Genomic DNA, 901,332 nt, shown 5'->3' with positions numbered 1-901,332 from the left:
GCAGGAGCGCCTCGAGGGCCTCTTGCAGGCGCACTTCAAGCCGCACGAGCGCGAGCAGGCGCGGCAGCTCGCCGGGCTCTGACCGAGGCTCGCCTGCTTCAGCGGCCGCCGGTCACGTCGAGGATGGCGCCGGTGGTGTAGCTGGCCTCGTCGCCGAGCAGCCAGACGATGGCCTGCGCGATCTCCTCGGCCGTGCCGGGGCGCTGCATCGGGATCAGCGCCGCCGACTGGCGCGCCCGGTCGGGCAGCCCGCCCGACGCGTGGATCTCGGTGTCGATGATGCCGGGGCGCACGCCGTTCACGCGCACGCCTTCGGCGGCCACTTCCTTCGCAAGGCCCATCGTGAGCGTGTCGACCGCGCCCTTCGAGGCGGCGTAGTCGACGTACATGTTGGGCGAGCCGATGCGTGCCGCCGCCGACGAGAGGTTGACGATCGCCCCGCCGCTGCCGCCGTGTCTCGTCGACAGGCGGCGCACCGCTTCGCGCGCGCAGAGGAAGCTGCCGAGGATGTTGATGTCGAACATGCGGCGCAGGCGCGCCACGCTCATCTCGTCGACGCGGGCCGCGACGTCGATCACGCCCGCGTTGTTGACGAGGCCGTGCAGCGGCGGCAGCTCGGCGTCGACGCGGGAATACATCGCCAGCACCTGGGCCTCGTCGGCCACGTCGGCCTGCACGGCGAGGGCGCGGCCGCCGGCCTGCTGGATCGATTCGCACACCGCTTCGGCGGCCGCGGCGTCGCGGGTGTAGTTGACGGCCACCGCCCAGCCACGCGCGGCGCACAGGCGCGCGGTGGCCGCGCCGATGCCGCGGCTGCCGCCGGTCACGAGCACGGTCTGCTGCGGTTCACTCTTCAGCATCGGGTTTCCTCGCTTTGGCGTCGAGCCGCGACTGCAGGTCGGCCACGCCCTGCATGAACTCCGGCACCTCCACCGGCTTGGCCACACGCAGCGCCGGCGGGAAGAGGTGGTTCATGTAGAGCTCGCTGCCGGCCCGGTCGGTCGCCTGCAGGTTGAACCACACGCTGAGCAGCACGCCGATGGTGGCGCTGCCGAGTGCAAAGCCGAGCGTGCGGCGCGGGTGCTGCGGCTCCACCGCCTGCAGGTGGAAATAGAGCATGGCGCCGAGGATGGCGTAGGCCGGCACGAAGTTGAAGTCGGTGAGCCACGGCCACGAGAAGGCAAAGGCGAGCAGCGCGGTGCCCGCCATCAGCGCCTGCCAGGCCAGCACCGCCATCAGCATCACCCGCAGGTGCCACCCGAAGTGCCCCTGGCGGGTGAAGACCTTGGAGAGCAGCGTCCAGACGCCGCTCCAGGCGAGGCCGATGCCGAGCGCCGAGATCGCAAACGAGGCCAGCGCCTTGGTGAGCAGGTCGGGCTCGCTCTCGAGCCAGGTGTTGAAGCCGAGCACCGCGGCCGTCAGGAGCACGAGCACGGCGAGCGACAGCGCGCCCTGCGTGAGTTCGCGCGCGCCGACGAGGGCCTGCTCGGGCGCCAGCACCTGCGAGGCCAGGCGCAGGCGCAGGTGCGTACGGCCCAGCCACAGCTGCGCCGGCCGGTCCTGCGGCGCCGCCGGCAGCGGAACGGCTTCGCCGGCAGCGAGGGCGCGGCCGGTGGGGCCTTCGATCTGCACGCCGTTGACGCTGTCGCCCGCGGTCACCGCCAGCTGCCCGTTCGCATCGCGACCGATCACCAGGTGGTGGGGCGCGGTGTAGGGGTCGTCGAGTACCAGGTCGTTGTCGAGCGCACGGCCCACGCGCAGCGGCCAGGCCATCACCTTCACGCTCTGGCGCACGAAGCCGTCGCGGTCGAGCACCTCCAGCACGGCCAGTGGCGTGCCCACGCGCAGCGGCCCGGCCACGGTCATTTCACCCATGCGTAGGCCTCGATGTAGTGCTGCGCGAGCTTCATCGCGCTGGCGTAGCTCACACCCTGCGCGTCGAAGCGGCCCTGCACGCCGGCCTGCGGCTGGTCGAGCGTGGCGACGAGCACGGCCACGTCGTAGAGCTTGGGCAGCTTCTTGTAGGCCCGCACGCAGACCACGGCGCGCAGCGTGAGGCCCTTGCGGTCGACGAAGTTCTCGTGGCACTGCGGCTTGGTCTGGTGCTGCGCACGCAGGCGCTCGAAGCCTTCGTTGCGGAAGCTCGCCGCGTACTGCGAGGCAAAGCGCATCGTGCCCAGGCGCGTGCCGTCGTAGGCCTCGTGGCGCGTGGAGATGGTGCCGGTGTTGAACTCGCCGACGAAGATGCGCGTGTCCATCACGCAGTCGGAGCGCTCGAAGTCGAGGCCGCCGGTGCGCGAGGGTTCGCTGCTGCCCCAGCAGCGCATGAACCGATCGGGTGGCACCGGCACGGTGTAGCGCGGGTGCGTGGCCGGCTTCCAGCCCTGGGCGATGAAGCGCTCGGTGAGCACGTCCTGGTGGGCGGCGAGCTGCGCCGCGACGATGGGCCAGGCGTTGCCCGCCAGCGGCGGTGCGTCGCGGCCACGGGCGAGCAGCGCGCTCGCAAACGAGGCCGGCACGAGAAAGCTCACCTGCTCGCCATCGACACGCCGCGCCACGTTGATGCCGATCACGCGCCCGGCCTGGTCGAGCGCGGGGCCGCCGCTCATGCCGCCGCTCAGCGAGCCGGCAAAGAAGATCTGCGGGTAGAAGCTGCGCTCCACCAGGCCGTTGTAGTTGCCCTCGATGACCGCAAAGCCCACGTCGAGCGGGTTGCCGAGCGAGTACATGCGCTCGCCCTGCGCGAGCTTGTCGGTGTCGGGGCGGAAGCTGAGCGCGTCGTAGCCCGTGGTCTTCTTCGGGTCGCGCACCTTGAGCAGCGCCAGGTCGTGCAGCACGTCGAGCATGAGGATCTGCACCGGTGCATCGCGCCCGTCGGCGGTGACGAGCACGAGATCGTGCCGCTCGGGCTTGAGCGCGGCCTCGCTGACGACGTGGAAATTGGTGATCAGGTGGCCATCGCGGCTGACGACGAAGCCGGAGCCGACGGAGGTCTGGCTCGCCTGGCCCTTGAGCACGGTGCGGATCTGCACGAGCTGCGAACGCGCCTGCTCATACACCTTGCGCGCCGAGAGCGACACGGGGGCCGAGGCGGCGGGGTCGGCGGCAGGGGCCACCACGGGCACCGGCGGCGGCGGTGCGGCGAGCGCTGCGGCACCGGCACAGGCCAGCACCAGCAGCGCGGCCAGGCGCTGGAGTTCGACTCGCATTGCGGTGGATTCTACGGATGCACGTCTTTCCGCGCGCTTGGTACAAGTGACTCAAACGAGGAGACAGCCATGCAACGACGTACCTTCACGCTGGCCGCGCTGGCGCTGCCGGGCCTCGCCCACGCCCAGGCGGCGCAGGCGCCCGAGAAAGCCCAGCTCAGCATCGCGGTGGGCGGCAAGAACCTGCTGTACTACCTGCCGCTCACCATCGCCGAGAGCCTGGGCTACTTCAAGGCCGAAGGGCTCGACGTCACCATCGTCGACTTCGCCGGCGGCTCGCGCGCGCTGCAGGCCGTGATCGGCGGCAGCGCCGACGTGGTGTCGGGCGCCTTCGAGCACACGATCAACATGCAGGCCAAGGGCCAGAAGCTGCGCGCCTTCGTGCTGCAGGGCCGCGCACCGCAGATCGTGCTGGGCGTGAACCCGAAGACCATGCCCGGCTTCAAGGGCATCGCCGACCTGAAGGGCAAGAAGATCGGCGTCACCGCGCCGGGTTCGAGCACCAACGTGATGGTGAATTTCGTGCTGGCCAAAGCCGGCTTGAAGCCGACGGACGTGTCCATCATCGGCGTGGGGGCGGGCAACGGTGCGGTGGCGGCCATGCGCGCCGGCCAGGTCGACGCGATGTCCAACCTCGACCCGGTGATCACGCTCCTGCAACGCAGCGGCGACCTGAAGATCGTCTCCGACACCCGCGTGGTCGCCGAGGCCGAGCGGGTGTTCGGCGGGCCGATGCCGGCCGGTTGCCTGTATGCGCCGCAGGCCTTCATCGACAAGCACCCGCGCACCGTGCAGGCGCTGACGAACGCGATCGTGCGCGCCAACAAATGGATCCAGGCCGCCGGCCCGAGCGAGATCGTGAAGGCCGTGCCCGAGGGCTACCTGCTCGGCGACCGTGCCGTCTACATCGATGCCTTCCTCGCCAGCAAGAGCGCCCTCTCGCCCGACGGCACCGTGCCCGATGCGGGCGCCACCACGGCGCTGCGCGCGCTGCTCAGCGTCGACGAGAGCCTGAAGAGCGTCACCTTCGACCTCGGCGCGGTCTACACCAACGACTTCGTGAAGAAGGCCAACGCGAAATACCCCAAAGGATGAGCGCGCCGGCCCTTTCGCTCGAAGGTGTGGCCTGCACCTTCGTCTCGCGCGACGACGCCTCGCAGCGCTACACCGCAGTGAAGGACGTGTCGCTGACCGTCGGCGCCGGCGAGTTCGTCTCGGTGGTCGGGCCGACCGGCTGCGGCAAGAGCACCCTGCTCAACGTGGCCGCCGGACTGCTCGCGCCGAGCACGGGCACGGTGCGGGTGTTCGGCGAGCCGCTCGGCGGGCTCAACCGTCGCGCCGGCTACATGTTCCAGACCGAATCGCTGATGCCCTGGCGCACCGCGCGGGCCAACGTGATGGCGGGGCTCGAATTCCGCGGCGTGGCCGATGCGCAGGCGCAGGCCGACGAGTGGCTGAAGCGCGTCGGGCTCGGCGGCTTCGGCGACCGTTACCCGCACCAGCTCTCGGGCGGCATGCGCAAGCGCGTGAGCCTGGCACAGACCCTGGTGCTCGACCCCGACATCATCCTGATGGACGAGCCCTTCTCCGCGCTCGACATCCAGACGCGCCAGCTGATGGAGAACGAGGTGCTCGCGCTGTGGGCGGCCAAGAGGAAGGCGGTGCTGTTCATCACGCACGACCTCGACGAGGCGATTGCGATGAGCGACCGCGTCGTCGTGCTGAGCGCCGGCCCGGCCTCGCACCCGATCGGCGAATTCCACATCGACCTGCCGCGCCCACGCGACGTGGCCGAGGTGCGCGTGACGCCGCGCTTCGTGGAGCTGCACCAGGCCATCTGGTCGGTGCTGCGCGACGAGGTGTTGAAGGGCTACCAGCAGCAGCTCGCCGCATGAAGAGCACCCTGACCTTGCGTGCCGCGCAGCTCGCGCTGCTGGTGGCAGTGTTCGTGCTGTGGCATGTGCTCACCACGCCCGGCCTCGTGCCGCCCTTCCTCTTTGCCGACGACCGACAGGCCGCTTTCTTCTTCGGCGAGCCGCTCAAGATCTTCGGCCGCATCTGGGCCTGGTTCGTCACCAATGCCGACATCTACCAGCACCTCGGCGTGACGCTGCTGGAGACGGTGCTCGCCTTTGGCATCGGCACCGTGCTCGGCCTCGCCTGCGGCATGTGGCTCGCGCTGAGCCCGCTCGCCGCCGCCATCTGCGACCCGTACATCAAGGCGCTGAACTCGATGCCGCGGGTGATCCTCGCGCCGATCTTCGCGGTGTGGTTCGGGCTCGGCGTGGCGAGCAAGGTGGCGTTGGGTGTCACGCTCGTCTTCTTCATCGTGTTCTTCAATGTCTACCAGGGCGTGAAGGAGGTGAGCCCCATCGTGCTCGCCAACGCGCGCATGCTGGGGGCAAGCCAGCGGCAGCTGCTGCGGCATGTGTACCTGCCGAGCGCCATGAGCTGGGTCTTCAGCTCGCTGCACACGAGCGTGGGCCTGGCCTTCGTCGGCGCGGTGGTCGGCGAATACCTCGGCTCGGCGCGCGGCGTGGGCTACCTGATCCTGCAGGCCGAGGGCGCCTTCGACATCAACACGGTGATGGCGGGCATCCTGGTGCTGACCGCGTTTGCGCTGCTGCTCGACATGCTGGTCGGCCAGGTGGAGCGGCGACTGATGAAGTGGCAGCCGAAAAGCGGCGAGACCGAGAAACTCTGATCAGGTGATGCGGAAGTAGTCGAGCACCACGAGGCGCGCCTCGCGGCGACCGGAGGCAATCGCCATCGTCTTGTTGAGGTGCCACCACGCCGCCGCGCCCGTCTGGAAGCGGATCAGCGTGCGGAAGAAATACTCCTTCGGGTCGACCAATTCGCCACGCGCGAGGCGCTCCATCACCGGCGGCTCGGCGTGGCGCATGCCCACGCTCGTGACCTCGATCAGCGCACCGTCGTCGGCCCGGATCACGTAGTGGGCCGAGATGTCGAGCACGCCATCGCCGCGGTGGATCTGCCAGTCGGCCCCGCCGTCGACCAGCGTGCCGTTGAGCTCGGGGCCTCGCACCGTGCCGCCCTTGAGCGGGATGTAGCGGCGCTCGCCGTACGGGCCGCCGCCGAGCGTGACGAGCTGGTCGACCTCGCAGCGGACCTGGCACATGGGGACGAGGGCGGGCGGCGGGGCGATGTCGGTCATGCAGCGGCGTCGAGGCGGGAGGATGGCCTGACGATACGCGCGCGCCGGGGTTCGCCCGGTCATCCCAGAAGATGACGCCGCGTTGTCGTCTTCACGGATGACACACGGTCGCAACAGGCCGGCCCACACTCCGCCACCAAGGAGACCCATGACCATGCGCCACACCCGCCGTGCCCTCATCGCCGCCGCCAGCCTTGCTGCCGTGGCCCTGCCCACCCTGAGCCTGGCCCAGGCCTACCCCAGCCAGCCCGTGAAGCTGATCGTCGGCTTCCCCCCGGGCACCGCACCCGACACCGTCACCCGCCTGGTGGGCCAGAAGCTGGAAGCCGGGCTCAAGCAGTCGGTGGTGGTCGACAACCGCGCCGGTGCCGGCGGCCAGATCGCCACGCAGGCGGTCGCCAAGAGCGCGGCCGACGGCTACACGCTCCTGATCGGCGAAGTCGGCTCGATCAGCATCGCGCCGGCCGCGTTCAGCAAGCTGCCGTACGACCCGGCGAAGGAGCTGGCGGTCGTCTCGGAGATCGTGCGTTCCGACTTCGTGCTGGTCATCCCGGCCTCGTCGCCCCACAAGACGCTGGCCGATCTTCTCAAGGCCGCCAAGGCCAGCAAGGACCGCGTGAACTTCGCGACCTTCGGCGCCGGCACGCCGGGCCACTTCGGTGCCGACATCCTGGGCGACCAGGCCGGCTTCAAGGTCGAGCCCATCCACTACCGTGCCACCGGCGACGCTGTGACCGCCATTGCGAACGGCGACGTGACAGCGGCGTTCGTGTCCACGAGCTTTGCCTCGGCGCAGCTCAAGGGCGGCAAGATGCGTGCGCTGGCCACGACCGCGCCCACGCGCTCGCCCCTGCTGCCCGACGTGCCCACCTTCGCCGAGAGCGGCCTGCCCAAGATCGATTTCTCCGCCTGGTTTGCCATCTTCGCGCCCGCCGGCACGCCGGCCGCCGTGCTGGACACGCTGAACAAGCAGGCCGTGGCCGCGGTGCAGTCCTCCGACGTGAAGCAGAAGCTCAGCGAGGCCGGCTTCACCGTCACCGGCACCTCGCGAGCCGACGCCGAGAAGATGGTCAAGTCCGAAGGCCCGCGCTGGGCGGCGATCGTCAAGGCCTCCGGTTTCAAGGGCGATTGACCCTGCTCGCGTCGCACGGTTGAAACACCGTGCAACCGGTGGGCGGTGGTGTGCATACGCCACAGACTGGCAACATCGGGGCGGCGCGGCTGGACTATGCTGCGCTGTCCCTGACCCCGTTTCTGGAGCGCATGATGAAGCCCACCCGCCTTGCCACCGCCCTTGCCCTTTGCCTCGGCAGCGCCGCTCTCCCGGCGTTTGCCAGCTCGACCGCCGCGTCGTCCGCCTCCGAAGGCGTGTCGGCCTCGGTCGGCAGCGTCTCCACCTCGTTCGAGAAGTCGAGTGACGCCTCGTCGAAGAAAGACAAGACCGCCGCCGGCGACTACAAGGTGACCGACGTCGCCGCCGTGGCCGAACGCCCCGGCACCGTGCGCCTGACGCTGGCCCCTGTGGCCGCCGACGCGAAGGCCGACGACAGCTTCTACCTCTACGTGCCGGAGCAGGTCGTCGCACGCGACCCGGTGGCCGCCGGCCAGGTCATCACCGCCAAGCCGCGCGCCTATGGCGTGGAATTCGCCAAGGCCGACACCGGCCGCGCCTTCTTCCTCGTGATGCACGACGCCTGGCACCGCGAGCTGCAGTCGAACGCCGTCACGCTTTGATTTCACGCTGGGTCGCCCGCTGGCTTTTCAAGTCGGCGGTGTTGCTCGGGCTGTGCGGTGCTGCCCTTAGCGCCCACGCGGGCAGCTACCGTTTCTGCGACAAGCCGCTCGACCTCGACGCCGCACAGAAGGACCGCCTCTTCCGCCTGGGCGGCGTCATCAAGGACGCCCTGGAGCAACACGCCACCGCCGGGGTGGCGCTGATGTCGCGCTCGGGGCTGGACCTCGACCGCTTCGGGCACCGCTACTCGCACGCCGGTGTCAGCCTCAAGGCCAACACCGACACGCCCTGGGCGGTGCGCCAGCTCTACTACGCCTGCGACGAAGGGCGGCCGCGCATCTTCGACCAGGGCATCGCGGGTTTCCTGCTCGGCACCGAAGACCCGAAGGAGGGCTACGTCTCGGTGGTGTTCCTGCCCGAAGCCGCCGCGCAGCGGCTGGAGGCGGCCGCGCTCGACAAGCGCGGTGCGCTGTCGCTGCTGGCGGGCACGTACAGCGCGAATGCGTTTGCGTTCAGCGATCGCTACCAGAACTGCAACCAGTGGGTCGCCGAGCTGCTGGCGAGCGCGTGGTCCGACGCGACGATCACTTCGCGTACCGAGGCGCAGGAGTGGCTGGTGCAACGCGACTACCAGCCGAGCCACTTCGACATCCACCACCGCTGGCTGCTGTCGATTGCGATGGCCTTCGTGCCCTGGCTGCACCGCGACGATCACCCGCCGGAAGACCTCGACGCGGCAACGCTGCGCATCAGCATGCCAGTGGCGATCGAAGCCTTCGTGCGCCAGCAGGTGCCGGGCGCCACGCGCATGGAGTTCTGCCACAACGAGCGGCACATGGTGGTGCGCCGTGGGTGGGAGCCGATCGCTGAGGGTTGCATGCCCGGCGAGGGCGACACCGTGATTCTCTACGACTGAATCACTTGGAGGTGGGCATCACGAACTCGGCCCCCTTGCCGATGCTCGCCGGCCAGCGCTGCATTACGCTCTTCTGCTTGGTGTAGAAGCGCACGCCCTCTTCACCGTAGGCGTGCATGTCGCCGAAGAGGCTCTTCTTCCAGCCGCCGAAGCCGTGCCACGCCATCGGCACCGGGATGGGCACGTTGATGCCCACCATGCCGACCTGGATGCGGCGTGCGAACTCGCGCGCCACGTTGCCGTCGCTGGTGAAGCATGCGACGCCGTTGCCGAACTCGTGCTCATTGATGAGCTGCACCGCCGCCGCAAAGTCGGGCACGCGCACCACGCCGAGCACCGGGCCGAAGATCTCTTCCTTGTAGATCTTCATCTCGGGCGTCACATGGTCGAAGAGCGTGCCGCCGAGCCAGAAGCCGCCTTCATGGCCGGGCACCTTGAAGCCTCTGCCGTCGACGACGAGCTGCGCACCTTCCTTCACGCCGTGGTCGATGTAGCCGGTGATGCGGTCCAGCGCCTGCGCGGTGACGATCGGGCCCATCTCGGCGTCGAGCTCCATGCCGTTCTTGATCTTGAGCGTCTTCGCACGTGCGGCGAGCGCCGGCACCAGCTTGTCGGCCACGTCGCCCACGGCCACCGCGATGCTGATCGCCATGCAACGCTCGCCGGCCGAGCCGTAGCCGGCGCCGATCAGCGCATCGACGGCCTGGTCGAGGTCGGCATCGGGCATCACCACCATGTGGTTCTTCGCGCCGCCGAGGGCCTGCACCCGCTTGCCGTGGTGGGCGCCGGTTTCGTAGATGTATTGCGCGATCGGCGTCGAGCCGACGAAGCTCACCGCCTTCACGTCGGGGTGGGTCAGCAGGGTGTCGACGGCGAGCTTGTCACCCTGCACGACGTTGAACACCCCATCGGGCAGGCCGGCTTCCTTCAGCAGCTGCGCCATGAAGATCGAGGGCGACGGGTCACGCTCGCTCGGTTTCAGCACGAAGCAGTTGCCGGCGGCGATGGCGACCGGGAACATCCAGCACGGCACCATGCACGGGAAGTTGAACGGCGTGATGCCGGCCACCACACCGAGCGGCTGGCGCAGCGTCCAGTTGTCGATGCCGGTCGAAACTTGCTCGGTGTAGTCGCCCTTCAGCAGCTGGGGGATGCCGCAGGCGAACTCGATGATGTCGATGCCACGGCTCACCTCGCCTTGCGCATCGGTGAACACCTTGCCGTGCTCGGCGGTGATCATCGCGGCGAGCGTGTCGCGCTGCTGGTTCATCAGCTCGAGGAACTTGAACATCACCCGCGCACGCCGCAGCGGCGGGGTGTCAGCCCAGGCGGGGAAGGAGGCCTGCGCTGACGCCACGGCGGCCTTCACCTCGTCGACGCTCGCGAGGGACAGCTGCCGCGCCACCTGGCCGGTGGCCGGGTTGTAGACCGCCTGCCGCCGCCCGCTGGTGCCCGCCACGGCGACCCCGCCGATGAAATGGCCCACGTCTGTGGCGGTGGTGAAGGCTTCGGGTGCGCCCATGGCGATCTCCATTCGTGTGTTGCTGATATCAGTCTAGGCCTCGTGTCCCCGCTTGCCAATGCGACCAGCCTGACTTCATTGTTCGATAAACTGAACAACCATGGCGACCCTCGATCCCCGCGTCGACCTGCTCTGGCCGCAGGTGCACACCCTCGTGCTGCTGGCGCAGACCGCGAGCTACACGCAGGTAGCACAGCGCCTGGGCCTGTCGAAGGCGGCGGTGAGCCAGCGCATCAGCGACCTCGAGCGTGCGGTGGGCCAGACGCTCGTGCAGCGCACCACCCGCTCGGTGCGGCTGACCGAGGCCGGCCAGCGCCTGGCCGAGCAGACGACCGAGAGCTTCGCGCTCATCGCGCGCAGCATCGGCGAAGCACGCGACCTCGCCGCGCAACCGCGCGGGCTGGTGCGCATGACGGCGCCCGTCGCGCTCGGCCGCCAGCACCTCGCGCCATTGATCGACAGCTTCATCCGCGCGCAACCCGAAGTGCGGGTCGACCTCGACCTGTCGGACCGCATCGCGACACTGGCCCACGAAGGCTACGACCTGGCCGTGCGCCACACCAGCGCACCGCCCGACAACCATGTGGCGTGGAAGCTCTGCAGCTCACGCGCGTTGCTGGTGGCAAGCAGCGCCTACCTCAAGCGGCATGGCACGCCCGAGCACCCGAGCGACCTGGCCCAGCACGCCTGCCTCGCCTACCTGCGCCCGGGCCCCACGGTGTGGCAGTTCGAGCGTGCCGCTCGCAGCGGGCCGGAGCGATTGAGCGTCACGGTGCAGGGCCCGCTGCGCGCGGGCAACAGCGAGGTGCTGCGCGATGCCGCGCTCTCGGGCCAGGGCATCGCGCTCCTGCCTGACTTCAGCGCTGCAGCCGCGCTGCGCGCCAGGCGTCTGCGTGTGGTGCTGCCGGCATGGCGGCCGGTGGGCGCGTTCGGTGACGCCATCTACGCACTGCACCCGTGGAGTCCCACCACACCGAAGGCGGTGCAGGCCCTGGTGAGCCACTTGAAGCATGGCTTCAGCGATGGCTTTCCCATGGATTGATCAAGGCGAGGCCAAAAAAAAGCCCACCCGGTGAAGGGTGGGCCGTTCAAGTCCTCTAGAGGACGTCGTTGGGACCGTTGCGGGCTCTCTCGCTTCTGCGTCGCGTTGTTTTTCTTCGGCGCTCTGTCGAGTGGAGCCGTGTACGTTGGTGGTCAAAAGACCCCGTGTGACAGCACCGGCGCACTGTAGTCGTGGCTCACAAACACCATCCATCCCCAATACGAGGGACGCATCGAAACGCTTTGTAGCAAGCGCTCTTTCGCATGGTCATACGACATGCGGCAACGCCTGTGTTTCCGCCATTTCGCACGGTGACGCATCGTTCGACGACATGTTGCCGACATGTCACCCTCCTTTGGGGGGAGCGCGACAATGCGCCATGCCCACACCACTCCCTCCCCATCGCGTGAACGTCACATCACCCCTCGGCGAACACGAGATTGACGAGTTGCAGACGCTGCTCGACCGCGTGCCCGCGCCGCTGGAGCCGCTGGACGTGAGCATGCTCGATGGTTATCTCTGCGGCGTGCTCGTGCAGCCGGTGCGCGTGCCCGCGAGCCGCTGGCTGCCGCACATCACCGATGCCGACGCGCGCGCGTTGCCGGCGGGCTTCGACGCCTCTCGCCTGCATGCACTGGCGCAGCGCCGGCATGCAGAGCTCAACGACGCCATCGCGCGCCGGCAATGGTTCGACCCCTGGGTGTTCGAGCTCGAGTCGGACGACGAGGACGAGCCCGCTGCCCCCGACGCGGTGTACCCATGGGTCGCCGGCTTCGCCCTCGCGATGGAGTGTTTCCCCGAGCTGATGCAGCGCGATGCGCACGCGCTGACCGAGCCGCTCGCGCTGCTGTACCGCCACCTCGACCCCGACGACCTGGAAGACGCCGACGAATTGCTCGCCGAGATCGACACGCTGGAGCCACCCGAAGATCTCAGCGCCGCAGTGGAAGAACTCGTGCGCGCGACGCTGCTGCTGGCCGACGTCGGCCGCCCGGTGCCCGCGGCACCCAAACCTGCAGCGAAGACCAGGCGCCCTGGCCCGCCGCCGCACCGCCGCCGCCGCTGAACGCTATTGCACGCGCTCGAACCAGCGCTGCGCGTACAGCGCAAGCCCCGTCGCCACGCTGGCGAAGCGATCGCCACGCACCGCGCGCGCCTGCGGGAAGGCCGCCGCGATCTGCTGCGCCAGCAGGCGCAGGCCGGTAGAGCCCCCGGTGAAGTAGAGCGCATCCACCTCAGACGCCTGCAGCCCTGCCTGCGCCACGGTCACGCGCGCCGCCTCGACGATGCGATCGAGGTCGACCTCGATCGCTTCCACCGCCTGCGGCTCGCTCAAGCTCGAGGCCAGCTTGTGTTCGACATGGCTCAGGTCGATGCGCACCTCGCCGCCGTCGGCCACCGCGATCTTGGCGTCTTCGGCGCGCGAGGCGAGCTCATGGCCCAGCCGCTCGGTCACCACCGTCATCAGGCGCTGGTGGTGCTTCGGCTCGGCGTAGAAGCTGCGCATCTGCCGCAGCTCGGCCACACGTGCCGGGTTGTAGACGGTGTTGATCAGGTGCCAGGTGGCGAGGTCGAAGTACACGCCGCTCGGCACTTCGCGCGCCGGCGCGCCGTTCACGCTCGGGCCGAGCGCGCCGTAGCCGAACTCGCCGAGGATGCTCGCGAGCTCGATGCGGCGGTCGAAGTCGGTGCCAGCGATGTGCACGCCGTGGTTGGCCAGGATGTCGTGCTTGCGCTCCAGGTGCGCCGCACGCTCGGGGCCCACGCGCACCAGCGAGAAGTCGGAGGTGCCGCCGCCGATGTCGGCCACGAGCACGATTTCCTGACGCGAGGCCGTGCGCTCGTAGTCGAAGGCGGCTGCAATCGGCTCATATTGGAAGTGCACCTCGCGAAAGCCCACGGCCCGGGCCGCCGTCTCGAGCGAGGCCTGCGCCTGCGCATCACGCTCGGGTTCGCCATCGACGAAATACACCGGCCGGCCCATCACCACCTGCTCGATGCGCGTGCCCGCCGCCCGTTCGGCGGCCGTCTTCAGGTGCAGCAGGTAGCCGCTGATGATGTCGAGGTACTTGGCACCGCGGCCGCCGCCCACGTCGGTCGTCTGGTCGACCAGGCTGCTGCCGAGGATGCTCTTCATCGAGCGCATCAAGCGGCCATCGACCCCTTCCACGTAGGCCGCCAGTGCCGCACGGCCGAAGGCACGCGGCGGGCCGTTCGTCTCCGGCCCTTCGGCGTAGTAGAAGACGGCCGTCGGCATGGTCGGGTGCCCCGGCTCCAGCTCGACCAGCCGCATCGCACCGTCGACCGGAATCGCGATCGCCGAGTTGGACGTGCCGAAGTCGATGGCGCAGTACATGGAAGGGGGCCCGCAAAAAGGGGCGCGATTGTAGGCGCGTCGTCATGGCGCACAGCGCCGTTGCACCCAGCGCCGGGGGGCGCGAAAATTTTTTGCCGCCCCTGCATCCATTTCCCGGATCGACTCGTCATGTCTGTAGGTCGCCGATCTCCGGCGGCTCCCCACCCCAGACCACCCAGAAGGACTCGACCATGAACCTGCTCCCCCGCCTCGTCGGCTTCGGCCTCTTCGCCCTTGCCCTGTCGGCCACCACCCAGGCCGCCGACACGGGCCCTGCGCCTGCCCCCGCCCCCGCCGCCAAAAGCCAGGACAAGCTTGCCGCCGCCCGCGCGCAGATCGCCGCCCGCAACTGGAGCGGCGCCATCGACGAGCTCAAGCGTGTCAACGACACCGGCAGCGCCGACTGGAACAACCTGATGGGCTACAGCCTGCGCAAGGCAAAGACGCCCGACCTCGCCGGCTCGGAGCGCTTCTACGACCAGGCCCTGCGCATCGACCCGAAGCACCTCGGCACGCTCGAATATTCCGGCGAGCTTTACCTGATGAAGGGCGAGTTGCCCAAGGCGGAGCAGCGCCTCGCGGCGCTCGACGCCGCCTGCAACAAGAGCTGCACCGAGTACGCCGACCTCAAGCGGGCGATCGAGCGCTACAAGGCGTCGGGCCAGAAGTACGTGTCCAGCGACAGCTACTGATCACGCAGCGGCTTCGCGCCACGGCGCATGTGCGTCGTCGCCGCAGAAGCCGAACGCCAGCGCCGGCCGCTTGCCGCTCATCAGCTCGGCGAGCGCGCGGCCCGAGCCGGCGCCGTGCGTCCAGCCGAGCGTGCCGTGGCCGGCATTGACCCACAGCCGCCCGATGCGCGTGCGGCCGATGTAGGGGATGTTGTCGGGCGTGCTCGGCCGCAGGCCCGACCAGAAGTGCGGCTCGCGGGTGTCGGCCACGCCGGGAAAGATCTCCTCATAGCGCTTCACGAGCGCCGCACAGCGCACCTGCGCGGTGGGGGAGTCGAGCCCGGTGTCGTAGCCGGCCATCTCGGCCGTGCCGGCCACACGCACCGTGTCGCCCAGGCGGCTGATGGCGATCTTGCGCGTGTCGTCGATCATGCTCACCACGCTGGCCCGTTCGGGATGGCGCAGCTTGAAAGTCGCCGAGTAGCCCTTCGCGGGATAGATGTTGAGGTAGACGCCGAGCGGGCGCAGCAAAGGCGCGGTATGACTGCCGAGCGCGGCGACGAAGGCATCGGCCTTCAGCGTGCGCGACTCGTGGCGCTGCTGCACCCGCACCGCCTGCAGCTCGCCGCTGGCCACCTCGAAGCCCGCGACGTCGTGCCCGTACAGGAACTGTGCGCCACGCGCCTCGCAGCGCCGCGCGAGCTGTTGGGTGAAGCTGCGTGCGTCGCCCGACTCGTCGCTGGCGGTGTAGGTGCCGCCGACGATCTGCTCGGCAAAGCCGCGCAGCGCCGGCTCGACCTGCAGCACCTCGTCGCGCGAGAGGATGCGCCGGTCCACGCCGTGGCGCCGCATGATCTCGGCGCCGGCCGCCACGCCGTCGAAATCCTTCTCGTTGCAGAAGAAGTGCAGGATGCCGCGCTCCAGCCGGTCGTACTCGATGCCGGTCTGCGCGACCAGGCTTTTCAGCGATTCGTGGCTGTAACGTCCCAGTGCCACCAGCTGCGCCACGTTGCGCTCGAACGCCGCGTGCGTGCAGTTGGCGAGGAAGCTCAAGCCCCAGCGCCACTGGTGCACGTCGAGCTTCGGGCGGAACAGCAAGGGCGAGTCATCGTGCGCGAGCCACTTGATGACCTTGAGCGGGGCACTCGGGTGCGCCCAGGGCTCGCAGTAGCTGACGGAGATCTGCGCGCCGTTGGCAAAGCTCGTCTCCAGCGCCGCATCGGGCTGCCGGTCGACCACGGTCACCTCATGGCCATGCTCCAGCAGGTACCACGCGGTGCTGATGCCAACGATCCCCGCCCCGAGCACGACCACCTTCATTACAAGCCTCCCACGAGCAACTGGCCCGCCACCGTGAACATCACCAACGCCACCGTCGCATCGATCCCACGCCAGACAAAGGGCCGCTGCAACCAGCGCGAGGCCGCGGCGGCGCCATAACCGAGCGTCACGAACCACATCAGCGAAGCAAGGCCCGCACCCAGCGCGAAGGCCACACGGCCGGTCTCGCCGTGCTGCGCCCCGACGCTGCCGAGCAGCACCACGGTGTCGAGATAGACGTGCGGGTTGAGGTAGGTCAGCGCGAGCGTGCTGGCGAGCGTGGTGGCCAGGCTGCTCGCGCGCGGCCCGGCCTGCACCAGCTGGCCCTGGCCGCGCCAGGCCTGCAGGGCCGAGCGCAGGCCGTAGGCGAACAGGAAGGCCGCGCCCCCGAAGCGGAAGAACTGCAGGAGCGCCGGCGACGACTGGATCGCCGTGCCCAGGCCGAAGACGCCGAGCGCGATCAGCAACCAGTCGGACACCGTGCACAGCAGCACCACCGGCCCCACGTGCGCCCGCTGCAGGCCCTGGCGCAGCACCAGCGCGTTCTGCGCGCCGATCGCGACGATGAGCCCGGCCGTCATCAGCCAGCCCTGGAGGAATGCGGTGCCCGTCATGCCGCGGATTGTCGGAAGGCGTTGCGCCGAAGTGAAGGTTCATTCATATTTCTCGTGATTCATCAGAGACGCTTATGAAAGACCTCGACCCCGCCGCCCTCGACTGCCTGGCCGCGCTGGCCGACGACGGCCATTTCGAGCGCGCGGCGCGGCGCCTGTCGATCACGCAATCGGCGGTGTCGCAGCGCCTGCGCACGCTGGAGGCCCAGGTGGGGCAGCTGCTCGTGGTGCGCTCGCGGCCGCTTCGCCTCACCGAGGCGGGCAAGGTGCTGCTGCGCTTTGCCCGCCAGCTGCAGGCGATGCGGGCCGACGTGGCCCTCGAGCTCGGCGTCGGGCCGGACAGCGGCCAGCGCCTGCCGATCGCCGTCAACGCCGACAGCCTGGCCACCTGGGTGATGCCGGCGCTCGACACGGTGGTGCAGGCCGGGGTGTCGCTGGAGCTCGTGGTCGACGACCAGAACTTCACCCACGACTGGCTGCGCCAGGGGGCGGTGCTCGGCTGCGTGAGCACGGTGAGCGAGGCGCTGCGCGGTTGCCGCGTGGTGCTGCTGGGCACCATGCGCTACACGGCGGTGGCAAGCCCGGCGTTCATCGCGCGCTGGCTGCCGCAGGGGCTGGACCGGGGCAACTTCGCGCAGGTGCCCTTCCTCGTCTTCAACCGCAAGGACGACATGCAGACGCAGTGGGTGTCACGCGCGTTCGGGGTGCGGCAGCCGCGCCTGCAGGAGAGCTTCGTGCCCTCGTCCGAGGCCTATGTGCGCGCGGCGCTGATGGGCTGGGGCGTGGGCGTGGTGCCCCTGGTGCAGGTCAGCGGCCTGATGGCAAACGGTGACCTGGTCGCGCTGCGCCCCGACGTGGAGCTGAGCGTGCGGCTCTACTGGCACCAGTGGCGCCTGGGGCCCCACGGCGCCCCGCCGTCGGAGCGCGTGGCGCTGCTCGACCGCATCGGCGATGCGCTCGTGGCCGGTGCGCGCGCCGCGCTCGGCCCGCCTGGGCGTGCTCAGCGCAGCTGAATCGCCTGCCCGCCGGTGCGTGCCATCTCGGGCAGGTCGGTGTCTTCCGAGGCGAGCAACAGCGCGCTGGCCAACGCGGCCACCACGGTCAGCCAGGTGAGCACTCGAATCGACAGCCGGTTCATGACAACCTCCACACGCGGAACTGCATGCCGGTCATGTTGAGGCTTCTTCTTGCATTGCAACAAAGCGGCCCGAAAACGCCCTCTCGTGCATGGGGGCAAGAAGCGTGGTTTGCTGCCTGCATATCGGCACATCGGCACGGCGTCGACGGGCCACACTGGCATCCAAGGCACCGATGTCAAGCACAGAAGCGCGAGGGCACCATGAACCTGATTCCGCGTTGGATGAGATCCGGCACCACGCTGCACCCGCAGCGCACCGCTGACCCCGACCCGGGGGACATGGGCACCGCTTTCGGACTTGACGCAAGCCTCGGCCCGCTGGAGGGCGAGCCGGCGGCCCAGGCACCGGCACAGCCCGACGACAGCTTCTGGCAACAGCGACTGGACCGGCGGCCTCAACGCTGACGTTTTCCAGCAACCGTGCGGTAACTTGCTGCACAGGCAAGTCCTTCCGTGACTGCGCTGTACAAGCGCTGACTAGAATCGGCCGATGGCCAAGGTGTCGTTCAAGGAGCAGGTGCTGCGCGCGCGTGAGGATGCGATCGTCGCGTCGGTCAACCGTCTGCTGGCCGAGAAGGGCTACGACATCATGACGGTCGATGAGGTGGCCGCCGACGTCGGCATCGCCAAGGCCAGCCTCTACAAACATTTCAGTTCCAAGGAAGAGCTGGCCGGCGCGGCGATGGTGCGCGTGCTGCAGCGGGCCCAGGCCTTCATGGAGACGCTGCCGCCCGGCGCCCCGGCGATCGACCAGCTGAAGGCCGTGGCCCGCTGGACGATGCAGGTGCAGCTCGCCGGCGAGATGCCGTCGCTGCCGGCGCAGAACTCCGCGCTGCGCGCCGCGCTGATGGGCAACAAGCCCTACCTCGACCGGCTCATGGACGTGAGCGACCGGCTCGGCGAATGGATCGTCGCCGCACAGGAAGCCGGCCACCTCGACCGCGCGCTGCCGCCGGAGGTGGTGCTCTACACGCTCTTCGCCCGCGCCTGCGACCCGGTGCTGGGGCTGCTGAAGGCGGGGGGCCAGTACAGCGACGAACGCATCATCGAGATGCTGATGTCCACCTGCTTCAACGGCCTGGCCGGGGCTCAGACCTCGAGCAGGAACAACGGGTCGTAGCCTTCGGCCTCGCCGCGGCGGGCATGGCCGCGGGCATTGCAGACCACCCGCGTCGAGCGCCCATCAGGGTGCACCACGGTGTAGTCGTGACGGCAGTGCAGGTGCCCGTGGATCCACACATCGGCCAGCGGCAGCAACTCGTCGTCGGCGTTGCAGAAGCTGGCCGTGCCGGACTGGTGGCCGTAGCGCGGGTCGGCGCTGCGCAGGCTGGGGGCGAAATGGGTGAGCGCCACGGTTGCGTCCCACGCGACGGGCGCTTGGGCCAGCTCGGCAGCAAGCCAGGCCTTGCAGGCCAGGCCTTCTTCGCGCACCAGGTCCGCGTCGAACGGTCGCCCGCCCTGGGTCGAGCGCTGCACGTGCATGAAATAGCTGCCGGCGCGCATCGCCTTCTCGCGCCGGGACTCGCCGAAGGCGTCGAAGTCGCACCAGCGCACGGTGGAGACGAAGCGGATGCGGCGGCCCCGCGCGTCCGCCAGGACCAGGCTTTCGCGTTCGAGCAGGCGGATGCCGAGCGATTCGCAATGGGCGCGCAACACGGGCCAGGTCGCGCCGACGTCGCGGTCGTCGAACTCGTGGTTGCCGGCGACCATGAGCACCGGCACCGGCCAGTCGCGGAAGTGCGACAGGCCTTGCCAGGTGCTGTCGATGTCGCCCCCGAGGACCAGCATCTCCGCACCGGGCGCGGGCTGCGGCGTGAAGTCCTCGGTTTCGAGGTGAAGGTCGGAAAGGAGCTGGAAACGCAAGGCTTCAGGTGGCCCCGTGGCACTGCTTGAACTTCTTGCCACTGCCGCAGGGGCAGGGATCGTTGCGGCCCACCTTGGGCTCCTCGCGGCGCACCGTCTCGACCTTGTAGCGCCGGTCGGTGGTGAGGTCGTAGAGGTCGGCAACGGCCGACACCATGTCACCGATCGCGTCGTCGAGCGTGGGCAGCGGGTGCTCGCGGTCGAGGGTGGCGACGACTTCCTTCTCTTGTTCGGTCTCGGTCGGCAGGTGGCGGTACAGGCGCGCCAGAGCCGACATCACCGCGTCGTCGGGGATCTCCGAGAGGTCCGGGAAACACAGCGCCGCATGCTGGAAGCCCGCCACCCACGGCATCAGCGCCTGCGAGACCTCGCTCAAGCCGGCCAGCGGGTCGGGCTCGCCCTCCGGCGGCAGCTCACGCGGGTGCTCCTCGTCGAACTCGAGCACGAAGGGGTCGAACCAGCCTTCTTCGGCCAGCGCACGGTTGAGCGCATCGTGCCGTCGTTTGATCAGCGTGCGGGTGCGCTCGAGCCAGGCGGCGTCGACGTCGTCGGGCAGGGGCTGGCCATCGAAGTCGAACACGTGCGGCAACCAGGCGTCGGCCTCCAGCAGCACCGGCTGCACGATCACGCCGCAGAGGAAGCCGTCGAGCATCACCCCGTCGAGCGGCTGCAGGGGCTCGGGCGTGGCGAGCAGCAGGTCGTCAAGCTCGGCAAATTCGGCGTCGGTGAGGTCGGCGTGGGTGGCCATGTCAGGAAAGAGGGGCAGAAGAGGGAGCGGAGATTGTCGCGCCGGCCCGCGGGCGTGCCGCGTCCACCAGGCGGTCTCGCAACCATTGGTGGGCGGTCACGCCGTCATGGCGCATGTGCCACATGGTTTCGACGTGAATGCGGGCCATCGGCATCGGCAAGGGGCGCTCCACCAGCTGCGACTGGTAGCCGGTGGCAACGACGAAGGACGCCGGCAGCACCGTCAGCAGGTCGCTGCGCGCCACGACCCGGCCGGCGGTGAAGAACTGGTTGACCGTCAGCACGATGCGGCGCGTGCGGTTCAGCGCGGCCAGGGCTTGGTCGACAAAGCCGTGCGGGCGGCCGGAGAAGCTCACCAGCAGGTGATGCGCCTCGCAGAAGCGGTCGAGCGTCAACTCGCCCTCGGCGAGCGGGTGGCCACGGCGCATCACGCAGACATATTCGCTTTCGTTCAGGCGTTGGTGGCGCAGCGCGCTTTGTGCGCCCTGGGAGACCAGCTCGGCGATCGCCTCGGGGAAGTAGCCCACGGCGACGTCGATCTCGCCCCGCTCGAGCAGCGCACGCGGGTCCCGGGTGGTGAGCGGGACGACGCGCAGGTTGACCAGCGCCTGCTGCGCCTCGATGTGGTCGATGAGCGGCGGCAACAGCACGGCGGCGGTGGCATCGGCCATCGCTAGGCGGAAGCTCACGGCATCGCGCCGGGGGTCGAAGTCACCGGGGTCGAGCGCGGCGCGCAACTGGTCGAGTGCGGCGCGCACCTGCGGCCACAGTCTTTCCGCAAAGGGCGTCGGAACGACACCATGCGTGACGCGAGTGAGCAATTCCTCACCTACCGATTCTCGAAACCGCCGAAGCGCGTTGCTCACGGCCGGCTGGGTCAGCGACAGCCGCGTCGCGGCACGGGTCAGGTTGCGCTCGGCCATGACGGCGTCGAAGACGCGCAGCAGGTTCAGGTCGAGCGTCTTGAAGTTCATGGTTCGTGATTTTGTCCCGACATGCGCTTTGTGAATATCACGGATTCACATTCTTGATTGGACTGACATTAGTAGTTTCCCTATAGTCCACCTCAATGCGAACTCTTTGTGAGTTGCAGAAGTTGCCCCGAAGGAGCACACCATGACCACGACGACCATCAGCCTCCAGATCCCGCAAACCCGCACGGCGCCTCGCTTGGCCGCTGTGATCGGCGAATGGGTTGCCGCCCTGCTGAACGCGCTGCCCTCTGGCACGCCGGCACCGCGCTACCCCTCGCGTGAAGCGGCTCGGGTGCGCGCCATGGCTCACCGCTTCGAAGCCAGCGACCCCCGCTTCGCTTCCGAGCTGTATGCCGCGGCCGATCGCCACGAGATGCTGTACCGCTGATCCCTGCCGCAAGGCACCCCAGAGAAAGCCCGCGTCAGCGGGCTTTTTTGTTGGCGGGTCCGGGCGTGAAAAAGGCGCCTCGAGGGCGCCTTCTCGCGGGGAGCCTGAGCGATCAGGCTTCGAGGCGGGCTTCGAGCTTGGCCTTGGTGGCGGTCAACTCGGCCGGCAGGTGGTAGGCCAGCTGCTTGAACAACTCGGCGTGCAGGCCGAATTCGGTCTGCCAGTCGGCCTTGTTGATGTTGGTGACCTGCTCGTACTGGGCCTTGGTGAAATCGAGGCCGGTCCAGTTGATGTCTTCGTAACGCGGGGTGGTGCCGAACAGGTTCTCGACGCCCTGGCCCGTGCCTTCGACACGGTCCAGCACCCACTTGAGCACGCGCATGTTCTCGCCGTAGCCCGGCCAGATGAACTTGCCGTCGGCGCCCTTGCGGAACCAGTTGACGCAGAAGATCTTGGGCAGCTTGGCGCCTTGCGCTTCGAGCTTGGCGCCGAGGTCGAGCCAGTGCTGGAAGTAGTCGCTCATGTTGTAGCCCATGAAGGGCAGCATGGCGAACGGGTCGCGGCGCACCACGCCTTGCTGGCCGAAGGCCGCGGCGGTGGTCTCGGAGCCCATCGTGGCGGCCATGTAGACGCCTTCGGTCCAGTCGCGCGCCTCGGTGACGAGCGGCACGGTGGTCGACCGGCGGCCACCGAAGATGAAGGCGTCGATCTTCACGCCCGCGGGGTTGTCCCACTCGCTGTCGAGCGCGGGGTTGTTGGTGGCGGCGACGGTGAAGCGGGCGTTCGGGTGCGCGGCCTTGGCGCCGGTTTCCTTGGCGATCTGCGGCGTCCAGTCCTTGCCTTGCCAGTCGATGCAGTGGGCCGGGGCGTCGCCCATGCCTTCCCACCAGACGTCGCCGTCGTCGGTCAGTGCCACATTGGTGAAGATCACGTCGCGGTTCAGCGACTTCATGCAGTTCGGGTTGGTCTGCATGTTGGTGCCGGGGGCCACGCCGAAGTAGCCGGCCTCCGGGTTGATGGCGCGCAGCGTGCCGTCGGCTTGCGGCTTGACCCAGGCGATGTCGTCACCGATGGTGGTGACCTTCCAGCCGTTGAACGCGGCCGGCGGAATCAGCATCGCGAAATTGGTCTTGCCGCAGGCGCTGGGGAAGGCGGCCGCGACGTGGTACTTCTTGCCCTGCGGCGAGGTGACGCCGAGGATGAGCATGTGCTCGGCCAGCCAGCCCTGGGCGCGGCCCATGGTCGAGGCGATGCGCAGCGCGAAGCACTTCTTGCCCAGCAGCGCATTGCCGCCGTAGCCCGAGCCGTAGGACCAAATTTCCTGCGTGGCGGGGTAGTGGACGATGTACTTGGTGTCGCTGTTGGGCCAGGCCACATCCTTCTGGCCAGGCTCGAGCGGCGCCCCCACGGTGTGCACGCAAGGCACGAAGTGGCCGTCTTCGCCGAGCACGTCGAGCACGGCGCGGCCCATGCGGGTCATGATCTTCATGTTGACGGCCACGTAGGGGCTGTCGGACAGCTCGACGCCGATGTGCGCGATCGGCGAGCCCAGCGGGCCCATGCTGAACGGCACGACGTAGAGCGTGCGGCCCTTCATGGCGCCCTTGAACAAGGCCTTCTCGCCGGTCTGCAGCAGTTCGCGCATCTCGGCCGGGGCCATCCAGTTGTTGGTGGGGCCGGCGTCTTCCTTCTTGTCGGTGCAGATGAAGGTGCGGTCTTCGACGCGCGCCACGTCGCTCGGGCTCGTTACCGCGAGGTAACTATTGGGGCGAAGCTCGGGGTTGAGTTTCTTGAAGGTACCAGCCGCCACGAGCTGGGCGCACAGACGGTCGTACTCTTCCTTGCTGCCGTCGCACCAGTAGACATCCTTCGCCTGCGTCAGCGCAGCGATCTCGGCCACCCACGCCACGAGACGGGCGTGCTTCACATAGGCCGGAACGTTCAGGCGCAAGCCTTCCATGACGGGTCGGTTCATCGTGGGTCCAATCTTCAAAGTTGAAAAAGCGGGATCGGGCGAATCTCATGCACCGGAAAAGTACGGTGCCGGGGGCTCGCCCCATGCCGCTTGGGCATCCGCTGTTGGCGGAGCAATCGACGTGCGACCCCAGGGTGGAGAGGGTCGCGAAATGATTGTCATGTGAATGTAATCCTGCGGTAACCACCGGGTCGCAGGGGGCCATGCAAACTTTGCATAGCGCCATGCAGCCGGCATGTGAATTTGTTCCGCAGCATCGAACATGCGTGCAGTTACTTCGCAGGCGACTGGCTTTTAAGATGCCAGCCATGACAACGTCTCGCCGACTGGTTCTGGCCGCGCTCGCGTCTGCGGGCGTGCCCGCCGTGCACGCGGTGCAACGCAAGTCGCTCAGCGACCCGATGCGCCTGGGGGCGGAACAGGCCCTCATCGAATCAGGGCTGGCACCCCAGTTTCAGAAGGCCTTCGGGCGCGACACCGGCGTGGCCGTGCAGCTGGTGCCCGGCCGGAGCGCCGAGCTGCTCGAGTCGCTGGAACGCGGCGAGCTCGATGCCTCGATGACCAACGCGCCGGAACTGGAAGCCGCCCTCGAAAAGAAAGGCCTCGCCCACGACCGGCGCCGGCTGGCGGCGGGTGATTTCGTGCTCGTCGGCCCGATGGAGGGCACCGGCAAGAAAGCCAAGGACCCTGTCGGCATTGCCGGCGAACGTGACGTGGCCGCCGCGCTGGCCCGCATCGCCGAGGCGAAGGCCCGGTTCATCGGCGCCCCGGCCGGTTGCGGCGCGCAGCTCGCCAGCCTGGCACTGTGGCGTGCGGCCAAGGTGGCGCCTGCCGCGCCCTGGTTCGTCGAAGCCAAGGGCAGCCCGCTGGACCAGGCCCTGGCCGAAAACGCCTACACCCTCGTCGAGCGCGGTGTGTGGCTGGCCAAGGCGCGCAAGCCGTTTGCGCTGATGGTGGAGGGCGACGCCCGCCTCGCGACCGAGGTGCACGTGATGCGCTCCTTCCGCGTCAACCACCCGGCGGCCAAGCTCTTCGGCCAATGGGTCGGCGGCCCGCAGGGTGCGCGCGTGGCGGCCAGCGTGCGCGGCTGGAAAGCGGCGTCGCGCTGACGTGGGCGCCCTGCTCAGCGTCAACGTGAGCCTGGCTCGCGAGGTTGAGATCGCCGGCCGCCGGGTCATGACCGGCATCGGCAAACGGCCCGTGGCGCATGCCGTGACCGCCAAGCCGCTCGGCCTCGAGGGCGACGAACAGGCCGACCTGAGCGTGCACGGCGGGCTGTCGAAGGCGGTCTACGCCTACCCCGTCGAGCACTACCTCTTCTGGCAGACCGTGCGGGCCCAGGCCAAGGTGGCGCTGTGGGACGAGGCCCTGCCGCATGGGTCGATCGGGGAGAACCTCACCATCAGCGGCCTGCTGGAAAACCAGGCCTGCGTGGGTGACGTGCTGCGTTTTCCCGACTGCGAACTGGCCATCAGCGAGCCGCGCTTCCCCTGCTTCAAGTTCAACCACGCGATGGGCTTCAACCAGGCGACGAAGCTGATGGGACAGAACGGCTGGTGCGGCTTCTACCTCGCGGTGCGCGTGCCGGGCACGCTGCAGGCGGGCCAGAGCTTCGAGCTCATCCCCGGCCCGCGGGAAGTGGGCATCCGGGAGCTGTTTCTCTCCCGGCTGCACCGCAACAAGCTCTGAGGTCCGGGGCTTCAGAACCCTTCGAGCACCACCTTGCCGCGCGCCGTGCCGCTTTCGATGAAGGCGTGGGCGCGCTTGAGGTTGGCCGCGTTGATGGAACCGAAGTGCTCGGCGAGCGTGGTGCGCACCTGACCGTCGTCGACCAATTGCGCCACACGCTCCAGCAGGTCGTGCTGGGCTTGCATGTCGGGTGTCTGGAACATCGAGCGGGTGAACATCGACTCCCAGCGCAGCGAGAGGCTCTTGCCCTTGAGCAGCATCACGTCCAGCGGCTGGGCGGGGTCGTCGATCAGGCTGAGTCGCCCCTGCGGAGCCAGCGCCTTCACGATCTCGGCGTAGTGCAGGTGCGTCTGTGTGAGGCTGGCCACGTGCGTCACGGCCGGCACGCCGATGCGCGCGAGCTCTTCGGTGAGCGGCTTGGTGTGGTCGATCACCTGGTGGGCGCCCAGCTCCTTCACCCACGACTGCGTCTCGGGCCGCGAGGCGGTGCCGATCACCGTGAGCCCGGTGAGCTGCCGTGCGAGCTGGGTCATGATGGACCCGACCCCGCCGGCCGCGCCAATGATCAACAGCGCGCCTCGCGTGTCGAGATCGATCTCGAGCCGGTCGAACAGCACCTCCCAGGCGGTGATCGCCGTCAGCGGCAAGGCCGCCCCTTGCGCGAACGACAGGCTCTTGGGCAGGTGGCCGACGATGCGCTCGTCCACGCACTGCAGCTCGGCGTTGCTGCCCGGGCGGGTGATGTCGCCGGCGTACCAGACCTTGTCGCCCGGCTTGAAGAGCGTGACCTGCGGGCCGACGGCCTTCACCACGCCGGCCGCGTCCCAGCCCAGCACCTTCACCTCGCCCGCCGTGGGCGCGGCGCGCTTGCGCACCTTGGTGTCGACCGGGTTGACCGAGATGGCCTTCACCTCGACCAGCAAGTCGCGCGGGCCGGGCGTCGGCTCGGGGAGGGTCACGTCGAGCAGCGACTCGGCATGGTCGATGGGCAGGGACTGGCGGTAGGCAACGGCTTTCATGGCGACTCCGACAAAAAGGGATATGAGCTGGCGGCACTGTAGGACCGTGGGTCGGGTTTGATAATCCATCTCGAATCACAATCAGCTTCAACTCGTTTTTGAAGATGAACCTACCGCCCGACCTCCAGCTGTCGCAACTGCAGCTCTTCGTGCGCCTGGCCAACGCCGGCACCTTGAGCGCGGCGGCGCGCCAGTTGCAGCTGACGCCCGCCGCGGCCAGCGCCGCCCTCAAGCGGCTGGAAGCGGCGCTTGCGGTGCGCCTGGTCGAGCGCTCCACCCGCTCGATGCGCCTCACGCCCGAAGGGGAGCTGCTGCGCGAACACGCCGAGCGTGCCCTGGGCGTGCTCGACGACGCCCGCTCCCTGCTTGGCGCCCAGCGCGAGACGCTCGAAGGCGAGGTCCACCTCGCCGCGCCCGCCGACCTCGGCCGCCAGGTGCTGAGCCCCATGCTCGACGACATCCTCGCGCGCCACCCCGGCCTGCGCATCGCCCTGCAGGTGAGCGACGTGCGCCAGGACCTCCTGCGCGACCGTGTCGACATCGCCGTGCGCTACGGCGAGCTGCACGACTCCAGCCTCGTCGCACGCCGCCTGCACGTGACGCGCTCGACGCTCGTCGCATCACCGGCCTACCTGGCCCGCCACGGCATGCCGCAGCACCCGCGCGACCTGGCCCAGCACAACTGCCTCGCGCTGCACCGCGCCGAGCGGCCGCACACGCAGTGGGTGTTCCAGCGCGAAGGGGCCGAATTCACGGTGAAGGTGAACGGCAATCGCCGCGCCGACGACGGCGGCCTGGTGCGCGAATGGGCGGTGCAGGGCCTGGGCATCACGCAGAAGGCCCGCCTCGACGTGCTGGCCGACCTGCGCGCGGGCCGCCTGGTCGAAGTGCTGCCGCAGTGGCAGGGCCTGCGCTACCCGCTGCATGCCATCGTGCCTGCGCAGCGCCACCTGCCGCTGCGCGTGCGGCGCCTGCTCGACGAGCTGGTCGCGCAGTTCGCCGCCCTCGATGAGGCCGACCAACAAGCCGACAATGCGGCGTCCACCCCAGCCTGAACCACCATGCTCGCCTACCGACACGCCTTCCATGCGGGCAACCACGCCGACGTGCTCAAGCACATCGTCTTCACGCGCGTGCTGCGCTACCTCAACCAGAAGGAGAAGCCGTACCGCCTGGTGGACACCCACGCCGGCGCGGGCGGCTACTCGCTCGAAGGCCAGTACGCGCAAAAGAAGAACGAATATGTCGAGGGCATCGCCCGCCTGTGGGACCGGGATGATCTGCCCGAGCTGGTCGCCGACTACGTCGACGGCGTGCGCCAGTTCAACCCCGACGGCAAGCTCACGCAGTACCCCGGCTCGCCGGCCTTCGCGCAGATGCTGCTGCGCCCGCAGGACCAGCTTCGCCTCTTCGAGCTGCACAACACCGACCACCGCATCCTCGCGTCCTACCTCGGCGACACCAAGGGCGTGCAGATCCACAACGCCGATGGTTTCGACGGCCTCAAGGGCACGCTGCCGCCGCCTTCGCGCCGCGGCGCGGTGCTGATGGACCCGAGCTACGAAGGCCACCACGACTATGGCCGTGTCATCGCCTCGTTGCGCGACGCACTCACGCGTTTCGCCGAGGGCGTGTACATGGTCTGGTACCCGCAGGTGACCAAGCTCGAAGCCGCGCAGCTGCCGCGCCGGCTCGAAGCGCTGGCGCCGAAGGGCTTCCTCCACGTGCGGCTCACGGTGCAGCAGCTCGACCAGCAGGGCTTCGGCCTGGCCGGCAGCGGCATGTTCATCCTCAACCCGCCGTACACGCTGCACGACGAGATGCAGGCGCTGATGCCGTGGCTGGTGGAGGTGCTGGGCCAGTACGACGGGGCGAACTATTTGATAGAACAGCGGGCCGCCTGAGCTTCCGATCACCGTGACCATGCCTTCCGACGCGACATCCACCGGCCCCCTCGCCGGCCTCAAGGTGCTCGAGATGGGCCAGCTCATCGCCGGCCCCTTTGCCGCCAAGACGCTCGCCGACTTCGGCGCCGAGGTCATCAAGATCGAGCCACCCGGCAGCGGTGACCCGCTGCGCCAGTGGCGCCTGCTGCACAACGGCACCAGCGTCTGGTGGCAGGTGCAGTCGCGCAACAAGAAGAGCCTGGTGCTCGACCTGAAGCAGCCCGAGGCGCGCGCGATCGTGAAGACCCTCGCCGCCGAGTGCGACGTGCTGATCGAGAACTTCAAGCCCGGCGTGATGGAGGCCTGGGGACTGTCGTACGAAGAGCTGAGTGCCCTGAATCCCAAGCTCATCATGCTGCGCATCAGCGGCTACGGGCAGACCGGCCCTTACAAGGACCGGCCGGGCTTCGGCGTCGTGGCCGAGGCGATGGGCGGCCTGCGCTACCTCACCGGCGAGCCGGGCCGCGTGCCGGTGCGCGTGGGCGTGAGCATCGGCGACACGCTGGCCTCGCTGCACGGGGTGATCGGCATCCTGATGGCGCTGCACCACCGCCAGGCGTCGGGCAAGGGGCAGGTGGTCGATGTGGCGCTCTATGAAGCCGTCTTCAACTGCATGGAAAGCCTGTTGCCCGAGTACAGCGCCTTCGGCACCGTGCGTGAGGCGGCCGGCTCCGCCTTGCCCGGCATCGCGCCGAGCAACGCCTACCCCTGCACCGACGGTTGGGTGCTGGTGGCCGGCAACGGCGACAGCATCTTCACCCGCCTCATGCGCACCATCGGCCGCCACGACTGGGCCGAGGACCCCTCGCTCGTCGGCAATGCGGCGCGGGTGAAACGCGTCGACGAGATCGACGCCACCATCGGCGCGTGGACGCAGACGCGCACGGTCACCGACGTGCTCAGCGCCCTCAACGCCGCGCAAGTGCCCGCCGGCCGCCTCTACACCGCGCGCGACATCGCCGAAGACCCGCACTACCGCGCCCGCGGCATGGTCGAGAAGGTGACCTCGGCCGACGGCCTCACCGTCGAGGTGCCGGGCATCGTGCCCAAGCTCTCGGCCACGCCGGGGCGCATCACACGGCGCGCCCCGACGCTCGGCGAAGACACAAGCGCCATCCTGCGCGAGATCGGCATCACGCCCGAGCAGGAAGCCCGCCTGCGCGAACGCGGCGTGCTGTGAGCGCCGACGCCCCGCTCTACGCCCTGGCCGGTGCGACGCTGGCCGTGCTGGCGGCCCTGGTGTGGCGGCGCCGGCCCTCGCCCGCGGCGGCCGACAGCGACAGCACGCTGCGCCCCGCAGGCACCGACTACGAGCAGCTCTTCACCCTGAGCCCGCACCCCATGTTCGTCTACGACGTGGAGACGCTCGGCTTCCTGGTCGCCAACGAAGCAATGCTGCGCCGCTACGGCTACACGCAGCACGAGCTGCTGCAGATGACGCTGGCCGACATCCGCCCTCCCGAGGACGTGCCGGCCATGCACGAGATGACGCGTGAGGTGCGCCTGAAGCCCAGCGTCGCGATCCCCGGCGTGTGGCGGCATCGCAGCAAGGACGGCACCGTCTTCCACGTGCGGGTGAGCGGCCACAGCCTCACCTACCGGGGCCGCCCCGCGCGCCTGGTGCACGTGATGGACGTCAGCGCCGAAGTGGCCCTGCAGGCCGAGCGCGAGCAGATGATCGGCAAGCTGCAGCACTCGCGCGAGTGGCTCGCCACCGCCATCAACGCCGGCCGCGTGGCGCTGTGGGAGCGCGATCTCGTGACCGGCAGCCTGGTGCTCGGCGGCCGCTGGGCCGAAGTGCTGGGCACCACGCGCCAGGCTTTCGGTCCGGTGACGGTGCAGGCCTTCGAGGAGCGCTGCCACCCCGACGACCTGGCCGCCGCCGCCGCGCGTTTCGCCCGCTACCTGAAAGACCCCACCGCGGCCCCCTACAGCGACGAGTTCCGCATCCGCCGCGGCGAAGACGACAGCGCCGGCGACTGGATCTGGCTGCTCGCCCAAGGCCGCATCGCCGAGCGCGGCTCCGACGGCCTGGTGCGCCGCATCGTCGGCACCTTCGTCGACATCTCCCCGCTCAAGGCCGCGCAGCACGCGCTCGCGCAGGCGCAGGCAGCCGAGCAGGCGAGCGCGATGAAGTCGCAGTTCCTCGGCCGCGTGAGCCACGAGCTGCGCACGCCGCTCAACGCGGTGATCGGCTTTTCGCAGCTGCTGCAGCTCGACGAGCAGACGCCGCTCACGCCGCAGCAGAAAGAGCGCGTCGTGCACATCGAGCGCGCCGGCCAACACCTGCTAGGCCTCATCACCGACCTGATGGACCTGAGCCGCATCGAGCTCGGCGCGGTCGAGCTGCAGCAGGAAGCGGTCGACTTGGCCCACCTCGTCGACGACAGCCTGGCGATGGTGCGCGCGCAGATCGATGCGCGCTCGATCAGCGCCGAATGCGACCTCCCGCCCGGGCTGCCACGCGTGCAGGCCGACCCGCTGCGGCTGCGCCAGTGCGTGCTCAACCTGCTCTCCAACGCCGTCAAGTACGGGCACGACCAGGGCCGCGTGCGCGTGAGTGCGCGCGAGACGGCCGACGGCCACGTCACGCTCTCGGTCTGGAACATCGGCATCGGCATGACGCCGCAGCAGCTCGAGCGGCTGTACGAACCCTTCAACCGCCTCGGCCGCAACGCGAGCCACGGCGAAGGCACGGGCATCGGCCTGGCCATCAGCCGCCAGTTGATCGAGCGCATGGGCGGCCGCATCGAGGCCACCAGCGAGCCCGGCGCGTGGGCGCAGTTCAACGTCACCCTGCGCGCCTGTCCCCGCTGACCACGTCGCCCTGAGGGGCTTGGCCCGAGCCGGGGAAAACCCCGGCCTGCCCAGCACGAAGTGAACAACTCGGTACAAGGTTGCGCCTCCTGCCAGGCGGAACAATCTCTTCTGCACGGTCGTGCATTTCAAACAAAGACCGACAGAACGGAGACCCCTTTGAAGAAGCTTTCCTCTCGCAGCCTGATCCGCGCGGGCCTCGCGCTCGTGCTCACCGCCGCCTCGACCTGGGCCGCCGCCCAGACCACCACCTTCACCGCCACCTACCGCGGCGGCAGCAGCTCGCTGTGCGGGAGCTCCTACCGCATCAGTGGCGCCGAGCCCTCGGCCTCGGGCCGGTTCCCCGTCTACGTTCACATCGGCGGCACGGGCGAGAGCTACACCAGCAACTGGGCCAACGCCGCCGTGCAGGCCGCCGCCGCCAAGGGCTTCGTGGCCGCCTCGATCGAATACGACAACGGCAGCTTCGGCACCTGCTCGACCATCGGCTCGCGCGCGCGCTGCATCTTCAACCCGAACAACAGCAACAGCGCCATTGCCAAGCTGTGCGCCCGCGCCAAGGCCGACTGCTCCAAGGGCATCGTGACCGGCGGCCTGAGCCAGGGGTCGATCATCTCGGTGCTGTCGAAGAACTACGACAGCCGCATCCGCGCCTCGATGGGCCAGGGCACCGGCACCGCCTACAGCGTCTACAGCCTCAGCAGCTGCATGTCCGACGGCCGGCACACGCAGCCCGGCAACCGCCTGCGCATCATCAACGGCCAGCAAGACCTCTTTGTCGGCGGCACGGTCGCCAGTGCCGGCGCCTCCGGCCAGCGAGTCACCGGTGCGGTGTGCGCGAGCGGCACGCAGAACTGCCTGCAGGCCAACGGCTCCGGCTGGTACGTGGTGCGCGACAGCCAGGTGCGTGACGGCTACGCCGACCACTGCTTCATGGGCTACGGCAGCAGCGACCCGACCAACCAGTGCGGTGGCGCCCAGGTCGACGCCAACTACCAGTACGGCACCGAGCCCTGGGCGCTGGGCCCGACGATCGACTGGCTGAAGAGCTTCGTCACGCCCTGACGCGCCCAGCACCCCGCCGCCACCCATCCTCTGCATTCAGGAGGCCACCGTGGAACACCGCCTGACCGGCTCGCGCCCCTCCGCCCCGGCACCCGTGGGGCGCACCCGTCTCTTCAAGGACGGGTTTCTCTACACCAGCAGCGGCACCGAATCGAAGAGCTCGCGCCACAGCGCGAGCCTGCTGCTGTCCCTCACCGACGCGGGCTTCGAGATCGAAGCCGCGGGCCAGGTGCAGCGTGCGCGCGCGGTGGCGGTGCGGCCCTTCGCCGCCAAGCGGCTGCGGGCGTGCGGAGTGCCGTTTGCGTGTGTCGACGCGTCGACCAACCACCCGCTCTACCGTGCCTTCGCCTTCCTGCCCGAGCCCGGCTTCCTGGTGCTGCCGCCCGAGGCCTTTTCTGCGACGGCGAGCTCGCTCGACGTGTTCAACCAGGGGATGATGAGTGCGCGCGCCTGCCGGCTGCTGTTCCAGCGGCTCTTCGACATCGCGCAGGAGCTGCTGCCCCGCCCGCCGCTGCTCGACGCCCGCATCCAGCGCGTGATCGACCTGCTCGAAGACGACCACAGCCTGGGCGTCGCCGAGTTGGCGACGGCGGTGCACCTGTCGCGCGACCGCCTGTCGCACCTCTTCACGCAGGAGATGGGGCTGCCGTTGCGCAAGTATTCGCAGTCGCTCAAGATCCGCGCCGCCGCACGCCTGCTCGGCTCGGGCCTGAACTTCACGCAGATCGCCGCCGCCGCCGGCTTCACCGACTCGGCGCACTTCTCGAAGATCTGGTCGCAGGCCTACGGCGCCTCGCCGACGTTCTTCTACACGAGCGGCAGGGTCAGCTTCTACCCGCCTTCGGCCGTGCGCATCGAAGGCAGCAGCGGCGTGTCGTCGCGCTTCAGGTCGCGGAACGCGGCAAACAGCCACGACCTCATGCCGACCACCAAGGTGTAGGGCCGCTTCTGGTCGGGCGGCAGGCGCTGGTCGGCCAGGTGCTGCTGCGCGAAGTCCTGTCCCACCCGCTGCAGGCGTTCGATGAAGGTGGCCGCGAGGCTGCGGCCCACCTGGCCGTGCACCAGCATCAGCATCTCGCCTTCGCCATCGAAGCCGCCGCTGAAGTAGTCGTCGACGACGTGCTCGCGGAAGAAGGCCATCACCGGCCCGTGCGGCCGCCAGCGGAAGGTCTTGGCCAGCTGCAGGCGGTAGCGGTTGAGCGGCCGCAGCTCGATGATGCCGATCCGGTCGAGCTGGGTCAGGTACTTCACGCACTCGGCTTCGGTGAAGGTGTAGGTGGCGATCACCTGCTCGTAGGTCCACTGGCTCATGCAGCAGATGGCCATCAGCAGCAGGCGCCGATCGGCGACGACCGCCTTTTCCTGCTCGAGCGTGAGCTCGCGGCGCAGCGGCTGGGCATCGGCGACCTTGCGGGCGAGCTCGGCGAAATCCATCTTCAGCACGCGCAGCACGTCGTCGATGCGTGAGAGCGGCATGTCGGCCTTCGCAAAGATGCGCTTGATGCTCGACTCCGACATCTCCAGGTGCTCGGCCAGCTCGGCGTAGGTGATGCCGGCGGCCTTGAGCTCGGCCTTGAGCGCGGTGACGAGGTCCTGTGTTGTGCTCATCGGGGACCCCCTGAAAGTATCGGCAAACGATACCAGCCAGCCGGCCAATCGCAACCTCTCCTGGAACGCTTGAGCTCGACCGGCCGCGTGCAGATCATCCGCCCCGTGTTCAACCACCCGAGGATTTCATGCACACCCCCACCGTCCCCCGCCAAGACACCAAGGCCTGGAAGCTCCAGGTGTGGGTCTCGTTCGGCGTCGCCGCCACGCTGTGCGGCACCGGCCTGGCCTACCTGCCCGGCGCCGACCTCGACCGCGCGTTCATGGTGATGGGCTACGTGTTCTGCCTGTCCACCGCCTTCGCACTCGCCAAGTACGTGCGCGACAACGAAGGCCGGCGCATCGACACGCCGATGTGGGGCCTGGTGGTCTGGGGCGGCTTCGCGCTCGCAATGGCGCTCACCGGCTGGGGCCTGTACCGCATGGAGATCAACCCGACCTACAAGGCCTACCTCGGCGTGTGCTGGCTGTTCCTGATCTCGAGCGTGTTCACGCTCGCCAAGACGCTGCGCGACGCGCACGACGTGCTGATCGCCCAGGCCCGCCGCGACGGCATGGCGATGCGCGGCCAGGCGGAATGAGGAGGGCGGCCATGAAACGACTCGTCCTGCCCCTGATGCTCTCGGCCGCGCTGGCTGTCAGCGCCCCGGCGCGCGCCCACGGTCCCAACGCATCGGACGCGAGCGCCTTGTCGATGCTGCCCATCGCGGTGTCGGTCGCCGCGCCGGCGATGTTCCTCTCGGCGGGCGCGATGCTCACCGTCGTCGCCGTCGAAGCCTCGGCCACCGGCGTCGTGTGCATCCTGGAACGCGCGTCCGACGGCGCGCGCGCCAGCATCACGCTCAGCACGCAGGGTGCGGCGGCGCTGTCGATCGGCGTCGGCACGGTGGTGACGGTCAGCGCCTTCAGCGCCGGCTGGGTGCTCTCGGCCGCGGGCCGTGCGATCGCCTACATCCCCAACGAGATCGGCGCCGCGCTGCTCTACAACGAACGGGTGACACGATGAAGCGCACCTGGGCGGCCGCCCTGCTGCTGGCCGTCGCACCGCTGGCCCACGCGGGCCGCGCCTGCGAGCCCAAGCCGCCCGAGGCGCGCAACATCGAGCGCGCCATGGTCCTCGCCGAGCGCACCGCCCGCACGCTCGACGCGACCGGCGCGCAGGTGGTGGTGCTGGCCCGCGCGGGGCAGGACCTCAGCGAGTACGGCCTGCGCTACTCGCACCTGGGACTGGCCTACCGCGACGGGGCCAGATGGCGCGTGGCCCACAAGCTCAACCAGTGCGGCACGGCCCACGCCGCCGTCTACCGCCAGGGCCTCGGCGAGTTCTTCCTGGACGACCTGCACGACTACCAGGCCGGCGTGGTGGTGCTGCGCCCCGACGTGCAGGCCCGCCTGCTGCCGGCGCTGAAGGACAACCAGCAGCTCGCGCACCTGCACACCCCGCGCTACAACATGGTCGCGTACCCGTGGGCGCAGCGTTACCAGCAGTCGAACCAGTGGGCGGTGGAAACGCTCGCCATGGCGATGGACCCGGGCGCCACCACGCGCGAGCGCTCCCAGATCTGGCTGCAGCGCGAGGGCTACCAGCCGACGACGCTGCGCCTGTCGGCCTTCAAGCGACTCGGCGCGCGCGTGACGGCTGCCAACGTGGCCTTCGACGACCACCCGGATGAGAAGCGCTTCCGTGACCGCATCGAGACGGTCACCGTCGACTCGGTCTTCACGTGGCTCACGAGAACTGGCATGGGAAACCCCGTGCAAGTCATACGCTGAGCCGCGGGACACGCCTGCACAATCGCCCCCCATGTCTGTTGTCCGCTCCCCTCTCTTCATCGCCGTCACCACGTCGGCGCTCGTTCTCGGCGCCGCCGCGCTGATGGCCCGCCCGGCACGCACCGACGCCCCGCTCGCCCGCGTGAAAGACGTCTGCGCATCGAAGGACGTCAGGCTGCGCGGCGAGCCGCACCGTCTGCTGGCGATGTGCACCCGCAGCGCCCGCGAGTCGGCCTCCAACGACCCGGGCCGCATCGATCTCTACCTGCTCAAGCGCGACGCCGAGGGCTGGCAGCCCGTCGCGCAGAAGCTCGGCCTGGAAAGCGGCCGGATGGGCCAGCCGGGCGAGGTGAGCGTGCTGCAGCTGGGGCCGAGCCTCTATGGCTTCGAGATCAGCGAGACCTCGGTGAGCCAGGGCTACCTGCTCGGCGGCACGCGCCTGTACGTGCCGCGCGAGACGGGCTTCCAGGTGGCGCTCGACGTCACCTCGACCGTGCGCAACACCGGCACGCACGAGTGCGCCCACGCCACGCCGGCGGTGTGCAGCGACTTCTCGCGCCGACTGAAGGTCGAGGTGCGCGAAGGCGTGGCAGCCTACCCGCTGCGCATCACGAGCCTCGGCCACTTCCGCGGTGAGCCGGTGTCGGCCACGCACGTGCTGAGCTTCGATGCCAAACGCGCGCAATACCGCCTGCCGGCGGGCTTCGAAGCGCAAGTCGAATAAGACAACGGAGGGAGTTTTCTTGAGCAGCCACCACGACCACCCCAACCAGTTCGCGCTGCTCCAGCAGCGCCGCTTCGCGCCCTTCTTCTGGACGCAGTTCCTCGGCGCGGGCAACGACAACCTGTTCAAGTTCGCGCTCACCGTGATGGTGACCTACCAGATCCAGGTGAGCTGGCTGCCGGCATCGCTGGCGGGCCTGGTGATCGGGGCGCTGTTCATCCTGCCCTTCCTCTTGTTTTCAGCGACCAGCGGCCAGCTGACGGACAAGCACGACAAGACGGCCATGATCCGCTTCGTGAAGTGGTTCGAGATCGTCGTGATGGCAATAGCGGCCTGGGGCTTCATGACGGTCAACATCCCGGTGCTGCTTGCGTGCGTGTTCCTGATGGGGCTGCACTCCACGCTCTTCGGTCCGGTGAAGTTCGCCTACATGCCGCAGCACCTCAACGAGCGCGAGTTGACCGGCGGCAACGGCATGGTGGAGATGGGCACCTTCGTCGCCATCCTGATCGGCAACGTGGTGGGCGGGCTGCTTGTCGCCGTGCCGCAGGTCGGGCCGACCTACATCGCCTGGACCTGCGTCGGCCTCGCCGTGCTCGGCCGTGTGCTGGCCCAGGCCGTGCCGCCCACGCCCGCCACCGACCCGGGCCTCAAGATCAACTGGAACCCGTTCACCGAGACCTGGCGCAACCTCAGGCTCGCGCACGAGAACGTGGCCGTCTTCCGCTCGCTGCTGGGCATCTCGTGGATGTGGTTCTTCGGCGCGGTGTTCCTCGCGCAATTCCCGTCGTTCGCGAAGGAGGTGCTGCACGGCGACGAGCACGTGGCCTCGATGCTGCTCGTCGTGTTCTCGGTGGGCATCGGCATCGGCTCGCTGATGTGCGAGATGCTGTCGCGCCGCCATGTGGAGATCGGCCTGGTGCCGCTGGGGGCGATCGGCATGAGCGTGTTCGCGATCGACCTCTACTTCGCCTCGCGTGGCCTGCCGCCGAGCGCGCCGCAGACCGTGGCCGCGTTCGTCGCTCAGCCGGCCCACTGGCGGGTGATGGCCGACCTGCTGCTGCTGTCGCTCTTCGCCGGCATCTACAGCGTGCCCATGTACGCGCTGATCCAGCTGCGCTCCAAGCCGACGCACCGCGCCCGCATCATCGCGGCCAACAACATCCTGAACGCACTGTTCATGATCGTCAGTTCGGTGATGGTGGGCGCGCTGCTGGCGCTCAAGTTCACCATCCCGCAGGTCTTCCTCATCGTCGGCCTGCTCAACGCGGTGGTCGCGTTCTACATCTTCATGCTGGTGCCGGAGTACCTGCTGCGCTTCGTGGCCTTTCTCGCCACGCGCCTGGCCTACCGCTTCCGCGTGAAGGGCGACGAGCACATCCCGACCGAAGGCCCGGCCATCCTCGTCTGCAACCACGTGAGCTTCGTCGACGCGGTGCTTTTGATGGCGGCAAGCCCACGCCCCATCGCCTTCATCATGGACCACCGCATCTTCCAGATCCCGGTGCTCGGCTGGATGTTCAGGCTGGCGAAGGCGATCCCGATCGCGTCGCAGAAGGAAGACCCCGCCACCTACGAGCAGGCCTTCGTGCGCGCCCGCCAGGTGCTCGACAACGGCGACCTGCTCTGCATCTTCCCCGAGGGGGCGATCACCCGCGACGGCCAGTTGGGTGAGTTCAAGGGCGGCATCATGAAGATCCTCGAGACCCACCCGGTGCCCGTGGTGCCGATGGCGCTGCAGAACCTGTGGGGTTCCTTCTTCTCGCGCATCGGCGGCCATGCGATGACCCAGCCCTTCCGCCGCGGCTTCTGCAGCCGCGTGGGCCTGCTGGCCGGCCCGCCGGTGCCGGCGGCCGAGGTGTCGCCCGCGCTGCTGAAGGCGCGTGTCGCGGCGCTGCTGGCCGAGCCGCTTCCGGGTGTGCCGGCCGGCGTACCCCGCCCGGCCTAAAATCGCCGGCTCCCCCAAGCCCACCAGCGAGTACCCCGTGGCCGCCACCATCCTCCAGAAACTCCCCGCCGGCGAACGTGTCGGCATCGCCTTCTCGGGCGGCCTCGACACCAGCGCCGCCGTGCACTGGATGCGCAAGAAGGGCGCCACGCCCTGCGCCTACACCGCCAACCTCGGCCAGCCCGACGAGACCGACTACGAGGACATCCCGCGCAAGGCCAAGGCGTATGGCGCCGACATCGCCCGCCTGGTCGACTGCCGCTCGCAACTCGTCGCCGAAGGCATCGCCGCCATCCAGGCCGGCGCCTTCCACATCAGCACCGGTGGCGCGACCTACTTCAACACCACCCCGCTCGGCCGCGCCGTCACCGGCACCGCGCTCGTGGTGGCGATGAAGGAAGACAACGTCCACATCTGGGGCGACGGCAGCACCTACAAGGGCAACGACATCGAGCGCTTCTACCGCTACGGCCTGCTCGCCAACCCGGCCCTGCGCATCTACAAGCCCTGGCTCGACCAGACCTTCATCGACGAACTCGGCGGCCGCAAGGAGATGAGCGAGTTCCTCATCGCCAACGGCTTCGACTACAAGATGAGCGTGGAGAAGGCCTACTCCACCGACTCCAACATGCTGGGTGCCACGCACGAAGCGAAGGACCTGGAGTTCCTCGACAAGGGCATGCACATCGTCAACCCGATCATGGGCGTGGCCTTCTGGAAAGACGATGTCGTGGTCAAGGCCGAGCGCGTGTCGGTCGCCTTCGAGGAAGGCCGCCCGGTGTCGATCAACGGCGTGCGCTTCGGCAGCGCCGTCGCGCTGTTCGAAGAAGCCAACAAGATCGGCGGCCGCCATGGCTTGGGCATGAGCGACCAAATCGAGAACCGCATCATCGAAGCCAAGAGCCGCGGCGTGTACGAAGGCCCGGGCATGGCGCTTCTGCACATCGCCTACGAACGCCTGGTGACCGGCATCCACAACGAAGACACCATCGAGCAGTACCGCACCAACGGCCGCAAGCTCGGCCGCCTGCTGTACCAGGGCCGCTGGTTCGACTCGCAGGCCATGATGCTGCGCGAGAGCGCCCAGCGCTGGATCGCCAAGGCCATCACCGGCGAGGTCACGCTGGAGCTGCGGCGCGGCAACGACTACTCCATCATGAACACCGTGAGCCCCAACCTCACCTACGCGCCCGAGCGGCTCTCGATGGAGAAGGTGGAAGGCGCCTTCCAGCCGGTCGACCGCATCGGCCAGCTCACGATGCGCAACCTCGACATCGCCGACACGCGCCAGAAGCTGGGCATCTACAGCGCCGCCGGCCTGCTGGGCGACCAGAGCGAAGGCAGCCTGCCGCTGCTGACGGGCGACAAGCCGAAAACTTGAGCCCTCAGCGCTGACACCCTGGCGACGGCCCCTCTGGGGCCGTTTGCACAAGAATCGTCACCTCACCATGAGGAGACGACCGTGAGCAACAACGCAGGCAGCAACGAAGAACGGGTTCGCATCAGCATAGACGAGCGCGGCGTGGCCGAAGTGGCCCTGACCCGCGCCGACAAGATGAACGCCATCGACGCGGCCATGTTCCGCGCGATCAACGATGCGATCGAGCAGCTGAAGACCGATGCGCGCGTGCGTGTCGTCGTGGTCCACGGCGAAGGGCGCGCCTTTTGCGCCGGCCTCGACATGGGCCGCTTCGCGCAGATGGGCCAGGGCCAGACCAGCGGCACCATGGGCACCGACCTGCTCACCCGCACGCGTGGCCTCGCCAACGATGCGCAGCACGTCGCCTGGGGCTGGCGAACGCTGCCGGTGCCGGTGATCGCCGCGGTGCACGGCGTGGCCTTCGGTGGCGGCCTGCAGATCGCCCTCGGCGCCGACATCCGTCTCGTGCACCCCGAGGCCAAGCTTGCGGTGATGGAAGTGAAGTGGGGCCTGGTGCCCGACATGGCCGGCATCGTGCTGATGACCGAGCTGATGCGACCCGACGTCGTGCGCGAGCTGACCTACACCGGCCGCATCGTCTCGGGCGTGGAAGCGCAAGCGATCGGCCTCGCCACGCGCGTGAGCGACGACCCGCTGGCCGATGCCCGGGCGCTGGCCGCGCAGATCGCGGCGCAGAGCCCCGACTCGATTCGCGCCAGCAAGCGCCTGCTCAACGGCGCGTCGCCAGTCGCGGCCGGGCCGGTGCTGATGGCTGAATCGGTGGAGCAGAGAGCGCTGATCGGCAGCCCCAACCAGCGCGAGGCGGCGCTGGCCGGTCTGGAGAAACGGGCGCCGGTGTTCCGCTAGGAAACGCCTCTCAGCCGATCCGCCTTGAACGCCGCGCGGAAGCTCTCGAAGCGCCCTTCATCCAGCGCCAAGCGAACTTCGCGCATCAGGTTCACGTAGTAGTGCAGGTTGTGGATGCTGGTGAGCATGGGCCCCAGCATCTCGCCGCAGCGGTCGAGGTGGTGCAGGTAGGCGCGGCTGAAGTTCTTGCAGCAGTGGCAACTGCAGGTCTCGTCGACCGGGCGTTCGTCGGTCTTGTAGCGGGCGTTGCGCAGGCGCAGGTCGCCGAAGCGGGTGAAGAGGTGGCCGTTGCGTGCGTTGCGGGTGGGCATCACGCAGTCGAACATGTCGACGCCGCAGGCCACGCCATCCACCAGGTCTTCCGGCGTGCCCACGCCCATCAGGTAGCGCGGCTTGTGCGACGGCAGGCGGTGCGGCGTGTGCGCCATGATGCGCAGCATGTCCTCCTTCGGCTCGCCGACGCTCACGCCGCCGATCGCATAACCCGGCAGGTCGAGCTCGACGAGCGAGTTCAGCGACTCCTCGCGCAGGTGCTCGAACATCCCGCCCTGCACTATGCCGAACAAGGCGTTCGGGTTCTGCAGCTTCTGGAACTCGGTGAGGCAGCGCCGCGCCCAGCGCAGGCTCAGCTCCATCGAGATGCGCGCTTCCTTCTCGGTCGTGATGTGGCCCTTGGTTTCGTAGGGCGTGCACTCGTCGAACTGCATGACGACGTCGCTGTTGAGCACCGTCTGCACCTGCATGCTCACCTCGGGCGTGAGGAAGAGCTTGTCGCCGTTGACCGGTGACGCGAACTTCACGCCCTCCTCGCTGATCTTGCGCATCTCGCCCAGGCTCCACACCTGGAAGCCGCCGCTGTCGGTGAGGATGGGCTTCGTCCACGCCTCGAAGCGATGCAGCCCGCCGAACTGCTTCAGGATGTCGAGCCCCGGCCGCAGCCACAGGTGGAAGGTGTTGCCGAGGATGATCTGCGCGCCCATCTCTTCCAGCGACGAGGGCATCACGCCCTTCACCGTGCCGTAGGTGCCCACGGGCATGAAGACCGGCGTCTCGACGACGCCGTGGTTGAGGGTGAGGCGGCCGCGACGGGCATGGCCTTCGGTCTTGAGGAGGTCGAACTGCAGCATAGGCCGCAATTGTCGCTGCCCATGACAAAGGCCCGCCGGGGCGGGCGGGCCTTGTCGTCGTGTCGCGTGACTTACTGGCGCATCGTCACTGGCGAATCGACAGGGCCAGGCGTGCGTTGTTGGATGGGGCGACGACAGTGCTCGGCATGTAGATCGCCGTCAGGCCGAAGCCGGGCATCGCGAGGCCGGCGAACGGGCGCACGCCGGTGCCTTCAGCACGCGCGAGGTAACCCGCACGGGCCGAGTTGTAGGTCAGCGTCTGCTGGACCGTCGAGCCGTTCTCGGTGGTGTTGCGCACCACGGTGTTGCCGTTGACGCTCGAGATTTCGTGGCTCGTGCTCGAGACCGTCGACAGGGCCACCAGGTTGCCATCGGCCATGACGCTCCAGTTGGCGCTCGTCTGGCCCACCGTCGGCAGGGTAAGCGTGCGGCGCTTGACGCCGAAGGTCGGTTCGCCCGAGTGGGTCAGCGCCACCAGCAGCGTGTCGCCATTGCCCGCGCGGTAGGCGAACAGGGTGTCGGTCCACTGGTCGTCGTCGTTCGGGCTGGACGACCAGCTGAAGCTCCCGTCGTTGTTGCGGCTCAGCACCTCGGCGTAGCTGCTGTCGAGCGGCGTGCAGCTCGCCTCGGCCACGCTCAGGTCGTCGTCCCAGCAGCTGAAGCCGTTCACCGCGCCGTTGGCCGTGATGGTGGCGTAGCCGCCATAGGGCTGCAGCGGGTTGCGATCGAGGCCGAGGAAGGCATATTCGCCGGCCAGGTCGGCCAGCGCGAGGTCCTGCACCGGCAGGCCGATCATGACGCGCGCCACGCCGCGGTCGCCGCTGCCCACCGTGTCGTCGTCGTTGCCGACCAGGTGGCGCAGCACGATCACGCCGGCGGGCGACACGAAGGCCTCGCCCTCGGGCAGCGTGTAGCGGCAGGTGCCGTTGGGCGTGAAGGCCAGCGTGTCGTTTGCGCCGAAGGTGGCGGTGAGCGTCTGGGCGTTGAAGCTGAAAGTCTCGACCGCAGTGGTCGGCACGTTGCTGGCGCCGTTCGACGCCGCGACCTTGATGAGCCGGTAGCTGGTGCTGCGCAGCGCATCGCAGTTCGAGGCCTTGGCGCGCAGCAGCAGGTCGGCCGGCAGCGCAGAGCTCGGCGCGCTGGTCTCGGTGCCCGGGGTGCTGCCGGTTGCGGTGTTGACGACGGTCGTCGTGAGTTGGGCCAGCGTGGTGCCGCTGTCGGTGAGGGCCACGCCCAGCGCATCCAGCACACCGTCGTAGCCCGCGCCGGTGCCGGCGGCCAGCGTGCCGCTGACCATGTCGGCGCTCGCGAGCGCGGTGGTGTCGAGGCCGGCGGCGGCGAGCGTGGCGATCACTTCCGTCTTGGCGGCGTTGAGGTTGGTGGTGGTGACGGTGCTGTTGAGCGACGTGGCATCGGCCGCCGTCATGAAGGCCGCCGGGTCCTGGCCGGTGAGTTGCGCGACGAGCAGCTCGGTCACCGGCGTGATGTTCGACGTGGCGCTGCTGCCGCTGCCGGTGGCCACCGAGTGCAGCACGAGGCCGGCATCGGCACCGGTGCCGGTGGCTTCGAGCACGCAGGGCAAAGCGCCGCCGCTGATGGTGAGGGTATAGGCGCCGGTGCCGTCGGCGGTGACCGGCGTTGCCGTGCCGGCCGCGCACTTGGCAGTGACGCTGGCGCCGGCCAGCGCGGCGCCCTTGGCGACCACGCCGCTCAAGGACAGCGAGCTGCTGCCGCCGGTGACCGGGGTCGATTCGCTGGGCGAGCCGCCGCAGGCGACGAGCAGGCCGGCCGTGGCAAGGGCGGTGACAAGACTGAGGTGCCGCATGTGCATGTGCTCCGTTGGATGAAGGGCTGAGACGAGTGGCGGCAGCTTGCCGGCCGAGGCCCTGGCGAGACTTCAACCAAACGGCCGATGGGCGCTGCCATCGTGCGCAACAGATCACGCTCGCACTTCATTTGTGGGCGATGAGGCCGCGCAGGCGCGGGGCAGAATCGTCCGGCTCCCTGCAGTACCCCATGAAGACGCTTCTCATCGACGACCACCCCCTCTTCCGCGAAGGCCTCGCGCTCCTGATGGCCAACGCATTCCCCCATCTGGACATCCGGCAGGTCGACAGCATCGGCCAGGCGATCGAGCGGCTGCGCAGCGAGGCCGACATCCGCCTCGCGCTGCTCGACCTGGGCCTGCCCGACAGCAGCGGCACGCTGAGCCTGCGCCGCCTGCGCGATGCGGCGCCCGAGGTGACGGTGGTGGTGCTCTCGGCCGACGAGACGCCCGAGACCGTGCTCGGCGCCATCGACGAAGGTGCGGCCGGCTTCATCCCCAAGACCTCACAGCCGGGTGCGATGCGCTCGGCGCTGGAGACGGTGTTCGCAGGCGGCGTCTACCTGCCGCCAGGCGTGCTCGGGCTGCGCGCCGATGCACCGCCCGCAGAGACGGTGCTCGGCCTCTCGCCCCGCCAGCTCGACGTGCTCAAGCTGCTCATCCACGGCAAGTCGAACAAGGTGATCTGTCGCGAACTGGAGCTGTCGGAGTCGACCGTGAAGACGCACCTCGGCGCCATCTTCCGCAAGCTCGACGCGAACTCGCGCACGCAGGCCGTGGTGGCCGCCGCGCGCCTGGGGCTGCGGCTCAGCTGAGCTGGCCCAGCGCTTGTTCGACGGCCGCCAGCAGGGCTTCGGCCCGGAAGGGCTTGTGCAGCACCTGCACGCCGCTCGCTTCCAGCAAGGACAGGTCGGCCGGCGAGGTGTCGCCCGTCGCCACCAGCACGGGCAGCGGGCCGCAGCGCTGGCGCACGAGCTCGATCACCAGCAGGCCGCTGCCGCCCGGCAGGCGCTGGTCGGTGATCAGCAGGTCGGCGTAGCAGTCCCCCTCGTCGGGTGATGGCGGCAGGCTCGCACGCAGCGCGGGCAGGCCATCGAGAGCCCGCACCTCGGCACCCCAGGCGCGCAGGCGCTCGGCCATCGACTCGAGCACCGCGGGCTCGTCGTCCACCACGGTGATACGGCGGCCCGCCAGTGGCTGTGCGGGCCCGGTGGCCACGGGCGGCAAGGGCTGCACATCGTCGGCTCGCGGCACGAGCAGGGAGAAGCAGCTGCCATGGCCCACGCGCGAGCGCAGCTGCAGCGGGTGCCCGAGCACCGCGGCGCTGCGTTTCACGATCGACAGGCCGAGCCCCAGGCCTTTCGCGCTTTCGCGCGCGGGGTTGCCGACCTGCACGAACTCGTCGAAGACGATGGCCTGGTCGGCCTCGCTGATGCCGATGCCGGTGTCCCACACCTGCAGCAGCACCTGGCCGCCACGCGGGCGCGCCGCGACGAGCACCGTGCCCTGCTCGCTGTAGCGCACGGCATTGGTGACGAGGTTGCGCAGGATCTGCTCGAGCAGCACCGGATCGGACCGCACCGCGAGCGCCGTCGGGCGGAAACGCAGGCGCAGCCCCTTGCGCGCCGCGGCCTCGGTCTCGTGCACCGCGATCGCATCGAAGAGCGCCTGCAGCGGCACCCGCTCCAATCGCACCCGCGCCGCGCCCGACTCCAGGCGCGACAGGTCGAGCAGGCCCTTGAGCAGCGTCTCCATCGAGGCCAGGGCTTCGTCGACGCGGTCGATCATCCTGCGCAGCGCCGGCGCCACCACCTGCTCGCGCATCAGGCTCACCATCAGGCCGATGGCGGCCACCGGCTGGCGCAGGTCGTGGCTGGCCGCGGCGAGAAAACGTGTCTTCGCCGCGTTGGCCGACTGCAGTGCGCGCGTGCGTTGTGCCACGCGCTGCTCCAGCTCGAGGTTGAGCGCCTCCACCTCGTTGACGGCACGCACGAAGCGGTTGAGCTGCATCAGCGCATAGACACCGAAGGCGAGCGGCATGGTGATCGGGATGAGGAACTGGCCCGTCACCGGCAGCACGCCCTGCTGGAACAGGTAGTCGTGCACGCCCGAGAGCATCAGCACCGCAAAGCCGATGACGAGCGAGACGTTCATCGCCGAGCGGTCGTGCCGCATCGCCCGCCACAGCATCGCCAGCGAGGCGATGCCGCCCAGCAGCAGGAAGGGATAGACCACCATGCGCATCGGCGTGAGCCCGCCGAAGGGCGAGGTGATCGCGGCGAGCACCGGTAGCACCAACGCGGCCACGAGGATCGCGCGTTCGACCCGCGGCCGACGCCCATCGGGCTGCAGGCTGAGCGCGAAGGCAGCGAAGAGCGAGAGCGTCCACACCTGGGCGCTGAAGTAGATCCAGTCGCCCACCGCCACCGGCAACAGCTTCACCTCCATGAAATAGCTGTAGTTGCGCACCGAGCCGAGCAGCGCGAGGCCGCCGAAGAGCCCCATCGCCTGCTCGCTCGGGCGGCGCCAGCGCACCAGCAGCATCAAGAGGGCCAGCAGCCCGGTGGCCAGGTTGAGCCCGCGCGGCAGCTCGTCGGTGCGGAAGGCAAGGTGCGCTTCTTCGGTGGTGATCGCCGACATGGGCCCGAGCCTGGCCGCCGACAAGCCGCCCTGGATGCGGTGCTCCACGTCGAAGGCGATTTCGTTGTCGCCCTCGCGAAGCAGCAGCGGCGGCAAGGGGATCACCGCGCGCACCGGGTGGCCGTAGCCGAGCGCGTGGGTGTCTTCGATCAGCCGGCCGTTGAGAAAGACGCGGCGGGTGGAGCTGATGCGCGTGAGCGACAGGCCGTAGGGTCGCTGCGGCAAGGCGTCGAGTTTGAACTCCACGCGGTAGTGCGCCTTGCCCGTGGTGCCCAGGCCGCGCTGGCGCCAGGTGTCGGGCAGGCTCACCACCACCTCGGGCGTGGGCGCACCGTCGGGCGAGGTGTCGTCGAGGGTGGAGAAATGGGCCTGCCGCAACTCGACGACAGCGTCCGCCGCCGCGGCGGGCCCGGCGGCCAGCGACAGCCACAGGCCCACGAGGGCCAACAGGAACTTCATGCGACGAGCCTACCGTGCAGCCCGGGCCGCCAGGCGGCGCAGGGCCTCGTCCATTCGGCCGAAGTCGTGCGAAATATCAAGCAGTTGGGTCAAGCGCGTGCGCGGGCGAGCAGCATCGCATCGCCGTAGCTGAAGAAGCGGTAGCGAGCGGCGACCGCATGGCGGTAGAGCGCCATCACGGGTTCGTACCCTGCGAAGGCGCTGACCAGCATCAGCAGCGTGCTCTTGGGCAGGTGGAAGTTGGTGACGAGCACGTCGACCACGCGGAAGTCGAAACCCGGCGTGATGAAGATGTCGGTGTCGCGGCTGCCAGCCTGCAGCGTGCCGCCGAGGGCCGCAGATTCGAGCGCGCGCAAGGTGGTGGTGCCGACCGAGACGACGCGGCCGCCCGCGGCCTTCGTTGCGGCGATCGCCTCCACCGTGGCCTGCGGCGCCTCGAACCACTCGCTGTGCATCTTGTGCTCGGCGATGTTGTCCACGCGTACCGGCTGGAAGGTGCCGGCGCCGACGTGCAACGTGACGCTGGCGCTGCCGACACCCCGCGCCCGCAGCGCGGCCAGCACGCCTTCGTCGAAGTGGAGCGCGGCGGTCGGGGCGGCCGCAGCGCCCGGCTTGGCGGCAAACACGGTCTGGTAGCGGCGCTCGTCTTCCGCGTCGTCGGCGTGCGTGATGTACGGGGGCAGCGGCACGTGGCCGTGGCGCTCGATCAACGCGAAGGGCTCGCTCGGGAAGCGCAGGTGGAACAGCGAATCCTCCGGCCCGCCGCGGCCCAGCATCTCGGCCTCGAAGTGGCTGGCGCCATCGCCACTCGTGAAGCGCACGAGCGCGCCGGCCTTGGGCGACTTGCTCGCGCGCAGGTGCACGAGCACCTCGTGGTTCGGCAACACCCGCTCGACCAGCGCCTCGACCGCCCCGCCGGTGGCCTTGGCGCCGAGCAGGCGGGCCTTGATGACCCGGGTGTCGTTGAAGACCAGCAGGTCGCCCGCCTGCAGCAGCGTGGGCAGCTCGCGAAAGATGCGGTCGACGGGCGGCGTGTGCGTGCCGTCCAGCAGGCGCGACGCACTGCGCTCGGGCGCAGGGTGCTGCGCGATCAGCTCGGGTGGCAGGTCGAAGTCGAAATCGGCGAGGGTGAAGGCAGCGCGGGCAGACATGATCGGAGGCTTGACCGGCCTCGATGGCGAGCGGGGCGACATTGTTCCACGCGCCCCCCGCGCAGTCAGCGCGCAGCGTCCGGCAGCAGCACGAGCACGGTGCGGTTGCGGTCCTCGACGACCCAGAGGTGGCCTTGCGCGTCGAGCGCGACACCCGCCGGCGTGGCCACCGGCGCCTGGCCCGGCACCGCCTCGCGCCCCGCCAGCCACTCGGTCGGCCTGGCGGCCACGCGGCCTTGGCCGTCCACCGCAAAGCCCACCACCCGCCGGCCGGTCGGGCGATGGCCGTGCCACGCCACGATGAGCTGTCCCTTCAAGGGCCCATGCGTGGCGAAGAGCATCGACAAGGGCGCTGCATGGGCCGGCCACAGCTGCAGGGGCGCGCTCGTGCGCTTGCAGTCGACTCTGCCTTCGTAGCCCTTCGCCGGCAGGCGGGCACCCACGCAGTACGGCCAGCCGTGGTCGCTGCCTTCGCGCAGCAGGTTCAGCTCTTCGGCCGGCGTTTGTGCCTCCGGGTAGTCGATCGAGTTCTCGCCCTGCAGCAACCCGAGGCCCGGCACATGGGCCAGCGCGATCGAATTGCGCAGGCCGGTGGCGAAGGGCCGCAGGCGCTGCAGCGTGCGCCCCGGCCCCCCGAGCACCGCCTCGTACACCGCACCGCGCGGGCGCTCGCCGTCGCGCTCGGGGCAGGGCATGGGCTGCTGCTGCGCATCGTTGCGGCAGGCGTCGCTCGGGGCGCCCACGTTGAGGTAGAGGCGTCCCTCCGGCGAGAAAGCCAGCTCGATCAGCGGATGCGCGCCATCGGCCGGCAGGCCGGTGATCACGTCTTCGCGTGCGGGCATGCCGCCGGGTGCCGGCACCCGCGTGCGCCACACCGTGCCGACCTCGCCGATGTAGACGAGGCCATCGGGGCCGCGCACGAGCGCGAGCGGTCGGTCGAGCTTGTCGGCCAAGGTGCGCACCTGCGGTCGCTCGCCCGGGCGGCCGAGCGTCAGCTCCAGCAGGCGCCCGCGGCGTGGGTCCCAGCTGCCCATGTCGATGACCCAGAAGCGGCCGGGGGCCACTTCGAGCAGGCGGCGCGGCAGGCGCAGGCCTTCGCGCTCGTCGGCCACCAGGCCCGCGCACCAGCCCTTGGGCGTGGCGAGCGCCACGCGGGGCCATCCGCCGCATTCGCCCTGGGGCGTGTAGCCGCGGGCGTGGCTCACGCCCACCAGGCACAGCAGGGAACAGGCAAGCAGGAGGCGGCGCAGGCGCATCGTCGGGGCAGCAGAAGCGAGCAGGCAGAAGGGAGCGGGCAGAATCATTGCATGCCCTCACCCGCCTCCAAGCCGGTCGCCGCTGCCGCGCCAGGCGCCAAGTCAGCGCCGAAGAAGGCCATGGAGAAGCTGGGCCTGGTGCGCGACATCGACCTCGCGCTGCACCTGCCGCTGCGCTACGAAGACGAGACCAGGCTCACGCCGATCAGCGAGCTTCGCGACGGCCTCACGGCGCAGGTGGAAGGCGTGGTCACCGATTGCCAGATCCAGTTCCGCCCGCGGCGGCAGCTGGTCGTGAAGCTGAGCGACGGGACGGACGAGCTCTTCCTGCGCTTCCTGCACTTCTATCCCAACCACCAGAAGACGCTGGCCGCCGGCAACCGGGTGCGCGTGCGCGGCGAGGCGCGCGGGGGCTTCTTCGGGCTGGAGATGGTGCACCCCGGCTTCAAGGGCGTGGACGAGGACACGCCGCTCGCCACCGCGCTGACACCGGTCTACCCGACCAGCGCCACGCTGCCGCAGGCCTACCTGCGCAAGGCGGTCGCCTCAGGCCTGAAACGGGCCGACCTCTCGGAGCTGGTGCCGCCGGCGATGCTGCCGCGCGGCAGCTGGGCGCTGAAGGAGGCGCTGAACTTCCTGCACCACCCCGCCCCCGACGTGAGCCTGGCCACGCTCGAAGACAAGACACACCCGGCCTGGCAGCGGCTCAAGTTCGAGGAGCTGCTGGCGCAGCAGATCTCGCAGCTCGAAGCGAAGAACGAGCGCGCCCTGCAACGTGCACCGCGCTTCGCCGTCACCCGCGGCGGCCTGCAGGAAAAGCTGCTCGCCGCCCTGCCCTTCGCGCTGACGGGCGCGCAGCACCGCGTGGTTGAGGAGATCGCGCAGGACCTGCAGCGCGAGATCCCGATGCACCGGCTGCTGCAGGGCGACGTGGGCGCCGGCAAGACGGTGGTGGCCGCACTCGCCGCCGCGATCGCGATGCACAACGGCTGGCAGTGCGCGCTGATGGCGCCGACCGAGATCCTCGCCGAGCAGCACTTCCGCAAGCTGGTGCAGTGGCTGGAGCCATTGGGCATCCAGACCGCGTGGCTCACCGGCAGCCGAAAAGGCAAGGCACGCAAGGAGATGCTGGCGCGCGTGGCCTCGGGCGAGGCGCAGCTGGTGGTGGGCACGCACGCCGTCATCCAGGACGAGGTGCAGTTCGCAAAGCTCGGCCTGGCCATCATCGACGAGCAGCACCGCTTCGGCGTGGCACAGCGGCTGGCGCTGCGGGACAAGCTGCAGGCGCAAACGCTCGAGCCGCACCTCCTGATGATGAGCGCCACGCCCATCCCGCGCACGCTGGCGATGACGCTCTTCGCCGACCTCGACATCAGCACCATCGACGAGCTGCCGCCCGGCCGCACGCCCATCGTCACCAAGGTGTTCAGCGACGCGAAGCGCGACAACGTGATCGCCACCATCGCCGAGGAAGCGGCCCGCGGCAAGCAGGTCTACTGGGTCTGCCCGCTGATCGAAGAAAGCGAGAAGCTTGACCTGCAGAACGCCACCGCCACGCACGAGCAGCTGAGCGCGGCGCTGGCCGGCCTCCGCGTGGGCTTGCTGCACGGTCGCATGCCCGCCGCCGACAAGGCCGCGGTGATGGACCAGTTCAAGGCGGGCACGATGCAGGTGCTGGTGAGCACCACCGTGATCGAAGTGGGTGTCGATGTGCCCAACGCCAGCCTGATGGTGATCGAGCATGCCGAACGTTTCGGCCTCTCGCAGCTGCACCAGCTGCGCGGGCGGGTGGGCCGCGGCTCGATCGCGAGCGTGTGCGTGCTGCTCTACACCTCGCCCCTGTCGGACACCGGCAAGTCGCGGCTGAAGGCGATGGCCGAGACGCAGGACGGCTTCGAGATCGCCCGCCGCGACCTCGAGATCCGCGGGCCGGGCGAGTTCCTCGGCGCGCGCCAGTCGGGCGCGCCGCTGCTGCGCTTTGCCGACCTCAACGAAGACGCGCACCTCGTGCCCGCGGCCCGCGCCGCCGCCGAGCGCTGGCTCGCCTCGCAGCCCGAGCGGGCGCGCCAGCACGTCGTGCGCTGGCTGGGCAGCAAGGCTGAATACCTCAAGGCCTAGAGGGGCTTGTCCACGTCGATGTGACGTTGGTCCTTAGGCAAGCGGGCGCACGACGACTAGATTCCCGCTCGCGCCGCGATGCGCCTTGCATCGCGCCTTCTGGAGTACCGCATGAACCTCATCCAACGTGTGCAGGACATCCTGCTGCGCCCCGCCGCCACCTGGCCCGCCATCGAGCAGGAGACGGGCGACGTCGCATCGATCTACAAGAACTACGTGCTGATCCTCGCCGCGATCCCGGCGGTCGCCGGCTTCATCGGCATGACGCTCATCGGCGTCGGCGGCTTCGGCATGCACATCCGCATGCCCTTTGTCTGGGGCTTCACCAACATGGTGGTGAGCTATGCGCTCTCGCTCGTGATGGTGTTCGTGCTGGCGCTGATCGTCGATGCGCTCGCGCCCACGTTCAAGGGCCACAAGAACCAGTTCAACGCGTTGAAGCTCGTGGCCTATGCCATGACCGCTGCGTTCGTCGGCGGGATCTTCGCCTTGATCCCGTCGCTGTCGGTGCTCGGCCTGTTGGCTTCGCTCTATTCGATCTACCTCGTCTACACCGGGCTGCCGGTGCTGATGAAGTGCCCGCCCGACAAGGCGGCGGGGTACACCGCCGTGGTGGTGGTGTGCGGCATCGTCGCGGCCATCGTGATCGGAACGCTCTCGAGGGCGGTCACGCCCACGCCCCGACTCACCGGCCTGGGCACCCCGCACATCGAAGCCGCCCAGGGGCCGACCCGGTCGTGAGCGACCGGGTGGCGTCAGCCGCCGAAGTGCATCTGGTACTTCGCGCCGTCGGAGAAGAGGCAGGCACCGGTGCCCATGGTCGGGCCGGTGATCAGGTACTCGCACTGCACGTTGACCCCCTTGACGCCATAGGCGTTGGCGATGCCGCGGCGGCCGCTGAAGCTGCGCTGGGGGTTGGCGCCCAGCACCTCGGTGTGGATCCTGCCGAAGGCGGCATAACCGGCCTCGACGCGGGAGGCCTCTCCCTGCAGCGCATCGCCCTGGTAGCTGAGGGTGAAGGTGCCGCGGCCGGTGTGGTTGTCCATCACCACGGCGGTCAGCATGCCGCCCTTGTTGGCCTGAGGGTTGAGGGGGTACAGCCGTGCGCTCAGCACGGTGGGCTGGGGTGGCGCCGGTGAGGCCGGCGGGGTGATGATGGCGACGCTCGACGGCTGCGACCCCTCCCTCGCAGGCGGGTAGGGCTGGCCGGTGCGCGGGTCGATCGGCACCACGTAGCAGGCCGACAGGGTGGCAGCGGCCAGGGCGGCCACGGTGGCGGACACGAGAAAGCGCGGTTGACTCATACGGTTTTTCGAGGCGCGGCACATGCCGCGGCGGGAGAATCGGCGAAGCGCTTCCGTGCCTCAAGCGCGAAGTCATCCGGTATCGCATGGCGATGCCAAGGGGCGCATGACGCGGGACACCCGCTCCGTTATCCTGCGCAACATGACCCTCACCGAGCTTCGCTACATCGTGGCCGTCGCCAGAGAAAAGCACTTCGGCCGCGCCGCCGAAGCCTGCTTCGTGTCGCAGCCCACGCTCAGCGTGGCGATCAAGAAGCTGGAAGAAGAGCTCGACGTGAAGCTCTTCGAGCGCGGGGCCAACGAGGTGAGCGTGACGCCGCTGGGCGAAGAGATCGTGCGGCAGGCGCAGTCGGTCATCGAGCAGGCCGCGAGCATCAAGGAGATCGCCAAGCGCGGCAAGGACCCGGTCTCCGGCCCGCTGCGGCTGGGCGTCATCTACACCATCGGCCCCTATCTGTTGCCCGACCTGGTGAAGGCGGCGATCGAGCGTGTGCCGCAGATGCCCCTCGTGCTGCAGGAGAACTTCACCGTCAAGCTGCTCGACATGCTGCGCACCGGCGAGCTCGACTGCGCCATCATCGCCGAGCCCTTCCCGGATGCCGGGCTCGCCGTGGCGCCGCTCTACGACGAGCCGTTCATGGTGGCCGTGCCGGTGAACCACCCGCTCGCCAAGCGCCAGCAGATCGCCGCCGAAGAGCTGAAGAAGGAGACGATGCTGCTGCTCGGCACCGGCCACTGCTTCCGCGACCATGTGCTCGAGGTCTGCCCCGAGTACGCGCGCTTCTCGAGCAATGCAGAGGGCATCCGCAAGAGCTTCGAGGGCTCGTCGCTGGAGACCATCAAGTACATGGTGGCCTCGGGCATGGGCGTGACGGTGGTGCCGCAGCTCAGCGTGCCGAAAGACCCGCAGCCGCATGTGCACTACGTGCCCTTCAGCGAACCGGTGCCCACCCGCCGTGTGGTGCTCGCCTGGCGGCGCACCTTCACGCGCTACGAGGCCATCGCCGCACTGCGCAACGCCATCTACGCCTGCCCGCTGGAAGGCGTGCAGCGCGTGTCCTGAAACCTCTCCCCCCACCACCCTCACACCATGGCCAAGAAGAGCAAGACCCCCGCCCCCGCTGCCGCATCCGCCCCGCAGATCAACATCGGCATCAGCGAGAAAGACCGCAAGGCCATCGCCGACGGCCTCTCGAAGCTGCTCGCCGACACCTACACGCTCTACCTCACCACGCACAACTTCCACTGGAACGTGACGGGGCCGATGTTCAACACGCTGCACCAGATGTTCATGCTGCAGTACACCGAGCTGTGGAACGCGGTCGACCCGATCGCCGAGCGCATCCGCTCGCTGGGCCATGCGGCGCCGGGCTCGTATGGCCAGTTCGGCGCGCTCGCCTCGATCCAGGACGCCCCGGCCACGCCGCCCAAGGCGCTCGACATGGTGCGCATCCTCGTCACCGGCCATGAGGCCGTGGCGCGCACCGCGCGCGGCATCTTCCCGCTGGCCGACAAGGCGGGCGACGAGCCCACGGCCGACCTGCTGACGCAGCGCCTGACGGTGCACGAGCAGACGGCGTGGATGCTGCGCAGCCTGCTGGAGGAATGAGCGGCATGGCTGCCGCGGTGCCCGAAACGACGAGGGTGGCCATCGTCACCTTCGATGGGTTCAACGAGCTCGACTCGTTCATTGCGCTCGGCCTGCTCAACCGCCTACGGCCGCACGGCTTCACCGCCGAGATCACCGGCCCCGGGCTCAAGCTCACCTCGATGAACGGCGTGAGCGTCGACGTGCAGCAGCCGCTGGAGTTCGCCAACGAGGCCGAGGTGGTGCTCTTCGGCAGCGGCATCTACACCCGCGCCATCGCCGAGAACGCCGCGCTGATGGACCGCCTCACGCTCGACCCGCTGCGCCAGCTGATCGGCGCGCAGTGTTCGGGCACGCTGTTGCTCGCGCGCCTGGGCCTCATCGGCAACATGCCGGCCTGCACCGACCTCACCACCAAGCCCTGGGTGGTGCAGGCGGGCGTGCGCGTGGTCGACGAGCCCTTCCACGCGCGCGGGCCCGTCGCCACGGCCGGCGGCTGCATGGCCTCGCAATACCTCGCGACCTGGGTCATGCTGCTGCGCGCGGGCCGGCAGGCCACCGAACAGGCGCTGCACTACGTCGCGCCCGTCGGTGAGAAAGAGGCCTACGTGCAGAAGCTGATCGGCGTGGTGCAGCCCTTCGTCGCCGAGCCGCTGCGGCCCGATGCGCCCTAGCCCCCTAGAACACGCGTTCCCCCTAGAACCGCGTGATCCCCCTAAGACACACGAGTCTTGGCGGTTAGGAACTTCCTAGACTGACTTCACCGTGCCCTGCCGCGAAGGTGGTGCCGGTGAACCAGCCCCAGGGAGACTCCATGACCACCTTCACCCCTTCATTGGCCGGCCTGCTGTCGGTCGTCGCCATCACTGCGGCCCAGGCCCAGGTGGTGATCAAGCAACCGCCCAGCTTCACGCCCCTACCCGCCGAGCTCGTCGGCGTGAGCCCGAGCGACCCGAGGCTCACGCCGGTCCAGCGCGACAACGTGCTGCGCTTCCAGATCGTCGACAAGCTCGACCTGCTCGACCGCGACTTCACGCAGCGGGTGTGCCTGCCCTCGCCGCCCACCTCGCCGGCCGACATCGACCCGCACCGCTCGCTGATGGTCCACGACGTGTCGACGCTGACGTCGCGCGACTTCTCGCTCAGGCGCACGATGGACCAGCTCGCTTCGCAGGTGGTGGCGCAGGTGCCGGGCACCACGGCCGCGTCGATCTTCCGCCAGTTCTGGGACACGCAGAACCCTGCGGCCCAGGCCCTCGCCACCGGCCCGCGCTGCAGCGACGCCGGCGGCACGCTCAACGGGCTGCCGCACGCCTGCCGGCCGCGCAATTCGTCGGAAGAAGGCCGAGAAGCCGTCGGCACCGACGCGCAGATCAACGCCCGCATGAGCGGCTCCTTCGACAGCTTCAGCGGCTATGTGCCGCTTGCGCTCGTCAACCGCCTCGACCTCGCGCACGAAGGCTGGCGCAACTGCGGCGAGTACCGCATCGTCTACGGCGAGCTGCAGGCCTTGCCCAACGCGCGCAACCTCATCATCTTCGAAGGCGTGCTGCCCAACCCCACGCCAGGCTGCCGCAGCGGCTGCAAGCCGGTGATGCAGATGTGGAAGTCGCTGTCGGCCATGAACTCGGCCACCGACCGCGCCGCCAAGCTCGAGGAGTTCTTCTACACCGGCCTGCCCGGCTTCCGGCCGGTGGTGCATGTGGACCACTACAGCAGCAAGGGCGTGACCGGCACCTACGGCGGCTCGGGCAGCGGGCAGATCCGCACCAACCAGTTCGTGCAGACGACGCGCTGGATGCTCAAGGAATTCAAGACCGTGCTCAACTGCAGCAGCACGCCGTGCAAGTTCGAGATCGTGCCGATCCCGGTCAAGGTCAACCCGTGGGGCACGCTGTGGAACGAGGACGTCGCCAACACGGCCAACCCCTTGAGCCTGACGGCACAGGCCTTCCAGACGAGCGTGCTCGGGCAGACCGCCCTGCTCGGCGACCCGACGCTCATGCGCATCGGCTATTCCGTCTCGCCGACGCACAACGCGCCGCAGAGCTTCTCGCAGGCGCCCATCGCACCACCCTTCAACACCATGCCCTCCTCGCAGGCGCCGTTCGACGTGTGGCATGACCAGTACCTGGCGCAGTTCAACGCCGCGGGAGGGTCGACCAACACCTTCCGCACCGGGCTCCAGTCGGAAGCTGCGCTGCAAGGCCTGACGGCCACGCAGATCCTCAAGCGCGCCACCACGCAGACCTGTGCCGGCTGCCACCAGCCCGACAACTTCGGCCTGCGCCTCGCCAACGCGATCGGCCCGGCCGTCACACCGACTGGCACCACCGTCACCAGCTGGCCGAATTCGCTGGGCAATTTCGTGCACGTGGAGACCCAGCCCGCGGCCCTGGTCGAGCTGTCGAACCCTGCCTTCGCGAGCAACCTGGGTCACGCGCTCTCGCCGGCCCTGCACGACGTCTTCCTGCCCGATCGACGCAATTTCCTGGTCGACCAGCTGAACGCGATCACCTGCCCGTGCACCCACCGATTCACGACCCTCACGGCCGAGATGCGCGAGCCCGCCTTCAAGCGGCAGGACGGGGTGCTGGCGCAGCTCGTGCCGCAGGCGAGCGCATGGCAGCGCCTCCTCGCGGAGCGCCTGGCGAGCACACGCCCGCTGACGCTCGCGGAGTCGCTGAAGCTTGATGCGCAGCGGGCATCGATCAGCGCGCAGCAGGAGAAATCATTGGCCGAGATGCGGCGGGCGCTGGGCATGCCCCCGATCGCCATCGGGCCCAGCCCGCAGCCAGTGACACGCGACGTGACGCAAGAGCCGGCGCGGCGCACGACCTCGGGGTCGTTCCGCACCCACTGAGGGTCCCGCCGGTGATGCCGTCGTTACTGCGGCGGCGTGACCGACCAGCGGCGCTGCACTTCGCCGGCGCCGTTGACGCTCTCCAGGTGGACGCCAAAGCCCCACAGGCGCGCCACATGCTTGAGCACTTCGTTCGCGCCTTCGTGCAGGGGCCGGTCGTTGTGCTGCGCGTGGCGCAGCGTGAGCGAACGGTCGCCGCGCAGGTTCACGTTCCACACCTGGATGTTGGGCTCACGCGCGCCCAGGTCGTACTGGTGCGACAGCGCCTCACGCACGCGGCGGTAGCCGCTCTCGTCGTGGATGGCCGAGACCTCGAGCTCTTCTTCCTTCTCGTCGTCGTTGATGGCGAAGAAGCGGAACTCGCGCATCAGGTTGGGCGACAGGTACTGGCCGACGAAGCTCTCGTCCTTGAAGTTGCGCATCGCGTGGTCGAGCGTTTCCAGCCAGTCCTTGCCCGCGATGTCGGGGAACCAGTGGCGGTCTTCGTCGGTCGGGTTCTCGCAGATGCGCTTGATGTCGGTGTACATCGCGAAGCCCAGCGCATAGGGGTTGATGCCGCTGTAGTGCCGGTCGGTCACCTTGGGCTGGTACACGACGTTGGTGTGCGACTTCAGCCACTCGATCATCATGCCGTCGGACAGGTGGCCGTCGTCGTACATGGTGTTGAGCAGCTTGTGGTGCCAGAAGGTGGCCCAGCCCTCGTTCATCACCTGCGTCTGGCGCTGCGGGTAGAAGTACTGCGCGATTTTGCGCACGATGCGCACGATCTCGCGCTGCCAGGGCTCGAGCAGCGGGGCGTTCTTCTCGATGAAGTACAGCAAGTTCTCCTGCGGCTCTTCGGGGAAGCGCTTGGCCTGCGCCTCTTCGGCCGTCTTCTCGGCCTTCCTGGGCAGCGTGCGCCACATCTCGTTGACCTGCTGCTGCGCATAGGCCTCGCGGTCCTTGCGGTCGGCCAGCTCCTGCGCGAGCGACTTGCGGCTCGGGCGGCGATAGCGGTCGACGCCGTGGTTCATCAGCGCGTGGCAGCTGTCGAGCAGCTCTTCCACCGCATCGAGTCCGTGGCGCTCCTCGCATTCGGCGACGTAGTTCTTCGCGTAGACCAGGTAGTCGATGATCGACGCCGCATCGGTCCACATGCGGAAGAGGTAGTTGCCCTTGAAGAAGCTGTTGTGGCCGTAGGCGGCGTGTGCGATCACGAGGGCCTGCATGGCCATCGTGTTCTCTTCCATCAGGTAGCTGATGCAAGGGTTGCTGTTGATGACGATCTCGTAGGCGAGGCCCATGTGGCCGCGCTTGTAGTTCTTCTCGGTGGAGATGAACTCCTTGCCGTAGCTCCAGTGGCGGTAGTTGACCGGCATGCCCACCGACGCATACGCATCCATCATCTGCTCGGCGGTGATGATCTCGAGCTGGTTGGGGTAGGTGTCGAGGCCGTAGCGCGCGGCGGTGGCCTTGATGACCTCGTGGTACTGCTCGATCAGCTCGAACGACCAGTCGCTCGGCGAAGGCAGCGGCTCGTGGGTGCGCTTGGGCGCGACGAGATCGCTCGCCCGGCGGCGCGGCGACACCGACCACTGCTCCTTGCGACGTTCCTCACCCCACGGGGCATCGATCGGACTGCTCATGTGGCGGCCCCCTCCTTCTTGAACAACTGACGGAAGACGGGATAGATCTGCGAGGCCTCGGTCACCTTGCGGATGGCGAAGTCCTTCGCATCGGCCGCGAGCGTCGCGTACTCGTCCCACAGGTTCTGTTCTTCCTCGGCCACCTGCACGTAGGCGAAGTACCGGCACAGCGGCAGGATGTTGTTGGCGAGCAGCTCGCGGCAGCGGCCGCTGTCGTGGTGCCAGTTGTCGCCGTCGCTCGCCTGCGCGCCGTAGATGTTCCACTCGCTGGTGGGGTAGCGGGCCTTGGCGATCTCTTCCATCAGCACCAGCGCGCTCGACACCACGGTGCCGCCGGTCTCGGTGGAGTGGAAGAAGTTGTGCTCGTCGACTTCCTGCGCCTGCGTGTGGTGGCGGATGAAGACGATGTCGATCTTCTCGTAGTGCCGGGTCAGGAAGAGGTACAGCAGGATGAAGAAGCGTTTCGCCAGGTCCTTGCGCGCTTCGTCCATCGAGCCCGAGACGTCCATCAAGCAGAACATCACCGCCTTGCTGGTCGGCACCGGCACGCGCACGCGGCTGCGGTAGCGCAGGTCGATCGGGTCGAGGTAGGGGATGCGCGCGAGGCGTGCCCTGAGCGCTTCGATCCTTTCCTTCAGCTCGGCCACCTTGGCATCGAAGCCGGGCTTGGCCTTCAGCTCCTCGAGCTCGGCTTCGAGCTCCTTCAGCTCGCGGCGCGACTCGTTGCCGAGCGCAATGCGCCGGCCGATGGCGCCGCGCATGGAGCGCACCACATGCAGGTTGTTGGGCGTGCCGTCGCTGCTGTAGCCCGCGCGGTGCGTCTTGTACTCGGGCGTCTCGGCGAGCACGGTGCGCGTGAGGTTGGGCAGGGCCAGGTCGTCGAAGAAGACCTGCATGAACTCTTCCTTGCTGAGGTGGAAGACGAAGTCGTCGTCCCCCTCGCCGGAGTCGCTCGCCTGCCCGCCGCCGCCTCCACCGCCGCCGCCTTTCGGCCGCTCGATGCGGTCGCCGCGCACGTAGTCCTTGTTGCCGGGGTGGACCATCTCGCGCTTGCCGCCCTGGCCATGGCCGAACACCGGCTCGGCGATGTCGCGCTTGGGGATGTGGATGTCTTCCCCTTGCGCGAGATCGCGGATGCCCCGTCCATCGACCGCGCGCTTGACCGCCTCGCGGATCTGCTCCTTGTGACGGCGCAGGAAGCGCTCACGGTTGCCGATGGACTTGTTCTTCCCAGCGAGCCGTCTGTCGATGATCTGCTGGAGCATGCTGGCCTTTCCGGAGCTAGCCAATCAGGGACCTCGCTGTCAGGAGCTCTTGCGAACCCGGAGATACCACTCGCACAGCAGGCGCACCTGCTTCGGCGTGTAGCCCTTCGCGACCATGCGGGTGACGAAGTCCTCGTGCTTCTTGGCTTCGTCGGCACTCGCCTTGGCGTTGAAGCTGATGACCGGCAGCAGCTCCTCGGTGTTCGAGAACATCTTCTTCTCGATCACCGTGCGCAGCTTCTCGTAGCTCGTCCACAGCGGGTTGTTGCCCGAGTTGTTGGCCCGCGCCCGCAGCACGAAGTTGACGATCTCGTTGCGGAAGTCCTTCGGGTTGCTGATGCCGGCCGGCTTCTCGATCTTCTCGAGCTCGGCGTTCAGCGACGCGCGGTCGAAGACTTCGCCGGTGTCGGTGTCGCGGTACTCGTGGTCCTGGATCCAGTAGTCGGCGTAGGTGACGTAGCGGTCGAAGATGTTCTGGCCGTACTCGCTGTAGCTCTCGAGGTACGCAGTCTGGATCTCCTTGCCGATGAACTCGGCGTACTTGACCGCCAGGTGTTCCTTGATGAACGCCAGGTACTTCTGCTCCGTCTCGGCCGGGAACTGCTCGCGCTCGATCTGCTGCTCGAGCACATACATCAGGTGCACCGGGTTCGCGGCGACTTCAGTCGAATCGAAGTTGAAGACCTTGGAGAGGATCTTGAACGCGAAGCGCGTCGAGATGCCGCTCATGCCTTCGTCGACACCGGCGTAGTCGCGGTACTCCTGGAAGCTCTTCGCGCGCGGGTCGGTGTCCTTCAGGTTCTCACCGTCGTACACCAGCATCTTGGAATAGAGGCTGGAGTTCTCAGGCTCCTTCAGGCGCGTGAGCACGGCGAACTGGCTCATCATCTTGAGCGTGCCCGGCGCGCAGGTCGCCTGCGAGAGCGACGAGCCGCGCAGCAGCTTCTCGTAGATGCGCACTTCCTCGCTCACGCGCAGGCAGTACGGCACCTTCACGATGTAGATGCGGTCGAGGAAGGCCTCGTTGTTCTTGTTGTTGCGGAAGGTCTTCCATTCGCTCTCGTTCGAGTGCGCCAGCACCACGCCATCGAACGGGATCGCGCCGAAACCTTCAGTGCCCTTGTAGTTGCCTTCCTGAGTGGCAGTGAGCAAGGGGTGCAGCACCTTGATCGGTGCCTTGAACATTTCGACGAATTCCAGCAGGCCCTGGTTGGCGAGGCACAGGCCGCCGGAGTAGCTGTAGGCATCGGGGTCGTCTTGCGCGTAGGTCTCGAGCTTGCGGATGTCGACCTTGCCCACCAGCGATGAGATGTCCTGGTTGTTCTCGTCACCCGGCTCGGTCTTGGCGATGCCGACCTGCTTGAGCACCGAGGGGTAGCGCTTCACGACCTTGAACTTGCGGATGTCGCCGCCGTATTCCTCGAGCCGCTTCACGGCCCAGGGCGACAGGATGCGGTTCAGGTAGCGACGCGGAATGCCGTATTCCTTCTCGAGGATCGGCCCGTCTTCAGTCAAATCGAAGAGGCCGAGCGGCGACTCGTTCACCGGCGACCCCTTGATCGCGTAGAAGGGCACCTCCTGCATCAGCGCCTTCAGGCGCTCGGCGATCGACGACTTGCCGCCGCCCACCGGGCCCAGCAGATAGAGGATCTGCTTCTTTTCTTCCAGGCCCTGCGCGGCATGCCGGAAGTACGACACGACCTGCTCGATCGCGTCTTCCATGCCGTAAAACTCGGCAAAGGCCGGGTAGATCTTGATGACCTTGTTGGCAAAGAGACGCGACAGCCGCGGGTCGTTTCGCGTGTCGATGGTCTGGGGCTCACCGATGGCCTTGAGCATGCGCTCGGCAGCGGTGGCATACGCAATCGGGTTGCGCTTGCACTCGTTGAGGTACTCCTCGAGTGAGAGTTCCTCTTCACGCGTGCGCTCGTATCGCGCGGCGAAATGGCTGATCACATCCATGCTGACCTCCTGGTTCAGGAAGACACCACCGAGGGGCCACCTCGGTGACGTCTGGGGAAGTTCTGATGAAACCCGCTTCAAGGCTCCATCAGAGCTTTCCTGTTCGTCAGCCTCGAACTGTCTCGAGCCTTGCGATCAAGCTTGATTCATTGTGTGCACAACCATGTGTCGAGAAGAAGCGAAATATCACCGCAGTTCAAGCTTTGCAAGGAGTGTGCCGTTGCCGCCCCTCGCACTTCATCAATGAAAACACTTCCTTCTCACACAGAGCGTCCTGCGACATTCAGAGTTCCTCATGGATTCCGACGTCAACCGGCCTCGCCGCCCCCAAGATACGCCTAAGCGTCGGAAAGCCCAAGCTTTTGAAGCAGGCCGTTGAGTTCGTCCAACGAACCGAACTGGATGGCCACTTCGCCTTGCTCGCCGCGCTTGGTGCGCTTCTTCACACGGATCTCGACCTGCGCCGTCAGGGCATCCGACAGCTCTTCCTCGATGCGTGAAATATCGCGTGATTTCTCTTTCGCGATGCGCAGCAGGGGCTTTTGGCGCGTCGATGCGGTCTTGGCCACGAGCTTCTCCGCCTCGCGCACACTGAGTTTCTTGCCGACGACTTCGGCGGCCACCAGTATTTGTTGCGCGCCGTCGAGCGGCAGCAATGCGCGCGCATGGCCCATGTCGATGTCACCGGCCATCAGCATCTGCTGCACCGGCTCGGCCAGGTTCAGCAAACGCAGAAGGTTGCTCGCGGCGCTTCTGGAGCGACCGACCGCCTGCGCAGCCTGCTCGTGCGTGAGCTGGAATTCGTTGACAAGGCGGGCGATGCCTTGTGCTTCTTCGAGCGGGTTGAGGTCTTCGCGCTGGATGTTCTCGATCAGCGCCATCGCGGCGGCGGCCTCGTCGGGCACGTCCTTCACGAGCACCGGCACGTCGTCGAGACCGGCGAGCTTGGCAGCGCGCGTGCGGCGTTCGCCCGCGATGATTTCGTAACGGCCCTCGCCCACCGGCCGCACCAGGATGGGCTGCATGATGCCCTGCGCCTTGATGCTCTCGGCCAGCTCGTAGAGCGAGCCTTCGTCCATGCGCGTGCGCGGCTGGTACTTGCCGGGCTGCAGCAGCGACAGCTTCAGGTTGCGCGGGGCGCCTTCGTTGGCGGGCGCAGGGGTGTCGCTGACTTTCGGGCCGAGCAGCGCTTCGAGGCCCAGGCCTAAGCCCTTGGGTTTCTTGGTGACCATGGGCGCATTCTGTCCGATCGACAGGGGTGGCCCGTCGTGGCCACGCTCAGGTGCGCGCCAGCAGGGCGTTCAGGATCTCGCGCCCCTGCGGCCAGTCGGCCAGGCCCGATTCGCCGTTGATGTGGCCACGCTCGCCCACCGAGACCAGCTCGCTGCCCCACTGCGCGGCCATCTCGGCGGCGCGCACGGGTGCGCAATACGGGTCGTCGCTGCTGACGACGGCCGTGCTCGGAAATGGAAGACGCGCCCGCACGATGGGCCGCCACGGCGCGAGTTGCGGCGGCATGTCATCGCGCTCCACGTCGGGCGGCGCTACGAGCAGGGCCGCGACCACACGGCCGGTGTGCCGCGAATGCGCTGCCCAGGCCGCCACCAGCTGGCAGCCCAGGCTGTGGGCCACCAGCACCGCGGGCCTGTCGTCCTGCAGCAGCACCTCCTCCAGCCGCGCCATCCAGTCACCGCGCTTGGGCCATTGCCAGTCGTCCTGCGTGACACGGCGGTCACCGTGCTGCTGCTCCCACCGCGATTGCCAATGCGCCGCGTCGGAGTCGAGCCAGCCGGGCAGCAACAGCACGCGCAATGCCGACGTGGGCGAAGCGGGCAAGGGGTTGGGTTGGCGTGTCGTCATGCGGGTGCCGTATCCTGCGGTTTTCGCGAATCAGAGGTGATGAAGATGAAGTACAAGGTGTTCGTCGACGGCCAGGAAGGAACCACCGGCCTGCGCATCAACGAGTATCTGGCGAACCGCAGCGACATCGACGTGCTGCGCATCGCGCCCGAGCGCCGCAAGGACACCGACGAACGCGCTCGCCTGCTCAACGCGGCCGACATCGCCTTCCTCTGCCTGCCCGACGCGGCCGCGAAGGAAGCGGTGGCGCTGGTCAACAACCCCCGCACCTGCATCATCGATGCGAGCACCGCGCACCGCGTGGCGCCGGACTGGGTGTTCGGCCTGCCGGAGCTGGCACCCGACCAGCGCGATCGCATCCGCGCCGCCAAGCGCATCTCCAATCCCGGCTGCCACTCCACCGCTTTCATCCTCTTGCTGCGCCCGCTGGTCGATGCGGGCTTGGTGGCGCCAACGCTCCCGGTCAGTGCAACCTCGATCACCGGCTACTCCGGCGGCGGCAAGAAGATGATCGAGCAGTACGAAGCCGGCGGCGACCCGAAGCTCGACGCGCCCCGCCCTTATGGCCTCACGCTGCAGCACAAGCACGTGCCCGAGATGTCGGCCCACACCGGCCTCAAGACGCCGCCGATCTTCCAGCCGATCGTCGGAAGCTTCCTCAAGGGTTTGGCGGTGAGTGTGCCCTTGCATCTGTCGCAACTCAAGCCGGGCACCACGCCGGAGGCGCTGCACAAGGGCTTGGCCGATCGCTACGCCGGTGAGCGCTTCGTGCGTGTGAAACCGCTGCGCGACGCCGCCACGCTCGAGTCGGGCTTCTTCGACGTGCAGGCCAACAACGACACCAACAACGTCGACATCTTCGTGTTCGCCAACGACAGCCAGGCGATCCTGATGTGCCGCATCGACAACCTGGGCAAGGGGGCGAGCGGCGCGGCGGTGCAGTCGATGAACGTGCACCTGGGTGTCGACGAGACGCTCGGCCTGGTCTGACGGTTCAGATGCGGCGCGTCCGGTAGTGGTAGGCGTAGCCGTCGGCGAAACCCAGGCGGTGGTAGATGGCCCGCGCCGCGTGGTTGTCATGCTCGACCTGCAGGTAGGCGTGCCGCGCCCCGCGTGAGCGGGCGTGCGCGAGCATGTGCAGGCACAAGCGGCTGGCGCAGCCGCGGCCACGGGCCTCGGGCGCGGTGAAGACGTCGTAGAGCCCGACCAGGTCGCTTTCTATCGCGTACTGGCCGCACGCCAGCACCTCGCCCTGCTCTCGCAATTCGAAGGCGGTGAACGGGACGGGCGAGTGCAGCAGCCGCTCGGCATGCGCCTGGCGCTGCGAAAGCGGCGAGCCCCGCAAGGCGCCGACCCGCTGTGCAAAGGGGTCGAGGCCGATGTTGTGGGCCGACCAGCCCGCCGGCCAGTCGACCGCCGGCAGGGCGTCGAGTGAATCCAGCACCATCACCCGCGTGTCGTCGATCGTGTGCAACCCCATCTCGGCCAGGGTGTCGTCGAGGTGGGCCGGACGGGTGAACGGGGTGATGCGCACCACCAGCGGCAAGCCGGCCTGGGCGTACACCTCCTCGCACTGGGCCAGGCGCGTCGCCACGCTCAGGCGGCCGTCGGCCACCGCGTTGATGCAGCGCGCCCGCTTCGCCTTGCCGGCGGAGAAACGCACCAGCCAGCCGTCGACCCAGCGCTGCTGCGGCGGCGCACTCGCGTTCAGGCCCGCGTCTTCCACCCGCGACAGCAACTGGCTGTCGAAGCGCGGGTTGAGGTCGGGGACCGGCAGTTGCATCGGCGGGGTCAGAGCGACTTGATGCGCTTGACCATTTCCTCGGCGAACTCGATGAAGGACTGGGCGCCCTTGGAGACCGGGTCGAACACGACGCCGGGCAAGCCGTAGCTGGGCGCCTCGGCCAGGCGCACGTTGCGCGGGATCACGGTGTTGAAGACCTTGTCGCCGAAGTGCGCCTTGAGCTGCTCGCTCACTTGCTGCTGCAGCGTGATGCGCGGGTCGAACATCACCCGCAGCAGGCCGATGATCTGCAGGTCGGGGTTGAGGTTGGCGTGCACCTGCTTGATGGTGTTGACCAGGTCGCTCAGGCCTTCGAGCGCGAAGTACTCGCATTGCATCGGCACGATCACGCCGTGGGCGCTGCACAGGCCGTTGAGCGTCAGCAGGCTCAGGGAGGGTGGGCAGTCGATCAGCACGAAGTCGTAGTCGGCACGGGCAGCTTCGATCGCTGCCTTCAGGCGCTTGTCACGCCGTTCCAGCTCGACGAGCTCGACCTCGGCGCCGGCCAGCTCGCGGTTGGCACCCAGCACGTCGTAGCCCACCTTCTCGCTGCGCTGGCGGGCTTCGGCGATGGAGGCCGATTCGAGCAGCACGTCGTAGACGCTGAGCTTGAGCGCCCGCTTGTCCACGCCCGAGCCCATGGTGGCATTGCCCTGCGGATCGAGGTCGACCACCAGCACACGCTGGCCGATCCTGGCGAGGCCGGCGGCGAGGTTGACGGTGGTGGTCGTCTTGCCGACGCCGCCTTTCTGGTTGGCAACACAAAAGATTCGGGTCATGACCGATCCGGTGGGTGGGAGAAGAATGCGGCTCACGGCGCCGCAAGACGGATGCCGAAGCCGACCAGGAACAGGCCGGCGATGCGCTCGAGCCCCCTTGCCAACCGCTTGTGCGCCTTGACCTGCTGCGTCACCAGCCCGGCAAACGCACACAGGGCCAGGCAGTAGACCAGGGTGATGAGCGCGATCGTCACCGCCATCGCGGCAAAGGTGACGGCACCCTGGTGCGTGGCCGGGTTGATGAAGAGCGGGAAGAAGGCCATGTAGAACACGATGGCCTTGGGGTTCAACAAGGTGATGAAGAACGCCTGGCGCAGGTAGTGGCGCGGCGCGATGTGGATGGGCAACGCCCCAGCCTCCTTCGCGAAGATCAGGCGCAGGCCGATCCAGGCCAGGTACAGCGCGCCGCCGTACTGAATCGCCTTGAACGCCAGCGGGTGGGCCGCGAGCAAGGCGGCCACGCCGGCCACCGCCGCCCACAGCAGCACCTGGTCGCCCACGATCAGGCCGAACGTGGCGGCCGCGCCGGCCCGGAAGCCGCCCTTCGCCGTCGAGGTGAGCAACGCGAAGGTGCCCGGTCCTGGCAGGGCGAGAAACACCAAGATGGAGACGCAGTAGGTGCCGAAATCGGAAATGCCAAAGACTGTCATGCCCACCTCACGCCGCGGTGGCCCGACGCAGCCAGACCAGGCAGCGCTCGGCATCGAGGCCGGGCACCGTCAGTTGTTCCACGTGAAACACTGCCCACTCTGGCGGCAATGCGGCGATCTCGTCGTCAGGCGTTTTGCCTTTGAGCGCCATCCACACGCCCTGCTCACCCACCAGGTGCCGCGTCAGCCGTGTGAAGTCCACCAGTGAAGCAAAGGCTCGTGAGGTGACCACATCAAACGGCGGCAGGCGCAGGTCTTCCACTCGGGCATGCACCGCACCCAGGTTCGGCAGTTTCAGCTCGACGCCCACCTGCCGGATGAAGATCGCCTTCTTGCCCACCGAATCGACACAGGTCACTTCCAGCTGCGGCTCCAGGATGGCCAGCACGACGCCGGGCAAGCCACCGCCACTGCCGACGTCGAGGATGCGGGCGGCACGCCCGCCCAGGTGGCGGCGCAAGGGTGGCAGCACGGCCAGGCTGTCGAGCAGGTGGTGGGTCAGCATTTCGGCCGGCTGGCGCACGGCGGTCAGGTTGTAGACCCCGTTCCACTTCTGCATCAGCGCCAGGTAGCCGAGCAAGGCCTGGCCTTGGGCGTCGTTCAGCGCCACACCTAGGGTGTCGGCGCCTTTCAGGAGCGCATCGCGCAACGACCCTTGGGCTGCTTCAGGCGGCATTGCGACCCGACGCTTCGTTGGCCGCAAAGCCCTTGAATCGGCCCTTCTTCAGGTGGATCAGCAGCAGCGAAATGGTGGCGGGGGTGATGCCCGAGATGCGGGAGGCCTGACCGAGCGTCTCCGGCCGGTGGAGCGCGAGCTTCTGGCGCGCCTCGAAACTGATGGCGGTGACCTGGGCGTAGTCCAGTTCCGCCGGCAGCCGCAGGCCTTCGTAGTGCGCAGTGCGCTCCACTTCTTCGACCTGCTTGTCGATGTAGCCCGCGTACTTGATGCTGATCTCGGCCTGCTCGATCACCGCGTCGGCCAGTTCGGCACCTAACTCCTGGCGCAGTGTTTCACGTGAAACACCGGCTTCAGGTTTGGCAACGGCCGCCACTTCCGTGACCGCGTTGAAGTCGACGCCTGGACGTCGCAAGAGGTCGGCCAGGTTGTACTCGCGCTCAATCGACTTGCCGAGCCAACGCTCGGCCACCTCGGTGGGCAGTGATCCTGGATGCACCCAGGTCGAGCGCAGGCGCTCGGTCTCACGGGCGATGGCGTCACGCTTGCGGTTGAACGCCGCCCAGCGCTCGTCGTCGACCAGACCCAGCTCACGCCCGACCTCGGTCAGCCGAAGGTCGGCGTTGTCTTCACGCAGCTGCAGGCGGAACTCGGCCCGGCTGGTGAACATCCGGTACGGCTCGGTCACGCCCTTGGTGATGAGGTCATCGACGAGAACGCCGAGGTAGGCCTGGTCGCGACGCGGCGTCCAGGCCTCGCGGCCTTGCACTTGGCGGGCGGCGTTGATGCCGGCGAACAGGCCCTGGGCCGCCGCCTCCTCATAGCCGGTCGTCCCGTTGATCTGGCCGGCGAAGAACAGGCCCTGGATCACCTTGGTCTCGAAGCTCGCCTTCAGCCCGCGAGGATCGAAGTAGTCGTACTCGATGGCATAGCCGGGGCGCAGGATGTGCGCCTTTTCCAGCCCGCGCATGGAGCGCACGGCCGCCAGCTGCACGTCGAACGGCAGGCTGGTGCTGATGCCGTTCGGGTAGAACTCATGCGTGGTCAGGCCTTCGGGCTCCAGGAAGATCTGGTGCGAGTCCTTGTCGGCGAAGCGGTTGACCTTGTCCTCGATGCTCGGGCAGTAGCGCGGCCCCACCCCTTCGATCACGCCGGTGAACATCGGGCTGCGGTCGAAACCCGACTTGATGATCTCGTGCGTGCGCTCGTTGGTGTGGGTGATCCAGCACGGCACCTGACGCGGGTGCTGCGACACATGGCCCATGAAGCTGAACACGGGCACCGGGTCGAGGTCGCCGGGCTGCTCGGTCAACACCGAAAAGTCGATGGTGCGGCCATCGAGCCGGGGAGGCGTGCCGGTCTTCAGCCGGCCCTGCGGCAGCTTCAGCTCCTTGAGTCGCGCCGACAGCGACACCGCCGGCGGGTCCCCCGCCCGGCCACCCGCGTGGTTCTGCAAGCCGACGTGGATCTTGCCGTCGAGGAAGGTGCCGGCCGTCAGCACCACCGCCCTAGCCCGAAAGCGAATGCCAACTTGTGTCACAGCCCCCACCACCCGGTCGCCCTCGACCATCAGGTCGTCGACCGCTTGCTGGAAGAGGGTCAGGTTCGGCTGGTTCTCCAGCCGGCGTCGGATGGCCGCCTTGTAGAGGATGCGGTCCGCCTGCGCGCGGGTCGCCCGCACCGCCGGCCCCTTGGATCCGTTGAGGATGCGGAACTGGACGCCCGATTCGTCGGTGGCCGCGGCCATCGCGCCGCCCAGCGCGTCGACTTCCTTCACCAGGTGGCCCTTGCCGATGCCGCCGATCGACGGGTTGCAGCTCATCTGCCCAAGCGTCTCGATGTTGTGCGTGAGCAGCAGCGTGCTCACGCCCATGCGCGCGGCCGCCAGCGCGGCTTCGGTGCCGGCATGGCCGCCGCCGACGACGATCACGTCGAATTCATGGGGATACAACATGGGGGCTCCGGGAGAGGGGCACGGGGTTCATGACGGAACACGCCCGCGCAGGCAGGGCGTGAATTTTAGGTGGGCGAGCCTTGTGCGTCACGGCTCGGCCCGCAAGCCCCGCCCCTGCCGTGGCGCCCCTGCCAAATAATCGGCGCATGAACTGCCGACCCGGCTGCGGCGCCTGCTGCATCGCGCCCTCGATCTCCTCGCCGATCCCTGGCATGCCGCTCGTCAACGGCATCAGCAAGCCGGCCGGCGTGCGCTGCCTGCACCTCACGGCCGACAACGCCTGCGCCATCTTCGGCCAAGCGGACCGGCCGGCCGTCTGCAGCTCGCTGCAGCCCTCCTCCGAAATGTGCGGCGACACCCGCGAGCAGGCCCTGCGCTGGCTCGGCCACATCGAGCAGCTCACCTCACCCTGAGCGGCCAGCGCCTCACATCGGCTCCAGCAGCCCCTGCCACAAGGGTGAGAGCCTGAACTTCTCGGCCTCCGTCAGGCCCTCGCTCAGCAGCAGGCATTCGCGGTGAAACGCCCGCAGCCGCTGGCGCAGTTCGCTCTCGGCCAGCATGAGCTCCAGCCGCTCGCCCGGCGGCAGGTGGGCGGTGAGCGCTTCTTCGCCCCACAGCCCGAGCGCATTCCACGCCACGCGCAGGCGCTCCAGGCGGTGCAGCGCGTCGGCCACCACCTCGGTGATCTGTGAGGTGCGGCGCTGTTCGTTCAGCTCCTTGGCCAGCTGGTGGGCCGACGCCATGTGCTCGTCGATCTCCGCCAGCTGCACGGCCAGCGTGGCTGCGGCGGGCTGGTCGTCGAGCGCAAAGTCTTCGCGGGCATCGTTCGCCGCTTCGCAGACAAACGCCGACCACGTGGGGTCGAACTCGCCGGGCACCACACGTAACGCGAAACTTGCACGGGTCAGCGGCGCATGCGGGTCGCTCGCGCTGCCGAGCGTCACCTCCACCACCGAGAGCACCCGCCCGAGCGTCGACAAGGCGTCGGGCCCGAGCCGCGCGGGGTAGCCCGAGCGGTCGAGTCGCTCGTGGTGCTCGGCGATGCCCCGTCCCAGGGCCTTGGGGTAGTCCGTCAAGCCGTCCAGCAGCATCTGCGCCACCCGCGGGTGCACCACCAGGTGCTTGTGCCCGACGAGGTCGAGCGCGTGCGTGTAGTCGAGGAACGCGGGGTTGATGTAGATCTCGCCGATGTCGTGCAGCAAGCCCCCGAGCATCGCGAGCCGCACTTCGAGCGACGAGGCCTGCCGGCTCGCCATCATCGCGCCCGCCAGTGCCATGCCGGTGACGGCATGGACCAGCGCCTGCGGCCGCGCCGCCGCGGCGGTGGTGAGCAGCAGCTGCGCCACCGCGTGCAGCGGGATCTGCTTCAGCTGCGCCACCAGCACCTGACCGTGCGCCCGCAGCGCCGGTGCGAGCGGGTGCTGCGACTCGAGCAGCGCCTGCAGGTCGTGCATCAAGCGGAACGGGGTGATGCCGTCTTCCGCCAGCAGGCAAGCCTCGACCGGCTTCTTGAGCCGCCGCTCGAGCAACCGCTGCTGCAGGGCCGCCGACACCGGCTGGCCCTGCGCCCACAGCTTCACGCCGCGGCTGTCGACGATGTCCTGCGACGCGACGATCGCGTACATCTCCGCCGCCTGCGTCATGGCCGCCAGCGCATGCGGGTTGGGCTCACTCCCCGGTGAGAGAGACAGGTGCATGAGCGATGACGAAGAAGTTAGCGCCCCGCACCGACGGTGCGGAGCTCTTGAGCCACGTGCCCATCCTTCAGCACGATCACGCGCGACGCCGAGGCGATGGTCTCGGGCCGGTGCGCCACGATCACGCGCGTGAGGTCGAGCTGGCGCACCGCCTGGTTGACCAGGCGTTCGCGGTCCACGTCGAGCGCGCTGGTCGCTTCGTCGAGGAACAGGATCTGGGGTCGCTTGTAGAGCGCGCGGGCGAGCAGGATGCGCTGCTTCTGCCCGCCGGAGATGCTGGCCCCCATGTCGCCGATGAGCGTGTGAAAGCCCATGGGCATGGCTTCAATCTCGTCGTGCACGGCGGCCAACCGCGCGCACTGCGCGACCCACGCCGGGTCGGCATGGGCGTCGAAGAAGCTGATGTTGTCGGTGATGCTGCCGGCGAAGAGCTGGTCTTCCTGCATCACGGTGCCGACCTTGTCGCGGAAGTTGCGCAGGCCCAGCTGGCGCAGCGGCACGCCGCCCACCAGCACCTCGCCCACCTGCGGCTCGTGGATGCCGAGCAACACCTTCAGAAGCGTCGTCTTGCCGCAGCCCGAGGGACCCGAGATCGCCACCGACTCGCCCGGCTCGATGGTGAAGCTCACGTCCTTCAGCACCTCGGGCTCGTTGTCGGAGTAGCGGAAGCTGACGTTGCGCAGCTCCAGCCGCGCCGGCGTTTCGTCGCGTTCGCGTGCCGGCACATCCGGCTCGGCCTCGGGCGCGGTGAGCACGATGTCGGCCAGGCGCTCGCCTTCGAGCTTGAGCATCTTGAGCTCGACCACCTTGTCGATCAGGCCGCTCACCCGCGTCGAAAACGTCTCGCGGTAGGCGAAGAACGCGAACAGCATGCCGACCGAGAAGCGCTGGTCCATCACCAGCAGCGCGCCGACCCAGATCACCGCGATGCGCTCCAGCCCGAACACCAGCTTGTGCAGCACGCCGAACAGCAGGTCGAGCTTGCGCGTGGCGATGTTGGCGTTCATCGCGTCGACCACCTTGTTCATGAACTCGGCGTGGCGGTCTTCCTGTCGATTGAAGAGCTTGATGCTCTGCACGCCGCGCAGCGACTCCAGGAAGTGCGTCGAGCGCTTGGCCGTGTGCACGATCTCCTCTTCGGTCGCTTCGCGCAGCGGGCGGAAGAAGGCCCAGCGCAGGAGCGCGTAGATCGCCACGCTGCCGGCCGCGATGGCGGCGAGCGTCACGCTGTAGACGCACATCACCACAAACGTCAGCACCACCAGCAGGCCGTCGAGCACGGCTTCGATGAAGCTCGTGGTCAGCGTCTCCTGCATCTTCTGGATGGCCCCGAAGCGCGACATGATGTCGCCGGTGTGGCGCTTTTCGAACCAGCTCACCGGCAGCCGCATCAGGTGCGCGAACACGTTGCCCAGCCACTGCAGGTTGAGCGTGGACGAGAGGTACAGCACCGCCCACGAGCGGATCGCCCCCGTCGCCACCTGGATCAACACCAGCAGGCCGAAGCCCAGGCCCAGCGTGAGCAGCAGGTCGCGGTCGGCACTGACCAGCACGCCGTCGACCACCCACTGCATGAAGAACGGCGACAGCAGCATGAAGGCTTCGAGCGCCAGCGCCAGCACGAAGATCTGGCCCAGCGAGCGGCGCAGGCCCGACACGTGGCCCATCATCTGCCGCATGCTGATCGACTGCCGGTCTTCCTTCGGCTTGAAATCAGGCGCGGGCGACAGCTCCAGCACGATGCCGGTGAAATGCTGGCCGACTTCGGACAGCCGCAGGCGGCGCACACCCTGCCCCGGGTCGTGGATCACGGCCACGTCACCGCGGAGCTCGGTCAGCACCACGAAGTGGTTCAGGTCCCAATGCAGCACGCAGGGCAGCGCCAGTTGTGGCAGGTGCTCCATCTCGGCGCGCAGCGGCCTCGGGCTCAGCTGCATGCGCCCGGCCATGCGCACCAGGTCGGCCATCGTGGCCCCCTTGAGCGACAACGAGAAGCGCTTGCGCAAGGTCGGCAGGTCGGTGCGCAACCCATGCTGCGCCGCGACCATCACCAAGCAAGCGAGGCCGCATTCAGCGGCCTCGGTTTGCAGGATCATCGGGACGCGACGAGCGCCCCAACCGAGGTGGAGTGCGTCCAGCATCAATACAAGCCTTCGATGGGGCGGCTCATACGCGACCCGTCACGCTCAACAAGGGTTCGAAGATCCATTCGATCAAGCGCCGGCGATCGAGGAGCACGTCGGCGTCGAGCTGCATGCCCGGCGCCAGCGGCTGTGCCTGGCCATAGGCCTGCACCGCCTGGCGATCGAGCGCGACGGTGATGCGGTACAGCGGCTCGTGGCCATCACCCCCGCGCGCCGGCAGCGACAGCCCGGCCAGCTCACTGGCCTGCAGCGGCGTGCGCGACACCTGCAGCACCTGCCCCGCCTGGTGGCCGAACTTCTGGTACGGATAGGCCTGGTAGCGCAGCTGCACGGACTGGCGCGAATGCAGGAAGCCCACCGCGCTCGACGGCGCGAAGAGGTGGGCCTGCAGCTTGGCATCGGCCGGCAGCAGGCTCGCGAGTGCGACACCCGGCGTCGCCGGCTGGCCCCGCTCGGCGACCACCGCAGTCACCATGCCGTCTTCCGGTGCACGCACCACGAGGCGGGATTGCGCTTCGCTTTCGGCTGAGCGCTGCGCCACGACGGCGAGGTCGCGCTCCAGCTCGCCTTGCTGCGCCTGCATGCGCAGCGGCAGTTCGCGCGCCTGCGCTTCCAGGTTGCCGATCTCGCGCTGCTGTGCGGCGCGCTGGCGCTCCAGGCCCTGCAGCTGCGCGCGCAGGCCCAGCACCTCTTCGGCCTTGGCCTGCACCTGCGCCGACGACACGAAGTTGTCGTTGCGCAACGATTCGAGCCGCGCCTGCGCCTGCTGTGCAAGCGCGAGCCGCTGCGACTGCAGGGCCGCTTCGGCCTCCATCTGCGCCAGCTCGCCGCGCATGGCGGCGATCTGCCGCTGCAAGGCAGACGCCTGCGATTGCTGCAGGCGCTGCTGTTGTTCGGTCGATTGCTTGAGGCTCTTCTCGCGCGCGGCGAGAGAGGCCTGCACGGCGGCCTGCGTGTCGCCGCGGAGCGTGGCCCGCTCCATCGACAACACGAAGAGCACGTCGCCGCGCTTGACCACCTGCCCTTCCGTCACGTGCCGCTCGACCACGGTCGCAGCCTGCGGCGGCACGAGCCGGATCACGCCGCGATCCGGCACCAGGTATCCACTCACACGTGCCTTGCGCGTGTACTCCCCGAGCGATAGGTATGTGACCGTCGCCGCCGCCGTGACGGCGACGAAGACGGTGAGCACGGCGAGCGATACCGGCCGGATCAGCTGGATGCTGCCCAGCCACTGCTGTCGTCGGCCTTCGACGACTTCAGGGCGGAAGAGCGAGGGCATGACCCGCTACCGAGCCATCACCAGATGGGCCGCGGCGCACCACCCGACACTTGCCGCAGCACTTCTGGGGGCAGCGGTTGAGGGGCGGGAACCCCTTGGCCGGGCTGCTGCTTGGAAGGAACGGAAGAAGCGGGAACGCTCGGGGTCGTGGTCGGCTGCATGGTGTGCTCCTGTGGAACTGTGCACAAGGCGATGTGCACTGGACACATTGCAGCAGCCGTCGCGAGGCGAGGTAACTGTCAGCTCTTACAGGGATGCGCTCCGTGAAATCCCAGGGTGCAAGGGGATCAGCGGATCAAGCCGAGCCGCAGCGCCTTCAAGACCGCCTGATGCTTGTTCACGCACCCAAGCTTGTGCATGGCGTTGTTGGCATGCAGAACGGCCGTTCGTTCGCTGATGCCAAGAACGTTCGCCACTTCCCACGCTGTCTTGCCTTCCATCGTCCAACGCAGCGTTTCCAGCTCGCGCGGTGTCAGCGACGGCCCTTCCGGCGTGGCGACTGCTGGCCGCAACAAGCGAACGGAGGCCTCCTGTGCATGCACCGCATAGAGCTGCAAGGCCGCCACCATGCGGGTGATTTCCATCGGATCCTTCGGCAGGGGTTGATCGCGGTCCACGCCGAACAGGAAGTGCCGCCCCTCCGGCATGTGCAGAGCGAGGCAGATGCCATGCCGGTAGCCAAAGCGCGCCTGCTCTTCCCACACCTCCGCCTGGCCGGCGTCAACGTAGGTGGTCTGACTCCAGATGATGGGCACGCTCTTGTTCTTGCAGTGCTGCATCACAGGATCGCGCTTCGCCGTGTTGCGGTCCTCCCCGATCTCGCGATAGCCGGCCGGCGCGTTATCGATCCAAACGAATTCCGAATCGCCGATGAAATGATCGATGACGGTTGACGCGGTAACCGTCTGAAACCCGAGCTCCCGAGCGAATCGCACGACGTGTGCCAACAACTCGTCCTTCGTCTTGGCTTCAAGAACGGACAAGTAGCCACTTTGAAGCAGGCTTGACATGAGCTAGACCCTCAACTTGTTCACGGCCGCCGCCGACAGCGTTGGACGGCCATGATACGAAAGGACGGCGTCAGACGCGGCATCCGTAACGCCCTGGCAGCAGCGTGATGCTGGTTCGCGCAGCTTCACTGAATCAACCCCAGCCGCAACGCCTTCACCACCGCATGGTGCTTGCTCGAGCACCCGAGCTTGCGCGACGCGCTGTGGGCATGCCGGATCGCGGTGTTCTCCGCGATGCCGAGGATGCGCCCGATCTCCCAGGCGGTCTTGCCTTCCATCGTCCAGCGCAGCACCTCGAGCTCGCGCGGTGACAGCGCCACGCCCTTGTGCCGCTCCAGCTCGGGCGGGGCGAGCAGGCGCATCGCCGGCTCCAGGGCATAAGTTGCAAAGAGTTGCGCCGCGGCCAGGGCGCGCGTGACCTCGGGCGAATGCGGCGCGAGCGGGGTCTCGCGGTCCAGGCCGAACATCATGTGGCGGCCGTTCGGCAGGTGGTGCACCACCGCAATGCCGGTGCGGTAGCCGTGCTGCGCCTGGTGCTCCCAGGCTTCGCCCTGCCCGGCATGCACGTAGGTGGACTGGTCCCACACCAGCGGGCGGTGGCTGTGCTTGCAGTGCTGGCTGACCGGGTCGACCTTGGCATCGTCGAGGTTCGAGAAGCTGTCGCAGTAGGCCGCTGGCGTGTTGTGCACCGAGCGGAACTCCGGCTCGAGGCCGGGGCGCTCGAGCACCGTCGTGAGCGACACCGTCCTGAACTGCAGCTGCTGCGCGAAACGCACCACGCAGGCCTGCAGCTCGTCCTGCGTCGACACCTCGAGCAATGCGAGGTAGTCGCCATGCTGGAAATCCTGATCCATCCCTGTTCGGCCCCTTGGAGGCACTTGTTGAGTAGGCGTCGCCGTGCGACTGGCGACCTGCCACAGATTACACCTGTCATGTTTGACAGCTGGCAGGGTTGACAGCTGCGAAGGGCGCGGCCTGTGCGCACCATGCCGCCACTCCAACAACCATCGGGACTCTCATGCTGCGCCCATTGTCCAAACCCCCAGCCAACGCTGCGCCCGCATGGATCGTGTGTGCGTGGCCCCCCGTCACCTGCCCCGTCACGCAGGCGCCCAGCCTCAACTTCGTGCACCTCGGGACCCGCGTGCTCAAACCGGGAGACGCCGACAGCCCTACCACCGGCCAGACCCTGTGGGGCGGCCCCTCGGGCGAAGGCGCGGCCGGCGTGGCCTGGGACTGGGTCGAGATCCAGGAGGGCGTGGTCGCGATGGCCGACCCCTTCGGGCTCGTCACCAACCTGCAGCTCGTCGGCGCCCGAGGCAAGAAGCTCAGCGACTTCGAGGTCACGCTGTGCCTCAACGAGCTGGTGCACGCCCTGCCCTGGCAGAGCGAAGTCCAGCGTGCGCTGGAGCGCGTCGAGCACTGAGGGGCAACGAGAAAAGAAGACAGGCCACCGCACGGGCACGGGTGGCCTGGAAAACACCCCGGTAGGTGCAGGTTGCTCGCGCAACCCCTTTGGAGACCCGATGCAGTTCGGGCAGCCCGACAGGCGTGCGGTCGGGTGATGGATGCCAACGTGGCCAGGCCCTCGGGCAGCGGCATGCCGGTCGCCGGTGGTCCGGCTGGCCCTCACGCCTCCCTTGTGTCCTCCCCGTCCGGGAGCCTGCCCACGTCAGCCCCCTCTCTCGTGGAGCAGGGGTCCATGCGATTGCCCTGTCGGCAACAGCGGGAGACTACGGGCGCGCCCCGCCGTGGCCAATGACAAGACCTTGTCATTGACGTGCGGGCAACAGCATCTCGATGTGCGGGATGCCGTCTTCCATATAGTCCTCGCCGACCGCCTCGAAGCCGAAGCTGCCGTAGAAGCGCCGCAGGTGCGACTGCGCCGAGATGCGGTTGCCCTGCCCCGGGAACTTCTCGGCCGACACCTGCAGCACCCGCGCCACGAGCTCGCGGCCGAGGCCCGTGCCGCGGCCCGCGGCGGTGGTGACCACGCGCCCCATCGAGGGCTCGGCGTACTTCACGCCCGGGTCCACCAGCCGCGCACAGGCCAGCGGCAGCTCATGCCCCGGAGCCCATGCGGCGATGTGGAAGGAGCGCTCGTCAGCCGCGTCGGCGTCAAGGTAGAGGCTGTTCTGCTCGATGGCGAACACCGTCTGCCGGGCGCGGTAGAGGCGGGCCAGTTCGAGCGGCGAGAGCGCCTCGAGACGGGCCACACGCCAGGTGAGGCTCAGGGAAGCAACGGGCTGGTTCATGCGCCCATCATGCGCATACTCGGGCCCCATTCAAAGGAGGAGGTTTCCGATGCGCCGCATCCTGCTAGGCCTGTTCGTGATCATTGCCGCACTGGTCGCCTACCTGCTCGTGTGGCCGGTGCCCGTGAAGCCGGTGGCGTGGACGGTGGCGCCCTCGCCCGGCTACACCGGCGCGCATGCGGTCAACACCCGCCTGGCCGGGCTCGAGACGGTCGACCTCGGCAGCCACCAGGGCCCGGAGCACATCGTGCTGCGCAACGGCTGGCTCTACATCGCGGTGGAGAGCGGCGCGATCCTGCGCATGCGCCCCGACGGCTCTGACCGCGGGGTCGTGCTGCAGACCGGCGGCCGCCCGCTCGGCTTCGACTTCGATGCCAATGGCGCGATGGTCATCGCCGACCCGATGGCCGGCCCGCACGGCGGGCTCTTCCGCGCCACCGGCAGCGGCGCGAGCGCGAAGCTCGAGCTACTCACCGACAGCGTCAACAACACGCCCATCGCCTATGCCGACGGCGTGGTGGTCGCCAAGAGCGGCAAGGTCTATTTCACCGACGCCAGCCAGCGCTTCGGCGCCAAGGCCTGGGGCGGCACCTTCAACGCGAGCGTGCTCGACATCATCGAGCATCAGTCCACAGGCCGCCTGCTCGAGTACGACCCGGCCACCAAGGCCACCCGCGTGCTGCTCGCCGACCTGTGCTTCCCCAACGGCGTGGCGCTCTCCGCCGACGAGCAGCACCTCTTCGTCGCCGAGACCGGCGAGTACCGCATCTGGAAGGTCGCCACCCGCGCCGCCGACCTGAGCGCCAAGGCACCCCAGGCCGGCGCCAGCGTGCTGATGCAGAACCTGCCCGGCTACCCCGACAACCTCATGCGCGGCGAGAACGGGCGCGTGTGGATGGGCCTCGTCAAGCCACGCGGTGCCTTCATCGACAACAGCGCCGGCAAGCCCTGGCTGCGTGCGCTCTCGATGAGGCTGCCGAAGGCGCTGTGGCCGGTGCCGCCCGCCTACGGCCACGTGGTCGCGTTCGACGAATCGGGCCAGGTGCTGCTCGACCTGCAGGACCCGACGGGCACCTACCCCGAGACCACCGCCGTCACCGAGAGCGGCGACCGGCTCTACATCCAGAGCCTGCACGCCAAGTCGCTCGGCTGGCTCGACAAGAAGAAAGCAGGCCTCTGAGCCCCGTCTAACGCACCGCGGCGGCGCGCAGACGCCGCGCGACGTAGCCGACACCGATCGCCGTCAGCAGCACGCAGGCGACGATCGGCACCAGCAGCTGCTCGGGGCCCACGCCCTCACCCTTCAGCACCTTGGTCATCAGCGTGTGCTGCGCGAGCGCCGGCACCCACAGGTGCCACGGCGCCTCGCCGCTCTGGTTGAAGGTCGTCATCAGCGGCAAGAGCGACACCACCAGCACCACCAGCGTGCTCGCCGCCTGGGCTTCCTTGAAGGTCTTGCAGCGGATCGCCACCGCCATCAGCACCGCCGACAGCGCGGCGGCAAACGGCAGCAGCACCGCCAGGAACCACAGCGCCTCGACCCAGCCGAACTGGAACATCGCCTGCAGCGTGTCGCTGCGCAAGAGCCACTGCGCCGGCAGGAAGCCGAGGCAGCTCAGCACCGCGATCAGCATCGCGAGCAAGGCCACCGCCGCCCACTTGCCGAGCACGAGCGCTGCACGCGGCGCGGGTGTCATCAGCAGCGGCTCCAGCGATGAGCGCTCGCGCTCGCCGGCCGTGGTGTCGAGCGCCGCGTTGAGCGCGCCGTAGAGCACCGCCATCATGATGAAGAAGGGCAGCATCGCGGTGAGCTGCGCCGCCCGCGCCTGCGTGCTCGCGAGGTCGCGGTCCTGCACCGAGAGTGGCGACAGCAGCTCGGGCGATACCCCGCGCAGCATCAGGCTGACAGCCCCGCGCTCGCGCGCATAGGCCTGCAGCAGCCGCGCCACGCGCCCGGCGCTCGCCTGCGAGGGTCGGTTGCCGCTGTCCTGCACCACTTCCACCTGTGGCTGCTCGCCACGCAGCAGCGCCGCCTCAAAGCCCGGCGGCACCACCAGCACCGCTTCGTGCAGCTTCGAGCGGCGCAGCAGGTCCTCGTAGTCCTTCGGCGCCGGCAGCACCGTGATGCTCTGCCGCGCGAGGAAGTTGGCGAGCCCCGGCGCGTGTTCCATGCCCACCGCCACCAGCTCGCGCCGCTCGGCGCGCTCCTCGAACGAGGCCAGCAGGCTCGACAGGGCCACCAGCACCAGCGGCCCGAGCAGCACGGCGGAGATGAGCACCATCAGCAAGGTGCGCCGGTCGCGCAGGGCGTCGAGCAGCTCCTTGCGCATCACCGTCCCGGTGAGTCTGGCGAACCTCATGCCACCGCCTCCGGCAATGTCTCGGGAAACGCGAGCTTCACGAACGCCTGCTCGAAGTCACGCTCGCCCGTCTGCGCGAGCAGCTCGTCGACCGTGCCGTGCGCCACGGTGAGCCCGTGCGACACCACCACCACCTCGTCGCACAGCCGCTCCACCTCCTGCATGATGTGCGTGGAAAAGACGATGCACTTCGCGCCGCCCTCGGGCGAGCGCAGCCAGCGCAGCGTCTCGCGCAGCGCGCGGGTGGCCACCACGTCGAGGCCGTTGGTCGGCTCGTCGAGCACGATGTGGCGCGGGTCGTGCACCAGCGCGCGGGCCAGCGCCGTCTTCATGCGCTCGCCCTGGCTGAAGCCTTCGGTGCGGCGGTCGAGCAGCGGCGTCATCTCCAGCATCTGCGCCAGCGACTCGGCGCGCGCGTTCGCCGCCTCGCGCGACATGCCGTGCAGCCCGCCGTGGTAGACGATGTTCTCGCGTGCGCTCAGGCGCGGGTACAGGCCGCGCGCATCGCTCAACACGCCCATGCAGCTCTGCGCCGCCTGCGGGTCGCGTGCGACGTCGACGCCTTCCACCCTCAGCGTGCCGGCATCGGGGGTGATGAGCCCGGCCAGCATGCGCAGCGTCGTCGTCTTGCCGGCGCCGTTGGGGCCGAGCAGGCCAGTGATGCGGCCGTCGGGGGCGACGAAGCTCACGTCGCGCACCGCCTGCACCGGTGCGCCGCGCTTGAAGCGCCAGCCGCTGTGCACCGCGGCGAACTGCTTGGCCACGCTACGCACCTCGATCACCGCAGGCTCCCCACGGGTTGAAAGGCCGGCGGTCGCGGCACACGTTCGACGCAGCGGGTGTCGAGCGCGAGCGCCGCGCCATCGTCCTCGGTGTGGATGAAGCGGGTGAGCAACTCGGGGCCGCAGCCCACGCCGAGCACGCCGTGGCCGGCGTTCGGCACCACCACGTGGCGGGCCTTGGCGCCCAGGGCCTGGGCGGCGCGCGCGCCATGCCGCGGCGGTGTCACCGGATCGAGGCCGCCGCTCAGCAGCAGCACCGGCGCCGGGCTCACACCGATCTGGTCGTACGCCACGGGCAGCTCGCCCCGCGGCCAGCCCGCGCAGGCCTGGTCGTAGACCTGCAGGCCCTCACCGGCGCCGCTCGCCCGCGCCGCGGGCGCGCTCGCCAGGCGCGGCACGTCCTCGCTGCACAGCACCGAGAAGTGCATGCCCATCGCCAGCGCCGAGCCCTTGCGCGTGGTGAGGCTGCTGCCGAGCGTCAGCAGCGCCTGCGGCCGGCCTTGCGTGGCCTCGTGCATCGCCACCGGCAGCGCCTGCGCCAGCGTGGGCGTGTAGAGCGCACCGCGCAGCGCCGAGGCCACCATCGCCCGCGTCAGCGTGAACGACTCGGGCTGGCCGGTCAGCGGGTGCTGCACCGTCACCGGCTGCGGCAGCCGGGCGAGCCAGGCCGACCAGGTGCTGCGCAGGTTGGGGTGGTCGCGCCGGCACGCCGCTTCGGCCTCGCAGGCGCTGAGCAGCGATTCGAACGCCGCCTGCGCATCGATCGCGAAGCTCGCCGGCAGCACCATGTCGGGCGGCGCCACGCCATCGAGCACCAGGCGCCGCACGTGGGTGGGGAACTGGCGCAGGTAGTCGAGGCCCGCACGGGTGCCGTACGACACGCCCACGAGGTTGATGCGCTCGGCGCCGATCTCGCGCCGCACGGCCTCGAGGTCCTGCATCGCGACCGGCGTGGTGTAGTGGCGCAGGTCGCCGTGCGGCAGCGCCTGCAACTTCTGGCGGCACTCGCGCAGCTGCGCGAGCTGGCGCTCGGGGTCGGACTGTTCGGCCACCGATTGCTGGCGCGGGTCGTCGCACACGAGCGGCGCCGAGCGGCCGGTGCCACGCTGGTCGACGAGCACGATGTCGCGCCGGTTGTTGAGCCGCGCAAAGAGCGGCATCACCTGGCCCGCAAGCGAGATTGCGCTCTGCCCCGGGCCACCGGCGAGCAGGAACACCGGGTCGGCGAGCTTGTTGCGCGCGAGCGCCGGCACCACGACGTAGTGCACCGTGATCTGCCGGCCCGTGGGCGCGGCCGGGTCGAGCGGGCGTTGCACCTGGCCGCACTGCACGAGGTGTGACAGGCCGTCGACGCGGCACGGCGTGGTGGCCGCCTGCGCCTGAACAGCAAGCGTGGCCAAGGCCAGGCCGCAGAACCAGGATCGCTTCATTGCCCGAGCAGGCGCTTCAGTTCGCCGCTCGCGATGAGCCGCTGCAGCTGGCTCGCGCCGCCCACGAGCTGGCCTTTCACGAACACCATCGGAAAGGTCGGCCAGCCAGTCCACATCTTCAGCGCATTGCGACGCCGCCATTGGCTGAAGTAGCCGCCGAACTGGAGGTACTGGTAGGGCACGCCGGCGGCGTCGAGCGCACGCCGGGCGCGGCGTGCCGGGATGTTGAGCGCCATGCCCACCACCAGCACTGGGTTCGACGCCGCCGCCGAGCGCACGTTGTGCACGATGTCGGCGTTGAGGTTGGCCACCTTGTCGCGGATGGCCGGGTGCATGAGGGACTCGTCGAGGATCGGGCGCGGCATCGAGGCTCTCGTGAAACAGCGAAGCCGCGAGCTTAGATCACCCGGTCAACACATCCCACCGGTCGTGCCGCTCGCGCCGCTCGGCACGGTAGTTGGTGATCTCCAGCCGCACGCCGTCGGGGTCGGTGAAGAACGTGGCCCAGTAGTCGGGCGCGTAGCCGGGGTGCAGGTGCGCTTCGCTCGCCTCGATGCCGGCGGCGCGCAGCGCCTTCGCGGCCGCCACCACGTCGTCGACCGAGTCGACCCGCAGGCAGAAGTGGTGCAGGCCCGGCGAATACGGGTCGTGCGTGCCGCCGCCACGCCGCGGCCGGAGCACGTAGCCGAAGTGGCGGTTGTAGTACTGCACGTGCCGGTCGCCGCCGATCTCGAAGCTGTTGCTGCGAAAGCCGAGCACCTCGCGCATCACCGTGTCGTAGAAGGCCTGCGAACGGGCCAGGTCGGAGACGGTGATGTAGATGTGGTCGATGCCGGTGACCTCGATCATGGGCGCGCTCCTGGCGGCGATGGACGGGGCGGCCAGTATCGGCCGCCCCGGGCGCCGTGTCGTTCAGGTCGCGAGCACCCCACGCTGGAAGTCGGCCATCGCCTGGTGGATCTCGGCCGGCGTGTTCATCACGAAGGGCCCGTACTGCACGATGGGCTCGTTGAGGGGCTGGCCGGCGATGACGAGCAGCTTCGCGTCACCGTCGACCGCCTGCACCGTCACGCCATCGGCCGCCGGGTCGTTGACCAGGATGGCCATGCGCTCACGGTCGACCCGCGTGCCCTCGATCTCGACCGCACCGCCGTACACGTAGACGAAGGCGTTGTGCCCGGCCGGGATCGGCTGCGCGAACGAGGTGCCCGCGGGCAGCGCCACATCCAGGTACAGCGGCTCGGTCGTCGGACGTGTCACCGCGCCGGTCACGCCGTGGCTCTCGCCGGCGATCACGCGCACGGTCACGCCGTCTGCCAGCGTGAACACGGGCACGCCCTGCGGCGGCACGTCGCGGTACATCGGTGCGGTCATCTTGTCCTTCGCGGCCAGGTTCACCCACAGCTGGAAGCCGGCCATGCGGCCCTCTTCCTGCTCGGGCATCTCGGAGTGGATGATCCCGCGCCCGGCGGTCATCCACTGCACGCTGCCGGGTTCGAGCAGGCCGACGTTGCCCACGCTGTCCTGGTGGCGCATGCGGCCTTCGAGCATCACCGTCACCGTCTCGAAACCGCGGTGCGGGTGGCTCGGGAAGCCGCCGATGTAGTCGGACGCGCTGTCGCTGCCGAAGGCATCGAGCATCAGGAAGGGGTCGAGCCGGCGCTGCAGCGGCTGCGTGAGCACACGCGTGAGCTTCACGCCATCGCCATCGGACGTGGGCTGGCCACGCACCAGCCGCTCGACGCGGCGCGACGTGGCAACGGACAGGACGGAAGGGGTGGAGGTGATCGTGTTCATGCTGAGCACTCTATGCCTCGCCAAAACCCCTGCGCTCAAGACTTTTTGCACACAGCGCTCAAACCGTCTGCTGGTTTTTCCGCTCCCGGGCGGCGCCGACAGGCGTAGGCTCCGCCCCCAGATTGCTTATGAAAAGCAACCAATCCGGTGAACACACCGACCCCCTGCGAAAGAGAGACGACATGCAGCGCAGACACTTCCTGGCCGGCGGCACGCTGGCCACCCTGGGCCTTCCCACCTTCGCGCAGAGCACCCCGGAGATCGTGCTCGGCAACAGCGGCATCCTCGGCGGCCCCCTCGGGGCACCGGTCAAGACCATGCTGGCGGGGGCGGACCTCGCCTTCGGTGCGGCCAACGCCCAGGGCGGTGTCAACGGCCGCAAGCTGCGGGTGGTGTCGCTCGACGACGAGCTCAAGCCCGACAAGGCCGTCGCCAACTACCGAAAACTTCTGAGCGATCACAAAGCCTTCGCCTTTTTCGCCTGCGTGGGCTCGGGCACCACCGCGGCGGCGAGCCAGGTGCTGAAGGAGAGCGGCGCTCCGCTGGTCGGCGGCTATGCGGTGGCCGATTCGGCGCGCGAGAAGGCGCAAGGCTCGGCCTATTTCGTGCGCGCCACCACGGGCCGCGAGGCCGAGGTGCTGATCCAGCAGCTGCAGACCATCGGCATCACCCGCATCGCGGTGGCCCACCTCGACAACCCGGGCGGCGTGGAGGCGCTGCGCCTGGTCGAGAAGGCGCTGGCCACCCACCAGCTGAAGCCCGTCGCCTCGTCGACCATGAAGGGCGACGCCACCGATGCCGCCGCCGTCGCCAGCACGCTGATGGCGGGTGAGCCGCAGGCCATCGTCATGTACCTGGGCGGTGCGCTCGGCGGCGAGCTGATGAAGGCGGTGTGGGCCCGCGGCCAGCAGCCTTCGTTCTACGGCATGTCGCTGGTGCCGGGCGACCTCATCGCCAAGGTGGCCGGCGAAAAGACGCGCGGCCTCGCGATCTCGCAGGTCATGCCCTACCCGTGGAACGAGGTCGACCCGACGGTCAAGGAATACCGCCGCCTGGCCACCGCGGCCAAGGTGCCGGTCAACTACTACAGCTTCGAGGGCTACGTGAACGCCCTCGTCATGCTCGACGCGCTCAAGCGCCTGGGCCGCGACCTGAACCGCCAGAAGCTGCACGCGATGCTGGCCGCCACCAAGTTGCGCATCTCCGGCATGGACGTCAACTTCACCGGCGGCGGGCACACCGGCTCGCGCTTCGTCGAGCTGGTGCAGGTGACGCGGGACGGCCGCTTCGTGCGCTGAGCGCCATCCTTCATTCCCGCGAAAGCGGGAATGACCGCCACGCGCGACACCCTGGCCGCAACACGGTGTAATCCGCGTCGTCTCCACACGACCTAGGCGCACCATGTCGATGCTCCTGCCCTTGCTCGCCGTGGCCACCGGCGCCGCGGCGCCCGCGGTCGCACCCGGCCCCGGCCCCTACGACGCCCAGATGTGCGTCACCCTGAACACGAACCCGCCCACCTGCGGGCCGATGGAGGCGCGCATCGCCCGCGACGGCACGCTCACCCTGCGGCACGACGACATCCGTTACGTGCTGAGCTTCGAGCAGGGCCTGATGGTCGGCATCACGATGCACGGCGGCATGCAGATCGCCGAGTTCCTCTCCAGCTACCGCTGGGCGGGCGGCACGCTGCTGTTCAGCGACCGCAGCCGCAGCGCGCAGTACGAGGTGCAGCTCACGCCGGTGGGCAGCCGCAAGCCGGCGTCGGCCGCCTCGCGCTGACGCCTCCGGGCGCGCCGGTCGAGAACGCGGCCTGCGCCCACCTCCGGCCTTGTCCTACAGGCCGGGCCCGCGCCCGACGGTAAAAAAACGGGCATGTCCCGCAACCCGCCCGACCGCCCCATGCCCGAGCTCGCCTTCAAGGTGATGACGGTCAACACCCACAAGGGCTTCACCTTCTTCAACCGCAAGTTCATCCTGCATGAGTTGCGCGAAGCGGTGCGCTCGGTGGGCGCCGACGTGGTCTTCCTGCAGGAGGTGCAGGGTGCCCATGAGAAGCACCCGTCGAAGTTCCTGAACTTCCCCGCCGACCCGCATTACGAATTTCTCGCCGACGAGATCTGGCCCGAGTTCGCCTATGGCCGCAACGCGGTCTATCCGCATGGCCACCATGGCAACGCCGTCTTGTCGAAATTCCCGATCGAGCACTACCGCAACCATGACGTCTCCATCGCCGGCCCCGAGCGCCGCGGCCTGCTTCACTGCGCGCTGAAGGTGCCCGGGCTCGACCAGCGCATCCATGCCATCTGCGTGCACCTGGGGCTGAAGGAGTCGCACCGCAAGCGCCAGCTCGACCTCCTGTGCAAGCTCGTGCACACCGAAGTACCGCCCGACGCGCCGCTGGTGGTGGCGGGCGACTTCAACGACTGGCGCCACCGCGCCAACCCCATCCTCGAACGCAACTGCGGCCTGCGCGAAGTCTTCGTGCACGCCCACGGCGAGCACGTGCGCACCTTCCCGGCCCGCTGGCCCATGCTCGCGCTCGACCGCATCTACGTGCGCCACGCCCGCATCCACTCGCCGGTGGTGCTGCCGCGCCGCCCCTGGTCGCACCTGTCGGACCACGCACCGCTCGTCGCGGAGATCTCGTTGTGATGTCCCGCCACACCGAACGCGCCCGGTGGCAGCCGGGCAACCACTTCACGCTGCTGGAAAACGGCGAAGCCTTCTTCCCGGCCGTCTTCGAGGCCATCGCCCAGGCGAAGCGGGAGGTCATCCTCGAGACCTTCATCCTTTTCGAGGACAAGGTCGGCACCGCCTTGCACCAGGTGCTGGTCGAGGCCGCGCGGCGCGGCGTGCAGGTCGACGTGCTGATCGACGGCTTCGGCTCGCCCGACCTGTCGCCGCAGTTCATCGGCGAGCTCACGGCGGCCGGCGTGCGCATCCGCGTGTTCGACCCGCAGAAGCCGCTGCTGGGCATCCGCGCCAACGTGCTGCGCCGCATGCACCGCAAGATCGTCGTGATCGACGGCGAGCTGGCCTTCATCGGCGGCATCAACTACTCGGCCGACCACCTGCTCGACTTCGGCCCCGAGGCCAAGCAGGACTACTCGGTGAAGGTGCGCGGCCCGGTGGTGGGCGACATCCACCGCTTCGTGCGCGCCGCCATCAAGGAGCCGCACGGGCCGCGGCGCTGGTGGTTCCAGCGCAAGCCGGTGCAGTCGCCCCGCCAGCAGCCGCATGCCGGCACCGCGCACGCCCTCTTCGTCACCCGCGACAACAACCACCACCGCGACGACATCGAGCGCCTCTACCGCGTGGCGATCCGCTCGGCGAAGAAGCGCGTGTGGATCGCCAACGCGTATTTCTTCCCCGGCTACCGCCTGCTGCGCGAGCTGCGCCGCGCGGCGCGCCGTGGCGTCGACGTGCGCCTGATCCTGCAGGGCACGCCCGACATGCCGATCGTGAAGTTCGGCGCCGAGCTGCTGCACGACCACCTGCTGCGCGCCGGCGTGCGGATCTACGAGTACTGCCAGCGCCCCTTCCACGGCAAGGTGGCGCTGGCCGACGACGAATGGGCCACGGTCGGCTCGAGCAACCTCGACCCCTTGAGCCTCGCGCTCAACCTCGAGGCCAACGTCGTCATCCGCGATGCCGACTTCAACCGGCAGCTCTCCGAACGGCTGGAGAAGCTGGTCTGCGAAAGCTGCCGCGAGGTCCAGCCCGAAGGCAGCGGCAAGCCGAAGCTGTGGCACGTGGTGCGCAGCTTCGTCGTCTTCCACGTGCTGCGCCGTTTCCCGTACTGGGCGACCTGGCTGCCGCGGCACACGCCGGCCCTCGTGAACGCCCACGGCGAGCACGGCCGCGAGCACCGGACCCATGGCGTCTGACGTCGCCCCGCGCGGCGCGCCCGGTGCGCGCCGCGTGCCGCTCACGCAGCGGCCGTGGTGGCCGGCGGTCAAGCGCACCGGCTCGGCGCTCTTCTTCGCACTGGTGCTGTGGCTCATCGTGCGCCATGCCCGCACGGTGAAATGGAGCGAGGTCGGCGCCTCGATCGCCGATTACCCGCTCACCACGCTCGCCGGCGCGGCGCTGCTCGCGATCACGAGCCACGCGCTCTACGCCACCTTCGACCTGCTGAGCCGCCGCTACGCGGGGCACGACCTGCCCACCCGGCGCGTGCTGGCCACCACCTTCATCAGCTACGCCTTCAACCTCAACTTCGGCGCGCTGGTGGGCGGGCTCGCCTTCCGCATCCGGCTCTACACCCGCCAGGGGCTGGACGCCGCCACCATCTCGCGCGTCTACGGCTTCAGCATGCTGACCAACTGGCTCGGCTACGTCGTGCTCGCGGGCGTGGTGGGCCTGCTGCAGCCTATCCCGGTGCCGGAGGAATGGTCGATCGGCGTCGACGCGATGCGCCTCGTCGGCGGGGCGCTGCTGGCGGCAGCGCTCGGCTACCTCGCGCTGTGTGCCTTCTCGCCGAAACGCACCCTCACGCTGCGCGGACACGACGTGCACCTGCCCTCGGGCCGCATGGCGCTGCTGCAGCTCGTGCTGTCGACGGCCAACTGGGCGCTGATCGGCGCCACGGTCTACGTGCTGCTGCAGCCGCACGTGGCCTACCCGGCGGCGCTCGCCGCGCTGCTGGCGGCGGCGGTGGCCGGCGTGCTCACGCACGTGCCGGCCGGCCTGGGCGTGCTGGAGGCGGTGTTCATCACGCTGCTCTCGCCGCCGGTGGCGCAGAGCCCGTTGCTGGCCGCGCTGCTCGTCTACCGCGCGGTGTACTACCTGGTGCCGCTGGCGATCGCCGCCCTGCTCTACCTGGGCTTCGAGCTCAGGCTGAAGGCTTCTGCGAGCTGACCGGCTTGGGCGACAGGAGGCCGAGGCAGGTGTCGCGCTGCGCATCGGCCTCGGGCACCGCGGCGCACAGCCCCTCCAGTTCGGCCTGCAGGCGCTTCATCGCGTCGGCATGGCCGGGGGCCTTCTGCCATCGGGCCAGCGTGTCGCCCACCCGCTGCAGCGAGCGGGCGCTGCGCTCGTAGAAGGCATTGGGCTGCCCCGCCGCTTCACGCAGCACCTGCAGCGCCGCGGCCTCGATGCGCTGCTCGTCCTGCGGCGCCAGCTCCACCAGCAGGGCGACGTGGCTCGCGCCCCACTGCAGCCGCGTCGCCGGCCCCACGCTGCGCCGGTAGGCCTCTTCGCTCCAGCGCAGCGCCTCGGCGGTGTCGCCCCGCTTCTTCGCGTTGCTCGCGAGGCTCGACATCAGGTAATACGGCGAATGGCTGCGCGCGAGGTTGGCCTTGAGCAGCGCGTCCGATTCGGCTGGGGCACCCGCCTCGCGCAGCAGGTAGGCCAGCGTGGGGATGACCGCCTGGCGCTCGTAGCCGTCGGTCGTCTCGCGGTCGAGGCGGGCCACCTGCTCGCGGATGTCGCTCATCAGCGCCGGCGGCACGCTCACCGGCGCGCCGCTCTTGGGTGTCCCTTTGGGTGGACCCTTGGGCGCGTCCAGGCGCGCCAGCTGCACGCGGGCGATCGAGGCACTCGCCCGGTCGGCGCGCGACAGCGTCATGTCGTTCGCCAAGCCGGCCAGGCTGGCGTCGAAGGCTTCGAGCAGCGGCCCGCGGGCCTTGTCGCCGGCGGGGGCGAAGGCCTTGGCCAGGGCCTGGGCGTTGTTGGCCAGCACGTCCATCTGCACCCGCGAGGCTTCGGCGCTGCGCAGCACCGCGAGGAATCGCTCGCGCGCCTGCGCGTCCGGCCGTGGGGCCTCGGCCGCCGCCCAGGCCTTGAGGAAGAGCCGCGTGCCGGCATCGGCCTGCTCCGGCGGGCAGGCGGCGGCCAGTGCGCGCAGCGTGGCCGGCAGCTCCTTGGGTGGCAGCACCTGGGCCTGCTCGTCCGTGTCCCACGAGTAGAAGGCGAGCAGCTGCCATTCGTTCGCACCCAGGCTGCGGCCGGCGCGTGCATCGGCCAGCACGGCCTTCACCGGGCGCTGCATCGCGAGCCCGAGCGTGAGCATCTGCGTGACCTGCTGCGCGTCGACCTCGCCCGGCAGGCGCGTCATCTCCTGGCCGGCCGGGCTCAGCAGCACCATCGTCGGATAGCCGCGCACCTTGAAGCGTGCGCCGAGCTTCTGCGCACCGGGCTGGTCGCCGTCGACATAGACCGGCACGAAGGCGCGTGTGCGCTCGATGAAGTCCTGCCGGTTGAAGAGCGTCGCCTTCAGCTGGTTGCACGGCGGGCACCACTCGGCACCCCAGTACAGCAGCACCGGCTTCTGTGCCGCGCGCGCCTGGGCAAAGGCGGCGTCGACCTCGGCATCGGTGCTCGCGGGTTGCCAGGCGATGCCCTTGGCCGCCGCCGTGCCCAGCGGGGCCGGCACCACCAGCGCCGGCGGGCTGGCCGCCGGGGCCGCGGGCGCCGCAGCCACCGGCTCGGCCGGCCGCTGGCAAGCGGCGAGGGCGGCGGAGGCGACGAGCACGAGGGCGTATCGCAAAGGAGCAAGGCGCAGCGACATGGCCGCGAGCGTAACGCGGCACCAGCGTCCTACACGCAAACGCGGAGTTGGCCGGGCGCCGGCACGACGGGCGCTCCCTAGCATCGCCTGCGATGAACCCGCCGCCGCGCCACCGTGTTGCACTGCTGGGCGCCTCGGGCGTCCTGCTGTTGCTCGCCCTGCTGCTGGCCGACTGGAACTGGGCGCGGCCGGCGGTCGTGCGCTACCTCGAGCACACCTCCAAGCGCGAGATCCAGGCCGACGACCTGCAGATCCGGCTCGACGCCGACTGGCAGCCCGTGGTGCGCCTGCGCAACCTGCGCGTGGCCAACGCCCCCTGGGCCAGCGGCGACCGGCCGTTCATCACGGCGCGCGAAGCCAGCTTCACCTTCGACTGGGCCAGCCTCTTCTCCGACGTGCGGGTGATGCGCAAGATGCACCTCGTCGAGGCCGACATCGACCTGCAGCGCCGACCCGACGGCGTGCGCAACTGGCGCCTCACCCGGCCCGACGACCGCGGCCGCGGCCGGTTGCGCATCCATCGCCTGCAGGCCGAGCGCAGCCGGCTCACGCTCATCCACGGCGGCATCGGGCTCACGCTGGAGGCGCGGTCCACGCCACTCTCGCAGCCGCGCGAGGGCTACGCCCAACAGGTCGACTTCCGCGGCCGCTATGGCGGGGCCGACTGGGCCGGCCAGGCCGAGACCGGGGCGGTGCTGAGCATGGTCGACACCGCCGAGCGTTTCGCGCTGCGCGGCCAGGCCCGCAGTGGCGGCACCACGCTCGCGCTGCAGGGCCAGGTGGCCAACCTGCTGCAGCTCACGGTCGTCGAGGCCCAGGTGCAGGTGCGCGGCGAGACGCTCTCGCAGCTGCAGCCCTTCCTCCAGCGCGTGCCGTGGCCGGACTCGCGGCCCTATCGATTCGAGGGCCGGCTGGTGCGCGAGGGCAGCACCTGGGCCGCGCACGATGCCCGGCTGAGCCTCGGCCGCTCCGACCTGCGCGGCGAGGCGCGCTACACGCCGGCCCGCACGCAGCGCGACCGGCGCGCCGTGCTGCACGCCCAAGTGAAAAGCGAGCGCCTGCGGCTGGAAGACCTGCCCTCGCGCAACGGCATCGGCGCCGCGGCCGCCGCCAGCGCGCCCTCGGCGACGCACGTGCTGCCGCAGCGCGAGTTGCCGCTCGATGCCTTGCGCGCCCTCGATGGCCGCATCACGCTGCAGGCCGAGCAGCTCGAGGCGCCCAGCTGGCCGGCCGCGCGCGACCTGCATGCGGTGGCCACGCTCGAGGGTGGCACGGTGCGCGTGCAACTGCAACGCGGCGAACTCGGCGGCGGCCGCTGGCAGGGCCGCTTCTCGATCGACACCCATGCGCGCGAGCCCGAAGCCACGTTGCAGCTCCAGGCCCGCGGCGTGAAGCTGCCGCAGCTGTGGCCCGCGCTCACGCGCCAGCCCGGCGTGCGATGGCCGGCGGTCGACGGCGAGCTGAAGCTGAGCGCCCTGGGGCCGACGCTCGCCAGCTGGTGGCGCGGTGTCGACGGCCAGCTCGACCTGCGTTTCACCGGCGGCAGCCTGCCGAAGAAGCTCGACGCCCGCCTGGGCCTGCACGCCGGTCGCATGCTGGGCTCGCTGATCGGCGGCGACCAGCCGGTGCCCATCCGCTGCGGCGCGGTGTCGCTCGCGTTCAAGGGCGGCGTGGGCCGCACCCAGTTGCTGGTGCTGGAGACCGAGCGCACCCAGGTGCAGGGCAGCGGCAGCGTGCGGCTTGCCGACGAACGCTGGGACCTGGTGCTGACACCCGAGGCGCACGGCGGAGTGCTGCCGGCCTCGATCGTCGCGGAAGGCAGCTTCCGCGGGCTGAAGGTGGAGCTCGCGCAGCGCGAGCAGGTGCCCGCGTCGCACGCACGCTGCGCCTAGAGCAGCCCTTGCGCGTCGTCGTGCTGCCAGCCGTCGAGCGGCGTGGCCCGCGCGAGTGCCATCCACAGCGGCAGCGACATCGCCATCGCACGCTTGGGCGCCGGGCGCAGCACCTCCAGCGCCGCGCCTTCGGCGGCCATCACGCCGAACTCGGGCGGGATCTCCTCGGCTGTGGCGATGCCACGCGCGATCACGTACCAGCACTCGCTGCTGAGCTGCAGGTAGGCACTGCGCTTGGCCTCGCGGCGCAGATCCGACAGCAGGTCGGCGCGGCTCACCTTGATCTCGTGCACGATCGGCTCGAGGTAGGCCTCGACGGTCGTGTGGCGGATGGAGAACACGTCGGGCATCGCCATCACCCACTGCGCCTCGTCGTCCACACCGACCTTGGCGCGCAGCGCGAGGCCGCGCCAGGCCAGGCGGCCGGCGCGGGTCATCTCGCGGGCCACACGCTCGACCAGGTCTTCATGCGCATCGCGCCGTGCGCGGTTGCGCTGCAGCGTGTCGGCCAGCAGCGCGATGCCGGCGTCGGTCACGCGCAGGGTCTCGTGGCCGCTCGGCTGGCGCACGCGCTCGATGAAGCCGGCCGCGAGCAGCTCCACTTCCACCAGGTCCTGGCAGGGCCAGCCGGCAGAGCGCCAGATCTCGCGCAGACGGCGGCTGTGCAACGCGGTAAGCCCCGCCATCAGCTCTCTCGCAAGGCCTTCACGATGAAACGCCCCTTGGCCTCGGTCTCGGCGTGTTCCTTCGCCGGGTCGGAGTCGGCCACCACCGCACCGCCGAGCTGCACCATCACCCGCGCGCCGTGCACGACGGCCGTGCGGATCACCACCGACAGGTCCATCGCCCCGCTCGCATCGAGATAGCCGATCGCACCCGCATACGGCCCGCGCCGCACCGGCTCCAGCTCCTCGATGATCTCCATCGCGCGCACCTTGGGCGCACCGGTCATCGAGCCCGGCGGCCAGCAGGCGCGCAGCAGGTCGGCCACGCGCCTGTCGTCACGCAACGTCGCGCGGATCGTCGACACCAGCTGCCACACGCTCGGGTGCGGCTCGGCCTCGAACAGGCGGTCGACCTTCACGCTGCCGACCTGCGCCACTCGGCCGAGGTCGTTGCGCATCAGGTCCACGATCATCAGGTTCTCGGCGCGGTCCTTCACGCTGTGGGTGAGGGCGAGGCGCTGGGCCTCGTCGCGCGCCGGGTCGGCCTCGCGCGGCAGCGTGCCCTTGATGGGCCGCGCGGTGATGACACGGCCTTCGGGTGCCACGTCGAGCTTCAGGAAACGCTCGGGCGACACGCTCGCGATCGCGAACCCCTCGCCCGGCAGGTAGGCGGAAAACGGCGCCGGGTTGCGCGCCGTCAGCGCGCGGTAGAGCGCATACGGGTCGCCCTCGAACGGCGCTTCGAGCCGGTGCGACAGGTTGGCCTGGAAGATGTCGCCGGCCGCGATGTAGTCGAGCACCTGCTGCACCTGCTGCAGATAGCGCGCAGGCGGTGTGCGCGACTGCAGCGCGCCCGCGTGAAAGCGGCCGGTCGCCGGCGTGCGCGCGGTGGCGCAGGCGCGCGTGGTGGCCCACACCCGCTCACGCGAGGCCGCATCGCTCCAGGGCATGGGGCGTTCGCACCAGTACCAGGTGCCGGTGGCATGGTCGTGGGCATAGAGGTGGTCGCACAGGTGCAGGCGCATCGCCGGCAGCGCGGGCTCGTCGGCCGCGATCACTGGCAGGCGCTCGACGAAGCGTGCGAGGTCGTAGCCCAGGTAGCCGACCAGCCCTCCGGCGAAGCCCAGGCCCGCGGGGCGCGGCGAGGCATCGGCCTTCAGCGCCGACAACACGGCATCGATGGCCTCGAACGGGTCGGCCCATTCGTCGAGGACCCGTTGGCTGGCCGCCTCGATGAGCGTGGTCGTGCCGCCACGCGTCTCCAGCGTCGCGCAGGCCGGCCCCGTCACCCACGACCAGCCCCCGAGGCCGGGCATCTGCTTGCTGCTCTCGAGCAGCACCGTGCCCTCGGCCGCGCCCAAGCGTGCGTAGAGGTCTTGCGGCGTCGCGGCGAGCGTGACCGGTACGATGGCGGGTTTCATGTGGGACGAACAACTAGAACCAAATGAGTGTAGATCGACAGCCCTTTCCACCCGACCCATCGCACGCGCCCTTGCTGCGCGCGCTGATGGCACTCGACGGCTCGACCACGCGCGTGTGCGAAGCGATCGCGCAGGCGCCGATGCAGGTCGAGCTGCTCTTGCAGCAGCAGACCGATGGCGTGCCCCCGGCCGTGCGTGAGCAGCTCGGCGGCACGCGATGGCTGCACCGCGTGACGAGCCTTCACGCCCACGGCCAGGTGCTGATGGACAACCTCTCGTACACGCGGCTCGATGCGGTGCCCGACTGGTTCCTCGCGCAGCTCCACGAAGGCAAGGCGCCCATCGGCCACCTGCTGCAACGCCTCTTCGTGCAGCGCGAGCCGCTCGAGAGCACCGCCGAGATCGAAGAGGCCTTGTGGCAGCACGTCGGGCACCCCGACCCGCGCGCGAGCCGCTGCTACCGCATCGTCACCGAGACCGGGCCGCTGATGTACATCTTCGAGAGCTTCCGCAAGGGCATGGTGGGGAACACATGAGCGATCTGTCGCAACGCAGCCTGCGCGCTGTCTGGCACCCCTGCAGCCAGATGAAGCAGCACGAGACCCTGCCGCCGCTGCCGGTGGCCCGCGCGCAAGGCCTGTGGCTCTACGACCCCGACGGCAAGCGCTACCTCGACGCCATCAGCTCCTGGTGGGTCAACCTCTTCGGCCACGGCCACCCGCACATCACCGCCGCGCTGCACCAGCAGCTCGACACGCTCGCGCACGTGATGCTCGCCGGCTGCACGCACGAGCCGGTGGTGGCGCTGTCCGAAAAACTCGGCCAGCTCACCGGCCTTGGCCATGCCTTCTACGCCAGCGACGGCGCCTCGGCCACCGAGATCGCGCTCAAGATGAGCGCGCATTGCTGGCGCAACCACGGCAGGTTCCGCAAGACGCGCTTCATCGGCCTGCGCAACGGCTACCACGGCGAGACCGCGGGCGCCTTGTCGGTGACCGACATCCCGTTGTTCCGCGACGCCTACGGCCCGCTGCTGCGCATCAGTGCCACCGTGCCCTCGCCGGACGCGCGCAAGGCCGTCAACGGCATGTCGGCAAAGGAGCATGCACGGCACTGCGCGCAGGCGCTGCAGCAGTACCTGGAAGTGCACCACGCCGAGACGGCCGCGCTGATCGTCGAGCCGCTGGTGCAGTGCGCCGCCGGCATCGCGACCTACGACGCCGACTACCTGCGCGAAGCACGCGCCCTGTGCGACCGCTACGAGGTGCACCTCGTCGCCGACGAGATCGCGGTCGGCTTCGGCCGCACCGGCACGCTCTTCGCGTGCGAACAGGCCGGTGTGCGCCCGGACTTCATGTGCCTGTCGAAAGGCATCACCAGCGGCACGCTGCCGCTGTCGCTCGTGCTCACCACCGACGAGGTGTACGGGGCCTTCTACGACGACCGCGTGGCAAGGGGCTTCCTGCACTCGCACTCGTACACGGGCAACCCGCTCGCCTGCCGCGCCGCACTCGCGGTGCTCGAGCTCTTCGAGCAGCGGGACTGGATGGTGGCCAACCGCGAGACCGCCGCGCGCCTCACCGCGCTGTGCGCGCCGCTGGCGCAGAACGAGAGGGTCTTGCGCACCCGCCAGATCGGCATGATGTGGGCCTTCGACGTCGACATCGACGACCCCGGCTTCGCGCGGCGTTATCACATGGCCGCGCTGCAACGCGGCCTGCTGCTGCGGCCGATCGCCAACACGCTGTACTTCATGCCGCCCTACGTCATCGATGAAGAAGAGTCGGCATGGCTGGCCACGGGCGCCCTCGCGGCCCTGAACGAAGCGCTCGCATGACGGTCGGCTATTTCGTGACGGGCACCGACACCGAAGTCGGCAAGACCCTCATCACCTCGGCGCTGCTGCTGCACCTGCGCACGCGGCATGCCCGCGTCGTCGGCATGAAGCCGGTGGCCGCGGGCACCGTGCCGATGGCGCACGGCGACGACAACGAAGACGCGGTGGCCATGCGCGCCTGCGGCTCGATCCAGGTGCCGCGCGAGCTCGACAACCCGTACTGCCTGCCGCTGCCCATGTCGCCGCACCTCGCGGCACGCGCAGCCGGCGTGCGCATCGAGCTGCCGGTGCTCATCGAGCGCTACCGCCAGCTCGCCGCGCTGGCCGACGCGGTGGTGGTCGAAGGCGCCGGTGGCTTCTTCGTGCCGCTCAACGAGCGCGAGACCGGCGCCGACCTCGCGCAGGCCCTGCAGTTGCCGGTGCTGCTCGTCGTCGGCCTGCGCCTGGGCTGCCTCAACCATGCCTTGCTCACGGCCGAAGCCATCCGCGCGCGTGGCCTCGTGCTCGCCGGCTGGGTGGCCAACCGCATCGACCCGCAGATGGCCTCACCCGACGACAACATCGCCTACCTGCAGGCGCGGCTCGGTGCGCCGATGTGGGCCGACGTGCCGCATATGGCCACCCCGCAGGCCGAGGCGGTGCAGTGGCTGCGCTGAGCCACCACCGCACCGTTTCGCTCAGTAGTGGACTGCCGTCCAGGTGCCCGAGTCGGGCCCTTGACTCCAGTTCCCATTGCCGCTGTAGGGCGTGCCAAGCGTGCCAGACAGCGCACCGCCGCCGGCCCAGGTGAGGCTGACGCCGCCGTTGGCATTCACCGTGCCGGTGACGGCAAACACGCCCCCTGTGCTCGGGATGCAATTGCCGCTGACGACTCCCGTCGCGGAGACATTCAGCGGCGCGCAGACGCCGCTCGCCGTGCCGGTGTATTGCACATGCCAGGCTCCCTGGAAGCGGGGCAACACCGCGCCCTCCGACGCACGCCCGGGTCCGCCGATGCCCGTGGCCACCTGCGCGACGGACCACACCTGGTCGGGCGTCGATGCGCCGTTCTGCGTGCGGGTGTGGATCGAGTCGCAACGCAACAGGTTGCCGCGTGCCACCGAGTACCAGCAGGTGAACTGGTCCACGACCACGTAGGTGGCGAACGTGGTGGTGACGGTGCGCTGGCTGCGCCAGCTGTCGTAGGTCCCCATACCCAACACCAGGTTCTCACGCGCCGTCACCGAACCGGTGGTCACGATCGTGGCTGCCGCTCCGTTGCAGGTTCTCACCACCGTGTTGCCGAAGGTCTGGCCGACCGAGCGCGGATAGGGCGGTGCCACAGGCTGCGGCGCGCTGTAGGTGCACATGGGCACGGTGCTGCCGATGTTGCCGTCGACCGTCACCAAGGCGACGTTGACGTTGTAGGTCGACTGCTGGGCCACGGGGCCCAGGACGCTCGCGGTGGTGACCCGCTGATTGGTGCCGTCCGCGGCCACCGAGCGGTAGGTGACGATCGAGTTGTACGCACCGACCGGCGTGCCCGAGGGCACCGTGGTGGTCGTGGTGTTCGAAAAGATAAAGTAGTCGCCTGCGTTGGCCTCGGTCCGCGTGAGCGGGCCGCTGGGGCCGCCCCCGTCTCCGCCACCCCCACCGCAGGCCGCCAGCAGCATCAACACGGCGCCGCCGACAGCAGCCTTGCCCACACCCGATCCTGCGCGCCACATGCACGCCTTTTCCCTCTCGGTGCCCATGCACCCTCCCTTTTCAACTGTTGGTTTGGATTCCCGGCGCAAGCCGGTACAAAACTCTAGCAATGAAAGTGCACGGGCGTGCAGCCGCATTTACCCGTTCTCCCCCATTTGGAGGTGGTGCCCGTGAGCCACGATCACACGGCACGGCTGGCGGCCCTCGACGCCGCCAGCCTGCGCCGCACCCGCCGCGTCGTCGATGCCAAGGACGGCCCGCACCTGCAGGTCGACGGCCGCGCGCTGCTGTCCTTCGCCAGCAACGACTACCTCGGCCTCTCGCAACACCCGGCGCTGATCGCCGCGGCACAGGAGGCGGCCGGGCGCTACGGCGTGGGTGCGACCTCGTCGCCGCTGGTGTGCGGCCATGAAGCGCCGCACGACGCGCTGGAGGCCGAGCTCGCCGCTTTCGTCGGCCGCCCTCGTGCGCTCTATTTCGGCTCGGGGTACCTCGCCAACGTCGGCCTGGTGCCGGCGCTCGTGGGCCGGGGCGATGCGGTGTTCAGCGATGCGCTCAATCACGCCTGCCTGATCGACGGTGTGCGGCTCTCCCGAGCCGAAGCGCACGTCTATCCTCACGTGGACCTGGCCGCGCTGGGCGAGCGGCTCGCCGCGTCGACCGCGCAGCGCAAGCTGGTGGTCACCGATGCGGTGTTCAGCATGGACGGCAACATCGCCCCGCTGCGCGAGCTGCTGTCACTGTGCGAACAGCACGACGCGCTGCTGATGGTCGACGACGCGCACGGCTTCGGCGTGCTTGGGCCGCAGGGCCGCGGCACGGCCGCCCACCTGGGCGTGGCCGACGCGCCGCGCCTCGTCTACATGGCCACGCTCGGCAAGGCCGCGGGCTGCGCGGGGGCCTTCGTGGCCGGTGAGGCCGACACCGTCGAGTGGGTGATGCAGCGCGCCCGCACCTACATCTTCGCCACCGCCACGCCGGCGATGGTGGCCGCGGCGGTGCGTGCCAGCCTGAAGGTGATCGCGCACGACGAGGGGCGCCGAGACCACGTCGCGGCCCTCACGAGGCGCCTGCACACCGGCATGGCCGGGCTGCCCTGGCGGCTGCTGCCATCCGACACCTGCATCCAGCCGCTCATCGTCGGCGAGAACCAGCCCACGCTCGAGCTCGCGGCCGCCCTGCGCGAGCGGGGCCTGTGGGTGCCGGCCATCCGCCCGCCGACGGTGCCCGAAGGCACGGCGCGGCTGCGCGTCTCGCTCTCGGCGGCGCACAGCCACGCCGACGTCGACCGTCTGCTCCAGGCCCTGGCCGACGTTTCGACCTAGCCCGAAGCATCCCCCGCGGCGCCCGCGCCACACTGCGGGCATGAACCCGCTGCTCACCGCCCCCCACCAGCCCGACCCGTATGCGCTCTATGCGCAGCTGCGCGCCGCCCACCCCACCGGCCTGCACCACGATGCCGAGCTGAAGCTGTGGGTGGCCAGCAGTGCCGCGGCCGTCGAGGCCGTGCTTCGACACCCCGCGCTGCGCGTGCGTCCACCGGCCGAGCCGGTGCCGGCGTCGGTGGCGGACACGCCCTCGGGCGCCTTGTTCGGCGGATTGATGCGCCAGAACGACGGCCCGGTGCACCAGCGCGGCAAGGCCTGGGCGACCGCCTTCCTGCAACGCGACTGGCCGATCGGCGACGCGGTGCGCACCGTGGTGCGCGAAGGCGCGAGGCCCGCGGTGGCCCCGCTCAACGCGCTGCTCTTCGAGGCGCCGGTGCGGGTGCTGTGGGCGCTGGTGCACGGCGGCGAGGCCGGCGAGCTGCCGGGCGACGTACGTGCCGTGATCGCCAGCTGGTCGCCCACGGCCGACGCCGCCACCCGCAGCGCCGGCAGCGACGCCGCCACACGCCTGCTCGCCCGCTGCGAGGGCGACGCCAACCGCGTGGGCCTCTTCACCCAGACCTGCGAAGCCACCGCCGGCCTGATGGGCGCCGTGCTGGTCGCACTGCAACGCGAGCCGGGCCTGCTTGCGCGGTGGCTCGCCGACCCCGCACTCGACGAGGCGCTCGCCCTCGAAGTGGCCCGCCACGACCCGCCGGTGCAGAACACCCGCCGCTTCGCCGCCGACGACGGCGAAGTGCACGGCCGGCGCGTGCAGGCCGGCGACGCGATCCTCGTGCTGCTCGCCAGCGCCAACCGCGACCCGGCCGCCAACCCCGAGCCGGAGCGCTTCGACCTGCACCGCACCCACCCACGCTGCTTCACCTGGGGCCTGGGCGGCCACGCCTGCCCGGGGGCAGCGCTGTCGAGGGGCATCGCGATGGCGCTGCTGCGTGCCTGGCACGACGACGACGCGGTCCGGCTCGACACCATCACCCGCCGCTGGCACCACCGCCCGTCGCCCAACGGCCGCCTCGCCCAGTTCGACGCTGCCGCCTGAGGGTGAACCTCTAACCCGAACCGAAGCGGCGCGCCTAGCATCGCGCCCATGACCGCTTACCCCCACCTGCTCGCGCCGCTCGACCTCGGCTTCACCACCCTCAAGAACCGCGTGCTGATGGGCAGCATGCACACCGGCCTGGAAGACGGCCGCAAGCACTTCCCCGCGATGGCCGCCTTCTTCGCCGAGCGCGCGCGCGGCGGCGTGGGCCTCGTGGTGACCGGTGGCTTCGCGCCCAACATCGAAGGCTGGGCCAAGCCCTTCGCCGGCACGCTCTCCACGCACGCGGCCGCCAGGCGCCACAAGATCGTGACGGATGCGGTGCACGCCGAGGGCGGCAAGATCGCGCTGCAGATCCTGCACACCGGCCGCTATGGCTACCAGCCCTTCTGCGTGGCGCCCTCGCGCATCCAGTCGCCCATCTCCCCCTTCACGCCACGCGCCTTGAGCGCCCGCGGCATCGAGCGCCAGATCAAGGCCTTCATCCGCTGCTCGGTGCTGGCACGCGAAGCCGGCTACGACGGCGTCGAGATCATGGGCAGCGAGGGCTACTTCATCAATCAGTTCCTCGTCACCCACACCAACCAGCGCGACGACGAATGGGGCGGCTCGTACGAGAACCGCATGCGCCTGGCCGTGGAGATCGTGCGGCGCGTGCGCGAGGCGGTGGGTCCCGACTTCATCCTGATCTACCGCCTGTCGATGCTCGACCTGATCCCCAACGGCAGCTCGTGGGCCGAGGCGGTGCAGCTCGGCAAGGCGGTGGCACAAGCCGGTGCCACGATCCTGAACACCGGCATCGGCTGGCACGAGGCCCGCATTCCGACGATCGCGACGAGCGTGCCGCGCGGCGCCTTCACCTGGGTCACGAAGAAGATGCGCAACGAGCTGCGCGCCGCCGGCCTCAACATCCCGCTCGTCACCAGCAACCGCATCAACATGCCCGAGGTGGGCGAACAGGTGCTGGCCGACGGTTGCGCCGACATGGTGAGCCTCGCGCGTCCGCTGCTGGCCGACCCGGAGTTCGTCAACAAGGCCGCGGCGGCCAAGCCCGAGACCATCAACACCTGCATCGCCTGCAACCAGGCTTGCCTCGACCACACCTTCAAGGCGCAGCTCGCGAGCTGCCTCGTCAACCCGCGCGCGGGCCACGAGACGACGCTGCTCATCCGCGGCACGCCGCAGAAGAAGCGCATCGCCGTCGTCGGCGCCGGGCCGGCAGGGCTCGCCGCGTCGACCACCCTCGCGGAGCGCGGCCACACGGTCACGCTCTTCGACGCCGCAGCCGAGATCGGCGGCCAGTTCAACATGGCCAAGCGCATCCCCGGGAAGGAAGAGTTCAACGAAACCCTGCGCTACTTCAACGGCCGCATCCAGGCCACCGGCGTCGAGCTGAAGCTCAACACCCGCGTGCGCGCCGACGCGCTGCGCGGCTTCGACGAAGTGATCCTCGCCACCGGCGTCACCCCCCGCGACCCGAAGATCCCCGGCAGCGACGGCCCCAACGTGCTGAGCTACATCGACGTGCTGCTGCACCAGAAGCCGGTCGGCGAACGGGTGGCCATCATCGGCGCCGGCGGCATCGGCTTCGACGTGGCCGAGTACCTGGTCACCGCCCCTGGCCACTCCCCCACCCTCAACCTGCAGGAGTGGCTCGCCGAATGGGGCGTGGCCGACCCCGAGCAGGTGCGGGGTGGTGTGACGCGCGCACAGCCCACGCCGCCCGCACGCCAGGTCACGCTGCTCCAGCGCAAGAGCGGCAAGCTCGGCAAGACGCTTGGCAAGACCACGGGCTGGATCCACCGGGCCGCGCTGCAAATGAAGCGCGTCGAGATGATCGGCGGCGTGAATTACGAGCAGATCACACCGAAGGGCCTTTTCATCACCTACGGCGAGTCGCGCAAGGACGGGCAGCTCATCGAATGCGACACCGTGGTGCTGTGTGCGGGGCAGGAGCCCCTGCGGGAGTTGCTGGAACCTTTGAAGGCCTCTGGCGTATCGGTGCATTTGATCGGTGGGGCCGATGAGGCGGCCGAGCTCGACGCAAAACGGGCGATTGATCAGGGGACGCGGTTGGCCGCACTTCTGTAGATTGGGCAACGTGTCCGACGTGGGGTGAGGGGCTCCGTTCATGTCCCTCCTTCATGAACGCTTCCGCGTTCATGAATTCCTTCCTTTACTTCACTGCGCCCCTCACCCCACCTCGGACACGCGAGACGCACTGCCACTTCAGAAGACGGGGCACGCCTGGGCGGTGCCGCGCGCGGGAGTGGGGTGTCGCATGGAGCGAAGTAAAGGGGGAGCAAAGGATCGCGGGAGCGAGCCTTTGCGGAGGACATGAGCGGAATGCGACACCCCGCTCCCGCGCGCTGCTCAGAACAAGACCCCAGCTTTACAAAGCCTTGACGCAAGCGAAGCGCGCGCAAAACACGCCCGCGCGACATTGGCGTCATGCAATACGGTTCCTTCAATCCGTCCCGGCACCTGACGCTCACCGCGCTGGCGCTCGCACTGGCCTTGTCGGGTTGCGCTTCGCTCACATCAAGATCCGAGCCGCTGCCGCAAGTGGCCACGCCATCGCAGTGGTCAAACACGGCCGTGCCGACCGCGTTTCCCACCAACCTGGCCAACTGGTGGCAGCGCTATGACGACCCGCTGCTGACGGCGCTCGTCACGCAAGCGCTGCAGGCCAACACCAGCGTGCGCAGCGCGCAAGCGGCGCTGGCACAGGCCCGCGCCTTGCGCGATGTGCAAAACGCCAACCTCGGCCCGAACATCGGCGCCTCCGCGTCGGCTCAGCGCAGCAAGACCGGTGACGCCCCCGCCGGCAACCGCTACCAGACCGGTTTCGATGCCAGCTGGGAGCCCGATGTGTTCGGCGGCAAACGCGCCGGCGTGTCGGCCGCCGAGGCCGAGGCGCAGGCCAGCCAGGCGAGCCTGGCCGACACGCAGGTCTCGGTCGCGGCCGAAGTGGCCGTGACCTATGTGCAACTGCGTGGCCTGCAGACGCGGCTCGACATCGCCCGCCGCAACCTTGCCACCCAACAGGAGACCCTGCAGATCACCGACTGGCGTGTGCAGGCCGGGCTCGACACCTCGCTCGCCCTGTCGCAGGCCCGCACCGCCACCGAGCAGACCCGCGCGCAGATCCCGTCGCTCGAAACCAGCGTCGCGCAGACCGAGCACGCGCTCGCCGTGCTGACCGGCCAGCCACCCACCGCCTTGCACGACCAGCTCGTCACCGCCGCGGCCGTGCCCACGCCGCCCGACGACCTCGCCGTGAGCATCCCGGCGCAGACGCTGCGCCAGCGGCCCGACATCCGCATCGCCGAGCAGCAGATCTCCGCCGCCCTCGCGCGTGTGTCGCAGGCCGATGCGGCACGCTACCCGAGCTTCAACCTCAGCGGCTCGGTGGGCCTCTCGGCGCTCGCCTTGAGCGGCCTCACCGGCGGCGGCTCGGTCGTGAGCGCGCTGCTCGGCAGTGTGTCGGTGCCGCTCTTCGACGGCGGCGCCGCCAAGGCGCAGGTGCGCTCCCAGGAAGCGGCGCTCGAGAACGCCCGCGTGAACTACCAGGCCGTGGTGCTCAACGCGCTGCAGGAAGTGGAAGACAGCCTCGTCGCGCTGCGCGGCAACCGCGAGCGCCTGCAGCGCCTGCAAAGCGCCAGCGAATCGGCCGAGCAGGCCGCGCTGCTGGCCACCCAGCGCTACAGCAGCGGCCTGGTCGACTTCCAGGTCGTGCTGGAGACGCAGCGCTCGCTGCTCAGCACGCAAGACAGCCTGGCCAGCACCCGCGCCGAACTCAGCGCCGACCACGTGCGCCTCTACAAGGCCTTGGGCGGGGGCTGGAACCCGAACGACAGCACGCAGAACAGCAGCACGCAGACCAGCCGCACGCAGAACGAAAGCACCACGCCATGAGTCGCAGTCCACACGCCAACCCGCAGGAACTCCAGGCCTTGCTCGACCAACCCCCGCCGCGCCCCTGGTACGGCCAGCCACGCACCTGGCTCATCGTCGCAGCGCTCGCGCTGGCGGCCGGTGGCCTCGCGTGGTGGCAGTCCAGCCGCGAGGCCAACGCCACCCCCACCTACGCCACCCAGCCGGTGACGCGCGGCAACCTGCGCCTGCAGGTCACCGCCAACGGCACGCTGCAGCCCACGCGCTCGGTCAACATCGGCAGCGAACTCTCGGGCACCGTGGCGCGGGTGCTGGTCGACGTGAACGACCGGGTGAAGAAAGGCCAGGTGCTGGTCGAGCTCGACACCGCCAAGCTATCCGACCAGATCCTGCGCTCGCGCGCCACGCTGGCCTCGGCCCGCGCCCGGGTCGCGCAGGCCGGCGCCACGCTGAAGGAAGCGCAGGGCAACCTCGCACGCCTGGAAGAAGTGGCCCGCCTCTCCGGCGGCAAGGTGCCATCGAAGGCCGAGCTCGACACCGGCCGCGCCACCGTCGAGCGCGCCCAGGCCGACGAGGCCAGCGCCCGTGCCACGGTCGCCGATGCACAGGCCGCGCTCTCCACCGACGAGACCAACCTGCGCAAGGCCTCGATCCGCGCCCCGACCGATGGCGTGGTGCTCACCCGCAACGTCGACCCCGGCAACGCGGTGGCCGCCTCGCTCCAGGCCGTCACGCTCTTCACCATCGCCGAAGACCTGGCCAAGCTGCGACTGCAGGTTAACGTGGACGAAGCCGACGTCGGCTCGGTGCAGGTGGGGCAGAAGGCCAGCTTCAGCGTCAGTGCCTACCCCGGACGCCGCTACCCGGCGACCATCACCCGCGTGGCCTACGGCTCGACCATCACCGAAAACGTCGTCACCTACGTCACCTACCTGGATGTCGACAACGCCGACCTCACGCTGCGCCCCGGCATGACGGCCACCGCCACCATCACCGCCACCGAGCGGCAGAACGTGCTGCTGGTGCCCAACACCGCGCTGCGCTTCACGCCGGCCGAGCCCGGCCAGAAGCCGCAGGCGCAAGGCGGTGGCGGGCCCAACATTGTCGGCAGCCTGATGCCGCGCATGCCGCGCGGCACCGGCCAGCGGCGCGGCGGCAACGCAACCGAAGGCGCCGGCCCCGGCGGGGCACAGAAGCAGGTCTGGGTGCTGCGGGAGGGCAAACCCACGCCGCTGCGCGTGACCACCGGCATCACCGATGGCCGCATGACCGAGGTGAGCGGCGAGGGCCTCACCGAAGGCCTGCAGGTCATCACCGAACAACGGGCCGCCGCGACATGAGCGAGCCGACCCTGATCCAGCTGCGGGGCGTCAAGCGCCTCTACGGCGAAGGCGAGGCCGCGCTGTGGGCGCTCAAGGGCGTGGACCTCGACATCCACGCCGGCGAGTTCGTCGCGGTGATGGGCCCGAGCGGCTCCGGCAAGTCGACCGCGATGAACACCCTCGGCCTGCTCGACCGCCCGACCGAGGGCCAGTACCTCTTCAAGGGCGCCCACGTCGAGCACCTCACGCGCGACCAGCGCGCGCTCCTGCGCCGCAAGTACCTCGGCTTCGTGTTCCAGGGCTTTCACCTGCTGCCGCGCACCACCGCACTCGAGAACGTGGAGCTGCCCCTGCTCTACCGCGGCGTGCCCACGAAGGAGCGGCATGCGCTGGCCGCGCAGGCGCTCGCCTCCGTCGGCCTCACCGGCCGCGAGGGCCACACGCCGGCGCAGCTGTCGGGCGGCCAGCAGCAGCGGGTGGCCATCGCACGCGCCATCGTCACCAACCCGACCGTGCTGCTCGCCGACGAGCCCACCGGCAACCTCGACACCCAGCGCAGCCAGGAGATCATGGAGCTGCTGTGCCGGCTCAACACCGAGCGCGGCATCACCGTCCTGATGGTGACGCACGAGCCCGACATGGCGGCGTATGCCAGGCGAACCGTGCGTTTCGTCGACGGGCGGGTGGCGAGCGACACGCTCAATGCTTCGCCCGTCGCCGTGACGCGCATCGCCGAGGAGGCGCACTGATGCTGCTCAGCTCCCTGCTGCTCGCGCTGCGCTCGATCCGGCGCAACCTGCTGCGCTCCTTCCTCACCATCCTCGGCATCGTGATCGGCGTGAGCGCCGTCATCACCATGGTCACGCTCGGCAACGGCGCCACGCTGGCGGTGCAGAACCAGATCTCGAGCCTGGGCACCAACCTCCTGATGGTGCGACCCGGCCAGCGCCTTGGCCCCGGCGGCGGCGGCGGGGCGCCGTCGTTCAAGGAAGCCGATGCGCAGATCGTCGCCACGCAGATCGGCGGCATCCGTGCGGTGGCGCCCGAGGCGCGCACCACCACCACGGTGGTCGCCAACGGCCGCAACTGGACGACCGGCATCACCGGCACCACCAACGACTGGTTCGACGTCGGCAACTGGGCGCTCGCCGGCGGCCGCCGCTTCGCCGACGAGGAGCTGCAGGCCGGCGCCGCCGTCTGCCTCATCGGCCAGACGGTCAAGCGCGAGCTCTTCGGCGGGCGCGAGGCGATCGGCCAGATGGTGCGGGTCAAGCAGTTCTCGTGCACCGTGATCGGCGAGCTGGCGTCCAAAGGCCAGGCCGCGATGGGCAACGACCAGGACGACGTGGTCGTGGTGCCCCTGCGCACGCTGCAGCGCCGCGTGACGGGCAACCAGCGCGTCAACACCCTGCTGGTCTCGATGCAGGACGGCGCCGATGCCGACAGCGTGAAGGCCAGCCTCCACACCCTGCTGCGCGAGCGCCGCAAGCTCGATGCATCGGAAGACGACAACTTCAACGTGCTCGACACCAAGCAGCTCGCCGACACGCTCTCCGGCACCACGCAGGTGATGACGACGCTGCTCGGCGCGGTGGCCGCGGTCAGCCTGCTGGTAGGCGGCATCGGCATCATGAACATCATGCTCGTCAGCGTGACCGAGCGCACCCGCGAGATCGGCCTGCGCCTGGCCATCGGCGCGCTGGAGCGCGAGGTGCTGCTGCAGTTCCTGATCGAAGCGGTGGCGCTGGCCGCGCTCGGCGGCCTGGTGGGCATCGCGCTCGCGACCGTGGCCTCGGCCGTGCTCGCGCAGGTGATGCAGGTGCCTTACGTCTTCGACCCGGGCATCAACCTGCTCGCCTTCGTGTTCTCGGCGGCGATCGGCGTGGTGTTCGGCTACGTGCCGGCACGGCGTGCGGCGCAGCTCGACCCGATCGACGCGTTGCGGCACGAGTGACGATGGCAGACGACACGGCGACAAGCCATCGTCCGACAGGCTGCACGCCGGGGGCCTCCTAGAGTGCCCGCCATGGATGATTCCGCTCACGCTGAGCTACCGAAGCCCCGCACCGGCCAGGCACCGCCCCCGCTCGACCGGGCCACGTTCGGAGAGCGCTTCCGCGCGCGCTTCGTCGACCCGGCCTACCGCCGCGAAGACGAAGCGCTGGCCCGCCTGGAGCAGATCGCATGGGAGGCCTACCTGGAAGGCCGGAAGGCGCCGCACACGCACAAGGCCGGGCCGGGTTATGCGGACCCGCACTATGACCTCTCCGACGACTGGCGTGCCGCCAAGGAGCAGCTCGAGGCTGCGCAGCAGCGTTGGGCGCAACCGGCCACGCCCTCACGCGTGCTCGTCATCTGCGGCGCGCCGCGCAACGATGGCACCTGCCCCGGCGAGATGTCGAAGACCTGGCGCATCACCAAGTGGCTGCGCGACGAGCTCACCGCGCAGCAGACCGCGGTCGACCTGCTCGACCTGAGCCTCATCACCTCCGACTACGACCGCCACATCCACCCCTGCAAGGGCTGCGTGTCGACCGCGATGCCGCTGTGCCATTGGCCGTGCAGCTGCTACCCCAACCACGCCACCGGCCAGACCAACGACTGGATGGCCGAGATCTACGAGCGCTGGGTGTCGGCGCACGCGGTGATCATCGCAGCGCCGGTGCACTGGTACCAGAGCCCGAGTGTGCTCAAGCTGATGATCGACCGCCTGGTGTGCGCCGACGGCGGCAACCCCGACCCGACGAGCACCCAGGGCAAGAAGGCGGCGCTCGCGAAAGAGATCGAGGCCAAGGGGTGGCACTACCCGCAGCACCTCGCGGGCCGCGCCTACGGTCTGGTGGTGCACGGCGATGTGGCCGGCATCGAAGGCACCCGCCGCGCGCTGAGCGACTGGCTCGACTGGATGGGCTTCATCGACGCCGGCGCGCTGGCGCGGCTCGACCGCTACGTCGGTTACTACGAGCCCTACTTCAACAGCCACGAAGCGCTCGACCGAGAGCACGGCTTCGAGCAGGAGGTGCGCAACGTCGCCCGCGCCGTGGCGCATGCGGTGGGCGAGCTGCGCGCCGGGCGGCTCACGCCGCCGAAGCTCGAGCGCCCGCGGGCGAAGTGAAGGTCACTCGACCTTCACACCTTTCCAGAACGCCACCCGCCCCTTGATCTGCGACGCGGCTTCGCTCGGCTCGGGGTAGTACCAGACTGCGTCGGGGTTCATCTCGCCGTTGACGAACAGGCTGTAGTAGTACGCCTGCCCCTTCCACGGGCAGCTCGTGCGGTGGTTGCTGAACGTCACGTACTCGCGCTTCAGGCTGCTCTCGGGGAAGTAGTGGTTGCCTTCGACGACCACGGTGTCGTCGCTCTCGGCGAGGGTCACGCCGTTCCAGGTGGCTTTCATGCGGTCTCCTGTGGGTCGGGGCGTCAAGCGTACTGCGCGGCGGCACTGCGCAAGCGCTGGGCGATGAGGGTGGCAAGGGCTTTGTCGCCGGTCACGGTGACCGAGTCGCCATGGCGCAGCACGTCCATCACCAGCTCGGTCGGGTCGCTGTAGGGCACGCGCAGCTCGTAGCGGCCGTCGGCGAGCCAGCGGCCTTGCTGCCCGGGGTGCCACTCCTCGGCGGCGACCCACTGGGCCGCGTCGGCATGGAACACCAGCGTGGCCCACTTCACCTTGGCGCCGGCGCCGCTGTAGATGCCGTAGCCGGCGTCGAGCTCGGCTTCCAGCTCCTTCAGCGGCACCTGGCGCGCCCTGGTGTCCTGAACCTTCGCCTCGCGGATGGCGTCGAGCGCGAAACGGCGCAGGCCCTCGCTCGCGTGGCACCAGGCATCGAGGTACCAGGTGTTGCGGTAGTTGACCAGGCGCTGCGGCGAGACCTCGCGCTCGCTCTCCTTGCGGTCGCTGCGCTTGAAGTAGCGCATCCACACGCGCTTCTTCTGCACCAGCGCACCGCCCAGCAGCTCGAAGTGGCGGCTCGGCGCGCGACGGCGGGCGGTGGAGATGAGCTTCACGCGCCGCATCAGCTCGCGCGACTCGCCTTCGTCGCCGCCGAGCATGCCCTGCAGCTTGTCGATCAGCGGCTGCAGGTGGCGCGAGAGCACGCCGTCGTCGTCCAGCCCCGACATCAACTGGTGCATGGTCAAGAGCGCGGTGATCTCCTTCTCGTTGAACCACATGCCGGGCAGCTCGTGCCGCGCATCCTGCTCGAAGCGGTAGCCGTTGTCGAAGCGGTCGTAGACGATGGGCGCGTCAAGCCGGTCACGCAGGTACTGCAGGTCGCGCTTGAGCGTGGCGGGCGACACGTCGAGTTCCTCCTGCAGCGCGGCGAAGCTCACGCAGCCGCGGGCACGCAGCAGGCGCTCGATCTTGTAGAAGCGTTCGGTCCGGTCCATGCACTTTCATCTCAAGGCACAGGCTCACCACATGAGCCACCGGCCGCGAGCATACCGGGTGATGCGGATCCGCGACAGCTCGCACTGGCTCATTTGATGAGCCACCCGGTCGCCACACTGGCTTTACCGCAACGGAGAACCCCATGACGACCGAACTCAAGTCCCCCGCCAAGATCGAGCAGCACCCGGCCCTCGAGCTGCACAACGCCACCACCACCCTCACCACGCACGAGCAGATCGGCTTCGAGCTCGGCTGGGACTACGCGCACCATGCCGTCACGCCGCCCGCGCCGTATGCGCAGGAGCCTTCGGCACTGCGCAACGGCTGGCTCGCCGGCCAGGCCACCTTCGGGCGCCGCACCCTGGAGCCGACGCGCCACGTGCGCAAGTGGCTGCAGCTGCGCCTGAACGCCTGGCTGCGCGGCCGCAGCGTCGAGCTGGTGCAGGTGACGCCGCACTACCTGCAGCAGATCGACGTGACGCACTGCCCGATCACGCGCGTGGCCCTCAGCAGCGCCACGATGGAAGGCAGCGATGCGTCCATCGACCGGGTGCGCAGCGACGCCGGTTATGCCGCGGGCAACCTGGCCATCATCAGCACCAAGGCCAACCACGGCAAGGCCGCACACGGGTTCCGCGACGCGCAGCGCTTCGCGAAGCTGATCGAGGAGGGCCAGCTCGGCGGCATCGGCGGGCTGAACGCCGCCCAGTGGTCGCGCGTGGCCACGCTGTGCAGCTTCGTCGAGCCGCTGTCGCACGCCGAGGCCTGCACGCTGCCGCTGCTGGTGCTGCCGCCCAACCGCCTGCGCCTCTTCAACCCCGCCCAGGCACTGCAGGCCTTCATCAGCCAGCAGCTGCTGGTGGCCGGCTGGAGCCACCGCATCGCCCGCATCGAAGACCTGCTGCCGGGCAAGGCCGCACGCCGTGCCTTCCAGACCTTCTTCCATGCACTGCTGCCGCGCGTGCTCGAAGCCAAGGGCGCCGAAGGCGTGGCCGCCCGCTGGGCGATCGAAGATGCGTGGCGCAACCCGCTCACCCTGCAGCGCTGGACGGCCTTCGCCAGCCTGCTCACGGCCGAGCAGTGCGAAAGCGTGGTCGCCCGCGCCAGTGCCCGCAAGCTCGGCACCACACACGTGCAGCAGGTCAGCAACGATGCCGCCACCGACGGCTGGAACCTCGAGAGCCGCGGCTACGTGCCGCACGCCGTGCTGCGCCAGCGCGCCGTACAACCCGCCCGGCAGCTGTCTCTTCTGCACTGATCGCATTAAGAAGATGTGAAGGTGCCCGACCCCGCGCGCGGGAGCGCGCAGGGGTGATCCCCCGCCCGGGTTTACCATCGCCAGTTCACGCCGCGCAGCGTCGGCAGCGCCACCCGCACCGACGCGCGTCCCTGTTCGAAACGCAGTACCCACACAGCCTGCATGTGCGCAGGCGCGGCATTGACTTGGTCTCCTTCCTGACACGATGGTGTCAGCAGGGCCGTGTCAGCATCGCGCCCCGCCTCGTGCCGGCGTTGCCTTGCCTCGACACCACCATGACCCTGCGCCCCAAGACCATCCTGCTGCCCGCCCTGGCCCTCGTGCTCGCTGCCCTCTACGGACTGGGGGTGCACGCCGCCGACGAACCGAAGAAAGAGGCCAAGGACGGGAAAGCCGCGGCCCCCGTCAAGGCCGCCCTCACCGTCACGGTGACGCAGGCGCAGACGGCAAAGCTGCCGATGAAGATCAGCGCCAACGGCAACATTGCTCCCTGGCAGGAAGCGAGCGTGGGCACCGAAGCCAACGGCCTGCGCCTGGCCGAGGTGCGGGCCAACGTGGGCGACGTGGTGAAGAAGGGCCAGGTGCTGGCCGTCTTCGCGAGCGACACGGTGCAGGCCGACCTGCTGCAGGCCAAGGCGGCGGTGGCCGAGGCCGAAGCCATGCTGGGCGAGGCCGCCGCCAATGCGCAGCGCGCCCGCGAGCTGGGCCCGGCCGGCGCCCTGAGCGGCCAGCAGATCAACAACTACCTGACCGGTGAGCGCACCGCGCAGGCGCGCCTGGAAGCGGCCAAGGCCTCGTACAGGGTCGCGCAGCTCCGCGTGGCGCAGGCCCAGGTGGTCGCGCCCGACAACGGCATCATCTCGGCGCGCAGCGCGACCGTCGGCGCGGTGCTGCCCGCCGGGCAGGAGCTGTTCCGCCTGATCCGGCAGGGCCGCCTGGAGTGGCGTGCCGAAGTCGCCTCCGCCGACCTGGCCCGCCTGAAGCCCGGCATGGTGGCCAGCGTGGTCGCCACCAACACCGCGGCACCGGTCACCGGCAAGGTGCGCATGGTCGCCCCGACCGTCGATGCGCAGACGCGCAACGGCATCGTCTACGTCGACCTCGGTGCCAGCCCTGACGTGAAGGCCGGCATGTACGCCCGCGGGGAATTCGACATCGGCCAGAGCGAGGCGCTCACGCTGCCGCAAGGCGCGGTGGTGCTGCGCGACGGTTTCAACTACGTGCTCAAGGTCGGCCCGGACAGCAAGGTCACCCAGTCCAAGGTGGGCGTGGGCCGGCGTGTGGGTGACCGCATCGAGATCACGAGCGGGCTCGATGCGCAGACCAAGGTCGTGGCCGCCGGCGGCGGATTCCTGGCCGAAGGCGACGTGGTGCGCGTGGTCGAGGCCACGCCCGCGGTGCCCGCCCCCGGCGGCTCGGTGAAGCCGGTCGCCGCGCCGAAGAAATAAACGAGGGACGCCCCATGATCAACGTCTCGTCCTGGTCGATCCGCAACCCGACGCCGGCCATCCTCCTCTTCATCATGCTGACCCTGGCAGGCCTGCTCGGGTTCAAGGCGATGAAGGTCCAGAATTTCCCCGACATCGACCTGCCGATGGTCACCATCACGGCCTCGCTGCCGGGCGCCTCGCCGGCGCAGATGGAGACCGAGGTCGCGCGCAAGATCGAGAACTCGCTGGCCACCGTCCAGGGGCTCAAGCACATCTACACCACGCTGCAGGACGGCACGGCCATCCTCACCGCCGAGTTCCGGCTGGAGAAGCCCACGCAAGAGGCCGTCGACGAGGTGCGCGACGCCGTCTCGCGCGTGCGCTCCGACCTGCCCGCCGACCTGCGCGACCCGGTGATCCAGAAGGTCAACCTCGCGGGCACGCCGATCCTCACCTACACGGTGGCCAGCACGCGCATGGACGACGAGGCGCTGTCGTGGTTCATCGACAACCAAGTCAGCAAGACCATGCTCGCGGTGAACGGCGTCGGCGCCGTCACCCGCGTGGGCGGCGTGTCGCGCGAGGTGCGCGTCGAGCTCGACCCGTCGCGCATGCTCGCGCTCAACATCACCGCGGCCGACGTCTCGCGCCAGCTGCGCCAGATCCAGCAGGAAGCCTCCGGCGGCCGGGCCGACCTGGGCGGCGCCGAGCAGTCGGTGCGCACGCTCGCCACCGTGCAGACGGCGCAGGAGCTTGCCGCGATGGAGGTCACGCTCAGCGACGGCCGCCACGTGCGGCTCGACGCCATCGCCAAGGTCAGCGACACGGTCGCCGAGCGGCGCCAGGCGGCGCTGCTCAACGGCAAGCCGGTGGTCAGCTTCGAGATCGTGCGCTCGCGGGGCGCCAGCGAGATCGACGTCACCAACGGCGTGCGCGCGGCGCTCGAGAAGCTCAAGACCGAGCACCCCGACATCACCATCACCGAGGCCTTCAACTTCGTCGACCCGGTGATCGAGAACTACGACGGCTCGATGAAGCTGCTGTACGAAGGCGCGGCACTCGCCGTGCTGGTGGTGTTCCTCTTCCTGCGCGACCTGCGCGCCACCATCGTCTCCGCGGTGGCGTTGCCGCTGTCGGCCATCCCCACCTTCGCCGTGATGCACGCGATGGGCTTCACCATCAACGTGGTCACGCTGCTCAGCCTCTCGCTGGTGGTAGGGGTGCTGGTCGACGATGCGATCGTCGAGATCGAGAACATCATGCGCCACCTGCGCGAGGGCAAGACGCCCTTCCAGGCGGCGATGGAAGCGGCCGACGAGATCGGCCTCGCGGTGATCGCCACCACCTTCACGCTGATCGCGGTGTTCCTGCCGACCGCCTTCATGGGCGGCATCCCGGGCAAGTTCTTCGTGCAGTTCGGCTGGACGGCGGCCATCGCGGTCTTCTTCTCGCTGGTGGTCGCGCGGATGCTCACGCCGATGATGGCGGCCTACATCCTGCGCAAGCCCAAGCGCGAGCACACCGACGCCAAGTGGCTCACCATCTACATGGGCTGGGTCAGCTGGTGCCTGAAGCACCGCCTGCTCACGCTCTTGGGTGCGGCGGTGTTCTTCATCGGCTCGTTTGCACTGGTGCCCTTGCTGCCGACCGGCTTCATCCCGCCCGACGACCTCTCGCAGACGCAGGTGACCGTGACGCTGCCGCCCGGCAGCACCTTCAAGGACACCTACGCGCTCGCCGAGCAGGCGCGCGAGATCGTGCAGCAGAACCCGCAGATCAAGATGGTCTACACCGCCATCGGCGGTGGCAGCGCGGGCGCCGACCCCTTCGCCCCGCAAGGCGCGGCCGAGGTACGCAAGGCGGTGCTGACGATCAACATGACCCACCGCAACGACCGCAAGGGCATCAGCAAGCAGGACATCGAGGCCCAGCTGCGCACTGCGCTCGAGGTGCTGCCGGGTGCGCGTGTCAAGGTGGGCCTGGGCGCGTCCAGCGAGAAGTACGTGCTGGTGCTGGCCGGTGAAGACGGCCGGGTGCTGGCCCAGCACGCGGCGGTGGTCGAGCGCGAGCTGCGCACCATCCCCGGCATCGGCGCGGTCACGTCCACCGCGAGCCTGGTGCGGCCCGAGCTCGTGGTGCGGCCCGACTTCGCGCGCGCGGCCGACCTCGGCGTCACCTCGGCGGCAATCGCCGACACCCTGCGCATCGCCACCGCCGGCGACTACGACCAGGGCCTCGCGAAGATGAACCTCTCCGAGCGCCAGGTGCCCGTCGTCGTGAAGCTCTCCGACGCCGGCCGCCAGGACATCGAGGTGCTCTCGCGCCTGCCGGTGCCCGGCGCGCGCGGCCCGGTGCCGCTGTCGAACGTGGCCACCATCGAGCTGGCCAGCGGCCCGGCCGAGATCGCGCGCTTCGACCGCCGCCGCAACGTCAACTTCGAGATCGAGCTCAACCAGCAGCCGCTCGGCCAGGTGCAGGAGCAGGCGCTCAACCTGCCGAGCATCAAGAACCTGCCTGCCGGCGTGACGCAGACCGAAGTGGGCGATGCCGAAGCGATGGGCGAGCTGGTGTCGGGCTTCCTGCTCGCCATGGCGACCGGCGTGCTGTGCATCTACATCGTGCTGGTGCTGCTCTTCAAGGACTTCGTGCAGCCGGCCACCATCCTGGTGGCGCTGGTGCTGTCAATCCCGGGGGCCTTCCTCGCGCTCTTCATCACGCACACGGCGTTCTCGATGCCGTCGATGATCGGCCTGATCATGCTGATGGGCATCGCGACGAAGAACTCGATCCTGCTGATCGACTACGTGATCCTCGCGCGGCGCGAGCACGGCCTGAACCGCTGGGACGCCCTGCTCGACGCCTGCCACAAGCGCGCGCGGCCGATCGTGATGACCACCATCGCGATGGGCGCCGGCATGATGCCGATCGCCATCGGCCTGGGCGTGGACCCGAGCTTCCGCTCACCGATGGCCATCGTGGTGATCGGCGGGCTGATCACCTCCACCTTCCTGAGCCTGCTCGTGATCCCGGTCGTCTTCACCTTCGTCGACGACATCGAGCAGTGGGTGGCGAAGCACACCAAGCGGCACCACCACCAACACCCGCACGAGCACCCGCCGGCCGGCACGCCGCCGCTGGTGGCCGACGAGGGCAAGTAAGGCGACTCAGCGGCGCAGCGGCGGAATGCCGTCGCCACGGGACAGGATCTCGGGCGGCGGCCGGTCGCCGCGCTCCAGGCGGTCTTCGAACTCGCCGAGGCTCGCCGCCACCGAGTTGGCGTTGTGCTCCAGCGCCAGGCGCATCGCGCCTTCCAGGTGGGTGAGGCGAGACAGCAGCTCTTCGTGCCCGCGGTGGGCCTCGGCGATCGAACGCTGCAGCTCCGCACCCACGTAGCTGCGCAGCTCGACGAAGCGCGAGGCCTCGGCGGTGTCGGCCAGCTCGCGCTGGGCCTGCAGCTCGCGGTTCAGGCGGCGCGCCTCCATCAGCGTCGAGGCCTGCATCGAGATCGCCCACAGGGTGAAGAGCAGCGTGAGGAACACCGCCAGGCCGAGCATGATCAGGCCGAGAGGCGCCTGCACGTCGGTGAAGAGCAGCGAGAGGGTGGTGGGCGTGGTGAACGCGGTCCAGTTGACCAGCGCAAACAGGCCGATCAGGACCACGACGACAAACAGGGCAATGGCGCGAAGCATGGGCGTCTCCTTCAGGCAAGGCTGCGCACAGACTAGGCGAGCGCCGCGGCCGCCGCTGTAGGACGGGCACCGGTCCCGCTGCGGGACGCGGGCTATGCCGCCACCGCACCCGCCCGACGGTCCTGGCGGATCCCTTCGTGCCGGGCGTGCGCCGCCTGGCAGGCCGGGCCGGTGAACTCGGCCTGCAGCGCATCGAGGAACACCCGCGTGCGGGCCGGCATCAGGCGCCGCCCCGGGAACACCGCCCAGGCCGGCGCACTCGGCGGGTACCAGTCGACGAGCAGCGGCATGAGCTGGCCACTGCGCACATAGGGCTCGGCGAAGTGGTCCGACGCCATGGCGATGCCCGCACCGCCCAGCGCCATGCGGATCAGCAGCTCGGGGGAATTGGCCCGCGCCCGCGCCGGCGGGATGCCTTCCCAGCGCTGGCCCTCGCGTTCCAGCACCCAGGGCTTGGGCTCGCCGTGGCGCGACAGGATCTGCAGCGTGTCGTGCTCCATCAGCGCTTCCGGCTCGGACGGGGTGCCACGCCGCTGCAGGTAGGCCGGCGACGCGTACAGGCCTTGCGACAGATCGGCCAGCAGGCGCGCGGCCAGGGTGGCGTCGTCGGCCAGCTCGCCCATGCGGATGGCGAGGTCGAAGTTCTCCCCGATCAGGTCGACCCGGCGCGGCGACAGATCGATCTCCAGCGAGATCGCCGGGTAGCGTGCCGCAAAGGCCGGCAGCACCTCGCTCAGCACGCCGGTGGCGAAGTCGCCCGGCATCGAGACGCGCAGCCGCCCGCTCGGCTCCACCTGGCGGTGCTGGGCCAGGGCGGCGGCCGCTTCGGCCTCGTCGGCCACTTGGCGGGCATGCGCGAGCAAGCCGTGGCCGAGGTCGGTGAGGCTGAGTTTGCGGGTCGTGCGCAGAAGCAGGCGCTCACCCAGCTGCGCCTCGAGCGCGGCCACGCGGCGTGAGACGGTCGACTTTGGCAGGCCCAGGCGCTCGCCCGCGCGGCTGAAACTGCCCTCTTCCACCACCCGCGCAAACAGCAGCAGGTCGTTGGGCTCGATCGTGTTCATGGTCACCTCATCGTTGCAGTGGCGGAACAATGTTATCCATTTCAGCGTCTTCTGGTTTCGATTCGGGATAACTACATTGGCTCCATCGACAACGTTTCCCACAAGGAGCCCACGATGAACGTCCTGCAGATCAACTCCAGCGCCCGCACCACCGGGTCGCATTCCACCCGCCTGGCCGGTGACATCGTCCAGCGCCTGGGCCACGCCACCCTGACCGTGCGTGACCTCGGCAAGGCGCCCGTGCCGGCGCTCGACGAAGCCGCCCTCGGCGCCCTCTTCACCCCCGCCGACCAGCGCACCCCGGCCCAGGCCGCCCGCGTGGCGCAGGACGACGCGCTGATCGCCGAGGTGCAGGCCGCCGACGTGGTGGTGCTGGGCGTGCCCATGTACAACTTCGGCGTACCCGCCGCGCTCAAGAACTGGATCGACGCCATCGCCCGCGCCGGTGTCACCTTCAAGTACACCGACAAGGGCCCGGTGGGCCTGCTCACCGGCAAGAAGGTCTACATCGCGCTGGCCCGCGGCGGCATCTACCGCGACACGCCGGCCGACAGCCAGGTGCCCTACCTGAAGGCGGTGCTGGGCTTCCTCGGCATGACCGACGTGACGTTCTTCTACGCCGAAGGCCTGGCGATGGGCCCGGAAGCCGAGAAGAAGGCCCTGGCCTCGGCTGCGGCGCAGATCGACGCGGCCTTCGGCGAGACCGTCGCCGCCTGAGCGTTCAGGCCGGCCCGTACCAATGGGTGCGGGCCTCGGCGCGCAAGCGGTCGCGCTCCGCGTCGTCCAGCGGCACCCAGCGCCGGTAGCTCGCCACCGCACGGGCCATGAAGTCGAGCCAGTTCACGTGCGTGCGCAGCACGCGCTGCTGGCGGTGCTCGATCAGCGGGTTGAAGAGCCCGTGGCGCGAGAACAGCTGGCGCGGGTTCTTCTTGACCCACAGCCATGAGCCCATCTCCAGCGTGAGCGGCAGGAACACGTGTCCTGATCGCTCGAGCGAGCGCAGGTAGAGGTGGTCCCACAGGTCGCCATGCGCGAGGTACTGGCGGCTCTGCGGCTCCAGCACGTAGCGGTGGTGGGTGAGTGCCCGGTCGAGGATGTGCTGCAGGGCGAAGAGCTCCGGCAGGTGCTCGATCGGCGCCGGCGTGTGCGCATGCGGGAACCAGATGCGGTCGCGCAGGCCGAAGCCCGAATGGCAATCGATCGCCAGGCTGAAGGGGCGACCGAGCAGCTCGTCTTCGACGACGCGGCACAGCGCGTCGCTCTCGGCTTCCATTGGCGCGCCCGCTTCGCCGCGGTACCAGGGCAGCGAGGCACTGCGCCGCTGCCCGCCGATGAGAAACGGCACCCGGCCCACCGCATCGACGGGCGCGTTGCGCATCAGGTCCACCCCACGCGCATTGGCCCGTGTGCCGAGCGCCATGCCGGCCGGGTTGACCAGCGGCATGAACACCATGCGCAGCGATTCGAGCTGGCGGTGCAGCACGCCGTCCCACGGCAGGCGCATCACCAGGCTGCGCAGGAAGGCGAGCGCCACCTCGGCACCGATGCGCTCCAGGCCGTGCACGCCGCCAAAAATGCCGATCGCCGGCACGTCGGGCCCGGGGTTGCCGAGCGTGATCACGTGCACCGGCAGCGACGTGTCGCCGCATGGCACCTCGCAGACGACCCGCTGCTGCAGGTGCGAGCCGCCCTCGTCCACGAGGCCTTGCAGTTCGGCCAGGGCGGGCAAGTCGACGCGGTTCACCCGCCCAGACTAGCGGCGCGATGTGACAGTTGATGCAGACCCTTGCGGCAATACCACCGGCCCGCCGCTGACACGCCGCTGTCACACAGCGCCGATACGGTGGCTGGCATGGCCCGACCCCGCCCTCTCTTCCTCGGCTCGGCCCCTGCGCTGGGCTGCGCCCTGCTGTGGGGTCTGGTCGAGTGGGTGGCGCTGTGGCGCTCGCGGTTCAGCCACGCGCGCCGCTCGCCTCTCACGCCTCGCTAGACCTCGCGCAGGCCCTCGCACAGCGGGTGGTGCACGCAGGCCAGCACACGCCGGCCCTGTCGCTCGGCTTCTTCCATCGCACCGCCGCACAGCGGGCAGGGCTGCGCCCGCAGGCGCCAGGCTGACGGCGGCAGCGTGGTGTCGGGAAACGGCCCCTCGCGGCGCACCACCACCGGCTGTGTCTTCTCCTCGCGGGTGTTGAGCAGCTCGCGCAGCACCTTGCCGTCGATCAGCTGCACCTTGTGGCCCTCGGCCAGCTGGCGCGCCTCGGCGGTGAACTCGCCCGAGCTGACGACGAAGCCGCCCGCCGCCCCCAGGCTTCGCACCAGCGCGAGCAGCTCGCGCACCGGTGCCGGCCCGACGGCGAGCGTGCGCCAGGGTTTGCAGTCGACGAGAAAGCGGTCCTGCCCGCGAGTGAGCACCATGTCGATGGGGCGGCCCCCGCCGCCGCCGGTGTCGCTCACGGCGTAGCCTCGATGGCGGAAGCCCTCGGCCACCTGGCGCTCGAACTCGCTCCAGCCGATGCCGTCGAGCAGCCCGGCCCCCGGCGGCAACGCGGCGGCCGACGTGTCGGGCACACGCTCGATGAGCCGTTTCATGCCATCGGCCAGCCGACCGAGGATGCCCCGCTGTTGCGCCGATGCCATCGCTGCGTGGTGGAAGTTGCAGCCGGCAGGCTACCCGAGCAGACGGGTGTCCACAATGCGGGCACCCCCAGGACCCGTGCGGCTCCCGCACATGCTGAAATGCCCCGATGCGCCGCGCATTGCCCATCCGTGCACGCCTGAGCCTCCTGGTGCTGGCCACGGCGTTGCCGCTGTTGGCATTGATCGCCTACAACGGCATCACCCAGGCCAGACAAGACGCCGAGCGGGCCGCCGTCGAGGCCCTGCGCGCCGCCCGCGGCGCGGCGCTCGAGACCGAAGCCATCATCTCCAACGCCGAGCGCCTGCTGGGCCTGTTCGCCAAGCGCCCTGGCGTGCACTCGCTCGATGCCGAGCAGTGCGACCCGCTCTTCAAGAGCTTCCGCGGCCTCTTCCCCACCTACACCAACCTCATCTCCGTCAACCGCCACGGCGACCGCGTGTGCAGCGCGATCGAGCCGCCGCCGGGCACGCCCATGCGCGTGAGCGGCGGCCTCCCGCTGGAAGAGACGCTGCAGACCAAGCGCTTCACCGTCGGCCCCTTGAGCCGCGGCGTCTTCACCAACCGCTGGATCCTGCTCGTGGCCTACCCGCTGCCCGATCGCGAGGTCGACGGCCGCCTGCAGAGCCCCGGCGTCATCGCCATGTCGCTCGACCTGACGACGCTGCGCCTCGCGCCCGGCCCGGGTGAGCTGCCCTCGCGTGCGCTGGCCCGCATCGTCGACGGCAAGGGCGCGGTGATCGGCAGCAGCCTGAAGCCCGAGGAATGGATCGGCAAGAGCCTCGCGCACATCCGCTGGTTCAAGGAGCTGGCGCCGGGCGAGGCGCGCACCGGCGAGTCGCCCGACTTCGAAGGCGTGAACCGCATCTTCGGCGTGGTGCCGGTGCGCGGCACCGACTGGCACGCGGCCGTCGGCATCCCGGTGGAGACCGTCTACGGCCCGGTGCGCGAGCGCACGCTGTTCAGCATCACCCTTGCGCTGCTCGCGGTCGGCCTGGCGGCCGGGCTCGCCTTCCTGATCGCCCGCCGCACCAGCGGGCCGGTGGAGGCGATGGCCGCGGCCGCGCGCCGCGCGACCGTCTCGCCCGACCCCGAGGCCCTTGCCCACCTGACCCTCGACGGCGCCCCGCGCGAAGTGGGCGCGCTGGCCGACGACTTCTCCACCATGCTGCGCGCCCGCGCCGAGGCCGAGCGTGCGCTGCGCGACAGCGAGGAGAACCTTGCCACCACGCTGCATTCGATCGGCGACGCGGTGATCGTCACCGACACCCGCGGCCACATCACCCGCATGAACGCCACCGCCCAGCGGCTGACCGGCTGGCCGGCGGCCGAGGCCATCGGCCGGCCGCTGCTCGACGTCTTCCGCATCATCAACGCCGACTCGCGCACACCGGCCGAAGACCCGGTGAAGCCGGTGCTCGCCAGCGGCGAAGTGGTGGGCCTGGCCAACCACACCGCGCTCCTCTCGCGCGACGGCCGCGAGTACCAGATCGCCGACAGCGCTGCGCCGATCCGCGATGCGCAGGGCCGTGTCACCGGCGTGGTGCTCGTCTTCAGCGACGTGACCGAGGCCTACCGCGTGCAGCAGGCGCTGCGCTCGCGCGAGGAGCAGCTCTCGAGCACCGGCGAGCTGGCGCGCGTGGCCGGCTGGGAGCTCGACATCCAGAGCGGCGTGACCACCACGTCCAACGAGATGTGCCTGCTGCTGGAGGTGCCGCAAGGCTCGTCGTTCTCGATGGCCGAGGGCTGGCAGTTCTGCCGCGGCGACGCGCGCGAGCGGGTGGAGCCGCTCATCGCCGCCGCGGTCGCCGACGGCACGCCATGGGACGTCGAGATCCCGATGGTCACCGCCGCCGGGCGCGAGATCTGGGTGCGCTCGCGCGGCCGTGTCGTCATGAACGACGGCAAGCCGGCGCGTGTGCTTGGCGTGGTGCAGGACATCACCGACCTACACGAATCGCAGGAGAAGCTGCGCCAGAGCGAGAGCCTGCTCAAGATGGCGAGCCGGCTCGTGCGCATGGGCGCGTGGATCGTCACGCTGCGCGACAACCGGCTGGTGTGGTCCGACGAGGCGGCCATCATCCACGAGATGCCGCCGGGCTACTCGCCCACGCTGGACGACGCCGGGCAGTTCTACGCGCCCGAGTACCGCGACCTGGTGCACCAGGCCTTCAGCGCGTGCGCGCGGCGCGGCATCGCCTACGACCTGGAGATGCAGATCCTCACCAAGAGCGGCCGCCGCATCTGGGTGCGCACGCTCGGCAACGCGGTGCGCAACCACGAGGGCGTGATCACGCGCGTGCACGGTGCCTTCATCGACATCACGGAGGAGCGCGCCGCGCGCGAGGAGCTGCAGGCCCACCGCCATCACCTGGAGCAGCTCGTCAACGAGCGCACCACCGACCTCGTGACCGCGCGCAACGCGGCCGAGACCGCGAGCCGCGCCAAGAGCGCCTTCCTCGCCAACATGAGCCACGAGATCCGCACGCCGATGAACGCGATCATCGGCCTCACGCACCTGCTGCAGGAGAACCTGCAGCACGAGCCGCATGCGCTGGAGCAGCTCAGCAAGGTGAGTGCCGCAGCGCACCACCTGCTGGGCGTGATCAACGACATCCTCGACCTCTCGAAGATCGAAGCCGACCGGCTCGAGCTGGAGGAGCGCGAGTTCGTGCTCACCGAGATCATCGACAACGCCCAGGGCATGCTGCGCGACCGCGCCATGGCCAAGGGCCTGCGCCTCACCACGGAGATTGCGCCCGGCATGCCGCCGCTGCTCATCGGCGACCCGCTGCGGCTCGAGCAGATCCTGCTCAACTTCCTCAGCAACGCGATCAAGTTCAGCGAGCACGGCCACATCCTGCTGCGCGCGCGCGTGGCGCAGTCGGCCGAGAACGTGGTGATGCTGCACATCGAAGTGCAGGACCACGGCATCGGCATCAGCCCCGAACAGCAGGCACGGCTCTTCCAGTCGTTCTCGCAGGCCGACGACTCCACCTCGCGCAAGTACGGCGGCACCGGCCTCGGCCTCGTGATCGCCAAGCGCCTGGCCTCGCTGATGGGCGGCAACGTGGGCGTGCGCAGCTCGCCCGGCATCGGCAGCACCTTCTGGATGACCGCCCGCCTGCGCGTGGCCGTCACGCCGCCCGGCGAGGCCGCCGGCACGCGGCCGCAGCCGCAGGATGAGATCGTGGCCCGCCACGCCGGTGCGCGCGTGCTGCTGGTCGACGACGAGCCGGTGAACCAGGAGGTGACGCTCGCCCTCCTCTCCCGCCTCAAGCTCGCCGTCGACGTGGTGAGCAACGGCGCCGAAGCGGTGGAGCACGTGCGCGCGCACGACTACGCGCTGGTGCTGATGGATGTGCAGATGCCGGTGATGGACGGCCTCGACGCCTCGCGCGCCATCCGCCAGCTGGCCGGCCGGCAGCGCCTGCCCATCCTCGCGATGACGGCCAACGCCTATGCGGAAGACCGCGAGGTCTGCCTGGCCGCCGGCATGAACGACCACATCACCAAGCCGGTCGCCCCCAGCCGGCTCTATGCCTGCGTGCTGCGCTGGCTCGACGGCCGGGCGGTCACCACCTGAGCGGCGCGCATTCGGCCAACAAAATCACGCGAATGCCAGGCGGGTGATGAAGTGGCGGCCGGAGGGCTTGCTTTTCGGTTCATCCCGAGGTTGGCGCAGCCGATAGCCTTCACATCCAGACACAGATTGAGGGACGGCTCCATGAACACCGCCAACGCCTACGAGATGATCGCGCGCCGCAACGCGGCCCAGGAATTCAACACCGCCTGGGGTGTGACCATGCCGGCCGACCTGGTGACGGCGCATCAGCCTGCGCCTTACCACGAACCGATCCGCGGGCTCGTGACGCGCGAAGTCGACGAGCCCGAGCTCTTCAAGCTCTTCTTCGGCTAGCCTGACTCGGCTCTGCTGGCGCGGTCAGCCCGGCGCCCGGCCGCCCGAAGCCGGGCTGCGACCCCTCGGGGGGCAGGAGCGCAGCGACGTGGGGGCTGTCATCACTTCTCGACGAACGCCCGCTCGATCACGAAGTGACCCGGGTGGCTCATGTTGCCCTCGGTCATGCCGGCCTTGTCGAACAAGGCGCGTGTGTCGCGCAGCATCTCGGGGCTGCCGCACAGCATGAAGCGGTCGTTTTCCTTGCTCATCGGCGGCAGGCCGATGTCGTGGAACAGCTTGCCGGTTTCCATCAGCACCGGGATGCGGCCCTGGTTGCGGAAGGCTTCGCGCGTGACGGTCGGGTAGTAGATGAGCTTTTCCTTCACCTGGTCACCGAAGTACTCGTTGGCCGGCAGCTCCTTGGTGATGACCTCGTCGTAGGCCAGCTCGCCGACCTGGCGGCAGCCGTGCACGAGGATCACCTTCTCGTAGAGCTCGTACACCTCGGGGTCGCGGATCATCGCCATGAAGGGTGCGAGGCCCGTGCCGGTGGACAGCAGGTACAGGTTCTTGCCGGGCAAGAGGTTCTGCGTGAGCAGCGTGCCCGAGGCCTTGCGGCCGATCTTCACCGTGTCGCCGACCTGGATGTGCTGCAGGCGCGAGGTGAGCGGGCCGTCGGGCACCTTGATGCTGAGGAATTCGAGCGTCTCTTCCCAGTGCGGGCTCACCACGCTGTAGGCGCGCAAGAGCGGCTTGCCGTCGACCTCGAGGCCGATCATCGTGAACTGGCCGCTCTGGAAGCGAAAGCCGGGGTCGCGGGTGCAGGTGAACGAGAACTGCCGGTCGGTCCAGTGACGAACGCTCAACACCTTGGCGTCGAAGAGGTTGCTCATGCGGAAAATCCAAAACCCGGAAAAACCCGCATTGTCGCAGGTCACGCCCAGCGCGGCGTCCCTCAAGCCCGGGGCCGCGGCCCTGGCTGCACCTCGGGTGGCCAGGCCGTTATATTTCGTTCGTCATATCATCCACCCCATGCGCTACGACGCCGACCACAAACAACGCACCCGCGCCCGCGTGCTGAAGGAGGCCGCGGCCGCCATCCGCCTGGAAGGCCCCGACCGCATCGGCGTGGCCGCCATCATGGGCCGCGCCGGGCTCACGCACGGCGGTTTCTACGCCCACTTCGCGAGCAAGGACGAGCTGCTGGTCGCCGCCATCGGCGAGATGTTCGACACCGCCTGCGCCTACTTCGAGGAGCTCTCGGCCGGCAAGCCCGCCGGCGAGGGCCTGGCCGCCTACGTGGCCTTCTACCTCTCGCGCTACCACCGCGACCACCGCGAAGAAGGCTGCCCCATCGCGACGATGGCCGCCGACCTGCCGCGGCTCGTGCCCGAAGCGCGGGTGGCCTTCGAGCAGGGCGCTGCCCGCCTCACGACGCTGATCGCCGGCCAGCTGGAAGGCCTGGGCCACGACGAGCCCGGCATCGGCGCCGTCTCGCTGCTGTCGGAGATGGTCGGCGCCGTGGTGCTGGCCCGCTCGATCGCCGACCCCGAGCACTCCAGCGCCATCCTGCGTGCCTCGCGCCAGGCCATCCGCGCGCGGCTCCAGCTGCCGCTGCCCGTGAAGGACGCCTGAGCGTCCGGCCGGAAAAGCCCCAGGGGGCCATCCCGGGGTGGTGCTTGTCATGAAGCGGCGCTCCAATGGGCGTTTTCCCAACCCGCCCGCACGCCATGGCCAAGGACTTCTCCACCATGGAGGACAGCAACCGCTCCTCCAACCCCAGCATCCACGACATCAGCGACCCGGCCCGCCGCACGCTGCTCAAAGGTGGCGCAGGGGTGGCCGTGACGGGCCTGCTCGCGCCGCTGGGCCTGGCCGGCTGCGCCACCGGCCCCGGCTCCGCCACGAGCACCGGCCCGCTGCTCGGCTTCAAGAGCGTGCCCGCCACCACCGCCGACACCATCACCGTGCCCGAGGGTTACGTCGCCCAGCCGCTTGCGCCCTGGGGTGATCCGGTGGGCATTGCCGGGCGCAGCCCCGCGTTCAGGTTCGACGCCAGCAACTCCGCCGCAGACCAGGAGGTGCAGATGGGCATGCACCACGACGGCATGCACTACTACCCCCTGACCGCCACGACCGGCTTGCTCGCGATCAACCACGAGTACAGCGACGACGGCCTGCTGCACACCGACGGCCTGGCCCACTGGTCGGCCGAGAAGGTGCGCAAGTCGCAGGCGGCACACGGTGTGGCGGTGATCGAGGTGAAGCGCGGCGACGACGGCACGGTCGAGGTGGTGCGGCCCTCGCGCTACGCCCGCCGCATCACCGCCTACACCCCCGTCGAGCTGCGCGGCCCGGCCGCCGGCCACCCGATGCTGCGGACGGCCGCCGACCCGACGGGGCGGCGCGTGCTGGGCATCCTCAACCAGTGCGCGAGCGGCATCACGCCCTGGGGCAGCTACCTCACCTCGGAAGAGAACTTCGCCTTCTACTTCCAGGGCCCCGACCAGCCCGACGCCCACCAGCGCCGCTGGGGCCAGCGCAAGGAGATGGGCCAGTACTACCGCTGGCACGAGCACGACGAACGCTTCGACACCACCAAGCACCCCAACGAGCACAACCGCTTCGGCTGGGTCGTCGAGATCGACCCCTTCGACCCGACGATGACACCCGTCAAGCGCACCGCCTTGGGCCGCGCCGCGCGCGAAGGCGCCACCGTCGCGGTGACGAAGGACGGCCGCGCCGTCGTCTACTCCGGCGAAGACGCGCGCTTCGAATACATCTACAAGTTCGTGAGCCGCGACGCCATCCGCCCGGGCGGCTACGCCGCCAACGCCGAGCTGCTCGACCACGGCACGCTCTACGTGGCCCGCTTCGACGCCGACGGCCGCGGCCGCTGGCTGCCGCTCACCCACGGACAAGGCCCGCTCACCCCCGCCAACGGCTTCGCCGACCCCGGCGAGGTGCTGATCAAGGCACGGCAGGCGAGCGATGCACTCGGCGCCACCAAGATGGACCGGCCCGAGTGGATCGCCATCGACCGCGAGCGCTGGGTCTACTGCACGCTCACCAACAACAGCAATCGCGGCCAGCCCGGCCAGGCGGGGGTCGACGCGGCCAACCCCCGCGCCAACAACGTCATGGGCCAGATCATCCGCTGGCGCGAAGACGGCGACCACGATGGCACGAGCTTCGCGTGGAACCACTTCGTGCTCGCCGGCGACCCCGCCAACGAGCGGCCCGAAGCCAAGGGCAACATCAAAGGCGACGCCTTCGCCTGCTGCGATGGCCTGTGGGTCGACGGCCGCGGCGTGCTGTGGATCCAGACCGACATGAGCAGCACCGTCATGGGCAAGGGCGAGTTCGCCCGCCTCGGCAACAACATGATGCTCGCCGCCGACACGAAGACCGGCGAGATCCGCCGCTTCCTCGTCGGCCCGCCCGGCTGCGAGATCACCGGTGCCACCGCCACGCCCGACGGGCGCACGATGTTCATCAACGTCCAGCACCCGGGCGAGACGCCCAGCGAGCGCAGCGACCCGGCCAACCCGCGGCGCTACTCCAACTGGCCCGACCAGCGGCCGGATGGCCGGCCACGTTCGTCGACGGTGGTGATCCGCAAGCGCGACGGGGGCCTGATCGGGACCTAAGGGTCAGACCGACGCCAGGACGGTGGCAATGCCCTGCCCACCGCCGATGCATTGCGTGGCGAGCGCATAACGCTTGCCTTCGCGCTGCAGCAGCGTCGCGGCCTTGCCGACCAGGCGTGCCCCGGTCGCCCCGAGGGGGTGCCCGATCGAGAGGCCGCCGCCATCGAGGTTGATCACGTCGCGCGCGATGCCCAGCTCACGCAGGCAGGCTACCGCCTGGCTGCTGAAGGCCTCGTTGATCTCGACGACGTCGATGTCGTTCACCGTCAGCCCCGCGCGAGCCAGGGCCTTCTTCACCGCCGGCACCGGGCCCATGCCCATCTCCTCTGGCGCGCAGCCGGCGACCGCGGTCGAGACGATGCGCGCAAGGATCGGCAGGCCGTTCTGGCGCGCGTAGTCCTCCGAGCACACCAGCACCGCGGTGGCGCCGTCGGTGAGCGGCGACGAGGTGCCCGCCGTCACCGTGCCGTGGCCCGGCTCGCGGAACGCGAGCTTCAGGCCGGCCAGGCCTTCCATGGAGGTGGCCGGGCGGATGCAGCCGTCGCTGTCGACGACCTCGCCCTCGGGCGTGGTCACCGGCACGATCTCGTCGCGCAGCAGGCCCAGCTCCTGCGCCCGCGCGGCCTTGCGGTGCGACTCCACCGAGAGCTCCTCCTGCGCCACGCGTGACACCGCATAGCGCTCGGCCACCACCTCCGCCGTCTCGCCCATCTTGAAATAGGCCTCGGGGTAACGCGCGCGCAGCGCCGGGTTGGGCGACGGCGTGAAGCCACCATCGGGCACGCGCGTCATCGACTCCACGCCACCGCAGACGAACACCTCGCCGGCGCCGATGGCGATCTGCCCGGCGGCGATGTGGATGGCCGTCATCGCCGAGCCGCAGAAGCGGTTGACCGTGGTGCCGGCCACCGTGTTGGGCAGGCCGGCGAGGAACACCACGATGCGCGCCATGTTGTGGCCCTGCTCGCCCTCGGGGTAGGAGCAGCCGAGGATCAGGTCCTCGATGTCGGCCGGGTTCACCTTCGTGCGCTCGAGGAGGCCTTTCACCGCGGTGGCGGCCAGGTCATCGGGCCTCACGCCGACGAGTCGGCCCTTCTTGGCGAAGTGGAACGGGGTGCGGGCATATCCGGCAATCACGGCAGAGGTCACGGTGAGCTCCTGGGTGGCATTACATGATGCTCATCATATCAACGCGCCAGAGACTCTGCATGCCGCCTTGGCGACACGCTTCACACCGTCAGAAACTCAGAACTGCAGCCGCGCTTCGCCGATGCCGGCGAACTGCACGCTCACCGCATCACCGCCCTGCGCCTCGAGCGCGCCGCACCAGGTGCCGGTGGTCACCACCGTGCCGGCCGTGACCGTGCCGCCGTCGGCGGTGGCGTGGCGCAGCCAGTCGGGCAGCACGTAGGCGGGGTCCTGCAGCGAATGGGTGCCGCGGAACTCGTGCACCGCGGCGCCGATCTGCACGCGGCAGGCCTGGGCCGACCAGTCGCGCGCCGCGTAGGGCAGCCAGTCGCCGAGCACCAGGCCGCCGTGCGAGAGCAGGTCGGCGAGGCGCAGCTGCACCGGCGCGCCGAGCCCCTGTTGCCAGCGCGAGTCGACCACCTCGATGCTCACCGTCATCGCATCCACCAGCGTGGCGGCCGCCCCGTGGTCGAGCGAGGCGGCCAACGCCGCGTCCACATCGCGGCCGATCCGCAGGGCGATCTCCGCTTCGATGTAGCGCAGGCGGAACGGCCAGTCGCCGAGCTGCGCCGGGCTGGCCCAGACGCCTTCGTCCGGCAGTGCGCCGTGCATCAGCGTTGCAGTGCGCGAGGCGCCGCCCGACTTCCAGTGCTGGGGCACGCCCGCGTCGAGCCAGCCCATCTCATGGGCCACGGCCTGCTGCACGAGGTACGCGTCGTCAGGCGACACCAGCGCATTCGCCAGCGGCGCGGCGTCGGCGGGCACGCGGGTACGGCGAGCCTTCAACAAGGCGTCGATCACGGCATCGGTCGCGGACATCGCTCACTCCTTCCAGGGCTTGATCGCTTGCAGCTGTTCGTCGGCCATGCCCACCAGCAGCGCACGGCCGTCGAGCATCACACGAAACTCGCCGTAACGGGCGTTCTCCCAGCGGGCAGCATCGCCTTCGCGGAAGAACCACGCGTCGCTCACCAGCACCCAGCCGCCGCCCTTGGGCGTCAGCTCGAACAGCAGCTCGCCCGCGGCCAGCGCCTCGCCGGGTTGGGCCACGCGCGTGAGCGTGGCCACGCCGCGGACGTCGCGGGTCGCCACCACCTTGGGCCGCTCGGCGGTGGCCGAGGGTGGCTGGTCGAGCAGCTCCGCCGGCACGTTGAAGTTGAGCCGCATGTAGTCGCCCTGCATCAGCGACCGCGGGTCGACCGGTGCCAGCCGCACGAAGACCGGCTGACCGTTGGTGATCAAGTCCTGCTTCTGCCAGATGGCGCTGGCCGCGACGAGCAGCGTCGCCGCCGTCGCGCCGCCCACGTACCAGGCCCGGCGATCGAGCGGCGCGCGCGGGGCGCCGGCCGCGCCCTCGGTGCGGGGTGAGCGCCGCCACCAGGCTGCCCCGCCGAGCACCGCGCCCACGCCGACCAGCACGAGCGCCTTGGTCGCCAGGTCCCACGCGAGGGCGTAGTAGAAGGCCCCGACGATCCACGCCAGCGCCACGCCGGCCGCCGCAGCCAGCCGCCAGCGCCCGGCGACGGCCAGGCAGGCCAGCGCGAGCAGCGTGCCGCCCAGCGTGCTCATGAAGAACGACAGCAGCACCGCACACAGCACCGCGGCCCCGAGCGCCCCACCGCGCGCCCCGGGCCAAGCGCGCCACACCAACCCTCCCGCGCCCAGCGCCAGCAGCGCGCTCACGCCGCGCAACAGGTCCGCCACCTGCACGCCGCGGCCTGCCGCACCCGCCACTTCGCGCCCCACCTCGGCAGCCAGGCCGCCGCCGAACACACCGCCCACGAGGAAGGTCATGCCGGCGAGCACCGCGAGGCTCGCCAGCACCGCCAGCCACCAGCCCGACAGCAGCGACTCGAGCGCGGCGCCATGCCCACGCCAGCGCCCCTGCCACCACGGCGAGAGCGCCGCGACGGCCAGCAGCAGGTGCGCGGCGAGCCACGCGGTCTCCCACCCATGCGAACGGAACACGCTGCGCTCCATCAGCGCCAGGCCCACCAGAGCGGCCGCCGCCACGCCGAGCAGGGTGCGCAGCCACGCCTGCCGGACGGCGAGCGCCAGCCCCACCGCCACCGCAGCGAGCAACAGCGAGGCCATCGCATGCGGCAGGTGCTGGAAGAAGCCGAACCCGAGCGCACCACCACCTACCGGCACCCCGGGCACCGCCAGCTGTTCGACGAAGAGCGGCACCTGCGACGAGCGCAGCACGACCACCGAGCCGGCGAGCAACAGGCCGCCCGCGAGATACGGCCCGACGGGGTTGTTGACCAGCGGCCCGAGCAGCAGGCCCACCACGCCCAGCAGCGGGACGGCGGCGAGCCAGGCGCCGAGCGCCGTGAGCAACACCACCGGCCAGGGCCGCTGCTCGCCGCCGGGCCGCACCGCGTCGTCGGGCAGCAGGCCCTCGGCGCGCGCACGCGCCATCACCTCGTCGAGGCGGTCATGCATGGCCGGCCTCCTGTCCATGGTGGCGAGACAGCTTCAGGATGCCGCTCACCGTGCCCGCCAGCAGCCCGGCGGCGACCAGGCCCAGCAGGAAGAGCGCACCGATCGCGTCGCCGTCGAGGTCCTTGAACAGCAGGCGCGCGAGGCCACACACCAGCAGGGTGTTGAGCGCGAGGGCCGTCGCACTCAGCACGAAGACGTCGAAGCTGCGCCGCTGTGCCGCGAGCAGCGCCCCGGCCGCCAGCACCAGCAGGCCGAGCGCGTAGTGCGGCGCCACGTCACGGTGGAAGAGCCCGCCGAGCGCGGTCGCGGTGACCATCACCACCGCGAGCGTCGCCGCGCAGCGCAGGCCCCACAGGCCCGCGCCGGTCACGCGCCGCATCGGCGCGCTCAAGGCGGCCACCACGCACAGCGCCGCGATCCACGCGAGGCCGTGCACGGTCACGTCGCCCGGCTCCACGCGCCAGCGGTGCCCGAGGTGGGCCAGGGCCCACAGCGAGATGCCCACCATCGCCACCAGCGACCACGGTGCCCACAGCACGTCGCTGCGTGCACCCAGGCACAGCGGGATGCCGAGCGCCGCCCACAGCGCAAAGAGCTGCCACGGGTCGGCACCGGTCTGGTAGGTCTGCCCGAAGTAGGCGAACAAGGCGCCGATGCCGAGGAAGGCCAGCAGCCCGAGCGCCGGCCGCGCCGCCGGCCGCAGCGCCGCACCCAGTCCTGTCGCGCCGACAAGCGCCATCAGCAGCGCGAAGCGGCCCATGCGGCCAATCGTCTCCCAGTTGGCGGCGATCCACACCACCACGCCCAAGCCGACGAGCGCCGCGGCCACCACCGCCAGGCCGCGCGGCAACCCGCGGGTGAGGTGCGAGGGCTCTTCGCCCACGCCCCCCAGCGACAGCAGGCGGCGCCGCGCCGCGTCGTCGAGTCGGTGGGTGTCGGCCAGCGCGTGCAGCGCCCATCGAAGGTTCATGTTCCCGTTCCTCCTGACCTTGGTGGCGCGCATCTTCGCAGAGCTGTCAGAAGGCTCCCACAGCACCCGGCGGCCCGCGCCGACTGACCCGCTGCGAAGCGCTTTCCATACTGGCCCGACATTCCACGAGGAGACCTCCATGCCCACCATCGCCTCCGTCATCACCCGCAACGTCGTGGTGGTGCGCCCTGACGAAACCCTGCAGCGCGCCGCCGAGCTGATGAGCCGGCTCGACGTGGGCGCCCTGCCCGTGTATGACGGCCAGGGCCTCGTCGGCATCGTCACCGACCGCGACATCACCGTGCGGGCCACCGCCTACAACAAGCGGCCCGATGAGACGCTGGTCAACGAAGTGATGAGCGAGCAGACCCTGTCGTGCACCGAGCACGATGAGATCGACGACGTGGCGCAGCGCATGGGCGAAGCGCAGGTGCGGCGCCTGCCGGTGCTCAGCCGCGAAGGGGAGATCGTCGGCATCGTGTCGCTGGGTGACCTGGCCACCCGCCAGGAATCGGAAGACCTGGACCACACGCTGCGCGACATCTCGCAGCCGAGCGACCAGGCCATCCAGCTCGCGTAGAGCCGAGGGTCCGCGGCCATGATGAACTGGAAGTCGATCTGGCGGCTGGCCAAGGCCGCGGCGGTGTCATGGCAGAACGATTACGCGCCCAGCATGGGCGCGGCCTTGGCCTACTACACCACCTTCTCCGCAGCGCCGCTGCTCTTGATCGTGGTGTCGGTTGCCGGCCTGGTGTTTGGTGCCGAGGCGGCACGCGGGGAGATCTTTGCGCAACTGCGCGGCATGCTCGGCGAAGAAGGGGCGGTCGCGATCCAGGGGCTGCTGGAGAGTGTGTCCAAGCCGAAGGAAGGTGTGTTCGCGACCGTGGTCGGCGTGGTGGTGCTGCTCGTCGGCGCAACCACCGTGTTCGCCGAGCTGCAGGATTCGCTCGACCGCATCTGGCGCGCGCCGGTCCGTGAGCGCAGCAGCGGGCTGTGGTCCTTGCTGCGGGCGCGCGTGCTGTCGTTCGGCATGATCATGGGCATCGGCTTCGTGCTCATGGTGTCGCTCGTCGTGAGCGCCGCGCTGTCGGCCCTCGGCAACTGGTGGGCCCCGCTCTTCGGCGCCTGGGAAGTGACGCTGCAGGTGGTCAACCTCTTGGTGAGCTTCGGCCTCGTCACGCTCATCTTCGCGATGATCTACAAGATCATGCCGCGCGTGAAAGTGGAGTGGCGTGACGTGTGGATCGGCGCCGCCGTCACCTCGCTGCTGTTCAGCATCGGCAAGCTGCTGATCGGCCTCTACATCGGCAAGAGCGGCATCACCTCGGGCTTCGGCGCCGCCGGCTCACTCGCCGTGGTGCTGGTGTGGGTGTACTACTCGGCGCAGATCTTCCTGCTGGGCGCGGAGTTCACCTGGGTCTATGCGCACAGCCACGGCTCACGCCGCGGCGAACAGCCGGCCGAGTGCGAGATCAGCCGATCCGCCAACCAGCCTGGCGTCACCCAAAAGAACGAGCCGCCCCGAGCCCACCCAGCCGCGACGTGATCTCGAAGAACTGCGCGACGGTCTCGTCGATGATCTCCTTCGCCGTCTTCACGCTGGTGATCAGCGCAGCGCTCTGGCCGGCGAGCGCCGGCGCCGCCTCCATGTCGCCATCGAAGTAGACACCGCGGATGCCGCGCAAGGCATCGGGCGCCATCACGCCTTCTTCGTAGATCGCCTGGGTGCGCTGCGACTTGAGGGCGCGGATGCAGGGCGTCGATTTCTTGTTCAGCACCAGCGTGCCCGTGTCCTTCGCGTCGACGATCGCCTGCTTGTAGTTCGCATGCACCGGGCTCTCGGCGCAGCTCACGAAGCGCGTGCCCATCTGCACCGCCTCGGCGCCGAGGGCGAAGGCGGCCGCCATGCCGCGACCATCGCAGATGCCGCCGGCTGCGATCAGCGGAACGTCGGTGCGCGCGCGGATGGCCTGCAGCAGCACGAGCGTCGACACCTCCTCCGGGTTCTTGAAGCCGCCGCCTTCGGCACCTTCGACGACCAGGCCGTCGATGCCGGCGTCCACGCACTTCATGGCCGCGTCGACCGTCGGCACCGCGTGGTAGACGGTGATGCCCGCGTCCTTCAGCGGCGCGATGAACTTGGCCGGGCTGCCGGCCGAGGTCGTCACGAACTTGACGCCACTCGCGCAGACGAACTTCAGCATCGCGTCGTCTTTGAGGAAGCGGATCGGCAGGTTCACGCCGAAGGGCAGGCCCGTCGCGCTCATCTTGGTGATCTCGGCCTGGCAGTTCTCGGTCTCGCCTGAAGACGTCTCGATGATGCCGAGCCCGCCGGCGCGAGAGACGGCCGAGGCGAGCGGGGTGCGGGCGATCCAGCCCATCGGGGCCTGCAGGATCGGGTAGGTGGCGCCAGTGTGCGCGAGGACTCGGTTTGTCATGCGGCGATTCTGGCGAGGCGCCGGCGCCGCGGGTGTCGCAAGGGTTACGACACCATCATCAGCCGGTGCGCCAGCGGTGAGGGAGAACCCTGGTGCACGCAGTGGATCTGGACACTCAGCGTGAAGGTGGCCGGCAGCTCGCGCAGCACGACCGGCATCGCGCCGGCCACCGTCACCAGGCTCTTCTGCACGAACGCGCAGCCGAGCCCGGCGGCCACCAGGCCGAGCGCCGCCGCCGGGTCGGCGGCTTCATAGCGCACGTCGGGCGCCCAGCCCAGCGTCGCGCAGGCCCGGAGCAGCTCCTCGCGCGCCGGCCACGAGAGCGGTGCCACCAGCGGCTGGCCGTTGAGGTCGAGCGACTCGGCGGTGGCAAGCGCATGGTCCGCCGGCACCGCCAGCACGAACGGCTCTTCCAGCAGCAGCACGCTCGCGAGGCCCGACTCGACCGGCGGCGCCGCATAGGTGTAGCCCAGGTCCAGCTCGCCACGCTGCAGCGCCGCAAACTGCTCGGCCGATGGCAGGCTGCGCAGCTGGAGGCGCGCGCCGGGCACCTGCTGCTGCAGCGCCTGCAAAGCCTTGCCGATCACGCCGGCGTGCACCGCCCCGGCCACGTAGCCCACGACCAGCGTGCCCAGCTTGCCGCGGCCCACGTCGGCCGCACGCTGCTTCACCCGCTCGGCGTGCGCCAGCAGCGCCTTCGCCTCGACCAGGAAATCACGCCCGGCCGGCGTGAGCTTGAGCCGCTTCTTCTCGCGGGTGAAGAGCGTGAGCCCGAGCCGGCTCTCCAGCTGCTGCAGCTGGCGCGACAGCGGCGATTGCGAGATGTGCAGCAGCTCGGCCGCCTGCCCGACGTTCTCGGTCTCGGCCACGGCGATGAAGTAACGCAGCTGCTGCAGGTCCAACATGGATGAGACACCCCCGGTCTGAACTCAGTCGACAACGGTCTTGGACGCGAGTATCAGCGTTTCGAAGAATGCGGCCTTCCCAACCACAGGCAGGATTTCACATGGCCCTTCGCAAGTTCGGCTTCATCGTCACCGGCCCGGGCTTCGACCCGGCCCGACACCGCCAGTTGATGCAGTCGACCGGATTCGAGATGGTGTCGGTGGGTGTGTCCTCACCCGCGCAAGCCCTCGACGTCGCGCAGGCCATGGTGCGCGACGGCGTCCAGCTCATTGAACTCTGCGGTGGCTTCGGTCCGCAGTGGACGGCGCGGGTGCAGGAGGCGATCGCACACAAGATCCCGGTGGGGTCGGTGTCGTATGGGGCGGAAAGCATTGCCTCGCTGCATGAACTGTTCGCGGGTTGACGCGTCGCCCTGGGCGTGGGGTGAGGGGCTCCGTTCATGTCCCTCCTCGATGAACGCTCCCGCGTTCATCGATTCCTTCCTTTACTTCACTGCGCCCCTCACCCCACGCCCAGGGCTCAGCACCACCGCGGCATGCCACGATTCGCCAGGGCCGTGCAAGAGCGTCGGTGTGGGCGCCGTGCGCAGTGAAGTAAAGGAGGAGCCTCAGGCCGCGGAAGCGGGCTGAGGCGGGGGACATGAACGGAGCACGGCGCCCATGCCGACGCTCTCGCGCCACACTCAAGCCGGCAGCAGCCCGTCTGCCTTGAGCAGCGTCTCCAGGCACTGCTGCTGCACGCGGTAGAAGTCCTTCACCTCGCGCACCTGCTGCAGCACCTCGTCGTTCGACTTCGGCTGCGCACGCTTCACCGCGAGGATCATCTTGTTCTTCTGCGTGTGCTCCAGCGACACGAACTCGAACACCTGCGTGTCGTAGCCACACGCGTCGAGCAGCATCGCGCGCAGGCCGTCAGTGAGCATCTCGGCCTGCTGGCCCAGGTGCACGCCGTGCTGCAGGATGGGCGCCAGCGGGTGCGGGCTCAGGAGCTGCGGGCGCAGTTCCTTGTGGCAGCAGGGTGAGCACAGGATGATGTCGGCACCCGCGCGCAGGCCGAGGTGGATCGCATGGTCGGTCGCGGTGTCGCAGGCGTGCAGCGCGATCATCACGTTGAGCGCGGCGGGCTGGTAGTGGCGCACGTCGCCTTCCTCGATGCGCAGGCCGTCGAGCTTCAGGCGCGCGATCGCGTCGTTGCAGAGCTTCACCATGTCGGGCCGCAACTCCACACCCGTCACCTGCGCGTCGATCTGCTTCGTGTTCCGCAGCCAGTCGTGCAGGGCAAAGGTGAGGTAGCCCTTGCCGGAGCCGAAGTCGATCACGTGCAGCGTCTTCGCCTCGGCCAGCCGCGAACGCTCCAGCGCATGCGCGAAGACCTCGACGAACTTGTTGATCTGCTTCCACTTGCGCGCCATCGCCGGCACCACCTGGTGGTCGCGCGTCGTCACGCCGAGCTCGACGAGGAAGGGCCGGTTCACATCCACCCAGCGCTGCTTCTCGCGGTCATGCCCTGACGAAGCGGCCTGCGGCGCGGTGGCGCGGTGCGTGGCCAGCGTGGCCTTCCCCTTCCGGCTCACCGCGAGCTGCACTTCCTCGTCCGCATGGAAGAGGTGCGCATTGCCGAACTGCGTGCCGACCAGGCCCAGCAACAGCGCCTGCCCTTCGTCGAGCGGATGGTTCTTGGTGATGTCGCGCGTGGCGTGCGTGTAGACCAGCGACAGCACCGGCTCGCCACGCAGCATCACGCGCCGCGCGGTCACACGCTGCAGGTCGCCCGCCGCCGCCAGCGGCTTGGCCAGCACGAGCTTGGCGAAGTCCTCGCCCGCCAGCAGCTCGCCCAGCCGCTCGGCAAAGCGCTGGTAGGCCGGCTGCGCCTGCAGCGTGGCGATCCAGGATTCCTCGGGTGCGTTCATGCGCCGATTGTGTCCCGCACCGGACAGCCCTTGCTGGGGCTTGCCCGGGATGAAACGTTTCACATCTGGGCTAGCATCGCGGCAAAACGACCACTTCAGGAGGAGCCGACCGTGGCCCGCATTCCCTATTTCGACATGAGCGAGGCCAGCGAGCAGTACCAGGCGCTGCTCAAGTCGCGCCACCCGCTCAACCTCTACCGCATGCTGCCGCACGCCGGCGAAGCGGCATCGTCCGGCTTTCTCGCGCTCGGCAGCGCGCTGCTGCGCGAGAACGAGCTCGACTCGCAGCTGCGCGAGATCGCCATCCTGCGCGTGGGCATCCTCAGCAAGGCGAGCTACGAAGTGCACCAGCACAAGCGTGTCGCCAGGCAGGTCGGCATGGGCGAGGCGACCATCGCCGCGCTCGAGGTCGGCGCCGACACCTCGGTGCTCACGCCTGACGAGAAGCTGGTGCTCGAGTTCACCGACGTGGTGTTCCGCGACGTGAAGGCGCCCGATCCGCTCTTCAAGCGCGTGGCCGAGCGCTTCGGCACGCGCCAGACGGCCGAGCTGGTGCTGACCATCGGCTTCTACATGATGGTGAGCCGCTTCCTCGAGAACTTCGAGGTCGACATCGAACCGGCCGGCACCATCAAGTGACAGGAGCAGCACCATGAACCTCGCCCCCACCGAGCTCGACGCGAGCCGTGCGATGCACCCCGAGACGCTGGGCCACGCGCCCGGCCGCGGCCGCCTGCAGGGCCGCCGTGTGCTGGTCGTCGGCGCCGGCCAGCGTGTGATCCCCGAGGAAGACCCGCCCATCGGCAACGGCCGCGCGATCTCGGTGCTCTTCGCGCGTGAAGGGGCCCAGGTCGCATGTGTCGACGTGAACGCCGACGCGGCGAAGTCCACCGTCGACCAGATCACGGCCGAAGGCGGCAAGGCCTTCGCCGAAGTGGCCGATGTGCTGGACGTCGTCAACATCGCGCCGCTCGTCGCCCGTGTGGCCGAGAAGATGGGCGGTCTCGACGGCCTGGTGCTCAACGTCGGCATCTCGCACGGCCTGCCGCTGGACCGCATCACGCCCGAGACCTGGGACAAGGAGTACGGCGTCAACGTCAAGAGCCACATGTTCTTCAGCCAGGCCGCGCTGCCGCTGATGACGCCGGGCGGCAGCATCGTGCTGATGTCGTCGCTCGCGAGCCTGCGCAATGCGAGCCGCAACCCGGCGTATGAATCGGCGAAGGCGGCGCAGGTGTCGCTCGCGCGGGCCATCGCCGTCGCCGGTGAATCGAAGGGCATCCGCTGCAACGCCGTGCTGCCCGGCCTGATGGACACGCCGATGGGCCGCGATGCTTCGCGCCGCCGCCCCAACCGCGCACTCGCCGTGCCCTTCGGCCGGCAGGGCACCGGCTGGGAGGTGGCGTACGCGACGCTCTTCCTCGTCTCGCACGAGTCGAGCTACGTCAACGGCCATGCCTTGCTCGCCGATGGCGGTCTCTCCATCGGAGTCGTACGCTCACCGGGTTGAAACCAGGAGCCCCTCCATGAGCACGACCATGAAAGCCGCGGTGCAGGCCGGCGCACAAGGCCTGCAGATCCAGACCGTCGACATCCCCGAGCCCGGCCCCGACGAGGTGCTGGTCAAGGTGCGCGCCTGCGGCCTCAACCGCGCCGACCTCGGCATGGCCGCCGGCCACGCCCACGGTGCGCAAGGCGGCCCCGGCACGCGGCTGGGCATGGAGTGGGCGGGCGAGGTGGTGCGCACCGGCACGAATGTGACGGAGTACCAGCCCGGCGACCGGGTGATGGGTTCGGGCCGCGGCGCCTTCGCCGAATACGCGGTGTCGGACTTCGGCCGTGTGATTCCCATCCCCTCGGCCTCGATGAGCTACGAGCAGGCCGCCACGCTGCCCGTCGCCTTGCAGACCATGCACGACGCCGTCGCCACCAACGGCCGCCTGCAGAAAGGCGAGGCGGTACTGATCCAGGGCGCCTCGTCGGGCGTCGGCCTGATGGGCCTGCAGATCGCCCGGCTCATGGGTGCCGGCCTCGTCGCCGGCAGCTCCACCACGCCGGCCCGCCGCGAGCGCCTGAAAGATTTCGGCGCGCAGCTCGCCATCGACACCACGCAAGCCGATTGGCCCAAGCAGCTGCTCGATGCCACCGAGGGGCAGGGCGTGCACCTGGTCGTCGACCAGCTCTCGGGCGCGCAGGCCAACCAGAACCTCAAGGCGACGCGCGTGCTCGGCCGCATCGTCAACGTGGGCCGCCTCGCTGGCACCCGCGCCGAGTTCGACTTCGACCTGCACGCACTGAAACGCATCCACTACATCGGCGTCACCTTCCGCACGCGCAGCGTCGACGAGGTGCGCGAGATCAACCGCCGCATGCGCGCCGACTTGGGCGAGGCGCTGGCCGCCGGCCGGCTCGCGCTGCCCATCGACAGAACCTTCCCCTTCGACGCCGCCGCGCAGGCCCTCGCCCACATGGCGAGCAACGCGCACTTCGGCAAGATCGTGCTCACGCTCGGCTGAGCGCGGCGCCTCAGGTCTTCTTCGGCGCCGGCCCGCACGAGCCGCGCGGGATGAAATCGCTCACCAGCGTCACGCTCTTGGGCGGCCCTTCTTCGCCGCGCATGCGCGCGAGCAGCAGCGCGGTCGCCTCGTCGGCGGCCCTCTCCAGGTCGACGCGCAGCGACGAGATCGCCGGCACGTGGCCGGCCGCGAAGTCGGGGTCGCCGAAGGACACCACCGACACGTCGTCCGGGATGCGCAGGCGCTGCGCACCAATCGCGTTGAGCGTGTCGTTGAGGATGCTTGTGCCCATCACCAGCAGCGCGGTCGGCCGGTCGGTGCGGCGCAACAGCATGCTCACCGCCTCGAAGGCCGAGCTGGTGGCCGAGGGCATGTGCACGATGAACTCTTCGTTCACCTCCAGCTTCGCCAGCTTGTGGCCCGCGCGGTAGCCCTCGGTGCGCCGGCGGATCGGCCGGTTGGGCGATTGCGACAGCACCATCGCGATGCGCTTGTGGCCGAGGCCGGCCAGGTACTGCACGAGGTTCTTGACGCCCGGCACGTGCTCGAACAGCACGCTGTCGGTGGGCGAGTCCATGTCGCGGTCGAGGATGACGGTGGGCACGGGCAGCGAGCGCACGGCTGCGAGCACCTCGCGGTCGCGCTCGTTGCCGGGCGCGATGAGCAGGCCATCCATGCCGCGGCTCACGAAAGTGGAGAGGATCTCGATCTCGCGCTCGGCCTGGTTGAGGCTGTTGGCCAGCAGCATCATGTAGCCGTGCGGGTGCAGGCGTTCCTCGAGTGCGCGGTAAAGCTTGGCATAGAGCGGGTTGGCCACGTCGGTCAGCAGGCAGCCCACCGTGCGCGAGCTGCGCAGGCGCAGCGACTGCGCCGCGTGGTTGGGCCGGTAGCCGAGCTGGGCGATGGCTCGCTCCACCTTCTCGCGCGTGGCCTCGCTCACGTTGGCCACCTTGTTGATGACCCGCGAGGCACTGCCGAGCGACACGCCCGCCAGTTCGGCCACGTCGCGAATGCTGAGGGTCTTGGGTTTGGAGGCGCGTGGCATCGGAGGGCCCGTGGAAGTGAAGCGCGAGAATTGTAGGGACGCCCATGCCGCGCAAACCCCGCACCTCCACGCCGCGCTCGCACCACTACCACGTGTACGTCGTCGAGCTCGACGACCGCGTGTGGAACCACGCCCGCTTCCGCGCCGCCAACCCCGACTACCAGCTCGGCAAGCCCTTCGTCTACGTCGGCATGACGGGCCTCGACCCCGACGTCCGCTTCGACAAGCACAAGGCCGGCATCCAGGCCAACCGCTACGTGCAGGAGCACGGAGTGCGGCTGCTGCCGCAGGTGTACGAGGTCTACAACCCGATGCCCTATGAGGGGGCGAAGGAGATGGAGGTGGAGCTGGCGATCGGGTTGCGGGAGAAGGGCTGGGGGGTCTGGCAGGCCTAGCCGCCGCGCGGGCTGAAGGTGCGCGGGAAGAAGACGGCCTTCTCGCGGTCCTTCAGGCGATAGCCCATCGGCGGCCGGTTGGAGTCACTCTCCACCACGCCCACTTCTTCCAGAAAGTCGGCCGACAGCATGCGGGTGCGGAAGCCGCTCTTGTCCACAGGCCGACCGAGCACGATCTCGTACATGCGCTGCAGCTGCGGCAGCGTGAAGGGCTCGGGCAGAAGGAAGGCGGGGAGCGAGGTGTATTCGACCTTGCTGCGCAGGCGATCGACGGCAGCGCGCAGCAGATCGCTGTGGTCAAAGGCCAGCCTGGACTTGCGGCTCAGCGTCTCGACGTCGAACCAGGCCACGTCGGCCGCGTTGGCACCCTTGCTGAGCGCGACCCCCTGCGAGGGAATCAGCGCAAAGTACACATGCGTCGCTGACCACCCGCGGGGGTCCCGCGTCGCGCTGCCCCAGCTGCCCAGTTGCTCCAGGTACGGGCTTGCGACACCGGTCTTCTCGGTCAGCTTGCGCCTTGCGCAGGCTTCCAGGTCCTCGTCGCGCGCAATGTCGACAAAGCCGCCGGGCAAGGCCCATGCCCCCGGGCACGGCTCGCGGCTGTCATCGGGTCGTTTGACCAGCAACACCTTGAGGCGTTCGTCCAGCACCGTGAAGATGACCACGTCCACCGTGGTAAACGGCAGGGGGAAATCGAGCGACGCGTGTTTCTTGGAGGCCACGGGGCAAGGACCGGCTTGACAGGACGGCGCAGTGTAGGTTGTACTGTGCACCTTAAGCAAGGTGTCTTGAACAACTTATGAATTCCTCATTCGCCTCTTCCCTCACGGCGTGGCAGAAAAACCTGCCTTCGATCGATGGACGAAGTGCGGCGGCAACTGAACTCTCTTCACCATGACAACCGACCGCAGTCTCACGTCGCTCAGCAAATATCTCAGCCTCGTGCTTCGCCACGAGCCCGAACGCATCGGCATCACGCTCGACGACGCGGGCTGGACCGATGTCGACGCATTGCTGGCCCAGTGCACCGCAGCCGGCCGGCCGCTGGACCGCAGCACACTGCAGCGCATCGTCGACAGCTCCGACAAGCAGCGTTTCGCCTTCAACGCCAACGCCACACGCATCCGCGCCAACCAGGGTCATTCGGTCACGGTGGACCTGGGGCTCGTGCCGGTCGAGCCACCCGCGATGCTGTACCACGGCACGGCCGAACACGCGCTGCCGTCGATCCTCGTGTCAGGGTTGAATCGGGGTGTGCGTCACCACGTTCACCTCAGCGAAAGCTTCGGCACGGCCACCGCAGTGGGCCGCCGCAACGGTGCGCCGGTGTTGCTGCAGGTGGCGGCAGGGCGCATGCACGCGCAAGGCCACCAGTTCTATCGGTCCGACAACGGGGTGTGGTTGTGTGATGCGGTCCCACCAAGCTTCATCGAGGTGCTGCGATGAACCGTGAAATCCGTGCCGCACTCGGTCAGCAGACCGTCCGCATCCTCGAAGAGGGTGGCTATCGGCTCGCCGGCGGCAGGACCGTGGAGCTGCGTGCCACCATCGACGCTTGCGTCGCGGCGACACGCTTCTGGTCACCGGACACGCTGTCCGCGCTTGAACCACAGGTCCTCGCGCAGCCCGCCGGCGCACCGGCCCGCTTGGAGGTCGTCTCAGAGACCACACTTGAAGGGGCGCGCCGCCTGCTTGCGACGCACGGCGGTCGTGTGGCGGTGCTCAACTTCGCGTCGGCACGCAACCCAGGCGGCGGCTTTCTCGGCGGCAGCCAAGCTCAGGAGGAGTCGTTGGCGCGCAGCTCTGCCCTCTATGCCTCGCTGACCTCCACGACCGCGCAGCCGTACTACGCGCACCATCGAGGCGAGCGCTCAGCGCTGTACTCCGATCGCATGATCCTGTCGCCTGAATGCCCGGTGTTCCGGTGCGACGATGGCGAGTTGCTCGACGAACCTTATTGCGTGGACGTGATCACCGCCGCCGCGCCCAACGCCGGCGCACTCAAGGCGCATCTGAGTCCAGACATCGAGCGGGTGCCCGAGGTCCTGGCCGCGCGCGCGTCCAAGGTGCTGGCATTGGCCACACACACCGGTTGCAAGCATCTCGTGCTCGGCGCATGGGGTTGCGGCGTCTTCGCGAACGACCCGGGGATGGTGGCGCAGGTCTTCGCCACCTTGCTGGCCGACGGCCAAGCCTATCGAGGCCGTTTCACCACCATCAGCTTCTCGGTGCGAGACGGCGCGGCGGGGCAGCCAGTACTGAGAGCGTTTCGCGACGCGCTCGCGGCTGGGTAACACCGCATTTCACACGTCCTCGGTCAGGTCGAGAAAGTGGTCCAGCATGTGGAAGTGATCGTCATGAAAGCGATCCTCCATCGTGACCAGCCGCGCGATCGGCGTCCACTCGACCGACTGCGCGTCGTCGTCGGCCTGCACCTCGGGCAGCTCGCGCTCGCCGAGGTCGAAGTAGTGGGCGTGCGTGATGACCCGGCCGCGCTGGCTGCGGTCGGGGTGGTCGAAGACGGCGACGTCGACGAGGCTTGAGCGCATCGTGAGGTCGAGCAGCGTGAGGTGGGTTTCCTCCTTCAACTCGCGCAGGCAGGACTGGTAGACGGTCTCGCGTTGCTCGATGAATCCGCCCGGCACGGCGTACAGGCCCTTGCCCGGCGCCTTGCCGCGCTGGATGAGCAGCACGTGGCCGGCGCAGCGCACCACCGCGTCGACCGTCACGAAGACGGGCGGGTACGGCGAGCCGGCCCACTTGGCCTTCTCCTCGCGCAGCAGGCGCCACTCCTCACGCAAGGCTTCGAAGTGCGGCAGGCGCACCCACGCGCGCAGGAAGTCGAGCGTGCTGGGCGGCGCCTGGCCGACGAGCGCGGCCAGGGTCGCGTCGATGTTGTGGGCGCCCGCCGCATAGAGCGCATCGCGCAGGCCGGTGCCATCGGCGCCGGGCACGCGCTCGACCGAGATCACGGTCCAGCCCTGGAAGCTGCGCAGGTACTCGCTGGTCGCGTCCTTGTAGTGGCCGACAAGGGCGACGCTCGTGCCCTCCCCGCACAGGTCGGCCACACCCCGCTGCACCGCCTGCACCCAGCGCGCTTCGTCGTAGTGGTCGCGCATGGGCAGGAACTTCACGCGCTCGCGCTCCTCGGGCGTGAGCGCGAGCCGCACGACCTCGGCACGCTCCTGCCAGGTCAACGGGTTCTTGGGGGTGCGCGCCTGCCAGGCCGAGCCGATCACGAGCACCACCGTGGGCGCGATCTCGAGCGCATGCTTGAGCAATGCGAGGTGTCCGAGGTGGAAGGGCTGGAAGCGGCCGACGTAGACCGCGACATCGGGTGTCATGACAGCCCCTCGTCCGATGGGTACTTCGGCCGATCCCCCAAGGGGATGCGGGCCGGCTTGGGAGCGGCCCAGCGCTCGGCCCGCGGCTTCGACGACAGTCTCTTCATTGAAATCCCCTCACACGTGTTTGGCCGCGATCGGCATCTGCCGCCCGGTGCCGAAGGCGCGTGCGCGCACGCGGATGATGGGCGGCGACTGGCGGCGCTTGTACTCGTTGCGCGCGATCATCGTGCGCACCTTCTGCACCAGCGCCGCACCGTCGGGCTTCGCCGTGAGCTTGTCGACGAAGCCCGTGGCCTGCGCGAACTCCCAGGCCGCGAGGCGCGGGCCTTCGATCAGCACCTTGAGCACTTCGTCGAGCACCTCGTAGGGCGGCAGGCTGTCGGTGTCTTTCTGGCCCGGGGCCAGCTCGGCCGAGGGCGGCTTGTCGATGATGGCGTTGGGGATGAGCTCCCGGCCGGCCGCTTCGTTGACGTGGCGCGAGAGCGCGAACACCTCCGTCTTGTAGAGGTCGCCCAGGAGGCCCAGGCCTCCGTTGGTGTCGCCGTACAGCGTGCAGTAGCCGACCGAGATCTCCGACTTGTTGCCCGTGGTCAGCAGCAGGTGGCCGAAACGGTTGCTGTACTCCATCAGGATGGTGCCGCGGATGCGCGCCTGCAGGTTCTCCAGCGGCAGGCCGACCAGCGGTGTGCCGAAGCTGGCCTCGAACTGCTTCGCGTAGCCATCGACCAGCTCCTTGATCGGGTGCGTGTGCAGCGCAATGCCGAGGTTGCGGCACAACGCCACCGAGTCGTCGACCGAACCGGAAGACGAGAACTTCGATGGCATCGTCACCCCGACCACGTTGTCCGGCCCGAGCGCTTCTGCCGCCAGCGCCAGCGTCAGCGCACTGTCGATGCCGCCCGACGAGCCCACCACCACCTGGCTGAAGCCGCAGCGCCGCGCGTAGTCGCGCAGGCCGAGCACGATCTGCGCGCGGTAGAAGGCCATGGTCGAGAGACCTTTCGGGTCGACCGGCGGCAGCGCCTCGCCGGCCCGGTTGAGGAAGTGCCCGTTGTCGAAGCGCAGCACGCGCACGTCTTCCACGAAACGCTGCGCCTCGTAGACCACGCCGCGCTCCGGCTCCACCGCGAAGGAGGCGCCGTCGAACACCACCTGGTCCTGCCCGCCGACCTGGTTGACGTAGAGGATGGGCAGGCCGTGGCGCTGGCTCGCGTCGCCGAACACCTGGTGCCGCTGCTCGCGCTTGCCGATGTTGGAGGGGCTCGCGTTGATGCTCACCACGAGATCGGGCGCCGCATCGCGCATGCGCTGGAAGGGGTTGACGGTGTAGTCGAGGCCTTCGTCGTTCCAGCCGTCCTCGCAGATCATCACGCCGACCTGCGTGTGGCCGATGCGCAGCACGCGCGCCACGTCGGGGCCGGGCTCGAAGTGACGGTGCTCGTCGAAGATGTTGTAGGTGGGCAGCAGCTGCTTGGCGTATTGCAGCACCACCTCGCCGGCGTGGATGACGAGCAGCATGTTGTGCAGCCGCTTGCCGGGGCCGGCGCGCGGCACTGGCGCGCCCAGCACCCAGTGCAGGTTGCGCAGCTGGCGCGAGGCGCTCTTCATGCTCTCGATGCCGGCGGCCACACGGTCCATGAAGTGCAGCTCGTCGAGCAGGTCACCGGGGTAGTAGCCGGTGAGCGAGAGTTCGGAGAACACGATCAGCTCGGCGCCCTCGAGCGCGGCCTGCTGGGCGGCCGCGATCATCTTCTGCGCGTTGCCTTCGATGTCACCGACGAAGTAGTTGAGCTGGGCGACGGTGATGTTGAGCATCAGGCCCTCTCTTTCATGGGTTGTCCTTCACGTTGAACACCTGGCGCAGATACGCCAGGAAGGTGTGGTCCTCGCACAGGGTCTTGCCCGGCGAGTCGGACAGTTTCGCCACCGGCTGGCCGTTGCAGTGGGTCAGCTTCATCACGATGTTGAGCGGGGTGAGGCCCACGTCGTTGCTGAGCGAGGTGCCGATGCCGAAGCCGGTCTGCGTGCGGTCGGCGAAATGGCGGTAGAGCTGGAAGGCGGTGGGCAAGTCCAGCCCGTCGCTGAAGACGAGGCGCTTGGTGCGCGCGTCGATGCGCAGCTTCGCGTAGTGCGCCAGCGCCTTTTCGCCCCACACCACAGGGTCGCCCGAGTCGTGGCGCAAACCGTCGAAGAGCTTGGCGAAGTAGAGGTCGAAGTCCGCGAGGAAGGCGTCCATGCCGACCACGTCGGTGAGCGCCACGCCGAGGTCGCCACGGTATTCCTGCACCCAGTCTTCGAGCGCGGCCTTTTGGAAGTCGCGCAGGCGCACGCCGAAGGCCTGGTAGGCCTGCAGGTACTCGTGCGCCATGGTCCCGATGGGCACGAGGCCGAGCGTGCGGGCGAGGTGCACGTTGGAGCTGCCCTTGAAGAACTGGGGCACGTTTTCCTTCAAGGTCGAGACGACTTCTTCCTGCCAGGCCCCGCTGAAACGCCGCCGCACGCCGAAGTCGAAGAACTCGAAGGGGTGGGCCCGCGCGGGCTCGGCCTCGAAGGCGCGCAGCTGCGCGAGTTTGGCCTGCAAGCGGCGACGGCCCTCCGCGAGCGCCGGTTCCTGCTCGAAGCGGCGGAAGTAGAGCTCGTTGACGATGGCGAGCACGTAGATCTCGAAGCCCATCACGTGCACCTGCGGCCCCCGGGCCACGATCTCCAGCACCGGCCCGTTGGCACGCGCCTCGATGAAACGGCGCTGGAAGCGGAAGATGCGCAGGAAGTCGACGAAGTCGCTCTTGATGAAGCGCAGGCCGCCCAGGTAGGCGAGCTCCTCCTCGCGGAACGACAGGCTGCACAGGTGGTCGAGCTGCGCGTTCACCTCGGGCAGCAGCTCGGCCAGCGGGTACGCCGGGGTGTTGCGGCACACGAAGCGGTACTCGGCCTGGGCCTGCGGATGACCATGCAGCAAGGTTTGCCACATCGTGAACTTGTAGAGGTCGGTCTCGAGCAGGTGCTGGATGACGGGGGTCATGTTGAAACCTTCTTCAGCGTGAGGTCGCAAGCAGCTCGGGCAGCAGGTCGGCGGTGGTGGCCAGCTGGACGCCACGCCCGCTCATGTCGGCGAGGAAGGCCTCGTGCTGCGCCTGGAAGCCGCCCACCGGGCTCATGCAATCGGTGAGGAGCACGATGCGTTCCGGCCTTCCCCCGGGCAGGTGGTCGACGATGTCTTCGGTCGTCGCCTTCACGCAGTGGCTGCTGGCCTCGCCGGCGATGACGAGCAGGTCGGCGGTGTCGAGGGCGGCGAGCAGCGTGCGGTTGAGCAGCGTCTCGGGGTCGTCGGCATCGGGCACTTCCGCCTGCAGCGCGCTGTAGTGCTCGGTGAAGGTGTTGCCGCCCTTCATCACCTTGCGCACCACCTTGAGCTGCTGGGTCTCCCAGACGTTGTAGGCGTTGCGCACGTCGGGGTGCACGTTGTGGCCCCAGCTGCCCACCTCGCAGTGCACCGGCCACACCATCAGCGTGTAGCGGCCGCGGGCGTCGAGCGCGTCGAGGTAGGCCAGCGCGCGGGGCAGCATGGCCGGGTCGCGCGGCACGAACTCGCCGGCGCGCACCTGCTCGGCCTTGATGGCGGTGAACGGCGCCACCGCGCTGCCATCGCCCTTCTGCCAGAAGGTGGGGTGCGCGATGTGCAGGCGGTTGTGCGAGTCGAGCGTGATGGCGACGTCGCTCCACACCGCGCTCGTCTGGCGGATGAACGCCGCGAGGCGCTGCATGTCGGCGTGCGCGCCGGCCACCGGCAGGGTGGGCGCCACGCGGTGGCCGGTCAGGGCGTCGGCAGGGCGGTAGGACTCGGGCAGGTCGCAGAAGTCGTTCTGCGGATCGATGACGAGGAGCTGGACTCGGCGGCTCATGGTGTTTCTCCTTTGACGTGAGTTCAGCATATCGCAATAAGTTGGTCTGTGCAACTTGTTGCGTTCGTTTCATGCGTTTCCATGGGCGGACCCTCCTTCGGCCGCCTGCCAGCAATGTCATGGACGAGGCCGTATATTCCTGCCCCACCCCGAATCCACCCCGGAGAAAGCCCATGAGCACACGCGGCAGCATGATCCAGATGACCATGAGCGACGGCGCCACCATCGGCGTGTACCACGTGGAGCCCAAGGGCCAGCGCCGCGGCGGGCTGGTGCTGATCCAGGAGATCTTCGGCGTCACCGAGCACATCAAGGAACAGGCCGACCGCTTTGCCGACCAGGGCTTCGAGGTGCTCGCCCCCGCCATCTACGACCGCGAGGCGCCGGGCTTCCAGGCGAGCTATTCCGATGAAGACCGCGCCAAGGCCATCAAGGTGGCACGCGAGCTGCACCCGTTCAGGCTGAGCGTGGACGACACGCAGACCTGCATCGATGCGCTCGGTCAGCGCGGCAAGGTCTTCATCACCGGCTACTGCTACGGCGGCTCGGTGACCTGGGCCGCAGCCTGCCGCTGCACCGGCCTCGCCGCCGCCTCGGGCTACTACGGCAGCCTGGTGCCGCAGTTCGCCAACGAACAACCCAAGTGCCCGACCATCCTGCATTTCGGCAAGCACGATGCGAGCATTCCGCTCGACAGCGTGCAGAAGGTGATCGACGCACACGCCGAGGTGCCGGTCTACCTCTACGACGCCGGCCACGGCTTCCAGTCCGACCGCCGCAAGGACTATGAGCCGGAAAGCGCCCGCCTTGCCTTCGAGCGCACGCTGGCCCTCTTCCAGTCGGTGACCTGAGGACGATGACGATGGCTTTCGCTGACAACCTGAAGAACCTGCCCCCCGTCACCCACCTCGCCGGGCTGCAACTGCTCGATGACAGCGGCACGGTCAGCGCCACGCTCGAAAACAAGCCCGGCTCCGCCGGCTCGGTCGCCGTGTACCACGCACTGGCGCAGCGCTTCGGCGCGATCACCGTCGAAGCGGCGCACGAGGGCCTGTCGCTCTATGCCGAGCACACCGCCGACGCGCGGGCCCACCCCGGCAAGCACCCCAACATCGACCGATTGCTGCAGCTGGTCGAGCGCGGCGGGCGCCTTTCGGTCAAGCTGCTGCCAGCGGCCTGACCTAACACAGCTTCGATCAACCCGCTGGACGGCGCCCAACGCCAAGCTCTGATACCTTCCGCTCCCCAAGAGGATCGAGGAGACGCGCATGAGCGACTTGCAAGACCGCCTGCGTGCACTGCCCCACGGTGTGCTGATGGGCATTCGCCGCGGCATCGAAAAAGAAAGCCTGCGCGCCGGCCCAGACGCGTCGCTCGCGCTCACGCCGCACCCCGCAGCCCTTGGCTCGGCCCTCACCCACCCGCACATCACCACCGACTTCAGCGAGTCGCAGCTCGAGCTCGTGACCGGCGCACACGCCAGCATCGAGGCCTGCCTGGGCGAGCTCACGCAGATCCACCAGGCCGTCTACCGCGTGATGCAGGCCGCGGGTGACGAGCTGATGTGGGTGTCGAGCATGCCTTGCGAGCTGCCGGCCGACGAGACCATCCCGATCGGGCGCTATGGCAACTCCAACGTGGGCCGCGCCAAGAGCGTCTACCGCATGGGCCTGGGCCACCGCTACGGCCGGCGCATGCAGACCATCTCCGGCATCCACTACAACTGGTCGCTGCCGGGCGTGTCGGACGAGGGTTACTTCTCGCTGATCCGCAACTTCCGCCGGCACTCGTTCCTGCTGCTCTACCTCTTCGGTGCCTCGCCGGCGGTCGGTGCCAGCTTCGTCGAAGGCCGAGCGCACGAGCTGCAGCCGCTCGCCGAACGCACGCTCTACATGCCGCACGGCACTTCGCTGCGCATGGGCCGGCTGGGCTACCAGAGCGATGCGCAGGCCAGCCTCAAGGTCAGCTACAACAGCCTCGCGAGCTACGGCGCCTCGTTGCAGGAGGCGCTCACCCGCCCCTACCCCGCCTACGCCGCCATCGGCGTGCAGAACCCCGGCGGCGAGTACAACCAGCTCGCCACCAGCCTGCTGCAGATCGAGAACGAGTTCTACGGGACCATCCGCCCCAAGCGCGTGATCTTCCCCGGCGAGCGCCCACTGCACGCGCTGCGCGAGCGCGGTGTCGAATACGTCGAAGTGCGGCTGATGGACCTCAACCCCTTCGTGCCCATCGGCATCACCGCCGAGACGGTGCGCTTCCTCGACATCTTCCTGCTGCACTGCCTGCTGAGCGCGAGCCCGCCCGACACGCCCGACGAGATCGCGGCGCTCGGCCGCAACCAGCACCGCACCGCCGCGCGCGGCCGCGAGCCCGGCCTCAAGCTGGAGCGTGGCACCCAGGAGGTGACGCTGGTCGACTGGGGCCTGCAGATCGTCGACGAATGCAGGCCCATCGCCGCCGCGCTCGACGCCGCCCACGGTGGCGAGCTGCACCAGGCCGCGCTCATCGCCGCGCGCGAGCTGCTGGCCGATGCCAGCCTCACGCCCTCGGCGCGGGTGCTCAACGCGATGGCCCAGGACTTCCAGCACAGCTTCTCCGCCTTCACGCTGGCGCAGAGCCGCCAGACGCAGGCCGCCCTGCTCGCCCTGCCCCACACGGCGGAGCAGGACGCGCATCACGCGCAACTGGCCCAGGCTTCCGTGGAAGACCAGAAGAAGGTCGAGGCCGGCGACAGCCTGCCCTTCGAGGTCTACCGCCAGCAGTACCTCTCGCCGCAGCGGCTGGGCCTCTGAATGCCGCCCGGCGTCAGTCCTCGGGCGGCAGCACGCTGAGCTTCGGCTGGACCTGCGACTGCAGCAGGCGCTGCGCAAGCGAGGCCGCCTCGGCCTCACGCCGGTGGCGTCGTGCACGCCGCAGCGAGATCGCGTCGGCACACGCCTTGAGCGTGCGGATCTCCACCGCCGACCAGCGGCGCTTGGCGCCCCGCTCGGCACAGGCCAGCAGCGCGGTCGTGTTGCCGTTGGCACCGATGGTGGCGTAGAGCACCGAGCGCAGGTCGAGCGGCGCGAGGAAGCTCTCGCGCAGGCCGCCGAGGCGCTCGTCGGCCAGTGCGTCGTCGCTCGCGAACACGCCCTGCCGCGTGAGCTCTTCCACGTAGGGCCAGATGTCGGGGTGGCTCGCCAGCTCCGAGCCGAGCAGCACCCGCCCGGCCGGCCCGTCGTAGCCGATCTGGTGGCGCAGGAAGGGGCCGCTCTCGCGCGCCTCCAGCAGCCACACGCTCACCTGCGAACACCCGAGTTCGGCCTGGATGTGGCGGCACACCATCTCGGCGCTCTGCTCCAGGGTGTAAGCCTGGGTGTCGAGGCCGAGGGTCAGCTGGTCGAGCAGGGCTTGGAATCTTTTCATGGCCAAGGCAGCAGGTCGCGGCCTTAGGGTAGCCGGTGCGTGCAACAGATCAAGCCGGCATCCCCCTGAAAAGTCGTGCTTAGTCCGCACTCTTCGAGCCTTGACCGCACGTGCAGCCCGGTCCAATGGGAGGCATGTGGAAGCCCGCCCTCTTCGCCTGCGCCCTGGCCGCGTCGATCCCCGCCCGTGCCGACGGGGGCCTGACCGACCTCGAGCAGCGCTGGCTGCGCCTGGCCTCGCCGGTCATCGCCTACGCGCGCCAGCAGCGCCTCCCGCTCGACATCGTGGTGCAGCCGCAGCCCACACCGGGCCAAGCGCCGCTCGCCATGGCCTACGTCGACGAGCGCTGCAAGCTCGTGCTCTCGATGCGCGGCAACCCCGAGGCCGGGAGCACGCTCGCCGCCATTCCCGAGCCCTTGCTGACACCGGTGGTCGAGGCCATGGCCGCGCATGAACTCGGGCACTGCTGGCGCTACGTGCGCGGCGCGTGGCACACCGTGCCGGCCGGCTTCAGCGCCGGCCGCGAGGCCGAAGATGCCGCCTCGCGTGAATCCTCCGTGCGCGACGCCTGGCAGGCCATGCAGCAGACCCGCCGCGAAGAGGCCTATGCCGACCTCGTCGGCCTCGCCTGGACGCTGCGCAAGCACCCGCAGCACTACGCCGCGGTGCACGCCTGGCTCGTGGCCTTCCGCGACGACGGCGCGCCCCCGGGCAACCACCACGACACGCTGGCCTGGGTGCGCCTGGTGGCGAACCCGCTCGCCTTTGCGCCCGCCGCCACGCCGTTCGAGGCCGCCTGGCCGCCCTGGCAGGCCGGGCTGGCACAGGGCGGCGCAGCGCACACGCACCTGCACAAGTAGGCAATCGCCGACAGCCCCTCGCGCCGCCGTCCGGGTGACGCGCCATGCCCGCATGGGGACGATGCGACGGAAGCGGCCCGCCGGGCCGCACAGGAGCCTTCCATGGACAAGCAGTCGCACCCCCAGACGCTGGGCGTCTTTGCCCCCGTCGGCCACGTGATCGTCTCGTTCCCGACCCAGCAGGACATGGGCGCCGCCGCCGACGCGCTCCGCGAGGCCGGTTTCGCCGACGAGAACATCTCCCGCTACACCTCCGACCAGATGCGCGAGCAGGTCGACATCGACCTCGCCAAGGCCAGCCCGCTCGCCAACCTGGGCCAGGAGATCAACCTCGCCCGCGCCCACGGCGAGCTGGCCGACGAGGGCTACAGCTTCCTCGTCGTCAAGGCCAAGGAAGAAGCGCAATGGACGCAGGTGGCCGAGATCGCCCGCCGCTTCCACGCCGAGCGGGCACAGCGCTATGGCAACTTCATCATCGAGGAGCTGATCGAGCCGAGCGGCGAGGAGCAGCAGACCTTCGAGTCGCCCGCGCGCGGCCTCGATGCGCAGACCGTGTCGGGCAAAGAGGAAGACCGCCGGCGCTGAGCCCCTCTTGAGGCCCCTTTGGAGGGCCGACCCCTGACGCCATTCGACGCCGCCTGACGGCCTCCGATCCGCGCGGTGTGCGGAGCTGCACCGGCAAGGAACTTGCTAATTCCTTGCCGCGCAGTTCCCCATCGCCGTCTTCTGATTGGAGCCCTCATGCAAACAGGTCACCTCAAACCGACGTTGAACGCTTGGCATCTGTGGGGGCTGGCCGTTGGGCTGGTGATCTCGGGCGAGTACTTCGGCTGGAGCTACGGCTGGGCCAGCGCCGGCACGCTTGGCTTCATGATCACGGCCCTCGTCGTCGCGGCGATGTACACCACCTTCATCTTCAGCTTCACCGAGCTGACGACGGCGATCCCCAATGCCGGTGGGCCCTTCGCCTACGCGTCGCGTGCCTTCGGGCCGGTCGGGGGCTTCATCGCCGGCTTCGCCACCCTGATCGAATTCGTGTTCGCACCGCCGGCCATCGCAATGGCCATCGGCTCCTACCTGGGCGTGCAATTTCCCGGGGTCGACCAGAAGCTCATGGCCACCGGCGCCTATGTGATCTTCATGGCGCTCAACATCGTCGGCGTCAGGACGGCCGCGACCTTCGAGCTGATCATCACCGCGCTCGCCATCTTCGAGTTGCTGGTGTTCATGGGGGGGGTGGCGCCCGCGTTTTCGGTGGCCAACTTCGTGGCCCACGGCTGGGCGGGGCAAGACACCTTCAGCGTCGTGGCCATCTCGGGCATGTTTGCGGCCATCCCGTTTGCGATCTGGTTCTTCCTGGCGATCGAAGGCGTGGCCATGGCCGCCGAAGAAGCCAAGGACCCGAAGCGCACCATTCCAGTGGCCTACATCGCCGGCATCATCACCCTGGTGGTGCTGGCCATCGGCGTGATGGTGTTCGCGGGCGGCGTGGGCGATTGGCGCAAGCTGTCCAACATCAACGACCCCTTGCCGCAGGCCATGAAGACCGTGGTGGGCGAGAACAGCAACTGGCTGCACATGCTGGTGTGGATCGGCCTCTTCGGGCTGGTGGCCTCGTTCCACGGGATCATCCTCGGCTACTCGCGGCAGATCTTCGCGCTCGGACGCGCCGGTTACCTGCCGAGCTATTTCGCAGCCATCCACCCGCGCTTCGGCACGCCGCACCGCGCGGTGCTGGCCGGCGGCGTGATCGGCATCGCCGCGATCTTCAGCGACCAGCTCTTCTCCTTCGGCGGGCAGACCTTGACGGCCAACATCGTCACGATGTCGGTGTTCGGTGCGATCGTGATGTACATCATGTCGATGCTCAGCCTCTTCGCGCTGCGCAAGAAGGAGCCCGATCTGGCGCGGCCCTTCCCGGCCATCGGCTACCCGGTGTTCCCGGCCATTGCGCTCTCGCTGGCGGTGCTGTGCCTGGCCGCGATGGTCTACTACAACACCCTGCTGGCGGGCGTGTTTGCCGGGACCATGCTCCTCGCGTATGTTGTGTTCATGCTGGGGGGCCACAAGCGCCGCGAAGCGGCCGCCCCGGTCATGCCGAACGCGGGCTGAGCCCGCGTCGCGGCCCAGCCGCCGCGCATCCGACGCCACCCACACATGCCCTACCAGCACCGCATCGGCACCCAGACCTGGCAGTTCGCCGACCTGAAGGCGGTGATGGCCAAGGCCACGCCGCTGCGCTCGGGTGACCAGCTCGCCGGCGTGGCGGCCACCAGCTACGCCGAACGCATGGGCGCGCGCATGTGCCTGGCCGAGCTGCCGCTGCAGCGCTTTCTCGATGAGGCGCTCGTGCCCTACGAGAGCGACGAGGTCACGCGCCTCATCATCGACACGCACGACAAGGCGGCCTTCGCCGAGATCGCACACCTCACCGTCGGGGGCTTCCGCGACTGGCTGCTGTCGGACGCGGCCGACAGCGCGGCACTCGCCCGTGTGCACACCGGGATCACGCCCGAGATGGCCGCGGCGGTCAGCAAGCTGATGCGCCATCAGGATTTGATCCTCGTCGCGCGCAAGTGCCGTGTCGTCACCCGCTTTCGCAACACCATCGGCCTGCCCGGCCACCTGGCGGTGCGCCTGCAGCCCAACCACCCGACCGATGACCCCCGCGGCATCGCGGTGTCCACGCTCGACGGCCTGCTCTATGGCGCGGGCGACGCGGTGATCGGCATCAACCCGGCGAGCGACAACGTGCCGGCGATCGTCTCGCTGCTGCAGCGGCTCGACGAACTGATCACGCGCTTTCAGATCCCCACCCAGTCCTGCGTGCTGACGCACGTGACCAACACCGTGCAGGCGATCGAGCACGGCGCGCCCGTGGACCTGGTGTTCCAGTCTATTGCCGGCACGCAGCAGGCCAATGCCTCGTTCGGCATCGACCTGGCGCTCCTGAAGGAAGCCCGCGAGGCTGCGCTGTCGCTCAAGCGCGCCACGGTCGGCGACCCGGCGAGCGCCAACGTCATGTACTTCGAGACGGGCCAGGGCTCGGCGCTCAGCGCCAACGCGCACCACGGTGTGGACCAGCAGACCTGCGAGGCCCGCGCCTATGCGGTGGCGCGCGCGTATTCGCCGCTGCTCGTCAACACCGTCGTCGGCTTCATCGGGCCGGAGTACCTCTACGACGGCAAGCAGATCATCCGCGCCGGCCTGGAAGACCACTTCTGCGGCAAGCTGCTCGGCCTGCCGATCGGCTGCGACGTCTGCTACACCAACCATGCCGAAGCCGATGGCGACGACATGGATGCGCTGATGACCCTGCTCGCCAATGCGGGCCTGAGCTTCCTGATGGGCGTGCCGGGCGCCGACGACGTGATGCTCAACTACCAGAGCACCTCCTTCCACGACGCCCTCTACCTGCGCGAGCTGCTGGGCCTGAAGCGTGCGCCGGAGTTCGAGACTTGGCTGCAGCGCATGGGCATCACCGATGCGGCCGGGCATGTGCTGCCGGTGCCGGCGAAACATCCGCTGATCGAGGCGGCAGCATGAGCCATGACGGCGCGGTGACGCCAGACCCGTGGCAGGCCCTGAAGGCCCACACCCCGGCGCGCGTGGCCCTCGGCCGCACGGGGGTGAGCGTGCCCACGCAGGAGCTGCTGCGCTTCGGCGCGGCGCATGCGATGGCGCGCGATGCGGTGCACCTGCCGCTCAATGCGGCCGGCTTGTGCAAGCGACTTCAAACCGATGGCTGGCCGACACTGCGCGTGCACAGCGCGGCCCCCGACCGTGCCACCTACCTGCTGCGCCCCGACCTCGGCCGCCGCCTGGACGACGCCTCGCAGCACACCTTGCAACAGCAGACCGACGCGACCGGCTGCGACCTGCTGCTGGTGGCGGGTGACGGCCTCTCGTCGCTCGCCCTCGAGCGGCACGCGCTGCCACTGCTCACCGAAGTGCGCCGACGAGCCCCTGCCGGTTGGCGCCTGGGGCCCGTGGTCGTCGCCGAGCAGGCGCGTGTCGCGCTCGGCGACCCGATCGGTGAAGCCCTTTGCACCCAGCTTGTGGCGGTGCTGATCGGCGAACGCCCTGGCCTCAGCTCGCCCGACAGCCTGGGCGTCTACCTCACCTGGGCGCCGCGCACCGGCCGGCACGACGCCGAACGCAACTGCATCTCCAACATCCGGCCCGAGGGCCTGCCGTATGCGCAGGCGGCGCACACGCTGTGGTGGCTGGCGCAGGAAGCGCGCCGCCGACAGCTCACCGGCGTGCAGCTGAAAGACGAGAGCGGCGCACCGGCGCTGAGCGCCGAGCCCACGGCACCGCGCCTGTAGGCGAGGTCCGACCACGAACCGCGCCTCTCTCTCGCAGCCGACTCGAGACGATCGGCGTAGCCTTGTCTCACGGTGAAGCATGTGCATCACATGCTTCGTATGGCAACCACCGACTGAAGGAGTTCATATGAACCGAGACCAAGTGAAGGGCGCCATGAAGGACGCCGCCGGCAAGGTGCAACGCAAGACCGGCGAAGTGATCGGCAGCCCCAAGCACGAAGAGCGTGGCGCGGCCAAGCAGGTCGAAGGCAAGGCGCAGAAGAGCGTGGGCAACGCGCGTGAAGCGCTGAAGGGCTCGCGGCATCGTGTCTGATGTCTCGACAGCACCATGACAAAGGCCCCTCGCGGGGCCTTTGCTTTTTTGAGCCGCTGCGCTCGACGCTCTAGACGTCGATGTTGGCGGCCCGCAGCGCGTTCTGCTCGATGAAGTCGCGCCGCGGCTCGACCTCGTCGCCCATCAGCATGGTGAACACACGGTCGGCCTCGATCGCGTCGTCGATCTGCACCCTGAGCAGGCGGCGCACGTTCGGGTCCATGGTCGTTTCCCAGAGCTGCTCGGGGTTCATTTCGCCCAGGCCCTTGTAGCGCTGGCGGCCGACGGCCGACTCGGCCTGCTGGATCAGCCAGGCCATGGCCTGGCGGAAGTCGCTGACCTTGGCTTCCTTCTGCTTCTCGCCTTCGCCACGCTTGACGACGGCTTCGGCGCTCACCAGGCCCTTGAAGGTGCGGCCGGCGGTGCTCAGCGCTTCGTAGTCGGCACCGTGCACGAAGTCGGCGGTGATCACGCTGCTCTTCACGTTGCCGTGGTGCATGCGGCTGATGCGCAGGATGTGCTTGTCCATGCGGGTGTCGAACTCGGCGGTGACCTCGGCATTGTGCAGCGCGGCCTTCAAGGCCGCCGCCGACTGTTCAGCGCTTTCCAGCGTGTCGAGGTTGATCTCCAGCCCGTTCGCCATGGCGCGCAGGGCCTCCACGTCCATCCACTTGGCCAGGCGGTCGACCACGTTGTTGGCGAGCACGTATTGGCGCGCCAGCGTGTCGAGCGTCTCGCCGGCCAGCACCGCGCCGCCCATGCCGGTCTCGAGCTTGGCGTCTTTGAGCGCCACCTTGAGCAGGTAGGCATCGAGCTCGTGGCCGTCCTTCAGGTACTGCTCTTCCTTGCCGAGCTTGACCTTGTAGAGCGGCGGCTGCGCGATGTAGACATGGCCACGTTCGACGATCTCGGGCATCTGCCGATAGAAGAAGGTGAGCAGCAGCGTGCGGATGTGCGCACCGTCCACGTCCGCGTCGGTCATGATGATGATGCGGTGGTAGCGCAGCTTGTCAGGGTTGAACTCTTCCTTGCCGATGCTGGTGCCGAGCGCGGTGATCAGCGTGAGGATTTCATTGCTGGTGAGCAGGCGCTCGAAGCGGGCACGCTCCACGTTGAGGATCTTGCCGCGCAGGGGCAGGATCGCCTGGAACTTGCGGTCGCGGCCCTGCTTGGCGGAGCCCCCGGCGGAGTCACCCTCGACGATGTAGATCTCGCACAGCGCCGGGTCTTTTTCCTGGCAGTCGGCGAGCTTGCCGGGCAGGCCCATGCCGTCGAGCACGCCCTTGCGGCGCGTCATCTCGCGCGCCTTGCGGGCGGCCTCGCGGGCCTTGGCGGCTTCGACGATCTTGCCGCAGATGATCTTGGCGTCGTTGGGGTTCTCGAGCAGGTAGTCGGTCAGCGCCTTGCTCACCACGTCTTCCACCGGGCCGCGCACTTCGCTCGACACCAGCTTGTCCTTGGTCTGGCTGGAGAACTTGGGCTCGGGCACCTTCACGCTGAGCACGCAGCACAGGCCTTCGCGCATGTCGTCGCCGGTCACCTCGACCTTGGCTTTCTTGGCGAGCTCGTTGTCTTCGATGTACTTGTTGATGACACGCGTCATCGCGGCGCGCATGCCGGTGAGGTGGGTGCCACCGTCACGCTGGGGGATGTTGTTGGTGAAGCACAGCACCGACTCGCTGTAGCCGTCGTTCCACTGCATCGCCACCTCGGTGGTGATGGTGGTGCCCTGTTCGCTGTTCTTCTCGCCCGTGGCGTGGAAGACGGTCGGGTTCAGCACCTTCTTGCCGGTGTTGATGAAGTCGACGAAGCCCTTCACACCGCCGGCGAAGGCGAAGTTGTCTTCCTTGTTGTTCCGCTCGTCGACGAGGCGGATCTTCACGCCGTTGTTGAGGAACGAAAGCTCGCGCAGGCGCTTGGCGAGGATGTCGTAGTGGAAGTCGTTGTTCTGCTGGAAGATCTCGTCGTCGGGCAGGAAGTGGACCTCGGTACCGCGCTTCTCGGTCTCGCCGGTGATGCGCATCGGGCTCACCTCGAAGCCATCGCGCATCTCGATCAGGCGGTCTTGCGGCACGCCTTTCTTGAACTCGATGTAGTGCTGCTTGCCGTCGCGGCGCACGGTCAGGCGCAGCCACTTCGAGAGCGCGTTCACGCACGACACGCCCACGCCGTGCAGGCCGCCCGAAACCTTGTAGCTGTTCTGGTTGAACTTGCCGCCGGCGTGCAGCTCGGTCAGGGCGATCTCGGCCGCCGAACGCTTGGGCTCGTGTTTGTCGTCCATCTTCACGCCCGTGGGGATGCCGCGGCCGTTGTCGATGACGGAGATGGAGTTGTCGCTGTGGATGGTGACGACGATGTCGTCGCAATGGCCGGCGAGGGCTTCGTCAATCGAGTTGTCGACCACCTCGAACACCAGGTGGTGCAGGCCGGTGCCGTCGGAGGTGTCGCCGATGTACATGCCGGGGCGTTTGCGCACCGCTTCCAGGCCCTCGAGGATCTGGATACTGCCCTCGCCATAACCGGCGCTGATCTCGGCGGCGGTCTTCTTGGCGGGTTCTTCGGGGAGGTTTTGGACGTCGGTCATGGCCGCTTGGAACTCTCTCAACGGGGTAGGCACCCCTCTTTAGAAACGGTGAAGCGGGCCGAAGCCCGCTTGGCATGTCACGGTCGGCACGAGGGCCGCGCAGGGGTCAGATCCTCATCGGCATCACCACGTACTTGAAGCCGGCCTGCTCGGGCACGGTGATCAAGACGCTGGAGTTGGTGTCCTGGAGCTCGAGCTTGACCATGTCGACGCTCATGTTGGCCAGCACGTCCATCAGGTAGGTCACGTTGAAGCCGATCTCGATGGTGTCGCCGCCGTAGTCGACCTCGAGTTCTTCCTTGGCCTCTTCCTGTTCGGCGTTGCTCGAGGCGATGCGCAGGCTGCCGGGCTCGAGGTTGACGCGCACACCCTTGAACTTCTCGCTCGTCAGGATGGCGGCACGTTGCAGGCTCGCCAGCAGCGGCGCGCGGCCGAGCGTGAGGCTGTTCTTGTGGTTCTTCGGGATCACGCGGTTGTAGTCGGGGAACTTGCCCTCGACCAGCTTGGTGACGAACTCCATGCCCGAGAAGCTGAACTTCGCCTGGTTGCCGGCAAAGCGCATCTCGATCGCGGTGTCTTCGTCCTTCAGGAGGCGCTGCAGCTCGAGCACCGTCTTGCGCGGGAGGATCACTTCCTGCTTCGGGATCTCGACATCGAGCGTGGCCTGCGCGAGCGCGAGGCGGTGGCCATCGGTGGCGACCAAGGTCAGGCTCTTGCCTTCGGCGACGAAGAGGATGCCGTTCAGGTAGTAGCGGATGTCGTGCACCGCCATCGCGAAGTGCACCTGGTTGATCAAGGTCTTCAGCGTCTTCTGCGGCACGCTGAACATCGGCCCGAAGTCGGCGGCTTCCTGCACCAGCGGGAAGTCGTCGGCCGGCAGGGTCTGCAGCGTGAAGCGGCTCTTGCCGCCTTGCAGCGTGAGCTTGTTCTGGTTGGCCGACAGGCTCACCGTCTGGTCGGCCGGCAGCGAACGCAGGATGTCGATCAGCTTGCGGGCCCCAACGGTGGTGCTGAAGTTGCCCGCGTCGCCGTCGAACTCGGCCGTGGTGCGCACCTGGATCTCGAGGTCGGAAGTCGTGAACTCGATCTGGCCGCCGGTCTTCTTGATCAGCACGTTGGCCAGGATGGGCAAGGTGTGACGACGCTCGACGATGCCCGAGACGGCCTGCAAGGCGCTCAAGACTTTTTCTTGTGCTGTCTTCAAGACAATCATGTCAACCTCTTAAATTGGTCGTCGTAGTAGAGCACGACATTTTCTGTGGAGAACGCCATTTTCTCCTGTTCCATCAAGCGTTTATCTTCAAGCGAACCCTGTGTGCGACGACCTCGCAAAACCCGGGACGAACCGACAACAACTTTGGGGAAGGGCGCGGGGCTGTGGACATCCTGGAACTTGTTCTGAAGTTGTCCCCAGGCTTGTGATTTGACACGGCGCCGGCGCGTGTGCTGAAGCTTCTTCCTTGTCTCGTCCTCAGCCCTTGAGCGTCTGTTCCAGCACGTGCAGCTGCTGGTTGAGCTCGGTGTTCTTCTGGCGTTCGGCGGCGATCTTGCGCACCGCGTGAAGCACCGTCGTGTGGTCGCGGCCGCCGAAGAGTTCGCCGATCTCGGGCAGGCTCTTCTGCGTCATCTCCTTGGCGATGTACATGGCGATCTGGCGCGGCCGCGCGATGCTGGCCGGGCGCTTCTTGCTGTACATGTCGGCGACCTTGATCTTGTAGAAATCCGCCACCGTCTTCTGGATGTTCTCGACGCCGATCTGGCGGTTCTGGATCGACAACAGGTCCTTCAGCGCCTCGCGGGCGAGCTGGATGTTGATGTCCTTCTGCGAGAAACGTGAATAGGCCAGGATCTTGCGCAGCGCGCCTTCGAGTTCGCGCACGTTGGCGCGCACGTTCTTGGCGACGAAGAAGGCCACGTCCTCCGGCATCGAGGTGCCTTCGCTGTCGGCCTTGCGCATCAGGATGGCCACGCGCATCTCGAGCTCGGGCGGCTCGATCGCGACGGTCAGGCCGGCGTCGAAGCGGGAGGTGAGGCGCTCGTCGATGTCCACCAGTCCCTTGGGGTAGGTGTCGCTGGTCATGATGATGTGGGCGCGCTTGGCCAGCAGCGCTTCGAAGGCGTTGAAGAACTCCTCCTGGGTGCGCTCCTTGCCGGCAAAGAACTGCACGTCGTCGATCAGCAGCAGGTCGAGCTGGTGGTACTTGGCCTTGAGCTCGTCGAAGGTCTTGCGCTGGTAGTTCTTCACCACGTCGGTGATGAACTGCTCGGCGTGCAGGTAGAGCACCCGGGCATCAGGGCGATCGGCCAGCAAGGCATTGCCGACGGCGTGCACCAGGTGGGTCTTGCCGAGGCCGACCCCGCCATAAATGAAGAGCGGGTTGTACATCTGCCCCGGGGCACCGGCCACGTGCAACGCGGCAGTGCGCGCCATCTGATTGGCGCGTCCGGGCACCAGCGTGTCGAAGGTGAGGGCCGGGTTCAGGCGGTGGCGTGGCAGGTGGGCGCTCTGGCCGCTGTCGGCGGGCCGAACGGGCGCGGGTGCGTCATTGGCAGCCGGGGCCTGGCGCAGGGCCTGGGTGAAGGACCGCGGACCGTTCGGGCGCAGGGCAGTCGCGCCCGTCGCCTGCGACTCGCGTGCGGCCAGTGTCAGGTCCAGACGCACCGGTTTGCCCGCCAATTCGCTCAGCACGGCCTCGATGCGGCCGGCGTACTGGTTTCGGATCCAGTCGAGCTTGAAGCGGTTGGGCACCTGCACGCTGGCCACGGCCACATCACCGCCCTCGTCGGTGACATCGGCGGCCGGCAGCGGCCGGATCCAGGTGTTGAATTGTTGTTCGGGCAACTCTGCCGCGAGTCGTTCGCAGCCACGTTGCCAGAGGTCAGCGCTCATTGTGGAAAAGTCTTTTTCGGAGCGGCGGGATTCTACGTGCGCCGGGTTGCCGGAGACGCGGTTATCCACAGTTTCGAGACGATGGTCAATCCCTTCACGAAAGCTCTCGCGGCCGCATGCTGCCGTGCAAGTCTTTGACTTCAAAGGGCCTTTTTGGTGTAATAGTGGGTTTCCCGAAGGCTTGGTCGATCGGTCGGCGCGGTGCTCGATGCCCGTGTTGGCGAGTGTCTCAGCGCAGGTCTTCATCTTCACTTTCAGACCTTCATCCAGACCAGCAGGACTGCACCATGAAACGCACGTACCAAGCCTCCAAGACCCGCCGCGCCCGTACCCACGGCTTCCTCGTGCGCATGAAGACCCGCGGTGGCCGTGCCGTCATCAACGCTCGCCGCGCCAAGGGCCGCAAGCGCCTGGCCGTCTGAGCGGCAGCGCTGCTGCACACGGCCTCGCCTTGACCCTTGACACGGCTGTGCCGTGATCGGTCGCATCGTGCGATCCGCCGACTTCGAACGCGTGCTGGGCACTCCTGCCCATGCGCGCAGTCCGCATTTCGCCGTCCACTACCTGCGGTCAGGGCCCAGCTCGGCACGAAAGCCCGGTCGGGCGATGGTTGACCCCAAGTTGTCAACAGGCCAGGCACCGGAAGTGGGCAAGCCTGTGGATGAATCCCCCGCCGGTTGTTGGCTCGGCGCCGTGGTCCCGAAGCGCCACGCGCGGCGTTCGGTGACCCGCAACCTGCTCAAGCGCCAGATCCGCGAAGCCGCGGGAGCCGAACCCCGGTTGCAGGCCGGCCTGTGGGTCGTGCGCCTGCGCTCGCCCTTCGACCGCGAACGTTTCACCAGCGCAGCCTCCGAGGCCTTGCGCGACGAAGCCGGCCGCGAGCTCTCGCGCCTGATGGCCGACGCCGTGCGCCAGGCCGCGGCAGCCTGATCCCGATCGCGCGCCATGCTCAATGTCTTCCTGGCCTTGCCTCGGCGCCTGTTGATGGGGCTGGTGCGTGGCTATCGATTCTTCCTGAGCCCCTGGCTTGGCAGCGCCTGCCGCTTTGAGCCGACCTGTTCCGCATATGCCTTGCAAGCCCTGGATCGGCATGGCGCATGGGCCGGCAGTAGCTTGACCCTGCGCCGCCTGGCCCGCTGCCACCCCTGGTGTGCGGGCGGCCACGACCCCGTGCCCGATCAGGCCCGGGGTCTCTTCACCCAGCTCTTCACTCCTTCCCGCGAAAAGACGTCCCCATGACCGACATGCGTCGCACCCTGCTGTGGGTGGTGTTCCTGATGTCCCTGACGTTCCTCTGGAACAACTGGAACGTGCACAACGGCCAGCCGTCGATGTTTGCGCCTGCGCCGGCCAAACCCGCGACCACCGCCACGGCCGCTTCCGGTGTGCCGGCCCCGGGCCAGGCCGGGGCCGCCGCGTCGCCAGTCGGTGCAGCCAGTGGCGTGCAGGTGGCGAGCGAGCTGCGCACCGTCAAGACCGACCTCTTCGAAGCCACCTTCGACACCAAAGGCGCAGACCTGGTGAAGCTCGTGCTGCTCAAGCACCCGAGCGATGCCGATCCCAAGCAGCCGCTGGTGCTGTTCGACCGCAGCAGCGACCGCCAGTACCTGGCGCAGACCGGCCTCATCACCCGCCAGGCCGGCGTTACCCTGCCCAACCACCACACGCTGCTGAAGCCGGTGGCGGGCGACACGGTGCTGAAGGAGGGCCAGGACACGCTGACCGTGAGCTTCGAGACGCCCGAGCCTGTGGGCGTGACGCTGCGCAAGAGCTACGTGTTCAAACGCGGCCAGTACACGATCGGGGTTCGCCACGAGGTGGTCAACCGCAGCGCGGCCCCGGTGCAGCCCGAGCTCTACCTGCAACTGGTGCGCGATGGCACCGTGCCGCCGAGCAGCATGTTCATGGCGCCGACCGCGTTCACCGGCCCGGCGATCTACACCGAGGAAAAGCACTTCCAGAAGGTCGAGTTCACCGACATCGAGAAGCGCAAGGCCGAATACGTGAAGACGGCCGACAACGGCTGGATCGCGATGGTCCAGCACTACTTCAACTCGGCCTGGCTCGTGCAAGGCAAGTCGCAACGCGAGTTCCGCACCGAGAGCCTGGGCAACAACCTGTACTCGGTGGCGATGGTGCTGCCGCTCGGCAGCGTCGCGCCCGGCGCCACCGTCACGCATGAAGCCCAGCTCTACGCCGGCCCCCAGGAAGAGACCAAGCTCGAAACCCTGGCCCCCGGCTTGGAACTGGTGAAGGACTACGGCTGGTTCGCTGTGCTCGCCAAGCCGCTCTTCTGGCTGCTCGACAAGCTGCATGGGCTGATCGGCAACTGGGGCTGGGCGATCGTCGCGCTGGTGGTGCTCCTGAAGATCGCGTTCTACTGGCTCAACGCCAGCGCCTATCGCTCGATGGCCAAGATGAAGGCGATCAACCCCCGCATCATGGAAATGCGCGAGCGCCTGAAAGACAAGCCGCAGCAGATGCAGCAGGAGATGATGCGCATCTACCGCGAGGAGAAGGTCAACCCGCTCGGCGGCTGCCTGCCCATCCTCGTGCAGATGCCCTTCTTCATCGCTTTGTACTGGGTGCTGCTCTCCAGCGTCGAGATGCGCAATGCGCCGTGGCTGGGCTGGATCACCGACCTGTCGGCGAAAGACCCGTACTACATCCTGCCGCTGCTGATGACCGCCTCGACGCTTCTGCAGACCTGGCTCAACCCGACGCCGCCGGATCCGGTCCAGGCCCGCATGATGTGGATCATGCCGCTCATCTTCAGCGTGTTCTTCTTCTTCTTCCCCGCGGGCCTGGTGCTGTACTGGCTGACCAACAACATCCTCGGCATCGCCCAGCAGTACGTCATCAACAAGCGCCTGGGCGTCACCTGACCTCCTGCGCACGGGGACAATGCGGCCATGCTGCCGCGCCACCACCAGCCCATCGTCGCCATCGCCACCGCTGCCGGGCGTGGCGCGGTGGGCATCGTGCGGGCCTCGGGCCGTGATCTGCGGCCTCTGATCGACGGCATCTGCGGTCGCACGCTGGCGCCGCGCTTCGCCACCTACGGTCCCTTTCTCGACGCCGACGGCCAACCCATCGACCGGGGCCTGGCCATCCACTTCCCCGCACCGAATTCCTACACTGGCGAAGAGGTGCTCGAACTGCAGGCCCACGGCGGGCCGGTGGTGCTGCAACTGCTGCTCGCGCGTTGCCTCGAGCTCGGCCGCGGCATCGGCCTGCGCCTGGCCGAGCCGGGCGAGTTCACCGAGCGCGCCTACCTCAACGACAAGCTCGACCTCGCGCAAGCCGAAGCGGTCAGCGACCTCATCGACGCCAGCACCGAGGCAGCGGCGCGCTCGGCGAGCCGATCGCTGTCCGGCGCGTTCTCCAGCGAGGTGGAGGCCCTGCGCGAACAGATCGTCCGCCTGCGCATGCTGGTCGAAGCGACGCTCGACTTCCCCGAGGAAGAGATCGATTTCCTGAAGCAGGCCGATGCGCAGGGCCAGCTCGATGCCATCCGCGGCCAGCTCGCGAACGTGCTCGGCCATGCGCGGCAAGGGGCCCTGCTGCGCGAGGGCATCCGCGTCGTGCTGGCCGGCCAACCCAACGTCGGCAAGAGCTCGCTGCTCAACGCGCTGGCCGGGGCCGAGCTCGCGATCGTCACGCCCATCCCCGGCACGACGCGCGACAAGGTCAGCCAGACCATCCAGATCGAAGGCGTGCCGCTGCACGTGATCGACACCGCTGGCTTGCGGGAGGCGGGCGATGCGGGCGACGAGGTCGAGCGCATCGGCATCGCCCGCAGCTGGGACGCCATCGGCCAGGCCGACGCAGTGCTCTTCCTCCACGACCTCACCCGTGTCGGCGAGCCCGCCTACGACGCCGACGACCAGGTGATCGCACAACGCCTGGCGCCACTGGCCGACCGCGTGGTGCAGGTCTTCAACAAGAGCGACTTGCGTCCAGCGCCCGAAGGCGCTGGCATCGCCATCTCGGCACAAACCGGCAGCGGCCTCGATGCACTGCGCCAGCGCCTGCTGGCCCTCGCCGGCTGGCACGCCCAGCCGGAAGGCGTCTACATCGCTCGCGCCCGGCATGTCGACGCCTTGCAGCGCACCCGCGAGCACCTGGAGAGCGCCCACACCCAGCTCCAGTCGCCCGAGCCTGCCCTCGACCTGCTGGCCGAGGAACTCCGCCTCGGCCACAACGCGCTCGCCGAGATCACCGGCGTCTTCACGCCCGACGACCTGCTGGGCGAGATCTTCAGCCGCTTCTGTATCGGCAAGTAAGGGCCTGCCGTCCGCGGGTTGCCCTTCGTTGTTGGGGCGTCGGGGCAGGCTGATAATCGCCCCACCCGGGCCCCGCGCCCGCCGTCACGGGTTCTGTGCACATGATGGACTTCAACGAACTGGTCAACGCGATCCAGACGCTCAACACCGAAGACGCATTCCGGGCCCGGCTGAACGCCGAGCACTGGCGCACCATCGGCCCCTACTTCACGCAGCACGACATCCGCGCTGGCGACCTGCTGATCAAGCAGGGCGACACCGACCGCAGCATGTACTTCCTTGGCCGCGGTTCGCTGCAGGTCTTCGTGACCGGGGCGCCTCCGGGCACCAGCCGCATCGCGATCCTGCGCCCCGGCTCGGTGGTGGGCGAGCCCGGCATCTTCGGTGACGGCCCGCGCATGGCTAGCGTCGAAGCGGTCACGCCGTCGGTGGTGTGGGCCCTGCGTGGGCCTCGCCTCGAAGAGCTGGCCCAGCGTTCCCCGGCGCTGGCCCTCGAGCTCGTGCGCGCGGCGGGTGCGGTCATGGCGCAGCGCATGCGCGCCAACATGGCCAGCAAGATGCCCTTCGCCTGAGGGCAACGCTGAGGGGTCGCTTCGACCGGGTTCGGGTCGATTGCCGTTTCGTGCCACGGGAGTGGCAGCTTCGGCCGTGGTCGCACGGCTATTCCGGTCTGCGGAACCGTTTGTCCCCCACGTGACGAGCGGTGACGGGAAAGTCCGCTGATCGCATAAAAGCACGCCCGGATACCGTCGGGCAGACCGCACTTGATGCGTTCCAAAAGCACGATCACAGGAGACCCCATGCAGCAACATTTCTCCCCCTTCCGGCTGGCCGCGGTCGCCGCGGCCGTCATCCTGGCGTCTTGCGGTGGAGGCGATGACGCTCCACCGGCGCCCGAGGAAACTCGGGCCCAGGACACGCGCGTCTTCACCCCCGTGCCGCTCGACAACACGACGGTCTACCCCGACTACGTCGCAGGCACGAACGGCCCGAGCTTCACCGCCATGGCCGGTGTGGCCGTGACGACCGACCGCTGGGCCGGCGTGCTGAACGGTGCCTCGTATCGCGTCGAGGTGCCGGCCAACTGGAACGGCAAGCTGGTGATGTACGCCCATGGCTACCGTGGCACGACGCTGACCCCGACCACCGGCAACCCGTCGATCCGTCGCTACCTGATCGAGAACGGCTATGCCTGGGCCGCGTCCAGCTACGCCAAGAACTGGTACGACGTCCGGGCCGGCGTCGAAGACACCAACGCGCTGGCGCTCGAGTTCACGCGCATCGCCGCAGCCAACGGCCGCACGCTGGCCGCGCCGACCCGCACTTACATCATCGGCCACTCGATGGGCGGCCACATCGCGGCCGCCGCGGTCGAAGCCGAGACGCTCGCCACCGCGAGAAACCGTGTGCGCTACGACGGCTCCGTGCCGATGTGCGGCGTGACCGGCGACACCGAGCTCTTCAACACCTTCGCCGCGATGCAGGTGGCCGCACAGGCCGTGGCCGGCGTGCCGCGCTACCCGACGCAGAACTGGGCCGACATCTCGGCCGCCGTCACCGGCAACCTGTTCAGCACCTTCAGCGCCAGCAGCGTCGTTCCCACGGCGAATGGCGCGCGCTACGCCTCCATCGTCGAGAACCTGACCGGCGGCGACCGCCCGCTGTTCGACTTGGCGCTGGCCGCGGGCCGCAGCTTCCAGTCGGCCTATGGCACGTTCGGCTCCGACGGCACGGTCAACGGCATCCTGAACCGCAACGTGCTCGACACCAACGCCTTCACCTACACCATCACCGGTGACGCGGCCGGCAGCACCGCCATCAACAACGTGGCGCTGAAGCTCACCGCCGATCCCGAGGCCAACCGCCTGCGCCGCGACGGCCTGCGCTGGGTCCCGAAGGTCAATGGCGAGTTCAGCGTGCCGGTGGTGACGATCCACACGCTGGGTGACCTCTTCGTGCCCTTCAACATGGAGCAGATCTACCGCCAGCGCGCCGTGGCCAAGGGCAACGGCGACCGGCTCGTGCAACGGGCGATCCGCGGCATCAGCCACTGCGACTTCACGGTGGGCGAACAGGTCGAGGCGTTCCGCGACATGGTCATCTGGGCCGAAGGCGGCGCAAAGCCGGCGGGCGACGACGTGCTGACGCCGGCGACGGTGGCGGCGCCGACCTACGGCTGCACCTTCACCCGGGCGCCGACGGCCGAGGACGCGGGTTCCGCTGCGAGCCTGTTCCGCCCTGTGATCAACGCCAACGGTGGCGCCTGCCCCTGAGCCTCGGCGCACGCGACAGGAGAACGCAAAGGGGCCTGCGGGCCCCTTTGTCATGTGGAGGTCAGGCCCGGCCGAGCAGCTTGCCTTCGGCCAGGGCGAGCGCCTCCGGCAAACCGGAGAGCACCAAGGTGTCGCCCGCGGCCAGCGTGAGCTGGTCGTCGGGCGAAGTCACTTTCCCTGACGCCCGCCGCACCGACACCACGCTCACGCCCACTGCGTGCAGCGCCAGGTCGCTCAACGGCTGGCCCAGGCTTGCGGCCGCCGGCGGCAGGCTTACGCTCAAGAGCCGCGCCTGCTGCAGGTCGTCGACGGTGTCGTCGTCGGCGCCGTGGAAGTAGCCGCGCAGCAGGCTGTAGCGCGCATCGCGCTGGTCCTGCACTACACGGATCACGCGGCGCATCGGCACGCCGACGAGCGCGAGCGCATGGCTTGCGAGCATCAGCGAGCCCTCCACCGCTTCCGGCACCACCTCGGTGGCCCCCGCGGCGCGCAGGCGCTCGATGTCGACATCGTCAATGGTGCGCACCACCACCGGCACCGTCGGCGCATGTTCCTGCACGAGGTGCAGGATCTTCAGCGCCGAGGGCGTGTCGTGGTAGCTCACCACCACCGCGCTTGCCCGCGCCAGGCCCGCAGCCATCAGGCTCTGCAGGCGCGCCGCGTCGCCGAACACCACGCTCTGCCCGGCCGCCGCGGCCTGGCGCACGCGGTCAGGGTCGAGGTCGAGCGCCATGTAGGGGATGCGCTCCAGGTCGAGCAGCCGCGCGAGGTTCTGGCCGCTGCGGCCGTAGCCGCAGATGATGATGTGGGCCTCGGTGTTGATGGCGCGCTTGGCGATGGTGGTCATCGCCACCGACTGCATCAGCCAGTCGCTCGCCGAGAGCCGCATCACGATGCGGTTGCTGTACATCACGATGAAGGGCGTGGCCAGCATCGAGAGCACCATGCTCGCCAGCACCGCGCTCTGCAGGGTGGGCGACAGGAGTTTCTCGTCATGCGCGAGGTTCACGAGCACGAAGCCGAACTCGCCGGCTTGCGCGAGGTAGAGGCCGGTGCGCAGCGCCACGCCGGTGGCGGCGCCGTAGAGCTTGGCGAGCGCCGCCACCAGTCCAAACTTGAACGCCACCGGCACCGCGCTCAGCAGCAACACCAGCGGCCACTGCGAGAGCACGATCTCCATGTCGAGCTTCATGCCGATGGTGATGAAGAAGAGCCCGAGCAGCACGTCGTGGAACGGCCGGATGTCGGTCTCCACCTGATGCTTGTATTCGGTTTCGGCGATCAGCATGCCGGCGACGAAGGCCCCCAGCGCAAGCGACAGGCCGGCGTGCTCGGTCAGCCACGACAGGCCCAGTGTCACCAGCAGCAGGTTGAGGATGAAGAGCTCCTCGCTCTTGCGCCGCGCCACCAGCGTGAGCCACCAGCGCATCACGCGCTGGCCGCCGACCAGCAGCACGGTGAGCAGTGCGGCCGCCTTGAGTGTCGCGAAGGCGAGCTCGCGCATCAGGACCTCGGGTGACGAGCCGAGCGCCGGGATCAGCACGATCAGCGGCACCACCGCCAAGTCCTGGAACAGCAGCACGCCCATCACGCGCCGGCCGTGCTCGCTTTCCAGCTCGAGCCGCTCGGCCATGAGCTTCACGACGATGGCAGTGCTGCTCATCGCGAGCGCGCCGCCGAGCGCAAACGCGCTGCGCCAGTTCAGCCCCCACTCGCGCCCGAGCGCGGCAAAGCCCCATGCGAGCAGCGCATTGCCAGCCATCGCCACCAGCACGGTGAGCACCACCTGGCTCAGGCCGAGGCCGAACACCAGCTTGCGCATGCTCTTGAGCTTGGGCAGGTTGAACTCCAGCCCGATCACGAACATCAGGAACACCACGCCGAATTCGGCGAGGTAGGTGACGCTGGGGGAGTCCTTCGCGAGGGCCAGCGCGTTCGGGCCGATCAGCACCCCGACCGACAGGTAACCCAGCATCGGGGGCAGGCGCAGCATGCGGCAGGCGACCACGCCTCCCACGGCGGCGATCAGATAGAGCAGGACCAGTTCGAGGGTGCTGACCATGAGGGCGCGTTGGACGACGCAGGAGCGCTAGCGTGGACAGGAGGGGCACAGGCCGCGTGCCTACAATCGCCCGATCCTACTGGACAGCACTGCCGCAGAGCCTCTTCCGTGTCCTCCGCCACCCCTCTTTCTGCCAGCGTTGACGTGCACCTCGACGTGGACCGAGCGCTGCAACTCGCACGCAAGACCATCGACATCGAGGCCGAAGCGCTGCTCGGGCTGAAGGCGCGCCTGGGCGACGACTTCAGCCGCGCCATGGCGGCCATCCTGCGTTGCACCGGGCGCGTGGTGGTGATGGGCATGGGCAAGAGCGGCCACGTGGGCCGCAAGATCGCCGCCACGCTCGCCTCCACCGGCACGCCGGCGTTCTTCGTGCACCCGGCCGAAGCGAGCCATGGCGACCTCGGCATGGTGGCGCCGGGCGACGTGGTGCTCGCCATCTCGAACTCTGGTGAAGCCAACGAGCTCACCGCCATCCTGCCCGCCATCCGCCGCATCGGGGTCACCCTGGTCGCGATGACCGGCCGTCGCGATTCCACCCTCGCCCAGCATGCCGACATCGTGCTCGACAGCGCCGTCGATGCCGAAGCCTGCCCGCTCAACCTCGCGCCCACCGCCAGCACCACGGCGCAGATGGCCCTCGGCGATGCACTCGCGGTTGCATTGCTCGACGCACGCGGCTTCCGCGAAGAAGACTTCGCCCGCTCGCACCCCGGCGGCAGCCTGGGTCGCAAGCTGCTCACGCACGTGCGCGACGTCATGCGCAGCGGCGACGACGTGCCGCGCGTGGCGCCCGAGACCTCCTTCGTCGACATGATGCGAGAGATGACGCAGAAGGGCCTGGGTGCCACCGCCATCACCGACCCGCAAGGCAAGGTGCTGGGCATCTTCACCGACGGCGACCTGCGCCGCTGCGTCGAGCGGGGCCGTGACCTGCGCGCGCTCGTCGCGCGCGACGTCATGCACACCCAGCCGCGCACCATCCGCGCGGACGTGCTCGCCGTCGAAGCCGCCGACCTGATGGAAGCGCAGCGCATCACGAGCGTGCTCGTCGTCGACGCACAAGGCGTGCTGGTGGGCGCACTCAACTCCAACGACCTGATGCGCGCCAAGGTCATCTGATGCGCGAACTGACCCCGGTCCTGACATTCCCGCCCGAGCTGCTGCTGAAGGCACAGCCGGTGCGTGCGGCGATCTTCGACGTCGACGGCGTGCTCACCGATGGGCGCATCTACATCAGCGAGCGAGGCGAGGAGTTCAAGGCCTTCAGCACGCTCGACGGCCATGGCCTGAAGCTGCTCGCGCAGGGCGGCATCACGCCCATCGTGATCACCGGCCGCGATTCGCCCGCGGTGCGGCGCCGTGTGGCCGACCTCGGCATCGCGCATGCCGTCTATGGCGCGCACGACAAGCTCGCGGCCGCCCAGGGCGTGCTCCAACAGCTTTCGCTCGATTGGCCGGCGCTCGCGGCGATGGGCGACGACTGGCCCGACCTGCCGCTGATCACGCGCGCCGGCTTTGCCTGTGCACCTGTCAATGGCCACGCCGAGGTGCGTGCGATCGCGCACCACGTGACCAGCGCCCCCGGTGGACATGGCGCGGCACGCGAGTTCTGCGATTTGCTGCTGATGGCCGCCAACCGCTATGCGGCCCTGCTGCACGGCCACCTCGTGACGCTCGATGCGACGGGATGACACCTTGGTCGCGTCGCCGGCCGGCGTGAGCCCCGCGGCCGCGCCCAAGTCTGCCGGCGCCGAGCAGCCCTGGCACTGGCGGGTGCTGGAGTTCTTCTCGGCCTACCTGCCCCTCCTGCTGATGGCGCTGCTGGCGCTGGGCACCTGGTGGCTGGTGAAGAACACACCGGTCGTCGAACGCGACCGCGCCACCGCCCCTTTGCGCCATGAGCCCGACTACGAGATGCGCAACTTCTCCGTCCAGCGCTTCGGTGCGCTCGGGCCGCTCAAGGCGCAGATCGACGGCGACGCGCTGCGCCACTACCCCGACACCGACACGGTGGAGATCGACAACGTGCGCGTGCGCGCGGTCGGGGCCGATGGGCGCATCACCTATGCGAGCGCGCGCCGCGGCATTGCCAACGGCGCCGGCACCGAGGTGCAGTTGCTCGGCGGCGCGCAGGTCGTCAGCGAGGCCACGCCCACTTCGCCGGCGCTCGATTTCCGCGGCGAGTTCCTGCATGCCTTCCTCGACACCGAACGGGTGAAGTCGCACCTGCCGGTCACCGTCCTCCACGGCGACACGCAGGTGTTCGCCGAAGGCATGGAATACAGCCACCTCGACCGCCTGATCCAGTTCAGCGGGCGCATGCGCGCGAGCTTCCTGCCGAAAACCGCCAAGGGTCCCGCACGATGAGCACTGCTCCGCTGGTCTACATCACCGGGGCCTCCAGCGGCATCGGTCAGGCGCTCGCGCTGCGCTACTACGAGGCGGGGTATCGGCTCGCCGTGGTGGCACGGCGCGAGGCCGAGCTGCGTCAATGGGCCGAGCGCGAGGGCCTCGAGCCCGCGCGCTTCGCCGTCTACGGCGCCGACGTGCGCGACATCGCGAGCATCACCGGGGCCGGCCGCGCCTGCATCGAGGCGCAAGGCCTGCCCGATGTGGTGATCGCCAACGCCGGCATCAGCATCGGCATCGACACCGCCATCTTCGAAGACCTCGAGATGATGCGCACCGTCTACGAGACCAACAACATCGGCATGGCCGCGACCTTCCAGCCCTTTGTTGCGCCCATGCGCGCGCGGCGCTCGGGCACGCTGGTGGGCATCGCCAGCGTGGCCGGCATCCGCGGCCTGCCGGGCCACGCGGCTTATTGCTCCAGCAAGGCCGCGACCATCAGCTACTGCGAAAGCCTGCGCGGCGAGTTGCGCGATGCGAAGGTGAAGGTCGTCACCATCGCCCCGGGCTATGTGGAGACGCCCCTCACGCGCCGCAACCGCTACCCGATGCCTTTCCTGATGAAGGCCGACGCCTTTGCCGACCGCGCCTTCCGCACCATCGAGGCCGGCGTGAGCTACCGCGTGATCCCCTGGCAGATGGCCGCCGTCGCCAAGCTGCTGCGCCTGCTGCCGAACTGGGTGTTCGACCTCGCGCTGGCCGGCCGGCCACGCAAGCAGCGCCAGGGCGAATGAAAAAGCGGTGGATGCTTTCGCATCCACCGCCTTGTCTTTGAATCGGCTTGTCGGCCGGTATCGATCAGTAGCCGCCGCGGCCACCGCCGCCGCCGCCATAGCCGCCACCACCACCGCCGTAGCCGCCGCCACCGCCGGAGCGGCCACCGCCACCACCGCCGTAGCCGCCGCGACCACCGCCGCCGCCGCCACCGTAGCCGCCACCACCACCGCCGCCATAGCCACCGCCACCACCAGAGCGGCCACCGCCGCCGCCGTAGCCACCGCCACCACCGGAGCGGAAGCCACCCGGGCGCTCTTCACGCGGGCGGGCTTCGTTCACCACCAGGGCGCGGCCTTCGAGGGCCTGGCCGTTCATGCCGTTGATCGCGGATTGCGCTTCGGCGTCAGAGCCCATCTCCACGAAGCCGAAGCCCTTGGAGCGGCCGGTGTCGCGGTCCATCATGACCTTGGCCGAGGACACGGTGCCGAACTGCGAGAACGCTTGCTGAAGATCGTCGTCCCTTATGCTGTACGCAAGGTTGCCGACGTAGAGTTTGTTGCCCATGGAGAGCGCCTTTCTTTCCTGATGACAGAGAACAATCTGGAGCGGTTACCTATCCTCGAAACATTCGAGTCGAAACATTCAAGCGAAGGCGCTGCATCCAATACCGGGGAATTTCCATTATCAAGTCATTGTGCAAACCCGCGCAAATAGTGGAAAGCCCTGCAATTCGCTCAACTTGAAACTGTTGTTTTGAGACCTGCGTGACGCCGAACCTGCAGGACATTCGTATTGCAAGCCTGGTGCCCAGCCTCACCGAATTGGTGGTGGCGCTGGGTTTGGGCAGCCGCCTCGTGGCCCGCACCGGGTTTTGCATTCACCCTGCACCGCAGTTGCGCGAGGTGCCCAAGGTCGGTGGCACCAAGGACGTGAATCTCGCCAAACTGCGGCAATTGGCGCCCACGCATGTGCTGGTGAATGTCGACGAAAACCGGCTCGACATCGTCCCGGCAGTGCAGGCGATGGGCGCGAAACTGCTGGTCACCCACCCGCGGGCACCCGACGACAATCTCGCGCTGGTGGCGCAGCTGGTCGAGGCCTTCGGCCATTTGCCGGGCGTGGCCGAGCGTGGCGAGCAGCTTCAGCGGGCCTTGCGCGACGAGCTTGCCCGCAACCGCGAGTTCGAGGCGTCGCCTGAAACCGTGCTGTACCTGATCTGGCACGACCCCTGGATGACCGTCGCCCGCGACACCTACATCTCCCGCATGCTGGCCACGGTGCACTGGCACACCGTGCCGGAGCTGATGGGCGGTGACCATGGCGCCGCGCGCTACCCGGTGGTGCGTGGCGACGAGGCCTGGCTCGCCTCGGTGCGGCGCGTGCTGCTCAGCTCGGAGCCCTTCCGTTTCGAGGATGCGCATGCGCACGCGGCGCAAGCGCTGTGCCCGCAGGCCGTGGTGCAGCGAGTCGACGGCGAGCTCGTGAGCTGGTACGGTCCACGCGCCGTGCCCGGGCTGCGCTACCTGCGCGAGCTCGCCGCGGCCTGACGGAGCCCGCCACCCGATGGACCTGCTCAAGCCGCTGATCGCGCTCCTCGCCATCGTGAACCCGATCGGCGTCATTCCCTTCTACATTCACTTCACCGAAGGCTTCTCGCCCGAGCAGCGCCGCCGCACGGTGCGCGTGGCCGCCTTCAGCGCCTTCGTCGTGATCGCGGTCAGCGCGCTGGCGGGCCTCAAGATCATCGAGTTCTTTGGCATCTCGCTCGCCTCGTTCCAGGTCGGCGGCGGCACCTTGCTGCTGATCTCAGCCCTGCAGATGCTGAATGCACGACCGGCCGAAACGCGTGACGAAGACGTGAGCGAAGGCGACGACAAGGTCGACGCCGGCGACAGCATCGCAGTGGTGCCGCTCACCATCCCGCTGCTCACCGGCCCCGCCACCATCTCGACGATGGTGATCTACGCCGACAAGACCCGCCACTGGTGGGAGCTCGCCTACCTCGTGGGCTACGGCGTGGTGATCGGTGTCTCGGTGTGGCTCGCCTTCAGCGCAGCCGGCCCCATCGCGCGTGTGCTCGGCAAGACCGGCATCAACGTGATGACGCGGCTGATGGGCCTGATCCTCGCGGCGCTCGCGGTCGAGGTGATGTCCGACGGGCTGATCAAGCTCTTCCCGGTGCTCGCGTCCAACCTGCGCTGACGCGAACAATTGAAACCATCAGCTTTGCCACACCCCGGGTCAAGACGGGGGTGGAAGGCACAAGGCGGCAGCTAGACTTTGCGGCGAACCTTCTTGGTTGAACTTTTGTCGTGCTCGCCGGGCCGCAGTCCTTGAACCCTTCCACACCTCCCGTCTACGACTACATCGTCTGTGGCGCCGGCACTGCCGGCTGCCTGCTCGCCAACCGGCTGAGCGCCGACCCGACAAAGCGCGTGCTGCTGATCGAAGCCGGCGGCAAGGACGACTACCTCTGGATCCACATCCCGGTCGGCTACCTCTATTGCATCGGCAACCCGCGCACCGACTGGCTCTACCAGACCGAGGCCGACCCCGGCCTCAACGGCCGCCGGCTGCGCTACCCGCGCGGCAAGGTGCTCGGCGGCTGCTCCAGCATCAACGGGATGATCTACATGCGCGGCCAGGCCCGCGACTACGACCACTGGGGTGCGCTCGGCAACGAGGGCTGGAGCTGGCGCGAGTGCCTGCCGGCCTTCATGAAGCACGAAGACTTCCACAAGGGCGCCGACGAGTTCCACGCCGCCCCCGGCTTCGACATGACGGGCAAGCGCCCCGGCGGCGAGTGGCGTGTGGAGAAGCAGCGCCTGCGCTGGGACGTGCTCGACGCCTTCGCCGAAGCGGCACAACAGGCCGGCATCCCGCACAGCAACGACTTCAACCGCGGCGACAACGAAGGCGTGGGCTATTTCGACGTCAACCAGCGCCGCGGGATCCGCTGGAACGCGGCCAAGGCCTTTCTGCGCCCTGCCCTCGACCGCGACAACCTTCAGGTGTGGACCGGTGCGCACGTCTCGCGCGTGCTGTTCGACGACAGCGAAGGCGGCGACGCCCGTCGCGCCATCGGCGTCGAGGTGCTGCCGCATGGGGGCGGCGAGCCGCACATCGCGCACGCCCGCGGCGAGGTCATCCTCGCGAGCGGCGCGGTCAACACGCCGCAGATCCTGCAGCTCTCGGGCATCGGCGCCGGCAGCCAGCTGCAGCACCACGGCATCGCGGTGCGGCACCACCTGCCGGGCGTGGGCGGCAATCTGCAGGACCACCTGCAGATCCGCGCCGTGTTCGGCGTGACCGGTGTGCGCACCTTGAACACACAAGCACGCCGCTGGTGGGGCAAGGCGCTGATCGGCCTGGAATATGCATTCAGGCAGACCGGCGCGATGAGCATGGCGCCATCGCAGCTCGGAGCCTTCACCCGCAGCGACCCCTCGCAACCGCACCCCAATCTCGAATACCACGTGCAGCCGCTTTCTCTCGACGCCTTCGGCGAACCGCTGCACCCCTTCAACGCCTTCACCGCCAGCGTGTGCAACCTCAACCCGACGAGCCACGGCCATGTGCAGCTGCGCAGTGCCTCGCCGCTCGATGCGCCGCGGATCCAGGCCAACTACCTCAGCACCGAGGTCGACCGCCACATCGCCGCCCAGTCGCTGCGCCTCACGCGCCGCATCGTGGCGCAGCCGGCGCTCGCGAAATACGCACCGAAAGAGATCAAGCCCGGCCCGCAGTTCGAGAGCGATGAAGAGCTGGCGCGCCTGGCCGGCGACATCGGCACCACCATCTTTCACCCAGTGGGCACGGCCAAGATGGGCCCCGAGGCCGACCCGCTCGCTGTCGTCGACGCACGCCTGAAGGTGCATGGCGTGCGCGGCCTGCGCGTGGTCGATGCGAGCGTCATGCCCACCATCACGAGTGGCAACACCAACTCACCCACGCTGATGATTGCCGAGCGTGCCGCCGGCTGGATCCTGGCGGGCACATAAAAAGAAGCCGCACGGCGCGCCCCTTGGACTACACCCTCTCCTTCGGCTTCACCACAGCCATCAACCTGATCGTCGGCGTGTCGCTGCTGCTCACCTGGTGGCGCGACCCGCGGCAGGTGTTCACCCGGGACCTCGGCTGGGCCTACCTCGCGCAGACGCTGGTGCCGGTGGCCTACATGCTGAGCACGCGCGCGCCGACGGGCGCGCTGCGGGTGGCGGGCACGCTGCTGGTGGTCACGGTGTCGGCGCTCTACGTCGCCTTCCTCGTGCTCGGCAGCGCGCGGCTGGCGGGCTACGTGCCCACGCGCCGGCAATCCCTCTGGGTGTTTGTCGCCCTGTTCGTGCTCGGCCTCGGGCTGATCCAGATCGATGCCCGCTGGGCGCAGGCCACCAGCGCCACGCTGCACATGGCGGCCGGCATGGTGGCACTCGGCTGGCTGTGGCACCGCGGCTTTGCCGAGCGGCTGGTGGGCATGCTGCTGGTGCTGGTCGGGGCCAACCAATACATCTTCGTGGTCGTCGGCGAGAGCGGGCTCGGCGTGCAGCTGGCCATCGCGGGGGTGCTCAGGCTCATCCTCGGCCTGGCGCTGCTGCACACCGCCGTCACCCGCTCGGCCGAAGAATCGCGCCGGCTGCGCCTGCGCTTCCAGCAGCTCGTCGAGCACTCGCACCAGGGCGTGGCCGTGGTGCAGGGCGAGCGCGTGCTCTACGCCAACCCGGCGCTGCTGCGCATCTACGGCCTGAGCTCGCTGGCCGACCTCAACACCTTCTGGCGCGGCCCCGCCGCGCTCACCGAAAGCGAGCGCATGGCCGCGCGCGAGCGCCACCGCCAGGTCGTCGAGGGCGAGATCCCGCAGGCCAACTGGGACGGCGTGCGCGTGCGCGCCGACGGCACGCCGATCCGGCTGCGTTTCACCGCCTGGCGCATCGACTGGGACGGCCAGCCCGCCGAGCAGGTGGTGGTGACCGACGAGACCGTGCAGCACAACGCCGCCCGCGCCCTGCAGCACCAGGCCACGCACGACGGCCTGACCGGCCTGCCCAACCGCAACGCGCTGCACGAGCGCCTGCGCCAGCTGTGCGCGCGGCCCGGCAAGCGCTTCGCCCTGCTGCTGCTGGATGTCGATCGCTTCAAGCTCTTCAACGAGGCGCATGGCCACTCGCTGGGCGACGAGGTGCTGCGCATGCTGGCGAGTGCCCTGCAGCAGGCGGTGAACGGCGACGCGCAGGTGCTGCGCCTGGGCGAAGACGAGTTCGCGTTGATCGCACCCACCGCCGACGACGAGCCGAGCGTGCGCGGCCTCGGCGAGCTGGTGCGCGAGCGCCTGGCGCAGGCGCTCACGGTGCAGTCTCTCAGCCAGGAGACGCACGAGTTCTTCCTCGACGTCTCGATGGGCGCCGCGCTGCACCCGGTCGGCCCCGGCACGCCCGAAGCGCTGCTGCGCGCGGCGACGGCCGCGATGCACCGCGCCAAGGCCGTGCCCGGCACCTCGCTGCAGTTCCCGCCCGAAGGCTTCGAGCGCGGCTCGGGCCAGGTGCTCGATGCCGAGCAGGGCCTGCGCGCCGGCGTGAGCAAGGACGAGTTCGTGCTCTTCTACCAACCCAAGGTCGATGCGGAGACCGGTGCTCTGGTCGGCTTCGAGGCGCTGGTGCGCTGGGACCGCCCCGGCCTGGGCCGCGTGGCCCCGAGCGACTTCATCCCCGCCGCCGAACGCACCGGCCTCATCGGCCCGCTCGGCCGGCTCGTGCTCGCCCAGGCCTGCCAGCAGATCGCCCGCTGGCGCGCCGAGCACGACACCGCCTTCCCGGTGGCGGTCAACGTGTCGCCGCTGCAGCTGATCGACGCGCAGTTCCCGCAGCTGGTGGCCGACACGCTGGCGCGCCACCGCGTGCCGCCCGCCTTGCTCACGCTCGAGATCACCGAGAGCGCGGCCGTCACCCACTTGGAGCAGGCGCGCGACCAGATCCGCCAGATGCGCGAGCTCGGGGTGCGAGTCGCGCTCGACGACTTCGGCACTGGCTTCTCGTCGCTCAACCTGCTGCGCAGCCTGCCGGTGAGCACGGTCAAGATCGACCGCTCGCTGATCGAGCCACTGCCGGCGCCCGATGCCGGCGCGGTGGTGAAGGCGATCTGCCAGCTCGCCGCGGTGCTGCAGCTCGACGTGGTGGCCGAGGGCATCGAGAACGAGGCGCAGGCCTTTGCCGCTCGCCTCGCCGGCTGCCAGGTGCTGCAGGGTTCGCTCTATTCCAACCCGCTCACCGTCGACGAAGCGGCGGCCTGGCTCGCCCGCGCCTGACCTGCAAGGGGTGCGGAGGCGATCCGCACGAGTGGTGTCGAAAACGCCCGCTTTTGCCGGCGGCATCACTCAAGGTGAGTGCTCCCTCGGCAGCGCTCCACTAGAGTGGCGGCCTCGCTCGCACCCCCTCGCATGGCCTCGTTGCTCGCCCTCACCTCCGGCACTGCGCTGCCGGCCGCCATCGACAACTTCATGAAGCGCGGCGCGTCCTACGGGCCGCCGCTGCCGCTGAAGGAATTGAACGTGCACGTGCCGGCCGCACCGATGACACTCGACAACGGCGGCGCCTACACGATCACGCTGTACGGCGGGCCTGCGTTGAGTTTTTCGGTCAACGCCAAACCCGGCCGCCTTCTGGCAACGGCCTGAAGGCCCAAGGTCCCGGTTGGGCGACGGGTCGTCATCCCAAGCGCTTCACCAGCGCCTGGGCATACGCCGCGGTGCCGGCCTTGCCGCCGAGATCACCCGTCCGCACGTTGTCGATGTTGAGCGTCTCGTTCACCGCGCGGCGCACACGCTCGGCCTTGTCGTGCAGCTTCACGTGGTCGAGCATCATCGCGGCCGCGAGGATCAGTGCCGTCGGGTTGGCGATGCCCTTGCCCGCGATGTCGGGTGCCGAGCCGTGCACCGCTTCGAAGATCGCGGCGTCGGTGCCGATGTTGGCGCCCGGCGCCATGCCCAGCCCGCCCACGAGGCCGGCCACCAGGTCGGAGAGGATGTCGCCGAAGAGATTGGTCGTGACGACCACGTCGAACTGGTAGGGGTTGAGCACGAGCTTCATCGCGCAGGCGTCGACGATGATGGTCTCGAACTGGATCCGGCCCTTGTACTTGGCGTCGTACACCTGCTGCGCCGTCTCGAGGAAGATGCCGGTGAGTGCCTTCATGATGTTGGCCTTGTGCACCACGGTGATCTTCTTGCGGCCGGTGGCGATGGCGTGCTCGAAGGCGAATTCCAGCAGGCGCCGGCTGCCGGCGCGGGTGTTGATGCCGGTGGCCATGGCCACGGCGTGCGGGTCACCGTCGATCGCCACGTAGTGTTCGTGGCCGATGTACAGGCCTTCGAGGTTCTCGCGCACGATCACGAGGTCGATGTTGTCGTAGCGGCCGCCGGGGATCACCGTGTGCGCTGGGCGCAGGTTGGCGTAGAGCTGGAATTCCTCGCGCAGGCGCACGTTGGAGGAGCGATAGCCGCTGCCCGAGGGCGTCTCCAGCGGGCCCTTGAGGGCAAGGCGGGTGGTGCGGATGCTGTCGAGCGTGGCCTTCGGCAGCGGGTCGCCTGCAGCGGCGATGCCGCCCAGCCCGGCGACCTGGCGGTCCCATTGGAAGGGCGCGCCCACGGCGTCGAGCACGGCGAGCGTCGCGTCCACGATCTCGGGCCCGATCCCGTCGCCGGGGATCAGGGTGGCGGGGATGGTCTGGGGCATGGCGCGGGCCTTTCGCAAACAGGGGATGGGTCAGAGAGCGGCAGGATACCCGTCGCAATCCGCATGCCTGTGCGAGGCCGGGCGCGGTTCGCCCGGTCGATGAACTCAGTTCATCAGCTGCTTGCGGGCCCGGTGCAGGCGCACGAACAGGTTGTCTTCGCTGATCGAGAGCGCCTCGCAGACCGCCTCGGTCGGCTGGTCCTGCAGCACGCGCAGCTCCACCACGTCGCGCAGGCCGGGCGGCAGGGCCTCGATGCGCGCGAGCGTCTGGCGCAGCGCCTCGCGCTGGGTGGCCACTTCGTCGGGCTGGGGCTGTGGGCAGGCGATGGCGAGCGCGGCGCTGTCGTCGGTCTCGTCGTCCAGGCTTTCCAGTCCCACGCGGCTGCGCACCAGGTCGACGATCTTGTGCTTGAGGATGGCGGTCAGCCACGAGCGCAGTGCGGCGCGCCCGGCAAACGCGGCGCGGCCGGAGATCACGGCCTCGAACACGTCGTGCACCACGTCCTCGGCCAGCATCGGGTCGTGCAGCTTGCGCTGGGCGAAGCGCACCAGGTAGCTGCGGTGCGACACCATTTCCGTCCACGAGACGGGCAGGAAGCTGGAGGGGGCGGCGAACGTGGCGGCGGCGGTCATGGTGCGCTCCTGGGCGGCGTTGTGCGATGGAAGGCACTGTCGCCATCGCAGCTCGCGCCCACCTCGCCGAAGATCACAGGAAGATCACATTTGCGTCAGAAGCTCGAGCCCGCCACGACAATCCCGGCATGCCTGCCACCATCCTCGTCGCCGAAGACCAGACCGACATCCGCGAGCTGCTCGCGATGAACCTGCGCAGCGCCGGCTACGAGGTGCAGACGGTGGCCGACGGTCCCTCGGCGCTCGCAAGCCAGGCCGAGGTGGCGAGCGACCTCCTGATCCTTGATCTGATGATGCCGGGCCTCGACGGGCTGGAGGTCTGCAAGGCGCTGCGTGCCCGCGGCCGCACCACGCCCATCCTGATGCTCACCGCCAAGGCCACCGAGCTCGACCGCGTGCTTGGCCTGGAGCTCGGTGCCGACGACTACCTGACCAAGCCCTTCTCGCTGGCGGAGTTGCTCGCCCGCGTGAAGGCCCTGCTGCGCCGGGCCGACCTGCAGCGCGCGGCGCAACAGGGCCAGGCCGCGCAGACCGGCTGGGTGCGCAATGGCGAGCTGGAGATCCTGCCGGCGAAACGCCAGGTGAAGCTGCGCGGCGCGCTCATCGACTGCACCGCCCTCGAGTTCGACCTGTTGCTGTACTTCGCCAGCCACCCGGGCCATGTGTACTCGCGCTCGCAGCTCTTGAACGCCGTGTGGGGCTACACCCATGACGGCTACGAGCACACGGTGACCACGCACATCAACCGGCTGCGCGCGAAGCTGGAACGCGACCCGATGCGGCCGGAGTTCATCCTCACCGTCAGAGGCGCCGGCTACAAGATGCGAGAAGCCCCCCTGTGAGCGTGCGTCTCAAGATCGCCCTCACGATCTTTGCCACCGGCCTGGTCACGGCGCTGGCCGTGCTGGCCACGGTGGTGGTTGCTTTCCAGCGCTTCGAGCATGAGACGGCCTTCCAGCGCTCGTCGGCCTTCCTGAGCCGCGTGGTTGCGACCTACGACAACCTCTTCGAGCTGCACGAGCGCCACCCCGAGGACTTCCAGGTGTTCTTGAAGAACCTGGTGCTGTTCGAGCCCGACACGCAGCTCTACCTGCTCGACACCGAAGGCCGCGTGCTCGCCAGCACCGGCTCGGTGGTGTTGCCGCCCGACTTCCGTGTGGCGATGGGCCCGGTGCGCCAGGCCGCGTCGGCCATGCCCAGCCCCTACGTGATGGGCGACGATCCCGAGCGCATGGACGCCGATGCCGTGATCGCCGCGCGCGCCCTGGGCCGGCGCGCGATCCGCGGCGACCAGCCCCTCGCCGGCTACCTCTACCTCGTGTGCCACAAGGAAGGCCTGCCGGCCAGCCGCTGGCAGGCGCTGCGCAGTGCGTTCGCGCGTCCGGCGATGGGGCTGATCGTGGCCATCATGACGCTGACCACCCTGCTCGCCGCGCTGGTCATCGCCTCGGTGACGCGGCCGCTCGAGCGGCTCACGAGCGCCGTCGCCGCGTTGTCCATGCGCGGCCTCGACAAGGACGGCCTGCAGGAAGGCGCCGCCGAAGCGCAGCCGCTCCTGCCTCCCGCCACGCGCGATGAATTCGGCCAGCTCACGCTCGCCTTCGGCGCCATGCTCACCACCTTGCGGCAACAGTGGGATGCGCTGCGACGGCTCGACCACTTCCGCCGCGAGGCGGTGAGCAACCTCTCGCACGACCTGCGCTCCCCGCTCACCGCCACCACCGCTTGCATCGAGACGCTGCAGGCCCGCTGGGCCGGCGACCCCTCGCGCGACGAGGACTTGCGCATGGCCGAGATGGCCTTGCGCAACACACGCAACGCCGCCCGCATGGTGCAGGCGCTCGGCGACCTGGCCACGCTCGACGAGCCGAGCTTCCAGCTGCGCGCCGAGACGGTCGACCTCACCGAGCTGATCGACGACGTGGCTGCGCGCTTCGCCGAGCGTGCCACGCAGCGCGGGGTAACGGTCGAGGCTGTGCACCACCGCGACCAGCCGGTGGCGGCCTCTGTCGACATCGAACTCTTCGAGCGCGCGCTGGCCAACCTGGTCGACAACGCGCTCAAGTTCTGCGGCCCGGGCTGCCGCATCACGCTGTGTGCCGACGTGGAAGGCAGCGAGGTCGCGGTGACCGTGGCCGACACCGGCCCCGGCATCCCCGCCGCCGACCTGCCCCACCTCTTCGACCGCTTCTACCAGTCGCGGCAGACCGTCGCGCCGGCCACGGGCGAGGGGGGCAAAGGGCTGGGCCTGGCCATCGTCAAGCGCATCGCCGAGTTGCACGGCGGCCGGGTCGAGGTCACGAGTGCACCGCAAGAAGGCACGCGCGTGCACTTGTATCTGCCACGGGAGCTGCCAAGCGCTGCACGATGACCCTGCTGGCGCCCCAGGATGGCGCAGGAAAACCCCTAGTGTGTGCGTCGGGGCACCGGCCTAAAGTCCGCCCACTCGCGGCCGGCAGGCCTGATCTGCCGGGCACTGGCGGGGGTCTGAGGAGACATTCAACGCGTCGAAGGCAAGTGCCTGCAGGCGCACAAAAGCTGGCGCCCAGAAGGCGACACGGCCGATGACAAAATCCAAAGGCGCCAGGGTCACCCCTGGCGCCTTTGTTATTTCCGGCCCCTCGAAAGCGCTCTCTGGAACTCCTCACCGTCACCCTGGCCTCGCTGTTCGCGGGCTTCGTCGATGCCATCGTCGGCGGCGGCGGCCTGATCCTGGTGCCTGCCCTCTTCAGCGTCTTTCCCACGGCCGCACCGGCCACCCTCTTCGGCACCAACAAGGGCGCGTCGGTCTGGGGCACGGCGTGGGCGACCTGGCAGTTCTCGCGCAAGGTCGAGCTGCGCTGGGCCGCGCTGCTGCCGGCGGCCGCCGCCGCGCTGGCGGGCAGTTTCGTCGGCGCGTGGACGGTCACGCTCGTCAGCGCAAACGGCCTGCGCAAGGCCCTGCCATTCGTGTTGCTCGCCGTGCTGCTGTACACCCTGGCCCGCAAGGACCTCGGCCGCCACCATGCGCCGCGCTTCAGCGGCCGCGCCGAGGCGGCCGTGGCCGGCGCCTTGGGCGCGCTCGTCGGCTTCTACGACGGCTTCTTCGGCCCGGGCACCGGCAGCTTCTTCGTCTTCGCCTTCGTGCGCCTGCTGGGCTACGACTTCCTCAACGCGAGCGCCAGCGCGAAGCTGCTCAACACCGCGACGAACGCGGCGGCGCTCGTGCTGTTTGCCTTCAAAGGGCACGTGTGGTGGCACATCGCCGCCGCGATGGCGGTGGCCAACGTGATCGGCAGCCTGCTCGGCACGCGCCTCGCGCTGAAGCACGGCGCGGGCTTCGTGCGGGGCGTGTTCATCCTGGTCGTCTCGGCCCTGATCGCCAAGACCGGCTGGGACGCGCTGAAGCTCTAGCGCCCTGCGTGCGCGCGCAGGCCTCGTCAGTCCGCGTAGGAGAAGCTGCGGTAGGTGGAGATCAGCCGCTGGTAGGCCGAGGTGGCGCGCTCGTGCGCGGCCGGGTCGCGCACGAAGCGCGACTCGTGCAGGAAGCCCACCATCAGGCTGTTGATCTCGAAGGTGAGCTGGGCCGGGTCGGTCTCGGGCCGCAGGTGACCTTCTTCGATGCAGCGCACGATGGCGCCCTTGAGCAGCACGCGCCAGGCGAGCACGGCTTCGAGCAGCTCGTCGCGCAACTGGCTTTCCACGTGGTCGAGGTCGAAGGCGGCGGTGGCGTGCAGGCCGCCGGCGAAGGCGTTCTCGCCGGTGCCGCGGCCGATCCACAGCCGCATGATCGCGTTCAGGCGCGGCAGGCCGCGCGGTGCACTCAGTGCCGGGGTGAACACATTGGCCACGAAGATGCGGCTGTACTCCTTGATCACCATGCTCTGCAGCGCCTCGACAGAGCCGACACGGGCGAACACCCCGCTCTTGCTGATGTCCATGCGCTTGGCGACCTCGCCCAGCGTAACGGCCTGCAGGCCCTCCACCACGGCAATCTGCAGGGCGGTCTTGATGATGGCTTGGAGCGTTTGTTCGCTTTTGGCGAGCTTGATGGTCATGTGGCGACCCTCTTTGCGGGGATGGCCCGGAGTATATGAAGGCAGGCACCAAATGGCACGGCCGTTCGTCAAAGCGATTGAAGCCATGTTTTGGGTGGTCTGTTCGGTTGATCGACCCCGCCCCGCCTGCGTAGCATGGGTCGTGAAGTCCTGACTTTGATGGAGGCCCCATGCCCGTGGACCCCAAACTGCGCTCACTCAACATCGACGTGCCGGCCCAGCCGGAGGTGCTGGTCAAGCTCTCGCTGCTGCTGGCCGACGACGACGTCGACCTGCCCACGCTCGGCCGGCTGGTCGAGTCCGACATGGCGCTGGCCGCGGCGGTGATGAAGGCGGTCAACTCGTCGCTCTACGGCCTGAAGGGCCGGGTGCAGAGCGTGCAGCAGGCGGTGATGTACCTGGGCACGCGCGAAGTGGCGGCGGTGACCTTCGAATTCGGCCTGCGCGCGGTGTTCCCGGCGGTGCCCGAGCTCGAGCCGGTGTGGCAACGCGCCAGCGTGCGTGGCCTCTTGATGGGCCGCATCGGCCAGGCGCTGAGCGTCGATCCCTGGGGCGCGCACTCGGCCGGCCTGTTCGAGGAATGCGGCAAGGCCGTGCTCTTCAAGCACGCGCCCGAGGCCTACCAGCCGATGCTGGCCTCGTCGACCAATGACATGGAACTGGTCGAGCGCGAATACGAAGCCTTCGGCGTGAGCCACGATGCGCTGGGCGCCTCGCTGTGCGAAAGCTGGGGCCTGGGCCCTGCGGCGGTGGCCAGCGTGCGCCACCACGTGCGCGTCAACGCGCTGCGGCAACTGCCGGCGCAGGCCCCGCGTCGCGCCATCTGTGCGCTGTCGGCACTGGCCAATGCGCTGATGACCGACCCGGATTCGCTCGACGAAGTGGCGCAGGCGGTGGCACCGCAGGCGATGCTGGACCAGACCCTGGTCTTGCGCGGTGCTCGCAAGGTGCAGCAGGCGATCGAAGACGCCGCGGCTCGCGGCTGAAGTTCAGAGGCGGCGGGTCGTCTCTCGGACGATCAGCTCCAGCGCCGGCAGGTCGATCTCCGGCACGCGATTGCCCAGCATGTTGAGCAGCGCGTGCGCAGCGAAGAGCCCCATCTCGTAGATCGGCTGGCGCACCGTCGTGATCGGCGGCGTGAGGTAGGCCGCGGCGGGCAGGTCGTCCACCCCCACCAGTGACAGGTCGTCGGGCACGCGGATGCCCCGGCGGTACATCGCCACGCGCGCGCCGAAGGCCGTCTGGTCATTGGCGGCGAAGACGGCGGTGAACGGGTGGCCGCTGTCGAGCAGCCGGTTCATCGACAGCAGGCCGCCGCTTTCCAGGAAGTCGCCCTGCACGATCAGCTCGGGCGCGACCTCGAGCCCCGCTTCGGCGTGCGCCCGGCGGTAGCCGGCCAGGCGCTCGGTGGCGTCGAAATGGTCGCGCGGGCCGGCGATGTGCGCGATGCGCTTGTGGCCGAGGCTGATCAGGTGGCGCGTCGCGATGTAGCCACCGTGCTCCTGGTCGAGCAGGCGGCTGCGCACGTTCGGCGCGTTGAGCTGGCGGCCGGTCACGACGATGGGCTGGTGCCGCGCGAAGTCGACGATCTGGCTGTCGTCGAGGTGGCCGGTCAGGATCACCAGGCCGTCGATGCGGCGCGCCAGCAGCAGGCGGATGCGCTCGGCCTCCTCCTTCGCATTCCAGTGGCCGCTCACGATGATGGGCGCGTAGCCGCTGCCCGACAGGCCCTCTTCGATGCCGCGCATGGCGCGGTTGAAGAACGGGCTCTCGATGTCTTGCGTGAGCACGCCCACCGTCATCGTGGTGCCCGTCTTCAGGCTGCGCGCAAAGAGGTTGGGTTTGAAGTCGAGCTTGCGGATGGCGTTCTCGACCGCGGTGCGCTTGTCGGAGGCCACGCGTGCCGTGCCGTTGAGGATGCGCGAGACCGTGCTCGCCGAGACGCCGGCTTCACGGGCCACGTCGAGCACCGTGACGGCTTCAGGGGTCGCGCTGACGCTCTGGGGTGAGGCCGGGCTCTGGCGGTCGTCGGAATCGGTCACGGCGTCGGGGCGCAAGAGGGTGGAGGTCGGTGAAAGGTGGGTACAAGGGTGGTACGGCGCGCGGGATGATAACGTTTTCAAGCTGCGCGTGCCCGTCGCCCGCAGCCCTTCCCCATCCCAAGAAACACGGAGACAACCATGCCTTGCCACCCCTTCCGATCATTGTTGGCCAGCCTGGCCTGCCTGGCTTTGCCTGCCGCGGCCTGCGACTTCCAGCAGCCGCCCCAGGCCCGGGCCGAGAGCTGCAACCGCCTGCTCGCCAAGAGCATCAACTTCGGCAACATGCTCGACCACGCCCGCGAAGGCATGGCCGGCCCGGCACTGCGTGACGAGTTCATCGCGCTCACCGCGAAGGCCGGCTTCACCGCCATCCGCCTGCCCATCCGCTGGGATGCGCAGGCGGCCGACAAGGCCCCGTACACCATCGACCCCGAGTTCTTCGCGCGCATCGACGGCGTGGTGAAACTCGCGCTCGAGCACAAGCTCGCCATCGTGCTCGACATGCACCACTACACCGGGATGATGAGCGACCCCGAGGCCGAGCGCGCGCGCTTCCTCGGCCTGTGGGAGCAGGTGGCCGAGCACTACCGCGACGCGCCGCCGCAGGTGATCTTCGAGGTGCTCAACGAGCCGCACAACAAGCTCACGCAGTCGAAGTGGAACGACGCGCTCGCCGCGGTGCTGCCGGTCATCCGCGCGAGCAACCCGCACCGCACGCTCATCATCGGCGGCGCCGACTGGAACAGCCGCCGCATGCTGTGGTCGCTCGACCTGCCGAAGGACGACCGCAACATCATCGCCACCTTCCACTACTACGAGCCGATGGCCGTCACGCACCAGGGCGCCGAATGGGTGAGCGGTGCGGCGGCCTGGATGGGCACCACCTGGCGCGGCCGCGAGCCCGAGCTGAAGCAGCTGCGCGAAGACTTCGACGGTGTGGCCGACTGGGCCAGGCGCGAGCAGCGGCCCATCTACCTCGGCGAGTTCGGGGCCTACTCCAAGGCCGACAACGCGAGCCGCCTCGCGTGGACACGCGCCGTGCGCGAGCACGCCGAGGCACGTGGTTTCTCGTGGGCCTACTGGGAACTGGCGGCCGGCTTCGGCGTGCTGGAGCCGCGCTCGCTGGAGTGGCGCAAGCCGCTGCTGCAGACCCTGTTGCCCCGCCGCTGAGGCCGGCCCCGACCGTGTCGCCGGCAAGACAAGGGCTTTCCCTAGGTTTGGGCCTTTCTGGGGTTTCCCGTGTTGACACCCCCGACCCCCGGCGATGAAATACGCGCCGTTGTGAAATCGATTTCACATGAAATCGAGTCACATCTCCGCCGACGGTGCCGCCCTGTTTGCCTCCTCTTACAGAGAGGAAATGCACGCAGGTCCCCCGAGGTGACCGAGTGCGCGGTGCATGTGATCGGGTTACATGCCTCGCTTTTCGTGAAAACGATGCCAGACGCTTGAAGCAGCGGCTGGCACGCTGTCCCAGCCGAGGAGACACAGATGAAAAACATGATCAAGCCGCTGCTGTTCGCCGTGGCCGGCCTGCTGGCCGCAGGCGCCCAGGCCCAGACCAAGGTGACCATCACGGTCGCGTCCTTCCCCGACCTCGACCGTGGCGTGAAGGCCGCGATCCCGCTGTACCAGAAGCTCAACCCCAACGTCGAGATCAAGCTCGCGTCGCTCGCCTATCCCGACCACCACACCGCCATGACGACGGCGCTGGCCACCGGCGCCAACCTGCCCGACGTGATGGCCGTCGACAACGACTTCATCGGCAAGTTCGCCGAGTCGGGCGGCCTGGAAGACCTGTCGAAGGCGCCCTACAACGCGATGCAGTACCGGGCGAAGGTCTCCAAGTTCAGCTACCCGCAGGCGATGAGCGGCACCGGCGCACTCAACGCGATGCCGGTCGACATCGGCCCCGGCGCGCTCTTCTACCGCAAGGACCTGCTCGACAAGGCCGGCGTCAGCGAAGCCGACCTCACCAAGAGCTGGGAGTCGTTCATCGAATCCGGCAAGAAGGTGAAGGCCGCGACCGGCGCCTACATGCTCGGCAACGCCGTCGACATCAAGGACATCTACATCCGCTCCGGCCTGAAGGACGGCGAAGGCGTGTACTTCGACAAGAAGGGCCAGCCGCTCGTCACCAGCGCCCGCTTCGTCAAGGCCTTCGAGCTGGCCAAGGCCGCTCGCACCGCCGGCATCGACGGCAAGATCGGCGCCTGGTCCAACGAGTGGACCGAAGGCTTCAAGCGCGACCGCATCGCCTCGCAGATGATGGGTGCCTGGCTCGCCGGCCACCTCAACAACTGGCTCGCCAAGGAATCGGCCGGCAAGTGGCGCTCGGCCCAGCTGCCCAACAACTCGTTCGGCTACTGGGGCGGCTCGTTCTACGCCATCCCGAAGAAGGCCGCCAACAAGGCCGCCGCGTGGGACTTCATCAAGTTCCTCACGCTCAACAAGGACATGCAGCTCGAGGCCTTCCGCAAGCTCGACGCCTTCCCCTCGTTGATCGAAGCGCAGAACGACGCCTTCCTCGACCAGCCGATCGAGTACCTCGGTGGCCAGAAGGCCCGCCAGCAGTGGAAGGTCGCGGCCGACAAGATCCAGGCCATCGCCGTCGACAAGTACGACCCGGTCGCCCGTGAAGTCGTCAACGCCGAGCTGGAGAAGGTCCTCGAGCAGAACAAGGACATCAAGGCTGCGCTGGCCGATGCCCAGGCCGCTCTCAAGAAGCGCGTGCGCCGCTGACCGCAGCGCAGTCGATGAAAGAAGAAGAGACCGGGCGCGTCACCATGCAAGCCATGTCAAAACCCCTGACTCCGGAGGCGTCCAGCGTGACGCCGACCGTGCAGCGCCGCAAGCGCTGGAACCTTCGCACGCTGGCGCCCTACCTCTTCATCAGCCCGTTCTTCGTCATCTTCCTGGTGTTCGGGCTGTTCCCGCTGCTGTTCTCGGTGTACCTGTCGTTCCACCGCTGGGAGCCGGCTGCCGGCCTCGCCGCGATGAACTTCGTGGGCATCGAGAACTACACGTACATCCTGTTCGACGACGACTGGTTCCACAAGTCGCTCTACAACACCGGCTGGATGGCCATCGTCTCCGGCGTGCCGCAGCACCTGGTGGCGCTGCCGCTCGCGTTCTTCCTGCACATGGCGTTCAGGCGCTGGCGCAACGCGGTGGTCGGCATCTACTTCCTGCCCTTCATCACCTCGAGCGTGGCGATCTCGCTCGTGTTCTCCACGCTCTTCTCGCGCGATTTCGGCGTCGTCAACGCCAGCATCGCCGCGCTGCAGCAGCTGCCGGTGTTCAACTGGTTTCTGCCCGAGCAGAACATCGACTGGGGCCAGCCGCAGTACACGAAGTGGATGATCTCCTTCGTCGTCTTCTGGCGCTACGTCGGCTGGAACACGGTGCTCTACCTCTCGGCGATGCAGACCATCCCGAAGGACCTGTTCGAGGCCGCCACGATGGACGGCGCCAGCCGGTGGCAGCAGTTCCGCCACGTCGTGCTGCCGCTCTTGCGCCCGATGATCTTCTTCGCGGTCACGCTGACCATCATCGGCAACCTGCAGCTGTTCGAAGAGCCCTTCATCCTGACCGGTGGCACCGGCGGCATCGACCAGGCCGGCAAGACCGCGGCCATGCACATGTACGTCACGGCCTTCGTCGACGGTGACTTCGGCACCGCCTCGGCCGTCGCCTGGGCCCTCTTCATGCTGATCGCCGCCATGACCTGGCTCAACAACAAGCTGCTCGGGCAGAAGGAAGAGAAATGAGCGCGACCCTCGCCCTGCAGGCGCCGCGTCGCGGCAACGGCACGAGCTTCAACGCCAGCCAGTTCATCGCCTACGCCATCGTGCTGAGCGGTGCGGTGCTGATGCTCGCGCCCTTCTATTTCATGTTCATCTTCGCGACGCACAGCGACCGCGAGATCCTGTCGCTGCCGCCGCCCATCTGGTTCGGCAACCACTTCGACGACAACCTCAAGCTGCTGCTCGAGCGCCTGCCCCACTGGTGGAACAACCTCGGCTGGAGCCTCTACATCGCGCTCGCCGTCACCGCCGCCAACCTGCTGCTGTGCTCGCTGGCCGGCTATGCCTTCGCGATGTACGAGTTCCGCTACAAGAAGCAGCTCTTCGTCTTCGTGATGGGCACGATGCTGCTGCCGAGCTTCGTGGGCATGATCCCCACCGCGCTCATCATGAGCTGGCTCGGCTGGATGAACGAGCCCAAGGCGCTGATCGTGCCCGCTGCCTGCGGCGCACTCGGCATCTTCATGATGCGGCAGTACATCGCCTCGGCGATCCCGCGCGACCTGCTCGACGCCGCGCGCATCGATGGCTGCAGCGAGTTCGGCATCTACTTCCGCATCATCCTGCCGCTCATCGGCCCGGCCCTCGGCACGCTCGGCCTCGTGACCTTCATCGCCTCGTGGAACAACTTCATGGGCCCGCTGATCGTCATGCGCGACATGGACATGTACACCGTGCCGCTCGCGCTGCGCTCGCTGCAGGGCACAGGCCAGACACCGTGGGGCGCCATCTGCGCCGGCTCGTCGATCGCGGTGCTGCCGCTGCTCGTGATGTTCGTCATGGCGTCGCGCCGACTCATCGAAGGTCTCACCGCCGGTGCGGTGAAGGCTTGATCCCCTCATACCTCCAAGATTTCCAAGGATCCGACGCGTGACTGTCTCGAAATTTCCTTCCGGCTTCTCGTGGGGCGTCGCCACGGCTGCTTACCAGATCGAAGGAGCGGCCCGCGAAGATGGCCGCGGCCCCTCGATCTGGGACACCTTCTCGCACTTCCCCGGCAACGTGCACAAGGGCCACACCGGTGACGTCGCCTGCGACCACTACCACCGCTACCGCGAAGACATCGACCTGATCGGCTCGCTGGGCGTCGACGCCTACCGCTTCTCGATCGCCTGGCCGCGCGTGCAGCCGCTGGGCCGTGGCGCGTGGAACGACAAGGGCCTCGACTTCTACGACCGCCTCGTCGACCGCCTGCTCGAAAAAGGCCTCAGGCCGCACGCCACGCTCTACCACTGGGACCTGCCGCAAGGCCTGCAGGACATCGGCGGCTGGGCCACGCGCGAGACCGCGCAGCGCTTCGCCGACTACGCCGAGGTGATGGGCAAGCGCCTGGGCGACCGCGTGACCGCCATCGCCACCCACAACGAGCCCTGGTGCACCGCGGTGCTCGGCCACGGCATCGGCCAGTTCGCCCCCGGCGCGCGCGACTTCCAGCTCGCGGCCCAGGTGTCGCACCACCTGCTGCTCTCGCACGGGCTGGCGATGCAGGCCATGCGCGCGGCCGGCGTGAAGGCGCAGCTCGGCATCGTGCTCAACCAGTCGTCCACCACGCCGGCCACCGATTCGCAGGCCGACCGCGACATGGCCGAGCGCGAGTACGCGACCTTCGTGCGCTGGTTCATGGACCCGATCTTCCTGAAGCGCTATCCCAAGGCCCCCGGCCTCGACATTTACCCGGTCGTTCGCGAAAACGATTTCGAGGTGATCGCGCAGCCACTCGATTTCCTCGGCATCAACTACTACACCCGCATCTGGGCCAGCTCGGCCAAGCCGCCGGTGCCGGCACCGAAGCTCATGGGCGAGAACGACATGGGCTGGGAGATCTATCCGCAGGGCCTGACCGAGCTGCTGCTCAAGGTCAACGCCGACTACAAGCTGCCGCCGGTCTACATCACCGAGAACGGCATGGCCAACGCCGACGTGCTGGAGGGCAACCAGGTCAACGACCAGCCGCGCATCGAGTACGTGCGCACGCACCTCGAAGCCCTGCGTGCCGCGATCGCAGCCGGTGTCGACGTGCGCGGCTATTTCTACTGGAGCCTGCTCGACAACTACGAGTGGAACTCCGGCTACGACAAGCGTTTCGGCCTGGTCCACGTCGACTACGAGACGCAGAAGCGCACGCCCAAGGCGAGTGCGCACTGGTACCGCGACTTCATCGCGGCCAACCGCTGAGACCCGAGAGGAAGGAAAGCAGCATGTCCACCCTCACCCTGCGCAGCGTGCGCAAGAGTTATGACGACGGCGCCGAGGTCATCAAGGGCGTCGACCTCGACATCGCCGATGGCGAATTCACCGTCTTCGTCGGCCCCTCCGGCTGCGGCAAGTCGACCCTGCTGCGCATGATCGCGGGCCTGGAAGACATCACCGCCGGCGACATCTCCATCGGCGGCGAGCGCATCAACGACGTGCCGCCCGCCGAGCGTGGCGTGGCGATGGTGTTCCAGAGCTACGCGCTCTACCCGCACATGACGGTGGCCGAGAACATGGGCTTCGCGCTCAAGCTCGCCGGCACGCCCAAGCGCGAGGTGCAGCAGATGGTCGGCCGCGCCGCCGAGATCCTGCAGATCACGCACCTGCTCGAGCGCAAGCCCAAGGCACTCTCGGGCGGCCAGCGCCAGCGCGTGGCCATCGGCCGCGCCATCGTGCGCAAGCCCAAGGTCTTCCTCTTCGACGAGCCCTTGTCGAACCTCGACGCCGGCCTGCGCGTGCAGATGCGCATCGAGCTCTCGCGCCTGCACCAGGAGCTGGGCACGACCATGATCTACGTGACGCACGACCAGGTCGAGGCGATGACGCTCGGCGACCGCATCGCCGTCTTCAACGCCGGCCGCATCGAGCAGGTCGGCACGCCGCTCGCGCTGTACGAGAAGCCCGCCAACCAGTTCGTGGCCGGCTTCCTCGGCTCGCCGCGCATGAACTTCATCCCCTGCACCGCCGAGCGCAGCGAGCGCGACGCCGTGCAGCTGCGCATGGGCGAAGCGGGTGCGGTGCGCCTGCCAGCCACCACGACCTCCTTGCGCCTCACCGCTGGCGACCTGGTGCTGGGCATCCGCCCCGAGCACCTGCAGATCACCTCGGTGGGCGATGGCCTGGCCGCCAAGGTCGCCCTGCTCGAGCACCTGGGCGACTCGACCATCGTGCACGCCACCCTGCGCGGCAGCGAGCACACCGTCGCGCTGCGCGTGCCGGCCGACCACGCACCCCTGGCCACCGGCGATGCCGTGGGCCTCGCACCGCAGCCTGGCCGTTCGCTGCTGTTCCAACCCGATGGCCAGGCACTGGCCCTGCACTGAAGGAGCCCGCCATCCACCGATCCCCCGCCAGGGCCGCAAGGCCCACCACCACCACTGCCGCCACAAACGGCGAATGACAACCACCTAGGAGACGAGGAGAAACCATGAAAACCAATCGACTGATCACCGCCCTGGCCATGGCCGGAGCATCCAGCGCCGCACTGGCCGCACCGCCCATCGAGTTCTCGGGCTACTTCCGCGCCGGCGTCGGCGTCAACACCGCCGGCGGCAACCAGGTCTGCTTCGGCCTGGCCAATGCCGACACCAAGTACCGCCTCGGCAACGAGTGCGACTACGTGATCGAGCCGACCTTCGACGCCAAGCTGGCCGAATACGAAGGCTCCGCCTGGCACGTGCGTGTGATGCCGAGCGTCTACAAGGCCTGGGACGCCGGCAGCGCCCAGAACGCGAGCAACGGCCCTGACGCCTTGACCACCCGCTTCGGCCAGATCTACGCCTACGGACAGAACATCAGCCAGCTGGCCAACGGCCGCGTGTGGGCGGGCCGCCGCTTCTACAACCGTCTGCAGACGGGCATCAACGACCAGTTCCTCGAGAACAACGACGGCAACGGCGCCGGCGTTGAAGACATGGACCTGGGCATCGGCAAGCTGAGCATCGCGTTCATGATGGACCCGAACAACGACGCGTACAACAACCGCGCGTCGCTGCCGATCCGCATGACCGGCATCAAGACCGTGCCCAACGGCGAACTGTCGATCTACGTCACGCCGTCGAAGCAGCTGAAGACCGAAGACCAGACTGGTGTCAACCCGCCACCGGCTGACCAGCCGAAGGGTATCGCCGTGGGCGTGTACCAGAAGCTGAGCGGCACCATCCTCGGCGGCGACACCCTCTTCGGCGTGAAGGGCGACAAGTTCGGCGACCTGAAGAACACCCGCGTGGTGTTCCAGCAGGGCGCGAACTTCGGTGCCACCGCGGTCGACTTCATCACCGAGTACCGCATCCGCAAGAACACCGGCAACACCGGCAACAAGTGGTTCACGATCGGTGCGCGCGCCGACACCCACCTGTCGGGCCCCTTCCGCTTCCTCGCCGAATTGGGCCATGACCAGGTCAAGCCCGACGGCGGCGGTGCCAAGCAGAACCTGACCAAGGGCACGCTGGCCGTGGCCGCCTCGGCTGGCAAGGAAGCCGGTTCGCGCCCGACCGTTCGTCTCTTCGTCACGCATGCCATCTGGAACGATGCGGTGCGCACGGCAGGCGCCGGCGGCTTGAGCTCCACCAACGCCCGCCAGGTGTTCGGCGACAAGAAGTCTGGCACTTCGGTGGGCGTGCAGGCCGAATCCTGGTGGTGATTCGTTCCTGCTAAGGGAAAAGAGAGCGTTGGCCCGGTTGGCGGAACCGGGCCTTTTTTTGTTTCCGCTTCAGAAGAAGCGCATGTCCAGGTCGCCGTGCGCGTAGATCACGACGCCGGTGTCGGTGTGCGTGAGCTGGTGGCCGCTGCCCGCGGGCGCGAGCTGGTAATCGCCGGCCTGCAGCAACACGTCGTCGAGGAAGAGCTCGCCGTCGATCAACAGGCACTCCTCGTCATGCCCGTGTGAGTGCCGCGGCACCGCAGCGCCCGCCTCGGCACGGTAGAGCAAGGCCGCCTGCCCGTCGTGCGCCCACAGCACTCGCCGCCGGATGCCCGGTGCGAACTCGGGCCAGCCCGCCTCGGCATCGCGCACCGTGAGCGTCGATCCCCTCGCATGCGAGGGCACCGCCGATTCGCGCAGGAAGAGCAACGCCGCGGTATCGGCCTGCCAGCCCGGCGTGGCCACGCCGGCGGGCGTGACGTGGTAGTCGCGCGGGCCGAAGCAGCCAGCGTCCGACTGCACCTGCCCCGCCAGCACCAGCCACTCGCGGTGGCGCGTCAGCAGCACCGCTTCGTTGGCGAGCGCCTTGGCGTCGAGCCGTGCCCCCGCGGCCAGCTCGATCAGGCGCACGCGCAGCGGTTCGCCGGGCCGATGCCCGGCACCCCGGTACAGGGTCTGCGCCATGATGCCGGGCGCGAGCACGGCGTGGGGGGCACGCGCACGGCGCGTGGTCACCAGGCCAGCCTCGGCGGCGTGTGAAGCTGCCACACGGGCCATCAGGCGCGTGCGCAGGTCGGGTGTCGAGGCGTTCATCGAGAAGTCCATCATGGGTTGAGCGAACGCAGGCCCTGCGGGCCCAGGGCGTCGCGCAAGGTGGCCAGCGCGCGGCGGATCTGCGACTTCACCGTGCCCAGTGGCAGCTCGGTGTGGGTGGCGATCTCCTCGTGGCTCAGGCCGCGGAAAAACGCGAGCGCCACCAGCTGCCGCGGCTGTGCGTTGAGCAGCATCAGCGCCCGTTGCAGCTCGGCATGGCCACGTGCCACGTCGAGCAGGTCGTCGTGGCCGAGCTCGTCGGCCAGCATCTCGCAGGCGGCTTCGGCGTCGAGGCTGTCGTGCTGGAAGCGCGACTCGTGCCGCACCGCATCGATCGCCCGCGAGCGCGCCATGTTGAGGAGCCAGGTCAGCGCCTTGCCGCGCGCCGGGTCGAAGCGCGGCGCCTGGCGCCACACCTGGAAAAAGGTGTCTTCGACTACCTCTTCGGCCAGCGAGGCACGCCGCACCACCCGCATCACCACCGCGTAGACGCGCGAGACCGTCGCGTCGTAGAGCGTCGCCAGCGCGGCCTCGTCGTGCAGGACGATGCGGCCGATCCAGCCGGCGATGTCGGCATCGCTCGCCGCCGGCGCGCAGCCGAGTCCGGCCGCCGGCGCGGGGGCTTCTTCCCCCTCGGGCGGTGGCTCCGCGTCGTCGAAGAACAGCAGGGCCGGGTCGTCGGGGGGCATGACGGGGGTGGGGTGGGCGTTCATGCCCGGGTGGTACGCAGCGCTTGCGATTTCGGATGCACCCGCCGGATGCGCCTCGATGCATCCACCCACCCGGCCCGGCCGTATGGGCTGGCAGACCCCGAAGGAGCCGCATGCCGAGCCGTCATTTCGACCTGGTGAGCCACTGGCGCATCGATGCGCCGGTCGACCGTGTGTGGGCCGTGCTCACCGACCCCGAAGGCTGGCCACGCTGGTGGCCGTACGTGCGCTCGGTGTGCCTGCTCAAGGTCGGCCGGGCCGACGGTGTCGGCAGCGTGCGCCGCATCGAGTGGGCCACCCGCCTGCCCTATGGCCTGGTCGTCGAGGTGGAGGCGGTGGAGTCGTTGCGCCACGAGCGCCTGCGCGGCCGATCGCGCGGGGCGCTGCGGGGAGAAGGCCTGTGGCTGCTGCGCAGCGACGGCGGCAGCACTCACGTCACCTACGTTTGGCGCGTGGAGCTCGCGCAGCCCTGGATGCGCTGGCTCGCGCCGCTGCTTGCGCCGCTCTTCCGCTGGAACCACCGCGGCGTGATGCGCGCCGGCGGGCTGGGCCTCGCGCGGCACCTGGGCGTGCCGTCGCGCGTGCTGTGCTGATCCGGAGGCCGCGTGTCTTTTTTGCGAACGCGCTGTAAGCCTCGCGCAGCCCGCACGACCACGTCGAACCCTTCACCCCAGGAGCCACGTCCATGAACCCGCTGATGCTTTCCGCCGTGGCGCTTGCCGCCGCCACCTTGGCCTCGAACGCCGTCGCGCAGCCGGCGACGCCGGACCCCAACGCCTTCCTCGACCAGTTCGAATTGACCTTCGGCAAGTTCGACGGCTTTCGACGCTCGGGCGCCAAGGGCATCTGCGCCACGGGGGAGTTCGTCGGCACGGCCGAGGCACGCGCACTCTCCACGGCCTCGGCCTTCAGCGGCAAGCCGGTGCCGGTGATCGTGCGTTTCTCGGTGGGCGGCGCCAACCCGAAGGCGCCCGACAACGCGAAGTCCCAGCGCAACCTCGCGCTGCAGTTCAACCTGCCCGACGGTGAGCAATGGCAGATGGGCAACATCTCGGCGCCGGTGTTCGGCGCGGCCTCGCCGCAGGTGTTCTTCGGGCGGCTCGCGTCGCTGCAACCCGATCCCGCCACCAAGATGCCCGACCCGGCCAAGGTCAAGGCTTTCGCCGATGCCCATCCCGAGGTGCTGCTGCAAGGCAAGTACTTCGCGTCGCAGCCGGTGCCGGCGAGCTTCGGCAGCGTCAACTACTGGGGCGTGCACGCCTTCGCCTTCGTCAACGCGAGCGGCGCCCGGCAGTTCGGCAAGTGGATCTTCGAGCCCGTGGGTGGCGTGCAGGGCCTGAGCGACGACGAGGCCAAGGCCCGTGGCCCGAGCTTCCTCTTCGACGACCTGCGCCAGCGCGTGAAGGACGGCAAGGTCGCCTTCGACTTCAACCTCGAGCTGGCCCAGGCCGGCGACCGGATCGACAGCGCCACCGTGCCGCTGCCCGAGGGCCGCAAGAAGGTCAAGCTCGGCCTGCTCAAGGTGACCTCGGTGGCCGAGGACGGCGGTGGCCCGTGCCTCACCATCACCTACAACCCGATGGTGCTGCCCAAGGGTGTGGAGCCCTCGGCCGACCCGATGCTGGCCGCGCGCGCCGCGCCTTACGCCGTGGGCCTCGGGCGCCGGCTGACGGAAGGCGCGAAGCAGCAGTAGCCGCTGAAGCGTCGCAGTGTCAGCCGAGGCGGCTGAACTCGACGCTGTCGGTGCGCGAGCTGTCGCCACCCGCGATGCGCCGCGTGTGGCTCACCCGGGTGGGCCACGCCGTCGCGGTGTCGACGTCGAAGTCGCCACGGTCGTCGAAGTCCATGCCGGCCAAGGCCGCGGTTGCGTCGACGGCGGCCGCGCCTGCGAGGCGATCGACGGAGGGCTGCAGCTCGCCCCCCACCACCCGCGCGGTCGTGTGCCGATCGACCACCATCAACCAGCCGAGCCGCGCGAGCTGGCCACGGCCATTCACGCCGCGGAGGTCGAAGCGGCCGAGGATAGGGATCTCGCCGGTGCCGAGCGGTGACGCCACCGTGGTGCGCACCTCCAGCGGCTCCCCCACGCGGTACTCGCGCCCCATCGCGCCGAGCAGGATGCCCGGCTCCTTCAGCACGGCCTGCGCGATGTAGGCCTCGTTGGCGAGCATCGGCTGCAGGGCCGCGCGCAGGTGGGCGTCGAGCGGCGCCATCGCCGGGTCTTTCGCCACCACGGCGAGCAGCCGGTCCATCGACTCGCGCATGCGTTCGCGCAGGCCCGGCATGTCCGCCACGCCGGCCACACGCCCGGCCTCGTCGAGCACCACGTCGATCGGCACGCCGTCCCAGAGGTGCTGCAAGGCTTCGAGCAGCGGCCGCATGCGCGGGTCGGCATCGAGGAGCTGGGTGTCCTGCACGGTCCACCGCGCGAGCCAGCCAGCGTCGAGCGCCTCGACGACGGCGATCGACACACGCGAGGCGGCGCGCTGCACCAGCGCGCCGTTGCGTTCCGTGCGCTGATCGAGCCGGTAGCGGAGCGTCTGCCCGACGGCGAGCTGGGGGACCAGCGTGAACGTGTCGGGCACGGCCACCGCCGGCGCGGAGCGAAAGATGGCGAGGCCGCCGATCAGACCGAGGATGCCGCGGCGGGTGGTGGTGAAGGTGGGCATGTGGGTGTGCAGTGTGCGGTGTGCGTGCGGCAAGCCTAGTGCAACCGGTGGGCTCGGTGCATGCTTGCGCACGCCGCGTCGCGACCGCAAGACGACGCCCCCACCTTCGCCGCCGGCGATCGACGAAGCCCCGACATGATGAAAGTGACCCGACGCTCGGCCGGACTCGCGACCCTCTCCGCGTTGTTCACCGCTTGCGGGGGTGGTGGTGGGGGTGACACGCCGCCCGCCCCCGCCCCGGCGCCGGGGGGCGGGACGCCGCCGCCTCCTCCGCCACCCCCTGCGGCGCCTCCTCCCTCACCGCCTCCGCCAGCAGCGCCTCCACCTCCAGCGCCCAACGCCTATCGCTGGAGCAACGTCGCGATGGGTGGCGGCGGCTATGTCACCGCGGTCGTCGCGAGCCGCACGCAGCAGAACCTGTTCTACGCGCGCACCGACGTCGGTGGCGCGTACCGCTGGAACGCCAGCACCGGCCGCTGGGTGCCGCTGCTCGACTTCGTGTCCGAAGACGACGTCGGCCTGATGGGCACCGAGTCGCTCGCGCTCGACCCGCGGGACTCGGCGGTGCTGTACGTGCTGGCCGGCACGCCCTACTTCAGCAACGGCAAGACCGTCGTGATGCGCTCGACCGACTACGGCGCGACCTTCTCGCGCATCACCGACGTCAGCGCGCAGTTCCGCGTCAACGGCAACGGCATGGGCCGCAGCAACGGCGAGAAGCTGCAGGTGGACCCGGGCAACAGCAACGTGCTGTACGCCGGCTCGCGCAACAACGGCGTGTTCCGGAGCACCGATGCGGGCGCGAGCTTCACCCGCCTCGCCTCGCTGCCGGTGACCACCACGCCGAACGAGAACGGCATCAGCTTCGTGCTGCTCGATGCGACCAGCGTCGCGAACGGCGCGGCACGGCGCATCTTCGTCGGCGTCTCGCGCTTCGGCTCGGTCGGCCCCAACCTCTACCGCAGCGACGACGGCGGCGCGACCTTCACGCCGGTGGCCAACGCGCCGGCGAGCGTCATGCCGCAGCGCGCCGTGCTCGCCGGCGACGGCAACCTCTTCATCACCTACGCCAACGGCGCCGGCCCGCACCCCGGCCCCGACAGCCTGACCCCGCGCGAGCCGATGAACGATGGCGCGGTGTGGAAGTACAACGTGGCCGCGGGCACCTGGACGAACGTGACGCCCACGGGCCTCACGACCGGCTTCTCCGGCGTGACGGTCGATCCCGGCAACCCCCAGCGGGTTCTCGTCAGCACGATCAACACCTGGGCCGCGCAGGGCAACAACTGGGGCGACCACTTCTTCCTCAGCACCAACGGCGGCGGCAGCTGGGTCGACGTGGTGCAGCGCGGCTTCGCGCTCGACACCGACGGTGTCTCCTGGATCGGTGAGAACTCGATCCACTGGGCGAGCAGCATCGAGTTCGACCCGTTCGACACACGGTCGGCGTGGGTGACCTCGGGCAACGGTGTCTACCGCACCCGCAACATCGATGCGACGCCGGCCACCTGGACCTTCGCGGTGCGCGGCCTGGAGGAGACGGTGCCGCTCGGGCTGGTGAGCGTGCCGGGCGGGCCGCTGCTGACCACCATCGGCGACTACGGCGGCTTCCGCCACACCGACATCGACGCCTACGCGCCGGTCCACACGCCGCGCCTGAGCTCGACCCCCGGCCTGGCGGTGGCGCCGGCGCGGACCTCGGTGGTCGTGCGCGCGGGCGCCAACCAGATCTACCGCTCGGCCGACACCGGCCTCACCTGGACGCAGGTGCCGGCGCAGGCGACGACGAACCTGGTCGCACTGTCGGCCGACGGGAGCACGCTGCTGCTCACCGATGGTTCCAGCGTCACCTATCGCTCCACCGACTTCACCAGCGCCACGCCCACGTGGACGACCGTCACGGGCCTGGGCAACAACGGCGCGCGCCCGGAGGCCGACCCGGTCAACGCGGCCAAGTTCTACGCCTACGACCCGGCGGCCGGCCGGATGCTCGTGAGCACCGACGGCGGCGCGAGCTTCACCGCGGCCGGCGCGCTGGACAGCTGGGGCGCGCCGCTGATCCGCGCGGCGCCCGGCCGCGAGGGCGACGTGTGGGTGGCCTTGCGCGGCGGCGGGCTGGCGCGTTCGACGAACTCCGGCACCTCGTTCAGCAAGCTGGCCCGGGTGAACTCGTGCAGCGCGGTCGGCTTCGGCAGGACCATGAGCGGTGCCAGTTACCCGACCGTGTTCATCTGGGGCTCGGTCGACGGCGGACGGCGCGGCATCTACCGCTCGACTGACGCCGGTGCGAATTGGCTCCGCATCAACGACGACGCCCACCAGTTCGGCGGGCCGGGCAACGCGCAGTTCATCGCCGGCGACATGAACACCGAAGGCGTGGTCTACATGAGCACCGTCGGGCGCGGCGTCGTCTACGGTGCGCCGGTGGCGACGCCGTGACGGCCGCGCGCCCGTTCAAAGCAGCAGGAAGGCCGCGGCCGCCACGGCCGTCGGCCCGAGCGCGCCCAGCAGCAGGCCGCCGGCCCCGATCGACTCGTCGGTGAAGCCGCGCTTCAGCAGGGCCACGCCGGCCGGGTTGGGCGCGTTGGCGATGACGGTCAGCCCGCCGCCGGCCACGGCGCCGGCCACCAGCATGTACTTCGACTCGTCGGAGATGCCCGAGATCAGCGAGCCCAGGTAGGTCAGCGCCGCGTTGTCGGTGACGGCGGTCAGCCCAAGCGCGCCGAAGAACAGGGCCAGCGGCTCCAGGCCCGCGACGATCGGCTGCAGCCACCAGCGCTGCAGCCCGCCGAGCACCACCAGGCCCGCGAGGAAGAAGCCCACCAGCAGGGCTTCCTTGAGGATGAGGGGGCTCTGGTAGCGCTCGTAGGCCTGCGTGAAGCCCAGGAACAGCAGGAAGAGCGCCAGGAAGGCCACCGGGTGGTGGGCCATCAGCACCACGCCGGCCAGCAGCGCGAGGTGGACCGCGACCACCAGCATCGGCACCGGTGGGCCCTGCGCTTCCTCGGCGCCCGCGGGCGCGGCAAGCAGGTGCGGGCGCAGCAGGACGGTGGCCACCGAGGCGTTGATCGCCACGGCCAGCGCCGCCTTCCAGCCGAAGGTCGCGAGCATGAAGGTGCTGTCCCACTGCCAGGTGCTGGCCACCATCAGCACCGGTGGCGCGGCATACGACGTCAGCGTGCCGCCGATGGAGACGTTGACGAACAGCACGCCCAGCGCCAGGTACTTGATGCGCTCGGGCACCCCGGGCTTGAACACCAGCGGGGCGAGCAGCAGGGCCGCCAGCGTCATGGCCGCGGGCTCGGTGACCAGCGACCCCATCAGCGGCACGACCGCCAGCCCCAGCCAGGCCGAGGCCAGCGGCGTGGGCAGGGGCGAGAGCCGGGCCAGGCCCGCGACGGCGCGCAAGACGGTCTGCAGCACGGGGCGCGACGCCGCCACCACCATCACGACGAAGACGAAGAGCGGCTCGGTGTAGTTGCGCGACTCGGCATAGCCCAGCGCCGCGCCGCCGCCAGCGATCAGCGCCATCACGAGCACCAGCACGATGGCCCAGAAGCCGAACACCACCTCGACTTCGCCCAGCAGGTGGAAGAGGCCGGCGTGCCGGGGGTAGCGGTGGGCCAGGCGCTCGAACAGCTTGGCGACAAAGGTGTGGAGGACGGCCACGCCGAAGACGGCGGCGGCGATCAGGTCGATCGTGGGGTCGGTCATGAGGGTCTGGTCGTGAAGCGGCCGCGAGGCGGCCCGACCGTCGCATGAACCTGCTGCACCGTGTCTGCGGCCCAGCACCCGGCGCGCAGTTTACGGGCAGGCGGGCACCGCCCAGCCGGCATTACGCCGCCAGCACCAGCGGCCCGTCGGGATGATGCCGGGCGCACATGAAGTCCACGAACGCGTTGACCTTCGGGCTCGCCAGCCGCCGCGAGGTGTGCAGCACCCACAGGTCGACTTGCTGGCCGGCCGCGGCGCCCCAGTTCACGAGTTCGCCGCGCGCCAGGTGGCCCGACACGATTGACTGCGGCAGCAGGGCCGCGCCGGCGCCCACCAGGGCGGCGTCGCGCAGCATCAGCATCGACGACAGGCGCAGGACGGGCAGCGGCTGCAGCACGAGACGGCTGTCTTCGAGGGCCCAGGTGTCGCCCTCGCGTGTCGACATCACGACGGCCTGCACCGGCACCGGTTGGCGCGCCGGCCGCGGCTTGGGCACCGAGGGCGCTGCCACCACCAGCAGCCGGTCGCGCGCGAAACGGCGGCCGACGAGTGCGGTGTCGGGGCGCGGGTTGGGCCGGATGGCCACGTCGAAGCGTTCCTCCACCAGGTCGACGAGCCGGTCTTCCGAGACCACCTCGACCGTCACCTCGGGGTGGAGCTGGCGGAACTCCGCACACAGGCGGCCGAGGGCCAGCTGTGCAAACAGCACCGGCGCCGCGATCCGCAGGAGACCGCGCGGTTTGCCCGTGCCCTCGCGCACCGCGGTCAGGGCCTCCACCACTTCGTGCATCGGGCCTTCGGTGCGGCTCAGGAGCAGGTAGCCCGCCTCCGTGAGCTCAAGCCCCTTGGCGCCGCGCTCGATGAGGCGCACGCCGAGCTGGCTTTCCAAGTCGGCGATGCGCCGGGACAGCGTGGCCTTGGAACGCCGCCCCGTGCGGCTGGCGCGTCCGAAGCCGCCATGCGCCGCGACGAGGGTGAAGTCCGACAGGGCGTTCAGGTCCATGGGCAGGTGTTCCAGATTCGAGACAGACTGTTTTCATTCTGGCGTCTGTGTTTATTCCGTGCAACGGCCTATCGTTCACCCCGTCGCAACCACTCACCCCGGAGAAATGTCATGAGCATCCTCGTCACCGGTGCCACCGGCACCATCGGCTCGCTGGTCGTCCAAGGGCTGGCCCGTGCAGGCGCCCCCGTCAAGGCCCTGGTCCGCACGGCCGGCAAGGCGGCCCTGCCCCCCGGCGCCAGCGAGGTCGTCGCCGACCTGACCGACGTCGCCTCGATGCGGCGCGCCCTGGCCTCGACCCGAACCCTCTTCCTGCTGAACGCGGTGACGCCTGACGAAGTGACGCAGGCCTTGATCACCCTCAACCTCGCCCGTGAGGCGGGGGTCGAGCGCATCGTCTACCTGTCGGTGATCCACGCCGACGCCTACACCGACGTGCCGCACTTCACGGGCAAGCACACGGTCGAACGCATGATCGAGACCCTGGACCTCCCGGCCACGGTCCTGCGCCCGGCCTACTTCATGCAGAACGACCGACAGGTCCAGGCGGTCGTCGAGGGCCACGGCGTCTACCCGATGCCCATCGGATCGGCCGGCGTGGCCATGGTGGACACCCGCGACATCGCCGACGTGGCGGTCGCCGAGCTGCTGCGGCGCGACCGCGCCGAGGGCCCGCTGCCGCGCATCACCCTCGACGTGGTCGGCCCGGAGCTCCTGACCGGTACGTCCGCCGCGGCCGTCTGGAGCGAGGCCCTGGGCCGCGAGGTCGTCTACGGCGGCAATGACCTCGCTGCCTTCGAAGCGCAACTGGCCGGCTTCGCGCCCGGCTGGATGGCCTACGACATGCGCCTGATGATGGCCCGCATCCAGCAGCAGGGCATGGTGCCCGGGGCGGCGGCGGTGAAGCGCCTCGAAGCCCTGCTCGGGCGCCCGCTGCGGCGTTACGCGGGGCTGGTGGCCGAACTGACGGCTGCCACCGCGCCGCAAGCCGCCTGACCCCGCTCCTGCCTCGCGTTATCCCGGGGCACACCCGCCCCGGGGGCTGGCAATACTCCGGATGTGCGCCTTGCACCGCTCGATCAGGGCGTTGGCGCACGAGGGGGCGTCATGAACAGGCGGTTCCGTCAGGTTGTTGCGCTGTCCTCCGCTCTGGTGGCGCTGGCGACAGGCGGGGCCTGTCGGGCGCAAGACATTGCCGTCGTCGACGTGCCCCTGGTCGCGGGGGCGCCGCTGCAGTTCCACCCGCTGTCAGCGTCGTCCACGCCGCTCGCGTTGCAGCGGATGGCCCAGGACCGCTACGGCTTCCTCTGGCTGAGCGCCTCCGATGGCTTGCGGCGCTACGACGGCCACGGGTTCATGAAGGTCCCGGAGCGCGAGAGCGCCCACAGCGTCGGCCACATGATCGGCCACTCGTTCGCGACCGACCGCGCAGGGCGGCTGTGGATCGGGGCCGACGATTCGCTCAACCGCTACGACCCCGCGACCGGCAGCTTCAAGCAGTACCGGTCGCCGAACAACGACTGCGGCACCGTGGCGATCGCCCACGACATCGTCGATGACCCGGACGGCATCATCTGGCTCGCGACCGACGACGGCGTGACGGCGCTCGACCCGGCCACCACGAAGACGACCTGCCATCGCCCGCGCTACACACCCTCGGTCGGCGAGACCCGCGTGATCGCGATGGCGGCCGCAAACGACGGCAACCTGTGGATCACCAGCAGCGAGGGGCTGTACGCGCTCGATCGCCGCTCAGGCAAGGTCACGCGTCACCTCAAGCTCGAAACCGCCGAGGGGCGCAAGTTCGTCAGCACGGGCTTTCCGGCCCGGCCATTCGTGGACAGCAGCGGCATGCTCTGGTTCGGCCTGTCGGCCGGTGGCGACCTGGCCTCGGTCGACGTCGCGAGCGGCGCGGTCACGGTCTATGCGTTCCGCAATGGCGGGCTGCTGCCGAATGCGTCGTCCGGCGTGGTCTCGATCCAGGAGGACCGCGACCGTGCACTCTGGCTCGGCAGCCACAAGCTCGGGCTGGTGAAGCTCACGCCCGACCGCCGGCAGGCCATCTGGTACCAGAGCAACCCCGACGATCCGGACGGCTTGCGCGAGGACCTCGTCGTCGGCCTCTTCCGCGACCGCGACGAGCAGTTCTGGACCCTGACCAAGTCCGGCGCGGTCTACCGCTTCAATTCCGAGCGCCCGCGCTTCCGGGCGTACCGCCATCAGCGGGCCAACCCCGCGAGCCTGGGCAAAGGCGCGGTGACGGCGGCCTACGCGGATGACGCCGACACGCTGTGGGTCGGCACCGACCGGGGCCTGAACCGGGTCGACCGCAGGACGGACCAGGCCACGCAGGTCGATCAGCCCGTCTTCGCGCGCGGGGTCAGCGCGATCGCGAAGGACGGCGCGAGCCAGCTCTGGTTCGGCACGAACGGCAACGGCCTCGTGCGCTTCGACCCGGGGTCCGGCCGCTTCACGACGTATGCCCACCGCCCCTCGGACCCGCGTTCGCTCAACCACGACCGGGTCACGGCGCTACGCGTCGACCGCGGCGGCCAGCTGTGGGTGGCAACCGACTTCGGCCTCAGCCGCTGGGACGCGGCGACACAGGACTTCAGCACGTTCCGACCGAGCCCGGGCGGGCTGGTGCAGTACCGCTCGATCGCCGAGGACGCGACCGGCGCGCTGTGGCTCGCGACCTCGTCACGCGGCCTGCAACGCTTCGATCCCCGCACCGGCCGCTTCGAGCTCTTCGACGCGCCGCTGCGCACTGCACAACCGCCCGGCCACAACCGCGTCAGCTCGGTCCACGTCGACCGCGCGGGCATGGTGTGGGCCGCGACCTTCCGCGGGCTCGGCAAGCTCGACCCGCGCACCGCGACCTTCACCTCCTACGCCTCGCGCTCCGGGCTGCCCGCGGACATGGCCATCGGCATCCTGGAAGAAGACGACGGGCGGCTGTGGATCAGCACGCCGAACGGCGTGTCGCGCTTCGACCCGCATGCCGAGACCTTCACCAACTACCACGCGTCGGACGGCCTGCTGACCGACCGCTTCGCCAACCCCGCGGTGGCCACCCGCAGCGCGAACGGCGAGATGTTCTTCGGCTCGCAGAAGGGCGTGGTGGCGTTCTTTCCCTCGCACTTCAACGGGCGCGAGCGTGCGTTGCCGGTGTACCTGACCGATGTGCGCCTCTTCGGCGAGCCAGTCGTGCCGGGCAGCGGGCCGCTCACGCAGCCGATCTGGTCCACCGATTCGCTGGCACTGGCCTCGGGCAGCATCGTCTCGTTCGAGTTCGCCGCGCTCAACTATGTCGACCCGGTGCGCACGCGCTACCGGTACCGGCTGGAAGGGCTCGAAGCGAAATGGAACGAGACCGACAGCAGCCGCCGCAGCGCGACCTACACGACGCTGCCGCCGGGCGACTACACCTTCCGCGTGCAGGCGCGCGGGCCGCGCGGCGACTGGAACGAGAGCGCGCCGTCGCTGCGCCTGAACATTCCGCCGCCGTGGTACACGCGGTGGCCGTTCATCCTGCTGGCCGGCGCGGGACTGCTCGCCACGCTGTGGCTCGCGTACCGCTGGCGCGTGCACCACCTGCACCGCCGCTTCGACGAGCGTGAACGTGCCGCGCGCGAAGTGGCCGAAGACCTGGAGCGGCGGGTGATCGAGCGCACCGAGGAGCTGGCCCGTGCGCAGCATGCGGCCGAAGCCTCGACGCGGGCCAAGAGCGAGTTCCTCGCCAACATGAGCCACGAGATCCGCACGCCGATGAACGCCATCCTCGGCATGTCGTACCTCGCGCTGCAGACCGGGCTGGACGCGTGCCAGCGCAACTACATCGACAAGGTGCACCGTGCCGCCGAGTCGCTGCTGGGCATCATCAACGACATCCTCGACTTCTCGAAGATCGAAGCCGGCCGGCTGGAGATCGAGGAGATCCCCTTCGCGCTCGGCGACGTGCTGGACCAGCTCGCCACGCTCGTGGGCATGCGGGCCGAGGAAAAGGGCCTCGAGCTGCTGTTCGAGCTGCCGCCCGGGCTGCCGACCGCCCTCGTGGGCGATCCCTCGCGGCTCGGCCAGGTGCTGCTGAACCTGAGCAACAACGCGGTCAAGTTCACCGAGCGCGGCGAGGTCACGGTCGCGGTGACCGAGTGCGCGCGCGAAGGTCAGCGCGTGACGCTGCGCTTCGAGGTGCGCGACACCGGCATCGGCCTCACGCCCGAGGCCCGCACGCGCCTGTTCCAGCCGTTCACCCAGGCCGATGCCTCGACCAGCCGGCGCTATGGCGGCACCGGGCTGGGCCTGGCGATCTGCCGCCACCTCGTCGAGCGCATGGGCGGCGAGATCGGGGTCGACAGCGAACCGGGCCGCGGCAGCTGCTTCCATTTCAGCGTGCCCCTCGGCCTGCAGCCCAATGCCGCACCCGCGCCGCAGGACGGCGACCTGCAGGGCCTGCGTGTGCTCGTGGTCGACGACCACCCGGCCGCGCGCGAGCTCCTGCGCACGCTGGCGACGGCCTTCGGCCTGCAGGCCGAGACGGCGGCCGATGGCATCAAGGCGCTGCAGGCGGTCGCCGAGGCCGATGCGCAGGACCGGCCCTTCAAGCTGCTGCTGCTCGACTGGCACATGCCGGGCCTCGATGGCATCGGCTGCGTGGAGCGGCTGGAGCGCGCCGCCGACCGGCATGGCCCGCCCACGGTGCTGATGGTCACCGCCTTCAGCCGCGCCGAGGCCGAACGCCAGCTCGCGGCGCGCGGAGTGCAGGTGGCCGGCCTGCTGTCGAAACCGGTCACGCCCTCGGGCCTGCTCGATGCGTGCGCCACCGCGCTCGGCCGGCCGCGTGGCGTGCCGAGCCGCAGCGAGCAGCGCCAGGAGCTGCTGCAGGCACGCCAGGCCGGGCTCGCCGGCGCACGTGTGCTGCTGGTCGAAGACAACCCCATCAACCAGCAGCTCGCGCGCGACCTGCTCAACCGCGTTGGCATCGTCGTCAACATCGCCGGCGACGGCCGTGAGGCGCTGGCCATCCTCGAGCGCGACCGCTTCGATGCCGTGCTGATGGACTGCCAGATGCCGGTGATGGACGGCTACGCGGCCACACGCGCGCTGCGCCGCCGCCCCGAGCTGAAGGACCTGCCGGTGATCGCGATGACCGCCAACGCCATGGCGGGCGACCGCCAGAAGGTCCTCGAAGCGGGCATGAACGACCACGTCGCCAAGCCGATCCGCGTCGACGACCTGTTCGCCACGCTGGCGCGATGGGTCCGCCCGCCGGCGCCTGCGTCGTCGCAGGAGTCGGCGCCACCCGCGGTGGACATGCGCGCCGGCCTCGCCGCCGTGATGGGTGACGAGACGCTGTACCGGCGGCTGCTGGGGATGTTCCGCAAGCGCGAGCTCGACTTCGTGACGCGCTTCCGTGCCGCCTGCGACCGCGGCGATGCGGACGCCGCGACCCGGTTCGCGCACGACCTCAAGAGCGTCGCCGGCAGCCTCGGCATGCCGGCCCTGCAACGCGTCGCTGCGGCGCTGGAGGAAGCGTGCCGCCTGCACCGCGACCCGGCGGCGCTGGAGCCGCTGCTGCAGGCCGTGCAGCGCCAGCTGGAGCCGGCGCTGGCCAGCGTGCAGGAGATGGGCGTGTCGTGAGATGTGTCGTGAGATGCGTCGTGAGACGCGGCGCCACCGCCGCGCCGATCACGCCTGCGTGGCCGACGCGGCGGGTGCTCCAGCGAAGGCGATGCCGGCACCGGACTGCTTGGCTTGGTACATCGCCGCGTCTGCCGCCTGGATCAGCTCGGTGGGCGTGAGCCCATCGCGCGGAAAGAGGGCGATGCCGATGCTCGACCCCAGCTCGCAGCGGTGGCCTTCCACCACCAGCGGGTCGTGCAGGGCCTGCCGGACCTTGCGCGCCACGGTGTCGGCCGAATGGGCGTCGACCATGTGGGCCAGGCCCACCACGAACTCGTCGCCTCCCACGCGCGCGATGGTGTCGCTCGCGCGGATGGCCGAGCGCAGGCGCCCCGCCACGTCGCACAGCACCTTGTCGCCCACACGGTGGCCGAACGAATCGTTGATCGGCTTGAACTTGTCCAGGTCGATGAAGAGCACGGCATAGGCCTGCCCGGCCTGGCGCGCCGCATGGATGCCCTGCGACAGCCGGTCTTCCAGCGTCGACCGGTTGGGCAGGCCGGTCAGGCGGTCGTGCTCGGCCTCGAAGCGCGACCGTTTTTCCCCTTCGACCGCGGCCGCGTGCGCCACCTGCAGGGCCTCCAGCGCCGACTGCAGACGCTCCTGCGCCTGCTGCAGTTCCGCGGTGCGCTCGGCGACGAGCGCCTCCAGGCTCTGGCGGTAGCGGGCGAGCTCCTGGTCCTTGGCGACGCGTTCCGACACATCGCGAACCACCACGATCAGCACTTCCTCGCCATCGATCACCGTGATGCTGCCGGCGGCCTCCACCGGAACGCGGCGGCCCGACTTGGTGACCAGCCGGCAGAAGAACGGCCGGTTCGACCCCGACTTCACCGCGTGCAGGAAGGCCTTGCGCAGCTCGGGCTCTTCCCAGATGCCGAGTTCGAGCGAGGTGCGCCCGAGGATGTCCTTCAGCGAATAGCCCATGAGCCGCTCGAAGCCCGGGTTGACGTCGATGGTGCGCCCATCGGACAGGCGGCTGATGGTGATGTATTCGGGGGACGCCTCGAACACCGTTCGGTAGGCCGCGTCGGACGCCCGCCGCTCGTTGTGGTCCTTGGACAAGTTGGAAACTCCCAGATCGTCTTCGGTCTTCGGAGCGAAGGCGTGCCGGCTCAAGTGCAAAAGTCACGCGGTCGCGAACTGCCGCCGGAAGCTGGTGGGCGGCGGCAGGCCCTGCAACCTGAAATGCCGCCGCAGCGACTCGGGCGAGCCGAAGCCGGCGAGCTCGGCCACCTGCTCCATGTCGAGCCCGGCGTGCGACTCCAGCAGCTCCTTGGCGACCGAGATGCGCTCGCGCACCAGCCACTCGAGCGGGGTGAGGCCGGTGGCGTCCTTGAACTGGCGCTGCAGGGTGCGCACGCTCATGCCGGCGTGCTCGGCGAGCGCGGGCAGTGTGTGCCCGGCGCGCGGGTTCTCGCGCATCAGGTCGATCAGCCGCGCGATCGGGCTTTCTTCTTCGCGCGGCATCGGCCGGGGCACGAACTGGGCCTGCCCGCCCTCGCGGTGCGGCGGCATCACGAGCCGCTGCGCCACCAGGTTGGCGACCTTCGCGCCGTGGTCGCGGCGCACCAGGTGCAGGAGCATGTCGAGCCCCGCGGCCGAGCCGGCCGAGGTGATGACCTGGCCTTCGTCGATGTAGAGCGCGCTTGCGTCGACCTGCACGTTGGGAAAGGCGTTCGCGAGCTTCTCGGCATAACGCCAATGCGTGGTGGCACGTTTGCCGGCCAGCAGGCCGGCGTGGGCGAGCACGAAGACGCCCGAGCAGATCGAGGTGACCCGGGCACCGCGGGCATGGGCCGCACGCAAGGCCTTCAGCAGCGCAGGCGGCGGCGTCTCGTCGGCATCGCGCCAGCCGGGCACGACGATCGTGTCGGCGCGGCGCAGCGTGGCCAGGCCGTGCGGTGCTTCGACGGTGAGGCCGCCCATCGCGCGCAGCGGGCCGGGCTCGATGGCGCACACCGCATGCCGGTACCACTCGACGCCGAGCTCCGGGCGCTGCAGCGCGAAGAGCTCGACCGCGCAGCCGAACTCGAAGGTGCAGAGCTGGTCGTAGGCGAGGATCGCGACGAGGTGCTGCGGGGTTTTCGACATGGCGCAATCTTACCGGCCGTCGTCATTCCAGCCACTGTTGAGTTCGCGGCGACGGACGCACACTGAGGCCCATCGCAACGTTCAACCCGGAGAGGAGAGCACCATGCCGTCCGTCGTCAGCCAGACCCCCGCCGCCGCCCCGCACCGCGCCGTCGAGCACTTCCAGTCGGCGCTCGAGTTCGAGACCGACTGCTGGGACGTGCACCACGCCATGACCAGCGGCCAGCCGGACTTCGTGCTGCTCGACGTGCGCGGCCCCGACCTCTACGCGAAAGGCCACGTGCCCGGCGCGCTGAACCTGCCGCACGGGAAGATCGTCGAGTCGAAGATGGCCGAGTGGCCGATGGACACGCTCTTCGTCACCTACTGCGCCGGACCGCACTGCAACGGCGGCCACAAGGGCGCGCTGCGCCTGGCCAAGCTGGGCCGCAAGGTGAAGCTGATGATCGGCGGCGCCACCGGCTGGCTCGACGAAGGCTTCAGCCTGAAGGAGGGCTCGGCGCCGTGAGGGTGCGACGTGCCACGGCGCATGACGTGGTGCCGCTGCTCGCGCTGATGCGCGCGCTGGCCGTGTTCGAAGGCTATGACGCCGACTTCCGCGTCACGGCCTCCGACCTGCTGGCGCGCGGCCTCGGTGGCCAGGCGGCGCCGGAGTTCATCGCGCTCGTTGCCGAAGACGGGCACGGTTCGCTGTGCGGCCATGCCGTGCTGCTCGTGACGCCCTTCACCTACGACCTGCGTCCCACCGTGGTGCTCAAGGAGTTGTATGTCGACGTGCAGCATCGTCGTCGTGGCGTTGCCGAAGGGCTGCTGGCAGCCGTGCAGGCCGAGGCGCAGGCCATCGGCGCTGGCCGCATCCGCTGGCTGGTGCTGCCCGGCAACGGGCCGGCCAAGCGGCTGTACCGCCGCTTCGGTGGAGCGCCCGACACGGCCTGGGAGTCGTGGGAGCGTCGGCTCGAGAGGCCGTTACAGTCGTCCGCATGACCACGCTCTTCATCTCCGCCTTCCTGCTGGGCCTGATCTTCAATGCCACGCCCGGTGCGGTGTTCGCCGAGACCGTGCGCCAGGGCGTGCATGGCGGCTACCGCCCCGCCCTGGCGGTGCAGATCGGCTCGCTGGTCGGTGATGCGCTGTGGGCGGTGCTCGGGCTCGTGGGCATCGGCCTCCTGCTGCAGCTCGAGGCGTTGCGCCTGCCGATCGGCATCGCGGGCGTGGCCTACCTGCTGTGGCTGGCGCGCGATGCGTGGCAGGCGGCCCACCGCGAGTTCAGCCTCGAGATGGGCGCGGCGCAGCGGCAGCGTGCGCTGAAGGCGGGGGTGATGCTCTCGGTCACCAACCCGCAGAACGTGGCCTACTGGGCCGCGCTCGGCAGCGCGATGGGCGCCGTGGGCGTGGCGGCGCCGACGGCGGCCGACTACGGCGTGTTCTTCGCGGGCTTCATGGCCTCGTCGGTGCTGTGGTGCTTTGTCTGCGCTGCGATCGTCGACCGCGTGTTCAAGCGCGCCGGTGTGCGCTGGGCACGGGTCACCTACAAGCTGTGTGCCCTGGCCTTCGTGGCCCTCGCGCTCGGGTCGGTGCGCGACCTCGCGAACGAGGCGCTGCGCACGCCGGCGCGCGAGAAGCCGGGGGTCATCTCGCGGCCGTAGAGGGGATCACGGGGCCATGCCCTGCTCGTCACGCACCGCCTGGTGGTGGCTGAGGTAGATGCGCCCGGCGAACCAGCTCGACCACTGAGCCGCACGCAGGCCGTCGAGCACCGGGCCCTTCACCTCGGACAGGTCGAGGCGGATGCCGCGCTCGCGCAGCACCGTCTGCAGCGTGCTCAGCGCTTCGAGGCCGCTCAGGTCGATGCGGTTGACCGGGGTCATCTGCAGCACGACGCGGCGGGTGTCGGGGTAGGCGTCGAGGTGCTTGGCCACCACGCCGGGCAGCTGGCGGGCGTTGACGAAGAGCAGGCTCTCGTCCACGCGCAGGCTCAGCACGCCGGGCGTGAGCTCGGTGGCGTAGCGCGTCACGTTGCGGTAGTGCTCGGTGCCGGGCACGCGCCCGATCAGCGCAGCGTGCGGCCGCGCCGCGTGCTGCAGCATCAGCGCGATCGAGATCAGCACGCCGACGCCCAGCGCCCACTGCGCCGTGTGCAGCACGGTGATCGCGGCGACGAGGCCCATCAGCGCCGCCTCGCCGCGCGTGTAGCGCCAAGCGAGGCCGAAAGCCTTCCATTCGGCGGCGGCGAGGACCGGCACCACGATGGTCGCGGCCAGCACGGTGCGGGGCAGCCAGGCCAGCGGTGCGGCGAGCAGCAGCGCGGCCAGGGCGAGAAAGAGCGCCGTCCACGCGCCGGCCCAGCGGGTGCGCGCACCGGCCTCGGCATTGAGCGCGCTGCGCGAGAAGCTGCCGCCCACCGGCATACCGCCCGACACGCCGGCGGCCAAATTGGCGGCGGCCAGGCCGGCGAGTTCGCGCCGGCCATCCACATGCTCGCCGCGCTGCAGCCCCAGGCGCTCGGCCACCGCGAAGCTGCTCACGAAGGTGACGAGGGCGAGCAGCGCCGCCGACGGCAGCAGCAGGAGCCACAGCTCCGCATCGAAGAGCGGCAGCGCCAGCGGCAGGTGCAGCGTGGGCAGTGGGCCGACGACCGTGACGCCGTGCGAGGGTGCGGCGAAGGCCCACGCCAGGCCGGTCGCGATGGCGATGACCACCAGCGGTGCAGCACGCGCCACCAGCTTCGCCAGATCGGTGCTGAGCCAGCGGGCCGCGAGCGGCTGCAGGTGGCGGCGCGCCACGAGCAGCACGACGAGCGAGCTCACGCCGAATGCGGCGGTGGTGGGGTGCAGCCACGCGCCGGCGCGCGACGACTCGACCCAGCTGTCGACCAGCGCGCGCAGGTGCACGCCGTGCGCCGGGCTGCCCAGCAGCGCGGGCAGTTGCGAGAGCGCGATCGAGATCGCAGCGCCCACCGAGAAGCCCTGCAGCACCGGCGCGCTGAGCAGGGCGGCGAGGGCATCGAGCTTGAGCACGGCCGCGGCGGCCAGCAGCAGCCCCACCTCGGCCGCGAGCACGACCGCGGCCGCGCTCAGGTCCACCTGCCCGGCCAGCGGGGCGATGGCCTGCAGCGTCATCAGGGCGAGCACGGCGGCGGGGCCGACGGCGTTGAGGCTGCTCGCCCCCACCAGCGCATAGGCCACCAGCGGCAGCACGCTGGCATAGAGGCCCACCTGGGGCGGCAGGCCGGCGAGCAGCGCGTAGGCGATGCTCTGCGGGATCAGCAGCACGGCCACGATGGCGGCGGCGAGCAGGTCGTCGCGCAGGCTGTCGCGCCGGTAGGACGGGGGTGTGGGTGTCATGGAGGTCGAGGTCGGGCCATTCTGCGCCAGCTTGACGCGCTGCATGCTGCGCCGCACCATGCGGCAGTCCACTCAGGGAGCCCGCCATGTCCACGTCGAACTGGAACTTCACCCCCACCGTGCACTGGCCGCTCAGCGGCTCGGTCACGCAAGACATCAGCCCGAGCCTGCTCTTTCGCGCCAAGGACACCGAGGTCGAGACGCGCGTGCTGCGCGAGGTGGCGTCCTACGGCCGGCAGATCGGCAAGCTGAGCGAGGTGCTGCTCGCGGTGGTGGAGACACTGCCCAAGGGCAAGCTCGACGAGGCCACGCGCGAGACCGTGCACCAGCTGCAGGTCATGGGCGAGAACATCAAGCGCATCAAACAGGGCGAGAAGGTGCTGCCGAGCACCGTGGAGGAGGCGCGGGCGATGGTGGCCGAGTTGCGCCGGCTCTACCCGGAGCTCTGAGCCGGGTCTCAATCCACCTTGGCCCCCGACGCCTTCACCACCTTCTCCCACTTCCGGGTCTCGGCGGCGATGTAGGCCGCGAACTCCGCCGGCTTCATGCCGCTCGGGATGGCGCCTTGTGCCAGCAGCCGCTCCTTCAGCTCGGGCGCGCCGAGCGACTTGGCGGTCTCCTGCTGGATGCGGTTGACGATGTCGGCCGGCGTGCCGGCCGGTGCGAGCAGGCCGAACCACGAGCTCGCTTCGAAGCCCTTCACGCCGGCCTCGGCGATGGTCGGCACGTCGGGCAGCGCCGCGCTGCGCTCGGCGGTGGTCACGCCAAGTGCCTTCAACTTGCCGGCCTTGATGTGCGGCATGGCCGAGGGCAGGTTGTCGAACATCAGGTCCATCGTGCCGCCGATCAGGTCGAGCAGCGCCGGGCCCGAGCCGCGGTAGGGAAAGTGCACGAGGAAGGTCCCGGTCATGCTCTTGAAGAGCTCGCCCGAGAGGTGGATCGAGGTGCCGTTGCCGCTCGAGGCCATGTTGAGCCTGCCGGGGTTCGCCTTTGCGTATTTGATGAGGTCGGCCACCGAGTTGATCTTGGCGGCCTCGGCGCGCGCCGGGTTCATCACCAGCACGTTGGGCACGCCGGCCACGAGCGTGATGGGGGCGAAGTCCTTGATCGGATCGAATGGCATCTTCGGGTAGAGCGACTGGTTGATGCCGTGCGTGCCCACCGTGCCCATCAGCAGTGTGAAGCCGTCGGCTGGCGACTTGGCCACCAGGTCGCCACCCACGTTGCCGCCTGCGCCGGGCTTGTTGTCGACGATGAACTGCGCATTGAAGGCGCGGCTCAGCTCGGGCGCCATCGCGCGGGCGAGGATGTCGGTGGTGCCGCCGGGCGCGAAGGGCACGACGATGCGGACCGGCTTGCCCGTGGGCCATGCGCCCTGGGCCCAGGCGCCGGGTGCGGCCGCGAAGGCCGCGCCGGCGGCCAGCAGGTGGCGGCGGTTGATCACGTTTGGAACAGCTTTGATGCAGGGCATGCGCAAGACTCCGGGAGGCTGTGAACCGCCGCAGTGTGCAACAGCGACGCGCCGCGACAAAAGTGGGTATTTCGAGAAGGAGCAGGCTTCCCAAGCCCTGGGGGCTGTGCCAAAGTGGCCCGACCTCAGCACCGCGGCGTGACGATCTTGAGTGAACCGCCCGTGAGCCCGCACGACCTCGCCGCGATCATCGGGCGAGTGCAGTCTCGCTATATCCGCGCAGCGCCGCCGCGCGAAGTGTTCGACCCCCTGCTTGTCGACCTGCTCGAGTGCACCGGCAGTGAATACGGTTTCATCGCCGATGTCCGACTCGACGACCGAGGCCAGCCCTTCCTGCGCATGGAGGTGCTGACCGACATCTCCTGGAACGACGCCACGCGCGCGATGGTCGAGCGCCACCTGCGCGGTGGCGAAGGCGACGCACTCGAGTTCCACAACCTGCAGACCCTCTTCGGCCATGCGGTGCGCACCGGCGAGGTCGTCATCGCCAACGACCCGGGGCAGGATTCGCGGCGCGGCGGCGGCCTGCCCGCCGGGCACCCGCCGATGCGCTCCTTCCTCGGCGTGCCGCTCTTCCATGGCGGCGAGATGGTGGGCCAGCTCGGCTTGGCCAACCGGGCGGGCGGCTACGACCAGGCGGTGGTCGAGCGCCTGCAGCCGCTTTTCACCAGCGTGGCCGCCATCATGGGGGCGGTGCGGGCCGAGCGCGCACGCCGTGCCGCCGAGCAGGCGCTGCGCGAGCAGCAGGCGCAGCTGCAGGCGACCGTCGACCTGGCCGGCGTCGGCATCGTCGAGCTTGCGCTCGACGGCACGCCGCGCATGGTCAACCAGCGCATGTGCGACATGCTCGGCCGCACGCGCGAGGCGCAGATGCAGCTGTGCACCGACCACGTCACGCACCCCGACGACCTGCCGGCCGAGCTCACGCTGCGCGAGCGGCTGCTGGCGGGCGAGTTCGCGCGCTACCACTGCGCCAAGCGCTACCTGCACGCCGAAGGCCATGCCGTCTGGGTCAACGCCAACACCACGCTCGTGCGCAAGCCCGATGGCACGCCCGACTACATGATCGTCGTGGCCGAAGACATCACCGAGCGCATGCAGGCCGAAGCGGCGCTGCGCAGCAGCCAGCAGCGCTTCATCGACCTCGTGAACTCGGTCGACGGCGTGTTCTGGGAAGCCGATTTCGAAGAGCGCTGTTTCACCTACGTGAGCGACAAGGCCGAGGCGATCACCGGTTTCCCGCCCGCACGCTGGATGGAGCGCCACTTCTGGTCGTCGCGCGTGCACCCCGACGACCGCGATCGCACCGTGAAGGAGGTGATCGCGGTGCAGCTCGACGGCACGCCGCATTCGATCGACTACCGCTTCATCGCGGCCGACGGACGCGTGCTGTGGATGAGCAGCCTCGTCACCCTGCTGCAGAGCGACGACGGCCGGCGGCTGCTGCGCGGCCTGATCATCGACACCACCGCGCGCAAGCGCGCCGAAGAGACCGAGCTCGCCGCGCAGGCCGCGATGCGCGCCAACGCGGCCAAGACGCAGTTCCTCTCGCGCATGAGCCACGAGCTGCGCACGCCGCTCAATGCGGTGCTCGGCTTCGCGCAGCTGCTCACGCTCGACACCAATCACCCGCTCACGCCCGCGCAGCGCGCACGGGTCGACCACATCTCGCAGGCCGGCGCCCACCTGCTCGCGATGATCAACGACGTGCTCGACCTCTCGCGCATCGAGAGCGGTGGGGTGTCGCTGATGCCGGCGGTGGTGCCGGTCTACGTGGTGGTCAACGAGGCGATGACGCTCGTGGCCAACGTCGCGGCCGAGGCCGGCGTCACGCTGCAGGTCGACCGCAGCCGGCGCGACGTGGCGTCGGTGACCACCTGCGTGCGTGCCGACCACCTGCGCCTGCGGCAGGTGCTGGTCAACCTGCTCAGCAACGCCGTCAAGTACAACCGGCCCGGCGGCAGCGTGGTCGTGCGCTGGCCGGTGAGCCCCCAGGGCGAGGTGAACCTGCAGGTGCACGACACCGGCATCGGCCTCACCGCCGAGCAGCAGGAACATCTCTTCGAGCCCTTCAACCGGCTGGGCATCGAGCGCAGCGGCATCGAAGGCACCGGCATCGGCCTCGTGATCACGCAGCGGCTGGTGCAGGTGATGGGCGGGCGGCTCAGCGTGGAGAGCGTGGTCGGCGAGGGCAGCTGTTTCACCGCCAGCCTGCCGGAAGCGCACCCGGTGGGCGCGCAGCCGGTGCAGGCCTGAGTCAGGACGCGCTGGGCGCGGCGCGCTGGCGGCCGAGCAGTGCCCACAGGGCGATGGCCCCGAAGGTCGCGGTGCCGATGCCGCCGAGCGACCAACTGCCGAACTTGAGCGTGAAGTCGCCCGTGCCGAGGATCAGCGTGACGGCCGCGACGATGAGGTTGCGGTTGTCGCTGAAGTCGACCTTGTTGTCGACCCAGATCTTGGCGCCGGCCACTGCGATGAGGCCGAAGACGACGATGCTCACGCCGCCCATCACCGCCAGCGGAATCGTCTGGATCAGCGCACCGAACTTCGGGCTGAAGCCGAGCACGATCGCGATCAGGGCGGCCACCACGAACATCGCGGTCGAGTAGATCTTGGTCGCGGCCATCACGCCGATGTTTTCGGCGTAGGTGGTGACGCCGGTGCCGCCCGCGGCACCGCTCACGACGGTCGCCACGCCGTCGCCGATGAAGGCACGGCCGAGCATCGGGTTGAGGTCGCGGCCGGTCATCGCACTCACCGCCTTGATGTGGCCGAGGTTCTCGGCCACGAGGATCAGCGCCACCGGGGCGATCAGCAGCATCGCCTCGCCGGTGAAGACGGGCGTGGCGAACTTCGGCAGGCCGAAGAGGGGTGCGGCGGCGATGCCCGAGAAGTCGATCGGCTTGCCAAGGCCGAAGCCGATGGTGAGCACCGCGTAGACCACGCTCGCGGCGATCAGGCCGACGAGGATCAGGAGCCGCTGCACCATGCCGCGCGTGTACACCGCGACCAGGCCCACGCTCACGAAGGTGATGGCCTGCATCCACGCATCGAACGCGGTCGGCGCCATGTTCTTGATCGGCACGCCGGCGAGGTTGAGCCCGATCACCGCGACCACCGAGCCGGTCACGACCGGCGGCATCAGCCGCTCGATCCAGTGCACCGCCTGGCCCTGCTCCACCTCGTCGACTTCCAGGCCGGCGATGGTGCTGGAGCGGAAGTGCCGCACGTTGGTGAAGTGCACCAGCACGCCGATCAGCGTGTAGATCACCCCGCAGGCGATGATGCCGCCGAGCGCCACGCCGAGGTTGCCATTGGCCCCCTTGCCGGCGTAGCCGCTGGCGGCGATGACGACGCCGATGAAGGCGAAGCTCGAGCCGAGGTAGCTCGGCACCTGGCCCTGCACGATGAAGAAGAAGATCAGCGTGCCCACGCCGCTCATCAGGATGGCGACGTTGGGGTCGAAGCCCATCAGGAGCGGCGCCAGCACCGTGGCGCCGAACATCGCGATCACGTGCTGCACGCCCATCGCAAACGTCTGCGGCCAGGGCAGGCGTTCGTCGGGGGCGACCACGACACCAGGAACGGGGCGCTTGACGCGCCATTCGGGGAAGAGTGCCATCTCCTGTCTCCTTGCTCGCGCTGTTGTGCGCGGCAGTGTAGGAGTGGCGGTGTCAGTGCGTCATGAGGGATGACGCTCTTTCGACGGGACAAAAAAATGAGGGAAGCGGGACAGGTTCTGGGAGCTCGCTCTCATCCACCCCAGGTTGCCCGCTTCCCTTGGACGTCACACGTCGAAAAACCCTCTCTCACTAAACCAGAAATCAGCGGCCGTTGCGGGGGGTGAGCCCCGGCGGCGGGAACAGCGACAGCTGCGCCGGCGTGCGGCTGGGCTGCAGGACCTTGAACGAACGATCCGCGGGCAGCGTGGCCCAGTTGGAATCGGGTGCCGTGCGGCGCTGCACGGGCGGGCGTGCGGTGCTCGGCAGCGTCACGCGGGAAACGGTCTGCTCGCTCATGGCCGCCTCGCTCGTCAGTGGCCGACCAGCCAGCGGCTGGGGGCGAATTCGCTCGGGCGCACCGCCAGCGACTGCGCGGCGGGCGGGGCCAGCACGCTGGCCGCACGGCTGAGCCAGGTGCTCAGGCTGGCTTGGCGCGGCGCGGCCGGCTGGGCCAGTCGCAGCATCGACGAGGCGCCACCGCGGCAGCTCGGGGCGGCCGGGCGCACGCGGCGCGATGCTTGCGAAGCAGAGGAGGTGGAGCGATGAAACAGCGGCATGGCACGACGTCCTGTGTGATCTCTCTCGCTTGCCGCGGCCGATGCCGCAGTGGCGGGGATGAGCACTCAAGCGCAGCTTCCGTGCCAGTGCTGACTTGCGCTTTTTCGTGTGGCTTTCGACGAACCGGGCCGCGTTTTGATAGCCCGGTTCGCCGTTTTTCGGTGAAAGCGTAAGACGCGCGTTACATCTCTGACCCGTTTGGTCGCTCGGCCCCGTCCCGGCCGGCCCGCAGGTGGGCAGTGACGGCCTGAGCGACCGCCGCATCGGCCAGCACCCGCCGGTGGCCGAGGGTGCGGGTGGTCACGAGCGTGGAGCCGGGCACGGCCTGGGCCAGCCGCTGCCCCACCGCCAGCGGCGAGACGCGGTCGTCCTCGTCGTGCACGAAGAGCGTGGGCTGTTGCAGCCGCGGGCCCAGCCAGCCGGGGTCGAAGCGCACCAGCGGCACGCCTTCCACCCGCTCGATCACCGCGCCCATGCGCTGCGGCAGGCTGTCGCCCAGCGAGAGGCTGCGGGCGAACCACTGGAGAAAGAGCGACGGCGGCGGCGAGGCCGCGAGCAGGGCAAGGCGCTGCACCGGCAGGCCGTTGGCCGCGGCATGGGCGGTGGCCAGGGCGCCCAACGAATGTGCCACCACGCCATGCAGCGGCCCGAGCCGCGCCGAGGCAGCCCACAGCGCCCGGACGAACTGCGGCAGCGTGGCCCGCCAGCCGGCGCTGCGGCCGTGGGCCGGGAAGTCGAGCATGACCGGAGCAAAGCCGTCGGCGTGCAGCACGTCGGCGAGCGTCAGCATCTGCTGGGCGCTGCCGGCCCAGCCGTGCACGAGCAGCACCGTGGGCCGCTCGCCCTCGCCTTCCTTCGGCACGCGCCGGTAGACCGCCATCGCGCCCTGCTCGAAGGGCCAGTGCTCGACCTGCCAGCCTGCGGGCAGCGGCCGGCGCCGTGCCGCGAGCTTGAGCGGCATCGGAGTGAAGAAGAGCCGCAGCGCAAGTCGCGTCGCCGCGGCCGGGGCGACCGACTGCGAGAGCCGCAGCGCGAAGCCCAGGCTGCGGGCGCCCAGGCTCGCGTAGAAGCTGGCGGCGGGGTTGGAAGCGGCCACGGTCGGGGTGCTCATATCACAGCCCCGCGAGGTCGAAATCGGCGTTGCGGTCGGGCACCGAGGCCCACACCGTTTGCACCCAGGCGCCGGCCCAGGCCAGCGCGCCCACGAGGCCGAGCAGTACAACGATCAACATGGTTCAACTCCTTGTGTCGCACGATCGTGCGAAGTCTGGCCAGCGAAAACGTCGACGGGGTTCATCACGATTCCGGCGTCAACGCGGGGAAGAAGGGGTCTGCAGCGAGCGGATCAGGCGCTCGTAGGCCGTCCAGGCGCGGTCGGCCGCACGCGGGTCGCGCAGGAAACGCGCCTCGCGCATCAGCGCGACGAAGAGGCCGTCGATCTCGAACACGAGCTGGTCGGGGTCGAGGTCGGGGTCGAGGTGGCCGGCCTCCACGGCTTGCAGCACCGTGCGGCGCAGCGCCGTGCGCCAGCGCTGCACGTGCGTGAGCAGCAGCTCGCGCAGCGGGCCTTCGCGGTCGTCGAACTCGAAGGCGCCGGCACTGTAGAGGCAGCCCATCTTGATCTCGACGTCGCGCGCGCGCTGCATCCACAGGCGCATGATGGCGTTGAGCCGCGGCAGGCCGCGCGGCTCGCGCATCGCGGGGGTGAACACGTCGGCCAGGAAACGTCGGCCATACTCATCGATCACGGCGGCCTGCAGCGCCTCGCGCGAGCCGATGCGCGAGAACACCCCGCTCTTCGAGAGGCCCAGGCGCTTGGCCACCTCGCCGATGGTGAGGCTGTCGAGCCCGTCGGCGGCGGCCATCGCGAGCGAGGTGTCGAGGATCGCGGCGAGGGTGAGCTCGCTGCGTTCGGTCTTGGTTTCCATGGCTGCTATCTTCGCACGATCGTGCGAAGTGTCAAGCCCCTGAGCCGCCTGGGGCCTTCGCCTTGCGTGACCTGCTGCACGAACGCCTCGGCTCGCATCGACAGCGCCGGGCGGCACGTGTAAAACGCAGGCAGGTCAGGTGGATAGCCGTGGAGGACCTGTGAAACCCGACGCTTCGGTGCTGGGGCGCAAGCGCTGGCTGGTGGTGGTGGGCCCCTTGCTGGCCGTGGTGCTGCTGCTGGCCGCGCTCACCGTGGCCAGCATCGACCTGCTCTCCTCGGCGCGTGCCTACGTCGGCGGCGAGAGCTTCTGGTCCAAGGGCCAGAAAGACGCGGTCTACCACCTCGAGCGCTACATCGCCACGCGCGACCCGGCCGAGTACCGCCTGTTCGAAGAAGCGCTGAAGGTGCCGCTCGGCGACCGCCGCGCCCGCCTGGCGCTCGAGCAGCGCCCGCCCGACCGCGAGGCCGCGCGCCTGGGCTTCCTGGCCGGCGGCAACCACCCCGACGACGTGGAGGGGATGATCAACCTCTTCGTGCGCTTCCGGCGCGTGAGCTTCATGGCCGCGGCGATCGACACCTGGGCCGAGGGCGACCAGCAGATCGCGCAGCTGGCCACCCTGGGCCGGCAGGTGCAGGAGCACATCGCCAGCGGCGACACCCGCTCGCCCGAGCTGGCGGCGCTGACGGCCGAGCTGCCGCGCCTCAACCAGCGCCTGACCGATCTCGAAGGGCGCTTCTCCACCACGCTCGGCGAGGCCTCGCGCACCGTGAGCCGCCTGATGCTGGGCCTGACGCTCGTACTCGCCATCGTGCTGTCGGCCGGCGCACTGCTGCTCACCCGCAGCCTGATGCGCGCCCAGGCGCGTGCCGAGGAGGAGCTGCGCCTGGCCAACGAGCGCTGGACGCTCGCGGCCGACGCCGCCGGCATCGGCCTCTTCGACTGGGACCTGCAGACCCGGCAGGCCCGCATCGATGCCCGCGGCGCCGCGGTCTACGGGCTGCCGCCCGAGCCGGTCGAGCTCGAAGGCAGCAAGCTCACGCTGCCGCGCATCCACCCCGACGATGCGCAGCAATTTCGCGCCACCCTCGCGCAGATCATGAACAGCCACACGCCGACGACCACCCGCTACCGCGTGCGGCTGGACGACGGCAGCGAGCGCCACGTCGAGGCCGTGGCCATGGTGCGGCATGGCCACGGGCGCGCCAGCGGGGCGCGCATGATCGGCACGCTGCGCGACGTGACGCGCGAGGTGCTGGCGGCGCAGGCCCTGCTCGACAAGGAGGCGGCCGAACGCGGCAACCGCTCCAAGAGCGAATTCCTCTCGCGCGTGAGCCACGAGCTGCGCACCCCGCTCAACGCGGTGCTCGGCTTCTCGGAGCTGCTGCAGACCGACCCCCGCGAGCCGCTCAGCCCGACGCAGGCCGCGCGGGTGCAGCACGTGATCGACGCGGGGCGCCACCTGCTGGCCTTGATCGACGACGTGCTCGACCTGAGCGAGTCCGACGAGGCCGCCGTCGCGCGGCTGCCGCTGCAGCCGGTGCTGCTGGGGGCGGCGGTGCAGGTGAGCGTGGACCGCCTGCGGCCGATGGCCGAGCGCCAGCAGGTGCAGGTGCAGGCCGAGCTGCCCGAGCATCCCGTCTACGTGCTCGCCGACCCGCGACGCCTCTCGCAGGTGCTCGCGCACCTGCTGTCGAACGCGATCAAGTTCAACCGGCGCGGCGGCGACGTGAAGGTCTCGTGCGAGCCGCTGGGCGAGGAGGTGCGCATCCGCGTGCACGACACCGGCCACGGCCTGCGGGCCGACCAGCTCGCCCAGCTCTTCCAGCCCTTCAACCGGCTCGGTGCCGAATCGACGCGCGCACCCGGCAGCGGCCTCGGCCTGGTGGTGGTGCAGCAGCTGTTGCGGCGCCAGCGCGGGCGCATCGCGCTGACCAGCACCGCCGGCATCGGCACCTGCGTGGAGGTGCACCTCCAGGCGGCGCAGGCGCCTGCCGCCTGATCAGGCGGCGGCAGCGCCCGGGACCAGCCCGCGCGGCACGGCGGCCAGCAGCCGGCGCGTGTACTCCTGCTGAGGCGCGTCGAGGATCTGCGCCACGCTCGCCTGCTCGACCACCTCGCCGTCCTTCATCACCAGCACCTCGTCGGCCATGAAGCGCACCACGGCGAGGTCGTGGCTGATGAAGACATAGGCGAGGCCCAGTTCGTCCTGCAGGTCCTTGAGCAGGTTGAGCACCTGGGCCTGCACCGAGACGTCGAGCGCGCTCACCGCTTCGTCGAGCACCAGCACCTCGGGGTCGAGGGTGAGGCAGCGTGCGATGGCCACACGCTGGCGCTGGCCGCCCGAGAACTCGTGCGGGTACTTGTAGAGCGCCGCGTCATCGAGGCCGACCTTGGCGAGCAGGTGGCGCGCCTTGTCCTGGCGCTCCTCTTCGCTGGCCCCGATGCCGTGGATGCGCATCGGCTCCACCAGCGTCTGCCCGATGGTGAAGCGCGGGTTGAGCGAGGCATACGGGTTCTGGAAAACGACCTGGATGCGGCGGCGCATCGGCAGCAGCTCGTCACGCGGAAGGCTCAGGAGCTCGCGCCCGTCGAACATCACCTGCCCGCCGGTCGGGCCGCCATTGGGGTCGTGCAGGCGCAGCAGCGCCAGGCCCATGGTCGTCTTGCCCGAGCCCGACTCGCCCACCACGCCCAGCGTGTGGCCGCGCCGCAATGTGAAGCTCGCGCCCTTCACCGCCTTGAACTCAGTGCGGCCAAACACGCCGCGGCGCAGCCAGTAACTCTTGCGCAGCGCCGTGGCCTCGATGACGACCGGCGCATTCGGGTCCTTGGCCTTGCCCGCGCTCGCCGTGGATTGCCCGGCCATGTGGTCGTCGATGGTGGCGAGCCGCGCGCCGCGGTTGGCGAGCGTCGGCCGGCAGGCGAGCAAGGCCTTGGTGTAGGCGTCCTGCGGCGCGGCAAACACCTGCGCCACCGGCCCCTGCTCGCGCACCGTGCCGCCGCGCATCACCACCACGTGGTCGGCGATCTCGCCCACCACGCCGAGGTCGTGGCTGATGAAGAGCATGCTCATGCGGTGCTGCTGCTTGAGTTTGCCCAGCACGTCGAGGATCTGGCGCTGGATGGTCACGTCGAGCGCGGTCGTCGGCTCGTCGGCGATCAGCAGCTTGGGCTCGCAGGCGATCGCCATCGCGATCATCACGCGCTGCTGCTGCCCGCCCGACAGCTCGTGCGGGTAAGCCGACAGCCGGCGCTTCGGATCGGGCAGGCCCACTTCGTTCAACAGCGCCTCGGCGCGCGTGAGCGCCTGGCGGGTCGAAAGGCCCAGGTGCTTGACGAGCGGCTCGGTGAGCTGGTGGCCGACGGTGAAGACCGGGTTGAGCGAGCTCATCGGGTCCTGGAACACGCAGGCGATCTCGCGGCCGCGCAGGGCCTGCAGCTCGGGCAGGCTCGCCTTCAGCAGGTCGCGGCCCTGGAAGCTGATCGCCCCCTGGCGCTCGGCGTTGTCGGGCAACAGGTTGAGCACCGACATCGCGGTCACGCTCTTGCCGGAGCCCGACTCGCCGACGAGCGCGACGGTGGTGATCTCGGGGATGTCGAAGCTCACGCCCTCGTCGCCCCGGCCGACCGCCTGGAAGCGCTGCACGAGGCCCTCGACCTTGCCGGTGCGGAACGACACCCGCAGGTTCTGCAATGACAACAGCGTGCTCATTCGAGGCCCCTCAGCTTCGGGTCGAGCGCATCGCGCAAGGCGTCGGTGAAGAGGGAGAACGCGGTGACGAAGACGGCCATGAACGCCGTGGCCGCGACCAGCTGCCACCACTGCCCGAGGATCAGCTCGTTCTGCGCTTCCTGCAGCATCGTGCCCCAGGAGACATCGTCGACGCCCACGCCGAGCCCGAGGTACGACAGGATCACCTCGAACTTGATGAAGCCCACCACCAGCAGCGACATGCGCACCAGCACCACGTGGCTCACGTTGGGCAGGATGTGGCGGAACATGCGCGAGGTCGTCGAGGCGCCGATCGCTTCGGCCGCGCGCACGTAGTCGCGCGCAGAGTGCTTGAGGAACTCGGCCCGCACCTGGCGATAGACCCCCGTCCAGCCGACGAGCGCGAGGATGATCGCCACGCTGCCGATGCCCCGCCCGAAGACCACCGCGAAGACGAGCAGCAGCAGGATGTCGGGCATCGCGGTGAACACGCTGTAGAGCCACTCGAGGAAGTCGCCCACGCGCCGCCCGAAGAAGCCGGCGAGCGCACCGAGCACCGTGCCGATGAGGGCCGCGATCACCGCGGCCACCAGGCCCACGATCACCGAGGTCTGCGTGCCCTTGGCGGCTTTGGCCAGCACGTCGCGGCCGAGCCGGTCGCCGCCGAAGGGCAGGGTCTCGGCCTTCACCGTGTCGGTCGAGCGCAGCTGCGCGGCACGCTCGGCCCATTCCTTGTAGCGCGGGGCCAGCGGGTCGACGTCGGAGAGGTCGACGTTGGGGCCGGTGGGCACCGGGATGGTGGTCGACTCGACCTTGGGGGCCGGGCCCATGAAGGTGGGCCGTGCATTGGCCACGCCCACCTCGGCCTGCCAGTGGCGGGCCACCACGCCGCTCGCCGTGAGCGCGATCAGCAGCAGGAAGGCCAGCACGACGACCATCGAGGCGAGGCCCACCCGGTCGGCCCGCAGGCGTTTCCATGCCGCCACCCACACGCCATCGGACGCCACCACCGCCGTGGCCACGGTGCCGTTTGCCATCACCGCGCTCATTTGAGGACCACCCGGGGATCGACCAGCTTGTAGAGGATGTCGGCCAGCAGGTTGATCAGCATCGTGAGCACGCCGAGGTAGATGGCCACCGACTGGATGACGGGATAGTCGCCGCGGTTCACCGCCAGGATGATCTCGCGCCCGAGGCCAGGGATGGAGAAGAAGACCTCGATCAGGAACGAGCCGACGAAGACCCCCGGCAGCATCAGGGCCACGTTGGTGAGGATGGGGATCATCGCGTTACGCAGCACGTGGCGGAAGAGCACCGCCTTCTCGGTCATGCCCTTGGCACGCGCGGTGCGCACGTAGTCGTGGCCGAGCTCGTCGAGGAAGAAGCTGCGGTACAGGCGCAGCTGCGGTGCCACGCCCACCATCACCGCCAGCAGCGCCGGCAGCGGCACGTAGGTCGTGAGGTTGGTCCACACGCTGTCGCTCCAGCCCTGCACCGGGAACCAGCCGAGCTGGAAGCCGAACACGTACTGGCCGATGATGATGTAGACCAGGAAGGAAATCGACAGCGCAACCGTCGTGATCACCATCGCCGCGCGGTCGGCCAGCGAGCCGCGGCGGTAGGCCACCCACATCGCGATCGGGATGGCCAGCAGCACGTCGAGCACCAGGATGGGCAGCATCACCGTCAGCGTGGCCGGCAGGCGCGTGGCGAAGATGTTGCTCACCGCTTCGTTGGTCGCCCAGCTGTTGCCCCAGTCGAAGGTGACCACGCCCTTGAGGTAGATCCACAGCTGCACGTACCAGGGCTTGTCGAGCCCGAGCTGGGCGCGGATGGCTTCGATCTGCGCGTTGCTCGCGTTCAGCCCACCGAGGATGACGGCCGGGTCGTCGCCCACCGCCTTGAAGAGGAAGAAGACCAGCAGCAGGACCCCCAGCAGCGTGGGGATCATCTGCAGCAAGCGGCGGATGACGTAGGCGGCCATGTCGTGTGGGTCGTGGTGCTTCGTGTGGTGCGTTGGACCGGTGCGAGCGCGAGTCTAAGCAGGTCTTCGGTGGAATCGCCCCGCGTTTGCCCGGGTCTTGGCGACGCAACTTGCATGCCGGTCTGCGGTCCATCCACCTTAGACTTTGGCGAACCCTTGCAAGGAGACCGATCGATGACGCGTGGCCTCGGTGCCGCCCTGATGGCGCTGCTCATGGTGGGTGCGCCTGCCGTGTGGGCGCAGGATGCCAATGCCCCCAAGGTGCTGCGCTATTCGTTCCGCGTGGCCGAGACCGGTTTCGACCCGGCGCAGATCTCCGACCTCTACTCGCGCACCATCGCGGCCAACATCTTCGACGCGCCGCTGCAGTACGAATTCCTCGCGCGGCCCTTCCGCTATCGCCCCAACACGGTGGCCTCGATGCCGGAGGTGAGCGCCGATTTCAAGACCTTCACCTTCCGCCTGAAGCCCGGCATCTACTTCGCCGACGATCCGGCGTTCAAGGGAAAGAAGCGCGAGCTGGTGGCGGCCGACTACGTCTACGCCTGGAAGCGCCATGCCGACCCCCGCTGGAAGAGCCCCAATTTCTACCTGCTCGACAACGCCAAGATCGTCGGCCTGACCGAGCTGCGCAACGAGGTGCTCAAGGACAAGAAGCCCTTCGACTACGAGCGCGAGGTCGAAGGCCTGAAGGTGATCGACAAGTACACCTTCCAGGTGAAGACGGCCGAGCCCCGGCCACGACTGCTGCTCGAGTTCACCGATGGTTCGGCCTGGGGCGCGGTGGCGCGCGAGGTGGTCGAGGCCTATGGCGACAAGATCATGGAGCACCCGGTGGGCACCGGGCCGTACAAGCTCGCGAGCTGGCGGCGCGCGTCGAAGATCGTGCTGGAAAAGAACCCCGCCTACCGCGAGGAGTTCTACGACGAAGAGGCGCCCGCCGACGATCCCATCGCGCAGGCCGCGGTCGCGAAGCTCAAGGGCAATCGCCTGCCGATGATCGACCGCATCGAGATCGCGATCGTGGCCGAGAGCCAGCCGCGCTGGCTCGCCTTCCTCAACCGCGAGCACGACATCCTGTGGGAAGTGCCGAGCGAGTTTTCCGAGCTCGCGATGCCGCGCGACCAGCTCGCGCCCAACCTGAAGAAGCGCGACATCACCCTGGTGCGCTACCCGCGCGCCGACGTGGCGCTGTCGTACTTCAACATGGAAGACCCGGTGGTCGGCGGCTACACGCCGGACAAGGTGGCGCTGCGGCGCGCGATCTCGCTCGCGACCGACGTGGAGAAGGAGATCCGCGTGGTGCGCAAGAAGCAGGCGGTGCCGTCGCAAGGCCCCATCGCGCCGAGCACCTGGGGCCACAACCCGGCGCTCAAGACCGAGATGAGCGACTACGACCCGGCGCGCGCCAAGGCCCTGCTCGACCTCTACGGCTACGTCGACCGGGACGGCGACGGCTGGCGCGACCAGCCCGACGGCAAGCCCCTGGTGCTGGAGTACGCCACGCAGCCCGACCAGGCCTCGCGCCAGCTCGCCGAGCTGTGGCAGAAGAACATGGAGGCGATCCGGGTGCGCATCGCCTTCAAGGTCGCCAACTGGCCCGACAACCTCAAGGCCTCGACCGGCGGCAAGCTGATGATGTGGGGCGTGGGCTGGTCGGCCGGCGCGCCCGATGGCGAGACCTTTCTCGCGCTCGGTGACGGCAACAGCAAGGGCCAGTCCAACAAGTCGCGCTTCGACCTGCCTGCCTACAACCGCGCCTTCCAGCATCAGAAGGGCCTGCCCAACGGGCCCGAGCGGCAGGCGGCGATGGACGAGGCGCAGCGCCTGATCGTGGCCTACGCGCCGTACAAGTTCCATGTGCACCGCATCTTCAGCGACCTGTCGCACCCGTGGGTGATCGGCTATCACCGCAACAACTTCGTCCGCGAGTTCTGGAAATGGATCGACATCGACGTGGCACGCCAGCAGAAAGAGGCCCAGCGGTGATCGCGCGCCGCGCGTTGTGGGGCGTGGTGCTGGCCGCTTCGCTGCTCGGCCCGGCGTTTGCGCAAAAGGCCGCCAACGCGCCGGCGCCCAAGGTGCTGCGCTACGCCTTCCCCGCCGCCGAGACCGGCTTCGACCCCGCGCAGGTGAGCGACATCTACTCGCGCATCGTCACCGCGCACATCTTCGACGCGCCGCTTTCCTACGACCCGCTGGCGCGGCCCTACAAGCTGCGGCCCTCGACGGCTGCCGCCATGCCGGAGGTGAGCGACGACCACAAGACCTTCGTCTTCCGCATCAAGCCCGGCATCTACTTCGCCGACGACCCGGCCTTCAAGGGCAGGAAGCGCGAGCTCGTCGCCGCGGACTACGTCTATGCGCTCAAGCGCGTCTACGACCCGAAGACCAAGTCGCCCGGCCACCAATCGCTGGAAGACGAAGGCATCATCGGCCTGCAGGCGCTGCGCGACGAGGCCCTGAAGGGCAACAAGCCCTTCGACTACGACCGCGAGGTCGAGGGCCTGAAGGTGCTCGACCGCTATACCTTCCGCGTGAAGCTGCGCGAGTCGCGGCCGCGGCACCTCTACCTGTGGGCCGGCCGCGACGTGGCCGCCGGCGCGGTGGCGCGCGAGGTGGTCGAGGCCTATGGCGACAAGATCATGGAGCACCCGGTGGGCACCGGCCCGTTCCGCCTGGTCGACTGGCGGCGCAGCTCGAGGATCGTGCTCGAGCGCAACCCGAACTACCGCGAAGACCTCTACGACGGCGAGCCTGCGGCCGACGATGCCGAGGGCCAGGCCCTGCTCAAGCGCTTCAAGGGCCAGCGCCTGCCGATGATCGACCGTGTCGAGGTGTCGATCATCGAGCAGTCGCAGCCGCGCTGGCTGTCCTTCCTCAACGGCGAGCAGAACTTCATCGAGCGCCTGCCCAACGAGTTCGCCGACCAGGCCCTGCCCGGCGGCAAGCTCGCGCCCCACCTCGCCAAGCGTGGCATGCAGGCGATCCGGGTGCCGGGTGCCGACGTCACCCTGCTCGTCTTCAACATGGAGAGCCCGGTCGTGGGCGGCTACACGCCGCAGCAGGTGGCGCTGCGGCGGGCCATCTCGCTCGGCAACAACGTCGAGCGCGAGATCCAGCTGCTGCGGCGCAGCCAGGCCATCCGCGCGCAATCGATCATGCCGCCCTTCACCACCGGCTACTCGGCCGACCGGCGCACCGAGATGAGCGAGTACAACCTGGCCCGCGCCAAGGCCCTGCTCGACCTCTACGGCTGGGTCGACAAGAACGGCGACGGCTGGCGCGAGCGGCCCGACGGGTCGCCGCTGGTGATCGAGATGTCGACCCAGTCCGACGGCACCAGCCGCCAGCTCGACGAGCTTTTCAAGAAAGACATGGACGCGCTGGGCCTGCGCCTGTCGCTCAAGGTGGCGCAGTGGCCCGAGAACCTGAAGTCGGCGCGGGCGGGGCAGTTCATGACCTGGCGCGTCGGCTCGTCGGCCGCGTCGCCCGACGGGCAGGGCGCGCTCGAGCGCGCCTATGGCCCGTCGACCGGCAAGGGCAACCTCGCGCGCTTCAAGCTGCCCGCCTTCGACACGCTCTACGACCGCATGAAGATGCTGCCCGACGGGCCCGAGCGCCTGGCGGGCTTCGACGACGCCACCAAGCTGCTCGTCGCGTACATGCCCTACCGCATCGGCGTGCACCGCATCCTCACCGACATGGGCGACGCTTCGCTGCTGGGCTACCGCCGCCCGGTCTTCTGGCTCGACTGGTGGCAGTACGTCGACATCGACACCACCCGCCTGCCCAAGCGCTGAACGATTCTTCTCATGAGCACCGTCCCCGAACCCCAGATCAACCGCTACACCCGCTGGCTGGCCAAGACACGCGGCCTGCACTTCGACGCGACCACGACCGAGGGCTACGACGCGATGTGGCGCTGGTCCGTTGGCGACCTCGATGCTTTCTGGTCCTCGGTGTGGGACTACTTCGACCTGCAGTCGCCCACCCCGCGCAGCACCGTGCTGGTGGAAGAGAAGCTGCCCGGCGCGCAGTGGTTCCCCGGCGCGCAGCTCAACTACGTGCAGCAGGTGTTCCGCCATGCCGACGCGGCGCATGCGGCGGGCCACCCGGCGATCGTGTTCCAGAACGAGCGCCTGCGCGAGCGCGGCGAGTTGCAGGAGGTGAGCTGGCCTGAATTGCGCAGGCAGGTCGCGTCGCTCGCCGCGCACCTGCAGCGCCTGGGTGTCGAGGCGGGCGACCGGGTGGTGGCCTTCCTGCCCAACACGCCGCAGACGGCCATCGCCTTCCTCGCGGTGGCGAGCCTCGGCGCGGTGTGGTCGGTGTGCTCGCCCGACATGGGCCCGGTGGCGGTGCTCGACCGCTTCCGCCAGATCGCGCCCAAGGTGCTGATCGCCTGCGACGGGTACGTCTACGGCGGCAACGCCCACGACCGGCTGCCGGTGCTCGAGGGCCTGCTCGCCGAGCTGCCGAGCGTGCAGCACGTGGTGCTGTGGCGCTACCTCGACGAGGGCGCCTCGCCGGCCCGGCTGGCCAGCGCCACGCGGCAGGTGCACGACTTCCACACGCTGACCGCCGACGACGCGGCGCTCGCCCCGCGCTGGGTGGCCTTCGACCACCCGCTGTGGGTCGTCTACTCCAGCGGCACCACCGGGCTGCCCAAGCCCATCGTGCACGGCCATGGTGGCGTGGTGCTCGAAGCGATCAAGATGCTGGGGCTGCACAACAACCTCGGCGCCACCGTCGACACCGGCGACCGCTACCACTGGTACAGCGCGACCGGCTGGATCATGTGGAACTCGCAGGTGGCCGGCTTGCTGCTCGGCACCACGATCTGCATCTACGACGGCAGCCCCTCGGGCAAGAGCGGGCAGCCCGACTGGTCGACGCTCTGGCGCTTCGCCGACGACACCAAGGCCACCTTCTTCGGCGCCGGCAGCGCCTTCTACGCGAGCTGCCTCAAGGCCGACGTGCGGCCGAAGGAGATCGTCAAGCTCGCGCACCTGCGCGCGCTCGGCGCCACCGGCTCGCCGCTCGCCACCGAGTGCTACCGCTGGGCCTACGACCACGTGCCGAAGGTCGGGGGCCGCGACATCTGGTTCTCGGTGATCTCGGGCGGCACCGACTTCGCCGGCGCCTTCATCGCCGGCCTGCCGACGCTGCCCGTCGTGGAAGGCCAGATGCAGTGCCGCTGCCTCGGCGCGGCGGTCGAAGCGTGGAACGAGAAAGGCGAGCCGCTCATCGATGAAGTCGGCGAGCTGGTCTGCGCCAAACCCATGCCGTCGATGCCCTTGTACTTCTGGAACGACGAAGGCCATCGCCGCTACCACGACAGCTACTTCGACATGTACCCCGGCGTCTGGCGCCACGGCGACTGGATCCGCATCCTGCCCAACGGCGGCTCCATCATCTACGGCCGCAGCGACGCCACCATCAACCGCCACGGCATCCGCATGGGCACCTCCGAGCTCTACCGGGCGGTGGAAGCGCAGCCCGAGGTGCTCGACAGCCTGGTGGTCGACCTCGAGTACCTGGGCCGCGACAGCTACATGCCGCTCTTCGTGGTGCTGCGCGAGGGCGTGACGCTCGACGCCGCGCTCGACAAGCGCCTGCGCGAGGCGATCAGGACGGCGCTCTCGGCACGCCACGTGCCCAACGAGATCTTCCAGGTGAGTGCGATCCCGCGCACGCTGTCTGGCAAGAAGATGGAGTTGCCGGTGAAGAAGCTGTTGCTGGGCACGCCGCCCGAGCAGGTGTTCAAGCTCGATGCGATGGCGAATGCCGACTGTGTGCCCTGGTTCGTGGCGTTTGCGAAGCGTCGTGCCGGCCCACCCTGACCCGAAGGGCGCCGCGACCGGCATGCTGCGCCGCCGGCCGTTCGTGGGCGCCTCGCTCGCGCTGCTGGCCGGTGCCGCCACCGGGCCTGTGCGCGCCGTCGTGCGCCAACGGCCGCGCATCGTGCTGCTGTCGCCCAACAGCCCCGGCAACACCTACTGGCCGCAGGTCTTTCGCATCATCGAGCGGGTGGCGCAGACGCTCGATTTCGAGTTCGTGCCGCACAGCCTAGGCGTGGAGGACCGTTTCGCCCGCCAGCAGGACACCCTGCGCATCCTCTCGGCCGAGCCGCGGCCGCAGGCGGTGATCGTCTCGCCGGTCATCGGCCACAGCGCCAAGCTGCTGCAGGCCGCCGACACGCTGCGCATCCCGGTGTTCATCCTCGGCCCGCTGTTCCCGTCGGAGCTGCCCGCGCTGGGCCAGGGGCCTCGGCGCAAGCATGCGAGCTGGGCCGCCCTCTTCAACTGGGCCGAAGAGGAAAAAGGCCACGCCCTGGGCAAGGCCCTGCTGGACGAAGCCACCCGGCACGGCGCCTTCGCCGACGACGGCACGCTGCACGTGGTCGGCGTCGGCGGCAACCCGGGCTGGTTTGGCTCGGGGCTGCGGCAGGCGGGGCTGATGCGGGCCGTGGCGGCGCATCCGAAGGCGGTGTTCAAGCAGGTGGTGCCCACCTTGTGGCGGCAGGAGGAAGGCCAGCGCCTGACCGCCAAGCTGCTCGCGCGCTACCCGCAGGCGAGCGTGGTCTGGGCCGCGAGCGACCAGCTGGGCGCCGGCGCGGCCCAGGCGCTGGCCGCACATGGGCGCACGCTCGGCAAGACGGCGTTCACCGGCGGGCTCGACCTCTCGGCGCTCGGCCTGCAGCTCGTGAAGGAGGGCCGGTTCGTCGCCACCGCGGCCAGCACGCTGTTGTCGTATGCCGAGGTGGCGGTGCGGGTCTACGACTATCTGCACGGCTTCGACTTCGCCGAACGCCTGGGCAGCACGCTGGAATTCCCCACCCTCGTGGCCACCCGCGACAACGTCGATGCGCACCTGCGCCTGTCGGGCTGCGTGCAGAGCATCGACTTCCGCAATTTCTCCCGGGTGTACCGGCCGGTGCTCGGCCGCTACGACTTCACCCTCGACGCCTACCGCGAGGCCGCCCGGCCTTGCGCCGGGGGCTGACACGCATGGCCGGCAGCGCCCGCCACCGCACCCTGTCGCGCCAGCTGCTCGCGCTGGTGGTGGGCTACACGCTGCTGCTGGCCCTCCCGCTCGGGCTCGTCAACGCGTGGTTCGCCCACCGGCAGGAGGCGGCGCGCCAGCAGGAGCAGGTCGATGCGATCGTGGCGCTGTTCGGGCGCCAACTCGGCAAGGCGGTGTGGGATTTCGACGAAGACGCGGTGCACCACGTGCTGTCGGGCCTGCACCACTTCCCGGCCCTGCAGGTGGTGGAGGTGGTGGCACCGGACCTGACCGTCGTCTACAACAAGGCCGGCACGCGGCCCGAGCGCGCCGGGCCGGTGCAGCGCCACGAGCTGCGTGCGCCCGATGGCGGCCTGCTGATCGGCGAGCTGCGCATGCGCCTCGATCCGGCGGCCCTGCGCGCGCAGGTGTGGAAGGACGCCGGCCGCCACATCGGCGTGCTGGGGCTGGAGCTGCTGGCGGTGGCGGTGCTGGTCTTCACGCTGCTGCGCCGCCACGTGACGACGCCGGTGCTCGCCCTGTCGGACCACGTGGACCGCATGACGCCCGATCGCCTCGACGAGCCCGCACCCGAGCCGCCGACCCGGCGCCCCAACGAACTGCACGCGCTGGCCCGCGGCGTGACCCGGCTGCAGCACGAGCTGCGCGAGCAGCTGGCCGCCCGCGACGCCGCCGCCCGCACCCTGCAGGAGAGCGAGGCGCGGCTGCAGTCCATCACCGACGGAATTCCCAACCAGCTGTGGACCGCACGCCCCGATGGCCAGCTCGATTTCGTGAGCCGCAGTGCGCTGCAGTATTTCGGCCGCAGCCACGACGAACTCATCGGCTCGGGCTGGCAGGCCGTGGTGCACCCGGACGACCTGCCCGCCAGCGCCGAGCGCTGGTCGGCGGCCGTGGCGACGGGCACGCCCTACCAGACCGACTTCCGCCTGCGCCGCTTCGACGGGGTGTACCGGTGGCATTCGGCAATGGGCGTGGCGCAACGCGACGCGCAGGGCCGCATCCTCAAGTGGTTCGGCTCCAGCACCGACATCACCGACCGCAAGGACGCCGAAGCCGCGCTCGAGCGACACCGCATCCAGCTCGAGAAACTGGTGGAGGAGCGCACCGCGGCGCTCTCGATCGCGAAGAACACCGCCGAGGCCGCCAGCCGCGCCAAGAGCAGCTTCCTCGCCAACATGAGCCACGAGATCCGCACGCCGATGAACGCCATCATCGGCCTCAACCAGCTGCTGCGGCGCGACACCGCTTCGCCCGAGCAGGTGGAGCGCATGGACCGCATCGACAGCGCCGGCCGGCACCTGCTCTCGCTCATCGACAACGTGCTCGACCTCTCGAAGATCGAAGCCGGCCGCATGCAGCTCGAGCAGACCGACTTCCACCTCGGCCAGCTGCTGGCGAGCGTGGCCGACATGCTCGGCGAGTCGGTGCGCAACCGGGGCCTGGCGCTGAGCGTCGAGTGCGACGACGTGCCGATGTGGCTGCGCGGCGACCCCACGCGCCTGCGCCAGGCGATGCTCAACTACGCCGGCAACGCGGTGAAGTTCACCCACGAGGGCCGCATCGTGCTGCGCGCGCTGCGGCTCGGCGAAGCGGATGGCGTGCTGACCGTGCGCTTCGAGGTCGAAGACACCGGCGTGGGCATTGCGCCCGACAAGACGCCGCTGCTCTTCCAGGCCTTCGAGCAGGCCGACGCGTCGACCACGCGCGAGTACGGCGGCACTGGCCTTGGGCTCACGATCACGAGCCGCATCGCCGAGCTGATGGGCGGCGAGGCCGGCGCCGAGAGCTCACCGGGCCAGGGCAGCACCTTCTGGTTCACCGCGCGGCTGCAGCGTGGGCAGCCAGGCGTGATGACGACCGTGCCCGGCGCGGCCGAGGGCGAGGCGCGGCTGAAGCGCGAGCACCCGGGCGCGCGCATCCTGCTGGCCGAAGACAACGCGGTGAACCGCGACGTGGCGCAGGCCATGCTGCACGCCGCGGGCCTGCGGGTCGACGTGGCCGTCAACGGGCGCGAGGCGCTGCAGGCCGCGCAGGCCGGGCATTACGACCTGGTGCTGATGGACATGCAGATGCCGCTCATGGACGGCGTGGAGGCCACGCGCGCCATCCGCGCCCTGCCCGGCTGGGGCCGCACCCCCATCCTCGCGATGACGGGCAACGCCTTCGACGAAGACCGGCAGGCCTGCCTCGCGGCGGGCATGAACGACTTCATCACCAAGCCGGTGAACCTGGCGACGCTCTACGTCGCGCTGCTGAAGTGGCTGTCGGAGCCGGCGTGAGCGTGCGTCATCCGTGCGCGGGGATGCGGGCCGGGCCACCTGCCCGAAAGGGCAGGGACGCCGGCGCGGCGCGGCGGCGAGAATCCGCCGATGAAGCTGCTGCTGGTCGATGACCACCCGTTGTTCGGCGTGGGGTTTGCACATGCCCTGACGCATGCGCAGGCCGGCATCGAGGTGCAGACCGCGCTCACGCTTGACCAGGGCCTGGCCCTGGCGGCCAACGGGGCCGGGCTCGACGTGGTGCTGATCGACTACCGCCTGGGCGGTGACAGCGGCCTCGACGGCCTGCGCCGCTTCGGCACGCAGCACCCGCTGGTGGCGCGGGTGCTGATCTCGGGTGAGGAAGACGTGGCGCTGGCGGCGCGAGCACGGGCGGCCGGCGCCGCGGCCTTCCTGGGCAAGTCGCTGCCCATCGGCGCGGTGCTGCAGGCCTTGCAGGCGGTGTGCAACGGCGACGAGCACTTCAGCCCCGCCGCATCGGCCCTCTCGCAACGGGGCGCCGGCGACGGCGGGCCCACGGCACGCCAGCTCGAAGTGCTGTCCTTGATCGCCCGCGGCCGGCAGAACAAGCACATCGCCGACGAGCTGGGCATCGCCGAGCGCACGGTGAAGCTGCACGTCACCGCGCTGCTCGATTCGCTGGGCGCGCGCAACCGCACCCACCTGCTGGTGCGTGCGCGCGAGGCGGGGTTGCTGTAGATGGCGCGCACCAGCGGCGGATGGCGGTTGATCCCCGCCGAGGTGGAACCGGAGCGGCTGGCCCGCCTGCTGCTGGTCAGCCCGATGGTGGCGGTGCTGAGTGCCGTGGGCGCGGTGGTGTCGTGCGCGCCGTATGTCAACGGGCCGGTCGATCGCGAGCTGATGGTCTGGCTGGTGCTCTTTGGCGCGGTGAGTCTCGCGCGGGTGCTGGCGGCCCTGCATGCGCCGCGTGCCCGCAGCCTGCAGACCCATCCGCGGCGCTGGGCCCTCTGGGGCCTGGGCAGCACGCTGGTGCACGGCCTGCAGTGGGGCGGGCTCAGCGTGGTGCTGTGGGTGCCGGGCAACCCGCAGGCCGAATCGATCCTGCACATCACCCTGGCGGCCGTGGCCATGGGGTCGGCGGTGCACCTGTCGGGCTTCTACCGCGTGCTGGCGGTCTTCGTGGTGTGCGTGCTGGGGCCGCTGGTGCTGCGCGACCTCTTCGTGGGCAGCCCGTACCACGCCCTGATGGCGATGATGATCTTCCTGATCGGCGTGTACACGCTGCTCAACGGGCGCAACCAGGCCCAGCTCATCGAAGCCTTGCACCGCGAGAACCAGCGCAGCGAAGCCGCGCGCCGCGCCGCCGAAGCGGCCAATGCCGCACGCACCCGCTTCTTTGCCGCGGCCAACCACGACCTGCGCCAGCCCCTTCATGCCATGGGCCTGCTGGCCCAGACGCTGCACGCGCGAGGCCCGAAGGCCACGCCGGTCGACGTGGCCGAGACGGCCGAGATCGCCGGCCACCTGGTCGAGTGCGTGGAGGGCATGACCCACGTGGTCGACGACCTGCTCGAGATCACCCGCCTCGACGTCGGCCACCTGGCACCGCAGCGCTCGGTGTTCGCGCTCGACGAGCTGCTGCGCGAAACCTGCCAGCCCTACCAGGCGCTGGCGCGCGACAAGGGCCTGCAGCTCACCGTGGACGCCGGGCCGCTGGCGGTGTGCAGCGACCGCGCGCTGGTGGCGCGCGTGCTGGCCAACCTGGTGTCCAACGCCATTCGCTACACCCGCGCGGGCGCGGTGCGCCTCTATGCCCGTGCCGAGGGCGACCAGGTGGTGCTGCGGGTCGAGGACACCGGCATCGGCATCGCCCCCGAGCACCTGCCGCGCATCTTCGAAGAGTTCTACCAGGTGGGCAACCCGGCGCGCGACCGCCGCCTCGGCCTGGGCCTGGGCCTGGCCACCGTCAAGCGCCTGAGCGAGCTGCTGTCGCTGTCGGTCTCGGTGCAGTCGGCGCCGGGGCAAGGCAGCGTGTTCACGCTGATGCTGCCGCTGGCCGCGGGCCACGAACGGGCTCCCCTGCCCTTGGGCGGCATCCATGCGGCCGAGCCGCTGATCGCATCCCAGCGAGTGCTGGTGATCGAGGACGATGCCGACTCACGCCATGCACTGCTCGGCCTGCTGCGCCAGTGGGGCTGCGACGCACGGGCGGCCCCCGGCGCGCGCGAGGCGCTCGCATCGCTGGACCAGGGCTTCACGCCCGACGTGCTGGTGGTCGACCTGCGCCTGGCCGATGGGGCCAGCGGGCTGGACGCGATCACCGCGCTGCGCGCCGCCGTCGGCCACGACCTGCCAGCGCTGGTGGTCACGGGCGATGCGGGCAGCGAGCCCATGCGCGAGGCCCAGGCCCGCGGCTTTGCGGTGCTCATCAAGCCGGCCCGGCCGGTGCAGCTGCGCGCGTTTCTGAGCCAGGCCTCCGTCGCGCATTGAGGTCGCGCGCGACTTTCCGACTGCCCTTTGGTGCTATGGGTGCCGTGGCCGGCGCTGCCTAGCATCCGTCTCACAAAGCTGCGCGCCTGGTCGCGGCTCGTCAAGGAGACACCGGGCATGAACACCCTGATCAGCGGTTGGGCCGCCGTGCTGGCCATCGCGACGGCCGGCCTGGCCGCCTGTGGTGGCGGCGGCGGCGGAGGGGGTAGCAGCGCCCCGCCACCACCACCCCCGCCGCCCCCGCCACCGCCCACCGCGGGCTGGTCGACCCTCCTGCCGCCGCTGTCGGCCACCGGCTCGGGCAGTGCCAAGGTGGTGATGGACAACGCGGGCCGTGCGCTGGCCGTGTGGCTCACGCTGCGCCCCGGCAGTTCGATCAACAACGACCTGGTGGCCAGCCGCTACGAGCCCGCCAGCGGCTGGAGTGCGCCGCAGATCCTCGAATCGCGTGACGGCGACGTGACACGTTTCGAGCTGGCGATGGACGCCAGCTCGGGCCGCGCAGCCGTGCTCTGGTCACAGGCCAGCGACACCAGCACCAGCGCCGCCTGGTCACGGCACTTCGACCCGTCCGTCGGCTGGACGCCGGTGCAGGCGCTCAGCACACCCGCCGGCATGGTCGCGATGATGAGCGTCGGCCTCGACGTGCAGGGCAACGCCGTGGCCGCCTGGTCGCAGCTCGACGGCTCGCGCTTCAACATCTGGGGCAGCCGCGGCAACGCGGCGGGCACCTGGGGCACCGCGCAGCTGATCGAGAACATCGACGAACTCAGCCGCATCGACGGCAACCCGCGCATCGCCGTGGCCCCCCAGGGCGATGCGGTCGTGGTGTGGCAGGCGAGCGGCGGCACGACCGCCAACCGCGGCACCTGGACCAACCGCTACACGTCTGGTGGCGGCTGGGGCACGGCGAGCCAGCTGGTGTCGGTCTCGGGCGGCTCGGCCCCCGACATCGCGATGGACGCCAACGGCAACGCGGTGATGGTGTGGTCGCAGATCGAGCCCGTGTCGGCCACCGAGATGTATGTGCTCGTCCAGGCCAAGCGCTACCAGTCCGGGGCCTGGGGCGCGCCGCTGCGGGTGGCACGCGAGCTGGGGGCCAACAGCGTGCTGAGCACCGTGCACGTGAAGGTGAACGCTGCGGGTGCCGCACTCGTGGCCTGGGGCCAGGGCGATGAATCGATCCGCGCCACGATCGCGCCGGCGGGCGGGAGCTGGCCTGCGCCGAGCGTCGTCAAACCGGCGGGCTCGCGCGCGGCGGCGAGCGGCGTGCGCGCGGCCATCGACCCCCTGGGCAACGCGTTCCTCGCCTGGTCGCAACAGAACGGCGCGGGCACCGTCGACACGCTGTTGAGCACCTTCACCGTGGCCGGCGGCTGGGTGGCCGGCGTGCCCCATGACAGCAGCGTCGAGATCGCCACCGACCCGGCCATCGCGGTGGATGAGCGCGGCAACGCCTGGTACCTGTGGACGCAGAGCATGGGGGCCTCGGTGGGCACGCAGATCGTGGCGCGGCGCTACAACTCGGGGCGCTAGGGCGCGGCCCGCCTCCCCTTGGGGGATCGGCCGGTGTCCTCACCGGCCGGGGCCGGCATTCAGAGCGGCAACTCGGTGAAGTAACGCCCGCCGTGGTAGATGAGCGGCAGGGCGCCCTCGCGCCGCTCGCAGCGCTCGACTTCGCCCACGAAGATGACGTGGTCACCCTCTTCGTACTGGCTGCGGTTGAAGCACTCGAACACCGCCGCGCTGCCTTCGAGCACCGGCGCGCCGCCCGCGCCCTGGCGGAAGGGGACGCCGGCGAAGCGGTCGACGTCCTTGCTGGCGAAACGCTCGGCCAGCACCTTCTGGTCGGCGGCGAGGATGTTGATCGCGTAGTGCGAGCCGCCGCTGAAGGCCGGCAGTGAACCTGCGCGCCTCGAGAGGCTCCACAACACGAGTGGCGGCGACAGCGAGACCGAATTGAACGAATTGGCGGTGAGGCCCACGGGGCGGCCGGTGGCATCGAGGGCGGTGACGACCGTCACGCCGGTGGCGAAGGCGCCCAGGGCCGTGCGGAATTCCTGCGAGGAAAAGCTCGGGGTCAGCGGGCGCAGCAAAGCGGTCATTCGGACATTGTGGAGGAGGCTTTCCTTGAAGGCCAACTCCCATCTCGGGGGGCGCAGTGGCCGAGGAGCGAGCCCCTACACTGCCGCCGCCATGAAAACTTCACGCTTGGCGCGGGTTTGGCTCGCCGCCCCGCTTCTGGCCGCCAGCAGCCTGGCGGCGGCCGTGCCGCAGTGCGCCGACTGGTCGCGGCGCCTGCCCGGCGTCAGCCGCCATCTCTGCGAGCAGGCGCAGCTGCAACCTTCCGGCGCCCGATCGGTGCGCGGCGTGCCGCTGTACCTGCGTGACGTGAGCGTGCGTGGCGACGAGGCCACGCCCTGGGTCGGGCCTGCGCCGCGGCCGCCCCGGCGGGTGCTGGTGGTGGGCGGCATCCATGGCGACGAGTTGTCGTCGGCCTCGCTCGTCTTCCACTGGATCGGGCATGCGGCCGCCGCACCGGCCGGCCTCGACTGGCGCTTCGTGCCGGCCCTCAACCCCGATGGCCTGATGCTGCCCAAGCCGACCCGCGTCAACGCCAACAAGGTCGACCTGAACCGCAACTTCCCCACCCCCCGCTGGGCCCAGGAAGCGCCGGTGTACTGGGAAAAGCGCACCCGCCGCGACCCGCGCCGCTACCCCGGGCGGGCGGCGATCTCCGAGCCGGAGAGCCGCTTCCTCGTCGAGACCATCACCGAATGGAAGCCCGACCTCATCGTCAGCGTGCACGCGCCCTACGGCGTGCTCGACTACGACGGCCCGCGCGAGCCGCCGCAGCGCCTGGGCCGGCTCGAGCTCGAGCGCGTGGGCATCTTCCCCGGCTCGCTCGGGCACTACGGCGGCGTGCACAAGGGCGTGCCGGTGGTGACCATCGAACTGCCGAACGCGCTGCGTGCGCCCACCGAGGCCGAGATGCGCCAGATGTGGCGCGACCTGCTGCGCTGGGTGGACCAGCGCTTCCCGCAGCCCGGCGAGCGCTAGGGTCGTCGCAACCGATGCGTTCCTAGAATCGCCGCCACATGTCCGCTGCCCCGCCCCACCCTCTGCACGCCCGGCTCGACGCCTGGCGCCGCCTCGTCGTCGTGGGGCTGCTCGGCTTCGCCTCGGGTCTGCCGCTTGCGCTGACGGGCCAGGCCATGCAGGCCTGGCTGAGTGTCGAGGGGCTCGACATCGCCACCATCGGCTTCCTGAGCGTGGTGGGCCTGCCCTACACCTTCAAGTTCCTCTGGGCGCCGCTGATGGACCGCTTCGAGCTGCCCTGGCTCGGCCGGCGCCGCGGTTGGCTGGTGCTGACGCAGCTCTTGCTCGCCGTCGCCCTGTTGCTGATGGCCGACACCTCGCCCAGCAATGCCATCCGCACCTTCGCGCTGCTGGCGGTGCTGGTCGCCTTCATCAGCGCCTCGCAGGACGTGGTGATCGACGCCTACCGCACCGACGTGCTGGCGGCGCACGAGCGGGGCCTCGGCTCCTCGCTCAGCGTGCTCGGCTATCGCCTCGCGATGATCCTCTCGGGCGGCGTGGCGCTGATCTGGGTCGACCCCACGCAGGGCGGCGGCTGGACCTGGCCCGAGGTCTACCGCTTCATGGCCGGGCTGATGGTGGTGGCCGCGGTGGTCTCGGCGATCGTGCTGCCGCGCCTGCCCGACACGGAGCGGCCCACCAGCGTGGCGCGGCACGACGTGCTGGGCTTCATGGCGGTGCTGGCGGCCGTGGCGCTGGGCGTGTTCCTCAGCGACCGCTTCGGCCCGCCGATCGCCCGGGCGCTGCTCGCCCCGCTGTGGGCCGGCAGCACCCTGCCCGTGCCGCTGCAGGGCAAGTGGACCGACCTGCTCGCGCTGCTGCTGGGCGTGGCCTTCACGCTGCCGCTCGCCGCCTGGGCCGCGCGCGCTGCGCATTTCGAGACGCTGCTCGGCGGCCTGCGCAGCTACTTCAGCCAGACGGGCGCCGGCGCCTTCCTCGCGTTCATCGTGCTCTACAAGCTGGGCGATGCCTTCGCCGGCTCGCTGATGACGCCCTTCCTGCTGAAGACCATGATGTTCAGCTCGGCCGAAGTGGGCGTGGTCAACAAGTTGATCGGCCTGTGGCTCACCATCGGCGGCGCGCTGCTGGGCGGCGCGTTGATGCTCAAGCTCGGGCTGTGGCGTTCGCTGATGCTCTTCGGCGTGTTGCAGATGGCCAGCAACCTCGGCTTCTGGTGGCTGGCGATGGAAGGCAAGGGCCTGATGCCCGGCCTCGTGATCCCGGCGTTTGACTGGGGCTTCGTCAAGCTGGCGCACGCCACCCCGGTCGACGGCGGCCTGCTGATGGTGATCGCCTTCGAGAACCTCTCGGGCGGCATGGGCACGGCGGCCTTCGTCGCCTTCCTGATGGGCCTGTGCAACCAGCGTTTCACGGCCACCCAGTACGCTTTGCTGTCGGCTTTCGCATCGGTCGGTCGGGTTTGGGTGGGGCCGCTCGCGGGGGTGATGGCCGAGACCATCGGCTGGCCCACCTTCTTCATCGTCTCCACCGTGCTGGCCGCGCCGGCGCTCGTGATGCTGTGGTGGCTGCGCCGCCCGGTGCAGGCGCTCGAAGTCGACCCCCGTGCCGCCGCGCTCGACGATTGAAAAACTGCCGCCTGGAACAACATTTGCCCTTCAGGACTCCGAGACGCCATGAGACAAGACTTCTTCCAGCCTGACGCCGACCTCTCCCCTGCGCCCGAGTGGCACCGCCCCGGGTGTGCCTGCGCCATGCACGGCCGCCGCCTCTTCACCGGCGCGCTGGTCGGCGGCGCCGGCCTCTTGGCCGTGCCGGCCTGGGCGCGCGAGGGCGTGGAGGTGGGCAAGGAGTCGACCTTCACCAAGTTCATCTCGGCCGAGCAGGTGGAGGGCGCGGCACAGGGCCAGTACGCCCAGATGAAGCAGCAGGCCGCCGAGAAGAAGGCGCTGGCCCCCGACAGCCACCCCCAGGTGGTGCGCCTGCGCGCCATCGCGCAGCGGCTGATCCCCTTCACCAACGACTGGAACCCGCGCGCCAAGGACTGGAAGTGGGAGGTCAACCTGCTCGGCTCGCAGCAGATCAACGCCTTCTGCATGCCGGGCGGCAAGATCGCCTTCTACTACGGCATCCTCGAGAAGCTGCAGCTCAACGACGACGAGGTCGCGATGATCATGGGCCACGAGATGGCCCATGCGCTGCGCGAGCATGCGCGTGAGCGCATGGGCAAGACGCTGGCGACCCGGGGCGCCATCGAGATCGGCGCCGCCATCTTCGGCCTGGGCAACGCCGGCCGCATGGCCGCCGACATGGGCGGCCAGCTGCTCACGCTCAAGTTCGGCCGCGAAGACGAGTCGGAAGCCGACCTGGTCGGCATGGAGCTCGCCGCCCGCGCCGGCTACGACCCGCGTGCCGGCGTGAGCCTGTGGAACAAGATGGGCCAGGCCAGCAAGGGTGCGCCGCCGCAGTTCCTCTCGACCCACCCGTCGGGGCCGACCCGCATCCGTGACATCGAGACGGCCCTGCCCAAGGTGGAAGGGCTGTATGCGCGGGCGCCCAAGCCGGCGCAGCGCTTCGAGCCGCCCAAGCCGGCAGCGGCGCCGGCCAAGGGCTGATCGTTCACTGGAAGGTGGCGCTGGTGGCGTATTGCTGCCAGTCGACGATGCAGTAACGGTCGGCGCTGGTGCAGTTCACGCTGTCGTATTGCTCCAGGGTGACCACCATGCAGTAGGCGCCGCGCGGCGGCGTGGTGGCATTCAGCGTGTGCGCGGCCAGGTTGGCCGACGTGAAGTTGTAGAGCTGGTTGCCGCCACCGGTGAAGGTGATGGCGTAGGTGGCGACCACGTAGCCGGTGATGCCGCCCCCCGCATAGGAATACGGCACGGCCCATAGCGCCGCCCGCAGCGAGCCGGTGCGCGCCGTCGAGGCGAGGTTGGGGTTGTTGTAGCCGATCTCGCCCGGGTCGAAGACCACGGTGCCCGAGGTCGAGCTCGCGCCCGACAGGCCGCTGTACGAGGTGGCGCCGTAGAGCGACAGGCCGGCGGTGCCGCTGCCGCCCTGGGGCGTGCAGCTGATGGGCTGCACCGGTGTGGCCGGCGCGAGCGGGTGGTCGTCGTCACCGCCACCGCAACCGGCCAGTGCGAAGGCCGCGAGGGCGAGCAGAAGGAGAGACGGGTGCCGTGTGGGCGATGAGGCGTTCATGGGCGGTGTTCCGGAGTGGTGAGCGTCACTCTAGAAGCCGCCTGCGGCGCGTGCATCCGCCATCTGACGGACAAGCCGCACCGATGTTCGGTTAGCGACGCCCTACCAGCGCGCCGGCATCGGCCGCTGGATCAGCCAGGTCTTGCCCTGCGGCAGCACGTAGCCGCCCTGCTCCAGGTCCTTCATCAGCCGGCTCACCATCTCGCGCGAGCAGCCCACGCGGTGCGCCATCTCGGCGTGCGTCGGCCGTGGCGAAATCAGGCGCCGGCCGTCGGGCAGCGGCTGGGCCAGCTCTTCGAGCAGCTTGACCACGCGGCCGTAGACATCGAGCAGCGCCATGTTGCGCGCGCTCAGCGTGGCCATGCGCGCACGGCGGATCACGCGGGCCAGCAGCTCGAAGGCGAAGTCGGGATGGTTGGCGATGTGCTCGCGCAGCGGGGTGCGGCCCACGACCACGCAGCGCGTGGGCTCGAGCGTCACGACCGAGGCCGAGCGCGGGCCGCCATCGAGGCTCATCTCGCCGATGTATTCACCGGGGCCGTAGACGCCGTAGACGATCTCGCGCTCGCCGTCTTCGGTGGAATAGGCCTTCACGCGGCCGCTGAGCACGATGAAGAGCATCTCGCCCACGTCGCCCTCGTGGATGAGCAACGTGCCCTTGGGGTAGCTCTTCTCCACGCCTCGCGCGGCCAGCGCCTGCACCGAATCGGAAAGCAGCGACGCGACAGAGTGCTGTGCCGTTCGAACGGAGTCCATGAAAGGCGGCCACGCCTGCAGGGCGTGCGGTGGAGGACCGAGAGGCGAAAACTCTAGCACGCCAAGCCAATGGCGATGGGTCGGCTCCACCACGGTGCGACGCTTCAGCACACAAGCGCTGAGCGCATGCGGGACGCGATGGGCGGCAGCGTGCTCACCCGCTCCACCAGGTCGCGGATGCTCGCCGTCTGGGTCTTGTGGCGGATGCTGCTGATCTGCGTGCGCACGGTCGACACCGCCACGTCGAACTGGCGCGCGACTTCCTTCGGCCGCAAGCCGCCGCACAGGGCCTGCAGCACACGCGCCTCGGCGACGGTGAGGCCGTGGGTGTGGGCATAGAAGTCGACCGTCAGGCCGGCGCAGTTCTGCCGCTTGCCGAGCAGCAGCAACACCATCACGTCGCTCTCGCGGCTGCCCTCGTTCAGCGGCACGGCGGCCACGGGCAGCATCGCGCCTTGCCCGAGCATCAGCAGGCGGCGCCGGCCGTGGCCGGCGTCGGCCAAGGCGCCGAGCAGGCTACCTTGCTGTTCGCGCCGAGCGGCCTGCACGCGCGAGCCGAAGAGCTGCAGCGTGTCGTGGCGGGCCAGCTCCAGCCGGGCGGGTTGGTTGGCGTGGTGCAGGGTGCCGTCGGGCGCGAGCAGCAGCATGCCGTGGTCCATCTCGTCGAGCATGCGGGCCAGCCACCGGGCGGTGGGCGGGGCGCTTCGTCGCTCAGGGCCGGTGTATGGGGCAACGACAGGGCGGGCGAGGCAGGCGTCTTCGAGCATGGCAGCTTCCCTTGTGATGGCGGCGGGAGCCCTCCTCCCGACGCATGCCCATCAATTTAGGGATGCGCTGCGCTTCTCTGGTGTGAATGTGAACTGGCCGACCTGTGACTTATTCACCTGCCGGCCTCACGAGCCTGCCAGGTCGCGGACATAGGGGTTGCGTCGTCGTTCCTCCCCGAAGCTGCTCTCCGGCCCATGCCCGGGAATGAACACCACCTCGTTGCCCATCGGCCAGAGGCGTGTGCGGATCGAATCGACCAGCGTGTCGAAGTCACCCATCGGGAAGTCGGTGCGGCCGATGCCGCCGGCGAACAGCACGTCGCCCACGAAGGCCCGTCTGGAGGTGGGCTCGAAAAACACCACGTGCCCCGGCGTGTGGCCCGGGCAGTGGCGCACCTGCAGCGTGCAGCGCCCCACCTGCACCGTGTCGCCGTCGTGCAGCCAGCGTGTGGGCGTGAACATCTCGGCCGGCGGGAAGCCGAACATCGCGCTCTGCTGCGGCAGGCCGTCGATCCAGAACTGGTCGGCCTCGTGCGGGCCGACGATGGGCAGGCCGAGCTCGCGGGCGAGCGTGCCGGTGCCGCCGGCGTGGTCGATGTGGGCGTGGGTGAGCAGGATCTGCTTCAGCGTGACGCCGAGCTTCTGCGCGGCGGCGAGCAGCCGCGGCAGCTCGCCACCCGGGTCGACGACGGCGCCTTCCATCGTCTCGTCGCACCAGACGATGGAGCAGTTCTGCTGGAAGGGGGTGACCGGGACGGTTTGGTAGTGAAAACTCATGATGCTTTATCGTATGCGGATGTTTTCATACATCGATCCCACGATACGTGCGCGGCTCGTCGCGCAGGGCCGGCTGATCCGCGTCGACTCGAGCGGCGCGGTGCTCGCGCCCGATGCGGTGAGCGAGCGCCCCGGCGCCATCCTGAACGTGCTGGGCCCGATCCCGCTGCCGATGGATGTCGCCGGCAAGCAGGAGACGTTCAAGTGGTACGCCTTCGTGCGCCACACCGAGCTGGCCGAGGCCAACCGCATCGCCGACGCGCTGCGCGGCCGCGGCGAGCAGCATCTCTTCTCGGTGCTGTCCAACAACATGTCGGTCAACAGCGTGCTGGTGATGGGCGATTTGCGCGAAGCCGAGAACCCGCTCGTGCGCGTGCACTCCTGCTGCCTCACGGGCGACGTCTTCGGCTCGATGCGTTGTGAATGCGGGCCGCAGCTGCAGCGCGCGTTCAAGCGCATCGAGGCCGAGCGCTGCGGCGCGGTCGTCTACATGAGCGGCCACGAAGGCCGCGGCATCGGCCTGTGGGCCAAGGCCATCACCTACGTGCTGCAGGATGCCGGCGAAGACACCTACCAGGCCAACCGGTCACTCGGCTTGCCCGACGACAGCCGCGACTTCAGCGACGCCGCGACCATGCTGCTGCACCTGCGCGGCGACAAGCCGATGCGCCTGATGAGCAACAACCCGAAGAAGCACCAGGACCTGCGTGCCGGCGGGTTGAACCACATCCAGGCCGAGCCGCACGTCACCGGCGTCAACGCGGCGAACCTGCGCTACCTCAACGCCAAGCGCGGCTGGGGCCACCTCCTCGATCTCGACGAGATCAATCCGGTGGACGACGGCAAGAAGGAGTAGCTCCCGGGCCCGGGCCTTGCACAACCTCAATTTTCAGTAGATGGAAGTCGTGAACATCGGCGAACATCGAATGAACAGGGAGGTACGCCATGCGCCGCGAGATCAAGCCCAAGACCGGCCAGATGCTGGACACGTCGGACCTGACGGTTGCAGCGCCCATTCGGCAAGGTCTCGTCCCGTCGCTTGACGCCGTGAGCTACAAGACGCGCGCCGAGCGCGTCCTGCAATTGCTTCAACTCGGGCGCGCCGGCCAGCAGGAATTCGAGCTGACGCGGGTGCTGGCCGATTCGGTCGATCGCATCGGCCTGATCCACTCGGTGCGCGTGGGCATCATCGAGCCGCAGAACCTGCTGATGTTGTCCGTCACCTTCGACGGCGCCTGGGAGCCCTACATGCGGGTGATCTGGCAGAAGGTGGCCCGCCTGCTCGACCTCATCTTCAGCAACACCGAGGGCTACGTGTACGGCTGGGAGTCGAGCTACGAGCAATGGATGACCTGGCTTCGTCGTCACCAGGTTCATTCGCCGTTCTTCTATTCGCAGTCGCAGATGACCGCGGGCGACGTCGACCTGCTGCGCAGGCAGGAGTGGCTGCAGCGGCAGAAGACCGGGCAAGAGGCGCCGGCCCGGCTGATGAGCACGCTGAATGCGGACGAGGTGGAGCACGCGCTGAGCGATGGTGGCCAGGCCGACCCCCGCTTTCCGGGCAGCCAACCCTACGCCACGCCCTTCGGGGGCAACTATCTCCTGGTGCGCCAGAGTGTTCGCGCGCTTGCCGCACTGCACCGGCTCACCGATGTCTACCTGCCTGGAACGCACGATGGCTGGGTGCTGCACCGAGCGGGGTGCGAGGCCCTGTCCAGGCTGGCCTACCTCCATCGCAGTGGCAGTGTGGACCTCGACGACGCGCTCGAGCGTTTTGCCGACGCGCTGGACTGGCTGAAGCGGGTCGAATCCGATCCGCCACCGGCACGCAAGGCTCCGCCGTTGCAGGCTGCGCTGACCGACGTGCTGCCGCCAGCCGAGCGGAAGCACGTCCAGGCGGGCATCCTCACCCCGCTGGAGGCGGACCACGGTGGCGTCCTCCTGATGCGCTTCGCAAGTTCCGCGGAGCTGGGTGCATTCCTGCAGAAGCTTCCGCTGACACACCACGACCAGCCCTTCAACGGCGATGGGATCAGTGTCAATGTCGCCTTCTCGGTCGAGGGGCTGCGGCTCGCAGGCTTCTCCGACGAAGAGCTGCGTGCCTGGCCCGATGCATTCTTCGAGGGCATGCCGCGCCGCGCAGGCCTGCTGGGCGACGTGCGGCTCAACCACCCGCGCAACTGGCGCCTGCCACCACGCCTCACGGGAGGCACATTCGGCGCCACCGAGCAGGATGACTACGCCGGCACCACGCACATCGAGTTGGCCGAGGTCCATCTGCTGCTGCAGGTGCGCCTGAAGACTGGTGCCGTTGCGGTCACGCCCAACGATGCGAGGACCCAGCTGTGTGCGTTTCTCTCGAAGTGGACCCAGCCGAGTCAACGGCTGGCGGTGCAATGGCTGCACCGGCAGAAGAGCAAGGCCGGCCACACGACCGATCACTTCGGCTGGCGTGATGCCCAGACCGGGCCGGTCTTCGATGCTACCAAGGCCAGCCCCAGGGCGCGCGACCACAGCCACGTGGGCGAAGCGCTGTGCGGATACGCCAACGCCGTGGACCATCGTTCGCCGGCAGCGAGCCAACCCTTCGCGAGGTGGCTGCAGAACGGCAGTTTCCTCGTCGTGCGCAAGCTGCGCCAGGACGTTGCGGCCCTCGACGCCGCGGTCGGGTCGGTGACACCGCAGCTGGATGCCGACATCGTCCGTGCCAAGCTGATGGGCCGCTGGCCGGAAGGGGCCACGCACGGCACGCCGGGCGAACCGCTGGTGCGCAGGCCCCCGCCCGTGGGGTCGAACAACTTCAGCTTTGGTGGAGACCCCGGTGGTGCGATCTGCCCCCTGCACGCGCACATCCGGCGTTCCAACCAGCGCATGGCGCCGGGTGACCTGAGCAATGAGGAGCCTGTGAAAGGGCCGCAGGGCCCGGTTCGCCCGCCCAAGCTCTTGCGGCGTGGCATGAGCTACGGCCCCAGCCTTGTCGACGATCCGGCAGCCGAAAGGGGACTCTTCTTCCTGGCCTACAACGCCAGCCTGTCCGAGCAGTTCGAGGTCATCCAGCGCTGGCTCAGCGGCAGCAATGCCAGCGGCGGCGATTCTGCCCAATCCGACCCGCTGCTCGGCGTGGCCATGCCGGGCCAGGCCAGGACCTGCCTCTTCCACGAGGCCGGCCAGCTGCACCGTGTGACGCTGGAAGCTGCGGTGCCGCTGAACGAAGAGCCGCGGCCGCTGGTGCGACTGGAATGGGGAAGCTATTTCTTCGCCCCGGCCTTGCCCATCGTGGCCGAGATGGCAGTCCGTGCCGCGGGCGCGGGCGAGATGCCGCTGTGGCGTGCTCACCGTGGCGAGGAAGAGATCGAACGTCTGCTGTCACTCGAGCGGTCTGCGGGGCCGGCGGTGGCGCTGCAAGCCTGGAAGGAGGCGCTCGAAGACCCCGAGTCTCTGCTCGACTACCGGGCGCAGTCGATCTGGGCGGCGATCCGCGAATTTCACGGTGGCCAGCTCAAGTGTGCGTTCGGCGTGCTGGTCGCGACACAGGCCGGCGTCGACCACGTGCTGCGCCAGGAGTCGCTCTACACGGCGGTCGGTTACCTCGGCCGCATGCAGTACTCCTTCGGCCCCATCTTCCTCGGCTCCGATGCCGGCGCGGCGGACGGACGCTATGAGCGCGAGTCGGCCTTCATCGTCGAGGCGATCCGCAAGCTGCCCGTGGACGCGACCTACCAGCGCGCTCGCGATCTCACGGCCGCCCGCTTGCAGCACCTGCGCGACATCACCGTCTCTGCCGCGCAGGATGCCGGCGACTCGAAATGGCGCCTGACCTTCGACGTGCGCGAGCTGCTGGACGATCTGCTCGGGCACTTCTGCAAGGATTGGTTCGGCATCCTCGACGGGCCCGCGCAGCCCTTCGCCTGGGGTGGGCTCGATGTCGCACTGGGCCCGCATGACAAGCCACGCAACCCGGGTCACTTTGCATCGCCCTCGCGCTATTTCTTCCAGCCCCACCCGAATGCCGATGTGGCGCGTGTGGGCGAGGCACATGGCCAGGCGCTGCGCCGGGCCATGCAGGCCTTGCTCGACGCCAACCCGCCTGGAACGGCCAACGCCCCTCTGGTGAAGGCGGTGCGCGCCAACCCGCTCCATGCGAGCGATCCGACCTACGCGGCGCGAACGCTGGTGGGCGTGGTGATGGGTTTCGTGCCGACCGTGGACGGCACGCTGCGCCGCATCCTCGCCGAATGGTTGCGCGAAGGCAGCTTCTGGCGCCTGCGCGGGCAGTGTCCGGCCCTGCCCGACTTCAAGGCAGCTTCCGCCTTCTTGATGGCGGACTTCATCCGCGGCATCCAGATGCGTGCGGCGCCCGAGTTGCTCTGGCGCACTGCCGCGGCAGACCACACCTTGGGCAGCGGTGCGCATGCCATTTCGGTGAAGAGCGGTGATCGTGTCGTCGCGGGCCTTCTGTCGGCGACACAAGCCAACTGGGAACGCGGCTCGCGGGACTTCCATGCCGTCTTTGGTGGCGACCGCAAGGCGGCCGGAGCTCCGACGCACGCCTGCCCGGGCACCGATGCGGCGATCGCGCTGATGCTGGGCTTCTTTGCGGCACTGCTGGAAACCAAGCTGGCCCTCCGCCCGGGCCCGGCGGGCCTGAGCTTCGAGGCCAGCGACGCGCTGGAGCGCCCGCCGGCGGTCGTGGACGACAGCTGCACTGTCGAAGATGGGGACGGAGGAGCCAAGAAGAAATTCGCACAGAAGGTGTTGGTGATGACCTTGGGCGACTCCTGGTTGGTGAAAGGCGTCCCCCTCGTCTTCCCCACGCTGAGCCGCGCGCTGGGCAGCAGGGGCTACGAGATCGAAAAGGATCTCGCGTCCGCTCAGGCGACGTCGACTGCCATCGCCCAAAGCGCGACCGCTGCCGTGGATGAGCTGGCCGATGTCGATCTCGTCCTTCTGGATGGTGGTGGCAACGACGTGCACCAGAAGCCGTCGTTCTTCAGGAAACCGCAAAACCCCGACTGGGACAAGCTGACGGACAAGAAAGACCGGAGCACGCTAGACGATTTGCTGGAGGGCAAGGACGGTGCGGTCAAGCTCAACGACGATGCGGTCAAGGCGTTCATCGACGTTCATCTGAAAGGCGTGATGCGGGGCGCGCTGGCAACGCTCACCTCGGCAACTAGCGCCAAGCCCGTCATCATCGTGGGCTACGACTTTCCCATTCCCAACGGAAAAGTCAGGGTTGGCAAGCCGTGGCTCAAACCGGCCTTCACCCGCGTGGGCCTTGATGCCACGGACGCAGCCGATCTGGCCAAGAGCACCGACCTGATGAAGCAGCTGATCGAGCGGCTCAACGACATGTTTGCGGACTTGGTGAAAGAGGCCGCGTTCGCAGGAAAGGCGTTTGCGGTCAACCTGACTGGCACCCTGACCCAAGCGAACGAGTGGATCGACGAGTTGCATCCCACCGCGGCGGGCTTCGAGAAGCTGGCCACGGTGCTCGACACGGCAATCCGAGCGCTGCCCGCGCCCGTCCCCAAGCCAAGCCCGTGAGGACTGCGTCGCCGCATCCTTACGACGCGCCTGCCACCCGCTCCGCGTGCCAGTGCATCCCCATGGCGATGAGTTCGCCATGCGCTTCGCGTTCGAGGGCAAGGGCTGGCGAGTCCTTGCCTTGCCGCCGCAGCATCTCGGCCCGCGCGGAGAGGTTCAGCGCAGCTTCGCGCCGGCTGCCGCGAAGCGTGGCCGATCGTGCCGCCCGGTCGAGCCACGTGCTCGCTCGCTGGAATTGCCCGTCTCGAACGGCCAGCCGCGCCAACGCCCGGTAGCAGCACGCTTCGCCCAGGCGCTCCCCCTCGCGGGTGCGCCACAGGGTATGGGCCGCGTACTGCCGCGTGCGCACGACGTCGCCCAAGGTGGCATACGCGTCGGCCAGCCAGCCGTAGTGCAATGAGTTGTAGAAGCGGCCGCCGCGGGCGCTCATCCAGTTGACGGCATCCACGGTCTGCACCAGGCCTTCGGGGTCGCCTGCGCCAGCCCAGCGTGCATACCCCGCCGCCGCCCGGCACACCACCAGCAACAGCAGGCCGCGTGTGTTCTCGGCGATGCGCGCGCTTTCGGCCGCCACCTCTTCGGCTTCGCGCCAGCGCCCTTGCCAGACCAATGCCACGGCGACCCAGTTGCGCACGGAGTTGGCGACGGGATGCGTCGTGCCGCCCAGCAGCGCGAGGGCTTCGTCGAAACAACGGTGCGCTTCATCGAACTCGCCACGGTCCGCCAGGATGCTGCCTTTGCAGGACAGCGAGTAGGCCGACCCGATGGCCATGCTGCTGCCCGGTTTGCTCTGCCGCCGCTTGGCCGCCAGTGCCTCGTCGAAAACCGGCAGCGCCTCGTCGTAGCGCGACGCTGCGGCGAGCACCTGGGCCAAGGTGGCATCGACCTGGGCAACCAGGCGCACATCGCGGGCCTGCTCCGCCACGCTGCGCGAATCACGCAACTGCCTCTCGCTCTCCCGGAAGCGCCCAAAGCCGTAGTACATGTAGCCCAGCCAGTACTGGGCCCGGGCCAGCGTGTCCGCATCGCCGAGGGTTCTGGCCAGCGCCACGGCGTGCTCGAAGGGCGTGGGATCGTTGCCTTGTGCAAGCGGATCGAAGATGCAGGTCATGCCGAGCTTGTTGCTCACCAGGCACCACTTCAACGACAGGGAGCGGTCGCGATCCGGCACACGGTCGAGCGCGTCCATCGCCGACGCGTACCACTGCCGCGCACTGTCCAGCGCGAAGGCCGCCGACGCCCGGTCGCCGGCAGACTCGGCCTGCGAGGCGGCTTGCTCCCACTGGCTTGCGCCGCGGCAGTGGTAGGCCAGGATCTCGGGCTGGCCGTCGCCGGTGCCGTCTTGTGCGAGCAGTTCGAAGTAGGCGGCGTGGAGGCGCTCCCGCTCGCGCAAGCCGATGGACTTGTAGACCGCATCGCGCGCCAGGCCGTGCTTGAAAAGCAGCTTGCCGGCCGAGGCTGCGGGGTAGAGAAAGTCGGCGTGCGCCAGTGCCTGGATCACCGCGGCATCACATGTGTGCCCGGTGACGGCCTGCAGCAGGTGAACCGGCACCGTGTTGCCGGCCACTGCCGCGGCGCGAACCAGGTCGGCCAGGTCTTGCGGCAGTCGTTTGAGGCGGCCGACCACCCACGCCGCCAACCATGACGGGGTGCCCCCCTCTTCTCCGTCCAGCCACTGCGCCAGCATCAAGGGCGATGCCGAGCGGCACAGTTCCTCCACGTACAGCGGCACGCCGCCCGTGTGCGCATGAATGCGCCGTGCGAGGAACGGGTCCACCTGGGGTTGCCACTGGTGCACGGCTCGGGTGGTGCCTGCCAGCGACAGTGGCATGAGTTCCAGGCGTGGTGCGTCGACGATCCAGCGGGCGCCGTCGTCACGAGGCCGGCACGCGAGCAGGATCGCGACGCGCGGTGCCCGCTGCAACAAGCCTTGCACCAGTTGGCGGCTCGCATCGTCGGCCCATTGCCAGTCGTCCACCACCAGCGACAAAGGTTCGCGGGCCGCCCACTCGCAGAACAACTCCATCAGGCGCTCGGTGGACACCGGCACGCTGGCGTCGAGTGCCAGGCCGTCGGGCATTGTTCTGCCGCGCAGCATCTGCATGAAGGGCTGCAGCACTTCCGCCCGCAGGTAGCTCTCGCAGGTGCCGTACAGCACGGTGCCGCTCACGCGCGGGATCACCTCGTCCAGCATGCGGGTCTTGCCCATGCCGGCCTCGGCCTCGAGCAGCATGCACGGGGTGTCCGTCGCGGACTCGTGGCTCAGGAACGCGCGAAGCTGATCGAGCGGTCCGTCGCGATCCACCAGGGTGGTCAGCCCGCGCGCAGCGGTGGCATCGATGCGGCGCTGGATGTTGCTGCGCCCGAGGATGCTCAAGGTGAGCGGGAGCTGCCCCGGTACGTGGGTGAAGAAGTTCGCGTGTGGCCCCAGGGCCGCCTCGAATGCCACGATCGACCCGGCGGGCGCCGACTTCAGCAACCCCGCCGCGGAGTTCGCCACGTCACCCACCAGATCCAGCCTTCCCCGCTCGATGTCGCCCGGGGACAGCACCACCACGCCGGCGGCAATGCCACTGCGCATGCGGGGTGGAGGGGAGTGCGGGAACCCCGTCAGCGCGTTGGCCCGTTGGTGGATGTCCAGGGCGGCCTCGGCCGCCCGTCGCCCCCCGTCTTCACAAGGGTGGGGGTAGCCGAAGATCAACAGGCCCCCGTCGCCCTGCGTGCGCAACAGCATTCCGCCGTGGTCTTCGGCGGCCTGGCGCCAGATGTGGCGAAGCTCGTCGATGAGGTCCGCCAGCAGCTCCGCATCGACCTTGCGCCCCAGCAGTGTCGAGCCGACAAGGTCCGAGAACAGCACCGTCAGGACGTGCCGTTGTCGCGATGCGGGCGCCTCACGCTGGAGATCTTGTGGGGGCATGGGCCGCATGTTGCCAGCATGCGGGTGACCATGAGCATCGGCTGCGCGCTCCTCGGAGATGTTCTGTTATCCGTGCCTGTTGCTGTCGACACCACGCAACAACGCAGCTGATCAGCTCCAGGCTGTCCACTTGCCCGCGCTCGCGGCCGACTCGATCACCTTCTCGACGAAGTGGATGCCGCGCGCCCCTTCCGCGAGCGTGGGGTAGTCGGCGTGCACCGGATTGGCCTGGCGGCCCTCCAGCCGCGCCCGGATGTCGGCCGCGACACCCAGGTAGACGTTCGCAAACGCCTCGAGGAAGGCCTCGGGGTGGCCCGAGGGGATGCGCGTCGCGTTTTGCGCGGCGGCGCTCAGGCCGGGTGAGCCGCGCGTGAGGATGCGGCGCGGGCCGTCGATTGGCGAATGGACGAGGTGGTTGGGGTCTTCCTGCCGCCAGTCGAGGGAGCCCTGGCTGCCGAAGACCCGTAGGCGGATGTCGTTCTCGCAGCCGGTCTCCACTTGAGATGCCATCAGCACGCCGCGGGCGCCGTTGGTGAAGCGCAGCAGCACGCTCACGTCGTCGTCGAGGCGGCGGCCGGGGACGAAGGTGTTCACGTCGGCGCACAGGCTTTCGATGGTGAGGCCGGTGACGGTGGCCATCAGGTGCTCGGCATGCGTGCCCACGTCCGACAGCGTGCCGCCGGGCCCGCTGCGCGCGGGATCGGCGCGCCAGGCGCCGGTGTCGCCGCTCTGCAGCTGCGGAGCCAGCCAGCCCTGGCGGTATTCGACGATCACCTTGTGGATGTGGCCGATCGCGCCGGCGCGCACCATCTCGCGTGCCTGCCGCACCATCGGGTAGCCGGTGTAGTTGTAGGTGACGCCGAACACGGTGCGCGCACGCTCGGCGGCCTTGATGAGGTCGTCGGCCTGCGCGCTGGTGTGCACCAGGGGCTTGTCGCACACCACGTGGAAGCCCGCCTCCGTGAACGCCTTGGCCACCGGGTGATGCAGGTCGTTGGGCGTGACGATGGCGACGAAGTGGATGCGCTCGTGTGCCGGGCGCTTGAGTTCGTCGGCCAGCAGGGCCTGCCAGCTGGCGTGGATGCGGTCCTCGGGCAGGCCGAGGTCGCGGCCCGACGCGAGCGCCTTGTCGGGCTGCGACGAGAGCGCAGCCGACACGAGGCGCATCTGACCGTCGAGCGCCATGGCCTGGCGATGCACCGAGCCGATGAAGGCGCCACGACCGCCACCGACCATGGCGTAGCGAAGGGGAGCGCTCATGTCAGAAGGGTGAATCCGGGAAATAGAACTGCTTGGCATTCTCCTTGGTGATCAGCACCGAAGGAATGATGGTCGTGGCCGGAAGCTTGTCACCCTTCAGCCGCGCTTCGGCGGTGAGCTTGATCGCGTCGTAGATGAACTTCGGCGAGTACGACACGTTGGCCTGGATGCGCGGATCCTGGCCGTCGATCAGCGTCTTCACCATGCCTTTCGCGCCCGCGCCACCGAAGACGATTCGGATGTCGCTGCGCTTGGCCTGGTCGATGGCCTTGAGCACGCCCACCGCCATGTCGTCGTCTGCCGCCCACACCGCGTCGATCTGCTTGAAGCGGGTCAGGAAGTCCTGCATCACCTTGAACGCGTCGTCGCGGTTCCAGTTGCCGTACTTGGCGTCGAGCAGCTTGATGTCGGGGTGGTTCTTCATCACGCTGTTGAAGGCGTCCATGCGCTCGTTGTCGAGCGTGGTGGCGATGCCGCGCAGCGCGACGATGTTGCCCTTGCCGCCCAGGGCCTTGGCGAGGTACTCGGCGGGGATCTTGCCGAAGGCGGTGTTGTCACCGGCCACGTAGGCGTCCTGTGCGCTGGTGTCGGTGAGGCCGCGGTCGACCACCGTCACGTACACGCCCTTGGCCTTGACCTGCGCCACCGGCTTGGTGAGTGCGGCCGATTCGAAGGGGAACACGACCAGCGCGTTGATCTTGTTGGCCGTCACCAGGTCCTGCAGCTGGTTGGCCTGCTCGCCGGCGTTGGCGGCGGTCTTGATGGTCACCTTGAGGTCGGGGTACTTCTTCTCCAGCTCCTTCTTCGCCTCGCCGGCCCACCAGACGATGCCGCCGGTGAAGCCGTGGGTCGCGGCCGGGATGGCGACGCCGAGGTTGACCTTGTTCTGCGCCGAAGCGGTGGCCGTGAAGCCGAGGGTGCCGGCCGCGAACGCGGCGATGGCAAGCAGTCGAACAGCGAATGTCATGGTTGTCTCCGTTGTGTGCTGATGGACAGGTGCGGCTCGCGGCCGCGGGTGGGGAAAGGGTTCTCTACTTGCGCCGCCTCTGCATGAAGGCGACGGCGATGATCACGAAGCCCTGCACCGCCGCGTTGAGGTACACGCTGATGATGCTGGTGAGGTTCAGGATGTTGCTGATGACCGAGAGCAGCACGGCGCCGACCACCGTGCCGGTGATGCTGCCCGCGCCACCCTTCAACGCGGTGCCGCCGACGATCACCGCGGCGATCGCTTCGAGCTCCCACAGGAGGCCGGTGGTCGGTGAGGCCGAGCCGAGGCGCGGCACGTAGAGCAGCGTCGCGATGCCCACGCACACGCCGAGCAGCATGTAGGTCAGAAGCTTGATGCGGTCGACGTCGACAGCCGCGTAGCGCGCCACCTGTTCATTCGAGCCGATCGCCTGCACGTAGCGGCCGTAGGCCGTGCGGTTGAGGATGAGGCCGCCGGCGATGGCGACGAGCAGGAAGATCCACACTGGGATCGGCACACCCAGCAGGCTCGCGTAATAGACCGGGCTGTAGGCATCGGCCAGCGTGTTGTCGAGCGTGATCGCGCCGCCGTTGGAGAAGTAGGTCAGGTAGGCCCGGAAGATGCCGAGCGTGCCCAGCGTCACGATGAAGGGCTCGATCTGCCCTTTGGTGATGAGCAGGCCGTGTGCGAGGCCGAACACCGCGCCGAGCAGCACGGCGAAGCCCATGCCGAGCGCGACCACCAGCGTCGTCGAGCCGACCGAAGCCGCGATCGCGTTCATGAAGAGGATCACGCAGCCCGCGATCAAGGCGGCCATCGAGCCGACCGAGAGGTCGATGCCGCCGGAGATGATGACGAAGCACATGCCCACCGCGATGATCCCGATGAAGGCGGTGCGGGTGAGCAGGTTCATCGCGTTGTCGAGCGTCGCGAAGTCGCTGTTGAGCCAGGTGCCGGCGATGCACAGCAGCACCAGGCCCAGCACCGGGCCAAAGCCATGCAGGCGGGTGTGCCAGGCCGCGCGAGGCGTCGTACCCGCGGCGGCGGAGTCAATGCGTTCCGGTGGCATGGGCGATGAGTTCCTCTTCGGTCAGGTGGGTCGCGTCGAGCGTGGCCTGCTGGCGGCCCGTGCGCATGACGACCACGCGGTGGCACAGGCCGATCAGCTCCATCAGCTCCGACGAGACGACGATCACGGCGCGGCCCTCACGGGCGAGGCGCTGCACCAGGAAATAGATGTCGCGCTTGGCGCCGACGTCGACGCCGCGGGTCGGCTCGTCGAGCACCACCACGCGCGGCTCGGGGTGCAGCACCTTGGCGAGGGCCAGCTTCTGCTGGTTGCCGCCCGAGAGCGACGAGGCCGGCACGTCGAGCGAGCCGGTGCGGATGCCGAAGTCCTGCACGGCCTTCTTCAACGCCGCTTCTTCGTCGGCCGGCTTGAGCCAGGGCTTCGCATACCGCGCGAGCGTCATCAGCGTCAGGTTTTCGCGCAGGCCGAAGTGCACGTGCAGGCCCTTGCCCTTGCGGTCTTCGCTGAGATACGTGATGCCGTGGTTGGCCGCATCGCGCGGGCTCTTGATCTTCACGGGCCGGCCGTCGATGCGCAGCTCGCCGCGGCAGGCACGCAGGCCGAGCATGCCCTCGAAAAGCTCGGTGCGGCCGGCGCCCACCAGGCCGGCGAAGCCCAGGATCTCGCCAGGGCGAACCTCGAAAGCGATGTCGTCGGCCCAACCCGGCACGCAGAAGCCTTTGACGTCGAGCAAGGGCTGCGTGCCGGCGGGCGGCGGGTCCTTGGGCGGGAACAGATCCGACAGCTCGCGCCCCACCATCAGCTGCGCCATCTGGTGGCGGGTGAGGCCTTGCGTCGGCTGCTGCGCGACGAAACGCCCGTCGCGCATCACCACCACCTCGTCGGTCACGCGCTCCACCTCGTCGAGCTTGTGCGAGATGTAGAGCAGCGTCACGCCTTCGCGCTTCAGTTGCGCCATCAGCGCGAAGAGCCGCTCGGTCTCGCCGGGGGTGAGCGTGGCGGTGGGCTCGTCCATGATCAACAGCTTCGCCTTGCGCGACAGCGCCCGCGCGATCTCGACGAGCTGCTTCTCGGCCACGATGAGCTGGCGCACCGGCGTGTCGGGGTGTGCGTTGAGGCCCACCTGCTGCAGCACGCGCGCGGTCTCGTCGCGCATCGAGGCATCGTCGAGCCACAAGCCTTTGCGGCGCTCGTGGCCGAGGAAGATGTTCTGCGCGATCGTCAGGTCTTCGGCGAGGTTGAACTCCTGGTGGATCAGCACGATGCCCTGCGCTTCGGCTTCGCGCGGGCCGCTGAATCGCATCGGCTGGCCGTTGATGCGCAGCTCGCCACCGCTCAAGCCTTCGTAGCCGGAGAGGATCTTCATCAGCGTCGACTTGCCGGCGCCGTTTTCGCCGAGCAGGCCGACGACCCGCCCAGGGGTCAGCGAGAAGCTCACGCCGTGCAAGACCTCCACCGGCCCGAAGGCCTTGCGCACTTCGTTGAACTCGACGGCCACGCTCATGACGGGATCACCCCACGCGACTTCAGCGTCTCGTGCATGGCCAGCACACCGGCGCCGACCACACCCGCCTGGTCGCCGAGCGGCGAGTAGGCGATCTCGAGGTGGCGTGTCGAGAGTGCGAGCGAGCGGTGGTACACGCTCTGCCGCAGCGAGGCGAGGAACAGCGGCCCGATGCGCGTCACCCCGCCGCCGATGAACACATGCGACGGGTTGAAGAAGTTGACGATGGACGCGAGCATCTGCCCGATGTGCGTGCCGGCGCGCTGCACGATCGCGTTGGCCGCCGCATCGCCGGCGCGGCTCGCCTGCGCCACGTCGACCGGCGTGAGCGTGCCGCGTTCGTCGAGCAGCGACGCGAGCATGGGGCTCTCACCCGACTGCGCCGCCTCCGTCGCCTGCTGCGCGATGGCCGGGCCGGCGGCCAGCGCTTCCACACAGCCCAGGTTGCCGCAGGTGCAGCGCGGGCCGTGCGGGTCGACGCAGATGTGGCCCACGTCGCCGGCCGAACCGTCGGCGCCGCGGTACACCTCGCCGTGGCAGACGATGCCGCAGCCGATGCCGGTGCCGACCTTGATGACGAGGAAGTTGGCGAGGCTGCGCTGCAGCCGCCACAGCTCGCCGAGCGCCATCAGGTTGACGTCGTTGTCGACAAAGACCGGCGCCTTGTAGTCGGCACGCAGGTCGTCTCGGATCGAGAAGCTGTCCCACTCGGGCATGAGCGGCGGATTGACGAGCTGTCCGCTCGCAAAATCGACCGGCCCCGGCACGCCGATGCCGATGGCGATCACGTCGCGCGGCTGGCGGCCGCACTGCTGGAGCAGCTGCGACATCAGCGCCCGCACGCGCGAGAGCACGAGGCCGGGGCCGCGGCGCACGTCGGCCGCTTCGCCGTGGCTGGCCAGCACCTGCAGGTCGGGTGTGAGCACCGCCACTTCGAGGCCGGTCGCGCCCAGGTCGGCGGCCAGCAGCACGCCCAGGCCGCGGTGCAGGCGCAGCGTCTCGGGCCGGCGACCGCCCGACGAGGCCTGCAGGCCCACTTCTTCCAGCAGGCCCTGCGCCAGCAGGCCGGCGACGGTCGCGTTGGAGCGGGTCTTGGAGAAGGTGGCGCGCTGCGCGAGCGCGTCGCGCGACAGCCCGCCGCTCCAGAACACGTGGTCCAGCAGGGTCTGCTCGGTTTCGGACAGTTCGGCCCAAGGGCTCACCGTTTGTCTCCTGGCGGCCCTCTGATGGGGCTCGATCAGGGGATGCTAGGGAGGCGACTTCCGCCAGGCAAGACCAATCTTTGACCTGATGTGGGTCAATCGACGCCTGAAAAGGCGGGGCGCGGATCGAAACCCGCGCCCCGCCCGGTGTGCCTCACCGGCGGGCGATCTCGGCGACCACGCTTGCCGGCGCCACCTCGTGGTGGTCGAACTGCATCGTGTACTGCGCGCGCCCGGACGAAAGCGCCCGCAGGTGGCCGATGTAGCCGAACATCTCCGACAGCGGCACCTGGGCGTCGACCACCGACGCGTTGCCACGCTGGTCCTGCCCGCGCACGAGGCCGCGCCGGCGGGCCAGGTCGCCGATCACGTCGCCGAGGTGCTCGACCGGCGTGACGACTTCCACCGCCATCACCGGCTCCAGCAGCACCGGCTCCGCTTTCGCGAACGCCTCACGCGCCGCGGCCACCGCCGCCAGCTCGAAGGCCAGCGTCGACGAGTCGCGCTCGTGGAAGCCGCCGTCGACCAGCGTGGCCTCGAAGTCCACCACCGGCGCGCCGGCGATCACGCCGGTCTGCGCCGCGCGGCGGAGGCCCTGCTCCACCGCGGGGATGAACTCGCGCGGCACCGCTCCGCCGACGACCTCGCACGCGAAGCGAAAACCCTCGCCACGCGCCAGCGGCGCGAAGCGCAGCGTCACCTCGGCGAACTGGCCGGGGCCGCCGGACTGCTTCTTGTGCACGTGGTGCACCTCCACCGCCCGGGTGATCGTCTCGCGGTAGGCCACCTGCGGCCGGCCGACTGCGACCTCCACGCCGAAGCGCGCCCGCAGCTTCTCGATCGAGACCTCGAGCTGCAGCTCGCCCATGCCGGAGAGGATCGTCTGCCCCGATTCGGCGTCCTGCCGCATCTTGAGGCTCGGGTCTTCTCGCAGCAGCGCGTGCAAGGCCTTCGACAGACCGGTCAGGTCGTCGCGCGTCTTCGGCTCGATCGCCACGTCGATCACCGGCTCGGGCACGCGGATCTCCTCGAGATGCAGCGGGTGCGTCGGGTCGCACAGGGTGTGGCCCGTCAGCGTGTCCTTCAGGCCCACGATCGCGGCGATGTCACCGGCGACAAGCTCCTCGCGTTCGACCTGGTCGTCGGCGTGGACCTCGTACAGCCGTGCCACACGCTCCTGCTTGCCCGTGCTCGCATTGAGCACGCTGTCGCCGCGCTTGAGCTTGCCACGGTAGACACGCACGAACACCTTCGCGCCGTGGTCGTCGGACACCAGCTTGAAGGCGAGCGCGGCGAACGGCCCGTCGGGGTCGGACGCAGGTTCGCCTTCCGCGCGCTGGATGTCTTCCGGCGACGGCAGGTAGTCGACGACCGCATCGAGCAGCGGCTCGACGCCGCGGTTCCGGAACGCAGAGCCTGCGAGCGCGGGCACGAACGCGCCCGACAGCACGCCACGGCGGATGCCGGTGCGAAGCGTTGCGTCGTCGATCGGCTCGCCGTTGAGGTACGCGTTCAGTGCCGCGTCGTCCTGCTCGACCGCAGCTTCGACGAGCCGCGCACGATGCGCCTGAGCAACCGCCACCAGCGATGCCGGAATCTCCGTCACCACATAGGGCTCACGTGCATCGTCACGCTCCCACACGAGGGCGCGCATGCCGACGAGGTCGACCACGCCGCGGAAGTCGCCTTCCGCGCCGATCGGCAGCTGCAGCGGCAGCACCTTGGCGCCGAGCCGCTCTTCCATCATCGCCACCACGCGCAGGAAATCGGCGCCCACGCGGTCGAGCTTGTTGATGAAGGCGATGCGCGGCACGCGGTACTGGTCCGCGAGGCGCCAGTTGGTCTCGGTCTGCGGCTCCACGCCGGCCACGCCGTCGAACACGACCACGGCACCGTCGAGCACGCGCAGCGAGCGGTTCACCTCGATGTTGAAGTCGATGTGGCCCGGCGTGTCGATCAGGTTGATCTGCACGCCGTTCCAGTGAACGGTCGTTGCTGCACTGTTGATGGTGATGCCGCGCTTGCGCTCCTGCGGGTCGAAGTCGAGCTGCGTCGTGCCGGCATTCACGTCGCCGATGCGATGGCTCTCGCCCGTGTAGAAGAGGATGCGCTCGCTGGTCGTCGTCTTGCCCGCGTCGACGTGGGCGATGACACCGATGTTGCGCAGTTGTCTTGGCTTGTTGTTCATGGCGAATCTTTCTTTCGAAGAAGTCTGGGGCAGGCCAGCCCCAGGCGTGTTCGCCAATGAGGGCTAGCGTCGAATGAGAGGGGTGCGGCCGGAGCGCGCACGCAGGACCACCACGCTCCGGCGGGCGTGAATCGTGGCGATCAGCTTGTCGTAGGTGCGCGTGTGCATGGCAAGACCTGAAAACAAAGAACCCCGGAGGGCGGGTGCCTGCCGGGGTTCTGAGGTGTCTGCAGTTCAGGAGACCAGAGCCGGAAGGCGCAGCACGCCTTCCGATGCGAAATCGAAAGGCGCTAGGCGTCGAACAAATCGTGATTGATCTTCATGAGGCCGCCATTTTGCGCTCGACCCGCAGCCTGCGCAACGCATGCGGCATGCATGGCGGCGATATGTGTTTTCAATTGGCCAGCACTTTCAGCAGCCAGCGGTTGAGGTCGTCGATCTCTTCCGCGCACACCGAGTGCGGCATCGGGTACTCGTGCCACTCGATCGTGTGGCCGAGCGCGGCCAGCGCGTCGCGCGAGGCGGCGCCGCGGCTGTGCATGACCACCGGGTCCTCGGTGCCGTGGGCAAGGAAGAGCGGCGTGTCGCGGTTGGCTTCGCTGCGCTCGGCGGCAGTCGTGGCCGCGAGCGGCAGGTAGCCCGAGAGGCCGGCGATGCCGGCGAGCCGCTCGCCGTGGCGCAGGCCGGTGAGCAGCGCCATCGCGCAGCCCTGGGAGAAGCCGACGAGCGCGATGCGCGAGGCCGGGATGCCGCGGGCCTTTTCGCGGGCGATCAAGGCTTCGAGTTTCGTCAGCGACTCGCGCAGGCCCTTTTCGTCTTCACGCCGCGCGAGGTCGGTGCCGAGGATGTCGTACCAGGCGCGCATCACGTAGCCGTTGTTGATGGTCACCGGCTGCATGGGCGCATGCGGCAGCACGAAGCGCACCGCGCCGAGCGGGCTCAGGTCGAGCTCCTGCGCAATGGGCGCCCAGCCGTGGCCGTCGTCGCCCAAGCCGTGCAGCACGATCACGCTGCGGGTCGGGTTCGGGGCGGTTTCGAATTCGAGGGTTTCGAGGGACATGCGAGCTCCAACTGCTTCTGAGTGGAGCCCATCCTACGGGCCCTCAGCGCGGCGGCGTGCCCGCGGCGCGGAAAGCCCCCGGCGTCTCCCCGGTCCAGCCGCGGAAGGCGCGGTGGAACGAGGCCGTGCTGTCGAAGCCCAGTTGCTCGCTGATGAGGTTGATCGGCGCCTGGCTCTTGAGGAGCAGCTGCAGTGCGCGGTCGCGGCGGAACTCGTCCTTGACCCGCTGGAAGCTCGTGCCCTCGTCAGCCAGGCGGCGGTGCAGCGTGCGGATGGAGATGTGCAGCGTTTCGGCGGCGTTCTCCGCCGTGGCCGGGCGCGGGAGGCGCTCGGCCAGGTAATCGCGCAGGCGCAGCGCCAGCCTTGGCTCGCGGGGGGTGGCGAAGAACCAGTCTTCGGGTGCACGGTGCAGGAAGTCGTCGAGCTCGGGCTTGGTGCGCCGGATGGGCAGCGCGAGCAGCGCCGCGTCCATCGTCAGCACCGCCTGCGGCTGGCCGAAGAAGACCGGGCCCGGATAGAGCAGCTCGTAGTCGGCGGCGAACTCCGGGCGCGGGAAGGGGAAATCGGCGCGCAGCAGCGCCAGCCGCCGGCCGACCAGCCACGAGGCCACGCCGTGGATCACCTTGAGCATCAGATCCGACGCGACGGCCCGTCTCGTCGGCGCGCCTGGCGCCTGGACGATGGCGACGCGGGCGGTGTCCTCGAGCTGGGTCAGTTCGACATAGAAGTCGTCCTGCATCAGCCGCGAGAGGTACGACCAGCGGTGCAGCGCCACCATCAGGTTCTTGGCGTCGAGCAGTGCGAGGCAGGTGAACTTGAGCGTGCCTGGCCGCAGCGGGCGCGAGAAGCAGCGCAGCATCTCGTCGTCGAGCGCGATGGCGAGAGATCGGTAGAGGGTGGCGAACTGGCGCTCGCTGAGGCGGGCGCTGGTGTCGTCCGGGTCCAGCCCCTGCTGGCGCAGCAGCTGCGAGGCATGGGCAGGCGGCAGCTCGGCCGCCTCCAGCAAGGCGGAGACGTACGCCAGCGAGACGGTGAGCGGCGCCTGTTCCATCCAACAGACCGTAGCACGCAGCCCGGCCGCGTGGGACTGGTGGATGCCTGGGGCGGGCCGGCCCCAGGTCGACGGTCAGAACCGGTAGTTGAAGCCGATGGCGATCAGCGGGATCGCCTTGACCTTGCCGGCCCCCTCGCGGATCTCGGCCAGCTCGCGGTCGATGTCGGCCTGCGAGGCGAGGCTCAGGTTGGGGCCGGAGTGCGTCTCGGTGACCTTGGCCTTGCCGATGGACGCGCCGAGGTCGAACACGAAGCCCCAGCCGGTGCTGAGTTGGTGGCCGTAGCCGATCCCCACGTACGGTGTGGTCTTGGGGAACTCGATCTTCACGTTGAAGCGGTCGTTGGCGGTCATCGTGTAGTCGGTGCCACCGATGTTGATGGTGCCGCCGTTGCCCCGGCCTTCCATGTCGATCTTCATGTTGTTGAAGGTCACGCCGCCGGTGAAGCGGAAGCCGCCCGGCGCGAAGGGGAAGGCGTCGGCAAAGAGGCCGATGCGGTTGTAGGTGAACTTGGCCTCGTAGTCGATGCCTTCTTCGCGCTCCTGGCGGGTGCGCTTGCCGGCGCTGGCGTAGTCGGCGCGCAGCGTGAAGTGCGGCGCCACCGGCTGGGCAAAGCCGAGCATCAGGCCGTGCGTGCCGACGCCGGTGTAGACCTCGCCGGCATGGGCGCCGCAGCTCAGGCACAGGGCCGCCAGCGCGGCGAGCGAATGGGTCTTGCGCATCTCGTTCCTCCTCTGGAATGGCCTGCCCGGCGCAGGCGAATTTCATTCTAGGAATGGGGCCTGCGCGCCGGATCGGCCAAACAGATGACGCCAGCAAGCCTTATTCGCCCGATCACGCGGCATCACAGCGTGAAGTCGTAGTCGATGATCAGCGGCGCGTGGTCGGAGAAGCGCTGGTCGAGGAAGATGCGTTCCGTGCGGGCGAGCGCCGCGATGCCGGGCGTGGCCAGGTGGTAGTCGAGGCGCCAGCCCACGTTCTTCGCATAGGCCTGGCCGCGGTTGCTCCACCAGGTGTACTGCTCGGCCTTCTGGTTCAGGGCCCGGAAGACGTCGACCAGGCCGATCTCGTCCAGGCAGTGCGTCATCCAGGCGCGCTCTTCGGGCAGGAAGCCGCTGTTCTTCTGGTTGCCCTTCCAGTTCTTGAGGTCGATCTCCTTGTGGGCGATGTTGATGTCGCCGACCAGGATGAACTCACGCTCGTCCTTGAGGCGCGAAAGCCACGGCGTCATCAGCGCGAGGAAGCGGAACTTGGCCTGCTGCCGCTCCTCGCCCGACGAGCCGCTCGGGAAGTAGCAGCTGATGATCGACAGCTTGCGCGAAGGTGTGTCGAAACGGCATTCGATGTAACGGCCTTCGGCGTCGAATTCGGGGGCGCCGATGCCCACGACCACGTCGCTCGGCTCCTTGCGCGAATACAGGCCCACGCCCGAGTAGCCCTTCTTCTCGGCGAAGTGGAAATAGCCCGTCATGTCGTGCACGGTGTCGAAGCGCTGGGCGATATCGGCGGCCTGTGCCTTGATCTCCTGCACCCCCATACAATCGGCGCCCAGGGCTTCGGCCCAGGGCAACAGGCCCTTGGTGGCGGCAGAACGGATGCCGTTCAGGTTCAAGGACACCAGACGAAACACGACGAGACTCCCCCACGATGACCCCCAGCGCGCAACCCGGCACATCGGCCGACACCCTGGCCCAGGACTTCGTGAAGTTCGCAGTCGAGGCGGGTGTGTTGCGGTTCGGGGAGTTCAAGACCAAGGCCGGGCGGCTGTCGCCCTACTTCTTCAATGCCGGCCTGTTCGACGACGGCGCCAAGCTTGGGCGCCTCGCAGAATTCTATGCAGCGCGGCTGATCGCCTCGGGCCTCCAGTTCGACATGATCTTCGGCCCGGCCTACAAAGGCATCACCCTCGCCGCCGCGGTGGCGATGGAGCTTGCCCGCCGCGGCCGCAACGTGCCCTACGCCTACAACCGGAAAGAGGCCAAAGATCACGGTGAAGGCGGCACGCTTGTCGGCGCCCCGGTGCGCGGCCGCGTTCTCATCATCGACGACGTGATTTCTGCGGGAACCTCGGTGCGCGAATCCATCTCCATGATTCAGTCGGCCGGCGCCACCCCGTGTGCGGTGTCGATTGCCCTCGATCGCCAGGAGAAGGCCACCGACAACGGCGCCGATGCGCCCTGGTCGGCGGTGCAATTCGTAGAGCGGCAGCTCCAACTGCCGGTTTCTGCCGTGGCGACCTTGGGCGACTTGCTGCAGTATCTGAAGACGAACCAGGACCCGGCCCTGGGCGAGCATTTCGCCCGCGTGGCCGCCTACCGAGAACGCTATGGGGTGTGACGTGACCCGTTCGAGCGCTGCGACCAAGCTGATCCTGGCAGGGGCCTGCTGGGGCTTGCTCGCGGCGAGCGCGCAGGCGGCACAGATCTACAGCTGCGTCGACGGCAATGGCCGCCGGCTCACGTCCGATCGGCCGATCCGCGAATGCCTGGCGCGCGAGCAGCGCCTGCTCAACGCCGACGGGTCGGTGAAGCAGGTGGTGCCGCCGACGATGACCGTTGACGAGCTGGCCGAGGCCGAAGCGAAGAAGCGCCAAGCCGAGCTCGAGCGGGCCGCGAGGCAAGACGCGGTGCGGCGCGACCGCAACCTGCTCGGCCGCTTCCCTGACGAGGCGGCGCACAACAAGGCGCGCGAGGCCGCGCTCGACGACGTGCGCAAGGGCGTGAAGTTCTCCGAAGACCGCCTGGTCGAGCTGCAGAAAGAGCGCAAGCCCCTGGTGGACGAAATGGAGTTCTACAAGGGCAAGAAGCTGCCGCTGAAGCTGCGCCAGCAGCTCGATGCCAACGATGCGGCGACCGCTGCCCAGCGCTCGCTGGTGCAGAACCAGAAGGAAGAGATCAAGCGCATCGACTCGCTGTACGACATCGAGCTGGCACGCCTGCGCAAGCTCTGGGCGGGCGCCCCGGCCGGCAGCCTGCCGGTGACCGCGCCGCCGGCACCGGCCGCTTCGGCCGGCGCCAAGTCGGCGGGCAAGTAGGCCGCACCGGCTGGGGCGGCGGTCAGCCGCCGAGTTTCTTCTTCAGGAGCTCGTTCACCACGGCCGGATTGGCCTTGCCCTTGGTGGCCTTCATGGCCTGGCCGACCAGGGCGTTGAAGGCCTTCTCCTTGCCGGCGCGGAATTCCTCCACCGACTTGGCGTTGGCGGCCAGCACCTCGTCGAGGATGCGCTCTAGCTCGCCCGTGTCTTTCATCAAACGAACACCCTTGGCATCGATGACAGCGTCAATGTCTGCGTCCGGGTTCACCCACAACTCGGCCAAGACGGTTTTTGCGCCGGCGGTCGATACGGCCTGATCGTCCGCGACGCGCTTGATGAGGGTCGCCAAAGCCATGGGCTTCAGTGCGACTTCTTCGATGTCGCGGTCTTCGGCATTGAGCAGCTTGCTCACCTCGCCCATGAGCCAGTTGGCAGCCAATTTGGGGTGTCCGCTAGCCTTCGCGGTTTCCTCAAAGTACGCGCCGAAAGCCTTGGTCTGCGTGACCATCGAGGCGTCATAGGCCGGCAGGCCATAGGCCGACTGGAAGCGCTCGGCCATCACACGCGGCAGCTCGGGCATCTCGGCCTTCACGCGCTCCACCCATTCGGGCGCGATCACGAGCGGCGGCAGGTCGGGGTCGGGGAAATAGCGGTAGTCGTGCGCGTCTTCTTTCGTGCGCATCGCCCGCGTCTCGCCGGTGTCGGGGTTGAACAGCACCGTGGCCTGCTGCACCTCGCCGCCGTCTTCGATCAGGTCGATCTGCCACTGGATCTCGAAGTCGATCGCCTGCTGCATGAACTTGAACGAGTTCAGGTTCTTGATCTCGCGACGGGTGCCGAAGTCGGCGCCGGGCTTGCGCACCGAGACGTTGGCGTCGCAGCGGAAGCTGCCTTCCTGCATGTTGCCGTCGCAGATGTCGAGCCAGACCACGAGCGCGTGCAGGGCCTTCGCGTATTCGACCGCCTCCACGCTCGAGCGGATGTCGGGCTCGGTCACGATCTCGAGCAGCGGCGTGCCGGCGCGGTTGAGGTCGATGCCGGTCTGGCCGGCGTAGTCCTCGTGCAGCGACTTGCCGGCGTCTTCTTCCAGGTGGGCGCGGGTCAGGTTGACCTTGTGCTTCGTGTCGCCGACGTAGAACTCGACCGCGCCGCCCTGCACCACCGGGATCTCGTACTGGCTGATCTGGTAGCCCTTGGGCAGGTCGGGGTAGAAGTAGTTCTTTCGGGCGAAGATGGACTGCGGCGCCACCTTGGCGCCGACCGCGAGGCCGAAGCGGATGGCGCGCTCGACCGCACCCTTGTTCATGACCGGCAGCGTGCCGGGCAGGGCCAGGTCCACCGGCGAGGCCTGGGTGTTGGGCGCGGCGCCGAACTGGGTCGACGAGCCGCTGAAGGCCTTGCTCTTCGTCGAGAGCTGCACATGCGTCTCGATGCCGATCACGACCTCGTAGCCGCGGATGAGTTTCGAAGTGGTCGCCATGGTCAGAAGCCGCTGGGCACGCGGGTATGCCAGTCGGTCGCTTGCTGGAAGGTGTGGGCCGCCTGCAGCAGCTGCGCTTCCTGGAAGTAGTTGCCGATGAGCTGCAGGCCGACCGGCAGGCCACCTTCGCCGAAACCGGCGGGCAGGCTCATGCCGGGCAGGCCGGCGAGGCTGGCGGGCAGGGTGAAGATGTCGGCCAGGTAGGCGGCAACGGGGTCGTCGCCCTGTGCGCCGATCTGCCAGGCGACCGTGGGCGCCACCGGGCCGGCGATCAGGTCACACTGGCCGAAGCACTGCTGGAAGTCGTCGGCGATCATGCGGCGAAGCTTCTGCGCCTGCAGGTAGTAGGCGTCGTAGTAGCCATGGCTCAGCACGTAGGTGCCGATCATGATGCGGCGCTTCACCTCCGGGCCGAAGCCCTGGGCCCGGGTCTTCTTGTACATGTCGAGCAGGTCGGTGTACTTCTCGGCACGGTGGCCGTAGCGGACGCCGTCAAAGCGCGACAGGTTCGACGAGGCCTCGGCCGGCGCGATGATGTAGTACACCGGGATCGAGAGCTCGGTGCGGGGCAGGCTCACGTCGACCAGCGTCGCGCCGAGCTGCTCGAAGACGCCGAGCGCCGTGCGCAGTGCGCCGTTCACGTCGGCGGCCAGGGCGGCCGGGAAGAACTCGGCGGGCAGGCCGATGCGCAATCCCTTCAGCGGCTGGGCCGTCGTCGCGCCCTCGCGCGGCTTGGCGAGCGCGGCAGCAAAGCCCGGCAAGGGCTCGTTGGCGCTCGTCGCGTCGCGCTCGTCGAAGCCGGCCATCGTGTCCAGCAGCAGTGCGCAGTCTTCTGCGCTCCGCGCCATCGGCCCGGCCTGGTCGAGGCTGGAGGCGAAGGCGATCATCCCGTAGCGCGAGCAGCGGCCATAGGTCGGCTTGATGCCGGTCACCCCGCAGAAGCCGGCGGGCTGGCGGATCGAGCCGCCGGTGTCGGTGCCGGTCGCGGCGGGCACGAGGCGTGCTGCCACCGCGGCGGCCGAGCCGCCGGACGAGCCACCCGGCACGCGGGTGGTGTCCCAGGGGTTGTGCACCGTGCCGTAGGCGGAGTTCTCGTTCGCCGAGCCCATCGCGAACTCGTCACAGTTGAGCTTGCCGAGCGTCACCGTGCCGGCCTGCGCGAGCTTGGCGACGACGGTCGCGTCGAAGGGGCTCAGGTAGCCCTTGAGCATCTTCGAGCCGGCGGTGGTGGGCAGCGCCTGCGTGACGAAGATGTCCTTGTGCGCCATCGGCACACCCAGCAGCGGCCCGCGCTCGCCGGCGGCGCGTCGCGCATCGGCGGCACTGGCCTGCTCCAGGGCAAGGTCTTCGTCGACCGCGAGGAAGACCCCCAGTTGTTGATGCGTCGCAACGCGTGCGAGCAGATGTTTCGTGAGTTCGGTGCTCGAGACCTCGCGTGCGTCGAGCGCGCGGCCCATCTCGGCCACGCTCAAGGAGTGCAGCTCCTTCATTCGATGACCTTGGGCACAAGGAAGAGGCCGTCTTCGCTGGCCGGGGCGTTGCGCAGGTTGCGCTCGCGGTCGTTGGTCTCGGTGACCACGTCGTCGCGCAGGCGCAGGCCCACGTCGCGCACGGCGGACAGCGGGGTGTACAGCGGCTCGACGCCGCTCGTGTCGACGGCGCTCATGCGCTCGACGATGGAGAAGAACTCGTTGAGTTGAAGCCTCATCGCCTCTTGCTCATCGGCCTGCAATTCGAGGCGGGCCAGGTGGGCGATGCGGCCGACATCCTGCGGGGTCAAGGCCATTGGAAATCCACTTTTGGATGGGTCTTCGCGGGATCGAAAACCAGGGGTGTTGAAGTATTATCCCCGGTTATCCACACGCCCCTCGACGCGTCGAAAACCCAGAGTTTGCAAGGGTTTGCGAGCTTGTTTCAAAAGGCCCCGGAACCCAATTGCGCTCATGTGGTCGGTACTGATCGAATGCGTGAGCACCCCACCCGCCACCAACACGGACCCACATCGCCCAGCATGACCCGCGCGCCATCGACCGCGGCTGCGTGCTCGCCGATCTGACACACAAGAACATGTTCGCTTCCCTGCGCCGCTACTTTTCCACCGACCTGGCCATCGACCTCGGCACCGCCAACACGCTGATCTACGTGCGTGGCAAGGGCATCGTGCTCGACGAGCCCTCGGTCGTCGCCATCCGCCACGAAGGCGGCCCCAACGGCAAGAAGACCATCCAGGCCGTCGGCGCCGAGGCCAAGGCGATGCTGGGCAAGGTGCCCGGCAACATCGAAGCCATTCGCCCGATGAAAGACGGCGTGATCGCGGACTTCACGGTGACCGAGCAGATGCTCAAGCAGTTCATCAAGATGGTCCACGACTCGAAGATGCTGAAGCCGAGCCCGCGCATCATCATCTGCGTGCCCTGCGGCTCGACCCAGGTGGAGCGCCGGGCCATCCGCGAATCGGCGCTGGGCGCCGGTGCGAGCGAGGTCTACCTGATCGAGGAGCCGATGGCCGCGGCGATCGGCGCCGGCCTGCCGGTCAGCGAGGCCAGCGGTTCGATGGTGGTCGACATCGGCGGCGGCACCACCGAGGTCGGTGTCATTTCGCTGGGCGGCATGGTCTACAAGGGCTCGGTCCGCGTCGGCGGCGACAAGTTCGACGAAGCCATCATCAACTACATCCGCCGCAACTACGGCATGTTGATCGGCGAGCCCACCGCCGAAGCAATCAAGAAGCAGATCGGCTCGGCCTTCCCCGGCTCCGAGGTCAAGGAGATGGAAGTCAAGGGCCGCAACCTCAGCGAAGGCGTGCCGCGCAGCTTCACCATCAGCAGCAACGAGATCCTGGAAGCGCTGACCGACCCGCTGAACCAGATCGTCTCCAGCGTGAAGAACGCGCTCGAGCAGACCCCGCCCGAACTCGGCGCCGACATCGCCGAGCGCGGCATGATGCTCACCGGCGGCGGTGCCCTGCTGCGCGACCTCGACCGCCTGCTCGCCGAAGAAACCGGCCTGCCGGTGCTGGTTGCCGAAGACCCGCTGACCTGCGTGGTGCGCGGTTGCGGCATGGCGCTGGAGCGCATGGAACGCCTGGGATCGATCTTCACCTCCGAGTGAACGTGAACAGCACCACGAAGCCGGCGCGTTCAACACGTGGCCGGCTTTTTCACTTCAAACGTTTGAGCTTTTCCTGAATCACAGCGGTCACCATGCCTCTCGGCACACTCGATCGAACACCACCGCCCTTCTTCCGCCAAGGGCCGTCGGCGTTCACGCGCATGGTGTTCTTCTCGGCGCTGGCGCTCTTCCTGATGGTGGCCGACACCCGCTTCAAGGTCACGCAGCCGCTGCGCGCGGTGGTGGCGACCGTGCTGAACCCGGTCGAGCGCGTGCTGCGCACGCCGGTCGACCTGTGGAATGGCGCGGCCGACTACCTGACGGGCCTGCAGGACGCCCGTGAGCAGGAAACCCGCGCCAAGGTGCAACTCGTGCAGCAGGCCGAGCGGGCCGCCAAGGTCGAGCAGCTGCAGCAGGAAAACGCCCGCCTGCGGGCCCTGCTGGAGCTGCGTGGCGCGATCAAGGTGCGCTCGCTGACGGCCGAGGTCCTGTACGACGCGCCTGACCCTTATTCGCGCAAGGTCATCATCGACCGCGGCAACCGCGATGGGCTGGTGATCTCGTCGCCGGTGATCAACGAGGCGGGCGTGCTGGGCCAGGTCACGCGCGTCTACCCCTACAGCGCCGAGGTCACGCTGCTCACCGACAAGGAAGCCGCGATCCCGGTGCTCAACAGCCGCACCCAGGCGCGCAGCGCGGCCTTCGGCAACTCGGCCGGCGCAGGCCTCGAGCTGCGCTTCATGGCCGGCAATGCCGACGTGCAGGTGGGCGACCTGCTCTCCACCTCGGGCGTCGACGGCGTCTACCCGGCTGGCCTGCCGGTGGCCAAGGTGGTGAGCGTGGACCGCAAGGTCGAGACCGGCTTCGCCCGCATTGCGCTGGCGCCCATCGCCGAACCCGACAGCGTGCGCCACGTGCTGGTGCTGGAGCCGGTGGGCATCCAGATGCCGCCGCGGCCTGAGCCCGCGCCGAGTGACGATCCGGCCAAGCCCGTGAAGAAGGGGAACAAGAAATGATGCCCCGCGGCGCCGACCAGCTCCTGCTGCCGGTCAACCCGTTCTTCATGTGGACCACGATGTTGCTGGCCTTCGCCTTCAACCTCGTGCCCTTCGGGCGCGTGGGCTACCTGCCCGACATGATGGCCCTGGTGCTCGTGTTCTGGAACGTGCACCAGCCGCGCCGCGTGGGCCTGGGCGCCGCCTTCGTGTTCGGCGTGCTGATGGACGTGCACGACAGCGCCGTGCTCGGCCAGCACGCTCTCGCCTACACGCTCTTGAGCTTCTTCGCGATCACCATCCACCGGCGGCTCCTGTGGTTCGGCGTGCTGTCGCAGGCACTGCAGATCCTGCCGCTCTTCGTGGCCGCGCACGCCGTGTCGATGGTGGTGCGCATGATGGTCGGCGGCATGCTGCCCGGGTGGGAGGTGATGCTCGCGCCGGTCTTCGAAAGCCTCTTGTGGCCCGTGGTGACCTTGGTGCTGCTGGCGCCGCAACGCCGTCCCCCTGATACTGACAAGAACCGTCCGCTGTAATCGGCTGCTGTCATGACCGAACTCAGAAACGTCGAGCAGGAAGTCGGGCGCTTCCGCACCCGCCTGTTTGCGGCCGCGGCCTTCGTGCTGGTGGCTTTCGGCCTGCTCGCCGCGCGCCTGGTGGTGCTGCAGGTGACCCGACACGACGAACTGGCCACGCAGGCGGAGAACAACCGCATCGCGGTCGTGCCCATCGTGCCCAACCGTGGCCTGATCGTCGACCGCAACGGCGTCGTGCTGGCCAACAATTACTCGGCCTACACGCTGGAGATCAGCCCCACCAAGGTGGCCGACCTCGAGGCCACGATCACCGGGCTCGAGTCGATCATCGAGATCCAGCCGCGCGACCGCAAGCGCTTCAAGCGCCTGCTCGAGGAAAGCAAGAGCTTCGAGTCGCTGCCCATCCGCACCAAGCTCACCGACGAGGAAGTCGCCCGCTTCACCGCGCAGCGCTTCCGTTTCCCGGGCGTCGACATCAAGGCCCGGCTCTTCCGCAACTACCCGCTGGGCGAGGTCGGCAGCCACGTGATCGGCTACATCGGCCGCATCAACCAGGCCGAGAAGGCCGCGATGGAAGACTGGGAAGAGGAGAAGCTCGACAACTACCGCGGCACCGAATACATCGGCAAGCTGGGCGTGGAGCAGAGCTACGAGTCGGAGCTGCACGGCCTGACCGGTGTGGAAGAGGTCGAGACCAGCGCCGGCGGCCGCGCCGTGCGGCGCCTGAAGAGCAGCCCGCCGACGCCGGGCAACAAGATCATCCTGTCGGTCGACATCCGCCTGCAGGCGATGATCGAGCAGCTCTTCGGCGAGCGCCGCGGCGCGCTGGTGGCGCTCGACCCGCGCAACGGCGAGGTGCTCGCCTTCGTCAGCAAGCCCACCTTCGACCCCAACCTCTTCGTCGACGGCATCGACTCCGAGTCGTGGAAGGAGCTCAACGAGTCGATCGACAAGCCGCTGCTGAACCGGGCCCTGCGCGGCACCTACCCGCCTGGCTCCACCTTCAAGCCCTTCATGGCGATGGCCGCGCTCAACACCGGCAAGCGCAGCGCCACGCAGGTCATCCATGACGGCGGCAGCTTCGTCTTCGGCAACCACACCTTCCGCAGCCATGGCGACCACGGGCTGGGCGCGGTCGACATGGTGCGGTCGATCGCGCTCTCGAGCAACGTCTACTACTACTCGCTCGCCAACGAGATGGGCGTGGACCTGATGCACGAGCAGCTCGAGCCCTTCGGCTTCGGCCGCAAGACCGGCATCGACATCGAAGGCGAGGTCACGGGCCTGCTGCCCTCCACCGAGTGGAAGCGACGTGCCTACAAGAAGCCCGAGCAGCAGAAGTGGTACGCCGGCGAGACCATCTCGCTCGGCATCGGCCAGGGCTACAACAACTTCACCATGCTGCAGCTCGCGAGCGCCGTGTCCACCCTGGTGAGCGGTGGGGAGCGCTACAAGCCGCGCCTGGTGCGCGAAGTGGAAGACGTGGTCACGCGCGAGCGCCGCCAGATCGCGCATGCGGCCCTCGATTCGCTGCCGCTCAAGCCCGAGCACGTGGCGGTCATCAACCAGGGCATGCAGCAGGTGGTGACCGCGGGCACCGGCACGCGCGTGTTCGCCGGCGCCGGCTACCAGAGCGGTGGCAAGACCGGCACGGCGCAGGCGGTGGGTGTGCGGGCCAACGAGAAGTACAACGCCAGCAAGCTCGAGGAGCACAAGCGCGACCACGCGCTCTACATCGCCTATGCGCCGGTGGACAAGCCGACGATCGCGCTGGCCGTCATCGTCGAGAACGCCGGCTTCGGCGCCGCCAGTGCCGCGCCGATCGCCCGCCGCGTGATGGACTACGTGCTGCTCGGCCAGTACCCGAGCGAGGAAGACATCGCCCTCACGCGTGAAGGCAAGTCGGCCGCGCCGGTGGGCACGCCGCGGCCCGTGTCGACCGTGCCCCTGCCGGGGGCCGCCGGCTTTGCGGCTGCACCGGCCAGCGGCGCGCAGGCGTCGACGGCGCCGGTGGCCGGCGTGGCGGCCTCCGCCGTCCCCACCCCGCTGGTCAAGCCGGTCAAGGCCACCACGCCATGAGCGTTGTCTTCGAAAAACCTTCGCTGTGGAACCGCATCAAGCCGGTCTTCACCGGCTTCGACGGCCCGCTCGCTATCGCCATCCTGCTGCTGGCCGGGCTCGGGCTCGTCACCATGTACTCGGCTGGCTTCGACCACGGCACACGGTTCGTCGACCACGGCCGCAACATGCTGATCGCGCTCGGCATCCTCTTCGTCGTGGCGCAGGTGCCGCCGCAGAAGCTGATGCGCCTGGCCGTGCCGCTGTACACGGTGGGCGTGCTGCTGCTGGTGGCGGTGGCGCTCTTCGGCATCTCGAAGAAAGGCGCGACGCGCTGGCTCAACGTGGGCGTGGTGATCCAGCCGAGCGAGATGCTCAAGATCGCCGTGCCGCTGATGCTGGCCTGGTGGTTCCAGCGGCGTGAGGGCGCGCTGCGGGTGAGCGACTTCATCGTCGCGCTGCTGATCCTTGCCGTGCCGGTGGGCCTCATCGCCAAGCAGCCCGACCTCGGCACCGCCATCCTCGTGTTCTCGGCGGGTCTCTACGTCATCTTCTTCGCCGGCCTGTCGTGGAAGCTCATCGTGCCGGTGCTGTTGGTGGGGGCCTTGGGCATCGCGGCGCTGATCCTGTCGGAAGACCACATCTGCCAGCCCGGCGTGGAGTGGCACGTGCTGCGCGAGTACCAGAAGAACCGCGTCTGCACCCTCCTCGACCCGACCGCCGATCCGCTCGGCAAGGGTTTCCACATCATCCAGGGCATGATCGCCATCGGCTCGGGCGGCCTGTCGGGCAAGGGCTTCATGAAGGGCACGCAGACCCACCTCGAGTTCATCCCCGAGCGCACCACCGACTTCATCTTCGCGGCCTATGCCGAAGAGTTCGGCCTGCTCGGGTTCACCGTGCTGCTGCTGAGCTTCATCTTCCTCATCTTCCGCGGGCTGATGATCGCGGCCGATGCCCCGACCGTGTTCTCGCGCCTGCTGGCCGGTGCCATCACCTTGAGCTTCTTCACCTACGCCTTCGTCAACATGGGCATGGTGAGCGGCATCCTGCCGGTGGTGGGCGTGCCGCTGCCCTTCATCAGCTACGGTGGCACCGCGATGGTGACGTTGGGGCTCGGCCTGGGCATCCTGATGTCGATCGCGAAGAGCCGGCGCTTCATGCGGCGGTGACGTGAGCGCCTGAGCCGGCGCGCGCTGCTACGCTGCGCGCATGAACACCGAGCACAGCCCCATTCCGGTCGCCTGGCCCATCCCCCGCGTCGGCATCATCGGGGTGGGCAACATGGGAGGTGCGATGGCCGCGCGCCTCCTGTCGCAGGACTACCTGGTGGCGGTGCACGACATCGACGCCCAGCGCGAAGCACAGGCGGTGGCGCTCGGCGCGATGGCCTGCCCCACGCCCGCGGGCCTGGCGGCGTCGAGCGACGTGGTGATCGTGGCCGTGGTCGATGCGGCGCAGACCGAGGCCGTGCTCTTCGGGCCGCATGGCGCGGCGCATGCGCTGCCGCCGGGCTCGGCGGTGATGCTGTGCCCGACCATCGCGCCGGCCGACACCGAACGCTTCGTGCGCGAGCTCGCGTCGCGCGGCATCGGCTGGTTCGATGCGCCGATGTCGGGCGGCCCCGAGCGGGCGCGCGACGGCAGCATGAGCCTCATGCTCGCCTGCGAACACGCGACGCTCGACCGCCACCGGGCGCTCGTCGAGACGCTCTCGTCCAAGGTCTTCCACCTCGGCGAGCGCCCGGGCGATGGCGCCCGCACCAAGCTCGTCAACAACCTGCTGGCGGGCATCAACCTCGCCGGTGCAGCTGAGGCGCTGGCCCTCGCCTCACGCATGGGGCTCAACCTGCCCCGCACGCTCGCTGTCATCGAGCAGAGCAGCGGCCAGAGCTGGATCGGCAGCGACCGCCTGCGGCGCGCGCTGCAAGGCGACTACCTGCCGCGTGCCCACGCGAGCCTCTTGAACAAGGACACGCACCTCGCGCTCGGCATGGCGCACGCGGCCGGGGCTGACACGCCGATCGGCGAGCAGGCGGCGGCCGTCTTCGCGCAGGCCTGCGAGCGCGGGCTCGCGGGCATGGACGATGCGATCGTCTTCGAGCTGCTGCGACGCCGCGAACGCGGCTGACCTCAGCTCGCCGCCTCGGCCCGTTGCCGCGTCAGCCGCCGGTGCGTGGCGCGGGCTGCCGGCACCCAGCCGCGGCGCCACCAGCGGGCGCACATCGTGAGGCCGCGCACCCACTCGTCGGCGGCATAGGCGATCCACACCCCCACCAGCCCGAGCCCCATCACGCTGCCCAGCAGCCAGGCGCCGCCGGCCATCACGAACACCATCGAGGCGATGCCCGCGACCACCGGGAAACGCGCGTCGCCGGTCGCGCGCAGCGCGTTGATGACGACGAGGTTGAAGGTGCGTCCCGGCTCCAGCAGCACCGTGATCCACAGGAGCGTGCTGGCCTGGGAGATGATGGCCTCGTCCTGCGTGAAGCGGCGCATCAGCCACGGCCCGCTCAGGGCCGCCAGCAACGCGATGCCGGTCGACACCACGAGCCCGTAGCGCAGGCTCTTGCGCACGAGCGCATGCGCCGCGTGCAGCTGGCGTGCGCCGACCAGGTAGCCGACGAGGATCTCGCTCGCAAAGCCGATCGCGAGGCCGAACACGAGGATGAAGTACATCAGCTGCATGGTGTAGCTGTGCGTCGCGAGCGCATGCGTGCCCATGCTGGCCGCCAGCGCGATCGTGACCATCAGCGCCAGCCGGTAGGCGATGTTCTCGGCCGCGCCCGGCAGGCCGATGTGCAGCACCGGCGCGAGCAGCCGCCACTGCACTCGCCACCAGTCGGCCGCATGTGGCACCAGCGCCAGCCGCCAGCGCCACAGGAAGAGGTGGAAACCCACGCCGAAGGCGCGGCTCACCGCGGCGGCCACCGCATAACCCGCGAGCCCCATCGACGGCATCAGCAGCATCGACAGCGCGAGGTGCAGGCCGTGCATGGCGAGCATGTTGTAGAGCGTGTCGCGCGCGTGCATGTGGGCGCGCATCACGGCGGCCATGCTGGCGTTGAACGCATCGAGCGCCAATGCGAGGGCGAGGATGCGCACGTAGGGCGTGGCCAGCGGCAGCACCTCGGCGGGCGCGTTCACGAGCTTCAGCAAGGGCGTGGCAAAGAGCGCGAGCACCACCGCCGCGCCCAGGCCCAGCCAGGTGCTGGCGCCCAGGGCGGCGCGCGCGGTGAGGTCGGCGCTGTGGCGGTCGCCAGCGCCGAGGTTCTGGCTGATGACCACGCTCACGCCCATGCTAATGATGCGGAACAGCAGGAAGAACGAGACCTGCACGTGGTTGGAGAGCGCGAACGCGCCCGAGGCGGTGTCGGACACGCGCGAGGCGAGCCACAGGCCGGCCACGCCGACGGCCATGCCGAGCACGAGTTCGGCGAGCAGCGGCCAGGTCAGCGCGACCAGGCTCGGGCGAGGCGGAGAAGAGATCGAGGCAGAAGCAGACATCCCGCCATCATCGGCGTTTGTGGACGCCTCGCGGTTACGGCGCGGTTTCGTCGTGTGGCAGGGGCCTGTCAGGGGCGGCGAGGCCGCGCCTTCCCGAGCTTGAGGAATTCGCGCTCCACGTCGAGCGTGCCGCGCACGCCGATGTCTCCCTTGTGCTTCTGGAGCCAGCGCGATGCGGCGTCGCGGCCCATCTCGCACAGGCGCTCGAGGAAGGCCCGGTCGGTGTTGAACTTGGTGTTGGGCCCGAGCGGGCCGATGCCGTCGTCGTCGGCCACCATGTGCAGGCGCAGGTCCTTGTAGCGTGCCGAATCGAGCTTGCCTTCACGCATCAGCCGCGAGACGAAGGCGATGGCGCGCATCTCGCCCATCAGGCTCGCGTTGAAGGTGATCTCGCTCAGGCGGTCGAGGATCTCCTCGCTGCGCGTCGGCGTGCCTTCGCGCACCAGCGGGTTGATGCGCACCATCAGGATGTCGAGCGACTCGGTGCTGTAGATCAGCGGGTAGATGGCGGGGTTGCCGGTGTAGCCGCCGTCCCAGAAGGGTTCGCCGTCGATCTCCACGGCCTGGAAGAGAAACGGCAGGCAGGCCGAGGCCATCAGCGCGTCGAGACTCAGCTCGGGGCGTGTGAAGACGCGCGCCTGGCCGGTGGTCACGCTGGTGGCGGTGACGAAGAGCTTGAACTTGCACGCGTGCAGCGCGTCTTCGTCGACGTGCCGCCGCACCACGTCGCGCAGCGGGTTGAGGTTGAGCGGGTTGAATTCGTAGGGGCTGAACGAACGGAAGAAGGCGCTCACCCACTGGTAGCCGGGCAGGCGGTCGAACTGCAGGCCGTCGTGCAATCCGTTGGACTGGCCGGCGGAAAAGGGCGAAAAGATCGAGCCCGAGCGGCTCACGTCGTACCAGAACTCGGCGAGCGCCTCGCGTGCGCCGGGGCGCCGGCCCCTGTGAAAACCGGAGGCCATGACGGCGGCGTTGAGCGCGCCGGCGCTCGTGCCCGAGATGCCGCTGAAGCGGATGTCTTCTTCCTCGAGCAGGCGGTCGAGCACGCCCCAGGTGAAGGCGCCGTGCGAACCGCCGCCTTGCAAGGCGAGGTCGAGGTATCGAGGGGAGGTGGCGGGAGGCGACGGCATGCGCAACGGAAGACAGGTGGAGGGCGAGGACCAGTCTAGCGATGCTCGTCGGCCGAACTGGTTGTGGGGCTGTCGGCCGTGGTGTAGGCGGCGGGGAAGCGCACGGTGAAGCGCGCCCCGGGGCCGAAGGCCGCACCGGCGTGTTCGGTGAGCGTGCCGCTGCGCAGGCGGAGGTTGGCGTCTTCAAGGGCGATCTCGGCGCGGTGCTGCTGGGCGATCTCTTTCACGATGGCCAGGCCCAGGCCCGAGCCGTCGACGTTGGTGCCGAGCGCGCGGTAAAAGGGCTGGAACACCTTGTCGCGCTCGGCCGGTGCGATGCCCGGGCCCGAGTCTTCGACCTGCAGCACCACGACCTGGCCGAAGGGGTCGTCGACCACGCGCACGGTGACGGTGCCGCCTTCGGGCGTGTACTGCAGGGCGTTGTCGACGAGGTTGCGCAACAGCTCGCGCAGCAGCACCGGCTGGCCTTGCACGATGGGGCGGGCTTCGGAGCGTGTGTTGGCGCCCGGGCCTTCGTAGCCGAGGTCGATGCGCTTTTCCAGCGCGCGGGGCACGAAGTCGTGCACGACCTCGGTGGCCACACGGGCGAGGTTGACCGGCTGGTGCGTCTGCGCCTGCGAAGCGTCTTCGGCGCGCGCCATCGCGAGCAGCTGGTTGACCATGCGCGCGGCGCGCTGGCTGCTGCGGGCGATCTGCTGCAGCGATTTCTTGAGCGACTGCGGGTCGGACTGGCCGGCGTCGATCTCGCGCTGGGCGAGCTCCGCCTGCGTGCGCAGGCCTGCGAGCGGGGTCTTGAGCTGGTGCGCCGCGTCGGCGAGGAAGTGCTTCTGCGTGCTGATGCTGCGGTCGAGGCGCGTCAGCAGGTCGTTGATCGCGCGCACCAGCGGCGACACTTCTTCCGGCACCTCGCGCTCGTCGATCGGGCTCAGGTCGTGGCTCTCGCGGTGGCGGATGCGCTGCTGCAGCTCGTTGAGCGGCGCGATGCCGCGCACGAGGGCGAGCCACACCAGCAGCACCGCCAGCGGCAGGATCACGAACTGCGGCAGCATCACGCCCTTGATGATCTCGGTGGCCAGGCGCGAGCGTTTGCCGAGCGTTTCCGCGGCCTGCACCAGGGCCGGGGTGCCACCGGCCGCCCCGGGCACGGCGATCCACTGGTAGGCGATGCGCACCGGCTCACCGCCGATGGTGTCGTCACGGAAGCGCAGCTGGCCGAGGTTGCTGCGGTCTTCGTCGGGCGGCACCGGCAGGTTGCGGTCGCCGCTCAGGAATTCGCCACGCAGGCCCAGCACCTGGTAGTAGAGCGTGTCGGTCTCGTCCGTCTGCAGCAGATCGGCCGTGCCGCGTGTGAGCGAGAAAGTCGCGCGCTGCGTGCCGTCGCCCTGCACCTGCAGCGTGATCTGCTGCGACAGCAGGCGGGTCAGCTCGCCGAGCTGCCGGTCGAAGGGCTTGTTGGCGATGCCCTGTGCCACGAGCCAGGTGAGCACGACGCTCATCGGCCACAGCAGCAGCAGCGGGGCGAGCATCCAATCGAGGATCTCGCCGAAGAGGGAACGTTGCTCTCTGCGCAGGGCCACTTAGGTCCGGCGCCGGGCCGCCCCAAGCCGGACGGCGCCCCTTGGGGGCAGGAGTGAAAGCGACTGGCGGGCTGTCATCAGCTCGGAATCTTTTCCAGGCAATAGCCGAGGCCGCGTACCGTCGCGATGCGGATCGGGCCCTGCTCGATCTTCTTGCGCAGGCGGTGGATGTAGACCTCGATGGCGTTGTTGCTCACCTCTTCACCCCATTCGCACAAGCGCTCGACGAGGTGGTCCTTGCTGACGAGGCGGCCGGCGCGCTGCAGCAGCGCTTCGAGCAGGCTCAGTTCTCTTGCCGACAGCTCGATCATCTGGTCGTTGATGTAGGCCACGCGGCCGGTGGCATCGAAGGTGAGCGGGCCGTGCTTGATGAGGCTCGACGCGGTGCCGAGGCCGCGGCGCGTCAAGGCCCGCACGCGCGCTTCGAGTTCCTGCAGCGAGAAGGGCTTGGCCATGTAGTCGTCGGCGCCGAGGTCCAGGCCTTTCACGCGCTGCTCGACGCTGTCGGCCGCGGTGAGGATCAGCACCGGCACCGCCGAGCCGCGTGCTCGCAGCTTGCGCAGCACTTCCAGGCCATGCAGCTTGGGCAGGCCGAGGTCGAGGATCAGCAGGTCGAATTCATGCGAGACGAGCGCCGCATCGGCCTCGGTGCCGCTGGCCACCGCGTCGACCGCATAGCCCGAGTTGCGCAGCGTGCGCAACAGGCCATCGGCCAGGACCTGATCGTCTTCGGCAATCAGTATCCGCATCGTCGTCTCCTTGTGGTCGTCTCCTTGCCAGTGTGAATGAAATTGCTGACGTGAACCATGCGGGAGATCAGCCTGGCGACCACGCGCCCGCATACGCCTCGAGGCCCAGCGCGACGACGGTGGCGACGTCGGGCCCGACTTCGGCGCGGAATTCGCGGTCGGCCTGCGCGACGGCCTGCTCGAAGGCCTTGAGCCAGGCGAGGCCGGTCTCGGTGAAGCGCACGACACGGGCGCGTTTGTCGCGGCTGTCGGCCTCGCGGGTCACCAGGCCCCAGGCGGCGCACTGGTCGACAAGGTCGCCCATGGCCTGCTTGCTCATGCCGGCACGGGCGGCGAGGTCGGTGAGGCGCGAGCCTTCGAGCGCCAGGTGCCGGGTGATGTGGATGTGGGCGGCGCTCACCTGCGCCCGTGCCGCGAGGTTCGACAGCGCGAGCGGCACGTCGAGGTTGCGCGCCATCAGCGCCAGCACGCGCTCGTCGAAGCGGCGCAGCGCGTGGCCCAGCAGGCGCCCCAGGTGGGTCTGCCGCCAGGCGTCTTGGGGGACCGAAACCGTCATCGCCAGATCGTAAGGCAAACTGACCAAATAATGGGTTTACTTCGACCTACTCGGCTTGCAGAATGCTGTTCATTCATCCAGCCTGTCGTTATTTGCAGCTGGTAACCCATTGATCCACAAGGAGAAATTCATGGACGCACCCGTCAAGGCCCTGAACACCGAAAAGGCCAAGGCCTTGCAAGCCGCACTCGCCCAGATCGAAAAGCAGTTCGGCAAGGGCTCGATCATGAAGCTCGGCGAGGGCGAGAAGATCGAGGACATCGAGGTCGTCTCGACCGGCTCGCTGGGCCTGGACATCGCGCTGGGCGTCGGCGGCCTGCCGCGCGGCCGGGTGGTCGAGATCTATGGCCCGGAATCGTCGGGCAAGACCACGCTCACGCTGCAGGTTATCGCCCAGATGCAGAAGCAGGGCGGCACCTGCGCCTTCATCGACGCGGAGCACGCGCTCGACACCTCCTACGCCCAGAAGCTCGGCGTCAACCTGCAGGAAATGCTCATCAGCCAGCCCGACACCGGCGAGCAGGCGCTCGAGATCGTCGACGCCCTGGTGCGCTCGGGCTCGGTCGACCTCGTGGTCGTCGACTCGGTGGCCGCGCTCACGCCCAAGGCCGAAATCGAAGGCGAGATGGGCGATTCGCTGCCCGGCCTGCAGGCGCGCCTGATGAGCCAGGCGCTGCGCAAGCTCACCGCCACCATCAAGAAGACCAACACCATGGTCATCTTCATCAACCAGATCCGCATGAAGATCGGCGTGATGTTCGGCTCGCCCGAGACGACCACCGGCGGCAACGCGCTCAAGTTCTACGCCTCGGTGCGCCTGGACATCCGCCGCATCGGCAGCATCAAGAAGGGCGAAGAGGTCATCGGCAACGAGACCAAGGTGAAGGTCGTGAAGAACAAGGTCTCGCCCCCGTTCAAGGCGGCGGAGTTCGACATCCTCTACGGCCAGGGCATCAGCCGCGAGGGCGAGGTGATCGACATGGGCGTCGAGGCCAAGATCCTCGAGAAGAGCGGCTCCTGGTTCGCCTACAACGGCGAAAAGATCGGCCAGGGCAAGGACAACGCCCGCGAGTTCCTGCGCGAGAACCCGGTGCTGGCGGTCGAGATCGAGAACAAGGTGCGCGAGGCGATGGGCATTCCGCTGCTGCCGGGTGCCGCGGGTGACGCGGAAGCGGCTGCGCCGGCGCCGAAGCGCGGCCGTGCGGCCAAGGAAGCGGCGGCCGCCGAGGAATAAACGCCTCGCATGAAGCCCCGTTTGTCACTGAAAGGCCGGGGCCTTCAGATCCTTGCCCAGCGCGAGCACAGCCGCAGCGAACTGCGGCGCAAGCTGATGGTCCACGCCCGCAAGCCCGCGGGCGAGGGCGAAGCGCCGGTCGATGAGGACACGGCGGCCGAGCAGGTCGACACCGTGCTCGACTGGCTGCAGGCCAACCGCTACCTGAGCGAGGAGCGTTTCGTCGAGAGCCGCATCCACGTGCGGGCGGCGCGCTACGGCAACCTGCGCATCAAGCAGGAGCTGGCACAGCACGGCGTGGCCCTCAGCGCCGAGGTGGCTGATCAGCTCAAGGGCAGCGAGGCGGCGAGGGCGCGCGAGGTCTGGGCGCGCAAGTTCGGCGAACCCCCGCAGGACGCCGCCGAACGGGCACGCCAGATGCGTTTCCTCGCAGCCCGGGGCTTTTCGGGCGAGGCGATTCGCCGAGCGTTGCAAGGCGCAGCGGACGAAGACACCTGATGTGCAACAGGCCTTGAGCGCGCGCGGGTTCCGCACGCTCGCGCTAATTTGGTGCGGTGCGCAATGCTAAAGTGCCGGGCTTTCGCGGCTCCGTCACATTGCATGGGGCCAGCCCCTCCGCCAGACCCACCCGCCACGATGGCCTTGCCTGCCGCCGCGCCCGAGCGCCAGCTCAAGCACACACGCTGCATCGACGTGCAGGTGTTTGCCCGTGGCAATGGATTGTGGGAAGTCGATGCGGTCATCACCGACGTGAAGACCCGCGACACCGAATTCCGACGTGCCGGCGAGCCCATCCACGACATGCTGCTGCGTCTGGTGATCGACGAGCAGTTCAACGTGCTCGAGGCCGGCTCCGAAACCCGCGGCATGCCCTACCCCGGCGCCTGCAACGATCACGGCGATGCGTATGCCAAGCTCGCTGGCCTGAACCTGATGCGCGGCTTTCGCTATGCCGTCCATGAGCGCCTCGGCGGTGTCGCCGGCTGCACCCACCTCACCGAGCTTGCGCAGGTGCTGCCCACCGCCGTGGTGCAGGCCTTTGCCGGCGATGTGATCGACACCCGCGGCGAACAGGGCGTCGACGCCAAACAGCCCTTCCAGCTCGACCGCTGCCACGCCCTGCGTACCGACGGCGCGACCGTCAAGCTGCACTACCCGCGCTGGTACCGGCCGGGCAAGTCCGAAGTTCCTCCCCCCGTTCCTGCAAACCGAGTGAAGAGAGTCCGCGATGAAAATCCATGAGTACCAAGGCAAGGAAATCTTGCGTCAGGCCGGTGTCCCGGTCCCCCGCGGCTATCCCGCATTCAGCGTGCAGGAAGCCTTCGAAGCCGCGCAGAAGCTGGGCGGCCCGGTATGGGTGGTGAAAGCCCAGATCCATGCGGGTGGCCGCGGCAAGGGTGGTGGCGTGAAGCTCGCCAAGTCGCTCGATGACGTGAAGACGATCTCGGGCCAGATCCTCGGCATGCAGCTCAAGACGCACCAGACCGGGCCCGAAGGCCAGAAGGTGCGCCGCCTGTACATCGAGGAAGGCGCCGACATCAAGAAGGAGTACTACGTGTCGCTGGTCACCGACCGCGCCACGCAGAAGGTCGCGCTGATCGCCTCCAGCGAAGGCGGCATGGACATCGAAGAGGTGGCCCACTCCTCACCGGAGAAGATCATCACCGAGTACATCGACCCGCTGACCGGCCTCGGTGCCGAGCAGGCAAAGAAGGTGGCGAAGGCGATCGGCCTGCCCGAGGGCTCGCACGCCCAGGCGGTCGACCTGTTCCAGAAGCTCTACAACTGCTACATGACCACCGACGCGTCGCTGGTCGAGATCAACCCGCTGAACTGCGACAGCAAGGGCAACCTGATCGCCCTCGACGCCAAGTTCAACTTCGACAGCAACGCCCTCTTCCGCCACCCCGAGATCGTGGCCTACCGCGACCTCGACGAAGAGGACCCGGCGGAGATCGAAGCCTCGAAGTTCGACCTGGCCTACATCCAGCTCGACGGCAACATCGGCTGCCTGGTGAACGGCGCCGGCCTTGCGATGGCCACGATGGACACCATCAAGCTCTTCGGCGGCGAGCCCGCCAACTTCCTCGACGTGGGCGGTGGCGCCACCGCCGAGAAGGTGACCGAAGCCTTCAAGATCATGTTGAAGAGCCCCAAGGTGAAGGCGATCCTCGTCAACATCTTCGGCGGCATCATGCGTTGCGACACCATCGCCGAGGGCGTGATCGCCGCGTGCAAGGCGGTCAACCTGCAGGTGCCGCTGGTCGTGCGCATGAAGGGCACGAACGAACAGCTGGGCAAGAAGATGCTCGCCGACTCCGGCTTGCCCATCATCAGCGCCGACTCGATGGCCGAGGCCGCGCAAAAAGTGATGGCCGCCCTGAAGTAATCACGCTAGGACACGAACATGAGCATCCTCATCAACAAAGACACCAAGGTCATCACCCAGGGCATCACGGGCAAGACCGGTCAGTTCCACACCCTCGGCTGCCAGGCCTATGCCAACGGCAAGAACGCATTCGTCGCCGGCGTGAACCCCAAGAAGGCCGGCGAGAAGTTCTCCGACATCCCCATCTACGCGAGCGTCAAGGAAGCCAAGTCGCAGACCGGCGCCACCGTCTCGGTGATCTACGTGCCGCCCGCGGGCGCCGCGGCCGCGATCTGGGAAGCCGTGGAGGCCGACCTGGACCTCGCCATCTGCATCACCGAAGGCATTCCCATCCGCGACATGCTGGAAGTGCGCAACAAGATGAAGGAGAAGGAAGCCAAGGGCGGCAAGAAGACGCTGCTGCTCGGCCCCAACTGCCCTGGCCTGATCACGCCCGATGAAATCAAGATCGGCATCATGCCGGGCCACATCCACAAGAAGGGTCGCGTCGGCGTGGTCAGCCGTTCCGGCACGCTGACCTATGAAGCGGTGGCGCAGCTCTCCGACCTGGGCATCGGCCAGTCGAGCGCGGTGGGCATCGGCGGCGACCCCATCAACGGGCTCAAGCACATCGACGTGATGAAGCTCTTCAACGACGACCCCGACACCGACGCCGTCATCATGATCGGCGAGATCGGTGGCCCCGACGAGGCGGACGCGGCCCGCTGGTGCAAGGCCAACATGAAGAAGCCGATCGTCGGCTTCATTGCCGGCGTGACCGCCCCTCCGGGCAAGCGCATGGGCCATGCCGGCGCGCTGATCTCGGGCGGTGCCGACACGGCCGATGCCAAGCTCGCCATCATGGAAGAGTGCGGCTTCACCGTGACGAAGAACCCGTCGGAGATGGGCAAGCTGCTCAAGGGCCTGCTCTGACCGCCCTCGTCGCCCGGCGACAAAAGGCCGCGCGCTGTGCGCGGCCTTTTCGTTCCCGGGCCACGTAATTCCACGCACGCCGAAAGCCTCTTCCACTTCCTACACTTCCCGGCTGCACGCCACGAGGACCGCAGATGGAACAGTTCATGACTCCCGAATTCTGGATCGCCGTCGGTCAGATCATCATGATCGACATCCTGCTCGGGGGCGACAACGCCGTGGTGATCGCCCTGGCGTGCCGCTCGCTGCCGCCCGCTCAGCGCGCCAAGGGCATTATCTGGGGCACCGCCGGCGCGATCATCCTGCGCGTGGTGCTGATCTTCTTTGCGCTCACGCTGCTGGCGATCCCGTACCTCAAGGTCGTCGGTGCCCTGCTGCTGCTGTGGATCGGCGTGAAGCTGCTCGTGCCTGAAGAGGAAGAAGGACACGCCAACATCCAGGCGAGCGACAAGCTCTGGTCGGCGGTGAAGACGGTCATCGTGGCCGACTTCGTGATGAGCCTCGACAACGTGATCGCCATCGCGGGCGCGGCCGAATCGGCCGGCGGCGACCACCAGATGCCGCTGGTGATCTTCGGTCTGCTGGTCAGCATCCCCATCATCGTCTGGGGCAGCCAGTTCGTGATCAAGCTGATGGACCGCTTCCCGCTCGTGATCGTGCTGGGCGGCATGCTGCTCGGCTGGATCGCCGGCACGATGGCCGTCACTGACCCGGCCGTGCTGCCCTACCTGCCCGTGGGCGAGGCCAAGGGCGAGCCGGCGGCATGGCTGCGCTATGCCGCGGGCGTGGGCGGTGCCGTGCTCGTGTGGTTGTTGGGCCAGGCAGTGCGCTGGAAGCGCGGCAGCGGCGCCTCGGCGGCCGAATCCTGAAACCCTGAGGCCCGCGCGGCCGTCTGCACAGGCCGCCTGCAAGGAGCGGCCTGTGATACCGTCCCGGCTCCACTACTGCGAGGCGAGGCACAGGTCTTGGGCATGGCGGAGCATCCCCTGCACACGTCGATCGCGGGCGTCGGGCCGATGGCCCTGGCCCTGCTGGTGGTGTTGGCAGAGATCGCGTGGCTGCTGCCCCGAGTGCGCCGTGAAGCAGGCATCGCCGTCTCGGTGACGCTGGCGACGAGCGTCTGGGCGGTGGGGGCCTTGCTGTGGTGGCAATTGCGCATGCCGATGGGCTGGGCCGTGCCCGTCACGCTCGCGATCGTCTTTGGCCACCTCGGCTGGCTGTGGGGCCGGCGCCCACAAGCGCCGCGTGCCGATGCCCAGACGACCTCCCTCCCATCCACTGCCGCACGCCCGACACGCCCGGGCCTCGAGCGCAGCACCCTCGGCCGCTACCAGATCGAGCGCGAGCTCGGCCGTGGGGCGATGGGCGCCGTCTACCTGGGTCGCGACCCCAAGATCGGCCGCCAGGTGGCGATCAAGACCATGGCCCTCAGCCGTGAGTTCGCCGGCGACGAGCTGGTCGAGGCGCGCGAGCGCTTCTTCCGTGAAGCCGAAACCGCCGGGCGCCTGCAGCACCCCGACATCGTCACCATCTTCGATGCGGGCGAGGAGCGCGAGCTTGCCTACATCGCGATGGAGTACCTGAAGGGCGACAACCTGCAGGCGTACACGCAGCCGCCCAAGCTGCTGCCCGTGACCAGCGTCCTGCAGATCGTCGCGCGTGTGGCAGATGCGTTGCACTACGCGCACAGCCAGGGTGTCGTGCACCGCGACATCAAGCCTGCCAATGTCGTGGTCGACCCATCGGCCGATGTGGTGAAGGTCACCGATTTCGGCATCGCGCGCATAGCCGACTCAGCCCGCACGCGCACCGGCATGGTGTTGGGCACCCCGTCGTTCATGTCGCCCGAGCAGCTGGCCGGGCGCCGTGTGGATGGCCGCAGCGATCTCTACTCGCTGGGCGTCATGCTGTTCCAGTTGCTCACCGGCAAGCTGCCGCACCGCTCGGAGTCGATGGCCACGCTGATGCAGCAGATCGCCAACGAGCCCGCGCCCGACGTGCGCAGCCTCCGCGCCGACCTGCCCGAGGCGCTGGCGCGTGTTGTCGCCTTGACGCTTGAAAAGCGCCCTGAAGCGCGCTACACAGGTGGGCAGCAGCTCGCCGCCGACCTGCGCGCTGTTGTCGCGCGCATGAAGGCCGAAGGCCAGCAACCGGTGCCCGTTGACCCTTCGGCCGCCCCCCCCGATTCCAGCGGATTCGCCGCTACCGTGAAAATGGAGCGTGTCGATACAGGGCACAATCCCAGCCGCTGAACCACCCTCGTGACGAACCTGCCCGCGCCCGCCACCCCGCCATGACGCTCGAGTTCTTCAGTGCCACGGACACCGGACGCGCCCGCAACAACAACGAAGACTCCATCGCCGTCCAGGAAGCCGCCGGATTGGTGGTGCTGGCCGATGGCATGGGGGGCTACAACGCCGGTGAAGTGGCCAGCGGCATGGCCACCTCGTTCATCAAGGCGGAGCTCGGTCGCTGGCTGCAGGAAGCTTCCAGCAACGCCACTGACACCGACGTGCGCCGCGCGATGGACATCTGCGTGGACAACGCCAACCGGGCGATCTTCAACGCTGCCAATTCCAACCCGCAGTACGCTGGCATGGGCACCACGCTCGTCGTCGGCGCCTTCCGCGAAGGCCGCTTGCTGATGGGCCACGTGGGCGATTCGCGCGGCTACCGTTTCCGCGGCGGCCGCCTGGTGCAGATCACCCACGACCACTCGCTGCTGCAGGAGCAGATCGACTCCGGGCTCATCACGCCCGAACAGGCCGCGTTCTCGACCAACAAGAACCTCGTCACCCGCGCCGTGGGCGTGGAAGACACCGTCCTGCTCGAAACCCACCTGCACGACATCATGCCGGGGGACATCTACCTGTTGTGCTCCGACGGCCTGTCCGACATGCTGGACGACGACGGCATCGCCCAGGTACTGCAGTCGCACGATGCGCTCCCCGAGATGGGCAATGCGCTCATCGATGCGGCGAACGATGCGGGGGGAAAGGATAATATTGCCGTGGTGTTGGTGCGCGTGAAAGGCCAGAGCAATGCGCCCCGGTCATGGTGGCCCTTCAGGCGCTGATCAGACGCTGTTGCGGTGATCAACATCATCAACCTGGCCCCAAGGGCCTGAGACACACAAAACACAGAGGTCAAGCATGGGCAAGCTGGTCGTATCGCTCGACGGGGTGGTGATCAAGGAAGTACAGATCACCAAGGACAAGACCACCCTCGGCCGCCGTCCCTACAACGACATCGTGATCGACAACCTGGCGGTGAGCGGCGAGCACGCCGTGCTGCAGATGGTTGGCACCGACGTCTTCATCGAAGACCTCAACAGCACCAACGGCACCTACATCAATGGCAAGGCCGTCAAGAAGCAGCTGCTGACCCACAACGACACCGTCGAGATCGGCAAGTACAAGATCAAGTACCTCGTCGACGACGGCACCGACTACGAGAAGACCATGATCATGAAGCAGGGTGCCCCGGCCCCTGCGGCGTACAGCCATGGCTTCGCCCACACCTCGGCACAGGGCACGAACTCCGGTTTCGGTGGCCTGGGCCAGAGCGTGGTGCCCGGCACGATCAAGGTGCTCAACGGCGCGGCGGCCGGCCGCGAAGTGGCCCTGACCAAGGTTGTCACGACGGTCGGCAAGCCCGGCGTGCAAGTGGCGTCCATCACCAAGCGCCCGGGCGGTTATGTGTTCGCCCATGTGGAAGGCGCCACCCGCCCGACCATCAACGGCAACCCGCTGGTCGGCGACACCCTGCACCTGAAGAACGGCGACGTGATCGAACTCGCCGGCACCCAGATGCAGTTCATCCAGACCTGAGCGCGAAACCGCTGCGTGACGCTTTTCACGCGGCCCGCCAGGGCGTGGTGTGAGCGCATGCCATTGGTTGCGAATTGCCGCATTGCGACCTTGCGGCAGGTGTTTCGTGCCGGCAGCATCCAGGTAGCGCGCGTGTTGCGCGCGGCCCCGTGCCATTGCCTGTCGCCTTGCCCATGAAAATCCGCGTCCTCGGTTGCTCCGGTGCCATCGCCGAAGGCAGCCGAACCACTTCCTTCCTTGTCGACCACGACGTGCTGGTCGATGCCGGCACGGGGGTGGGGGACCTGCCGCTCGACGCGCTCGCGAAGATTGACCACATCCTGGTCAGCCACTCCCACCTGGACCACGTGCTGTCCATCGGCTTGCTGGCCGACGCGGTGATGCGCCTGCGCGCGTCGCAGGGGCGTGGGCCGATCCAGGTGCATGCGCTACCCGAGACGCTGCAGGCGCTGCGCGCTCACATCTTCAATGGCGTGATCTGGCCCGATTTCACGCGACTCCCGGTGGCCGATCGGCCGGTGCTGGCCATGGTCCCATTCCAGACGGGCGATCAACTCACACTGGGCGGCAAGACCTTCGAGGTGCTGAGTGCCGCTCACACCGTGCCTGCCGTCGGCTTTGCCTTGCAGGGCCGTGACGCATGGTGGGTATTCACCGGTGACACCGGTCCCAACCCGGCGCTGTGGCGGCGTTTGTCTTCGATGAAGGTGGCGCACCTCGTGATCGAGACGGCCTTCAGCGACGAGGAACGCGATCTCGCGTGCCTGAGCCAGCATCTGCACCCGCAGAAACTCGGCCTGGAGCTGGCGCAGCTGCAAGGCAGCGTGAACGTGCACATCACCCACATCAAGCCGGGTGAGGTCGAGGCGGTCATGGCCGAAGTTGGCCGCTTGAGTACCCGTCACCGCCTGAGCGCGCTTCAGGCTGGCCAGGTGCTGGACCTGGCCTGAAGGCACAGTGACGATTTCCGTCAATCTGTGTCTGCCTGCAACGTGAACTGCATCACCCAGTGACCCTTTGTGTCAGAACTGAGGTCGGATTCCACGCTTTTTCCCCCGATTCAGGGTGGCATGCAGGGTGCAACAGAAGAACCGTGTCTCACCCCCTCCCCAATTCCTTTCAGGAGCTCTCCATGAAGCGTTCTATTCAAAAGGGTTTCACCCTTATCGAACTGATGATCGTTGTGGCGATCATCGGCATTTTGGCCGCTGTTGCACTGCCGGCTTATCAGGACTACACGATCCGCGCTCGCGTGACGGAAGGTCTTGGGCTGGCCGATGGCGCCAAGAAGGCGGCGACGGTTGGCGTTTCCAACGCCGTTGACCTCACGGCTGCGGCTACTACCTGGAACAACCAGGTCGTCGGCGGTCTGGGTGCCGTGTCGAAGTATGTGACGAGCATCATCATGTCCGCTGCTGACGCACGGATCACGATTACCTTCACCCCCGAAGTTGGTGCTGGCGCGGCGCCGACGCTGGTCCTGACCCCGTGGATGCGCGACACCCCCGCCGGCCAACCCTACGCCGCCGCGCTTGGTGCTGCAGTGCCTGCCACCGGCTCCGTGGACTGGGGTTGCGCTTCGACCACCGCAACCACGATGAACAACGGCGGTGTGAATCCCATCACCCCGCTGGCTCTCGGTACGCTGCTGGCGAAGTACGCTCCGTCGCAGTGCCGCTAAACGGCGCCCGCCCCACCTAAAAAGGCGCTCCGGCGCCTTTTTTTCCGCCAAAGCTTCTCACCGACGAACAGGAGTCTGTCGTGAACGCACATAGCTTCCCAAGTAGACAGCCGCGCGCGGCGGCGCCTACCAGGCTGCGCAAAGGATATGCAGCGATCCAGACAGGCTTCACGCTCATCGAACTGATGATCGTCGTGGCAATCATCGGCATCCTGGCAGCTGTCGCGTTGCCGGCTTATCAGGACTACACCATCCGCACTCGTGTTACCGAAGGCATGGCGTTGGCCGCCGACGCGAAGGCTCGATTGGCCATCAACTCGGCCACAACCATGGATCTCGCAAATGCCGCAACGACCTGGAACAACCAAGTGCCAGGCGGCTTGGGTGCGGTGAGCAAATACGTCGCCAGCGTGATTGCGGGGGCGAACGGACTGATCACCATCACGTTCACACCGGAGCTTGGTGCGGGTGCGGCACCGACCTTGACTCTCACACCTTGGATGCGAGATACCCCTGCTGGACAGCCCTATGCTGTCGCCTTGGCGGCTGCCGTGCCCGCCACGGGCTCGATCGACTGGGGCTGCGCGTCGCAGACCGCCACCACGATGGCGAATGGCGGGGTGAATCCAATCACGCCTCTTGCGCTGGGTACCTTGCTTCCCAAGTACGCGCCCTCTCAGTGCCGCTGAACGACATCCACGAGTGCTAGCGGTAGCGAAGCTGCCGTCTACACTCGCTGGCCATGTTCCAAGTTGACCTGAAGCGCCGTGCCCGCGCGGCGGGAATCCACCTGCTCATCTCTGCGCTGATCGCAGCTTTCGCGGCCGCGCTCGTCTTTGGGTTGTGGTTTCCTGGCATTTACCGACGGGTCGCTGGCGGGCAGGACCTCTTTGTCCTGGTCACCGTCGTCGATCTCATCCTTGGTCCGCTGCTCACCTTCGCGGTGTTCAACATCAAGAAGGGCTGGCCTCATCTCAGGCGCGACCTTGCCGTCATCGGCGTGATTCAGGTCGCTGCCTTGGCGTATGGACTGCACACCGTCTACATCGCCCGGCCCGTGGCGATGATTTTTGAAGTTGACCGTTTTCGCGTGATCAGCGCGTTGGACGTTTACACGCCGGAGCTGCCGCTCGCGCCGACCGGCTATCAGCGGATCCCTTTGTCCGGCCCGTGGTTGCTGGGGGCGCGTCCACCTCAGCTGGAAGAAAAAACCGATGCCCTTATGAAGGGGCTGGAGGGCGTCGATGTGGGCCAGCGACCACGCTTCTGGCAGCCTTACGAGCAGTCTCGTTCCGCCGCCTTGAGCAGGTCCCGGCCTGTTGCGGCTTTGGTCAAAAAGTATCCGGCCCAGGCATCGACCATTGAACACGCCGTCGCCACTGCTGGGGTCAACATTGCCGACGCGCGCTTTCTCCCGTTGGCTGCGCGCGGTGACTGGGTGGTGCTGCTCGACTCGAACGGTGACGTCCGCGGCTACGCACCGCTCGATGGGTTCTTCTGATCCGCGCTGAGTCCCGTGGGCGGTCGCGTGAGTGCGACGAGAATCAGAAGATGCATCCGAATCACCCTCAGCCTTCGGCAACTGCGTTGTGGCCGTATGTCGCCGTCGCCGTCGTGGCAGTTTGCGGCCCGGCCTGGCTGGCGCACAACGTCTCTCCGTCGGCCACGTTCTTCAATCAGGCGCTGTCACTTGCCGGCTGGGGCAGTTTTCTGGGCTTGTCGGTGGTTGCCGTCAATCGACCTGTAGGCGGCTTTAGCCGCAACGTGATGCCCCTCGTGCTGGTGGTAATTGCGCTGGTGTTGGGCGTTGTGATGTCCCTTGTGCTGCAGAGGCTTCCCGCTGCATTGGCTTTGTCCGCCCTTGGGCTTCTGTTCGGCGGGCTGCTGGCGATATCGGTCGGGGCGATGGCAGGCCGCAATGTGTTCCATGCGTTCTGCTTGGCGTTGCTGGTGGCTGGGCTGGTGAGCTTCTTGTTTGCAATCGTTCAGGTCTTCAAGCCTGGATGGATCGAGGGCGACTGGATCGCACGTCCGGGAGCCCAAGGTCGAGCGGGGGGCAATCTCCGGCAGCCCAATCACCTGAGCAGCCTGCTGCTGTGGTCGATGGCGTCGTTGATCTGGCTGCACGATTCGCTTGTTGAGAAGTCGAATGGCAAGCCGCAACTGCTGCTGTGGCGAGCGGTTACTGTCGTGGCCCTTGTCTGCCTCATCTTTGGCGACGTGCTGACGGTGTCGCGCACCGGTGCGGTGTGCATCATCCTGCTGGCCGTGTGGGGCGTGCTGGACCGGCAACTTTCACGGTTCACGCGCGTGCTCCTATTTGTCGCGCCCTTGATCTACGGCCTGTGCTGGCTCGGGATGTCGGAGTGGAGTCGCGCAGCAGGCGCAGGCTTCATCGGTGACACGCAACTCAGCAAATCCGACCTCTCCAGCTCCCGCTTTGCCATCTGGTCCAACACCTTCGAGCTGATCAAGCAGAACCCGTGGCTGGGTGTGGGCTGGGGCGAGTTCAACTTCGCGTGGTCGCTCACCCCCTTCCCCAACCGCCCGGTGGCCTTCTTCGACCACACGCACAACCTGCCGCTGAATCTGCTGGTCGAGCTTGGCATTCCGCTCGGCACGCTGGTGCTGGCCCTGCTCACATGGGCATTGTGGAAGGCGTTCGTCGCCTGTCGCATCACCCCGCAGCCGCACGGCACGATGGTCCGCACGGCCTTCGTGATGGTGCTGATGATGGTCGTGCACAGCATGCTGGAGTACCCGTTGTGGTACGCCTACTTCCTGTTGCCCACCGCCTTCGCGCTCGGCATCTGCCTCGGGCATTCGACGCCCTCCGATGACGCCGCCAGCGAGGCGGCGCCGCAAGGCTCATCGCGGCTTCGCACGGCGCTCATCGCCGGCTCTCTGGTGCTGATCGCCGGCACCGCGTTCGCTGTCGTCGACTACACGCGCGTGACCAAGATCTTCGCTGTCGATGATGACGACCCCACGCCGCTCTCCCACCGCATCGCCCAGGGCCAGAAGAGCGTCTTCTTTGCCCACCACGCCGACTACGCCGCCGCGACCGTGGCCACGCATCCGTCGACGGCGTGGAAAGCCTTCCGCCGTGCGCCGCACTTGTTGCTCGACACCCGACTGATGATGGCCTGGGCCAAGGCGTACGCGGAGAAGGGCGACGTGGAGCGTGCGCGCTACATCGCCGACCGTTTGCGCGAATTCCGCAACTCCGACTCAGCAGAGTTCTTCGCGGAGTGCGAGGCGAAGCGGCCCGAGGGTGTGCCGGCGCCCTTCCAGTGCACGCCGGCCACGCGGAAGTTCACCTACCAGGACTTCAAGCTGCGCTGAACGCGATCAAGCGGGCGCCACCCAGTCGCCCGACTTGCCACCGTGCTTCTCCAGCACCCGAATCTCGCCCATCACCATCCCACGATCGGCCGCCTTGCACATGTCGTAGATGGTCAGCAGGCCGACCTGCACCGCGGTCAGTGCCTCCATCTCGACACCCGTGCGCCCGAGCGTCTCGACCTGCACCGTGCAGCGCACGAGCGACGCGCCCGCATCGACCTCGAACTCCACCGCCACCTTGGTGATCGGCAGCGGGTGGCACAGCGGAATCAGCTCGGCCGTGCGCTTGCTCGCCTGGATGGCGGCCACTCGGGCAATGCCCAGCACGTCGCCCTTCTTCGCGCTGCCCGACTGGATGAGCGCCAGCGTCGCCGGCAGCATGCGGATCACGCCGCTCGCCCGCGCGATGCGGTGCGTCTCGGCCTTGCCCGACACGTCGACCATGTGCGCCTGGCCCTGCGCATCGAAGTGGGTCAGGGGTGAAGCGGGGGAAGGCACAGGTGCGGACATGGTCGAGAAACAAGCGGGCAATGTGGCGCTGGCATGATAGTCGGGCAGGGGTCGAACCTTCCCGTTCTGCCCGGCTCCAACACCATCCGTGCCGGCCTCGCCTGATTTGCTGAACATCTCTTCTTCCCATCGCCCGAAGCGGCGCGTACAGCGCCTGCTGGCCCTGCTGTGTGCCGCGAGCCTGCTCGTGCCCGCGGCGCCCACCGTGGTGGTGGCGCAGAGCCGCCTGCCCGCGCTGGGAGAGTCGGCATCCGACGACCTGAGCATCGGCAGCGAGCGCCGGCTGGGCGACCAGATCATGCGCAACATCCGTCGAGACCCGGACTACCTCGACGACCCGGTGCTGCTCGAGTACCTGCAGTCGCTGTGGGACCCGCTCGTCGCCGCCGCACGCCAGCGCGGCGACATCGGCCCCGACCTGGAACAGCGCTTCGCCTGGGAAGCCTTTCTCGTGCGCGACCGCAGCGTCAACGCCTTCGCACTGCCGGGCGGCTACGTCGGCGTGCACCTGGGCCTGATCGCGATGACCTCGACGCGCGACGAACTCGCCTCCGTGCTCGCGCACGAGCTCACCCACGTGAGCCAGCGCCACATCGCGCGCAGCATGGCCAACAGCGCGCGCCAGTCGATGATCGGCATGGTGACCATGATCCTCGGCATGGTCGCGGCCAGCCGCAGCACGCGCATGGATGGCGCCAACGCGCTCATCACCGGCGGCCAGGCCGTGGCCGCGCAAGGCCAGCTCAATTTCTCGCGCGACGCCGAGCGCGAAGCCGACCGCATCGGCTTCTCCGTGCTCACGCAGGCCGGTTACGCGCCCGGCGGCATGGCCGCGATGTTCGAGAAGCTCGAAAACAACTCGCGGCTCAACGACAGCGGCGGCTTCCCCTACCTGCGCACCCACCCCTTGAACGCCGAGCGCATCGGCGAAGCGCGTGCGCGCCAGGGCGCCTCGAGCGCCGCGGCACCGGTCGGCGTGCTGGCCCACGCGGCGGCGCAGGCCCGCGCCAAGGTGATGATGGACACGCGCATCGACGCGCTCCGCCGTTGGCAGGCACTCGAAGCGCCCGCCGGTGCGCCGCCCGCCGAGCGCCTGCTGGCCGCGTATGCCAGCGCGCTCGCCTCCACGCTGTTGCGCGACTGGTCGCGTGCCGACACGGCGCTGCCGATCGCCGTGGCCGCAGCACGCGGCGATGCCCGGGCGCAGCGCGACGTGGCCCTGCTGCAGGCCCAATCGCTGCTCGCGCGTGGCGACACCGAACGTGCCGGCGAGGTGCTGCAGCCCTTTGCCAAGTCCGACGGCCAGCCGTCATCGCGCGCCGTGATGCTGCTCGCCGCGCAGGTGGCCACGCCGCGCGACAAGGCCGCGCTCCAGCGCAGCGCCGAGGAGCTGCAGACCTGGGCCTCGCTGCATCCGCATGACGCCACCGTCTGGTCGCAGCTCGGCCGCACCTGGGAAAAGCTCGACCAGCCGCTGCGGGCCCTGCGCGCCGAAGCCGAGTCGCGCATCGCGCTCGGCGATTTGATGGGCGGTGTCGACCGCCTGCGCGCGGGCCAGCGCCTCGCCCGCAGCAGCCGCAGCACCGACTTCATCGAAGCCTCGGTGATCGACGCGCGCCTGAAGGAGATCGAGGCGCAGGCGCGCCGCCGCGAAGCCGAAGACCGCCAGCGCGAAGGCTGATCCCCACGCCGAGCCCTTATCCTTGCCGCCTTCCAAGGAGGCCTGGAGAAAAAGGCATGCATCGCTTCAAGACTGCCATCCGTCGCGCCGGCGTGGCGCTGTTCGTTGTCGCAGGTGCCGGCATGGCCCACGCGGCCACCGTCGCGAGCGTCACCCCGCAAGGCGAAGTGGCGCAGGTGCGCCAGGTCGTCATCAAGTTCTCCGAAGCCGTGGTGCCCTTCGGCGACCTGCGGCAGCCCGACCCCTTCAGCCTCGCGTGCGAGGGCCCGGTGCCCAAGGGTGCCAGCCGCTGGTCCGATGACCGGGTGTGGCTGTACGACTTCCAGGATCAGGTGCCGCCCGGCACACGCTGCACGCTGAAGCCACGCGCCGAATGGAAGCCGCTCAGCGGCAGCTTCGCGTCGGGAAACTTCAGCTTCAGCACCGGCGGCCCCGCCATCAGCGCGACGCAGCCGTACGCCGGCAACGAGATCGAGGAAGACCAGCACTTCCTGCTGCGCCTCACCGGCCCGGCGGTCGAGTCGACCGTCGTCGCCAACGCGCGCTGCGAGATCGAAGGCATCGGCGAGCGGGTGCCGGTGCGCATCATCACCGGCAGCGTGCGCGACGAGGTGCTGAAGGCGCGCCGCCTGACGAAAGACGCCGCGCGCTGGCTGCTCGTCGCCTGCCAGCGCCCGCTGCCAGTCGACACGCCGGTGCGGCTGGTGTGGGGCGTCGGCATCGCCTCGCAGGCCAACCCGCAGGTCGTGACGCGCACCGAGCAGCGCTACAGCTTCCGCGTGCGCAAGCCCTTCACGGCCGAGTTCAGCTGCGAGCGTGAGCGCGCCGAGGCGCCGTGCCTGCCGATCCGGCCGATGACGCTTCGCTTCTCGTCGCCCGTGCCGCGTGCCACCGCCGAGGCGGTGCGCCTGAAGCCGGCCTCGGGCTCGGCGATGAAGCCGCAGTTCGACAAGGACGACACCGCGGCCGAGGTGAGCGAGCTGCGCTTCCCGTCGCCCTTGCCCGAGTCCGCGAGCCTCGTGGTGGAGTTGCCGCGCGAGGTGAAAGACGTCGCCGGCCGCACGCTCGCCAATGCCGCGAGCTTCCCGCTGAAAGTGGCCACCGGCGAAGCGCCGCCCATCGCCAAGTTCGCCGCGGCGCCCTTCGGCGTGATCGAGCGCGACGCCGAGGCCATGCTGCCCGTCACGCTGCGCCACGTGCAAGGCGACCTGCGCTCGAAGGACGCCGGTGCCGTGCGGGTGAAAACCTTGCGCAGCGACGCCGACATCCTTGCCTGGTACCGCAAGCTCATGCGCTTCCATGAAAGCTCGGTCACGGCCGAAGAGGCTGCGTTGCCGAAGGCGCAGTGGTACGAGGTCGAGCGTGTGAACGACGGCAAGGGCCGCACGCGCGAGGTGAAGCACATGCGCTCGGTGCAGACGCGCGAGGTCTCGCTGCTCGCCCAGGCCGCCGACGTGAAGCGCCTCGACCTGCCGCAGTTGCAGGGCAGCGGGCCGCGCCCGTTCGAGGTGGTGGGCATCCCCTTGCCCGAGCCCGGCTACCACGTGGTCGAGATCGAATCGCAGCGCCTGGGCGAGTCGCTGCTCGACAAGAAGGCGCCGATGTACGTGCGCACCGGCGTGCTCGTCACCAACCTTGGCGTGCACTTCAAGCTCGGCCGCGAGAACAGCCTCGTCTTCGTGACCACGCTCGACCGCGGCAAGCCGGTGGCCGACGCCGACGTGGCCGTGTACGCGTGCCATGGCGACCCGGTGTGGAAGGGTCGCACCGATGCGCAGGGCATCGCCAAGGTCGACAAGGCGCTCGACCTGCGGGGCCTCGACTGCGAAGGCGAACCGGGCTTCTTCGTGAGCGCGCGCAAGGCCGTCGGCCAGGGCACGACCGACCTCGCCTTCGTCTTCAGCAACTGGCAGAAGGGCGTGGAGTCGTGGCGCTTCAGCCACCCCACCAGCCTGGACCCACAGCCCGACCTGCGCGCCCACACCGTGTTCGACCGCACGCTGCTGCGCGCGGGCGAGACGGTGTCGATGAAGCACTTCATCCGCCGCGAGACCTCGGCGGGCCTCGCCATGCTGGCGGCAGCCGAGCTGCCCACGCGCATGAAGATCATCCACCAGGGCAGCGGCCAGGAATACGTGCAGCCGCTCAGCTGGAACGGAGCGCGCAGCGCAAGCGCCACCTGGAACATTCCGGCTGCCGCCAAGCTCGGGGTCTACGACGTGGTGCTCGAGCGTGACAGCGGAAAGGACGACGGCCTGCGACGCCGCTGGGCGAGCGGCAGCTTCCGCGTCGAGGAGTTCCGTCTGCCCCTCGTCGATGCGCGCGTGAGCGGGCCCAAGGCGGTGGCCATCGCGCCGAAGGAGCTGGCCGTGAGCGCGCAACTCAACTACTTCTCCGGCGGCGGCATGGGCAACGCGCCGGCGCGGCTCACCGCCCTGCTGCGCGAGCGCAGCGCCGGCATGCCGGGCTACGACGAATTCAACTTCGGGCCGCCACGCGAGACGAACCGCGACGACGACGAGCCGCGCAACGAACAGGGCCGGCTCGTCGCCGACAAGCTGCCGCTCACGACCGACCGCAACGGTGCGGCCACCGTCACGCTGAAGGACCTGCCGCAGCTCACGCGCCCGAGCGAGCTGGTCACCGAGCTCACCTTCAACGACCCCAACGGCGAGGTGCAGACGGCCTCCACCCGCATCCCGCTCTGGCCGAGTGCGGTGGTGCTGGGCGTGAAGACCGGCTCGTGGGCCAGCAACCGCGGGCGGGTGTTGTTCCAGGCGATCGCACTCGACAGTGCCGGCAAGCCGATCAAGGGCCAGAAGCTCGAGGTGCGTGGCCGGCTGGCGCAGGTGATCAGCACGCGCAAGCGCATGGTGGGGGGCTTCTACGCGTATGACAACCGCACCGAGACGCGGGACCTCGGGGTGCTCTGCAGCGGCAGCACCGACGACCGCGGCCTCGTGCTCTGCGACGCCGCGCTCGACAGCGCCGGCCAGGTCGAGCTCATCGCGCAGGCGAAGGACGGCAACGGCAACCTCGCGCAGGCCGCAAGCTCCGTGTGGGTCACCAGGCAGGGTGAGCTCTGGTTCGCGCAGGACAACGACGACCGCATCGACGTGCTGCCCGAGAAGAAGAGCTACCAGCCCGGCGAGACCGCCAGGCTGCAGGTGCGCATGCCCTTCCGTGAAGCGACAGCACTCGTGAGCGTGGAGCGCGAAGGCATCCTCGCGACGCAGGTCGTCACCCTGCGCGGCGACGACCCGACGGTGGAGCTCAAGATCGACAAGACCTGGGGCCCCAACGTCTACGTGAGCGTGCTCACGCTGCGCGGGCGCATCCGCCACGTGCCGTGGTACTCGTTCTTCACCTGGGGCTGGAAGGAGCCGCTCCACTGGGCGCGTTCGTTCTGGTACGAAGGGCGCGAGTACCAGGCGCCGACCGCGATGGTCGATCTGTCGAAGCCGGCGTTCAAGCTCGGGGTGGCGGCGCTCGACGTGGGCATCGCCGAGCACAAGCTGCAGGTGACGGTCACGACCGACAAGCCGCAGTACAGCATCCGCCAGAAAGCGGTGGCGAAGGTGAAGGTGGTGAAGGACGGCAAGCCGCTGGCCGGCACCGAGGTCGCGTTTGCCGCCGTCGACGAAGGCCTGCTGGCGCTGAAGCCCAACGACTCGTGGGACCTGCTGCACGCCCTGATCCAGCAGCGCGCCTGGGGCGTGGAGACGGCCACCGGCCAGAGCGAGATCATCGGCCGGCGCCATTACGGCCGCAAAGCCGTGGCCGCCGGTGGCGGGGGCGGCAAGAACCCGACGCGCGAGCTCTTCGACACGCTGCTCTTGTGGAAGGACCGCGTGGTGCTCGACGGCAACGGCGAGGCGGTGATCGAGGTGCCGATCAACGATTCGCTCACCAGCTTCTCGCTGGTGGCCATCGCCGACGCGGGTGTGCAGCAGTTCGGCACCGGCAGCGCGAGCATCCGCGTCACGCAGGACCTGCAGGTGCTGCCCGGCCTGCCGCCGCTGGTGCGCGAGGGCGACCAGTTCAGCGCGATGCTGACGCTGCGCAACACCACCGCGCGCGAGATGAAGGTGCGCGTGACGCTGCAGGGCACGGCGCGTGTCGGCGACGACATCGCGCGCACGCCGATCGCGCTCGCGCCGCAGGAGGTCGCCATTCCCGCCGGCTCTGCCAAGGAGCTGACCTGGGGTGTGGCCGTGCCGCCCGAAGCGCTGAGCATCGCGTGGGAGGCCGCGGCCGATGAAGTCGGCGGCGCGGCGGGCCAGGAGCGCGCGAAGGACCGGGTGAAGGTCACCCAGCTCGTGAGCCCGGCGGTGCCGGTGCGTGTGTTGCAGGCAACGCTGCAGCAGCTCGACGGGCCGGTCACGCTGCCGGTGACTGCGCCGGCCGATGCCCTGCCCGAGAGCGGCATCAAGCGCGGTGGCCTCAACGTCGCGGTCCAGCCCAGGCTCACCGGTGCCCTGCCCGGCATCCGTCGCTACTTCGAGACCTACCCCTTCATCTGCCTGGAGCAGAAGACCTCGAAGGCCGTGGGCCTGAAGGACGCGAAGCTGTGGGCCACCGTCGCCAACACGCTGCCGACCTACCTCGACAGCGACGGCCTCGCGAGCTACTTCCCGCCGCGGGCCGACGAGGGCGCGCGTGGCAGCGACCGCCTCACCGCCTACGTGATCGCAGCGACGCACGAAGCGGGCTTCGAGCTGCCCTCGTCGGCGCAGGCCTCGATGCTGGACGGGCTGACCGCGTTCGTCGAAGGACGCATCGAGCGCAAGTTCTGGTCGCCGCGCGCCGACCTCGACGTGCGCAAGCTCGCCGCCATCGAAGCGCTGTCGCGCCACGGCCGCGCGCAGCCGAAGATGCTGGGCTCGATCAACCTCACGCCCAACCAGTGGCCCACTGCCGCGGTGATCGACTGGCTGCAGATCCTGCGGCGCGTGAAAGGCATCCCCGATCAGGCCAAGCGCCTGGAAGAGGCGCAACAGATCCTGCGCGGCCGCCTCACCTACGCCGGCACCACGCTGCGCTTCAGCAATGAAGAGGGCGACTTCTGGTGGTGGCTGATGGACAGCGCCGATGCCAACGCGGCACGGCTCATCCTCGCGGTGCTCGACGAGCCGGGGTGGAAAGACGACCTGCCGCGCATGGTGGTCGGCAGCCTGGGCCGCCAGCGCGGTGGCGCGTGGCTCACGACCACGGCCAACCTCTGGGGGTCGCTCGCGCTCGACAAGTTCTCGGCCCGGTTCGAGTCGGTGAAGATCGTTGGCAGCACGGTGGCCAGCGTCGAAGGCAGCAAGCCCGCCAGCATCGACTGGGCACGCCAGCCGGAGGGCGGCGCCGCGCTGCTCGCCTGGCCCGACAAGGGCGGCACGCTCAACGTCGCCCAGCAGGGCAGCGGCAAGCCCTGGCTCACGGTGCAAAGCCTGGCTGCCATTCCGCTGAAGACGCCGCTGCGTGCGGGCTACAGCCTCACGCGCAGCGTGAGCGCGGTCGAGCAGAAGGACAAGGCCAAGTGGTCGCGCGGCGACGTGATGCGCGTGCGGCTGGAGGTCGAGGCGCAAAGCGACATGACCTGGGTGGTGGTGAGCGACCCGGTGCCGGGTGGCGCCACGCTGCTCGGCTCGGGCCTGGGCCGCGACTCGACCATCGCCACCTCGGGCGAGAAGCAGAGCGGCACGGCCTGGCCGGCGTTCGAGGAGCGCAGCTTCGAGGCCTTTCGCAGCTACTTCGACTACCTGCCCAAGGGCAAGCACGTGATCGAGTACACCGTGCGGCTCAACAACGGCGGCAAGTTCTCGCTGCCGCCGTCGCGCGTGGAGGCGATGTACGCGCCCGAGAGTTTCGGCGAGCTGCCCAACGCGGCGCTGGAGGTGGCGCCGTGAGCGTGCAGGGCAAGGCGGCAGCACTGCTGCTGGCCCTCGGCCTCAGTGCCGGGGCCGCGCAGGCCGTGCCGAGCTTTGCCGAGGTGAAGGCGGCGCACAAGCCGTCGGACGTGACGCTCGTCGACCGCAGCGGCACGCCGATCCAGACGGTGCGCGTCGACAAGACCGTGCGCCGCTTGCCCTGGGTGCCGCTCACCGACATCTCGCCGGCGCTGCTGCACGCCATCGTGCTCAGCGAAGACCAGCGCTTCTACCAGCACAGCGGTGTGGACTGGAGCGCGGTGGCGCAGAGTGCCTGGGGCAACCTGTGGAACACGCGCACGCGTGGCGCGTCCACGCTGACCATGCAGCTCGCCGGCCTGCTCGACGACGAACTGGCGCGCCCGACCGGCGGACGCAGCGTCTCGCAGAAGATGGGTCAGGCCGTCACCGCGTCGCGGCTCGAAGCGCGCTGGAAGAAGAGCGAGATCCTCGAGGCCTACCTCAACCGCGTGGCCTTCCGCGGCGAGCTGGTCGGCGTGGCCGCCTTGTCGCAGACGCTTTTCGGCAAGCACCCAAGCGGCCTCGATGCGCAAGAAGCCGCGCTCGCTGCCGCACTGCTGCGCAGCCCGAACGCCGATGCCGACACCGCCGCGCGGCGCGCCTGTGGCGTGCTGCAGCAGCAGAAGCTCGAGTGCACCGGCGTGGTGGCCCTGGCACACGGTGCGTTCCGCAAGCGCGGTGGCATGGTGCTGGGCGAGCAACTGGCGCCGCACGTCGCGCGCCAGCTCACGCTGAACCAGCCTGTGGTGCGCACCACGCTCGACGCCCGCCTGCAGCGCTTCGTCGTCGCCACCCTGCGCCGGCACCTCGCCGAGCTGGGTGGCCGCAATGTGGAAGACGGCGCCGTGCTGGTGCTCGACAACAAGAGCGGCGAGGTGCTGGCCTGGGTGGGCAGCAGCGGCGGGCTGTCGGAGGCGGCGCAGGTCGATGGCGTCGTCGCGCGACGGCAGGCCGGCTCCACGCTCAAGCCCTTCCTCTACGGCCTTGCCTTCGAGCGCCGCCTCATCACGCCCGCGAGCCTGCTCGACGATTCGCCGGCGCAGATCGCCACGAGCAGCGGCCTCTACCTGCCGCAGAACTACGACAAGAGCTTCAAGGGCTGGGTCAGCGCGCGCACCGCGCTTGGCGGCAGCCTCAACGTGCCGGCGGTGCGCGTGGGCGCAATGCTCGGGCCCGAGGCGGTGCTGGCGCGCTTGAATGCGCTCGGCTTCGCCCTGCCGGAGTCCGCAGGTTTCTATGGCCACGCGCTGGCACTCGGTGGTGCCGACGTGACGCTGCAGGCGCTGACCAACGCGTACCGCAGCCTCGCGAATGGCGGTGTCCATGCCCCCGTCGTCTTGCAGGCCGCGCCGACCGCAACACGCGCCGTGGCCGACCCGGCGGCCACCTACCTCGTCACCGACATCCTGGCCGACAACGCCGCGCGTGCGCAGACCTTCGGCCTCGACAGCGCGCTCGTCACCCCCGGCTTTGCCGCGGTGAAGACCGGCACCAGCAAGGACATGCGCGACAACTGGTGCATCGGCTACACCGACCGCTACACCGTCGGCGTGTGGGTGGGCAACGCGAGCGGCGAGGCCATGCACCAGGTGAGCGGCGTGAGCGGTGCCGCGCCGATCTGGCAGGCGCTGGTGCGCCACCTGCACGACGGGCGTGTGTCGAAGCGGCCGCCGTTGCCCCAGGGCATCGTGCAGGAGCGGGTGCTGCTCGCCGGCAACGCGGAGCCGGCGCGTGACGAGCTTTTCCTGGCCGGCACCACACAGGCGCACTGGCAACCCAGCGCCCAGATGCAGGCACGCCAGCGATACGGCATCACGAGCCCGCGCGATGGCAGCCTCTTTGCGATCGACCCCGACATGCCGCCGCGTGCGCAGCGCATCCACTTCGAAGGCGAGCGTGGCACCTGGGTGCTCGATGGCAAGCGGATCGGCGAGGGCGCGCGCGTCAGCTGGGCGCCGTGGCCGGGCCGCCACGAGCTGCAGCTCATCGGCCGCGACGGCCGTGAAATCCAGCGCGTGCGCTTCGAAGTGCGTGGCGCCGGCGTGAAAACGGCGCAGCTCGCGCGTTAGCTTCAGGCTAATATCCGCGGGCCTCGCCACACGGCGGGGCACGTCGCTCGGACGGTTCCGGGCGCTCACGTGAAAGTCACACCATGTCTGCATCAGGCAAGCGCCGCTTCGCGCGCATCGATCGCCTTCCCCCCTACGTCTTCAACATCACGGCCGAGCTCAAGCTCGCGGCACGCCGGCGCGGCGAAGACATCATCGACATGAGCATGGGCAACCCCGACGGGGCCACGCCGCCGCACATCGTCGCCAAGCTCGCCGAGGTCGCGCAGCGGCCCGACACCCACGGCTACTCGGCCAGCAAGGGCATCCCGCGCCTGCGCCGTGCGATCTCGCACTGGTACCGCGACCGCTACGGCGTGGAGATCGATGCCGACCACGAGGCCATCGTCACCATCGGCTCGAAGGAAGGCCTGGCCCACCTGATGCTCGCCACGCTCGACCGCGGCGACACCGTGCTCGTGCCCGACCCGAGCTACCCGATCCACATCTACGGCGCGGTGATCGCCGGCGCCGACATCCGCTCGGTGCCGCTGGTGCCCGGCGTCGATTTCTTCGCCGAGCTGGAGCGCGCCATCCGCGGCAGCTACCCCAAGCCCAAGATGATGGTGCTGGGCTTCCCGTCCAACCCGACGGCCCAGTGCGTCGAGCTCGACTTCTTCGAGCGCGTGATCGCGCTCGCGAAGAAGCACGACATCTTCGTCGTGCACGACCTCGCGTACGCCGACATCGTGTTCGACGGCTGGAAGGCGCCGTCGATCATGCAGGTGTCGGGTGCGAAGGACATCGCGGTCGAGTTCTTCACCTTGAGCAAGAGCTACAACATGGCCGGCTGGCGGGTCGGCTTCATGGTGGGCAACCGCGAGCTGGTGGCCGCGCTCGCGCGCATCAAGAGCTACCACGACTACGGAACCTTCACGCCCTTGCAGGTGGCCGCCATCGCAGCGCTCGAAGGCGACCAGCAATGCGTGAAGGACATCGCGCTGCAGTACCAGAAGCGGCGCGACGTGCTGGTAAAAGGCCTGCGCGAAGCCGGGTGGGACGTGGAATGCCCCAAGGCCTCGATGTACATCTGGGCGATGATCCCCGAGCGCTACCGCGCACTCGGCTCGCTCGAGTTCGCCAAGCTGCTGCTCGAGAAGGCCAAGGTCAGCGTGTCGCCCGGCATCGGCTTCGGCGACCACGGCGACGACCACGTGCGCTTCGCCTTGATTGAAAACGAGTCGCGCATCCGCCAGGCCATCCGCGGCATCAAGGCCATGCTGAAAGACGGCACTGCCGATGTGCCTTCTGTACGCATCAACAGGGTATGAATGCTTAGGAGCCTGCCCCCTGTTTTCGGCGGTGGGCGCCGCTTACGCTGAGTCTCCACACCGGTGCGCCCCATGCAGGCGCACTGTCCATCAAGGAGACAACGCAATGAGTTTTCGACTGACCCTGCCCTGGCGCTGGCTGTGCGCCCTGCTTCTCTCGCTGCTGAGCCTGTCGGTCTTTGCCGGCACGACCAGCGCCTTCACCTTCAAGGCCAAGAGCTACAGCGGCTCGCGCGACCGCCAGTACAAGGTCTACGTGCCCAGCGGGCTCAGCGGCCCCGCCCCGATGGTCATGGCGCTGCATGGTTGCCAGCAGACGAACGACGACGTGCTCAACGACTGGGGGCTCAAGGCCGCGGCCGACCAGTACCGGTTCATCCTGGTCGCGCCCTTCATCACGAGCTACACCGGCCTGCGCAACACCAACTGCTGGGGCTTCTGGTTCAGCGCGGAGATCCGCGAAGGCGCGGGTGAGGTCGAAGACCTGCGCAGCCTTGCGATCGAGGTCGAGGGCCGCTACGCGATCGACCCCAACCGCCGCTACATCACCGGCCTGTCGTCGGGCGGTGCCATGGTGGTGGCTGCCCTCGTGGCGCACAACGAATACTGGTCCGCAGGCGCGAGCGTCGAGGGCCTGCCGTATGCCGAAGGGGCGGCGGCGGTCAACTTCGCCGGCTGCGGCAACGGCTTCCCGACCTACCACTCGGTGAGCCAGATCGTGTCGGACGTGAACGCGGCCAAGAACAACCCCTACCGCGTGCCGCTGATGGTGGTGCAGAACAACAACGACTGCACGGTGCTCAGGCAGAACGCGATCAACCTGCGCGATGCGCACCTCAAGGCGTTCGGCCCGGCCGGCTACGACACCCCCGCCACCGCACGTGCGCGCAGCAGCGGTTGCAGCCCGGTGAACGGCAATGCCTACGGATGCGAGCAGGTCTACTACACGGTCGATGCCAGCGCCGCCAGCCGCTCGGTCGTGGAGACGGTCTTCTACAGCGGGCCGACGGCCACCGCCAACACCGCCGACACCGACCATGCGCACTACTGGATCGGCGGCGTCAACGGCAACGAAGGCAAGTGGGCGGTCAAGACCGGCCCGAGCCTGCCCGACATCACCTGGAACTTCTTCTCGCGCCACCCGCGCGGCGACAACCCGCCGCCGCCCACCGGCGCGCCGGTCATCACGCTGAACGGTGCCAACCCCATGACGCTCACCGTGGGCCAGGTCTTCACCGACCCCGGCGCCACCGCCACCGACCCTGAAGACGGCAACGTGGCCGTGACCGCCAGCTGCAGCGTCAACACGGCGCAGGCTGGCACCTACGGCTGCACCTACCGCGCGACCGACCGCGCCGGCAACACCACGACCGCCACGCGCACCGTGGTCGTCAACCCGACGACGCCCCCGCCGACCACCTGCCCCACGAGCACCGCCTCGCCGGTCGCGCACGTGAACGCAGGGCGCGCCACGCGCGGCGGGGTGTCGTTGCTGCGGGCCATCACCACCGGTGACAAGGTCGACATCGGCGGCACCTTCGACACCTGGACGCAGGTCAAGCTCTATCAAGCGAGCGGCGGCTGGTACAAGAACCGGCCAGCGGGTTGCACCAACTGACGAGTGCAGCGGTGTTCAGGCCGGCCGCCCTGCGTGGCCGGCCTGATGTGAGTCAGCCTCGCGGCGCGAAGATGCGCTCGAGCGCGGCGTCGATCACCATGCCGCACAGGCTGTAGATCAGCGACCCGATGAGCGCCGCGCCGAAGCTCGCCACCGACATGCCCGAGAGCAGCTCGGCCGCGAAATAGAACATCAGCGCATTGATCACGAAGAGGAAGAGCCCGAGCGTGATCACCGTCACCGGCAGCGTCAGCAGCACCAGCAGCGGACGCAGCAGCGCGTTGAGCAGGCCGAGCACGAGGGCCGCGACCATGGCCGAGGTGAAGTTGGTGACGGTCACGCCCGTGTAGACGTGGGCGACCAGCAGCAAGGCGGCGGCGAGCAGGAGCCAGCGGACGACGATCTTGATCATGGTGGCGCAGCATAGCCGCTGCCCCCCGCTTCAGGCGGAGTCGGGACAACCCCACTCTGATCAATCACAAATACGAATCGTTCTCATTAGTGATACAGTTGCGCGCTCCGCTGCCCCGGCAGCCGTTTTTCGCTGTCGCGCTCCATGTCGTCGCTCTCCATCGCCCAAGAAGCCGTGCCCGATCCGCTTGCGATGGCGGCCTTGCGCCTGCCGCTGCAGCGTCGAGATGGGCTGAGCCCGATGCAGTACCGCGCGGTGGTCGCCGCCATCGCGGTCGCCCACGTGGGCGGCATCTGGGGCTTCCTGCAGGTGCCGGCCGTGCGTGCCACGGTGGTCGACGCGGCGCCGATCTTCGTGAACCTGCTCGCGCCGCCTGCGCCTCCGGCGCCGCCACCCCCGCCGCCGCCCGACGTGAAGCCGGTCGTCAAGGCGCCCGAGCCCCGCGTGATCGCGGCCGCGCCGTCGCCCACCCCGGCCACCTTCGAAGCCCCGCCCGCACCTGAGGTGCCGGCCCCACCCGCGCCCGTGGTGGTCGAAGCGCCCCCGGCCCCGCCTGCGCCTCCAGCGCCGCCTGCGCCACCGCCCCCGCCGCCGGAGATGGCGGCTTCCGAGATCCGCTACATCGTGCAGCCCAAGCCGGTGTATCCGCGCCTGTCCGAGCGCAACGGCGAAACCGGCGTGGTGCAGATGCGGGTCGAGGTCGACACCCGGGGTCGGCCAATGCAGGTCACCGTGACGAGGTCTTCCGGTTTCCCGCTCCTGGACGAGGCGGCCGTCGCCGCCCTGCGCCGGGCTCAATTCAAGCCCCACACCGTCAATGGCGTGCCCGTCATCGCCTCGGCGCCCGTCTCCATCGCATTCGACCCACCTGATCGTTGACCATGAACCCAGCAGACACCTCCTTGGGCTTCGCCCACTTCATCTCCCAGAGCGACGTCGTCGGCAAGACACTGCTGGCGATCCTGGTGCTCATGTCGGTGGTCTCGTGGGCCATCATCGCCATCAAGGGCGTCACGCTGCTCGCGCGCAAGAGGCGCAGCGAGGCCTTCCTGTCCTTCTTCTGGAATGCGACCTCGCTCGACGCAGTGGCCTCCGAGATCGTGACCCACGGCGCCAACGATCCCTTCTCGCACCTGACCAGCCACGCGATGAGCGCCCGCGCCCACCACGCCAAGTACGGCGCGGCCAAGCTGGAAGAAGCGGGCAGCGCCGGTGATTTCGTCACCCGCACCATCAAGAAGGTGCTCGACGAAGAGACCACGCGCCTGGAGAACGGCCTGGCCATGCTCGCCACCGTCGGCGCGACCGCTCCCTTCGTCGGCCTCTTCGGCACCGTGTGGGGCGTGTACCACGCGCTCGTCGCCATCGGCATGAGCGGCGCCGGCACGCTCGACAAGGTGGCCGGCCCGGTGGGCGAGGCGCTGATCATGACGGGCCTCGGCCTCGCGGTCGCGATCCCGGCGGTGATGGGCTACAACTGGCTCACGCGTTCCAACCGCGTGATCCTCTCCAAGCTCGATGCCTTCGCCTACGAGCTGCACACCTTCGTGTCGATGGGCCAGCCGCTGTCCGGCGAAGTCGTGCCGCTGCGCCACGGCGTCCCGCAGACGCGCGCCGCCTGAGGAGCACACGATGGCTTTCGCAAGCTTCGACAACCGCAGCGCGGGCGCCCCCATGGCCGAGATCAACATGGTGCCGTTGATCGACGTCATGCTGGTGCTGCTCGTCATCTTCATCGTCACCGCGCCGCTGCTCACGCAGGCCGTCAAGCTCGAGCTGCCCAAGGCCAGCTCGCAGCCCAACATCACGCAGGTCGAGAAGATCGAGTTCGCCATCGATGCCAACGGCGGCCTCTTCTGGAACGGCGAGCCGGTGGAGCGCGGCGAGGCCGCCCGCCGCTTCGGCGTCGAGAGCCAGAAGAACCCGCAGCCCGAGGTGCACCTCAAGGCGGACCAGAACGTGCCCTATCGCTCCGTCGCCCAGACCCTGGCCGACGCATCCAAGGCCGGCCTGACCAAGGTCGGTTTCATCAGCGAGCCCGAATCGCCATGAACGTCATGCCGCCGCCCAACCCGGTCGACAGGGCGCCCGTCCGCGCGCCGCAGCCTGCGGTAACCGAGCAGCGCATTTCGAGCCGGCAACTGCTGGGCGACGCCAAGGAGGTGCTGATCGAGCACCACGGCGCCGTCTACCGCTTGCGCGAGACCTCACTCGGCAAGCTCATCCTCACGAAGTAGACCTTTCCAAGAATCGAACAACCGCACCAGCCAGCCGGGGTCGTACGCCAGCCAGTGCCTCACAGACCACCTGGAGAACACTGTGCCCCTCAAGACGCCTCCGCGCCGCCACGCTGCTGCTGCGGTCCCTTCCCGTCCCGCCGCCTTGCTGCCGCTGGGAGCGCTCGCCGCCGGCTTCGGCCTCGTCTTGTCGCCTGCAATGGCGCAACAGGCGGCCAGCCCCGCGGCCCCTGCCGCTTCGGCTGCAGCACCTGCGGTGATCGACAGCGGCGGCTCGCTGCCCCAGATCCGGGTGAAGGCGACAGCGGCCGAACCCACGGGCAAGCAGACCTACCAGGCCACCACCACGCGCATCGGCAAGGGCAAGCAGGACCTGCGTGACGTGCCGCAGTCGGTGACGGTGGTGACGGAAAAACTGATCGATGACCGGAACATCGACACGATGAAGGAAGCGCTGAAGCAGACCGCAGGCATTACCTTCCAGGCGGCCGAGGGTGGCGAAGAGGACATCCGCCTGCGCGGCTTCTCGCTTCAGTCCACCGGCGACATCTTCATCGACGGCATGCGCGACCCCGCCTTCTACGAGCGCGACTCCTTCAACTGGGACCGCCTCGAGCTGCTGCGCGGCTCGGCCTCGATGCTCTTCGGCCGCGGCTCCACCGGCGGCGCGGTCAACCAGGTGACCAAGCAGCCACAGCTGTCCAACGACTACCAGGTCAGCACCACCTTCGGCACCGGCAACTACCTGCGCTCCACGCTCGACCTGAACCAGCGCACCGGCGAGACCACCGCCGTGCGCATCAACACGATGCTCACGCAGGCCGACAACTACGGCAACAAGATCGACAACAAGGGCATCGCGCCGACCATCAGGTACGGCATCGGCACGCCCGACGAGGTGTCGGTGGGCCTGTACCACCTGGAGAACAACACCGGCATTCACTACGGCTTGCCGTGGGTGCCGCAGAGCGCGAGTGGCGGTGGCGACTTCATGTGGAAGAACGACCCCAGCAACTACTACGGCCTTGCGAGCGATTACCTGCGCGGCGGCACGACGCAAGGCAACTTGGTGCACACGCACAAGTTCAGCGAGACCAGCGAGTGGCGCACGGCGCTTCGCCTGGCTCGCTACGAGCGTGACCAGCGGGCCAGCACGGTTCGATTCCGTTGCGTGCCGAACAACCTGGGCGTCTTGCCGGCGGGCTGTGCGCAGGCCGTCACCACCGACACCATCAGCGACAGCACCGTGCTCAACCGTGGCTTCCAGGCCAAGATCATGAACATGGACACCGAGTACTTGCAGAGCGACTACTCGGGCAAGTTCAAGTGGGGCGGGCTCGACCACAGCGTGCAGGCAGGTGGGGATTTCGCCCACGAGCAGTTCGAGTCCTTCAGCGCCACCAATCCTGCCGCCCTCGCGAAGCCGACGACCACCGTGGGCACCCCGAACGACGGCGCGTTCGTCAACGAGGACGCAAGAACCGTGAGCCTCAATCGCGAGTTCGACATGAAGGCAGCGGGCGTCTACGTGCAGGACATGATCCAGGTGGCATCGAAATGGAAGGTGCTCGCGGGCCTGCGCCTCGATAAGCTCGACGGCCGATTCCACGCCATCGCGGCGCAAGGGCAGCCCACCACGGGCAACCCTCCGGTGCCGAACCCTTGCTACACCCCGCCGAACAGCTACAGCCAGCGCAGCGACACCCTGTGGAGCAAGCGTTTTGGCGTGATGTACCAGCCGACCGCAACGCAGTCCTATCACTTCTCATACGGTACCTCGTTCAACACCTCGGGCGACACCTACCAGTTCGATCCGGGTACGGTGAACACACCGCCGGAATCGAGCCGCAACATCGAGCTCGGCGCCAAGATCGACAACGCCCGGGGTGACCTGAGCACCCGGTTCGCGATCTTCCATGCCACGAAATACAACGAGCGGAACCGCGACGCCGAGTCGGTCAATGCCTGCAACTACGTGCTGTCGGGCGAACGCCACGCGGTCGGTGCGGAGTTCGACATCATCGGCCGCATCACGCCCGAGTGGGAAGTCTTCGGTTCGTACGCCTTCATCCCGAACGCCAAAGTGGACAGTTCCTCCGGCGCCGCAGGCACTGAACTCGTGGGCTCCCGCCCCGGCCTGACGCCACGCCACAGCGGCACCATCTGGAGCACGTACAAGGTGCTGCCCAAGTGGCGCATCGGCGGCGGCTTGAACGCTCGCAGCGGCGTGATTCCGGTCGGCCGTGCCGCCACCTCGAGCGTTGTCGCCCCGCGCTACATCACCGGCGACTTGATGGCCGAGTTCGAGGCTACTGACGTCGCAACCTTCAAGCTCAACATCACCAACGTGACCGACGAGCACTATGCGGACATGGTCTACCGCGGCCACTACATCCCAGGCAAGCCGCGTACCGTGCAAGTCAACATGACGCTGAAGTTCTGACCCTCCCACCGGCCCTTCGGGGCCGGTGCTCCTCCCACACCAGCAAAGCCATCGCCATGCTCCACCACATCCAGCAGGTCCTGAATCCCGACGAAGTCCGCACTGCCCGTGAGATCCTCGCGCGCGCACCCTGGGGTGATGGCCGGGTGACCGCTGGGGTGCAATCGGCCCTCGCCAAGAACAACGAGCAGCTGCCGCAGGACTGCGCCGAAGCCCGCGCGCTGCAGGAGATCGTGCTGCGCGGCCTCAACCGCCACGCGATCTTCTTCTCGGCGGCGCTGCCGAAGAAGGTCTTCCCGCCGCTCTTCAACCGCTATGGCGGCGCGGCCAACGCCTTCGGCAACCACGTCGACAACGCCATCCGCTACGTGCCGGGCTCGCCGTCGGGCGAACGCGTGCGCACCGACATCAGCTGCACCCTCTTCTTCGCCGACCCCGACGGGTACGACGGCGGCGAGCTGGTGATCGAAGACACCTACGGCAGCAAGCGCGTGAAGCTGCCGGCCGGCGACATGGTGCTCTACCCCGGCACCAGCGTGCACCGCGTCGAGCCGGTGACCCGCGGCCACCGCATCGGCAGCTTCTTCTGGATCGAGAGCATGGTGCGCAGTGACGAGCAGCGCCGCCTGCTGTTCGACATGGACCAGCACCTGATGAGCCTGCGCTCGCGCCACGGCGAAGACGACCCCGCCGTGATCGGCCTCACCGGCACGTACCACAACCTCCTGCGCGCCTGGGCCGACGCCTGAGCCGTAGCTCTCTCCCTCATCGACCCGAAAGGACCGCCATGAAGCGCCACCTCCTCATCGCCACCCTCGCCCTCATCGCCACCGGCGCCGCCCGGGCCCACGGCGACGTGAAGTGCACCACCCCCAAGGCCGAATGGCGCGGCCAGATGGAGCTGCAGTCCAAGCTCGTCAACGAGGGCTGGAAGGTGCGCAAGGTCAAGGTCGAGAACGGCTGCTACGAGGTCTACGGCTTCGACCCGAAGGGCCAGAAGGCCGAGGCCTTCTTCGACCCCAAGACCTTCGAGCCGGTGCTGCCGGCCGGCCAGGCCGCCGCCAAGTGACGCGCTGAGCCGCTCGCCGAACGTTCCTCGATGAAGGTCTGGGACCTCCCCGTCCGTGCCCTGCACCTGGCGCTGATCGCCGGTGTGGCGGGGGCCTGGCTCACCAGCGAGCGGTGGACGCATTGGCACGACGGCGTCGGCTACGCCCCGCTCACGGTGGTGCTGCTGCGGCTCGTGTGGGGTGCGGTGGGCGGTGCCTACGCGCGCTTCGGGGAGTTCGTGCACGGCCCGCGCGAGACCGGCGGCTACCTCGCGGCGCTGCTGCGCGGCCGCGCCGCGCGGCACGTCGGGCACAACCCGCTCGGCGGCTGGATGGTGCTGCTGCTGCTCGGCTGCGTGGCGCTCACCGGCCTCACCGGCTGGCTCTGCACGACCGACCGCTACTGGGGCGACGAGACCATGTTCGCGCTGCACACCACGCTGGCATGGACGCTCGTCGGCCTCGTCGCGCTGCACGTCGGCGGCGTGCTCACGATGAGCTTGCAGCACCGCGAAAACCTCGTCGCATCGATGCTCCACGGGCGAAAACGCGAGCCGCGCGAGGGCGACGTGAGCTGATCGCAGGAGCGCTCTTCGACTCTCCTCGAGGCGCACTCGAGGCACACAAGTGACGCGCAGCGACGACAAAAGCACGCTGCGAAGCGCGTTTGCGCGCGTTTTACCTATGAAAACTGCTTCTCAATGCAGCACTCTCGCAGTAGTATTCGCTCCGCACGTGGACCATGGAGAACCGAGTAGCTCATGCGGCACTCACCCAACACGGGCACATCAACAACTCATTTGATGGAGAAATTCGAAATGGCAACTGCGAAGAAGGCTGCGAAACCCGCAGCAAAAAAGGCCGCTCCGGCCAAGAAGGCGGCAGCGAAGAAGGCCGCCCCGGCGAAGAAGGCGGCACCGGCCAAGAAGGCCGCTCCGGCGAAGAAGGCAGCCGCTAAGAAGGCTGCTCCCGCCAAGAAGGCCGCCAAGGCTCCGGCGAAGAAGCGCACCCCCAACGCCGCCTTCATGAAGGCGATGACCCCGAGCGCAGCACTGGCCGCCATCATTGGCGACAAGCCGGTTCCGCGCACCGAGGTCACGAAGAAGGTGTGGGACTACATCAAGGCGAACAAGCTGCAAGACGCAGCCAAGCGCACGATGATCAACGCTGACGCCAAGCTGAAGGAAATCTTCAAGAAGGGCCAAGTGTCGATGTTCGAGATGACCAAGCTGATCAACGGTCACCTCAAGTAAATCGGCCTCGCGCTGAGAACAAGCCGGTGCAGTGCACCGGCTTTTTTCATTCTGGCGCCTACTTTTCGAGGGCTTGGCCCAGGCCTTCCAGCATGGACGCCACGTTGATCGGCTTCGTCCAGTAGCCGTCGAAGCCGGCGGCGAGTGCCGCGTCGATCTGCGCCTGCATCGCGTCGGCCGAGAGCGCGATGCACTGCAGGCCCGAGGTGCGCGGGTCGGCGCGCAGCGCGCGGATCAGCTCCAGCCCGTTCATGTCGGGCAGGTTCATGTCGATCAGCAGCAGATCGTGGTGCTGAGCGCGGGCCGCCGCGAGGCCGCCCTGGCCGTCTGTGGCGATGTGCAGGTCCCACTGGGGCCGTGACTTGAACACCTCCTGCATCAGCAGCACGTTGAGCGGCTCGTCTTCCACATAGAGCACCTGGCGGTGCGCCGAGGTGGGCTCGGGCGGCAGCGGGTCGCGCGGATCGTTGCGGTGGCGGGTGCCGGTGGGCGCGGTGCCGGCGGGCAGGCTCAGCGTGAAGGTCGAGCCCTTGCCGGGGCGGCTCGCCACCTTCAATTCGCCCCCCATCGATGCCGCCAGCTGCCGCGCGATCACGAGGCCGAGGCCGGTGCCTTCGACTCGCCTCTGCTCCGCGCCCAGGCGGTTGAAGGGCTGGAAGAGGCGCGCCTGCTGCTGCTCGGAGAGGCCCTCGCCTTCGTCGGTGACGGCGACGAACATGTGCTCGTCGCCGCGCGAGAGCGTGACCTTCACCGTGCCGGCGGGCCGGTTGTACTTGATGGCGTTGGACAGCAGGTTGAGCAGCACCTGTTCCACCGCGCGTGCATCGGCCAGTGCCCAGTGGGCGCGGCGCGGGGGCGCCGCGAGGCGCACGCCGGCGCTGTCGGCCACCGGCTGGATGAGCGTGAAGCAGGTCTGCAGCGTGGCGGCCAGGTTGACCGGCGTTCGCTCGAGCGAGAAGTCTTCCTGCTCGATGCGCGCGAGATTGAGCATGTCGTTGATGAGTTCGAGCAGGTGCCGGCCGGCGCGCATCACACTGTCGAGCCGGCGGGCCTGGTCGGGTTCGAGGGGGTGCACACGGTCGATGGCCATCAGCTGGGCGAAACCCAGGATGCCGTTGAGCGGTGTGCGCAATTCGTGGCTCACGCGCGAGAGGAATTCGCTCTTGGCGCGGCTGGCGCGCTCGGCGGCTTCCTTGTCGTGGCGCAGCTGTTCGTGGGCGGCCTGCTGCGTCACGTCGCGGCAGGTGCCGACCATGCCGATCGGTCGCTGCGCCTCGCCGAGCGTGCAGCGGGCGAAGATCTCGAGCATCGCCTCGCTGCCGTCGGGCCGTTGCTGGCGGTAGCGCGCTTCCAGCATGCCGCCGGTCGCGAGCGCATGCTCCAGCCGCGCCTGCACCGCGTAGCGGTCGCTCGGGTGGATGGCGGCCAGCCAGTCGTTGAGCCGGTAGTCGGCCTGCGGGAACCTGAGGCCGTGGTTGGCGCAGGCGCGTGCGTCGAAGCTCATGCGGCCACTGTCGAGGTCGAACTCGGCGATGCCGATGCCGGCCGCCTCGGCCGCCAGGCCCCACCGCTCCTCGCTGCTGCGCAGGGCGAGCTCGGTCTCCTTGCGCGCGGTCACGTCGGAACAGAAGCCGTGCCACAGCGTGCCGCCCTCGGCATGGCGCTCGGGCACCGCCCGCACCTCGATCCATCGCACCGTGCCGCCTCGGATGATGCGGAACTCGCGGTGCCAGGGCCGCAGCGCACGCGATGCGGCGAGCAGGCTCGGCACGAACTCGAGCGCATCGTCCGGGTGCAGCATGCGGCACACCACGTCGAAGTCTCCGCCGTCGCCGTTGCGGGGCGGCTCGGCGCCGAAGAGCTCGCGCGTGGCGTCGCTCGCGTAGGTGTAGAAGGGCGTGCCGTCGCGCTGCATCCACAGCTGGAAGATCACGCCCGGCACCTGGGACGACAGCTTGCGCAGCAGCTCGCCTTGCGCGTGTGTGCGCCGCTCGGCCGCGATGTGCGCCGACACGTCGCGTGCCGTGCCGCGGTAGCCGGCGAACTCGCCGTTCGCGTCGAACACCGGCACCGCACTGCGCGACACCTGCAGCACGCCGCGCGGCGTGGGCTTGTCGGTGATGACGCGCGTGATGGGCTGGCGCCGCTGAAGCAGCGTGTGCAGGCGGCGGTCGCTCCCGAGCGGGTGGCCCAGGCCATCGAGCAAGGGCGTGTCCTCGAGCAGCTGGCCGCGCACCGATGCCGGGGAGAGGCCGGTCACGGCCTCGAAGGTCGACGACACCCAGGTGTAGCGCAGCGAGGCATCGGTTTCCCACATCCAGTCGCCCGAGGCCCGGGCGAAGTCGAGGAGGCGCAGCCGCTCGTCGTCGGCCGGGGGGGTGTTGCGCGGTGCGGCGAGCAGCGCGCTCGCGGCACGGGCCAGTTGCACCAGGCTTGCGCGCTGCGCATCGCTCAAGGTGCGGGGGCGCGAATCGATCACGCACAGCGCGCCCAGCACCTCGCCATCGAGCACCAGCGGCGCGCCCGCATAACCGCGGATGTGCGGCACGCCGGTGACGAAGGGGTTGTGTGCAAACCGGACATCGTGCGCCGCGTCGTGCACCTCGAACACGCCCTCGCTCACCAGCGTGTGGTTGCAGAAGGAGATGGCGCGCGGAATCTCGCGCACCGGCAGGTCGTCCCAGCCGTGCACGGCCTTGATCCATTCGCGTTGTGCGTCGAGCAGGGTGATCGCGGCGATCGGCGTGCCGCAGAGCTCGGCGGCGCACTGCGCGAGAGCGTTGAAGCTTTCTTCGGGCGCAGTGTCGAGGATGCCCGTCGCGTGGAGCCTGGCCAGCCGGTGTGATTCGTCAGCGGGCAGGGGCGCAGGCGGCATGGGGGTGTCGTCGTGGCGCTTTGCGCGACAGGGGGTGGGGCGGGGCTGCGGCAATGTAGTGCAAGCGTCTGCCGCTTGCCAAGGGTGGAACTCCCGCATGCAAGCCCGATGCCGCATTGCTGCGGTGCACCGTGTCGTGTGTCGACGTCGTGAGAAAAGTCGCGCCCACGCGCGCTCAGATCAGCGCAACAGCGGCTTCAGGTAGTGCCCGGTGTGGCTCGCCGGGTTGGCCGCCACGTCTTCCGGCGTGCCGGCCGCGACCACCGTGCCGCCTCCGGCACCGCCCTCGGGGCCCATGTCGATCAACCAGTCAGCTGTCTTGATCACGTCCAGGTTGTGCTCGATCACCACGATGGTGTTGCCCGCGTCGCGCAGCTGGTGCAGCACCTTGAGCAGCAGGTCGATGTCGGCGAAGTGCAGGCCGGTGGTGGGTTCGTCGAGGATGTAGAGCGTGCGGCCGGTGTCGCGCTTGCTGAGCTCGAGCGCGAGCTTCACGCGCTGCGCTTCGCCACCCGAGAGCGTGGTCGCGCTCTGGCCGAGGCGGATGTAGCCCAGGCCCACGTCGAGCAGCGTCTGCAGCTTGCGTGCGATGTTCGGCACGGCGTTGAAGTACGCGTGCGCGTCTTCGACGGTGAGGTTGAGCACCTCGGTGATGTTCTTGCCCTTGTAGAGGACTTCGAGCGTCTCGCGGTTGTAGCGCGCGCCCTGGCACACGTCGCACGGCACGTAGACGTCGGGCAGGAAGTGCATCTCCACCTTCAGCACGCCGTCGCCCTGGCAGGCCTCGCAGCGGCCGCCGGCCACGTTGAAGCTGAAGCGCCCCGGACCATAGCCACGCTCGCGGGCGGTGGGCACTTCGGCAAAGAGCTCGCGGATGGGCGTGAAGAGCCCGGTGTAGGTGGCCGGGTTGCTGCGCGGTGTTCGCCCGATCGGGCTCTGGTCGACGCTGATTACCTTGTCGAAGAGGTCCAGCCCTTCGATGGCGTCATGCGGCTCCGGCTCGGCGTGGCTGTTGTACAGGTTGCGCGCCACAGCGGCGTACAAGGTGTCGTTGACGAGCGTCGACTTGCCCGAGCCCGACACGCCCGTCACGCAGGTCAGCAGGCCGACCGGGATCTCGGCGGTGACGCCCTTCAGGTTGTTGCCGCGCGCGTTGACGATGCGCAGCACCTGGGGTTCCGCCATGTCCTCGATGCGGCGGCGTTTCTTCGGCACCGGAATCTTCAGCACGCCGGCGAGGTAGCGGCCGGTGAGCGACTCGGCGCTCGCGGCCACGTCGGCCGGCGTGCCCTGCGCAATGACCTGGCCGCCGTGCACGCCGGCGCCGGGGCCCATGTCGACCACGTAGTCGGCGGCGCGGATCGCGTCTTCGTCATGCTCGACGACGAGCACCGAGTTGCCGATGTCGCGCAGGTGGCGCAGGGTGCCGATGAGGCGGTCGTTGTCGCGCTGGTGCAGGCCGATGCTCGGTTCGTCGAGCACGTACATCACGCCGGTCAGGCCCGAGCCGATCTGCGAGGCGAGGCGGATGCGCTGCGCTTCGCCGCCCGAGAGCGTGTCGGCGCTGCGGTCCAGGCTCAGGTAGTTGAGGCCGACGTCGTTGAGGAACTTGAGGCGCGAGCGGATCTCGCGGATCACCTTGTCGGCGATCTCGGCTTTCGCGCCCTTCAGCTTCAGCTGCTCGAAGTAGGCGAGGCATTCGCGCAGCGTCTGGTGCTCGATGCGGTAGATCGGCTCCCCCTGGGCATCGCCTTCACCTTGCAGGAACACATGGCGCGCCTCGGTGCGCAGGCGCGTGCCTTCGCAGGCGGGGCAGGGCTTGGCCGCCTGGTAGCGCGCGAGGTCCTCGCGCACCGCGGCGGAGTCGGTCTCCTTGTAGCGCCGCTCCAGCGTCGGGATGATCCCTTCGAAGGGGTGCTTGCGCTTGACGCTGCGCGTCTTGCCCTTGGGGCCGTCGGCCTCGTAGGTGAAGCTGATCTCTTCCTCGCCCGAGCCGTACAGCAGCACCTCGCGTGCCTTCTTCGGCAGCTCTTCGAAGGGCGTGTCGATGTCGAACTTGTAGTGCTTGGCCACGCTCTCAAGCAGCGAGAAGGTGTAGCCGTTGCGGCGGTCCCAGCCTTTCACCGCGCCGCTGGCGAGGCTGAGCGACGGGAAGGCGACCACACGTTCCGCGTCGAACGCCGTCACCTGGCCCAGGCCGTCGCAGCTCGGGCAGGCGCCCACCGGCGAATTGAACGAGAAGAGGCGCGGCTCCAGTTCGCTCAGGCTGTAGCTGCAGACGGGGCAGGCGAAGCGGTTGGAGAAGAGGTGCTCCTTGCCGCTGTCCATCTCGAGCGCGATCGCGCGGCCTTCGGCGTTGCGCAGCGCGGCTTCGAAGCTTTCGGCCAGGCGCTGTTGCAGGCCGTCCTGCACCTTCACGCGGTCGACCACGATGTCGATGTCGTGCTTCTCGGCCTTCTTGAGCTTGGGCACGTCGGTCGCGTCGTAGGTCGTGCCGTCGATGCGGAAGCGCACGTAGCCCTGGGCCTGCCAGTCGGCAAACGCGTCGGCGAACTCGCCCTTGCGGTCGCGCACCACCGGGGCCAGCACCATCAGCTTGGTGCCCTCGGGCAACGCAAGTGCGGTGTCGACCATCTGGCTCACGCTCTGCGCCTGCAGCGGCAGGTTGTGGTTGGGGCAGAAGGGCGTGCCGGCGCGTGCGTAGAGCAGGCGCAGGTAGTCGTGGATCTCGGTGACGGTGCCGACCGTCGAGCGCGGGTTGTGGCTCGTCGCCTTCTGCTCGATGCTGATCGCCGGCGACAGGCCTTCGATCACGTCGACGTCGGGCTTGTCCATCAGCTGCAGGAACTGCCGCGCATACGCGGAGAGGCTCTCGACGTAGCGCCGCTGGCCTTCGGCATAAAGCGTGTCGAACGCGAGGCTCGACTTGCCCGAGCCCGACAGCCCGGTGATCACCACCAGCTGGTTGCGCGGGATGTCGAGGTCGATGTTCTTGAGGTTGTGGGTGCGGGCGCCACGCACCCGCAGCATCGGGGCCTCGATCGAGGCTTCAGGCGAAGTGGGGGGGCGGCGGGCGGGCATCGGGCGGCGGGGAAACGGAAGATGATAGCGAGGCACGATGCCCTCGCCGCTGACACCTGTCGCCATGGGACCGAGGCCGTCGGCCAAAAAAAAGGGGCGCACCCGCGAGGGCCGCCCCTTCGGGCCGGCGACGCGCCGGCCTTCTAGCGTCGTGGTATGTCAGATGTTCGGGCAGTAGGTGATAGGTCCGCTGAGGGTCTGGGTCGGGGCACCCGGAGGCGTGGCAACCCAGATGTTGGGCGCACTGGTGGCGTTGACCGAGATGTTGCAGTCGGAATCGACCGCGATGTCGAACGCATGCCAGTAGTCGTTGAAGCCCTCACCTGCGGGCGGCGTGAAGATGCGCGTATGGCCTCCTGCCGTGATTTCGATCCGCACCGGGGAGCCTGTCATGGCAGGCGTGTAGGTGCGAGAGTAGTTGGCGACGTAGTAGCGGTAGATCCCCCCGCGCACGACCTGGCGCACGCTGACGATCTCAGGCCCGTTCGAGTCGGTGTCGTCGTGGTCGAGGGCCGCGTACGGCAGGCTTGGCAGCGAGCCCAGGTTGAGGTACGAAACGTGCGTGCCGTGGGGTGTGATCAGGTGCGAGTCCACATCCAGCGGGTGGGTCCCCCAGGTCAGCCGGATGCTGATGGCGTCGGCGAGAACCAGGCACCCTGCGCTAATGGTTTGGGGCAACTTTTCCGTCTCGATTTCCAGGTAGTTCGAGATGCGTCGGCCCCAGCGAGCGGACAGGATGGACTCGGCATCGGCTCGCATGGCAATGGAGAAGTTGCCGTTGCTGTCGGTGAGGGTGCTGGTCATGCCGGAGTAGTTCACGCCTTCGGATTCGACGCGAGCACGGCTCACACGCTCGCCCAGGGTGTTCACCACGCAACCGGTTACCTGCACGGTGTCCGGCAGGGTGCCGGCCACCCAGGTGCCGCTCCGTGTGACAGTGCCGGCGTAGTACTGGTTCGGCCCGACACCGGTCAGGGTGGCCGTGCCCTCGTTGACCCAGAAGCCGGTCGTTGGCTCGAACCGGAACAACCCGGCGACCGGAGGACGGTTCGCCGAGCGTGTCGAAACGGGAATGCGCAGGGTGGCGTTCTGACCGGGGGCGATGTCATACGAGCCGCCGGTCCCGTCGGTGATCACCACCGACATTGCGCCATGCACCTGGAGCCAAGTGTTGGCCGACACGCGATAGTCGCCGGTCAGCAGGGTGGGGTCCTGGGCCACGTTGATCGGCGTGACTTGCACGCTAACCGCCGTGGACGGAGCCGCTCCGCCGCTGGTGACGATCGCGTTGGCAGGGAAGTTCACCTGGGCGGTGGCGCTCGATATGACGGTGCCTCCGACGGCAGCGTCGACGCTCTGCGTGGTGGCGACCGGCGTGAGCTGCACGGGCACGACGGTGTCGATGTTGTTGACCGATGCGGTGTAGCGCACGTTGGGGATGTAGCCGGGCGCCGAGAGCGTGACCGCGAGGCGATCGGTCTGCGTCACGTTCAGGAACGAGAACGCACCATCCGTTCCGGTGCTCTGCGTGTTGCCTCCCACTGTCACGGTGGCGCCGACCACGGGCTGGCCGCTGGCGGACGACAGGGTTCGGCTGCTCACGCTGCCCGGGTCCTGCGGGGGAGGCGGCGGCGGGGGCGGCGGGGGCGGGGGCGGGGGCGGGGGAGGTGGTTGGACGTACGGCGTGCCGCCACCGCCTCCGCCGTCGCCTCCCCCGCCGCCGCAGGCGGCCAGCACGGCCGAGAAGGCCACGGCGACGAGGAGCGCGCGACTGACGGCGTGGCCCGTCGCGGCGTGGGGAGTACGGTTGTGATTCAAGAGGCCTCCGGTGGCGATGCGTTCGAACACGGCCATGACCTGCAGCGCGATGCTGCGGGGTCACGGAACACGATGTCTTGGCGCACCCCCCGGCTGCGACGGCCACGGCGGGGCGAACATGGATCGCCAGGGTGGGTGCCTTGCACCTCACTCGGCATAGGTCCGGAAGTTGTTCCCCCCTTGCTTCCTTTCGGAAGCATTCGCTGATGCCCTCTTATTTGAGCGGGTGCACGGCGACAGGCGGCAATATAACCAAGACCCTGCCGATCGGCCGCGGGCGACGGAGAGAAAGTCACCCTCGACCGAGGGGCGAGGGGGGATTCCCCCCAGCGTTTGCGGGGGGCGTACAACACGAGGCCTCTCCACGGCCTTGTCGCGTGTTTGCCGCTTCGTTGTCGTTTTGCGCAATGAATCTGTTCGCGCCGGCAATGGCCGCGTGCGGGCGAAGGCGGTGCAATGGCGGCTCCTCTTTACCCTGGAGCCGCCATGACAGGCACCCCCGAGACGCATGGAGACAACACGCACGCAGACGACCCGCTTGACGACTTCGACCGCCGCCCCATCACGCTCGACGGTGCGACGAAGGTGGTGCATGTGAGCGGCTGTGGGCCGTCGGTGATCGTGATGACCGAGATGCCCGGCATCAGCCCGCACGTGGCGCGCTTCGCGCGCTGGGTGCGCGACGCCGGCTTCACCGTCTACATGCCCTCGCTCTTTGGCCGCGATGGCGCGGTCCCGCTGGCCGAGGAGGGCAAGGCGGTGTTCCAGCGGGCCTGCGTCAGTGCCGAGTTCCGTGCGCTGGCGGCCAACGTGTCGAGCCCCGTGACGCAGTGGCTGAGGTCCCTGGCGCGCCTTGCGCATCAGGAATGTGGTGGCCCGGGTGTGGGCGCGATCGGCATGTGCTTCACCGGCAACTTCGCGCTCACGATGATGCTGGAGCCGGCGGTGCTTGCGCCGGTGCTGTGCCAGCCTTCGCTCCCCTTGAACGACCCCGCCGGGCTGGAGATCTCGCCCGACGACCTGCGCGCTGTGAACGAGCGCCTGGTGCGCGACGACCTGACGGTGATGGCCTATCGCTTCGCCGGCGACAAGGTGTGCACGGCGCAGCGGTTCGCCGCCTACGAGCAGGCGCTCGGCCAGCGCTTCGTCGCGCGTGTGCTGCCCGACAGCGCGGCCCACCCGGAGCCGCCGCCCTTCTTCAAGCGCTACGTGCCGACGCCGCACAGCGTGGTCACGGCACACCTGATCGACGAAGCGGGGCAGCCGACGATCGCGGCACGCGACGAGATCCTCGCGTTCTTCGCGTCGCGCCTCGCGGCATGACGCGGCTCAGGGCGCAGCGCTGTCGAGGGCGCTGCGCAACGCAGCGAGCGCGTCGGCCTGCAGTTCGACCTGCCAGGCGCTCTGGCCGCGGTCCCACAGCACGCCCTGCTCGGTGAGCTGGAAGCGGTGCTGCACCTGGCCATCGCGCAACAGCACCAGCTCGCGGCCGAGCGGTGCGGCCTCGTCGCGTGCCTGGCGCGCTTGCCAGCGGTTGCCGGCGGTGGCGTCGAGTTGCGCAAGCCAGGCGGTGAGCGCCTCGGTGAGCGGCTGGGCCGTGCCGCCGCGCTGCCACGCCCAGCGCGCAGGTTCCGCGGCGACGGCGGCGCGCACGCTGGCCACGCGCGTGTAGGCCTCCGACTCGCGCTGCAGCCGTGATTCATTGAGCTGCAGCCTGGCCGCGGCGCGGCGTTCCTGGGCCTCGGCCGGAGCCGGGCCGCTGAGCTCGCGCTTTTGTTCTTCGGAGCGGGCCTTGGCCAACGCCTCGGCTTTCTCGGCGAATGCGGGCGGAGGCGCTGCGGCGGTCGCAGGGGCGGGGGCTGGCGGAGGCACGGGCGCTGGCGCCGCGGTGTCCTGCTGGGGCGAAGCGGGCGCCGCATCGCTGCGCGCAGGAGCAGCCGTGCCCGGTGTCGCCGTGCGCGGCGCTTCGGCGGCCTTCTTGCGCGCGGGCTCGGGCTTGGGCGCGGCGGTCGTGGTGTCGGCCGGCGGGCGAGCCGGGACGACGGCCGGGGCGGCAGGTGCCTGCGGTGCCGCGGCACCTTCCGCCTGCGGCGCGGCCGCGGGCACGGGGCTGCGCGGCATGGCGTCCTCCATCGGTTCGTCCCACCACATCAGGCCGACCAGCACGGCGGCCATCACGCCCGCGAAGCCGGTGGCGACGGCGGGGCGGGCGAGCCAGTCCCACACGCGCTGTGGCCAACCGGGGGCGGACGTAGCCGTGGCGGGCTGCGGGTCGCGGGCCTTGGCACGCGCTTCCTTCAGGATCAGCTCGCTGAGCGCGGGCGGCGCCTGCAGCTGTGCGTCGGGCGCATGGCGCAGCGCTTCGCGCAGATGCGGGTCGCGTGGTGTGTCGTGCATGTCGTCGTGCCCGCTCATCGCGCTTCCCCTTGCTGCAATGGCGCGAGGTAGGCGCCCATGCAGACCCGCAGCTTGCTCATCGCGTAACGCAAGCGCGTCTTCGCCGTTTCGAAGCCGACCTCGAGCGCGCGGGCGACCTCGGCCAGCGGGAGTTCGTCGTCGTGGTGCAGCAGGAAGGCACTGCGCTGAGCCAGCGGCAGTTCATCGAGGCAACGCAAGAGCCGCTCGCCGGCGCGGCGCCAGAACGCCAGCTCCTCGCTGTGCGGTGCCGGGCTCCTGGCCTGTGGCCACTGCGACCAGGCGGCATCGCCCTCGGGCTCCCAGGGGGTGTCGTCGTCGGTCGTCACCGACACCTCGCGGCCGCTGCGTCGCCAGATGTCGATCACCCGGTGGTGCGCCAGCGTGAAGAGCCAGGTGCGGAAGGTGGCGCCTTGCGGCGCCCACTGCATGCGCGCGTTGACCACCTTGAGCCAGGTGTCCTGGAACACCTCGTCGGCCTGCGCCGCGAGCGCGGGGCCGAGCAGGCGCCGCACGAAACGGTACAGCCCGGCCTGGTGGCGTGCGTACAGGCGCTCGAAGGCCGCGGCGTCGCCGCGCGCATAGGCGTTCATCAGCTCGTCGTCGGTCGGTTCGAGCGCACTCATCGGCGTGGGAGTCTGCCTCATCTGACGGTGATACGGGCGAGGGGTGCCGGTGGGGTGGTGCGTGGCGCCAAAACTTTTTTCACCCCATCGGACGGGCTGGTGCGTGTCAGCCGAGGTGACCTCTTCACCTTTCAAGGAGACTTCGATGCGCACGACCCCTTTTCCCCGCCGCGCACTGTGGCCGGCGGCGCTGATGAGCCTGTTGCTGATGGCCTGCGGCGCCACCTCGGCCGAGCGCGAGGCCTGGCCGCCGGTCTGGCAGGACACCCCCGTGTGGCAGCCCGACGATGCGCCGCCGACGTTCAGCCCGCCCTCGGCCACCCATTGCCGGCGCCTGCCGGTGATGCGCGAGGTGCCGGGTGGCGGTGGCGTGCAACAAGGCCGGGATGCGCGGCGGCATGAACGCGACGCGTATGCCTCGCGCGCCGACGGCGCACTCGCCAAGCGGCGTGAGTCGGCGGATGCCTCGATGGCGGAAGAGAAGGCCGCCGCCCCGGCCGCACCGGCCGTGTCGTCGCGCAACGCCGATGCCAGCGCAGGACCGTCGGCCCCCGCCTTCGCGCCCCCACCGTGGCCACAACCGCAGTCCCGGCCCCCGCTGCCGCGCCCCCACCCCCCGGTGGTGACCGCCGGCATGGTCGACGACAACGCCGACTTCGGCGAGTACCTCGCCTACCGCCAGCGCCATGCGGGCCTGCCGGTGCGCGACCGCGACATCAGCGAGCGCTACCTGCTTGAAGTCGTCGACACCAATGGCCAGCCGGTGCACGACGCCGAGGTCGCCGTGCAGCGCCCCGGCGTGGCGCAGCCGGTGATGTGGGCTCGCACCGACACCGCCGGCCGCGTGTGGCTGCACCCGCGCGCGTTCATGCCGTACAGCGGTGGTGACGAGCGCACGCTTGGCGTCGCCGTGCGCAAGGGCCCGATGCAAAGTCGCGCGCTGCTGATGCGAGGTCAGTCGAACGCGGTGCAGGTGCGCCTGGGTGCGGTGGCCGCACAGCCGGTGCGCCTCGACCTCGTCTTCCTCATCGACGCCACCGGCTCGATGGGCGACGAGATCGCCAAGCTCAAGGCCTCGATGCGTGCGATGGCGCAGCAGATCGCGCAGCTGCCCGGGCAGCCCGACATCTGCTGGGGCCTGGTGAGCTACCGCGACCGTGGCGACGCGTACCTCACGCGCACGCACGACTTCACCGACGACCTCGGCACCTTCCAGCAGCAACTCGCGAGCGTGCAGGCGCATGGTGGCGGCGACACGCCCGAGGCGCTGAACGAGGCGCTGCACGAAGCCGTGCACCGCATGAGCTGGCGCCAGCAGGCGGCGCGCATGGTGGTGCTGGTGGCCGATGCGCCGCCGCATCTCGACTACGGCGGCCCGCAGTACGACCGCGACATGCAGGCCGCGCTCGCCAAGGGCATCAAGCTCTTCGCGGTGGGCGCGAGCGGGCTCGACCCGGTCGGCGAATACATCTACCGCCAGATGGCGCAGTACACCGCGGGCCGTTTCGTCTTCCTCACCTACCGCGATGCGCACAACCCGGGCAGCGGCCCCGGCACGCAGACGCCTCACGACGTGAAGCAGTACTCGGTGCAGACGCTCGACCGCCTGGTCGTGCGCCTGGTGAGCGAGGAGCTCGCGCGGCTGAAGCGCAGCTGATCAGTTCAGGAAGGGCTGCAGCACCTGCATCTGCGGCTTGTCGACCCCGTTCACCGGCTGCAGGCTGAACGGGTCGTTGCTGGCCCAGGCGCCGGCGAGCCAGTAGCTCCAGCCCACCCACACGTCGCTGTTCGCCTGCATGAAGGCCAGCATGCCGTTGAGGGCCAGCTTGCAGGTGTCGGTGTTGGCGGCGGCGAATTCGCCGAGCAGGCCGCGCTTGCCATTGGCACGCAGCCAGTCGGTGAACACCTGCAGGCGTTGCGCACCGATGGTCGCGCTCACGCAGTGGGTGGTGGTGCCCGAGCTGTCGGTGTCGAGGTACTGGTGCACCTCGAAGACCAGGTTGTTGCGGCTGTCGGTGATCTGCAGCATGGCCTGCGCGTTGGGCGTGCCGTAGAAGTTGGACGTCCAGCTGTAGGCGCCCGACCAGGCGTTGCCCGGCACGGCGATGGTGTTGGTGGCCCCGGCGGCGCGGATGCGGCGGATGGCATCGTTCGCCGCGCCCACCCAGTTCTCCGTGGTCATGCCGTAGGGCTCGTTCATCAGGCCGAAGATCACCTTGGGGTTGTTCTTGAACGTGCCGGCCAGGCGGTACCAGAAGTCGCCGAAGGCGTTGTGCGGCACGCCGGTCGAGCCGATCACCTGCTGGCGGTAGCGGCCGTAGTTGTGCGGGTCGATCAGCACCGTGATGCCCTTGGCGGTCGTGCTGTTGACGAAGCTCACGAGGCGCTGCAGCTCGGTCTGGTTGAGCGGCTGGTACAGCGTGGGCTGCACGCGTTCCCACAGGAAGGGCAGGCGGATCAGGTTCATGCCCTTGGACTGAAAGTAGTCCACGGCCGCGGTGCTTGGGTAGAAGTATTCGTAGCCATAGCGGCCCGGCACCTGGGTGCTGTTGTATTCCGCACCCGAGAGGTTGACGCCGCGCCAGCGCAGGCCCGGTGTGGTGAGCTCGGCCGTTTCGGTGGGCGCGGACGCCGAGGCAGCGGGGGCTGCGGTGGTGTCGGAGGGAGTGGCCTCTTGTCCACCTCCGCCGCCGCCGCAGGCGCCGAGCGTGAGGGAGGCGCACAGCGCCAGGGTGGACAGAAGGGACGAGGGGATGAAGGCGCCGGAGCGGGCGCCGGTGTGGGGTACTGCTTGAGACATGGAGAAATTGTCGGAAGCCGCGGCCTCGGCTGTAGTGAGGCCTGGTAAGGCTTTGTGCGTGACGCAGTTGGCACGCCGATGTGCACACCGCGCAGTGGCGCGGGGTCGTCATGCACGCGCTGTTGCGCGCGGTGACAGCTTGGCCTTTTGGCCCGCGGCTCAGAACTCGAGCATCAGGTGCAGCACGTGCGAGCCGATCTTCTTTTCGACGCGCGGGATGTAGGCGATGCGCGGCGTCACGCCGTACCAGGTGCCGAGCGACACCGACGGCACCAGCAGCGGCTGGACCTTGTCGAAGTAGCCGCTCACGCCAGCGGTGGTGATGTCGAAGATGCCGTACTTCCAGGTGTAGCCGATGTAGATGCTGTCGCGCCGCACCGAGTTGCGATAGAACCCGGCGGTCCAGCCATCGGGGTGGCGGTAGTACATGCCGGGGTTGGTGTTGTTGTAGGTCTTGTCGGGCTCGTGATAGCTCACGAGGTGCAGACCGAAGGTGTGCTGCGCCTGGGCCTGCGCTTGCGCACAGGGCGCCACGGCCAGGGCGGTGAACAGCAATGCAAGGCGGGCAGGGCAGAACATGGACAGTCTCGCAGGGGTGGTGTATCTCCCCTGTTTTTTCGAACCCCGGCCGCCCGGCCTGTAGCGCCTGTTGCAACGCTCCCCCTTCAGAGGGGCATAAATCACGGCACTAGTTGGCGCGATCCTCCTTAGTTACGAGGGTGTCAAAAGAGACCCGATCCGTATACTTCCGCACACTTCGCAAGCAGTAGAAAGCATCAGGTTTCAGGGATGGCCCGCAGACGCGACAAGAGTGAACAGACCCTCGCGGCGATCGTCGCGGCGGGCATGGACATCGCAGTCCACAAGGGCCTCCAGAGCGTGACGCTCAACGCGATCGCCCAGAAGCTCGACATCAGCAAGAGCGGTGTCTTCGTGCGGGTGGGCTCGCTCGAGGCGCTGCAGATCCTGATCCTCGACGAGTACGAGCGCATCTTCGCGCTCACCGTCTTCATGCCCACCTTGTCCGAGCCGGCGGGCCTGCCGCGGCTCAATGCGATCGTGCACCGCTGGGTGCACCACGGCAACGAGCTCACCGCGCTCATCGCCTCGCACTACGCCGTCAACACCTTCGATGACGACCCCGATGCGCACCCCGATGCGCTGCGCACGCGCCTCGTCAACGGCATGATGGCCTGGCGCCAGACGCTCGAGCGCACCGTGCAGCAGGCCATCGAGCGCGGCCACCTGCGCGCCGACTCCGACCCGGAGCAGATGGTGTTCGAGGTCTTCTCGTTGCTCTCGGGCTTCCTGTACGACGCCCACGTGAAGCGCGACCCCAAGTGCTTCGAGCGCGTGATGGCCGCCTACGGGCGCTTGCTCTCGACCTACCGCGCCTTCGACCTCAACACCAAGGGCTGAGCGCCCTTCGCGGGCGGCCTCAGTCGGCCTCGATGACGAGGATCGGCACCAGCCAGATCAGGTGGCGCGGCAGGGTGATCAACCACAGGCCGCTGAGCCGCACGCCGTTTGCGTTGAGGCTCACGATCCCTTGCGTGCCGATCGTGGCCGACCAATCGCCCAGCCAGCCGCTGTAGCCCATCGTCAGCGTGCCCTGGCTCGTGCTTCCGGTGACGACACCGTTGGTGGTGGTGACCGTTTGGGTGAGGTCGACGTTGGTGAGGGTGAGGCGCGTCGTGCGGCCGTTGTGCGTGCTCGTGATGCTGGCCGACGGCGTTTGCCAGCGGTCGGTCGTCACCTGGGTCGCCCCGCTGGTCTGCACCGTGTGGCTGAGCGTCGAGCGGCCTTCGAGCCGGAGCGTGCGGTCCTGCTGGACCACGGTGAGGTTCGACTCGGTGCCCACCGACAGGTTGTCGCCGTTCGCGCTGATGACGGTCAACGTGAGTGCGCCATTCACCACCGACGTGTCGGTCGAGCTGCGGCAGCTGGCGAACTGGATCGTGTAGGTCTCGCCGGCGTCGGCCACGCCGTTGGTGAGGCTGCCGGTCGTGCCGGCGGTGGCGATGAAGCTCACCGAGCCGCCGCCTGCGCAGCTGCTGGTCCCGCTCGCGCCGCTGATGGTGAACACCAGGCGTGAGGCCGACAGCACGGTGGCCTGGGCGCGGGCGCTTTCATCGATCACCGTGACACCGCTAGTCGACTGCACCGTCTCGTGGGTGGCGCTGCTTGCGCCCGAAGACCCGTCATCGCCCCCACCGCCGCAGGCGGACAGAAATGCGCAGAACAGGGCGGCCGCGAACCCGCGATTCGGGCGTGTGGTGATGGTCATGGTCAGGCTCCTGGTGGCCAGGGCCTCAGTGTGCCGCGCGTGCCGGCCGCCCGCCATCAGGGAGATGTCTCAGGCGGTGTCGAGCACCCGCAGGATCTCGCGCCCATAGGCTTCGAGCTTCTTCGCACCCACGCCGCTGATCTGCGACAGGTCGTCGAGCGACGAGGGCTGCGAGCGCGCCATCTCGGCGAGCGTGGCGTCGTGGAAGATGACGTAGGCGGGCAGGCCGTGCTCCTTGGCCACCTCGGCGCGCCAGGCCTTGAGCGCCGAGAAGCGCTCGGTGCCGGGTGCGTCGAGCGGCACTGGCGGCGGCTTGTCCTTGGTGGCGCGCGTGGCCTTCGCGCCCTTGCCTCGCTTCGGCGTGTCGCTCGGCTGGCGCAGCAGCAGCGTCACCTCGCCGCGCAGCACGGCGCGTGCGCTTGGCGTGAGCTCGAGCGTGTTGTATTCGCCCTCGGTTCGCAGGTGGCCGAGCGCGATCAGCTGGCGCAGCACGGCGCGCCATTGCGCTTCGCTCACATCGGCGCCGATGCCGAAGGTGGAAAGCTCCTGGTGCCGGTGCTGCTGCACCTTGTCGGTCAGCTTGCCGCGCAGCACGTCCATCAGGTGCACGGCACCGAAGCGCTGGCCGCCTTGCTGGTGGAAGCGGTAGATGCACGAGAGCGCCTTGCGCGCGGCTTCGGTGGCGTCCCAGGTGGCCGGGGGGAGCAGGCAGTTGTCGCAGTTGCCGCACGGTGAGCTGTCTTCGCCGAAGTAGTGCAAGAGGCGCACGCGGCGGCAGTCGTGCGCTTCGGCCAGCGCCAGCAGCGCGTCGAGCTTGCCGATCTGGTTGCGCTTGAACTCCTCGCCGGCCGGGCTGTCGTCGATCATGCGGCGCTGGTTCACCACGTCGGCGAGGCCGTAGGTCATCCACGCATCGGCCGGCAGCCCGTCGCGGCCGGCGCGGCCGGTCTCCTGGTAGTAGCTCTCGATGTTCTTCGGCAGGTCGAGGTGGGCGACGAAACGTACGTCGGGCTTGTCGATGCCCATGCCGAAGGCGATGGTCGCGACCATCACCACGCCCTCCTCGCGCAGGAACTTGTCCTGGTGGCGGCTGCGCACGTCGGCGTCGAGCCCGGCGTGGTAGGGCAGTGCGTGGATGCCTTCGGCCTTCAGCCAGTCGGCGGTCTCCTCGACCTTCTTGCGCGACTGGCAGTAGACGACCCCGGCCTCGCCCTCGTGTTCGTCTTGAATGAAGCGCAGCAGCTGGGCGCGTGCGTTGTCCTTCTCGACGATCTGGTAGCGGATGTTGGGCCGGTCGAAGCTGCTGATGAAGACACGCGCGTCGTTCAGTGCGAGGCGCTCGATGATGTCGGCGCGTGTCAGGTCGTCGGCGGTCGCGGTGAGCGCGATGCGCGGCACCTCGGTGTAGCGCTCGTGCAGCAGGCTCAGCTGCAGGTAGTCTTCGCGGAAGTCGTGGCCCCACTGGCTCACGCAATGCGCTTCGTCGATCGCGAAGAGGCTCAGGAGCCCGCGCTCGTACAAGGAATCGAGCTGCGCCTGGAAGCGCGGCGTGGTCACGCGCTCGGGCGCGGCGTAGAGCAGCACCAGGCGGCCGCTCATCATCTCGCGTTCGATCTTCTGCGTGTCTTCGAGCGTGAGCGTGGAGTTGAGAAACGCGGCGTGCACGCCGGCCTCTTCGAGCGCCCCCACCTGGTCGTGCATCAGCGCGATCAGGGGACTCACGACGATGGTCACGCCGCGTCCCGCACGGTGCCGCGCGATCGCCGGTACCTGGTAGCACAGGCTCTTGCCGCCGCCGGTGGGCATGAGCACCAGCGCGTCGCCATCGGCGACCACCTGCTCGATGATGGCGTGCTGCTGGCCGCGGAAGGCGGGGTAGCCGAACACCTCTTGCAGGATGCGCAGAGGCTGGGTCGGGGGAGCGGAGGAGGGGGCGTTCGGCGACATGGCGGGAGAGAGCCGTCATGGTACGCGAGGGTCCGATCGGCGCCGCGTCTTTCCCCCATCGGAAGGGAACGGGGCGCCCGCAGGCAAACGCATAATCCGCCCAAGACGATAAAACGCGGGTGAGCACGGGCGCAGGCGCCTGGTCCAACCCGCTCATCAGAGGGAGGAGACCATGCCACATCGGCATCTGTACGTGCTCGTCGCGCTGGCCCTGCTCGGGGCCGGGTGTGCGATGGAGGTCAAGCGGCATCCCGTCGAACTGCTGGCCGCCACGCCAGAGCGTGGCCAGCGCTTCGCGACTTCGCAGGCCGTCGAGCTGGTGCTCGAGAGCGGCTATCCGCGCAGCATCGCCGCGGGCACCGAGTTCATCGTGGTCGGCCGCGTGGCCCAAGGCCTCGTGCTCAAGCCCACCCAGACCGTGCTGACGGTCGAGGGCGCTCACATGCACGAAGCCTATGCCGTGCTCCACGCCGGCCAGCTCGTCGGCTTCTACCCGCCCGTCGAACACGCTTTTGCCCCGCTGCCGCTGGCAGTTTCTCTCCCACTCCTTGAAAGGAAATCACCGTGACGCGAATCCTGCGCAGCGATCGGCTTCGGCATCGCCGTCGGGCGCGTGTATCCCGAGCTGGTGGACCCGGCCCAGGGCGCGAAGGAAGTGGCCGACACGAGCTACATCGGCACGGCCCTCAAGTGACCCCGGGCCGGAACTTGGGATGGCCCTGCGCGCGCGCCGCGTGCTAACTTAGCCGCCGGCGATACGCCGCCGCATCACCGGCCGCGCAGTCATGCTGCGCGGCCGGTTTTCATTTGAGGAAGCCTCTCCAGCATGACGTCACGCATGAAGCTCAACGCGTCTTCGCTCCTGCGCCAGGTCACCGTCGCGTTTGTCGCCGCAGGGTGTGGCGCAGCGGCCCTTGCGCAAGCCGCCGCCCTGCCCGTCGCCCCGGTTCGCACCGTCACCGACACGTACCACGGCGTGCGCATCGACGACCCCTACCGCTACTTCGAGAACAAGAACGACCCGGCCGTCGCGCGCTGGATGAAGGCGCACAGCGAGCATGCGCACGCGGTGCTCGCGCGCATCCCGGGCCGGCAGGCGCTGCTGGAGAAGATCCAGCGCTACGACGCGGCCACCTCGGAGCGGGTGGCGCAGATCACCCGCGTGCCGGGCGAGCTCTATTTCATCGAGCGCCGCGGTGCCGCCGACAACCAGTACAAGCTCGCGCTGCGCCGTGGCCTGACGGGCGTCGACCGGCTGCTGGTGGACCCGGAGGCGGTGGAAAAGAAGACCGGCCAGCCGCATGCGATCAACTGGTACATGCCGTCGGCCGACGGGGCGCGGCTCGCCTACGGGCTGTCGGCGCAGGGCTCCGAGGCCGCGGTGCTGCACCTGCTCGACACCCGCACCGGCCGGCCGATCGGGCGGCCGATCACACGCGCCGAGTTCGGCGGTGTCGACTGGTCGCCGGATGGCACGCACGTGGTCGTCAACCGCCTGCGTGCGCCGCGTGCGAAGGACAAGGCCACCGACAAGTACCAGCACAGCCAGGTCTGGCTGCTGCGCGCGGGGCGGCCCATCGCCGAGGCGAAGCCGGTGTTCGGCACGGCCACGCGCGGCGTCGACATCAAGCCCGCCGAGATCCCCATCGTCAGCTTCACGCACGACGGCAGATGGGCGCTAGGCATGGTGATCAACGGCACGCAGCGCGAGCTCGGGCTCTATGTCGCGCCGCAGGCCGGCGTGCTGGCCGGCAAGCCGGTGTGGAAGCGGGTGTTGAAGCCGTCTAATGCGGTGACGGGGGTGGCCTACTTCGACGACACGCTGTACATGGTGTCGCACCTGGGCGCGCCACGCTCGAAGGTGCTCGCGATGCGCCTCGACGAGCCCGACGTGCAGAAGGCCGAGCCCGTGATGCCGGCCTCCGAGCGGGTGGTGGTCAACGTGGCGGCCGCGTCAGACGCGCTCTACATCGAAGCGCGCGACGGCAACATCAAGCGCCTCTACAAGCGCCCGCATGGCACCACCGGCGCACCGGTGGAAGTGAAGCTGCCGCTCGAAGGCTCGTTCGAGCTGGTGAATTCCGAAGGCGGTGCCAGCGCCGCCAACCCCCGCCTGCCCGGCGTGCTGATCGACCTGCAGAGCTGGAATGCGGCGCGCCAGGTCTACGAGGTGGCGGCCGATGGCAGCGTGCGCAACACCGGCCTGCAGCCGGCCGGGCCCTACGACCAGCCGCCGGGAATCGTCGCCACCGAGGTGAAGGTGAAGAGCCACGATGGCGCGCTGGTGCCGATGTCCATCATCCACCGCGCCGACGTGAAGCTCGACGGCAGCAACCCCACCATCCTCTACGGCTACGCGAGCTACGGCTCGACCGAGGAGCCCTTCTACAGCCTGAGCCGCCTGGCGTGGCTCGACCAGGGCGGCGTGTACGCCATCGCCAACCCGCGTGGCAGCAGCGTCTACGGCGAGGAGTGGTACCGCGCCGGCTTCCAGGCGACCAAGCCCAACACCTGGAAGGACTTCATCGCCTGCGCCGAGTACCTCGTCGCGCAGAAATACACCTCGCCCTCGAAGCTGGGCATCCTCGGCGGCAGCGCGGGCGGCATCCTGGTGGGCATGGCCATGGTCGAGCGGCCCGACCTGTTTGCGGCCGTGATCCCGGCCGTCGGTGCGCTCGACATGCTGCGCATGGAAACCACGGCCAACGGCGTGCCCAACATCCCGGAGTTCGGTAGCGTCAAGACCGAGGCCGGCTTCAAGTCGCTGCTGGCGATGAGCCCCTATGCCCACATCAAGCCTGGCACCGCCTACCCTGCCGTGCTGCTGACACACGGCGTGAACGATCCGCGGGTGGAAGTGTGGACCAGCACCAAGACCGCGGCCCGCCTGATGGCCGCCACCACCAGCGGCAAGCCGGTGCTGCTGCGCCTGGAATACGACGCCGGCCACGGCATCGGCAGCACCAAGAAGCAGCAGCTCGAGGAACGGGCCGACATGCTGTCGTTCTTCCTCTGGCAGATGGGGGTGGCCGGGTTCCAGCCCTGAGGAGGAACCCTGACGAGGGAGCCCGGCCGAGGGAATGCCCCCAGCGGCGTCGCGCCTCATAATTCAGGCATTCCCGATCTACCTCTTTCTGGAGCGCCCATGGCCTCAATCAACAAAGTCATCCTCATCGGCAACCTGGGCCGCGACCCCGAAGTGCGCTACACGGCCAACGGCGCCGCCATCTGCAACATCACCATTGCGACCACGCGCAACTGGAAAGACAAGAACAGCGGCGACAAGGTCGAAGAGACCGAGTGGCACCGTGTCGTCTTCTACGACCGCCTGGCCGAGATCGCCGGCGAATACCTGAAGAAGGGCCGCCCGGTCTACGTCGAAGGGCGCCTGAAGACCCGCAAGTGGACCGACAAGGACGGCGTCGAGAAGTACACGACCGAAGTCATTGCCGAGAACATGCAGCTGCTCGGCGGCCGTGAAGGCGGCGGCGGTGGTGGTGGTGGCGACGAAGTCGGCGGTGGCTACAGCCGCGGCGCGCAAGGTGGTGGTGGCGGTGGCGAGCGCAGCGCCCCGGCGGCGCGTCCGGCGGCGAGCAAGCCCGCCGCGAAGTCGTCGACCGGCTTCGACGACATGGATGACGACATCCCGTTCTGAGCCCCGCGCGCTCCTTCTCCTGAACCACGCCGTGCCTTGCGCACGGCGTTGTCATTTCGAAGCTCGGAAAAGGGTCTTGTAGCAGTCATCTCGAGGTGAGACATTTGCTGCATGACCCTGTGGCTGATCCTCACCGCGACGCTGCCCACCACGCCGAGCGGCCTGCGCGTGCGCGTGTGGCGCGCGCTCAAGGCCACGGGTGCCGGCACGCTGCGCGAGGGGGTGTACGTGCTCCCCGAGCACGCCCCCACTGCCCGCGCCCTGTGCGAACTTGCAGCCACCATCCGTGAGGCCGGTGCCGAGGCGCACCTGCTGCACGTGCCCGCGCACGACGAGGCGCAGGAGCTGGCGTTTCGCGCCCTCTTCGACCGGCGTGAGGCCTGTGCCGAGCTGCTGCAATCGATCAGGCAGACGCGCGCCGCGCTGAAGAAGGCGAGCGAAGCCCAGCTGCGCAAGACCCTGCGCACGCTGGAGCAGCAGGGCCAGGCGATCCAGGCCAGCGACTTCTTCCCCGGCCCCGCCAGTGAGAAGGCGGCCGAGGCGCTGGCCGCGCTTCGGGTCGACATCGAGCGCCACCTCTCGCCCGGGGAGCCTTGCGCGGCCGATCTCGCCATCGAGCCGCGCGACATCGCCGACCACCAGGGTCGCACCTGGGCCACCCGCAAGCGCCCCTGGGTCGACCGCCTGGCCACTGCGTGGCTGGTGCAGCGATTCATCGACCGCTCGCCCCGTTTCATCTGGCTGGCCGATCCGGCGAAATGCCCGAAAGCGGCGCTCGGCTACGACTTCGACGGTGCCACCTTCACCCACGTGGGCGACCGCGTCACCTTCGAGGTGGTGGCCGAAAGTTTTGCGCTGCTGGGCGACCCCGCCCTGCGCCGCCTGGCCGCGCTCGTGCACTGCATCGACGTCGGCGGTGCGCCGGTCGATGAGGCGCCCGGCGTCGAGGCCGTGGTGCGTGGCCTGCAGGCGCTGCATGCGCGTGACGATGCCCTTCTCGCGGCCGCCGTGCCGCTGTTCGACGCTCTCTACGCTGCCCTGCAGCTGACCCGCGATGACCATTGATCCCACGATCGCCGCCCCGCCGGCGCCCCCGCAGCCCATCTCCCGCGCCGAGGCCTTCCGTTTCTGGCTCAAGCTCGGTTTCATCAGCTTCGGTGGCCCGGCGGGGCAGATCGCCGTGATGCACGAAGAGCTGGTCGAGCGCCGCCGCTGGATCTCCGAAGGCCGCTTCCTGCACGCGCTCAACTACTGCATGCTGCTGCCCGGCCCCGAGGCGCAGCAGCTCGCCACCTACATCGGCTGGCTGCTGCACCGCACCTGGGGTGGCATCGTGGCGGGTGGTCTCTTCGTGCTGCCCTCGCTCTTCATCCTGGTCGCGCTGTCGTGGGTGTACATGGCCTTCGGCCACGTGCCGGTGATCGCCGGGCTTTTCTACGGCATCAAGCCCGCGGTGACCGCGCTGGTGGTGCACGCCGCCTGGCGCGTGGGTTCGCGCACGCTGAAGAACGGCTGGCTGTGGGGCATCGCGGTGGCGGCGTTCGTGGCGATCTTTGCGCTGCAGCTGCCGTTCCCGTTGATCGTGCTGGCGGCCGGGGTGATCGGCTACCTTGGCGGCCGTGTCGTGCCGGGCAAGTTCAGCGCCGGCGGCGGCCACGGCAAGGCGGTGGCGGGCCACGGGCCGGCCGTCATCGACGACGACACACCCACGCCGGAGCACGCCCGCTTCAGCTGGTCGCGCTTTCGCGCCGTGCTCGTCGTCTTCCTCGGCCTGTGGGCGCTGGCCATCGGCGGCCTCACCGCGGCCTATGGGTGGGACGCCGTGCTCACGCAGATGGCCTGGTTCTTCACCAAGGCGGCGCTGCTCACCTTCGGCGGTGCGTATGCGGTGCTGCCCTACGTCTACCAGGGCGCGGTCGACCACCACCAGTGGCTCACCGGCCCGCAGATGATCGACGGCCTCGCGCTCGGCGAGACCACGCCGGGCCCGCTGATCATGGTGGTGTCGTTCGTCGGCTTCGTGGGCGGCTGGACCAAGGCCATCTTCGGCCCCGATGCGCTCGTGCTCGCCGGTGCGGTGGCCGCCACGGTCGTCACCTTCTTCACCTTCCTGCCCTCGTTCTTCTTCATCCTGCTGGGCGCGCCCTTCATCGAGACGACGCACGGCAAGCTGCAGTTCACCGCGCCGCTCACCGGCATCACCGCCGCCGTGGTGGGCGTGATCGTCAACCTGGCGGTGTTCTTCGCGTACCACGTGCTGTGGCCCAAAGGACTCGGCGGTCCCTTCGAGTGGGCTCCGGCCGTGATCGGCCTGGTGGCGGGCGTGGCGCTGTTCCGCTTCAAGGTGGGCGTCATCCCGGTGATCGCCGCCAGCGCAGTGGCCGGGCTCGCCTTCCAGATGCTGCTGCGCTAGCGATACTCACAGCCTGCACACTGCTTGCGCACCGCTTGCCCACAGGGTGTGCAGCACTTGTCCACAGCGTTGACCCCAGCGTCTGTCCCTTTCGATCGTGATGGAACGCAGAGGGGCACAATTTGCGCATCTCACACAGGAGGCATCCATGACCCCGCAACGTTCCCACGACGACGACGCCAAGCCCGTCGTCAGCATCGACAAGACCGACCGCCTCGAAGACCAGCTCGCGTTCAAGTCGCGCTACGTGCTCGTCTTCGGCGGCATCGACGACAAGAGCGCCTACGCCACCTGCCGCCGCCTGCTGGCGCTGTCGGAGGAGTCGGACGCCCCGATCACCATGCTGATCTCCTCGCCCGGCGGCCACGTCGAATCGGGCGACGCCATTCACGACATGATCCGCTTCGTGCGCGCCCCGGTCACGGTGGTCGGCACCGGCTGGGTGGCCAGTGCCGGTGCGCACATCTTCCTGGCCGCGCCGAAAGAGCGCCGCCTGTGCCTGCCCAACACGCGCTTCATGATCCACCAGCCGGCCGGCGGCGCCGGCGGCCAGGCGACCGACATCGCCATCCAGGCAAAGGAGATCATCCGCACCCGCGAGCGCATCGCCCGCGTGATCTCCAAGCAGACGGGCAAGCCGTACGACACCGTCAAGGTCGACATGGAGCGCGACTTCTGGCTGAGCGCCCAGGAAGCGATCGACTACGGCATCGTCTCGCGCATCGTCGAGACGCAGAACGACCTGGGTTGATCGAGGTCAGGCCGGGGCAAGACATAAAAGCCCTGGCCTTCCACAGCGGCGCAGGGCACGCTACGCTGCAGGCGTCCCGTCTTCCGATGCAAGGAGCGACCCGATGCCGCACTACGTCGATGGCTTCCTCTTGGCCGTCCCGAAGGACAAGATCGAGGCCTACCGCCAGCTTGCACAAGACGCGGCCGTCGTCTGGAAGGAGCACGGCGCGGTCGCCTACTTCGAAGGCCTGGCCGACGACGTGCAGGCCGGCCGGCTCACCTCCTTCCCGCAGGCGGTGCAGCTGAAGGACGACGAAGTCGTCATCTTTTCCTGGATCGTCTACAACTCCCGCGAGCAGCGCGACGAGGTCAACGCCAAGGTGATGGCCGACCCGCGCATTGCCAACCTCGACCCGAAGAGCATGCCCTTCGACAGCGAACGCATGATCTGGGGCGGCTTCAGCAGCCTCGTCGAGGCGTAACCAGTGGTTGCCGCTGTAGGACGGAACCTACAGCCGCGAAAGACTTTGCCCGGTTGTGGTCATGCCCGGCCGGTTTCGAGAATGGGTGTCCATCGACCCCGGCACACAGGAGCAAACGCCATGTCCCAAAGCGCACGCATCACCGGCCCCGTGGTCTACCGCGAGGGTGACGGTCCCAACATCACGATCCCCGAAGGCCCGATCGAATTCCAGGAGTCGGAATTCGACGTCACCCTGAGCTGGTCCGAGGGCGACACCCGCGGGGTGACGGCCATTCCGCTGAGCGACTTCCATCGCTACCTCGCAGCCCGCGCGATCCAGGTGGAAGGGCAGCCCAGCTGAGCTTGCTTCTTCAGCGGGTTCTTCAGCGGGTCAGCACCCGCCTGGTCAGGAACGACAGCGCATCGACGGCCAGCACCAGCGCCATCATGGCCAGCAGCACGGTGCAGCTCTCGTGCATCTGAAAGAGGCTCAAGTGGTAGCTGAGCATCTGGCCCAGCCCGCCTGCGCCCACCACGCCCAGCACGGCGGCGGCACGGATGTTGTTCTCCCAGCGGTAGAGCGCATACGAGAGCAGCTGCGGCAGCACCTGCGGCAGCGTGGCCCAGAGGAACACCTGCGCGCCTGACACGCCGCGCACGCGCAGCGCGAGCGCCGGCTCGGGCGCGGTGTTCTCGATCGCCTCGGCGAAGAGCCGCCCCAGCACGCCGGTCGTGTGCAGCGCAAGCGCCAGCGTGCCCGGCAAGGGCCCGAGCCCGGCGGCCACGAGCAGCAGTGAGGCCCACACCAGCTCGGGCACCGAGCGCAGCACGTTCAGCACGAGGCGTGCGGCGCCGCGCGCGGCCCGGTGGTGGCGCGCGCTCGCCGGCAGCGCGATCACGAGCCCGGCCGCCACGGCGAGCAGCGTGCCGAGGAGCGACATGGCGAGCGTCTCGCCGGCGGCCTGCAGCGTCTTGCGCAGGAAACCGGTCGAGCTCTCCGGCGGGAAGAAGCTCGCACCGAACGCCCCCATCTTCTGCAGCGCCCCCAGCGAGAGGAATTCGGCCCAGCGCAGGTCCAGCGTCGCGAAGCTCGCGAGCACGAGCGCGGCGATGCCCAACACGACCAGGAGCGCACGTCGACGGCTCGTCATGCGATCTCCCTGCGCAGCCATGCGCTGAGCCGGTCGCTCAACGCCACGAGCGCGACGAACACCAGCAGGATCGCGCCCACCTCCGCACCGGCGAACATCTTGGTCGCCGTGTCGAGTTGCTGCCCCAGACCCCCGGCGCCGACGAAACCCAGCACCACCGACGAGCGGATCGCGCACTCCCAGCGGTACAGCGTGTAGCTCGTGAGCTCGGGCGCGCACTGCGGCAGCGCGCCGAAGAAGAGCGCCTGCAGCCGGCCGCTGCCGTTGCGCAGCAGCGTGAGCGTGGGCGTGGCATCGCTGCTGTCGAGGATCTCGGCGTAGACCTTGCCGAGCATGCCGCCGTAGGCGATGGCGATCGCCAGCACGCCGGCGGTGGGCCCGAGGCCGACGACGCGCACGAAGACCAGCGCCCACACCAGCTCGGGGATGGAGCGCAGCAGCACCAGCAGCCAGCGCGCCGCCTGCCGCAGGGCTTGTGGCCCCCAGGCCATGCGCGTGCCGAGGGCGCTGACCGACAGCCGCGTGCTCGCCAGCAAGGCGAGCGGCACGGCGATGAGCCAGGCGAGCGTGAGCCCGGCCGTCGCAATGGCCACGGTGCGCCAGGTCTCGCGCGCCAGCATCGCGAGGAACTCCGCGTCATGGCGCGGCGGTGCGAAGTCGCGCACGAAGTTCCAGGTCGACGCGAGGCTGCGGGCGTCGGCGAGCACCAGGGGGTTGAACTCGGTCCACACCACCAGCGGCCACAGCAGCACCGCGCCCACGAGCAGCGCCGACCAGCGGCGCAGCCAGGCCGGGTCGCGCAGGGGCAGGGCGGCGTTCAACGGCACATCGCCTCGGGCAGGCCAGGCGCACGGGGCGGTGCAGGGTGTGAGCCCTCGTCGGTGTCGCGCCCGGCATAGAGCGCTTGCAGCGCGTCGTCGCTCAGGCCGCTTGCGGGTCCGTCGTAGACACACTCGCCATCGCGCAACGCCACGATGCGCGGAAATCGCTCACGCGCCACCGCCACCTGGTGCAGGCTGCACACCAGCGTGCGCTGCTCGCGGCGCGCGCGCTCGGTCAGCGTGGTGATGACCTGCTGCGCGCGGGTCGGGTCGAGCGCCGACAACGGCTCGTCGATCAGCCACAGCTCGGCTTGCGAAACGAGCGCACGCGCGAGGCCCACACGCTGGCGTTCGCCGCCGGAGAGCCAGTCGACGCGCTCCCAGAGTTTGTCGGCCAGGTCCAGCGTGGTCAGCGCCTCGTGCGCCACCGAAGCCTCGCGCGGGTGCCACAGCGTGCGCAGGCTGGCCCACAGGCCCATCGTCGGCAGGCGGCCGGCGAGCACCGAGGCCACCACCCGCTGGCGCGGCGGCAGCGGCGGCACCTGGGGCGCGAGGAAGAGCCGGGCCCGCAGCCGCTGGCGCTGAGCGGTGCTCAAGCGCCACGGTGCCACGTCGAAGAGCTTCAATTCGCCCGACAAGGGCTGCAGCGCGCAGGCGAGCGCCATCAAGAGCGTGGTCTTGCCGGCGCCCGAGGCACCGATCACCGCTACCTGCTCGCCCGGCGCGATGCGCAGGCTCACGCCTTTGAGCGCGGCACCGCGCGCGCCTTCGGCGGCCGCGACCGACAGCTGCTGCAGCTCGACCACTTACTTCAGCAGCCCGGCGTTTTCGGCCGCCGCGCGGATGCCGGTGTAGTTCTCGGCCTTGGTCGGCACGAAGCGCGTCGCGCGTTGCAGCGCGAGGATCTCCTTGCCCTGCGGCGTGTTGGGGTCGAGTGCGAGGAAGGCCTGCTTGATCTTTTCGCGCAGCTCGGCCGGCATGTCGGCATGCACCGTCCAGTTGTAGTCGTAGTACGTCGGCGTGGTGTAGAAGACCTTCACCTGCGCGGTGTCGACCTTTTTCTCGGCGACGAATTTCTCCCACACCGAGATGTTGAGCGCGCCGGCGTCGACCTTGCCGCTGGCCACCGCGGCAATCGTCGCGTCGTGTGCGCCGGAGAAGCTCACGCGCTTCAGGTCCACGTCGGGGTTGATCTTCGAGGCCAGCAGGAAGCTGCGCGGCATCAGGTGGCCGGAGGTGCTGGAGGCCGAGCCGAAGCTCAGGGTCTTGCCCTTCAGGTCGTCGAGCTTGGCGATGCCGCTTTTCGCGTCGGTGATGAAGACCGAACGGAAGCGCTCGTCCTCCTCACGCTGCACCAGCGGCACCGCTTTGCCACCCGAGCGCACATGCGCCTGCACGAAGGTGAAGCCGCCGAACCAGGCGAGGTCGATCTTACGGTGGACCAGGGTCTCGACCGCCGCCGGGTAGTCGGTGACCGGCGTCCACTCGACCTTCATGCCGAGCTTCGATTCCAGGTACGCGCCCAGCGGCGCGAACTTGCGTGCGAGCTCGGTGGGCGACTCGTCGGGGATCGCCGTCACGCGCAGCACCGTCTGGGCGTGTGCCCACGGGGCGGCAGTGAGGAGGGCGAGGCAGAGCAGGTGTCGGCGAAGGATGTTCATGTCGTGCGTCAGAGTGAAGTGATCTGTCGGGCCAGGGCGGTGATGCCGTCGGGCGTGAGGTCGTCGGTCTCGACGCGCCGCGCCTGCGTGAGCCGCTGCAGGTGGCGGCCCTGCGAGCGGGCGTATTGCGGGTCGTAGTGCTCGGCCATCAGCGCGGCAAAGAGCGGCGGCAGCTCACGCGCCAGCGCCCAGGCTTGCCACTGTTCGAGCGTCTCGTTGGGCAGCAGGCCTTTCAGGCCGCCGAGCTTGTCGGCCAGGCCCTTCGGGTCGTCGCCAAGCCAGGCGTAGTCGCGCAGCAGGTAGGCGAGCCGCGCCTCGGGCGTGGCCACGATCTCCACGACCGGGCTTTCGCGCAGGCGCAGCAGCAGCGCATCGGGCACGGTGATGCGGCCGATGCGCCGGCTCTCGGCCTCGACCCACACGCGGCGGGTCGGGTCGAGCGGCTCCAGCGCACTCATCAGCTGGGTCTCGAATCCTTTCTGCGACGGCTGCTCGCGGCCGGGCACCGCGCCCAGCACCGAGCCGCGGTGCGCGGCCAGCGCTTCGAGGTCGAGCACCTGTTCACCCTGCTCACGCAGGGCTTGCAGCACGCGCGTCTTGGCACTGCCGGTCGGGCCGCACAGCACGTGCAGCTGCAGCGCCGGACACAGTGCATTGAGCCGCTCCATCACGTGGTGGCGAAAGGCCTTGTAGCCACCCTTCAACTGCTGCGCGTCCCAGCCCACCAGGCGCAACCAGTTGACGAAGCTGCCGCTGCGCATGCCGCCGCGCCAGCAGTAGATGAGCGGGCGCCAGTCGCGCGGCTTGTCGGCAAAACTTTCGTCGAGGTGGCGGGCGATGTTGCGCGCCACCATCGCACCGCCGATCTTGCGCGCCTCGAAGGCCGAGACCTGCACGTAGGTCGTGCCGGTGATGCGGCGCTCTTCGTCGTCGAGCACCGGGCAGTTGATGGCGCCGGGGATGTGGTCGAGCGCGTATTCCGACGGCGAGCGGGCGTCGATGATGACGCTGAACTCCTTCAGATTTTCAACGGTGTAGAGCTTGTGACTCATCGCTGTTTTTGTTCGACACTCGCGGGCATGGACCCGATCAAACTCACTTCGTTTTCCCACGGTGGCGGCTGCGGCTGCAAGATCGCGCCGGGCGTGCTGGCCGAGATCCTCTCGCGTGCCCCGCTGGGCCTGATCCCGCCGGAGCTGATGGTGGGCACCGAGACCGCCGACGATGCCGCGGTGTACCGCCTCAACGACCAGCAGGCGCTCGTGGCCACCACCGACTTCTTCACGCCGATTGTCGATGACCCGCGCGACTTCGGGCGCATCGCCGCCACCAACGCGATTTCCGACATCTACGCGATGGGCGGCACGCCCATCATGGCGCTGGCGCTGGTGGGCATGCCGCTCGACAAGCTGCCGCTCGAGGTGATCGGCGCCATCCTCGAAGGCGGGGCGAGTGTCTGCCGTGAGGCCGGCATTCCGATCGCGGGAGGCCACTCGATCGACGTGCTCGAGCCGATCTACGGCCTGGTGGCCCTGGGCCTCGTGCACCCGCAGCGCGTGCGCCGCAACGCCGATGCGCAGGCGGGCGACCTGCTGGTGCTGGGCAAGCCGCTGGGCGTGGGCATCCTCTCGGCCGCGCTGAAGAAAGGCCGGCTCGATGCGAAAGGGTATGCCGAGATGGTCCGCCACACGACGCAGCTCAACCGCGTGGGCAGCGTGCTGGCCGAGATCGACGGTGTGCATGCGATGACCGACGTGACCGGCTTCGGCCTGCTGGGCCATCTGCTGGAGGTGTGCCGCGGCTCCAGGCTCGCCGCCGAGGTGGAGATGGCCAAGGTGCCGCTGATCGGCACGGCCACGGCGTTTGCCCGCGAGGGCGTGGCCACGGGCGCTTCGGCGCGCAACTGGTCGGGCTACGGTGCTGCGGTGTCGCTCGATGCGGCCCTCTTGCCCTGGCAACAAGCCCTGCTCACCGACCCGCAGACGAGCGGTGGCCTGCTCGTGTCATGCGCGCCCGAGGCAGCCGACACGGTGCTGGCGCGTTTCACGGCCGCAGGTTTCGACGATGCCGCCGTGATCGGGCGCCTCACGGACGGCGAGCCACGCGTGCGGGTGGCCTGAACGTTCAGCCCGCGGGCGCGACCCGCACCATGCGCGCGATCAGCTTCTCGAGCGCGAGGTCGAGGTCATCGCAGCGGCCGGTATGCACCGGCGAGGTCTGGATCACCGTGCTGCGCGGCGCCACCAGCCAGTCGAAACGCTCGCGCGCCGACAGGTGGCGCAGTGCACCCGCTGCCTCGCCACCGGCGCAGATGTCGGGAATGGCGCGCAGCGTGGCGCGCACGGGCACGAGGTCGAGGTCCGGCGCGAGCGCCAGCACGCGGGCTTCGTCGAGCTCGATGCGCGCCTTCAGGAAGCTGGCGCGCTTGCACGACACGATCGCGCCCACGTTGACGAACTCGCCCCGCTCCACGCGCGGCACCACGCGCACGATGGCGTAGTCATACGTGTGCAGCGTGGGCACGGGCGGCCTCCTCCAGGAAGGCGCGCGGTGCCTGCAGCCGGCGCTTGAAATAGTCGACATAGGCCCGGCGCTGGGCGTCGGGGCCCGAGAAGAACGGGTCGGGCAGCAGCCACGACTCGGGCACGAGCGCCACGATCTCGCTGATGCGCTCGGGCGTGAGCATCGCGACCATGGCGGCATCGACCTCCTGCAATCGGTTGGCGAAGGGCAGCAGCACGTGGTCCCGGATCGGCACGAAGGGCTTCATCGCGCGCTGCAGGAAGTCGTCCCAGCTGTGGTGGAAGTAGAGCGCCGCGCCATGGTCGATGAGCCACAGGCCCCGGTGCCACAGCAGCAGGTTGGCATTGCGCGGCGTGCGGTCGATGTTGGTCACGAAGGCATCGAACCACACGATGCGCGAGGCCAGCTCGCCGTCGGGCCGCTCGGCCAGCGGGTCGAAGGTCATCGAGCCGGGCAGGTAATCGAGCGCGAGGTTGAGGCCGCCGCTCGCGCGGAGCAGGTCCTGGATCTCGGGGTCGGGCTCGGTGCGGGCGAGTTCGGCGTCGAGTTCCATCAGCACGATCTCTGGCACCGGCAGGCCGAGCGTGCGGGCCATCTCGCCCGCGACGAGCTCGGCGATCAGCGCCTTCGGCCCCTGGCCGGCGCCACGGAACTTGAGCACGTAGAGCCCATCGTCGTCGGCCTCCACGATGGCCGGCAGCGAGCCACCTTCGCGCAGCGGCGTGAGGTAGCGGGTGGCGTGGACGGTGCGCAGGGCGGCCATGCGCGGCATTGTCCCCTGAAGGGCCGGGGCTTCGCAGCCGGCGGCGACTCGTGGCAACCTTGCGGCATGCCCGACGCTTTTGAACTCGATTCCCTTTTCGTGAAGGTCTCCGAACTGCTGGTCGCGACCGCCGACACGGCCGATGCCGACATCGACCGTGCCGTGCCCGAGGTGCTGCACTCGCTGCGCGAGAAGCTGGGCATGGACGTGGTTTTTGTCTCCGAGTTCGTCGACGGCGAACGGGTGATGCGCTTCGTCGACAAGGCCGAGGTCGCACCGCCCGTGCAGGTGGGCGATAGCGGCGAGCTGGAGTCGAGCTACTGCCTGCGCGTCGTCGACGGCCGCCTGCCGGAACTCGTGCACGACGCGGCCCGGCTGCCCGACCTGCCGGCCACGCCCTTCCGCGTGGGCGCGCACCTGAGCACGCCCATCGTGCTGCCCGACGGCCAGACCTACGGCACGCTGTGCTGCTTCAGCACCGCGCCCAACGAGCACCTGCGTCGCAAGGATGTCGACACGCTGCGCATGTGCGCACAGCTCGTCGCACGCAAGATCGACAGTGCCGACCGCCGCCGTGTGCCCGAGTGGACGCTGGCCCCGGTGGAGCCGCCGACGCGCCGCTAACGGCCGCTAAGGGCCGAGCGCCAGCAGCGCTTCTTCGCGCCAGTACTCGACCGCGGCGTACCAGCCCTCCCACACGCAGCCATTGCAGCCGCGCCCGCAGCAGGTGGTGGGCTCGGGCGGCGGCACGCGCAGCGACAGGCCCGCGGCCTGTGCACGCTGCTGCAGTTCGCCGAACATGGCCTGCGCCTCGGCCACGCTGGTGATGGGGGTCGACATGAAGGCGGCGAGGATAGCCGCCCCGTGACAAGATCGCAGCCCCGGAGGTGATCACCATGGCATGGTTCGACGGTTTCGAGGCGACCCGGTACGAGGTCAACGGCCAGCAGATCTTCGCCCGCACCGGCGGCCAGGCCGGCGCGCCGCCGCTGCTGCTCTTGCATGGCTTCCCGCAGACGCATGTCATCTGGCACCGCGTGGCGATTCGCTTGCGCGAGCGCTTCTTCCTCGTGATGCCCGACCTGCGCGGCTATGGCGATTCCTCCAAACCGCCGGGCGACCCTCAGCACGCCACCTACAGCAAGCGGGTGATGGCCGCCGACATGGTGGCGCTGATGCGCACGCTCGGCCACCCGCGCTTCGGTCTCGTCGGCCATGACCGCGGCGGCCGCGTCGCGCACCGCCTCGCGCTCGACCACCCCGACGCGGTCACCAAGCTCAGCGTGCTCGACATCGCGCCCACGCTCGACATGTACGAGGCGACCGACATGCGCTTCGCCGCCGCCTACTACCACTGGTTCCACCTGATCCAGCCCGCGCCGCTGCCCGAACGCATGATCGGCGGCGACCCGCTCTTCTACCTGCGCTGGAAGCTCGGCGGCTGGGGCAGCGCTGGCATGGCCTACCTGGAGCCCGAGGCGATCGCCGAATACGAACGCTGCTTCGTCGTGCCCGAGAGCATCCACGCCATCTGCGAGGACTACCGTGCCTCCGCGGGCATCGACCTCGAACACGACCGCGCCTCGCGCGCCGCCGGCGAACGCATCGCCTGCGATACGCAGGTGCTGTGGGGCACGCGCGGCGTGGTGCATCGCATGTTCAAGCCGCTGGAGCTGTGGCAGGCCCAGTGCAGCGGCCGCGTGAGCGGCGAGGCGCTGCCCAGCGGCCACTTCGTGCCGGAAGAAGCGCCGGCCGAGACGGCCCAGGCGCTGCTCGCGTTTTTCTAGATCAGGACCGAAGGATCCCGTCGGGCCCGAAGATGCCGAGCTTCACCGCCGTCGTGCCCACGTAGGGCGCGGCGTTGGAGAAGTTCACCGCGACTTCGCCGACCTCGAAATTGCGCAGGCCCGCGAGCGCGCTGCGCAGCTTCTCGCGCGTGACGTCGCGGCCCGCGCGGCGCAGCGCCTCGGCGATCACCTGCGCGTTGATCCAGCTCTCCAGGCCGAGGCCGGTGGTGGTGAGGCCGGCCGCGTCCATCGATGCGTGGAAGTTGCGCACGACCGCGAACTTCATCACCTGCGCACTCGGGAACACCGAGGCCATGGCCAGCCCCGTCAGGTGCTTGCCCAGGCGCTTGGTGTCGGTGAAGGTGACCGACAGGCCGATCACCGGCAGGCCCGCGGCCTTGTCGCGCAGCGAGAGGATGAGGTCGGTGGTGCCGGTGCCGGTGGTGCCGAGGAACACGGCGCCGCACTTGCTGTCGACGATCTGCTGCGCCACTTCGGCGTGGTTCTTGCCGTCGACGGCGAGTGCGATCGAGGCCACGGCCTTCAGCTTCTGCTCGGCCAGCACGCGCTGCGCATTGCCCAGCACTTCCTTGCCGAAGGGGTTGTCGAGGTAGACGACCGCGATGTCCTGCAGGCCCATCTGCACCAGCTGCTGCACCATGCGCGTGACTTCGTCGGTGTAGCTCGGGCGGATGTGGAAGGTGTTCTTGAACTCGGGCTTGCGTAGCGAGGCGGCACCGGTGATGGGGCCCAGCACCGGGATGCCGGCCTTCTCGGTCATGGGCAGGATGGCGCCGTTGTTGGGCGTGCCGATCAGCGACATGAACGCGAGCGCGCTGCCGTCGTCGATCATCTTCTTGATGTTCTCGACCGTGCGCGGAGCCTGGTAGCCGTCGTCCTGGGTGACGATCTTGAGCTCGCGGCCGTGCACACCGCCCGCCTTGTTGATCTGGGCGAAGGCGGCCTGGATGGCCTTGATGTGGTCCTGCCCGGCGTTGCCGAGCGGGCCGCTGAGGGCCGTCGAGTTGCCGATGGTGATCGTCTTGGCGGTCACGCCATCTTCAGCGGCCCAGGTGGGCAGGACCCAGCTGGCGGTGCCTAACGCGGCAGCGCCCTGGGTGGCCCGGCGGAGGAAAAGGCGGCGGTTCAGGGTCATGGAAGCTGTCTCCTGTATGTCGTTGTGGATCGATGTTCACAGACGTGCCAAAACCGACGGTATCCGTTCAAACGTGATCAGTTCAAACGCGGAGTGTGAGGTCGGGGCCCATCACGCCGAGCTTCACCGGCAGCGTGCCCACATAGGGCGCGGCGCTGCTGAAGTTGATGACGAGTTCGCCGAGCTCGAAGCCGCGGATGCTGGCGAGCGAGGCACGCAGCTTGTCGCGGTGGAGGTCGCGGCCGGCGCGCCGCACGCCTTCGATCAGCACGCGGGCGTTGATCCAGCTCTCGACGGCGGAGCCGGTGGGCGCGTCGAAGCCCATCGCGTCCATGTCGGCCTGGTGCTCGCGGATCAGCGCGAACTTCTTGCTCTTGAAGCTCGGGAAGACCGAGGCCATCGCGAGGCCCAGCGCGCGGTCCTTGCCGAGGCGCGGCAGGTCGGAGTAGGTGACCGACAGGCCCACGATCGGGATGGAGCCCATGCTGCCGCGCAGGGCGATCACGAAGTCGGTCACGCCCGAGCCGGTGGTGGCGAGGAACACGGCGCCGGCGCGCGAGTCCTCGACACGCTGGGCCACCTCGGCGGCGTTCTTGCCGTCGAAGGCGAGCGCGAATTCACCGCTGGCGGTGAGCCTGGCGGCGGCGAGCGCGGCCTTGCCCTGCGCCAGCACTTCCTTGCCGAAGGGATTGTCGAGGTAGACGAAGGCGATGTTCGACAGGCCCATCTTCACCAGCTGCTCGACCATGCGCGTCACTTCCTCGCCATAGCTCGGGCGGATGTGGAAGACGTTGCGCAGCTGCGGGTTGCGCAGGGCGCCCGAGCCGGTGATCGGGCCCACCAGCGGCAGGCCGGCCTTCTCGATGATGGGCAGCAGCGCCGCGGTGTTGGGCGTGCCCACCTGCGAGACGAGCGCCATCACCGAGTTGTCGGCCACCATCTGCTTCACGTTCTCGGCCGACCGGGCGGCGGCGTAGCCGTCGTCCATGGTGATCAGGCGCAGCTCGCGGCCATGGAGGCCGCCGGCGCGGTTGACCGCGGCGAACGCGGCCTGGATGCCCATCACGTGGTCCTTGCCCGAGGCGCCCAGCGGGCCGGTCAGCGGCAGCGAGCTGCCGAAGGTGACGTGCCGGGACGAGATGGCTTCCGCAGCGGCTTGTGAACTGGGCAACCAGCTGGCGATGCCGAGCGCGGCGGCGGTCTGGGCGGAGCGGCTGAGGAACAGGCGGCGATTCATCGTCATGGGGTACTTCTAGGTATGGGAGGTTTTTACTTGTCGGCAGGCTAGTGACCGGCCCCACCCTTGTCGAGACGCCTAGGTGACACGGCCGGAATTCAGCGCCGGAGTGCGACGCCGTTCACGCTTGTTTGGCGCGACTTGCTACGCACGCCCGTGCACAAACAACGCTTCAGCGTGCCGAAGCGGGCGAGGATGAGGTGGGAGGGCTCGCCTTCAGCGCGCTGGCGTGGCCTGGAACGTGAGCTTCACCACGTCGGCCTGCATCAGGCTCAGTTGCCGGCCTTCGATGCGGTAGCTGTCGATGGAGGCCAGGGCCTGCAGGAGGCGCGCTTCCTGTTCCATCACCTCGGGCGCGCAGGCCATGCGGGTGGTGGCGAGCGGCTTGAGCGCGATCGAGGTGCCGCGCTGCGTGTAGCGGCCCCGCAGCGTGTTGCAGCCGGCAAAGCCGGTGAGGTGCTGGGAGGTGCTGCGCAAGGTGAGCTGCACCGGGCCGCGTGCGCCCGCCGCGGCGACCGGCGCGCCGTCGAGGGTCTGCAGCGCCCAGCGGGTGTCGCGCAGGGCGACGTTGCCGAACGCCGTGGCGCCAGCGGCCGAGGCCGAGGCCGGTGCGGCCCAGGGGGCGGACGTGACGCTGGCCAGCAGGCCGCACAACAGCAGCGCCAGGCGCGAAGAAGACGAAGGGGGCATGCAGGCTCGCAGAGCAGAAGACCGCGGGAGCATACGAAGCGAGAAGGGCGGTGTCCATGTCGCATTTCGCACCCATGAACGGGAAGCCGCGCGTCTACCATCGCGCGAGACCGACGCCCACGTCGACGAGGGAACCCGATGCACGCCTGGCTGGACAAGCTCAACCAGTACTTCCCGGTCCGCTATGCCGCGTGGCTGCTGTGCGCGGTGGGGCTGCTGCTGAGCGCCTTCACCTGGGTCGCGTTTGGCACCGGCGGGGGCCTGGTGCTGCTGTGTGCGCTGCTGCTGGGCCTGGGCCTGCACGACGTGACGCAGACGCGCCACTCGGTGTTGCGCAACTACCCGGTGATCGGGCACCTGCGCTTCCTGCTCGAGTTCATCCGGCCCGAAATGCGGCAGTACTTCATCGAGAGCGACAACGAGGCCGCGCCGTTTTCCCGCCAGCAGCGCTCGCTCGTCTACCAGCGCTCCAAGGGCGAGCCCGACAAGCGACCCTTCGGCACGCAGATGGACGTGGGCGCCACCGGCTACGAATGGATCAACCACTCGCTCGTGCCCACCGTACTCGCCACGCACGACTTTCGCGTGACCATCGGCGCCACGCGTGCGCAGCCCTATTCGGCCAGCGTCTTCAACATTTCGGCGATGAGCTTCGGCGCGTTGTCCGCGAACGCCATCCTCGCGCTCAACGCGGGCGCGAAGCGCGGCAACTTCGCGCACGACACCGGCGAGGGCTCGATCAGCGTGCACCACCAGCAGCACGGGGGCGATCTCATCTGGGAGATCGGCTCTGGCTACTTCGGCTGCCGCGATGCGCAGGGCCGCTTCGACCCCGAGCGCTTCGCCGGGAATGCGACCTTGCCGCAGGTGAAGATGATCGAGCTCAAGCTCAGCCAGGGCGCCAAGCCCGGCCACGGCGGCATGCTGCCGGGCCCGAAGGTCACGCTGGAGATCGCGGCAGCGCGCGGCGTGCCGCCGTGGGTCGACTGCATCTCGCCCGCCAAGCACAGCGCCTTCGACACGCCGATCGGCATGATGAGGTTCATCGACCAGTTGCGTGAGCTGTCTGGCGGCAAGCCGACCGGCTTCAAGCTGTGCATCGGCCACCCGTGGGAATGGTTCGGCCTCGCCAAGGCCATGCTCGAGACCGGCATCACGCCCGACTTCATCGTGATCGACGGCGCCGAAGGCGGCACCGGTGCCGCGCCGCTCGAGTTCACCGACCACGTGGGCGCGCCGCTGCAGGAAGGCCTGCTCCTCGTGCACAACACGCTCGTCGGCCTGAACCTGCGCGACAAGATTAAGCTCGGTTGCGCCGGCAAGGTCATCAGCGCCTTCGACATCGCGCGCATGATGGCGCTGGGAGCCGACTGGTGCAATTCGGCACGCGGCTTCATGTTCTCGCTGGGTTGCATACAAGCACAGGCCTGCCACACCGGCCAGTGCCCGACCGGCGTGAGCACGCAGGACCCGCAGCGACAGCGGGCGCTCGTGGTGCCGACCAAGGCCGAGCGTGTGTACCAGTACCACCGGAGCACGCTGCATGCGCTGAAGGAGCTGGTGCAGGCCGCCGGTCTCGATCACCCTGCGGGCATCACGGCTTCGCACATCGTGCGCCGCTGCAGCGACCACCAGGTGAAGCTGCTCGCGAACCTGCTCTCCTTCGTGCAGCCGGGTGCGCTCCTGCACGGCGAGATGCCGCACAACGTGTTCAAGCTGTACTGGCCGATGGCCAGTGCGCACAGCTTCCAGGCCACACCTTCCTGAGGCGCGCGAGCGCGCTTTTCGCCTCGTAGCGCTTGGCTACAAAGCCCCCCCCGATCACGGGGATGAACGCGGGTTTGAGGGGATGCACCATGAGGTGGCAGTCCCAACAATGCCCGCCATTCACTGCCCGCCAGCGCACCACTTCATGCCGTCCGTCGTCCTGCTCCAGCGCGATCACGAAGCCAGCCCGAGGCTGCGTGCGCTGATCGATGCGACCGAGACGTTCTGGGTCTGCGATGAGGTGCACACCGTTGAGCACGCCCGGCGCGTGATGCGCCACAGCACCCCCGACATCCTCGTCACCGACCTGCGTGTGCAGGACGGCGAAGTCGAGCCGCTGCTCGGCGAGCTGCGCCAGGCCGTGCGTGCGCAGGGGCCGCATGTGCTCGTCACCATGGTCTCGCACGACGACGCGCTGCTGCTCGAAGCACTGCGCGCCGGTGCCGACGGCTACTGGGTGCACACCAAGACCCACGACGCGTTGATCGACGCACTCGAGCAGCTGTGGCGCGGCGAGTCGCCCATCTCGCCGACCATCGCGCGCCAGCTGCTGTCGCACTTCCGCAAGCCGGGCACGCCCCGCTACGACACCATGACCGAAGCGCTCGACCCGCTGGTGCTCACCGGTGTGGAGCAGGAGATCCTGCAGTGGGTGGCCCAGGGCTACCTGGTCGACGAGATCGCGCAGCAGTGGCACGCCAGCGTGCACAGCGTGGCCTGCGGCATCCGCCGCGTGTACCACAAGCTGCAGTTCGACCAGCGCGCGAGCACACTGTCTCTGCGCGCGGCGTGAAAAGACAAACGGGCCTTTCGGCCCGTTTTCGTTGAGTGATGCGCTTCAGCCTTGCGGCGGCTTCGTGTCGATGAAGCTCTGCCGCTGCGCGAGCTTGGCGTCCAGCTTCTCCAGGTTGGGATATTGGCTGCGCCAGTCGATGTGCGCAAAGCGGAAGTCCAGATAACCCAGCGCACAGCCGACCGCGATGTCGGCCAGCGAGAAATGGATGCCGCTGCAGAAGGGCTTGTCGCCCAGGCCCTGGCTCATGGCCGCGAGCGAGGCGTGCACCTTGTCCATCTGGCGGCTGATCCACGCGGCACTGCGCTGGGCTTCGCTGCGGCCGGCCCACGTTTGCTCCAGGCGGGCGAGGATGGCCGCATCGCACACGCCATCGGCCAGCGCTTCCCAGGTGCGCACCTCGGTGCGCTCGCGGCCGCGGTCGGGGATCAGCTTGCCCACCGGCGACAGCGTGTCGACGTATTCGACGATCACGCGCGAATCGAACACCGCTTCGCCGCCTTCCATCACCAGGCACGGCACCTTGCCGAGCGGGTTGGACTTCATGATGGTGTCGCGATTCCACACGTCTTCGAGTTCGAGCTGGTATTCCAGCCGCTTCTCGGCCATCACGATGCGCACTTTTCGAACGTACGGGCTGGTGAGCGCGCCTATGAGTTTCATTGGTGGTACTTCCCTGTTGTCGAACGATTCTAGGTGGAGTTCTATCGACGAAGGGTCCAGTCCAGGCTCGCCGGTCGGCCGGGCAGCGTGAGCGTGGCGGTGGCCGCCGGGGTCTGCGCGATCAGTTGACCACGCCGCACCACGGCGAGCCGCGTTGCGCGCACGCGGATCGCCTCGACCGGCGAGCGCGCCTGCAGGAGCACGAAGTCCGCGTGGCAGCCGGGCTCGAGCCCGTAGCCCTCGAGGCCCAGCATGCGCGCGGGGTTGACCGTCACGGCGTCGAAGCACTGCTTCATCTGCGCCTGCGAGGTCATCTGCGCGACGTGCAGGCCCATGGCGGCCACTTCGAGCATGTCGCCGCTGCCGAGCATGTACCACGGGTCCATCACGCTGTCGTGACCGAAGGCCACGTTGACACCCGCGGCCAGCAGTTCGGGCACGCGCATCATCCCGCGGCGCTTGGGGTAGGTGTCATGGCGGCCCTGCAGCACGATGTTGGCGAGCGGGTTGGCGATCGCCTGGATCTGCGCCTCGGCCATCAGCGGGATGAGCTTGCTGGCGTAGTAGTTGTCCATCGAGTGCATGGACGTGAGGTGCGAGCCTGCCACCCGCCCGTGCAGGCCCAGGCGCTGCGTGTGGAAGGCAAGTGTCTCGATGTGGCGCGACAGCGGGTCGTCGGTCTCGTCGCAGTGCATGTCGACGCGCAGGCCGCGCTCGGCGGCGATCTCGCACAGGAGACGCACGCTCTCGGCGCCATCGGCCATGGTGCGCTCGAAATGGGGAATGCCGCCCACCACCTCCACGCCCTTGTCGAGCGCACGCTTCAGGTTGTCGACGGCGTTCTTTGCGCGCAGCACGCCGTCCTGCGGGAAGGCGACGAGCTGCAGGTCGAGATAGGGCTTCACGCGCTCCTTCACGTGCAGCAGGGCGTCGACCGCGAGCAGCCGGTCATCGCACACGTCCACATGCGAGCGCACCGCAAGCAGGCCTTTCGCCACCGCCCAGTCGCAGTACTGCAGGGCGCGCTCGACCAGCGCTTCCTGCGTGAGCAGCGGCTTCAGCTCGCCCCACAGCGCGATGCCTTCGAGCAGCGTGCCGCTCTGGTTGACGCGCGGCAGGCCGTGGCTGAGCGTCGCGTCCATGTGGAAGTGCGCATCGACGAAGGGCGGGCTCAGCAGGAAGCCCTGTGCGTCGAGCACCGGCGTGCCGGCCGGCGCGACGAGCTGAGGGCCGACGGCGTCGATGCGGCCGCCCTGCACTAGCAGGTCGATCCCGGTGCGCCCGTCGGGCAGCGTGGCGTTGCGAACGAGCAGGTCCATGGGGCGGCTCCTGAGAGAGGCGGGGTTGATTCTGGCTTACGCTTGCCCTTCCCTCATGCAAGACACATACCCCATGATCTCGAAGAGACATCTGCTCGCGGCCACCGCCGCGGCTGCGCTGCTCCCGCTCACGCCCGCCCTCGCCCAGACCGCCGCCTGGCCCAGCAAGCCCATCCGCCTGGTGGTGGGTTTTCCCGGCGGCTCGTCGCCCGACGCCATGGCACGTGCGCTCTCCGACGGCCTGTCGAAGGCGCTCGGCCAGCCCGTGGTGGTCGACAACAAGCCCGGCGCCTCGGGCAACATCGCCGCCGACCAGGTCGCCAAGGCCACCGACGAGCACACGCTGGGCATCGTGATCAACGGCAACCTGACCGTCGCCAAGCTGATCAACCCGGCGACGCCCTTCGACCCCGCGCGCGACTTCGCGCCCATCTCGCTGCTCGGCACCGCACCGCTGGTGCTCACCGCCTCGGGCGATGCGACGGGCAGCACGCCGGCCGAGCTGATCGCCTGGGCCAAGTCGCTCGGTGACAAGGGCAACTACGGCACGCCGGGCAACGGCACGGTGGCGCACCTCGGCATGGAGCTCCTGAAGAGCAAGACCGGCATCGCGGCGCTGCACGTGCCCTTCCCCGGCAACCCGCAAGTCGTCACCGCGCTGATCGCCGGGCAGGTGCAGCTCTCGCTGCTGCCGCCGGGCATCGCGATGCCGCAGGTGAAGGCCGGCAAGCTGAAGGCGGTGGCTGTCACCTCGCCGGCGCGCAGCGCGCTGGTGCCCGACGTGCCCACGCTTCGCGACGCCGGCGTGACCGGCACCGACCTCGAGGTGTGGACGGCGCTCGTCGGCCCGGCCTCCCTGCCCAAGCCGGTGGTGGCACGTGTGGCCGCGGCGGTGGCCGAGGTGATGAAACAGCCCGAGACGCAGGCGCGTGTGCTCACCGCCGGCTGGCAGGCCGTGGGCAGCCCGCCCGAGGGCCTGGCCCAGCGCATGAAGGCCGACACGGCCCAGCTGTCCGACATCATCACGAGCCGGAACATCAAGTCTGACTGAAGCTCGCGCCCGCCGCCATGACGTCGCAGGTCATGGACGTCATGCACCCGTGGCGAGAGGATCTCCTTGAACTCAACGACGCAAGGAGAAACGACATGGAAGGCATCAACCTCCTCCCCCTCGCCGTGGGCCACATGATCGGCCTCGGTGCCATCGGCTCGTGCCTGGGCGTGGGCGTGATGGCGAGCAAGTACCTCGAAGCCTCGGCACGCCAGCCCGAAATGATGGAGCCCTTGCAGGGCAAGGTGTTCCTGCTGGTGGGGGTACTGGATGGAGCCTTCATCATCGCCACCGGCATCGGCCTCTGGTTCGCGACGGCCAACCCGTTCAAGTAACGCGCCATCGTCCTACGGCGTGGCGCGTGCAGCGCTGACGCGCAAGCGGAGCGGGCCCCCCTAGGCTCGCCCGCATGGGACTGCACCGCCTCATCGGGCGCCTCGCCATGGCGCCGTTTTCAAGGGCCTTGCCTGCGATGGGCGAGACCGAACGCGCCGCCCTCGATGCCGGGACCGTCGGTTTCGAGGGCGATCTCTTTTCAGGCCGCCCCGACTTCGACGCGCTGATGCGCCGCGCGCCCCCGCGCCTGACCGACGCCGAGCGCCGCTTCATCGACCACGAGGTGCGCACACTCGCCTCGATGCTCGACGACCATGCCATCGACGAGGCGCGCGACCTGCCGCCCGAGGTGTGGCATTTCCTGCGCAAGCACCGCTTCTTCGGGATGATCATCCCGCGCGAGCACGGCGGCCTCGGCTTCAGCCACGCCGCCCATGCCGAAGTGGTGACGAAGATCGCCACCGTCAACGTCGCCTGCGCGGTGACGGTGATGGTGCCCAACTCGCTGGGCCCGGCCGAGCTGCTGCTGCGCTATGGGACCGACACGCAGAAGCAGCACTACCTGCCGCGCCTGGCCGATGGCCGCGAGCTCCCGTGCTTTGCGCTCACTTCGCCCTATGCGGGCTCTGATGCAGCCTCCATTCCCGACCGTGGCGTGCTGACCGAGCGCGTGGTCGATGGCCGCACGGTGCGCGGCTTCCTCGTGCGCTTCGACAAACGCTACATCACGCTCGCCCCGGTCGCGACGGTCGTCGGCCTCGCCTTCCAGGCGGTCGACGAGCGCCGCCCCGAAGGCCGGCAGGACCTCGGCATCACCTGCGCGCTGCTGCCGGTGCCCACGCCCGGCCTGCAGGTCGGCCGCCGCCACCGCCCGATGGACTCGGCCTTCATGAACGGCCCGGTGCGCGGTGAAGACGTGTTCGTGCCGATGGACTGGGTCATCGGCGGCGAGCCGCAGGTGGGCCAGGGCTGGCGCATGCTGATGGAGTGCCTGGCCGCGGGCCGCGCCATCTCGCTGCCTGCGCTTGGCGCGGCGATGCAGCAGACCGCGCTCTTCGTCGTCAACGGCTACGGCCAGGTGCGCGAGCAGTTCGGCCTGCCGATCGGGAAGTTCCACGCCATCGCGGGCATCACCGCCGGCATGGCCGCGCGCCTCTACGCCACCGACGCCGCGCGCCGCTACACCGCTGCCGCGCTCGATGCCGGCGAGCGCCCGAGCGTGGCCAGCGCCATCCTCAAGGTGCAGCTCACCGAAGCCGGCCGCCGCGCCGTCACCGACGGCATGGACGTGTTGGGCGGCAAGGGCATCGTCGCCGGCCCGAAGAACCTGCTCGGCGTGTCGTACCGCCACGCGCCGATCGCGATCACGGTCGAAGGCGCCAACCTGCTGTCGCGTGCGCTCATCATCTTCGGCCAGGGCGCGACCCGTTGCCACCCGCAGGTGCTTCGCGAGATGGCGGCGGTGGAACGACACGACGAAGCCGCGCTCGGCCGCGCACTGCTGGGCCATGCCGGCCACGTGCTGCGCAACCTCTGGCGCAGCGTGGTGCACGCGCCGCTGCGCGGGCGTGTGCCCGAGGCGCTGAAGCCCGAGGCGCGCCGCATCGCCAGGCTGTCGGCGCAATACGCGCTGAGCGCCGACCTCGCGATGGGCCTGCTCGGCGGCCAGCTCAAGCGCATGGAGCTGCTGTCGGCGCGGCTCGGCGATGCGCTGTCGCACCTCTACCTGGCGGCGGCCTGCGTGTGGCGTTTCGAGACGGAGGACGACCCGGCGATGCTGCCGTTCGCACGCGCTGCCATCCGCGAGCAGCTGCACCACGCCGCGAGCCTGCTGCGCGAGCTGCACGCCAACCTGCCCACCGGGGCGCTGCGCTCGCTGTCGCCGCTGTGGCTGCGCGGCACCGGGAGCTTCGCGCCCTTGCGCGACCAGGACACGCTCGCCCTGGCCGAGGCCTTGCGCACGCAGCCGGCGCTGGTGGGCCGCCTCTGCCCCGATGTCTCGCGCCCCAGGAGCGGCGGCCTGCTCGACCTCATGGACGCGCTCGACGCGGCCCGGGCAGTCGGCGACGAGGTCGACGAGCTCAACCGCGCCCTGCGCCGCAGCGCATCGCTCGAAGCGGTGGCGAGCCGCTCCAGTCGCCCGGCGGCCGCGCTCGCCTACCTGCGCGCCGCCGAGCGGGTGATCGCGGTCGACGACGTGGAAGGCAGCACCAGCGCGGCCCGCCCGCGGCTCCTGCGCTGGATCCTCGGGCGCGGCGGCTGAGCCTCAGGGCGCCGCGGCGCGCCAGGGGTCCACGTGCGTCATCACGTTGAGCACGCGGTGGTGCTGCTGCAGCACCTGCTCGCGTGCCGCCACCGCGATCGCGTGGCCGGCCTCCACGCTGAGCGTGGCGTCGACCTCGAGGTGCGCATCGACCAGCACCATGTCGCCCATCTTGCGCGTGCGCACGTCGTGCACGCCGGCCACACCCGCCGTGGCGGCCAGCGTGGCGCGGATCGCGTCGACCTCTTCCTGGTCGACCGCGTGGTCCATCAGGTCGTTGAGCGAGCCCCAGCCGTAGCGCCAGCCCATGCGCAGGACCATCAGGCCGACGACCAGCGCCGCCACCGCATCGAGGAAGGGATAGCCGGCGAGGCTGCCGCCGATGCCCACCGCCACCACCAGCGAGCTTGCGGCGTCGGAGCGGGCGTGCCAGGCGTTGGCGACCAGCATGCTCGACTTGAGCCGCTTGGCCACGCGCAGCAGGTAGCGAAAGAGCAGCTCCTTGGCGACGAGCGTGCCGAGTGCCATCCACAGCGCGGGCATCTGCACGCTCGCCCCCGAGGGCGATGAGAGCTGCTCCACCGCCGACCACAGCATGCCCGCGCCCACGCTCATCAGCAGCGCGCCCAGCAGCAGCGTGGCCGCGTTCTCGAATCGCTGGTGGCCATACGGGTGCTCGGCATCGGCGCCCTTGTGGCTGTGCCGGTTGACGAAGATGACCACGAAGTCGGAGACCAGGTCCGACAGCGAATGCAGCCCGTCGGCCACCAGCGCCTGCGAACGGGCGCTCAGGCCGATGGCGATCTGGGCGGTGGTGAGCACCAGGTTGACGACGACGCTGACCCAGGTGCTGCGCGACGCTGCACGGGCGCGGTCGGCGGGGGTCACGCCGGGGTGGTCGTTGGCGTGGTCGTCAGGAGGCGTGCGCAGGATCACGGCCCCAAGCCTAACGAAAAACAGGGCCCCTAGATCAAGTGATCGCCCTGCGCGCCGTTGCTTCCTACGATGTCGTGCCTTGCCGAAGGAGGCTGCCATGAAGACCCTCGCCACCACCTTGGCCCTGCTGCTCGCCGCCTGCGCAGCGCCCACGCCCCCCGGCCCGGCCGTCGGGCCGCTGCGCGAGCAGGCCCGTGCGCTCTTTGGCGTGGTGAAGCCGGTCGAGGCGGCTGAGGTGCAGGCGCCCGCCGCCACGCTCGGGCGCGCCCTCTTCTGGGACAGCCGCCTCTCGCTCGACGGCAAGACCGCCTGCGCCAGCTGCCACTCGCGCGACGACCACAGCGCCGACCGCCGCAAGGTCTCGATCAACGCCCGCGGCGAACCGACGACGCTGCACTCGCAGCCGATGTTCATGGCGCAGGACCAGAGCGTGCTGCGCTGGTACGGCGACCGCCGCGATGGCGCGCACCAGGCCGAGCGATCGATCAGCGGCTCGATGGGATTTGCGGCGGCCGATGCGATCGGCAGCACGCTGAAGCAGCACGGCTACGAGCCGGCCTTCCGCGCGGCCTTTCCCGAGGCGCCCGACCCGGTGAGCGCGCTGAGCTATGCGCGTGCGCTGCAGGCCTACCAGCGCACGCTGCGCACACCGTCCCGCTTCGATGCCTTCCTGCAAGGCGACGACGCAGCGCTGAGCGCACGCGAGCGCTCCGGCCTGCAGACCTTCATCCACACCGGCTGCGCGGGCTGCCACAGCGGTGCGCTGCTCGGTGGCAACACGATGCAGAAGTTCGGTGTGGTGAAGGACTACTGGCTCGCCACCGGCTCACCCAAGCCCGACCTCGGCCGCTTCAACGCCACCAAGCAGGAGAGCGACAAGTACGTCTTCCGCGTGGCGATGCTGCGCAACATCGCGAAGACGGCGCCCTACTTCCACGACGGCTCGGTCGACAGGCTCGACGACGCGGTGCGCATCATGGGCGAGGTGCAGCTGGGCCGCACGTTGAGCGCGCAGGAGGTCGGCGACATCGTCGCCTTCCTCCAGTCGCTCACGGGGGAATTGCCGGCGCACTATGCACCGCCGGCAACGTTCAACTGACCGGCCTCGGTCGAAGAGCCGTCAGTCGAACAGGATCACGCCGCGCGCGTTGCGCCCTTCGGCCAGGTCGGCGAAGGCCTGCGGTGCCTCGGCCACCGAGTAGGTCTTGGTGATCAGCTCGTCGAGCTTGAGCTGGCCGCTGCGGTACATCTTGATCAGGCGCGGGAAGTCTTCGCGCGGGCGCGCCGAGCCGAAGTAGCTGCCCTTGAGCGTGCGCTCCATCGCGGTCAGCAGCAGCGGGCTCACCGGTGCGCTGTCGGCCAGCGCCGCCACGCCCACGGCGACCGCCATGCCGCCCTTGGCCAGCACGTTCACCGCCTGCGCCACCACCGCACCGGCGCCCACGCATTCGATGGCGTAGTCGGCGCCGCCGCCGGTGAGCTTCTTGATCGCCTTCACCACGTCGTCCACGCTCTTGGCGTTGACGGTGTGGGTCGCGCCCATGTCCTTGGCCATCTGCAGCTTGAGGTCGGAGGTGTCGACCGCAACGATCATCGCGGCACCCGCGATCCGGCAACCTTGAACGGCCGAGAGGCCCACGCCGCCGCAACCGAACACCACGCAGATCGAGCCGGCCTGCACCTGCGCGGTGTTGAGCGCCGCGCCCACGCCGGTCATCACGCCGCAGCTCACCAGGCAGGCCTTGTCGAGCGGCATCTCCTGGTCGATCTTGACCACGCTGTCGACCGCGAGCGTGGCGTACTCGGCCATCACGCCGCAGGCGGCGAACACGTTGAAGCCTTCGCCCTTGTCGGACTGGAAGCGGGGCGTGGCCCCCGGTGCGGCGAGCGCGTTGCGCGCCGGCTGGTCGCACAGCTGCGGGCGGCCGGTGGCGCAATAGCGGCAACGGCCGCACATGCTGACGAAGCTGCTCAGCACGTGGTCGCCCACCTTGAACTCGGTGACCGCCGACCCCACGGCGGTGATGGTGCCGGCGCCCTCATGGCCCAGCACCAAAGGCAGCGCCATCTGGATGGTGCCGTTGGCGGCCGAGAGGTCGCTGTGGCACACGCCGCAGGCGCTCATCTTCACGAGCACCTCGTTCGGGCCCGGGTCCTTGACCTGCAGCGTCTCGACGGTGATGGGGCCGTTGACTTCGCGGACGACGACGGCGCGTGCGGTGGTGGGCATGGGGAGTCCTTCTCTCGATGTGGGAACAGCAGAAGCGACGAGGGTACGCACACCCTCTGCCGGCTTCAATAGCGCCAGCCCGAACGCTCGTGTCGCATGAGCGACGTCACCTGGGTGACGTGATGCCCACAACGTTCCATCAGGCAGGGACGAAGCTCGAATTCAGTCGGCAAAGCGGGTGCAAAACCTAAGGCGGATACCTTACATTTGAAACCTTTCACCGTTTTGTACTGCTGATATATGAGCACTGACACGCTTGCCTCTCCGTCGCCTGCGCCGGCTTCGGGCTTCTCCGACGAACAGATGGCCGAGCTGAAGGCGCTGCGAGAGCGCTATCGCCTCGAGCGCGACAAGCGTCTGCGTGAAGAAGGCAACGCGCAATACGTCGAAATCAAGGGCAAGCATGCGCACTACGCGGCCGACCCGTACGTGCCGCCCGGCTTCACCCGCGCACCGCTGGCCGACCAGGTCGAGATCCTCATCATCGGCGGGGGCTTCGGCGGCCTGCAGGCCGGCGCGCACCTGCGCATGGCGGGTGAGGAAAACATCCGCTTCATCGAGGCCGGCGGTGATTTCGGCGGCACCTGGTACTGGAACCGCTACCCCGGTGCCGCCTGCGACATGGAGGCCTCGGTCTACCTGCCCATGCTCGAAGAGCTGGGCGTGAAACCGAAGATGCGCTTCGCGATGGGCGCCGACATCCTGGCCCATGCGCAGCACATCGCGCGCCACTTCGACCTCTACCGCGATGCGCTCTTCCAGACCCGGGTGACCGGTCTCGAGTGGAACGAAGCCGAGGCCGTGTGGGTGGTGCGCACCGACCGCGACGACCGCATCCGCGCGCGCTTCGTCGTGATGAGCAACGGCCCGCTCAACCGGCCCAAGCTGCCCGGCATCCCCGGCATCGAGGGCTACCAAGGCCACACCTTCCACACCAGCCGCTGGGACTACGCCTACACCGGCGGCGGCCCGCTCGGCGGGCTCGACAGGATCGCCGACAAGCGCATCGCCATCATCGGCACCGGTGCCACCGCGGTGCAGTGCGTGCCGCACCTGGCCGAGGGCGCTAAGCACCTCTACGTCTTCCAGCGCACGCCCTCGTCGATCGACGTCCGCGACGACCGCCCGGTGCCGCCCGAGTGGTACGACGAGCAGCCGCCCGGCTGGCAGCGCGAGCGCATCGAAAATTTCACGACGCTGGTCGCCGGCGGCTACGCCGACAAGGATCTCGTGCGTGACGGCTGGACGGAAGCCGCCCGCAACTTCCGCCAGCTCGCGATGGCCGACCGCTCGGTGCTGTCGTCGATGGAGAAGATCATGTTGACGATGGAGCTCGCCGACATGAAGAAGATGAACAGCGTGCGTGCCCGCGTTGACGCGGTGGTGAAAGACCCGGCCGTCGCCGAGGCGCTCAAGCCCTGGTACCGACAGTTTTGCAAGCGCCCGTGTTTCCACGACGAGTACCTGCAGGCCTTCAACCGCGACAACGTGACGTTGGTCGACACGCAGGGTGCCGGCGTGGAGCGCATCACCGAGAACGGCATCGTGGCCAATGGCCAGCACTTCGAGGTGGATGCGATCGTGTTCGCCACCGGCTTCGAGGTCGGCACCGGCTACACCCGCCGCGCGGGCTATGACCTGGTCGGCCGCAGCGGCCAGACGCTGTCGCAGAAGTGGGCCGACGGCATGCGCACGCTGCACGGGATGATGACGAACGGGTTTCCCAACCTCTTCATCTTCGGCCCGCCGCAATCAGGCCAGACCGCGAACTACACCCACTCGCTGGGCGAGCAGGCGCGGCACACCACCTTCCTGATCAGCCAGGCGCATTCACGCAAGGTGCGCACGCTCGAGCCGACGGTGGCCGAGGAAGACGCCTGGGTGCAGACCATCCTCGACGGCCAGCGCCGCAACCAGGAATTCCTCGCCTCGTGCACGCCCGGCTACTACAACAACGAGGGCAAGCCCGAAGCGCGCGGCGTGCAGAACTCGCCCTACGGGCAGGGGCCGATTCCCTACTTCAAAATGCTGGCGCAGTGGCGCGAGAGCGACCAGTTCAGCGGGCTGCAGTTGACTAGCCTTTGAACTCGCGCGAGTGCAGGAAGTCCGCGTGCTTGGGCGCGCGCTTCGTGCGGCTCCACTCTTCGAGCATGTCCCACTTCACCGCGTCGAGGCGCCTGATCGTGGCCTCTTCCTCCGGGTCGGGGCAGGCGAGCTCCACGCGGTGGCCGTTGGGGTCGAAGAAGTAGATCGAGTGGAAGGCACCGTGGTCGGTGACGCCCAGCACGCTGACCCCCTGCGCTTCCAGGTGAGCCTTGTAGGCGAGCAGCGTCTCCCGGTCCTTCACGCGGAAGGCGATGTGCTGCACCCACTCGGGCGTGTTGGGGTCGCGACCCATCGGTGCCTTGGTCGGCAGCTCGAAGAAGGCCAGCACGTTGCCGCCGCCCGCGTCGAGGAAGACGTGCATGTACGGGTCGGGCTCCTTCGTCGACGGCACGCGGTCTTCGGCGATGGCGAGCTGGAACTTGAAGTTGAGCATCTTCTCGTACCACAGCACCGTCTCCTTCGCGTCCTTGCAGCGGTAGGCGACGTGGTGGATGCGTTCGGTTTTCAGTTCCATCGTCAGACCTCGACTTTCAATGCGCCGCGGCGGATCTGGTCGCGCTCCAGCGATTCGAACAGTGCCTTGAAATTGCCTTCGCCGAAGCCCTCGTCGGCCTTGCGCTGGATGAACTCGAAGAACACGGGGCCCAGCAGGTTCTGCGAAAAGATCTGCAGCAGCAGGCGCTTCTCGCCGTTGGCCGTGCTGCCGTCGAGCAGGATGCCGCGTGTCTGCAGTTCCTTCACCGGCTCGCCGTGGCCGGGCAGTCGCTCGGCCAGCATCTCGTAATAGATGTCGTTCGGCGCGGTCTGCAGCTTCACGCCCGCGAGCTGCAGCGCGTCGACGCTTGCGATCAGGTCGTCGGTCAGCAGCGCGATGTGCTGGATGCCCTCGCCGTTGAACTTCATCAGGAACTCTTCGATCTGGCCCGAGCCCTTGCCCGCCTCTTCGTTAAGCGGGATGCGGATCAGCCCGTCGGGCGCCGTCATCGCGCGGCTGGTGAGGCCCGTGTACTCGCCCTTGATGTCGAAGTAGCGGATCTCGCGGAAGTTGAAGAGCTTCTCGTAGAAACCACCCCAGAAGGCCATGCGCCCGCGGTACACGTTGTGCGTGAGGTGGTCGATGATCTTGAAGCCGTGGCCTCTGGGGTGGCGCGCCACTGGGTCCTCGTAGGCGGGCAGGAACTCGAAGTCGATGTCGTAGATGCTCTTGCCATCTTCATAGCGGTCGATGAGGTACAGCGGCGCACCGCCGATGCCCTTGATCGCCGGCAGCTTCAGCTCCATCGGCCCGGTGGGCACGTCGACCGGCTGCGCGCCGAGCTCGATCGCGCGGTAGTAGGCCTTGTGCGAGTCCTTCACGCGGAAGGCCATCGCACACGCGCTCGGCCCGTGCTCGGCGGCGAAGTAGCCGGCCAGGCTCTTAGGCTCGCGGTTGACGATGAAGTTGATGTCGCCCTGGCGGTAGAGCAGCACGTCCTTGCTGCGGTGGCGGGCGACGAGGCTGAAGCCCATCTGCTCGAAGAGCGGCTCCAGGGTGTTGGGCGTGGGCGAGGCGAATTCGACGAACTCGAACCCCATCAGTCCCATGGGGTTGTCGAAGAGATCGGGCATGGTGTGCTCCTGTGCGTGAGGTGTTGAGGACGCAGTTCACGGAGAACTGCCGGGCGCTCAACGACCGGGCGGCGCGCAGGGCAGGCCGCGCACGGAGGCGGCCAAGTGCTCCCCGAAGGTCATGGCCAGCGGGGCCAGACGGGCATGGGAGGCGATGGCGGTGGTGTCCACGCGCCGAGCATAGCGCTCGGGCCCATTCCCGGCGAGCGGTGTCGGCTTTGGCGGTGTGGCGGCGCTCAGCGCGGTGGCGGCAGCGGTTCCCCCAGCGCCCGTCGCCACAGCCATGGCAGGGCCCGCTGCGGATCGGGCCTGCGGCCCTGGGCAACGGGCGGCTGCAGCGGTGCGGCCTGGCTGTGCCGCTCGGCGACCGCGAAGCTGAAGGTGTAGGTCGGCTCCTGCCCCATGCGCAGGTCGGTGATGACGAGCCGGGCGCCCTCCTCGTGCAGCTTGAAGTAGCCGCGGCTGAAGTCGGCGACCCGTTGCACGCCCTCGATCGGCTGCAGCGCGGGCATGAGCGACAGGCCGCGCAGGAAGGCGTCGAACTGCATCGGCCGCGCCCCGTCGAGCAGCGAGCGGAAGCCCTCGTGGTAGCGGTCGCCTTCGATCGCCACCACGCGCCAGAGCACGGTGTTGAAGGCGGTGGGCGTGACCAGCACCTGCGTCGCCTTCACGCCCTGCGCTTGCAGCGACTCACGGGCGATGCGCTCGACGTGAGCCTGGGCCAGGGCGCTCCACGCGAGGTAGGCGGTGCTGAGCACCAGCCCCGCGGCATTCGCCTTCAAGCCGGCCGCGCTGCCGCGCGCGAACAGCGCCCACAGCCCGCCCACCAGCAGCGGCACGGTGTACAGCGGGTCGATGATGAAGATGCTGCCCACCCCATACGGCTGGTCGGTGAAGGGCAGCAGCAGTCGCGTGCCGTAGACCGTCATCGCATCGAGCAGCGGGTGGGTCACGAGCATCAGCCACACCGCCAGCCACCAGCGGCGCCAGGACGCCCACTCGCCGTGCAGCCTCGCGATGAGCGCCGCCAGCGGCAGCGAGAGCACGCTGAGCCAGAAGAGCGCGTGCGACTCCGAGCGGTGCAGCACCATGTTGCGGATGGCGTCGCCGTGGTCGACGAAGACATCGAGGTCGGGCAGGGTGCCGCACACGGCACCCCACAACGCCGGTTTCCAAACCGCGGTGCGGCGGCTGCCGGCGGCCCGCGAGCCGCACATGACCGCGATGCCGACCGAGGCGCCGAGGGCGATCTGGGAGAGAGAGTCCATGCAATGGTGTCGTGAAGATGACGCAGCGGCCGCCAGCATGCCCGGTCTGGCGTAATCTTGCAGGCCACCATGCTGCAGCAGACCCGCACCACGCTCCACATTGCCACCCGCGGCCGCGGTCTCGTCGAGATCACCCATCCGGTGGCCGAGTGGGTGGCCGCCAGCGGCCTGCGCGAGGGGCTGCTGACCGTCTTCGTGCGCCACACCTCCGCCAGCCTCGTGATCCAGGAAAACGCCGACCCCGACGTGCGCGCCGACCTCGACCGCTTCTTCGCCCGCCTGGTGCCGGATGGCGACCCGCTTTTCCGCCACCAGGACGAAGGGCCCGACGACATGCCGGCGCACGTGCGCGCGGCGCTCACCGCGGTGCAGCTGTCGATTCCGCTGGCCGAGGGGCGCCCGGTGCTCGGCACCTGGCAGGGCATCTACCTGTGGGAGCACCGCACGCGGCCGCACCGGCGCGAGGTGGTGCTGCATCTGGTGGGTGCGTGATGAACAAGCCGCTCGACTGGAAAGTCCTCCTCTTCGTCCTCGTCGTCGCCTACCTGGTGCCGGGCATCGTGCTCGCCGCGGCGCTGGCGCTCGTCAACCGCACGCTGAGCGCCGATGCGCTGACGCTCATGACGGCGCTGCTCGCGATCCTGAGCTTCGCGTTGCCGCCGGTGGCCGGCGGCTACCTGGCGGCGCGCCACGCCCGCAGCCACGCCTGGCGCCACGTGCTCGTCGTCGGCGTGCTGGGCGCGCTGATGTCGCTGCTGGCCTTCCGTGTCTCGCCGCGCGCGATGGTGCTGTACGTGCTGGCCTCGATCGCGCTGGCGGCCTTCGGCGGCTACGTGCGGCTGCAGGGCCGGCCACGGGTCTGAGGGCGGGCGCTCTGGCACCGGCATCGACCCGCCGTGTCTGCGCCCTCGTCGTCGTGGCGATGACCCTCTGGTGGTCGCCGGTGGCGCAGGCCGTCGAGCCGGTGACCAACGACCTGGAACAACGCTTCAGGCAGCACGGCGCCGAGGCGGTGAACGAGCACCTGAGCACCAACGCCTTCGAGCTCGCCCTGCTGCACCGCGACACCGAGGGCTGCGTGGCCCGCGCCGTGGGCCTCACCGTCGAGCTGAGCCGCGGTCGCCGCTCGGACACGACCGACGCCCACACCGAGTCGCTGCGCACCGCGCTCGGCCGCTGCACCGGCCTCGTGCTATCGCGCGTGACATTGGCCGAGGTGCCGAAGGTGTGTGCCTCCGTTCCGTCATGGACGGTGATGCAGACCGTGCGCGAGCTGCGCCGCCGCATGCGCATCATCGAGGCCGACGAGGCCTTGCGCACCAGCGCCAAGGGCAAGGCGTGCAGCGCTGCCTGCCTGCACGAGCTCAGGACCACGCGGGCCGGGCTGCAGGCATCGCCTCGCGGCAAACGCCAGCCCTAGCGCGTCACTTCGTCCCGAAGATCCGGTCCCCCGCGTCGCCGAGGCCCGGCACGATGTAGCCGTGCTCGTTGAGTTCGCGGTCGATGGCCGCCACGTAGACCGGCACGTCGGGGTGCGATTCGGTGAAATGCTTCAGCCCCTCGGGTGCGGCCAGCAGGCACACGAAGCGGATCGACTTCGGATTCGTCTCCTTCAGCCGATCGACTGCCGCCACCGCCGAGTTGCCGGTGGCGAGCATCGGGTCGAGCACGATCGCGTCGCGCTCGTGCATGTCGGCCGGCATCTTGAAGTAGTACTCCACCGCCACCAGCGTCTTCGGGTCGCGGTACAGCCCGACGTGGCCGATGCGCGCGCCCGGGATCACGTTGAGCATGCCGTCGAGGAAACCCGCGCCGGCCCGCATGATCGACACGAACACCGTCTTCTTGCCGTCGATCACCGGGCTCTGCATCTTCTCGAGCGGCGTCTCGATGTCGATCAGCTGCGTGGGCATGTCGCGCGTCACTTCATACGCCATCAGCATGCTGATCTCGCCGAGCAGGCGGCGGAAGCTGTTGGTGCTGCGGTCTTTCTCGCGCATGAGCGTGAGCTTGTGCTGGATGAGCGGGTGGGTGATGTGGTGGATCTGTGCGGTCATGGTCGCTTGTCGGGTGAGGTGGCCTCAGAACACGGTCCCGTCGCTCTCGATCTTGAGCGGCGGGTTGCCTTCGCGCAGCGTCTTGGCGATCTCGCGGCCGGCGGCCCAGGTGCCGCCTTCGAGGATGCACGCGAGCGGCATCTCCTCGGCCTTCTTGTGCAGCCGCTCGCGCACCAGCGGCGCGAGTTCGTCGATCAGCGCGACGGTGAGCGCGCGCCATTCGACGATGGCCTCGTCGGCCGCGGTGTGGGTGCGGGCGGCGAAGCTCGGGTCGCGCGGCACGATCACGCGCGAGTCGAGCAGCAGGCCGCCGTTGCGGTACTCGGGCAGGCCGGTCAGGCCATCGAGCTCGGTGAGCGTCACGCCGGCCCATTCGAAGGGCTCGAGCAGCGAGTAGGTCAGCCACTGGCTGAGCTTGTGGAAGGGCACCCAGCCCGCGGTGAGCCCGCTGCCGCCGGCGGCCGGGTGCGGCCAGCAGTCGCCGAGCGGTGTGCCTTGCAGGCTGCTGCCGGTGAGCCAGATCGGGCCCAGGTGGTCGAGCAGGGCCTGCAGCACCGCGGGGGCGGGCAGGCGGTCGAGCTGGCCGCGCTGCGTGAGCGTGTCGTAGAGCCCGCCGGGCCGGCCGTCGTCGCCGAAGACCTCGGGCTGCGCGGCCAGCGTCTCGCCCAGGCGGCGCATCAGCGTGGCGCGGCCGGAGAGGCCGACGAGCGGGTTGTCGTCGCGCACCTGGAACACCCGCGCGAGCAGTGCTTCGTCCACCCCTTGCAGCGCTTCGGCGTCGACGCGCAAGGGGTCCAGCGGGTCGCTCGAGAAAGCGCCGGCGATGAAGGCGCGGAAGGTCGCCACGCCCAGGCCTTCGGAGCGGGTGAACGACGTGCCGTTCTCGTCGTAGCGCCAGTCGGGCCCAGCGCCGGCGTCGAGCAGCACGCTCATCACGGTGAGGTCGATGTGCGCCTGCGCCTGCTCGGCCGCGTCGCGCCCCTCCAGCAGCAGCTCGAGTTCGCCGCGGCGGTTCACACCGCCGGCTTCGAAGTGCCGCCAGCGCGAGTGGTAGGGAATGCGCAGCTCGGGGTATTGCCGGCGTGTCACCTGCTCCACGCGCCGTGCCACTTCGTCGAGCTGGCTGCGGTGCAGGGTGAAGTGCCTGGACTGGCCAGCCTCCACCGCCGCAAGAATGTTGCGGCAGCGCTCGCGGATGGTGGCAGGAGAGCGGAGCAGGGCGGCGGGGTCAGACAAGATCCCGCCCTTTCGTGGCGGCGAGCTTCGCGTCGTCAGGCACCGCCCCGTCGGTGAAGTAACCCGCCGCGATCTTGGCTTCGATCTCCACCTTTGCATCGGCCGGCACCAGCTCGTCGGGGATCTTGACGCGCTCGCCCACCTCGATGCCGCTGCCCGTGATGGCGTCGTACTTGTCGTTGCTCATGCTCACCAGGCGGTGGATCTTCCTCACGCCCAGCCAGTGCAGCACGTCGGGCATCAGCTCCTGGAAGCGCATGTCCTGCACGCCGGCCACGCACTCGGTGCGCAGGAAATACTTGTCGGCGCTGTCGCCGCCCACCTGGCGCTTGCGCGCGTTGTAGACGAGGAATTTCGTCACCTCGCCGAGCGCACGCCCTTCCTTGCGGCTGTAGGCGATCAGGCCCACGCCGCCTTGCTGGGCGCCCTTGATGCACTCTTCGATGGCATGCGTGAGGTAGGGCCGGCAGGTGCAGATGTCGGAGCCGAACACGTCCGACCCGTTGCACTCGTCGTGCACCCGCGCGGTGAGCGTCACCTCGGGGTTCGCCAGGTCGCGCGGGTCGCCGAAGATGTAGAGCGTCTGCCCGCCGATCGGCGGCAGGAAGATGCCGATGTCGCTGCGCGTCACGAGCTCGGGGTACATGCCACCGGTCTCTTCGAACATCACGCGCCGCAGGTCGGCCTCGCTCACGTTGAAGCGTTTGGCCACGCCCTCGATCCACCACACCGGCTCGACGGCCACCTTGGTCACCACCGCCGAGGCGTCGTCGAGCAGGATCTTCCCGTCGGTCTTCAGCCGCTGGAAGGCGATGGCCTGCTTGATCTCGGGCAGGTGCACATGCGCCTGTGTCACCGCGATGGTCGGGCGGATGTCATAGCCGGCGGCGATCTGCTCGGCGAACACCTCGCCGACCGCCGCTCCCCAGGGGTCGAGCGACACGATCTTGTGCGGGTCGCCCCACTGCGGGTAGGGGCCGATGGGTGTGGTGGGCGCGGTGTTGGTGAGGTCGGCGCGGTGGCCTTTCACCAGGTTGCCGGCGGCGACCGCCAGCGCACGGTAGACGCCGTAGCTGCCGCTGTGCGTGCCGACCACGTTGCGGTGCTGGCGGTTCGTCGTGGTGCCGATCACCGGCCCGCGCTCTTCGGGCGTGGGGGCGCCCCAGACGATGCCGGGTGTTGCGTTGGGCCCGGGGTGCGAAGTGAGGCGGATGTGCTTGGAAGCCCGTGCCTCGCCGACCTTGTCGCTGCTCATGAATGCGTCGCTCCTCTGTGGTGACGACGCGAGTGAGCATACGCCGTCAACCGTCGCGCTGTCGCGCCTTTGAAGGGTGGAGCAAGGCGCGGGCCACCGTCGCGGCCGAGCAGTGGTTCACGGTTGCGCCGGCTGGCGCGTGCGAGGAGCCAATGGAGCCAGGGCGCTCGCCGACCACCAGGCGTGCAGCCCGGCCACGGTGTCGTCGAGCGGGCCGCTGTTGTCGATGACGAGGTCGGCGCCGCTGTCGGGTGCGGTGCGCGAGAGCCGGCTGCCCAGTTCGGCGGGTGTCTCGCGGCCGCGGCCGTGCAGGCGGGCGGCGCGCAGCGCGTCGGGCAGCACGATCTCGACCACGCGCGCCTGCGGGGCCACTTCGCGCAGCTGCGGCAGGTGCTGGCGCGAGCCGTTGAGCACCACGCAGCGGCCTTCGCGCAGCGGTGCCAGCTCGGACCAGCGCACGCCGTAATGCAGCCCGTGGGCCTGCCATCGGAAGCCGAAGTAGCCCCCGGCCGCCATGCCCAGGAAGTCGGCGACCGTGACCGGCTCGTGGTCTTCGCTGCTGTGGCGCTCGCGGGTGATGACGCGCTGCGCCAGGTGCGGCCGCGCACCGGCCGGGAAGCGGCGCAGCCAGGCGCCGATCACCGCGTCCTTGCCCACACCCGATCGGCCGACCACCACCAGCAGGTGCTGGCTGTGGGTGTGCAGGTGCTGGGCGAGGTCGTGGTGCCGCATGAGGGGCGTCAGTCTGGTGGCGCTGTGTGGCGGGTCGATGACAAGGGGCCCGATGTTGCGGCAATTCGCTGTCGCCCAACGGTGCCCGCACTGGCAACGGGGCCAATGGGGCTACGGCGGGGGAGCGAGGGCGAAGCGCTGCACCAGCCGGAAGGGCACGCCCGGCGCCGGCTCGACGAAGAGGCAGATCGCATCGCACACCAGCGGCTGCGCCAGCGCTGTCTTGAAGTGGCGCTCCGTCTCGCGCTGCAGGGCTGCCCGCAGGCCCATGTCGTGCGGGAGCGAATCGGTGAGCGTCATGTGGAAGCGCCAGCGCGCCATCACGTGCGGGTAGCCGTAGCGTTGCAGCAAATCCTGCTGCTCGTCGTCGAGCCGGAGCTTCAGTCGGCGCTGCGTTTCCTCGGGCGTGGGCGGCGCGCGCCAGGCGTCGAGCTGGGCCACCGCATCGTCGGCCAGGCGGTGCAGCGGGTGCCGGCGTGACAGCGGCTCGGCGGCCGGGCGGATCGCCAGGAAGCCGCTCAACCATTGCACCGACAAGGCCGGCATCGCAAACGCCGGCGTGCGCTGCGCGAGCCGGTCGATCGCGTCGTGCAGGCTCGCCTCGTCGCGCCCTTCGGCCAGGCGCATCGGCGGCTTCAGCGTGGCGTGGAAGCCATAGCGCCAGGGCTCGCGCACATGGGCACGCTGCGGCGGCGGCGCCTCGGGGCTGGAAGGGTCTCGTTGCAGCCACTCGCAGCCGGCGCGCCAGAGCGGGTGCGTGGGGGGCGGGGCGTAATAGAGCGCGTAGCGGTGGTTCATGTCTCCTGCGGCTCGGGCTCGACCGTGAGCTGCACGGCATCTGCAGCAAACAGCGTGCGACCCGCCTCCACCGGCTGGCCTTCGCCGTCGACGTTGAGATAGCGCACCACCAGCACCGGCTGGGTGACCGGGCGGGCCAGCGCATCGGCCTCGGCCACCGTCGGCAGGCGGCACGAGACCACGCTGCGCGCACGGGTGTAGTCGGCCACGCCGAGCGACTGCAGCGCCTTCGTGATGCTGCCGTGACGGGCCATTGCCTCGGCCATGCCGGCCAGCCGCGGCAGCGGGTAGGCCGAGGTGGCGAGGTTGATCGGCCGGCCGCGCACGCTGGCGCGGGTGTAGAGCAGCTGCACCTTGGCCGTGGCGGAGAGCCCCAGGTCGCGCGCCCACTCGCCGGCGCGGGCGAGCTCGTGGCCGAGCAGCTCGCGGTCGGCCGTCTCGCCGGCGGCGGCGAGGTTTTGCGAGAGGCGCGTGCGGCGCTGCAGCGCGTAGTCGAGCACCAGCTCGCGCACGTAGGTGCCGCTGCCTTGCACCACTCGCACGAAGCCTTCCTGCGCGAGCGACTGCACCGCCTGGCGCAGGGTGTGGCGGTTGACCTCGAAGCGTTCGGCCAGCGTGGCCTCGTTCGGCAGCTTCTGGCCGGGGGTGAGGCGGCCTTGCACGATGTCCTGCCGCAGCTCGGCGGCGATGGCCTCCCAGCGGCGCACGCTGCTCGGTGTCTCGGGACTGTCGGCGGGAACGGACGATGCGTTGAGGGTCATGTCAAAAAGCTGTCATGGCAGAAGCGCTAAAGTCGGGTCATTCTAAAGTCATCTAGATGACATGGACATGACCTCAACGCCTGATTCCTCTCGCCAAGCCTGGCTCGCCGTGCTGGCGCTGGCACCGCGTGACGCGCTGGCCCAGCGCGCGGTGGCGCGGGTGGCCGAGCACCGTTTCGAGTGGCTGCGCGAGCCCGAGACCGGGCTTGCAATGGTGCGCGGGCGGATCGCCAACCGTGGAGACCGCTTCAACCTCGGCGAGGCCACGCTCACGCGCTGCATTGCCCGCGTGACCATCGACGGCCACACCACGGCGGGCGTCGGGCATGTGCTCGGGCGTGACGACGAGCGGGCGCGCTGGATCGCGCAGCTCGATGCGCTCCTGCAGCAGCCGACGCTGCGCGACGCGCTGCAGCGCGAGGTGATCGGGCCGCTGAAAGCGGCGCGCGACGAGGTGATCGCGGCCGAGCGTGCGCGCCATGCAGCGAGCCGGGTGTCGTTCTACACGCTGAAGCCGGAGGTGAGCGCATGAACGCGAATGCCGAACTGCTGGCCAACATGCCGCGCGGCTTTGCCGATGCGACCCACGACGCGCAGGCCGTCTTCCGCGCCGTGCTCGACGCCCTCTCGCGCCCCGGCCGGCTGCAGACGCTCGATGCGAGCGATGGCCTGCAGGCGCCGGCGCCGCTCTCTCGGGGCCTGACCGCCTTGCTGCTCACGCTGCTCGACGCCGAAACCTCGCTGCACCTCGAAGGCCCGCTCGCGAGCGATGCGGCGTGGATGTACGCGCGTTTCCACACCGGCGTGCAGCCCACCGCGCGCGAAGCGGCCGACTTCGTCGCCGTGCGGGCGGCCGACGCACGCCTCGACAACCTGCGCCTCGGCACCGACGAATCGCCACAACACGGTGCCACGCTGATCGTCGACACCACCACGCTCGCCGGCCAGTCGCTCGTGCTCAGCGGCCCCGGCATCGAGCACACCCAGCGCATCGGCCTGTGCGGTCTGTCGACGGCGTTCTGGCAACAGCGCATCGCGCAGGAACAGCATTTCCCGCGCGGTGTCGACCTTTTGATCGTCTGCGGCTCGCAGCTCATCGCCGTGCCGCGCTCCACGCGTATCACGATGGAGGCCACCTGACATGTACATCGCCGTCAAGGGCGGAGAAGCCGCCATCGAAGCTTCACGTGCGCTGCTCGCCGCCGCGCGCCGCGGCGACCCCGCGGTGCGTGAGCTCGAAGTCGCGCAGATCCGCGAACAGCTCGGCCTGCTGGTCGACCGCGTGATGGCCGAGGCCTCGCTCTACGACCCCGAGCTCGCCGCGCTCGCGCTCAAGCAGGCGCGCGGCGATGCGGTCGAGGCCGTCTTCCTGCTGCGGGCCTACCGCACCACGCTGCCGCTGCTGGCCACCACCGAGCCGATCGACACCGCGCGCATGCAGGTGCGCCGGCGTGTCTCGGCCATCTTCAAGGACTTGCCAGGCGGCCAGTTGCTCGGCCCGACCTACGACTACACGCAGCGGCTGCTCGACTTCTCCTTGCTCGACACAGGCCCCGCACCCCGGGCCACCGACGCAACGGACGACTCGCACGACACCACGGTGCCCCATGCGCTGGAGGCGCTCATCGCCGAAGGCCTGGTCGAAGCCAGCGCGCCGAGCGACGGCGACCCCGCGCCCCCTGACATCACCCGCAACCCGCCCGTCTTCCCGCTGCCGCGCAGCGCACGCCTGCAGATGCTCGCGCGCGCCGACGAAGGCTGGGTGCTCGGCATGGCCTACGCCACGCAGCGCGGCTATGCCCACACCCACCCCTTCGGTGGCGACATCCGCTACGGCGCGGTGGCCGTCGAGCTGGTGCCCGATGAGCTGGGCTTCCCCATCGTCGTCGGCGAGATCGAGGTGACCGAGTGCCAGATGGTCAACCAGTTCGCCGGCTCGGCGAGCGTGCCGCCGCAGTTCACCTGCGGCTACGGCCTCGTCTACGGCCACGGCGAGCGCAAGGCGATGGCCATGTCGCTGGTCGACCGGGCGCTGCGCGCCGACGAGTTCGGCGAAGACGTGACCGCGCCGGTGCAACAGCAGGAGTTCGTGCTGCCGCAGGGCGACAGCATCGAGGCCTCGGGCTTCGTGCAGCACCTGAAGCTGCCGCACTACGTGACATTCGAGTCGGAGCTTCAATTGATCCGCAAGCTGCGCGAGGAGTTCGACCAATGATGCAGGGCTACAACTTCGCTTATCTCGATGAGCGGTCGAAACGCATGATCCGCAGAGCGATCCTGAAAGCGGTCGCCATCCCCGGCCACCAAGTGCCGTTCGGCTCCAGAGAGATGCCGCTTGCCTACGGCTGGGGCACCGGCGGCATCCAGGTCACCGCCGCCATCCTCGGCCAGCACGACGTGCTCAAGGTCATCGACCAGGGCAGCGACGACACCACCAACGCCGTCAACATCCGCCAGTTCTTCGCCCGCACCGCCGGTGTGCAGACGACCGAGCGCACGCGCGAGGCCACCGTGATCCAGACGCGCCACCGCATCCCCGAAGCGCCGCTCACGGAGAACCAGGTGCTCGTCTACCAGGTGCCGCAGCCCGAGCCGCTCTACCGCCTGGAAGCGCGCCGCAGCGAGACGCTCAAGCTGCACGCCTGCGAGGAATACGGCCTCGTCAACGTGAAGCTCTACGAAGACCTCGCGCACTGGGGCCGTGTGGAGACCACCTACGACTACCCGGTGCTCGTGAACCAGCGCTACGTGATGTCGCCCTCGCCCATCCCGAGCTTCGACAACCCGAAGATGCACCGCATGCCCGCGCTGCAGCTCTTCGGCGCCGGCCGCGAGAAACGCATCTACGCGGTGCCGCCGTACACCGAGGTGAAGTGCCTCGACTTCGAAGACCACCCCTTCACCATCGAGCCGCACGGCCACGCGTGTGCGCTGTGCGGCTGCACCACCAGCTACCTCGACGAAGTGCTGCAGGCCGAAGGCCAACGCCTGTGGACCTGCTCCGACACCGACTGGTGCCGTGAGCAACAGGAAGGAACGACGCCCCATGCCCGCTGAACTCGACGTGCGCGAAGCCCGGCGCACCGACATCCGCACGCTGATCGACCTCTACACCGCCGCGGGCCTCGACACCCGCGGCGCGCACGACGAGACCGAGATGCGCATGAACTGGGACCGCATGCGCACCGCCGCGCCCGGCGTGCGTGTCTTCATCTTCTCGCTCGCCGGCCTGCCGGTCGGCACCTACACGCTCTTCATCCTGCCCTTGCTCGCGCACAGCGGCGCGCCCGAGGCCGTCGTGGAAGACGTGGCCGTGCACCCCGAGGCGCAGGGCCAGGGCATCGGGCGCCGCATGATGGAACACGCCCGCGAACTGGCGCGCGAGGCCGGCTGCTACAAGCTCGCCCTGTCGTCCAACCAGAAGCGGGTGGAGGCCCATGCCTTCTATGAACGGCTCGGCTTCGAGCGGCACGGCTACAGCTTCGTGGTGACGCCATGACAGAACCCCTCCTCCAGGTGCAAGGCCTGCACCACCAGTTTCCCCTTGCCCGCCGCTTCGCGGTGGAAGACGCGAGCCTGGCGCTGCACCCGGGCGAGGTGATCGCCCTCGTCGGCGAATCGGGCTCGGGCAAGAGCACGCTGCTCAATTGCATCGCCGGCCGGCTGCAGCCGACGCAGGGCCGGGTGCTCTACACGGCCGCCAGCGGCGAGGTGCTCGACGTGCACCACCTCACCGAGCGCGAGCGCCGGCGGCTCGAGCGCACCGAGTGGGGCCACGTGCAGCAGGACGCGAGCCTCGGCCTGCGCATGAACGTCAGCGCCGGCGCCAACATCGGCGAGCGCCTGATGGGCCAGGGCGACCGCCACTACGGCCGCTTGCGCAGCACCGCCACCGAATGGATGCAGCGTGTGGAGCTGCAGCCCGAGCGCATCGACGATTCGCCGCGGGCCTTCTCCGGCGGCATGCGCCAGCGCCTGCAGATCGCGCGCAACCTCGTCACCCGTCCGCGCCTCGTGCTGATGGACGAGCCCACCTCAGGCCTCGACGTGTCGGTGCAGGCGCGACTGCTCGACCTCATCCGCCTGCTGGTGGCGCGGCTGCGCCTCTCGGCCATCATCGTCACGCACGACCTCGGCGTGGCGCGCCTGCTCGCACACCGCACGCTCGTGATGCGCGAGGGCCGCATCGTCGAGCAAGGCTTGACCGACCGGGTGCTCGACGATCCGCAGCACGCGTACACGCAGCTGCTCGTTTCTTCCGTGGTGGCGCCGTGAGCTCCGCCCGGCCGCCCGAAGGGGCTCAATCCCGCTTGGCGGGACCGCACGCAGTGCGAAGGGTGCTCACATGACCATGTTGCAGATCGAATCCTTGTCCAAACACTTCACGCTGCACCTGCGCGGCGGGCTCGAGCTGCCGGTGCTGAAGGACGTGTCGCTCAGCGTGAACCCCGGCGAGTGCGTGGCCCTGCTCGGCGCCTCGGGCCAGGGCAAGAGCACGCTGATGAAATGCCTCTACGGCAGCTACGGCGCCGACAGCGGCGCGATCTGGTTCGACGCGAGTCACGGCCGCATCGACATCGCGCAGGCCACACCGCAGCAGATGCTGGCCCTGCGCCGCAAGGATATCGCCTACGTCAGCCAGTTCCTGCGCGCCGTGCCGCGTGTGCCCGCGCTCGACGTGGTCGCCGAGCGCTGGCTGCAGGCCCGCCCCGGGCTCGATGCGGATGAAGCGCAGGAAGCGGCGCGACAGGAAGTGCGACGCCTCTTCACCCGCCTCAACCTGCCGCCCGGCCTGTGGGAGCTGCCCCCCGCCACCTTCTCCGGCGGCGAGCAGCAGCGGGTCAACATCGCCCGCGGCTTCATCGAGCCCGCGCGCCTGCTGCTGCTCGACGAGCCCACCGCATCGCTCGACGCGGCCAACCGCCGCGTCGTCATCGAGCTGATCCACCAGGCCCGCGCCGCCGGCACCGCGATCGTCGGCATCTTCCACGACGAGGAAGTGCGCGACGCGGTGGCCAGCCGCTGTGTCTCCCTGCACTGAGGACCGATCCCATGACCACTGACCATCTCATCCTCAGCAACGCCCGCATCGTGCTGGCCGACGCGGTGGTGCACGGCCACGTGCGCGTGCAGGGTGGCCGCATCACCGAGATCGCCGCCGGCCACACCGCGGTGCCGAATGCACACGACCTCGACGGCGACTACCTGCTGCCCGGCCTGGTGGAGGTGCACACCGACAACCTCGAGCGCCACGTCACGCCGCGGCCCAAGGTCAACTTCCCCATGCTGGGCGCGGTGCTGGCACACGACGCCGAAGTGGCCTCGGCCGGCATCACGACGGTGCTCGACGCCATCGGCGTGGGCGACCCGTACGACGAAGGTTTCCGCTCCAAGGACCAGAGCGAGCTGCTGCAGGTGCTCGACCGGCTGGACGAGGCGGGCCTGCTGCGCGCCGACCACCTGATCCACGTGCGCTGCGAGCTGCCGGCCCACAACGCACGCGCGCTCTTCGAGCCCTTCGCGAAGCACCCGCGCCTGCGCCTCATCTCGCTGATGGACCACACCCCCGGCCAGCGCCAGTGGAGCGAGATCGAGCACGCCCGCGTCTACTACACCGGCAAGAAGGGTTGGAGCAACGAGCAGTTCGAGGCCGAGGTGCGCATCGCCCCGGAGCGCCAGTTGCAGTACGCGAGGCCGAACCGTGCCTGGTTCACCGACTTTGCGCACACGCACGGCGTCGCGCTGGCCACGCACGACGACACCACCGTCGAGCATGTCGACGAGGCGCATGCGCTGGGCGCGAGCATGAGCGAGTTCCCCACCACGCTCGCCGCCGCCAGGCGCGCCAAGGCCCTGGGTCTCAGCACCGTGATGGGCGCCCCCAATGTGATCCGCGGCGGCTCGCACTCGGGCAACGTGGCCGCGATGACGCTCGCCCGCGAAGGGGTGCTGGATGCGCTGTCGTCCGACTACGTGCCGAGCAGCCTGCTGCGCGCCGCCTGGCAGCTGTCAGGCGAAGCCGGCTTCAGCCTCCCCGACGCGGTGAAGGTCGTCACCCGCAACGCTGCGCATGCGGTGGGCCTGCAAGACCGCGGCGAGATCGCCCCCGGCCTGCGCGGCGACCTGCTGCGCGTGCGCGAGATCGGTGGCCACCCGCTGGTGCGCGAGACCTGGGTGCAGGGCCGCCGCGTGGCGTAGCGGCCTGGGCCGTCACTCCAGCGGCTGCCGGGTCGCCGAGGTCTGCGGGACCTGCGCCGCGGCCTGCGCAGCGCGCTGCGCCTCGCGCTGCAATGCCGCCATCTGCCGCCGCCGTTCGTAGCGCAGCAGCGCCGAGCGGGCCCAGGCGGTGAGGTCGCGGTTCGAGAAGGCCACCACCTTCAGTCGCAAGGCGATCGACAGCGTCACCAGGGCCGGCAGCACGAGCGGCCCGGTCAACACGCCGAACCACTGCCGCATGTTGTGGAAGAGCGCGCCGGCCCGCGGCGTGTAGAACTGCCAGTAGAGCCACGCCGCACCGGCGGCCCATCCGAGCACCAGCAAGGCATTGCTCGACATCGCGCGCCACGCGTGCGGGAAGTGGCCGATGGTGAAGCCCCAGGCCAGGCGGGCCAGCACGAAGAGGATCACCACCGTCAGGCTCAGCATGAACAGCGAGCCGAGCGTCACCATCACCGAGGCCGCCGAGCGCTTCTGCATGCCGGCGAAGAGCACGTGCCGGCCACGCTCCAGGTCGTCCAGGCAGGCGTCGCGTGCGTCGGCCAGGTGCTGGGCCTGCTCCTTCGGCAACTCGGTCGCGGCGGCTTCGCTCATGGTGCGCCACAGCGCCGTCATGTCGGGCGGGCAACCGGTGGGGATGTCGGGCCGGCCGATCGCGCTCTGGTAGCCGGCCAGGAACAGGAGGTGGGCTTCGGTGGCCGCGAAATCATCCAGGTCGGTGCGCAGGGCGCGCAGGTGCGTCCACCAGTCGAGCCCGCTCGGCTGCGCCACCGGGTCGCGCAGCGAGATCAGCGTGCAGTTGCGGGCGCGCAGCACGTCGCCGCGGGTCTGCTCCATCATCAGGTCCATCGCGCGCATCGGCGTGGCCCAGCCGTCGATCGGGTCCATGGGCAGCACGGGGGCCGAGGCGTCGATGCAGGTGGCGTGGCCGAGCGACGGGTCGAACTCGCGCAGGCCGTGGTTGTCGAGCACGCCACCGTCGCCCAGGTGGTGCTTGCCGCAGCGGATGGGCTCGAAGACCCCCGGCACCGCGCTCGACGAGGCCATCGCGCGCGCGATCGGCAGGTCCTTCATGGTGAGGTAGCTCGCGTCGGTCTGGCGCGGCAGCGCCTTGTCGCCGAGCACCACCACGCAGCGGTTGCCGTGCGCGTAGTCGGAGCACGCAATGCGCCACTCGGGCAGCGGCGCCGGCCACAGGCCGGTGGAGGCCACCTTGTGCAGCCCGCCCAGCCAGCGCCGGTTGATGCGCGCCATGGCCTGCGAGAAGCCGAACTCATTGCGCACCAGGCCGCTGCTCAGCGCGCGCACCGAGGCCAGCGCCCGCAGGCGCGGGTTGTGCCGGCTCTTGCGAAAGAGCGCCTGCTGCGCGCGCAGGGCGCATTGCGCCAGCTCGTCGTCGCTCACCGCGCCTTTTCGCGCCGCCGCGAGCCACTCCTGGAAGAAGAAGCCCGCCGCGATCGAGCCGCCCGAGATCGTAACGAGCATCTTCAGCTCGCGCAGCCGCCCCTGTGCGGCCAGCGCGTGCAGGGCCCCCAGGTGGAAGAAGGCGGCGCGAAAGCCGCCTCCGGAGAGCGAGAGCTGGTGGATGGGCCCGGGGTCGGTCGGGACGGTGATGGGGATCATGAGCGCGGAAGAAAGGCCGAAGCCGACCCCGCTCACTGTACCGAGATCAGGGTGTACCGCGGCACGGGCGTGCCACGGTCACCGGGCCCCGAGGGGCCCTAGCGGCGGTGCCGCTGCGCGGGCGCGCTCACACCACGTCGCGCTGGGCGATGCCGGCGATCGCCCACTCGCGGCTGCCGTCGGTGGGCTTCACCAGGTGCCAGACCTCGTCGAAGAGGGCCGCCGGGCTCTGCTCGTCTTCGCGGATCAGGCCGTGGAAGCGCACGCTCACGATGTACTGGCCGCTGTCTTCGGCGTAGTCGAGCACTTCGGCATCGAGCTGCACCACGTCGGTCCGCTGCGTGGCGCCCTTGCGGTCCTGCAGCTCGAGGCGGAACACCGCGAACATCTCGGGCGTGGAGAACTGGCGCAGGTCGTCGAGGTTGTTCGCGTCGTTGGCGGCCTGCATGCGGATGAAGATCAGCTTGGCCACGCGCACGAAGGCCTCGGTGTCGAAGCCCGCGGGCAGCGGGTTGGCGCTGCGCGGCGGCTGGAGTGCGGTGCCGCCTGCAGCGGCCGACGCCGCGCCGAATGCCGGGGCGCCCGTCGCGGCGCCGCTCGGTGCGCCGTGGCCGGCGAACTGCATGCCCTGCGGCGTGGCCAGCGACGGCGAACGTGCCGGGCCGAAGCGGCGCATCAGGAAGCGGATCACGAAGAAGGCCGCGACCAGCATCAGCAGGATGGTCACGAAATTGGCCAGGCCGGCGCCCAGGCCGAAGTGGCTCAGCAGCGCGGCGATGCCGAGGCCGGCGGCCAGGCCGGCGACCGGGCCCATCCACGAGCGCTTGGGCGTGGCGGCCGCCGCAGCAGCGCCTGGCGTGGCGGCTGCCGCACCCGGCGTGGTGGCGCCGGGGGTCGGCGCAGGGCTTGCCGGCACGGGCTGGGCCGGCTGGGGCGGCGGCGTCTGCCGCTTGAGGCCGGAGTTCGCACCCCCGCCCAGGCGCTTGGCCTCCACGCCTTCGGCAACGAAGCCGAGGCTCAGCAGGCCGATCAGGGCACTCAGCAGGACATGTTTCATGGGGGTTCTCGACGCAGGTTGAAGAAAGGACGATGTTGACATGGGGCCGGGGGGCGCCGATGCAAGGCTCATCGCTTCGCAGGAATTCCTTCAGATGGAAAACCCGCGGGCGAGTTCCCCCGGGGCCGGCTCGGTGCGACCACCCGGTGCGGCTACCCGGCGATGGCCTCGCGCACCGCAGCCACCAGGTCCTCCACCGTGCGCTCCTTCTGCACGAGCACGGTCACGCCGAGCAGGCTGGCCTGTTCGCAGAGCTTGTCGCTCAGGAAGCCCGAGGCCATGACGACGGGCAGGTCGGGGTTGAGCCGCTTGGCGGCTTTCACCAGGGCCATGCCGTCCATCGCGGGCATGTTGAAGTCGGTCACCAGCAGCCCGGTGTCGCCGCGCTTCGCGCGCAGCCGCTCCAGCGCCACCTGCGGGTCGAACTGCGCATCGACCACGCAGCCCTCGCGCTCGAGCAGGGCCTGCATGGTGGTGAGCATCACCGGGTCGTCGTCGACGCAGAGCACCTTCAGGCCTTTCAGCGACGGTGGGCGTGGCGAGATGCTGCGCCGGTCGCGCGCCGTGGGGTCGGCCGGTGCGGACACGGGCAGGTGCACGTGGAAGGTGCTGCCGCGCCCGGGCGTGCTATCGACCTCGATGCGCCCGCCGTGCGCCTCAACGATGCCGTGTACCGCCGAGAGGCCGAGCCCGGTGCCCTGGCCCACCGGCTTGGTGGTGAAGAAGGGCTCGAAGATGCGGCTCTGCACCTCCGGTGGCATGCCGCAGCCGTCGTCCTTCACCCACAGGTGCGCGTGGGTGCCGCTGTCGGCATCGAGGCCGATCTCGATGCGCCCGCCGTGCTCGCGCATGGCATGCCAGGCGTTGGTGCACAGGTTGATCAGCACCTGCTGCAGCTGGTTGGCGTCGACCTCGGCGAACACGTCGTCGTGCGCGCCGGTGGTGTCGAGCGCCACGCTGGCGGGCAGCGTCGCGTGCAGCAGGCGCACCGCCTCGTCGACCAGCGGGCGCAGCGGCTGGCGCAGGCGCTGCGTGGCCTGCTGGCGGCCGAAAGCGAGGATCTGCTGGACGAGCGAGCGGGCGCGCTCTGCCGAGCTCGCGATGGTGGTGAGCGCTGCGTGGCCCGCGCCCTCGGGCGGCAGCGCATCGCGCGCCAGCGCCACGTTGCCGAGGATGGCGCCGAGGATGTTGTTGAAGTCGTGCGCGATGCCGCCCGCCAGCGTGCCGATCGATTCCATCTTCTGCGCCTGGCGCAGCTGCCGCTCCAGCGCTTCGCGGTGGGCCTCGGCGAGCTTGCGCTCGGTGATGTCGCGCTCCACCGCCACGAAATGGGTGCAGCGACCGTCGTCGTCCTGGATCGGGCTCAGCTTCAGCTCGACCCAGTAGGTCTCGCCGGTCTGCCGGTAGTTGATGAGCTCGGTCTCGATCGGCCTGCCGTGGCGGATGGCATGGCGCAGCGCATCGAGGCGGTCGCGCTGCGTCATCGGCCCCTGCAGGCGGCGCGGGCTGCCGCCCACCAGCTGATCGGGCTGCCAGCCGCTGAGCCGCTCGACGGCCTGGTTGGCGAAGAGGATGGTGGGACCGGGCGCCTGCACCTGGGCGTCGGTGATCATCACCGCGTCGTTGAGGTAGCGCACGCAGGTGTCGAGCAGGCGCAGCTGCGCGAGCATGCTCTCGCGCTGGGTGATGTCGCGGGCATGGAGCGTCAGCCCGTTGTCCATGGGGAAGAGCCGCAGCTCGAAGCGGTGGCCCGAGCGCAGCTCGGTCGCTTCGAACTCGAGCGGCTGCTGGCGTCGCATGGCCTCTTCGCAGCGCTCGAGGAAGGGCGCTTCAACGACCGTCGGCGGCAGCACCTGCGCCAGGCTGCGCCCGAGGATGTCGTCGCGCGTCAGCTGCACCAGCCGCTCGAAGGCGGCGTTGACGAGCTGCACCCGCCCATCGGACCCCACGGCAAGAAAGGGGTCGGGGATGCTCTCGAAGGTGGCCGAGAGCCGTTCTGCCAGGCGCTGGATCTGCAGCAGGTGCGACTTGCGCTCGGTGATGTCCTGGCAGGCGCCGCGCAGGTGGGTGATGCGGCCTTCAGCATTGCGCATCGCCTCGCCGATGGCGCGCACCCAGCGTGTCGGCCCGCTGCCGGCCGGTTGCAGCACCAGCTCGTGGTCGAAGGGGATGCCGTCTTCCAGGCACGCCGCCACCGCCTGCGCCAGGAAGCTGCGGTCGGGCTCGACGTAGAACGCGAGCGCGTCCGCCAGGTTGGGCGAGAAGCCGCGCGGCATGCCGTGGATGTCGGCGACCACGTTTGACCACACCACGTTCTGCTGCGCGATGTCGAGCTCCCAGGCGCCCAGGCGCGCCACCCGGCCGGCGATGGCGAGCAGCGAATCGGACTGGCGCTTCGCCTCGGTCGACGCCGCCTCGGCCAGCACACGCAGGCGCTGCTCTTCCAGCACGACGACGACCTGGAGCGCCAGGCTCTCCAGGTCGGCCTGCTGCTCCGGCGTGAGCCGCCGTGGCTGCCGGTCGAGCACCGCGAGCGCGCCGAGGCGGTGGCCGCCCTCCACCTGCAGCGGCACGCCGGCATAGAAGCGCAGGCGCGGCTCGCCGGTCACGAGCGGGTTGTCGGCGAAGCGCGGGTCGTCACGGGCGTCGGGCACCTGGAAGAGACCGGGGCCCTCGATGGTGTTGGCACAAAAGGCGATGGCGCGCGCCGTCTCGCGCACCCCGAGGCCGATCTCAGCCTTGAACCACTGGCGGTGGTCGTCGACCAGCGTGACCACGGCCATGGGCGTGCCGCAGAGCCGGGTGGCGAGGCGGGCGAGCTCGTCGAAACGTGCGTCGCGTGGGGTGTCGAGCACGCCGTAGGTGGCGAGCACGCGCAGGCGCTCCGCCTCGGCACCGTGGGCTTCGTCTGCGGAAAGATCGGTGCTGGCCATCACGCGACCCTCTGCGTTGAGCGGAACGGGAACCGACGTCAGGAGCCTAGACCTGATTCAGTCCGCGCGCCAGCCGTTTTTCCTCGGGCTCAGCCCGGCTTCTTCTGGATGCTGAAGTTGCCATCGGACTCGAGAAACGCGTACTTCAGGTCGGCAAGCTCGCAGTCGTTCTCGCGCAGCGCCTTTTCCAGCTCGCCGATGCCCACGCGCTCGCGCTTGAGCACGTCCTCGAAAAGCTTGCCGTCGCGCCCGACGAGCACGGGCGTGCCCTCGGTGATCTGCTCGACCTTGCGGCTGCGGGCGCTGGCGACCGCGAAGACGACGTTCAGGAAGACGAGCGTTCCCGCGACGATCAGCCCCCCGGTCACCGAGTGGTCGTCTGCCGAGAGCGCATTGCTCACGCTTTCGCTCAGCAGCATCACCACGATCAGATCGAAGGGCGTGAATTGACCGATGGTGCGCTTGCCGGCGATGCGCACCATCACCATCAGAACGAGGTAGACGATCGCGGCGCGGGCGACGAACTCCCACCACGGCACGCTGAGGTCGAACATGGACTCTCCTGGCAGTTGATCCGTCCGGATCGCCGGCAAGGGGTGTACCCGGCCCCTTTTGGAGGGGCCGGTGCCATGGCGCGTCCGCCAGGAGATTGCGTCAGTAGAAGTAGCGGTACACCCCGCCCTGGAAGTAGCTCGTCGCGATGAAGGCGCCCGGCGTGCCGAAGGTGCCCGGGTCGACGACCACGCCGCTCAGTTGCGTGAGGCCGGTCCACAGCTTGAAGGTGGGGCCGAGGCCGGTCTTGTGCACGAAGGTCAGCGAGTTGAGCCCAAGGCCGTTGACGATGCCGATCTCGGCGGCCACCACCCAGTCGCCCTTGACCGTGAGGTCGTCGAGCGTCTGGTTGATCGTGGTCTGGTAGAGCAGGATGGGCAGGCCGGCCGAGCCGTCGCTCTTGACCGCGATGCGCCACAGGTTCTGCCCGCCGACGAAGTAGACGTGGCCGTTGTTCACCGTCACGCCGTTGTTCAGCAGGTAGAGCGGCGAGCCGGGCAGCCACTCGGTGATCGTGTGGTCGAGCGTCAGGGTGTTGGTGATCCTGAGCTTGACGATGGCCGACTTGGTGCCGAGTGGCGCCGAGGGCGTCATCAGCAGGGTGTTGTTGTCGAGCACCGTCATCCCGTTGTACCAGACGGGGGTGGCGAAAGGCTTGCTGACGACCTCGGCGGCGGTGCTGCTGGTGGCCGCCGGTTTCACGCGGAAGAGCGCGGCGCGCTTGGGCGGCGCGAGCAGCGGGATGGCGGCGGTCTTGTCGGCCACCGTGCAGGCTGCGTACAAGTAGGTGTTGTCCGCAGTCATTCCCGAGTAGTCGCACTGGTCGGCTCCGTATACGGTGCTCACCAGCAGGCAGACGGTGAAGCCCGAGCCCGTGTCGATCTTGCAGTGTGGGCTGCTGTCGGCCGTGCGCTTGACTTCATGGATGCCGTGCTGGCCCCCCACGTAGTAGCGGCCGTTGAGGAAGACGCCGCGCTCGGTCGACTTGATGAGCGAGGGCGACACGAGCTGGTCGGCGTGCGCGGTGGCAGGCGCGGTGGCGTTGAGGCCGAGTGCGACGGCGCACAACAGCAGCGACTTCGACAGGAGTGTGTGCATGAAAAGTCCTTGGTTTGTCTCCGGGATGGGTGCCCCTGCAGCCGCAGGGCCCGGCGTTTGTAGGCACGCGGCGATGCCGGTTGAATACCGAAATCGGGTTAAGCCTTGACGCGTCTTGACATGCCGATCGACGCAGACCTGCAGTGGCTGCACCTGCTCGACCAGCTGTATGCGCTGGTCGAGACCGAAGGCAGCGATGCGGCGCTCGCCGGCGTGGTCGACCAGTGGCCCGAAGCGTGGCGGCCGCTGGTGCAGTGCTGGGCCGCGCGCATCGGCGCCGGCTCGATACAAATCGCCGCACCCTGGGCGCTGCCATCGACGCGTCAATCGCCAGGACGCGAGGCGGGTCTTCTGTCTCACAGACGCATCACCGGCCACCTCATTTGGGCGCGGAGCCTCGCGCCCGAGGGCTTCACGGCCGACCAGGCGCGCGAATTCCAGCTGCTGTGCTCGCACCTGCACACCGCGTGGGCGCTCCGCTCGTCGCTCGATGCGGCGCAGGCGAGCCTCGCGGCGCTGCACGAGGTGGTCGACGCGATGCCGCTCTCCATCGTCGTGCTCGACGAGCACGGCGAGGTGGTGCTGCTCAACCGCCACGGCCAGGCCTGGCTCGCCCGCACCGCGCGCGCCTGCCTGCAGGGGCGGCGGCTGCACCTTCTGGCACAGCACGCCGTGTTCGAGCGAGCATTGCAAGGCTTCATGGCCAACCCGGCACGGCCCCAGCGGCTGCAGCTCGAGGGCCTGGACCTCCACCTGAAGCAGCTCGCCTGCCCCACGTTGAGCGTGCTGCTGCTGGTCCACGAGCGATGCGACCCGGCGCGCCTGCGCGAGATCTCGTCGCCGCCGGCGGCCCTCGTGCAGCAGATGCAGGGCCGCTTTGCGCTCACCGACAAGGAGCTGCCGCTGGCGTGGAACCTCGCGCAAGGCATGCCGCTCAAGCAGTACGCCGCGCTCTCGGGCCGTTCGATCGAGACGCTGCGGTCGCAGCTCAAGTCGGTCTTCCGCAAGCTCGGTGCGGCCGACCAGAAAGGCCTGGGCCGCGTCGTGTTCGAGGCCCTGCACGCGGTGATGCTGCAGGCCCTGGGCGACGGCCTGGCCACGCTCGTGGCCGCCCGGCCGCCGGCCTCGTTCCAGCACCACCGCGTGGAGCACCTGACATGGCCCTAGCCACGCAGAGCGGCCCGGTCGAGGCCCTGCTTGAAGCCATCTACCAGTCGGCCCTGCACCCCGACCAGACCGGGCGCCTGCACCAGCAGCTGCTGTTCCACTTCCGCGAAGACCGCAGCCGCGACGACACGCCGCTCACGCGCGTGATCCTCGGCCACATCCAGCGGGCGCTGCGCCTGGGCGCGGCGCATTCGGCGATGCAGCGCGAGCGGCAGCGGGTGATGGCCGTCATCCACGCGGTGGCGCCGCCCATCGTGGTAATCGACGGGCACCGGCGCATCCTCGGGATGAACGTCGATGCCGAAACACTGCTCGGCCGCGGCGGCCTGTTCGGCGCCGAGGGCGGCGTGCTCTGCTGCCGCGAACCCGACCTCCTGGCCGGGCTGATGGCGCAGGCGGATCGCGAGGCCTATGCCTGCGCGCGCCTGGGCCTCGAGGGGCAGCCCGGCCTGCTCGCCTACCTCTACAGGAACCAGGTGCATCCCAACCGCCCGGGCGCGGCGTCGTATTCGCTGCTGCTGATCGACCGCCAGCGCTGCGTCACGCAATCGATCGTCGGGCTGGGCCAGCGCGCGGGGCTCACCGCGCGCGAGATGGAGCTCATCGACCTGTCGCTGCAGGGCCTGGAGCTCGACGCGATCTGCGAGCGCACCGGCATCACGTTGCACACCCTGCGCCAGCACATCAAGAACATCTACACCAAGACCGGCGTGCACAACCAGAACGCGCTCTTCGCGCTGGTGCTGCGCAACATCGTGCTCGAGCAGGCCGGCAGCAGCCACAACGCGCAGCTCCTGCCGCACATCACCGGCCTCGCGCACACGCGGCTGCTGCGCCTGGGCGACGGCCGGCAGCTCAGCTACGCCGAGGTCGGCGCGCCCGATGGGGTGCCGGTGCTGTATTTCCACGCGCTCAACGCGTCGCGCCTGGAGCTGCTGATCCATGCGGAGCGCCTGCGCGAGCGCGGGGTGCGCCTGATCGCCATCGACCGGCCGGGCTACGGCCGCAGCTCCTTCGTGGAGCGGCGCGACTACCGCGAGTTCGTCGCCGACGTGCGGGCGCTGCTCGACGAGCTGCAGCTCGAGCGCGTGCACCTGCTCAGCGCCTCGGCCGGCAGCGCGCATGCGGTGCACACCGCGTGGGCCCTGCCCGAGCGCATCGGCAGCGTGCAGTGCACGGCGGTCGTGCCGCCGATCGACCACATCCTCGCCTCCGGTTCGCCCTCGACGCTCAACGGCATGATGAACCAGTTCTTCCGCGTGGTGCCGAGCCTCCTGCGGCCGGCGATGGAGCTTGCGCTCTTCGGGCAGACCGTCGAGTCGCTGCTGAAGTCGATGACCTCTGCACGCGGCCACAAGGCCTTCAGTCTCGCCGAGCCCGACATCGCCTACATCACGCAGCCGGAGCACCTGCCGTATTTCGTGGCGCTGACGATGGAATCGCTGCACCAGGGCCCGCGTGCGTGGGCGCTGGAGAGCGTGCTGCTCAACCAGCCGTGGTCCATCGACCTGCGCGAGCTGCGCGTGCCGGTGCACCTGTGGCACGGCACGCACGACGGCCTGGTGCCGATGGACATGGTGGAAAGCTTCCGCCAGGCTTTGCCCCAGGCCGAGCTCACCGTGCTGGAAGGCGACACGCACATGCTGGCCTTCCGTAACATCGATCGGCTGGTGGACGCGATCCAGCACGCCGAAAGGACACCATGCGACGACGCCGTGCGCTGACGGCCCTGCCGCTCCTGCTCACCCCGGGCCTTGCGCGCGCCGAGGTGGCCGAGCCTGCACCCTTCGCCGGCTTTGAGCGCCGGATCGACGAGCAGCTCGCCGACGTGCGCAGCGTGGTGGTGCTGCAGCGGGGGCGCACCGTCTTCGAGTACCACCGCAGTGGCTTCGGCGCGGAGTCGCTGCACAGCGTCGAGTCGGTCACCAAGGGCGTGCTGTCGCTGCTGGTCGGCATCGCCCTCGCCCAAGGGAGGCTCGCCGATCTCGACCGGACCGTGGTCGAGCTGCTGCCCGAGCTGGCCGGCGTCAACGCCGACCCGCGGGCCCGCACGCTCACCGTGCGGCACCTGCTGACCATGACGGCCGGCTTCGAGGGCCGCAACCGTCGCTTCTTCGACCCCAAGGGGCTGGCCGCGTTTGCGATGAGCCGCAGGTTCACCGCGAACCCTGGCGAGGTCTTCCGTTATGACAACCCCGGCGCCAACCTGCTGGCGGCGGTGCTGGCCAAGGCGGTGGGTGCGGAGCCCGCGGCCTATGCGCAGCAGCACCTCTTCACGCCGCTCGCCATCGAGCGCACGGAATGGGAGGCCGACTTCGAAGGCCACAGCCTGGGCTTTCGCGGGCTGCGGCTGCGCACGCGCGACATGGCGAAGCTGGGCCAGCTGATGTTGCAGCGTGGCGCATGGCACGGCCGGCCGCTGGTGCCCGACGCCTACCTGGCCGCTGCCACCGAGCCGCGTGGCCGCGGCGGCCCGCCCCTCAACCTGCCGTATGGCTACCTCTGGTGGCTGGCGCCGGCCGCCACCGGCCGGTCCGCGACCTTCTTCGCGAGCGGCTTCGGGGGTCAGCTGATCTGGGTGCACGAGCCGCTCGAACTGGTGGTCGCGGTCACCTCCGAGGTGTCGGAGGCCAGCAATGCACGTGGCCAGGCGGTCGATCTCGCACGCGGTGATGTCGTCCGGGCTGCCGCGATGCCGCCCCGGGCGGACGCTGCATCGGCCGCCTCACGCTGACGGCACGTGCCTTGCCGGACCTGGGGGCCAAGAGGAGACGCCCATGCCCGAACTCGACCCCACGACCCTGCAGGACCTGAGCCGCCAGCTCGACGCCCGAGAAGCCGAGCTTGGCCGCGAGGTGCAGATGGTGTCTGCGGAACAGGAGGAGACACCCTCCCGCAGCCCGCGCAACCAGGTCGAAGACGACGGCGAGCGCAGCGAGCAGAACGCCCGCGAGACCGTGCGCCATGCCGAGCGCCAGCGCGACATGCTGGAGCTGCGCGAGATCGCCGCCGCGCGCGAGCGCCTGCAGGCCGGGCGCTACGGCGTCTGCATCGATTGCGGCACCGAGATCCCGCTCGCCCGGCTGCAGGCGCAGCCCTGGGCCGCACGCTGCATCGCCTGCCAGGAGAAGCACGAGCAGCGCGTGACGCCCGAGCCGCTCGTCCGGCGCACGATCTAGGACGGGCGGCCCTTGCGGCGCACCGGCAGGTAGATCTCGACGAGCGAGTTCGGGTCGCCCGGGTCGAAGGCTTCGTTGTAGCGCTCGAAGTAGGGGCCGGGCACCTGCTCATAGTCGGACCCCGGCAGCAGCGTGTGGAAGATCTCGCCGAAACCTGCGCCCAGGCCCGAGAGCGGGTAGCGGAAGACCGCGTAGTGGCCGCCGGGGATGGTGAGCGTCTCCATGCCGGCCGGCGTGCGGCTGGACGGGGCCACGGCCAGCGCGGCCCAGTAGTCCAGGCGCGACATGTCGGGCGAGTCGCTGTGCATCACGCCGTAGCTCACGCCCTGCTCGGTCGGGCGTTCGATCTCGGCTTCTCGGCTCATGAAGCGCGGCCACAAGGCCGGGATGTCGGGCGACATGGGCCGGGTCTGGATGTGCAGGCCCATCACGGTGAAGGCAGGGCGTTCGAGGATGTGCAGGGGCATGGCGAAAGGTCCTTCCAGTTGACGCGGAACGGCAGCTCGATGGCTGCTCTGTACCACGACGAACGGGAAGGGCGCGTTTCGACACCCGGCCGATCAGGGGAAACCCGAGACGGTTATCCGGCGACCGCCTTCGGCGGCGCGTGGGTGTAGTGAAACACCTTGGCGACGATCTGCCATCGGCCCTCGAGCTTCACCAGCGTGAGGAAGTCGATGAAGTGCTTGGGCGGGATCGAGCACGCCACTTTCGCGAACGCCGTCACCGGCCCGGCGAACTCGATGCCGAGGATGCGGTCGGTGCGTGCATGGCCCTGGCTCGCCGGCGACGGCCGCGCCTCGACGATGGGAAAGTACTGCGCCATGTCGAGCGTGAGCAGCGTGCCGTCGGTCGCGCAGTGGTAGCGGGCCTCGGGATGGAAGACACGCCGCAGGCGCGTGGTGTCGCTGTGGTGCAGGCCGTCGAAGTAGTCGGCCAGCACGGCGCTCACCTCGGCAAAGGCTTCGGCGCCGTTCATGAGCGTGGCCTCGCACGCCAGGCCGGCACGCTGAGGCCGGCGACGCCCCAGTTGTCGAGCTCCACTTCGTCGATCACCACATAGGTGGTCGCCGGGTCCTTCTGCAGCACCTGCTGCAGCAGTGCAGTGACGCCGGCGATGAGCTCGGCCTTCTGCTCGCGTGTCACGCCTTCGCGCGTGACCTTGATGTTGACGTAGGGCATCGCTTGCTCCTTCAGTTGTAGCGGCGCACGAGGTCGGCCACACGCTGGCCGAAGGCGCGCGCGGTGGCCAGGTCGCCGGCCGCGAGTTCGTCCACGCCCGCGTCGGCCGGGGTCGTGGCCATCAGCCCGGCGAACGACGCGAGGTAGTTGAGGTCGTCACGCGTCGAGGCCTTCACGTTCGCCGGCGGCATGCCGGTGCTGGCCCACACCATGCCGTGCTGCTGCGACAGCGTGAACATCGCGTGCAGCGCTGCGAGCTTGTCGCCGTTGATCCCGGCGCTGTTGGTGAAGCCGGCGGCGAGCTTGTCCTTCCAGCCCTGCCTGGCCCAGACGCTGGAGCTGGCATCGGCGAACTTCTTGAACTGCCAGCTCACGTTGCCCATGTAGGTGGGCGAGCCGAACACGATGGCGCGCGACGCGGCCAGGCGCTCCCAGGCCTCGGGCGGCAGTTCGCCCTGCGCGTCGATGGCCAGCAGCGTGCCGCCGCTGCCCTGGGCCACGGCCTGGGCCAGCTTCTCGGTGTGGCCGTAGCCGCTGTGGAAGACGATGCTGATGGGGGATGACATGGGGTCCTCGGAAGGCAGTGGATGAAGGCTTGTCAGCGTATTGATGCGATGGCCATCGATAAACTGGCTGTCATGCACTTCATTCATTACACGAGGTAAGCCGATGGCGCGAGAAACCTCCGGCGTGATGCTGGGCAGCATCGAGCTCTTCTGTGCGGCGGCCGAGCTGGAAAGCTTCACCGCCGCGGCCACGCAGGCGGGCATCACACCGGCCGCCGTGAGCCGGGCGATCGGCCGGCTGGAGGAGCGGCTCGCGGTGCCGCTCTTCGTGCGCAGCACGCGCCGCATGCGCCTCACCGATGCGGGGCGCGCGTACCACGCGCAGTGCCGGCAGGCGCTCGCGCAGATCGTCGAGGCCGAGCGTGAGCTCACGGGGCGGCAGGCCGAGGCGGCGGGGCTGATCCGCGTCAGCGCGCCCACCACCTTCGGCCATTCGGTGCTGTTGCCGCTGCTGCCGGCCTTTCGCAGGCGCTATCCCAAGGTGAGCATCGAGGTGCAGGTGAGCAACCGCAACGTCGACTTCACCGAAGACAGCTTCGACCTCGCGATCCGCGCCCGCACGCCCCCGGATTCGGGGCTCGTCGCGCGCCAGCTGCTCGACGCCGAGCTGGTGGTGGCGGGTGCGCCGTCCTACCTGCGCAAGGCCGGCAAGCCGAAGACGCTGCAGGACCTGGCGGCGCACGAGTGCATCCAGTTCCTGCTGCCGCGCACCGGGCAGAAGGTGCCGTGGGAGTTCCGCGACGACGGGCGCGACGTGCAGGTCGAGACCGATGGCCACTACACCGTGACCGATGACGTGCTGGCCACGCTCACCCTCGCGCGCGCCGGCGCGGGGCTGGTGCAGACGCACCGCTACCTGATGGAACAGGACCTGGCCGACGGCACGCTGGTGGAGGTGCTGCAGCGCTTTGGCGGGCGCTCGCGGCCTTTCTCGCTGCTCTACACGGGCACGCGCCACATGCCGCTGCGGGTGCGGCTCTTCATCGATTTCCTGGTGGAGCAGTCGCAGCGCCTGCAGCTCGAGGGGCTGGGCGCGCTCACTCGCCGTCGGCGGTGAACTCGATCAGTCGCCAGCGGCCCTGCACCGGGCCGAGGTAGAAGCCATAGGGCTTGCACCACAGCACGAGGCGGCCGTCTTCGGCCTGCGGTTCGGCGCGCTGCAGGCACTGGCGCACGCGCGGCGTGAAGAGCGCCGGGGCGGCCTTGGCGAGGAAGGCTTCGCGCTGCAGCGGCTGGCTGTCGAAGAGGAAGGGAAACTGCGTGAGATCGGCGATGGCCTGGCCGCCCGGCGTGGCCGCAGCGTCGCGCAGCTGCTTCACGAAGGCGCGGCCCTCGGCGGGCGCCGCATTCGTTTCAGCCGCGAACGACCCGCATGCCAGCACGACGGTGGCAAGGTAGAGCGCGGTCGGTGGCTTGAGCTTCATGTGCAGGCGGCTTCAGCGGTGGCGGCCTTCGACGAGGCGGTCGGGCACGATGTTGGCGACGACGAGCCGGCCCTGCTCCCGCACCACGTAGACGGTGAAAGGCCGCGCGGTGGGCGCCTCGGCGTATTCCATCCACATGTAGAACGCAAAGCCCTGCTGGCCCGAGGCATCGGTGGTGCGCGTGATGGTCACGCTCTTGCCCGGCTCGCGGCCGCGCTGGAAGAAGGGCACGATCTGCGTCTGCAAGGCGCGCTTCACGGCCTCGTCGCCGGTGCGCTCGACGAGGCTGCGGCTCAGCATCGATTGCGTGGCGGCCACGTCGCCGGCCATCGAGCGCGCGACAAACTCGTCGGCCGCGGCGCGGAAGGGCTGGCTGTCCTGTGCCATCTTGAGGTCCTGCACCACGCTCGGCGTGGCGGCGCGGGCCTCGCTCAGGCCCGAGACGAGAGAGACGGCCAGCAACAGCGGCAGGAGGATGCGTCGACGGTTCATGCGGGGCTCCTTGCGAAAGCGTGCACTGTCGCGAGAAGCCGTTTCGCCGTCGTTTCAACGCCCGGCGGCTTTTGTTTCGTTTGTTGGGCTTGCCGAGCCCGCCGCGAACTGCCGCAAATTTCTCCGCCGCTTCGGCGTGCTCGATCGGGCCGTGCCGTGGTGCGGCTCCGCAGGCGCCTGGATTGCCAAACCGGCCTACCTTCCACGACACAGGAGACCGCCATGGCCCGCGACGACGACACCCCCGCCGACTCACCCCCTCAGGCCACCACGCGCCGCCACGCCATCGGCTGGCTCGGTGCCGGCGTGGCCGCGCCGGGCCTCGTGGCCGCGGGCAGCGCTGCAGCCGCACCGGCCGTGCCACCGCGCCCGCTGATCGACCCGCGCACCGCCTACCCGCGTCCGCCCTTCCCTGAGCAGCGCCAGCCCTGGCCGGGCCTGGCGAGCCAGATGACGCCGCGGCCCGACCATGGCGAGCGCAGCTACGTCGGCGCGGGCCGGCTCGCCGGCCGCAAAGCGCTGATCACCGGCGGCGACTCGGGCCTCGGGCGCGCGGCCGCCATCGCGTATGCGCGAGAGGGGGCCGACGTGGCAATCGGCTACCTGCCCGCCGAAGAGCCCGATGCGCGCGAGGTGATCCAGCTCATCCGCGCCGAGGGGCGGAAGGCGCTCGCGCTGCCGGGCGACATCCGCCTCGAAGGCACCTGCTCGCGGCTGGTGGCCGAGACGGTGACAGCCTTCGGCGGGCTCGACATCCTGGTGAACAACGCCGCGCGCCAGCATGCGGCGAAGTCGATCATGGACATCAGCACCGACTTCTTCGACTGGACGATGAAGACCAACCTGTACGCGATGTTCTGGCTGACCAAGTACGCGCTGCCGCACCTGCCACCGGGCGCGGCCATCATCAACACCGCCTCGGTGGTGGCCTTCGATCCGCCCGAGGACCTGCTCGACTACTCGACCACCAAGGCCGGGATCATTGCGTTCACGCAGTCGCTCGCGAAGCAGCTGGCGAAGAAGGGCGTGCGGGTGAACGCCATTGCGCCGGGGCCGTACTGGACGCCGCTGCAGCCGAGCGGCGGGCAGCTGCCGGGCGAGATCGCCAACTTCGGGGCCGACACGCCGTATGGGCGCCCAGGGCAGCCGGTGGAGATCGCACCGCTCTTCGTGCAGCTGGCCGATTCGTTCGCGAGCTACACAAGCGGCAACGTCTTCCCGAGCACCGGCGGCACGGCCGCGCCTTAGGCCTTCGCGAGCCCGTCGAGGAACCGGGCGGCCTGGGCGCGCATGCCGCTTGCGATCGCCTGCCAGGTGTGGGGCGGGTAGTCGGCTGGCAGGTGACGCTCCGCGGCGTCGAGCGCCGGGCCGACACGCTCGACCTGCTGCAGCATGCGCGCCCACACCGCCGGGCCTCCCGCCTGCAGGGCCAGTGCATGCCAATGCCGCGGCTGCTGGCTGTGCAGCTGGTAGTGCACGTTCTTGGCACGCAGCGCAAACGCCAGCTCGGCCTTGCGCCAGCGGAACTGGTTTGCCGCATCGCCCACGTACGGGAAGATCGACAGCACGTCGTACAGCGGCGTCATCACGTAGGCGTCGCCCGCGTGCAGGAAGAGCGAGTAGTTCTTCGCGTGGCCGTCGGTCGCGGCCATCAGCCAGAACGCGAGCTGGGTGAGCGCGAAGGTGGCGCGGTCGCCGGGCTCGGCGCTGCCGCCCAGCAGGCGCAGACAGTCGGCGATGCCGGGGCCGCCATCCTTCTCGTACTTGCGGGTGGGCGGGTGGCCGAGCGCTTGGCAGAAGTCTTCCTGCGGCAGGCGGGCGATCCAGTCGCGGCCGTCGGCGTGTTGTTGCCAGGCGCGGTCGAAGCGGGTCACGGCGAGCGCCTTCTGGTCGTCGAAACGCCAGATCTCGGCCGGTGCCACCGGCAAGCCGAGGTGGTGCAGGATCAGCGCGCACAGCCACTCGTTTTCCACCGAGTCGCCGAGGTCCACCCGGCGCGAGCCGCCCACCAGGCCGAGCGGCAGCTTGAGGATGTGCGTGGTGGGCGTGGCGCCCCGCGGGCGGTGCCAGTGGCCACCGTGGCGCAGCAGCGCGGTCTTCTCCTGCGCGCCGGCGAGCGAGATGCGGAAGCTCTCGTCGTCATCCCCGGCCTGGCCCAGCACGGCCTCGGAGGGCACGCCTCGCAGCAGGGCCGCCACCTGCGCTTCGCTCAGGCGCTCGCTGTCGATGCGGTCCCAGCCGGTGGGGGCGTGGCCTTCGGGCAGCAGCTGCACCGCGCCCACGCAGTCGCGGCCGATCGCCTCGAGCAGCGAGAAGGTGTCGGCCGAGCGGGTCTTGAAGCGGCGGTGCAGCCGGTCGCGGATGCGCTCGTTGTCGGGCAGCAGGTTGTCGAAGTAGTGGGCCACCGCCGGGCCGCGCACTTCACGCCCGGGCGTGATGGGCAGCGAGAGCGACAGCGCCCGGCGCTTGGGCGAGCGCAGCCAGGCTTCGTCGTAAGTGAAGCGGTGGGTGCCGCGGTCGACCGTCCAGGTGCCGACGGGCTCGCCGTTCATCCAGGCGGCGAGGTGCGAGCTCACCAGCTGCCTTTCGAAGGCCCGGGGGCGGGCTCGGCGGCCACCGGGCCGTGGTCGTGGATCACGAGCGTGGCCCCCAGCACCGCCAGCACCTGCATGATCTGCTGCAGGCTCACGGCACCGGGGTTGGCCTCGATCTCCACCACGCGTGCCTGCGTGACGCCGATGGCCGCGCCGAGCTGGGCCTGCGTCATGCCGCGCTGCTTGCGCAGCGCCTGCAGCTGCGGGCGCAGCTGATCGGGCATCTTGAGGGGGTAGTCCATGCGTGCAATTTACAAGACAAGGCTTGTATTGTCAAGAAACAAGCCAAAGCTTGTAATCACCAAATACAAGCCTGGGCTTGTTCAATGCTTGCCGGTGCGCGGGATCCAGTGGCCCAGCACGCCTGCGGCCGCCAGCGCGAGCAGGCCGGTCGACGCCACGGCGATGCCGAGCGACATCGCCGCCGCCAGGAAGGACAGCAGCGCCGGCCCGCTGGTCGAGCCCAGGTCGGCCATCAGGCGCCACACCCCGAGGAAGCGGGCTCGCTCGCCCGGCGGCGAGTGGTCGGCGCCCAGCGTCATGATCAGGCCCGAGCCGATGCCATTGCCGAAGCCGATGGCCATGGCGGCGATGAGCAGCGTCCATGGGCCGTGCGTGAACGGCATCAGCAGCAGGGCCGTGCCCATGACCACCATCGACGGCACGGCCACCCAGCGGCGGCCCTTCAGGTCCATCACCCGCCCGGCCGGGTAGAAAAGCAGCATGTCGATGCCCCCGGCCAGGCCGTAGATCAGCGAGGCGACCGAGGCCGAGAGGCCCAGGTGGTCGGCCCACAGCGGGATCACCGCCTGCCGGCTCGCCCGCACCGAGGCGACCAGCATCACGCCGATGCCGAGCGTGAGGAACACATGCCGGTGGTCGCGCAGCGTCGACGCGAACGACAGCTTCGCGGTCGCCACGGTGCGCGGTGCGAGATCGGGGATGCGCACCGCCACGCCGGCCGCCACCAGCAGCGCGCCGATGCCCAGGCCATAGGCGCCGGCCAGGCCCCACTGGTGCACCACCGCCGCCGAGACGAAGGGCCCGATGAACATGCCGATGCGCGACACACCCCCGAGCGTGGAGAGCGCCCGTGCCCGCCATTCCACCGGCACTGCCTCGCTGAGGTAGGCCTGCCGCGCGAGGTTGAACACCGCCTGCGACATGCCCGCCATGAAGCACCCGACCGCAAACACGCCGAGGTGGCGGGTCGAGGCACACAGGGCCATGCCGAGCGCCGTCCAGAGCGCTGCCGCCACGATGGACCATCGCTCGCCGAAGCGCATGGTCAGCAGCGAGGCCGGCAGGTTCGACAGCAGCGAGCCGATGCCCATCAGCGCCACCATCAGCGCCGCCGCCGAGACCGAGCTGCCGAGCTCGCGCGCCGCCAGCGGCAGGATGGGCAGGATGGCGCCTTCGCCGATGCCGAAGAGCAGCGACGGGCCGAAGGCCGGCACGGCGATGCGGCGCAGGGGATGGGAGCTGGAAGACATGGAAGAGCGGCCATTCTCCGGCACCTAGAATCCCCACCCCGCCCTCATCGACGCCGACCACCGTGGACCTCAAGCTGCCCATCACCATCACCGACGAGCTGACCGACGACGTCATCCACTCGACCGGCATGCTCGACCTGGCCAGCGGCGAGATCCGCAGCGTCGAATACAAGGACTACGACGCCGACCGCCTGGGCCTGCCGGCCGAGCGCGAGGACTACGAGTTCACCTCGGGCGCGCTGTCCAACGGCAAGAAGGAAGTGGAGTTCGGCATCCAGGTCAACCTCGCCACCGGCCAGTATTCGGTGACGCCCAACGAGCTGCTCGAGCTCAAGGGCCGTGCGGCCAAGCTCTTCACGCTGGCCCCCGGCGAGACCACCCGGCCCGAGGCGGCGGGCAAGAAGGCGGCGCCGGCCGCCAAGCGCAAACCGCGCGCCTGATCAGCGCTCGGCCAGGCCGCTCAGCAGCGCGAGGTAGTAGCCGAGCGGCGGCGTCGCCTGGCCCGGCGTCTTGGCGAGGTCGTCCCAGCGGCGCAGCTGCACGGCGTCCATCGCGAATGGCGTGTCGTTGAACTTCACCACCTCGACCGGCGTCATCGGCCCGCCCTGCAGTTGCAGCGAGTGCACCGAGGCCGGCGACAGCCCCGCGAAGTAGCCATCGTCAGTGGCCACGAGGTAGCGCTTGGCCGCCACGTGCAGCCGGATGGGCTCCAGCACTGCGGCGCCGAAGCGGCCCTTCAGGTAGGGCAGCGCCACCCTCTCGTGGCAGTCGTCCTGGGCGTCGCCGGCCACCGGGGTGAGGAAGTGCCCGAGGTCGTGCAGCAGCGCCGCGGCCACCAGCGTGTCGTCGGCATGCGCCCATTCGGCGAGCTGCGCGCATTGCAGCGCATGCTCGAGGGCGGTGACCGACTCGCGCCGGCTGCCGTCATACGACGCGCTGCCATGGCGCTCGAACAGCGTGGCGATGTCGTCGAGGCTCAGCGGCGGCATGGGCTCAGGTCGCCAGCTTGCGAAGGCGCGAGGAGGCCATGTCGATCAGCGACACCGCCACCACCAGCATGATCAGCACCGCCGCGGTCTGCGCATACTGGAAGCCGCGGATCACGTCCCACAGCACCATGCCGATGCCACCGGCACCCACCATGCCCACCACCGAGGCGGAGCGCACGTTCGACTCGAAGCGGTACAGCGCATACGAGATCCACAGCGGCATCACCTGCGGGATCACGCCGTAGACGATCTCGGCCAGCGGGTGCGCACCGGTCGCGCGGATGCCCTCCACCGGCTGCGGGTCGATCGCCTCCACCGCCTCGGAGAAGAGCTTGGCCAGCACGCCGGTGGTGTGCACCCACAGGGCCAGCACGCCGGCAAACGGCCCCAGGCCCACCGCGACGACGAAGAGCAGCGCGAACAGCATCTCGTTGATGGCGCGGCAGCCGTCGAGCACGCGCCGCACCGGCTGGTGCACCCACCAGGGCGTGATGTTGGCCGAGGCGAGGAGTGCGAGCGGCACCGAGCAGGCGATGGCGAGTGCCGTGCCCCACACCGCGATCTGCAGCGTGATCAGCAGCTCGGTGACGTAGTGGCGCCAGTCGCTGAAGTCGGGCGGGAAGAAGCCGCGGGCGTACTCGCCCATGTTGCTGCCATCACGCAGCAGGTCGAGCGGGCGCATGTCGGCGCCCTTCCAGCTGGCGGCGAGCACGGCAAGCAGCACGCCCCACACGAGGAGCGTGAGCCACGAGGTGCGTGGCGGCGTGATGGGCTCGGCCACCGGGGCAAGGCTCAGCGACGACACGGCTTACTTCGCGAGCGCGACCTGCTGCGCCAGCTCGGCGAGGCGCTGGTCGATGTCCTTCAGCTTCTTCGCCTTGTCGTCGGCCGACAGGGCGGTGTCGGCGTCGACCTTGGCGCGCTCGCGGGCGAGCTCGAGCTGGCGGATGGGCGTGAGCTGCTGGTTGTCGGACTTCACGAAGGCCGACCACGTCAGCGTCTTCAGCACCTCCTTCTCGCGCGCATCCTTGCCGTAGGCGAGGAAGAAGTCGCGCAGCTTCTTCTTGGTGGCCTCGTCGAGATCCTTGCGCCACACCAGCGGGTCGCTCGGGATCAGCGGCGAGCGCCAGATCTCGCGCAGCTCGGCGGCCTTCTCGGGCATCTTGATCTTCATGCGGTCGACGCCGTCGCTCGCCACCGTGGCCACGTCGAGCTGCTTGCTGGCCACCGCGAGGATGTTGCTCTCATGGTTGGAGCGGGCGGCGCGCTCGAACTCCTTGGCCGGGTCGACCTTGTGGGCGGCCCAGGCATAGAAGCCGGGGACCAGGGTGCCGCTGGTCGAGTTGATCTCGCCCATGCCGAGCGTGAGGTTGGCGCGGGCCTTGATCACGTCGTCGAGCGACTTCAGCGGGCTGTCCTTGTGCACGATCATCAGGCTCCAGTAGCCCTGGGTGCCGTCGACCGACACCACCTTGCCGAACACTTCGCCGTTGGCCCGGTCCACTGCTTCCATGCCTGACTTATTGCCCATCCACGCGACCTGCACCTTGTTGAAGCGCATCGCCTCGATCACGCCGGCGTAGTCGGGCGCGAAGAAGGCGTTGACCTTGAGGCCGGTCTGCTTCTGCAGGTCGTCGATCAGCGGCTGCCACGCCGTCTTGAGGTTGGCCGACGACTCGGTGGCGATGATGCCCATCTGCAGCTCGCGCGGCTGCGCATGCGTGCTCTGGTTGAACCACACCGAGGCGGTGGTGGCGAGGACGAGGAGGGTGGCTCTGCGGTTCATGGGGGGCTCCGGGGTCAGGCGGCCAGCGGCACGGGTTGGAGGGGCGTCGCGGCGTCGTGCGGCCGCGGCATCAGTTCATCGGTCTGCGTGCCGTACAGGTCGCGCAGGCGTTGCGGGGTGAGCTCGCGCGTGGGGCCGTCGTGCACCACTTCGCCGGCGCGCAGCGCGACGGTGCGCGGGCAGTACGCGAAGGCGTAGTCGACCTGGTGCAGCGAGACGATGACCGTCACGCCCAGCTCGCGGTTCACTTCGGCCAGCAGGTCCATCACCCGGCGGCTCGACTCGGGGTCGAGCGAGGCGATGGGCTCGTCGGCGAGGATGATCTGCGCGCCCTGCACCAGCGCGCGCGAGATGGCGGCCCGCTGCTGCTGGCCGCCCGAAAGCGTGGAGGCGCGTTGCCAGGCACAGCGCTCGATGCCCACGCGCTTGAGCGCCTCGTGGGCCCGTTGCAGCTCGGCCTGCGGGAATTGCGCGAAGAGGCCGCGCCACAGCGGCTGGCGGTGCAACGCACCGGCCAGCACGTTCTTCATCACGGAGAGGCGGTCGACCAGGTTGAACTGCTGGAAGATCGCGGCCACCTGCGCACGCGTGTCGCGGGCGTCGCGCGCCAGCTTGCCGCCTTGCTGCAGCGTGCGGCCGAGCACCTCCACGTGCGAGGTGCTGCCCGCATCGGCGCGGTGCAGCGCGTTCAGGTGGCGCAGCAGCGTCGACTTGCCGGAGCCCGAGGCGCCGAGCAGGGCGACCATCTCGCCGCGCTGCACCGAGAGCGACACGTCGCGCAAGGCGGTGTGGGCACCGAAACTCTTGCGCAGCTTCGTCACCTGGATCACGTTGTTCGTCATGCTCGTCACCTCGTTTCGCCACAGACTTCAAACCTCGAAGATTGTGGAAAGCGAGCGTGACGGTTGCGTGACGACTCCTGGGCAGGGAGATGAAACGTCTAGACGACTACGGGATGGCGTAGGCCGCCAGCGGCTGGCTGAAGCGGATCAGCCACAGGCGCGTGGGCCGTTCGTTGTCGACGCCGCGCGTGAGGCGAGCGCCCACCACGCCGGCCGGGCAGCCGGAGACGATGGCCCCGTTGGCGTCGACCGTGCAGTCCTCGATGCTGCCGGCCACCGTGGCGCCGGCGGCGTCGAGCAGGATGGTGCGCAGGCCGAAGTCGTTGTCGTTGATGAGCGCGAGGGTGTTTGCGTCGACCAGCGTCAGGCCCTCGGCCTTCTCGGCCACCCAGCCGGCGGCGTTGAGGTCGAGCAGCTCGGTCTTGCGCAGCGTGACCACCGTCGAGTAGTCGGCGCCGTTCGAGGCCGCCTGCGTGATGCTGCTCACCTCGAGGTCGTGGCCCTGCGCGGTGATGTCGGTTGCGTTGGCCGGGATCTCCACCAGGTAGAGCTTGTTCATCACCCGCGCATCGCTGGCGCGGGCGCCCTGCTCGATGACGATGAACTTGCCGTTGCCGAGGCTCACCACGTCGCCCAGCTTGGCGTTGCCGGTGCGGTTGCGGTCGTACTGCGTGCCGTCGATCGGGTAGGCGTAGAGCCTGGAGGTCTCGGTCGTCGGGTCGAACTCGAGCCAGCGCACGAACCTCGCGATGTGGCGCACGTCGGTGTTGCTGCCGCCGGGCGGGCGCGCGCGGATGGAGGCCCCGTTCGCATCCTTCGGGTCGATCGGGCTTTGCAGGAAGCCGTGCAGCTTGCCGCTCGCCACGTCGAGCGTCAGGCCTTCCATGCCGCGGTTGACCCGCCGCTTGACCAGCACCGCCGGCAGGTCGGTGGCGCCGGCCCCGGGGCCGTACTTGCGCTCGATCACGCCGGTCGTGCGGTTGATTCGCACGATGAAGGGGCCGTATTCGTCGCTCGCCCACAGCACGCTGCGCGCGGTGTCGACGACGATCGATTCGGGGTCGAGGCCCTGGGCGTCGTAGTTGGCCTTCGTGGCGTCGAAGCGGTAGGCGTCGTTGAGCGGCGTCTCGCCCGTCGAGCCCAGACCGGCTTGCGGCGGCAGGCCGGTGATGCGGGTGGTGGCATCGCGCCGGAGCGGCGTGCTGCTCTGGAGCACCGCGTTGGCGCCGACACGGATCACGCCGAAGCTGGGCGCGAAGGACGGGGCAGGGAACACCTTGCTGATGTTGTTGCCGGTGCCGCCGGGCACGGGCGCGCTGGGGCCGTCGCCATTGGGGCCGCGGTCGGTGATGGCGTAGAACTCGAGCGTGCCGTCGGCCAGTCGTTCCTTGAAGGCGAGGCCCGAGCCGTAGGCGGGCAGGAAGCCGCTCGCGAAGTCGGCCGCGATGGCGGTGTGGCTGCCCTCGTAGGGGATGTTGAAGCTGGTGGCCGCCTGCAGCTCGTGCTTGGTGATGCTCACCGAGACGTTGCCGACCGCGTGGGTCTGCGCATAGGTCTGCGGGGCGGGCGCGGTGGGCCCTGAAGGTTCGTCGTCGCCGCCGCCGCAGGCGGTGACGAGCAAGGCGGCCGCGGCGAGGGCAGCCCAGGAGCGAGTGTGTGGTGTCATGGTCTTGGGGGTCTGCAAAGTGGCAGCCCGCCATTGCATGACGTGGTCATGAAACCCGTGTGACACTCCCGCCCATAAAACCGGGCACGTTGATGACCCGAAGGGAGTGTCGTGATGTGGCGTGGATGTGCCTTGGCCTTGGTGCTGGCATGGTGGTTCTGTCTCTTGGGCCTGCACTGGCTGCTGGCGTGGAAGCTCGATGGGCAGGTGTGGCTGTGGCTGGCAGTGGCTGCGCCGGCGGTGGTGGGCGGCACCGTGTGGCTCGCGCTGCGCGTGGCGCCGATCAAGGGCCGGCCGCGTGGGTCGCCCGTCGCGGCAGCGGCTTTGCACGACCCCGTGGCCCGCACCCGCATCCGGCGATTGCTGGAGAAACGCCGGTCGGCCGACGCCCTCGCCGCCTACATCGCGGCGCTGGCGGCGCAACCCCGCTTCGACCCCGGCACGGTGGCCGTCGTGCCGCTGACCAAGCAGGCGCTCAAGCAGCAGCGCCCCGACCTGGCCTTGCAACTGCTCGAAGCCTTCGGCCAGCGCCGCCCGGGGGACACGCGCACCGCCCTCTACCGCTGGCTGCATGGCCAGGCGTTGCTGGCCGCCGGGCGTGAGGACGAAGGCGTGGCGCAGCTGCAGGCGCTGATGCTCCACCACGCCGGAGACCGGCACGCACGGGAGGCCCGCACCCTGCTGGCCCACCATCATCACGCCAGCGGCACCCCGTCATCGGCCGGCGACCGCGGCGATGGTGCGCCCGCCTAAAATCGCGGTCCGCTCTTCTCCCCCAGCTTTTCCGGCGCCCTGACGCCCGGCCTGTGTCATGAACCTCAGCTCCCTCACCGCCCTGTCGCCGCTCGATGGCCGTTATGCCTCCCGCATGGGGCCGCTGCGTGGCCTGCTCTCCGAGTTCGGGCTGATGCACCGCCGCGTGCAGGTGGAGGTGGAGTGGTTCATCGCCCTGTCGGATGCCGGCTTCGCCGAGTTCAAGCCGCTCACCGGCGCCGGCCGCGGCCTGCTGCGCGGCCTCGTCACCCGCTTCTCCGAGGCCGATGCGCAGGCCATCAAGGAGATCGAGAAGACCACCAACCACGACGTGAAGGCGGTCGAGTACTGGCTCAAGAGCCGCTTCGAGAACAGCGCCGAGCTCAAGGCGGCCTCGGAGTTCGTGCACTTCGCCTGCACCAGCGAAGACATCAACAACACCAGCCACGGCCTCATGCTCAAGGCCGCACGGCAAGACGTGCTGCTGCCCACGCTCGACAAGATCATCGGCGCGCTCACCACCCTCGCGAAAGACCTCGCCGACGTGCCCATGCTCGCGCGCACCCACGGCCAGACCGCCAGCCCCACGACGGTGGGCAAGGAAGTTGCCAACGTGGTGGCCCGCCTGCAGCACGCGCGCGAGCGCATCGCCGGCGTGAAGCTGCTCGCCAAGATGAACGGCGCGGTCGGCAACTACAACGCCCACCTCTCGGCCTACCCGGACTTCGACTGGGAGTCCTTCGCTCGCCGTGTGATCGAGAAGCAGCTCGGGCTGGAGTTCAACCCGTACACGATCCAGATCGAGCCGCACGACTACATGGCCGAGCTGTTCGATGCGGTCACCCGCACCAACACCATCCTCATCGACTGGTCGCGCGACGTCTGGGGCTACATCAGCCTCGGCTACTTCAAGCAGGCGACCCGGGCGGGCGAGATCGGCTCGTCGACGATGCCGCACAAGGTCAACCCGATCGACTTCGAGAACGCCGAAGGCAACTTCGGCCTCGCCAACGCCCTGCTCAGCCACCTGAGCCAGAAGCTGCCGATCAGCCGCTGGCAGCGCGACCTGACCGACAGCACGGTGCTGCGCAACATGGGCGTGGCAATCGGCTACGCGGTGCTCGGCTACGACAGCCTGCTGAAGGGCCTGGCCAAGCTGGAGGTCAACCGCGAAGCACTTGCCGCCGACCTCGACGCGGCCTGGGAAGTGCTCGCCGAGCCCATCCAGACCGTGATGCGCCGCTACAAGCTGCCCAACCCGTACGAGCGCCTGAAGGAGCTCACCCGCGGCAAGGCCATCACGCGCGAGGACATCCAGGCCTTCATCGGCACGCTGGAGATCCCCGAGAACGAGAAGGCCCGCCTGCTCGCGATGACGCCCGGCAGCTACACCGGGCAGGCGGCGGCGCTGGCCGGGCGCATCGACGCTGCGGGCAACCGCTGATCAGCCCGCCAGGCCTTCGGCCTTCAGCGCCGCCTGCACCTGCGGGCGCGCGGCCACACGTGCCAGGTAGGCCTTGAGGTTCGGCACGTCCGACAGCGGCAGGCCGAGGAAGTTGGACCAGTTCACGATGGTGAAGGCATAGGCATCGGCCACGCTGAACTCGCCGGCCAGGTATTCGCGCGAGGCGAGGTGGCGGTCGAGCTCGGCGAAGCGCGTCGCGAGCTTCTCGCGCACGGCCTGCTTCGTGGAATCGGCCGTTTCCTTGTGCCACAGCCAGGGGCTGAAGGCCTTGTGCAGCTCGCTCGCCACGAAGGCCAGCCACTGCGTCACCTGCAGGCGGCGCTCGCTGCGCGGGGCGCCGATCAATGCGAAGCCGGCGTCCTGGTCGGCGATGTGTGCCAGCAGCGCGGCCGCTTCGGTGTGGCGGCTGCCGTCGTCGAACTCCAGCATCGGCACGTAGCCGCGCGGTGCGATGTCGTAGTAGCTGCGGCCGTCTTCCAACGTGTGCTTCGCGAGGTCGACCTTGACGAGATCGAAGCCGATGCCGGCTTCGCGCAGGGCGATGTGGACGGCGAGCGAGCAGGCGCCGGGGGCGTGGTAGAGCTTCATGGAGAGGTCCTTTCAGGGATGGAAGACTCAGGCGCGCGAGGCGCCGGGGGTGAGGAAGGGGCTGCGCTTGACGCTGTAGTCGCCGTCGCCGAGCAGCCAGTGCACGAGTGACGCGACGGCGAGGAACACCGGGTACTCCCAGCCGCCGCCGGTGCTGGTGTGCACCCAGCCGTTGGGCAGGTGCACCCAGGCCGCGGCCAGCAGCACCGGCACCAGCAGCAGCGAGACCTGCCGTGCGTACACACCGGCCAGCAAGGCGAGGCCGCCCAGCAGCTCGGCCGCGAACACCGGATAGGCCAGCACGCCGGGCAGGCCGACCGAGTCGAAGAACTGCGCCGTGCCGGGCAGCGTGAAGACGACGAGCTTGAGCAGCGCATGCGCAATCCACATCGCGCCGAGGGCGATGCGCAGCAACAGCAGGCCGAGTGAGGTGTTGGTCATGGAAAGGCTCCGTTGAGTGATGACGGGGTGAAATCTATGATTGCGGCGGTGCAGTTGAAATAGGCGGTCAGGCAAACGATGAATGCATCCATGCAATCGACGCTCGGGGCGGCCGAGCTGGCCCTGCTGCTCGCGCTGGTGCGCGGTGGCAACCTCGCAGCGGCGGCGCAACTCGCGGGTGTTGACGGGTCCACCGTCTTTCGCACCGTGCAACGCGCCGAGAAGGCGCTGGGCCAGCGGCTCTTCGAGCGCTCGCGCAGCGGCTACCAGCCGACCGAGCTCGGCCAGCGCCTCGCGCACCACGCCGAGCGCATCGAGGCCGAGCTGGAAGCCGCGCGCGCCGAGGCGCGGCTCGACGCCGGCGCGGTGAGCGGCGTGGTGCGCATCGCCACCGCCGACACGCTGCTCAAGGGCCTGCTGATGCCGGCGCTGAAGTCGCTGCACGAGGCCCACCCTGGCCTGCGGCTCGACGTCACGGCACGCAACGAACTGGCCAACCTCACCCAGCGCGAGGCCGACATCGCGCTGCGCGCCACCGCCAAGCCGCCGCCGCACGTGGTTGGCCGCGAGCTGGGCACGGTGCGCAATGCGGTGTTCGCGCCGAAGCCGTCGGGGCGGCGTGCGAAGACCGTCGACCTGAGCGCGGCGGCCTGGATCAGCGTCGATGACGCCATGCCCGACCACCCCTCGGTGCGCTGGCGCCGCAAGCACTTCCCGCGCTCGGAGCCGGTGCTGTGCGTCAACAGCGTGCAGGCGGTGTTCGACGCGGTGGTGGCCGGCCTCGGCGTGGGCCTGGTGCCGGTCTTCCTGGCGCGCGGCCGCAGCGACGTGCAACAGGTCAGCGAGACCGTGCCCGAGTGCGACGTGCAGCTGTGGCTGCTCACGCACCCCGAGTCGCGCCACCTGCGGCGCATCGCCACCGTGGCCGCGCACCTCGCCGCACACATCGCCCTTTGATGCCGACTGTCTGCTGCGCTCCCTAAAATCCAGCCCTCATGAAATTCACCGACCAGCTCGCCGCCGCTCAGCGTGGCAACGACTCCCTGCTGTGCGTGGGCCTCGACCCCGAGCCGGGCAAGTTCCCCGGCAAATGGAAGGGCGATGCCGGTCGCATCTACGACTTCTGCGCCGCGATCGTCGATGCGACGAAAGACGTGGCCTGTGCCTTCAAGCCGCAGATCGCCTACTTCGCCGGCAACCGCGCCGAAGACCAGCTCGAGCGCCTGATGGCGCACATCAAGCGCGTGGCGCCCAGCGTGCCGGTGATCCTCGACGCCAAGCGCGGCGACATCGGCTCCACCGCCGAGCAGTACGCCCGTGAAGCCTTCGAGCGCTACCAGGCCGATGCGGTCACGCTGTCGCCCTTCATGGGCTTCGACTCCGTCGAGCCCTGGCTGCGCTACAGCGGCAAGGGGTTGATCCTCTTGTGCCGCACTTCCAACCCGGGCGGCTCGGACCTGCAGGCCCAGAAGCTCGCCTCGGGCGATCTCTTGTACGAACATGTCGCGCGGCTCGCGCAGGGCCCGTGGAACACGACCGGCCAGCTCGGCCTCGTGGTCGGCGCGACCTTCCCCGGCGAGATCGCCCGCGTGCGGGAACTCGCGCCGACGCTGCCGCTGCTGATCCCCGGCGTGGGCGCGCAAGGCGGCGATGCCGATGCCACGGTCAAGGCGGGTTTCCGGCAGGGCGGCACCATCGTCGTCAACTCCTCGCGTGCGGTGCTCTACGCATCGTCGGGAGACGACTTCGCCAGTGCCGCGCGGGCCGTGGCGGTGCAGACACGGGCGGCGTTAAATGCCGCACGGTCATCCTCCGCGGCCGGGTAAAACACGACCGCACGCCCGTGCAGAGCGCGGGACACTTGCGGCTCGGCTGCGGCGTGTCGAGCGCCTCGTGGCCGCTGCATGAAGAAAGAAGTACACGACACGTCCGAGGGAAGCGCCAACGCTGCCACGCGTGATGGCCTGAATGCCACGATTGCCCGCCTGTTCTTCGGGCTGGGCTGCGGCATGTCCTTGATCGGCGCGCTGGCCTACGCCGCGCTCGACCTGACCCTGGAGCCCGGCATGCAGACGATGCTGGTCGGGGTGTGCGCCGCGCTGGCCGCGGTGTTTGCGCTGTCCATCGTGCTGCTGAACCGCGCGCCCTTGTCGACGGTGATGCTGGTGGTGGGCTGGAGCGGCGTGACCGTGGTCGCGCTCACCGCGGTGGGTGTGGGCGAAGGTGTGCGAAGCCTGAGCCTCGGGTTCTTCGGATTGATGGTGTGCCTGGTGACGGTGCTCACGAGCCTGCGCGCGGGGCTGGTGCTCGCGCTCGGCTGCGTGGTGGCCGTGATCGGGCTCACCTGGGCGGAATCGGCCGGCCTGTTGCCCGGCGTGCTGGCCTTGCAGCGCAACCCGACCACGCTGCATGTGATCGCGCACCTGATGCTGCTCGCCACCGCGGTGGTGGCCGGCACGCAGATGTCGCGCATGATCGATCGCGCGATGCGCGAGGCCGAGGAGCGCCAGCAGCGCTTCCGCAACCTGCTCTCGATCGCGGCCGACTGGTACTGGGAGCTCGACGCCGACCTGCGCTTCCGGCGCATCGACACCCACGTGCACGCGAGCGCCGGCCCCGCGGCCAAGTCCCGCATCGGCCAGCGCCCGTGGGAGAGCACCCAGCTCGACATGGACCCGATCGCGCTCGACCAGCACCGCCAGGACCTGGAAGCGCACCGCCCCTTCAGCGACCTGCCGGTGCGCTACCGCACGCCTTCGGGGCGGCTGCTGCATTTCAGCGTGAGCGGCCGGCCCCGCTTCGACGACGAAGGCCGGTTCAACGGCTACTGGGGCGTGGGCCGCGACATCACGCCCGAGGTGCAGGCGCGCGAAGCGCATCGCGCCAGCGAGACACGCTACCGCGAGCTCTTCGCGATGTCGCCCACGCCGCTGGTGCTGCACCGCGACGGCATCACCATGCTGGCCAACGAGGCCGCCGCGCGGCTCTTCGGCTTTGCGAGTGCGCAGGCGATGAGCGGCTTCGACCTCGCGCAGCTCTACCCGGTGGCGCAGCGCGGGCTGCTGCACGACCGCATCCGCACGCTGCAGATCTTCCCGATCGGCAAGAGCCTCGACCTCACCGAATTCCAGCTGCATGCCATCGATGGCCGCCGTCTCACGGTGCAGGCCAACGGCGCGCGCGTGAGCACCAGCGACGGCACGGCCATCCTGTCGATGTACTACGACGTGACCGAGCGCGTGAGCACCGAGGCGCAGCTGCGCCGTTCGCAGGCGATGCTGTCGCACCTCTTCGCCACCAGCCCCGACTTCATCACGCTCAGCGACATGGAGACGGGCGTCTACGTGATGGTCAACGAGAGCTTTACGCGCATGTTCGGCTACAGCGCGGGTGAGGTGGTCGGCAGGAGCGCGCTCGACCTCGGCATCTGGTACCAGCCGGCCGACCGCCAGAAGATGGTGGCCGAGTTGAAGGCCCACGGCGGCGTCAACGAGGTCGAGACGCTCTTCGTGCACAAGACGGGCGCGCCGGTCACGCTGCTGATGTCGGCCGGGCGCTTCACGATGGACGGCCGCGACTACCTCGTGGTCAACGGCCGCGACGTCACCGAGATGCAGCGCACGCGGCTGGAGCACGAGGCGATCCTCAAGAACGCGTCGATCGGCATCGCGCTCACCCGCCACCAGCGCTTCATGCAGGCCAATCCGAGCTTCGAGCGCATGTTCGGCTGGACGAGCGGCGGGCTGCTCGGCAAGCCGGGTGCGGTGGTGTGGCCGAGCGAAGACGACTACGCCGAAGTGGGCCGCATTGCGGGCCCCTTGCTGGCCGAAGGCAAGCCGGTGGAGCTGGAGCGCCAGATGCTGCGCCACGACGGCAGTTTCTTCTGGTGCCGCCTGCTCGCGCAGGTGGTCGACCCCGACCACCCCCGCATGGGCGGCACGATCTGGATCGCCGAAGACGTGACCGAGCGGCGCCAGATCGAGCAGGCGCTCGCCGCCGCGCGCGACGTGGCCGAGGCCGCCAGCCGCGCCAAGAGCGCCTTCCTCGCCAACACCAGCCACGAGATCCGCACCCCGCTCAACGGCCTGCTGGGCCTCGCGAGCCTGGCGATGCAGAAGGGCATCGACGAGCCGCGCCGCCTGCAGTACCTGGAGCAGATCCAGGACAGCGCGCAAAGCCTCTCCGGGATCATCAGCGACATCCTCGACCTTTCGAAGATCGAGGCCGGCAAGTTCAGCATCGAGGCGGTGCCCTTCAACGTGCGACAGCTGCTCAAGGCGGTGCACCACGCCTACCAGTCGCTGGCCACCGCGCGTTCGCTGCAACTGCAGCTCGAGGTGGCACCCGACGTGCCCAGCACCGTGCTCGGCGACCCGGTGCGGCTGCGCCAGATCCTGAGCAACTACATCACCAACGGCCTGAAGTTCACCGAGCGCGGCCACGTGCGCCTGGAGGTCGCGATGTCGAGCCACCCGTCGCGCGAGGGGCAGGTGCGCTTCACCGTCAGCGACACCGGGCCTGGCATCGACACGGCCACGCAGCGGCGTCTCTTCCAGCCTTTCACGCAGGCCGACGATTCGACGACACGTCGCTTCGGCGGCACCGGGCTTGGCCTGTCGATCTGCAAGGAGCTCGCGCAGCTGATGGAAGGCACGGTGGGTGTCGACAGCACGCCCGGCATCGGCAGCCGCTTCTGGGCCGAGCTGCCGCTGCCCGAGACCGACCTGCCGGTGGTCGACCCGCAGGTCGAGGCCGAAGACACCCAGCGTCTCGAAGGCCTGCGCGTGCTGCTGGTGGAAGACAACCCGGTCAACATGATGATCAGCGTCGCCATGCTCGAGCAGTGGGGCGTGGAGGTGACGCAGGCTGTCGATGGCGCCGAGGGCGTGGCGGCGGTGGAGCGCGCGCAGGCGTCGCAGCGGCCCTTCCACGTGGTGCTGATGGACGTGCAGATGCCGCGCTTGAGCGGGCATGAGGCGGCGCGTCAGCTGCGGTGCGTGTACGGGGCGGAGGAGCTACCGATCATTGCGCTCACCGCCGCGGCGCTGGTGTCGGAGCGGGAGGAGGCGCTGGCCTCCGGCATGAACGACTTCCTCACGAAGCCGATCGATGTTCACAAGCTGCGGCAGGCGTTGATCCGGGTGGTGGGATAGGAGGCCGGGCCGAGTCCCGGCACCGCCTCACGCAGTACGCTGAACTCACATCTTCGGCGGCACCACCGGCAACGACGACGACAAGCCGCCGTCAACCGGGATCGCGTGCCCGTTCACATACGACGCCTCGTCGCTCGCAAGGAACAGCGCCGCATACGCAATCTCATGCGGCAGCCCACCGCGGCGCAGCGGGTTCAACTGCCCGATCTTGTTCTCGGTCCCCCGCTCACGCGCCCGGTCGAACACCGGCTTGGTCATGCCCGTCTCGATCAGCCCGGGGCAGATGGCATTGATCCGCACGCCGGTGCCTCCGAACTGGTTGGCGCTCGTCTGCACCAGGCTGATGACGCCGGCCTTGCTCGCGCTGTAGGGCGGCCCGCCCGCGCCCGAGCGCAGGCCCGCGACCGACGCGGTGCAGATGATCGAGCCGTGCCCCGCCGGCACCATCACGCGCGTTGCGTACTTGATCGCGAGGAAGGTGCCCACCAGGTTGATCGAGAGAATGCGCATCCACTCCTCGACAGTCCAGTCGTCGAAGGCGCACAGGCCGCCACTCACCCCCGCGTTGGCAAAACACACGTCGAGCCCGCCATGGGTGCGTACTGCCGTTTCGATGTAGTCGGCCACGTCCTGCTCCTGGGACGTGTCGCGCTGCAGCGCGATGGCGGTGCCGCCGGCGGCGCGGATGTCGGCCACCGTGGCCTCGACTTCGGGGGCACGGTCGACGGCGACCACCTTGGCGCCCTGCTCGGCGAAGAGCTTGGCGGTGGCGCGGCCGATGCCGCTCGCGGCGCCGGTGACGACGGCGGACTTGCCTTCAAGACGTTTCATGGGTGCTCCGTACCGATGCTTCCAAAGCGCCGAGCATAGGCGGACGACGGACCGCGCGGCCCCGGTGTGATCCCGAGGCGGCGTGTCGTGCAGGCGACTCAACGCTGGTTTTAGCTGGTTTAGTATGATGATCATCATTCAAAGGAGAAGCCGATGAACGACACCACCCTGACCGTCGATCCTGCCGTCGAGCGCGCCGCGCTGGCCTTCCTCACGCCATCCCCGCAGGCGAAGGCGCCGTCGCTCGACTTCATGCCCGGCGCGCGCCGCCGACTCATCGACAGCCCGAGCGGCCCGCTGGCGGCCGCCGAGTGGGGCGAGGGGCCCGCGGTGCTGTTGATGCATGGCTGGGATGGCAAGGCGAGCGACCTCGCCGCGTTTGCGCCGGCGCTGCTCGCGGCGGGGCACAAGGTGATCGCCGTCAACCTGCCGGCGCACGGTGAATCGGCCGGCGAGCGCACCTCCATCCCGGGCTCGGCGCGGGCGTTCGTCGCGGCACAGGAGGCTCTGGGGCCGCTGCGTGCGGTGGTGGCGCACTCCATCGCGACGGCGGTCACGGTGGAGGCGGTCGCGCTCGGCCTGCCGGCGCAGCGCCTGGCGCTGATTTCGGCGCCGGCGCGTTATGCGATGTACGCCAAGGGGTTTGCCGCTCAGGCCGGCCTGTCGCCCGAGCAGGCGGAGCAGATGCTCGAAGCGCTGCGGGCGATGGGCGTCGACGTGCATTCGATCTCGACGCCGCGCCGTGCGGCCGCCCTGAAGCAGCCGGTGCTGTTCGTGCATTCGGCCGACGACCGGGTGGTGCCGATCGCCGACGCGGAAGCGAGCCACGCGAAGTGGGCCGGGCCGGCGCAGTTCCTGCGCCTCGACGGTCTCGGCCACCGGCGCCTGCTGCAGTCGCCCGAGGTGGTGGCGGCGGTGACGGCCTTCGTCACCGCGCCCTGATCAACCCGCCAGGCGCTGCCCGCTCGTCACCGGCCATTGCCCGCCCAGCGCTCGGGTGGCCGTCTCGGCAGCGGTGAAGAGCAGCGAGTTCATGCGCTGCACGGCCAGGTCGGAAAAGCGCTCGAGCGGCCCTGACAGCGACAGCGCACCGAGCAGGATGCCGGCCGGGCCGAAGACCGGCGCCGCGACCGCGCCGCACAGCGGGTCGCGCTCGCCGAAGGAGTTGTGCAGCAGCGGGGTGTCGCCGGCCACGTTGAGCCCGCCGGCGAATGCATGCAGCACCTTGCCGGCCGCGCCGCGGTTGAGCGGCAGCACGTCGCCCGCGCGCACGCGGTCGAGCGTGGAGTGCGCCGAGTCGATGCGGAACAGGCACAGCCGCGAGTCCTTGCCGTGTCGCACGTGGAATGAGGGGCTCTCGGTGCCCTTGTTCACCAGCCACTCGAGGACCGGCTGCACACCTTCCTTCAGCCCATAGGTCTGCTCGAACGAGCGGCCGAAGAGAAAGGCCAGCGGGCCGAGTGCATAGCGCTTGTCGCTGCGGTGCACGACCAGGCCGGCGCGTGCCAGCGAGGCGAGCAGCCGCAGCAGCGTGCTCTTGTACATGCCGGTGCGGCGCGCGAGCTCGGCCAGCGTGAGCGGGGCGCTCGCGCGTGCCAGCGTGGTGGCGATGGACAGCGCGCGGTCCACCGCGGCCACGCCATCGGCGGGGGCCGAAGGCGGCGGCGCGACGGTGGGCGGCATGGGGGCCGCGGCGGCGGCGTTGTCATGGGCCACGGCCGCGGGCACGGCGGTGGGCGTCGAGGGGGACAGGACCTGGGACATGGCGAGGAGACCTCCGAATACACCGCCGTGGTGAGGCACGCGGTGTTCTGCTAAGTGGAATCGATGTTCTTTTTATTCCACCAGTGTGCGGCACCTGCGGCCCAAACCGGTCCATGGGTGACCCCTATTGACCTGCCGATGAAAGGTTTCAGACACTCTGAAAAAGGGACCCCAAAAGTCCGTCGAACAGAACTTGCGATGCCGCGCATTCCCTACATCACCGATGAACAGGCCGGCCCGCCGGAACTGGTCGACGCCATCCGCAAACGCCGCGGCGGCCGCCTCGCCGAGCTCGACCGCCTGCTGCTCTACAGCACCCCGTTCGCGACCGGCTGGGGCTTGATGATGGGCCGCGTGCGCACCGAGCTCTCGCTGTCGCCGCTGCTGCGTGAGATCGGCATGCTCGGAGTCGCGGTCCTCAACGGGGCGGAGTACGAGTTCCACCACCACAGCCAGCCCTTCCTCGACGCGGGTGGCACGCCCGCGCAGCTCGAGGCGCTGCGCTCGTTGCCCGCCATCGACGCCATGCTCTTCAACCCGACCGAGCGGGCGGCGTTGCAACTCACCGTCGAGATGACACGCGACGTGAAGGTGGCCGACAGCACCTTCGCCGCGGCCCGCGCCGCGCTCGGCAACGACACGCACCTCGTCGAGCTGATCGCCGTGATCTCGTCTTACAACATGGTGTCGCGCTTCCTCGTGGCCCTCGAGCTCACGCCCGACTGATCTCCAACGGGCATCGTCTCAACTTCTTTGCCGGGGCTTTACACAGGCGACGCATCCGGTGGCCAGCGGATCGGCGAGCATCGTGCCTCGCACGACTGGAGCCCCGCATGAAACCGACCCGCGCCCTTGCCACCCTCTGCATCACCACCGCCGTGCTCGCGCCCTGGTCGGCGCAGGCCCAGTCGATGCGCTGCAAGAACGACCTGGCCAACGTCGGCGAGGGCAAGGCGTCGGTGCTGCAGAAATGTGGTGAGCCGGTGCACCGCGAGTCGTTCTGCAAGCCGGTCGCGCCCACGCAGGAAACGACCGGCGGTGCCGGTGGCAGGACCATCGTCAACGTCACGCCCTGCGAGACCGTCGACGAGTGGACCTACAACCCCGGCCGTGGCCAGTTCATGACCATGCTGCGCTTCGAGTCGGGCCGCCTCACGGCCATCACCTACGGCGACCGGGTGAAGTGAACTGGCCTACTTCGCCGCCGCCGGGAAGGCCGGCAGCTTGCCCACGTCGCGTGCGTCGTGCTGCAGCACCACCGTCGCCTTCAACTGGGCCGCGATCTTCTTGAAGCGGTCAAGCGAGGCGAGCGTCTCGGCGCGGTTGGTGTTGAAGCTGGGCACGCCGTTGGTCTCGTAGTTCTCGTGGAAATGCGCCAGGTCGCCGGTCAGCAGCACCGGGCCGGTGTCCTTCAGCTTCACCAGCAGGCTGTGGTGGCCGGGTGTGTGGCCGGGCGTGGTCAGCATGATGACGCGGCCGTCGCCGAAGACGTCCTTGTCGAGCGGCACGGTCTCGAGCTTGCTGCCGCCGGTGAGCCAGGGCGCGAGGAAGGCCGGGTTGGTGCCCACCGGCTTGGGCGACGAGACCACGTCCCAGTCGCCCTTGCCGATCAGCAGCGTGGCCTGCGGGAACGACGCGGCCTGGCCGATGTGGTCGTTGTGGTAGTGGCTGATGCCGAGGAACTTGATCTGCTCGGGCCTGATGCCACGCTGCGCCAGCTGGTCGACGAGGCTCACCTTGGGGGCCGGCGCGCCGGCCGTCATGGCGTGGCCGCTGTCCCACAGCAGGTACTCGTCGCCACGCTGGATGAGGTAGCAGCTGAACACGAACGGCACCTTCTTGCCGTCCATCGCGTAGGTGTCGGAGAACCGGCCCACGTCGTTGGTGATGCCCGTGCCGCACTCCAGGCGCGACAGCGACAGTTCGGGGCCGGCGGGGGCCGTTGCAGGCGGCGTGGGCGCGGAGGGCGTCTGGACACAGGCCGAGATCGCCAGGGTGGCGGCCACGAGGGCCGACAGGTTCACGATTCGCTTCATGCAGGTCTCCTGAGGATAGGAAAGAAGAAGCCACCGGGGGCCGGGCGCACTGTAGTCGCAAGCCTTGAAACCTGCGCGTCCGGACCCAGCTCAGGGGTCTCTCCGTCTGCAGGAAGGGCAGCACGTGACCTTGTTCATCGCCGCCGGCGTGATGCTGCTGCTCGTGGGCTGGTTCGCCGGTGAGCCGGTGTGGACGGCGCTGCGCCGCGCGCGCATCCGCCGCCAGCCCTTCCCGCCCGAGTGGCGCGAGATCCTGCGCCGGCGCGTGCCCTATGTGCGCCACCTGCCGGCCGATCTGCAGCTGCAGCTGAAGAAGCACATCCAGGTGTTCCTCGCCGAAAAGCCCTTCATCGGGTGCGCGGGCCTGGCCATCACCGACGAGATGCGCGTCACCGTCGCCGCGCAGGCCTGCCTGCTGCTCTTGAACCGGCGGCGCCCGGGCTACTACCCGCAGCTGCGCCAGGTGCTGGTCTACCCGGGGGCGTTTGCCGTCGACCGGGTACATGCCGACGGCAGCGGCGTGCTGCAGGAACAGCGGCTGGCGCTCTCGGGCGAGTCGTGGTCGCAGGGGCAGGTGATCCTGTCGTGGCAAGACACGCTGGACGGCGCGGCCGAGCCCGCCGACGGGCAGAACGTGGTCATCCATGAATTCGCCCACCAGCTCGACCAGGAAAACGGTGCCGCCAACGGCGCACCGTGGCTGCCGCGCCGCGCCCGCGAGCGCTGGGCGCAGGTGTTGGCGGCCGAGTTCACACGGCTGCAGTCGGCGGTCGACGCTGGTGCGCCGACGTTGCTCAACCCCTACGGCGCCACCAACCCGGCCGAGTTTTTCGCGGTGGCGAGCGAGGTGTTCTTCGAGCAGCCGCAAGCGCTGGCCGGGGAGCACCCGGCGCTCTACGAGGAGCTGTCGCGCTGCTACCGCCTCAACCCGCTCTCCTGGTGAGGCGGGGGAGCGCTTTCCTGCGACTTTCGCCCGCTCCCACCGGGCAATCCCGCAAATGTGCAAAACGCACATTCGTGTTAAGGTGCCCTTTCCCGTGGCCCTTTTGCGCACGCCTTGTTCGTTGACGACCGATCCCTGCCGCCTGCACCGTCTGCCGCCCCCGACACCTCGGCCGTGCTGGCGGCTTGCCGTGCGCTGCTGACGCCGCTGGCGCAGCTCGCGATCGCGCGGGGCCTGCACCATGCCGATCTCGACGAGCTGTTGCGCGCCGCCTTCGTCGACGCGGCGCTGGCCGCCCACCCCGACGCCTCGCCCCACCGCGCGGCGAGCCGCGTCAGCACCGCCACCGGCCTCAACCGGCGCGAGGTCACCCGGCTGCTTCAGCGCGAGCCGGTGGCCGAAGCCAGGCGCACGCCGGCCACGCAGGTGTTCACCCGCTGGCTCAGCGATCCGGCCTGGCACGCGCACACCGCGTTGCCGCGCCAGGGGGCCGGCGCGAGCTTCGAGGCGCTGGCGCAGTCGGTGACGAAAGACGTGCACCCGCGCAGCCTGCTCGAAGAGCTGTGCCGCCTGGGGCTTGCGCGTGTGGACGAGGCGAAGGACCTGGTGGAGTTGCTGCGCGAACGCTTTGCCCCGGCGGGCGACGAGCCGCGCATGCTGGGCTTTTTGGCCAGCAATGTGGGCGACCACTTGCACGCGGCAGTCACCAACGTGGTGTCGCCCGAGCCGCAGCACCTGGAGCAGGCGGTGTTTGCCGACGAGCTCTCGACGGAATCGGTGCAGCGCCTGCAGCCGCTGGTCCGCGAGCAGTGGCAGCAGTTGCTGCGCACGCTCGCGCCGGCCGTGCAGAAGGCGATCGACGAAGACGCGCGCCTCGGCCGCCCGCAGGACCAGCGGCTTCGCGTCGGCCTGTACGGCTACCACGCGCCGATGCACGACGCGGCACCGGCCGCATCGGCCACCCCAGGCGACACCCCGACGAGCGCCGAAGACAGCGCGACGCGCGCCACGCGCCGGGCCGCCCGCAAGGCGACCCGAAGGAGCAGTACATGAAGCGCCCGCCGTTCTGGAAGCCCACCTCGACCACCGTGCTTTCGCTCGCCGCGCTGATGGCCTTGCTGCTGCTGGCAGCGGTGTTGCCCGGCTGCGGCGGCGTCGACAGCGGCGGCACCGGCCAGACGGTCGAGAACCCGACCACCTCCAGCGGCCGCGTCACCGGCTTCGGCTCGGTGATCGTCAACGGCATCCGCTTCGACGACAGCGCCGCAGTGGTCGTCGACGACGACGGCGTGGTGCACCCGCGCACCGACCTGCGGCTCGGCATGGTGGTCGAGGTGCAGGGCCGGCTGCGCGGCAACTCCGGCCAGGGCACGGCGAGCCAGATCCAGTTCGGCCATGAGATCGCCGGGCCGGTGGAATCGGTCGACGTGCCGGCCTCACGCCTCGTCGTGCTCGGGCAGACCGTGCACGTCGACGCGGACACCTTCTTCGACGGCTTCACCGCCGGGCTGGCCGACGTGCAGGCGGCGCAACTCGTGGCCGTGCATGGCTTCTACGACAGCAGCGTTGGGGCCTACACCGCCACCCGCATCGAGCGCCGCGCCTCGCTGGCGCAGTACACGCTGCGCGGGCGCATCGCCAACCTCGCGGCATTGCCGACGCGCACCTTCACCATCGGCGCTGCGCTCATCGACTACGGCAGCGTCTCGCCGGCCGCGCTGCCGACACTCGCCGACGGGTTGTCGGTGCGGGTGAGCCTCAACACCACCCTGGTCTCGGGCCGCTGGGTGGCGAGCGCGGTGCATACCTCGCAGCGCAATTTCCCCGAGCGCAACGAGGCCGAGGTCGAAGGCCACGTGCATGGTTTCGTGAGCAGCGCCAGTTTCCTCGTCGCCGGTGTGCCGGTGAACGCCAGCGGGCCCGGCGTGACGGTGCGCCGCGGCACGCTTGCCGACCTGGCCAATGGCGTGCGGGTCGAGGTTGAAGGTGTCATGCAGGGCGGTGTGCTGGTGGCGAGCGTGGTCGACTTCAAGCGCGGTGGCCAGCAGGAATTCGAGCTGCACGGGCCGATCGAGTCGGTCGACGTGGCCACGCAGACGCTGGTGCTGCGCGGCGTCACCGTCGCATGGGACGGCGACACCCGCTTTGCCGCCGGCACCGCAGGCGACCTCGTCGCCGGCGCGCAGCTCGAGGTGCGCGGTGCGCCGGCGGGCGGTGTGCGACTGCTGGCCGACGCCATCCGTTTCGAGCGTTGAGAAGTCAATGAAGACCGAGCCCCATTCCCTGCCGCGCCACGCACCGCTCTGGACGGAGCGCCACGATGCGCCCACCTTTGCCGCCATCTCCCGCCGGCCGCGCGTGCTCGTGGTCGAAGACGACCCGGTGCAGGCCCTGCTGCTGACGCTGATGCTCGACCACCATGGCGTCGACACCACGCTCGTCACCGATGGCGCACAGGCGCTCGAGGCGGTCAAGGCCGGCGGTTACACCTTGGTGCTGATGGACTACCTGATGCCGGTGTTCAATGGCATCGAGGCCACACGTGCCATCCGCCGCTGGGAACGCGAGCACGGCCTCGCGGCCACACCGATCATCGCGGTGACGGCGAGCGCCATGGCCTGCCAGTGCGAGGCCTACCGCGCCGCCGGCATGGACGACGTCGTCCTCAAACCTTTCTCGGCCCGAGACCTGGCCGATGTGCTCGCCCGCCACGGTGCGGGGCGCCAACAGGTCGCATTTGTTCACGGAGCAGTCTCATGAAAACGATCCTCAAAACCTTGTCCCTGGCCGCGGTGGCCTTCTCGTGCACCGGAGTTGCGGTCGCGCAGACCAGCGTGGGCGTGTCGGTGCAGGTGGCGCAACCCGGCGTCTATGGCCGCATCGACATCGGCAACCTGCCGCCGCCGCCGGTGGTCTATGCCAAGCCGGTGGTGATCGCCCAGCCCGCGGTGGTGGTGCCGGCGCAGCCGGTGTACCTCTACGTGCCGCCCGGGCACCAGAAGAAGTGGTCCAAGCACTGCCACCGCTACAACGCCTGCGGCCAGCCGGTCTACTTCGTCAAGGAGAGCTGGGTGCACGAGCGCTATGAGCGTGAGCACGGCAAGCATGGCCACAAGCACAAGCACCACAAGCACGACAAGCATGACCACCCCGGCAAGGGGCACGGCAAGCACGACTGATCGAGACGGTGGTCGGCGGGGGCGGGCCGAGCGCCGGGCCGCTCACAAGCCGGCCCGCCATCCCCTCGAGGGATCGGCCGATGTACGCATCGGCCGAGGGGCTCACACCACTACCCGACGAGGCGGCCGTAGCGGTCGATCGCGATGAGGTCGACGTATTGCGAGCCCTGCGACACGCCGGGGCCGAATTCCACGCGGTAGCCTCCGAGGTCGGTGCGCAGGCCGGCGATCGATTCCTTCAGGCGGGCGCGGCTCACACGCTCGCCGCCGCTCACCTTGAGCGCCGCACGCGCCGCTTCGACCGCGGTGCGGCCGGCGATGTAGCCCTCCATCGTGGTGATGCCGAGCTTCACGTCGCCGCCGAGTGCGGCGAAGTCGGCCTTGGCCTTGTTCACCACGTTGGCCACTCCGGAGTTCGGGCGCGGCACCACCATGCTCATGATGCAGCTCTGCTTCTTGGCGGTCAGCGTGTCCATCAGGCCTTGGCCGGCGTACGACGAAGCGTAGAAGAGACCGGGGTACTTGGCGTTCGACATGTGGTCGATGATGGTGGCCACCGGGCCGGCATTGGCCGAGATCAGCACGATGTCGACCTTGGCGGCCATCAGCGAGGCGGCCACGTCCTCGAAGTTGGTGCCGGCGCGCTCGATCGCGATCGACACCGTGGGCGTGATCTGCACCGCGTTGAGCGATTGCGTCATCACCGCCAGGTTCGCGGGCGAGGTGTCCTTCAAGTAGACGTAGCCGATGCGCCGCATGCCGAACTCCTTGATGTAGTTCGCCATGCGCTTGTATTCGAGGTCGTAGCCCGCACGCGTGTGGAAGACGCCGGCGGCAGCGCCGGTGCGAAGGCCCATGTTGCCGCTGGCCGTGCCCAGCAGTGCGAGCTGTTCCTTGTTGGCCATTGCCACGCAGGCCTCGGCGGCGATGCCGCTCGTGAGGCCGACGATGCCCGTCACACCGCCTTCGATCAGCGTGCCGACGTTCTGGATGCAGCGGTCTTTCGTGCCGCCGTCGTCAAGCGTCACGAGTTCGAAGCGCGGGCTGCCCGGCACGGCCGAGGCGGCGGCGAAGGCGGCGTTGATGCCGTCGCGGATGTCGCGGCCGTAGCTGGCCTGGCTGCCCGTCAGCGAGGCCGACTGGCCGAACCGGATCACCGGTCCCTGCGCGGCCTGGCTTGCCGGCCACGCGCCCAACATGCCCGCTGCAAGGATCGCCGGGCTGCCCATCACCACTTGTCTGCGCTTCATGTGAATTTCTCCCGTTAGGAACTCCGCATTTCGGATGAAGCGCCCACGGGTTGAGGGCTGCGTACACATTGATACCTTCGTGTGAACTGGTTGCGCAAAGCGACGCTTTTCGTCATGCGACCCTGACGAACCGCGACTTGCTGCGCACTCCATTGGCGCTCCCTAAGGGTTTACGAATTGACACATCCGAGGGCCGAACGACAAACTTTTCCTACCGCTTCACCGAAGGAAACGCCATGTCCCGAGCCTCTCGTTTCGCCGCCGTCGCGACCCTGGCGCTGGGCTCGTGGGTGGCGCTCGGCGCCCAGGCGTTCGAGCTGCGCGGCTTCCGCGGCATGCACTGGGGCGAGGGGGCCGAGGCGCTGCGCGATGCCGGCCCGGCGCAGGTGGATGGCGACGTCGCCTGCTACCAGCGCGAGCGCGAGAACCTGATCTTCGGCGACACCGAACTCAGCGGTGTGCACTACTGCTTCCACAACGATCGGCTGGTGATGGTGATGCTCGAGGCGCCGGTGGCGCGCGAGGCCTTCTCGGCCGAATTCCAGCGCACCTACGGCCGCCCGGCGAAGCACAACGCGCATGCCGACGTGTGGGGCGGCGTGCCGTCCACCACGCACGCCGAGCTGGTGTCCCAGGGCCCGCAAGGCGCACGCCTCACGATCACCGTGAGCCGCATCGAAGCCGATGCCGCGCGCCGCATGGTGCAGCTGGCCTCGCGCCCGGCCGCGCCGGATGCGGCCCCGGCGACCGCCGCCGTGGCGCGCATGCCCTTGGCCTACTGACCCTTCGCGGGCGACGGCGCTGCGCGCTCCACCCAGCCGGCCACCGTCGCTGTTGCTTCCGTGCCCCGCGCACGCAGCCCGCGTGCCACGCCCTCGCGGTTGGCCGCCGGGTGGTTCTGACTCATCTTCCACTTGCCGCGCAATGAGCTGAGCGGGATCTCGAGGCCCACGATACCGCGCAGCATGGCGTCGAGGTAGTCGGGCGGCGCATCGCCCACCTGCCAGGGCACGGCCTGCGTCGACTCATGGCGCTGCGTGAGCCGGGTGACGAAGCCGCGCAGCCACTCCACCTCGTCGCGCACGACGAGCGTGCCGCGCGCCTGCACCACGATGTAGTTCCAGGTGGGCACGGCCTTGCCGTTGTCGAACTTGCTCGGGTACCAATTGGGCGAGACATACGCCTGCGGGCCCTGGAAGACGACGAGCACCTCCTCGCCGGCCGCTTCCTTCCACACCGGGTTGGCGCGGGCAACGTGGCAGCTCAGCACGCCCGGCGTGCCCTCGCGCGGCTCATGGAGAAAGGGCACCGGGTTCGCGTCCAGCCCGTTCTGGCCGTTGGTGATGAGCAGGCCCAGCGGGTGGTCGTGCAGCAGTTGCTGCAGCGGCTCGGGGCGCTGCTCGTCGAAGTGGCTCGGGGTGTACATGGCTCAGCTCGCCAACACGGGCTCGCAGCGCACCTCGCTCTTGACCGAGTTCGCGATGAAACACTCCTCGTGCGCGCGGTGGTGCAGGTGGTCGAACTCCTCTCGTGTCGGCTGCTTGCCATGGAAACGCACGGCGGGCCGCAGCGTGACGAGCGTGACGGCAAGCTGGCCCTGCGCGTTGCGGTCCATCACGCCCACCGCCTCGTCGCGGTAGTCGTCGACGATCCAGCCGGCACGGCAGGCGATGTCGAGGAACCACAGCATGTGGCAGCTCGAGATCGAGGCAACGAAGGCTTCTTCCGGGTCGACGCCTGAGGGGTCGGAATACGGCACACGCACCGACAGCGGCGACGAGGAGGCCGGCATCACGTGGCCGCCGTCGAAATGGATGTCGTGGCGGCGGCTGTATTTCTTGTCGCTGAAGGGCTGGTCGCCGCGCGCCCAGACGGTGGTGGCGGTGTAGACGTGGTCGGACATGAAAGGCTCCGGTGGGTCAGCGTTGCTGGGTGTAGGTGAAGGTACCGCGCTCGAGCACTTCCTTGGCGGCATCGCGTGCTGCGCGCATCGCGGCGCGGTAGAACGAGGTGGCGAAGCTGATGCGCTTGACGCCGGCCTCTTCGAGCTCGGCGACGCTGAACGACTTGCCGGGAATGCCGACCATGAAGCTCACCGGTTTGCTCAGCGCGGCGCACACCGTGCGCACGGCGGCGAGGTCGGGCAGGCCGGGGGCGAAGAGCACGTCGGCGCCCGCCTGTTCGTAGGCCTGCAGGCGGCGGATGGTGTCGTCGAGGTCGGGCCGCTCGCGCAGGTAGTTCTCGGCACGGGCCGTCAGCACGAAGGGCTGCTTCGAGGCGCGGATTGCTTCCACGGCAGCGGCCACACGCTCCACCGCGTGGTCGAGCGCGTAGGGCGGCGAGCCGGAGGCGGGTGCGTCTTCGATGGAACCGCCTGCAAGCCCGGTGGCGATGGCCAGGCGCAACGTCTCGGTGACGGCCGAGGGCTCGGGCCCGAAGCCGTTCTCCAGGTCGGCCGACACCGGCAGCGCCACCGCCTGCACCACCGCCTGCGCATGCGCCAGGGCTTCGTCGCGCGTCAACTCGCCATCGCGCTTGCCCGCCGCCATGGCCGAGGCGCCACTCGAGGTGGCGATGGCCTGGAAGCCCAGGCCGGCGAGCAGCTTGGCCGAGCCGGCGTCCCAGGCGTTGGCCATCAGCAGGGCACGGGGCTGGCGGTGCAGGTCGAGGAAGGTCGTCATGGCATGCGCTCCGGTCAGAGGGCGTAGTCGTAGCGGATGAAGCCCTGGAATTGGGCCACCTTGTCGTACAGCGTGCGGGCGGTGTGGTTGTGGTCCTGCGTGAGCCAGTAGTAGCGCTGCGCGCCGGTCTCGCGTGCCGCGGCGGCCACGGCGTGGATCAGCGCCCGCGCCACGCCGCGCCCGCGCAGCGCAGGGTCGACGAAGAGGTCTTGCAGGTAGCAATAGCGCGGCGCCCACACGCCGGTGTGGAAGAGGTAGTGCGCGATGCCGACCAGCTGGCCGTCGAGCCGTGCGCCGAGGCCGTAGACGTCGTCGCGTTTCAGCAGGCGCTGCCACGAGGCCTCGTATTGCGCCGGCGTGGCCTCGGTCTTGTAGAAGGCCTTGTAGCCGCGGGCGAGCGTCTCCCAGGAGAGGCGGTCTTCCGGGGCCAGCGGGGTGATCTGGAGAGCGGTCATGGCAGCGACGCAGGGCGGGCGTGATTGGCACCTGATCGTAGAAACGAAATTGGCTCCGGAAGGAGCCAATTCGAGCGGCATGCCGGGGCCAATCGCGCCGCTGCGGCGCAGGCCCACGCTCAGAACGAGGGCACGACGACCGGCCGCGTCGGCGGCTTGGGGGCGGTGGTGCGGGAGACCGGCTCCGGCGGCGGTGCCGGGGCAGGCGCCGGCGCGGCTCGCTTGAGTTCGGCCTCGCGCAAGGCCAGTTCGGCCTGCGCCTTCTCGAGCGCCTCGCGCTCCTTGCGCAGGCGGGCGGTCTCGGCCTGTTCGGTCGGGCTGGCGCAGCCGGCGAAGCAGAACTCGCCGGTGAACGAGCCATAGCTGAACGGCACCTGGCGCTTGCCGCCGGGGATCTGGGTGTCGGCCTGCACACCGGCCGAGACCTTCTTGATCATTGACTCGACCGTCAGCCCCGGCTGCTTCATGTTGGCGAGCAGGTGCTTGGTGAAGGGGCTGTTGCGCTGGCCGCTCGGCCCGTCGGAGGCGGTGTCGTTGGCGGCGGTGGAGTAGAGCACCAGCGAGCCGGTGGGCGTGTCGCTCACGGCGGCCAGGCCGCGGTTGACGGCGCGCGTGAAGCCGCGGGTGAAGGGGCTGTTGCGGCAGGCGTCGAGGATGATGAAGCTGAAATCGGCGCGCGCCTCGTCGAGCGAAGCCATCACGTAGCGCAGGCTCACCGTCTCGTCCTCGACGTCTTCCTTCTTGTCGATGCGGGCGTCGGTGGGCACGAGGTAGTTTTCGCCGTCGATCTGCAGGCCGTGGCCGGCGTAGTAGAAAAGGCCGGCCGCGCCGCTGCCGAGCTTGGCGGTGAAGTCCTGCACCGCGCGCTTGAAGTCGCGGCGGGTCTTGAGGTCCTTGACGCACAGCACGTCGAACCTGAGCTCGCGCAGGGCCTTGCACATGTCTTCGGCGTCGTTGAGCGTGTTCACCAGCACCGGCACGCCGGTGTAGCGGGCGTTGCCCACCACCAGCGCCACCCGGCGCGGCTCGGCCTGTGCCGCGTTGCGCGCCTGGGCGGTGGCCGCCGTGGCCGGCACAAGGCAGGCGGCCACCAGCCCGGTGGCAACGGCGATGCCAGCGATGAAGGTGGTCCTGCTCTTGTTCATGTGGTGCATCCCGTCGCACGGATCACTCGCGTGCGGTGATGGCCGTTCCGGCTCTATCACGTCCCTTTCTCAAAAGATATCCCAGGTCCACCGGTGTCGCATCCGCTTTTTTGAGGGGGAAGCTGACTTTCGTCACGCCTAACATCCGGTCGGCTTGGACACATGGCCGTCGGACGCGCCAAGCCATCGCCCGGAGCCGGTGCCGCGCCGGCTTCGACTTCTTCTGTCCTTCCCGTCTGTCGTTGGAGCCAACATGCAAACAACCGATCGCTCTGGCCGGCGTGTGCCGCCGCGCCTTCACACCCTGTGTGCGCTGACCCTCGCCTTGGCCGCGGGCGCCGCGCAGGCCCAGGACTCGAATTTCGGTGTCACCTTCGGAACGAAAGTGTGGTTCGCCGAGTGGTCGACGTGGGTCGGCGACGTGAACACGGTGCAGGACGACGTGATCAACCAGCTCTCGTCGGAGGCCAAGCCCATCATCATTCCTCAGGTGAGCTTCCGCTACCGCGACTTCATCGGCTCGCTGAGCTTCGCCGTTCCGAAGACCTACGAGTTCAAGGAGCCAAGCGGCCGATGGGAATTCGAGCGGCGGGAAATCGACGCCAACTTCGGCTACTCGATCACGCCCGGGTTGACCGCCTCCGTCGGCTTCAAGAAGTTTGACCAGATCAACGCGCCGACGGGAACCAAGGCGTACCAGGTGTCCGGCCCGACCCTGGGCGTGAGCGCTGCGTCTCCCCTTGCCGGCGGCTTCTCGGTCTACGGCGCGCTGGGCATCGGCGTGCTCAAGATCAAGTCGGACACCAACGCCGACTTCAAGGCGGACTATTCGCTCAGCGAGGTGGGGTTGGGCTACACCGTGCCGTTCAGCCGTTTCATCCGGTCGATGAACTTCAGCGTCGGCTACCGCTCGCAGGTGATCAAGGCGCGCGACGTGGTGCTGACTGACCGCACGGGCACCTTCCCCCCGGTCAAGACGGACGCGCGCGATGTGACCCAGGGGTTCACCTTGGGTGCGGTGTTCGCGTTCTGAAGCAGCCGCCACGGTCCCGGGCCGGCGCCTCTCTGCGCCAGCAGGTCTACCTGCAGCTGCGCACGGCGATCGAGCAGGGCACGTTCGCGCCGGGCAGCCGGCTGCCGCCCTCGCGCGAGCACGCCCAGGCGCTCGGCGTGTCACGCAACACCGTGCTGTGGGCGCTCGACCGGCTGCGCGCCGAGGGCTACGTGGTGGCGCGGGTGGGCGACGGCAGCTACGTCGCCCCCGACCTGGCCGACTTGCGCCCCGCCGCCCCCGCGGCAGCGCCTCGCAAGCGCGGCGCCGCCCTGCTGCCCGAGGGCGGCCTGTCGGACCGCGGCCGCCAGATTGCCGACACCGCGCTGCGCTGGCGCCCGCCGGTGTCGGCGGTGGTGCCCTACCGCATCGGCGTGCCCTCGGTGCCGGACTTTCCCTTCGCGCTGTGGTCGCGCCTCGCGCGCCAGGTGCCGCCGAGCGTGCAGCAGGCGACCGCGCAGTACGGTTCTCCAGCCGGCCACAAGCCCTTGCGCGAGGCGATCGCACAGTGGCTGCTGGTGTCGCGCGGCATCCACTGCGAGCCGCAGCAGGTGGTGGTGACCTCGGGCTCGCAGCAGGCCATCGACCTGGTGGCCCGGCTGCTGCTCGACGTGGGCGACGAGGTGATGGTCGAGGACCCGGGCTACCTGGGCATCCGCGCCTGCCTGGTGAGCCACGGCATCGTGGCGCGGCCGGTGGAGGTGGATGCGCAGGGCCTGGCCATCGCCGAGGGCGCGGCGCGCTGGCCGAAGGCGCGCATGGCGGTGGTCACGCCGACGCACCAGTTCCCGCTCGGCGTGCACATGGGGCTGCCGCGCCGGCTGGAGCTGCTCGAGTGGGCGCGCCAGCAGCAGGCCTGGATCGTGGAGGACGACTACGACGGCGAGTTCCAGTACGGCGCGCACCGCATCCCGGCGCTGTGCAGCCTGCCGCACAGCGAGCGGGTGCTCTACGTGGGCACCTTCTCGAAGACGCTGCACCCGGGCTTGCGCCTGGGCTTCATCGTGCTGCCGCACGTGCTCGTGGATGCCTTCGCGAGCGCCCGCTCGCTGACCGACCGCCACAGCCCGGGCGCGGCGCAGGAGGTGCTGGCGCGCTTCATCACCGAAGGCCACCTGCTGCGCCACCTGCGGCGCATGCGCGAGCTCTACCAGGAGCGGCAGGCGGTGCTGGTCGAGTCGGTGCGCAAGGCGACCGAGGGGCGGCTGCAGCTCGTGCCGGCGGCACAGGGCATGCACCTCGCGTTCGAGATCGGCACGGGGCGTGACGACACGGCGCTGAGCCGCGCGGCGGCGGACGTCGGCGTCTACCTCGCGCCCTTGTCGCTCTATGCCATCGAGACGCGGCGGCGGGGCTGGGTGTTCGGCTACGCCGGGTTCACCGACCAGCGACTGCGCCAGGCCGCGCGCCTGCTCGGCCCGCTGCTGCGGGCCTGAGCTTCACTTCACCGCGGAAGGCGCAGGGGCCGGGCTCGACGCCGCGGCCGCCGGCCGGGGCACGCGCGCCAGCACCGTGTCGACGCAGAGCTTGCAGGCGAAGCTTTGCGACTGGAAACCCGGGTAGGCCTTGAGGAAGCCCGTGCGCGCATCGGCCGAGGTCACCACCTTCGGGCTGATGCGGAAGTGCATCGAGGTGCCGGCCCGCGTGGTGGTCACGCTGTAGTTGCCGAGGTAGGTCACCGAGCCGGGGGCCACGGTGAAGGGCTCGCTCAGCACGGCGTTGGTGATGTTCGACTTGGTGATGCGTTCCTTGGTCAGCGTCGCATAGGTGATCCACTGCGTGATCGCATACCGGCCGGGCGGCACCTTGATGGCCACGACCTGGTTTTCCACGTCGGTGGGAAACGGCGTGTCGGCGCCCAGCGGCAGGGCGTACTCCTCGCCGGTGTCGGCGTTTCGCGCGATGAAGGCGAAGCCGCCGCTGCTCACGCGGGTGAAGGCGCCTGCGATGTAGGCCGAGGCCGCATCGGGCGCGGCGGCGGCGGGCACGACGGGCTGGATGACGGCGCAGCCGCTGGCCAGCAGCACGGCGAGTGCGAGCGCCGGCAGGCGCAGTTGGCGAATCATGAAGTCCTCCTCTGGATGTGTTGTGGTGCGCCGCGGATGGTACCGAGGGGCCCTGCCCGCGCGCCCGCTCAGTGCAGCGTGACGTTGCTGCTGCTGGGGCTGGAGAGCTTCATCGCCGACAGGCGGGTCGTCCAGCCCAGCGACCAGGAGGCGAACTCGGCGCTGGGCATCGGGCGGCTCATGTGGAAGCCCTGCGCCTCGTCGCAGGACTGCTCGCGCAGCAGCTGCCAGACCTGCGCGTTTTCCACGCCTTCAGCGACGACCGTGAGGCCGAGGCCGTGCGCGAGGTCGATGGTCGAGCGCACGATGCGCGCGTCGTTCGCGTCCTTCTCCATGCCCATCACGAAGGAGCGGTCGATCTTGATCTCGTCGACCGGCAGGCGCTTGAGGTAGGCGAGCGAGGAGTAGCCGGTGCCGAAGTCGTCGATGGAGAGGCGGAAGCCCAGGTTCGACAGGCGCTCCAGCGTGCCCATGGCGCGCTGCGGGTCGTCCATGATCGCGCTCTCGGTGATCTCGAGGCAGAAGGCCTCGGCCGGCACGATGTGCTTGACCAGCAGCGCCTCGAACTTTTGCGGCAGCTCCAGGTCGAGCAGGTCGCGCGTGGAGAGGTTGACCGAGATCGCGATGCGCAGGCCCGACTCGTTGAGCACGCGCCACATGCGCGCGGCTTCCTCGAAGACCCACAGCGTGAGCGTGCGGATGAAGCCGGTCTGCTCGGCAAAGGGGATGAACTGCATCGGCGGCACGAGGCCGCGCTGCGGGTGCTGCCAGCGGATCAGCGCCTCGGCGCCGACGACGTGGCCGGTGTCGAGCGCGAGCTTGGGCTGCAGGTACAGGCGCAGCTCGCGGTGGTCGACGGCGTGGCGCAGCTCGCCGAGCAGGGTGAGCGTCTGGCTGCTCGCCGCGTCGAGCGCCGGGTCGTAGAGCATCGGGCCGTCGCTGCGGCGCTTGGCCTGGTACATCGCCACCTCGGCGCGGTTGAGCAGGCCGTCGGCGTCGCTCGCGTGGTGGGGCCACACCGCCATGCCGAAGCTCGCGCTCATGTCGACCGAGTGGTCTTCGAGCGTCATCACGTCGCCGAATGCCGCGTGCAGGCGCTGCGCCACCGAGCGGGTGTGCGCGAGGTCGTCGCTGGGCTCCAGGTCGGCCAGCAGCACGGCGAACTCGTCGCCGCCCAGGCGGGCCACCAGGTCGCCGTTGCGCACCGCCTGCTGCGACAGCCGCTCGGCCACGCCCTTGAGCATGAGGTCGCCGAAGCGGTAGCCCAGCACGTCGTTGACGTGCTTGAAGCGGTCGAGGTCGAGCATCACCACCGCGATGGAGCGGCCGTCGGCTTGGCCGAGCGCCAGCGCCTCGATCACCGCGTTGCGGAACTGCACGCGGTTGGGCAGGCCGGTGAGGCTGTCCCAGTAGGCGAGCTTGAGGATCTCTTCCTGCTGGCTGGCCACGTTGACGCGCATGCGCTCGAAGGCCTGGGCCAGGTCGCCCACCTCGTCGTGGCGGCGTTGCCCGCCGAGGGGCGTCGCGTAGTCGCCGGCGCCGAGCCGCTCGGCCGCGGCCACCAGGCGGCGCAGCGGCGTGGTCACGCGGCGGGCCGTCAGCACGCTGCCGAGGGCGAACACGACCACGCCCAGCAGCGTGAGCGCCGCCAGGCCGAGCTGCAGCTGGCGGTAGGGCGCCACCGCGTCGTCGACCGAGAGCATCAGCAGCGCCGACACCGCGGGGCCCTGCGCATCGCTGCCGGTCAGCATGACGGCGCGCGTCTGGTATTCGCCGCCGGGCAGCGCCACCGTGCCCGAGGCGTCGCGGTCGATGCGCGTGCCCAGGCGCTCGAAGGCGTCGCGCGACTCCTTCGGCAAGGTCGACAGCAGCAGGCGCCAGGGGGCTTGCGGCGTGCTGCGCATTTCCAGGTTCACGTGCAGCGACGAGTAGTCCAGCATTTCATCGACCAGGCGCTGGTCGACCGGGAAGCCCATCAGCACCCAGCCCACCGTGACCGGCGCGCGCAGCGGCACCAGCACGAACTGGAAGGGCCGGTCGTCGACCAGCACCACGTCGCCTGCGGGCATGCGGCCCTGTTGCTGCGCGACGCGCTGCAGCACCGGCTGCAGCGTGAGCGCGTCGGCATGGGCCGAGGCGCGGATCCTGTAGTCGGTGTCGAGCAGCGCCGCCACGCTCGCGCCGATGCGCTCGCCGTGGTTGGCGAGCACCGAGCCGATCGTGGCCTCGTCGCCGCTCGTCACCGCGGAGCGGAAGCCGTAGTCGGCGGTCAGCAGCGTGGCGCCTTCGGTGAGCTTGTGGGCGTTCTGCTGCAGCAGGCGCCGGAGCAGGCGTTCGCCGACGGCCAGGTCGGTGTCGATCACGGCGCGGGCGTTGTGGTCGATGCTCGCGCGGATGGCGAGCGAGCTCAGGCCCTGCACCACCAGCAGCAGGCCCAGGAACACGAAGACGATGCGCGCGCTGAGCGACTTGCGCATCCACAGCCGCACGCGGGTCAGCGGGCCGGGGCGCGCCGGCGCCGAGGGGCTGGGCAGAGCGGGCGTGCTCACAGCGGGGCGGCCGGCAGGGTGAGCCGGCTTTGCGCGTCGCCGGCGGCGACGTTGAGGGTGATGGGCGCCGGCTCCTTGCCGGGCGCCACGCCTGCGTGCCAGGCGCGTAGGCGGTAGGGGCCGGCCGGCACGCCTTCGAGCCGGGCGTGGCCCTGGGCATCGGTGCGTGCGTGGTAGGGCGTGTCGACCACCACCACCCACGCGGCCATGCGGTCGTGGATGTTGCAGCCGAGCACGGCGACGCCGGGCTTGTCGAACACGATCGGGCTCGCGGGCACGCCGGCGTAGAGCTTCAGCTCGAAGGTCTTGATCGGGGAGAACGAATACACGTGGTGGCGCACGGTGTCGAAGTTCGGGAAGCTGACCGCCGTGCCGACCGTGACCACGGTGACGCGCGGGTTGAACTGGCGTTTGGCCTGCGACACCTCGACGGTGGGCATGGGCTTGACCGGCGGCTTGGCGCCCGCCGCTTCCAGCATCACCACCGCGTCGGCGAGGGGCTGGCCGGCTTCATTCGTCACGGTCACCCCGACCGCGGCGGCCTGCGCGAGCGCGGGCACCAGCAGGCTGAGCGCCAGGACGGAGGCAAGGGGGAAACGGGGCATGGTGGGCGCGTCGACAGCAGGGCCCGGCCGGTCGGTCGGGCTCCTCGGTGTATCGGCGTGCAACCGGGCGACTTGAAGCCTGGCGCGAACGGGCGTGCAGCAGTTCACGGGGCCGCTCTGGCGGCCGTTACCCGTGGTTGATGAGCGCTGGCTTACTTCGCCGTGGCAGCGACCGGCGCGCTCACGGCGGCGGCGATCACGCCACCGCCCAGGCAGACCTCGCCGTCGTAGATGACGGCCGACTGCCCCGGCGTCACGGCCCATTGCGGGCTGTCGAAGTGCAGACTGAAGCCACCGGCCGTGGGGGCGATGGCGCAGGGCGCGTCGCTCTGCCGGTAGCGTGTCTTGGCGGCCACCGGCCCCGCGGACGGCGCCTGGCCGGCCACCCAGCTGATGTCGTCGGCGACCAGGCCGTCGGACAGCAGCCACGGGTGGTCGTGCCCCTGCACCACCGAGAGCGTGTTGCGGGCCATGTCCTTGCGCGCCACGAACCAGGGTTCGTGCTCGCTGCCGCCCTTGGCCGCACCGCGTTCCTTCCGCCCGCCGATGCCGATGCCCTTGCGCTGGCCCAGCGTGTAGAAGGAAAGGCCCACGTGCTCGCCGACCTGCCGACCGCGGTCGTCGAGGATCGGGCCGGGCTTGTTGGCCAGGTAGCGATTGAGGAACTCGCGGAACGGCCGCTCGCCGATGAAGCAGATGCCGGTGGAGTCTTTCTTCGAAGCAACGGGCAGGCCGATCTCGGCAGCGATGCGGCGCACCTCGGTCTTGGGCAGCTCGCCGACAGGGAACATGGTCTTGGAGAGCTGCGCCTGCGTGAGGCGGTGCAGGAAGTAGCTCTGGTCCTTCAGCGGGTCCAGGCCCTTGAGCAGCTGATGCTGCCCGGCCACCTCGCGCACGCGGGCGTAGTGGCCGGTGGCGATCTTCTCGGCGCCCAGGCGCATGGCGTGGTCGAGGAAGGCCTTGAACTTGATCTCGGCGTTGCACAGCACGTCGGGGTTGGGCGTGCGCCCGGCCTGGTACTCGCGCAGGAACTCGGCGAAGACACGGTCCTTGTACTCGGCGGCGAAGTTCACATGCTCGATCTCGATGCCGAGCACGTCGGCCACCGAGGCGGCGTCGAGGAAGTCCTGGCGCGACGAGCAGTACTCGCTGTCGTCGTCGTCCTCCCAGTTCTTCATGAAGATGCCGATGACCTCGTGGCCCTGCTGTTTGAGCAGGTAGGCGCTCACCGCGGAGTCGACACCCCCGCTCAAGCCCACGACCACACGCACTTTCGCCATGGGCGCGATTGTAGGAAGCGCGCCCCGGCGGCGCTGGCGCAGGGGGACTGCGCCGCGTCGCGTTCATCGCCGGCCTTCAGCGTGCGGCGTAGAAGGGCACGAACACCTCGTTGGCCTCGCGCCCCACGCTTTGCAGCCACTCGAGCGAGAAGCGCTCGCCCAGCCGGCGGATGACCGGCTGCAGCAGCGGCGGTGCCGGCTCGGTGCGCAGGCCGTGGCGGCGCAGCTCCTGCGCCGACTCGATGGCGGCCACGCGGCTGGCGGCCCAGCCGGCGACCTCGGCGGCGCTGGCCGCCTGCAGCACGGCCAGGCGCTGCGCTTCGGTCAGCGCCGCGTAGGCCGCGGCGTTGGCAAAGGTCAGGTTCTTCGGGAACCAGGCGTTGATCTCGTAGAAGAACTTGAAGGCGCTCCAGACCTTGTTCTCCACGCCGGTCACGGCGGAGGTGATCATGGTGTCGATGCGGCCGTCGGCGAGCGCCTGGCCGACCTGCGACATCGGCACGTCGACCGGCTCGGCGCCGAGCAGCTGTGCAATGCGCACGGTGGTCGCGTTGTAGGTGCGCATGCGGGTGCCGCGCAGGTCGTCGGCGCTGCGCACCGGGCGGATGGTGTAGAGGCCCTGCGGCGGCCACGGCACGGCGAAAAGCGGCTTCAGCCCGCGCGCCTCGAAGTGGCGCTCGACCAGCGGGCGCTGGTGCTGCCACAGACGCTGCGCGTCCTCGTAGCTCGACACCACGAAGGGCACGGCGTCGGCGCCGGCGATCGGGATGTCCTGTGCGAGCCCCGTCATGATGACCTCGCCGGCCTGCACGCGGCCTGCGCGCACCGCGGCGGCGATCTGCGCCAAGGGCACGCCCTGGTTGTCGGGCTGCACCTGGATGCGCAGGCTGCCGCCGGTGGCGGCCTCCACCGACCGCGCGAAACGCGCGACGTTCTGGCCCTGGAAGGAGTCGGCCTTGTAGCCGGTTGGCATGGTCCACACCGTGGTGGCGCGGGCGGCCGCGGGCGCGAGGGCTGCGGCGGCGGTGAGCAGCAGGTGTCGGCGTTGCATGGGGCCTCCTGTCGTCGGGTGCGTGCATGGTGAGCCGAGCCGTCCGCGTCGTGGATGGAAAGTTTTTCGGTCGCGGCATCGAAAAAATCGATGCCCTGCGATGCGTCACGCACACGACAGCCGCCACCGCATCGCAGGCGCAAGATGGCCGCGCCGGCGTTGGTGCCGGCACACGTCTTCAGGGCGGGGCGGAATTCCCCACCGGCGGTAGGCAGCCTCCTGTTCCAACAGCGGCTGCGAGCCCGCGAGCGTCTCGCTCTTCTCAGGGCGAGGGTCAGCAGACCTGGTGCGAGGCCAGGGCCGACGGTCACAGTCCGGATGAAAGAAGATGTGCTGATGCATGGCAGCCCACCGCCCGCCGCTGTGGGCCGCCGTGTGTCTGCGCGCCCTGGAACGTCTTTTCGTCCACTCAACGAGGAGCGTTTCATGTCTCAACCGACCTTCAACACCTTCCCCCATCGCCTGCGAACCGCGCTGCGCGCGTTGCATGCCGGCCGGCCGATTCTTTTGTTCGACGACGACGAGCGCGAGAACGAGGCCGACCTCATCGTCGCCGCCGAGCACATCACGCCCGAGGTGATGGCGATGTTCATCCGCGAGGGCAGCGGCATCGTCTGCCTGTGCCTGCCGCCCGACACGCTGGCGCGGCTGGCACTGCAGCCCATGGTGCCCTGCAACGAGAGCCGCTACGGCACGGCCTTCACCGTGTCGATCGAGGCGCGCCACGGCGTGGCCACCGGCGTGAGCGCGGCCGATCGGGTGACGACCATCCGCGCGGCGATTGCCGACGATGCCCAGCCCGGTGACCTGGTGCGGCCGGGCCATGTGTTCCCGCTCTGCGCGCGGCCTGGCGGCGTGCTGCAGCGCGACGGCCACACCGAAGGCTCGGTGGACCTGATGCGCATGGCCGGCCTCAAGCCCGCCGCCGTGCTGTGCGAGCTGATGAACCCCGATGGCACCATGGCGCGCGGCGACGAGGTCGACCGGTTCGCGCTCGCGCACGGCCTGCCGACGCTCACCATCGCCGAGATCGTGCACTGGCGGCGCCAGTCGGCGCTCGTCGGCGCCTGAGGCGCGCACGACACGCTTCAGACCATCCTGAAGCTCGCGTTGCCGCGTGCGACGAGGCGATCGCCACACACCACGCGGCACTCCGCAAACGCGAGCGTGCGGCCGAGCTTCAACACGCTCGGTTGCACCTCCAGCCAGTCGCCGATGCGGGCGGTGTCGAGGAAGTCGAGAGCGAGCGTCACCGTCACGGCGCTGGCCTGCGCCTGGCCCGGCTGCTGGCGTGCGAGGCGCACGGCCGACAGGCCCATCGCGTTGTCCGCCAGGGCGCTCACGAGCCCGCCGTGGGCGAAGCCGCGCGCGTTGCAATGCGCTTCACGGATCTCGACCGCCAGCTGGACGGCGTCGCCCGCCTCGCGGGCGAAGAGCGGCTCCCACGGGTCGGTGAGCGGGCTGCGTCGGGTGTGGCGCGCGTACCCGTCGGGGATCACGACCGATCCTTCCGAGGCCGGATCCAGCCTCCCTTGGGGGCCAGGCGGAGCTTCTCGATCTCGCGCTGGCGCTGCTGCAGCCAGTCGATGTGCGCCACCAGCTTCTTGCGCAACGCGCGCTGCTCGGCGATGACCGCATCGACCTCGGCGATGCGCGCCTGCATGGCCTCGACCATCTGGTCGAAGGTCAGCGTGCCGGCGCGGTAGCGGGGCACGGTGTCGGCGAGGTCCTGCAGCGAGAAGCCGAGGTCGCGCCCCATCGAGATGAACACCACCTCGCGCACCGTGCGCTCGCTGAACTCGCGGTAGCCCGAGGGCTGCCGCTCGGCGTGGATCAACCCGGTGTCTTCGTAACGCCGCAGGCGGTGCACCGAGACGCCGGTGCGGCGGGCCAGTTCCGAGATCTTCATGCAGACGACCTTAGCAAGCCTCGCACTGTGCGAGGGTCACTTGGGCGACCGGTGGACAGCGGATACTCGCGCCTTCGCTCTACCCGACCACCGCGACATGAAACACGCCTTCGCCCTGGCCCTGTGCCTCGCCCTGCCGGCTTTCGCCGCCGACCCCGCGCCCAAGCTCAACACCGATGCGCAGAAGGCCGCCTATTCCATCGGCTTCAACTTCGGCTCGTCGGTGAGCAAGGAAGTGCCCGACATCGACACCGAGGCGCTGCAGCGCGGCGTGCAGGACGCGCTGAAGAAGAAGCAGCCGGCGCTCACGCAGGAGCAGCAGGTCGAGGTGATGAACAAGTTCCAGCAGCAGCTGATGGCCCAGCGCACCGCCCGCCAGGAGGCGGCCGAGAAGAAGAACAGCGAAGCCGCCGCCAAGTTCATGGCCGACAACGCCAAGAAGCCCGGCGTGACCGCCCTGCCAAGCGGCCTGCAGTACCAGATCATCAAGAGCGGCAAGGGCGCCAGCCCGAAGGCCAACGACCGTGTGAAGGTCCACTACACCGGCACCTTGCTCAACGGTGAGGTGTTCGACAGCTCGGTCAAGCGCGGCGAGCCCGCCACCTTCCAGGTCGACCAGGTGATCCCCGGCTGGACGCAGGCGCTGCAGAAGATGAAGGTCGGCGACAAGTGGAAGCTCTTCATTCCGCCCGAGATGGGCTACGGCAAGCGCGGCGCGCCCGGCGGCAAGATCGAGCCGAGCATGGCGCTCGTCTTCGAGGTGGAGCTGCTGGAGGTGATGGCGGCGAAGTGATTCCCGAGGGCGTCAGCGTGCCAGGCGTGTGAACGCCATGGTCCAGTTGGTTTCCCAGCTGCTGCCAGCATCGGCCGAAAACGCCTGTTCCCACATCGGGTGGCCGGTGGCGGCGTGGCGGCGCCAGGTGAACCGCACGCGGATGGGCCGCCCCTCGAAGCTGTCGTCGGCGTAGAAGACGCCCGTCCCCTCGGAGAAACGGCCCACCACCGGCACGTCGAGCCGGTGCGGGTGGCGGCCGTCGAGCCACCAGATTGCCCAGGTCATCGTGGCCGGGTCGTACGAACGCATCGCGATGGCGCGCACGTCGCCGTCGGGGAAGTGCAGCAGGTTGTCTTCGACGTTGCCGAAGCCGCCCAGGGTCTGGCGGGTCGACGACAGGCCCTCGAACGAGGTCCAGTCCTGGCAGCCCGCCAGGCGGGTGTTGAGCCGCCGGTGCTGCACGCGCCAGTCGCCCAGGATGAAATCGAAGTCGTCGGGCGCGTGGTGCGCGGTGGGGCATGGCATGTCAGCTCCTTGTGCGGGTGCGGCGAAAGGGGCCGATCGTGCGCGCCGCCTGCTGCCAGCGGCATGTCAGCAGAGGTGGTGCCTAGCGCTTGATCTCGGGCGCGTAGACCGTGGCATCGGCCTGCACCAGCGAGAGCGGGTGGCGCCGGCCGGCCAGGTAGTCCTCGATGCAGGTGAGCACGAGGGCACTGCGGTGCCGCTCCCGGCTCGCGCGCAGCTCGGGCAGCGTCATCCACACGGTGCGCACGATGCCGTCGTCCAGCCGGCGGCCGGCGTTGGGCTCACCGACGGTGCCGGCGTAGGCGAGCCGCACGTAGGTCACGTCTTCGCCGGTCGCGGGCCGCTGGAAGCGCGACAGGTACACGCCCACCACGCACTGCGGCGCGAAGGTACAGGCGGTTTCTTCCAGCACCTCGCGACACACGCCCTGCTCCGGAGACTCGCCTTCCTCGAGGTGGCCGGCCGGGTTGTTGAGCTTCAAACCTTCGGCAGTGTCTTCTTCCACCAACAGGAAGCGGCTCTCGCCGTCGACGACCCGCTCGATGACGGCGGCCACGGTGACACTGGGTTTCCAACGTTCAGTCATGGGGCGGCATGGTAGTCGCGTGCCTCTCCTGTGACGCCAAGGAGACGACGGCGTGCGCGTGATGCGTTACGCTCGCGTGTTTTTGTAAGTTCGGCGCAAGTTCCACAAACGCGCCCGTGACGGAGGAGTCAGTTCCATGTTGATTGGGGTACCGCTCGAGACGGTGGCCGGCGAGACGCGCGTGGCCGTCACGCCTGAAACCGCGAAGAAACTCAAGGCGCAGGGCCACACCCTGCGCATCCAGTCGGGCGCCGGCGTGGCCGCCAGCGCCACCGACGAGGCCTACCTCGCCGCAGGTGCCGAGATCACGGACCAAGCCGGCGCCTTCGGGGCCGACCTGGTGCTCAAGGTGCGGGCGCCGGTCGACTCGGAGCTGTCGCTGATGAAGAGCGGCGCCAACCTCGTCGGCATGCTCAACCCCTTCGACGCCGCCGGCCTGCAGCGCATCGCCCGTGCCGGCCTCACGAGCTTCGCGCTCGAAGCAGCACCCCGCACCACCCGCGCGCAGAGCATGGACGTGCTGTCCTCGCAGGCCAACATCGCCGGCTACAAGGCCGTGATGATCGCGGCTGACAAATACCAGCGCTTCTTCCCGATGCTGATGACCGCCGCCGGCACCGTGAAGGCCGCACGCGTCGTCATCCTCGGGGTCGGCGTCGCCGGCCTGCAGGCCATCGCCACCGCCAAGCGCCTGGGCGCCGTGATCGAGGCGTCCGACGTGCGGCCTTCGGTGAAGGAGCAGGTCGAGTCGCTGGGTGCCAAGTTCATCGACGTGTCGTACGACACGCCGGAAGAGAAGGAAGCCGCCGAAGGCGTGGGCGGCTACGCCAAGCCCATGCCGCAGAGCTGGCTCGACCGCCAGAAGGTCGAGGTCGCCAAGCGCGTGGCCGCCGCCGACATCGTCATCACCACCGCCCTCATCCCCGGCCGTGCCGCGCCGGTGCTCGTGACCGAGGAGATGGTCAAGGCGATGAAGCCGGGCTCCGTGATCGTCGACCTGGCCGCCGCGCAGGGCGGCAACTGCCCGCTGACCGAGGCCAACAAGACGGTCATGAAGCACGGCGTCACGCTGGTCGGCGAGACCAACCTGCCGGCGCTCGTGGCCGCCGACGCCAGCGCGCTCTACGCCCGCAACGTGCTCGACTTCCTCAAGCTCGTCATCACCAAGGAAGGCGGCTTCAACGTGCCGATGGACGACGACATCGTGGCCGCCTGCCTGATGACGCAGGGCGGCGAAGTGAAGCGGAAGTAAGAGGCCAGCATGAACAACCGAGTGATGCTGCGGGCGAAGTTGCACCGCGCCACCGTCACCGAAGCCGACCTTCACTATGAAGGTTCATGCGGCATTGACGAAGACCTCATGGTCGCCGCCAACATGGTGGAGTACGAGCGCATCGAGCTCTACAACATCAACAACGGCGAGCGCTTCTCCACCTACATCATCAAGGCGCCCAAGGGTTCGGGGACGATCTCCCTGAACGGTGCCGCGGCCCGCAAGGCGCATGTGGGCGACCTGCTCATCATCTGCACCTACGCGACGATGAGCGAGGTCAACTCCGCCACCTACAAGCCCACCGTGGTGCTGCTCGACGAGCGCAACAAGGTCAAAGAAATCCGCAAGCTGTAAGTCTCAAGAATTCATTCCAAGGAGAACGTCGGATGGACATCATCTCGCCGACCATCACCAACCTCATCATCTTCGTGCTCGCCATCTACGTGGGCTACCACGTGGTGTGGACCGTGACCCCGGCCCTGCACACTCCGCTGATGGCCGTGACCAACGCCATCTCCGCCATCGTGATCGTGGGTGCCATGCTGGCGGCCGCGCTCACCGAGACGGGCCTGGGCAAGACCATGGGCGTGCTCGCCGTGGCGCTGGCCGCGGTCAACGTCTTCGGCGGCTTCCTCGTGACGCGCCGCATGCTCGAGATGTTCAAGAAGAAAGAGAAGAAGGCTCCCGCGAAGGAGGGTGCGTGACATGAGCATGAACGTCGTCACCCTGCTCTACCTCGTTGCGAGCATCTGCTTCATCCAGGCCCTGAAGGGCCTGAGCCACCCCACCACCTCGATCCGCGGCAACATCTTCGGCATGGTCGGCATGGCCATCGCCGTGGTGACCACCGGGGCGCTGATCGTCAAGCTGGCCGGCGGCAACGCGCTCGGCCTCGGCTGGGTGCTGCTGGGCCTGCTGGTCGGCGGCACCGCCGGCACCATCATGGCCAAGCGGGTCGAGATGACCAAGATGCCCGAGCTCGTGGCCTTCATGCACAGCATGATCGGCCTGGCGGCGGTGTTCATCGCGGTCGCGGCGGCCGTGGAGCCCTGGGCTTTCGGCATCTCCACGAAGAGCGCGCCCGCCATCCCGCACGGCAACCGCCTCGAGCTGGCGCTGGGCGCGGCCATCGGCGCCATCACCTTCAGCGGCTCGGTGATCGCCTTCGGCAAGCTGTCGGGCAAGTACAAGTTCCGCCTGTTCCAGGGCGCGCCGGTCGTCTTCAAGGGTCAGCACATCCTGAACCTGGTGCTGGGCCTGGCGGCGCTCTTCTTCATCGTGGGCTACACGATCAGCGAAGCGCGCATCGACTTCTGGCTGCTGCTGGCCATCGCCTTCGTGCTGGGCGTGCTGATCATCATCCCGATCGGTGGCGCCGACATGCCGGTGGTGGTGTCCATGCTCAACAGCTACTCGGGCTGGGCGGCCGCCGGCATCGGCTTCTCGCTCAACAACAGCATGCTGATCATTGCCGGTTCGCTGGTGGGTTCCTCGGGCGCGATCCTGAGCTACATCATGTGCAAGGCGATGAACCGCTCGTTCTTCAACGTGATCCTGGGCGGCTTCGGCGGTGACGCCACGGCCGCGGCCGGTGGCGCGCAGCAGCAGCGCAACGTGAAGAGCGGCAGCGCCGACGACGCCGCCTTCGTACTCGGCAACGCCGAGACGGTGGTGATCGTGCCGGGCTACGGCCTGGCCGTCGCCCGCGCCCAGCACGCCGTGAAGGAACTGGCCGCCAAGCTGACCGAGAAGGGCGTGACGGTGAAGTACGCCATCCACCCGGTGGCCGGCCGCATGCCCGGCCACATGAACGTGCTGCTGGCCGAGGCCGAGGTGCCCTACGACCAGGTCTTCGAGATGGAAGACATCAACGGCGAGTTCGGCCAGGCCGACGTGGCCATCATCCTGGGCGCCAACGACGTGGTGAACCCGGCGGCGCATGTGAAGGGCAGCCCGATCTACGGCATGCCCATCCTCGAGGCCTACAAGGCCAAGACCATCATCGTGAACAAGCGCTCGATGGCCGCCGGCTATGCCGGCCTGGACAACGAGCTCTTCTACATGGACAAGACCATGATGGTCTTCGGCGATGCCAAGAAGGTCGTGGAAGACATGGTGAAGGCCGTGGAATAACGGCCCCTCCCGTCCGTGACGTAGTTCTCGGCCCGGTCCCCACCAACGGGGGGCTGGGCCGAATCGTTTTGGGGCCTTCTCTAGAGGCGTTGCACCAGAAAAGAACGACCGTTCGCTCGAAACCCCTGATGGAGCCAGCGTCAGTTCGGCGTCAGAATGCCCCGCTTCATGCAGATCGCCTACTCGGACTCTCTCTCGGAGAAATCAAAAATGGAAAAGACTTGGCTCAAGCAGTACCCGGCCAGCGTGCCTGAGCAGATCAACTTCGGCCAGTACAACTCCCTGCTGGAACTGATCGAAGAGGCCTTCAAGAAACACGCGAGCGCCACGGCGTACAAGTTCCTGGGCAAGGGCTTCACCTTCGCCCAGATCGACGAGCAGTCGCGCGCGCTGGCGGCCTATCTGCAGTCGCAGGGGCTGGAGAAGGGCGACCGCGTGGCCATCATGATGCCCAACGTGCCGCAGTACCCGATCGCCGTGGCCGCGATCATCCGCGCCGGGCTGGTGGTGGTGAACGTGAACCCGCTGTACACCCCGCGCGAGCTCGAGCACCAGCTGAAGGACTCGGGCGCCAAGGCGATCGTGATCATCGAGAACTTCGCCGCCACGCTGCAGGCCTGCTACGCCGCCGTGCCCACCAAGAAGGTCATCCTCGCCTCGATGGGCGACCTGCTCGGCGTGAAGGGCCTGATCGTCAACTACGTCGTGCGCAACGTGAAGAAGATGGTGCCGGCGTTCTCGCTGCCGAGCGCCGTGCGCTTCAAGGACGCCGTGGCCGCCGGCCGCAAGGCTGCCTACCGCGCGCCCGACACCAAGCCCACCGACATCGCCGTGCTGCAGTACACCGGCGGCACCACCGGCGTGAGCAAGGGCGCGGTGCTGCTGCATCGCAACCTCGTGGCCAACACGCTGCAGTGCGAAGCCTGGTACCAGCCCGCCCTGAAGAAGATGCCCGCGGGCGAACAGATCACCACCGTGGCCGCGCTGCCGCTGTACCACATCTTCGGCTTCACCTCGAACATGATGCTGGGCATGCGCATGGGCGGCTGCAACATCCTGATCCCCAACCCGCGCGACATCCCCGCCGTGTTCAAGGACCTGTCGCGCGAGAAGGTGCACAGCCTGCCGGCGGTCAACACGCTGTTCATGGCAATGGCCAACCACCCCGACTTCAACACGGTCGACTGGAGCCACCTGAAGATCTCTGTCGGCGGCGGCATGGCCGTGCAGCAGGCGACCGCCAAGCTGTGGCTCGAGAAGACCGGCTGCCCGATCGTCGAGGGCTACGGCCTGTCGGAAACCTCGCCCACCGCCACCTGCAACCCGACCGACAGCGACAAGTTCACCGGCACCATCGGCCTGCCGCTGCCCGGCACCGAGCTCAAGCTGCTCGACGACGACGGCAACGAGGTGCCGCCCGGCACTCCGGGCGAGATCGCCATCCGCGGCCCGCAGGTGATGGCCGGCTACTGGCAGCGCCCCGACGAGACCGCCAAGGTGATGACCGCCGACGGCTTCTTCCGCACCGGCGACATCGGCACCGTGGACGACCGCGGCTACTTCCGCATCGTCGACCGCAAGAAGGACATGATCCTGGTGAGCGGCTTCAACGTCTACCCGAACGAGGTGGAAGACGTCGTGACGCAGATGCCGGGCATCCTCGAATGCGCCGCGGTGGGCGTGCCCGACGCGAAGGCGGGTGAAGCCGTCAAGCTCGTCATCGTGCGCAGCAACCCGGCCGTCACCGAGGCCGACGTGCGTTCCTACTGCGAAGCCAACATGACGGGCTACAAGCGGCCCAAGGTGGTGGAGTTCCGCAACGAACTGCCCAAGACGCCGGTCGGCAAGATCCTGCGCCGCGAGCTGCGCGACAAGGCGGCCTGACCTCCGCCTCCCGCCGCCGCGAAGAATTCCTTCGCAGGCGGCGGGAAATCGTGAAAATTTCGTGGTGTGGCGGTTCTAATGCGGAACGTCGCCTCGCCATGGGTGACCATAGAGGGAGTTTGGTGACGGGCCGATCGGGCCCGGAAACCGAAACCAGGTGGTTCACGGGAGGTAGCAGTGATCTGGAGCAAGACCGAAGCAGGACGAGCCGAAGTGCAGGCGCGTGCCCTTGTGAAGGAGCGCCTGCAGCGCAACCTGCTGCTGCTGATCGACGGGGTCAAGACCGAAGAGATGCTGCTGGCCAACGTGGTGGGCCTGAAGCATGAGGATTTCAAGTTCCTCGAGTCGCTGAACCTCATCGCCCCCGCCCCCTCGTCGTCGAGCGGCCGTTCGTCCTCGGCCGATCGGGGCGGCGCGGCGACCCAGCCGATGTCGCTTCCGCCCGACCTCGACGAGCCGCTGGGTGAAATGGACTACGGCCAGTTCACCGCCAAGCTGACCCAGTTGATCTCGAGCGAGCTCGGTCTGCGTGGCTTCACGCTCACGCTCGCCGTCGAGAAGGCCTCGACCATCGAGGAGCTGCGCGCAGTGGGCGACCGGGTGCTGGAGCAGATCCGCGAGCGCAAGGGAGTGGCCGTCGCCGACAAGGCGCGCCGGTCGCTCTTCGGCGGCTGACACCGGCCAGCGCCTCGGCGCGCTGAAAGCGCGCGCCGTTCGCAACAGCCCTGACGGCTTGCGGCACACTCGCCGGATGCCCGCTCGTGTGTTCGTCGACCAAGCCCTGGTTCCCGATGCCCTGATCGACTTGCCGCCAGGCCCCGCCCGGCATGTGCAGGTGTTGCGCCTGCAGCCCGGCGATCCGCTGACGCTCTTCAACGGCCACGGCGGTGAATGGTCGGCCCGGGTGGAGCAGATGGGGCGCAGCCAGGTGAGCGTGCAGCTGCTGGCGCACGACCCCGTCGATCGCGAGCTTGCGCAGCACGTCACGCTGGCCATCGGCATGCCGGCCAACGAGCGCATGGACGCGCTGGTCGAGAAAGCCACCGAGCTCGGCGTGGCGGCGCTGCAGCCGCTGGTGTGCGAGCGCTCGGTGCTGCGCCTGTCCGGCGAGCGTGCCGAGAAGCGCCAGGCCCATTGGCAGGCCGTGGCCGTTGCGGCGTGCGAGCAGAGCGGTCGCACCCGCGTGCCCCAGGTGGCGCCGGTGCTCACGCTGCCGGCGTGGCTCGCCGGCCAGCCGGCGCGCGAGGGCGTCGAAGCCTGTGTGCTCGACCCCCGCGCCGACACCGGCGCCCTGCCCCTCAGCCGTGCGGCGCTGTTCCTGAGCGGGCCCGAAGGCGGCTTGAGCGACGCCGAAGTGCAGCTCGCCGAAGCCCGGGGCTTTCGCCGCGTGGGCCTCGGCCCGCGCGTGCTGCGCGCCGACACGGCCCCGCTGGCCGTGCTCGCCCACCTGTCGCTGCGTTCACTCTGAGACTGCCCATGAATGCGTCCCTCCTGTGGCTCACGCTCTGCCAGGGTTTCCTGCTGATCAACAACGTCACCTTCATCGCGATCAACGGCCTCGTCGGCCTGCAGCTCGCGCCCAACGTGTGGCTGGCCACGCTGCCGGTGATGGGCTACGTGGCCGGCGGTGCGCTCTTCACCGGGCTCGTGGCACGCCACCACCGCGCCTGGGGCCGGCGGCGCGCCTTCCAGCTGAGCCTGCTGGTGGCCATGGCCTCGACCGCGCTGTGCGCCTGGGCGGCGGTGGAGCGCCAGTTCTGGTGGCTGGTGGCCGGCACGGTGATCGCGGGCTACTACAACGCGAGTGCGGGCCTCTACCGCTTCGCGGCCACCGAGCTCGTCACCCCGGCGTTCAAGGAGCGCGCGATCTCCTGGGTGCTGGCGGGCGGCATCCTCGGCGGCGTGGTGGGGCCGCAGCTCGCGAACCTCACGCGCGACGTGCTGCCCGTGCCCTTTGCCGGCGCCTATGCCGCACTGGTCGTGGTGGCGGTGATGGCGCTCGTGGTGATCTCCTTCATCCCGTTCCCTCCCTTGCCGGTGCCCAGCGCCGCGCACCCCGGACGGCCCCTGCGCGAGATCGCACGCCAGCCGGTGTTCATCGTCGCGGTGATGGCGTGCGCGCTCGGCTACGGCGTGATGAGCCTCCTGATGACGGCCACGCCGATCGCGATGGCGCAGTGCAAGCATCCCTTCTCCAGCGCCGCGCTGGTGCTCGAGTGGCACGTGCTCGGCATGTTCGTGCCGAGCTTCTTCACCGGCAGCCTGATCAAGCGCTACGGCGTGATGCCCATCCTGGTGGCAGGCCTCGTGCTCAACCTCGTGTGCGTGGCCATCGCGCTCTCGGGCGTGGACCTGATGCACTTCATCAGCGCCCTGCTGCTGCTCGGCGTGGGCTGGAACTTCCTCTACGTCGGCGGCACCACGCTTTTCACCGAGGCCTACCGGCCTGAGGAGCGCACCACCGCGCAGGCCGCGATGGACTTCTGGGTCTACATCACCATGGCGCTCACCGCCTTCGGCTCCGGCGCACTCGTCACCACCGGTGGCTGGACGTGGATGAACATCGGCACGCTGCTGCCGCTGGCGGTGCTCGCCGGCACGCTCGTGTGGCTGGCTCGGCAGCGGCGGGGCGCGGCCCCTGCCGCTGCTGGTTAGCCCTAAGCACCGGCTGTCGGTTTCCGGCGTTCACTGAAGCGATGCAGACGAACGAGGTCTACGCCCTGGCGGGTGCGCTCACGACCGGCATGCTGGCCGTGCTGCACTTCGTGGTGTGGCGCCGCCAGCGTGAGCCCTGGTCGGCCTGCTTCGCCATCAGCTACCTGCTGATCTGCGTGATCTATGCGTTCGACCGGCACCTGCAACCCGCGGGCGACCAAGCCCACTCGCAGGCGCGCGTCGGCGCCTTGCTCGCCGTGCTGCTCTTCACCGTGGGCTTCGTGCGCTACGTCAACGTGCCGGAGCTGGCGGCAAGGCGCATCACGCTGCTGGCGTCGGCAGTGACGCTGGCGCTGCTGGCCGTGGCCTGGCTGGGCTGGGTGGGGCGGCTCGGCATGTTCACCGGCTTTGCGGGCTTTCTCGCGTTCCAGGGGCTGCTGGCGCTGTGGGCGGCGCGGCGAGAGCCGGGCCATGGCCACGGGCTGGTGTTCCTCGCGATGATGCTGTACCCGGGCGTGCTGGTGGCCGCGTGGATGGGCCTGATCGAGGTCTCGTCCTTGCGCTATGCGGTGATCGTGCCGGTGGTGGTGAGCGGCACCACGGTGCTCACCACCGGCCTGCTGCGCGCCCAGCGGCGCGCCGCGCAGGAGCTGCTGCGCCGCCAGCAGGCCGAAGCGGCGCTGCAGTCGCTCAACGAGACGCTGGAGCAGCGCGTGGCGCAGCGCACCGCCGAACTGCGCGAGATGGTGGCGGGGCTCGAGAGCTTCAACCGCAGCGTCTCGCACGACCTGCGCGGGCCGCTCGGCGGGATCGCCGGCGTGTCTCGCCTGGCGAGCGAGGCCCTCGGCCGCCACGACCTCGCGACCGTCGAGCGCCTGCTGTCGGTCATCACCAGCCAGGCCGATTCGTCGGGCCAGCTGGTGAACGACCTGCTGGCGCTGGCGCGCGTCAACGATGCCCAGCTTGCCCTCCAGCCCATCGACCTGCACACCTTCGTGCAGGACACGCTGGAGCAGATCCGCCTCGCCCAGCCCGATGGCAGGCCGCTGCCGGTGAACGTGGGCCCGCTGCCCACCGTGGAGGCCGACCCCGGCCTGCTGCGGCAGGTGTACGTGAACCTGCTCGGCAACGCCCTCAAGTTCAGCCGCGAGGCGCAGCCGCCGCAGGTGGAGGTGGGCGCCTTCGTGCAGGAAGGCGAGCAGGTCTGCTTCGTGCGCGACAACGGCGTGGGCTTCGACGCGGCCGAGGCCGAGCGGCTCTTCCAACCCTTCCATCGATTGCACGGCCAGCGCTTCCCGGGGCACGGCGTGGGCCTGAGCATCGTCAAGCGCATCGTCGAGCGGCATGGCGGGCGCCTGTGGGCGCAGGCCGGGCGCCAGCAGGGCGCGACCTTCTTCTTCAGCCTGCCGTCACATCACTGAGCGCGTGCCGAGCCGGCCACGAGCTCGAAGCGGAACAGGCGGCATTCGATCGGGCCGTTCCACATCGGCACGCGGCGCGACTCCTTCAGGCGCATCGCGCTCGGCAGCTTCATGTCGGGGCTGAGCACCCAGGCGGTCCAGCCAGCAGGGTGCTGCGTGTAGGCGCGCTTCCAGTGGGCCGACAGGCGCGGGAAGAAATCGTCGGGCGCGGCGCGGTTGTCGTCGGGGCGCTCCTGCATCGAGGGGCGGGCGGCCTTGCCCGACACATCGATGCGCTCGCCGTAGGGCGGGTTGACCATCAGCGTGCCGGCGAGGTCTTCGGGCAGTTGCGGCGCCGGCCGCTCCAGCGCATCACCGCCGTTGAACTGGATGGCGTGCTCCACCCCCGCGCGCTGTGCGTTGCGCCGCGCGAAGTCGACCATGCGGAAGGACACGTCGCTCGCAAAGATGGGCACAGCGCTCGCATGGATGCGCGACTGCGCGTAGCTCTTGAGCCGCTGCCACTGCGCGCGGCTGTCGGGGTCGGCAAAGGGCAGCAGGCGCTCGAAGGCGAAGCGGCGCTTCAGGCCGGGCGCCACGCCACAGGCGATCTGCGCGGCTTCGATGGCGATCGTGCCCGAGCCGCAGCAGGGGTCGTGCAGCGCGCCGCCCGCTTCGGGCGTGCCCTGCCAGCCGGCGGCCGCGAGCATGGCGGCGGCGAGTGTTTCCTTGAGCGGGGCCTCGCCCTTGTCTTCGCGCCAGCCGCGCTTGAAGAGCGCCTCGCCGGAGGTGTCGACGTAGACCGAGGCGTGTGTCTCGCCGAGGTGCAGCGAGAGCGGCAGGTCGGGGTGGCGGGTGTCGACGCTCGGGCGCTCGCCGGTCGCGTCGCGCAGCACGTCGCACACCGCGTCTTTCACGCGCAGGGCGACGAAGTTGAGGCTGCGCAGCGGGCTGCGGTGCGCGGTGGTGTCGACACGCAGCGTGTGCTGCGGCGTGATCCACTGCGTCCAGTCGACGCTGCGTGCCAGCGCATAGATGTCGTCTTCGTGGAAGTAGGGGCCGGAGGCCACCTCGGCGAGCACACGCTGCGCGAGGCGGCTCTCCAGGTTGAGCGCCATCACGTCGGCGGGGTCGCCGTCGACGCCCACGCCACCCCGGCCCACGTGAACCGTGCGGCCCGGCAGGATGCGCGTCACCTCGTCGGCCAGCAGCGGCTCGACCCCGGCCGCACACGGCAGGAACAGGGGCAGTGCCACTACATCGCCTTGCGCAGGTTGGCCGGCGCGATGCGCAGCGCTTCGCGGTACTTGGCCACCGTGCGGCGGGCCACCTGGATGCCCTGCTCTTCGAGCATCTTGGAGAGCTGGCTGTCCGACAGCGGCTTGGCCGGGTCTTCGGCGGCGACGAGCTGCTTGATGAGCGCGCGCACCGCCGTGCTCGACGCATTGCCGCCGGCTTCGGTGTTGAGCGAGGAGCCGAAGAAGTACTTGAGCTCGAAGGTGCCGAACATGGTTGCCATGTACTTGGCGGTGGTCACGCGCGAGATGGTCGACTCGTGCAGGCCGAGTTCGTCGGCGATCTCGCGCAGCACCAGCGGCTTCATCGCGATCTCGCCGTGCGTGAAGAAGCTCTTCTGGCGCTCGACGATCGCCTGCGAGACGCGCTGGATGGTGTCGAAGCGCTGCTGGATGTTCTTCATGAACCAGCGCGCCTCCTGCAGGCGCGAGCTCAAGGCGCCGTTCGCGCCGCCCGCGCCGCGGTTGCCGCGGATCGCCTGCGCGTAGAGGTCGTTGATGCGCAGCTTGGGCATCACCTCGGGGTTGAGCACCACCTTCCAGTTGCGGCCCGCCTTCTGCACGATCACGTCGGGCACGATGATGTTGGCCTCGGCGCGTGCGAACTGGCGGCCCGGCTTGGGCTCGCACATCACGATCAGGGCCTGCGCCTCCTTGATGAGCTCGTCGTCGGCGCCGGTGGCGGCCATGAGCTTTTTCATGTCGCGCCGGGCGAGCAGCTCCAGGTGCTGCTTGCAGATGAGGATGGCGATCATCTGCGCCTCGCAGCGCTCCATCGCACGCAGCTGCAGCGTGAGGCATTCGGAGAGGTCGCGCGCGCCCACGCCGAGCGGCTCCATGTTCTGCAGCCACTTGAGCGCGCAGCGCAGGCGCTCGAGCAGCTCCTCGCGCGCTTCCTCGTCATCGCCGGCCAGGCTCGCGGCGATGTCTTCCAGCGGGTCGTCGAGGTAGCCGTCGTCGTTGAGCGACTCGATCAGCACCTTCACCGCCGCCGTGTCTTCGCCCGAGAGGCGCATGCCCAGCAGCTGGCGGTGCAGGTGGTCCTGCAGGCTCTCGCCGACGCTGTTGCGCTCGTGCGGGTCGAAGTCGTCGTTGTCGTTGTGGCTCGACGAACTGGCGCTCGGCTGCTCGCGGATGCCGTCGAAGTCGTCGGCCTCGGTGCCGTTTTCCCAGTCCTCGCGCTCGGTCGCGCCGAGCTCGACGCTGTCGACCCCGGGGGCCTCGTCGCTGCCGGCGCTGTCGACCTCGGTGGCGCGTTCGGTCTCCCGCTCGCCCGCCTGCTCAGAGGCCGTCAGGCGCTCGGTCATCGGTTCGAAGATCGGGCCGGCGTCCTCTTCCATTTCGAGGAAGGGGTTGGCTTCGAGCATCTGCTCGACTTCCTGGTGCAACTCGAGCGTCGACAGCTGCAGCAGCCGGATGGACTGCTGAAGCTGCGGCGTCAGCGCGAGATGCTGGGAGAGGCGAACCTGCAGGGACGGCTTCATGCTCATGCCCTACATCCGGAAGTGTTCTCCGAGGTAGACCTTGCGGACGTCGGCGTTCTCGACGATCTCCGTTGGTGTTCCCTCGGCCAACACCCGGCCCTCGCTGATGATGTAGGCGCGGTCGCAGATGCCCAGCGTCTCGCGCACGTTGTGGTCGGTGATCAGCACGCCGATGCCACGTGCCTTGAGGAAGCCGATGATGCGCTGGATCTCCAGCACCGCGATCGGGTCGACGCCCGCGAAGGGCTCGTCGAGCAGGATGAAGCGCGGCTGCGTGGCGAGTGCGCGGGCGATCTCGACACGCCGCCGCTCGCCGCCCGAGAGCGCGGGTGCCGGGCTCTCGCGCAGTTTTTCGATGCTCAGGTCGTTGAGCAGGCTCGTGAGCAGCTGGTCGATGGTGGCCTTCGGCAAGGACTTGCCGTCCGGCCCGTGCTGCAGCTCGAGCACCGCGCGGATGTTTTCCTCGACGGTGAGCTTGCGGAAGATCGACGCTTCCTGCGGCAGGTAGCTCAGCCCCATGCGCGAGCGCTGGTGGATGGGCAGGCGCTCGATGCGCTCGCCGTCGATGGTGATCTGGCCGGCATCGGCCCGCACCAGGCCGACGATCATGTAGAAGCTCGTGGTCTTGCCGGCGCCATTGGGGCCCAGCAGGCCCACCACCTCGCCGCTGCGCACGCCCAGGCGCACGTCCTTCACGACCTTGCGGGCGCCGTAGGTCTTCTGCAGCCCGGTCGCTTCCAGCTGGCTCGGGTGGTGCTCGGGTGTCGCGGCGGCCGCGTTCAACGCCGCGCTCCTGGGGGCACAGCCGGGGGCACGGCCGATGCGGCTTCGGCCGCTGCGGGGCTGTCCTGGCGTGGCGACAGCACGGCGCGCACGCGGCCGGTCGGGTTGGCCGGCGTGGCGGCCGAGGTGCCGCCGGCCACGGTGAAGAGCTCGGCGGTGTTGTCGTAGGTGATCAGCGCGCCGGTCACCTCGTCGGCGACGGTCTTGCCGCGCAGGCGCTTGACCGAGGCCTTGCCGCTGAAGCGGATGGTGTCGGCCTTGCTGTCGTATTCGAGCTTCTCGGCTTCGCCCTCGATGTACTCGTCGACGCCCTCCCGCTTCTGGCGGAAGGTGGCTAGCGTGCCCGGGGTGCCGATGGCAGTGGCCTGGTGGTAGCCGTCGGGCGTCTCGCGCACCTCGATGCGGCCGGCGCGGATGGCCATCGTGCCCTTGCTCACGACCACGTTGCCGTTGAAGACGACGATCTGGTTCTGCAGGTCGACCTTGCCCGGCTGGTCGGACTCGACCTCCATCTTCTTGTAGCGGTCGGCCTTCTCGGCCTGCACGGGCAAGACGATGCTGCACAGCAGCAAGACCCCGATCCACCAGCGGCGGAGCGAGGAGATGACCAATAAGGGGGATGAAAAATGGCTCATGGCGGCATGAAACTTGCAGACCATTCTAGCCACAGATCGGGCGTGAAGACCCCGATCCCAAGGGAAAGTCAGAGGAAAAAAGGCCGCTTCCCAGCGGCCTTTCAGTGGGCCTTGGTCAGCCCTTGCGCAGGGTCTGCAGCAGGTGGTCGGTCACCAGGAGCGCCTTTTCCGGGGTGCCGGCGATGGTGCCCGAGGTGAAGAACTTGCCGTGGATGCCCATCGCGGGCACGCCGTCGATCTTGTAGGCGTCGGCCAGGCGGGTGGCCTGCTTGGCCTTGGTCTGCACTGCGAAGGAGTTGAAGACTTCCAGGAACTGCGCCTTGGGCACGCCGTTCTTTTCCATGAAGGCGACCATCTGCTCGGGCTTCTCCAGCGGCTGGCGCTCGTTGTGGATGGAGTAGAAGACCTTGCGGTGCAGCGCCTCGACCTTGCCCAGCGCCTCGATCGCGTAGAAGAGCTGCTGCTGCGGCGCGTACATCTCGCGGAAGGCCACCGGCACCCGGCGGAACGCCACGTCGGCCGGCAGCTTCTTCTGCCAGGCGTCGAGGTTGGGCTCGAAGGCCGCGCAGTGCGGGCAGTTGTACCAAAAGAACTCGATGACCTCGAGCTTGCCCGCGGGCGCGCTCACCGGTGCCGCATTGCCCAGGCGGATGTAATGCTTGCCTTCGATCGGCTTGTCCTGGGCGAGCGCCGGCAGGCTGGCCGACAGGGCGGTGGCACCGAGCCCCAGGCCCATCAGGTGGGCAGAGAAGTCGCGACGGTTCATGTGGTGTGTGGGTGGGGTTGGGAGGGACGGGGTGTGACGTGCGGGGTTGTGAGTGCGCTGGGCCTCGATTGGTTCAAACCTTCATGTCTGCTTCGTTGCTGCAGGTCATTTCTGGACCTGGACCAGCGCCGACTCCACACCGGTGCTTTCGAGCTTTTCCTTCACTTGCGCGGCCTCTTCCTTCTTGTCGAACGGCCCGAGCCGCACGCGGTAGACCGTGCGGCCGGATTGCTCGCGCTCGGTGACCTTGGCCTGGTAGCCCGACATCGCGAGCTTCGCGCGCTGGGCCTCGGCATCTTCGACACGGCCGAAAGCGCCGGCCTGCACGAAGTAGCTCAACGCATCGCTGCCTGGTTTGGTGGACGCTTCGGGCGGCGTCTTGCCCGACAGGATGGCGGCCGGGTCGGGCTTCGTTGCGCCATCGGTGCTCGGCAAGCCACCGGGTGGCAGCACGCCCGAGCCGGCCGGCGGCGGGCTCACCACGCCGCTGGAGCTGCCGCCCTGGCGAGGGGGCACCTTGCTGTAGAGCGAACTGTTCGGGTCCCAGTTCTTGTTCTTCTCGGCCTCGGCGGCGTCTTGCTCGGCCGTGCGCTGCGGAACCTTGTTGACGAAGGGCACCGGCACCTTGGCGATGTAGAGCGCCACGCCGAGCGCAAGCGCGAGGCCGACCAGGAGGCCGACGATCAGGCCGAGCACGAAGCTGCCGCGCTGGCGGCCGGGCGTGCCGGGAGAAAGCTTCTTCTTCATTCGGTCTCCATCACATCTTGTCGGGCGCGCTCACGCCGAGCAGGGCGAGGCCGTTGCGCAGCACCTGGCGCGTGGCCGCCAGCAGCGCGAGGCGTGCGCGGGTCAGGTCGGCGTTGTCGTCGAGCAGGAAACGCTCGGCGGCATAGTAGCTGTGGAAGCTTCCCGCCACGTCCCGCAGGTAGAAGGCGACGTCGTGCGGGGCCAGGTCGTTGGCGGCACGCTCGAGCATCTCGGGGTATTCGGCGAGCTTCTGCATCAGCGCGACTTCGGTCGGTGCAGTGAGCAGCGCGACGTCGGCCTGCGCCAGGTTCTCGTTCGCACGCTGTGCGAGCACCGAGCAGATGCGCGCATGCGCGTACTGCACGTAGAACACCGGATTCTCGTCGTTCTGCTTGAGCGCCAGGTCCACGTCGAAGGTGAACTCGGTGTCGGCCTTGCGGCTGATGAGGAAGAAGCGCACCGCATCGCGGCTCGTCCACTCGATCAGGTCGCGCAGCGTCACGTAGCTGCCGGCGCGCTTGCTGATCTTCACTTCCGCGCCGTCGCGCACCACGCGCACCATGGTGTTGAGCACGTAGTCGGGGTAGCCCTTGGGGATGCCCACGCCCATGCCCTGCAGGCCTGCGCGCACGCGGGCGATGGTGCCGTAGTGGTCGGTGCCCTGGCAGTTGATCACCTTGGTGAAGCCGCGCTCCCACTTGCTCACGTGGTAGGCCACGTCGGGAACGAAGTAGGTGTACGAGCCGTCCGACTTGCGCATCACGCGGTCCTTGTCGTCGCCGTCGTCGGTGGTCTTGAGCCACAGCGCGCCTTCGTGTTCGTAGGTCTTGCCGGCATCGATCAGCTTCTTCACCGTCGCCTCGACCTTGCCCGAGCTATACAGGCTCGACTCGAGGAAGTAGTGGTCGAACTTCACGCCGAAGGCCTGCAGGTCCAGGTCCTGCTCGTGGCGCAGGTAGGCCACGGCGAACTGGCGGATGTTGTCGAGGTCGTCCGGGTCGCCCGAGGCGGTGAATTCGCGGTCGTCGGCCTTGATGGTCTTCTTGGCGAGGTAGTCGGCCGCGACGTCGGCGATGTAGTCGCCGTTGTAGGCGTTCTCGGGCCACTCGGCGTCACCGGGCTTGAGGCCCTTGATGCGCGCCTGCGTCGAGGTCGCGAGTGTCGCGATCTGCACACCCGCGTCGTTGTAATAGAACTCGCGCTGCACCTTCCAGCCCTGCGTCTCGAAGAGGTGGCTGATCGAATCGCCGAGGGCGCCCTGGCGCGCATGGCCCACGTGCAGCGGGCCGGTCGGGTTGGCCGAGACGAACTCGACCATCAGCTTCTGCCCGTTGGCCGCCTTGCGGCCGAAGGCCTCGGCCTCACGCAGCACCTGCGGCACGATGGCCTGCTTGGCAGAGGCCTTCAGGCGCAGGTTGATGAAGCCGGGGCCGGCGATCTCCATTGCGTCGACCCATCGTTGCACCGCGGGTCGCTGCTGCAGTGCAGCGATCAGCGCTTGCGCGAACTCGCGCGGGTTCTTCTTCAGCGGCTTGGCCAGCTGCATCGCGGCGGTGCAGGCGAGGTCGCCGTGGGCGGCTTGCTTGGGCGACTCGAAAGCCGCGGGCACGGCCGTGCCGGGCGCAAGTTCGGCGAGCGCTTCGGCCAGGGCGGCCAGCAGCTCCTGTTTGGCTTGGATCATCGGCGGATTCTAAGTGGCGCCTCCCCTCGTCTTGCACTGCACAAGAGCCCGCTCGATGCGTCTGGGGCTGCGGCGAAATGGACGACGTTTTGTGCTCAATTTGGCAAGCAGGGCCTTGGCGCCGGTGCCAAGATGTCAGTTCGCATGTCCTCGTTCTCGCCCTCGTTCACGCCGGTCTCCGTCACCCCCAGCGGGTTTGCCGGCCTGCCCTTGCCAACGCAGATCGGCAAGTACCCGGTCTTGCGCCGGCTCGGCGAAGGCGCCACCAGCGAAGTCTTCCTCGCGCGTGACGACTTCCACCAGCGCGACGTCGCCATCAAGCGCGTGCGCGCCGGTGCGACCAACGACCCGACTGACGGCCGCTACTTCGAGCGCTTCTTTGCCGCCGAGGCCGCCCTCGTCGGCCGCCTCAAGCACCCGAACGTCGTGCAGATCTACGACGCGGTCGTCGACCCGGCCGACTCGTACCTCGTGATGGAGTACGTCAACGGCACGACGCTGCGCCCCTACTGCCGCGCCGACCAGCTGCTGCCGCTCGAGCTCATCGTCGAAATCGGCTTCAAGTGCGCGATGGCGCTCGGCTACGTGTACCGCCAGGGCCTGATCCACCGCGACGTGAAGCCGGCCAACCTCTTGGCCGTCATCAACAACGGCCACATCACCGACGTGAAGATCAGTGACTTCGGCAGCGCGCTCAACATGGCGAGCGAGACGACGCAGGTCTACCGCGTGGGGTCGCTGGCGTACATGTCGCCCGAGCAGCTCGACGGCAACCAGCTCGACTGCCGCGCCGACATGTATTCGCTCGGCGCGGTGCTCTACCACCTGATCGCCGGCCGGCCGCTCTTCGACTCGACCTCGCAGTCGGCCATGATGAACCAGATCTACAGCGCCGAGCCCACGCTGCTGAGCAGCCTGCGCTCGGGCGTGGGGGCTGGCGTCGACAGCGTGATCCTGTCGGCCGTGGCCAAGCGCCCCGAGGACCGCTATGCGAGCTGGGACGATTTCGCCCAGGCTCTGTCCAGCCTGATCACCACGCAGCAGGTGCCGCGCGGCCACCTGCAGGGCGTGCTCGACTCCGAGCGATTCAACCTCTTGCGCAGCCTCGACTTCTTCTCCAACTTCGGCGACGTCGAACTCTGGGAAGTGGTGCACCGCGCGAAGTGGCAGCGCTTCCCCTTCGGCCACGCGCTCTACAGCAAGGGCGAAGAAGGCAACACCTTCCACATCATTGCCCAGGGCGAGGTGGAGGTGTACCGCGATGGCGAGAAGGTCGCGCAACTCGGCTCGGGCACCTCGGTGGGCGAGATGGCCTACCTCGCGCCCAGCCCGGAGCTGCGCAAGCACAGCACCAACGTGATCGTCACCGACCCGGCGACCACCATCTCGTTCACACCGGAGACATTGGCGCAGGTCAGCCCGAACTGCCGGCACCTGTTCGACGAAGCCTTCATCCGCGTGTTGGTGCGCCGCCTGCATGTCGCGCACGAAGCGCTCGCGCACCCGCGGCGCATTCTCTGATCTGCGTCAGCCCCACGACGCGTTGTTGCGTTGTAGCCATTGCTGGGCGCAAGGGGCAGTGCTTCAATCCGACCCGGCGAACCCCTCGTCAAACACCCCTCCGGGAAGGACCACACCATGAAGACACTTCTCAGCGCGATCGCCCTGGCCCTGGCCGGCCTCGCCACCTCTGCTCACGCAGCCGATGACGCCAAGAAGCCCACGGCGCAGCAGAGCAAGATGACGACGTGCAACAAGGAAGCCGGCGACAAGAAGGGCGACGAGCGCAAGGCCTTCATGTCCGAGTGCCTCAAGAAAGACAGCGACGGCAAGACCGCGCAGCAGAACAAGATGAAGACCTGCAGCGCCGACTTCAAGAAGACGGGCAAGCCCACTGGCGAGCGCCAGGCCTTCATGAAAGAGTGCCTCTCGAAGTAAGTCGACAGCCTCTGGTCAAACGCCCGGTTCCACCGGGCGTTTTTCATGGCGCCGTCGCCGCCTTCCAGTAGGCCGCGTCGCCATACGTCTGCTTGAGGTGGTCGACCCAGAGGCGCACGCGCAGCGGCAGGTGCTTGCGTTGCGCGAAGACGGCGTAGATGCCGTTGGGCGGCGCGGCGTAGTCGTCGAGCACGCTGACGAGATCGCCGCTCGCGAGGTGGCTTTCCACTTCCCAGGTCGAGCGCCACGCGAGGCCCAGGCCGGCGAGGCACCAGTCGTGCAGCACCTGGCCGTCGTTGCACGAGAGGCTGCCGGTCAGGCGCAGGTGGTCGACCTCGCCGTCGAGCGTGAAGGCCCAGCCGCGGGTCTGGCTGGCCTCGGTGCTCAGGGTCAGGCAGTCGTGGTGAGCCAGGTCGTTCGGGTGCTGGGGCGTGCCGGCGCGGGCCAGGTACTTCGGTGACGCGACGCAGAGCCTCCGGTTGTCGGCCAGCCGCACGCTGACGAGGCTGCTTTCCGGCAGGTCGCCCACGCGCACGGCGCAGTCGTAGCCCTCGTTGACGATGTCGACCACGCGGTCCGACAGGTTCAGGGAGACGTTCACATCCGGGTGCTGGGCCACGAAGCCGGGCACCAGCGGGGCCACGTGGCGGCGGCCGAAACCGGCCGGCGCAGTGATGCGTAAGTAGCCACTGGCTTTCACGCCACCCGCGCTGACGCTTGCCTCGGCCGTGGCCAGATCGGCCAGCAGGCGCTGGCAGTCTTCGAGGAAGGCGCTGCCTTCGTGGGTCAGCGTGATGCGCCGGGTGGTGCGCACCAGAAGCTTCACGCCGAGCCGTTCCTCCAGTGCATCGATGCGCCGGCCCACCACCGCCGGGGCGATGCCTTCGGCCGCGGCCGCCGCGGTGAGGCTGCCCTTGGCGGCCACGGCGACGAAGGATTCGAGTTGCTTGAGCTTGTCCATGGGAGGCCGGAGATTACCTCCTTCCAAGTCATGAATCCCGAACTTGTGCGCTACTTACTCTCTCTGGCGAGATCGAATAGATTGCGCTCTTTCGTCTTTTTTGCACTGCACATAAAAGGAGAGGGCACATGTCCGCACGCACCACCGTCCACGGCCTGCAGGTCGATTCCGCACTGCACCGCTTCATCGAAACCCAGGTGCTGCCCGGCACGGGCGTCGCCGCGGCCGACTTCTGGAAGGGCTTCGATGCCATCGTGCGCGACCTTGCGCCGAAGAACATCGCGCTGCTCGCCGAGCGCGACCGCCTGCAGTCGGAAATGGACAAGTGGCACACCGCCAACCCCGGCCCGATCACCGACATGAAGGCCTACCGCGCCCACCTCGAGAAGATCGGCTACCTCGTGCCCCCGCCCAAGAAGGCCAAGGCCACGACGAAGAACGTCGACGCCGAGCTCGCCGTCCAGGCCGGCCCGCAGCTGGTGGTGCCCATCCTGAATGCGCGTTATGCCCTCAACGCTGCCAACGCCCGCTGGGGCTCGCTGTACGACGCGCTGTACGGCACCGATGCCATCAGCGAGAAGGGCGGCGCCGAGCGCGCTGGCGCCTACAACCCGGTGCGTGGCGCCAAGGTCATCGAGTACGCGCGCCATGTGCTCGACCGCACCGCGCCGCTGAAGAAGGGCTCGCACATCGACTCCGTGGGCTACGCCGTGGAAGACGGCAAGCTCGTCGTCACGCTCAAGAACGGCAAGACCACCGGCCTCGAAGAGAAGGACCAGTTCGTCGGCTATCAAGGTGACGCGAAGTCGCCCTCATCGGTGCTGCTGCAGCACAACGGCCTGCACATCGACATCCGCATCGACCGCAACACCCCGATCGGCAAGACCGATCCGGCCGGCGTGAGCGACCTGGTGCTCGAAGCCGCGCTCTCGACCATCCTCGACCTCGAAGACTCGGTCGCCGCCGTCGACGCCGAAGACAAGCTGCTCGCCTACACCAACTGGCTCGGCATCCTGAAGGGCACGCTGACCGAAGAGGTGAGCAAGGGTGGCAAGACCTTCACCCGCGGCCTCAACGAAGACCGCGTGTACACCGCGCCCAAGGGCAAGGGCGAGGTCGTGCTGCATGGCCGCTCGCTGCTCTTCGTGCGCAACGTGGGCCACCTGATGACCAACCCGGCGATCCTCTACGGTGACGGGAAGGAAATCCCAGAAGGCATCATGGACGCCGTCATCACGACCACGATCGCGCTGCACGACCTCAAGCGCACCGGCAACAAGAAGATCCGCAACTCGCGCACCGGCAGCGTCTACATCGTGAAGCCGAAGATGCACGGCCCGGCCGAAGTGGGCTTCGCCGCCGAGCTCTTCTCGCGCGTGGAAGAACTGCTCGGTCTGCCCGACAGCACCGTGAAGCTCGGCATCATGGACGAGGAGCGCCGCACCAGCGTCAACCTCAAGGCCTGCATCGCCGCCGCTGCGTCGCGCGTCGCCTTCATCAACACCGGCTTCCTCGACCGCACCGGCGACGAGATGCACACCGCCATGCTGGCCGGCCCGATGATGCGCAAGGGCGACATGAAGACCAGCGCCTGGATCCAGGCCTACGAGAAGAGCAACGTGCTCGTCGGCCTCGGCATGGGCCTGCGTGGCCGCGCGCAGATCGGCAAGGGCATGTGGGCCATGCCCGACCTGATGGCCGCCATGCTCGAGCAGAAGATCGTTCACCCCAAGGCTGGCGCCAACACCGCCTGGGTGCCGAGCCCGACCGCCGCCACGCTGCACGCGCTGCACTATCACCAAGTGAAGGTGAGCGACGTGCAGAAGCAACTGGAGAAGACCGACGCCGACGAGATGCGCGACGAGCTGCTCAAGGGCCTGCTGCAGGTGCCGGTGGTGAAGGAGGCCAACTGGTCTGCCGCCGAGCGCCAGCAGGAACTCGACAACAACGTGCAGGGCATCCTCGGCTACGTGGTGCGCTGGATCGACCAGGGCGTGGGCTGCTCCAAGGTGCCCGACATCCACAACGTCGGCCTGATGGAAGACCGCGCCACGCTGCGCATCAGCAGCCAGCACATCGCCAACTGGCTGGAGCACAAGGTCGTGACCGAGAAGCAGGTGCGCGAGACCTTCGAGCGCATGGCGGCAGTGGTCGACAAGCAGAACGCCGGCGACCCGCTCTACAAGAAGCTCGCAGGCAACGCGAAGACCTCGATGGCGTACCAGGCCGCGCTCGACCTCGTCTTCAAGGGCAAGGAACAGCCGAGTGGCTACACGGAGCCGCTGCTGCATGCATGGCGCTTGAAGTTGAAAGCAGCTACTCGCTGAGCGTTCTTTCTCTTCGATTGAAAGCGGCGTCCCTTGGGGCGCCGTTTTTCTTTTTGTCATTCGGAGCGGCGAGGAGGGCTTGGGGATGCGGATTCCTCCGTGTCCCTCCTTGATGAACGCTCCCGCGTTCATCAATTCCTTCCTTTACCTACGGAATCCGCATCCCCAAGCCCTCCTCGCGAGACGCACTGCTCTGCCACGTTTTCTAGCGGGGCACGGCCTCTCGCGCCAAGGGGCTGGGGTGAGCAAATCCCGGAGGTAAAGGAGGAGCCCGTTCACCACGGGAGTGGTGAACGGGCGGGGGACACGTAGGGATTTGTTCACCCCAGCCCCTTGGCGTCGCTCCGACCAAACCAAGCAAGGGAAACTCCCTCCCCCCCTGGCACGACACGCCAGCGAATGGCGCGGATTGCCACTTACGCCAACCGCGCGTCGGTTCAAGAATTTCCTGCATCAACGTATCGGCCCGTCAGTGGCCGAGCGGTGATCGTCATTCGCCTGGAGGGCGTCGGCGCATCTCACCCACAAGCAGGAGACAACATGACCCTTCGCCATCGCCTGATGCGCGGCCTGTGCAGTGCCGCGCTCGCTGCAGGCCTTTCCTTCGGTGCCACGACGCATGCCGTCGCCGACACCTACACCCAGACCCGCTACCCCGTCGTGCTCGTGCACGGTGCCTTCGGCTTCGATGCCATCGGGCCGGTGAGCTACTGGTACGGCATCGTCAACGCGCTGCGCAGCGGTGGTGCGACCGTCTACACGCCGAGCGTGTCGGGCGCGGAAACGTCTGAAGCCCGTGGCGAACAGCTGCTGCGTCACCTGCGCTCGCTCAAGGCCGCGTACGGCCACCAGAAGTTCAACCTCATCGGCCACAGCCATGGCGGCCCGACCGCGCGTTACGTCGCCGCCGTCGCGCCCGACCTGGTGGCCTCGGTGACGACGGTCGGCTCGCCGCACGCCGGCAGCAAGGTCGCCGATGCGATCGAGACCGTGACCTCGTGGACCGGCACCACCGGCTTCGCCGCCACGATCGCCAACGGCCTCGCCGCCACCATCGCCTTCCTCTCCGGCTCGCCCAACCTGCCGCAGGATTCGCTGGGCTCACTCAAGTCGCTCAGCACGCGCGGTGCCGCCAACTTCAACAACCGCTTCCCCCAAGGCAAGCCCACCACGTCGTGCGGCCAGGGCCCGGCCTCGGTGAACGGCATCCGCTACTGGTCGGTGGGCGGCACGAGCGTCGCGACCAACGTGCTCGACGTGAGCGATGCCCTGCTGGTGGCCAGCAGCGTGGTCTTCGGCTTCGAGCAGAACGACGGTCTCGTGAGCCAGTGCTCCAGCCACTGGGGCACCGTGCTGAAAGACAACTACGCGTGGAACCACCTCGATGAAGTGAACCAGGCCTTCGGCCTGCGGGGCCTGTTCTCGCAGGACCCGGTCGCGTTCTACCGCGCGCAGGCCAATCGCATCAAGTCGGCAGGCCTGTGATGCTCGCGCGGCACCGCTGGCGGTATGGCGCGGTGCCGCTCGCACTCGCACTGGTGTGGGGCGCCTACGGGTGGCTCACATCCGAAGACGGCCGGGGGCCACAAGCCACTGCGCCGGTCTTCACCGATTGGAACTTCAGCCCCTACGCACGCGGCGAGCCGCTGCCGTCCGTGCAGCACAACGCCGATGCGGCACGTGCCGCCGATGCCGCGCGCGCGCATGTGCAGACCGTGCTCGAGCGCGGCTCGCTGCGCGAGTCGGAGCTCGACGGTGACTGGGGTCGCTGGGTCGAGGGGCAACTGCAGCCGAGCCGAACGCTGCGCCAACGTTTCGACTACCTGCTCACCTCGCTCGGCGAAGCCGACCCTGCGCAACTGCGCCACTGGATCGAGCAGGAGGTGACCGCACAAAAAAGTGCTGCCGCCGCACGGCAGGTGCTCGCCGTGTGGGACCGCTACATCGCCTTGCAGCAGCACCGCTTCCGCCACGCGCCCAACGTGGCCGACCCCAGCACCTGGGCCGCCGCACTCGCCGAGCGCAGCCAGGTGCGCCAGCAGCTGCTGGGCCGCGACTGGGCGCAGGCCTTCTACGCCGACGAAGAAGCCGCGTTCGCACAACACATCGAGCAACGCCAGCAAGGCCGCATCGAGGCCGATCCCAGCGCGCTGCTCGTCGCCAGCCCCCATGCCAACACCGACCAGCTGCACGCCCAGCGTGTGCAACAACTCGGGGCCGACGCCGCCGAGCGCCTGCGCGCCGAAGACCAGGCCTGGGCCGATTGGGAGCGCCGCCTCGAGGCGGCCCGTGCAAGCCTGCAGAAGATCGCCGCCGCGCCGGAGCTGTCGGCCGAGCAGAAGCGCGAGGCCCAGAGCCGCGAACTCGCCAGCACCTTCACCGGCGGCGAACTGGTGCGCGCCCGCGCGCTGCTGGGCCTGTGAGCCACTGCCGGCGCTGACCGGCCCGGATATTGCACCAGGCCTCACACCGGAGGCCTCATGCACGACCACGACCACGACCACGACCACGACACCGCACCCACCCTGCTGATCCGCCACGCCCGCCTGCTCGTCACGATGGACGATGCGCGGCGCGAGATCGAAGACGGCGCCGTCTTCGTGCGCGGGAACGCCATCGAAGCGGTCGGCACCACCGCCGAGCTGCCGCAGCAGGCCGACGAGGTGATCGACGCCCACGACCAGTTGGTGATCCCTGGCCTCGTGAACACCCACCACCACATGTACCAGTCGCTCACGCGCGCGCTGCCCGCTGCGCAGGACCGCGAGCTCTTCGGCTGGCTGCGTGCGCTCTATCCGGTGTGGGCCGGGCTCACGCCCGAGATGGCCCACGTGTCCACGCAGACGGCGATGGCCGAGCTGCTGCTGTCGGGTGCCACCACCAGCAGCGACCACCTGTACCTCTACCCCAACGGCACCCGGCTCGACGACTGCCTGGAGGCCGCGCGCGAGATCGGCATGCGTTTCCACGCGGCGCGCGGGTCGATGAGCGTCGGCGAATCGCAAGGCGGCCTGCCGCCCGACCGGGTGGTCGAGCCCGAAGACGCCATCCTCGCCGACACGCAGCGCGTGATCGAACGCTGGCACGACGCCTCGCGCTTCGCGATGCAGCGCATCGTGGTCGCGCCCTGCTCGCCGTTCTCGGTCAGCCGCGGGCTGATGCGCGATGCGGCCGTGCTCGCGCGGCAGCACGGCGTCTCGCTGCACACCCACCTGGCCGAGAACGACAACGACATCGCCTACACGCGCGAGAAGTTCGGCTGTACGCCGGCCGAATACGCCGAAGAGCTCGGCTGGCTCGGCCGCGACGTGTGGTGTGCCCACTGCGTGAAGCTCGACGAGGCCGGCATCCGCCTCTTCGCGCGCACCGGCACCGGCGTGGCGCACTGCCCCTGCTCCAACATGCGCCTGGCCTCAGGCATCGCGCCCATTCGCGCGATGCGCGACGCCGGTGTGCCGGTCGCCATCGGTGTGGACGGCAGCGCCTCCAACGACAGCGGCCACATGCTGGCCGAAGTGCGCCAGGCCATGCTGCTGCAGCGTGTGGCCTACGGCGCCGACAAAGGCCCGTCGGCGATGGGCGCACGCGAGGTGCTGGAGATCGCCACCCGCGGCGGTGCGCAGGTGCTCAACCGCGACGACATCGGCCAGCTCGCGCCTGGCATGGCGGCCGACATCGTGACCCTGCCGCTCACCGGCATCGGCGTCGCCGGTGCCTTGCACGACCCGCTGGCGGCGCTCGTCTTCGGCCATGTGCCGAGCGTGCGGCACAGCATCGTCAACGGCCGCGTCGTCGTGCGGGATGGCGAGCTCACGACCGTCGACCTGCCGCGCCTCGTCGAGCGGCACAACCGGCTCGCGCGGCAGCTGGCCGAAGCCGCTTGACCTGCCCGAGCTGACACACACGCCGCTTCACAATGCGGGCATGCGCCACGCCGGCTTCCGCATCGTCCCCTGGCTCGTCGCCCTCCTGCTCGTCCTGCCGGGGTTCGGCGTGCGCGCCGCCGACACCGGCATCGACAGGTACACGCAGACCCGGCACCCCATCGTGCTGGTGCACGGCCTCTTCGGCTTTCACACCATCGGCCCGCTCGACTACTTCCACGGCGTGGCCGATGCGCTGCGCGCGGGCGGCGCCACCGTCTATGCGCCGGCGGTGTCGGCCGCCAACCTCTCCGAGGTGCGCGGCGAGCAGTTGCTGCAGGAGTTGCTCGCACTGAAGGCCGCGTATGGCCACGAGAAATTCCACCTCATCGGGCACAGCCATGGCGGGCCGACGGCGCGCTATGTCGCCGCCGTCGCGCCCGAGATCGTGGCCTCGGTCACCACCGTCGGCTCGCCGCACACCGGCAGCAAGACCGCCGATGCGATGAAGGACGTGTCGCGCCGCAGCAGCCTGCCCGCATGGCTGGCCAACACCGTGTCGGGCGCGCTCTCGTGGCTGGCCGGCGAGCCCGGCCTGCCGCAAGACGCACTTGGCGCGCTGACCTCGCTCGACAGCGCCGGCGCCGCCGTCTTCAACCGCCGCTTCCCGCAGGGCATGCCGCTCACGCCGTGCGGCGAAGGCGCGGCCGTCGTCAACGGCGTCCACTACTTCTCGATGGGCGGCACGCGCATCAACACCAACGCGCTCGACGCGAGCGATGCGGTGCTGGCGATCACCAGCCGCGACTTCGGCCACGAGCCCAACGACGGGCTGGTGGGCCGCTGCTCCAGCCACTGGGGCACGGTGCTGCGCGACGACTACGAGTGGAACCACCTCGACCAGGTCAACCAGGCGCTCGGCCTGCGCGCGCCGCTGTCGCCCGACCCGCTGGCGGTGTATCGCCTGCATGCCAATCGGCTGCGCAGGCTGGGGCTGTGACGATGGTGAAGCGCGCGCTGCTGCTCCTGATGCTCACGACCGCGCTCGCCGCCTGTGCGGCCCCGCCGCCCACGCCGCGCAGCGTCGACGAGGTGCGCGCCACCGGCTCGTTGCGCGGCACCGAGCTCGACGGGGCCTGGGCCGCGCCCGGCAAACGGCGCGAGGCCGAGGCCTTGCTGCTGCGCCGCTTCGACCATTTGCTCACCGCGCTCGGCGAGACCAGCCTGCCCGAGCTGCGCCGCTTCATCGAGCGCGAGGTCACGCGCGAGCATGGCCCCCAGGCGGCCCACGAGGCGCTGGCCGCGTGGGACGACCACCTTGCCGTGCTGCAGGGCCGCCCGCCAACGCAGATGCCCGACGGCCCCGCGCCCGAGCCGACGCCGCGCGTGCCGAAGCGCCCCGCGGTGGTCCCGCGTTCGCTGCTCGCACCCGACAAGCCCGTCAACGAGGCCGACGCGCAGGCCCTGCACGCGCAGCGTGTCGCCCAGCTCGGCGCCGCCGCGGCCGAGCGCCTGCGTGCGCAGGACCTGTCGCGCTGGGACTGGCAGCGCCGTATCGACGATGCACGTTCTGCCCTGCAGAGCCTGGCGCCGGCCGCGAAGGACGCCGAGCTCGCGCGCCGCTTCACCGGCCGCGAGTTGCCGCGCGCCCGTGCCCTGCTCGGCCTGCCACCTGCATGACAGGCAAGGCGACACCCAGCGCTTAGGATGCCCGGGTGTCCGGCGCCCCCCACCCTCACAGCCTCGCCCTCCTGCAAGAGCGCCACGGCCGCAGCTACCGCTGGCGGGTGCTGATCACGGTGATGCTCGGCACCATGGCCTCGATCATGGCGTCGACCATCGTCAACGTGGCCCTGCCCGACATGAGCCATGTGTTCACCCTCGGCCAGGAGCGTGCGCAGTGGCTGTCGGCCGGCTTCATGGCGGCGGTGACGGTGGCGATGCTCACCACGCCCTGGCTGCTCGGCCGCTTCGGCTACCGGCAGACCTACTTCGCGGCGGTGTGGGTGCTGCTCGCAGGCGGCATCGCCGGCGGCCTGAGCTCGAGCTTCGAGATGGTGCTCGCGATGCGCGTCGTCGAAGGCCTCGCCGCCGGCGTGATGCAGCCCATCCCGCCGGTGATCGTGCTGCATGTGTTCGGCCGCCAGGAGCAGGGGCGCGCCATGGGCCTCTTCGGCTTCGGCGTGGTGCTCGCGCCGGCGCTCGGGCCGTCGATCGGCGGCGTGCTCGTCGAGCTGTGGGGCTGGCGATCGATCTTCTTCGTGGTGGTGCCGTTCTGCCTGGCGGCGTTTGCGATGGGGCGCATCTACCTGCCGCACAGCTCGCCCGGGGCCGACACGGTCAACGCCGCCGAACGCCGCCTCGACCTGCCGGGCCTGGTGCTGCTCGCCATCGCGGTGGTCACCGGCATGAACGGCCTCGTGGAGCTGCACAGCCCCACGCTGCATGCCTATGGCCTGCTCGCCATCTCGGCCGTGGCGGCCGGTGTCTTCATCTGGCGGCAGCGCCGCACCGAGCACCCGCTGATGGAGTTCAAGCTCTTCGGCATCCGCTCCTTCCGCATGGGCGCCTGCGTGGCCTTCATCTACGGCATGGCGCTCTTCGGCTCGACCTACCTCGTGCCGGTCTTTATGCAGATCGGGCTCAAGCTGCCACCCTCGCAGGCCGGCGCCGTGCTGCTGCCGGCCGGCATCGTGCTCGCGTTCATGCTGCCGCTGGGCGGGCGCCTGGCCGACCATTACCCCTTCAACAAGCTGGTGGCCATCGGGCTCGTGCTGCTCACGCTGTCGTTCTGGTTGATGGCGCTGGTGGGGCTCGAGACCTCGCTGTGGGTGATCACGGCCTTTGCCATCGTGGGCCGCATCGGCCTCGGCACGGTGCTGCCGTCGCTCAACCTCGGCGCCATCCGCCGGCTGCCGATGGAGAACATCTCGCACGGCTCGAGCGCCATCAACTTCCTGCGCCAGCTCGGTGGTGCGGTGGGCGTGGCGGTGGCCGGCATCTTCCTGGAGTGGCGGCTGCAAGTGCATGCCTCCGACCCGATGCGGGCCTTTCATCAGACGTTCATGCTGCTCGGTGCGATCTGCGCACTCGCGATCGTGGCAGGCTGGCGCATGCAGCCGCCCGGCGCGGGCGTCGTGCGGCGCGATGACCCTCCTGCCAGCAGCCACCAGCCCACCGACATCACCTAGTTGTCTTGGGGTTTGCCCAGGTTGGACTTCGCTCGTTTCCTGTCCGATGCTTGATCGCAGCAGTGCGCGCTCACGGAAGTGCGCACGCCACCACAGGAGACACCACCGTGAGCACTCGCCTGAAGATCAACGGCAAGACGATGACCGTCAAGGCCGAACCCGACACCCCGCTGCTGTGGGTGATCCGTGACGAGGTCGGCCTGACCGGCACCAAGTTCGGTTGCGGCATGGCCTTGTGCGGCGCCTGCACCGTGCACCTCGACGGCCAGCCCATCCGCTCGTGCCAGACCCCGCTGTCGGCCGCGGCCGGCAAGTCGGTCACCACCATCGAGAGCCTGTCGCGCAACAACTCGCACCCGCTGCAGAAGGCGTGGATCGCCCACGACGTGCCGCAGTGCGGCTATTGCCAGAGCGGCCAGCTGATGAGCGCAGCCGCCCTGCTGAAGGACAACAAGAACCCGAGCGATGCCGACATCGACGCCGCGATGAGCGGCAACATCTGCCGCTGTGGCACCTATCCCCGCATCAAGGCCGCGATCAAGACCGCTGCGGCCGAGATGCGCAAGGCCTGAAGGAGGTGATGCCATGACCACGATCACCACCTCCCGCCGCGGCTTCCTGCAAGCCTCGACCCTTGCCGCCTCCGGCGGCCTCCTGCTCGGCGTCGACGTCGGCGGCCTGGGCAAGGCGCTCGCCGCCGGCACCGTGCACACGCCCAATGCCTGGGTGCACATCGGCGACGACAACACCATCACGCTGATCTCGGCGCGTTCCGAGATGGGCCAGGGCGTCTACACCTCGATGCCCATGCTCATCGCCGAGGAGCTCAACGTCGACATCAAGACCATCAAGGTCGCGATGGCGCCGCCCAACGGCAAGATCTACGGCAACGCGCTGCTCGGCGGCCCGCAGCTCACCGGCGGCTCCACCTCCGTGCGCGACGGCTGGGACAAGCTGCGCGTGGCCGGCGCCCAGGTGCGCATGATGCTCGTGAGCGCCGCTGCGCTGAAATGGAACATCCCGGAAGACCAGCTGCGCGCCGAGAACGGCATGGTGCTCGGGCCGAAAGGCAAGAAGGCCACCTACGGCCAGCTCGCCGCCGACGCCGCCCGCCTGCCGGTGCCGCAGAGCCCCAAGCTGAAGGACCCGAAGGACTTCCGCATCGTCGGCAAGCCCACGAAACGGCTCGACACGCCCGCCAAGACCAACGGCACCGCCGAGTTCGGCATCGACGTCAAGCTGCCCGGCATGGTCTATGCCGCACTTGAGCAGTGTCCGGTGATCGGCGGCAAGGTCAAGAGCTTCGACGCGAGTGCGGCGAAGAAGATGCCCGGCGTGATCGACGTGGTGCAGATCCCCGATGGCGTGGCCGTCGTGGCCGACACCTGGTGGCATGCCAACAAGGCCCGCTCGGGCGTCAAGATCGAATGGGACGAAGGCGCGGGCGCGGCGCTCAGCGACAAGAGCATGCTCGCAGCTATCCGCGCCGCCGCGGTGGCCGAAGGCGCCAAGCCGCTGCCGCTGCCCAAGACCGGCGATGCCGATGCGGTGATCAAGGCCGCGGCCAAGGTGCACAAGGCCGAGTACGTGATGCCGCTCTTGTCGCACGCGCCGCTGGAGCCGATGAACTTCACCGCCCACGTGCACAACAACCGCGTCGACCTCATCGGCCCCACGCAGTGGCAGGACGCCGCCGCGGGCACGGTCGCGAAGGTCGTGGGCGTGCCGGTCGAGAACGTGACGCTCAAGACCACCTTCCTCGGCGGTGGCTTCGGGCGGCGCATCGACATCGACTTCATCATCCAGGCCGCGCAGATCAGCAAGGCCGTGGGCAAGCCGGTCAAGCTCGTGTGGACGCGCGAAGACGACATGACGCACGACTTCTACCGGCCGCAGTCGGTGCACCACCTGGCGGCCGCCATCGGCGACGACGGCAAGCCGACGGCCATGACCTTCCGCATGACCTCGCAGTCGGTCACCGGCCGTGTCTTCGGCCTGCCCGCCCCGGTGCAGGACCCGCTGATGACCGAGGCCGCGATGGCGGCCTACGAGATCCCGGCGACCAAGCACGAGATCCTGAAGCACGACGCCGGCCTGCGCGTGGGCTACTGGCGCAGCGTGAGCCACGCGCTCAATGCCTTCGCCAACGAGACCTTCATCGACGAGCTGGCGGTGAACGCGAAGCAGGACCCGTATCAGTACCGCATGTCGCTGCTCGCGAACAAGCCCCGCTTCGCCAACGTGCTCAAGCAGTGCGCCGAGAAGGCGGGCTGGGGCACACCGGCGCCGGCCGGCCGCTCACGCGGCATCGCGCTGATGGAAGGCTACGACACCTACATGGCCATGGTGGCCGAGATCTCGCTGAAGAACAACGAGATCACGGTGCACAAGGTGACGACGGTGGCCGACCTCGGCCGCATGGTCAACCCCGACACGGTGGAAGCGCAGATCCAGTCGAGCATCGTCTTCGGCCTCACGGCCGCGCTCTACGGCGAGATCACGGTGGACAAGGGCCGCGTGCAGCAGACCAACTTCCACAACTACCGGCTGCTGCGCATGAACGAGTCGCCCGAGATGGTGACGGTGCTCGTGCCCAGCACCGAGAAGCCCGGCGGCGTGGGCGAGCCCGGCACCGCGCTCATCGGGCCGGCGGTCGGCAACGCGGTGTTCGCCGCGACCGGCAAGCGCCTGCGCTCGATGCCGTTCACGCCGGAGAGGATTCAAACCGCTTAGGTGAAACGAACAGACAGGGTTGTTGATGGCGGGATCCAAGGCCACCTTCGGGTGGCCTTTTTTGCGATGGCCATCTCGTTGTGTCGACCCGAGGGGTCACAAGCTTGGGCCGCGGCGCATCGGCCCGCGAGGCGCCAGCGTCCTATTCGCCGCGACCCGCCGTTGAAAGCGCGACGCTGGTGTGCAGTGGCTGGGTGAAGCCGGGCGTCGAGGTAGCGACGGCACGCACGGCCGGCCGCGTCAGCGGTTCGACGCTGCCGAAGATGGTTGCGAACGCGACATCGGCCGCGTCGCGCCCGGTGCCGATGCGCACGAACCCCATCGGGATGCCGGTGTTCGACGGGTCGAAGATGTACCAACGGTCGCCGATGAAGGCCTCGACGTAGGCATGGAAGTCAGGGGGCCCTGACGCCGGATCAGCGCCGTAGTCCGTGCCGGTTGTGAAGCGGGCGGGGATGTTCACCGCCCGGCACAGCGCAATCATGAGGTGGGCAAAGTCACGGCACACACCCACCTGCTCGACGATCGTCTCGACGGCCGAGGTACTGGAACTCGACGTGTTCGACACATAGCTCACCTGGCTGCGAACCCAGTCCATGATGGACTCGACCCGCCGGTAGCCCGGCGCGACGGCCGCGAACTGCTTCATCGCAATGCGCATCAGCTTGTCCGATTCGCAGTAGCGGCTCGGGTAGATGTAGCCCAGCACGTCAAGCGGCAGCTGATGAACCGGGACTTCCTGGATCCGTGCAGGGTCTGCCCGATGGTGTTGCAGATCGATGGTGCCGCGGTACGACACCTTCAGCTCGCCCGGCAGTGCCCGCAGTCGCAGGTAACGATTGCCCGTCAGCGCATCGACCTCGACCTTCGACGAGACCGCCTGGTTGGTGATCAAGCGCTCGGCAGACACGGTCTGGCACGGGGTGTTGGCCGGGTGGATGTTGAAGATGAAATCAGCGCCGGGTGCTTCGACCTCGTAGCTCAGGTCGATCTCGAGCTCGATCTGCACCTTGGCGGCGCCCGTCACACCGTCCCCTGCTCGAGGCGCGTCTCGGAGATGACGCAGTGGATGAAGTGCAGCTTCGCCACGGCCGACCTGGGCAGGACAAACGGGTAGAAGTCCTGCTGGCCCATGGCGCGTGACATCTCGTTCATCACGCCGGTGATCACGATCCACCGATGCAGCATGTCGAGAAACTCGGGCGCATGGGAAGCGGCCGGTTCCCACAGGTCTTGCGGACCGAAGGGCGCGGCCAGCACGTCCGCATGCTCGACGTCGATGCCGAAGCTTGCCGCGGTGTCGAGCGTGTCCCGCAGGTGCAGGTAGTGGGCCCAGCTCTCGGCCCAGTCCTCCGACGGATGGATGCTCGCATACGCACTGATGTACCGCTGCTGCCAGTAGGCCGGGGCGCCGTGCGCATAGTTGTCCTTCAGCGCCGCCTCATAGTTGCGCCGCTCATCGCCGAACAGTTGCCGGCACGCGGGGAGCCATCGGCTGCCCGCAACGAGCCGAGCCCAGTAGTAGTGCCCGACTTCGTGGCGAAAGTGCCCGAGCAGGGTGCGGTAGGGCTCGCCCATGTCGACCCGCGTTCGTTCACGCACCGCGTCGTCGGCCTCTTCGAGGTTGATGGTGATCACACCGCGCGCGTAGCCGGTCAACACCCGCGGCTGGCCGGGCGCGCTGCTGAGGAAGTCGTAGGCGAGCCCGTGCTGGGGGTCCTCGGACACTTTGGACGCCACGGGCAGCCTCAACCCGATTAATTGCGAAACCAGTCTGCGCTTCGCCCGTTCCATGCTCAGCCACAGCGGGCGATTGCGAACGACCGAGAGGTTCGGGATGGTGCGGTTCAGCCGACAGGCCTTGCAGAAGCCAGACGCTCCCGGTTCGTCCGGCTCGATCAACCAGTTGCAGGCAGCGGGCGTCGCGAAGTTGGCGCATCGCCGGTACGGTGCGTCGGCCGTCGAGCCATCGTCGAGCAGCCGCCATGTAGAAGGTGCATCACCCGGCGAGATGCAATAGACGCGATGCCTGGACGGTACATAGCCCAGCGCCGCCTCGCAGCCCAGGCAGCGGCTGTTCCGAAAGAACAGTTGGCGGCCGCAATTGCAACGGTACGCGCGAGGCGTCACCGCCCCGGGCACGGGAGATGACAAAGGGGTGGTGATGCGTGAGGCTTCCATTGCGCGTGTGCAGACACGGCAATTGGGGCACCGCGATTCAAGTACAGATCGGATCGAATGTAAGGCGCATCCGCCAGCACGACGACGACGCCCGGGGCATCACCCTCCTTCCAACATGTCACGTGCAGTGCGCAGCTTCGCGACTACTATCAAGCGCACCCGCCCACTTCGAAAGCCACCATGCCGAAGAACAGCATCACCACCGAGCGACGCGCCACCCTGCGCGAGGGCCTGCAATCGACAGCCGATGCGCTCCATCGTCGCCGGGCGAGCGACATTGCTCTCGACGCCATCGACGACTACGTCGCCTTGAACTGGCTCGAATGGTGGGGAGGTGCGTTGAGGCTCACGATCACCGGAGAGAACGTCTGCCGCCAGACCCGGCTGGCCATCGAAACGCCGTAGCGCCTTCGAAACTCCGTCACAAAGAAAAAGCCCACAAGCGCTGCGCAGCGCTTACCCTTGGGCTTCCATCAACTGCGAAAGGAGGTGATCGTGTCTACATCCTCTTGGTCCGGGGCGTCTCCCCGAACATAGTCTTCGGCTTCGCAGCCGGACCCGCAGGCGCTCCTTGGAGCGCCTGCGTCATTTCCGGGGTCGGTGGTGGCTCAGCAGGGCGAGTTGGTCTGCGTCAGCAGGCCCAGCCGGTAGGGCAGCCGGTCGTAGCTGCCGCTCGCGCCCGGCGTGAGGCCCTGGTAGAGGAAGCGCATGTTGCAGGCGCTGATCTCCAGGTTCTGGTCGAAGCCGGTGCGCAGGATCTCGCCGTGGCTGATGCCCTGGCTCCACTTGCCGGTGGGGAAGCTGACATTGGCATCGCCGGCGAAGGGGTTGCTCTCGGTGGCGGTGGCCATCGCCGTCCACGGGCCGCTCAGGCTGCTGGAGGTGAACGAGCGGAAATAGCGCCCGCTGCTGCCGATGGCCTCGACGATCATCAGGTACTGCCCCGTCTCGCGCACCTTGTAGACCTGCGGGGCCTCGAAGAGGTTGTTGCGGTTGGCGTCCTGCAGCGTGACCACGGTGGCACCGAAGCCGTTGGGGAAGTTGGCAAGCGTGGTCTGCGATCGGTAAATCTTGCCGTTGTCGCCGGCCGAGAAGAGGTGGCAGTTGACCGTGTCGCAGGCCACCGCGAAGTCGAGCCAGTTGGCGCCGGCGCGGATGTCCGCCTGGATGTTGCTCGGCACGCTGCTGTAGAAGGTGCGCACCGCGCTCCAGCCGCCCGGGTTGTTGATGTCAGGGTTGGTGGAGTAGGCGGCATTGCCGTTCTGGAACACCAGGTACCAGAGCTGCGACGGCGTGTGGAAGAAGATGAACGGCGCCGCGCGGTAGCCCGCGCCGATGCGGGTCGAGTCCAGGAAGTAGGGGTTGGCCGAGCCGGCGTTGGCCCAGTCGGTGAACGAGCGGTATTCGAGCCCCCAGCCGTTGCCCTTGGCCTGCGTCGAGAACACATGCCAGCGGCCACCGTGGTAGACGACGGTCGGGTCCTTGATGGCCACCTCGGGAAACTGCGCCGACGGCTTGGCCACCATCAGCGGCGCGCTCGAGGTCCAGCGGAAGCTGGTGGGCAGCCGCACCGTGCCACCGGGCGGCGGCGTGGTGGTGGTCACGGGCACGAGCGCCCAGGTCTGGTTGCTGCCGGCCCAGTCGGTGTATTGCTGGATGTCGCCCCCATCGGCCGTGGAACCTCCGACGACATCGAGCGCCTTGCCCGAGTTGGCGTTGATGAAGCGCACCGCGCCGTTGTCGCTGCCGGCCAGGCGGAACTGCTGGCTGGGGGCGTTCTGGTCGGTGTACTGGTTGATCGCGCCGCCGTTGGCGGTCGACGCGTTCGCCACGCCGACCACCTTGCCGGAGTGGCGGTTGCGCAGCCGGTAGTAGCCGTTGCCGGAACTCACGAACTGGAACTGCTGGTTGTTGCCATCGGCGCGCGTCCACTGGCGGAATTCGGCGCCGTCGGCGGTCACCCAGTTGTAGAGGTCGAGGGCCTTGCCGCTGTTGGCGTTGACGAGCACGTACCACGCGTTGGTGTCGATGCTGATGGCGGCATCGGCCGTGCGTGGGCCCAGCAGCAGCGCCGCGCCGGCAGCGAAGACCAGTGCCGAGATCAGGCGGCGCGTGCGCAGGGTGAGGGTGTTGTTCATGAGGCGTCCTTCTCAGCGAGCGGGGTCACAGCGCGCCGAAGCCGATGGCGCCGTTGCAGTGCAGCCATTCGCTGCGCCCGCTGCCGCCGCCACATGCGCCGTTCTGGTAGACGCCGGTGTTGTAGGTCTGTGCCTCGGCCTGGCGCACGCTGCCGTTGACGCTCAGGTAGTCGACCTGCACGTCCCGGCCGGTCGCGTCGTTGGTGAACTCGAGGGTCGAGCCGCCCGACAGCGTGGTGTTGATGGTGTAGCTGGTCATGGTCGTGCTCAGCGTCCAGGTGCGCACCGCGGTGCCGCCGATGCGCAGGGTCACGCTTTCCTGGCCGGTCGTGCCGCGGGCGCGCACGACGATGGCCTTGCTCGTGCCGCCGTCGCCACCGCCGCCGATCTGCGTGGTGCGCACGTAGTTCTTCAGCCAGGCCATCGCAGGGCGCTCGCTGCCGTCGCGGCGCACGAGGTGCGAGTTGGCGACCCAGGTCTGGCCTTCGATGTAGCCCCACAGCGTCACGTGCGCCACGCCGGGGTGCGTCCACAGGCCGGGGAAGAGACGCTGGTAGCGCGCGAGTTGCGTCGAGTCGTCGCCGGTCATGTCGAGCTCCGACACGAAGATGGGCACGCCCGCCTGCGCCAGCGAGTCGAGGTTGGCCTTCATCGTGGCGGCGCTGAGGTTGTCCATGCTGAAGTAGTGCGCCTGGATGCCCACGCCGTCGATCAGCCCACGCGCCTTCAGGATGTTGACGATGCCCTTGTAGCGGTTGAGCTTGGTGGCGTCGTTGATGATCCCGTATTCGTTGAGCAGCAGCTTGGCGGTGGGGCAGTGCTGGCGCGCCTTCTGGAACGACCAGACGATCCAGTCCCATCCGGTCGAACCGGCGCCGCCCAGGGCGTTGCGGTAGCTCGCGGGTTGGCTGATGGGCTCGTTGACCACGTCGATGTACTGCGTCTGCGGGTAGCGCTGGCAGTACAGGCGCATGAACTCCTCGACCTCGTAGGCCTGCTGCGAGGCGCCGAGCGAGCCGATCCAGCCGGGCTCCTGCGCGCCCCACACGAAGGTGTGCTGCTTGAACGGGAAGCCGTTGGCGCGCGCGTAGTTGTAGGCGGTGTCGAGCGGGCCCCAGTTCATCTGGTTGCGCTGGGCCTCGACCGAGCCCCACTTGCCCGAGTTCTCGGGCGTGACCTGGTTCCAGTAGGTGTTGAAGCTCTGCGGCACGCTGCCCGCGATGATGTTGCCGAGGAACTTGGGCTTGCCTGTGGCGAGCTGCGCGTGCGCACTGCCGGCGGCGCACAGCAGGCCCAGCGCGACGCCGGTGCAGGCGATGGCGCGCTTCAGGGCCGGGAAGAACTGGGATGTGCTCACGGCGGGCTCCTTCGACATGCTGGCGGGCGCAGCGGGGAGGCGATGCTCGTGCAAGCCCCTGGCTCGTGCGATTGGTGCTTGTGAGCCCCCTTTTCGTACAAGCCGGCGGGCGGCTGCTGTGCTAGCGCCGCCGCGCGGGCGCCAAAAGAAAACGGCCGGCAGAGCCGGCCGTGTGAGGTGTGCGCGGTGCGGCTACTTCTTGGGGCGGATCGAATCCGGCACGCCCTGGATGAAGGCCTTCAGCTTGGGGATGTCTTCCGGCTTCAGCTTGCCGGTGAAGTCGGGCATGCCCTTGTCCTTGGCGGCGCCGCCGAACACCCAGGCCTCGAGGTTGTTGATCACGTCGGGGTGCGAGTAGCCGAGGTTGGGGATGTTGCCGCCGCGGTCGACCCCCGGCACGCCGTGGCACAGCACGCAGCTCGCGACGTACAGGCCCTGGCCTTCGGGCACGTGCTTGGGCTCGTAGGCCACACCCTGCAGCAGCGCGTTGAGCTTGACCTGCGCCACTTCGGGCAGCGGCGCCTTGCCGCCCACCGCGAAGGTGTAGACGGTGCCCGGGCCGATCTTGTCGCTTGCGCGTTGCGCGAGGCCGTACGAGCCGCCCCAGCCCACCGCGATCGACACGTACTGCTTGCCGTCGACCATGTAGGTGTTGGGTGCGGCGATCACGCCGGTGCCGGTGGGCGTTTCCCACAGCTTCTCGCCGGTCTTGGCGTTGAAGGCGATGAAGCGGCCTTCGGCCGTGCCCTGGAAGACGAGGTTGCCGGCGGTCACCAGCGTGCCGCCGTTCCACGGCGACACATGCTCGTGGCGCCAGGCTTCCTTCTGCTTGACCGGGTCCCACGCGAGCAGGCGGCCGAAGGGCTTGCTGGTGGCGGGCACCGCGCCGATGAACATCGCGGTGTTCCAGCCCTGGTTGGAGCCGGGCACGCCGAGCGTCATCTCGTTGAACTTGTAGTTCTTGTTGTCCATCAGCGTCAGCGGGATGTTCTGCGCCGGCAGGTAGACGAGGCCCGTCTTCGGGCTGTACGACATCGGGTGCCAGTTGTGGGCGCCCAGCGGCCCGGGGATGCTGTCGTAGCCCTTGTCGGGGCTGCGGGCGATCGCGGTCTCGATGGGGAAGCCCTTGTCGTCGTAGCCGGTGGCCCAGTTCACGTCGACGAAGTTCTTCGCGCTGATGAACTTGCCGTTGGTGCGGTCGATGACGAAGAAGAAGCCGTTCTTCGGTGCGTGCAGGATCACCTTGCGCGGCTTGCCGGCGACCTTGATGTCGGCCAGGATCATCGGCTGCGTGGAGGTGTAGTCCCAGTTGTCGCCCGGGGTCTCCTGGTAGTGCCAGACGTACTGGCCGGTGTCGGGGTTGATCGCGACGATGGAGGCGAGGAAGAGGTTGTCGCCGCCGCCCGGGCTGCGCTTGGCGCGCGACCATGGCGAGCCGTTGCCGGTGCCGATGTAGAGCAGGTTGAGCTGCGGGTCGAAGGTGATGCTGTCCCACACCGTGCCGCCGCCGCCGGCTTCCCAGTACTTGTTGCTCGGGTCCCAGGTCTTGGCGGCGCGCGCGAGCGCTTCGCTCTCGTACGGCTTGGCCGGGTCGCCCGGCACGGTGAAGAAGCGCCACTTCTCGGCGCCGGTTTCGGCGTCGTAGGCGGTGATGTAGCCGCGCACGCCGTACTCGGCGCCGCCGTTGCCGATGATCACCATGCCCTTGAACACGCGTGGCGCGCCGGTGATGGTGTACGGGCGCTTGCGGTCGATGGAGGTGTCTTTCTCCCACACGACCTTGCCGGTGGCGGCGTCCAGTGCGATCAGTCGCGCGTCGAACGAGCCGACGTAGACACGGCCCTTGTAGAGCGCCACGCCGCGGTTGACCACGTCGCAGCAGCCCTTCACGCCCACGTCGCGCGGCACCTTCGGGTCGTACGTCCAGATGCGCTTGCCGGTGCGCACGTCGACGGCGTGCACCACGCTCCACGAGGCGGTGACGTACATGATGCCGTCGACCACCAGTGGCGTCGCTTCCACGCCGCGCGTCGATTCGAGGTTGTAGCTCCAGACGAGGCCGAGCTCCTTGACGTTCTTCTCGTTGATCTGCTCGAGCCTGGAGAAGCGTGTCTCGGCGTAGTCGAGGCCGTAGCTCGGCCAGTCGCGGGTGGTGGTGTTCTGGGCGATGGCGCGGCCGTCGATGCGCGAGGTGACGGCGCGGATGTGCTCTTCCGAGCCCTTGGCCTGCGCGTGCGCGGCGAGCGGCACGCCCGCGCCCAGCACCATGGCGAACATGGCGATCCAGTGCTTCTTCATGCGGGAGGTCTCCTGTGTCTGCGGTGGTCGGTGCTGCGCCACCATCGTCTCCTGCGTCGAGGCCGCAGGTTGCCGAAGGATCATCAGGAGATCGCCAACCCGTCACAACAAGGTGTTTTCCCGCAACATGAAGCCACTTGCGGCATCGCCTTGCGGGCCGGCTGCGCCAGCCTGCCACAAGGCCGGTGCGCAGCGCGCAACGGGCGGGCCGCTATGCTTACCGGATGAACCTGACCCTGGCCCAACTTCCATCGCGCTGCGACGTGCTGGTGGTGGGCGCCGGCCCCGCCGGCAGTGCGGCCGCGACAGCCCTCGCGCGCGCCGGCAACGACGTGGTGCTGGTCGACCAGCGCAGCTTCCCGCGCGAGAAGGTGTGCGGCGACGGGCTGATCCCCGATGCCCACGCCGCACTCGCGCGCCTGGGCGTGCTGGAGGAAGTGATGGCGCGTGCGCAACGCGCCACCCACGTGGGCTGCATCGCGCCGCGCGGCGGCCGTGTCGACGTGCCGGGCCGCCTGGCGGTGCTGCCGCGGCGAGAGCTCGACGACATCGTCTGCCGCAACGCCGTGCGGGCCGGCGCGCGCATGTTTGCGCCGGTGCATTTCGACGCGCCGCTCACCGACACCGCCGGGCGTGTCTGCGGCGCGTCGCTCTCGCAGGGCGACGAGACGCGCGAGGTCTACGCCGAGTGGGTGGTGCTCGCCACCGGCGCGGTGCCGCAGGCGCTGCTGGCCGCCGGCCTGTGCGAGCGCCAGGGGCCATCTGCCGTGGCGCTGCGGGGTTATGTGAAGAACGAGGCGCAGGCCGGCCGCATCAAGGCGCTCGAAGTGGTGTGGCACCGCAAGTTGCGCCCGGGCTACGGCTGGATCTTCCCGTGTGGCGAGGGCGTGTTCAACATCGGCGTGGGCGTCTTCGGCCATGCGAAGGAAGACGTGAACCTGAAGCGCCTGTTCGAGGGCTTCTGCGAGTTCTACGCACCGGCCCGCGAGCTGACGGCCGGCGGCGAGCTGCTGGGCCCGCTGAAAGGCGCGCCGCTGCGCTGCACGCTCGACGGTGCGCGCCACAGCCGCCCGGGCCTTCTGGTGACGGGCGAGGCCGCGGGCAGCACCTATGCCTTCACCGGTGAAGGCATCGGCAAGGCGCTCGAGACCGGCCTGCTCGCAGCGGAAGCGCTCCTCTCGAAGCGCTCCGACGCCGAGGTGCGCCTCAGCTACGAGCAGAGCCTGCACACGCTCAAGCCGCGCTTCCAGCTCTACGAGCGCGCCAACCGCGTCAACGCCCACCCGTGGCTCGTCGACCTGCTGATCTGGCGCGCCCGCAAGAGCGAGCGCCTGGTGCGGCGCATGGCCGGCGTGCTCGAAGAGACCAGCAACCCGGCGCAGCTCTTGAGCGCCAAGGGTGTGTTCCGACTGTTCACGGAGTAACCGACGATGTGCCAGCTGTTGGGCATGAACGCGAACACCCCGACCGACCTGATGTTCAGCTTCACCGGCTTCTCGAAGCGGGCCGAGGAGCACAAGGACGGCTTCGGCATCGCCTTCTTCGAAGACGCCGGCGTGCGCCTCTTCGTCGACGCGCAGAGCGCCGAGTCGTCGCCGGTGGCCGAGATGGTGCGGCGCTACCCGATCCACAGTGCCAACGTCATCGCGCACATCCGCAAGGCCACGCAGGGCCGGGTGACGCTGCAGAACACCCACCCCTTCCAGCGCGAGCTGTGGGGCCGCTACTGGGCCTTCGCGCACAACGGCGACCTGAAGGCCTATGCGCCCACGCTGCATGGTGCCTTCCGCCCGGTGGGCGACACCGACAGCGAGCGCGCCTTCTGTTGGCTGATGCAGGAGCTTGCAAAAGCACACGCCGGCGTGCCGACCATCACCGAGCTCACGCACACGCTCTCCGAGCTGGTGCCGCGCATCGCCGCGCACGGCACCTTCAACTTCATGCTGAGCAACGGCCAGGCGCTGTGGGCGCACTGCTCGACGCACCTGCACTACATCGTGCGCCAGCACCCGTTTCGCGCCGCGCGCCTGCAGGACGAGGACATGAGCGTCGACTTCGCCGCCGTCACCACGCCGCACGACCGCGTGGCCGTCGTCGTGACGGAGCCGCTCACCGCGGACGAGACCTGGCAGCCGTTCGCGCCGGGCGAGCTGCGAGTGTTCGTGGACGGCGCGCCGGTGGCGTGACTTCGTAGGGGCCGACCGTCGGCCGTCGGCCGGTCGACAGCCACTCGCCGTAGTAGTCGAGCTTGCGGTCGAGCAGGGCGAGGCCGATCTTCCAGTCTTCGATGGTCGCGAGCACACGCTCGCGGTGCGCCGCGAAGAGCGCATGCCGGTCGGCGATGGTGGCCTTGCCCTGCTTCACGAGCGTGGCGTAGCGCCGCATCTCGCTGATCGTCATGCCGGTCAGGCGCAGGCGCTCCATCAGGTCGAGCCAGGCCACGTGTTCTTCCTGGTAGAGCCGCCGGCCGGCGCTGTCGCGCTGCACGCCCGGCATCAAGCCCTGCGCCTCGTACCACCGGATGGTGTGCACGCTGCGCAGAGTGCGGCGAGACAGCTCGCCGATCTTCAGGGTGCCGGGCTTGCGGGGCATCAGCTGCTCGTCTCGGGAGTGGGCTCGTCGCGGCGGAACCAGGTGTCCCACACGTGGAAGGAGTCGTAGTACTCCTTCAGGTCGACGATCTTGCCGTCGCGCAGCGTGACGAGCATGTGGTACTCGTTGTTGTAGATGCGGCCGTTCTTCAGCTCGCCGCGCGACTCCACTTCCATCGCCACCTGGTCACGTTCGGCGATGGTGTTCTTGACCCACATGCGCAGGCCGCCGTTCAGCCGCGAGTTCATGCGCTCGAAGACTTCGGCGATCTGCGCCTTGTCCTTCGGGCCTGAGCTCGGCAGGCGGTCGGGCTTGCCCATCAGCCGGTAGCAGATGTCGGGCGCGAAGAGGTCGAGTGCGCCTGCGATGTCGTTCGCGTTGAAGCACTCAATGAAGCGGCGGGCGACGCGGGTGTTCTCGGCAGTGAGGGTGGTGGTGCTCATGGTCAGCTCCTGGTGAGGTGAGGGGGAGCTCCGCATTGGGCGATCTAGAGTGCACTCTATGTCAAGGCCCTGCGGCAAGATGGGGGTCTCGTCGCCGCTACCCTCGCGCCATGCCCCAGCCGCCCGCCCAACGCTTCGACACCTTCTACCCCTACGACGCGCTGACGCAGCTGCTGTTTGACTACGCCACCGCCTACCCGGCGCTCGTGCGCATCGACTCCATCGGCAAGAGCCACGAGGGCCGAGACATCTGGGTGGCGACCGTCACCAACCAGCACACCGGCGACGCGGCCGACAAGCCCGGCTTCTGGGTCGACGGCAACATCCACGCGGCCGAGCTCACCGCCAGCACCGCGGTGCTGTACTACCTGCAGCAGCTGGTGCAGGGCTTCGACACCGACCGCGACATCGCGCACCTGCTCGACACGCGCGTGGTCTACCTCTGCCCGCGCCTCAACCCCGACGGCGCGGAGCTCGCGCTGGCCGAGCGGCCGCGACACATCCGCTCGTCCACCCGCCGCTACCCCTTCGAGGAGGAGCCCGTCGACGGCCTGACGATGGAAGACGTCGACGGCGACGGCCGCATCCTCTTCATGCGCCAGCGCGACCCGCACGGCCCCTACAAGAAATGCGCGCAGGACCCGCGGCTGATGGTGCCGCGCGAGCCCGGCGAGTTCGGCGGCGAGTACTACCGGCTGATGCCCGAAGGCTTCGTGAAGAACTACGACGGCCTCACGATCAGGGTCAACAAGGACCTCGAGGGTCTCGACCTCAACCGCAACTTCCCCGCCGGCTGGCGGCAGGAGCACGAGCAGGTGGGCGCCGGCCCCTACCCGACGAGTGAGCCCGAGGTGCGGGCGATGGTGGACTTCATCCTGAAGCACCCCAACATCGGTGCCGGCATCAGCTACCACACGCACAGCGGCGTGATCCTGCGCCCGCCGGGCACGCACGGCGACGACGACATGACGCCGGAAGACCTGTGGTCGTACAAGCGCTTCAGCGCCCTGGGCGAGAAGCTCACCGGCTACCCCGCGGTCAGCATCTGGCACGACTTCAAGTACCACCCGAAGGAAGTCATCACCGGCACGCAGGACTGGGTCTACGAGCACCTGGGCGCGCTCTTCTGGGTGGTGGAGCTGTGGGCGCCGAATCGCGAGGCCGGCATCACCGAGTACAAGTGGATCGACTGGTACCGCGAGCACCCGGTGGAAGACGACTTGAAGCTGCTGAAGTGGAGCGACGAGCAGTGCGGTGGGCTCGCGCACGTCGACTGGAAACCCTTCCTGCACCCGCAGCTCGGCGCGGTCGAGATCGGCGGCTGGGACAAGATGAACTACTGGCGCAACCCGCCGCCGCACCTGCGCGAGCGCGAGGTGGCGCGCTTCCCGAAGTGGATGACGCAGGTCGCGCTCTCGCTGCCCCGGCTCGAAGTGCTGCGCACCGAAGTGCGCGCGCTCGGGCCGGATACCTGGCGCGTGCGCTTTGCCGTTGGCAACAGCGGCTGGCTGCCGGCCTACGTGACCAAGCGCGCGCTCGAGCGCAAGGTGGTGCGCGGCGTGGTGTTCGAGATCCACCTGCCGGCCGGCGACCCGACGGTGTCGCTCGTCAGCGGGCAGGAGCGCATCGACGGCCCGCAGCTCGAAGGCCATGCGCCGCCGAACTCGCTGCAGGCCTTCCTGCCGCACCGCGAGGTGACCGGGGATCGGGCCGTGGGCGAATGGGTGGTGCGGGCACCGAAAGGCACGCGCCTCGCGCTGAGTGCGCAGGCCGACCGCGCGGGCGCGGTGCGCGCCGAGGTGTCGCTGGACTAGTGCCCGAGGTCCCGGCTCGACGCGCTGCCTGAAATCACCGGCGCATCGCTCATCGCCTCGCGCCACACCTTCTTCGGCAGGAAGGTGCGCAGCTGCTCGATGGCCTTGTCCATCAGCGCCGGGTGCAGCTCGTGGCCGATGTGCGGCAGCACGTCGGCGGTCACATCGCCCCCGAGCGCGACCAGTCGCTCGGCCGAGTCGATGGCCGGGCCGGGCGGGATCACACGGTCGGTCATGCCGTGGAAGAGGTGCACCGTGGTGTCGACCGGCGCGTGGGCGGGCGGCGTGGCATGGCGGCCGGCGAAGGCGAGCACGCGGCCGGCGAGTTGCGGCTCGGCCTGCACCGCTTCGAGCGACATCACCGCGCCCTGCGAGAAACCGGCGAGTGCGGTGCGCTCCCAGCCCATGTGGAACTGCTGCTGCACCGCACGCACGACGGCGATGAAACGCGGCAAGGCCGCCGCCACCCGCTCGACGCGCGAGGCTTCGGTCAGCCCCGCCGGCGAGAACCACTGCCAGCCCTGGCCGCCCTCGCCTTCGAAGGGGTCGGGTGCGTTGAGGCAGATCACCGCCGCCTGCGGGTACTCGGCGGCAAGCCGCTGGGCGAGCGGCGTCATCTTCGAGGCGTCCTCCCCCACGCCGTGGAACAGCAGGAACAGCAATTCGGTCGGGCCGCTGGGCGGCAGATGGGCAAGTGCGGACGCGGTCATGCCCCGAGTGTGTATCAAGGCGAAGGCCAGGGTTACCCAGGGGCCGGACCCCCTTCCGGCCGTGAAATGCCCCACGTAGACTACAAACCGTTACAGGCACGCCTCGTGCCCGCTTTCATCCCCCAGAGGAGGCCTCATGAGCGACGCGACCCCAGCCCGCGAGTACCAGGAGTCCCGGATTGAAGACGAACCCATCCTCGGCCCCGTGCTGGCGATGCCCGATGGGCGCATCCAGCCGCTGACCTGGATGGAGCGCCTGATGGTGCGGCTGCACCTCACCAACGCCAAGACGCTGGAAGCCCGCTACTTCAAGCCGGTGGGCGCCTGACCGGTGCCCCGGCCGGGGTGGCTTCGGCCACCCTGCTCGCGCAGACCCTGCGCCCCCTCACCGTCCGGCCGCGGCAGCACCCGCGCGGGCTCGACCATGTGTCGGCCGCGAGCGGGCTCGTCTGCGCGCACGGCCGCGCCTATGTGGTGTGCGACGACGAGCATCACCTCGCCGTGTTCGACGACGCCCAGCGCCCCGGCACCCTGCACCGCCTGCTGCACGGCGACCTGCCGCCCGACGCGGTGGAGCGAAAGCGCCGCAAGGCCGACTTCGAAGCGCTGCTGCTGCTCGAGGGCTACCCCACGCACGGCGCGCAGGCACTGGTCGCGCTCGGCTCGGGCTCCACGCCGCAGCGCGACACCGGCGTGGCCCTCGTGCTCGATGGCCAGGGCCGGCCGACGAAGGACCTGTGCCGCTTCTCGTTGACCGCGCTCTACCAGCCGCTGCGCAGCGCGCTCGGCGAGATCAACATCGAAGGCGCCTTCCTGCAAGGCGACGAGCTGGTGCTGCTGCACCGCGGCGGGCAAGGCGGGGCCGACAACGCGGTGCTGCGCCTGCAGCGGGCGCAACTCGTGGCGGCGATCGGCGGGCGTGGCGGCATCGGGCCGGCGCCGGAGATCACGCACCTTGCGCTGGGGGCGCTCGACGGCGTGCCGCTCGGCTTCACCGACGGTGCGGCCTTGTCGGGCGGCGGCTGGGTCTTCTGCGCCGCGGCCGAAGACACGCAGGACAGCTACGCCGACGGTGCGTGCGCCGGCGGTGCCGTCGGCGTGGTGAACGCGGCCGGCGAGCTCACGGCGCTGCACCGGCTGGCCAGCTTGCACAACACGCACCAGAAGCCCGAAGGCATCGCGGTGCGCGAGCGCCGCGATGGGCTGGACCTGTGCCTCGTCACCGACGCCGACGACCCGGCCCGCGCCGCCGAGCTGCTGCTCGCGCGGCTCTGAAGTGAACTCCGCCGGTCAGAACCGGTGCCGCAGGCCGACGACGAAGGTGTTGCCGTTGGCCGCGCCGGTCAGCTTGTCGTGCATGAAGACGGCGTACACGTCGGTGCGCTTGGACAGCAGGTAGTCGTAGCCGAGCGTGAGCGTCTTGTTCTCGACATCGGCCGTCGGGTACTCGGCCGTGGCCTGACCGTACTGCGCCAGCACCTTGCCGGGCCCGACGGGCGCCGAGGCGCCCAGGCCGAAGTAGTGGGTTTCGGTGTCGGTCGCCGCCTCGGTCTTCACCAGGTTGTACTGCGCGAAGAACTTCACCACCGTCAGGTCGTAGGACGCGCCGACCGTCGCCGATTCCTGGTACTTGAAGCCGGTGGTGATGAGGGCCGGCAGCGTGCCGAAGACGCCGTGCTTCACCCGCTGGTACGCCACGGTCGCGGCGAACGGGCCTCCGAAGTAGATGGCGTTGCCGCCGAAGCTGTGGCCCGTGGTGGTGCTGCTGCCTTCGCCGAGCGCGCCTTGCAGGTTGAGCGACAGGCCACCGAGCTTCGGGCTCGAATAGAGCAGCGAGTTGCTCCAGCCGGTGTCGCCCAGGAAGGGCAGCATGGCCGCCTTGGGCGTGAGCACCTGGCGGATCGACGGCGAATAGCCGAAAGAATCGCCGAAGGCATTGAAGATCAGCGTGGAGACGAAGTACTGGTTGGTGGTGCGGCCGAGCACGGTGGAGCCGAAGTCACCCTCCAGGCCCACGTAGGCCGAGCGGGCCCAGAACACATCACCGCCAAAGCGCCCCGAGGCGCCGGTGTCGGCGCCGAAGAAGCCTTCGATCGCGAACTTGGCCTTGAGCGTGCTGCTCAGCTCTTCCTTGCCTGAGAAGCCGAAGTAGCTCGTGGTCATCTTGCCGCTTTCCACACGCTTGAGCTTGGGCGCACCGGCATCCTGGAACTGGCCCGCCGACACGTCGATCAACCCGTAGAGGTTGACGGACTGGGCACGGGCCGGTGCGTAGGACAGGCACAGTGCGGCGGCAGCAAGCGCGATGGGTTTGGCGAAACTGGACGAGAGCGGGCGTGGCATGGCGAAAGAGCTCCAACGGTTCGGGTTTTGAGGAATTCGGGGTGTCGGAAGACGACAGACAACTTGTATGCAAGCGCCGTACCTGCAACATTTGGTGCCGGCGCATTGTGTGCGGTGATCGGCCCCGCTCGATTCGCTGAGAATGCGCCACCTCGTCGATGAGAAGACTGCGATGGACTTGAGCGTCAACGGCCAGAGCCGCACTTTGCCCGAGGCCGAGGTGCCCGCCGACATGCCCCTGCTGTGGGTGCTGCGCGACGTGCTGCACCTCACCGGCACCAAGTTTGGGTGCGGCGTGGCGGCCTGCGGTGCGTGCACGGTCCATGTGGACGGCCAGGCCGTGCGCTCCTGCGTGACGCCGGTCGGCACCGTGCAGGGCAAGCCGGTGCGCACCATCGAAGCCCTGGGCACCGCGGCACAACCGCACCCCTTGCAGAAGGCCTGGCTCGACCACCAGGTGCCGCAGTGCGGCTATTGCCAGAGCGGCATGCTGATGGCCGCGGCCGACCTGCTGGCGAAGAACCGCAACCCGTCCGACGCCGACATCGACGCGGCCATCACCAACATCTGCCGCTGCGGCACCTACCCGCGCATCCGCGAGGCCATCAAGTCGGCCGCGAAGTCACTGCGCGGCGGAGCGTCGGCATGAAGCGCCGCAGCCTCTTGCTGCTGGGCGCAGGCGCCACTGGCGCGCTGGTCGTCGGCTGGGGGCTGATGCCGCCGCGCAGCCGCCTGGGCAGCGCGCCGCGGCCGCCGGCCGAGAGCGGCCCGGTGCAGCTCAACGGCTGGCTCAAGATCGCGCCCGACGGCCACGTGATCCTCGCGATGAACCGCAGCGAGATGGGCCAGGGGGTGCACACCGCGCTCGCGATGCTGGTGGCCGAGGAGCTCGACATTTCGCTCGGCAAGGTCGAGCTTCAGCAGGCCGGCCCCCACAAGATCTACGGCAACGTGGCGATGTTCGTCGGCAGCCTGCCGCTGCACCCCAGCGACAGCGAGCCCGGGCGCGAGACCGGCGGCGTGAAGACCGGCCGCTGGATCGTCAGCAAGGTCGCGCGCGAGCTGGGCATCAGCGTCACCGGCGGCTCCTCCAGCGTGGCCGACGCCTGGGACGTGCTGCGCCTGGCCGCGGCCACCGCCCGTGCCCAGCTGCTGGGAGCGGCCTCGCTGTACTGGAAGCTGCCGCGCGAGGAGCTGCAGATCGCCGATGGCGTGATCAGCCACGCCGCCGCCAAGCAGAGCGCGCATTTCGGCCAGTTCGCGAAAGAAGCGGCCGCCACCCCGGTGAGCACGGTGCTGCCGAAGGACCCGAAGGCCTGGCGCCTCATCGGCACGCGCGCACCGCGCACCGACCTCGCCGACAAGGTCAACGGCAGCGCACGCTTCGGCATCGACGTGCGCGAGCCCGGCCAGCTCTTCGCCTCGGTGCGGCATTGCCCCATCCTCGGCGGCAGCCCGGGCCGCGTCGACGTCGAGGCGGCGATGAAGCTGCCGGGCGTCGAGCGGGTGGTGCGCCTCAATTCCTTTGCCGGCTCCACCGCCGCGGTGGCGGTGGTGGGCCGCAGCACCTGGCATGCGAAGCAGGGGGCGCAGGCGCTCGACATCGAATGGCGCGCCCCGCCCGCTGGCACCGCCGACACGGCCCGCATCGCCGCGTCGCTCGAAGCCGCAGCCCGCGAAGCCGCCGCGCAGCAGGGCGGGTTTGCCTTCCACCAGCGGGGCGACGTGAAAGCGGCGAGCGAAGCCGCCACGCGCCGCCTCGAGGCGGTGTACCACGCGCCCTACCTCGCGCATGCTGCGCTGGAGCCCATGAACTGCACCGCGCGCGTGAAGGACGGCCGCGTCGACATCTGGGCGCCCACGCAGGTGCCCGACATGGCGCGTGCGGTGGCCGCGCGGGTGGCCGGTGTCGACGTGCGCCAGGTCGTGCTGCACCTCACCTACCTCGGCGGCGGCTTCGGCCGCCGGCTGGAGGTCGACGTGGTGGGCCAGGCGGTGCGCATCGCGATGGAAACCAACGGCCGCCCGGTGCAGCTCACCTGGACGCGCGAGGAAGACACCACGCACGACTTCTATCGCCCCGCCGGGGCCGCGGTGATGCAGGCGAGCCTCGACGACAAGGGCGGGGTGAGCGGCCTGGCCATCACGAGCGCCGGTGACCTGATCACGCCGCGCTGGATCGAGCGGGGCCTGCCGGCGCTCGCCGGCCCCATCGACGCGCCCGACAAGACCGCGAGCGAAGGCCTCTTCGACCTGCCCTATGCGATCGCCAACCAGCGCATCGCGCACGTGGCCACAAAGAGCGGCGTGCCGATCGGCTTCTGGCGCTCGGTGGGCCACTCCCACAACGCCTTCTTCTCCGAGAGCTTCATCGACGAGCTCGCGCACGAGCTGAAGCGGGACCCGGTAGCCTTCCGCCTCTCGCTGCTCGGCGACATGCCGCGCCATGCGGCGGTGCTCAAGCTCGCGGCCGACAAGGCCGGCTGGGGCAAGCCGCTGCCGGCGGGGCGTGCGCGCGGCGTGGCGCTGCACGAAAGCTTCGGCAGCATCGTGGCCGAAGTGGCCGAGGTGTCGCTCGTCGAGGGCAAGCCGCGCGTGCACCGCGTGGTGTGCGCCGCCGACGTCGGCACCGTGGTCAACCCGGGCATCGTGGCGCAGCAGATGGAAAGCTCGGTGATCTACGGCCTGAGCGCGGCGCTCCACGGCCGCATCGACATCAAGGGCGGCGTGGTCCAGCAGACCAACTTCCCCAACCTGCCGGTGCTCAAGATGGCCGATGCGCCGCCGGTGATCGAGACGCACCTGGTGCAGAGCGCCAACCCGCCCGGCGGCGTGGGCGAGCCCGGCACACCGCCGATCGCGCCGGCGGTGGCCAACGCGCTCTTCGTGCTCACGGGCCAGCGCGCCCGTTCGCTTCCCCTGGTGGGCTGACGCACACCGGCGGGTGTCGAATCAGGCCTTGGTGATCCGCAGGCCGGCATCCACCAGCAGCAGCTCGCCCGTCGTCTTCGCCGCACTCGCCCCGAGGTACCACGCGGTCTCGGCCACGTCGTCCGGCGAGATCACCTGCTCCAGCGCCGCGCGGCCCTTGTACCAGGCGACACCGGCCTCGTACTTCTCGGCGCCCAGGCCCTCCTGCAGCCAGGGTGTCTCCACCAGCCCCGGCGCGATCGCGTTGACGCGGATGTGCGGCGCGAGCGCGCGCGCCAGGCCCACCGTCATCGCGTTGAGCGCACCCTTCGAGGCCATGTAGGCGAGCGAGGAGCCGCGGCCCATGATCGAGGCCACCGACGACAGGTTCACGATGCCGGCCACCGGGTGCCGGCGCATCAGCGGCGCGAAGGCACGCACCATCTGGTAGGCCCCGATCACGTTCACGCTGTAGATCTTGTGGAAGTCGTCGGCCTCCAGGCCGTCGAGGTCCTTCAGGTCGACGAACTTGGTGGTGCCGGCGTTGTTGACCAGCACGTCGGCGCGGCCGAAGCGCGCCTCGGTCTCGGCGGCGAGGCGGCGGCAGTCGGCGTCCTGCGAGACGTCGGCCTTGACCACCAGCACCTCGGCGCCCAGGGCCTGGCACGCGTCGGCCACGGCCTGCGCCGGCGCGGGGTCGCGCGAATAGTTGACCACCACGTTCCAGCCCCGGCTCGCATACAGGCGGGCGGTGGCGGCCCCGATGCCCGACGACGACCCGGTGACGACGGCAACTTTTTTCTGGCTCATGGCAGGGCTTGTGCAAGTGTGGCGAAGCGGTCATCGTAGCGATGGGCTGATCCCCCAGCTGTCCCCTGCAGCACATCGGCAGGCTGGCTCGAAACCTGCTGGAACGAGGCACCTCATGAAGTCTTCCGTGCCGCACATGAACACCTTGATCAAGGCCGTCGAAACCTGGTTGCCCACGCCCGACGGCAGCCTGCTCGAATTTGGCGGTGGCCTGTACGGCCGGGCGACCGCTTTTGGTGCGATCAGCCGCAGCCTGTGCTTCGGGCGCGGCGAGGGCCTGCCGGGCCGCGCGTGGTTCGACGGGCAGCCCATCGTGCTGAAGGAGCTGGACGGCTCCTACTTCCGCCGTGCCGAGGTGGCGCGCGAGGCGGGCTTCACCTGCGCGATCGGCCTGCCGCTGTTCCATGGCGATGCGCTGTCCGGCGTGGTGGTGCTCTTCTGCGGCCCCAACCGTGACGAGGATGGCCACGGCACCCACGTGGGCGGAGACGGCTCGGTCGAGCTGTGGCGCCACAACGCGCGCGTCTCGTCCGACATGACGCTGGTCGACGGCTACTTCGGCGGCCGCATCTCCGACAACTTCGCCGCCGTCAGCCGTGACACCTACCTGCCGCGTGGCGCCGGCCTGCCGGGCATCGCGTGGCAGAAGGGCGCGGCGGTACTCATCGACGACCTGGGCCAGACGGGCAAGTTCGTGCGGGCCGACAGCGCCGCCGAGGCCGGCATCAACCGCGGCCTCGCCATCCCCTGCAGCACGCCCAGCGACGACACCTACGTGCTCACGCTGCTGTCGACGGTGGAGACGCCGATCGCGCTGCGCGTGGAATGCTGGGCGCCCGACGAAGGGCACCTGGGCTTGCAACGGGTGTTCGGCTTCTGCGAAAGTGCCGGCCCCTTGCGGGCCTCGGAGGGCGGCACGGTGCTCGCCGGCTCGATCGGCAAGGCCTTTGCGAGCGGCGTGCCGGTGATCAACGAGCGCGCCGAGACCGAGCCGGGCATGGTGGGCGATGCGGCGCGCGACGCTGGCCTCACGGCGCTGGTGGCCGTGCCCGTGATGACGAACGACGGCGTGGGCGAGGTGATCGCCCTCTACTTCTGACTCAGGTTCCCGGTCAGCCCAGGAGGTTCAGCGACGCCAGCAGCCCGAGGCCGATGGCGATCGCGAGGCCGCGGGCCTGGCGCACGAGCATCGGCGTCGACACCGGGTGGCGTTCCTGGCGCAGGCCCAGCACGCCCATCACGAACGCGCCCGAGGCGGCGGCCACGAAGAGCGTCGAGATGCCGAAGCCTGCCCAGCCGGCCGCATCACGCTGCGCCATCAAGGCGACGACCTGGCCGAGAAACAACCCCAGCAGCAGGGCCATCGGTTGCGGGTGACGGGTGACGGTGTGGGTCAGGGCAGAGCGCTTCATGGTGAGCGGCATCGTGGCATGCACACCGCGCCGCAGGCGCATCAAAACGTGACGGTTCTCCCCGTGGAGCGTGGCATTCGACACGCTCCTGCCGGCTTTCAGGGCTGGCCGAGAAAGAGGTAGGCCGAGCGGTTGCCGCGGTCGCCCACGCCATAGGCCAGGTAGAAGGGGCCGATGGGGGTGTCGAGCGCGAAGTAGACCGCGTTGCCGCGGCGCAGGCGTGCCCGGTCGGGACCGAACGCCGAATCGCCGATGCGGGCGAACTCGAGCGAGGCGCCCGCGTACATGCCGTCGAGGAACCCGGGTCGTGCGAGCCGGTGGTTGTAGACCACGCGGCCGAAGCGCATCTCCTTGCCGAGCAGCTGCCCGGTCTGGTAGCCCGACAGGTTCAAGAAGCCGCCCAGCTGCAGGATCTCGTGGTCGGGCAGCGGGCCCGAGCGCAGGTTGCCGCCCAGGCGTGCCGCCGCGCGCAGCGTGTGCGGGCCGCGGTGCGCCGCGCCCTGCAGCGAGAACTGCGCCTTGGTGTAGTTGTCGCTCGCGCCGAGCGCAGTGTGCGACATGAAGATGCGCACTTCGCCCGCATAGCCCGCGCGCGGGAAGCGCAGGTTGTCGAGCCGGTCGAGGCGCACCCGGCCCAGCACGCCGGCGAGCTGGCGGTCGATGGCGAGGTAGCTCGCGGGGATGAGGCTCGTGTCGTCGGCCAGCTCCACCCGGCCGCGCACCACGCCGAGGCGGCCTTCGCCGGCCGTGCCGATCGGCACGCCCACGTCGAGCCCGAACTCGTAGGCGCGGCGGCGGAAGCGCGCGAGGCGCTTCTTCGTGTCGTCGTCGTAGATGTCGAAGGGCTCGTCGATCGCTTCCAGGCGCGGCGCGATGAAGACCCGCTGCGCGGTGGTGAGCGGCTGGTACCACTCGGTGTGCAGGGCGCTCGCATGGCCGAGCTGCACGTCGTTGCGCCACTCGGCACCGAGCGAGTTGAGCCAGGTCGCACGGTGGCTCGCCTGCAGGTTGAAGAAGGCGTTGCCTTCCAGCGTGGACGAGAGCGACAGGCCCAGGCGCAGGTAGTTCGGGCCCCACGATTTCTCGTTCGCGTCGATCTGCAGCACCCGGCCGGTGACCGGCTCGTCGAAGACGGTGTAGTTGACGCTTTCGAAATCGCCGCGGCTGTAGATGCGCTTGAGGTCGCGGTCGAGGCGCTGCGCGTCGAGCCGGTCGCCGGGCTGGGTGTCCATCGCAGCGAGCACCACGTCGGGGTTGACGACGCGCGTGCCCACCACGCGCACCTCGTCGATCTTGAGCGCCTCGTCGCCGGGCGATTGCGCCTGCTGTCGGCGCAGTGCCGCGTAGGCGGTCTCGTCGAGGCTCAGGCGGGCAAGCTTGTCGCTCACCGCGCGGGCGGCGGCCTCGCCGGCGGCCGAGGCTTCGCTCAGGCGGTCGAAGGCGGTGGAGCCGATGTCCTTCAGGTCGGGCGCGATCAGCACGTCGCGCTCGGTCAGCTCCTTCAGCGACTGCGTGACGTTGGCTTCGGTGAGGATGCGCAGCACCTGGTCGGTCACGTCGACCAGCGAATGGATGTCGCGGCGCTTGAGCAGTGGCGTGCCGATGTTGATCGCGATCACCACCTCGGCCCCGAGCTGGCGGGCCACGTCGACCGGCAGGTTGCGCTTGAGCCCGCCGTCGACGAGCAGGCGGCCGTCGATCTCGACCGGGTTGACCGCACCCGGCACCGCCATGCTCGCGCGGGCGGCGAGCGCAAGCTGGCCGTGGGCGATGACCACCATCTCGGAGCTCCCGAGGTCGGTCGCGACGGCGCGGAAGGGGATGGGCAGCTTGTCGAAGTTGCTGGTGTTCTGCAGCCTCGTCAGGCGGCGCAGCACGGCTTCGAGCGAGACGCCGGCGACCGCACCCTTCGGCAGCGCGATGCCGGTCGCGTTGAGGCCCATCTCGGGGCCCAGGTAGTTGATGCCGTCGTCGGCCTTGCGGCGGTAGGGCGCGTCGACGCGCGAGACGTCGCGAAAGAGCGTGGAGGTGGACAGCCCCTTCATCTCGGTCTCGATCTCGGCCAGCGGCAGGCCGCTCGCATAGGCCGAGCCGACGATGGAGCCGGCGCTCGTGCCGACGATCACGTCGACGGGCACGCGCAGCTCTTCGAGCACCTTGAGCACGCCGATGTGGGCGCCGCCGCGGGCACCGCCGCCCGAGAGCACGAGGCCGACCTTGGGCCGTGGGGGCGGCGTGGTCTGTGCGTGCGCCGTCAGCAGGGAGAGCAGGGCCACCGCCACGGTGGCACGGCGCAGGCCCCGCAGCATGTGGGGCCGCTCAGCGTGAGGCGGCCGACGCCGGCGCCGGCGTGGGCACCGGTGCCGAGGCGCCCGGCGGCACCGGCACGATGACGCCCGGCATCAGCGAGATCTCGTCCTGCACGCGCACGCCGGTCACGAAGGAGCGGGTCTCGCCGAAGCAGCTGGTGGGCAGGCCGACCTTCTCTTCGTAGTGCAGCGCGACGCGCTTGCCCATGACCTTGTTGATCTCTTCGGCCACGGCTTCTTCGCGCACGGTGAAGAGGAATTTTTCGGGGGCGGCGCCGGGCATGGAGACGAGCGACAGCTCGCCTTCCCAGGTCTTGCACAGCCAGCCCTTGCGCGACAGCTTCTGCACCCAGCCTGCGCGCTCGCCGTCCGAGTAGCTCCAGTTCAGCACCACGGCGAAATACGCGACGACGAGCAGCACGAGGGCGACGAGCGCGGTGAGCCAACGGGCCATGGGGAGAGCCTCCGGACGGTGTTCTTGAATGGGTCCGGGTTTATAACCCAGGCATGAAGAAAAACGCTGCCGCCGCCGACCCGTTGCCCGAGGGGCTGGACAAGACCGATGCCCGCATCCTGCGGCTGCTGCAGGCCGACGGGCGCATCTCGAACCTGAAGCTTGCCGAGGAGGTGCACTTGTCGCCCACCGCGGTGCTCGAGCGGGTGAAGCGGCTCACGCGTGAGGGCTACATCCTCGGCTACGAGGCGCGGCTCAATCCTCGCAAGCTGGGGGCGGGGATGATGGTCTTCATCCAGGTGGTGCTCGACCGCACGACGCCCGACGTGTTCGACCATTTCAAGGCGGCGGTGCAGGTGCGGCCGGAGATCCTGGAGTGCCACATGGTGGCGGGCGGGTTCGACTACCTGATCAAGACGCGGGTGGCGGACATGGAGGCCTATCGGGCGCTGGTGGGGTCGGTGATCTGGACCTTGCCGGGCGTGCGGGAGACGCACACGTATGCGGTCATGGAAGAGGTGAAGGACACGACGGCGCTGCCGTTCTAGATGTCGTTCTAGAGCAGCGGCGCCAGCAGCTCGGCCAGGTCTTGTTCGCTGAACTTTTGCGTGGCCTCTTCGTCGTGGCCGAGGATGCCGTCGGCCAAGGTCCTCTTCCGGTCCTGCAGGGCGAGCATGCGCTCCTCGATGCTGCCCTCGGCGATCAACTTGTAGACGAAGACGGGCTGGGCCTGGCCGATGCGGTGCGCGCGGGCTGTGGCCTGCGCTTCGACGGCAGGGTTCCACCACGGGTCCATGTGGATCACGGTGTCGGCGGCGGTGAGGTTCAGGCCCTGGCCGCCGGCCTTCAGGCTCACGAGCAGGATGGGGGTGTCGCCGGACTGGAAGCGCTGCACCACCTCACCGCGCCTGGCGACGGGCGTGCGGCCGGTGAGGGCGAGCCAGGGCAGTTGAAGTCCTTCCAGCTCCAGCTCGATCAGCGACAGCAGTTGCGTGAACTGCGAAAACACCAGCACGCGGCGGCCTTCGGCGACGAGGGCGGGTAGCTGGTCATGCAGCCAGTCGAGCTTGGCTCTCTCCATGTGGCGCGGGGTCTTGTGGCCCTTCAGGAGCCTCGGGTCGCAGCAAACCTGGCGCAGCTTGAGCAGCGCATCGAGGATGGTGATCTGTGCCCCTTCGAAGCCGCGGCGGGTGAGCATGCGCCGCACGATCTCGTCGGAGGCGACGCGCACGCTTTCGTAGAGCTCGCGCTGCCGGCCTTGCAGTTGCACGCGCTCGATCACTTCGGTGAGCGGTGGCAGCTCGGTGGCCACGTCCTGCTTGCGGCGGCGCAGGATGAACGGGCGCACGCGCTGCGCGAGGCGCTCGGCGCGCACGGTTTCGCCGTTCTCTTCGATGGGCTTGCGCCACTGGCGGGCGAAGCTGCGGCTGTCGCCCAGGAAACCGGGCATGAGGAAGTCGAACTGCGCCCAGAGTTCGCCGAGGTTGTTCTCGAGCGGGGTGCCGGTGAGGCAAAGGCGGTGGCGCGTCTGCAGGCGGCGCAGTGCGCCGGCGCTGCGGCTGGTGGCGTTCTTCACCGCCTGGGCTTCGTCGAGGATGACGATGTGGAAGGGGTGCATCACCAGGGCGTCGACGTCGCGCCACAGCAGCGGGTAGGTGGTGAGCACCACGTCGTGTTCGGCGATGCGGGCGAACTGCTTCGCACGGTCGGGCCCTTGCAGCACCAGCAGGCGCAGGCCGGGCGCCATGCGCTGCGCCTCGGCGCGCCAGTTGAAGAGCAGCGAGGTCGGCAGCACCACGAGCGCGGGGCGGTCGAGGCGGCCGGCTTCCTTTTCGACCAGCAGGTGCGCCAGGGCCTGCGCCGTCTTGCCGAGACCCATGTCGTCGGCCAGGATGCCGCCGAGCTGGTGCTCGCGCAAGTATTGCAACCAGTCGAGGCCGGCCAGCTGGTAGGGGCGCAGGCGGAGCTGGAGGCCCCTCGGGGCGGCGACCGGCGGCGGCGTGCCGGCAAGGCGCAGCCGGTCGGCGAGCAGGCGCAGGCCGGCCTCGCCTTGCAGCTGCCACTGCCCGTGCGGGCCGGCGCGCCGGGCCTGCGTGTCGTGCAGCGCGCTGCGCAGCAGCTCCAGGCGGTGGGCATCCCAGCGACCGAGCGGCAACGGGCCGTGCTGGCGTGCGGGGTCGGTGAGCAGGTCCACCATCGCGCGCACGATGGCCTTGACGGGCGCGGCGGGCGCGTCGATGCGGCGGCCGCCGGGGGCGTGCAGGCGCACCGTCGCGCGGTCGTCGATGCCCACGATGTGGGCGATCGAGAGCCAGCGGCTGTCGCGCTTGAGCAGGTCGGCGAGCAGGGGCACGAGGTCCCAGGTCTCGCCGGCGATCTCGACGCCGAGCGACAGCATCCAGCTGCCTTCGCGCCAGGGCTGGCGCAGCGCGGCGATTTCGGCGTTCTTCGTGCCCAGCGGGCCTGCGAGTTCGCGGCCCAGCAGCTCGCCGGTCGCGGGCTCGACGATGAGCTTCCACGCCTGCACCTGCAGCGTCTCGTGCGCGAAGCCGGGCAGCACCACCACGCTCCAGCCGGCGGCCTGCCACTCGGGCACACGCTCGGCCCAGAACTCGCCGAACTGGTCTTCGCGCACCAGCGTCCACAGCGGGCCGGGCGGGCGCGGCACGCTCGACGATCGCCATTGCAGGGCGTCCTCGGGTAGCGGGTGCAGGCCGGCCGCCCACACCGCGTCGAGGGCGTCGGCCTCGGCCGCGCGCTCGCGGGTCAGCGACCAGGGCCTGCCGTCGTCGCCGTCGATGCGCATGACCGCCGGGCCGCGGCTGTTGAGCACCGAGGTGGGCGCGGGCAGCTCCACCTCGCGGCCGTCGTGGTGGCGGTACAGCCAGGTGATGCGTGCCACCGTGACCTCGGGGCCGCGCGGGCCGAAGGAGCCGCTCGGGGCGAGGCCGAGCAGGCCGTGGCCGCGGTTCAGGGTCTGCAGCGTGAGGCGGGGGCGGAAGCGGCGCTCGCGGTGCGCCGTGGAAGCAGGGGCGTGCCCCGAGGAACTCATGCCTGCGATTGTGGGCGCGGCGCACCCCGGGGGCCGACCCTAGGGGTTGTCGGTGGCGACGGTGTTCGGCGCGACGCCCGTGCGCGTGGGGATGCGCGACTTGAGCTTCAGGAAGGCGGATTCGAAGTACCGGAAGCTCAGCCACGCCAGCACGATCGTCAAGACCAGCGTGCCGGCGAACACGTGCAGGCCATCGGTGGGCAGGTCCAGCGCCTTCAGCGCCGCGATCACCGCCGACCGGGCCAGCATGTGCAGGAGGTACATGCCGTAGCTGATCGTCCCGATGAAGACCATCGGCTGCCGGCGCAGCGCCGGCGCGGCCCAGTGGTCCTCGCGCACCACGCAACAGGCCACCAGCGCGGCGAACAGCAGGTGCACCACGAAGTTCGGCACCAGGAAGCTGGGCAGGCACAGCGCCAGCCCCGCGAGCACCGCGACCAGCGCGGCGGGATGGCCGAACACCGCCCGCATGACCGTGTAGCTGCGCTCCTGGTGCAGCGCGACCGCCACCCACGAGCCCGCCACGATGGCCACCGGCACGACCTTCTCGGGCTTGAAGTCCCAGAACTCGGCGCCGATCAACGCCAGCAGCAGCACGCTCAGCCAGCGAAAGGCACGCGACGCGCTGGCCGCGAGGCCCAGCAGCAGCGGCCACACGAGGTAGAACTGCTCCTCGGCGGCGAGCGACCAGGCGAAATAGAAGATCACGCGGCCGTCGTTCTCGACGAAGAGGTTCGAGGTGAAGGTGAGGAAGGCCGGCAGGTTGTCGAAGAAGGCCTCCCCGGCCGGGGTGTCGCGCTCCAGCAGGTAGACGACCAGCACATAGACCAGCACCACCGCGTAGTACAGCGGGAAGATGCGCAGCACGCGGCGCAGGTAGAACGCGCGGACGTCGACCGTGCCGTCGCGCTCGCGTTCGCGCAGCAGCAAGGTGGTGATGAGGAACGCGCTGATCGCGAAGAACAGCGTGACGCCCTGCATGCCCAGATACCGGAACTGCACGTCCACCGTGTCGGGCTGGGTGTGGTGCCAGAGCACCGCCAGGATGCTGATCGCGCGCAAGCCGTCGAGCGAGCCGAAGTACTGTTGCGCACGAAAGGCAGCGTGGGCGTTCATGGGCGAAGCGCGGGGCGGCGCCGGGCGGCGGTCAGGAGAGACTCGGTAGTGTGCAGCGCATGAAAGCACGATGCTTTGGCTCGCGCCTTCCTCCATTCAATGGATGCGGGCTTGCGAGGGCCAGGGGGTTTTCCCGCCTCTACCTGAAGCACTGGCCGCGCCGCTCGGCCCAGTAGACGACGTTGCCGATCACCGCGATGCTGCCCGAGATGACCGCGCTCGCCGCGGCCACCGCGCCCAGGCCCACCAGCAGCACGGCACACTCCTTGCCGTTGCACCCGCCGAAGGCACCGATCTGCTGCACGTCGAGCACCATCTGGCGCTTCTGGATCTTGCAGTCGTCGTCGAACACCGTCTCGGTGCGTGGCACGACGACACAGGCCGACAGCGACACGGCCAGGAGCAGCGATCCGAGGGCTTTCACGGAGAAGACGGTCCGCAACAGGGCAAGCGTGGTGTTTGACACAGCCTAACCGACCCAGTGTGGGGCGCTTTCGGGTGTTGGCACCTTTGTGCGAATTGGTCACGGATTGCGAGGGGCGCAGAGAGAGAGCCCCTCCTAACATCACGTCCATGCACCGATTGCTGCTCGTCGAGTCGTCGCCCTCCCTGCGGTGTGGCCTGGAAAAGCTGCTGCTGCGGCACGGCTTCGCCGTGGTCGCGCTGCCGGCCGACGCGACCGCGCTCGCCGCCTTCGACCAGGAGCTGTCGCGCGGCCTGGCCACGCTGATCCTCGGCTGGTCGAACATGCCGGCCGCCGTGGCCGAGGCCTTCGTGCAGCGCCTCGGCAAGCCCGATTGCGCGCCGCTCGCGCTGGTCGTGCTCGCGGCCGACCCGGCGCGGGTCGGCGCCCCGCTGTCCGGCCGCGCCTACACCCGGGTGCTGCGCCTGCAGCGGCCTTCCGAAGTGCCGCGCCTCGTGCGCAGCCTGATCGCGCAGGTGGCGAGCGACGGCCGCCCCGATGCCGAGTCGCCCTCGGCGCTGAAGGTGCTGCTGGTCGACGACTCGCGCACCAGCCGCACGAAATACCAGCGCCTGCTGCGCAACCACGGCTATGCCGTCGTCGCCTGCGAGCATGCCGAGGCCGCGCTCGAGCGCGTGCAGGCCGAGCGCTTCGACCTCGCCGTCATCGACTACTTCATGCCCGGCATGAACGGCGCGGCCCTGTGCCGAGCCCTGCGCGAGCTGCCCGCCACGCGCGACATGACGCTCGCGGTGCTCACCGGCTCGTACGAAGAGGGCCTGATCAGCGACTGCCTGGAGGCCGGCGCCAGCGAGTGCATGTTCAAGAACGAGTCCGACGAGCTCGTGGTCGCGCGCGTCGACAGCATGGCGCGCCTGTGCGAGCGCGAGCGCCGGCTCAAGGACGAAGGCCAGCGGCTGGAGCTCATCCTCTCGTCGGTGGGCGACGGCGTCTACGGCGTCGACCGCCATGGCCGCATCACCTTCGTCAACCCGGCGGCGTTGCGCCTCCTGCAGTGCACGCACGAAGACGAACTCGTGGGCCTCGCGGCGCACGAGCGCATCCACCACACCGACGAGCGCGGCCGCCCGGTGCCGGCCGAGACCTGCTTCCTGCAGCAGGCCTACGAGCTCGGCGATTCGCTCAGCAACTGGGAGACGGTGTTCTGGCGAGCCGATGGCGAGATGCTCAACGTCGAGTGCACCGTGCGCCCGCAGCATCAGGGCGACGAGTGCGTGGGCGTGGTCGTCGCCTTCCGCGACATCGCCGAGCGCAAGCGCCACGAGGCCGAGACGCAGTGGCAGCTGCGCCATGACCACCTCACCAAACTGCACAACCGCCGCCACTTCGAATACATGCTGGAGCAGGAGATCTTCCGCCTGCGACGCAGCAGCGAGCAGAGCGCGCTGCTCTTCATCGACCTCGACCGCTTCAAGCAGATCAACGACACCGCCGGCCACGCGGCGGGCGACGCGCTGCTGGCGAGCATCGGGCGCAAACTCAAGTCGCGCTCGCGCCAGTCGGACCTGGTGGCGCGGCTGGCCGGCGACGAGTTCGCGGTGCTGCTGCGCAATGTGGACGATGGCAGCGTGCTGGCGCTGGCCGAGAAATTCCGCGCCATCCTCGACGAGGGCCACTTCAGCCACGGCGGGCGCGAGTTCGAGGTCTCGGGCAGCCTGGGCATCGCACGCCTGAGCCGCCACACGCTCTCGCCCGCGTATGCGATGAACTGCGCCGATGCGGCCTGCCACATCGCCAAGCGCGAAGGCCGCAACCGCATCCACGTGTTCGATCTCGGCGGCGATGCCGGGGCGCTGGCGACGCTGCAGCAGTCGTGGTCGGAGCGGCTCAAGATCGCGCTCGCCGCCGGCAACTTCGCGCTGCAGTTCCAGCCCATCTTCGAGCTGCGCCGCCTGCCCGAAGGCGGTGAGGAGGTGACGGCCGAGGCGCTGCACGGGCACGAGGTTTTCCTCCGGCTCGACGACGTCGACACCCTGCTCGCGCCGCGCGCCTTCCTGTCGCAGGCCGAGCGCTTCGAGCTGATGCCGGCGCTCGACGGCTGGGTGCTGGACCGGGTGGCGCTGATGCTCGCGCACCGGGAGCGGCCGGTGGCCTCGCGCTTCCACCTCAACGTGGCGACCGCTTCGCTGCTCGATGCCGGTTACCTCGCGCGCCTGACCGCGCTGCTGCGCGAAGGCGCGTTCGCCCCCGGCCAGCTCTGCCTGGAGATCAAGGAGAGCGAGCTCGCCGGCCAGCTGCAGGCGCTGCAACCCATCCTCAACGAGCTGCACCAGCTCGGCGTGCGGCTGCTGCTCGACGAATACGGCCGCGGCCTGGGCGGCCTCGGCCACCTGCGCGGCCTGCCGCTGTCCGCCGTCAAGCTCGACGGCAGCCTGGTGCAGAGCCTCGCCAGCGACGAGGTCGGCGTGCTGATGGTGCGCGCGATGACCGACCTCGCGCATGCGATGAAGGCGGTGGTGATCGCGCCGCTGATCGAAGACAGCACCGTGCTGCAGCGGCTGCGCAGCGCCGGTGTCGACTATGCGCAGGGCTTCGTGCTGGGCGAGCCGCGCACGAGCTGGCAGGAACTGCAGGCGCACTGAGGCGCGCGCCTGCGCCCGGCTCAGGCGCGCTTCGGGATCTCGAGGCCGCGCTGCACCGCCGGGCGCGCCACGAAGGCGGCCAGCACCCGTTTGACCTCTGTGAATTCGTCGAAGCCCACGAGCTCGCCTGCTCCGTAGAAGCCGACCATGTTGCGCACCCACGGGAAGGTGGCGATGTCGGCGATCGTGTAGTCGTCGCCCATGATCCATTCGCGGCCCTTCAGGCGCTGGTCGAGCACGCCCAGCAGCCGCTTGCTCTCGGCGGCATAGCGGTCGCGCGGGCGCTTGTCTTCGTAGTCCTTGCCGGCGAACTTGTGGAAGAAGCCGACCTGGCCAAACATCGGCCCGATGCCGCCCATCTGGAACATCAGCCACTGCAGCGTCTCGTAGCGCCCGGCCACGTCGGTGGGCATCAGCTGGCCGGTCTTGGCGGCGAGGTACACGAGGATCGCGCCCGATTCAAAGAGCGCCAGCGGCGCGCCGTTCGGCCCGTTCGGGTCGATGATGGCCGGGATCTTGTTGTTCGGGTTGAGCGACAGGAACTCGGGCGACATCTGGTCGTTCTTGTTGAAGTCGACCAGGTGCGCTTCATACGGCAGGCCGGTCTCTTCGAGCGCGATCGACACCTTCACGCCGTTGGGCGTGGGCAGCGAATAGAGCTGCAGGCGGTCGGGGTGGCTCGCCGGCCACTTGCTCGTGATCGGGAAGTCGCGGGGGAAGTCTTTCAGGGCTGTTGTCATGTGATGGCTGAAGATCAGCCGCGCCGTGCAGGCTCGGCCTGGTGGAGGAAACGGGTGAAGAGGTCGCGCGGCGGCGTGAGCGAGGCGTCCTTCATCAGCCGGCCCACTTCGCCGCGGTGGTAGGTGCCGTGGGTGATGACGTGGGCGAGGATCTCCTCGCGCGACATCAGGCCCTGGTCGCCGTCGGTGAAGGTGAAGGCCAGGCGCTCGTCGAGCTGCGCCGGTGTCAGCTCTCGCGTGTAGTCCACGTACCAGCGGTCGACCTCGGCCACCGCATCGCGCAGCTGCGCGACGGTGGGCGTCTCGGGCGTGTTGGTGCTGCTGAGCCCATGCGGCTCGCCGCGCAGGTGGCCGCGGAAGATGCGGTCGACGGTGTGGATGTGGTTCAAGGTGCGCAGCGCGGTGTGCTGGCGCGTGTCGTCGAGCTGGCCGAGTTGCGCGAAGAACTGCTCGTTGATCCAGGCCTTCTCGCGAAAGAGCGAGTGCAGGAGGGTCGATGCGCTCATGGTGCGGGTCCTTTTGCATCATCCGGGATCAGCACTGCCATCGTGATGCGCGACAGGCAGGTGAGCTTGCCTTCTTCGTTCTTGATCTCGATCTGCCACACCTGCGTGGTGCGGCCGATGTGCACCGGCCGGGCGGTGCCGGTGACCCAGCCACCGGTCACGGGGCGGAGGTGGTTGGCGTTGATGTCGAGCCCGACCACACGGTGGCCCGGGGGCGCGGCGCAGGCGGCGCCGCAGGAACCCAGCGTCTCGGCCAACACCACCGACACACCGCCGTGCAGGATGCCGGCCGGCTGCCGGGTGCGATGGTCCACCGGCATGCGGGCCGTCAGGTAGTCGTCACCGACCTCGATGAACTCGATGCCGAGGTGCTCGGACGCGGTGTTGACGCTGATCGCGGTGAGGCGCTCGACCGAGGCCGGTTGTTTCCAGATCGCAGGCATGGTGGGTGACAGAGAAAGGGAGCGGCGAGTGTGGCAGAGCCCGCACGCCCCTGCAGGCGGCGGGTCAGGCCGGCTTGTGGCAGACGGCTTCGACGTTGTGCCCGTCGGGGCCGATGACGAATGCGCCGTAATAGTCAGGGTGGTAGTGCGGGCGCAGGCCGGGCGCGCCGTTGTCCTGGCCTCCGGCGGCAAGCGCGGCTCGGTGGAAGGCATCGACCTCGGCGCGTGTCTCGGCCCGCAGCGCGATGTGCAGCGGCGCGGGGGTCGCCTGGGTCGGGTGGATCCACAGCACCGGCGCGTGCGCGGTGCCGATCCCCGCGCCCGCGCCGGGCGGGCCTTCCATCACCACCTTGTAGCCGAGCGGTGCGAGGGCCGCGGTGAAGAACTTCATGCTGGCGTCGTAGTCGCTGGCGCCGAAACCCATGTGGTCGATCATGCGGGGCTCCTGTGAGTGGAAGGCTGTCAGGGCCTGACAGCGGGCGTCTCGATCGTCATGCCGCGGCCGCGTGTCGCGAGGTACAGCTCCAGCTCGACCAGCGCCATGTCGCCGTAGGGGTAGGGCTCGGCGCGCACGCCGGTGAGGCAGTTGCGCAGGCGGCGCTGCAGCGAGCCGAGCGACTGCCACTCCAGGCGGTACAGCGGGTAGCCGTTGGCATGGCCTTGCGGGATGCGGTTGCCGCCCAGGCGCAGGCCGGCGCGCTGGTCGTGGCACTGGGCGCACGAGAGGTCGAGCTGGCCCAGGCGTTGCCGGTACATCGCCTCGCCGCGTTCGCGGTGCGGCTGGAGGCGCGCGTCGTCGGGGGGTGCCACGGGCAGGCCGCGCGACTGGTGGGCGACGAAGCTCTCGAGCGCCAGCAACGCGTTGCTTTCGTAGGCGAGCGGGGGGGTCTTCTGTTGCCGCTCGCGGCAGAGGTTGATGCGTTGCGGGAGATTCACCGGGCGCTGCAGCACCGCGTCGAAGGCGGGGTAGCGCGCGGCCACGCCCTGCATCGAGGCGGCGGTGTGGCAGCCGCTGCAGGCCTGGCGCTCGCTCGAGGGCGGCCTGGCCCAGAGGGCCGCGCCCTCCTGCACCCACAGCATGCCGGGGTTCTGCAGGTCGTCGCGCTGCATGGCCTGCGTCTCGCGGCTCATGTCCTCGAAGCCGGAGCGGCGCGTGTCCTGCGCGCAGACCGCCGTGGCGATGAAGGCAAAGAGCAGCGCGGCGAGCCTCATGTGACGGTGATGTTCACACGCTCGCTTTGCTGGAAGCCGTTGTCGCCCGTCCATTCGAAGCTGAGCGTGCCGCTCTCGGTGGCGACGGTGGTGAAGACGATGTACGGGTTGGCGGCGACGGCGGGGTACAGCTCGGCGCTGAAGACGAGCTCGCCGTTGTAGCGGCAGCTGAAGTGGGTGATGAGGTCGCGCGGCTTGGTGCTGCCGTTGGCATCGGGGCGGAAGCCGGTTTCCATCACGTGCGCGATCAGCGTGCGCAGCTCGATGACCTCGCCTTTGCGGGCGGTGGTGGGGGCGGTGATCAGCGTGCGGGCCATCGCGCATTCACTCCAGGCAGGCGGCCAGCGTGACCAGCACGTCGACCGCGTCCGACCAGTAGGTGCCGTCGCTGAAGCGCGCCACCGCGACGAGCTGCTGCGAGGTGGCCAGGCGGATGCGCGACGACACCTGCGCGCGGCCCGAGCGCGGCGTGAGCGTGAAGCGCACCACGTCGCGCTGCGGGTTGCGGTCGTTGAAGACGGCGATGCCGGTCACGTGCGCGGCGGCGGTCATCGGGCTGTCGACGGTGACGGTGAGGGGCACGGCGTTGCCGTTCTCCACCAGCGGCGGCACCTCGAGCTTGACCTTGCCGCGTGTCACCGGCTTGCCGTCGGCATAGCCGCGGATGGCGGCCTCCATCTCGGACGAGGTGGCGTGTGCGGGCAGCACCACCACGGCACCCAGGGACAGCAGAACTTCACGGCGCTTCATGCGTGCCACCCTACTTCAGCGTGACGAGCCAGGCCACCACGTCTTCCACCTCCTGCGCCGTCAGCAAGGTCTTGCCGCGCAGCGCCGGGGCCACGCGTGTCAGGCCGTCGCTTCGGTGGTAGGCCGGCATGATGGTCTCGGGATTGAAGCGCCGTGCGTCGACCACCCGAGCGCGCAGCTGCCCGGCGCTGTAGCGGCTGCCGACGCCGGCAAGGTCGGGCGCGAGGTTGCCCTGGAAGCGGTCTTCGGGAATCGGCGCGGTGTGGCACAGCAGGCACAGCCCCGCCTGCCGGCTCGCCGCGATGGCGCGGCCGCGCGCCGCATCGCCCGGCGCGGTGGTGAGCGGCGGCAGCGTGTCGCCCGGCGGCGTCGCGCACGCCGCCAGCATCAGGCTGCACACCGCCGCCAGCCGCCGCATCAAGCCTTCTTGAGGCTGTGGTGCCGCAGCGGCAGATCGCGGATGCGCTTGCCGGTCGCCGCGAAGATCGCGTTCAGCACCGCCGGCGCCGCCACCGCGATGGTGGGCTCGCCCACACCACCCCAGAAGCCGCCCGAGGGCATGACGATGGTCTCGACCTGCGGCATGTGCTCCATCTGCACCACGGGGTAGGTGCTGAAGTTGTCCTGCTCGATGCGGCCGTCCTTCACCGTGCACTCGCCAAAGAGCGCGGCCGAGAGGCCGTAGACGAACGAGCCTTCCACCTGGGCTGCGATCTGCTGCGGGTTCACCGCATGGCCCGGGTCGGTGGCGGCCACGATGCGGTGGATCTTGAGCTTGCCGTCGTCGCTCACCGAGACCTCGGCGCAGGCCGCCACGTAGCTGCCGAAGCCCATGGTCTGCGCGAGGCCGCGGTACACGCCGGCGGGTGCGGGCGTGCCCCAGCCGGCCTTCTCGGCCGCGGCGTTGAGCACGGCCAGGTGCTTCGGGTGGTTGGCCATCATTGCGCGGCGGAAGGCGAGCGGGTCGGTCTTCGTCGCATGCGCGAGCTCATCGAGGAAGCACTCGAGGTAGATCGTGTTCTGGTTCAGGTTCACCCCGCGCCAGAAGCCGGGCGGCACGTGCGGGTTGCGCATCGCATGGTCGACCAGCAGGTGCGGCACGCTGTAGCCGATCGACGCTTCGGGGCCGGGTGGGTTCAGGCCCTGGAACACGACCGGGTCCTTGCCCTCGCGGACCATCTGCGGGAACACGCCCGCAAGGATGGACTGGCCCGAGATGCGCATGTGCAGCGCGTTGAGCTTGCCGTCGGCGTCGAGCCCGGCGCGCAGCTTGCACTGCGTGACGGGGTGGTAGCGGCCGTGCGTCATGTCTTCCTCGCGCGACCAGATCAGCTTGACGGGCGTGCCGGGCAGCTCCTTCGCGATGGCCACCGCCTGGCGCACCCAGTCGTGCACCGCGCCGCGCCGGCCGAAACCGCCGCCGAGCAGCAGCTTGTAGACCTCGCATTTCTCCGCCGGCAGGCCCGAGGCTTCGCTGGCGGCGGCGAGTGCGGCCTCGCCGTTCTGCGTGGGGGTCCAGACCTCGCAGCGCTCCGGTGTGTATTTCACCGTCGCGTTCATCGTCTCCATCGTCGCGTGGTTCTGGAACGGGTAGGAGTACACCGCCTCGATCACGCGCGTGCTGCTCGCGAGCGCCGCCTTCGCGTCGCCGTTGCTGTTGCCCACCGCGGCCTGCGGTGCGTCGAGCCCTTCCTTCAGCGAGGCGGCGATGTCGGCGCTCGAGACCTTGGCATGCGGCCCTTCGTCCCACTCGATGGGCAGGGCGTCGAGCGCGCTCTTGGCGTGCCACCAGGTGTCGGCGACGACCGCCACCGCGCTGTCGCCCACGCGCACTACCTTCTTCACGCCGGGGCGCTTGGCGATGGCCGCTTCGTCGATGCTCTTCACCTTGCCGCCGAAGACGGGGCAGTCCTTGATGGCGGCGTTGAGCATGCCGGGCAGCTTCAGGTCGCTGCCGTAGACCTGCGCGCCGGTGGTCTTGTCCCGCGTGTCGAGGCGGGCCAGCGGCTTGCCGACGAGCTTCCAGTCCTTCGGGTCCTTGAGCTTCACGTCGGCGGGCGGCGTGAGTTGTGCGGCGGCCAGTGCGACCTTGCCGTAGCTGAGCGTGCGGCCGCTCGGCGTGTGCGTGACCACGCTGTTGGCCGCCGTGCACTCGCTTGCCGGCACCTTCCACCGATCGGCCGCGGCCTGCACCAGCATCACGCGCGCAGTGGCACCACCCTTGCGGACGTAGTCGTGCGATTCGCGGATGCCGCGGCTGCCGCCGGTCGAGAAATTGCCCCAGGCGCGCTTGCGCGCGAGGTTCTGCCCCGGCGTCGGGTACTCGGTCGTGACCTTGGCCCAGTTGGCGTCGAGCTCTTCGGCCACGAGTTGCGCCAGGCCCGTCAGCGTGCCCTGGCCCATCTCGGAGCGGGCGATGCGGATGACCACCGTGTCGTCGGGCTTCACCACGACCCAGGCGTTGATCTCGGGCGTGGTCGACGCGGCCGGCGTCGTCGCCGCGCTGGCGAACGGGATGTGGAAGCCGACGACGAGCCCGGTCGAAGCGCCGATGAACGAACGACGAGAAAGCGTTGCGGTGCTCATGCCTTGCTCCCTTCCTCGACGATGTGCTGGATGTTGACGGCCAGCTTCTTCATGTCGCCGCCCTGCGCCGCGGCCTTGATGGCGGCGCGCACGCGGTTGTAGGTGCCGCAGCGGCAGATGTTGGTCATCGCCGCGTCGATGTCGGCATCGGTCGGGTTCGGCTTGCTCTTCAGCAGCGCCGCGGCGGCCATGATCATTCCGGACTGGCAGTAGCCGCACTGCGGCACGTCCATCGCCTGCCAGGCCTTCTGCACCGGGTGGTCGCCCTTGGCCGAGAGGCCTTCGATGGTGACGATCTTTTCCTTCGCCGACACGCTGGACACCGGCCGCACGCAGCTGCGCGTGGGCTGGCCGTCGATGTGCACCGTGCAGGCGCCGCAGGCGGCGACGCCGCAGCCATATTTGGTGCCGGTCAGCCCGAGCTGCTCGCGCAACACCCACAGCAGCGGTGTCTCGGGTTCGGCCTTGACGTTGCGGGTTTTGCCGTTGACGTGAAGGGTGGCCATCGGGTCGTCTCCTTGCCGGCTGCTGCCGTGGTCATGAGGCTGGCGAGCATGCGGCAAGGCTAAAACCATGATGAGACTGAGGGATGACAGCGGGCGGCCATCATGCGGCGCCACAGAAGAGGAGACCCGCGATGACGAGACCCATGGGCCTGGCCGAGGCCGTGGCCGGCCTGCTGGCCGCGATGAGCGCCAGCGCCCAGCCGGCGGGGGACCTGGCGCTGCGCTCGCTCGCCGCCACCTGCGCCGCCTGCCACGGCACCGACGGCCGCGCCGTCGACGGCGCCGGCATGGTGAGCCTGCGCGGGCTTGACCGCCAGTACCTGCAGGCGCAGCTCATCGCCTTCCGCGACGGCACGCGCCCGGCCACGGTGATGCACCAGATCGCGAAGGGCTACACGCCCGAGCAGATCGAGCAGCTGTCGGCGTACTTCGCCTCGCTGCCGAGAGTGGCGCCATGAAGCGGCGCGGCCTCCTGCTCGGCGGTGGTGCGGGCCTGGTGCTCGCGGCCTGTGGCACCACCGCCGTCGTGCCGGCGCGGGCGCAGGTGGTGGTGGTCGGCGGTGGCTATGGCGGTGCGACGGCGGCGCGCTATGTGCGGCTGCTGTCCGACCGGAAGATCGACGTGGTGCTGGTCGAGCCGCAACCGAGCTTCGTCTCCTGCCCGGTGTCGAACCTGGTGCTGCGCGGCACGCGCAGCTTGGCCGACATCACGCGCCCGTACGACACGCTCGTCTCGCGCCACGGCGTGGCCTGGGTCCGCGACAGCGCGTCGCGCATCGACACCACGGCGAAGACCGTCACGCTCGCCGGCGGCGCGAGCATCCGCTACGACAAGCTGGTGGTGTCGCCCGGGGTCGAACTGATGTTCGACGAGATCGCCGGCCTGCGCGCCGCGCACACGAGCGGCCAGGTGCTGCAGGCCTGGAAGGCCGGCCCCGAGACGGTGGCGCTGCGCCGCCAGCTCAAGGCGATGCCCGACGGAGGTGTCTGTGCGATCTCGGTGCCCGAGTCGCCGTACCGCTGCCCGCCCGGCCCCTACGAACGTGCGAGCGTGATCGCGGCCTACTTCCAGCGGGCGAAGCCGAAGTCGAAGGTGCTGATCCTCGACGCCAATCCCGACGTCACCTCCAAGCCCGCGCTGTTCAAGAAAGCCTGGGCGGAGCTGTACCCGGGCATGGTGGAGTTCCGGCCGCTGCACAAGGTGATCGGCGTGGAGGGCCAGCGCATCCGCATCGAAGTGCAGGACGACGTGCGCGCCGACGTGCTCAACCTGCTGCCGCCCATGCGCGCCAACACCATCGCCGCCGAGAGCGGCCTCATGAATGCCGGCCGCTGGTGCAAGGTCGACTGGCTCACGCTCGAATCGACGGCCGCGAAAGACGTGCACGTGCTCGGCGATGCGGTGCTCGCCGCCGGCGGCATGCCCAAGAGCGGCCACATGGCCAATGCGCATGCCAAGGTGGCGGCGGCGGCCATCGTGGCGCAGTTGAGCGGCCAGCCGGTGAACCCGCGCCCCATGCTCACCAACACCTGCTACAGCTACGTGGGCGACACGAGCGCCATCCACGTGGCGAGCGTGCACGAGTACGTGGCGGCCGAGGCCACCTTCAAGCCGGTGCCCGGCTCGGGCGGGGTCTCGGCGCAGCGCAACGACGCCGAGGCGGCCTACGCCGATGGCTGGGCGCGCAACATCTGGGCCGACACGCTGGGCTGATCGATCCCCATCGGCCTGCTTCTTGCGATGAGCGGCCCATGCACTCCGACCGCATCTTCCCCAGCGCCGAGCACTTCAAGCCCACGCCCGAGGGCGAGCCGCTGCGCACCGTGGTCGTCGAGACGCCCGATGCGGTGATCGTGGCGTGGCACGTCGAGCCGGGCCAGTGCATCCCGGCGCACGTGCACCCGGCGGGGCAGGACACCTGGACCATCCTCAGCGGCACCGGCCAGTACCGGCTCGACCACGCCGGCACTGCCCGCGAGGTGTATGCCGGCGACGTGGTCGTGGCGCCGCGCGGCTGTGTGCACGGCGTGTTCAACCACGGCCGCCAGCCGCTGCGCTTCATCTCGGTGGTGTCGCCGGGCAGTGCCGGCTACGAGCGCCTGGACGCCTGACGCCGCGCCACGGCGCCCAAGACGCCCAGCCCCGCGGCCCACAGCGCGAGCGAGCCCGGCTCCGGCACCGCGGGCACGTTGCCGAAATAGAGGTTGTCGATCTTGCCGATGTTGCGCGAGAGGGCGAAGGTGTCGAAATCGAGCTGCGCGATGCCGGTGGCGGAGTGGAAGCTCGCGACGGTGTTCTGGTGGAACGGTGTCTCGACCAGGCCGAGTTCTTCACCCGCCCAGTAGAAGCCGCCCGTGTCGGCCATCGCCGAGAAGCTCGGGCCGCTGGCGGTGACGGTGGAGCGCAGCGTCGGTGAGGGCGAGGTGAAGGACAGGCTCACGTAGGTGGGCAGCGTGCCGGTGAAGCGGATGCTGAACGACGGGCCGCCCAGCACGAACTGGCTGCGGGTGTAGGTGCTGTCGCTCTCGGGCGGGCGCAGGTAGCCGTCGCCGATCGCGACGCCCAGGTGGTCGTAGCGGTTGCCGATCGGGTCGGCGTACCAGGCATATTCGTCCCCCGGCGGGCCGGGCACGTAGGGGTGCTCGTCGAAGGTGATGAGCGTGGCCTGGGTGGCAGCGCTCGCGGCAAAGAGCAGCAGGGCAGCACTGCCGCGGAGAAGGGGCGACTCGGTCATGGCGGTCTCCTGGCCGCTCCTGCACCGAGGAGGGCGTGGCTGGCGGGCAAGCCACGTTCCGCGTGGGCGTCAGGGTTGGGCGGCGAGCAGCCTGTCGTAGCCGGGGGCGAAGGAGATGTCGTTGTGGCCGGTGCCCGGCACGAGGTGCAGGGTGGCGCGGCCGGCGGCGAAGCGCGTCATCAGCTGCTCGGTGCTGCTGCGAGGGATCACCTCGTCGTGCTCGGCCATCAGCACCGTGGTCGGGGCCTGCACCTGTGGGGCGTAGCGCCACGAGGCGTACTTGTCGATCAGCAGCCAGCGCACCGGGAACAGGCGGAACTGCGCCGCGGCGATGTCTTCGATGCTGTCGTAGGGCGTGATCAGCACGAGGCGCGCCGCCGGCCGCTGGCTGGCGAGCCGCGTGGCGACGCCGCTGCCGAGGCTGCGGCCGATCACTGTCACCTGCGGGTGCTGCTGGCGCACCTGGTCGAAGAGGGCGAGCGCGTCGGCGGCGATGTCGGCCTCGGTCGGCTTGCCGGTGCTCCTGCCGTAGCCGCGGTAGTGCAGCAGGTAGAGCGCGTGCTGCGGGAAGGCCTGCGCGAGCGGCGCCAGGTTCTGCGTCACGTCTTCGCCGTTGCCGCCGAAATACACGACGGCCTGCGCGCCCGGCAGCGCGCGGTGGCTGGCGACGACACCGTCCCGCCCCTCGACCGGCACGAGCGGCGTCGCCACATGCGCCGGCTGCGGGAAGTACAGCAGCGAGCGCTGGAAGAAGAACAGCGCCGCGCACGCGGCACCATAGACCAGCACCGCGACGAGGAGTACGTTGCTCAGCACGCGCCGCATGGCCTCAGGGTGACGACAGCCGCGTTCATGCCTTGCCGTAGAGAACCATCTGCGTGCAGCGGAAGAGCGCGATCGTCTTGCCCGTCTCCCGGTGCGTCACGACCGAGTCCCACACCTGCGTGGTCTTGCCCACGTGCACCGGCCTGGCGACCACTTCCACCGTGCCGTCGCGCGCGGTGCCGAGGTGGTTGGACTTGAGCTCGATGGTGGTGAAGCCCACGGCCCCGGCCGGCAGGTTGGCCACGCAGCCGTAACCGGCGGCCGTGTCGGCCAGCGTGACCACGCTGCCGGCGTGCAGGAAGCCGTTGGGCGCCATCAGGTTCTGCACCACCGGCATTTCGGCGCGGAACTCCGACGGCTCGGCCTGGGTGACGACGATGCCCAGGTGCCCGGGCAGGTGGTTCACGCTGCGGCGATTGAAGTCTTCGGCTGTGGGCATGGCTCGACGAGGGTGGCTGAGGGTGGGCCGATTCTGCCGAGGCTCGGCGTTTCCTGCTGGCGGAGGCGCGGTTGCGCGGGGCCGCCGCTTGTGCAACGCTTGTGGCACAGGCTCGCCCCACGAGGCCAGGCCATGGATGAACGGAGACAACGCCGCAACGCCCGATGGGCCGCGCCGGTCGCAGCCGGTGCGGTGGGGGTAGGGCTGTGGCTTGCGCAACCATCGACGCCGCCCGGTCCTCCCATCGGCGACGTGGCGCCCGCGCAGCGCGTGGTGGTGGCGGCGGCCTCCGCGCCGCGGCTGCCGTACACCCGCCCGCCGGTGATCCACGCGCCGGCGCCGAAGCCGCAGCGCCGCCCGCTCGGCCAGACCGAGGTGTGCGGTTATGGCGACGTGCAGCTGCCGCCCGACGACCCCGACCCGGTGCAGCGCATCCCGCTCGACGTGCGCCGCTCGGCCCTCGAAGCGATGGACGCGCTGATGCTCGCAAGCGACGACGACCAGGTGCGTGCCGCCGCGTTGTGGATGGGCGCCCGCCTGCGCGGGCGCGAGGTGAAGAGCCGCATCGAGCAGATCGCACGGCTCGCCGCCGCATCGCGAGACCCGTTCATCTACGCCATCGCGCTCGAGGCCTGCAGCGGCCGGCGCGGGCCCGACGGTGGCTCGTGCAACCTCCTGAGCACCGCGCAATGGGTGCGGCTCGACCCCGACAACGCCGTGCCCTGGCAGGCCCTGGCCGCCGAGGCCCGCGAGCGCGACGAGCCGCAGGCCGAAGACGAAGCACTGCAACTGGCTGCCCTCGCCGCGCGCTCCGATGTGCACGCCGGCCGCCTGCCGCGCCTGGTCGACAAGGCCGTGGGCGGCGACGCGGCGCCGCTGCTGCGCACGCTCGCGCTCAGTGCGGGATGGAGCGCCGAAGCGGTGTGGTCGGCCTCGCACGGCATCGTCGCGCCGGCCCAGGGCTTCGACCTCAGCTGCGACGGCCTGCAGCGCCGCCTGCTGGCGCTGGAGGCGCGGCGCTGAGCCGCGGTCAGCCGATGCCGGCTTCCTTCTCGGCGCGCAGGCGTGCGTTGACGTAGGCCCCCTGCGGCACGTGCAGCAGGTCGGCGATGCGCCACAGCACGTGGCGCTCGTGCGCGCTCAGGTGGCCGTCGGCGTAGGCCACGCGCCACATGTGCTCGATCATGCGCAGCTTCTGCGGCATGTCGAAGCGCTCGTTGATGCGGGAGGTGAAGCTGAAGAGGTCGGTGGCCCGCCGGGCCGCGTCTTCGGCCAGCTCGGTCAGGCGCTGCGCTTCGTCGTCGGCCAGGGCGAACTTGTCGCGCAGGCCGGCCAGCACCGCCTCGCGCTCGCCGGCGTGGAAGCTCGGGTCGGCGCGCATCACCTCCACCAGCATCACCGCGGTGGCGAGCTGCAGCGCGTGTTCGGCCGCCGCGGGGCTGTCTGTCGCCGAGGGCGGGCACAGGCTGTCGAAGAGGTCCTTGAGCGTCTTGAGCATGGGCCGATGATGGCACCGCGGCGTCGCCAGCGTGCCGTGTAAGGGAACTTCCGACATCCGGCGTGGAGCCGCCCCGACTGGGAGCTGAAACGGCGGCCACCTACAGTGTGCGGCTCGGCCTTCCGGTGGCCGTTCCTGCATCTTTCTGCCGCATGTCATCCGCAGCCGTCCTCGTCTCGCCCACCCCCCTCGTGCAGCTCTATCGCCAGGCCTGGGCCCATGCGGCCGGCGTGCGCACCCGCATGGTCGCGGCACTTGCGATGCTGGGCGGCTCGCAGCTGCTCAAGCTCGCGATGCCGTGGATGGCGGCGCAGGCGATCAACAGCATCCAGGTCGCCGGCGCAGCCGGCCTGTCGGGGGCGGGCCTGTGGATCGCCGGCATCCTCGGCCTGCAGGTCACGGTGTGGGTCTTCCATGGCCCGGCGCGCGTGATCGAGCGCTCGGTGGCGCTGCGCGTACGCCGCAGCGTGGCCGATGCGCTGTATGCGCGGCTCACGCACGCACCGCTCACCTGGCACGAGCGCCATCACTCGGGCGACCTGCAGCACCGGGTCGGGCAGGCGAGCTCGGCCTTGTCGAACTTCACCGAGAGCCAGTTCATCTACCTGCAGAACTTCATCAACGTGGCCGGCCCGCTGACGGCGCTCGCGCTGCTCTCGCCCCTGACCGGCAGCATGGCGCTGGTGGGCTTCGTCGCGATCGCTATCGCGATCGTGCGCTTCGATGGCGCGCTGATGCGGCTCGCCGCGCGCGAGAACCATGCCCACCGCGGTTACTCCGCACGCATGCTCGACTTCGTCGGCAACATCGGCTCGATCGCCAGCCTGCGCCTGCAGCAGGCCACCCGCACGCTGCTTGACAGCCGGCTGCTCGCGGTCTTCGAGCCGCTTCGCCGCAGCATCGTGCTCAACGAGTGGAAGTGGGGCGCGGTCGACATCCTCTCCGTCTCGTTGAGCTGGGGCCTGGTGGTGGTCTATGCCTGGTCGGTGCACGGTGCGGCCGGCGGCGCGCCGCTCCTGATCGGCAGCCTCTTCATGATCTACCAGTACGCACAGCAGGCGGCCAACGTGCTGGGCGCGATGGCCTCGAACTACCAGACGCTCGCCCGCACGCAGACCGATTTCGCAAGCGCCGGGCCGATCTGGGAGGCACCGCAGACGCCGGCGGTCACCCGCGCCCCGGCCAGCCACGGCTGGCAGCGCATCGACCTGCACGGCCTCGGCTATCGCCATGCCAGCAGCGAGCGTGGCGGCCTGCACGACATCCAGCTCAGCCTGCAGCGCGGCGAACGCATCGCGCTCGTCGGCGCAAGCGGCTGCGGCAAGAGCACGCTGCTGCGCGTGCTCGCGGGCCTCTATCCGGCCGAGCAAGGCCATGTGTCGCTCGATGGCGTGGCGCAGCTCGGCCGCCGCCATCTCGCCGACTTCGCGACGCTGATCCCGCAGGAGGCCGAGGTCTTCGAGCTGAGCCTGCGCGACAACATCACGCTCGGCGCCGACACGCCCGACACCGACCTGCAGCGCGCGCTGCACGTGAGCGTGATCGACATGGTGATGGCCCACCTGCCGCAGCGGCTGGACACGCCGATGTCCGAGCGCGGCAGCAACTTCTCCGGCGGGCAGCGCCAGCGTGTGGCCCTCGCGCGCGGCGTGCTGGCGGCCACCGGCAGCAGCGTGCTGCTGCTCGACGAGCCCACGAGTGCGCTCGATGCGCTGACCGAGCAACTCGTGCACGAGCGCCTGAGCGAGGCCTTCCCGCACGCCTGCGTGATCGCCGCGGTGCACCGCATGGGCCTGCTGCATCACTTCGACCGGGTGGTGTTCATGGCCGAGGGCCGCATCGTCGACACCGGCACGGCGGCCGAGGTCGCCGCGCGGCAACCGGTGTTCGCCGCCATGCTGCAAGGTGCGCACGCGACGCCGGCGGCGGCCTGACGCACGACGCGCAGCGCGAATCTCCGCGATTACCCTCGGCCATCCGAAACGTATCGTTGCACTCTGCGGGGTGAGTGCCTGCTTGGCCTGTGCCGCCATCCCTAGAGTGGGGTGGTAGGGTCTTCCGCACAGCAGAGAAGCGACTGCCAAAATTTTTGCCACCTGGTGCCTTCCGAGGTGGTGATGGGTTTGTCTAGCTTGGCTGGCACATGGCGTGTGCAGCGTGTTCTGGTGTCCGTTGTCGCGCTCGCGCTGGCGGGTGTGTTGACGGGCTGCGGTGGTGGCGGTGACGACGGCACGGGGGCTCAGGCCGAGCCGGACCCGCCCCTCACGGAAGCGGATGAATCCGCGAGCCTCGGCGTCGAGACGCTGCTCGGCCGCGGTGGCAGCGAGTACTTCCCGCTCGGCACCCAGGACCAATGGGTTTACCGCACGGCCGATGATGGCCAGCTCAAGTTCAGGGTGACGGGCCGCGAGCGCATCGGTGCGCTCGACACGACCGTCGTCACGCACAACGTGCCGGGCTTCGCGCCGTTCGAGCAGGTGAACTTCGTCGTCGACGCCCAGGCCGTGCGGCAGGTGCCGGGGCCGGGCGCCAACCCGGTGCTGCAGGCGCTGGGGCCCCTGGAGGTGATGCGCTTCCCGCTGATCCCCGGCCAGCGATTCGTGCAGGCCGACCGCAGCGTCGATTCGGGTGTCGACATCGACGGCGACGGCCGTACCGACATGCTCACCGTGCGCTCCGAAGTCACGGTGGTGGCCTTCGAGCTGCTCACGCGCGTGGAGGCGGGGCTCTTCGCCCGCACCGCGCACCTGCGCACGCGCATCGAGCAGACGCTCGTCGCGTCGTCCACCGGCACGCGCAGCACGCTGCAGGCCACGCTCGACGACTGGTATGCGCCGGGCGTGGGCCTGATCCGCAGCCGCGGGGTCTACCGCGAGGGCGAGGCGGTGCAGACCACGACGCAGAGCCTGCTGGCCTACCGCGTGGGCGGGCGGCGCAGCGATGCGGTGGCCCCCACCGTGACGGCGATGGACCCGGCCCCGCGCAGCCTGCAGGGCAGCCGCACCATCGTGAACGTCGACTTCAGCGAGCCGCTCGATGCCGACGCGCTACAGGCCGACAGCATCACCATCACCGACGCCAGTGGCAACACGGTGTACGGCTACGTCTCGCTGGTCGGCAACCGCCTCACCTTCAGCCCTTACGAGCCCTGGCCGAGCGGCACCTACACCGTGCGGCTGGGCGCAGGCCTGGTCGACCTCGCCGGCAATGCGCTGCGGCCGCGCAGCTGGGCGTTCAACGTCGAAGCCGAGGCGCCGACGGCCGTGTCGCTCACGCCGGCGCGCGATGCGGAAGACGTGGCGCTCGATGCGGTGCTGCGCGCCGAGTTCAGCGAAGCGCTGGACGCGCGCACCGTGCCCGGCAACGTGCGCCTGTTCGACGCCGCCGCGGGCCAGCAGGTCGAGGCGGTCGTCACGCTGACCAACCCGCGCACCATCACCATCCGCCCGCAGGCCCCGCTGCGGCGTGCCACGCGCTACCTGGTGCAGTTCGACCCGGCGATGACCGACCTGCGGGGCAACCCGGTGATGATGACCCAGCCCTGGACCTTCGGCACCGACCCCGGGCTCTTCGGCTACCCCACGCTCGTGCGACGGCATTTCGCCCCCGAAGCGGTGGCGGTGGGCGACGTCAACGGCGACGGGCTCGACGACGTGGTGATGAGCACCTATTTCTCGTTCGACCCCGACAACGACTTCAAGCTCGTGGTCTACCTGCAACGTCCTGACGGCACGCTGGCCGATCCGGTGCGCTATGCCAACGCGAGCTGGAGCGAATGCAAGGCGAGCTCGCTCGCCATCGCCGACCTCGATGGCGATGGCCGCAAGGACGTGGCCATCGCCCAGGGCGGCTGCGGCGTCGAGATCTTCATCCAGCGGCCCGACGGCACGCTCGCCAGCGGCAACTGGCTGCCCTATGCCGAGTCGCACCGCATCCGCGCGGCCGACATCAACGCCGACGGCCTGGCCGACCTCGTGGGCATGAGTGCCCAGACCGGACAGGTGGCGGTGTGGTACCAGGTCGGCAGCCGCATCTCGCTGCCCACCTTCTACCCGGCCGATGCCGGCGGCGGCAGCGTCTACACCGCGGGCGACCTCGACGTGGGCGACCTCAACGGCGACGGCCGCCCCGACATCGTGGTCGGCAACACCAGCGACCCGGCCCGCTCGGTGGCGGTGCTCTACCAGCAGGCCGATGGCCGCTACGGCGCGCCGCTGGCCCTGGGCGTGGACACGAGCTGGGCCGCACGGGGCGTGGCGATCGGCGACCTCAACGGCGACGGCCGCCACGACCTCGCCGTCACCTGGGGCGGTGCCGCACCGGCCGCGCTGTCGGTCTTCTACCAGCGCAGCGACGGCACGCTCGCCCCGCCCGTCACGCTCACGAGCCTCGACTACCCCGGCGCGATCGAGATCGCCGACCTCAACCAGGACGGCCGCCTCGATGCCGCCGTGGCGCACGACGGCTGGGGCAGCGTCGGCGTGTACCTGCAAGGCAGCGACGGCGTGCTGCAGGCCGAGCAGCGCTTCGACGGGACGGATGGCAGCGCCAACCCGCACGGCCTCGCGGTGGGCGACGTGAACGGCGACGGCCGCGTCGACGTCGTGCAAACCGGCGTGTCGGTGCTCTACAACCGCGGCACGCCCACGGCCACCGCCGCCACCGAGCGGCGCATGAGCCAATCGGCTGCGGCGCCCAAGCTGCGCTGGTGGCTGGGCGTGGGAGGCCGTGCGCCTTCTCCGTCATCTGTGCAGCCCTCGCGCAGCAACGCCCGCTGAGCGCGTCGCCGCGCGGCGAGCCGCCGCTCGCGCCGCGCTGGCGGCGTTTCGCGCCATCCCAGGGCCGTTCGTCACACGGCCCCTGCGCGGGCGCTCCTGGTGTGGGAAGAATCCCGTCATCCCAACACCCACATCAGGAGGACGGCCGCCATGCGATCCACATTCACATCCCGCCTCGCGGGCCTCGCGCTCTGCGCCGCGTGTGCGGCCCCAGCCCTGGCCCAGGTCGGCCTGCAACGCGAAAGCTGGACGCTCGCCCACACCGACGGCCCGGCCGACAAGGTCGGCGGCATCGTCTGGTACCCGACCGCGGCGAAAAGCGAGACCCAGCACTTCGGCCCCTTCACGCTCAAGGCCGCTCTCGGCGCCCCACCCAGGCCGGGCCGTCACCCGCTGGTGCTGATCTCGCACGGCAACGGCGGCACCGACCTCGGCCACGCCTGGCTGGCCGAGACCCTGGCGACCGCGGGCCACGTGGTGGTGGCGATCCGCCACCCGGGCTCGAACTACCAGGACATGAGCGCGAAAGGGCGGCCCGTTTACTTCACCGAGCGGCCGCGCCACCTGAGCCGCGTGCTCGACCAGCTGCTCAAGAGCGAGCGATGGGCGCCGCTGATCGATGACAGGCGCATCGCCGCCATCGGCACCTCGGCCGGCGGCCACACCGTGCTCGCCCTGGCCGGTGCCAAGCCCCAGCCCTCGCGCGCGGCACTGCATTGCAGCGTGCAAGGGCGCGGCCTGGCCGAAGACCCGACGATGTGCCTGCAGGGCGGCTTCACCAAAAGCCAGCCGGCGCCGGTGCCCGACGGCCAGGGCGAGCCGGTCGACCGGCGCGACCCGCGCATCCGCGCCGTGGTGGCCGATGCGCCGCTCGTGATGGGCCTCGCGCCCGAGTCGCTCGGCGGCATTCGCGTGCCGCTGCTCGTGCAATACGGCGCCCGCGACGACAACCTCGTGCCACGCTTCCACGCCGAGGCGCTGTGCGCGGCCTTGCCCAAGGCCACCTGTTTCCGCGACGAACGTGCCGGCCACTTCGCCATCTTCCAGACCGGCACCGGCCGCCTGGGCCCGCCCGGGCTCGACCCGGCCGAAGACCCGGACGGCTTCGACCGCGCCGCGTGGCAGACCGCCGCCGGCCGGCGCATCACCGCCTTCCTCAAGGAGGCGTTGCGCTGATCAGTGGCTGATCATCCAGGGCCGCTTGCTCGGGAAGGCCTTGGCGCCGTTGGGCGCGGTGACGGTGGCGCCGCGCTTCTTGTTCCCTGTCGAGCAGCAGCCACAGCCCGACGGGTGCTTGAGCCGCGCGTAGTCGCTCGAACGCTTGGGCTCGTGGCGCGCCCGCTCGTTGGTCTCCATCGCGCGTCGGGTGCTGCCCTCCATCAGGCCGAGCCGCGGTGCGCTCGCGAACACGCGTGGCGACGGTGCCCCGCAGTCGGGGCACGCGGCCGCCTCGTTGCGCATCGCCAGCGTGCGGAACGCATCGAAGCCGCCGCAGTCGGCGCAGGCGTAGTCGTAGGTCGGCATGCGCGTCGCTCCTAGACGAGGTCGGGCGAGAGCGGCATCTGGATCGAGCCGTCGATGAACTTCTGCGGCCCGGCGGCGTTCGGGTTGATGTCGAAGTCGAAGATCTGCGTCGGCAGCCACAGCGTGGCACACGCATTCGGCACGTCGACCACGCCGCTGATGTGGCCCTGCACCGGCGCCGTGCCGAGGATGCTGTAGGCCTGCGCGCCCGAGTAGCCGAACTTCTTCAGGTACTCGATCGCGTTCAGGCAGGCCTGGCGGTAGGCGACGTTCACGTCGAGGTAGTACTGCTTGCCCGATTCGTCGACGCTGATGCCCTCGAAGATCACGTAGTCGTTGTAGGTCGGCGTGATGGGGCTCGGCTTGAAGATCGGGTTCTTGATGCCGTACTTGGCCATGCCGCCCTTGATCAGGTTGACCTTCATGTGCACCCAGCCGGCCATCTCGATCGCACCGCAGAAGGTGATCTCGCCGTCGCCCTGGCTGAAGTGCAGGTCGCCCACCGACAGGCCCGCACCGTCGACGTAGACCGGGAAGAAGATCTTCGAGCCGCGTGAGAGATCCTTGATGTCGCAGTTGCCGCCGTGCTCGCGTGGCGGCACGGTGCGCGCGCCGGTGGCCGCGGCCTTGGTCAGCGCATCGCCCTTGAGCTTGCCCATGTGCGCCGTGCCGGCGAAGGGCGGGTTGGCCAGGCCGCCAGTCTCGGGGTCGGAGTCGATCAGCGCCTGCTCGCGCGTGTTCCACATCTCCAGCATCTTCGGGTCGGGCAGGCAGCCGATCAGGCCGGGGTGGATGAGGCCGGCGTACTTCACGCCCGGCACATGGCGCGAGGTGGTGAACATGCCGTGGAAGTCCCAGATCGACTTCTGTGCCTGCGGGAAGTGCTCGGTGAGGAAGCCGCCGCCGTTCTTCTTCGAGAAGAAGCCATTGAAGCCCCACAGGCTGTCGTCCTTGGCGCCGATGTCGAGCAGGTCCACCACCAGCAGGTCGCCGGGCTCGGCACCTTTCACGCCGACCGGGCCGCTGAGGTAGTGCACGGTGGTGAGGTCGATGTCGCGCACGTCGTCGGCGGAATCGTTGTTCTTGATGAAGCCGCCGGTCCAGTCGTAGGTCTCGAGCACGAAGTCGTCGCCCGGCTTGACCCAGCAGGCCATCGGGATGTCGGGGTGCCAGCGGTTGTGCACGCCTTCGTTGGTGGGCGCGGGCTTGGTGAGATCGACCTTGATGAGTGTTTCAGGCATGGTGGACTCCGTGGGTGGTTGCTCAGACAGAGAGGTATTGCTTGATGTGGGCGACGTCGGTGTCGGCGCGCTTCGTCTCGTGCACGAGCCGCCCGCCTTCGATCACGAAGAGCCGGTCGGCCACGTCCATCGCGAAGCTCAGCACCTGCTCGCTCACGACGATGGTGATGTCGCGCAGGCGGCGGATCTCGTTCAGCGCTTTCGCGATGTCCTTGATGATGGAAGGCTGGATGCCTTCGGTCGGTTCGTCGAGCAGCAGCACCTTGGGGTTGGTGACGAGCGCACGGGCGATCGCGAGCTGCTGCTGCTGGCCACCGGAGAGGTTGCCGCCCTTGCGGCGTCGCATCTCCCACAGCACCGGGAAGAGGGTGTAGATCTCCTCGGGAATCTTCTTGACCTTGGCGTTCTCCAGGCCCGTCTGGATGTTCTCTTCGACCGAGAGCGTCGGGAAGATCATGCGGCCCTGCGGCACGTAGGCGATGCCCTTGGCCACGCGCTTGTAGCTCTCGTCGTGGCTGATCTCGCTGCCGGCCACCTGCACGCTGCCGCTCTTCGTCGGCAGCACGCCCATCAGGCTCTTGAACAGCGTGGTCTTGCCCATGCCGTTGCGGCCCATGATGGCCACCGTCTCTTTCGTGTTCGCCTCGAACGAGATGCCGTGCAGCGCCTCGCTTTGCCCGTAGGCGACGAACAGGTCCTTCACGTTCAGCATGTGGGTTCCCTCCCTCTCAATGTCCGAGATACACGTCGATGACCTTGGGGTCGTTCTGCACCTTCTCCATCGACCCTTCGGCGAGGATCTTTCCCTGGTGCATCACGGTGACCTTGTGGGCGATCTGCTTGACGAAATCCATGTCGTGCTCGATCACGATCACCGCGCGGTTCGCGCAGATGCGCTTCAGCAGCTCGGCGGTCAGCTCGCGCTCACGGGCGCTCATGCCGGCAATGGGCTCGTCGAGCATCAGCAGCTCAGGCTCCTGCATCAGCAGCATCCCGATCTCCAGCCACTGCTTCTGCCCGTGGCTCAGCAGGCCCGCTTCCATGCCCAGCATCTCGGCCAGGCCCACTTCTTCGGCGACGACCTGGACACGCGCCTTGACCTCGTCGCTGCACTTGAAGAACAGCGCGCCCAGCACCGAGCGGCCTTTCGGGAAGGAGACCTCGAGGTTCTGGAAGACGGTGAGGTTCTCGTAGATCGACGGCGTCTGGAACTTGCGGCCGATGCCGCGCCGCACGCGGGTGTGTTCGGCGAGCGAGGTCAGCTCCTCGTTCTTGAACTTGATGCTGCCGGCGCTGGCTTTCGTCTTGCCGCAGATCAGGTCGAGCAGCGTGGTCTTGCCGGCGCCGTTGGGGCCGATGATCACGCGCAGCTCGTTCTTGTCGATGTAGAGCGTGAGGGCGTCGATCGCCTTGAAGCCGTCGAAGCTGACGGTGAGGTCTTCGACTGCGAGGGCGAAGTCGGTGTTGCTGGCCACGGTCATCATGGTGGAGGCTCCGGTGGGGGGTCAGGCGCGCTGGCCGCTGATGCCCATCGGCATGGACACGGTCGTGCTGGGGCGCGGGGGCGGCGGCTCGGGGTAGGAGGCCTGTGCGGCCGCCACCTGTTCGCGGATCGCGAGTCGCTCTTCGCGGCGCTTGCGCCACCAGGGCTTCAGGTGGCTGTCGACCAGGCCGGCCAGGCCGTTGGGGAAGGCCATCGTCACGCCGATGAAGAGCGCGGCCATCAGGAAGAGCCAGAGGTCGGGGAAGCTCTCGGAGAAGAAGGTCTTGCCGGCGTTCACGAGCAGCGCGCCGTACACCGCGCCGACGAGGCTCATGCGCCCGCCCACCGCCGCGTAGATCACCATCTCGATGGAGGGCACGATGCCCACGAAGCTCGGCGACATGAAGCCGACCTGCAGCGCGAAGAGCGCACCGCCGATGCCCGACAGCGCCGCCCCGAGGCAGAACACGGCCACCTTGAACATCGCCACGTCGTAGCCGGAGAAGCGCACGCGGTCTTCCTTGTCGCGCATCGCGAGCAGGAGCGTGCCGAGCTTGCTCTTCTGCACCCAGGCACACAGCACGATGCTGCCGAGCAGCAGCGCGCAGCACACGTAGTAGAGGATGACCTTGGCGCTGTCGGTGCGGATGTCCCAGCCGAGGAGCGTCTTCAGGTCGGTCATGCCGTTGACGCCGCCGGTGTAGCCCTGCCGGCCGATGATGAGCACCGAGAGGATCAGTGCCACCGCCTGCGTGATGATCGCGAAGTACACGCCACCCACGCGCCGCTTGAACATCGCGTAGCTGATGATGAAGGCGAGCAGCGTCGGGATCGCGATCACCGCGAAGAGCGTGAACGGCAGGCTCTTGAACGGGATCCAGAAGAGCGGCAGCTCGGTGAGCTGGTTCCAGTCCATGAAGTCGGGGATGCCCGGCGTGCTCTGGATCTTGGTGCTCTCGGGGTCGCTCGCCTCGAGCTTGAGGAACATCGCCATCGCGTAGCCCCCGAGCCCGAAGAACACCCCCTGGCCCAGGCTCAGCACGCCGCCATAGCCCCACACCATCACCAGGCCGATGGCGACGAAGGCATAGGTGAGGTACTTGCCCACCAGGTTGAGGCGAAACACGTCGAGCGTGAGCGGCAGCAGCACGAGCAGCAACACCGCCAGGATCAGCATGCTGCCGACACTCGGTTTGCCCAGCCAACTTTTCAGCGCAGTCATATCGTCGGTACTCCAGAGACTTCGAAACGAGGTGGACCTCAGCGGCGGACCTTGACCGCGAACAGCCCTTGCGGCCGCGCCATCAGGATCAGCACGATCAGCGACAGCGTCAGCACCTTGGCCATCGAGCCGGTCATGAAGAACTCGCTGATCGACTGGGTCTGCGCGATGCCGAAGGCCGAGGCCACGGTGCCGAGCAGGCTGGCGGCGCCGCCGAAGGTGACGACGAGGAAGGCGTCGACGATGTAGAGCGAGCCGCTCGTCGGCCCCGTCGAGCCGATGGTGGTGAAGGCAGCACCGGCCACACCGGCGATGCCGCAGCCGATCGCAAACGTGAGGCGGTCGGTCTTCTTGGTGTTGATGCCGATCGCGTTGGCCATCTGGCGGTTGCTCACCGTGGCGCGCACGCGCAGGCCCCAGCGGCTCTTGTAGAGGGCGAGCATCACGCCGCCGGTCACGACGGCGGTGAGCGCGAGCACGAAGAGGCCGTTGATCGGGATGTCGAGGCCTTCCTTGGGCGCCCACGAGCCCATCAGCCACTCGGGCAGCGTGGGGCTCACTTCCTTCGGGCCGATGCCCGTGCGGAAGCACTGCTGCAGCGCGAGGCTCACGCCCCAGGTGGCGAGCAGCGTGTCGAGCGGGCGCTTGTAGAGGTGGCGGATCAGCGCCCACTCGACGATCCAGCCGGCGATGAAGGCGAACACGAAGGCCACGCAGATCGCGACCGGGAAGTAGTACGCCACCAGCCCCGGTGCGAACTTCTCGGTGAGCGTGCTGCCGAGGAAGATGGTGTAGGCGCCGATGGTCATGAACTCGCCATGCGCCATGTTGATCACGCCCATCTGGCCGAAGATGATGGCCAGGCCCAGGCCCATCAGCAGCAGCACCGAGAAGAGGCTCAAGCCGGCAAAGCCCTGCATGAGGCCGATGTTCATGAATTCGGAGAAGGTCATGGGTGGCTTTCGTGGATCTGGGTGGGCCTTCGATACCTCAGGCCGAACGGCTTTTCACTCCAGTTCGGGCTGAGGTATCGAAGCCTCGTGCTGTTGCAACGGGCTTCGATGCCGGTTCTTACTGGTATCCCTTGGGGAAGGGGTCCGGCTTGATCAGGTCCTTGGATTCCGCGACCACCTTGAAGGTCGCATCCGGCATGCCCTGGCCGATGCGCGCCTTGCTCCACAGGTGGTGGTTGGCGTCGAGCTTCACGTAGCCCTCGGGCGCGGTCTTGAGCTCGATGCCGGGCGAGGCGGCGACCACCTTGTCGACGTCGAAACTGCCGGCCTTCTCGACCGCGGCCTTCCACAGCCAAGGGCCGAGGTAGCCGGCCTGCGTCACGTCGCCGATCACCGCGTCCTTGCCGTACTTGGCCTTGAAGGCGGCGACGAACTTCTTGTTGTTCTCGTTCTCCAGCGTCTGGAAGTACTTCATCGACGAGTAGAAGCCGGCGAAGTTTTCGCCGCCCACGCCGGTCATCTCGTCTTCCGTGACCGACAGCGTCAGCAGGAACTGCTTGTCGCCGGTGATGCCCGCAGCCTTGAGCTGCTTGTAGAACGCGACGTTAGAGCCACCCACCACCGCCGCGAAGATGCAGTCGGGCTTGGCAACCTTGATCTTGTTGATCAGCGAGTTGAAGTTGGTGTGGCCGAGCGGGTAGTACTCCTCGCCCTTGACGGAGCCGAGCTTGCCCACCGTCTCGATGTGCTTGCGCGCGATCTTCATCGAGGTGCGCGGCCAGATGTAGTCGCTGCCGACGAGGAAGAAGGTCTTGGCCTTCTTCTCCTTCGCGCCCCAGTCCAGGCTCCAGATGATCTGCTGCGTGGCCTCCTGCCCGGTGTAGATCACGTTCTTGCTCTGCTCCAGGCCTTCGTAGAAGGTCGGGTAGTAGAGGAGGCCGTTCTCCTTCTCGAACACCGGCAGCACTGCCTTGCGCGAGGCGCTGGTCCAGCAGCCGAAGACGGTGGCCACCCGGTCGTTGACGAGCAGCTTCTTGCTCTTCTCGGCGAAGGTCGGCCAGTCGCTGGCGCCGTCTTCCTTGATGACCTTGATCTTGCGGCCGAGGATGCCGCCCATCGCGTTGATCTGGTCGATGGCGAGCTGCTCGGCCTGGATCGAGCCGGTCTCCGAGATCGCCATCGTGCCGGTGGCCGAGTGCAGCTGGCCGACGGTGACTTCGGTGTCGGTGATGGCGAGCTTGGTGGTGTTCACCTTCGAGGTCGGGAAGTTGGCCGACGCGAGGGTGGGCAGGCCGGCCAGCGGCGCGGCGGCCATGCCGGCCAGCAGCTGACGGCGGTGCCGGGAAGGAAAGTCGTCGTGTCGATCAGTCATGTCGCGCTCCGTTGCGTGGTGAAGTTCGTGGTGTTGCGGAGCACCCTGCTGCTCCGTTGCTGCAAGACTAGGGACGACCCCCTGCGCGCTGAATACGTCAATCAACGTACTCACGTGCGCGCGGCGTTCGCTCAGAGTCGGTGCAGGCGCGTCACCCAGCGGCGCAGGTCTTGTGCACATCGCAGCGCGTGCACGTGACGCCGCCCCAGCACGCGTCGCACGGCTGCGGCGGCCGAGGCGCCCATGGCGAGCCCCTGCACGCCGACGCCGCGGCGCCGTGCCTCGCGCACCGCGCGGCGTGCATCGGCGAGCAGGTGCGTGGGGTCGTGCACGTCGATGTCGTGCGGCTCGCCGTCGCTCAGCAGCAGCACGGTGCGGCGTTGTGCGGGCTGTGCGTCGAGCAGCGCGCAGGCATGGCGCAGCGCGACCCCGAGGCGCGTGGAGCCCTGCGCGCGCAGGCCGGCCAGGCGTGCGGCGGCGAGCTGCGGGTCGTCGAAGGTCTTCAGCACCACGCCGTGCTGGTGCTCGCGGCCATCGGAATGAAAGCCGTGCACGGCGCAGCGGCGGCCTGACGCCTGCGCGATGGCGTTCAGGCCCCACGCGGTGTGGCGCGCCAGGTCGAGCCGGCCGTCGTCGGCCATCGACACCGAGAGGTCCAGCAGCACGAGCCAGGCCGCGCGCACCGCGCGTGGCTCGCGGTCGCGGTGCACACGCGCGGCAGGGGCATGGCCGGCGCGCTGTTGCGCCGCTTCGCGCAGCGCAGCGTCGAGGTCCAGCTCGTCGCCGTGGCGGCACAGGCGGCGACGCGAAGGCCGCGGGGTGTCGACGCTCGGGGGCGCACGGCGCGCGAGCGTGGCGAGCCAGCGCTGTTGCGCGTTCACCCACGTGTGCAACGCCTCTGCATCGCCCGCGGAGGCTGGCTGCTCGCGCAGGCGGCACCAGTCGCGGCGGTAGGCGCCGATGCGGTGGTCCCACTCCGGGTAGCGGTGTTCGTCGTGCGGTTCGGGCGGCGTGGGCGACGGGGTGGCCGAGGCCGGCATCTCCATCGCGGCCTGGGCTTCGCGCGAGGGCGTGGCCTCGGCCGAGACTGCCTCGGCCTGCCACAGGCAGGCATGGTCGTCGCGGTACGAGGGCACGGGCCGGTATCCGCGGTCATGGAAGCGCAGCCGCATCTGGCCGATGTCGTGGCCCAGGCGCGAGGCGACGTGGCGCAGCGTGGTGGCGTCGCCCGCGCTGTCGGCCACGTGTTCGAGGAAGAGTGCGCGCCCCTTGCGCACCCAGGCGTTGGCGTCCGCGTAGCCGGGGTCGTGCAGGCCGCGTGCGAGGCGGGCCATCAGCGCGTCGAGCTGGCTGCCGTCGTCCGGGCTCGCCGTGTGATGCGGATGCCACAGCGACCACAGGCCGGGCAGCTCACGTGCCGCCAGCCGCTCGACACGCGCGTCCTCCAGGAGGCCGACGAGGGCGCGCGTGAGCGGATGCACGCCGCGCGGATCGAAGTCGCCGCGGCTGCGCACCGCATGGGCCGCGGCATGCGCGGCCGCGGCTTCATACCAGCGCGGGTGCGGGGCCTGCGCCGGCAGCCACAGCGTCGCCTGCCTCAGTGACGGTGCGTTAGGTGCGTCGTCGGGTCACGCGTCGATCGCCGGCGCGAAGGACCACATCGCGTGGAGATAGTGCCGCAGCACGGGGCGGCGTGCGTCGAGTGCGCATTCATCCGGCGGCATGCTTCATTCGACGAAGAACGCACGCACGATGGCGTCGAGTGACTCCATCAGCTCGGGCTCGTCGGTGAGCGGCCCCGTCACCGCGGCGCGGCAGGCGCGGCCACTCGCCATGCCGGCCTGCATCAATCGCCCGGCATGCACCAGCATGCGGGTCGACGCGCCTTCGTCCAGGCCCTGGCCTTGCAGGCGGCGTGTGCGCAGCGCGAGCTGCACCATTTGCCCGGCCTGCTCACGCGAGACACCGCCTTCATGCGCGACGATGGCCGCCTCGGTCTCGGGCGGTGGGTAGCCGAAGTCGAGCGCGCAGAAGCGCTGCCGCGTCGACATCTTGAGTTCCTTGAAGGCCGCCTGGTAGCCCGGGTTGTAGGACACCACGAGGCGGAAGTCGGCATGCGCGGGCACGAGTTCGTTGCAGGCCGCAAGCGGCAGTGCACGCCGGCTGTCGGCCAAGGGGTGCAGCACGACGGTGGTGTCGGCGCGCGCCTCCACCACTTCGTCGAGGTAGCAGATCGCGCCATGGCGCACCGCGAGCGTGAGCGGCCCGTCCTGCCAGCGCGTGCCCTGCGCGTCGAGCAGCCAGCGGCCCACCAGGTCGGCGGCGCTCAGGTCGTCGTGGCAGGCGACCGTGATGAGTGGCTGTCGCAGCCGCCACGCCATGTGCTCGACGAAGCGTGTCTTGCCACAGCCGGTGGGGCCCTTCAGCAGCAGGGGCAGGCCGCTCGCATGCGCCGCTTCGAAAAGGGCGACCTCGTCGCCGCTCGCCTGGTAGTAGGGCTCGGCGACGATGCGCCAGGCGGCGAGCGGGTCCCCCACGTCTGCGGTGTCGGCAAGGTCAGCGGTGCGCGCCCGCGCTCTGGTTGGGAATGCCCGGAATCGGGCATTCCTCGGTGCCCACCGTCGGGCGTGTGATCGCCTCGACCATCTGCCGGGTGCCCTCGGGGTCGTTGATCCACTTCGCGTAGAAGTCGTACGGGCAGGTGGCCACGCCCTGCGCGCCTTCGTGCGAGTTGATCTTGCCGGTGTAACCGCGGTGCAGCAGCTTGAACAGGTGGTTCTCGCTCTGCCCGTTGCGCCGCGCGTCGCGGATCAGGCTCTTGGAGAGCGCCGCGTACTGGATGCCGTAGTCCTCTTCGCCGCATTCGCCGAGCGTGCGGCCGTCGAAGCCGACGATCGCCGAGTGGCCGAAGTACGAGTACACGCCGTCGAAGCCGGCGGCGTTGGCGACCGCCACGTAGACGTTGTTGGCCCAGGCCATGGCCTTGGCCATCAGCACCTGCTGGTCCTTGGCGGGGTACATGTAGCCCTGGCAGCGCACGATCAGCTCGGCGCCCTTCATCGCGCAGTCGCGCCAGATCTCGGGGTAGTTGCCGTCGTCGCAGATGATGAGGCTCACCTTCAGCCCCTTGGGGCCTTCGCTCACGTAGGTGCAGTTGCCCGGGTACCAGCCCTCGATGGGGACCCACGGCATGATCTTGCGGTACTTCTGCACGATCTCGCCCTGGTCGTTCATCAGGATGAGCGTGTTGTACGGCGCCTTGTATGGGTGCTCCTCGTGGCGCTCGCCGGTGAGCGAGAACACGCCCCACACCTTGGCCTTGCGGCACGCCGCCGCGAAGATCTCGGTCTCCTCGCCCGGCACGGTGGACGCCGTGTCGTACATCTCCTGCGAGTCGTACATGATCCCGTGGGTGCTGTACTCGGGGAAGACGATCAGGTCGAGCCCCGGCAGGCCGAGCTTGATGCCCTCGATCATCTCGGCGATCTTGCGTGCGTTGGCGAGCACTTCGGCCTTGCTGTGCAGCCGCGGCATCTTGTAGTTGACGACGGCCACGCCGACGGTGTCGTGGCTGCTGGAGATGTCGCCGTGCAACATGCTGGTGCTCCTCGGGTCGGTGACGATGTTGGTGCGACCTTAAGAACACTTCGGGTGCGCGCGAATACGTCAATCAACGTACAGGGAGCTGGAGCACTTCTTGCTATTTCCCGGTTCACCGCTGTACCGGGCTTCCTGAAGTGCCAGCCGCCACCCAGAAGATCTTTCGCATCCGCCGCGACTACAACGCCTGGGTCGCCGACGAGACGCTGGAGGACTACGCACTGCGGTACACGCCGCGCAGCTTCCGCAAATGGAGCGAGTTCCGCGTTGCGAACACCGCGTTCGGTGCCTGCTCGTTTCTCGCGCTCGAAGCCATCGGCGGCGCCATCGCGCTCAACTACGGCTTCTCGAATGCGCTGTGGGCGATCCTCGTCGTCGGCCTCATCACCTTCTTCACCGGGTTGCCCATCAGCTACTACGCCGCGAAGTACGGCGTCGACATGGACCTGCTCACGCGCGGCGCCGGCTTCGGCTACCTCGGCTCCACGCTCACCTCGCTGATCTACGCGAGCTTCACCTTCATCTTCTTCGCGCTGGAGGCGGCCATCCTCGCGCTCGCGCTGCAGATGTACTTCGACTGGCCGCTGCCGCTGTGCTACCTGCTGTCGTCGCTCGGCATCATCCCGCTCGTGATGTACGGCATCACGCAGATCTCGCGCCTGCAGCTGTGGACGCAGCCGCTGTGGATCGTGCTGCTGGTGCTGCCCTACCTCTTCGTGCTCGCGAAGAACCCGCAGGCCTTCAGCGATTTCACCGGCCTGGTGGGGCGCAGCTCCGACAGCTCGGGCTTCAGCTGGCTGATGTTCGGCGCCGCGGCGACAGTGGCCTTCTCGCTCGTGGTGCAGATCGGCGAGCAGGTCGACTACCTGCGCTTCCTGCCCGAGAAGACCGCGGCCAACCGGCGCCGCTGGTGGGCCGCCGTGCTGGTGGCCGGGCCGGGCTGGATCGTGCCCGGCATGGTGAAGATGCTGGGCGGCGCCTTCCTCGCCTTTCTCGCCCTGCAGCACCAGATCCCGACCGACAAGGCGATCGAGCCGACGCAGATGTACCTGGCGGCCTTCGCGTACGTGTTCGACAACCCGGCCTGGGTGCTGGCGGTCACCACGCTCTTCGTCGTGGTCTCGCAGGTGAAGATCAACCTCACCAATGCCTACGCCGGCTCGCTGGCCTGGAGCAACTTCTTCGCGCGCCTCACCCACAGCCACCCCGGGCGCGTGGTGTGGCTGGTGTTCAACGTGGCGATCGCGGTGCTCTTGATGACGCTCGGCGTGTTCGAGGCACTGGAGCGTGTGCTGGGCCTCTACAGCAACGTGGCCATCGCGTGGGTGGGCGCGCTGGTGGCCGACCTCGTGATCAACAAGCCACTCGGCCTGAGCCCGAAGCACATCGAGTTCAAGCGGGCGCACCTCTACGACATCAACCCCGTCGGCCTCGGCGCCATGCTGAGCGCGGCGGTGCTGGCCATCGTGGCGTACGCGGGCGCGCTCGGGCCCACGGCCGAGGCGTTCTCGCCCTTCATCGCGCTCATGACCGCCATGGTGCTGTCGCCGCTGCTGGCCTGGGCCACGCGCGGGCGCTACTACCTCGCACGCCACAGCGCCACCCGCTGGGCGCCCGGCGAGAGCGTGGTGTGCTCGGTGTGCGATAACGCCTTCGAGTCGGAAGACATGGCGCATTGCCCAGCCTACGACGCGCCCATCTGCTCGCTCTGCTGCACGCTCGAATCGCGTTGCCACGACCGCTGCAAGACCGACTCGCGCGCCGCCGAGCAGGTGAGCGCGGCGCTGGCCACCGTGCTGCCGGCGCGCCTGGCAGGCCACGTCAATTCGCGGGTCGCGCATTACCTGGTGGTGCTGGCCTCGCTGATCGGCCTCCTGGCGGTGATCCTCGGCGTGGTGTATGACCAGCAGGTGGTGTTGCGCGCCTCCGACCAGCTGGCGCTGCAGGCGCCTTTCCTCAAGGTGTTTGCGCTGCTGTCGCTGGTGGCCGCGGTGGGCGCGTGGTGGGTGGTGCTCGGCAGTGAGAGCCGCCACATGGCACAGGACGAATCGAACCGCCAGAACCAGCTGCTGACCCGGGAGATCGAGGCCCACCAGCGCACCGACGCCGCCTTGCAGCAGGCGAAAGACCTGGCCGAGGCGGCCAACCAAGCCAAGACGCGCTACGTGGCCGGCATGACGCACGAGCTGCGCACGCCGCTCAACAGCATCCTCGGCTATGCGCAGATCCTCCTGAAGGACGAGCAGGTGCAGGGCGCACGCCGCGCCTCGGTCGCGACCATCCACCGCAGCGGCGAGCACCTGCACGGCCTCATCGACGGCCTTCTCGACCTCGCCCGCATCGAGGCCGGGCGACTGCGGCTCGACCCGGCGCCGCTGCCCATGCACGAGTTCCTCGACGACCTGGTGCGCATGGTCGCCCCGCAGGCCGAAGCGAAAGGCCTCGCCTTCAAGCTGGAGACGAGCGGCCGCATTCCGAGCTACGTGAACGCCGACGCGCGCCGGCTGCGGCAGATCCTCATCAACCTGCTCGGCAACGCGGTGCGTTTCACCGACCACGGCAGCATCACGCTCCGGCTCGACCACCGCCGCGAGGTGGCGCGCTTCGAAGTCATCGACACCGGCATCGGCATCGCGGCACAGGACCAGGAGCGCATCTTCCTGCCCTTCGAACGCGGCAGCGCCGGCCGCCGCACCGGCGACCCGGGCACCGGCCTCGGCCTCACCATCACCCACCTGCTCACGCAGCTGATGGGCGGCGACCTCACGCTGCGGAGTGCGCCGGGCGAAGGCAGCACCTTCACCGTGCGGCTCTACCTGCGCGAGGTCAGCGCGCCCACGCGGCCACGGTTGCCGCACCGGCCGGTGACGGGCTACGTGGGCCCGCGCCGCACGCTGCTCGTCGTCGACGACCAGCCGACGCAACGGCAGATGCTGGTGGGCATGCTGGCGCCGCTGGGCTTCCACATCCGCGAAGCGGCCAGCGGCAGCGAGTGCCTGGAGAGCGTGCAGTCGCAACAGCCCGACGCGGTGCTGCTCGATGTGTCGATGGACGACATGGACGGCTGGCAGACGGCCAGAGGGATCCGCGCTGCCGGGTTCGCCGGCCTGCCGATCATCATGGTGTCGGCCAATGCCTTCGAGAACCAGCCCGACAAGCTGGCCGAGGCCGGTGTGCAGGGCTTCGTCGACAAGCCGGTGATCGAATCGGAGCTGCTCGCCGCGTTGCAGCGCCACCTGCAGATCGAATGGCTGGCCGAACTCGCGATGCCGGCGTGGACGGGCTCGGTGGTGTCGGACGTCGAGGCCTCACTGCCGGCGCAACTGGTGGGCGACCTGATGCGCCTCGCCCGCCTCGGCCATGTGCAGGGTTTGAAGGCGGCCATCGACAGCGCGCTGCACACGCATGCCGAGTGCACCCCCGAGCTGCAGCGCCTGGGCGGGCTGCTCGAGCGCTACGACCTCGAAGGCGTGTTGCAGCAGCTCGTGAAGAACGTGCAGGGCCGCACGGCCGACGAGGAGGTGCCGCTGTGAGCGCCAGTGCCCCTGGACGGACTTCCGGCGTGGTGATGCTGGTCGACGACGCACCGCAGTCGCTCGGGCCGGTGTGCATTGCGCTCGAGGAGCACGGCTACAGCGTGGTGGTGGCCCACGACGGCGAATCGGCCCTCGCGCGGCTGGAGCTGGTGTCGCCCGATGCCATCCTGCTCGACGCGCTGATGCCCGGGCTGTCGGGCTTCGAGGTGTGCCGTCGCCTCAAGGCCGACCCGGCGCTGGCGCATGTGCCGGTGATCTTCATGACCGGCCTGTCGGAGACGCCGCACATCGTCGAAGGCTTCGAAAGCGGCGGCGTCGACTACGTGGTGAAGCCGGTGCGTGCGCAGGAGGTGCTGGCGCGCCTGGCCACCCACCTGCGCAACGCGCGCGCAGTGCGCCTGGCGCGCGATGCGCTCGACGTCGGCGGCCACGGCGTGCTGGTGATCGATGCGCAATGGCGCGTGGCCTGGCGCTCGCCGCAGGCGGCGGCGTGGATGCGCGAGCTGTACCCCGGCGTCGACGGCCTGCCCGAAGACTGGCGCGACTGGCTGGCGGCCGGAACGTCCGATGCGCATGTGAGCGCGTCGCTGCAACTGCGCAACCTGGGCGCCGTCGGCCTGGGCGAACAGATGCTGCTGCTGCAACGCCGTTCGCCCGAGGCCGCCGCGCCCAGCCGCCTCAGCACCGCGTCGCTCACGCCACGCGAGGCCGAGGTGCTGTCGTGGGTTGCCAAGGGTAAGACCAACCGTGACGTGGCCGACATCCTCGGGATGAGCCCGCGCACGGTGAACAAGCACCTGGAGCACGTGTTCGAGAAGCTCGGCGTGGAGACGCGCGCCGCGGCGGCCGCGCTCGCCAGCCGAGAGCTCGGCTGAAGCGCGGTCAGGCGGCTTGGGCCAGCCTGAACACGCTCACGGTGTCGGCCAGCCGGGCGGCCTGCTGCTTGAGGCTCTCAGCCGCGGCCGCGCTCTCTTCCACCAGCGCGGCGTTCTGCTGTGTCACCTGGTCGAGCTGGGCGACGGCGTCGTTGACCTGGCCGATGCCCGTCGTCTGCTCGGTGGTGGCCGAGCTGATGCCGCCGATGAGCTCGGCCACGTGCCGCACCTGCGACACGATGTCCTCCATCGCGTTGCCGGCGTCGCCCACGAGCTTTGCACCCGCTGCCACTTTCTCGACGCTCGTGCCGATGAGCGCCTTGATCTCCTTGGCCGCTTCGGCGCTGCGCTGGGCCAGGTTGCGCACCTCGCCGGCGACCACCGCAAAACCACGCCCCTGCTCGCCGGCGCGCGCCGCTTCGACCGCGGCGTTCAGCGCGAGGATGTTGGTCTGGAACGCGATGCCGTCGATCACGCCGATGATGTCGGCGATCTTGCGGGAGCTGTTGCTGATGTCGTCCATCGTGGCGACGACGTGGCCCACGACCTCGCCGCCGCGTTGCGCGGCCGCACTGGCCGCGCCGGCGAGCTGCGTCGCCTGGCGTGCGGTGTCGGCGGTGGTCTTCACGGTCGAGTTCAGTTGCTCCATCGAGGCGGCGGTCTGCTGCAGGTTGGACGCCTGCTCCTCGGTGCGCTGCGACAGGTCGGCATTGCCCGTGGCGATCTGGGCCGAGCCGGTGGCGATGGAATCCGAGGCGTCACGCACACGCCCGACCACGCGGGCCAGGCCCGCCTGCATGTCGGCGAGGGAGGCGAGCACGCTGCCCGCGACGGCCGTCTCGGCGCCCGGGACGCGACCCAGGTCGCCTTCGGCCACCCGGCGCGCGGCGGCGCTGAGCAGCGACGGCTCGGCGCCGAGCGCCCGCAGCAGGCCGCGTGTGATCAGGACGGCGAGCGACGCGGCGATGACGATGGCGACCAGGCACGCCCCCACCATCAGGTTGCGGCTCGACTGGTAGGCGACGTCCGCACGCGCGACCTCGGCCCTGCCTTGGTCGGCCGCGAAATCGATGTAGCGGTTGGCCGCCGTCAGCAGGCTCGCCAGGAGCGGGCGGCAGTCGGCATTCGTCTTGGCGACGGCCTCGTCGTGCTGGCCGCTCATTGCCAGGGCCACGATGTTCAGCGCCACCGGGCCGTAGCGCGATTCGACGCGGTCGATCTCTGCCGCGAGCTCCCGTTCGCGCGCATCCGACGACTTGGCCACCATCTCCTTCAGCTTGGCGAGGCTCTGCCCCACCTTCTGGTGCGAAGCCATGACGGCCGCCTTCTCCGTCTCACGGTCGGCGGCGCTCGACACCAGCACGAGGTTGCGTGCGCCGATGGCGCGCGCATTGGTCGCATCGAGCACCGCGTTGGCCAGTTCGATCCGGACGGCGGTGTCGTGGACGTAGGTCTCGTAGTCGCCGTGAGACGAGCCCAGCGACACGAGCGACAGGGCGGCCACCGCGATGACGATGGCGGTGAGGGTGCCGAAGGCGACCGCCAGCTTGAATCTGATCGTCAGGGTTCTGAAGTTCATGGGAGTCTCCCCAGTGGGCCGGCGGCCGATGGGGACGAATCATGAACCAGAAAATGATATAAGTGATCGAATCAGACGGCCAAATTTTGCGAGTTAGTGCGCGTTTTTCGCAATTTCTCAGGCGGCGGTGCGACCGAGGCATTTGGCCAGCAGGGCCGGGAATTCGGCCACGAGGCGTGGCTTGTGGATCACCGGCACGCCGGCCAGCGCGAAGGCGTAGGGCCCACGCTGGGCCTCGTCCAGCGAGGTCACGACGATCAGGCGGCTGCCGCTGAACTGCGGGTTGGTGCGCAGACTGGTGATGAGCGTCGCCCCATCGATGCCGGGCAGCAGGATGTCCACGATCAGCACCTGCGGCTGCAGTCGCCCCGCCATCGCGAGGCCGGCGATGCCTTCGTCGGCCACGTGCAGTTCCACCTGCGGAAACTTCTCCCGCACCAGCAGGCCGACCAGGTTCTGGTAATACGACGAGTCCTCGATCAGCAGCACGCGGGCGGGGCCGCCGGCGCCGGTGTCGGCATCGGGTGTCGCCGCGGGGCCTGCCGACGGCTGCTGCCGGGCGGCCAGCCACCGGTCGACCGACGCGCGCGAGATGCGGCGGTGGCCGCCGGGGGTCTTCCAGGCCTCGAGTTCGCCACGGTCGACCATGAGTTGGACGGAGCGCACTGCGAGGCCCAGCAGCTGGGCGACTTCGACGGTGGTGCAGGTGTCGTTGCCGGACGAAGGAGGGGTGGAAGAAGCCATTGCGCGATTTGCCAAATGCTGAACTGAGGTGCGAGCGGGTGACACCCGCATAATTGATATAGATGATAACTGTTTTGCCGGATTGACGCACCCCTGGCGCCGCGACCAGGCGGCCTATACTCCCGCCCCAGCGCTGATTTGTTCCGGCTTGCGAGCGCTCTATAAATCCAGCTAAAGACAGGACGCACAACCCGGTGTCCCGCTTTGGCGGCCGCCGGTTTCTTATTTGTGCGAACCACAACGTGACAGCTTCACTCGGTCATGTGACACCCCAGGCGATGCACTTCGCCGACCCGCTGCCGCTGCGCAGCGGGGCCGCCTTGCGCGACTACACGCTCGCCTACGAGACCTACGGCACGCTCAACGCCGACAGGAGCAACGCCGTGCTGGTGTGCCATGCGCTCAACGCGTCGCACCACGTGGCCGGCACCTACGAAGGCCAGCCGAGGAGCGAAGGCTGGTGGGACAACCTCGTCGGCCCCGGCAAGCCGCTCGACACCAATCGCTTCTTCGTCATCGGCGTCAACAACCCCGGCTCCTGCTTCGGCTCCACCGGCCCGATGCACCCCAACCCCGACACCGGCAAGCCCTACGGCGCCGACTTTCCGGTGGTGACGGTGGAAGACTGGGTCGACGCGCAGGCCCGCCTGCTCGACCGCCTGGGCATCACGCAACTGGCCGCCGTGCTCGGCGGCAGCCTCGGGGCGATGCAGGCGCTGAGCTGGTCGATGCGCCACCCGCAGCGCCTGCGCCACTGCATCGCCGTGGCCACCGCGCCGAATCTGTCGGCCCAGAACATCGCCTTCAACGAGGTGGCCCGCCGCGCCATCATCACCGACCCCGAATTCCACGGCGGCCACTTCTACGCGCACGGTGTGGTGCCCAAGCGTGGCCTGCGCGTGGCGCGCATGATCGGCCACATCACCTACCTCTCCGACGACTCGATGGAGGCGAAGTTCGGCCGCAACCTGAAAGGCGAGGCTCCGGCCTACAGCACGCAGGACATCGAGTTCGAGATCGAGAGCTACCTGCGCTACCAGGGCGACAAGTTCAGCGAGTACTTCGACGCCAACACCTATCTGCTCATCACCCGCGCGCTCGACTACTTCGACCCGGCACGCGAGCACGGTGGCAACCTCGCCGCGGCGTTTGCCAACGCCCGCTGCAAGTTCCAGCTCGTGAGCTTCACCACCGACTGGCGCTTCTCGCCCGCGCGCTCGCGCGAGATCGTGAAGGCGCTGCTGCACAACCGCTTCGACGTGAGCTATGCCGAGATCGACGCGCCGCACGGGCACGACGCCTTCCTGCTGGACGACCCGCGCTACCACGCGGTGATGCGGGCGCGCTTCGACGGCATCGCGAAGGAATTCGAAGGCAAGCCTGCCGCCATGGTGTTGAAAGGGATCGCGGTATGAGCGACCGCAAGGACATCGAAATCATCGCGGAGTTGGTGCCGCCGGGCTCTCGTGTGCTCGACCTCGGCTGCGGCAACGGCGAGTTGCTCGCCCACCTCCGCGACACGCGCCATTGCACCGGCTACGGCATCGAGATCTCGGACGCCAACGTGCTGGCCTGCACGCAGCGCGGCGTCAACGTGATCCAGCTCAACCTCGAAGAGGGCCTGGCCATCTTCGAAGACCAGAGCTTCGACGTGGTGCTGCAGCTCGACACCATGCAGCACCTGCGCCACACCGAGCGCCTGCTGCGCGAGACGGCGCGCGTGGGTCGCGTGGGGATCATCAGCTTCCCGAATTTCGCGCACTGGCCCAACCGTCTGCGCGTGGCCACCGGCCGCATGCCGGTGACCAAGGCGCTGCCCTACCAGTGGTACGACACGCCCAACATCCGCGTCGGCACCTACACCGACTGCGAGGTGCTGCTGCGCAAGGACGGCTTCCAGGTGCTCGATGGTTTCGGCATCCAGAACGGCGAGGTGGTGCGACGCTTCCCGAACCTGATGGCCAGCGTGGCGGTGTTCAAGTTCCAGCGGGCGTGACGCGGCGGTGAATGTCCCTCTGGGGTATGCCCCGAGAGCGCCCGCCGGTGCTTGATGGCTAGCATCGATTCATGATCGATCACGCCCTGTGCTTTCGTCCCGCGACCGAGGCTGACGCCGAGGCGCTGGGCCGGCTGAATCACCAGCTGATCCGTGACGAGGGCCATCGCAACCCGATGAGCGTCGACGAGCTGGTCGAGCGCATGCGCCGCTGGCTGGCCGACGATGGCTACGAGGCGCTGCTCGGCTTCGACGGCGACGAGCTCGTGGCCTACGTGCTGTGGCGCGACGAGCCCGACTGCGTGTACCTGCGCCAGATCTTCGTGCACCGCGACCAGCGGCGCCAGGGCGTGGCGCGGCACCTGATGCTGAGCGTGTTCGAGCGCTGGCCGGGCAAGCGGCTCGTCGTCGACGTGCTGGCCGGCAACGCGCGGGCCCTGGCCTTCTGGCGCCGCATGGGCTACCGCGACTACGCGGTGATGCTGGAGCGCCTGCCCCCCGGTGACGACGAGGCCTGACCCTGCATGGGCCGGCTCCTCATCCTCGACGACGACCCGACGGTCGGCCAGATCCTCCAGGTGGCGGCCAAGAGCGTGGGCTTCGAGGCGCGCTGGTGCGAGGACGTCGATGCGTTCTTCAGCGCGCTGGCCGAGTGGCAGCCCACGCACTTGGCCGTCGACATGCTGATGCCCGACGTCAGCGGACAGGAGGTGCTGGCGCGCCTGGCCGACCAGCGCTGCGAGGCGAAGGTGATCGTCTCCAGCGGCATGGGCGCGGGCGAGCTCGACACCGTGCTCGACGAAGCCCAGGCACTCGGCCTGAACACGGTGGGCACGCTGCCCAAGCCGTTTTCGCTGGCGTCGGTGCGGGCCCTGCTGGCCGCCTGAGCTCAGACGCCGAGCAGCGCGTCCCTCAGCATGTTGTCCGCCGGCGAAGGGCCGACCCAGATCTTGAGGATCATCGAGAAGAACTCGGCATCGCCCAGCGGGTCGCCCTGCGGCTTGCCGGTGATGAAGAACTGCGTGCCCTTGCCCGGCACGAACTCCATCGCGAAGGACTCGCCGGGCATCAGCTTGGCCTTGCCGGAGAAGACCTCGATCAGCCGCGTGGAGGCCAATGCGTGCTTGGTCATCAGGTCCTTCGAGGAGTTTTCGCCCATGCCCTTCAAGAAGAGGCGGCCGAGCTCGGTGCCCGGCAGTTCGCGCAGCGCGACGAACTGGATGCGTTTCGGCCCCGGCAGGGCGAGCAGGTCGTCGACCTTGCTGACCTTCTTGGTGGTGTACAGCGCCATGTCGTAGACCTTGAACACCGCCCGGTGGCGCGTGCCCGCGCCGTTGAGGATGAGCGGGGTGCCGGCCACCACGACGGTCTGCTCGAACTTGGTGGAGGTGCTCTGCGCCTGTGCGGCGCCGATCGTCAGCGCCAGCGAAACCGCGAAAGCGGCGGGCAGTCGGGCAAAGGCTGGGCGCATGAGGGCTCCACGGTTTCGAGTTGTCGGTACGGGGCTGGATTATTCCCGGCCGCAGCGCCCCACCGGCTCCCGGGAAACCCCGCTCACGATCATGCGGCGTGCGAAATGGCGCGGTCCGGCGCCGCGTGCGGTGTGCGCACCGCCTGTCGTTCGATCAGCACCGAGTCACCGAATTCGTGCGTGCGGTAACCGTGCGTTTCGAGTTCGCGGTCTACCCGCTGCAGCAGCACCGCCGGGGCGAACGCGTGCAAGAGCCCGTGGTGGCTGGAGCCCGGCTCGTGCGTGCCGGTGACGATGGCGTCGACCACCTGCAGCCAGCCGTACTGCTGTGGGCCGAGGCGCTGGGTGGCCACGCCCGGCCCGGCTTGCAGGCGGCCGCGGCGGGCGGCGTGCTCGAGTGCGCGCGTGACGGTGGTGCCAAGCGCGACGACACGGCCCTGCCGCGCGTGGGTGCGCGCGATCGCGTCGACGGTGGCGGCGGGCAGGTGGTAGGGCTCGTCGAGCGGCAGGCGGGCGTCGAGCGCGTCATCGCCGGTCGACGACAGGCCAGCCGCGTGCGTGAGCGTGGCAAAGCCGATGCCGTGTTCGCGCAGGGTGTGCAGCAGGCCCCAGTCGAGCAGGAAGCCGGCCGAGGGCGGCTCGAAGGCCACCGGGAGCGCGGCCACGCTCGTCCACACGTCCCACAGCGCGAGCGGCTGCGGCAGGTGGGCGTATTGCACCGGCTTGCCATGGCGGGCAAGGCCGGCCCAGATGGTGTCGGGCGTGCCCTCGAAACGCAGCGCGACGAGCCGGGGGTGGTCGAGCAGGCGCAGCACCTGCGCGCGCAGCGGGCCGAGGGCGAGCCGGTCGCCCGGCTTCAGGGAGGGGGGCAACGGGCGGTCTTCGGTGCGCGTGCGGTGGTCGCCCTCGCCGAAGACGACGGCGGTGAACTCGTGCACATCGTCCACCGCCAGCGAGCGGCGGCCGGCCAGGCGCACTTCGATCGTCTCGCCGGTGGGCAGGTGCAGGCCGTGCAGGCTCGCCGGCAGAGTGGCCGCGTCGTTGGCGACGAGCAGGTCGCCGGGTTTCAGGAAGCGGGGCAGCGCCGTGCGCGGGGCATGGTGCAGCCGGCCCTGGGCGTCCACGACGAGCAGGCGCGCGTCGCGCGGGCGTTGCACCGGGGTGGTGGCGGGTGTCATGCGGGCTTCTTCGAGGTGATGAGCTGTTGCAGGATCTCGCTGGCCGCGTCGGCGGGGCGCTTGAGCGTGGCCGGGTCGGCGTCGGGCAGCGCGAGGGCATGGAAGGGTGTGTCCATGTCGCCGGGGTCGAGCGCCAGCACCCGCACGCCGTGCTCGCGCAGCTCTTCGTGCCAGATGCGGCTCAGCTGCGCGAGCGCGGCCTTGCTCGCGCCATAGGCGCCCCAGCCCGGGTAGGGCGTCGCGGCGGCGTCGCTCGTGATGTTGACGACGGTGGCAAGGCGGCCATCGCGCGCCGACGCGCGCAGCGCCCCGAGCAGCGCCTTGGTCAGCCGGAAGGGGCCGAGCAGGTTGGCCGCCAGCGCCGTCTCCAGGTCTTCGCACGCGGTGTCGGCCAGCAGCGCGAGCGGCACCGGGCCGAGGTGCGAGGCGTTGTTGACGAGCACGTCCAGCCCGTCGAGCGCGGCGGTGATCTGCAACGCAAGCGGGTAGATGTCGTCCTTGCGCGTGATGTCGGCAACCAGGCCGTGCGTGCCCGGCAGGCTGCGCGCGACCTCGGCCACGCGCGCCGGTGTGCGGGCGACGAAGGCCACCTGCGCGCCGGCCGCATGCAGGTGGCGCACGAGGGCGAGGCCCAGGCCCGAGGTGCCGCCGGTGACGGCGACGCGGAGGTCGCGAAGGTGAGGGAGCAGGTGGTTCATCGTGGTGCTTTCGGTGTGGCGATGGCCTGCACGATAGGCAGCGGCCTGCCGCGCGACGAGTGCGTTGTCCAACCGGTTGGCAAGCCGGCCTTCGAATGGACAATGCGGCCCACCATGCCGTCCGACGCCGCGTCTTCGATTCCCGCCCACCTCGCGCGCAACCTCGTCGCCCTGCGCCACACGCGCGCCTTGACGCAGGAGCAACTGGCCAGGTCGGCCGCCGTGCCGCGCTCGACGATTGCCAACCTCGAGTCGGGCGAAGGCAACCCGTCGCTCGCGGTGCTGGTGAAGGTGGCGGGCGCGCTCGCCGTGCCGATCGACGAGCTGCTCGCCTCGCCGCGCGCGCTGGTGCGGCACTGGCCGGCGAGCGAAGTGGCGAAGCGCCAGAAGGGTCGCGGCGTCACCATCCGCGAGCTGGTGCCCGAGCCCGTGCCCGACGAGATGATGGAGGTGATGGACTTCGCCCCCGGTGCCGTGATGGCCGGCACGCCGCACCTGCCGGGCACGCGCGAGTTCTTCACCTGCCTGCACGGCCGCGTGGTGCTCAGCGTGGCGGGTGAACGCTATGCACTGGAAGCCGGCGAGGTGCTCGCCTTTCCCGGCAACCTGCCGCACTCGTACCAGAACGCCGACGCACTGGCGGCGGCGCAGGGGGTTTCGGTGGTGGTGCTGGCGAAGGCGGGTGTATAGAAGCGGGTGTGTAGAAGCGGGTGTGTGAGGCACCGGCGTCTCGCCGATTTCAGCGCATCCCCTGTTGTCGTTGCGGATTAGCGCGGCGCGCCTATGCTCGCGTCCCACGCCTCCCAGTCACAACACCAAGAGGGACTCCCATGACGATTGCACGACTGCTGCGCCGCGCTGTGGCGGCCATCTCGAGCGCTTTGCTGCTCGCCACCGCGGCCCACGCCGCCGCCCCGCAGGTCAAGACCCAGGCGCCCGGCTGGTACCGCATGATGCTGGGCGACATCGAGGTCACCGCGCTGCTCGACGGCGTCATCAACCTCGAGCCGCACAAGCTGCTGACCAACACCAAGCCCAAGGACGTGAGCCAGCTGCTCGCCAAGTCCTTCCTGAGCGACTCGGTGCCGACCTCGGTCAACGCCTACCTCCTCAACACCGGCAACCACCTGGTGCTGATCGACGCCGGTGCGGCCACGCTCTTCGGCCCCGGCCTCGACCAGCTGCACGCCAACCTCAAGGCCTCGGGCTACCAGCCGGAGCAGGTCGACGTCGTGGTCATCACGCACATGCATGGCGACCACATCGGCGGGCTGCTGCAGAACGGCAAGATCGCCTTCCCCAACGCCACCGTGATGGCCGACCAGCACGACGCCGACTTCTGGCTCAGCGCCGAGAACCTGGCCAAGGCGCCCGAGGGGATGAAGATGTTCTTCCAGGGCGCGCAGGTGACGCTCAACCCCTATCTCGCGGCCGGCAAGTTCAAGGCCTTCGAAGGCGACACCGAGATCGTGCCCGGCGTGAAGGCGATCGCGACGCACGGCCACACGCCGGGCCATGCGATCTACTCGGTCGAGTCCAAGGGCCAGAAGCTCGTGCTGTGGGGCGACCTGATGCACGTGGCCGCGGTGCAGTTTCCGAAGCCGGAGGTCACGATCCAGTTCGACAGCGACAGCAAGGCCGCCTATGCCCAGCGCAAGAAGGCGTTTGCCGACGCGGCCAAGGGCGGCTACTGGATCGCCAGCGCCCACCTGCCTTTCCCGGGCATCGGCCATCTGCGTGCCGACGGCAAAGGCTACGTCTTCGTGCCGGTGCACTACGCGCCGATCAAGTGACGGGATGACGCGGCTTGGGCCGCGTCAGGGCTTGGCGGTCTCAGCCTTCGGCTCGGCGACGAACCCGATGCGGTTCAGCCCGGCCTTCTGAACCGCACCGATCAGCTCAGCCACGCGCCCGTACGGCACCGTCTTGTCGGCTCGCAGCTGCACTTCGGTCTGCGGGTTCTTGCGCGCGGCCTGGGTCACACGCTCGGCAAAGGCCTCCGCGGTGACCACCTGGTCGGCAATGTAGAGCCGCCCTTGCGGGTCGATCGAGACCGCGATGAAGTCGGGCTGGTCGCTCGCCGTGGCTGCTTCGCTCTTGGGCAGGTCGAGCTTCAGGCTCGAGCTCATCAACGGTGCGGTGATCATGAAGATCACCAGCAGCACCAGCATCACGTCGATCAGCGGCGTCATGTTGATGTCGCTCATCGGCGGGGGCGCCGAGCTGCGTTCGAGGCGGCCGAAGGCCATCGGCTCACGCCTCTGTCGTGGTGGCCGCGGGCTCGGCCAGCATCTCGCGCAGGTCGTGGGCAAAGCCTTCGAGGTCGGCTTCGCACGCGGCCACGCGCTTGTTGTAGACGTTGTAGGCCAGCACCGCAGGGATCGCGACGGCGAGGCCCGCGGCCGTCATCACGAGCGCTTCACCCACGGGGCCGGAGACACGGTCGATCGTCACCGTGCCGGCGGCCGAAATGCTGAGCAGCGCGTGGTAGATGCCCCAGACCGTGCCGAAGAGGCCGATGAAGGGCGCCGTGCTGCCGATGGAAGCCAGCACCACCTGACCGAACTGCAGCTGCGTGAGCACGCGATGCAGCGCATCGCGCAGGCGGCGCGTGAGCTGCGAGGCGAGGTGGCCGCGCGATTCGAGCGTCTGGCCGGTGTGCGTGGCGGTGGCGGCGGCGAGCAGCGGGCGCAGCACGCCTTCGCGGTCGAACACGGCGAGCTGCTTCTCGCCTTCTTCCAGCGAGGCCGCACCCCAGAAGGCCGGCACGGCACGGGCGATGTCGCGCTTCACGCGCCCCAGCACCCAGCCCTTCCAGAAGATCAGCACCCAGGCGCTGATGGACATCAGCAGCAGCAATGCCGCCACGCCGCGCGTGATGACGTCGCCCTGTTGCCAGAACTGTGCGAAGCCGCCCATGTTCAGCGCAGCCCCAGCACGTCGTTCATCGTGAAGAAGCCGCTCGTCTTGCCGCGCAGGAAGCGGGCAGCGCGCACGCTGCCTTGCGCGTAGCCTGCGCGGCTGCCGCTCTTGTGCGAGATCTCGATGCGCTCGCCGGTGCCGGCGAAGAGCGCGGTGTGGTCGCCGATGATGTCGCCGCCGCGGATGGTGGCGAAGCCGATGGTGGACGGGTCGCGCTCACCGGTCACGCCCTCGCGGGCGTAGACGGCGCAGTCCTTCAGGTTCTTGCCGAGCGCGGCGGCGATGGTCTCGCCCATCGCGAGCGCGGTGCCGCTCGGCGCGTCGACCTTGTGGCGGTGGTGCGCTTCGATGATCTCGATGTCGTAGCCCTCGTTCAGCGCACGCGCGGCGACGTCGAGCAGGCGCATCATCACGTTGACGCCCACGCTCATGTTGGGCGACTGCACGATGGCGATGTGCTTCGCCTGGGCGGCGATCTCGGCCTTCTGCGCATCCGACAGGCCCGTGGTGCCCACCACGAGTTTCACACCCAGCTCGCGGCACACCGCCAGGTGCGCCATCGTGCCTTCGGGGCGGGTGAAGTCGATCAGCACCTCGGCGTTGGCGAGGCCGCTCTTCAGGTCTGCGGTGATGTGAACGCCGCTTGCGCGGCCCAGGAAGCCGGCGGCGTCCTGCCCGAGTGCGGGGCTGCCGGGCACGTCGAGCGCGCCGGCGAGCTGGCAGTCGTCGGCGGCCAGCACCGCCTCGACCAGCATCCGCCCCATGCGGCCCGAAGCGCCGGCGATGGCGATGCGCAACGGCGCGGTGCTCATGTGCGCGGCTCCAGCGGCGGGTAGCTGCGCACCGGGCCTTCGGGTGCCGAGGCGGCGGGCTCGGGCCTGGGTGGCACGGGCAGGGCCTTGATCTCTTCAGGCGTCAGCGCGAGCTTGGGCGTCTTGCGCGGGGTCTTCTGCGTGTCGATCGAGGCGACGAAGTCGCGCTCGGAGGGCAGGTCGGGGGCGTCGATGCTCTTGAGCTTCTCGCCATCGAAGAGCGCCACCACCTTTCGCTGCTGGGGCTCGGCCCCTTGACGGCGAATGGTGAAGACGTAGTCCCATCGGTCGGCATGGAACACGTCGGTGAGAAGCGGCGAGCCGAGGATGTCGCGCACCTGAGAGCGGGTCTGGCCGGGTTTGACGAGGGCCACCTGCTCCTTGGTGAGCACGTTGCCCTGCACGACCTCGATGCGGTAGGGCGTGATGAAACCGAGGAAATGGTCGCTGGATTGCAGCGAGCTGCAGCCGGCGAGCAAGGCTGCGGCGGCGAGGCCGGCCGGCCAGAAGGGGGGCATGCGCATGGTGATGCTCAGGAGGGGAGGCCAGCGCGCCGTGGGGCGCCAACCTCGATATGATCCGGCGATTCTAGGGTCAACGTCTTTGCCCGCCCCTGCGGACAAGCTCCGTTTCCCACGCCGAGAGTACCGCCATGTCCAACGCCGACGACCTCAAGAGCAGTGGCCTGAAGGCCACCCTGCCGCGCATCAAGATCCTGGACGTGTTTCATCAGTCGACGCAGCGGCACATGACGGCGGAAGACGTGTTCAAGGCCTTGCTGAACGAAGGGGCCGACATCGGCCTCGCCACCGTGTACCGCGTGCTGATGCAGTTCGAGCAGGCGGGCATCCTGTCGCGCAACCATTTCGAGTCGGGCAAGGCGGTGTTCGAGCTCAACGAGGGCAAGCACCACGATCACCTGGTCTGCATCGACTGCGGGCGGGTGGAGGAGTTCTACGACGCCGAGATCGAGGAGCGCCAGAGCGCCATCGCTGAATCGCGCGGCTTCCTGCTGCAGGATCACGCGCTGTCGCTGTACGCGATCTGCGCAAACTGCCAGAAGAAGGCGAAGTCCTGAGTCGGCGGCCCCTCAGTTGGGGTCGGCCTTCTGCATCGCGCGCTGGTGGCGCTCGATGAACTCGCGGTAGGTGTCGATGCCGCGCAGCTGGAGGATGGTGTTGCGCACGGCGGCTTCCACGAGCACGGCCAGGTTGCGGCCGGCGTCCACCGCGATCACCACCTTGCGGATGGGGACGCTCAGCACGTCCTCGTTCAGCGGCTCGTAGGGCAGCCGCTCGAAGTCGCGCTCCAGCGTTTCCTTGCGCACCAGGTGCACGATGAGCTTGAGCCGCATCTTGCGGCGCACGGCGGTCTCACCAAAGATCGACTTGATGTCCAGCAGGCCGATGCCGCGCACTTCCAGCAGGTTCATCAGCAGCTCGGGGCAGCGGCCCTCGATCGCGGTCTGCGAGATGCGGTAGAGGTCGACCGCATCATCGGCCACGAGGCCGTGGCCGCGTGAAATCAGTTCCAGGCCCAACTCACTCTTGCCCAGGCCCGATTCGCCCGTCAGCAAGACGCCCACGCCCAGGATGTCCATGAAGACCCCATGCCGCGTCGTGCGCTCTGCGAACAACTGGGCCAGGTAGCCGCGCACCACGTCGATCACGTGCCCGGCGGAACCATCGGTCACGAAGAGCGGGATGTCGGCGCGGTCGCACAGGGCGACGAGCTTGTCGGGCGGGGTCTGGTTGTCGGCCACGATGACCACCGGCGGCTCCAGCGTCACGATGCGCTGGATGCGACGTTCCTGGTCTTCGGGCGATGAATCCTGCAGGTAGGCGACTTCACGTCGGCCGACGATCTGCACCCGGTAGGGGTGGATGTAGTTGAGATAGCCGACCAGGTCGGCGGCCGATTGCGCGTTGCGCACCGCGGCTTCGTCGAAGCGGCGTTCCGGGTGGGCATGGCCGGCGACCCATTCCCAACGCAGCGCGGGGCGGTGTTCTTCGAACAGCGCTTCCGCGCTGATGACTGAGGGCTTCACGCGGCGAGGATAACCGCAGGCAGGCCGGCCGTCAGGCGACCGACTTCAACGGTTCCCAGTTGGAGATCAGCTCGTGCACCTTGGCGGCGGTGGTTTCCGTCTTGAGGCGCTCACGCAACTCGCGGTCGCTCAGCATCTCGGCGATCTCGGAGAGGATCTCCAGGTGACGCTGTGTGGCCGCTTCGGGCACCAGCAGGAAGATCAGCAGGCTGACAGGTTCGTCATCGGGCGCGTCGAACGGGATGGGCTGCTGCACGCGCACGACGGAAGCGAGCGGGTTCTTCAGGCCCTTGATGCGACCGTGGGGAATGGCGACGCCGTGGCCGAGCCCGGTGGAGCCGAGACGCTCCCGGGCAAAGAGGTTGTCGGTGACCGTCGCACGCGCGATCGAGTGCTGGTTTTCAAACAGCAGGCCGGCGTGCTCGAACGCGCGCTTCTTGCTGGTGGCCTCCACGTCAACGAGTACGTTGGCGAGCGGCAGGATGGCGGACAGTCGGTTCATCGGCAGATCACATTCGAGCCTCGCGAGAGGCACCCGGTTCCACGAGCGACCCGGTGGCCCATCATAGAACCGGGCCTCTCTCCTGCGCACGCTCGTGCATCGGCAATGCGAGGAATTGTGCACTCGCTGCTGCGCAGCAGCAACGACTGTGGCTCCCCACGGGCGGGTGTGTGGCGAACGTGCGAAAACTGCGGCCATGAAAAAGCGGCCCGCAGGCCGCTTGTGCACCGTGTTGAGCCTCCTGCTCAGAGGGTTGCGTCCATGCGCTTGGGCGCGAGGTGGTGGTGGTCCTGCAGCTTGTCCTTGTGCCGCATGACCTGGCGATCGAGCTTGTCCATCAGCTGGTCGATCGCCGCGTAGAGGTCTTCATGCGAGTGCTCGACGAAGATGTCCTTGCCCTTCACATGCAGCGTGACCTCGGCCTTCTGCCTTCGTTCCTTCTCCTTCAGCTTCTCAACCGACAGCAGCACGTTGATGTCCACGACTTGATCGAAGTGACGCGTGACCCGGTCCAATTTCGTAAGCACGTACTCACGCAGGGCTGGGCTCACGTCGAGGTGATGGCCGCTGATCGTCAAATTCATCGGGGGCTCCTTTCGCAAGGCGGGTGGGAAAGCGGGGGAAGAAAGAAAGGAAGGAGGGGAGAGAAGAAGAGGGGGCGGAATCGAAGAGGTCAAAACCAGTGTGCGCCCGAAACCGGAGCATGACAAGCGGGTGACAACGACGTCGGCAGGCCTGTTTGCGCGCATTTCTGCGTCGGATCAAGCTGGCGTCTTTTCCATCACGGAAGTGCCGTTTTTCAGGGGTGGTTCGAGGGTTGTATCGGCTTGATGGCCCTGCTGATCGAGTGTGATAATCCGCCGTTTTCGTACACGGAGTGCGACCCCCGCATATGGACAGCAGTCACCCTCGGTGACCGTCCGCTCTGACGCTCGACAGGCGCCCGCCCCTCGGTGATGCGCCCGTGGCCTGGGTGAGACGGTTCCCCGCGTTAGCCCCTCCTCTATTGGCCACCACCCCACGGCGCCCACATGCAGCCCGTGCGGACCTGTCGGAGCCCTGCATGCTCAACGTCTTTACGCTGGCCAACGGCCGGCTGTTCCAGGAAGAAATCGAAAGCCCCGGCGCGCTCGCCAACGTGCGCCCGGTGTGGGTCGACCTGGAAGCGCCCACCCCCGAAGAGAAGACCTGGATCGCCGAACGTTTCGGCGTGACCATCCCCGAAGACGTGGTCGACGACGACCTGGAGGAATCGGCCCGGTTCTACGAGGAAGACAACGGCGAGCTGCACATCCGCTCCGACTTCCTGATCGACGACGACGAGACCCGCCGCAACGTGCGCGTCGCCTTCATCCTGCACAACAAGGTGCTGTTCTCGATCCACGGCGAAGACCTGCCGGTCTTCCGCCTCCTGCGCCTGCGCGCCCGCCGCATCCCCGCGTTGATCGAAGACGCGAAGGACGTGCTGCTCAAGCTCTACGACGCCGACGCCGAGTACAGCGCCGATGCCCTCGAAGGCATCTACGACAACCTCGAGAAGGTCAGCGCCCGTGTGCTGAAGGAAGAGGTCAACGACCAGGCCGCCGGCCAGGCGCTCGCAGCGATCGCGCGCGAGGAAGACTTGAACGGCCGCATCCGCCGCAACGTGATGGACACGCGCCGTGCGCTCAGCTTCATGATGCGCAGCCGCATGCTCAACGCCGAGCAGTTCGAGGAGGCCCGGCAGATCCTGCGCGACATCGACTCGCTCGACTCGCACACCGCCTTCCTCTTCGACAAGATCAACTTCCTGATGGATGCCACCGTCGGCTTCATCAACATCAACCAGAACAAGATCATCAAGATCTTCTCGGTGGCGAGCGTCGCCTTGCTGCCGCCGACGCTGATTGCGAGCATCTACGGCATGAACTTCCAGGCCATGCCCGAGCTGAACTGGCGCTTCGGCTACCCCTTCGCCATCGGCCTGATGCTCGTCAGCATCATCTCGCCGTTCTGGTACTTCAACCGCAAGGGCTGGCTCAAATAGCCAAAGAGAGCGACAGTAGACGGCCGCCCCCAACGAGGAGACCGTCGATGTCGCTGCGCCCCTTGCTGTTCGCTCTGGCCTGTGTGTGTGCCCCCGTCGCTGCGCAGGCTGAATGCCTGACCGACGCCCAGGCGGTGGCCTTGTTCGACGCGTTCACGGCGAGGACGCCGGCGGCCAACCCAGAAGGTCTGAACGAAGCCGATGGGGCCTGCACCCGGGCCAAGTTCAACAACCTGCTGGCCGTGCGCTACGGCACGGTGATCGGCTACAAGGCCGGCCTCACCAACCCTGCGGTGCAGAAGCGCTTCAACTACGACCGCCCGGTCTGGGGGGTGCTCTATGCCGACATGCTGCTGCCCAGCGGCTCGGTGGTCGAAGCCGGCTTCGGTGCCCGCCCGCTTTTCGAGGCCGATCTGCTGGTGCGTGTGAAGAGCGAAGCCATCAACCAGGCCAAGACCCCAGCCGAGGTGCTCGCCGCCATCGACCAGGTCATCCCCTTCATCGAGCTGCCCGACCTCATGGTGCAGGCGCCGCCCAGGCTCAACGGCCCGGCCATCAGCGCGATCAACGTGGGCGCTCGGTTCGGGGTGACGGGCACGCCGATCGCCATCCCGCCCTACCGCGCCGAGCGCTTCGCGCTGCTCGACGCCCTGCGTGACATGACCGTGGTGCTGAGCGACGCGAGCGGCGCCGAACTCGCACGCGGCAAGGGCAGCGACATCCTCGGCCACCCGCTCAGCGCCGTGGTGTGGCTGGCCGAAGCGCTGGCGAAAGACGGCAAGGCGATGAAGCCCGGCGACCTGATCAGCCTCGGTTCCTTCTCTCCACTGCTGCCGCCCAAGGCGGGGTCGGGTGCCACCGTCACCTATCTCGGCCTGCCCAATGCCAAGCCGGTGTCGGTGAGCTTCAAATAGCGTGTCGGTGCCTCAGCTCGATGCGCGCTTCTTCAGCCAGCGCATCAGGCTGCCCACCACCGGCAGCTTCTCGTACAGCTCCTCGGCGGCGTCCCAGTAGTCGCGGTGGTGCTGGATCAGGCCGATCGGGTCGAGCAACAGATGCGAGCTGCCGTGCACCGTCTGCTGCGCCCGGCTGTAGCGCTTGAAGCGGAAGAGGAAGTCCCAGCTCAGGAAACACTGGTCGCCCTGCACGAGGATGTCGCGCACCACGAAGCGCGGCTCGTCCAGCGCTTCGAACATGTGGCGATAGACCTGTTGAACCGCCGCCAGGCCGCGCACGTCGTTGAACGGGTCCTTGAAGTGCGCGCGCGGCGTGTAGTACTCGCCGAGCCGCTCGATGTCGCCTCGCGTGAAGTGCTCGAAGAGCTCGACGATGCGCGCGACGCGCGGGTCAGCCGTCCTGGGCGTCACAGGCCGGTGCTCCATCGGATGGCGCGGAAGTAGAGGGCGTCGCTGACATGCGTCAGCGCCTTCAGGCACATCGTGAAGCGCTTGGGGAAATGGATCTCGAAGCGCCCCTGCGCCCAGCCCTTGAGGATCTCTTCGGCGGCCTGCTCCGGCGTGAGCAGCGCCGGCATCGCGAACTCGTTCTGCGCGGTGAGCGGTGTCTCGACGAAGCCCGGGTTGATGACCGACGCGCCGATGCCCACCGGCTGCAGGTCGAGGTACAGCGTCTCGGCCAGGTTGATCAGCGCCGCCTTGGTCGGCCCGTAGGCCAGCGAGTTCGGCAGCCCGCGATAGCCCGCCACGCTGGAGACGAGGCTCAAGTGCCCGCTCTTTTGCTGCAGCAGCACCGGCAGCACCGCGTCGAGCAGGTGCAGCGCGCCGATGTAGTTGACCTGCTGGTGGCGCACCGCTTCGTCGAGGTCGAACTGCGTGGCGCGCAGCGCCTTGTAGTAGCCGGCGCAGTAGAGCGCGAGGTCGATGCGGCCGTGGTGCAGGACCAGCTGCTGCGCGGCGTGCGAGACCGCATCACGGTCGGTCACGTCGAGCGGCAGGCCGACGCTGCCGGGGTGGCTCTTCTCGAACGTCTTGAGCGCGCCGATGTTGCGGGCCGACACGATGACCTGCGCGCCGCGCGCGTGCAGCGCCGCGGCGGTGGCGCGGCCGATGCCGGTCGAGGCGCCGACCAGCCAGACGACGCGGCCGTTCCAGTCGGTGAGGCGGGGGTTGAGTGGCATGTCAGTTCGTTTTCTGGAACGCAAGCGTGACTTCGCCCAGGCGAATGCCGAACTTGCTCATCACGGCTCGGTTGAGCATCACCCGTTCGTCCATCAGGTACATCCAGTCGTCGAACTGCACCTCGTAGACCTTGCCGTCCACCGGCAGCTTGAGGGTGTAGGCCCACTGGAAGGCGTTGCCCGCGACCTGGCCGGTGGCGGTGCCGACCACGTCGTCGGCCGTGCCGCTGTAGCGGCCACCGGGCAGCTTCTTCAGGCGCCAGATCCGGCGGTCGGTCTTGCCGTCGCTGTAGGTGAAGGCTTCGTCGAGCGTGCCTTCGTCGCCGACCCATTGGCATTTCATCAACACGGTGAAGCGGCGCACCACCTTGCCAGAGCGGTCGGTGAAGAGGCCGTGGGCCACCACGTCGCCGTTGAAGTAGCGCTGCAGGTCGAGCGTCGGCTTCTCGGCCGCATAGTCCTGCGGCGTGTGCGAGGCACAGCCGGCGAGGGCCAGCGCACAGGCCAGCGAGCCCAAGAGTTTTTTCATCGTGACTCCTTGATCCAGTAGCGCCACAGCAGCGCGGCGGCGATGAGCTTCATCACGCACGGCAGCACGCAGTACGCGGCGGTGAGGGCTTGCAGCGCCGGGGCGCTGGTCGTGCCGGGCGCGTAGCCGAAGAGCTGCAGCACCGGCAACGCGATGCCGGCGGCAAGCGCGAGGTTGAGCTTGGTGGCGAAGTTCCACCAGCCGAAGTACGCGCCTTCGGCGCGGCCGGCATGACCGGCCTGTTGCACCACGCCGGCGAGCAGTGCTGCGGGCAGCGCGAGGTCCGCCCCCAGCGCGATGCCGCTCATCACGCAGATGGCGGTGTAGGCCGCAACGTCGCCGGCCGACAGCGCCGCCGCCCAGGCGAAGACGAGCACCGACAGCGCCATGCCGGCGAGCCAGCTGCGCGCGAGGCCCAGGCGCGCCACGAGCCGCACCCACAGCGGCACCGACACGGCTGCTGCGGCGAAGTAGCTTGCGAGAAAGAGCGGCTCGTAGGCGGTGGCCTGCAGGCGGTCGCGGATGAAGAAGAGCACCAGCGTGGCCGGCACCGCGCTCGCGATGCCGTTGAGCAGGTAGACCGCGAGCAGCCTCGGAAACGCCGGCGTGCTGAAGGGCAGGCGCAGCGAACGCGACGGGAAGAGCGCGAGCCGACGGGGCGCTGGTGCTTGCCGCATCAAGGCGAGCGCCAGGCACAAGGCGATGGCGAACACCACGGTGCTCGTCTGCAGCCCTGCCATCGAGGGCAGCACGCTGGCGACCAGCACGCCACACAAGGCGAGCCCTTCACGCCACGCGACGACGGTGGCACGCGCGGGTTCATCGCCCCCGAGCCGCGCGCCCCACGCCTGGTGGATGACGCTGATCACGCTGTAGGCGAGGTAGGTGACGACGAGCAAGATGCCGCACCACGCCAGCAAGGCGGCGGTGCCTGTCGACACCAGCGGGAAGAAGAGCCCTCGGAAGCCAAGTGCCAGCACCACGGCCGCCCCCGCCATCGCCAGCCACGCGGCGTGGGCCGACCGGTCGAGCAAGGCATCGGCCCAGCGGCCGATCCACGGGTCGATCAGCGCGTCGAGCAGGCGAGCGGCGAGCAGCACCGCACCGAGGGCCGCCAGCGGCACGCCGAACTCGGCGGCGTAGTGGTTGGGCAAGGCGACGTAGAGCGGCAGTGCGACGAAGGCGAGCGGGAAGCCGGGCGCGCCATAGCGCAGCCCGTCCCACCCGCGCGCGGTGGTCGATGACGTCGAGGTGGCCACGGCGCTCACTGGACCACCCTCCGCGCAGGGCGCTCCGGGATTCGCGCTTGGGAGCGGCCCGGCGCGCTCATGCCAGGCCCAGCAAGGCGCGCCGCAGCGCCGGCTCGGAGCTGCGCGGCGACAGCCAGATGCCGATGAAGAGCTGCGCAAACGCGGCATCACGCACCTCGCGCCCCGCCTTGCCGTTGACGAAGAAGCGCATGCCTTCGCCGGGCTTGTAGAGGCCGGTGATGCGATCGCCGGCCTTCACGTCGGGGAAGGCCTGCTCCATCGCGGCGAGCCAGGCGTTGCCCTTGTCCTGCGGCACGTCGCCGACCTTGCGCATCTCGACGAGCGAGCGCTCCGCGATTAGCTTGCCGACGAGGTCGCGCGCGTATTCCAGTTCGAGGGCCACCGGGTGCAGTGCGTACTCCTCGGGCTTGAAGCCCTCGGCCACCCACAGGCGGGCGTTGTAGACGCGCAGGCCCAGGAAACGCAGCAGGCCCTGGCCCTGCAGCTTCGCGCCCGGCAGCTCCGTGCTCAGCTCGGCCGGCCGCGCCTGCACGGCCCAGGGCAGGGCGAGCAGCGTGGCGAGGACGGGGCGGCGCGTGAGCATGGCGGTCAGTCGCGTTGCAGCGTGAATTGCATGACGCCGGTGTTGCCGGTGGCGAACGCGGCCTCGCAATAGCCGAGGTAGAACTCCCAGATCCGCATGAAGCGGGTGTCGAAGCCTAGGCGGCGCACCTGGGTTTCTTCGGCGAGGAAACGTTCGCGCCAGCGCTTGAGCGTCTCGGCGTAGTCGCCGCCGAAGGCGAGTTCGTTGACCACGCGCAGGCCCGCTTTGGCTGCGGCCTCGCGGAAGGCGCTGGGGCTCGGCAGCAGGCCGCCGGGGAAGATGTACTGCTGGATGAAGTCGGTCGACTTCACATAGCGCTCGAACAGGTCGTCGCGGATGGTGATGCTCTGGATGCAGGCCTTGCCGCCGGGCTTGAGGTTGCGCTTGAGGGTGACGAAGTAGCCGTCCCAGTATTCGCGGCCGACGGCCTCGAACATCTCGATCGAGCAGATGGCGTCGAAGGGGCCGTCGGCGATGTCGCGGTAGTCCTGGAAGCGCAGTTCGCCCGCGAGGCCGGCGTTGCGCAGGCGCTCCTGCCCCCAGGCGAGCTGCTCGCTGGAGAGCGTCACGCCGGTCACACTGGCGTTGAAGTCGCGTGCAGCACTTTCGGCGAGCGCGCCCCAGCCGCAGCCGATCTCGAGCACGCGGTCGCCCGGCTTCACCTCGCATTCACGCAATGCGCGTCGCACCTTGGCCCATTGCGCCTCGACCAGGTCGCCGCTCGCATCGCCTTCGAACCAGGCGCTCGAGTAGTTCATCGTCGGGTCGAGCCACAGCCGATAGAACTCGTTGCCGAGGTCGTAGTGGGCGTGGATGTTCTTCTTGCTGCCGGCGCGCGAGTTGCGGTTGAAGAGGTGCCGAACGCGGTACAGCAGCGAGCCCCACCAGCTGCCGTAGACCACACGCTCGATCTCGTCGCGGTTGGCGATGAAGAGCTTGAGCAGCGTGGTGAGATCGGGCGTCGTCCAGTCGCCGGCGATGAAGGTCTCGGCAAAGCCGATGTCGCCCGACTTGAGCGCGGCGCTGCAGACGTTCCAGTTGCGCAGGCGGATGGCGGCGCGCAGGCCCGCGGGTTGGCCGAAATGGAGCTGCGTGCCGTCGGGCAGCTGCACGTCGAGGCTGCCATGCCGCAGCTCGGCCATCAGTCGGAAAACGACACGCGCGGCGGCCGGGGCGCTGTCGGGCAGCGACAGGTGCAGCGGGCTCAGGGAAGCGTGGGTGGTGGTGTTCATCGGATCGTCTCTCGCCTTGAACGTTCAGCGGGTGATGAAGGCCCGAGGCGGCTCGGGCTTGCGAAAGAACGGCACGCGCTGCGTCCACAACCTGAGGGCCTGCCAATGGATGCGCGCGACGACGAAGACCGTCATCAGCGGCATGCCGAAGAAGGCGCGCCAGGTCGAGGCGGTCGTCAGGGCGTCGAGCCGGCCCGACACGCTGGTCTGCAGCAGCGGGCCGTGCTCGTCGTCGTGGTCGATGCGCACCACCGTTCTCTGGCCGTCCTTACGCGCGCCGGCGCCCTGCGGATGCAGCGCGGTGCGCAGGAAGCGGAAGCGGTAGCGCCCGCTGACGCTGCAGAACGGCGACACGTGGAAAACCTTGTCGGCCTGCAACTCCTGGCCGAACGCGAGCTGCTCGCCGCGCAGCAGGTAACAGTGGCGTTCGCCGAAGGTGTTGTTGACCTCCACGACGATGGCGGCGAGCGAGTCGTCGCGGCGGTGGCAGTACCAGAAGCTCACCGGCTTGAAGGTGTGGCCGAGCACGCGCGGGTAGCAGTGCAGCCAGACCTCGCCGTCGGCATCGGAGACGCCTTCGGTCTTCAGCAGCTCGTCGATCCAGGCCAGGCTGTCGCCACGGCCGTCGCCATGGTCGCGGTCGTGGAAGCTGATGAGGCCGAAACGGTTGCGCTTCAGCACGGGCGAGGGCTGCTCGCGCAGGCTGCGCATCGGCAGCATCAGGAAATAGGTGCGGTAGTTGAAATCGTTCACCACCGGCCGCAGGCGCGTGTGGCGGACCTGGCCGGAGCCGATGAGCGGGGCGGCGGCGCTCATGCGGCCTCGCGCGCCGGCTCGTGCGACGGCACCGGCAGCGATTCGCCGACCCAGCGGCGCCGCAGGCCGCTCACCACCGCCTGGCCTGACATCAGGCCGTCTTCGTGGAAGCCGTAGCGCGTCCATGCGCCGCAGAACCAGGTGTGCTGCCGGCCCTGCAGGGCCGGCACCTTGGCTTGCGCGGCGATGGCGGCGCTGTCGAACACCGGGTGGGCGTAGTCGATCTCGGCATGCACGGCGGCCGCATCGGGCTCGCGCACCGGGTTGAGCGACACGACGACCGGTTGCTTGAACGGCAGCGGCTGCAGCTTGTTGAGCAGATAGTGCAGGCACACCGCGGCTTCTTCGCGCGGCGCATCGGTGGCGCGCTCGTAGTTCCAGGCGGCCCAGGCCAGCTTGCGCTGCGGCAGCACCGAGGTGTCGGTGTGCAGCACGGCGCGGTTGCGGTGGTAGCGGATGGCGCCGAGCACCGCACGCTCCTCGGGTGTGGCGTCGGCCAGCAGCGCGAGCGACTGGTCGCTGTGGCAGGCGAGCACGACCTCATCGAAATGTTCGCTGCCGTGGTCGGTGCTGACGGTCGCGCCCTGCGGCGTGCGGCGCACGCTGCGCACGGGGGTGTTGAGGCGCGCATCGGTGATGCGCGGCAGCATCTTGCGCACGTACTCGCGGGCACCGCCGGTGACCGTGAACCACCGCGGCCGGTTCGCCACCTGCAGCAGCCCGTGGTTGTGGCAGAAGCGGATCATGGTCGCGATCGGGAAACGCAGCATCTGGTCGGTCGGGCACGACCAGATGCAGCCGATCATCGGCAGGAAGTACCAGTCGCGGAACGCCGCCGAGAAACGGTGCTCGGCGAGGAAGTCACCGATGGGCTGCTGCAGCCGTGCCTCTTCGCCGCTGACGGCCAGCAAGGTGGTGAGCCGGTTGAAACGCAGGATGTCGCGCAGCATCCCCAGGAAAGCCGGCCGCACGAGGTTGCGGCGCTGCGCGAAGACGGTGTTGAGGTCGCTGCCGCTCCATTCCAGGCCCAGGTCGGGCACCTGGACGGAGAACGACATGTCCGAGGGCACGGTGGCCACACCCAGTTCGCCGAAAAGGCGGATCAGCTGCGGGTAGGTGCGCTCGTTGAAGACGAGGAAGCCGGTGTCGACGCCGTGGGTCACCCCATCGAGCGTGATGTCGACGGTGTTGGTGTGGCCACCGAAGTAGGAGCCGGCTTCGAACAGCGTGACCCGGGTGTCGTCGGCCAGCGCATAGGCCGTGGCCAACCCTGAGATGCCCGAGCCGATGACGGCAACGCGGCGGCTCATGGGTGAACCGCCGGCGTCAGGCCATCAGGGAGGGGCGGCGCGCCGCCTGGCGCGGTCCGCGAAAAAAGAATTGCTGCACAGCGCCCCGGGGGGAACAAGGGAGGGAGGAGGGAGGAGGAAAACCACCCCGGGATTCCAGCCCGCGGAGCAGGCTGGCTGTGCAGCATAGAACTGGTCGCTACCGGAACACAGTGTGCGCCGGCCCGGAGTTTGAAGCACTCCCGAGAACGAAGTTCCCTGAATCTGATGTCGGTTCCGGCCATGCCCCACTCCGAAGTGAACTGAGTGGTATGAAATATAACTCATCAGTCTTCATTTTGCATCCAGCAGTTTTTCGATCGTGCTGACGAAGGCCTTGCTGTCGGGTGCCGTGGTGGCGCCGAAACTGTGGACGGCCTTTCCGTCGCGAGCGACCACGTACTTATGGAAGTTCCAGCGGGGCGATTCGCCGCTCATCTGCTTCAGGTCGGTGTACAGCGGGTGCCGCTGGGCGCCCGCCGATTCGGCCACCCGCGCCTTCACGAACATCGGGAACTTGACGCCGTAGGTGTTCTCGCAGAACTCGGCGATGGTCTTGTTGTCACCAGGCTCCTGCGAGAAGTCGTTCGACGGAAAGCCGAGCACCACGAGGCCGCGGTCCTTGTATTTGGTGTGCAGCGCCTCCAGGCCTTTGTATTGCCCGGTGAAGCCGCAGAAGCTGGCGGTGTTGACGATCACGACGACTTTGCCGGCGTACTGGCAGAGGTTTTGCGGCTTCTCGTCCTGCAGGCGCGGCACTTCGCGCTTCAGCAACGCCGGGCACTCGGCGGCCAGCGCGGGGCCGGACAGCGTGGCCAGCAAGACGAGCAAAAGGGGTCGAAATGGCATGGCAGGTCCTCGTGGCTAGAAAGCGCCAATGCTGCGCCCATCCGACCTTACGCGCACGCCGAAAGCCCGGATGCATGTCCGGGACGCCTTGCAGGTGCACATTCCTGTCACATCCGGCCCCCTTAAAATGCCGGTTCTACCTTTGAAAGCTGACCATGCTTTACCCCGAACTTTTCAAGCAGCTCGAAGCCGTGCGCTGGAACATGGACACGGACATCCCCTGGGATCAGTTCGATGGCAGCCAGCTCAGTGAAGAGCAAGCCCAAACCATCAAGATGAACGCGATCACCGAGTGGTCGGCGTTGCCCGCGACCGAGATGTTCCTGCGCGACAACCGCGACGACAGCGACTTCTCCGCCTTCATGAGCGTGTGGTTCTTCGAAGAGCAGAAGCACTCGCTGGTGCTGATGGAGTACCTGCGCCGCTTCCGCCCCGACCTCGTTCCGACCGAGCAGGAACTGCACGAAGTGCGCTTCGAGTTCGACCCGGCCCCCGCGCTCGAGACGCTGATGCTGCACTTCTGCGGCGAGATCCGCCTCAACCACTGGTACCGCCGTGCGGCCGAGTGGCACACCGAGCCGGTGATCAAGGCGATCTACGAAACGCTCGCCCGCGACGAAGCCCGCCACGGTGGCGCGTATCTCCGCTACATGAAGCGCGCGCTGCAGAAGTTCGGCGACGAGGCACGTGCTGCGTTCGCCAAGGTGGGTGTGCTCATGGCCAGCGCGCGCCGCACCGCGCAGGCGCTGCACCCGACCAACCTGCACGTGAACGAGAAGCTCTTTCCGCGCGACACCATCCAGAGCCGGCTGCCCGACCCCAAGTGGCTGGAGCAGTGGCTCGACAAGCAGATCCAGTTCGACGCCGTGTGGGAGACCAAGGTCGTCGAGCGCATCCTGCACAACATGAGCCTCTTGATGGAGCGCAGCTTCGCAAGCGTCCAGGAGCTCAACCGCTTCCGCAAGGAAGTGACGGCTGCGGTGGCGGCGGCGGCCAAGGGCAAGTCGCAAGGTGGGCCCTTGCCGGCCTGATCGGCGCCACGCGCCCGCTGGAAACAAGGCCCGCATCAGCGGGCCTTGTTCGTTTCAGCTCTTGGCTTTTTCCTGATCGGCCTTGCGGTCGGCCGTGACCTTCTGCGCCGAGGGCCGCTCGCCGATGAACCTGGTGTACGCGCGGACGTCGATGCCCGCGGCGGCCAGCAGGTCTTCGCCATACACCGCCTTGGTGGCCATGCTCACCAGCGGCAGGCTCGGATAGGCCGCGCAGTCGGCCAGCGTGAAGCTGTCACCGGCCACGTAGGGCGAAAACTTCGCCAGGCGCTTGAAGCCGGCGATATTCTTTTCCAGCTGCTTGCGGATGCGCGCCTGGTTGGCCTCGCTCAGTTCGCCGCCGAAGAAGGCCTTGTAGTGCAGCTCGCGCGCCACGAGTTCGAGGTGCAGGTCGATGAAGGTGCACAGCTCCCGCACCTTGGCGGCCTGCCACGGGTCGGCGGGCACCAGGGCGGGTGTCGGGTAGGCGGCTTCGAGGTAGTCGGCGATGACCTGGCTTTCGCACATCGCGCCGTGCTCGGTGCGGATGAAGGGCACCTTGGCGAGCGGGCTGTCCTTCAGCACTTCTTCGTCGGTGCGGCCGGTCTTCACCAGCTCTTCGGTGAACGGGATGCCCTTTTCGAGCAGCACCAGCTTCACTTTGTTGTAGTAGTTCGAGATGGTCGAGCCGCAGAGCGTGATCATGGGAGTCTCCTGTTCTGATGTGATGACAGGTCAGTCTAGGCGGCTGGCGCCCGGCGGGGCTGCCGCGCAGGCGACAATCCCGCGCCATGAGCGCCACCTTCTTCGACAAGCTTTGCCCGCGAGCCGAGCTTCCTGCGCGGCTCGCGCAACTACCGCGGCCGATGGTCTTCACCAACGGGGTGTTCGACATCCTCCACCGCGGCCACGTGACCTACCTGGAGCAGGCGCGGGCGCAGGGTTCATGTCTGGTGCTCGGCCTCAACAGCGACGCGTCGGCCCGCCTGCTCGGCAAGGGGCCCGATCGACCGCTGAATGGCGAGACCGACCGTGCCTGCGTGCTGGCGGCGCTGGAGAGCGTGAGCCTGGTGACACTCTTCGATGAGCAGACGCCGGTCGAGCTCTTGAAGATCGTCAAGCCCGACCTCTACGTGAAGGGCGGCGACTACGACATCGAGACCCTCGCCGAGACGAAGCTCGTGCGCAGCTGGGGCGGCGATGCCCGGGCTATCTCGTTCGTCGATGGCTACTCGACCACCTCGCTGGTCAAGCGCATTCGCGGCTGACTACTTGCGATTCACCAGCACCATGCCGATGGCGACACCGGCGAGTGCGAGCAGCAGGCGCAGCGTGAGCGGCTCGCTCAGCAGCAGCACCCCCATCAGGAGACCGAACACCGGTGTGAGCAGGGTGAAGGCCGACAGCCGCGTCGCCGGGTAGTGGCGCACGAGCCAGAACCACACCAGATAGCTGGCGAACACCACGATCACCGTCTGGTAGGCAAGCGAGGCGCCGGCCATCAGCGAGAGTGACTGCGGCCAGGCCTCGCCTTGCCACAGCGCGCCGAGGGCGAGCAGCACCCCCGACACCCCGAGCTGATAGGCCAAGGTTTTTTCGGCCGACGCCGAGGCGAGCTTCGTTGCGCGGATCGCCAGCGTGGTGGCGGCCCAGAGCACCGCCGCCAGCACGCCCAGTGCATCGCCGATCCACTGCCTCGGCCCGATGGCCGGCTGCGTGAAGCCTTCCGCAAACGCGCCCGCCACACCGGCGAACGCAAGCACGAGCCCCGCCGTCTGCACCCAGCCCAGCCGCTCCGACTTGGCGATGAACGGCATGCCCAGCGCCACGACGAAGGGCGCGAAGTAGATGAACACGATCATGCGCGAGGCGGTCGTGTACTGCAGCCCGATGAAGATGCAGGCGAACTCGGCGGCGAAAAGCGCACCCGCGAGCAGGCCGCCGGGCAGCGTGCCGTCGCGCTGGAAGAGCGGGATGCGGCGCCACCATGCCCACAGCATCACCAGCACCACGCCACCCAGCGAGCGGATCGTGGCCTGCACCAACGGTGCGATCTCCCCGAGCGCGGCTTTCGCCGCGACCTGGTTCAGGCCCCAGAGAAAGCTGCAGCCGATGAGCGACACGACGGCGAGTGTGTCGAGGTGGGTCTTGCGGTCGGTCATGGCGAGAGGCGAGGGCGGCTGAGCCGGCCCAGTGCATGGGCGGCGAGTGCGAGGGTGGTGCCGGCGAGCACGCCGGTCACGTGGGCGATGGGGGCGATGGCGATGTCCCAGCCATCTTGCTGCTGCACCGAGCCACGCCACGGCGTTTCGCTGAGGATCTTGGCGACGAGGCCGGCGCACAGCGCGGTGGCGATCAGCCGTTGCCGGCGGGTCCCGGTGATGAAGAGGTGCACGAGGCCGATGGCGACACCCGCATGCACCACGCCCGACAGTCCGCCGTAGTGGCGCAGGTCGGGTGCGAGCCAGAGGAAGGCGAGGTGCGTGAGCGGCCAGGCCAGCGCCCAACTGATCGTGGACGAGGTCGGCAGGCGCGAGACCCAGCCGAAGGCCGCGGTGAGCGCCAGCCCGGTCACGTTGCCGATCAGGTGCAGGCGGCTGTAGTGGACGAAGGCGGCGCTCCAGGCGCGCCACGGGTCGTCGACGAGCGCATCGGGCCGCCACTCCAGCACCACGCGGGCCGCGGGTCCGTAGGCGAGCAGGCTGCCGGTCAGGAGCACCAGCGCCATGGCGCACCAGGCGGCGCCGGGGCGGTGTCGGTGATCGCGGTTCAAGCGAAGACCGTGCGCCACAGGGCGAGCACGGCATCGCGCTCCGCCGCGGCGCTGGCCGGGTCGACCTGCGTCGGTTTCTCGTCGAGGCGCGCGCGGTGCTGCGCGCGGCGCAGCTCGCGGTAGGCGTCGGCCGCCGCCGTGCCCACGCCGGCGGGCAGCAGGCCGCAGGCTTCGGCACGTTGCAGCAGCGCGATGTTGCCCACGTTGTCGAGCAGGCCGGCGTGCTGCTTGCCATGCGCGAGCACGAGGTACTGCACCGCGAACTCGGCATCGACCATGCCGCCCGGGCTGTGCTTCACGTCGAAGAAGCCTTGCTTCACCGGCCGCGCCGCCCGCAGCTTCTCGCGCATGGCCTGGATCTCGCCACGCAGGGCGACCGGGTCGCGCTCGGCGCAGATCACCGCGCGCCGCACGGCTTCGAAACGTGGCGCAAGCTCAGGCGTGCCGGCGCAGAAACGGGCGCGGGTGATGGCCTGGTGTTCCCAGGTCCAGGCGGTGTTGCTGCCACGACCTTCCTGGTAGTTCTTGTAGGACGTGAGCGAGGTGACGAGCAGCCCCGAGTTGCCATTGGGCCGCAGCGCGGTGTCGATGTCGAAGAGCTCGCCCACCGCGGTGCGCGTGGTGAGCCAGTTGATCAGCTTGCGCACGAAGGCGCCGTAGGCCTCGACGGCACGGTCGGTGTCGGTCTCGGCGGTGTCGTCGAAGACGAACACGAGGTCGAGGTCGCTGCCGTAGCCGAGCTCCTTGCCGCCGAGCTTGCCGTAGGCGATGACGCCGAACTGCGGCGTGTCGCGGTGGCGCTGGCGCAGGTGCTGCCAGGCCCACTGGATGCAGCACTCGACGGTGGCGTCGGCCAGCGCCGAGAGGTCGTCGGCGACCTGCTCGACGGTGATGTGGCCTTCGACGTCGCGCACCAGGGTGCGGAAGACCTCGGCGTGGTGCGCGCGGCGCAAGGTGTCGAGCAGCGATTCTTCGTCGGCCTGGTTGAAGCGGCCCCAGGCGTTGTGACGCGCTTCGAGTTCGGCGATGTAGTTGTCGCGCTCGAAGCGGCCGTGCAGCAGGCGCTCGTCGGCCAGCTCGTCGATCACGCCCGGGTGGCGCATCAGGAACTGGGCCGGCCAGCGCGCGAGGCCCAGCAGGCGCAGCAGGCGGTTCTGCACCTCGGGGCGCTCGACCAGCAGCGCGAGGTAGCTCTCGCGCCGCATCAGCGGCTCGAGCCAGTCGATGAAGCGGCCAGCGGCCTCCAGGTTGCAGGCGCCGTCGGCCACGCCCTGGGCGGCGCGCATCACGAGCTTGGACAGGCGCAGCTTGCTTTCCTCGCGCAGCATGCGCACGCGCGGGTGGTCGATCCAGCCGCGCACACGCTCGGCCAGTTCGGGCGGCAGTCGCTCGATGAACGCCGCGCTGTCGACCGGCTGCGGCGGCAGGCCGCAGGCGCGGCAGCCGTTGGGTGACGGGTTCGCGGGTGTCTTGCCATCGTGCAGCAGCGCGTCGAACTCCATCGCGACGAACTCGCGCGTCTCGCCCAGGTGCTGCAGCAGCTCGCAGGTGTCTTCGGTGCAGGTGAAGCCCATGCTGCGGGCGATCCAGCCGAGGTCGGCGTCGGACGTGGGCAGCACGTGCGTCTGCTGGTCGTCGAGGAACTGGATGCGGTGCTCGACGCGGCGCAGGAAGACATACGCCTCGGCCAGGCGCTTGGCGCTCTCGGGCTTCATCAGGCCGCCGGCGGCGAGCTTGTCGAGCGCCTTCAGCGTGGAGCGCGTGCGCATCTCGGGGAACTGGCCGCCGCGCACCACCTGCAGCAGTTGCACGATGAACTCGATCTCGCGGATGCCGCCGCGCGAGAGCTTCACGTCGTTGGCGCGCTCGGGGCGGCCGGCAGCGCGGCGCTGGGCTTCCTCGCGCACCTTGCGGTGCAGTTGCCGCAGGCCGTCGAAGACGCCGTAGTCGAGGTAGCGCCGGTAGACGAAGGGTGTCACGGTGGCGGTGAGCTGCTTGGCGCGGCCGCTCGTGATGCTGGACGACGGCGCGATCACGCGGCTCTTGAGCCAGGCAAAGCGCTCCCACTCGCGGCCTTGCACGAGGAAGTATTCCTCCAGCATCGACAGGCTCACGACCGGCGGGCCGGAGTTGCCGTTCGGCCGCAGCGCCAGGTCGACACGGAAGACGAAGCCATCGTCGGTGTTGTCGCCGATCAGCGTGTAGAGGCTGCGCGCCACCTGCGCGAAGTATTCGTGCGCGGTGACGACCTTGGGGCCGGCGGTCTGGCCGTCTTCTTCATAGACGTAGATGAGGTCGACGTCGGACGAGACATTGAGCTCGTGCGCGCCGAGCTTGCCCATGCCGACCACCCAGAAGTCGATGCGCTCGCCACGCTCGTTGAGCGGTGCGCCGTAGCGGGCGTCCTGGTCGGCATAGGCCTGGGCGAGTGCGCGGTCGAGCGTGGCTTCGGCCAGTTCGGTCATCGCACGTGTGATGTCGGTCATCGGCGCGGCCTGCTCGATGTCGAGCACGGCCAGGCGCTCGATCACGATGTGGCGCGCCACGCGCAGGGCGCTCGGCAGCTCGCGGCCGCGGGCGAGCAGCGTGTCGATCAGGCGGTCGATGCTGGCGCGCACCGGCAGGCCCGGCTCGAGCAGCGCGAGCTCCGCCTCGAAACGGCGACGCACCCGCTGTACGAAGCGGCTGTGCTCTGCGCCAGCGGAGAGGGTCTCTGTGCTCATGGCGCGCGGATTTTGCCGCAGGCTTAACCGCCTTGCGGCAGCGTGGCTACCCCGTGCGCTTAAGCTTTCGCGACGGACATCACAGGAGAACCGCCATGTGGATTGCTGCGCTGCAAACGGTGGCCACACCGAGCGTGGACCGCAACCTCGACACCGCCCGCCGCCTGATCGCGCAGGCCGCGCGCGATGGCGCGCAGCTGGTGGTGCTGCCCGAGTACTTCTGCTTCATGGGCCACCACGACCGCGACAAGCTGGCGCTGGCCGAAACCCCCGGCGAAGGGCCGATCCAGGCGATGCTGGCCGAGACCGCCAAGCAGCACGCGGTGTGGGTGGTGGGTGGCACGCTGCCCTTGCGCTCCGAGCAGACCGACCGTGTTTTCAATGCCAGCTGCGTCTATTCGCCGGAGGGCGTGCTCGTGGCCCGCTATGACAAGCTGCACCTCTTCCGCTACGACAACGGCCGCGAGAGCTACGACGAAGGTCGGGTGCTTCAGGCGGGCAGCGCACCGGTGGCCTGCGACGTGGGCGGGCGGCGCCTGGGCCTGAGCGTCTGCTACGACCTGCGTTTTCCCGAGCTCTACCGAGCGCTGATGACGCCGCCCTGCGACCTGATCGCCGTGCCCTCGGCCTTCACCTACACGACCGGGCGCGCGCACTGGGAGGTGCTGCTGCGCGCCCGGGCGATCGAGAACCAGTGCTACGTGATCGCCGCCGCGCAGGGCGGTGTGCACGAGAACGGCCGTCGCACCTGGGGGCACAGCCTCGTCGTCGATCCGTGGGGCGAGGTCGTCGCGGTGGTGGAAGAGGGCGAGGGTGTGGCGATGGCCGAGCTCGACCCGAAGCGCCTCGCGGAAGTTCGCGCACAGCTCCCGGCGCTGTCGCACCGACGACTGTGCTGATGACGCCCCACGGCGGCGGGTACGCGGCCGATCCCCCGAGGGGATGCCGGCCGGCTTGGAAGCAGCCCGGCGTTCGGCCGGCGCTGCTCAGCGGGAGCCGTACATCATCTGGCGCGCCAGCGCCGATTTGACGGGCTTCAACGCCTGCAGAGCGGCCAGCCCCAGGCCGCGTGCGGCCCCCGCGCCGGGCAGCTTCCAGGTGAAGCTGCGGGCGAGGAAATCGGTGGCGGCGATCATGGCCCAGCGGTCGGGGGCACGTTGCCACTCCAGCTTGCGCAGCACGCCCGGCACGTCGCTCGAGCGTGCCAGGGCCTGCACCAGCTCGAACCCATCGCGCAGCCCGAGGTTCAGGCCCTGGCCGGCGACCGGGTGCAGCGTCTGGGCCGCGTTGCCGATGCGCACGGTGCGGCCTTGCGTGAGCGTGCGTTCGGCGACCAGCCCGAGTTGAAAGCACTTGAGGGGCGACACCGCGGTGAGCGGCCCCACCTCGGGGTGGAACAGGGTGTTGAGCACGGCCAGGCGCTGGGTGTCGTTCAGCTCGAGCACCGGGTCGTCTTCGGCATTAACACACCACACCAGCGCGGCGCGCCCATCCTTCAGCGGCAGCAACGCCGCCGGGCCGTGGCGGGTGAAGCGCTCGTAGGCGACACCGGCGCGTGCGTTTGCGAGTTGCACCGTGCCCACCCAGGCGTGCTGGCCATAGTCGTGGCGCAGCGGCGGCCTGGCCGGCTTGGCGACCGACGCGGCCGCCTCGCCGGTGTAGATACCGCCTTCGGCGACCACCACCAGGTCGAAGGTGTCGACGATGCCAGCGTCCACTTCCACGCCGTTTGCCAGTGGCTTGAGCGCGCGCACCGTGGCGCCAAAGCACGGCTGAAGCCGCCCCGGTTCCCGCTCGCAGGCGGTGAGCCACGCGGCCTGCAGCGGTGCCACGATCGCGCCGTAGCTGAGCACGGCGCCCAGCAAGGGCACACGCTCTTCGGCGGCGCTGATGCGCACCTCGGGCTCGCCGAAGGTGTCGACCAGCAGGCCGCCGAGTGAAGGGGCCTGTTGCGACACATGCACTTCGGTGATGGCTTGCGCGCGCTCGGCATCCCACGCCCCGAGGCGCTGCAAGAGCTGCACGCTGCCAAGCGACAACGCCAGCGTGCGCGGGTCGGCGGCCACGTCCTGCGTGGCGGCGCGGCTGTCGAAGAGGCTGATGCGTGCGTGCGGCAGGGCACGCGCCGCATGCAGCGCGAGGCTCAGGCCGACCGGCCCGGCGCCCACCACCGCCAGCCGCAAGGGGAGTGCGAGCTCAGACATGGGTCGCAGCATACGCGCGCGGGGTGCGATTGCCCTTAAAGCGGAGAAATCGGCCTCGGCCGAGAGGTATTTCACGACCGGCCGCACCTTCGCGAAATTCCATCTTTTTCCTCCACCTGATCGAGGGGGGCGCCCACCGACGCGGCGCCCCATGAACGGGGGGCCGCGTCACAACACCGCCGGTGCGCCCACTGGCACATTCAGATACGTATTCGACATCACCAAAACACCCGGAGGTTGTTCATGAAATTCAAGGCGCTGGCTCTGCTCTTGCTGGCAATGGTTGTTGGCACCCCGGCCTCGGCCGCATGCACCCAGACATTCAACCTCGGCGTGATGGGCCCGCCCGCGTTGCGCGTGTTCGGCAACGACTTCGGGGCGACCACCCATTTCGAAGACTGCTACAACTTCACGCTGAACGGCCCGGCCGACTCCTTCGGCGCGACCTTCGAGTTCGACTTCTCCTCGCTGCGCAACATCGACATCAGCTCGCTGAGCCTGACCGGCGGCAACCTCACCAGCGCGCTGACCGACACCTCGCCGTCCTCCTTCAGCTTCAGCAACCTCGCCGCCGGCGTGTACCAGTTCGTCGTGACGGGTGACGTCACCGGCCGCAACGGCTTCGACTGGTTCGGCCAGGTGGGCTACGTGGGCGCGATCGCCACTGCCGCTTCGGTGGCCGCCCCGGTGCCGGAGCCCAGCACCTACGCACTGCTCGCCGCCGGCCTGCTGGCCGTGGGTGCCACGGTGCGTCGCCGCCACCAAAGCTGACCTGCGTTTCCGGGTGTGAGATGCAAAGCGGGCTTCGGCCCGCTTTTGCTTTTTGGGGCGCCGCATTCGCCCCTATGATCATCTGCCTCTTCAACGGGAGACCACCATGGGCCTGATGGATTTCATCAAGAAACAGTTCATCGACGTTCTGGAATGGACGGAGTCCGGCGACGGCGTGCTCGCCTGGCGCTACCCGATGGCCGGCAATGAAATCCAGTACGGTGGCTCGCTCACCGTGCGCGAGTCGCAGATGGCGGTCTTCGTGAACGAAGGCAAGGTGGCCGACGTGTTCGGCCCCGGCATGTACAAGCTCACCACGCAGACGCTGCCGGTGCTCACCTATCTCAAGAACTGGGACAAGCTCTTCCAGAGCCCGTTCAAGAGCGACGTCTACTTCTTCAGCACCCGCCAGCAGATCGACCAGCGCTGGGGCACCACGCAGCCGGTCACGATCCGCGACAAGGACTTCGGCGCCGTGCGCCTGCGCGCGTTCGGCAACTACAGCTACCGCATCGTCGACCCGAAGCTCTTCCACACCGAGATCTCGGGCACGCGCGACACCTACACCGTCAGCGACCTCGACGGCCAGTTGCGCGGCCTGATGCTGCAGCACATCTCCGATGCAGTGGCCTCGAGCGGGGTGGCCTTCCTCGACCTCGCGGCCAACCAGATCGAGTTTGCCAAGGCGCTGCAGGAAGCCACCGCCCCGTCATTCACCGCGCTCGGCCTGAAGCTCGAGGGCGTAACGATGCAGAGCGTCTCGCTGCCGGAGGAGCTGCAGAAGATCCTCGACCAGAAGATCGGCATGGGCATGGTCGGCAACGACATGGGCAAGTTCATGCAGTACCAGACGGCGCAGTCGATTCCGAAGTTCGCCGAAGGCGCGGGCTCGGGCGGCGGCAGCGTGGCGGGCGATGCGATGGGCCTGGGCGCCGGCGTGGCGCTGGGCCAGGTGCTGGCCGGCCAATTGGCGAGTGGCCTGCAGGGTGGGCAGCAGGCGCCTGCCGCCGCTGCCGCGGCGGCCATCCGCCCCGACGAGGTGATGGCCACGATCGAGAAGCTGGCCGACCTCAAGGCCAAGGGCATCCTCACGCAGGAGGAGTTCGATGCCAAGAAAGCGGAACTGCTGAAGAAGCTGGTCTGACCGGCTCGCGCACCGACCGCTCTTGGCAACAGAACCCAGCCCACAGCGCGCCTACCGGGCCGCGTGCCCCAACTGCGGCGCGCCGGTCGACTTCCGCTCGGCCGCATCGGCCTTCGCCGTCTGCAGCTTCTGCCGCAGCACCATCGTCCGCGAGGGCGAGGCGCTGCGCAAGATCGGCGAAAGTGCCGAGCTCTTCGATGACCACTCACCGCTGCAGTTAGGCGCCGGCGGCAAGTACCAGGGCAGCGGCTTCACGCTCGTGGGCCGCCTGCAGTACCGCTACAAGGACGGCACCTGGAACGAGTGGCACGCGCTCTTCGACAGCGGCCGCAGCGGCTGGCTGAGCGAGGACAACGGCCGCTACGTCCTCTCGTTCGACGTGGCGCTGGATGGCACTGCCCCACCGGCCGAGCAACTGCGCCCCGGCGCCCAGCAGATCGTCTCGGGCCAGCCGTGGACGGTGGCCTCGGTCACCGCCGCCAAGCTGATCGCCGCCCAAGGCGAACTGCCCTTCAAGCCCAACACCGAGCGCGGCTTCGTCGTCGCCGACCTGCGCAACGCGCGCGACGAGGTCGGCACGCTCGACTACAGCGACCCCGCGGCGCCACACTGGTCGATCGGCCGCTCGGTCGCGATCAGCGAGCTCGCGATGACCGGCCTCGCCGGCGGCGCAGAGAAGACGTTGAAGGGTCGCAGCATCGAATGCCCGAGCTGCGGAACCTCGCTCGAGGTCAAGCTCTCCACCACGCAGAGCATCGTCTGCCACCAGTGCCATGCGGTGGTCGACCTCACCTCCGCCGATGGCGCCGGCAAGGGCATCGGCGGTGACCTGGCCCACTACGCCCAGGACAACGGCGACGAGCCGCAGATCCCGCTCGGGCGGGTGGGCACGCTCAAGCTCGGCAAGATCGCCCGCGCCTGGCAGGTGGTCGGCTACGTGGAGCGCTGCGAAGAAGGCGAGGACGAGCAGAGCTTCTGGCGCGAATATCTGCTCTATCACCGCGAAGAAGGGTTCGCCTTTCTCGTCGACGCCGAAGACGGCTGGAGCTGGTCGGCCCCCATCACCGGGGTGCCCACGCCCTCGGGGAACGGCGTGCGCTACCAGGGCGCGCAGTACCGCCAGATGTACCGCTACACCGGCCGCATCACCTACGTGCTGGGCGAGTTCTACTGGCAGCTCAAGCGTGGAGAACAGACGAGCAACGTCGACTACCAGGGCCCTGGCGGCAAGCGGCTCAACCTCGAGATGACCGAGGGCGAGCAGGTCTGGTCGGCCGGCGAGACGCTCAACGCCGCCGACGTGGCCAAGGCCTTCCGCCTGGACGCCGACAAGAGCGCTGCACTCAAGCGCGATGCCGGCCCGACCTCGGGCAACGCGGCGAGCCTGCTCGCCAAGATCTTCTTCTGGGTGTTCATCGTCGTGGTGCTGCTGATGCTCTTCCGCTGCAGCGACGACGACCGCCGCGACTGCGAGCCCCTGCGTGCCAGCTATGGTGAAGCCTCGCAGGAATACCAGAGCTGCCTGGCCAGCAACCGCAGCAGCGGCTACCGCACGAGCGGGGGCTCGTGGGGCGGCTTCTCCAGCGGCGGCGGCCACAAGTGATGCATCTGCTTCTCAATTTCTCAAGGAGAGTCCCATGATGGGTATCGAATGGCTGAAGCCCAGCGTCTTCTTCGGGTCCATCCTGTACGCGCTGATCGGTGTGTTCGTGTTCTGGATCTGCTTCGTCATCGTCGACAAGCTCACGCCCTATGACCTGTGGGGCGAGATCGTCGAGAAGAAGAACGTCGCGCTCGCCATCGTGGTGGGTGCGATGTGCATCGCGATCGGCTTGATCGTCGCGGCCGCCATCCACTAGTGCGTTGAACACCACCGAGCCGGCCGCGCGCATCCGCCCGGCCGAAGTCGCGCTGCTGGCGTCGGTCTTCGTCGTCGCCGCCTGCGGGCTGGTGTACGAGCTGGCGGCGGGTGCGCTGGCGAGCTACCTGCTGGGCGACTCGGTCCTGCAGTTCTCCACCATCATCGGCGCCTACCTCTTCGCGATGGGCATCGGCTCGTGGCTGTCGCGCTATTTCGAGCGCCAGCTGGTGGCGCACTTCCTGCGCATCGAGCTCCTGGTCGGCCTCATCGGCGGGCTGATGCCGGCGGCGCTCTTCGCGCTGCAGACGCTGCCGACGGCCGGCTTCCGCTTCGTGCTCTACAGCCTGGTGCTGTTGGTCGGCACGCTGGTGGGCCTGGAGATCCCGCTGGTGATGCGCATCTTGAAGCGCCACTTCAGCGAACGCTATGCGCTGAAGGACCTGGTCTCCCAGGTGCTGACCTTCGACTACCTCGGCGCGCTCGCGGTCGCGGTCGCCTTTCCGCTGCTGCTGGTGCCGCACCTCGGGCTCGTGCGCACCGGCGCCTTCTTCGGCCTGCTCAACGCGGCCGTGGCGGTGTGGGCACTGTGGCTCTTTCGCGGCGAGCTGCGCGAGCTGTGGTCGCATGTCGTCGCCTGCGTGGGCGTCATTGCGGCGTTGCTCGGCGCGATGGCCTATGCCGATGAGATCAGCACCTGGGCCGAAGACCGCTTCTACGCCGACCGCATCGTGTACAGCGAGACCAGCCGCTACCAGCGGGTGGTGGTCACCTCGGGGCGGGCCGGTGTGCGGCTCTACCTGAACGGCAACCTGCAGTTCCACTCGCGCGACGAATACCGCTACCACGAGGCCCTGGTGCACCCGGCGATGGCAGCGCACGGCGCGCCCAAGCGCGTGCTGGTGCTCGGCGGTGGCGACGGCATGGCGGTGCGCGAGGTGCTCAAGCACCCGAGCGTGGAGGCGGTGACGCTGGTCGAGCTCGACCCGCACATGACGACGCTCTTCGCCGAGCAGCCGATGCTGCGCGAGCTCAACGGCGATGCGCTGCGTTCGCCCAAGCTCACGGTCGTCAACGCCGATGCCTTCGCCTGGCTGGAACAGGAGAAAGAAAAGAGCGCCGGCACCTTCGACGTGATCGTGGTCGACTTCCCCGACCCCACCAACTTCTCGCTCGGCAAGCTCTACACGACGAGCTTCTACACGCTGCTCGACGCGCACCTCGCCGCCTCGGGTTATGCGGTGGTGCAGACCACCTCGCCGCTGATCGCGCGCAAGAGCTACTGGACGGTCGCCACCACGCTCGAGGCCGCCGGCCTCACCACCACGCCGTACCACGCGCACGTGCCGAGCTTCGGCGAGTGGGGCTTCATCCTGGCCAGTCGCCGGCCGTTCCGCCTCCCGACCGCGCTGCCGAGCGGCCTGCGTTTCCTCACCGTCGAAGGCCTGCCCGGCCTGCTGCAGTTCCCGCCCGACATGGCGCGCGTGCCGGCCGAGCCGAACCGGCTGTCGAACCAGGTGCTGGTGCAGACCTTCGAGCAGGAATGGGGCCGGGTGCATCCATGAGCTCGCGCCGGCGCTCGCTGCTCTTTGCAGCGGCGAGCCTGCCGCTGGTGGCGGCCTGCAAGCGCACGCCCGAGTCGCCGTACGACGGCGGGTGGGTCGGCGCGGATCATGCGCGGGGCCACCGCCTGCGCGACCTCAAGAGCGGCAGCCTCCCCACGCCTGCGGCGACACGCCGCGTCAACGTGCTCATCGTCGGCGCCGGCGTGGCCGGCCTGGCCTGCGCTCGCGCGCTGGCACGCCGAAACATCGACGACGTGCATCTCGTCGACCTCGAAGACGCCGCCGGCGGCAACAGCCGCGGCCACCGCATCGCCGGCATGGCCTGCCCGCTCGGTGCGCACTACCTGCCGGTGCCCGCCGAGGCCGATGTCGACCTGGTCGAGCTGCTGGCGTCCTTGGGCCTGAGCCGCATCGAACACGGCCGGCGCGTCTACGACGAGCGGCATCTCTGCCACAGCCCGCAGGAGCGGCTCTTCATCGGCGGCCAGTGGCAGGAAGGCCTGCTGCCGGTGATCGACCAGCCCGAGGCCACGCTCGCGCAGTACCGCCGCTTCGGTGAGGAGGTGGCGCGTGTGGCACGGCTCGGCTTCAGCCTGCCGACCTCGCGCGCGCCGTGGACGCCCTCGCATCAGGCGCTCGACGCCGTCACCTTCGCACAGTGGCTCGACACCCATCGCTTCGACGCGCCGGCGCTGCGCACCTACCTCGACTACTGCTGCCGCGACGACTATGGCGCCGGCCTCGGCCACGTCTCGGCCTGGGCCGGCCTGCACTATTTCGCCAGTCGGCATGGCTTTCACGCGCCGGGTGACGACGCTGACGGCGACACGCGCGAAGGCGTGCTCACCTGGCCGCAGGGCAACGGCTGGCTCACCGAGCGACTGGCCGAGCCGCACCGCGAACGCCTGCACACCGGGCTCGTTGCCTTGGGGGTGGAAGAAGGGCGGCACGAGGTGAGTGTGGACCTGTGGCACGCGGCGGCCGAGCGCCTCGAGCGCTGGACGGCGAAGCAGGTGGTGCTCGCCACGCCGCTTTTCATCTCGGCCCGCCTGCTGCGCGCGCCGCCCGCGGCGCTGCAGGCCGCCGTCACGCCGATGCGCCATGCGCCGTGGCTGGTCGCCAACCTGCACATCGACGAGCCGCTCGACGATGCCGGCGGCGCGCCCCCCGCATGGGACAACGTGCTCCACGGCAGCCCCGCGCTTGGCTATGTGAACGCCATGCACCAGAGCACCCGCCCGCACCCCGGCCCGACGGTGCTCACCAGCTACTGGGCGCTGGGGGGCGACAACGCCGAGCAACTGCGTGCCCACCGCACACGCCTGCTGAACGACGACTGGGCGACCTGGTCGCGCGTGGTGCTGGCCGACATGGCGAAGGCGCACCCCGACCTGCCTGCCAAGGTGAAACGCGTCGACCTCATGCGCTACGGCCACGCGATGAGCATCCCGCTGCCCGGACTGCGTGGCCATGCGGCGCTGCACGCCCTGCAGTCACCTGCACGCCCCGGCACACGGGTGCACTTCGCGCACAGCGACCTGTCGGGCTACTCGGTGTTCGAGGAAGCCTTCTTCCACGGCACCCGCGTGGGCCGCGCCCTCGGCTAGCCGCGCATCAGCGCTTCGATCTCGTCGGCCCGCACCGGCACGCCGCGGCTGATGAGCTCGCAGCCTGTGGGGGTGACCACCGCGTCGTCCTCGATGCGGATGCCGATGTGCCAGTAGCGCTCGGGCACGCCTTCGGCCGGGCGCACGTAGAGGCCCGGCTCCAGCGTCACCACCATGCCGGGCTCGAGCTTGCGCGAAGGGTGCTTGACGACACGGCCGCCCAGGTAGTCGGGCTGCTCGAACGGCGCTTCGTCGCGCGAGAGGTAGTCGCCGGTGTCGTGCACGTCGCGGCCCAGCCAGTGGCCGGTGCCGTGCATGTAGAACTGGCGGTAGCTTGCGCGCTCGATGATGTCGTCGAGCGTGCCGTGGCGGTCGTGGCTCAGGAGGCCGGTGTCGAGCATGCCTTGCGCCAGCACCCGCACCGCGGCGTGGTGCGCCTCGCGGTGGCGCTCGCCGGGCCGCGTGACGGCGACGGCCGCGTCCTGCGCCGCGACCACGATGTCGTACAGCTCGCGTTGCGGCGCGCTGTAGCGGCCGCTGGCGGGGAAGGTGCGCGTGATGTCGCTCGCGTAGCCGTCGAACTCGCAGCCGGCGTCGATCAGGCACAGCTCGCCGGCCCGCAGGCGCGTCGGGCCGGCGCTGTGATGCAGCACGCAGGCGTTGGCCCCCGCCGCGACGATCGACGGGTAGGCCGGGCCGGCCGCGCCCTGGCGGCGGAACTCATGCAGCAGCTCGGCCTCGATTTCGTATTCGGCGAGCTCGCCCGCCGGCTCGGCGCGGAAGCGTGCGGCGCAGAAGCGCATCGCGCGCACATGGGCCGCGGCGGAGATGGCGGCGGCGCGCCGCATCAGGGCCAGCTCGTCAGCGGCCTTGAAGAGACGCATCTCGTCGAGCATCGCGGCCAGGTCGCGGTGCGAGACCGGCGGCGCGTGGCCGAAGTGGGACTGCTCGCGCACGGCGGCCAGCCAGCCGTCGAGCTGCTCGTCGAGCGTGCCGCGGGTGCCGAAGACCGTCCAGACGGCGGGCTGCTGGTTCAGCAGCTCGGGCAGGCGCTGGTCGAGCTGCGCGATGGAAGAGGCCGCGTCGACGCCCAGCGCGTCGCGGGCCGCCTCGGGCCCCAGGCGCACGCCGGTCCAGACCTCCTGCTCGGGGTGCTTGTCGCGGCAGAAGAGCTCGCAGTGGCCATCGGCGCGCAGCACCAGCGTGGCCTCGGGCTCGTCGAAGCCGGTGAGGTGGTGGAAGTGGCTGTCGGGCCGGAACGGGTATTCGGAATCGCGGCTGCGCATCGCCTCGGGGGCGGTCGAGACGATGGCGAGGCCGCCGCCGGCGGCACGCAGGCGCCGGGCCAGCTCGGCGCGGCGTTCACGGTGCACGGCGCTCATCGGGTCAGGCTTTGCCGGAGCCTTCCACGCGCTTCACGGCCGGGGGCAGGTCGGGGGATTGCGCCTGCTTGCGCAGGCGGCGCAGCTCGCGCATCAGCTCGCGGTCCATCGAGGCGGGCTCCTGGGCCGCGCGGGCCGCAGCAGCGCTGCCCTCGTCGGCCGAGCGCTTGACGGCTTCGCGGTCGCCGCCCAGCTGCTGGCGGCTCCGGATGTGGTTGGCCAGCGATTCCACCGCCTCCACCTCGCTGTGTGCATCGGTCTTGGGCAGGGCCACCACGCGCTTGTCGTTCATGCGCATGTTGAGCCGGCAGGTGCGGTTGCGGTTGAAGTGGCGCAGCGTGTAGCCGGGGGCGTCGGCCTCGACCACCGAGACGTCGCGGATGTTCTCGATCGCCACCTGGTGCACCTTGTGGCCAAAGCCGCGCTGGAACCAGACGTAGCTCGCGCTGACGGTCACGCGCTCCCAGCGCGCCATGTCGAGCGCCACCGCGCCCAGCAGCATCAGGAACCCCAGCACGCCGACCCAGCTGAGCTTCCAGGTCATGCCGATCCACATCACGATGCCGGAGGCCAGCACCAGGGCCACGACTTCGAGCATGGCGCGGTCGGCGGTGCCGTAGACACGCCGCTCGTAGCCGGCGAATTCGGGCTCGCCGCTGGCCAACGGGTAGGCCGCCGAGGCCAGCGCCTTGGCGCCCCGGCTGAGCAGGATGTGGCCGGCCACTGCGATGGCCAGCAGGAAGGGCAGGGCGAGAACGGCTGTCACAGCCTGAAAGGTAGCGCGAACCCCGGGCTAGCGAAAGGCCTGCGGCCGGCGCGGTCAAGGGAGCCCGACACACGGTTGATTCGGTCGGCCGAGCGGCCACACCTGCGTGGCTAAGATGCCTCAGACCAAGGAATGGAGAACACATGCAATACCGGCGTCTGGGCCGCAGCGGCCTGAAGCTGAGCGAACTGTCGCTCGGCTCCTGGGTGACCTACCACCAGCAGGTGGACAGTCGTGCGGCCACCGAGCTGATGGCCGCCGCGATGGACGCCGGCATCAATTTCTTCGACAACGCCGAAGCCTATGCCGAAGGCCAGAGCGAGGTGGTGATGGGCGAGGCGCTGAAGGCGCTCAAGCGCCCGCGCTTGAGCTACGTGGTCTCGACCAAGTTCTTCTGGGGGATCGACCATGGCGGCGTCAAGGCCAACCAGCTCAACACGCTCAACCGCAAGTACCTGATGCAGGCCATCGACGGCTCGCTCCGGCGCCTGCAGCTGGAGCACATCGACCTCGTCTACTGCCACCGCCCCGACCCCGAGACGCCGATCGAGGAGACGGTGCAGGCCATGAGCGACATGGTGACGCAGGGCAAGGCCTTGTACTGGGGCACGAGCGAGTGGTCGGCCAAGCAGATCCGCGCGGCCTACGACTTCGCCGAGCGCGAGCGGCTGCACCGCCCACTGATGGAGCAGCCGCAGTACCACCTCTTCGCGCGTTCGCGGGTGGAGCGCGAGTACAAGCGGCTGTACGACGACATCGGCCTGGGCCTCACCACCTGGAGCCCGCTCGCCAGTGGGCTGCTCACCGGCAAGTACCGCAGCGGAGTGCCGGCGGGCAGCCGCGGCGCGTTGCCCGACATGGGCTGGCTGGTGAAGAACCTCACCGACCCGGCGCGCAACGCCGCCGTGGCGCAGCTGGAGCCGATCGCACAGGAGCTCGGCGGCACGCTCGCGCAACTCGCCATCGCCTGGGTCATGCGCAACCCTCATGTCAGCACGGTGATCCTCGGCGCGTCGAAACTCTCGCAACTGCAGGACAACCTGGGGGCGCTCGCCCTCGTGCCGAAGCTGACGCCCGAGGTGCTGGCCCGCATCGACCGCATCACCAAGACGCTCGCAGACTGAAGTTCTCTCCATGGCCCACACCCACGACCTCAAGCCCTGGCAACACGCCCACGTGTTCGACACAGGCAACCGCCTGGGTGAACGCCGCACGCACTGGGTGCTGGCGATCACGCTGCTCACGATGGTGGTGGAGATCGCCGCCGGCTGGTGGACGGGCTCGATGGCGCTGCTCGCCGATGGCTGGCACATGGGCACGCACGCGCTGGCGCTTGCCGTCACCGCAGGGGCCTACTGGCTCGCACGGCGCCATGCGCAGGACACGCGCTACACCTTCGGCACCTGGAAGATCGAGGTGCTGGGCAGCTTTGCGAGCGCGCTGGTGCTCGGGCTCGTGGGCGTGGGCATCGTCGTCGAATCGGTGGTCCGGCTGTGGCGGGCCGAGCCGCTGGAGGCGCAGTCGGCGCTGGTGGTGGCGGTGATCGGGCTCGTCGTGAACCTCGTGTCGGCGTGGCTGCTCCACGGGGCCCAGGGCGGGCACGGCCACGGCCACGACCACGACCATGGGCACGGTCATCACGACCACCATGGCCATCACCATCATGGCCACCCGCACCACGACCATGGCCACGCCCGCGCCGGCGAAGACCTCAACCTGCGCGCCGCCTATGCGCACGTGCTGGCCGATGCGCTGACCTCGGTGTTTGCGATCGTGGCCCTGTCGGCGGCGCTGTGGCTGGGCTGGACCTGGCTCGACCCGGTGGTGGGCATCGTGGGAGCGGTGGTGATCGGCGTGTGGGCCTGGGGCCTGATGCGCCAGTCGGCGGCCGTGCTGCTCGACCGCGAGATGCACCTGCCGATCACGCAGGAGGTGCGCGACGCCATCGAGTCGGACGGTGACGCCAAGGTGGCCGACCTGCACGTGTGGCGCGTGGGCCGCGACAAGTTTGCCGCGATCGTCTGCGTGGTCGCCGATGTGCCGCTCGCGCCCTCGGTCTACCGCGAGCGGCTGGCGGTGCACGAAGAGCTGGCGCACGTCTCCATCGAAGTGAACCGCTGCCCGCACATGGGCTGATCTATGGTGGGTCGGTGTTGAGCGCGTTCAGCCGCTCGACCGTGCCCACGTCGGTCCACGGGCCGTCGTAGGCGGTGGCCTCGATGCGGCCGGCGTCGGCACCGGCACGCAGCAGCGGGGTCAGCGGCAGCTTGTCGCCGACCTTCACACCATTCACGATCGCCGCGCGGAAGAGGCCGACGCTGGCCCAGGTGCGTTTCGGTGTGACGGTGCGCGAGGCGCGGCCTTGGGCGTCGATGCCGAAATCGCCCTCGGGATGGTGCGGCGCGTTGGGCACGAGCCACAGGTGGGCGAGCGCACCGCCTGTCGCGAAGCGCTGGGCAGCGGCCGTGTCGAATCGGAAGCCGGGCAGGAAGACGTCGCCCGAGACGACCCAGAAGCATTCCAGCGTCGTGTCCGTCAGCAGTGGCAGCGCCTTGGCGATGCCGCCGGCCGTTTCCAGTGCGCCGCCGTGGTCGCGGCCTTCCAGCGAATAGCGGATCGAGACGCCGTACCGCGCGCCGTCGCCCAGCGTGTCGACGATGCGCTCCTCCAGCCAGGCGGTGTTGATCACCACGTCGCGGATGCCGTCGCGCGCCAGCGCCTCCAGGTGCCACACGATCAGCGGCTTGCCCTGCACCTCGAGCAGGGGCTTGGGCGTGTGGTCGGTCAGTGGGCGCATGCGTTCGCCGCGCCCTGCGGCCAGGATCAGGGCTTTCATCTGGAGGCTCCTCGCTCGAGTGCATGCTGCTCCACCTGCCGTGGGGCAAAGCGGGTGATGAGGGTGTCGAGCAGATGGCGCGCCTTGTGGGAGTTGTCGGCGCCGAAGTTGCACACATACACGTCGAGCGTCACCGCGCCGAGTTCAGGCCAGGTGTGCACCGCGAGGTGCGACTCGGCGAGCAGCACCACGCCGGTCACACCGCCCGCGCCGGGGAAGGTGTGGAAGAGCTCGCCGACCGGCTGCAGGCCGGCGTCCTGCACGGCCGCGAGGCACAGGCGACGCAGCGCATGCGGGTCGGTGAAAGCGGGCGTCTCCGAGGAGCATCCCCGTAAATCGGCGGTGAGGTGCAAGCCGTGCATCGGCGCAGATTATCGAGCCCCGTAAAATGCCGGGTTTCCCCCCAAACCACCCCCAGCGAGCCCATGACCGCGATCGCCTCCAACACTTCCTTGATGGCGAACGCCATCCGTGCCCTCTCGATGGACGCGGTCCAGCAAGCGAACTCCGGGCACCCCGGCGCCCCGATGGGCATGGCCGAGATCGCCGTGGCGCTGTGGGGCCGGCACCTCAAGCACAACCCGGCCAACCCGCACTGGGCCGACCGCGACCGCTTCGTCTTGAGCAACGGCCACGGCTCCATGCTCATCTACTCGCTGCTGCACCTCTCGGGCTACGACCTGCCGATGAGCGAGCTGCGCAACTTCCGCCAGCTGCACAGCAAGACCCCGGGTCACCCGGAAGTCGGCATCACCCCCGGCGTTGAGACCACCACCGGCCCGCTGGGCCAGGGCTTCACCAATGCGGTGGGCCTCGCGCTTGCCGAGAAGCTGCTCGCGAAGGAATTCAACCGCGACGGCCACGCGATCGTCGACCACCACACCTACGTGTTCCTCGGCGACGGTTGCCTGATGGAAGGCATCAGCCACGAAGCCGCGGGCCTCGCCGGTGCGTGGAAGCTCAACAAGCTGATCGCCATCTACGACGACAACGGCATCTCGATCGACGGCCAGGTCGCGCCCTGGTTCGTCGACAACACGCCCAAGCGTTTCGAGGCCTACGGCTGGAACGTGATCGCCAAGGTCGACGGCCATGACGTCGACGCCGTCGACCGCGCCATCGCGCAAGCGAAGAAGAGCGACAAGCCCACCCTCATCTGCGCGCAGACCACCATCGGCAAGGGCTCGCCCAACCGCGCCGGCACCGCCAAGGCACACGGCGAAGCGCTGGGCCATGAAGAGATCAAGCTCACCCGCGAAGCGATGGGCTGGACGCACGAGCCCTTCGTCGTGCCCGAAGAAGCCTATGAACAGTGGGACGCCCGCCAGGACGGCCTGAAGGCCGAGACCCAGTGGGTCGACGCCTACGAGGCCTACGCCAAGGCCTACCCCGAGCTGGCAGTGGAACTGGTGCGCCGCCTCGACGGGCAGCTGCCCAAGGGCTGGGCACAGACGGTCAAGGAGGCCTTGGCCGCCACGCACGCCAAGGCCGAGACGGTGGCCAGCCGCAAGGCCAGCCAGCTCGCGCTCGAGGTCTTCACCAAGGCCCTGCCCGAGCTGCTCGGGGGCAGTGCCGACCTGACCGGCTCCAACCTCACCAACACCAGCAGCACGCCGGCGCTGCGCTTCGACGACAAGGGCGAGCCCAACGGCGGCCGCCACATCAACTACGGCGTGCGCGAGTTCGGCATGGCCGCCATCATGAACGGCGTGGCGCTGCACGGCGGCTACATCCCCTACGGCGGCACCTTCCTCACCTTCAGCGACTACAGCCGCAACGCCATCCGCATGGCCGCGCTGATGAAGCAGCGCGTGGTGCACGTGTTCACGCACGACAGCATCGGCCTCGGCGAAGACGGCCCGACGCACCAGTCGATCGAACACGCCGCCGCGCTGCGCCTGATCCCCGGCCTCGACGTCTGGCGCCCCGCCGACACCACCGAGACCCTGGTCGCGTGGGCCTCGGCGATCGAAAGCAAGAGCCGCCCGAGCGCGCTGCTGCTCTCGCGCCAGAACCTCACCTACTCGCCCAAGGCCGACCTCGACGGCATCGCCAAGGGTGCCTACGTGCTGGCCGAGCCGAGCGAAGTCGGCCTCAAGAAGAAGGCGCAGGCGGTCATCATCGCCACCGGCTCCGAAGTGCAGCTCGCCCTGCATGCGCAGCTGCAACTCGCGGTGAGCGGCATCGCGGTGCGCGTGGTGTCGGCCCCGTCCACCAGCGTCTTCGACCGCCAGAGCGTCGAGTACAAGAACGCGGTGCTGCCGGCCGGCCTGCCGCGCATCGCGGTGGAGATGGGGGTGACCGACGGCTGGTGGAAGTACGGCGTGTCGGCCGTCGTCGGCATCGACACCTACGGCGAATCGGCCCCGGCCGGCGTGCTCTTCAAGCACTTCGGCTTCACGTCGGAAAACGTGGCCGACACGGTACGCGCCGTGCTGCAGAACAAGCGTTGAACGGACAACAGGTTTTCGGTTTTCTACATAGGAGCGAATGACATGACCATCAAGATCGGTATCAACGGCTTCGGCCGCATCGGGCGCATGGTGCTGCGCGCCGCCGTCGCGAACTTCAAGGACGTCCAGATCGTCGGCATCAACGACCTGCTGGAGCCCGACTACCTCGCCTACATGCTCCAGTACGACAGCGTGCACGGCCGCTTCGACGGCAGCATCGCCGTCGACGGCAACACCCTGATCGTCAACGGCCAGAAGATCCGCCTGACGCAGGAGCGCGACCCCGCCAACCTGAAGTGGAACGAGGTCGGTGCCGACATCGTCGTCGAGTCGACCGGTCTCTTCCTGACCAAGGAAACCGCGCAGAAGCACATCGATGCCGGTGCCAAGAAGGTGGTGATGTCGGCCCCGTCGAAGGACGACACGCCGATGTTCGTCTACGGCGTGAACGACAAGTCGTACAAGGGCGAGGCCATCATCTCCAACGCCTCCTGCACGACGAACTGCCTGGCGCCGCTCGCCAAGGTGCTGAACGACAAGTGGGGCATCAAGCGCGGCCTGATGACCACCGTGCACGCCGCCACCGCCACGCAGAAGACCGTGGACGGCCCGTCCAACAAGGACTGGCGCGGCGGCCGCGGCATCCTCGAGAACATCATCCCGTCGAGCACGGGCGCGGCTAAGGCCGTGGGCGTGGTGATCCCCGAGCTGAACAAGAAGCTGACCGGCATGTCGTTCCGCGTGCCGACCTCCGACGTGTCGGTGGTCGACCTGACCGTCGAGCTGGTGAAGGAAGCCTCGTACAAGGAGATCTGCGCCGAGTTCAAGGCCCAGTCCGAAGGCGCGCTGAAGGGCGTGCTCGGCTACACCGAGGACAAGGTCGTCGCGACCGACTTCCGTGGCGACCCGCGCACCTCGATCTTCGACGCCGAAGCCGGCATCGCCCTCGATGGCACCTTCGTCAAGCTCGTGTCCTGGTACGACAACGAGTGGGGCTACTCCAACAAGGTGCTGGAGATGGTGCGCGTCATCGCCAAATGAGGTGACGGCCGCCGGGCTCCGGCGGCCTCCCTTCTGCACCGCAGCAAAAGGGCCTCGCAAGAGGCCTTTTTTCATGCCCGGCCGGACTTTGTTGCAACCGGTCGTTTCGATCCGGTCATTTGCGGCATGGCGTGACACGCCGCCGCGCGGGGCGTGCCTACACTTCCCGCCACACTGGCCGCCAGGGTTCCATGGGAGGCGCGCCGGCGCACAGATTCCCTCAGGAGCTTCTTTCATGCGTACATCCTGGCCCGCCGCGGTCGCACTTGCCTTGCTGGCACCGCTGGGTCTTCATTCGCCGCCGCTGCAGGCGCAGAGCACGGTCGTGTCCGCGCCGAATGCGCGGGTGATCGTCAAGTTCAAGGCCGGCTCGGCGTTGCTCACCGAGCGTGTGCAGGCGGCCTCCGCGGGTGCGGAGCGTGCGCAGTTGCTCGGCCAGCGGGTGGGTGTGGCGCTGAACGCCGGGGCAGCGGTGGGTGACCGGGCCCAGGTGCTCGCTGCACGCGGCATCAGCTCCGGCGAGCTGGCCCGCCGCCTCGCCGCCTTGCCGGATGTCGAGTACGCCGAGCCCGATGTGCGGCACCGCCGCACGGCAGTGCCCAACGATCCGCGGTATTCCACGGTGCTGCTGGCCTCGGGTGGGCCGGTGGCTGGCCAGTGGTACCTCAAGCCATCGAGTTCGACGCTGGTGTCGGCGATCAACGCCGAGACGGCCTGGGACACGACCACCGGCAGCGCGGCCGTCGTCGTGGCCGTGCTCGACACCGGCATTCGCTTCGACCATCCCGACCTGGGCGCGGCTGGCGTGGGCAACCTGCTGCAGGGCTATGACATGGTCGATGCCGATCCGGCGCCGATCAACGGCTTCCACACCGCCAACGACGGCAATGGCCGCGACAACGACCCCTCCGACCCGGGCGACTGGATCAGCCCGGCCGACGTGAGCAGCGGAAATTTCGACGGGTGCTTCGTCGAAGACAGCAGTTGGCACGGCACGCAGACGGCCAGCCTGGTGGGAGCGCTGACGGACAACGGCATCGGCATGGCCAGCGTCGGTCGCACCGTGCGGGTGCTGCCCGTGCGGGTGCTGGGCAAGTGCGGCGGCTACACCAGTGACATCGCCGCCGGCATCCTCTGGGCGGCTGGCCTGCCGGTCTCGGGCGTGCCCAACAACGCCAATCCCGCCAAGGTCATCAACCTGAGCCTCGGCGGCTCCGGGTCCTGTTCGCAGACCTACCAAGCCGCGATCACGGCGGCCGTGAATGCCGGCGCCGTGGTGGTGGTCTCGGCCGGCAACAGCGACGGGCAAGCCGTCTCGTCGCCGGCCAATTGCACCGGCGCCCTGGCCGTCACCGGCTTGCGCCACGTGGGCAGCAAGGTCGGCTTTGCCGACGTGGGGCCGCAGGTCGCCATCGCGGCCCCGGGCGGCAATTGCGTCGACACGAGCGGCGTCACCTGCCTGTACCCCATCATGACTGCCACCAATGCCGGGTCGACCACGCCAGCGGGTTCGAGCTACACCGATGGCAACAACCCCGCGGTCGGCACCAGCTTCTCGGCACCGATGGTGGCCGCGACGGCGGGGCTCATGCTTTCGGTTCGCCCGGGCATGACGCCGGCGGAGGTGCGGGCCGCGCTGCAGGGCAGCGCGCGGGTGTTCCCGGTCACGGGCGGCGATCCGGGCACGGCCACTTGCCATGCACCCAATGGCGCTTCGCAGGCTGAGTGCTACTGCACCACCAGCACCTGCGGCGCCGGCATGCTCGACACCAACGGCGCAGTGCTGGCGGCACAGCGCGGCCTGCAGGCCCTGATCACGCAGAGCACCTCCACGCCGCGTGCAGGGCAGGCGCTGACCCTGAGCGCGGCCAGCAGCTACGTGCTCGGTGGGCGCACGATCAGCAGCTACCAATGGACGCTCGTCGATGGCGGCGGCATCGTCACGAGCCTCGGCACGACCACCGGGTCCACCGTCACCGTGACCCCGTCGACGACAGGGCGTTTCCGTGTCAGCGTCACCGTGACCGACAGCACCGGCGCCCAATCCACCTCGGCGCAGGCCGTCACGGTTGACACGCCCGCCCTCATCAACGGTGGCGGCGGCGGTGGGGATGGCGGCGGTGGCGGCGGCCTGGGCCTCCTGTGGCTGGCCGGCCTCGCTACGGCGGTGGTGGCCCTTCAGCTCCAGCGGAACCGCATTTGCTCCATGAAGGAGTCGCGCCGCCGGCGATGAGTTCACCCTCCCCGCGGCGCTCCGTCATGAAGGAGAAGCGCCATGGGGATGTGGAGCCGGAAGAGGTGTCGTCAGGTCGTGGTGTTCGCCGCCACGGGCCTGCTGTCGTGGACGGCGGTGCACGCCGCGCCGGTCGATGGCCTGATCGTCAAGCTGAAGGACGCGCCGGCGCATGAGCGCGCCGCGCAGCTGGGCGCCTCGGCATCGGCAATGCACACCGAGCGCCTGCAAGGTCTGCTGCAGACCGAACGGATGACCGAAGCGCGCACGCGCCCGGCCGGCCGTGATGCCCAGCACCTGGACTTCGGTCGCCGGCTGTCGCAAGACGAGGCCCGCGCGATGGCCGAGCGCCTGCGTGCCCGACCCGAGGTCGACTGGGTCGAGCCCAACAGCCGCGAGCGCCTGCTGCAGGCCGCCCCCACGCCCAACGACGTCTACTTCCCCTATGTCTCGCCCACCGACCTGGGCCAGTGGTGGCTGCGTCCCGAGGGCGAGACGACCGGCAACCAGCTGCCGAGCTTCGGCGCGCCTGGCGTGCAGAACGCCTGGGCGCTGCAGACCGGCCAGCCCACGGCGGTGGTCGCGGTGCTCGACACCGGCATCACGTCGCACGTCGACCTGGCCGGGCGGGTGCTCCCCGGCCGCGACTTCGTCTCCGACGTCGAATACGCCAACGACGGCAACGGCCGCGATGCCGACGCGTCCGACCCCGGCGACTGGGTGTCGCAGGCCGACATCAACGGCAACCCCGCGCTCTTCGGCGATTGCCCCGAGCAACCCAGCTCCTGGCACGGCACCATCATCAGCGGCATCGTCGCCGCCGCCACCAACAACACCATCGGCGTGGCCGGCATCAGCTGGAACGGGCGGGTGCTGCCGGTGCGCGTGGCAGGCAAGTGCGGCGCCACCGTGCTCGACATCACCGACGGCATGCGCTGGGCCGCCGGGCTCCCGGTGCCGGGCGCACCGGCGAACCCGAACCCGGCCCGCATCGTCAACGTGAGCTTCGGCGGCAGCGCGGCCTGCGGCAACCTGTACCAGAGCACGGTCGACGAGCTGGCAAGCCTTGGCGTGGTGGTGGTCGCCGCCGCGGGCAACGAGATGGGCGCGGTCACGCGGCCAGCGAGCTGCAACGGCGTGGTCGGCGTGGCCGCGCTCGCGCGCGACGGGCTCAAGGCCTCGTACTCCAACTTCGGCCCGCAGGTCACCATCGCGACCGTCGGCGGCGATGCCGACGCCGACGATGGGCTGCTCACGCTCATCAACACCGGCACGCAGGCGCCCGGGGCCGACGGCTACGGCAACGTCTTCGGCACCAGCTTCGCGACACCGGTGGTGGCGGGCGTCGTCAGCCTGATGCTCAGCACCAACCCGCAGCTCTCGGTGGCGCAGGTGATCACCGGCCTGCGCACGACGGCGCGGCCCCATGTGCAGTCGTCGAGCGGCGTGCCCGCCTGCTCCGCGTCGGCACGCGATGTGTGCGTCTGCACCACCAGCACCTGCGGTGCAGGCGTGCTCGATGCGGATGCGGCCGTGCGCTATGCGGCCTCGCCATCCTCACCGTCTGCGCCGCGCGACGACGGCGGTGGTGCGCTGGGGCTGGCGTGGTTGCTGGGGCTCGCGCTGGCGGTCGCGGCGCTGGCCCGTGCGGGCCGCGAGCCGCTGCCGGTCAGGGCCGGGCGCAGGCGGTGAAGGTCTTGCCGAGCAGGGCCTCGGCGCGCAGTCCGGCCAGCCGGGACTGCAGCGTGCTGTCGGCCCGCTCGACGCGCAGGCTGTGCGTCACGGCCGGTGCCGACAGCGGCATCACGCGCGCGGTGCGCACGCCGCGCTGGGCCACGTCGGCGAGCGCCTTGTCGGCCGCGGCCCGGGTGTCGTAGCGGCCGCCCAGGGCGAGGCCGTCGGCCAGTTCGGGCGGTGCGTTGCGCAGCTCCTCGTAATTGATCTTCAGGCGCTTCAGCTCATCGGCCTTCTTCTGCAGGGCCTCGCGGGTGGGGTACTTGCCCATGTAGACGATCCACACCCCCGGCGATTCGGTCTTCAGGCTGGCCCAGCTGCCGGCCGGCAGCACCGTCTGGAGCACGCCTTCGGCTGCGCCGATCTGTGCCGGCGTGTAGGGGCCGGCTTCCAGGCAGGCCGGCGCGGCTTCGGTGACCGCCGCGGTGGCGACCACGGCCGAGGCCGGCAGCACGCGGATCGTCTCGGGCTTCACCTGGCGGTTCAGCCGCTCGGGCTCACGGTCACCCTGCGCCCGCACGCCGGTCAGGTTGTCGAGCATGCCCTGCGTCCACGCATAGAACGCGAGGTTGGCCAGCAGCAGCGCGACGACCAGCAGGCGCAGCATCAGCGGGAGTCCTCGGCGCTCGAGCCGAGCCGCACGCTGACCTCTCCGCTGCTCACCTCGTGCACCCTGCCATCGCCTTCGCGCACCAGCAGCGCACCCTTGGGCGAGATGCCGGCGGCCACCCCGGTGGGCACGCCGGCCTGCGTGGTGGTGACGACCTGGCCACGCAGCAGGTCGCGCGCGGCATAACGTTCGGCGAACGGGGCGAAGCCTTCCTTCTCGAAGGTCTTCAAGGCCTGCACCAGAGGCTCGGCCACCACCGCGAGGGCGCTCGGGGCGGTGGCCTCGAGGTCGAGCTCCTGCAGGCAGGCATAGCCGCTGCTCAGGTCCTCGAGCGGCTGCGGCTTCACGTTGACCCCGATGCCGATCACGGCCAGCCGCACCGGGCCGGCGGTCACGGTCTCGATCAGGATGCCGCCGAGCTTGCGCCCCGGCGGGTTGCCCGGCATGGGCTGCGCGTCCATCAGCCAGAGGTCGTTGGGCCACTTGAGGCCGATCCGCTGGGCCGCGCCCGAAGGCTCGAGCGCGTCGGCGATGGCGGTGCCGACCGCGAGCGAGAGGCCCGACCAGTCGGCCGGGTTCATCGGCAGCGAGAGCGAGAAGGTCAGCGACGCGCCGGCGCTCGCCTGCCAGGTGCGGCCCAGCCGGCCGCGACCGCCGGTCTGGTGCTCGGCGACCAGCAGGCAGGGCTGCACGTCGGCGGCGCGGCGGCCGAAGGCGCTGCTCTCGACGCTGCGGCGCACCTGCACCAGTTCATCGGTGGGCGGCTCGGCGCGCACCCGGGCCCGCTCGAGCAGCGCACTGTTGGTCGACACGCTGCGCGCCACCACCTCGACGCTCAGGCCGGGCAACAACGGTTCCAGCCGCTGCCACAGCGACTCGGCTCCCCATTGCAATGTCTGCTGGCTCATGGGTGGACCGCCTTCTAACGTTTCGGCGAGAGCATGGTGCCGCGGCAGTTTTTCGCACCGCAGCGGCATTCATATTCTTTCTTCAGCTTCTTCGTGTACGGCTCATCGATGGTGAGGCCATAGTCGTAGAAGAGTTCCTCGCCCGGCTTCAAATCGCGCAAAGCCTTGATGAAGACGCGGCCATTTTCCTCGTCGGCCTCGCAATTCGGCTTGCAGGAGTGGTTGATCCAGCGGGCCGAGTTCCCACCTACATTGGCGTCGATTGCGTCGCCGCTGTCCAGTGAGAAATAGAAGGTGTGGTTGGGGTCGCTCGGGTCGTGCGGGTGGCGGCGCAGCGCTTCGTCCCAGGAGATGGTCTCGCCCTTGTATTCGAGGATGACCTCGCCCTTGGCGATGGGTGCGATGGCGTAGACGCCCTTGCCGTGCACGCCGCTCTTGCGGACCTGGGTGCGCTTGCCGAAGGCGGCCTTGGCCGCCTTCAGGGCCTTGGCGTTGCTCTTGGGTTCCTTCGGGGCTTGGGGTTTGGCGCCCTGGGCTTGCGTCATCGGTCTGATTGGGTACATTGAATTCATGGGTGCGCGCATGCGTGTGCGCACATACACGTGTGTGCGCATGCGCATGCGCGCGAGAGCCCGGATTGTAGAGAGAGCGCCGGCGGGGCCGGCATGAAGAACACAGAAAGAGCCATGAGCAAGTCACTCATCATTGCGGAGAAGCCGTCGGTTGCGCAGGACATCGTGCGCGCGCTGACGCCGGTCGCCGGCAAGTTCGAGAAGCACGACGAGTATTTCGAAGGCGAGCAGCACATCGTCACCTCGGCGGTCGGCCACCTGCTGGAGATCAAGGCGCCGGAGGAGTTCGACGTCAAGCGCGGCAAGTGGAGCTTTGCCAACCTGCCGGTGATCCCGCCGCACTTCGAGCTGAACCCGATCGACAAGAGCAAGGGCCGGCTCAACGCCATCGTCAAGCTGGTCAAGCGCAAGGACGTCACCGAACTCATCAACGCCTGCGACGCGGGCCGCGAGGGCGAGCTGATCTTCCGGCTGATCCAGCAGCACGCGAAGAGCAAGCACCCGGTCAGGCGCCTGTGGCTGCAGAGCATGACGCCGCAGGCCATCCGCGAAGGCTTCGAGAATCTGCGCTCCGACAAGGAACTGCAGGGCCTGGCCGAAGCCGCGCGCAGCCGCTCGGAGGCCGACTGGCTGGTGGGCATCAACGGCACGCGCGCGATGACCGCCTTCAACTCGCGCGACGGCGGTTTCTTCCTCACCACCGTCGGCCGCGTGCAGACGCCCACGCTCAGCATCGTGGTCGAGCGCGAAGAGAAGATCCGCAAGCACGTGGCGCGCGATTACTGGGAGATCAAGGCCAGCTTCGCCGCGCAGGCCGGCGAGTACGAAGGCAAGTGGTTCGACCCCAAGTGGAAGAAGAACGCCGACGACCCCGAGCAGCGTGCCGACCGGGTGTGGGACGCCAAGACCGCCCAGGCCATCGCCGACGCTGCGCGCGGTCAGCCCGCCACCGTCACCGAAGAGAGCAAGCCCAGCACCCAGAGCTCGCCTGGCCTCTATGACCTCACCACGCTGCAGCGCGAGGCCAACTCGCGCTTCGGCTTCAGCGCCAAGACCACGCTCAGCATCGCGCAGGCGCTGTATGAGAAGCACAAGGCGCTGACCTACCCGCGAACCGACAGCAAGCACCTGCCGGAAGACTACGTGGCCGTCGTGAAGAACACCATGGAGATGATCGCCAGCGAAGACATGCCGGGCCCGCTGAAGGCGCTGTCGGCGCATGCCAAGAAGGCGATCAAGGAGGGCTACGTCAAGCCCAACAAGCGGATCTTCGACAACGCCAAGGTGTCGGACCACTTTGCCATCATCCCGACCTTGATCGCCCCCAAGAGCCTCACCGAGGTCGAGGCCAAGCTGTACGACATGGTGGTCAAGCGCTTCCTCGCCGTCTTCTTCCCGCCGGCGGAGTTCCAGGTCACGACGCGCATTTCGGTCGCCGCAGGCCACAGCTTCCAGACCAACGGCAAGGTGATGGTCAAGCCGGGCTGGCTGGCCGTCTATGGCCGCGAGGCGCAGGAAGACGATGCCAACCTCGTGGCGGTCGAGAAGGACGAGGTGGTGCGCACCGAAGCCGTCGACGTCAACGCGCTCAAGACCAAGCCGCCCGCGCGCTACACCGAAGCCACGCTGCTCTCCGCAATGGAAGGCGCGGGCAAGCTGATCGACGACGACGAGCTGCGCGAGGCCATGCAGGAGAAGGGTCTCGGCACGCCGGCGACGCGCGCGGCCATCATCGAAGGCCTGATCCTCGAGAAGTACATCCACCGCGACGGCCGCGAGCTGATCCCCACCGCCAAGGCCTTCCAGCTCGCCACGCTGTTGCGCGGCCTGGGCGTGGAAGACCTGACCAAGCCCGAATTGACCGGCAACTGGGAATTCCAGCTCTCGGAAATGGAGAAGGGCAAGCTCAGCCGCGACACCTTCATGGCCGAGATCGCCGCGATGACGCAGCGCATCGTCGCCAAGGCCAAGGAGTACGACCGCGACACCATCCCCGGCGACTACGCCACGCTGAAGGCGCCGTGCCCCAACTGCGGCGGCATCGTGAAGGAGAACTACCGCCGCTTCACCTGCACCGGAAAGTCAGGCGATGGCGAAGGGTGTGGTTTCTCCATCGGCAAGATCCCCGGCGGCCGCAGCTTCGAACTCGACGAGGTCGAGGAATTCCTCGTCAAGAAGAAGATCGGCCCGCTGGAAGGCTTCCGCTCCAAGGCGGGCTGGCCGTTCACCGCCGAGCTCAAGCTCGTGTTCGACGACGAGATCAAGAACTGGAAGCTCGAGTTCGACTTCGGCGAAGACGCGAAGAAGGAGGGCGAATCGGGCGAGCCGGTCGACTTCTCCGGCCAGGAGCCGCTCGGCCATTGCCCCAAGGACCAGGGGCGGGTGTACGAGCACGGCACGAGCTACGTCTGCGAGCACGCGGTCGGCGCCAACGTCACCTGCGACTTCAAGAGCGGCAAGATCATCCTGCAGCAGCCGGTGGCGCGCGAGCAGATGCAGAAGCTGCTCACCACCGGCAAGACCGACCTGCTGGAGAACTTCGTCTCCAACAAGACGCGCCGCAAGTTCAAGGCCTTCCTGGCCTTCGACAAGAAGGAAGGCAAGGTGAGCTTCGAGTTCCAGCCGCGGGCGGGCAAGGCGCCGCCGGCGAAGGCCGCACCCGCCAAGGCTGCACCCGCCAAGGCGGCCGCCGTCGAAGCGGCTGCACCGGCGAAGAAGGCGGTCGCCAAGAAGGCTGCGGCCAAGAAGGCCGCGCCGAAGAAGGCGGCTTGAGGCCTGCTGCACAATGCCCGCGACCTGTTGTCCAACGCGTTCTGGAGGTGGTGCATGAAGAAGAAACTCGCGGTCGCAGCTTTGGCGCTGGGTGCAGCCCACGCGGCCTGGGCGCAGCCGGTGGTGCGACCGCTCGTTGCCCTGGGCGTCACGGGCGGTGGCGACACGGTGGCCCGCGTCGTCTACAGCAATGGAGACTCCGACAAGGTGCGCGCGGGCGGCATGGTCGCCTTGGTCACGGGTGTTGAAATGGGCTTCACCCCGCTGGTGTCGGCGCAGGCCCTGATCGGCTACCACGTCGATGGCATCACGGCATCGAATGGCGACGTGAAGTTCGACCGCTACCCCGTCGAGTTCCTCGGCCACTACCGGCTCACCGACAGCTTCCGTCTCGGCGGCGGCGCCCGCTACACCGCCCGGGCGCGCACACGCTCCTCAGGCGCGGCCAGCGGCACGGTGCCCAACGAAGACTTCAAGCCCGCCTGGGGCACGGTGGTGGAGGGCGAGTTCACGGTCAGCCGCAACTTCGGCATCAAGTTGCGCTACGTGTCGGAGAAGTTCGACTCCAAGACCTTCCCCGGCGCCCCCGAGCTCAAGGGCAACCACGTCGGCGTCTACTTCGTCGGCTACTTCTTCTAGACCCTCTCCCGAGACCTGACACGCGGTGCGCTCCACGCGTACCGCCTCGCCCCCCGCGCGGCGACACCCACGCGCCGCTGACCGCCGCCGATGTATTCCGTCATCCTGCTCAAGCTCGTCGCCATCCTCCTGATGGTGGCCGTCGGCTACTGGGCAGGGCGCAAGCGCTGGCTCGGCGAAGACGACCCGGCGCGGGTGCTGGGGTACGCGGCCTTCTACATCTTCGTGCCGGCGCTGCTCTTTCGCACCACCTCGCGCATCGACTTCGCGACCCTGCCCTGGGGCACGCTCGCGGCCTTTTTCGTGCCGATCGTGGTGCTGATGGTGCTGCTCTACGCCTGGCAGCGTCGCCAGCCCGGCCTGCCCACTGCGGGGCCGAGCGTGCGCGCGATCACCGCGAGCTTCGGCAACACGGTGCAGCTCGGCATCCCGATGGCGGCGGCGATGTTCGGCACGGAGGGACTGCCCATCCACGTGGCCATCGTGAGCCTGCATGCGCTCACGCTGCTCACCGTGCTCACGGCGCTGGTGGAGCTCGACCTCGCCCGCGAGCGTGCCCGCAACGGTGACGCCGATGCGCACATCGGCCGCATGCTGCTCGACACCGCCCGCAAGACCATCATCCACCCGGTGGTGCTGCCCATCCTCGCCGGCCTCCTGTGGAACGCGCTCGGCGCGCCCACGCCGGCGCTGCTCGACGAGGTGCTGGTGCAGTTCGGCAACGCGGTCGTGCCGCTGTGCCTGGTGCTGATCGGCCTCTCGCTCGCGCAGTACGGCCTCCAGGGCTCGCTCGCCGGCGCCGTGCGGCTGTCGATGTGGAAGCTGGTGCTGCTGCCAGCGGTGGTGCTGGTGGTGGGGCACTGGGGCTTCGGCCTGTCGGGCCTGCCGCTGTCGGTGGTGGTGATGGCCGCGGCGCTGCCCTCGGGCAACAACGCACTCATCTTCGCGCAGCGCTACGGCACGCTCGAAGGCGAGACCACGGCCGCCATCACGGTGTCGACCTTCGGCTTCGCGCTCACCGCGCCGGTGTGGCTGTGGATCGTCACGCACCTGGGTTGAAATACCGGCCCGATGAGCCTGCTGGAAACCACCCACCGCCTCAGCGCCGACGACGGCCACCCGATCGACGTGCACGCCTGGACGGCCACGCCGCCGGTGCGCGGCGTGGTGCAGATTGCGCACGGCATGGGCGAGCACGCGCGGCGCTACCGGGCCCTGGCCGAGGCGCTGGCGGTCTCGGGCATGGCGGTCTACGCGAACGAGCACCGCGGCCACGGCGAGGAGGCGCTGCGCCGGCAGGAGAAGGGCGAACTGGGCCCGCGCGGCTTTGCCGGCCTCGTGGCCGACATGCGGCGCGTGAGCGACTTCGCGCAGGCGCGCCACCCGGGCGCGCCGCTCATCCTCATCGGCCACAGCATGGGCTCCTTCGCGGTGAAGGTCTACCTGCTCGACCATGCCGCGCGGGTGCACGCCGCCGCGTTCACCGGCACCGTGGCGCTCGACCTGGCGGAAGCCGGCAACGCCTCGGCCTGGAAGCTGGCCGACAAGGCCGCGGCCCCGGCCGTGGTGCGCCGCACGCCCTTCGACTGGCTGAGCCGCGACGAGGCGCAGGTCGATGCCTACATCGCCGACCCGCTGTGCGGCCACCGCCTGAACGTGAAGTCACGCCAGTCGATGTATGCGGCCTACGCGCGCACCGCGGCGCCGGGTGCCTTCCGCGTGGTGCCGGCGAAGATGCCGCTCCTCTTCTTCGTCGGGGGCGAAGACGCGATGCACCGCAAGCTCGCCTACTTCGAGCCGCTGGTCGAGCGCTTCCGCTCGGCGGGCGCGACCGACATCACGGTCAAGGTCTACCCCGGCGCGCGCCACGAGGTGCTGCACGAGACCAACCGCCACGAGGTGATCGCCGACGTGGTGGCCTGGGTGCAGCGGGTGCTGGGCGACGCCGGGCAGCGATGACCACCCGGCCGCGCCGCACTCACTGCGGCCGGTACACCACCTCGTTGTCGACCGCGTAGACGAAGCAGCGCCCGCGCTTGAGCGCCTCGCATTCCTTCATCGCCCGCTCGGCCGGCGGGGCCGAGGCGCCACCGGTCGGCTTGCCCCAGGCCAGTCGCCAGTCGCCGCCTTCCGAGATGACGAAGGCGCGCGGCAGCGGCCGTGTGAGGAACTGGCTGTAGCGCTCGCGCATGCGGTCGTTGGCGTAGGGCAGCCGGCTCAGGTCGTTGAGCGCTGCGGTTTCGCGCGAGCTCGTCGTGGTGGTGGTGGCGGGCTTGGCGGTGTCGCCCGCCGGGGCCGGTGCGGCGGCGCCCGACGCCGCCGAGGCGGCCTGCGCCGGGGCGTTCAGCCGCGCATGCCGATCGGGCAGCTCGCGCACCCAGTCGACAGGAATCGCGAAGTTGAGGTTCTGCGCGGTGCCGCCGAACATGCCCTTGGTGATCAGCCCGAGCAGCCGGCCGTTGGCATCGAAGAGCCCGCCACCGCTCGAACCGCCCGAGATGGCGGCCGAGGTCTGGATCGTCACCAGCTGGTTGTTCTCGTTGCGGCGGAAGGCCGACAGCAGGCCCGCGCTGATGGTGCGCTCGAGGCCTTGCGGCGCGCCGATGGTGTAGACGTCCTGGCCCACCTTGGCCTGCGAGGTGTCGCCCAGCACGACGGCCGGCGCCTGCAGGCCGGGCACCTTGAGCTGGCAGACGTCGCGCTGCGGGTCCCAGTGGGTGAGCTTGGCCGGCAGCGAGGTCTTGCCGTCGCGCACCGAGACCTTCATCGCGCGGCTGAGCACGTGGCAGTTGGTCACCACCGCTTCGGGCGCGATCACCACGCCGCTGCCCTGCCCGAGCGGCAGGCCGTCGCGGTCGTAGGTGGTCACGCGCCAGACGCTGGGCGAGACCTGGTTGTACATCTCGGTGGGCGTCATCGCCTGGGCGGTGCCCAGGGCCAGCCCCGCCACCACGGCGGCCACCACGCGTGCGGCGAAGGCAGGCCGGTGCTTCATGGGTTGATGAGACCCTTCAGGTCTTCCGGGGTGGCCGAGGGCACGAGCAGCGGCTCGTCCTTGGTGGTGGCCACGGGGTTCTTGGCGGTCGCGCGCTTCTTGCGCTCCTGCGCGTCGGCGATGCTGAGGCACAGGTTGTCGGCGGTGCTGCGCTGGATGGCAGTCGGCTCGAGCTTCATGTCATCGGGGTTGGTCGCATCGAACACCCGCGCGGCGCAGTGCGTGGTGTTGGCCATGCCCGTCAGCACGTAGGTCCGGTCGGCCGTGGGCTGGAAGGACCAGCGCACCCGGCATTGCGTCTTGCGCACGTTGTCGATGGCGACGTAGTCGAGCGTGGCCCACTGGCCGGCCGCCACGACGATGGACTTGGGCGGCTCGCCGTTGGTGCGCGCGCTGCCGGCGATCTGCTTCTGCCCGCAGGTCTCGCTGTCGCCGTAGAAGAACACGCCGTACAGGTCGGCCCCGGTGCCGCGCATCGCCAGCTTGGCGGTCGGGCCGCTCGCCGGTGGCGTGTATCGCGGGATGGGCTGGGTCGGCGTGGCGCAGCCGGCCAGGATCAGCAGACTTGCAGAAGCGGCCCCCAGGAGGGCATGCGGCAGGCGTTGGGCGGGCATGGTCGTCAGGCTCGGGCGGTGATAGGTGAGAGCGTAGCGAAATGCCGGTTTTGCTGCCATGCGGACGCGTGTGATTTTTGGCGCCACCCGTCATGACATGCCCGCCTCGGCTAGGCCAGGGTCAACGCGACCTCGATCAGGCGCAAACGGTGTTCCACCGGGCCGAACACGCGCAGCGGCGTGATGCCGCGCTGCGCCAGTTGTGCCGAGTACCAGTCGGTCTGGCGCTGGCGAAAGGCGGCGTCGCGGCGGGTGCCGTCCTGCACGAAGGGGAAGTCGGGCTCGCACAGCACGTGCAGGTCGTAGCGCCGGTCGGCGAGCGACACGAGCGCTGGGTCGGCACGGCCGAACTGGTCGAGTGCGTAGAAGAGGGTGGTGAGCGGCGAGGTGTCGCAGGCGAGAAAGGCGCCGGCCCGTGCGGCAGCCGCGTCTTCGCGCCGCACCTGCTCTTCGGCGATGTGCAGCAGGTCGGGCTCCTGCAGCACGCCGCCCTGGCGCTCCCACAACTCACGGCCGTATTCGGCGACCGACAGCGTGTGGTGGCGCTCGGCCAGCGCCTGCGCCAGCGTGCTCTTGCCGCTGGATTCGCCGCCCAGCAGGCACACGCGTGGCACCCAGTCGGCCCACACCGGCGCGGGCAGGTGCTGGCGGTGGGCGACCGGCTGCTGGCGGATGCGGCTCGCGCTGATGGGCACGGTGCTGCGCGTGCGGTCCACCATCACCGGCGCGACGGCGTGGCCGAAGCGCTGCGAGAGCCGCTGCGCGCAGGGCAGCAGGTAGTCCTCGCTCGCGAACATCGCATCGGGCCGGCGCTGCAGCACGTCGGCGAGCAGCCAGGCGAGAAACTGCTGCTGCGTTTCGTCGTCGCTGGCATCGGGCGGCAGCCTCTGCGGCGTGATGCCGCGTTCGGCGCAACACTGCGCGAGCGATGCGTCGTCGAACACCCAGGCCTCGTGCTGCGGCCTGCAGGCGTGCAGCCAGCGCCGCCGTGTGCTGGCCTCGCAGCGCGCCGGCTCGGGGTGGCACCAGCTGAGCAGCAGCAGCCGCTCGCATTGCGCGGCCGCGCTGTCGATCAGGTGCAGGTGGCCCGCGTGCAGCGGCGCGAACTTGCCGACGACGAGGCCCAGCGTGAACGGCACCGGGCGGCGGCTCATCGCGCCATCTCCTTGCGCCAGTGCCACCAGCCGTACCAGGCGTTGAACCAGTACACGCCGTACAAGGTGGCGGTGAGCCACAGCCCGCGCGAGGCGAAGAGGGGCACCGCGAGCGTGTTGACCAGCAGCCAGGCCGGCCAGGTCTCGATGCGCCGCTGCATCAGCAACAGCTGCGCGACCACGCTGAACGCCAGCACCGCCGAGTCGGTGAAGGGCGCGTAGGCGTCCGTCCAGTGCTTGAGCAGGCTGCCGTAGAGCGCGGCCACCACCAGCGCGGCGAGCGCCAGCGCCGCCAGCGTGCGGGGCGAGGTGCGCCGTACGGGCGTGGGCGCGCCGCCCTGGCCGCGCTGCCACAGGCGCCAGCCCCAGGCGCTCGCCGCGATGAAGAAGACCTGCAGCGTGGCATCGGCATACAGCTGCGTCTGCAGGAAGAGCACACCGAAGAGGGCGCAGCCGACGATGCCCGTCCACCACAGGTGCACGTTGTTGCGCGCGGCCAGCCAGATCGAAGTCGTGGCGAAGACGTTGGCGACGATCTCGAGCGGCGTCATGCTGCCACCTCCGCGCCGTCGAGGGCGCTGGTGTACTGGCGCACCTTGTCGTCGGCCTGCAGCGCCATCACCTCGACCGGCACGTGGCCGAAGAGCGTGGCCAGCGCGTCGCGCAGGCGTGGGGCGATCTGCGCCAGCGGCTCGGCCGCGTCCACGCGCAACACCAGGTGGCCGTCCGCGCGCTGGTGCAGGGCGTGGCGCACGAGGGCGAACGGCGCCAGCGCCCGCGTGACCTCGATGTTGTTGTGCCAGTGACCCTCACTGCCCCGGAAGCGCACCGGCGCGCGCCCTTCCAGCCCCTGCAGCACCAGGCCCTGCGGCGTGCGCCCGAGCGAGGCGTGGTCGCCCGTGCGGTAGCGCAACAGCGGCAGCCAGGGGTTGAAGCCGCCGGTGACGGTGATCTCGCCTCGCTGGCCGGGCGGCAGGCTGCGGCCGTGCTCGTCGACCACCTCGATCAGCAGGCGCGGCTGCAGCGGCACGAAGCCGCCCAGCGAGGGCAGCTCGACGGCCACCGGCCCCACCTCGTTCAGCGAATAGAGGTTGAGCACAGGGCACGCGAACGCGGCCTCCAGCTCGGCGCGCAGCCCCGCCGACAGCGCCATCGAGGTCGACAGCAGGGCCCGTGGCCGGTGCTTCAGCCCGAGGCGCAGCAGCTCGGCCAGCGAAACCGGGTCTCCCGAGATCAGCTCCGGCGCGATCGCCTCGAGGTAGGCGGCGCGGTCATCGGGCCGTCGCCATTCGTCGGGGTGCAGGTTGATCTTGGCCAGCCCGCATTCTCGCTGCAGCGGGTTGACCGACACGTAGGTGAAGCAGCGCCGCTGGAAGCCCGCCAGCACGATGCCCACCTCGCCCGTGCCCGCCCTTGGCACGATGCCGAACTTCGCCAGCGCCCGCCGGTGATGCGCGAAGTAGTCGCAGGCCACGCGTGGGTGCGACGGCACGCGCAGCGGGTGCCCGGTGGTGCCGCTGGTGGAAAAGCAGATCAGCGCGTCGAGCGGCAGCCCGCGGGGCACGTGGGCGGCCAGGTGGGTGGCGAGTGCGTGCCGGTCCATCGTCGGCAGCTGCGCCCACGGCAGCCCGGCCTTGCCCGCGTGCGCCTCCACCTCGCGTGCGCAGCGTGCGATGAAGGCATCGACCCACGCGGGCAGCGGCTCGCCGGCGAGCCAGTCGGGCGGCGAGCGGTGTTGCCACCAGGCGTGGCGCGCACGCGCCTGCCAGCGGTCGACGAGGCCCAGGCGGTGCCCGCTGAAGTCGCGGAAGCGTGGCGCCTGCGGGTGCTCGCGCAGGCGGCGCAGCAGCACGCGCCCCTGCGCCGACAGGCCGGGCAGCCGAGCGGGAGAGAAAAGCTCGTGCAGGTCGGTCACGGTTGGGTCAGTCGCGCGTGTACTTGTCGGCCGCTTCCTGGGCCTCCGCGCTGTCCAGTCGCTGTTGCAGCAGCGCTTCTCGCGGTGGAGCCGGTGGTGCGGGCGGATCGACCGTCGGCGTGCGAAGGTGCTTCCACACGCCGGCCACCAGCATCGGCAGCGTGATGAAGAGCAGCGCGTCGTGCAGCCCGGCCAGGTCGCTGAGCGGCAGCGCCCCGTTTGCAAGGCCGTGCCGCACCAAGCGCAGCAGCAGCACCATCGTCACGCCACCGGCGGCGCAGGCGAGCAACTGGCGCCAGGGGCGCGACAGGTCGGTGCGCAGCGCGCCGCTGGCCGCCACCAGCGCCGCCAGCGGGAGCACCACCCAGGCGAGTGTCCAGTGGAGATGCTGGGCGATGTCCAAGGTCAGCGTCAGAACCCTGCCTGCGCCAGCATCGCCTCGCTCACCGCCCACAGCTTCGCCGCCGCCTCCCGGTCGCGCACGTGGGCCACGTAGCCCCAGCGGCGCTCGCCCTCGGGCGAGGGCACGGCCTCGTTGCAGTCTTCGAGGTAGCGGCCGCCATGGCCTTGCAGCTCGGGTGCGGTGGCGGCCCACACGGTGGTGGCGGCGCCTTGCTCCGGGGTCTTGAAGCCGGGCGGGAGGTAGCCCGGCTCGGCCCCGGGCTTCACCCAGCCCATGGCCTCCATCTCCTCGCGCGTGATGTGGCGCGACAGGCCGGTCTGGATGCCGCCCGGGTGCACGGCGTTGGCCGTGAGGCCGTCTTTTGCGTGCAGCGTGTCGAGGTGCAGGGCCATCAGCGCATTCGCGGTCTTGGCCTGGCCGTAGGCCTTCCACTTGTTGTACTCGCGCGTCTGGAAGTGGATGTCGTCGAAGACGATCGGGCTCAGCCGGTGGCCCGAGGAGCTGAGCGCCACGACCCGCGGCGCCTCGCTCTTCAGCAGCACCGGCAGCAGCGCGCGCGTGAGCGCGAAGTGGCCGAGGTGGTTGGTGGCGAACTGCGCTTCCCAGCCGAGCGCATTGCGGCTCAGCGGGCAGGCCATGATGCCGGCGTTGTTGATGAGCACGTGCAGCGGCTCGCCACGCGCCTGCCACTCGTCGGCGAACTGCTTGACGCTCGCGAGGTCGGCCAGGTCGAGGTGCGCCACGCGGATCTTGGGGTTGCCGGTGGCGCCGCTCAGGGCGGTGGCGGCGGCGTCGCCCTGGGCCATGTCGCGCACGGCGAGCGTGAGCGTCGCGCCGGCCTGGGCCAGGGCACGCGAGGTCTCCAGGCCGAGACCGGCGGCGCCACCCGTCACGAGGACGTGGCGGCCGGCGAGCGAGAGGCCGTCGACCACCTCGAGCGCGGTGCTCTTGCGGTTGAAGCGGGAGGTGATGCGCGGGGTGTCGGTGTTCATGGGGCCTCTCCTGGCGTGATGTATTTGGCGACGAACTGACTCTACCCCCGCCTCATCGCCCGGGTGTTCCGATAGCCGCACCTCGATCGCGGGGGCGGGATTCAGTTCGGTGGCGCGGCGTCGATAACGGCGAACGAACCCGGCCCGACGGAGGTCCTCATGCGCTCTGGTTTCCTGTCCTGGTGGTTGCGTCCCGGCATTGCTGCAATGCAGCGCCTGCGCTTGCCCGGCAAGCTGGTGGGGCTGGCCGCCCCGCTGCTCGCAGCGCCGCTGCTGCTGACCCTGCTGGCGGGCAGCGGCATCGAGCGTGTGCTGGCCGGTGCGTCCGTGGCGCTGTGGGTCTACGTGGCGGTGTGTTTCCACGCGAGCCTGAGCCAGTCGATGCGCGCGCTCGACGAGATGGTGAAGGCCCTCTGCGCCGGCGACCTCACGCAGTCGCGCGTGTTGCCGGGCCGCGATGAGCTGGCCGACATGGCGCGCGAGATGGAGGCGATGACCCGCCGCTTCTCGCAGCTCGTGTCCACCATCCGCAGCGAGGCGCAGCTCGTGGCCATGGCCGGCGACCGGCTCTCGGCCAGTGCGCACGAGCTGCACGACCGCACCGAGGAGCAGGCGAGGAGCCTGCACCAGACCTCGGAGAGCATGGCCTCGCTGGTGACCACCGTGCAGGTGAACGCGAGCGATGCGCAGGAGGCCGACGGCCTGGCGGCAAGCGTGCGCCACGCGGCCGAGGGCGGCACCGCGATCGTCGAATCGGCCGTGCACTCGATGCAGGGCCTCGAGAAACGCTCGGGCCAGATGACCGACATCATCGGCGTCATCAACGGCATCGCCTTCCAGACCAACATCCTCGCGCTCAACGCCGCGGTGGAAGCGGCGCGCGCCGGCGAATCGGGGCGCGGCTTCGCGGTGGTGGCCACCGAGGTGCGCTCGCTCGCACAGCGCTGCGCGCAGGCGGCCACCGAAGTGAAGACGCTGATCGAAGGCTCGGCCGCCGAGGTCACCACGAGCATGGCGCGCATCCGCGAGGCCAGCCAGTCGCTGAATGCGGTGATGCAGGGCATTTCGCAGGTGGCCGACAAGGCGCGCGTGATCTCCGAATCGAGCGCCGCGCAGAAGAGCGGCCTGCAGGGCATGGAGCAGTCGGTGCAGAGCCTGGACGGCATCACGCAGAGCAACGCCCGCATGGTCGACAGCTCGGTGAAGTCGGCCGAGCGCTTGCGCGAGCAGGCCCGCCAGCTCTCGGCCGCCGTGGTCACGATGAAGCTGCGCCAGGGGTGTGCCGACGAAGCGCGCGCGCTCGTCGACAAAGCCGCGGCGCTCATCCACAGCGCCGGCCTGCCCACGGCCGTGGGCCGCTTCCATGCGCGCGACGGCGGCTTCATCGACCGCGACCTCTTCATCATCGTGCTCGACCGCAAGGGCATCTTCCGCGCCTTCGGCATGGACCCGAACAAAGCCGACAAGCCGGCGGTCGCCGCGCCCGGCGTCAACATCGAGGAGCTGAACGCGAAGACCTACGCCGCCGCCGACGCGGGCGGCGGCTGGATCGAGTTCAAGAGCCTGCACCCGCAGACCAAGCTGCCGGTCGACAAGATGGCCTACGTGCTGCCGGTCGGCGCCGAGCTGGTGGTGATGTGCAGCGTCAACAAGACGGATGGGTCGGTCGCTGCGGCACCGGCGCCCGCGCTGGCGCGCGCCTGAAGATCTTCACCGGCGCCGGAACTCGCGGCGCCCTTGTCGTCACCAAGGGGGCTTCACCCCTTGCGAAAGACGACCCGATGAAATGCCCGACCTGCCCCGACGCCACGCTCGTGATGACCGACCGGCAAGGCGTCGAGATCGACTACTGCCCGCAATGCCGCGGCGTCTGGCTCGACCGCGGCGAGCTCGACAAGCTGATCGAGCGCTCGGCCCGGCACGAGGCAGCGCCGCCGGCCGCGGTGCCCCAGCCGGTGCGGCGCCCCGATTTCGAGGACTCCGACTACCGCAAGCACCACGGCCACGGCGGCTACCCGCGCCGCAAGTCGTGGCTGTCCGACATCTTCGATTGAGCCTTCCGCCTACTGGCAGCTGAAGCTCGCCGCCAGGTTCACGTCGCCCGTGCCGTTGTAGCGCGCCACCTTCGGGTAGGGGCACAGCGGCCGCGTGCGTGCGGCACCCCAGGCGGTGGGCACTTCGAGGTTGGTGCCGGCGGCGTTGCCGGTGCCGCGCGCGGTGGCCGTCACGGCCTGCGGCTCGATGCCTTGCTCCACCCAGGCGACCAGCGGTGTCAGCATGTCGAATTGGTCGGTGGCCGGGCCGCCCGAGCAGTGCGCCATGCCGGGCACGCGGTAGAACTTCGCGAAGCTGCTGGCATCGCCGCCGTTGTTGGCACGCAGGCCGTCGTACCAGGCCTTGGTGTCGTCGACCGAGAAGATCGGGTCGGCCACGCCGTGGTAGACCATGACCTTGGCGCCGCGGTTCTTCAGCGTCCCGAGCTGCGTCGGGTTGGGCGGCGTCATGAAGCTCATCGCCGATTCGGTGTAGGTCGCGTTCGTGGTTTCGATCCACTGCAGCGCCAGGTCGATGTTGAGGTTGAGCGCGAAGGCCGGGCCGTTGAAGCCGGCCACGGGCTCGGGCGGCACCTTCCAGATCTGGGCGACGCCGCCGGTGTCGAGCAGCACCGGGGCGGTGAACTCCCAGAACGGGATGCCGCCACTCGCGATGCCCGGGTCGTAGGGGAAGCTCGCGTAGAACGAGCGGCCGGTGCTGGTGGTGGCGCCGCTGAAAGTCGGCGCGATGGCGACCTTCTGCGAGGTGGTGAGGCAGCTGCCGTCGCGCGCGCCGGGGCAGGTGGGCACGTCGGTCGCCAGGTTGAAGGCGCTGCGGCAGGCCTCCACGTCCTGCACCAGGCCGTCGGTGGCGCCGTCGAGCGCGTCGCACCGGGCGAGCACCGCGTTGGCGACGGTGGTGCGCTCGGCGGCGGTGAAGGCATTGGCGAGGTTGGCCGAGTCGATCAGCGCGTAGCGCTGGGCGCCGAAGATGTTGGCGATGGCGGCCTTGGGCAGGTTGTAGCCCGGGGCGCCGGCAAGATAGCCGTCGTACTGGTCGGCGAAGCGGCTCATCGCCACCATGGTGTGGCGCCCGCCGTTGGAGCAGCCGCCGATGTACGAGCGGTCGGGCTGCTTGCCGTAGGCCGTCTGGATCAGGCTCTTGGCCATGGGCGTGAGCTTCTGCACCGCCTGGTAGCCGTAGTCGAGGCGGGCCTGCGGGTCGATGCCGAAGTTGGGGCCCAGCGCGCCGCTGTGGCCGGCGTCGGAGCTGATCACGGCAAAGCCCATGTGCAGCGCGTTCGTGAGGCCCGCGCCGCCGTTCACCGCGCCGGTGGCGGTGACGACGCTGCCGTCGATGCCGCCGTTGGCCTGGTAGAAGAAGCGGCCGTTCCAGTTGTTCGGCAGGCGCATCTCGAAGCCGATGGCGTAGGCGTTGCCATCGATGCCGGTGCGCGGGTACATCGAGCCTGTCACGTGGCAGTGCTGCGCGACCGGCTGGCCGGCCACCATGAGCGTGCCGGCCGCCACGTCGGTGGTGGCGGTGATGGTGGTGTTGGCGAGCGTGGTCAGTCGCGCGGCCAGGTCGGCGCAATTGCCCGACAGCGTGGCCGGTGTGGCCGCGGCGAGGCGCGGCGGGCCTGTGTTGTCGTCGTCGTTGCCGCCGCAAGCGGCGAGGGCGGCGAGCAGGGTGGTGGCCGCCAGCGCGGCCGGTGAACGTCGTGTTGCGTGCATGTGGGTTGTCTCCTGGCTGTGGCCGTTCGGTGAGGCGGCTCGAAAGTCCCTAGGCGTGCAGTCCGGCGCCAGCGGCGCTCGCCGAATTGCTTATTGAATTTAAGTAATTGAATGCCAGGTGGTTTGCGGGCAATCCCGCAGTCGTTGCAGCGCTGGGCGATCACCAGGAAGCCTGCGCGCACAGCGGACGTTTTTGATGCGCGCCGCCGGATTGCTTATGGCCCGACAGTGCTTTCGGGCACCCCGCGTAAAACCGGTAGGCGGTCTTCTTCCGCGCCGCTAAGTTCAAAGGTCGAACAACCCACAAGGCCCCGACCGGGCCAAAGGAGACAGCACCATGAAGACCTGGAAGGTTCAGGCGGTCGTGGCGGCCAGCGTGTGGCTGCTGGCCGCATGTGGTGGCGGCAGTGATGCTGGCGGCAGCGATGCCGGTGACCGCGAGACGGCGCTTGCCGCGGGATCGAACGCGCAAGGCGATGGCGAGCGAGGGGGCCGCCACGGTGCGGTCGAGCTCAGCGTGCTCTCCAGCCCGCCGCAGTACGTGTCGGGCGGCGACGCACGCATCGCGGTGCGCGTGCCGCCGGGCCTGCGCGACAAGCTGGAGCTGCGCCTCAACGGCCGGCTCGTGACCGGCGTGCTCTCACCCACCGCCGACGGCCTGGAAGGCGTGATCACCGGCCTGGTCGAAGGCCGCAACGTGCTGGAAGTGCGGCACAAGCACCTCGGCTTCCTGCTGCGCGACCGCCTGGTGCTGACGAATTACCCCATCACCGGCCCCATCTTCTCGGGCCCGCAGCAGGAGCCTTTCGTCTGCACCACCACGCAAGGCGCGGTGGGCCGCCAGCCGCTGGTCGAGTCGGCCACGCCCCCGGGCTTCCCGGTGTTCGACGCCAGCGGCGCGCGAATCGGCTACAGCAAGACCTGCTCGATCGAGACCTTCGTCACCCACTGGTACCGCAGCACCACGAACCAATGGCGGCCGCTGCCCGCCGACGGCTCCACCCCCGCCGACATGGCCAAGACCACGCTCGCCGACGGCCGCGAGGTCGACTTCATCGTGCGCCAGGAGCGCGGCAGCATCAACCGCTTCCTGTACAGCTTCGCGATGCTGGCGCCGCGCGGCGAGAACCCGGCCTCGCCCGACCTGAGCCTGTGGAACAAGCGCCTACAGTACTGGTTCCAGGGCGGCGTGGCGGTCGGCCACACGCAAGGCACGCTGCATGGCGGCGCGATGAACGCCGACATCCTGCGCACCGGCACGGCCATCGTGCATTCGAGCGGCAACAACACCGGCACGCACTACAACCTGCAGCTCGCCGCCGAGACCGCGATGATGACCAAGGAGCGCTTCGTCGAACGTTACGGCATGCCGCTCTACACCTACGGCCTGGGCGGCTCGGGCGGCGCGATCCAGCAGTACATCCTCCAGCAGAACCAGCCGGGCATCCTCGATGCCGCGCTGCCGGTGCAGTCGTACCCCGACATGGTCACGCAGACCATCCACGTCGGCGACTGCGAGCTGCTCGAGCACTACATGGACGCCACCGACCGTGCCAACCCGAAGTGGCGCGTCACCAAGAACCGCAGCTGGCTCGTCGGCTTCAACGCCGAGGAAGGCTTCGCGCGTGTCAACGATGCGCTGGCGCCGCTCAAGACCGCGCTCGGCTACAGCACCGCACCGGGAACCACCGAGTGCGTGCCGGCCTGGCGCGGGCTCACGCCGCTGGCGATGAACCCCTGGTACGGGCAGGCGCCCAACCAGCAGCTCTACGAGCCGCAGAGCGCCATCGCCGCCATCCGCTGGACGCACTACGACGACCTGCGCAACGTCTATGGTGTCGACGCCACCGGTGCAGCACGCCCGACCTGGGACAACGTGGGCGTGCAGTACGGCCTGCGCTCGATGAAGGAAGGCCGGATCACGCCCGACGAGTTCCTCGACCTCAATTTCAAGATCGGCGGCTGGAAGCACCCGAGCGACATGGTGCAGGAAGGCTTCCCCTTCTTCGGCACCTCGCAGGCCGAGATCAACCGGGCGCTGACCGAACCCGGCTACTTCGACCCCTGGAGCCGCCGCAACATGAACCTGAGCCCCGCGTCCGACCAGCCGGCGCCGCGCACCAAGGGCGACCCGATCGCCACCCGCGCCGCCTACACCTCGGGCCATGTGTTCGACGGCGAGCTCACGCTGCCCACCATCGACCACCGCCAGTACATGGAGCGTGAGCTCGACATGCACAACTCGCACCAGTCGTTCGCGGTGCGAAAGCGCGTGCTGGAGAAGATGGGCCGTGCCGACCACCTGGTGATCTGGTTCACCGACACGATGCCCGGCCAGCCCAAGGCGAGCCAGTCGATGGAGGCCATCGCGGTGATGGACGAGTGGATGGCCAACATCCGCGCCAACCCGAAGAAGGGCATCGCCCGCAACCGGCCCGCGCGGGCGGTCGACAGCTGCTTCGACGTGCATGGCCAGCTCATCTACGCGGGCGATGACGCTTGGAACGGCATCCTCGACTCGCTGCCGCCCGGCCCGTGCACGCAGCGTTTCCCGATCTACGGCACCTCACGCACCGTGGCCGGCGCGCCGATCGAAGGCGGCATCTACCAGTGCGCGCTCAAGCCGGTCATGAAGGCAGTGGCCGATGGCACCTATGCCCCATGGATGCCCAACGCGGCGGCGGTGGCCAAGCTGCAGCAGATCTTCCCCGAGGGGGTGTGCGACTACAGCCGGCCCGACCAGGCCCGGCCGCGCCGGCACCACCACTGAGCGCGCCCGTCAGCTCAGCGGCCTGGCATGCCGCATCGCCTCTGCCAGGCCGCCCCATGTCTCCTGGAAGATGCCCGGGTCCATCGGGCGCACGTTCTTCATCACGGGCTTGAAGTCCATGTGCGCGAGCACGTCGCGCTCGAGGTCGATGCCGGGGGCGACCTCGGTCAGCTCCAGGCCCTCGGCCGTGAGGTGGAACACCGCGCGTTCGGTGATGAAGAGCACCGTCTGCTGGCGCTGCACCGAGCCGGAGCCGCTGAAGGTGATCTGCTCCACCTGCTTGATGAACTTGCGGTGCGCGCCTTCTTTCGTCACCTTGAGCAGCCCGCCGCCGATCTCAAGTTCCAGGCCATCGGCGGTGAAGGTGCCGCAGAAGACCAGCTTCTTCGCGCTCTGCGTGATGTTGATGAAGCCGCCGCAACCGACCGGCCGGCCGCTGAACTTGCTGACGTTGACGTTGCCGCTGGCATCGGCCTGCGCGAGGCCGAGGCAGCTCACGTCGATGCCGCCGCCGTCGTAGAAGTTGAACTGCAGCGGCTGCTCGATGATCGACTCGGCGTTGAGCGAGAGCGCGAAGTCGCCGCCCATCTGCGGCACGCCGCCGTTGACGCCAGACTCCACGCTGAGCTCGAAGGCATCGCCCAGGCCTTCTTCGTGGGCCACGGCGGGCACACCGGCGGGCACGCCGATGCCGAGGTTGACCACCGCGCCTTCGATCAGTTCGGCCGCGGCGCGGCGGGCGATCACCTTGCGCGCATCGAGCGGCATCGGCTTCATGGCACTCACCGGCACGCGGATGTCACCGGCCAGCGCCGGGTTGTACTGCGTGCTGATGGTCTGCATGTGGTTCTCGGGTTTGCCGATCACCACATGGTCGACGACCAGACCCGGCACCTTCACCGACTTCGGGTGCAGCGAGCCGGCCTTCACGATGCGCTCGACCTGCGCGATCACGATGCCACCGTTGGCCTTCACCGCCTGCGCGACCGAGAGGGTCTCGAGCAGCACGCCTTCCTTGTCCATCGAGAGGTTGCCCTTCTCGTCGGCGAGCGTCGCGCGGATCAGCGCCACGTCGACCTTGGGCGACGGGTAGAAGAGCCACTCTTCACCGGCGAACTGCACCACCTCGTTGAGGCTTTGCGTCGTCGCGCTGTTCATCTTGCCGCCCTCGATGCGCGGGTCGACGAAGGTGCCCAGGCCCACCTTGGTCAAGAGGCCCGGCGTACGCGCCGCGATGTGCTTGGGCAGGTTGGCCAGCGAGCCCTGCGGGAAGTTGTATGCCTCGATCTCGCCGGCCATCACCATCTTCATGAGATTCGCGCCGCACTGGCCGTAATGGCCCGCGATCATGCGTTTCAGCAGGCCGGGGTGGGCGAAGTGCACCATGCCGCCGTCCTTCGCGTTGCCGATCGCGCCCGAGGCCCAGGTGGTCAGGTTCTTCGGGTGGCCACTCTCCAGGTAACGCGCCTCGATCGCCTTCGCGATCTCTTCGGCGAACCCCATCATCGCCAGGCCGCCCAGCCATACCGTGGCGCCGTCGGGGATCAGGCCGGCGGCGGCCTTCGCGTCTATCAGTTTGCTCATGGGCGGTCGTCCTCAAGTGGGGAGGGTGGGTGCGTAAATGTTTATGGTATTGAACTATGTAGGACCCGATCCTAGGGTAAATACCAGGGTGATTCCCATAGCTGAAACTTGCGCGGCCGGGGTGCGGCTCCTAAGATGGCAGCAGCGAAAAGTAGTTTTGTCTTTTAACTAAATTGTTGGCGACTGCCACCAGCCCGCGCATGAGCACAGATTTCCGCCCCGTCACCGGCCTCCTGGCCTCGCTCGACCTGCTGCAGGTCAGCCAGGCCGGCCCGGTGCTGCACCTCCGCCTCAACCGCCCGGCCAAGCGCAACGCCATCTCCGACACGCTGATTCAGCAACTCCACACCGCCGTCGTCAACCTGCCCGACGACGTGCGCGTGGCCATCGTCAGCGGTGAGGGCGATCACTTCTGCGCCGGGCTTGATCTGTCGGAGCTGGTGGAGCGCGACGTGGGCGAGGGCGTGCTGCACTCGCGCATGTGGCATGCCGCCTTCGACCAGGTGCAGTTCGGCCGTGTGCCGGTGGTCGCGGTGCTGCACGGCGCGGTGGTCGGCGGTGGCTTGGAGCTGGCCTCGGCGACGCACATCCGTGTGGCTGAGGCCTCGGCGTATTTCGGCCTGCCCGAAGGCCAGCGTGGCCTCTTTGTCGGCGGTGGCGGCTCGGCGCGCATCCCACGGCTGATGGGCGTGGCGCGCATGGCCGACATGATGTTGACCGGCCGCGTCTACGACGCGCAGGAAGGCCTGGCCGCCGGCCTCGTGCAGTACGTGGTGCCGCAAGGCGAAGGTTTCGCCAAGGCGTATGAACTGGCGCAGCGCATCGCGCAGAACGCGCCGCTGTCCAACTACGCCGTCACGCACGCGCTGCCGCGCATCGCCGACCAGTCACAGTCGGAAGGCCTCTTCACCGAGTCGCTGATGGCGGCGGTGGCCGAGTCCACGCCCGATGCGAAAGAGCGCCTGCGCGCCTTCCTCGAAAAGCGTGCGGGGAAGGTGGTGAAGTCGTGACGGCGAAGTACCGGCACGCAAGCGTCGGCGGCGCGATCAGTGCGACGCTGGAGACGCGCGCCGATGGCATCAAGGTGCTGCGTTCGACCGAGGCGTTGCAGCCCTACCCGGTGCGCCTCACCGATCGTCTGGAGCAGTTCGCGGCCGAGGTGCCCGACCGCACCTTCGTCGCCAAACGCGTGAACGGTGGCGACTGGCGCCGCATCTCCTACGCCGACATGCTGGCCCGCGCCAAGGCCATCGGCCAGGCGCTCGTCGACCGCAAGCTCTCGGTCGACCGCCCGGTGGTCATCCTCTCCGACAACGACCTCGAGCACCTGACCCTCGTGATGGGCGCTCTGTGGGTCGGCGTGCCGCACGCCACCATCTCCTCGGCCTACTCGGTCGTGGCGCAGGACTACGGCAAGCTGCAGTACATCCTCGACAAGCTGAACCCCGGCCTTGTCTTCGCCTGCGATGCCAAGGCCTACGCACGGGCCATCGACTGCTGCGTGCCGGCCGGCACCGAAGTCGTGTTGACGCAGGGCGAACTGCCCGGCCGCAAGGCGACGCGCTTCGACGCGCTGCTCGACACCGCCTACGGCCCGACCGGCGAAGCCGCGCACGCAAAGGTCGACGCCGACACCATCGCCAAGTTCATGTTCACCTCGGGCTCGACCAAGAACCCCAAGGGCGTGGTCGTGACCCAGCGCATGTGGTGCGCCAACCAGCAGATGCTGCGCCAGTCGATGGCCTTCCTGGCCGAACAGCCGCCGGTACTCGTCGACTGGCTGCCCTGGAACCACACCTTCGGCGGCAACCACAACGTCGGCATCACGCTCTACAACGGCGGCACGATGTACATCGACGACGGCAAGCCCACGCCGAAAGGCATCGTCGAGACGCTGCGCAACCTGCGCGAGATCCAGCCCACCGTCTACTTCAACGTGCCCAAGGGCTTCGACGAGATCGCGTCGGCGATGAACACCGACGCCGCCCTGCGCGAATCGCTCTTCAAGCGCGTGGCCGCCTTCATGTGCGGCGGCGCCGGCATCTCGCAGGCGACCTGGAACCTGCTCGACCAGCACGCCGAAGCCACCGTCGGCGAGCGCATCCGCGTCATCGGCGGCCTGGGCATGACCGAGACGGCGCCCTCCTGCACCTTCGTGCTCGGCACCGACGCCCGCGCTGGCTTCATCGGCCTGCCGTGCCCGGGGGTCGACGTGAAGCTCGTGCCGCAAGGCGACAAGACCGAGGTGCGCTTCCGCGGCCCCAACGTCATGCCGGGGTACTGGCGCGACGAGGAAAACACCGCCAAGGCCTTCGACGACGAAGGCTTCTACTGCACCGGCGACGCGGTGACCTGGGTCGATGCGAACGACCACAACAAGGGCCTGATGTTCGACGGCCGCATCGCCGAGGACTTCAAGCTCTCCACCGCCACCTTCGTGAGCGTGGGCCCGCTGAAGGCCGCGGTGGTGTCGCAAGGCGCCCCGCTGGTGCAGGACGTGGTCATCACCGGCCTCAACCGCGACGAAGTCGGCGCACTCGTCTTCCCGCGCATGGAAGAGTGCCGCCACCTCGCCGGCCTGCCCGACGCAGCGTCGACCGAAGAGGTGCTCACGCACCCGAAGGTCGTCGATTTCTTCCAGGCGCTCGCCAACAAGCTCTGGGCCCGTGGCACCGGCAGCGCCAACCGCATCGCGCGCCTGCACGTGCTGCGCGAGCCGCCCTCGATCGACAAGGGCGAGATCACCGACAAGGGCTCGATCAACCAGCGCAACGTGCTGACGCACCGCGCGGCGCTGGTCGATGCGCTCTACGACGGCAGCGTGGCAGGCTTGGTCCTGCCGCGCGCCTGAACCACTTTCAAGGAACACACCATGGCCAGCAAAGGTTTCTTCGGCGGCTTCGACGACATCTGGATGATCGACGGCGTGCGCACGCCGATGGTCGACTACTGCGGCGAGCTCGGCGCGGTCAGCGCCACCGACCTCGGCATCAAGGTCGCACGTGAAGTGCTCGCCCGCACCGGCGTGCCGGCGAGCGACATCGGCTCGGTGATCGCCGGCAACATGGCGCCGAGCGACTTCTACCAGTTCATGTTCCCGCGCCTCGTGGGCCTCTACGCCGGCGTGCCGACCGAGGTGCCCGCGATCATGGTGCAGCGCATCTGCGGCACCGGCTTCGAGCTCTTCCGCCAGGCCGGCGAGCAGATCTCGGGGGGCTATTGCGATGCGGCGCTGGTCGTCGGCGCCGAGTCGATGACGCGCAACCCGATCGCCGCCTTCACCCACCGCACCGGCTTCAAGCTCGGCGCACCGGTGGAGTTCAAGGACTTCATGTGGGAAGCGCTGGTCGACCCCGCGCCGAACATCACCATGATCCAGACGGCCGAGAACCTGGCCAGGAAATACGGCATCACGCGCCCCGAGGTCGACGCGTATGCGTCGCGCTCGTTCGCGCGCGCGGTGGCGGCGCAGGAAGAGGGCTTCTTTGCGGGTGAGATCGTCCCGGTGACGGCCGAGACCTTCAAGCTCGACGGGTATGCGGATCGCCACATCGAGCTCCCGCGCAAGGTGGAGAAACTCGACCGCGACACGCACGTGCGCCCCTCGCCGGTGGAAGTGCTGGCCAAGCTGCGCACCGTCTATCCGAATGGCGTGCAGACGGGCGGCAACAGCTCCGCGCTCGTCGATGCGGGCGCAGCGGCCGTGGTCGCGAGCGGCTCCTACGTGAAGGCCAACAAGCACAAGCCGCTGGCCCGCGTGCTCGCGGCCGCCGCCGTCGGCGTGCCGCCCGAGATCATGGGCATCGGCCCGGCGCCGGCGATCCGCCTGCTGCTGGAGCGCACCGGTCTCAAGCTCGACGACATCGGCCGCTTCGAGATCAACGAAGCGCAGGGCGCGCAGACGCTGGCCGTCGCCAAGGAACTCGGCCTCGACCAGGACCGCCTCAACGTGCACGGCGGCGCCATCGCGCTCGGCCACCCGCTCGCCGCGACCGGCGTGCGCCTGACCATCACCGTGGCCCGCGCGCTGCGCAAGAGCGGCCAGCGCTACGGCATCTCGTCGGCCTGCGTGGGCGGCGGACAAGGCATCGCGCTGCTGCTTGAAAACCCTGACGCCGCGTGATCGGCCCATACGTTCAACTCACACACCCACCATGAAGATCCAAGGACAAGCAGCCCTCGTCACCGGCGGAGCCTCGGGCCTCGGCGCGGCCACCGCGCGCGAGCTCGCCCGTCGCGGCGCCAAGGTCGCGATCCTCGACCTCAACACCGCGCTCGGCGAGAAACTTGCGGCCGAGATCGGCGGCATCGCGCTCAAGTGCGACATCACCGACACCTACTCCGTCACCGCCGCACTCGACGCCGCCGAAAAGGCCCACGGCCCAGCGCGCATCGTGATGAACATCGCCGGCATCGGCACCGCGAAGCGCGTGGTGCAGAAAGACGGCTCGCCCGCGCCGCTCGAAGACTTCGAGCGGGTGATCCGCGTCAACCTGATCGGCACCTACAACGTGATCCGCCTCACGGCCGCGCGCATCGTGGCGCTCGACCCGCTGGAAGACGGTGAGCGCGGTGTGTTCGTCAACACCGCCTCGGCCGCGGCCTTCGACGGCCAGGTCGGGCAGGAAGCGTATTCGGCCTCCAAGGGCGGTCTCGCCGCGATGACGCTGCCGCTCGCGCGCGACCTCGCCCAGTTCGGCGTGCGGGCCTGCACCATTGCCCCGGGCTTGTTCCTCACGCCCTTGCTCGCCGAGCTGCCGCAGCAGGTGCAGGAGTCGCTTGCGGCCAGCATTCCTTTCCCCAAGCGCCTGGGCAAGCCCGAAGAGTTCGGCCACCTGGCAGCGAGCATCGTCGAGAACCTTTCGCTCAACGGCGAGGTGATCCGTCTCGACGGCGCCCTGCGCATGGCGGCACGTTGAACTGAAACGACCACACATGCCCCGCAGCACCACCTACACCGTGACCGTGCAGTTCGGCGACTGCGATCCCGGGGGCATCGTGTTCTTCCCAAATTTCTGCCGCTGGATGGACGCGGCTTCGCTGACCTTCTTCATGCAGTGCGGCGTGAAGCCCTGGCGCGTCCTGGAAAACGAGCGCGGCATCGTGGGAACGCCGCTGCTGGAGATCAACACCAAGTTCCTCAAGACCGCGACCTACGGCGACACGCTGACCGTGCACACGCACATCGAAGAGTGGCGCCGCGTGGCCTTCACCCAGGTGCACCGCGTGCTGCGTGGCGACGAGCTGATCTGCGAAGGCCGCGAGGTGCGCGCCTTCGTCAAGCGCGACGACCACGACCGCGAGCGCCTCAGGGCGATCCCCGTGCCTGAAGACATCCAAGCCCTTTGCAGTTGACCCGCGACGTTCCCTTTCATCACTGGAGACAAGACACATGAAAGCCTTCCGACCCCTTGCCATCGCCCTGGCTGCCCTGTTCGCTGCAGGCGCCGCGCAGGCCGACATCACCATCGGCGTGGTGCTCCCGCTCACCGGGCCCGGCAACGGCCTGGGCATTCCCGTCAACAACTACGTGAAGCTGTGGCCGACGAGCATCGCCGGCGAGAAGCTCAACGTGATCGTGCTCGACGACGCGAGCGACCCGACCAAGGGCGTGCAGAACGCCAAGAAGCTCGTCACCGAAGACAAGGTCGACATCCTGGTGGGCTCGGCCGTGACACCGGTCGCCATCGCGATGGCCGGTGTGGCCGCCGAAGCGCAGACCGTGCAGCTGATGATGTCGCCGGCCAACCTGCCGGCGGGCCGCGACACCTGGTCCTTCCGCCTGCCGCAGAGCAACGCCGTGATGGCGCATGCGCTGATCGAGCACATGAAGAAGAAGGGCATCAAGCAGATCGGCTTCCTGGGCTACACCGACGCGTATGGCGAAGGCTGGCTCAACGACTTCAAGGCCGAGTCGGCCAAGCTCGGTGGCCCGCAGATCGTGGCGGTGGAGCGCTTTGCGCGCCCCGACACCAGCGTGACCGCGCAGGCGTTGAAGCTCGTCGCGGCCAACCCGCCGGCCATCCTCGTGGTCGCCTCGGGCTCCGGTGCCGCCATGCCGCACAAGGGCCTGATCGAGCGCGGCTACAAGGGCACGATCTACCAGACGCACGCGGCCGCGTCGCGCGACCTGATGCGCATCGGTGGCAAGGACGTCGAAGGCTCCTTCGTCGTCTCCGGCCCGGCGGTGGCCCCCGAGCAGCTGCCCGATTCGCACCCGTCGAAGAAGCTCGCGCTCGACTTCGTGCAGAAGTACGAGAAGGCCTATGGCGCCGGCAGCCGCAACCAGTTCGGCGCGCACGGCTACGACGCCGTCATCGTGCTCGAGAAGGCGGTGCCGGTCGCGCTCAAGGCCGGCAAGCCGGGCACGCAAGCCTTCCGCACCGCGCTGCGTGATGCGATCGAGAACATGGGGCGCACGGTGCTGTCGCAGGGCGTGGTGACCTACTCGAAGGACAACCATTGGGGCTTCACGACCGAGACCGGCGTGATCCTCAAGGTGGTCAAGGGTGAGTGGGACGTAGAGAACTGATCAGCCCCCCAGTCGCTAACGCTCCTGCCCCCAAGGGGCGCCACCCGAGGGGCCCGGCCAAGCCGGTTCCCCCGGGCGTTGCTTGATCTTGGCCTTGCTTCGCTCGGCCAATTTATTGGTGTCGATCGAACATGGACTTCTCTATCGCCAGCATCCTCACGCTGGACGGCGTCACCAATGGCGCCATCTACGCGCTGCTGGCCCTGGCCACCGTGCTGGTGTTTGCCATCACGCGCATCATCTTCATCGGGCAGGGTGATTTCGTCGCCTATGGCGCGATCACGCTGGCCATCCTGCAGAACGGCAACCCGGTCGGCAGCTTCTGGCACCGCCATGGCGACCTGCCGGGTACGGTGTGGCTGCTGCTCGCGGTGGCGGTGATCGCGGCGGTCGTCGACGGTGTGCGCGGCATGCGCCGCGGGCTCGGCTCCGGGGTGCTCGCGAAGGAAGCGCTGCTCACGCTCGCGGTGCCGGTCCTCGTGTTTGCGGTGGCCTGGTTTGCGGGGCCGCGGAGCTGGCCGCTGTGGGCGCAGAGCCTCTTCACGCTGGCGGTGGTCACGCCGCTCGGCCCGCTGGTGTACCGCCTCGCGTACGAGCCGCTGGCCGACGCGAGCGTGCTGGTGCTGCTCATCGTCTCGGTCGGCGTGCACTTCGCGCTCACCGGTCTCGGCCTCGTGTTCTTCGGTGCCGAAGGTTTCCGCAACCCGAGCTTCTGGGACGAACGTTTCCAGCTCGGCCCGGTCACGGTCTCGGGCCAGGCCTTCATCATCTTCGTGGCGACGATCACGCTGATGTCGGCGCTGTTCGTCTTCTTCGAGCTCACGCTGCGCGGCAAGGCCTTGCGCGCCACGGCGGTCAACCGGCTCGGCGCGCGGCTGATGGGCATCTCGACCTCGGGCGCCGGCCGCCTGACCCTCGGCCTCGCCGCCTTCATGGGGGCGCTGTCGGGCCTTCTCATCGGGCCCACCGCGACCATCTTCTACGACTCCGGCTTCCTCATCGGCCTGAAAGGCTTCGTCGCCGCCATCTTCGGCGGGCTGGCGAGCTACCCGGCCGCGGCGCTGGGCGCCATCTTCGTCGGCGTGCTCGAGAGTTTTGGCTCCTTCTGGGCCAGCGCCTTCAAGGAGGTGATCGTCTTCACCGTGATCATCCCCGTGCTGCTCTGGAGATCCTTCCTCCACGGCCACGACGACGAAGAGTGATGAGAGCCCCCCAGTCGCTTTGCTCCTGCCCCCGAGGGGCGCCGTTCCCCTTGGGGCGGCCCGGCGGGGAACACTGGACAACAACATGAACATCCGTCGCATCTCCCTCATCGTCTTCGTGCTGGCCGTGGCGGTGCTGCCGCTGCTGCCGGTGCCCGAGTTCTGGATCACGCAGGCCAACTACATCGGCCTCTATGCGCTGGTCGCCCTCGGCCTGGTGCTGCTCACCGGCGTGGCCGGGCTCACGTCTTTCGGCCAGGCGGCCTTCGTCGGCATGGGCGCGTACACCACCGCCTACCTCACCACCGTGCACGGCTTCTCGCCGTGGGTCACGGTGTGGATCGGCCTCGTGATCACGGCAGTCTTCGCGCTCGTGCTCGCGTGGGTCACGCTGCGCATGTCGGGCCACTACCTGCCGCTGGCCACCATCGCCTGGGGCCTGAGCCTGTACTACACGCTCGGCAACATCGACGCGCTCGGCAAGTACGACGGCCTGTTGGGCCTGCCGGCGATCAACTTCTTCGGCACCGAGCTGAGGTCGGGCCGCAGCTTCTACTACCTCTTGTGGGTGATCGTGGTGCTGGCCTCGTTTGCCACGCTGCATTTGCTCGACTCGCGCGTGGGCCGGGCGCTGCGCGCGGTGAAGGGCGGCACGACGATGGCCGAGGCCATGGGCGTGAACACCTTTCAGACCAAGGTGATGGCCTTCGTGATTGCGGCGCTGTTCGCGGCCGTTTCGGGCTGGCTCTTTGCGCACTTCCAGCGCACGGTGAACCCCTCGCCCTTCGGCCTCAACAAGGGCATCGAGTACCTCTTCATGGCGGTGCTCGGCGGCGTGGGCCATGTGTGGGGCGCCATCGTCGGCGCCGGCATCGTGAAGATCCTGGAAGAGCAGTTGCAGGTGTGGCTGCCCAAGCTGATGGGCAGCAGCGGCAACTACGAGGTGATCGTGTTCGGCATCGCGCTGGTGCTGGTGCTGCACTACGCGCGCGATGGCGTGTGGGCCTTCATCGAAGGCTGGTTGCCCCCGGTCAAGCGCAAGGTCGACTGGCACGACGCCGCGCCGCTCGCCGAGCAAAGCAAGCCGCCGCAGGGCGAGCTGGTGCTCGATGTGCAGGCGGTGCGCAAGCAGTTCGGCGGGCTGGTGGCGGTCAACGACGTGAGCTTCCAGGTGCGTGCGGGCGAGATCGTCGGCCTGATCGGGCCCAACGGCGCGGGCAAGTCGACGACCTTCAACCTCGTGACGGGCGTGTTGCCGGCCACGAGCGGCGCGGTCACCTTCCGCGGCCAGCGCATCGACGGCATGGCCTCGCGCGACATCGCGAAGCGCGGCCTCTGCCGCACGTTCCAGCACGTGAAGATGATCCCGACGATGACGGTGCTGGAGAACGTGGCGCTGGGCGCCCACCTGCGCGGCTCGCGTGGCGTGGCGTCGGCGATGCTGCGGCTCGATCGGGCCGAGGAGCGTTCGCTGCTGCGTGAGGCGGAGCGGCAGTTGAAGCGCATCGGGATGGAGCAGTACCTGCATGAGCAGGCGGGCAATCTGGCGATGGGGCCGCAGCGCTTGATGGAGATTGCGCGGGCCTTGTGCGCGGATCCGGCGTTGCTGTTGCTGGATGAGCCTGCCGCCGGCTTGCGGCACAAGGAGAAGCAGGCGCTGGTGGAGGTGCTGCGGCAGCTTCGCTCGGAAGGGTTGTCGATCCTGCTGGTCGAGCACGACATGGATCTGGTGATGCAGGTCACGGATCGGATCGTGGTGATGGAATTTGGGACGAAGCTGATGGAGGGGACGCCGGCTGAAGTGCAGGCTTCTCCGGCGGTGCGTGCTGCGTACCTGGGCACGGAGCATTGATCGTGGGGTTCTGTTCACTGCGCGAGGCTGCGCCGGGATGTGCGCCCGGCGGCGCAGTCCCTTTTCTTTGCTTGCCCAAAGAAAAGGAACCAAAAGAAAAGGCACCCCGTTCGCCGGTCGCCCTAGGGGCGACTTCTCTGCGCTGCTCGGGCTTGGGGTGTCGCGCAGAACTCGCTACGCGCCTGCGGCGCTGCGCTCAAACAGCTGCGCGAAGTCAGTTCACGAAGCGCGCTGCGCGCGCCACCCCAAGCCCTGCGCTGCTCGACGGCTCTCAAGGGCCCCGGGATACCCTCGCCAGCTTCGCTGGCCTCGTACTCTCGACTCGCTTCGCCTCGTGCTGGATGCGGGGCGCGCTATGCGCGCACCCGTGCGGGTGGCGATGCGAAGCGAGCCGAATCGCTTCCCGTGGGTGGCGTCGAGGAGCGCAGGGCTTGAGGGGCGCGCGCGCCAGCGCGCTTCGTGAACTGACTTCGCGCCTCTTGTCTGAACGTAGCGGCCAAAGGCCGCGAAGTGAGTTAGGCGCGGCCCCTCAAGACCGAGCACCGCAGAGCAGTCCGGCCGCAGGCCGGACCGCCACCGTCGGGTCGCCTTTCTTTGGTTACTTTCTTTGGCGAAGCAAAGAAAGTAACTCGGCCGCCGGGCCGAGACCCGGCATGCGGCCCACGCAGTGAAACAGGACATCCCATGACAAGCCCCTTGCTGAAGGTCAGCAACCTCCACGCCGCCTACGGCCACGCCGAAGTCCTCCACGGCCTCACCCTCGAGGCCCAAAAAGGCAGCGTCGTGACGGTGATCGGCCCCAACGGCGCCGGCAAGAGCACCCTGCTCAACGCGCTGATGGGCGTGATGCCCTCGAAAGGCGAGATCGCCTACGACGGCAAGCCCATCGACAAGCGCAGCCTCGAAGAGCGCGTGATGCAGGGCATCGCCCTCGTGCCCGAGACGCGTGCGCTCTTCTCCACCATGCCGGTCGAAGACAACCTCCTGCTCGGTGCCTATCGCCACGTGCGCCAGGGCCCGAAGGCCGCGCGCGAGACGATGGAAGAGGTCTTCACCCGCTTCCCACGCCTCAAGGAGCGCCGCAAGCAGCTCGCCGGCACGCTCTCGGGCGGCGAACGCCAGATGCTCGCCGTCGGCCGCGCGCTGATGAGCAAGCCGCAGTTGCTGATGCTCGACGAGCCGTCGCTCGGCCTCGCGCCACTGATCGTCAAGGAGGTGTTCAAGACCATCTCGGACCTGCGCGCGACCGGTGTGACGATTCTTCTGGTCGAGCAGAACGCCCGCGCCGCACTCGAAGTGGCCGACCACGGCTACGTGCTGGAGATGGGCGAGATCGCGCTCAGCGGCCCCGCCGCCGAGCTCGCGAAGGACCCGCGCGTGATCGACACCTACCTCGGCGCCGCACGCAAGAAGGCAGAAGCCTGACCTCGCCATGTGGCAGTACCACCCGCCTCTGCGTGACATCCAGTTCGTCACCGAAGAGCTGCTGAACCTGCCCGCGCAGTGGGCGCAGATGCCGTCCTTCGCCGAGGTCGATGCCGACACCGCACGCCAGGTGATCGAAGAGGCGGGCAAGTTCGCCTCCGAAGTGATCGCGCCGCTCAACGCCGTGGGTGACCTGCAAGGCTGCACGCTGAAAGACGGCCAGGTCACCACGCCGAACGGCTTCCGCGAGGCCTACCAAGCCTTCGTGCAGGCCGGCTGGCCGGCGCTCGCCTGCGATCCTGAGGTCGGCGGCCAGGGCCTGCCGCAGTCGGTCAACGCCGTGCTGCACGAGATGCTCAACTCGGCCAACCACGCGTGGAACATGTACCCGGGCCTGCTGCACGGCGCCTACGAGAGCCTGTTGGCCCACGCCACGCCCGAGCTGCGCGCGCAGTACCTGCCCAAGGTCGTGAGCGGCGAGTGGCTTTCCACCATGTGCCTGACCGAAGCGCACGCGGGCTCCGACCTGGGCCTGCTGAAGACCCGCGCCGAGCCGCAGGCCGACGGCAGCTTCCGCCTCAGCGGCACCAAGATCTTCATCTCTGGCGGCGAGCACGACCTCACCGACAACATCGTGCACATGGTGCTGGCGCGCATCGCCGATGCGCCAGCCGGCACCAAGGGACTGTCGCTCTTCCTCGTGCCCAAGGTGATGCCCGACGGCACGCGCAACACCCTGCGCTGCGACGGCCTCGAGAAGAAGATGGGCATCAAGGGCAGCGCCACCTGCGTGATGAACTTCGAGGGTGCGACGGGCTGGCTGGTGGGCGAAGCGAATCGCGGCCTCGCCGGCATGTTCGTGATGATGAACGCGGCGCGGCTGCACGTCGGCCTGCAGGGCGTCGGCCACGCCGAGAGTGCGTACCAGAACGCGCTCGCCTACGCACAGGAGCGTGTGCAGATGCGCGCGCCGGTGCGCGAGGCCACACGCCAGAACGCCGAGGCCGACTCGATCGTGCTGCACCCCGCCGTGCGCCACAACCTCCTGCGCCAGCGTGCGCTGCTCGAAGGCGGCCGTGTGCTGGCCTACGAGACTGCGCACCTGCTCGACCTCGCCGAGCGTCACCCGGACGAAAGCGTGCGCCACGTCGCGCACGACGAGGTCTCGCTGCTCACGCCGATCTGCAAGGCCTTCCTCACCGACAACGCATTCGCCTCGGCGCAAGCGGCGCAGCAGGTCTACGGCGGCCATGGCTACATCCACGACCACGGCATCGAGCAATGCGTACGCGACAGCCGCATCTCGCGCATCTACGAGGGCACCAACGAGATCCAGGCGATCGACCTGCTGGTGCGCAAGGTGGTCGCCGATGGCGGCGTGAAGCTCGGCGGACTCATCACCCGACTGCAGCAGGAGCTCCCCGCCACCGAGCTCGCCGAGCGTGTGCACCCCTGGCTCGCCAACTGGCAGCAGGCGACGCAGCAGCTGCTGCAGCAGTGCAAGGGCGACCCCGAGCTGCCCTACCGCGTGGCCGACGACTACCTGCGCCTGGCCGGCCTGGTGCTGCTGGCCCAGGGCTGGGTGCGCGCCGAGGCGGTGGCCGCGCACGCATCGTCACCCTTCCACACCGCCAAGCGCGAAACAGCCCGCTACTACCTCGACTACCTGCTGCCCGAAGCCGGGCTCTGCCTGGCGCGCATCCGCGCAGGGCAAAATCCGCTGCCTCAGCTCCACCCCCCGCCCCCATGAACGCCACCGAGCTTGCCGCCGACGACACCGTGGAACCGCGCGCCCGTTCGGCGCCGCTCGACCAGTCGCGCCTCACGCACCTGATGGGCTATGCGGCCACGCGCGCGTCGGTCGCGCTCAAGAAGGTGTTTGCCAAGCACCTCGGGCCGCTGCAGCTGAAGGCGGTGGAGTTCTCCATCCTCGTGCTCGTCGCCTCGAACGAGAACGTCAACCAGAAGCAGCTCGGCCAGGCGCTCGATGTCTCGCCGCCCAACCTCGCTGTCACGCTCGACCGCATGGTGGAGCGCGGCTGGGTCGAGCGGGTGCGCAGCACCGAAGACCGCCGCTCGCAGATCGTCGTGCTCACCAAGGCCGGCCAGCAGCTGGTGCAGCGCGCCGAGAAGATCGCCGCGACGATGGAAAACGACGCCCTGTCGGTGCTCTCGCCGGCCGAGCGGCTGCTGCTGCTGGAGCTGCTGCTCAAGGTGTCGGGCGGCCGCCGCCGCGCCGGCAAGTGACGCTGCGCTGAGGCGGCTCGCGGGTGCCAGGGCCCGCCGGACTGTGGATTCCTACGCAAACATGCGAGATGCAAAACGGCTGGGCTTGAATTATGATGATCATCATATTTGAGCCGATCCACCGCCATGACCAAGCCTCCCAGCCGCAGCGAGCTCTCGCACGAACGCATCGTCGAGGCGGCGGCGCGCGCCATCCGGCGCAGCGGCTATGCCGGCACCGGCGTGGCCAGCGTCATGAAGGAAGCCGGCCTCACCCACGGCGGCTTCTACGCGCACTTCAAGTCGCGCGACGCCCTGCTGGCCGAGGCGGTGAGCCGGGCCGGGCAGGCCAACGCCGGCCGGCTCGAACGCAAGGTGGAAGCGCTGGCGCGTGAGGGCGTGAGCCCGCTGCGCGTGCTGGTCGAGAGCTACCTTTCCGACGAGCACCTCGAAGCCCTGGAGACGGGCTGCGTGGTGTCGGCGCTGCTGTCCGAGATGCCGCGCCAGGCGCCCGAGGTGCGCGAGGCCTCGGCGCGGCGCGTACTGGGGCTGGTCGAGCGGGTGCGCGTGGCGCTGCCGCCCGGCGCCGACCCGGCCTCGGCTGCGCTCATCACCGCCGCGATGGTCGGCGGCCTGCAGATCGCGCGGGCGATCGGCACCGGCGCCGAAGCCAAGGCCATGCTCAAGTCCATCCGGGAGGGGCTGCTGGCCCAGCACGACACCACCACCCCCGCCTGATTCACCCGCGCCGCCCGTCGGCGCTTTTCTTGGCCTTCAATTATGACGGTCATCATATTTCCGAAAGAGGTCCGAACATGAAGCTCGACAACGCAGTGGTTCTCGTCACCGGTGCCAACCGGGGCCTGGGGCTGGCCTTCGCCCGCGAGGCCCTGGCCCGCGGGGCGCGCAAGGTGTACGCCGGGGCGCGCGACCCGGCCAGCGTGAACCTGCCCGGGGTCGAGCCGATCCGGCTCGACGTGACCGACCCCGAGCAGGTGCGCGCCGCCGCGCAGCGCTGCAGCGACGTGACGCTGCTGGTCAACAACGCGGGCATCGCCACCACGGGCGGCTTCCTGGCCGACGGCGCCATCGAGTCGGCGCGCCAGCAGTTCGAGACCAACTTCTTCGGCGTGTGGCGCATGAGCCAGGCGTTCGCGCCGGTGCTGGCGGCGCAGGGCGGCGGCGCCATCCTCAACGTGCTGTCGATCGCGAGCTGGATCAATTCGCCGCTGCTGGGCGTCTACGGCGCCACCAAGTCCGCGGCCTGGGCCTTCACCAACGGCCTTCGCCTCGAACTGCTGGCGCAGAAGACCCAGGTGACCGGCCTGCACGTGGGCTTCGTCGACACCGACCTCGTGCGCGGCATGGACGTGCCCAAGACGGCCCCCGAGCTCGTCGTGCAGCGGGCCTTCGACGGCCTCGAAGCCGGCGCCGCCGAGGTGCTCGCCGATGACATCACCCGCATGGTGAAGGCGGGCCTGTCCGCCACGCCGGCGGTCTACACCCAGCCGCTGTCGCGTTGAACTGGCGCTGAACCCTCGCTGAAAGGTCGCCCCCATGAAGCCCGCCACCGTGCTCCCCCTTCCTGCCACCGCCGAACCGCATGTCGCCAAGGCCTCGCCCTGGCCCGTGTTCTGGGTCGCGAGCGTGGCGGTGTTCCTCGTCTCGCTCGACACCACGATGCTCTACGCCGCCTTCGGCGCGATGCGGGCGGGCTTCCCGGGCGCCTCGGCGGCCGACATGTCGTGGGTGCTCAACGCCTACACCGTGCTCTTCGCGGCCATGTTGATCCCGGCCGGCGGCCTGGCCGACCGGCACGGGCGCAGACGCGTGTTCATGCTCGGCGTGACGCTCTTCATCGCCGCCTCGGCCGCCTGCGGACTGGCCGGCAGCCTGGGCTGGCTGATCGCGGCGCGGGCGCTGCAGGCCATCGGCGCCGCGCTGCTCACGCCGGCGTCGCTGGCGCTGGTGCTCGCGGCCTTCCCGCAGAGCAAGCGCACGGTGGTGGTGAGCCTGTGGGGCGCGGTGGGCGGCCTGGCCGCGGCGGTGGGCCCGAGCTTCGGCTCGCTCGTCGTCGACACCGTGGGCTGGCAGTGGGCCTTCTACATCAACGTGCCGCTGGGGGCGATCTCCATCTGGCGCGGCGCGACGCTGCTGCGCGAGGAGAAGCGCGAAGGCGCCCACAAGCGCCTCGACGTGGTCGGCATGCTGCTCGTGATCGTTGGCGTGGGCGCGCTGGCCCTGGCCATCGTGCAGAGCGAGTCGCCGCACTGGTCGAGTAGCGAGCTGCTGGTGGCCGCGGCGACGGGGCTCGTGGCGCTGGGCGGCTTCGTGCTGTGGGCGCGCCGTGCCCGCGACCCGCTGGTCGACCTGCGGCTCTTCCGCCACCGCACCTACACCTTCGTGAACCTGGCGACCTTCAGCTTCGGCATCGCCTTCGCGATCATGTTCTTCGGCTTCTTCTTCTACATGACCGAGGTGTGGCACTACAGCCTGCCCCGCGCGGGCCTTGCCATCACGCCGGGGCCGCTGCTCGTGGTGGTGACGGCCATCGTCTCGGGCCGCATCGCCGCGCGCACCGGGCACCGGCCCTTCCTGGTGGGCGGTGCGCTGCTCTATGCCGCGAGCGGCGCCTGGTTCCTCTTCGTGCCCGGCGCCACGCCTGAGTACTTGACCGAGTGGCTGCCCGGCGTGGTGATGAGCGGCCTCGGCGTGGGCCTGGTGCTGCCTTCGCTCTCGGGCGCGGCCGTCAACAAGCTGCCGGCCGACCAGTATGCGGTCGGCAGCGCCGTCAACCAGGCCACGCGCCAGATCGGCTCGGTGCTGGGCGTGGCGATCACCGTGCTGCTGCTGGGCCATGCCGGCCTGGAGCGCGCCGACTTCACGCCGCTCTATGCCCTGCACGTGGGGCTGGCGCTGCTGACGGCCCTGCTGTGCCTGCCGGTGGACACCAAGCCGGCCGCCGCGACCTGAATATTTTTCCGACCGGCTTCACCCCGTCGGGCCGGCTCGTGCGTGGAAGCCAGGGTGTCCCACCCTTTCTTCCACTGACATGGCCACTGCTGCTCTCACTTCCGCTTCGCTGACCCGCCGGTCCTGCCTCTCTGCCCTGGTGGGCGCCTGCGCCGCGCCGAGCGCGCTGGCCCTCGCGCCGCCGGCCCGCCCCTTCGAGCCCCCGATGCTGCGCATGCGGCTTCAGGACCCTGCGGCCGAGCCGGTGCGGGTGCAGCGCGCGAGCGTGCGCGCCGAGGTCGTCGGACACGCGGCGCAGATGCGCGTCGAGCTCGTCTTCTTCAATCCCAACGGGCGTGTGCTCGAAGGCGAGCTGCAGTTTCCGCTCGGCCACGGCCAGTGGGTCAGCGGCTTCGAGCTCGACATCGACGGCGAGCTGCGCCCCGCGGTGGTGGTCGACAAGGCGCGGGGCCAGCAGGTGTTCGAAGACGTGATCCGGGCGCGGGTCGACCCGGCGCTGCTGGAAGTGACCGACGGCGACAACTACAAGCTGCGCGTTTACCCACTGCCCGCCCAGGGCACGCGCCGCGTGGTGCTGCACCTCGCGCAGACTCTGGACGCCGGCGGCCGGCTCGACCTGCCGCTGCGCTTTGGCTCGGGCCTGTCGCGGCTCGAGGCGCAGGTGCTGGTCGCGGGCACCACACCCGACGAGCTCACGGTGTGGATGGAGGACCTGCCCGCGAAAGCGCTGGAGCGCCGCCGGTCCGCGCAAGGCTGGGCCGAGCTCTCGCTCGTGGCCGACCAGCTCCAGGGCGCACCCTCGCTGGTGGTTACGCTGCCGCGTCGCAGCACCCCGGTGGTGAGCACGCAGCGCCACGCCGGCCGCGAGCATTTCTATGCCGAGCTGGCGATCGGCGACGCGGCACTCGCACCAGCACCACGCGCCAGGCCGCGCCGCATCGCGCTGCTGTGGGATGCTTCGGGCTCCGCCGGCAAGCGCACGCGCCACCTGGAGCTTCAGGTGCTCGACGAGTACTTCCGTGCGCTGGGCCATGTCGAGGTGCTGCTGCAGGTGGGCCGCGACGTGGTCGAGCCCGAGCAGCGGTTCACCGTGCGCGGTGGCCAGTGGCAGACGTTGCGCCGCGTGCTGGAGGCGACACCCTGCGACGGCGCGAGCAACCTGCCGGCCTTGATCAAGACCGAGGGCTGCGAGCTCGCACTGCTCTTCTCCGACGGCCTCTCCAACTGGGGCGCGAAGGCCGCGTTGCCGGCGAGCCCGGTGCCGCTCTTCGCGCTGTCGCTCAGCAGCGAGAGCGGCCACGTGCACCGCCTGCGCCAGCTCGCCGAGCGCAGCGGCGGCGAGCACCTCGACCTCCTCGCGCCCGGCGATGCCGCGAAGGCCCTGCAGCTGCGCAAGCCACGCCTGCTGCGTGCGACCAGCGTGCAGGCGCGCGACGTGGTCATCGACGACCCGTACGCCACCGAGGGCTACGTGCGCCTGGCCGGTGTGCTGGTACATCGCGAGGCCGAGCTCACGCTCGACTTCGAGCGCGCCGATGGCCGCATCGAGCAGCGTCGCCTGCACGTCGCCGCCAGCGACACGGGCTCGACCCAGGTCGCCCAGCGCTGGGCCGGGCTGCGCATCGCCGAGCTCGAAGCGGCGGTGGGCGACACCCGCGCCGAGGTTCGCCGCCTCGGCCGCACCTATGGCCTCGTCTCGCGCGAGACCTCGCTCATCGTGCTGGAGGCGCTCAACGACTACGTGCGCTTCGAGATCGAGCCGCCGCCCTCGCTGCGCGATGCCTATGCCCGCGCGATGGCGCAGGTGCAGCAGGGCCAGCAGCGCTCGCGGGCCCAGCACCTCGACCAGGTGGCGGCACGTTTTGCCGAGCAGGTGGCCTGGTGGGAGAAAGACTTCCCGAAAGATGGCGCCGGGGCCAGGGCGCAGAAGCAGGAACAGGATCGCCAGCGCTTGCTGGGCGGCGCGGCCGGCCGGCAGGAGATGGCGCTGTCTCGCCGCGACGACGCGATGCGCCCCTCGCTGGCCGCCCCGGCCGCGCCCGCGCCGATGGCCGAGAGCCGCGAATTGGCCCCGGCCCGCAAGGCCAAGGCCGGTGCCGCAGGACAAGACGCTCCACCGTCCGCCGTGATCCGCCTCCAGCCCTGGCAGCCCGACGTGCCCTACGCGCGCCGCCTGCGCGCGGCCACCCCCGAATCGGTCTACCGCGTCTACCTCGACGAGCGGCCGAAGCACCTGGACAGCACCGCCTTCTTCCTCGACGCCGCCGACGTGCTCTTTCAGAAGAAGCTGCCGCTGCTCGCGATGCGCGTGCTGTCGAACCTGGCCGAGATGGACCTGGAGAACCGCCACATCCTGCGCGTGCTCGGCTACCGCCTGCTGCAGGCCAACGCGCCGCAGCTCGCCGTGCCCGTGCTGCGCGAGGTGCAGCGCCTGAGCCCCAACGAGCCGCAATCGTTCCGCGACCTCGGCCTCGCGCATGCCGAGGCCGGCCAGTGGCAGGACGCGGTCGACCAGCTCTGGCAGGTGGTCTCGCGCCCGTGGGATGCCCGTTTCCCGGACATCGACCTCACCGCGCTCAACGAGATGAACATGGTGATCGCGCGCGCCGAGCGCCTGGGCCGCCCGGTGAAGACCACCGGTTTCGACAAGCGCCTCTTGCGCAACCTGCCGCTCGACCTGCGCATCGTGCTCGGCTGGGACGCCGACAACACCGACATCGACCTCTGGGTCACCGACCCCGACGGCGAGCAGACGTACTACGGCCAGCGCCTGAGCTACCAGGGCGCCCGTGTCTCGCGCGACGTGACCGGCGGCTACGGCCCGGAAGAGTTTGCGTTGAAGGTCGCCAAGCCCGGCCGCTATCTCGTGCAGGCGCGCTTCTACGGCCACCGCCAGCAGGTGGTGTCGCCCTCGACCACCCTGATGCTGGTGCTCAGCACCGGCTTCGGCCGCGCCGACCAGAAGGACGAGCGGGTCACGCTGCGCCTGTCCGGCCCGGCCGACATGGTCACCGTCGGCAGCTTCGTGGTGGGTGGGGCCGGTTGACCGGCAGGGGAGGCGAGACGGGTGTTTGTCTGACACGGGGCGGGGATTCCCCCCGCTACCATCCTGTGCATCCACAAGAACAGCCACAGAGGGGCGTCTCCCATGCCAGCGATGAAGCGCTTTCCCACCACGGTCCCCGGTCTCGACGAGATCCTGCATGGCGGGCTGTTCGAAGGAGGGGTCTACATCCTCGAAGGGCCGCCCGGTGCCGGCAAGACCACGCTCGCCAACCAGATCGCCTTCTCGCTCGCCGCGCGCGGCGGCAAGGCGCTCTACGTGACGATGCTCGCCGAGTCGCACTCGCGCATGCTGCAGCACATGCTCGGCCAAAGCTTCTGCAAGCCCGAGCTCGTCAACTCCTCGGTGCTCTACCTGAGCGGCTACCGCGAGCTCGAAGAGCAGGGCCTCAAGGCCGTGGTGCAGCTGCTGCGCAGCGAGATGGCGCGCCACCAGGTGAGCCTCCTGATCGTCGACGGCCTGGTCGCCGACATCGGCCAGAGCCGCCCCGAGGAAGGGGTGCGCCAGTTCGTGCACGAGCTGCAGAGCCTGGCCTCGGCGATGGCCGTCACCTGCCTGCTGCTCACCAGCGGCCGGGGCCGCCCGCTCGATGCCGAGCAGACCATGGTCGACGGCATCTTTGCCTTCGAGGACTACACCTACCAGTGGCGCAGCGAGCGGCGCATCCAGGTGCGCAAATTCCGCGGCAGCGCGGTCGAGCGCGGCAAGCACACCTTCTGCATCACCAGCGACGGGTTGCGCTTCTTCCCGCGGCTGGAGGCGCTGCCCCACGGGGCACCGGCCGTGGACGTCGGCACCGCCCCCGTGGGCCTGGGCGTGCCCGACGTCGATGCCGCGCTGCAGCACGGTGGCTTGGAGCCCGGCAGCGGCACGCTGCTGGTGGGCCGCAGCGGCTCGGGCAAGACCCTGCTGGCGCTCGCCTTCCTGGCAGGCGCCACCCGAGGAAAGCCGGCCCTGATGGTTTCCGGCACCGAGACGGCGCTCGAGCTGGTGCGGGCCGGCGGCCTGTGCGGGCTGCGCGTGGACGCAGCACTCGAGACCGGCGCTCTCTGCATCTATGAACAGGGCGCGGAAGACGAGGCGCTCGACGAGATGGGCCACAAGCTGCTGCGGCTCGTCGACGAGCACCGCGTCACCCGCCTGGTGGTCGATGGCATGGCGGCGCTGGCCGACACGGTGGCCTTCTCGGAGCGCGGCTACCGCTTCGTCGGCCGGCTCCTGCGCGAGTTGAAGCTGCGCGGCGTGACCTCGCTCTTCACGCTCGACCCTGCGGCGCTGGCCGCCGCCACCGGCAGCAGAGACCCCAGCGGCGACGGCCTCGCCGCCTGGTTCGACAATGTGCTGCACCTCGCCCGAAGCGACGAGGCGCCCGACAGCCGCCGGCTCAGTGTCGCCAAGCTGCGTGCGACGCGCATGTCGCGCAACACGTTCGACCTGACGCTCGGTGCGTCGGGTTTGACGGCCACGTGAGGCCCTCAAGGTTGCGGATGATGAAACTGGTGCTGCTGGCCGAAGACGAGTACGGGAACGCGGAGGTCCTGCGCCTGCTGCTCGAAGCGGAAGGCTTTCGCGTGGCGCCGGCCTCCAACGGCAAGCTCGCCCTCGAGCTGCTGGGCGGCGAGAAGCCCGCGGTGATCCTCACCGATTTCATGATGCCGCACGTGACCGGTGGCGAGCTCGGGCAGGCGGTGCGTGCCAACCCGCTGCTGGAAGACATCCCGATCATCGTGATGAGCGGCACCCACGAGGCGGTGGTGCGCGAGTCGTTCACCGACTACGACGCCTTCGTCGAGAAGCCGTATGCGGCCGACAGCCTGCTGCAGCTGGTGGGCCACTTCGCGGTGCACGGCCGCGCCAACCAGGCCGGCGGCAACCCGGAGCTGGCGGCACCGAAGCTCGATGCGTCCTTGCAGCGCTTCCTGCGCGGGCTGAAGGTCTGAGGCTCACTCCACCGAACTGAACGACGCCGACAGGCGCTGCGCCGGATCGACAGGCGGCACGCTCATCGGCGGCGCGGGTGGCGGCAGCCACCCGATGTCGAGGGCCGAGACCCGCGCGCGTGCGAAGGCATGCGCATCGGCGAGGTAGTCCCAGCGCTCCACCACGCAGGCGCCCACCGGCAGCACGCCGCCCCAGCGGATCAGGTTGACCGAATTCGGGATGCCTTCGCGCACCCGGCTCGACACCGCCGTGCCCGCCTGCACCACCCACAACCGGCGCTTGAGCGCGAGGCTGCGGCCGAAGAGCGGCATGACGAAAGGCAGGTGGATGTGGCCGCCGAGGATCAGGTCGGCCCCGGCTTCGGCCCAGCGCTGCAGCGCATCGTCCAGCGGGCCGCGCAGCCGGTCGTGCGCGTCCTGCGGGCGCTCCACCGCGATCGGCTGGTGCATCACCACGATGCGCAGCTGACCGGGCCGCGCGAGGCGCAGCTCGCTTGCCACGCTGTCGACCTGCCCCGGCGACAGCACGCCGTTCTTGTGGCGGCTCGGCCGCGTGGTGTTGAGCGCGATCACGCGCAGGCGGCTCGAGTCGTGCACGCCGGCCACGTCGGGGAATTCGCGCAGGTAGTTGGCATAGGGCCGGAACATGCGCGCGAAGACGTTGAAGAGCGGGATGTCGTGGTTGCCCGGGATGACGAGCGTGCGCGGCGTGTTGAGCCGGTCGACGAACTCGCGCGCGGCGCGGAACTGCGCGCGGCGGGCGCGCTGCGTGATGTCGCCCGACAGCACCACCAGCTCGGGCCGGTGCGTGTCGGTCAGGCGCAGCAGCGCGTCGCACACCTCCGGCTGCTCGGTGCCGAAGTGCGGGTCAGAGATGTGCAGCAGCATGTTCGACCGCTTCGGTGCGCGTGACCACCGCACCCGGCTTCAGCAGGTAGAGCGGCCGCGGCGACACGCGGAACTCGAGCGGCGCACGCATCAGGCAGATCTCGCCATCGGTGGCCACCTTCACGCGGCGTGCGCCATACGGCAGCCAGGGCTGCACCGTCATGTGCTGGAACTGGAAGCTCTCCACCTCGTCGGCTTCCGAGAGCTTGCCCAGCGCGCTGTTCCACATGAGGCGCACCAGGCCCCAGGTGCTGGTGGGCTTGAGCATCACCGCGGCCACGCGGCCGTGCTCGATGCCGCGCGCTTCGGGCAGGCCCACCTGCTGCAGCTGCAGGCGGTTGTTGCCGACGAAGAGCGTGGCCGTGCGCACGTCGCGCACCGCGCCGCCGCGCTCGATGCGCAGGCGCAGCTGGCGGTGCTCGCGCAGCAGCGTGGCCCCGGCGGCGAAGAGCGCCACGATGCGGCTGCGGCCGAAGCGCTGCTTGTAGGCCTCGCGGTCTTCCAGCAGCTCGGGGTAGAGGCCGAGGCTCGCGTTGACGAGGAAGACGCGGTTGTTGATCAGCCCCACCTGCACCGGCTGCGCCTGCGCGTTGAGCAGCGCCGAGACGGCGGCGGCGGTGTCTTGCGGGATGCCGTGCGTGCGGCTGAAGTAGTTGAAGGTGCCCTGCGGCAGCACGCCCATCGGGCAGCCGGCGTCGTGGGCGGCCTGGGCCACGGCGTTGATGGTGCCGTCGCCACCCGCGGCCACGATCACGCCGCCTTGCGCCGTGGCCTGCGAGGCGAGGCGCTGCGCGGTGCGCGGGATGTCCGCACCACGCTGCACCATCTCGATCCGGTAGCGCCGGCCCGATTCGGCCAGCCGCTGGCCGATCAGCGCATAGGTCGCCTGGGCATCGTCGCGGCCCGAGGCCGCGTTGAGCAGGACGTGGAGCGGGCTGTCGTGGAAGGAGCTGTGGCGCATCCTCCACCTTGGGGCAATTGGCGTGCCGTGGAGGCGGCAGGCGGGCCGAGCGCCGGGCCGCCCCAAGCCGGCCCGCATTCCCTCGGGGGATCGGTCGACGTACCCGTCGACCGAGGGGCCGTCATCCTCGCATGCGGGCCTCCCGCTCGGCCTGGGCGACCGGGTCCCACACGTGGCGGGGCCCGATGAAGGCACCACCATCCACGAGAAGGTGCTCACCCGTCACGAACGCCGACTCGTCGGAGGCAAAGAAGAGCACCGCCTTGGCAATGTCTTCCGGCAAGCCTGCCTTGGCGATGGGCTGCGCGTTGGGCGCGCCCTTGGCCATGGCGGCCTTGACCATCGGCGCGGCCGCGGGCGGCACACGCTCCGGGTTGGCGGTGAAGATGTTGGTGAGGATCAGCCCCGGGCACACCGCGTTGACGCGGATGTTGCTGCGCGCGAGCTCAGCCCCGGCGATGCGGGTGAGGTGGATCACGCCGGCCTTGGCCACCGAATACGCGATCGGCGCTGCGCCCGATTGCACGCCCGCGATCGACGCGGTGTTGACGATGGCACCGCCGCCGCGCCGCTTCAGGTGCGGCACCGCGTAGGCGATGCCGAGTGCCACCGAACGCAGCAGCAGGTTTTGCGTGAAGTCCCAGCCCTCGGCCGTCATCTCGGCGATGGTGGCGGGCGTGCCGCCGGCGCCGGCGTTGTTGAAGACGATGTCCAGGCCCCCGAAGCGCTCGACCGCCGCGGCCATCAGCGCCTCGATCTGCGGCGCTTCGAGCACGTTGCAGTGCTGGAAGGCGACCTGCCCGCCGAAGCGCTCGACGAGCGCAGCACCGTCGGCGTCGTTGATGTCGCCCACCATGACCTGTGCGCCTTCGGCAACGAATTTCTCCACCGTGCCCAGGCCGATGCCCGAGCAGCCCCCGGTGATGACGGCCACCTTGTTCTTCAAACGATCCACCACGAGCAGCTCCCTCCGCTGCGCCCCCGGAGCACCATGCGCCGGGCTCAGCGCGCGTCATGCGTGCGGCGTTGTATCACGGGGGAGGGTGTTTGCTTGTCGCTTGGCAAGCATCTTCGGCCGATGTGGACGCGGGTGTTCCGTCAGGTGCCACGCGGGCGCCTGGCGCGTTGCTCGTCGGCCTGTTTCTTGATGCGCGCCTCGGCCGCATCGGCATAGGCTGCGCAGCTCATCGGCCGCGGGTGGGGCTGTGCGGCATCGGCGTAGTGCCAGCCGCTCTGGTCGGGGTGGGGCGTGATCAGCAGGTCGCAGGGCAGCTGGCGCACGATGGCGAAGCTGCGCGCATAGGCGTCGAGCAGTTGCGGGTAGGCGGCGTTTCCGACGAGCGTGTAGCCGGGCGCGCTCAGGCTGTCGACGTAGGCGATGCGCAGCGGCGCGCCGTGGCGCGTGTCGGTCCAGGTCCAGCTCATGCTGCCGGGCGTGTGGCCCGGTGTGAACGCGACGGTGAAGCGCATGGTGCCGAGCGAGACGGTCTCGCCGTCCTGCAGCAGCCGGTCGGCCTGCACCGGCGGGTAGGTGATGCCATCGGCGAAGTGGATGTCGCCGCTGCCGCCACGCGCGAGCAGTGCGGCCGATTCGGCGTTGCTGACCAGGCGCGCACCGGTGGCCCGCTTGAGCGCCGCGAGCGGCCCCACGTGGTCGGCATGCGCGTGGCTGTGCAGGATGAGCTTCAGCTCGTGCGGTGCGACGCCCAAGCGCTGCAGGTGCGCGACCAGCAGCTCGGCGGCCTGCGGCATGCCGCCATCGATCAGCACCGCGCCCTGCTCGGTCTTGATGAGCAGGCTCGTGATGTCGGCGGTGCCGATCTGCCAGGTGCGGTCGGCGATGCGCAGCGGCTCGATCGGCGTGAGCCAGCTGGCGGGGACTTCGTAGGCCTTGAGCTGGGGGAGTGGGGCTTGTGCGCTGGCGCTCAGGCTGGCCGCGACGAGAAGGAAGGCGAGTGCTTTCATGTCCGGCGATCTTAGGCAGGGCCCGAAGGCCCTGCCGTCAGAACGCCGGTGTCAGAAGGCCGGTGTCAGAACGCGGGGACGAGCGAGCCGTTGAAGCTCGACTGCACGAAGGCCTTGACCTCGGGCGACTGGAAGGCCTTCACCAGTTTCGGCACCCAGGGCTTGTCCTTGTCCTGCGTGCGCACGGCCAGCAGGTTGGCGTAGGGGCTCTTCGCGTCTTCGATCGCGATGGCATCGCGCGTGGGCACGAGCTTGGCCTGCACCGCGTAGTTGGTGTTGATGGCGCTCGCGTCCAGGTCGTCGAGCGAGCGCGGCAGCTGCGCGGCCTCGATCTGGACGATCTGCAGGCCCTTGGGGTTGTCGACCACGTCGGCCACCGTCGCGCTGATGCCGGCACCGGGCTTCAACTTGATCACGCCGTACTTCTGGAGGAGCGCGAGCGCACGGCCGCTGTTCGACGGGTCGTTCTGGATGCCGACCTTCGCGCCCTTGGGCAGGTCGGCGAGCGACTTGTGGCGCTTGGAATAGAAGCCCATCGGGAAGGTGACGGTGTCGCCCACCGGCGTGATCTTGTAGCCGCGCGCCTGCAGCTGCGACTGCAGGTAGGGCAGGTGCTGGTAGCTGTTGGCGTGCACGTCGCCCGCGTCGAGCGCGGCATTGGGCTGGATGTAGTCGTTGAACTCGACGATCTGCAGCGTGAGGCCGTCGCGCGCGGCGACCTTCTTCGCCACTTCGGCGATCTGTGCGTGCGGGCCGGCGGTGACGGCGATCTTGATCGTCTCCTGCGCATGGGCGGCGAGCGTGGCGAAGGCGAGGGTGGCGGTGAGGAAGAGGCGGGTCAGCATGGGTCTTGGCAAGGGATCAGCGAGAGGATCAGAAAGCATGCGCCGCCTGCAAGGCCTGGCGCACGCGGGTGGCGTGGTGGTGGTGCTGCGGGTGCTCGCGTTCGCGCGGGCGGGGCAGGTCGATCGTGAGCTCGCTGCGGATGCGCCCGGGGTGGGCTTCCATCACCAGCACGCGGTCGCTCACGTGCACCGCTTCGTCGATGTCGTGCGTGACCATCAGCACCGTCACGCCGTGTGCCTGCGCGAGCTGCAGCAGCAGGTCCTGCAGCTTGATGCGGGTGAACGCGTCGACGGCAGAGAAGGGCTCGTCGAGCAGCAGCAGCGAGGGCCGCACGAAGAGGCCGCGCGCGATGGCCACGCGCTGCGCCTGCCCGCCCGAGAGCTGCTTGGGCAGTGCATGGCTCAGTCCGTCGAGGCCCACTTCGCGGATGAGCGCGGCCACCTGCGGATCATGCTGGCCGCCGTCGCCCAGGTCGAAGGCCACGTTCTGCGCGACGGTGAGCCAGGGGAAGAGGCGTGGCTCCTGGAAGACGACGCGGATCTCGGGCGTGAGCCCGGTGCAGCGGTGGCCGCGCAACCACACGCCGCCCTCGGCCTCGGTGTCGAGCCCGGCAATCACGCGCAGCAGCGTGCTCTTGCCGCAGCCGCTCGCGCCGACCAGCGAGACGATCTCGCCTTCCTGGAGGTGCAGGCGCACGTGGCTCAACACCTCGCGCTCGCCATAGCGCTTGTGTTTCAAATCCACTTCCAAAAGAGTGCTCATGCGCTGCGCGCCGAATCAAAGGTGTCGCGCCACGCGAGCCAGCGCCGTTCGACCCAGGCCATGCCGGTGTCGGAGAGCTTGCCCAGCAGCGCGAGCAACACGATGGCCGCGAGCACGATGTCGGCCCGGCCGGTCTCGCGCCCATCGGTGAGCAGGTAGCCGAGGCCGCGCGTGGCGGCGATCAGCTCGGCGGCGACCATGAACATCCACGCGAGGCTCAGGCCGTTGCGCAGCCCCGTCATCACCGACGGCAGCGCCGCCGGCAGCAGCACGCGCCGCACCAGCGCGAGCTGCGACAGCCCGGCCATGCGCGCCACTTCCACCAGCTTGCGGTCGACGTCGCGAAAGCCCGAGGCCACACCCATGTAGACGGGGAAGAAGGCGCCGATGGCGATCAGCGTGAGCTTGGGCGCTTCGTCGATGCCGAGCCAGAGCAGCAGCAGCGGCACCCAGGCGAGCGAGGGGATGGCCCGCAGCGCCTGGAAGCTCGGGTCGAGCAGGCGCTCGGCCCGGTGGTTCAGGCCCACCAGCGCGCCCACCGCGAGCGCAAGACCCGCACCGACGATGAAGCCGGTCACGACACGCAGGCTGCTCGCGCCCACGTGCAAGACGAGGCTGCCCTGCTGCAGCAGCCACCACAAGGTGCTGAACACCTCGCTCGGCGGCGGCAGCAGGTTGGCCGCCACCCAGCCGGCGCGCGACACCGTTTCCAGCAACATCAGCACCGAGACCGGCACCACGGCCCCCAGCCACAGGCGCGGCAGGCGCCAAGCGCGCGAGGGCGCGTGGCGTGGCGTGCTCAATCCCGCGGGCAGCGATGACATCTCAGGCCTTGGCGAGCAGGTTGCGCGAGAACTGCGTGTCGACCAGCTCGGTCACGATCCTGTTGAGATCGGTGCCGGGCTTGACCAGCTGTTCGTCGAGCAGGATGGGCGAGGCCGACTGCAGCGCCTTCACATGCTCGGACGAGGGCACCGGGTTGCTCAGGTCGGTGCGCGCCTTGATCTGCAGCAGCGCCACCGGCAGCGAGACCTTGGCCTCTTCCGACAGGATCTGCGCCGCCTGGCTCTGGTTGGACAGGACCCACTGACGCGCGCGCTCGTAGCCGGCGATCACACGCCGCACCTCCGCCGGGTGCTTCGAGAGGAAGTCTTCCCGCACGTTGAGGAAGCCGTAGGTGTTGAAGGCCACGTTGCGGTAGATGAGCCGGGCGCCCGACTCCAGCTCGCTCGCGGCCATCAGCGGGTCGAGCCCGGCCCAGGCGTCGACGCGACCCTGCTCCAGCGCGGCGCGGCCGTCGGCGTGCTGCAGCGGCACGTGCTCGATGTCGCTGCGCTTCAGGCCCACGGTGTGCAGCGCACGCAGCAGGAAGAGGTAGGGGTCGGTGCCCTTGGTGGCGGCGATCTTCTTGCCCTTCAGGTCGCGCAGCGTCTTGATGGGCGAGTTCTTCGGCACCACGAGGGCTGTCCACTCGGGGCGCGAGAAGATGTAGGGCGTCTTGATCGGGTTGCCGTTGGCCTTGGACAGCAGCGCGGCCAGGCCCGCGCTGGAGGCGATGTCGACCGAGTTGCTGTTCAGGTACTCGAGCGCGCGGTTGCTGCCGGCGCTGAGCGTCCACTTGACGGCGATGCCGTCCTTCTTGAAATCTTCTTCCAGCCAGCCGAAGCGGCGCAGCACCAGGCTCGTGGGTGAGTAGTAGGCGTAGTCGAGGCGCACCTCCTTGGGCGCATCGGCGGCGCGCAGGACGGCGGGCAGGGCGAGGGCGCTGCCGGCGGCAGCGCTCAGGAGTTGACGGCGTTTCATGGCTGGGGAGCGCTCCAGATGTCGACGGTGGTGGCCTTGAGTTCACGGTTGATGAGGCCGGCCTCGCGGAAGGTGTCGGCGATGCGTTGCAGCTCGCCCAGCTCGTTGCGCACGACGGGCACGATGGCGTAGCTGCGGCGGCTGTTGACCTGGTCCACGGTCGCGGCAGGCACGTTGCCCCAGATGGGCGACAGGCGCGTCGCGGCCTCGGCCGGGTTGGCCTTGACCCAGCGGCCGGTGGCCTGCAGCTCGTCGAACACGACCTTGAGCACCTGCGGGTGTGCCTTGGCGAAGGCGGTGGTCGCGGTGTAGTAGCGGCTGTACTCGACGTTGGTGTTGCGGCCATCGGCGAGCACGCGGCTCTTGCCCGACTGCAGCTGCACGCCGAGCAGCGGGTCCCAGATGGAGATCGCATCCACCGCACCGCCGTTGTATGCGGTCACGCCGTCCTGCTGGTCGAGGAAGCGCAGGTCGATGTCGGTCGGCTTCAGGCCGGCCTGCTTCAGGGCGGTGAGCAGCAGGTAGTGCGCGCCGGCGCCCTTGAGCACGGTCACGCGCTTGCCCTTGAGGTCGGCAATGCTCTTGATCGGGGACTCGGCCGGCACGATCACCGCCTGCGCCGACGGGGCCGATGTCTCCTTGGCGAAGTAGGTGAGCGGTGCGTTGGCCGCCTGCGTGAAGAGGATGTAGGCATCGGCCACGTCGGCGTGGATGTCGACGCTGCCCGTGTTGAGCGCCTGCAGCAGCGCGTTGCCGTTCAGCTCGTGCCAGCTCACGTCGTAGCCGAGCGGTGCGAGCTTCTTCTCGAGCGCGCCGCTCGCCTTGATGAGCGTGAGCAGTGTCGACGAACGCTGGAAGCTGATGCGCACGGTCTCGCGTGCCTGGGCCGCGGTGCCGGCCAGGGCCAGCGCGGTGGCGACGAGCAGGGCGCGCCGCCAGGGTTGGAAGAAGGATCGTGTCATGGTGAAGGTGAAGTGGAAGAGGTTCAGGACGCGAGGGCGGCTTCGGGTTGCGGTGTGGCCGGGGCGGCGCGGCCGAGCGACACCTTGTGCGCCGCGTGGCTCGCCGGCAGGCGCGGGCCACGCCGGAACAGCTTGCTGCGCAGCGTGCCCTGCGGGTACTCGGTGCGGTAGCGGCCACGCCGCTGCAGCTCGGGCACGAGGTGCTCGACCACGTCGCGCATGGTCTCGTGGGCGATGGCGTAGGTGAGGTTGAAGCCGTCGATGCCGGTCTCGTCGACCCAGGACTCGAGCTCGTCGGCCACCTGCTTCGCGTCGCCGGTGATGACCGGCCCGCGGCCGCCCAGGCCGATGAAGCGTGCGGCCTCGCCCACCGTCCACTTGCGCGTGGGGTCGGCCTGCGTGAAGGAGGCGAGCGCGGCGCGGCCGGAGTCGGTGTCGAGGTACTCGATGGTCGCGTCGTGCGGCGTGCGGCTGAAGTCCACGCCCGTCCAGCCCGACAGCAGCGCGAGCGAGGCCTCGGTGTCGATGTGTGCCTCGTACTCGGCGCGCTTGGCGCGCGCCTCGGCTTCAGTCGCGCCGGTGATGACGAGGGCCTGCGCATAGATGAGCAGGCTCTGCGGGTCGCGCCCTTCGTCGGCCGCGGCTTGCCGCAGGTCGCGCACGTAGCGCGCGATCACCGCCTTGCTGGGGCCGCTGACAAACACGCACTCGGCATGCCGTGCCGCGAACACCTTGCCGCGCGAGGAGGTGCCGGCCTGGTAGAGCACCGGCGTGCGCTGCGGCGATGGCTCGCAGAGGTGGATGCCCGGCACCTGGTAGTGCTCGCCGAAGTGGGCGATGCCGTGCACCTTGGCCGGGTCGACGTAGACGCCGCTCGCGCGGTCGCGCCGCACCGCGTCGTCTTCCCAGCTGTGCTCCCACAGCTTGTAGACGACCTCCATGTACTCGTCGGCCTGGTCGTAGCGGTCGTCGTGCGGACGGCGCTGCACACCGAGGTTGCGCGCGGCGCTCTCGAGGTAGCCGGTGACGATGTTCCAGCCGATGCGGCCGCGCGTGAGGTGGTCGAGCGTGCTCATGCGGCGCGCGAACGAGTACGGGTGCTCGTAGCTCAGCGCGCAGGTCACGCCAAAGCCCAGGTGCTCGGTCACCTGTGCCATCAGCGGCACCAGCAGCAGCGGGTCGTTGAGCGGGATCTGCACGCCGTGGCGCAGCGCGGCCTCGGGCGAGTTGGCGTAGGTGTCGTTCACGCCCAGCACGTCGGCGAGGAAGACGCCGTCGAAGAGGCCCTTCTCCAGCAGGCGCGCGAGCACCACCCAGTGCTCGGGGTCGGTGTAGCGGTGCGTGGTGTCGCGCGGGTGCGTCCACAGCCCGGGTGACTGGTGCGAGGCCGCGTTCATCTGGAACGCGTTGAACCGGATCTGCTGGGCCATGTGCTTCAGCGCCCTGCAGCGGCGCCGAGCGCCTGCTGGTAGTCGGTCTTCACGAAGCCGGCGAAGTGCTTCTCGGTGACGGCGAGGAATTCCTTCGAGCGGTAGGCCTCGGCGATGTCCTTCGCCCAGGCGGCGTCACGGTCGGCGGTGCGCACGGCCACCAGGTTCTGGTAGGTCGGGCCGGTCTTCTCGAGCACCAGCGCTTCGGTGAGCTTCAGGCCCGAGGCGAGCGCGAAGTTGCCGTTGACGAAGGAGTAGTCGGTGTCGCCCAGCGAGCGCGGCAGCTGCGCCGCTTCGATGGGCACGAGCTTGATCTTCTTGATGTTCACGGCCACGTCTTTCTCGGAGGCGCGGATCGGGTCGGTGCCCTCCTTCAGCTTCACCCAGCCGATCTCCTGCAGCACCACCAGCGCGCGGGCGGCGTTCGTCGGGTCGTTGGGCAGGGCGACGAGTGCGCCTTCCTTCACGTCGAGCGTCTTGTGCTTCCTGCTGTAGAGCGCGATCGGCGCGGTGGGCACCTTGAGCAGCTCGCTCAGCGCGAGCTTGTGCTCGGTGGAAAACTTCTTCAGGTACACCTCGTGCTGGAAGGCGTTGGCATCGAGCGCGCCTTGCGCCAGCGCGTGGTTGGGCTGGATGTAGTCGTTGAACTCGACCACCTTCACGCTGTAGCCCTTCTTCTCGAGCAGCGGCTTGATGCCGAGCTTGATCTGGTCGGCGTACGGCCCGGCGGTGGCGCCGAAGACGAGCTCCTTCTTCTGCTGGGCGTGGGCCTGCGAGGCGAGGGTGATGGCGGCGAGCGTGGCGATGATGAGCGAACGGCGAAGCATGAAAGGAAACATGGAAAGAGAGGTCCTTAGCGTTTGTCGAGTCGGCGTGCGAGGTGGTTGCCGGTGAACTGGATGATCTGGACCAGCACGACGAGCAGCGCCACGGTGAGCACCATCACGTCGGTCTGGAAGCGGTAGTAGCCATAGCGGATGGCGAGGTCGCCGATGCCGCCGCCCCCCACCACGCCGGCCACGGCCGAGTAGGAGAGGAAGCTGATCGCAAGCACCGTGAGCGCGAGCACCAGGCCCGAGCGCGCCTCGACCAGCAGCACCCGCGACACGATCTGCAGCTCGCTGGCGCCCATGGCATGGGCCGCCTCGATCACGCCGCGTGGCACGTCGCGCAGGTTCTGCTCGACCAGGCGCGCGAAGTAGGGGATGGCGGCGAACGACAGCGGCACCGCGGCCGCCACCGGCCCGATGGAGGTGCCGGCGATCACGCGGGTGAAGGGCACGAGCGCGACCAGCAGGATGATGAACGGGAACGAGCGCACGGTGTTCACCACCCAGCTCAGCGCATTGAAGAGCGCCGGCCGGTGCAGCGATTGTCCAGGCCCCAGCAGGAAGAGCAGCACCCCGAGCGGCCCGCCGAGCAGCACCGCGGCCGAGAGGCCGATGCCCAGCATCACGAATGTCTGCCCGGTGGCCAACCACAGCTCGGGGAGGATGGCGACGATGTTCGACAGGTCAGGCCACCACTCAGGCATACGCCGCCTCCAGTCGCGCCAGTTCGTCGCGCACGTCGGCCTGCGCGACCTGTTGCGCCAGCTCGCGGCCGAGCGCGGTGCGTGGCGAGAGCTGCGGGTCATGCAGCGCCAGCTCTTCGGCCACTTCGCCGCGCTCGATCACCGCCGCATGCCGGCACAGTGCGCGAACCACCGCGAGCTCGTGCGTCACGATCACGATGGTCACGCCCAGGCGCTGGTTGATGTCGCGCAGCGTGTCGAGCACCGAGCGGGTGGTCTCGCTGTCGAGCGCCGAGGTGGGCTCGTCGCACAGCAGCACCTGCGGGTCGGTCGCGAGCGCGCGGGCGATGGCCACGCGCTGCTTCTGGCCGCCGGAGAGTTGCGCCGGGTGGCTGTCGATCTTGTCGCTCAGTCCCACGATGTGCAGGCACTCCCGCACACGGCGGAAGATCTCGCCCGAGGCCCACTTGCCATGGATGCGAAGGGGAAAGGCGACGTTGTCGAACACGGTCGCGTTCTGCAGCAGGTTGAACTGCTGGAACACCATGCCCATGGTCTGCCGCGCGGCGCGCAGCTCGCGCTTGCCCAGCGCCGTGATCTCGCTGCCGCCGACGAAGACACGCCCGCTGTCCGGCTGCTCCAGCCGGTTGATCAGCCGCAGCAGCGTGGACTTGCCGGCACCGCTGGTGCCGATCAAGCCGTAGATGTCGCCGCTGCGCACCTGCAGCGAGACGTTGCGCACGGCCTCGAAGGGCTCGCCGTTGGGCAGCACGAAGCGCTTGGACACGCCCTCCAGCCGAATGGCGATGGAAGGCTCGACGATCGACAAGGTGCTCATGAATAAGCCGTCGGTTCAGGCCACGCGCCGGTCAGCACGTGGCGGCCGATGTCGCGCAGCTTGTAGTCGATGGGGTCGTGCAGCGTGTGCACCCGCACGTTGCGCCAGAAGCGGTCGAGGCCGTAGCGGGCCGAGGTGGAGCGGGCGCCGGTCAGCTCGAAGAGCTGCGAGCTCACTTCCACGCCTGCGCGGTGCGCGAGCACCTTGGCCTCGGCCACCGCAATGGCCACTTCGCCACGGTCGCGCGCGGTGACCTCGTCGCCGCGGCGGAAGGCCTGATCGAGCAGCGCGGCGGCGGTGTCGGCGAGTGCGATGGCGGGGCGCAGGCGCAGCCACAGCTCGGCATAACGCTGCTGCACGAAGGGGTCGTCGCTGGAGTGCGTCACGCCCGAGGCGAACCAGGGCTTGGCTTCTTCGCGCGTGTAGCGGCGGGCTTCGTGGAAGGCGCCGAGGCCGATGCCGAGGTAGAGGTTCACGAGCACGAGCTGCGCCACCTGCGATCGCAGCGTGGCCTTCGGCGTGGGCGTGGTGCCGGGCGCCTGCAGCACCTCGTGGTGGCCGATCAGCACTTCGTGGAAGTCGACGTTGCCGCTGTCGGTCTGCTTCTGGCCGAAGGCGTCCCAGTCGGCCTGCACGCTCACGCCGTCGCGGCGCGTGGGCACGGCACCGATGAGCAGGCTCTGCGTGGGCTCGTGCCAGGCCGAGACGGTGAGCTGGTCGGAGCCCACCGAGCCCGAGGCGAAGCTCTTCGTGCCGTGCAGGAGGTAGCCGCCGTTGACCTCGGTGGCCCGCAGGCGCTTGTCGAGCGGGTTGAGCGCGTTGCCCCAGAACCAGCGCTGCGTGACCGTGTCCCGCAGGAGGCGCGACTGCTGGTCGGGCGTGCCGTAGAGACGCACGCCCGCGAGCTGCAGGTGGTGGAAACCGAACAGGTGCGCGAGCGCGCTGTCCACTTCGGCCAGGCGACGCAGGGCTTGGTACATCGTGGCCCAGTCGGCGCCCTGGCCACCGTGGGCCTTGGGGATGGTGAGGGTGAGCAGGCCGCTCGCGCGGATCAGCTCGCGTTCGTGGGCGGCGTGGCCGCCGGCGCGGTCGCGCTCCACCGCGGTGGCGGCGAGCGACTGGGCCAGCGACTCGACGGTGTGGTGCACCGGCGGCGAGGCGGGGGCCTCGTCGGTGAGCTCGTGGCGAGGGAGTGGGATGACGAGAGACATGGCATGCAGTGTTCCCGTCGACCTCGCTGCTGGGAACGAAGCAAAACGTTTGTGGTTCTGCGCAATTCAGACAAGGTGAACAGACAAGGTCAATCGATCACGATGAGAATCGCGGCATGACGACTGCCTTGCCCGTGATCGATGTGAGCGCGCTGGTCGACCCGAGCGCACCAGCCGCCGCCCGTGCGCAGGTCGCACGCGAGCTCGATGCGGCGGCCCGGAGCCTCGGCTTCTTCTACGCCGCCCACCACGGCGTGCCCGATGAGCTGGTGCAGCGGCTGGTGCTGCTCTCGCGCACCTTCTTCGCCTTGCCCGAAGCCGAGAAGATGAAGACGCCGATGTCGGCCGGCGGTCGCGCGTGGCGCGGCTTCTTCCCGCTCGGCGGCGAGCTCACCTCCAATCGGCCCGACTGGAAGGAAGGCCTCTACCTCGGCAGCGAGCTCGGCCCCGAGCACCCGCGCGTGCAGCAGGGCGTGATCCTCCACGGCGCGAACCTGTGGCCGCAGGTGGAAGGCCTGCGCGAGACGGTGCTCTCGTACCTGGACGCGATGTCGCAGCTCGGCCAGGCGCTGATGCGCGGCCTGGCGATGGGCCTCGGCCTGCCCGAGCGTTATTTCGCCGAGCACGGCACCGCCGACCCGCTGCTCCTGCTGCGCCTCTTCAACTACCCGAGCCGCCCGGTGCCGAAGGAGTCCACCGCGCAATGGGGCGTGGGCGAGCACACCGACTACGGCCTGCTCACCATGCTGTGGCAGGACGACGTGGGCGGCCTGCAGGTGCGAACCGACAGCGGCTGGGTCGAGGCCCCGCCGATCGCCAACACCTTCGTGTGCAACATCGGCGACATGCTCGACCGCATGACCGGCGGTCGCTACCGCTCGCTGCCGCACCGCGTGGCGATCAACACCAGCGGGCGCGACCGGCTGTCGATCCCGCTCTTCTTCGACCCCGACTTCGACACCGTGGTGCAGCCCGTGCCCGGCAGCGGCCCGGGCGTGGACGACAGCGGCCGGCGCTGGGACGGCGCCAACCTGCAGGCCTTTCAGGGCACGTATGGCGACTACGTGACGGCGAAGGTGGGCAAGGTGTTCCCTGACCTGAAGAAGGCGGTCGACGGCTAGCGCTGCATGCCCCAGCGGCGCACGGTCGCTTTCTCGAGCGTGTCGAAACCCAGCGTCTCCACCAGCAAGCCGATCAGGATCACGCTCGCGAGACCGGCGAACACGCGGTCGGTGTAGAGCTCGTTGCGGTTCTGGAAGATGTACCAGCCCAGGCCCCCGCGGCCCGACGACGCGCCGAAGAAGAGCTCGGCCGCGATCAGCGTGCGCCAGGCGAAGGCCCAGCCGATGCGCAGGCCCGAGAGGATGGCCGGCAACGCCGAGGGCACCAGCAGGAAGACGACGTAGCGCAGCCCACGCAGGCCGTAGTTGCGCCCCGTCATGCGCAGCGTCTCGGGCACGCCCTGGAAGCCGCTGTAGGTGGCGAGCGCCAGCGGCCACAGCACCGAGTGGACGAGCACGAAGACGAGGCTCGCCTTGCCGAGCCCGAACCACAGCAGCGCCAGCGGCAGCAGCGCGATCGCCGGCAGCGGGTTGAACATCGAGGTGAGGGTGGACAGCAGGTCGCGCCCGATCTGGGTCGACACGGCCAAGGCGGTGAGCGCAAATGCCGCCACGATGCCGAGCGCATAGCCTTGCAGCAGCAGCGCGATCGAGATGCTGGCCTTGTCGATGAGCTCGCCGCTTGTGATGCCGTCGGCGAAGGCGCGTGCGGTCTGGCTGAAGGTGGGCAGCAGCAGCTCGTTGGCGGCGATGCGGGCGACCGCCTCCCACAGCGCGGCCAGCACGACGAGGATCAGCCCCTTGCGCACCGCGCCACGTTGCCACAGTCGCTTGAGCGGTGGCAGCACCCGCTCGGGCGCGGCGTCGTGGTCGAGCGGTGGCAGCACATGCTCCACCTCGGGCCGGATCGGGGGCGAGAGCGTGCTCATGGGGTCTCGTGGAACAGCAGGTCGTGGATGCGGTGCGCCTGCGCCTGGAAGTCGGCGCCGCCCACGCTGTGCAGGCCGAACTGGTGGGCGTTGAGCTCGGCGCGCACACGCCCCGGCCTGGGTGAGAGCACCACGATGCGATGCCCCAGCACCAGCGCCTCTTCGATCGAATGGGTGACGAAGAGCAGCGTGAAGCGCACCTCCTCCCACAGCGCGAGCAGCTCCTCCTGCATGCGCCGGCGCGTGAGCGCGTCGAGCGAGGCGAAGGGCTCGTCCATCAGCAGCACCTTGGGCTGCATGGCGAGCGCGCGGGCAATCGCCACGCGCTGCTTCATGCCGCCCGAGAGCTGGTGCGGGTATTCGTGGGCGAAGTCGGCGAGGCCCACCTTGCGCAAGGCATCGAGCGCCCGGTCGCGTGCCTCGGCCTTGGGCAGCTTGCGGCCGGTGACGAGCGGGAACATCACGTTGGCCAGCACCGTCTTCCATGGCGGCAGCTGGTCGAATTCCTGGAACACCACGATGCGGTCCAGCCCCGGCTCGCGCACGGCCGCGCCTTCGAGTCGGATCTCGCCTTCGCGCGGCGGCAGGAAGCCGGCCACCGCCTTCAGCAGCGACGACTTGCCGCAGCCCGAGGCGCCGAGCAGCACGAAGCGTTCGGCACGGTGCACGTCGAAGCTCACACGGTGGGTGGCGCGCACCACGCGCTCGCCGGTCACGTACTCGAGGGTCAGGCCATCGACCTGCAGCAGGGCCTGCTGCGGCACCGGCACCAGCGTGGCGTCTCGTGAGTCGCCCTCGCGCGTGCGCGGCGCCGTGTCATCGGCGGCGGGCAAGGCGCTGCGCAAGGCCTGGGCGTTCATTTCAGCTGCCCGACTGGTTGTGGGCGTCGTCGAAGAAGTAGTCCTTCGCCGAGGCCGGCTTGTTCTTGATCGCGCCCACGCGGTGCATGAACTCGGCCAGGGCGTAGGTGTTCTGCGGCGCAAGCTTGAACTCAACCTCGGGGCTCTTGATGATCGACAGCAGCAGCGCACGGTCGATGTTCGACTTGTTGGTACGGATGAAGATGTCGGCCGCGAGCTCGGGGTTGGCGCGCACGAGCCTGGCGGCTTCGGCCAGGCCGTCGACGAAGGCCTTGTAGGTCTTCGGGTTCTCCTTGCGGAATTTTTCGGTCGCGTAGAGGACGGTCGCCGACGACGGGCCGCCCAGCACGTCGTAGCTCTTGAGCACGATGCGCGCGGCCTTGTTGCCGGCCAGGCCCTGTTCCTGGAAAGGCGGGTTGCCGAAGTGTGCGGTGATCTCGGTGCCGCCCTTGATGATGGCGGCGGTGGCCTCGGGGTGCGGCAGCGCGACCTGCAGGCGGTCGAGCTTGTTGTACTGCGCGTCGCCCCACAGCTTGGCCGAGGCGAGCTGCAGCACGCGCGACTGCACCGACACGCCCACCGCCGGCAGCGCGATGCGGTCGGCGTCGGTGAAGTCGGCAATCGTCTTCACCTTGGGGTTGATGCTGGTCAGGTAGTACGGGAAGTTGCCGAGCGAGGCCACGCCGCGCACGTTCTGCTTGCCGTGGGTGCGGTCCCACAGCGTGAGCAGCGGGCCCACGCCCGCGCCGCCGATGTCGATGGAGCCGGCGAGCAGCGCTTCGTTCACCGCCGCGCCGCCCGAGAGCTTCACGAACTCGACCTTGAGGTCGAGGCCGGCCGCCTTGCCCTGCTTCTCGAACAGCTGCTGGTCCTGCGCCACGTTGAGCAGCAGGTAGACGATGCCGAACTGCTCGGCGATGCGCAGCGTGCCTTCGGCGCGTGCGGGCAGGGCGAGGGTGGCAGACAGCAGGGCGAGGCCCAGGGCGGCCAGGCCGCGGCGGATGGGAGACATCAGGGTTCCTTGTGGACGGGAGAAATCAGAACGGCACGTCGCCTTCGATGGTGGTGCGGTTGAGGCGGCGGCGCAGGTGATCGGGGCAGCCGGCGGCCAGGTGCATCAGCGAGCGGTTGTCCCAGAACACCATGTCGTGCGCCTGCCAGACATGGCGGTACAGGTGCTCGGGCTTCACGCTGTGCGCGAACAGCTCGCCGAGCAGGGCCTGGCTCTCATCGTCGGGCAGCCCTTCGATGCGTGTCGTGAAATGCTCGCTGACGAAGAGTGCCTTGCGGCCGGTCTCGGGGTGCGTGCGCACGATGGGGTGCAGCACCGGGGCCACCTCGGCGATCTGCGCCTCGGTGAGCTTGGGCCGCCACGGGTTGCGCGCGCGCAGCGCTTCGTACTTGGCGAGGTAGGAGTGCTTGGCACGCTTGCCTTGCACCGCCTGTTTCAAATGCGCGGGCAGCGTGTCCCACGCGAGGTGCATGTTGGCGAAGAGCGTGTCGCCGCCCTCGGCCGGCAGCTCCTGCGCATGCAGCATCGAGCCGAGGCTCGGCTTCTCCTTATAGGAGAGGTCGGAGTGCCAGTAGTGGCCGGCATCGCCCAGCCCGATGGGCTGGCCCTGGTCGTCCTTGATGTTGGAGACGACCAGGATCTCCGGGTGCCCCGGCAGCTGGAACTGGCGCAGCACGTGGATCTGCAACGGGCCGAAGCGGCGGCTGAACTCGATCTGCTGCGCGGGCGTGATGCGCTGGTCGCGGAAGACCAGCACATGGTGGTCGAGGTGCGCGCGGTGGATGCGGCGGAAGTCGTCGTCGGCCAGCGGCTGCGAGAGGTCCAGCCCCAGCACCTCGGCGCCGAGCGCTGCGTGCAGCGGGCGGATCTGCAGCGTGCGGGTGGGCGAGGCGGCGAGTGTGGACATGCGGAAAGCGGAACGGCGCAATGCGGGCTGGCCAGCTTAGGCGCCCGCCCCGCTCAGCCGAACGAAGCGTTCCGCATGTCCTTCATCGGTGGGTGCATGAAATCCAGCAGGCCCGGTGTGCGATGTGCATCAGATCTGCACCCGGGTGCCCAGCTCCACCACCGCGTTGTGCGGCAGGCGGAAGAAGTCGGCCACGCCGCCGGCGTTGCGCGACAGCGCGGCGAAGAGCCGCTCGCGCCACTGCGCCATGCCGGGGCCCGGCGTGGGCACCACCGACTCGCGGCTCAGGAAGTAGGTGGTCTCGAACATCGGCACCTCCACGCCGTGCTGCGCGGCGGCCTGCAATGCGGCCGGCACGTCGGGCGTTTCCATGAACCCGAAATGCAGGGTGACGCGCCAGAAGCCCGGCGCGAGCGGCTGCACCTCGATGCGCTGATCGGCCGGCACGAAGGGCACCGACGCGAAGTGCACCGTCAGCACCAGGTTGCGCTCGTGCAGCACCTGGTTGTGCTTGAGGTTGTGCAGCAGCGCGAGCGGCACCATGCCCGGGTCGGCCACCGCGTAGACGGCGGTGCGGCGGGCGCGCGGCAGCGTGGTGTCGCGCGACAGGCTGTCGACGAAGGGCTGCAGCGCCAGGCCGTCTTCGCGCAGGCGGTCGAAGAGCAGCGCACGGCCGCGGTACCAGGTGCTCATGCCGAGGTAGAGCAAGAGGCCCAGCACGAGCGGGAACCACCCACCGTCGAAGAACTTCACCGCACAGCCGGCGACCAGCAGCAGGTCGAGCCCGAGGAAGAAGGCCGTGGCCCCGGTCGCCACCGGTACCGGCAGGCGCCAGCCGTCGCGCACCACGAAGAAGGTGAGCACCGTCGTGATCAGCATGGTGAGCGTGACCGCGATGCCGTAGGCCGAGGCGAGCGCCGACGAGCTGCCGAAGCCGACCACCGCCGCCAGCACGCCGACGAGCAGCGCCCAGTTCACCGCCGGCATGTAGATCTGGCCGGCCTCGCTGGCCGAGGTGAAGCGCACCGCCATGCGCGGCAGGAAGCCGAGCTGGATGGCCTGGCGCGTCATCGAGTACGCGCCCGAGATCACCGCCTGCGACGCGATGATCGCCGCCAGCGTGGCGAGGATCACCGCCGGCAGCAGCCACGACGACGGGAAGAGCCGGTAGAACGGGCTTTCGATCGCCTGCGGGTTGCCGATCAGCAGCGCCCCCTGGCCCATGTAGTTGAGCGCGAGGCAGGGCAGCACGAGACCCGTCCACGCGAGGCGGATCGGCCGCTTGCCGAAGTGGCCCATGTCGGCGTAGAGCGCCTCCGCGCCGGTGAGCGCGAGCACGATGGCGCCCACGGTGGCCAGCAGGTGCCAGCCACGCTCGATCAGGAAATGCCACGCTTCCAGCGGGTTGAGCGCCGCCAGGATGCCCGGCTGATGCGCCACCTGCACCGCGCCAGTGACGCCCAGCGTCACGAACCACAGCACGATCACCGGGCCGAAGAATCGCCCGACAAGCGTGGTGCCGAAACGCTGGATGGCGAAGAGTCCCACCAGGATGGCGACGGCCACCGGCACGACGAAGGGCTTGAGCCCCGGCTCCAGCACCTTCAGGCCTTCGACCGCGCCGAGCACCGAGATGGCCGGCGTGATGACGCTGTCGCCATAGAAGAGCGTGGCGCCGAAGACGCCGAGCAGCAGCAGCGCGTGTTTCAACGCCGGCCGGCCCGCGACCGCGCTGCTCGCAAGCGCCGTGAGCGCGAGGCCGCCGCCTTCGCCGTGGTTGTCGGCACGCAGGATCAGCACCACGTACTTGAGCGTGACGACGAGCATCAGCGCCCAGAAGATCACCGACACCGCGCCGACCACGTGCGGCGCATCGAGCGGCACGCCGGTGTGCGGGGCGAACACCTCCTGCATCGTGTAGAGCGGGCTGGTGCCGATGTCGCCGTAGACGACGCCGAGTGCGCCGAGCGTGAGGGCGGCGAGCCCCTGCCGGCGCGCGTCGGTCGAGGCGGCAGAGGGGGGAGAGGTGGTGAGGGTGGCGCTCATCGCAGGCTGCTTTCGGTGGAAGACACCACCGCAGCATCTGCGCCCCCGCATCAGGAACGCATAAGCATCGTGTGCGTCAGGCTTCCGGCGACGCGAGGCGGTAGCCCACGCCGGGCTCCGTCAACAGCCAGCGCGGCGCGGCGGCGTCGTCGCCGAGCTTCGCGCGCAGCTGGCCCATGTAGAGCCGCAGGTAGTGCGTGTGCTGCACGTACTCGGCGCCCCACACGTCGGCCAGCAGCTTCGCGTGCGTGACCACCTGGCCGGCGCTGCGCACCAGCCGCGCAAGCAGGCGGAACTCGGTGGGTGTGAGGTGCAGCGCCTGGCCGTCGAGCTGCACGCTGTGCGCGGCGAGGTCGACCTCCAGCCCCGCGTGCGCATAGCGTGTGATGGCCGGCTGCGCCGCGCGGCCCCGGTGGCGCAGTGCCACGCGCATGCGTGCGAGCAGCTCGCCGATGCTGAAGGGCTTGACGAGGTAGTCGTCGGCCCCCTGGTCGAGCAGGGCCACCTTCTCGCCTTCGGCGCCACGCGCCGAGATCACGAGCACGGCCGTGTCGCGCCCCCGGCACAGCGTGGCGAGCAGGGTGCTGCCATCGGCGTCGGGCAGGCCCAGGTCGAGCAGCACCAGCTCGAAGGGCGGCGAGGCCTCGGCATGCCGCCACTGCGCCAGCGCGTCGGCGGCGCTCGCGGCTGTCTGCACCGCGTAGCCTTCCACCGCGAGCGCTTCGCGCAGGGTGGTGCGCAGCTCGCGGTCGTCCTCCACCAGCAGCACCCGTTCGTTCACGGCGGCGCGGCCTCCGATTCGGCGGGCAGGGCTGGCACCGCCTGCAGCGGCAGCCAGCACTCGAAGCTCGCGCCCCCATGGGCACGGGCGCGCAGGCGCAGCTCGCCGCCGTGGGCCTGCGCGATCGCACGGCACACCGCGAGGCCGACGCCGGCGCTGCGCGTGCGGGCGCCGTCGGGGCTCGGCCGGTCGTCGCCGCGCTGGAAGACCTGGAAGATGCGCTCGCGCCAGGCGAGCGCCACGCCGGGCCCGCGATCGCGCACCGCCAGCACCACATGGCCGGCCTGCGGGCGCACCAGCAGCTCGATCGGGCCTTCGGTGGCGTACTTCAAGGCGTTGTCGACCAGGTTGTCGAGCAGCTGCGAGATGAGCAGTGCATCGCAGCGCACGAGCGGCGTCTCCGGGTCCACCCGCAGGCGCAGGCGGCTCGCGTCCTCGTGCACGCCGTTGCGCGCACGGCGCCGCGCGAGCACGGCACCGGCCAGCTCCTGCGGCGATTCCCAGTCGAGCGTGAGCGCCATGCCCGGGGCGTCGAGGCGGGCGAGCTGCAGCGTGTTGTCGGTCAGGCGCGAGAGGTGGCGGCATTCCTGGTCGATGCTGTCGAGCAGGCGGTCCTGCTGCGCGGCCGACAGGCGCCCCTGCTGCTCGCGCAAGGCCGACGCCGCGCCGAGGATGGCGGCCAGCGGCGTGCGGAAGTCATGCGAGATCGCGGCCAGCAAGGCGTTGCGCACGTTCTGCAGCTGCGCTTCTTCCCGCGCCGTGTCGGCCAGGCGCTGGGCGAGCGCGCGCTGCAGCGCGAGGCCGAGCTGGTCGCACAGGGCCTGGGCCTGGGCGCGGGTGTCGGCGTCGGGCGTGGCGTCGAGCGTCAGCGGCACCATCGCCGCACCGAACGCCGCCTGCCGGCCGCGCAGCGGGAAGTAGCACTCGCGCAGCTCCGCGTGCCGCCCGGTGCCCGGGCCGAAGGCCTGGCCTTGACGCAGGCATTGCCACAGGCCTGAGCGCTCGTGCGCCGTGGGCTCGCCGAGCAGCAGCGCGGCGCTGTCGTCATCGCTCGCCGGCAGCGGGCCGTGCAGCACCAGCAGCCGGGGCGCCGTGCCGAGCAGCGCCTCGAGCGACGCAAAGAGCGCCCCCGCCTGCTGCGCCGGCTCCTGGCTGTCGCGCAGCGCCTCGCCGAAGCGCTGCAGCTGCTGCACCCGCTCGCCCTGGCGCTGCGCGTCGCGTGCCAGCGCGCGCTGGCGGCCCATCACCGCCGCGATGACCCACGAGACGGCGAGCATCGCGAGCAGCAGCAAGGCGTGCTGCGACAGGTCGACCGACAGGCTGTGCTTCGGCGACACGAAGAACCAGTTGAAGCCCAGCACCGAGCCCGCGGCCAGCATGCAGGCCACCACCGCGGGCAGCCAGAAGCTGGCGATGGCCGACGCCAGCACCAGCACCATCGCGAGGTTGGCCAGGTCGACCCGGCCTTCGAGCCAGCCCATCGCGGCCCAGCCCAGCGCCCACGCGGCGAGCCCGAGCGGCCAGTCGCGCAGCGGGGGGTGCAGGGAAGTCGAAGCTGTCGTCATGCCCGAAAAATAGCAGGGCGGGCGTCAGGACGGCATAAGGGACGGCGGGCCGCGTTCGTCCTCCCCCTTGCGGATGCGGTGCCACGCGCGAAGCTTGAGCATCGTGCCCAGATGTCGTCACCGTCGTGGCGGCGCTGGGGAGATGGCCATGGCGTTCTCGACTTCCGCTGCTGATGCCTTGAAGTTCCGGTTCAGGAAGACCGGTGGGGCCAAGATGGTCATGCGAATCGCGGTGTGGCGCGACCCGGGCACGCCGCAGCAGGAGCGCGTGCGGCTGCTCTTCGTCGGCAGTGCGCCGAGCAAGGTCGAGACGCCCGCGCCGCTGGAGGCGCTCGGTGCCGGCAAGTACCAGGTGGTGGCGGTCATCATGGTCGAAGAGGCCGTGAGCGGCACCTACGACTACGAGGCCTCGCTGAACGGCCATGTGTTCGCGGCCCGCTCGGGCGACGTCAACACCTCGGCGGGGCTCGACGTCGAGCCCTTCATCCACCGCGAGAACCTCACGGTCACCTGAGGGGACGCGCGATGAAGTCCATGCTGAACCTGCTGCTTCATGCCGCGGTGGCGGTGCTCGTGTTGCTGTCGCTGCCGGCGCTGGCGCAAACAGCACCCGCCGCGGCGGCCAAGACCGACCCGGTCGTGCTGCTGAAACAGGCGACCGGGCAGGACGCCGCCAGCCTGAAGGACTTCCTCGCCGACCAGGGTGCGGCGAGTGTCTCCGCCGCCGCCCTGGCCGGCATCGGCACCACGCCGCTCACCGTGGTGCAGGACACCAAGGACTTCGCCGTGCTGCTCAGCCCGTTCGGAAAAGAGGGCAAGGGCGGCGGCTTCGTCATCACCCCGGCGCGCGTGCGCAACCCGCTGCCGCGCATCGACCTGATGACCGAGTACGTGCCCAGCGTGTGGTGGCGCATCGCCGCGGCCACCAACATCAGCGGCGCGCAGGGCAAGGGCGACATCGGCGGCAAGGAGTACCGGCGTCGCGCCTTCGCGATCGCCACCGGGGCGTACATCGACAAGGACGACGATCCGATCTACCAGCGTGCGGTGGCCACGGTGGTGAGGAGTGCCACTGGTGAACTGGTCGGCGATGCCTGCTTTGTGGCTTTCGACAACGCCGTGAATCCGAAGCCCGGTGACGAAACCGGGACTGCCGGCGCTTCCATGATTCCGGACGAGGCCAAGGCGACCGCCACCTACAAGGCCTGCGTCGAGAAGGTCTACGCCGATTCGCGCAACCGCTGGTTCGCGCCGCGCTGGTCGCTGGCGCTCGGCACGGGCGATGCGCAGCCGACCGCGGGCGGCGAGTCGGTCCGCATCGGCGACGTCGTGGTGCTGGGGGTCACCTACGGTCGCCCGTGGCGCACCACGGCTCAGGGTGCGGCCAACCCGGCCGCCGCGGGCTTTCTCTCCGGCTGGGCCATCACGCTGGTGGCGCGCCACACCCGCAAGGAACCCGTGCTCGCGTCCTTGAGCACCGGCCCCGTGCAGTACCAGGACACCACGCTGCTCGTCGGCCGCCTCGCGGCCGGCACCGAGAGCTGGCGGCTGATGCTCGAAGCGAGCGACAACGACCAGAAGAAGGCCGCCGGCGGAGAACGCACGCTCAAGCAGGCCGTGGGGCTCGACTGGCGCGTGGCCAAGGACACCTGGCTCAACGTGCGCTATGGCAAGCGCGACAAGGCGACGGGCAGCGGCGACGAAGGAGCGGCGCTGCTCAGTCTCACGCTCGGGGGCGATCTGCTGACGTTCTGAGGGCGCGTCAGCGCGCTGGTGGCAGCTCCGCGCGGCGCGGCGGGTTGGCCCCGCGCCGTGAGCAGGTGATGGCCGCGGCCTGCACCGCGAATCGCAGCGCCTCGTGCAGCTGCGTGCTGCTCAGGTGGCCCAGGGTTTCATGTGCGAGCAGCTGGTGCTCCAGCAGCCAGGTGACGAGCGCGGCGTGGAAGCTGTCGCCCGCGCCCACCGTGTCGACCACCGCGACCGGCACGGCCGGCACACGCGCTGCGGCGGGGCCGCTGAAAGCCTGCGCGCCGTCGCCGCCGAGGGTCACCACGACGAGCTTCACGCCTTGCTTCAAGGCCTCGGCCGCGAACTGCTCGACGCTCGTGCCGGGCCGCAGCAGCGCCAGGTCTTCAAGGCTGATCTTGAGCAGGTGGGTGCGCGGCAGCATCCAGCGCAGCATGTCGCGCCAGCGCTCGACATCGGGCTCGACGTTGAGGCGCACGTTGGGGTCGTAGCTGATCGGCGTGCGGGTGTGTTCGCGCTCGACGAGTGCGCGCAGCGTCGCGGCGGTGGGCTCGACGATCGTGGTGTACGAGCCGATGTGCAGGGCGCTCATCGTCGCAGGCAGCAAGGAAAGCATCTCGGGCACGAGCTGCCGATCCGCGGCGCCGTGGCCGTAGAACGAGTACGCCGGCACGCCGTTCGCGTCGGTGCCGACGAGGCTGAGCGTGGTGGGCGCGTCGGTGCGCGGGGTGATGTCGACGTGGACACCTTCGTCGCGCAGGCCCTGCATCAGCCGCTCGCCGAGGAAGTCGCGCGACACCGGGCCGAAGAAGCCCACCGGCTGGCCCAGGCGCGCCAGGCCCACCGCGGCGTTGAAGGGAGAGCCGCCCATGCGGGCATCGAGTGGCATGCCGGTCGCATCGCGCTCGCGCGCGAACACGTCCATCAGGGCTTCACCGCAGACGACGAACATGCTCCTGTCCACCGATCAGTGGCGGCCGAAGCGGTGCTCGGTCTGCCGGCGGAACTCGCTGGGCGTGAGGCCCTTGATCTCGAGGAAGCGCCGGTTGAAGTTGGCCACGTTGTTGAAGCCGACCTCGTAGCAGATGTGCGTCACGCGGCGGTCGGTCTCCATCAGCAGATGGCAGGCGCGGTTGATGCGGACGCGGTTGACGAAGTCGGTGAAGGTGTTGCCGGTGGCACGACGGAAGAGGCGCGAGAAGCGGCTCTCGCTCAGGCCCAGCTCGGCGGCGGCTTCAGCGGCCGAAAACGGCGTGGCCATGTCGCCCGAGATGCGGTCGACGATGACGCCGATGCGGTCGAGCTCGGTGTCGCGCTCGTCGCTCTGCATCTGCACGCTGCTGAGCAGGCGGTAGTCGGTGCAGCGCGCCAGGTCGCCGAGGAAGTCGCAGAAGGCCGCGAATCGCTGCAGGCCGCGTGCCTGCTTGAGGCTGCGCCAGTGCGCCTCGGCGCGCTCCGAGAGGCCGAAGAATTCGATGCCGTGGCGCGAGCGCTCGAGCAGCGGCATCACCTCGGCCAGCTCGGGGATCATCTCGACCGCATGCGCGATCGGCTCGTGGCGGAACTGGATCACCAGGTCACGCTCGGGCACGCCGCCTTCGGGCAGGTCGAGCGAGACCCAGTTGTGCGGCAGGCGTGGCCCGCACAGCACCAGGTGGCCGGGCTGGAAGGGGCCGATCCAGTCGCCGACGAAAGCCTTGCCCGAGGTGGCGGTGATGAGGTGCAGCTCGTACTCGTCGTGGAAGTGCCAGCGTGCGAGCGGCGTGGGGAAGCCGTGCGACAGGCAGCGCAGCATGCCGATGTCTTCGGCGGCCTCGTAGCCGAGCGAGGTGGGGCGGGCGTAGTCGAGCTCCAGCTCGGGCTGGCGCTGGCGGGGCAGGTGGCGAGGGCGTAGCGTGGGCATGGCAGCGACCTTAGATCAAGGGGGGCGTCTCGGCATCAGGGTCAGCCCGCCAGGAAGGCTTTCACGCGCCGCTCGGCGGCGCGGATGGCGGCTTCGAGCGTGGGGTTGCCGGCCAGGTCGCCCCACAGCAGCGGGTCACCGCAGAAGGCGGACAGCGGGTCGGCGCTCTTGAAGAAGGCGTGGGCGGCTTCGCGGTCCATGACGCCGTCCTGGTAGTCGTACGCCAGCTCGCCGCGGTGCCAGCGGCCGAGGAAGGTGAAGAAGAGCGCGGGCAGCATCGCGGTGCTGTCCATGGAGGCCCCACGTGCGAGGCACTCGCGCAGCGTGGGCACGATGAATCCCGGCACTTTCGAGAAACCGTCCATCGCGACACGCTGGTTGGTGTCGCGCACATGCGGATTGCCGAAGCGATCCAGCACCACGTCGCGGTAGGCGGCGAGGTCGATCGGGCTCGGGTGCTCTGCCGTGTGAAGGCAGGGGATCACATCGTTCGTCACGTAGTCGTGTGCCATCTGGCGGATCGCCGGCACGGCCATGTCTTCGTGGATGAAGGACAGGCCCTTCAAGGTGCCTGCCCAGGCCACGCAGCTGTGGGTGGCGTTGAGGATGCGGATCTTGGCCTCTTCGTGCGCGTGCACCGAGGCGACCATCTCGGCGCCCACCCGCTCCCACGCGGGACGGCCGGCGATGAAGTCGTCTTCGATCACCCACTGGATGAAGCTCTCGCCCATCACCGGCGCGTGGTCGTCCCAGCCGGTGACCGCCCGCACACGCTCGGCCACCTCGGGCGAAGGGCGCGGCGTGATGCGGTCGACCATGTTGCAGGGGCTGCGCGTGTTCGCCTCCACCCAGTTGCGCAGCGGCATCTCGGCACGCAGCATCAGGAACTGCAGCAGCCCGGCGCGGAAGCGGGTGCCGTTGCTGCGCAGGTTGTCGCAGGTGAGCAGCGTGACCGGCCCGCTGCCGCGCTGCATGCGCTCGCGCAGGATGGCACCGACGGCGCCGTAGATCGTGTGGCGCGTGCCGTGCTCGATGTCGCAGCGCAGGTCGGTGTGGGTGAGGTCGAGGTGGTGCTGGCTGTCGAGGTAGTAGCCGGCCTCGGTGACGGTGAAGCTGATGATGCGCGTCGCGTCGTCGGCCCCCACGGCGATGAGCTGGCCGAGGCTGCGGTCATAGGGGAGCACTTCGCGGATGGAGGTGATGCGCTCGTAGTGCCGATCGCCCGCGGGCGAGACGGTCTCCAGCGTGTACTGGCCCTGCTGCGCCGCAAGTGCGGCCATCGTGTCGGCCATGTCGCCGCGGATATTGCCGCCGACGATGGACCACGATGTGTCGCCGAGCTGGCGCAGGTGGTGCAGGTAGACGGCCTGATGCGCCCGGTGGAAGGACCCCAGGCCGATGTGGAGGATGGTGTTCACGCGTGCGTGGCCACGGCCTTGCCCTGGCGGTCGAAGAGGTGGAAGGACGCGGGCGCGATGTCGAGGCCCACGGTGTCGCCGGGCGTGAGCGTGGTGCGCTCGGCCTGGCGTGCGACCAGGTGCACGCTCTCGGCACCCACGCTGGCGTGGATCAGGGTGTCGGCGCCCAGCGATTCGACGAGCTCCACCCGCCCCATCAGCTGGCCCGCACCGGCCGGCCGCACCTTCACGTTCTCCGGCCGCACGCCGATGAAGCCGTCGGGCGCGGCGGTGGCGCCCGCGGCGTCGCGCAGTGCAGGCAGCTGGGCGGTGTCGACCACGTTCATCTGCGGCATGCCGATGAACTGCGCGACGAACTGGTTGGCCGGGCGGTCGTACAGCTCCAGCGGCGAGCCGACCTGCTCGATGGCGCCGTCGCGCAGCACCACCACGCGGTCGGCGAGCGTCATCGCCTCCACCTGGTCGTGCGTGACGTAGATGGTGGTGGCGCCCAGGTCGCGGTGCAGCTTGGCGATCTCGACGCGCGTCTGCCCGCGCAGCGCAGCGTCGAGGTTGGACAGCGGTTCGTCGAAGAGAAACACCTTGGGTGCCCGCACGATGGCGCGGCCGATAGCGACACGCTGGCGCTGGCCGCCCGACAGCTCCTTCGGCGTGCGCTGCAGGTAGCGCGTGAGGTTGAGGATCTCCGCTGCGCGGTTCACCTTCTCCTCGATCAGCTTCCGGTCGGCCTTGGCCAAGCGCAGCGCGAACGACATGTTGTCGAACACGCTCATGTGCGGGTAGAGCGCGTAGCTCTGGAACACCATCGCGAGGTCGCGCTTGGAGGAGGGCAGCCGGGTGATGTCTCGCCCGTCGAGGTGGATGCTGCCGGCGTCGGTCTCGGTGAGGCCCGCGATCATGCGCAGCAGCGTCGACTTGCCGCAGCCCGACGGGCCGACGAAGACGATGAACTCGCCCTTTTCGATCGCGAGGTCGATGCCCTTGATCATCTGCACGTTGTGGAAGGATTTCTCCACACGCTGGAGTTGCAGGAATGCCATGGAAGGTGTCCTTACTTGACGGCGCCGAAGGTGAGGCCCTGGACGAGCTGTTTTTGGCTGAACCAGCCGACGACCACGATGGGCGCGATGGCCATCAGCGACGCGGCCGACAACTTGGCCCAGAAGAGGCCTTCGGGCGAGGAGTACGACGCGATGAGCGTGGCGAGCGTGCCCGCCTTGGCGGAGCTGAGGTTGAGCGACCAGAAGGCCTCGTTCCAGCTCAGCACCAGGCACAGCAGGCCGGTGGAGGCGATGGTGCCCATGGCCAGCGGGCGGATGACGTGCATGAACTCGCCCCACACGCCGGCGCCGTCCATGCGCGCGGCTTCCAGGATGTCGGGCGGGATGTCCTTGAAGCCCGAGTACAGCATCCACACCATGATCGGCAGGTTGGACAGCGTGAAGACGATGGTGAGGCCGGTGAGCGTGTCCAGCAGGCCGGCGGTCTGCGCCATCACATAGACCGGCACCAGCGCGCCCACGGCCGGCATCATCTTGGTGGAGAGCATCCACATCAGGATGTCTCGTGTCTTCTCGGTGCGGAAGAAGGCCATCGAGTACGCAGCGGGTGCCGCGATCAAGAGGCCGAGGACCGTGGACAGCACGCTCGTGATCACCGAGTTCTTCGCGAAGAGCAGGTAGTCGCTGCGCGTGTTCACCTCCTCGAAGCTCTCGAGCGTGGGCGAGAAGAAAAGCTCGGGCGGGATGGCGATGGCCTGCGCTTCGGTCTTAAAGGCGGTGAGCACGAGCCAGATGAGCGGGAACACGAGGAGCAGCGTGAGGCCCCAGGCGAGCACCGTGCGAATGAGTAAGGCCAGTTGCTTCATGCTCAATCCAGGTTCTTGCCGATCATGCGGATCAGGAACACCGCCGCGATGTTGGCCAGCACCACCGCGAAGAGCGCGCCGGCCGAGGCCACGCCCACGTCGAAGTTCATCAGCGCCTGCTTGAAGATCAGAAAGGCGACGTTGGTGCTCTCGTTGCCGGGCCCGCCACCGGTGGTGGTGAAGATCTCGGCAAAGATGCTGAGCAGGAAGATCATCTCGATCATCACCACCACCGCGATCGGCCGCGCCAGGTGCGGCAGCACCAGGAACCAGAACTTCTGGAACGCGTTGGCGCCGTCCATGCCGGCGGCTTCCATCTGGTCGCGGTCGAGCGACTGCAAGGAGGTGATGAAGATCAGGCAGGCAAACGGCAGCCACTGCCACGACACCATCACGATCACCGAGAAGAGCGGGTGCTCGGTGAGCCAGTCGACCGGCTGCACGCCGAAGAAGAGCGCCACCTGCGCGAGCACGCCGTACACCGGGTTCATCATCATGTGCTTCCACAGGAGCGCATTGGCCGTGGGCATCACGAAGAAGGGCGAGATCAGCAGCACACGCACGATGCCGCGGCCGGGGAAGGGCTCGTTGACGAGCAGTGCCAGGCCCACGCCCATCACCACGGTGATGGCGATCACCGAGCCGAGCAGCAGCAGCGTGTTGACCACCGAAGGCCCGAAGTCCGGGTCGGTGAAGAAGTATTCGAAGTTGGCGAGGCCGGCGAAGGTCTTCTCGCCGGGCTGCATCAGGTTGTAGTGCACCGCCGAGAAGTACAGCGTCATCGCGAGCGGCACGATCATCCAGAGGAAGAGCGTGATGACGGCCGGCGCCATGAGCGCACGGGGGAGCAGTCGGGTCATGGCGAGCTCAGTCAGAAGCGCCCGTCATCCGCACCGTGCGAATGACGGGCCGTTCCCTCACTTGTAATACCCACCCTTCTTCATCTCACGCTCGGCGATGGTCTGCGACGCCTTCAGCGCCTGGTCGACCGTCGCCTTGCCCGACAGCGCCGCGCTCATCTGCTGCCCCACCGCGAGGCCGATCGCCTGGAACTCGGGGATGGTCGCGAACTGCACGCCCACGTACGGGCTCTTGGGCAGCGTGCTGTCGGTCGGGTTGGCGCTGTCGATCGCCTTCTTCTCGGCTTCGGCAAACTTCGCCGCCTTCACGAACTCGGGGTTCGCATAGGTCGACTTGCGCGTGCCCGTCGGCACCGCTGCCCAGCCCTTCTCCTTCGCGACGAGGTTGATGTAGGCCTTGCTCGTCGCCCAGGTCACGAACTTCTGCGCCGCCTCGGGGTTCTTGCTGCCGGCCGGCACCGCGAGCGCCCAGGCCCACAGCCAGCTCGCGCCCTTCTGCGTGGCCTGGTAGGGGCCCTGCGCGAAGGCCACCTTGTCTGCCACCTTGCTCTGCTTCGGGTCGGTGATGAACGAGGCGGCGATGGTCGCGTCGATCCACATGCCGCACTTGCCTTCGTTGTAGAGCGCGAGGATCTCGTTGAAGCTGTTGGCGCTGGAGCCGGGCGGGCCGTACTTCTTCAAGAGGTCCACATACAGCGCGATCGCGTCCTTCCAGGGCTTGCTCTCCAGCTGCGGCTTCCACTGCATGTCGAACCACTGGCCGCCGAAGCTGTTGGCCATGGTGGTGATGAAGGCCATGTTGTCGCCCCAGCCCGGCTTGCCGCGCAGGCAGATGCCGTAGACGCCGGCCTTCGGGTCGTGCATCTTGGCCGCGGCCTCGGTCACCTGCGCCCAGGTGGGGCGCTCGGGGAAGCTGATGCCGGCCTTGTCGGCCAGGTCCTTGCGGTACATGAGCATCGAGCTCTCGCCGTAGAAGGGCACGGCGTAGAGCTTGCCGTCGACCGACAGGCCATTGCGCATGGCGGGCAGCAGGTCGTCGACGTCGTAGGCGGCGGTCGGCTTGATCTCCTGCAGCCAGCCCTTCTTGCCCCAGATCGGCGTCTCGTACATGCCGATCGTCATCACGTCGAACTGGCCGCCCTTGGTGGCGATGTCGGTCGTCACGCGCTGGCGCAGCACGCCTTCTTCGAGCGTCACCCACTTGAGCTTGATGCCCGGGTTTTCTTTCTCGAAGTGCGGGGTCAGCTTCTGCATCTCGATCATGTGGCCGTTGTTGACGGTCGCGATGACGAGGTCGGTGGCCGATGCGGTGGCGGCGCTTGCGGCCAGGCTGCACATCAGGGCCAGTGCCTTGAGTTTCATTGTGTTCGTCTCCTGTCGTCTGATCTGTTGTCGGGCGGTGCCGCGGCGGTCTGCGGACAGGGCGAAAGATAGAGGGCCTGCCGTGCCACTCCTGATACTTTGGGGGCGGTGGCCTATACGGTTTTGCACCGGGGGCTTGGTATTTGTCCTAGGTGGAGCGATTGCGTATCGGCGAGCGTGTAGGCCGCGACCTACCGCGTCAAGCGTCGGCCCCTGATGCCTGCGGCGTCGTGCTTCGAATAAGTTTCCCGGCATCACTTCGGAGCCCCGCCATGCTGCTGCGCCAACTGATCGTCTTCGCCATCACCTCGCCGCGCTGAGCCGGAGACCCCAGCGTGTTGGCCTTGCTCGGATGGGGAGCCGTCGGCCTGGGCGGCTTGATGCTGGTGGCGACCGCGCTGCCGCTGCTGCGCCGTGACGACTGGTGGATCCGCATCTTCGACTTCCCGCGCTTGCAGATCACCGTGCTCACCGGGGTGGCGTTTGCCGCGCTCTGGTGGGTACGGCACCGCACCGGTGGAAGCCCCGTCCGCGTGACGGCCGAGGTGATGCTTGCACTGCTGGGCGCGGCCTTCGTCTACCAGTGCCACCGCATGCGCCCCTTCACGCGGCTGGCGCGACCCCAAGTGCAGATGAGCCGCCGCGGCGACCCGCAGGTGCGGCTGAGCCTCCTGTTCTCCAACGTGCTGATGGACAACCGCGCGGCCTCACGCTTGCGCGAGCTGGTTCGCGAGGCGGACCCCGACATCGTGCTCGCCGTCGAGACCGACACCTGGTGGCAGCAGGAGCTGCGAGACCTCGAACGCACGCACCCGCACACCGTGCAGCAGCCGCTGGACAACACCTACGGCATGCTGCTGTACTCGCGCCTGCCGCTGCGCAACGCGGAGGTGAAGTTCCTGGTGCAGGACGACGTGCCGTCCATCCACGCCTGCGTGCAGCTGCGCAGCGGCGACGAGATCGAGCTGCGCTGCCTGCACCCACGGCCGCCTGCGCCCGGTGAAAACGACCGCTCGACCGAGCGCGACGCCGAGCTCCTCATCGTCGGCAAGGAGATCCGGGAGCGGCAACGACCGGTGGTGGTGTTTGGCGACCTGAACGACGTGGCGTGGTCGCACACCAACGACCTCTTCAAGGACATCAGCGGCCTGCTGGACCCGCGCATCGGCCGCGGCTTCTTCCACACCTTCAACGCGAAGTGGCCGCTGGTGCGGTGGCCGCTCGACCACTGTTTTCATTCGCCGCATTTCCGGCTGGTCGACTTCCGTCGGCTGCCGGCCTGGGGCTCCGACCACTTCCCCGTCTACACCTGCCTGAGCTACGAGCCCGATGCCGACCGGGAGCAGCCGCACCTGCACGCCGATGCGGCCGAGCGCCAGGAGGCCGATGAGAAGGTCGCCGAAGTCTGAGCCCTTGCGCGGCGCATCACCTCACGACAGCGGGCAGCCGCTCTCGAGCCGATCGACCAGCTCCTGCTTGAGCGCCTGCAGTTCCTGCAACTGCTGGTCCACCCGCTCCAGCTGTGCCCGCAGCAACTGCGTCACCGCCGCCTCCCGCTGCTTCACGTCGGTGATGCCATTGAGCCCCGCCGCCGCCTCGCCGATCTGCGCCAGGCTCAGCCCCAAGCGTTGCCCGGTGCGGATGAGCAACAGTCGCACGACCGTGTCTTCGGTGTACTCGCGGTAGCCGTTGTCGCGGCGCGTCGATTCGATGAGGCCGGCGCTTTCATAGAGGCGCAGGGCGTCGCGGCTGACGCCGGCACGTTGCGCGAGTTCACCGATTTGCATGGGGCTGCGGGTTCGTGGAGGGATGGGGCTTGACCTTGGACCAAGGTCCAGGGATTACGCTGCGCGACTCTACAAGGAGACGATTCGTGCCGAAGGCCCTTTTTTCCATCGTTGCCGGTGTGGCGCTGGCGGTGTGCTCCATCCTGAGCATGGCCGCGCAACCTGACCCCATCCTGCCGCGCCCGAGCGGGCCCGCCCCGGCGGTCAAGTTCACCATCATCAAGACCGGCGAGACGCCCACGCGCGATGCACTCACCTGGGCCGGCGGCAGCTGGTCGCAGAAGGTGATGGCGAACCATGTGGCCATCCTCGTGAGCCACCCGTCGGGCCGCTTCCTGCTCGACAGCGGCCTCGGCACCCAGACCGGCCGGCACTTCGACGACCAGATGCCGTGGTGGGTGAAGCCGCTGATGCGCTACCAGGGCTTCAGCCCGGCGCGGGCGCAGCTGGACGCGCGTGGCGAGCCGGCCATCTCGCGCATCGTGCTCACGCATGGCCACTGGGACCACGTGGCGGCGTTGCACGACTTCCCCGAGGCCGAGGTGTGGCTCACCGCGGGCGAACTCGATTTCGTGCGCACGGCCAAGCCGCCGGCGGTGCTGCCGGTGCAGGTCAATGCGCCCGGCATCAGGTGGCACACCTATGCGCTCGCGCCTCGGCGCTTCGGGCCCTTCGAGCAGCACCTCGATCTCTTTGGCGACGGCTCGGCGGTGCTGGTGCCGCTCTTCGGCCACACGCCGGGCTCGGTGGGCCTCGTGCTCACATTGAGCTCGGGCCGGCAGGCGCTCTTCATCGGCGACGTGGCCTGGCGGGTCGATGGCGTGACGCACCAGGCTCCCAAGCCCTTCATCTCGCGGCGCGTGGTCGACCACGATGCCGAGGCGACGCACGACACGGTGAAGCTGCTCCACGCGATCCAGCAGGCGAACCCCGGGTTGCTCATCATCCCGGCGCACGATGCGGTGGTGCACGATGCGCTCGGCTACTACCCGCGCTGGGTCGAGTAGAAGTCCGTCACGGCGGCCGCTACAGTGCGGCCCGCCATCCACTTCGAATCAAGAGGCATGCATGTCCGCAGGTGATTGGAAAGATCTCTACCAGGCCGCCGTGACCGGCAATCTTGCGCTGGTGAAGTACCACATCAGCGAAGGCGTGAACCCGAATTACCAGCACCCCGAGATACTCTGCACGCCGCTGGTGGCGAGCCTGATCTACGGCCACGCCGAAGTGGCGCGCTACCTGCTCGAGAACGGCGCCAACCCCAACCTGCTGTCAGAGATGGACAGCATGACGCCGCTGCAGGCCGCACGCCGCCACGGCCGCGACGAGCTCGTGCCGGCGCTGCTGGCCAAAGGTGCCGAGGAGCCGCGGCGCGCGTTCTGGCGGCGCGGGTGAGTCAGCGCTTGCCGTGATGCACCGGCTGGTGCGGCTGCGATCCCAGCGGCGGCACCGGGCCGGGCCCGTTGCGCCGTGTCGTGCGCACCTGGTCGACCAGGCGCTCGAACACCTCGGGCTCCACCGGCTTGGTGAGGAAATGGTCGAAGCCGGCCTGCAGGCTGCGCTCTCGCAGCTCCGGGTCGTCCCGCCCGGTCATGCAGACGAACACCGCATCCACGCGCCCGGCGTCGCGGATGCGCGACAGGGCGCCGTGGCCGTCCAGGTCAGGCATGCCGATGTCGAGGAAGACGATGTCGGGCTTGAACAGCTCGGCCAGGCGCGCCCCGGTGATGCCGCCGAACGCGGCGGCCGTCTTGCACCCCAGCTCCTGGAGGAGCTCGCAGGTGATGTTGGCCACGTCGACATGGTCGTCGACAACCAGCGCACGGATGGGCATGCAGCCCCGGTCGATGTTCAGCATGTTCCAGACGGGGCAAACGGCGTGCCACGCCCCCCTCCGGCCAGGCGGTTTGCCCGGGCTACACGCGACCGTGCCGTCGGGCCCGTTCCTCCAGGCGTGCCTGCTCTTGCTGCAAGACACGGCTCACCTTGCGCAGATCCCGGATCTGCGCCTCGATGCGCTCGCGCTTGGTGGCCAGCAGGCGCGCGCCGTCCCGGCAGTCCAGCCCGCGGGCCCGCAAGCCGCGCAGCACCTGCCCGATCTCGTCGAGCGAGAAACCGAGCGACTGCATGCTGCGCAAGAGCTTGATCTCCTTGACCAGGGCCGGCGGGTAGTCGCGGTAGTTGTTGGCGCTGCGGGGAATCTTGCCCAACAGGCCCTTGCGCTCGTAGAAGCGGATCGCGTCGCGGCCCAGGCCGGTCTGTGCTTCCAGCTCGCCGACGTTCATGGGCGACACCTCTTGACTGTGGACCTAGGTCCACACTTTAGCCTCCGGCTCCATTCGCAAGGAGCCGCATGTACCTGCTCGCCCACACCTCCATCCTGATCTCATGCCCCGTGCAACGGGCCTTCGACTTCGCCGCCAACCTCGAGAACTTCTCCACCTGGTTTCCGGGTGTCATCGCCATCGCGTCCGACGACGGCTTGCCATTCACCGCGGTCGGCAAGCAGTACCGCGAGACGGTGGCCATGCCGCTGCGCGGCCGGCGCGAAGTGAGCATCCGGGTGAAGGAGGCGGTGTCGCCGCACCGGCTGGTGACGGAGGGGGCGCTGGCCACCCTGCTGCCGCGCATGGAGATCGATTTCCATGAGCGCGGGCCCGACGCCTGCGAGATGACGTGGCGCATGCTGAGCCGCAACCGTGCGCTGCTGCCGCGCTGGACGGTGCTGCCCCTCGCGCGCAGGGTCATGGCCCGGCGCGCGGCGGTCGGCCTGCGGCGCCTGAAAGCGCGGCTGGAACGCGGCTGAATGCGGCGGGGCAGGAGTCAGATCGATCGCATCAGGCCGCCATCCACGCGGATGCTCTGTCCCGTGATGTAGGCCGCGCCGTCCGACGCGAGGAAGGCGATCGTCGCGGCGATCTCGTCGCTCGTGCCGTAGCGCTGCATCGGCACACTCTGGCGGCGCTCTTCGCGTGCGGGCAGGCTGTCGATCCAGCCGGGCAGCACGTTGTTCATGCGCACGTTGTGCGCCGCATGCTCGTCGGCGAAGAGCTTGGTGAAGGCGGCGAGCCCCGCCCGGAACACGGCCGAGGTCGGGAACATCGGGCTCGGCTCGGCCACCCATGCGGTGGAGATGTTGACGATGGCGCCACCTTGTTGTTTCACCATGAAGGGGGCGACGAGCCGTGTCCCGCGGATCACGTTGAGCAGGTAGACGTCGAGGCCGGTATGCCACTGCTCGTCGGTGAGCTCCAGCACCGGCGCACGCGGGCCGTGCCCAGCGCCGTTGACCAGCACGTCGATGCGGCCCCAGCGCGCAATTGTGAGATCCACCAGTCGCGCCAGGTCCTCGGTCGACTGGTTCGACCCGGTCACCCCGACGCCGCCGAGTTCGCGGGCCAGGGCTTCGCCCTTGCCGGACGACGACAGGATGGCGAGCTTGAAACCGTCTCGCGCCAGCCGGCGCGCTGCTGCGGCGCCCATGCCGCTGCCGCCAGCGACCACGACGGCTACTTTTTCGGGTGACATGCGGGCTCCTTCCTGCGTCATGCAAACGGGTCTTCATCGTAGCCAGTCGGGCAGGTGTTGAACTTCCACACCCCCTGCATCGGAGGCAGCACCCCACGACCTTCATCTGCTGCATGCGCAGCAAGCCGTCGCTGGCCGCGATCCCTGCCGAATATTCATCTGCAAAACGCTTTCTTCACGAGGCGCTGCACCGCATCGACACTCGTTCGACTCCGTCACCACATCGGGATGTTTCGATGACTCTCTCCTTGAAGACCGCGCGCACCTGGGCGCCGCTGCTGCTTGCCCTGACCTGCAGCCTGGCCCACGCCCAACCCGGCGCCACCGACAACCCCTATGGCCTCAGTGCGCTGTGGTCGCAGAGCGACTTCGTCGCCAAGGCCGTGCTCGCGATCCTCGGTGTGATGAGCATCGCCAGCTGGTACGTGATCATCACCAAGCTGCTCGAGCAGACCCGCATCGGCCGCCACGCCAAGGCCGCCGGGCGCGAGTTCTGGAATGCCGGCACGGTGCAGGCCGGTGCCGCCAGGCTCGCGAGCAGCAGCCCCTTCCGCTTCATCGCCGAGAGCGGCCTCGCGTCGTCGAAGAAGCATAGCGGCCTGCATGCCAAGGTCGATTTCAACGAGTGGGTCGACCTGTCGCTGCATCGTGCCACCGAGCGCGTGCAGCGCAAGCTCTCGTCGGGCCTGAGCGTGCTCGCGACCGTGGGCTCCACCTCGCCCTTCATCGGTCTCTTCGGCACCGTCTGGGGCATCTACCACGCGCTCACGGCCATCGGCGTGGCGGGCCAGGCGTCGATCGACAAGGTCGCCGGCCCCGTGGGCGAGGCGCTCATCATGACGGCCATCGGCCTCGCGGTCGCCGTGCCGGCGGTGCTCGGCTACAACTGGCTGCTGCGCCGCAACTCGGCGGTGATGGACGAGGTGCGCGACTTCTCCGGCGAGCTGCACTCGGTGCTGCTCGGCTCGTCGTCGGCGGCTTCGTCGGCCGCCGCGGCGCCCGAGGCGGCGTCGGTGTCGGCCGTGCCGCAGCCCGCCTGATCGCAGCAGGAGCATCCCCATGGCGATGACCCTGCCAGGCGCCGGTGGCGGCGCAGAGCAGGTGGTCTCGGAGATCAACACCACGCCGCTCGTCGACGTGATGCTGGTCCTCCTGATCATCTTCCTCATCACCATCCCGGTGGTGAACTTCAACGTGCCGGTCGACCTGCCGAAGCAGCGCAACGAGCTGCGCGAGAGCACGCCGAAAGACATCGTGATCAGCGTCGACTCGCAAGGCGGCATCTTCTGGTTCGACGCCAAGTTGAACGGCACCGAAGACCTCGTGCAGCGCCTCAAGGTCGTCGCCCAGCAGAACCCGCAGCCCGAAGTGCACGTGCGGGGCGACAGCCGCGGCTCGTATGCGCCGGTGGGCCGCATCCTGCTCGCCTGCCAGCGCGCCGGCATCATGAAGCTGGGCTTCATCACCGAACCACCGCCGCGGGGTTGAGCACGACATGGCTGCACGCAACAACCCGCGCATCGCCCGCCGCCAGGTGGCCGACGCCGCGCCGCTCTCCGACATCAACACCACGCCGCTGATCGACGTGATGCTGGTGCTGCTGGTGATGCTCATCATCACCATCCCCATCCAGCTGCACAACGTCAACCTCAACCTGCCGGTCGGCACGCCGCCGCCCCCGGCCGACGTGAAGCCCGAGGTCGTGCGCATCGACATCGACGCGGGCAGCGTCGTGCATTGGAACGGCGTGGCCGTGCCCGATGTGGCCGAGCTGCAGCACAAGCTGCAATCGGCCGCCACGCAGGCCACGCCGCCCGAGGTGCACGTGCGCCCCGACCAGCATGCTCGCTACGACCGTTTCGCCGAGGTGATGGTGGCCATCAACCAGGCCGGGCTGCACAAGCTCGGCGTGGTGGGCAGCGAGCAGTTCATCGACAAATGACCCAAGAGACGTGAGGGCCCGAACATGAGCGCAGTACTCCCCACCACCGGTTCCTTGCCATGGCGCGAGGTGGTGGTGCCCGAATTCGAGAAGCGCGCCTCGGGGCGCAGCAGCACCGGCCTCGCGGTCGTGGTCGGGCTGCATGTGTTCGCCGCGTGGGCGCTGGCCTCGGGCCTGGCGCGCGAGGCCGTCGAGGTGGTGAAGAAGCCGATCCAGCTGGCCATCGTGCCCGAGGTCGCGCCACCTCCGCCTCCACCTCCGCCGCCCAAGATCGAAAAGATCCGCGAGCTGCCCAAGCCGCAGACACCACCGCCACCCGCGTACGTGCCACCGCCCGAGGTGGTGCCGGTCGCACCGCCTCCGGCACCGGTGATCACCGCCGTGCAGGCCGAGCCGCCGAAGGAGCCGGTGGTGATCGCACCGCCCGCGCCGCCTGCCCCGCCCGCACCGCCGGCGGTGGTCAAGCGCGAGATCAGCCTCGCCTGCCCGGGCTACCAGAACGTGCTGGCCAACGTGCTGGGCGATGCCTTCGATCGGGTCGGCATCGCCGGCACGGTGCGCGCCTTGATCAAGGTGCGTGGCGCGCAGGTGGTCGATGCGATCCCGCAGTCAGGGCCCAGCCAGTACTACAAGTACGTGCAGGGCGCGATCAAGCAGATGAAGTGCTCGGCCGGGGGGGCCGATGAAGTGCAGGTGACGTTGGATGTGACCTTCGCTCGTTGAGCGAGATGCGCTTCTTTTGGCCGCTTGTTTGAGCGGCCTTTTTTCTTTTCTTTCGTCCGCGCTGGGCCGGGGTGTCGCATTCCGCTCATGTCCCCCGACGAGGATCGCTCCCGCGAGCCTCGTCTCCTCCTTTACTTCGCTCCATGCGACACCCCGACCCAGCGCTCGTGCACGGCCGAGGCATGCAGGGGGTACGCGGAGGCAGTGCCAGGACAGGAACGTGGGGCAAGGGGCGCAGTGAAGTAAAGGAAGGAATTGATCGACGCGGGAGCGTCGATCAAGGAGGGACATGAACGGAGCCCCTTGCCCCACGTTCCTGTCCCGAGCAGAACGAACGAACAAGATCAGTTCGTGACACGGAAATCATCATGGCAAGCCTTGCAGGCCTTCGCCAGCTTCCCGTGCTGCTCCTTCACCGCCGCCACGTCACCTGACTGAGCGACTTTCACCAGCTCGTTTGCCTCCTTGATGAAGGCGTTGTTCAACTCGGCTGCCCGCTTGTCGGTGAAGAAGGCGGGCTTGACGGTGGTGTCGCGCCAGCCCTTGCCCGTTTCGCTGCCCGGGGTGAAGAGCGCGAGCAGGTTGCTGTTGGCGACCGCCGCGATGCTGTTGGCGGCGCGCAGGACTTCGTCCTTGTTGTAGGTGCCGTCGACCGAGGCTTTGATGCGCCCGGCGTTCCAGGCGAGCACCTGGTAGTTGGACTGTCGCCACTTGATCTGGTTCTCGGGCTTGGGGGCCGCCTGGCCGAAGGCCAGGCTGCTGATCGAGAGCGTGGTGGCGAGCGTGACGATGGCGAGCTTGTGGTTCATGAACGGTCGTGAGGATTCGAAGATCACTTGGCGCGCTCGGTCAGGCCCGACGTCAGCGCGGCGATGCGGTAGGCCGAGCCGCGGCCCACCGCGTAGAGCGTGCGCTTGTCGCGGCCGGCGAAGGCGAGGTTCTGCGGCGACTTGGGCAGCGGGATGACGCCCAGCGCCGTGCCGTCGGCTTCGAACACCTGGATGCCGGCGGTCGAGGCCACGTACAAGCGGCCCACCGCGTCGACGGCCAGGCCATCGGCGCCGCTGCTCGGGCCGGTGTCGGTCTGGCGGAAGCCGGCGAGCTTGGCGAAGTTACGCTTGGGGCCGACCTTGCCGTCGGCGCCCAGGTCGAAGGCGAGCACGTGTTCGCCCGCCGTGTTGGCGACGTAGAGCACCTTCTCGTCGGGGCTCAGCTGGATGCCGTTGGGGCGGGTGATGTCGTCGGCCAGGCGTTGCAGCTGGCCCTGCTTGGTGATGCGGTAGACCGCGGGCTTGGCGGGCGTGACCGTGGGCTTCGGGTCGTTGGGGCCGAGGCGCGCGCCCGAGTCGGTGAAGTAGACGGTGCCGTCCTTCGCCACCACCAGGTCGTTGGGGCGGCCGAAGGGGGCGCCTTCGAAGTTGTCGGCCAGCGTGCGGGCGCGCTCGGGCGGGTGCACGATGCCCACGCGCGTCTTCAGCACCTGCACGGCGTAGAGGTCGCCGTTGGCGGTGAAGCCCAGGCCGTTGGAGCCGTTGCTGTTCTCGAGCCAGGTCGAGGTGCTGCCATCGTCGGCGATGCGCGTGATGCGGTTGGCCGGGGTCTCGGTGAAGATCAGACTGCCGTCGGGCAGCGTCACCGGGCCTTCGGTGCCGGCGAAGCCTTCCTTGATCACCTCGATCGGCGTGCCGCCGCTCACCACGCCAGGAATGGCGGGCGTGAGGGCCGCGACCTGCGGCTTGGTCGCGCAGGCGGTGAAGAGGGCGCAAAGGCCAGCCGCGAGGGCCAGGCGGGTCATGGTGTGGTGCGGTGTTCTCATGGTTTGGATGTGGAAGAAATCTTGCGGACCGCGGCCAGGGCCTGCAGCACGTTCTCTTCGGGGGCCACGCCACCGATGGTGGCGCCCACCTTGCCGTTGGGTGCCACCACGAAGGTGGTGCGCTCGGCGCGGCCGTGGGTGATCTCCTGGCCGCGGTTGTTCTTGCGGCCGGCGACCGGCGCGCTCACGCCAATGTCGAAGGCGCGCGCGATGCGGCCGTCGGTGTCGGAGGCCACGGGTACCTTGCCGGCGCAGGTCTGCGGGTCGGCGGAGAACTCGCGCAGCTGTTCGGGCGTGTCGAGCGAGAGGCCGATCACGGTGGCGTTGGCTGCCGCGAACTGCTCGGCGTTGACGGCGAAGGTGTGCGCTTGCAGGCTGCAGCCGTTCGTAAAGGCCGCAGGGTAGAAGTACACGACCACCGGGCCCTTCTTCAGGGCCTGCTTGAGCTCGAAGGTGTAGGCCTTGCCGGCAAGTGCGGCAGGGGCCTGGAAGTCGGGCGCGGTGTCGCCTTCCTTCAGCGCCGCCGAGGCGGGCAGGGCCAGCGTCGCGGCGGCCAGCACTGCGGCGAGTGCAGCGTAGCGCGCAGCGCGTGTCATGCCAGCACCTCCTGCACCACCCGGCCGTAGACCACCGTCGGGCGCTCGGAGCGGCCGAGGTGCAGGTAGGTCGTCTTCAGGTGGTTCAGGCCCAGCAGCTGCAGCACCGTGGCGTGGATGTCGTAGGTGTCGACGGCGTTGTCGCCCACCGACTTGAGGCCGATCTCGTCGGTCTGGCCGTACGTGGTGCCGGCCTTGATGCCGGCGCCGGCGAACCACTGCGTGTAGCCCCAGGGGTTGTGGTCGCGCCCGGTGCCCGACTGGCCGTACGAGGTGCGGCCGAATTCGGAGGTCCACACGACGAGCGTCGAGTCGAGCAGGCCCCGCTGCTTCAGGTCGGCCAGCAATGCTGCGACCGGCTTGTCGATCATGCGCGACTGCGCGGCGTGGTTGCCTTCCAGGTCTTCGTGCGCGTCCCAGTCGCGGTACTTGCCCGCCTGGCCCGAGACCACCTGCACGAAGCGCACGCCGTTCTCGACGAGGCGGCGCGCTCGCAGCAGGTTGGTGCCGTAGTCGTTGGTCGCTTCTTCGCCGATGCCGTAGGCGGTGCGGGTGGCGGCGGTCTCCTTGCGGATGTCGACCACCTCGGGCACCGTGCTCTGCATGCGGTAGGCGAGCTCATAGGCCTCGATGCGCGCACGCAGCTCGCTGTCGTTGGGGCGGGCCTTGGCGTGCGACTTGTTGAACTCGCGCAGGAAGTCGAGCGCCTCGCGCTGCTGCTTGGCGGCCAGCAGGTCGGGCCGGTCGAGGTAGAGGATGGGCGTGTTGCCCAGCTGCAGCGGGATGCCCTGGTACACCGCCGGCAGGAAGCCCGCGGTGTAGTTCACCGAGCCGCTCTCCAGGCCGCGGCCACCGTTGCTCAGCACGATGTAGGCGGGCAGGTCGCGGTTGTTGGTGCCGAGCGCGTATTGCACCCAGGCGCCGAGCGAGGGGCGGCCCGGCGTGAGGGCGCCGGTGTTGAGCTTGATGGTCGAGATGTCGTGCGTGGCGCCGACGGTCGTGCTGTTGTGGATGAAGGCGATGTCGTCCACATGGCGCGCGAGGTTGGGCAAGAGGTCCGAGACGTACTTGCCGCTCTGGCCGTGCTGCTTCCAGGTGCGCTTGCTCGCGAGCAGCTTGCCGGCGCCGCCCTGCGTGTTGACCTGCACGCCCTTGAGGAAGGAGGCCGGCACGTCCTGACCGTGCAGCTTGACGAGCTCGGGCTTGTAGTCGAAGAGGTCGAGCGTGGACGGCGCGCCGTTCATGTGCAGCCAGATCACCGACTTCGCCTTCGGCGTGTGGTGGGGCTGCTTGGGGGCGAGCGGGTCGACGGGAGCATCGGCGGCCTGTGGTTCGGCTGCGTGCACTTCAGAGAAGACGCCGCCGGTGCCGACGAGGCCACCCACTGCGAGCGCGGAGCCGAGGAAGTTGCGGCGTTGATGGTCGTGATGTGACATGTGGGTCTCCGTTCAGAAGCGGTAGATGAATTCGTTGGAATTGGCGAGTGCGTGGGTCAGGTCGACGAACGCCGCCAGTCGCGTGGCCGGTGTGTCGGGTAGCTCCTTCAAGCCCACCGGCACGGCGACCGCGAGGCGGCCGCTGGTCGCTTCGGCGCGCAGGCTCTTGTCGTGGCGGGCGAGGAAGGCGCGGGCGCTGTCGCGCTCGGCCTTGCTCGGCGCACGGGCAAAGAGCACCTGGAACAGGCGGTCGAGCTGCGCGTCTTCGCTGTCCTTGGCGCTCGCGCCGGTTTCGCGGATCACGCGTCCCGCGAGTGCCTTCGACCACTCGTACACCAGCTCGTTGTTGAAGAGCGTGAGCGACTGCTGCGGCGTGGTCGTCACCTCGCGCTTGCTGTGCGGGTTCTGCGGCGAGGCGCCGTCGAAGTTCTCGAAGATCGGATAGGGCACGCTGCGGCGCACGTAGACGTAGACGCTGCGGGTGTGGTGGTCGGCCACGTTCTTCGACACCGGCCAGAAGGCCTCGACACGGCGCGTCGACTGCTTCATCACCGCCTCGGGGATGGGCGGGTAGACGCCCGGGCCCCCGTTGCGCTCCTGCAGCAGGCCGGCCGCGGCGAGCAGCGAGTCGCGCACCTGCTCGGAGTCGAGCCGCTTGCGCGGGTAGTAGGCGAGCAGGCGGTTGTCGGGGTCGGTCTTGATCGCGTCGTCACGCACCACCGACGACTGCCGGTAGGCGGCCGACAGCACGATCTCGCGGGTGAGCTTCTTCACGCTCCAGCCGTTCTTGACGAAGTTGGTCGCCAGGTGGTCGAGCAGCTCGGGGTGCGAGGGGCGCTGGCCGGCGCGGCCGAAGTCGCTGACCGTCGGCACGATGCCGTCGCCGAAGTAGCTGGCCCACAGGCGGTTAACAAACACGCGCGTGGTGAGCGGGTTCTGCGCATCGAGCAGCCATTCGGCCAGCGCCACACGCCGGCCCGACGAGTGACCGGTCGGCACGATCTTCGGCTGCGTGTACTTGGGCGTGATGAGCGCCGGGAAGCCGGGCTGCACTTCCTCCAGCGGCCGCTCGTGGTTGCCGCCTTCGTAGACGTGCTGCTTGGCCGCGTCGGTCTTGCCCAGCTCGGTGAGGGCCGAGAGGATCGTGGCGCCGCCCTGCGGGCGCTTGTCGTTGAAGGCGCGGTACTCGCGCAGCAGCTTCGCGTACTCGTCGTAGCGCGTCTTCAGCTCGGCAAGCTTCTTGGGGTCGAAGCTCTTGTCGGCCAGCGCCTGGTCGTAGGCGTTGCGGAAGGCCGCATTCGACATCCCGTAGTAGCTGTAGTCCCAGCCGTAGTCGGGGTTGTCCTTGACCACGTACTGGTTGTAGCGGTAGTTCAGCCAGCGGTCGAGCGCGGTCCACTCCTTCTCGGGCTTGAAGAGCGCCACGCGGCCGTCTTCGTAGAAGCGCTCGCGGCCGTACTGGTCGACCTCTTCCTTGTGCGGTGCGATGAAGGCGTCGAGCTTCTTGCGCACCGGCGCGGTGGCGGCCTGCCAGGCCGCGAAGTCGGCCTCGAACTTGCGCTCGCGTTCGCCCTTCTCGAGCACCGGCAGCGTGTCGCTTGGGATGGTGTTGGCGAAGAAGGCCTGCAGCTGGAAGTATTCCTTCTGCGAGATGCGGTCGGCCTTGTGGTTGTGGCAGCGCGCGCATTCGAGCGACTGGCCCAGCAGCACCGTGCCCACCGTGTCGGTCATGTCGGTGATGCTCTGGTAGCGCTTCTGCACCAGGTCGCGGTGGTCGGGTGCGTCGGGGTAGCCGCGCAGGAAGCCGGTCGCGACCACGGCCTCCTGCTTGTTGGGCCACAGCTCGTCGCCGGCGATCTGCTCGCGCACGAAGCGGTCGAAGGGCTTGTCCTCGTTGAACGACTTGATCACGTAGTCGCGGTAGCGCCACATGCCGGGGCGTTGCTCGTCGTCGGAGTAGCCGGTGGTGTCGGCGTAACGCGCAAGGTCGAGCCAGCGGCGGCCCTGGCGCTCGCCGTAGCGCGGCGACGCGAGCACCTCGTCGACCACCTTCTCGTAGGCATTGGGGCTGCGGTCCTTGACGAAGGCCTGCACCTGCTCGGGCGTGGGGATCACGCCGTGGACGTCGAGGTAGAGCCTTCGGATCAGCGTGGCACGGTCGGCCTCGCCGGAGGGCTTGAGCTGGTTCGCTTCGAGCTTGGCGAGCACGAAGCGGTCGATCGAGGTGCGCGCCCAGCGGGCGTCCTGCACCGCGGGCACGGCGGGTTCCTTGATGGGCTGGTAGGCCCAGGTCGGCGAGATCGCGCGTGGCCCGCTGGTGGGCACGGGGTTGGGCTTCTCCTGCGAGGACACGGTCAGGCCCAGGAGGGCCGTGAACGTGCCCAGCGCCAGGACGGCGGTGAGTCGTGAGGCTTTCATGCTGCTTCTCCCAGTGAGGTCAGAGCTTCGTGGACAAGGTGATGCCGAAGAGGCGAGGGAAGGTCGGCGCCCACGCGTTCCAGGTCACGTTGCGGGGGGTGTCGTCGTCGAACAGGTTCTTCACGTAGAAGTTGAAGTCCCAGCGGCCACCCACCGCGCCCACGCCGAGCGAGACGTCGGTGACGCTCGAGGCGGGGATCCACGCGTACTCGGAGAGGTTGTTGTCCGAGTTGTAGCGGCCGTTGTAGGAGGTGTTCCAGCTCGCGTGGAACTGTTGGGTCTCGGAGATGTTCTTGCGGAACGACACGCCGAGGTTGAGCGACAGCTTGGACGCGCCGGGGAGGGTCTTGCCGGAGGCGTCGTAGTAGTAGATCGGGGTTGCCCCCGAGGCTTCATTGGCCCGCTCGACCGGCAGTGCTGCCGTCGGGTAGCTCCTGTAGCGCGCGTCGTTGTAGGCGCCCGAGAAGCGCAGCTCAAAGTTCTGGAAGCCGGTGTACGCCGCATCCAGCTCCAGGCCCTTCGCTCGCACCTTCGGCACGTTGCCTGGGGCCGAGGTGTAGGTGGTCTGGCCGTTGGCGGCGGTGGCGGCCGCGTCGTAGAACGACACGGTCTGCTGGTAGTCCTTGATGTCGTTGATGAAGGCCGCCGCGTTGAGCACCAGCTGGCCGCCGAAGAGGGTGTTCTTCACGCCCAGCTCGGCCGCGTTGTTCTTCTCCGGCCGCACTTCGTACTGCACCGGCGAGCCCGAGGTGGTGAGGATGCCGGGCACGCCCGACTTCTCGCCGTGTGCGAGCGTCAGGTAGGCGGTGCTGTCGGTGCTGAGCTTGAGGCTCGGGCTCACGCTCCAGGTGATCTGGTTCTTGCTGGCGCGATCGGCTTCGAAGAGCGGGTGCAGCGTGCCGATGCGGCCGGCGCGAATCGCCTTGGCGTCGGCGACCTGGCGCTGCTGGTCGGGCGTGAGCGAGGCGTAGTTGGCCACGCCGAAATAGCGCAGCGCCACGCGGTTGGCGACGGCGATCTGATCGGCCGTGTTGGTGCCGAGCGCGCCGGTCGCGGTGGTGTTGAAGCCGCCGATGTTGCCCGGGTTCAGGTCAACGCCGTAGCCCTGCTGGATGATCTTCGACTCCTGCTGCAGCCGGCGGCTCTCGTGCGAGAAGCGGGCGCCGGTGTTGAGGCTCAGGTCGTCGCTGAGCTTCCAGTCGCTGCTGCTGTAGAACGCGAGCGTCTTGTTGATCGCCCGCTGCGGCGATTTGCGCCACAGGTCGGCCAGCGAGTCGACCAGCAGCTGCCGCCCGGCGGAATCGGCGTCGAGTCGTCCGTACTGCGCATTGCTCGCGAACCACGCCCCCGCATCGCTGCCGAACACCGCATTGCTGCCGCTGTCGTTCACCGAGCGCAGCGCGAAGAGGCCGGTGGTGAGGTCCACCGACTCGGAGAGCTTCGACTTCAGCCGCAGTTCCTGGCTGTACTGCGTGTGCTTGATGTTCTGGCCGGCCGCCGTCTGCACGTCGAACACGGTGCCTTCATCGTCGCGGAAGGCGTTGAAGTAGTAGTCCTTGAAGGCGGTGACCGAGGTCAGCTTGTTCGAGTCGTTGAGCGTCCAGTTGAGCTCGGCCCACAGGCCGTTGCTGCCGGTCACGAGGCCCTGCTGCGTGTCGCTCGCGATGAACTCGTCGCTGTAGTAGTTGCCGGTGACGGTGTAGCTCGCGTTGCGGGTGAACCAGGGCCGCGAGAGGCGGGCTTCGGTGGTGAGCAGCGTGCTCGTCGAGGCGCCGTTCCAGTAGGTGGCCGGCGTTTGCTTGAAGAAGAAGTTGGTCGACCCGATGTTGGCGTTCTCGCTCATGCGCGGGTTGACCTCGAGTGCGATGCGCGCGTCGAAGTCGGCCGAGGGCGTGGCCAGCAGCTGCAGGCGGCCCGACACACGGTCGGAGTTGATGTACTGGTTGTCGGGGTTGTAGCTGTTGTAGATCCAGCCGCCGCCCTTGTTCACGCGCAGCGAGGTGCGGTAGGCGAGCAGGCCGTCCTCGATCGGGCCGGTGGCCACGGCGGTGGCGGTCACGTTGCCGTTCGACTCGCCCCAGGTCTGCTTCTCGTAGAGGTTGTAGCCGAGCGAGACCTCGGTCGACGGCACGAAGGACGGGCGCTTGTAGCGGAGCTGGATCGCACCGATGGTTGCGTTCTTGCCGTAGGCGAAGCCCTGCGGTCCGCGCGACACGGCCGCGGTGTCGACGTCGTAGAACTCGAAGCTCGCCAGCGGGTTGTAGGCGAAGGCCACGCCGTCGACGTACAGGCCCACGCTCGGGTCGGCCGCCTGGCTGTTGGCGATCTTGCCGAGGCCGCGGATGGAGTAGTTGCTGGTCTGGCTGTTGCCGTAGTTCCACTTCACGTTCGACAGCCGCTTGGTGATGGCTTCGAGCGACGTGGAGTCCTCCTGCTTCAGGTCGTCGCCGCTCACGACCGAGATCGACTGCGGGATCTCCTTCACCGTCTGCAGCGGCTTGCGGCTGCGCACGGTGACGCTCAGGCCGGGCGCTTGTGCAGGCGTGGCGTCCGGCGCGGATGCGGGCGCGGAGGCCGCCGCCGCGGGGGCCGATGCAGACGCCGATGCGGCGGCGGGTGCCGATGCGGCCGTGGCCGCTTTCAGCGCTTCGAGTTGCGCACGCAGCGCCGCGTTTTCCTTCTGCAGGGCTTCGAGTGCGGGGTCGGTGGGCGTCGCGGTCTGGCTGACGGCCGGGTGCAGGAGCGAGGCCGATCCGAAGATGGCGAGAACGGCGGTGTTCAGCGCGCGGCGCTTGAACGGGGCCCCTTGCGATGTCGTCCGCGACGTGGGGCTCTTTCGGTGAATCTGCAACGGTTTTCCTTCCGGGTGGCGATGGCGAACGCGCTGCATTGCAACGGTTGTGCCATCGCCGCCCCACGAGGGAAGCGTTGGAAAAACGAGGTGTCGCCTGTGGCGAAGCGCTCAGCGCGCGTGTGTGTTTTCAGCAGCGAGCCGCCGGGTGCTGCCGCGAATGCAGCAGGCCACGATTCGCATATATCGAAAGCCGAAAAAAGGCATTGGCGATGCGTGCCGTGCGGACTATGGTCCGCGGCATGTCTACCGAGAAGTTGCTCACCTTCCCCGACGCTGCGGCGATGACCTTGTCGATCCGCGCGAAGGCCCTCTTGTTCCATGACGCTCGTTCCGTGTCGCTGTTGCAGGACATCGAGCGTGTGGCGCAGAGCGAGGCGACCGTGCTCGTGGTCGGCGAGACCGGCACGGGCAAGGAGCTCGTGGCGCGCCACATCCACAAGTGCAGCGGTCGCAGCGGCCCCTTCCTGGCGGTGAACTGCGGTGCCTTCAGCGAGACGCTGATCGACGCCGAGCTGTTCGGCCACGAGGTCGGTGCGTTCACCGGCGCAGGCCAGGCACGTGCGGGCTGGTTCGAAGCGGCCAACGGCGGCACGCTCTTCCTCGACGAGATCGGCGACCTGCCGCTCGCGCTGCAGGTCAAGCTCCTGCGCGTGCTGCAGGAGCGGCAGGTGGTGCGGCTCGGCTCGCGCCGCCCGATCCCGCTCGACGTGCGCCTGGTCGCGGCGACCAACGTCGACCTGCGCCGCGCGGTGGAGGCGCAGCACTTCCGCGCCGATCTCTACTACCGCCTGAGCGTGGCCGCGCTCGAGCTGCCGCCGCTGCGCGGGCGGCGCGGCGACATCCTGCCGCTCGCGCGCCACTTCATGTCGGTGTATGCGGGCAAGCTCGCGTTCGGCAGCAGCCGCGAGAAAGGCGTGACGCTCTCACCCGAGGCCGAGAGCGCGCTGCTCGCCTATGCGTGGCCGGGCAACATCCGCGAGCTCGAGAACGTCATCCACTACGCGCTCATCGTCTGCAAGGACGGCGTGGTGCGTGCGAGCGACTTCCGCTTTTCGCCGCTGGTGCCGCTGGTGGCAGGCTTGGCCCCTGGCGAGCCGGTGGTCGCACCGCCGGCCGACACGCGACCCTCCGGGCCGTACGACGCGCTTGCGCAGGCGCTGCAGGCACTGCTGGAGCAGCGCCCGGCCGGCATCTTCCAGACGGTGGAGTCGCTGCTCGTGCGCCGTGCGTATGCGCAGTGCCGAGACAATCAGGTGCAAGCGGCCAAGCTGCTCGGCGTCACCCGCAACACGCTGCGTACGCTGCTCAAGCGGCACGGGCTGCTGCGCGACAACCAGGGTGACGACGACCCACGCGCCGGCACGCACGGGCCGGCACGCGACCCAGTCGGCTCTGCAGCCACCGCCGCCACGCACTGAGCCGCTCCCCGTGATGGACCGCGCTGCAGGCGCGGCCTACATTCGCGTGCGCGGCCCTGCCTGGCCTTCGACGCGCCTCGTCCACGCCCATCACACCAACCAGGAGGCACACGACATGTCCCGACTCACCGCGCAAGACTTCCATCCCGAAGTCTTGAAGCTTTTCGACCAGTACGTGCACGGTGGCTTGAGCCGCCGCGGCTTCCTCGACGGCGCCTCGCGCTACGCCACCGCCGGTGCCTCCGCTGCCGGCCTGCTGGCCTCGCTCAGCCCCAACTTCGCCGCCGCGCAGCAGGTCGCGCCCACCGATGCGCGCATCAAGACGACCCGTGTCGAGATCCCGTCGCCGCAGGGCCACGGCACCGTGAAGGCCTACCTCGCGCAGCCGGCCAATGCCTCCGGCAAGCTGCCCACCGTGCTCGTGATCCACGAGAACCGCGGCTTGAACCCGCACATCGAAGACATCACCCGCCGCCTCGCGGTCGACGGCTTCATCGCGCTCGCCCCCGATGCGCTTGCCCCGCTGGGCGGCTACCCCGGTGACGAGGACAAAGCGCGCGAGCTCTTCCCCAAGCTCGACCAGGCCAAGACACGCGAAGACTTCCTCGTCGCCACCAGCTACCTGAAGGCGCTGCCGGCGGGCAACGGCAAGGTGGGCGCGGTGGGCTTCTGCTACGGCGGGGGCATCGTCAACTTCCTCGCGACGCGTGTGCCCGAGCTCGCGGCCGGCGTGCCCTTCTACGGCGTGCAGCCGCCGGCCGACCAGGTGCCGCGCATCAAGGCGCAGCTCTTGATCCAGTACGCAAGCAACGACGAGCGCATCAACGCCGGCTGGCCCGCGTATGAAGCCGCGCTGAAGGCGGCCGGCGTCCCCTACGAGGCGCACGTCTACCCGAACACGCAGCACGGCTTCAACAACGACACCACGCCGCGCTACGACGAGGCCGCCGCCAAGCTGGCGTGGCAGCGCACGGTCGCGTTCTTCAAGCGCACGCTGGCCTGAGGCTGCGGCGCAGGGCCACGGCCGTCCAGGTGGCGGCCGCCGCGTCCACCAGGCCGAAGGCGATCAACGCGGGCGGCGCCCCGGCCGCGAGCACGAGGCCGGTGAACACCACCAGCACGCCGAAGCGCGCCACCACGCTCGCCTGCATCAACGGCACGAACTCGTGCCGCGCTGCGACCAGGTAGTACGCGCCGATCACCAACGCGAGCAGGCCGGCCACACGCACCCACACCTCCTGCGGCGCGGCGATGCCGAAGGGCGCGAGCAGCGGCCCGGGCGCGACGAGCAGGCCGGGGCCCAGCACACACAGATAGAGACCGAAGGCCTGCAGGGAACGGGCGGCGGGTGACATGGTGGGCTCCTCGTCGGACTGGGGAGCTTCATTGCAGCGCGCGGTGCCGACGCGGGCCACGGGACAAGCGCCCCGAAGGCTGCGTGGATCTCGTCGCGGAGCGGGACCCGCGTCCCGCCCGTGCTTCAGCCTTGGCCGTGGCCCATCTCGCGGGCCCGCACGATGGCCTGCGGTCGGCCTTCGACGCCGAGCTTGGCGTACAGCTGCGAGAGCGCGTTGCGCACCGTCTTGTCGGCCACGCCGAGATGGGCGGCGATCTGCAGGTTGTCGAGACCTCGTGCGACCGCGTCGAGCAGCTCGCGTTCGCGGCGGGTGAACTGCGGGCCCGGACCGATGGACGACGACCCGCCGACGAACTCGGTGATGGCATCGCAGAAGCGTTCGAACGCCGCTTCGCCTGCCAGCGGAATGTGGTTGCGGCTGCGCAGCGGCTCGAAGCGCGCGCCGGCGATGGCCGCGGCCAGCTCGCGGCCGCGCTCCACCGGCACCATCGCCTCGCCGTCGCAATGCAGCACGAGCGTGGGGCAGCGCACCTGCGGCAGGAAGGGCCGCACGTCGAGCGCCGCGCGTGCATCGAGGATGGCCGCGGCCCGCGCGCCATCGCACGACAGGCGCTGCTGCTCGTTCAGCGCCGCCGCCTGCTCGGGCGTGGCCTCGGGCAGCAGCGTGCTGGTGAAGAACTGCTGCACCGCCGAATGGTGGCGGCCCCAGCCGAGCGCCATCAGCTGCAGCTGCGCACGGTGGTAGGCGAGGGCGTCGGCACTGGGCTCGCGGTGCAGCAGGCCGTGGGTGTAGCCGCCGTGCAATACCAGGTGGCTGACACGTTCGGGGTGGCGCGCCGCATACGCCACCGCCGCGGCGCACGAGCCCGACAGGCCCAGCACGGCCACGCGCGGGCTGCCGCAGGCGTCGACCACCGCGGCCAGTTCCTCGGTGGCCGCGGCGAGGCCGGGTGGTGTGTCGTCGCCCGACGACGAACCGCAGCCGCGTTCGTCGTAGCGCACCACCCGCAGCGAGCGGCCCAGGCGTGTGAGCCAGGGTTGCCACAGCGGCGACTGCGCATCGTGTTCCACATGCGTCATCCAGTGCGCGGCGCGCACCAGCGGCGGCTGGCCGGCCACGCTGCGGCCACTCTCGGCCCAGGCGATGCGTGCGCCCGAGGCCAGGGTGGCGAAGCGCAGTTCGCTGCGCAACGGAACGGGGTTCGCGGCCATGCGCCGGATCCTAGGGTGTGTCGGGGGCGGTGTCGACGCGCAGGCGGCCGCCGGGCTACTGGGCCACGTAGCGCCCGGGGCGGTGGTTGGTGGCGATCACGAGGTTGAGCACCACGGCGGCCGCCACCGAGAGGGCGACCCGGTCGAGCGGCACGGTGGCCAGCGCCGCGCACACGATCGCCGCGTCCATCGCCATCTGCACGTGCCCGGCCCGCCAGCCCTTCTTCTTCTGGGCGAGCAGCGCGAGGATGCCCAGGCCGCCCAGGCTCGCCTGGTGCCGGAACAGCACCAGGAAACCGTTGCCCATCAGCACGCCGCCGAGCAGCGCGGCCAGCCATGCGTCGAGCGAGGCCAGCACGAGGTGGCGCGGCAGCCAGTCGCTCATCACCGCCACGAGCACCACCGCCGCCAGCGTGCGCAGCGTGAAGCTCTTGCCCATGTGCCGCCACGCCAGCCAATAGAAGGGCAGGTTGATGACGAAGTAGGCGAGGCCGAACGACCAGCCGCCGAGGTAGTGCGCGAGGAAGGCGATGCCCGCGGTGCCGCCCGACAGCAGCCCGGCATGCTGGAAGAGCGTGACCGCCAGCGACACGAGCAGGGTGCCGATCAGCAGTGCCTGCAGGTCTTCCAGCGGCGTGTGCCGAAGCGTCGAGGGGTCGGGGTCTGCCATGGGGCGGATTCTCCACGCGTGTGGAAGTGGCATCGGCCTGGCCGCCAAAGCGATATCGATGCTCGATTTCGTTCGTAGGCAGCGTGCGGGCTGTTGGCTATCGTGCAGTCACCATGAAGATCCTCAGCATTTCAGGCAGTCCCTCACAACGCTCGCGCTCCGGCTGGCTGCTCGAGCTGGCGCAGGCCCGGCTCGAAAACGCGGCGCACGAGCGCCACCGTGTCTATGTGCGCGAGCTGCCGGCGCACGCGCTGGTGGCCGCCGATGCGTCGCACCCCGACGTGGCGGCGAGCGTCGCGCGTGTGGCCGAGGCCGACGTGCTGATCGTCTCCACGCCCATCTACAAGGCGGCCTACAGCGGCCTGCTCAAGCTCTGGCTCGACTTGCTGCCGCAGGACGCGCTGCGCGGCAAGACCGTGCTGCCGCTGGCCACCGGGGGCAGCATCGCCCACCTGCTGGCGGTCGACTACGCGCTGAAGCCGGTGCTCTCGGCCCTGGGCGCGCGCAACATCCTCGACGGTGTCTATGCCACCGATGCGCAGCTGCCCTCGCTGCCCGCGGGTAGCGCCACCGGGGGCTATGCGCCCGACGATGCCCTGCTGGAGCGGCTCGACCGCGCGCTGCAGCCGCTGCTCGCCGCCACCGACCGAATGCGCAGCGCCGAACCGGCGCGATGTTGACCGGCTGAGCCGGCCCCGGCTCGCGCAGACCTCCGCAGTTTCCAGTTTCCCGGTTGTCTCCTCGCCCTCGTGGGCGACTTCGGTGCCCGACGCCCCGTCGGGTCGGGCGCCCCTTTTCCTGACGAAAGCACACATCACATGAACTCGAATCACGCCCCATCGCGCCGCCGCTGGCTGCACCTCGTCACCGCCGGCCTGGCCGCGCTCGGCGCCACGCTCTCGCTCGGCGCACACGCGCAGACCGCGCCCAAGGAGCTGCGCATCGGCTTCCAGAAGTACGGCACGCTCACCATCCTCAAGGCCAAGGGCGACCTCGACAAGCGCCTCGCCGCGCAGGGCATCACCGTCAAGTGGACCGAGTTCCCCGCCGGCCCGCAGTTGCTCGAAGGCCTGAACGTCGGCTCGATCGACTTCGGCACCGTGGGCGAAGCGCCGCCGATCTTTGCGCAGGCGGCCGGTGCCGACCTCGTGTACGTGGCCAACCAGCCGCCCGCACCGGGTGGCGAAGCCATCATCGTGCCCAAGGACTCGGGGCTGAAGAACGTGGCCGAGCTCAAGGGCAAGAAGGTCGCGCTCAACAAGGGCTCCAACGTGCACTTCCTGCTGGTGAAGGCGCTCGAGAAGGCCGGCCTCAAGTACGGTGACGTGCAGGTCGTCTTCCTGCCGCCGGCCGATGCCCGCGCGGCCTTCGAGCGCGGCTCGGTCGACGCCTGGGTGATCTGGGATCCTTTCCTCGCCGCCGCCGAGAAGCAGCTCGGCGCACGCCAGCTCGCCGATGGCAAGGGCATCGTCGCCAACCACCAGTTCTACCTGGCCGCACGCCCCTACGCCGAGAAGCATCCGCAGGTGATCCAGGCCATCATCGACGAGCTGGCCAAGCTCGACCGCTGGGCCGCCACCAACCCGAAGGCCGTGGCCGAGCTGCTCGCGCCGCAGATCGGCCTCGATCCGTCGATCACCGAGGTGGCCGCCGGCCGCTTCGCCTACGGCATCGTGCCCATCAGCGCCCAGGTGGCCGCCGAGCAGCAGAAGATCGCCGACGTCTTCCATGAGCTGAAGCTCATCCCCAAGGCCATCCGCGTGAGCGACGCGCTGCCGCGCGGCGTGGCGGTGGCCAAGAGCAACTGAGCGCACGAAGGGAGACGCCCATGAGCACTCCGAACAGGCGCTCCGTCCTGGGTGGCATCCTCTCGGTGACGGCCGCGAGCTGGTGGCCCCAGGCCCGTGCCAGCAGCGCCCCGCTGCGCATCGGCTTCCAGAAGGGCTCGATCAACCTCACGATCACCCGGTCGCTGAAGCTGGTCGAGCAGCGACTGCCCGGCACGCCGGTGCAGTGGGTCGAGTTCCCCGCCGGCCCGCAGCTGCTGGAAGCGCTGGCGGTGGGCAGCATCGAGTTCGGCTCGGTCGGCGACTCGCCGCCCGTCTTTGCGCAGGCCGCCGGCAAGGACATCGTCTACGTCGGCGCCGAGCCCAGCAAGCCCGACACCTCGGCGCTGCTGGTGCGCGAAGGCTCGCCGCTCAAGTCGATCGCCGACCTTAGGGCCAAGCGCATCGCGCTGCAGAAGGGCTCGAGCGCGCACCACCTCCTGGTGCAGATCGTCAGGAAGGCCGGCCTCCAGTGGAGCGACATCCAGCCGATCTACCTGGCGCCGGCCGATGCCCGCGCGGCCTTCGAGCGCGGCTCGGTGGATGCGTGGTCGATCTGGGACCCGTACTACGCCGCCGCCGAGCTCGATGGCAAGGCGCGCCCGCTCGTCACGAGCCGCGGGCTCACGAGCAACAACTCCTTCTACCTCGCCTCGCGCGGCCTGGTGCAGCAGGAGGCGGTGCTGCGCCATCTCTTCGCCGCGCTCACCGAGGCCGACGTCTACGTCCACAGGAACCGCGCCGACACCGCGAAGCAGTACGCCGAGTTCTCCGGCCTCGGCCTCGCCACCGTGCTGCGCGTCCTGGAGCGGCGCCCGCGTTCGCCAGTCGGCCCGCTGACGCCGGCGCTTGTCGCCGAGCAGCAGAAGGTGGCCGACGCCTTCCACGAGCTGGGCCTGATCCCCAAGGCCATCCGCGTGGCCGACATCGTCTGGCAACCCGCCTGACACCCAGAACAACCCATCACGCCACAACCCCCACGAGCACGAGCCCATGAAGATCCTCTGGTTCATCCCCACCCACGGCGACAGCCGCTACCTCGGCACGAGCAAGGGCGCCCGCGCCGCCACCTTCGACTACTTCAAGCAGGTGGCCGTCGCCGCCGACACGCTGGGCTACGAAGGCGTGCTGCTGCCCACCGGCCGTTCCTGCGAAGACTCGTGGGTCACCGCCGCGAGCCTGATCGACGCGACCAAGCGCCTCAAGTTCCTGGTCGCGCTGCGGCCGGGCCTCGTTCAGCCCTCGCAATCGGCCCGCATGGCCGCGACGCTCGATCGCCTCTCGGGTGGCCGCCTGATCGTCAACCTGGTGACCGGTGGCGATGCGCAGGAGCTCGCCGGCGACGGCCAGTTCCTCAGCCACAAGGCCCGCTATGAAGAGAGTGCCGAGTTCCTGAAGATCTGGCGCGAGATCCTCGCGCGCAGCCACGACGGCGAAGAGCTCGACTTCGAAGGCCAGCACCTCAAGGTGCAGGGCGCCAAGCTGCTGTACCCGCCCATCAACAAGCCGTATCCGCAGGTCTTCTTCGGCGGCTCGTCGGAAGAGGCGCACGACCTCGCTGCCGAGCAGGTCGACACCTACCTCACCTGGGGCGAGCCGCCCGCCGCCGTGGCCGCGAAGGTGGCCGACGTGGGCGGGCGTGCCGCCAGGCACGGCCGCAAGCTCAGCTTCGGCATCCGCCTGCACGTGATCGTGCGCGAGACCGAAGAGGAAGCGTGGCGTGCCGCGGCCGAGCTCGTCTCGCACCTCGACGAGAGCGTGGTCGCTGCTGCGCAGGCCAAGTTCGCGCAGATGGACTCGGTGGGCCAGCGCCGCATGGCCGAGCTGCACAAGGGCAAGTTCAACAAGGCCAACATCCGCGAGGGCCTGGAGATCTCGCCCAACCTGTGGGCCGGCGTGGGCCTGGTGCGCGGCGGTGCCGGCACGGCCCTCGTGGGCAACCCCGAGCAGGTGGCCGAGCGCATCAAGGAGTACGCCGCGCTGGGCCTTGACTACTTCATCCTGAGCGGCTACCCGCACCTCGAGGAAGCGCACCGCTTCGCCGAGCTGGTGTTCCCGCTCCTGCCGCTGGACGTGCAGAACAAGCTGCCCGGCCGCACGCTCACCGGGCCGTTCGGCGAGATCGTCGCCAACACCTACGTGCCGAAGGTCTCGCAGAGCTGATGCCATGAGCCGCCCCAACACGTCTTCGTTCAGGCAGCGGGCGCTGCCCTGGCTGGTGCCGGTGCTGATCCTCGTGCTGTGGGAGCTGTCGTCGCGTGGCGGCTGGCTCTCCACGCGCGTGCTGCCCGAGCCGCTGTCGGTCATCACCGCCTTCTGGAAACTGCTCGCCTCGGGCGAGCTGATCCAGCACGTGGCGGTGAGCACCGGCCGTGCCCTCGCGGGCCTGGCCATCGGTGGCGGGCTCGGCCTCGTCCTCGGCCTCTTCACCGGCACCTTCCGCATCGGCGAGACGCTGCTCGACACCACGCTGCAGATGGTGCGCAACATCCCGGCGCTCGCGCTGATCCCGCTCGTCATCCTGTGGTTCGGCATCGACGAGAGCGCCAAGCTCTTCCTGGTGTCGGTGGGGGTCTTCTTCCCGATTTACCTCAACACCTTCCACGGCATCCGCTCGGTCGACAAGGGCCTGATCGAGATGGCGCGCAGCTACGGCTTGAGCGGCTGGCAGCTCTACCGCCAGGTGATCCTGCCCGGCGCGCTGCCCTCGGTGCTGGTGGGCCTGCGTTTCTCGCTGGGCCTGATGTGGGTGCTGCTCATCGTGGCCGAGACGATCTCGGCGCAGTCCGGCATCGGCTACCTCACGATGAATGCGCGCGAGTTCCTGCAGACCGACGTGGTGCTCGTGGGCATCCTGCTCTACGCCTTGCTCGGCAAGCTGGCCGACGTGCTGGCCAAGGCACTCGAGCGCTGGTGGCTGCGCTGGCACCCGGGCTACCAAGTGAAGGAGGCCTGAGATGGCCCGCACCGAAATCGCAAGCCCTGCGCTGCACCACGTGAAGACCACCTCGCGACCCCAGGGCCTCGCCCTCGCGGTGCGCGAGCTGCGCAAGGTCTACGGCGAGCGTGTCGTGCTCGACGGCGTGAACCTCGACGTCGCCCCCGGCGAATTCATCGCCATCGTCGGCCGCAGCGGCTGCGGCAAGAGCACGCTCTTGCGCCTGGTCGCCGCGCTCGAATCGGCGCAGGCCGGCACGCTCACGCTCGACGGCGAGCCGCTCGCGAAGCACCGCGACGACGTGCGCATCATGTTCCAGGACGCGCGCCTGCTGCCGTGGAAGCGCGTGCTCGACAACATCGCGCTCGGCCTCGAAGGCCCCGATGCGAAGGCGCGTGCGCTCGAGGCCCTGGCCGACGTGGGCCTGGCCGACCGCGCCCACGAATGGCCGGCGGTGCTCTCGGGCGGACAGCGCCAGCGTGTGGCGCTCGCCCGCGCGCTGGTGCACCGCCCGCGCCTGCTGCTGCTCGACGAGCCGCTGGGTGCGCTGGATGCACTGACCCGCATCGAGATGCACGGCCTGATCGAGCGCCTGTGGAAGGAGCATGGCTTCACCGCCATCCTCATCACGCACGACGTGTCGGAGGCCGTGGCGCTGGCCGACCGCGTGATCCTGATCGAAGACCACCACATCGCGCTCGACGAAGTCATTCCCCTCGCGCGCCCGCGCTCGCGTGGCAACGCCACGTTTGCGGCGCTCGAAGAGCGGGTGTTGCTGCGCGTGCTGCAGCAGCCTGCGGCCGAGCTGCCACCCGAAGCCGAGACCGCCGTGCCCTCGGGCTTCGGCGGCTGGCGCTTCGCACTCTGACCCTATTGTTTTTCTCTCCCACATCCCACGAGGACACCCATGAGCATCACCGCCATCAACGTGCGCAACCAGTTCCGCGGCAAGGTCAAGGAAATCATCGAAGGACCGGTCGTCTCGGAGATCGACGTCGAGACGCCGTCCGGCCTGGTCGTCACCTCGGTCATCACCACCCGCTCGGTCAAGGAGCTCAAGCTGGAAGTCGGCCGCGAGGTCATCGCGCTGGTCAAGTCGACCGAGGTCTCCATCGCTGCACTGTGATGCCGCTCTCTGAAGCCGCGGTGCCGCGCCTGCTGATCGTGCCCGGCCTGCACGACAGTGGGCCGGCGCACTGGCAGACCTGGCTGCACGCGCTGCACCCCGATGCGCTGCGCGTGCGCCAGGACGACTGGTCGGTGCCCGAGCTCGAGCGCTGGGCCGACCGCATCGGCGAGACGCTCGAAGGCGTGCGCGGCCCGGTGATCGCGGTGGCGCACAGCTTCGGCTGCCTGGCGCTCGCGCAGCTGCTGGGCTGGGGCGAGTCGCGCATTGCGGCGGCGCTGCTCGTCGCGCCGGCCGACCCGCAGCGCTTCGGCCTGCAGCAGCGGCTGCATGCTGCGCCGCTCGGCGCGCGCACCACGCTCATCGCCAGCGACACCGACCCGTGGATGAGCGCCGACGAGGCGCAACGCTGGGCCCGCCGATGGGGCAGCCATGTCCACAACCTCGGCGATGCCGGACACATCAACGCGGAGTCGGGCTTCGGCCCGTTGCCCCTCGCCGCCCAGTGGGTGCGGCGCCAGCGCCAGCAGCATTCGCGCGTCCACCGCGCCGAACACGCGTCGCTGGCTGAATGGTCTTTCGCGATCTAGTTGGAACAGACGCTGGCACGCTAGCTGCATTCATCGCGTTCACGAGAGTAGAAGCGTTCACCGCCCCGCGCTCGCGGCACCGCCACGGTGCTGCCTGAGCCGAAGCGGCCGGAAATTGCTCTCGAAGTGCCCTGTGCTGGTGCCCCCGCACCACGCAGGAGGTTCATCACTTCGAGAGTCGGAGCGCTTCCATGCTGACCACCCGCCAACCCGTCTTCCGCAAGCACTGGCATGCGGTGATGCCGCTCGCCCAGTTGGCCGAGGGGCCGCAGCCCTTCACGCTGCTGGGCGAAAACATCGTCCTCTTCCTCGATGAACGCGGCGAGCCCGCGGCACTGAAGGACCGCTGCTGCCACCGCACGGCCAAGCTCTCGAAAGGCCGCTGTGTCGAAGGCCGTCTCGAATGCGGCTACCACGGCTGGACCTACGACCGCAGCGGCCGTGTCGTGCGCATCCCGCAGTACGCCGACGACAAACCCATACCGCCTGACTACTGCACGCCGGCCTACCGCTGCACGGCACGCTACGGCTACGCCTGGGTGGCGCTCGAGGAGCCGATCGCCGACATCCCCGCCGTGCCCGAGTTCGGCGCGCCCGGCTGGCGCACCATCTTCCAGTTCTACGAGACCTGGAACACGAGCCCGATGCGGGCGCTGGAAAACAGCTTCGACAACTCGCACTTCAGCTTCGTGCACCGCGCCACCTTCGGCGTGGCCGCGCAACCGAAGCCAAGCAAGTACGAGCTGGTGGAGAACGCCGAAGGCTTCTACGCCGAGACGGTGATCCCCGCCGCCAACCCCGAGCGCTACCAGCGCATCAGCGGCGTGACCGACCCGGTGACCACGCGCCACATGCGCAACGCCTACTTCATGCCCTTCTCGCGGCGGCTCGACATCGAATACCCATCGGGCATCCGCCACATCATCATCAACTGCTTCACGCCCATCGACGACGGGCGCATCCAGTTGTGCCAGTGGCTCTTCCGCAACGACACGGAAGACGACTGCCCGGCGCAGATGCTGATCGACTTCGACGAAGAGATCACCCGCGAAGACAAGGACATCCTCGAGTCCACCGACCCCGATGCGGTGATCGACACGCGCCGGCGCGGCGTCGAGTACTCGATGGAAAGCGACCGCCCCGGCATGCTCATCCGCAAGAAGCTGATGGAGCACCTGGCCCGGCACGGCGAGCGCGAGATCCACCGCGGCAATGCGGACCAGCCGGCCGTCATCCCCATCCAGGCCGTCGCCTGAATTTCACTTTTCTCTGGAGCCCACCATGAAACGCCGTCAACTTCTGCAACTCGGCGCGGCCACTGCCGCCTTCGCCTCGCCTTTCGTCGTGCGCGCACAAGCGCCCGTCAAGCTGCGCTTCACGCTCGACTTCCGCATCAGCGGCCAGACCGCGCCCTTCCTCGTGGCGCTCTACAAGGGCTACTACACGGCCGAAGGGCTCGACGTCAGCATCGACGTCGGCAGCGGCTCGGTCGCCTCGATCACCCGCACCGCGAGCGGCGCCTACGACATGGGCTTCGGCGACGTGAGCTCGCTGATCGAGTTCAACGCCGCACAAACGGGTGCACAAGCCGGCGCGCCGCTGGTGCAGGCGGTCTACCAGTACTACAACCGCGCGCCCTTCGCGATCATCGGGCGCAAGGACCGCGGCATCACCGCCGACTTCAAGAGCCTGCAAGGCAAGCGCATCGCTGCCGCCGCGGTCGAGTCGACCAAGCGCTGCTGGCCCATGGCGGCCAAGCATGCCGGCGTGAAGCCGGAGGCCATCGAATGGGTGACGACCGACTTCAGCCAGCGTGACAACGTGGTGGTGCGCGGCGACGTCGACGGCGCGACCTACTTCCACGATTCGGCCGTCTCGCTCTTCCAGCGCATCAAGCCCGAGGACCTGTCGGTGCTGTCGTTCGCCAGCACCGGCCTCGCGGTGTACGGCAACGCCGTGCTGGCGTCGAGCAAGTTCATCGCCGAGCGGCCCTTGGCGGTGGCCGGTTTCCTGCGCGCGACCAACAAGGCGCTGCTCGAGACCGTCGCCAATCCTCAGGCGGCGATGGCCTACGTGAAGCAGCGCGAACCCATGGTCGACGAGAAGGTCGAGCTCGAGCGCTGGCGCATCACCCAGGGCTACGTGCTCGCCGCCGACACGCGCGAGCACGGCGTGGGCGACGTGAAGCGGGCGTTCGTCGAGGCCCAGGTCCACGAGGTGGCGCAGACCTTCGGCCTCAAGGCCAAGCCCGACCCGGCCACCGTCTACAACCTGGCGTTCCTGCCGCCCAAGGCCGAGCGCATGGTGAAGGCGTGAGCGCGCCGGACGAAGTGGCGCTCGGCGAACGCGATGCGCTGTACCTGCGGCGCGCCATCGGCCTCTCGGCGCTGGCGCGCGAGCGGGGCAACCGGCCGTTCGGCGCGGTGATCGTCGGGGCCGATGGCACCGTGCTGGCCGAAGCGACCAACCGCAACGGCGAGAGCGGCGACTGCACGGCCCACGCCGAGATGGGCGCGCTGCGCGAGGCCACGCCGCGTGTGCCACGCGCGACGCTCGCCACCGCCACGATGTATGCCTCGGGAGAGCCCTGCGTGATGTGCGCCGGCGGCATCTTCTGGTCGGGCATCGGGCGCGTGGTCTACGGCATCGACGCGGTGCGGCTGCGCGTCTTCCGAGGCGAGCTCGCCACGCAGCGTGACGCCGAGCTGTCGTGCCGCGACGTGTTCGCCGCTTCGCCGCACGCCATCGAGACCATCGGCCCGGCCCTGGTGGAGGAGGCCTCGCAGCCGCATCGCGGCGCCTGGCGCTGACCCCTCAGCGCCCTTTGCCTTCCCGCACCCGCTGCTGCGCCAGGGCGGGCAGTCCGAGGTTGCCTTCCTGATAGGCCACGTGCAGCCGGATGGCGCTGATGCGCCAGTGCGCGCCCCGCCGCGTCAGCGCAAAGGTGTAGCGGCCTGCCACCATCCAGACCGGCGGTGCTGCGCCTGCGATGTGGTGGTAGCCGCGCACGGCGGTGTGGGCCACGACCTCGGTGTCTCGCCGCTGCGCCACCACCGGCCCGACCAGGTGCTGGGTCGCCTCGAAACCCGGCACCAGCGCCTGCCAGCTCGCCATCAGCGCGTCGGCCCGCACGCGGCTCGGGCTGCCGCCTGAGAGTGCGGTGTAGTCCACGAGCACCTCGTCGGCGAAGGCCGCACGCACGCGCGCCCAGTCGCACTGGTCGATGGCGAGCAGCATGTTGGCGATGGCGTCCTGGATGTCCAAGCGGTCGGCCGCGCTCAGCCGTTGCCCGGCGGGCTGTCCGGTGGCGGGCGTGGCCGGGAGCATCAGGCAGGCCCCCATGGCGACGGCGGCCAGCGGTGCGAACAGTCGTTCACGCATGGCTGGCTTCTCCCTGTTGGAAATGTCGCGCCGCGATGGCCACCGCCTCGCGCACCACGGCGGGGTTGTCGTAGAAGTCGAACTGCGAGGCACCCTCCAGCCAGGTGATGGACTTCGGCCCTCTCAGCTTGTCATGGAAGCGCTGCGCACTCTCGGGCAGAGCGGCCTGCTGGCTGTGGACCAGGGCGACCGGGACGGTGATGCGCTCGGCCGACGGCGTCGGGTCGAAGGCCAGCCAGTCGGCCCAGGAGCGCAGTGCGAACTGGTTGGTCCACGCGGGCACGGCGCCGCGGGTGGCATCGAGGTAGTAGTCGAAGGGGCCGTGCATCGCCGCCGACGGGTCCGTCAGGCTGGCGGCGGGCGCATGGCTGGGGCCGGTGCCGGCCAGCGCCGCCTGGGCTGCGGCCAGCCGCGCCTGCACGCCCGGTTCGCCGCCGTAGATGGCGCGCACGGCCTGGGCGTCGTGCAGCCAGGGTGCCACCATCACCAGCGCTGCGAGCGGGGCCCCGTGGGCCACGGCCTGGGCCATGTAGCCTGCGCTGGCGCAGATGCTCAGGCCGCCGATGCGCTGGCCGTCGATGCCTGCCTGTCGCGCCAGCCAGTCCACGGCAGCATGGATGTCGGCTGCCTTCAGCGTGGGAGATTCATGCTGCCTCGGCTCGCCACCGCTTTCGCCGAAGTTGCGGAAGTCGAAACACAGGGCGGGCAGGCCGCGCGCCGCCAGTTGCGCGCAGTAGGTGCTGGCCATCTGTTCCTTGACGGTCAGCCACGAGCCGGTGACGACGACGGCCGGGGCCGGTGTGCCAGGGCGTGGTGGTGCCGCGGGTCGATGCAGATGGCCGACCAGCTCAGCGCCACCCGACCGAAAACGAACGGTCTCGACGAAAGCCTGTGACATGCGATCCTCCTGTGGAAAACGTGGTGGTGAGGCCTGCACGATGCAGCGGCACACGCCGGCGGTTGTGCGCGGTGGGGCCAATCGCGGCGGCCCCGGGACGAGCGGTGGCCGGCCGGGACGAACGGCGTGCTTCCCATCCGTCCGAGCCCTAGACTCGTCGCCCATGCCGCCGCAGCACGACAACTGGTTCGCCCGCTACCAGCCCTGGCGCCCCGTGGCCGAGCCAGCGTTCTGGGTGCTGGTGGTGCTCTTCCAGATGGTGACCAACAGCCTGGTGAGCTGGGCCGACCTGCGCAGCACCGAGCCGCAGGCGCCGTACTGGCGGCCCCTGGTGTGGGAACTCACCAGCAACCTGGTGTTGCTCGCGCTGTTGCCGGCCCTGGTGGCGATGTACCGGCGCTACCCGCTGCCGCATGCGCGCTGGCGCCGGCACCTGGTCGCGCACCTGCTGGGCTCGCTGGTCTTCTGCGCGGTGCACGTGGCCGCCATGGTCGCGCTGCGCAAGCTCGCGTATGCCGCGCTCGGCGATCAGTACGACCAGGGGCCGTGGCTTGCGATGCTGCGCTACGAGTACCTGAAGGATGCGCGCAGCTATGGGCTGTGCATGCTGGCGCTGTGGACCTACCAGCTGTTCCTGCTGCGCCTGCAGGGCGAAGCCCGTGTGTTGGATGCCCCCGAGCCGGCCCCCGGTGCGCCGGCTCCCGCCGTGCCCGAGCCGCCGCGGCCAGAGCGCTTCCTGGTGCGCAAGCTGCGCAGGGAATTTCTCGTCGCGGCCGGCGACATCGAGTGGCTGCAGGCGCAGGGCAACTATGTGGGCCTGCGTGTGAACGGCCACGACTACCTGCTGCGGTCTCCCCTGGCGGACGTCCTCGCGCAACTGGACCCTGCGCGCTTCGTGCGCGTCCACCGCAGTTGGGCCGTCAACCTCGACCACGTGCGTGAGATCGAGCCGCAGGACAGCGGCGATGCCCGCTTGCACATGCGCAGCGGCGGCACCGTGCCGTGCAGCCGGCGCTACCGGCAGGCGCTGGCGCCGCAGGCCTTGCGCTGACCCTTCCTGTGTGAGGGGTGCGGGAGGTCTTGGCAAGATGGGGCATGCCCATCGTGTCTGCCCTACGCCTGCTGTGCTGCGCCCTGGTCCTCTGCATCGCAGCTCCGGCCGGTGCTGCGGAGTTGCAGGTCGGCTCGAAACGCTTCACCGAGTCGTACATCCTCGGCGAGATCGTCGCGCAGACGGCGCAGCAGGCCGGCACGGCGGCGCAGCACCGCCAGGGGCTGGGCAACACCGCGGTGGTGTTCGAGGCGCTGAAGGCCGGCGCGATCGATGTCTATCCCGAGTACCTCGGCACCATCGCGGCCGAGATCCTTAAGCAGCCGCAGCTCAACAGCGAGGACGCGCTGCGCGCGGGGCTCGCGCAGCAGGGCCTCGGCGTCACCGGCACGCTCGGCTTCTCCAACGGCTACGCGCTGGCGATGACCGAAGCCGAGGCGCGGCGGCTGAACATCGCGCGACTCAGCGACCTCCAGGCGCACCCCGCCCTCGCGCTCGGGCTGTCGCACGAGTTCCTCGGCCGGCAGGACGGCTGGCCCGGCCTCGCCGCGCGCTACGGCCTGCCCCACAAACCGGTGGGCATCGACCACGGCATCGCCTACGAGGCGCTCGCGAGCGGCCGCATCGCCGCCACCGACATCTACACCACCGACGCCAAGATCGCGACGCTCGGCCTGCGCGTGCTCGACGACGACCTCGGCTTCTTCCCGCGCTACGACGCGGTGCTGCTCTACCGGCTCGACCTGCCGCAGCGCTTTCCCGCGGCGTGGCAGGCATTGAAGGCCCTCGAAGGCCGCATCGGCGTCGCACGCATGATCGAGATGAACGGCCAGGCCGAGCTGAAGGGCCAGCCGTTCGCCGAGGTGGCGCGGGGTTTCCTGGCACCCACTCAGGCAGCAGCCGCCCGCACCGGCCTGCTCGACCGCCTCTTCGCCGATGACCTCGGGCGCCTCACCGCGCAGCACCTGCTGCTCGTCGCCGTGGCGGTGCTCGCGGCCTGCATCGTCGGCATCCCGCTCGGCGCGGCAGCGGCGGCACTGCCGCGGGTCGAGCAGCCGGTGATGGCGGCGGTGGGCCTCCTGCAGACGGTGCCGTCGCTCGCGTTGCTGGCCATGCTGATCCCGCTGCTCGGGCGCATCGGCACCGTGCCGGCGCTGGTGGCGCTGGCGCTCTATGCGCTCTTGCCCATCGTGCGCAACACCGCGACCGGCCTGCAGCAGGTGCCGGCCGGCCTGCGCGAGGCCGGCACGGCGCTCGGCCTCACGGCCTCGCAGCGCTGGCGCAGCGTCGACCTGCCGCTCGCCGCGCCCGTGCTGCTCGCCGGCATCAAGACCGCGGCGGTGATCAGCGTGGGCACGGCGACCATCGCTGCCTTCATCGGCGCCGGCGGCTACGGCGAGCGCATCGTCACCGGCCTCGCGCTCAACGACCACACGACGCTGCTGGCCGGGGCCATCCCGGCGGCGGTGCTGGCGCTGGCCACGCAGGGGGTGTTCGAGCTGGCCGAGCGCGGGCTCAGGCGCAAGTAGGCGGTCTCAGCCCGCTTGTTCAGCCCTTCTGCCGCGGGGCGCTGCGCGACACTGCCGCCAGCAGTCTTGAGGTGTCGTCGTGCTGGGTGTCGTGAGCGCGTTGTATGCGCTGTTCGGGGTGGTCTTCGTGATCGGCTACGTGCCGCAGGTGCGGGCCGTGTGGAAGAGCCGCAATGGCGCGGCCGACGTGTCGCTGCCCACCTGGGGCCTGTGGTGCGCCTCGTCCACCGTGTCGCTGCTCTACGCGCACTTCGTCAGTGAAGACCCGAACTACACCTGGGTGTGCATCGGCAACGTGGCCGGCTGTTATGCGGTGACTTTCGTGACGGTGTTGCGGCGCTGGTCACATTTCCCTGATCCGGCCTGAGCTTTCCCCATGCCGGCCGCCAATCCGGCGGAATATTCTGCGCTTCCCTTGACCCCAGCGAGCCCGAGGAGAGCCTGATGAGCGACCCGCATGACCTGCAACGTTTTGTCGACGCCCAAGCGCCGGTGATGGCGCAAGTCGACGCGGAACTGAACGCCGGCGCGAAGACCAGCCACTGGATGTGGTTCGTCTTCCCGCAACTGAAAGCGCTGGGCCGAAGCGACATGGCGCGGCGCTACGGCATCGCCTCGCGCCAGGAGGCCGCGGCGTACTGGGCGCACCCGGTGCTCGGCCCGCGGCTCAAGCGCTCGGTGCAGCGTGTGCTGGCCGTGCCGCACAAGAGCGCCCACGAGATCTTCGGCTCGCCCGACGACCTGAAGTTCTGCTCCTGCCTCACGCTTTTCGAGACCGTCGCCCCGGGCGAGCCGGTCTGGTCGATGGCGCTCGACCGCTGGTACGGCGGATTGCGGGATCTACGTACACAGGCCCTGCTGGACGACGAGCCGGCCTGAGTCGGCGCGACAGCAACTCCTCACAAGCCGGCCGTATTGCCGGAAATGCGCAGAGATACATCTCGCTTTCCCACCCCCGCGCATGCCGACTCAGTAGCATGCTGGCCGTGCTCTGCGGAACTGCCGCCCTGAGCTGGTCGTTCTGCAATCGGCGCGTTCGTCGAGGGTGAACCATGCGAATAGCAATGTGTCTTCGGCGAGTGGTGTGGGGGTGGGCCGTGTGGGCTCTGCTCGTGCCGGGCCTCGCCTGTGCCGAGCCGCTCCGCCTGGCGGTCTCTCGCACGCCGTTGTCCTTGCCGCTCTACGTGGCCGAGGAGAAGGGCTACTTTTCCGCCGAGTCGGTCGAGGTCCAGCTGCAGGAATGCCTGGGCGGCCAGCGCTGCCTCGCCCAGATGCTCGAGGGCCGCGCCGACGTGGCGACCGTGGCCGACCTGCCGATGGCGCTCACCGCCTTCCGGCGCACCGACTTCGCCATCATCGCCTCCTTCGTGCATGCGAGCGAAGACCTCAAGATCATCATGCGCGGCCCCAAGGGCGGCGACGCGAGCCTCACCTCGCGCCGCATCGGCGTGCCCATCGGCTCGGCGGCGCAGTACTACCTCGACCTCTTCCTCATCGTCTCGGGCATCGACCCGCGCACGGTGCGCATCGTCGACCTGCGGCCCGAGCAGCTGGTCGAGAACCTCGTGTCGGGCAAGGTCGACGCCATCGCCTGCTGGGAGCCCTATGGCTACCAGGCGCTGAAGGCGCTCAACGGTGGCGGGCACGCCCTCTCGGCCTCGAACGGCTACATCCAGACCTTCAACCTCGCGGTGCAACGCCGCCTGGTCGGGGTGCAGGACGTGGCGTTCGAGCGCCTGCTGCGCGCGCTGCGCCGCGCCGAGCTCTTCATCCAGCAGGAGCCCGACGCGGCCAAGGCGATCCTGCGCCGCCGGCTCGCGATGGAGAGCGACTTCCTCGAGTTCTCGTGGCCGAGCTTCTCGTATCGCCTCGGGCTCGACCAGGCGCTCATCGCCACCATGGAAAGCCAGGCCCGCTGGGCCCTGAGGGAAGGGCAGATCGCGGGCAAGGCGCCGCCCAACTACCTGTCGCTCGTGCACGCCGCGCCCTTGCGCAAGGTGAAGCCGACCGCCGCCACGATCGGGCGATAGGGGGAAGGGGCGAACATGCGCATCCGCGTCCAGGTCATCGCTGCCGTCGCCACCTCGCTGGTGGCGGGCCTGGCCTCGCTCGCGGTGGTGATGGCGGCCGCGCGACAGAGCGATGCGGCGGGCGAGGCGCAGCGCCGCGCCCAGGTCACCGCGCACGAGGTGGCGGGCCTGCTCACGCTCACGCAGGAATACGCGCGCTACGCCGAGCCGCGTGCCGCCCAGCAGTGGCACCAGCGCCACGCCACCATCGCGAAGACGCTCGGCGAAGGCCGCTCGGGCGTGATCGACAGCATGGCGCTCACCGAGCTCCACTCGGTGGTGGGCGCGCTGCCGCCGCTCTTCTTCAAGCTCGAATCGCTGCCGCCCGGCGGTGAAGCATTCGCCGCCCGGCGCAAGGAGATGCTGGTCGACCAGCTGCTCACCAGCACGCAGGCGATGAGCGACTACGCCTACCAGTGGTTCCTCGACGCCTCGCAGGTGAAGGCCCAGGCCGACGAGCAGTTCCGGGCCGTCGCCTTCTTCGTGCCCGGCCTGCTGCTGGCCTTTCTCTGCGGCGTGGCGCTGCTGGTGCGCCAGCGCGTGCTGGTGCCGCTCACGCGCCTGGAGGCCGCCGCCCGCGCCCTCGGTGCGGGCGACATGGCCCACCGCATCGCCAGCACCGAGCGCAACGAGCTCGGCGACCTGGCGCGGCAGTTCGACGCGATGTCGGTCGCGCTGTCGGAGAGCCGCGAGCGGCTGCAGCGCTCCGAGCAGCAGCTGCGCGCCATCACCGACAACATGCCGGCGCTCATCGCCTATGTGAACCGCGACCAGCGCTACGAGTTCGCCAACCAGCGCTACCTCGACTGGTGGAACACCGACCCGGCGTCGATGCTGGGGCGGCACATGCGCGAGATGCTGACCCCCGAGATCTACGAGGGCAAGGTGCGCGAGCGCATCGAGGAGGCGCTCGCCGGCCAGCGCGTGCAGTGGACGAGCAGCTCCCGCCGCAGCGGCAGCGAGCGGCACTACCAGATCGACTACATCCCCGACGTCGCCCCCGACGGCAGCGTGCGCGGCTGCTACGCGATGATGGTCGACATCACCGAGCGCCACGAAGCCGAGCAGCGCGTGGCCGCGAGCGAGCAGCGCCTGCTGGACCTGCTCAACAGCATCCCCGCGATGGTGGGCTACTTCGACATGCAGGAGCGCTGCCTCTATGCGAACGACGCCGGCCTCAAGTCCAACGGCCTGGAGCGCTCGCAGATTCCCGGCCTCTCGATGCGCGCGGCGCTCGGCGATGCCAACTACGCGCAGCACGAGCCCTCCGTGCAGGAGGTGCTGCAGGGTCGGCGTGCGCGCTTCCAGGGCAAGCTGCCGTTCCAGGGCCGCACCGCGCATTTCCAGGCGCACCTGATCCCCGACCGGCTGGAAGGCGGCGCCCAGCGCGGCTTCTACCTGATGACCTTCGACATCACCGCGATGAAGGAGGCCCAGCTGGAGCAGGCCCGTGCGGAAGGCCGGCTGCGCGCCATCACCGACAACCTGCCGGTGCTCATTGCCTACATCGACCAGGACGAGCGCTACCGCTTCGCCAACCAGACGCTGCGCGAATGGATGGGCGTGGAGCCGGCCGCGGCGATCGGACGGCGCAAGGCCGAGGTGGTGACGGCCGCGCACTATGCGCAGGTGCAGCCCTTCCTGCAGCGGGCGCTGATGGGTGAGCGGGTCACGTTCGAAATCGAGTCCGAGCTGCTGGGCGTGAAGCGCAGCCTGCAGGGCACCTACCTGCCCGACATCCAGCCCGACGGCAGCGTGGCGGGCGTCTACGCGCTGAGCACCGACGTGTCGGCCATGAAGCAGGTGCAGCAGCGGCTGAGCGAGCTCGTCCGGATCGACACGCTCACCGGCCTGGCCAACCGCTACCAGTTCAACGAGGTGCTGCCGATGGCGCTGATGCGTGGCGAGCGTGCCGGCACCGGCACGGCGCTGATGTTCCTCGACGTCGACCGATTCAAGGAGATCAACGACACGCACGGCCACGTGGCCGGCGACGAGGTGCTCAGGCTCTTTGCCGACCGGCTGCGCCGCTGCGTGCGCATGACCGACACCGTGGCGCGTTTCGCCGGCGACGAGTTCGTGATCCTGCTCGAAGGCCTGCGCGGCGACGCGGAGCCCGAGCAGGTGGCCCAGAAGATCATCGCGTGCATGGAAGAGCCCGTGGCGTTGCAAGGCGGCGGGCGCATTGTCATCAGCACCAGCGTGGGCGTGGCCTATTGCGCGCCGGGGCGGGCGCAGCTGAGCGTCTCAGAGCTGCTGGCCCACGCCGACAAGGCGCTCTACGTGGCCAAGCGCGCCGGCCGCAACACCTACCGCTTCGCGCAGGAGGCGGCATGAGGTGGCAGGTGCGCATGCTGAGGCGTGGGCTGCTGGCGGTCGCGCTGGCGCTGACGATGGGGCTCGTGCAGGGCGCTGAGCCGCTGGTGGTGGCGGTGTCGCGCGGGCCGGTGTCGCTGCCGGTCTACGTGGCGCAGGCCAAGGGCTTCTTCGAGGCCGAAGGCCTCGCGCTGCGCTTTCGCGATTGCAGCAGCGGCCGCAGCTGCCTCGAGCTGATGATGCAGGAGCAGGCGGACGTGGCCACTGCCGCCGAGCTCGCGGTCACGCTGGCGAGCTTCAAGCGCAGCGACCTCGCCATCATCGGCTCGCTCAGCACCTCGTCGCACCAGATCAAGCTCGTCGCCCGCCGCAGCACCGGCGTGCAGGGCGCGGGCGACCTGAAGGGCCGCCGGGTGGCCTACGTCGAGGCCAGCTCGTCGCAGTATTTCCTCGACACCTGGATGACCTTCCACGGCATCGACCCACGCGACATGACCAAGGCGCCGATGGATCCCGACAAGATGGTCGAGGCCTTGCGTGCCGGGCGCATCGATGCGGTGGCGGTGTGGGAGCCGCATGCGTCGCGCGCGATCGAGGCGCTGGGCGCCGACGCGGTGGTGATGCCCAACCCGCGTGTCTACACGCAGCATTTCACCGTGGTCACCGACCGCCTGCGGCTGCAGGGCCGCGGCGCCGAGATGACGCGGCTGCTGCAGGCACTGGTGAAGGCCGAGCGCTTCATCGCCGACAAGCCGGCCGAGGCCTTGGCGGTGCTGCAGGCGCGGCTGCCGGATGCATCGGCCACCCACCTCAAGGAGCACGACTACCGCATCCGCCTCGACCAGTCGCTGATCAGCACGATGGAGGAGCAGGCGCGCTGGGCCATCCGCGAAGGGCTGGTCGAAGCGCGGCAGCGGCCCGCGAGCCTCTTGCACACCATCGAGCCCTCGCTGCTGCGCAAGTCGTTCCCGCGCGCGGTGAGCCTGGTGCAGTGAGCCGAGGCATGGAATCCACCCTCGGCATCGCCGTTTCCGCCCCGCCTGCCGACGAAGTCGAGCTGCGCCGCCTGCGGGCGCTGTCGTTCCTGTCCATCCTCGACACCCAGCCCGAGCCGGTGTTCGACACGCTGGTGCAGTCGGCCGCCACGCTGTGCGGCGCGCCGATGGCGATGCTGTCGTTCCTGGGTGCGCAGCGCGAGTGGGTCAAGTCGCAAACGGGGCTGGCCGGCTTGCGCGAGCTGCCGCGTGCCGCTTCGCTCTGCGAACGTGTGTTGCAGGGCCCGGGTGTGGTGGAGATCCCCGACGTCCGGCAGGACGCCCGCTCCGCAGAGAGCGGCCTCGCGCAGGCCGGTCTGCACATCGGCTTCTACGCAGGCGCACCGCTGGTGTTGCCGGGCGGCGAGACGGTCGGTTGCCTGTGCGTGCTCGACCGCAGCCCGCGCGTGCTCGAGCCCGCGCAGCGCGAGGCCCTGGCGGCGCTGGCGCGCGTGGCGGTGGCGAGCCTGCTCGACCGGGCCCGGCACCTGGCCGATGGCGACCGGCGCCACCACTGGCTGTACGAGGCCACGCCGGCGCTGCTGCATTCGATCGACGGCGAGGGCCGCATCATCGAGGTGAGCGATGCCTGGCTCGCCCACCTCGGCTACGAGCGCTCCGAGGTCGTGGGGCGCAAGTCGTCGGAATTCCTCACGCCCGCCTCGCAAGCGCGTGCGCGTGACGAGGTGCTGCCGGCCTTCTTTCGCAGCGGGCGCTGCGATGACATCGAATACGAATTCGTGCGCAAGGATGGGCGGGTGGTCGACATGCTGCTGTCGGCCACGCTCGAGCGCGACGACGCTGGCCAGCCACTGCGCTCGCTCGCGGTGCTGCAGGACATCACCGAGCGCAAGCGCCTCGCCGCCGAGCTGCAGCGCACGCTGGGCGACCTGAACGCCATCATCGACAACGTGCCCGCCACGCTCGGCTACTGGGACCGCAACGGCGTCACCCGCCTGGCCAACCGCGAGTTCCAGGCCTCGGTGGGCCTGCCGGTGCGGCAGATCGTCGGCCAGCGCCTGCAGGACATCTTCGACGTCGTCGACCCGGTGGCCTATGGCGTGATGGCGCCCTACATCGCGCGCGTGCTGGAAGGCCAGCGCCAGGAGTTCGAGCTGGCGATGCTCACCACCAGCGGCCTGCGCCAGCTGCGCGTGACGCTGGTGCCCGACCAGTCGGTGCAGGCGGGGCAGGTGTCGGGCTTCTACGGCCTCGGCTACGACATCACCGGGCGCAAGGCGCTGGAGCTGCGCCTGTCGGACAGCGAGATGCGCTACCGGGCGCTCTTCGACCACCTGGACCACGGCTTCGCGCTGCACGAGATCATCGTCGGCAGCGATGGCCGTGCACGCGGCTACAAGGTGCTGGCGATGAACGCGGTGTATGCCGAGCTGCTGGGCGTGAGCCGCGGCGAAGCCTTGGGCCGTGGCTCGACCGAGCTCGCACCCGACCTCGACGGCACGCGCGAGGGCTGGATCCAGCGCTTCGGCGAGGTCGCGCTCAAGGGCCTGGCCTACCGCGGCGAGCACCAGCTGGGCGGCGGCGAACGCTGGCTGGAGGTGGTGGCCTACCAGCCGACGGCCGGCCAGTTCGCGCTGCTCGTGCAGGACATCAGCGCACGCAAGGCCGCCGAGGCGCTGGTGCAGCGCCAGCAGGAGCGGCTCACGCATGCGCTCGACGAGAAGGAGACCTTGCTGAAGGAGGTCTACCACCGTGTGAAGAACAACCTGCAGGTCGTTCAGAGCCTGCTCGCGCTGCAGCGGCGCAGCGTGCCCGACGGGCCGGCGCGTGCGGCGCTCGACGACAGCGTGCAGCGCGTGCGCGCCATCGCGCTCGTGCACGAGAAGCTTTACCAGTCGGGCAGCCTCGCCTCGGTGTCGCTGCCCGAGTACACGCGTGACCTGTTGTTCCAGATCGGCGAGGTGGCCTGCCAACGGCACATCGCGGTGCGTGCCGACATCGAGGTGGCCCACGCCGGGCTCGACGGCGCCATCCCCTTCGGCCTGCTGGTGGCCGAACTCGTGGGCAATGCCTACAAGCATGGCTTCCGCGGCCGCAAGGAAGGCGAGGTGCACGTGGTGCTGCGGCCAGGGCCTGGCGGTGCGGAGCTCTCGGTCAGCGACGACGGCGTCGGCCTGCCTGAGGGTTTCGAGATCGACGGCCCGAGCCGCACGACCTCCAAGATGGGCCTGCAGCTGGCAGCCTCGCTCGCGCGCCAGCTGGGCGGCGAGCTGCAGGTGCATTCCGAACATGGCACGCGCTTCAGCGCGGTATTGAAGCGCCTTTGACGCAGAGGAGAAGAGTCCCCATGTCGCCATCGTCGATCTTGATCGTGGAAGACGAAGCGGTCGTCGCCCTCGACCTGAAGATGCAGCTCGAAGACCTGGGCTACACCGTCGTCGGCATTGCCGACGATGCCGAACAGGCCGTGGCGCTGGCCACGAAGCACCGGCCCTCTCTGGCGCTGATGGACATCCAGCTCAAGGGCTCGGTCGATGGCGTGGAGGTGGCGGCACAGCTGCGCCGGCAGATGGACCTGCCGGTCATCTTCCTCACCTCGTTCAGCGATGCGCAGACGGTGCGCCGCGCGGCCGGGACCGCGCCGTACGGCTACCTGACCAAGCCCTTCCAGATCAAGGAAGTGGCGGCCGGCGTGGAGGTGGCGCTGACCAAGGCGCAGATGGAGCGCGCCGAGCGCGGCACCGAACGATCGCTCGCGTTTGCCCTGCAATGCGTGACCGACGGCGTGGTGCTCACCAACGAGCAGCACCAGGTGCGCTTCATGAACCCGGCCGCCGAGCAGCTGACCGGCTGGGACCTGCGCGATGCGGTGGGCCGGAGCGTCGACGAGGTGGTGAGCATCAGCATCGCCGAGCAGGAGCTGCACTCGCTCGGCCACCTCGCGCCGGCCGAGGAGGTGTCGACGCAGCAGCGTGTGGCGATGGCCAACGCGATGACGCTGCACCGGCGCGACGGCAGCGCGCTGCACATCGACGAATGGACGGGCCCGATCCGCGATGCGCAGGGCCAGAAGACCGGCGGCATCGTGCTGCTGCGCAACGCCTCGCACCGGCTCGTGCAGGAGCAGCGGCTGCTGGAGGCGCAGGACCGTTTCCGCTCGGCCTTCGACTTTGCGCCCATCGGCATGGCGCTGGTCTCGCTGGACCGGCGCGTGCTGCTCGCCAACGAAGCGTTTGCGCGCATGGTGGGGCACGAGGTGTCGGCGCTGATCGGCATGTCGAGCGACAGCCTCACGCTCGCCGAGGACCTGCCCTTTGAAGAGGAGCGGCTGCAGGAGCTGGTGCTCGGCCACGAGCCGATGGTGCAGTTCGAGAAGCGCTACCTGCATGCCGACGGCACGGCGATGGACGGCTCGCCGGTGCTGGTGGTGGTGACGGTGGTGCGTGAAGACGAGGAGCTGGTGTGCTTCCTCTACCAGGTGCACGATCAGCAGGCGCAGCGCGAGATCGCCGGCAAGGCGGCCGAGCTGGCCGTCGAGCGCATGCGACGCCAGGCAAGCGATGCGCAGAACCGCGCCACCCGCGATGTGCTGGCGCGTGTGACGCACGAGATGCGCACGCCGCTCAACGCGGTGCTCGGCTATGGGGAGCTGATGAAGGTCATGTCGATGGGCAGCAGCGCCCAGCTGCATGGGTATGCCGAGCAGGTGGTGAGCGCCGGGCGGCACATGCTGTCGCTGGTGCGCGAAGTGCTGGAGGCGCCGCCCGGCTACACCAAGGGCCTCGCGGTGCCGCTGGAGCCCGTGGGCCTGCACGACGCGATCGACGAAGCGATCGGCCTGCTGAAGCCGAGCGCGCAGGCGCACCACCTCTGGCTCGACAACCGCGTGCGCCCCGAGGTGCGCGTGATGGCCGACCCGCTGCGGCTACGCCAGGCGCTGCTCAACGTGGGCTCCAACGCCATCAAGTACAACAAGCCGCAGGGCTTCGTGCGCTGGGCGCTCGAGCCGTCTGACGCAGGGCGCGTGAAGTTCTCGGTCGTCGACGAAGGCGTGGGCATGACGCCCGACCAGCTGGAGCGGCTGTACCAGCCCTACGAACGACTGGGCCAGGAGCACTCGAACATCGTCGGCACGGGGCTTGGCCTCGTGGTCACGCGCGGGCTGGTGGAGCGCATGGGCGGCTCGATCGAGATCACGAGCGAGCCGCGGGGCGGGACGCGCGTCGAGGTGGAGTTCGACGCGGCACCCTGATCGTCAGTCTCCCCACACCTCGCGTGCGGTTTCGACGACCAGCTTGAGCTTGTTGCGCTGCGCCTCCACGGCGATGTTGTTGCCGTGCACCGTGGATGAGAAGCCACATTGCGGCGACAGGCACAGCTGCTCGATCGGCGCGTACTTCGAGGCTTCGTCGATGCGTCGCTTCAGGGCGTCCTTGCTCTCCATCTCGCCGAACTTGGTGGTGACGAGGCCCAGCACCACCGTCTTGCCCTTGGCGAGGTAGCGCAGCGGGCGGAAGTCGCCGGAGCGGTCGTCGTCGTACTCGAGGAAGTAGGCGTCGAGCTTCATCTCCGACAGCAGGGCTTCGGCCACCGGCTCGTAATTGCCGGCCGCGGCGTGCGTGCTCTTGAAGTTGCCGCGGCACAGGTGCATCGCGAGCGTCATGCCGGCAGGTTTCTGCGCGACCACGAGGTTGATGAACTTGGCGTAGCGGTGCGGCAGCTCGTTGGGGTCGTCGCCGCGCTGGCGGGCGGCCTCACGCATCTTCTCGTCGCACAGGTAGGCGAGGTTGGTGTCGTCCATCTGCACGTAGGTGCAGCCGGCGGCGGCCAGCGAGCGCAGCTCGTCGCCGTAGGCATTGGCCACGTCCTGGTAGAAGTCGGGCTCGAGCTCGGGGTAGGCCTCGCGGCTGATGCCCGCGCGGCCGCCGCGGAAGTGCAGCATGGTCGGCGAGGGGATGGTCACCTTGGCGGTGCTGCCGGGGGCGATCTGGCTCTTCAGGTACTGGAAGTCGGCGAGCTGGATGTCCTTCGCGTGCTTCACCTTGTCGATCACGCGCATGACCGGCGGCGCCAGCTCCTCGGTGCCGTCGGGGCGGACCACGGTGACCGGGATGTCGGTCTTCACGCCGCCGAGCTGCTCGAGGAAGTCGATGTGGAAATAGGTGCGGCGGAACTCCCCGTCGGTGATCGACTTCAGGCCCACGTCTTCCTGGAACTTGACGATCTCGGTGATGCACTCGTCTTCCACCCGGCGCAGCTCGGCGGCCGAGAGTTCGCCCTTGGCCTTCTTTTCGCGGGCTTCGAGCAGGCGCTTGGGGCGCAGGAAGCTGCCCACGTGGTCGGCGCGGAAGGGTGGGGTGGGGCGTGCACTCATGGTCGTCTCCGGAATCCAGGAAAGACGGCGATGTTAGCGGCGGAGGCCTGTGAATGGATACAGGAGCGCCCTGAAGATCCGGGTTTACCCGCGTTTTGTTCCATCTGGCAGCCCGGATAGACTCTTTCTGTATACAGCGCGTATTCAGAAAGTGCCTGCCATGAAGACCTTCCCCCTCAACGCCTGGTATGCCGCCGCCTACGACGTGGAGGTGAAACCGGCCCTGCTGAGCCGCACCATCTGCGGCCAGAAGATCGTCATGTTCCGCCGCAAGGACGGCTCGGTGGCCGCGCTGGAAGACGCCTGCTGGCACCGCCTGCTGCCGTTGTCCAAGGGCACGCTGCACGACGACGAGATCACCTGCGGCTACCACGGCCTGGTCTTCAACGGCGATGGCCGCTGCACCCACATGCCCTCGCAGGAGACGATCAACCCCTCGGCCTGCGTGCGTTCCTTTCCGGTCGTGCAGAAGCACCGCTTTATCTGGATCTGGCCCGGCGACCCGGCGCTGGCCGACGCATCGAAGGTGCCCGACCTGCACTGGAACGACCACCCCGAATGGGCCGGCGACGGCAAGCTGATCCAGGTGAAGTGCGACTACCGCCTGGTGCTCGACAACCTGATGGACCTGACGCACGAGACCTTCGTGCACGGCTCGTCCATCGGCCAGCGCGCCGTGGCCGAAGCGCCCTTCGTGGCCACGCACAGCGACAAGTTCGCCACCGTCACCCGCTGGATGGAAGGCATCGACGCGCCGCCCTTCTGGGCCAGCCAGTTGAAGCACGCGACCGGCTACGAGGGCAAGGTGGACCGCTGGCAGATCATCCGCTTCGAGGCGCCGTGCACCATCACCATCGACGTGGGGGTGGCCAAGGCCGGCACGGGCGCACCGCAGGGCGATCGGTCGCAGGGCGTGAACGGCTTCGTGCTCAACACGATCACGCCCGAGACCGAGACCACCTGCCACTACTTCTGGGCTTTCGCGCGCAACTACTGCCTGGGCGAGCAGCGCCTCACGCACGAGCTGCGCGAAGGCGTGGCCGGCATCTTCCGCGAGGACGAGACGATTCTTGAAGCCCAGCAGCAGGCGATCGACGAACACCCGGGCTACAAGTTCTACAACCTCAACATCGACGCCGGCTCGATGTGGGCGCGCAGGCTGATCGACAAGATGGTGGTGAAAGAGACGCCGCCCGATGCACCGCGTGTGATCCCGCTGCGGACCGCCGCATGAGCGCCAAGCTCGACGACGACATCGGCACCTCGCAGACAGTGCGCGTGCAGCTGAAGCTGCGCGAGCTGATCGTCGGCGGCGAGCTGAAGCCCGGCAGCCGCATCGCCGAGCTCACGCTCGTCGACCTGCTCGGCGCCTCGCGCACGCCGATCCGCATGGCGCTGGTGCGCCTGCAGGAAGAAGGCCTGCTCGAAGCGCTGCCCAACGGTGGCTTCGCGGTGAAGGACTTCTCCGAAGCCGACATCCACGACGCGATCGAAGTGCGCGGCACGCTCGAAGGGCTGGCTGCACGGCTTGCGGCCGAGCGCGGCGTCACGTCCGTGTTGCTCGCCGAAGCGCGCGACTGCATCGCCCGCATCGACGACCTGCTGGCCCAGCCCGAGCTGAGCGAAGACTCGTTCAACGGCTATGTCGAACAGAACGGGCGCTTCCATGACCTCTTGAGCGAGATGGCCGGCAGCGACCTCGTCTCGCGGCAACTCGAACGCGCCAAGACCTTGCCCTTCGCCTCGCCCAACGGCTTCGTGCTCGCCCGCTCCACCGGCCCCGATGCGCGCGACACGCTCGTCGTCGCGCAGGCCCAGCATCGCGCGGTGCTCAACGCCATCGTGCAGCGCGAAGGCGCGCGCGCCGAAGCCCTGATGCGCGAACACGCGCGCATCGCCCACCAGAACCTGCGCGAAGCGCTGCAAAGCCACCAGAGCCTGCAGCGCCTGCCCGGCGCGAGCCTGATCCGCCGCCGCGCCACCCGATAGACCTGGAAGCAACCGACAGATGAAGAGCAGCAACACCTGGCACCCCGCGCACATCCGCGCCCACCGCGACCTCAGCCCCACGGTGCGCGAGTTCGAGATCCGCCCGGAAGGCGGCGTGAAGCCGTGGACGGTCGGCAGCCACCTCAAGGTCAAGGTGATGATCGACGGGCGTGAAGAGACACGCTCCTATTCACTGGTGGGCCTGCACGACCCGGCGGTCTATCGCATCGCGGTGAAGCGTGCCGAGCCGGGCCACGGCGGCTCGCGTCACATGTGGTCGCTCGAAGCCGGCGAAGAGCTGACCATCGGCGAACCCGACAACCATTTCGAGCTGGCCTTCAACGCGCCGCAGTTCCTGCTCGTGGCCGGCGGCATCGGCATCACCCCGCTGGTCGGCATGGCGCAGATGCTCGCGGCCAAGGGTGCCGACGTGCGCATGCGCTACGCCGCGCGCAATGCGGCCGAGCTCGTCTACGCCGACGTGCTGCAGCAAAGCCTGGGCGAGCGCCTGCAGACCTACTGCAGCGATGCCGACGAGCGCCTGAGCCTCGACCGCGAGATCGCCGCGCTCGCTCCGGGTGCGCGGATGCTCGTCTGCGGCCCGCTCGGCATGCTCGATGCCGCACGCGACGCCTGGGCTGCCGCGGGCCGCGCGCCAGCCGACCTGCGCTTCGAGACCTTCGGCAACAGCGGCCACCATGCGGCCGAGCCCTTCTGGGTGGAGCTGCCCCGCCACAAGCTGCGCATCGAGGTGCCACCCGATCGCACGCTGCTCGACGTGCTGGAAGAGCACGGCGTCGAGACCCTGTCCGACTGCTGCAAGGGCGAATGCGGGCTGTGTGCGATGGACGTGATCTCGGTGCAGGGCCAGATCGACCACCGCGACGTGTTCTTCAGCCCGCACGAGCACCAGGCCAACCAGCGACTGTGCGCCTGCGTGTCGCGCGTGAGCGGCGGCGGCGTGGTGCTCGACAGCGCTTACCGCGCCGACTGATCCGACACGCCGCCCGCAGCCAACGGCGCATGCCGGGCCATGAGCTCGGCGACCCAGTCGATGAAGACCCGCAGCCGGGCGCCGAGGTAGCGGTTCTGCGGCCACGCCGCGTGCACCGGCATCGGGGCGAGCTGCCAGTCGGCGAAGAGCCGGTGCAGGGCGCCGCGCCGCTCGTGCGCATCGGCCATGTAGGTGGGCAGGCACAGCACGCCCATGCCGGCCAGTCCGGCGGCGAGGTAGGCGTTGCCATCGTCCACCGCCACCACGTAGCGGCCCTGCAGGTCGACGCGCTCCGGCCCGCGTTGCATCGCCTGGGTCGCGACCGTGCCGCTGCTGGCGAGCAGGTAGCCGACGATGTGGTGGCGCGGGTCCTGCAGCTCGGCCGGGTGGTCCGGGTGGCCGGCGCGCGCCAGGTAGGCCGGCGCGGCATAGACGCCGAGGGCGAGCTCCCCCACGCGCCGCGCGCTGAGCGAGAGGTCGGAGACCTCGCCGCCGCGCAGCACGCAGTCGACGTGGTCGCCGATCACGTCGACCCGCCGGTCGCTCACGCCCATGTCGATCTGGATCTCGGGGTAGCGTGTGTGGAACGCCGGCAGCGCCGGCATCAGCAGCAGCCGGGCGATCGGGCTGGGCACGTCCACGCGCAGCCGGCCCTTGGGCGACCCCAGCGCGCTCGAGACGCTGCTGTCGGCCTCGTCCAGGTCGTCCAGCAGCCGCACCACCCGCTGGTAGTAGGCCGCCCCCTCGACGGTGACCGCCACGCGGCGCGTGGTGCGGTGGAGCAGCCGCACGCGCAGCCGCGACTCCAGCTGCTGCACGAGCTGGGTCACCGTGGTCTTGCTCAGGTGCAGCGTCTGCGCGGCCTTGGTGAAGCTGCCAGCCTCGACCACCCGGGCGAAGGCCCTCAGCGCATCGAAACGGTCCATCGGTTCTCCTTCATCGGCGCGGCTGATTGTTTGCGAATGCCAAACGATCATTGTGCGAGTTGCCTGTTTATTTGGCGTCCGCGGGTCCATAGAGTGGATTCCCCCATCCCACCCGGAGCTCTCATGTCTGCACGCGATGTTGTCTTCCCGCCCGGACGCCAGGCGCTTTACGAGCGCAACCGCTATTCGCCCGCCATCCGTTCCAACGGCTTCCTGTTCGTGTCGGGGCAGGTCGGCAGCCACCCGGACGGCTCGGTCGAGCCGGACCTGTCGGCGCAGGTGCGCCTGGCCTTCGAGAACCTCAATGCCATCCTTGCCGAGGCCGGCTGCAGCTTTCGCGACGTGGTCGACGTGACCGTGTTCGTCGTCGACCCGGAGCGGCGGCTCGAGACCATCTGGCCGGTGGTCGGGGAGTACTGGGGTGAGCCGCCGTACCCCACGCTCACGGGCGTCGGCGTGACCTGGCTGTCGGGCTTCGACTTCGAGATCAAGGTGATCGCCAGGCTGCCGGCGTAGAAGGCGCTGGAGGGCCCGGGCCCGAGGGGTTTCCCTCAGCGACATGCCGGAGCGGCATAGCTGCTAGTTGAAGTTCCCAATTGCCGAATACCGTGGCCGGGGCGCACAGTGCGCTCCTTGCGATTCACCCGGAGCCATCCATGCAAAAACGCCAGGTTTTGAAGGCGATTCTTCCCCTCGCACTCGGTCTGTTTGCCGCGCAGGCGTTCGCCCAGAACGCCCCGTTCAAGATCGGCTTCATCCTGCCCATGACCGGCCAGTCGGCCTCCACCGGCCGCCAGATCGAGGCCGCCGCCAAGCTCTACATGGCGCAGAACGGCAGCACCGTCGCCGGCCGCAAGATCGAGCTCATCATCAAGGACGACGCTGGCGTGGCCGACTCCACCCGCCGCATCGCGCAGGAGCTGGTGGTCAACGACAAGGTCGACGTGCTGGCCGGCTTCGGCCTCACGCCGCTGGCCATGGCCACCGCGCCCATCGCCACGCAGGCCAAGGTGCCGATGGTCGTGACCGCCGCCGCCACCTCGGTCATCACCACCGCCTCGCCCTACATCGTGCGCACCAGCTTCACGCTGCCGCAGGCCGCGGTCGCCATGGGCGAGTGGGCCGGCAAGAACAAGATCAAGAAGGTCGTCACGCTGGTGACCGACTACGCCCCTGGCATCGATGCCGAGAAGTTCTTCAAGAGCCAGTTCCTGCTGAACGGCGGCGAGATCGTGGCCGAGATCCGCTCGCCGCTGCGCAGCCCCGATTTCGCGCCCTTCCTGCAGCGCGTGCGTGACGCCAAGCCCGATGCGGTGTTCGTCTTCCTGCCCTCGGGCCAGGGCGCGGCCTTCATGAAGCAGTTTGCCGAGCGTGGCCTCGACAAGTCGGGCATCAAGCTCATCGGCACCGGCGACATCACCGACGACGACCAGTTGAACGACATGGGCGACGTGGCACTCGGCGTGGTGACCGCGCAGCACTACTCGGCCTCGCACAACTCGCCGACCAACAAGAAGTTCGTGCAGGCCTTCGAGGCGGCCAACAAGTTCCGCCCCAACTTCATGGCGGTGGCCGGCTACGACGGCATGCGCGTGATCTACAAGGCGCTCGAAGCCACCAAGGGCAAGGGCGGCGGCGACGACCTGCTGGCCGCCATGAAAGGCCAGGTCTTCGAGAGCCCGCGTGGCCAGGTGATGATCGACGCGCAGACCCGCGACGTGGTGCACGACATCTACATCCGCAAGGTCGAGCGTGTGAACGGCCAGCTCTGGAACCAGGAGTTCGACGTGCAGAAAGCCGTGAAGGACCCGGGCAAGCTCGGCGCCAAGTGACGGCCCCCTGACGCCTTCGGCGCCATCCCCCCGCGGGGGAGCGCGCCGGGCTTGGGGCGGCCCGGCGCTCCGGCGCGCAACGCTACGTTCACGGCTCTTCTCGTCATGCTGACCCTCCTCTTCGACGGCATCGCCTACGGCATGCTGCTGTTCGTCCTGTCCGTCGGCCTCGCGGTCACGATGGGCCTGATGAACTTCATCAACCTCGCGCACGGGGCGTTCGCCATGGCCGGTGGCTACACCACCGTGCTGCTGATGAACCGCCTGGGCGTGCCCTTCCTGGCCACGCTGCCGCTCGCCTTCCTGTTCACGGCGATCCTCGGCGCGGCCTTCGAGCGCACGCTGTACCGGCCGATGTACAACCGGCCGCACCTCGACCAGGTGCTGTTCTCCATCGGCCTCGTGTTCATGGCGGTGACGGGGGTCGACTACATCATCGGCTCGCAGCAGCAGATGATCTCGGTGCCGAGCTGGCTGCAGGGCCGCTTCGACCTGGCCGACGTCGGCATCGGCAAGTACCGCCTCTTCATCATCGTCGTGTGCGGCCTGCTGACGGTCGCGCTGCAGATGATCCTGAGCCGCACGCGGTTTGGCAGCCGGTTGCGCGCCGCGGTCGACGACCCGCGAGTGGCCCAAGGCCTCGGCATCAACGTGAACCAGGTGTTCCTCCTGACCTTCGCCGTGGGCTCGGGCCTCGCCGGCCTGGGCGGTGCGCTCGGCGCCGAGGTGCTGGGCCTGGAGCCGATCTTCCCGCTCAAGTTCATGGTGTATTTCCTGATCGTCGTCTCGGTCGGCGGCACCACCACCATCACCGGCCCGCTGCTCGCGGCGCTCCTGCTCGGCATTGCCGACGTGTTCGGCAAGTACTACGCCCCCAAGCTCGGGGCCTTCATCGTCTACGCGCTGATGATCGCGATTCTCACCTGGCGTCCGCAGGGCCTGTTCGGCCAGAAGGGCTCGAAATGAGCGCGCCGGATCGTCAAACCGCATCCCTGGAGAAAGTGCAGGCCTCGCTGCGCGCCGCCTCGGGCTGGCGCTGGTGGGAGCTGGCGCTGGGCGTGTTGGCCATCGCCTCGGTCTTCCTCTCGGGCAGCCATGCGCTGCTCTTGAACGAGATCGCGATCCTCGCGCTCTTTGCCTTGTCGCTCGACCTGATCCTCGGCTACGCGGGCATCGTCTCGCTCGGCCATGCGGCCTTCTTCGGCTTTGGTGCCTACGTGGCGGCGCTCTTCGCCAAGCATGTGATGCCCGACCCGCTGGTGGGCCTCGTGGTCACGATCGCGAGCACCGCCGTGCTCGGCGCGCTGTGCAGCGTGCTCGTGATGCGCGGCTCCGACCTCACGCGCCTGATGATCACGCTCGGCGTGGCGGCCGTGCTGTATGAGCTGGCCAACAAGCTCGACTGGCTGACCGGCGGCGCCGATGGCCTTCAGGGCGTGGTGATGGGCAAGCTGCTCGGCACCTTCGAGTTCGACCTCTTCGGCAAGACGGCCTATGCCTACAGCCTGGCAGTGCTCTTCGTGTGCCTGCTGATCACCCGCCGCATCGTCCACTCGCCCTTCGGCTATTCGCTCAAGGCGCTGCGCGACAACCGCCTGCGCACGCAGAGCATCGGCCTGTCGGTGCACCTGCGGCTGGTCGCGGTCTACACGCTGGGCGCGGCCATCGCCGGCGCGGCTGGTGCGCTGATGGCGCAAACCTCGGGCTTCGCCTCACTCGACGGCCTGGAGTTCCACCGCAGCGCCGAGCTCGTGCTGGTGCTCGTGATCGGTGGCACCGCGTACCTGTACGGCGGCATCTTCGGCGCCATCGCCTTCAAGCTGCTGCACGACGTGCTCTCGGCCTGGACCCCGCAGTACTGGATGTTCTGGCTGGGCCTCTTCCTCGTGGTCCTCATGCTCGTCGGGCGGGACCGCCTCGTCCGGCCCTGGACGTGGTTCAAGCGCGGGGGGCAGGCATGAGCACCGTCGTCCTCGAAACCCACAACCTGGTCAAGCGTTACGGTGGCATCACGCCGACCAACGACGTCTCCATCAAGGTCCACAAGGGCGCACGCCATGCGCTGATCGGCCCCAACGGCGCCGGCAAGACCACGCTCGTGAACCTGCTCACCGGCGTGACCGAGCCGACCTCGGGACGCATCTCGCTCGACGGGCAGGACATCACCAAGCTCGCGCCCCACCAGCGTGTGCGCCGCGGCATCGTGCGCACCTTCCAGATCAACCAGCTCTGGAACGAGCTCACCCCGCTGCAGTCGCTCGCGCTCACGGTGAGCGCGCAGCTCGGCATCAGCCACGCGTGGTGGAAGCCGCTCGGCAGCGACCCGCGGGTGGCCGAGCGCTGCGCGGTGCTCCTGAAGCAGTTCCGCCTCGACGACGTGATGGACCAGAAGGTCAACGTGCTCGCCTACGGCAAGCGCCGCCTGCTGGAGATCGCCACCGCGATTGCGAGCGAGCCACGCGTGTTGCTGCTCGACGAGCCGGTCGCTGGCGTGCCCGAGGGCGAGCGCCAGGAGATCTTCGACACCATCAACGCGCTGCCGGCGGAGGTGACCATCCTCCTGATCGAACACGACATGGACCTCGTCTTCAACTTCGCCCGCACCGTGACCGTGCTGGTCAACGGCACGCTCTTCGCCGAAGGCGACGTGGCCAGCATCTCGACCGACCCGCGCGTGAAGGCGGTCTACCTCGGAGAGGGCCATGGCTGAACTGTTGAAGGTCGAAGGCCTGAAATCAGGCTATGGCGAAGCGGTGGTGGTGCAGGGCATCGACCTCACGCTCGAGGCCGGCCAGTCGCTCGCGCTCCTCGGCCGTAACGGCACCGGCAAGACCACGCTGATGAACACGCTCGTGGGCGTGACGCGCCGCCACGCCGGCCGCATCGCGCTCGCCGGGCAGGACATCACGACGATGCCCGCCTACCTGCGCGCCGGTGCCGGCATCGGCTGGGTGCCGCAGGAGCGCAACATCTTCAAGTCGCTCACGGTGCACGAGAACCTGACCGCCGTCGCGCGGCCGGGGCCGTGGACCGTGCAGCGTGCCTACGAGATGTTTCCGCGCCTCGCCGAACGCAAGAGCAACATGGGCAACCAGCTCTCGGGCGGCGAACAGCAGATGCTCGCCGTGGCGCGCGCGCTGGTGCTGAACCCCAAGCTGCTGCTGCTCGACGAGCCGCTCGAAGGCCTCGCACCCATCATCGTGGAAGAGCTGCTGCGCAGCATCGCCCGTGTGGTGAAGGACGAAGGCATGTCGGCCATCATCGTGGAGCAGAACCCGCGCATGATCCTGCCGATCACCCACCAGGCGGTGGTGCTCGACCGGGGGCAGGTGGTGCACCGCGACCGCAGCGAAGCGCTGCTGGCCGCGCCCGAGCAACTGGAGCGCTGGCTGGCGGTGGCGAAGGCCTGAGGGCTTGGTGGCCGCGGCCAGCCTAAGGCCTGCCGGGGCGGACGATCTGCATGTGGTCGGGCAGCAGGCCGACTGGCCTGATCGATGAGCGCGGCGAACGCATCCTGCGCGCCGGACCGTTGGAAGCTGCAGTCGGTCTCACACTTCGTAGGGCAGGCCCACGTAGTTCTCCGCGAGCGAGGTCATCGCCGCCTGCGAGCCCAGCAGGTAGTCGATCTCGGCCTCCTGGATCTTCTGGCCGAACTCGCCGCCCTCGGGGAACTTGTGCATGAGCGAGGTGAACCACCACGAGAAGCGCACCGCCTTCCACACGCGGCGCAGCGCACGGCCGCTGTAGGCGTCGAGGCCCGCCGCGCTCTTCTCCTGGTAGTGCTCGACGAGGCCATGCGCGAGGTAGTGCACGTCGCTTGCGGCGAGGTTCAGGCCCTTGGCGCCAGTGGGCGGCACGATGTGCGCCGCGTCGCCCACGAGGAAGAGGCGGCCGAAGCGCATCGGCTCGGCGACGAAGCTGCGCAGCGGCGCGATGCTCTTCTCGATCGACGGGCCGGTGACCATGCTCGCGGCCGCTTCGGGGTCGAGGCGGCGGCGCAACTCGTCCCAGAAGGCCTGGTCGCTCCAGTTGTCGACCTTGTCGTCGAGCGCGCACTGGATGTAGTACCGGCTGCGTGTCTTCGAGCGCATGCTGCACAGTGCAAAGCCACGCTCGTGGTTGGAGTAGATGAGCTCGTGCGCGACCGGCGGCACGTCGGCCAGCACGCCCAGCCAGCCGAACGGGTAGACGCGCTCGTAGGCCTTGATGCTCGAGCTGGGCACGCTCGCGCGGCTCACGCCGTGGTAGCCGTCGCATCCGGCGATGTAGTCGCACTGGATCTCGTGCGTCTTGCCGTCCTTGGTGTAGGTGACCGAGGGAGTGCTGCCGTCGAAGCCGTGGATATGCACGTGCTCGGCCTCGTACACCGTCTTTGCGCCCCACTGCGCGCGCGCATCCATCAGGTCGCGCGTCAGTTCGGTCTGGCCGTAGACCATCACGTCCTTGCCGGTGAGCGCATGCAGGTCGATGCGGTGGTGGCTGTTGCGGTAGCCGAGGTTGAAGCCGCCATGCACCAGGCCTTCGGCGTGCATGCGCGCACCCAGGCCCAGGCTGTCCATCATGTCGACGGTGCCCTGCTCCAGCACGCCGGCGCGGATGCGGCCGAGCACGTAGTCGGCGCTGCGTTGTTCGATGACGATGGCGTCGACGCCGGCCTGGTGCAGCTTGGCACCTAACAACAAGCCTGAGGGGCCTGCTCCGATGATGGCGACTTGAACTCTCATGACGGGGATCTCCTGGTGGTCAGAGCGTGCTGCGCAGGCGGGCCTGGGCTTGCAGCAGGGCAGGCAGGCATTCGCTGACCAACTGGTCCATGCTCATGCGCGAGGCCTGGGCGCTCACGTTGATGGCGGCGAGCACCTCGCCGCGGTAGTTCTTCAGCGGCACGGAGATCGTGCGCAGGCCGAGCTCGAATTCCTGGTCGACGGCGGCATGGCCGCGCAGGCGGATCTGCGCGATCTCGGCGGCCAGCTTCTCGCGGTCGACCATCGTGTGCGGTGTGCGCGCCTCGAAGTTCTGGCGCGCGAGCCAGGTCTCGACCTCGGGCTGGGGCATCGCGCTCAGCAGCACCCGGCCGTTGGCGGTGCAATAGGCCGGCACGCGGGTGCCGGGCTGCAGGGTCGACGACACCAGCCGGCCCGCTTCGGTGGCGGCGATGCAGATCACGTCGTTGCCGTCGAGCACGCCGGCCGACGAGGCCTCCTTCAGCGCGTAGGCCACCTTGTGCAACTCGGGCGCCACGATACGCGGCAGCCGCGCCGAGTGCATGTAGCTCTGGCCCAGGCGCAGCACCTTGGGGCTGAGCGAGTACATGCGGCGGTCGCTCGTCACGTAGCCCAGGTACTCGAGCGTGATCAGGTAGCGGCGGGCGGCGGCGCGGGTCAGGCCACAACGGGTGGCGACCTCGCTGATGGTCAGGCGCGGGCGGTCCTGGTCGAAGGCCTCGATGACGGCCAGCCCCTTCTCCAGACCGGCGATCAGGTCACGCTTGTGCGGGCCTGCGGGGGCCTCGCCCACGTTGGCAGCGTCATCGGGCTCGGCGTCGGAGAGGGCAAACGCGTTCATGGGCGGTTCCGCTTCGTGGAATGATTCGCCCAATGTAGTTATTGATCATCATCAATGCCATTGCTAATCGCCGCAGTTGTGCGATTGGCAGACTTTGCGCGCTACAGGTCGACGGGCAGCGGCGAGGGGGGTTTCACCTCTTCGAGGCAGATCATCGAGCGCACGTCGTCCACGCCGGGCACCTGCATCAGCTGGTCGGTGAGGAACTGGCTCAGGCTCTTCAGGTCGCGCGCGACCACCTTGAGCAAGTAGTCACTGTCGCCAGACACTGTGTGGCACTCGAGGATCTGCGGAAATGCACGGATGTCGGCCTCGATCTCGCGCACGCGGCCGAACTGGCCACCGTCGATGTTGAGGCTGACATAGGCCATCACCCCAAGCCCCAGCGCCTCGGGCTCGACCATCGCCCGGACGCCGCGCAGCACCCCGCGCTCTTCCAGCGCCCGCACGCGCCGGAAGCACTGCGGCGCCGACAGGTGCACCTGGGCCGCCAGTTCCACATTGCTGGCGCGTCCGTCGGCTTGCAACGCCTTGAGAATCTTGCGGTCGATCAGGTCGAGGGGGATGTGGGGCACGCTGATTCCTCCAGTGGTGAACGGATCGTGCGCCGTTGCCTTCAATCGCGCAACAAGTGGCAAGCACATTTCGCCTCTGGAGGCCTAAGGTGACGCGATCCGGAGGACTTGCCCCATGCACACCGCCACGCCCCACGCCGCCTTTCCCGCCGCCGCCCCCGGCGACGCGCCGATCGCGCTCGAAGCCCAGTACGGCGCCCACAACTACCACCCGCTGCCGGTCGTGCTGACGCGCGGCGCCGGCGCCTACCTGTTCGACGACGCCGGCCGTCGCTACCTCGACATGATGTCGGCCTACTCGGCGGTGAGCTTCGGCCACAGCCACCCGGTGCTGGTGCGCGCGCTGACCGAGCAGGCCGGGCGCCTGGCCGTCACGAGCCGCGCCTTCCACACCGACCAGCTCGGCCCCTTCCTGCAACGCCTCTCCCGCATGACCGGCATGGCGCGCGCGCTGCCGATGAACAGCGGCGCCGAGGCGGTGGAAACAGCGATCAAGGCCGCACGCAAGTGGGCCTACAAGGTGAAGCGGGTGCCGGAGGGGCAGGCGCAGATCCTGGTGGCCGAAGGCAACTTCGCCGGGCGCACCACCACGATCGTCGGCTTCTCGAGCGAAGCGCAGTACCGCGATGGCTTCGGCCCATTCGCGCCGGGCTTCGCAAGCGTGCCCTTCGGCGATGCGCCCGCGCTCGAGGCCGCGATCACCCCGCACACCGCCGCCTTCATCGTCGAGCCCATCCAGGGCGAAGCCGGGATCGTCGTGCCGCCGGCCGGCTACCTGAAAGCGGTGCGCGAGATCTGCAACCGCCACAACGTGCTGATGATCTGCGACGAGGTGCAGACCGGCCTCGGCCGCACGGGCGCGTTGCTCGCCTGCGACCACGAGGGTGTGAAGCCCGACGGCCTCACGCTGGGCAAGGCGCTGGGCGGGGGCCTGCTGCCGGTGAGCGCCTTCCTCGCGCGCGACGACGTGATGGCGCAATTCACCCCGGGCGACCACGGCAGCACCTTCGGCGGCAACCCGCTCGCCGCGGCCGTCGGCCATGCCGCCTTGTCCTTGCTGGAACGGGAGCAGCTGGTGCAGCGGGCCGCCGACCAGGGCGCCTATTTGATGGCGCGGCTGCGGGCGTTGGCGCACCCGGCGATCACCGAGGTGCGCGGCCGCGGCCTGCTGGTGGGGGTGGTGATCGACCCGCGCGTCGCCTCTGCACGCCAGGTGTGCGAGGCGTTGATGCACGAAGGCGTGTTGACCAAGGACACGCACCACACCGTCGTCAGGCTGGCGCCGCCGCTCGTGATCGAGCGTGAGCAGATCGACGTCGCCGTGCAGGCGCTCGCCAGGGTGTTGCGAAGCCTGGCCTAGACCTGCCCGACGAAGGCCGCGAACAGCTCGCTCTTGAAGTGCAACCCCATGCGCTCGAACGCTCGCCGCCGATAGGTCTTCACCGTCGCCACCGAGAGACCGAGGTCGGCCGCGATGCCGTCGTAGCTCAAGCCCTGCAGCAGCCGTGCGCACACGTCGAGCTCGCGGGCCGGCATCTCCGGGTGGCGGCGCTGCAGGGCCGCGCGCAGCTGCGCCGCATCGGGCCGCGATGACTCGGCCGTGTCGGTCAGCTCGATGTGCCGCCGCACGCTCGCGAGCAGGCCCATGGCGAGCTGTTCGAAGTTCTCGAGCTCCCCATCGGCAAACGCCCCCTGGTGCTCGTGGTGGTAGAGGTTGACCGCCAGCACGCCGCCGTCGGGCTGCGGCTCGGCGATCGACAGCCGCTCGCTCACCCCGTGGCGCTTGTAGATGGCTTCACGGTGGTCGGGGTTGGGGATGTCGTGCGCGCTCAGGCGCAGCATCGCCGTGCCCTGTTTCGCGATGTCGAAGGTGCGGTCGCGCCGGTACAGGCCGTCGAGGTAGGCCGCGAAGCAGTCGCGCGTGGTGTCGCGCACGCCGTGGGCCGAAGAGAAGTGCAGCACCGGCGCGCGGTCCTTCCACACCCGGTAGACCGCCCACGAGCCCGCGTGCAGCGCACGGTTCACATGCAGCAGCGCCGATTGCGCAAACGACTCGCTGCCCACGGTGCCGATGAGGCCGGCAAGGCTCGTCTGCACGTCGTGACGGGGGCCGCTGTGCGGCGCGAGGCGCCAGGTCTGCATGGAAGGTGAGAACGGTCGAGAAGCGGCCAGTCTAGGGACCTTGCCCCGCGCTGCCATCGGGTCAGACCATGCCGCGGCCGCTTTAGCGGCCCGGCCGGGCCAGAAAGGCTCGCCCGTTCAATTCGTGCAATTCAATAGTTTTTGCCTACTGACTTGCTGCACCGCATCGACGTTGTTTTGGTGGGTACACACTCTCTTACACAGTCGCCCTGGAAAGCGCTTCAAAGACGGTGTTCTTCAGCCGATCGCGGGTCAAGCCGGCTGCAGATGATGTCGATAGCCATTCACCATGACGACTGTCTCCATGACCTCCACCGAACTCGCGGCCGAGCCGGCCCGACGTGTCGACACGCCGCGCCGCTGGCGCCTTGCCGGTGCTTCCTGGGCCGGCTGGGCGGGCCGCGGCCTGGGACTGGCAGGGGCCGCAGCTTGCCTGGCCTTCGGCGCCGGTACCGGTGTCTGGCCCTGGATGGCCGCCGCAGCCCTGCTGGCCGCGGGCACCTGGCTGGACCGCCACCACGCCGCCCGCGAGCAGCAGGCACGCCGCGACACCGCGCTCTATCTGCAAGGCAGCGTCGACCTCGGCAGCCGGCTGATGCCGGTGTGGAGTGGCCACATCGAAACCTCGCGCCTGCAGATGGAGACTGCCATCTCCTCGCTGAGCGCCCGTTTTGCCGGCATCGTCGACCGCCTCGACGGCGCGATGAAGGCTTCCGACAGTGCCGCCGGCGCCGAGCACGACTCGGGCGGCATGGCCGCCATGTTCGCGAGCAGCCAGCAGGAACTGCAGGCCGTGCTGGCCTCGCTGCGCCAGGCGACCGAAAGCAACAACGCCATGCGCGGCGACGTGCAAGGCCTGAGCCGCTTCATCGAAGAGCTGCGCCAGATGGCGACCGATGTCGCCAAGATCGCCGCCCAGACCAACCTGCTCGCCATCAACGCCGCCATCGAGGCCGCGCATGCGGGTGAAGCCGGCCGCAGCTTCTCGGTGCTCGCGCAAGAGGTTCGCAAGCTCTCGGCCGAATCGGGCGAGACCGGCCGGCGCATGGCCGAGAAGGTGGCGACCGTGGCCGATGCGATTGCGCAGGCCCGCGAGAGCGCCGAGGCCTCGGCCTCGCGCGAGGCCGCTTCCATCAGCGGCTGCGAGACCTCGATCAACAGCGTGCTCGATGGCTTCCGCGGCGTGACCGAAGCGCTGGCCGAATCGGCCGGTGTGCTCAAGCGCGAGAGCCTGGGCATCCAGGCCGAGGTTTGCGAGGCGCTGGTGCAGCTGCAGTTCCAGGACCGCGTGAGCCAGGTCATGACCCACGTGCGCCAGAACATGGAAGCGCTCCCCGAGCGCCTCTCGCTCAGCACCGACACCTACGAGCGCGAAGGCCGGCTGGTGCCGGTCGACGTGGCGGCCCTGCTGGCCGAACTCGAAGCGACTTACGCCATGGCCGAAGAGCGCAGCACCCACGGTGGTGGCGGCTCGGCCGGTGCACCGAAGAACGAAGAGATCACCTTTTTCTGAACCTTAGTCAGTTTTCCAGGGAGGCCATCCGAACATGGGCAAGAACATCCTGATCGTCGACGACTCCGCCTCGGTGCGGCAGGTCGTGAGCATCGCGCTCAAACAAAAGGGCTACGACGTGATCGAGGGCAGCGATGGCAAGGAAGCCTTGACCAAGCTCACCGGCCAGAAGGTGCACCTGATCATCAGCGACGTGAACATGCCCAACATGGATGGCATCAGCCTCGTGAAGGCGGTGAAGGCCATGCCGGCCTACAAGTTCACCCCGATCGTGATGCTGACCACCGAGTCGCAGGAGGCCAAGAAGAAGGAAGGCCAGATGGCCGGCGCCAAGGCCTGGATCGTCAAGCCCTTCCGCCCCGACCAGCTGCTGGACGTGGTGCAGAAGCTCGTGCTCCCCTGAGCGACAGGGGCCCCACATGGCATCGAAGAAGAAAGCGGCGCCTGCCGCGCCGCAGGTGCTGCGCATCGACGGCGAATTCAGCATCTACCGCGCCGCCGAGCTCAAGCCCCTGTTGCTGCAGGCGGTGGAAGCCTCGCCGGTGCTGGAAGTCGACCTGAGCGGCGTCGCCGAGTTCGACACCGCCGGCCTGCAGCTGCTGCTGCTCGCCAAGCGCGCGGCCGCCGACCGTGGCCACGAGCTGCGCCTCGTGCGCCACAGCGCCGTCGTCGTCGACGTGCTGCAGCTGCTCGACCTGGCCGCCCACTTCGGCGACCCGCTGGTCGTGGCCGCCTGATATCCGCGAGGGAGAAACAACATGGACATGGACCAGGCCCTGCAGACCTTCTTTGCAGAGAGTCGGGAGCTGCTGGACGACATGGAGGCCGCGCTGCTCGGCATCCGCCAGAGCGACGACCCCGCCGAGACCGTCAACGCCATCTTCCGCGCCGCGCACACCATCAAGGGCTCGGCCGGCCTCTTCGGGCTCGACCCGCTGGTGGCCTTCACCCACGTGGCCGAGAGCGTGCTCGATGAAGTGCGCGACGGGCGTGTCAACGCCGACGATGCGCTGGTGTCGCTGCTGCTCAAGTGCGCCGACCACCTGCGGGCGCTGGTCGACGCCGCCGAGGCCGACCCGGCCCACATCGACCCGGACCTGATCACCCACGGCGAGCCGCTCCTGGTGCAGCTGCGCACCTACCTCGCCCCGAAGCACGAGGTGGCCGAGCTCGAAGTGCCCGTGGAGCGCATCGCCTCGCCCGACGTAGCCGAAGGCGACGACGCCTGGCACATCTCGCTGCGCTTCGGCCCCGACGTGCTGCGCAACGGCATGGACCCGCTGTCCTTCCTGCGCTACCTGGGCACCCTCGGCACCATCGTCGGCATCGTCACGCTGCCCGATGCACTGCCCGCGGCCGACGAGATGGACCCGGAGTCCTGCTACCTCGGCTTCGAGATCGCGCTGCGCAGCAAGGCCGACAAGGCCAAGATCGAAAGCGTCTTCGACTTCGTGCTCGACGACTGCCAGCTCGTCATCGTGCCGCCGCGCAGCCGCATCGAGGAATACATCGCGGTGCTCAAGCAGATGCCCGACGAAGGCGTGCGCCTGGGCGAGATGCTGGTGCGCGCCGGCACCGTGACCGCGCACGAACTCGAAGCCGCGCTGCAGAGCCAGGCCGATGCGCGCACCGCGGCCTCGGCCGAGCCCGCCGCGCCGTCCCCGCTGATCGGCGACGTGCTGGTGCAGCAAGGCAGCGCGCCTGCCGCCGTGGTGGAAGCCGCGCTCGACAAGCAGAAGCGCAGCCGCGACAGCAAGGCGCAGGAAGGCCAGTCCATCCGCATCGATGCCGACAAGCTCGACCGCCTGATCAACCTCGTGGGCGAACTCATCATCGCCTCCGCCGGCGCCAACCTCATCTCGCGGGCCACGCGCAACGTCGAGCTGCAGGAAGCGCATTCGGTGCTCTCCAACCTGGTGGAAGAGGTGCGCGACAGCGCGCTGCAGCTGCGCATGGTGAAGATCGGTGGCACCTTCAGCCGCTTCCAGCGCGTGGTGCACGACGTATCGCGCGAGCTCGGAAAGGACATCGAGCTCGTCGTGAGCGGTGAAGACACCGAGCTCGACAAGACGGTCGTCGAGAAGATCGGCGACCCGCTGACGCACCTGGTGCGCAACGCCATGGACCACGGCATCGAATCGCCCGAGCTGCGCGCCGAGCGCGGCAAGCCGGCGCGTGGCACCCTGAAGCTCAACGCGTACCACGACTCCGGCAGCATCGTCATCGAGGTCAGCGACGACGGCGGCGGCCTGCACCGCGACAAGATCCTGGCTAAGGCCGTGGACCGCGGCCTGGTCGAAGCGGGCAAGTCGCTCAGCGACAGCGAGATCTACGACCTCGTCTTCGAACCCGGCTTCTCCACCGCCGAGAAGGTGACCAACCTCTCGGGCCGTGGTGTCGGCATGGACGTGGTCAAGCGCAACATCACCGCGCTGCGCGGCAGCGTGGGCATCGACAGCACGGTCGGCCGCGGCACCACCGTCACCGTGCGGCTGCCGCTCACGCTGGCCATCATCAACGGCTTCCAGATCGGCGTGGGGCGCGCGGTGTTCGTCGTGCCGCTCGACGTGGTGGAAGAGTGCGTGGAGTTCAAGGCCGAGGGCGAGCACGACTACCTGGACCTGCGCGGCCAGGTGCTGCCGTTCATCCGCTTGCGCGAGTTCTTCGGGGTGAGTGGTCCCACGAGCGCGCGGCCCAACATCGTGGTCGTCAAGCACGCCGGCCTGAAGTTCGGCCTGGTGGTCGACACCTTGCTCGGCGAAGCGCAGACCGTCATCAAGCCGCTTTCCAAGATGTTCGGCCAGGTGCGCGGCATCAGCGGCTCTTCCATTCTGGGCAGCGGTGACGTCGCCCTGATCCTCGACGTGCCGGCGCTGGCCCAGCACGCCGCGCCTCCTGCCCGTGCCAGTGCAGCCGCCCAGATCACGGCAGCGTCCGCTGATTGAAGCCATCCCAGTTTGACCCCAGGGAGTTCCAGAAGATGTTTTCCAACCTCAAGATCGGCGTTCGCCTGATCGCCGGTTTCGTGCTTGTCGCCGGCATCAGTGCCATGGTGGGCGCCATCGGCATCAGCAACACCGGCCGCATGAACGACATGGCCGAAGACATGTACACCCGAGAGCTGATGGGCTTGTCGTACATTCAGGAAGCCAACGTCAAGCTCATCTACGTCGGCCGCGCACGCTCCAACTACCTGCTCGCCACGACGCAGGCCGAGCGCGACAAGCACCTCGAGTCGATCAACAAGAACACGGCCGCGCTCAAGGACAACATCGAGAAGGCCAAGCCGCTCTTCGTCACCGAACGGGCGAAGGAGATCTTCGCCGCCTTCGCCACCTTGTCGCAGGAGTACGAGCGCGAGATGCAGCGCGTGTTGTCGATCGCCGGCAGCCGCAAGCTGGCCGAGCGCGACGAGGCGCTGGCCCAGTCGCTCGACGTGGTGCGCGACAAGGCCAACAAGCTCGACGAGATGCTCGACGAGCTGGTGGCGCAGAAGCAGGCGCGGGCCAAGAAGGCGTCTGAAGAAACCGGCGCGCTGTACCAGAGCAGCCGCCAGCTCATGCTGGCCGCCATCGCTGGCGGTGTCTTGCTGGGCGTGGTGCTCGGTTGGGTGATCAGTCGCAGCGTGAGCCGACCGCTCGCCCGTGCGGTGGACGCCGCCAACCGCCTGGCCGAAGGTGACCTGTCGGTGCGCATCGAGTCGACCAGCCGCGACGAGACCGGTCAGCTCCTGTCGGCCATGCAGAACATGATCGCCAAGCTCTCCAGCGTCGTGAACGACGTGAAGGGCAGCGCCGAAGCGCTGGCCGGTGCCGCCGAGGAGGTGAGCGCGACCGCGCAGTCGCTGTCGCAAGCCTCCAGCGAGCAGGCTGCGGGTGTGGAAGAGACCAGCGCGTCGATCGAGCAGATGACGGCCTCGATCACCCAGAACACCGACAACGCCAAGGTCACCGACGGCATGGCCACCAAGGCCTCGGCCGAAGCGACCGAGGGCGGCGAAGCAGTCAAGGCAACCGTGAGCGCGATGAAGCAGATCGCCCAGAAGATCGGGATCATCGACGACATCGCCTACCAGACGAACCTGCTGGCGCTGAACGCCGCGATCGAAGCGGCGCGTGCCGGTGAGCACGGCAAGGGTTTCGCGGTGGTGGCTGCCGAGGTGCGCAAGCTCGCCGAGCGCAGCCAGGTGGCCGCACAGGAGATCGGCGACGTGGCCGGCTCCAGCGTCGAGCTGGCCGAGAAGGCGGGCCGCCTGCTCGACCAGATGGTGCCCAACATCAAGAAGACGAGCGACCTGGTGCAGGAGATCACCGCCGCGTCGGAAGAGCAGAGCGCCGGCGTGTCGCAGATCAACGCCGCCGTCGGCCAGTTGAGCCAGACCACTCAGCAGAACGCCAGCAGCTCCGAAGAACTCTCGGCCACCGCCGAGGAGATGAGCAGCCAGGCCGAGCAGCTGCAGCAGACCATGGCCTTCTTCAAGGTGGCGGCCTTCTCCGCCGCCGCCGCGCCGCAGGCACCGCAGCCGCCGTCGCGCCGCAAGCCGCTGCGCCCGCGTGAAACCTCATCGACCTCAGGCCGCAGCCCGGGTCTGGCCGGCGGCCTGGGCCTGGCTGCCGTCGGCGTCGACGAGTCTCAATTCGCCAAGTTCTGAGGAGCTGCTGATGAGTGCCATCGTGGAAGTCGAAGCGAAAGCCGTCGCGGCTGCCGCGCGCAAGGCCGCCGAGCCGGGCCAGTACCTGACCTTCGTGCTGGGCGGCGAGGCGTACGCGATCGGGATCCTGGCGATCAAGGAAATCATCGAGTACCACGACCTGACCGAGGTGCCGATGATGCCGCCGTGCGTGCGCGGGGTGATCAACCTCAGAGGCGCGGTGGTGCCGGTGGTGGACCTGCAGGCGCGCTTCGGGCGCCGTGCGAGCGAGGTGACCAAGCGCACCTGCATCGTCATCGTCGAAGTGGCGACGCAGGATGAGCGCCAGGTGATCGGCGTCGTGGTCGACGCGGTCAGCGAGGTGCTGGAGATCGAGGCGTCGGCCATCGAGCCGGCGCCGAGTTTCGGGGCGGGCATCCGCACCGATTTCATTCAAGGCATGGGCAAGGTGCGCGGCAAGTTCGTGATCCTGCTCAACGTCGACCATGTGCTGGACCTCGAAGAGGTGGCCGGCTTGCAGCGAGCCGTCGATGCGGTTGCCGAGGCCTCGTGATCACACCCCCATTGGAAACATCATGTTCAAGAATCTAAAAGTAGCGACCCGCCTCACGCTTGGCTTCGCTTCGGTTGTGGCGATCCTGGTTGTCTTGACCTCGGTGGCCTACGTCAACTTCGCCTCACTGGCCGAAGCAAACCGCTGGAATGTCCACACCTACGAGGTGATTGGCGAGGTCGACGCCACCACGGCCGCTCTTATCAACATCGAGACGGGCGAGCGCGGCTTTGCGTTGTCCGGGCAGGATGCCTTCCTCGAGCCATACGTGGGCGGGATCGAAAGCTTCCGCAAGCACTCCGCGAAGATCAAGTCGCTGACCGCCGACAACCCCCAGCAGCAGGAGCGCATTCAGGCCGTTGTGCAGCTCCAGGAGCAGTGGGTGTCCAAAGTGCTCGAACCCGAGATCGCCCTTCGGCGCGCCGTGGCAGACGGCCGTGAGCGCATGGACGTGGTGGTGGCCAGCGTCACGGCCGCCAGAGGCAAGAAGCTGATGGACGAGATGCGTGCCAAGCTCGGGGTCATCCGCGGCGCCGAATCAGACCTGCTGGTCGACCGCGCAAAGGCGTCCGAAGCGCTGCAGGCTCGCACCTCGGCCGTGCTTCTGTTCGGCACCCTGTTGGCGGCCATGGTCGCCGGTGGAATTGCGTGGAGCATCGTGCGCAGCATCACCGGCGTGCTCGGAGGCGAACCGTCGCATGCGGCCGAAGTGATGCAAAGCGTTGCCAAGGGCAATTTTGCGGTCGAGGTCCACGTTCGTGCCGGCGACATCAGCAGCTTGCTGTACACGGTGAAGCAGACGGTTCAGACCGCCGGCGACAGCATCGCCGACGTGGTCCGAGTGATGGGTGCGGTGGCGCAGGGGGACTTGACCCGCACCATTGAACGACCCTACGAGGGCGCGTTCGGCGAAATGCGTACGTACGTCAACGCCACTGTCGCCAAGCTGGCGGAGGTGGTGACCGAGGTCAACGGCAGTGCTGAGGTGCTGGCCGGTGCGTCCGAGGAGGTGAATGCCACCGCGCAGTCGCTGTCGCAAGCGTCGAGCGAGCAGGCTGCGGGTGTGGAAGAGACCAGCGCCTCCATCGAGCAGATGACGGCCTCGATCACCCAGAACACCGAGAACGCCAAGGTCACCGACGGCATGGCCACCAAGGCCGCGGCAGAGGCCCAGGAGGGCGGCGAGGCGGTCAAGCAGACCGTGAGCGCGATGAAGCAGATCGCCCAGAAGATCGGGATCATCGACGACATCGCCTATCAGACCAACCTGCTGGCGCTGAATGCGGCCATCGAAGCGGCGCGCGCTGGCGAGCACGGCAAGGGTTTCGCGGTGGTGGCCGCCGAAGTGCGCAAGCTGGCCGAGCGCAGCCAAGTCGCCGCACAGGAGATCGGAGACGTGGCCGGATCCAGCGTCGAGCTGGCCGAGAAGGCCGGCCGCCTGCTCGACCAGATGGTGCCCAACATCAAGAAGACGAGCGATCTGGTGCAGGAGATCACCGCCGCATCGGAAGAGCAGTCCTCCGGTGTCGGCCAGATCAACTCGGCGGTCAGCCAGCTGAGCCAGACCACGCAGCAGAACGCGAGCAGCTCGGAAGAACTGGCCGCGACCGCCGAAGAGATGAGCGCCCAGGCCGAGCAGCTGCAGCAGACGATGTCGTTCTTCAAGCTTTCGGGCGGCGCAGCGCGCGCCGCCGCGCCGCGCCCTGCGGTTGCACCGGCTCCGGCCGCGCGCCGCAAGGCACCGGTGCGCAGCGCCAAGCCGGCCCTGGCGCCGGCGCTGGCCGAGCTGGACGAAGCCCACTTCGCCAAGTTTTGAGGACGCGCGCGATGTCTGCCGTGATGGAACGCGAGACGATGACGTTGGCGAACCGCCAGGCCGAGCCGGGCCAGTACCTGACGTTCGTGCTGGGCGGCGAGGCGTACGCGATCGGGATCCTGGCGATCAAGGAAATCATCGAGTACCACGACCTGACCGAGGTGCCGATGATGCCGCCGTGCGTGCGCGGGGTGATCAACCTCAGAGGCGCGGTGGTGCCGGTGGTGGACCTGCAGGCGCGCTTCGGGCGCCGTGCGAGCGAGGTGACCAAGCGCACCTGCATCGTCATCGTCGAAGTGGCGACGCAGGATGAGCGCCAGGTGATCGGCGTCGTGGTCGACGCGGTCAGCGAAGTACTGGAGATCGAGGCGTCGGCCATCGAGCCGGCGCCGAGTTTCGGGGCGGGCATCCGCACCGATTTCATTCAAGGCATGGGCAAGGTGCGCGGCAAGTTCGTGATCCTGCTCGATGTGGACCGGGTGTTGTCGATGCACGACCTCGCGGTCCTGGAACGTGTGGCCCAGGCTCCGGCCCTCGAAGGAGCCCAGCGCTGAGACAAGTCAGCAAGGGAGATCAGAAGATGTTGCAGCTGAAGACGCAAAGCCGCGTGCGGCAGGAAGAGGCGGCCTACGCCGAGACCCTCGACGCGCATTTCACGAGGGTGCTGGCGGCCGTGGCCGAGGGAGACCTCACCCGGCGGCTCGACGCGCATGCGCTGCCGGCGCCGCTGCGCGCCGGGGCCGACTCGATCAACAAGCTCCTGCGCAACGTGCAGGCGCTGCGCGAGGACATGCTGCGCATGCACGCCGAGCACGCCCGCGGCGACATCGACGTGATCATCGACCCGCAGCGCCACTCTGGCGAGCTGCGCGAGATGGCGGTCGGCGTGAACGACCTGGTCAACGCCCACATCGCGGTGAAGAAGCTCGCCATGGGCGTGGTGGCGGAGTTCGGCAAAGGCAACTTCGAGGCGCCGCTCGCGCCGTTGCCCGGCAAGAAGGCCTTCATCAACGACACCATCGAGAAGGTGCGCGGCAACTTGAAGGGCCTGATCGCCGAGATGAACCACATGTCAGCCGAGCACGAGAAGGGCGACATCGACGTGGTCATCGACACCCAGCGCTTCGACGGCGACTTCCGCATCATGGCGCGCGGCGTCAACGAGATGGTGGCCGCGCACATCGCGGTGAAGAAGCTCGCGATGGGCGTGGTGGCCGAGTTCGGCAAGGGCAACTTCGAGGCGTCGCTCGCGCAGCTGCCGGGCAAGAAGGCCTTCATCAACGACACCATCGAGAAGGTGCGCGGCAACCTGAAGGGCCTGATTGCCGAGATGAACCGCATGTCGGCCGAGCACGAGAAGGGCGACATCGACGTGGTGATCGACACCCAGCGTTTCGATGGCGACTTCCGCACCATGGCGGCGGGCGTCAACGACATGGTCAACGCGCACATCGCGGTGAAGAAACTCGCGATGGGCGTGGTGGCCGAATTCGGCAAGGGCAACTTCGAAGCCCCGATGCCGCAGCTGCCGGGCAAGAAGGTCTTCATCAACCAGATCATCGAGCAGGCCCGCGGCAACCTGCGCAGCGTGCGTGACGTGGTGGCACTGATGGGCGCCATGGCCGAGGGCGACCTCACCCGCAAGGTGGAAGGCCAGTACCAGGGCACCTTTGCCGACCTGCAGCGCTATGTGAACGCGATGGTCGAGAAGCTCTCGGAGGTGGTGGCCGAGGTGAACGCCGGCGCCGAGTCGCTGGCCGGTGCGTCGGAAGAGGTGAGCGCGACCGCGCAGTCGCTGTCGCAGGCCTCCAGCGAGCAGGCGGCGGGCGTGGAAGAGACCAGCGCGTCGATCGAGCAGATGACGGCCTCGATCACCCAGAACACCGACAACGCCAAGGTCACCGACGGCATGGCCACCAAGGCCGCCGCCGAGGCCGCCGAGGGCGGCGAGGCGGTGAAGGCAACGGTCAGCGCGATGAAGCAGATCGCGCAGAAGATCAGCATCATCGACGACATCGCCTACCAGACCAACCTGCTGGCGCTGAATGCCGCGATCGAAGCGGCGCGTGCCGGCGAGCACGGCAAGGGTTTCGCGGTGGTGGCCGCCGAAGTGCGCAAGCTGGCCGAACGCAGCCAGGTCGCGGCGCAGGAAATCGGCGCTGTCGCCGGCTCCAGCGTCGAGCTGGCCGAGAAGGCCGGGCGCCTGCTCGACCAGATGGTGCCCAACATCAAGAAGACGAGCGACCTGGTGCAGGAGATCACCGCCGCGTCGGAAGAGCAGTCGTCCGGCGTGTCGCAGATCAACGCGGCCGTGAACCAGCTCAACGAGACCACGCAGCAGAACGCCAGCAGCTCGGAGGAGCTCGCCGCCACCGCCGAAGAGATGAGCGGCCAGGCCGAGCAACTGCAGCAGACGATGTCGTTCTTCCGCCTCAGCAATGTCGACAGCACACGCTCGGTGCTGGCACGGCCGCAGGCGCGTGCGAACGGCACTGCACGCCCGGCCCCCGCGGCGCGCAAGGCCAAGAACGGCGCCGACCACGGCAAGGCCAACGGCTTCGGCCTCCTGCCGCCGGACGAATCGCAGTTCGCGCGCTACTGATCGAGAGACGGGCGTCCCGGCCATGCATGTCATCACCGACACCGAGTTCGGCCACTTCCAGCGCTTCATCTACGACGCGGCAGGCATCAGCCTGTCGCCCGGGAAGAAGGCGCTGGTCAGCGGCCGCCTCGCCAAGCGGCTGCAGGCCCGCCAGCTGCAGAGCTTTTCCGAGTACTTCAAGCTCCTCAAGAGCGGCGACGCCGGCGAAGTGCAGACCGCGGTGGACCTGCTCACCACCAACGAGACCTACTTCTTCCGCGAGCCCAAGCACTTCGAGCTGCTGCGCGAGCTGGCGCAGCAGCACCGCGGCCGCGGCCAGCCGATGCGGGTGTGGAGCGCGGCCTGCTCCAGCGGCGAAGAGCCCTACAGCATCGCGATGGTGCTGGCCGACGTGATGGGTGAGAGCGGCTGGGAGCTGATCGGCTCCGACATCAGCACCCGGGTGCTGGAGCGCTCGCGCCTCGGGCACTACCCGCTCGAGCGCACGCGCCACATCCCGCAGGGCTACCTCAAGCGCTTCTGCCTGCGCGGGATCGGCGAGCAGGACGGCACGCTGCTGGTGGAGCGCTCGCTGCGCGCCAAGGTGCAGTTCCGCCAGATCAACCTCAACGAGCCGCTGCCGAATGCGCAGCCGTTCGACGTGATCTTCCTGCGCAACGTGATGATCTATTTCAATGCCGAGACCAAGCGGCAGGTCGTCGCACGGCTGGTGGCGCAGCTCAAGCCAGGTGGCTATTTCCTGATCGGCCATTCGGAGAGCCTCAACGACATCAGCAGCGCCGTGCTGCCGGTGGCACCGTCGATCTACCGCAAGCCGTGATGGGTGCCGGGGTGGCGGAGATCGTGCTCAAGCCCGGCGAGTTTGCCGTGGGCGCGGCGGGCACCTGCATGCGCACGCTGCTCGGCTCGTGCGTGTCGATCGTGCTGTGGCATGCGGGCTTGCGGGTGGGGGCGATGTCGCACTTCCTCCTGGCGGCGCGGGGCCGGCAGGGCCGCAAGGGCCTGGACGCGCGCTACGGCGACGAGGCCCTGTCGCTCATGATCGCCGGCCTGGCGCGCTACGGCGTCGCGCCCACCGATTGCGAAGCCAAGATCTTCGGCGGCGGCAACATGTTTCCCGATCAGTCGCATGGCGCGGCGCCGCTCAACGTGGGCCGGCGCAATGGCGAAGCGGCGCGCGAGCTGCTGCGCGAGCACGGCATCCCGGTCGCGAGCGAAAACCTCTTCGGCGTGGGCCACCGCCAGATCATCTTCGAGGTGGCCACCGGCGACGTGTGGGTGCGCCAAGGCGCTCTGCAGACAGGCCCCATGCCCCTGGAGCCCAGATGAAGACGACCGGCGACGACCCGATCCGCGTGATGGTGGTGGACGACTCGGCGGTGGTGCGCCAGGTGGTGACCGGCTTGCTGCAGGCGGTGCCCGACATGCAGGTGATCGCCGCGGTGTCCGACCCGGTGCTCGCCATCGAGCGCCTGAAGCAATCGTGGCCCGACGTGATCGTGCTCGACGTGGAGATGCCGCGCATGGACGGCATCACCTTCCTGCGCATGATCATGTCGCAGCGGCCCACGCCGGTGGTGATCTGCTCCACGCTCACCGAGAAGGGCGCCAAGACCACGCTCGAGGCGATGTCGGCCGGCGCGGTGGCCATCGTCACCAAGCCCAAGCTCGGGCTGAAGCAGTTCCTGCAGGATGCCTCGGACGAACTCGTCGCGACCGTGCGCGCGGCCGCACGCGCCAACGTGCGGCGCCTCGCACCCGGGGCCGCCGCGGCGCCAGTGGTGGCGCCCGCGAAGCACACGGCCGATGCGATCCTGCCGGCGGCCACGCGCGCGATGACCACGACCACCGAGCGGGTGGTGGCGCTCGGCACTTCCACCGGCGGCACGCAGGCGCTCGAAGAGGTGCTGACCTCGCTGCCGCGGGTGTCCCCCGGCATCGTGATCGTGCAGCACATGCCCGAGAAATTCACCGCGGCGTTTGCCGCGCGGCTCGACACGCTGTGCCAGATCACGGTGAAGGAAGCCGAGAACAACGACCGCGTGGTGCCCGGCCGCGCGCTCATCGCACCGGGTGGCCGCCACATGCTGCTCAAGCGCAGCGGCGCGCAGTACCACGTGGAGGTGGTCGACGGGCCGCTGGTGAACCGTCACCGGCCCTCGGTCGACGTGCTCTTCCGTTCGGTCGCCCGCAGCGCGGGTGCGAACGCGCTCGGCGTCATCATGACCGGCATGGGCGACGACGGTGCGGCGGGCCTGCTGGAGATGCGCAACCAGGGGGGCCGCACGCTGGCGCAGGACGAAGAGAGCTGCGTGGTCTTCGGCATGCCGAAGGAAGCGATCAAGCGCGGTGGGGCCGAGCGCGTCGTGCCGCTGTCGGCCATCGGCAGCGAGATCCAGCGCCAGCTGCTCTGAAAACGAAAACGCCCGCACGAGGCGGGCGCCGGTGAAAGCCTCGGAGGCTCAGACGCGCTCGACGATCAGCGCGATGCCCTGGCCCACCCCGATGCACATGGTGCACAGCGCATAGCGGCCGCCGGTCTTGTGCAGCTGGTTGACCGCGGTGCCCACCAGGCGCGCGCCGCTCGCGCCGAGCGGGTGGCCCAGCGCAATCGCGCCGCCGTTCGGGTTCACGCGCGGGTCGTCGTCCTTCAGGCCGAGGTCGCGCAGCACGGCGAGGCCCTGCGCCGCGAAGGCTTCGTTGAGCTCGATCACGTCCATCTGCTCGAGCTTGAGGCCGGTGAGGGCCAGCACCTTGCGGGTGGCCGGCGCGGGGCCGATGCCCATGATGCGCGGCGCGACGCCGGCGGTGGCCATGCCGACGATGCGGGCGCGCGGCGTCAGCCCGTATTTGCCGGCGGCAGCGTCATTGGCGAGCAGCAGGGCCACCGCGCCGTCGTTCACGCCCGAGGCGTTGCCGGCGGTCACGCTGCCGTCGGGGCGCACGACGCCCTTCAGCTTGGCCAGTGCTTCGATCGAGGTCTCGCGCGGGTGCTCGTCCTGCTTGACGACGATCGCGTCGCCCTTCTTCTGCGGGATGGTGACGGGCACGATCTCGGCATCGAAGAAGCCGCTCTTCTGCGCGGCCACGGCCTTCAGCTGCGAAGCGAGCGCCATGCGGTCCTGCGCGTCACGCTCGATCTTGAAATCGGTGGCCACGTTTTCCGCGGTCTCGGGCATGGAGTCGACGCCGTACTTCTCCTTCATCAGCTTGTTGACGAATCGCCAGCCGATGGTGGTGTCGTAGACCGCGTTGCTGCGCGAGAAGGCGCTCTCGGCCTTGGGCATGACGAAGGGAGCGCGGCTCATGCTTTCCACGCCGCCGGCCAGCATCAGCTGTGCTTCGCCCGACTTGATGGCGCGTGCGGCGGTGCCGACCGCATCCATGCCCGAGCCGCAGAGGCGGTTGATGGTGGCGCCGGGCAGCTCGAGGGGCAGGCCGGCGAGCAGCGACGACATGCGCGCCACGTTGCGGTTGTCTTCGCCGGCCTGGTTGGCGCAGCCGTAGATCACGTCGGCCACCGCGGCCCAGTCGACCTTGGCATTGCGCTCCATCAGGGCCTTCAGCGGGATGGCGCCGAGGTCATCGGTGCGCACCGACGAGAGCGCGCCGCCGTAGCGGCCGAAGGCGGTGCGCGCGTAGTCGCAGATGAAGGCTTGGGTCATGTATTTCTCCTCGGCGGAAAGCATTGAACGGATCGCGAAATTATCGTGGGGTGCTTGTTGTCACTTGGCCCGCTGTGCAGAACCGTTGTATGGCTTTCGGCGGCGAAGAGGGCTTGGGGCAAGCGGATTCCTCCGTGTCCCCCGCCGCTGAACACTCCCGTGTTCAGCGGCTCCTCCTTTACCTGCGGAATCCGCTTGCCCCAAGCCCTCTTGGCGAAGCGCACTGCCTTGCCGAGGCTCCGCATGCCACGGCCTTTCGCACCAAGGGGATGGGGTGGGTGAATTCCGCAGGTAAAGGAGGAGCCCCGTCACCACGGGAGTGGTGACGGGGCGGGGGACACGGAGGAATTCACCCACCCCATCCCCTTGGTGCCGCCGAAAGCCGAAAGCCGCAAATCAAGCCGCCCGAGCCAACTCCTGCGCCCCATATACCCGCCCGAACCGATTCGCCAGGAAGGAAGCCAAGGACAGATCCTCCTGCCGCACGAACCCCGATGCCGGCAGGTGGCCCTCGGCCAGCAGATCGAGCATCGCGCACAAGCTGCTCGCAGTCGTCACCTGGATGGCGCTGCGCAGCCGCCCGCCCAGCACCTGGCTGTAGATCTTGCGGGCGTAGGTTTCCTGCTGCAGGTGGCCGTCCTTCATGCCGCTCACCGTCACGAAGACGATCACCACGTCCTGCAGCGTGGCGGGCAGGGCGTTCTCGAGGATGTCCTTCAGCACCTCGCGCCGGTCCTTCAGCCGCAGGTCGTGCAGCAGCGCCTTCATGATGGCGGCGTGGCCGGGGTAGCGGATGGTGCGGTAGTTGAGCGTGCGCACGCGGCCGGCGAGCGACTCGCACAGCGTGCCCAGGCCGCCCGAGGTGTTGAAGGCTTCGTAGAGCACGCCGTCGAGCGAGAACTCCTCGCGCTCTTCCAGCGCCGGCACGCTCGTGATGCGGCCGTCGACGATGGCCTCGCAGGGCTCGCAGTATTCGTTGATGACGCCCTCGGTGCTCCACGTCAGGTTGTAGTTCAGCGCGTTGCTCGGGTAGGCGGGCAGGGCGCCGACGCGCATGCGCACGCTGTCGAGGCTGTCGAAGCGGCGGGCGAGGTCGGCCGCCACGATGGAGATGAAACCCGGCGCCAGGCCGCATTGCGGGATGAGCGCACTCGTCGCGCCTTCGGCCAGCTCGCGGATGCGGCGGGTGCTGGCCACGTCTTCGGTCAGGTCGAGGTAGTGCACGCCGGCCGCACGGGCGGCTTCGGCCACCTTCACCGTCAGGTGGTAGGGCGCGGCGCTGAGCACGGCGAACTTGCCGTGCAAGGCGGTGCGCAGCTGGGCCGGGTCGTGCACGTCGAGCACCAGCGTCTCGATCGCAGCCGCCGGGTTCTCGCGTTTCAGCTCGGCCAGCTGCTCGGCCGAGCGGTCGGCCACCGTCACCTGGTAACGCAGCGCGCCGGTGGCCTGGGCCAGCAGCGCGGCGACCACCGAGCCGATCTTGCCGCCACCGATGACGAGGATGGAATGGGGGCTGGACATGGCGGGCTCCTGTGCGATGGACGTGCCTGGATTTTCGGCAGCCTGCGCGCAATCTGCAGCTGGTGTTCTGACGATCCAGAGGCCATAGTTCGGCAATCTGACGAGCCGAATCACCCACTTATGTCCAATGCCCCCCTCGACGCGACCGACCGTGCCCTGCTCGCCCTCTTGCGCGAGAACGCCCGCACGCCAGTGGCCGAGCTGGCGCGCGCGCTGAAGCTCTCGCGCACCACGGTGCAGAGCCGCATCGAGCGGCTGGAGCGTCAAAGGGTGGTCGTCGGCTACACGGTGGTGGTGCCCGACGCGGCCGAGGCAGCGCTGGTGCGCGCTCACATCTTCATTACCGTGGCGCCGCGGCAGAGCGCGGCCATCGAGCAGGCGCTGCGCCGCATCGCCGAGGTGCGGGTGCTGCACTCGGTCAGCGGGCCGTTCGACCTGATCGCGGTCGTCGCGGCGCACTCGATCGGCGAACTCGACGCGCTGATCGACCGCATCGGCGCGCTCGACGGTGTGGAGCGCACGACCTCCGCCATCGTGTTGTCGACACGGATCGAGCGTTAGGCCAACTTGAAGAGGGTGGGCATCCGCAATCCCACGTAGGGCACGAATGCACTCTGCGCAATACCGCACACACGTCGCGTGTGGCACTGCAGCACTGTCAGAACTAGCAGGTGCGGCCCACGGCGCGCTGAACATAATCGGTTCAAGTTCAGGGAGCTGGCGACCGAAAAGGTCGCATAAGCAAAGACATACACGGAGCCCACCAGGCTACCGGCATGAAAGAAGTACCTACACCCACACTGATCGACGTGGCCCAGCTGCGGATCGGGATGTTTGTGCATCTCGATGGAGGATGGATGTCGCATCCGTTTCCGCTGAGCAGCTTCAAGATCGGTTCGTCGGCCCAGATCGCCACCATCCGCTCGCTCGGCAAGCAACGCGTGCGCTGGAGCCCCGACAAGAGCGACCCCGCGGCGGTCGCGAGCCTGACGCATCCGCACGCGGCGGATGACGCGTCGCTGCACGACACGGTGCCGGCCGAGGCCGCCGTCGAGCCGATTCCCGAGAGCCCCGAAGCCGCCGAGCGGCGCCAGCGCCGCGACGCGCTGGCCGCACAGCGCGAGTCGCTGCGGGTCTGCGAGCAGCAGTTCGCCGAAGCCACCAGCGCCTGCAAGCGCGCGTCCGACGCCGTGGTCACGCGGCCGGCCGAGGCCCGCGAGCAGACCGAAGCCCTGGCCCAGGCCTTCGTCGACAAGATGATCGGCCAGCAGGAGATGTGCATCCGCCTCTTGACCGAGGCGGCCGGCGACAAGGCCTCGCTGCATGCCGTCAACGTGGCGGTGATCTCGCTGCTGATGGGCAAGACCTTCGGCCTCTCGGCCGCCGAGATGCTGGACGTGGGCGTGGGCTCGATGCTGCACGACATCGGCAAGATCGAGCTGCCCGAGCGTGTGCGCCACCGCGAAGAGCATTTCACGCCGGCGGAAAACCAGTTCTACCAGGAGCACGTGGCCCACGGCGTGGCGCTCGCCAAGAAGATGGGCCTGAGCGCCGGTGCCACGCTCGTGATCGCGCAGCACCACGAGCATGCCGATGGCAGCGGCTTCCCGCTCAAGCTCAACAGCGACCGCATGACGATCGGCTCGCGCATCGTCTCGCTGGTCAACCGCTACGACAACATGTGCAACCCGCACCTGCCCTCGCGCGCGCTCACGCCGCACGAGGCCTTGTCGCTGCTCTTCGCCCAGGGCAAGAACCGCTACGACACCGCCATCCTCGGCGGCTTCATCAAGATGATGGGCGTGTACCCGCCGGGCTCGGTGGTGCAGCTCACCGACGACCGCTACGCGATGGTCGTCTCGGTCAACTCGGCGCGACCGCTCAAGCCGCGGGTGATGGTGCACGAGCCCAAGGTGCCGCGCGACGAAGCGCTGCTGCTCAACCTGGAAAACGAGCCGCGCCTGGGCATCCGCCGCAGCCTCAAGCCGCAGCAGCTGCCGACCGAGTCGCTCGACTACCTGTCGCCGCGCACGCGCGTCGCGTATTTCTTCGAGCCCGACGTCGTGCCCCTCGAGGAAGCGGCGTGAGCGCCGCCGGGAAACCTTCCGCACTCGAACACTGGTCGGCCCTGATCGAGGGCTTGCTCGACCCCGTCTGGCTGGTCGACGCCCAGACCCTCACCATCCTCGCCGCCAACACCGCCACCGGTCAGTTGCTGGGCATTGACGCCTGGTCGCTGCGCGGCCGGGCCGCCACCGACCTGAGCGCCACCGCCGAAGACTTCGCCTTCTGGGACGAGGCCCGCGCCGGCCTGTCGGAGGCCATCCTCTCCGACTCGGTGGTGCGCCGCTTCGACGGCAGCATCGTGCCGGTCACGCGGCGCGTGAGCCGCATCGGCCAGATGAGCGGCAGCGAGGTGCTGATCGTCACCCTGCGCGACCTCAGCGCCCAGCGCGCCGCCGAAGAAGAGCTCGACACGCGCGTGGCCGAGCTGCGGGCGACGCTGGAGTCGAGCGCCGACGGCATCCTGGTGACCGATCTCTCCGGCGCGATACGCAACTTCAACCGCCGCTTCGCCACGATGTGGGGCCTGCCCGACGAGCTGCTCACCCAGCGCGACGACCGCGCGGTGCAGGACTGGATGCGCCGCAGCGTGACGGATGGCGACCAGTACACCCGCCGCCTGAACGCCATCCTCGACGCCGCCTTGCTGCAGGCGAGCGACACGCTCACGCTGCACTCGGGCAAGGTGCTCGAGCGCGTGACGCTGCCGCAATGCAGCCGCGGCCAGCCGATCGGGCGCGTGTTTTCCTTTCGCGACGTCACCGAGCAGCTCGCCGCGCAGGCGCGCATCGAGCAGCTCTCGCACACCGACGCGCTGACCGGCCTGCCCAACCGCCGGCTGCTCGAAGACCGCGTGGAGTTCGCGCTTGCGATGGCGCAGCGCAACGGCCAGCCCTTCGCGCTGATGGTGCTCAACCTCGACCGCTTCAAGCACGTCAACGACACGCTGGGCATGAGCGCCGGCGACCGGGTGCTGCTGGAGGTGACCGAGCGCATCAGGTCCTGCCTGCGCAACGTCGACACGGTGGCGCGCCTGGGCGGCGACGAGTTCGTGCTGCTCGCCCACCAGGCCGACTCCGCCGGCGCCGAAGCTACCGCACGCCGCCTGATCGACGCCATGGGCCGGCCGTTCACGACCGAGGGCGGCGACAGCTTCACCGTCACCTGCAGCATCGGCGTGGCGCTCTGCCCGGCCGACGGCAACACCCTCGACGCGCTGATGCGCGGTGCCGCGTCGGCCATGCAGCGCGCCAAGGACTCGGGCCGCGCGAGCTTCCGCTTCCACCAGGCCCAGACCGAGGGCAGCCGCCACTCGCGCATGCAGATGGACCACGCCATGCGCCAGGCACTGGTGAGCGGGCTCTTCCGCCTGCATTTCCAGCCGCAGGTCGACCTGAAGACGGGCGCGGTGATCGGGGCCGAGGCGCTGATCCGCTGGCGCGACCCGGTGCTGGGCGAGGTGTCGCCGGGCGAGTTCATCCCCGTGGCCGAGGAGAGCGGCTTCATCATCCCGATCGGCGACTGGGTGCTGTCGCAGGCCGTGCGCCAGGCGGCCGCGTGGCGTGCGCGCGGCATCGTGATGCCGGTGTCGATCAACGTGTCGGCGCTGCAGTTCCAGCAGCCCGACTTCATCGGGCGCGTGCAGCACGAGCTCACCGCGGCTGGCCTGCCGCCCGAGCTGCTGGAGCTGGAGCTCACCGAGAGCATCCTGATCCGCGACGCGGAAGACGCGCTGCACCGCCTGCAGGCGCTGCATGAACTGGGCGTGGGCCTCGCGATCGACGACTTCGGCACCGGCTACTCGAGCCTCGGCTACCTGAAGCGCTTCCCCATCCACCGGCTCAAGATCGACCGCAGCTTCGTGAGCCACCTGCCGGGCGACACCAGCGACCAGGCCCTGGTCAACGCCATCGTCCAGCTCGGCCGCGCGATGAACCTCACGGTGATCGCCGAAGGCGTGGAGACCGAGCCGCAGCGGCAGTTCCTGCTCGACGCCGGCTGCGACGAGTTCCAGGGTTACCTTTATGCGCCCGCGCTCGACGGGGCCTCGTTCGAGGCGCGGGTGGGCGTGGCCGCGGCACCGGCGGCGACCAAGGCGCCGGTGCGGCTCATCAAGAAGTAGCTACTTCACCACCTGCCGCTGCTCGCCCAGGCCGGTGATGCCGAGCCTCATCACGTCGCCAGGTTTCAGGAAGCGCGGCGGCTTCATGCCCATGCCCACCCCGGGCGGCGTGCCGGTGCAGATGATGTCGCCGGGCAGGAGCGTCATGAAGCGGCTCACGTAGCTCACGATCTGGGCCACGCCGAAGATCATGGTGGCGGTGCTGCCGCTCTGGCGGCGCACGTCGTTCACGTCCAGCCACAGGTCGAGCGCCTGCGGGTCGGGCACCTCGTCGGACGTCACGAGGTAGGGACCGATGGGGCCGAAGGTGTCGCAGCCCTTGCCCTTGTCCCAGGTGCCGCCGCGCTCGATCTGGTATTCGCGCTCCGACACGTCGTTCACCACGCTGTAGCCGGCCACGTACGACAGGGCTTCGCCTTCGCTCACGTGGCGTGCCGTGCGGCCGATCACCACGCCGAGCTCGACCTCCCAGTCGGTCTTCACGCTGCCGGGCGGCAGCAGCACCGGGTCGTCGGGGCCGCTGATGCAGGTGGTCGCCTTCAGGAAGACGATGGGCTCCTTCGGCAGGGGCAGGCCGGCTTCGGCCGCGTGGTCGGCGTAGTTGAGTCCGATGGCGACGAACTTGCTGATGCCGGTGTAGGGCACGCCCAGGCGCGGCTTGCCCGGCACCAGCGGGTAGGCCTCGGGCTTCAGCTTCGACAGGCGCCTGAGCCCGTCGAGCCCGAGGCTGGGCAGGTGCAGGTCGGGCACATCGGCCGACAGGTCCCTCAACTGCCCGGAGGCGTCCAAGGCCCCGATGCGTTCATGCCCTTCCGGGCCAAAGCGAAACCATTTCATGGCGTTCCCGTCAGGATTGCGGTGGGTGCTGGCGATGCGATTTTCATACCATTGCGTCAGGCCGAGCGAGGTGACGAACGATGCAAGCGATCGAACGAGCCCTTGAACAACGTCTGGCACCCCAGGGCGTGCCGCTGGCGGTGGTGCTGCCGGGCGGGCGGCGCCTCGGCAGTGCCGACCCCGCGGTCACCCTGAGGCTGCACGAGCTGGCACCCCTGGCCCACCTCGCCACCGGCCAGATCGGCCACGTGGCCGAGGCCTACGTCGAGGGCCGGCTCGACATCGACGGCAGCATGCGCGACCTGATGGAGGTGGCCGCCGTGCTGGTGGGCGACGCCCCGCTGGCCGGCGACGCGGCGCGGCCGCTCACCTGGTGGAGCAACCTCATGCGCACCGTGAAGTCGCGCGTGCGGCACCAGCTCGATGCGGATGCGCAGCAGGTGCAGTTCCACTACGACGTGTCCGACGAGTTCTATGCGCTGTGGCTCGACGAGCGGCGCGTCTACTCCTGTGCCTACTGGAAAGACCCCGCGATGACGCTCGACGGCGCGCAGGCCGCCAAGCTCGACCACATCTGCCGGAAGCTGATGCTGCGCGAGGGCGAGCGCTTCCTCGACATCGGCGCCGGCTGGGGCGGCCTGCTGCTGTGGGCGGCCGAGCACTACGGCGTGCGCGCCGACGGCATCACGCTCTCGAAGAACCAGCACGCCCACGTCAACCGGCTGATCGACGAACGAGGCCTGCGCGGGCGGGTGACGATGAACCTCTGCGACTACCGCGACCTGCCGGAGGGTGAGCCCTACGACAGCATCGCCTCGGTCGGCATGTTCGAACACGTGGGCCATGCCAACCTGCCGGTCTACTTCCACCAGGTGCGCCGCCTGCTCAAACCGGGCGGCTTGCTGATGAACCACGGCATCACCGCCGGCGGCACGCGCAACCACCAGCTCGGCGCCGGCATGGGCGAGTTCATCGAGCGCTACATCTTCCCGGGCGGGGAGCTGATGCACCTGTCACACGTGCTCAAGGTGATGAGCGAGGCCGGGCTGGAGCCGGTCGACATGGAGAACCTGCGACCGCACTACGCCCGCACGCTGTGGGCCTGGAGCGACCGGCTCGAGTCTCAGCTCGTGAAGGCGCGCGACCTCACGCGCGAAAGCGTGGTGCGGGCCTACCGGCTCTACCTGGCCGGCTGCGCCATGAGCTTCGAGCAGGGCTGGATCTCGCTGCAGCAGATGCTGGCCACCCGTCCTGACCACGACATGACGACGGGCAACATGCGAGGCGCACAATCGCGGTTCCCGTTCAACCGCGAGTACATCTACCGATGATCTACAAGTTCAAGTCGAAGGCTGCCGGTGACGTGATCATGATGGGCCCGAGCGGCGACCAGGTGCTGCGCCTGATCGGCAAGGAGCCGTCGGCCAAGGGCATCATCGAGCCGGCGCAGATGCCGGCCGCGATGAAGGCGCTCGAAGCCGCCATCGCCGCGGAAGACGCGGCCCGCAAGGAAGCCGCCGAGGACGACGACGCGAAGCCCGGCAAGGGCGACGGCATCTCGCTGCGTCAGCGCGCGTGGCCGCTGGTCGAGATGATGAAGCGGGCCCATGCGGCCAACGAAAACATCGTGTGGGGAGTCTGATCGCATGAAGCTCACGAGCACCAGCTGGAAGAACGGGGCCTTCATCCCCACCCGCTATGCCGCCGGCAAGCCCGGGGCGGAGGGGCCCACGATGTCCGACAACGTGAACCCGCAGTTCGCGTGGAGCGAGGTGCCCGCCGGCACCCAGTCGTTCGCACTGATCTGCCATGACGGCGACGTGCCCAGCAAGGGCGACGACGTCAACAAGCCCGACCGCGAGGTGCCGAGCGATTTGCCGCGCACCGACTTCTTCCACTGGGTGCTCACCGACCTGCCGGCGAGCCTGCGCGAGATCCGGGAAGGCGAGTTCAGCAGCGGCGGCCTGACGCCGAAAGGCAAGCCGGGCCCGGCCACCCTGCACGGCGCACGGCACGGCCTCAACGACTACACCGGCTGGTTCGCCGGCGACCCGGCGATGGCCGGCCAGTACTTCGGCTACGACGGCTGTTTCCCGCCCTTCAACGACGCGCTGCTGCACCAGTACGTCTTCACGCTGTATGCGCTGTCGGTGCCGAAGGTCGCGGTCGAGGGTGCCTTCACCGGCGCCCAGCTGCGCGAGGCCATCGCCCCCCACGTGCTGGCCCGTGCGTCCTACGTCGGCCTCTACACCTTGAACAAGAAGTTTCTCGCTTGATGAACCACGTCACCCGGGTGCTCGCCATCCGTCACGGCGAGACTGCCTGGAACGTCGACACCCGCATCCAGGGCCAGCTCGACATCCCCTTGAACGACACCGGCCACTGGCAGGCCGGCCGCCTGGCCGCCGCGGTGGCCGACGAAGGCCTGCACGCGATCTATGCGAGCGACCTGCAGCGCGCGCACCAGACCGCGCAGGCCATCGCCCGGGCCACCGGCCTGCCGATCACGGCCGACAAGGGCCTGCGCGAGCGGGGCTTCGGCAGCTTCGAAGGCCACACCTACCGGGAGATCGAGACGCGCTGGCCCGAGGAGTCGATGCGCTGGCGCAAGCGCGAGATCGACTTCAGCCCCGGCGGCGTGGGCGAGTCGCTGCGGGTGTTCTACGACCGCTGCGTGAACACCGCGGCGCGCCTCGCCGCCGCCCACCCGGGACAGACCATCGCCATCGTGGCCCACGGCGGCGTGATGGACTGCCTCTACCGCGCCGCCTCGCGCCTCGACCTGCAGGCCGCGCGCTCCTGGCAGCTCGGCAACGCCAGCATCAACCGCCTGCTCTACACGCCGCAAGGCTTCTCGCTCGTGGGCTGGAGCGACACCTCGCACCTCGACCAGGGCTCGCTCGACGAGAGCAACGACCGCGTCGGCCACGCGGCGTAAGCACGAGGGCAGGCCGAGCGCCGCAAGCCGGGGATGCCCCGCTTGCAGCACGCGGGGCGGGCGGCCCACCATGGCGGGATGCTCACCCCTTCGCAAGTGATCGTCCTCGCCACGCCGGTCTTCCTGTTGATGATCGGCATCGAGTTCCTCATCGGCCTCAAGCGCGGCCGCAACACCTACCGGCTCAACGATGCGATGAACAGCATCGGCCTGGGCATCATCAGCCAGCTCGTCAACCTCTTCGCCGCGCTCTTCACGGTGTGGCTGTATGCGCTCGTGTTCGAGCACGCCTCGCTGTGGAAGCTGTCGGCCAGCGACGGGTGGGTGTGGGTGGTCGGCCTGGTGCTGTACGACTTCTGCTACTACTGGCACCACCGCCTCGGCCACACGGTGGCGCTCTTCTGGGCCGCACACGTGGTGCACCACCAGAGCGAGGACTACAACCTGTCGACGGCGCTGCGGCAAACGGGCAGCGGCTGGGTCGGCGGCTGGCTCTTCTACCTGCCGATGGCGGTGCTCGGCTTCCCGCCGCTCGTCTTCGCCGTGGTTGCGCTCATCGACCTGCTCTACCAGTACTGGGTGCACACGCAGCACATCGGCAAGCTCGGCTGGTTCGACCGCTGGTTCTGCGCACCCAGCAACCACCGTGTGCACCATGCGGTGAACGACCGCTACCTCGACAAGAACTACGGCGGCATCCTCATCCTCTGGGACCGGCTCTTCGGCAGCTTCATCGAAGAAGACGACCGTGAGCCCATCGTCTACGGCACGCGCGGCCCGCTGCGCAGCTGGAATCCGGTGTGGGCCAACCTGCAGTACTACGGGGAGCTCTTCAAGGACTCGTGGCACGCGAGGAACTGGGGCGACAAGCTGCGGGTGTGGTTCAAGCACCCCGGCTGGCGGCCGGCCGACGTGGCGGCGCGCTTTCCCAAGCCCGCGTTCGACATCGCCAAGGTGCAGCGCTACGACCCGCCAATGTCAAGCCGCGCGCAGTGGCTGTCGGCCGGCCTCTTTGTCGCCCTGCTGGGCGCCACCTCGGTGCTGCTGTGGAATGCCCACACCCTGAGCCTGCCGCAGCAACTGGCCGGTGCGGCCGGTGTCGTGCTCGGGCTCTGCGTCGTCGGCTGGATCAGCGAGCGGCAGCGGGCGTGAGGTTGTTATCCTCTGCTTCTTTACCCGAAAGGATCGACATGGCACTCGCAAAGAAGAAGCGCATCGGCAAGAAAACCATTTCTGCCAAGCAAGTCCGCAAGACGGCCAGCGGCCGCAAGCGCCGCAAGGCCGACGGCACCCAGCCGTCGCGCGTGCTGTTCCCCACCCCGGCGCCGGCAGCGGCCTGAGGCCTGCGCCACCGCAGCGCCAGCTCAACGCTTCTTCTTGCGTTTGCGCGGCGGCGACGGGGTCACGAACGACTTGCCCGTCCAGAAATCGATGATCTGCTGCGTCGCAGCGGTTTGCACTGACGCGACTTCACGCTTGGCAGCGGCCGTGGCGTGACCACGCGCCGTGCCGGCGGCCCGGTTGGCCGCGCTCAGCCAGGCACTCATGAACGGGTTCTTGGCGAGCCAGGGGTTGCGCATGGCGTGCTCCTCGTGGCGGTGACGATGCCTCATCTTCGCCACGCGCCCGCGCGTTGTCAGTCGCGCGAGGCGCTGACCTCGCGTGGGCTCATTCCTACCTGCCGCCCGTTGCTACTGGTGCAGCTCCAGCAGCACCACATGGTTCTCGGCCAGCGGCCAGGCGATGCCGGCGATGCGTTCGCCGTTGAACTCGCCCACCACCGTGCGGCCGGCCGCGTCGGCCACCTTCAGCCTGGCTGCGGCCACGTGCGCCACCCCCGGCGGAATGCCGGCGGGCGGGCTCTTGCCGTCGAGGCTGATCTGGTCGCGCGGCACGCCGAAGTAGCCGCGCGGGCGGACGAGCGTGACCAGCGCCTTGGCGTCCTTGTCGGCATCGGCGATGCGGTCGGGGCGCAGGTTCACCACGCTGGATGAGCGTGGGAAGGGAGAGCGGTAGATGTGCGTCACGGCGTAGCCGGGGGCGGTGATCACGAACTCGTAGCGCGCCTGGGCATTGGCCGTGAACGGCCCCCAGCGGCCATCCGCGCCGACGGTCTTGCGGTGCACGGCGGCGCCACGGCGCTCGCCGGTCTGGGCATCGGTGGCGTAGACCTCCACCGTGGCCCCCGCCAGCGGCAGGTTGGTGGAGAAGTTGCCCTGCACATTGTTCAGCCCTCGGCCGGTCACCTTGCCGTCCAGCAGCACCGCGGCCTCGGGCACGACGGCGAGCGTCGCCGGCGGCTTGCCGGTGATGAAACGGTAGGCCTGCGCGAAGGCCTGCGGGCTGTACGAGGTTTCGCGGTGGTCGATGCCGGGGATCACCACGTTCTCGGCCCCCTTCAAGGCCGGGCCGTCGAAGGTCACGTGGGTTGGCTTGCCCCTGGCGCCGAGGAATGCGCCATCGGGCTGGGCGTACAGGTCGTTGTTGTCGGAGCGCACCGTCATCCACTTCACGCCGGGCGTGACTTCGTCGCCGTTCGGGCCCTTGGGCTGGTTGAGGCCGCTCAGGAAGGGCCCGGCACCGTTGAACTCGTTGCCGGGGTTGTTGTCGAGGTCGGCCCGCACGCCATGGTTGGGCGTGCCGCCGAGGATCGCGTGCGACACCTTGGCCGCACCGCCACCGTTGGCGATGTAGTTGCGGATGGCATTGCCGCCGCGCGAGTTCCCCACCAGCACCACCTGGCTCGCCCCCGTGGCCTTGAGCACCTTCTCGACCTCGGCCGACAGGTACTGCATGTGCTCGGTGGTGGAGGTGCGGCCTTCCTGCGGCTTGCTGTCGGTGTCGCGCGCGAGCGGATACGGCAGGTCGATCGCATGCAGCCGGTCGCGCGGCCAGCCGTTCGACTCGAATCGCCACAGGGTGGTCGTCCACAGCGCTGCCGTGTCGCCATTGCCGTGCACGAAGACGATCGGCGGATGGGCGGCGGCGCTGCGTTCGGGCGCGTGGGTGCAGGCGGCGAGCCATGCGCTGCTGGCGACCATGGCCAGCAGCAGCCCTCGGCGGATGATGTTCATGTGGGTGTCTCCTTTGTGTGTGCCCGTTTCTAGCACGGACACACCGACGCCGGCGTCAAGGCTCCGGGCGCGCAGGCTGCAGCTTCTCGCGCAGCACGGCGTTGACTTCCGCGCCGAAGATCAGCGTCGTCGCGCTGATGTACAGGAACACCAGCGTGGCCACCACGCCTGCGAAGCTGCCATAGACGAGCGCCAGCTTGCCGGCGGTGCGCAGCGTGTACGACAGGCTGGCCGCCGCCGCCACCCACAGCGCCGCACCCATCACCGCACCGGGCAGCACGGTGCGCAGGCGCTGCTGGACGTCGGGCAGCCAGCCGTACAGCAGCGCATAGAGCAGGGTCAGCACCCCGAAGGCGAGCCCGTAGCGCACGCTGGCTTCCATCCACAGCGTGACCTGCCCGGCACCGGCGCTGCGCTCCAGCAGCTGCCACACATAGGGCATCACGATGACCGAGCTGAACGCGGCGAGCACCCCGCTGCCCACGATCACCGTGAACAGCGTGACCTTGATGCGCGCCTTCCAGAACGGCATGCCGCGCTCGATGCCGTAGGCGCGGTTCAGCGCGGTGCGCACGGCCTGCATGCCCGAGGAGGCCGTCCACAGCGTGACGACCAGGCCGATGGCGAGCAGGGCCTGGCTGCGCTGGGCGAGCACTTCGTCGATGACCGGCTGCAGGGCATCGCGCACGATCGGCGGCGCGTACTCCATCACGCGGCCTGCCAGCGCGGCCGCATCGCCCGGCTGGCCGGCAAAACCCGCGGCGGCCGACAGCAGCAGCAAGAGCGGAAACATCGCGAGCACCGACGAGAAGGCCATGCTGCCGGCCTGGTTGGCGCTCTGGTGCAGCACGTAGTTGCGGACTGCGAGGGCGACGACGCCCAGGCCCGGCGCGGCCAGCACGGCGTGGGCGAGTCGGCGCCACACCGTCATGCGAAGCGCCGGCTCACGAAGCGCGACCCCATCAGGCCGAAGCGCCATGGTGCCTCCTTGGCTTTGGAGATGCCGATGCGCACGCCCACCAGCACCTCCGGCGCGGCCGGCGAGGGCTGCAGTTCGAAGGGGGGGTGGTCGAGCGGCAGCCCGTCGTGGGCGCGGGTGATGCCGAGTGCTTGCCCCACGCGGCCGGGGCCGGCGCACAGCAGCTTCGGGTCGGGCAGCCCTCGGCGGGCCCGCATGGTGTCGAGGCCGGCGGTGGGCTCCAGCGCGCGGATCAGCACACCGGCGCCGTGGCCCGCCTCGCGGCACACGAAGTTCAGGCACCAGTGCAGGCCGTACGAGCGGTACACGTAGGCATGACCCGGCGGGCCGAACATCGTGGCGTTGCGCGCGGTCGGCCCGCTGTAGCTGTGCGAGGCCGGGTCGTCGGCGTCGTAGGCCTCGGTCTCCACGATGCGCCCGCCCACGCCGTCGACCAGCAGCAGCGTGCCGATCAGCGCGCGTGCCACTTCGACGGACGCGGCAGAGAAGTCGATGGCGGCGATCCGGTGCATGATGGTGAACACCGTGGGGCAAGAATCAGGCCGGAACCCGCCCCGCGGCGGCCGATCGAAAGACGGTCGGAGGGCGCCCATGCAGTACCTGCCTTTTCGTTCCCTGCTGTACCGGTATCTTTTCTACGGCTGGCTCTTCTTTGACGCGAGCCGGGGCGACGTCTTTGCGCGCGCCGCAGCGATTCGCCACAACCGCGCACAGGCGCGCTGGTTGCCGACCTACATGCGGCGCTGGCTGGTGCTGGGCGGGTTGCTCTTCGTGCTGGCCTCGTTCTGCGAGCTGGTGCTCGCGAGCCCGCGCCTGTCGGCGGTCTTCTACGTGCCGAGCGTGCTCACCATGCCGATGAACCTCGTCACCGCGGTGTGCTGGTACGGCCTCGTCACGCGCTGGGGCGACTGACGACCCCCACCGCTTCGGGTGGATGCGGTTTGGAAATGGCGGAGCGGCCGCCTATGTTTGAAGCATCTTGTCCACGCAGGAGCTTCCCATGGCGATCAAGCGCATGACCAAGGCCGATCGGCCGCAGTCGCTCGGCACCTACAACCCCGTCGGGCACGTGCTGCTGGCCTTCCCCGACGACGCCACGGCCCAGCAGGCGCGGCAGGCCTTGCGCGATGGCGGCTTCGACGAGGAAGACCTGCTCTTCTACAGCGCCGACGAAGAGCGCGCGCAGATGGACGCCATGCTGCCGGGCGCCAGCCAGCTCGCCGGCTTCGGCTACGAGGTGACGCTGATGCGCCGCTACCACCAGCTCGCCTGCGAAGGCTGCGGCTGGCTGCTGGTCTACGCACCCGACGGCCCGCACACCGAGCGGGCGATGGCGATTGCCCGCCAGCACAACGCCCGCAGCGCCGTGAAGTACCACTGGCTGGTGGTCGAAGACCTGCTGTAGCCGACCGACCTCAGCGCCGCCGCGGGGCCACGCGGCTTTCCAACGGTGCCGGGGCATAGCCCGGCACGAAGCGGCAGCGCGACGGGAAGCGCGCGCTCGCACGCTCGCAGCCCTCGGCCACCTGCTGCGGCGTCGGCTTGGCGCCGGCTTGCACCCACTTCACCAGCGACTCCAGCAGCGCGACATACGTCGCGTCGTTGAGGTAGCTGTGTTCGCTCTCGTCGGTGAAGGTCTGCACCAGCGCATCGCCGCGGCCGGCGGCAGCCATGGTGGCGGCGAAGGTGTGCTGCACTTCCACGAACACGGTCGGGTCGCCGATGCCGTGCACCGTGAGCACCGGCACGGGAATGCGTCCCGTCGGGTCGGTGTCGTCGCTGAAGCGGGCGAGCGCGGCCGGGTCGGCGGCGTAGCGGGCCACGCCCGCATTGAGCGCGACGTCGTCGGGCGAGCCGGTGTAGCGCGCGTCGATGTTGCCGAACACGCTCTTGCCGCCGCTGCGGCGCGCGATGTCCTGGAAGTGGATGGTGCCCCAGTTCAGGTGGCCCTGCACCGAACGTTCGGCGATGCGCAGCACGTCGACGATGGTCTTCAGCCGCCGCGCCTGCTCGGGCGTGCGCTGCGCGGCCGGCTTCGCCAGGCCCAGGCACTCGTCGGCACGGCGCGCGAGTTCGGCGCTCGTGAGCGTGGAGCCCTCGGGCAGCCCCATCCACAGCGGGTACTGCGGCTCGTCGGCGCGCGGGTGGTTGCGGCAGAGGTACTGGTAGACCACGCGCAGGTCGAGCCGCACGTCGTAGGCGCGCGAGCCGCCGGCGAGCAGGCCGCTCGTGAGCAGCACGCCGTCATACGGCTTGCCGGCGGTGTAGGTCTCGGCGCCCTTGGCGGCCACGCCCGCGCCCCACGACTGCCCGTGCAGCAGCGTGAGCTTCGGCTTCGCCACGTGGCGCACGAAGATCTGGCGCACCCGCTCGGTGTCTTCGGCCGCGGCGCGCACGGCCACGCCGCCCTGGCGGAAGCTCGAGCCGGCCCAGGCGTAGCCGGCGCGCGGCACGATGGCCCAGCGCTTGAGGTCTTCTTCGATGCGCTTGGCGGTGGCCGCGCCGAGGAAGGGGCCGCCGTGTGCGTGCACGACGAGGTGGCCGTTCCAGTCGGCGGGCATCGCGATCAGGTAGAAGGCGCCTGCGCTGTCCTGGCCGCCGAGGCAGCGGGTGGTGGTGGGCAGCTCGGCCGGGCAGGCGGTGGCCTGCGGTGCGGCTTCGGCGGACGAGGGCGGTGTCTGCGCGCAGGCGGTGAGCAGCAGCGCAGACGTGAGGACGAGGAGTCGCAGCATGGGGCCTCTCCTTCAGAACGAGTGCTTCAGGCCGACCTCGGCCCCATCGGCATTGCCGCCCGCCTGCGTGGTGGCGGTGCCGGGGTTGAAGCGGGTGCCGCTGCCCTTGTTGTCGATGCGGGCCACGGTGGCGTAGAGGGAGGTGCGCTTGGAGAGGTCGTGCACGTAGCCAAGCGCGAGGTGCGCGGCGTCGTTGGCCACGCCGCGGGCCTTGAGCTGCGAATACGCCAGCCGCACCTCGCCGTTGGCACCCACGGCGAGCTGGGTGCCGAGCATCCAGATGCGGGTGGAGGTGACGCCGACCTTGTTCTCGCCCCAGAGCGTCATCAGCTTCGCGGGCCCGAGCTTCACGTTGACGCCGGCGTTCGTCTGCACATAGTTCCCGGTGGCGTAGTTCGTCTTGCCGCGGGCGACGGCCAAGTTGACCGGGCCGCCGCGCCAGCCGAGGCGCACGCCGAGGTGGTTGCCGTCCTTCTCGGTGGCGGTGTCGGGCGCCTGCTCGCCGGTGGCCACCATCAGGTTGCCGTAGAGGCCGAGGGCGTTGTCGGGCAGGTGGTAGCCGAGGGAGTTGCTTGCGCGCACGTTGGTGCGCACCGTGGTGCCGCCGGTGTTGACGGGGTAGAAGAGGTGGCCCGAGCTGCCCACGCCGTTGGTGCCGAAGGGGTGCATCGAGGTGGTGAGGTTGGAAAAGCTCGGCACGTAGTCGCGGCCCAGGCGCAGCTCGCCGATCGGGCCCGACACGCCCACGGTGGAGCGGCGCCCCCAGGTCAGGCCGCCGGTGTTCACCGAGTCCTTGTTGTTGGTGCTGGTGGCGCCGCTGGTGCCCACGTCGGGGTTGATCGCGCTCTCGATCCAGAAGTTGGCCTTCCAGCCGCCGCCGAGGTCTTCAGCCCCGCGGAAGCCGAGGCGGCTGGAGGTGTTGCCGTCGCCTTCGAGCTTCCAGATCGACGAGGCGCCATCGGCCCGCGTGAGGTTGACCGCGAGGTCGAGCACGCCGAAGACGGTGACCTGGGCCTGGGCCGTTGACGGGGTTTGCAGGGCAAAGAGGGCGAAGGTGGCGGCCGTGGTGGCCGAGAAGGCGGCGGGGCGAAGCGAAAGCATGGCGTCTCCAGGTGTCGTTGTCGTGAGGGCCGGTCATGGCGACAGGTCCGGGCGGCACCTTAGGGACGGGCTGGCGCAGGGTCAAAGACGTTACGAGGGCCGACTCCATACGTTTTTCATATGGCGTGTCCATGTGGAAACCTCAGATGCCGCGCCGGCAGCCCGTGCCTAGACTCGGCCATGGACATCCGGCAGCTCCGCTACTTCGTGACCGTCGCCGACACCGGCCACCTCACACGCGCGGCCGCCGTGCTCGGCATGCAGCAGCCGCCGCTCAGCCAGCAGATCAAGGCGCTGGAGCGCCAGCTCGGCGTGACGCTCTTCGTGCGCCACCCCAAGGGTGTGTCGCTCACGCCGGTGGGCCATGAGGTGCTGTGCGAGGCACGGCGTGCGCTCGAGGCCTTCGACGCCATGGCGCAGCGTGTGGCGAAGATCACCGCCGGCGTGCGCGGCGTGCTGCACCTGGGCGTGACGACCTCGGCCGCAGTGCACGCGCTGACCTCCAGCGTGATCCGCACCTTGCGGCTGGAGCACCCGGCGATCGAGATGGCGCTGAGCGAGGCCAACGCGGCCGGCGTCACCGAAGCGGTCGCCTCGTCAAAGCTGCACTGCGGGATCATCCGCGCGGTGGTGTCGCGCCCAGCCGGTCTCGTGTTCGAGACGCTGGCGCGCGAGCCGACCGTGGTCGCGCTGCCCGTCGACCATCCTCTTGCCGCGCGCCGGCCCACCGGCCGCCATGCGATCCGCCTCGAAGACCTGCACGAGCAGAACATGATCCTCGTGCGGCGGCCCGGTGCGCCCGGCCTCTACGCCGATCTGCTCGACAAGTGCGCCCAGGCCGACGTGCGACCGCGGGTGGTCGACGAAGTGGAGCGCATGACGACGAGCCTGAGCCTCGTCGCCGGCGGCGTGGGCCTGTCGGTGGTGCCGGCGTCGATGCAGCGCGCACCAGCCAGCACGGTGGCGTATCGGCCGCTGGCCTCGAGCGCCGGGCTGGAGGCGCCGCTCACGCTGGTCTACCGGGAAGACGACACGACCGGCGTGACCGCCACCTTCGTGCGCCTCGCGCACCGGCTCGCGCAGGCGGCCTGAGATGCCGTGCACCTGAACCGTCGGCGACTTCTGGCGGCCGGCGCGGCGCTCGTGGCCGGGCGGGTGCACGCCGAAGCACCGCTGCGCATCGTGGTCGCCTACCCGACCGGCGGCGTGAGCGACGAGATCGCGCGCCTGCTGGCCGAGCGCCTCGCCGCCGAGCGCGGCGAGACGGTGCTGGTGGAGAACCGGCCGGGCGGCGGCGGCGGCATCGCGATGGAGATGCTGGCGCGTGCACCCGGGGATGGCCGGCTGCTCGTGTTCTCGGCCTTGTCGCCGCTCACCGCCCTGCCGCGCCAGGGCCTGGTGCGCTACGACCCGCTGCGCGACATCGCCCCGGTGGCGGCGGTGATGAACACCGCCACGCTCGTCGCCGGCACTGCGGCGCTCGAAGCGGAGAGCTTCGCGCAGATGGTGGCGCTCGCGCGTGCGAAGCCGGCTGCGCTGCGCTGGGCGACGACGGGCGTGGGCACGACCGGCCACCGTGTGCTCGACGGCGTGGCGACGACGCTGGGCCTGGAGATCGTGCACATCCCGTACAAGGGCGGCGGCCAGAGCCTGGTCGATGCGCTGGGCGGGCAGTTCGAGTTGATGTCGACCAACGTGGCGGCGGCGCAGCTGCAGCATGTGGCGCAGCGGCGCCTGAAGGCGCTGGCGGTGGGCGCGCCGCAGCGACTGCCGGCCTTGCCGCAGGTGCCGACATTGGCCGAGCTGGGCGTGCCCAAGGCGAACCTCGTGTCGCGCTTCGGGCTCTTTGCGCCGGGTGGCACGCCACGTGCACTGCGGCGCAGCTTGAATGCGCAGGTGAACCGTGCTTTGCAGTCCCCGGCCCTGCAGTCGCGGCTGCGTGCAGGCCACAACGACATCGTGGCCGGCAGCAGCGTCGGCGACTTCGAAGCGGCGATCTGCGCCGAGATGGGGCTCGCGGCGCGCTGCTTCCGCTAGGCGCCGTCGAAGAGGTCGCCCGCGCTCTTGGGCGGCGCGACGCCGAGGTGCCGGAAGGCGGCCAGCGTGGCCACCCGCCCGCGCGGCGTGCGCTGCAGGAAACCCTGCTGGATGAGATACGGCTCGATCACGTCTTCGATGGTGCCGGACTCTTCGCCGATCGCGGCCGCCACGTTGTCGAGGCCGACCGGCCCGCCATCGAAGCGGTGGATCACCGCCTCGAGCAGCTTGCGGTCCATCACGTCGAAGCCTTGCGGGTCGACGTCGAGCATGGCGAGCGCCTTGTCGGCAATGGCTTTCGTGATGCGGCCGTCGCCCTTCACGTCGGCGTAGTCGCGCACGCGGCGCAGCAGGCGATTGGCGATGCGGGGCGTGCCACGCGAACGGCGGGCGATCTCGAAGGCGCCTTCGGTGTCGGCTGCCACGTCGAGCAGGCCGGCCGAGCGGTGCACGATGCGCGCGAGTTCTTCCGAGCTGTAGAACTCCAGCCGCGCCACGATGCCGAAGCGGTCGCGCAGCGGGTTGGTCAACATGCCCGCGCGCGTGGTCGCACCGACCAGCGTGAAGGGCTGCAGGTCGAGCTTGATCGAGCGGGCGGCGGGGCCTTCGCCGATCATGATGTCGATCTGGTAGTCCTCCAGCGCGGGGTAGAGGATCTCCTCGACCACCGGGCTCAGGCGGTGGATCTCGTCGATGAAGAGCACGTCGTTCTTCTCGAGGTTGGTGAGGATGGCGGCCAGGTCCTTGGGCTTCTCGAGCACGGGGCCGGAGGTCTGGCGCAGGTTCACGCCGAGCTCATTGGCGATGATGTGCGAGAGCGTGGTCTTGCCGAGGCCGGGCGGGCCGAAGAGCAGCACGTGGTCGAGCGCTTCCTTTCGCTTCTTGGCCGCGCCGATGAAGATCTCGAGCTGCTCGCGTGCCTTGGCCTGGCCCACGTACTCGGCCAGGCCCTTGGGGCGCAACGCACGCTCGATCGCCTCTTCGTTGGGCGAGGCGGGTGCGGCGCTCACGACCCGCCGGCGGGGTGTGAGATCGTCGGCGAAATCATCGGTCTGGATGCTCATGTCGCGCATTGTGCAGCGCGGCCCGGTGGCAGGGCCTGACGGGTGGGCTGGCACAATCGCGCCCCATGTCACGCCGCCCCTTCAGCGCCTTCAACTCGCGATTTGCCGTGTGGCTCTTCGCCTGCGCGCTGTTGCTCAAGGCAGCCGTGCCCCTGCTGGCGAGCACGTCGGCCGAGGCACAAGGCAAGGCGCTGGTCGAGGTCTGCACGGTCTACGGCGTGAAGACCATCGCCCTCGACGGCGAACCCGCGCCCGACCACCAAGCCACGCATGCCGGCGACCACTGCGCGCTGAGCGCCGTGATGGCACTGGCCGCGCCGCAGCTGGCCGCGGCCGACAGCGTGGCGCCGCCTGTGCGCCAGGTGCTGCCTGCACCGCGCGCCGCGACGACGCCGCCTGACGCCAGTACACGCTGGCGGGCACGACTCAAGCAAGGTCCGCCCGCGCTCGCCTGAGCGTCCGTGCCGCCGCCGGCGACGTGCCGGTGCCTTGAGTCTTTCCCCTGGTCTGGCGACATCGCCGAGGCCTTTCCCTCTTCATGAAGAAGCCCATACTGGCGACGCTGGCCGTCGCCGCGGCCCTGCCCGGCATGGCCGGCGCGCAGACCGCCCCTGAGCTCGACCGCGTCACCATCATCGGCAGCCGCCCGGCGACGCTGCCGCTCGAGATCCCCACCACCACCGAGAGCATCACCGCTGCGCAGATCGCGCGCAGCATCAACGCCACCGATTCGGAAGATGCGCTGAAGTACTTCCCGAGCCTCAACGTGCGCAAGCGCTACATCGGCGACCACGACCACGCCGTGCTCGCGAGCCGCGCCTCGGGCACGGGCAACAGCGCGCGCTCGCTGGTGTATGCCGACGGCATCCTGCTGTCCAACCTGCTCGGCAACGGCGCGACCTACACGCCGCGCTGGGGCCTGGTGACGCCGGAGGAGATCGACCGCGTCGACGTGCTGTACGGCCCGTTCTCGGCGGCCTACCCGGGCAACTCGGTCGGGGCGGTGGTCGACTACGTGACGCGAATGCCACGGGCGTTCGAGGCGCATGTGAAGTTGCAGGGCTACACCCAGCGCTACCAGCAGTACAACACCACCGACCGCTTCGGTGGACAGTCGGGCAGCGCGTCGCTCGGCAGCCGCGAGGGCGGGTTGTCGTGGTGGGTCCACGTGAGCCGGCTCGACAGCGAAGGGCAGCCGATCACGTTTGCGAACAAGCGCGTCTCGCAGGGCACGGTGGGCAGCAGCGGCGTGCCGGTCACCGGCGCCGTGGCCGATCGCAACCCATCGAACCAGGCGTGGTGGATCCTCGGCGACACCGGTCGCAGCCACACCGTGCAGGACCACGCCAAGCTCAAGCTGGCCTATGACGTCACGCCCGCATTGCGCGCCTCGTACACGCTGGGCTATTGGCGCAATGACACCCGGCGCGAGGTGCAAAGCTATCTGCGCGACGCGGCTGGCAACACGATCACCACCGGCACGGTGAACATCGAAGGCCGGGACTATGTGCTGACGCCTGGCGATTTTGCGAGCAGCCGGGCTCGCCTGGCCCATGTGGCCCAAGGTCTGAGCCTCAAGAGCCAAACGCGAGGCGAGTGGGACTGGGAGGCGGCGGCCAGCGTCTACGACTACGCGCGAGACGAGTTGCGAAATTCGGCAACGGGCCTGACCGACATGAAGGGCACCGGCTGGAACACGCTTGCCGTGAAGGGCATCTGGCGGCCGATCGGCACCATGCACACGGTCGAGGCCGGCTTGCAACGCGACGCCTTCAAGTTGCGCACGCAGGCGACGGCAGGAGCGTCTTCGTTGCACAGCCTGTGGGTGCAGGACGCCTGGCACATCTCATCGGATTGGCGCGCCGTGCTGGGCGCCCGTGTGGAGCAGTGGGAAGCGGAATCGCCCAGCGTCGCATCGGCCAGGCGCGAAAACCGGTTCTCGCCCAAGCTCGCGATCTCGCACACGGTCGATGACGCCTGGGTGCTGAAGGCCTCGCTCGGCCGAGCGGTGCGTGCGCCGACGGTGGTGGAGCTCTATCAGTTGGCCTCGGCCGGCACGCTGGGCGATCCCACTCTGCGGCCCGAAACGTCGTGGACTGGTGAGCTGACGGCCGAGCGCAGCATCGGCATGGGCCTGCTGCGCACGACCTTCTTCGCCGAGCGCACCGACGATGCGCTGTATTCACAGACCAACGTGACCGTGACGCCGAACGTCACCAACGTGCAGAACGTGGACACGATCCGCACCCGCGGCCTGGAGGTGGCGTTGCAGTGGCCTCACGCCCTCTTGCGAGGCCTGGACCTCAACGCAAGCGTCACCTACGCCGACTCCATCATCACCAAGAACGACAAGTTCCCCGCGAGTGTGGGCCGCTGGCAGCCGCGCGTACCGCGCTGGCGCGCCACCGCCCTCGCCAGCTACAAGCTCGACGACCACTGGAGCACGAGCCTCGGCGTGCGCTACAGCGGCCGCCAGTACGGCACGCTCGACAACAGCGACCCCAACGGCCGCACCTACATGGGCGTGAGCTCGTTCCTGGTGGCCGATGTGCGGCTCGTCTATCGTTTCGACAAGCAGTGGTCGGCCGCCTTAGGCATCGACAACCTCAACAACGAGCGCTACTGGGCCTTCCACCCGTACACGCAGCGCACCTTCAACGCCGAACTCAAGTTCGACCTGTGAACCTGATGAACCCCAAGGAGATCGACATGAAAATCCCTCACCGCCTGCTCGCCGCGCTGTCGCTGAGCGCCATCGCGTGGGCCGCACAGGCCCATTCGTTCAAGCTCGGCAAGCTGACGATCGGCCACCCCTATGCCCGTTCAACCGCACCGGGCCAGCCGGCCGGCGGCGCCTACCTCAGCATCCGCAATGCCGGGGCGGCCGGCGACAAGCTGGTCTCGGCCAGCGCCGATGTCTCCAGGAGCGTCGAGCTGCACGAGATGAAGATGGACGGCGACGTGATGCGCATGCGCGAGGTGTCGGCCGTCGAGGTGCCGGCCGGCAAGGCCGTGGAGCTCAAGCCCGGTGGCCTGCACATCATGTTGATGGGCCTGAAGGCGCCGCTGAAGCAGGGCGAGAAATTCCCGCTCAAGCTCAAGTTCGAGAAGGCCGGTGAAGTGACGGTAACGGTCAACGTGGAAGGCCCCGGCGCCTCCCACGACATGAAGCACTGATCAGTTCCGGAGCATGCCCATCGCTTTGACGAGGCTGCGGCGCATGCGGTTGAACGACTTCTGCAGCGTGCCGATCTCGTCGGCGCGCTCTTCGCTGAACTCGGCCAGCGACAGGTCGCCCTGGCTCACGCGGCGGGCGGCCATGGCCACCTCGCGCACCGGTGTCACCACCAGCCGCTGCAGCAGCCAGTTCAGCACCAGGAAGAGCGCCACGAACACCGCGACCAGCGAGCCGGTGAAGGTGGCGAAGAGCTGCTGGGCCTTTTCGCGCGGCAGGGCGGTGGGCACCGCGACGATCTGCGCGCCGACGACTTCGTTGAGTTGCCAGCCGAAGCCCGACTTGTCGCCATAGCGGGCGATGAGGCTGGGCGGTGCGGCGGCCGGCGTGCTGTGGCAGGCCAGGCAGGCCGGGTTGGTGATGCGGATCGGGCGGGCGACGTAGAAGAGGTCGCCCCTGCCCGTCTCGACCTCGCCCGACAGCTCGGTGGTCTTGGTGTCGGCACGGAAGCGGTCGACGATCTGGCGCTCCCAGTCGGTGGGCTTGTCGCGCGGGTTGGTCGGGTTGAGCGTGGCTTCCTTGTAGCTGTAGCCAGGCTGCTTGGCCGCCAGGCGCGACAGCGTTTCGGTGGCCGCGAATGCCGGCACCGTCTCGGGCAGGAAATGGCGGTCGAGCAGCGGGTCGAGATGGGGCTTGATGTTGTCGACGGTGTAGCCGCGCACCGCGACCGCCACGTCCATCAGGCGCTGTGCGTCGCGCACCACTTCGGCGCTCGCATTGGCCTGCACCAGCCGGTACACCGTGCCGCCGGCCACGGCAAGCGCGATCACGAACAGCAGCGTGAACACCAGGTTGAATCTGAGCTTCAGGTTCATGGAAGGTCTCGGAAAGTCAAACGAATTCGAGTCTCCGCCGCGGTGGGCACCGCATGCGCTTCACAACCAACTGCCGGGGAGCACGACTCAGGCGTCGTGCGAACGGGACGATAGCGTGGACTGGCGGAAACGGGCGCGCTGCTCGTCGCTTTCCAGGTGCGACTCCAGGCGTTGCAGCAATTCGGTCACGGAGTCGGCGCGCTGGGCTTCGTTGTCGAGCAACAGATCGGCGATGGGGCCGAGTTCGTTGGCCAACGCCTCGCGCACCCGCTCGCGCTGCTGGGGCGTGATGCGGAAGGTGCGCTGAAGCGGGGCATCGAGCGAGGCGGGGGTGGTGGTGTCCAGCTCGGCGGGCGTGGTGTCGTCGCTTTCGTTGTGGCGGCGCGACGCCCACGAGGCCAGCCACTCCTGCCGCTCCTGCTGGTTGATCAACATGCGGGCCGCGGCGGCCATGAAGTCGTCTTCGCTTTTCGCGTGTGCAGCGCAACGCTTCAGGTGCGGCGTCACGTTGACGTTCAGCCGCTTGCGCAGTGAGCGTTCGACGCGAGCGAAGAGACGAGGGTTGATCAGGTCGGACATGAACAGCGGCGCTGCCAAAAGCCGGCGAATTTTATTCGGCGACCCTGACCTTGACGCGGGCATTTGAAGTGCTCACCCCGCGACCCAGTGCAAGTTGTAAGCATTGTTTGCGCGCTGGTGCGGTTTTGGCGTCTGGCTATTTGGCCAAAGCTTTCAACGCAAGCTTGATGCCTTCGCTCACCCCCACGTCGGCCGGCAGGTTCTTCAGCGCGAGCGCCGCTTCGCGGTCGCTGTAGCCCAGGGCCACGAGGGCCTGCAGGATGTCGGCCTGCGCATCGTTGGCCACGCTGGTGGGCAGGGCGAGGTCGGGGCCGAGCTTGCCCTTGAGCTCGAGCAGCAGGCGCTCGGCGGTCTTCTTGCCGATGCCAGGCACCTTGATGAGGCGGCCGCTTTCCTGCAGCGACACGGCCTGGGCCAGCTCGGCCACGCTCAGGCCGGAGAGGATGGACAAGGCCGTGCGCGGCCCGATGCCCGAGATCTTCACGAGCTGGCGGAAAGTGGCGCGCTCCTCGGCGGTGAGGAAGCCGAACAGCACCTGCGCGTCCTCGCGCACGACGAAGTGGGTGAGCAGGGAGACACGCTCGCCCAAGCCGGGAAGGTTGTAGAACGTGCTCATGGGCACGTCGACTTCGTAGCCGACGCCGCCCACGTCCACGAGCAGTTGAGGCGGGTTCTTTTCTGCGAGCAGCCCGGTGAGGCGACCGATCATCGATCGCGCGCTCAGCGACGGAAGAGGCCGAGGCGCTGCGCCTCAAGGGCCGCTTCGGCGCGCGAGCTCACATTGAGCTTGCGGTAGATCTGCTTCACGTAATCGGCGATGGTGTGGCGCGACAGGTTCAGCTGCACGCCGATCTCGGGCAGCGTGAAGCCCTTGGCCACCCACAGCAGCACCTCGTTCTCACGGTCGGTGAGCTGCACGTGGGGCAGGTTCTGCGGGCGCTCCTGCGGCTTGTTCTGCGCGGCGAAATAGGCGATCACGCGGCGGGCGATCGACGGCGACAGCGGCGGCTCGCCCTGGCTGATGCGCTGCAGCTGCTCGACGAAGTGCTCGCGCGGCTGCTCCTTGAGCAGGTAGCCGAAGGCGCCGGCCTGCAGGGCCGGGAAAAGGTGGTCGTCGTCGTCATGGATGGTGACCACGACCGACTGGGCTTCCGGCTGCGCCTTTTGCAGCGCCGCCACGACGTCGACGCCGCTGCCATCGGGGAGGCCAAGGTCGATCATCGCGATCTCGAAGCGCTCGGCGGTGATGAGCGCCAGCGCGTCGTGCACGCGGGCCGCCTCGAAGACCTGCGCCTGTGGAAACACCTGCAAGGCCAGCGCCTTGAGCCAGCTGCGGATTTCGGGAAGGTCTTCCAACAACAGGATCTTGTTCATGGCAGCGACTCGCAGGGTGAAAACCGAAGTGCATCCTAACAGTCCAGCGGCTCGGCAAACCGTCTGGCGGGGCCCAATCTCAGGCCGTACCCAGGGGAAGCGTGAGCCGGATCACGGTTCCGTAGCCGGGGCCCGACTCCACCAGGCACTGCCCCTGCATCTGCTTGGCCCGGTGCTTCATGCTGGCCATGCCGTGGCCGCGGTCGAGCTTGCCATCGAGCTCCATCGGGATGCCCTTGCCGTTGTCCTGCACGACCAGCACGAAGTCCTGCTGGCCCAGGGTGCAGCGCACCTTGCAGTGCGAGGCCCCGCTGTGCTTGATGACGTTGCTGACCGCCTCGCGCAGGATGCGCGTGGTCTGCACGAAGGCACGGGCCGACAGCAGCTGCGTCACGTCTTCGCTGGGGCTGCGCCAGTCGACCTCGATGCCCGCCTGCCCCAGGCGTGACACGGTTTCGGCACGCCAATCGGCGAGGGCGTCGGCCACCGGCAGCGGCTTGCCCGTCAGCCCGCGCACCGACAGGCGCATTTCTTCCAAGGCTTCGCGGGCGAGCGACGAGATGCGCTCCGACTCGCTGGTGTGCACGATGGTGAGCAGCTTGGCGCCCAGGTCATCGTGCAGGTCGCCGGCGATGCGCTTGCGTTCCTTCTCGGTCACCTGCTCGACGCGCAGCTCGGCCATCTGCACGTAGTTGCGCTCCATTTCGGCGGTGGCTTCGGCGATGCGGCGGTCGAGCGAGTTGCGCGCCGCCTCGGCCGAGCGAAGCGCCATGCCGAAGACCTTGATCTGCCTCGCGGCGATGGCGAAGAAGATCACCGGCAGCGCGTAGTTGAGCAGGTTCACGCGCGGCATCCAGTCGAACTGCGAGGCGCGGTCCATCCCCACCAGCAGCACCAGGCCCGCCATCATTGCGGCCATCGGCCAGAAGGTGCGCCGCCGTGCGCGCCGCTCGGTGTAGAGGTAGAGCACCATCTTCGCCAGCACCTCCAGCACCATCAGCAGGTACCAGGCGCTGCTGAGGTTGAAGAGGCGCTGCGGCCCGGCCAGCGCCAGCGTGAGCGGCACCATCAGGCACTGCGCCAGCAGGCCCGCTTCGATCATGCGCGAGCGCAATGCGCTGTAGCTCAGCAGGAATTGCACCGTGAGTGCCGTCACGATGGCAAAGCCCACGCAGGCCAGCAACTCGACGGTGTAGGTGTCGAGCGGGATGTCGGTCCACCAGCTGCGCAGCCCGAGCACGTTCCAGGCGAGGATGAGGAAGCCGAGGTAGCCGAGGTGCGCTTCCTTGTGGTTGGTCGCCCGCAGGTACAGCAGGAACACCGCCAGCACCGTGGTCGCCACCGCGAGCATCTGCACGGCGGTGACGTTCCAGAAGGTCTGCGACGCATGTTCCTCGGCGAGCCGGGCCTGCGGGCCGATCTTGACAGCCGACAGGCCGCCGGCGCGCTGGCGCGACGAGACCTTCTGCAAGGCATAGCCCTGCACCTTGATGTCGAGGGTGTTGCCCTCGGCTTTCAGCAGACCGGCGGGCAGCGGCACCAGCTGCGGATAGAGGCAGTTGCGCGTGATGGGCTCGCGCATGTCGCCGCTGTGCACGAGGTAGCCGTTGAGCCGCACCTCCGCGTTGCTGCACACCCGCTCGATGTAGGCCGCCATCAGGTGCTCGGTGCTGCCGGCGGCTTCCGCCGCGTCGAAGCGCAGCCGGTACCAGACCGGGCCGTCCTCGCGCGGGCGGCTGCGCCACCAGTGGTCGGGCAGCGTGACGGGCGCGGTCGATGTCGCCACCGGGAATTGGTCGCCCGCCCCGGGGGCGGTCACCGCCTGCTGCAGCAGGATCACCTTGCCGTCGGCCGGTGCTGCGAGCGCCTGCCACGGCGCCAGGACCAGCATCCACAGCACCAGCAGGCTCATCCACGAAAGAGGCCTCAACCAGGCCGATACAGGGTAGGAACGGAGGCGGGCTCGCATGGGCGCCGATTGTGCAGGAGGTGCCCCTGCACGAAGCAGGCGCGGCGGGCGGGGCGACAATCGCGTTTTGCCCAGAGGTTCACGCTTGATCCTTCGCCACGCCTTCATTCCGCTCGACAACATCCGGCTCGCCCACCTGTGCGGCAGCCTCGACGAGCACCTGCGCAGCATCGAGTCGGCCTTCGATGTGAGCATCTCGCGCCGCAACGAGTCCTTCCGCATCGAGGGGGCCAAGGCCGATGCCGAGCGTGCCGTGGCCCTGCTGCAGACGCTGTACGACCGGGCGCGCAAGCCGATTTCCGGGGAGGCTTTCCAGCTGGCGCTGGTGGAGGCGCTGGCCGACGTGCCGCGCGGGCGCAAGCGCGCCGTTGCGGCGCGTGAGCCCGGCCGGGTAGATGACGCCGAGGGCGACGGCGAGGACGTCGTGCTGCGCACGCGCCGCGCCGACCTGTCGGGCCGCACGCCCAACCAGCACCTCTACCTCACCAACATCCGCCACCACGACATCACCTTCGGCATCGGCCCCGCGGGCACGGGCAAGACCTTCCTGGCGGTGGCCTGTGCGGTCGACGCGCTGGAGCGCAGCGCGGTGCAGCGCATCATCCTCACGCGCCCGGCGGTCGAGGCCGGGGAGCGCCTGGGCTTCCTGCCCGGCGACCTGGCGCAGAAGGTCGACCCCTACCTGCGCCCGCTCTACGACGCGCTGTACGACCTGATGGGCTTCGAGCGGGTGGGCAAGGCCTTCGAGAAGGGCAACATCGAGATCGCGCCGCTCGCCTTCATGCGCGGGCGCACGCTCAACCATGCGTTCGTGATCCTCGACGAGGCGCAGAACACCACGCGTGAGCAGATGAAGATGTTCCTCACGCGCATCGGCTTCGGCAGCAAGTGCGTGGTGACCGGCGACGTGAGCCAGATCGACCTGCCCAAGGGCACCGACAGCGGCCTGGTCGACGCCGAGCGGGTGCTGCGGCGTGTGAACGGCATCGCGATGACACGCTTCACCGCGGCCGACGTGGTGCGACATCCGCTGGTGGCCCGCATCGTCGAGGCCTACGACGCTGCGCCGACGGAGCGCAGCTGATGGCCCGGCCGGAGCTCACGCTGTCGTTGCAGTTTGCCGATGCCTCGCACCGCGCGCACTTGCCGCGCCACAAGGTGGCACGCTGGATCCGCGCGGCGCTGGAGGCGCCGGGGGAGATCACGGTGCGCATCGTCGGTGCCGAGGAGGGCCAGTCGCTCAACCGCGACTTCCGCGGCAAGGACTACGCAACCAATGTGCTGACCTTCGACTACGCGCACGAGCCCGTCGTGCAGGCCGACCTGATCCTGTGCGCGCCGGTGATCGCGGCGGAAGCGAAGCAGCAGCAGATCACGCTGGAAGCGCACTACGCCCACCTGCTCGTACATGGCACCTTGCATGCGCAGGGGCATGACCACGAGGACGACGACGAGGCGCGCGAGATGGAGGCTCTGGAAACGGAGATCCTGGCCGGACTCGGCTACGACGATCCCTACGCCCGCTGAACTTCAGCGTTTGTGGGACGTGCTCAGGTAGCGCTTGCGCCAGAAGAAGAGCCCCAGTCCCACCCCCACGATCACCATCGTGATCGTCGCCACCCACACGCCCGTCGGCGCGTGGATCAGCGGCAGGCCGTCGAAATTCATGCCGAAGAAGCCGGTGATCAGGTTCAACGGCATGAAGATGGCGGTCAGCACGGTGAGCGTGCGCATGATGTCGTTGGTGCGATTGCTCTGCGCCGAGAAGTGCATCTGCACCGCCGTCTCGGCCGACGACTCCAGCCGCCGCACGTGGCTCAGCACACGCTCGATGTGCTCGAGCACGTCGCGCGAGCGCAGGCGCAGCAGTTCGCGCTCGCGCATCGTCTGCGGATCGTGCTCGGTCGGCCACTCGTCGAGCGCATCGATCCACTCGACGATGGCGCTGCGCTGGTCTTCGCAGGTGTCCTCCAGCAAGTGCAGCGCGTTGCGCGAGTCGAGCAGCACCTGCCAGCTGTCGAAATGGCTGCGCGGGTTGAAGAGCTCCTGCTGCAGGTAGCCCAGCTGCTTGGTCAGCAGGCGCCGCAGCTCCAGGTAGCTGTCGACCATGTGGTTGACCATGCGCAGCATCAGGTCGTCCGGGCTGGGCGGCAGGCGCGACGGGGCGCCTGTGCGCTGCTCGGCGTTTTGAATCATCTGCGGCAGGCGTGTCGCGAAGAAGTCGCGCACCGGGCAGTCGGTCGGGTGCACCGTGAGGAGCAGGCGGTCGAAGATCGCGAAGCCGACCGGGCTCGTGTCGATCGCTTCCAGCGCGCGCTTGGCGGTGGACAGCGTGCCCTGTGCGTCGTCGAGGAAGAGGCCTGAGCTGCCGCTGCCGGCGGCCAGTCGCCTGAAGACGAGCAGGTCGTAGGCCGAGGTGTAGTCGAAGTGCGACGGCAGCTGGTTGTTCAGCAGGTCGGAGACGTGCAGGTCGACGAGTTGCGCGCCCGTGAGCCGCTGCAGCGCCGTCTGCAGAGCGGCGGTGGTGACCTCGAACTCGCGGCGTGCGCTGCCGATCCACAGGTAGCCGGTGGCCGGCATCTGCTCCGGCAGCTCGGGCAGCTCGGTGAATTGCTCGGCCGTGACGTGGAAGATGCGCATCGAGGCCCGCCGGGTGGTCAGCGCGACTCGCGCAGCTTGCGCGCTGCTTCCAGCGCGAAATAGGTCAGCACGCCATCGGCGCCGGCGCGCTTGAAGGCGAGCAGGCTTTCCATCATCACCGCGTCGTGGTCGAGCCAGCCGTTGTTGGCCGCCGCCTTGAGCATGGCGTACTCGCCACTGACCTGGTAGGCGAAGGTGGGCACTCGGAACTCGTCTTTCACGCGGCGCACGATGTCCAGGTAGGGCATGCCGGGCTTGACCATCACCATGTCGGCGCCTTCGGCGATGTCGAGCGCCACTTCCCGCAGCGCCTCGTCGGTGTTGGCCGGGTCCATCTGGTAGACCTTCTTGTTCCCCTTGCCGAGGTTGCCGGCCGAGCCGACTGCATCGCGGAACGGGCCGTAGAAGGCGCTCGCGTACTTGGCGCTGTACGCCATGATCCGCGTGTGGATGTGGCCACGCTTTTCGAGCACCTGGCGGATGGCGCCGATGCGCCCGTCCATCATGTCGCTCGGGGCCACGATGTCGACGCCGGCCTCGGCCTGCAACAGGGCCTGCTGGCTCAGGATCCGCACGGTCTCGTCGTTGAGGATGTAGCCACTCGCGTCGCGCACGCCGTCCTGGCCGTGCGAGGTGTAGGGGTCAAGCGCCACGTCGGTGAGGATGCCGAGCTCGGGGAAGCGCTTTTTCAGTTCGCGCACGACCTTGGGCACGAGGCCCTGCGGGTTGGTGGCTTCGGCGCCGTCTTCGCTCTTGTTCTTCGGGTCGATGACCGGGAAGAGCGCCATCACCGGGATGCCGAGGCGCACGCATTCGTCGGCCACGGGCAACAGCTGGTCGAGGCTCAGGCGCTGCACGCCGGGCATGGAGTCGACGTTCTGGATCTTGTTCTTGCCGGGCAGCACGAAGACCGGGAGGATCAGGTCGCTCACCTGCACATGGTGCTCGCGCACCAGCGCGCGGGTGAACTCATCGCGGCGCAGGCGGCGTGGCCGGCTGGCGGGAAAGGGCGGGGGTGTGTGCACGGCGCGGTTCCGGAGGGGCTAAATGGTCAGATGTGCGGCTCGAGGCGTAGTTCGCACTTGCGCGTTTTCACGGTGTCGCTCCACTGGGCGCACGCGGTGTTCATCTGATAAAGTCGCTTTCGGATGATAGCTGCAAGGTTGTCGTCCCCTGCTTTTCCTCCCTGAGCAGGAGCCTTACCGTGATGACAGCGATGAGGCTTTCGAGCCCCGGCTGATGGCCGGGGCTTTTTTTATGCCGACCCATAATGCCGCCGCATGAGCAGCCTCTATCTTTGGGTCAAGGCCTTCCACATCGTCTTCGTCGCCAGCTGGTTCGCCGGCCTCTTCTACCTGCCGCGCATCTTCGTCAATCTGGCGATGGTGCCCGCCGACAGCCACGCCGAGCGTGAGCGCCTGCTGCTGATGGCGCGCAAGCTGTACCGCTTCGCGAGCTTCCTGATGGTGCCGGCACTGGTGCTCGGCCTGTGGCTGTGGCTGGGCTTCGGGGTGAAGGGGGGCTGGCTGCATGCCAAGCTCCTCCTCGTCGTGCTGGCGCTCGGCTACCACCACGCCTGCCGGTCGCTGCTGCGCAAGTTCGAGTCGTTCAGCAACACACGCAGCGAGCGCTGGTTCCGCGTCTTCAACGAGGTCTCGGTGCTGCTGTTCACCCTGATCGTCGTGCTGGTGGTGGTCAAGCCGTTCTGACGGCGCGTGGTTCGACCATGGCGCCTCGACACAGAAGCTCCGCGGCACCGCTGGCCTGGCTGTATGCGGCGCTGATCGTCTACGCCAGCCTGTCGCCGTTCACGGGCTGGAAGCAGCCGGCCGGCGTGGCCTTGTTCGGCTTCGGCCACATGCCGTGGCAACCGTACTGGACCTGGTTCGATGTGGTGTCGAATCTGCTGGGCTACGTGCCGCTCGGAGCGCTGCTGTTCGGTGCGCAGGTGCGCAGTGGCCGGCCGGTGCTCTGGTCGGCGCTCAACACCGTCATCGCCGGTGCACTGTTGTCTCTCTGTCTGGAAAGCCTGCAGAACTGGTTGCCCCGGCGGGTGCCCTCCGTTGCAGACTGGTTGCTGAACAGTGGCGGCACCGCGCTCGGGGTGCTGATCGCGCTGGCAGTGCGCGCGCTCGGCGGCGTGGACCGCTGGCAGGTGCTGCGCGATCGCTGGTTCATCCACCGCAGCGCGGGCGGCATCGCGTTGCTCCTGCTCTGGCCGGTGGGGTTGCTCTTCCCGACCGCGGTGCCTTTCGGGCTTGGCCAAGGCGTGCTGCGCCTGCGCGAGGCGGTGGCAGGCTGGCTGGAAGGCACGCCGTGGGCGAGCTGGGTGACCGAAGGCCTGCAGGCCGACGAGTGGATGACGCCGCTGTCGCGTGGCTCGGAATGGTTAGCCATCGTGCTCGGTTTCCTGGCGCCTACCTTCGTGGCCTTCAGCATCATGCGCCCTGGCTGGCGGCGGCTGGCCCATGTGCCGGCGGCGCTGGCACTGGGGCTGGCGGCCACCACCCTGTCCACGGCGATGAACTTCGGCCCGCAGCATGCCTGGGCCTGGGTCACGCCGGCGGTGGTGCCGGCGCTGGTGGCGGCGAGCGTGGTGTCGCTGGCACTGGCCTTCGTGCCGCCGCGGGGCGCGGCGGCGGCGGGCCTGGTTGCCCTGACGATGTTGGTCGCGCTCGTCAACCAAGCGCCGACCGATCCCTATTTCGCCGAGAGCCTGCAGGCCTGGGAGCAGGGCCGCTTCATCCGCTTCCATGGCATTGCGCAGTGGGTGGGCTGGCTGTGGCCCTTCGCAGGACTCATCTACCTGCTGGCGCGCGTCGTGGCGCGCGACCAGGCTTCCTAAAATACGCCATGACCTATTTCAAGCGCCACATCTTCTTCTGCCTCAACCAGCGCGACAACGGCGAAGACTGCTGCGCCGACCACAACGCGAAGGCCGGCTTCGACCACTGCAAGTCGCGCGTGAAGGCCGAGAAGCTCGCCGGCCCCGGTGGCGTGCGCGTCAACAAGGCCGGCTGCATGGACCGTTGCGCCGGCGGGCCAGTGGCCGTCGTCTACCCCGAGGCCGTCTGGTACACCTACGTCGACGAAAGCGACATCGACGAGATCGTTGAGTCGCATCTGAAGAACGGCGTGGTGGTCGAGCGCCTGGTGCTGCCGGAGTCGGTGGGCCGATGAATTCACAAACCCAGCGCGTGACGATCGCCGGCCCGGCCGGTGCCATCGAATGCGCGATCGACGAGCCTGCTGCGGCGCCCACGGGTGTCGCGGTCGTGTGCCACCCGCACCCCCTGCACGGCGGCACGATGGACAACAAGGTCGCGCAGACGCTCGCCCGCGCCTTCGTGCAACTGGGCCTGCGCGCCGTGCGGTTCAACTTCCGCGGCGTCGGTGGCTCGCACGGGCAATGGGACGAGGGCCGCGGCGAAGTCGACGATGCCCTGGCGGTGATTGCCGCGCATCGAGAGGCCTCGCTGCCCTTCGTGCTGGCCGGCTTCTCGTTCGGGGGCTACGTCGCGGCCGAAGCCGCGCATCGCCTGCCGGCCGACGCCAAGCCCAAGTGGCTGGCGCTGATCGCCCCGTCGACGCAAAAGCAGCAAGTGCCACCGGCCCCTGAAGGCACGCTCGTCGTGCACGGCGAAGCCGACGACGTGGTGCCGCTCGCGGCCACGTTGGCCTGGGCCCGGCCGCAGGCGTTGCCGGTGGTCGTCGTGCCCGGCGCCGGGCATTTTTTTCATGGGCAACTCACGCTGCTCAAGAACTTGGTGGTGCGGCACGGCTCCTAAGAAGCCGCTGGCCCCCGCCGCGTTTCCTCACATCACAACGACTCCTGCATGAAAAAGCTCTTCGCTCTCCTGTTCGCGCTCGCCTGCACCTGGGCTCAGGCCCAGATGCCCACCCCCCCCGAGGTGGCCGCGCGCAGCTACATCCTGCTCGACATCACCACCGGCCAGACGCTCGCCGAGCGCGAGGCCGATGCCTCCGCCGACCCTGCGTCGCTGACCAAGCTGATGACGGCCTACCTCGTCTTCACCGCGCTGCGCGAGCACAAGCTGCAGCTCGAGCAGGTGCTGCCCGTCTCGGTGCGCGCCTGGCAGGAACGCAAGGGCGGTGGCTCGCTGATGTTCATCGAGCCTCGCAGCCAGCCCAAGGTGGCCGACCTGCTGCGGGGCCTGATCGTCAACTCGGGCAACGACGCTGCCGTGGTGCTTGCCGAAGGTGTTGGCGGCTCGGTCGAGAACTTCGTCGCGATGATGAACCGCCAGGCGCAGGCCTGGGGCCTGAAGAACACCGCGTTCAAGAACGTCGCCGGCCTCACCGAAGCCGGCCACAAGAGCACCGCGCGCGACGTGGCCGTGATCGCGGCGCACATCATCCGAGACTTCCCTGAGCACTACCCGCTCTACTCCATCAAGAAGTACCGCTTCGAAGGCTCGCCCAGCACCAACGAGAACAACCGCAACGTGCTGCTGTTGCGCGACCCGAGCGTCGACGGCATGAAGACCGGCTACACCGAGGCCGCTGGCTACTGCATGGTGATCTCGGCACAGCGCGACTTCCCCAACCTCGCGGCCACCGGCGCGGGGGGCGGCAAGCGTCGCCTGCTCAGCGTGGTGATGGGCACCGCCTCGATGGACGCGCGCGCTAACGAAAGCCAGAAGCTCCTCAACTGGGGTTTCCAGGCCTTCGACACCGTGCGCCTCTTCGAGGCCGACAAGGCCCTCGCCACCGTGCCGGTGTGGAAGGGCAAGGCGAATGAAGCCCGCCTGGGCAGCACCGGCGGCGTCTTCGTGAGCGTGCCCAAGGGCGAAGGCGGCAAGCTGCAGACGAAGATCGAGCGCACCGACCCGCTGGTGGCCCCGCTCACCCAGGGCCAGCGTGTGGGCACGCTTCGCGTGACAACGCCGGCCGGCGCCGTGGTGGCCGAGCGGCCGCTGGTGGTGCTGAACGCCGTCGAACAAGCCGGACTCCTGGGTCGGGCATGGGATGCGGTCCGGCTGTGGATCAAGTAACCTGATCCGCCCGCGCCCCGCCCGCCTGTTCGTCGAAAGGAGGCACCATGGCCGCGTTTCCCCCCAGCCTGGCCGACAGCCTGTGCTACCTGAACGGCGAGTTCCTGCCCTTGCGTGATGCCAAGGTCTCGGTGCTCGACCGCGGCTTCCTCTTCGGTGACGGCATCTACGAAGTGCTGCCGGTCTACAACCGGCGCTTCTTCCGCTTCGAGGAGCACATGGCGCGGCTTGGCCGCGGGCTTGCCAAGGTGCGCATCGCCAACCCCCACAGCGCCGTGCGCTGGCTGGAGCTGTGCCGCGAGCTCGTGGCCGGCCAGGCCGAGGACGACCAGGCTGTCTACCTGCAGGTGACCCGCGGCGTGGCGCCGCGCAACCATGTGATGCCGGTCGACGTGGAGCCGACCGTCTTCATGATGAGCAACCCGCTGGTGCAGCCGAGCCCGGAGGAGCGGCACCGCGGCGTGGCCTGCGTGACGGCGCGCGACTTCCGCTGGGAGCGTGGCGACCTCAAGTCGGTCTCGCTGCTGGGCAACGTGCTCGCGCGGCAGATGTCGGCCGACCATGGCGCCGCCGAGACCATCCTCCTGCGCGACGGCTTCCTCACCGAAGCCTCGGCCAGCAACGTGTGGGTGGTGCACGAAGGCGCGGTGCTCGGGCCGCCGAAGAGCGAGCACGTGCTGGAGGGCATCCGCTACGAGCTGATCCGCGAGCTGTGCGAAGAAGAGGGCATCGCCTTCAACCTGCGCCCGGTGGCCGAGGCCGACCTGCTGGCGGCCGACGAGGTGATGCTCAGCTCGGCCGCGAAGGAAGTGCTGCCCGTGACCCAGATCGACGGCGAGCCGGTGGGCCATGGCGCCTTGCGCGGCAAGCCCGGGCCCATATATGCCCGTCTGTACGAGGCCTACCAGCGTGCCAAGCGCACGCAGTCTTTATGAAAACCATTCCCCCCGAAGAATCGCTGATCGAGTACCCGTCGAAGTTCCCGCTCAAGGTGATGGGCGAGAACGTCGACGGCTTCGTGCACGCCGTCACGCAGGTCGCGAAGAACTTCGATCCAGGCTTCGACGCGTCGACCGTCGAGATGCGCCCAAGCAGCGGCGGCAAGTACCTCGGCGTCACCATCACCATCACCGCCACCAGCCGTGAGCAGCTCGACGAGCTGTACCGCACGCTCACCACGCACCCCATGGTCAAGGTGGTGCTGTAAGCGGCCCCGCAGTCGCTGCGCTCCTGCCCCCAAGGGGCGCCACCCCTGAGCCCGGGAGACCCGTGCTCGGGGCGTGGCTCGATGGTTCGCGTGCGCTCCAAGGGAACCCGCGGCCGATCGGCACGAAGCTCGGTCAATTGAGCGATGCCGGCTCGTCCGTTTCGCTCGTGGGCGCGACGTCCAGTCGCCCCACGCTCAAGGGCTCGGCGTTGTCGACCGCCGGCAGGCTGCGCGCAAACTGGGTGTAGGCGCCGGGTGACGCCAGGGCCGAGTCAGGCACTTCGGTGATCGGCGCGGGCGTGTCATCGCCGCCACCTCCACCGCAGGCGCTGACGAGCACGCTTGCCACCAGGGCCGCCACGTATCGATGAAGTGTTGTCTTCATGGCTGCTCTCCTTCTCAACGCGTGCCGCCGATGGGCGTCGCCAGGTAGGGGAAGCCGGGCAGCAGCGTGGCGCGCGACTGGTCGACTGCGTCGTGCAGCTGGAAGGCGGTGGTGCCGAGCGGCGCCGCCGACGGGCGGCAGGCCGTGCCGAAACCGAGCGCGTTGTTGTCGCCGTTGGCCACGCACAGCCCGCCCATGACCGCGATCAGCGAGATATCCACCACGTCGTCGTTCGGACGGCGGCCGTTGGGGTAACCCGCCATGTCGTTGCCGCCCGCAAGGATGTTGCCCACCACGCCGAGCGTGTTCTGGTTGGCCAGCGGCACCGGGGTCGTGGTCGTGTTCAGGCGCAGCATCTCCGAGGGCACGGCGTTGCGCGGCTGGTTCACGCCGGCGATGCCGGTGAGGAAGGTGGTCACGAGATCGGTCCGCGGGTAGTTGGTGGGGGCGATGTTGGGCGTGGCGAGCGCGATCTCCAGCAGCTTGGGCAGCGTGGGCTTGGTCACGTAGGTGAGGAACTGGCCGTCGTTGACCGGCTTGGCGCTGTTGAATCGGTCCTTGTCCTTCAGGCCGATCACCACCTCGTTGACGAGTGGCATGCCCAGGCGCGAGACCTGCGTCCAGGCGCCGCCAGGCTTTTCGGTCGTCTGGTGGCCGGCGCGCGGGGTCGGGTCGAGCAGGCGCACCTGGCGCAGGCTCGCGGTCGTCCAGCCGCCGATCACCGGCTCGTTGCCTTGCGTCAGGCAGGCGGTGGGCACTTCGAGCGCGAGCGAGGTGACGTTCTTGTCGTCGATGGTGTTGGGCGCTGCATTGGCGAACTGGCGATCGGTGATCACGTTCACCGGCGCGTTCACCAGGTCGAAGATGGTGCCCAGGTTGACGGCGAACGGGTCCTTGCGCTGGCCGACGAACACCTTGCCCGGGGCGCTGCAACCGGGGATGTTGATGGTGTAGACATGGCGGCCGGCGTAGGTGGCGTAGTCGGGAATCGTCTTCACGCCGATGTTGTCGACCGGCTTGTCGAAGACGGTGGCCCCGTTCACGTAGTTGGTCACGGCCTGTGCATTGCCGCGGCGGCGATCGCCGCGCACGACGGTGAGCGTGAAGCTCTCGCTGAGGTTGAGGTTGGCGTCCTGCACGTTGGCGACCTGGCCGAACTGGATCAGCGGAATCGCCACTTCCTCGCCGCCGACGGTGAGCGTCTTGCCGGAGGTGTCGCGCAGCTTGTTCTGGAAGCGGAACTGGAAGGTGAGGTCTTCGCGCGCATCGCCATCGTTGTCGATGTGGATCTCGTAGAGCGCGTTCGGGTCCATCGAGAAGTAGTTGGGGCCGCCGTAGGCGTCCTGCAGCGGCATGTAGTTGGCGATCAGCGTGGTGTAGGCGCTGCGGCCGGTCTCGTAGCTGCGGAACATGTAGAAGTCGGTCCCGTCCACCTTGGGCGAGGTGGTGATGAAGGGCGCTTCGCGGTGGCTGGAGGCGTGAAGCGTCGTCGTGCCACACACCGCGAGCAGGGCGGCGGCGACCAGCGGCGCGGTCTTGAAGGAAGAGGGTTGCATGAAGGGTCTCCTGGTGGGCACCCGGCAAGATCACCGGATGGCATGCGTTACGCGCGCCGATTCGTGATGGATGCACGGAAAGCCGGGGTCCCGACGTCAATTGTGCGAAGCCCCGACAATCGGGGGGTGTCAGAAATCTCTTCCGTCACCGACCAACCTCGCGGCCATGCGACCACCGTACCCCTCGTGCGCATGCGCGGGCGTGTGGACTACGCGACGACCGTCGACGAGATGCGGGCCTTCACCGAGACGCGCGGCCCCGACACGCCCGATGAGATCTGGTTGTGCGAGCACGCACCCGTCTTCACGCAAGGCATCGCGGGCAAGGACGAGCACGTGCTCCTGGCCGGCGATGTGCCGGTGGTGCACACCAACCGCGGCGGCCAGGTCACCTACCACGGCCCCGGCCAGGTGGTGGCCTACCCCTTGATCGACCTGAAGCGGCTCAACATCTTCGTCAAGGAATACGTCTACCGGCTCGAGCACTGCGTGCTCAAGACGCTCGAAAGCTTCGGCGTCACCGGCCACCGCGTGGCAGGCGCGCCCGGCATCTACGTGAAGCTGGGCGACCCGTTCGGGCATTCGGCACTCACCGGCCCGAGTGCACGCCCGTTCGATGGCCTGGGCAAGATCGCCGCGCTCGGCATCAAGGTGAGCCGCCACTGCACGTACCACGGTGTCGCGCTCAACGTGGCCATGGATTTGTCGCCCTTCTCCAGCATCAACCCTTGCGGCTACGCCGGGCTCGCGACGGTTGATCTGGCTACACTGGGCGTCCGCACCGACTGGAACACCGTGGCCGAGCGACTTGGTGACAAGCTCGCGGCCCACCTGAGCTGACCGGCTCGTTCTCGAAAGCTAGATCCCATGTCCACCGACAAGGTCGTCCACACCGCCCAAGACGCGGCCTCCTACGACGCCACCGCCAAGCAGAAGTCGCAGGCCAAGACCGCACGCATCCCGATCAAGATCGTGCCGGCCGAGCAACTGAAGAAGCCCGACTGGATCCGCGTCAAGGCGGGCTCGCACAACACCCGCTTCTACGAGATCAAGCAGATCCTGCGCGAGCACAAGCTGCACACGGTGTGCGAAGAAGCCTCGTGCCCCAACATCGGTGAATGCTTCGGCGGCGGCACGGCGACCTTCATGATCATGGGCGACAAGTGCACCCGTCGCTGCCCCTTCTGCGACGTGGGCCACGGCCGCCCCGACCCGCTCGACCAGGACGAGCCGCTGAATCTGGCGAAGACCATCGCCGCGCTCAAGCTCAACTACGTGGTGATCACGAGCGTCGACCGTGATGACTTGCGCGACGGGGGCGCGGCCCACTTCGTCGAATGCATCCAGCGTGTGCGCGAGCTGTCGCCCAAGACCCGCATCGAGATCCTCACGCCCGACTTCCGCGGCCGCATGGACCGCGCGCTCGAGATCCTGAAGGCGGCGCCGCCCGACGTGATGAACCACAACCTCGAGACCGCGCCGCGCCTCTACAAGGAAGCGCGCCCCGGCTCCGACTACGCCTACTCGCTCAACCTGCTCAAGCGCTTCAAGGAATTCGCGCCGCACGTGCCGACCAAGAGCGGCATCATGGTCGGCCTGGGCGAGACGGATGAGGAGATCCTGCAGGTGATGCGCGACATGCGCGAGCACGACATCGACATGCTCACGATCGGGCAGTACCTCGCGCCCTCGGGCCATCACCTGCCGGTGCGCCGCTACGTGCACCCCGACACCTTCAAGATGTACGAGGAAGAGGCCCACAAGATGGGCTTCACGCACGCCGCCGTGGGCGCGCTGGTGCGCAGCTCGTACCACGCCGACCAGCAGGCGCATCAGGCCGGGGTCAGCATCCCGGCCTGAGTTTCAGGGGTTGAGCGGCTCGCCGTAGCCGCCACCGCCCGGCGTCTCGATCACGAACACGTCGCCGGCCTGCATCTCGGCCTGGCCGATGTGCGGCAGCGCTTCAATGCTTCCGTCAGCACGTTCCACCCGGTTCTTGCCCAGTGCGCCGGGCTGGCCGCCCTGCATGCCGAAGGCCGGGTGCTCGCGGCCGTTGCTGAGGATCGAGGCCGTCATCGGCTCGAGGAAGCGCACACGCCGCACGCCGCCGTTGCCACCCACCCATTGGCCGGCGCCGCCGGAGTTGGCGCGGATCTCGTAGCTGTCGAGCCGCACCGGGTAGCGGAACTCCAGCACCTCGGGGTCGGTGAGACGCGAGTTGGTCATGTGCGTCTGCACGACGCTCGTGCCCGCGAAGCCCGGGCCGGCGCCCGAGCCGCCGGAGATGGTCTCGTAGTACTGGTAGGTGTCGTTGCCGAAGGTGAAGTTGTTCATCGTGCACTGGCTCGCGGCCATCACGCCGAGCGCGCCGTAGAGCGCATTCGTCACGCACATCGAGGTCTCGACGTTGCCGGCCACCACCGCCGCCGGGTGGCGTGGGTTGAGCATGCAGCCTTCGGGCACGACCACCTCGATGGGCTTCAAGCAACCGGCGTTGAGCGGGATCTCGTCGTCGACCAGCGTGCGGAAGACGTAGAGCACCGCCGCCATCGTGATCGAGCGTGGCGCGTTGAAGTTGTTGGCGAGCTGCGCGCTGGTGCCGGTGAAGTCGACCTTCGCACTGCGCGCCTTGGCGTTGACGCTCACCTTCACTCGGATCACCGCGCCGTTGTCGAGCGGCAAGGTGAACTCGCCGTCACGCAGCGCGGTGATCACGCGCCGCACCGACTCCTCGGCGTTGTTCTGCACGTGGGCCATGTAGGCGGCCACCGTCTCGCGGCCGTACTGCGCGACCATGGCCTTCAGCTCCTGCACGCCCTTCTCGTTGGCGGCGATCTGCGCGCGCAGGTCGGCCAGGTTCTGCTGCGGGTTGCGCGAGGGGTAGCGGCCCGAGCCGAGCAATTCCAGCAGCTCCTTCTCGCGCAGCCGGCCTTCGGCCACCAGCTTGAAGTTGTCGATCAGCACGCCTTCTTCCTCGATGGTGGTCGAGAAGGGGGGCATCGAGCCGGGCGTGGTGCCGCCGATGTCGGCATGGTGGCCGCGCGAGGCGACGTAGAACGAGGGCTTCGTGTCCTTCGGCTCCAGGTACACCGGTGTCACGACGGTGATGTCGGGCAGGTGCGTGCCGCCGTTGTACGGGTTGTTGAGCACGTAGACGTCGCCCGGGCGCATGCCGGGGTTGTGCTCGATCACCGTGCGGATCGATTCGCTCATCGAGCCCAGGTGCACCGGCATGTGCGGCGCGTTGGCGATGAGGCTGCCGCTCGCGTCGAAGAGCGCGCACGAGAAGTCGAGCCGCTCCTTGATGTTCACCGAGTAGGCGGTGTTCTGCAGGCGCAGTCCCATCTGCTCGGCGATGTTCATGAAGAGGTTGTTGAAGACCTCCAGCATCACCGGGTCGGCGGTCGTGCCCACCGCATGCGAGCTGGTGCGCGGCTTGACGCGTCGCAGTTCCAGGCTCTCGCCGGCGGTGAGGCGCGCCTGCCAGCCGGGCTCGACGACCGTGGTCGCGTTCTTCTCGGCGATGACGGCCGGGCCGTCGATCGTGGCGCCGGGGTTCAGCGATTCGCGCACGTGCAGCGCGGCGCTTCGCCAGCCGGCCGGCGCTTCGTCGGCCTGGCAGTACATCTGCACCTGGGCGATGGGTGCGGGCGTGTGCGAGGTTTCCATCGACATGTGGTGCGACGCCGACGTGCGCTCGCCGGGCGCAACGGCTTCGACGGCCACCGCCTCGATCACGAGCTTGCGGTCGGGCATCAGGAAGGCGAAGCGCTGCTGGTAGGAACGCTCGAATTCGTCGCGCACCGCGGCGATGGCTTGCGCCGCGGGCAATTCGCTGGGCAGACCGCAGGTGAGTGCGGTGTCGGTGCCGGCGTAGCGCACCTGCAGGCGTGAGATGGTGTGCACGTTCGTGTCGGCAACGCCCTGATGGCCGAGTTCATCGCGGGCCTGCTGCGCCAGCTCGGCGGCGATGTGGCGCGCTGCCTGGAGCCCGGCGTCGTCCAGGTCCTGCTCGACGGAGCGCTCACGCATCGCGATCTGGTCGGCCAGGCCCATGCCGTAGGCCGACAGCACGCCCGCCAGCGGGTGCGCGAACACGCGGGTCATGCCGAGTGCATCGGCCACCGCGCAGGCGTGCTGCCCGCCGGCGCCGCCGAAACATTGCAGCGTGTAGCCGGTGACGTCGTAGCCGCGCGCGACCGAGATGCGCTTGATCGCGTTCGCCATGTTGGCCACCGCGATCTGCAGTGCGCCGCTGGCCACTTCTTCCGGCGAGATGCGGCGGGCGCTGGCCTCGCTCATTTCGCGTGCCATCTTGGCGAAGCGCTCCACCACCACCTCGCGGTCGAGTGATTCGTTTGCTTGAGGGCCGAACACCTTGGGGAAGTGATCGGGCTGGATCTTGCCCAACATCACGTTCGCATCGGTGGTCGCGAGCGGCCCGCCGCGCCGGTAGCTCGCCGGGCCAGGGTTCGCACCGGCCGATTCCGGGCCGACACGCAGCCGTGCCCCGTCGAAGCTGATGATCGAGCCGCCACCCGCCGCGACGGTGTGGATGCTCATCATCGGCGCGCGCATGCGCACGCCGGCCACCTGCGTCTCGAAGGCGCGCTCGAACTCGCCCGCGTAGTGGCTCACGTCGGTGGAGGTGCCGCCCATGTCGAAGCCGATCACCTTCTGGTGACCGCCTTCGACGGCGGTGCGCACCATGCCGACGATGCCGCCGGCCGGGCCGGAGAGGATGGCGTCCTTGCCCTGGAAGCGCTGCGCCTCGGTGAGGCCACCCGAGCTTTGCATGAAGAAGAGGGGCACGCCGGGCATCTGCTGCGCCACCTGGTCGACGTAGCGGCGCAGGATGGGCGAGAGGTAGGCGTCGACCACCGTGGTGTCGCCGCGCGACACGAGCTTCATCAAGGGGCTGACCTTGTGGGACACCGAGATCTGCGTGAAGCCCACGTCGCGCGCCAGCTGCTCGGCGACTTCTTCGTGCGCACAGTAGCGGTAGCCGTGCATGAAGACGATGGCGCAGGCGCGCAGCCCGTCGGCATACGCCTGCTGCAGTTGCAGCTGCAGCGCGGCCTTGTCGAGTGCTTGCACCTCGTCGCCATGTGCGCCGACACGCTCGTCGGCTTCGATCACCCGCTCGTACAGCAACTCGGGCAACACGATGTGGCGTTCGAACAGTTTGGGGCGGGCCTGCAGCGCGATGCGCAGCGCGTCGCGGAAGCCCTTGGTCGTGACGAGCAGCGTGCGGTCGCCTTTGCGCTCGAGCAGCGCGTTGGTGGCCACCGTCGTGCCCATCTTCACGCAATCCACCCGCTCGGGTGTGATGAGTTCACCAGCCTTCAAGCCCAGCAAGCGGCGGATGCCTTCGACGGCGGCGTCGGCGTACTGCTCCGGGTTCTCGGAAAGCATCTTGAGCGTGTGCAGCGCACCATCAGGGGCGCGGCCCACCACGTCGGTGAAGGTGCCGCCTCGGTCGATCCAGAACTGCCAGCGTGTCGTGGTCATGGTCGTTGTCTTCTGTGAAGGCTGCCCGGTCAGCGTTGTACGCCCATCACCAGGTCGGGCAGCACGGTGACGATCTGCGGGAAGGCGGTGATGAGCACGATACACACCACGAGGCAGCCGAAAAAGGGCAAGGCCGCGCGGGCGATGATGTTGCTGTCTTTGCCGGTCATGTTCTGCAGCACGAAGAGGTTGAAGCCAACCGGCGGCGTCACTTCCGCGATCTCGACCAGCAGCACCACGAAGATGCCGAACCACACCAGGTCGAAGCCGGCCTTCTGCACCATCGGCAGCACGATGGCGGCGGTGAGCACGATCATGCTGATGCCGTCGAGCGCGGTACCCAGCACCAGGTAGACGGCGACCAGGATGGCGATCAGGCCGGCCGGCGGCAGGTTCATCGCATCGACCCACTCGGCCAGCTCGCGCGGGATGCCGGTGAAGGCCATCGTCTTCGAGAGGAATGAGGCACCGGCGAGCACGAAGGCGATCATGCAGCTCGTGCGGGCCGCACCCATCAGGCTGTCGCGGAAGTTCTCCCAGGTGAGCGAGCGGCTGGCCGCGGCCAGGATGAGCGAGCCCATCGCGCCGTAGGCCGCGCATTCGGTGGCGGTGGCGATGCCCGAGATCAGGGCCCAGCCGACGAAGACGATCAGCAGCGCGCACGGGATCAGGTGGCGCGACTGGCGCAGCTTCTCGGCAAAGGTCGTCGCCGGCTCGGCGGCGGGCATGCGGTCGCGGTTCTTCGTGCTCCAGATCGCGATGTAGCCCGAGAACAGCAGCATCAGCAGCAGTCCGGGCAGGAAGCCGGCAAGGAAGACGCGGATGATCGACGCATCGGCCGCCACCGCGTAGACCACCATCGTGATCGACGGCGGGATCAGGATGCCCAGCGTGCCGGCGGTGGCCAGCGAGCCCAGGGCAATGCGCTCGTCATAGCCGCGCTTCTTGAGCTCGGGCAGCGCCACCTTGCTGATGGTGGCGCAGGTGGCGGCCGACGAGCCCGACACCGAGCCGAAGATCCCGCAGCCGAGCACCGTGGTGTGGAACAGCCGCCCCGGCACCCGCCCGAGCCAGGGGCTCAGGCCGCTGAACATCTGCTCCGACAGCTTGGTGCGGAAAAGGATCTCGCCCATCCAGATGAAGAGCGGCAGCGCGGCCAGTTCCCAGCTCGCGTTGCTCTCCCAGAACGCGGAGAAGAGGTTCTTGCCCGGCGTGGTGCTGGTGAAGAAGGCCTGGCCGACCCAGCCGCAGGCGGCCAGCGTCATCGCGATCCAGAAGCCGCCCGCCAGCAGGGCGAGCATGATCACCAGCAGCACGATGGCTGCGATTGCAGTGTCCATGGGGGACCTCTCAGATGTCGGAGGAATAGTCGCCGGCGGCGTGGCGCTCGCGGGCGAGTCGGGCATAGGTCGGCTCTTCGCCGCGGCACACGAGCACCAGTTCGTCGAGCACGGCCACGAGCAGCAGCATGGCGCCCGCCGCGAAGCTCGATTGCGGGATCCACATCGGCAGCGGCAGCAGGCCTTGCGCGATGTCGTGGAAGAGCCAGCTCTCGTAGGTGGCCGCGCAGGCCCACCAGGCGAGGTAGCCGGTGGCAACGATGCCGAGCGCCAGCGAGGCCATCTCGAAGCGGCGGCGCCATGGGGCGCTCAGGCGGTCGAGCAGCACGGTGACGCGCACGAAGTCGCCGTGCTTGAATGCGTGGGCCATCGTGAGGAAGGCCGCCGCAGCGGCCAGCCACGCGACGATGTCGTTGGCGGCACCGGTCGAGTGGCCGGCCAGCCGCATCACCGTCTGCCAGATCATCAGCACCGCGATGGCGAGCACCGAGGCGGCACCGAGTGCACCGGCGCCCAGGTAAGTGGCGTCGAGCCACTGGCGCCAGCGGCCGGTGCGGGCCGTGGGAGAAGCGCTGATCGCCGACATCACGGTGCTCATGTGCGGCTCACTTGCGGTAGGCGTCGAGCACGGCCTGGCCGTCGGCGCCGGCGGCCTTCACCCAATCGGCCGCCATGCGCTCGCCCACCGTCTTGAGCTCGCGCTTGAGCGCGACGCTGGTGCGGTCGATCGTCATGCCCTTGGCCTGCAGCTCCTTCAGGTAGCCGTCGTCCTTCTCGTCGCTGGTCTTCCAGCCGCGCTCGCCAGCCTGGGCGGCGACGGCGGTCACGGCGGCCTGCGTCGTCTTGTCGAGCGCATCGAAGGCCTTCTGGTTCACCACCACCGCGTTGCGCGGCAGCCAGGCGTTGACGTCGTAGAAGTACTTCACCTGCTCGTAGAGCTTGCTGTCGACGCCGCTCGCGCTGCTGGTGAGGAAGTTGTCGACCGCGCCGGTGGCGAGCGCCGCCGGCAGCTCGGCCAGCTGGATGGTGATCGGCTGTGCGCCCACCAGTTCGGCGATGCGCGAGGTGGCCGGGTTGTAGGCGCGCATCTTGGTGCCCTTGAGGTCGGCGAGCGTCGTCACCGGCTTGCGGCTGTAGAGCGACTGCCCCGGCCAGGGCACGGTGTAGAGCAGCTTCAGGCCCTGGCCGGCGAGCAGCTTCTGCAGCGCAGGCTGCGAGGCCTGGTCAAGCTTCTTCGCCTCGCTGTAGTTGGTGGCGAGGAAGGGAATGGAATCGACGCCGAAGAGCGGGTTCTCGTTCGAGGCGCTGGAGAGGATGAACTCGCCGATCTGCGTCTGGCCCGACTGCACCGCGCGCTTGATCTCGTTGGCCTTGAAGAGCGAGGCGTTGGCATGCACGGTGATCTTGAGCTTGCCCTGGGTCGCCTTGTCGACCTCCTGCGCGAACCATTCGAGGTTCTGCACCTGGAAGGTGTTGCCGCCATAGCCCGAGGGCAGGTCCCATTTGGTCTGGGCGTGGGCCGAGCCGATGAAGGCAAGCGCCAGCGCCGCACAGGCAAGGTTCTTCATGTGCAGATCTCCGGTGGGTTGAAGGATCAGAAGGCGGCGAGGTGCCGGTTGAGCAGGTCGGTGACGAGCATGGCGCCCGGTGCGTGCGTGATGGCGAGGGGCACCTTGGCTTGCACGAGGGCGGCCTGCGGGGTCACGCCGCAGGCCCAGAAGACGGGCAGTTCGCCGGGGCGCGCCTCGACGGGGTCGCCGTAGTCGGGCTTGGACAGGTTGGTGATGCCAATCTGCGCCGGGTCGCCAATGTGCACCGGTGCGCCGTGCACCGAGGGCAGGCGCGAGGTGATCTGCACGGCGCGGATGGCGTCGGCGGCGCTCATCGGGCGCATCGACACGACCATCGGGCCGCTGAACGGGCCGGCCGCTTCGGTGGCGATGTTCGTGCGGTACATCGCCACGTTGCGCTTTTGCTCGATGTGGCGCAGCACGATGCCGTCGTCCACCAGCGCCTCTTCGAACGAGAACGAGCAGCCGATCACGAAGGTGACGAAGTCGTCCTCCCAGAGCGCACGGATGTCGGTGGGCTCGCCGGTGAGCTCTCCGTGCTGCCAGACGCGGTAGCGGGGCAGGTCGGTGCGGATGTCGATGCCCTCGCCAAGCGTCGGGAGCGAGGGGTCGCCCGGCTCGGAGACCGCCAGCAAAGGGCAGGGCTTGGGGTTGCGCTGGCAGTAGCGCATGAAGTCGGTCGCGAGCGCCGCCGGCAGGATCACCACGTTGCCCTGGACATGGCCCATCGCCTGGCCCGAGGTGTGCCGGTCGAGGCGGCCGGAGCGCGCGGCGAGGCGGGCATCAGCGCCGGTGCGGGCGGGGGAACTGGGCGACTCGGTCACGTGATCACTCCGGAAACGTGTTGCGATGGCGAGCCATTGTTTCGATCGGGCCCGAGCTCGGCAAACGAGATTTTTCTTGCTGGCCTCATCGATTTTTTCGATGATGGCGCCTTGGAGGTGGAACCATGAACCTGCGCTTTGTCGAAGCCTTCTACTGGGTCGCCACGCTGAAGAGCGTGTCGCGCGCCGCCGAGAAACTGTCGATCACCCAGTCGGCGATGTCGAGCCGCGTCGCCGGGCTGGAAGAGGAACTGGGCACCATGCTGCTCGACCGTCGCGACAAGCAGTTCAAGCTGACCATCGCGGGCACGCGCTTCCTCCACTACGCCGAGAAGCTGCTCGCCCTGCAGCGCGAACTGAAGGAGGAGATGGGCTCGGGCGGCCTCACGGCGGCTGCGCCGGTGATGCTGCGCATCGGCAGCATCGAGTCGGTGCTGCACTCGTGGCTGATGCCGTGGATCGAGAAGCTGCGTGCCGATCTGCCGATGCTGGAGCTGGAGCTGTCGGTGGAAACCACGCCGATGCTGCAGGAGCTGGTGCGCCGCGGCACGCTCGACCTGGTGTTCGCTGCCGCGCCGGCGTCTCACGAGGGCGTGCGGGTGCGCACGCTGGCATCGATGGAGATGGCTTTTGTCGGCAACCCGACGGTGCACAAACGTTCGCGCTACAGCCTCGAGCAGCTGGCACAGCATGACCTGCTGACCTTCCAGCGCGGCTCGCAGCCCCATGTCGCGCTGATGGACCTCTTCCGCCGCGATGAAGTGGCGCCGCCGCGGGTGCACACCATCTCGTCGATTTCGGCGATGACGCAGCTGGTCGAGGCCGGCTTCGGCATCGCGACCCTGCCGCGCGCTGCGGCGGAACGCCTGCGGCCGAACCGGGCTCTCAAGATCCTCGGCTGCGAGCGGGCGCTGTTGCCGCTGCCGGTGTTCGCAAGCTTCCGGCCCGACCCGCAGTCGCGGCAGATCGAGGCGGTGGTCGACGCCGCCCTGGCCTTCGCCAACGAAGCCAAGCACGCCCGCCTGGTGGGAAGATCAGCCAAGTAGCAGTTTTGAGCAGGAGCAGTCGATGAAACGCAGAGAACTGGTGAAGGCCGCCGGGGCGATGGTCGCCGGCGTGTGGGTGCCGGCACAGGCGAGCTGGTTGTCGGAAACCGATGCGACCGCCGGCATCCGCGCTGCGCTCGAACGTGGCGCCGTGGCAGCGGTCGGCCTGCTGGGCAAGACGGACGGATTCCTCGGCAACCCCAAGGTGCGCATTCCCTTGCCCGACTTCCTGCAGGACGTGTCGGGCTTCCTGAAAGCCACCGGTCAGCGCAAACGCATCGAAGAGCTGGAAGTCTCGATGAACCGGGCGGCTGAAGCCGCGGTGCCCGAGGCCAAGGCGCTGCTGGTGAACGCGGTGAAGGCGATGAGCGTGGAAGACGCGAAACAGCTGCTGACGGGTGGCGACAACTCAGTGAAGCAGTTCTTCGCCACCAAGACCCGCGAGCCGCTTTCCGTGAAGTTCCTCCCCATCGTGCAACGGGCGACCGAGAAGGTGAAGCTCGCCGCGCGCTACAACGCCGTCGCCTCGAAGGCGGCCAGCTTCGGTCTGCTCAAGGAAGAGAACGCCAACATCCAGTCCTATGTGACCGGCAAGGCGCTCGATGGCCTCTACCTGATGATCGGGGAAGAGGAGAAGAAGATTCGCGCCGACCCTGTGGGCACCGGCAGCGCGATCCTCAGGAAGGTCTTCGGTTCGCTGAAATAAAGCTCAGACCGTCTTCGCCAGCTCGAACATGAGGGCCGAGGGCAGAGACGTCAGGATCGCATCGCGCCCCACGCGGGCCATGCTCAGCCCGCCGAAGCCCGAGATCTCGAAGGTGTTGCCCTCTTCGATGATCTCGATGAACACCACCTCGGCGCCTTCGGCGTCCACCTCGCGGCGCAGCTCGTTGAAGCGCTCGCCGCGCAGCACCGACTCGATCACGATCGCATGCGGAAGGCCGCCACGGCAGAAGTCGCGCGCCTCGTCGACCGAATTCACGAAGTCGACGATCAGGCCCATGTTGCGGATCGCGTCGCGGATCTGCACCCGCACATCGCGCCGCGAAGCGACCACCAGCACCTGGCTGCCCACCAGGGGCTTGCCTTGCAGGGAAGGCGAGAAGCCCTGGTCGAGCTCGATGGTGCTCATGCCTTCGAGCTGGTCGTTCACTGTGCGCGGGAACTCGACCGTCAGGTGCACTTCATGGCCTTCGAGCTTGCGCTCGATGGGCAGGCCCATGGTCCAGGCGGTCTGTTCGAGCAGGCGCCAGGTCATCGAATCGAGCTGGCTGCGGAACGCGTCGGCATCCACGGCGCCCTGCTGGTCGGCCGGGCTGAACGAAAAACGCGTGGCCAGGCGGGCATGGGTGGGCCAGGTCTTGATGTCGATGCGGAATTCGATGTTGGAGCGGGCATGCTCCATGGCCCAGCTGAGCAGCGTGTTGAGCAGGCTGAACAGCAGCGAGGCGTCGACCACCACCTCGGCGGGGCGCAGCACCTGCTTGATGTGGATGCCGCGGGCCTGGGTCTCGCGGCTGCGCTGGGTCAGCACGTCCTTCAGCGTCTCGGTGAGCGGCAGGCGCTCGTGCGTCTGGCGCAGCTGGCCCGACGCAAGGCGCGCAATCTGCTGGCCCGACATGCTGATCTGGCGGGCACGCTGGATCTCTTCGCCGAGCGAACGCAGGCTGGAGCGGTCGATGCGGCCGGTGCTGGCGAGCGTTTGCACACGCTCCAGCGCAGCGGTGAGCGGGCCGGCAATCTCTGCGCTCATCTCGCCCACCACGTCACGCCAGTGGTCGTGCTCGACCTCGCTCACCTCCGCCGTGGCGAGGGGGGCGGTGGCGTCTGGTGCGCGCTTGAGTTCGGTCATGTCCATGGGAGCCTCGGCTAACAGTTTTTGTCACTAGTGGCAAAAAAGTGACTTCCGAAGTGTCCCCGGACTTGGGCAGCTTGTGACAAAAGAAGACCGCCGCTCCCCCGGAGCGAGGGGGCGTTCAAGGGCCCGTCTTCACGGGGGAAAACGCCTAGAGGCCCCGGGCCTAGATCGCGCCGCTCTCACGCAGGCGGGTTCGCTCGGCCTCGCCGACGCCCAACTCCTGCAGCACCTCGTCGGTGTGCTGGCCCAGGAGCGGAGGCGGCCGGCGGTACTGCACCGGCGTCGCCGACAGCTTCATCGGGCTGGCCACGAGCCTGAGGCCGTCGGTCAGCGGGTGTGGCATCGCGACCGTCATGCCGCGCGACTCTACGTGTGGGTCAGCAAACACTTCGCCGAGATCGTTGATGGCGCCGCAGGGCACCTTGGCGGCTTCCAGGGCGCTGAGCCAGTCGTGCTTCTTGCGGGTCTTGAGGATGTCGGCCAGCTGCGGCACGAGCACCGCCCGGTGGCGCACGCGGTCGGCGTTCCTGATGAAGCGCGGGTCCTGGGCCAGGTCAGGCCGGCCAGCCACGTCGCAGAACTTGGCGTACTGGCTGTCGTTGCCCACGGCCAGGATCAAGTGGCCGTCGGCCGCCTCGAACACCTGATACGGCACGATGTTCTGGTGGGCATTGCCGATGCGCTTGGGCGCGACGCCCGTCGTCAGGTAGTTCGCGCCCAGGTTGGCGAGCATGGCGACCTGCGTGTCGAGCAGGGCCATGTCCACGACCTGGCCTTCGCCCGTGGCATCGCGATGTCGCAGCGCGGCGAGGATGGCGACCGTCGCGTACATGCCGGTGAAGAGGTCGGCCACCGCCACGCCCACCTTCTGCGGGCCGCCGCCGGGCAGGTCGTCGCGCTCGCCGGTCACGCTCATCAGGCCGCCCATGCCCTGGATGGCGTAGTCATAGCCGGCGCGTTCGCTGTAGGGGCCGGTCTGGCCGAAGCCGGTGACGGAGCAGTAGACGAGACGGGGATGGAGCTTGCGCAGCGTGTCGGCATCGAGCCCGTAGCGGGCCATGTCGCCGACCTTGAAGTTCTCGATGAAGACATCGCACTGCGCGGCCATCTGGCGGATCAGCGCCTGGCCCTCGGCGGTGGCGATGTCGACCGTGACCGAGCGCTTGTTGCGGTTGGTGCCGAGGTAGTAGGCGGCCTCCGCGGTGTCGGCGCCGTCGCGGTCCTTCAGGAAGGGCGGGCCCCAGCCGCGGGTGTCGTCGCCGCCCACGCCGTTCTTCATTGGGCGTTCGATCTTGATGACGTCGGCGCCCAGGTCCGCCAGGGTCTGCGTGCACCACGGGCCGGCGAGCACGCGCGAGAGGTCGAGAACGCGGATGCCGGCCAGCGGCAGGGCAGATGTCGGTGGGGTATTGCTCATCCGAAGATTGTCATTCACCCCGTTTGATAATGCCCCGATGCAGTTGTCTCACCTTCTTCGCGGCCGCAGAGCCGCCTGGGTGCTGTCGTTCGGGCTGGTGGGGTCGATGTTGACGGGGTGTGCGCCGTCGCTCGACTGGCGCGAGATCAGGCCCGAGGACAGCGACGCCATCGCCATGTTCCCCTGCAAGCCGACGACGGATGCCCGCATGGTCAACCTGGCCGGGGCGCGTGTGCGCATGGTGCTCGTGGCTTGCCGGGCCGGTGACGCGACCTGGGCGCTGGCGTTCGCCGACGTGGGCGACCCGGCCAAGGTGACACCGGCGCTGCTGGACCTTCGCGCGTCGAACGCCGGCAACCTGAATGGCACGCCGGCCGTGACCGGCCAGATGCGTCTGGCCGGCATGTCGCCCAACCCGCAGGCCGAACGCGTGCACGTGCAGGGCCGCCTGCCGGCGGGCGATGCGGTGGTGCTCGAAAGCGGCTTCTTCGCACGCGGCACCCGCGTCTACCAGGCGACGGTGATGGGCAAGGCCATCGATGCCGATGCCCTGGCCATGTTTTTTGATGGATTGAAGCTGCGCACATGAGCCTGCCGAGACGTACTGCGGCGCTGGTGTTCCTGAGCTTCGCCTTCGCCTATTTCCCATCGGCACTGGTGCGTGGGGTGGTGGCGACGCTGGCCCCGGCCTTCAGTGCCGAACTCCAACTCAGCGCGAGCGAACTCGGCCTGCTGGCAGGGGCCTATTTCCTCGGCTTTGCCGCCATGCAGCTGCCGCTGGGCAGCGCGCTCGACCGCTTCGGCCCCAAGCGGGTGCTGCTGGCCTTTCTGGCCGTGGCGGTGGTGGGATGCAGTGCATTTGCACTGGCCGACAGTTTCGTTGCGCTCACCGTCGCCCGAGCCTTGATCGGTGTGGGGGTCAGCGCCTGCCTGATGGCGCCGATGACGAGCTTTCGGCGCAGCTTCGGGCCGACAGCGCAGATGCGCGCCAATTCCTGGATGTTGATGACGGGCTCGCTGGGCCTGATCGCCTCGACCCTTCCGGTGCAGTGGTCGCTGCCGGTGTTCGGCTGGCGCGGGCTGTTCTGGGGGCTGGCGGTGCTGTTCGCGGTGGCCATGGTTTTCATCGTTCGGGCGGTGCCGGCGGACAGACGCGACGACGCCCTGCAGCCTGCGGCCGAGGGTGGCTACGGCGAGGTCTTTCGGCACCCCGTCTTCGTGCGTTACCTGCCGATGGGCTTCTTCCAGTACGGCGGGCTGGTGGCGTTGCAGTCCCTCTGGGTCGGGCCCTGGCTGACCCGCGTGTGCGGCTGGACGCCAGCGGAAACGGCAGCCGGCCTCTTCGGCATCAACGTGGCGATGCTGCTCACCTTCATGGCCTGGGGCTTCGTGGTGCCGCGGCTCTACGCCCGCGGCTGGACGGCCCATGCGCTGATCGCCCGCGGCATGCCGCTCCCGATCATTGTGCTGGTGCTTGGAATCGTGCTTGGCCCCGATGCCACGGCGTGGCTGTGGGCGGTGTTCTGCGTGACCAGCACCTTCGTGTCGCTTTCGCAGCCCGCCATCGGTCAGGCTTTCCCGGCGGCGCTGGCGGGGCGGGCCCTGTCGGCCTACAACCTGGTGATCTTTGCCGGCGTGTTCGCGCTGCAATGGAGCATGGGCGCGGTCATCGATGCCCTGGTGGGCGCAGGGTGGAGCACGGTGTCGGCGTACCAGGGGGCTTTTGCGTTGTTGGCGGTGTGCTGCGGCCTGTCTTATCTGTGGTTTTTGTGGCGACGCGAGCCCGAGCTCGCCGTCACGGCCGCCGTGACGGCGCGGTGAACCCTCTCATAATCGCCCCACCATGCCCGGCCTGCTGATCATTGCCCACGCGCCGCTCGCGTCTTCGCTGAAGGCTGTGGCTCAGCACACCTTTCCGGACTGCGGGGCGCGCTTGAAGGCACTCGATGTGTTGCCCGACCAGTCGGTCGAAGAGATCGAGGCCCGGGCGCGCGAGCTGCTGGCCGACGTGAGCGAGCCGGATGCGGTGATCTTCACCGACGTCTTCGGTGCCACGCCCTGCAACGTGGCGCAGCGCCTGGCCGACGGCTTGCATGTGAAGGTGATCGCCGGCGTGAACGTGCCGATGCTGTGGCGCTCGCTCTGTTACGCCGACGAGCCGCTCGATGCGGTGGTGGCGCGGGCGGTGGCCGGTGCCACGCAGGGCGTGATGCAGGTGGCCACGTCGAAGCCGCAGAACCAAGCCTACAAACCGGGTGCCAATGATCAAAGCAAACATCAGCATCAGCAATAAGCTCGGCCTGCACGCCCGCGCCTCGGCCAAGCTCACCAAGCTGGCGGGCAGTTTTCAGTCCGATGTGTTCATGACACGCAATGCCCGCCGCGTGAATGCCAAGAGCATCATGGGCGTGATGATGCTGGCGGCGGGGCTCGGCGCCGAGGTTGAGATCGAAACCTCGGGACCCGATGAGCAGGCGGCGATGGACGCGCTCTGCGCCCTCATCAACGACAAGTTCGGCGAAGGCGAGTGACGCCTCCGGCGCTCAGGCGCCGAGGAAGTGCTTGCGGTAGCGGGCCGGCAGGTCGTCGATGCGCATCAGCATCGGCAGATCGGCGGTGTTGAAGTCGGGGTCCCAGGCTGGCGCCCCCAGGACCTTGGCCCCGCAGCGCAGGTAACCCTTGATCAGCGCCGGCGCTTCCACATCCAGGTTGTGCTGCAGGTCGTCGACGGGCAAGGGCAGCCGGGGTGTGACCTGCAACTCGATCGGTGCCATGTGCGTGTGGCGCAACTGCTCCCACAGGCTCGCGGCATAGTGGCCGCCGTCGCGCATGCTGACGCTGGCGCAGCCGATCATGGTGTCGAGCTGGTTGCGCACCATGAACTCGGCGAGTGCGCCCCAGAGGGCCATGATCGCGCCGCCCGAGCGCCAGGCGGGGTGCACGCAGGAGCGGCCGAGTTCGACCATCTTCGAGCGCATCGGGCGCAGGCGGGTCAGGTCGAATTCGGTTTCGCTGTAGAGGCCGCCGACGCGGCTTGCGGCTTCCGGTGTCAACACACGGTAGGTGCCGATCACCAGGCCGGGCTGGTCGCACTCACCAGGGGCGCGCACCAGCAGGTGCTCGCAGAAGGGGTCGAACATGTCGATGTCGTGGCCTGCGGGGGCGCCCGCCGGCACGCTCAGACGCGCGCCCATCTCCTCGGCGAAGACCAGGTGTCTCAGGCGCTGCGCTTCGCGAACCTCTCGTTCATCGCGTGCCCAAACCACTTCAAACCGAGGCGCGTGAGCGCTGGCAGGGTGGGCAGCGTCCGAGCGTGGGTGAAGTGACCTCCGTGGCGCTTCGGTGCGCAAAGCCGAGATCGGCAGGGTCGGCAGGGGAAGGTCACGCATGGGTCGCTCCTGGGTCAAACTGGGCAGCATGGTCCTGGAGCGGCGTGACGTGGTCGTGAAGCCGCCATGACGTGGCCATGACAGTCAGGCGGGTCGGCCCCGAGTGAGCCCGCGAATGGCGCTGCTAGGATGGTTTGCATGAGCTTTCAGGTCTTTGGATTGCCTGTGTCGCGCGGCGTGGCCATCGGCCGCGCGGTGCTGGTCGCCTCAAGCCGTGTGGATGTGGCGCACTACTTCATCGACGAGACTCAGATCGACTCCGAGATCGAGCGGCTTCGCGCGGCACGTGACGAAGTGGCCGAGGAGTTGAGCAACCTCAAGCGCGACCTCCCGGCGGATGCTCCAGGCGAGCTGTCGGCGCTGCTCGACGTCCACCTCCTGCTGCTGCACGACGAAACGCTTGCCGACGCCACCAAGCAATGGATCCAGGATCGTCACTACAACGCCGAGTGGGCGTTGTCGGCGCAGCTCGAGGTGATCGCGCGCCAGTTCGACGACATGGAGGACGAGTACCTGCGCGAGCGCAAGGCCGACCTGGAGCAGGTGGTCGAACGGCTGCTGCGGGCGCTGGCGCGGGCGTCGACCGGGGGGCACACGCCGGCGCCGGGTGTGGGGCCGCGCGACTTCGCCGGGGAGGACCCGCTGGTGCTGGTCGCCAATGACATCGCGCCGGCCGACATGCTGCAGTTCAAACGCAGTGTGTTCACAGGCTTCATCACCGACGTTGGCGGGCGGACCTCTCACACGGCGATCGTGGCGCGCAGCATGGACATTCCTGCCGTGGTCGGCGCGCGCGAGGCCAGCCACATCATCCGGCAGGACGACTGGGTGGTGATCGACGGGGACAACGGCATCGTCGTCGTCGATCCGTCACCCCTGCTGCTCGAGGAGTACCGGTTTCGGCAGCGCCAAAGCGGCCTGGAGCGCGACCGGCTGGCGCGGCTTCGCCATACGCCCGCCGTCACGCTCGATGGCGAGCGGGTGGAACTGCAGGCCAACATCGAGCTGCCGGTGGATGCTCCTGCGGCGTTGGAAGCAGGGGCTGTCGGCGTGGGTCTCTTCCGCAGCGAATTCCTGTTCATGAACCGCAACGGTGAACTGCCAGGCGAAGAAGAGCAGTTCGAGGCCTACCGTTCGGCGGTCGAAGCGATGAAGGGCCTGCCCGTCACCATTCGAACCGTGGACATCGGGGCGGACAAGCCGCTCGACCGGATGAGCAGTGCGGAGCTGCGCCATGAACATGCACTGAATCCTGCACTCGGCTTGCGGGCGATTCGCTGGAGCTTGTCGGAGCCGGGGATGTTTCGGCAGCAGTTGCGCGCAATTCTTCGTGCCGGAGCTTTTGGCAAGGTCAGGCTGTTGATCCCAATGGTGGCTCACCTGAGTGAAGTCCGCATGGCCCTCGAGGCGATTGCGCGCGCCAAGCAGCAACTGGCCGACGCCGGGCGACCGCATGCCGATGTCGAAGTCGGCGCGATGATCGAGGTGCCAGCTGCGGCGCTCGCGCTCCCCACACTGCTTCCGCACTTTGATTTCGTGAGCGTTGGCACCAACGATCTCATCCAGTACACATTGGCCATCGACCGAGCGGATGAGGCGGTTGCCCATCTGTACGACCCATGGCACCCCGCGGTGCTGCAACTGATCGCCAGGACCATCGAATGCGCTCGGGCGGCAGGCAAAGGTGTGAGTGTTTGCGGAGAGATGGCGGGTGACCCTGCCTTCACCGAGCTGCTACTGGCCATGGGGCTTCGTAGTTTCTCCATGCATCCCTCCCAGATTGCGGCGGTGAAGCAGCGTGTCCTGCGTGCCGACACGCGCCGGTTGGCGCCGCATGTAGCAACCATCCTTGCGAGCGAGAACCCGGAAGCTTCTTGCGTGTCGTTGTTTTCCAAGTCGACGCACCACGACTTGGCCTAAACGAATGGCTCCAGAGGGCTTGCGTCGTTTTTAAAAAGGGTGCTACAGTCGCGGTCTTCGCTGATCGACGAGGCCCACGCAAATGCAAGGCCTTCAAGGGCAGCAAAGAAAAGAGCAAGTGGCAGTTGACGAGCAGTAAAAAAGCGAGTCATAATCACAGGCTCTGCTGACGAAGCAAGAAATCGCAAACGCGACGACGGCAACGAAAGCAAAAAAGTAGCCGAGAGATTGACAGGGTTATAAACAACATGTCAGAATCGCAGGCTCTGCTGAAATTCAGTTTTCAGCGCGCAGACGAAAGTTTGCAAGCTCTTTAAAAACATACAGCCGATAAGTGTGGGCGTTTGAAGGCGAGTGCCAAGAGTCGCAAGACTCAGGGTCTACTGGACCTTAAACGCTCATAGAAGTGAAGTTCACTTCAATTCTTTGAGCAAACATTCAAGATCGAACTGAAGAGTTTGATCCTGGCTCAGATTGAACGCTGGCGGCATGCCTTACACATGCAAGTCGAACGGCAGCACGGGAGCAATCCTGGTGGCGAGTGGCGAACGGGTGAGTAATACATCGGAACGTGCCCAGTAGTGGGGGATAGCCCGGCGAAAGCCGGATTAATACCGCATACGACCTACGGGTGAAAGCGGGGGATCGCAAGACCTCGCGCTATTGGAGCGGCCGATGGCAGATTAGCTTGTTGGTGGGGTAAAGGCCTACCAAGGCTACGATCTGTAGCTGGTCTGAGAGGACGACCAGCCACACTGGGACTGAGACACGGCCCAGACTCCTACGGGAGGCAGCAGTGGGGAATTTTGGACAATGGGGGCAACCCTGATCCAGCCATGCCGCGTGCGGGAAGAAGGCCTTCGGGTTGTAAACCGCTTTTGTCAGGGAAGAAACGGTCTAATCTAATAAATTGGACTAATGACGGTACCTGAAGAATAAGCACCGGCTAACTACGTGCCAGCAGCCGCGGTAATACGTAGGGTGCAAGCGTTAATCGGAATTACTGGGCGTAAAGCGTGCGCAGGCGGCTATGCAAGACAGATGTGAAATCCCCGGGCTCAACCTGGGAACTGCATTTGTGACTGCATGGCTAGAGTGCGGCAGAGGGGGATGGAATTCCGCGTGTAGCAGTGAAATGCGTAGATATGCGGAGGAACACCGATGGCGAAGGCAATCCCCTGGGCCTGCACTGACGCTCATGCACGAAAGCGTGGGGAGCAAACAGGATTAGATACCCTGGTAGTCCACGCCCTAAACGATGTCAACTGGTTGTTGGACGGCTTGCTGTTCAGTAACGAAGCTAACGCGTGAAGTTGACCGCCTGGGGAGTACGGCCGCAAGGTTGAAACTCAAAGGAATTGACGGGGACCCGCACAAGCGGTGGATGATGTGGTTTAATTCGATGCAACGCGAAAAACCTTACCTACCCTTGACATGCTAGGAATCCTGAAGAGATTTAGGAGTGCTCGAAAGAGAGCCTGGACACAGGTGCTGCATGGCCGTCGTCAGCTCGTGTCGTGAGATGTTGGGTTAAGTCCCGCAACGAGCGCAACCCTTATCATTAGTTGCTACGCAAGGGCACTCTAATGAGACTGCCGGTGACAAACCGGAGGAAGGTGGGGATGACGTCAGGTCATCATGGCCCTTATGGGTAGGGCTACACACGTCATACAATGGCCGGTACAGAGGGCTGCCAACCCGCGAGGGGGAGCTAATCTCAGAAAACCGGTCGTAGTCCGGATCGCAGTCTGCAACTCGACTGCGTGAAGTCGGAATCGCTAGTAATCGCGGATCAGCTTGCCGCGGTGAATACGTTCCCGGGTCTTGTACACACCGCCCGTCACACCATGGGAGCGGGTTCTGCCAGAAGTAGTTAGCCTAACCGCAAGGAGGGCGATTACCACGGCAGGGTTCGTGACTGGGGTGAAGTCGTAACAAGGTAGCCGTATCGGAAGGTGCGGCTGGATCACCTCCTTTCTGGAAAATAGCACTCAATTTCTTGCGCCCACGCTTATCGGCTGTCGTTTACAACAGTGTGAAATGTGAGCCGGCCCGTCATGGCTCGGATCGTCGCGCTTCACAAAGAATCGCGTTGGGTCTGTAGCTCAGTCGGTTAGAGCACCGTCTTGATAAGGCGGGGGTCGTTGGTTCGAATCCAACCAGACCCACCAATTTTCATTGGGGGATTAGCTCAGCTGGGAGAGCACCTGCTTTGCAAGCAGGGGGTCGTCGGTTCGATCCCGTCATCCTCCACCAATTTTCACATCGATCTGGTCGCTGATGAAAGCAAACTCTGTTTGCTTTCATCATCGATTCGAAAGAATCGGCTGTTGTTCTTTAACAATTTGTAGAGTCGAAATCAGCGTTGCTGGCGGAAATGCGCTTCATGGCGCTCCGTGCCGTCAGCAACATTTTGATTGCGTCAAATGAACTTCAACTCGCAAGAGATTTGAAGACGGCATAACGCGTAATACTCAATAGACAGTCCTTGACGACGACCGCTCAAGCGGCGTCAAAATTATAGGGTCAAGTGACTAAGTGCATGTGGTGGATGCCTTGGCGATTACAGGCGACGAAGGACGTGATAGCCTGCGATAAGCTTCGGGGAGCTGGCAAATTAGCTTTGATCCGGAGATTTCCGAATGGGGAAACCCACCCTTAGGGGTATCGCATGATGAATACATAGTCATGCGAGGCGAACCGGGTGAACTGAAACATCTCAGTAGCTCGAGGAATAGACATCAACCGAGATTCCGAAAGTAGTGGCGAGCGAAATTGGAACAGCCTGCACGTTTTAGCTATCGACTTATCAGAACGGAATGGAAAGTCCGACCATAGTGGGTGATAGTCCCGTATGAAAAAAGTTGATAGTGGAACTAGGCGTGCGACAAGTAGGGCGGGACACGTGTAATCCTGTCTGAATATGGGGGGACCATCCTCCAAGGCTAAATACTCGTAATCGACCGATAGCGAACTAGTACCGTGAGGGAAAGGCGAAAAGAACCCCGGGAGGGGAGTGAAATAGATCCTGAAACCGCATGCATACAAACAGTCGGAGCCCGCAAGGGTGACGGCGTACCTTTTGTATAATGGGTCAGCGACTTACATTCAGTGGCAAGCTTAACCGAATAGGGAAGGCGTAGAGAAATCGAGTCCGAATAGGGCGTTCAGTCGCTGGGTGTAGACCCGAAACCAAGTGATCTATCCATGGCCAGGATGAAGGTAGGGTAACACCTGCTGGAGGTCCGAACCGACTAGTGTTGCAAAACTAGCGGATGAGCTGTGGATAGGGGTGAAAGGCTAAACAAACTTGGAAATAGCTGGTTCTCTCCGAAAACTATTTAGGTAGTGCCTCAAGTATTACCTGCGGGGGTAGAGCACTGTTTAGGCTAGGGGGTCATGGCGACTTACCAAACCTTGGCAAACTCCGAATACCGCAGAGTACAGCTTGGGAGACAGTGCACCGGGTGCTAACGTCCGGACACAAGAGGGAAACAACCCAGACCGCCAGCTAAGGTCCCCAAAATTGGCTAAGTGGGAAACGAAGTGGGAAGGCTAAAACAGTCAGGATGTTGGCTTAGAAGCAGCCATCATTTAAAGAAAGCGTAATAGCTCACTGATCGAGTCGTCCTGCGCGGAAGATGTAACGGGGCTAAGCCAGTTACCGAAGCTGCGGATGCATCGCAAGATGCGTGGTAGGAGAGCGTTCTGTACGCCTGTGAAGGTGGCTTGTGAAGGCTGCTGGAGGTATCAGAAGTGCGAATGCTGACATGAGTAGCGTTAAAGGGGGTGAAAAGCCCCCTCGCCGTAAGCGCAAGGTTTCCTACGCAACGTTCATCGGCGTAGGGTGAGTCGGCCCCTAAGGCGAGGCAGAGATGCGTAGCTGATGGGAAACAGGTCAATATTCCTGTACCGATATGTAGTGCGATGTGGGGACGGAGAAGGTTAGCTCAGCCGGGTGTTGGATGTCCCGGTTCAAGCGTGTAGTCATACCCTTTAGGCAAATCCGGAGGGTTTAGATGAGGCGTGATAACGAGGCGGCTTGCCGCTGAAGTGAGTGATACCCTGCTTCCAGGAAAAGCCACTAAGCTCCAGCTACATACGACCGTACCGCAAACCGACACTGGTGCGCGAGATGAGTATTCTAAGGCGCTTGAGAGAACTCTGGAGAAGGAACTCGGCAAATTGACACCGTAACTTCGGAAGAAGGTGTGCCTTTAGTAGGTGAACCCGTACAGGGGGAGCCCAATGAGGCCGCAGAGAATCGGTGGCTGCAACTGTTTATTAAAAACACAGCACTCTGCAAAGACGAAAGTCGACGTATAGGGTGTGACGCCTGCCCGGTGCTGGAAGATTAAATGATGGGGTGCAAGCTCTTGACTGAAGTCCCAGTAAACGGCGGCCGTAACTATAACGGTCCTAAGGTAGCGAAATTCCTTGTCGGGTAAGTTCCGACCTGCACGAATGGCGTAATGATGGCCACACTGTCTCCTCCAGAGACTCAGCGAAGTTGAAATGTTTGTGATGATGCAATCTCCCCGCGGAAAGACGGAAAGACCCCATGAACCTTTACTGTAGCTTTACATTGGACTTTGAACAGATCTGTGTAGGATAGGTGGGAGGCTTTGAAGCGGTGCCGCTAGGTGTCGTGGAGCCAACGTTGAAATACCACCCTGGTGTGTTTGAGGTTCTAACCTTGGCCCGTTATCCGGGTTGGGGACAGTGTATGGTGGGCAGTTTGACTGGGGCGGTCTCCTCCCAAAGCGTAACGGAGGAGTTCGAAGGTACGCTAGGCACGGTCGGAAATCGTGCTGATAGTGCATAGGCATAAGCGTGCTTGACTGCGAGACTGACAAGTCGAGCAGGTACGAAAGTAGGACTAAGTGATCCGGTGGTTCTGTATGGAAGGGCCATCGCTCAACGGATAAAAGGTACTCTGGGGATAACAGGCTGATACCGCCCAAGAGTTCATATCGACGGCGGTGTTTGGCACCTCGATGTCGGCTCATCTCATCCTGGGGCTGTAGCCGGTCCCAAGGGTATGGCTGTTCGCCATTTAAAGAGGTACGTGAGCTGGGTTTAAAACGTCGTGAGACAGTTTGGTCCCTATCTTCCGTGGGCGCTGCAAGATTGAGAGAGCCTGCTCCTAGTACGAGAGGACCGGAGTGGACGCACCTCTGGTGTATCGGTTGTCACGCCAGTGGCATTGCCGAGTAGCTATGTGCGGAAGAGATAACCGCTGAAAGCATCTAAGCGGGAAACTCGTCTTAAGATAAGTCTTGCCGGGGCCTTGAGCCCCCTAAAGAGTCGTTCGAGACCAGGACGTTGATAGGCTGGGTGTGGAAGCGTAGTAATACGTTAAGCTAACCAGTACTAATTGCTCGTGAGGCTTGACCCTATAATTTTGACGAATGTCTTATGGGTAAAGCAGTTATGTCGATCTTCAAAGAAGTTCGGCGCAATCAAATTTGCTGATTTGTGGTTCGGTTCGCGAACTACAAACGACTCTACAAATTGGCTGCTTTGAAGTATCAAAGCAGTGACCGGTTAAGCCTGATGACCATAGCGAGGTGGTCCCACTCCTTCCCATCCCGAACAGGACAGTGAAACGCCTCAGCGCCGATGATAGTGCGGATTCCCGTGTGAAAGTAGGACATTGTCAGGCTATTAATAAAAAACCCCCGCCGCATATGTGGCGGGGGTTTTGCTTTGGACTTTAAAAGTCGCCTGATTCCAAGAAATCGGCGGCAAAGAGGAGTTGCACGTCGAACTCCCTCTTTCCTTGCCGCCGGACCTACGCCGGTATTCTCAGTTCGCGTCGAAGAATCTTTCCGACGTTCGATTTGGGCAAGTCGTCTCGGAACTCAATGTATTTCGGCCGCTTGTAGCCGGTAAAGTTTTGCGTGCAGTACTCGAAGAGCGTGGCTTCCGTCAGTGTCGGATCCTTCCGGACCACAAACAGCTTCACTGCCTCCCCTGACTTGTCATCTGGCACTCCGATCGCGGCACACTCCAAGACCCCAGGGTGCATGCCCACGACTTGCTCGATTTCATTCGGATAGACGTTGAAGCCGGACACCAAGATCATGTCCTTCTTTCGATCGACGATCTTGGTATAGCCATTGGCATCCATGACACCCACGTCACCCGATTTGAAGAATCCGTCGGGCGTCATGACTTTGGCGGTCTCGTCAGGGCGATTCCAGTAGCCGGCCATCACCTGTGGACCACGAATGCAGATCTCGCCGGGCTCGCCGTACGGAACATCGCGCCCCTCATCATCGCGGATGGCAATGTCGGTCAGTGGCACAGGAAGACCGATGGAGCCGGTGAAACCAGAAATGTCGAAGCGGTTGATCGTCGCCACTGGCGAGGTTTCGGAAAGGCCGTAGCCCTCCACCACCGGGCAGCCGGTGATCTTGAGCCAGCGTTCTGCCGTCGACTGCTGGACCGCCATGCCGCCGCCGTTTGAGATCTTGAGTCCCGAGAAGTCGAGCTTCGCAAAATCGGGATGATTGGCCAGCGCGTTGAAGAGCGTGTTCACCGCCGGGAACATGTGCACCTGATGTTTGCGCAAAGTCGCGATGAAGCCAGGAATGTCGCGAGGATTGGGGATCAGCAGGTTCAGGATGCCCAACCGAGCGCCAAGCATGTAGCACGCCGTCAGCGCGAAGATGTGATACAGCGGCAGGGCGCACACGGCGACCATCTGCACCTTGTCGTCGATCGTCGCCAGCCGCGGCTGGAACCACGCTTCCGACTGCAGGATGTTGGCCACGACGTTCCGATGCAACAGGGTCGCGCCCTTTGACACCCCCGTCGTGCCGCCGGTGTACTGCAGAAATGCGACGCTTTCGGGAGTGAGCTTCGGCCGCTGCAAGGTTTGCCGTGAGCCCTCGGACACAGCGGCGTTAAAACGCGTCACGGTGTGCCCATCGTTCAGGGGCAGGCGGAACGGCGGCACCATCTTCTTCACGTTCCGCACGACGAAGTTGACGAGCGCACCCTTGCCTGTGCCGAGCAGGTCGCCCATGGCCGCGAGCACCACATGCCGCACCTTGGTCGAGGTGATCACCTGCTCCAGCGTCTTGGCGAAATTCTCCAGAATGAAGATCGCTTCGGCGCCAGAATCTTTGAGCTGGTGCTCGAGTTCACGCGGCGTGTAGAGCGGGTTGACGTTGACCACCACGAACCCGCCCCTCAGGATGGCGGCAATCGCCGGCATGTACTGAAGCACGTTGGGCATCATGATCGCCACGCGCGCTCCCGGCTGAAGCCCCTTGGCTTGCAACCAGGCGGCGAGCGCGGTCGACATGCGGTCGATGTCCCGGAACTTGAGCCCGGCCTCCATGCAGATGGCCGCGGTGCGTTCGCCATACTTGGCGTACGACTCCTCGAGCAGCTCGACGAGCGAGTTGTACTGGTTGAGGTTGACGTCCGTCGGAACGCCCGGGGGGTAGCTCTTCAGCCAGGGTTTTTCCATGCTGTTCACACCGAGTTTTGACCGCGCGGATGATCCCAGTCGCTGCTCTGCAGCGGCTACGGTAGTTGTCCTAGCGCCTGCAAGATCGGCGCACTTTCCGCGCCAAACAGCGCCTGAAGCAGGGTTTGCTCGCTGGCGCTCACTGTGGCAAGGAACTCCTCCGCACCCCGCATCGCCTGAAAGGTGTCGAAGCCGCTCTCCAAAAAGCCCTGCAGGGCGGACAGCCCGGCGGCGCGCGCTGGGCCGCGCATCATGCGCAGGCTGTGCCTCAGCAGGGGCTTGCGCGTGAGGGTGTACAGGTCCCGCCCCACCGCAAGCGTCAACTCAATCTGCTGCTGCCGATCGGCGAGGCGCCCGACGTGCCTCCAGGCGTTCAGGTACACACCCGCATCGACCGCCTCATCGGGCACCTTCGTCCCCATCGCCGAATCCAGCTCCTCCGACAGCGCATGCAACTGCGCGAGCGTGGCCACGGTGTCGACCACGTCGCGCGGAAAGAGGCGAACCAGCGCGGGCACGACGCGTGCGAACTGGGCGTCGCGCTGGCTGAAGTCACCCGGGCCGTAGAGCTCGTCGAGAAAGAAGCGCGCTGCCGCGCCATACCGGGGAGTCTTCAGCAGGTCGGCATAGGTGTGCGAGAAGCGCCGTTGCTGATATGCCTTCACCGCCTGCACGCGTGCCTGCAGCGCCGGTGTGGCCGCTCGGGTGCGGCGTTCGCGTTCAACGGTTTCAAGGTGCGCAAGGATGAGGGCGGCAGGCGTGGGCATCGTGAAGCTCGGGTTTCTCATGGCGCCGACTAGTCGTTCATCTCTACGGCGTGCCGAGGGAATGATGCAACACTCGGCGCCTCATGCAACGACGCCGTCTCTTGAAACTCGGTGCAGGCGCAGCGGCGCTGCTGGCGCTTGCAGGCGGAGGCGTCGCGCTGGTGCAGCCGGGCCTGCTCGGCGGGCGTCTCACGGCCGCCGGCAGGGATGTCTTCGAGGCGGTGGCGCGTGCAGTGCTGCACGGCACCCTTCCCTCGACGCAGCCCGAAGCGAAAACCGCCCTCACGGCGCACATGGGCCGCCTCGACGACGTGCTCCGGGCGTTCCCGCCGCACGTACAGGCCGAGCTGTCCCAATTGCTGTCCCTTCTCTCCACGACGCCCGGCCGCCGGCTGCTCGCCGGCCTGTCGGCCGATTGGCCCGATGCAAGTGTCGAGGCCCTGCAGGCCAGCTTGGACGACATGCGACGCTCCGGCATCGCCGTGCGCCAGCAGGCGTATCACGCGTTGCGCGACATCACCAACGCAGCCTTCTACTCGGATGCTTCGGCCTGGCCGAAGCTCGGCTACCCCGGCCCGCGCGCGCTATGACGACGCCCGCCCCGACCGCTCGCCCGAGCATCCCCGACCCCATCCAGGACGGCCTGCGCCGTGGCTGGCGCGTGCTGGGCGGCGCACACGGCGCCGCGCCCGCCGAGTTGAGTTGCGACGTGGCCATTGTCGGCACCGGTGCCGGTGCCGGTATCACGGCCGAGCTGTTGACGCAGGCCGGCCTGCAGGTGGTGCTGATCGAAGAAGGGCCGCTCAAGAGCAGCAGCGACTTCCGCCAGCTCGAGAGCGAGGCCTACCCTTCTCTCTACCAGGAAAGCGGCGCACGCAAGACCGCCGACAAGGCCATCACCATCCTGCAGGGCCGTTGCGTCGGCGGCTCCACCACGGTCAACTGGACGAGCTCCTTCCGCACGCCCGTCGCTACCTTGCAGCACTGGCGGCAGCATTTCGGTCTCGCCAGCTACGGCGAGGCCGAGATGGCGCCGTGGTTCGCACAAGCCGAGGAGCGCCTGAACATCGTGCCCTGGCTGACCCCGGCCAACCGCAACAACGAAGTGCTGCGGGCCGGTGCTGAGCGCCTGGGCATTGCGTCCGCCGGCATCCAGCGCAACGTCAAGGGCTGCTGGAACCTCGGTTCCTGCGGCATGGGCTGTCCGACGAACGCGAAGCAGTCGATGCTGGTGACGACCCTGCCGGTCGCGCTCGACCGGGGCGCCACCTTGCTCGTGCAGACCCGCGCGCAGACCTTCGTGGTCGGGCACGGCCAGGTCCAGGCGCTCATGTGCATCCCCGTCACGGACAACAGCGCACCGGCCCCCGGCGCCCAGCCGGTGCGCATCGTCGCCCGCCACTTCGTCGTCGCGGGTGGCGCCATCAACAGCCCCGCGTTGCTGATGCGCTCGGGCGTGCCCGATCCGCACCGCCTGCTGGGCAGGCGCACCTTCCTGCACCCGGTGGTGATCTCGGCCGCCACGTTTGCCGAGCGCATCGAGGCCTGGGACGGCGCGCCGCAGACGCTCTACAGCGATCACTTCCTGCACACCCACGCGATCGACGGCCCGATGGGCTACAAGCTCGAAGCGCCGCCGATGCACCCCCTGATCACGTCCACCACGCTCTCGGGCCACGGCCCTGCGCAGGCCGAGCAGCTGAAGCAGTTCCCGCATACCCAAGGCCTGCTGGCGCTGCTGCGCGACGGCTTCCATGCCGAGTCGCCCGGGGGCACGGTGCAGCTGCACGATGATGGCTCTCCGGTGCTCGGCTACCCCTTGAACGACTACGTGATGGACGGCGCACGCCGCGCGCTGCTCAGCATGGCCGAGATCCAGTTCGCCGCCGGCGCACGCGAGGTGACCCCGGTGCACGAGCTCGCCGGTCGCTACAGCACCTGGGCGCAGGCGCGTGAAGCCATCCAGGCGCTGCCGATGAAGCCGCTGCTCACGCGTGTCGTCAGCGCGCACGTGATGGGCGGTTGCGCGATGGCCGGCAGCGAGCGCCTGGGCGTGGTGAGGCCCGATGGCCAGCACTGGCAGCTCGCCAACCTGTCGGTGCACGACGGCTCGCTCTTCCCGACGAGCATCGGCGCCAACCCGCAGCTGTCGGTGTACGGCGTGGCCAATCGCCTTGCCACCGGCTTGGCCAAGCGGCTGACCGGGCGAGACGTGCGACTGCTCGCTTAGCATCGCCGCATGCTCGCTCGGCTCCAGCAGTTCATCACCCTCGGGCTTCTGGCCACCGCCATCGCGTGGGCCACCTGGTGCCTGCAACGCGGCGAGGCCGTGTGGGCCTGGGCCGGCGTGGCGGTGATCGTGTTCGGCTATGCGGTGTTCCTGGCGATCGAACTCGTGCTCGTGTGGTTCGTTCATGGCCAGGACCCGGCGCCCAAGGCCACGCCGGCCCAGCTCTTCGAGGCCTGGTTCGCCGAGGTACTGGCCGCGCCGCGGGTCTTCTGCTGGCAGCAGCCCTTTCGCTCGACGCGCGAGCCCGATCACCTGCCGGCCTCCCCCGGCCGCCGCGGCGTGGTGCTGGTGCACGGCTTCGTCTGCAACCGTGGCTTCTGGAACCGCTGGATGCCGCAGCTCCGCGCGAAAGGCGTGCCGTACGTGGCGGTGAACCTGGAGCCGGTGTTCGGCACCATCAGCGACTACGCGCCCATCATCGACGCGGCCGTGCGCCGCGTCGAGCAAGCCACCGGCCTCGCGCCGGTGCTGGTCGGCCACAGCATGGGCGGACTCGCGATCCGGGCCTGGGCCGCCGCGTCAGGCGCGGGCCGCGTGCACCGCATCGTCACCATCGGCAGCCCGCACCGCGGCACCTGGCTCGCACGTTTCGCCACCACGCAAAACGCCCGCGAGATGGCGCTCGGCACCGACTGGCAGAAAGCCCTCGAGGCACTGGAGCCGGCGCAGCACTTCGAGCGCTTCATCTGCTTCTACAGCCATTGCGACAACGTCGTGTTCCCGGCCTCTACCGCCACGCTCCCCGGGGCCGACAACCGCCACCTGGTGGGCATGGCCCACGTGCACATGGTCGACCACCCGCAGGTGCTGCAGGCGGTGCTGGAAACGGTCGCTCAGTAGACGCGGTCGCTCGGCAGCCGCGCCTCGGCGGCGAGCTCGCCTTCGCGCGCCACCCGCTCGTAGAGCGGCGTGAAGTCGGGTGCCGTGGCCTCGAAAAGCTGCTGGAAGCCGGTGATGACGAAGTAGGTGGCCTGGTAGCTGTCGATGCGGTAGCGGGTGCGCATGATGCGCTCGACGTCGAAGCCCAGCCGCTGCGGCGCATCGCTCTGCACGCTGTGGCGCAGCTCGCCGGCCGACGAGAGGATGCCGGCGCCATACGCCCGCAGGCCTTGCGGCGTGGCGATGAGCCCGAATTCCACCGTGTACCAGTACAGGCGGGCAAGGTACTCGCAGGCCTGCAGCCGGCTCGCCTTCAGACCGCCGGCGCCGTAGGCCTGCATGTAGTCGGCGAACATCGGGTTGAACAGCAGCGGCACATGGCCGAAGAGGTCGTGGAAGACATCGGGCTCGACCACGTAGTCAAACTCTTCCGGCTTGCGGATCCACCCGGTGACGGGGAAGCGCCGCTGCGCAAGCAACGCGAAGAAGGCTTCCTCGGGAATGAGCCCCGGCACCGCCACCACTTCCCACCCTGTCGCGCGGTGCAGCCGTTCCGACAAGGCGTCGAAGCGGGGGATGCGATGCGGCTCGCCGAGCTGCTCAACCGCCGCGATGAACTCCTCGCAGGCCAGGCCCGCCAGCTGCGCAGCTTGGCGCTGGTAGAGGCGCTCGTACAGCGCGTGTTCTTCGGGTGTGTAGCGCGACCACTGCTGTTCGCAGGTGTAGTCGGCGCGGGCGGCAGCGTAGTCGCCGCGGGGCGGGCGTGTGCCGGTGCCGTAGGTGACCGGCGCGACCCCTTGGTTGACTGCCTTGTGAGCGTTGGCCATTGTGGTTCGTGCAGACGAGAGAGCCGTAGGTTCCCGCGTGCGGCCGGTTTTGGCAAGCGGCCCGTGGATGGGCCTCGCCGGCCTCAGCTTTCGAGCTCGCGCACGAACTGCAAGGTGGCGGGGACAGAAAGGTTGAGCAGCTGCGAGAGCGCGCTGATGTCGTCGGGAATCGCCGGGTTGTCCCAGCTCTCGGCGCTGTGGCGCGCCAAGCGCACGGCCAGCATCACGTTCTGCACCGAGGGGTGGCGTGCGTGGCGGTCGTCGGTGATCTGGATCAGCAGCTCGGGCAGGGCCCAGGCGCGCATCAGGGCCTGCTGCAGGTCGAAGAGCTGGATGTTCAGCACCTGTTGTTGGACCACGTGCGAGCGCAGCGTCGGGTCGGCCTTCTGCGCGGCGCGGATCTTCAACGCCAAGGTGGGCGCATGGCACCACAGCAGCATCTCGGCAAAGTCGTGCAGCAGCGTGGCTTCGTAGATCACTGCGGCGTCGTGGTCCATGCGGTGCACGGCGAACGAGAGCGCGAACTGCGCGGCGCGGTGCGCACGGCGCAGCACCTCGCCCACGCCTTCGAGCGCCTCGGGTTCGTCGGCCAGCCACTCCTCGACGGCAGGTTGCAGGCCGAAATTGCCGAAGAAAGGCGAGATGCCCATCATCACCACGGCAGCGGTCACGGTCTCCACGTCGGTGATGAGCCGCGGCGGGCGGTGCGTCGACGCGTAGGCCAGCACCTTGAGTGTCATCAGCGGGTCGTCGGCCACCATCTCGCCGATGAGGTTGGCGTCGACGTCGTCTTCGTTCGCCCGCATCGCCTCGAGCGCGTCGGAGGTGCTGGCCAGCACCGGGATCTCGGCGTCGCGGAAGTGCTTCACCCACGCATCCAGGTCGCGCAGGGGCTGCGTGATGAACGGAGGGGGCGTTGCGGCGATCGGTTCCACGTCAGCTGTCACAGGAGTACTTCTTACCGAGGTTATCGGCCCTGGTCATCGGGGACTTGAGCGCGCTCCCCCTTCATCGCCCGCCGAGCTTGGCCTTCTGGTCGAGGCCGACCTTCTTGTTGACGAACTGCAGCACCGCCACCTTCGAGAGGTCGACCTCGCCTGCCTTGTAGAGCCCGGCCTTCACCATCTGGGCATAGAAGTCGTTGATGCGCCCCTGGCTCATCGCCCCAATGCCTCCGGCAAGCGACTCGCCCGAGTCGACGATGCCTTGCTGCTTCATCAGCGCGACCGAGGCTTCCATCTCGGCCTCGGTCATCTCTGGGTTGTCCTTGATCATGAGCGCGGCGGCCGCCTTGCGGTCACCATAGAGGTAGTTGACCCAGCCGATGATGGACGCGTCGACGAAGCGCTGCACCAGATCCGGCTTGGCCTTGACCGTCTCGGCGCGCGCCTCGATCAACGTCGAGTAGGTCGAGAAACCATGGTCGGCGAGCAGGTGCACCACCGGCTTGAACTTGCCCTGGCTCTGCACGTAGATCGGCTCGGCCACCGAGTAGCCCTGCTGGATGGCCTTGATGTTGGCGAGGAAGGGGCCGAGGTTGTAGTTGTAGGGCTTGAGCACCTCGTCCTTGAAGCCGTGCGTGACCTTGAGCCACTGCCACCAGCTGAACTGGCCGTCTTTCGCGATCAGCGCCACCGGTGCGTTCTTCAGCGCGGCAAAGTTCTCGTAGCCCTGGCCCGGGTGGGCGATGAGGGCCTGCGGGTCCTTCTGGAACATGGCGGCCACCACCACGGTCGGCACGCCGTTCTTCACGTTGTCGAAGCTGTGCAGCAGGTTGCCGGTCATCAGGAAGTCGATGCGGCCGGCGGGCAGCAGCGGCCGGTTGTTCACCTGCGGGCCACCTTGCTGGATGGTCACGTCGAGCCCGTACTTCTTGTAGGTGCCGTCGGCGACGGCCTGGTAGAAGCCGCCGTGCGCGGCCTGCGCCTTCCAGTTGGTCGCGAAGGTCACCTTGTCTTGGGCGAAGGCGGCGGTGCCGGCGGTGGCCGCAAGCGCGGCGAGGGCGAGTGTGCGCAGCATGAAGGCTCCAGGAAGAAGGGGGGTCAGTGGGGGTTGGACGATTCGATGGCATGCCATCGCCCGAGCAAGGCACGCGACAGCGCGTTGAAGCTCCAGAAGATCAGCACACCGGTCAGCACGAGCAGCAGCAGGGCAGCAAACATCTTCGGCGTCTCGGTGCGGAAGCTGGCCTCCAGGATGCGCGAGGCCAGCCCCGTTTCGCGGCCCGCCGCGCCGGCCACCATCTCGGCCGTGACGGCGCCGATGAGGCTCAGGCCGCCGGAGATTTTGAGTCCCGCCACGAAGTAGGGCAAGGCGCTCGGCACCAGCAGCCAGCGCAGCCGCTGCAGTGGCGAGGCACGGTACAGGCGGAAGAGGTCGTGCAGCTGACGGTCGGCCGCACGCAGGCCGATCACGGTGTTGGAGAGGATGGGAAAGAAGGCCACGATCCACGCGCACAGCAGCAGCGCCGCGGTGGTGCTTTCGACGTAGATCAGGATCAGCGGCGCCACCGCCACGATGGGCGTGACCTGCAGCACCACGGCGATGGGGAAGAGCGCGTGTTCCACCGGGCGTGACAAGGCAAACACCGCCGCGATCAGCACGCCCCCGGCACACGCCAGCAGCAGCGCGCCGAAGGTGATCTTGAGCGTGAACCACCAGCTGGCGGCGAGCGAGCCGAAGTGGGTGAACAGCGTCTGCAGCACGAGGCTCGGTGCGGGCAGCGTGTAGTGCGGGATCTGCGCGAGGCGCACCAGCGCCTCCCATGCCGCGATGAGCGCCAGCAGCGTGAGAACCGGCAAGGCCCGCCGCATCAACCGGCCACCTGCGAGGCTTCGAGTGCCTGGCCGATGCGCTGGCAGATGCCAAGGAAGCGCTCGGAGCTGCGAAACGCCGGGCTGCGCGGGTAGGGCTCGTCGATCACCACCTCGTCGACCACGCGGCCGGGCCGCGCGCCCATCACCAGCACCCGCTGGCTCAGGTACACCGACTCGTAGATGCTGTGCGTGACGAAGAGCACCGCCAGCGTGCCGCCCTGCCACCAGCGCAGCAGGTCGTCGTTGAGCTTCTGGCGGGTGAATTCGTCGAGCGCGGCGAAGGGCTCGTCCATCAGCAGCACGCGCGGTTGCGCCACCAGCGCCCGCGCGATCGAGGCGCGCATCTTCATGCCGCCGGAAAGCTCGGCCGGGGAGGCGCGCGCGAAGTCGGCGAGGCCCACGAGGCGCAGCACGGCATCGACACGCTCTGCGGCTTGCGCGCGCGAGAGGCCGGCGATGCGCAGCGGCAGCCACACGTTGTCGAACACGCTGGCCCAGGGCATCAGCGTGGCGTCCTGGAAGACGCAGGCGGTGTCGGCCGGCGCGCTGGGGTTCAGCGCCGGGGCCGACACGGTGCCCCTGGTCGCCCGGTCCAGCCCCGCGACCAGCCGCAGCGCGGTGCTCTTGCCGCAACCCGACGGGCCCAGCAGCGAGACGAACTCGTGCGGCCCAACCCCGAGCGACACGTCGCGCAAGGCCAGCACCCCATTGGCGTAGCGCTTGTCGACGTGATCCAGCGAGAGCAGGGGCGGCATGCCCGCGAGTGTGCCTGCGTTTGCAGGCCTCACCCGCGGGCGCGCTGCGGCGCTACAAGCGCTTGACGCCGGGCAGGTGGCCGATCAGATGGCCGTCGAGGTAGAGCGCGCCTTCGGGCGCGCTGGCGTCGGCGTAGAACTCCAGCGCCTCGGGCAGCCGGGGCCATGTGCGCTCGGGCGGCTCGGCCACGCGCAGGGCCAGGCGGGCGAGCAGGCGGCTTGCGCTGCGCAAGACGGTGGCGGCCAGGCGGCGCAAGGGGTGGGCCCGGGGGCGTGCCGCCGCTTCGTCGGGGCTCCACGTCACGAGTCTCAGATGGGTCATGGTGATGTCCTTCAGTCACTGCCCGCTCGTGGCGGGCAGGGGGTCATGGGCTGTGCTTTCGGTGGTCGAGCTGGCCGAGCGCCTCTCGCAGCTCTCGGCGCGAGCGTTGGCGCAGTGCGCCGGTGCTCGATCGGTGGCCGCCGCCATGGCGCAGGTGCGCGGCGGGCGCGAAGGGGTTGCGTGGCTTCGGGGTGACGACGGTGAATTTCATGAGGAACTCCTTGGCGGACGACGGTCCGCACGACACAAACAAAACGGCCCGGGGCGTTTGACGCAACCCGGGCCGTGCGAGGCTCTTCGGCAAGAGCTCAGGTGAGCAACGGCCCCGGCGGCGCCTCCACGGCGATGGCTGCACCGAGAACGCGCGACGGGCGTTCGGTCAGGTGGCAGACGGGTGTCGACATGGCGTTCCGGGTGAGGGTGGATCGGTGGGGTGTCGCTGCGGTACGGCCGGCTCCGCAACTTGCGCAAATGATAAACAACTGATTATCTTGCGCAAGAGGTATTGCTCACCTCTTTTGGGGGGTCAGCGCTTTCGCTTCAGCGGCGCCACGCCGGCCTGGCTGCTCAGCCACAGGCTGTGCGGGTCATCGATCGGCGCCGGCTTCTTCGGTGCAGGGCTCGCAGCGGGCGGCGTTGGGGCCAGCACCTCGCCCAGCAGGTCCAGCAGGCGTGTGCGGGCACGCTGCGGGTGTCGGCGGTAGTAGGTGAGCACGAGGCCGACGATGAAGCGCTCGTCGTCGTCCTGCGGCAGGCTGGAGGCCGGCTCGGGCTCGGCCTGCAAGGCACTGGCGCCCTGGGCGGCGCTGCCGTGCGGCTCGTCCATCCAGCCCATGGGCTTGTGGCTCAGCTGCTCGAACTGGCGCGCGAGGCGCTCGCCGATCTGGCGCGAGCGGCCTTTGATCTGGCTCCAGTAACTGGGTTGGATCTGCAGGCGCTCTGCGAAGCGGCGCTCCAGGCCGCGCAAGGTGGCGGCATCGGCGTGTTTGACGGTGGCGTGCACGAACTCGTCGAACAGCGCCAATGCGTTGTCCAGGCGGATCTGCGCCACGTCGTGGTGGGCGGACGGCATGGGCCGCGATGATAAATCTTTGTTGAGCATCGGCTTTCTAGAATGGGCACCTCCTTGCGCACTTCAAGAGCCCCATGACCACCCTCGGCACCCCCCTCTCGCCCTCGGCCACCAAAGTCATGCTGCTGGGCAGCGGCGAGCTCGGCAAGGAGGTGCTGATCGCGCTGCAGCGCCTGGGCGTGGAGACGATCGCGGTCGACCGCTACGAGCACGCGCCCGGCCAGCAGGTGGCCCACCATGCCCGCACGATCACGATGAGCGACCCGGCCCAGCTCAAGGCCTTGATCGAGGCGGAGCGGCCGCACCTCGTGGTGCCCGAGATCGAAGCCATCGCGACGCCCATGCTCGAGGAACTGGAGGCCGCCGGCACCGTGCGCGTGATCCCCACGGCCCGCGCGGCGCGGCTCACGATGGACCGCGAAGGCATCCGCCGCCTGGCGGCCGAGACGCTGAAGCTGCCGACCAGTCCGTATGTCTTCTGCGATTCGCTGGCCGAGTTGCAGGCGGCCATCGAGGGCTCGGGCGAAAACAAGGGGATCGGCTACCCCTGCATCGTGAAGCCCGTGATGAGCAGTTCCGGCAAAGGCCAGAGCAAGATCGACGGCCCGGCCGACGTGCAGAAGGCCTGGGACCACGCCATGGCCGGCGGCCGCGTGAGCCATGGCCGGGTGATCGTCGAAGGCTTCATCGCCTTCGACTACGAGATCACCCAGCTCACCGTGCGGGCGCTGGGCGCGGGGGGCGAGGTCGAGACGCATTTCTGCGACCCGATCGGCCACATCCAGGTCAGCGGCGACTACGTGGAGAGCTGGCAGCCGCACCCGATGTCACCCATCGCCCTGCAACGCTCGCGCGAGATCGCCAAGGCCGTCACCGACAACCTCGGAGGCCAGGGGCTCTTCGGCGTGGAGCTCTTCGTGAAAGGCGAGCAGGTCTGGTTCAGCGAGGTCAGCCCGCGCCCGCACGACACCGGCATGGTCACGATGATCACGCAGTGGCAGAACGAATTCGAGCTGCACGCCCGCGCCATCCTGGGACTGCCGGTCAGCACCGCACTCAAGAGCCCGGGTGCGAGTGCCGTCATCTACGGCGGCGTCGACGCGACCGGCATCGCCTTCGACGGCGTCGACGAAGCGCTGCGCGTGCCCAACACCGAGCTGCGCCTCTTCGGCAAGCCCGAGAGCTTCCTGAAACGGCGCATGGGCGTCGCGCTGGCCTTCGATGCCGACGTGGACGTCGCGCGCCGGCAGGCGAAGGCCGCCGCTGCCAGGGTGCGACCGCGCCGCGCCTGAGGTGCTGCTTCGCAGCACGGATTTGCAGGTCAGCGCGCACTTTGTCACGGCGTCATGAGCCGCCAGCGCTGACAAGCCGGCGTCGCCTCGTTACGCTCTGGGTTTGCGCAGCTGACGACCGCACGTGACGGTGTGCGCTGCGAGGGAAGGGCGACGATGGACGTGATGGGAATTGCCACGGCACTGAGCGCCGGCCTCATTGGGGCCGTGCTGGGCGCCGCCGTGACCTGGCGCGTCATCGGCAGCCGCGCGACGGCGCGCCATGCCCGGCTGGTGGCCGCGGCCCGCGAGCAGGTCGCCGCCAGCACCCAGAACGCCCGCGCGGTCAACGCCCGCCTGCAAGCCGAGCTCGAGAAGGAAAAGTTGTCGGCGCGCGAGCGCCAGGCGGCGTTTGCCGCCGAGCAGCGCTCGTCGGTCACGCGGCTCGAAGGCCAGCTGCGCTTTGCCTACGCCGAGATCGACCGCCTGAACGCCGCGGCACGTGGCGGTGGTGCGCCGCCCGGCGACGGTGTCACCGACGGCAGCGGGTTTGCGCTGACGCGGCCTTTCGAGCGCTGAATTGACCCTTCCGGGCCCTGCGTTCTCACCTCTCTGTGTGAGGCGATGAACGCAGACCCCTTTGATAAACTGCGACCCCCGCCGAACCGGGCCTGTGTGCGCGCAAGCGCCATGCCCTCCACCCGTAGATTCCACGCATGACTTCCACCCAAACCGAGCTCCAGCGCGAAGTGGCTGTGCTGCTCGTCGAAGCGCTCAACCTCGAGACCGCGCCCGAGACGATCGACCCGCAGGCTGCGCTCTATGGCGAAGGCCTGGGGCTGGATTCGATCGACATCCTGGAGGTCGCGCTCGTGGTGTCGCAGCGTTATGGCTTCCAGCTGCGCTCGGACGACCAGGACAACGTGCGCATCTTCACCTCGCTGGCCAGCCTGACCGACCACATCGCCGCCAACCGCACCAAGTGAGGTGAGTGGCATGCAAGTCCGAGTTGCCACCCGGGTCGGCCTGGTGCTGCTGGTGGGCCTGGCCTACGTGCTGGCCTCGCACTGGCTGATGACGCAGACCGAGGCCTCGGCCTGGAACGTGGTGGGCGTGTTGTCGCCCATGCTCGTGATCGTCGGCCTGGGCGCCTGGCGCAGCGGACACAACGGGGTTGCCCTGGGCGTGGTGGCGGCCCTCGTGGCGCTGTGCGTGCAGGCGATGCTCGGCATCCGCGTCACCTCGCATGCGCTCTACCTGCTGCAGCACGCCGGCATCAATTTCCTGCTCGCGCTTTTCTTCGGCAGCACGCTGCTGCCGGGGCGCACGTCAATCATCACCTCGGTGGCGCAGCGTGTGCACGGCAAGGACCTGCCGCCCGCGCACTTCGCCTACACCCGCCAGGTGACGGCGGCGTGGACGATCTTCTTCCTCGTCATCGTCACGATCTCGCTGGTGCTGTTCTTCGGCTTCAGCTTCGACACCTGGGCGGTGTTCGCGAACCTCGTGACGCCCATCGCCACCGGCGCGATGTTCATCGGCGAATACTCCCTGCGCTACCGCCTGCACCCGGAGTTCGCACGTTCCTCGGTCGCCGATGCGATCAACGCCTACATGAACAGCGGCAAGCCCCAGGCGCCCAAGGTGCCCCAGTGAGCGCGACCCCGTTGTTGTGGACCGGCGACCTGGAGGCGCCGCTCGCCCGCCGTCACGGCGTCGACATCTCGCGCCGTCAGTACCTCGCCGACGTGCAGACCCTGGCCGAGCGCCTGCCCGAGACCGGCGCCATGCTCAACCTGAGCGGCGACCGCTACCGGTTCGCAGTGGGCCTCGGCGCCGCCCTCGTGCGTGGACAGTGCAGCCTCCTGCCGCCCAATTTCACGCCCGACATGGTCGAACGGCTGCGCGGTCTCTTTCCGGGTACCTACGTGCTCACCGACCACGTCGAGGCCGGAACCGTGCACCATGTGTGGCACGCGGAAGGGCATGCATCCACCCCGGCCGCGCCCAGCATTCCCGAGGTCGTGGAATCGGCCACCGCAGTGCAGGTGCTGACCTCCGGCTCCACCGGCACGCCGGTGCCGCACGCCAAGGCCTGGGGCTTCCTGCGGCTCGGCTGCGAAGCCGAAGCGACGCGGCTGGCGCAGTACATGGGGCTTTCAAGCTTCGTCGGCGTCACGCTCGTGGCCACCGTGCCGGCGCAGCACATGTATGGCTTCGAGTCGAGCGTGCTGCTGTCGCTGCTTGGCGGGGCGACGGTCGACACCGAGCGGCCCTTCTACCCGGCCGACATCGCCGCCGCCCTCGCGCGGGCTCCACGCCCGCGCATGCTGGTGACGACGCCGTTCCACCTCAAGTCGCTGCTCGATTCGGGCGTGGCGCTGCCGGCGATCGACCTCACGCTGTGCGCCACCGCGCCCTTGTCGCCCCAGCTGGCCGCGCGGGCCGAAGCGGGCCTTGCCGCGCCGCTGGTCGAGATCTACGGCTCCACCGAGACGGGTCAGGTCGCCACCCGCCGCACGGTGCAGGGGGCCGAGTGGACCACCTTCGACGGCGTGCAGCTCAGCGGCGACGGCGACGCCTCGGTCGCGCAGGGCGGCCATGTGCCGCAGCCGACCACGCTCGCCGACGTGCTGGAGGTCGTGAACCCGACGAGCTTCCGGCTGCTCGGCCGCTCCAACGACCTCATCAACATCGCCGGCAAGCGCAGCTCGCTCGGCCACCTCAACTACCACCTGAACGGCATCGAGGGTGTGCGCGACGGCGCGTTCTGGCTCCCGCACGATGCGCCCGACGGCGTGGTGCGCCTGGTCGCCTTCGTCGTGGCGCCCGACGTGTCGGCCGAAGAGATCCACAAGCGCGTGGTCGCCGAGATGCGGCTGCGGGTCGACCCGGCCTTCCTGCCGCGGCGTGTGGTGCAGGTGCCTGAGCTGCCACGTGTTCAGGGCACGGGCAAGCTGCCCACGACCGCGTTCGCGGCCTGGGCCGAGCAGGTGCTGGCGCAGGCCTCGCGCCGCTGAGCCGCGTCTTTCCCTGCGAGCGTTTCCGTGGACGTGTTCATTCCCCTCGACCATCCGGCGTTTGCCGGCCACTTCCCCGGGCAGCCGCTGCTGCCGGGCGTGTCGCTGCTGTCGGAAGTGCTCGAGGCCGCGCTGCGCGACCCGTCCCTGGCCGCGCAGCTCGGCCCGTCGCCGCGCCTCGGGGCGGCCAAGTTCCTGTCGCCGGTGCGGCCTGGCAGCACCTTGTCGATCCAGTTCACCGACAGCCCGACCGCGCTGCGGTTCGAGGTGAAGGTGGCCGAGCGCAGCGTCGCCTCGGGCCATTTCGAGCGCACGCCATGACCGAGCAGCCAAAGCCCGGCGTCAAGGCCAGCCCGCCAGCGGACTGGTCCACCGAGCCCGAGCGCAGCCACATGTGGGCGCTGACGCTGATCCGTTGGATCGCGACAGGCGTGGGCCGACCGCTGACGCGCCTGCTGCTGCACCCGATCACGCTCTACTTCGTGCTCGCCAACGGCAAGGCGCGCCGTGCCTCCCGCGAATACCTGGCCCGTGCGCTCCAGCGCCCGGCCACGTTCGCCGACGGCTACCGCCATGTGCATGCCTTCGCGGCCACCGTGCTCGACCGCATCTACTTCCTGCAGGAGCGCTTTGACCTCTTCCAGGTGACGACGACGAACGGCGAGGCCATCCACAGGCCGCTCGCGCAGGGCGAGGGCGTGATCACCATCGGTGCCCACCTCGGCAGCTTCGAGGCCATGCGCGCCGGCGGCGAGGCGCGTGGCGAGCGTGTGGCGATGCTCATGTACGAGAACAACGCCCGCATGATCAACGCCATGCTGGCGGCCGTGGCGCCCAAGGCGAAGCTGCACACCATCGCGCTCGGGCAGGCGGGGGCGATGCTGGCGCTGCGGCGCTTCCTCGATGGCGGCGGCATCGCGGGCCTGCTTGCCGACCGCACGCTGCCCGGCGGCGCCGGCCGCTCGCGCACCCACTGGATCGACTTCCTCGGCCGCCCGGCCCCGTTTTCCGATGGCCCTTTCCGCCTGGCGGCGATGCTCAAGCGGCGCGTGGTCTTTTCCGCCGGGCTCTACCATGGCGGCAACCGGTACGAGCTGACCTTCTCCGAGCTGGCCGATTTCCGCGAGGCGGGGAACGACAGCCGCGAGGCCGTCGACCAGCAGGTGCGAGAGGCGCTCGAGCGTTATGTGCGCCGCCTCGAGGCCGCGTGCGTTGAGTCACCGTACAACTGGTTCAACTTCTACGATTTCTGGGCCGCTGCTGATGCTCCTTCTTCGCCTGCTCCCGCTTCGCCTGCTGCGCCCTGAGGTCTGGGCCGCCGCGTTCGCGTGCCTGCTGCTGTTGGCACCGCTGCGGGCGCATGCAGCCTTCGACCTGCCCGAGCTCGCGCGCCTGATGGCGCAGGTGAAGAGCGGCGAAGCGGTGTTCACCGAGAAGCGCTCGGTGGCCATGCTGGAGCGCACGCTCGAGTCGTCGGGCCGGCTGACCTTTTCCGCGCCCGACACCTTCGTGCGCGAAACCTTGAAGCCGCGGCCCGAGAAGGTGTCGGTCGTGGGCAACCAGCTCGCGCTGACCTCGAACAACCGCACCCGCACCTACCGGCTCGACGCCGTGCCCGAAGCGGCCGTGATGGTCGAGGCGATCCGCGGCACGCTGACCGGCAACCGCCAGGCCATCGAGCGCAACTTCAACGCGACCGTGAGCGGCCAGGCGCAGCGCTGGACGATGGAGCTCGTGCCCATCGAGCAGCAGGTGCGCGACCTCGTGCGCTCGGTGGTGATCACCGGCCAGCAGTCGTGGGTGCGTGAAGTGACCGTCGTGATGGCCGATGGCGACCGCTCGGTGATGACCATCGAGCAGGTCTCGTCCGTGCGCGCGCCGGGCACGCCGAATTGAACCCCGAAGAGAAAGGCGCGCTGCAGCGCGCCGCGGCCCTGTTCCGCCGCGGGGTGCTGGTGGTGTGGCTGGCCTGCGTGGCGGTGGCCATCGGCATCGCCTGGCGCACGCACTATGTGGCCGACCTGTCGGCCTTTCTGCCCTCGACACCCAGTGCCGAGCAGGCGGTGCTCCTCGACCAGCTGCGCAGCGGCGTCGCCGCGCGGCTGGTGCTGATCGGCCTCGAAGGCGGCACGCCGGCCGCGCGGCAGGCAGCCTCGCGCCAGCTCGCGCAGGCACTGCGGCAGAGCGGTGCGTTCGACGCTGTGCACAACGGCGACAACACGCAGTTCGAGGCCACCGGCAAGTTCCTCTTCGACCACCGCTACCTGCTGAGCCCGGCGGTCGATGCGCAGCGCTTCAGCGTCGACGGCCTCAAGGCCGGCATCGACGAGACCACCTCGCTGCTCGGCACGCCGGCCGGCGCGCTCATCAAGCCGGTGATCCTGCGCGACCCGACCGGCGAGACCATCCGCATGGCCGAAGGCATGCTGCCGGCACAGGCGCCGCGCATGGAGGGCGGCGTGTGGGTGTCGCGTGACGGCCAGCGTGCGGTGCTGCTGGCCACCACCAACGCCGACGGCGCCGACCTCGACGGCCAGGAGCGCGCCTTGCAGCAGGTGCGCGAGCGTTTCGCCACGCTCAAGGCCGAGGGCGTGAGCCTGCTGGTCACCGGCCCGGCGAGCTTCTCGGTGGGCTCGCGAGAGAAGATCAAGCGCGAAGTCGAGATGCTCGCGATCGCCGGCGGCGTGGCCATCGTCGGCATCCTGCTGTTCTCCTTTGGGGGCTCGTTGCGCACGCTGCTGATCGCCGTGCTGCCGGTCGCCTGCGGTGTGCTCGCCGGCGTGGCAGCGGTGAGCCTGGCCTTCGGCAACGTGCACGGCATGACGCTCGGCTTCGGCACCACGCTGATCGGCGAGGCGGTCGACTACGCGATCTACTACCTGATCCAGGCCCGCTCGCGCCCCGGCGCGCCGCGAGGCGACGGGGCAGCGCGCTGGAAGGCCGAGAGCTGGCCCACCGTGCGCCTGGGGCTCTGGACGTCGATCTGCGGCTTTGCCGCGCTGCTCTTCTCGGGCTTCCCCGGCCTCGCGCAGCTGGGCCTCTTCTCGGTCGCCGGCCTCGCCGCCGCGGCCCTCACCACCCGCTACGTCTTCACCGTGATCACCCCCGACGGCGCGCCGGGTGCCGGCATGCGGCAGCGGCTCGGGCAGGCAGTCGGCTGGTGCAGCGCCGTGCTGCCGCGGCTGAGGGGGCCACTGGCGGCGCTCACGGTGGCGGCGGCCGCGGCGCTCGCCTGGTGGCCGTCGGCCTGGCATGCCAACCTGGCCTCGCTGAACCCGGTGGGCCCGGAGCAGATCCGCCTTGACGAAGAGTTGCGCCAGGACATCGGCGCTTCCGACAACGGCACCATCGTCGCCGTGGCGGCGGCCGACGAGGCCGGCGTGCTGGCCCAGGCCGAGGCCGCCGGCCAGCGTCTCGACAAGCTGGTCGAAGCCGGCGTGATCGGCGGCTATGAGTCGCCAGCCCGGCTCTTGCCGAGCCCCGGCACGCAGCAGAAGCGGCGCGACGCCTTGCCCGCGCCCGAGGTGCTGCGGGCCCACCTCGAGGCGGCCACGGTCGACGGTCCCTTGCCCGCGCGGCGCCTGCAGGCGTTTCTCGCCGACGTGGAGGCCGCGCGCCAGCAACCGGTGCTCACGCTCGCCTCGCTGACAGGCACGCCGCTGGCCGCGGCGCTCGCCGCCCAGGTGCTGCCGGGCGATGCCTCGGCCGGTGGCACGCGCCCCTGGCGTGCCCTGCTGCGCGTGCAGCCCGTCGACCAGGCCACGATCGACATGGCCAAGCTGCGCGCCGCGCTGGCCGACCTGCCCGGCACCCACGTCGTCAACATCGCCGACGAGGTCAGTTCGCTGTATGCCCGCTACCTGAAAGAGGCCTTGGTGCAGGCGCTGCTCGGCGCCCTGGCGGTGTGCGTGCTGCTCGGGCTCCACCTGCGTTCGTGGCGCCGCCTGCTGCGCATCGCCCAGCCGGTGGCGGCCGCGGTCGTGATCGTGCTCGCGGTGATGACGGGCCTGGGCACGGCGCTGGGCATCCTGCACCTCGTGGGCCTGCTGCTGGCCGTGGCCATCGGCTCCAACTACGCGCTCTTCTTCGACCAGATCCGCGAGCAGCAGGAAGCACTGCCGCCCGGGGCCGCGTTCACCGTCGACACCGACACGCTCGCCTCGCTGGCGTTGGCCAACATCACGGCCGGCATCTCGTTCCTGCTGCTGGCGTTTTCGAGCATCCCGGTGCTGTCGGCCGTGGGGCAGGTGGTGGCCCCCGGCATCGTGCTGAGCCTGTTGCTGTCGGCGGCGTTCATCCCCCGGCGTCAAAGCTGATTCCAGCGTGAATCCTTGGGGGATTCACGAGGGGCCCCTGTGCAAAAATCGCCCGTCCGGCCCGGCGTCCCCCGGCTCGGTGGCCCAGCTCCCGCCCACGCCCTCTTGTCATGCAGTCTTCCTCGCAACTGACCCGCCCGACCAGCTCCCTGCGCTGGCACGAGCCGGTGCTGGTCAAGGCCACCGTGGCCTGCCACATCGGTGCCGTGGCGGCCCTGCTGCTGGAGCTCGCGCTGTGGCCCTGGGTGGCCGGGGCGGTGGTGCTCAACCACTTGCTCCTCGCCCTCGGCGGCCTGTGGCCGCGCTCCACCTGGCTGGGGGCCAACGTGCGCCGCCTGCCCGATGCGGCCGTGGCGCGGCGCGAGGTGGCCGTGACCATCGACGACGGCCCCGACCCGCAGGTCACGCCCCGCGTGCTCGACCTGCTCGACGCCCATGGCGCCAAGGCCACCTTCTTCTGCATCGCCGAGCAGGCCGCTCGCCACCCGCAGCTGGTGCGCGAGATCATCGCCCGCGGCCACAGCGTGCAGAACCACAGCCACCGCCACTCGCACACCTTCTCGCTGCTCGGTCCCCAGGCCTTCGCGCGGGAGATCCGGCAGTCGCAGGAGGCGCTGGCGCAGCTCACCGGCCGGCGCCCGGCCTACTTCCGCGCACCGGCGGGCCTTCGCAACCTCTTCCTCGCCCCGGTGCTTGCCGAGCACGGCCTGCAGCTCGTGAGCTGGACGCGCCGCGGCTTCGACACCGCCCGCCGCGACCCCGCGGGCGTGCTGCGCCGCCTCACGCGCGGCCTCGCCGCCGGCGACATCCTGCTGCTGCACGACCGTGGCTCGGCGGTGGCCGCGAGCGGCAGGCCGGTGGTGCTCGAGGTGCTGCCGCCGCTGCTGCAAACGCTTCAACACATGAACCTGAAGGCCGTGACCCTTCCCCACGCCATGGAGACCCCTGCATGAGCCACGCCCGGCCGCCCGAAGAGGCTCATTCCCGCTTGGCGGGACCGCATGAAATGCGTGGGGTGCCCCAATGAGTGCCGTGATGGGCGGTTCGCCCGCTCCCCGTGAACCTTGGCCCGCCCTGCTCGATGCCGCCAGCCGGCCCTACCGCAGGGCCGGTCTCTTTGCGTGGCGCTTCGCCCGCGGCAAGCTCGGCATGGACCCGGTGTTCCGCCACATGCTGCGCCACGGCTTGATCGCGCCGCGTGCGCGTGTGCTCGACATCGGCTGCGGCCAGGGCCTGCTCGCGAGCCTGCTCAAGGCCAGCCACCGCCTCAGCCAGGAAGGGCACTGGCCCCACCAATGGGCGCCGGCACCGATCGGCACGCGCGTGACCGGCATCGAGCTGATGCCGCGCGACGTCGAGCGCGCGCGCGCCTCGGTCGGCGACGTTGCCGAGTTCGTCTGCGGCGACATGCGCCACACGCCGTTTCCCGATGTCGATGCGGTCGTGATCCTCGACGTGCTGCACTACGTGACCGTGCCCGAGCAGAACGAGGTGCTCGCACGGGTACGCCGTGCCTTGTCGCCGGGTGGCGTGCTGCTGCTGCGGGTGGGCGATGCGGCCTCGCGCCGCGGCTTCGTCATCAGCCAGTGGGTCGACGCGATGGTGACCTGGGTGCGCGGGCACCGTGTGCTGCCGCAGTTCGGCCGCACGCTCGCCGAATGGACGGCGCAGCTCGAATCCCTGGGGTTCGAGGTGCGCAGCCAGCCCATGAGCCAGGGCACGCCGTTCGCCAATGTCCTGCTTGTCGCGAGGGTGGCGCCTTGATGAACCCTGTTGCCATTTCTGCCTACACCGTGAGCTCGGCCCTTGGGCTCGGACTCGATGCCACCCTGGCCGCGCTGCGCGAGACGCGCAGCGGGCTGGCACCGGTCAAGTTCCTCGACCTGCCGCTGCCCACGTGGGTGGGCGAGGTGCCGGGCGTCGATGCCACCGCGCTGCCTCCGGCGCTCGCCGACTTCGATTGCCGCAACAACCGGCTCGCCTGGCTCGGCCTGCAGCAGGACGGTTTTCTCGAGGCCGTCGCCGCCGCACGCGCGCGCTGGGGCGCCGATCGGGTGGGCGTGTTCCTCGGCACCAGCACCTCCGGCCTCCTGCAGACCGAGCTGGCCTACCGGCGGCGCGAGCCCGACGGGGCCTTGCCGTCGGACTTCCTCTACGGGCCCACGCAAAACACCTACTCCGTGGCGAGCTTCGCCGTGCAGGCGCTCGACCTGCATGGCCCGAGCTGGGTGGTGTCGACGGCGTGCTCGTCGAGCGCCAAGGTCTTCGGCACCGCGGCGCGGCTGATGCAGCTGGGCCTGATCGATGCAGCCGTGGTGGGCGGCGTCGACAGCCTGTGCCTCACCACGCTCTACGGCTTCAATTCGCTGGAGCTGCTCTCCGACGAGATCTGCCGCCCCTGGGATGGCGGACGCAAGGGTTTGTCGATCGGCGAGGCGGCGGCGTTTGCGCTGCTCGAGCGCGAGACCGCGCAGCCGCAGGGCTGGCTGCTCGGCGTGGGCGAGAGCAACGACGGCTACCACATGAGCACGCCGCACCCCGAAGGCGCCGGCGCCATCGCCGCGATGCGGGGTGCGCTGTCGTCGGCCGGCCTCCAGCCTGCCGACATCGACTACATCAACCTGCATGGCACCGCCACGCCGAGCAACGACGCCGCCGAAGACAACGCGGTGCGCCAGGTGTTCGGCACCGCTGTGCCGGCGAGCTCCACCAAGGGCGCGACCGGCCACACACTGGGCGCCGCCGGTGGCGTGGAAGCGGCGATCTCGCTTCTGGCCCTGCAACACGGCCTGATGCCGGCGGGGCTGAACGTGAAAGATCGCGACCCGGCGCTGCAACTCGACTACCTGCGCAGCAACCGCGAAGCACCCCTCCAGCGCGTGCTGTCCAACTCCTTCGGCTTCGGCGGCTCCAATGCCAGCCTGGTGTTCGGGAGGGCCGCATGAGCCAGGGCATGCAGGTGTGGGTGCAAGGCGTCGGCCTGCTGGGCCCCGGCCTGCCGACCTGGGCGTCGTCGCAGGCGGTGCTGCGCGGTGAACAGGCGCATGCCTCGGTGCCGACGGTGCTGCCGCCACCGGCGCGGCTGCCGGCGGCCGAGCGGCGCCGCGCGGGCAGCGCGGTGAAGCTCGCCATGGCGGTGGCCGACGAGGCCGTGGCCGCCGGTCAGGTGGACCCGAGCACGCTCGCCACCGTGTTCACGTCGTCCAGCGGCGAGTGCGCCAACTGCCACGCCTTGTGCGAGGCGCTGGCGATGCCGGAGCCGGTGGTGTCGCCCACGCGCTTCACCAACTCCGTCCACAACGCCTCGTCGGGCGCGTGGCACATCGCCGTCAGCAGCCGGGCCTCGTCGACCAGCGTGTGTGCGTTCAACGGCAGCTTCGGCGCCGGGCTGATCGAGGCGGCCGCGAGCGTCTGCCTCGAGGGGCAGCCGGTGCTGCTGGTGGCGAGCGACTCGCCCTATCCCGAGCCGCTGCACGGGGCGCGGCCCTTGCCCGACCACTTCGGCGCGGCGCTGCTGCTCTCGCCGGTGCGCACGGCGCAGTCGATCGCGTCGCTGACGGTGCATCTGGCGGCGGGTGAACCGCCGGCCGGTGCGATGGCCGATGGCTCGCTCGACGCGCTGCGCCGTGTCATCCCGGCGGCGGCGGCGCTGCCTTTGCTGGTGGCGATGGCGAGGGGCCGGCCGCAGCACGGTCTGGTGCTCGACTACCTGCCGGGCAACTCGCTGCGGCTCGACATCGAGCCCGTGAAGGCCTCGTGAGCACGGTGGGCCAGACCCTGGACCGTGCGGGCATTGCCGCGCTGATCCCACACAGCGGCAGCATGTGCCTGCTGGCGCGACTGCAGTCGTGGGATGCGCAGCGCATCGTCTGCGTCGCCACCAACCACCGTGATGCCGACCACCCGTTGCGCACCGCCAGCGGCCTGATGTCGCCGTGCGCGATCGAATACGCCGCGCAGGCGATGGCGCTGCACGGCGCGCTGATCGGCCAGGACGCGGGGACCGCGGCCAGCCCCGGCTTTCTCGCCAGTGCACGGGGCGTGCAGCTGCATGTGCTGCGCCTCGACGACCTGCCGGCGGCCGATGTCGACGAGCTGCACGTCGAGGCCGTGCGCCAGAGCGGCGATGCGCGCCAGATCCTCTACAGCTTCACCGTCAGCCACGGCGGCCGGCCGCTCGCCGAAGGGCGCGCGGCTGTTGTGCTCAACACTCCTCTGCCTGCATGAACCACATCGTTTTGGCGCTGCGCATTCGCCGGGTCGAGCGCCGGGCCGCCCCAAGCCGGCCCGCCATCCCCTTGGGGGATCGGTCGACGTACTCGTCGGACGAGGAGCAGACATGAAACGCGCTCTTGTCACCGGTGGCAGCGGCGACCTCGGTCGTGCGATGGCCTTGCGCCTGGCGCGTGATGGCCTGCATGTGATCGTGCATGCCAACAGCCGCCTCGCGGTCGCGCAGGAAGTGGTGGCGCAGATCGAAGCGGCCGGGGGCAGCGGCGAAGCCGTGGCCTTCAACGTGGCCGACCGTGCGGCGGCGCAGGCGGCGCTCACCAGGCTGCTCGAAGCCGGGCCGGTGCAGGTGATCGTCAACAACGCCGGCACGCACGACGACGCGGCGTTTCCTGCGCTGAGCGAGCAGCAGTGGCAAGGCGTGATCGACGTGTCGCTGAACGGCTTCTTCAACGTGACGCAGCCGCTCACGATGCCGATGATCCGCACCCGCTTCGGGCGCATCGTCAACATCTCGTCGATTGCTTCGATCACCGGCAACCGCGGCCAGGTGAACTACGCGGCGGCCAAAGGAGCGCTCAACAGCGCGACCAAGGCCCTGTCGCTGGAGCTCGCGAGCCGTGGCATCACGGTCAACGCGGTGGCGCCCGGCATCATCGATTCGGGCATGGCCGAAGGCACGTTCGACAAGGACATGATCGACAGGATGGTGCCGATGAAGCGGGCGGGCCGCGCCGAGGAAGTGGCCGCGCTGGTGTCGTTTCTCGCGAGCGCCGAAGCCGGCTACATCACCGGGCAGGTGATATCCATCAACGGCGGGATGGCCTGATCAGGCCTTCTGGAACAGGAGCACGGCGTTCGATCCGCCAAACGCGAACGAACTGCTGATCGCGGCTTCCAGCTGAGGCGCGGCAAGCCCCGTCTCCATAACGAGATTGAGCGCGCACGCCGGATCGGCCTCGGTCAGATTCGCGTTCGGCGGCAGCTGCCGCTGGTGCAGCGCCATCACCGTGAGCATCGCTTCGAGGGCACCGGCGGCCCCCAGCAGGTGGCCGTGCAAACCTTTGGTGGAGCTCACGCGCAGGCGGTCGATGTCGCCGCCCCACACCTGGGCCAAGGCCTCGCATTCGATCGGGTCGCCGATCCGCGTGGCGGTGCCGTGCGCGTTGCAATAGCCCACGTCGCGCGGCTGCAGGCCGGCGCGCTTCAACGCGGCGCGCAAGGCACGGCCCTGGCCCGGTGCATCGGGTTTGGTGAGGTGGGTGGCGTCGGTGCTGATGCCCCAACCGCCGAGCGTGGCGTAGCGCTTGGCACCGCGTGCCTTGGCGCGTGCTTCCGATTCGATGACGAGGAAGGCCGAGCCTTCTCCGAGTGCGAAGCCGGTGCGGTCGGCCGAGAAGGGGCGCACGGAACGTGCTGCACCTTGCGGGTCGGCCGCGTCGAAGCTGGCAAGCGTCTGCATCGCCTGCCAGGCGAGCACCACGCCGGGCACGATCAGCGCTTCGGTGCCGCCGGCAATGGCCACGTCGACCTCGCCGCTCTGCACCGCCTTGGCGGCTTCGGCAATGGCGACGGCCGATGACGAGCAGGCCACCGAGTAGGTGAGCACCGGGCCCAGCACCTTCTGGCGCATCGCGATGTGCGAGGCCGGCGCGTTGGGCATGAAGGCCGGTACCGTGAGCGGCGGCACACGGTTGCTGGCACCGCGGTAGGCCGCTTCCAGAGAGCCCGCGCCGCCCATGCCGCAGCCGACGTAGATGCCGATGCGCTCGGGGTCGCAGTCGGTGGCGTTGGCGTCCTTGATGGCGAGATCAGCAGCGGCCACGGCGAGCTGGCTCACCCGGTCGACGCCGGCCAGCTGCAGCTTGTTGAACCAGCGGGTCTGGTCGAAGGCGGTGATGGCCGCTGCGGTGGGCTTGGGCAGCTCGGGGAAGACCGCCTGCACCGCGGACTCGCCACGCATCACCGCGGCAAAGATCGCCTCGGGGCTGTCGCCGTGCGGTGCGACGGCGCCCAGGCCGGTAATGGACAACGGAGCCGTCATGCCGGCGTTTGCGCCGCCCTCACCTTGTCGACCACGAGGGCCAGCTCGGCCAGCGTGTCGACGTTGGAGTCGACGTCAGGCAGGTTGATGTGGAAATGGTCTTCCACCGCGAAGAGGAATTCGACGAGGGCGAGCGAGTCCAGGCCTTTTTCGCGCATGGAGGTGTTGGGGTCCAGCTCCGATGGGTCGATGCCGTACTTCTCGTGAATCAAATCCTGCAGTTCCTTGAGCGAACTCATCGTCAAACCCCTGTGTGCATCGGTCTCTCCCGGTGCCGGCTGTCGCCTGCTACCCCCTCCTCGGGGACCGATTTCATGTCAAAACTACTGTCGTCGGATGATATCCGCTGTACCTGGGCCTCCTGCGTCGGCCCACCACCCTCCGGGGCGCCATCGCAGGGAAAAAAGTGCAAAAGTGGTGCCCAGCAACACCCCGGCGACGGCATCGAGCGCGACGTGCTGTTTGGTGGCCAATGTGGAGTAGACGATGGCGAGGCACCAGAGGCCATTGAGCCAGCGCAGCCATGCCGGGGCCCCGATGCCGCGCAACAGGCTGCGCAGGTGCAGGGCGGCGAACACGGCCACGGCCACATGCATGGACGGGCAGGCATTGCCGGGTGCATCCACGCCTTGGAGCAGCGCGAAGCCGGGGTAGGCCGAGGCATCGAACGGCCGCGGCGGCACGGCGGTGGGCCAGAAATAGAAGATGGCCAGGCCCGTCACGCACAGGGCCGTGGCCCACAGGCCGTGGACGATCAGGTGGCGAAAGCTCGCCGCCAGCCCGGCCGGGACGCCCACGTAGAACCAGAGCGTGAGGTAGGGCACGAGCATCGCGGGCTGGAAGGGCACCCATTGGTCGATCACCGTCAGCGGCATCAGCGTGACCGGGAAGACGGGGTGGCGCAGCACCCAGAAGTAGCCGATGAAGAAGACCCAGATGAAGGCGGTGATGCCCAAGGTCTTGAGCACGAAATGCAGCCGCACCCGGGCCCACAGCTCGGCGCTCCAGCGTGTGGCCGGGGTCGACGCCGAGGCAGACGGGAGTGCCGTGCTCATGGCTGGAAGGGCGGCAGCCGCCGCGCCTTGCGCCACAGCAGGCCGGGCAGGCGCAGCACGAACTCGATCATCAGCCGCGTGTGCATCCAGCTCAACAGCACGTTGTCGCGGCCGTAGCGGAAATGCGAGACACCGCCTTCCTCGGCCGACAGGTACTTGACGGGCGCGTCCAGGTTGACCGGCTTGGCGCCCCGCCAGGCCAGCCGCACCACGGCCTCGGTGTCGAAATCGAAGCGGCGCATCCACGGCTGGCCGCGCATGACCGCGATCAGGCCTTCGATCGGGTAGACCCGGAAGCCGTAGAGCGAATCGCCGACGCCGGCACCAAGCGTTTCGAGGTTGGTCCACCAGTTCGACACCCGCCGGCCGCGCACGCGCAGCAGCGGTGCCGAGGCATCGAACACCGGCCGGCCGAGCACCATGGTGTCGGGCCGGCGCTGCGAGGCCTGCATGAACGGGGGGATGAGGTCGGCCGGGTGCTGGCCGTCGGAGTCCATCGTCAGCGCGTGGGTGAAGCCTTCGGCCCGTGCGGCTTCCAGCCCGTGCAGCACCGCCGCGCCCTTGCCGCCGTTGGCGGGCAGCACGATCACGCGCAGGCCGGGGTCCGCTGCGGCCATGGCCTGCAGGCCGGCAGGCGTGCCGTCGGTGCTGCCATCGGTGACGACCCAGACCGGGTTCCACTGCGCACGGGCAGCCTTCACCGTCGCGTAGACCTGCGGGCCGGTGTTGTAGCTCGGGATGAGCACCAGGTGGCTCGCCGACGGCGCAGGGCTCATGCGCTCAGCTCCCGCCGGAAGTAGTCCTCGAGCTTCTGCGACAGGCCCTGGTAGTTGGCCTCCGGGGCGAAACGCTCGCCCAGCCGCACGTGGTAGACCATCGGGAAATGCGGCGGCTTCCACACCGGCCAGCCCTTGCCCAGGTAGCCGGTGGTGGTCTCGACGATCACCGTCTGGATGGGCACGCCGGCCTTGTAGGCGATGAGCGTGAGCCCGGGCAGGAAGGGGTTGACCGGCGGGGTGACGGTGCGCGTGCCTTCGGGAAACATCACCAGCTGGCCCCCCGCCTGGAGGTTGGCCACCGCGCCCCGCACGAGACCCGCCGGCGGGTCGTTGCGGATGTAGCGCGCGAGCCGCGCGCCGGCGCCGAGGAAGGGGTTCTGCATCAGGCTCGCACGCATGATGCACACGCCGCGCGGCACGCGGGCAACGACCAGCAGCGCGTCGAGCGCGGTCGGGTGGTTGGGGGCGATGATCAGGCCGGCGTCGCGGTTGAGCGAGTCGATGCCCTCGTAGCTCAGGCGCATCACGCCGGTGAGCTGGAGCCACCACCAGAAGAGCCGGTAGCCACCCGCGATGGCCGCACGACCGATGTCGCGCCCACGCTCGCGCGGCAGGAAGGGGTAGAGCACCCAGCTGATGAGGTTCCAGCTCAGCGACCCCACGCCCAGCAGCAGCAGGGCGAGGTAGAAGAAGAACCCGATGACGATCTGGTGCAGCAGCTTCATGGCCGGCAATGTCCGGCGCCGGGCCGCCCCAAGCCGGACGGCGCCCCTTGGGGGCAGGAGCGAAGCGACTGGGCGGCCATCATCAATAGCGGCTCTCGACCATCGTCTCCGACGTCTTCAGGACCCACGAAATGCCGAAGCCGATCGTCAGCGCCGAGTTGCGCTTGACCAGCGGGCTGTCCTGGTAGACCGCGCCGTTGAGGTTCTCGAGCCGCACGAAGGCGCCGAACCAGGTGTGGCCGAAGCGCTTGGAGGTGGAGGCGATGGTCTGCCAGCCGGCATAGCCGCCACGGGTCTGGTAGGCCGGGCGGTCGGGGCGGGCATAGGCAGCGTCGACCTGGTAGTACTGCTCGTGGTAGCGCCGGTTGGCGAACAGCGGCCCGGTGAGGAAGCCGACGTTCCAGCCGTGCGACGGGTCCTTCAGGTCGAAGTTGAGGTTGGGCGAGAAGGTGGTCCCGGCATAACGCGGCGAGCTTTCCAGCGTGACGACGCCGCGCACCGGCAGGCGCAGGTCGAGCGTCCAGCGCTTGCGCACTTCCTGGTCGAGCGTGATGTTGAGGCTCGGGCCGACTTCCAGGTTGCCGGGCAGCTCGGGCATGCCGTCGCGCACCGAGTTGTTGCTGCGCGCCGGGGCCGCAGCGCCGAAGCTCAGGTCGAGCTTCACGCGGGGCGAATCGAAGAGCATCGCGCGCGTGCCGTCGCGGTCCGACTTGAGCCAGGTGCCGCGGTACACGATGTAGGGCAGCGGCAGCAGGTAGTTGTGGCTCTGGTTCGAGCCGCGGTAGTCGGGCAGGCGCACGCCCGAGACGCCGAGCCCCAGCTCCCACAGCGGCTTGAGGTTCTTGACCGGGGGCGGGATGTCAGGCGTCGCGGGTTTCTGCTCGTCGACAGCGGGTGCAGCGGCAGGGGCGGCATCGGCGGCATGGCTCGCCACGCTGGCGCAGGCCATGCCCGCGGCCATCAGCAGCAGCGCGAACCGGCTCCGCGCGCTCAAGCGGCGCCCCGCGAGCCGTGCTCGATGAACCCGTGCGCCTCGATCTCCACCAGCAGCTCGGCGCGGCAGATGTCGGCGTGGAGGTAGATCGCCTCGCGCGCGGCAGGGCTGGCGGGGCCGACGGCGCGCTCGAAGACCTCGCGGACCACCGGCAGGTCGGCCGCATGGCGCACGTACACGGTGTAGGCCATCTCGCTGGCCGCGATGGGCTGGCCGGTGCGGGCGGCCGCGGCGTCGCGCACCGCGGCGAGGTTGGTGAGGCTTTCTTCCGTCTGGCGGCGCACGTCACCCAGGTGCACGCTCTGGTGGCCCACGATGCTCGCGGTGCCCGAGATGAAGAGCGCCCGCCGGCCCAGGCCCACATCGGCCAGCGCCGCACGCGAGAAGGTCGGTGCCCGCGGGCCGTAGGTGTCGGGGTAGCGGTAGGCGCTGACCTGGCGCGGGTTCTCGATGGCCACCGGCGGCACACGCCCGGCGAGGAAGTACACCCGCAGCGGCCCGCCGTGCGTGCCCAGCGCACAGGCGGCGGGCGAGCCCTCGAAGGCGCTGCGGTGCACGTCGAGGAAGGCCTGCTGGCGCCCGGCGTTGAACTGCTTGTAGCGCTCGGTGCCGCCCGCGTCGGCGTTGATGTCGGCCAGGTAGTTCCACAGCCGCAGCAGGTGCGTGCAGGGGGTGGCCGCGAGCACGGCGAAGAGGTCGCCATAGGCGCGCTGGGTGGCGGCGTGCACACCGCCGTCGCGGTCGTCGGCCACGGCCACACCGTGCAGCCAGTGCCCGTCGGTCACGTACTGCACACAGCCGTGCTGGTGGGCCTGCAGCGCGCCGGTGGTCGACCACGCATCGAGCAGGGCCTCTTGGGGCGCCAGCGTCGGCGCGAGCACGGGTGCACCGATCGCCTCCGGCGAGCGGCCGACCCAGCGGCCGCCCAGCGCGGCTGCCGGCGACGCGCCGCCGGCCAGGCGCACGCGGCGGAAGCTCAGGGGCGCGGTGTCGGGGGGGAGGCTGGCCTGCGAAGCAAGATCAGTGGAGGCAAGCGGGTTCATGCAACTGACGTTGTCTTCAGGAGGGCGGAGGCTCGGATCGGACGGTCGCCATGCGAGCGCTCGCGACTCCGGAATGCAGCGAAAAAACAGGGGGCATTCTAGCGGCGCCCCCCGGCGCGCCCGCTCGTAACAGCCGGTTATGTGGACCTTTGCACGATGTGCATCAAACGCGCCAGATGCGGGGCGACCATCGGCGTCGTCAGCATGGTGCTGGCGACCGCCATCAGCAGCAGCGCGGTGAAGGTTTCGCCGCTGATGAGCTGCTTGTCGAGCAGCACGTTGGCAAAGATGATCATCACCAGGCCCTTGGTCTGCAGCAGCCAGCCGATGAGCCGGCCCTCCTCGGGCTCCCACTTCAGGATGCGCCCGGCCACATGTGTGGCGATCAGCTTGCCCACCACCGCCGCGATGAGCATGGCGCCGGCGGCGATGAAGACCGAGGCCCCGCCGACCGACCATTCGGTGCGCAGGCCCGTGCTGAGGAAGTAGACCGGCGCGGCCACCAGCAGCACGTTGTGGCGCAGCGCGTCGAGCTGGTCCTGGTCGAACCAGTGGGTGTCGATGATGGCGCCGGCGAGGAAGGCGCCCACCATGAAGTGCAGCCCCGCCCAGTCGGCCGCAAAGCCGCAGGCGGCCAGCCAGATCAGGCCCACGTACCAGCGGTCACGCTGCGGGATGCGCTGCATCAGGCGCCGGAACAGGAGCCCGGCCACCGCAAAGCCCACGAGGAACAGCGCCTGCCGGCCCACACGCTCCCAGTCCATCACGATGATGGCCAGCACGCCCCAGATCGCGATGTCGTCCAGGCTCGAGTAGCGCAGGATGCGCTGGCCCAGCGGCTGGCGCAGCAGCTCCATCTTCTCCATCAACAGGATCAGCACCGGCAGGGCGGTGACCGCGCACGCCATGCCGACCCCGAGCACGAACTGCCAGCCGCTCGCCTTGGCACCGAGCCACCCCGGCGACAGGAGCATCACCGCCGCGACGGCACAGCCCAGCGCCAGCGGCACCCCGAGCGCGAGGCCGGCGGTGATGCCGCTCTCGCGCCGGTGTTCCCAGGCCTTCTTCAGGTCGAGCTCGATGCCGGCGATCCACACGAAGAGCATCACCGCCCACCACGCCAGGCCGTTGAGCGACTGGATCACCGCGGGGCTGAACACCTCGCGGTGGAACTCGGGAAAGGCCGCGCCCAGCACGCCCGGGCCGAGCAGGATGCCGGCCACCGTCTGCACCACCACCAGCGGTGCGACGTAATCGGTACGACCCAGGCGCCAGATCAGGTAGGGCACGCTGAAGATGATCACCATCGCGATCAGGTAGTACTCGGTCGTGGTCATGCGGCGAGAGGGCGGAACGTGGTCGTCGGTTGAAGCGGGCGGCAGTGTGCCATGCACGGTTTCCGCACAAGCGCGGGCGGGCGCTCTCGCTACACTTCTCCGGTTCCGTATTGCACCGAGGATTTTCGCCATGGCACCGCAGCAGTTCACCGGCACCAGCCCGGACGTCGTCGTCATCGGAGGTGGCCCCGCCGGCTCGACCGCGGCCGCGTTGCTGGCCGACAAGGGCCATGACGTGGTGATGTTCGAGAAGGCCCAGCATCCCCGTTTCCACATCGGCGAGTCGCTGTTGCCGATGAACATGCCGCTCTTCGACCGCCTGGGGGTGCGCACCGAGGTCGAGGCCATCGGCATCACCAAGCTCGGCGCCGAGTTCATCTCGCCCTGGCACGACCACACCAGCCGCTTCTTCTTCGCCGAGGCGATGGACAAGTCCTTCCCGTACTCGGTGCACGTGCGCCGCTCCGAGTTCGACGAGCTGCTGTTCCGCCACGCCGCCAAGCTGGGCGCGCGCACCTTCGAGAACCACCGTGTGCTCAAGGTCGACATGGACGCCGGCAAGGGCGGCGACATGCGCGCCTCGGTGAAGGTGAAAGACGCCAGCGGCAACGAGACCGAATGGCGCCCGCGCTTCGTCATCGACGCGAGCGGCCGTGACACGCTGCTGTCCAACCAGTACGACGTGAAGGAAAAGAACCCACGCCATGCGAGCGCGGCCATCTTCGGCCACTTCCGCGGCGCGAAGCGCGCGCCGGGACGGCTGGAAGGCAGCATCAGCCTCTTCTGGTTCGACCACGGCTGGTTCTGGTTCATCCCGCTGCGCGACGGCACCACCAGCGTGGGCGCGGTGGCGCACCCTGGCTACTTCAAGGAGCACCGCAAGGGCGCGAGCCTCGACGACTTCCTGATGCAGACCATCGCGCTCGCCCCCAAGCTGCAGGAGCGGCTGAAGGACGCCGAGATGATCGAGCCGGCCACGACCACCGGCAACTACGCCTACAACAGCAAGTTCTGCCGCGGCGACCGTTTCGTGATGGTGGGCGATGCCTACGCCTTCGTCGACCCGATGTTCTCGTCGGGCGTGTTCCTCGCGATGAACAGCTCCTTCGAGGCCGCAGCCGGCGTCGACCTCTGGCTCAAGGGCGAGGAGCGCGCCGCCGCCAAGCAGTTCAAGCGCTTCGAGAAGGTCATGAAGCACGGCCCGGCCATGTTCTCGTGGTTCATCTACCGCATCACCTCGCCGGCCATCCGCAACATCTTCATGAACCCGCGCAACATGTGGCGCATGCAGGAGGCGCTGCTGTCCATCCTGGCGGGTGACCTCTTCCGCGACACACCCGTGGGGCCGCGGCTTCTCGGCTTCAAGGCCATCTACTACGCCAACTGCCTGACCATCCTGCCGCAAGCCATCAAGACCTGGCTGTGGCGGCGTGCCAACCTGAAGAAGGTGGCCGACGAGAAGGTGGCGGGCGCCGTGTACCTGCAGGACCAGGGCGCGCGTTCGGAATCGGCCTGAGGCCTGGGACCCGGAGTCTTGCTGCCGTCACCACGAATGGGCAGACTTGGGGAGCGTCTTTTCGTCACCCCAGGAGGGAGCCATCGTGAATTGCAACGAACGCAAGGGCCTGGCCATCGGCCGGCATGCAGTGGTGGGCGTGTTGGCGGCGCTGGTGGCCGCGGGTTGCGCGCAAAAGGGCGGTACGGCTGATGGAGCCGCGCCGGCCCCTGCGCCGGCGCCGACCGCCGCCCCGGCACCGGCCGCGGCGCCCGCGGCGAACCCCAACGCCGGCAAGGTCGGCCCCGGCATGAACGCACAAGGCCAGGTGGTCGACCCGAAGAAGGTCGAGGCCGGCTGGGGCCAGAAGGTCAAGGGCCTGAACGACTGGGAAGGCGAGATCACCGGCCGCCCGGTCGCCGGCAGCAAATTCAGCAAGCTGCAGATCGGCATGGGCCTGCGCGAGGCGCTCGATGCCGCCGGCCCGCCCACGGACCAGGGCGCCTACGTGAGCGGCAAGGCCTTCATCCCGTTCTACTTCGGCTCCGGCGGCACGCGCTACGAGGCGGCCTACAAGGGCCACGGCCGGCTGATATTTGCCCAGGGCAGCCGCTTCAGCAGCAGCTACTACCTGGTCTGGATCATCCACAGCGCCAACGACACCGGCTACCGCTGATCTCTCGCGGCAGGTGGGGCGGGCCCGGTCAGAGCGAGGCCTCGCCGAAGACGCTGTCGCGGCCCTGCGCCTTGGCGCGGTACATGCGGCTGTCGGCCAGCCGCAGCAGCTCCGACAGGCTGCCCGCCTGCGACGGGAAGGTGGCCACGCCGAACGACGCGGTGAGCCGCAGCACGATGCCGTCGGCCAGCACGCTGGTGGCCGCCAGCGTGGCGCGCCAGGTCTCGGCGCGTGCGAGCGCGGTGGCATGGTCGGTGTCGGTCATCAGCACCGCAAATTCTTCGCCGCCGAGCCGGCACGCGAGGTCTTCGCTGCGCGTGGTGGCCACGAGCATGGTGCCTACCGCCTTCAGCGCCACGTCACCGACCAGGTGGCCGTGGGCGTCGTTGATGGCCTTGAAGTGGTCGAGGTCGATCATCACGAGCGACAGGTGGCCGCCCTCGCGTCGCACGCGGTCGAGCTCGCGCTCGGCCACGTCGACGAAATGGCGCCGGGTGTGCACGCCGGTCAGCTCGTCGCGGATCGACTGCTCGTGCATCTGTGCGTGCAGCTCGTTGATGCGCTGAAGCTGCGCTTCGAGCCGCTCGTTGGCGTCGCGCAGCGCCTGCTCGGCGTGCTTTCGCTCGCTCACGTCGCGGGTGATGCCGAAGTAGCCGATGTGCGTGCCGTCGTCGTCGAACACCGGCACCGACACCGTCTCGATCCACAGGCGCGAGCCATCCTTGCGGAAGAACTCGCCTTCGTGGCGGATCGGGTGGGTGTGGGCCAGCGGGTTGTCGCCTTCGCCGCGCGCCGCGGCCATGCGCATGATCACGGCGCGGTACTCCGGCGTCATGAACTCGACGACCGAGCGGCCCATCAGCTCTTCGCGGGGGTAACCCATCATGCGGCACATGTTGTCGCTGACGTGCACGAAGCAGCGCTGCACGTCCGACTCCCAGAAGCTGTCGCCGCTCGCGTTCACCATCGCCAGAAGGCGGGCTTCGGTGATGGGGCGCGGCTCGGGCGGGGTATGGCGACTGCTCATGGGGCAGAAAGGATGGTGCGCGCCATCGTGGCCGCAAGTTGCGGGCCACCGTGCGTGCGCAGGGCGTGAGTCTAGGCGCGCTCGGGGGCGCGGTGTTCAGGGGACTCCCTGAGCCGTGCTGAAACGTTCTGAATCGCAGCGATGTGAACAACCACCTTCGCGGCAGCCAAGGTTCTTTACCTCTCTCGCCGTCAGCCGGGCCTGTGCAGCCCTCGTTGAAAGCGCACGGGCGTCGCGGTAGACGCCCGCTCAACGCAAAGGATCTCCACCATGCTGAACCTCAAGACGCTCGTTTTCGGTGCCCTCATTGCCGCCGCCTCGGCGGGCGCGATGGCGCGGCCGATGGAGCATGACCGCGACCGCTTCGACGACATCGACGCCCGCCAGGCCCGCCAGGCCGCCCGCATCGACGCCGCGCTGCACGACGGCCGCCTGAGCCGCCGCGAGTACCGCGCGCTGCAACGCGAGCAGGCCGCGATCCGCCGCTACGAGGCGCAGGCCAAGGCCGACGGGTTCCTCTCGCGTGCCGAGCGCCGCGACCTGGAGGCCATGCTGGACCGTGCCAGCCGCCACATCCGCAACAGCTGATGCTGCTTGCTACGGCGGGCCAGCCGGCCTGTTCAGCGGGCCGGCGCCTGGCTCCAGTCGGTGTGCTGGTCGCAGCCCGCGGCCAGCATGATCTCGTCGACGGTGCTGCGCTCGTCGTCGCTGTCGGCATCCACGCTCACCACCACGCCGCCGCGGCGCACCGTCTCTTCGAAGGCGGCCGCGTCGTGTGGCGAGGAGCCGAAGTCGAAGATGCCCTGGAACAGGTCGAGCACGTTGCTGACCAGCCCACCGCTGATCTGCTCGTCGGCCTTGCGGCTGAACGACTCCTCGTAGGGCTCGTGGACATGGACATGCACCGCGCTCGGCGGCACACCCTGGACGATCAGGCGGTCGGCGGCGCGCTGGCCGGCGTCGCGGTCATCGAAAGCAAAGAGGGCGTTGGACATGGGTCGACCTCCAGTGTGGGGTTGAAGTCCCGTGGACTGGCAATCGACGTACCGGTGCGCCCACATGCCGGTGAAGCGGTGGTGCTAGCGGCAGGTGAGCCAGAGGTCCTTGCGCATCTGGTCCTGTAGATGGCGCATCGCGTTGTCGAACGCCGTCTGGACTTCGCTTTCCGAATTCGACCAGTTGACGCTGCCGTCGACACCCCGATAGACCTTGGAGCGCGGTGGCTCCCCGCGTGCGGTGGTGTGCACCCGCACCACCAGGTTGGCCGACTTCATCGTGCTCAGCGCATGGATGTAGGCCCGGAGCACCTCGACACGGATGGAGACAGGGGCCTCCTGCGGCGCATAGCCCGGGATGGCCTTCAAGCCGTCCGAAAACCAGGCGGGGAAGCTCTCGCCGTCGACCTGCGTGCGGATCAGGATGCCCAGGTTCTTCTGCTCGCGGTGATCGTCGATCGCCGTGATGGTGAAGGGGCAGGCCGCACCTGCATCGGAACGGGGGGCCGGCTCGGTCGCGGCCGCCCGGAGGCCGTTGACCCGGTCGGCCATGCACCCTGCCAGCAGGGTGCACGCCACCATCACCGCGGTCGTCGAGGCGATGGACCCGAGCCGCTTCACCGGGCGGTGGCCGTGTTGGCCGCAGGAGCCGCCGGTGCGGTGCCGCCGGCGGCGGGCGCCTGAGCGGTGGCTGCTGCGGTCCCCCCGAGCGTGGTCTGGAAGTAGAGCGCGCCGGTGGGGTAGCGCAGCAGCTTGCCGCCGTGGCTTTCGGCCACGAGGTCGGCCTGCAGGCGGTTGTCGCCCTCGACCTTGCCGAGCGACGGCAACGCCGGTGCGTCCGGGCCGCGCTGGATGTCTTCCACCAGCAGGCGGCCGAGCTGAGCCATGCCGTCGTTCAGGCTGGTGCGCAGCAGGCGGCCGTTGTCGGCCTTCCAGGCGGCGAGGTGCTCGGCAGGCTCCTTGCCCTGCAACGGCAGCTTGGCGCGATAGACCACCATGCTGCGGTAGGCGGCGTTCTTCGGGTCCAGCATGGCCGTGGCCTGGTTGGGGGCGGCCGGTGCGTTGAGGTCGCCTGGCAGACCGGCCGCGGCGCGCGCAGCAGGGCTGCGTGGGTAGAGCAGGGCACGGGCCGACATCTGCAGCGTCGAGAGGTCGATCGACAGGTGGTAGTCCACGTTGACGAACATCACGCCACCGGCGGTCGAGGCCTTGTAGGTCTCCTCGTACTTGGCGTCCGTCGTTTCCTTGGTGACGACCACGCCCGAGAAGCTCATGCCCGGTACGTTGGTCAAGGCCTTGGCGATGGCGCTGCTCATGGCCTGGTCGAACTTCAGGTCGACGATCTCGTCCTTCAGCGGGCGGATCGTTTCGTCGGCAGCCTTGGCACGCGAGGCATTGATGGTGGCGTCCATCGCGCCGGCAGCAGCGCCGCAGGCGGCGGCCAGCAGGATGCCGATGCCCGGGATGGCGCCGCAGCCTGCGGCGGCGGCCTGGCCGGCGCGCGAGACCTCGAAGGCTCCGTAAAGCTCGGGCTGGCGGATGCCCACCTTCACCTCTACCGGTTGCGCGGCGGTGGCAACCTCGCGTTTCAGGGGCTGGGTCAGCGGCGTGGCGCAACCGACGAGCGAAAGCGCACTCAGTGCCGCCACAGCGGCACGACTCAAGGCGTACATGGATTTCCCTCCGGATTGGAACGTTGGCGTTTTGGTGACCTCGCAAGGCCTGAGGCCTCCGGCAGAAGCCGGCTCTTCTTTGAGAGTTGCGTTGCGGTCGTGACCGGCGGGGATCGTAGGCGAGGAAGGCGCGCCGCGGGCTTCGGGAAATCAGGGAGCAGCACTTCCCACCTTTGGGTGGGTCAGGCGAGGCGCGTATCGTCGTAGGCGAACGGGTCGAGCATGCGCTGCACCACTTCCGACCAGCGCAAGTGGCGACGCGTCGACACCCTGGGCGCGCTCAGCGCGAGACGGATGGCCCGGGCGATCGAGGCTGGGTCGCCTGGCTCGTAGCCGAAGCGGTTGCTGAAGTTGTTGACGATGGCCTTGGGGCATACCGCCGGCAGCTTGAAGTGGTCGTACTGGATCAGCTTGAGCGACGTCTCCCCGAGGTGCGGCGGGATGCCATCGGCTCGATAGGGCGCGATGCCGATGGTCGCGTGCTTGATGTAGGGAAGCGTGAGCCGGTGCGGCATCTCGTCGTAGACCAGCACGTTGGAGCCGTAGCCGGGGCGCCGGCCGGTGCCCGATCCGATCACGTGGAACTGCACCTGCGGAAACTCGCGCGACGCGGCCACGAAGAACTCGGGGTCGAACAGCATCGACCCCACCGACACCGCGTGCACGCCTTCGCCATACGGCGACGGATCGGCGTGCTCGTCCACCGAGAAGTCGAAGCCGTGCGGGATCACGCAGACGTTGGGCCCGTTCGCCACCGTGACTGACATGCCCGGCGCCTTCAGGCAGATGGTGCCCATGCTCGGGGCCACGCGGGCGAAGGTGCGCTTGACGAAGTTGGCCGCGCGTATCGAGTCAAGGTCGTCTGAGGCGATGTAGACCGTGCGCGCCTTCGGGTTGTGGCGGCGGACCTGGTCGAAAAAGACCGGCGCCATGCCGCTCTCGAAGAAGATCACGTCGGCCTCGCAGATCCACTCCACCAGAACCGGGCTCGGACGCGCGGTGTAGTAGCGGAACATGATCGCCTCCAGCGGCGCCAGTGCCGGCGTGCGCAGGCTGAACGGGTGGATCAACGTGCGCCACAGGTAGCACTCCACGCCGTCGGGGGCGAGGGCCTTGCGGTTGGCCAGGGTGTCGAGCGACTGGCGCGGGTCCGATTTCAGCTTCGACAGCTGGCTGTAGTGCAGCGAGAAGAAGCGGGTGGTGCCGAGCTTGGCCAACTCGGCCGTGACGAAATGGATGCCGGCCTTGCGCGGCGAACGGTAGTCATGTGCAGAGAGGATCAGGAAGTTCATACGGCTCTTCTGACCCCCTCTCGGGGGCTGTTTATTGGAAGGCGACTTCCGCAAAGCTCCTCAGCTTGCGGCTGTGCAACTGGTCGACCCCTTGTTCGCGCAGCAGCTCCATCGCGCGGATGCCGATGCGCAGGTGCTGGTCGACGCGCTCGCGGTAGAAGTGGTTGGCCATCCCCGGCAGCTTGATCTCGCCGTGCAGCGGCTTGTCGCTCACGCACAGCAGCGTGCCGTAGGGCACGCGGAAGCGGAAGCCGTTGGCGGCGATGGTGGCGCTTTCCATGTCGAGCGCAATCGCGCGCGATTGGGAGAAGCGTTGTTCAGGCGTGCTCTGTTGGTGCGTGAAAGGCAGCAGCTCCCAGTTGCGGTTGTCGGTGCTCGCGACAGTACCCGTGCGCATCACACGTTTCAACTCATAACCCTTCAGCTGCGTGACTTCGGCCACCGCCTCCTCGAGCGCCACCTGGATCTCCGCCAGCGGCGGGATCGGCACCCACAGCGGCAGTTCCTCGTCCAGCACGTGGTCTTCGCGCACATAACCGTGCGCCAGCACGTAGTCGCCGAGCGCCTGCGTGTTGCGCAGCCCGGCGCAGTGGCCGAGCATGATCCACGCATGCGGGCGTAGCACCGCGATGTGGTCGGTGATGGTCTTGGCGTTCGACGGGCCGACGCCGATGTTGACCATGGTGATGCCGGTGCGGTCTTCGCGCACCAGGTGGTAGGCCGGCATCTGCGGCAGGCGCGGCGGGGCCACGCGCAGCTCGTCGTCGGGCTGCGGGCCGAGGCCGGCGCGGCGCAGCACCACGTTGCCCGGCTGCACGAAGGCGCTGTAGCCGGAGTTGGGGTCGGCCATCATCTCGTGGCCGAGCTTGATGAACTCGTCGATGTAGAACTGGTAGTTGGTGAAGAGCACGAAGTTCTGGAAGTACTCGGGCGCAGTGCCGGTGTAGTGGCGCAGGCGGTGCAGCGAGTAGTCGACCCGCGGCGCGGTGAAGAGCGACAGCGGCAGGCGCGGCTCGCCGTCGTGGCCTCGCGGCGACACATAGGTGCCGTTGGCGATGCCGTCGTCCATTGCGGTGAGGTCGGGCAGGTCGAACTGGTCGCGCAGCAGCAGGCGCCGCTCGGGCGTCATGCTGCCTTCGAGGTGGTCGTTCTCCGCCAGCGAGAAATGCACCGGGATGGGCTGGCTCGAGAGGCCGACTTCGAGCGTCACGCCGTGGTTCTTCAGCAGCAGGGTGAACTGCTCGAGGTAATAGTCGTGGAAGAGGTCGGGCCGCGTCAGCGTGGTCTCGTAGGTGCCGGGGCCGGCGACGAAGCCGTAGGCGAGGCGGGAGTCGGCGCGGGCCACGGTGTCGGTGTGCACGCGCAGGTAGGGGTAGCAGGCGCGCACATGCTGCTGCAGGTCTTCGCCACCGACGAAACGCACCAGGCTGTCGCGCAGGTGGGCGATGCCCATCTCGTAGATGGTGGTGGCGTGGGCCAGCGCGGCGGCGGCGTCGTTGAAGGAGCGGGCGGTGATCTGGGTCGGAGAGGCCATGGGGCGCATTGTGCGTCCACGGCGGCTTGTCGCAGCGGTGTCATGGCGTGGCCCGGGCCGCCGCTACAGTGCCCGCCAAAACCGGAGACGAGACCCATGACACAAGCGTCGATCAAGGCCCCGATGGCCGGCACCGTGGTGCAGCTCGCGGTGGCGCCCGGCGAAGGCGTGCACGCCGGCCAGCTGCTGCTGGTGCTCGAGGCGATGAAGATGGAGCACGAGATCCGCGCCGAGGCCGATGGGCAGGTGCTGCACCTTGCCGTCGGCGCCGGCGACACGGTGGCCGAAGACGAGCTGCTGGTGACGCTGGGCGCGGCGCAGGCGGCGCCTGCCGTGGTGGCACCGGCCGCTGCCGCGCCGAGCGCGGCGGCACCGGCGGTGCGTGCCGACCTGCAGGAGGTGCTCGACCGCCACGCCCTCACGCTCGACGCGAGCCGCCCCGAGGCCATGGCCAAGCGCCACGCGCTCGGCCTGCGCAGCGCGCGCGAGAACATCGCCGACCTGTGCGACGAGAACAGCTTCCTCGAATACGGCGCGCTCGCCTTCGCCGCGCAGACGCGCCGCCGCGAGCTCGACGACCTGATCAGGCACACGCCCGCCGACGGCCTCGTCACCGGCATCGGCAGCGTGAACGGCACGCAGTTCGGCGAGGAGAAGGCTCGGTGCGTGGTGATGTCGTACGACGCCACCGTGCTCGCCGGCACGCAGGGCATGCGCAACCACGAGAAGACCGACCGCATGCTCGGCATCGCGCTCGAGCAGAAGCTGCCGGTGGTGCTGTTTGCCGAAGGCGGCGGCGGCCGCCCCGGTGACACCGACTCGGCCACCGTCGCCGGCCTGCACCTCACGACGTTTGCGAACTACGCGCGCCTGAGCGGGCAGGTGCCGGTGGTGGGCATCGTGGCCGGCCGCTGCTTTGCCGGCAACGCCGCGCTGCTCGGCTGCAGCGACGTGATCATCGCCACGCGCGACAGCAACATCGGCATGGGCGGCCCCGCGATGATCGAAGGCGGCGGCCTCGGCGTCTACACGCCCGAGCAGGTCGGCCCGAGCCACGTGCAGCACGCCAACGGCGTGATCGACGTGCTGGTCGACAGCGAGGCCCAGGCCGTCGCGGTGGCCAGGCAGTACCTGGGCTATTTTCAGGGCCGCCTCGGCGAATGGTCGGCTGACGATCCCAAGAGGCTGCGCGACGCGCTGCCCGAGAACCGCGTGCGTGCCTACGACGTGCGCCAGGTCATGCGCGGCGTGGCCGACACCGGCTCGCTGCTCGAGTTGCGCGCAGGTTTCGGCGTGGGCATCCTCACGGCACTCGCGCGCATCGAAGGCCGCCCGATCGGCCTGATGGCCAACAACCCGGTGCACCTGGGCGGCGCGATCGATGCCGACGCCGCCGACAAGGCCGCGCGTTTCATGCAGCTGTGCAACGCGCATGGCCTGCCCATCGTCTCGCTGGTCGACACCCCGGGCTTCATGGTCGGCCCCGAGATCGAGGAGAAGGCGCAGGTGCGGCACGTGAGCCGCATGTTCGTGACGGCCGCGCACTTGCGCGTGCCCTTCCTCACGCTGGTGCTGCGAAAGGGGTACGGCCTGGGGGCGATGGCGATGGCCGGCGGCGGCTTCCACTCGCCGGCACTGACGGCCGCCTGGCCCACCGGCGAATTCGGGGGCATGGGGCTCGAAGGCGCGGTGCGCCTGGGCTATCGCAAGGAGCTGGCGGCGGCGACCGAAGGCGCCGAGCGCGATGCGCTCTTCGACAAGCTGGTCGCCGCGCAGTACGCGCGCGGCAAGGCCATCCACATGGCGGCGATGCTGGAGATCGACGCCGTGATCGACCCGGCCGACACGCGCCATTGGCTGGCGCGCGGGCTCGCGTCGTCACGCGTGTCGGAGCGCCGCAGCGCCCCGATCGACACCTGGTGAGGAGCCGGAGGAGAGCCGCTCAGACCGGGCGCTGCTCGCCGCGCACGGCGGCCGCGTCGGGCCAGTGGCGGGCTTGCAGGGCCGGGTGTGCGGCTTCATAGCCCAGCTCGACGGGTGCGGTTGCGCCCGCGTCGAGGTCCGCGGCTTCTGCTGCCGGGGGGCTGCCGCCGTAGTACCAGCGACGCACGTCTTCCAGCCATTCATCGTTCGGCATGATCTCGCTCCTGCATCCCCCGCGGCCCCATTGGCACGGCTGATTGCCATCGTGCGAGGCCCGGGCCAACGCCGCCATCAGGCGACCGAGCGACCCGCTGTAGGCCGAGACCTACAGCTGTGTGCAGCTGCAACGGCATGGCTTTTCGTCCTACGCCACGCTGCGGCCCGAGCGGGCAGACGCCCTCCCGCCGGCCCGGGAAGATGCCACCCCGTGAAGACAGCCCGAGGAATGGGCCAGGAGCACGACATGCAACACCACACTTATCACAAGCATCCCGTTGACCGCATCACCGCGTCACTCGCCGCCGGATCACTGGCGTGCCTGGTCATCCTCGGCGGCTGCGGCCCGCAGGACGGCAGCCCCGTGAAGGCAGACGGCACACCGGTGCCGACCGCCAAGAGCACGCCTCGTGCGGCGCCCGAGCGCCCCGCCGCCCCGGTGGCGCTGATGGGCGAAGTCCGCCACATCGAAACGCTCACCGAGCGGCCCAAGGGCACCGGCGTGGGCGCAGCGACCGGCGCGGTGATCGGGGGCGTGCTCGGCTACCAGGTGGGCGACGGCAACGGCCAGAAGGCGGCCACCGCCGCCGGCGCCATCGGTGGCGGCCTGCTCGGCAACAAGATCGAGCGCGACCGCAAGGAGCGCGTGGTCGGCTACAACGTGCAGGTGCAGCTCGACAACGGCCAGACCCGCACCTTCCGCCGCGAATCGCTGAGCGGCCTGCAGGTGGGCTCGCGTGTCAAGGTCGAGGGCGGAAGCCTCCAGCCAGCCTGATGACAAACCCCGCGGCCAGCCCGCGGGGTGCGACACTTTCGCGGCCTGACCGGCCCCATGCCGGCAGGCCAACAGCATGGCCATAGGTTGGATGACCGCCCTCAAGGTGATCCCGTGGGGCGACGTGATCGAAGCGACCCCGGGCATCGTCAAGAGCGCCCGCAAGATCTTCACCCGCTCGCAGCAGGCCGAAGAGGCCGCGACCACGCCCGCAACGGCCGGCGACCCGTCGGCGCGCATCGCGCAACTCGAGGCGAGCCTCGCCGAGCTCGCCGAGCAGCAGAAGGCCTCGGCCCAGCTGATCGAGACCCTGGCCGAGCAGAACGCCCGCATCGTCGAAGCTGTCGAAACGCTGCGCGTGCGCACGCGTGTCCTCATCGTCGTGAGCTCGCTGCTGTCCATCGCCTGCGTGGCACTCGCGGCGTGGAGGCTGGCGTGAGCCGCATCCGCGTGGGCATCGGCGGGTGGACCTTCGAGCCCTGGCGCGACAACTTCTACCCCAAGGGCCTGCCGCATGCCCGCGAGCTGCAGTACGCCGCCGGCAAGGTGACGGCCATCGAGGTCAACGGCACCTACTACAGCACGATGAAGCCGGCGACCTTCGCCAAGTGGCGCGACGAGACGCCTGACGACTTCGTCTTCTCGCTCAAGGCCAACAAGTTCACCACCAACCGGCGGGTGCTCGCCGAAGCCGGCGAATCGGTCGAGCGCTTCATCGCGAGTGGCCTCGCCGAGCTTGGCCCCAAGCTCGGCCCGGTGCTGTGGCAGTTCGCGCCGAGCAAGAAGTTCGACCCGGTTGACTTCGAGGCCTTCCTCAAGCTGCTGCCGGCGAAGGTGGACGGCCTGCCGCTGCGCCACGTGATGGACGTGCGGCACGACAGCTTCAAGACGCCCGAGTACCTGGCGCTCGCCCGCCGCCACCAGGTGGGCACGGTGTTCACCGACTCCGACGACTACCCTTCGTTCGCCGACGTCACGGGCGACTTCATCTACGTGCGCACCATGCGCGCGCAAAGCAGCCTGCCGCAAGGCTACGAGCCCCAGGTACTCGAGAGCTTCGCCGGCTGCGTGCGCGCGTGGGCGCAAGGCGATGAGCCCGAGGGGCTGCCGCGCGTGGAGCCCCCCCGGCCCAGCGGTGCGCCACGCGACGTGTTCTTCTTTTTCATCAGCGCCGCCAAGGAGCGCAACCCGGCCGCCGCAATGGGGCTGCTAGAGCGACTCTCCCTCGTGTGAGGGCGCGGGCTCGGACTCGGCCTCTGTGTGCCGGTCAGGCTCCGTGGTGCGGAGGATTTCGTTCAGCACGGAGGTGGCGTAGTTGCCGGCGGGCAAGGAGAACGCGAGCACCAGTTGATCGGCTTGCGGCCATTCCCATGACATGTCCACCGGGCGTGCCACCAGGGCGCGGCGCTCCTGGTCCAGGCCGGCGTGTTCCATGCCGTCGCACAAGGCGGCGTGGCGTTCAGCCACTCCCATTTCCAGGGCCCGCGCTTGATCGGTGGTGGCCACGCGGCCGCGTCCCCAGAGCGGCCCGGTGGGCCCGCCCGCCTCGTCCACCACGTCGCCCGGCAGGGTCTTGCCCCAGAGCCCCTGGTGGATGCGCAGCGCCAGCACTTCGTTGAAGACGAAGGAGCGCACGGCCGACAGGTAGAGGCCCTTCTTCTTCGGGTTACGCACGCGGATCTCGCGCGCCAGCATGGCGCGGCCCTGCTCGACGTTGCCGCCGTCGAAGCCGAAGCGTTGGGTGCCGAAGTAGTTGGGCACGCCCTGTGACGCCACGGCCGCGAGATTGGCTTCGATGGCGTCGCGCTCGCCGGTCACGTCGCGCAGCAAGATGCGGAATCGGTTGCCCTGCAGGTCACCGGGCCGCAGCTTCTTCACGTGGCGGCTCTGGCTGAGCACCGTGAACTCAGGGTGCTGGAGCAGCGTCAGGTCGGGCGTCTCACCCTTGGGCAGATAGAGGCTGAACCACTGACGGGTGACGGCGTAGCGGTCCTTGAGGCCGGCATAGCCCACGTCTCGCTCCTGCACGCCGGCGGCCTCGGCCAGTTGCTGGGCGACGAAGGCGGTGTTGGCGCCGTTCTTCTCGACGTCCAGCCAGAGGTGCTCGCCCTCGCCGCAGGGCCGCTGCAGCGGCAGCTCGGTCACCCTGAAGTCCTCGTTGAGGCGTTTCAGGGTGGCGCTGGCGCCACTGGGCGGATACGCGTTGGGCCACTTGGGCAGGGCGGTGTGGGGAGCGTCGGTCATGGGCGATCTGCGGGTGGTGATTGTCCCCCCACCACCGAGCCGTCGCCTGCGAATGACCGCTCAGGTCTTGACTTCGACCACTTGTTCGAAGCCGCCGAAGATCATGCGTTTGCCGTCGAACGGCATCGGCGGGTTGCCGGGTTTGGAGGGATCCATGCGCGGGTCCTCCATCATCTTTTTCATGCCGGCGTCGCGGGTGGCCTTGTCGGGCCATTCGATCCACGAAAAAGCCACCGTCTCCTCGGCCGTGGCCTGGACCGCGCGGCGGAAATCGGTGACTTTGCCGTCGGGGACGTCGTCGCCCCAACCCTCGATCACGCGCGTAGCGCCGAGCTCGATGAAGATCGAATCGAACTGGCGCGCGTGCTCGATGAACTTTTGCTTGTTGGCGGTGGGGACCGCGATCACGAAACCATCGATGTAGGACATGTCTGCACTCCTGTGAAGTAGACCGGTCGGCGAGCCCAAGGGAGGGCCCCCCTATTCCCACGACGAACGACGGCAGGCCAGATCGACATGGCGGGCGCGGCCGGAGACCTCGGCAGGAGGCTGCGGCCTGTTGGGGGCTGGAAACGTCGAGCTAGGTGCCGGCGGGGAACGGCAGCAGATCGCTGGGCTGCTCACGGAGAGGAGGGATCCTGTCCAGGAGGTCGCACTCCGCGTCGCGGAAGCCCTCGCCCATGCGAATCTCTTCGAGGCCGAGTGCCAGCAGCGCGCCGCGGTTGTCCCACGGGCGCCAGCTGCCGTCACGCGAAGGTTGGCCGGTCGAGGCAAAGCCTGCCCAGCGGGTCGCCATGGCGCTGGAGAGGTTTCGCTCGGCTGCCGTGGTTGCCAGTGAGCCGAAGGTGCGGAACACGAACGGCACGTCAACGCCATGGCCCGCCAGGCTGGCCGCGTGGCGCGGATCTGACAGCGCGCCGCCGAAGAGATACCGGAAGGCCGGTGTGGCACGGCCCTCGAGCGCCCTGAGCACGCGTCGGTCCGGGCAGTGGTAGATCCAATCGCCGATGAAGACGGCCCACGCCGCGGGCGCCACGTCGTAGCGGCTCGGGCCATACAGCGCGGCGAGCGCGTCGCCCTGGCTGGGAAAGGAGCGTTGAAACAGCCGCCGCAGCGACTCCCAGGTCAGGGCACGAGCCGCGTCGTCCAGGTAGCCCAGGCCTTCGTGAACGTTGGTTCCGAACACCATCGGCAGTGCCGGGCCGCCCCCGGCACGGAACATCTCGAGCGGGCACGACGGCAGCACCACACCATCCGCCGTGGCCCCGACGCCCGGCAACGACACGAAGTCGGCGGCTGGAACTCGCCGAAGGCAGGCTGCGACGTCGGTCGCTCCCGCGCAGCCCACGCGCTGGGTCACCAGCTGTGCCACGGCGAGCTTCTGGTCATTTCGGAAGCAGTCGCAGCCGCCACCGCTGTGGCTGGCCACCGTAGAGAACAGGCCGCGGGCCAGCGGCGAGGCCGCGACCGCACACGTCTGCGACCCTCCCGCTGAAGTCCCGAACAGCAGCACCCGGCGAGGGTCCCCGCCGAACTCCCGGATGTTCGACTGCACCCACTGCAAGGCCGCGATCACGTCCATGACGCCGTAATTGCCGGCTTGGCCTGCTTCCGCGAGCGCCGGGTGCGCGAGAAAGCCCAGGTTCGACAGCCGATAGTTGAGCGTGACCACCACCACACCGTCCTGCTGGGCGAGGCGATGGCCGTCCTGCATGTTTGCGATGCCGTCGAAGACCGACATGTTCCCCGCGCCCCGCGCCCAGCCGCCGCCGTGGACGTAGACCAGGACGGGCCGCCCGGCCGCCGCGCGGACCTCCGGCGTCCACACGTTGAGGAACAGGCAATCTTCCGAGCCCGGGCCCTCCTGCATCGCCGACTGCACGCACGGTGAACCGAACGCCGTCGCAGGCCGCACGGCGTCCCAGCGCAGCGGTGGCTGAGGCGGCCGCCAGCGGAGCGCACCCACCGGCGGGGCCGCGTAGGGAATGCCCAGGAAACGTGCGACGCCCTCCACCTGCTCGCCGCGCACCCTGCCGGCCTGCGTGGTGACGACCGCAGATTCGACGATGGGCGAAGGCTCGGTCTCTTCTGGCGAACACCCGCCCAGAAACGCCCCGAGCAGGGCCATGCCCAGGAGCTGCCATGCCCGCAGCCTGGGTGCCAGCGTCGGCGGCGCAGCGTGCGTTGAGGCAGCTCGCTCAGCCATGCCTGGTCTGCGGTGGGGGCGACTCATCAGGACACCTGACGGGGATGTGGAATTGAAGAATATCAACCAGACCTCGCGGGGCGCGGCCCTCTACGGCGGCCCGCTCGCCAGCAGCTCCGCCATGTCGCGCTGCCCAGGCACGCGCGGACGCTTCGGGTCGGGGTGCACGCGCCGGATCCACACGCCCAACACCTGCGCACCGAAGCGCGCCTGCAGTTCGGCATAGCTCTCCGGGTCGCGCTCGCCGTCGTCGCCCAGCAGCGCGAAGCGGGTCTGCGGGAACGCTTGCAGGATGTCGCTGATGCGGGCCACCTTGTAGGCCTGCTGGTCGCGCAGCGGGTCGCTGCTGCCCGGGCTCACTTCCTTGAGCTGCAGCACACCTGGCGGGAAGCCGTGCTTGTGCAGGAAGCGCCGCACGCTGTCGGTGAGCTGGCGCGGCGAGCCCGACACGTAGAACACCGGCGTGGCCGCGGGCCGCGGGTTGCGCTTCGTCCACGCGGTGTAGAGCGCGGCCATGCCGCCCACTGCTTCGCGCGACTCGGGCGGCACGGCGAGGCTGTTGCGCAGCAGGCGCATCGTCTGGTTGACCTCGCTCACGAGAATGGTGTCGTCGAGGTCGGAGATGAGCCCGACGGTGTTGGCCGGGTCGTGCACCAGCAGGTGGGCCGGGCTGCTGGCGGCCGGCTTGCTCTCGATCAGGTGCCAGCCCGGCGCAGGCGCACCGGGCGGCAGCGGCTGGCTGGTGCGCAGCAGCCAGTAGCCTTCGTCGTCGGCGCGGGTCTGCCAGCGCAGGCCACCGGCCGACCACTGCACCGTGCCTTCTTCGCCGCCGGTGAAGAGTAGGCGGCTGTTGCGGTAGAGGCTGCTGCGCAGGCCGCTGTCGTCTCGTGGCCCGGTTCGCTTCTCGACCAGCCGGCCGGAGAACGAGACACCCTGCGCGGTGGCCCAGGCGTCGTCGACGATGTTGTGCAGGTCGTCGCCCTGGGCCGCTGCAAGCCGCGGCACGCCACCCAGCGCGAGCAGCGGCGCGAGGCACACACGGCGCCTGTCGAGGCTCATGTGCCGAGGGCCGTGACCAGCGTGCGTGCCACGTCGGCCGCAGCTTGGGGCCGCGCGATGCGCTCGGCGTTGGCGCGCATCGCAGCCATGCGCGGCGCGTCGTGGAGCCAGCGTGTCAGATGCCAGGCGGCATCGGCCTCGTCGTGCAGGCGCACGGCGGCGCCTTCTTCCAGCAGGTAGTCGCAGTTGCGCTGCTCCTGCCCGGGGATGGGCGCGACGAGTGCCATCGGCTTGCCTTTGGCGAGCACCTCGTTCGTGGTGAGGCCACCGGGCTTGGTGACCACGAGGTCGGCCGCGTCCATGAGCTGGTGGATGTTGTTCACGAAGCCGTGCACCGTGACGGGCAGCTTCAGCGTTTTTGCGCGCTCGCGGCATGCGGCTTCGAGCTCGGCGTTGCGGCCGGCCACCACCACGAGGCTCAGCCCGCAGTCGTCGCTAGCAAACGAATCGAGCATCGCCACCAGCGGCCCCACGCCGAAGCCGCCCGACAGCAGCAGCACCGTGGGCCGCTCGGGCAGGCCGAGCGTGGCGCGCATGTCAGCGGCTGGCGTGCGCGCGGCGAAGACCGGATCGATCGGGATGCCGCTCACGCTGATGCGCTCGGGCGCGATGCCCTTGCGTGCCAGCTCCCGTGCGCCCGCCTCGGTGGCCACGTGGTAGTGGTCGATGTGCGGGTAGACCCAGAAGGCATGCGGGCTCACGTCGGTGACAACGGCGTGCACGGGCGTCGCGAGCTTGCCGCGGCCTTTCAGGTCGGACAGCAGCTCCATCGGCAGGAAGTGCGTGCAGAGGATGGCCTGCGGCTGCACGCGGCCGAGCAGTGCCGTGAAGCGCGTGCTGTTGGCCTTGTCGAAGGCGAGCCGCGCGCGGGCGGTCTTGCTGCGCGGCGGCTTGACCACGTCGTAGCGCTCGTACAGGTGGCCCCAGAGCTCCGGCGCTCGCTGCACCAGGTCGATGTAGGCCTGCGCATACAGGCGGCGGAAGAGGCTGCTGGTGCAGGCGAGCGTGTCCACCACCTGGTGGGCCGGTGCGCCCTGCTGGCGCAGCGCGGCCGAGATGGCCTGCGCCGCACGGGTGTGACCGGCGCCTGCCGTGGCGTGCAACAGCAGCAGCGGGGCCGGGGTGAGCTCGCCCACCACCTTCACGGCTCGCTGCGCTTCAATTCCAGCTCGGCGAAAGCGAACTCGCGGTACGGCGTGGCCTGCAGCTCCACCGTGCGGCGGAACATGCGCTTGGCCTCGGCCACCTTGCCCGAGAGCAGCAGTTGCTGGCCCATGTAGAAGTAGGCCTCGCTGAGGTTGAGCCGCTCCATCGACTTGTTTTCCTTCGCGCGCTCGAGCAGCTCGTCTTGCGTGGCCTCGCCGGCGAGGTAGTGCACGATCACGCCCGGCCAGCTGCTGCGGCTCACGTCGGGCAGGTGCGGCAGCACCGCCGAGCGGCCCTTGCCGCCGGCCTTCTGCGAGGCGATGTACAGCCACGACAGCGCGAACACCCGCTCGTGCCCCGATGATTCCTGCACCACCTGGTGGAAGCTGCGCTCGGCGTTGGAGAAGTCGCCCTGGTAGTACTGTGCGTTGCCGATGCCCATCTGCAGCGCCGCGCGGTTGGCCGGGGTGGTGAACTGCTGCATGGCCTCCACCGCCTCGTGGCCGCGCCCCAGCGACATCAGCGCGAGGCCGCGCGTGTAGTGCGAGTAGCTCACGTCGGGCGCCTTGGCGAGCGCGCGCTCGGCGTCGGCGAGCGTGGCGTCGTGGTCGGCGAGGTTGCTGTTGGCGATGGCGCGGCGCTCGAGCAGCGAGCCCACCAGCGGGCCGGTCTCGCCGACCTGCCGCAGCAGCTCGGTGGTGAAGAGCCGCTCCGCTTCCTGGCGGATCACGATCTCGCGCAAGGTGTCGGCCTGTCGGCCGAGCTTGCGCGTGACGCGGCGCTCGAGCTCGTCGAACTGCGCGCGCAGCGGCTCCAGGTTGAGCAGCGGCAGGCGCAGCGTCACGCCAGCCATGCGGCGCGCAGCCTGCAGCCGCTCGCGGAAGCCGTTCAGGTCGGCGGGCAGCACCTCGTCGCTGCGGCGCTCGTAGGTCAGCACGTAGTCGAGCGTGTTGCCGTTGACCTCGTAGCGGCTGCTGAGCCTGAAGTGCTTGTCGGTCACGTCCTGCGGTGGCGGCGCCTGCGAGCTGAAGCGCGCGGGGGCGATGGTGCGCAGGCGCTGGCGCACCCGCGTCGGCTGGTCGACCATGAAGGGCATCTCGCGCCGGGCCTCGCGCGGGCCGGTCAGGCTGTCGAGCAGCTCGAGCGTGGGCAGCTCGACCGACAGGGCGGCGCGCTCGTACTGGCCGAAGCCCGGCACTTCGTACTGGAGCTCGAGCTCGAAGACGTTGGCATCGCGGTCGTCGCGCACCACCGGCGAGCCGATGGCCTTGAGGCCGGGCAGCATGCGTGCGTAGGCGCCGGCGATGGCCCCCGCCAGGCGCTCGGCGCCGCCGGCCCCCACGCTCACGCGCCAGCCTTCGGCTGCCATGCCGCGGGCGCGCAGGGTGGTGGTGAAGGTGGGAGTGCGCCGGAGGTCGGAGGCGTCCCATACCGAGTCCCAGTCGACGGCATACCCTTGTGCAGGGCTCGGGCCCACCTTGACCAGGCCGGAGGTGGCGGGGCTGACCACGAGCCCCATGCCGTAGACGGCGACGCCGCGCGTCTGGAGCTGGCGGCCCTGCTGCTGGAGGGTCGGGTCGATCCAGTAGACGGTGCCGTCGAGCGTGAGCTGGGTGATGACGTGGTCGAACTGGTCATGCGCCGGCAGGTAGTCGGCGACACCGCGGTTGCGCCGCATCGAGATCAGCACCGGCTTGGCGTCGAAGCCCAGGCGCTGCAGGATGGTGTTGAGCAGCGCGGTCTTGTCCTTGCAGTCGCCCAGGCGCTCGGCGAGCGTCTTGGCGGGCGGCTTGGGGCGGTGCGAGCTCTCGCCCAGGCTCACGCTGAAGTAGCGCACCTCGTCCTGCACGAACTCGATCACCTCCGAGGCCAGGCGCTCGCGCGACAGGCCGCGGGCGCGCCACGCGTCGATGCGGCCCTGCAGGTCGGCGCCCAGCTCGCCGGGGTTGGCGAAGAGCTCTTCGGCCCAGGTGGCGACCTGCTGCCAGTCGGCGTAGTCGCTCACGTGCAGCGCCGGGTAGACCTTGAACCAGGGCGGCGTGTTCTCTTCCGGGACCACCGCCGGGATGTTGCGGCGCACGAGCGACAGCACCTGGCGCCCGCCCTGCGTGCTGCGCTCCGGCGTGGCATCGCTGCGGATGCCGCGCACGTGCAGCGTGCGGCTGGCCGGCGCATCGATGCGCAGGTGGAGCTCGTCGACGATGGCCGGGTGCGCGAGCTGGAAGGTGTCGGAGAAATGGCCCTTGTAGATGGGGTTGGTGCCGTGCACGGTGTACGCCACCTCGACGGTGTCGCCCACGCGCACGTCGTTCAGCAGCACCAGCAGGGTCTGCACGCCGGTGAGCGTGAGGCGCTCCAGGCCTTCTTCGCGGCGCAGCGTCTCGATGCGCGCGTCTTTCAGGCGATCGAGCCGGGCGCCGCCGCGCAGCACCGCGGCCTCGTGCAGGGTGACGGTCTGGAAGGCCGGGTTGAAGTAGACCTCGACCTTCGACACCGCCTGCACGCCGGTAGGGTCGGTGATCGCCATGCGGGTGTGGGTGTAGGCGTGCTCGCTGCCGTCCTGCCCGAGCAGCGTCTGCTGGTCGGCCAGTGCGATGCGGTAGCCGGGCGTGCTGCTGCCGGTGGTGGCGGGCGCCGGAGCCGACGGCTTGACCGGTTTCACCCAGGCGGGCGCGCGGTCGACCTTGTAGCCGGAGGCGGCGCGCGGCGATGCCTTGGCCGCTGCCTTGGGCGCAACTTGCGACTGTGCGGCCGCGATGCCCGGCAGGAGCGCCGTGGCCAGGCTCAGTGCCATGATCGCGACGTGATGAAGCAGTGCGGAGCGTGTGGCGGAATGGCGTGGAGGGTGGCGTGGATGCATGGTCAGGCCTCGGGTCCGCGGCCATTATGGGGAGCCGCCCGGGCGCACGGGCTCGCACGTTCGGGGGTGTCGTGGCGTTTCGCGTGACGATCTTGGGGACCGGGCAGCATTTCGATGCGGTGCCCGGCGAGACGCTGCTGGCCTCGGGTCGCGCGCAAGGCGTGCTGCTGCGCAGCTCCTGCCGCAACGGCACCTGTCGCGAATGCCGCTGCCGCGTGGTCGAGGGTCAGGTGCGGCACACCATCCCGTGGCCCGGCCTGAGCGCCGAGGAGAAGCAGGAAGGCTGGGTGCTGCCCTGCGTGGCCGAGGCCGAGAGCGACCTGGTGCTCGAAAAACGTTGAGCGGCGCGGGTCAACCGCCCGACAGGCTTTGCGCGTCGTGCGCGATCTGTGCGTCGAGGTGGCGGGTGCAGTCCACCAGCTCCAGCGTGTGCGGCGGCGTGGCGCCGCAGATCGTGACCGAGGTGTTGCCCACGCGCAGCGGCAGCGCGTCGGCGCCGAGCGACAGGTGCCGGGCGAGCAAGGCACGGATCACGAGGCCGTGCGTCACCACCGCGAGGTGCCCCTCGACCTGGCCGCGCAGCGCGACCATCTGCGCAAACGCCTGCGCCACGCGCTGCTCGAAGGCGGCCACCGATTCGCCGCCGGGCGGTGCGTCGGTCATGGTGAGCGGGTTGTAGGGCAGGCTGTCGTACGGCTGGCCACGCAGGTCGCCGAAGTTGCGCTCGTGCAAGAGCGGCGTGAAGGTGATGGGCGCGCCGGTGGCGGCGGCGATGGCCTGCGCCGTCTGCATCGCGCGTGGCAGGTCGCTGCTCAGGATGGCGGCGATCTGCAGGCCGGCCAGCCGCTGCGCCACGGCCTGCGCCTGCCGCAGGCCGGTCTCGCTCAGCGGCGTGTCGGCAGGCTGCAGCGTGCGGGCCACGTTGAGCGGCGTTTCGCCGTGGCGAACGAGGATGATGGACATGGGCGCATCGCGTGGTGGCGGTGGCCCATTGTGCGCATGCGGGCCGCACGGTGCAGCCACCTTGGCGACGTAGAGGAATGGCGCGGGAATGCGAGACTGTGCAGCGCTTCCCTCCAGCCTCACAGTGCCACCATGACATCGCCCGACGTCGCGCCCCTCGACCACAGCTCCGCCGGCAAGCCGCCGCGCCCCGCGGCCACGCTGGTGGTGGTGCGCGACGCGCCCGGCGGCCTGCAGGTGCTGCTCCTGTGTCGCGCCGAGCGGGGCGACCACAACAGCGGCGCCTGGGTGTTCCCCGGTGGCACCGTCGACAAGACCGAGCACCTGTGGCGCGGGCTGTGCGACGGCAGCGACGACGCCGCCATGAGCGCCAGGCTCGGCGTGCCCGAAGGCGGGCTCGACTACGCCATCACCGCGATCCGCGAGTGCTTCGAGGAATGCGGCCTGCTCTTCGCGCGGCGCGGCGGTGCGCTCGTGAGCGGCGACGACGCCGCCCGCCTCGCCCCCTGGCGCGACCCGCTCAACCGCGGCGAGCGCACGCTCGGTGAACTCCACGCCGCCGAAGGTCTCACGCTCGCCGTCGACGAGCTCGCCTATTTCAGCCACTGGCTCACGCCGCTCGGCCGGGCCAAGCGCTACGACACGCGCTTCTTCGTCGCCGTGGCGCCGGCCGGCCAGACGGCGCAGCACGACGGGCAGGAGATGGTCGGCATGCACTGGCTGCGCCCCGCCGAGGCGCTCGCCCGCAGCGACTCACTCAAGCTCATGGGCCCGACCCGCGCCACGCTCAGCGCCATCGCCGGCTACGAGACCGCCGCCGCGCTGATGGCCTACGCGCGCGGCCCGCGCACCGTGAGCGTGATCAACCCGCGCATCGGCGCCGGCAGCCAGGGCCTGCGGCCGGTGATGCCGCACGAGTACGCCTGGGCCGAGATGGGCCGCATCGACCCGCTGGGCCACGGCACCGCGTCGTACGAGATCGTGCCGGGGCGGGCGGTGCGCCTGTCGCCGCACGTGATCCGCGTGACCGCCGCCAACCCGAGCGTGATGACCGGGCCCGGCACCAACACCTACCTGGTCGGCTGTGGTGCGGCCAACGAATGGGCGGTGATCGACCCGGGGCCCGACCTGCCCGAGCACGTGGAAGCGGTGCTGCATGCGGCGCCCGGCCCGGTCCGCTGGATCCTCGCGACGCACACCCACCACGACCACTCGCCCGCAGCCGTGGCGCTCCAGCAGCACACCCACGCGCCGGTGATGGGCCGCGTGGCCGTGCACCCCCACAAACAGGACGGCAGCTTCGTCCCCGACCGGGTGCTCGAGCACGGCGAGCGCCTGCCCATCGCGCCCGGCGTCACGCTGCGCGTGCTGCACACGCCGGGCCATGCGTCCAACCACCTGTGCTACCTGCTCGAGGAAGAGAAGACGCTCTTCACCGGCGACCACTTGATGCAGGCCAGCACCGTCGTCATCAACCCGCCCGATGGCGACATGGCCGCCTACCTGAGGACGCTGCGCGCCCTGCTCGACGAAGACATCGACTGGCTTGCCCCTGGCCATGGTTTCCTCATGGCGCAGCCCCACAAGGCGGTGCAGGCGGTGATCGATCACCGCCTGAAGCGCGAGGCCAAGGTGCTGGACACCCTGAAGGCCCATGCACCCGCCACGCTGGAGCAGCTGCTGCCGCACGCCTACGACGACGTCGACCCGCGCATGCTGCCGGTGGCGGCCCGTTCGCTGCTGGCCCACCTCGACAAGCTGCGCACCGACGGCGTGGCCACCGACCGCGAAGGGCACTGGTCGCTCACCTGAGGCTGGGCGACGGAGGCCACCCGGCGCGATGGCTCAGCGCTGCACCCAGCCGCCGCACACCGGGAAGACCTGCCCCACGAAGCAGTTCGCGGCCTGGCTGCACAGGTAGGCGGCGAACTCCGCGTCTTCGCGTGCGCTGACCAGCCGCCCGAGCGGCACCTCGCGCTTCAGCCGCTCCTGGAAACGCGGGTCGGCCTGCACGGCCGGCGGGAAGTAGGTCGGGTTCTCGACGAAGTTCTGCGCGATGGCGTTGACCTGCACGTTGTGGGGCGCCACTTCCACCCCCACGGCCTGCACGTAGGCGAGCTGGGCGCCGCGGGCGGCGCTGTAGGTGGAGCTGCGCTTCATGCCGCGCAGCGCCGACGAGCTGCCCATCACCAGCACCTTGCCGGCGCGCCGCGCGATCATCTGCGGCAGCACCGCACGCACGAGGCGGGGCAGCGGGTCGACGAGCGCGGCGAAGGTGTCGCGCCATTCGTCGTCGGCCACGTCTTTCGCCGCGGTGCTCGGCGCCGGGTGGGCCAGGTTGACCACCAGGGTGTCGAGCTCGCCGGCGGCGGCGACGAGGGCCGCCGGCGCATCGGGGTCGCGCAGGGGGTCGAGGCTCTCGATCACCGTGGCGCCGTGCGCACGGAAGACCTCGCACAGCGTCGGGCCCATGAAGCCGTCGGCATGCGTCACCAGGATGCGCTGGCCTTGCAGCATCGCGCTCATGAGGCCTCGCGGGCCGCGGCCGCACCGCGGTCGACGTTCACCGGCAGCAGCAACAGCAGCCCGCCGATGAAGAAGAGTGCGGTCGAGAGGATGGCCAAGCGGTGGTTGCCGGCGGTGAGCACGGTCACGATGCCGTAGGTCACCGGGCCGAGGATGGCAGCCAGGCGCACGGCGAACGTCCACAGCCCGTAGAACTCTGCCCGCTGCGCCTCGGGCGCGAAGAGCCCGGCGATCGCGCGCCCGGCCGACTGGCTGGAGCCCATGCACAGGCCCGCGATCACCGCCGCCACCCAGAAGAGCCCCGGGCTCGTGGCGAGGATGGCCAGCACCGTCATCACCACCCAGCCGACGAGCGTGAAGGCCAGCGCGCGCTTGTGGCCGATGCGGTCCTGCCAGTAGCCGAAGGCAAAGGCGCCGAGCGCCGCGGCGATGTTGACCAGGAACACCAGCATCATGGTCTGCTCCTGCTTGAAGCCCAGCACCTGCTCGGCATAGACCGCGGCGAGCGCGATCACCACCGCGATGCCGGCCTGGTAGCACACGGCGCAGGCAAGCAGCCAGGAGAAATCGCGGAACAGGCGGGCGCGCCGCCAGGTGTCGGCCAGGCGCTTGAGCGAGGCGGCCAGCCCGGCCTGCTGCAGGGCCTGAGGCTGCGGCACGGCGCGCTCGCGCAGCAGCGCGAAGGTGATCAGCGAGGCCGCGCCGTAGACCCCGGCGGTGATGAGCATCGTGACCGGCACGAACGAGGTGGCGGGCTCGCCGCGCGCCTGCGCGGTGAGCACGTAGGCGAGGCTCAGGCCCAGCGACAACATGCCGCCGAAGTAGCCGAAGCTCCAGCCCCAGCCCGACACGCGGCCCATCGCGTCGCGCTTGGCGAGCTCGGGCAGGAAGGCGGCGGTCAGCGCCTCGCCGATGGCGAAGAAGGTGTTCGACAGCACCACTGCCGCCACCGTCCAGGCCACGTCGCCCCGCTTGGCGAAGGCGAGCATCACGGTCGACACCACGCACAGCACGGTGGTCAGGGCGAGCAGGCGCTTCTTGTTGGCGCGCAGGTCGGCATAGGCCCCGAGCGCCGGCATCACCAGCATCACGATCACGCTGGAGGCGGCGAGCGCGAGCGTCCAGGCGAGCGTGCCCCACGGGGCGCCGTTGGCCACCACGCCGACGAAGTAGGCGTTGAACACCGCGGTGAGCACGACCGTGGTGTAGCCCGAGTTGGCGAAGTCGTACATCGCCCAGCCGAAGACCTCGCGCTTGCGCACGCCGTCGTTCAGGGCATCTTGGGGAAAGAAGGCCATGGAGCTTCCTGTGGGTGGGCCGTCAGGCCGGGGTGGGCTGGAGGGACTGCCGATGCAGGCGGTGCAGGTGATGCAGGTGGATGAGGCCCATCAATTCGGCCAGCGCGGTCGGCGTCATGCCGTAGCTGTCGGGCAAGCCGGCTTCGATGCCCGAGATCGACTTCGAGACTTTATGCCCGCCGCTGCGGCCGGCGTATGACGGCAGGAAGTTCCAGCCCACCATCGTGCGGCCCTGGATCTTCATGACCCCGATGTCGGCGATGTCCCGCCATTGCACCGTGCGCTTCCTGAAGAGCGCGCTGTAGGTGAAGTCGTCGGCCTGCAGCTCCAGGAACGAGGCGCCAGGCAGCATCTGCACGATGAAGATCGGGATGCCCAGGCCGAAGAAGCCGGCGCACAGCAGGCCGACCCAGAGGCCGTCGGTCGTGTACATCAACACGCCGATCACGACGAAGACGGTGCAGATGGCCAGGAAGCCGAGCAGCTTCAGCCGCTGGGGGTACAGGCGCAGCGGAAGCTGCACGGGCAAGGGTGGCAGTGCGACCGGCGGCTCGAAGGCGGGCGGTGCATCGCGTGGCGGCGCGGTCTCGAACGAAGGCTCGATCGCCATCGGGCCCCGGCGCGCAGCGCGCCAGCGGCGCCAGGCCCAGTGCCCGCCGCCATAGAGCGCGAGGCCGCCCAGCGTGAACCAGAGCAGGTGGCCGAAGACCCTGTCGAGGGTGTCCAGTTCGAAGGGGGGCAGCGGCGTGGGCAGGTGCCCGGCCTGCTGCAAGGCGGCGAGCTTGTCGCCGGTCGGCATCGGGTAGTAGCGGCGGCTGTCGCCCGAGATGCCCAGCACGTAGCCCTGGTCTTCCAGCGCATAGGGCAGCAGGAAGTGCTTCTCGACCAGCTTGCGTGCGAGGTAGAGCTGGGCGCCGCTGGGGTCGGTGAGCGTGGTGTTGGCCACATGCTGCAGGCGCTCGACCTCGCCGAATGTCAGCTTGGCCTGGAGCGGCGCATGCCACAGGGCGAGCAGCAGTGGCAGGAACAGGCAGAGTCGTCGAAGGAGGGGCATCGGGCCCCGAGTGTGCCGGTGGATGCGCGCCTGCGCATCAGGAGCGACGCGGCCGGGCGGCCGCGGTGTGGCGTGCCGGCCTCAGCGGCTGACGTCGAAGGCCTTGCCGGTGCGCGGCTTGCGGCGACGCTCCACGAAGCGGGGCTCGACCACGGTGTTCATCGCCTGCATCAGGTCGGCGGCCACCTCGGCGCCGCTGGTGAAGTGCGCGGCGCCGCGGCGCGGTGCCGGCACCGGCGTGGCGGGCGTGGCCGGGCGGGGCGAGGTGGCTTGAAAGAGCTCGAGGGGCAGGAAGAGGGCGCTCATGGGGGTGAAGCTCACTGGCGATGGGGTGTGCCGCCACTGTGGCCGGAAGCTGTAAACCCGGTGTTTCACGGCCGGGGCCGCTGTGTTTCATTGGTTTCCGGGTCGTCGGCGCAGCGCGAGGTGGCCGCCGAACACCGCTGCCGGCACGCTCACCAGGAAGGCCAGGGCCTCGAACCAGAACGGCGCCGTGCCGCCGAGCAACAGGCCCAGCACGACACCGACCGCGCCCACCGCCATCGCATTGAAGTAGGGGTGGCTGCGCGCCACCCGTGCCGCGACGAAGCCGCCGAAGATGGTGGTGGCCGTGCCGTAGAGCAGCGAGGCGAAGAGGAAACCCTGCGTGCTGGTCACGGCCTGGACGGCCGCCTGCACCTGCGCCTGCGTCATGCCGTCCTTCACGTCCACGCCGAAGCCTGCCACGAGGGCGGCGCCGCCGACCACGTCAAGGGCGAGCGAGAGCAGCATGGCGATGATGATCGCCTTGGGATCGAAACGGGTCATGGGGGCCGGAGCATAGCCGGCCCGGGGCGGTCAGGCCGGGGCCTTGGCGTTCTCGCGTTCCTGCAGCTCGCGCCACTGCACCTTGCCCGTGCCGGACTTGGGCAGCGCGTCGACGAACTCGACGATGCGCGGGCTCTTGTAGGCCGCCATGTTGGCGTGACCCCAGTCGATGATGTCCTGCTCGGTGACCTGGCCTTTCTGGCCCGGCTTGAGCACGATGAAGGCCTTGACTGTCTCGCCGCGCTTCGCGTCTTTCGCCGCGATGATGCAGGCCTCCTGGATGGCAGGGTGCTGGTACAGCAGGGCTTCCACTTCCGCCGGCCAGACCTTGAAGCCGCTCGCGTTGATCATGCGCTTCAGGCGGTCGACGAAGAAGAAGTAGCCTTCGTCGTCGGTCTGCCCGAGGTCGCCGGTGCGCAGGAAACGCTTGCCGTCGATCTCGACGAAGGCATCGCGCGTGGCATCGGGGTTCTTCCAGTAGCCGGTCATCACCTGCGGGCCGCTGACGATGATCTCGCCGGTCTCGCCCGGGGGCAGCTCCTGGAACGTGACGGGGTCGACCACGCGGGCGTCGACGTCGAAGGCCGGGATGCCCAGGCACTGCTTCTTCGAGCGGTCGGGCGGGTTCATGTGCGTGGCGGCCAGCGTTTCCGACATGCCATAGCCCTCGCCGTACTTGAGGCCGAGCTTGTTCTCCAGGATGTCGGCCACCGCCTTCGGCATGGCCGCGCCGCCGCCGCCGATCTTGCGCAGGCTGGAGAGGTCGTAGCTGTCGAGCTTGGGGTTGGAGACGAAGTCGACCACCATCGCGGTGATGAGGCCGAGGCCGGTGACGCGGTAGCGCTGGATGCACTCGGCCGCGGCGTCGCGGTCCCAGCGAGGCAGCAGCACGACGGTGGAGCCGCCGTAGATCACCGCGTTCATGTTGCCCTGCATGCCGGTCACGTGGAAGAGCGGCAGCACCGCCATGCCGACGGTGCCCTGGTTGGTCTGGCCCCACACGCCGCCGGAGACGGTGTTGTACATGGCCGTGCGGTGCGTGTGCATGCAGCCCTTGGGGTGGCCGGTGGTGCCCGAGGTGTAGGGCATCACGCACAGGTCGTCGGGCCCGGTGGTGAGCGGGCCGGGCTTGAGGCCACGCGCCATGGCGTCGACCCACAGCGTCACACCCTTGTCGGCGATCGGCACACGCGGGGCGGCCACGAAGTCGGGCACGGCGAGCGTGGTCTTCTCGCGCAGGTAGTCGCTGTAGGTGCCGACGATCACATGCTCGAGCGTGTGCTCGTCGCCCCCGGGTTGCAGCAGCGGCTTGAGGCGCGGGTAGAGCTCCTGCGTGGTGATCGCGACCTTGGCATCCGCATCGCTCACGTAGTGCTTGAGCTCGCCGGTGAGGTTCATCGGGTTGACCGGCACCACCACCGCGTTGGCCCGCAGGATGGCGTAGTAGCCGATCATGAACTGCGGGCTGTTCTGCGTGTAGAGCAGCACGCGGTCGCCTTTCTTCACACCGCACACCTGCTCGAGGTAGGCCGCCAGCGTCTCGGTCTCCTGCTTGAACTGCGCGTAGGTGAAGGGCGTGTCGTAGAAGATGAAGAAGGGCTTCTTCGGAAAGCGCGCCGCCGAGACCTCCACGTTGAAGTAGAGGTTGGTCTCGGGGACGTAGAGATGGCGAGGCGCGTGCTCAGGCCAGAAAGCGAAATGACGGTCGGACATGGTGCGCCTCGTCTCCTGCGGTCAGTGGGTCAGGGTTTTGCTTTGGGTGCCATGTACTTGGCAAGTTCCGACTTGCCGATGGCGTTGAGGTGGACTTCGTCGGGCCCGTCGGCAAAGCGGATGGTGCGCGCGCTGGTGTAGGCCGCGGCCAGCGGCGTGTCTTGCGAGACCCCGGCGCCCCCATGGATCTGGATCGCCCAGTCGATCACCTGGCAGGCCATCTGTGGCGCGACGACCTTGATCATTGCGATCTCGTTCTTCGCGCCCTTGTTGCCCTTGGTGTCCATCGCATAGGCGGCGTTGAGCGTGAGCAGGCGCGCCTGGTCGATGAGGATGCGCGAGTGCGCGATGCGCTCACGCCACACGCCCTGGTCGGACAAGAGCTTGCCAAAGGGCTTGCGCACCAGGGCCCGCTTGCACATGAGCTCCAGCGCACGCTCGGCGCCGCCGATCAGGCGCATGCAGTGGTGGATGCGGCCCGGGCCGAGGCGGCCCTGCGCGATCTCGAAGCCGCGGCCTTCGCCGAGCAGCAGGTGGTCGGCCGGCACGCGCACGTTGGTGAAGCTGATCTCGGCGTGGCCGTGTGGCGCGTGGTCGTAGCCGTAGACCGTGAGGTGGCGCTCAACCTTCACCCCGGGCGTGTCCATCGGCACGATGATCATCGACTGCTGCTTGTGCGGGCTCGGGTCGTCGACCGTGCCGGTCTTGCCCATGAAGATCAGCACCTTGCAGCGCGAGTCGGGCGCGCCCGAGGTCCACCACTTGCGGCCGTTGATCACGTAGTGGTCGCCGTCGCGCACGATGCGCGACTGGATCTGCGTGGCATCGCTCGACGGCACGTCAGGCTCGGTCATCGCGAAGCCGGAGCGGATCTCGCCGGCCAAGAGCGGCTTCAACCACTTCTCCTTGTGCTCGGGCGTGCCGTAGCGCTCGAGCAGCTCCATGTTGCCGGTGTCGGGGGCCGAGCAGTTCATCGCCTCGCTGGTGAGCGGGTAGCGCCCCATGATTTCGCACAGCGGCGCGTACTCGAGGTTGGTGAGGCCGGCGCCGTGCTGCGAGGCGGGCAGGAACATGTTCCACAGGCCGGCGGCCTGGGCCTTGGCCTTCAGGCCGTCCATCACCTCATGCGTCGGGTCCCACTGCTTGCCCTTGGCGCGGTTGGCCTCCATTTCCTTGCGGAAGAGCGGCTCGGCAGGGACTACGTGCTCGGTCACGAACGCCATCAGGCGCACCTGCCATTCCAGCATCTTCGGCGTGGGGGCAAAGTTCATCCGTGGTCTCCTTCTTGTTCAGTGCGAGTCGAGCCTACGAACATACTTGTTTTTCTGCAAGCCAGGGTTCTCACTGGGAAACTTCGCCATACCGGGGCGTAGATTGCGCCCCGTTCTGCAGCTCGGATCAGCGGCCGAGGATGACGCCGCCGTCGACCACGAGCGTGTGGCCCAAGACGTAGTCGCCGGCACGCGAGGCGAGGAAGATCGCGGCGCCCGCCATGTCTTCGTCGCTGCCGATGCGGCGCGCCGGGATGCGTGCGGCCACCGCTTCTTCGTGGTCGCGCGCCGCACGGTTCATCTCCGACGCAAACGCCCCTGGCGCGATCGCCGTGGTGACGATGTGGTGCTGGATCAGGTGCGTGGCCATGCGTTTGGTCAGGTGGATCAGGCCGGCCTTGCTCGCGGCGTACGAATAGGTCTCGAGCGGGTTGACGGCGATGCCGTCGATCGAGGCCACGTTGATCACCTTCGAGGGCTTGTCGGCCGTGGCGCCCTTCGCGAGCATCGGCTTGAGCGCCTGCGTCAGGAAGAAGGGCGACTTCATGTTGAGGTTGACCACCTTGTCCCAGCCACTCTCGGGGAACTCGTCGAAATCGGCGCCCCAGGCGGCACCGGCGTTGTTGACGAGGATGTCGAGCTGGCTCTCGTGCTGGCCGTAGGCGGCCACCAGGCTTTGCACGCCGGCGAGGCTCGACACGTCGGCCGGCAGCGACACGCAGGGGCCGATCGCCGACAACTCCTTCGCCGTCGCGTCGCACGCATCGGCCTTGCGGGCCGAGATGTAGACCTTCGCGCCTTGCGACAGGAAGCCCTCCGCGATCATGCGGCCGATGCCGCGCGAGCCGCCGGTGATGAGGGCGGTGCGGCCCTTCAGCGAGAAGAGTTCGGTGGTGTTCATGCGCTGTCTCCTGGGCTGTGGTGTGAGCCCGAAAGGCTAGCGCTTTCGACCGTGTGCGTCAGTCGCTTCCGTGTCAACCCTCTCCGGTGAATTGCGGTGCGGGCTCGGGTGGCGACCAGCGCAGCGGCAGCGCGTGCGGGCGCCACCAGCCGTGTTGCACGGTGATGCGGATGGCGCGCAGATCGCCTTCCCACAGCAGCTCGGCGTCGCCGGTGAGCTGCAGCAGGTGGCCGTCGGCGTAGTCGATGAAGAGCAGGCCGGCGCGCGGGTTCACCGCGAGGTTGCCCATGGTGTTGAAGAAGCGGTTGCCGACGTAGTCGGGGATCGTCAGCACGGTGTGTCCGTCCTGTGTGGCGACATGCACGAAGCCGGGTGGGCCGCCGCGGTGCGACACGTCCACGCCTTCCGCGCCGGCATGCGCGCGCGGGTTGCGCGACGCCGTGGCGATGAAGAAGGTGTCGGCATGGCGCACGAGTTCGAGGGCCACATCGCCGAGCTTCGGGCCCTCTGCATGTGCGGCCCCGGGAGCGCGCGCCACCACGCGGGGCGTGCGGGCCTGGATGTACTTGGGGCAGTTGCCGAAGCTCTGGTCGACCTCGACGGTGATGCTGTCGCGATCGAGCGCCACCACGCTGCCGTTCATGCGGTTGCGCCGACGCGTCTGCGGCTCCAGGCCGAGCAGGCCGAGCGGTGTGTCGATCGCCGGCTGCCAGGGGTCGTCGACCGATGGTCGTGCGGCGATGCGCAGGTGGCGCTCGTCCGGCGCGGTGATGAAGCCCGGTGCGCCGTGCAGCACCGAGGCCCAGGGCCGCCCTTGCGCATCGAGGCTGCCCACCAGCAGCGTGGGCAGCTTCTCGAAGAGCTCGCGGTGCTGCTCGGGCATCCAGGTGCGCACCACCTGGCCCATCACCTCGGCCATGCGCTCGTGCACGCCGAGGCGGCGTTGCACCGCGTCTTCGCCGGCATGTCTCATGTCATGCCCCTCATGTCATGCACCTCCTGTCAGGCCAGCGCCTTCTGGCGCGGCATCGACACATAGCCCGGCAGCGCCTCGATGCGTGCGAGCCAGGCGCGCAGCTGCGGATAGGGTTCGAGCGACACGCCGCCTTCGGGCGCGTGCGAGGTGTAGGTGTAGAGCGCGATGTCGGCGATCGTCGGGTGCTCGGCGGCCAGATAGGGCGAGGTGGCCAGGTGCGTGTCGAGGCGCTGGAAGAGCTGTGCCGCGATCTCGGCGCAGCGCTCGTCTTGCGGGCGGCCGAAGAGCACGTTGACGCGTGCGTTGCCCGGGCCGTTGACCAGCGGGCCGGCGGCGACCGACAGCCAGCGCTGCACCTTCGCCGCGCCGACGGGGTCGCGCGGCAGCCAGCGGCCGCTGTCGTCGTAGCGCAGGGCGAGGTAGGTGAGGATGGCGTTGCTGTCGGCGAGTGTGACGTCGCCGTCCTGGATCACCGGCACCTGGCCGAACAGGTTGAGTGCGAGGAACTCGGGCCGCCTTTGTGCGCCCTTCGTCAGGTCGACCAGCGTCTCCTCGAAGGGCAGCTTGAGCAGGGAAAGAAAGAGCTTCACGCGGTGTGCGTGGCCGGACAACGGGAACTGGTACAGCTGGATGGTGGGCATGCGAGGCTCCTCTGTGGTGTTGCCCGAATGGTGGAAGGGCCGGCCGCAAGAGGGAATCACTGCGGCGCGCATTTGATAATTCCGCGCACAGAGAGGAATCGATGGACAAGCTCGAAGGCATGCGCATCTTCGTGACGGTGGCCGATGCCAAGGGCTTCGCGCCGGCGGCACGCCAGCTCGGCCTGTCGGCACCGGCGGTGACACGCGCGGTGGCCGCGCTCGAAGCCCGCATCGGCACGCAGCTCCTGCGTCGCAGCACGCGCCAGGTGGTGCTCACCGAGGCGGGCGTGCGCTTCCATGCCGATTGCAAGCGCATCCTGGCGGAGGTCGACGTGGCCGAGGCGTCGGCGAGCGGTGCGCACGCGGTGCCGCAGGGGCTGCTGTCGGTCACCGCGCCGGTGATCTTTGGTCGCCTGCACGTGGCGCCGGTGCTGCAGGACTTCCTGGGCCTGCACCCGCAGGTCAGCGCGCGCAGCTTCTACACCGACCAGATCGTGCACCTGCTCGACGAAGGCATGGACGTCGCCCTGCGCATCGCGCACCTGCCCGACTCGGGCCTTGTCGCGGTGCGCGTGGGCGAGGTGCGGCGCGTGGTGGTGGCCTCGCCGCAGTACCTGGCCGAACACGGCGTGCCGCGCACACCACAGGAGGTGTCGCAGCACCGTGGCATCGGCTTCTCGCAGCACGGCTCGGTGAGTTCGCCCTGGGTCTTCTACCCGCCCGGCCGCAGCGCCCGCGGCGATGGCGAGATCGCGCACCCGCAATTGCGCCACGTCACCAACGCAGGCGACGCCGCCATCGGCGGCGCGGTGGCGCACCAGGGCCTGGCACGGGCGCTGTCGTACCAGGTGGCCGAGCACGTGCTGGCCGGGCGCCTGCAGATCGTGATGGCCGACCACGAGCCGCCGCCGATCCCGGTGCAGCTGGTCCACGTGGACGGCCGACGCGCGGCGGCGAAGGTGCGGGCCTTCGTCGACCACGCCGCCGAGCGCCTGCGCGCCGAGCCGGTGCTCAACGGCACGTTGCGCTGGCCCGACCCGGCCTAGGGCCGCCACCGGCGGAGGCGAAAAAAAGCCCGGGGCAAGCCCGGGCTTGAAACTGAACCGAAGGAAAAATCACTCGGCCGGCGTGGTCAGCGTGCAGTTGCGCAGGCCGTAGATGTCGAGCGCCAGCTTGGCGGTGTTGCGCGCGGTGATGCCCCAGATGGTCTCCTGGGGGTTGAGGCCCAGGCTGGTGGGGAACACCGATGCGTCGTGCACCGACAGGTTGGTGATCTGGTGGTGGCGGCCGTTGCCGTTGACCACGCCCTTGGTCGGGTCGGCCGACATGCCGCAGCCGCCCATCTGGTGCGCCGAGTTCAGGCGGACACGGCCGGTCACCATGGGGAGAGCATCCACCGCGGCCTGGAAGGAGGCGTTGTCGGTGTAGCCCGCCGTGTTGGCGTCGATGTGGCCGATGAAGACGCGCTGTGCGCCGGCCGCGAAGTGCACCGCACCCTGCGACTTGATCGACTGGCGGATCGACTCCAGCACCGTGGCGCTGAGCGGGTAGTCCAGGGCCGGCGAACCATCGGCACGCAGCACCACACTGCCGCCCACGCTGTCGGACATGAAGCCGTCGCGCACGAAGGAAATCGTGACGCCGTACTTGTTGTAGTTCCTCATCAGCGCGGCATGCTGCTCGCCAAAGTACGTCGGGCCACCGGCCACCAGCACCGGGTGCAGCGGCGCCACTTCGAGCTTCCACCCCGGCGTGCCGGTGAGCGGCACGTTGTCGAGGTAAGCGTCGGAGTAGATCGACTGCGGCAGGCCCGAGTGGGCGGCGATGTCGTTGTTGTAGAAACCACCGACCGAGGCGCTCGGGTGCAGGAAGGTGCGCTTGCCCAGCGTGCCGTGCGGATCGGGTGCGCCCGAACGCATCAGCAGCGCAGGGCCGTTGATGGCGCTGGTGGCCTGCACGTAGTGGCGGGCCTTGATCGTCACCTTGCGGCCGCTGGGCTTGAGGCCCGACGGGTCCAGCGCGTCGCACACGATGCCGGTGATGGCGGTCTTGGCGGCGTTGAAGGTGTAGTTCAGGGCGCGCAGGCGGGTGTAGAGCGTGGCACCCAGCGACATGGCGACCGGCAGCGAGGTCACCAGCATCGACTGCTTGGCGTTGATCGGGCAACCCAGGCCGCAGTAGCCGAGCGCCGCACAACCCTTGACGTTGGGCGAGATCAGGCCCCACGACAGGCCGAGACGCGACAGGCCGGTCGACAGGATGCCGTTGTTGGCGTTGACCTGGCCGCTCCAGGGCTTGATGCTCAGGCGCTTCTCGACCAACGCGAACCACGGGTCCATCTTGGCCTTGGTGTACTCGGTCAGGCCGTAGACACGCTGCCAGTGCTCGAGCACCTGCGGCGCCGTGCGGAAGCTGGTGGCCCAGTTCACGGTGGTGCCGCCGCCGACGGTGCGGCCTTGCAGGATGCCGACGCCGCCGTCGACCGTGCGGCGGGCCAGGTTCTCCTGGTACATCGCCGGGTAGGCCTCGGACTCCTTCATGTTGAAGTCGCTCGACGACTTCAGCGGGCCCTCTTCGATCAGCACGACCTTGAGGCCGCTGGCTGCGAGCATTTCGGCGGTGAGGCCGCCGCCGGCGCCGGTGCCGATGATGGCCACGTCGAAGGTGGCGGTGCGGTCGGCGGTCAGGGTGGAGGCGTCGATGATCTTCCAGCCGGCGCGCTTGCCGACAACCCAGGGATCAACGGGCTTCTTGGACGGAATGGGGACGACTTGTGGGATGGGCATGTTGGCGTGCCTCTCAGACGATGCGGGGGGGACCGGCGTAGCCGATGGCCGGCCAGTTGGCCGGGTTCGAATAGAACGCGTTGGGGATCAGGCCCATGAACGCGCTGAAGATCGAGCGCTGGCTGGCGACCTGGCTCACACGCAGGCCTTCCAGCAAGGCGGCGAGCAGCGAGGCGGGCATCGCTTCCCACGTGGCGGGGAAGGCCGGGTTGAAGATCTGCGGGCCGTTCTTGAGGGTGTTGAACAGGCCGACGATGCCGGCCTGGTTGAGCGGCGGGTAGTTGCTGACGATCTCGCCAGCGCGCTGGGCGCAGAGCTCGATCGCGGCGGTGCGGGCGGTCGGGTCGGTCGGCAGGGCGCTGTTGCCCAGGATCACGGGCACCCAGACACGCAGGATGGCGAGCGACGCCGCATCCAGGCCTGAGACCGGTGGAACGACCTGCGCCTGGACGGTGCCGACGGCCGCCCCTCCTCCCAGCGCCAACGCTGCGCTGCCGGCAACGCCGGAGCTCAGCACTTCTCTTCGGTTCATCATGGGTTTCACTCCTTTTTTGGATCGCACGCGCGGACAAAAGCACGTGCGTGCGGATATGAACCCAATTCCGTGACAAAACGCTGAGGGAAAACGCCAGATAGAGGGTTGAATGATGGGAAAAAAACACACTGGTGCAAAATAATTGCGCACTAACGTGCATTTCCCGTGCTGGCGCGCCCCGCGCCCCCGGTCAGGCCAGGGTGGGGCGGGGTTCGGCCGGGGCCGGCTCGCCGGCGCACTGCACCCGGTTTCGACCCAGGCGCTTGGCGTCGAGCAGGCTGTCGTCGGCGAGCTTGAGGAGCTGTTCGACCGATTCGCTGGTGGCCCGCGAGTCGGCGACCCCGGCCGAGAAGGTGTTGGCCGCCAGCGACCCGGTCTCGAAATGGAAGGCGCGCCGCCGCCAGGCCTGGAGCAGCCTGAGCACCTTGCGCTGCGCCAGCGCGGCCGAGCTGCCGGGCATGAGCAGGCAGAACTCCTCGCCGCCGAAGCGGAAGGCTGCGTCGGCCTGCCGCGTGTTCTCGTTCAGCAAGGCGCCGAAGGCGGCCAGCAAGGTGTCGCCGGCGACGTGGCCGTGACGATCGTTGACGGCCTTGAAGTGGTCGAGGTCGATGATGGCCACCGCCAGCGGCTGGCCCTCGCGGTGCGCAAAGGCGAGCATCTGCGGCATCACGTCGTTGAGGTGGCGGCGGTTGAAGAGGCCGGTGAGGAAGTCGCGCGTGGCCTGCTGCTCCAGGCGCGACTTGAGCGCCTCCACTTCGTCGATCTTCAGCGAAAGCTGCTGGTTGATCGCCTCCAGCTCGGCGCGAGCCTTCTCGGTGGCGCGGCGCCGGGCTTCGGTTTCATCCAGGTGCTGCTGCAGGCGGCGCAGCTCAGTCTGCAACGAGGCGGCCTGGTAGCGCGCGCGTGAGGCCTGGTGACCACGTGCGACGTGGCAGCGTTGCCACTCGCGCAGGGCCGCGAGCGCGCGCTCGGGCTGGCCGAGCTGCTGGCAGGCGTCGGCCAGGGCCGCGTGGTAGAGGCAGCGCACGCGCAGGCTCAGGCCAGCGTCGGCCGCCTGCAGCAGAGGCTCTGCGTCATGCAGGTGCTGGGCGGCTTCGGTCAGCTTCGCATCGGCGCGCAGCACTTCGGCTTCGGCCACCACCAGCGTGAGCGCTTCGTCGGGCACCTCGACCTGGGTGCTGTTGTCGCGGGCGCGCGCCACGAGCTCGCGGGCCAGCGCCTGGTCACCGGCCCGCACGGCGGCCAGGGCCATGGTCTCGAAGTTGGCGTTGGTCGGGCCGCGGCCGGTTTCGTCGGCGGGCAGCTCCAGCAGCTGCTTCACGTCGGGCAGCGCCTCGGGCGCGCGGTCCAGGCCCATGAGGCAGATGATGCGGTTGATGAGCAGCACGCTCAGCAGGCGCGGGTTGTGCAGCTGCTTGTTGCGTGAAATGCCCTGCTCGACGTAGGCGAGCGCCTGGTGGAAGTCGCCGAGCTGGATCAGCTCGTGCGCAAGGTTGCAGTACAGCACCACCTCGAAGCCGTTGCTGCGCGTGGGCTTGGCCTCGTGCAGCGCCTGGTACATGTAGGCGAAGGCCTGCTCCGATTCGCCCAGCGACGAGTAGCAGCCGGCGATGACGTTGAGCAGCATGCCGAGCTCGTCGCGCTTGAGCACCTGCAGGCCTTCCGCGCGCAGCGGGAGCACGCGCTCCAGCGAGTCCCGATATTTCGCGTCGCGCCACAGGCAGCGCGCAATGCCCACTTCGGCGAGCAGGTGGCCGGCGCGGTCGTTCAAGCTGGCGAAGCAGGCCTCGGCCTGGCCCAGCTCGTGCGCGGCGGTCTGCGGCGTGGAGTACCAGATGAGGTGCAGCCCACGCACCAGCCGCGCCCAGCCTTCGGCGAGCGTGTCACCGTCTTCGAGGGCACGTGCGAGCGCCTGGTCGGCCAGCGCGATGCACCGGGTGGAGTCCTGGTACAGCAGCTTCCACGCGCGGCGCGCCGCGGCCAGCGCGGGCGTCGAAGGGGCAGCAGGGGCGGCCGGAGAGTCCATCGGGCGGAATTCTCTCCGCTTTCGCCCCGGGCTCCACCGGGCGGGATCAGGCCTTGAGCGCGCCCTCGGCCGAGTACTTGTAGAGCAGGTGCACCGCCTGGTGGCCGACCTGTCGCTCGTCGAAGCGGATGGGCAGGCCGCCGAGGTTCATCTGCCTGCCGCGCAGGGCGGCGGCCAGCGTCTGTCGGGTGGGGGCCGCCTTGGCCTTCATCTCGACCAGCGTGCGAGTGATCACGCTGCCGTAGACGAAGCCTTCGAAGGCGCTGAAGGAGCGGGTGAGGGCGTCGAGGTCCCGCTCGATCATCGCCTCGCGGAAGCGCACGGCGACCTCGGCGCGCGAGAACGCCGGGTTGCTGAACGGGCTGGCCACGCCCAGGCCGTTGAGGGCGCGCTCGCGGCTTTCGGCGAAGGGCCGGCTGATGACCTGCGACAAGGTGCACACCGGTGACATGTAGGTGTTGCCGCGGCCGCGCAGCTCCATCATCGTGTCGACCACCGCCTCGGTCGGCAGCAACAGCAGGACGCTCTGCGTGCCCGGCGTGGCAACGATTTCACGCGCGGCCGCCGCGAGCTTGTCGGCGCTGGTCGGGTCGACCGCCAGGGCGCGCGTGATGCTCGCGCCCGAGCCCTGCACCTGCTTGAGCAGCTCGCGGTGCCCGGGCCCGTCGACGTAGAGCACGCCGACGCGAGGCAGGCTCATGCTGGTGAAGGTCTTGAGCACGGCGCTCAGTTCATCGGCGTCGCTCGCCTTGAGGTGGAAGGCCCAGGGGTTCTCGGCACGCCGCAGCTCCGCCGCACTGGAGCGCATGCCGATCACCGGCAGGCGCAGGCGTGCCGCCACCGGCAGCGCGGCTTGCGCATGTTCGGTGGACCACAGGCCGCTGATCGCGACGACGTCTTGCCGGGCCAGCGCTTCCACGTTGGCGGCGGCCTGCTCGGGCTTGTAAGCGTCGTCGAGCTCCAGTACCTCGATCGGGAGCCCGCGGCGCTCGGCGGCGACCGCTTGCTGGAAGCCCGCCAGGAAATCGAGCCCGACGTCCGCGGTCGCGCCGGCCTGGATGGCGTTGCGCACGGTCGGCGCGCCGCTGAGTGGCAAGGTGACGCCGATCTTCAACACGGGCTGGGCGCGCAGCCACGTCGGCGTGGCGAGCGACGCGGTCGCGGCGGCCACGGTGGTCACGAAATGGCGTCGATGAAACGCAGGCATCGGGTGTCTCCTCACTTCGAAAGCCGGATCAGCCGGCCCTTTGAAATCGTTTTCAGACGCGAGGGTAACGAGACGGGGGTTGAGCGTCGACTAGGGAAACCGCGCGCGGGTGTGCGGTTTGACGCAGCTCACATGCTTCGCCGGTACTGGCCGCCGACTTCGAAGAGCGCGCCCGTGATCTGGCCGAGCGAACACACACGCACCGCGTCCATCAGCACCTCGAAGACGTTGCGGTTGTCGATCACGGCCTGCTGCAGGCGCTTGAGCATGGCGGGCGCCTCGCTCGCATGTTGCGCATGGAAATCGGCCAGGCGCTTGAGCTGCGACTGCTTCTCGTCGTCGGTCGAGCGCGCCAGCTGAATGTGCTGCGGCACCGGGTCGCCATGCGGGTTGCGGAAGGTGTTGACGCCGATGATGGGGTACTCGCCGGTGTGCTTGAGCATCTCGTAGCGCATGCTCTCTTCCTGGATCTGGCCGCGCTGGTAGCCGGTCTCCATCGCCCCCAGCACGCCGCCGCGCTCGGCGATGCGCTCGAATTCCTTCAGCACCGCCTCTTCGACGAGGTCGGTCAGCTCCTCGATCACGAAGGCGCCTTGGTTGGGGTTCTCGTTCTTCGCCAGGCCCCACTCGCGGTTGATGATGAGCTGGATGGCCATCGCGCGGCGCACGCTGTCCTCAGTGGGCGTGGTAATGGCCTCGTCGAAGGCATTGGTGTGCAGCGAGTTGCAGTTGTCGTAGATCGCGATCAGCGCCTGCAGCGTGGTGCGAATGTCGTTGAACTGGATCTCCTGCGCGTGCAGCGAGCGCCCGCTGGTCTGCACGTGGTACTTGAGCTTCTGGCTGCGCTCGTTGGCGCCGTACTTGTCGCGCATCGCCACCGCCCAGATGCGGCGCGCCACGCGGCCGAGCACGGTGTACTCGGGATCCATGCCGTTGCTGAAGAAGAAGCTGAGGTTCGGCGCGAAGTCGTCGATGTGCATGCCGCGCGCGAGGTAGGCCTCGACGAAGGTGAAGCCGTTGCTCAGCGTGAACGCGAGCTGCGAGATCGGGTTCGCGCCCGCTTCGGCAATGTGATAGCCGCTGATGCTCACCGAGTAGAAGTTGCGCACGCCGTGGTGCACGAAATACTCGGCCACGTCGCCCATCACCTTGAGGCTGAACTCGGTCGAGAAGATGCAGGTGTTCTGGCCCTGGTCTTCCTTGAGGATGTCGGCCTGCACGGTGCCGCGCACGTTCTGCTTCACCCAGGCGACGATCTTCTGGGCTTCGTCGTCGCTCGGATCACGGCCGTTGTCAGCCTTGAACTTGTCGAGTTGCTGGTCGATCGCCGTGTTCATGAACATCGCGAGGATGGTCGGCGCCGGGCCGTTGATCGTCATCGAGACGCTCGTGCTCGGGCTGCACAGGTCGAAGCCGCTGTAGAGCACCTTCATGTCGTCGAGCGTCGCGATGCTCACGCCGGAGTTGCCGACCTTGCCGTAGATGTCGGGGCGGAGCGCCGGGTCGTGGCCGTAGAGCGTGACGCTGTCGAAGGCGGTCGACAGGCGTTTGGCCGGCATGCCTTCGGAGAGCAGCTTGAAACGCCGGTTGGTGCGGAAGGCATCGCCTTCGCCGGCGAACATGCGCGTCGGGTCTTCGTTCTCACGCTTGAAGGCGAAGGTGCCGGCGGTGTAGGGGAAGCTGCCCGGTACGTTGTCGAGCAGCAGCCACTTGAGCGCTTCGCCGTGGTCCTCGTACTTCGGCAGCACCACCTTGCGCACCTTGGTGCCGCTGAGCGTGGTGGTGGTGAGCGCGGTGCGGATCTCCTTGTCGCGGATCTTCACCACGTACTCGTCGCCGGCGTAGGCCTGCTGCAGTGCCGGCCATTGGGCCAGTAGCTTCTTCGCGTGCGGGTCGAGGCGGGCCTCGCGCTGATCGGCCAGCGTGCGCACCGCGTTGACGGCGTTGGTCTTGTCGGGGTTGTCCTCGGTCAGCATGCGGCCGGACTCGCGCAGCTGCTGGATCTCGCGTGCGAGGCGCGATTGCTGGACGGCCTGCGCCTTGTAGTGGCGCACCGAGTCGCTGATCTCGGCGAGGTAGCGCACCCGCGCGCCGGGCACGATCGGCACCTGGTGCGTGCTGTGGCGGGTGCTCACCGTGGGCAGCCTGCGCTCGCCTGTCTTCAAACCCAGTTCGGTGAGGCGCGGCAGCAGCGCCTGGTAAAGCGCCGTCACGCCGTCGTCGTTGAAGCGGCTCGCCATCGTGCCGAACACCGGCATCTCGTCCGGGCTCTTGCCGAACGCTTCGCGATTGCGCAGGACCTGCTTCGCGACATCGCGCAGCGCATCGGCCGCGCCCTTGCGGTCGAACTTGTTGATGGCCACGAACTCGGCGAAGTCGAGCATGTCGATCTTCTCCAGCTGGCTCGCAGCGCCGAACTCGGGTGTCATCACGTACATCGGCACGTCGACCAGTGGCACGATGGCCGCATCGCCCTGGCCGATGCCGGAGGTCTCGACGATCACGAGGTCGAAGCCGGCCACCTTGCAGGTGGCCAGCACGTCGGGCAGGGCCTGGCTGATCTCGCTGCCGAAGTCGCGGGTGGCGAGCGAGCGCATGAAGACGCGTGCACCCTGTTGCCAGGGGCTGATGGCATTCATGCGGATGCGGTCACCGAGCAGCGCGCCGCCGCTCTTGCGGCGTGACGGGTCGATCGAGATCAGCGCGACACGCAGCGCATCGCCCTGGTCGAGCCGCAGCCGGCGGATCAGCTCGTCGGTCAAGCTCGACTTGCCCGCACCACCGGTGCCGGTGATGCCGAGCACCGGGATGCGCGTCGTTTTCGCGGCCTCGTGCAAGGCGGCCTTCAGCGATGCATCGGCCGCGCCGTTTTCCAGCGCCGTGATGAGCTGCGCGAGGGCGCGCCAGTTCGCTTCGCCATGGCCTTGAATGGCACCGAGCGACGTCGGTGCATGCGACGACAGCTCATGGTCGCAGCGCATCACCATCTCGCCGATCATGCCCTGCAGCCCCATGCGCTGCCCGTCTTCCGGGCTGTAGATGCGCGCCACGCCATAGCCTTGGAGCTCGGCGATCTCGCTCGGCACGATCACGCCGCCACCGCCGCCGAACACCTGGATGTGCGCGCCACCTCGCTCGCGCAGCAGGTCGACCATGTACTTGAAGTACTCCACGTGGCCGCCCTGGTAGGAACTGATCGCAATGCCCTGCACATCTTCCTGCAGGGCGGCCGTCACCACTTCGTCGACCGAGCGGTTGTGCCCGAGGTGGATCACCTCCGCACCCATGCTCTGCAGGATGCGCCGCATGATGTTGATCGCGGCGTCGTGCCCGTCGAAGAGGCTGGCCGCAGTGACGAAGCGCACCTTGTTCGTCGGGCGGTAGTTCGCGAGCGCCTTGAGCTCGGCGGAAAGGTCGGTCATGTTCTTGTCTCCTGTCGTGGTTCTGTCGTTATGCGTTGGACTCAGACCACTTTGAGGTTCTTGAGCGCTGGGTCGCCGGGCGGGTAGCGCAGCTTCAGCGACTGGAACACCTGCTTCATCACGGTCGCGATCATCAGGTTGCGGTGCGTCTTCGAATCGGCCGGCACGACGTGCCACGGCGCCCAATGCGTGCCGGTGGCGGAGATCGCGTCGGCATAGGCCTGCTGGTACTGCTTCCACTGCTTGCGCACCTCGAGGTCGCCGGCGGAAAACTTCCAGCGCTTGGTCGGGTCGTCGATGCGTTCCTGCAGGCGCTTGCGCTGCTCTTCCTTGGAGATGTGCAGCATGAACTTCACGACCACCGTGCCGGTCTCGGTGAGCATGCGCTCGAAGTCGTTGATGTGGGCGTAGCGCTGCTTCACCTGCGCCGGCGTGATCCATTTGTTGACGGCGGGCACGAGCACGTCTTCGTAGTGGCTGCGGTTGAAGACGGTCACCTCGCCCGCGGCCGGCACGTGCTGGTGGATGCGCCAGAGGTAGTCGCGCGCACGTTCGGCTTCGGTCGGCGCCTTCCAGGCGACGGTGTGCACGCCGAGAGCGCTCATCTGACCGAAGACGCCGCGCAGCGTGCCGTCTTTCCCGCTGGTGTCGGTGCCTTGCAACACCACCAGCAGCTTGAAGCGGCGGTCGGCATAGAAGAGGTTCTGCAGCTCGTCGAGCTCCTGGGCGAGCGCTTCGACGGCCGCCTTGTCGGCCGCTTTGTCGCCGCTGGAGTAAGGCTTGGCTTGCGGCGAAACCTTGGCCAGATCGAAACGGACGGGTTTGTCGCCTGCCTTCGCGTGCTGGTAGGGCTTGAGGGTCGGGGTAGGTCCGGGCACGTCGCCTCCAATTGACGTATACGTCAATTGGCAGTGTATCGCTCCCGGGCGCTGCACCCCCGTCCGTGGGGCGGTCAAGCGGGGTTTCTGGCTGCCTCGAAAGATGGGTTTGGCGGCAAAATCCCGGCCACAGAGGGCGCTGGAGGGTGCCCAGAGAGAAAAGCAGTGAGAGGAGTGTTGCCCGTGTCCACGCCGTTCGTTCCCGTCAAAACCTCTGAAGCGGTGCAGGAGCTGCAAAGCCGCCAACGCAAGCTGAGCCAGCGCCACCGCACCGTGCTGCTGCTGGTCGATGGGCGCCGTGCCGAAGATGAGGTACGGCAGCTCGCGGTGGCGGCAGGTTCGCCCGACACCTGCTACGACGAGCTGGTCGACCTCGGCATGATCTCGCGCCCGGCGCCGCTCGATTCGGCGCCGATGCCGCTGGACGCGGTCGACGTCGAGGTGGACGTGCCGGAGCCCGCGCGGGTGCAGGCGCGCCACGCGCAGGAGTCGGACGCGGTGGCCGTGGCCGACTCGGTGATCAGCAGCTTCCTGCCCGCCGCGGCCAGCCTGCAGCCGGAATCGCGCCTCGACTCCTCGCTCCAGGAACTGTCGGGTGTGTCGGGTGCAGCGATGGACGCGGTCGAGGCCGAGCGCGAGTCGGGCGTGCAAGACGAGGCGCTGGAAGAAGCGCGCGACATCCTGCTGCGCGCGGTGAAGGCCGAGGCCCCGGTGGCCGGCTCATTGACCATGCTCCGCTTGCGGCGTGCCCGCACGCGCGAAGATCTGGAGGCCTTGCTCGAAGAGGTCGAGGGCCGCATCTTCAAGCCGTTCAAGGGCTTGTGGGCGTCTCAGACCATGGCCCGCGTGCGCGAACTGCTGGCCACCCAACCGCCCCTGTCCATCCCGTCTTCCTGATGACCTTTCTCGCCCTCGACGTCGGCAACACCCGCCTCAAATGGGCCTTGTACGCCTCGCCGCAGCCGGGTGCCGCCCTGATGGCGCATGGCGCGGTCTTCCTCGAGACGATCGACCACCTCGCTGAGCACGACTGGAAGAAGCTTCCGGCGCCCACCAGCATGCTGGGCTGCGTGGTGGCCGGCGAGAGCATCCGCCGCCGTGTCGAGGAGCAGCTCGAGATCTGGGACATCGACCCGCGCTGGGTGGTGTCGTCCAACCACGCGGCCGGCATCACCAACGGCTATGAACATCCCGCCCGCCTGGGCCCCGATCGCTGGGTTGCGATGATCGGCGCGTGGCACCACGTGTGCTCGCGCGGCGCGCCACGTCCGGTGCTGGTGGTGATGGTCGGCACCGCCGTCACGGTCGATGCGGTCGACGAGACCGGCCAGTTCCTCGGCGGCCTGATCCTGCCCGGCTTCGGTGTGATGCAGAACGCGCTGGAAATGGGCACCGCCGGCCTGCGGGTGCCGACCGGCGAAGTGGTGGACTTCCCCACCAACACCAGCGATGCGCTGATGAGTGGCGGCGTCAATGCCATGGCCGGCGCGGTCGAGCGCATGTACCGCAAGCTGCGCGCGAAGACCGGGCAGGAGCCGGTGCTCCTGATGTCGGGCGGTGCGTCGCCCAAGTTGTCACCGGTGACCGACCTCAAGTTCGAGGTCGTGGAGCGGCTGGTGTTCGACGGGCTGCTGGCGCTGCAGTCGCACCGCCTCGCGCTCTGAGCGCGGCCCCCCGGAAGAAACTTCGCGTTCCTGCCACTGCGGCGTCGGGAGACGATCCGCGCGCTTGATGTCGTTTGCGTGCCAAATGCCGCGAAGCGTCTGGGCACCTGTAACGTAACACCATGGAAACCCGGGACGTGGCGATCCTCATGACGTGCGTTCATCATTCATAAAGAATTCAGAAATGTTTTGAAATGTTGGCGCGCGGCGCCAGGAGGCGCCCGTGAACCGCTCGATCCGAATGATGTCCCGTGCCGCCATGGCGGTGCTGCTCGGTGTGGCCGCCGCCGCCGCACCGGCCGGCGAAGTGGAGGTGCTGCACTGGTGGACCTCCGGCGGCGAGGCCAAGTCCGTCGACGAGCTGAAGCGCGCGTTGGCCACCCAGGGCCACGCATGGCGCGACCTGGCCGTGCAAGGCGGGGGCGGCGATGCCGCGATGACGGTGCTGCGCTCCCGTGTCACCGGCGGCAACCCGCCGACCGCCGCGCAACTCAAGGGCCCGGCCATCCAGGAGTGGGGGCGCATGGGCGTCCTGGCCAACCTGGACGACGTGGCCACCGAGCAGCGCTGGGACGCTCAACTGCCCAAGGTCGTCGCCGAGGCGATGAAATACAACGGCCACTATGTGGCGGTGCCGGTCAATGTGCATCGCGTGAACTGGCTCTGGATCAACCGCGATGCCTTGCGCAAGGTCGGCACCCGCGCACCGCAGAGCTGGGATGAATTCTTCGCCTTGGCCGAGAAACTGCAGCGCGCGGGCATCGTGCCGGTGGCCCACGGCGGCCAGCCGTGGCAGGAGTTCACCACCTTCGAGACGGTGGCGCTGGGGGTGGGCGGGGCTGATTTCTACCGCAAGGCCTTCGTCAAGCTCGACCCTGCGGCGTTGAAGAGCGGGACCATGGAGAGCGTGCTGACGACCTTTCGTCGCATCAAGGCCTACACCGACAAGGCCGCGCCGCGGCGAGACTGGAACCAGGCCACCGCCATGGTGATTCGCGGCGAGGCGGCCATGCAGTTCATGGGCGACTGGGCCAAGGGCGAGTTCCTCGCGGCGGGCAAGGTCCCGAACAAGGATTTCCTCTGTGTCTCGGCGCCCGGCACCGAGCGCTCCTACATCTTCAACATCGACAGCTTTGCGATGTTCCAGCTGCAGAGCGCGGCGGCGCGCACGGCACAGCGTGCCTTGGTGACCTCGATCATGAGCCCCGCCTTCCAGGAGATCTTCAACCTCAACAAGGGCTCGATCCCGGTCGCCGCCGGTGTGAACATGGGGCGCTTCGACCTCTGCGGACAGGAGTCAGGCGCCTACTTCACCGCCACCGCCATGATCAACACGCTGGTGCCGTCGATCGCGCACAAGATGGCGCAGCCGGCCGCCGTGGAGGACGCGTTCAAGGAGACGGTCGCCGCGTTCTGGAACGACGAGCGCATCACCAGCGCCCAGGCCATGGACCGCTTCGTCGCCGCGGCAAGGCCCAAGCCGTGAATTCGGCGAGCTCAGCGGCTCAGAGGATGTAGCGCGACAGGTCTTCGTTCTTCGAGAGGTCGCCGAGCTTGGCGTCGACTTCGGTGGCGCCGAGCGACACCGTCTGGCCCGAGAGCTTCGGTGCATCGAAGCTCACCTCGTCGAGCAGCCGCTCCATCACCGTCGACAGGCGGCGGGCGCCGATGTTCTCAGTGCGCTCGTTCACGTCATAGGCGATCTGCGCGAGCCGGCGGATGCCGTCGGGCTTGAGCTCCAGCGTCACCCCTTCGGTGGCCAGCAGCGCCTGGTACTGCTTCACCAGGCTCGCATGCGTCTGCGTGAGGATGGCCTCGAAGTCGTCGACGCTCAGCGAGCCCAGCTCCACGCGAATCGGGAAGCGGCCTTGCAGCTCGGGGATCAGGTCGCTCGGCTTGCTGAGGTGGAAGGCACCCGAGGCGATGAAGAGGATGTGGTCGGTCTTCACCATGCCGTACTTGGTGTTGACGGTGGTGCCTTCGACCAGCGGCAGCAGGTCGCGTTGCACGCCCTGGCGCGACACGTCGGCGCCGCTCGTTTCCTGGCGCGAGGCGACCTTGTCGATCTCGTCGAGGAAGACGATGCCGTTCTGCTCGGTGTTGGCGATGGCGCGGGTCTTGATCTCGTCCTCGTTGACGAGCTTGGCGGCTTCTTCTTCGGTGAGCAGCTTCAGCGCCTCGGCGATCTTCACCTTGCGCTGCTTCTTCTTCGTGGCACCGAGGTTGGCGAACATGCCCTTGAGCTGCTCGGCCATCTCGTCCATGCCGGGCGGGCCCATGATCTCGAGCATGGGCTTGGGGTCGGCGACCTCGATCTCGATTTCCTTGTCGTCGAGCGACCCTTCGCGCAGGCGTTTGCGCATGACCTGGCGGGCGGTGTTGTCGGTGGGCTGCGAGGGCGACAGACCGAAATCGCTTCGCGGTGGCGGCACCAGCACGTCGAGCACCCGGTCTTCGGCGGCGTCTTCGGCGCGGGCGCGCTGGCGCCGCATGGCGTGCTCGCGCTCCTGCTTGACGGCCATCTCGGCGAGGTCGCGGATGATGGTGTCGACGTCCTTGCCGACGTAGCCCACCTCGGTGAACTTGGTCGCCTCGACCTTGATGAAGGGTGCATCGGCGAGCTTGGCCAGGCGGCGCGCGATCTCGGTCTTGCCAACGCCTGTCGGTCCGATCATCAGGATGTTCTTCGGGGTGATCTCGCCACGCAGCGCTTCATCGACCTGCTGGCGGCGCCAGCGGTTGCGCAGCGCGATGGCCACCGAGCGCTTGGCGGCGGCCTGGCCGACGATGTGGCGGTCGAGCTCCGACACGATCTCTTGCGGGGTCATGTTGAAGCTCATTCCAGCGTCTCGATGATGTGGTTCTGGTTGGTGTAGATGCAAAGGTCGCCCGCGATCTCGAGCGAGCGCTTGACGATGTCCTTGGGCGCCATCTCGGTGTGCTGCAGCAGGGCGATCGCCGAGGCCTGCGCGTACGAGCCGCCCGAGCCGATGGCGACGATGCCTTTCTCGGGCTCCAGCACATCGCCGTTGCCGGTGATGATGAGCGAGGCGTCCTTGTCGGCCACGGCCAACATCGCTTCCAGGCGGCGCAGCACCCGATCGGTGCGCCAGTCCTTGGTCAGCTCGATGGCAGCGCGCACCAGGTGGCCCTGGTGCTTCTCGAGCTTGGCCTCGAAGCGTTCGAAGAGGGTGAAGGCGTCGGCGGTCGCGCCGGCAAAGCCGGCGAGCACCTGGTCGCGGTAGAGCTTGCGCACCTTGCGGGCGGTCGATTTGACGACCACGTTGCCCAGAGTCACCTGGCCGTCGCCGCCAAGGGCCACGACATTGCCGCGGCGCACGCTCAGGATGGTCGTGCCGTGATATTGGTCCATGAGGGGGTCAGATTCGGGCGTTGCCCGAGGGTTCAAGCCGAGCGTCGCAGAAAAAGTCGCGCGATCAGACGACGCGGACTTTCACCTTCGCATGCTCGTTGATGCCCATCGCACCGAAGAAGAGCGCAACCAGGCGATGCGAGTCGGTGAATTGCACCGTGCGGTTCTCGCTGCGGCGTGCCAGCACCCAATTGAGCAGGTCGCCGGCGGCGATGAAGTCGACGCGGATCAGCTTGGCGCACGAGACCGTGACGATGCTGGCGGTGCCGAGCTCGTTGTTCATCTTGGTGAGGGTGGCGCTGATGTCGCCCACCAGCTGGCCCGACAGCTCCACGCGGGCCACTTCGACGACGCCGGGCTCGTCGATGATCTGCGACTCCTGGAAGGTGGTCGACACGTCGCTCACCACCGACATCGGCGGCGATTGCGTGCTCACCGTCGCGCCGCTGATGCGGGCCTGGCAGGTCACGGGCTCCCACGACGGGGGCGACACCTCGTAGGTCACGCAGTAGTCGATGGCGGCCTCGTCGAACTGGTCCGCGCGGTTGGCGATGCGCAGCACATCCAGGCGCAGTTGCCAGTAGACGGGGTCGGCATCGCGCACGCCGGTCGGCGCGGCGTCCTGGATGACGTCGAGCAGGCGCTCGCCGCTCAGCCAGCGCATGTCGAGCGTCTGCGGCATCCAGGTGCGGAAGAGTTCGGACAGGCGCGCGGCGCCTTCGACGTCGATGCTCTTCAGGCCGCTCCAGTCGAACACCCAGGGCAGCGGCATCTGCAGCGTCTGCGAACGCAGCTTGGCCACGGCTTCGGCGTCGAGCGATGCCGGACAGACCCAGCCGACCTGGCCGTCGACGCGGGTGCGGGGCTGGCGCTCCTCGCTTGCGGCCTCGGCCACCATCTTGGGCATCGAGAACCATTGCGGGGCCGACCAGCCGAAGGCCTGGGCATAGTCGATCGCGAGGCTTTCGAACTTGTGCTGCTGGCCGATCGCGCGGTAGAGGTCGAACAGCGCCAGCCAGGTCTCGGCGTGCTGGGCGCGCGGGCCGCCCTGGCCGGTGAGGCCGGCGAGCGATTGTTCGCACAGCTCGAAGTCGGCGTTGGCGAAGGCGATGACGGCTTCGTCGAGCTCGGGGTCGTGGGCGACTTCGCTCAACTCGGCGAACTGGCTGCCGGTGCCGGCGTCGAGGTCGAGGGGCGCCATTGCCGGCTGAACGGGCGCAGCTGCAGCCGGCGCAACGGCCGTGCGAGCCGGGGCGGGCCGTGGCTCGGGAGCGGGCGGTGTTGTGCCTGCATCGGGCTGCGTGCGGGCATAGCCCATCGCGGCCGGCTGGGTGGGTGCTTCGTAGAACTGGGGCGTGCGGCGAGGCGAGGGCGAGGCGAGGCCATCGCCCACCATCTGCTGCTCGATCTCGTCGATCTTGGCCTTGACGCCGCTGTCCTGCTTGGCGCCCGATTCCTGCATGCGAGCTTCGGAATCGTCGAGGCGCGACGAGCCGCCGAGGGCGGCGAGCTGCTCGCCGGTCAGGCCTTCGCGGCGCACCTTGCGCAGCATGTCGAACTCGCGCTTGCGGACGAAGTCATTGCGCCGCTTGCGCTCGATCATCGCCTTCAGCTCGGACTTGGCGTATTCGCTTTCGCGGGCGTCTTCGGCAGGCGTGCCGAGTTGTGCCCAGTCGGTGGCCGGGTTGGCCACGAACTTGACCACCTTACGGAAGAAGCTGTTGCTGTCTTTCGAATCCGCCATGAGGAAGGGGCTGTCGCTCGGCGACCTCAGTCGCCGAACATCTTCTGTTTCAGCTCGCGCCGCTGCTGGGCTTCGAGGGACAGTGTAGCGGTCGGTCGGGCGATCAGGCGACCCAGGCCGATCGGTTCGCCGGTTTCGTCGCAGAAGCCGTAGTCGCCGGCGTCGATGCGCGCGAGCGACTGTGAAATCTTCTTCAGGAGCTTGCGCTCACGGTCTCGTGTACGCAGCTCGAGGGCGTGCTCTTCCTCGATGGTGGCGCGATCGGCGGGGTCGGGCACGATCGTGGTGTCTTCGCGCAGGTGCTCGGTGGTTTCACCGGCATTGCTGAGCAGGTCGTCCTTGAGCGTCTGCAGCTTCACGCGGAAGAACTCCAGCTGCTTGTCGTTCATGTATTCCGAGTCGGGCATGGCCAGCACCTCGGCCTCGGTCAGCTCGCGGCCCGACTTGGACTTCCAGGCGTTGGCCAGCTTCGGGTCGGACTTTTGCGGCGCCTTGACCGCATCGGCCAGGATGGGGTCGACCATGCGGGCCGGGGGGCGCGGCGGCGCGAACCGGTCTGCGAAGCGAGACGTCGCAGGCGGCACCGGGGCCGGAGTGGAGGCCGCGGCAGAGGCGCGCGCGGCAGCCGACATCTTGGGTTGCGGCGTCTTGGCAGGCTTGGGCGGTTCGGCGGGAGGAGCGGGTACGGCGGCTTTGGTCACGGTGACTGTTTTGACGGGTTCCGGTGCTGCTGGCACGGCCTTGGCCACTGGCTTGGCGGGCGCGGTCTTGGCGGGGGCTGGTTTTGCCGCGGGCGCCGCCGCAGGTTTTGCGGCGGGTTTCACGACAGGTTTGGCGACAGACTTGGCAGCAGGCTTCGGAGGGGGGGTCTTGGTGGCGGGTTTGAGAGTCTTGGCGGGAGCTTTGGCGGCGACCTTGGTCTTGGTGCTGGCGGCCGGCTTGGCGGAGGTCTTGCTCGCTGACGCCGCGGTCTTCGAGGCCGGCTTCTTGGCGGCCGGCGCTGGCTTCTTGGCCGCTGGCTTGGTGGGAGTGGGACGCTTCACCGGGGTCTTGGTCACTGAAGTCTCCTCGCAACGGCGGTTATACCCGCTCTGCAGGGCCCTGGGTCAGCCCGCAGCCCCGTTTTGGGCGCCGCGGATTGTAGCCACGTTGTTTGCCGGGAAAACCGCATGCCGATGACCCTCAGGCCAGGCACTGTTCGAGGCCTTGTTCGAGGATCTCGCGTGGCAGGTCGACCCCGATGAACACCAGCTTGCTGGTCTTTTTCTCGCCCTTGGCCCAGGCAGGCCCGAGGTCGCTGCCCATGAGCTGGTGCACGCCCTGGAAGATGACCTTCTTGTCGGACCCCTTCATATAGAGAACACCCTTGTAGCGCAGCATCTTCGGTCCGTAGACCTGCACGATGGCCCCCAGGAAGTCTTCCAGCTTGGCCGGGTTGAAGGGCTTCTCCGACCGGAAGACGAAGGATTTCACGTCGTCGTCGTGCGCATGGTGGTGCGGGTGGTCGCAGTGCTCTCCATGCTCGTGGTCGTGATCATGGTCGTGGTGATGGTGGTGATCGTGGTCATCGGCCTTGAGGAAGTCGGGGTCGATGTCGAGCTTGGCGTTCAGGTTGAAGCCACGCAGGTCGAACACCTCGGCGATCGGCACCTCGCCGAAATGCACCTTGCGCTGCGGCGCGCGCGGATTCATGTGCTTGATGCGGTGCGTCAGGTCAGCCACCGAAGCTTCGTCCACCAGGTCGGTCTTGCTGATGAAGATCTGGTCGGCAAAGCCGATCTGGCGGCGTGCTTCCTGGCGGGCGTCGAGCTGGTCGTTGCCGTGCTTGGCGTCGACGAGGGTCAGGATGGAGTCGAGCAGGTAGCTCTCCGCAATCTCGTCGTCCATGAAGAAGGTCTGGGCGACGGGGCCGGGGTCGGCCAGGCCGGTGGTCTCGATCACCACCCGGTCGAAGGTCAACTCGCCCTTGCGGCGCTTGGCGGCCAGGTCGGAGAGGGTGGTGCGCAAGTCTTCGCGGATGGTGCAGCAGACGCAGCCGTTGTTCAGCTGGATGATCTGCTCGTTGCTGTCCTGCACCAGGATCTCGTTGTCGATGTTCTCGTCGCCGAACTCGTTTTCCACCACGGCGATCTTCTGGCCGTGCGCCTCGGTGAGCACCCGTTTGAGCAGGGTGGTCTTTCCGGAGCCAAGGAAGCCGGTGAGGATGGTGGCGGGGATGAGACTCATGATGAAACCCGGGTTGGCAAAGACAAGCCGCCCACATGGGGGCGACGGAAAAGGGTTCAAGGTACCAGATGTGTCAAGCATCTGCCTGTGCCGGCCGTGGCTTCAGCTAAGCTCTTGGGGTCCGAACTTCCCCCACACCGGCCTGATGGCTGACCCTCACCCGAGTCGATACCCCAAGGGTGCTGACAAGCACGCCTCCCATGTCGACAAGCGCAGCTTGTTCGAGCGACTGATCGAATTTGTCTCCCCTGGCCCCGACTCGAAAGACGAACTGATCGAAACGCTGGCCGATGCGGAGCATCGCGAGCTGATCGCGCCTGAGTCGCGCATGATGCTCGAAGGCGTGATCCGCATGGCCGACCTCACCGCGGGCGATGCCATGGTCGCGGCCCCGCGCATGGACGTGCTCGACATCGACTCGCCCTACGAGGAGCTGCTCGAGCTGGTCATCGACACCGGCCACTCGCGCTTCCCCGTCTACGAGGGCAAGCGCGAGAACATCATCGGCACGCTGATGGCGAAAGACCTGCTGAAGCTGCAGCGTGCGCCCGAGCTCAACCTGCGCACGCTCTTGCGCCCGGCCGTTTTCGTGCCCGAGTCCAAGGGTCTCAATGAACTGCTGCGCGACTTCCGCGCCAACCGCAACCACCTCGCGATGGTGATCGACGAGTTCGGCAATACCGCCGGCCTCATCACCATCGAAGACGTGCTGGAAGAGATCGTCGGCGAGATCGAGGACGAGTTCGACGACAAGAACAGCGAGACCGGCATCTACACGCTCGCCGACGGTAGCCACCGCGTGGCGGGCGACGCCGAGATCTCGGCCGTCAACGAGGCCTTCGTCGTCAATCTGCCCGAAGACGAGTTCGACACCATCGGCGGCCTGGTGGCGCAGGCGCTCGGCCGGGTGCCGCGGCGGGGTGAGGCGGTGCCGCTTGGCAGCCTCGTCTTCACCGTGATGCTCACCCGCGGCGGTGCGGTGCGCTGGTTCAAGGTCACGCGGGCGCCGGAAGTCGCGGTGGGCACCGATGGTGCGTGACCGCGCTTCCGCCAAGGACCCCTCCAACTCCGGGCGGCGCAGGGCGCCACGCAGCACCGGCTCCGACAGCCTGTTGCTGGGCCTCGACATCTTCCTGGCCCTGCTCCTTGGCGCCGCGCATGCCTTGCCCACGGCCTACCCGGCCGTCTGGTGGCTGCAGCTTCTCTGCGCTGCCGGCCTGGCCTGGCAGGTGAGCCGTGCCAGCCCCGCGCGGGCGGCCCTGGTCGGCTGGGTCTTCGCCACCGCGTGGGGCGTGGCGGGCACCTGGTGGCTCTACGTCAGCATGCACCAGTACGGCGGCTTGCCGGCGTGGATGTCGGCTGCTGCGGTGTTGGCGCTGAATGCCTTTCTCGGGCTGTATCTGGCGGCCACCATGGCGGTGTTTGCACGCCTGCGGCGCCATCGCGCGCTGCTCGACGCGCTGCTTTTCGCGGCCTGCTGGATGCTCGCCGAACTGGCCCGCGGGGTGATCTTCACCGGCTTCCCCTGGGCGGCCTCGGGTTACGCCCACGTCGACAGCCCCGTGGCCAACCTCGCGCCATGGATCGGGGTCTATGGCATCGGTTTCGTTTGTGCCGCACTCGGTGCCGGGCTCGTGCTGGGCATGCGGGTCGCGGGCCGCGGTGGTGCCGGTGCGGTGCTCGGCTTCGGCGTGAGTGCGACGGCGCTGGTGGCGCTGGCGCTGATCAAGCCCGTGCCCTTCACGCGGGCCACCGGCACGCTGTCGGTGACGCTGCTGCAGAGCAACGTGCCGCAGGACCAGAAGTTCGCCGAAACCGCCTTGCCGCAGACCCTCGAGTGGGCGCAGCGCCAGCTGCTGGCCGCCAAGGGCGAACTCGTCGTCGGGCCCGAGACCGTGGTGCCGCTCCTGCCCGAGCAGCTGCCGGCCAACTACTGGAAGCCGCTCGCGCTGCACTTCCAGGGCAGCCAGGCGGCGCTGATCGGTCGGCCGCTCGGCAGCTTCGAGGCGGGTTACACCAACTCGGTCGTCGGGGTCTCGAGCGACACCGTCAAGTGGCCGGGCGGCTGGTACCGCTACGACAAGCACCACCTGGTGCCCTTCGGCGAGTTCATCCCCACGGGCTTCCGGTGGTTCACCCAGATGATGAACATCCCGCTGGGCGACTTCAGCCGCGGGCCGCGGGTGCCACCGTCGTTTGCCTTCAAGGGCGAACGAATCGCGCCCAACATCTGCTACGAGGACCTGTTCGGCGAGGAGCTGGCGGCCCGCTTCCTCGACATGAACGAGGCCCCCACCATCTTCGCCAACATGAGCAACATCGCCTGGTTCGGCGACACGATCGCGGTGAGCCAGCACCAGATCATCTCGCGCATGCGCTCGCTCGAGTTCCAGCGCCCGATGCTGCGCGCCACCAACACCGGCGCCACGGTCGTGATCGACCACCACGGCGTGGTCACCCATTCGCTGCCGCCGTTCACCCAAGGCGTGCTCGACGCCAAGGTCGAAGGCCGCCAGGGCCTCACGCCCTATGCATGGTGGGCGTCGCGCTACGGGTTGTGGCCCTTGCTGGCCGTCGCGCTGATCCTCATGCTGATGACCCTGCCCCTGCGCCGCAAGGACTGAGCGTCGCCGGGCAGGCCGGCCCCTAAAATCGCGCGTTTTCACCGAGTGGCCACGTCGCGGCCCACCACCATGCTGACCTTCCAGCAAATCATCCTGCGCCTGCAAGACTACTGGGACCGCCAGGGCTGTGCCCTGCTGCAGCCCTACGACATGGAAGTCGGCGCCGGCACCAGCCACACCGCCACCTTCCTGCGCGCGCTCGGCCCCGAGCCCTGGAAGGCCGCCTATGTGCAGCCGAGCCGCCGCCCGAAGGACGGCCGCTACGGCCAGAACCCCAACCGCCTGCAGCACTACTACCAGTACCAGGTGGTGCTCAAGCCAGCGCCCGACAACATCCTCGACCTCTACCTCGGCTCGCTCGAAGCCCTCGGCTTCGACCTGAAGAGCAACGACGTGCGCTTTGTCGAGGACGACTGGGAGAACCCCACGCTCGGTTGCTGGGGCCTGGGCTGGGAGGTGTGGTTGAACGGCATGGAAGTCACGCAGTTCACCTACTTCCAGCAGGTGGGCGGCATCGAGTGCAAGCCCATCACCGGCGAGATCACCTACGGCCTGGAGCGCCTCGCCATGTACCTGCAAGGGGTCGACAACGTCTACAACCTGAAGTGGACCGACACGCTGAGCTACGGCGATGTGTACCTGCAGAACGAGATCGAGCAGAGCACCTACAACTTCGAGCACTCGGACGTCGACTTCCTGCTGCAGGCTTTTGCGTCGCACGAGAAGCAGGCCAAGTACCTGATGGAACAGCAGCTCGCATTGCCCGCCTACGAGCAGGTGCTCAAGGCCGGCCACACCTTCAACCTGCTGGATGCGCGTGGCGCGATCAGCGTGACCGAGCGAGCCGCCTACATCGGCCGCATCCGCAACATCTCGCGCAGCGTGGCGCAGAGTTACCTCGACAGCCGCGCCCGCCTCGGCTTCCCGATGGCACCGAAAGCTTGGGCCGATGAGGTCATCGCCAGGCTCAAGAAAGACGACGAGAAGAAGGCTGCCTGATGAGCACCAAGAACCTGCTGGTCGAACTCTTCGTCGAAGAGCTGCCGCCGAAAGACCTGAAGAAGTTCGGTGCCTCGTTCTCGTCGGTGCTCGCCGAGAGCTTGAAGGCCCATGGCCTCGCCTCCGAACATTCCGCGATCACCGCGTATGCCTCACCGCGCCGGCTCGCCGTGCACATCAGCGCCGTGCGTGCGCAGGCCGACGACAAGGCGGTGTCGTTGAAGCTCGTGCCCGTCAGCGTCGGCCTCACGCCCGATGGCCAGCCGACACCGGCGCTCATCAAGAAGCTTGCGAGCGTTGGCGCCGATGCATCCGTCGTGCCGCAGCTGCGCCGTCAGATGGACGGCAAGGCCGAAGCGCTCTTCTTCGACAGCACCACCAAGGGCACGACGCTCGCCGCAGGCCTGCAGGAAGCGCTCGACAAGACGCTCGCGCAGCTGCCCATCCGCAAGGTCATGCAGTACCAGCTGGCCGACGGCTGGAGCAGTGTCAACTTCGTGCGCCCGGCGCATGGCCTCGTGGCCCTGCACGGTGCCGACGTGGTGCCCGTCTCGGTGCTTGGCCTCACGGCCGGCCGCGACACCCACGGCCACCGCTTTGAAGCAAGCGTCGACCCCGTCGTCCTCCGCGATGCCGACCACTACGCGCAGCAGCTCGAAGAGCAGGGCGCGGTGATCGCCAGCTTCGAGCAGCGCCACGGCGAGATCGTGCGCCAGCTGCAGCACGAAGCCGGCAAGCTGGGCCTGACCCCCATCGACGACCCGGCGCTGCTCGACGAAGTGACCGCGCTGGTCGAGCGCCCCAACGTGCTGCTGTGCGAGTTCGAGAAAGAGTTTCTCGACGTGCCGCAGGAGTGCCTCATCCTCACGATGAAGGCCAACCAGAAGTACTTCCCGCTGCTCGACGCGCACGGCAAGCTGACGAACAAGTTCCTCATCGTCAGCAACATCCGCCCCGAAGACCCGAGCCGCGTGATCGGCGGCAACGAGCGTGTGGTGCGCCCGCGCCTGGCCGATGCCAAGTTCTTCTTCGACCAGGACCGCAAGAAGACGCTCGCCTTGCGCGTGCCCGGCCTTGCGAAGGTCGTCTATCACGGCAAGCTCGGCACCCAGGGCGAGCGCGCCGAACGTGTGCAGGCCATCGGCCACGCCATCGTCAACCTGCTGCGCCTGAGCACGGTGCCCTACACGGTCGACGACAAGGACCACTTCGACGTGCTCGACAGCAAGGTGCGCGAAGCCGCGCAGCTGGCCAAGGCTGATCTCTTGACCGACATGGTCGGCGAATTCCCTGAGCTGCAAGGCGTGATGGGCGGCTACTACGCCCGCCACGAAGGCCTGCGCGATGGCGTGGCCATCGCGATCGAAGACCACTACAAGCCGCGCTTCGCGGGTGATGCGCTGCCGCGAAACCACACCGGCACCGTGCTTGCACTGGCCGACAAGCTCGAGACGCTGGTCGGCCTCTTCGGCATCGGCCAGCTGCCCACCGGCGACAAGGACCCGTTCGCCCTGCGCCGCCATGCGCTGGGCGTGGTGCGCATCCTGACCGAGAAGGCGCTGCCGTTGTCCGTCGCCGAGCTGGTGAAGGCCGCAGTGCCGGCCTTCGGCACGCTGATCGACGACCCGACCGAGGCGCTCTCCACCTTCATCTACGAGCGCCTGGCCGGCACGCTGCGCGAGCAGGGCTACAGCGCGCACGAGGTCGAGGCGGTGCTGGCGCTGCGCCCGGCGCCGAGCGAGGTGCCCAAGCGCCTCGCGGCCGTGCGTGCGTTCGCGTCGCTGCCCGAGTCGGCATCGCTGGCCGCCGCCAACAAGCGGGTGGGCAACATCCTGAAGAAGGCCGAAGGTACGGTCGAGGCGAAGGTCGACACCGCCTTGCTCAAGGAGCCTGCCGAGGCCGCGCTCTACGAAGCGCTGCAGCAGGTGAAG

Annotated in this window: 849 protein-coding genes, 2 tRNA genes, 3 rRNA genes, 3 pseudogenes and 1 riboswitch (2 of these 858 running past the window's edge); of the genes and pseudogenes, 446 read left to right on the top strand and 411 right to left on the bottom strand. The window is 68.9% G+C overall.

Features of this window, described 5'->3' with window-relative positions; translation table 11 throughout:
- Positions 1–82 carry the end of a lipase secretion chaperone gene (locus tag JI745_RS15975; RefSeq protein ID WP_201808795.1) on the top strand. Its footprint begins 677 nt before the window's first position, so the window shows 82 of its 759 coding nt (coding positions 678–759); its start codon lies beyond the left edge, outside the window; it ends in the stop codon at positions 80–82.
- A gap of 16 nt (positions 83–98) precedes the next feature.
- Here JI745_RS15975 and JI745_RS15970 read toward each other — a convergent pair whose 3' ends face one another.
- From JI745_RS15970 to JI745_RS15960, 3 genes are read right to left on the bottom strand one after another with little or no spacing between them, the layout of a single operon-like run.
- A complete protein-coding gene (locus tag JI745_RS15970; protein ID WP_201808793.1) occupies positions 99–860 on the bottom strand; it encodes an SDR family oxidoreductase in 762 nt (253 codons plus the stop codon).
- Positions 847–1,875, bottom strand: a complete 1,029-nt coding sequence (locus JI745_RS15965; RefSeq protein WP_201808791.1) for an FHA domain-containing protein — start codon at positions 1,873–1,875, stop codon at positions 847–849. The genes JI745_RS15970 and JI745_RS15965 overlap by 14 nt, the downstream gene beginning before the upstream one ends.
- Entirely contained in the window at positions 1,863–3,209 is a 1,347-nt protein-coding gene (locus tag JI745_RS15960) for a serine protease (RefSeq protein WP_201808789.1), read from the bottom strand. The genes JI745_RS15965 and JI745_RS15960 overlap by 13 nt, the downstream gene beginning before the upstream one ends.
- A gap of 69 nt (positions 3,210–3,278) precedes the next feature.
- Between JI745_RS15960 and JI745_RS15955 the strand changes: the two genes are divergently transcribed.
- The 3 genes from JI745_RS15955 to JI745_RS15945 are packed head-to-tail and all read left to right on the top strand — an operon-like array spanning position 3,279 to position 5,913.
- Positions 3,279–4,304, top strand: coding sequence for an ABC transporter substrate-binding protein (locus tag JI745_RS15955; protein WP_201808787.1), 1,026 nt, complete (start codon positions 3,279–3,281; stop codon positions 4,302–4,304).
- Entirely contained in the window at positions 4,301–5,104 is an 804-nt protein-coding gene (locus JI745_RS15950) for an ABC transporter ATP-binding protein (RefSeq protein WP_201808779.1), read from the top strand. Before JI745_RS15955 ends, JI745_RS15950 begins: the two co-directional genes overlap by 4 nt.
- The gene (locus tag JI745_RS15945; protein ID WP_201808778.1) at positions 5,101–5,913 is read left to right on the top strand and encodes an ABC transporter permease; all 813 of its coding nucleotides are present in this window, start codon (positions 5,101–5,103) and stop codon (positions 5,911–5,913) included. Before JI745_RS15950 ends, JI745_RS15945 begins: the two co-directional genes overlap by 4 nt.
- Here the strand turns inward: JI745_RS15945 and JI745_RS15940 are convergent, their stop codons facing one another.
- Positions 5,914–6,384 (bottom strand): DUF3237 domain-containing protein, encoded by a 471-nt coding sequence (locus tag JI745_RS15940; RefSeq protein ID WP_201808776.1) that lies wholly within the window; start codon positions 6,382–6,384, stop codon positions 5,914–5,916.
- A gap of 148 nt (positions 6,385–6,532) precedes the next feature.
- Here JI745_RS15940 and JI745_RS15935 point away from each other — a divergent pair, with 148 nt between their 5' ends.
- The 3 genes from JI745_RS15935 (at position 6,533) to JI745_RS15925 (ending at position 9,035) form a co-directional block, all read left to right on the top strand.
- Positions 6,533–7,516, top strand: a complete 984-nt coding sequence (locus tag JI745_RS15935; protein WP_236675015.1) for a tripartite tricarboxylate transporter substrate binding protein — start codon at positions 6,533–6,535, stop codon at positions 7,514–7,516.
- 134 nt (positions 7,517–7,650) lie between these two features.
- The gene (locus JI745_RS15930; RefSeq protein ID WP_236675014.1) at positions 7,651–8,118 is read left to right on the top strand and encodes a hypothetical protein; all 468 of its coding nucleotides are present in this window, start codon (positions 7,651–7,653) and stop codon (positions 8,116–8,118) included.
- On the top strand, positions 8,115–9,035 hold the full coding sequence (locus tag JI745_RS15925; RefSeq protein ID WP_236675013.1) for a DUF2145 domain-containing protein: 921 nt from the start codon (positions 8,115–8,117) through the stop codon (positions 9,033–9,035). Before JI745_RS15930 ends, JI745_RS15925 begins: the two co-directional genes overlap by 4 nt.
- A 1-nt stretch (position 9,036) precedes the next feature.
- On the opposite strand, the gene JI745_RS15920 is transcribed toward JI745_RS15925, so the two are convergent.
- Positions 9,037–10,557, bottom strand: coding sequence for a CoA-acylating methylmalonate-semialdehyde dehydrogenase (locus JI745_RS15920; protein WP_201808772.1), 1,521 nt, complete (start codon positions 10,555–10,557; stop codon positions 9,037–9,039).
- A gap of 100 nt (positions 10,558–10,657) precedes the next feature.
- On the opposite strand from JI745_RS15920, the gene JI745_RS15915 reads away from it, so the two are divergent.
- Complete coding sequence (locus tag JI745_RS15915; protein ID WP_201808770.1) at positions 10,658–11,599, top strand: LysR family transcriptional regulator; 942 nt, start codon at positions 10,658–10,660, stop codon at positions 11,597–11,599.
- A gap of 379 nt (positions 11,600–11,978) precedes the next feature.
- Positions 11,979–12,665, top strand: coding sequence for a YecA family protein (locus JI745_RS15910; protein ID WP_236675012.1), 687 nt, complete (start codon positions 11,979–11,981; stop codon positions 12,663–12,665).
- 3 nt (positions 12,666–12,668) lie between these two features.
- Here the strand turns inward: JI745_RS15910 and JI745_RS15905 are convergent, their stop codons facing one another.
- The gene (locus tag JI745_RS15905) at positions 12,669–13,955 is read right to left on the bottom strand and encodes an Hsp70 family protein (RefSeq protein WP_201808766.1); all 1,287 of its coding nucleotides are present in this window, start codon (positions 13,953–13,955) and stop codon (positions 12,669–12,671) included.
- Positions 13,956–14,146: 191 nt separating this feature from the next.
- On the opposite strand from JI745_RS15905, the gene JI745_RS15900 reads away from it, so the two are divergent.
- Complete coding sequence (locus JI745_RS15900; RefSeq protein WP_201808764.1) at positions 14,147–14,647, top strand: tetratricopeptide repeat protein; 501 nt, start codon at positions 14,147–14,149, stop codon at positions 14,645–14,647.
- Here the strand turns inward: JI745_RS15900 and JI745_RS15895 are convergent, their stop codons facing one another.
- Together JI745_RS15895 and JI745_RS15890 are read right to left on the bottom strand one after the other, a co-directional pair.
- Positions 14,648–15,946 (bottom strand): D-amino acid dehydrogenase, encoded by a 1,299-nt coding sequence (locus tag JI745_RS15895; protein ID WP_201808762.1) that lies wholly within the window; start codon positions 15,944–15,946, stop codon positions 14,648–14,650. It lies immediately after the preceding gene.
- Positions 15,946–16,560 carry a LysE/ArgO family amino acid transporter gene (locus tag JI745_RS15890; protein WP_201808760.1) on the bottom strand — a complete coding sequence of 205 codons (615 nt, stop codon included), beginning with the start codon at positions 16,558–16,560 and terminating at the stop codon, positions 15,946–15,948. The genes JI745_RS15895 and JI745_RS15890 overlap by 1 nt, the downstream gene beginning before the upstream one ends.
- 74 nt (positions 16,561–16,634) lie before the next feature.
- On the opposite strand from JI745_RS15890, the gene JI745_RS15885 reads away from it, so the two are divergent.
- Positions 16,635–17,573 (top strand): LysR family transcriptional regulator ArgP, encoded by a 939-nt coding sequence (locus JI745_RS15885; protein ID WP_201808758.1) that lies wholly within the window; start codon positions 16,635–16,637, stop codon positions 17,571–17,573.
- On the opposite strand, the gene JI745_RS15880 is transcribed toward JI745_RS15885, so the two are convergent.
- The gene (locus JI745_RS15880) at positions 17,561–17,698 is read right to left on the bottom strand and encodes a hypothetical protein (RefSeq protein WP_201808755.1); all 138 of its coding nucleotides are present in this window, start codon (positions 17,696–17,698) and stop codon (positions 17,561–17,563) included. The genes JI745_RS15885 and JI745_RS15880 overlap by 13 nt on opposite strands.
- Positions 17,699–17,899: 201 nt before the next feature.
- Here JI745_RS15880 and JI745_RS15875 point away from each other — a divergent pair, with 201 nt between their 5' ends.
- Together JI745_RS15875 and JI745_RS15870 are read left to right on the top strand one after the other, a co-directional pair.
- The gene (locus JI745_RS15875; protein WP_201808749.1) at positions 17,900–18,103 is read left to right on the top strand and encodes a hypothetical protein; all 204 of its coding nucleotides are present in this window, start codon (positions 17,900–17,902) and stop codon (positions 18,101–18,103) included.
- Between the two features lie 85 nt (positions 18,104–18,188).
- Positions 18,189–18,818, top strand: coding sequence for a TetR/AcrR family transcriptional regulator (locus JI745_RS15870; RefSeq protein ID WP_201808747.1), 630 nt, complete (start codon positions 18,189–18,191; stop codon positions 18,816–18,818).
- Here JI745_RS15870 and JI745_RS15865 read toward each other — a convergent pair.
- The 3 genes from JI745_RS15865 to JI745_RS15855 are packed head-to-tail and all read right to left on the bottom strand — an operon-like array spanning position 18,788 to position 21,282.
- Positions 18,788–19,561, bottom strand: a complete 774-nt coding sequence (locus JI745_RS15865; RefSeq protein WP_201808745.1) for a metallophosphoesterase — start codon at positions 19,559–19,561, stop codon at positions 18,788–18,790. The two genes, JI745_RS15870 and JI745_RS15865, sit on opposite strands and share 31 nt — an antisense overlap.
- Before the next feature lie 4 nt (positions 19,562–19,565).
- A complete protein-coding gene (locus JI745_RS15860) occupies positions 19,566–20,309 on the bottom strand; it encodes a UPF0149 family protein (RefSeq protein WP_201808743.1) in 744 nt (247 codons plus the stop codon).
- A 1-nt stretch (position 20,310) separates the two neighbouring features.
- Entirely contained in the window at positions 20,311–21,282 is a 972-nt protein-coding gene (locus JI745_RS15855; protein ID WP_201808741.1) for a LysR family transcriptional regulator, read from the bottom strand.
- A 142-nt stretch (positions 21,283–21,424) separates the two neighbouring features.
- Here JI745_RS15855 and JI745_RS15850 point away from each other — a divergent pair, with 142 nt between their 5' ends.
- On the top strand, positions 21,425–21,670 hold the full coding sequence (locus tag JI745_RS15850; RefSeq protein ID WP_201812790.1) for a hypothetical protein: 246 nt from the start codon (positions 21,425–21,427) through the stop codon (positions 21,668–21,670).
- Between the two features lie 112 nt (positions 21,671–21,782).
- Here the strand turns inward: JI745_RS15850 and JI745_RS15845 are convergent, their stop codons facing one another.
- A complete protein-coding gene (locus JI745_RS15845; RefSeq protein ID WP_201808733.1) occupies positions 21,783–23,645 on the bottom strand; it encodes a phosphoenolpyruvate carboxykinase (GTP) in 1,863 nt (620 codons plus the stop codon).
- Between the two features lie 308 nt (positions 23,646–23,953).
- On the opposite strand from JI745_RS15845, the gene JI745_RS15840 reads away from it, so the two are divergent.
- Both JI745_RS15840 and JI745_RS15835 read left to right on the top strand, forming a co-directional pair.
- The gene (locus JI745_RS15840; RefSeq protein ID WP_201808725.1) at positions 23,954–24,754 is read left to right on the top strand and encodes a substrate-binding domain-containing protein; all 801 of its coding nucleotides are present in this window, start codon (positions 23,954–23,956) and stop codon (positions 24,752–24,754) included.
- Between the two features lies 1 nt (position 24,755).
- Positions 24,756–25,334, top strand: a complete 579-nt coding sequence (locus tag JI745_RS15835) for an MOSC domain-containing protein (RefSeq protein ID WP_310738652.1) — start codon at positions 24,756–24,758, stop codon at positions 25,332–25,334.
- Between the two features lie 11 nt (positions 25,335–25,345).
- On the opposite strand, the gene JI745_RS15830 is transcribed toward JI745_RS15835, so the two are convergent.
- Positions 25,346–26,353, bottom strand: coding sequence for a zinc-binding alcohol dehydrogenase family protein (locus JI745_RS15830; protein WP_201808723.1), 1,008 nt, complete (start codon positions 26,351–26,353; stop codon positions 25,346–25,348).
- 104 nt (positions 26,354–26,457) lie between these two features.
- Here JI745_RS15830 and JI745_RS15825 point away from each other — a divergent pair, with 104 nt between their 5' ends.
- The 6 genes from JI745_RS15825 (at position 26,458) to JI745_RS26800 (ending at position 33,121) form a co-directional block, all read left to right on the top strand.
- Positions 26,458–27,408 (top strand): LysR family transcriptional regulator, encoded by a 951-nt coding sequence (locus JI745_RS15825; RefSeq protein WP_201808722.1) that lies wholly within the window; start codon positions 26,458–26,460, stop codon positions 27,406–27,408.
- A gap of 6 nt (positions 27,409–27,414) precedes the next feature.
- Complete coding sequence (locus tag JI745_RS15820; RefSeq protein WP_201808721.1) at positions 27,415–28,257, top strand: 23S rRNA (adenine(2030)-N(6))-methyltransferase RlmJ; 843 nt, start codon at positions 27,415–27,417, stop codon at positions 28,255–28,257.
- Positions 28,258–28,276: 19 nt separating this feature from the next.
- Positions 28,277–29,479: a CaiB/BaiF CoA-transferase family protein gene (locus JI745_RS15815; RefSeq protein WP_201808719.1), complete on the top strand. Its 1,203-nt coding sequence runs from the start codon at positions 28,277–28,279 to the stop codon at positions 29,477–29,479.
- On the top strand, positions 29,476–31,116 hold the full coding sequence (locus JI745_RS15810) for an ATP-binding protein (protein ID WP_201808717.1): 1,641 nt from the start codon (positions 29,476–29,478) through the stop codon (positions 31,114–31,116). Before JI745_RS15815 ends, JI745_RS15810 begins: the two co-directional genes overlap by 4 nt.
- 159 nt (positions 31,117–31,275) lie before the next feature.
- A complete protein-coding gene (locus JI745_RS15805) occupies positions 31,276–32,181 on the top strand; it encodes a hypothetical protein (RefSeq protein WP_201808713.1) in 906 nt (301 codons plus the stop codon).
- Between the two features lie 49 nt (positions 32,182–32,230).
- Positions 32,231–33,121 (top strand): helix-turn-helix domain-containing protein, encoded by an 891-nt coding sequence (locus JI745_RS26800; RefSeq protein ID WP_201808712.1) that lies wholly within the window; start codon positions 32,231–32,233, stop codon positions 33,119–33,121.
- Here the strand turns inward: JI745_RS26800 and JI745_RS15795 are convergent.
- A complete protein-coding gene (locus JI745_RS15795) occupies positions 33,013–33,789 on the bottom strand; it encodes a helix-turn-helix transcriptional regulator (protein WP_201808711.1) in 777 nt (258 codons plus the stop codon). The two genes, JI745_RS26800 and JI745_RS15795, sit on opposite strands and share 109 nt — an antisense overlap.
- A gap of 128 nt (positions 33,790–33,917) precedes the next feature.
- Between JI745_RS15795 and JI745_RS15790 the strand changes: the two genes are divergently transcribed.
- The 8 genes and pseudogenes from JI745_RS15790 to JI745_RS15760 all read left to right on the top strand — a co-directional run bounded on the left by JI745_RS15790 (position 33,918) and on the right by JI745_RS15760 (position 40,521).
- Entirely contained in the window at positions 33,918–34,370 is a 453-nt protein-coding gene (locus JI745_RS15790) for a YiaA/YiaB family inner membrane protein (protein ID WP_201808710.1), read from the top strand.
- Between the two features lie 11 nt (positions 34,371–34,381).
- Positions 34,382–34,795 (top strand): hypothetical protein, encoded by a 414-nt coding sequence (locus tag JI745_RS15785; RefSeq protein WP_201808709.1) that lies wholly within the window; start codon positions 34,382–34,384, stop codon positions 34,793–34,795.
- Complete coding sequence (locus tag JI745_RS15780; protein ID WP_201808708.1) at positions 34,792–35,562, top strand: DUF2145 domain-containing protein; 771 nt, start codon at positions 34,792–34,794, stop codon at positions 35,560–35,562. Before JI745_RS15785 ends, JI745_RS15780 begins: the two co-directional genes overlap by 4 nt.
- Before the next feature lie 31 nt (positions 35,563–35,593).
- The gene (locus JI745_RS15775; RefSeq protein WP_201808707.1) at positions 35,594–36,286 is read left to right on the top strand and encodes a hypothetical protein; all 693 of its coding nucleotides are present in this window, start codon (positions 35,594–35,596) and stop codon (positions 36,284–36,286) included.
- Positions 36,231–37,250: pseudogene (locus JI745_RS26910) on the top strand (MFS transporter); the annotation flags it as partial. The gene JI745_RS15775 and the pseudogene JI745_RS26910, both read left to right, overlap by 56 nt.
- On the top strand, positions 37,227–38,234 hold the full coding sequence (locus JI745_RS26905; RefSeq protein ID WP_404932852.1) for a 1-acyl-sn-glycerol-3-phosphate acyltransferase: 1,008 nt from the start codon (positions 37,227–37,229) through the stop codon (positions 38,232–38,234). The pseudogene JI745_RS26910 and the gene JI745_RS26905, both read left to right, overlap by 24 nt.
- Before the next feature lie 37 nt (positions 38,235–38,271).
- On the top strand, positions 38,272–39,615 hold the full coding sequence (gene argG, locus JI745_RS15765; RefSeq protein WP_201808699.1) for an argininosuccinate synthase: 1,344 nt from the start codon (positions 38,272–38,274) through the stop codon (positions 39,613–39,615).
- A gap of 81 nt (positions 39,616–39,696) precedes the next feature.
- A complete protein-coding gene (locus tag JI745_RS15760; protein ID WP_201808686.1) occupies positions 39,697–40,521 on the top strand; it encodes a crotonase/enoyl-CoA hydratase family protein in 825 nt (274 codons plus the stop codon).
- Here the strand turns inward: JI745_RS15760 and tgt are convergent.
- Positions 40,518–41,648 (bottom strand): tRNA guanosine(34) transglycosylase Tgt, encoded by a 1,131-nt coding sequence (tgt, locus tag JI745_RS15755; RefSeq protein WP_201808684.1) that lies wholly within the window; start codon positions 41,646–41,648, stop codon positions 40,518–40,520. The two genes, JI745_RS15760 and tgt, sit on opposite strands and share 4 nt — an antisense overlap.
- A gap of 85 nt (positions 41,649–41,733) precedes the next feature.
- A complete protein-coding gene (locus JI745_RS15750; RefSeq protein ID WP_201808677.1) occupies positions 41,734–43,473 on the bottom strand; it encodes a hypothetical protein in 1,740 nt (579 codons plus the stop codon).
- Between the two features lie 191 nt (positions 43,474–43,664).
- Between JI745_RS15750 and JI745_RS15745 the strand changes: the two genes are divergently transcribed.
- On the top strand, positions 43,665–44,288 hold the full coding sequence (locus JI745_RS15745) for a response regulator transcription factor (protein ID WP_201808675.1): 624 nt from the start codon (positions 43,665–43,667) through the stop codon (positions 44,286–44,288).
- On the opposite strand, the gene JI745_RS15740 is transcribed toward JI745_RS15745, so the two are convergent.
- The 3 genes from JI745_RS15740 to JI745_RS15730 form a co-directional block, all read right to left on the bottom strand.
- A complete protein-coding gene (locus tag JI745_RS15740) occupies positions 44,281–46,572 on the bottom strand; it encodes a hybrid sensor histidine kinase/response regulator (protein ID WP_201808673.1) in 2,292 nt (763 codons plus the stop codon). The genes JI745_RS15745 and JI745_RS15740 overlap by 8 nt on opposite strands.
- Positions 46,573–46,661: 89 nt before the next feature.
- Positions 46,662–47,723, bottom strand: coding sequence for a tRNA preQ1(34) S-adenosylmethionine ribosyltransferase-isomerase QueA (gene queA / locus JI745_RS15735; RefSeq protein ID WP_236675010.1), 1,062 nt, complete (start codon positions 47,721–47,723; stop codon positions 46,662–46,664).
- A 65-nt stretch (positions 47,724–47,788) separates the two neighbouring features.
- Positions 47,789–48,979 (bottom strand): sorbosone dehydrogenase family protein, encoded by a 1,191-nt coding sequence (locus JI745_RS15730; protein WP_236675009.1) that lies wholly within the window; start codon positions 48,977–48,979, stop codon positions 47,789–47,791.
- A gap of 51 nt (positions 48,980–49,030) precedes the next feature.
- Between JI745_RS15730 and recG the strand changes: the two genes are divergently transcribed.
- Positions 49,031–51,097 carry an ATP-dependent DNA helicase RecG gene (recG, locus tag JI745_RS15725; RefSeq protein WP_236675008.1) on the top strand — a complete coding sequence of 689 codons (2,067 nt, stop codon included), beginning with the start codon at positions 49,031–49,033 and terminating at the stop codon, positions 51,095–51,097.
- A gap of 111 nt (positions 51,098–51,208) precedes the next feature.
- Complete coding sequence (locus JI745_RS15720; RefSeq protein ID WP_201808665.1) at positions 51,209–51,838, top strand: Yip1 family protein; 630 nt, start codon at positions 51,209–51,211, stop codon at positions 51,836–51,838.
- Between the two features lie 14 nt (positions 51,839–51,852).
- On the opposite strand, the gene JI745_RS15715 is transcribed toward JI745_RS15720, so the two are convergent.
- Complete coding sequence (locus JI745_RS15715) at positions 51,853–52,401, bottom strand: hypothetical protein (RefSeq protein WP_201808663.1); 549 nt, start codon at positions 52,399–52,401, stop codon at positions 51,853–51,855.
- A 142-nt stretch (positions 52,402–52,543) separates the two neighbouring features.
- Here JI745_RS15715 and JI745_RS15710 point away from each other — a divergent pair, with 142 nt between their 5' ends.
- The 4 genes from JI745_RS15710 to JI745_RS15695 all read left to right on the top strand — a co-directional run bounded on the left by JI745_RS15710 (position 52,544) and on the right by JI745_RS15695 (position 56,852).
- Entirely contained in the window at positions 52,544–53,464 is a 921-nt protein-coding gene (locus JI745_RS15710) for a LysR substrate-binding domain-containing protein (protein WP_201812590.1), read from the top strand.
- 27 nt (positions 53,465–53,491) lie between these two features.
- The gene (locus JI745_RS15705; RefSeq protein ID WP_201808661.1) at positions 53,492–54,010 is read left to right on the top strand and encodes a Dps family protein; all 519 of its coding nucleotides are present in this window, start codon (positions 53,492–53,494) and stop codon (positions 54,008–54,010) included.
- Positions 54,011–54,015: 5 nt separating this feature from the next.
- Positions 54,016–54,663 carry a DJ-1/PfpI family protein gene (locus tag JI745_RS15700; protein WP_201808659.1) on the top strand — a complete coding sequence of 216 codons (648 nt, stop codon included), beginning with the start codon at positions 54,016–54,018 and terminating at the stop codon, positions 54,661–54,663.
- Between the two features lie 140 nt (positions 54,664–54,803).
- Positions 54,804–56,852: a hypothetical protein gene (locus JI745_RS15695; RefSeq protein ID WP_201808652.1), complete on the top strand. Its 2,049-nt coding sequence runs from the start codon at positions 54,804–54,806 to the stop codon at positions 56,850–56,852.
- Positions 56,853–56,875: 23 nt separating this feature from the next.
- Here JI745_RS15695 and JI745_RS15690 read toward each other — a convergent pair whose 3' ends face one another.
- The 5 genes from JI745_RS15690 to JI745_RS15670 form a co-directional block, all read right to left on the bottom strand.
- Positions 56,876–58,477 carry a SpoVR family protein gene (locus tag JI745_RS15690; protein ID WP_201808650.1) on the bottom strand — a complete coding sequence of 534 codons (1,602 nt, stop codon included), beginning with the start codon at positions 58,475–58,477 and terminating at the stop codon, positions 56,876–56,878.
- Positions 58,474–59,742: a YeaH/YhbH family protein gene (locus tag JI745_RS15685; RefSeq protein WP_201808644.1), complete on the bottom strand. Its 1,269-nt coding sequence runs from the start codon at positions 59,740–59,742 to the stop codon at positions 58,474–58,476. Before JI745_RS15685 ends, JI745_RS15690 begins: the two co-directional genes overlap by 4 nt.
- 39 nt (positions 59,743–59,781) lie before the next feature.
- A complete protein-coding gene (locus tag JI745_RS15680) occupies positions 59,782–61,704 on the bottom strand; it encodes a PrkA family serine protein kinase (protein ID WP_201808642.1) in 1,923 nt (640 codons plus the stop codon).
- Between the two features lie 338 nt (positions 61,705–62,042).
- Positions 62,043–62,936: a ParB/RepB/Spo0J family partition protein gene (locus JI745_RS15675; protein ID WP_201808634.1), complete on the bottom strand. Its 894-nt coding sequence runs from the start codon at positions 62,934–62,936 to the stop codon at positions 62,043–62,045.
- 46 nt (positions 62,937–62,982) lie between these two features.
- Positions 62,983–63,564 (bottom strand): alpha/beta hydrolase, encoded by a 582-nt coding sequence (locus JI745_RS15670; protein WP_201808628.1) that lies wholly within the window; start codon positions 63,562–63,564, stop codon positions 62,983–62,985.
- A gap of 45 nt (positions 63,565–63,609) precedes the next feature.
- Between JI745_RS15670 and argC the strand changes: the two genes are divergently transcribed.
- The gene (gene argC / locus JI745_RS15665) at positions 63,610–64,554 is read left to right on the top strand and encodes an N-acetyl-gamma-glutamyl-phosphate reductase (protein ID WP_201812589.1); all 945 of its coding nucleotides are present in this window, start codon (positions 63,610–63,612) and stop codon (positions 64,552–64,554) included.
- 4 nt (positions 64,555–64,558) lie between these two features.
- Here the strand turns inward: argC and JI745_RS15660 are convergent, their stop codons facing one another.
- The 5 genes from JI745_RS15660 to mnmG are packed head-to-tail and all read right to left on the bottom strand — an operon-like array spanning position 64,559 to position 69,406.
- Positions 64,559–65,347, bottom strand: coding sequence for a GNAT family N-acetyltransferase (locus JI745_RS15660; protein WP_201808626.1), 789 nt, complete (start codon positions 65,345–65,347; stop codon positions 64,559–64,561).
- A gap of 8 nt (positions 65,348–65,355) precedes the next feature.
- Positions 65,356–66,126: a ParA family protein gene (locus JI745_RS15655; protein WP_201808624.1), complete on the bottom strand. Its 771-nt coding sequence runs from the start codon at positions 66,124–66,126 to the stop codon at positions 65,356–65,358.
- A 32-nt stretch (positions 66,127–66,158) separates the two neighbouring features.
- Complete coding sequence (locus tag JI745_RS15650) at positions 66,159–66,776, bottom strand: LysE family transporter (protein WP_201808622.1); 618 nt, start codon at positions 66,774–66,776, stop codon at positions 66,159–66,161.
- Positions 66,777–66,783: 7 nt separating this feature from the next.
- Positions 66,784–67,452 carry a 16S rRNA (guanine(527)-N(7))-methyltransferase RsmG gene (gene rsmG, locus JI745_RS15645; RefSeq protein ID WP_201808614.1) on the bottom strand — a complete coding sequence of 223 codons (669 nt, stop codon included), beginning with the start codon at positions 67,450–67,452 and terminating at the stop codon, positions 66,784–66,786.
- The gene (gene mnmG / locus JI745_RS15640) at positions 67,442–69,406 is read right to left on the bottom strand and encodes a tRNA uridine-5-carboxymethylaminomethyl(34) synthesis enzyme MnmG (RefSeq protein WP_201808612.1); all 1,965 of its coding nucleotides are present in this window, start codon (positions 69,404–69,406) and stop codon (positions 67,442–67,444) included. Before mnmG ends, rsmG begins: the two co-directional genes overlap by 11 nt.
- Positions 69,407–69,552: 146 nt before the next feature.
- On the opposite strand from mnmG, the gene JI745_RS15635 reads away from it, so the two are divergent.
- Positions 69,553–69,819 (top strand): YkgJ family cysteine cluster protein, encoded by a 267-nt coding sequence (locus tag JI745_RS15635; RefSeq protein WP_201808610.1) that lies wholly within the window; start codon positions 69,553–69,555, stop codon positions 69,817–69,819.
- Between the two features lie 12 nt (positions 69,820–69,831).
- On the opposite strand, the gene JI745_RS15630 is transcribed toward JI745_RS15635, so the two are convergent.
- The 5 genes from JI745_RS15630 to JI745_RS15610 all read right to left on the bottom strand — a co-directional run bounded on the left by JI745_RS15630 (position 69,832) and on the right by JI745_RS15610 (position 76,393).
- Positions 69,832–71,103, bottom strand: a complete 1,272-nt coding sequence (locus JI745_RS15630; RefSeq protein WP_201808608.1) for an HD-GYP domain-containing protein — start codon at positions 71,101–71,103, stop codon at positions 69,832–69,834.
- Between the two features lie 17 nt (positions 71,104–71,120).
- Positions 71,121–73,199: a peptidase domain-containing ABC transporter gene (locus JI745_RS15625; RefSeq protein WP_236675007.1), complete on the bottom strand. Its 2,079-nt coding sequence runs from the start codon at positions 73,197–73,199 to the stop codon at positions 71,121–71,123.
- A 70-nt stretch (positions 73,200–73,269) separates the two neighbouring features.
- Complete coding sequence (locus JI745_RS15620) at positions 73,270–74,529, bottom strand: HlyD family secretion protein (protein ID WP_201808603.1); 1,260 nt, start codon at positions 74,527–74,529, stop codon at positions 73,270–73,272.
- Between the two features lie 287 nt (positions 74,530–74,816).
- Complete coding sequence (locus tag JI745_RS15615; RefSeq protein ID WP_201808601.1) at positions 74,817–75,539, bottom strand: autoinducer binding domain-containing protein; 723 nt, start codon at positions 75,537–75,539, stop codon at positions 74,817–74,819.
- A gap of 125 nt (positions 75,540–75,664) precedes the next feature.
- Complete coding sequence (locus JI745_RS15610) at positions 75,665–76,393, bottom strand: LuxR family transcriptional regulator (RefSeq protein ID WP_201808599.1); 729 nt, start codon at positions 76,391–76,393, stop codon at positions 75,665–75,667.
- Positions 76,394–76,557: 164 nt separating this feature from the next.
- Here JI745_RS15610 and JI745_RS15605 point away from each other — a divergent pair, with 164 nt between their 5' ends.
- Positions 76,558–76,965, top strand: coding sequence for a hypothetical protein (locus JI745_RS15605; protein ID WP_201808598.1), 408 nt, complete (start codon positions 76,558–76,560; stop codon positions 76,963–76,965).
- Between the two features lie 346 nt (positions 76,966–77,311).
- On the opposite strand, the gene JI745_RS15600 is transcribed toward JI745_RS15605, so the two are convergent.
- Positions 77,312–77,794 (bottom strand): GNAT family N-acetyltransferase, encoded by a 483-nt coding sequence (locus tag JI745_RS15600; protein ID WP_201808596.1) that lies wholly within the window; start codon positions 77,792–77,794, stop codon positions 77,312–77,314.
- A 49-nt stretch (positions 77,795–77,843) separates the two neighbouring features.
- Between JI745_RS15600 and JI745_RS15595 the strand changes: the two genes are divergently transcribed.
- Complete coding sequence (locus tag JI745_RS15595) at positions 77,844–78,974, top strand: SMP-30/gluconolactonase/LRE family protein (protein WP_201808594.1); 1,131 nt, start codon at positions 77,844–77,846, stop codon at positions 78,972–78,974.
- 7 nt (positions 78,975–78,981) lie between these two features.
- Here the strand turns inward: JI745_RS15595 and JI745_RS15590 are convergent, their stop codons facing one another.
- The 6 genes from JI745_RS15590 to JI745_RS15565 form a co-directional block, all read right to left on the bottom strand.
- Positions 78,982–80,154: an ABC transporter permease gene (locus JI745_RS15590; RefSeq protein ID WP_201808592.1), complete on the bottom strand. Its 1,173-nt coding sequence runs from the start codon at positions 80,152–80,154 to the stop codon at positions 78,982–78,984.
- Positions 80,151–80,936, bottom strand: a complete 786-nt coding sequence (locus tag JI745_RS15585; protein WP_201808589.1) for an ATP-binding cassette domain-containing protein — start codon at positions 80,934–80,936, stop codon at positions 80,151–80,153. The genes JI745_RS15590 and JI745_RS15585 overlap by 4 nt, the downstream gene beginning before the upstream one ends.
- Complete coding sequence (locus JI745_RS15580) at positions 80,933–82,366, bottom strand: alpha/beta hydrolase (protein ID WP_201808586.1); 1,434 nt, start codon at positions 82,364–82,366, stop codon at positions 80,933–80,935. The genes JI745_RS15585 and JI745_RS15580 overlap by 4 nt, the downstream gene beginning before the upstream one ends.
- Complete coding sequence (locus tag JI745_RS15575) at positions 82,363–82,731, bottom strand: glutaredoxin domain-containing protein (protein WP_201808579.1); 369 nt, start codon at positions 82,729–82,731, stop codon at positions 82,363–82,365. Before JI745_RS15575 ends, JI745_RS15580 begins: the two co-directional genes overlap by 4 nt.
- A gap of 37 nt (positions 82,732–82,768) precedes the next feature.
- The gene (locus JI745_RS15570) at positions 82,769–83,215 is read right to left on the bottom strand and encodes a VOC family protein (protein ID WP_201808578.1); all 447 of its coding nucleotides are present in this window, start codon (positions 83,213–83,215) and stop codon (positions 82,769–82,771) included.
- 63 nt (positions 83,216–83,278) lie between these two features.
- Positions 83,279–84,163, bottom strand: a complete 885-nt coding sequence (locus JI745_RS15565; RefSeq protein ID WP_201808576.1) for a pirin family protein — start codon at positions 84,161–84,163, stop codon at positions 83,279–83,281.
- Positions 84,164–84,345: 182 nt separating this feature from the next.
- On the opposite strand from JI745_RS15565, the gene JI745_RS15560 reads away from it, so the two are divergent.
- The 5 genes from JI745_RS15560 to JI745_RS15540 all read left to right on the top strand — a co-directional run bounded on the left by JI745_RS15560 (position 84,346) and on the right by JI745_RS15540 (position 89,026).
- Positions 84,346–85,461: an ABC transporter substrate-binding protein gene (locus JI745_RS15560; protein ID WP_201808574.1), complete on the top strand. Its 1,116-nt coding sequence runs from the start codon at positions 84,346–84,348 to the stop codon at positions 85,459–85,461.
- A 103-nt stretch (positions 85,462–85,564) separates the two neighbouring features.
- Positions 85,565–85,945, top strand: a complete 381-nt coding sequence (locus JI745_RS15555; protein ID WP_201808572.1) for a hypothetical protein — start codon at positions 85,565–85,567, stop codon at positions 85,943–85,945.
- 93 nt (positions 85,946–86,038) lie between these two features.
- Positions 86,039–86,818 (top strand): endonuclease/exonuclease/phosphatase family protein, encoded by a 780-nt coding sequence (locus tag JI745_RS15550; protein ID WP_201808571.1) that lies wholly within the window; start codon positions 86,039–86,041, stop codon positions 86,816–86,818.
- Positions 86,818–88,053 (top strand): cardiolipin synthase ClsB, encoded by a 1,236-nt coding sequence (gene clsB / locus JI745_RS15545; protein WP_201808569.1) that lies wholly within the window; start codon positions 86,818–86,820, stop codon positions 88,051–88,053. Before JI745_RS15550 ends, clsB begins: the two co-directional genes overlap by 1 nt.
- Positions 88,043–89,026: a lysylphosphatidylglycerol synthase domain-containing protein gene (locus tag JI745_RS15540; protein ID WP_201808568.1), complete on the top strand. Its 984-nt coding sequence runs from the start codon at positions 88,043–88,045 to the stop codon at positions 89,024–89,026. Before clsB ends, JI745_RS15540 begins: the two co-directional genes overlap by 11 nt.
- Here the strand turns inward: JI745_RS15540 and JI745_RS15535 are convergent.
- Positions 89,001–90,677 carry a thioredoxin fold domain-containing protein gene (locus JI745_RS15535; RefSeq protein WP_201808566.1) on the bottom strand — a complete coding sequence of 559 codons (1,677 nt, stop codon included), beginning with the start codon at positions 90,675–90,677 and terminating at the stop codon, positions 89,001–89,003. The genes JI745_RS15540 and JI745_RS15535 overlap by 26 nt on opposite strands.
- Before the next feature lie 92 nt (positions 90,678–90,769).
- Between JI745_RS15535 and JI745_RS15530 the strand changes: the two genes are divergently transcribed.
- Positions 90,770–92,569, top strand: a complete 1,800-nt coding sequence (locus tag JI745_RS15530; RefSeq protein ID WP_201808565.1) for an AsmA family protein — start codon at positions 90,770–90,772, stop codon at positions 92,567–92,569.
- On the opposite strand, the gene JI745_RS15525 is transcribed toward JI745_RS15530, so the two are convergent.
- The gene (locus JI745_RS15525) at positions 92,566–93,255 is read right to left on the bottom strand and encodes a hypothetical protein (RefSeq protein ID WP_201808562.1); all 690 of its coding nucleotides are present in this window, start codon (positions 93,253–93,255) and stop codon (positions 92,566–92,568) included. The two genes, JI745_RS15530 and JI745_RS15525, sit on opposite strands and share 4 nt — an antisense overlap.
- Complete coding sequence (gene pabB / locus JI745_RS15520; RefSeq protein ID WP_201808560.1) at positions 93,255–94,655, bottom strand: aminodeoxychorismate synthase component I; 1,401 nt, start codon at positions 94,653–94,655, stop codon at positions 93,255–93,257. The genes JI745_RS15525 and pabB overlap by 1 nt, the downstream gene beginning before the upstream one ends.
- 23 nt (positions 94,656–94,678) lie before the next feature.
- Here pabB and JI745_RS15515 point away from each other — a divergent pair, with 23 nt between their 5' ends.
- Genes JI745_RS15515 through bioD form a run of 3 tightly spaced genes read left to right on the top strand, consistent with a single transcriptional unit; the run spans position 94,679 to position 97,148 of the window.
- On the top strand, positions 94,679–95,191 hold the full coding sequence (locus tag JI745_RS15515) for a chorismate pyruvate-lyase family protein (RefSeq protein WP_201808558.1): 513 nt from the start codon (positions 94,679–94,681) through the stop codon (positions 95,189–95,191).
- Positions 95,188–96,492 carry an adenosylmethionine--8-amino-7-oxononanoate transaminase gene (bioA, locus tag JI745_RS15510; protein WP_201808554.1) on the top strand — a complete coding sequence of 435 codons (1,305 nt, stop codon included), beginning with the start codon at positions 95,188–95,190 and terminating at the stop codon, positions 96,490–96,492. Before JI745_RS15515 ends, bioA begins: the two co-directional genes overlap by 4 nt.
- Positions 96,489–97,148: a dethiobiotin synthase gene (gene bioD, locus JI745_RS15505; protein WP_201808553.1), complete on the top strand. Its 660-nt coding sequence runs from the start codon at positions 96,489–96,491 to the stop codon at positions 97,146–97,148. The genes bioA and bioD overlap by 4 nt, the downstream gene beginning before the upstream one ends.
- 21 nt (positions 97,149–97,169) lie before the next feature.
- Here bioD and JI745_RS15500 read toward each other — a convergent pair whose 3' ends face one another.
- Complete coding sequence (locus JI745_RS15500) at positions 97,170–98,198, bottom strand: hypothetical protein (protein ID WP_201808551.1); 1,029 nt, start codon at positions 98,196–98,198, stop codon at positions 97,170–97,172.
- A 141-nt stretch (positions 98,199–98,339) separates the two neighbouring features.
- On the opposite strand from JI745_RS15500, the gene bioF reads away from it, so the two are divergent.
- The 8 genes from bioF (at position 98,340) to JI745_RS15460 (ending at position 108,939) form a co-directional block, all read left to right on the top strand.
- Positions 98,340–99,503 (top strand): 8-amino-7-oxononanoate synthase, encoded by a 1,164-nt coding sequence (gene bioF / locus JI745_RS15495; protein WP_201808549.1) that lies wholly within the window; start codon positions 98,340–98,342, stop codon positions 99,501–99,503.
- Between the two features lie 40 nt (positions 99,504–99,543).
- Positions 99,544–100,605 carry a cytochrome P450 gene (locus tag JI745_RS15490; RefSeq protein WP_201808547.1) on the top strand — a complete coding sequence of 354 codons (1,062 nt, stop codon included), beginning with the start codon at positions 99,544–99,546 and terminating at the stop codon, positions 100,603–100,605.
- 48 nt (positions 100,606–100,653) lie between these two features.
- Complete coding sequence (locus JI745_RS15485; RefSeq protein ID WP_201808545.1) at positions 100,654–102,696, top strand: NADPH-dependent 2,4-dienoyl-CoA reductase; 2,043 nt, start codon at positions 100,654–100,656, stop codon at positions 102,694–102,696.
- Between the two features lie 360 nt (positions 102,697–103,056).
- Positions 103,057–104,523: an efflux transporter outer membrane subunit gene (locus JI745_RS15480; RefSeq protein ID WP_201808543.1), complete on the top strand. Its 1,467-nt coding sequence runs from the start codon at positions 103,057–103,059 to the stop codon at positions 104,521–104,523.
- Positions 104,520–105,842 carry an efflux RND transporter periplasmic adaptor subunit gene (locus tag JI745_RS15475; protein ID WP_201808541.1) on the top strand — a complete coding sequence of 441 codons (1,323 nt, stop codon included), beginning with the start codon at positions 104,520–104,522 and terminating at the stop codon, positions 105,840–105,842. The genes JI745_RS15480 and JI745_RS15475 overlap by 4 nt, the downstream gene beginning before the upstream one ends.
- Entirely contained in the window at positions 105,839–106,573 is a 735-nt protein-coding gene (locus tag JI745_RS15470; protein ID WP_201808539.1) for an ABC transporter ATP-binding protein, read from the top strand. Before JI745_RS15475 ends, JI745_RS15470 begins: the two co-directional genes overlap by 4 nt.
- Complete coding sequence (locus JI745_RS15465; protein WP_201808537.1) at positions 106,573–107,778, top strand: ABC transporter permease; 1,206 nt, start codon at positions 106,573–106,575, stop codon at positions 107,776–107,778. Before JI745_RS15470 ends, JI745_RS15465 begins: the two co-directional genes overlap by 1 nt.
- 72 nt (positions 107,779–107,850) lie before the next feature.
- Positions 107,851–108,939, top strand: a complete 1,089-nt coding sequence (locus JI745_RS15460; RefSeq protein WP_201808535.1) for a flavodoxin family protein — start codon at positions 107,851–107,853, stop codon at positions 108,937–108,939.
- Positions 108,940–108,942: 3 nt separating this feature from the next.
- On the opposite strand, the gene JI745_RS15455 is transcribed toward JI745_RS15460, so the two are convergent.
- Both JI745_RS15455 and JI745_RS15450 read right to left on the bottom strand, forming a co-directional pair.
- The gene (locus JI745_RS15455; RefSeq protein ID WP_201808533.1) at positions 108,943–109,221 is read right to left on the bottom strand and encodes a DUF427 domain-containing protein; all 279 of its coding nucleotides are present in this window, start codon (positions 109,219–109,221) and stop codon (positions 108,943–108,945) included.
- Positions 109,222–109,244: 23 nt separating this feature from the next.
- On the bottom strand, positions 109,245–110,213 hold the full coding sequence (locus JI745_RS15450) for a YafY family protein (RefSeq protein WP_201808532.1): 969 nt from the start codon (positions 110,211–110,213) through the stop codon (positions 109,245–109,247).
- A gap of 143 nt (positions 110,214–110,356) precedes the next feature.
- Between JI745_RS15450 and JI745_RS15445 the strand changes: the two genes are divergently transcribed.
- The 3 genes from JI745_RS15445 (at position 110,357) to JI745_RS15435 (ending at position 116,060) form a co-directional block, all read left to right on the top strand.
- On the top strand, positions 110,357–111,472 hold the full coding sequence (locus JI745_RS15445; RefSeq protein WP_201808527.1) for a hypothetical protein: 1,116 nt from the start codon (positions 110,357–110,359) through the stop codon (positions 111,470–111,472).
- A 275-nt stretch (positions 111,473–111,747) separates the two neighbouring features.
- Positions 111,748–112,920 (top strand): efflux RND transporter periplasmic adaptor subunit, encoded by a 1,173-nt coding sequence (locus tag JI745_RS15440; RefSeq protein WP_201808525.1) that lies wholly within the window; start codon positions 111,748–111,750, stop codon positions 112,918–112,920.
- Positions 112,921–112,934: 14 nt separating this feature from the next.
- Positions 112,935–116,060, top strand: coding sequence for an efflux RND transporter permease subunit (locus JI745_RS15435; RefSeq protein WP_201808523.1), 3,126 nt, complete (start codon positions 112,935–112,937; stop codon positions 116,058–116,060).
- A 6-nt stretch (positions 116,061–116,066) separates the two neighbouring features.
- Here JI745_RS15435 and JI745_RS15430 read toward each other — a convergent pair whose 3' ends face one another.
- Both JI745_RS15430 and JI745_RS15425 read right to left on the bottom strand, forming a co-directional pair.
- On the bottom strand, positions 116,067–116,591 hold the full coding sequence (locus tag JI745_RS15430) for a LapA family protein (protein ID WP_201808521.1): 525 nt from the start codon (positions 116,589–116,591) through the stop codon (positions 116,067–116,069).
- Between the two features lie 92 nt (positions 116,592–116,683).
- The gene (locus tag JI745_RS15425) at positions 116,684–117,652 is read right to left on the bottom strand and encodes a LysR family transcriptional regulator (RefSeq protein WP_201808519.1); all 969 of its coding nucleotides are present in this window, start codon (positions 117,650–117,652) and stop codon (positions 116,684–116,686) included.
- 114 nt (positions 117,653–117,766) lie between these two features.
- On the opposite strand from JI745_RS15425, the gene JI745_RS15420 reads away from it, so the two are divergent.
- Positions 117,767–118,369, top strand: a complete 603-nt coding sequence (locus JI745_RS15420; RefSeq protein WP_201808517.1) for an FMN-dependent NADH-azoreductase — start codon at positions 117,767–117,769, stop codon at positions 118,367–118,369.
- Between the two features lie 4 nt (positions 118,370–118,373).
- Here the strand turns inward: JI745_RS15420 and JI745_RS15415 are convergent, their stop codons facing one another.
- Complete coding sequence (locus tag JI745_RS15415) at positions 118,374–119,396, bottom strand: M14 family zinc carboxypeptidase (RefSeq protein ID WP_201808515.1); 1,023 nt, start codon at positions 119,394–119,396, stop codon at positions 118,374–118,376.
- A gap of 108 nt (positions 119,397–119,504) precedes the next feature.
- Between JI745_RS15415 and JI745_RS15410 the strand changes: the two genes are divergently transcribed.
- Positions 119,505–119,642, top strand: coding sequence for a hypothetical protein (locus tag JI745_RS15410; protein ID WP_201808514.1), 138 nt, complete (start codon positions 119,505–119,507; stop codon positions 119,640–119,642).
- Here the strand turns inward: JI745_RS15410 and JI745_RS15405 are convergent.
- Entirely contained in the window at positions 119,639–120,289 is a 651-nt protein-coding gene (locus tag JI745_RS15405; RefSeq protein WP_201808512.1) for a restriction endonuclease, read from the bottom strand. The genes JI745_RS15410 and JI745_RS15405 overlap by 4 nt on opposite strands.
- 107 nt (positions 120,290–120,396) lie before the next feature.
- Between JI745_RS15405 and JI745_RS15400 the strand changes: the two genes are divergently transcribed.
- Entirely contained in the window at positions 120,397–123,873 is a 3,477-nt protein-coding gene (locus tag JI745_RS15400; protein ID WP_201808510.1) for a PAS domain S-box protein, read from the top strand.
- Between the two features lie 141 nt (positions 123,874–124,014).
- The gene (locus JI745_RS15395) at positions 124,015–124,206 is read left to right on the top strand and encodes a hypothetical protein (RefSeq protein ID WP_201808508.1); all 192 of its coding nucleotides are present in this window, start codon (positions 124,015–124,017) and stop codon (positions 124,204–124,206) included.
- A gap of 101 nt (positions 124,207–124,307) precedes the next feature.
- On the opposite strand, the gene JI745_RS15390 is transcribed toward JI745_RS15395, so the two are convergent.
- Entirely contained in the window at positions 124,308–125,081 is a 774-nt protein-coding gene (locus JI745_RS15390; protein ID WP_201808506.1) for a ferredoxin--NADP reductase, read from the bottom strand.
- A 139-nt stretch (positions 125,082–125,220) separates the two neighbouring features.
- Here JI745_RS15390 and JI745_RS15385 point away from each other — a divergent pair, with 139 nt between their 5' ends.
- Both JI745_RS15385 and JI745_RS15380 read left to right on the top strand, forming a co-directional pair.
- Entirely contained in the window at positions 125,221–125,823 is a 603-nt protein-coding gene (locus JI745_RS15385; RefSeq protein WP_201808504.1) for a TetR/AcrR family transcriptional regulator, read from the top strand.
- 95 nt (positions 125,824–125,918) lie between these two features.
- The gene (locus JI745_RS15380; RefSeq protein ID WP_201808496.1) at positions 125,919–127,838 is read left to right on the top strand and encodes a PhoX family phosphatase; all 1,920 of its coding nucleotides are present in this window, start codon (positions 125,919–125,921) and stop codon (positions 127,836–127,838) included.
- A 3-nt stretch (positions 127,839–127,841) separates the two neighbouring features.
- Here the strand turns inward: JI745_RS15380 and JI745_RS15375 are convergent, their stop codons facing one another.
- The 4 genes from JI745_RS15375 to JI745_RS15360 all read right to left on the bottom strand — a co-directional run bounded on the left by JI745_RS15375 (position 127,842) and on the right by JI745_RS15360 (position 132,441).
- Positions 127,842–128,987: a thiolase family protein gene (locus JI745_RS15375; protein WP_201808494.1), complete on the bottom strand. Its 1,146-nt coding sequence runs from the start codon at positions 128,985–128,987 to the stop codon at positions 127,842–127,844.
- A 96-nt stretch (positions 128,988–129,083) separates the two neighbouring features.
- Positions 129,084–129,845: a fumarylacetoacetate hydrolase family protein gene (locus JI745_RS15370; protein ID WP_201808492.1), complete on the bottom strand. Its 762-nt coding sequence runs from the start codon at positions 129,843–129,845 to the stop codon at positions 129,084–129,086.
- A 3-nt stretch (positions 129,846–129,848) separates the two neighbouring features.
- Entirely contained in the window at positions 129,849–131,471 is a 1,623-nt protein-coding gene (locus JI745_RS15365; RefSeq protein ID WP_201808486.1) for a GDYXXLXY domain-containing protein, read from the bottom strand.
- Positions 131,464–132,441, bottom strand: a complete 978-nt coding sequence (locus JI745_RS15360; RefSeq protein WP_201808484.1) for a DUF2157 domain-containing protein — start codon at positions 132,439–132,441, stop codon at positions 131,464–131,466. The genes JI745_RS15365 and JI745_RS15360 overlap by 8 nt, the downstream gene beginning before the upstream one ends.
- A 139-nt stretch (positions 132,442–132,580) precedes the next feature.
- On the opposite strand from JI745_RS15360, the gene JI745_RS15355 reads away from it, so the two are divergent.
- Together JI745_RS15355 and JI745_RS15350 are read left to right on the top strand one after the other, a co-directional pair.
- Entirely contained in the window at positions 132,581–133,021 is a 441-nt protein-coding gene (locus JI745_RS15355) for a CBS domain-containing protein (protein ID WP_201808482.1), read from the top strand.
- Between the two features lie 21 nt (positions 133,022–133,042).
- Complete coding sequence (locus tag JI745_RS15350) at positions 133,043–133,987, top strand: YihY/virulence factor BrkB family protein (protein ID WP_201812588.1); 945 nt, start codon at positions 133,043–133,045, stop codon at positions 133,985–133,987.
- Here JI745_RS15350 and JI745_RS15345 read toward each other — a convergent pair.
- Positions 133,941–134,879 (bottom strand): nitronate monooxygenase family protein, encoded by a 939-nt coding sequence (locus tag JI745_RS15345; protein WP_201808480.1) that lies wholly within the window; start codon positions 134,877–134,879, stop codon positions 133,941–133,943. The two genes, JI745_RS15350 and JI745_RS15345, sit on opposite strands and share 47 nt — an antisense overlap.
- A gap of 44 nt (positions 134,880–134,923) precedes the next feature.
- Complete coding sequence (locus JI745_RS15340) at positions 134,924–135,784, bottom strand: LysR substrate-binding domain-containing protein (RefSeq protein WP_201808477.1); 861 nt, start codon at positions 135,782–135,784, stop codon at positions 134,924–134,926.
- A gap of 101 nt (positions 135,785–135,885) precedes the next feature.
- On the opposite strand from JI745_RS15340, the gene JI745_RS15335 reads away from it, so the two are divergent.
- On the top strand, positions 135,886–136,188 hold the full coding sequence (locus tag JI745_RS15335; RefSeq protein ID WP_201808475.1) for a DUF6506 family protein: 303 nt from the start codon (positions 135,886–135,888) through the stop codon (positions 136,186–136,188).
- 279 nt (positions 136,189–136,467) lie between these two features.
- On the opposite strand, the gene JI745_RS15330 is transcribed toward JI745_RS15335, so the two are convergent.
- Positions 136,468–137,694 carry an SAM-dependent methyltransferase gene (locus tag JI745_RS15330; protein ID WP_201808473.1) on the bottom strand — a complete coding sequence of 409 codons (1,227 nt, stop codon included), beginning with the start codon at positions 137,692–137,694 and terminating at the stop codon, positions 136,468–136,470.
- Positions 137,695–137,805: 111 nt separating this feature from the next.
- Between JI745_RS15330 and JI745_RS15325 the strand changes: the two genes are divergently transcribed.
- From JI745_RS15325 to JI745_RS15315, 3 genes are read left to right on the top strand one after another with little or no spacing between them, the layout of a single operon-like run.
- Complete coding sequence (locus JI745_RS15325) at positions 137,806–138,333, top strand: carboxymuconolactone decarboxylase family protein (protein WP_201808471.1); 528 nt, start codon at positions 137,806–137,808, stop codon at positions 138,331–138,333.
- Between the two features lie 13 nt (positions 138,334–138,346).
- Positions 138,347–139,204 carry an SDR family NAD(P)-dependent oxidoreductase gene (locus tag JI745_RS15320; protein ID WP_201808470.1) on the top strand — a complete coding sequence of 286 codons (858 nt, stop codon included), beginning with the start codon at positions 138,347–138,349 and terminating at the stop codon, positions 139,202–139,204.
- A 16-nt stretch (positions 139,205–139,220) separates the two neighbouring features.
- Entirely contained in the window at positions 139,221–140,210 is a 990-nt protein-coding gene (locus JI745_RS15315) for a zinc-binding dehydrogenase (RefSeq protein ID WP_201808468.1), read from the top strand.
- A gap of 10 nt (positions 140,211–140,220) precedes the next feature.
- Here JI745_RS15315 and JI745_RS15310 read toward each other — a convergent pair whose 3' ends face one another.
- On the bottom strand, positions 140,221–141,255 hold the full coding sequence (locus JI745_RS15310) for a LacI family DNA-binding transcriptional regulator (RefSeq protein WP_201808466.1): 1,035 nt from the start codon (positions 141,253–141,255) through the stop codon (positions 140,221–140,223).
- 44 nt (positions 141,256–141,299) lie between these two features.
- On the opposite strand from JI745_RS15310, the gene JI745_RS15305 reads away from it, so the two are divergent.
- Positions 141,300–141,650 carry a hypothetical protein gene (locus tag JI745_RS15305; protein WP_201808464.1) on the top strand — a complete coding sequence of 117 codons (351 nt, stop codon included), beginning with the start codon at positions 141,300–141,302 and terminating at the stop codon, positions 141,648–141,650.
- Here the strand turns inward: JI745_RS15305 and JI745_RS15300 are convergent.
- The gene (locus tag JI745_RS15300) at positions 141,647–142,372 is read right to left on the bottom strand and encodes an NrtR DNA-binding winged helix domain-containing protein (protein WP_201808462.1); all 726 of its coding nucleotides are present in this window, start codon (positions 142,370–142,372) and stop codon (positions 141,647–141,649) included. The two genes, JI745_RS15305 and JI745_RS15300, sit on opposite strands and share 4 nt — an antisense overlap.
- Positions 142,373–142,544: 172 nt before the next feature.
- Here JI745_RS15300 and JI745_RS15295 point away from each other — a divergent pair, with 172 nt between their 5' ends.
- Entirely contained in the window at positions 142,545–143,096 is a 552-nt protein-coding gene (locus tag JI745_RS15295) for an RNA 2'-phosphotransferase (RefSeq protein WP_201808460.1), read from the top strand.
- Positions 143,093–143,944, top strand: coding sequence for a TIGR02452 family protein (locus JI745_RS15290; RefSeq protein ID WP_201808457.1), 852 nt, complete (start codon positions 143,093–143,095; stop codon positions 143,942–143,944). Before JI745_RS15295 ends, JI745_RS15290 begins: the two co-directional genes overlap by 4 nt.
- Before the next feature lie 9 nt (positions 143,945–143,953).
- Here the strand turns inward: JI745_RS15290 and JI745_RS15285 are convergent, their stop codons facing one another.
- The 4 genes from JI745_RS15285 to JI745_RS15270 form a co-directional block, all read right to left on the bottom strand.
- Entirely contained in the window at positions 143,954–144,994 is a 1,041-nt protein-coding gene (locus JI745_RS15285) for a bifunctional nicotinamide-nucleotide adenylyltransferase/Nudix hydroxylase (RefSeq protein ID WP_201808455.1), read from the bottom strand.
- A 117-nt stretch (positions 144,995–145,111) separates the two neighbouring features.
- A complete protein-coding gene (locus tag JI745_RS15280) occupies positions 145,112–146,812 on the bottom strand; it encodes an NAD+ synthase (protein ID WP_201808454.1) in 1,701 nt (566 codons plus the stop codon).
- 13 nt (positions 146,813–146,825) lie between these two features.
- Positions 146,826–148,019 (bottom strand): nicotinate phosphoribosyltransferase, encoded by a 1,194-nt coding sequence (gene pncB, locus JI745_RS15275; protein ID WP_201808452.1) that lies wholly within the window; start codon positions 148,017–148,019, stop codon positions 146,826–146,828.
- A 13-nt stretch (positions 148,020–148,032) separates the two neighbouring features.
- Positions 148,033–148,899: an isochorismatase family protein gene (locus tag JI745_RS15270; RefSeq protein WP_201808450.1), complete on the bottom strand. Its 867-nt coding sequence runs from the start codon at positions 148,897–148,899 to the stop codon at positions 148,033–148,035.
- A gap of 173 nt (positions 148,900–149,072) precedes the next feature.
- Here JI745_RS15270 and JI745_RS15265 point away from each other — a divergent pair, with 173 nt between their 5' ends.
- The 3 genes from JI745_RS15265 to gshA all read left to right on the top strand — a co-directional run bounded on the left by JI745_RS15265 (position 149,073) and on the right by gshA (position 151,694).
- The gene (locus JI745_RS15265; RefSeq protein WP_201808448.1) at positions 149,073–149,750 is read left to right on the top strand and encodes a dienelactone hydrolase family protein; all 678 of its coding nucleotides are present in this window, start codon (positions 149,073–149,075) and stop codon (positions 149,748–149,750) included.
- An 11-nt stretch (positions 149,751–149,761) separates the two neighbouring features.
- On the top strand, positions 149,762–150,079 hold the full coding sequence (locus JI745_RS15260; protein WP_201808446.1) for a DUF2322 family protein: 318 nt from the start codon (positions 149,762–149,764) through the stop codon (positions 150,077–150,079).
- Positions 150,080–150,167: 88 nt separating this feature from the next.
- Positions 150,168–151,694 carry a glutamate--cysteine ligase gene (gene gshA / locus JI745_RS15255; protein ID WP_201808444.1) on the top strand — a complete coding sequence of 509 codons (1,527 nt, stop codon included), beginning with the start codon at positions 150,168–150,170 and terminating at the stop codon, positions 151,692–151,694.
- A gap of 13 nt (positions 151,695–151,707) precedes the next feature.
- On the opposite strand, the gene JI745_RS15250 is transcribed toward gshA, so the two are convergent.
- Complete coding sequence (locus JI745_RS15250) at positions 151,708–152,307, bottom strand: GAF domain-containing protein (RefSeq protein ID WP_201808436.1); 600 nt, start codon at positions 152,305–152,307, stop codon at positions 151,708–151,710.
- Between the two features lie 134 nt (positions 152,308–152,441).
- On the opposite strand from JI745_RS15250, the gene JI745_RS15245 reads away from it, so the two are divergent.
- From JI745_RS15245 to JI745_RS15220, 6 genes are all read left to right on the top strand, one after another.
- Positions 152,442–153,167, top strand: a complete 726-nt coding sequence (locus tag JI745_RS15245) for a hypothetical protein (protein ID WP_201808434.1) — start codon at positions 152,442–152,444, stop codon at positions 153,165–153,167.
- Positions 153,168–153,269: 102 nt separating this feature from the next.
- On the top strand, positions 153,270–153,752 hold the full coding sequence (locus JI745_RS15240) for a hypothetical protein (protein WP_201808432.1): 483 nt from the start codon (positions 153,270–153,272) through the stop codon (positions 153,750–153,752).
- Positions 153,753–153,908: 156 nt separating this feature from the next.
- Positions 153,909–155,279, top strand: coding sequence for an ethanolamine permease (eat, locus tag JI745_RS15235; RefSeq protein ID WP_201808430.1), 1,371 nt, complete (start codon positions 153,909–153,911; stop codon positions 155,277–155,279).
- Positions 155,280–155,324: 45 nt separating this feature from the next.
- Complete coding sequence (locus JI745_RS15230) at positions 155,325–156,713, top strand: ethanolamine ammonia-lyase subunit EutB (protein ID WP_201808428.1); 1,389 nt, start codon at positions 155,325–155,327, stop codon at positions 156,711–156,713.
- Positions 156,710–157,495 (top strand): ethanolamine ammonia-lyase subunit EutC, encoded by a 786-nt coding sequence (gene eutC / locus JI745_RS15225; RefSeq protein ID WP_201808426.1) that lies wholly within the window; start codon positions 156,710–156,712, stop codon positions 157,493–157,495. Before JI745_RS15230 ends, eutC begins: the two co-directional genes overlap by 4 nt.
- Positions 157,496–157,622: 127 nt before the next feature.
- Entirely contained in the window at positions 157,623–157,808 is a 186-nt protein-coding gene (locus JI745_RS15220; RefSeq protein WP_201808424.1) for a CsbD family protein, read from the top strand.
- A gap of 70 nt (positions 157,809–157,878) precedes the next feature.
- On the opposite strand, the gene gyrB is transcribed toward JI745_RS15220, so the two are convergent.
- The 3 genes from gyrB to dnaA all read right to left on the bottom strand — a co-directional run bounded on the left by gyrB (position 157,879) and on the right by dnaA (position 163,282).
- Complete coding sequence (gyrB, locus tag JI745_RS15215; RefSeq protein ID WP_201808422.1) at positions 157,879–160,392, bottom strand: DNA topoisomerase (ATP-hydrolyzing) subunit B; 2,514 nt, start codon at positions 160,390–160,392, stop codon at positions 157,879–157,881.
- Positions 160,393–160,498: 106 nt separating this feature from the next.
- The gene (dnaN, locus tag JI745_RS15210; RefSeq protein ID WP_201808420.1) at positions 160,499–161,605 is read right to left on the bottom strand and encodes a DNA polymerase III subunit beta; all 1,107 of its coding nucleotides are present in this window, start codon (positions 161,603–161,605) and stop codon (positions 160,499–160,501) included.
- 258 nt (positions 161,606–161,863) lie between these two features.
- Positions 161,864–163,282, bottom strand: a complete 1,419-nt coding sequence (gene dnaA, locus JI745_RS15205) for a chromosomal replication initiator protein DnaA (protein WP_201808418.1) — start codon at positions 163,280–163,282, stop codon at positions 161,864–161,866.
- A 287-nt stretch (positions 163,283–163,569) separates the two neighbouring features.
- Here dnaA and rpmH point away from each other — a divergent pair, with 287 nt between their 5' ends.
- From rpmH to JI745_RS15170, 7 genes are all read left to right on the top strand, one after another.
- Positions 163,570–163,704, top strand: a complete 135-nt coding sequence (rpmH, locus tag JI745_RS15200; RefSeq protein WP_047486751.1) for a 50S ribosomal protein L34 — start codon at positions 163,570–163,572, stop codon at positions 163,702–163,704.
- 52 nt (positions 163,705–163,756) lie between these two features.
- A complete protein-coding gene (locus JI745_RS15195; protein WP_310738647.1) occupies positions 163,757–164,212 on the top strand; it encodes a ribonuclease P protein component in 456 nt (151 codons plus the stop codon).
- Between the two features lie 15 nt (positions 164,213–164,227).
- The gene (gene yidD, locus JI745_RS15190; protein WP_201808414.1) at positions 164,228–164,521 is read left to right on the top strand and encodes a membrane protein insertion efficiency factor YidD; all 294 of its coding nucleotides are present in this window, start codon (positions 164,228–164,230) and stop codon (positions 164,519–164,521) included.
- The gene (yidC, locus tag JI745_RS15185) at positions 164,518–166,167 is read left to right on the top strand and encodes a membrane protein insertase YidC (protein ID WP_201808411.1); all 1,650 of its coding nucleotides are present in this window, start codon (positions 164,518–164,520) and stop codon (positions 166,165–166,167) included. The genes yidD and yidC overlap by 4 nt, the downstream gene beginning before the upstream one ends.
- A gap of 27 nt (positions 166,168–166,194) precedes the next feature.
- Complete coding sequence (mnmE, locus tag JI745_RS15180) at positions 166,195–167,568, top strand: tRNA uridine-5-carboxymethylaminomethyl(34) synthesis GTPase MnmE (protein ID WP_201808410.1); 1,374 nt, start codon at positions 166,195–166,197, stop codon at positions 167,566–167,568.
- 104 nt (positions 167,569–167,672) lie between these two features.
- Positions 167,673–168,140: a Crp/Fnr family transcriptional regulator gene (locus JI745_RS15175; RefSeq protein ID WP_201808408.1), complete on the top strand. Its 468-nt coding sequence runs from the start codon at positions 167,673–167,675 to the stop codon at positions 168,138–168,140.
- Between the two features lie 228 nt (positions 168,141–168,368).
- Positions 168,369–169,841 carry a S9 family peptidase gene (locus JI745_RS15170; RefSeq protein ID WP_201808406.1) on the top strand — a complete coding sequence of 491 codons (1,473 nt, stop codon included), beginning with the start codon at positions 168,369–168,371 and terminating at the stop codon, positions 169,839–169,841.
- A 61-nt stretch (positions 169,842–169,902) separates the two neighbouring features.
- Here JI745_RS15170 and JI745_RS15165 read toward each other — a convergent pair whose 3' ends face one another.
- Positions 169,903–171,903 carry a monovalent cation:proton antiporter family protein gene (locus JI745_RS15165; protein WP_201808404.1) on the bottom strand — a complete coding sequence of 667 codons (2,001 nt, stop codon included), beginning with the start codon at positions 171,901–171,903 and terminating at the stop codon, positions 169,903–169,905.
- A 108-nt stretch (positions 171,904–172,011) separates the two neighbouring features.
- Here JI745_RS15165 and JI745_RS15160 point away from each other — a divergent pair, with 108 nt between their 5' ends.
- The 4 genes from JI745_RS15160 to JI745_RS15145 are packed head-to-tail and all read left to right on the top strand — an operon-like array spanning position 172,012 to position 175,049.
- The gene (locus JI745_RS15160) at positions 172,012–173,025 is read left to right on the top strand and encodes an SIS domain-containing protein (protein WP_404932814.1); all 1,014 of its coding nucleotides are present in this window, start codon (positions 172,012–172,014) and stop codon (positions 173,023–173,025) included.
- Positions 173,025–173,597 carry an HAD family hydrolase gene (locus JI745_RS15155; RefSeq protein WP_201808402.1) on the top strand — a complete coding sequence of 191 codons (573 nt, stop codon included), beginning with the start codon at positions 173,025–173,027 and terminating at the stop codon, positions 173,595–173,597. Before JI745_RS15160 ends, JI745_RS15155 begins: the two co-directional genes overlap by 1 nt.
- Positions 173,598–173,601: 4 nt before the next feature.
- Positions 173,602–174,273, top strand: coding sequence for an LPS export ABC transporter periplasmic protein LptC (gene lptC / locus JI745_RS15150; RefSeq protein ID WP_236675006.1), 672 nt, complete (start codon positions 173,602–173,604; stop codon positions 174,271–174,273).
- Positions 174,270–175,049, top strand: a complete 780-nt coding sequence (locus JI745_RS15145) for an SDR family oxidoreductase (protein WP_201808399.1) — start codon at positions 174,270–174,272, stop codon at positions 175,047–175,049. The genes lptC and JI745_RS15145 overlap by 4 nt, the downstream gene beginning before the upstream one ends.
- Before the next feature lie 64 nt (positions 175,050–175,113).
- On the opposite strand, the gene JI745_RS15140 is transcribed toward JI745_RS15145, so the two are convergent.
- On the bottom strand, positions 175,114–175,596 hold the full coding sequence (locus JI745_RS15140) for an RNA-binding protein (protein WP_201808397.1): 483 nt from the start codon (positions 175,594–175,596) through the stop codon (positions 175,114–175,116).
- Between the two features lie 200 nt (positions 175,597–175,796).
- Between JI745_RS15140 and JI745_RS15135 the strand changes: the two genes are divergently transcribed.
- The 5 genes from JI745_RS15135 (at position 175,797) to JI745_RS15115 (ending at position 181,699) form a co-directional block, all read left to right on the top strand.
- Entirely contained in the window at positions 175,797–176,579 is a 783-nt protein-coding gene (locus JI745_RS15135; protein WP_201808395.1) for a helical backbone metal receptor, read from the top strand.
- A 16-nt stretch (positions 176,580–176,595) separates the two neighbouring features.
- Entirely contained in the window at positions 176,596–177,234 is a 639-nt protein-coding gene (locus JI745_RS15130; protein ID WP_201808393.1) for a MarC family protein, read from the top strand.
- Positions 177,235–177,365: 131 nt separating this feature from the next.
- Positions 177,366–179,033, top strand: coding sequence for a GMC family oxidoreductase (locus JI745_RS15125; RefSeq protein ID WP_201808386.1), 1,668 nt, complete (start codon positions 177,366–177,368; stop codon positions 179,031–179,033).
- A gap of 23 nt (positions 179,034–179,056) precedes the next feature.
- Positions 179,057–181,330: a bifunctional diguanylate cyclase/phosphodiesterase gene (locus JI745_RS15120; RefSeq protein WP_201808384.1), complete on the top strand. Its 2,274-nt coding sequence runs from the start codon at positions 179,057–179,059 to the stop codon at positions 181,328–181,330.
- 132 nt (positions 181,331–181,462) lie between these two features.
- Complete coding sequence (locus JI745_RS15115; RefSeq protein ID WP_201808382.1) at positions 181,463–181,699, top strand: hypothetical protein; 237 nt, start codon at positions 181,463–181,465, stop codon at positions 181,697–181,699.
- 31 nt (positions 181,700–181,730) lie between these two features.
- On the opposite strand, the gene JI745_RS15110 is transcribed toward JI745_RS15115, so the two are convergent.
- The gene (locus tag JI745_RS15110; RefSeq protein WP_201808380.1) at positions 181,731–182,756 is read right to left on the bottom strand and encodes an isocitrate/isopropylmalate dehydrogenase family protein; all 1,026 of its coding nucleotides are present in this window, start codon (positions 182,754–182,756) and stop codon (positions 181,731–181,733) included.
- 105 nt (positions 182,757–182,861) lie between these two features.
- A complete protein-coding gene (locus tag JI745_RS15105) occupies positions 182,862–183,389 on the bottom strand; it encodes an RNA polymerase sigma factor (protein ID WP_201808378.1) in 528 nt (175 codons plus the stop codon).
- A 128-nt stretch (positions 183,390–183,517) separates the two neighbouring features.
- Here JI745_RS15105 and JI745_RS15100 point away from each other — a divergent pair, with 128 nt between their 5' ends.
- The 3 genes from JI745_RS15100 to JI745_RS15090 all read left to right on the top strand — a co-directional run bounded on the left by JI745_RS15100 (position 183,518) and on the right by JI745_RS15090 (position 186,782).
- Positions 183,518–184,231 (top strand): response regulator transcription factor, encoded by a 714-nt coding sequence (locus tag JI745_RS15100; protein ID WP_201808376.1) that lies wholly within the window; start codon positions 183,518–183,520, stop codon positions 184,229–184,231.
- Positions 184,228–185,760: a HAMP domain-containing sensor histidine kinase gene (locus JI745_RS26795; RefSeq protein WP_201808374.1), complete on the top strand. Its 1,533-nt coding sequence runs from the start codon at positions 184,228–184,230 to the stop codon at positions 185,758–185,760. Before JI745_RS15100 ends, JI745_RS26795 begins: the two co-directional genes overlap by 4 nt.
- Before the next feature lie 263 nt (positions 185,761–186,023).
- Positions 186,024–186,782: a TSUP family transporter gene (locus JI745_RS15090; RefSeq protein ID WP_201812585.1), complete on the top strand. Its 759-nt coding sequence runs from the start codon at positions 186,024–186,026 to the stop codon at positions 186,780–186,782.
- A gap of 26 nt (positions 186,783–186,808) precedes the next feature.
- Here JI745_RS15090 and JI745_RS15085 read toward each other — a convergent pair whose 3' ends face one another.
- Complete coding sequence (locus tag JI745_RS15085; RefSeq protein ID WP_201808373.1) at positions 186,809–187,426, bottom strand: TetR/AcrR family transcriptional regulator; 618 nt, start codon at positions 187,424–187,426, stop codon at positions 186,809–186,811.
- Positions 187,427–187,596: 170 nt separating this feature from the next.
- Here JI745_RS15085 and JI745_RS15080 point away from each other — a divergent pair, with 170 nt between their 5' ends.
- Positions 187,597–188,412, top strand: a complete 816-nt coding sequence (locus JI745_RS15080) for an HDOD domain-containing protein (protein WP_201808371.1) — start codon at positions 187,597–187,599, stop codon at positions 188,410–188,412.
- Positions 188,413–188,415: 3 nt separating this feature from the next.
- Here JI745_RS15080 and JI745_RS15075 read toward each other — a convergent pair whose 3' ends face one another.
- Positions 188,416–189,468: a substrate-binding domain-containing protein gene (locus tag JI745_RS15075; protein WP_310738646.1), complete on the bottom strand. Its 1,053-nt coding sequence runs from the start codon at positions 189,466–189,468 to the stop codon at positions 188,416–188,418.
- Positions 189,469–189,606: 138 nt separating this feature from the next.
- On the opposite strand from JI745_RS15075, the gene JI745_RS15070 reads away from it, so the two are divergent.
- The 7 genes from JI745_RS15070 (at position 189,607) to JI745_RS15040 (ending at position 197,889) form a co-directional block, all read left to right on the top strand.
- A complete protein-coding gene (locus JI745_RS15070; RefSeq protein ID WP_201808369.1) occupies positions 189,607–190,638 on the top strand; it encodes a glycoside hydrolase family 5 protein in 1,032 nt (343 codons plus the stop codon).
- Between the two features lie 321 nt (positions 190,639–190,959).
- Positions 190,960–192,210, top strand: a complete 1,251-nt coding sequence (locus tag JI745_RS15065) for an ABC transporter substrate-binding protein (RefSeq protein WP_201808367.1) — start codon at positions 190,960–190,962, stop codon at positions 192,208–192,210.
- A gap of 53 nt (positions 192,211–192,263) precedes the next feature.
- Entirely contained in the window at positions 192,264–193,238 is a 975-nt protein-coding gene (locus JI745_RS15060; RefSeq protein ID WP_236675005.1) for a carbohydrate ABC transporter permease, read from the top strand.
- Positions 193,235–194,107: a carbohydrate ABC transporter permease gene (locus JI745_RS15055; RefSeq protein WP_201808363.1), complete on the top strand. Its 873-nt coding sequence runs from the start codon at positions 193,235–193,237 to the stop codon at positions 194,105–194,107. Before JI745_RS15060 ends, JI745_RS15055 begins: the two co-directional genes overlap by 4 nt.
- 37 nt (positions 194,108–194,144) lie before the next feature.
- Positions 194,145–195,449: a GH1 family beta-glucosidase gene (locus JI745_RS15050; protein ID WP_201808361.1), complete on the top strand. Its 1,305-nt coding sequence runs from the start codon at positions 194,145–194,147 to the stop codon at positions 195,447–195,449.
- Positions 195,450–195,472: 23 nt separating this feature from the next.
- The gene (locus tag JI745_RS15045) at positions 195,473–196,570 is read left to right on the top strand and encodes an ABC transporter ATP-binding protein (protein ID WP_201808359.1); all 1,098 of its coding nucleotides are present in this window, start codon (positions 195,473–195,475) and stop codon (positions 196,568–196,570) included.
- Positions 196,571–196,674: 104 nt separating this feature from the next.
- Complete coding sequence (locus JI745_RS15040) at positions 196,675–197,889, top strand: carbohydrate porin (RefSeq protein ID WP_201808358.1); 1,215 nt, start codon at positions 196,675–196,677, stop codon at positions 197,887–197,889.
- A gap of 69 nt (positions 197,890–197,958) precedes the next feature.
- Here the strand turns inward: JI745_RS15040 and JI745_RS15035 are convergent, their stop codons facing one another.
- Entirely contained in the window at positions 197,959–198,717 is a 759-nt protein-coding gene (locus JI745_RS15035; protein ID WP_201808357.1) for a cupin domain-containing protein, read from the bottom strand.
- The gene (locus JI745_RS15030; protein ID WP_201808356.1) at positions 198,714–199,415 is read right to left on the bottom strand and encodes a sigma-70 family RNA polymerase sigma factor; all 702 of its coding nucleotides are present in this window, start codon (positions 199,413–199,415) and stop codon (positions 198,714–198,716) included. Before JI745_RS15030 ends, JI745_RS15035 begins: the two co-directional genes overlap by 4 nt.
- Before the next feature lie 110 nt (positions 199,416–199,525).
- On the opposite strand from JI745_RS15030, the gene JI745_RS15025 reads away from it, so the two are divergent.
- Positions 199,526–200,005 carry an SRPBCC family protein gene (locus JI745_RS15025; protein ID WP_201808355.1) on the top strand — a complete coding sequence of 160 codons (480 nt, stop codon included), beginning with the start codon at positions 199,526–199,528 and terminating at the stop codon, positions 200,003–200,005.
- A gap of 92 nt (positions 200,006–200,097) precedes the next feature.
- Positions 200,098–201,105 (top strand): catalase family peroxidase, encoded by a 1,008-nt coding sequence (locus JI745_RS15020; protein ID WP_201808354.1) that lies wholly within the window; start codon positions 200,098–200,100, stop codon positions 201,103–201,105.
- A gap of 19 nt (positions 201,106–201,124) precedes the next feature.
- On the opposite strand, the gene JI745_RS15015 is transcribed toward JI745_RS15020, so the two are convergent.
- Complete coding sequence (locus JI745_RS15015) at positions 201,125–202,081, bottom strand: hypothetical protein (RefSeq protein ID WP_201808353.1); 957 nt, start codon at positions 202,079–202,081, stop codon at positions 201,125–201,127.
- Between the two features lie 363 nt (positions 202,082–202,444).
- On the opposite strand from JI745_RS15015, the gene JI745_RS15010 reads away from it, so the two are divergent.
- A complete protein-coding gene (locus tag JI745_RS15010) occupies positions 202,445–204,520 on the top strand; it encodes an exo-alpha-sialidase (protein ID WP_201808352.1) in 2,076 nt (691 codons plus the stop codon).
- Positions 204,521–204,535: 15 nt separating this feature from the next.
- On the opposite strand, the gene JI745_RS15005 is transcribed toward JI745_RS15010, so the two are convergent.
- Both JI745_RS15005 and JI745_RS15000 read right to left on the bottom strand, forming a co-directional pair.
- Positions 204,536–205,795, bottom strand: coding sequence for a putative Na+/H+ antiporter (locus JI745_RS15005; protein WP_201808351.1), 1,260 nt, complete (start codon positions 205,793–205,795; stop codon positions 204,536–204,538).
- A 121-nt stretch (positions 205,796–205,916) separates the two neighbouring features.
- A complete protein-coding gene (locus JI745_RS15000) occupies positions 205,917–206,798 on the bottom strand; it encodes a LysR family transcriptional regulator (RefSeq protein WP_201808348.1) in 882 nt (293 codons plus the stop codon).
- Positions 206,799–206,909: 111 nt separating this feature from the next.
- Between JI745_RS15000 and JI745_RS14995 the strand changes: the two genes are divergently transcribed.
- Both JI745_RS14995 and JI745_RS14990 read left to right on the top strand, forming a co-directional pair.
- On the top strand, positions 206,910–207,794 hold the full coding sequence (locus JI745_RS14995) for an NmrA family NAD(P)-binding protein (RefSeq protein ID WP_201808346.1): 885 nt from the start codon (positions 206,910–206,912) through the stop codon (positions 207,792–207,794).
- 111 nt (positions 207,795–207,905) lie between these two features.
- Positions 207,906–212,438 carry a hybrid sensor histidine kinase/response regulator gene (locus tag JI745_RS14990; protein ID WP_201808344.1) on the top strand — a complete coding sequence of 1,511 codons (4,533 nt, stop codon included), beginning with the start codon at positions 207,906–207,908 and terminating at the stop codon, positions 212,436–212,438.
- Positions 212,439–212,486: 48 nt separating this feature from the next.
- Here JI745_RS14990 and JI745_RS14985 read toward each other — a convergent pair whose 3' ends face one another.
- Entirely contained in the window at positions 212,487–213,545 is a 1,059-nt protein-coding gene (locus tag JI745_RS14985) for a bifunctional diguanylate cyclase/phosphodiesterase (protein WP_201808343.1), read from the bottom strand.
- A gap of 63 nt (positions 213,546–213,608) precedes the next feature.
- Positions 213,609–214,574, bottom strand: coding sequence for a transcriptional regulator FtrA (gene ftrA / locus JI745_RS14980; RefSeq protein WP_201808334.1), 966 nt, complete (start codon positions 214,572–214,574; stop codon positions 213,609–213,611).
- 103 nt (positions 214,575–214,677) lie between these two features.
- Here ftrA and JI745_RS14975 point away from each other — a divergent pair, with 103 nt between their 5' ends.
- From JI745_RS14975 to JI745_RS14965, 3 genes are read left to right on the top strand one after another with little or no spacing between them, the layout of a single operon-like run.
- Positions 214,678–215,082 carry a rhodanese-like domain-containing protein gene (locus tag JI745_RS14975; RefSeq protein WP_201808333.1) on the top strand — a complete coding sequence of 135 codons (405 nt, stop codon included), beginning with the start codon at positions 214,678–214,680 and terminating at the stop codon, positions 215,080–215,082.
- Positions 215,079–215,558: a GNAT family N-acetyltransferase gene (locus tag JI745_RS14970; RefSeq protein WP_201808331.1), complete on the top strand. Its 480-nt coding sequence runs from the start codon at positions 215,079–215,081 to the stop codon at positions 215,556–215,558. Before JI745_RS14975 ends, JI745_RS14970 begins: the two co-directional genes overlap by 4 nt.
- Positions 215,555–216,220 (top strand): LysE family transporter, encoded by a 666-nt coding sequence (locus JI745_RS14965; RefSeq protein ID WP_201808330.1) that lies wholly within the window; start codon positions 215,555–215,557, stop codon positions 216,218–216,220. Before JI745_RS14970 ends, JI745_RS14965 begins: the two co-directional genes overlap by 4 nt.
- 6 nt (positions 216,221–216,226) lie before the next feature.
- Here the strand turns inward: JI745_RS14965 and JI745_RS14960 are convergent, their stop codons facing one another.
- Positions 216,227–217,918 (bottom strand): SulP family inorganic anion transporter, encoded by a 1,692-nt coding sequence (locus tag JI745_RS14960; protein ID WP_236675004.1) that lies wholly within the window; start codon positions 217,916–217,918, stop codon positions 216,227–216,229.
- Between the two features lie 86 nt (positions 217,919–218,004).
- Between JI745_RS14960 and JI745_RS14955 the strand changes: the two genes are divergently transcribed.
- Positions 218,005–218,367, top strand: coding sequence for a hypothetical protein (locus tag JI745_RS14955; RefSeq protein ID WP_201808314.1), 363 nt, complete (start codon positions 218,005–218,007; stop codon positions 218,365–218,367).
- An 8-nt stretch (positions 218,368–218,375) separates the two neighbouring features.
- Here the strand turns inward: JI745_RS14955 and JI745_RS14950 are convergent, their stop codons facing one another.
- Positions 218,376–219,389 (bottom strand): tripartite tricarboxylate transporter substrate binding protein, encoded by a 1,014-nt coding sequence (locus JI745_RS14950; RefSeq protein ID WP_201808313.1) that lies wholly within the window; start codon positions 219,387–219,389, stop codon positions 218,376–218,378.
- Positions 219,390–219,536: 147 nt separating this feature from the next.
- Between JI745_RS14950 and JI745_RS14945 the strand changes: the two genes are divergently transcribed.
- Positions 219,537–221,645: a GAF domain-containing protein gene (locus JI745_RS14945; protein ID WP_236675003.1), complete on the top strand. Its 2,109-nt coding sequence runs from the start codon at positions 219,537–219,539 to the stop codon at positions 221,643–221,645.
- Position 221,646: 1 nt separating this feature from the next.
- On the opposite strand, the gene JI745_RS14940 is transcribed toward JI745_RS14945, so the two are convergent.
- The 5 genes from JI745_RS14940 to JI745_RS14920 all read right to left on the bottom strand — a co-directional run bounded on the left by JI745_RS14940 (position 221,647) and on the right by JI745_RS14920 (position 225,597).
- On the bottom strand, positions 221,647–223,011 hold the full coding sequence (locus JI745_RS14940; RefSeq protein ID WP_201808309.1) for a solute carrier family 23 protein: 1,365 nt from the start codon (positions 223,009–223,011) through the stop codon (positions 221,647–221,649).
- A gap of 202 nt (positions 223,012–223,213) precedes the next feature.
- Positions 223,214–223,408, bottom strand: a complete 195-nt coding sequence (locus JI745_RS14935; protein WP_201808307.1) for a hypothetical protein — start codon at positions 223,406–223,408, stop codon at positions 223,214–223,216.
- Positions 223,409–223,422: 14 nt separating this feature from the next.
- On the bottom strand, positions 223,423–223,668 hold the full coding sequence (locus tag JI745_RS14930; protein WP_201808306.1) for a hypothetical protein: 246 nt from the start codon (positions 223,666–223,668) through the stop codon (positions 223,423–223,425).
- Between the two features lie 182 nt (positions 223,669–223,850).
- Complete coding sequence (locus tag JI745_RS14925) at positions 223,851–224,780, bottom strand: alpha/beta fold hydrolase (RefSeq protein ID WP_201808304.1); 930 nt, start codon at positions 224,778–224,780, stop codon at positions 223,851–223,853.
- A 199-nt stretch (positions 224,781–224,979) separates the two neighbouring features.
- Positions 224,980–225,597 carry a TetR/AcrR family transcriptional regulator gene (locus JI745_RS14920; RefSeq protein WP_201808302.1) on the bottom strand — a complete coding sequence of 206 codons (618 nt, stop codon included), beginning with the start codon at positions 225,595–225,597 and terminating at the stop codon, positions 224,980–224,982.
- A gap of 160 nt (positions 225,598–225,757) precedes the next feature.
- Between JI745_RS14920 and JI745_RS26790 the strand changes: the two genes are divergently transcribed.
- Positions 225,758–227,599, top strand: a complete 1,842-nt coding sequence (locus tag JI745_RS26790; protein WP_201808300.1) for a HAMP domain-containing sensor histidine kinase — start codon at positions 225,758–225,760, stop codon at positions 227,597–227,599.
- Here the strand turns inward: JI745_RS26790 and JI745_RS14910 are convergent, their stop codons facing one another.
- The 3 genes from JI745_RS14910 to JI745_RS14900 are packed head-to-tail and all read right to left on the bottom strand — an operon-like array spanning position 227,600 to position 231,296.
- Complete coding sequence (locus JI745_RS14910; RefSeq protein ID WP_201808297.1) at positions 227,600–229,312, bottom strand: ABC transporter ATP-binding protein; 1,713 nt, start codon at positions 229,310–229,312, stop codon at positions 227,600–227,602.
- A complete protein-coding gene (locus tag JI745_RS14905) occupies positions 229,309–230,349 on the bottom strand; it encodes an ABC transporter permease (RefSeq protein WP_236675002.1) in 1,041 nt (346 codons plus the stop codon). The genes JI745_RS14910 and JI745_RS14905 overlap by 4 nt, the downstream gene beginning before the upstream one ends.
- Before the next feature lie 8 nt (positions 230,350–230,357).
- On the bottom strand, positions 230,358–231,296 hold the full coding sequence (locus JI745_RS14900; RefSeq protein ID WP_201808292.1) for an ABC transporter permease: 939 nt from the start codon (positions 231,294–231,296) through the stop codon (positions 230,358–230,360).
- 174 nt (positions 231,297–231,470) lie between these two features.
- On the opposite strand from JI745_RS14900, the gene JI745_RS14895 reads away from it, so the two are divergent.
- The 8 genes from JI745_RS14895 to JI745_RS14860 all read left to right on the top strand — a co-directional run bounded on the left by JI745_RS14895 (position 231,471) and on the right by JI745_RS14860 (position 244,591).
- Complete coding sequence (locus tag JI745_RS14895) at positions 231,471–233,285, top strand: ABC transporter substrate-binding protein (RefSeq protein ID WP_201808290.1); 1,815 nt, start codon at positions 231,471–231,473, stop codon at positions 233,283–233,285.
- On the top strand, positions 233,282–235,099 hold the full coding sequence (locus JI745_RS14890) for an ABC transporter substrate-binding protein (protein ID WP_310738644.1): 1,818 nt from the start codon (positions 233,282–233,284) through the stop codon (positions 235,097–235,099). The genes JI745_RS14895 and JI745_RS14890 overlap by 4 nt, the downstream gene beginning before the upstream one ends.
- A gap of 12 nt (positions 235,100–235,111) precedes the next feature.
- Positions 235,112–237,139 (top strand): acetoacetate--CoA ligase, encoded by a 2,028-nt coding sequence (locus tag JI745_RS14885; RefSeq protein WP_201808286.1) that lies wholly within the window; start codon positions 235,112–235,114, stop codon positions 237,137–237,139.
- Positions 237,123–238,301: a substrate-binding domain-containing protein gene (locus JI745_RS14880; RefSeq protein ID WP_201808284.1), complete on the top strand. Its 1,179-nt coding sequence runs from the start codon at positions 237,123–237,125 to the stop codon at positions 238,299–238,301. The genes JI745_RS14885 and JI745_RS14880 overlap by 17 nt, the downstream gene beginning before the upstream one ends.
- Positions 238,302–238,306: 5 nt before the next feature.
- Positions 238,307–240,604, top strand: coding sequence for a hybrid sensor histidine kinase/response regulator (locus tag JI745_RS14875; RefSeq protein ID WP_201808283.1), 2,298 nt, complete (start codon positions 238,307–238,309; stop codon positions 240,602–240,604).
- Positions 240,605–240,694: 90 nt separating this feature from the next.
- Entirely contained in the window at positions 240,695–241,303 is a 609-nt protein-coding gene (locus JI745_RS14870; protein WP_201808281.1) for a response regulator transcription factor, read from the top strand.
- Positions 241,304–243,055 (top strand): hybrid sensor histidine kinase/response regulator, encoded by a 1,752-nt coding sequence (locus tag JI745_RS14865; protein ID WP_201808279.1) that lies wholly within the window; start codon positions 241,304–241,306, stop codon positions 243,053–243,055.
- Between the two features lie 117 nt (positions 243,056–243,172).
- The gene (locus JI745_RS14860; protein ID WP_201808277.1) at positions 243,173–244,591 is read left to right on the top strand and encodes a hypothetical protein; all 1,419 of its coding nucleotides are present in this window, start codon (positions 243,173–243,175) and stop codon (positions 244,589–244,591) included.
- Between the two features lie 59 nt (positions 244,592–244,650).
- On the opposite strand, the gene JI745_RS14855 is transcribed toward JI745_RS14860, so the two are convergent.
- Positions 244,651–245,160, bottom strand: a complete 510-nt coding sequence (locus tag JI745_RS14855) for a flavin reductase family protein (protein ID WP_201808275.1) — start codon at positions 245,158–245,160, stop codon at positions 244,651–244,653.
- Between the two features lie 91 nt (positions 245,161–245,251).
- Here JI745_RS14855 and JI745_RS14850 point away from each other — a divergent pair, with 91 nt between their 5' ends.
- Genes JI745_RS14850 through JI745_RS14840 form a run of 3 tightly spaced genes read left to right on the top strand, consistent with a single transcriptional unit; the run spans position 245,252 to position 248,727 of the window.
- A complete protein-coding gene (locus JI745_RS14850) occupies positions 245,252–246,115 on the top strand; it encodes a M14 family zinc carboxypeptidase (RefSeq protein WP_201808273.1) in 864 nt (287 codons plus the stop codon).
- 38 nt (positions 246,116–246,153) lie between these two features.
- Positions 246,154–247,740, top strand: coding sequence for an AmpG family muropeptide MFS transporter (locus JI745_RS14845; protein WP_201808270.1), 1,587 nt, complete (start codon positions 246,154–246,156; stop codon positions 247,738–247,740).
- A 48-nt stretch (positions 247,741–247,788) separates the two neighbouring features.
- Positions 247,789–248,727, top strand: a complete 939-nt coding sequence (locus JI745_RS14840; RefSeq protein ID WP_201808268.1) for a M48 family metallopeptidase — start codon at positions 247,789–247,791, stop codon at positions 248,725–248,727.
- 4 nt (positions 248,728–248,731) lie between these two features.
- On the opposite strand, the gene JI745_RS14835 is transcribed toward JI745_RS14840, so the two are convergent.
- The 4 genes from JI745_RS14835 to JI745_RS14820 all read right to left on the bottom strand — a co-directional run bounded on the left by JI745_RS14835 (position 248,732) and on the right by JI745_RS14820 (position 251,613).
- Positions 248,732–249,313 carry a hypothetical protein gene (locus JI745_RS14835; protein WP_201808266.1) on the bottom strand — a complete coding sequence of 194 codons (582 nt, stop codon included), beginning with the start codon at positions 249,311–249,313 and terminating at the stop codon, positions 248,732–248,734.
- 102 nt (positions 249,314–249,415) lie between these two features.
- Positions 249,416–250,069: a Crp/Fnr family transcriptional regulator gene (locus JI745_RS14830; protein ID WP_201808264.1), complete on the bottom strand. Its 654-nt coding sequence runs from the start codon at positions 250,067–250,069 to the stop codon at positions 249,416–249,418.
- 104 nt (positions 250,070–250,173) lie between these two features.
- Positions 250,174–250,836 (bottom strand): helix-turn-helix transcriptional regulator, encoded by a 663-nt coding sequence (locus tag JI745_RS14825; RefSeq protein WP_201808262.1) that lies wholly within the window; start codon positions 250,834–250,836, stop codon positions 250,174–250,176.
- Positions 250,837–250,962: 126 nt separating this feature from the next.
- Entirely contained in the window at positions 250,963–251,613 is a 651-nt protein-coding gene (locus tag JI745_RS14820) for an MBL fold metallo-hydrolase (RefSeq protein ID WP_201808260.1), read from the bottom strand.
- A 13-nt stretch (positions 251,614–251,626) separates the two neighbouring features.
- Between JI745_RS14820 and JI745_RS14815 the strand changes: the two genes are divergently transcribed.
- Both JI745_RS14815 and JI745_RS14810 read left to right on the top strand, forming a co-directional pair.
- Positions 251,627–252,469 carry a GTP cyclohydrolase II gene (locus JI745_RS14815; protein ID WP_201808259.1) on the top strand — a complete coding sequence of 281 codons (843 nt, stop codon included), beginning with the start codon at positions 251,627–251,629 and terminating at the stop codon, positions 252,467–252,469.
- Between the two features lie 89 nt (positions 252,470–252,558).
- Entirely contained in the window at positions 252,559–257,160 is a 4,602-nt protein-coding gene (locus tag JI745_RS14810; RefSeq protein ID WP_201808257.1) for a Dyp-type peroxidase domain-containing protein, read from the top strand.
- A gap of 19 nt (positions 257,161–257,179) precedes the next feature.
- On the opposite strand, the gene JI745_RS14805 is transcribed toward JI745_RS14810, so the two are convergent.
- From JI745_RS14805 to JI745_RS14755, 11 genes are all read right to left on the bottom strand, one after another.
- Complete coding sequence (locus tag JI745_RS14805) at positions 257,180–260,086, bottom strand: AAA family ATPase (RefSeq protein ID WP_201808249.1); 2,907 nt, start codon at positions 260,084–260,086, stop codon at positions 257,180–257,182.
- A gap of 102 nt (positions 260,087–260,188) precedes the next feature.
- Positions 260,189–261,337 carry a Gfo/Idh/MocA family protein gene (locus JI745_RS14800; RefSeq protein WP_201808247.1) on the bottom strand — a complete coding sequence of 383 codons (1,149 nt, stop codon included), beginning with the start codon at positions 261,335–261,337 and terminating at the stop codon, positions 260,189–260,191.
- Between the two features lies 1 nt (position 261,338).
- Positions 261,339–262,304, bottom strand: coding sequence for a substrate-binding domain-containing protein (locus JI745_RS14795; RefSeq protein ID WP_201808246.1), 966 nt, complete (start codon positions 262,302–262,304; stop codon positions 261,339–261,341).
- A gap of 64 nt (positions 262,305–262,368) precedes the next feature.
- Positions 262,369–263,376 (bottom strand): ABC transporter permease, encoded by a 1,008-nt coding sequence (locus JI745_RS14790; RefSeq protein ID WP_201808244.1) that lies wholly within the window; start codon positions 263,374–263,376, stop codon positions 262,369–262,371.
- Positions 263,357–264,841 (bottom strand): sugar ABC transporter ATP-binding protein, encoded by a 1,485-nt coding sequence (locus tag JI745_RS14785; RefSeq protein WP_201808242.1) that lies wholly within the window; start codon positions 264,839–264,841, stop codon positions 263,357–263,359. Before JI745_RS14785 ends, JI745_RS14790 begins: the two co-directional genes overlap by 20 nt.
- Entirely contained in the window at positions 264,838–266,043 is a 1,206-nt protein-coding gene (locus tag JI745_RS14780; protein WP_201808240.1) for an ROK family protein, read from the bottom strand. Before JI745_RS14780 ends, JI745_RS14785 begins: the two co-directional genes overlap by 4 nt.
- Positions 266,044–266,197: 154 nt before the next feature.
- Positions 266,198–268,231, bottom strand: a complete 2,034-nt coding sequence (gene fusA, locus JI745_RS14775; protein ID WP_201808238.1) for an elongation factor G — start codon at positions 268,229–268,231, stop codon at positions 266,198–266,200.
- Between the two features lie 394 nt (positions 268,232–268,625).
- Positions 268,626–269,291: an alpha/beta hydrolase gene (locus JI745_RS14770; RefSeq protein WP_201808236.1), complete on the bottom strand. Its 666-nt coding sequence runs from the start codon at positions 269,289–269,291 to the stop codon at positions 268,626–268,628.
- 43 nt (positions 269,292–269,334) lie between these two features.
- Positions 269,335–270,342 (bottom strand): AraC family transcriptional regulator, encoded by a 1,008-nt coding sequence (locus JI745_RS14765; RefSeq protein ID WP_201808234.1) that lies wholly within the window; start codon positions 270,340–270,342, stop codon positions 269,335–269,337.
- A gap of 75 nt (positions 270,343–270,417) precedes the next feature.
- The gene (locus JI745_RS14760; protein WP_201808232.1) at positions 270,418–271,065 is read right to left on the bottom strand and encodes a hypothetical protein; all 648 of its coding nucleotides are present in this window, start codon (positions 271,063–271,065) and stop codon (positions 270,418–270,420) included.
- Positions 271,066–271,187: 122 nt separating this feature from the next.
- Positions 271,188–271,973 carry an exodeoxyribonuclease III gene (locus JI745_RS14755; protein WP_310738640.1) on the bottom strand — a complete coding sequence of 262 codons (786 nt, stop codon included), beginning with the start codon at positions 271,971–271,973 and terminating at the stop codon, positions 271,188–271,190.
- 17 nt (positions 271,974–271,990) lie between these two features.
- Between JI745_RS14755 and pyrE the strand changes: the two genes are divergently transcribed.
- Together pyrE and JI745_RS14745 are read left to right on the top strand one after the other, a co-directional pair.
- Positions 271,991–272,680 (top strand): orotate phosphoribosyltransferase, encoded by a 690-nt coding sequence (pyrE, locus tag JI745_RS14750; protein WP_201808228.1) that lies wholly within the window; start codon positions 271,991–271,993, stop codon positions 272,678–272,680.
- Between the two features lies 1 nt (position 272,681).
- Positions 272,682–273,377, top strand: coding sequence for a DUF4124 domain-containing protein (locus JI745_RS14745; RefSeq protein WP_310738639.1), 696 nt, complete (start codon positions 272,682–272,684; stop codon positions 273,375–273,377).
- Positions 273,378–273,399: 22 nt separating this feature from the next.
- On the opposite strand, the gene gatB is transcribed toward JI745_RS14745, so the two are convergent.
- From gatB to gatC, 3 genes are read right to left on the bottom strand one after another with little or no spacing between them, the layout of a single operon-like run.
- Positions 273,400–274,857 carry an Asp-tRNA(Asn)/Glu-tRNA(Gln) amidotransferase subunit GatB gene (gatB, locus tag JI745_RS14740; RefSeq protein WP_201808224.1) on the bottom strand — a complete coding sequence of 486 codons (1,458 nt, stop codon included), beginning with the start codon at positions 274,855–274,857 and terminating at the stop codon, positions 273,400–273,402.
- Between the two features lie 2 nt (positions 274,858–274,859).
- On the bottom strand, positions 274,860–276,347 hold the full coding sequence (gene gatA, locus JI745_RS14735) for an Asp-tRNA(Asn)/Glu-tRNA(Gln) amidotransferase subunit GatA (RefSeq protein ID WP_201808222.1): 1,488 nt from the start codon (positions 276,345–276,347) through the stop codon (positions 274,860–274,862).
- On the bottom strand, positions 276,344–276,643 hold the full coding sequence (gatC, locus tag JI745_RS14730) for an Asp-tRNA(Asn)/Glu-tRNA(Gln) amidotransferase subunit GatC (protein WP_201808220.1): 300 nt from the start codon (positions 276,641–276,643) through the stop codon (positions 276,344–276,346). Before gatC ends, gatA begins: the two co-directional genes overlap by 4 nt.
- 281 nt (positions 276,644–276,924) lie before the next feature.
- On the opposite strand from gatC, the gene JI745_RS14725 reads away from it, so the two are divergent.
- From JI745_RS14725 to JI745_RS14700, 6 genes are all read left to right on the top strand, one after another.
- Positions 276,925–277,968, top strand: a complete 1,044-nt coding sequence (locus tag JI745_RS14725) for a rod shape-determining protein (protein ID WP_201808218.1) — start codon at positions 276,925–276,927, stop codon at positions 277,966–277,968.
- 92 nt (positions 277,969–278,060) lie between these two features.
- A complete protein-coding gene (gene mreC, locus JI745_RS14720; RefSeq protein WP_201808217.1) occupies positions 278,061–278,984 on the top strand; it encodes a rod shape-determining protein MreC in 924 nt (307 codons plus the stop codon).
- Positions 278,981–279,499 carry a rod shape-determining protein MreD gene (mreD, locus tag JI745_RS14715; protein WP_201808215.1) on the top strand — a complete coding sequence of 173 codons (519 nt, stop codon included), beginning with the start codon at positions 278,981–278,983 and terminating at the stop codon, positions 279,497–279,499. The genes mreC and mreD overlap by 4 nt, the downstream gene beginning before the upstream one ends.
- 12 nt (positions 279,500–279,511) lie before the next feature.
- Positions 279,512–281,578 (top strand): penicillin-binding protein 2, encoded by a 2,067-nt coding sequence (gene mrdA / locus JI745_RS14710; RefSeq protein ID WP_201808213.1) that lies wholly within the window; start codon positions 279,512–279,514, stop codon positions 281,576–281,578.
- Complete coding sequence (gene rodA / locus JI745_RS14705; RefSeq protein ID WP_201808211.1) at positions 281,575–282,729, top strand: rod shape-determining protein RodA; 1,155 nt, start codon at positions 281,575–281,577, stop codon at positions 282,727–282,729. Before mrdA ends, rodA begins: the two co-directional genes overlap by 4 nt.
- A gap of 40 nt (positions 282,730–282,769) precedes the next feature.
- Positions 282,770–283,687, top strand: coding sequence for an NAD(P)-dependent oxidoreductase (locus tag JI745_RS14700; protein WP_201808209.1), 918 nt, complete (start codon positions 282,770–282,772; stop codon positions 283,685–283,687).
- Between the two features lie 2 nt (positions 283,688–283,689).
- Here JI745_RS14700 and JI745_RS14695 read toward each other — a convergent pair whose 3' ends face one another.
- The 5 genes from JI745_RS14695 to JI745_RS14675 form a co-directional block, all read right to left on the bottom strand.
- Positions 283,690–285,063: an MATE family efflux transporter gene (locus JI745_RS14695; protein WP_201808207.1), complete on the bottom strand. Its 1,374-nt coding sequence runs from the start codon at positions 285,061–285,063 to the stop codon at positions 283,690–283,692.
- 68 nt (positions 285,064–285,131) lie between these two features.
- A complete protein-coding gene (locus tag JI745_RS14690; RefSeq protein WP_201808205.1) occupies positions 285,132–286,193 on the bottom strand; it encodes a patatin-like phospholipase family protein in 1,062 nt (353 codons plus the stop codon).
- Between the two features lie 35 nt (positions 286,194–286,228).
- On the bottom strand, positions 286,229–287,719 hold the full coding sequence (locus JI745_RS14685; protein WP_201812580.1) for a sensor histidine kinase: 1,491 nt from the start codon (positions 287,717–287,719) through the stop codon (positions 286,229–286,231).
- A 128-nt stretch (positions 287,720–287,847) separates the two neighbouring features.
- Positions 287,848–288,519 (bottom strand): response regulator transcription factor, encoded by a 672-nt coding sequence (locus tag JI745_RS14680; protein WP_201808203.1) that lies wholly within the window; start codon positions 288,517–288,519, stop codon positions 287,848–287,850.
- Between the two features lie 67 nt (positions 288,520–288,586).
- Positions 288,587–289,075 carry a MarR family winged helix-turn-helix transcriptional regulator gene (locus JI745_RS14675; RefSeq protein ID WP_201808201.1) on the bottom strand — a complete coding sequence of 163 codons (489 nt, stop codon included), beginning with the start codon at positions 289,073–289,075 and terminating at the stop codon, positions 288,587–288,589.
- A gap of 130 nt (positions 289,076–289,205) precedes the next feature.
- Here JI745_RS14675 and recA point away from each other — a divergent pair, with 130 nt between their 5' ends.
- The 14 genes from recA to JI745_RS14605 all read left to right on the top strand — a co-directional run bounded on the left by recA (position 289,206) and on the right by JI745_RS14605 (position 302,466).
- Positions 289,206–290,309 (top strand): recombinase RecA, encoded by a 1,104-nt coding sequence (gene recA / locus JI745_RS14670; protein WP_201808199.1) that lies wholly within the window; start codon positions 289,206–289,208, stop codon positions 290,307–290,309.
- Positions 290,310–290,318: 9 nt separating this feature from the next.
- Complete coding sequence (recX, locus tag JI745_RS14665; protein WP_201808193.1) at positions 290,319–290,807, top strand: recombination regulator RecX; 489 nt, start codon at positions 290,319–290,321, stop codon at positions 290,805–290,807.
- A 138-nt stretch (positions 290,808–290,945) separates the two neighbouring features.
- Positions 290,946–291,551, top strand: coding sequence for a DUF2889 domain-containing protein (locus JI745_RS14660; RefSeq protein ID WP_201808192.1), 606 nt, complete (start codon positions 290,946–290,948; stop codon positions 291,549–291,551).
- Positions 291,538–292,698 (top strand): ADP-forming succinate--CoA ligase subunit beta, encoded by a 1,161-nt coding sequence (gene sucC / locus JI745_RS14655; RefSeq protein ID WP_201808191.1) that lies wholly within the window; start codon positions 291,538–291,540, stop codon positions 292,696–292,698. The genes JI745_RS14660 and sucC overlap by 14 nt, the downstream gene beginning before the upstream one ends.
- An 18-nt stretch (positions 292,699–292,716) precedes the next feature.
- The gene (sucD, locus tag JI745_RS14650) at positions 292,717–293,610 is read left to right on the top strand and encodes a succinate--CoA ligase subunit alpha (RefSeq protein WP_201808190.1); all 894 of its coding nucleotides are present in this window, start codon (positions 292,717–292,719) and stop codon (positions 293,608–293,610) included.
- 134 nt (positions 293,611–293,744) lie between these two features.
- Positions 293,745–294,479: a TerC family protein gene (locus JI745_RS14645; protein ID WP_201808184.1), complete on the top strand. Its 735-nt coding sequence runs from the start codon at positions 293,745–293,747 to the stop codon at positions 294,477–294,479.
- Between the two features lie 102 nt (positions 294,480–294,581).
- Positions 294,582–295,862, top strand: a complete 1,281-nt coding sequence (locus JI745_RS14640) for a serine/threonine-protein kinase (RefSeq protein ID WP_201808182.1) — start codon at positions 294,582–294,584, stop codon at positions 295,860–295,862.
- 41 nt (positions 295,863–295,903) lie between these two features.
- Complete coding sequence (locus tag JI745_RS14635; RefSeq protein ID WP_201808180.1) at positions 295,904–296,686, top strand: Stp1/IreP family PP2C-type Ser/Thr phosphatase; 783 nt, start codon at positions 295,904–295,906, stop codon at positions 296,684–296,686.
- 76 nt (positions 296,687–296,762) lie between these two features.
- Positions 296,763–297,440: an FHA domain-containing protein gene (locus tag JI745_RS14630; RefSeq protein ID WP_201808178.1), complete on the top strand. Its 678-nt coding sequence runs from the start codon at positions 296,763–296,765 to the stop codon at positions 297,438–297,440.
- 149 nt (positions 297,441–297,589) lie between these two features.
- On the top strand, positions 297,590–298,390 hold the full coding sequence (locus tag JI745_RS14625; protein ID WP_310738636.1) for a 3',5'-cyclic-nucleotide phosphodiesterase: 801 nt from the start codon (positions 297,590–297,592) through the stop codon (positions 298,388–298,390).
- A gap of 182 nt (positions 298,391–298,572) precedes the next feature.
- Positions 298,573–299,121: a prepilin-type N-terminal cleavage/methylation domain-containing protein gene (locus tag JI745_RS14620; protein ID WP_201808176.1), complete on the top strand. Its 549-nt coding sequence runs from the start codon at positions 298,573–298,575 to the stop codon at positions 299,119–299,121.
- 80 nt (positions 299,122–299,201) lie between these two features.
- Positions 299,202–299,810, top strand: coding sequence for a pilin (locus JI745_RS14615; protein WP_404932813.1), 609 nt, complete (start codon positions 299,202–299,204; stop codon positions 299,808–299,810).
- Between the two features lie 53 nt (positions 299,811–299,863).
- Complete coding sequence (tfpZ, locus tag JI745_RS14610; RefSeq protein WP_201808174.1) at positions 299,864–300,622, top strand: TfpX/TfpZ family type IV pilin accessory protein; 759 nt, start codon at positions 299,864–299,866, stop codon at positions 300,620–300,622.
- Positions 300,623–300,672: 50 nt separating this feature from the next.
- Positions 300,673–302,466 carry a PglL family O-oligosaccharyltransferase gene (locus JI745_RS14605; RefSeq protein ID WP_201808171.1) on the top strand — a complete coding sequence of 598 codons (1,794 nt, stop codon included), beginning with the start codon at positions 300,673–300,675 and terminating at the stop codon, positions 302,464–302,466.
- Positions 302,467–302,472: 6 nt separating this feature from the next.
- Here the strand turns inward: JI745_RS14605 and moaC are convergent, their stop codons facing one another.
- On the bottom strand, positions 302,473–302,976 hold the full coding sequence (gene moaC, locus JI745_RS14600) for a cyclic pyranopterin monophosphate synthase MoaC (RefSeq protein WP_201808169.1): 504 nt from the start codon (positions 302,974–302,976) through the stop codon (positions 302,473–302,475).
- A 106-nt stretch (positions 302,977–303,082) separates the two neighbouring features.
- Between moaC and JI745_RS14595 the strand changes: the two genes are divergently transcribed.
- The 5 genes from JI745_RS14595 to JI745_RS14575 all read left to right on the top strand — a co-directional run bounded on the left by JI745_RS14595 (position 303,083) and on the right by JI745_RS14575 (position 315,593).
- A complete protein-coding gene (locus JI745_RS14595; RefSeq protein WP_236675001.1) occupies positions 303,083–304,657 on the top strand; it encodes a M48 family metalloprotease in 1,575 nt (524 codons plus the stop codon).
- Between the two features lie 56 nt (positions 304,658–304,713).
- Positions 304,714–310,554 (top strand): alpha-2-macroglobulin, encoded by a 5,841-nt coding sequence (locus tag JI745_RS14590; protein ID WP_201808167.1) that lies wholly within the window; start codon positions 304,714–304,716, stop codon positions 310,552–310,554.
- Positions 310,551–312,665, top strand: coding sequence for a penicillin-binding protein 1C (gene pbpC, locus JI745_RS14585; RefSeq protein ID WP_310738635.1), 2,115 nt, complete (start codon positions 310,551–310,553; stop codon positions 312,663–312,665). The genes JI745_RS14590 and pbpC overlap by 4 nt, the downstream gene beginning before the upstream one ends.
- 83 nt (positions 312,666–312,748) lie before the next feature.
- Entirely contained in the window at positions 312,749–313,975 is a 1,227-nt protein-coding gene (gene alaC, locus JI745_RS14580; protein ID WP_201808165.1) for an alanine transaminase, read from the top strand.
- Positions 313,976–314,081: 106 nt separating this feature from the next.
- Positions 314,082–315,593, top strand: a complete 1,512-nt coding sequence (locus tag JI745_RS14575; RefSeq protein WP_201808163.1) for a PHB depolymerase family esterase — start codon at positions 314,082–314,084, stop codon at positions 315,591–315,593.
- 52 nt (positions 315,594–315,645) lie between these two features.
- Here JI745_RS14575 and JI745_RS14570 read toward each other — a convergent pair whose 3' ends face one another.
- The gene (locus JI745_RS14570; RefSeq protein ID WP_236675000.1) at positions 315,646–316,005 is read right to left on the bottom strand and encodes a phage holin family protein; all 360 of its coding nucleotides are present in this window, start codon (positions 316,003–316,005) and stop codon (positions 315,646–315,648) included.
- A gap of 144 nt (positions 316,006–316,149) precedes the next feature.
- Between JI745_RS14570 and JI745_RS26785 the strand changes: the two genes are divergently transcribed.
- From JI745_RS26785 to JI745_RS14525, 9 genes are all read left to right on the top strand, one after another.
- Positions 316,150–316,884, top strand: coding sequence for an energy transducer TonB (locus JI745_RS26785; RefSeq protein WP_201808155.1), 735 nt, complete (start codon positions 316,150–316,152; stop codon positions 316,882–316,884).
- 2 nt (positions 316,885–316,886) lie between these two features.
- Positions 316,887–317,627 carry a MotA/TolQ/ExbB proton channel family protein gene (locus JI745_RS14560; protein ID WP_201808153.1) on the top strand — a complete coding sequence of 247 codons (741 nt, stop codon included), beginning with the start codon at positions 316,887–316,889 and terminating at the stop codon, positions 317,625–317,627.
- 10 nt (positions 317,628–317,637) lie between these two features.
- Positions 317,638–318,057 (top strand): biopolymer transporter ExbD, encoded by a 420-nt coding sequence (locus JI745_RS14555; RefSeq protein ID WP_201808150.1) that lies wholly within the window; start codon positions 317,638–317,640, stop codon positions 318,055–318,057.
- Positions 318,054–318,242, top strand: coding sequence for a hemin uptake protein HemP (gene hemP / locus JI745_RS14550; RefSeq protein WP_201808148.1), 189 nt, complete (start codon positions 318,054–318,056; stop codon positions 318,240–318,242). The genes JI745_RS14555 and hemP overlap by 4 nt, the downstream gene beginning before the upstream one ends.
- 82 nt (positions 318,243–318,324) lie before the next feature.
- Entirely contained in the window at positions 318,325–320,685 is a 2,361-nt protein-coding gene (locus tag JI745_RS14545; RefSeq protein ID WP_310738633.1) for a TonB-dependent receptor domain-containing protein, read from the top strand.
- Positions 320,686–320,741: 56 nt separating this feature from the next.
- Positions 320,742–321,434, top strand: a complete 693-nt coding sequence (locus JI745_RS14540; protein WP_201808147.1) for a Fe2+-dependent dioxygenase — start codon at positions 320,742–320,744, stop codon at positions 321,432–321,434.
- A 38-nt stretch (positions 321,435–321,472) separates the two neighbouring features.
- A complete protein-coding gene (locus JI745_RS14535) occupies positions 321,473–321,754 on the top strand; it encodes a PepSY domain-containing protein (RefSeq protein WP_201808145.1) in 282 nt (93 codons plus the stop codon).
- A gap of 30 nt (positions 321,755–321,784) precedes the next feature.
- Positions 321,785–322,312, top strand: a complete 528-nt coding sequence (locus JI745_RS14530) for a cytochrome b/b6 domain-containing protein (RefSeq protein ID WP_201808143.1) — start codon at positions 321,785–321,787, stop codon at positions 322,310–322,312.
- Between the two features lie 240 nt (positions 322,313–322,552).
- Positions 322,553–322,987, top strand: coding sequence for an SWIB/MDM2 domain-containing protein (locus tag JI745_RS14525; protein WP_201808141.1), 435 nt, complete (start codon positions 322,553–322,555; stop codon positions 322,985–322,987).
- A 58-nt stretch (positions 322,988–323,045) separates the two neighbouring features.
- On the opposite strand, the gene JI745_RS14520 is transcribed toward JI745_RS14525, so the two are convergent.
- The 3 genes from JI745_RS14520 to JI745_RS14510 all read right to left on the bottom strand — a co-directional run bounded on the left by JI745_RS14520 (position 323,046) and on the right by JI745_RS14510 (position 330,545).
- Positions 323,046–325,862, bottom strand: a complete 2,817-nt coding sequence (locus JI745_RS14520; RefSeq protein ID WP_201808140.1) for an ATP-binding protein — start codon at positions 325,860–325,862, stop codon at positions 323,046–323,048.
- A gap of 180 nt (positions 325,863–326,042) precedes the next feature.
- Positions 326,043–328,943, bottom strand: coding sequence for an excinuclease ABC subunit UvrA (gene uvrA, locus JI745_RS14515; protein ID WP_201808131.1), 2,901 nt, complete (start codon positions 328,941–328,943; stop codon positions 326,043–326,045).
- Between the two features lie 159 nt (positions 328,944–329,102).
- The gene (locus tag JI745_RS14510; protein WP_201808123.1) at positions 329,103–330,545 is read right to left on the bottom strand and encodes a hypothetical protein; all 1,443 of its coding nucleotides are present in this window, start codon (positions 330,543–330,545) and stop codon (positions 329,103–329,105) included.
- 702 nt (positions 330,546–331,247) lie between these two features.
- Between JI745_RS14510 and JI745_RS14505 the strand changes: the two genes are divergently transcribed.
- Positions 331,248–332,084 (top strand): dienelactone hydrolase family protein, encoded by an 837-nt coding sequence (locus JI745_RS14505; protein ID WP_201808121.1) that lies wholly within the window; start codon positions 331,248–331,250, stop codon positions 332,082–332,084.
- Positions 332,085–332,090: 6 nt separating this feature from the next.
- Here the strand turns inward: JI745_RS14505 and JI745_RS14500 are convergent, their stop codons facing one another.
- Together JI745_RS14500 and JI745_RS14495 are read right to left on the bottom strand one after the other, a co-directional pair.
- Positions 332,091–333,176, bottom strand: a complete 1,086-nt coding sequence (locus JI745_RS14500; protein WP_201808119.1) for a hypothetical protein — start codon at positions 333,174–333,176, stop codon at positions 332,091–332,093.
- Positions 333,173–333,802, bottom strand: coding sequence for a sigma-70 family RNA polymerase sigma factor (locus JI745_RS14495; protein WP_236674999.1), 630 nt, complete (start codon positions 333,800–333,802; stop codon positions 333,173–333,175). Before JI745_RS14495 ends, JI745_RS14500 begins: the two co-directional genes overlap by 4 nt.
- A 145-nt stretch (positions 333,803–333,947) precedes the next feature.
- Here JI745_RS14495 and JI745_RS14490 point away from each other — a divergent pair, with 145 nt between their 5' ends.
- Positions 333,948–335,459 carry a VWA domain-containing protein gene (locus tag JI745_RS14490; RefSeq protein ID WP_201808115.1) on the top strand — a complete coding sequence of 504 codons (1,512 nt, stop codon included), beginning with the start codon at positions 333,948–333,950 and terminating at the stop codon, positions 335,457–335,459.
- Here JI745_RS14490 and JI745_RS14485 read toward each other — a convergent pair whose 3' ends face one another.
- Positions 335,460–336,602, bottom strand: coding sequence for a glycoside hydrolase family 5 protein (locus tag JI745_RS14485; RefSeq protein ID WP_201808113.1), 1,143 nt, complete (start codon positions 336,600–336,602; stop codon positions 335,460–335,462).
- 159 nt (positions 336,603–336,761) lie between these two features.
- Positions 336,762–337,181: a hypothetical protein gene (locus JI745_RS14480; protein ID WP_201808111.1), complete on the bottom strand. Its 420-nt coding sequence runs from the start codon at positions 337,179–337,181 to the stop codon at positions 336,762–336,764.
- 210 nt (positions 337,182–337,391) lie between these two features.
- Between JI745_RS14480 and JI745_RS14475 the strand changes: the two genes are divergently transcribed.
- The gene (locus tag JI745_RS14475) at positions 337,392–338,021 is read left to right on the top strand and encodes a TetR/AcrR family transcriptional regulator (RefSeq protein WP_201808103.1); all 630 of its coding nucleotides are present in this window, start codon (positions 337,392–337,394) and stop codon (positions 338,019–338,021) included.
- 19 nt (positions 338,022–338,040) lie between these two features.
- On the opposite strand, the gene JI745_RS14470 is transcribed toward JI745_RS14475, so the two are convergent.
- Together JI745_RS14470 and recQ are read right to left on the bottom strand one after the other, a co-directional pair.
- A complete protein-coding gene (locus tag JI745_RS14470; protein ID WP_201808101.1) occupies positions 338,041–338,889 on the bottom strand; it encodes a hypothetical protein in 849 nt (282 codons plus the stop codon).
- Positions 338,890–338,958: 69 nt separating this feature from the next.
- Positions 338,959–340,836, bottom strand: coding sequence for a DNA helicase RecQ (gene recQ, locus JI745_RS14465; RefSeq protein WP_201808098.1), 1,878 nt, complete (start codon positions 340,834–340,836; stop codon positions 338,959–338,961).
- 172 nt (positions 340,837–341,008) lie between these two features.
- Here recQ and JI745_RS14460 point away from each other — a divergent pair, with 172 nt between their 5' ends.
- From JI745_RS14460 to JI745_RS14425, 8 genes are all read left to right on the top strand, one after another.
- On the top strand, positions 341,009–341,404 hold the full coding sequence (locus JI745_RS14460; RefSeq protein ID WP_201808096.1) for a hypothetical protein: 396 nt from the start codon (positions 341,009–341,011) through the stop codon (positions 341,402–341,404).
- 258 nt (positions 341,405–341,662) lie between these two features.
- Complete coding sequence (locus JI745_RS14455; protein ID WP_201808094.1) at positions 341,663–343,882, top strand: prolyl oligopeptidase family serine peptidase; 2,220 nt, start codon at positions 341,663–341,665, stop codon at positions 343,880–343,882.
- 99 nt (positions 343,883–343,981) lie between these two features.
- A complete protein-coding gene (ssb, locus tag JI745_RS14450) occupies positions 343,982–344,491 on the top strand; it encodes a single-stranded DNA-binding protein (RefSeq protein WP_201808092.1) in 510 nt (169 codons plus the stop codon).
- Between the two features lie 111 nt (positions 344,492–344,602).
- Positions 344,603–345,556, top strand: coding sequence for a chromate resistance protein ChrB domain-containing protein (locus JI745_RS14445; protein WP_201808090.1), 954 nt, complete (start codon positions 344,603–344,605; stop codon positions 345,554–345,556).
- Positions 345,546–346,904 carry a chromate efflux transporter gene (gene chrA, locus JI745_RS14440; RefSeq protein WP_201808088.1) on the top strand — a complete coding sequence of 453 codons (1,359 nt, stop codon included), beginning with the start codon at positions 345,546–345,548 and terminating at the stop codon, positions 346,902–346,904. The genes JI745_RS14445 and chrA overlap by 11 nt, the downstream gene beginning before the upstream one ends.
- Positions 346,905–347,052: 148 nt before the next feature.
- Positions 347,053–347,655 carry an ATP-dependent Clp protease proteolytic subunit gene (locus JI745_RS14435; protein WP_201808086.1) on the top strand — a complete coding sequence of 201 codons (603 nt, stop codon included), beginning with the start codon at positions 347,053–347,055 and terminating at the stop codon, positions 347,653–347,655.
- A gap of 103 nt (positions 347,656–347,758) precedes the next feature.
- Positions 347,759–348,118, top strand: a complete 360-nt coding sequence (locus JI745_RS14430) for a DUF1428 domain-containing protein (protein WP_201808084.1) — start codon at positions 347,759–347,761, stop codon at positions 348,116–348,118.
- A 120-nt stretch (positions 348,119–348,238) separates the two neighbouring features.
- The gene (locus JI745_RS14425; RefSeq protein ID WP_201808082.1) at positions 348,239–348,460 is read left to right on the top strand and encodes a hypothetical protein; all 222 of its coding nucleotides are present in this window, start codon (positions 348,239–348,241) and stop codon (positions 348,458–348,460) included.
- Positions 348,461–348,482: 22 nt separating this feature from the next.
- Here the strand turns inward: JI745_RS14425 and phnE (JI745_RS14420) are convergent, their stop codons facing one another.
- From phnE (JI745_RS14420) to mnmH, 5 genes are read right to left on the bottom strand one after another with little or no spacing between them, the layout of a single operon-like run.
- Positions 348,483–349,250 (bottom strand): phosphonate ABC transporter, permease protein PhnE, encoded by a 768-nt coding sequence (phnE, locus tag JI745_RS14420; protein WP_236674998.1) that lies wholly within the window; start codon positions 349,248–349,250, stop codon positions 348,483–348,485.
- Positions 349,247–350,071 (bottom strand): ABC transporter permease, encoded by an 825-nt coding sequence (locus JI745_RS14415; RefSeq protein ID WP_236674997.1) that lies wholly within the window; start codon positions 350,069–350,071, stop codon positions 349,247–349,249. The genes phnE (JI745_RS14420) and JI745_RS14415 overlap by 4 nt, the downstream gene beginning before the upstream one ends.
- Positions 350,068–350,877: a phosphonate ABC transporter ATP-binding protein gene (locus tag JI745_RS14410; RefSeq protein WP_201808076.1), complete on the bottom strand. Its 810-nt coding sequence runs from the start codon at positions 350,875–350,877 to the stop codon at positions 350,068–350,070. Before JI745_RS14410 ends, JI745_RS14415 begins: the two co-directional genes overlap by 4 nt.
- Positions 350,878–351,732 (bottom strand): putative selenate ABC transporter substrate-binding protein, encoded by an 855-nt coding sequence (locus tag JI745_RS14405; protein ID WP_201808062.1) that lies wholly within the window; start codon positions 351,730–351,732, stop codon positions 350,878–350,880.
- 8 nt (positions 351,733–351,740) lie between these two features.
- Complete coding sequence (gene mnmH / locus JI745_RS14400; RefSeq protein WP_201808060.1) at positions 351,741–352,784, bottom strand: tRNA 2-selenouridine(34) synthase MnmH; 1,044 nt, start codon at positions 352,782–352,784, stop codon at positions 351,741–351,743.
- Positions 352,785–352,811: 27 nt separating this feature from the next.
- Between mnmH and selD the strand changes: the two genes are divergently transcribed.
- A complete protein-coding gene (gene selD, locus JI745_RS14395) occupies positions 352,812–353,852 on the top strand; it encodes a selenide, water dikinase SelD (protein ID WP_201808054.1) in 1,041 nt (346 codons plus the stop codon).
- Positions 353,853–353,856: 4 nt separating this feature from the next.
- Here the strand turns inward: selD and JI745_RS14390 are convergent, their stop codons facing one another.
- Together JI745_RS14390 and JI745_RS14385 are read right to left on the bottom strand one after the other, a co-directional pair.
- Positions 353,857–354,255, bottom strand: a complete 399-nt coding sequence (locus JI745_RS14390; protein ID WP_310738632.1) for a DUF3037 domain-containing protein — start codon at positions 354,253–354,255, stop codon at positions 353,857–353,859.
- On the bottom strand, positions 354,233–355,018 hold the full coding sequence (locus JI745_RS14385) for a HipA family kinase (RefSeq protein WP_404932812.1): 786 nt from the start codon (positions 355,016–355,018) through the stop codon (positions 354,233–354,235). The genes JI745_RS14390 and JI745_RS14385 overlap by 23 nt, the downstream gene beginning before the upstream one ends.
- A 66-nt stretch (positions 355,019–355,084) precedes the next feature.
- Between JI745_RS14385 and JI745_RS14380 the strand changes: the two genes are divergently transcribed.
- On the top strand, positions 355,085–355,642 hold the full coding sequence (locus JI745_RS14380; RefSeq protein ID WP_201808050.1) for a GAF domain-containing protein: 558 nt from the start codon (positions 355,085–355,087) through the stop codon (positions 355,640–355,642).
- A gap of 6 nt (positions 355,643–355,648) precedes the next feature.
- Here JI745_RS14380 and JI745_RS14375 read toward each other — a convergent pair whose 3' ends face one another.
- Positions 355,649–355,858 (bottom strand): oxidoreductase-like domain-containing protein, encoded by a 210-nt coding sequence (locus JI745_RS14375; RefSeq protein ID WP_236674996.1) that lies wholly within the window; start codon positions 355,856–355,858, stop codon positions 355,649–355,651.
- Positions 355,859–355,914: 56 nt separating this feature from the next.
- Here JI745_RS14375 and JI745_RS14370 point away from each other — a divergent pair, with 56 nt between their 5' ends.
- Positions 355,915–356,805, top strand: coding sequence for an alpha/beta fold hydrolase (locus JI745_RS14370; protein ID WP_201808049.1), 891 nt, complete (start codon positions 355,915–355,917; stop codon positions 356,803–356,805).
- Position 356,806: 1 nt separating this feature from the next.
- Here the strand turns inward: JI745_RS14370 and JI745_RS14365 are convergent, their stop codons facing one another.
- The 3 genes from JI745_RS14365 to JI745_RS14355 form a co-directional block, all read right to left on the bottom strand.
- On the bottom strand, positions 356,807–357,961 hold the full coding sequence (locus JI745_RS14365) for an ABC transporter substrate-binding protein (protein WP_201808047.1): 1,155 nt from the start codon (positions 357,959–357,961) through the stop codon (positions 356,807–356,809).
- A gap of 82 nt (positions 357,962–358,043) precedes the next feature.
- On the bottom strand, positions 358,044–359,204 hold the full coding sequence (locus JI745_RS14360; protein ID WP_236674995.1) for an ABC transporter substrate-binding protein: 1,161 nt from the start codon (positions 359,202–359,204) through the stop codon (positions 358,044–358,046).
- 210 nt (positions 359,205–359,414) lie between these two features.
- Positions 359,415–359,888: an META domain-containing protein gene (locus JI745_RS14355; protein WP_201808045.1), complete on the bottom strand. Its 474-nt coding sequence runs from the start codon at positions 359,886–359,888 to the stop codon at positions 359,415–359,417.
- Between the two features lie 138 nt (positions 359,889–360,026).
- On the opposite strand from JI745_RS14355, the gene JI745_RS14350 reads away from it, so the two are divergent.
- Together JI745_RS14350 and JI745_RS14345 are read left to right on the top strand one after the other, a co-directional pair.
- Complete coding sequence (locus tag JI745_RS14350; protein ID WP_201808043.1) at positions 360,027–361,655, top strand: FMN-binding glutamate synthase family protein; 1,629 nt, start codon at positions 360,027–360,029, stop codon at positions 361,653–361,655.
- A 145-nt stretch (positions 361,656–361,800) separates the two neighbouring features.
- Positions 361,801–362,448, top strand: a complete 648-nt coding sequence (locus JI745_RS14345) for a response regulator transcription factor (protein WP_201808041.1) — start codon at positions 361,801–361,803, stop codon at positions 362,446–362,448.
- Positions 362,449–362,493: 45 nt separating this feature from the next.
- Here JI745_RS14345 and JI745_RS14340 read toward each other — a convergent pair whose 3' ends face one another.
- Positions 362,494–363,111: a glutathione S-transferase C-terminal domain-containing protein gene (locus JI745_RS14340; protein ID WP_201808039.1), complete on the bottom strand. Its 618-nt coding sequence runs from the start codon at positions 363,109–363,111 to the stop codon at positions 362,494–362,496.
- Between the two features lie 41 nt (positions 363,112–363,152).
- Complete coding sequence (locus tag JI745_RS14335) at positions 363,153–364,430, bottom strand: amidohydrolase family protein (protein ID WP_201808037.1); 1,278 nt, start codon at positions 364,428–364,430, stop codon at positions 363,153–363,155.
- Positions 364,431–364,503: 73 nt separating this feature from the next.
- Between JI745_RS14335 and JI745_RS14330 the strand changes: the two genes are divergently transcribed.
- The 3 genes from JI745_RS14330 (at position 364,504) to JI745_RS14320 (ending at position 368,080) form a co-directional block, all read left to right on the top strand.
- Complete coding sequence (locus JI745_RS14330) at positions 364,504–365,481, top strand: tripartite tricarboxylate transporter substrate binding protein (RefSeq protein ID WP_201808035.1); 978 nt, start codon at positions 364,504–364,506, stop codon at positions 365,479–365,481.
- 95 nt (positions 365,482–365,576) lie between these two features.
- Complete coding sequence (gene atpE / locus JI745_RS14325; protein WP_201808033.1) at positions 365,577–365,816, top strand: F0F1 ATP synthase subunit C; 240 nt, start codon at positions 365,577–365,579, stop codon at positions 365,814–365,816.
- Between the two features lie 74 nt (positions 365,817–365,890).
- Positions 365,891–368,080, top strand: coding sequence for an acyl-CoA dehydrogenase (locus tag JI745_RS14320; RefSeq protein ID WP_201808031.1), 2,190 nt, complete (start codon positions 365,891–365,893; stop codon positions 368,078–368,080).
- Between the two features lie 3 nt (positions 368,081–368,083).
- On the opposite strand, the gene JI745_RS14315 is transcribed toward JI745_RS14320, so the two are convergent.
- Positions 368,084–369,016, bottom strand: a complete 933-nt coding sequence (locus JI745_RS14315; protein WP_404932811.1) for a cation diffusion facilitator family transporter — start codon at positions 369,014–369,016, stop codon at positions 368,084–368,086.
- A 97-nt stretch (positions 369,017–369,113) separates the two neighbouring features.
- Here JI745_RS14315 and JI745_RS14310 point away from each other — a divergent pair, with 97 nt between their 5' ends.
- Positions 369,114–370,115, top strand: coding sequence for a cytochrome-c peroxidase (locus JI745_RS14310; protein ID WP_201808016.1), 1,002 nt, complete (start codon positions 369,114–369,116; stop codon positions 370,113–370,115).
- A 21-nt stretch (positions 370,116–370,136) separates the two neighbouring features.
- Here the strand turns inward: JI745_RS14310 and JI745_RS14305 are convergent, their stop codons facing one another.
- Positions 370,137–371,246: a zinc-binding dehydrogenase gene (locus JI745_RS14305; protein WP_201808013.1), complete on the bottom strand. Its 1,110-nt coding sequence runs from the start codon at positions 371,244–371,246 to the stop codon at positions 370,137–370,139.
- A 240-nt stretch (positions 371,247–371,486) separates the two neighbouring features.
- Between JI745_RS14305 and JI745_RS14300 the strand changes: the two genes are divergently transcribed.
- Complete coding sequence (locus JI745_RS14300; protein WP_201808012.1) at positions 371,487–373,331, top strand: NAD(P)/FAD-dependent oxidoreductase; 1,845 nt, start codon at positions 371,487–371,489, stop codon at positions 373,329–373,331.
- On the opposite strand, the gene JI745_RS14295 is transcribed toward JI745_RS14300, so the two are convergent.
- The 3 genes from JI745_RS14295 to JI745_RS14285 all read right to left on the bottom strand — a co-directional run bounded on the left by JI745_RS14295 (position 373,321) and on the right by JI745_RS14285 (position 376,228).
- On the bottom strand, positions 373,321–373,860 hold the full coding sequence (locus JI745_RS14295) for a VOC family protein (protein WP_236675291.1): 540 nt from the start codon (positions 373,858–373,860) through the stop codon (positions 373,321–373,323). The genes JI745_RS14300 and JI745_RS14295 overlap by 11 nt on opposite strands.
- Positions 373,861–373,868: 8 nt before the next feature.
- A complete protein-coding gene (gene hppD / locus JI745_RS14290; protein WP_201808008.1) occupies positions 373,869–374,960 on the bottom strand; it encodes a 4-hydroxyphenylpyruvate dioxygenase in 1,092 nt (363 codons plus the stop codon).
- A gap of 236 nt (positions 374,961–375,196) precedes the next feature.
- On the bottom strand, positions 375,197–376,228 hold the full coding sequence (locus JI745_RS14285; protein WP_201808006.1) for a metal-dependent hydrolase: 1,032 nt from the start codon (positions 376,226–376,228) through the stop codon (positions 375,197–375,199).
- 72 nt (positions 376,229–376,300) lie between these two features.
- On the opposite strand from JI745_RS14285, the gene JI745_RS14280 reads away from it, so the two are divergent.
- From JI745_RS14280 to JI745_RS14270, 3 genes are read left to right on the top strand one after another with little or no spacing between them, the layout of a single operon-like run.
- Positions 376,301–376,720, top strand: a complete 420-nt coding sequence (locus JI745_RS14280) for a secondary thiamine-phosphate synthase enzyme YjbQ (RefSeq protein ID WP_201812554.1) — start codon at positions 376,301–376,303, stop codon at positions 376,718–376,720.
- Positions 376,720–377,091: a hypothetical protein gene (locus JI745_RS14275; RefSeq protein ID WP_201808004.1), complete on the top strand. Its 372-nt coding sequence runs from the start codon at positions 376,720–376,722 to the stop codon at positions 377,089–377,091. The genes JI745_RS14280 and JI745_RS14275 overlap by 1 nt, the downstream gene beginning before the upstream one ends.
- A gap of 59 nt (positions 377,092–377,150) precedes the next feature.
- Positions 377,151–377,648: a hypothetical protein gene (locus JI745_RS14270; protein ID WP_201808002.1), complete on the top strand. Its 498-nt coding sequence runs from the start codon at positions 377,151–377,153 to the stop codon at positions 377,646–377,648.
- 4 nt (positions 377,649–377,652) lie between these two features.
- Here JI745_RS14270 and upp read toward each other — a convergent pair whose 3' ends face one another.
- The 6 genes from upp to phnF form a co-directional block, all read right to left on the bottom strand.
- Positions 377,653–378,285 (bottom strand): uracil phosphoribosyltransferase, encoded by a 633-nt coding sequence (gene upp, locus JI745_RS14265; protein ID WP_201807999.1) that lies wholly within the window; start codon positions 378,283–378,285, stop codon positions 377,653–377,655.
- A gap of 24 nt (positions 378,286–378,309) precedes the next feature.
- Positions 378,310–379,524 (bottom strand): URC4/urg3 family protein, encoded by a 1,215-nt coding sequence (locus tag JI745_RS14260; RefSeq protein ID WP_404932851.1) that lies wholly within the window; start codon positions 379,522–379,524, stop codon positions 378,310–378,312.
- Positions 379,514–380,776 carry a GTP cyclohydrolase II gene (locus JI745_RS14255; protein WP_201807995.1) on the bottom strand — a complete coding sequence of 421 codons (1,263 nt, stop codon included), beginning with the start codon at positions 380,774–380,776 and terminating at the stop codon, positions 379,514–379,516. The genes JI745_RS14260 and JI745_RS14255 overlap by 11 nt, the downstream gene beginning before the upstream one ends.
- Positions 380,777–380,893: 117 nt before the next feature.
- Complete coding sequence (locus JI745_RS14250; protein WP_201807993.1) at positions 380,894–381,508, bottom strand: phosphonate metabolism protein/1,5-bisphosphokinase (PRPP-forming) PhnN; 615 nt, start codon at positions 381,506–381,508, stop codon at positions 380,894–380,896.
- A 111-nt stretch (positions 381,509–381,619) separates the two neighbouring features.
- Positions 381,620–382,306 carry a DUF1045 domain-containing protein gene (locus tag JI745_RS14245; RefSeq protein ID WP_201807991.1) on the bottom strand — a complete coding sequence of 229 codons (687 nt, stop codon included), beginning with the start codon at positions 382,304–382,306 and terminating at the stop codon, positions 381,620–381,622.
- Positions 382,303–383,067 (bottom strand): phosphonate metabolism transcriptional regulator PhnF, encoded by a 765-nt coding sequence (gene phnF, locus JI745_RS14240; protein ID WP_201807988.1) that lies wholly within the window; start codon positions 383,065–383,067, stop codon positions 382,303–382,305. The genes JI745_RS14245 and phnF overlap by 4 nt, the downstream gene beginning before the upstream one ends.
- A gap of 67 nt (positions 383,068–383,134) precedes the next feature.
- Here phnF and phnG point away from each other — a divergent pair, with 67 nt between their 5' ends.
- The 8 genes from phnG to JI745_RS14200 all read left to right on the top strand — a co-directional run bounded on the left by phnG (position 383,135) and on the right by JI745_RS14200 (position 389,265).
- Complete coding sequence (phnG, locus tag JI745_RS14235) at positions 383,135–383,599, top strand: phosphonate C-P lyase system protein PhnG (RefSeq protein ID WP_236674993.1); 465 nt, start codon at positions 383,135–383,137, stop codon at positions 383,597–383,599.
- Complete coding sequence (phnH, locus tag JI745_RS14230) at positions 383,596–384,207, top strand: phosphonate C-P lyase system protein PhnH (protein WP_201807985.1); 612 nt, start codon at positions 383,596–383,598, stop codon at positions 384,205–384,207. The genes phnG and phnH overlap by 4 nt, the downstream gene beginning before the upstream one ends.
- A gap of 1 nt (position 384,208) precedes the next feature.
- Entirely contained in the window at positions 384,209–385,282 is a 1,074-nt protein-coding gene (locus JI745_RS14225) for a carbon-phosphorus lyase complex subunit PhnI (protein WP_201807977.1), read from the top strand.
- Positions 385,279–386,124, top strand: coding sequence for an alpha-D-ribose 1-methylphosphonate 5-phosphate C-P-lyase PhnJ (locus JI745_RS14220; RefSeq protein ID WP_201807974.1), 846 nt, complete (start codon positions 385,279–385,281; stop codon positions 386,122–386,124). Before JI745_RS14225 ends, JI745_RS14220 begins: the two co-directional genes overlap by 4 nt.
- Positions 386,114–386,566 carry a GNAT family N-acetyltransferase gene (locus JI745_RS14215; protein ID WP_201807971.1) on the top strand — a complete coding sequence of 151 codons (453 nt, stop codon included), beginning with the start codon at positions 386,114–386,116 and terminating at the stop codon, positions 386,564–386,566. The genes JI745_RS14220 and JI745_RS14215 overlap by 11 nt, the downstream gene beginning before the upstream one ends.
- Positions 386,563–387,342 (top strand): phosphonate C-P lyase system protein PhnK, encoded by a 780-nt coding sequence (phnK, locus tag JI745_RS14210; protein ID WP_201807958.1) that lies wholly within the window; start codon positions 386,563–386,565, stop codon positions 387,340–387,342. Before JI745_RS14215 ends, phnK begins: the two co-directional genes overlap by 4 nt.
- Positions 387,343–387,418: 76 nt before the next feature.
- Complete coding sequence (gene phnL, locus JI745_RS14205; RefSeq protein ID WP_404932850.1) at positions 387,419–388,108, top strand: phosphonate C-P lyase system protein PhnL; 690 nt, start codon at positions 387,419–387,421, stop codon at positions 388,106–388,108.
- A gap of 11 nt (positions 388,109–388,119) precedes the next feature.
- Positions 388,120–389,265: an alpha-D-ribose 1-methylphosphonate 5-triphosphate diphosphatase gene (locus JI745_RS14200; protein WP_201807949.1), complete on the top strand. Its 1,146-nt coding sequence runs from the start codon at positions 388,120–388,122 to the stop codon at positions 389,263–389,265.
- A gap of 12 nt (positions 389,266–389,277) precedes the next feature.
- On the opposite strand, the gene JI745_RS14195 is transcribed toward JI745_RS14200, so the two are convergent.
- From JI745_RS14195 to JI745_RS14175, 5 genes are all read right to left on the bottom strand, one after another.
- The gene (locus JI745_RS14195; protein ID WP_201807947.1) at positions 389,278–390,906 is read right to left on the bottom strand and encodes a patatin-like phospholipase family protein; all 1,629 of its coding nucleotides are present in this window, start codon (positions 390,904–390,906) and stop codon (positions 389,278–389,280) included.
- Positions 390,907–391,033: 127 nt separating this feature from the next.
- Positions 391,034–391,963: a Tim44 domain-containing protein gene (locus tag JI745_RS14190; RefSeq protein ID WP_201807945.1), complete on the bottom strand. Its 930-nt coding sequence runs from the start codon at positions 391,961–391,963 to the stop codon at positions 391,034–391,036.
- 152 nt (positions 391,964–392,115) lie between these two features.
- Positions 392,116–394,896, bottom strand: a complete 2,781-nt coding sequence (locus JI745_RS14185) for a PAS domain-containing protein (RefSeq protein WP_201807943.1) — start codon at positions 394,894–394,896, stop codon at positions 392,116–392,118.
- 89 nt (positions 394,897–394,985) lie between these two features.
- Positions 394,986–395,450: a DUF421 domain-containing protein gene (locus JI745_RS14180; protein WP_201807934.1), complete on the bottom strand. Its 465-nt coding sequence runs from the start codon at positions 395,448–395,450 to the stop codon at positions 394,986–394,988.
- Positions 395,451–395,550: 100 nt separating this feature from the next.
- Positions 395,551–396,546, bottom strand: a complete 996-nt coding sequence (locus JI745_RS14175; RefSeq protein ID WP_201807932.1) for a hypothetical protein — start codon at positions 396,544–396,546, stop codon at positions 395,551–395,553.
- A 120-nt stretch (positions 396,547–396,666) separates the two neighbouring features.
- Here JI745_RS14175 and JI745_RS14170 point away from each other — a divergent pair, with 120 nt between their 5' ends.
- Genes JI745_RS14170 through JI745_RS14155 form a run of 4 tightly spaced genes read left to right on the top strand, consistent with a single transcriptional unit; the run spans position 396,667 to position 400,892 of the window.
- Positions 396,667–397,713: a hypothetical protein gene (locus tag JI745_RS14170; RefSeq protein ID WP_201807930.1), complete on the top strand. Its 1,047-nt coding sequence runs from the start codon at positions 396,667–396,669 to the stop codon at positions 397,711–397,713.
- Positions 397,704–399,437: an alpha/beta fold hydrolase gene (locus tag JI745_RS14165; RefSeq protein WP_201807928.1), complete on the top strand. Its 1,734-nt coding sequence runs from the start codon at positions 397,704–397,706 to the stop codon at positions 399,435–399,437. Before JI745_RS14170 ends, JI745_RS14165 begins: the two co-directional genes overlap by 10 nt.
- Complete coding sequence (locus tag JI745_RS14160; RefSeq protein ID WP_201807919.1) at positions 399,416–400,447, top strand: serine hydrolase; 1,032 nt, start codon at positions 399,416–399,418, stop codon at positions 400,445–400,447. Before JI745_RS14165 ends, JI745_RS14160 begins: the two co-directional genes overlap by 22 nt.
- Before the next feature lie 43 nt (positions 400,448–400,490).
- Positions 400,491–400,892: a TraR/DksA family transcriptional regulator gene (locus tag JI745_RS14155; protein WP_236674992.1), complete on the top strand. Its 402-nt coding sequence runs from the start codon at positions 400,491–400,493 to the stop codon at positions 400,890–400,892.
- On the opposite strand, the gene JI745_RS14150 is transcribed toward JI745_RS14155, so the two are convergent.
- From JI745_RS14150 to JI745_RS14135, 4 genes are all read right to left on the bottom strand, one after another.
- The gene (locus tag JI745_RS14150) at positions 400,889–401,359 is read right to left on the bottom strand and encodes a GyrI-like domain-containing protein (protein WP_201807918.1); all 471 of its coding nucleotides are present in this window, start codon (positions 401,357–401,359) and stop codon (positions 400,889–400,891) included. The two genes, JI745_RS14155 and JI745_RS14150, sit on opposite strands and share 4 nt — an antisense overlap.
- 113 nt (positions 401,360–401,472) lie before the next feature.
- Complete coding sequence (locus JI745_RS14145) at positions 401,473–401,871, bottom strand: nuclear transport factor 2 family protein (protein WP_201807916.1); 399 nt, start codon at positions 401,869–401,871, stop codon at positions 401,473–401,475.
- Positions 401,868–402,074: a 4-oxalocrotonate tautomerase family protein gene (locus tag JI745_RS14140; protein WP_201807915.1), complete on the bottom strand. Its 207-nt coding sequence runs from the start codon at positions 402,072–402,074 to the stop codon at positions 401,868–401,870. The genes JI745_RS14145 and JI745_RS14140 overlap by 4 nt, the downstream gene beginning before the upstream one ends.
- A gap of 11 nt (positions 402,075–402,085) precedes the next feature.
- Positions 402,086–402,640: a flavodoxin family protein gene (locus tag JI745_RS14135; protein WP_201807914.1), complete on the bottom strand. Its 555-nt coding sequence runs from the start codon at positions 402,638–402,640 to the stop codon at positions 402,086–402,088.
- A gap of 103 nt (positions 402,641–402,743) precedes the next feature.
- Between JI745_RS14135 and JI745_RS14130 the strand changes: the two genes are divergently transcribed.
- Positions 402,744–403,697: a LysR family transcriptional regulator gene (locus tag JI745_RS14130; RefSeq protein WP_201807913.1), complete on the top strand. Its 954-nt coding sequence runs from the start codon at positions 402,744–402,746 to the stop codon at positions 403,695–403,697.
- Here the strand turns inward: JI745_RS14130 and JI745_RS14125 are convergent.
- Entirely contained in the window at positions 403,678–404,064 is a 387-nt protein-coding gene (locus tag JI745_RS14125; protein ID WP_201807912.1) for a hypothetical protein, read from the bottom strand. The two genes, JI745_RS14130 and JI745_RS14125, sit on opposite strands and share 20 nt — an antisense overlap.
- A gap of 12 nt (positions 404,065–404,076) precedes the next feature.
- The gene (locus JI745_RS14120; protein ID WP_201807911.1) at positions 404,077–404,556 is read right to left on the bottom strand and encodes a hypothetical protein; all 480 of its coding nucleotides are present in this window, start codon (positions 404,554–404,556) and stop codon (positions 404,077–404,079) included.
- Positions 404,557–404,778: 222 nt separating this feature from the next.
- On the opposite strand from JI745_RS14120, the gene JI745_RS14115 reads away from it, so the two are divergent.
- Positions 404,779–405,804 (top strand): SDR family oxidoreductase, encoded by a 1,026-nt coding sequence (locus JI745_RS14115; protein WP_201807910.1) that lies wholly within the window; start codon positions 404,779–404,781, stop codon positions 405,802–405,804.
- Here JI745_RS14115 and JI745_RS14110 read toward each other — a convergent pair.
- The 3 genes from JI745_RS14110 to JI745_RS14100 form a co-directional block, all read right to left on the bottom strand.
- A complete protein-coding gene (locus JI745_RS14110; RefSeq protein ID WP_404932849.1) occupies positions 405,801–407,135 on the bottom strand; it encodes a type II toxin-antitoxin system HipA family toxin in 1,335 nt (444 codons plus the stop codon). The two genes, JI745_RS14115 and JI745_RS14110, sit on opposite strands and share 4 nt — an antisense overlap.
- On the bottom strand, positions 407,129–407,392 hold the full coding sequence (locus JI745_RS14105; RefSeq protein ID WP_201807909.1) for a helix-turn-helix domain-containing protein: 264 nt from the start codon (positions 407,390–407,392) through the stop codon (positions 407,129–407,131). The genes JI745_RS14110 and JI745_RS14105 overlap by 7 nt, the downstream gene beginning before the upstream one ends.
- An 81-nt stretch (positions 407,393–407,473) precedes the next feature.
- A complete protein-coding gene (locus tag JI745_RS14100; RefSeq protein ID WP_201807908.1) occupies positions 407,474–408,643 on the bottom strand; it encodes an MFS transporter in 1,170 nt (389 codons plus the stop codon).
- 62 nt (positions 408,644–408,705) lie between these two features.
- Between JI745_RS14100 and JI745_RS14095 the strand changes: the two genes are divergently transcribed.
- A complete protein-coding gene (locus tag JI745_RS14095; protein ID WP_310738630.1) occupies positions 408,706–409,083 on the top strand; it encodes a hypothetical protein in 378 nt (125 codons plus the stop codon).
- On the opposite strand, the gene JI745_RS14090 is transcribed toward JI745_RS14095, so the two are convergent.
- The 5 genes from JI745_RS14090 to JI745_RS14070 all read right to left on the bottom strand — a co-directional run bounded on the left by JI745_RS14090 (position 409,084) and on the right by JI745_RS14070 (position 413,926).
- Positions 409,084–409,632 carry an HD domain-containing protein gene (locus tag JI745_RS14090; protein ID WP_201807907.1) on the bottom strand — a complete coding sequence of 183 codons (549 nt, stop codon included), beginning with the start codon at positions 409,630–409,632 and terminating at the stop codon, positions 409,084–409,086.
- A 4-nt stretch (positions 409,633–409,636) separates the two neighbouring features.
- Positions 409,637–410,428, bottom strand: a complete 792-nt coding sequence (phnE, locus tag JI745_RS14085) for a phosphonate ABC transporter, permease protein PhnE (RefSeq protein ID WP_236675289.1) — start codon at positions 410,426–410,428, stop codon at positions 409,637–409,639.
- A gap of 12 nt (positions 410,429–410,440) precedes the next feature.
- Positions 410,441–411,418 carry a phosphonate ABC transporter substrate-binding protein gene (gene phnD, locus JI745_RS14080; RefSeq protein ID WP_201807901.1) on the bottom strand — a complete coding sequence of 326 codons (978 nt, stop codon included), beginning with the start codon at positions 411,416–411,418 and terminating at the stop codon, positions 410,441–410,443.
- Between the two features lie 14 nt (positions 411,419–411,432).
- Positions 411,433–412,260, bottom strand: coding sequence for a phosphonate ABC transporter ATP-binding protein (gene phnC / locus JI745_RS14075; RefSeq protein ID WP_201807899.1), 828 nt, complete (start codon positions 412,258–412,260; stop codon positions 411,433–411,435).
- 106 nt (positions 412,261–412,366) lie between these two features.
- Positions 412,367–413,926 carry an esterase-like activity of phytase family protein gene (locus JI745_RS14070; RefSeq protein WP_236674991.1) on the bottom strand — a complete coding sequence of 520 codons (1,560 nt, stop codon included), beginning with the start codon at positions 413,924–413,926 and terminating at the stop codon, positions 412,367–412,369.
- Positions 413,927–414,058: 132 nt separating this feature from the next.
- Here JI745_RS14070 and JI745_RS14065 point away from each other — a divergent pair, with 132 nt between their 5' ends.
- On the top strand, positions 414,059–414,679 hold the full coding sequence (locus JI745_RS14065) for a tol-pal system YbgF family protein (protein ID WP_201807893.1): 621 nt from the start codon (positions 414,059–414,061) through the stop codon (positions 414,677–414,679).
- A gap of 58 nt (positions 414,680–414,737) precedes the next feature.
- Positions 414,738–416,123, top strand: coding sequence for an adenylosuccinate lyase (gene purB, locus JI745_RS14060; RefSeq protein ID WP_201807891.1), 1,386 nt, complete (start codon positions 414,738–414,740; stop codon positions 416,121–416,123).
- On the opposite strand, the gene gstA is transcribed toward purB, so the two are convergent.
- Positions 416,124–416,732, bottom strand: a complete 609-nt coding sequence (gstA, locus tag JI745_RS14055) for a glutathione transferase GstA (protein ID WP_201807888.1) — start codon at positions 416,730–416,732, stop codon at positions 416,124–416,126.
- Between the two features lie 27 nt (positions 416,733–416,759).
- Positions 416,760–417,173 (bottom strand): DoxX family membrane protein, encoded by a 414-nt coding sequence (locus tag JI745_RS14050; RefSeq protein WP_201807885.1) that lies wholly within the window; start codon positions 417,171–417,173, stop codon positions 416,760–416,762.
- A 78-nt stretch (positions 417,174–417,251) separates the two neighbouring features.
- Between JI745_RS14050 and JI745_RS14045 the strand changes: the two genes are divergently transcribed.
- From JI745_RS14045 to JI745_RS14035, 3 genes are all read left to right on the top strand, one after another.
- Positions 417,252–418,130: a LysR family transcriptional regulator gene (locus tag JI745_RS14045; protein ID WP_201807882.1), complete on the top strand. Its 879-nt coding sequence runs from the start codon at positions 417,252–417,254 to the stop codon at positions 418,128–418,130.
- Positions 418,131–418,168: 38 nt separating this feature from the next.
- Positions 418,169–418,999 (top strand): orotidine-5'-phosphate decarboxylase, encoded by an 831-nt coding sequence (pyrF, locus tag JI745_RS14040; protein ID WP_201807879.1) that lies wholly within the window; start codon positions 418,169–418,171, stop codon positions 418,997–418,999.
- Between the two features lie 78 nt (positions 419,000–419,077).
- Positions 419,078–422,326 carry a PAS domain-containing hybrid sensor histidine kinase/response regulator gene (locus JI745_RS14035; protein WP_201807876.1) on the top strand — a complete coding sequence of 1,083 codons (3,249 nt, stop codon included), beginning with the start codon at positions 419,078–419,080 and terminating at the stop codon, positions 422,324–422,326.
- 45 nt (positions 422,327–422,371) lie between these two features.
- Here the strand turns inward: JI745_RS14035 and JI745_RS14030 are convergent, their stop codons facing one another.
- Positions 422,372–423,157 (bottom strand): SDR family NAD(P)-dependent oxidoreductase, encoded by a 786-nt coding sequence (locus JI745_RS14030; protein WP_201807873.1) that lies wholly within the window; start codon positions 423,155–423,157, stop codon positions 422,372–422,374.
- 153 nt (positions 423,158–423,310) lie between these two features.
- Between JI745_RS14030 and JI745_RS14025 the strand changes: the two genes are divergently transcribed.
- Positions 423,311–424,099, top strand: coding sequence for an alpha/beta hydrolase (locus JI745_RS14025; RefSeq protein ID WP_201807870.1), 789 nt, complete (start codon positions 423,311–423,313; stop codon positions 424,097–424,099).
- Here the strand turns inward: JI745_RS14025 and JI745_RS14020 are convergent, their stop codons facing one another.
- Entirely contained in the window at positions 424,100–424,921 is an 822-nt protein-coding gene (locus JI745_RS14020) for an IclR family transcriptional regulator (protein ID WP_236674990.1), read from the bottom strand.
- A 198-nt stretch (positions 424,922–425,119) separates the two neighbouring features.
- On the opposite strand from JI745_RS14020, the gene JI745_RS14015 reads away from it, so the two are divergent.
- Positions 425,120–425,647: a carboxymuconolactone decarboxylase family protein gene (locus JI745_RS14015; protein ID WP_201807867.1), complete on the top strand. Its 528-nt coding sequence runs from the start codon at positions 425,120–425,122 to the stop codon at positions 425,645–425,647.
- 107 nt (positions 425,648–425,754) lie between these two features.
- Entirely contained in the window at positions 425,755–426,108 is a 354-nt protein-coding gene (locus tag JI745_RS14010) for a DUF2845 domain-containing protein (RefSeq protein ID WP_201807865.1), read from the top strand.
- A gap of 6 nt (positions 426,109–426,114) precedes the next feature.
- Here JI745_RS14010 and JI745_RS14005 read toward each other — a convergent pair whose 3' ends face one another.
- A complete protein-coding gene (locus JI745_RS14005) occupies positions 426,115–426,957 on the bottom strand; it encodes an N-acyl homoserine lactonase family protein (protein WP_201807863.1) in 843 nt (280 codons plus the stop codon).
- 124 nt (positions 426,958–427,081) lie between these two features.
- On the opposite strand from JI745_RS14005, the gene JI745_RS14000 reads away from it, so the two are divergent.
- The 5 genes from JI745_RS14000 to JI745_RS13980 all read left to right on the top strand — a co-directional run bounded on the left by JI745_RS14000 (position 427,082) and on the right by JI745_RS13980 (position 431,079).
- Positions 427,082–427,900, top strand: a complete 819-nt coding sequence (locus JI745_RS14000; protein ID WP_201807860.1) for a zinc-dependent peptidase — start codon at positions 427,082–427,084, stop codon at positions 427,898–427,900.
- A gap of 114 nt (positions 427,901–428,014) precedes the next feature.
- Positions 428,015–428,953, top strand: a complete 939-nt coding sequence (locus JI745_RS13995) for a DUF6502 family protein (RefSeq protein WP_201807858.1) — start codon at positions 428,015–428,017, stop codon at positions 428,951–428,953.
- Entirely contained in the window at positions 428,950–430,155 is a 1,206-nt protein-coding gene (locus JI745_RS13990) for a DUF5666 domain-containing protein (protein WP_201807856.1), read from the top strand. Before JI745_RS13995 ends, JI745_RS13990 begins: the two co-directional genes overlap by 4 nt.
- A 7-nt stretch (positions 430,156–430,162) precedes the next feature.
- Entirely contained in the window at positions 430,163–430,660 is a 498-nt protein-coding gene (locus JI745_RS13985) for a response regulator (RefSeq protein ID WP_201807854.1), read from the top strand.
- Positions 430,657–431,079 carry a hypothetical protein gene (locus JI745_RS13980; protein ID WP_201807852.1) on the top strand — a complete coding sequence of 141 codons (423 nt, stop codon included), beginning with the start codon at positions 430,657–430,659 and terminating at the stop codon, positions 431,077–431,079. Before JI745_RS13985 ends, JI745_RS13980 begins: the two co-directional genes overlap by 4 nt.
- 110 nt (positions 431,080–431,189) lie before the next feature.
- On the opposite strand, the gene JI745_RS13975 is transcribed toward JI745_RS13980, so the two are convergent.
- Complete coding sequence (locus JI745_RS13975; protein ID WP_201807849.1) at positions 431,190–432,329, bottom strand: ABC transporter substrate-binding protein; 1,140 nt, start codon at positions 432,327–432,329, stop codon at positions 431,190–431,192.
- Between the two features lie 236 nt (positions 432,330–432,565).
- Between JI745_RS13975 and JI745_RS13970 the strand changes: the two genes are divergently transcribed.
- On the top strand, positions 432,566–433,111 hold the full coding sequence (locus JI745_RS13970; protein ID WP_201807847.1) for a hypothetical protein: 546 nt from the start codon (positions 432,566–432,568) through the stop codon (positions 433,109–433,111).
- On the opposite strand, the gene JI745_RS13965 is transcribed toward JI745_RS13970, so the two are convergent.
- From JI745_RS13965 to JI745_RS13945, 5 genes are all read right to left on the bottom strand, one after another.
- On the bottom strand, positions 433,105–433,755 hold the full coding sequence (locus JI745_RS13965; protein ID WP_201807845.1) for an FMN-binding negative transcriptional regulator: 651 nt from the start codon (positions 433,753–433,755) through the stop codon (positions 433,105–433,107). The two genes, JI745_RS13970 and JI745_RS13965, sit on opposite strands and share 7 nt — an antisense overlap.
- Positions 433,756–433,758: 3 nt before the next feature.
- The gene (locus JI745_RS13960) at positions 433,759–434,232 is read right to left on the bottom strand and encodes an OsmC family protein (RefSeq protein WP_201807842.1); all 474 of its coding nucleotides are present in this window, start codon (positions 434,230–434,232) and stop codon (positions 433,759–433,761) included.
- Positions 434,233–434,248: 16 nt separating this feature from the next.
- On the bottom strand, positions 434,249–435,010 hold the full coding sequence (locus tag JI745_RS13955; RefSeq protein WP_201807839.1) for an isocitrate lyase/phosphoenolpyruvate mutase family protein: 762 nt from the start codon (positions 435,008–435,010) through the stop codon (positions 434,249–434,251).
- Between the two features lie 14 nt (positions 435,011–435,024).
- Complete coding sequence (locus tag JI745_RS13950) at positions 435,025–435,465, bottom strand: GNAT family N-acetyltransferase (RefSeq protein ID WP_201807838.1); 441 nt, start codon at positions 435,463–435,465, stop codon at positions 435,025–435,027.
- 119 nt (positions 435,466–435,584) lie between these two features.
- On the bottom strand, positions 435,585–436,610 hold the full coding sequence (locus JI745_RS13945; protein WP_201807835.1) for a caspase family protein: 1,026 nt from the start codon (positions 436,608–436,610) through the stop codon (positions 435,585–435,587).
- A 253-nt stretch (positions 436,611–436,863) separates the two neighbouring features.
- Between JI745_RS13945 and JI745_RS13940 the strand changes: the two genes are divergently transcribed.
- Positions 436,864–437,643 (top strand): hypothetical protein, encoded by a 780-nt coding sequence (locus JI745_RS13940; protein WP_201807833.1) that lies wholly within the window; start codon positions 436,864–436,866, stop codon positions 437,641–437,643.
- Entirely contained in the window at positions 437,640–439,097 is a 1,458-nt protein-coding gene (locus JI745_RS13935) for a PLP-dependent aminotransferase family protein (protein WP_201812546.1), read from the top strand. The genes JI745_RS13940 and JI745_RS13935 overlap by 4 nt, the downstream gene beginning before the upstream one ends.
- 3 nt (positions 439,098–439,100) lie before the next feature.
- Here the strand turns inward: JI745_RS13935 and JI745_RS13930 are convergent, their stop codons facing one another.
- The 5 genes from JI745_RS13930 to JI745_RS13910 form a co-directional block, all read right to left on the bottom strand.
- Entirely contained in the window at positions 439,101–439,727 is a 627-nt protein-coding gene (locus JI745_RS13930) for a hypothetical protein (RefSeq protein ID WP_201807831.1), read from the bottom strand.
- A 68-nt stretch (positions 439,728–439,795) separates the two neighbouring features.
- Positions 439,796–442,276: an EAL domain-containing protein gene (locus JI745_RS13925; protein ID WP_310738629.1), complete on the bottom strand. Its 2,481-nt coding sequence runs from the start codon at positions 442,274–442,276 to the stop codon at positions 439,796–439,798.
- Positions 442,273–442,881: a methylamine utilization protein gene (locus JI745_RS13920; protein WP_201807829.1), complete on the bottom strand. Its 609-nt coding sequence runs from the start codon at positions 442,879–442,881 to the stop codon at positions 442,273–442,275. The genes JI745_RS13925 and JI745_RS13920 overlap by 4 nt, the downstream gene beginning before the upstream one ends.
- 152 nt (positions 442,882–443,033) lie before the next feature.
- Positions 443,034–444,161 (bottom strand): tRNA 2-thiouridine(34) synthase MnmA, encoded by a 1,128-nt coding sequence (gene mnmA / locus JI745_RS13915; RefSeq protein ID WP_201807827.1) that lies wholly within the window; start codon positions 444,159–444,161, stop codon positions 443,034–443,036.
- 76 nt (positions 444,162–444,237) lie between these two features.
- On the bottom strand, positions 444,238–445,212 hold the full coding sequence (locus JI745_RS13910; RefSeq protein WP_201807820.1) for a TRAP transporter substrate-binding protein: 975 nt from the start codon (positions 445,210–445,212) through the stop codon (positions 444,238–444,240).
- Between the two features lie 170 nt (positions 445,213–445,382).
- Positions 445,383–445,546, top strand: a riboswitch (FMN riboswitch).
- Positions 445,547–445,638: 92 nt separating this feature from the next.
- Here JI745_RS13910 and ribB point away from each other — a divergent pair.
- Positions 445,639–446,283, top strand: a complete 645-nt coding sequence (ribB, locus tag JI745_RS13905) for a 3,4-dihydroxy-2-butanone-4-phosphate synthase (RefSeq protein ID WP_201807817.1) — start codon at positions 445,639–445,641, stop codon at positions 446,281–446,283.
- A gap of 17 nt (positions 446,284–446,300) precedes the next feature.
- Here the strand turns inward: ribB and JI745_RS26400 are convergent, their stop codons facing one another.
- Together JI745_RS26400 and JI745_RS13895 are read right to left on the bottom strand one after the other, a co-directional pair.
- Positions 446,301–446,711 (bottom strand): PaaI family thioesterase, encoded by a 411-nt coding sequence (locus JI745_RS26400; protein ID WP_201807807.1) that lies wholly within the window; start codon positions 446,709–446,711, stop codon positions 446,301–446,303.
- On the bottom strand, positions 446,708–447,121 hold the full coding sequence (locus tag JI745_RS13895) for a MerR family transcriptional regulator (RefSeq protein ID WP_201807805.1): 414 nt from the start codon (positions 447,119–447,121) through the stop codon (positions 446,708–446,710). Before JI745_RS13895 ends, JI745_RS26400 begins: the two co-directional genes overlap by 4 nt.
- Positions 447,122–447,218: 97 nt before the next feature.
- On the opposite strand from JI745_RS13895, the gene JI745_RS13890 reads away from it, so the two are divergent.
- Entirely contained in the window at positions 447,219–447,914 is a 696-nt protein-coding gene (locus tag JI745_RS13890) for an FKBP-type peptidyl-prolyl cis-trans isomerase (protein WP_201807803.1), read from the top strand.
- 12 nt (positions 447,915–447,926) lie between these two features.
- Here JI745_RS13890 and JI745_RS13885 read toward each other — a convergent pair whose 3' ends face one another.
- Together JI745_RS13885 and JI745_RS13880 are read right to left on the bottom strand one after the other, a co-directional pair.
- Positions 447,927–448,421 (bottom strand): DUF1579 domain-containing protein, encoded by a 495-nt coding sequence (locus tag JI745_RS13885; RefSeq protein WP_201807800.1) that lies wholly within the window; start codon positions 448,419–448,421, stop codon positions 447,927–447,929.
- An 82-nt stretch (positions 448,422–448,503) separates the two neighbouring features.
- Positions 448,504–449,007 (bottom strand): NUDIX hydrolase, encoded by a 504-nt coding sequence (locus JI745_RS13880; protein WP_201807799.1) that lies wholly within the window; start codon positions 449,005–449,007, stop codon positions 448,504–448,506.
- A gap of 136 nt (positions 449,008–449,143) precedes the next feature.
- Here JI745_RS13880 and JI745_RS13875 point away from each other — a divergent pair, with 136 nt between their 5' ends.
- The 9 genes from JI745_RS13875 (at position 449,144) to JI745_RS13835 (ending at position 458,373) form a co-directional block, all read left to right on the top strand.
- The gene (locus JI745_RS13875; protein WP_201807797.1) at positions 449,144–450,259 is read left to right on the top strand and encodes a Re/Si-specific NAD(P)(+) transhydrogenase subunit alpha; all 1,116 of its coding nucleotides are present in this window, start codon (positions 449,144–449,146) and stop codon (positions 450,257–450,259) included.
- Positions 450,260–450,268: 9 nt separating this feature from the next.
- Positions 450,269–450,634 (top strand): aspartate 1-decarboxylase, encoded by a 366-nt coding sequence (gene panD / locus JI745_RS13870; protein WP_201807781.1) that lies wholly within the window; start codon positions 450,269–450,271, stop codon positions 450,632–450,634.
- A gap of 32 nt (positions 450,635–450,666) precedes the next feature.
- Positions 450,667–450,984 (top strand): NAD(P) transhydrogenase subunit alpha, encoded by a 318-nt coding sequence (locus JI745_RS13865; protein WP_201807768.1) that lies wholly within the window; start codon positions 450,667–450,669, stop codon positions 450,982–450,984.
- A gap of 1 nt (position 450,985) precedes the next feature.
- Positions 450,986–452,413, top strand: a complete 1,428-nt coding sequence (locus JI745_RS13860) for an NAD(P)(+) transhydrogenase (Re/Si-specific) subunit beta (protein ID WP_201807765.1) — start codon at positions 450,986–450,988, stop codon at positions 452,411–452,413.
- Between the two features lie 210 nt (positions 452,414–452,623).
- Positions 452,624–454,297, top strand: a complete 1,674-nt coding sequence (locus JI745_RS13855; protein WP_201807762.1) for a long-chain-fatty-acid--CoA ligase — start codon at positions 452,624–452,626, stop codon at positions 454,295–454,297.
- Positions 454,298–454,474: 177 nt separating this feature from the next.
- Positions 454,475–454,972 (top strand): hypothetical protein, encoded by a 498-nt coding sequence (locus JI745_RS13850; protein WP_201807753.1) that lies wholly within the window; start codon positions 454,475–454,477, stop codon positions 454,970–454,972.
- Between the two features lie 76 nt (positions 454,973–455,048).
- Positions 455,049–455,765: a 16S rRNA (uracil(1498)-N(3))-methyltransferase gene (locus JI745_RS13845; RefSeq protein WP_201807751.1), complete on the top strand. Its 717-nt coding sequence runs from the start codon at positions 455,049–455,051 to the stop codon at positions 455,763–455,765.
- Between the two features lie 8 nt (positions 455,766–455,773).
- Positions 455,774–456,952: an MFS transporter gene (locus JI745_RS13840; protein WP_201807748.1), complete on the top strand. Its 1,179-nt coding sequence runs from the start codon at positions 455,774–455,776 to the stop codon at positions 456,950–456,952.
- A 41-nt stretch (positions 456,953–456,993) separates the two neighbouring features.
- Positions 456,994–458,373, top strand: coding sequence for an ATP-binding protein (locus JI745_RS13835; RefSeq protein WP_201807746.1), 1,380 nt, complete (start codon positions 456,994–456,996; stop codon positions 458,371–458,373).
- On the opposite strand, the gene JI745_RS13830 is transcribed toward JI745_RS13835, so the two are convergent.
- The 7 genes from JI745_RS13830 to argS all read right to left on the bottom strand — a co-directional run bounded on the left by JI745_RS13830 (position 458,367) and on the right by argS (position 465,743).
- Entirely contained in the window at positions 458,367–459,608 is a 1,242-nt protein-coding gene (locus tag JI745_RS13830; protein WP_201807744.1) for a class I SAM-dependent RNA methyltransferase, read from the bottom strand. The genes JI745_RS13835 and JI745_RS13830 overlap by 7 nt on opposite strands.
- Positions 459,608–461,131: an RNA polymerase factor sigma-54 gene (locus JI745_RS13825; protein ID WP_201812542.1), complete on the bottom strand. Its 1,524-nt coding sequence runs from the start codon at positions 461,129–461,131 to the stop codon at positions 459,608–459,610. Before JI745_RS13825 ends, JI745_RS13830 begins: the two co-directional genes overlap by 1 nt.
- Positions 461,132–461,140: 9 nt before the next feature.
- Positions 461,141–461,914 carry an LPS export ABC transporter ATP-binding protein gene (gene lptB / locus JI745_RS13820; RefSeq protein WP_201807742.1) on the bottom strand — a complete coding sequence of 258 codons (774 nt, stop codon included), beginning with the start codon at positions 461,912–461,914 and terminating at the stop codon, positions 461,141–461,143.
- The gene (lptA, locus tag JI745_RS13815; protein ID WP_236674989.1) at positions 461,911–462,486 is read right to left on the bottom strand and encodes a lipopolysaccharide transport periplasmic protein LptA; all 576 of its coding nucleotides are present in this window, start codon (positions 462,484–462,486) and stop codon (positions 461,911–461,913) included. The genes lptB and lptA overlap by 4 nt, the downstream gene beginning before the upstream one ends.
- Before the next feature lie 178 nt (positions 462,487–462,664).
- Positions 462,665–463,315 carry a thiol:disulfide interchange protein DsbA/DsbL gene (locus JI745_RS13810; protein ID WP_201807723.1) on the bottom strand — a complete coding sequence of 217 codons (651 nt, stop codon included), beginning with the start codon at positions 463,313–463,315 and terminating at the stop codon, positions 462,665–462,667.
- A 105-nt stretch (positions 463,316–463,420) separates the two neighbouring features.
- Positions 463,421–464,062, bottom strand: coding sequence for an SPOR domain-containing protein (locus tag JI745_RS13805; protein ID WP_201807721.1), 642 nt, complete (start codon positions 464,060–464,062; stop codon positions 463,421–463,423).
- Positions 464,063–464,072: 10 nt separating this feature from the next.
- Complete coding sequence (argS, locus tag JI745_RS13800) at positions 464,073–465,743, bottom strand: arginine--tRNA ligase (RefSeq protein ID WP_201807718.1); 1,671 nt, start codon at positions 465,741–465,743, stop codon at positions 464,073–464,075.
- 144 nt (positions 465,744–465,887) lie between these two features.
- Here argS and JI745_RS13795 point away from each other — a divergent pair, with 144 nt between their 5' ends.
- Together JI745_RS13795 and JI745_RS13790 are read left to right on the top strand one after the other, a co-directional pair.
- A complete protein-coding gene (locus JI745_RS13795) occupies positions 465,888–467,264 on the top strand; it encodes a serine/threonine-protein kinase (RefSeq protein WP_201807707.1) in 1,377 nt (458 codons plus the stop codon).
- 117 nt (positions 467,265–467,381) lie between these two features.
- The gene (locus JI745_RS13790) at positions 467,382–467,681 is read left to right on the top strand and encodes a PsiF family protein (RefSeq protein ID WP_201807697.1); all 300 of its coding nucleotides are present in this window, start codon (positions 467,382–467,384) and stop codon (positions 467,679–467,681) included.
- A gap of 43 nt (positions 467,682–467,724) precedes the next feature.
- On the opposite strand, the gene JI745_RS13785 is transcribed toward JI745_RS13790, so the two are convergent.
- A complete protein-coding gene (locus tag JI745_RS13785) occupies positions 467,725–468,642 on the bottom strand; it encodes a LysR family transcriptional regulator (protein WP_201807694.1) in 918 nt (305 codons plus the stop codon).
- A gap of 128 nt (positions 468,643–468,770) precedes the next feature.
- Between JI745_RS13785 and JI745_RS13780 the strand changes: the two genes are divergently transcribed.
- The 9 genes from JI745_RS13780 (at position 468,771) to JI745_RS13740 (ending at position 480,756) form a co-directional block, all read left to right on the top strand.
- A complete protein-coding gene (locus JI745_RS13780) occupies positions 468,771–470,969 on the top strand; it encodes a malate synthase G (RefSeq protein WP_201807691.1) in 2,199 nt (732 codons plus the stop codon).
- Positions 470,970–471,509: 540 nt separating this feature from the next.
- Positions 471,510–472,454, top strand: a complete 945-nt coding sequence (locus JI745_RS13775; RefSeq protein WP_201807688.1) for a triacylglycerol lipase — start codon at positions 471,510–471,512, stop codon at positions 472,452–472,454.
- Positions 472,454–473,392, top strand: coding sequence for a lipase secretion chaperone (locus JI745_RS13770; protein WP_201807685.1), 939 nt, complete (start codon positions 472,454–472,456; stop codon positions 473,390–473,392). Before JI745_RS13775 ends, JI745_RS13770 begins: the two co-directional genes overlap by 1 nt.
- A gap of 57 nt (positions 473,393–473,449) precedes the next feature.
- Complete coding sequence (locus JI745_RS13765; RefSeq protein ID WP_201807682.1) at positions 473,450–474,853, top strand: 8-oxoguanine deaminase; 1,404 nt, start codon at positions 473,450–473,452, stop codon at positions 474,851–474,853.
- A 40-nt stretch (positions 474,854–474,893) separates the two neighbouring features.
- Positions 474,894–475,832, top strand: coding sequence for a triacylglycerol lipase (locus JI745_RS13760; RefSeq protein ID WP_201807679.1), 939 nt, complete (start codon positions 474,894–474,896; stop codon positions 475,830–475,832).
- 2 nt (positions 475,833–475,834) lie between these two features.
- Positions 475,835–476,512, top strand: a complete 678-nt coding sequence (locus JI745_RS13755) for a lipase secretion chaperone (RefSeq protein ID WP_236674988.1) — start codon at positions 475,835–475,837, stop codon at positions 476,510–476,512.
- A 35-nt stretch (positions 476,513–476,547) separates the two neighbouring features.
- Positions 476,548–478,023: a DHA2 family efflux MFS transporter permease subunit gene (locus tag JI745_RS13750; protein ID WP_310738624.1), complete on the top strand. Its 1,476-nt coding sequence runs from the start codon at positions 476,548–476,550 to the stop codon at positions 478,021–478,023.
- 107 nt (positions 478,024–478,130) lie between these two features.
- Positions 478,131–478,595 carry a (2Fe-2S)-binding protein gene (locus JI745_RS13745; RefSeq protein ID WP_201807665.1) on the top strand — a complete coding sequence of 155 codons (465 nt, stop codon included), beginning with the start codon at positions 478,131–478,133 and terminating at the stop codon, positions 478,593–478,595.
- 13 nt (positions 478,596–478,608) lie between these two features.
- Entirely contained in the window at positions 478,609–480,756 is a 2,148-nt protein-coding gene (locus JI745_RS13740; protein ID WP_201807663.1) for a xanthine dehydrogenase family protein molybdopterin-binding subunit, read from the top strand.
- 142 nt (positions 480,757–480,898) lie between these two features.
- Here JI745_RS13740 and JI745_RS13735 read toward each other — a convergent pair whose 3' ends face one another.
- Entirely contained in the window at positions 480,899–481,783 is an 885-nt protein-coding gene (locus tag JI745_RS13735; RefSeq protein WP_201807661.1) for a transglutaminase family protein, read from the bottom strand.
- Complete coding sequence (locus tag JI745_RS13730) at positions 481,780–482,937, bottom strand: putative zinc-binding metallopeptidase (protein ID WP_201807659.1); 1,158 nt, start codon at positions 482,935–482,937, stop codon at positions 481,780–481,782. The genes JI745_RS13735 and JI745_RS13730 overlap by 4 nt, the downstream gene beginning before the upstream one ends.
- A 180-nt stretch (positions 482,938–483,117) precedes the next feature.
- Between JI745_RS13730 and JI745_RS13725 the strand changes: the two genes are divergently transcribed.
- Positions 483,118–483,342, top strand: a complete 225-nt coding sequence (locus JI745_RS13725; protein WP_201807656.1) for a hypothetical protein — start codon at positions 483,118–483,120, stop codon at positions 483,340–483,342.
- Positions 483,343–483,545: 203 nt separating this feature from the next.
- On the opposite strand, the gene JI745_RS13720 is transcribed toward JI745_RS13725, so the two are convergent.
- The 3 genes from JI745_RS13720 to JI745_RS13710 all read right to left on the bottom strand — a co-directional run bounded on the left by JI745_RS13720 (position 483,546) and on the right by JI745_RS13710 (position 488,730).
- Positions 483,546–485,075, bottom strand: coding sequence for a non-reducing end alpha-L-arabinofuranosidase family hydrolase (locus JI745_RS13720; RefSeq protein WP_201807654.1), 1,530 nt, complete (start codon positions 485,073–485,075; stop codon positions 483,546–483,548).
- A 25-nt stretch (positions 485,076–485,100) separates the two neighbouring features.
- Complete coding sequence (locus JI745_RS13715) at positions 485,101–486,432, bottom strand: endo-1,4-beta-xylanase (RefSeq protein ID WP_201807651.1); 1,332 nt, start codon at positions 486,430–486,432, stop codon at positions 485,101–485,103.
- A gap of 192 nt (positions 486,433–486,624) precedes the next feature.
- A complete protein-coding gene (locus JI745_RS13710) occupies positions 486,625–488,730 on the bottom strand; it encodes a PQQ-dependent dehydrogenase, methanol/ethanol family (RefSeq protein ID WP_201807648.1) in 2,106 nt (701 codons plus the stop codon).
- Between the two features lie 224 nt (positions 488,731–488,954).
- Between JI745_RS13710 and JI745_RS13705 the strand changes: the two genes are divergently transcribed.
- The gene (locus JI745_RS13705; protein ID WP_201807645.1) at positions 488,955–490,154 is read left to right on the top strand and encodes an NAD(P)/FAD-dependent oxidoreductase; all 1,200 of its coding nucleotides are present in this window, start codon (positions 488,955–488,957) and stop codon (positions 490,152–490,154) included.
- 6 nt (positions 490,155–490,160) lie between these two features.
- On the top strand, positions 490,161–490,916 hold the full coding sequence (locus tag JI745_RS13700) for a class II glutamine amidotransferase (protein ID WP_201807642.1): 756 nt from the start codon (positions 490,161–490,163) through the stop codon (positions 490,914–490,916).
- On the opposite strand, the gene JI745_RS13695 is transcribed toward JI745_RS13700, so the two are convergent.
- Both JI745_RS13695 and JI745_RS13690 read right to left on the bottom strand, forming a co-directional pair.
- A complete protein-coding gene (locus tag JI745_RS13695; RefSeq protein ID WP_201807639.1) occupies positions 490,840–491,322 on the bottom strand; it encodes a MerR family transcriptional regulator in 483 nt (160 codons plus the stop codon). The genes JI745_RS13700 and JI745_RS13695 overlap by 77 nt on opposite strands.
- Positions 491,322–491,765 (bottom strand): nuclear transport factor 2 family protein, encoded by a 444-nt coding sequence (locus JI745_RS13690; protein ID WP_201807636.1) that lies wholly within the window; start codon positions 491,763–491,765, stop codon positions 491,322–491,324. Before JI745_RS13690 ends, JI745_RS13695 begins: the two co-directional genes overlap by 1 nt.
- Positions 491,766–491,875: 110 nt before the next feature.
- Here JI745_RS13690 and JI745_RS13685 point away from each other — a divergent pair, with 110 nt between their 5' ends.
- Positions 491,876–493,579 carry a M14 family metallopeptidase gene (locus JI745_RS13685; RefSeq protein WP_201807633.1) on the top strand — a complete coding sequence of 568 codons (1,704 nt, stop codon included), beginning with the start codon at positions 491,876–491,878 and terminating at the stop codon, positions 493,577–493,579.
- Here JI745_RS13685 and ypfH read toward each other — a convergent pair.
- On the bottom strand, positions 493,576–494,289 hold the full coding sequence (ypfH, locus tag JI745_RS13680) for an esterase (protein ID WP_201807630.1): 714 nt from the start codon (positions 494,287–494,289) through the stop codon (positions 493,576–493,578). The genes JI745_RS13685 and ypfH overlap by 4 nt on opposite strands.
- A 136-nt stretch (positions 494,290–494,425) precedes the next feature.
- Here ypfH and JI745_RS13675 point away from each other — a divergent pair, with 136 nt between their 5' ends.
- Together JI745_RS13675 and JI745_RS13670 are read left to right on the top strand one after the other, a co-directional pair.
- Positions 494,426–494,617 (top strand): hypothetical protein, encoded by a 192-nt coding sequence (locus JI745_RS13675; RefSeq protein WP_201807618.1) that lies wholly within the window; start codon positions 494,426–494,428, stop codon positions 494,615–494,617.
- A 17-nt stretch (positions 494,618–494,634) separates the two neighbouring features.
- Positions 494,635–495,564, top strand: coding sequence for a DUF6929 family protein (locus JI745_RS13670; RefSeq protein ID WP_201807615.1), 930 nt, complete (start codon positions 494,635–494,637; stop codon positions 495,562–495,564).
- Positions 495,565–495,579: 15 nt separating this feature from the next.
- Here JI745_RS13670 and JI745_RS13665 read toward each other — a convergent pair whose 3' ends face one another.
- Positions 495,580–496,632, bottom strand: a complete 1,053-nt coding sequence (locus JI745_RS13665) for a porin (RefSeq protein WP_201807613.1) — start codon at positions 496,630–496,632, stop codon at positions 495,580–495,582.
- Between the two features lie 172 nt (positions 496,633–496,804).
- Between JI745_RS13665 and JI745_RS13660 the strand changes: the two genes are divergently transcribed.
- Both JI745_RS13660 and JI745_RS13655 read left to right on the top strand, forming a co-directional pair.
- On the top strand, positions 496,805–497,281 hold the full coding sequence (locus JI745_RS13660) for a (2Fe-2S)-binding protein (RefSeq protein WP_201807611.1): 477 nt from the start codon (positions 496,805–496,807) through the stop codon (positions 497,279–497,281).
- A complete protein-coding gene (locus JI745_RS13655) occupies positions 497,278–499,563 on the top strand; it encodes a xanthine dehydrogenase family protein molybdopterin-binding subunit (protein ID WP_201807609.1) in 2,286 nt (761 codons plus the stop codon). Before JI745_RS13660 ends, JI745_RS13655 begins: the two co-directional genes overlap by 4 nt.
- 21 nt (positions 499,564–499,584) lie before the next feature.
- Here the strand turns inward: JI745_RS13655 and JI745_RS13650 are convergent, their stop codons facing one another.
- Positions 499,585–500,352, bottom strand: a complete 768-nt coding sequence (locus JI745_RS13650) for an SDR family NAD(P)-dependent oxidoreductase (RefSeq protein ID WP_201807607.1) — start codon at positions 500,350–500,352, stop codon at positions 499,585–499,587.
- Positions 500,353–500,467: 115 nt separating this feature from the next.
- Between JI745_RS13650 and JI745_RS13645 the strand changes: the two genes are divergently transcribed.
- Positions 500,468–501,451, top strand: coding sequence for a GAF domain-containing protein (locus JI745_RS13645; RefSeq protein ID WP_201807605.1), 984 nt, complete (start codon positions 500,468–500,470; stop codon positions 501,449–501,451).
- 13 nt (positions 501,452–501,464) lie between these two features.
- Here JI745_RS13645 and JI745_RS13640 read toward each other — a convergent pair whose 3' ends face one another.
- The 3 genes from JI745_RS13640 to JI745_RS13630 form a co-directional block, all read right to left on the bottom strand.
- On the bottom strand, positions 501,465–501,764 hold the full coding sequence (locus JI745_RS13640) for a hypothetical protein (protein WP_201807603.1): 300 nt from the start codon (positions 501,762–501,764) through the stop codon (positions 501,465–501,467).
- Positions 501,765–501,862: 98 nt separating this feature from the next.
- Entirely contained in the window at positions 501,863–504,073 is a 2,211-nt protein-coding gene (locus JI745_RS13635) for a patatin-like phospholipase family protein (protein ID WP_201807601.1), read from the bottom strand.
- A 10-nt stretch (positions 504,074–504,083) separates the two neighbouring features.
- Positions 504,084–504,527 carry a hypothetical protein gene (locus JI745_RS13630; RefSeq protein WP_201807591.1) on the bottom strand — a complete coding sequence of 148 codons (444 nt, stop codon included), beginning with the start codon at positions 504,525–504,527 and terminating at the stop codon, positions 504,084–504,086.
- A 53-nt stretch (positions 504,528–504,580) separates the two neighbouring features.
- Between JI745_RS13630 and JI745_RS13625 the strand changes: the two genes are divergently transcribed.
- Positions 504,581–505,075, top strand: a complete 495-nt coding sequence (locus tag JI745_RS13625) for an Lrp/AsnC ligand binding domain-containing protein (protein WP_201807588.1) — start codon at positions 504,581–504,583, stop codon at positions 505,073–505,075.
- 8 nt (positions 505,076–505,083) lie between these two features.
- On the opposite strand, the gene JI745_RS13620 is transcribed toward JI745_RS13625, so the two are convergent.
- The 3 genes from JI745_RS13620 to JI745_RS13610 form a co-directional block, all read right to left on the bottom strand.
- The gene (locus tag JI745_RS13620) at positions 505,084–507,579 is read right to left on the bottom strand and encodes a DEAD/DEAH box helicase (protein ID WP_201807575.1); all 2,496 of its coding nucleotides are present in this window, start codon (positions 507,577–507,579) and stop codon (positions 505,084–505,086) included.
- Positions 507,580–507,618: 39 nt separating this feature from the next.
- Complete coding sequence (locus JI745_RS13615; RefSeq protein ID WP_201807573.1) at positions 507,619–508,695, bottom strand: acyltransferase; 1,077 nt, start codon at positions 508,693–508,695, stop codon at positions 507,619–507,621.
- A gap of 139 nt (positions 508,696–508,834) precedes the next feature.
- A complete protein-coding gene (locus JI745_RS13610) occupies positions 508,835–509,119 on the bottom strand; it encodes a hypothetical protein (RefSeq protein WP_201807571.1) in 285 nt (94 codons plus the stop codon).
- A 149-nt stretch (positions 509,120–509,268) separates the two neighbouring features.
- On the opposite strand from JI745_RS13610, the gene JI745_RS13605 reads away from it, so the two are divergent.
- Positions 509,269–511,761 carry an EAL domain-containing protein gene (locus JI745_RS13605; protein ID WP_201807569.1) on the top strand — a complete coding sequence of 831 codons (2,493 nt, stop codon included), beginning with the start codon at positions 509,269–509,271 and terminating at the stop codon, positions 511,759–511,761.
- A 20-nt stretch (positions 511,762–511,781) separates the two neighbouring features.
- Here the strand turns inward: JI745_RS13605 and JI745_RS13600 are convergent, their stop codons facing one another.
- The 10 genes from JI745_RS13600 to JI745_RS13555 all read right to left on the bottom strand — a co-directional run bounded on the left by JI745_RS13600 (position 511,782) and on the right by JI745_RS13555 (position 518,504).
- Positions 511,782–512,501, bottom strand: a complete 720-nt coding sequence (locus JI745_RS13600; protein WP_201807567.1) for a glutathione S-transferase N-terminal domain-containing protein — start codon at positions 512,499–512,501, stop codon at positions 511,782–511,784.
- A gap of 14 nt (positions 512,502–512,515) precedes the next feature.
- Positions 512,516–513,007: a DinB family protein gene (locus JI745_RS13595; protein ID WP_201807565.1), complete on the bottom strand. Its 492-nt coding sequence runs from the start codon at positions 513,005–513,007 to the stop codon at positions 512,516–512,518.
- Positions 513,004–513,450: a hotdog fold thioesterase gene (locus tag JI745_RS13590; RefSeq protein ID WP_201807563.1), complete on the bottom strand. Its 447-nt coding sequence runs from the start codon at positions 513,448–513,450 to the stop codon at positions 513,004–513,006. Before JI745_RS13590 ends, JI745_RS13595 begins: the two co-directional genes overlap by 4 nt.
- A gap of 64 nt (positions 513,451–513,514) precedes the next feature.
- Complete coding sequence (locus JI745_RS13585) at positions 513,515–513,886, bottom strand: VOC family protein (protein WP_201807561.1); 372 nt, start codon at positions 513,884–513,886, stop codon at positions 513,515–513,517.
- A 26-nt stretch (positions 513,887–513,912) separates the two neighbouring features.
- A complete protein-coding gene (gene soxA, locus JI745_RS13580) occupies positions 513,913–514,662 on the bottom strand; it encodes a sulfur oxidation c-type cytochrome SoxA (protein ID WP_201807558.1) in 750 nt (249 codons plus the stop codon).
- Positions 514,659–514,979, bottom strand: coding sequence for a thiosulfate oxidation carrier complex protein SoxZ (soxZ, locus tag JI745_RS13575; RefSeq protein ID WP_201807555.1), 321 nt, complete (start codon positions 514,977–514,979; stop codon positions 514,659–514,661). Before soxZ ends, soxA begins: the two co-directional genes overlap by 4 nt.
- A 7-nt stretch (positions 514,980–514,986) precedes the next feature.
- Complete coding sequence (locus JI745_RS13570; protein WP_201807553.1) at positions 514,987–515,412, bottom strand: SoxY-related AACIE arm protein; 426 nt, start codon at positions 515,410–515,412, stop codon at positions 514,987–514,989.
- A 10-nt stretch (positions 515,413–515,422) separates the two neighbouring features.
- Positions 515,423–515,830, bottom strand: coding sequence for a sulfur oxidation c-type cytochrome SoxX (gene soxX, locus JI745_RS13565; protein ID WP_201807550.1), 408 nt, complete (start codon positions 515,828–515,830; stop codon positions 515,423–515,425).
- Positions 515,830–517,998, bottom strand: a complete 2,169-nt coding sequence (locus tag JI745_RS13560) for a xanthine dehydrogenase family protein molybdopterin-binding subunit (protein WP_201807540.1) — start codon at positions 517,996–517,998, stop codon at positions 515,830–515,832. The genes soxX and JI745_RS13560 overlap by 1 nt, the downstream gene beginning before the upstream one ends.
- On the bottom strand, positions 517,995–518,504 hold the full coding sequence (locus JI745_RS13555; RefSeq protein WP_201807537.1) for a (2Fe-2S)-binding protein: 510 nt from the start codon (positions 518,502–518,504) through the stop codon (positions 517,995–517,997). Before JI745_RS13555 ends, JI745_RS13560 begins: the two co-directional genes overlap by 4 nt.
- Before the next feature lie 131 nt (positions 518,505–518,635).
- On the opposite strand from JI745_RS13555, the gene JI745_RS13550 reads away from it, so the two are divergent.
- From JI745_RS13550 to JI745_RS13540, 3 genes are read left to right on the top strand one after another with little or no spacing between them, the layout of a single operon-like run.
- A complete protein-coding gene (locus JI745_RS13550) occupies positions 518,636–518,962 on the top strand; it encodes a c-type cytochrome (protein WP_201807525.1) in 327 nt (108 codons plus the stop codon).
- Positions 518,959–520,218 carry an NAD(P)/FAD-dependent oxidoreductase gene (locus JI745_RS13545; RefSeq protein ID WP_201807522.1) on the top strand — a complete coding sequence of 420 codons (1,260 nt, stop codon included), beginning with the start codon at positions 518,959–518,961 and terminating at the stop codon, positions 520,216–520,218. Before JI745_RS13550 ends, JI745_RS13545 begins: the two co-directional genes overlap by 4 nt.
- Positions 520,219–520,256: 38 nt before the next feature.
- A complete protein-coding gene (locus tag JI745_RS13540; protein WP_201807519.1) occupies positions 520,257–520,616 on the top strand; it encodes a cupin domain-containing protein in 360 nt (119 codons plus the stop codon).
- Here JI745_RS13540 and JI745_RS13535 read toward each other — a convergent pair.
- The 3 genes from JI745_RS13535 to JI745_RS13525 form a co-directional block, all read right to left on the bottom strand.
- Positions 520,595–521,239, bottom strand: a complete 645-nt coding sequence (locus tag JI745_RS13535; RefSeq protein WP_201807517.1) for a PEP-CTERM sorting domain-containing protein — start codon at positions 521,237–521,239, stop codon at positions 520,595–520,597. The two genes, JI745_RS13540 and JI745_RS13535, sit on opposite strands and share 22 nt — an antisense overlap.
- Before the next feature lie 69 nt (positions 521,240–521,308).
- Positions 521,309–522,064, bottom strand: a complete 756-nt coding sequence (locus tag JI745_RS13530; protein WP_201807514.1) for an alpha/beta hydrolase — start codon at positions 522,062–522,064, stop codon at positions 521,309–521,311.
- 25 nt (positions 522,065–522,089) lie between these two features.
- Entirely contained in the window at positions 522,090–522,503 is a 414-nt protein-coding gene (locus JI745_RS13525) for a PaaI family thioesterase (protein WP_201807511.1), read from the bottom strand.
- A gap of 132 nt (positions 522,504–522,635) precedes the next feature.
- Between JI745_RS13525 and JI745_RS13520 the strand changes: the two genes are divergently transcribed.
- Complete coding sequence (locus JI745_RS13520; RefSeq protein WP_201807508.1) at positions 522,636–523,526, top strand: hypothetical protein; 891 nt, start codon at positions 522,636–522,638, stop codon at positions 523,524–523,526.
- 7 nt (positions 523,527–523,533) lie between these two features.
- Here the strand turns inward: JI745_RS13520 and JI745_RS13515 are convergent, their stop codons facing one another.
- On the bottom strand, positions 523,534–524,001 hold the full coding sequence (locus tag JI745_RS13515) for a TerB family tellurite resistance protein (RefSeq protein ID WP_201807505.1): 468 nt from the start codon (positions 523,999–524,001) through the stop codon (positions 523,534–523,536).
- Between the two features lie 152 nt (positions 524,002–524,153).
- On the opposite strand from JI745_RS13515, the gene JI745_RS13510 reads away from it, so the two are divergent.
- The 3 genes from JI745_RS13510 to JI745_RS13500 all read left to right on the top strand — a co-directional run bounded on the left by JI745_RS13510 (position 524,154) and on the right by JI745_RS13500 (position 529,955).
- The gene (locus tag JI745_RS13510; protein ID WP_201807502.1) at positions 524,154–525,935 is read left to right on the top strand and encodes an ABC transporter ATP-binding protein; all 1,782 of its coding nucleotides are present in this window, start codon (positions 524,154–524,156) and stop codon (positions 525,933–525,935) included.
- 231 nt (positions 525,936–526,166) lie between these two features.
- The gene (locus JI745_RS13505) at positions 526,167–528,779 is read left to right on the top strand and encodes an FG-GAP-like repeat-containing protein (RefSeq protein WP_201807499.1); all 2,613 of its coding nucleotides are present in this window, start codon (positions 526,167–526,169) and stop codon (positions 528,777–528,779) included.
- 150 nt (positions 528,780–528,929) lie between these two features.
- Complete coding sequence (locus tag JI745_RS13500; RefSeq protein ID WP_201807496.1) at positions 528,930–529,955, top strand: hypothetical protein; 1,026 nt, start codon at positions 528,930–528,932, stop codon at positions 529,953–529,955.
- Here the strand turns inward: JI745_RS13500 and JI745_RS13495 are convergent, their stop codons facing one another.
- From JI745_RS13495 to JI745_RS13450, 10 genes are all read right to left on the bottom strand, one after another.
- Entirely contained in the window at positions 529,956–530,303 is a 348-nt protein-coding gene (locus JI745_RS13495; RefSeq protein WP_201807493.1) for a zinc ribbon domain-containing protein, read from the bottom strand.
- A gap of 11 nt (positions 530,304–530,314) precedes the next feature.
- Complete coding sequence (gene fmdA / locus JI745_RS13490) at positions 530,315–531,544, bottom strand: formamidase (protein WP_201807491.1); 1,230 nt, start codon at positions 531,542–531,544, stop codon at positions 530,315–530,317.
- Between the two features lie 22 nt (positions 531,545–531,566).
- Positions 531,567–532,256: an urea ABC transporter ATP-binding subunit UrtE gene (gene urtE, locus JI745_RS13485; protein ID WP_201807489.1), complete on the bottom strand. Its 690-nt coding sequence runs from the start codon at positions 532,254–532,256 to the stop codon at positions 531,567–531,569.
- A 16-nt stretch (positions 532,257–532,272) separates the two neighbouring features.
- A complete protein-coding gene (urtD, locus tag JI745_RS13480; protein ID WP_201812535.1) occupies positions 532,273–533,025 on the bottom strand; it encodes an urea ABC transporter ATP-binding protein UrtD in 753 nt (250 codons plus the stop codon).
- Positions 533,026–533,049: 24 nt separating this feature from the next.
- Positions 533,050–534,249 (bottom strand): urea ABC transporter permease subunit UrtC, encoded by a 1,200-nt coding sequence (gene urtC / locus JI745_RS13475; protein ID WP_201807487.1) that lies wholly within the window; start codon positions 534,247–534,249, stop codon positions 533,050–533,052.
- A gap of 38 nt (positions 534,250–534,287) precedes the next feature.
- Positions 534,288–535,202, bottom strand: a complete 915-nt coding sequence (urtB, locus tag JI745_RS13470) for an urea ABC transporter permease subunit UrtB (RefSeq protein ID WP_201807479.1) — start codon at positions 535,200–535,202, stop codon at positions 534,288–534,290.
- Between the two features lie 118 nt (positions 535,203–535,320).
- A complete protein-coding gene (urtA, locus tag JI745_RS13465; RefSeq protein WP_201807476.1) occupies positions 535,321–536,574 on the bottom strand; it encodes an urea ABC transporter substrate-binding protein in 1,254 nt (417 codons plus the stop codon).
- Positions 536,575–536,705: 131 nt separating this feature from the next.
- The gene (locus tag JI745_RS13460) at positions 536,706–538,088 is read right to left on the bottom strand and encodes a VWA domain-containing protein (protein WP_201807475.1); all 1,383 of its coding nucleotides are present in this window, start codon (positions 538,086–538,088) and stop codon (positions 536,706–536,708) included.
- 213 nt (positions 538,089–538,301) lie between these two features.
- Positions 538,302–539,111, bottom strand: coding sequence for a CbbQ/NirQ/NorQ/GpvN family protein (locus JI745_RS13455; RefSeq protein ID WP_201807473.1), 810 nt, complete (start codon positions 539,109–539,111; stop codon positions 538,302–538,304).
- A gap of 19 nt (positions 539,112–539,130) precedes the next feature.
- Complete coding sequence (locus JI745_RS13450) at positions 539,131–540,171, bottom strand: aliphatic amidase (RefSeq protein ID WP_201807469.1); 1,041 nt, start codon at positions 540,169–540,171, stop codon at positions 539,131–539,133.
- Between the two features lie 140 nt (positions 540,172–540,311).
- On the opposite strand from JI745_RS13450, the gene JI745_RS13445 reads away from it, so the two are divergent.
- Positions 540,312–543,707 carry an ATP-binding protein gene (locus tag JI745_RS13445; RefSeq protein ID WP_201807466.1) on the top strand — a complete coding sequence of 1,132 codons (3,396 nt, stop codon included), beginning with the start codon at positions 540,312–540,314 and terminating at the stop codon, positions 543,705–543,707.
- 35 nt (positions 543,708–543,742) lie between these two features.
- Positions 543,743–544,585: a response regulator transcription factor gene (locus JI745_RS13440; RefSeq protein ID WP_201812534.1), complete on the top strand. Its 843-nt coding sequence runs from the start codon at positions 543,743–543,745 to the stop codon at positions 544,583–544,585.
- A 7-nt stretch (positions 544,586–544,592) separates the two neighbouring features.
- Here JI745_RS13440 and JI745_RS13435 read toward each other — a convergent pair whose 3' ends face one another.
- Positions 544,593–546,164 (bottom strand): methyl-accepting chemotaxis protein, encoded by a 1,572-nt coding sequence (locus JI745_RS13435; protein ID WP_201807463.1) that lies wholly within the window; start codon positions 546,162–546,164, stop codon positions 544,593–544,595.
- Positions 546,165–546,281: 117 nt separating this feature from the next.
- Entirely contained in the window at positions 546,282–546,908 is a 627-nt protein-coding gene (locus JI745_RS13430) for a helix-turn-helix domain-containing protein (protein WP_201807459.1), read from the bottom strand.
- A 242-nt stretch (positions 546,909–547,150) separates the two neighbouring features.
- Here JI745_RS13430 and JI745_RS13425 point away from each other — a divergent pair, with 242 nt between their 5' ends.
- From JI745_RS13425 to JI745_RS13410, 4 genes are all read left to right on the top strand, one after another.
- Entirely contained in the window at positions 547,151–548,323 is a 1,173-nt protein-coding gene (locus tag JI745_RS13425; RefSeq protein WP_310738619.1) for a homoserine O-acetyltransferase, read from the top strand.
- Positions 548,320–548,904 carry a methionine biosynthesis protein MetW gene (gene metW / locus JI745_RS13420; RefSeq protein ID WP_201807457.1) on the top strand — a complete coding sequence of 195 codons (585 nt, stop codon included), beginning with the start codon at positions 548,320–548,322 and terminating at the stop codon, positions 548,902–548,904. The genes JI745_RS13425 and metW overlap by 4 nt, the downstream gene beginning before the upstream one ends.
- A 71-nt stretch (positions 548,905–548,975) precedes the next feature.
- Positions 548,976–549,422 (top strand): GNAT family N-acetyltransferase, encoded by a 447-nt coding sequence (locus tag JI745_RS13415; protein WP_201807454.1) that lies wholly within the window; start codon positions 548,976–548,978, stop codon positions 549,420–549,422.
- 6 nt (positions 549,423–549,428) lie between these two features.
- Entirely contained in the window at positions 549,429–549,791 is a 363-nt protein-coding gene (locus JI745_RS13410; protein WP_201807453.1) for a response regulator, read from the top strand.
- 2 nt (positions 549,792–549,793) lie between these two features.
- Here the strand turns inward: JI745_RS13410 and JI745_RS13405 are convergent, their stop codons facing one another.
- The 3 genes from JI745_RS13405 to JI745_RS13395 all read right to left on the bottom strand — a co-directional run bounded on the left by JI745_RS13405 (position 549,794) and on the right by JI745_RS13395 (position 552,251).
- Positions 549,794–550,375: a chalcone isomerase family protein gene (locus tag JI745_RS13405; RefSeq protein WP_201807450.1), complete on the bottom strand. Its 582-nt coding sequence runs from the start codon at positions 550,373–550,375 to the stop codon at positions 549,794–549,796.
- Between the two features lie 89 nt (positions 550,376–550,464).
- Positions 550,465–551,553 carry an S-adenosylmethionine:tRNA ribosyltransferase-isomerase gene (locus JI745_RS13400; protein WP_201807449.1) on the bottom strand — a complete coding sequence of 363 codons (1,089 nt, stop codon included), beginning with the start codon at positions 551,551–551,553 and terminating at the stop codon, positions 550,465–550,467.
- On the bottom strand, positions 551,550–552,251 hold the full coding sequence (locus JI745_RS13395; protein ID WP_201807441.1) for an SDR family oxidoreductase: 702 nt from the start codon (positions 552,249–552,251) through the stop codon (positions 551,550–551,552). Before JI745_RS13395 ends, JI745_RS13400 begins: the two co-directional genes overlap by 4 nt.
- Before the next feature lie 114 nt (positions 552,252–552,365).
- Here JI745_RS13395 and JI745_RS13390 point away from each other — a divergent pair, with 114 nt between their 5' ends.
- The gene (locus tag JI745_RS13390; protein ID WP_201807439.1) at positions 552,366–552,941 is read left to right on the top strand and encodes a helix-turn-helix transcriptional regulator; all 576 of its coding nucleotides are present in this window, start codon (positions 552,366–552,368) and stop codon (positions 552,939–552,941) included.
- A gap of 140 nt (positions 552,942–553,081) precedes the next feature.
- Positions 553,082–554,044 (top strand): MBL fold metallo-hydrolase, encoded by a 963-nt coding sequence (locus tag JI745_RS13385; RefSeq protein ID WP_201807437.1) that lies wholly within the window; start codon positions 553,082–553,084, stop codon positions 554,042–554,044.
- Between the two features lie 24 nt (positions 554,045–554,068).
- Here JI745_RS13385 and JI745_RS13380 read toward each other — a convergent pair whose 3' ends face one another.
- The 4 genes from JI745_RS13380 to JI745_RS13365 are packed head-to-tail and all read right to left on the bottom strand — an operon-like array spanning position 554,069 to position 556,509.
- Positions 554,069–554,500 (bottom strand): biopolymer transporter ExbD, encoded by a 432-nt coding sequence (locus tag JI745_RS13380; RefSeq protein ID WP_201807435.1) that lies wholly within the window; start codon positions 554,498–554,500, stop codon positions 554,069–554,071.
- Between the two features lie 4 nt (positions 554,501–554,504).
- On the bottom strand, positions 554,505–555,170 hold the full coding sequence (locus tag JI745_RS13375; protein WP_201807433.1) for a MotA/TolQ/ExbB proton channel family protein: 666 nt from the start codon (positions 555,168–555,170) through the stop codon (positions 554,505–554,507).
- Between the two features lie 2 nt (positions 555,171–555,172).
- Positions 555,173–555,985 carry a 4-hydroxy-tetrahydrodipicolinate reductase gene (gene dapB / locus JI745_RS13370; protein ID WP_201807430.1) on the bottom strand — a complete coding sequence of 271 codons (813 nt, stop codon included), beginning with the start codon at positions 555,983–555,985 and terminating at the stop codon, positions 555,173–555,175.
- Positions 555,982–556,509 (bottom strand): outer membrane protein assembly factor BamE, encoded by a 528-nt coding sequence (locus JI745_RS13365; RefSeq protein ID WP_201807428.1) that lies wholly within the window; start codon positions 556,507–556,509, stop codon positions 555,982–555,984. Before JI745_RS13365 ends, dapB begins: the two co-directional genes overlap by 4 nt.
- 128 nt (positions 556,510–556,637) lie before the next feature.
- On the opposite strand from JI745_RS13365, the gene fur reads away from it, so the two are divergent.
- On the top strand, positions 556,638–557,063 hold the full coding sequence (gene fur, locus JI745_RS13360; protein WP_201807426.1) for a ferric iron uptake transcriptional regulator: 426 nt from the start codon (positions 556,638–556,640) through the stop codon (positions 557,061–557,063).
- Between the two features lie 12 nt (positions 557,064–557,075).
- Here the strand turns inward: fur and hprK are convergent, their stop codons facing one another.
- The 3 genes from hprK to hpf all read right to left on the bottom strand — a co-directional run bounded on the left by hprK (position 557,076) and on the right by hpf (position 559,118).
- Positions 557,076–558,032 carry an HPr(Ser) kinase/phosphatase gene (gene hprK / locus JI745_RS13355; protein WP_201807414.1) on the bottom strand — a complete coding sequence of 319 codons (957 nt, stop codon included), beginning with the start codon at positions 558,030–558,032 and terminating at the stop codon, positions 557,076–557,078.
- 31 nt (positions 558,033–558,063) lie between these two features.
- The gene (ptsN, locus tag JI745_RS13350) at positions 558,064–558,534 is read right to left on the bottom strand and encodes a PTS IIA-like nitrogen regulatory protein PtsN (RefSeq protein ID WP_201807412.1); all 471 of its coding nucleotides are present in this window, start codon (positions 558,532–558,534) and stop codon (positions 558,064–558,066) included.
- A gap of 245 nt (positions 558,535–558,779) precedes the next feature.
- Positions 558,780–559,118, bottom strand: a complete 339-nt coding sequence (gene hpf / locus JI745_RS13345) for a ribosome hibernation-promoting factor, HPF/YfiA family (protein WP_201807410.1) — start codon at positions 559,116–559,118, stop codon at positions 558,780–558,782.
- A gap of 479 nt (positions 559,119–559,597) precedes the next feature.
- Between hpf and corA the strand changes: the two genes are divergently transcribed.
- Positions 559,598–560,560 carry a magnesium/cobalt transporter CorA gene (gene corA / locus JI745_RS13340; RefSeq protein ID WP_201807408.1) on the top strand — a complete coding sequence of 321 codons (963 nt, stop codon included), beginning with the start codon at positions 559,598–559,600 and terminating at the stop codon, positions 560,558–560,560.
- 47 nt (positions 560,561–560,607) lie between these two features.
- Positions 560,608–561,474 carry a 2-keto-4-pentenoate hydratase gene (locus JI745_RS13335; RefSeq protein WP_201807406.1) on the top strand — a complete coding sequence of 289 codons (867 nt, stop codon included), beginning with the start codon at positions 560,608–560,610 and terminating at the stop codon, positions 561,472–561,474.
- 12 nt (positions 561,475–561,486) lie between these two features.
- On the opposite strand, the gene JI745_RS13330 is transcribed toward JI745_RS13335, so the two are convergent.
- From JI745_RS13330 to JI745_RS13290, 9 genes are all read right to left on the bottom strand, one after another.
- On the bottom strand, positions 561,487–561,942 hold the full coding sequence (locus JI745_RS13330; protein ID WP_201807404.1) for a nuclear transport factor 2 family protein: 456 nt from the start codon (positions 561,940–561,942) through the stop codon (positions 561,487–561,489).
- On the bottom strand, positions 561,924–562,697 hold the full coding sequence (locus tag JI745_RS13325) for an SDR family oxidoreductase (RefSeq protein ID WP_201807402.1): 774 nt from the start codon (positions 562,695–562,697) through the stop codon (positions 561,924–561,926). Before JI745_RS13325 ends, JI745_RS13330 begins: the two co-directional genes overlap by 19 nt.
- A 1-nt stretch (position 562,698) precedes the next feature.
- Complete coding sequence (locus tag JI745_RS13320) at positions 562,699–563,226, bottom strand: DUF3833 domain-containing protein (protein WP_201807399.1); 528 nt, start codon at positions 563,224–563,226, stop codon at positions 562,699–562,701.
- Positions 563,223–564,494 carry an MFS transporter gene (locus JI745_RS13315; RefSeq protein WP_310738618.1) on the bottom strand — a complete coding sequence of 424 codons (1,272 nt, stop codon included), beginning with the start codon at positions 564,492–564,494 and terminating at the stop codon, positions 563,223–563,225. The genes JI745_RS13320 and JI745_RS13315 overlap by 4 nt, the downstream gene beginning before the upstream one ends.
- 58 nt (positions 564,495–564,552) lie before the next feature.
- The gene (locus tag JI745_RS13310) at positions 564,553–565,080 is read right to left on the bottom strand and encodes a chalcone isomerase family protein (RefSeq protein WP_201807393.1); all 528 of its coding nucleotides are present in this window, start codon (positions 565,078–565,080) and stop codon (positions 564,553–564,555) included.
- 5 nt (positions 565,081–565,085) lie between these two features.
- Positions 565,086–566,312, bottom strand: a complete 1,227-nt coding sequence (locus JI745_RS13305; protein WP_201807390.1) for a cyclopropane-fatty-acyl-phospholipid synthase family protein — start codon at positions 566,310–566,312, stop codon at positions 565,086–565,088.
- 24 nt (positions 566,313–566,336) lie between these two features.
- Entirely contained in the window at positions 566,337–567,128 is a 792-nt protein-coding gene (locus tag JI745_RS13300) for a DUF1365 domain-containing protein (protein WP_201807388.1), read from the bottom strand.
- A complete protein-coding gene (locus JI745_RS13295; protein ID WP_201807386.1) occupies positions 567,125–568,438 on the bottom strand; it encodes an NAD(P)/FAD-dependent oxidoreductase in 1,314 nt (437 codons plus the stop codon). Before JI745_RS13295 ends, JI745_RS13300 begins: the two co-directional genes overlap by 4 nt.
- A 312-nt stretch (positions 568,439–568,750) precedes the next feature.
- Positions 568,751–569,305, bottom strand: a complete 555-nt coding sequence (locus JI745_RS13290; protein ID WP_201807383.1) for a glutathione peroxidase — start codon at positions 569,303–569,305, stop codon at positions 568,751–568,753.
- A 155-nt stretch (positions 569,306–569,460) separates the two neighbouring features.
- On the opposite strand from JI745_RS13290, the gene JI745_RS13285 reads away from it, so the two are divergent.
- Entirely contained in the window at positions 569,461–570,336 is an 876-nt protein-coding gene (locus tag JI745_RS13285; protein WP_201807381.1) for a ferritin-like domain-containing protein, read from the top strand.
- Positions 570,337–570,390: 54 nt separating this feature from the next.
- On the opposite strand, the gene JI745_RS13280 is transcribed toward JI745_RS13285, so the two are convergent.
- On the bottom strand, positions 570,391–571,038 hold the full coding sequence (locus JI745_RS13280) for a glutathione S-transferase family protein (RefSeq protein ID WP_201807379.1): 648 nt from the start codon (positions 571,036–571,038) through the stop codon (positions 570,391–570,393).
- An 86-nt stretch (positions 571,039–571,124) separates the two neighbouring features.
- On the opposite strand from JI745_RS13280, the gene rfaE2 reads away from it, so the two are divergent.
- On the top strand, positions 571,125–571,601 hold the full coding sequence (gene rfaE2 / locus JI745_RS13275) for a D-glycero-beta-D-manno-heptose 1-phosphate adenylyltransferase (RefSeq protein WP_201807376.1): 477 nt from the start codon (positions 571,125–571,127) through the stop codon (positions 571,599–571,601).
- Here the strand turns inward: rfaE2 and JI745_RS13270 are convergent, their stop codons facing one another.
- From JI745_RS13270 to glnE, 3 genes are read right to left on the bottom strand one after another with little or no spacing between them, the layout of a single operon-like run.
- The gene (locus JI745_RS13270; protein WP_201807374.1) at positions 571,602–572,495 is read right to left on the bottom strand and encodes a DMT family transporter; all 894 of its coding nucleotides are present in this window, start codon (positions 572,493–572,495) and stop codon (positions 571,602–571,604) included. It abuts the gene before it with no gap.
- Positions 572,492–573,061, bottom strand: coding sequence for a rhombosortase (rrtA, locus tag JI745_RS13265; RefSeq protein ID WP_201807372.1), 570 nt, complete (start codon positions 573,059–573,061; stop codon positions 572,492–572,494). The genes JI745_RS13270 and rrtA overlap by 4 nt, the downstream gene beginning before the upstream one ends.
- 41 nt (positions 573,062–573,102) lie before the next feature.
- A complete protein-coding gene (gene glnE, locus JI745_RS13260) occupies positions 573,103–575,829 on the bottom strand; it encodes a bifunctional [glutamate--ammonia ligase]-adenylyl-L-tyrosine phosphorylase/[glutamate--ammonia-ligase] adenylyltransferase (RefSeq protein WP_201807360.1) in 2,727 nt (908 codons plus the stop codon).
- 95 nt (positions 575,830–575,924) lie between these two features.
- On the opposite strand from glnE, the gene JI745_RS13255 reads away from it, so the two are divergent.
- Positions 575,925–576,728, top strand: a complete 804-nt coding sequence (locus JI745_RS13255; protein ID WP_201807357.1) for a carbon-nitrogen hydrolase family protein — start codon at positions 575,925–575,927, stop codon at positions 576,726–576,728.
- An 87-nt stretch (positions 576,729–576,815) separates the two neighbouring features.
- Here JI745_RS13255 and JI745_RS13250 read toward each other — a convergent pair whose 3' ends face one another.
- Positions 576,816–578,033: an FAD-dependent monooxygenase gene (locus tag JI745_RS13250; RefSeq protein ID WP_236674986.1), complete on the bottom strand. Its 1,218-nt coding sequence runs from the start codon at positions 578,031–578,033 to the stop codon at positions 576,816–576,818.
- A 243-nt stretch (positions 578,034–578,276) separates the two neighbouring features.
- Here JI745_RS13250 and JI745_RS13245 point away from each other — a divergent pair, with 243 nt between their 5' ends.
- The 6 genes from JI745_RS13245 to JI745_RS13220 all read left to right on the top strand — a co-directional run bounded on the left by JI745_RS13245 (position 578,277) and on the right by JI745_RS13220 (position 584,978).
- On the top strand, positions 578,277–578,804 hold the full coding sequence (locus tag JI745_RS13245; RefSeq protein WP_201807353.1) for an FxDxF family PEP-CTERM protein: 528 nt from the start codon (positions 578,277–578,279) through the stop codon (positions 578,802–578,804).
- Between the two features lie 106 nt (positions 578,805–578,910).
- On the top strand, positions 578,911–579,948 hold the full coding sequence (locus JI745_RS13240) for an SPFH domain-containing protein (RefSeq protein ID WP_201807352.1): 1,038 nt from the start codon (positions 578,911–578,913) through the stop codon (positions 579,946–579,948).
- 22 nt (positions 579,949–579,970) lie between these two features.
- A complete protein-coding gene (locus JI745_RS13235; protein ID WP_201807345.1) occupies positions 579,971–581,551 on the top strand; it encodes a DUF4178 domain-containing protein in 1,581 nt (526 codons plus the stop codon).
- Positions 581,552–581,588: 37 nt separating this feature from the next.
- Positions 581,589–581,807 carry a DUF350 domain-containing protein gene (locus JI745_RS13230; protein ID WP_201812531.1) on the top strand — a complete coding sequence of 73 codons (219 nt, stop codon included), beginning with the start codon at positions 581,589–581,591 and terminating at the stop codon, positions 581,805–581,807.
- 4 nt (positions 581,808–581,811) lie between these two features.
- Positions 581,812–583,371 carry a polyamine aminopropyltransferase gene (locus tag JI745_RS13225; protein WP_201807343.1) on the top strand — a complete coding sequence of 520 codons (1,560 nt, stop codon included), beginning with the start codon at positions 581,812–581,814 and terminating at the stop codon, positions 583,369–583,371.
- Positions 583,368–584,978, top strand: coding sequence for an NAD(P)/FAD-dependent oxidoreductase (locus JI745_RS13220; protein ID WP_236674985.1), 1,611 nt, complete (start codon positions 583,368–583,370; stop codon positions 584,976–584,978). Before JI745_RS13225 ends, JI745_RS13220 begins: the two co-directional genes overlap by 4 nt.
- Here the strand turns inward: JI745_RS13220 and JI745_RS13215 are convergent.
- Positions 584,975–586,360 carry an aminopeptidase P N-terminal domain-containing protein gene (locus JI745_RS13215; RefSeq protein ID WP_201807321.1) on the bottom strand — a complete coding sequence of 462 codons (1,386 nt, stop codon included), beginning with the start codon at positions 586,358–586,360 and terminating at the stop codon, positions 584,975–584,977. The genes JI745_RS13220 and JI745_RS13215 overlap by 4 nt on opposite strands.
- A 4-nt stretch (positions 586,361–586,364) precedes the next feature.
- A complete protein-coding gene (locus JI745_RS13210) occupies positions 586,365–587,126 on the bottom strand; it encodes a hypothetical protein (protein WP_201807309.1) in 762 nt (253 codons plus the stop codon).
- Between the two features lie 143 nt (positions 587,127–587,269).
- On the opposite strand from JI745_RS13210, the gene JI745_RS13205 reads away from it, so the two are divergent.
- Both JI745_RS13205 and dmeF read left to right on the top strand, forming a co-directional pair.
- The gene (locus JI745_RS13205) at positions 587,270–588,250 is read left to right on the top strand and encodes an aldo/keto reductase (RefSeq protein WP_201807307.1); all 981 of its coding nucleotides are present in this window, start codon (positions 587,270–587,272) and stop codon (positions 588,248–588,250) included.
- Between the two features lie 10 nt (positions 588,251–588,260).
- Positions 588,261–589,262 (top strand): CDF family Co(II)/Ni(II) efflux transporter DmeF, encoded by a 1,002-nt coding sequence (dmeF, locus tag JI745_RS13200; RefSeq protein WP_201807305.1) that lies wholly within the window; start codon positions 588,261–588,263, stop codon positions 589,260–589,262.
- Position 589,263: 1 nt separating this feature from the next.
- Here the strand turns inward: dmeF and murU are convergent, their stop codons facing one another.
- Together murU and speD are read right to left on the bottom strand one after the other, a co-directional pair.
- Entirely contained in the window at positions 589,264–589,962 is a 699-nt protein-coding gene (murU, locus tag JI745_RS13195; RefSeq protein ID WP_201807300.1) for an N-acetylmuramate alpha-1-phosphate uridylyltransferase MurU, read from the bottom strand.
- A complete protein-coding gene (gene speD / locus JI745_RS13190) occupies positions 589,959–590,324 on the bottom strand; it encodes an adenosylmethionine decarboxylase (RefSeq protein WP_201807299.1) in 366 nt (121 codons plus the stop codon). Before speD ends, murU begins: the two co-directional genes overlap by 4 nt.
- Before the next feature lie 63 nt (positions 590,325–590,387).
- Between speD and tkt the strand changes: the two genes are divergently transcribed.
- The 4 genes from tkt (at position 590,388) to JI745_RS13170 (ending at position 597,381) form a co-directional block, all read left to right on the top strand.
- A complete protein-coding gene (gene tkt, locus JI745_RS13185) occupies positions 590,388–592,415 on the top strand; it encodes a transketolase (RefSeq protein WP_201807292.1) in 2,028 nt (675 codons plus the stop codon).
- Between the two features lie 42 nt (positions 592,416–592,457).
- Positions 592,458–593,456: a type I glyceraldehyde-3-phosphate dehydrogenase gene (gene gap / locus JI745_RS13180; RefSeq protein WP_201807290.1), complete on the top strand. Its 999-nt coding sequence runs from the start codon at positions 592,458–592,460 to the stop codon at positions 593,454–593,456.
- 235 nt (positions 593,457–593,691) lie between these two features.
- Positions 593,692–595,689, top strand: a complete 1,998-nt coding sequence (locus JI745_RS13175; RefSeq protein WP_201807282.1) for a S8 family peptidase — start codon at positions 593,692–593,694, stop codon at positions 595,687–595,689.
- Between the two features lie 78 nt (positions 595,690–595,767).
- Positions 595,768–597,381, top strand: coding sequence for a S8 family peptidase (locus tag JI745_RS13170; RefSeq protein ID WP_310738615.1), 1,614 nt, complete (start codon positions 595,768–595,770; stop codon positions 597,379–597,381).
- Here the strand turns inward: JI745_RS13170 and JI745_RS13165 are convergent.
- Genes JI745_RS13165 through JI745_RS13155 form a run of 3 tightly spaced genes read right to left on the bottom strand, consistent with a single transcriptional unit; the run spans position 597,359 to position 599,486 of the window.
- Positions 597,359–598,030, bottom strand: a complete 672-nt coding sequence (locus JI745_RS13165; protein WP_201807278.1) for a hypothetical protein — start codon at positions 598,028–598,030, stop codon at positions 597,359–597,361. The two genes, JI745_RS13170 and JI745_RS13165, sit on opposite strands and share 23 nt — an antisense overlap.
- The gene (locus JI745_RS13160) at positions 598,030–598,941 is read right to left on the bottom strand and encodes a biotin--[acetyl-CoA-carboxylase] ligase (protein ID WP_201807277.1); all 912 of its coding nucleotides are present in this window, start codon (positions 598,939–598,941) and stop codon (positions 598,030–598,032) included. Before JI745_RS13160 ends, JI745_RS13165 begins: the two co-directional genes overlap by 1 nt.
- Before the next feature lie 14 nt (positions 598,942–598,955).
- Positions 598,956–599,486 carry an SET domain-containing protein-lysine N-methyltransferase gene (locus JI745_RS13155; protein ID WP_201812530.1) on the bottom strand — a complete coding sequence of 177 codons (531 nt, stop codon included), beginning with the start codon at positions 599,484–599,486 and terminating at the stop codon, positions 598,956–598,958.
- A 141-nt stretch (positions 599,487–599,627) separates the two neighbouring features.
- Between JI745_RS13155 and JI745_RS13150 the strand changes: the two genes are divergently transcribed.
- The 4 genes from JI745_RS13150 to JI745_RS13135 all read left to right on the top strand — a co-directional run bounded on the left by JI745_RS13150 (position 599,628) and on the right by JI745_RS13135 (position 604,883).
- Positions 599,628–602,285, top strand: a complete 2,658-nt coding sequence (locus JI745_RS13150; RefSeq protein ID WP_201807276.1) for a DNA topoisomerase III — start codon at positions 599,628–599,630, stop codon at positions 602,283–602,285.
- Between the two features lie 54 nt (positions 602,286–602,339).
- Positions 602,340–602,924, top strand: a complete 585-nt coding sequence (locus JI745_RS13145) for an outer membrane beta-barrel protein (RefSeq protein ID WP_201807275.1) — start codon at positions 602,340–602,342, stop codon at positions 602,922–602,924.
- 90 nt (positions 602,925–603,014) lie between these two features.
- Positions 603,015–603,983: an AEC family transporter gene (locus JI745_RS13140; protein ID WP_201807273.1), complete on the top strand. Its 969-nt coding sequence runs from the start codon at positions 603,015–603,017 to the stop codon at positions 603,981–603,983.
- A gap of 12 nt (positions 603,984–603,995) precedes the next feature.
- Positions 603,996–604,883, top strand: coding sequence for an alpha/beta fold hydrolase (locus tag JI745_RS13135; protein ID WP_201807272.1), 888 nt, complete (start codon positions 603,996–603,998; stop codon positions 604,881–604,883).
- Positions 604,884–604,902: 19 nt separating this feature from the next.
- On the opposite strand, the gene JI745_RS13130 is transcribed toward JI745_RS13135, so the two are convergent.
- The 7 genes from JI745_RS13130 to JI745_RS13100 form a co-directional block, all read right to left on the bottom strand.
- A complete protein-coding gene (locus tag JI745_RS13130) occupies positions 604,903–605,919 on the bottom strand; it encodes a S1C family serine protease (RefSeq protein ID WP_201807267.1) in 1,017 nt (338 codons plus the stop codon).
- The gene (locus JI745_RS13125; RefSeq protein ID WP_201807264.1) at positions 605,916–606,533 is read right to left on the bottom strand and encodes a hypothetical protein; all 618 of its coding nucleotides are present in this window, start codon (positions 606,531–606,533) and stop codon (positions 605,916–605,918) included. Before JI745_RS13125 ends, JI745_RS13130 begins: the two co-directional genes overlap by 4 nt.
- Before the next feature lie 110 nt (positions 606,534–606,643).
- Positions 606,644–607,687: an AAA family ATPase gene (locus JI745_RS13120; RefSeq protein WP_201807262.1), complete on the bottom strand. Its 1,044-nt coding sequence runs from the start codon at positions 607,685–607,687 to the stop codon at positions 606,644–606,646.
- The gene (gene pnuC / locus JI745_RS13115) at positions 607,684–608,238 is read right to left on the bottom strand and encodes a nicotinamide riboside transporter PnuC (protein WP_201807260.1); all 555 of its coding nucleotides are present in this window, start codon (positions 608,236–608,238) and stop codon (positions 607,684–607,686) included. The genes JI745_RS13120 and pnuC overlap by 4 nt, the downstream gene beginning before the upstream one ends.
- On the bottom strand, positions 608,235–609,602 hold the full coding sequence (locus JI745_RS13110) for an AMP-binding protein (protein WP_201807258.1): 1,368 nt from the start codon (positions 609,600–609,602) through the stop codon (positions 608,235–608,237). Before JI745_RS13110 ends, pnuC begins: the two co-directional genes overlap by 4 nt.
- A gap of 7 nt (positions 609,603–609,609) precedes the next feature.
- Entirely contained in the window at positions 609,610–610,005 is a 396-nt protein-coding gene (locus JI745_RS13105; RefSeq protein ID WP_201807255.1) for a hypothetical protein, read from the bottom strand.
- Positions 610,006–610,013: 8 nt separating this feature from the next.
- Positions 610,014–610,997 carry an oxidoreductase gene (locus tag JI745_RS13100; protein WP_201807252.1) on the bottom strand — a complete coding sequence of 328 codons (984 nt, stop codon included), beginning with the start codon at positions 610,995–610,997 and terminating at the stop codon, positions 610,014–610,016.
- 159 nt (positions 610,998–611,156) lie between these two features.
- Between JI745_RS13100 and JI745_RS13095 the strand changes: the two genes are divergently transcribed.
- Both JI745_RS13095 and JI745_RS13090 read left to right on the top strand, forming a co-directional pair.
- The gene (locus JI745_RS13095; protein ID WP_201807240.1) at positions 611,157–612,701 is read left to right on the top strand and encodes a methyl-accepting chemotaxis protein; all 1,545 of its coding nucleotides are present in this window, start codon (positions 611,157–611,159) and stop codon (positions 612,699–612,701) included.
- A gap of 77 nt (positions 612,702–612,778) precedes the next feature.
- Positions 612,779–613,051 carry a zf-TFIIB domain-containing protein gene (locus tag JI745_RS13090; protein WP_201807237.1) on the top strand — a complete coding sequence of 91 codons (273 nt, stop codon included), beginning with the start codon at positions 612,779–612,781 and terminating at the stop codon, positions 613,049–613,051.
- A 9-nt stretch (positions 613,052–613,060) separates the two neighbouring features.
- Here the strand turns inward: JI745_RS13090 and JI745_RS13085 are convergent, their stop codons facing one another.
- Positions 613,061–614,764 (bottom strand): tannase/feruloyl esterase family alpha/beta hydrolase, encoded by a 1,704-nt coding sequence (locus tag JI745_RS13085; protein WP_201807234.1) that lies wholly within the window; start codon positions 614,762–614,764, stop codon positions 613,061–613,063.
- 337 nt (positions 614,765–615,101) lie between these two features.
- Between JI745_RS13085 and JI745_RS13080 the strand changes: the two genes are divergently transcribed.
- On the top strand, positions 615,102–617,534 hold the full coding sequence (locus JI745_RS13080) for a DUF6351 family protein (protein WP_201807225.1): 2,433 nt from the start codon (positions 615,102–615,104) through the stop codon (positions 617,532–617,534).
- Between the two features lie 9 nt (positions 617,535–617,543).
- Here JI745_RS13080 and JI745_RS13075 read toward each other — a convergent pair whose 3' ends face one another.
- On the bottom strand, positions 617,544–619,118 hold the full coding sequence (locus JI745_RS13075; protein WP_201807223.1) for an acyl CoA:acetate/3-ketoacid CoA transferase: 1,575 nt from the start codon (positions 619,116–619,118) through the stop codon (positions 617,544–617,546).
- Positions 619,119–619,318: 200 nt separating this feature from the next.
- Here JI745_RS13075 and JI745_RS13070 point away from each other — a divergent pair, with 200 nt between their 5' ends.
- The 17 genes from JI745_RS13070 to JI745_RS12990 all read left to right on the top strand — a co-directional run bounded on the left by JI745_RS13070 (position 619,319) and on the right by JI745_RS12990 (position 640,332).
- Positions 619,319–620,128 (top strand): crotonase/enoyl-CoA hydratase family protein, encoded by an 810-nt coding sequence (locus JI745_RS13070; protein ID WP_201807214.1) that lies wholly within the window; start codon positions 619,319–619,321, stop codon positions 620,126–620,128.
- Complete coding sequence (locus JI745_RS13065; RefSeq protein WP_201807212.1) at positions 620,125–621,969, top strand: feruloyl-CoA synthase; 1,845 nt, start codon at positions 620,125–620,127, stop codon at positions 621,967–621,969. The genes JI745_RS13070 and JI745_RS13065 overlap by 4 nt, the downstream gene beginning before the upstream one ends.
- A 21-nt stretch (positions 621,970–621,990) precedes the next feature.
- Positions 621,991–623,241 (top strand): thiolase family protein, encoded by a 1,251-nt coding sequence (locus JI745_RS13060; RefSeq protein ID WP_201807209.1) that lies wholly within the window; start codon positions 621,991–621,993, stop codon positions 623,239–623,241.
- 31 nt (positions 623,242–623,272) lie between these two features.
- Entirely contained in the window at positions 623,273–624,037 is a 765-nt protein-coding gene (locus JI745_RS13055; RefSeq protein ID WP_201807206.1) for an SDR family NAD(P)-dependent oxidoreductase, read from the top strand.
- A gap of 16 nt (positions 624,038–624,053) precedes the next feature.
- Entirely contained in the window at positions 624,054–624,473 is a 420-nt protein-coding gene (locus JI745_RS13050) for a thioesterase family protein (protein ID WP_201807193.1), read from the top strand.
- Positions 624,474–624,510: 37 nt separating this feature from the next.
- Positions 624,511–625,650 carry an ABC transporter substrate-binding protein gene (locus JI745_RS13045; protein ID WP_201807190.1) on the top strand — a complete coding sequence of 380 codons (1,140 nt, stop codon included), beginning with the start codon at positions 624,511–624,513 and terminating at the stop codon, positions 625,648–625,650.
- Positions 625,651–625,781: 131 nt separating this feature from the next.
- Complete coding sequence (locus tag JI745_RS13040) at positions 625,782–626,852, top strand: branched-chain amino acid ABC transporter permease (RefSeq protein WP_201807187.1); 1,071 nt, start codon at positions 625,782–625,784, stop codon at positions 626,850–626,852.
- Positions 626,853–626,937: 85 nt separating this feature from the next.
- The gene (locus JI745_RS13035) at positions 626,938–628,704 is read left to right on the top strand and encodes an ABC transporter permease subunit (protein WP_201807185.1); all 1,767 of its coding nucleotides are present in this window, start codon (positions 626,938–626,940) and stop codon (positions 628,702–628,704) included.
- 684 nt (positions 628,705–629,388) lie between these two features.
- Positions 629,389–630,129, top strand: a complete 741-nt coding sequence (locus JI745_RS13030; RefSeq protein ID WP_201807182.1) for an ABC transporter ATP-binding protein — start codon at positions 629,389–629,391, stop codon at positions 630,127–630,129.
- 7 nt (positions 630,130–630,136) lie between these two features.
- Positions 630,137–631,879, top strand: coding sequence for an acyl-CoA dehydrogenase family protein (locus tag JI745_RS13025; protein ID WP_201807179.1), 1,743 nt, complete (start codon positions 630,137–630,139; stop codon positions 631,877–631,879).
- Positions 631,876–632,376, top strand: coding sequence for a MarR family winged helix-turn-helix transcriptional regulator (locus JI745_RS13020; protein ID WP_201807176.1), 501 nt, complete (start codon positions 631,876–631,878; stop codon positions 632,374–632,376). Before JI745_RS13025 ends, JI745_RS13020 begins: the two co-directional genes overlap by 4 nt.
- 126 nt (positions 632,377–632,502) lie before the next feature.
- Complete coding sequence (locus JI745_RS13015) at positions 632,503–633,093, top strand: TetR/AcrR family transcriptional regulator (protein ID WP_201807173.1); 591 nt, start codon at positions 632,503–632,505, stop codon at positions 633,091–633,093.
- Positions 633,094–633,170: 77 nt separating this feature from the next.
- Positions 633,171–633,878, top strand: coding sequence for an SDR family oxidoreductase (locus JI745_RS13010; RefSeq protein ID WP_201807170.1), 708 nt, complete (start codon positions 633,171–633,173; stop codon positions 633,876–633,878).
- Between the two features lie 34 nt (positions 633,879–633,912).
- On the top strand, positions 633,913–635,328 hold the full coding sequence (locus tag JI745_RS13005; protein WP_201807167.1) for a DHA2 family efflux MFS transporter permease subunit: 1,416 nt from the start codon (positions 633,913–633,915) through the stop codon (positions 635,326–635,328).
- A gap of 79 nt (positions 635,329–635,407) precedes the next feature.
- Positions 635,408–638,374 (top strand): VIT domain-containing protein, encoded by a 2,967-nt coding sequence (locus JI745_RS13000; protein ID WP_201807159.1) that lies wholly within the window; start codon positions 635,408–635,410, stop codon positions 638,372–638,374.
- A 111-nt stretch (positions 638,375–638,485) separates the two neighbouring features.
- Entirely contained in the window at positions 638,486–639,862 is a 1,377-nt protein-coding gene (locus JI745_RS12995) for an ATPase domain-containing protein (RefSeq protein ID WP_201807156.1), read from the top strand.
- Between the two features lie 20 nt (positions 639,863–639,882).
- Entirely contained in the window at positions 639,883–640,332 is a 450-nt protein-coding gene (locus tag JI745_RS12990; RefSeq protein WP_201807154.1) for a response regulator, read from the top strand.
- A gap of 3 nt (positions 640,333–640,335) precedes the next feature.
- Here the strand turns inward: JI745_RS12990 and JI745_RS12985 are convergent, their stop codons facing one another.
- The 14 genes from JI745_RS12985 to JI745_RS12920 form a co-directional block, all read right to left on the bottom strand.
- Positions 640,336–641,220 carry a metallophosphoesterase gene (locus tag JI745_RS12985; protein WP_201807151.1) on the bottom strand — a complete coding sequence of 295 codons (885 nt, stop codon included), beginning with the start codon at positions 641,218–641,220 and terminating at the stop codon, positions 640,336–640,338.
- The gene (locus JI745_RS12980; protein ID WP_201807148.1) at positions 641,201–642,181 is read right to left on the bottom strand and encodes a diacylglycerol kinase family protein; all 981 of its coding nucleotides are present in this window, start codon (positions 642,179–642,181) and stop codon (positions 641,201–641,203) included. The genes JI745_RS12985 and JI745_RS12980 overlap by 20 nt, the downstream gene beginning before the upstream one ends.
- Before the next feature lie 121 nt (positions 642,182–642,302).
- Positions 642,303–643,139: an SDR family NAD(P)-dependent oxidoreductase gene (locus tag JI745_RS12975; RefSeq protein WP_201807145.1), complete on the bottom strand. Its 837-nt coding sequence runs from the start codon at positions 643,137–643,139 to the stop codon at positions 642,303–642,305.
- Positions 643,140–643,279: 140 nt separating this feature from the next.
- Positions 643,280–644,146 (bottom strand): subclass B3 metallo-beta-lactamase, encoded by an 867-nt coding sequence (gene bla / locus JI745_RS12970; RefSeq protein ID WP_201807142.1) that lies wholly within the window; start codon positions 644,144–644,146, stop codon positions 643,280–643,282.
- A 65-nt stretch (positions 644,147–644,211) separates the two neighbouring features.
- On the bottom strand, positions 644,212–644,991 hold the full coding sequence (locus JI745_RS12965; protein WP_201807139.1) for a MetQ/NlpA family ABC transporter substrate-binding protein: 780 nt from the start codon (positions 644,989–644,991) through the stop codon (positions 644,212–644,214).
- Positions 644,992–645,019: 28 nt separating this feature from the next.
- Positions 645,020–645,754 carry an ABC transporter ATP-binding protein gene (locus JI745_RS12960; RefSeq protein ID WP_201807136.1) on the bottom strand — a complete coding sequence of 245 codons (735 nt, stop codon included), beginning with the start codon at positions 645,752–645,754 and terminating at the stop codon, positions 645,020–645,022.
- Positions 645,751–646,578 carry an ABC transporter permease gene (locus JI745_RS12955; protein WP_201807133.1) on the bottom strand — a complete coding sequence of 276 codons (828 nt, stop codon included), beginning with the start codon at positions 646,576–646,578 and terminating at the stop codon, positions 645,751–645,753. Before JI745_RS12955 ends, JI745_RS12960 begins: the two co-directional genes overlap by 4 nt.
- A gap of 1 nt (position 646,579) precedes the next feature.
- Positions 646,580–647,557: an aliphatic sulfonate ABC transporter substrate-binding protein gene (locus JI745_RS12950; RefSeq protein WP_201807129.1), complete on the bottom strand. Its 978-nt coding sequence runs from the start codon at positions 647,555–647,557 to the stop codon at positions 646,580–646,582.
- The gene (locus JI745_RS12945) at positions 647,554–648,519 is read right to left on the bottom strand and encodes an aliphatic sulfonate ABC transporter substrate-binding protein (protein WP_201807126.1); all 966 of its coding nucleotides are present in this window, start codon (positions 648,517–648,519) and stop codon (positions 647,554–647,556) included. The genes JI745_RS12950 and JI745_RS12945 overlap by 4 nt, the downstream gene beginning before the upstream one ends.
- 23 nt (positions 648,520–648,542) lie before the next feature.
- Positions 648,543–649,949 (bottom strand): LLM class flavin-dependent oxidoreductase, encoded by a 1,407-nt coding sequence (locus tag JI745_RS12940; protein WP_201807124.1) that lies wholly within the window; start codon positions 649,947–649,949, stop codon positions 648,543–648,545.
- A 5-nt stretch (positions 649,950–649,954) separates the two neighbouring features.
- Positions 649,955–650,776, bottom strand: a complete 822-nt coding sequence (locus JI745_RS12935; protein WP_201807122.1) for a MetQ/NlpA family ABC transporter substrate-binding protein — start codon at positions 650,774–650,776, stop codon at positions 649,955–649,957.
- A gap of 26 nt (positions 650,777–650,802) precedes the next feature.
- Complete coding sequence (locus JI745_RS12930; protein ID WP_201807119.1) at positions 650,803–651,483, bottom strand: methionine ABC transporter permease; 681 nt, start codon at positions 651,481–651,483, stop codon at positions 650,803–650,805.
- Entirely contained in the window at positions 651,476–652,300 is an 825-nt protein-coding gene (locus JI745_RS12925) for a methionine ABC transporter ATP-binding protein (protein WP_201807115.1), read from the bottom strand. Before JI745_RS12925 ends, JI745_RS12930 begins: the two co-directional genes overlap by 8 nt.
- On the bottom strand, positions 652,297–653,511 hold the full coding sequence (locus JI745_RS12920) for an acyl-CoA dehydrogenase family protein (RefSeq protein WP_201807112.1): 1,215 nt from the start codon (positions 653,509–653,511) through the stop codon (positions 652,297–652,299). Before JI745_RS12920 ends, JI745_RS12925 begins: the two co-directional genes overlap by 4 nt.
- A 116-nt stretch (positions 653,512–653,627) precedes the next feature.
- Here JI745_RS12920 and JI745_RS12915 point away from each other — a divergent pair, with 116 nt between their 5' ends.
- Positions 653,628–654,632 (top strand): isopenicillin N synthase family oxygenase, encoded by a 1,005-nt coding sequence (locus JI745_RS12915; protein WP_201807101.1) that lies wholly within the window; start codon positions 653,628–653,630, stop codon positions 654,630–654,632.
- On the opposite strand, the gene JI745_RS12910 is transcribed toward JI745_RS12915, so the two are convergent.
- From JI745_RS12910 to JI745_RS12880, 7 genes are all read right to left on the bottom strand, one after another.
- Complete coding sequence (locus tag JI745_RS12910; protein WP_201807099.1) at positions 654,629–655,501, bottom strand: ABC transporter permease; 873 nt, start codon at positions 655,499–655,501, stop codon at positions 654,629–654,631. The two genes, JI745_RS12915 and JI745_RS12910, sit on opposite strands and share 4 nt — an antisense overlap.
- Entirely contained in the window at positions 655,498–656,361 is an 864-nt protein-coding gene (locus JI745_RS12905) for an ABC transporter ATP-binding protein (RefSeq protein WP_201807097.1), read from the bottom strand. The genes JI745_RS12910 and JI745_RS12905 overlap by 4 nt, the downstream gene beginning before the upstream one ends.
- A 1-nt stretch (position 656,362) precedes the next feature.
- Positions 656,363–657,373 carry an ABC transporter substrate-binding protein gene (locus JI745_RS12900; RefSeq protein ID WP_201807095.1) on the bottom strand — a complete coding sequence of 337 codons (1,011 nt, stop codon included), beginning with the start codon at positions 657,371–657,373 and terminating at the stop codon, positions 656,363–656,365.
- A gap of 25 nt (positions 657,374–657,398) precedes the next feature.
- Positions 657,399–658,280 carry a TauD/TfdA family dioxygenase gene (locus tag JI745_RS12895; protein ID WP_201807093.1) on the bottom strand — a complete coding sequence of 294 codons (882 nt, stop codon included), beginning with the start codon at positions 658,278–658,280 and terminating at the stop codon, positions 657,399–657,401.
- A gap of 129 nt (positions 658,281–658,409) precedes the next feature.
- The gene (locus JI745_RS12890; protein ID WP_236674983.1) at positions 658,410–660,326 is read right to left on the bottom strand and encodes a potassium transporter Kup; all 1,917 of its coding nucleotides are present in this window, start codon (positions 660,324–660,326) and stop codon (positions 658,410–658,412) included.
- Between the two features lie 76 nt (positions 660,327–660,402).
- Complete coding sequence (locus JI745_RS12885) at positions 660,403–661,107, bottom strand: response regulator (RefSeq protein WP_201807088.1); 705 nt, start codon at positions 661,105–661,107, stop codon at positions 660,403–660,405.
- The gene (locus tag JI745_RS12880; protein WP_201807086.1) at positions 661,104–662,672 is read right to left on the bottom strand and encodes an ATP-binding protein; all 1,569 of its coding nucleotides are present in this window, start codon (positions 662,670–662,672) and stop codon (positions 661,104–661,106) included. Before JI745_RS12880 ends, JI745_RS12885 begins: the two co-directional genes overlap by 4 nt.
- Before the next feature lie 148 nt (positions 662,673–662,820).
- Between JI745_RS12880 and JI745_RS12875 the strand changes: the two genes are divergently transcribed.
- Both JI745_RS12875 and JI745_RS12870 read left to right on the top strand, forming a co-directional pair.
- The gene (locus JI745_RS12875; protein WP_201807083.1) at positions 662,821–663,186 is read left to right on the top strand and encodes a hypothetical protein; all 366 of its coding nucleotides are present in this window, start codon (positions 662,821–662,823) and stop codon (positions 663,184–663,186) included.
- An 11-nt stretch (positions 663,187–663,197) separates the two neighbouring features.
- Positions 663,198–664,427, top strand: a complete 1,230-nt coding sequence (locus JI745_RS12870) for a hypothetical protein (protein WP_201807080.1) — start codon at positions 663,198–663,200, stop codon at positions 664,425–664,427.
- Positions 664,428–664,434: 7 nt separating this feature from the next.
- Here JI745_RS12870 and JI745_RS12865 read toward each other — a convergent pair whose 3' ends face one another.
- The 7 genes from JI745_RS12865 to JI745_RS12835 are packed head-to-tail and all read right to left on the bottom strand — an operon-like array spanning position 664,435 to position 671,828.
- Positions 664,435–665,370 (bottom strand): carbohydrate kinase, encoded by a 936-nt coding sequence (locus JI745_RS12865; protein ID WP_201807077.1) that lies wholly within the window; start codon positions 665,368–665,370, stop codon positions 664,435–664,437.
- A gap of 15 nt (positions 665,371–665,385) precedes the next feature.
- Positions 665,386–666,321, bottom strand: a complete 936-nt coding sequence (locus tag JI745_RS12860; RefSeq protein WP_201807065.1) for a helix-turn-helix domain-containing protein — start codon at positions 666,319–666,321, stop codon at positions 665,386–665,388.
- A gap of 41 nt (positions 666,322–666,362) precedes the next feature.
- Positions 666,363–667,739, bottom strand: coding sequence for a D-arabinitol 4-dehydrogenase (gene dalD / locus JI745_RS12855; protein ID WP_201807062.1), 1,377 nt, complete (start codon positions 667,737–667,739; stop codon positions 666,363–666,365).
- Positions 667,736–668,779 carry an ABC transporter ATP-binding protein gene (locus JI745_RS12850; RefSeq protein ID WP_201807060.1) on the bottom strand — a complete coding sequence of 348 codons (1,044 nt, stop codon included), beginning with the start codon at positions 668,777–668,779 and terminating at the stop codon, positions 667,736–667,738. The genes dalD and JI745_RS12850 overlap by 4 nt, the downstream gene beginning before the upstream one ends.
- 11 nt (positions 668,780–668,790) lie before the next feature.
- Positions 668,791–669,606 carry a carbohydrate ABC transporter permease gene (locus JI745_RS12845; protein WP_201807057.1) on the bottom strand — a complete coding sequence of 272 codons (816 nt, stop codon included), beginning with the start codon at positions 669,604–669,606 and terminating at the stop codon, positions 668,791–668,793.
- Between the two features lie 2 nt (positions 669,607–669,608).
- The gene (locus JI745_RS12840) at positions 669,609–670,466 is read right to left on the bottom strand and encodes a carbohydrate ABC transporter permease (RefSeq protein WP_201807055.1); all 858 of its coding nucleotides are present in this window, start codon (positions 670,464–670,466) and stop codon (positions 669,609–669,611) included.
- A 57-nt stretch (positions 670,467–670,523) separates the two neighbouring features.
- Positions 670,524–671,828, bottom strand: a complete 1,305-nt coding sequence (locus JI745_RS12835; RefSeq protein WP_201807052.1) for a sugar ABC transporter substrate-binding protein — start codon at positions 671,826–671,828, stop codon at positions 670,524–670,526.
- 335 nt (positions 671,829–672,163) lie between these two features.
- Here JI745_RS12835 and JI745_RS12830 point away from each other — a divergent pair, with 335 nt between their 5' ends.
- Complete coding sequence (locus tag JI745_RS12830) at positions 672,164–673,237, top strand: endonuclease/exonuclease/phosphatase family protein (protein WP_201807049.1); 1,074 nt, start codon at positions 672,164–672,166, stop codon at positions 673,235–673,237.
- 21 nt (positions 673,238–673,258) lie between these two features.
- Here the strand turns inward: JI745_RS12830 and JI745_RS12825 are convergent, their stop codons facing one another.
- Positions 673,259–673,615 (bottom strand): MerR family transcriptional regulator, encoded by a 357-nt coding sequence (locus JI745_RS12825; protein WP_201807046.1) that lies wholly within the window; start codon positions 673,613–673,615, stop codon positions 673,259–673,261.
- Positions 673,616–673,701: 86 nt separating this feature from the next.
- On the opposite strand from JI745_RS12825, the gene JI745_RS12820 reads away from it, so the two are divergent.
- On the top strand, positions 673,702–674,622 hold the full coding sequence (locus tag JI745_RS12820) for an MBL fold metallo-hydrolase (protein ID WP_201807043.1): 921 nt from the start codon (positions 673,702–673,704) through the stop codon (positions 674,620–674,622).
- A gap of 61 nt (positions 674,623–674,683) precedes the next feature.
- A complete protein-coding gene (locus tag JI745_RS12815; protein ID WP_201807033.1) occupies positions 674,684–675,010 on the top strand; it encodes an ankyrin repeat domain-containing protein in 327 nt (108 codons plus the stop codon).
- 1 nt (position 675,011) lies between these two features.
- Here JI745_RS12815 and JI745_RS12810 read toward each other — a convergent pair whose 3' ends face one another.
- Together JI745_RS12810 and JI745_RS12805 are read right to left on the bottom strand one after the other, a co-directional pair.
- Positions 675,012–675,473 (bottom strand): response regulator, encoded by a 462-nt coding sequence (locus tag JI745_RS12810; protein WP_201807030.1) that lies wholly within the window; start codon positions 675,471–675,473, stop codon positions 675,012–675,014.
- 58 nt (positions 675,474–675,531) lie between these two features.
- Complete coding sequence (locus tag JI745_RS12805; RefSeq protein WP_201807028.1) at positions 675,532–675,900, bottom strand: MerR family transcriptional regulator; 369 nt, start codon at positions 675,898–675,900, stop codon at positions 675,532–675,534.
- A gap of 68 nt (positions 675,901–675,968) precedes the next feature.
- Between JI745_RS12805 and JI745_RS12800 the strand changes: the two genes are divergently transcribed.
- Complete coding sequence (locus JI745_RS12800) at positions 675,969–676,421, top strand: SRPBCC family protein (RefSeq protein ID WP_201807026.1); 453 nt, start codon at positions 675,969–675,971, stop codon at positions 676,419–676,421.
- A gap of 17 nt (positions 676,422–676,438) precedes the next feature.
- Here the strand turns inward: JI745_RS12800 and JI745_RS12795 are convergent, their stop codons facing one another.
- Positions 676,439–677,143: an SDR family oxidoreductase gene (locus JI745_RS12795; protein ID WP_201807025.1), complete on the bottom strand. Its 705-nt coding sequence runs from the start codon at positions 677,141–677,143 to the stop codon at positions 676,439–676,441.
- Positions 677,144–677,379: 236 nt separating this feature from the next.
- On the opposite strand from JI745_RS12795, the gene JI745_RS12790 reads away from it, so the two are divergent.
- From JI745_RS12790 to JI745_RS12775, 4 genes are read left to right on the top strand one after another with little or no spacing between them, the layout of a single operon-like run.
- Positions 677,380–678,183 carry a MotA/TolQ/ExbB proton channel family protein gene (locus JI745_RS12790; RefSeq protein WP_201807023.1) on the top strand — a complete coding sequence of 268 codons (804 nt, stop codon included), beginning with the start codon at positions 677,380–677,382 and terminating at the stop codon, positions 678,181–678,183.
- A gap of 19 nt (positions 678,184–678,202) precedes the next feature.
- Entirely contained in the window at positions 678,203–678,631 is a 429-nt protein-coding gene (locus JI745_RS12785; RefSeq protein ID WP_201807021.1) for a biopolymer transporter ExbD, read from the top strand.
- Positions 678,632–678,638: 7 nt separating this feature from the next.
- Positions 678,639–679,085 carry a biopolymer transporter ExbD gene (locus JI745_RS12780; RefSeq protein ID WP_201807019.1) on the top strand — a complete coding sequence of 149 codons (447 nt, stop codon included), beginning with the start codon at positions 678,639–678,641 and terminating at the stop codon, positions 679,083–679,085.
- A gap of 24 nt (positions 679,086–679,109) precedes the next feature.
- Entirely contained in the window at positions 679,110–679,808 is a 699-nt protein-coding gene (locus JI745_RS12775) for an energy transducer TonB (RefSeq protein ID WP_236674982.1), read from the top strand.
- Positions 679,809–680,152: 344 nt separating this feature from the next.
- On the opposite strand, the gene JI745_RS12770 is transcribed toward JI745_RS12775, so the two are convergent.
- Genes JI745_RS12770 through JI745_RS12745 form a run of 6 tightly spaced genes read right to left on the bottom strand, consistent with a single transcriptional unit; the run spans position 680,153 to position 688,925 of the window.
- Positions 680,153–680,617 (bottom strand): cytochrome c, encoded by a 465-nt coding sequence (locus JI745_RS12770; RefSeq protein ID WP_201807018.1) that lies wholly within the window; start codon positions 680,615–680,617, stop codon positions 680,153–680,155.
- A gap of 23 nt (positions 680,618–680,640) precedes the next feature.
- Positions 680,641–681,603, bottom strand: a complete 963-nt coding sequence (locus JI745_RS12765) for an SMP-30/gluconolactonase/LRE family protein (protein ID WP_236674981.1) — start codon at positions 681,601–681,603, stop codon at positions 680,641–680,643.
- A 17-nt stretch (positions 681,604–681,620) separates the two neighbouring features.
- Complete coding sequence (locus JI745_RS12760; protein WP_201807013.1) at positions 681,621–682,220, bottom strand: peroxiredoxin; 600 nt, start codon at positions 682,218–682,220, stop codon at positions 681,621–681,623.
- Positions 682,217–683,656, bottom strand: a complete 1,440-nt coding sequence (locus tag JI745_RS12755; RefSeq protein WP_201807011.1) for a DUF1501 domain-containing protein — start codon at positions 683,654–683,656, stop codon at positions 682,217–682,219. Before JI745_RS12755 ends, JI745_RS12760 begins: the two co-directional genes overlap by 4 nt.
- A gap of 12 nt (positions 683,657–683,668) precedes the next feature.
- Positions 683,669–686,074 (bottom strand): DUF1549 and DUF1553 domain-containing protein, encoded by a 2,406-nt coding sequence (locus tag JI745_RS12750; RefSeq protein ID WP_201807009.1) that lies wholly within the window; start codon positions 686,072–686,074, stop codon positions 683,669–683,671.
- A gap of 19 nt (positions 686,075–686,093) precedes the next feature.
- The gene (locus JI745_RS12745) at positions 686,094–688,925 is read right to left on the bottom strand and encodes a TonB-dependent receptor (RefSeq protein ID WP_201807007.1); all 2,832 of its coding nucleotides are present in this window, start codon (positions 688,923–688,925) and stop codon (positions 686,094–686,096) included.
- Between the two features lie 242 nt (positions 688,926–689,167).
- Between JI745_RS12745 and JI745_RS12740 the strand changes: the two genes are divergently transcribed.
- Together JI745_RS12740 and JI745_RS12735 are read left to right on the top strand one after the other, a co-directional pair.
- Positions 689,168–690,346 (top strand): sigma-54-dependent Fis family transcriptional regulator, encoded by a 1,179-nt coding sequence (locus JI745_RS12740; protein ID WP_201807004.1) that lies wholly within the window; start codon positions 689,168–689,170, stop codon positions 690,344–690,346.
- A 115-nt stretch (positions 690,347–690,461) separates the two neighbouring features.
- Positions 690,462–691,349 carry a dienelactone hydrolase family protein gene (locus tag JI745_RS12735; RefSeq protein WP_201807001.1) on the top strand — a complete coding sequence of 296 codons (888 nt, stop codon included), beginning with the start codon at positions 690,462–690,464 and terminating at the stop codon, positions 691,347–691,349.
- Here the strand turns inward: JI745_RS12735 and JI745_RS12730 are convergent.
- From JI745_RS12730 to JI745_RS12720, 3 genes are all read right to left on the bottom strand, one after another.
- Entirely contained in the window at positions 691,330–691,701 is a 372-nt protein-coding gene (locus JI745_RS12730) for a hypothetical protein (protein ID WP_201806998.1), read from the bottom strand. The genes JI745_RS12735 and JI745_RS12730 overlap by 20 nt on opposite strands.
- Positions 691,702–691,826: 125 nt before the next feature.
- Positions 691,827–692,915, bottom strand: a complete 1,089-nt coding sequence (locus JI745_RS12725) for an alpha/beta fold hydrolase (protein ID WP_201806996.1) — start codon at positions 692,913–692,915, stop codon at positions 691,827–691,829.
- A 55-nt stretch (positions 692,916–692,970) separates the two neighbouring features.
- On the bottom strand, positions 692,971–693,585 hold the full coding sequence (locus JI745_RS12720) for a YitT family protein (protein ID WP_201806995.1): 615 nt from the start codon (positions 693,583–693,585) through the stop codon (positions 692,971–692,973).
- Positions 693,586–693,698: 113 nt separating this feature from the next.
- Between JI745_RS12720 and ssuE the strand changes: the two genes are divergently transcribed.
- The 11 genes from ssuE (at position 693,699) to JI745_RS12665 (ending at position 702,875) form a co-directional block, all read left to right on the top strand.
- Positions 693,699–694,265 (top strand): NADPH-dependent FMN reductase, encoded by a 567-nt coding sequence (gene ssuE / locus JI745_RS12715; RefSeq protein ID WP_201806993.1) that lies wholly within the window; start codon positions 693,699–693,701, stop codon positions 694,263–694,265.
- A gap of 138 nt (positions 694,266–694,403) precedes the next feature.
- A complete protein-coding gene (locus JI745_RS12710) occupies positions 694,404–695,393 on the top strand; it encodes a sulfonate ABC transporter substrate-binding protein (RefSeq protein WP_201806981.1) in 990 nt (329 codons plus the stop codon).
- 20 nt (positions 695,394–695,413) lie between these two features.
- Positions 695,414–696,358: an aliphatic sulfonate ABC transporter substrate-binding protein gene (locus JI745_RS12705; RefSeq protein ID WP_201806969.1), complete on the top strand. Its 945-nt coding sequence runs from the start codon at positions 695,414–695,416 to the stop codon at positions 696,356–696,358.
- Positions 696,359–696,404: 46 nt separating this feature from the next.
- Positions 696,405–697,574, top strand: coding sequence for an FMNH2-dependent alkanesulfonate monooxygenase (ssuD, locus tag JI745_RS12700; protein WP_201806966.1), 1,170 nt, complete (start codon positions 696,405–696,407; stop codon positions 697,572–697,574).
- A 4-nt stretch (positions 697,575–697,578) separates the two neighbouring features.
- On the top strand, positions 697,579–698,367 hold the full coding sequence (gene ssuC, locus JI745_RS12695) for an aliphatic sulfonate ABC transporter permease SsuC (RefSeq protein WP_201806964.1): 789 nt from the start codon (positions 697,579–697,581) through the stop codon (positions 698,365–698,367).
- 1 nt (position 698,368) lies between these two features.
- A complete protein-coding gene (locus tag JI745_RS12690) occupies positions 698,369–699,217 on the top strand; it encodes an ATP-binding cassette domain-containing protein (protein ID WP_201806961.1) in 849 nt (282 codons plus the stop codon).
- A gap of 39 nt (positions 699,218–699,256) precedes the next feature.
- The gene (locus tag JI745_RS12685) at positions 699,257–699,475 is read left to right on the top strand and encodes a molybdopterin-binding protein (protein ID WP_201806949.1); all 219 of its coding nucleotides are present in this window, start codon (positions 699,257–699,259) and stop codon (positions 699,473–699,475) included.
- Positions 699,475–700,065: an alpha/beta hydrolase gene (locus JI745_RS12680; protein ID WP_201806947.1), complete on the top strand. Its 591-nt coding sequence runs from the start codon at positions 699,475–699,477 to the stop codon at positions 700,063–700,065. The genes JI745_RS12685 and JI745_RS12680 overlap by 1 nt, the downstream gene beginning before the upstream one ends.
- Before the next feature lie 191 nt (positions 700,066–700,256).
- On the top strand, positions 700,257–701,321 hold the full coding sequence (locus JI745_RS12675) for an aromatic ring-hydroxylating dioxygenase subunit alpha (RefSeq protein WP_201806945.1): 1,065 nt from the start codon (positions 700,257–700,259) through the stop codon (positions 701,319–701,321).
- A gap of 25 nt (positions 701,322–701,346) precedes the next feature.
- Positions 701,347–702,381 (top strand): ABC transporter substrate-binding protein, encoded by a 1,035-nt coding sequence (locus JI745_RS12670; RefSeq protein ID WP_201806943.1) that lies wholly within the window; start codon positions 701,347–701,349, stop codon positions 702,379–702,381.
- Positions 702,378–702,875 (top strand): nucleoside deaminase, encoded by a 498-nt coding sequence (locus tag JI745_RS12665; RefSeq protein ID WP_201806931.1) that lies wholly within the window; start codon positions 702,378–702,380, stop codon positions 702,873–702,875. The genes JI745_RS12670 and JI745_RS12665 overlap by 4 nt, the downstream gene beginning before the upstream one ends.
- Before the next feature lie 4 nt (positions 702,876–702,879).
- Here JI745_RS12665 and JI745_RS12660 read toward each other — a convergent pair whose 3' ends face one another.
- Entirely contained in the window at positions 702,880–703,446 is a 567-nt protein-coding gene (locus tag JI745_RS12660; RefSeq protein ID WP_201806915.1) for a nuclear transport factor 2 family protein, read from the bottom strand.
- Entirely contained in the window at positions 703,439–704,344 is a 906-nt protein-coding gene (locus JI745_RS12655; protein ID WP_201806913.1) for an alpha/beta hydrolase, read from the bottom strand. The genes JI745_RS12660 and JI745_RS12655 overlap by 8 nt, the downstream gene beginning before the upstream one ends.
- Before the next feature lie 163 nt (positions 704,345–704,507).
- Between JI745_RS12655 and JI745_RS12650 the strand changes: the two genes are divergently transcribed.
- From JI745_RS12650 to JI745_RS12610, 9 genes are all read left to right on the top strand, one after another.
- Entirely contained in the window at positions 704,508–705,395 is an 888-nt protein-coding gene (locus JI745_RS12650) for a LytTR family DNA-binding domain-containing protein (RefSeq protein ID WP_201806911.1), read from the top strand.
- A gap of 44 nt (positions 705,396–705,439) precedes the next feature.
- On the top strand, positions 705,440–706,924 hold the full coding sequence (locus tag JI745_RS12645) for a glycine betaine ABC transporter substrate-binding protein (RefSeq protein WP_201806909.1): 1,485 nt from the start codon (positions 705,440–705,442) through the stop codon (positions 706,922–706,924).
- A 91-nt stretch (positions 706,925–707,015) separates the two neighbouring features.
- On the top strand, positions 707,016–707,291 hold the full coding sequence (locus JI745_RS12640; RefSeq protein WP_201806908.1) for a hypothetical protein: 276 nt from the start codon (positions 707,016–707,018) through the stop codon (positions 707,289–707,291).
- A gap of 77 nt (positions 707,292–707,368) precedes the next feature.
- Positions 707,369–707,803, top strand: coding sequence for a DUF1810 domain-containing protein (locus JI745_RS12635; RefSeq protein WP_201806905.1), 435 nt, complete (start codon positions 707,369–707,371; stop codon positions 707,801–707,803).
- Between the two features lie 218 nt (positions 707,804–708,021).
- The gene (locus JI745_RS12630) at positions 708,022–708,954 is read left to right on the top strand and encodes an ABC transporter substrate-binding protein (protein WP_201806902.1); all 933 of its coding nucleotides are present in this window, start codon (positions 708,022–708,024) and stop codon (positions 708,952–708,954) included.
- A gap of 15 nt (positions 708,955–708,969) precedes the next feature.
- A complete protein-coding gene (locus tag JI745_RS12625) occupies positions 708,970–711,330 on the top strand; it encodes a PAS domain-containing protein (RefSeq protein WP_201806899.1) in 2,361 nt (786 codons plus the stop codon).
- Positions 711,327–712,304 (top strand): ABC transporter substrate-binding protein, encoded by a 978-nt coding sequence (locus JI745_RS12620; protein ID WP_201806896.1) that lies wholly within the window; start codon positions 711,327–711,329, stop codon positions 712,302–712,304. Before JI745_RS12625 ends, JI745_RS12620 begins: the two co-directional genes overlap by 4 nt.
- Before the next feature lie 8 nt (positions 712,305–712,312).
- Positions 712,313–714,631, top strand: coding sequence for a PAS domain S-box protein (locus tag JI745_RS12615; RefSeq protein WP_201806893.1), 2,319 nt, complete (start codon positions 712,313–712,315; stop codon positions 714,629–714,631).
- 20 nt (positions 714,632–714,651) lie between these two features.
- On the top strand, positions 714,652–716,556 hold the full coding sequence (locus JI745_RS12610) for a PAS domain S-box protein (RefSeq protein WP_201806890.1): 1,905 nt from the start codon (positions 714,652–714,654) through the stop codon (positions 716,554–716,556).
- Positions 716,557–716,559: 3 nt separating this feature from the next.
- Here JI745_RS12610 and JI745_RS12605 read toward each other — a convergent pair whose 3' ends face one another.
- Complete coding sequence (locus JI745_RS12605; RefSeq protein ID WP_201806887.1) at positions 716,560–717,678, bottom strand: 5-methyltetrahydropteroyltriglutamate--homocysteine S-methyltransferase; 1,119 nt, start codon at positions 717,676–717,678, stop codon at positions 716,560–716,562.
- 160 nt (positions 717,679–717,838) lie between these two features.
- On the opposite strand from JI745_RS12605, the gene JI745_RS12600 reads away from it, so the two are divergent.
- The 3 genes from JI745_RS12600 to JI745_RS12590 are packed head-to-tail and all read left to right on the top strand — an operon-like array spanning position 717,839 to position 720,661.
- A complete protein-coding gene (locus JI745_RS12600; RefSeq protein WP_201806884.1) occupies positions 717,839–718,912 on the top strand; it encodes an aromatic ring-hydroxylating dioxygenase subunit alpha in 1,074 nt (357 codons plus the stop codon).
- Complete coding sequence (locus JI745_RS12595; RefSeq protein ID WP_201806882.1) at positions 718,909–719,667, top strand: GntR family transcriptional regulator; 759 nt, start codon at positions 718,909–718,911, stop codon at positions 719,665–719,667. The genes JI745_RS12600 and JI745_RS12595 overlap by 4 nt, the downstream gene beginning before the upstream one ends.
- A gap of 19 nt (positions 719,668–719,686) precedes the next feature.
- Positions 719,687–720,661, top strand: a complete 975-nt coding sequence (locus JI745_RS12590; protein ID WP_201806878.1) for a PDR/VanB family oxidoreductase — start codon at positions 719,687–719,689, stop codon at positions 720,659–720,661.
- On the opposite strand, the gene JI745_RS12585 is transcribed toward JI745_RS12590, so the two are convergent.
- Positions 720,646–721,587: a LysR family transcriptional regulator gene (locus JI745_RS12585; protein ID WP_201806875.1), complete on the bottom strand. Its 942-nt coding sequence runs from the start codon at positions 721,585–721,587 to the stop codon at positions 720,646–720,648. The two genes, JI745_RS12590 and JI745_RS12585, sit on opposite strands and share 16 nt — an antisense overlap.
- A 123-nt stretch (positions 721,588–721,710) precedes the next feature.
- On the opposite strand from JI745_RS12585, the gene JI745_RS12580 reads away from it, so the two are divergent.
- The 6 genes from JI745_RS12580 to JI745_RS12555 all read left to right on the top strand — a co-directional run bounded on the left by JI745_RS12580 (position 721,711) and on the right by JI745_RS12555 (position 726,829).
- Positions 721,711–722,103, top strand: coding sequence for a RidA family protein (locus tag JI745_RS12580; RefSeq protein WP_201806874.1), 393 nt, complete (start codon positions 721,711–721,713; stop codon positions 722,101–722,103).
- Positions 722,104–722,243: 140 nt separating this feature from the next.
- Positions 722,244–723,419 carry an ABC transporter substrate-binding protein gene (locus JI745_RS12575; RefSeq protein ID WP_201806872.1) on the top strand — a complete coding sequence of 392 codons (1,176 nt, stop codon included), beginning with the start codon at positions 722,244–722,246 and terminating at the stop codon, positions 723,417–723,419.
- 105 nt (positions 723,420–723,524) lie between these two features.
- Positions 723,525–724,385 (top strand): branched-chain amino acid ABC transporter permease, encoded by an 861-nt coding sequence (locus JI745_RS12570; protein WP_201806870.1) that lies wholly within the window; start codon positions 723,525–723,527, stop codon positions 724,383–724,385.
- Positions 724,382–725,380 (top strand): branched-chain amino acid ABC transporter permease, encoded by a 999-nt coding sequence (locus tag JI745_RS12565; RefSeq protein WP_201806868.1) that lies wholly within the window; start codon positions 724,382–724,384, stop codon positions 725,378–725,380. The genes JI745_RS12570 and JI745_RS12565 overlap by 4 nt, the downstream gene beginning before the upstream one ends.
- Complete coding sequence (locus JI745_RS12560; protein WP_201806866.1) at positions 725,377–726,129, top strand: ABC transporter ATP-binding protein; 753 nt, start codon at positions 725,377–725,379, stop codon at positions 726,127–726,129. Before JI745_RS12565 ends, JI745_RS12560 begins: the two co-directional genes overlap by 4 nt.
- Entirely contained in the window at positions 726,122–726,829 is a 708-nt protein-coding gene (locus tag JI745_RS12555; RefSeq protein WP_201806864.1) for an ABC transporter ATP-binding protein, read from the top strand. The genes JI745_RS12560 and JI745_RS12555 overlap by 8 nt, the downstream gene beginning before the upstream one ends.
- Positions 726,830–726,967: 138 nt before the next feature.
- Here JI745_RS12555 and pobA read toward each other — a convergent pair whose 3' ends face one another.
- From pobA to JI745_RS12540, 3 genes are all read right to left on the bottom strand, one after another.
- Positions 726,968–728,143 carry a 4-hydroxybenzoate 3-monooxygenase gene (gene pobA / locus JI745_RS12550; RefSeq protein WP_201806862.1) on the bottom strand — a complete coding sequence of 392 codons (1,176 nt, stop codon included), beginning with the start codon at positions 728,141–728,143 and terminating at the stop codon, positions 726,968–726,970.
- A 19-nt stretch (positions 728,144–728,162) separates the two neighbouring features.
- Positions 728,163–728,984, bottom strand: coding sequence for an IclR family transcriptional regulator C-terminal domain-containing protein (locus JI745_RS12545; RefSeq protein ID WP_201806859.1), 822 nt, complete (start codon positions 728,982–728,984; stop codon positions 728,163–728,165).
- Positions 728,985–729,085: 101 nt separating this feature from the next.
- The gene (locus JI745_RS12540; RefSeq protein WP_310738603.1) at positions 729,086–729,559 is read right to left on the bottom strand and encodes an Lrp/AsnC family transcriptional regulator; all 474 of its coding nucleotides are present in this window, start codon (positions 729,557–729,559) and stop codon (positions 729,086–729,088) included.
- A gap of 115 nt (positions 729,560–729,674) precedes the next feature.
- Between JI745_RS12540 and rocD the strand changes: the two genes are divergently transcribed.
- Complete coding sequence (rocD, locus tag JI745_RS12535) at positions 729,675–730,919, top strand: ornithine--oxo-acid transaminase (RefSeq protein ID WP_201806848.1); 1,245 nt, start codon at positions 729,675–729,677, stop codon at positions 730,917–730,919.
- Here rocD and JI745_RS12530 read toward each other — a convergent pair.
- A complete protein-coding gene (locus tag JI745_RS12530; protein ID WP_201806842.1) occupies positions 730,916–731,701 on the bottom strand; it encodes a LuxR C-terminal-related transcriptional regulator in 786 nt (261 codons plus the stop codon). The two genes, rocD and JI745_RS12530, sit on opposite strands and share 4 nt — an antisense overlap.
- 289 nt (positions 731,702–731,990) lie before the next feature.
- On the opposite strand from JI745_RS12530, the gene JI745_RS26780 reads away from it, so the two are divergent.
- Genes JI745_RS26780 through JI745_RS12470 form a run of 12 tightly spaced genes read left to right on the top strand, consistent with a single transcriptional unit; the run spans position 731,991 to position 745,250 of the window.
- Positions 731,991–733,214: a methyl-accepting chemotaxis protein gene (locus JI745_RS26780; protein ID WP_310738602.1), complete on the top strand. Its 1,224-nt coding sequence runs from the start codon at positions 731,991–731,993 to the stop codon at positions 733,212–733,214.
- Between the two features lie 34 nt (positions 733,215–733,248).
- On the top strand, positions 733,249–733,617 hold the full coding sequence (locus JI745_RS12520; RefSeq protein WP_201806839.1) for a response regulator: 369 nt from the start codon (positions 733,249–733,251) through the stop codon (positions 733,615–733,617).
- Positions 733,618–733,633: 16 nt separating this feature from the next.
- On the top strand, positions 733,634–733,951 hold the full coding sequence (locus tag JI745_RS12515) for a lipid asymmetry maintenance protein MlaB (protein WP_201806836.1): 318 nt from the start codon (positions 733,634–733,636) through the stop codon (positions 733,949–733,951).
- Between the two features lie 21 nt (positions 733,952–733,972).
- On the top strand, positions 733,973–736,159 hold the full coding sequence (locus JI745_RS12510) for a chemotaxis protein CheA (RefSeq protein WP_201806833.1): 2,187 nt from the start codon (positions 733,973–733,975) through the stop codon (positions 736,157–736,159).
- 35 nt (positions 736,160–736,194) lie between these two features.
- Entirely contained in the window at positions 736,195–737,865 is a 1,671-nt protein-coding gene (locus JI745_RS12505; protein WP_201806830.1) for a methyl-accepting chemotaxis protein, read from the top strand.
- A 10-nt stretch (positions 737,866–737,875) separates the two neighbouring features.
- Positions 737,876–738,418 carry a chemotaxis protein CheW gene (locus JI745_RS12500; RefSeq protein ID WP_201806818.1) on the top strand — a complete coding sequence of 181 codons (543 nt, stop codon included), beginning with the start codon at positions 737,876–737,878 and terminating at the stop codon, positions 738,416–738,418.
- Positions 738,419–738,440: 22 nt separating this feature from the next.
- Positions 738,441–740,234, top strand: a complete 1,794-nt coding sequence (locus JI745_RS12495; protein ID WP_236674980.1) for a methyl-accepting chemotaxis protein — start codon at positions 738,441–738,443, stop codon at positions 740,232–740,234.
- A 23-nt stretch (positions 740,235–740,257) separates the two neighbouring features.
- Positions 740,258–740,788: a chemotaxis protein CheW gene (locus JI745_RS12490; RefSeq protein WP_236674979.1), complete on the top strand. Its 531-nt coding sequence runs from the start codon at positions 740,258–740,260 to the stop codon at positions 740,786–740,788.
- Between the two features lie 26 nt (positions 740,789–740,814).
- Positions 740,815–742,836 carry a methyl-accepting chemotaxis protein gene (locus JI745_RS12485; RefSeq protein ID WP_201806792.1) on the top strand — a complete coding sequence of 674 codons (2,022 nt, stop codon included), beginning with the start codon at positions 740,815–740,817 and terminating at the stop codon, positions 742,834–742,836.
- Between the two features lie 22 nt (positions 742,837–742,858).
- Complete coding sequence (locus JI745_RS12480; protein ID WP_201806790.1) at positions 742,859–743,656, top strand: protein-glutamate O-methyltransferase CheR; 798 nt, start codon at positions 742,859–742,861, stop codon at positions 743,654–743,656.
- Positions 743,656–744,165, top strand: a complete 510-nt coding sequence (locus JI745_RS12475) for a chemotaxis protein CheD (RefSeq protein ID WP_201806788.1) — start codon at positions 743,656–743,658, stop codon at positions 744,163–744,165. Before JI745_RS12480 ends, JI745_RS12475 begins: the two co-directional genes overlap by 1 nt.
- The gene (locus tag JI745_RS12470; protein WP_201806786.1) at positions 744,162–745,250 is read left to right on the top strand and encodes a chemotaxis response regulator protein-glutamate methylesterase; all 1,089 of its coding nucleotides are present in this window, start codon (positions 744,162–744,164) and stop codon (positions 745,248–745,250) included. Before JI745_RS12475 ends, JI745_RS12470 begins: the two co-directional genes overlap by 4 nt.
- 48 nt (positions 745,251–745,298) lie before the next feature.
- Here the strand turns inward: JI745_RS12470 and pcaF are convergent, their stop codons facing one another.
- Positions 745,299–746,501 carry a 3-oxoadipyl-CoA thiolase gene (pcaF, locus tag JI745_RS12465; RefSeq protein WP_201806783.1) on the bottom strand — a complete coding sequence of 401 codons (1,203 nt, stop codon included), beginning with the start codon at positions 746,499–746,501 and terminating at the stop codon, positions 745,299–745,301.
- Positions 746,502–746,897: 396 nt separating this feature from the next.
- The gene (locus JI745_RS12460; RefSeq protein WP_201806780.1) at positions 746,898–748,022 is read right to left on the bottom strand and encodes a saccharopine dehydrogenase family protein; all 1,125 of its coding nucleotides are present in this window, start codon (positions 748,020–748,022) and stop codon (positions 746,898–746,900) included.
- Positions 748,023–748,142: 120 nt separating this feature from the next.
- On the opposite strand from JI745_RS12460, the gene JI745_RS12455 reads away from it, so the two are divergent.
- From JI745_RS12455 to JI745_RS26775, 3 genes are all read left to right on the top strand, one after another.
- The gene (locus JI745_RS12455; RefSeq protein WP_201806777.1) at positions 748,143–748,583 is read left to right on the top strand and encodes an Lrp/AsnC family transcriptional regulator; all 441 of its coding nucleotides are present in this window, start codon (positions 748,143–748,145) and stop codon (positions 748,581–748,583) included.
- Positions 748,584–748,798: 215 nt separating this feature from the next.
- The gene (locus JI745_RS12450) at positions 748,799–750,109 is read left to right on the top strand and encodes an HD-GYP domain-containing protein (protein WP_201806774.1); all 1,311 of its coding nucleotides are present in this window, start codon (positions 748,799–748,801) and stop codon (positions 750,107–750,109) included.
- A complete protein-coding gene (locus JI745_RS26775; RefSeq protein WP_201806771.1) occupies positions 750,106–752,208 on the top strand; it encodes a bifunctional diguanylate cyclase/phosphodiesterase in 2,103 nt (700 codons plus the stop codon). The genes JI745_RS12450 and JI745_RS26775 overlap by 4 nt, the downstream gene beginning before the upstream one ends.
- Here the strand turns inward: JI745_RS26775 and JI745_RS12440 are convergent, their stop codons facing one another.
- A complete protein-coding gene (locus JI745_RS12440; RefSeq protein ID WP_201806767.1) occupies positions 752,209–753,045 on the bottom strand; it encodes a fumarylacetoacetate hydrolase family protein in 837 nt (278 codons plus the stop codon).
- A gap of 80 nt (positions 753,046–753,125) precedes the next feature.
- On the opposite strand from JI745_RS12440, the gene JI745_RS12435 reads away from it, so the two are divergent.
- The 6 genes and pseudogenes from JI745_RS12435 (at position 753,126) to JI745_RS12410 (ending at position 757,323) form a co-directional block, all read left to right on the top strand.
- Positions 753,126–754,376: a class I SAM-dependent methyltransferase gene (locus JI745_RS12435; RefSeq protein ID WP_201806764.1), complete on the top strand. Its 1,251-nt coding sequence runs from the start codon at positions 753,126–753,128 to the stop codon at positions 754,374–754,376.
- Complete coding sequence (locus JI745_RS12430; RefSeq protein ID WP_201806750.1) at positions 754,373–754,687, top strand: DUF1840 domain-containing protein; 315 nt, start codon at positions 754,373–754,375, stop codon at positions 754,685–754,687. The genes JI745_RS12435 and JI745_RS12430 overlap by 4 nt, the downstream gene beginning before the upstream one ends.
- A gap of 4 nt (positions 754,688–754,691) precedes the next feature.
- Entirely contained in the window at positions 754,692–755,321 is a 630-nt protein-coding gene (locus tag JI745_RS12425; protein WP_201806748.1) for a YbhB/YbcL family Raf kinase inhibitor-like protein, read from the top strand.
- Positions 755,321–755,983 carry a histidine phosphatase family protein gene (locus tag JI745_RS12420; protein ID WP_201806746.1) on the top strand — a complete coding sequence of 221 codons (663 nt, stop codon included), beginning with the start codon at positions 755,321–755,323 and terminating at the stop codon, positions 755,981–755,983. Before JI745_RS12425 ends, JI745_RS12420 begins: the two co-directional genes overlap by 1 nt.
- Before the next feature lie 78 nt (positions 755,984–756,061).
- Positions 756,062–757,039, top strand: a pseudogene (locus JI745_RS12415) (sterol desaturase family protein); the annotation flags it as partial.
- Between the two features lie 134 nt (positions 757,040–757,173).
- Positions 757,174–757,323 carry a hypothetical protein gene (locus JI745_RS12410; RefSeq protein ID WP_201806740.1) on the top strand — a complete coding sequence of 50 codons (150 nt, stop codon included), beginning with the start codon at positions 757,174–757,176 and terminating at the stop codon, positions 757,321–757,323.
- 24 nt (positions 757,324–757,347) lie between these two features.
- Here JI745_RS12410 and JI745_RS12405 read toward each other — a convergent pair whose 3' ends face one another.
- The 4 genes from JI745_RS12405 to JI745_RS12390 form a co-directional block, all read right to left on the bottom strand.
- A complete protein-coding gene (locus tag JI745_RS12405; RefSeq protein ID WP_201806737.1) occupies positions 757,348–757,563 on the bottom strand; it encodes a hypothetical protein in 216 nt (71 codons plus the stop codon).
- Between the two features lie 111 nt (positions 757,564–757,674).
- A complete protein-coding gene (locus JI745_RS12400) occupies positions 757,675–759,057 on the bottom strand; it encodes an alpha/beta fold hydrolase (protein WP_201806734.1) in 1,383 nt (460 codons plus the stop codon).
- Between the two features lie 55 nt (positions 759,058–759,112).
- Entirely contained in the window at positions 759,113–760,036 is a 924-nt protein-coding gene (locus JI745_RS12395) for a YihY/virulence factor BrkB family protein (protein ID WP_201806731.1), read from the bottom strand.
- Positions 759,985–760,548, bottom strand: a complete 564-nt coding sequence (locus JI745_RS12390; RefSeq protein ID WP_201812522.1) for a DNA-3-methyladenine glycosylase — start codon at positions 760,546–760,548, stop codon at positions 759,985–759,987. The genes JI745_RS12395 and JI745_RS12390 overlap by 52 nt, the downstream gene beginning before the upstream one ends.
- A 79-nt stretch (positions 760,549–760,627) precedes the next feature.
- On the opposite strand from JI745_RS12390, the gene JI745_RS12385 reads away from it, so the two are divergent.
- Together JI745_RS12385 and JI745_RS12380 are read left to right on the top strand one after the other, a co-directional pair.
- The gene (locus JI745_RS12385) at positions 760,628–760,948 is read left to right on the top strand and encodes a hypothetical protein (RefSeq protein WP_201806728.1); all 321 of its coding nucleotides are present in this window, start codon (positions 760,628–760,630) and stop codon (positions 760,946–760,948) included.
- 88 nt (positions 760,949–761,036) lie between these two features.
- Positions 761,037–761,441: a hypothetical protein gene (locus tag JI745_RS12380; protein ID WP_201806725.1), complete on the top strand. Its 405-nt coding sequence runs from the start codon at positions 761,037–761,039 to the stop codon at positions 761,439–761,441.
- A gap of 10 nt (positions 761,442–761,451) precedes the next feature.
- On the opposite strand, the gene JI745_RS12375 is transcribed toward JI745_RS12380, so the two are convergent.
- Complete coding sequence (locus tag JI745_RS12375) at positions 761,452–762,768, bottom strand: hypothetical protein (protein ID WP_201806722.1); 1,317 nt, start codon at positions 762,766–762,768, stop codon at positions 761,452–761,454.
- A gap of 12 nt (positions 762,769–762,780) precedes the next feature.
- Entirely contained in the window at positions 762,781–763,869 is a 1,089-nt protein-coding gene (locus tag JI745_RS12370; protein WP_201806719.1) for a porin, read from the bottom strand.
- A 180-nt stretch (positions 763,870–764,049) separates the two neighbouring features.
- On the opposite strand from JI745_RS12370, the gene JI745_RS12365 reads away from it, so the two are divergent.
- Both JI745_RS12365 and JI745_RS12360 read left to right on the top strand, forming a co-directional pair.
- Positions 764,050–764,961, top strand: coding sequence for a LysR family transcriptional regulator (locus JI745_RS12365; RefSeq protein WP_201806716.1), 912 nt, complete (start codon positions 764,050–764,052; stop codon positions 764,959–764,961).
- A 6-nt stretch (positions 764,962–764,967) separates the two neighbouring features.
- On the top strand, positions 764,968–765,906 hold the full coding sequence (locus JI745_RS12360; protein WP_201806713.1) for a tripartite tricarboxylate transporter substrate binding protein: 939 nt from the start codon (positions 764,968–764,970) through the stop codon (positions 765,904–765,906).
- Here the strand turns inward: JI745_RS12360 and ruvB are convergent.
- A complete protein-coding gene (gene ruvB / locus JI745_RS12355; RefSeq protein ID WP_201806712.1) occupies positions 765,903–766,970 on the bottom strand; it encodes a Holliday junction branch migration DNA helicase RuvB in 1,068 nt (355 codons plus the stop codon). The genes JI745_RS12360 and ruvB overlap by 4 nt on opposite strands.
- 65 nt (positions 766,971–767,035) lie before the next feature.
- Here ruvB and JI745_RS12350 point away from each other — a divergent pair, with 65 nt between their 5' ends.
- The 3 genes from JI745_RS12350 to JI745_RS12340 all read left to right on the top strand — a co-directional run bounded on the left by JI745_RS12350 (position 767,036) and on the right by JI745_RS12340 (position 770,147).
- A complete protein-coding gene (locus tag JI745_RS12350; RefSeq protein ID WP_201806700.1) occupies positions 767,036–767,425 on the top strand; it encodes a DUF2946 family protein in 390 nt (129 codons plus the stop codon).
- An 83-nt stretch (positions 767,426–767,508) separates the two neighbouring features.
- On the top strand, positions 767,509–769,653 hold the full coding sequence (locus JI745_RS12345) for a TonB-dependent receptor (protein ID WP_201806698.1): 2,145 nt from the start codon (positions 767,509–767,511) through the stop codon (positions 769,651–769,653).
- A 26-nt stretch (positions 769,654–769,679) separates the two neighbouring features.
- Positions 769,680–770,147 carry a copper chaperone PCu(A)C gene (locus JI745_RS12340; protein ID WP_201806695.1) on the top strand — a complete coding sequence of 156 codons (468 nt, stop codon included), beginning with the start codon at positions 769,680–769,682 and terminating at the stop codon, positions 770,145–770,147.
- Here the strand turns inward: JI745_RS12340 and JI745_RS12335 are convergent, their stop codons facing one another.
- The 5 genes from JI745_RS12335 to JI745_RS12315 form a co-directional block, all read right to left on the bottom strand.
- A complete protein-coding gene (locus JI745_RS12335; protein ID WP_201806693.1) occupies positions 770,148–771,020 on the bottom strand; it encodes a DUF3365 domain-containing protein in 873 nt (290 codons plus the stop codon).
- 87 nt (positions 771,021–771,107) lie between these two features.
- Complete coding sequence (locus JI745_RS12330) at positions 771,108–771,599, bottom strand: hypothetical protein (protein ID WP_201806690.1); 492 nt, start codon at positions 771,597–771,599, stop codon at positions 771,108–771,110.
- 136 nt (positions 771,600–771,735) lie between these two features.
- Positions 771,736–772,308: a Holliday junction branch migration protein RuvA gene (ruvA, locus tag JI745_RS12325; protein ID WP_201806687.1), complete on the bottom strand. Its 573-nt coding sequence runs from the start codon at positions 772,306–772,308 to the stop codon at positions 771,736–771,738.
- A gap of 11 nt (positions 772,309–772,319) precedes the next feature.
- Positions 772,320–772,973, bottom strand: coding sequence for a response regulator transcription factor (locus tag JI745_RS12320; RefSeq protein WP_201806684.1), 654 nt, complete (start codon positions 772,971–772,973; stop codon positions 772,320–772,322).
- Between the two features lie 79 nt (positions 772,974–773,052).
- Positions 773,053–774,885, bottom strand: a complete 1,833-nt coding sequence (locus JI745_RS12315; protein WP_236674977.1) for an ATP-binding protein — start codon at positions 774,883–774,885, stop codon at positions 773,053–773,055.
- 142 nt (positions 774,886–775,027) lie between these two features.
- Between JI745_RS12315 and JI745_RS12310 the strand changes: the two genes are divergently transcribed.
- Positions 775,028–776,026 carry a PhoH family protein gene (locus tag JI745_RS12310; protein WP_201806679.1) on the top strand — a complete coding sequence of 333 codons (999 nt, stop codon included), beginning with the start codon at positions 775,028–775,030 and terminating at the stop codon, positions 776,024–776,026.
- Positions 776,026–776,469 (top strand): rRNA maturation RNase YbeY, encoded by a 444-nt coding sequence (gene ybeY, locus JI745_RS12305; protein ID WP_201806677.1) that lies wholly within the window; start codon positions 776,026–776,028, stop codon positions 776,467–776,469. Before JI745_RS12310 ends, ybeY begins: the two co-directional genes overlap by 1 nt.
- A 3-nt stretch (positions 776,470–776,472) precedes the next feature.
- Here the strand turns inward: ybeY and JI745_RS12300 are convergent, their stop codons facing one another.
- Both JI745_RS12300 and hemB read right to left on the bottom strand, forming a co-directional pair.
- On the bottom strand, positions 776,473–777,582 hold the full coding sequence (locus JI745_RS12300) for a magnesium transporter CorA family protein (RefSeq protein ID WP_201806673.1): 1,110 nt from the start codon (positions 777,580–777,582) through the stop codon (positions 776,473–776,475).
- 17 nt (positions 777,583–777,599) lie between these two features.
- The gene (hemB, locus tag JI745_RS12295) at positions 777,600–778,607 is read right to left on the bottom strand and encodes a porphobilinogen synthase (RefSeq protein ID WP_201806671.1); all 1,008 of its coding nucleotides are present in this window, start codon (positions 778,605–778,607) and stop codon (positions 777,600–777,602) included.
- A gap of 255 nt (positions 778,608–778,862) precedes the next feature.
- Between hemB and JI745_RS12290 the strand changes: the two genes are divergently transcribed.
- Genes JI745_RS12290 through JI745_RS12260 form a run of 7 tightly spaced genes read left to right on the top strand, consistent with a single transcriptional unit; the run spans position 778,863 to position 783,804 of the window.
- Entirely contained in the window at positions 778,863–779,291 is a 429-nt protein-coding gene (locus tag JI745_RS12290) for a CopD family protein (RefSeq protein WP_201806669.1), read from the top strand.
- Between the two features lie 17 nt (positions 779,292–779,308).
- Entirely contained in the window at positions 779,309–780,427 is a 1,119-nt protein-coding gene (locus JI745_RS12285) for a VanZ family protein (protein WP_201806667.1), read from the top strand.
- An 8-nt stretch (positions 780,428–780,435) separates the two neighbouring features.
- Entirely contained in the window at positions 780,436–780,762 is a 327-nt protein-coding gene (locus JI745_RS12280) for a ferredoxin (RefSeq protein ID WP_201806665.1), read from the top strand.
- Complete coding sequence (locus JI745_RS12275; RefSeq protein WP_201806663.1) at positions 780,759–781,370, top strand: alpha/beta hydrolase; 612 nt, start codon at positions 780,759–780,761, stop codon at positions 781,368–781,370. Before JI745_RS12280 ends, JI745_RS12275 begins: the two co-directional genes overlap by 4 nt.
- Positions 781,371–781,418: 48 nt before the next feature.
- Positions 781,419–782,597 carry a D-alanyl-D-alanine carboxypeptidase family protein gene (locus tag JI745_RS12270; RefSeq protein WP_201806660.1) on the top strand — a complete coding sequence of 393 codons (1,179 nt, stop codon included), beginning with the start codon at positions 781,419–781,421 and terminating at the stop codon, positions 782,595–782,597.
- Positions 782,598–782,644: 47 nt separating this feature from the next.
- On the top strand, positions 782,645–783,532 hold the full coding sequence (locus tag JI745_RS12265) for a D-amino acid aminotransferase (protein ID WP_201806658.1): 888 nt from the start codon (positions 782,645–782,647) through the stop codon (positions 783,530–783,532).
- Entirely contained in the window at positions 783,529–783,804 is a 276-nt protein-coding gene (locus tag JI745_RS12260) for a YbeD family protein (RefSeq protein WP_201806655.1), read from the top strand. The genes JI745_RS12265 and JI745_RS12260 overlap by 4 nt, the downstream gene beginning before the upstream one ends.
- Before the next feature lie 133 nt (positions 783,805–783,937).
- Here the strand turns inward: JI745_RS12260 and JI745_RS12255 are convergent, their stop codons facing one another.
- Entirely contained in the window at positions 783,938–784,189 is a 252-nt protein-coding gene (locus tag JI745_RS12255) for a hypothetical protein (protein WP_201806652.1), read from the bottom strand.
- A gap of 14 nt (positions 784,190–784,203) precedes the next feature.
- A complete protein-coding gene (locus JI745_RS12250) occupies positions 784,204–785,745 on the bottom strand; it encodes a DUF4331 domain-containing protein (protein WP_201806649.1) in 1,542 nt (513 codons plus the stop codon).
- Between the two features lie 192 nt (positions 785,746–785,937).
- On the opposite strand from JI745_RS12250, the gene lipB reads away from it, so the two are divergent.
- Together lipB and lipA are read left to right on the top strand one after the other, a co-directional pair.
- The gene (gene lipB / locus JI745_RS12245) at positions 785,938–786,585 is read left to right on the top strand and encodes a lipoyl(octanoyl) transferase LipB (RefSeq protein ID WP_201812520.1); all 648 of its coding nucleotides are present in this window, start codon (positions 785,938–785,940) and stop codon (positions 786,583–786,585) included.
- A gap of 27 nt (positions 786,586–786,612) precedes the next feature.
- On the top strand, positions 786,613–787,605 hold the full coding sequence (gene lipA, locus JI745_RS12240) for a lipoyl synthase (protein ID WP_201806647.1): 993 nt from the start codon (positions 786,613–786,615) through the stop codon (positions 787,603–787,605).
- A 3-nt stretch (positions 787,606–787,608) separates the two neighbouring features.
- Here lipA and JI745_RS12235 read toward each other — a convergent pair whose 3' ends face one another.
- The 5 genes from JI745_RS12235 to JI745_RS12215 are packed head-to-tail and all read right to left on the bottom strand — an operon-like array spanning position 787,609 to position 794,991.
- On the bottom strand, positions 787,609–791,256 hold the full coding sequence (locus tag JI745_RS12235) for a hydantoinase B/oxoprolinase family protein (RefSeq protein WP_201806638.1): 3,648 nt from the start codon (positions 791,254–791,256) through the stop codon (positions 787,609–787,611).
- 29 nt (positions 791,257–791,285) lie between these two features.
- A complete protein-coding gene (locus JI745_RS12230; protein ID WP_201806627.1) occupies positions 791,286–792,596 on the bottom strand; it encodes a TRAP transporter large permease in 1,311 nt (436 codons plus the stop codon).
- A 10-nt stretch (positions 792,597–792,606) separates the two neighbouring features.
- A complete protein-coding gene (locus JI745_RS12225; protein WP_236674976.1) occupies positions 792,607–793,194 on the bottom strand; it encodes a TRAP transporter small permease in 588 nt (195 codons plus the stop codon).
- A gap of 7 nt (positions 793,195–793,201) precedes the next feature.
- Positions 793,202–794,164, bottom strand: coding sequence for a TRAP transporter substrate-binding protein (locus JI745_RS12220; protein WP_201806624.1), 963 nt, complete (start codon positions 794,162–794,164; stop codon positions 793,202–793,204).
- Between the two features lie 26 nt (positions 794,165–794,190).
- Positions 794,191–794,991: a putative hydro-lyase gene (locus JI745_RS12215; protein WP_201806621.1), complete on the bottom strand. Its 801-nt coding sequence runs from the start codon at positions 794,989–794,991 to the stop codon at positions 794,191–794,193.
- 125 nt (positions 794,992–795,116) lie between these two features.
- Here JI745_RS12215 and JI745_RS12210 point away from each other — a divergent pair, with 125 nt between their 5' ends.
- Both JI745_RS12210 and JI745_RS12205 read left to right on the top strand, forming a co-directional pair.
- Positions 795,117–796,037 (top strand): LysR family transcriptional regulator, encoded by a 921-nt coding sequence (locus JI745_RS12210; protein ID WP_201806618.1) that lies wholly within the window; start codon positions 795,117–795,119, stop codon positions 796,035–796,037.
- Positions 796,038–796,059: 22 nt separating this feature from the next.
- A complete protein-coding gene (locus tag JI745_RS12205; RefSeq protein ID WP_201806615.1) occupies positions 796,060–796,743 on the top strand; it encodes a DUF4197 domain-containing protein in 684 nt (227 codons plus the stop codon).
- A gap of 3 nt (positions 796,744–796,746) precedes the next feature.
- On the opposite strand, the gene JI745_RS12200 is transcribed toward JI745_RS12205, so the two are convergent.
- Entirely contained in the window at positions 796,747–797,895 is a 1,149-nt protein-coding gene (locus tag JI745_RS12200) for a hypothetical protein (RefSeq protein ID WP_201806612.1), read from the bottom strand.
- Positions 797,896–798,058: 163 nt separating this feature from the next.
- Complete coding sequence (locus tag JI745_RS12195) at positions 798,059–799,312, bottom strand: CaiB/BaiF CoA-transferase family protein (RefSeq protein ID WP_201806607.1); 1,254 nt, start codon at positions 799,310–799,312, stop codon at positions 798,059–798,061.
- 37 nt (positions 799,313–799,349) lie between these two features.
- Here JI745_RS12195 and JI745_RS12190 point away from each other — a divergent pair, with 37 nt between their 5' ends.
- The 4 genes from JI745_RS12190 to JI745_RS12175 are packed head-to-tail and all read left to right on the top strand — an operon-like array spanning position 799,350 to position 801,843.
- The gene (locus JI745_RS12190; RefSeq protein ID WP_201806604.1) at positions 799,350–799,901 is read left to right on the top strand and encodes a hypothetical protein; all 552 of its coding nucleotides are present in this window, start codon (positions 799,350–799,352) and stop codon (positions 799,899–799,901) included.
- Entirely contained in the window at positions 799,898–801,133 is a 1,236-nt protein-coding gene (locus JI745_RS12185) for an MFS transporter (RefSeq protein WP_201806602.1), read from the top strand. Before JI745_RS12190 ends, JI745_RS12185 begins: the two co-directional genes overlap by 4 nt.
- Before the next feature lie 22 nt (positions 801,134–801,155).
- Positions 801,156–801,605, top strand: a complete 450-nt coding sequence (locus tag JI745_RS12180; RefSeq protein ID WP_201806600.1) for a PTS sugar transporter subunit IIA — start codon at positions 801,156–801,158, stop codon at positions 801,603–801,605.
- Positions 801,574–801,843, top strand: coding sequence for an HPr family phosphocarrier protein (locus JI745_RS12175; RefSeq protein ID WP_201806598.1), 270 nt, complete (start codon positions 801,574–801,576; stop codon positions 801,841–801,843). The genes JI745_RS12180 and JI745_RS12175 overlap by 32 nt, the downstream gene beginning before the upstream one ends.
- Before the next feature lie 12 nt (positions 801,844–801,855).
- Here the strand turns inward: JI745_RS12175 and JI745_RS12170 are convergent, their stop codons facing one another.
- Positions 801,856–802,701: a GNAT family N-acetyltransferase gene (locus JI745_RS12170; protein ID WP_201806595.1), complete on the bottom strand. Its 846-nt coding sequence runs from the start codon at positions 802,699–802,701 to the stop codon at positions 801,856–801,858.
- A 138-nt stretch (positions 802,702–802,839) separates the two neighbouring features.
- Between JI745_RS12170 and ptsP the strand changes: the two genes are divergently transcribed.
- From ptsP to rrf, 6 genes are all read left to right on the top strand, one after another.
- Positions 802,840–804,621, top strand: coding sequence for a phosphoenolpyruvate--protein phosphotransferase (gene ptsP, locus JI745_RS12165; protein WP_201806592.1), 1,782 nt, complete (start codon positions 802,840–802,842; stop codon positions 804,619–804,621).
- Between the two features lie 446 nt (positions 804,622–805,067).
- Positions 805,068–806,598, top strand: a 16S ribosomal RNA gene (locus tag JI745_RS12160).
- Positions 806,599–806,715: 117 nt separating this feature from the next.
- Positions 806,716–806,792: transfer RNA gene (locus JI745_RS12155), tRNA-Ile, on the top strand.
- Between the two features lie 9 nt (positions 806,793–806,801).
- A tRNA-Ala gene (locus JI745_RS12150) sits at positions 806,802–806,877 on the top strand.
- Between the two features lie 268 nt (positions 806,878–807,145).
- A 23S ribosomal RNA gene (locus tag JI745_RS12145) occupies positions 807,146–810,019 on the top strand.
- 154 nt (positions 810,020–810,173) lie between these two features.
- A 5S ribosomal RNA gene (gene rrf, locus JI745_RS12140) occupies positions 810,174–810,286 on the top strand.
- The 16S, 23S and 5S rRNA genes sit together here with 2 tRNA genes alongside, the layout of an rRNA operon.
- 129 nt (positions 810,287–810,415) lie before the next feature.
- On the opposite strand, the gene JI745_RS12135 is transcribed toward rrf, so the two are convergent.
- The gene (locus tag JI745_RS12135; RefSeq protein ID WP_201806583.1) at positions 810,416–812,104 is read right to left on the bottom strand and encodes a long-chain-fatty-acid--CoA ligase; all 1,689 of its coding nucleotides are present in this window, start codon (positions 812,102–812,104) and stop codon (positions 810,416–810,418) included.
- A 56-nt stretch (positions 812,105–812,160) separates the two neighbouring features.
- Positions 812,161–812,871, bottom strand: a complete 711-nt coding sequence (locus tag JI745_RS12130; RefSeq protein ID WP_201806579.1) for an FFLEELY motif protein — start codon at positions 812,869–812,871, stop codon at positions 812,161–812,163.
- 101 nt (positions 812,872–812,972) lie between these two features.
- Between JI745_RS12130 and JI745_RS12125 the strand changes: the two genes are divergently transcribed.
- From JI745_RS12125 to JI745_RS12115, 3 genes are read left to right on the top strand one after another with little or no spacing between them, the layout of a single operon-like run.
- Entirely contained in the window at positions 812,973–813,461 is a 489-nt protein-coding gene (locus tag JI745_RS12125; protein WP_236674975.1) for a hypothetical protein, read from the top strand.
- Positions 813,458–815,101, top strand: a complete 1,644-nt coding sequence (locus tag JI745_RS12120) for a GMC family oxidoreductase (RefSeq protein ID WP_201806574.1) — start codon at positions 813,458–813,460, stop codon at positions 815,099–815,101. Before JI745_RS12125 ends, JI745_RS12120 begins: the two co-directional genes overlap by 4 nt.
- 9 nt (positions 815,102–815,110) lie before the next feature.
- Positions 815,111–816,001 carry a triacylglycerol lipase gene (locus JI745_RS12115; RefSeq protein ID WP_201806572.1) on the top strand — a complete coding sequence of 297 codons (891 nt, stop codon included), beginning with the start codon at positions 815,111–815,113 and terminating at the stop codon, positions 815,999–816,001.
- Here JI745_RS12115 and phhA read toward each other — a convergent pair.
- From phhA to JI745_RS12075, 8 genes are all read right to left on the bottom strand, one after another.
- Positions 815,995–816,867: a phenylalanine 4-monooxygenase gene (gene phhA, locus JI745_RS12110; protein WP_201806570.1), complete on the bottom strand. Its 873-nt coding sequence runs from the start codon at positions 816,865–816,867 to the stop codon at positions 815,995–815,997. The genes JI745_RS12115 and phhA overlap by 7 nt on opposite strands.
- Positions 816,868–816,950: 83 nt before the next feature.
- Positions 816,951–817,802: an HDOD domain-containing protein gene (locus JI745_RS12105; protein WP_310738598.1), complete on the bottom strand. Its 852-nt coding sequence runs from the start codon at positions 817,800–817,802 to the stop codon at positions 816,951–816,953.
- A gap of 73 nt (positions 817,803–817,875) precedes the next feature.
- Positions 817,876–818,886: an ABC transporter substrate-binding protein gene (locus JI745_RS12100; RefSeq protein WP_201806567.1), complete on the bottom strand. Its 1,011-nt coding sequence runs from the start codon at positions 818,884–818,886 to the stop codon at positions 817,876–817,878.
- A gap of 23 nt (positions 818,887–818,909) precedes the next feature.
- On the bottom strand, positions 818,910–819,680 hold the full coding sequence (locus JI745_RS12095) for an ABC transporter permease (RefSeq protein ID WP_201806565.1): 771 nt from the start codon (positions 819,678–819,680) through the stop codon (positions 818,910–818,912).
- A complete protein-coding gene (locus JI745_RS12090; RefSeq protein ID WP_201806562.1) occupies positions 819,680–820,438 on the bottom strand; it encodes an ABC transporter ATP-binding protein in 759 nt (252 codons plus the stop codon). The genes JI745_RS12095 and JI745_RS12090 overlap by 1 nt, the downstream gene beginning before the upstream one ends.
- 52 nt (positions 820,439–820,490) lie before the next feature.
- Entirely contained in the window at positions 820,491–820,760 is a 270-nt protein-coding gene (locus tag JI745_RS12085) for a hypothetical protein (protein ID WP_236674973.1), read from the bottom strand.
- A gap of 43 nt (positions 820,761–820,803) precedes the next feature.
- On the bottom strand, positions 820,804–820,971 hold the full coding sequence (locus JI745_RS12080; protein ID WP_201806559.1) for a hypothetical protein: 168 nt from the start codon (positions 820,969–820,971) through the stop codon (positions 820,804–820,806).
- Between the two features lie 315 nt (positions 820,972–821,286).
- Entirely contained in the window at positions 821,287–821,832 is a 546-nt protein-coding gene (locus JI745_RS12075) for a hypothetical protein (protein ID WP_201806557.1), read from the bottom strand.
- Positions 821,833–821,906: 74 nt separating this feature from the next.
- On the opposite strand from JI745_RS12075, the gene purT reads away from it, so the two are divergent.
- The 15 genes from purT (at position 821,907) to fabG (ending at position 835,498) form a co-directional block, all read left to right on the top strand.
- Entirely contained in the window at positions 821,907–823,124 is a 1,218-nt protein-coding gene (gene purT / locus JI745_RS12070; protein WP_201806554.1) for a formate-dependent phosphoribosylglycinamide formyltransferase, read from the top strand.
- 165 nt (positions 823,125–823,289) lie between these two features.
- Positions 823,290–823,682 (top strand): hypothetical protein, encoded by a 393-nt coding sequence (locus tag JI745_RS12065; protein WP_201806551.1) that lies wholly within the window; start codon positions 823,290–823,292, stop codon positions 823,680–823,682.
- 137 nt (positions 823,683–823,819) lie between these two features.
- The gene (locus JI745_RS12060; protein WP_201806549.1) at positions 823,820–824,089 is read left to right on the top strand and encodes a phosphopantetheine-binding protein; all 270 of its coding nucleotides are present in this window, start codon (positions 823,820–823,822) and stop codon (positions 824,087–824,089) included.
- A 10-nt stretch (positions 824,090–824,099) separates the two neighbouring features.
- The gene (locus JI745_RS12055; protein ID WP_201806546.1) at positions 824,100–824,759 is read left to right on the top strand and encodes a hypothetical protein; all 660 of its coding nucleotides are present in this window, start codon (positions 824,100–824,102) and stop codon (positions 824,757–824,759) included.
- A complete protein-coding gene (locus tag JI745_RS12050) occupies positions 824,756–826,123 on the top strand; it encodes an AMP-binding protein (RefSeq protein ID WP_310738597.1) in 1,368 nt (455 codons plus the stop codon). Before JI745_RS12055 ends, JI745_RS12050 begins: the two co-directional genes overlap by 4 nt.
- A gap of 27 nt (positions 826,124–826,150) precedes the next feature.
- Positions 826,151–826,444 carry a 3-hydroxyacyl-ACP dehydratase gene (locus JI745_RS26390; protein ID WP_310738596.1) on the top strand — a complete coding sequence of 98 codons (294 nt, stop codon included), beginning with the start codon at positions 826,151–826,153 and terminating at the stop codon, positions 826,442–826,444.
- Positions 826,441–827,430: an acyl-CoA synthetase gene (locus JI745_RS12045; protein WP_201806543.1), complete on the top strand. Its 990-nt coding sequence runs from the start codon at positions 826,441–826,443 to the stop codon at positions 827,428–827,430. Before JI745_RS26390 ends, JI745_RS12045 begins: the two co-directional genes overlap by 4 nt.
- Complete coding sequence (locus JI745_RS12040) at positions 827,387–828,019, top strand: LolA-related protein (protein WP_201806540.1); 633 nt, start codon at positions 827,387–827,389, stop codon at positions 828,017–828,019. The genes JI745_RS12045 and JI745_RS12040 overlap by 44 nt, the downstream gene beginning before the upstream one ends.
- The gene (locus tag JI745_RS12035; RefSeq protein ID WP_201806538.1) at positions 828,016–830,439 is read left to right on the top strand and encodes an MMPL family transporter; all 2,424 of its coding nucleotides are present in this window, start codon (positions 828,016–828,018) and stop codon (positions 830,437–830,439) included. The genes JI745_RS12040 and JI745_RS12035 overlap by 4 nt, the downstream gene beginning before the upstream one ends.
- A gap of 110 nt (positions 830,440–830,549) precedes the next feature.
- Complete coding sequence (locus JI745_RS12030) at positions 830,550–831,392, top strand: polysaccharide deacetylase family protein (RefSeq protein WP_201806536.1); 843 nt, start codon at positions 830,550–830,552, stop codon at positions 831,390–831,392.
- An 82-nt stretch (positions 831,393–831,474) separates the two neighbouring features.
- Positions 831,475–832,203: a class I SAM-dependent methyltransferase gene (locus tag JI745_RS12025; RefSeq protein WP_236674972.1), complete on the top strand. Its 729-nt coding sequence runs from the start codon at positions 831,475–831,477 to the stop codon at positions 832,201–832,203.
- Positions 832,203–833,384, top strand: a complete 1,182-nt coding sequence (locus JI745_RS12020; protein WP_201806530.1) for a beta-ketoacyl-[acyl-carrier-protein] synthase family protein — start codon at positions 832,203–832,205, stop codon at positions 833,382–833,384. The genes JI745_RS12025 and JI745_RS12020 overlap by 1 nt, the downstream gene beginning before the upstream one ends.
- Positions 833,381–834,199, top strand: coding sequence for a beta-ketoacyl synthase chain length factor (locus JI745_RS12015; protein WP_201806527.1), 819 nt, complete (start codon positions 833,381–833,383; stop codon positions 834,197–834,199). Before JI745_RS12020 ends, JI745_RS12015 begins: the two co-directional genes overlap by 4 nt.
- The gene (locus tag JI745_RS12010) at positions 834,196–834,666 is read left to right on the top strand and encodes a hydroxymyristoyl-ACP dehydratase (RefSeq protein WP_201806523.1); all 471 of its coding nucleotides are present in this window, start codon (positions 834,196–834,198) and stop codon (positions 834,664–834,666) included. The genes JI745_RS12015 and JI745_RS12010 overlap by 4 nt, the downstream gene beginning before the upstream one ends.
- A 112-nt stretch (positions 834,667–834,778) precedes the next feature.
- A complete protein-coding gene (gene fabG / locus JI745_RS12005) occupies positions 834,779–835,498 on the top strand; it encodes a 3-oxoacyl-ACP reductase FabG (RefSeq protein ID WP_201806519.1) in 720 nt (239 codons plus the stop codon).
- Here fabG and JI745_RS12000 read toward each other — a convergent pair whose 3' ends face one another.
- The 8 genes from JI745_RS12000 to JI745_RS11965 form a co-directional block, all read right to left on the bottom strand.
- Entirely contained in the window at positions 835,499–836,713 is a 1,215-nt protein-coding gene (locus tag JI745_RS12000) for a beta-ketoacyl synthase (protein ID WP_201806517.1), read from the bottom strand.
- On the bottom strand, positions 836,710–836,952 hold the full coding sequence (locus JI745_RS11995; RefSeq protein WP_201806514.1) for an acyl carrier protein: 243 nt from the start codon (positions 836,950–836,952) through the stop codon (positions 836,710–836,712). Before JI745_RS11995 ends, JI745_RS12000 begins: the two co-directional genes overlap by 4 nt.
- 84 nt (positions 836,953–837,036) lie before the next feature.
- Positions 837,037–837,768: a phosphatase PAP2 family protein gene (locus JI745_RS11990; RefSeq protein ID WP_201806511.1), complete on the bottom strand. Its 732-nt coding sequence runs from the start codon at positions 837,766–837,768 to the stop codon at positions 837,037–837,039.
- Positions 837,765–838,544 (bottom strand): glycosyltransferase family 2 protein, encoded by a 780-nt coding sequence (locus tag JI745_RS11985; protein ID WP_201806509.1) that lies wholly within the window; start codon positions 838,542–838,544, stop codon positions 837,765–837,767. The genes JI745_RS11990 and JI745_RS11985 overlap by 4 nt, the downstream gene beginning before the upstream one ends.
- A complete protein-coding gene (locus JI745_RS11980) occupies positions 838,541–839,272 on the bottom strand; it encodes a 1-acyl-sn-glycerol-3-phosphate acyltransferase (RefSeq protein ID WP_201806505.1) in 732 nt (243 codons plus the stop codon). The genes JI745_RS11985 and JI745_RS11980 overlap by 4 nt, the downstream gene beginning before the upstream one ends.
- A gap of 82 nt (positions 839,273–839,354) precedes the next feature.
- Entirely contained in the window at positions 839,355–840,266 is a 912-nt protein-coding gene (locus JI745_RS11975; protein WP_201806500.1) for a MipA/OmpV family protein, read from the bottom strand.
- Positions 840,263–841,309 carry a hypothetical protein gene (locus tag JI745_RS11970; protein WP_201806498.1) on the bottom strand — a complete coding sequence of 349 codons (1,047 nt, stop codon included), beginning with the start codon at positions 841,307–841,309 and terminating at the stop codon, positions 840,263–840,265. Before JI745_RS11970 ends, JI745_RS11975 begins: the two co-directional genes overlap by 4 nt.
- Positions 841,310–841,446: 137 nt before the next feature.
- The gene (locus JI745_RS11965; RefSeq protein ID WP_201806495.1) at positions 841,447–842,646 is read right to left on the bottom strand and encodes a cation:proton antiporter; all 1,200 of its coding nucleotides are present in this window, start codon (positions 842,644–842,646) and stop codon (positions 841,447–841,449) included.
- A gap of 130 nt (positions 842,647–842,776) precedes the next feature.
- Here JI745_RS11965 and JI745_RS11960 point away from each other — a divergent pair, with 130 nt between their 5' ends.
- Both JI745_RS11960 and JI745_RS11955 read left to right on the top strand, forming a co-directional pair.
- Positions 842,777–844,162, top strand: a complete 1,386-nt coding sequence (locus tag JI745_RS11960) for an NAD(P)/FAD-dependent oxidoreductase (protein WP_201806491.1) — start codon at positions 842,777–842,779, stop codon at positions 844,160–844,162.
- A gap of 85 nt (positions 844,163–844,247) precedes the next feature.
- Positions 844,248–844,817 (top strand): hypothetical protein, encoded by a 570-nt coding sequence (locus tag JI745_RS11955; protein ID WP_310738594.1) that lies wholly within the window; start codon positions 844,248–844,250, stop codon positions 844,815–844,817.
- A 28-nt stretch (positions 844,818–844,845) separates the two neighbouring features.
- Here the strand turns inward: JI745_RS11955 and JI745_RS11950 are convergent, their stop codons facing one another.
- The gene (locus JI745_RS11950) at positions 844,846–845,844 is read right to left on the bottom strand and encodes a diguanylate cyclase (protein WP_201806489.1); all 999 of its coding nucleotides are present in this window, start codon (positions 845,842–845,844) and stop codon (positions 844,846–844,848) included.
- A gap of 270 nt (positions 845,845–846,114) precedes the next feature.
- On the opposite strand from JI745_RS11950, the gene JI745_RS11945 reads away from it, so the two are divergent.
- On the top strand, positions 846,115–846,432 hold the full coding sequence (locus JI745_RS11945; RefSeq protein WP_201806484.1) for a hypothetical protein: 318 nt from the start codon (positions 846,115–846,117) through the stop codon (positions 846,430–846,432).
- A gap of 32 nt (positions 846,433–846,464) precedes the next feature.
- Here the strand turns inward: JI745_RS11945 and JI745_RS11940 are convergent, their stop codons facing one another.
- The 5 genes from JI745_RS11940 to JI745_RS11920 form a co-directional block, all read right to left on the bottom strand.
- Positions 846,465–846,839 carry a hypothetical protein gene (locus tag JI745_RS11940; RefSeq protein ID WP_201806482.1) on the bottom strand — a complete coding sequence of 125 codons (375 nt, stop codon included), beginning with the start codon at positions 846,837–846,839 and terminating at the stop codon, positions 846,465–846,467.
- A gap of 84 nt (positions 846,840–846,923) precedes the next feature.
- Positions 846,924–847,460: a hypothetical protein gene (locus tag JI745_RS11935; protein WP_201806480.1), complete on the bottom strand. Its 537-nt coding sequence runs from the start codon at positions 847,458–847,460 to the stop codon at positions 846,924–846,926.
- Positions 847,457–848,512 (bottom strand): hypothetical protein, encoded by a 1,056-nt coding sequence (locus tag JI745_RS11930; RefSeq protein WP_201806478.1) that lies wholly within the window; start codon positions 848,510–848,512, stop codon positions 847,457–847,459. Before JI745_RS11930 ends, JI745_RS11935 begins: the two co-directional genes overlap by 4 nt.
- 182 nt (positions 848,513–848,694) lie before the next feature.
- The gene (locus JI745_RS11925) at positions 848,695–849,804 is read right to left on the bottom strand and encodes a hypothetical protein (RefSeq protein ID WP_201806476.1); all 1,110 of its coding nucleotides are present in this window, start codon (positions 849,802–849,804) and stop codon (positions 848,695–848,697) included.
- 31 nt (positions 849,805–849,835) lie between these two features.
- Positions 849,836–851,338 carry an AMP nucleosidase gene (locus tag JI745_RS11920; protein ID WP_201806474.1) on the bottom strand — a complete coding sequence of 501 codons (1,503 nt, stop codon included), beginning with the start codon at positions 851,336–851,338 and terminating at the stop codon, positions 849,836–849,838.
- Between the two features lie 102 nt (positions 851,339–851,440).
- Between JI745_RS11920 and JI745_RS11915 the strand changes: the two are divergent.
- Positions 851,441–853,261, top strand: a pseudogene (locus tag JI745_RS11915) (carboxyl transferase domain-containing protein); the annotation flags it as partial.
- A 19-nt stretch (positions 853,262–853,280) separates the two neighbouring features.
- Here JI745_RS11915 and JI745_RS11910 read toward each other — a convergent pair.
- Entirely contained in the window at positions 853,281–853,475 is a 195-nt protein-coding gene (locus JI745_RS11910; protein WP_201806471.1) for a hypothetical protein, read from the bottom strand.
- Positions 853,476–853,724: 249 nt separating this feature from the next.
- Between JI745_RS11910 and JI745_RS11905 the strand changes: the two genes are divergently transcribed.
- The 3 genes from JI745_RS11905 to JI745_RS11900 all read left to right on the top strand — a co-directional run bounded on the left by JI745_RS11905 (position 853,725) and on the right by JI745_RS11900 (position 855,485).
- Complete coding sequence (locus JI745_RS11905; protein WP_201806469.1) at positions 853,725–854,252, top strand: glycine zipper 2TM domain-containing protein; 528 nt, start codon at positions 853,725–853,727, stop codon at positions 854,250–854,252.
- A 76-nt stretch (positions 854,253–854,328) separates the two neighbouring features.
- Complete coding sequence (locus JI745_RS26385; RefSeq protein WP_236675424.1) at positions 854,329–854,691, top strand: hypothetical protein; 363 nt, start codon at positions 854,329–854,331, stop codon at positions 854,689–854,691.
- Complete coding sequence (locus JI745_RS11900) at positions 854,688–855,485, top strand: DUF72 domain-containing protein (protein WP_310738593.1); 798 nt, start codon at positions 854,688–854,690, stop codon at positions 855,483–855,485. The genes JI745_RS26385 and JI745_RS11900 overlap by 4 nt, the downstream gene beginning before the upstream one ends.
- Here JI745_RS11900 and truD read toward each other — a convergent pair.
- The 6 genes from truD to JI745_RS11870 form a co-directional block, all read right to left on the bottom strand.
- The gene (gene truD, locus JI745_RS11895) at positions 855,462–856,496 is read right to left on the bottom strand and encodes a tRNA pseudouridine(13) synthase TruD (protein ID WP_201806465.1); all 1,035 of its coding nucleotides are present in this window, start codon (positions 856,494–856,496) and stop codon (positions 855,462–855,464) included. The genes JI745_RS11900 and truD overlap by 24 nt on opposite strands.
- Positions 856,497–856,556: 60 nt before the next feature.
- The gene (locus JI745_RS11890) at positions 856,557–856,925 is read right to left on the bottom strand and encodes a DUF1428 domain-containing protein (RefSeq protein ID WP_201806463.1); all 369 of its coding nucleotides are present in this window, start codon (positions 856,923–856,925) and stop codon (positions 856,557–856,559) included.
- A gap of 151 nt (positions 856,926–857,076) precedes the next feature.
- Positions 857,077–858,624 (bottom strand): carboxylesterase/lipase family protein, encoded by a 1,548-nt coding sequence (locus JI745_RS11885; RefSeq protein ID WP_201806461.1) that lies wholly within the window; start codon positions 858,622–858,624, stop codon positions 857,077–857,079.
- A gap of 168 nt (positions 858,625–858,792) precedes the next feature.
- Entirely contained in the window at positions 858,793–859,761 is a 969-nt protein-coding gene (locus tag JI745_RS11880; RefSeq protein ID WP_201806459.1) for an App1 family protein, read from the bottom strand.
- The gene (locus JI745_RS11875; RefSeq protein WP_201806457.1) at positions 859,758–860,906 is read right to left on the bottom strand and encodes an MGDG synthase family glycosyltransferase; all 1,149 of its coding nucleotides are present in this window, start codon (positions 860,904–860,906) and stop codon (positions 859,758–859,760) included. The genes JI745_RS11880 and JI745_RS11875 overlap by 4 nt, the downstream gene beginning before the upstream one ends.
- Positions 860,903–863,701: a DUF3857 domain-containing protein gene (locus tag JI745_RS11870; RefSeq protein ID WP_201806455.1), complete on the bottom strand. Its 2,799-nt coding sequence runs from the start codon at positions 863,699–863,701 to the stop codon at positions 860,903–860,905. Before JI745_RS11870 ends, JI745_RS11875 begins: the two co-directional genes overlap by 4 nt.
- Positions 863,702–863,793: 92 nt before the next feature.
- On the opposite strand from JI745_RS11870, the gene JI745_RS11865 reads away from it, so the two are divergent.
- Complete coding sequence (locus tag JI745_RS11865; RefSeq protein ID WP_201812510.1) at positions 863,794–864,108, top strand: 2Fe-2S iron-sulfur cluster-binding protein; 315 nt, start codon at positions 863,794–863,796, stop codon at positions 864,106–864,108.
- A gap of 10 nt (positions 864,109–864,118) precedes the next feature.
- On the opposite strand, the gene JI745_RS11860 is transcribed toward JI745_RS11865, so the two are convergent.
- Entirely contained in the window at positions 864,119–864,730 is a 612-nt protein-coding gene (locus JI745_RS11860) for a histidine phosphatase family protein (RefSeq protein ID WP_201806453.1), read from the bottom strand.
- A gap of 132 nt (positions 864,731–864,862) precedes the next feature.
- Between JI745_RS11860 and JI745_RS11855 the strand changes: the two genes are divergently transcribed.
- Positions 864,863–866,542 carry an MBL fold metallo-hydrolase gene (locus JI745_RS11855; RefSeq protein WP_201806451.1) on the top strand — a complete coding sequence of 560 codons (1,680 nt, stop codon included), beginning with the start codon at positions 864,863–864,865 and terminating at the stop codon, positions 866,540–866,542.
- Positions 866,543–866,575: 33 nt separating this feature from the next.
- Here the strand turns inward: JI745_RS11855 and JI745_RS11850 are convergent, their stop codons facing one another.
- The 10 genes from JI745_RS11850 to JI745_RS11805 form a co-directional block, all read right to left on the bottom strand.
- On the bottom strand, positions 866,576–867,256 hold the full coding sequence (locus tag JI745_RS11850; protein WP_201806449.1) for an SDR family oxidoreductase: 681 nt from the start codon (positions 867,254–867,256) through the stop codon (positions 866,576–866,578).
- Positions 867,253–868,554, bottom strand: coding sequence for an MFS transporter (locus JI745_RS11845; RefSeq protein WP_201806447.1), 1,302 nt, complete (start codon positions 868,552–868,554; stop codon positions 867,253–867,255). The genes JI745_RS11850 and JI745_RS11845 overlap by 4 nt, the downstream gene beginning before the upstream one ends.
- A 22-nt stretch (positions 868,555–868,576) precedes the next feature.
- Positions 868,577–869,608 (bottom strand): STM3941 family protein, encoded by a 1,032-nt coding sequence (locus JI745_RS11840; RefSeq protein ID WP_201806445.1) that lies wholly within the window; start codon positions 869,606–869,608, stop codon positions 868,577–868,579.
- An 81-nt stretch (positions 869,609–869,689) separates the two neighbouring features.
- Positions 869,690–869,914 (bottom strand): hypothetical protein, encoded by a 225-nt coding sequence (locus JI745_RS11835; protein WP_201806443.1) that lies wholly within the window; start codon positions 869,912–869,914, stop codon positions 869,690–869,692.
- A gap of 87 nt (positions 869,915–870,001) precedes the next feature.
- Complete coding sequence (locus tag JI745_RS11830; RefSeq protein ID WP_201806441.1) at positions 870,002–870,415, bottom strand: hypothetical protein; 414 nt, start codon at positions 870,413–870,415, stop codon at positions 870,002–870,004.
- Between the two features lie 30 nt (positions 870,416–870,445).
- Positions 870,446–872,128 (bottom strand): long-chain fatty acid--CoA ligase, encoded by a 1,683-nt coding sequence (locus JI745_RS11825; protein WP_201806438.1) that lies wholly within the window; start codon positions 872,126–872,128, stop codon positions 870,446–870,448.
- Between the two features lie 29 nt (positions 872,129–872,157).
- Positions 872,158–873,399 (bottom strand): acyl-CoA dehydrogenase family protein, encoded by a 1,242-nt coding sequence (locus tag JI745_RS11820; protein WP_201806436.1) that lies wholly within the window; start codon positions 873,397–873,399, stop codon positions 872,158–872,160.
- A 127-nt stretch (positions 873,400–873,526) separates the two neighbouring features.
- Positions 873,527–874,300 (bottom strand): SDR family oxidoreductase, encoded by a 774-nt coding sequence (locus tag JI745_RS11815; RefSeq protein WP_201806434.1) that lies wholly within the window; start codon positions 874,298–874,300, stop codon positions 873,527–873,529.
- A 73-nt stretch (positions 874,301–874,373) separates the two neighbouring features.
- A complete protein-coding gene (locus JI745_RS11810) occupies positions 874,374–875,273 on the bottom strand; it encodes a pyridoxamine 5'-phosphate oxidase family protein (RefSeq protein ID WP_201806432.1) in 900 nt (299 codons plus the stop codon).
- Between the two features lie 29 nt (positions 875,274–875,302).
- Positions 875,303–875,917 carry a glutathione S-transferase family protein gene (locus JI745_RS11805; protein ID WP_201806431.1) on the bottom strand — a complete coding sequence of 205 codons (615 nt, stop codon included), beginning with the start codon at positions 875,915–875,917 and terminating at the stop codon, positions 875,303–875,305.
- A 101-nt stretch (positions 875,918–876,018) separates the two neighbouring features.
- On the opposite strand from JI745_RS11805, the gene JI745_RS11800 reads away from it, so the two are divergent.
- Complete coding sequence (locus JI745_RS11800) at positions 876,019–876,963, top strand: LysR family transcriptional regulator (RefSeq protein ID WP_201806429.1); 945 nt, start codon at positions 876,019–876,021, stop codon at positions 876,961–876,963.
- A 69-nt stretch (positions 876,964–877,032) separates the two neighbouring features.
- Here the strand turns inward: JI745_RS11800 and JI745_RS11795 are convergent, their stop codons facing one another.
- The 6 genes from JI745_RS11795 to JI745_RS11770 all read right to left on the bottom strand — a co-directional run bounded on the left by JI745_RS11795 (position 877,033) and on the right by JI745_RS11770 (position 886,771).
- Positions 877,033–878,703 carry a GMC family oxidoreductase gene (locus tag JI745_RS11795; RefSeq protein WP_201806428.1) on the bottom strand — a complete coding sequence of 557 codons (1,671 nt, stop codon included), beginning with the start codon at positions 878,701–878,703 and terminating at the stop codon, positions 877,033–877,035.
- Positions 878,704–878,716: 13 nt separating this feature from the next.
- A complete protein-coding gene (locus tag JI745_RS11790) occupies positions 878,717–879,238 on the bottom strand; it encodes a hypothetical protein (RefSeq protein WP_201806427.1) in 522 nt (173 codons plus the stop codon).
- A 190-nt stretch (positions 879,239–879,428) separates the two neighbouring features.
- On the bottom strand, positions 879,429–881,264 hold the full coding sequence (locus tag JI745_RS11785; protein ID WP_201806426.1) for a GGDEF domain-containing protein: 1,836 nt from the start codon (positions 881,262–881,264) through the stop codon (positions 879,429–879,431).
- A gap of 46 nt (positions 881,265–881,310) precedes the next feature.
- The gene (locus tag JI745_RS11780) at positions 881,311–882,471 is read right to left on the bottom strand and encodes an ABC transporter substrate-binding protein (protein WP_201806422.1); all 1,161 of its coding nucleotides are present in this window, start codon (positions 882,469–882,471) and stop codon (positions 881,311–881,313) included.
- Positions 882,472–882,599: 128 nt separating this feature from the next.
- Positions 882,600–885,893: a fused isobutyryl-CoA mutase/GTPase IcmF gene (gene icmF / locus JI745_RS11775; RefSeq protein ID WP_201806420.1), complete on the bottom strand. Its 3,294-nt coding sequence runs from the start codon at positions 885,891–885,893 to the stop codon at positions 882,600–882,602.
- A gap of 41 nt (positions 885,894–885,934) precedes the next feature.
- The gene (locus JI745_RS11770) at positions 885,935–886,771 is read right to left on the bottom strand and encodes a PPK2 family polyphosphate kinase (RefSeq protein ID WP_310738591.1); all 837 of its coding nucleotides are present in this window, start codon (positions 886,769–886,771) and stop codon (positions 885,935–885,937) included.
- Positions 886,772–886,954: 183 nt separating this feature from the next.
- Between JI745_RS11770 and JI745_RS11765 the strand changes: the two genes are divergently transcribed.
- The 3 genes from JI745_RS11765 to JI745_RS11755 all read left to right on the top strand — a co-directional run bounded on the left by JI745_RS11765 (position 886,955) and on the right by JI745_RS11755 (position 889,921).
- Complete coding sequence (locus tag JI745_RS11765; RefSeq protein WP_201806410.1) at positions 886,955–887,668, top strand: hypothetical protein; 714 nt, start codon at positions 886,955–886,957, stop codon at positions 887,666–887,668.
- Complete coding sequence (locus JI745_RS11760; protein ID WP_201806409.1) at positions 887,668–888,435, top strand: type III pantothenate kinase; 768 nt, start codon at positions 887,668–887,670, stop codon at positions 888,433–888,435. Before JI745_RS11765 ends, JI745_RS11760 begins: the two co-directional genes overlap by 1 nt.
- 244 nt (positions 888,436–888,679) lie before the next feature.
- On the top strand, positions 888,680–889,921 hold the full coding sequence (locus JI745_RS11755) for an ABC transporter substrate-binding protein (protein WP_404932848.1): 1,242 nt from the start codon (positions 888,680–888,682) through the stop codon (positions 889,919–889,921).
- A gap of 19 nt (positions 889,922–889,940) precedes the next feature.
- Here the strand turns inward: JI745_RS11755 and hslU are convergent, their stop codons facing one another.
- From hslU to JI745_RS11730, 5 genes are all read right to left on the bottom strand, one after another.
- A complete protein-coding gene (hslU, locus tag JI745_RS11750; protein WP_201806408.1) occupies positions 889,941–891,275 on the bottom strand; it encodes an ATP-dependent protease ATPase subunit HslU in 1,335 nt (444 codons plus the stop codon).
- Positions 891,272–891,808, bottom strand: a complete 537-nt coding sequence (hslV, locus tag JI745_RS11745; protein ID WP_201806407.1) for an ATP-dependent protease subunit HslV — start codon at positions 891,806–891,808, stop codon at positions 891,272–891,274. The genes hslU and hslV overlap by 4 nt, the downstream gene beginning before the upstream one ends.
- A gap of 64 nt (positions 891,809–891,872) precedes the next feature.
- On the bottom strand, positions 891,873–893,552 hold the full coding sequence (locus tag JI745_RS11740; RefSeq protein ID WP_201806405.1) for a hypothetical protein: 1,680 nt from the start codon (positions 893,550–893,552) through the stop codon (positions 891,873–891,875).
- Positions 893,553–893,578: 26 nt separating this feature from the next.
- Positions 893,579–894,076, bottom strand: coding sequence for an RNA polymerase-binding protein DksA (gene dksA / locus JI745_RS26900; protein ID WP_404932810.1), 498 nt, complete (start codon positions 894,074–894,076; stop codon positions 893,579–893,581).
- 658 nt (positions 894,077–894,734) lie between these two features.
- The gene (locus tag JI745_RS11730; protein WP_201806403.1) at positions 894,735–895,778 is read right to left on the bottom strand and encodes a GTP-binding protein; all 1,044 of its coding nucleotides are present in this window, start codon (positions 895,776–895,778) and stop codon (positions 894,735–894,737) included.
- Between the two features lie 145 nt (positions 895,779–895,923).
- Here JI745_RS11730 and JI745_RS11725 point away from each other — a divergent pair, with 145 nt between their 5' ends.
- The 4 genes from JI745_RS11725 to glyS all read left to right on the top strand — a co-directional run.
- Positions 895,924–896,817, top strand: a complete 894-nt coding sequence (locus tag JI745_RS11725) for an HlyC/CorC family transporter (RefSeq protein ID WP_201806402.1) — start codon at positions 895,924–895,926, stop codon at positions 896,815–896,817.
- Complete coding sequence (lnt, locus tag JI745_RS11720; RefSeq protein ID WP_201806399.1) at positions 896,807–898,402, top strand: apolipoprotein N-acyltransferase; 1,596 nt, start codon at positions 896,807–896,809, stop codon at positions 898,400–898,402. Before JI745_RS11725 ends, lnt begins: the two co-directional genes overlap by 11 nt.
- Before the next feature lie 69 nt (positions 898,403–898,471).
- On the top strand, positions 898,472–899,401 hold the full coding sequence (gene glyQ / locus JI745_RS11715; RefSeq protein ID WP_201806397.1) for a glycine--tRNA ligase subunit alpha: 930 nt from the start codon (positions 898,472–898,474) through the stop codon (positions 899,399–899,401).
- Positions 899,401–901,332: the 5' portion of a glycine--tRNA ligase subunit beta gene (gene glyS / locus JI745_RS11710; RefSeq protein ID WP_201806395.1), read on the top strand. The gene runs 207 nt beyond the window's last position; the window shows 1,932 of its 2,139 coding nt (coding positions 1–1,932); it begins with the start codon at positions 899,401–899,403; its stop codon lies off the right edge, out of view. The genes glyQ and glyS overlap by 1 nt, the downstream gene beginning before the upstream one ends.

It is taken from the genome of Piscinibacter sp. HJYY11 (assembly GCF_016735515.1).
In the GTDB taxonomy this organism is placed as follows: Bacteria; Pseudomonadota; Gammaproteobacteria; order Burkholderiales; family Burkholderiaceae_C; genus Rhizobacter.
This window is presented reverse-complemented; position numbering and strand designations above follow the sequence as displayed.

Coding starts and splice junctions, on each gene's coding strand:
- JI745_RS15970 (WP_201808793.1), bottom strand. CDS start 860: ATGCTGAAGAGTGAACCGCAGCAGACCGTGCTCGTGACCGGCGGCAGC.
- JI745_RS15965 (WP_201808791.1), bottom strand. CDS start 1,875: ATGGGTGAAATGACCGTGGCCGGGCCGCTGCGCGTGGGCACGCCACTG.
- JI745_RS15960 (WP_201808789.1), bottom strand. CDS start 3,209: ATGCGAGTCGAACTCCAGCGCCTGGCCGCGCTGCTGGTGCTGGCCTGT.
- JI745_RS15955 (WP_201808787.1), top strand. CDS start 3,279: ATGCAACGACGTACCTTCACGCTGGCCGCGCTGGCGCTGCCGGGCCTC.
- JI745_RS15950 (WP_201808779.1), top strand. CDS start 4,301: ATGAGCGCGCCGGCCCTTTCGCTCGAAGGTGTGGCCTGCACCTTCGTC.
- JI745_RS15945 (WP_201808778.1), top strand. CDS start 5,101: ATGAAGAGCACCCTGACCTTGCGTGCCGCGCAGCTCGCGCTGCTGGTG.
- JI745_RS15940 (WP_201808776.1), bottom strand. CDS start 6,384: ATGACCGACATCGCCCCGCCGCCCGCCCTCGTCCCCATGTGCCAGGTC.
- JI745_RS15935 (WP_236675015.1), top strand. CDS start 6,533: ATGACCATGCGCCACACCCGCCGTGCCCTCATCGCCGCCGCCAGCCTT.
- JI745_RS15930 (WP_236675014.1), top strand. CDS start 7,651: ATGAAGCCCACCCGCCTTGCCACCGCCCTTGCCCTTTGCCTCGGCAGC.
- JI745_RS15920 (WP_201808772.1), bottom strand. CDS start 10,557: ATGGGCGCACCCGAAGCCTTCACCACCGCCACAGACGTGGGCCATTTC.
- JI745_RS15915 (WP_201808770.1), top strand. CDS start 10,658: ATGGCGACCCTCGATCCCCGCGTCGACCTGCTCTGGCCGCAGGTGCAC.
- JI745_RS15910 (WP_236675012.1), top strand. CDS start 11,979: ATGCCCACACCACTCCCTCCCCATCGCGTGAACGTCACATCACCCCTC.
- JI745_RS15905 (WP_201808766.1), bottom strand. CDS start 13,955: ATGTACTGCGCCATCGACTTCGGCACGTCCAACTCGGCGATCGCGATT.
- JI745_RS15900 (WP_201808764.1), top strand. CDS start 14,147: ATGAACCTGCTCCCCCGCCTCGTCGGCTTCGGCCTCTTCGCCCTTGCC.
- JI745_RS15895 (WP_201808762.1), bottom strand. CDS start 15,946: ATGAAGGTGGTCGTGCTCGGGGCGGGGATCGTTGGCATCAGCACCGCG.
- JI745_RS15890 (WP_201808760.1), bottom strand. CDS start 16,560: ATGACGGGCACCGCATTCCTCCAGGGCTGGCTGATGACGGCCGGGCTC.
- JI745_RS15885 (WP_201808758.1), top strand. CDS start 16,635: ATGAAAGACCTCGACCCCGCCGCCCTCGACTGCCTGGCCGCGCTGGCC.
- JI745_RS15880 (WP_201808755.1), bottom strand. CDS start 17,698: ATGAACCGGCTGTCGATTCGAGTGCTCACCTGGCTGACCGTGGTGGCC.
- JI745_RS15875 (WP_201808749.1), top strand. CDS start 17,900: ATGAACCTGATTCCGCGTTGGATGAGATCCGGCACCACGCTGCACCCG.
- JI745_RS15870 (WP_201808747.1), top strand. CDS start 18,189: ATGGCCAAGGTGTCGTTCAAGGAGCAGGTGCTGCGCGCGCGTGAGGAT.
- JI745_RS15860 (WP_201808743.1), bottom strand. CDS start 20,309: ATGGCCACCCACGCCGACCTCACCGACGCCGAATTTGCCGAGCTTGAC.
- JI745_RS15855 (WP_201808741.1), bottom strand. CDS start 21,282: ATGAACTTCAAGACGCTCGACCTGAACCTGCTGCGCGTCTTCGACGCC.
- JI745_RS15850 (WP_201812790.1), top strand. CDS start 21,425: ATGACCACGACGACCATCAGCCTCCAGATCCCGCAAACCCGCACGGCG.
- JI745_RS15845 (WP_201808733.1), bottom strand. CDS start 23,645: ATGAACCGACCCGTCATGGAAGGCTTGCGCCTGAACGTTCCGGCCTAT.
- JI745_RS15840 (WP_201808725.1), top strand. CDS start 23,954: ATGACAACGTCTCGCCGACTGGTTCTGGCCGCGCTCGCGTCTGCGGGC.
- JI745_RS15830 (WP_201808723.1), bottom strand. CDS start 26,353: ATGAAAGCCGTTGCCTACCGCCAGTCCCTGCCCATCGACCATGCCGAG.
- JI745_RS15825 (WP_201808722.1), top strand. CDS start 26,458: ATGAACCTACCGCCCGACCTCCAGCTGTCGCAACTGCAGCTCTTCGTG.
- JI745_RS15820 (WP_201808721.1), top strand. CDS start 27,415: ATGCTCGCCTACCGACACGCCTTCCATGCGGGCAACCACGCCGACGTG.
- JI745_RS15815 (WP_201808719.1), top strand. CDS start 28,277: ATGCCTTCCGACGCGACATCCACCGGCCCCCTCGCCGGCCTCAAGGTG.
- JI745_RS15795 (WP_201808711.1), bottom strand. CDS start 33,789: ATGAGCACAACACAGGACCTCGTCACCGCGCTCAAGGCCGAGCTCAAG.
- JI745_RS15790 (WP_201808710.1), top strand. CDS start 33,918: ATGCACACCCCCACCGTCCCCCGCCAAGACACCAAGGCCTGGAAGCTC.
- JI745_RS15785 (WP_201808709.1), top strand. CDS start 34,382: ATGAAACGACTCGTCCTGCCCCTGATGCTCTCGGCCGCGCTGGCTGTC.
- JI745_RS15780 (WP_201808708.1), top strand. CDS start 34,792: ATGAAGCGCACCTGGGCGGCCGCCCTGCTGCTGGCCGTCGCACCGCTG.
- JI745_RS15775 (WP_201808707.1), top strand. CDS start 35,594: ATGTCTGTTGTCCGCTCCCCTCTCTTCATCGCCGTCACCACGTCGGCG.
- JI745_RS26905 (WP_404932852.1), top strand. CDS start 37,227: ATGAGCGTGTTCGCGATCGACCTCTACTTCGCCTCGCGTGGCCTGCCG.
- tgt (WP_201808684.1), bottom strand. CDS start 41,648: ATGCTGCAGTTCGACCTCCTCAAGACCGAAGGCCATGCCCGTCGCGGC.
- JI745_RS15750 (WP_201808677.1), bottom strand. CDS start 43,473: ATGCGGCACCTCAGTCTTGTCACCGCCCTTGCCACGGCCGGCCTGCTC.
- JI745_RS15745 (WP_201808675.1), top strand. CDS start 43,665: ATGAAGACGCTTCTCATCGACGACCACCCCCTCTTCCGCGAAGGCCTC.
- JI745_RS15740 (WP_201808673.1), bottom strand. CDS start 46,572: ATGAAGTTCCTGTTGGCCCTCGTGGGCCTGTGGCTGTCGCTGGCCGCC.
- queA (WP_236675010.1), bottom strand. CDS start 47,723: ATGTCTGCCCGCGCTGCCTTCACCCTCGCCGATTTCGACTTCGACCTG.
- JI745_RS15730 (WP_236675009.1), bottom strand. CDS start 48,979: ATGCGCCTGCGCCGCCTCCTGCTTGCCTGTTCCCTGCTGTGCCTGGTG.
- recG (WP_236675008.1), top strand. CDS start 49,031: ATGCCCTCACCCGCCTCCAAGCCGGTCGCCGCTGCCGCGCCAGGCGCC.
- JI745_RS15720 (WP_201808665.1), top strand. CDS start 51,209: ATGAACCTCATCCAACGTGTGCAGGACATCCTGCTGCGCCCCGCCGCC.
- JI745_RS15715 (WP_201808663.1), bottom strand. CDS start 52,401: ATGAGTCAACCGCGCTTTCTCGTGTCCGCCACCGTGGCCGCCCTGGCC.
- JI745_RS15710 (WP_201812590.1), top strand. CDS start 52,544: ATGACCCTCACCGAGCTTCGCTACATCGTGGCCGTCGCCAGAGAAAAG.
- JI745_RS15705 (WP_201808661.1), top strand. CDS start 53,492: ATGGCCAAGAAGAGCAAGACCCCCGCCCCCGCTGCCGCATCCGCCCCG.
- JI745_RS15700 (WP_201808659.1), top strand. CDS start 54,016: ATGGCTGCCGCGGTGCCCGAAACGACGAGGGTGGCCATCGTCACCTTC.
- JI745_RS15695 (WP_201808652.1), top strand. CDS start 54,804: ATGACCACCTTCACCCCTTCATTGGCCGGCCTGCTGTCGGTCGTCGCC.
- JI745_RS15690 (WP_201808650.1), bottom strand. CDS start 58,477: ATGAGCAGTCCGATCGATGCCCCGTGGGGTGAGGAACGTCGCAAGGAG.
- JI745_RS15685 (WP_201808644.1), bottom strand. CDS start 59,742: ATGCTCCAGCAGATCATCGACAGACGGCTCGCTGGGAAGAACAAGTCC.
- JI745_RS15680 (WP_201808642.1), bottom strand. CDS start 61,704: ATGGATGTGATCAGCCATTTCGCCGCGCGATACGAGCGCACGCGTGAA.
- JI745_RS15675 (WP_201808634.1), bottom strand. CDS start 62,936: ATGGTCACCAAGAAACCCAAGGGCTTAGGCCTGGGCCTCGAAGCGCTG.
- JI745_RS15670 (WP_201808628.1), bottom strand. CDS start 63,564: ATGACGACACGCCAACCCAACCCCTTGCCCGCTTCGCCCACGTCGGCA.
- argC (WP_201812589.1), top strand. CDS start 63,610: ATGAAGTACAAGGTGTTCGTCGACGGCCAGGAAGGAACCACCGGCCTG.
- JI745_RS15660 (WP_201808626.1), bottom strand. CDS start 65,347: ATGCAACTGCCGGTCCCCGACCTCAACCCGCGCTTCGACAGCCAGTTG.
- JI745_RS15655 (WP_201808624.1), bottom strand. CDS start 66,126: ATGACCCGAATCTTTTGTGTTGCCAACCAGAAAGGCGGCGTCGGCAAG.
- JI745_RS15650 (WP_201808622.1), bottom strand. CDS start 66,776: ATGACAGTCTTTGGCATTTCCGATTTCGGCACCTACTGCGTCTCCATC.
- rsmG (WP_201808614.1), bottom strand. CDS start 67,452: ATGCCGCCTGAAGCAGCCCAAGGGTCGTTGCGCGATGCGCTCCTGAAA.
- mnmG (WP_201808612.1), bottom strand. CDS start 69,406: ATGTTGTATCCCCATGAATTCGACGTGATCGTCGTCGGCGGCGGCCAT.
- JI745_RS15635 (WP_201808610.1), top strand. CDS start 69,553: ATGAACTGCCGACCCGGCTGCGGCGCCTGCTGCATCGCGCCCTCGATC.
- JI745_RS15630 (WP_201808608.1), bottom strand. CDS start 71,103: ATGCACCTGTCTCTCTCACCGGGGAGTGAGCCCAACCCGCATGCGCTG.
- JI745_RS15625 (WP_236675007.1), bottom strand. CDS start 73,199: ATGATCCTGCAAACCGAGGCCGCTGAATGCGGCCTCGCTTGCTTGGTG.
- JI745_RS15620 (WP_201808603.1), bottom strand. CDS start 74,529: ATGCCCTCGCTCTTCCGCCCTGAAGTCGTCGAAGGCCGACGACAGCAG.
- JI745_RS15615 (WP_201808601.1), bottom strand. CDS start 75,539: ATGTCAAGCCTGCTTCAAAGTGGCTACTTGTCCGTTCTTGAAGCCAAG.
- JI745_RS15610 (WP_201808599.1), bottom strand. CDS start 76,393: ATGGATCAGGATTTCCAGCATGGCGACTACCTCGCATTGCTCGAGGTG.
- JI745_RS15605 (WP_201808598.1), top strand. CDS start 76,558: ATGCTGCGCCCATTGTCCAAACCCCCAGCCAACGCTGCGCCCGCATGG.
- JI745_RS15600 (WP_201808596.1), bottom strand. CDS start 77,794: ATGAACCAGCCCGTTGCTTCCCTGAGCCTCACCTGGCGTGTGGCCCGT.
- JI745_RS15595 (WP_201808594.1), top strand. CDS start 77,844: ATGCGCCGCATCCTGCTAGGCCTGTTCGTGATCATTGCCGCACTGGTC.
- JI745_RS15590 (WP_201808592.1), bottom strand. CDS start 80,154: ATGAGGTTCGCCAGACTCACCGGGACGGTGATGCGCAAGGAGCTGCTC.
- JI745_RS15580 (WP_201808586.1), bottom strand. CDS start 82,366: ATGAAGCGATCCTGGTTCTGCGGCCTGGCCTTGGCCACGCTTGCTGTT.
- JI745_RS15575 (WP_201808579.1), bottom strand. CDS start 82,731: ATGCCGCGCCCGATCCTCGACGAGTCCCTCATGCACCCGGCCATCCGC.
- JI745_RS15570 (WP_201808578.1), bottom strand. CDS start 83,215: ATGATCGAGGTCACCGGCATCGACCACATCTACATCACCGTCTCCGAC.
- JI745_RS15565 (WP_201808576.1), bottom strand. CDS start 84,163: ATGAACACGATCACCTCCACCCCTTCCGTCCTGTCCGTTGCCACGTCG.
- JI745_RS15560 (WP_201808574.1), top strand. CDS start 84,346: ATGCAGCGCAGACACTTCCTGGCCGGCGGCACGCTGGCCACCCTGGGC.
- JI745_RS15555 (WP_201808572.1), top strand. CDS start 85,565: ATGTCGATGCTCCTGCCCTTGCTCGCCGTGGCCACCGGCGCCGCGGCG.
- JI745_RS15550 (WP_201808571.1), top strand. CDS start 86,039: ATGTCCCGCAACCCGCCCGACCGCCCCATGCCCGAGCTCGCCTTCAAG.
- clsB (WP_201808569.1), top strand. CDS start 86,818: ATGTCCCGCCACACCGAACGCGCCCGGTGGCAGCCGGGCAACCACTTC.
- JI745_RS15540 (WP_201808568.1), top strand. CDS start 88,043: ATGGCGTCTGACGTCGCCCCGCGCGGCGCGCCCGGTGCGCGCCGCGTG.
- JI745_RS15535 (WP_201808566.1), bottom strand. CDS start 90,677: ATGTCGCTGCGCCTTGCTCCTTTGCGATACGCCCTCGTGCTCGTCGCC.
- JI745_RS15530 (WP_201808565.1), top strand. CDS start 90,770: ATGAACCCGCCGCCGCGCCACCGTGTTGCACTGCTGGGCGCCTCGGGC.
- JI745_RS15525 (WP_201808562.1), bottom strand. CDS start 93,255: ATGGCGGGGCTTACCGCGTTGCACAGCCGCCGTCTGCGCGAGATCTGG.
- pabB (WP_201808560.1), bottom strand. CDS start 94,655: ATGAAACCCGCCATCGTACCGGTCACGCTCGCCGCGACGCCGCAAGAC.
- JI745_RS15515 (WP_201808558.1), top strand. CDS start 94,679: ATGAGTGTAGATCGACAGCCCTTTCCACCCGACCCATCGCACGCGCCC.
- bioA (WP_201808554.1), top strand. CDS start 95,188: ATGAGCGATCTGTCGCAACGCAGCCTGCGCGCTGTCTGGCACCCCTGC.
- bioD (WP_201808553.1), top strand. CDS start 96,489: ATGACGGTCGGCTATTTCGTGACGGGCACCGACACCGAAGTCGGCAAG.
- JI745_RS15500 (WP_201808551.1), bottom strand. CDS start 98,198: ATGTGGCGCGCAGGATCGGGTGTGGGCAAGGCTGCTGTCGGCGGCGCC.
- JI745_RS15490 (WP_201808547.1), top strand. CDS start 99,544: ATGAACCCGCTGCTCACCGCCCCCCACCAGCCCGACCCGTATGCGCTC.
- JI745_RS15485 (WP_201808545.1), top strand. CDS start 100,654: ATGACCGCTTACCCCCACCTGCTCGCGCCGCTCGACCTCGGCTTCACC.
- JI745_RS15480 (WP_201808543.1), top strand. CDS start 103,057: ATGCAATACGGTTCCTTCAATCCGTCCCGGCACCTGACGCTCACCGCG.
- JI745_RS15475 (WP_201808541.1), top strand. CDS start 104,520: ATGAGTCGCAGTCCACACGCCAACCCGCAGGAACTCCAGGCCTTGCTC.
- JI745_RS15470 (WP_201808539.1), top strand. CDS start 105,839: ATGAGCGAGCCGACCCTGATCCAGCTGCGGGGCGTCAAGCGCCTCTAC.
- JI745_RS15465 (WP_201808537.1), top strand. CDS start 106,573: ATGCTGCTCAGCTCCCTGCTGCTCGCGCTGCGCTCGATCCGGCGCAAC.
- JI745_RS15460 (WP_201808535.1), top strand. CDS start 107,851: ATGGATGATTCCGCTCACGCTGAGCTACCGAAGCCCCGCACCGGCCAG.
- JI745_RS15455 (WP_201808533.1), bottom strand. CDS start 109,221: ATGAAAGCCACCTGGAACGGCGTGACCCTCGCCGAGAGCGACGACACC.
- JI745_RS15450 (WP_201808532.1), bottom strand. CDS start 110,213: ATGGACCGGACCGAACGCTTCTACAAGATCGAGCGCCTGCTGCGTGCC.
- JI745_RS15445 (WP_201808527.1), top strand. CDS start 110,357: ATGACGACCGAACTCAAGTCCCCCGCCAAGATCGAGCAGCACCCGGCC.
- JI745_RS15440 (WP_201808525.1), top strand. CDS start 111,748: ATGACCCTGCGCCCCAAGACCATCCTGCTGCCCGCCCTGGCCCTCGTG.
- JI745_RS15435 (WP_201808523.1), top strand. CDS start 112,935: ATGATCAACGTCTCGTCCTGGTCGATCCGCAACCCGACGCCGGCCATC.
- JI745_RS15430 (WP_201808521.1), bottom strand. CDS start 116,591: ATGCTTCGCGCCATTGCCCTGTTTGTCGTCGTGGTCCTGATCGGCCTG.
- JI745_RS15425 (WP_201808519.1), bottom strand. CDS start 117,652: ATGAACACGATCGAGCCCAACGACCTGCTGCTGTTTGCGCGGGTGGTG.
- JI745_RS15420 (WP_201808517.1), top strand. CDS start 117,767: ATGAACGTCCTGCAGATCAACTCCAGCGCCCGCACCACCGGGTCGCAT.
- JI745_RS15410 (WP_201808514.1), top strand. CDS start 119,505: ATGGCCCGACCCCGCCCTCTCTTCCTCGGCTCGGCCCCTGCGCTGGGC.
- JI745_RS15405 (WP_201808512.1), bottom strand. CDS start 120,289: ATGGCATCGGCGCAACAGCGGGGCATCCTCGGTCGGCTGGCCGATGGC.
- JI745_RS15400 (WP_201808510.1), top strand. CDS start 120,397: ATGCGCCGCGCATTGCCCATCCGTGCACGCCTGAGCCTCCTGGTGCTG.
- JI745_RS15395 (WP_201808508.1), top strand. CDS start 124,015: ATGAACACCGCCAACGCCTACGAGATGATCGCGCGCCGCAACGCGGCC.
- JI745_RS15390 (WP_201808506.1), bottom strand. CDS start 125,081: ATGAGCAACCTCTTCGACGCCAAGGTGTTGAGCGTTCGTCACTGGACC.
- JI745_RS15385 (WP_201808504.1), top strand. CDS start 125,221: ATGCGCTACGACGCCGACCACAAACAACGCACCCGCGCCCGCGTGCTG.
- JI745_RS15380 (WP_201808496.1), top strand. CDS start 125,919: ATGGCCAAGGACTTCTCCACCATGGAGGACAGCAACCGCTCCTCCAAC.
- JI745_RS15370 (WP_201808492.1), bottom strand. CDS start 129,845: ATGTCCGCGACCGATGCCGTGATCGACGCCTTGTTGAAGGCTCGCCGT.
- JI745_RS15365 (WP_201808486.1), bottom strand. CDS start 131,471: ATGCATGACCGCCTCGACGAGGTGATGGCGCGTGCGCGCGCCGAGGGC.
- JI745_RS15360 (WP_201808484.1), bottom strand. CDS start 132,441: ATGAACCTTCGATGGGCGCTGCACGCGCTGGCCGACACCCACCGACTC.
- JI745_RS15355 (WP_201808482.1), top strand. CDS start 132,581: ATGCCCACCATCGCCTCCGTCATCACCCGCAACGTCGTGGTGGTGCGC.
- JI745_RS15350 (WP_201812588.1), top strand. CDS start 133,043: ATGAACTGGAAGTCGATCTGGCGGCTGGCCAAGGCCGCGGCGGTGTCA.
- JI745_RS15345 (WP_201808480.1), bottom strand. CDS start 134,879: ATGACAAACCGAGTCCTCGCGCACACTGGCGCCACCTACCCGATCCTG.
- JI745_RS15340 (WP_201808477.1), bottom strand. CDS start 135,784: ATGTTGGACCTGCAGCAGCTGCGTTACTTCATCGCCGTGGCCGAGACC.
- JI745_RS15335 (WP_201808475.1), top strand. CDS start 135,886: ATGGCCCTTCGCAAGTTCGGCTTCATCGTCACCGGCCCGGGCTTCGAC.
- JI745_RS15330 (WP_201808473.1), bottom strand. CDS start 137,694: ATGAACGCACCCGAGGAATCCTGGATCGCCACGCTGCAGGCGCAGCCG.
- JI745_RS15320 (WP_201808470.1), top strand. CDS start 138,347: ATGAACCTCGCCCCCACCGAGCTCGACGCGAGCCGTGCGATGCACCCC.
- JI745_RS15315 (WP_201808468.1), top strand. CDS start 139,221: ATGAGCACGACCATGAAAGCCGCGGTGCAGGCCGGCGCACAAGGCCTG.
- JI745_RS15310 (WP_201808466.1), bottom strand. CDS start 141,255: ATGCCACGCGCCTCCAAACCCAAGACCCTCAGCATTCGCGACGTGGCC.
- JI745_RS15305 (WP_201808464.1), top strand. CDS start 141,300: ATGCCGCGCAAACCCCGCACCTCCACGCCGCGCTCGCACCACTACCAC.
- JI745_RS15295 (WP_201808460.1), top strand. CDS start 142,545: ATGACAACCGACCGCAGTCTCACGTCGCTCAGCAAATATCTCAGCCTC.
- JI745_RS15290 (WP_201808457.1), top strand. CDS start 143,093: ATGAACCGTGAAATCCGTGCCGCACTCGGTCAGCAGACCGTCCGCATC.
- JI745_RS15285 (WP_201808455.1), bottom strand. CDS start 144,994: ATGACACCCGATGTCGCGGTCTACGTCGGCCGCTTCCAGCCCTTCCAC.
- JI745_RS15280 (WP_201808454.1), bottom strand. CDS start 146,812: ATGCTCAACATCACCGTCGCCCAGCTCAACTACTTCGTCGGTGACATC.
- pncB (WP_201808452.1), bottom strand. CDS start 148,019: ATGACCCCCGTCATCCAGCACCTGCTCGAGACCGACCTCTACAAGTTC.
- JI745_RS15270 (WP_201808450.1), bottom strand. CDS start 148,899: ATGAGCCGCCGAGTCCAGCTCCTCGTCATCGATCCGCAGAACGACTTC.
- JI745_RS15265 (WP_201808448.1), top strand. CDS start 149,073: ATGAGCACACGCGGCAGCATGATCCAGATGACCATGAGCGACGGCGCC.
- JI745_RS15260 (WP_201808446.1), top strand. CDS start 149,762: ATGGCTTTCGCTGACAACCTGAAGAACCTGCCCCCCGTCACCCACCTC.
- gshA (WP_201808444.1), top strand. CDS start 150,168: ATGAGCGACTTGCAAGACCGCCTGCGTGCACTGCCCCACGGTGTGCTG.
- JI745_RS15250 (WP_201808436.1), bottom strand. CDS start 152,307: ATGAAAAGATTCCAAGCCCTGCTCGACCAGCTGACCCTCGGCCTCGAC.
- JI745_RS15245 (WP_201808434.1), top strand. CDS start 152,442: ATGTGGAAGCCCGCCCTCTTCGCCTGCGCCCTGGCCGCGTCGATCCCC.
- JI745_RS15240 (WP_201808432.1), top strand. CDS start 153,270: ATGGACAAGCAGTCGCACCCCCAGACGCTGGGCGTCTTTGCCCCCGTC.
- eat (WP_201808430.1), top strand. CDS start 153,909: ATGCAAACAGGTCACCTCAAACCGACGTTGAACGCTTGGCATCTGTGG.
- JI745_RS15230 (WP_201808428.1), top strand. CDS start 155,325: ATGCCCTACCAGCACCGCATCGGCACCCAGACCTGGCAGTTCGCCGAC.
- eutC (WP_201808426.1), top strand. CDS start 156,710: ATGAGCCATGACGGCGCGGTGACGCCAGACCCGTGGCAGGCCCTGAAG.
- JI745_RS15220 (WP_201808424.1), top strand. CDS start 157,623: ATGAACCGAGACCAAGTGAAGGGCGCCATGAAGGACGCCGCCGGCAAG.
- gyrB (WP_201808422.1), bottom strand. CDS start 160,392: ATGACCGACGTCCAAAACCTCCCCGAAGAACCCGCCAAGAAGACCGCC.
- dnaN (WP_201808420.1), bottom strand. CDS start 161,605: ATGATTGTCTTGAAGACAGCACAAGAAAAAGTCTTGAGCGCCTTGCAG.
- dnaA (WP_201808418.1), bottom strand. CDS start 163,282: ATGAGCGCTGACCTCTGGCAACGTGGCTGCGAACGACTCGCGGCAGAG.
- rpmH (WP_047486751.1), top strand. CDS start 163,570: ATGAAACGCACGTACCAAGCCTCCAAGACCCGCCGCGCCCGTACCCAC.
- yidD (WP_201808414.1), top strand. CDS start 164,228: ATGCTCAATGTCTTCCTGGCCTTGCCTCGGCGCCTGTTGATGGGGCTG.
- yidC (WP_201808411.1), top strand. CDS start 164,518: ATGACCGACATGCGTCGCACCCTGCTGTGGGTGGTGTTCCTGATGTCC.
- mnmE (WP_201808410.1), top strand. CDS start 166,195: ATGCTGCCGCGCCACCACCAGCCCATCGTCGCCATCGCCACCGCTGCC.
- JI745_RS15175 (WP_201808408.1), top strand. CDS start 167,673: ATGGACTTCAACGAACTGGTCAACGCGATCCAGACGCTCAACACCGAA.
- JI745_RS15170 (WP_201808406.1), top strand. CDS start 168,369: ATGCAGCAACATTTCTCCCCCTTCCGGCTGGCCGCGGTCGCCGCGGCC.
- JI745_RS15165 (WP_201808404.1), bottom strand. CDS start 171,903: ATGGTCAGCACCCTCGAACTGGTCCTGCTCTATCTGATCGCCGCCGTG.
- JI745_RS15155 (WP_201808402.1), top strand. CDS start 173,025: ATGCGCGAACTGACCCCGGTCCTGACATTCCCGCCCGAGCTGCTGCTG.
- JI745_RS15145 (WP_201808399.1), top strand. CDS start 174,270: ATGAGCACTGCTCCGCTGGTCTACATCACCGGGGCCTCCAGCGGCATC.
- JI745_RS15140 (WP_201808397.1), bottom strand. CDS start 175,596: ATGGGCAACAAACTCTACGTCGGCAACCTTGCGTACAGCATAAGGGAC.
- JI745_RS15130 (WP_201808393.1), top strand. CDS start 176,596: ATGGACCTGCTCAAGCCGCTGATCGCGCTCCTCGCCATCGTGAACCCG.
- JI745_RS15115 (WP_201808382.1), top strand. CDS start 181,463: ATGGCCTCGTTGCTCGCCCTCACCTCCGGCACTGCGCTGCCGGCCGCC.
- JI745_RS15110 (WP_201808380.1), bottom strand. CDS start 182,756: ATGCCCCAGACCATCCCCGCCACCCTGATCCCCGGCGACGGGATCGGG.
- JI745_RS15105 (WP_201808378.1), bottom strand. CDS start 183,389: ATGACCGCCGCCGCCACGTTCGCCGCCCCCTCCAGCTTCCTGCCCGTC.
- JI745_RS15100 (WP_201808376.1), top strand. CDS start 183,518: ATGCCTGCCACCATCCTCGTCGCCGAAGACCAGACCGACATCCGCGAG.
- JI745_RS15085 (WP_201808373.1), bottom strand. CDS start 187,426: ATGACCATCAAGCTCGCCAAAAGCGAACAAACGCTCCAAGCCATCATC.
- JI745_RS15080 (WP_201808371.1), top strand. CDS start 187,597: ATGCCCGTGGACCCCAAACTGCGCTCACTCAACATCGACGTGCCGGCC.
- JI745_RS15070 (WP_201808369.1), top strand. CDS start 189,607: ATGCCTTGCCACCCCTTCCGATCATTGTTGGCCAGCCTGGCCTGCCTG.
- JI745_RS15065 (WP_201808367.1), top strand. CDS start 190,960: ATGAAAAACATGATCAAGCCGCTGCTGTTCGCCGTGGCCGGCCTGCTG.
- JI745_RS15060 (WP_236675005.1), top strand. CDS start 192,264: ATGTCAAAACCCCTGACTCCGGAGGCGTCCAGCGTGACGCCGACCGTG.
- JI745_RS15055 (WP_201808363.1), top strand. CDS start 193,235: ATGAGCGCGACCCTCGCCCTGCAGGCGCCGCGTCGCGGCAACGGCACG.
- JI745_RS15045 (WP_201808359.1), top strand. CDS start 195,473: ATGTCCACCCTCACCCTGCGCAGCGTGCGCAAGAGTTATGACGACGGC.
- JI745_RS15040 (WP_201808358.1), top strand. CDS start 196,675: ATGAAAACCAATCGACTGATCACCGCCCTGGCCATGGCCGGAGCATCC.
- JI745_RS15035 (WP_201808357.1), bottom strand. CDS start 198,717: ATGATGGACTTCTCGATGAACGCCTCGACACCCGACCTGCGCACGCGC.
- JI745_RS15030 (WP_201808356.1), bottom strand. CDS start 199,415: ATGAACGCCCACCCCACCCCCGTCATGCCCCCCGACGACCCGGCCCTG.
- JI745_RS15025 (WP_201808355.1), top strand. CDS start 199,526: ATGCCGAGCCGTCATTTCGACCTGGTGAGCCACTGGCGCATCGATGCG.
- JI745_RS15020 (WP_201808354.1), top strand. CDS start 200,098: ATGAACCCGCTGATGCTTTCCGCCGTGGCGCTTGCCGCCGCCACCTTG.
- JI745_RS15015 (WP_201808353.1), bottom strand. CDS start 202,081: ATGCCCACCTTCACCACCACCCGCCGCGGCATCCTCGGTCTGATCGGC.
- JI745_RS15010 (WP_201808352.1), top strand. CDS start 202,445: ATGGGTGGCGGCGGCTATGTCACCGCGGTCGTCGCGAGCCGCACGCAG.
- JI745_RS15005 (WP_201808351.1), bottom strand. CDS start 205,795: ATGACCGACCCCACGATCGACCTGATCGCCGCCGCCGTCTTCGGCGTG.
- JI745_RS15000 (WP_201808348.1), bottom strand. CDS start 206,798: ATGGACCTGAACGCCCTGTCGGACTTCACCCTCGTCGCGGCGCATGGC.
- JI745_RS14995 (WP_201808346.1), top strand. CDS start 206,910: ATGAGCATCCTCGTCACCGGTGCCACCGGCACCATCGGCTCGCTGGTC.
- JI745_RS14990 (WP_201808344.1), top strand. CDS start 207,906: ATGAACAGGCGGTTCCGTCAGGTTGTTGCGCTGTCCTCCGCTCTGGTG.
- ftrA (WP_201808334.1), bottom strand. CDS start 214,574: ATGTCGAAAACCCCGCAGCACCTCGTCGCGATCCTCGCCTACGACCAG.
- JI745_RS14975 (WP_201808333.1), top strand. CDS start 214,678: ATGCCGTCCGTCGTCAGCCAGACCCCCGCCGCCGCCCCGCACCGCGCC.
- JI745_RS14965 (WP_201808330.1), top strand. CDS start 215,555: ATGACCACGCTCTTCATCTCCGCCTTCCTGCTGGGCCTGATCTTCAAT.
- JI745_RS14960 (WP_236675004.1), bottom strand. CDS start 217,918: ATGACACCCACACCCCCGTCCTACCGGCGCGACAGCCTGCGCGACGAC.
- JI745_RS14955 (WP_201808314.1), top strand. CDS start 218,005: ATGTCCACGTCGAACTGGAACTTCACCCCCACCGTGCACTGGCCGCTC.
- JI745_RS14950 (WP_201808313.1), bottom strand. CDS start 219,389: ATGCCCTGCATCAAAGCTGTTCCAAACGTGATCAACCGCCGCCACCTG.
- JI745_RS14940 (WP_201808309.1), bottom strand. CDS start 223,011: ATGGCACTCTTCCCCGAATGGCGCGTCAAGCGCCCCGTTCCTGGTGTC.
- JI745_RS14935 (WP_201808307.1), bottom strand. CDS start 223,408: ATGAGCGAGCAGACCGTTTCCCGCGTGACGCTGCCGAGCACCGCACGC.
- JI745_RS14930 (WP_201808306.1), bottom strand. CDS start 223,668: ATGCCGCTGTTTCATCGCTCCACCTCCTCTGCTTCGCAAGCATCGCGC.
- JI745_RS14925 (WP_201808304.1), bottom strand. CDS start 224,780: ATGAGCACCCCGACCGTGGCCGCTTCCAACCCCGCCGCCAGCTTCTAC.
- JI745_RS14920 (WP_201808302.1), bottom strand. CDS start 225,597: ATGGAAACCAAGACCGAACGCAGCGAGCTCACCCTCGCCGCGATCCTC.
- JI745_RS14910 (WP_201808297.1), bottom strand. CDS start 229,312: ATGAGCACGCTGTTGTCATTGCAGAACCTGCGGGTGTCGTTCCGCACC.
- JI745_RS14905 (WP_236675002.1), bottom strand. CDS start 230,349: ATGGCAAACGGCACCGTGGCCACGGCGGTGGTGGCGTCCGATGGCGTG.
- JI745_RS14900 (WP_201808292.1), bottom strand. CDS start 231,296: ATGGCCGCCTACGTCATCCGCCGCTTGCTGCAGATGATCCCCACGCTG.
- JI745_RS14895 (WP_201808290.1), top strand. CDS start 231,471: ATGACGCGTGGCCTCGGTGCCGCCCTGATGGCGCTGCTCATGGTGGGT.
- JI745_RS14885 (WP_201808286.1), top strand. CDS start 235,112: ATGAGCACCGTCCCCGAACCCCAGATCAACCGCTACACCCGCTGGCTG.
- JI745_RS14875 (WP_201808283.1), top strand. CDS start 238,307: ATGGCCGGCAGCGCCCGCCACCGCACCCTGTCGCGCCAGCTGCTCGCG.
- JI745_RS14870 (WP_201808281.1), top strand. CDS start 240,695: ATGAAGCTGCTGCTGGTCGATGACCACCCGTTGTTCGGCGTGGGGTTT.
- JI745_RS14865 (WP_201808279.1), top strand. CDS start 241,304: ATGGCGCGCACCAGCGGCGGATGGCGGTTGATCCCCGCCGAGGTGGAA.
- JI745_RS14860 (WP_201808277.1), top strand. CDS start 243,173: ATGAACACCCTGATCAGCGGTTGGGCCGCCGTGCTGGCCATCGCGACG.
- JI745_RS14855 (WP_201808275.1), bottom strand. CDS start 245,160: ATGACCGCTTTGCTGCGCCCGCTGACCCCGAGCTTTTCCTCGCAGGAA.
- JI745_RS14850 (WP_201808273.1), top strand. CDS start 245,252: ATGAAAACTTCACGCTTGGCGCGGGTTTGGCTCGCCGCCCCGCTTCTG.
- JI745_RS14845 (WP_201808270.1), top strand. CDS start 246,154: ATGTCCGCTGCCCCGCCCCACCCTCTGCACGCCCGGCTCGACGCCTGG.
- JI745_RS14840 (WP_201808268.1), top strand. CDS start 247,789: ATGAGACAAGACTTCTTCCAGCCTGACGCCGACCTCTCCCCTGCGCCC.
- JI745_RS14835 (WP_201808266.1), bottom strand. CDS start 249,313: ATGAACGCCTCATCGCCCACACGGCACCCGTCTCTCCTTCTGCTCGCC.
- JI745_RS14830 (WP_201808264.1), bottom strand. CDS start 250,069: ATGGACTCCGTTCGAACGGCACAGCACTCTGTCGCGTCGCTGCTTTCC.
- JI745_RS14825 (WP_201808262.1), bottom strand. CDS start 250,836: ATGCTCGAAGACGCCTGCCTCGCCCGCCCTGTCGTTGCCCCATACACC.
- JI745_RS14820 (WP_201808260.1), bottom strand. CDS start 251,613: ATGAGTTTTCACTACCAAACCGTCCCGGTCACCCCCTTCCAGCAGAAC.
- JI745_RS14815 (WP_201808259.1), top strand. CDS start 251,627: ATGCGGATGTTTTCATACATCGATCCCACGATACGTGCGCGGCTCGTC.
- JI745_RS14810 (WP_201808257.1), top strand. CDS start 252,559: ATGCGCCGCGAGATCAAGCCCAAGACCGGCCAGATGCTGGACACGTCG.
- JI745_RS14805 (WP_201808249.1), bottom strand. CDS start 260,086: ATGCGGCCCATGCCCCCACAAGATCTCCAGCGTGAGGCGCCCGCATCG.
- JI745_RS14800 (WP_201808247.1), bottom strand. CDS start 261,337: ATGAGCGCTCCCCTTCGCTACGCCATGGTCGGTGGCGGTCGTGGCGCC.
- JI745_RS14795 (WP_201808246.1), bottom strand. CDS start 262,304: ATGACATTCGCTGTTCGACTGCTTGCCATCGCCGCGTTCGCGGCCGGC.
- JI745_RS14790 (WP_201808244.1), bottom strand. CDS start 263,376: ATGCCACCGGAACGCATTGACTCCGCCGCCGCGGGTACGACGCCTCGC.
- JI745_RS14785 (WP_201808242.1), bottom strand. CDS start 264,841: ATGAGCGTGGCCGTCGAGTTCAACGAAGTGCGCAAGGCCTTCGGGCCG.
- fusA (WP_201808238.1), bottom strand. CDS start 268,231: ATGAACAACAAGCCAAGACAACTGCGCAACATCGGTGTCATCGCCCAC.
- JI745_RS14770 (WP_201808236.1), bottom strand. CDS start 269,291: ATGTCCCTCGAAACCCTCGAATTCGAAACCGCCCCGAACCCGACCCGC.
- JI745_RS14765 (WP_201808234.1), bottom strand. CDS start 270,342: ATGGAACAGGCGCCGCTCACCGTCTCGCTGGCGTACGTCTCCGCCTTG.
- JI745_RS14760 (WP_201808232.1), bottom strand. CDS start 271,065: ATGCGCAAGACCCATTCGCTCGCCGCGCTGGCGGCCCTGTGCCTGAGC.
- pyrE (WP_201808228.1), top strand. CDS start 271,991: ATGACCCCCAGCGCGCAACCCGGCACATCGGCCGACACCCTGGCCCAG.
- gatB (WP_201808224.1), bottom strand. CDS start 274,857: ATGGCGACCACTTCGAAACTCATCCGCGGCTACGAGGTCGTGATCGGC.
- gatA (WP_201808222.1), bottom strand. CDS start 276,347: ATGAAGGAGCTGCACTCCTTGAGCGTGGCCGAGATGGGCCGCGCGCTC.
- gatC (WP_201808220.1), bottom strand. CDS start 276,643: ATGGCCTTGACCCCGCAGGATGTCGGCCGCATCGCCCACCTGGCCCGC.
- JI745_RS14725 (WP_201808218.1), top strand. CDS start 276,925: ATGTTCGCTTCCCTGCGCCGCTACTTTTCCACCGACCTGGCCATCGAC.
- mreC (WP_201808217.1), top strand. CDS start 278,061: ATGCCTCTCGGCACACTCGATCGAACACCACCGCCCTTCTTCCGCCAA.
- mreD (WP_201808215.1), top strand. CDS start 278,981: ATGATGCCCCGCGGCGCCGACCAGCTCCTGCTGCCGGTCAACCCGTTC.
- mrdA (WP_201808213.1), top strand. CDS start 279,512: ATGACCGAACTCAGAAACGTCGAGCAGGAAGTCGGGCGCTTCCGCACC.
- rodA (WP_201808211.1), top strand. CDS start 281,575: ATGAGCGTTGTCTTCGAAAAACCTTCGCTGTGGAACCGCATCAAGCCG.
- JI745_RS14700 (WP_201808209.1), top strand. CDS start 282,770: ATGAACACCGAGCACAGCCCCATTCCGGTCGCCTGGCCCATCCCCCGC.
- JI745_RS14695 (WP_201808207.1), bottom strand. CDS start 285,063: ATGTCTGCTTCTGCCTCGATCTCTTCTCCGCCTCGCCCGAGCCTGGTC.
- JI745_RS14690 (WP_201808205.1), bottom strand. CDS start 286,193: ATGCCGTCGCCTCCCGCCACCTCCCCTCGATACCTCGACCTCGCCTTG.
- JI745_RS14685 (WP_201812580.1), bottom strand. CDS start 287,719: ATGCTCGCCCCGCTGCTGCTGCTGTGGCCGATGAGCGTCGTGCTCACC.
- JI745_RS14680 (WP_201808203.1), bottom strand. CDS start 288,519: ATGCGGATACTGATTGCCGAAGACGATCAGGTCCTGGCCGATGGCCTG.
- JI745_RS14675 (WP_201808201.1), bottom strand. CDS start 289,075: ATGACGGTTTCGGTCCCCCAAGACGCCTGGCGGCAGACCCACCTGGGG.
- recA (WP_201808199.1), top strand. CDS start 289,206: ATGGACGCACCCGTCAAGGCCCTGAACACCGAAAAGGCCAAGGCCTTG.
- recX (WP_201808193.1), top strand. CDS start 290,319: ATGAAGCCCCGTTTGTCACTGAAAGGCCGGGGCCTTCAGATCCTTGCC.
- JI745_RS14660 (WP_201808192.1), top strand. CDS start 290,946: ATGGCCTTGCCTGCCGCCGCGCCCGAGCGCCAGCTCAAGCACACACGC.
- sucC (WP_201808191.1), top strand. CDS start 291,538: ATGAAAATCCATGAGTACCAAGGCAAGGAAATCTTGCGTCAGGCCGGT.
- sucD (WP_201808190.1), top strand. CDS start 292,717: ATGAGCATCCTCATCAACAAAGACACCAAGGTCATCACCCAGGGCATC.
- JI745_RS14645 (WP_201808184.1), top strand. CDS start 293,745: ATGGAACAGTTCATGACTCCCGAATTCTGGATCGCCGTCGGTCAGATC.
- JI745_RS14640 (WP_201808182.1), top strand. CDS start 294,582: ATGGCGGAGCATCCCCTGCACACGTCGATCGCGGGCGTCGGGCCGATG.
- JI745_RS14635 (WP_201808180.1), top strand. CDS start 295,904: ATGACGCTCGAGTTCTTCAGTGCCACGGACACCGGACGCGCCCGCAAC.
- JI745_RS14630 (WP_201808178.1), top strand. CDS start 296,763: ATGGGCAAGCTGGTCGTATCGCTCGACGGGGTGGTGATCAAGGAAGTA.
- JI745_RS14620 (WP_201808176.1), top strand. CDS start 298,573: ATGAAGCGTTCTATTCAAAAGGGTTTCACCCTTATCGAACTGATGATC.
- tfpZ (WP_201808174.1), top strand. CDS start 299,864: ATGTTCCAAGTTGACCTGAAGCGCCGTGCCCGCGCGGCGGGAATCCAC.
- JI745_RS14605 (WP_201808171.1), top strand. CDS start 300,673: ATGCATCCGAATCACCCTCAGCCTTCGGCAACTGCGTTGTGGCCGTAT.
- moaC (WP_201808169.1), bottom strand. CDS start 302,976: ATGTCCGCACCTGTGCCTTCCCCCGCTTCACCCCTGACCCACTTCGAT.
- JI745_RS14590 (WP_201808167.1), top strand. CDS start 304,714: ATGCATCGCTTCAAGACTGCCATCCGTCGCGCCGGCGTGGCGCTGTTC.
- alaC (WP_201808165.1), top strand. CDS start 312,749: ATGTCTGCATCAGGCAAGCGCCGCTTCGCGCGCATCGATCGCCTTCCC.
- JI745_RS14575 (WP_201808163.1), top strand. CDS start 314,082: ATGAGTTTTCGACTGACCCTGCCCTGGCGCTGGCTGTGCGCCCTGCTT.
- JI745_RS14570 (WP_236675000.1), bottom strand. CDS start 316,005: ATGATCAAGATCGTCGTCCGCTGGCTCCTGCTCGCCGCCGCCTTGCTG.
- JI745_RS26785 (WP_201808155.1), top strand. CDS start 316,150: ATGTCGTCGCTCTCCATCGCCCAAGAAGCCGTGCCCGATCCGCTTGCG.
- JI745_RS14560 (WP_201808153.1), top strand. CDS start 316,887: ATGAACCCAGCAGACACCTCCTTGGGCTTCGCCCACTTCATCTCCCAG.
- JI745_RS14555 (WP_201808150.1), top strand. CDS start 317,638: ATGGCTTTCGCAAGCTTCGACAACCGCAGCGCGGGCGCCCCCATGGCC.
- hemP (WP_201808148.1), top strand. CDS start 318,054: ATGAACGTCATGCCGCCGCCCAACCCGGTCGACAGGGCGCCCGTCCGC.
- JI745_RS14540 (WP_201808147.1), top strand. CDS start 320,742: ATGCTCCACCACATCCAGCAGGTCCTGAATCCCGACGAAGTCCGCACT.
- JI745_RS14535 (WP_201808145.1), top strand. CDS start 321,473: ATGAAGCGCCACCTCCTCATCGCCACCCTCGCCCTCATCGCCACCGGC.
- JI745_RS14530 (WP_201808143.1), top strand. CDS start 321,785: ATGAAGGTCTGGGACCTCCCCGTCCGTGCCCTGCACCTGGCGCTGATC.
- JI745_RS14525 (WP_201808141.1), top strand. CDS start 322,553: ATGGCAACTGCGAAGAAGGCTGCGAAACCCGCAGCAAAAAAGGCCGCT.
- JI745_RS14520 (WP_201808140.1), bottom strand. CDS start 325,862: ATGCCGCCTGCGCCCCTGCCCGCTGACGAATCACACCGGCTGGCCAGG.
- uvrA (WP_201808131.1), bottom strand. CDS start 328,943: ATGCCCGCCCGCCGCCCCCCCACTTCGCCTGAAGCCTCGATCGAGGCC.
- JI745_RS14505 (WP_201808121.1), top strand. CDS start 331,248: ATGACAGGCACCCCCGAGACGCATGGAGACAACACGCACGCAGACGAC.
- JI745_RS14500 (WP_201808119.1), bottom strand. CDS start 333,176: ATGAGCGGGCACGACGACATGCACGACACACCACGCGACCCGCATCTG.
- JI745_RS14495 (WP_236674999.1), bottom strand. CDS start 333,802: ATGAGTGCGCTCGAACCGACCGACGACGAGCTGATGAACGCCTATGCG.
- JI745_RS14490 (WP_201808115.1), top strand. CDS start 333,948: ATGCGCACGACCCCTTTTCCCCGCCGCGCACTGTGGCCGGCGGCGCTG.
- JI745_RS14485 (WP_201808113.1), bottom strand. CDS start 336,602: ATGTCTCAAGCAGTACCCCACACCGGCGCCCGCTCCGGCGCCTTCATC.
- JI745_RS14480 (WP_201808111.1), bottom strand. CDS start 337,181: ATGTTCTGCCCTGCCCGCCTTGCATTGCTGTTCACCGCCCTGGCCGTG.
- JI745_RS14475 (WP_201808103.1), top strand. CDS start 337,392: ATGGCCCGCAGACGCGACAAGAGTGAACAGACCCTCGCGGCGATCGTC.
- JI745_RS14470 (WP_201808101.1), bottom strand. CDS start 338,889: ATGACCATCACCACACGCCCGAATCGCGGGTTCGCGGCCGCCCTGTTC.
- recQ (WP_201808098.1), bottom strand. CDS start 340,836: ATGTCGCCGAACGCCCCCTCCTCCGCTCCCCCGACCCAGCCTCTGCGC.
- JI745_RS14460 (WP_201808096.1), top strand. CDS start 341,009: ATGCCACATCGGCATCTGTACGTGCTCGTCGCGCTGGCCCTGCTCGGG.
- JI745_RS14455 (WP_201808094.1), top strand. CDS start 341,663: ATGACGTCACGCATGAAGCTCAACGCGTCTTCGCTCCTGCGCCAGGTC.
- ssb (WP_201808092.1), top strand. CDS start 343,982: ATGGCCTCAATCAACAAAGTCATCCTCATCGGCAACCTGGGCCGCGAC.
- JI745_RS14445 (WP_201808090.1), top strand. CDS start 344,603: ATGACCCTGTGGCTGATCCTCACCGCGACGCTGCCCACCACGCCGAGC.
- chrA (WP_201808088.1), top strand. CDS start 345,546: ATGACCATTGATCCCACGATCGCCGCCCCGCCGGCGCCCCCGCAGCCC.
- JI745_RS14435 (WP_201808086.1), top strand. CDS start 347,053: ATGACCCCGCAACGTTCCCACGACGACGACGCCAAGCCCGTCGTCAGC.
- JI745_RS14430 (WP_201808084.1), top strand. CDS start 347,759: ATGCCGCACTACGTCGATGGCTTCCTCTTGGCCGTCCCGAAGGACAAG.
- JI745_RS14425 (WP_201808082.1), top strand. CDS start 348,239: ATGTCCCAAAGCGCACGCATCACCGGCCCCGTGGTCTACCGCGAGGGT.
- phnE (WP_236674998.1), bottom strand. CDS start 349,250: ATGACGAGCCGTCGACGTGCGCTCCTGGTCGTGTTGGGCATCGCCGCG.
- JI745_RS14405 (WP_201808062.1), bottom strand. CDS start 351,732: ATGAACATCCTTCGCCGACACCTGCTCTGCCTCGCCCTCCTCACTGCC.
- mnmH (WP_201808060.1), bottom strand. CDS start 352,784: ATGAGTCACAAGCTCTACACCGTTGAAAATCTGAAGGAGTTCAGCGTC.
- selD (WP_201808054.1), top strand. CDS start 352,812: ATGGACCCGATCAAACTCACTTCGTTTTCCCACGGTGGCGGCTGCGGC.
- JI745_RS14385 (WP_404932812.1), bottom strand. CDS start 355,018: ATGGCCGCCCTGCGCACCGTCCACGCCACCCGCTACCTCACGCCGCTG.
- JI745_RS14380 (WP_201808050.1), top strand. CDS start 355,085: ATGCCCGACGCTTTTGAACTCGATTCCCTTTTCGTGAAGGTCTCCGAA.
- JI745_RS14375 (WP_236674996.1), bottom strand. CDS start 355,858: ATGTCGACCCCCATCACCAGCGTGGCCGAGGCGCAGGCCATGTTCGGC.
- JI745_RS14370 (WP_201808049.1), top strand. CDS start 355,915: ATGGCATGGTTCGACGGTTTCGAGGCGACCCGGTACGAGGTCAACGGC.
- JI745_RS14365 (WP_201808047.1), bottom strand. CDS start 357,961: ATGACCCTGAACCGCCGCCTTTTCCTCCGCCGGGCCACCCAGGGCGCT.
- JI745_RS14360 (WP_236674995.1), bottom strand. CDS start 359,204: ATGACGATGAATCGCCGCCTGTTCCTCAGCCGCTCCGCCCAGACCGCC.
- JI745_RS14355 (WP_201808045.1), bottom strand. CDS start 359,888: ATGCCCCCTTCGTCTTCTTCGCGCCTGGCGCTGCTGTTGTGCGGCCTG.
- JI745_RS14350 (WP_201808043.1), top strand. CDS start 360,027: ATGCACGCCTGGCTGGACAAGCTCAACCAGTACTTCCCGGTCCGCTAT.
- JI745_RS14345 (WP_201808041.1), top strand. CDS start 361,801: ATGCCGTCCGTCGTCCTGCTCCAGCGCGATCACGAAGCCAGCCCGAGG.
- JI745_RS14340 (WP_201808039.1), bottom strand. CDS start 363,111: ATGAAACTCATAGGCGCGCTCACCAGCCCGTACGTTCGAAAAGTGCGC.
- JI745_RS14335 (WP_201808037.1), bottom strand. CDS start 364,430: ATGGACCTGCTCGTTCGCAACGCCACGCTGCCCGACGGGCGCACCGGG.
- JI745_RS14330 (WP_201808035.1), top strand. CDS start 364,504: ATGATCTCGAAGAGACATCTGCTCGCGGCCACCGCCGCGGCTGCGCTG.
- atpE (WP_201808033.1), top strand. CDS start 365,577: ATGGAAGGCATCAACCTCCTCCCCCTCGCCGTGGGCCACATGATCGGC.
- JI745_RS14320 (WP_201808031.1), top strand. CDS start 365,891: ATGGGACTGCACCGCCTCATCGGGCGCCTCGCCATGGCGCCGTTTTCA.
- JI745_RS14310 (WP_201808016.1), top strand. CDS start 369,114: ATGAAGACCCTCGCCACCACCTTGGCCCTGCTGCTCGCCGCCTGCGCA.
- JI745_RS14305 (WP_201808013.1), bottom strand. CDS start 371,246: ATGCCCACCACCGCACGCGCCGTCGTCGTCCGCGAAGTCAACGGCCCC.
- JI745_RS14300 (WP_201808012.1), top strand. CDS start 371,487: ATGAGCACTGACACGCTTGCCTCTCCGTCGCCTGCGCCGGCTTCGGGC.
- hppD (WP_201808008.1), bottom strand. CDS start 374,960: ATGCCCGATCTCTTCGACAACCCCATGGGACTGATGGGGTTCGAGTTC.
- JI745_RS14285 (WP_201808006.1), bottom strand. CDS start 376,228: ATGGACTCTCTCTCCCAGATCGCCCTCGGCGCCTCGGTCGGCATCGCG.
- JI745_RS14275 (WP_201808004.1), top strand. CDS start 376,720: ATGAACAAGCCGCTCGACTGGAAAGTCCTCCTCTTCGTCCTCGTCGTC.
- JI745_RS14270 (WP_201808002.1), top strand. CDS start 377,151: ATGACCCTCTGGTGGTCGCCGGTGGCGCAGGCCGTCGAGCCGGTGACC.
- upp (WP_201807999.1), bottom strand. CDS start 378,285: ATGACCGCACAGATCCACCACATCACCCACCCGCTCATCCAGCACAAG.
- JI745_RS14255 (WP_201807995.1), bottom strand. CDS start 380,776: ATGAGCAGCGACAAGGTCGGCGAGGCACGGGCTTCCAAGCACATCCGC.
- JI745_RS14250 (WP_201807993.1), bottom strand. CDS start 381,508: ATGCGGCACCACGACCTCGCCCAGCACCTGCACACCCACAGCCAGCAC.
- JI745_RS14245 (WP_201807991.1), bottom strand. CDS start 382,306: ATGAACCACCGCTACGCGCTCTATTACGCCCCGCCCCCCACGCACCCG.
- phnF (WP_201807988.1), bottom strand. CDS start 383,067: ATGACCCTCAACGCATCGTCCGTTCCCGCCGACAGTCCCGAGACACCG.
- phnG (WP_236674993.1), top strand. CDS start 383,135: ATGACCTCAACGCCTGATTCCTCTCGCCAAGCCTGGCTCGCCGTGCTG.
- phnH (WP_201807985.1), top strand. CDS start 383,596: ATGAACGCGAATGCCGAACTGCTGGCCAACATGCCGCGCGGCTTTGCC.
- JI745_RS14225 (WP_201807977.1), top strand. CDS start 384,209: ATGTACATCGCCGTCAAGGGCGGAGAAGCCGCCATCGAAGCTTCACGT.
- JI745_RS14220 (WP_201807974.1), top strand. CDS start 385,279: ATGATGCAGGGCTACAACTTCGCTTATCTCGATGAGCGGTCGAAACGC.
- JI745_RS14215 (WP_201807971.1), top strand. CDS start 386,114: ATGCCCGCTGAACTCGACGTGCGCGAAGCCCGGCGCACCGACATCCGC.
- phnK (WP_201807958.1), top strand. CDS start 386,563: ATGACAGAACCCCTCCTCCAGGTGCAAGGCCTGCACCACCAGTTTCCC.
- phnL (WP_404932850.1), top strand. CDS start 387,419: ATGTTGCAGATCGAATCCTTGTCCAAACACTTCACGCTGCACCTGCGC.
- JI745_RS14200 (WP_201807949.1), top strand. CDS start 388,120: ATGACCACTGACCATCTCATCCTCAGCAACGCCCGCATCGTGCTGGCC.
- JI745_RS14195 (WP_201807947.1), bottom strand. CDS start 390,906: ATGATCCCCATCACCGTCCCGACCGACCCCGGGCCCATCCACCAGCTC.
- JI745_RS14190 (WP_201807945.1), bottom strand. CDS start 391,963: ATGAAACATGTCCTGCTGAGTGCCCTGATCGGCCTGCTGAGCCTCGGC.
- JI745_RS14185 (WP_201807943.1), bottom strand. CDS start 394,896: ATGGCCAGCACCGATCTTTCCGCAGACGAAGCCCACGGTGCCGAGGCG.
- JI745_RS14180 (WP_201807934.1), bottom strand. CDS start 395,450: ATGTTCGACCTCAGCGTGCCGTGGTGGGAGTTCGTCGCCCGCGCCGCG.
- JI745_RS14175 (WP_201807932.1), bottom strand. CDS start 396,546: ATGCACACACTCCTGTCGAAGTCGCTGCTGTTGTGCGCCGTCGCACTC.
- JI745_RS14170 (WP_201807930.1), top strand. CDS start 396,667: ATGCCGATCGACGCAGACCTGCAGTGGCTGCACCTGCTCGACCAGCTG.
- JI745_RS14165 (WP_201807928.1), top strand. CDS start 397,704: ATGGCCCTAGCCACGCAGAGCGGCCCGGTCGAGGCCCTGCTTGAAGCC.
- JI745_RS14160 (WP_201807919.1), top strand. CDS start 399,416: ATGCGACGACGCCGTGCGCTGACGGCCCTGCCGCTCCTGCTCACCCCG.
- JI745_RS14155 (WP_236674992.1), top strand. CDS start 400,491: ATGCCCGAACTCGACCCCACGACCCTGCAGGACCTGAGCCGCCAGCTC.
- JI745_RS14150 (WP_201807918.1), bottom strand. CDS start 401,359: ATGCCCCTGCACATCCTCGAACGCCCTGCCTTCACCGTGATGGGCCTG.
- JI745_RS14145 (WP_201807916.1), bottom strand. CDS start 401,871: ATGAACGGCGCCGAAGCCTTTGCCGAGGTGAGCGCCGTGCTGGCCGAC.
- JI745_RS14140 (WP_201807915.1), bottom strand. CDS start 402,074: ATGCCCTACGTCAACATCAAGGTCACGCGCGAAGGCGTGACACGCGAG.
- JI745_RS14135 (WP_201807914.1), bottom strand. CDS start 402,640: ATGTCATCCCCCATCAGCATCGTCTTCCACAGCGGCTACGGCCACACC.
- JI745_RS14130 (WP_201807913.1), top strand. CDS start 402,744: ATGGCGCGAGAAACCTCCGGCGTGATGCTGGGCAGCATCGAGCTCTTC.
- JI745_RS14125 (WP_201807912.1), bottom strand. CDS start 404,064: ATGAAGCTCAAGCCACCGACCGCGCTCTACCTTGCCACCGTCGTGCTG.
- JI745_RS14120 (WP_201807911.1), bottom strand. CDS start 404,556: ATGAACCGTCGACGCATCCTCCTGCCGCTGTTGCTGGCCGTCTCTCTC.
- JI745_RS14115 (WP_201807910.1), top strand. CDS start 404,779: ATGGCCCGCGACGACGACACCCCCGCCGACTCACCCCCTCAGGCCACC.
- JI745_RS14105 (WP_201807909.1), bottom strand. CDS start 407,392: ATGGACTACCCCCTCAAGATGCCCGATCAGCTGCGCCCGCAGCTGCAG.
- JI745_RS14100 (WP_201807908.1), bottom strand. CDS start 408,643: ATGTCTTCCAGCTCCCATCCCCTGCGCCGCATCGCCGTGCCGGCCTTC.
- JI745_RS14090 (WP_201807907.1), bottom strand. CDS start 409,632: ATGCCGCCGCTGAGCCTCGACGACATCGCCACGCTGTTCGAGCGCCAT.
- phnD (WP_201807901.1), bottom strand. CDS start 411,418: ATGAACCGCAGAGCCACCCTCCTCGTCCTCGCCACCACCGCCTCGGTG.
- phnC (WP_201807899.1), bottom strand. CDS start 412,260: ATGACGAACAACGTGATCCAGGTGACGAAGCTGCGCAAGAGTTTCGGT.
- JI745_RS14070 (WP_236674991.1), bottom strand. CDS start 413,926: ATGACACCACACACTCGCTCCTGGGCTGCCCTCGCCGCGGCCGCCTTG.
- purB (WP_201807891.1), top strand. CDS start 414,738: ATGAACCTCAGCTCCCTCACCGCCCTGTCGCCGCTCGATGGCCGTTAT.
- gstA (WP_201807888.1), bottom strand. CDS start 416,732: ATGAAGCTCTACCACGCCCCCGGCGCCTGCTCGCTCGCCGTCCACATC.
- JI745_RS14050 (WP_201807885.1), bottom strand. CDS start 417,173: ATGACCAACACCTCACTCGGCCTGCTGTTGCTGCGCATCGCCCTCGGC.
- JI745_RS14045 (WP_201807882.1), top strand. CDS start 417,252: ATGAATGCATCCATGCAATCGACGCTCGGGGCGGCCGAGCTGGCCCTG.
- pyrF (WP_201807879.1), top strand. CDS start 418,169: ATGAAATTCACCGACCAGCTCGCCGCCGCTCAGCGTGGCAACGACTCC.
- JI745_RS14035 (WP_201807876.1), top strand. CDS start 419,078: ATGAAGAAAGAAGTACACGACACGTCCGAGGGAAGCGCCAACGCTGCC.
- JI745_RS14030 (WP_201807873.1), bottom strand. CDS start 423,157: ATGAAACGTCTTGAAGGCAAGTCCGCCGTCGTCACCGGCGCCGCGAGC.
- JI745_RS14025 (WP_201807870.1), top strand. CDS start 423,311: ATGAACGACACCACCCTGACCGTCGATCCTGCCGTCGAGCGCGCCGCG.
- JI745_RS14020 (WP_236674990.1), bottom strand. CDS start 424,921: ATGTCCCAGGTCCTGTCCCCCTCGACGCCCACCGCCGTGCCCGCGGCC.
- JI745_RS14015 (WP_201807867.1), top strand. CDS start 425,120: ATGCCGCGCATTCCCTACATCACCGATGAACAGGCCGGCCCGCCGGAA.
- JI745_RS14010 (WP_201807865.1), top strand. CDS start 425,755: ATGAAACCGACCCGCGCCCTTGCCACCCTCTGCATCACCACCGCCGTG.
- JI745_RS14005 (WP_201807863.1), bottom strand. CDS start 426,957: ATGAAGCGAATCGTGAACCTGTCGGCCCTCGTGGCCGCCACCCTGGCG.
- JI745_RS13990 (WP_201807856.1), top strand. CDS start 428,950: ATGAAGCGCCCGCCGTTCTGGAAGCCCACCTCGACCACCGTGCTTTCG.
- JI745_RS13985 (WP_201807854.1), top strand. CDS start 430,163: ATGAAGACCGAGCCCCATTCCCTGCCGCGCCACGCACCGCTCTGGACG.
- JI745_RS13980 (WP_201807852.1), top strand. CDS start 430,657: ATGAAAACGATCCTCAAAACCTTGTCCCTGGCCGCGGTGGCCTTCTCG.
- JI745_RS13975 (WP_201807849.1), bottom strand. CDS start 432,329: ATGAAGCGCAGACAAGTGGTGATGGGCAGCCCGGCGATCCTTGCAGCG.
- JI745_RS13970 (WP_201807847.1), top strand. CDS start 432,566: ATGTCCCGAGCCTCTCGTTTCGCCGCCGTCGCGACCCTGGCGCTGGGC.
- JI745_RS13965 (WP_201807845.1), bottom strand. CDS start 433,755: ATGTACACCCCGAGCCACTTCGACGAGCAGCGCCCCGAGCCGCTGCAG.
- JI745_RS13960 (WP_201807842.1), bottom strand. CDS start 434,232: ATGTCCGACCACGTCTACACCGCCACCACCGTCTGGGCGCGCGGCGAC.
- JI745_RS13955 (WP_201807839.1), bottom strand. CDS start 435,010: ATGACGACCTTCCTCGACCTGCACCGCCAGCCCCGTGCCCTGCTGATG.
- JI745_RS13950 (WP_201807838.1), bottom strand. CDS start 435,465: ATGACCGCTCTCCAGATCACCCCGCTGGCCCCGGAAGACCGCCTCTCC.
- JI745_RS13945 (WP_201807835.1), bottom strand. CDS start 436,610: ATGAACAAGAGCAGGACCACCTTCATCGCTGGCATCGCCGTTGCCACC.
- JI745_RS13940 (WP_201807833.1), top strand. CDS start 436,864: ATGCAAACAACCGATCGCTCTGGCCGGCGTGTGCCGCCGCGCCTTCAC.
- JI745_RS13930 (WP_201807831.1), bottom strand. CDS start 439,727: ATGATTCGCCAACTGCGCCTGCCGGCGCTCGCACTCGCCGTGCTGCTG.
- JI745_RS13920 (WP_201807829.1), bottom strand. CDS start 442,881: ATGCCCCGTTTCCCCCTTGCCTCCGTCCTGGCGCTCAGCCTGCTGGTG.
- mnmA (WP_201807827.1), bottom strand. CDS start 444,161: ATGGCGAAAGTGCGTGTGGTCGTGGGCTTGAGCGGGGGTGTCGACTCC.
- JI745_RS13910 (WP_201807820.1), bottom strand. CDS start 445,212: ATGCAACGCCGACACCTGCTGCTCACCGCCGCCGCAGCCCTCGCGCCC.
- ribB (WP_201807817.1), top strand. CDS start 445,639: ATGTCTCAACCGACCTTCAACACCTTCCCCCATCGCCTGCGAACCGCG.
- JI745_RS13895 (WP_201807805.1), bottom strand. CDS start 447,121: ATGAAGATCTCGGAACTGGCCCGCCGCACCGGCGTCTCGGTGCACCGC.
- JI745_RS13890 (WP_201807803.1), top strand. CDS start 447,219: ATGAAACACGCCTTCGCCCTGGCCCTGTGCCTCGCCCTGCCGGCTTTC.
- JI745_RS13885 (WP_201807800.1), bottom strand. CDS start 448,421: ATGCCATGCCCCACCGCGCACCACGCGCCCGACGACTTCGATTTCATC.
- JI745_RS13880 (WP_201807799.1), bottom strand. CDS start 449,007: ATGACTGAACGTTGGAAACCCAGTGTCACCGTGGCCGCCGTCATCGAG.
- JI745_RS13875 (WP_201807797.1), top strand. CDS start 449,144: ATGTTGATTGGGGTACCGCTCGAGACGGTGGCCGGCGAGACGCGCGTG.
- panD (WP_201807781.1), top strand. CDS start 450,269: ATGAACAACCGAGTGATGCTGCGGGCGAAGTTGCACCGCGCCACCGTC.
- JI745_RS13865 (WP_201807768.1), top strand. CDS start 450,667: ATGGACATCATCTCGCCGACCATCACCAACCTCATCATCTTCGTGCTC.
- JI745_RS13860 (WP_201807765.1), top strand. CDS start 450,986: ATGAGCATGAACGTCGTCACCCTGCTCTACCTCGTTGCGAGCATCTGC.
- JI745_RS13855 (WP_201807762.1), top strand. CDS start 452,624: ATGGAAAAGACTTGGCTCAAGCAGTACCCGGCCAGCGTGCCTGAGCAG.
- JI745_RS13845 (WP_201807751.1), top strand. CDS start 455,049: ATGCCCGCTCGTGTGTTCGTCGACCAAGCCCTGGTTCCCGATGCCCTG.
- JI745_RS13840 (WP_201807748.1), top strand. CDS start 455,774: ATGAATGCGTCCCTCCTGTGGCTCACGCTCTGCCAGGGTTTCCTGCTG.
- JI745_RS13835 (WP_201807746.1), top strand. CDS start 456,994: ATGCAGACGAACGAGGTCTACGCCCTGGCGGGTGCGCTCACGACCGGC.
- JI745_RS13825 (WP_201812542.1), bottom strand. CDS start 461,131: ATGAAGCCGTCCCTGCAGGTTCGCCTCTCCCAGCATCTCGCGCTGACG.
- JI745_RS13810 (WP_201807723.1), bottom strand. CDS start 463,315: ATGAACCGTCGCGACTTCTCTGCCCACCTGATGGGCCTGGGGCTCGGT.
- JI745_RS13805 (WP_201807721.1), bottom strand. CDS start 464,062: ATGAAGAAGAAGCTTTCTCCCGGCACGCCCGGCCGCCAGCGCGGCAGC.
- argS (WP_201807718.1), bottom strand. CDS start 465,743: ATGATCCAAGCCAAACAGGAGCTGCTGGCCGCCCTGGCCGAAGCGCTC.
- JI745_RS13795 (WP_201807707.1), top strand. CDS start 465,888: ATGTCCTCGTTCTCGCCCTCGTTCACGCCGGTCTCCGTCACCCCCAGC.
- JI745_RS13790 (WP_201807697.1), top strand. CDS start 467,382: ATGAAGACACTTCTCAGCGCGATCGCCCTGGCCCTGGCCGGCCTCGCC.
- JI745_RS13785 (WP_201807694.1), bottom strand. CDS start 468,642: ATGGACAAGCTCAAGCAACTCGAATCCTTCGTCGCCGTGGCCGCCAAG.
- JI745_RS13780 (WP_201807691.1), top strand. CDS start 468,771: ATGTCCGCACGCACCACCGTCCACGGCCTGCAGGTCGATTCCGCACTG.
- JI745_RS13775 (WP_201807688.1), top strand. CDS start 471,510: ATGACCCTTCGCCATCGCCTGATGCGCGGCCTGTGCAGTGCCGCGCTC.
- JI745_RS13770 (WP_201807685.1), top strand. CDS start 472,454: ATGCTCGCGCGGCACCGCTGGCGGTATGGCGCGGTGCCGCTCGCACTC.
- JI745_RS13765 (WP_201807682.1), top strand. CDS start 473,450: ATGCACGACCACGACCACGACCACGACCACGACACCGCACCCACCCTG.
- JI745_RS13760 (WP_201807679.1), top strand. CDS start 474,894: ATGCGCCACGCCGGCTTCCGCATCGTCCCCTGGCTCGTCGCCCTCCTG.
- JI745_RS13755 (WP_236674988.1), top strand. CDS start 475,835: ATGGTGAAGCGCGCGCTGCTGCTCCTGATGCTCACGACCGCGCTCGCC.
- JI745_RS13740 (WP_201807663.1), top strand. CDS start 478,609: ATGACCACGATCACCACCTCCCGCCGCGGCTTCCTGCAAGCCTCGACC.
- JI745_RS13730 (WP_201807659.1), bottom strand. CDS start 482,937: ATGGAAGCCTCACGCATCACCACCCCTTTGTCATCTCCCGTGCCCGGG.
- JI745_RS13725 (WP_201807656.1), top strand. CDS start 483,118: ATGCCGAAGAACAGCATCACCACCGAGCGACGCGCCACCCTGCGCGAG.
- JI745_RS13720 (WP_201807654.1), bottom strand. CDS start 485,075: ATGAACAACACCCTCACCCTGCGCACGCGCCGCCTGATCTCGGCACTG.
- JI745_RS13710 (WP_201807648.1), bottom strand. CDS start 488,730: ATGAAGAAGCACTGGATCGCCATGTTCGCCATGGTGCTGGGCGCGGGC.
- JI745_RS13705 (WP_201807645.1), top strand. CDS start 488,955: ATGAACCTGACCCTGGCCCAACTTCCATCGCGCTGCGACGTGCTGGTG.
- JI745_RS13700 (WP_201807642.1), top strand. CDS start 490,161: ATGTGCCAGCTGTTGGGCATGAACGCGAACACCCCGACCGACCTGATG.
- JI745_RS13695 (WP_201807639.1), bottom strand. CDS start 491,322: ATGCCCCGCAAGCCCGGCACCCTGAAGATCGGCGAGCTGTCTCGCCGC.
- JI745_RS13690 (WP_201807636.1), bottom strand. CDS start 491,765: ATGAGCACCACCACCCTCACTGCCGAGAACACCCGCGTCGCCCGCCGC.
- JI745_RS13685 (WP_201807633.1), top strand. CDS start 491,876: ATGCCCCAGCCGCCCGCCCAACGCTTCGACACCTTCTACCCCTACGAC.
- ypfH (WP_201807630.1), bottom strand. CDS start 494,289: ATGACCGCGTCCGCACTTGCCCATCTGCCGCCCAGCGGCCCGACCGAA.
- JI745_RS13675 (WP_201807618.1), top strand. CDS start 494,426: ATGAGCGACGCGACCCCAGCCCGCGAGTACCAGGAGTCCCGGATTGAA.
- JI745_RS13665 (WP_201807613.1), bottom strand. CDS start 496,632: ATGCCACGCCCGCTCTCGTCCAGTTTCGCCAAACCCATCGCGCTTGCT.
- JI745_RS13660 (WP_201807611.1), top strand. CDS start 496,805: ATGGACTTGAGCGTCAACGGCCAGAGCCGCACTTTGCCCGAGGCCGAG.
- JI745_RS13655 (WP_201807609.1), top strand. CDS start 497,278: ATGAAGCGCCGCAGCCTCTTGCTGCTGGGCGCAGGCGCCACTGGCGCG.
- JI745_RS13650 (WP_201807607.1), bottom strand. CDS start 500,352: ATGAGCCAGAAAAAAGTTGCCGTCGTCACCGGGTCGTCGTCGGGCATC.
- JI745_RS13645 (WP_201807605.1), top strand. CDS start 500,468: ATGAAGTCTTCCGTGCCGCACATGAACACCTTGATCAAGGCCGTCGAA.
- JI745_RS13640 (WP_201807603.1), bottom strand. CDS start 501,764: ATGAAGCGCTCTGCCCTGACCCACACCGTCACCCGTCACCCGCAACCG.
- JI745_RS13635 (WP_201807601.1), bottom strand. CDS start 504,073: ATGCTGCGGGGCCTGCGCCGTGCCACCGTGGCGGTGGCCCTGCTCTCC.
- JI745_RS13630 (WP_201807591.1), bottom strand. CDS start 504,527: ATGGCCCGTTGGCTCACCGCGCTCGTCGCCCTCGTGCTGCTCGTCGTC.
- JI745_RS13625 (WP_201807588.1), top strand. CDS start 504,581: ATGAAGAAAAACGCTGCCGCCGCCGACCCGTTGCCCGAGGGGCTGGAC.
- JI745_RS13620 (WP_201807575.1), bottom strand. CDS start 507,579: ATGAGTTCCTCGGGGCACGCCCCTGCTTCCACGGCGCACCGCGAGCGC.
- JI745_RS13615 (WP_201807573.1), bottom strand. CDS start 508,695: ATGAACGCCCACGCTGCCTTTCGTGCGCAACAGTACTTCGGCTCGCTC.
- JI745_RS13605 (WP_201807569.1), top strand. CDS start 509,269: ATGCACCGATTGCTGCTCGTCGAGTCGTCGCCCTCCCTGCGGTGTGGC.
- JI745_RS13600 (WP_201807567.1), bottom strand. CDS start 512,501: ATGACAACAGCCCTGAAAGACTTCCCCCGCGACTTCCCGATCACGAGC.
- JI745_RS13595 (WP_201807565.1), bottom strand. CDS start 513,007: ATGAGCGCATCGACCCTCCTGCACTCGCTCTTTCGCGAGAAGGCCTGG.
- JI745_RS13590 (WP_201807563.1), bottom strand. CDS start 513,450: ATGCCTGCGATCTGGAAACAACCGGCCTCGGTCGAGCGCCTCACCGCG.
- JI745_RS13585 (WP_201807561.1), bottom strand. CDS start 513,886: ATGATCGACCACATGGGTTTCGGCGCCAGCGACTACGACGCCAGCATG.
- soxA (WP_201807558.1), bottom strand. CDS start 514,662: ATGAGGCTCGCCGCGCTGCTCTTTGCCTTCATCGCCACGGCGGTCTGC.
- soxZ (WP_201807555.1), bottom strand. CDS start 514,979: ATGGCCCGCACGCTGATCACCGCCCCCACCACCGCCCGCAAAGGCGAG.
- JI745_RS13570 (WP_201807553.1), bottom strand. CDS start 515,412: ATGAAGCGCCGTGAAGTTCTGCTGTCCCTGGGTGCCGTGGTGGTGCTG.
- soxX (WP_201807550.1), bottom strand. CDS start 515,830: ATGCGGCGGCTGGCGGCGGTGTGCAGCCTGATGCTGGCGGCGTGCGCG.
- JI745_RS13560 (WP_201807540.1), bottom strand. CDS start 517,998: ATGAGCACCGCAACGCTTTCTCGTCGTTCGTTCATCGGCGCTTCGACC.
- JI745_RS13555 (WP_201807537.1), bottom strand. CDS start 518,504: ATGGCCACCCTTCACGTCAACGGCAAAACCCGCAACGTCAAGGCCGAA.
- JI745_RS13550 (WP_201807525.1), top strand. CDS start 518,636: ATGACGAGACCCATGGGCCTGGCCGAGGCCGTGGCCGGCCTGCTGGCC.
- JI745_RS13545 (WP_201807522.1), top strand. CDS start 518,959: ATGAAGCGGCGCGGCCTCCTGCTCGGCGGTGGTGCGGGCCTGGTGCTC.
- JI745_RS13540 (WP_201807519.1), top strand. CDS start 520,257: ATGCACTCCGACCGCATCTTCCCCAGCGCCGAGCACTTCAAGCCCACG.
- JI745_RS13535 (WP_201807517.1), bottom strand. CDS start 521,239: ATGACCGAGTCGCCCCTTCTCCGCGGCAGTGCTGCCCTGCTGCTCTTT.
- JI745_RS13530 (WP_201807514.1), bottom strand. CDS start 522,064: ATGCGGCGCGTGCTGAGCAACGTACTCCTCGTCGCGGTGCTGGTCTAT.
- JI745_RS13525 (WP_201807511.1), bottom strand. CDS start 522,503: ATGCCCACAGCCGAAGACTTCAATCGCCGCAGCGTGAACCACCTGCCC.
- JI745_RS13520 (WP_201807508.1), top strand. CDS start 522,636: ATGGATGAACGGAGACAACGCCGCAACGCCCGATGGGCCGCGCCGGTC.
- JI745_RS13515 (WP_201807505.1), bottom strand. CDS start 524,001: ATGCTCAAGACGCTCAAGGACCTCTTCGACAGCCTGTGCCCGCCCTCG.
- JI745_RS13510 (WP_201807502.1), top strand. CDS start 524,154: ATGTCATCCGCAGCCGTCCTCGTCTCGCCCACCCCCCTCGTGCAGCTC.
- JI745_RS13500 (WP_201807496.1), top strand. CDS start 528,930: ATGCGATCCACATTCACATCCCGCCTCGCGGGCCTCGCGCTCTGCGCC.
- JI745_RS13495 (WP_201807493.1), bottom strand. CDS start 530,303: ATGCCGACCTACGACTACGCCTGCGCCGACTGCGGCGGCTTCGATGCG.
- fmdA (WP_201807491.1), bottom strand. CDS start 531,544: ATGCCTGAAACACTCATCAAGGTCGATCTCACCAAGCCCGCGCCCACC.
- urtE (WP_201807489.1), bottom strand. CDS start 532,256: ATGCTGAACGTGAAGGACCTGTTCGTCGCCTACGGGCAAAGCGAGGCG.
- urtD (WP_201812535.1), bottom strand. CDS start 533,025: ATGACCGTGGCCAGCAACACCGACTTCGCCCTCGCAGTCGAAGACCTC.
- urtC (WP_201807487.1), bottom strand. CDS start 534,249: ATGACTGCGCTGAAAAGTTGGCTGGGCAAACCGAGTGTCGGCAGCATG.
- urtB (WP_201807479.1), bottom strand. CDS start 535,202: ATGACCTTCTCCGAATTCATGAACATCGGCCTCATGCAGGGCTTTGCC.
- urtA (WP_201807476.1), bottom strand. CDS start 536,574: ATGACTGATCGACACGACGACTTTCCTTCCCGGCACCGCCGTCAGCTG.
- JI745_RS13450 (WP_201807469.1), bottom strand. CDS start 540,171: ATGTTGCACGGCGACATCTCCAGCAGCCACGACACCGTCGGCGTGGCC.
- JI745_RS13440 (WP_201812534.1), top strand. CDS start 543,743: ATGCTGGTCGACGACGCACCGCAGTCGCTCGGGCCGGTGTGCATTGCG.
- JI745_RS13435 (WP_201807463.1), bottom strand. CDS start 546,164: ATGAACTTCAGAACCCTGACGATCAGATTCAAGCTGGCGGTCGCCTTC.
- JI745_RS13430 (WP_201807459.1), bottom strand. CDS start 546,908: ATGGCTTCTTCCACCCCTCCTTCGTCCGGCAACGACACCTGCACCACC.
- metW (WP_201807457.1), top strand. CDS start 548,320: ATGAGCGACCGCAAGGACATCGAAATCATCGCGGAGTTGGTGCCGCCG.
- JI745_RS13415 (WP_201807454.1), top strand. CDS start 548,976: ATGATCGATCACGCCCTGTGCTTTCGTCCCGCGACCGAGGCTGACGCC.
- JI745_RS13410 (WP_201807453.1), top strand. CDS start 549,429: ATGGGCCGGCTCCTCATCCTCGACGACGACCCGACGGTCGGCCAGATC.
- JI745_RS13405 (WP_201807450.1), bottom strand. CDS start 550,375: ATGCGCCCAGCCTTTGCCCGACTGCCCGCCGCTTTCGCGGTTTCGCTG.
- JI745_RS13400 (WP_201807449.1), bottom strand. CDS start 551,553: ATGACACCCGCCACCACCCCGGTGCAACGCCCGCGCGACGCGCGCCTG.
- JI745_RS13395 (WP_201807441.1), bottom strand. CDS start 552,251: ATGAACCACCTGCTCCCTCACCTTCGCGACCTCCGCGTCGCCGTCACC.
- JI745_RS13390 (WP_201807439.1), top strand. CDS start 552,366: ATGCCGTCCGACGCCGCGTCTTCGATTCCCGCCCACCTCGCGCGCAAC.
- JI745_RS13385 (WP_201807437.1), top strand. CDS start 553,082: ATGACGATTGCACGACTGCTGCGCCGCGCTGTGGCGGCCATCTCGAGC.
- JI745_RS13380 (WP_201807435.1), bottom strand. CDS start 554,500: ATGGCCTTCGGCCGCCTCGAACGCAGCTCGGCGCCCCCGCCGATGAGC.
- JI745_RS13375 (WP_201807433.1), bottom strand. CDS start 555,170: ATGGGCGGCTTCGCACAGTTCTGGCAACAGGGCGACGTCATCACGCGC.
- dapB (WP_201807430.1), bottom strand. CDS start 555,985: ATGAGCACCGCGCCGTTGCGCATCGCCATCGCCGGCGCTTCGGGCCGC.
- JI745_RS13365 (WP_201807428.1), bottom strand. CDS start 556,509: ATGCGCATGCCCCCCTTCTGGCCGGCCGGCCTCGCCGCCGCAGCCTTG.
- fur (WP_201807426.1), top strand. CDS start 556,638: ATGTCCAACGCCGACGACCTCAAGAGCAGTGGCCTGAAGGCCACCCTG.
- ptsN (WP_201807412.1), bottom strand. CDS start 558,534: ATGAACCGACTGTCCGCCATCCTGCCGCTCGCCAACGTACTCGTTGAC.
- hpf (WP_201807410.1), bottom strand. CDS start 559,118: ATGAATTTGACGATCAGCGGCCATCACCTCGACGTGAGCCCAGCCCTG.
- corA (WP_201807408.1), top strand. CDS start 559,598: ATGCTCAACGTCTTTACGCTGGCCAACGGCCGGCTGTTCCAGGAAGAA.
- JI745_RS13335 (WP_201807406.1), top strand. CDS start 560,608: ATGTCGCTGCGCCCCTTGCTGTTCGCTCTGGCCTGTGTGTGTGCCCCC.
- JI745_RS13330 (WP_201807404.1), bottom strand. CDS start 561,942: ATGGAGCACCGGCCTGTGACGCCCAGGACGGCTGACCCGCGCGTCGCG.
- JI745_RS13325 (WP_201807402.1), bottom strand. CDS start 562,697: ATGCCACTCAACCCCCGCCTCACCGACTGGAACGGCCGCGTCGTCTGG.
- JI745_RS13320 (WP_201807399.1), bottom strand. CDS start 563,226: ATGAAAAAACTCTTGGGCTCGCTGGCCTGTGCGCTGGCCCTCGCCGGC.
- JI745_RS13310 (WP_201807393.1), bottom strand. CDS start 565,080: ATGCTCACGCGCCGCCCCGTCCTCGCCACGCTGCTCGCCCTGCCCTGG.
- JI745_RS13305 (WP_201807390.1), bottom strand. CDS start 566,312: ATGAACACCACCACCCACGCTTCCCTGAGCCCGCTGCACCTGTCGCTG.
- JI745_RS13300 (WP_201807388.1), bottom strand. CDS start 567,128: ATGAGCGCCGCCGCCCCGCTCATCGGCTCCGGCCAGGTCCGCCACACG.
- JI745_RS13295 (WP_201807386.1), bottom strand. CDS start 568,438: ATGAGCCGCCGCGTTGCCGTCATCGGCTCGGGCATCTCAGGGTTGGCC.
- JI745_RS13290 (WP_201807383.1), bottom strand. CDS start 569,305: ATGCCATTTCGACCCCTTTTGCTCGTCTTGCTGGCCACGCTGTCCGGC.
- JI745_RS13285 (WP_201807381.1), top strand. CDS start 569,461: ATGCTTTACCCCGAACTTTTCAAGCAGCTCGAAGCCGTGCGCTGGAAC.
- JI745_RS13280 (WP_201807379.1), bottom strand. CDS start 571,038: ATGATCACGCTCTGCGGCTCGACCATCTCGAACTACTACAACAAAGTG.
- rfaE2 (WP_201807376.1), top strand. CDS start 571,125: ATGAGCGCCACCTTCTTCGACAAGCTTTGCCCGCGAGCCGAGCTTCCT.
- JI745_RS13270 (WP_201807374.1), bottom strand. CDS start 572,495: ATGACCGACCGCAAGACCCACCTCGACACACTCGCCGTCGTGTCGCTC.
- rrtA (WP_201807372.1), bottom strand. CDS start 573,061: ATGGCGCTGGTGCTCCTGACCGGCAGCCTGCTCGCCTACGGACCCGCG.
- glnE (WP_201807360.1), bottom strand. CDS start 575,829: ATGAGCACAGAGACCCTCTCCGCTGGCGCAGAGCACAGCCGCTTCGTA.
- JI745_RS13255 (WP_201807357.1), top strand. CDS start 575,925: ATGTGGATTGCTGCGCTGCAAACGGTGGCCACACCGAGCGTGGACCGC.
- JI745_RS13250 (WP_236674986.1), bottom strand. CDS start 578,033: ATGTCTGAGCTCGCACTCCCCTTGCGGCTGGCGGTGGTGGGCGCCGGG.
- JI745_RS13245 (WP_201807353.1), top strand. CDS start 578,277: ATGAAATTCAAGGCGCTGGCTCTGCTCTTGCTGGCAATGGTTGTTGGC.
- JI745_RS13240 (WP_201807352.1), top strand. CDS start 578,911: ATGGGCCTGATGGATTTCATCAAGAAACAGTTCATCGACGTTCTGGAA.
- JI745_RS13230 (WP_201812531.1), top strand. CDS start 581,589: ATGGGTATCGAATGGCTGAAGCCCAGCGTCTTCTTCGGGTCCATCCTG.
- JI745_RS13220 (WP_236674985.1), top strand. CDS start 583,368: ATGAGCTCGCGCCGGCGCTCGCTGCTCTTTGCAGCGGCGAGCCTGCCG.
- JI745_RS13215 (WP_201807321.1), bottom strand. CDS start 586,360: ATGAGCGCCGTGCACCGTGAACGCCGCGCCGAGCTGGCCCGGCGCCTG.
- JI745_RS13205 (WP_201807307.1), top strand. CDS start 587,270: ATGCAATACCGGCGTCTGGGCCGCAGCGGCCTGAAGCTGAGCGAACTG.
- dmeF (WP_201807305.1), top strand. CDS start 588,261: ATGGCCCACACCCACGACCTCAAGCCCTGGCAACACGCCCACGTGTTC.
- murU (WP_201807300.1), bottom strand. CDS start 589,962: ATGAAAGCCCTGATCCTGGCCGCAGGGCGCGGCGAACGCATGCGCCCA.
- speD (WP_201807299.1), bottom strand. CDS start 590,324: ATGCACGGCTTGCACCTCACCGCCGATTTACGGGGATGCTCCTCGGAG.
- tkt (WP_201807292.1), top strand. CDS start 590,388: ATGACCGCGATCGCCTCCAACACTTCCTTGATGGCGAACGCCATCCGT.
- gap (WP_201807290.1), top strand. CDS start 592,458: ATGACCATCAAGATCGGTATCAACGGCTTCGGCCGCATCGGGCGCATG.
- JI745_RS13175 (WP_201807282.1), top strand. CDS start 593,692: ATGCGTACATCCTGGCCCGCCGCGGTCGCACTTGCCTTGCTGGCACCG.
- JI745_RS13165 (WP_201807278.1), bottom strand. CDS start 598,030: ATGCTGCGCCTGCTGGTCGTCGCGCTGCTGCTGGCCAACCTCGCGTTC.
- JI745_RS13160 (WP_201807277.1), bottom strand. CDS start 598,941: ATGAGCCAGCAGACATTGCAATGGGGAGCCGAGTCGCTGTGGCAGCGG.
- JI745_RS13155 (WP_201812530.1), bottom strand. CDS start 599,486: ATGACGCAAGCCCAGGGCGCCAAACCCCAAGCCCCGAAGGAACCCAAG.
- JI745_RS13150 (WP_201807276.1), top strand. CDS start 599,628: ATGAGCAAGTCACTCATCATTGCGGAGAAGCCGTCGGTTGCGCAGGAC.
- JI745_RS13145 (WP_201807275.1), top strand. CDS start 602,340: ATGAAGAAGAAACTCGCGGTCGCAGCTTTGGCGCTGGGTGCAGCCCAC.
- JI745_RS13140 (WP_201807273.1), top strand. CDS start 603,015: ATGTATTCCGTCATCCTGCTCAAGCTCGTCGCCATCCTCCTGATGGTG.
- JI745_RS13135 (WP_201807272.1), top strand. CDS start 603,996: ATGAGCCTGCTGGAAACCACCCACCGCCTCAGCGCCGACGACGGCCAC.
- JI745_RS13130 (WP_201807267.1), bottom strand. CDS start 605,919: ATGAAGCACCGGCCTGCCTTCGCCGCACGCGTGGTGGCCGCCGTGGTG.
- JI745_RS13125 (WP_201807264.1), bottom strand. CDS start 606,533: ATGCCCGCCCAACGCCTGCCGCATGCCCTCCTGGGGGCCGCTTCTGCA.
- JI745_RS13120 (WP_201807262.1), bottom strand. CDS start 607,687: ATGAGCCGCCGCCCGGTGCCGTTCACGCTGGGCCTCGTCGTCGGCAAG.
- pnuC (WP_201807260.1), bottom strand. CDS start 608,238: ATGACGCCGCTCGAGATCGTCGCCAACGTCTTCGCCACGACTTCGATC.
- JI745_RS13100 (WP_201807252.1), bottom strand. CDS start 610,997: ATGAACACCGACACCCCGCGCATCACCTCCCGCTTCAACCGCAAGAGC.
- JI745_RS13095 (WP_201807240.1), top strand. CDS start 611,157: ATGCGCTCTGGTTTCCTGTCCTGGTGGTTGCGTCCCGGCATTGCTGCA.
- JI745_RS13090 (WP_201807237.1), top strand. CDS start 612,779: ATGAAATGCCCGACCTGCCCCGACGCCACGCTCGTGATGACCGACCGG.
- JI745_RS13085 (WP_201807234.1), bottom strand. CDS start 614,764: ATGCACGCAACACGACGTTCACCGGCCGCGCTGGCGGCCACCACCCTG.
- JI745_RS13080 (WP_201807225.1), top strand. CDS start 615,102: ATGAAGACCTGGAAGGTTCAGGCGGTCGTGGCGGCCAGCGTGTGGCTG.
- JI745_RS13075 (WP_201807223.1), bottom strand. CDS start 619,118: ATGAGCAAACTGATAGACGCGAAGGCCGCCGCCGGCCTGATCCCCGAC.
- JI745_RS13070 (WP_201807214.1), top strand. CDS start 619,319: ATGAGCACAGATTTCCGCCCCGTCACCGGCCTCCTGGCCTCGCTCGAC.
- JI745_RS13060 (WP_201807209.1), top strand. CDS start 621,991: ATGGCCAGCAAAGGTTTCTTCGGCGGCTTCGACGACATCTGGATGATC.
- JI745_RS13055 (WP_201807206.1), top strand. CDS start 623,273: ATGAAGATCCAAGGACAAGCAGCCCTCGTCACCGGCGGAGCCTCGGGC.
- JI745_RS13050 (WP_201807193.1), top strand. CDS start 624,054: ATGCCCCGCAGCACCACCTACACCGTGACCGTGCAGTTCGGCGACTGC.
- JI745_RS13045 (WP_201807190.1), top strand. CDS start 624,511: ATGAAAGCCTTCCGACCCCTTGCCATCGCCCTGGCTGCCCTGTTCGCT.
- JI745_RS13040 (WP_201807187.1), top strand. CDS start 625,782: ATGGACTTCTCTATCGCCAGCATCCTCACGCTGGACGGCGTCACCAAT.
- JI745_RS13035 (WP_201807185.1), top strand. CDS start 626,938: ATGAACATCCGTCGCATCTCCCTCATCGTCTTCGTGCTGGCCGTGGCG.
- JI745_RS13030 (WP_201807182.1), top strand. CDS start 629,389: ATGACAAGCCCCTTGCTGAAGGTCAGCAACCTCCACGCCGCCTACGGC.
- JI745_RS13025 (WP_201807179.1), top strand. CDS start 630,137: ATGTGGCAGTACCACCCGCCTCTGCGTGACATCCAGTTCGTCACCGAA.
- JI745_RS13020 (WP_201807176.1), top strand. CDS start 631,876: ATGAACGCCACCGAGCTTGCCGCCGACGACACCGTGGAACCGCGCGCC.
- JI745_RS13015 (WP_201807173.1), top strand. CDS start 632,503: ATGACCAAGCCTCCCAGCCGCAGCGAGCTCTCGCACGAACGCATCGTC.
- JI745_RS13010 (WP_201807170.1), top strand. CDS start 633,171: ATGAAGCTCGACAACGCAGTGGTTCTCGTCACCGGTGCCAACCGGGGC.
- JI745_RS13005 (WP_201807167.1), top strand. CDS start 633,913: ATGAAGCCCGCCACCGTGCTCCCCCTTCCTGCCACCGCCGAACCGCAT.
- JI745_RS13000 (WP_201807159.1), top strand. CDS start 635,408: ATGGCCACTGCTGCTCTCACTTCCGCTTCGCTGACCCGCCGGTCCTGC.
- JI745_RS12995 (WP_201807156.1), top strand. CDS start 638,486: ATGAAGCGCTTTCCCACCACGGTCCCCGGTCTCGACGAGATCCTGCAT.
- JI745_RS12990 (WP_201807154.1), top strand. CDS start 639,883: ATGAAACTGGTGCTGCTGGCCGAAGACGAGTACGGGAACGCGGAGGTC.
- JI745_RS12985 (WP_201807151.1), bottom strand. CDS start 641,220: ATGCTGCTGCACATCTCTGACCCGCACTTCGGCACCGAGCAGCCGGAG.
- JI745_RS12980 (WP_201807148.1), bottom strand. CDS start 642,181: ATGCGCCACAGCTCCTTCCACGACAGCCCGCTCCACGTCCTGCTCAAC.
- bla (WP_201807142.1), bottom strand. CDS start 644,146: ATGAAAGCACTCGCCTTCCTTCTCGTCGCGGCCAGCCTGAGCGCCAGC.
- JI745_RS12965 (WP_201807139.1), bottom strand. CDS start 644,991: ATGCTGACCCGCCTCTTCCTCACCGCCACCCTCGCCTTCGCCACGCTC.
- JI745_RS12960 (WP_201807136.1), bottom strand. CDS start 645,754: ATGAGCACTCTTTTGGAAGTGGATTTGAAACACAAGCGCTATGGCGAG.
- JI745_RS12955 (WP_201807133.1), bottom strand. CDS start 646,578: ATGTCATCGCTGCCCGCGGGATTGAGCACGCCACGCCACGCGCCCTCG.
- JI745_RS12950 (WP_201807129.1), bottom strand. CDS start 647,557: ATGAAACGCCGTCAACTCCTGAGCGCTGCCGCCGGCAGCGCCCTCGCC.
- JI745_RS12945 (WP_201807126.1), bottom strand. CDS start 648,519: ATGACACGATCCTTCTTCCAACCCTGGCGGCGCGCCCTGCTCGTCGCC.
- JI745_RS12940 (WP_201807124.1), bottom strand. CDS start 649,949: ATGGCCCAGCAGATCCGGTTCAACGCGTTCCAGATGAACGCGGCCTCG.
- JI745_RS12935 (WP_201807122.1), bottom strand. CDS start 650,776: ATGCTTCGCCGTTCGCTCATCATCGCCACGCTCGCCGCCATCACCCTC.
- JI745_RS12930 (WP_201807119.1), bottom strand. CDS start 651,483: ATGCCTGAGTGGTGGCCTGACCTGTCGAACATCGTCGCCATCCTCCCC.
- JI745_RS12925 (WP_201807115.1), bottom strand. CDS start 652,300: ATGAGCACCTTGTCGATCGTCGAGCCTTCCATCGCCATTCGGCTGGAG.
- JI745_RS12920 (WP_201807112.1), bottom strand. CDS start 653,511: ATGTCTCTCGTCATCCCACTCCCTCGCCACGAGCTCACCGACGAGGCC.
- JI745_RS12915 (WP_201807101.1), top strand. CDS start 653,628: ATGACGACTGCCTTGCCCGTGATCGATGTGAGCGCGCTGGTCGACCCG.
- JI745_RS12910 (WP_201807099.1), bottom strand. CDS start 655,501: ATGAGCACGCTCTCGCCCCCGATCCGGCCCGAGGTGGAGCATGTGCTG.
- JI745_RS12905 (WP_201807097.1), bottom strand. CDS start 656,361: ATGAACGCCCAGGCCTTGCGCAGCGCCTTGCCCGCCGCCGATGACACG.
- JI745_RS12900 (WP_201807095.1), bottom strand. CDS start 657,373: ATGTCTCCCATCCGCCGCGGCCTGGCCGCCCTGGGCCTCGCCCTGCTG.
- JI745_RS12895 (WP_201807093.1), bottom strand. CDS start 658,280: ATGTCCACACTCGCCGCCTCGCCCACCCGCACGCTGCAGATCCGCCCG.
- JI745_RS12890 (WP_236674983.1), bottom strand. CDS start 660,326: ATGAGCGCCACCCTCACCACCTCTCCCCCCTCTGCCGCCTCGACCGAC.
- JI745_RS12880 (WP_201807086.1), bottom strand. CDS start 662,672: ATGACGACAGCTTCGACTTCCCTGCACCCCCCGCTGCGCGACTGGCCG.
- JI745_RS12875 (WP_201807083.1), top strand. CDS start 662,821: ATGGCGTTCTCGACTTCCGCTGCTGATGCCTTGAAGTTCCGGTTCAGG.
- JI745_RS12870 (WP_201807080.1), top strand. CDS start 663,198: ATGAAGTCCATGCTGAACCTGCTGCTTCATGCCGCGGTGGCGGTGCTC.
- JI745_RS12865 (WP_201807077.1), bottom strand. CDS start 665,370: ATGTTCGTCGTCTGCGGTGAAGCCCTGATGGACGTGTTCGCGCGCGAG.
- JI745_RS12860 (WP_201807065.1), bottom strand. CDS start 666,321: ATGCCCACGCTACGCCCTCGCCACCTGCCCCGCCAGCGCCAGCCCGAG.
- JI745_RS12850 (WP_201807060.1), bottom strand. CDS start 668,779: ATGGCATTCCTGCAACTCCAGCGTGTGGAGAAATCCTTCCACAACGTG.
- JI745_RS12845 (WP_201807057.1), bottom strand. CDS start 669,606: ATGAAGCAACTGGCCTTACTCATTCGCACGGTGCTCGCCTGGGGCCTC.
- JI745_RS12840 (WP_201807055.1), bottom strand. CDS start 670,466: ATGACCCGACTGCTCCCCCGTGCGCTCATGGCGCCGGCCGTCATCACG.
- JI745_RS12835 (WP_201807052.1), bottom strand. CDS start 671,828: ATGAAACTCAAGGCACTGGCCCTGATGTGCAGCCTGGCCGCAAGCGCC.
- JI745_RS12825 (WP_201807046.1), bottom strand. CDS start 673,615: ATGCAAATCGGTGAACTCGCGCAACGTGCCGGCGTCAGCCGCGACGCC.
- JI745_RS12815 (WP_201807033.1), top strand. CDS start 674,684: ATGTCCGCAGGTGATTGGAAAGATCTCTACCAGGCCGCCGTGACCGGC.
- JI745_RS12810 (WP_201807030.1), bottom strand. CDS start 675,473: ATGCTGAACATCGACCGGGGCTGCATGCCCATCCGTGCGCTGGTTGTC.
- JI745_RS12805 (WP_201807028.1), bottom strand. CDS start 675,900: ATGAACGTCGGCGAGCTGGAAGCACAGACCGGCCTGGGCCGCGACGCG.
- JI745_RS12800 (WP_201807026.1), top strand. CDS start 675,969: ATGTACCTGCTCGCCCACACCTCCATCCTGATCTCATGCCCCGTGCAA.
- JI745_RS12795 (WP_201807025.1), bottom strand. CDS start 677,143: ATGTCACCCGAAAAAGTAGCCGTCGTGGTCGCTGGCGGCAGCGGCATG.
- JI745_RS12790 (WP_201807023.1), top strand. CDS start 677,380: ATGACTCTCTCCTTGAAGACCGCGCGCACCTGGGCGCCGCTGCTGCTT.
- JI745_RS12785 (WP_201807021.1), top strand. CDS start 678,203: ATGGCGATGACCCTGCCAGGCGCCGGTGGCGGCGCAGAGCAGGTGGTC.
- JI745_RS12780 (WP_201807019.1), top strand. CDS start 678,639: ATGGCTGCACGCAACAACCCGCGCATCGCCCGCCGCCAGGTGGCCGAC.
- JI745_RS12775 (WP_236674982.1), top strand. CDS start 679,110: ATGAGCGCAGTACTCCCCACCACCGGTTCCTTGCCATGGCGCGAGGTG.
- JI745_RS12770 (WP_201807018.1), bottom strand. CDS start 680,617: ATGAACCACAAGCTCGCCATCGTCACGCTCGCCACCACGCTCTCGATC.
- JI745_RS12765 (WP_236674981.1), bottom strand. CDS start 681,603: ATGACCCGCCTGGCCCTCGCGGCTGGCCTTTGCGCCCTCTTCACCGCC.
- JI745_RS12760 (WP_201807013.1), bottom strand. CDS start 682,220: ATGACACGCGCTGCGCGCTACGCTGCACTCGCCGCAGTGCTGGCCGCC.
- JI745_RS12755 (WP_201807011.1), bottom strand. CDS start 683,656: ATGTCACATCACGACCATCAACGCCGCAACTTCCTCGGCTCCGCGCTC.
- JI745_RS12750 (WP_201807009.1), bottom strand. CDS start 686,074: ATGAAAGCCTCACGACTCACCGCCGTCCTGGCGCTGGGCACGTTCACG.
- JI745_RS12740 (WP_201807004.1), top strand. CDS start 689,168: ATGTCTACCGAGAAGTTGCTCACCTTCCCCGACGCTGCGGCGATGACC.
- JI745_RS12735 (WP_201807001.1), top strand. CDS start 690,462: ATGTCCCGACTCACCGCGCAAGACTTCCATCCCGAAGTCTTGAAGCTT.
- JI745_RS12730 (WP_201806998.1), bottom strand. CDS start 691,701: ATGTCACCCGCCGCCCGTTCCCTGCAGGCCTTCGGTCTCTATCTGTGT.
- JI745_RS12725 (WP_201806996.1), bottom strand. CDS start 692,915: ATGGCCGCGAACCCCGTTCCGTTGCGCAGCGAACTGCGCTTCGCCACC.
- JI745_RS12720 (WP_201806995.1), bottom strand. CDS start 693,585: ATGGCAGACCCCGACCCCTCGACGCTTCGGCACACGCCGCTGGAAGAC.
- ssuE (WP_201806993.1), top strand. CDS start 693,699: ATGAAGATCCTCAGCATTTCAGGCAGTCCCTCACAACGCTCGCGCTCC.
- JI745_RS12710 (WP_201806981.1), top strand. CDS start 694,404: ATGAACTCGAATCACGCCCCATCGCGCCGCCGCTGGCTGCACCTCGTC.
- JI745_RS12705 (WP_201806969.1), top strand. CDS start 695,414: ATGAGCACTCCGAACAGGCGCTCCGTCCTGGGTGGCATCCTCTCGGTG.
- ssuD (WP_201806966.1), top strand. CDS start 696,405: ATGAAGATCCTCTGGTTCATCCCCACCCACGGCGACAGCCGCTACCTC.
- ssuC (WP_201806964.1), top strand. CDS start 697,579: ATGAGCCGCCCCAACACGTCTTCGTTCAGGCAGCGGGCGCTGCCCTGG.
- JI745_RS12690 (WP_201806961.1), top strand. CDS start 698,369: ATGGCCCGCACCGAAATCGCAAGCCCTGCGCTGCACCACGTGAAGACC.
- JI745_RS12685 (WP_201806949.1), top strand. CDS start 699,257: ATGAGCATCACCGCCATCAACGTGCGCAACCAGTTCCGCGGCAAGGTC.
- JI745_RS12680 (WP_201806947.1), top strand. CDS start 699,475: ATGCCGCTCTCTGAAGCCGCGGTGCCGCGCCTGCTGATCGTGCCCGGC.
- JI745_RS12675 (WP_201806945.1), top strand. CDS start 700,257: ATGCTGACCACCCGCCAACCCGTCTTCCGCAAGCACTGGCATGCGGTG.
- JI745_RS12670 (WP_201806943.1), top strand. CDS start 701,347: ATGAAACGCCGTCAACTTCTGCAACTCGGCGCGGCCACTGCCGCCTTC.
- JI745_RS12660 (WP_201806915.1), bottom strand. CDS start 703,446: ATGCGTGAACGACTGTTCGCACCGCTGGCCGCCGTCGCCATGGGGGCC.
- JI745_RS12655 (WP_201806913.1), bottom strand. CDS start 704,344: ATGTCACAGGCTTTCGTCGAGACCGTTCGTTTTCGGTCGGGTGGCGCT.
- JI745_RS12650 (WP_201806911.1), top strand. CDS start 704,508: ATGCCGCCGCAGCACGACAACTGGTTCGCCCGCTACCAGCCCTGGCGC.
- JI745_RS12645 (WP_201806909.1), top strand. CDS start 705,440: ATGCCCATCGTGTCTGCCCTACGCCTGCTGTGCTGCGCCCTGGTCCTC.
- JI745_RS12635 (WP_201806905.1), top strand. CDS start 707,369: ATGAGCGACCCGCATGACCTGCAACGTTTTGTCGACGCCCAAGCGCCG.
- JI745_RS12625 (WP_201806899.1), top strand. CDS start 708,970: ATGCGCATCCGCGTCCAGGTCATCGCTGCCGTCGCCACCTCGCTGGTG.
- JI745_RS12620 (WP_201806896.1), top strand. CDS start 711,327: ATGAGGTGGCAGGTGCGCATGCTGAGGCGTGGGCTGCTGGCGGTCGCG.
- JI745_RS12615 (WP_201806893.1), top strand. CDS start 712,313: ATGGAATCCACCCTCGGCATCGCCGTTTCCGCCCCGCCTGCCGACGAA.
- JI745_RS12610 (WP_201806890.1), top strand. CDS start 714,652: ATGTCGCCATCGTCGATCTTGATCGTGGAAGACGAAGCGGTCGTCGCC.
- JI745_RS12605 (WP_201806887.1), bottom strand. CDS start 717,678: ATGAGTGCACGCCCCACCCCACCCTTCCGCGCCGACCACGTGGGCAGC.
- JI745_RS12600 (WP_201806884.1), top strand. CDS start 717,839: ATGAAGACCTTCCCCCTCAACGCCTGGTATGCCGCCGCCTACGACGTG.
- JI745_RS12595 (WP_201806882.1), top strand. CDS start 718,909: ATGAGCGCCAAGCTCGACGACGACATCGGCACCTCGCAGACAGTGCGC.
- JI745_RS12590 (WP_201806878.1), top strand. CDS start 719,687: ATGAAGAGCAGCAACACCTGGCACCCCGCGCACATCCGCGCCCACCGC.
- JI745_RS12585 (WP_201806875.1), bottom strand. CDS start 721,587: ATGGACCGTTTCGATGCGCTGAGGGCCTTCGCCCGGGTGGTCGAGGCT.
- JI745_RS12580 (WP_201806874.1), top strand. CDS start 721,711: ATGTCTGCACGCGATGTTGTCTTCCCGCCCGGACGCCAGGCGCTTTAC.
- JI745_RS12575 (WP_201806872.1), top strand. CDS start 722,244: ATGCAAAAACGCCAGGTTTTGAAGGCGATTCTTCCCCTCGCACTCGGT.
- JI745_RS12570 (WP_201806870.1), top strand. CDS start 723,525: ATGCTGACCCTCCTCTTCGACGGCATCGCCTACGGCATGCTGCTGTTC.
- JI745_RS12565 (WP_201806868.1), top strand. CDS start 724,382: ATGAGCGCGCCGGATCGTCAAACCGCATCCCTGGAGAAAGTGCAGGCC.
- JI745_RS12560 (WP_201806866.1), top strand. CDS start 725,377: ATGAGCACCGTCGTCCTCGAAACCCACAACCTGGTCAAGCGTTACGGT.
- JI745_RS12555 (WP_201806864.1), top strand. CDS start 726,122: ATGGCTGAACTGTTGAAGGTCGAAGGCCTGAAATCAGGCTATGGCGAA.
- pobA (WP_201806862.1), bottom strand. CDS start 728,143: ATGAGAGTTCAAGTCGCCATCATCGGAGCAGGCCCCTCAGGCTTGTTG.
- JI745_RS12545 (WP_201806859.1), bottom strand. CDS start 728,984: ATGAACGCGTTTGCCCTCTCCGACGCCGAGCCCGATGACGCTGCCAAC.
- rocD (WP_201806848.1), top strand. CDS start 729,675: ATGCACACCGCCACGCCCCACGCCGCCTTTCCCGCCGCCGCCCCCGGC.
- JI745_RS12530 (WP_201806842.1), bottom strand. CDS start 731,701: ATGCAGACCTGGCGCCTCGCGCCGCACAGCGGCCCCCGTCACGACGTG.
- JI745_RS26780 (WP_310738602.1), top strand. CDS start 731,991: ATGACGACTGTCTCCATGACCTCCACCGAACTCGCGGCCGAGCCGGCC.
- JI745_RS12520 (WP_201806839.1), top strand. CDS start 733,249: ATGGGCAAGAACATCCTGATCGTCGACGACTCCGCCTCGGTGCGGCAG.
- JI745_RS12515 (WP_201806836.1), top strand. CDS start 733,634: ATGGCATCGAAGAAGAAAGCGGCGCCTGCCGCGCCGCAGGTGCTGCGC.
- JI745_RS12510 (WP_201806833.1), top strand. CDS start 733,973: ATGGACATGGACCAGGCCCTGCAGACCTTCTTTGCAGAGAGTCGGGAG.
- JI745_RS12505 (WP_201806830.1), top strand. CDS start 736,195: ATGTTTTCCAACCTCAAGATCGGCGTTCGCCTGATCGCCGGTTTCGTG.
- JI745_RS12500 (WP_201806818.1), top strand. CDS start 737,876: ATGAGTGCCATCGTGGAAGTCGAAGCGAAAGCCGTCGCGGCTGCCGCG.
- JI745_RS12495 (WP_236674980.1), top strand. CDS start 738,441: ATGTTCAAGAATCTAAAAGTAGCGACCCGCCTCACGCTTGGCTTCGCT.
- JI745_RS12490 (WP_236674979.1), top strand. CDS start 740,258: ATGGAACGCGAGACGATGACGTTGGCGAACCGCCAGGCCGAGCCGGGC.
- JI745_RS12485 (WP_201806792.1), top strand. CDS start 740,815: ATGTTGCAGCTGAAGACGCAAAGCCGCGTGCGGCAGGAAGAGGCGGCC.
- JI745_RS12480 (WP_201806790.1), top strand. CDS start 742,859: ATGCATGTCATCACCGACACCGAGTTCGGCCACTTCCAGCGCTTCATC.
- JI745_RS12475 (WP_201806788.1), top strand. CDS start 743,656: ATGGGTGCCGGGGTGGCGGAGATCGTGCTCAAGCCCGGCGAGTTTGCC.
- JI745_RS12470 (WP_201806786.1), top strand. CDS start 744,162: ATGAAGACGACCGGCGACGACCCGATCCGCGTGATGGTGGTGGACGAC.
- pcaF (WP_201806783.1), bottom strand. CDS start 746,501: ATGACCCAAGCCTTCATCTGCGACTACGCGCGCACCGCCTTCGGCCGC.
- JI745_RS12460 (WP_201806780.1), bottom strand. CDS start 748,022: ATGTCCAGCCCCCATTCCATCCTCGTCATCGGTGGCGGCAAGATCGGC.
- JI745_RS12455 (WP_201806777.1), top strand. CDS start 748,143: ATGTCCAATGCCCCCCTCGACGCGACCGACCGTGCCCTGCTCGCCCTC.
- JI745_RS12450 (WP_201806774.1), top strand. CDS start 748,799: ATGAAAGAAGTACCTACACCCACACTGATCGACGTGGCCCAGCTGCGG.
- JI745_RS12440 (WP_201806767.1), bottom strand. CDS start 753,045: ATGAAATGGTTTCGCTTTGGCCCGGAAGGGCATGAACGCATCGGGGCC.
- JI745_RS12435 (WP_201806764.1), top strand. CDS start 753,126: ATGCAAGCGATCGAACGAGCCCTTGAACAACGTCTGGCACCCCAGGGC.
- JI745_RS12430 (WP_201806750.1), top strand. CDS start 754,373: ATGATCTACAAGTTCAAGTCGAAGGCTGCCGGTGACGTGATCATGATG.
- JI745_RS12425 (WP_201806748.1), top strand. CDS start 754,692: ATGAAGCTCACGAGCACCAGCTGGAAGAACGGGGCCTTCATCCCCACC.
- JI745_RS12420 (WP_201806746.1), top strand. CDS start 755,321: ATGAACCACGTCACCCGGGTGCTCGCCATCCGTCACGGCGAGACTGCC.
- JI745_RS12410 (WP_201806740.1), top strand. CDS start 757,174: ATGGCACTCGCAAAGAAGAAGCGCATCGGCAAGAAAACCATTTCTGCC.
- JI745_RS12405 (WP_201806737.1), bottom strand. CDS start 757,563: ATGCGCAACCCCTGGCTCGCCAAGAACCCGTTCATGAGTGCCTGGCTG.
- JI745_RS12400 (WP_201806734.1), bottom strand. CDS start 759,057: ATGAACATCATCCGCCGAGGGCTGCTGCTGGCCATGGTCGCCAGCAGC.
- JI745_RS12395 (WP_201806731.1), bottom strand. CDS start 760,036: ATGGCGCTTCGGCCTGATGGGGTCGCGCTTCGTGAGCCGGCGCTTCGC.
- JI745_RS12390 (WP_201812522.1), bottom strand. CDS start 760,548: ATGCACCGGATCGCCGCCATCGACTTCTCTGCCGCGTCCGTCGAAGTG.
- JI745_RS12385 (WP_201806728.1), top strand. CDS start 760,628: ATGCAGTACCTGCCTTTTCGTTCCCTGCTGTACCGGTATCTTTTCTAC.
- JI745_RS12380 (WP_201806725.1), top strand. CDS start 761,037: ATGGCGATCAAGCGCATGACCAAGGCCGATCGGCCGCAGTCGCTCGGC.
- JI745_RS12375 (WP_201806722.1), bottom strand. CDS start 762,768: ATGCTGCGACTCCTCGTCCTCACGTCTGCGCTGCTGCTCACCGCCTGC.
- JI745_RS12370 (WP_201806719.1), bottom strand. CDS start 763,869: ATGCTTTCGCTTCGCCCCGCCGCCTTCTCGGCCACCACGGCCGCCACC.
- JI745_RS12365 (WP_201806716.1), top strand. CDS start 764,050: ATGGACATCCGGCAGCTCCGCTACTTCGTGACCGTCGCCGACACCGGC.
- ruvB (WP_201806712.1), bottom strand. CDS start 766,970: ATGAGCATCCAGACCGATGATTTCGCCGACGATCTCACACCCCGCCGG.
- JI745_RS12350 (WP_201806700.1), top strand. CDS start 767,036: ATGTCACGCCGCCCCTTCAGCGCCTTCAACTCGCGATTTGCCGTGTGG.
- JI745_RS12345 (WP_201806698.1), top strand. CDS start 767,509: ATGAAGAAGCCCATACTGGCGACGCTGGCCGTCGCCGCGGCCCTGCCC.
- JI745_RS12340 (WP_201806695.1), top strand. CDS start 769,680: ATGAAAATCCCTCACCGCCTGCTCGCCGCGCTGTCGCTGAGCGCCATC.
- JI745_RS12335 (WP_201806693.1), bottom strand. CDS start 771,020: ATGAACCTGAAGCTCAGATTCAACCTGGTGTTCACGCTGCTGTTCGTG.
- JI745_RS12330 (WP_201806690.1), bottom strand. CDS start 771,599: ATGTCCGACCTGATCAACCCTCGTCTCTTCGCTCGCGTCGAACGCTCA.
- ruvA (WP_201806687.1), bottom strand. CDS start 772,308: ATGATCGGTCGCCTCACCGGGCTGCTCGCAGAAAAGAACCCGCCTCAA.
- JI745_RS12320 (WP_201806684.1), bottom strand. CDS start 772,973: ATGAACAAGATCCTGTTGTTGGAAGACCTTCCCGAAATCCGCAGCTGG.
- JI745_RS12315 (WP_236674977.1), bottom strand. CDS start 774,885: ATGAGCCTGCTGGTGCTGTGGATGCTGGTCCTGGCGCCGTGGCAGGCG.
- ybeY (WP_201806677.1), top strand. CDS start 776,026: ATGGCCCGGCCGGAGCTCACGCTGTCGTTGCAGTTTGCCGATGCCTCG.
- JI745_RS12300 (WP_201806673.1), bottom strand. CDS start 777,582: ATGCGCATCTTCCACGTCACGGCCGAGCAATTCACCGAGCTGCCCGAG.
- JI745_RS12290 (WP_201806669.1), top strand. CDS start 778,863: ATGAGCAGCCTCTATCTTTGGGTCAAGGCCTTCCACATCGTCTTCGTC.
- JI745_RS12285 (WP_201806667.1), top strand. CDS start 779,309: ATGGCGCCTCGACACAGAAGCTCCGCGGCACCGCTGGCCTGGCTGTAT.
- JI745_RS12280 (WP_201806665.1), top strand. CDS start 780,436: ATGACCTATTTCAAGCGCCACATCTTCTTCTGCCTCAACCAGCGCGAC.
- JI745_RS12275 (WP_201806663.1), top strand. CDS start 780,759: ATGAATTCACAAACCCAGCGCGTGACGATCGCCGGCCCGGCCGGTGCC.
- JI745_RS12270 (WP_201806660.1), top strand. CDS start 781,419: ATGAAAAAGCTCTTCGCTCTCCTGTTCGCGCTCGCCTGCACCTGGGCT.
- JI745_RS12265 (WP_201806658.1), top strand. CDS start 782,645: ATGGCCGCGTTTCCCCCCAGCCTGGCCGACAGCCTGTGCTACCTGAAC.
- JI745_RS12260 (WP_201806655.1), top strand. CDS start 783,529: ATGAAAACCATTCCCCCCGAAGAATCGCTGATCGAGTACCCGTCGAAG.
- JI745_RS12255 (WP_201806652.1), bottom strand. CDS start 784,189: ATGAAGACAACACTTCATCGATACGTGGCGGCCCTGGTGGCAAGCGTG.
- JI745_RS12250 (WP_201806649.1), bottom strand. CDS start 785,745: ATGCAACCCTCTTCCTTCAAGACCGCGCCGCTGGTCGCCGCCGCCCTG.
- lipB (WP_201812520.1), top strand. CDS start 785,938: ATGCGCGGGCGTGTGGACTACGCGACGACCGTCGACGAGATGCGGGCC.
- lipA (WP_201806647.1), top strand. CDS start 786,613: ATGTCCACCGACAAGGTCGTCCACACCGCCCAAGACGCGGCCTCCTAC.
- JI745_RS12235 (WP_201806638.1), bottom strand. CDS start 791,256: ATGACCACGACACGCTGGCAGTTCTGGATCGACCGAGGCGGCACCTTC.
- JI745_RS12230 (WP_201806627.1), bottom strand. CDS start 792,596: ATGGACACTGCAATCGCAGCCATCGTGCTGCTGGTGATCATGCTCGCC.
- JI745_RS12225 (WP_236674976.1), bottom strand. CDS start 793,194: ATGAGCACCGTGATGTCGGCGATCAGCGCTTCTCCCACGGCCCGCACC.
- JI745_RS12220 (WP_201806624.1), bottom strand. CDS start 794,164: ATGAAGAACCTTGCCTGTGCGGCGCTGGCGCTTGCCTTCATCGGCTCG.
- JI745_RS12210 (WP_201806618.1), top strand. CDS start 795,117: ATGAACCTGCGCTTTGTCGAAGCCTTCTACTGGGTCGCCACGCTGAAG.
- JI745_RS12205 (WP_201806615.1), top strand. CDS start 796,060: ATGAAACGCAGAGAACTGGTGAAGGCCGCCGGGGCGATGGTCGCCGGC.
- JI745_RS12200 (WP_201806612.1), bottom strand. CDS start 797,895: ATGGACATGACCGAACTCAAGCGCGCACCAGACGCCACCGCCCCCCTC.
- JI745_RS12195 (WP_201806607.1), bottom strand. CDS start 799,312: ATGAGCAATACCCCACCGACATCTGCCCTGCCGCTGGCCGGCATCCGC.
- JI745_RS12190 (WP_201806604.1), top strand. CDS start 799,350: ATGCAGTTGTCTCACCTTCTTCGCGGCCGCAGAGCCGCCTGGGTGCTG.
- JI745_RS12185 (WP_201806602.1), top strand. CDS start 799,898: ATGAGCCTGCCGAGACGTACTGCGGCGCTGGTGTTCCTGAGCTTCGCC.
- JI745_RS12180 (WP_201806600.1), top strand. CDS start 801,156: ATGCCCGGCCTGCTGATCATTGCCCACGCGCCGCTCGCGTCTTCGCTG.
- JI745_RS12175 (WP_201806598.1), top strand. CDS start 801,574: ATGATCAAAGCAAACATCAGCATCAGCAATAAGCTCGGCCTGCACGCC.
- JI745_RS12170 (WP_201806595.1), bottom strand. CDS start 802,701: ATGCGTGACCTTCCCCTGCCGACCCTGCCGATCTCGGCTTTGCGCACC.
- ptsP (WP_201806592.1), top strand. CDS start 802,840: ATGAGCTTTCAGGTCTTTGGATTGCCTGTGTCGCGCGGCGTGGCCATC.
- JI745_RS12135 (WP_201806583.1), bottom strand. CDS start 812,104: ATGGAAAAACCCTGGCTGAAGAGCTACCCCCCGGGCGTTCCGACGGAC.
- JI745_RS12130 (WP_201806579.1), bottom strand. CDS start 812,871: ATGCCCACGCCTGCCGCCCTCATCCTTGCGCACCTTGAAACCGTTGAA.
- JI745_RS12120 (WP_201806574.1), top strand. CDS start 813,458: ATGACGACGCCCGCCCCGACCGCTCGCCCGAGCATCCCCGACCCCATC.
- JI745_RS12115 (WP_201806572.1), top strand. CDS start 815,111: ATGCTCGCTCGGCTCCAGCAGTTCATCACCCTCGGGCTTCTGGCCACC.
- phhA (WP_201806570.1), bottom strand. CDS start 816,867: ATGGCCAACGCTCACAAGGCAGTCAACCAAGGGGTCGCGCCGGTCACC.
- JI745_RS12100 (WP_201806567.1), bottom strand. CDS start 818,886: ATGCTGCGCACACTCGCCCTCGCCGCGCTTGCGGCCACCGCCGGCACC.
- JI745_RS12095 (WP_201806565.1), bottom strand. CDS start 819,680: ATGCGGCGGGCCTTGCCGGTTCTCACGCTGCTGGCGCTCATCGCGGCA.
- JI745_RS12090 (WP_201806562.1), bottom strand. CDS start 820,438: ATGCCGCCCCTGCTCTCGCTGGATCACGTCGACAAGCGCTACGCCAAT.
- JI745_RS12085 (WP_236674973.1), bottom strand. CDS start 820,760: ATGACCCATCTGAGACTCGTGACGTGGAGCCCCGACGAAGCGGCGGCA.
- JI745_RS12080 (WP_201806559.1), bottom strand. CDS start 820,971: ATGAAATTCACCGTCGTCACCCCGAAGCCACGCAACCCCTTCGCGCCC.
- JI745_RS12075 (WP_201806557.1), bottom strand. CDS start 821,832: ATGCCGTCCGCCCACCACGACGTGGCGCAGATCCGCCTGGACAACGCA.
- purT (WP_201806554.1), top strand. CDS start 821,907: ATGACCACCCTCGGCACCCCCCTCTCGCCCTCGGCCACCAAAGTCATG.
- JI745_RS12065 (WP_201806551.1), top strand. CDS start 823,290: ATGGGAATTGCCACGGCACTGAGCGCCGGCCTCATTGGGGCCGTGCTG.
- JI745_RS12060 (WP_201806549.1), top strand. CDS start 823,820: ATGACTTCCACCCAAACCGAGCTCCAGCGCGAAGTGGCTGTGCTGCTC.
- JI745_RS12055 (WP_201806546.1), top strand. CDS start 824,100: ATGCAAGTCCGAGTTGCCACCCGGGTCGGCCTGGTGCTGCTGGTGGGC.
- JI745_RS12045 (WP_201806543.1), top strand. CDS start 826,441: ATGACCGAGCAGCCAAAGCCCGGCGTCAAGGCCAGCCCGCCAGCGGAC.
- JI745_RS12040 (WP_201806540.1), top strand. CDS start 827,387: ATGCTCCTTCTTCGCCTGCTCCCGCTTCGCCTGCTGCGCCCTGAGGTC.
- JI745_RS12030 (WP_201806536.1), top strand. CDS start 830,550: ATGCAGTCTTCCTCGCAACTGACCCGCCCGACCAGCTCCCTGCGCTGG.
- JI745_RS12025 (WP_236674972.1), top strand. CDS start 831,475: ATGGGCGGTTCGCCCGCTCCCCGTGAACCTTGGCCCGCCCTGCTCGAT.
- JI745_RS12020 (WP_201806530.1), top strand. CDS start 832,203: ATGAACCCTGTTGCCATTTCTGCCTACACCGTGAGCTCGGCCCTTGGG.
- JI745_RS12015 (WP_201806527.1), top strand. CDS start 833,381: ATGAGCCAGGGCATGCAGGTGTGGGTGCAAGGCGTCGGCCTGCTGGGC.
- fabG (WP_201806519.1), top strand. CDS start 834,779: ATGAAACGCGCTCTTGTCACCGGTGGCAGCGGCGACCTCGGTCGTGCG.
- JI745_RS12000 (WP_201806517.1), bottom strand. CDS start 836,713: ATGACGGCTCCGTTGTCCATTACCGGCCTGGGCGCCGTCGCACCGCAC.
- JI745_RS11995 (WP_201806514.1), bottom strand. CDS start 836,952: ATGAGTTCGCTCAAGGAACTGCAGGATTTGATTCACGAGAAGTACGGC.
- JI745_RS11990 (WP_201806511.1), bottom strand. CDS start 837,768: ATGAGCACGGCACTCCCGTCTGCCTCGGCGTCGACCCCGGCCACACGC.
- JI745_RS11985 (WP_201806509.1), bottom strand. CDS start 838,544: ATGAGCCCTGCGCCGTCGGCGAGCCACCTGGTGCTCATCCCGAGCTAC.
- JI745_RS11980 (WP_201806505.1), bottom strand. CDS start 839,272: ATGAAGCTGCTGCACCAGATCGTCATCGGGTTCTTCTTCTACCTCGCC.
- JI745_RS11970 (WP_201806498.1), bottom strand. CDS start 841,309: ATGAACCCGCTTGCCTCCACTGATCTTGCTTCGCAGGCCAGCCTCCCC.
- JI745_RS11965 (WP_201806495.1), bottom strand. CDS start 842,646: ATGACCACGACCGAGTACTACCTGATCGCGATGGTGATCATCTTCAGC.
- JI745_RS11960 (WP_201806491.1), top strand. CDS start 842,777: ATGGCACCGCAGCAGTTCACCGGCACCAGCCCGGACGTCGTCGTCATC.
- JI745_RS11950 (WP_201806489.1), bottom strand. CDS start 845,844: ATGAGCAGTCGCCATACCCCGCCCGAGCCGCGCCCCATCACCGAAGCC.
- JI745_RS11945 (WP_201806484.1), top strand. CDS start 846,115: ATGCTGAACCTCAAGACGCTCGTTTTCGGTGCCCTCATTGCCGCCGCC.
- JI745_RS11940 (WP_201806482.1), bottom strand. CDS start 846,839: ATGTCCAACGCCCTCTTTGCTTTCGATGACCGCGACGCCGGCCAGCGC.
- JI745_RS11930 (WP_201806478.1), bottom strand. CDS start 848,512: ATGTACGCCTTGAGTCGTGCCGCTGTGGCGGCACTGAGTGCGCTTTCG.
- JI745_RS11925 (WP_201806476.1), bottom strand. CDS start 849,804: ATGAACTTCCTGATCCTCTCTGCACATGACTACCGTTCGCCGCGCAAG.
- JI745_RS11920 (WP_201806474.1), bottom strand. CDS start 851,338: ATGGCCTCTCCGACCCAGATCACCGCCCGCTCCTTCAACGACGCCGCC.
- JI745_RS11910 (WP_201806471.1), bottom strand. CDS start 853,475: ATGCCGAACGATGAATGGCTGGAAGACGTGCGTCGCTGGTACTACGGC.
- JI745_RS11905 (WP_201806469.1), top strand. CDS start 853,725: ATGCAACACCACACTTATCACAAGCATCCCGTTGACCGCATCACCGCG.
- JI745_RS26385 (WP_236675424.1), top strand. CDS start 854,329: ATGGCCATAGGTTGGATGACCGCCCTCAAGGTGATCCCGTGGGGCGAC.
- truD (WP_201806465.1), bottom strand. CDS start 856,496: ATGACCGACGCTCCCCACACCGCCCTGCCCAAGTGGCCCAACGCGTAT.
- JI745_RS11890 (WP_201806463.1), bottom strand. CDS start 856,925: ATGTCCTACATCGATGGTTTCGTGATCGCGGTCCCCACCGCCAACAAG.
- JI745_RS11885 (WP_201806461.1), bottom strand. CDS start 858,624: ATGGCCCTGCTCGGGGCGTTTCTGGGCGGGTGTTCGCCAGAAGAGACC.
- JI745_RS11880 (WP_201806459.1), bottom strand. CDS start 859,761: ATGAGCCTCGACAGGCGCCGTGTGTGCCTCGCGCCGCTGCTCGCGCTG.
- JI745_RS11870 (WP_201806455.1), bottom strand. CDS start 863,701: ATGGCACTGAGCCTGGCCACGGCGCTCCTGCCGGGCATCGCGGCCGCA.
- JI745_RS11865 (WP_201812510.1), top strand. CDS start 863,794: ATGGGGAGCCGCCCGGGCGCACGGGCTCGCACGTTCGGGGGTGTCGTG.
- JI745_RS11860 (WP_201806453.1), bottom strand. CDS start 864,730: ATGTCCATCATCCTCGTTCGCCACGGCGAAACGCCGCTCAACGTGGCC.
- JI745_RS11855 (WP_201806451.1), top strand. CDS start 864,863: ATGACATCGCCCGACGTCGCGCCCCTCGACCACAGCTCCGCCGGCAAG.
- JI745_RS11850 (WP_201806449.1), bottom strand. CDS start 867,256: ATGAGCGCGATGCTGCAAGGCCAGCGCATCCTGGTGACGCATGCCGAC.
- JI745_RS11845 (WP_201806447.1), bottom strand. CDS start 868,554: ATGGCCTTCTTTCCCCAAGATGCCCTGAACGACGGCGTGCGCAAGCGC.
- JI745_RS11840 (WP_201806445.1), bottom strand. CDS start 869,608: ATGCCCCTCCTTCGACGACTCTGCCTGTTCCTGCCACTGCTGCTCGCC.
- JI745_RS11835 (WP_201806443.1), bottom strand. CDS start 869,914: ATGAGCGCCCTCTTCCTGCCCCTCGAGCTCTTTCAAGCCACCTCGCCC.
- JI745_RS11830 (WP_201806441.1), bottom strand. CDS start 870,415: ATGACCCGTTTCGATCCCAAGGCGATCATCATCGCCATGCTGCTCTCG.
- JI745_RS11825 (WP_201806438.1), bottom strand. CDS start 872,128: ATGTCCGACCGTCATTTCGCTTTCTGGCCTGAGCACGCGCCTCGCCAT.
- JI745_RS11820 (WP_201806436.1), bottom strand. CDS start 873,399: ATGAACTTTGCCCCCACGCCGAAGATGCTGGAATGGCAGGTGCGCCTG.
- JI745_RS11815 (WP_201806434.1), bottom strand. CDS start 874,300: ATGAACACCACCGAACTCTTCTCGCTGAAGGGCCGCACCGCCCTCATC.
- JI745_RS11810 (WP_201806432.1), bottom strand. CDS start 875,273: ATGAGACATGCCGGCGAAGACGCGGTGCAACGCCGCCTCGGCGTGCAC.
- JI745_RS11805 (WP_201806431.1), bottom strand. CDS start 875,917: ATGCCCACCATCCAGCTGTACCAGTTCCCGTTGTCCGGCCACGCACAC.
- JI745_RS11800 (WP_201806429.1), top strand. CDS start 876,019: ATGGACAAGCTCGAAGGCATGCGCATCTTCGTGACGGTGGCCGATGCC.
- JI745_RS11795 (WP_201806428.1), bottom strand. CDS start 878,703: ATGCCCATCCCACAAGTCGTCCCCATTCCGTCCAAGAAGCCCGTTGAT.
- JI745_RS11790 (WP_201806427.1), bottom strand. CDS start 879,238: ATGATGAACCGAAGAGAAGTGCTGAGCTCCGGCGTTGCCGGCAGCGCA.
- JI745_RS11785 (WP_201806426.1), bottom strand. CDS start 881,264: ATGGACTCTCCGGCCGCCCCTGCTGCCCCTTCGACGCCCGCGCTGGCC.
- JI745_RS11780 (WP_201806422.1), bottom strand. CDS start 882,471: ATGCCTGCGTTTCATCGACGCCATTTCGTGACCACCGTGGCCGCCGCG.
- icmF (WP_201806420.1), bottom strand. CDS start 885,893: ATGACCGACCTTTCCGCCGAGCTCAAGGCGCTCGCGAACTACCGCCCG.
- JI745_RS11760 (WP_201806409.1), top strand. CDS start 887,668: ATGACCTTTCTCGCCCTCGACGTCGGCAACACCCGCCTCAAATGGGCC.
- JI745_RS11755 (WP_404932848.1), top strand. CDS start 888,680: ATGTCCCGTGCCGCCATGGCGGTGCTGCTCGGTGTGGCCGCCGCCGCC.
- hslU (WP_201806408.1), bottom strand. CDS start 891,275: ATGAGCTTCAACATGACCCCGCAAGAGATCGTGTCGGAGCTCGACCGC.
- hslV (WP_201806407.1), bottom strand. CDS start 891,808: ATGGACCAATATCACGGCACGACCATCCTGAGCGTGCGCCGCGGCAAT.
- JI745_RS11740 (WP_201806405.1), bottom strand. CDS start 893,552: ATGGCGGATTCGAAAGACAGCAACAGCTTCTTCCGTAAGGTGGTCAAG.
- dksA (WP_404932810.1), bottom strand. CDS start 894,076: ATGGTCGACCCCATCCTGGCCGATGCGGTCAAGGCGCCGCAAAAGTCC.
- JI745_RS11730 (WP_201806403.1), bottom strand. CDS start 895,778: ATGAGTCTCATCCCCGCCACCATCCTCACCGGCTTCCTTGGCTCCGGA.
- JI745_RS11725 (WP_201806402.1), top strand. CDS start 895,924: ATGGCTGACCCTCACCCGAGTCGATACCCCAAGGGTGCTGACAAGCAC.
- lnt (WP_201806399.1), top strand. CDS start 896,807: ATGGTGCGTGACCGCGCTTCCGCCAAGGACCCCTCCAACTCCGGGCGG.
- glyQ (WP_201806397.1), top strand. CDS start 898,472: ATGCTGACCTTCCAGCAAATCATCCTGCGCCTGCAAGACTACTGGGAC.